Origin of the sequence: Streptomyces coelicoflavus, from assembly GCF_045041415.1 — a bacterium.
GTDB classification, from domain to species: Bacteria; Actinomycetota; Actinomycetes; order Streptomycetales; family Streptomycetaceae; genus Streptomyces; species Streptomyces coelicoflavus.
In genome coordinates this window covers 2,624,384-3,543,219 of sequence record NZ_CP108218.1, presented here as the reverse complement: position 1 = coordinate 3,543,219, position 918,836 = coordinate 2,624,384, and the positions used below count along the sequence as shown (strand labels likewise).

Annotated in this window: 836 protein-coding genes, 8 tRNA genes, 13 pseudogenes and 3 riboswitches (1 of these 860 cut by a window edge); of the genes and pseudogenes, 517 read left to right on the top strand and 340 right to left on the bottom strand. The window is 71.5% G+C overall.

What is annotated here, in order from left to right; translation table 11 throughout:
* Nucleotides 1-2 precede the first annotated feature (2 nt).
* From OHA99_RS15675 to OHA99_RS15655, 5 genes are all read left to right on the top strand, one after another.
* Nucleotides 3-527 carry a GNAT family N-acetyltransferase gene (locus OHA99_RS15675; protein ID WP_405696228.1) on the top strand — a complete coding sequence of 175 codons (525 nt, stop codon included), beginning with the start codon at nt 3-5 and terminating at the stop codon, nt 525-527.
* A 108-nt stretch (nt 528-635) separates the two neighbouring features.
* Nucleotides 636-935: a DUF4229 domain-containing protein gene (locus OHA99_RS15670; protein WP_381546099.1), complete on the top strand. Its 300-nt coding sequence runs from the start codon at nt 636-638 to the stop codon at nt 933-935.
* Nucleotides 936-1,075: 140 nt separating this feature from the next.
* Nucleotides 1,076-1,177 carry a putative leader peptide gene (locus tag OHA99_RS15665; protein ID WP_315978814.1) on the top strand — a complete coding sequence of 34 codons (102 nt, stop codon included), beginning with the start codon at nt 1,076-1,078 and terminating at the stop codon, nt 1,175-1,177.
* Nucleotides 1,178-1,249: 72 nt separating this feature from the next.
* Entirely contained in the window at nt 1,250-2,572 is a 1,323-nt protein-coding gene (locus tag OHA99_RS15660) for a dicarboxylate/amino acid:cation symporter (RefSeq protein ID WP_153178501.1), read from the top strand.
* Between the two features lie 60 nt (nt 2,573-2,632).
* Nucleotides 2,633-3,361, top strand: a complete 729-nt coding sequence (locus tag OHA99_RS15655) for a TetR/AcrR family transcriptional regulator (RefSeq protein WP_405696225.1) — start codon at nt 2,633-2,635, stop codon at nt 3,359-3,361.
* Here the strand turns inward: OHA99_RS15655 and OHA99_RS15650 are convergent.
* Both OHA99_RS15650 and OHA99_RS15645 read right to left on the bottom strand, forming a co-directional pair.
* Nucleotides 3,346-4,236, bottom strand: a complete 891-nt coding sequence (locus OHA99_RS15650) for a MaoC family dehydratase (RefSeq protein ID WP_405696223.1) — start codon at nt 4,234-4,236, stop codon at nt 3,346-3,348. The genes OHA99_RS15655 and OHA99_RS15650 overlap by 16 nt on opposite strands.
* On the bottom strand, nt 4,236-5,528 hold the full coding sequence (locus tag OHA99_RS15645; protein ID WP_405696221.1) for a 3-oxoacyl-ACP reductase: 1,293 nt from the start codon (nt 5,526-5,528) through the stop codon (nt 4,236-4,238). The genes OHA99_RS15650 and OHA99_RS15645 overlap by 1 nt, the downstream gene beginning before the upstream one ends.
* 136 nt (nt 5,529-5,664) lie before the next feature.
* Between OHA99_RS15645 and OHA99_RS15640 the strand changes: the two genes are divergently transcribed.
* Nucleotides 5,665-6,951 (top strand): acetyl-CoA C-acetyltransferase, encoded by a 1,287-nt coding sequence (locus tag OHA99_RS15640; RefSeq protein WP_405696219.1) that lies wholly within the window; start codon nt 5,665-5,667, stop codon nt 6,949-6,951.
* A 344-nt stretch (nt 6,952-7,295) separates the two neighbouring features.
* Nucleotides 7,296-9,254, top strand: coding sequence for an AMP-dependent synthetase/ligase (locus OHA99_RS15635; RefSeq protein ID WP_405696218.1), 1,959 nt, complete (start codon nt 7,296-7,298; stop codon nt 9,252-9,254).
* A gap of 9 nt (nt 9,255-9,263) precedes the next feature.
* Here the strand turns inward: OHA99_RS15635 and OHA99_RS15630 are convergent, their stop codons facing one another.
* Entirely contained in the window at nt 9,264-9,908 is a 645-nt protein-coding gene (locus OHA99_RS15630) for a methyltransferase domain-containing protein (protein ID WP_366473075.1), read from the bottom strand.
* A gap of 153 nt (nt 9,909-10,061) precedes the next feature.
* Nucleotides 10,062-10,265: a cold-shock protein gene (locus OHA99_RS15625; protein ID WP_003992177.1), complete on the bottom strand. Its 204-nt coding sequence runs from the start codon at nt 10,263-10,265 to the stop codon at nt 10,062-10,064.
* A 293-nt stretch (nt 10,266-10,558) separates the two neighbouring features.
* Between OHA99_RS15625 and OHA99_RS15620 the strand changes: the two genes are divergently transcribed.
* Nucleotides 10,559-11,407, top strand: a complete 849-nt coding sequence (locus OHA99_RS15620) for a menaquinone biosynthetic enzyme MqnA/MqnD family protein (RefSeq protein ID WP_007443802.1) — start codon at nt 10,559-10,561, stop codon at nt 11,405-11,407.
* A gap of 75 nt (nt 11,408-11,482) precedes the next feature.
* Nucleotides 11,483-13,222, top strand: coding sequence for a serine/threonine-protein kinase (locus OHA99_RS15615; protein ID WP_405696215.1), 1,740 nt, complete (start codon nt 11,483-11,485; stop codon nt 13,220-13,222).
* Between the two features lie 83 nt (nt 13,223-13,305).
* On the opposite strand, the gene OHA99_RS15610 is transcribed toward OHA99_RS15615, so the two are convergent.
* Nucleotides 13,306-17,883: an FtsK/SpoIIIE domain-containing protein gene (locus OHA99_RS15610; protein ID WP_405696214.1), complete on the bottom strand. Its 4,578-nt coding sequence runs from the start codon at nt 17,881-17,883 to the stop codon at nt 13,306-13,308.
* Between the two features lie 287 nt (nt 17,884-18,170).
* Here OHA99_RS15610 and OHA99_RS15605 point away from each other — a divergent pair, with 287 nt between their 5' ends.
* Complete coding sequence (locus tag OHA99_RS15605; protein ID WP_030145321.1) at nt 18,171-18,473, top strand: WXG100 family type VII secretion target; 303 nt, start codon at nt 18,171-18,173, stop codon at nt 18,471-18,473.
* Nucleotides 18,474-18,753: 280 nt separating this feature from the next.
* Here the strand turns inward: OHA99_RS15605 and OHA99_RS15600 are convergent, their stop codons facing one another.
* The 6 genes from OHA99_RS15600 to OHA99_RS15575 all read right to left on the bottom strand — a co-directional run bounded on the left by OHA99_RS15600 (nt 18,754) and on the right by OHA99_RS15575 (nt 23,620).
* A complete protein-coding gene (locus OHA99_RS15600; protein WP_366473078.1) occupies nt 18,754-19,521 on the bottom strand; it encodes a hypothetical protein in 768 nt (255 codons plus the stop codon).
* Nucleotides 19,522-19,646: 125 nt separating this feature from the next.
* Nucleotides 19,647-20,378 carry a hypothetical protein gene (locus OHA99_RS15595; RefSeq protein WP_153178489.1) on the bottom strand — a complete coding sequence of 244 codons (732 nt, stop codon included), beginning with the start codon at nt 20,376-20,378 and terminating at the stop codon, nt 19,647-19,649.
* 16 nt (nt 20,379-20,394) lie between these two features.
* Entirely contained in the window at nt 20,395-20,808 is a 414-nt protein-coding gene (locus OHA99_RS15590; RefSeq protein ID WP_366473080.1) for a hypothetical protein, read from the bottom strand.
* A gap of 64 nt (nt 20,809-20,872) precedes the next feature.
* Entirely contained in the window at nt 20,873-21,475 is a 603-nt protein-coding gene (locus OHA99_RS15585; protein WP_153178487.1) for a hypothetical protein, read from the bottom strand.
* Nucleotides 21,476-21,536: 61 nt separating this feature from the next.
* The gene (locus OHA99_RS15580; protein ID WP_405696212.1) at nt 21,537-22,274 is read right to left on the bottom strand and encodes a hypothetical protein; all 738 of its coding nucleotides are present in this window, start codon (nt 22,272-22,274) and stop codon (nt 21,537-21,539) included.
* Nucleotides 22,271-23,620, bottom strand: a complete 1,350-nt coding sequence (locus tag OHA99_RS15575) for a putative T7SS-secreted protein (protein ID WP_366473083.1) — start codon at nt 23,618-23,620, stop codon at nt 22,271-22,273. The genes OHA99_RS15580 and OHA99_RS15575 overlap by 4 nt, the downstream gene beginning before the upstream one ends.
* A 104-nt stretch (nt 23,621-23,724) precedes the next feature.
* Between OHA99_RS15575 and OHA99_RS15570 the strand changes: the two genes are divergently transcribed.
* Complete coding sequence (locus OHA99_RS15570) at nt 23,725-24,321, top strand: hypothetical protein (RefSeq protein WP_153178485.1); 597 nt, start codon at nt 23,725-23,727, stop codon at nt 24,319-24,321.
* 4 nt (nt 24,322-24,325) lie between these two features.
* Here the strand turns inward: OHA99_RS15570 and OHA99_RS15565 are convergent, their stop codons facing one another.
* Genes OHA99_RS15565 through OHA99_RS15555 form a run of 3 tightly spaced genes read right to left on the bottom strand, consistent with a single transcriptional unit; the run spans nt 24,326 to nt 26,401 of the window.
* Nucleotides 24,326-24,631, bottom strand: a complete 306-nt coding sequence (locus OHA99_RS15565) for a hypothetical protein (protein WP_007443848.1) — start codon at nt 24,629-24,631, stop codon at nt 24,326-24,328.
* 22 nt (nt 24,632-24,653) lie between these two features.
* Nucleotides 24,654-25,739 (bottom strand): hypothetical protein, encoded by a 1,086-nt coding sequence (locus tag OHA99_RS15560; RefSeq protein WP_165685149.1) that lies wholly within the window; start codon nt 25,737-25,739, stop codon nt 24,654-24,656.
* Nucleotides 25,730-26,401 carry a hypothetical protein gene (locus OHA99_RS15555; RefSeq protein WP_194279962.1) on the bottom strand — a complete coding sequence of 224 codons (672 nt, stop codon included), beginning with the start codon at nt 26,399-26,401 and terminating at the stop codon, nt 25,730-25,732. The genes OHA99_RS15560 and OHA99_RS15555 overlap by 10 nt, the downstream gene beginning before the upstream one ends.
* 140 nt (nt 26,402-26,541) lie before the next feature.
* Between OHA99_RS15555 and OHA99_RS15550 the strand changes: the two genes are divergently transcribed.
* Entirely contained in the window at nt 26,542-27,174 is a 633-nt protein-coding gene (locus OHA99_RS15550) for a hypothetical protein (protein WP_153178483.1), read from the top strand.
* On the top strand, nt 27,167-27,751 hold the full coding sequence (locus OHA99_RS15545; protein ID WP_405696208.1) for a hypothetical protein: 585 nt from the start codon (nt 27,167-27,169) through the stop codon (nt 27,749-27,751). Before OHA99_RS15550 ends, OHA99_RS15545 begins: the two co-directional genes overlap by 8 nt.
* A gap of 32 nt (nt 27,752-27,783) precedes the next feature.
* On the opposite strand, the gene OHA99_RS15540 is transcribed toward OHA99_RS15545, so the two are convergent.
* Both OHA99_RS15540 and OHA99_RS15535 read right to left on the bottom strand, forming a co-directional pair.
* Complete coding sequence (locus tag OHA99_RS15540; RefSeq protein ID WP_153178481.1) at nt 27,784-28,569, bottom strand: hypothetical protein; 786 nt, start codon at nt 28,567-28,569, stop codon at nt 27,784-27,786.
* Nucleotides 28,570-28,604: 35 nt separating this feature from the next.
* A complete protein-coding gene (locus OHA99_RS15535) occupies nt 28,605-29,507 on the bottom strand; it encodes a hypothetical protein (protein ID WP_405696206.1) in 903 nt (300 codons plus the stop codon).
* 551 nt (nt 29,508-30,058) lie between these two features.
* On the opposite strand from OHA99_RS15535, the gene OHA99_RS15530 reads away from it, so the two are divergent.
* The 11 genes from OHA99_RS15530 (at nt 30,059) to OHA99_RS15480 (ending at nt 38,456) form a co-directional block, all read left to right on the top strand.
* A complete protein-coding gene (locus tag OHA99_RS15530; protein WP_153178479.1) occupies nt 30,059-30,778 on the top strand; it encodes a hypothetical protein in 720 nt (239 codons plus the stop codon).
* 18 nt (nt 30,779-30,796) lie between these two features.
* Nucleotides 30,797-31,675 carry a hypothetical protein gene (locus tag OHA99_RS15525; protein WP_405696204.1) on the top strand — a complete coding sequence of 293 codons (879 nt, stop codon included), beginning with the start codon at nt 30,797-30,799 and terminating at the stop codon, nt 31,673-31,675.
* Nucleotides 31,672-32,979: a CpaF family protein gene (locus OHA99_RS15520; RefSeq protein ID WP_007443863.1), complete on the top strand. Its 1,308-nt coding sequence runs from the start codon at nt 31,672-31,674 to the stop codon at nt 32,977-32,979. Before OHA99_RS15525 ends, OHA99_RS15520 begins: the two co-directional genes overlap by 4 nt.
* 7 nt (nt 32,980-32,986) lie before the next feature.
* Nucleotides 32,987-34,042 carry a type II secretion system F family protein gene (locus OHA99_RS15515; RefSeq protein WP_381500852.1) on the top strand — a complete coding sequence of 352 codons (1,056 nt, stop codon included), beginning with the start codon at nt 32,987-32,989 and terminating at the stop codon, nt 34,040-34,042.
* Nucleotides 34,039-34,962, top strand: a complete 924-nt coding sequence (locus tag OHA99_RS15510) for a type II secretion system F family protein (RefSeq protein ID WP_042824882.1) — start codon at nt 34,039-34,041, stop codon at nt 34,960-34,962. Before OHA99_RS15515 ends, OHA99_RS15510 begins: the two co-directional genes overlap by 4 nt.
* Before the next feature lie 57 nt (nt 34,963-35,019).
* Entirely contained in the window at nt 35,020-35,271 is a 252-nt protein-coding gene (locus OHA99_RS15505) for a hypothetical protein (RefSeq protein WP_007443864.1), read from the top strand.
* Between the two features lie 29 nt (nt 35,272-35,300).
* Complete coding sequence (locus OHA99_RS15500; RefSeq protein WP_007443865.1) at nt 35,301-35,762, top strand: TadE family protein; 462 nt, start codon at nt 35,301-35,303, stop codon at nt 35,760-35,762.
* Nucleotides 35,763-35,842: 80 nt separating this feature from the next.
* Nucleotides 35,843-36,220, top strand: a complete 378-nt coding sequence (locus OHA99_RS15495) for a TadE/TadG family type IV pilus assembly protein (RefSeq protein WP_051005830.1) — start codon at nt 35,843-35,845, stop codon at nt 36,218-36,220.
* On the top strand, nt 36,217-36,678 hold the full coding sequence (locus OHA99_RS15490) for a TadE/TadG family type IV pilus assembly protein (RefSeq protein WP_153178478.1): 462 nt from the start codon (nt 36,217-36,219) through the stop codon (nt 36,676-36,678). The genes OHA99_RS15495 and OHA99_RS15490 overlap by 4 nt, the downstream gene beginning before the upstream one ends.
* 66 nt (nt 36,679-36,744) lie before the next feature.
* A complete protein-coding gene (locus OHA99_RS15485; RefSeq protein WP_153178477.1) occupies nt 36,745-37,416 on the top strand; it encodes a hypothetical protein in 672 nt (223 codons plus the stop codon).
* A 47-nt stretch (nt 37,417-37,463) separates the two neighbouring features.
* Complete coding sequence (locus OHA99_RS15480; protein ID WP_228126138.1) at nt 37,464-38,456, top strand: hypothetical protein; 993 nt, start codon at nt 37,464-37,466, stop codon at nt 38,454-38,456.
* A 31-nt stretch (nt 38,457-38,487) separates the two neighbouring features.
* On the opposite strand, the gene OHA99_RS15475 is transcribed toward OHA99_RS15480, so the two are convergent.
* From OHA99_RS15475 to OHA99_RS15455, 5 genes and pseudogenes are all read right to left on the bottom strand, one after another.
* Nucleotides 38,488-40,410 carry a serine/threonine-protein kinase gene (locus OHA99_RS15475; protein WP_381500855.1) on the bottom strand — a complete coding sequence of 641 codons (1,923 nt, stop codon included), beginning with the start codon at nt 40,408-40,410 and terminating at the stop codon, nt 38,488-38,490.
* A gap of 90 nt (nt 40,411-40,500) precedes the next feature.
* On the bottom strand, nt 40,501-40,701 hold the full coding sequence (locus tag OHA99_RS15470) for a hypothetical protein (protein WP_405696201.1): 201 nt from the start codon (nt 40,699-40,701) through the stop codon (nt 40,501-40,503).
* A gap of 102 nt (nt 40,702-40,803) precedes the next feature.
* Nucleotides 40,804-41,178, bottom strand: coding sequence for a hypothetical protein (locus OHA99_RS15465; protein ID WP_153178476.1), 375 nt, complete (start codon nt 41,176-41,178; stop codon nt 40,804-40,806).
* A gap of 3 nt (nt 41,179-41,181) precedes the next feature.
* Complete coding sequence (locus OHA99_RS15460) at nt 41,182-41,514, bottom strand: hypothetical protein (protein WP_153178475.1); 333 nt, start codon at nt 41,512-41,514, stop codon at nt 41,182-41,184.
* Nucleotides 41,515-41,536: 22 nt separating this feature from the next.
* A pseudogene (locus tag OHA99_RS15455) lies at nt 41,537-41,802 on the bottom strand (hypothetical protein); the annotation flags it as partial.
* A 10-nt stretch (nt 41,803-41,812) separates the two neighbouring features.
* Between OHA99_RS15455 and OHA99_RS15450 the strand changes: the two are divergent.
* From OHA99_RS15450 to OHA99_RS15420, 7 genes and pseudogenes are all read left to right on the top strand, one after another.
* Entirely contained in the window at nt 41,813-42,661 is an 849-nt protein-coding gene (locus OHA99_RS15450) for a hypothetical protein (RefSeq protein WP_405696199.1), read from the top strand.
* An 82-nt stretch (nt 42,662-42,743) separates the two neighbouring features.
* Nucleotides 42,744-43,048 (top strand): annotated as a pseudogene (locus OHA99_RS15445) (hypothetical protein); the annotation flags it as partial.
* A gap of 219 nt (nt 43,049-43,267) precedes the next feature.
* On the top strand, nt 43,268-46,288 hold the full coding sequence (locus OHA99_RS15440; protein ID WP_405696198.1) for a BTAD domain-containing putative transcriptional regulator: 3,021 nt from the start codon (nt 43,268-43,270) through the stop codon (nt 46,286-46,288).
* A complete protein-coding gene (locus OHA99_RS15435; RefSeq protein ID WP_366473094.1) occupies nt 46,285-47,052 on the top strand; it encodes an A24 family peptidase in 768 nt (255 codons plus the stop codon). Before OHA99_RS15440 ends, OHA99_RS15435 begins: the two co-directional genes overlap by 4 nt.
* Nucleotides 47,053-47,130: 78 nt before the next feature.
* Nucleotides 47,131-48,330: a cyclic dehypoxanthinyl futalosine synthase gene (gene mqnC / locus OHA99_RS15430; protein ID WP_054099434.1), complete on the top strand. Its 1,200-nt coding sequence runs from the start codon at nt 47,131-47,133 to the stop codon at nt 48,328-48,330.
* 7 nt (nt 48,331-48,337) lie between these two features.
* Nucleotides 48,338-48,937 carry a hypothetical protein gene (locus OHA99_RS15425; RefSeq protein WP_366473095.1) on the top strand — a complete coding sequence of 200 codons (600 nt, stop codon included), beginning with the start codon at nt 48,338-48,340 and terminating at the stop codon, nt 48,935-48,937.
* Between the two features lie 90 nt (nt 48,938-49,027).
* On the top strand, nt 49,028-49,723 hold the full coding sequence (locus OHA99_RS15420) for a demethylmenaquinone methyltransferase (protein ID WP_405696195.1): 696 nt from the start codon (nt 49,028-49,030) through the stop codon (nt 49,721-49,723).
* Here the strand turns inward: OHA99_RS15420 and OHA99_RS15415 are convergent.
* Nucleotides 49,710-50,063 (bottom strand): PASTA domain protein, encoded by a 354-nt coding sequence (locus OHA99_RS15415; RefSeq protein ID WP_405698956.1) that lies wholly within the window; start codon nt 50,061-50,063, stop codon nt 49,710-49,712. The two genes, OHA99_RS15420 and OHA99_RS15415, sit on opposite strands and share 14 nt — an antisense overlap.
* Nucleotides 50,064-50,200: 137 nt before the next feature.
* On the bottom strand, nt 50,201-50,737 hold the full coding sequence (locus OHA99_RS15410; RefSeq protein WP_405696192.1) for a GNAT family N-acetyltransferase: 537 nt from the start codon (nt 50,735-50,737) through the stop codon (nt 50,201-50,203).
* Nucleotides 50,738-50,834: 97 nt separating this feature from the next.
* Between OHA99_RS15410 and OHA99_RS15405 the strand changes: the two genes are divergently transcribed.
* A complete protein-coding gene (locus OHA99_RS15405; protein WP_153178469.1) occupies nt 50,835-52,127 on the top strand; it encodes a geranylgeranyl reductase family protein in 1,293 nt (430 codons plus the stop codon).
* A 43-nt stretch (nt 52,128-52,170) separates the two neighbouring features.
* On the opposite strand, the gene def (OHA99_RS15400) is transcribed toward OHA99_RS15405, so the two are convergent.
* Both def (OHA99_RS15400) and OHA99_RS15395 read right to left on the bottom strand, forming a co-directional pair.
* The gene (def, locus tag OHA99_RS15400; protein ID WP_366473098.1) at nt 52,171-52,797 is read right to left on the bottom strand and encodes a peptide deformylase; all 627 of its coding nucleotides are present in this window, start codon (nt 52,795-52,797) and stop codon (nt 52,171-52,173) included.
* A gap of 132 nt (nt 52,798-52,929) precedes the next feature.
* The gene (locus tag OHA99_RS15395; RefSeq protein ID WP_007387575.1) at nt 52,930-53,763 is read right to left on the bottom strand and encodes a C40 family peptidase; all 834 of its coding nucleotides are present in this window, start codon (nt 53,761-53,763) and stop codon (nt 52,930-52,932) included.
* 765 nt (nt 53,764-54,528) lie between these two features.
* Between OHA99_RS15395 and OHA99_RS15390 the strand changes: the two genes are divergently transcribed.
* Genes OHA99_RS15390 through nuoN form a run of 14 tightly spaced genes read left to right on the top strand, consistent with a single transcriptional unit; the run spans nt 54,529 to nt 70,706 of the window.
* Nucleotides 54,529-54,888: an NADH-quinone oxidoreductase subunit A gene (locus OHA99_RS15390; RefSeq protein WP_003974383.1), complete on the top strand. Its 360-nt coding sequence runs from the start codon at nt 54,529-54,531 to the stop codon at nt 54,886-54,888.
* Nucleotides 54,889-54,900: 12 nt separating this feature from the next.
* Nucleotides 54,901-55,455 (top strand): NADH-quinone oxidoreductase subunit B family protein, encoded by a 555-nt coding sequence (locus tag OHA99_RS15385; RefSeq protein ID WP_007387566.1) that lies wholly within the window; start codon nt 54,901-54,903, stop codon nt 55,453-55,455.
* Complete coding sequence (locus OHA99_RS15380) at nt 55,452-56,207, top strand: NADH-quinone oxidoreductase subunit C (RefSeq protein ID WP_153178467.1); 756 nt, start codon at nt 55,452-55,454, stop codon at nt 56,205-56,207. The genes OHA99_RS15385 and OHA99_RS15380 overlap by 4 nt, the downstream gene beginning before the upstream one ends.
* On the top strand, nt 56,204-57,526 hold the full coding sequence (locus OHA99_RS15375; RefSeq protein ID WP_164383632.1) for an NADH-quinone oxidoreductase subunit D: 1,323 nt from the start codon (nt 56,204-56,206) through the stop codon (nt 57,524-57,526). Before OHA99_RS15380 ends, OHA99_RS15375 begins: the two co-directional genes overlap by 4 nt.
* Entirely contained in the window at nt 57,523-58,395 is an 873-nt protein-coding gene (gene nuoE / locus OHA99_RS15370; RefSeq protein ID WP_164383631.1) for an NADH-quinone oxidoreductase subunit NuoE, read from the top strand. The genes OHA99_RS15375 and nuoE overlap by 4 nt, the downstream gene beginning before the upstream one ends.
* On the top strand, nt 58,392-59,741 hold the full coding sequence (gene nuoF, locus OHA99_RS15365) for an NADH-quinone oxidoreductase subunit NuoF (protein ID WP_194279960.1): 1,350 nt from the start codon (nt 58,392-58,394) through the stop codon (nt 59,739-59,741). The genes nuoE and nuoF overlap by 4 nt, the downstream gene beginning before the upstream one ends.
* Nucleotides 59,738-62,242, top strand: a complete 2,505-nt coding sequence (locus tag OHA99_RS15360; protein WP_405696187.1) for an NADH-quinone oxidoreductase subunit G — start codon at nt 59,738-59,740, stop codon at nt 62,240-62,242. The genes nuoF and OHA99_RS15360 overlap by 4 nt, the downstream gene beginning before the upstream one ends.
* Nucleotides 62,239-63,630 carry an NADH-quinone oxidoreductase subunit NuoH gene (gene nuoH, locus OHA99_RS15355; RefSeq protein ID WP_153178463.1) on the top strand — a complete coding sequence of 464 codons (1,392 nt, stop codon included), beginning with the start codon at nt 62,239-62,241 and terminating at the stop codon, nt 63,628-63,630. Before OHA99_RS15360 ends, nuoH begins: the two co-directional genes overlap by 4 nt.
* Nucleotides 63,623-64,318, top strand: a complete 696-nt coding sequence (gene nuoI, locus OHA99_RS15350) for an NADH-quinone oxidoreductase subunit NuoI (protein ID WP_153178462.1) — start codon at nt 63,623-63,625, stop codon at nt 64,316-64,318. The genes nuoH and nuoI overlap by 8 nt, the downstream gene beginning before the upstream one ends.
* Complete coding sequence (locus OHA99_RS15345) at nt 64,315-65,199, top strand: NADH-quinone oxidoreductase subunit J (protein ID WP_153178461.1); 885 nt, start codon at nt 64,315-64,317, stop codon at nt 65,197-65,199. The genes nuoI and OHA99_RS15345 overlap by 4 nt, the downstream gene beginning before the upstream one ends.
* Nucleotides 65,196-65,495 carry an NADH-quinone oxidoreductase subunit NuoK gene (gene nuoK / locus OHA99_RS15340; protein ID WP_003974374.1) on the top strand — a complete coding sequence of 100 codons (300 nt, stop codon included), beginning with the start codon at nt 65,196-65,198 and terminating at the stop codon, nt 65,493-65,495. The genes OHA99_RS15345 and nuoK (OHA99_RS15340) overlap by 4 nt, the downstream gene beginning before the upstream one ends.
* Nucleotides 65,496-65,509: 14 nt before the next feature.
* Complete coding sequence (nuoL, locus tag OHA99_RS15335; protein ID WP_153178460.1) at nt 65,510-67,474, top strand: NADH-quinone oxidoreductase subunit L; 1,965 nt, start codon at nt 65,510-65,512, stop codon at nt 67,472-67,474.
* Between the two features lie 5 nt (nt 67,475-67,479).
* Nucleotides 67,480-69,051 carry an NADH-quinone oxidoreductase subunit M gene (locus OHA99_RS15330; protein ID WP_087789893.1) on the top strand — a complete coding sequence of 524 codons (1,572 nt, stop codon included), beginning with the start codon at nt 67,480-67,482 and terminating at the stop codon, nt 69,049-69,051.
* Complete coding sequence (gene nuoN / locus OHA99_RS15325) at nt 69,048-70,706, top strand: NADH-quinone oxidoreductase subunit NuoN (RefSeq protein ID WP_153178459.1); 1,659 nt, start codon at nt 69,048-69,050, stop codon at nt 70,704-70,706. The genes OHA99_RS15330 and nuoN overlap by 4 nt, the downstream gene beginning before the upstream one ends.
* An 84-nt stretch (nt 70,707-70,790) precedes the next feature.
* On the opposite strand, the gene OHA99_RS15320 is transcribed toward nuoN, so the two are convergent.
* Nucleotides 70,791-71,384, bottom strand: a complete 594-nt coding sequence (locus OHA99_RS15320) for a Uma2 family endonuclease (RefSeq protein WP_405696183.1) — start codon at nt 71,382-71,384, stop codon at nt 70,791-70,793.
* Between the two features lie 189 nt (nt 71,385-71,573).
* Between OHA99_RS15320 and recQ the strand changes: the two genes are divergently transcribed.
* On the top strand, nt 71,574-73,604 hold the full coding sequence (gene recQ, locus OHA99_RS15315; protein ID WP_405696181.1) for a DNA helicase RecQ: 2,031 nt from the start codon (nt 71,574-71,576) through the stop codon (nt 73,602-73,604).
* A gap of 96 nt (nt 73,605-73,700) precedes the next feature.
* On the opposite strand, the gene OHA99_RS15310 is transcribed toward recQ, so the two are convergent.
* Nucleotides 73,701-74,639, bottom strand: a complete 939-nt coding sequence (locus OHA99_RS15310; RefSeq protein ID WP_054099443.1) for a M56 family metallopeptidase — start codon at nt 74,637-74,639, stop codon at nt 73,701-73,703.
* Nucleotides 74,640-74,852: 213 nt separating this feature from the next.
* A complete protein-coding gene (fahA, locus tag OHA99_RS15305; RefSeq protein WP_164383625.1) occupies nt 74,853-76,079 on the bottom strand; it encodes a fumarylacetoacetase in 1,227 nt (408 codons plus the stop codon).
* Between the two features lie 291 nt (nt 76,080-76,370).
* On the opposite strand from fahA, the gene OHA99_RS15300 reads away from it, so the two are divergent.
* The gene (locus OHA99_RS15300; RefSeq protein ID WP_165685129.1) at nt 76,371-77,180 is read left to right on the top strand and encodes an HAD family hydrolase; all 810 of its coding nucleotides are present in this window, start codon (nt 76,371-76,373) and stop codon (nt 77,178-77,180) included.
* A 104-nt stretch (nt 77,181-77,284) separates the two neighbouring features.
* Here the strand turns inward: OHA99_RS15300 and OHA99_RS15295 are convergent, their stop codons facing one another.
* Entirely contained in the window at nt 77,285-77,785 is a 501-nt protein-coding gene (locus OHA99_RS15295; RefSeq protein ID WP_054099446.1) for a transglycosylase SLT domain-containing protein, read from the bottom strand.
* A 4-nt stretch (nt 77,786-77,789) separates the two neighbouring features.
* A riboswitch (cyclic di-AMP (ydaO/yuaA leader) is annotated at nt 77,790-77,958 on the bottom strand.
* Between the two features lie 724 nt (nt 77,959-78,682).
* Here OHA99_RS15295 and OHA99_RS15290 point away from each other — a divergent pair.
* The 4 genes from OHA99_RS15290 to OHA99_RS15275 all read left to right on the top strand — a co-directional run bounded on the left by OHA99_RS15290 (nt 78,683) and on the right by OHA99_RS15275 (nt 83,233).
* A complete protein-coding gene (locus OHA99_RS15290) occupies nt 78,683-79,693 on the top strand; it encodes a polyprenyl synthetase family protein (protein WP_007443808.1) in 1,011 nt (336 codons plus the stop codon).
* 339 nt (nt 79,694-80,032) lie between these two features.
* Nucleotides 80,033-81,265, top strand: coding sequence for a LolA family protein (locus OHA99_RS15285; RefSeq protein WP_405696179.1), 1,233 nt, complete (start codon nt 80,033-80,035; stop codon nt 81,263-81,265).
* A 53-nt stretch (nt 81,266-81,318) separates the two neighbouring features.
* The gene (locus OHA99_RS15280) at nt 81,319-82,302 is read left to right on the top strand and encodes an ABC transporter ATP-binding protein (protein WP_405696178.1); all 984 of its coding nucleotides are present in this window, start codon (nt 81,319-81,321) and stop codon (nt 82,300-82,302) included.
* A complete protein-coding gene (locus OHA99_RS15275) occupies nt 82,289-83,233 on the top strand; it encodes an ABC transporter permease (RefSeq protein WP_405696175.1) in 945 nt (314 codons plus the stop codon). Before OHA99_RS15280 ends, OHA99_RS15275 begins: the two co-directional genes overlap by 14 nt.
* Here the strand turns inward: OHA99_RS15275 and OHA99_RS15270 are convergent.
* Nucleotides 83,230-83,737: pseudogene (locus tag OHA99_RS15270) on the bottom strand (DUF6668 family protein). The gene OHA99_RS15275 and the pseudogene OHA99_RS15270 sit on opposite strands and share 4 nt — an antisense overlap.
* Nucleotides 83,738-84,006: 269 nt before the next feature.
* On the opposite strand from OHA99_RS15270, the gene OHA99_RS15265 reads away from it, so the two are divergent.
* Nucleotides 84,007-85,392, top strand: a complete 1,386-nt coding sequence (locus OHA99_RS15265; protein WP_405696173.1) for a tetratricopeptide repeat protein — start codon at nt 84,007-84,009, stop codon at nt 85,390-85,392.
* A gap of 27 nt (nt 85,393-85,419) precedes the next feature.
* Here OHA99_RS15265 and OHA99_RS15260 read toward each other — a convergent pair whose 3' ends face one another.
* Both OHA99_RS15260 and OHA99_RS15255 read right to left on the bottom strand, forming a co-directional pair.
* Entirely contained in the window at nt 85,420-86,373 is a 954-nt protein-coding gene (locus OHA99_RS15260) for a M28 family metallopeptidase (RefSeq protein WP_405696171.1), read from the bottom strand.
* Nucleotides 86,374-86,536: 163 nt separating this feature from the next.
* The gene (locus tag OHA99_RS15255) at nt 86,537-87,007 is read right to left on the bottom strand and encodes a VOC family protein (RefSeq protein WP_108988149.1); all 471 of its coding nucleotides are present in this window, start codon (nt 87,005-87,007) and stop codon (nt 86,537-86,539) included.
* A 120-nt stretch (nt 87,008-87,127) separates the two neighbouring features.
* Here OHA99_RS15255 and OHA99_RS15250 point away from each other — a divergent pair, with 120 nt between their 5' ends.
* A complete protein-coding gene (locus OHA99_RS15250; protein WP_405698954.1) occupies nt 87,128-87,703 on the top strand; it encodes a CGNR zinc finger domain-containing protein in 576 nt (191 codons plus the stop codon).
* Nucleotides 87,704-87,725: 22 nt separating this feature from the next.
* Here OHA99_RS15250 and rarD read toward each other — a convergent pair whose 3' ends face one another.
* From rarD to OHA99_RS15215, 7 genes are all read right to left on the bottom strand, one after another.
* On the bottom strand, nt 87,726-88,787 hold the full coding sequence (gene rarD / locus OHA99_RS15245) for an EamA family transporter RarD (protein ID WP_153181804.1): 1,062 nt from the start codon (nt 88,785-88,787) through the stop codon (nt 87,726-87,728).
* A 135-nt stretch (nt 88,788-88,922) separates the two neighbouring features.
* The gene (locus tag OHA99_RS15240) at nt 88,923-89,777 is read right to left on the bottom strand and encodes an SDR family oxidoreductase (RefSeq protein WP_405696169.1); all 855 of its coding nucleotides are present in this window, start codon (nt 89,775-89,777) and stop codon (nt 88,923-88,925) included.
* A gap of 160 nt (nt 89,778-89,937) precedes the next feature.
* On the bottom strand, nt 89,938-90,996 hold the full coding sequence (locus OHA99_RS15235) for a 2-oxoacid:ferredoxin oxidoreductase subunit beta (protein ID WP_164383619.1): 1,059 nt from the start codon (nt 90,994-90,996) through the stop codon (nt 89,938-89,940).
* Nucleotides 90,989-92,926, bottom strand: a complete 1,938-nt coding sequence (locus OHA99_RS15230; protein ID WP_153178447.1) for a 2-oxoacid:acceptor oxidoreductase subunit alpha — start codon at nt 92,924-92,926, stop codon at nt 90,989-90,991. The genes OHA99_RS15235 and OHA99_RS15230 overlap by 8 nt, the downstream gene beginning before the upstream one ends.
* Nucleotides 92,927-93,196: 270 nt before the next feature.
* Complete coding sequence (locus OHA99_RS15225) at nt 93,197-93,856, bottom strand: response regulator transcription factor (protein ID WP_007443820.1); 660 nt, start codon at nt 93,854-93,856, stop codon at nt 93,197-93,199.
* Nucleotides 93,857-94,148: 292 nt separating this feature from the next.
* Complete coding sequence (locus tag OHA99_RS15220) at nt 94,149-95,516, bottom strand: sensor histidine kinase (protein ID WP_405696168.1); 1,368 nt, start codon at nt 95,514-95,516, stop codon at nt 94,149-94,151.
* Nucleotides 95,517-95,732: 216 nt separating this feature from the next.
* Nucleotides 95,733-96,959 carry a sensor histidine kinase gene (locus tag OHA99_RS15215; protein ID WP_405696166.1) on the bottom strand — a complete coding sequence of 409 codons (1,227 nt, stop codon included), beginning with the start codon at nt 96,957-96,959 and terminating at the stop codon, nt 95,733-95,735.
* A gap of 198 nt (nt 96,960-97,157) precedes the next feature.
* On the opposite strand from OHA99_RS15215, the gene OHA99_RS15210 reads away from it, so the two are divergent.
* From OHA99_RS15210 to OHA99_RS15150, 13 genes are all read left to right on the top strand, one after another.
* Entirely contained in the window at nt 97,158-97,598 is a 441-nt protein-coding gene (locus tag OHA99_RS15210) for an NADH-quinone oxidoreductase subunit A (RefSeq protein ID WP_007443825.1), read from the top strand.
* Nucleotides 97,589-98,296 carry an NADH-quinone oxidoreductase subunit B gene (locus OHA99_RS15205; RefSeq protein WP_405696164.1) on the top strand — a complete coding sequence of 236 codons (708 nt, stop codon included), beginning with the start codon at nt 97,589-97,591 and terminating at the stop codon, nt 98,294-98,296. The genes OHA99_RS15210 and OHA99_RS15205 overlap by 10 nt, the downstream gene beginning before the upstream one ends.
* Entirely contained in the window at nt 98,293-99,858 is a 1,566-nt protein-coding gene (locus OHA99_RS15200) for an NADH-quinone oxidoreductase subunit C (RefSeq protein WP_405696162.1), read from the top strand. Before OHA99_RS15205 ends, OHA99_RS15200 begins: the two co-directional genes overlap by 4 nt.
* Nucleotides 99,855-100,823 carry a complex I subunit 1 family protein gene (locus tag OHA99_RS15195; RefSeq protein ID WP_003974345.1) on the top strand — a complete coding sequence of 323 codons (969 nt, stop codon included), beginning with the start codon at nt 99,855-99,857 and terminating at the stop codon, nt 100,821-100,823. The genes OHA99_RS15200 and OHA99_RS15195 overlap by 4 nt, the downstream gene beginning before the upstream one ends.
* Complete coding sequence (locus OHA99_RS15190; RefSeq protein WP_405696160.1) at nt 100,823-101,437, top strand: NuoI/complex I 23 kDa subunit family protein; 615 nt, start codon at nt 100,823-100,825, stop codon at nt 101,435-101,437. The genes OHA99_RS15195 and OHA99_RS15190 overlap by 1 nt, the downstream gene beginning before the upstream one ends.
* A complete protein-coding gene (locus OHA99_RS15185; protein ID WP_405696158.1) occupies nt 101,434-102,102 on the top strand; it encodes an NADH-quinone oxidoreductase subunit J in 669 nt (222 codons plus the stop codon). Before OHA99_RS15190 ends, OHA99_RS15185 begins: the two co-directional genes overlap by 4 nt.
* Entirely contained in the window at nt 102,102-102,494 is a 393-nt protein-coding gene (gene nuoK, locus OHA99_RS15180; protein WP_405696156.1) for an NADH-quinone oxidoreductase subunit NuoK, read from the top strand. The genes OHA99_RS15185 and nuoK (OHA99_RS15180) overlap by 1 nt, the downstream gene beginning before the upstream one ends.
* Nucleotides 102,491-104,485 (top strand): NADH-quinone oxidoreductase subunit L, encoded by a 1,995-nt coding sequence (locus tag OHA99_RS15175; protein WP_405696155.1) that lies wholly within the window; start codon nt 102,491-102,493, stop codon nt 104,483-104,485. The genes nuoK (OHA99_RS15180) and OHA99_RS15175 overlap by 4 nt, the downstream gene beginning before the upstream one ends.
* 6 nt (nt 104,486-104,491) lie before the next feature.
* A complete protein-coding gene (locus tag OHA99_RS15170; protein ID WP_405696152.1) occupies nt 104,492-106,096 on the top strand; it encodes an NADH-quinone oxidoreductase subunit M in 1,605 nt (534 codons plus the stop codon).
* A complete protein-coding gene (locus tag OHA99_RS15165) occupies nt 106,093-107,646 on the top strand; it encodes an NADH-quinone oxidoreductase subunit N (RefSeq protein WP_405696150.1) in 1,554 nt (517 codons plus the stop codon). Before OHA99_RS15170 ends, OHA99_RS15165 begins: the two co-directional genes overlap by 4 nt.
* 262 nt (nt 107,647-107,908) lie before the next feature.
* Nucleotides 107,909-108,772: a zinc metalloprotease HtpX gene (gene htpX / locus OHA99_RS15160; RefSeq protein WP_153178436.1), complete on the top strand. Its 864-nt coding sequence runs from the start codon at nt 107,909-107,911 to the stop codon at nt 108,770-108,772.
* Nucleotides 108,769-109,185, top strand: a complete 417-nt coding sequence (locus OHA99_RS15155) for a YccF domain-containing protein (protein WP_405696147.1) — start codon at nt 108,769-108,771, stop codon at nt 109,183-109,185. The genes htpX and OHA99_RS15155 overlap by 4 nt, the downstream gene beginning before the upstream one ends.
* A gap of 85 nt (nt 109,186-109,270) precedes the next feature.
* Entirely contained in the window at nt 109,271-109,867 is a 597-nt protein-coding gene (locus tag OHA99_RS15150; protein WP_366473112.1) for an SMI1/KNR4 family protein, read from the top strand.
* An 87-nt stretch (nt 109,868-109,954) separates the two neighbouring features.
* Here OHA99_RS15150 and OHA99_RS15145 read toward each other — a convergent pair whose 3' ends face one another.
* On the bottom strand, nt 109,955-111,199 hold the full coding sequence (locus OHA99_RS15145) for an APC family permease (protein ID WP_153178433.1): 1,245 nt from the start codon (nt 111,197-111,199) through the stop codon (nt 109,955-109,957).
* Nucleotides 111,200-111,338: 139 nt separating this feature from the next.
* Between OHA99_RS15145 and OHA99_RS15140 the strand changes: the two genes are divergently transcribed.
* A complete protein-coding gene (locus OHA99_RS15140) occupies nt 111,339-111,605 on the top strand; it encodes a GlsB/YeaQ/YmgE family stress response membrane protein (RefSeq protein WP_007443893.1) in 267 nt (88 codons plus the stop codon).
* 149 nt (nt 111,606-111,754) lie between these two features.
* On the opposite strand, the gene OHA99_RS15135 is transcribed toward OHA99_RS15140, so the two are convergent.
* Complete coding sequence (locus OHA99_RS15135) at nt 111,755-112,243, bottom strand: YajQ family cyclic di-GMP-binding protein (RefSeq protein WP_007443878.1); 489 nt, start codon at nt 112,241-112,243, stop codon at nt 111,755-111,757.
* Nucleotides 112,244-112,478: 235 nt separating this feature from the next.
* Between OHA99_RS15135 and OHA99_RS15130 the strand changes: the two genes are divergently transcribed.
* A tRNA-Tyr gene (locus tag OHA99_RS15130) sits at nt 112,479-112,560 on the top strand.
* Between the two features lie 126 nt (nt 112,561-112,686).
* Nucleotides 112,687-112,905 carry a hypothetical protein gene (locus tag OHA99_RS15125; protein WP_153178432.1) on the top strand — a complete coding sequence of 73 codons (219 nt, stop codon included), beginning with the start codon at nt 112,687-112,689 and terminating at the stop codon, nt 112,903-112,905.
* Between the two features lie 57 nt (nt 112,906-112,962).
* Here OHA99_RS15125 and OHA99_RS15120 read toward each other — a convergent pair whose 3' ends face one another.
* Nucleotides 112,963-113,619, bottom strand: coding sequence for an SDR family oxidoreductase (locus OHA99_RS15120; RefSeq protein ID WP_405696144.1), 657 nt, complete (start codon nt 113,617-113,619; stop codon nt 112,963-112,965).
* A 161-nt stretch (nt 113,620-113,780) separates the two neighbouring features.
* The gene (locus OHA99_RS15115) at nt 113,781-115,205 is read right to left on the bottom strand and encodes a hydrolase (RefSeq protein ID WP_381503255.1); all 1,425 of its coding nucleotides are present in this window, start codon (nt 115,203-115,205) and stop codon (nt 113,781-113,783) included.
* 222 nt (nt 115,206-115,427) lie between these two features.
* Between OHA99_RS15115 and OHA99_RS15110 the strand changes: the two genes are divergently transcribed.
* The 9 genes from OHA99_RS15110 to OHA99_RS15070 all read left to right on the top strand — a co-directional run bounded on the left by OHA99_RS15110 (nt 115,428) and on the right by OHA99_RS15070 (nt 120,856).
* Nucleotides 115,428-115,500 (top strand) — tRNA-Thr (locus tag OHA99_RS15110).
* 46 nt (nt 115,501-115,546) lie between these two features.
* A tRNA-Met gene (locus tag OHA99_RS15105) sits at nt 115,547-115,619 on the top strand.
* Nucleotides 115,620-115,710: 91 nt separating this feature from the next.
* Nucleotides 115,711-115,875 carry a 50S ribosomal protein L33 gene (rpmG, locus tag OHA99_RS15100; RefSeq protein ID WP_003948671.1) on the top strand — a complete coding sequence of 55 codons (165 nt, stop codon included), beginning with the start codon at nt 115,711-115,713 and terminating at the stop codon, nt 115,873-115,875.
* Between the two features lie 110 nt (nt 115,876-115,985).
* Entirely contained in the window at nt 115,986-116,438 is a 453-nt protein-coding gene (locus OHA99_RS15095) for a MaoC family dehydratase N-terminal domain-containing protein (protein WP_153178429.1), read from the top strand.
* 8 nt (nt 116,439-116,446) lie between these two features.
* Nucleotides 116,447-116,923: a MaoC family dehydratase gene (locus OHA99_RS15090; RefSeq protein ID WP_405696142.1), complete on the top strand. Its 477-nt coding sequence runs from the start codon at nt 116,447-116,449 to the stop codon at nt 116,921-116,923.
* Between the two features lie 126 nt (nt 116,924-117,049).
* Nucleotides 117,050-117,619, top strand: a complete 570-nt coding sequence (locus OHA99_RS15085; protein ID WP_153178427.1) for a TetR/AcrR family transcriptional regulator — start codon at nt 117,050-117,052, stop codon at nt 117,617-117,619.
* A 98-nt stretch (nt 117,620-117,717) separates the two neighbouring features.
* Entirely contained in the window at nt 117,718-119,187 is a 1,470-nt protein-coding gene (locus tag OHA99_RS15080; RefSeq protein ID WP_153178426.1) for an MFS transporter, read from the top strand.
* A 32-nt stretch (nt 119,188-119,219) separates the two neighbouring features.
* Nucleotides 119,220-119,600, top strand: coding sequence for a DUF3291 domain-containing protein (locus OHA99_RS15075; RefSeq protein ID WP_153178425.1), 381 nt, complete (start codon nt 119,220-119,222; stop codon nt 119,598-119,600).
* Nucleotides 119,601-119,800: 200 nt separating this feature from the next.
* Nucleotides 119,801-120,856 carry a UDP-N-acetylmuramate dehydrogenase gene (locus tag OHA99_RS15070; RefSeq protein WP_153178424.1) on the top strand — a complete coding sequence of 352 codons (1,056 nt, stop codon included), beginning with the start codon at nt 119,801-119,803 and terminating at the stop codon, nt 120,854-120,856.
* Between the two features lie 235 nt (nt 120,857-121,091).
* Here the strand turns inward: OHA99_RS15070 and OHA99_RS15065 are convergent, their stop codons facing one another.
* On the bottom strand, nt 121,092-122,123 hold the full coding sequence (locus OHA99_RS15065; protein WP_153178423.1) for an adenosine deaminase: 1,032 nt from the start codon (nt 122,121-122,123) through the stop codon (nt 121,092-121,094).
* A 123-nt stretch (nt 122,124-122,246) separates the two neighbouring features.
* A complete protein-coding gene (locus tag OHA99_RS15060) occupies nt 122,247-123,473 on the bottom strand; it encodes a pyridoxal phosphate-dependent aminotransferase (protein ID WP_087789865.1) in 1,227 nt (408 codons plus the stop codon).
* A gap of 239 nt (nt 123,474-123,712) precedes the next feature.
* On the opposite strand from OHA99_RS15060, the gene OHA99_RS15055 reads away from it, so the two are divergent.
* The 15 genes from OHA99_RS15055 (at nt 123,713) to tuf (ending at nt 143,362) form a co-directional block, all read left to right on the top strand.
* Nucleotides 123,713-123,785, top strand: a tRNA-Trp gene (locus OHA99_RS15055).
* A gap of 109 nt (nt 123,786-123,894) precedes the next feature.
* Nucleotides 123,895-124,179, top strand: coding sequence for a preprotein translocase subunit SecE (secE, locus tag OHA99_RS15050; RefSeq protein ID WP_153178422.1), 285 nt, complete (start codon nt 123,895-123,897; stop codon nt 124,177-124,179).
* 80 nt (nt 124,180-124,259) lie between these two features.
* Nucleotides 124,260-125,132, top strand: coding sequence for a transcription termination/antitermination protein NusG (gene nusG, locus OHA99_RS15045; RefSeq protein ID WP_282881914.1), 873 nt, complete (start codon nt 124,260-124,262; stop codon nt 125,130-125,132).
* A 187-nt stretch (nt 125,133-125,319) separates the two neighbouring features.
* Nucleotides 125,320-125,754: a 50S ribosomal protein L11 gene (gene rplK / locus OHA99_RS15040; protein WP_003974315.1), complete on the top strand. Its 435-nt coding sequence runs from the start codon at nt 125,320-125,322 to the stop codon at nt 125,752-125,754.
* A 107-nt stretch (nt 125,755-125,861) separates the two neighbouring features.
* Nucleotides 125,862-126,587, top strand: coding sequence for a 50S ribosomal protein L1 (rplA, locus tag OHA99_RS15035; protein WP_153178420.1), 726 nt, complete (start codon nt 125,862-125,864; stop codon nt 126,585-126,587).
* A 209-nt stretch (nt 126,588-126,796) separates the two neighbouring features.
* Entirely contained in the window at nt 126,797-127,639 is an 843-nt protein-coding gene (locus tag OHA99_RS15030; RefSeq protein WP_282881915.1) for a hypothetical protein, read from the top strand.
* 151 nt (nt 127,640-127,790) lie between these two features.
* Nucleotides 127,791-128,633, top strand: a complete 843-nt coding sequence (locus tag OHA99_RS15025; RefSeq protein ID WP_165685103.1) for a DUF1396 domain-containing protein — start codon at nt 127,791-127,793, stop codon at nt 128,631-128,633.
* A 315-nt stretch (nt 128,634-128,948) separates the two neighbouring features.
* The gene (rplJ, locus tag OHA99_RS15020; RefSeq protein ID WP_153178417.1) at nt 128,949-129,479 is read left to right on the top strand and encodes a 50S ribosomal protein L10; all 531 of its coding nucleotides are present in this window, start codon (nt 128,949-128,951) and stop codon (nt 129,477-129,479) included.
* A gap of 117 nt (nt 129,480-129,596) precedes the next feature.
* Complete coding sequence (rplL, locus tag OHA99_RS15015) at nt 129,597-129,977, top strand: 50S ribosomal protein L7/L12 (protein ID WP_087807759.1); 381 nt, start codon at nt 129,597-129,599, stop codon at nt 129,975-129,977.
* A gap of 588 nt (nt 129,978-130,565) precedes the next feature.
* A complete protein-coding gene (rpoB, locus tag OHA99_RS15010; protein WP_153178416.1) occupies nt 130,566-134,051 on the top strand; it encodes a DNA-directed RNA polymerase subunit beta in 3,486 nt (1,161 codons plus the stop codon).
* A 97-nt stretch (nt 134,052-134,148) separates the two neighbouring features.
* Nucleotides 134,149-138,048: a DNA-directed RNA polymerase subunit beta' gene (locus tag OHA99_RS15005; protein WP_007443927.1), complete on the top strand. Its 3,900-nt coding sequence runs from the start codon at nt 134,149-134,151 to the stop codon at nt 138,046-138,048.
* A gap of 938 nt (nt 138,049-138,986) precedes the next feature.
* Nucleotides 138,987-139,358 carry a 30S ribosomal protein S12 gene (rpsL, locus tag OHA99_RS15000; protein ID WP_003948652.1) on the top strand — a complete coding sequence of 124 codons (372 nt, stop codon included), beginning with the start codon at nt 138,987-138,989 and terminating at the stop codon, nt 139,356-139,358.
* 2 nt (nt 139,359-139,360) lie between these two features.
* Nucleotides 139,361-139,831 carry a 30S ribosomal protein S7 gene (rpsG, locus tag OHA99_RS14995; protein WP_003974303.1) on the top strand — a complete coding sequence of 157 codons (471 nt, stop codon included), beginning with the start codon at nt 139,361-139,363 and terminating at the stop codon, nt 139,829-139,831.
* A gap of 39 nt (nt 139,832-139,870) precedes the next feature.
* Entirely contained in the window at nt 139,871-141,997 is a 2,127-nt protein-coding gene (gene fusA, locus OHA99_RS14990) for an elongation factor G (protein WP_153178415.1), read from the top strand.
* A gap of 171 nt (nt 141,998-142,168) precedes the next feature.
* Nucleotides 142,169-143,362, top strand: coding sequence for an elongation factor Tu (tuf, locus tag OHA99_RS14985; protein WP_007443930.1), 1,194 nt, complete (start codon nt 142,169-142,171; stop codon nt 143,360-143,362).
* 101 nt (nt 143,363-143,463) lie between these two features.
* On the opposite strand, the gene OHA99_RS14980 is transcribed toward tuf, so the two are convergent.
* Complete coding sequence (locus OHA99_RS14980; RefSeq protein WP_405696136.1) at nt 143,464-145,941, bottom strand: FtsX-like permease family protein; 2,478 nt, start codon at nt 145,939-145,941, stop codon at nt 143,464-143,466.
* Nucleotides 145,942-146,205: 264 nt separating this feature from the next.
* Here OHA99_RS14980 and OHA99_RS14975 point away from each other — a divergent pair, with 264 nt between their 5' ends.
* From OHA99_RS14975 to OHA99_RS14965, 3 genes are all read left to right on the top strand, one after another.
* Nucleotides 146,206-147,507 (top strand): sensor domain-containing protein, encoded by a 1,302-nt coding sequence (locus tag OHA99_RS14975; RefSeq protein WP_366473119.1) that lies wholly within the window; start codon nt 146,206-146,208, stop codon nt 147,505-147,507.
* Nucleotides 147,507-148,139: a response regulator gene (locus OHA99_RS14970; RefSeq protein ID WP_405698952.1), complete on the top strand. Its 633-nt coding sequence runs from the start codon at nt 147,507-147,509 to the stop codon at nt 148,137-148,139. Before OHA99_RS14975 ends, OHA99_RS14970 begins: the two co-directional genes overlap by 1 nt.
* Nucleotides 148,140-148,334: 195 nt before the next feature.
* Nucleotides 148,335-149,453: a hypothetical protein gene (locus OHA99_RS14965; protein ID WP_366473121.1), complete on the top strand. Its 1,119-nt coding sequence runs from the start codon at nt 148,335-148,337 to the stop codon at nt 149,451-149,453.
* A gap of 114 nt (nt 149,454-149,567) precedes the next feature.
* Here OHA99_RS14965 and OHA99_RS14960 read toward each other — a convergent pair whose 3' ends face one another.
* The 3 genes from OHA99_RS14960 to OHA99_RS14950 form a co-directional block, all read right to left on the bottom strand.
* Nucleotides 149,568-150,944 carry a carbohydrate-binding protein gene (locus tag OHA99_RS14960; protein ID WP_153178412.1) on the bottom strand — a complete coding sequence of 459 codons (1,377 nt, stop codon included), beginning with the start codon at nt 150,942-150,944 and terminating at the stop codon, nt 149,568-149,570.
* 116 nt (nt 150,945-151,060) lie between these two features.
* Nucleotides 151,061-152,008, bottom strand: a complete 948-nt coding sequence (locus OHA99_RS14955; RefSeq protein WP_153178411.1) for a LysR family transcriptional regulator — start codon at nt 152,006-152,008, stop codon at nt 151,061-151,063.
* A gap of 64 nt (nt 152,009-152,072) precedes the next feature.
* Nucleotides 152,073-153,041, bottom strand: coding sequence for a YafY family protein (locus OHA99_RS14950; RefSeq protein ID WP_228126131.1), 969 nt, complete (start codon nt 153,039-153,041; stop codon nt 152,073-152,075).
* Between the two features lie 74 nt (nt 153,042-153,115).
* Here OHA99_RS14950 and OHA99_RS14945 point away from each other — a divergent pair, with 74 nt between their 5' ends.
* Nucleotides 153,116-153,517, top strand: coding sequence for a VOC family protein (locus tag OHA99_RS14945; protein ID WP_153178409.1), 402 nt, complete (start codon nt 153,116-153,118; stop codon nt 153,515-153,517).
* Nucleotides 153,518-153,527: 10 nt separating this feature from the next.
* Here OHA99_RS14945 and OHA99_RS14940 read toward each other — a convergent pair whose 3' ends face one another.
* The 3 genes and pseudogenes from OHA99_RS14940 to OHA99_RS14930 form a co-directional block, all read right to left on the bottom strand.
* Nucleotides 153,528-154,424 carry a hypothetical protein gene (locus tag OHA99_RS14940; RefSeq protein WP_405696132.1) on the bottom strand — a complete coding sequence of 299 codons (897 nt, stop codon included), beginning with the start codon at nt 154,422-154,424 and terminating at the stop codon, nt 153,528-153,530.
* A gap of 13 nt (nt 154,425-154,437) precedes the next feature.
* Nucleotides 154,438-154,668: pseudogene (locus OHA99_RS14935) on the bottom strand (helix-turn-helix domain-containing protein); the annotation flags it as partial.
* A 250-nt stretch (nt 154,669-154,918) separates the two neighbouring features.
* Nucleotides 154,919-155,353 carry an ATP-binding protein gene (locus tag OHA99_RS14930; RefSeq protein WP_405696131.1) on the bottom strand — a complete coding sequence of 145 codons (435 nt, stop codon included), beginning with the start codon at nt 155,351-155,353 and terminating at the stop codon, nt 154,919-154,921.
* A gap of 112 nt (nt 155,354-155,465) precedes the next feature.
* On the opposite strand from OHA99_RS14930, the gene OHA99_RS14925 reads away from it, so the two are divergent.
* From OHA99_RS14925 to OHA99_RS14895, 7 genes are all read left to right on the top strand, one after another.
* Nucleotides 155,466-156,314 carry a helix-turn-helix transcriptional regulator gene (locus OHA99_RS14925; protein ID WP_153178405.1) on the top strand — a complete coding sequence of 283 codons (849 nt, stop codon included), beginning with the start codon at nt 155,466-155,468 and terminating at the stop codon, nt 156,312-156,314.
* Complete coding sequence (locus OHA99_RS14920) at nt 156,311-156,502, top strand: DUF397 domain-containing protein (RefSeq protein ID WP_153178404.1); 192 nt, start codon at nt 156,311-156,313, stop codon at nt 156,500-156,502. The genes OHA99_RS14925 and OHA99_RS14920 overlap by 4 nt, the downstream gene beginning before the upstream one ends.
* Before the next feature lie 81 nt (nt 156,503-156,583).
* Nucleotides 156,584-157,345 carry a Crp/Fnr family transcriptional regulator gene (locus OHA99_RS14915; RefSeq protein ID WP_366473126.1) on the top strand — a complete coding sequence of 254 codons (762 nt, stop codon included), beginning with the start codon at nt 156,584-156,586 and terminating at the stop codon, nt 157,343-157,345.
* Between the two features lie 90 nt (nt 157,346-157,435).
* Nucleotides 157,436-158,236, top strand: coding sequence for a hypothetical protein (locus OHA99_RS14910; protein WP_153178402.1), 801 nt, complete (start codon nt 157,436-157,438; stop codon nt 158,234-158,236).
* Entirely contained in the window at nt 158,233-160,536 is a 2,304-nt protein-coding gene (locus tag OHA99_RS14905; protein WP_153178401.1) for a hypothetical protein, read from the top strand. Before OHA99_RS14910 ends, OHA99_RS14905 begins: the two co-directional genes overlap by 4 nt.
* A complete protein-coding gene (locus tag OHA99_RS14900) occupies nt 160,533-162,005 on the top strand; it encodes a hypothetical protein (protein ID WP_153178400.1) in 1,473 nt (490 codons plus the stop codon). Before OHA99_RS14905 ends, OHA99_RS14900 begins: the two co-directional genes overlap by 4 nt.
* Nucleotides 161,998-162,543 carry a Pycsar system effector family protein gene (locus OHA99_RS14895; protein ID WP_228126130.1) on the top strand — a complete coding sequence of 182 codons (546 nt, stop codon included), beginning with the start codon at nt 161,998-162,000 and terminating at the stop codon, nt 162,541-162,543. Before OHA99_RS14900 ends, OHA99_RS14895 begins: the two co-directional genes overlap by 8 nt.
* A gap of 89 nt (nt 162,544-162,632) precedes the next feature.
* On the opposite strand, the gene OHA99_RS14890 is transcribed toward OHA99_RS14895, so the two are convergent.
* Complete coding sequence (locus OHA99_RS14890) at nt 162,633-163,526, bottom strand: helix-turn-helix transcriptional regulator (protein WP_205616678.1); 894 nt, start codon at nt 163,524-163,526, stop codon at nt 162,633-162,635.
* Nucleotides 163,527-163,603: 77 nt separating this feature from the next.
* On the opposite strand from OHA99_RS14890, the gene OHA99_RS14885 reads away from it, so the two are divergent.
* From OHA99_RS14885 to OHA99_RS14855, 7 genes are all read left to right on the top strand, one after another.
* A complete protein-coding gene (locus OHA99_RS14885) occupies nt 163,604-164,371 on the top strand; it encodes an SDR family oxidoreductase (protein ID WP_153178399.1) in 768 nt (255 codons plus the stop codon).
* Entirely contained in the window at nt 164,371-164,589 is a 219-nt protein-coding gene (locus tag OHA99_RS14880; protein ID WP_007443968.1) for a 4-oxalocrotonate tautomerase family protein, read from the top strand. Before OHA99_RS14885 ends, OHA99_RS14880 begins: the two co-directional genes overlap by 1 nt.
* Before the next feature lie 316 nt (nt 164,590-164,905).
* On the top strand, nt 164,906-166,264 hold the full coding sequence (gene gdhA / locus OHA99_RS14875) for an NADP-specific glutamate dehydrogenase (RefSeq protein WP_054099484.1): 1,359 nt from the start codon (nt 164,906-164,908) through the stop codon (nt 166,262-166,264).
* Between the two features lie 166 nt (nt 166,265-166,430).
* The gene (locus OHA99_RS14870) at nt 166,431-167,564 is read left to right on the top strand and encodes an FAD-dependent monooxygenase (RefSeq protein WP_405698951.1); all 1,134 of its coding nucleotides are present in this window, start codon (nt 166,431-166,433) and stop codon (nt 167,562-167,564) included.
* A gap of 223 nt (nt 167,565-167,787) precedes the next feature.
* Nucleotides 167,788-168,117, top strand: coding sequence for a cupin domain-containing protein (locus OHA99_RS14865; RefSeq protein WP_282881930.1), 330 nt, complete (start codon nt 167,788-167,790; stop codon nt 168,115-168,117).
* Between the two features lie 322 nt (nt 168,118-168,439).
* A complete protein-coding gene (locus tag OHA99_RS14860; RefSeq protein ID WP_003974279.1) occupies nt 168,440-168,643 on the top strand; it encodes a cold-shock protein in 204 nt (67 codons plus the stop codon).
* Between the two features lie 237 nt (nt 168,644-168,880).
* Nucleotides 168,881-169,303, top strand: coding sequence for a CBS domain-containing protein (locus tag OHA99_RS14855; protein WP_366473132.1), 423 nt, complete (start codon nt 168,881-168,883; stop codon nt 169,301-169,303).
* Here the strand turns inward: OHA99_RS14855 and OHA99_RS14850 are convergent.
* Both OHA99_RS14850 and OHA99_RS14845 read right to left on the bottom strand, forming a co-directional pair.
* Complete coding sequence (locus OHA99_RS14850) at nt 169,284-169,643, bottom strand: hypothetical protein (RefSeq protein WP_153178396.1); 360 nt, start codon at nt 169,641-169,643, stop codon at nt 169,284-169,286. The two genes, OHA99_RS14855 and OHA99_RS14850, sit on opposite strands and share 20 nt — an antisense overlap.
* A 50-nt stretch (nt 169,644-169,693) precedes the next feature.
* Nucleotides 169,694-170,053 (bottom strand): MerR family transcriptional regulator, encoded by a 360-nt coding sequence (locus OHA99_RS14845; RefSeq protein ID WP_007443963.1) that lies wholly within the window; start codon nt 170,051-170,053, stop codon nt 169,694-169,696.
* Nucleotides 170,054-170,548: 495 nt separating this feature from the next.
* Here OHA99_RS14845 and OHA99_RS14840 point away from each other — a divergent pair, with 495 nt between their 5' ends.
* The 5 genes from OHA99_RS14840 to OHA99_RS14820 all read left to right on the top strand — a co-directional run bounded on the left by OHA99_RS14840 (nt 170,549) and on the right by OHA99_RS14820 (nt 175,191).
* The gene (locus tag OHA99_RS14840; RefSeq protein WP_405696124.1) at nt 170,549-171,196 is read left to right on the top strand and encodes a hypothetical protein; all 648 of its coding nucleotides are present in this window, start codon (nt 170,549-170,551) and stop codon (nt 171,194-171,196) included.
* A gap of 15 nt (nt 171,197-171,211) precedes the next feature.
* A complete protein-coding gene (locus OHA99_RS14835) occupies nt 171,212-171,679 on the top strand; it encodes a hypothetical protein (protein WP_366473134.1) in 468 nt (155 codons plus the stop codon).
* Complete coding sequence (locus tag OHA99_RS14830; RefSeq protein ID WP_405696122.1) at nt 171,676-172,233, top strand: barstar family protein; 558 nt, start codon at nt 171,676-171,678, stop codon at nt 172,231-172,233. The genes OHA99_RS14835 and OHA99_RS14830 overlap by 4 nt, the downstream gene beginning before the upstream one ends.
* Before the next feature lie 116 nt (nt 172,234-172,349).
* Nucleotides 172,350-174,632, top strand: a complete 2,283-nt coding sequence (locus tag OHA99_RS14825) for an RHS repeat-associated core domain-containing protein (protein ID WP_405696120.1) — start codon at nt 172,350-172,352, stop codon at nt 174,630-174,632.
* A 13-nt stretch (nt 174,633-174,645) separates the two neighbouring features.
* Nucleotides 174,646-175,191 carry a hypothetical protein gene (locus tag OHA99_RS14820; RefSeq protein ID WP_405696118.1) on the top strand — a complete coding sequence of 182 codons (546 nt, stop codon included), beginning with the start codon at nt 174,646-174,648 and terminating at the stop codon, nt 175,189-175,191.
* 540 nt (nt 175,192-175,731) lie between these two features.
* Here OHA99_RS14820 and OHA99_RS14815 read toward each other — a convergent pair.
* Nucleotides 175,732-175,875: a hypothetical protein gene (locus OHA99_RS14815; RefSeq protein ID WP_405696116.1), complete on the bottom strand. Its 144-nt coding sequence runs from the start codon at nt 175,873-175,875 to the stop codon at nt 175,732-175,734.
* Nucleotides 175,876-176,363: 488 nt separating this feature from the next.
* Between OHA99_RS14815 and rpsJ the strand changes: the two genes are divergently transcribed.
* The 24 genes from rpsJ to OHA99_RS14695 all read left to right on the top strand — a co-directional run bounded on the left by rpsJ (nt 176,364) and on the right by OHA99_RS14695 (nt 189,690).
* Nucleotides 176,364-176,672, top strand: a complete 309-nt coding sequence (gene rpsJ / locus OHA99_RS14810; protein ID WP_003948644.1) for a 30S ribosomal protein S10 — start codon at nt 176,364-176,366, stop codon at nt 176,670-176,672.
* A 17-nt stretch (nt 176,673-176,689) separates the two neighbouring features.
* Complete coding sequence (gene rplC / locus OHA99_RS14805; protein ID WP_007443982.1) at nt 176,690-177,334, top strand: 50S ribosomal protein L3; 645 nt, start codon at nt 176,690-176,692, stop codon at nt 177,332-177,334.
* 7 nt (nt 177,335-177,341) lie between these two features.
* On the top strand, nt 177,342-178,001 hold the full coding sequence (gene rplD / locus OHA99_RS14800) for a 50S ribosomal protein L4 (protein ID WP_153178389.1): 660 nt from the start codon (nt 177,342-177,344) through the stop codon (nt 177,999-178,001).
* On the top strand, nt 178,001-178,420 hold the full coding sequence (rplW, locus tag OHA99_RS14795) for a 50S ribosomal protein L23 (protein WP_007443985.1): 420 nt from the start codon (nt 178,001-178,003) through the stop codon (nt 178,418-178,420). Before rplD ends, rplW begins: the two co-directional genes overlap by 1 nt.
* Nucleotides 178,421-178,460: 40 nt before the next feature.
* Nucleotides 178,461-179,297 (top strand): 50S ribosomal protein L2, encoded by an 837-nt coding sequence (gene rplB, locus OHA99_RS14790; protein WP_030400225.1) that lies wholly within the window; start codon nt 178,461-178,463, stop codon nt 179,295-179,297.
* Between the two features lie 12 nt (nt 179,298-179,309).
* A complete protein-coding gene (gene rpsS, locus OHA99_RS14785; RefSeq protein ID WP_003948639.1) occupies nt 179,310-179,591 on the top strand; it encodes a 30S ribosomal protein S19 in 282 nt (93 codons plus the stop codon).
* Between the two features lie 44 nt (nt 179,592-179,635).
* Nucleotides 179,636-179,983: a 50S ribosomal protein L22 gene (gene rplV / locus OHA99_RS14780; protein ID WP_003974262.1), complete on the top strand. Its 348-nt coding sequence runs from the start codon at nt 179,636-179,638 to the stop codon at nt 179,981-179,983.
* Complete coding sequence (gene rpsC / locus OHA99_RS14775; protein WP_087789835.1) at nt 179,983-180,813, top strand: 30S ribosomal protein S3; 831 nt, start codon at nt 179,983-179,985, stop codon at nt 180,811-180,813. Before rplV ends, rpsC begins: the two co-directional genes overlap by 1 nt.
* Before the next feature lie 5 nt (nt 180,814-180,818).
* The gene (rplP, locus tag OHA99_RS14770) at nt 180,819-181,238 is read left to right on the top strand and encodes a 50S ribosomal protein L16 (protein WP_007443989.1); all 420 of its coding nucleotides are present in this window, start codon (nt 180,819-180,821) and stop codon (nt 181,236-181,238) included.
* On the top strand, nt 181,238-181,462 hold the full coding sequence (rpmC, locus tag OHA99_RS14765) for a 50S ribosomal protein L29 (RefSeq protein ID WP_003974259.1): 225 nt from the start codon (nt 181,238-181,240) through the stop codon (nt 181,460-181,462). The genes rplP and rpmC overlap by 1 nt, the downstream gene beginning before the upstream one ends.
* Nucleotides 181,462-181,749 (top strand): 30S ribosomal protein S17, encoded by a 288-nt coding sequence (gene rpsQ, locus OHA99_RS14760; RefSeq protein ID WP_003974258.1) that lies wholly within the window; start codon nt 181,462-181,464, stop codon nt 181,747-181,749. Before rpmC ends, rpsQ begins: the two co-directional genes overlap by 1 nt.
* Nucleotides 181,750-181,856: 107 nt before the next feature.
* A complete protein-coding gene (gene rplN, locus OHA99_RS14755; protein ID WP_003974257.1) occupies nt 181,857-182,225 on the top strand; it encodes a 50S ribosomal protein L14 in 369 nt (122 codons plus the stop codon).
* A 2-nt stretch (nt 182,226-182,227) separates the two neighbouring features.
* Entirely contained in the window at nt 182,228-182,551 is a 324-nt protein-coding gene (gene rplX, locus OHA99_RS14750) for a 50S ribosomal protein L24 (protein ID WP_003974256.1), read from the top strand.
* Entirely contained in the window at nt 182,551-183,108 is a 558-nt protein-coding gene (gene rplE / locus OHA99_RS14745; RefSeq protein WP_003974255.1) for a 50S ribosomal protein L5, read from the top strand. Before rplX ends, rplE begins: the two co-directional genes overlap by 1 nt.
* Before the next feature lie 5 nt (nt 183,109-183,113).
* Nucleotides 183,114-183,299: a type Z 30S ribosomal protein S14 gene (locus OHA99_RS14740; RefSeq protein WP_003948630.1), complete on the top strand. Its 186-nt coding sequence runs from the start codon at nt 183,114-183,116 to the stop codon at nt 183,297-183,299.
* Nucleotides 183,300-183,534: 235 nt separating this feature from the next.
* Nucleotides 183,535-183,933, top strand: coding sequence for a 30S ribosomal protein S8 (rpsH, locus tag OHA99_RS14735; RefSeq protein WP_003974254.1), 399 nt, complete (start codon nt 183,535-183,537; stop codon nt 183,931-183,933).
* 24 nt (nt 183,934-183,957) lie between these two features.
* A complete protein-coding gene (gene rplF / locus OHA99_RS14730) occupies nt 183,958-184,497 on the top strand; it encodes a 50S ribosomal protein L6 (RefSeq protein WP_003974253.1) in 540 nt (179 codons plus the stop codon).
* 3 nt (nt 184,498-184,500) lie between these two features.
* Nucleotides 184,501-184,884: a 50S ribosomal protein L18 gene (gene rplR, locus OHA99_RS14725; protein ID WP_003974252.1), complete on the top strand. Its 384-nt coding sequence runs from the start codon at nt 184,501-184,503 to the stop codon at nt 184,882-184,884.
* 43 nt (nt 184,885-184,927) lie between these two features.
* Nucleotides 184,928-185,533 carry a 30S ribosomal protein S5 gene (gene rpsE, locus OHA99_RS14720; protein WP_153178388.1) on the top strand — a complete coding sequence of 202 codons (606 nt, stop codon included), beginning with the start codon at nt 184,928-184,930 and terminating at the stop codon, nt 185,531-185,533.
* Between the two features lie 2 nt (nt 185,534-185,535).
* Nucleotides 185,536-185,718 carry a 50S ribosomal protein L30 gene (gene rpmD / locus OHA99_RS14715; RefSeq protein ID WP_003974250.1) on the top strand — a complete coding sequence of 61 codons (183 nt, stop codon included), beginning with the start codon at nt 185,536-185,538 and terminating at the stop codon, nt 185,716-185,718.
* Nucleotides 185,719-185,720: 2 nt separating this feature from the next.
* Nucleotides 185,721-186,176 (top strand): 50S ribosomal protein L15, encoded by a 456-nt coding sequence (gene rplO, locus OHA99_RS14710; protein WP_007443991.1) that lies wholly within the window; start codon nt 185,721-185,723, stop codon nt 186,174-186,176.
* A gap of 256 nt (nt 186,177-186,432) precedes the next feature.
* A complete protein-coding gene (gene secY / locus OHA99_RS14705) occupies nt 186,433-187,746 on the top strand; it encodes a preprotein translocase subunit SecY (RefSeq protein ID WP_153178387.1) in 1,314 nt (437 codons plus the stop codon).
* The gene (locus OHA99_RS14700) at nt 187,746-188,396 is read left to right on the top strand and encodes an adenylate kinase (protein ID WP_007443994.1); all 651 of its coding nucleotides are present in this window, start codon (nt 187,746-187,748) and stop codon (nt 188,394-188,396) included. The genes secY and OHA99_RS14700 overlap by 1 nt, the downstream gene beginning before the upstream one ends.
* Nucleotides 188,397-188,676: 280 nt before the next feature.
* The gene (locus OHA99_RS14695; protein WP_266570950.1) at nt 188,677-189,690 is read left to right on the top strand and encodes a hypothetical protein; all 1,014 of its coding nucleotides are present in this window, start codon (nt 188,677-188,679) and stop codon (nt 189,688-189,690) included.
* Nucleotides 189,691-189,803: 113 nt separating this feature from the next.
* Here the strand turns inward: OHA99_RS14695 and OHA99_RS14690 are convergent, their stop codons facing one another.
* Nucleotides 189,804-190,190 (bottom strand): hypothetical protein, encoded by a 387-nt coding sequence (locus tag OHA99_RS14690; protein ID WP_153178385.1) that lies wholly within the window; start codon nt 190,188-190,190, stop codon nt 189,804-189,806.
* Between the two features lie 293 nt (nt 190,191-190,483).
* Here OHA99_RS14690 and map point away from each other — a divergent pair, with 293 nt between their 5' ends.
* The 8 genes from map to truA all read left to right on the top strand — a co-directional run bounded on the left by map (nt 190,484) and on the right by truA (nt 195,776).
* Nucleotides 190,484-191,320 carry a type I methionyl aminopeptidase gene (gene map / locus OHA99_RS14685; RefSeq protein ID WP_007443996.1) on the top strand — a complete coding sequence of 279 codons (837 nt, stop codon included), beginning with the start codon at nt 190,484-190,486 and terminating at the stop codon, nt 191,318-191,320.
* Between the two features lie 141 nt (nt 191,321-191,461).
* Complete coding sequence (infA, locus tag OHA99_RS14680; protein WP_004927214.1) at nt 191,462-191,683, top strand: translation initiation factor IF-1; 222 nt, start codon at nt 191,462-191,464, stop codon at nt 191,681-191,683.
* A gap of 68 nt (nt 191,684-191,751) precedes the next feature.
* Nucleotides 191,752-191,865 carry a 50S ribosomal protein L36 gene (rpmJ, locus tag OHA99_RS14675; protein WP_003974245.1) on the top strand — a complete coding sequence of 38 codons (114 nt, stop codon included), beginning with the start codon at nt 191,752-191,754 and terminating at the stop codon, nt 191,863-191,865.
* A gap of 189 nt (nt 191,866-192,054) precedes the next feature.
* The gene (gene rpsM / locus OHA99_RS14670) at nt 192,055-192,435 is read left to right on the top strand and encodes a 30S ribosomal protein S13 (protein WP_003974244.1); all 381 of its coding nucleotides are present in this window, start codon (nt 192,055-192,057) and stop codon (nt 192,433-192,435) included.
* A 67-nt stretch (nt 192,436-192,502) separates the two neighbouring features.
* Complete coding sequence (rpsK, locus tag OHA99_RS14665; RefSeq protein ID WP_007443997.1) at nt 192,503-192,907, top strand: 30S ribosomal protein S11; 405 nt, start codon at nt 192,503-192,505, stop codon at nt 192,905-192,907.
* Nucleotides 192,908-193,131: 224 nt separating this feature from the next.
* Nucleotides 193,132-194,154, top strand: coding sequence for a DNA-directed RNA polymerase subunit alpha (locus tag OHA99_RS14660; RefSeq protein WP_003966937.1), 1,023 nt, complete (start codon nt 193,132-193,134; stop codon nt 194,152-194,154).
* Nucleotides 194,155-194,269: 115 nt separating this feature from the next.
* Entirely contained in the window at nt 194,270-194,776 is a 507-nt protein-coding gene (rplQ, locus tag OHA99_RS14655; protein WP_007443998.1) for a 50S ribosomal protein L17, read from the top strand.
* Nucleotides 194,777-194,918: 142 nt separating this feature from the next.
* Complete coding sequence (truA, locus tag OHA99_RS14650; RefSeq protein ID WP_164383572.1) at nt 194,919-195,776, top strand: tRNA pseudouridine(38-40) synthase TruA; 858 nt, start codon at nt 194,919-194,921, stop codon at nt 195,774-195,776.
* Nucleotides 195,777-195,791: 15 nt separating this feature from the next.
* On the opposite strand, the gene OHA99_RS14645 is transcribed toward truA, so the two are convergent.
* Nucleotides 195,792-196,703, bottom strand: a complete 912-nt coding sequence (locus OHA99_RS14645; RefSeq protein ID WP_153178383.1) for a hypothetical protein — start codon at nt 196,701-196,703, stop codon at nt 195,792-195,794.
* 74 nt (nt 196,704-196,777) lie between these two features.
* Here OHA99_RS14645 and OHA99_RS14640 point away from each other — a divergent pair, with 74 nt between their 5' ends.
* From OHA99_RS14640 to glmM, 4 genes are all read left to right on the top strand, one after another.
* Nucleotides 196,778-197,983: a glycosyltransferase 87 family protein gene (locus tag OHA99_RS14640; RefSeq protein WP_366472685.1), complete on the top strand. Its 1,206-nt coding sequence runs from the start codon at nt 196,778-196,780 to the stop codon at nt 197,981-197,983.
* Between the two features lie 207 nt (nt 197,984-198,190).
* Nucleotides 198,191-198,634 (top strand): 50S ribosomal protein L13, encoded by a 444-nt coding sequence (gene rplM / locus OHA99_RS14635; protein WP_003974239.1) that lies wholly within the window; start codon nt 198,191-198,193, stop codon nt 198,632-198,634.
* 42 nt (nt 198,635-198,676) lie between these two features.
* On the top strand, nt 198,677-199,201 hold the full coding sequence (gene rpsI, locus OHA99_RS14630; protein WP_153178381.1) for a 30S ribosomal protein S9: 525 nt from the start codon (nt 198,677-198,679) through the stop codon (nt 199,199-199,201).
* Between the two features lie 224 nt (nt 199,202-199,425).
* Nucleotides 199,426-200,784 (top strand): phosphoglucosamine mutase, encoded by a 1,359-nt coding sequence (gene glmM, locus OHA99_RS14625; protein WP_153178380.1) that lies wholly within the window; start codon nt 199,426-199,428, stop codon nt 200,782-200,784.
* Nucleotides 200,785-200,884: 100 nt separating this feature from the next.
* Here glmM and OHA99_RS14620 read toward each other — a convergent pair whose 3' ends face one another.
* Entirely contained in the window at nt 200,885-201,835 is a 951-nt protein-coding gene (locus OHA99_RS14620; protein WP_405696106.1) for a DUF389 domain-containing protein, read from the bottom strand.
* 35 nt (nt 201,836-201,870) lie between these two features.
* On the bottom strand, nt 201,871-202,860 hold the full coding sequence (gene coaA / locus OHA99_RS14615; RefSeq protein ID WP_003974235.1) for a type I pantothenate kinase: 990 nt from the start codon (nt 202,858-202,860) through the stop codon (nt 201,871-201,873).
* A gap of 285 nt (nt 202,861-203,145) precedes the next feature.
* Here coaA and OHA99_RS14610 point away from each other — a divergent pair, with 285 nt between their 5' ends.
* Together OHA99_RS14610 and glmS are read left to right on the top strand one after the other, a co-directional pair.
* Nucleotides 203,146-203,952 (top strand): hypothetical protein, encoded by an 807-nt coding sequence (locus tag OHA99_RS14610; RefSeq protein WP_153178377.1) that lies wholly within the window; start codon nt 203,146-203,148, stop codon nt 203,950-203,952.
* A 129-nt stretch (nt 203,953-204,081) separates the two neighbouring features.
* A complete protein-coding gene (gene glmS, locus OHA99_RS14605) occupies nt 204,082-205,929 on the top strand; it encodes a glutamine--fructose-6-phosphate transaminase (isomerizing) (RefSeq protein WP_153178376.1) in 1,848 nt (615 codons plus the stop codon).
* A gap of 24 nt (nt 205,930-205,953) precedes the next feature.
* Here the strand turns inward: glmS and OHA99_RS14600 are convergent, their stop codons facing one another.
* Nucleotides 205,954-206,439 carry an ASCH domain-containing protein gene (locus OHA99_RS14600; RefSeq protein ID WP_381501880.1) on the bottom strand — a complete coding sequence of 162 codons (486 nt, stop codon included), beginning with the start codon at nt 206,437-206,439 and terminating at the stop codon, nt 205,954-205,956.
* Between the two features lie 42 nt (nt 206,440-206,481).
* A complete protein-coding gene (locus tag OHA99_RS14595; protein WP_153178375.1) occupies nt 206,482-207,939 on the bottom strand; it encodes an NAD(P)H-hydrate dehydratase in 1,458 nt (485 codons plus the stop codon).
* A 98-nt stretch (nt 207,940-208,037) separates the two neighbouring features.
* On the opposite strand from OHA99_RS14595, the gene OHA99_RS14590 reads away from it, so the two are divergent.
* Complete coding sequence (locus OHA99_RS14590; RefSeq protein WP_405696103.1) at nt 208,038-208,703, top strand: helix-turn-helix domain-containing protein; 666 nt, start codon at nt 208,038-208,040, stop codon at nt 208,701-208,703.
* A 3-nt stretch (nt 208,704-208,706) separates the two neighbouring features.
* Here the strand turns inward: OHA99_RS14590 and OHA99_RS14585 are convergent, their stop codons facing one another.
* Nucleotides 208,707-209,078, bottom strand: coding sequence for a holo-ACP synthase (locus tag OHA99_RS14585; RefSeq protein ID WP_153178373.1), 372 nt, complete (start codon nt 209,076-209,078; stop codon nt 208,707-208,709).
* 89 nt (nt 209,079-209,167) lie between these two features.
* Here OHA99_RS14585 and alr point away from each other — a divergent pair, with 89 nt between their 5' ends.
* From alr to OHA99_RS14565, 4 genes are all read left to right on the top strand, one after another.
* Complete coding sequence (gene alr, locus OHA99_RS14580) at nt 209,168-210,343, top strand: alanine racemase (protein WP_164383567.1); 1,176 nt, start codon at nt 209,168-209,170, stop codon at nt 210,341-210,343.
* 113 nt (nt 210,344-210,456) lie between these two features.
* Complete coding sequence (locus tag OHA99_RS14575; RefSeq protein WP_405696101.1) at nt 210,457-211,716, top strand: alpha/beta fold hydrolase; 1,260 nt, start codon at nt 210,457-210,459, stop codon at nt 211,714-211,716.
* Complete coding sequence (tsaE, locus tag OHA99_RS14570; protein ID WP_381549160.1) at nt 211,688-212,242, top strand: tRNA (adenosine(37)-N6)-threonylcarbamoyltransferase complex ATPase subunit type 1 TsaE; 555 nt, start codon at nt 211,688-211,690, stop codon at nt 212,240-212,242. Before OHA99_RS14575 ends, tsaE begins: the two co-directional genes overlap by 29 nt.
* Nucleotides 212,243-212,414: 172 nt before the next feature.
* A complete protein-coding gene (locus OHA99_RS14565; RefSeq protein WP_153178370.1) occupies nt 212,415-212,633 on the top strand; it encodes a hypothetical protein in 219 nt (72 codons plus the stop codon).
* A 107-nt stretch (nt 212,634-212,740) separates the two neighbouring features.
* On the opposite strand, the gene OHA99_RS14560 is transcribed toward OHA99_RS14565, so the two are convergent.
* Entirely contained in the window at nt 212,741-213,295 is a 555-nt protein-coding gene (locus OHA99_RS14560; protein ID WP_165685080.1) for a hypothetical protein, read from the bottom strand.
* 205 nt (nt 213,296-213,500) lie between these two features.
* Here OHA99_RS14560 and tsaB point away from each other — a divergent pair, with 205 nt between their 5' ends.
* The 8 genes and pseudogenes from tsaB (at nt 213,501) to OHA99_RS14520 (ending at nt 220,251) form a co-directional block, all read left to right on the top strand.
* Nucleotides 213,501-214,154: a tRNA (adenosine(37)-N6)-threonylcarbamoyltransferase complex dimerization subunit type 1 TsaB gene (gene tsaB, locus OHA99_RS14555; RefSeq protein WP_153178368.1), complete on the top strand. Its 654-nt coding sequence runs from the start codon at nt 213,501-213,503 to the stop codon at nt 214,152-214,154.
* Nucleotides 214,151-214,684, top strand: coding sequence for a ribosomal protein S18-alanine N-acetyltransferase (gene rimI / locus OHA99_RS14550; protein ID WP_153178367.1), 534 nt, complete (start codon nt 214,151-214,153; stop codon nt 214,682-214,684). The genes tsaB and rimI overlap by 4 nt, the downstream gene beginning before the upstream one ends.
* Complete coding sequence (tsaD, locus tag OHA99_RS14545; RefSeq protein WP_153178366.1) at nt 214,677-215,816, top strand: tRNA (adenosine(37)-N6)-threonylcarbamoyltransferase complex transferase subunit TsaD; 1,140 nt, start codon at nt 214,677-214,679, stop codon at nt 215,814-215,816. The genes rimI and tsaD overlap by 8 nt, the downstream gene beginning before the upstream one ends.
* Nucleotides 215,813-216,067: pseudogene (locus OHA99_RS14540) on the top strand (hypothetical protein); the annotation flags it as partial. The gene tsaD and the pseudogene OHA99_RS14540, both read left to right, overlap by 4 nt.
* A 176-nt stretch (nt 216,068-216,243) precedes the next feature.
* On the top strand, nt 216,244-217,293 hold the full coding sequence (locus tag OHA99_RS14535; RefSeq protein WP_153178365.1) for a LacI family DNA-binding transcriptional regulator: 1,050 nt from the start codon (nt 216,244-216,246) through the stop codon (nt 217,291-217,293).
* A gap of 132 nt (nt 217,294-217,425) precedes the next feature.
* Nucleotides 217,426-218,463, top strand: coding sequence for an LCP family protein (locus OHA99_RS14530; protein ID WP_153178364.1), 1,038 nt, complete (start codon nt 217,426-217,428; stop codon nt 218,461-218,463).
* A 110-nt stretch (nt 218,464-218,573) separates the two neighbouring features.
* Nucleotides 218,574-218,930, top strand: a complete 357-nt coding sequence (locus OHA99_RS14525) for a YciI family protein (protein ID WP_153178363.1) — start codon at nt 218,574-218,576, stop codon at nt 218,928-218,930.
* A 61-nt stretch (nt 218,931-218,991) separates the two neighbouring features.
* Nucleotides 218,992-220,251 carry an RNA polymerase sigma factor gene (locus tag OHA99_RS14520; RefSeq protein ID WP_153178362.1) on the top strand — a complete coding sequence of 420 codons (1,260 nt, stop codon included), beginning with the start codon at nt 218,992-218,994 and terminating at the stop codon, nt 220,249-220,251.
* Between the two features lie 4 nt (nt 220,252-220,255).
* Here OHA99_RS14520 and OHA99_RS14515 read toward each other — a convergent pair whose 3' ends face one another.
* Complete coding sequence (locus tag OHA99_RS14515) at nt 220,256-221,446, bottom strand: THUMP-like domain-containing protein (RefSeq protein ID WP_405696095.1); 1,191 nt, start codon at nt 221,444-221,446, stop codon at nt 220,256-220,258.
* A gap of 90 nt (nt 221,447-221,536) precedes the next feature.
* Between OHA99_RS14515 and OHA99_RS14510 the strand changes: the two genes are divergently transcribed.
* The 4 genes from OHA99_RS14510 (at nt 221,537) to groL (ending at nt 225,691) form a co-directional block, all read left to right on the top strand.
* Nucleotides 221,537-222,505, top strand: a complete 969-nt coding sequence (locus tag OHA99_RS14510; RefSeq protein ID WP_405696093.1) for a polysaccharide deacetylase family protein — start codon at nt 221,537-221,539, stop codon at nt 222,503-222,505.
* Nucleotides 222,502-223,248 carry a polysaccharide deacetylase family protein gene (locus OHA99_RS14505; RefSeq protein ID WP_405696091.1) on the top strand — a complete coding sequence of 249 codons (747 nt, stop codon included), beginning with the start codon at nt 222,502-222,504 and terminating at the stop codon, nt 223,246-223,248. The genes OHA99_RS14510 and OHA99_RS14505 overlap by 4 nt, the downstream gene beginning before the upstream one ends.
* A gap of 364 nt (nt 223,249-223,612) precedes the next feature.
* A complete protein-coding gene (gene groES, locus OHA99_RS14500) occupies nt 223,613-223,921 on the top strand; it encodes a co-chaperone GroES (protein ID WP_003974211.1) in 309 nt (102 codons plus the stop codon).
* 144 nt (nt 223,922-224,065) lie between these two features.
* On the top strand, nt 224,066-225,691 hold the full coding sequence (gene groL / locus OHA99_RS14495) for a chaperonin GroEL (protein ID WP_153178358.1): 1,626 nt from the start codon (nt 224,066-224,068) through the stop codon (nt 225,689-225,691).
* A gap of 191 nt (nt 225,692-225,882) precedes the next feature.
* On the opposite strand, the gene OHA99_RS14490 is transcribed toward groL, so the two are convergent.
* From OHA99_RS14490 to OHA99_RS14455, 8 genes are all read right to left on the bottom strand, one after another.
* Nucleotides 225,883-227,151 carry a hypothetical protein gene (locus tag OHA99_RS14490; RefSeq protein WP_153178357.1) on the bottom strand — a complete coding sequence of 423 codons (1,269 nt, stop codon included), beginning with the start codon at nt 227,149-227,151 and terminating at the stop codon, nt 225,883-225,885.
* 1,697 nt (nt 227,152-228,848) lie between these two features.
* Nucleotides 228,849-229,298, bottom strand: a complete 450-nt coding sequence (locus OHA99_RS14485; RefSeq protein ID WP_153178356.1) for a hypothetical protein — start codon at nt 229,296-229,298, stop codon at nt 228,849-228,851.
* Nucleotides 229,299-229,393: 95 nt separating this feature from the next.
* Entirely contained in the window at nt 229,394-230,179 is a 786-nt protein-coding gene (locus OHA99_RS14480; RefSeq protein ID WP_405696088.1) for an alpha/beta hydrolase, read from the bottom strand.
* On the bottom strand, nt 230,116-231,240 hold the full coding sequence (locus OHA99_RS14475; protein ID WP_405696086.1) for a hypothetical protein: 1,125 nt from the start codon (nt 231,238-231,240) through the stop codon (nt 230,116-230,118). Before OHA99_RS14475 ends, OHA99_RS14480 begins: the two co-directional genes overlap by 64 nt.
* 6 nt (nt 231,241-231,246) lie before the next feature.
* Nucleotides 231,247-231,513, bottom strand: coding sequence for a hypothetical protein (locus tag OHA99_RS14470; protein ID WP_405696085.1), 267 nt, complete (start codon nt 231,511-231,513; stop codon nt 231,247-231,249).
* A gap of 628 nt (nt 231,514-232,141) precedes the next feature.
* Nucleotides 232,142-232,570 carry a hypothetical protein gene (locus OHA99_RS14465; RefSeq protein WP_405696083.1) on the bottom strand — a complete coding sequence of 143 codons (429 nt, stop codon included), beginning with the start codon at nt 232,568-232,570 and terminating at the stop codon, nt 232,142-232,144.
* A gap of 94 nt (nt 232,571-232,664) precedes the next feature.
* Complete coding sequence (locus OHA99_RS14460) at nt 232,665-233,438, bottom strand: SDR family oxidoreductase (protein WP_007444020.1); 774 nt, start codon at nt 233,436-233,438, stop codon at nt 232,665-232,667.
* A gap of 84 nt (nt 233,439-233,522) precedes the next feature.
* Nucleotides 233,523-234,191, bottom strand: coding sequence for an MOSC domain-containing protein (locus OHA99_RS14455; RefSeq protein ID WP_194279954.1), 669 nt, complete (start codon nt 234,189-234,191; stop codon nt 233,523-233,525).
* A 95-nt stretch (nt 234,192-234,286) separates the two neighbouring features.
* Here OHA99_RS14455 and OHA99_RS14450 point away from each other — a divergent pair, with 95 nt between their 5' ends.
* Complete coding sequence (locus OHA99_RS14450; protein WP_153178352.1) at nt 234,287-235,201, top strand: LysR family transcriptional regulator; 915 nt, start codon at nt 234,287-234,289, stop codon at nt 235,199-235,201.
* 46 nt (nt 235,202-235,247) lie between these two features.
* Here the strand turns inward: OHA99_RS14450 and OHA99_RS14445 are convergent, their stop codons facing one another.
* On the bottom strand, nt 235,248-235,586 hold the full coding sequence (locus tag OHA99_RS14445) for a WhiB family transcriptional regulator (protein ID WP_007444023.1): 339 nt from the start codon (nt 235,584-235,586) through the stop codon (nt 235,248-235,250).
* A gap of 381 nt (nt 235,587-235,967) precedes the next feature.
* Here OHA99_RS14445 and OHA99_RS14440 point away from each other — a divergent pair, with 381 nt between their 5' ends.
* From OHA99_RS14440 to OHA99_RS14425, 4 genes are all read left to right on the top strand, one after another.
* Nucleotides 235,968-236,579: a response regulator transcription factor gene (locus OHA99_RS14440; protein WP_003948568.1), complete on the top strand. Its 612-nt coding sequence runs from the start codon at nt 235,968-235,970 to the stop codon at nt 236,577-236,579.
* A 280-nt stretch (nt 236,580-236,859) separates the two neighbouring features.
* Nucleotides 236,860-237,447, top strand: coding sequence for a sigma-70 family RNA polymerase sigma factor (locus OHA99_RS14435; protein WP_030400271.1), 588 nt, complete (start codon nt 236,860-236,862; stop codon nt 237,445-237,447).
* A 150-nt stretch (nt 237,448-237,597) separates the two neighbouring features.
* A complete protein-coding gene (gene guaB / locus OHA99_RS14430) occupies nt 237,598-239,103 on the top strand; it encodes an IMP dehydrogenase (protein ID WP_366472675.1) in 1,506 nt (501 codons plus the stop codon).
* Nucleotides 239,104-239,227: 124 nt separating this feature from the next.
* The gene (locus OHA99_RS14425; RefSeq protein ID WP_405696080.1) at nt 239,228-240,352 is read left to right on the top strand and encodes a GuaB3 family IMP dehydrogenase-related protein; all 1,125 of its coding nucleotides are present in this window, start codon (nt 239,228-239,230) and stop codon (nt 240,350-240,352) included.
* Nucleotides 240,353-240,984: 632 nt separating this feature from the next.
* Here the strand turns inward: OHA99_RS14425 and OHA99_RS14420 are convergent.
* Complete coding sequence (locus tag OHA99_RS14420; protein ID WP_153178350.1) at nt 240,985-242,202, bottom strand: nucleotide sugar dehydrogenase; 1,218 nt, start codon at nt 242,200-242,202, stop codon at nt 240,985-240,987.
* A gap of 326 nt (nt 242,203-242,528) precedes the next feature.
* Here OHA99_RS14420 and OHA99_RS14415 point away from each other — a divergent pair, with 326 nt between their 5' ends.
* From OHA99_RS14415 to OHA99_RS14375, 9 genes are all read left to right on the top strand, one after another.
* A complete protein-coding gene (locus OHA99_RS14415) occupies nt 242,529-244,235 on the top strand; it encodes a glycerol-3-phosphate dehydrogenase/oxidase (protein WP_153178349.1) in 1,707 nt (568 codons plus the stop codon).
* A 114-nt stretch (nt 244,236-244,349) separates the two neighbouring features.
* On the top strand, nt 244,350-246,428 hold the full coding sequence (locus OHA99_RS14410) for a serine/threonine-protein kinase (RefSeq protein WP_405696078.1): 2,079 nt from the start codon (nt 244,350-244,352) through the stop codon (nt 246,426-246,428).
* 185 nt (nt 246,429-246,613) lie between these two features.
* A complete protein-coding gene (locus tag OHA99_RS14405) occupies nt 246,614-249,511 on the top strand; it encodes a protein kinase (protein WP_405696076.1) in 2,898 nt (965 codons plus the stop codon).
* A gap of 145 nt (nt 249,512-249,656) precedes the next feature.
* Nucleotides 249,657-251,438 (top strand): serine/threonine-protein kinase, encoded by a 1,782-nt coding sequence (locus tag OHA99_RS14400; protein ID WP_405698949.1) that lies wholly within the window; start codon nt 249,657-249,659, stop codon nt 251,436-251,438.
* 94 nt (nt 251,439-251,532) lie between these two features.
* A complete protein-coding gene (locus OHA99_RS14395) occupies nt 251,533-252,615 on the top strand; it encodes a serine/threonine-protein kinase (RefSeq protein ID WP_405696074.1) in 1,083 nt (360 codons plus the stop codon).
* 92 nt (nt 252,616-252,707) lie between these two features.
* The gene (locus tag OHA99_RS14390; RefSeq protein ID WP_405696073.1) at nt 252,708-254,417 is read left to right on the top strand and encodes a serine/threonine-protein kinase; all 1,710 of its coding nucleotides are present in this window, start codon (nt 252,708-252,710) and stop codon (nt 254,415-254,417) included.
* The gene (locus OHA99_RS14385) at nt 254,417-255,169 is read left to right on the top strand and encodes a serine/threonine-protein kinase (protein WP_405696071.1); all 753 of its coding nucleotides are present in this window, start codon (nt 254,417-254,419) and stop codon (nt 255,167-255,169) included. Before OHA99_RS14390 ends, OHA99_RS14385 begins: the two co-directional genes overlap by 1 nt.
* 122 nt (nt 255,170-255,291) lie before the next feature.
* Complete coding sequence (locus OHA99_RS14380) at nt 255,292-256,905, top strand: succinic semialdehyde dehydrogenase (RefSeq protein WP_153178343.1); 1,614 nt, start codon at nt 255,292-255,294, stop codon at nt 256,903-256,905.
* Nucleotides 256,906-256,945: 40 nt separating this feature from the next.
* Nucleotides 256,946-258,772, top strand: coding sequence for a GMC oxidoreductase (locus tag OHA99_RS14375; protein ID WP_405696068.1), 1,827 nt, complete (start codon nt 256,946-256,948; stop codon nt 258,770-258,772).
* Between the two features lie 107 nt (nt 258,773-258,879).
* Here the strand turns inward: OHA99_RS14375 and OHA99_RS14370 are convergent, their stop codons facing one another.
* Together OHA99_RS14370 and OHA99_RS14365 are read right to left on the bottom strand one after the other, a co-directional pair.
* Nucleotides 258,880-259,959: an LPXTG cell wall anchor domain-containing protein gene (locus OHA99_RS14370; RefSeq protein ID WP_405696066.1), complete on the bottom strand. Its 1,080-nt coding sequence runs from the start codon at nt 259,957-259,959 to the stop codon at nt 258,880-258,882.
* Nucleotides 259,960-260,502: 543 nt separating this feature from the next.
* The gene (locus tag OHA99_RS14365; RefSeq protein WP_153178341.1) at nt 260,503-260,790 is read right to left on the bottom strand and encodes a chorismate mutase; all 288 of its coding nucleotides are present in this window, start codon (nt 260,788-260,790) and stop codon (nt 260,503-260,505) included.
* Between the two features lie 344 nt (nt 260,791-261,134).
* Here OHA99_RS14365 and guaA point away from each other — a divergent pair, with 344 nt between their 5' ends.
* On the top strand, nt 261,135-262,715 hold the full coding sequence (gene guaA, locus OHA99_RS14360; RefSeq protein WP_405696064.1) for a glutamine-hydrolyzing GMP synthase: 1,581 nt from the start codon (nt 261,135-261,137) through the stop codon (nt 262,713-262,715).
* 20 nt (nt 262,716-262,735) lie between these two features.
* Here the strand turns inward: guaA and OHA99_RS14355 are convergent, their stop codons facing one another.
* Nucleotides 262,736-263,233 carry a pyridoxamine 5'-phosphate oxidase family protein gene (locus OHA99_RS14355; RefSeq protein WP_405696062.1) on the bottom strand — a complete coding sequence of 166 codons (498 nt, stop codon included), beginning with the start codon at nt 263,231-263,233 and terminating at the stop codon, nt 262,736-262,738.
* 237 nt (nt 263,234-263,470) lie between these two features.
* Between OHA99_RS14355 and OHA99_RS14350 the strand changes: the two genes are divergently transcribed.
* Nucleotides 263,471-264,769, top strand: a complete 1,299-nt coding sequence (locus tag OHA99_RS14350) for a hypothetical protein (RefSeq protein WP_054099520.1) — start codon at nt 263,471-263,473, stop codon at nt 264,767-264,769.
* Between the two features lie 153 nt (nt 264,770-264,922).
* Entirely contained in the window at nt 264,923-265,441 is a 519-nt protein-coding gene (locus OHA99_RS14345) for a DoxX family membrane protein (RefSeq protein ID WP_405696060.1), read from the top strand.
* Nucleotides 265,442-265,517: 76 nt separating this feature from the next.
* Here the strand turns inward: OHA99_RS14345 and OHA99_RS14340 are convergent, their stop codons facing one another.
* Complete coding sequence (locus OHA99_RS14340; protein ID WP_405696058.1) at nt 265,518-266,099, bottom strand: recombinase family protein; 582 nt, start codon at nt 266,097-266,099, stop codon at nt 265,518-265,520.
* A gap of 876 nt (nt 266,100-266,975) precedes the next feature.
* Here OHA99_RS14340 and OHA99_RS14335 point away from each other — a divergent pair.
* A complete protein-coding gene (locus tag OHA99_RS14335) occupies nt 266,976-267,773 on the top strand; it encodes a hypothetical protein (protein ID WP_405696056.1) in 798 nt (265 codons plus the stop codon).
* A gap of 535 nt (nt 267,774-268,308) precedes the next feature.
* Here the strand turns inward: OHA99_RS14335 and OHA99_RS14330 are convergent.
* Entirely contained in the window at nt 268,309-269,859 is a 1,551-nt protein-coding gene (locus tag OHA99_RS14330; protein WP_405696054.1) for a recombinase family protein, read from the bottom strand.
* Nucleotides 269,860-269,864: 5 nt separating this feature from the next.
* On the opposite strand from OHA99_RS14330, the gene OHA99_RS14325 reads away from it, so the two are divergent.
* Nucleotides 269,865-270,008, top strand: coding sequence for a hypothetical protein (locus tag OHA99_RS14325; protein WP_405699057.1), 144 nt, complete (start codon nt 269,865-269,867; stop codon nt 270,006-270,008).
* 55 nt (nt 270,009-270,063) lie between these two features.
* On the opposite strand, the gene OHA99_RS14320 is transcribed toward OHA99_RS14325, so the two are convergent.
* Together OHA99_RS14320 and OHA99_RS14315 are read right to left on the bottom strand one after the other, a co-directional pair.
* Complete coding sequence (locus tag OHA99_RS14320) at nt 270,064-270,309, bottom strand: hypothetical protein (RefSeq protein WP_153178337.1); 246 nt, start codon at nt 270,307-270,309, stop codon at nt 270,064-270,066.
* Complete coding sequence (locus OHA99_RS14315) at nt 270,296-271,735, bottom strand: PspC domain-containing protein (protein WP_405696052.1); 1,440 nt, start codon at nt 271,733-271,735, stop codon at nt 270,296-270,298. Before OHA99_RS14315 ends, OHA99_RS14320 begins: the two co-directional genes overlap by 14 nt.
* A 190-nt stretch (nt 271,736-271,925) precedes the next feature.
* Between OHA99_RS14315 and OHA99_RS14310 the strand changes: the two genes are divergently transcribed.
* Both OHA99_RS14310 and OHA99_RS14305 read left to right on the top strand, forming a co-directional pair.
* Nucleotides 271,926-273,218, top strand: a complete 1,293-nt coding sequence (locus tag OHA99_RS14310; protein WP_007444081.1) for an ATP-binding protein — start codon at nt 271,926-271,928, stop codon at nt 273,216-273,218.
* Entirely contained in the window at nt 273,215-273,970 is a 756-nt protein-coding gene (locus tag OHA99_RS14305) for a response regulator transcription factor (RefSeq protein ID WP_153178335.1), read from the top strand. The genes OHA99_RS14310 and OHA99_RS14305 overlap by 4 nt, the downstream gene beginning before the upstream one ends.
* Nucleotides 273,971-273,992: 22 nt before the next feature.
* Here the strand turns inward: OHA99_RS14305 and OHA99_RS14300 are convergent, their stop codons facing one another.
* Complete coding sequence (locus tag OHA99_RS14300) at nt 273,993-275,036, bottom strand: C40 family peptidase (RefSeq protein WP_153178334.1); 1,044 nt, start codon at nt 275,034-275,036, stop codon at nt 273,993-273,995.
* Nucleotides 275,037-275,345: 309 nt separating this feature from the next.
* On the opposite strand from OHA99_RS14300, the gene OHA99_RS14295 reads away from it, so the two are divergent.
* Nucleotides 275,346-275,699 carry a hypothetical protein gene (locus OHA99_RS14295; protein ID WP_405696049.1) on the top strand — a complete coding sequence of 118 codons (354 nt, stop codon included), beginning with the start codon at nt 275,346-275,348 and terminating at the stop codon, nt 275,697-275,699.
* On the opposite strand, the gene OHA99_RS14290 is transcribed toward OHA99_RS14295, so the two are convergent.
* Both OHA99_RS14290 and OHA99_RS14285 read right to left on the bottom strand, forming a co-directional pair.
* On the bottom strand, nt 275,677-276,696 hold the full coding sequence (locus tag OHA99_RS14290) for a tellurite resistance/C4-dicarboxylate transporter family protein (protein ID WP_405696047.1): 1,020 nt from the start codon (nt 276,694-276,696) through the stop codon (nt 275,677-275,679). The genes OHA99_RS14295 and OHA99_RS14290 overlap by 23 nt on opposite strands.
* Nucleotides 276,697-276,723: 27 nt before the next feature.
* Nucleotides 276,724-277,917 carry an NlpC/P60 family protein gene (locus tag OHA99_RS14285; RefSeq protein ID WP_405696046.1) on the bottom strand — a complete coding sequence of 398 codons (1,194 nt, stop codon included), beginning with the start codon at nt 277,915-277,917 and terminating at the stop codon, nt 276,724-276,726.
* A 478-nt stretch (nt 277,918-278,395) separates the two neighbouring features.
* Between OHA99_RS14285 and pcrA the strand changes: the two genes are divergently transcribed.
* A complete protein-coding gene (pcrA, locus tag OHA99_RS14280) occupies nt 278,396-280,912 on the top strand; it encodes a DNA helicase PcrA (protein WP_405696044.1) in 2,517 nt (838 codons plus the stop codon).
* 92 nt (nt 280,913-281,004) lie between these two features.
* Here the strand turns inward: pcrA and OHA99_RS14275 are convergent, their stop codons facing one another.
* Nucleotides 281,005-282,681 carry a peptidoglycan DD-metalloendopeptidase family protein gene (locus OHA99_RS14275; RefSeq protein ID WP_405696042.1) on the bottom strand — a complete coding sequence of 559 codons (1,677 nt, stop codon included), beginning with the start codon at nt 282,679-282,681 and terminating at the stop codon, nt 281,005-281,007.
* Nucleotides 282,682-282,877: 196 nt separating this feature from the next.
* Nucleotides 282,878-283,837: an esterase/lipase family protein gene (locus OHA99_RS14270; protein ID WP_405696041.1), complete on the bottom strand. Its 960-nt coding sequence runs from the start codon at nt 283,835-283,837 to the stop codon at nt 282,878-282,880.
* A gap of 441 nt (nt 283,838-284,278) precedes the next feature.
* Here OHA99_RS14270 and OHA99_RS14265 point away from each other — a divergent pair, with 441 nt between their 5' ends.
* Nucleotides 284,279-284,695, top strand: coding sequence for a cobalamin B12-binding domain-containing protein (locus OHA99_RS14265; RefSeq protein ID WP_007444094.1), 417 nt, complete (start codon nt 284,279-284,281; stop codon nt 284,693-284,695).
* A 231-nt stretch (nt 284,696-284,926) separates the two neighbouring features.
* On the opposite strand, the gene OHA99_RS14260 is transcribed toward OHA99_RS14265, so the two are convergent.
* The gene (locus tag OHA99_RS14260; RefSeq protein ID WP_405698948.1) at nt 284,927-286,669 is read right to left on the bottom strand and encodes a DUF5691 domain-containing protein; all 1,743 of its coding nucleotides are present in this window, start codon (nt 286,667-286,669) and stop codon (nt 284,927-284,929) included.
* A 99-nt stretch (nt 286,670-286,768) separates the two neighbouring features.
* Nucleotides 286,769-287,806, bottom strand: a complete 1,038-nt coding sequence (locus OHA99_RS14255) for a hypothetical protein (RefSeq protein ID WP_164383530.1) — start codon at nt 287,804-287,806, stop codon at nt 286,769-286,771.
* A 131-nt stretch (nt 287,807-287,937) separates the two neighbouring features.
* Between OHA99_RS14255 and OHA99_RS14250 the strand changes: the two genes are divergently transcribed.
* The 6 genes from OHA99_RS14250 to sucD all read left to right on the top strand — a co-directional run bounded on the left by OHA99_RS14250 (nt 287,938) and on the right by sucD (nt 296,810).
* Nucleotides 287,938-289,047 carry an AAA family ATPase gene (locus OHA99_RS14250; RefSeq protein WP_153178325.1) on the top strand — a complete coding sequence of 370 codons (1,110 nt, stop codon included), beginning with the start codon at nt 287,938-287,940 and terminating at the stop codon, nt 289,045-289,047.
* Between the two features lie 126 nt (nt 289,048-289,173).
* The gene (locus OHA99_RS14245) at nt 289,174-291,633 is read left to right on the top strand and encodes a DUF5682 family protein (protein WP_405696040.1); all 2,460 of its coding nucleotides are present in this window, start codon (nt 289,174-289,176) and stop codon (nt 291,631-291,633) included.
* Nucleotides 291,630-292,829: a VWA domain-containing protein gene (locus OHA99_RS14240; protein WP_345962504.1), complete on the top strand. Its 1,200-nt coding sequence runs from the start codon at nt 291,630-291,632 to the stop codon at nt 292,827-292,829. Before OHA99_RS14245 ends, OHA99_RS14240 begins: the two co-directional genes overlap by 4 nt.
* A gap of 173 nt (nt 292,830-293,002) precedes the next feature.
* Nucleotides 293,003-293,965: a hypothetical protein gene (locus tag OHA99_RS14235; protein ID WP_405696038.1), complete on the top strand. Its 963-nt coding sequence runs from the start codon at nt 293,003-293,005 to the stop codon at nt 293,963-293,965.
* Between the two features lie 747 nt (nt 293,966-294,712).
* On the top strand, nt 294,713-295,897 hold the full coding sequence (sucC, locus tag OHA99_RS14230; RefSeq protein WP_007444050.1) for an ADP-forming succinate--CoA ligase subunit beta: 1,185 nt from the start codon (nt 294,713-294,715) through the stop codon (nt 295,895-295,897).
* Between the two features lie 28 nt (nt 295,898-295,925).
* The gene (sucD, locus tag OHA99_RS14225; protein WP_003974163.1) at nt 295,926-296,810 is read left to right on the top strand and encodes a succinate--CoA ligase subunit alpha; all 885 of its coding nucleotides are present in this window, start codon (nt 295,926-295,928) and stop codon (nt 296,808-296,810) included.
* A 118-nt stretch (nt 296,811-296,928) separates the two neighbouring features.
* Here sucD and OHA99_RS14220 read toward each other — a convergent pair whose 3' ends face one another.
* On the bottom strand, nt 296,929-298,200 hold the full coding sequence (locus OHA99_RS14220) for a sigma factor-like helix-turn-helix DNA-binding protein (protein WP_405696029.1): 1,272 nt from the start codon (nt 298,198-298,200) through the stop codon (nt 296,929-296,931).
* A 96-nt stretch (nt 298,201-298,296) separates the two neighbouring features.
* Between OHA99_RS14220 and OHA99_RS14215 the strand changes: the two genes are divergently transcribed.
* Entirely contained in the window at nt 298,297-299,946 is a 1,650-nt protein-coding gene (locus tag OHA99_RS14215) for a DUF6350 family protein (protein WP_405696027.1), read from the top strand.
* 171 nt (nt 299,947-300,117) lie between these two features.
* Here OHA99_RS14215 and OHA99_RS14210 read toward each other — a convergent pair whose 3' ends face one another.
* Complete coding sequence (locus OHA99_RS14210; RefSeq protein WP_405696025.1) at nt 300,118-300,900, bottom strand: hypothetical protein; 783 nt, start codon at nt 300,898-300,900, stop codon at nt 300,118-300,120.
* 313 nt (nt 300,901-301,213) lie between these two features.
* On the opposite strand from OHA99_RS14210, the gene purN reads away from it, so the two are divergent.
* Together purN and purH are read left to right on the top strand one after the other, a co-directional pair.
* Nucleotides 301,214-301,861, top strand: coding sequence for a phosphoribosylglycinamide formyltransferase (gene purN / locus OHA99_RS14205; protein WP_164383522.1), 648 nt, complete (start codon nt 301,214-301,216; stop codon nt 301,859-301,861).
* A complete protein-coding gene (gene purH / locus OHA99_RS14200; RefSeq protein ID WP_405696022.1) occupies nt 301,858-303,435 on the top strand; it encodes a bifunctional phosphoribosylaminoimidazolecarboxamide formyltransferase/IMP cyclohydrolase in 1,578 nt (525 codons plus the stop codon). The genes purN and purH overlap by 4 nt, the downstream gene beginning before the upstream one ends.
* 102 nt (nt 303,436-303,537) lie before the next feature.
* Here purH and OHA99_RS14195 read toward each other — a convergent pair whose 3' ends face one another.
* From OHA99_RS14195 to OHA99_RS14150, 10 genes are all read right to left on the bottom strand, one after another.
* Nucleotides 303,538-304,053, bottom strand: a complete 516-nt coding sequence (locus tag OHA99_RS14195) for a hypothetical protein (RefSeq protein WP_153178317.1) — start codon at nt 304,051-304,053, stop codon at nt 303,538-303,540.
* 127 nt (nt 304,054-304,180) lie between these two features.
* A complete protein-coding gene (locus OHA99_RS14190; RefSeq protein ID WP_153178316.1) occupies nt 304,181-304,639 on the bottom strand; it encodes a hypothetical protein in 459 nt (152 codons plus the stop codon).
* A gap of 137 nt (nt 304,640-304,776) precedes the next feature.
* Nucleotides 304,777-305,703 carry a hypothetical protein gene (locus tag OHA99_RS14185; protein ID WP_381503360.1) on the bottom strand — a complete coding sequence of 309 codons (927 nt, stop codon included), beginning with the start codon at nt 305,701-305,703 and terminating at the stop codon, nt 304,777-304,779.
* Between the two features lie 218 nt (nt 305,704-305,921).
* Nucleotides 305,922-306,281 (bottom strand): peptidoglycan-binding protein, encoded by a 360-nt coding sequence (locus tag OHA99_RS14180; RefSeq protein WP_007444059.1) that lies wholly within the window; start codon nt 306,279-306,281, stop codon nt 305,922-305,924.
* 142 nt (nt 306,282-306,423) lie between these two features.
* Nucleotides 306,424-307,785, bottom strand: coding sequence for a protein kinase domain-containing protein (locus tag OHA99_RS14175; protein WP_405696019.1), 1,362 nt, complete (start codon nt 307,783-307,785; stop codon nt 306,424-306,426).
* Nucleotides 307,782-308,525, bottom strand: coding sequence for an FHA domain-containing protein (locus OHA99_RS14170; protein ID WP_153178313.1), 744 nt, complete (start codon nt 308,523-308,525; stop codon nt 307,782-307,784). The genes OHA99_RS14175 and OHA99_RS14170 overlap by 4 nt, the downstream gene beginning before the upstream one ends.
* 200 nt (nt 308,526-308,725) lie before the next feature.
* The gene (locus OHA99_RS14165; protein WP_405696016.1) at nt 308,726-309,196 is read right to left on the bottom strand and encodes a hypothetical protein; all 471 of its coding nucleotides are present in this window, start codon (nt 309,194-309,196) and stop codon (nt 308,726-308,728) included.
* 99 nt (nt 309,197-309,295) lie between these two features.
* A complete protein-coding gene (locus tag OHA99_RS14160) occupies nt 309,296-311,158 on the bottom strand; it encodes a serine/threonine protein kinase (protein WP_405696014.1) in 1,863 nt (620 codons plus the stop codon).
* Nucleotides 311,155-311,901 (bottom strand): FHA domain-containing protein, encoded by a 747-nt coding sequence (locus tag OHA99_RS14155; protein WP_165685035.1) that lies wholly within the window; start codon nt 311,899-311,901, stop codon nt 311,155-311,157. Before OHA99_RS14155 ends, OHA99_RS14160 begins: the two co-directional genes overlap by 4 nt.
* A 125-nt stretch (nt 311,902-312,026) precedes the next feature.
* Nucleotides 312,027-312,581: a hypothetical protein gene (locus OHA99_RS14150; RefSeq protein ID WP_153178310.1), complete on the bottom strand. Its 555-nt coding sequence runs from the start codon at nt 312,579-312,581 to the stop codon at nt 312,027-312,029.
* Between the two features lie 295 nt (nt 312,582-312,876).
* Here OHA99_RS14150 and OHA99_RS14145 point away from each other — a divergent pair, with 295 nt between their 5' ends.
* The 12 genes from OHA99_RS14145 (at nt 312,877) to OHA99_RS14090 (ending at nt 328,682) form a co-directional block, all read left to right on the top strand.
* Nucleotides 312,877-313,731, top strand: coding sequence for a bifunctional methylenetetrahydrofolate dehydrogenase/methenyltetrahydrofolate cyclohydrolase (locus OHA99_RS14145; protein ID WP_405696012.1), 855 nt, complete (start codon nt 312,877-312,879; stop codon nt 313,729-313,731).
* 394 nt (nt 313,732-314,125) lie between these two features.
* Entirely contained in the window at nt 314,126-314,563 is a 438-nt protein-coding gene (locus tag OHA99_RS14140; RefSeq protein ID WP_153181791.1) for a DUF3017 domain-containing protein, read from the top strand.
* Between the two features lie 433 nt (nt 314,564-314,996).
* Nucleotides 314,997-316,379 carry a DUF2690 domain-containing protein gene (locus OHA99_RS14135; protein ID WP_405696010.1) on the top strand — a complete coding sequence of 461 codons (1,383 nt, stop codon included), beginning with the start codon at nt 314,997-314,999 and terminating at the stop codon, nt 316,377-316,379.
* A gap of 356 nt (nt 316,380-316,735) precedes the next feature.
* On the top strand, nt 316,736-317,725 hold the full coding sequence (locus OHA99_RS14130) for a malate dehydrogenase (RefSeq protein ID WP_007444106.1): 990 nt from the start codon (nt 316,736-316,738) through the stop codon (nt 317,723-317,725).
* A 223-nt stretch (nt 317,726-317,948) separates the two neighbouring features.
* Complete coding sequence (locus OHA99_RS14125) at nt 317,949-319,718, top strand: hypothetical protein (RefSeq protein ID WP_405696007.1); 1,770 nt, start codon at nt 317,949-317,951, stop codon at nt 319,716-319,718.
* On the top strand, nt 319,705-320,058 hold the full coding sequence (locus OHA99_RS14120; RefSeq protein ID WP_153178306.1) for a hypothetical protein: 354 nt from the start codon (nt 319,705-319,707) through the stop codon (nt 320,056-320,058). The genes OHA99_RS14125 and OHA99_RS14120 overlap by 14 nt, the downstream gene beginning before the upstream one ends.
* 4 nt (nt 320,059-320,062) lie before the next feature.
* On the top strand, nt 320,063-321,259 hold the full coding sequence (locus OHA99_RS14115) for a hypothetical protein (protein WP_405696005.1): 1,197 nt from the start codon (nt 320,063-320,065) through the stop codon (nt 321,257-321,259).
* Nucleotides 321,260-321,438: 179 nt separating this feature from the next.
* On the top strand, nt 321,439-322,959 hold the full coding sequence (locus OHA99_RS14110; RefSeq protein ID WP_381501193.1) for an aldehyde dehydrogenase family protein: 1,521 nt from the start codon (nt 321,439-321,441) through the stop codon (nt 322,957-322,959).
* A 60-nt stretch (nt 322,960-323,019) separates the two neighbouring features.
* A complete protein-coding gene (locus tag OHA99_RS14105) occupies nt 323,020-324,552 on the top strand; it encodes a GMC family oxidoreductase (protein ID WP_405696003.1) in 1,533 nt (510 codons plus the stop codon).
* Nucleotides 324,549-325,778 (top strand): glycine betaine/L-proline ABC transporter ATP-binding protein, encoded by a 1,230-nt coding sequence (locus OHA99_RS14100; protein WP_405696000.1) that lies wholly within the window; start codon nt 324,549-324,551, stop codon nt 325,776-325,778. The genes OHA99_RS14105 and OHA99_RS14100 overlap by 4 nt, the downstream gene beginning before the upstream one ends.
* Nucleotides 325,778-327,724, top strand: a complete 1,947-nt coding sequence (locus OHA99_RS14095; RefSeq protein WP_405695997.1) for an ABC transporter permease — start codon at nt 325,778-325,780, stop codon at nt 327,722-327,724. Before OHA99_RS14100 ends, OHA99_RS14095 begins: the two co-directional genes overlap by 1 nt.
* 1 nt (nt 327,725) lies before the next feature.
* Nucleotides 327,726-328,682 (top strand): ABC transporter substrate-binding protein, encoded by a 957-nt coding sequence (locus OHA99_RS14090; RefSeq protein ID WP_366472646.1) that lies wholly within the window; start codon nt 327,726-327,728, stop codon nt 328,680-328,682.
* A 3-nt stretch (nt 328,683-328,685) separates the two neighbouring features.
* Here OHA99_RS14090 and OHA99_RS14085 read toward each other — a convergent pair whose 3' ends face one another.
* From OHA99_RS14085 to OHA99_RS14075, 3 genes are read right to left on the bottom strand one after another with little or no spacing between them, the layout of a single operon-like run.
* Nucleotides 328,686-329,420: an isocitrate lyase/phosphoenolpyruvate mutase family protein gene (locus OHA99_RS14085; protein WP_381506788.1), complete on the bottom strand. Its 735-nt coding sequence runs from the start codon at nt 329,418-329,420 to the stop codon at nt 328,686-328,688.
* Nucleotides 329,414-329,860 (bottom strand): carboxymuconolactone decarboxylase family protein, encoded by a 447-nt coding sequence (locus OHA99_RS14080; protein WP_405695994.1) that lies wholly within the window; start codon nt 329,858-329,860, stop codon nt 329,414-329,416. Before OHA99_RS14080 ends, OHA99_RS14085 begins: the two co-directional genes overlap by 7 nt.
* Nucleotides 329,857-330,375, bottom strand: coding sequence for a carboxymuconolactone decarboxylase family protein (locus tag OHA99_RS14075; protein ID WP_405695992.1), 519 nt, complete (start codon nt 330,373-330,375; stop codon nt 329,857-329,859). The genes OHA99_RS14080 and OHA99_RS14075 overlap by 4 nt, the downstream gene beginning before the upstream one ends.
* Nucleotides 330,376-330,422: 47 nt before the next feature.
* On the opposite strand from OHA99_RS14075, the gene OHA99_RS14070 reads away from it, so the two are divergent.
* Both OHA99_RS14070 and OHA99_RS14065 read left to right on the top strand, forming a co-directional pair.
* Nucleotides 330,423-331,811: a PLP-dependent aminotransferase family protein gene (locus tag OHA99_RS14070; protein WP_405695991.1), complete on the top strand. Its 1,389-nt coding sequence runs from the start codon at nt 330,423-330,425 to the stop codon at nt 331,809-331,811.
* Nucleotides 331,812-331,900: 89 nt separating this feature from the next.
* A riboswitch (ZMP/ZTP riboswitch) is annotated at nt 331,901-331,988 on the top strand.
* 35 nt (nt 331,989-332,023) lie between these two features.
* The gene (locus OHA99_RS14065) at nt 332,024-333,469 is read left to right on the top strand and encodes a glycine hydroxymethyltransferase (protein ID WP_164383504.1); all 1,446 of its coding nucleotides are present in this window, start codon (nt 332,024-332,026) and stop codon (nt 333,467-333,469) included.
* Between the two features lie 82 nt (nt 333,470-333,551).
* On the opposite strand, the gene OHA99_RS14060 is transcribed toward OHA99_RS14065, so the two are convergent.
* Nucleotides 333,552-334,202 (bottom strand): hypothetical protein, encoded by a 651-nt coding sequence (locus tag OHA99_RS14060; protein WP_381501181.1) that lies wholly within the window; start codon nt 334,200-334,202, stop codon nt 333,552-333,554.
* A 133-nt stretch (nt 334,203-334,335) separates the two neighbouring features.
* Here OHA99_RS14060 and trpS point away from each other — a divergent pair, with 133 nt between their 5' ends.
* Both trpS and OHA99_RS14050 read left to right on the top strand, forming a co-directional pair.
* The gene (gene trpS, locus OHA99_RS14055; RefSeq protein ID WP_405695989.1) at nt 334,336-335,349 is read left to right on the top strand and encodes a tryptophan--tRNA ligase; all 1,014 of its coding nucleotides are present in this window, start codon (nt 334,336-334,338) and stop codon (nt 335,347-335,349) included.
* 188 nt (nt 335,350-335,537) lie between these two features.
* On the top strand, nt 335,538-336,116 hold the full coding sequence (locus tag OHA99_RS14050; RefSeq protein WP_054099287.1) for a 2'-5' RNA ligase family protein: 579 nt from the start codon (nt 335,538-335,540) through the stop codon (nt 336,114-336,116).
* 7 nt (nt 336,117-336,123) lie between these two features.
* Here OHA99_RS14050 and OHA99_RS14045 read toward each other — a convergent pair whose 3' ends face one another.
* Both OHA99_RS14045 and OHA99_RS14040 read right to left on the bottom strand, forming a co-directional pair.
* Nucleotides 336,124-336,879: a decaprenylphospho-beta-D-erythro-pentofuranosid-2-ulose 2-reductase gene (locus tag OHA99_RS14045; protein ID WP_405695987.1), complete on the bottom strand. Its 756-nt coding sequence runs from the start codon at nt 336,877-336,879 to the stop codon at nt 336,124-336,126.
* 40 nt (nt 336,880-336,919) lie between these two features.
* Nucleotides 336,920-338,320 (bottom strand): FAD-binding oxidoreductase, encoded by a 1,401-nt coding sequence (locus OHA99_RS14040; RefSeq protein ID WP_165685025.1) that lies wholly within the window; start codon nt 338,318-338,320, stop codon nt 336,920-336,922.
* A 142-nt stretch (nt 338,321-338,462) separates the two neighbouring features.
* Here OHA99_RS14040 and OHA99_RS14035 point away from each other — a divergent pair, with 142 nt between their 5' ends.
* The 4 genes from OHA99_RS14035 to OHA99_RS14020 are packed head-to-tail and all read left to right on the top strand — an operon-like array spanning nt 338,463 to nt 341,318.
* Nucleotides 338,463-338,969 (top strand): phosphatase PAP2 family protein, encoded by a 507-nt coding sequence (locus OHA99_RS14035; RefSeq protein ID WP_054099286.1) that lies wholly within the window; start codon nt 338,463-338,465, stop codon nt 338,967-338,969.
* Nucleotides 338,966-339,931, top strand: coding sequence for a decaprenyl-phosphate phosphoribosyltransferase (locus OHA99_RS14030; protein WP_153178293.1), 966 nt, complete (start codon nt 338,966-338,968; stop codon nt 339,929-339,931). The genes OHA99_RS14035 and OHA99_RS14030 overlap by 4 nt, the downstream gene beginning before the upstream one ends.
* On the top strand, nt 339,925-340,398 hold the full coding sequence (locus tag OHA99_RS14025) for a GtrA family protein (RefSeq protein ID WP_153178292.1): 474 nt from the start codon (nt 339,925-339,927) through the stop codon (nt 340,396-340,398). Before OHA99_RS14030 ends, OHA99_RS14025 begins: the two co-directional genes overlap by 7 nt.
* Nucleotides 340,386-341,318, top strand: a complete 933-nt coding sequence (locus OHA99_RS14020; RefSeq protein ID WP_228126122.1) for a YihY/virulence factor BrkB family protein — start codon at nt 340,386-340,388, stop codon at nt 341,316-341,318. Before OHA99_RS14025 ends, OHA99_RS14020 begins: the two co-directional genes overlap by 13 nt.
* Here the strand turns inward: OHA99_RS14020 and OHA99_RS14015 are convergent.
* Nucleotides 341,266-342,540, bottom strand: a complete 1,275-nt coding sequence (locus tag OHA99_RS14015; protein WP_366472641.1) for a D-alanyl-D-alanine carboxypeptidase — start codon at nt 342,538-342,540, stop codon at nt 341,266-341,268. The genes OHA99_RS14020 and OHA99_RS14015 overlap by 53 nt on opposite strands.
* A gap of 91 nt (nt 342,541-342,631) precedes the next feature.
* Between OHA99_RS14015 and OHA99_RS14010 the strand changes: the two genes are divergently transcribed.
* Together OHA99_RS14010 and OHA99_RS14005 are read left to right on the top strand one after the other, a co-directional pair.
* The gene (locus OHA99_RS14010) at nt 342,632-342,871 is read left to right on the top strand and encodes an SCO4848 family membrane protein (protein WP_003974124.1); all 240 of its coding nucleotides are present in this window, start codon (nt 342,632-342,634) and stop codon (nt 342,869-342,871) included.
* A 36-nt stretch (nt 342,872-342,907) separates the two neighbouring features.
* The gene (locus OHA99_RS14005) at nt 342,908-344,245 is read left to right on the top strand and encodes a metallophosphoesterase (RefSeq protein WP_405695985.1); all 1,338 of its coding nucleotides are present in this window, start codon (nt 342,908-342,910) and stop codon (nt 344,243-344,245) included.
* On the opposite strand, the gene OHA99_RS14000 is transcribed toward OHA99_RS14005, so the two are convergent.
* The 9 genes and pseudogenes from OHA99_RS14000 to OHA99_RS13960 all read right to left on the bottom strand — a co-directional run bounded on the left by OHA99_RS14000 (nt 344,236) and on the right by OHA99_RS13960 (nt 350,803).
* Nucleotides 344,236-344,991 carry a TetR family transcriptional regulator gene (locus tag OHA99_RS14000; protein ID WP_153178288.1) on the bottom strand — a complete coding sequence of 252 codons (756 nt, stop codon included), beginning with the start codon at nt 344,989-344,991 and terminating at the stop codon, nt 344,236-344,238. The genes OHA99_RS14005 and OHA99_RS14000 overlap by 10 nt on opposite strands.
* Before the next feature lie 11 nt (nt 344,992-345,002).
* Nucleotides 345,003-345,542, bottom strand: coding sequence for a thiol-disulfide oxidoreductase DCC family protein (locus tag OHA99_RS13995; protein WP_153178287.1), 540 nt, complete (start codon nt 345,540-345,542; stop codon nt 345,003-345,005).
* Between the two features lie 4 nt (nt 345,543-345,546).
* Nucleotides 345,547-345,954 carry a hypothetical protein gene (locus tag OHA99_RS13990; RefSeq protein WP_007444148.1) on the bottom strand — a complete coding sequence of 136 codons (408 nt, stop codon included), beginning with the start codon at nt 345,952-345,954 and terminating at the stop codon, nt 345,547-345,549.
* A gap of 85 nt (nt 345,955-346,039) precedes the next feature.
* Nucleotides 346,040-346,450: a VOC family protein gene (locus tag OHA99_RS13985; RefSeq protein ID WP_007444150.1), complete on the bottom strand. Its 411-nt coding sequence runs from the start codon at nt 346,448-346,450 to the stop codon at nt 346,040-346,042.
* A 147-nt stretch (nt 346,451-346,597) separates the two neighbouring features.
* On the bottom strand, nt 346,598-347,371 hold the full coding sequence (locus OHA99_RS13980; RefSeq protein WP_007444152.1) for a succinate dehydrogenase iron-sulfur subunit: 774 nt from the start codon (nt 347,369-347,371) through the stop codon (nt 346,598-346,600).
* The gene (gene sdhA / locus OHA99_RS13975; protein WP_153178286.1) at nt 347,371-349,125 is read right to left on the bottom strand and encodes a succinate dehydrogenase flavoprotein subunit; all 1,755 of its coding nucleotides are present in this window, start codon (nt 349,123-349,125) and stop codon (nt 347,371-347,373) included. The genes OHA99_RS13980 and sdhA overlap by 1 nt, the downstream gene beginning before the upstream one ends.
* 19 nt (nt 349,126-349,144) lie before the next feature.
* Entirely contained in the window at nt 349,145-349,627 is a 483-nt protein-coding gene (locus OHA99_RS13970) for a succinate dehydrogenase hydrophobic membrane anchor subunit (protein ID WP_007444154.1), read from the bottom strand.
* Between the two features lie 5 nt (nt 349,628-349,632).
* Nucleotides 349,633-350,013, bottom strand: a complete 381-nt coding sequence (gene sdhC / locus OHA99_RS13965; protein WP_003974113.1) for a succinate dehydrogenase, cytochrome b556 subunit — start codon at nt 350,011-350,013, stop codon at nt 349,633-349,635.
* A gap of 149 nt (nt 350,014-350,162) precedes the next feature.
* Nucleotides 350,163-350,803, bottom strand: a pseudogene (locus OHA99_RS13960) (2-oxo-4-hydroxy-4-carboxy-5-ureidoimidazoline decarboxylase).
* A gap of 235 nt (nt 350,804-351,038) precedes the next feature.
* Here OHA99_RS13960 and OHA99_RS13955 point away from each other — a divergent pair.
* From OHA99_RS13955 to OHA99_RS13920, 8 genes are all read left to right on the top strand, one after another.
* On the top strand, nt 351,039-352,610 hold the full coding sequence (locus OHA99_RS13955; protein ID WP_405698947.1) for a beta-N-acetylhexosaminidase: 1,572 nt from the start codon (nt 351,039-351,041) through the stop codon (nt 352,608-352,610).
* 123 nt (nt 352,611-352,733) lie between these two features.
* A complete protein-coding gene (locus OHA99_RS13950) occupies nt 352,734-353,261 on the top strand; it encodes a hypothetical protein (RefSeq protein WP_405695983.1) in 528 nt (175 codons plus the stop codon).
* A gap of 87 nt (nt 353,262-353,348) precedes the next feature.
* Nucleotides 353,349-353,927: a hypothetical protein gene (locus tag OHA99_RS13945; RefSeq protein ID WP_405695981.1), complete on the top strand. Its 579-nt coding sequence runs from the start codon at nt 353,349-353,351 to the stop codon at nt 353,925-353,927.
* Between the two features lie 164 nt (nt 353,928-354,091).
* Complete coding sequence (locus tag OHA99_RS13940; RefSeq protein ID WP_179232325.1) at nt 354,092-354,502, top strand: hypothetical protein; 411 nt, start codon at nt 354,092-354,094, stop codon at nt 354,500-354,502.
* A 126-nt stretch (nt 354,503-354,628) separates the two neighbouring features.
* Nucleotides 354,629-355,246: an RNA polymerase sigma factor gene (locus OHA99_RS13935; protein ID WP_405695978.1), complete on the top strand. Its 618-nt coding sequence runs from the start codon at nt 354,629-354,631 to the stop codon at nt 355,244-355,246.
* On the top strand, nt 355,243-356,145 hold the full coding sequence (locus tag OHA99_RS13930) for a hypothetical protein (RefSeq protein WP_405695977.1): 903 nt from the start codon (nt 355,243-355,245) through the stop codon (nt 356,143-356,145). Before OHA99_RS13935 ends, OHA99_RS13930 begins: the two co-directional genes overlap by 4 nt.
* Before the next feature lie 362 nt (nt 356,146-356,507).
* Entirely contained in the window at nt 356,508-357,170 is a 663-nt protein-coding gene (locus tag OHA99_RS13925) for an RNA polymerase sigma factor (protein ID WP_087789755.1), read from the top strand.
* Complete coding sequence (locus OHA99_RS13920) at nt 357,170-358,360, top strand: hypothetical protein (RefSeq protein ID WP_405695975.1); 1,191 nt, start codon at nt 357,170-357,172, stop codon at nt 358,358-358,360. Before OHA99_RS13925 ends, OHA99_RS13920 begins: the two co-directional genes overlap by 1 nt.
* A gap of 217 nt (nt 358,361-358,577) precedes the next feature.
* Here OHA99_RS13920 and OHA99_RS13915 read toward each other — a convergent pair whose 3' ends face one another.
* Nucleotides 358,578-359,519, bottom strand: a complete 942-nt coding sequence (locus OHA99_RS13915) for a L,D-transpeptidase family protein (protein ID WP_405695973.1) — start codon at nt 359,517-359,519, stop codon at nt 358,578-358,580.
* Between the two features lie 250 nt (nt 359,520-359,769).
* On the opposite strand from OHA99_RS13915, the gene OHA99_RS13910 reads away from it, so the two are divergent.
* Nucleotides 359,770-361,350, top strand: a complete 1,581-nt coding sequence (locus OHA99_RS13910; protein ID WP_164383486.1) for a methylmalonyl-CoA mutase — start codon at nt 359,770-359,772, stop codon at nt 361,348-361,350.
* A 25-nt stretch (nt 361,351-361,375) separates the two neighbouring features.
* Here the strand turns inward: OHA99_RS13910 and OHA99_RS13905 are convergent, their stop codons facing one another.
* Nucleotides 361,376-362,818, bottom strand: coding sequence for an FAD-dependent oxidoreductase (locus OHA99_RS13905; protein ID WP_405698946.1), 1,443 nt, complete (start codon nt 362,816-362,818; stop codon nt 361,376-361,378).
* An 81-nt stretch (nt 362,819-362,899) separates the two neighbouring features.
* On the opposite strand from OHA99_RS13905, the gene OHA99_RS13900 reads away from it, so the two are divergent.
* Nucleotides 362,900-363,550: a TetR/AcrR family transcriptional regulator gene (locus tag OHA99_RS13900; protein ID WP_153178276.1), complete on the top strand. Its 651-nt coding sequence runs from the start codon at nt 362,900-362,902 to the stop codon at nt 363,548-363,550.
* On the opposite strand, the gene OHA99_RS13895 is transcribed toward OHA99_RS13900, so the two are convergent.
* From OHA99_RS13895 to OHA99_RS13885, 3 genes and pseudogenes are all read right to left on the bottom strand, one after another.
* A complete protein-coding gene (locus OHA99_RS13895; RefSeq protein ID WP_153178275.1) occupies nt 363,535-364,551 on the bottom strand; it encodes a class I SAM-dependent methyltransferase in 1,017 nt (338 codons plus the stop codon). The two genes, OHA99_RS13900 and OHA99_RS13895, sit on opposite strands and share 16 nt — an antisense overlap.
* 113 nt (nt 364,552-364,664) lie before the next feature.
* Nucleotides 364,665-364,857, bottom strand: a pseudogene (locus OHA99_RS13890) (acyltransferase); the annotation flags it as partial.
* A gap of 62 nt (nt 364,858-364,919) precedes the next feature.
* Complete coding sequence (locus tag OHA99_RS13885; RefSeq protein ID WP_405695970.1) at nt 364,920-365,828, bottom strand: class I SAM-dependent methyltransferase; 909 nt, start codon at nt 365,826-365,828, stop codon at nt 364,920-364,922.
* 361 nt (nt 365,829-366,189) lie between these two features.
* Between OHA99_RS13885 and OHA99_RS13880 the strand changes: the two genes are divergently transcribed.
* Nucleotides 366,190-367,293, top strand: coding sequence for an acyltransferase (locus OHA99_RS13880; RefSeq protein WP_405698945.1), 1,104 nt, complete (start codon nt 366,190-366,192; stop codon nt 367,291-367,293).
* A 61-nt stretch (nt 367,294-367,354) separates the two neighbouring features.
* Here the strand turns inward: OHA99_RS13880 and OHA99_RS13875 are convergent, their stop codons facing one another.
* The 6 genes from OHA99_RS13875 to OHA99_RS13850 form a co-directional block, all read right to left on the bottom strand.
* The gene (locus OHA99_RS13875; protein WP_405695967.1) at nt 367,355-368,710 is read right to left on the bottom strand and encodes a polysialyltransferase family glycosyltransferase; all 1,356 of its coding nucleotides are present in this window, start codon (nt 368,708-368,710) and stop codon (nt 367,355-367,357) included.
* A 3-nt stretch (nt 368,711-368,713) separates the two neighbouring features.
* Entirely contained in the window at nt 368,714-369,679 is a 966-nt protein-coding gene (locus tag OHA99_RS13870) for a glycosyltransferase family 2 protein (RefSeq protein WP_405695964.1), read from the bottom strand.
* A gap of 134 nt (nt 369,680-369,813) precedes the next feature.
* A complete protein-coding gene (locus OHA99_RS13865) occupies nt 369,814-372,114 on the bottom strand; it encodes a polysaccharide pyruvyl transferase family protein (RefSeq protein ID WP_405695961.1) in 2,301 nt (766 codons plus the stop codon).
* Nucleotides 372,111-373,385: a hypothetical protein gene (locus OHA99_RS13860; RefSeq protein ID WP_366472631.1), complete on the bottom strand. Its 1,275-nt coding sequence runs from the start codon at nt 373,383-373,385 to the stop codon at nt 372,111-372,113. The genes OHA99_RS13865 and OHA99_RS13860 overlap by 4 nt, the downstream gene beginning before the upstream one ends.
* 115 nt (nt 373,386-373,500) lie before the next feature.
* On the bottom strand, nt 373,501-374,835 hold the full coding sequence (locus OHA99_RS13855) for a polysialyltransferase family glycosyltransferase (protein ID WP_165685008.1): 1,335 nt from the start codon (nt 374,833-374,835) through the stop codon (nt 373,501-373,503).
* Nucleotides 374,832-375,821, bottom strand: a complete 990-nt coding sequence (locus OHA99_RS13850; RefSeq protein ID WP_153178267.1) for a glycosyltransferase family 2 protein — start codon at nt 375,819-375,821, stop codon at nt 374,832-374,834. Before OHA99_RS13850 ends, OHA99_RS13855 begins: the two co-directional genes overlap by 4 nt.
* 198 nt (nt 375,822-376,019) lie before the next feature.
* On the opposite strand from OHA99_RS13850, the gene OHA99_RS13845 reads away from it, so the two are divergent.
* The 13 genes from OHA99_RS13845 to OHA99_RS13785 all read left to right on the top strand — a co-directional run bounded on the left by OHA99_RS13845 (nt 376,020) and on the right by OHA99_RS13785 (nt 391,336).
* The gene (locus OHA99_RS13845) at nt 376,020-377,345 is read left to right on the top strand and encodes a DUF6716 putative glycosyltransferase (protein ID WP_366472629.1); all 1,326 of its coding nucleotides are present in this window, start codon (nt 376,020-376,022) and stop codon (nt 377,343-377,345) included.
* A gap of 32 nt (nt 377,346-377,377) precedes the next feature.
* On the top strand, nt 377,378-378,649 hold the full coding sequence (locus OHA99_RS13840; protein WP_405695955.1) for a cytidylyltransferase domain-containing protein: 1,272 nt from the start codon (nt 377,378-377,380) through the stop codon (nt 378,647-378,649).
* Nucleotides 378,650-378,662: 13 nt separating this feature from the next.
* On the top strand, nt 378,663-379,601 hold the full coding sequence (locus tag OHA99_RS13835) for an N-acetylneuraminate synthase family protein (RefSeq protein WP_007444225.1): 939 nt from the start codon (nt 378,663-378,665) through the stop codon (nt 379,599-379,601).
* Between the two features lie 42 nt (nt 379,602-379,643).
* Nucleotides 379,644-380,711: a hypothetical protein gene (locus tag OHA99_RS13830; protein ID WP_405695953.1), complete on the top strand. Its 1,068-nt coding sequence runs from the start codon at nt 379,644-379,646 to the stop codon at nt 380,709-380,711.
* 239 nt (nt 380,712-380,950) lie between these two features.
* Nucleotides 380,951-382,183 carry a M20 family metallopeptidase gene (locus OHA99_RS13825; protein ID WP_153178263.1) on the top strand — a complete coding sequence of 411 codons (1,233 nt, stop codon included), beginning with the start codon at nt 380,951-380,953 and terminating at the stop codon, nt 382,181-382,183.
* Nucleotides 382,184-382,319: 136 nt separating this feature from the next.
* Nucleotides 382,320-383,363 (top strand): BMP family protein, encoded by a 1,044-nt coding sequence (locus OHA99_RS13820; RefSeq protein WP_153178262.1) that lies wholly within the window; start codon nt 382,320-382,322, stop codon nt 383,361-383,363.
* A gap of 311 nt (nt 383,364-383,674) precedes the next feature.
* Complete coding sequence (locus tag OHA99_RS13815) at nt 383,675-384,721, top strand: BMP family protein (protein WP_405695950.1); 1,047 nt, start codon at nt 383,675-383,677, stop codon at nt 384,719-384,721.
* A 239-nt stretch (nt 384,722-384,960) separates the two neighbouring features.
* Complete coding sequence (locus tag OHA99_RS13810; RefSeq protein WP_405695949.1) at nt 384,961-386,574, top strand: ABC transporter ATP-binding protein; 1,614 nt, start codon at nt 384,961-384,963, stop codon at nt 386,572-386,574.
* Nucleotides 386,574-387,698 carry an ABC transporter permease gene (locus OHA99_RS13805; protein WP_153178259.1) on the top strand — a complete coding sequence of 375 codons (1,125 nt, stop codon included), beginning with the start codon at nt 386,574-386,576 and terminating at the stop codon, nt 387,696-387,698. Before OHA99_RS13810 ends, OHA99_RS13805 begins: the two co-directional genes overlap by 1 nt.
* Nucleotides 387,695-388,969, top strand: coding sequence for an ABC transporter permease (locus OHA99_RS13800; protein ID WP_153178258.1), 1,275 nt, complete (start codon nt 387,695-387,697; stop codon nt 388,967-388,969). Before OHA99_RS13805 ends, OHA99_RS13800 begins: the two co-directional genes overlap by 4 nt.
* The gene (locus OHA99_RS13795; RefSeq protein ID WP_153178257.1) at nt 388,966-389,358 is read left to right on the top strand and encodes a cytidine deaminase; all 393 of its coding nucleotides are present in this window, start codon (nt 388,966-388,968) and stop codon (nt 389,356-389,358) included. The genes OHA99_RS13800 and OHA99_RS13795 overlap by 4 nt, the downstream gene beginning before the upstream one ends.
* 18 nt (nt 389,359-389,376) lie before the next feature.
* Nucleotides 389,377-390,654 (top strand): thymidine phosphorylase, encoded by a 1,278-nt coding sequence (locus tag OHA99_RS13790; RefSeq protein ID WP_405698944.1) that lies wholly within the window; start codon nt 389,377-389,379, stop codon nt 390,652-390,654.
* 97 nt (nt 390,655-390,751) lie between these two features.
* Nucleotides 390,752-391,336, top strand: coding sequence for a Uma2 family endonuclease (locus OHA99_RS13785; RefSeq protein WP_405695945.1), 585 nt, complete (start codon nt 390,752-390,754; stop codon nt 391,334-391,336).
* Between the two features lie 6 nt (nt 391,337-391,342).
* Here OHA99_RS13785 and OHA99_RS13780 read toward each other — a convergent pair whose 3' ends face one another.
* Nucleotides 391,343-392,266 (bottom strand): AEC family transporter, encoded by a 924-nt coding sequence (locus OHA99_RS13780; protein ID WP_405695943.1) that lies wholly within the window; start codon nt 392,264-392,266, stop codon nt 391,343-391,345.
* Nucleotides 392,267-392,415: 149 nt separating this feature from the next.
* On the opposite strand from OHA99_RS13780, the gene OHA99_RS13775 reads away from it, so the two are divergent.
* Complete coding sequence (locus OHA99_RS13775; protein ID WP_153178253.1) at nt 392,416-392,787, top strand: STAS domain-containing protein; 372 nt, start codon at nt 392,416-392,418, stop codon at nt 392,785-392,787.
* Here the strand turns inward: OHA99_RS13775 and OHA99_RS13770 are convergent.
* Together OHA99_RS13770 and OHA99_RS13765 are read right to left on the bottom strand one after the other, a co-directional pair.
* The gene (locus OHA99_RS13770) at nt 392,680-393,684 is read right to left on the bottom strand and encodes a sigma-70 family RNA polymerase sigma factor (protein ID WP_153178252.1); all 1,005 of its coding nucleotides are present in this window, start codon (nt 393,682-393,684) and stop codon (nt 392,680-392,682) included. The genes OHA99_RS13775 and OHA99_RS13770 overlap by 108 nt on opposite strands.
* 111 nt (nt 393,685-393,795) lie before the next feature.
* Nucleotides 393,796-395,103 (bottom strand): MFS transporter, encoded by a 1,308-nt coding sequence (locus OHA99_RS13765; RefSeq protein WP_405695940.1) that lies wholly within the window; start codon nt 395,101-395,103, stop codon nt 393,796-393,798.
* A gap of 63 nt (nt 395,104-395,166) precedes the next feature.
* Between OHA99_RS13765 and OHA99_RS13760 the strand changes: the two genes are divergently transcribed.
* Nucleotides 395,167-396,120, top strand: coding sequence for a LysR family transcriptional regulator (locus OHA99_RS13760; RefSeq protein ID WP_405695938.1), 954 nt, complete (start codon nt 395,167-395,169; stop codon nt 396,118-396,120).
* 50 nt (nt 396,121-396,170) lie between these two features.
* Here OHA99_RS13760 and OHA99_RS13755 read toward each other — a convergent pair whose 3' ends face one another.
* The gene (locus OHA99_RS13755) at nt 396,171-396,932 is read right to left on the bottom strand and encodes an alpha/beta hydrolase (protein WP_205616675.1); all 762 of its coding nucleotides are present in this window, start codon (nt 396,930-396,932) and stop codon (nt 396,171-396,173) included.
* Between the two features lie 182 nt (nt 396,933-397,114).
* Here OHA99_RS13755 and OHA99_RS13750 point away from each other — a divergent pair, with 182 nt between their 5' ends.
* Together OHA99_RS13750 and OHA99_RS13745 are read left to right on the top strand one after the other, a co-directional pair.
* Nucleotides 397,115-398,305 carry an adenosine deaminase gene (locus OHA99_RS13750; RefSeq protein WP_153178249.1) on the top strand — a complete coding sequence of 397 codons (1,191 nt, stop codon included), beginning with the start codon at nt 397,115-397,117 and terminating at the stop codon, nt 398,303-398,305.
* Between the two features lie 140 nt (nt 398,306-398,445).
* Entirely contained in the window at nt 398,446-398,814 is a 369-nt protein-coding gene (locus OHA99_RS13745) for an ATP-binding protein (RefSeq protein WP_153178248.1), read from the top strand.
* A gap of 94 nt (nt 398,815-398,908) precedes the next feature.
* Here the strand turns inward: OHA99_RS13745 and OHA99_RS13740 are convergent, their stop codons facing one another.
* The 5 genes from OHA99_RS13740 to afsQ1 all read right to left on the bottom strand — a co-directional run bounded on the left by OHA99_RS13740 (nt 398,909) and on the right by afsQ1 (nt 402,785).
* Nucleotides 398,909-399,112: a PspC domain-containing protein gene (locus tag OHA99_RS13740; protein ID WP_007444212.1), complete on the bottom strand. Its 204-nt coding sequence runs from the start codon at nt 399,110-399,112 to the stop codon at nt 398,909-398,911.
* Nucleotides 399,113-399,207: 95 nt separating this feature from the next.
* Nucleotides 399,208-399,759, bottom strand: coding sequence for a VanZ family protein (locus tag OHA99_RS13735; protein WP_153178247.1), 552 nt, complete (start codon nt 399,757-399,759; stop codon nt 399,208-399,210).
* Between the two features lie 118 nt (nt 399,760-399,877).
* A complete protein-coding gene (locus OHA99_RS13730) occupies nt 399,878-400,489 on the bottom strand; it encodes a hypothetical protein (protein WP_153178246.1) in 612 nt (203 codons plus the stop codon).
* A complete protein-coding gene (gene afsQ2, locus OHA99_RS13725; protein WP_153178245.1) occupies nt 400,489-402,111 on the bottom strand; it encodes a two-component system sensor histidine kinase AfsQ2 in 1,623 nt (540 codons plus the stop codon). The genes OHA99_RS13730 and afsQ2 overlap by 1 nt, the downstream gene beginning before the upstream one ends.
* Nucleotides 402,108-402,785, bottom strand: a complete 678-nt coding sequence (gene afsQ1 / locus OHA99_RS13720; RefSeq protein ID WP_003974066.1) for a two-component system response regulator AfsQ1 — start codon at nt 402,783-402,785, stop codon at nt 402,108-402,110. Before afsQ1 ends, afsQ2 begins: the two co-directional genes overlap by 4 nt.
* A 210-nt stretch (nt 402,786-402,995) precedes the next feature.
* Between afsQ1 and OHA99_RS13715 the strand changes: the two genes are divergently transcribed.
* Complete coding sequence (locus OHA99_RS13715; RefSeq protein WP_405695934.1) at nt 402,996-403,754, top strand: SigE family RNA polymerase sigma factor; 759 nt, start codon at nt 402,996-402,998, stop codon at nt 403,752-403,754.
* Nucleotides 403,755-403,991: 237 nt separating this feature from the next.
* On the opposite strand, the gene OHA99_RS13710 is transcribed toward OHA99_RS13715, so the two are convergent.
* Nucleotides 403,992-404,594 (bottom strand): uridine kinase, encoded by a 603-nt coding sequence (locus tag OHA99_RS13710; RefSeq protein ID WP_164386347.1) that lies wholly within the window; start codon nt 404,592-404,594, stop codon nt 403,992-403,994.
* A gap of 192 nt (nt 404,595-404,786) precedes the next feature.
* On the opposite strand from OHA99_RS13710, the gene OHA99_RS13705 reads away from it, so the two are divergent.
* Both OHA99_RS13705 and OHA99_RS13700 read left to right on the top strand, forming a co-directional pair.
* Complete coding sequence (locus OHA99_RS13705) at nt 404,787-405,197, top strand: hypothetical protein (RefSeq protein ID WP_153178243.1); 411 nt, start codon at nt 404,787-404,789, stop codon at nt 405,195-405,197.
* Between the two features lie 182 nt (nt 405,198-405,379).
* Nucleotides 405,380-407,380 carry a bifunctional serine/threonine-protein kinase/glutamate ABC transporter substrate-binding protein gene (locus tag OHA99_RS13700; RefSeq protein WP_405695931.1) on the top strand — a complete coding sequence of 667 codons (2,001 nt, stop codon included), beginning with the start codon at nt 405,380-405,382 and terminating at the stop codon, nt 407,378-407,380.
* 68 nt (nt 407,381-407,448) lie between these two features.
* On the opposite strand, the gene OHA99_RS13695 is transcribed toward OHA99_RS13700, so the two are convergent.
* Genes OHA99_RS13695 through deoC form a run of 3 tightly spaced genes read right to left on the bottom strand, consistent with a single transcriptional unit; the run spans nt 407,449 to nt 410,802 of the window.
* Nucleotides 407,449-408,366, bottom strand: a complete 918-nt coding sequence (locus OHA99_RS13695; protein WP_164383461.1) for an aldehyde dehydrogenase family protein — start codon at nt 408,364-408,366, stop codon at nt 407,449-407,451.
* The gene (locus OHA99_RS13690; protein ID WP_054099252.1) at nt 408,359-409,813 is read right to left on the bottom strand and encodes an aldehyde dehydrogenase family protein; all 1,455 of its coding nucleotides are present in this window, start codon (nt 409,811-409,813) and stop codon (nt 408,359-408,361) included. Before OHA99_RS13690 ends, OHA99_RS13695 begins: the two co-directional genes overlap by 8 nt.
* Before the next feature lie 5 nt (nt 409,814-409,818).
* Complete coding sequence (deoC, locus tag OHA99_RS13685) at nt 409,819-410,802, bottom strand: deoxyribose-phosphate aldolase (protein ID WP_405695928.1); 984 nt, start codon at nt 410,800-410,802, stop codon at nt 409,819-409,821.
* Between the two features lie 115 nt (nt 410,803-410,917).
* Here deoC and OHA99_RS13680 point away from each other — a divergent pair, with 115 nt between their 5' ends.
* Nucleotides 410,918-411,628 carry a PH domain-containing protein gene (locus OHA99_RS13680; RefSeq protein WP_205616674.1) on the top strand — a complete coding sequence of 237 codons (711 nt, stop codon included), beginning with the start codon at nt 410,918-410,920 and terminating at the stop codon, nt 411,626-411,628.
* A 78-nt stretch (nt 411,629-411,706) separates the two neighbouring features.
* Here the strand turns inward: OHA99_RS13680 and OHA99_RS13675 are convergent, their stop codons facing one another.
* From OHA99_RS13675 to OHA99_RS13665, 3 genes are all read right to left on the bottom strand, one after another.
* Nucleotides 411,707-413,374 (bottom strand): phospho-sugar mutase, encoded by a 1,668-nt coding sequence (locus tag OHA99_RS13675; RefSeq protein ID WP_405695926.1) that lies wholly within the window; start codon nt 413,372-413,374, stop codon nt 411,707-411,709.
* A gap of 617 nt (nt 413,375-413,991) precedes the next feature.
* Nucleotides 413,992-414,816, bottom strand: coding sequence for a purine-nucleoside phosphorylase (locus OHA99_RS13670; protein WP_153178237.1), 825 nt, complete (start codon nt 414,814-414,816; stop codon nt 413,992-413,994).
* Nucleotides 414,817-414,909: 93 nt separating this feature from the next.
* Nucleotides 414,910-415,347, bottom strand: coding sequence for a gamma-glutamylcyclotransferase (locus tag OHA99_RS13665; protein ID WP_007444183.1), 438 nt, complete (start codon nt 415,345-415,347; stop codon nt 414,910-414,912).
* Nucleotides 415,348-415,419: 72 nt separating this feature from the next.
* Here OHA99_RS13665 and OHA99_RS13660 point away from each other — a divergent pair, with 72 nt between their 5' ends.
* Together OHA99_RS13660 and OHA99_RS13655 are read left to right on the top strand one after the other, a co-directional pair.
* On the top strand, nt 415,420-416,868 hold the full coding sequence (locus OHA99_RS13660) for an NAD(P)H-quinone dehydrogenase (protein ID WP_164383458.1): 1,449 nt from the start codon (nt 415,420-415,422) through the stop codon (nt 416,866-416,868).
* 179 nt (nt 416,869-417,047) lie between these two features.
* Entirely contained in the window at nt 417,048-418,034 is a 987-nt protein-coding gene (locus tag OHA99_RS13655) for a DeoR/GlpR family DNA-binding transcription regulator (protein ID WP_153178236.1), read from the top strand.
* Nucleotides 418,035-418,138: 104 nt separating this feature from the next.
* On the opposite strand, the gene OHA99_RS13650 is transcribed toward OHA99_RS13655, so the two are convergent.
* A complete protein-coding gene (locus tag OHA99_RS13650; protein ID WP_153178235.1) occupies nt 418,139-419,911 on the bottom strand; it encodes a biotin carboxylase N-terminal domain-containing protein in 1,773 nt (590 codons plus the stop codon).
* 374 nt (nt 419,912-420,285) lie between these two features.
* Here OHA99_RS13650 and OHA99_RS13645 point away from each other — a divergent pair, with 374 nt between their 5' ends.
* Nucleotides 420,286-420,777: a hypothetical protein gene (locus OHA99_RS13645; RefSeq protein WP_153178234.1), complete on the top strand. Its 492-nt coding sequence runs from the start codon at nt 420,286-420,288 to the stop codon at nt 420,775-420,777.
* Here the strand turns inward: OHA99_RS13645 and OHA99_RS13640 are convergent.
* From OHA99_RS13640 to OHA99_RS13625, 4 genes are all read right to left on the bottom strand, one after another.
* Nucleotides 420,746-421,369 carry a nucleoside triphosphate pyrophosphatase gene (locus OHA99_RS13640; RefSeq protein WP_087789730.1) on the bottom strand — a complete coding sequence of 208 codons (624 nt, stop codon included), beginning with the start codon at nt 421,367-421,369 and terminating at the stop codon, nt 420,746-420,748. The two genes, OHA99_RS13645 and OHA99_RS13640, sit on opposite strands and share 32 nt — an antisense overlap.
* 33 nt (nt 421,370-421,402) lie before the next feature.
* Nucleotides 421,403-421,531 (bottom strand): morphogenic membrane protein MmpB, encoded by a 129-nt coding sequence (gene mmpB / locus OHA99_RS13635; RefSeq protein ID WP_042825042.1) that lies wholly within the window; start codon nt 421,529-421,531, stop codon nt 421,403-421,405.
* 111 nt (nt 421,532-421,642) lie between these two features.
* Entirely contained in the window at nt 421,643-421,852 is a 210-nt protein-coding gene (locus OHA99_RS13630) for an acyl-CoA carboxylase subunit epsilon (RefSeq protein ID WP_345962582.1), read from the bottom strand.
* Nucleotides 421,853-421,862: 10 nt separating this feature from the next.
* Complete coding sequence (locus tag OHA99_RS13625) at nt 421,863-423,455, bottom strand: acyl-CoA carboxylase subunit beta (protein WP_153178232.1); 1,593 nt, start codon at nt 423,453-423,455, stop codon at nt 421,863-421,865.
* 110 nt (nt 423,456-423,565) lie between these two features.
* Between OHA99_RS13625 and OHA99_RS13620 the strand changes: the two genes are divergently transcribed.
* Together OHA99_RS13620 and OHA99_RS13615 are read left to right on the top strand one after the other, a co-directional pair.
* The gene (locus OHA99_RS13620; protein ID WP_405695920.1) at nt 423,566-424,480 is read left to right on the top strand and encodes a biotin--[acetyl-CoA-carboxylase] ligase; all 915 of its coding nucleotides are present in this window, start codon (nt 423,566-423,568) and stop codon (nt 424,478-424,480) included.
* Between the two features lie 115 nt (nt 424,481-424,595).
* A complete protein-coding gene (locus tag OHA99_RS13615; protein ID WP_007444195.1) occupies nt 424,596-425,741 on the top strand; it encodes an adenylate/guanylate cyclase domain-containing protein in 1,146 nt (381 codons plus the stop codon).
* Between the two features lie 59 nt (nt 425,742-425,800).
* Here the strand turns inward: OHA99_RS13615 and OHA99_RS13610 are convergent, their stop codons facing one another.
* A complete protein-coding gene (locus OHA99_RS13610) occupies nt 425,801-426,610 on the bottom strand; it encodes a hypothetical protein (RefSeq protein WP_405695919.1) in 810 nt (269 codons plus the stop codon).
* A 213-nt stretch (nt 426,611-426,823) separates the two neighbouring features.
* Here OHA99_RS13610 and OHA99_RS13605 point away from each other — a divergent pair, with 213 nt between their 5' ends.
* The 3 genes from OHA99_RS13605 (at nt 426,824) to hutH (ending at nt 430,497) form a co-directional block, all read left to right on the top strand.
* Nucleotides 426,824-427,624 (top strand): enoyl-CoA hydratase/isomerase family protein, encoded by an 801-nt coding sequence (locus OHA99_RS13605; RefSeq protein ID WP_282881027.1) that lies wholly within the window; start codon nt 426,824-426,826, stop codon nt 427,622-427,624.
* 82 nt (nt 427,625-427,706) lie between these two features.
* On the top strand, nt 427,707-428,855 hold the full coding sequence (locus OHA99_RS13600; RefSeq protein ID WP_164383451.1) for a sensor domain-containing diguanylate cyclase: 1,149 nt from the start codon (nt 427,707-427,709) through the stop codon (nt 428,853-428,855).
* A gap of 103 nt (nt 428,856-428,958) precedes the next feature.
* A complete protein-coding gene (gene hutH, locus OHA99_RS13595; protein ID WP_405698942.1) occupies nt 428,959-430,497 on the top strand; it encodes a histidine ammonia-lyase in 1,539 nt (512 codons plus the stop codon).
* A 160-nt stretch (nt 430,498-430,657) separates the two neighbouring features.
* On the opposite strand, the gene OHA99_RS13590 is transcribed toward hutH, so the two are convergent.
* On the bottom strand, nt 430,658-430,999 hold the full coding sequence (locus tag OHA99_RS13590; protein ID WP_194279945.1) for a hypothetical protein: 342 nt from the start codon (nt 430,997-430,999) through the stop codon (nt 430,658-430,660).
* Between the two features lie 109 nt (nt 431,000-431,108).
* Here OHA99_RS13590 and OHA99_RS13585 point away from each other — a divergent pair, with 109 nt between their 5' ends.
* Together OHA99_RS13585 and OHA99_RS13580 are read left to right on the top strand one after the other, a co-directional pair.
* Entirely contained in the window at nt 431,109-431,462 is a 354-nt protein-coding gene (locus tag OHA99_RS13585; protein WP_007444289.1) for a hypothetical protein, read from the top strand.
* Between the two features lie 230 nt (nt 431,463-431,692).
* Nucleotides 431,693-432,940, top strand: a complete 1,248-nt coding sequence (locus OHA99_RS13580) for an Ig-like domain-containing protein (RefSeq protein ID WP_153178228.1) — start codon at nt 431,693-431,695, stop codon at nt 432,938-432,940.
* Nucleotides 432,941-433,019: 79 nt separating this feature from the next.
* Here OHA99_RS13580 and OHA99_RS13575 read toward each other — a convergent pair whose 3' ends face one another.
* On the bottom strand, nt 433,020-433,802 hold the full coding sequence (locus tag OHA99_RS13575) for an MBL fold metallo-hydrolase (RefSeq protein WP_366472618.1): 783 nt from the start codon (nt 433,800-433,802) through the stop codon (nt 433,020-433,022).
* A gap of 90 nt (nt 433,803-433,892) precedes the next feature.
* Here OHA99_RS13575 and OHA99_RS13570 point away from each other — a divergent pair, with 90 nt between their 5' ends.
* A complete protein-coding gene (locus OHA99_RS13570; RefSeq protein WP_405695914.1) occupies nt 433,893-434,495 on the top strand; it encodes a TetR family transcriptional regulator C-terminal domain-containing protein in 603 nt (200 codons plus the stop codon).
* A 3-nt stretch (nt 434,496-434,498) separates the two neighbouring features.
* Here the strand turns inward: OHA99_RS13570 and OHA99_RS13565 are convergent, their stop codons facing one another.
* Together OHA99_RS13565 and OHA99_RS13560 are read right to left on the bottom strand one after the other, a co-directional pair.
* Nucleotides 434,499-434,912 (bottom strand): ATP-binding protein, encoded by a 414-nt coding sequence (locus OHA99_RS13565; protein WP_366472616.1) that lies wholly within the window; start codon nt 434,910-434,912, stop codon nt 434,499-434,501.
* Nucleotides 434,909-435,127, bottom strand: a complete 219-nt coding sequence (locus OHA99_RS13560; protein ID WP_405695912.1) for a hypothetical protein — start codon at nt 435,125-435,127, stop codon at nt 434,909-434,911. The genes OHA99_RS13565 and OHA99_RS13560 overlap by 4 nt, the downstream gene beginning before the upstream one ends.
* 115 nt (nt 435,128-435,242) lie before the next feature.
* Here OHA99_RS13560 and OHA99_RS13555 point away from each other — a divergent pair, with 115 nt between their 5' ends.
* Both OHA99_RS13555 and OHA99_RS13550 read left to right on the top strand, forming a co-directional pair.
* Complete coding sequence (locus tag OHA99_RS13555; protein WP_405695910.1) at nt 435,243-436,106, top strand: helix-turn-helix domain-containing protein; 864 nt, start codon at nt 435,243-435,245, stop codon at nt 436,104-436,106.
* Nucleotides 436,078-436,386, top strand: coding sequence for a DUF397 domain-containing protein (locus OHA99_RS13550; RefSeq protein WP_405695908.1), 309 nt, complete (start codon nt 436,078-436,080; stop codon nt 436,384-436,386). The genes OHA99_RS13555 and OHA99_RS13550 overlap by 29 nt, the downstream gene beginning before the upstream one ends.
* Here the strand turns inward: OHA99_RS13550 and OHA99_RS13545 are convergent.
* The gene (locus tag OHA99_RS13545) at nt 436,376-437,254 is read right to left on the bottom strand and encodes a helix-turn-helix domain-containing protein (RefSeq protein ID WP_153178222.1); all 879 of its coding nucleotides are present in this window, start codon (nt 437,252-437,254) and stop codon (nt 436,376-436,378) included. The genes OHA99_RS13550 and OHA99_RS13545 overlap by 11 nt on opposite strands.
* A gap of 168 nt (nt 437,255-437,422) precedes the next feature.
* On the opposite strand from OHA99_RS13545, the gene OHA99_RS13540 reads away from it, so the two are divergent.
* From OHA99_RS13540 to narI, 6 genes are all read left to right on the top strand, one after another.
* The gene (locus tag OHA99_RS13540; RefSeq protein WP_405695906.1) at nt 437,423-438,463 is read left to right on the top strand and encodes an NAD(P)-dependent alcohol dehydrogenase; all 1,041 of its coding nucleotides are present in this window, start codon (nt 437,423-437,425) and stop codon (nt 438,461-438,463) included.
* A gap of 198 nt (nt 438,464-438,661) precedes the next feature.
* Nucleotides 438,662-439,447 carry an SDR family oxidoreductase gene (locus OHA99_RS13535; protein ID WP_405695904.1) on the top strand — a complete coding sequence of 262 codons (786 nt, stop codon included), beginning with the start codon at nt 438,662-438,664 and terminating at the stop codon, nt 439,445-439,447.
* A gap of 216 nt (nt 439,448-439,663) precedes the next feature.
* Entirely contained in the window at nt 439,664-443,371 is a 3,708-nt protein-coding gene (locus OHA99_RS13530) for a nitrate reductase subunit alpha (RefSeq protein WP_405695902.1), read from the top strand.
* Entirely contained in the window at nt 443,371-445,026 is a 1,656-nt protein-coding gene (gene narH / locus OHA99_RS13525; RefSeq protein ID WP_405695900.1) for a nitrate reductase subunit beta, read from the top strand. The genes OHA99_RS13530 and narH overlap by 1 nt, the downstream gene beginning before the upstream one ends.
* A complete protein-coding gene (narJ, locus tag OHA99_RS13520; protein WP_405695898.1) occupies nt 445,023-445,706 on the top strand; it encodes a nitrate reductase molybdenum cofactor assembly chaperone in 684 nt (227 codons plus the stop codon). The genes narH and narJ overlap by 4 nt, the downstream gene beginning before the upstream one ends.
* Nucleotides 445,703-446,416 (top strand): respiratory nitrate reductase subunit gamma, encoded by a 714-nt coding sequence (gene narI / locus OHA99_RS13515; protein WP_366472610.1) that lies wholly within the window; start codon nt 445,703-445,705, stop codon nt 446,414-446,416. Before narJ ends, narI begins: the two co-directional genes overlap by 4 nt.
* A 20-nt stretch (nt 446,417-446,436) precedes the next feature.
* Here narI and OHA99_RS13510 read toward each other — a convergent pair whose 3' ends face one another.
* Entirely contained in the window at nt 446,437-447,474 is a 1,038-nt protein-coding gene (locus OHA99_RS13510) for an aldo/keto reductase (RefSeq protein ID WP_405695895.1), read from the bottom strand.
* 158 nt (nt 447,475-447,632) lie between these two features.
* Between OHA99_RS13510 and OHA99_RS13505 the strand changes: the two genes are divergently transcribed.
* Complete coding sequence (locus OHA99_RS13505) at nt 447,633-448,229, top strand: TetR/AcrR family transcriptional regulator (protein ID WP_405695894.1); 597 nt, start codon at nt 447,633-447,635, stop codon at nt 448,227-448,229.
* Between the two features lie 119 nt (nt 448,230-448,348).
* Nucleotides 448,349-450,163: a restriction endonuclease gene (locus OHA99_RS13500; protein WP_405695892.1), complete on the top strand. Its 1,815-nt coding sequence runs from the start codon at nt 448,349-448,351 to the stop codon at nt 450,161-450,163.
* On the opposite strand, the gene OHA99_RS13495 is transcribed toward OHA99_RS13500, so the two are convergent.
* From OHA99_RS13495 to OHA99_RS13480, 4 genes and pseudogenes are all read right to left on the bottom strand, one after another.
* Nucleotides 450,109-450,705, bottom strand: a complete 597-nt coding sequence (locus tag OHA99_RS13495; RefSeq protein ID WP_405698940.1) for a hypothetical protein — start codon at nt 450,703-450,705, stop codon at nt 450,109-450,111. The genes OHA99_RS13500 and OHA99_RS13495 overlap by 55 nt on opposite strands.
* Nucleotides 450,706-450,773: 68 nt before the next feature.
* A pseudogene (locus OHA99_RS13490) lies at nt 450,774-451,366 on the bottom strand (DUF4291 domain-containing protein).
* A 57-nt stretch (nt 451,367-451,423) separates the two neighbouring features.
* The gene (locus tag OHA99_RS13485; RefSeq protein ID WP_007444274.1) at nt 451,424-451,696 is read right to left on the bottom strand and encodes a hypothetical protein; all 273 of its coding nucleotides are present in this window, start codon (nt 451,694-451,696) and stop codon (nt 451,424-451,426) included.
* Entirely contained in the window at nt 451,693-452,046 is a 354-nt protein-coding gene (locus OHA99_RS13480) for a DUF6247 family protein (protein WP_007444275.1), read from the bottom strand. Before OHA99_RS13480 ends, OHA99_RS13485 begins: the two co-directional genes overlap by 4 nt.
* 219 nt (nt 452,047-452,265) lie before the next feature.
* Between OHA99_RS13480 and msrA the strand changes: the two genes are divergently transcribed.
* The gene (msrA, locus tag OHA99_RS13475; protein WP_153178213.1) at nt 452,266-452,778 is read left to right on the top strand and encodes a peptide-methionine (S)-S-oxide reductase MsrA; all 513 of its coding nucleotides are present in this window, start codon (nt 452,266-452,268) and stop codon (nt 452,776-452,778) included.
* A 91-nt stretch (nt 452,779-452,869) separates the two neighbouring features.
* On the opposite strand, the gene OHA99_RS13470 is transcribed toward msrA, so the two are convergent.
* On the bottom strand, nt 452,870-453,988 hold the full coding sequence (locus tag OHA99_RS13470; RefSeq protein WP_153178212.1) for a hypothetical protein: 1,119 nt from the start codon (nt 453,986-453,988) through the stop codon (nt 452,870-452,872).
* Between the two features lie 96 nt (nt 453,989-454,084).
* Between OHA99_RS13470 and OHA99_RS13465 the strand changes: the two genes are divergently transcribed.
* On the top strand, nt 454,085-455,239 hold the full coding sequence (locus OHA99_RS13465; protein WP_153178211.1) for a cystathionine gamma-synthase: 1,155 nt from the start codon (nt 454,085-454,087) through the stop codon (nt 455,237-455,239).
* Nucleotides 455,240-455,263: 24 nt separating this feature from the next.
* On the opposite strand, the gene OHA99_RS13460 is transcribed toward OHA99_RS13465, so the two are convergent.
* From OHA99_RS13460 to OHA99_RS13450, 3 genes and pseudogenes are all read right to left on the bottom strand, one after another.
* Nucleotides 455,264-455,521, bottom strand: a complete 258-nt coding sequence (locus tag OHA99_RS13460) for a hypothetical protein (RefSeq protein WP_165684971.1) — start codon at nt 455,519-455,521, stop codon at nt 455,264-455,266.
* 280 nt (nt 455,522-455,801) lie between these two features.
* Nucleotides 455,802-456,296, bottom strand: a pseudogene (locus tag OHA99_RS13455) (RNA polymerase subunit sigma-70); the annotation flags it as partial.
* A gap of 157 nt (nt 456,297-456,453) precedes the next feature.
* Complete coding sequence (locus OHA99_RS13450; protein WP_165684969.1) at nt 456,454-456,960, bottom strand: MarR family winged helix-turn-helix transcriptional regulator; 507 nt, start codon at nt 456,958-456,960, stop codon at nt 456,454-456,456.
* A gap of 163 nt (nt 456,961-457,123) precedes the next feature.
* Here OHA99_RS13450 and ilvA point away from each other — a divergent pair, with 163 nt between their 5' ends.
* The 3 genes from ilvA to OHA99_RS13435 all read left to right on the top strand — a co-directional run bounded on the left by ilvA (nt 457,124) and on the right by OHA99_RS13435 (nt 460,375).
* Entirely contained in the window at nt 457,124-458,353 is a 1,230-nt protein-coding gene (ilvA, locus tag OHA99_RS13445; protein ID WP_164383432.1) for a threonine ammonia-lyase, read from the top strand.
* Between the two features lie 160 nt (nt 458,354-458,513).
* Nucleotides 458,514-459,521 (top strand): daunorubicin resistance protein DrrA family ABC transporter ATP-binding protein, encoded by a 1,008-nt coding sequence (locus OHA99_RS13440; protein WP_003974013.1) that lies wholly within the window; start codon nt 458,514-458,516, stop codon nt 459,519-459,521.
* Nucleotides 459,518-460,375: an ABC transporter permease gene (locus tag OHA99_RS13435; protein WP_003974012.1), complete on the top strand. Its 858-nt coding sequence runs from the start codon at nt 459,518-459,520 to the stop codon at nt 460,373-460,375. The genes OHA99_RS13440 and OHA99_RS13435 overlap by 4 nt, the downstream gene beginning before the upstream one ends.
* A 101-nt stretch (nt 460,376-460,476) precedes the next feature.
* Here OHA99_RS13435 and greA read toward each other — a convergent pair whose 3' ends face one another.
* Together greA and OHA99_RS13425 are read right to left on the bottom strand one after the other, a co-directional pair.
* Nucleotides 460,477-460,974 (bottom strand): transcription elongation factor GreA, encoded by a 498-nt coding sequence (gene greA / locus OHA99_RS13430; protein WP_153178206.1) that lies wholly within the window; start codon nt 460,972-460,974, stop codon nt 460,477-460,479.
* 180 nt (nt 460,975-461,154) lie between these two features.
* Nucleotides 461,155-461,553: a DUF4307 domain-containing protein gene (locus tag OHA99_RS13425; RefSeq protein WP_003974010.1), complete on the bottom strand. Its 399-nt coding sequence runs from the start codon at nt 461,551-461,553 to the stop codon at nt 461,155-461,157.
* A gap of 130 nt (nt 461,554-461,683) precedes the next feature.
* On the opposite strand from OHA99_RS13425, the gene mca reads away from it, so the two are divergent.
* On the top strand, nt 461,684-462,565 hold the full coding sequence (gene mca, locus OHA99_RS13420) for a mycothiol conjugate amidase Mca (protein WP_153178205.1): 882 nt from the start codon (nt 461,684-461,686) through the stop codon (nt 462,563-462,565).
* Nucleotides 462,558-462,794, top strand: a complete 237-nt coding sequence (locus tag OHA99_RS13415) for a hypothetical protein (RefSeq protein WP_179232321.1) — start codon at nt 462,558-462,560, stop codon at nt 462,792-462,794. The genes mca and OHA99_RS13415 overlap by 8 nt, the downstream gene beginning before the upstream one ends.
* A gap of 58 nt (nt 462,795-462,852) precedes the next feature.
* On the opposite strand, the gene OHA99_RS13410 is transcribed toward OHA99_RS13415, so the two are convergent.
* Nucleotides 462,853-466,146: a tetratricopeptide repeat protein gene (locus tag OHA99_RS13410; RefSeq protein ID WP_366472605.1), complete on the bottom strand. Its 3,294-nt coding sequence runs from the start codon at nt 466,144-466,146 to the stop codon at nt 462,853-462,855.
* Between the two features lie 560 nt (nt 466,147-466,706).
* On the opposite strand from OHA99_RS13410, the gene OHA99_RS13405 reads away from it, so the two are divergent.
* From OHA99_RS13405 to OHA99_RS13370, 8 genes are all read left to right on the top strand, one after another.
* On the top strand, nt 466,707-468,200 hold the full coding sequence (locus tag OHA99_RS13405) for an FAD binding domain-containing protein (RefSeq protein WP_366472604.1): 1,494 nt from the start codon (nt 466,707-466,709) through the stop codon (nt 468,198-468,200).
* Nucleotides 468,197-470,617 carry a xanthine dehydrogenase molybdopterin binding subunit gene (xdhB, locus tag OHA99_RS13400; RefSeq protein ID WP_366472603.1) on the top strand — a complete coding sequence of 807 codons (2,421 nt, stop codon included), beginning with the start codon at nt 468,197-468,199 and terminating at the stop codon, nt 470,615-470,617. The genes OHA99_RS13405 and xdhB overlap by 4 nt, the downstream gene beginning before the upstream one ends.
* Before the next feature lies 1 nt (nt 470,618).
* Nucleotides 470,619-471,428, top strand: a complete 810-nt coding sequence (gene xdhC / locus OHA99_RS13395; RefSeq protein WP_366472602.1) for a xanthine dehydrogenase accessory protein XdhC — start codon at nt 470,619-470,621, stop codon at nt 471,426-471,428.
* A gap of 195 nt (nt 471,429-471,623) precedes the next feature.
* Nucleotides 471,624-472,127: a nucleoside deaminase gene (locus OHA99_RS13390; RefSeq protein WP_007444204.1), complete on the top strand. Its 504-nt coding sequence runs from the start codon at nt 471,624-471,626 to the stop codon at nt 472,125-472,127.
* A 329-nt stretch (nt 472,128-472,456) separates the two neighbouring features.
* Entirely contained in the window at nt 472,457-473,719 is a 1,263-nt protein-coding gene (locus OHA99_RS13385) for a DUF3696 domain-containing protein (protein ID WP_405695886.1), read from the top strand.
* Nucleotides 473,709-474,746 (top strand): hypothetical protein, encoded by a 1,038-nt coding sequence (locus OHA99_RS13380; RefSeq protein ID WP_405695883.1) that lies wholly within the window; start codon nt 473,709-473,711, stop codon nt 474,744-474,746. The genes OHA99_RS13385 and OHA99_RS13380 overlap by 11 nt, the downstream gene beginning before the upstream one ends.
* A gap of 17 nt (nt 474,747-474,763) precedes the next feature.
* Nucleotides 474,764-476,416 (top strand): DUF262 domain-containing protein, encoded by a 1,653-nt coding sequence (locus OHA99_RS13375; RefSeq protein ID WP_405695881.1) that lies wholly within the window; start codon nt 474,764-474,766, stop codon nt 476,414-476,416.
* 154 nt (nt 476,417-476,570) lie between these two features.
* Entirely contained in the window at nt 476,571-478,613 is a 2,043-nt protein-coding gene (locus OHA99_RS13370) for a thioredoxin domain-containing protein (RefSeq protein ID WP_405695878.1), read from the top strand.
* A gap of 9 nt (nt 478,614-478,622) precedes the next feature.
* Here OHA99_RS13370 and OHA99_RS13365 read toward each other — a convergent pair whose 3' ends face one another.
* Nucleotides 478,623-479,351 carry a Mut7-C RNAse domain-containing protein gene (locus OHA99_RS13365; RefSeq protein ID WP_405695877.1) on the bottom strand — a complete coding sequence of 243 codons (729 nt, stop codon included), beginning with the start codon at nt 479,349-479,351 and terminating at the stop codon, nt 478,623-478,625.
* A 281-nt stretch (nt 479,352-479,632) separates the two neighbouring features.
* Here OHA99_RS13365 and OHA99_RS13360 point away from each other — a divergent pair.
* Nucleotides 479,633-480,852 (top strand): annotated as a pseudogene (locus OHA99_RS13360) (RNA-guided endonuclease InsQ/TnpB family protein).
* Nucleotides 480,853-480,996: 144 nt separating this feature from the next.
* Here the strand turns inward: OHA99_RS13360 and trhA are convergent.
* Nucleotides 480,997-481,701: a PAQR family membrane homeostasis protein TrhA gene (gene trhA / locus OHA99_RS13355; protein WP_153178198.1), complete on the bottom strand. Its 705-nt coding sequence runs from the start codon at nt 481,699-481,701 to the stop codon at nt 480,997-480,999.
* 286 nt (nt 481,702-481,987) lie between these two features.
* On the opposite strand from trhA, the gene OHA99_RS13350 reads away from it, so the two are divergent.
* Entirely contained in the window at nt 481,988-483,817 is a 1,830-nt protein-coding gene (locus OHA99_RS13350) for a phosphoenolpyruvate carboxykinase (GTP) (protein ID WP_153178197.1), read from the top strand.
* 393 nt (nt 483,818-484,210) lie between these two features.
* On the opposite strand, the gene OHA99_RS13345 is transcribed toward OHA99_RS13350, so the two are convergent.
* Together OHA99_RS13345 and OHA99_RS13340 are read right to left on the bottom strand one after the other, a co-directional pair.
* Nucleotides 484,211-484,633 carry a hypothetical protein gene (locus OHA99_RS13345; RefSeq protein ID WP_153178196.1) on the bottom strand — a complete coding sequence of 141 codons (423 nt, stop codon included), beginning with the start codon at nt 484,631-484,633 and terminating at the stop codon, nt 484,211-484,213.
* 87 nt (nt 484,634-484,720) lie between these two features.
* On the bottom strand, nt 484,721-485,932 hold the full coding sequence (locus OHA99_RS13340) for a pyridoxal phosphate-dependent aminotransferase (protein WP_405695874.1): 1,212 nt from the start codon (nt 485,930-485,932) through the stop codon (nt 484,721-484,723).
* Nucleotides 485,933-486,341: 409 nt separating this feature from the next.
* On the opposite strand from OHA99_RS13340, the gene OHA99_RS13335 reads away from it, so the two are divergent.
* The gene (locus OHA99_RS13335) at nt 486,342-487,274 is read left to right on the top strand and encodes a serine protease (protein WP_153178194.1); all 933 of its coding nucleotides are present in this window, start codon (nt 486,342-486,344) and stop codon (nt 487,272-487,274) included.
* A 17-nt stretch (nt 487,275-487,291) separates the two neighbouring features.
* Here OHA99_RS13335 and OHA99_RS13330 read toward each other — a convergent pair whose 3' ends face one another.
* Nucleotides 487,292-488,902 carry an amidohydrolase family protein gene (locus OHA99_RS13330; RefSeq protein ID WP_165684962.1) on the bottom strand — a complete coding sequence of 537 codons (1,611 nt, stop codon included), beginning with the start codon at nt 488,900-488,902 and terminating at the stop codon, nt 487,292-487,294.
* 33 nt (nt 488,903-488,935) lie between these two features.
* Nucleotides 488,936-490,237, bottom strand: coding sequence for an alanine racemase (locus OHA99_RS13325; protein WP_153178192.1), 1,302 nt, complete (start codon nt 490,235-490,237; stop codon nt 488,936-488,938).
* A gap of 136 nt (nt 490,238-490,373) precedes the next feature.
* Between OHA99_RS13325 and OHA99_RS13320 the strand changes: the two genes are divergently transcribed.
* The 6 genes from OHA99_RS13320 to OHA99_RS13295 all read left to right on the top strand — a co-directional run bounded on the left by OHA99_RS13320 (nt 490,374) and on the right by OHA99_RS13295 (nt 496,451).
* Nucleotides 490,374-491,501, top strand: a complete 1,128-nt coding sequence (locus OHA99_RS13320) for a sugar kinase (protein WP_405695870.1) — start codon at nt 490,374-490,376, stop codon at nt 491,499-491,501.
* Entirely contained in the window at nt 491,498-492,262 is a 765-nt protein-coding gene (locus OHA99_RS13315) for an IclR family transcriptional regulator (protein WP_007444375.1), read from the top strand. Before OHA99_RS13320 ends, OHA99_RS13315 begins: the two co-directional genes overlap by 4 nt.
* Nucleotides 492,259-492,669: a RidA family protein gene (locus OHA99_RS13310; protein ID WP_087807520.1), complete on the top strand. Its 411-nt coding sequence runs from the start codon at nt 492,259-492,261 to the stop codon at nt 492,667-492,669. Before OHA99_RS13315 ends, OHA99_RS13310 begins: the two co-directional genes overlap by 4 nt.
* Nucleotides 492,670-492,793: 124 nt before the next feature.
* Nucleotides 492,794-494,275, top strand: a complete 1,482-nt coding sequence (locus OHA99_RS13305; RefSeq protein ID WP_164383417.1) for a GntP family permease — start codon at nt 492,794-492,796, stop codon at nt 494,273-494,275.
* 102 nt (nt 494,276-494,377) lie between these two features.
* The gene (locus OHA99_RS13300) at nt 494,378-495,061 is read left to right on the top strand and encodes a hypothetical protein (RefSeq protein ID WP_405695867.1); all 684 of its coding nucleotides are present in this window, start codon (nt 494,378-494,380) and stop codon (nt 495,059-495,061) included.
* Between the two features lie 67 nt (nt 495,062-495,128).
* Nucleotides 495,129-496,451 (top strand): Nramp family divalent metal transporter, encoded by a 1,323-nt coding sequence (locus OHA99_RS13295; protein ID WP_366473507.1) that lies wholly within the window; start codon nt 495,129-495,131, stop codon nt 496,449-496,451.
* Nucleotides 496,452-496,466: 15 nt separating this feature from the next.
* Here OHA99_RS13295 and OHA99_RS13290 read toward each other — a convergent pair whose 3' ends face one another.
* Nucleotides 496,467-497,738 carry a hypothetical protein gene (locus tag OHA99_RS13290; RefSeq protein ID WP_366473506.1) on the bottom strand — a complete coding sequence of 424 codons (1,272 nt, stop codon included), beginning with the start codon at nt 497,736-497,738 and terminating at the stop codon, nt 496,467-496,469.
* A 67-nt stretch (nt 497,739-497,805) separates the two neighbouring features.
* Nucleotides 497,806-498,318, bottom strand: coding sequence for a SigE family RNA polymerase sigma factor (locus OHA99_RS13285; RefSeq protein ID WP_007444363.1), 513 nt, complete (start codon nt 498,316-498,318; stop codon nt 497,806-497,808).
* A 207-nt stretch (nt 498,319-498,525) separates the two neighbouring features.
* On the opposite strand from OHA99_RS13285, the gene OHA99_RS13280 reads away from it, so the two are divergent.
* Both OHA99_RS13280 and OHA99_RS13275 read left to right on the top strand, forming a co-directional pair.
* Nucleotides 498,526-499,410, top strand: a complete 885-nt coding sequence (locus tag OHA99_RS13280) for a DUF1963 domain-containing protein (RefSeq protein WP_405695866.1) — start codon at nt 498,526-498,528, stop codon at nt 499,408-499,410.
* Between the two features lie 226 nt (nt 499,411-499,636).
* Nucleotides 499,637-500,539 (top strand): hypothetical protein, encoded by a 903-nt coding sequence (locus tag OHA99_RS13275; protein ID WP_405695863.1) that lies wholly within the window; start codon nt 499,637-499,639, stop codon nt 500,537-500,539.
* A gap of 94 nt (nt 500,540-500,633) precedes the next feature.
* Here OHA99_RS13275 and OHA99_RS13270 read toward each other — a convergent pair whose 3' ends face one another.
* Nucleotides 500,634-502,346 carry a chitinase gene (locus OHA99_RS13270; protein ID WP_405695861.1) on the bottom strand — a complete coding sequence of 571 codons (1,713 nt, stop codon included), beginning with the start codon at nt 502,344-502,346 and terminating at the stop codon, nt 500,634-500,636.
* 328 nt (nt 502,347-502,674) lie between these two features.
* On the opposite strand from OHA99_RS13270, the gene OHA99_RS13265 reads away from it, so the two are divergent.
* From OHA99_RS13265 to OHA99_RS13185, 17 genes are all read left to right on the top strand, one after another.
* Nucleotides 502,675-503,634, top strand: coding sequence for a hypothetical protein (locus OHA99_RS13265; protein WP_405695858.1), 960 nt, complete (start codon nt 502,675-502,677; stop codon nt 503,632-503,634).
* Between the two features lie 98 nt (nt 503,635-503,732).
* Entirely contained in the window at nt 503,733-504,440 is a 708-nt protein-coding gene (gene cpaB / locus OHA99_RS13260) for a Flp pilus assembly protein CpaB (RefSeq protein ID WP_153178184.1), read from the top strand.
* A 7-nt stretch (nt 504,441-504,447) separates the two neighbouring features.
* Nucleotides 504,448-505,704, top strand: coding sequence for an AAA family ATPase (locus tag OHA99_RS13255; RefSeq protein WP_153178183.1), 1,257 nt, complete (start codon nt 504,448-504,450; stop codon nt 505,702-505,704).
* Nucleotides 505,701-506,102, top strand: coding sequence for a TadE/TadG family type IV pilus assembly protein (locus OHA99_RS13250; protein ID WP_366473499.1), 402 nt, complete (start codon nt 505,701-505,703; stop codon nt 506,100-506,102). Before OHA99_RS13255 ends, OHA99_RS13250 begins: the two co-directional genes overlap by 4 nt.
* Before the next feature lies 1 nt (nt 506,103).
* Nucleotides 506,104-506,469 carry a TadE/TadG family type IV pilus assembly protein gene (locus OHA99_RS13245; protein WP_153178181.1) on the top strand — a complete coding sequence of 122 codons (366 nt, stop codon included), beginning with the start codon at nt 506,104-506,106 and terminating at the stop codon, nt 506,467-506,469.
* 18 nt (nt 506,470-506,487) lie between these two features.
* Nucleotides 506,488-507,825 carry a CpaF family protein gene (locus tag OHA99_RS13240; RefSeq protein ID WP_164383406.1) on the top strand — a complete coding sequence of 446 codons (1,338 nt, stop codon included), beginning with the start codon at nt 506,488-506,490 and terminating at the stop codon, nt 507,823-507,825.
* A 9-nt stretch (nt 507,826-507,834) separates the two neighbouring features.
* Nucleotides 507,835-508,785: a type II secretion system F family protein gene (locus OHA99_RS13235; RefSeq protein WP_153178179.1), complete on the top strand. Its 951-nt coding sequence runs from the start codon at nt 507,835-507,837 to the stop codon at nt 508,783-508,785.
* Nucleotides 508,786-508,802: 17 nt separating this feature from the next.
* Nucleotides 508,803-509,705, top strand: coding sequence for a DUF5936 domain-containing protein (locus tag OHA99_RS13230; protein WP_153178178.1), 903 nt, complete (start codon nt 508,803-508,805; stop codon nt 509,703-509,705).
* 271 nt (nt 509,706-509,976) lie between these two features.
* Entirely contained in the window at nt 509,977-510,180 is a 204-nt protein-coding gene (locus OHA99_RS13225) for a hypothetical protein (protein WP_153178177.1), read from the top strand.
* Entirely contained in the window at nt 510,180-510,776 is a 597-nt protein-coding gene (locus OHA99_RS13220; protein WP_153178176.1) for a pilus assembly protein TadG-related protein, read from the top strand. Before OHA99_RS13225 ends, OHA99_RS13220 begins: the two co-directional genes overlap by 1 nt.
* Nucleotides 510,777-510,809: 33 nt before the next feature.
* The gene (locus OHA99_RS13215) at nt 510,810-511,388 is read left to right on the top strand and encodes a hypothetical protein (RefSeq protein WP_153178175.1); all 579 of its coding nucleotides are present in this window, start codon (nt 510,810-510,812) and stop codon (nt 511,386-511,388) included.
* An 8-nt stretch (nt 511,389-511,396) separates the two neighbouring features.
* The gene (locus OHA99_RS13210) at nt 511,397-512,017 is read left to right on the top strand and encodes an OmpA family protein (protein ID WP_153178174.1); all 621 of its coding nucleotides are present in this window, start codon (nt 511,397-511,399) and stop codon (nt 512,015-512,017) included.
* Between the two features lie 5 nt (nt 512,018-512,022).
* On the top strand, nt 512,023-512,550 hold the full coding sequence (locus OHA99_RS13205) for a hypothetical protein (RefSeq protein WP_153178173.1): 528 nt from the start codon (nt 512,023-512,025) through the stop codon (nt 512,548-512,550).
* A gap of 341 nt (nt 512,551-512,891) precedes the next feature.
* Entirely contained in the window at nt 512,892-513,197 is a 306-nt protein-coding gene (locus OHA99_RS13200) for a hypothetical protein (protein ID WP_153178172.1), read from the top strand.
* A 2-nt stretch (nt 513,198-513,199) separates the two neighbouring features.
* Complete coding sequence (locus OHA99_RS13195; protein WP_153178171.1) at nt 513,200-514,516, top strand: putative T7SS-secreted protein; 1,317 nt, start codon at nt 513,200-513,202, stop codon at nt 514,514-514,516.
* Entirely contained in the window at nt 514,516-515,247 is a 732-nt protein-coding gene (locus OHA99_RS13190) for a hypothetical protein (RefSeq protein ID WP_366473493.1), read from the top strand. Before OHA99_RS13195 ends, OHA99_RS13190 begins: the two co-directional genes overlap by 1 nt.
* Complete coding sequence (locus OHA99_RS13185) at nt 515,244-516,152, top strand: hypothetical protein (protein WP_405695853.1); 909 nt, start codon at nt 515,244-515,246, stop codon at nt 516,150-516,152. Before OHA99_RS13190 ends, OHA99_RS13185 begins: the two co-directional genes overlap by 4 nt.
* 89 nt (nt 516,153-516,241) lie before the next feature.
* Here the strand turns inward: OHA99_RS13185 and OHA99_RS13180 are convergent, their stop codons facing one another.
* Complete coding sequence (locus OHA99_RS13180) at nt 516,242-516,613, bottom strand: DUF192 domain-containing protein (protein ID WP_381500293.1); 372 nt, start codon at nt 516,611-516,613, stop codon at nt 516,242-516,244.
* Nucleotides 516,614-516,780: 167 nt separating this feature from the next.
* On the opposite strand from OHA99_RS13180, the gene OHA99_RS13175 reads away from it, so the two are divergent.
* From OHA99_RS13175 to OHA99_RS13135, 9 genes and pseudogenes are all read left to right on the top strand, one after another.
* Nucleotides 516,781-517,449, top strand: coding sequence for a hypothetical protein (locus tag OHA99_RS13175; RefSeq protein ID WP_381500303.1), 669 nt, complete (start codon nt 516,781-516,783; stop codon nt 517,447-517,449).
* Nucleotides 517,450-517,546: 97 nt separating this feature from the next.
* Nucleotides 517,547-517,930: pseudogene (locus OHA99_RS13170) on the top strand (hypothetical protein); the annotation flags it as partial.
* A 90-nt stretch (nt 517,931-518,020) separates the two neighbouring features.
* The gene (locus tag OHA99_RS13165) at nt 518,021-518,683 is read left to right on the top strand and encodes a hypothetical protein (RefSeq protein ID WP_405695852.1); all 663 of its coding nucleotides are present in this window, start codon (nt 518,021-518,023) and stop codon (nt 518,681-518,683) included.
* 86 nt (nt 518,684-518,769) lie between these two features.
* Nucleotides 518,770-519,429: a hypothetical protein gene (locus OHA99_RS13160; RefSeq protein WP_207628554.1), complete on the top strand. Its 660-nt coding sequence runs from the start codon at nt 518,770-518,772 to the stop codon at nt 519,427-519,429.
* 123 nt (nt 519,430-519,552) lie between these two features.
* Complete coding sequence (locus OHA99_RS13155) at nt 519,553-520,437, top strand: LLM class flavin-dependent oxidoreductase (protein ID WP_405695850.1); 885 nt, start codon at nt 519,553-519,555, stop codon at nt 520,435-520,437.
* The gene (locus OHA99_RS13150) at nt 520,434-521,264 is read left to right on the top strand and encodes a class I SAM-dependent methyltransferase (RefSeq protein WP_405695849.1); all 831 of its coding nucleotides are present in this window, start codon (nt 520,434-520,436) and stop codon (nt 521,262-521,264) included. Before OHA99_RS13155 ends, OHA99_RS13150 begins: the two co-directional genes overlap by 4 nt.
* Nucleotides 521,265-522,448: 1,184 nt before the next feature.
* Nucleotides 522,449-523,774, top strand: coding sequence for a PhoH family protein (locus OHA99_RS13145; protein WP_153178164.1), 1,326 nt, complete (start codon nt 522,449-522,451; stop codon nt 523,772-523,774).
* A gap of 440 nt (nt 523,775-524,214) precedes the next feature.
* Nucleotides 524,215-524,913: a transglycosylase SLT domain-containing protein gene (locus tag OHA99_RS13140; RefSeq protein ID WP_194279939.1), complete on the top strand. Its 699-nt coding sequence runs from the start codon at nt 524,215-524,217 to the stop codon at nt 524,911-524,913.
* 151 nt (nt 524,914-525,064) lie between these two features.
* Nucleotides 525,065-526,471: an AI-2E family transporter gene (locus tag OHA99_RS13135; RefSeq protein WP_405695848.1), complete on the top strand. Its 1,407-nt coding sequence runs from the start codon at nt 525,065-525,067 to the stop codon at nt 526,469-526,471.
* 97 nt (nt 526,472-526,568) lie between these two features.
* Here the strand turns inward: OHA99_RS13135 and OHA99_RS13130 are convergent, their stop codons facing one another.
* Both OHA99_RS13130 and OHA99_RS13125 read right to left on the bottom strand, forming a co-directional pair.
* Complete coding sequence (locus tag OHA99_RS13130; protein ID WP_003973946.1) at nt 526,569-527,105, bottom strand: alkyl hydroperoxide reductase; 537 nt, start codon at nt 527,103-527,105, stop codon at nt 526,569-526,571.
* Nucleotides 527,106-527,111: 6 nt separating this feature from the next.
* Nucleotides 527,112-527,666: a peroxiredoxin gene (locus tag OHA99_RS13125; RefSeq protein ID WP_007444367.1), complete on the bottom strand. Its 555-nt coding sequence runs from the start codon at nt 527,664-527,666 to the stop codon at nt 527,112-527,114.
* A gap of 137 nt (nt 527,667-527,803) precedes the next feature.
* Here OHA99_RS13125 and OHA99_RS13120 point away from each other — a divergent pair, with 137 nt between their 5' ends.
* Nucleotides 527,804-528,742 carry a LysR substrate-binding domain-containing protein gene (locus tag OHA99_RS13120; RefSeq protein WP_153178161.1) on the top strand — a complete coding sequence of 313 codons (939 nt, stop codon included), beginning with the start codon at nt 527,804-527,806 and terminating at the stop codon, nt 528,740-528,742.
* Nucleotides 528,743-528,793: 51 nt separating this feature from the next.
* Here OHA99_RS13120 and OHA99_RS13115 read toward each other — a convergent pair whose 3' ends face one another.
* The 5 genes from OHA99_RS13115 to OHA99_RS13095 all read right to left on the bottom strand — a co-directional run bounded on the left by OHA99_RS13115 (nt 528,794) and on the right by OHA99_RS13095 (nt 533,789).
* The gene (locus OHA99_RS13115) at nt 528,794-531,136 is read right to left on the bottom strand and encodes an ABC transporter permease (protein ID WP_194279938.1); all 2,343 of its coding nucleotides are present in this window, start codon (nt 531,134-531,136) and stop codon (nt 528,794-528,796) included.
* Nucleotides 531,133-531,822, bottom strand: a complete 690-nt coding sequence (locus OHA99_RS13110) for an ABC transporter ATP-binding protein (protein ID WP_153178160.1) — start codon at nt 531,820-531,822, stop codon at nt 531,133-531,135. The genes OHA99_RS13115 and OHA99_RS13110 overlap by 4 nt, the downstream gene beginning before the upstream one ends.
* Nucleotides 531,819-532,343 carry a PadR family transcriptional regulator gene (locus tag OHA99_RS13105; protein WP_153178159.1) on the bottom strand — a complete coding sequence of 175 codons (525 nt, stop codon included), beginning with the start codon at nt 532,341-532,343 and terminating at the stop codon, nt 531,819-531,821. The genes OHA99_RS13110 and OHA99_RS13105 overlap by 4 nt, the downstream gene beginning before the upstream one ends.
* 160 nt (nt 532,344-532,503) lie before the next feature.
* Nucleotides 532,504-532,758, bottom strand: a complete 255-nt coding sequence (locus tag OHA99_RS13100; RefSeq protein WP_153181771.1) for a hypothetical protein — start codon at nt 532,756-532,758, stop codon at nt 532,504-532,506.
* A gap of 92 nt (nt 532,759-532,850) precedes the next feature.
* The gene (locus tag OHA99_RS13095; protein ID WP_109033211.1) at nt 532,851-533,789 is read right to left on the bottom strand and encodes an SPFH domain-containing protein; all 939 of its coding nucleotides are present in this window, start codon (nt 533,787-533,789) and stop codon (nt 532,851-532,853) included.
* Nucleotides 533,790-534,048: 259 nt separating this feature from the next.
* Between OHA99_RS13095 and OHA99_RS13090 the strand changes: the two genes are divergently transcribed.
* Entirely contained in the window at nt 534,049-536,388 is a 2,340-nt protein-coding gene (locus OHA99_RS13090; RefSeq protein ID WP_165684941.1) for a transglycosylase domain-containing protein, read from the top strand.
* An 85-nt stretch (nt 536,389-536,473) separates the two neighbouring features.
* On the opposite strand, the gene OHA99_RS13085 is transcribed toward OHA99_RS13090, so the two are convergent.
* From OHA99_RS13085 to OHA99_RS13065, 5 genes are all read right to left on the bottom strand, one after another.
* The gene (locus tag OHA99_RS13085; RefSeq protein ID WP_153178158.1) at nt 536,474-538,693 is read right to left on the bottom strand and encodes a SpoIIE family protein phosphatase; all 2,220 of its coding nucleotides are present in this window, start codon (nt 538,691-538,693) and stop codon (nt 536,474-536,476) included.
* 297 nt (nt 538,694-538,990) lie between these two features.
* On the bottom strand, nt 538,991-539,701 hold the full coding sequence (locus OHA99_RS13080) for a DUF402 domain-containing protein (RefSeq protein ID WP_153178157.1): 711 nt from the start codon (nt 539,699-539,701) through the stop codon (nt 538,991-538,993).
* Nucleotides 539,702-539,792: 91 nt separating this feature from the next.
* A complete protein-coding gene (locus OHA99_RS13075; RefSeq protein ID WP_405695844.1) occupies nt 539,793-541,178 on the bottom strand; it encodes a class II fumarate hydratase in 1,386 nt (461 codons plus the stop codon).
* Between the two features lie 209 nt (nt 541,179-541,387).
* Complete coding sequence (locus tag OHA99_RS13070) at nt 541,388-542,797, bottom strand: M28 family peptidase (protein ID WP_405695842.1); 1,410 nt, start codon at nt 542,795-542,797, stop codon at nt 541,388-541,390.
* 241 nt (nt 542,798-543,038) lie between these two features.
* A complete protein-coding gene (locus tag OHA99_RS13065) occupies nt 543,039-544,706 on the bottom strand; it encodes a fumarate hydratase (RefSeq protein ID WP_405695840.1) in 1,668 nt (555 codons plus the stop codon).
* A 255-nt stretch (nt 544,707-544,961) separates the two neighbouring features.
* On the opposite strand from OHA99_RS13065, the gene OHA99_RS13060 reads away from it, so the two are divergent.
* Together OHA99_RS13060 and OHA99_RS13055 are read left to right on the top strand one after the other, a co-directional pair.
* Entirely contained in the window at nt 544,962-545,642 is a 681-nt protein-coding gene (locus tag OHA99_RS13060; protein WP_153178153.1) for a DUF1707 domain-containing protein, read from the top strand.
* Nucleotides 545,643-545,746: 104 nt separating this feature from the next.
* Nucleotides 545,747-546,124, top strand: a complete 378-nt coding sequence (locus OHA99_RS13055) for a WhiB family transcriptional regulator (RefSeq protein WP_003973931.1) — start codon at nt 545,747-545,749, stop codon at nt 546,122-546,124.
* Between the two features lie 195 nt (nt 546,125-546,319).
* On the opposite strand, the gene glpX is transcribed toward OHA99_RS13055, so the two are convergent.
* A complete protein-coding gene (glpX, locus tag OHA99_RS13050; RefSeq protein ID WP_153178152.1) occupies nt 546,320-547,351 on the bottom strand; it encodes a class II fructose-bisphosphatase in 1,032 nt (343 codons plus the stop codon).
* A gap of 126 nt (nt 547,352-547,477) precedes the next feature.
* Between glpX and OHA99_RS13045 the strand changes: the two genes are divergently transcribed.
* Nucleotides 547,478-548,014 carry a DUF4245 domain-containing protein gene (locus tag OHA99_RS13045; protein WP_153178151.1) on the top strand — a complete coding sequence of 179 codons (537 nt, stop codon included), beginning with the start codon at nt 547,478-547,480 and terminating at the stop codon, nt 548,012-548,014.
* A gap of 126 nt (nt 548,015-548,140) precedes the next feature.
* Here OHA99_RS13045 and OHA99_RS13040 read toward each other — a convergent pair whose 3' ends face one another.
* The gene (locus OHA99_RS13040; protein ID WP_007387596.1) at nt 548,141-548,731 is read right to left on the bottom strand and encodes a malonic semialdehyde reductase; all 591 of its coding nucleotides are present in this window, start codon (nt 548,729-548,731) and stop codon (nt 548,141-548,143) included.
* 234 nt (nt 548,732-548,965) lie between these two features.
* On the opposite strand from OHA99_RS13040, the gene OHA99_RS13035 reads away from it, so the two are divergent.
* Nucleotides 548,966-549,187 (top strand): DUF4287 domain-containing protein, encoded by a 222-nt coding sequence (locus OHA99_RS13035; RefSeq protein ID WP_153178150.1) that lies wholly within the window; start codon nt 548,966-548,968, stop codon nt 549,185-549,187.
* Nucleotides 549,188-549,309: 122 nt separating this feature from the next.
* Here OHA99_RS13035 and OHA99_RS13030 read toward each other — a convergent pair whose 3' ends face one another.
* The 3 genes from OHA99_RS13030 to OHA99_RS13020 form a co-directional block, all read right to left on the bottom strand.
* Complete coding sequence (locus tag OHA99_RS13030; RefSeq protein ID WP_153178149.1) at nt 549,310-549,561, bottom strand: exodeoxyribonuclease VII small subunit; 252 nt, start codon at nt 549,559-549,561, stop codon at nt 549,310-549,312.
* A gap of 9 nt (nt 549,562-549,570) precedes the next feature.
* Nucleotides 549,571-550,779, bottom strand: coding sequence for an exodeoxyribonuclease VII large subunit (xseA, locus tag OHA99_RS13025; RefSeq protein ID WP_153178148.1), 1,209 nt, complete (start codon nt 550,777-550,779; stop codon nt 549,571-549,573).
* Nucleotides 550,780-551,058: 279 nt separating this feature from the next.
* Entirely contained in the window at nt 551,059-552,465 is a 1,407-nt protein-coding gene (locus tag OHA99_RS13020) for an APC family permease (RefSeq protein WP_153178147.1), read from the bottom strand.
* 104 nt (nt 552,466-552,569) lie between these two features.
* Here OHA99_RS13020 and OHA99_RS13015 point away from each other — a divergent pair, with 104 nt between their 5' ends.
* Nucleotides 552,570-553,595: a 4-hydroxy-3-methylbut-2-enyl diphosphate reductase gene (locus OHA99_RS13015; protein ID WP_405695836.1), complete on the top strand. Its 1,026-nt coding sequence runs from the start codon at nt 552,570-552,572 to the stop codon at nt 553,593-553,595.
* A gap of 29 nt (nt 553,596-553,624) precedes the next feature.
* Nucleotides 553,625-554,365 carry a polyphosphate--glucose phosphotransferase gene (gene ppgK, locus OHA99_RS13010; RefSeq protein ID WP_405695834.1) on the top strand — a complete coding sequence of 247 codons (741 nt, stop codon included), beginning with the start codon at nt 553,625-553,627 and terminating at the stop codon, nt 554,363-554,365.
* Nucleotides 554,366-554,486: 121 nt separating this feature from the next.
* Here the strand turns inward: ppgK and OHA99_RS13005 are convergent, their stop codons facing one another.
* Nucleotides 554,487-554,966, bottom strand: a complete 480-nt coding sequence (locus OHA99_RS13005) for a DUF6542 domain-containing protein (RefSeq protein WP_405695833.1) — start codon at nt 554,964-554,966, stop codon at nt 554,487-554,489.
* 308 nt (nt 554,967-555,274) lie between these two features.
* Here OHA99_RS13005 and ychF point away from each other — a divergent pair, with 308 nt between their 5' ends.
* From ychF to OHA99_RS12990, 3 genes are all read left to right on the top strand, one after another.
* Nucleotides 555,275-556,363: a redox-regulated ATPase YchF gene (gene ychF / locus OHA99_RS13000; RefSeq protein WP_153178143.1), complete on the top strand. Its 1,089-nt coding sequence runs from the start codon at nt 555,275-555,277 to the stop codon at nt 556,361-556,363.
* 280 nt (nt 556,364-556,643) lie between these two features.
* The gene (locus OHA99_RS12995; protein ID WP_028438980.1) at nt 556,644-556,928 is read left to right on the top strand and encodes a hypothetical protein; all 285 of its coding nucleotides are present in this window, start codon (nt 556,644-556,646) and stop codon (nt 556,926-556,928) included.
* Nucleotides 556,910-557,323, top strand: a complete 414-nt coding sequence (locus tag OHA99_RS12990; protein WP_405695829.1) for a DNA-binding protein — start codon at nt 556,910-556,912, stop codon at nt 557,321-557,323. Before OHA99_RS12995 ends, OHA99_RS12990 begins: the two co-directional genes overlap by 19 nt.
* 16 nt (nt 557,324-557,339) lie before the next feature.
* Here the strand turns inward: OHA99_RS12990 and OHA99_RS12985 are convergent, their stop codons facing one another.
* Together OHA99_RS12985 and OHA99_RS12980 are read right to left on the bottom strand one after the other, a co-directional pair.
* Entirely contained in the window at nt 557,340-558,731 is a 1,392-nt protein-coding gene (locus tag OHA99_RS12985; RefSeq protein WP_405695828.1) for a hypothetical protein, read from the bottom strand.
* Between the two features lie 139 nt (nt 558,732-558,870).
* Complete coding sequence (locus OHA99_RS12980) at nt 558,871-560,619, bottom strand: DUF6119 family protein (protein ID WP_405695825.1); 1,749 nt, start codon at nt 560,617-560,619, stop codon at nt 558,871-558,873.
* Between the two features lie 352 nt (nt 560,620-560,971).
* On the opposite strand from OHA99_RS12980, the gene OHA99_RS12975 reads away from it, so the two are divergent.
* The 7 genes from OHA99_RS12975 (at nt 560,972) to OHA99_RS12945 (ending at nt 572,257) form a co-directional block, all read left to right on the top strand.
* The gene (locus OHA99_RS12975) at nt 560,972-563,137 is read left to right on the top strand and encodes a hypothetical protein (protein WP_405695823.1); all 2,166 of its coding nucleotides are present in this window, start codon (nt 560,972-560,974) and stop codon (nt 563,135-563,137) included.
* Between the two features lie 17 nt (nt 563,138-563,154).
* On the top strand, nt 563,155-564,795 hold the full coding sequence (locus OHA99_RS12970) for a type I restriction-modification system subunit M (RefSeq protein WP_405695822.1): 1,641 nt from the start codon (nt 563,155-563,157) through the stop codon (nt 564,793-564,795).
* Nucleotides 564,737-565,957: a restriction endonuclease subunit S gene (locus OHA99_RS12965; protein WP_405695820.1), complete on the top strand. Its 1,221-nt coding sequence runs from the start codon at nt 564,737-564,739 to the stop codon at nt 565,955-565,957. The genes OHA99_RS12970 and OHA99_RS12965 overlap by 59 nt, the downstream gene beginning before the upstream one ends.
* A complete protein-coding gene (locus OHA99_RS12960; protein WP_405695818.1) occupies nt 565,954-569,268 on the top strand; it encodes a type I restriction endonuclease subunit R in 3,315 nt (1,104 codons plus the stop codon). Before OHA99_RS12965 ends, OHA99_RS12960 begins: the two co-directional genes overlap by 4 nt.
* Nucleotides 569,269-569,494: 226 nt before the next feature.
* Nucleotides 569,495-569,680, top strand: a complete 186-nt coding sequence (locus tag OHA99_RS12955; RefSeq protein ID WP_114038962.1) for a hypothetical protein — start codon at nt 569,495-569,497, stop codon at nt 569,678-569,680.
* Entirely contained in the window at nt 569,677-571,083 is a 1,407-nt protein-coding gene (locus tag OHA99_RS12950; protein WP_405695817.1) for an N-6 DNA methylase, read from the top strand. The genes OHA99_RS12955 and OHA99_RS12950 overlap by 4 nt, the downstream gene beginning before the upstream one ends.
* Nucleotides 571,064-572,257, top strand: coding sequence for a hypothetical protein (locus OHA99_RS12945; protein ID WP_405695815.1), 1,194 nt, complete (start codon nt 571,064-571,066; stop codon nt 572,255-572,257). The genes OHA99_RS12950 and OHA99_RS12945 overlap by 20 nt, the downstream gene beginning before the upstream one ends.
* Before the next feature lie 123 nt (nt 572,258-572,380).
* Here the strand turns inward: OHA99_RS12945 and OHA99_RS12940 are convergent.
* Nucleotides 572,381-572,454: transfer RNA gene (locus OHA99_RS12940), tRNA-Arg, on the bottom strand.
* Nucleotides 572,455-572,972: 518 nt separating this feature from the next.
* Here OHA99_RS12940 and OHA99_RS12935 point away from each other — a divergent pair.
* Complete coding sequence (locus OHA99_RS12935) at nt 572,973-575,156, top strand: DEAD/DEAH box helicase (RefSeq protein WP_405695813.1); 2,184 nt, start codon at nt 572,973-572,975, stop codon at nt 575,154-575,156.
* A gap of 129 nt (nt 575,157-575,285) precedes the next feature.
* Here OHA99_RS12935 and OHA99_RS12930 read toward each other — a convergent pair whose 3' ends face one another.
* Nucleotides 575,286-578,129, bottom strand: a complete 2,844-nt coding sequence (locus tag OHA99_RS12930; protein WP_405695811.1) for an AAA family ATPase — start codon at nt 578,127-578,129, stop codon at nt 575,286-575,288.
* 196 nt (nt 578,130-578,325) lie between these two features.
* Here OHA99_RS12930 and OHA99_RS12925 point away from each other — a divergent pair, with 196 nt between their 5' ends.
* On the top strand, nt 578,326-579,249 hold the full coding sequence (locus OHA99_RS12925; protein WP_405695810.1) for an MBL fold metallo-hydrolase: 924 nt from the start codon (nt 578,326-578,328) through the stop codon (nt 579,247-579,249).
* 76 nt (nt 579,250-579,325) lie between these two features.
* A complete protein-coding gene (locus OHA99_RS12920) occupies nt 579,326-580,819 on the top strand; it encodes a carboxylesterase/lipase family protein (protein ID WP_405695808.1) in 1,494 nt (497 codons plus the stop codon).
* Nucleotides 580,820-580,915: 96 nt separating this feature from the next.
* Here the strand turns inward: OHA99_RS12920 and OHA99_RS12915 are convergent, their stop codons facing one another.
* On the bottom strand, nt 580,916-582,220 hold the full coding sequence (locus OHA99_RS12915) for a M14 family zinc carboxypeptidase (protein WP_405695806.1): 1,305 nt from the start codon (nt 582,218-582,220) through the stop codon (nt 580,916-580,918).
* 270 nt (nt 582,221-582,490) lie between these two features.
* Between OHA99_RS12915 and OHA99_RS12910 the strand changes: the two genes are divergently transcribed.
* Nucleotides 582,491-583,684 carry a HesA/MoeB/ThiF family protein gene (locus OHA99_RS12910; RefSeq protein WP_405695804.1) on the top strand — a complete coding sequence of 398 codons (1,194 nt, stop codon included), beginning with the start codon at nt 582,491-582,493 and terminating at the stop codon, nt 583,682-583,684.
* Nucleotides 583,681-584,949: a hypothetical protein gene (locus tag OHA99_RS12905; protein ID WP_405695802.1), complete on the top strand. Its 1,269-nt coding sequence runs from the start codon at nt 583,681-583,683 to the stop codon at nt 584,947-584,949. Before OHA99_RS12910 ends, OHA99_RS12905 begins: the two co-directional genes overlap by 4 nt.
* Nucleotides 584,950-584,991: 42 nt before the next feature.
* On the opposite strand, the gene OHA99_RS12900 is transcribed toward OHA99_RS12905, so the two are convergent.
* Together OHA99_RS12900 and OHA99_RS12895 are read right to left on the bottom strand one after the other, a co-directional pair.
* Nucleotides 584,992-585,480, bottom strand: coding sequence for a DinB family protein (locus tag OHA99_RS12900; RefSeq protein ID WP_164383372.1), 489 nt, complete (start codon nt 585,478-585,480; stop codon nt 584,992-584,994).
* Between the two features lie 26 nt (nt 585,481-585,506).
* Nucleotides 585,507-586,160, bottom strand: coding sequence for a bifunctional 2-polyprenyl-6-hydroxyphenol methylase/3-demethylubiquinol 3-O-methyltransferase UbiG (locus tag OHA99_RS12895; protein ID WP_165687230.1), 654 nt, complete (start codon nt 586,158-586,160; stop codon nt 585,507-585,509).
* Between the two features lie 211 nt (nt 586,161-586,371).
* On the opposite strand from OHA99_RS12895, the gene OHA99_RS12890 reads away from it, so the two are divergent.
* Complete coding sequence (locus OHA99_RS12890; RefSeq protein ID WP_405695800.1) at nt 586,372-587,007, top strand: helix-turn-helix domain-containing protein; 636 nt, start codon at nt 586,372-586,374, stop codon at nt 587,005-587,007.
* Here the strand turns inward: OHA99_RS12890 and OHA99_RS12885 are convergent.
* Complete coding sequence (locus OHA99_RS12885) at nt 586,968-587,888, bottom strand: LysR family transcriptional regulator (RefSeq protein WP_405695798.1); 921 nt, start codon at nt 587,886-587,888, stop codon at nt 586,968-586,970. The genes OHA99_RS12890 and OHA99_RS12885 overlap by 40 nt on opposite strands.
* Before the next feature lie 95 nt (nt 587,889-587,983).
* On the opposite strand from OHA99_RS12885, the gene OHA99_RS12880 reads away from it, so the two are divergent.
* The 9 genes from OHA99_RS12880 (at nt 587,984) to OHA99_RS12840 (ending at nt 597,412) form a co-directional block, all read left to right on the top strand.
* Nucleotides 587,984-588,814, top strand: a complete 831-nt coding sequence (locus OHA99_RS12880; protein WP_153178132.1) for an SDR family NAD(P)-dependent oxidoreductase — start codon at nt 587,984-587,986, stop codon at nt 588,812-588,814.
* Between the two features lie 122 nt (nt 588,815-588,936).
* Nucleotides 588,937-589,278: a YrdB family protein gene (locus tag OHA99_RS12875; protein ID WP_405695796.1), complete on the top strand. Its 342-nt coding sequence runs from the start codon at nt 588,937-588,939 to the stop codon at nt 589,276-589,278.
* A 110-nt stretch (nt 589,279-589,388) separates the two neighbouring features.
* Nucleotides 589,389-590,525, top strand: coding sequence for a DUF4190 domain-containing protein (locus OHA99_RS12870; RefSeq protein WP_405695794.1), 1,137 nt, complete (start codon nt 589,389-589,391; stop codon nt 590,523-590,525).
* 146 nt (nt 590,526-590,671) lie between these two features.
* Entirely contained in the window at nt 590,672-591,424 is a 753-nt protein-coding gene (locus OHA99_RS12865) for a GntR family transcriptional regulator (protein ID WP_007444326.1), read from the top strand.
* 399 nt (nt 591,425-591,823) lie between these two features.
* Nucleotides 591,824-592,015 carry an SPOR domain-containing protein gene (locus OHA99_RS12860; RefSeq protein WP_007444327.1) on the top strand — a complete coding sequence of 64 codons (192 nt, stop codon included), beginning with the start codon at nt 591,824-591,826 and terminating at the stop codon, nt 592,013-592,015.
* A 58-nt stretch (nt 592,016-592,073) separates the two neighbouring features.
* Nucleotides 592,074-592,505 carry a (deoxy)nucleoside triphosphate pyrophosphohydrolase gene (locus OHA99_RS12855; protein WP_405695791.1) on the top strand — a complete coding sequence of 144 codons (432 nt, stop codon included), beginning with the start codon at nt 592,074-592,076 and terminating at the stop codon, nt 592,503-592,505.
* 93 nt (nt 592,506-592,598) lie between these two features.
* Nucleotides 592,599-593,009, top strand: coding sequence for an ATP-binding protein (locus tag OHA99_RS12850; RefSeq protein WP_405698937.1), 411 nt, complete (start codon nt 592,599-592,601; stop codon nt 593,007-593,009).
* 299 nt (nt 593,010-593,308) lie between these two features.
* Nucleotides 593,309-595,921, top strand: coding sequence for a SpoIIE family protein phosphatase (locus OHA99_RS12845; protein WP_087789646.1), 2,613 nt, complete (start codon nt 593,309-593,311; stop codon nt 595,919-595,921).
* Nucleotides 595,922-596,161: 240 nt separating this feature from the next.
* Nucleotides 596,162-597,412: a glycosyl hydrolase family 18 protein gene (locus tag OHA99_RS12840; RefSeq protein ID WP_405695788.1), complete on the top strand. Its 1,251-nt coding sequence runs from the start codon at nt 596,162-596,164 to the stop codon at nt 597,410-597,412.
* Here the strand turns inward: OHA99_RS12840 and OHA99_RS12835 are convergent.
* The 4 genes from OHA99_RS12835 to OHA99_RS12820 form a co-directional block, all read right to left on the bottom strand.
* Nucleotides 597,409-598,188, bottom strand: coding sequence for a succinate dehydrogenase/fumarate reductase iron-sulfur subunit (locus tag OHA99_RS12835; protein ID WP_164383363.1), 780 nt, complete (start codon nt 598,186-598,188; stop codon nt 597,409-597,411). The two genes, OHA99_RS12840 and OHA99_RS12835, sit on opposite strands and share 4 nt — an antisense overlap.
* Entirely contained in the window at nt 598,185-600,146 is a 1,962-nt protein-coding gene (locus OHA99_RS12830; RefSeq protein WP_405695786.1) for a fumarate reductase/succinate dehydrogenase flavoprotein subunit, read from the bottom strand. The genes OHA99_RS12835 and OHA99_RS12830 overlap by 4 nt, the downstream gene beginning before the upstream one ends.
* Nucleotides 600,147-600,162: 16 nt before the next feature.
* On the bottom strand, nt 600,163-600,999 hold the full coding sequence (locus tag OHA99_RS12825; RefSeq protein WP_153178122.1) for a hypothetical protein: 837 nt from the start codon (nt 600,997-600,999) through the stop codon (nt 600,163-600,165).
* 78 nt (nt 601,000-601,077) lie between these two features.
* Complete coding sequence (locus tag OHA99_RS12820) at nt 601,078-601,368, bottom strand: hypothetical protein (protein ID WP_153178121.1); 291 nt, start codon at nt 601,366-601,368, stop codon at nt 601,078-601,080.
* A gap of 308 nt (nt 601,369-601,676) precedes the next feature.
* Between OHA99_RS12820 and OHA99_RS12815 the strand changes: the two genes are divergently transcribed.
* From OHA99_RS12815 to OHA99_RS12785, 7 genes are all read left to right on the top strand, one after another.
* On the top strand, nt 601,677-603,968 hold the full coding sequence (locus OHA99_RS12815; protein ID WP_405695783.1) for an ABC transporter family substrate-binding protein: 2,292 nt from the start codon (nt 601,677-601,679) through the stop codon (nt 603,966-603,968).
* Nucleotides 603,969-604,100: 132 nt separating this feature from the next.
* Nucleotides 604,101-606,017, top strand: coding sequence for a translational GTPase TypA (gene typA / locus OHA99_RS12810; protein WP_153178119.1), 1,917 nt, complete (start codon nt 604,101-604,103; stop codon nt 606,015-606,017).
* A gap of 694 nt (nt 606,018-606,711) precedes the next feature.
* Nucleotides 606,712-607,746, top strand: a complete 1,035-nt coding sequence (locus tag OHA99_RS12805) for an ABC transporter permease (protein ID WP_153178118.1) — start codon at nt 606,712-606,714, stop codon at nt 607,744-607,746.
* Between the two features lie 101 nt (nt 607,747-607,847).
* A complete protein-coding gene (locus OHA99_RS12800; protein ID WP_153178117.1) occupies nt 607,848-609,659 on the top strand; it encodes an ABC transporter substrate-binding protein in 1,812 nt (603 codons plus the stop codon).
* 114 nt (nt 609,660-609,773) lie between these two features.
* Nucleotides 609,774-610,751, top strand: coding sequence for an ABC transporter permease (locus OHA99_RS12795; RefSeq protein WP_007444491.1), 978 nt, complete (start codon nt 609,774-609,776; stop codon nt 610,749-610,751).
* A 9-nt stretch (nt 610,752-610,760) separates the two neighbouring features.
* A complete protein-coding gene (locus OHA99_RS12790; RefSeq protein WP_282880971.1) occupies nt 610,761-611,822 on the top strand; it encodes an ABC transporter ATP-binding protein in 1,062 nt (353 codons plus the stop codon).
* 12 nt (nt 611,823-611,834) lie between these two features.
* Nucleotides 611,835-612,956 (top strand): ABC transporter ATP-binding protein, encoded by a 1,122-nt coding sequence (locus tag OHA99_RS12785; RefSeq protein ID WP_153178115.1) that lies wholly within the window; start codon nt 611,835-611,837, stop codon nt 612,954-612,956.
* 148 nt (nt 612,957-613,104) lie between these two features.
* On the opposite strand, the gene OHA99_RS12780 is transcribed toward OHA99_RS12785, so the two are convergent.
* The 5 genes from OHA99_RS12780 to OHA99_RS12760 all read right to left on the bottom strand — a co-directional run bounded on the left by OHA99_RS12780 (nt 613,105) and on the right by OHA99_RS12760 (nt 619,239).
* Nucleotides 613,105-614,145: an ABC transporter ATP-binding protein gene (locus OHA99_RS12780; RefSeq protein WP_054099121.1), complete on the bottom strand. Its 1,041-nt coding sequence runs from the start codon at nt 614,143-614,145 to the stop codon at nt 613,105-613,107.
* A 26-nt stretch (nt 614,146-614,171) separates the two neighbouring features.
* Complete coding sequence (locus OHA99_RS12775; protein ID WP_405695779.1) at nt 614,172-615,209, bottom strand: ABC transporter ATP-binding protein; 1,038 nt, start codon at nt 615,207-615,209, stop codon at nt 614,172-614,174.
* Between the two features lie 73 nt (nt 615,210-615,282).
* Nucleotides 615,283-616,263, bottom strand: a complete 981-nt coding sequence (locus OHA99_RS12770) for an ABC transporter permease (RefSeq protein WP_153178113.1) — start codon at nt 616,261-616,263, stop codon at nt 615,283-615,285.
* A gap of 105 nt (nt 616,264-616,368) precedes the next feature.
* Complete coding sequence (locus OHA99_RS12765; RefSeq protein WP_153178112.1) at nt 616,369-618,132, bottom strand: ABC transporter substrate-binding protein; 1,764 nt, start codon at nt 618,130-618,132, stop codon at nt 616,369-616,371.
* Nucleotides 618,133-618,210: 78 nt separating this feature from the next.
* Nucleotides 618,211-619,239: an ABC transporter permease gene (locus OHA99_RS12760; RefSeq protein ID WP_228126116.1), complete on the bottom strand. Its 1,029-nt coding sequence runs from the start codon at nt 619,237-619,239 to the stop codon at nt 618,211-618,213.
* Between the two features lie 456 nt (nt 619,240-619,695).
* Between OHA99_RS12760 and OHA99_RS12755 the strand changes: the two genes are divergently transcribed.
* Nucleotides 619,696-620,487, top strand: coding sequence for an AfsR/SARP family transcriptional regulator (locus OHA99_RS12755; protein ID WP_366473474.1), 792 nt, complete (start codon nt 619,696-619,698; stop codon nt 620,485-620,487).
* On the opposite strand, the gene OHA99_RS12750 is transcribed toward OHA99_RS12755, so the two are convergent.
* The 9 genes from OHA99_RS12750 to OHA99_RS12710 form a co-directional block, all read right to left on the bottom strand.
* Nucleotides 620,482-623,898, bottom strand: coding sequence for a BTAD domain-containing putative transcriptional regulator (locus OHA99_RS12750; protein WP_405695774.1), 3,417 nt, complete (start codon nt 623,896-623,898; stop codon nt 620,482-620,484). The two genes, OHA99_RS12755 and OHA99_RS12750, sit on opposite strands and share 6 nt — an antisense overlap.
* Nucleotides 623,899-623,945: 47 nt before the next feature.
* Nucleotides 623,946-625,154, bottom strand: coding sequence for a hypothetical protein (locus OHA99_RS12745; protein WP_405695773.1), 1,209 nt, complete (start codon nt 625,152-625,154; stop codon nt 623,946-623,948).
* Nucleotides 625,151-626,209: a ThiF family adenylyltransferase gene (locus OHA99_RS12740; RefSeq protein WP_228126114.1), complete on the bottom strand. Its 1,059-nt coding sequence runs from the start codon at nt 626,207-626,209 to the stop codon at nt 625,151-625,153. Before OHA99_RS12740 ends, OHA99_RS12745 begins: the two co-directional genes overlap by 4 nt.
* A gap of 80 nt (nt 626,210-626,289) precedes the next feature.
* A complete protein-coding gene (locus OHA99_RS12735; RefSeq protein WP_153178107.1) occupies nt 626,290-626,430 on the bottom strand; it encodes a hypothetical protein in 141 nt (46 codons plus the stop codon).
* A gap of 89 nt (nt 626,431-626,519) precedes the next feature.
* Nucleotides 626,520-626,966, bottom strand: a complete 447-nt coding sequence (gene lepB, locus OHA99_RS12730) for a signal peptidase I (RefSeq protein WP_153181766.1) — start codon at nt 626,964-626,966, stop codon at nt 626,520-626,522.
* On the bottom strand, nt 626,966-628,825 hold the full coding sequence (locus OHA99_RS12725) for an ABC transporter ATP-binding protein (RefSeq protein ID WP_405695771.1): 1,860 nt from the start codon (nt 628,823-628,825) through the stop codon (nt 626,966-626,968). Before OHA99_RS12725 ends, lepB begins: the two co-directional genes overlap by 1 nt.
* Nucleotides 628,826-628,830: 5 nt before the next feature.
* Entirely contained in the window at nt 628,831-629,406 is a 576-nt protein-coding gene (locus tag OHA99_RS12720; RefSeq protein ID WP_366473470.1) for a hypothetical protein, read from the bottom strand.
* A gap of 14 nt (nt 629,407-629,420) precedes the next feature.
* Nucleotides 629,421-629,936, bottom strand: a complete 516-nt coding sequence (locus OHA99_RS12715; protein WP_153178104.1) for a MauE/DoxX family redox-associated membrane protein — start codon at nt 629,934-629,936, stop codon at nt 629,421-629,423.
* 77 nt (nt 629,937-630,013) lie between these two features.
* Nucleotides 630,014-630,178, bottom strand: coding sequence for a hypothetical protein (locus tag OHA99_RS12710; RefSeq protein ID WP_153178103.1), 165 nt, complete (start codon nt 630,176-630,178; stop codon nt 630,014-630,016).
* 255 nt (nt 630,179-630,433) lie between these two features.
* Between OHA99_RS12710 and OHA99_RS12705 the strand changes: the two genes are divergently transcribed.
* Genes OHA99_RS12705 through OHA99_RS12685 form a run of 5 tightly spaced genes read left to right on the top strand, consistent with a single transcriptional unit; the run spans nt 630,434 to nt 636,086 of the window.
* Complete coding sequence (locus OHA99_RS12705) at nt 630,434-632,068, top strand: ABC transporter substrate-binding protein (protein ID WP_381606838.1); 1,635 nt, start codon at nt 630,434-630,436, stop codon at nt 632,066-632,068.
* A gap of 9 nt (nt 632,069-632,077) precedes the next feature.
* Entirely contained in the window at nt 632,078-633,001 is a 924-nt protein-coding gene (locus tag OHA99_RS12700; protein WP_153178101.1) for an ABC transporter permease, read from the top strand.
* Entirely contained in the window at nt 632,994-633,974 is a 981-nt protein-coding gene (locus tag OHA99_RS12695; protein ID WP_194279935.1) for an ABC transporter permease, read from the top strand. The genes OHA99_RS12700 and OHA99_RS12695 overlap by 8 nt, the downstream gene beginning before the upstream one ends.
* Before the next feature lie 8 nt (nt 633,975-633,982).
* Nucleotides 633,983-634,966: an ABC transporter ATP-binding protein gene (locus tag OHA99_RS12690; RefSeq protein ID WP_153178100.1), complete on the top strand. Its 984-nt coding sequence runs from the start codon at nt 633,983-633,985 to the stop codon at nt 634,964-634,966.
* On the top strand, nt 634,959-636,086 hold the full coding sequence (locus tag OHA99_RS12685) for an ABC transporter ATP-binding protein (RefSeq protein WP_381499853.1): 1,128 nt from the start codon (nt 634,959-634,961) through the stop codon (nt 636,084-636,086). Before OHA99_RS12690 ends, OHA99_RS12685 begins: the two co-directional genes overlap by 8 nt.
* Nucleotide 636,087: 1 nt before the next feature.
* On the opposite strand, the gene OHA99_RS12680 is transcribed toward OHA99_RS12685, so the two are convergent.
* Nucleotides 636,088-638,211, bottom strand: a complete 2,124-nt coding sequence (locus OHA99_RS12680; RefSeq protein ID WP_381569366.1) for a prolyl oligopeptidase family serine peptidase — start codon at nt 638,209-638,211, stop codon at nt 636,088-636,090.
* Between the two features lie 186 nt (nt 638,212-638,397).
* Here OHA99_RS12680 and OHA99_RS12675 point away from each other — a divergent pair, with 186 nt between their 5' ends.
* On the top strand, nt 638,398-638,592 hold the full coding sequence (locus OHA99_RS12675) for a hypothetical protein (protein WP_007444504.1): 195 nt from the start codon (nt 638,398-638,400) through the stop codon (nt 638,590-638,592).
* Nucleotides 638,593-638,682: 90 nt separating this feature from the next.
* Nucleotides 638,683-639,090, top strand: coding sequence for a DUF3592 domain-containing protein (locus tag OHA99_RS12670; protein WP_164383341.1), 408 nt, complete (start codon nt 638,683-638,685; stop codon nt 639,088-639,090).
* A 159-nt stretch (nt 639,091-639,249) separates the two neighbouring features.
* On the opposite strand, the gene OHA99_RS12665 is transcribed toward OHA99_RS12670, so the two are convergent.
* The 4 genes from OHA99_RS12665 to OHA99_RS12650 all read right to left on the bottom strand — a co-directional run bounded on the left by OHA99_RS12665 (nt 639,250) and on the right by OHA99_RS12650 (nt 643,184).
* Nucleotides 639,250-640,269: an intradiol ring-cleavage dioxygenase gene (locus OHA99_RS12665; protein ID WP_405695765.1), complete on the bottom strand. Its 1,020-nt coding sequence runs from the start codon at nt 640,267-640,269 to the stop codon at nt 639,250-639,252.
* A 202-nt stretch (nt 640,270-640,471) separates the two neighbouring features.
* On the bottom strand, nt 640,472-640,912 hold the full coding sequence (locus tag OHA99_RS12660; protein WP_153178096.1) for a pyridoxamine 5'-phosphate oxidase family protein: 441 nt from the start codon (nt 640,910-640,912) through the stop codon (nt 640,472-640,474).
* A 121-nt stretch (nt 640,913-641,033) separates the two neighbouring features.
* Nucleotides 641,034-642,527, bottom strand: a complete 1,494-nt coding sequence (locus tag OHA99_RS12655; protein WP_405695763.1) for an MFS transporter — start codon at nt 642,525-642,527, stop codon at nt 641,034-641,036.
* Nucleotides 642,528-642,698: 171 nt separating this feature from the next.
* Entirely contained in the window at nt 642,699-643,184 is a 486-nt protein-coding gene (locus OHA99_RS12650; RefSeq protein ID WP_087789623.1) for a MarR family winged helix-turn-helix transcriptional regulator, read from the bottom strand.
* A gap of 145 nt (nt 643,185-643,329) precedes the next feature.
* On the opposite strand from OHA99_RS12650, the gene mshB reads away from it, so the two are divergent.
* The 3 genes from mshB (at nt 643,330) to OHA99_RS12635 (ending at nt 647,119) form a co-directional block, all read left to right on the top strand.
* The gene (mshB, locus tag OHA99_RS12645) at nt 643,330-644,223 is read left to right on the top strand and encodes an N-acetyl-1-D-myo-inositol-2-amino-2-deoxy-alpha-D-glucopyranoside deacetylase (protein ID WP_405695759.1); all 894 of its coding nucleotides are present in this window, start codon (nt 643,330-643,332) and stop codon (nt 644,221-644,223) included.
* Complete coding sequence (locus OHA99_RS12640) at nt 644,220-644,642, top strand: DUF6113 family protein (RefSeq protein ID WP_054099110.1); 423 nt, start codon at nt 644,220-644,222, stop codon at nt 644,640-644,642. Before mshB ends, OHA99_RS12640 begins: the two co-directional genes overlap by 4 nt.
* A gap of 155 nt (nt 644,643-644,797) precedes the next feature.
* Complete coding sequence (locus OHA99_RS12635; protein ID WP_405695756.1) at nt 644,798-647,119, top strand: hypothetical protein; 2,322 nt, start codon at nt 644,798-644,800, stop codon at nt 647,117-647,119.
* A gap of 183 nt (nt 647,120-647,302) precedes the next feature.
* On the opposite strand, the gene OHA99_RS12630 is transcribed toward OHA99_RS12635, so the two are convergent.
* Nucleotides 647,303-648,193 carry a transglutaminase-like domain-containing protein gene (locus OHA99_RS12630; protein WP_405695754.1) on the bottom strand — a complete coding sequence of 297 codons (891 nt, stop codon included), beginning with the start codon at nt 648,191-648,193 and terminating at the stop codon, nt 647,303-647,305.
* A gap of 17 nt (nt 648,194-648,210) precedes the next feature.
* Entirely contained in the window at nt 648,211-649,269 is a 1,059-nt protein-coding gene (locus OHA99_RS12625; RefSeq protein WP_405695752.1) for a GNAT family N-acetyltransferase, read from the bottom strand.
* A 140-nt stretch (nt 649,270-649,409) separates the two neighbouring features.
* Here OHA99_RS12625 and fdxA point away from each other — a divergent pair, with 140 nt between their 5' ends.
* A complete protein-coding gene (fdxA, locus tag OHA99_RS12620; protein ID WP_003973842.1) occupies nt 649,410-649,730 on the top strand; it encodes a ferredoxin in 321 nt (106 codons plus the stop codon).
* A 117-nt stretch (nt 649,731-649,847) separates the two neighbouring features.
* A complete protein-coding gene (locus OHA99_RS12615) occupies nt 649,848-650,945 on the top strand; it encodes a bifunctional succinyldiaminopimelate transaminase/glutamate-prephenate aminotransferase (protein ID WP_405695750.1) in 1,098 nt (365 codons plus the stop codon).
* Between the two features lie 250 nt (nt 650,946-651,195).
* Here OHA99_RS12615 and OHA99_RS12610 read toward each other — a convergent pair whose 3' ends face one another.
* Nucleotides 651,196-651,627, bottom strand: a complete 432-nt coding sequence (locus OHA99_RS12610) for an ATP-binding protein (RefSeq protein WP_153178089.1) — start codon at nt 651,625-651,627, stop codon at nt 651,196-651,198.
* Nucleotides 651,628-651,958: 331 nt separating this feature from the next.
* The gene (locus tag OHA99_RS12605; RefSeq protein ID WP_381499890.1) at nt 651,959-652,873 is read right to left on the bottom strand and encodes a heavy metal transporter; all 915 of its coding nucleotides are present in this window, start codon (nt 652,871-652,873) and stop codon (nt 651,959-651,961) included.
* Between the two features lie 146 nt (nt 652,874-653,019).
* On the opposite strand from OHA99_RS12605, the gene dapE reads away from it, so the two are divergent.
* On the top strand, nt 653,020-654,099 hold the full coding sequence (gene dapE, locus OHA99_RS12600; RefSeq protein ID WP_405695748.1) for a succinyl-diaminopimelate desuccinylase: 1,080 nt from the start codon (nt 653,020-653,022) through the stop codon (nt 654,097-654,099).
* Between the two features lie 117 nt (nt 654,100-654,216).
* Nucleotides 654,217-654,975, top strand: a complete 759-nt coding sequence (locus OHA99_RS12595) for a TIGR00730 family Rossman fold protein (RefSeq protein WP_153178087.1) — start codon at nt 654,217-654,219, stop codon at nt 654,973-654,975.
* A 28-nt stretch (nt 654,976-655,003) separates the two neighbouring features.
* Here the strand turns inward: OHA99_RS12595 and folP are convergent, their stop codons facing one another.
* Entirely contained in the window at nt 655,004-655,876 is an 873-nt protein-coding gene (gene folP / locus OHA99_RS12590; protein ID WP_194280280.1) for a dihydropteroate synthase, read from the bottom strand.
* Between the two features lie 157 nt (nt 655,877-656,033).
* Here folP and OHA99_RS12585 point away from each other — a divergent pair, with 157 nt between their 5' ends.
* Nucleotides 656,034-656,393, top strand: a complete 360-nt coding sequence (locus OHA99_RS12585) for a DivIVA domain-containing protein (RefSeq protein WP_108989523.1) — start codon at nt 656,034-656,036, stop codon at nt 656,391-656,393.
* Nucleotides 656,390-656,974 carry a DNA-3-methyladenine glycosylase I gene (locus OHA99_RS12580; RefSeq protein ID WP_153178085.1) on the top strand — a complete coding sequence of 195 codons (585 nt, stop codon included), beginning with the start codon at nt 656,390-656,392 and terminating at the stop codon, nt 656,972-656,974. The genes OHA99_RS12585 and OHA99_RS12580 overlap by 4 nt, the downstream gene beginning before the upstream one ends.
* Before the next feature lie 55 nt (nt 656,975-657,029).
* Here the strand turns inward: OHA99_RS12580 and OHA99_RS12575 are convergent, their stop codons facing one another.
* Nucleotides 657,030-657,833 carry an enoyl-CoA hydratase/isomerase family protein gene (locus tag OHA99_RS12575; RefSeq protein WP_153178084.1) on the bottom strand — a complete coding sequence of 268 codons (804 nt, stop codon included), beginning with the start codon at nt 657,831-657,833 and terminating at the stop codon, nt 657,030-657,032.
* A gap of 359 nt (nt 657,834-658,192) precedes the next feature.
* Here OHA99_RS12575 and OHA99_RS12570 point away from each other — a divergent pair, with 359 nt between their 5' ends.
* Nucleotides 658,193-658,360, top strand: a complete 168-nt coding sequence (locus OHA99_RS12570) for a DUF3117 domain-containing protein (protein WP_003966491.1) — start codon at nt 658,193-658,195, stop codon at nt 658,358-658,360.
* A gap of 105 nt (nt 658,361-658,465) precedes the next feature.
* On the opposite strand, the gene OHA99_RS12565 is transcribed toward OHA99_RS12570, so the two are convergent.
* Nucleotides 658,466-659,164 carry an O-methyltransferase gene (locus OHA99_RS12565; protein ID WP_161337139.1) on the bottom strand — a complete coding sequence of 233 codons (699 nt, stop codon included), beginning with the start codon at nt 659,162-659,164 and terminating at the stop codon, nt 658,466-658,468.
* A gap of 259 nt (nt 659,165-659,423) precedes the next feature.
* Here OHA99_RS12565 and sigE point away from each other — a divergent pair, with 259 nt between their 5' ends.
* The 5 genes from sigE (at nt 659,424) to OHA99_RS12540 (ending at nt 664,886) form a co-directional block, all read left to right on the top strand.
* Complete coding sequence (gene sigE, locus OHA99_RS12560; RefSeq protein WP_174855424.1) at nt 659,424-660,134, top strand: RNA polymerase sigma factor SigE; 711 nt, start codon at nt 659,424-659,426, stop codon at nt 660,132-660,134.
* A complete protein-coding gene (locus OHA99_RS12555; protein ID WP_153178083.1) occupies nt 660,131-661,123 on the top strand; it encodes an anti-sigma factor in 993 nt (330 codons plus the stop codon). Before sigE ends, OHA99_RS12555 begins: the two co-directional genes overlap by 4 nt.
* Before the next feature lie 102 nt (nt 661,124-661,225).
* Nucleotides 661,226-663,337 (top strand): S1C family serine protease, encoded by a 2,112-nt coding sequence (locus OHA99_RS12550; protein ID WP_405695745.1) that lies wholly within the window; start codon nt 661,226-661,228, stop codon nt 663,335-663,337.
* A gap of 147 nt (nt 663,338-663,484) precedes the next feature.
* A complete protein-coding gene (locus OHA99_RS12545; protein ID WP_007444415.1) occupies nt 663,485-663,976 on the top strand; it encodes a sec-independent translocase in 492 nt (163 codons plus the stop codon).
* Between the two features lie 238 nt (nt 663,977-664,214).
* On the top strand, nt 664,215-664,886 hold the full coding sequence (locus tag OHA99_RS12540) for a hypothetical protein (RefSeq protein ID WP_153178082.1): 672 nt from the start codon (nt 664,215-664,217) through the stop codon (nt 664,884-664,886).
* Nucleotides 664,887-664,991: 105 nt separating this feature from the next.
* On the opposite strand, the gene OHA99_RS12535 is transcribed toward OHA99_RS12540, so the two are convergent.
* The 3 genes from OHA99_RS12535 to OHA99_RS12525 are packed head-to-tail and all read right to left on the bottom strand — an operon-like array spanning nt 664,992 to nt 668,060.
* Nucleotides 664,992-666,125, bottom strand: a complete 1,134-nt coding sequence (locus tag OHA99_RS12535; RefSeq protein WP_153178081.1) for an Mrp/NBP35 family ATP-binding protein — start codon at nt 666,123-666,125, stop codon at nt 664,992-664,994.
* Nucleotides 666,126-666,169: 44 nt separating this feature from the next.
* Nucleotides 666,170-666,769, bottom strand: coding sequence for a DUF1003 domain-containing protein (locus tag OHA99_RS12530; RefSeq protein WP_194279933.1), 600 nt, complete (start codon nt 666,767-666,769; stop codon nt 666,170-666,172).
* A complete protein-coding gene (locus OHA99_RS12525; protein ID WP_366473455.1) occupies nt 666,759-668,060 on the bottom strand; it encodes a magnesium transporter MgtE N-terminal domain-containing protein in 1,302 nt (433 codons plus the stop codon). Before OHA99_RS12525 ends, OHA99_RS12530 begins: the two co-directional genes overlap by 11 nt.
* A 543-nt stretch (nt 668,061-668,603) precedes the next feature.
* On the opposite strand from OHA99_RS12525, the gene OHA99_RS12520 reads away from it, so the two are divergent.
* The gene (locus tag OHA99_RS12520; RefSeq protein ID WP_194279932.1) at nt 668,604-669,341 is read left to right on the top strand and encodes a hypothetical protein; all 738 of its coding nucleotides are present in this window, start codon (nt 668,604-668,606) and stop codon (nt 669,339-669,341) included.
* A 16-nt stretch (nt 669,342-669,357) separates the two neighbouring features.
* Here OHA99_RS12520 and OHA99_RS12515 read toward each other — a convergent pair whose 3' ends face one another.
* On the bottom strand, nt 669,358-669,870 hold the full coding sequence (locus tag OHA99_RS12515; protein ID WP_054099097.1) for a hypothetical protein: 513 nt from the start codon (nt 669,868-669,870) through the stop codon (nt 669,358-669,360).
* A 32-nt stretch (nt 669,871-669,902) separates the two neighbouring features.
* Nucleotides 669,903-671,018: a magnesium and cobalt transport protein CorA gene (locus tag OHA99_RS12510; protein ID WP_153178078.1), complete on the bottom strand. Its 1,116-nt coding sequence runs from the start codon at nt 671,016-671,018 to the stop codon at nt 669,903-669,905.
* A 511-nt stretch (nt 671,019-671,529) separates the two neighbouring features.
* Here OHA99_RS12510 and OHA99_RS12505 point away from each other — a divergent pair.
* On the top strand, nt 671,530-672,126 hold the full coding sequence (locus tag OHA99_RS12505) for a suppressor of fused domain protein (protein WP_153178077.1): 597 nt from the start codon (nt 671,530-671,532) through the stop codon (nt 672,124-672,126).
* Nucleotides 672,127-672,175: 49 nt separating this feature from the next.
* On the opposite strand, the gene OHA99_RS12500 is transcribed toward OHA99_RS12505, so the two are convergent.
* A complete protein-coding gene (locus tag OHA99_RS12500; protein ID WP_153178076.1) occupies nt 672,176-673,399 on the bottom strand; it encodes an MFS transporter in 1,224 nt (407 codons plus the stop codon).
* 176 nt (nt 673,400-673,575) lie between these two features.
* Here OHA99_RS12500 and OHA99_RS12495 point away from each other — a divergent pair, with 176 nt between their 5' ends.
* The 3 genes from OHA99_RS12495 (at nt 673,576) to OHA99_RS12485 (ending at nt 675,923) form a co-directional block, all read left to right on the top strand.
* Nucleotides 673,576-674,226 (top strand): DUF6758 family protein, encoded by a 651-nt coding sequence (locus OHA99_RS12495; protein WP_153178075.1) that lies wholly within the window; start codon nt 673,576-673,578, stop codon nt 674,224-674,226.
* A 149-nt stretch (nt 674,227-674,375) separates the two neighbouring features.
* Nucleotides 674,376-675,233, top strand: a complete 858-nt coding sequence (locus tag OHA99_RS12490; protein ID WP_366473452.1) for a PHP domain-containing protein — start codon at nt 674,376-674,378, stop codon at nt 675,231-675,233.
* 84 nt (nt 675,234-675,317) lie between these two features.
* The gene (locus tag OHA99_RS12485; RefSeq protein WP_087789609.1) at nt 675,318-675,923 is read left to right on the top strand and encodes a MarC family protein; all 606 of its coding nucleotides are present in this window, start codon (nt 675,318-675,320) and stop codon (nt 675,921-675,923) included.
* Nucleotides 675,924-675,991: 68 nt separating this feature from the next.
* On the opposite strand, the gene OHA99_RS12480 is transcribed toward OHA99_RS12485, so the two are convergent.
* Complete coding sequence (locus tag OHA99_RS12480; RefSeq protein ID WP_007444413.1) at nt 675,992-676,144, bottom strand: hypothetical protein; 153 nt, start codon at nt 676,142-676,144, stop codon at nt 675,992-675,994.
* 272 nt (nt 676,145-676,416) lie between these two features.
* Between OHA99_RS12480 and OHA99_RS12475 the strand changes: the two genes are divergently transcribed.
* Entirely contained in the window at nt 676,417-677,313 is an 897-nt protein-coding gene (locus tag OHA99_RS12475) for an NYN domain-containing protein (protein WP_007444424.1), read from the top strand.
* Between the two features lie 93 nt (nt 677,314-677,406).
* Here the strand turns inward: OHA99_RS12475 and OHA99_RS12470 are convergent, their stop codons facing one another.
* A complete protein-coding gene (locus tag OHA99_RS12470; RefSeq protein WP_366473451.1) occupies nt 677,407-678,303 on the bottom strand; it encodes an alpha/beta hydrolase in 897 nt (298 codons plus the stop codon).
* A gap of 116 nt (nt 678,304-678,419) precedes the next feature.
* The gene (locus OHA99_RS12465) at nt 678,420-680,966 is read right to left on the bottom strand and encodes a DEAD/DEAH box helicase (RefSeq protein ID WP_405695739.1); all 2,547 of its coding nucleotides are present in this window, start codon (nt 680,964-680,966) and stop codon (nt 678,420-678,422) included.
* Between the two features lie 506 nt (nt 680,967-681,472).
* On the opposite strand from OHA99_RS12465, the gene OHA99_RS12460 reads away from it, so the two are divergent.
* The gene (locus OHA99_RS12460; protein ID WP_007444439.1) at nt 681,473-682,246 is read left to right on the top strand and encodes a ferritin-like domain-containing protein; all 774 of its coding nucleotides are present in this window, start codon (nt 681,473-681,475) and stop codon (nt 682,244-682,246) included.
* 169 nt (nt 682,247-682,415) lie between these two features.
* Here OHA99_RS12460 and OHA99_RS12455 read toward each other — a convergent pair whose 3' ends face one another.
* The 4 genes from OHA99_RS12455 to OHA99_RS12440 form a co-directional block, all read right to left on the bottom strand.
* Entirely contained in the window at nt 682,416-682,685 is a 270-nt protein-coding gene (locus tag OHA99_RS12455; RefSeq protein WP_153178072.1) for a hypothetical protein, read from the bottom strand.
* Nucleotides 682,686-682,873: 188 nt separating this feature from the next.
* Entirely contained in the window at nt 682,874-683,101 is a 228-nt protein-coding gene (locus tag OHA99_RS12450; RefSeq protein WP_007444428.1) for a DUF3107 domain-containing protein, read from the bottom strand.
* A 142-nt stretch (nt 683,102-683,243) separates the two neighbouring features.
* Nucleotides 683,244-683,885 carry a TetR/AcrR family transcriptional regulator gene (locus tag OHA99_RS12445; RefSeq protein ID WP_042825084.1) on the bottom strand — a complete coding sequence of 214 codons (642 nt, stop codon included), beginning with the start codon at nt 683,883-683,885 and terminating at the stop codon, nt 683,244-683,246.
* Between the two features lie 186 nt (nt 683,886-684,071).
* Nucleotides 684,072-684,293 (bottom strand): hypothetical protein, encoded by a 222-nt coding sequence (locus OHA99_RS12440; RefSeq protein WP_153178071.1) that lies wholly within the window; start codon nt 684,291-684,293, stop codon nt 684,072-684,074.
* Nucleotides 684,294-684,533: 240 nt separating this feature from the next.
* Here OHA99_RS12440 and OHA99_RS12435 point away from each other — a divergent pair, with 240 nt between their 5' ends.
* The 7 genes from OHA99_RS12435 to moeZ all read left to right on the top strand — a co-directional run bounded on the left by OHA99_RS12435 (nt 684,534) and on the right by moeZ (nt 693,934).
* A complete protein-coding gene (locus OHA99_RS12435; protein WP_153178070.1) occupies nt 684,534-685,610 on the top strand; it encodes an alpha/beta fold hydrolase in 1,077 nt (358 codons plus the stop codon).
* Between the two features lie 8 nt (nt 685,611-685,618).
* Entirely contained in the window at nt 685,619-687,307 is a 1,689-nt protein-coding gene (locus OHA99_RS12430) for a DUF3152 domain-containing protein (RefSeq protein WP_405695736.1), read from the top strand.
* Between the two features lie 215 nt (nt 687,308-687,522).
* Nucleotides 687,523-689,289 (top strand): DUF3492 domain-containing protein, encoded by a 1,767-nt coding sequence (locus OHA99_RS12425; RefSeq protein WP_405695735.1) that lies wholly within the window; start codon nt 687,523-687,525, stop codon nt 689,287-689,289.
* Nucleotides 689,286-690,785, top strand: a complete 1,500-nt coding sequence (locus OHA99_RS12420) for a hypothetical protein (protein ID WP_405695733.1) — start codon at nt 689,286-689,288, stop codon at nt 690,783-690,785. Before OHA99_RS12425 ends, OHA99_RS12420 begins: the two co-directional genes overlap by 4 nt.
* A 111-nt stretch (nt 690,786-690,896) precedes the next feature.
* Nucleotides 690,897-691,955 (top strand): NAD-dependent epimerase/dehydratase family protein, encoded by a 1,059-nt coding sequence (locus OHA99_RS12415; RefSeq protein WP_153178066.1) that lies wholly within the window; start codon nt 690,897-690,899, stop codon nt 691,953-691,955.
* Entirely contained in the window at nt 691,943-692,692 is a 750-nt protein-coding gene (locus tag OHA99_RS12410) for a spherulation-specific family 4 protein (RefSeq protein ID WP_381502497.1), read from the top strand. The genes OHA99_RS12415 and OHA99_RS12410 overlap by 13 nt, the downstream gene beginning before the upstream one ends.
* Nucleotides 692,693-692,755: 63 nt before the next feature.
* Nucleotides 692,756-693,934 carry an adenylyltransferase/sulfurtransferase MoeZ gene (moeZ, locus tag OHA99_RS12405; protein ID WP_165684885.1) on the top strand — a complete coding sequence of 393 codons (1,179 nt, stop codon included), beginning with the start codon at nt 692,756-692,758 and terminating at the stop codon, nt 693,932-693,934.
* A 71-nt stretch (nt 693,935-694,005) separates the two neighbouring features.
* Here moeZ and OHA99_RS12400 read toward each other — a convergent pair whose 3' ends face one another.
* From OHA99_RS12400 to OHA99_RS12390, 3 genes are all read right to left on the bottom strand, one after another.
* The gene (locus OHA99_RS12400) at nt 694,006-695,547 is read right to left on the bottom strand and encodes an alpha/beta hydrolase (protein WP_405695730.1); all 1,542 of its coding nucleotides are present in this window, start codon (nt 695,545-695,547) and stop codon (nt 694,006-694,008) included.
* Between the two features lie 179 nt (nt 695,548-695,726).
* Nucleotides 695,727-697,280: an alpha/beta fold hydrolase gene (locus tag OHA99_RS12395; RefSeq protein ID WP_366473148.1), complete on the bottom strand. Its 1,554-nt coding sequence runs from the start codon at nt 697,278-697,280 to the stop codon at nt 695,727-695,729.
* Nucleotides 697,281-697,432: 152 nt separating this feature from the next.
* Complete coding sequence (locus OHA99_RS12390; RefSeq protein ID WP_153178061.1) at nt 697,433-700,210, bottom strand: lysylphosphatidylglycerol synthase transmembrane domain-containing protein; 2,778 nt, start codon at nt 700,208-700,210, stop codon at nt 697,433-697,435.
* Nucleotides 700,211-700,395: 185 nt separating this feature from the next.
* Between OHA99_RS12390 and OHA99_RS12385 the strand changes: the two genes are divergently transcribed.
* The 5 genes from OHA99_RS12385 to nudC all read left to right on the top strand — a co-directional run bounded on the left by OHA99_RS12385 (nt 700,396) and on the right by nudC (nt 711,041).
* The gene (locus OHA99_RS12385) at nt 700,396-700,803 is read left to right on the top strand and encodes an MGMT family protein (RefSeq protein ID WP_276209603.1); all 408 of its coding nucleotides are present in this window, start codon (nt 700,396-700,398) and stop codon (nt 700,801-700,803) included.
* A 266-nt stretch (nt 700,804-701,069) separates the two neighbouring features.
* Nucleotides 701,070-704,804: an ATP-dependent helicase gene (locus OHA99_RS12380; RefSeq protein ID WP_405695728.1), complete on the top strand. Its 3,735-nt coding sequence runs from the start codon at nt 701,070-701,072 to the stop codon at nt 704,802-704,804.
* 185 nt (nt 704,805-704,989) lie between these two features.
* A complete protein-coding gene (locus OHA99_RS12375) occupies nt 704,990-708,514 on the top strand; it encodes a UvrD-helicase domain-containing protein (protein WP_405695727.1) in 3,525 nt (1,174 codons plus the stop codon).
* Between the two features lie 10 nt (nt 708,515-708,524).
* Nucleotides 708,525-709,937, top strand: coding sequence for a dipeptidase (locus OHA99_RS12370; protein WP_153178057.1), 1,413 nt, complete (start codon nt 708,525-708,527; stop codon nt 709,935-709,937).
* Between the two features lie 159 nt (nt 709,938-710,096).
* Nucleotides 710,097-711,041 (top strand): NAD(+) diphosphatase, encoded by a 945-nt coding sequence (nudC, locus tag OHA99_RS12365; protein WP_165684878.1) that lies wholly within the window; start codon nt 710,097-710,099, stop codon nt 711,039-711,041.
* A gap of 90 nt (nt 711,042-711,131) precedes the next feature.
* On the opposite strand, the gene OHA99_RS12360 is transcribed toward nudC, so the two are convergent.
* Nucleotides 711,132-711,374 carry a mycoredoxin gene (locus OHA99_RS12360; protein ID WP_007444445.1) on the bottom strand — a complete coding sequence of 81 codons (243 nt, stop codon included), beginning with the start codon at nt 711,372-711,374 and terminating at the stop codon, nt 711,132-711,134.
* A 193-nt stretch (nt 711,375-711,567) separates the two neighbouring features.
* Here OHA99_RS12360 and OHA99_RS12355 point away from each other — a divergent pair, with 193 nt between their 5' ends.
* The 4 genes from OHA99_RS12355 to OHA99_RS12340 all read left to right on the top strand — a co-directional run bounded on the left by OHA99_RS12355 (nt 711,568) and on the right by OHA99_RS12340 (nt 715,142).
* On the top strand, nt 711,568-713,781 hold the full coding sequence (locus OHA99_RS12355; RefSeq protein ID WP_153178056.1) for an ATP-dependent DNA helicase UvrD2: 2,214 nt from the start codon (nt 711,568-711,570) through the stop codon (nt 713,779-713,781).
* Between the two features lie 164 nt (nt 713,782-713,945).
* Entirely contained in the window at nt 713,946-714,278 is a 333-nt protein-coding gene (locus OHA99_RS12350) for a hypothetical protein (RefSeq protein WP_164383304.1), read from the top strand.
* 175 nt (nt 714,279-714,453) lie between these two features.
* Nucleotides 714,454-714,822 (top strand): WhiB family transcriptional regulator, encoded by a 369-nt coding sequence (locus OHA99_RS12345; RefSeq protein ID WP_003973786.1) that lies wholly within the window; start codon nt 714,454-714,456, stop codon nt 714,820-714,822.
* Nucleotides 714,819-715,142 carry a hypothetical protein gene (locus OHA99_RS12340; protein ID WP_153178054.1) on the top strand — a complete coding sequence of 108 codons (324 nt, stop codon included), beginning with the start codon at nt 714,819-714,821 and terminating at the stop codon, nt 715,140-715,142. Before OHA99_RS12345 ends, OHA99_RS12340 begins: the two co-directional genes overlap by 4 nt.
* Nucleotides 715,143-715,248: 106 nt before the next feature.
* Here the strand turns inward: OHA99_RS12340 and OHA99_RS12335 are convergent, their stop codons facing one another.
* Nucleotides 715,249-716,664, bottom strand: a complete 1,416-nt coding sequence (locus tag OHA99_RS12335) for an AarF/ABC1/UbiB kinase family protein (RefSeq protein WP_153178053.1) — start codon at nt 716,662-716,664, stop codon at nt 715,249-715,251.
* Nucleotides 716,657-717,871, bottom strand: coding sequence for a TOMM precursor leader peptide-binding protein (locus OHA99_RS12330; protein ID WP_266570678.1), 1,215 nt, complete (start codon nt 717,869-717,871; stop codon nt 716,657-716,659). The genes OHA99_RS12335 and OHA99_RS12330 overlap by 8 nt, the downstream gene beginning before the upstream one ends.
* Nucleotides 717,872-718,114: 243 nt before the next feature.
* Between OHA99_RS12330 and OHA99_RS12325 the strand changes: the two genes are divergently transcribed.
* From OHA99_RS12325 to OHA99_RS12310, 4 genes are all read left to right on the top strand, one after another.
* The gene (locus OHA99_RS12325; protein WP_164383301.1) at nt 718,115-718,711 is read left to right on the top strand and encodes a M48 family metallopeptidase; all 597 of its coding nucleotides are present in this window, start codon (nt 718,115-718,117) and stop codon (nt 718,709-718,711) included.
* Nucleotides 718,712-718,860: 149 nt separating this feature from the next.
* Nucleotides 718,861-720,615, top strand: coding sequence for a TerD family protein (locus tag OHA99_RS12320; RefSeq protein ID WP_153178051.1), 1,755 nt, complete (start codon nt 718,861-718,863; stop codon nt 720,613-720,615).
* A 13-nt stretch (nt 720,616-720,628) separates the two neighbouring features.
* The gene (locus tag OHA99_RS12315) at nt 720,629-721,309 is read left to right on the top strand and encodes an AIM24 family protein (protein ID WP_007444540.1); all 681 of its coding nucleotides are present in this window, start codon (nt 720,629-720,631) and stop codon (nt 721,307-721,309) included.
* Nucleotides 721,310-721,326: 17 nt separating this feature from the next.
* Complete coding sequence (locus OHA99_RS12310) at nt 721,327-722,082, top strand: AIM24 family protein (protein ID WP_153178050.1); 756 nt, start codon at nt 721,327-721,329, stop codon at nt 722,080-722,082.
* 61 nt (nt 722,083-722,143) lie between these two features.
* Here OHA99_RS12310 and OHA99_RS12305 read toward each other — a convergent pair whose 3' ends face one another.
* Nucleotides 722,144-722,659 carry an NUDIX hydrolase gene (locus tag OHA99_RS12305; RefSeq protein ID WP_405695722.1) on the bottom strand — a complete coding sequence of 172 codons (516 nt, stop codon included), beginning with the start codon at nt 722,657-722,659 and terminating at the stop codon, nt 722,144-722,146.
* The gene (locus OHA99_RS12300) at nt 722,656-724,119 is read right to left on the bottom strand and encodes a zinc-dependent metalloprotease (RefSeq protein WP_153178048.1); all 1,464 of its coding nucleotides are present in this window, start codon (nt 724,117-724,119) and stop codon (nt 722,656-722,658) included. The genes OHA99_RS12305 and OHA99_RS12300 overlap by 4 nt, the downstream gene beginning before the upstream one ends.
* A 192-nt stretch (nt 724,120-724,311) precedes the next feature.
* On the opposite strand from OHA99_RS12300, the gene OHA99_RS12295 reads away from it, so the two are divergent.
* From OHA99_RS12295 to OHA99_RS12280, 4 genes are all read left to right on the top strand, one after another.
* Nucleotides 724,312-725,433, top strand: a complete 1,122-nt coding sequence (locus tag OHA99_RS12295; protein WP_405695721.1) for an SDR family oxidoreductase — start codon at nt 724,312-724,314, stop codon at nt 725,431-725,433.
* 110 nt (nt 725,434-725,543) lie between these two features.
* On the top strand, nt 725,544-726,002 hold the full coding sequence (locus OHA99_RS12290) for a molybdenum cofactor biosynthesis protein MoaE (RefSeq protein ID WP_165684871.1): 459 nt from the start codon (nt 725,544-725,546) through the stop codon (nt 726,000-726,002).
* Between the two features lie 225 nt (nt 726,003-726,227).
* A complete protein-coding gene (locus OHA99_RS12285; RefSeq protein WP_007444545.1) occupies nt 726,228-726,392 on the top strand; it encodes a hypothetical protein in 165 nt (54 codons plus the stop codon).
* A gap of 74 nt (nt 726,393-726,466) precedes the next feature.
* Nucleotides 726,467-727,561 carry a PDZ domain-containing protein gene (locus tag OHA99_RS12280; RefSeq protein ID WP_405695719.1) on the top strand — a complete coding sequence of 365 codons (1,095 nt, stop codon included), beginning with the start codon at nt 726,467-726,469 and terminating at the stop codon, nt 727,559-727,561.
* Between the two features lie 31 nt (nt 727,562-727,592).
* On the opposite strand, the gene OHA99_RS12275 is transcribed toward OHA99_RS12280, so the two are convergent.
* A complete protein-coding gene (locus OHA99_RS12275; RefSeq protein ID WP_164383295.1) occupies nt 727,593-728,135 on the bottom strand; it encodes a PPA1309 family protein in 543 nt (180 codons plus the stop codon).
* Nucleotides 728,136-728,299: 164 nt separating this feature from the next.
* Between OHA99_RS12275 and OHA99_RS12270 the strand changes: the two genes are divergently transcribed.
* The 3 genes from OHA99_RS12270 (at nt 728,300) to OHA99_RS12260 (ending at nt 733,533) form a co-directional block, all read left to right on the top strand.
* On the top strand, nt 728,300-731,305 hold the full coding sequence (locus OHA99_RS12270; protein ID WP_153181757.1) for a UPF0182 family protein: 3,006 nt from the start codon (nt 728,300-728,302) through the stop codon (nt 731,303-731,305).
* 87 nt (nt 731,306-731,392) lie between these two features.
* Nucleotides 731,393-731,466: transfer RNA gene (locus OHA99_RS12265), tRNA-Met, on the top strand.
* A 231-nt stretch (nt 731,467-731,697) separates the two neighbouring features.
* Nucleotides 731,698-733,533, top strand: a complete 1,836-nt coding sequence (locus OHA99_RS12260; protein ID WP_194279931.1) for a tetratricopeptide repeat protein — start codon at nt 731,698-731,700, stop codon at nt 733,531-733,533.
* 192 nt (nt 733,534-733,725) lie between these two features.
* Here the strand turns inward: OHA99_RS12260 and OHA99_RS12255 are convergent.
* The 4 genes from OHA99_RS12255 to hisN form a co-directional block, all read right to left on the bottom strand.
* Nucleotides 733,726-733,799 (bottom strand) — tRNA-Met (locus OHA99_RS12255).
* A gap of 53 nt (nt 733,800-733,852) precedes the next feature.
* Nucleotides 733,853-734,269, bottom strand: coding sequence for a Fur family transcriptional regulator (locus OHA99_RS12250; RefSeq protein ID WP_042825116.1), 417 nt, complete (start codon nt 734,267-734,269; stop codon nt 733,853-733,855).
* A gap of 148 nt (nt 734,270-734,417) precedes the next feature.
* Nucleotides 734,418-734,825, bottom strand: a complete 408-nt coding sequence (locus OHA99_RS12245) for a cyclic nucleotide-binding/CBS domain-containing protein (protein ID WP_007444538.1) — start codon at nt 734,823-734,825, stop codon at nt 734,418-734,420.
* A 131-nt stretch (nt 734,826-734,956) separates the two neighbouring features.
* Nucleotides 734,957-735,757 (bottom strand): histidinol-phosphatase, encoded by an 801-nt coding sequence (gene hisN / locus OHA99_RS12240; protein WP_007444539.1) that lies wholly within the window; start codon nt 735,755-735,757, stop codon nt 734,957-734,959.
* 383 nt (nt 735,758-736,140) lie between these two features.
* Here hisN and OHA99_RS12235 point away from each other — a divergent pair, with 383 nt between their 5' ends.
* Nucleotides 736,141-736,752, top strand: a complete 612-nt coding sequence (locus OHA99_RS12235; RefSeq protein ID WP_153178041.1) for a TetR/AcrR family transcriptional regulator — start codon at nt 736,141-736,143, stop codon at nt 736,750-736,752.
* Nucleotides 736,753-736,763: 11 nt separating this feature from the next.
* Here the strand turns inward: OHA99_RS12235 and OHA99_RS12230 are convergent, their stop codons facing one another.
* The 4 genes from OHA99_RS12230 to OHA99_RS12215 all read right to left on the bottom strand — a co-directional run bounded on the left by OHA99_RS12230 (nt 736,764) and on the right by OHA99_RS12215 (nt 740,462).
* The gene (locus OHA99_RS12230) at nt 736,764-737,087 is read right to left on the bottom strand and encodes a multidrug efflux SMR transporter (protein WP_007444521.1); all 324 of its coding nucleotides are present in this window, start codon (nt 737,085-737,087) and stop codon (nt 736,764-736,766) included.
* A 177-nt stretch (nt 737,088-737,264) separates the two neighbouring features.
* A complete protein-coding gene (rsgA, locus tag OHA99_RS12225) occupies nt 737,265-738,278 on the bottom strand; it encodes a ribosome small subunit-dependent GTPase A (protein WP_007444522.1) in 1,014 nt (337 codons plus the stop codon).
* A 12-nt stretch (nt 738,279-738,290) separates the two neighbouring features.
* Nucleotides 738,291-739,607 carry a 3-phosphoshikimate 1-carboxyvinyltransferase gene (aroA, locus tag OHA99_RS12220; protein WP_405695716.1) on the bottom strand — a complete coding sequence of 439 codons (1,317 nt, stop codon included), beginning with the start codon at nt 739,605-739,607 and terminating at the stop codon, nt 738,291-738,293.
* A gap of 132 nt (nt 739,608-739,739) precedes the next feature.
* The gene (locus OHA99_RS12215; protein WP_405695715.1) at nt 739,740-740,462 is read right to left on the bottom strand and encodes a M50 family metallopeptidase; all 723 of its coding nucleotides are present in this window, start codon (nt 740,460-740,462) and stop codon (nt 739,740-739,742) included.
* Nucleotides 740,463-740,512: 50 nt separating this feature from the next.
* On the opposite strand from OHA99_RS12215, the gene OHA99_RS12210 reads away from it, so the two are divergent.
* The 10 genes from OHA99_RS12210 (at nt 740,513) to OHA99_RS12165 (ending at nt 750,849) form a co-directional block, all read left to right on the top strand.
* The gene (locus OHA99_RS12210) at nt 740,513-741,328 is read left to right on the top strand and encodes an SOS response-associated peptidase (protein ID WP_153178037.1); all 816 of its coding nucleotides are present in this window, start codon (nt 740,513-740,515) and stop codon (nt 741,326-741,328) included.
* A 22-nt stretch (nt 741,329-741,350) separates the two neighbouring features.
* Entirely contained in the window at nt 741,351-741,986 is a 636-nt protein-coding gene (locus OHA99_RS12205; protein ID WP_405695713.1) for an alpha/beta family hydrolase, read from the top strand.
* Nucleotides 741,987-742,264: 278 nt separating this feature from the next.
* Complete coding sequence (gene sigR, locus OHA99_RS12200) at nt 742,265-742,948, top strand: RNA polymerase sigma factor SigR (RefSeq protein WP_003973756.1); 684 nt, start codon at nt 742,265-742,267, stop codon at nt 742,946-742,948.
* Nucleotides 742,945-743,256: a mycothiol system anti-sigma-R factor gene (gene rsrA / locus OHA99_RS12195; protein WP_061442628.1), complete on the top strand. Its 312-nt coding sequence runs from the start codon at nt 742,945-742,947 to the stop codon at nt 743,254-743,256. The genes sigR and rsrA overlap by 4 nt, the downstream gene beginning before the upstream one ends.
* A 125-nt stretch (nt 743,257-743,381) precedes the next feature.
* Nucleotides 743,382-744,698 carry an HD-GYP domain-containing protein gene (locus OHA99_RS12190; protein WP_405695709.1) on the top strand — a complete coding sequence of 439 codons (1,317 nt, stop codon included), beginning with the start codon at nt 743,382-743,384 and terminating at the stop codon, nt 744,696-744,698.
* 259 nt (nt 744,699-744,957) lie between these two features.
* Nucleotides 744,958-746,298, top strand: a complete 1,341-nt coding sequence (locus tag OHA99_RS12185; protein WP_282881377.1) for an HD-GYP domain-containing protein — start codon at nt 744,958-744,960, stop codon at nt 746,296-746,298.
* Between the two features lie 113 nt (nt 746,299-746,411).
* Nucleotides 746,412-747,392, top strand: a complete 981-nt coding sequence (locus OHA99_RS12180; protein WP_153178034.1) for a hypothetical protein — start codon at nt 746,412-746,414, stop codon at nt 747,390-747,392.
* Between the two features lie 79 nt (nt 747,393-747,471).
* Nucleotides 747,472-748,122: a peptide deformylase gene (def, locus tag OHA99_RS12175; RefSeq protein ID WP_405695706.1), complete on the top strand. Its 651-nt coding sequence runs from the start codon at nt 747,472-747,474 to the stop codon at nt 748,120-748,122.
* A gap of 259 nt (nt 748,123-748,381) precedes the next feature.
* Entirely contained in the window at nt 748,382-749,467 is a 1,086-nt protein-coding gene (cyc1, locus tag OHA99_RS12170; RefSeq protein WP_366473161.1) for an epi-isozizaene synthase, read from the top strand.
* A complete protein-coding gene (locus tag OHA99_RS12165; protein WP_153178031.1) occupies nt 749,464-750,849 on the top strand; it encodes a cytochrome P450 in 1,386 nt (461 codons plus the stop codon). Before cyc1 ends, OHA99_RS12165 begins: the two co-directional genes overlap by 4 nt.
* Before the next feature lie 15 nt (nt 750,850-750,864).
* Here the strand turns inward: OHA99_RS12165 and OHA99_RS12160 are convergent, their stop codons facing one another.
* The gene (locus tag OHA99_RS12160) at nt 750,865-751,833 is read right to left on the bottom strand and encodes a GlxA family transcriptional regulator (RefSeq protein WP_153178030.1); all 969 of its coding nucleotides are present in this window, start codon (nt 751,831-751,833) and stop codon (nt 750,865-750,867) included.
* A gap of 92 nt (nt 751,834-751,925) precedes the next feature.
* On the opposite strand from OHA99_RS12160, the gene OHA99_RS12155 reads away from it, so the two are divergent.
* A complete protein-coding gene (locus OHA99_RS12155; RefSeq protein ID WP_153178029.1) occupies nt 751,926-752,183 on the top strand; it encodes a hypothetical protein in 258 nt (85 codons plus the stop codon).
* On the opposite strand, the gene OHA99_RS12150 is transcribed toward OHA99_RS12155, so the two are convergent.
* The 6 genes from OHA99_RS12150 to OHA99_RS12125 form a co-directional block, all read right to left on the bottom strand.
* Nucleotides 752,096-753,136 (bottom strand): ribonucleotide-diphosphate reductase subunit beta, encoded by a 1,041-nt coding sequence (locus OHA99_RS12150; protein WP_165684864.1) that lies wholly within the window; start codon nt 753,134-753,136, stop codon nt 752,096-752,098. The two genes, OHA99_RS12155 and OHA99_RS12150, sit on opposite strands and share 88 nt — an antisense overlap.
* Nucleotides 753,136-755,511 (bottom strand): ribonucleoside-diphosphate reductase subunit alpha, encoded by a 2,376-nt coding sequence (locus tag OHA99_RS12145; RefSeq protein ID WP_405695702.1) that lies wholly within the window; start codon nt 755,509-755,511, stop codon nt 753,136-753,138. The genes OHA99_RS12150 and OHA99_RS12145 overlap by 1 nt, the downstream gene beginning before the upstream one ends.
* Nucleotides 755,512-755,659: 148 nt before the next feature.
* Nucleotides 755,660-755,757: riboswitch (cobalamin riboswitch) on the bottom strand.
* Between the two features lie 103 nt (nt 755,758-755,860).
* On the bottom strand, nt 755,861-756,367 hold the full coding sequence (locus tag OHA99_RS12140) for a GNAT family N-acetyltransferase (RefSeq protein WP_153178026.1): 507 nt from the start codon (nt 756,365-756,367) through the stop codon (nt 755,861-755,863).
* A gap of 72 nt (nt 756,368-756,439) precedes the next feature.
* A complete protein-coding gene (gene mctP, locus OHA99_RS12135; protein WP_405695699.1) occupies nt 756,440-758,050 on the bottom strand; it encodes a monocarboxylate uptake permease MctP in 1,611 nt (536 codons plus the stop codon).
* Complete coding sequence (locus OHA99_RS12130; protein WP_405695697.1) at nt 758,047-758,313, bottom strand: DUF3311 domain-containing protein; 267 nt, start codon at nt 758,311-758,313, stop codon at nt 758,047-758,049. The genes mctP and OHA99_RS12130 overlap by 4 nt, the downstream gene beginning before the upstream one ends.
* 158 nt (nt 758,314-758,471) lie before the next feature.
* Complete coding sequence (locus OHA99_RS12125) at nt 758,472-759,236, bottom strand: GntR family transcriptional regulator (protein WP_003973740.1); 765 nt, start codon at nt 759,234-759,236, stop codon at nt 758,472-758,474.
* Between the two features lie 454 nt (nt 759,237-759,690).
* Here OHA99_RS12125 and dasA point away from each other — a divergent pair, with 454 nt between their 5' ends.
* The 4 genes from dasA to OHA99_RS12105 all read left to right on the top strand — a co-directional run bounded on the left by dasA (nt 759,691) and on the right by OHA99_RS12105 (nt 764,371).
* Nucleotides 759,691-760,968, top strand: a complete 1,278-nt coding sequence (gene dasA, locus OHA99_RS12120) for a N,N'-diacetylchitobiose ABC transporter substrate-binding protein DasA (RefSeq protein WP_153178024.1) — start codon at nt 759,691-759,693, stop codon at nt 760,966-760,968.
* An 88-nt stretch (nt 760,969-761,056) separates the two neighbouring features.
* The gene (locus OHA99_RS12115) at nt 761,057-762,043 is read left to right on the top strand and encodes a carbohydrate ABC transporter permease (RefSeq protein WP_153178023.1); all 987 of its coding nucleotides are present in this window, start codon (nt 761,057-761,059) and stop codon (nt 762,041-762,043) included.
* Entirely contained in the window at nt 762,040-762,870 is an 831-nt protein-coding gene (locus OHA99_RS12110) for a carbohydrate ABC transporter permease (protein WP_153178022.1), read from the top strand. The genes OHA99_RS12115 and OHA99_RS12110 overlap by 4 nt, the downstream gene beginning before the upstream one ends.
* 7 nt (nt 762,871-762,877) lie before the next feature.
* Entirely contained in the window at nt 762,878-764,371 is a 1,494-nt protein-coding gene (locus tag OHA99_RS12105; RefSeq protein ID WP_405695695.1) for a glycoside hydrolase family 3 protein, read from the top strand.
* A gap of 215 nt (nt 764,372-764,586) precedes the next feature.
* On the opposite strand, the gene nagB is transcribed toward OHA99_RS12105, so the two are convergent.
* On the bottom strand, nt 764,587-765,372 hold the full coding sequence (gene nagB / locus OHA99_RS12100) for a glucosamine-6-phosphate deaminase (protein WP_153178020.1): 786 nt from the start codon (nt 765,370-765,372) through the stop codon (nt 764,587-764,589).
* Nucleotides 765,373-765,990: 618 nt separating this feature from the next.
* Between nagB and OHA99_RS12095 the strand changes: the two genes are divergently transcribed.
* Nucleotides 765,991-767,466, top strand: coding sequence for a sensor histidine kinase (locus OHA99_RS12095; RefSeq protein WP_153178019.1), 1,476 nt, complete (start codon nt 765,991-765,993; stop codon nt 767,464-767,466).
* 185 nt (nt 767,467-767,651) lie between these two features.
* Here OHA99_RS12095 and OHA99_RS12090 read toward each other — a convergent pair whose 3' ends face one another.
* Both OHA99_RS12090 and OHA99_RS12085 read right to left on the bottom strand, forming a co-directional pair.
* Nucleotides 767,652-767,909 (bottom strand): WhiB family transcriptional regulator, encoded by a 258-nt coding sequence (locus OHA99_RS12090; RefSeq protein ID WP_003973730.1) that lies wholly within the window; start codon nt 767,907-767,909, stop codon nt 767,652-767,654.
* Nucleotides 767,910-768,229: 320 nt separating this feature from the next.
* Nucleotides 768,230-769,198 (bottom strand): diacylglycerol kinase family protein, encoded by a 969-nt coding sequence (locus OHA99_RS12085; RefSeq protein ID WP_153178018.1) that lies wholly within the window; start codon nt 769,196-769,198, stop codon nt 768,230-768,232.
* A gap of 133 nt (nt 769,199-769,331) precedes the next feature.
* Here OHA99_RS12085 and OHA99_RS12080 point away from each other — a divergent pair, with 133 nt between their 5' ends.
* A complete protein-coding gene (locus tag OHA99_RS12080; RefSeq protein ID WP_153178017.1) occupies nt 769,332-769,784 on the top strand; it encodes a hypothetical protein in 453 nt (150 codons plus the stop codon).
* A gap of 38 nt (nt 769,785-769,822) precedes the next feature.
* On the opposite strand, the gene OHA99_RS12075 is transcribed toward OHA99_RS12080, so the two are convergent.
* The 3 genes from OHA99_RS12075 to OHA99_RS12065 form a co-directional block, all read right to left on the bottom strand.
* Nucleotides 769,823-770,887 (bottom strand): RNA polymerase sigma factor SigF, encoded by a 1,065-nt coding sequence (locus OHA99_RS12075; protein ID WP_228126109.1) that lies wholly within the window; start codon nt 770,885-770,887, stop codon nt 769,823-769,825.
* Nucleotides 770,888-770,904: 17 nt separating this feature from the next.
* Complete coding sequence (locus OHA99_RS12070; protein WP_003973726.1) at nt 770,905-771,318, bottom strand: anti-sigma regulatory factor; 414 nt, start codon at nt 771,316-771,318, stop codon at nt 770,905-770,907.
* Between the two features lie 250 nt (nt 771,319-771,568).
* Nucleotides 771,569-771,829 carry a UBP-type zinc finger domain-containing protein gene (locus tag OHA99_RS12065; RefSeq protein ID WP_007444602.1) on the bottom strand — a complete coding sequence of 87 codons (261 nt, stop codon included), beginning with the start codon at nt 771,827-771,829 and terminating at the stop codon, nt 771,569-771,571.
* A 61-nt stretch (nt 771,830-771,890) separates the two neighbouring features.
* On the opposite strand from OHA99_RS12065, the gene OHA99_RS12060 reads away from it, so the two are divergent.
* The gene (locus tag OHA99_RS12060; protein WP_153178015.1) at nt 771,891-773,483 is read left to right on the top strand and encodes a Na+/H+ antiporter; all 1,593 of its coding nucleotides are present in this window, start codon (nt 771,891-771,893) and stop codon (nt 773,481-773,483) included.
* A gap of 31 nt (nt 773,484-773,514) precedes the next feature.
* Here OHA99_RS12060 and OHA99_RS12055 read toward each other — a convergent pair whose 3' ends face one another.
* Complete coding sequence (locus OHA99_RS12055; protein ID WP_405695691.1) at nt 773,515-774,423, bottom strand: 1-aminocyclopropane-1-carboxylate deaminase/D-cysteine desulfhydrase; 909 nt, start codon at nt 774,421-774,423, stop codon at nt 773,515-773,517.
* 56 nt (nt 774,424-774,479) lie between these two features.
* Complete coding sequence (locus OHA99_RS12050; protein WP_164386326.1) at nt 774,480-775,058, bottom strand: N-acetylmuramoyl-L-alanine amidase; 579 nt, start codon at nt 775,056-775,058, stop codon at nt 774,480-774,482.
* 338 nt (nt 775,059-775,396) lie between these two features.
* Here OHA99_RS12050 and OHA99_RS12045 point away from each other — a divergent pair, with 338 nt between their 5' ends.
* From OHA99_RS12045 to OHA99_RS12030, 4 genes are all read left to right on the top strand, one after another.
* Entirely contained in the window at nt 775,397-776,803 is a 1,407-nt protein-coding gene (locus OHA99_RS12045) for a family 2B encapsulin nanocompartment shell protein (RefSeq protein ID WP_153178013.1), read from the top strand.
* Between the two features lie 85 nt (nt 776,804-776,888).
* Nucleotides 776,889-778,049 (top strand): family 2 encapsulin nanocompartment cargo protein polyprenyl transferase, encoded by a 1,161-nt coding sequence (locus tag OHA99_RS12040; protein WP_153178012.1) that lies wholly within the window; start codon nt 776,889-776,891, stop codon nt 778,047-778,049.
* 239 nt (nt 778,050-778,288) lie between these two features.
* Complete coding sequence (locus tag OHA99_RS12035) at nt 778,289-778,915, top strand: N-acetyltransferase (protein WP_153178011.1); 627 nt, start codon at nt 778,289-778,291, stop codon at nt 778,913-778,915.
* 83 nt (nt 778,916-778,998) lie between these two features.
* Nucleotides 778,999-779,583, top strand: coding sequence for a dihydrofolate reductase family protein (locus OHA99_RS12030; protein ID WP_405695687.1), 585 nt, complete (start codon nt 778,999-779,001; stop codon nt 779,581-779,583).
* Between the two features lie 977 nt (nt 779,584-780,560).
* On the opposite strand, the gene OHA99_RS12025 is transcribed toward OHA99_RS12030, so the two are convergent.
* Entirely contained in the window at nt 780,561-782,861 is a 2,301-nt protein-coding gene (locus OHA99_RS12025) for a hypothetical protein (protein WP_405695685.1), read from the bottom strand.
* A gap of 84 nt (nt 782,862-782,945) precedes the next feature.
* Here OHA99_RS12025 and OHA99_RS12020 point away from each other — a divergent pair.
* Nucleotides 782,946-784,150, top strand: a protein-coding gene (locus tag OHA99_RS12020) for an IS3 family transposase (RefSeq protein WP_405693772.1) whose coding sequence is annotated in 2 segments (ribosomal slippage) — nt 782,946-783,237 and nt 783,237-784,150 — 1,206 coding nt in all. Because the reading frame shifts where the segments join, the coding sequence is not laid out codon by codon here.
* A 20-nt stretch (nt 784,151-784,170) separates the two neighbouring features.
* Here OHA99_RS12020 and OHA99_RS12015 read toward each other — a convergent pair.
* The 4 genes from OHA99_RS12015 to OHA99_RS12000 form a co-directional block, all read right to left on the bottom strand.
* The gene (locus OHA99_RS12015) at nt 784,171-785,124 is read right to left on the bottom strand and encodes a hypothetical protein (protein ID WP_405695682.1); all 954 of its coding nucleotides are present in this window, start codon (nt 785,122-785,124) and stop codon (nt 784,171-784,173) included.
* A 140-nt stretch (nt 785,125-785,264) separates the two neighbouring features.
* Nucleotides 785,265-785,627 carry an ASCH domain-containing protein gene (locus OHA99_RS12010; RefSeq protein WP_153178007.1) on the bottom strand — a complete coding sequence of 121 codons (363 nt, stop codon included), beginning with the start codon at nt 785,625-785,627 and terminating at the stop codon, nt 785,265-785,267.
* A complete protein-coding gene (locus OHA99_RS12005) occupies nt 785,624-786,739 on the bottom strand; it encodes a hypothetical protein (RefSeq protein WP_405695680.1) in 1,116 nt (371 codons plus the stop codon). The genes OHA99_RS12010 and OHA99_RS12005 overlap by 4 nt, the downstream gene beginning before the upstream one ends.
* Nucleotides 786,736-787,203 carry an ATP-binding protein gene (locus tag OHA99_RS12000; protein WP_366473171.1) on the bottom strand — a complete coding sequence of 156 codons (468 nt, stop codon included), beginning with the start codon at nt 787,201-787,203 and terminating at the stop codon, nt 786,736-786,738. The genes OHA99_RS12005 and OHA99_RS12000 overlap by 4 nt, the downstream gene beginning before the upstream one ends.
* A gap of 104 nt (nt 787,204-787,307) precedes the next feature.
* On the opposite strand from OHA99_RS12000, the gene OHA99_RS11995 reads away from it, so the two are divergent.
* On the top strand, nt 787,308-788,645 hold the full coding sequence (locus tag OHA99_RS11995; protein ID WP_366473172.1) for a helix-turn-helix transcriptional regulator: 1,338 nt from the start codon (nt 787,308-787,310) through the stop codon (nt 788,643-788,645).
* Nucleotides 788,642-789,460, top strand: a complete 819-nt coding sequence (locus tag OHA99_RS11990; protein ID WP_153178004.1) for a class I SAM-dependent methyltransferase — start codon at nt 788,642-788,644, stop codon at nt 789,458-789,460. Before OHA99_RS11995 ends, OHA99_RS11990 begins: the two co-directional genes overlap by 4 nt.
* A gap of 150 nt (nt 789,461-789,610) precedes the next feature.
* Here OHA99_RS11990 and sodN read toward each other — a convergent pair whose 3' ends face one another.
* Nucleotides 789,611-790,006, bottom strand: coding sequence for a superoxide dismutase, Ni (gene sodN, locus OHA99_RS11985; RefSeq protein ID WP_003973716.1), 396 nt, complete (start codon nt 790,004-790,006; stop codon nt 789,611-789,613).
* A 145-nt stretch (nt 790,007-790,151) separates the two neighbouring features.
* On the opposite strand from sodN, the gene sodX reads away from it, so the two are divergent.
* Nucleotides 790,152-790,589 (top strand): nickel-type superoxide dismutase maturation protease, encoded by a 438-nt coding sequence (gene sodX / locus OHA99_RS11980; RefSeq protein WP_405695677.1) that lies wholly within the window; start codon nt 790,152-790,154, stop codon nt 790,587-790,589.
* On the opposite strand, the gene OHA99_RS11975 is transcribed toward sodX, so the two are convergent.
* Nucleotides 790,493-791,122 carry an ABATE domain-containing protein gene (locus OHA99_RS11975; RefSeq protein WP_153178002.1) on the bottom strand — a complete coding sequence of 210 codons (630 nt, stop codon included), beginning with the start codon at nt 791,120-791,122 and terminating at the stop codon, nt 790,493-790,495. The two genes, sodX and OHA99_RS11975, sit on opposite strands and share 97 nt — an antisense overlap.
* Nucleotides 791,123-791,222: 100 nt before the next feature.
* Between OHA99_RS11975 and OHA99_RS11970 the strand changes: the two genes are divergently transcribed.
* Entirely contained in the window at nt 791,223-792,026 is an 804-nt protein-coding gene (locus OHA99_RS11970) for a class I SAM-dependent methyltransferase (RefSeq protein WP_381497550.1), read from the top strand.
* A gap of 62 nt (nt 792,027-792,088) precedes the next feature.
* On the opposite strand, the gene OHA99_RS11965 is transcribed toward OHA99_RS11970, so the two are convergent.
* Genes OHA99_RS11965 through OHA99_RS11955 form a run of 3 tightly spaced genes read right to left on the bottom strand, consistent with a single transcriptional unit; the run spans nt 792,089 to nt 794,790 of the window.
* Nucleotides 792,089-792,850, bottom strand: a complete 762-nt coding sequence (locus tag OHA99_RS11965; RefSeq protein WP_054099059.1) for an amino acid ABC transporter ATP-binding protein — start codon at nt 792,848-792,850, stop codon at nt 792,089-792,091.
* Nucleotides 792,847-793,797 (bottom strand): amino acid ABC transporter permease, encoded by a 951-nt coding sequence (locus tag OHA99_RS11960; protein WP_153178000.1) that lies wholly within the window; start codon nt 793,795-793,797, stop codon nt 792,847-792,849. Before OHA99_RS11960 ends, OHA99_RS11965 begins: the two co-directional genes overlap by 4 nt.
* A gap of 30 nt (nt 793,798-793,827) precedes the next feature.
* Nucleotides 793,828-794,790, bottom strand: coding sequence for an ABC transporter substrate-binding protein (locus OHA99_RS11955; protein ID WP_153177999.1), 963 nt, complete (start codon nt 794,788-794,790; stop codon nt 793,828-793,830).
* 638 nt (nt 794,791-795,428) lie between these two features.
* Here OHA99_RS11955 and OHA99_RS11950 point away from each other — a divergent pair.
* The 4 genes from OHA99_RS11950 (at nt 795,429) to OHA99_RS11935 (ending at nt 798,838) form a co-directional block, all read left to right on the top strand.
* Entirely contained in the window at nt 795,429-796,658 is a 1,230-nt protein-coding gene (locus OHA99_RS11950; RefSeq protein WP_153177998.1) for an NADP-dependent malic enzyme, read from the top strand.
* A gap of 301 nt (nt 796,659-796,959) precedes the next feature.
* A complete protein-coding gene (locus OHA99_RS11945; protein ID WP_153177997.1) occupies nt 796,960-797,925 on the top strand; it encodes a zinc-binding dehydrogenase in 966 nt (321 codons plus the stop codon).
* Between the two features lie 137 nt (nt 797,926-798,062).
* Nucleotides 798,063-798,272, top strand: coding sequence for a helix-turn-helix domain-containing protein (locus OHA99_RS11940; protein ID WP_042825163.1), 210 nt, complete (start codon nt 798,063-798,065; stop codon nt 798,270-798,272).
* Nucleotides 798,272-798,838, top strand: coding sequence for a Clp protease N-terminal domain-containing protein (locus OHA99_RS11935; RefSeq protein ID WP_366473173.1), 567 nt, complete (start codon nt 798,272-798,274; stop codon nt 798,836-798,838). The genes OHA99_RS11940 and OHA99_RS11935 overlap by 1 nt, the downstream gene beginning before the upstream one ends.
* 56 nt (nt 798,839-798,894) lie before the next feature.
* On the opposite strand, the gene OHA99_RS11930 is transcribed toward OHA99_RS11935, so the two are convergent.
* Nucleotides 798,895-799,992: a PadR family transcriptional regulator gene (locus tag OHA99_RS11930; protein ID WP_153177995.1), complete on the bottom strand. Its 1,098-nt coding sequence runs from the start codon at nt 799,990-799,992 to the stop codon at nt 798,895-798,897.
* Nucleotide 799,993: 1 nt separating this feature from the next.
* Nucleotides 799,994-800,944 carry a DUF4097 family beta strand repeat-containing protein gene (locus OHA99_RS11925; RefSeq protein WP_194280279.1) on the bottom strand — a complete coding sequence of 317 codons (951 nt, stop codon included), beginning with the start codon at nt 800,942-800,944 and terminating at the stop codon, nt 799,994-799,996.
* Between the two features lie 137 nt (nt 800,945-801,081).
* Here OHA99_RS11925 and OHA99_RS11920 point away from each other — a divergent pair, with 137 nt between their 5' ends.
* Complete coding sequence (locus tag OHA99_RS11920; RefSeq protein WP_366473175.1) at nt 801,082-801,933, top strand: hypothetical protein; 852 nt, start codon at nt 801,082-801,084, stop codon at nt 801,931-801,933.
* Nucleotides 801,934-802,061: 128 nt separating this feature from the next.
* On the opposite strand, the gene OHA99_RS11915 is transcribed toward OHA99_RS11920, so the two are convergent.
* The gene (locus OHA99_RS11915) at nt 802,062-802,244 is read right to left on the bottom strand and encodes a DUF6104 family protein (RefSeq protein WP_003961784.1); all 183 of its coding nucleotides are present in this window, start codon (nt 802,242-802,244) and stop codon (nt 802,062-802,064) included.
* A gap of 189 nt (nt 802,245-802,433) precedes the next feature.
* Here OHA99_RS11915 and OHA99_RS11910 point away from each other — a divergent pair, with 189 nt between their 5' ends.
* From OHA99_RS11910 to fxsT, 7 genes are all read left to right on the top strand, one after another.
* Nucleotides 802,434-802,829 (top strand): CU044_2847 family protein, encoded by a 396-nt coding sequence (locus tag OHA99_RS11910; protein ID WP_153177992.1) that lies wholly within the window; start codon nt 802,434-802,436, stop codon nt 802,827-802,829.
* Between the two features lie 5 nt (nt 802,830-802,834).
* Entirely contained in the window at nt 802,835-804,793 is a 1,959-nt protein-coding gene (locus OHA99_RS11905; RefSeq protein ID WP_405695672.1) for a trypsin-like peptidase domain-containing protein, read from the top strand.
* A 196-nt stretch (nt 804,794-804,989) separates the two neighbouring features.
* Complete coding sequence (locus OHA99_RS11900; RefSeq protein ID WP_153177990.1) at nt 804,990-805,988, top strand: MoxR family ATPase; 999 nt, start codon at nt 804,990-804,992, stop codon at nt 805,986-805,988.
* A 3-nt stretch (nt 805,989-805,991) separates the two neighbouring features.
* Nucleotides 805,992-809,375 (top strand): SAV_2336 N-terminal domain-related protein, encoded by a 3,384-nt coding sequence (locus tag OHA99_RS11895; protein ID WP_405695670.1) that lies wholly within the window; start codon nt 805,992-805,994, stop codon nt 809,373-809,375.
* Complete coding sequence (locus OHA99_RS11890) at nt 809,372-809,524, top strand: hypothetical protein (RefSeq protein WP_007452316.1); 153 nt, start codon at nt 809,372-809,374, stop codon at nt 809,522-809,524. Before OHA99_RS11895 ends, OHA99_RS11890 begins: the two co-directional genes overlap by 4 nt.
* Nucleotides 809,525-809,592: 68 nt before the next feature.
* Nucleotides 809,593-810,741 carry an FxsB family cyclophane-forming radical SAM/SPASM peptide maturase gene (locus tag OHA99_RS11885; RefSeq protein ID WP_405695668.1) on the top strand — a complete coding sequence of 383 codons (1,149 nt, stop codon included), beginning with the start codon at nt 809,593-809,595 and terminating at the stop codon, nt 810,739-810,741.
* Nucleotides 810,742-810,841: 100 nt separating this feature from the next.
* Nucleotides 810,842-813,805, top strand: coding sequence for an FxSxx-COOH system tetratricopeptide repeat protein (fxsT, locus tag OHA99_RS11880; protein ID WP_405695666.1), 2,964 nt, complete (start codon nt 810,842-810,844; stop codon nt 813,803-813,805).
* Nucleotides 813,806-813,898: 93 nt separating this feature from the next.
* On the opposite strand, the gene OHA99_RS11875 is transcribed toward fxsT, so the two are convergent.
* The 4 genes from OHA99_RS11875 to OHA99_RS11860 form a co-directional block, all read right to left on the bottom strand.
* Nucleotides 813,899-817,717, bottom strand: a complete 3,819-nt coding sequence (locus tag OHA99_RS11875) for a multifunctional oxoglutarate decarboxylase/oxoglutarate dehydrogenase thiamine pyrophosphate-binding subunit/dihydrolipoyllysine-residue succinyltransferase subunit (RefSeq protein WP_381497537.1) — start codon at nt 817,715-817,717, stop codon at nt 813,899-813,901.
* Between the two features lie 281 nt (nt 817,718-817,998).
* A complete protein-coding gene (locus tag OHA99_RS11870; protein WP_153177985.1) occupies nt 817,999-819,123 on the bottom strand; it encodes a cell wall metabolism sensor histidine kinase WalK in 1,125 nt (374 codons plus the stop codon).
* Nucleotides 819,120-819,854, bottom strand: a complete 735-nt coding sequence (locus OHA99_RS11865; RefSeq protein WP_003973686.1) for a response regulator transcription factor — start codon at nt 819,852-819,854, stop codon at nt 819,120-819,122. Before OHA99_RS11865 ends, OHA99_RS11870 begins: the two co-directional genes overlap by 4 nt.
* Before the next feature lie 113 nt (nt 819,855-819,967).
* Complete coding sequence (locus OHA99_RS11860; RefSeq protein WP_405695664.1) at nt 819,968-820,666, bottom strand: spermidine synthase; 699 nt, start codon at nt 820,664-820,666, stop codon at nt 819,968-819,970.
* Between the two features lie 179 nt (nt 820,667-820,845).
* Between OHA99_RS11860 and lon the strand changes: the two genes are divergently transcribed.
* On the top strand, nt 820,846-823,269 hold the full coding sequence (gene lon, locus OHA99_RS11855) for an endopeptidase La (protein WP_381585479.1): 2,424 nt from the start codon (nt 820,846-820,848) through the stop codon (nt 823,267-823,269).
* A gap of 84 nt (nt 823,270-823,353) precedes the next feature.
* Here lon and OHA99_RS11850 read toward each other — a convergent pair whose 3' ends face one another.
* The gene (locus OHA99_RS11850; RefSeq protein WP_153177982.1) at nt 823,354-824,181 is read right to left on the bottom strand and encodes a lysozyme; all 828 of its coding nucleotides are present in this window, start codon (nt 824,179-824,181) and stop codon (nt 823,354-823,356) included.
* A gap of 247 nt (nt 824,182-824,428) precedes the next feature.
* Between OHA99_RS11850 and OHA99_RS11845 the strand changes: the two genes are divergently transcribed.
* A complete protein-coding gene (locus tag OHA99_RS11845) occupies nt 824,429-824,923 on the top strand; it encodes a MarR family winged helix-turn-helix transcriptional regulator (protein WP_153177981.1) in 495 nt (164 codons plus the stop codon).
* 76 nt (nt 824,924-824,999) lie between these two features.
* Here the strand turns inward: OHA99_RS11845 and OHA99_RS11840 are convergent, their stop codons facing one another.
* On the bottom strand, nt 825,000-825,791 hold the full coding sequence (locus tag OHA99_RS11840; RefSeq protein WP_153177980.1) for a protein phosphatase 2C domain-containing protein: 792 nt from the start codon (nt 825,789-825,791) through the stop codon (nt 825,000-825,002).
* A 453-nt stretch (nt 825,792-826,244) separates the two neighbouring features.
* Between OHA99_RS11840 and OHA99_RS11835 the strand changes: the two genes are divergently transcribed.
* The 5 genes from OHA99_RS11835 to OHA99_RS11815 are packed head-to-tail and all read left to right on the top strand — an operon-like array spanning nt 826,245 to nt 832,380.
* Nucleotides 826,245-829,502: a nitrate- and nitrite sensing domain-containing protein gene (locus tag OHA99_RS11835; protein WP_405695660.1), complete on the top strand. Its 3,258-nt coding sequence runs from the start codon at nt 826,245-826,247 to the stop codon at nt 829,500-829,502.
* Entirely contained in the window at nt 829,499-830,002 is a 504-nt protein-coding gene (locus tag OHA99_RS11830; RefSeq protein ID WP_164383258.1) for a roadblock/LC7 domain-containing protein, read from the top strand. The genes OHA99_RS11835 and OHA99_RS11830 overlap by 4 nt, the downstream gene beginning before the upstream one ends.
* On the top strand, nt 829,999-830,451 hold the full coding sequence (locus OHA99_RS11825) for a DUF742 domain-containing protein (RefSeq protein ID WP_153177978.1): 453 nt from the start codon (nt 829,999-830,001) through the stop codon (nt 830,449-830,451). The genes OHA99_RS11830 and OHA99_RS11825 overlap by 4 nt, the downstream gene beginning before the upstream one ends.
* Nucleotides 830,432-831,073, top strand: coding sequence for an ATP/GTP-binding protein (locus tag OHA99_RS11820; protein WP_007444651.1), 642 nt, complete (start codon nt 830,432-830,434; stop codon nt 831,071-831,073). Before OHA99_RS11825 ends, OHA99_RS11820 begins: the two co-directional genes overlap by 20 nt.
* Nucleotides 831,074-831,117: 44 nt before the next feature.
* The gene (locus OHA99_RS11815; protein WP_381497530.1) at nt 831,118-832,380 is read left to right on the top strand and encodes a styrene monooxygenase/indole monooxygenase family protein; all 1,263 of its coding nucleotides are present in this window, start codon (nt 831,118-831,120) and stop codon (nt 832,378-832,380) included.
* Here OHA99_RS11815 and OHA99_RS11810 read toward each other — a convergent pair.
* From OHA99_RS11810 to OHA99_RS11795, 4 genes are all read right to left on the bottom strand, one after another.
* Entirely contained in the window at nt 832,344-833,501 is a 1,158-nt protein-coding gene (locus OHA99_RS11810) for an NlpC/P60 family protein (protein ID WP_381497529.1), read from the bottom strand. The genes OHA99_RS11815 and OHA99_RS11810 overlap by 37 nt on opposite strands.
* A gap of 103 nt (nt 833,502-833,604) precedes the next feature.
* On the bottom strand, nt 833,605-833,928 hold the full coding sequence (locus tag OHA99_RS11805) for a hypothetical protein (protein WP_054099044.1): 324 nt from the start codon (nt 833,926-833,928) through the stop codon (nt 833,605-833,607).
* Between the two features lie 52 nt (nt 833,929-833,980).
* Nucleotides 833,981-834,634 (bottom strand): TetR/AcrR family transcriptional regulator, encoded by a 654-nt coding sequence (locus tag OHA99_RS11800; protein ID WP_381497527.1) that lies wholly within the window; start codon nt 834,632-834,634, stop codon nt 833,981-833,983.
* Between the two features lie 48 nt (nt 834,635-834,682).
* Nucleotides 834,683-835,621, bottom strand: coding sequence for a diiron oxygenase (locus OHA99_RS11795; RefSeq protein ID WP_054099043.1), 939 nt, complete (start codon nt 835,619-835,621; stop codon nt 834,683-834,685).
* A 236-nt stretch (nt 835,622-835,857) separates the two neighbouring features.
* On the opposite strand from OHA99_RS11795, the gene OHA99_RS11790 reads away from it, so the two are divergent.
* Nucleotides 835,858-836,457 (top strand): Uma2 family endonuclease, encoded by a 600-nt coding sequence (locus tag OHA99_RS11790; protein ID WP_405695654.1) that lies wholly within the window; start codon nt 835,858-835,860, stop codon nt 836,455-836,457.
* Here the strand turns inward: OHA99_RS11790 and OHA99_RS11785 are convergent.
* From OHA99_RS11785 to OHA99_RS11765, 5 genes are all read right to left on the bottom strand, one after another.
* A complete protein-coding gene (locus OHA99_RS11785) occupies nt 836,432-837,922 on the bottom strand; it encodes a penicillin-binding transpeptidase domain-containing protein (protein ID WP_405695652.1) in 1,491 nt (496 codons plus the stop codon). The genes OHA99_RS11790 and OHA99_RS11785 overlap by 26 nt on opposite strands.
* A 16-nt stretch (nt 837,923-837,938) precedes the next feature.
* Entirely contained in the window at nt 837,939-839,312 is a 1,374-nt protein-coding gene (locus OHA99_RS11780) for an FtsW/RodA/SpoVE family cell cycle protein (protein ID WP_164383253.1), read from the bottom strand.
* 43 nt (nt 839,313-839,355) lie between these two features.
* Nucleotides 839,356-839,814 (bottom strand): SH3 domain-containing protein, encoded by a 459-nt coding sequence (locus OHA99_RS11775; protein ID WP_153177971.1) that lies wholly within the window; start codon nt 839,812-839,814, stop codon nt 839,356-839,358.
* A 140-nt stretch (nt 839,815-839,954) separates the two neighbouring features.
* Nucleotides 839,955-841,199, bottom strand: coding sequence for an ATP-binding protein (locus tag OHA99_RS11770; RefSeq protein ID WP_153177970.1), 1,245 nt, complete (start codon nt 841,197-841,199; stop codon nt 839,955-839,957).
* Entirely contained in the window at nt 841,196-842,020 is an 825-nt protein-coding gene (locus tag OHA99_RS11765; RefSeq protein ID WP_366473180.1) for a hypothetical protein, read from the bottom strand. Before OHA99_RS11765 ends, OHA99_RS11770 begins: the two co-directional genes overlap by 4 nt.
* A gap of 302 nt (nt 842,021-842,322) precedes the next feature.
* Between OHA99_RS11765 and OHA99_RS11760 the strand changes: the two genes are divergently transcribed.
* Nucleotides 842,323-843,126, top strand: a complete 804-nt coding sequence (locus tag OHA99_RS11760; protein WP_366473181.1) for a nuclease-related domain-containing protein — start codon at nt 842,323-842,325, stop codon at nt 843,124-843,126.
* Nucleotides 843,127-843,182: 56 nt separating this feature from the next.
* On the opposite strand, the gene ligD is transcribed toward OHA99_RS11760, so the two are convergent.
* On the bottom strand, nt 843,183-844,064 hold the full coding sequence (gene ligD / locus OHA99_RS11755; protein WP_165684822.1) for a non-homologous end-joining DNA ligase: 882 nt from the start codon (nt 844,062-844,064) through the stop codon (nt 843,183-843,185).
* A 65-nt stretch (nt 844,065-844,129) separates the two neighbouring features.
* On the opposite strand from ligD, the gene OHA99_RS11750 reads away from it, so the two are divergent.
* Nucleotides 844,130-845,212: a Ku protein gene (locus OHA99_RS11750; protein ID WP_164383248.1), complete on the top strand. Its 1,083-nt coding sequence runs from the start codon at nt 844,130-844,132 to the stop codon at nt 845,210-845,212.
* A gap of 4 nt (nt 845,213-845,216) precedes the next feature.
* Here the strand turns inward: OHA99_RS11750 and OHA99_RS11745 are convergent, their stop codons facing one another.
* The 11 genes from OHA99_RS11745 to OHA99_RS11695 form a co-directional block, all read right to left on the bottom strand.
* The gene (locus OHA99_RS11745; protein WP_153177965.1) at nt 845,217-845,849 is read right to left on the bottom strand and encodes a hypothetical protein; all 633 of its coding nucleotides are present in this window, start codon (nt 845,847-845,849) and stop codon (nt 845,217-845,219) included.
* A gap of 238 nt (nt 845,850-846,087) precedes the next feature.
* Nucleotides 846,088-846,834: a DUF4142 domain-containing protein gene (locus OHA99_RS11740; protein WP_153177964.1), complete on the bottom strand. Its 747-nt coding sequence runs from the start codon at nt 846,832-846,834 to the stop codon at nt 846,088-846,090.
* A gap of 183 nt (nt 846,835-847,017) precedes the next feature.
* Nucleotides 847,018-847,452: a PPOX class F420-dependent oxidoreductase gene (locus tag OHA99_RS11735; RefSeq protein WP_153177963.1), complete on the bottom strand. Its 435-nt coding sequence runs from the start codon at nt 847,450-847,452 to the stop codon at nt 847,018-847,020.
* 82 nt (nt 847,453-847,534) lie between these two features.
* Nucleotides 847,535-848,434 (bottom strand): DUF3152 domain-containing protein, encoded by a 900-nt coding sequence (locus tag OHA99_RS11730; RefSeq protein WP_153177962.1) that lies wholly within the window; start codon nt 848,432-848,434, stop codon nt 847,535-847,537.
* A 247-nt stretch (nt 848,435-848,681) separates the two neighbouring features.
* The gene (locus OHA99_RS11725; RefSeq protein ID WP_007444682.1) at nt 848,682-849,017 is read right to left on the bottom strand and encodes a TcmI family type II polyketide cyclase; all 336 of its coding nucleotides are present in this window, start codon (nt 849,015-849,017) and stop codon (nt 848,682-848,684) included.
* 138 nt (nt 849,018-849,155) lie between these two features.
* The gene (locus tag OHA99_RS11720; RefSeq protein ID WP_164383245.1) at nt 849,156-849,635 is read right to left on the bottom strand and encodes an SRPBCC family protein; all 480 of its coding nucleotides are present in this window, start codon (nt 849,633-849,635) and stop codon (nt 849,156-849,158) included.
* A gap of 1 nt (nt 849,636) precedes the next feature.
* On the bottom strand, nt 849,637-849,906 hold the full coding sequence (locus tag OHA99_RS11715; protein WP_007444685.1) for an acyl carrier protein: 270 nt from the start codon (nt 849,904-849,906) through the stop codon (nt 849,637-849,639).
* Nucleotides 849,907-849,974: 68 nt separating this feature from the next.
* A complete protein-coding gene (locus tag OHA99_RS11710) occupies nt 849,975-851,249 on the bottom strand; it encodes a ketosynthase chain-length factor (RefSeq protein WP_153177961.1) in 1,275 nt (424 codons plus the stop codon).
* A complete protein-coding gene (locus OHA99_RS11705; RefSeq protein WP_153177960.1) occupies nt 851,246-852,517 on the bottom strand; it encodes a beta-ketoacyl synthase in 1,272 nt (423 codons plus the stop codon). The genes OHA99_RS11710 and OHA99_RS11705 overlap by 4 nt, the downstream gene beginning before the upstream one ends.
* Nucleotides 852,514-852,990 carry a cupin domain-containing protein gene (locus OHA99_RS11700; RefSeq protein WP_087789536.1) on the bottom strand — a complete coding sequence of 159 codons (477 nt, stop codon included), beginning with the start codon at nt 852,988-852,990 and terminating at the stop codon, nt 852,514-852,516. The genes OHA99_RS11705 and OHA99_RS11700 overlap by 4 nt, the downstream gene beginning before the upstream one ends.
* Before the next feature lie 120 nt (nt 852,991-853,110).
* Nucleotides 853,111-854,328: a SchA/CurD-like domain-containing protein gene (locus tag OHA99_RS11695; protein WP_405695646.1), complete on the bottom strand. Its 1,218-nt coding sequence runs from the start codon at nt 854,326-854,328 to the stop codon at nt 853,111-853,113.
* 351 nt (nt 854,329-854,679) lie between these two features.
* On the opposite strand from OHA99_RS11695, the gene OHA99_RS11690 reads away from it, so the two are divergent.
* Nucleotides 854,680-856,521 (top strand): FAD-dependent monooxygenase, encoded by a 1,842-nt coding sequence (locus tag OHA99_RS11690; RefSeq protein WP_153177958.1) that lies wholly within the window; start codon nt 854,680-854,682, stop codon nt 856,519-856,521.
* A 97-nt stretch (nt 856,522-856,618) separates the two neighbouring features.
* On the opposite strand, the gene OHA99_RS11685 is transcribed toward OHA99_RS11690, so the two are convergent.
* Nucleotides 856,619-858,532: an SMI1/KNR4 family protein gene (locus OHA99_RS11685; RefSeq protein ID WP_405695644.1), complete on the bottom strand. Its 1,914-nt coding sequence runs from the start codon at nt 858,530-858,532 to the stop codon at nt 856,619-856,621.
* The gene (locus tag OHA99_RS11680) at nt 858,529-859,077 is read right to left on the bottom strand and encodes an Lrp/AsnC family transcriptional regulator (RefSeq protein ID WP_153181752.1); all 549 of its coding nucleotides are present in this window, start codon (nt 859,075-859,077) and stop codon (nt 858,529-858,531) included. Before OHA99_RS11680 ends, OHA99_RS11685 begins: the two co-directional genes overlap by 4 nt.
* Before the next feature lie 157 nt (nt 859,078-859,234).
* Between OHA99_RS11680 and OHA99_RS11675 the strand changes: the two genes are divergently transcribed.
* Nucleotides 859,235-859,915, top strand: coding sequence for a nitroreductase family protein (locus OHA99_RS11675; protein ID WP_153177956.1), 681 nt, complete (start codon nt 859,235-859,237; stop codon nt 859,913-859,915).
* A gap of 71 nt (nt 859,916-859,986) precedes the next feature.
* Here OHA99_RS11675 and OHA99_RS11670 read toward each other — a convergent pair whose 3' ends face one another.
* Together OHA99_RS11670 and OHA99_RS11665 are read right to left on the bottom strand one after the other, a co-directional pair.
* Nucleotides 859,987-860,910, bottom strand: coding sequence for a hypothetical protein (locus tag OHA99_RS11670; protein WP_405695642.1), 924 nt, complete (start codon nt 860,908-860,910; stop codon nt 859,987-859,989).
* Between the two features lie 7 nt (nt 860,911-860,917).
* Nucleotides 860,918-861,571, bottom strand: coding sequence for a papain-like cysteine protease family protein (locus tag OHA99_RS11665; protein ID WP_164383240.1), 654 nt, complete (start codon nt 861,569-861,571; stop codon nt 860,918-860,920).
* A 307-nt stretch (nt 861,572-861,878) separates the two neighbouring features.
* Here OHA99_RS11665 and OHA99_RS11660 point away from each other — a divergent pair, with 307 nt between their 5' ends.
* Complete coding sequence (locus OHA99_RS11660) at nt 861,879-862,646, top strand: hypothetical protein (RefSeq protein ID WP_405695640.1); 768 nt, start codon at nt 861,879-861,881, stop codon at nt 862,644-862,646.
* The gene (locus tag OHA99_RS11655; RefSeq protein ID WP_405695638.1) at nt 862,643-862,837 is read left to right on the top strand and encodes a hypothetical protein; all 195 of its coding nucleotides are present in this window, start codon (nt 862,643-862,645) and stop codon (nt 862,835-862,837) included. The genes OHA99_RS11660 and OHA99_RS11655 overlap by 4 nt, the downstream gene beginning before the upstream one ends.
* Nucleotides 862,838-863,502: 665 nt before the next feature.
* On the opposite strand, the gene OHA99_RS11650 is transcribed toward OHA99_RS11655, so the two are convergent.
* The gene (locus tag OHA99_RS11650) at nt 863,503-864,843 is read right to left on the bottom strand and encodes a transposase (protein ID WP_153177954.1); all 1,341 of its coding nucleotides are present in this window, start codon (nt 864,841-864,843) and stop codon (nt 863,503-863,505) included.
* A 776-nt stretch (nt 864,844-865,619) separates the two neighbouring features.
* Between OHA99_RS11650 and OHA99_RS11645 the strand changes: the two genes are divergently transcribed.
* Nucleotides 865,620-866,597, top strand: coding sequence for a zinc-binding dehydrogenase (locus OHA99_RS11645; protein ID WP_366473186.1), 978 nt, complete (start codon nt 865,620-865,622; stop codon nt 866,595-866,597).
* Nucleotides 866,598-866,627: 30 nt separating this feature from the next.
* On the opposite strand, the gene OHA99_RS11640 is transcribed toward OHA99_RS11645, so the two are convergent.
* The 6 genes from OHA99_RS11640 to OHA99_RS11615 form a co-directional block, all read right to left on the bottom strand.
* A complete protein-coding gene (locus tag OHA99_RS11640; protein ID WP_405695636.1) occupies nt 866,628-868,544 on the bottom strand; it encodes an anthranilate synthase family protein in 1,917 nt (638 codons plus the stop codon).
* Entirely contained in the window at nt 868,541-869,215 is a 675-nt protein-coding gene (locus OHA99_RS11635) for an isochorismatase family protein (RefSeq protein ID WP_153177951.1), read from the bottom strand. Before OHA99_RS11635 ends, OHA99_RS11640 begins: the two co-directional genes overlap by 4 nt.
* Before the next feature lie 69 nt (nt 869,216-869,284).
* Complete coding sequence (locus OHA99_RS11630; RefSeq protein ID WP_153177950.1) at nt 869,285-870,103, bottom strand: 2,3-dihydro-2,3-dihydroxybenzoate dehydrogenase; 819 nt, start codon at nt 870,101-870,103, stop codon at nt 869,285-869,287.
* 4 nt (nt 870,104-870,107) lie between these two features.
* On the bottom strand, nt 870,108-871,316 hold the full coding sequence (locus OHA99_RS11625) for a 3-deoxy-7-phosphoheptulonate synthase (RefSeq protein ID WP_153177949.1): 1,209 nt from the start codon (nt 871,314-871,316) through the stop codon (nt 870,108-870,110).
* 138 nt (nt 871,317-871,454) lie between these two features.
* Nucleotides 871,455-872,276 carry a VOC family protein gene (locus OHA99_RS11620; RefSeq protein WP_405695632.1) on the bottom strand — a complete coding sequence of 274 codons (822 nt, stop codon included), beginning with the start codon at nt 872,274-872,276 and terminating at the stop codon, nt 871,455-871,457.
* Entirely contained in the window at nt 872,276-872,944 is a 669-nt protein-coding gene (locus OHA99_RS11615) for a flavodoxin family protein (protein WP_153177947.1), read from the bottom strand. Before OHA99_RS11615 ends, OHA99_RS11620 begins: the two co-directional genes overlap by 1 nt.
* Nucleotides 872,945-873,143: 199 nt before the next feature.
* On the opposite strand from OHA99_RS11615, the gene OHA99_RS11610 reads away from it, so the two are divergent.
* Complete coding sequence (locus OHA99_RS11610) at nt 873,144-873,539, top strand: DUF4440 domain-containing protein (protein ID WP_153177946.1); 396 nt, start codon at nt 873,144-873,146, stop codon at nt 873,537-873,539.
* Nucleotides 873,540-873,600: 61 nt separating this feature from the next.
* On the opposite strand, the gene OHA99_RS11605 is transcribed toward OHA99_RS11610, so the two are convergent.
* Both OHA99_RS11605 and OHA99_RS11600 read right to left on the bottom strand, forming a co-directional pair.
* A complete protein-coding gene (locus OHA99_RS11605) occupies nt 873,601-874,401 on the bottom strand; it encodes an arylamine N-acetyltransferase (RefSeq protein ID WP_153177945.1) in 801 nt (266 codons plus the stop codon).
* 1 nt (nt 874,402) lies between these two features.
* A complete protein-coding gene (locus OHA99_RS11600; RefSeq protein ID WP_282881330.1) occupies nt 874,403-875,404 on the bottom strand; it encodes an amidohydrolase family protein in 1,002 nt (333 codons plus the stop codon).
* 299 nt (nt 875,405-875,703) lie between these two features.
* Between OHA99_RS11600 and OHA99_RS11595 the strand changes: the two genes are divergently transcribed.
* From OHA99_RS11595 to OHA99_RS11580, 4 genes are read left to right on the top strand one after another with little or no spacing between them, the layout of a single operon-like run.
* Nucleotides 875,704-876,765, top strand: a complete 1,062-nt coding sequence (locus OHA99_RS11595) for a 3-oxoacyl-ACP synthase III family protein (protein ID WP_164383231.1) — start codon at nt 875,704-875,706, stop codon at nt 876,763-876,765.
* 5 nt (nt 876,766-876,770) lie between these two features.
* Entirely contained in the window at nt 876,771-877,310 is a 540-nt protein-coding gene (locus OHA99_RS11590; RefSeq protein ID WP_165684811.1) for an SRPBCC family protein, read from the top strand.
* Nucleotides 877,311-877,350: 40 nt separating this feature from the next.
* The gene (locus OHA99_RS11585) at nt 877,351-878,940 is read left to right on the top strand and encodes a class I adenylate-forming enzyme family protein (RefSeq protein WP_405695631.1); all 1,590 of its coding nucleotides are present in this window, start codon (nt 877,351-877,353) and stop codon (nt 878,938-878,940) included.
* On the top strand, nt 878,937-880,292 hold the full coding sequence (locus OHA99_RS11580; RefSeq protein WP_405695629.1) for an FAD-dependent monooxygenase: 1,356 nt from the start codon (nt 878,937-878,939) through the stop codon (nt 880,290-880,292). The genes OHA99_RS11585 and OHA99_RS11580 overlap by 4 nt, the downstream gene beginning before the upstream one ends.
* A gap of 91 nt (nt 880,293-880,383) precedes the next feature.
* Here OHA99_RS11580 and OHA99_RS11575 read toward each other — a convergent pair whose 3' ends face one another.
* The 6 genes from OHA99_RS11575 to OHA99_RS11550 all read right to left on the bottom strand — a co-directional run bounded on the left by OHA99_RS11575 (nt 880,384) and on the right by OHA99_RS11550 (nt 887,076).
* Nucleotides 880,384-881,187, bottom strand: coding sequence for a hypothetical protein (locus tag OHA99_RS11575; RefSeq protein WP_153177939.1), 804 nt, complete (start codon nt 881,185-881,187; stop codon nt 880,384-880,386).
* Nucleotides 881,188-881,654: 467 nt separating this feature from the next.
* On the bottom strand, nt 881,655-882,383 hold the full coding sequence (locus OHA99_RS11570) for an NAD(P)-dependent oxidoreductase (RefSeq protein WP_153177938.1): 729 nt from the start codon (nt 882,381-882,383) through the stop codon (nt 881,655-881,657).
* A gap of 70 nt (nt 882,384-882,453) precedes the next feature.
* Nucleotides 882,454-883,215: a class I SAM-dependent methyltransferase gene (locus OHA99_RS11565; protein WP_153177937.1), complete on the bottom strand. Its 762-nt coding sequence runs from the start codon at nt 883,213-883,215 to the stop codon at nt 882,454-882,456.
* A gap of 52 nt (nt 883,216-883,267) precedes the next feature.
* Nucleotides 883,268-884,266: an isopenicillin N synthase family oxygenase gene (locus tag OHA99_RS11560; protein ID WP_153177936.1), complete on the bottom strand. Its 999-nt coding sequence runs from the start codon at nt 884,264-884,266 to the stop codon at nt 883,268-883,270.
* 271 nt (nt 884,267-884,537) lie between these two features.
* Nucleotides 884,538-885,545, bottom strand: a complete 1,008-nt coding sequence (locus OHA99_RS11555; protein ID WP_405695627.1) for an isopenicillin N synthase family dioxygenase — start codon at nt 885,543-885,545, stop codon at nt 884,538-884,540.
* Between the two features lie 136 nt (nt 885,546-885,681).
* Entirely contained in the window at nt 885,682-887,076 is a 1,395-nt protein-coding gene (locus OHA99_RS11550) for an MFS transporter (protein WP_194280278.1), read from the bottom strand.
* Between the two features lie 382 nt (nt 887,077-887,458).
* Between OHA99_RS11550 and OHA99_RS11545 the strand changes: the two genes are divergently transcribed.
* Nucleotides 887,459-888,193: a TetR/AcrR family transcriptional regulator gene (locus OHA99_RS11545; RefSeq protein WP_405695625.1), complete on the top strand. Its 735-nt coding sequence runs from the start codon at nt 887,459-887,461 to the stop codon at nt 888,191-888,193.
* Nucleotides 888,194-888,723: 530 nt separating this feature from the next.
* A complete protein-coding gene (locus OHA99_RS11540) occupies nt 888,724-889,653 on the top strand; it encodes an aminoglycoside phosphotransferase family protein (RefSeq protein ID WP_405695622.1) in 930 nt (309 codons plus the stop codon).
* Between the two features lie 48 nt (nt 889,654-889,701).
* On the opposite strand, the gene OHA99_RS11535 is transcribed toward OHA99_RS11540, so the two are convergent.
* Nucleotides 889,702-890,946: a hypothetical protein gene (locus OHA99_RS11535; RefSeq protein ID WP_405695621.1), complete on the bottom strand. Its 1,245-nt coding sequence runs from the start codon at nt 890,944-890,946 to the stop codon at nt 889,702-889,704.
* 414 nt (nt 890,947-891,360) lie between these two features.
* Here OHA99_RS11535 and OHA99_RS11530 point away from each other — a divergent pair, with 414 nt between their 5' ends.
* The 9 genes and pseudogenes from OHA99_RS11530 (at nt 891,361) to OHA99_RS11490 (ending at nt 898,823) form a co-directional block, all read left to right on the top strand.
* The gene (locus OHA99_RS11530; RefSeq protein ID WP_405695619.1) at nt 891,361-891,888 is read left to right on the top strand and encodes a bifunctional DNA primase/polymerase; all 528 of its coding nucleotides are present in this window, start codon (nt 891,361-891,363) and stop codon (nt 891,886-891,888) included.
* Nucleotides 891,888-892,208 (top strand): hypothetical protein, encoded by a 321-nt coding sequence (locus OHA99_RS11525; RefSeq protein WP_381497495.1) that lies wholly within the window; start codon nt 891,888-891,890, stop codon nt 892,206-892,208. Before OHA99_RS11530 ends, OHA99_RS11525 begins: the two co-directional genes overlap by 1 nt.
* Before the next feature lie 4 nt (nt 892,209-892,212).
* Entirely contained in the window at nt 892,213-892,533 is a 321-nt protein-coding gene (locus OHA99_RS11520; protein ID WP_405695616.1) for a hypothetical protein, read from the top strand.
* A 372-nt stretch (nt 892,534-892,905) separates the two neighbouring features.
* Complete coding sequence (locus OHA99_RS11515; protein ID WP_153177929.1) at nt 892,906-893,382, top strand: hypothetical protein; 477 nt, start codon at nt 892,906-892,908, stop codon at nt 893,380-893,382.
* A gap of 603 nt (nt 893,383-893,985) precedes the next feature.
* Nucleotides 893,986-894,174 (top strand): annotated as a pseudogene (locus tag OHA99_RS11510) (IS1380 family transposase); the annotation flags it as partial.
* Between the two features lie 259 nt (nt 894,175-894,433).
* A protein-coding gene (locus tag OHA99_RS11505) for an IS3 family transposase (RefSeq protein WP_405693772.1) occupies nt 894,434-895,638 on the top strand; the annotation gives its coding sequence in 2 pieces (ribosomal slippage) (nt 894,434-894,725 and nt 894,725-895,638; 1,206 coding nt in all).
* Between the two features lie 614 nt (nt 895,639-896,252).
* On the top strand, nt 896,253-896,591 hold the full coding sequence (locus OHA99_RS11500; RefSeq protein WP_153177927.1) for a hypothetical protein: 339 nt from the start codon (nt 896,253-896,255) through the stop codon (nt 896,589-896,591).
* Nucleotides 896,592-896,998: 407 nt separating this feature from the next.
* Nucleotides 896,999-897,370, top strand: a complete 372-nt coding sequence (locus OHA99_RS11495) for a DUF5958 family protein (protein ID WP_265592405.1) — start codon at nt 896,999-897,001, stop codon at nt 897,368-897,370.
* A 724-nt stretch (nt 897,371-898,094) separates the two neighbouring features.
* On the top strand, nt 898,095-898,823 hold the full coding sequence (locus OHA99_RS11490; protein ID WP_153177925.1) for a hypothetical protein: 729 nt from the start codon (nt 898,095-898,097) through the stop codon (nt 898,821-898,823).
* Nucleotides 898,824-899,322: 499 nt separating this feature from the next.
* Here the strand turns inward: OHA99_RS11490 and OHA99_RS11485 are convergent, their stop codons facing one another.
* Complete coding sequence (locus tag OHA99_RS11485) at nt 899,323-900,063, bottom strand: GntR family transcriptional regulator (RefSeq protein ID WP_153177923.1); 741 nt, start codon at nt 900,061-900,063, stop codon at nt 899,323-899,325.
* A 198-nt stretch (nt 900,064-900,261) separates the two neighbouring features.
* Between OHA99_RS11485 and OHA99_RS11480 the strand changes: the two genes are divergently transcribed.
* The 8 genes and pseudogenes from OHA99_RS11480 (at nt 900,262) to OHA99_RS11445 (ending at nt 905,777) form a co-directional block, all read left to right on the top strand.
* Nucleotides 900,262-900,612 carry a hypothetical protein gene (locus OHA99_RS11480; protein ID WP_153177922.1) on the top strand — a complete coding sequence of 117 codons (351 nt, stop codon included), beginning with the start codon at nt 900,262-900,264 and terminating at the stop codon, nt 900,610-900,612.
* Nucleotides 900,612-901,931, top strand: coding sequence for an FtsK/SpoIIIE domain-containing protein (locus tag OHA99_RS11475; protein ID WP_153177921.1), 1,320 nt, complete (start codon nt 900,612-900,614; stop codon nt 901,929-901,931). The genes OHA99_RS11480 and OHA99_RS11475 overlap by 1 nt, the downstream gene beginning before the upstream one ends.
* 10 nt (nt 901,932-901,941) lie before the next feature.
* On the top strand, nt 901,942-902,136 hold the full coding sequence (locus OHA99_RS11470) for a hypothetical protein (RefSeq protein ID WP_109033430.1): 195 nt from the start codon (nt 901,942-901,944) through the stop codon (nt 902,134-902,136).
* Between the two features lie 34 nt (nt 902,137-902,170).
* Nucleotides 902,171-902,461: a hypothetical protein gene (locus tag OHA99_RS11465; RefSeq protein ID WP_405695612.1), complete on the top strand. Its 291-nt coding sequence runs from the start codon at nt 902,171-902,173 to the stop codon at nt 902,459-902,461.
* 104 nt (nt 902,462-902,565) lie between these two features.
* The gene (locus OHA99_RS11460) at nt 902,566-902,826 is read left to right on the top strand and encodes a hypothetical protein (RefSeq protein WP_109033432.1); all 261 of its coding nucleotides are present in this window, start codon (nt 902,566-902,568) and stop codon (nt 902,824-902,826) included.
* The gene (locus OHA99_RS11455; RefSeq protein WP_405695610.1) at nt 902,823-904,199 is read left to right on the top strand and encodes a replication initiator; all 1,377 of its coding nucleotides are present in this window, start codon (nt 902,823-902,825) and stop codon (nt 904,197-904,199) included. The genes OHA99_RS11460 and OHA99_RS11455 overlap by 4 nt, the downstream gene beginning before the upstream one ends.
* Complete coding sequence (locus OHA99_RS11450) at nt 904,189-904,401, top strand: AlpA family transcriptional regulator (RefSeq protein WP_115744218.1); 213 nt, start codon at nt 904,189-904,191, stop codon at nt 904,399-904,401. Before OHA99_RS11455 ends, OHA99_RS11450 begins: the two co-directional genes overlap by 11 nt.
* A pseudogene (locus tag OHA99_RS11445) lies at nt 904,398-905,777 on the top strand (tyrosine-type recombinase/integrase). The gene OHA99_RS11450 and the pseudogene OHA99_RS11445 overlap by 4 nt, the downstream one beginning before the upstream one ends.
* A 259-nt stretch (nt 905,778-906,036) precedes the next feature.
* Here OHA99_RS11445 and OHA99_RS11440 read toward each other — a convergent pair.
* A tRNA-Arg gene (locus tag OHA99_RS11440) sits at nt 906,037-906,108 on the bottom strand.
* A 178-nt stretch (nt 906,109-906,286) separates the two neighbouring features.
* On the opposite strand from OHA99_RS11440, the gene OHA99_RS11435 reads away from it, so the two are divergent.
* The 9 genes from OHA99_RS11435 to OHA99_RS11395 all read left to right on the top strand — a co-directional run.
* Nucleotides 906,287-906,763: a response regulator gene (locus OHA99_RS11435; RefSeq protein ID WP_405695608.1), complete on the top strand. Its 477-nt coding sequence runs from the start codon at nt 906,287-906,289 to the stop codon at nt 906,761-906,763.
* Between the two features lie 106 nt (nt 906,764-906,869).
* Nucleotides 906,870-907,985, top strand: coding sequence for an ArgS-related anticodon-binding protein NrtL (nrtL, locus tag OHA99_RS11430; RefSeq protein ID WP_405695606.1), 1,116 nt, complete (start codon nt 906,870-906,872; stop codon nt 907,983-907,985).
* Between the two features lie 18 nt (nt 907,986-908,003).
* Nucleotides 908,004-909,395, top strand: a complete 1,392-nt coding sequence (gene lysA / locus OHA99_RS11425) for a diaminopimelate decarboxylase (protein WP_366473869.1) — start codon at nt 908,004-908,006, stop codon at nt 909,393-909,395.
* A 168-nt stretch (nt 909,396-909,563) separates the two neighbouring features.
* Nucleotides 909,564-910,856 (top strand): homoserine dehydrogenase, encoded by a 1,293-nt coding sequence (locus OHA99_RS11420; RefSeq protein ID WP_381497488.1) that lies wholly within the window; start codon nt 909,564-909,566, stop codon nt 910,854-910,856.
* A gap of 6 nt (nt 910,857-910,862) precedes the next feature.
* Complete coding sequence (gene thrC / locus OHA99_RS11415; protein WP_007387670.1) at nt 910,863-911,921, top strand: threonine synthase; 1,059 nt, start codon at nt 910,863-910,865, stop codon at nt 911,919-911,921.
* 285 nt (nt 911,922-912,206) lie between these two features.
* Nucleotides 912,207-913,136, top strand: coding sequence for a homoserine kinase (gene thrB / locus OHA99_RS11410; RefSeq protein ID WP_042821737.1), 930 nt, complete (start codon nt 912,207-912,209; stop codon nt 913,134-913,136).
* Nucleotides 913,137-913,567: 431 nt separating this feature from the next.
* Entirely contained in the window at nt 913,568-915,667 is a 2,100-nt protein-coding gene (gene rho, locus OHA99_RS11405) for a transcription termination factor Rho (protein WP_153177914.1), read from the top strand.
* A gap of 216 nt (nt 915,668-915,883) precedes the next feature.
* On the top strand, nt 915,884-917,674 hold the full coding sequence (locus tag OHA99_RS11400) for a trypsin-like serine protease (RefSeq protein WP_153177913.1): 1,791 nt from the start codon (nt 915,884-915,886) through the stop codon (nt 917,672-917,674).
* 389 nt (nt 917,675-918,063) lie between these two features.
* A protein-coding gene (locus tag OHA99_RS11395) for an LCP family protein (protein ID WP_153177912.1) crosses the window boundary here: on the top strand, nt 918,064-918,836 show its 5' portion. Its footprint extends 376 nt past the window's final position; the window shows 773 of its 1,149 coding nt (coding positions 1-773); its start codon is at nt 918,064-918,066; its stop codon lies off the right edge, out of view.

Below are 918,836 nucleotides of genomic sequence, written 5' to 3'. Positions count from 1 at the left end.
TTGTGTCCCTTACCTTCACTTTCGATCCGGCCGTCACCCCCGACCTCCGCGACGGCGTCCTCGACCTGTGGGCCGACGTCTCCAACGCCGGCGGCTCCGTGGGCTTCGTGCCGCCGGTGACCCGCGAGGACATCCGCCCCGAGCTGGTCAAGCACCTGGCGGGCATGGCCGAGGGGCGAACCCGGCTGCTCGTCGGCCACGACGAGGAGGGGCGGGTGGCCGCCACCGCGTTCCTCGCCCTCAACACGCACCGGCTGATGCGGCACTGGCTGTGGCTCTACACGGTCATGGTCCACCCGCGCCACCAGGGCCGGGGCTACGGCCGGGACCTGATGGCCGCCGCCGCGGACGCCGCGCGCACCTGCGACGGCATCGAGGCGATCCGGCTCACCTGCCGCGGCGGGCTCGGCCTGGAGCGGTTCTACGAGTCCTGCGGCTACAAGGAGGTCGGGCGGGTCCCCGGCGCGATCCGGGTCGCCCCCGGCGACGACCGGGACGACGTCTTCCTGCTGCTGCCCCTGGGCTGACCGCCGGCGGACCCCGCCGGTCCCGGCCGACCCCCCTGCAAGATCGGCCGTGCGGCATGTTTCACTGGACAGTGCCTCTTTGTGCCAGAAACGGAAGAGTGGATTGAGATGCTCCGCTACACACTGATGCGCCTCGGGATCTTCGTGGGCTGCCTCGTGGCCGTCTGGGGGCTCGTCTACGCCGGAGTGTTCCCGCGCGGTCTCGGCGACTCCAACGGTATGTGGATCCTCCTGCTCTCCCTGCTGATCTCCGCCCCCATCAGCTACGTCGCACTGCGCAAGGAGCGGGACCGGGCCTCGGAGCAGGTCGCGGGCCGCGTCACCCGCATGAAGGCCAACCTGGACGCCAACCGCGGCCAGGAGGACACCGCCGACGACGCGGCACGGGCGCAGGGCCAGGCCTCGTAACGTCCGTCACGCACCCGCCCGCCCCGGCTTCCGAAATCACCGGAAACCGGGGCACTTTGCGTTGTGCGGGCAGAAGCGCGCTCCCACCTCTCAAAGTATGGCTTTGAGTGTCCCAAAGCGCGGGTGTTAAAGTCGTGTGCATGAAGCAAGCAGCCGCGCCCACCACACCACAGCGCCTCGCGCTCGTGGCGCGCCTGCACGTGGACCTCTGTCGGAACGCGTCCGCGAACTGTCGCCCCTGACGTTCCCCCTCATCCAGTCGTTCCCACGTCAGCTCAGCGCGTCCCATCCCGCGTCCCGTCCCCCTACGGAGCATGTCCGTGTCTTCACCCTCTTCCTTCGCGAAGTACCTCAAGGTGCCCTTCTGGGCCCAGATACTCGCCGGTCTCGTCCTCGGCGTCCTGCTGGGCTGGCTGGCCCGCAGCCAGGACATATCGTGGCTGGTCACCACCCTGGAGAAGGTCGGTGACACCTTCATCGGCCTGCTGAAGCTGGCCGTCGCACCGCTGGTCTTCTTCGCGATCCTCGTCTCGATCACCAACCTGCGGAAGGTCAACAACGCGGCCCGCCTGGCGTCCCGCACCCTCCTCTGGTTCATGATCACGTCGCTGATCGCGGTGGCCATCGGCCTCGTCATCGGCCTCGTCACCAACCCCGGCTCCGGCACCGGCCTCACCCCGGCCGACGGCGCCCGGCCCGAGCACACCGGCTCCTGGATCGACTTCCTGACCGGCATCGTGCCCACCGACGTCATCACGCCGTTCACCGAGCTGAACGTCCTTCAGATCGTCTTCATGGCCGCCGTCGCCGGCATCGCCGCCCTCCAGCTCGGCGAGAAGGCCCAGCCGATCCTGAACCTGAGCGAGTCCGTCCTCGAACTCCTCCAGAAGGCCCTGTGGTGGGTCATCCGCCTCGCCCCGCTCGGCACCGTCGGCCTCATCGGCAAGGCCATCGCCACCTACGGCTGGGACCTCATCGGCAAGTACGCCACCTTCACCGCCGACATCTACGTCGGCTGCGCCATCGTGATGTTCGTGGTCTACCCGACGCTGCTCGCCACCGTCGCCAAGGCCAGCCCGCTCCAGTTCTTCAAGGGCGCCTGGCCCGCCATCCAGCTGGGCTTCGTCTCCCGCTCCTCCGTCGGCACCATGCCGCTGACCCAGAAGGTCACCGAGCGCCTCGGCGTCCCGAAGGAGTACGCGTCCTTCGCCGTGCCGTTCGGCGCGACCACCAAGATGGACGGCTGCGCCGCGGTCTACCCGGCGATCGCCGCGATCTTCGTCGCGCAGATCTTCGGCATCGACCTCGGTGTCGGCGACTACCTGCTGATCGCCTTCGTCTCGGTGGTGGGCTCCGCCGCCACGGCCGGCCTCACCGGCGCCACGGTCATGCTCACCCTGACCCTCTCCACCCTGGGCCTGCCCATGGAGGGCGTCGGCCTCCTCCTGGCCATCGACCCGATCCTGGACATGATGAGGACGGCGACCAACGTGGCCGGCCAAGCGCTCGTACCGGTGATCGTCTCGGCCCGTGAGGGCCTGCTCGACCGCAAGGCGTACGACGAGGCGCACGCCTCGCCGATCGACGAGCCGGAGCGTGAGAAGCAGGCGTCGGAGCCGGTTCCGGTCGCCGCCTGACCGTCCTGTCCAGGGCGTTGACGTCCTGGACACCACCGCACGGACCGTACGCTGATTCGCATGGGTGCAGGGAAGACCACCAAGCGGATGCCGCGTGCGGTCCGTGAGCAGCAGATGCTGGACGCCGCCGTGAGCGTCTTCGGCAGGCGCGGGTACATGGCGGCGTCGATGGACGAGATCGCCGAACTGGCGGGCGTGTCCAAGCCGCTGGTGTACCTGTACCTGAACTCCAAGGACGACCTCTTCAGCGCCTGCGTCGCCCGCGAGGCCCGCGCCCTCACCGAGGCGGTGCGGGCCGGCGTGCGTCCGGGGCTGCCCGCCGACGGACAACTCTGGTCGGGGCTGCGGGCCTTCTTCCGCCACACCGCGCGGCACCCGGACGCCTGGCGGGTGCTGCACCTGCACGCCCGTACGCACGGCGAGCGGTTCGCCGCCGAGGTCGCGGCGATGCGCGAGGAGATCGTCGCGTTCGTGACGCAGCTGATCGCCGCCGCGGCGCGCGACGCGCACCGGGACCCGCACCTGCCCGAGGGCGAGGTCGCCGGGCTGGCCGAGGCGCTGGTCGGTGCCGCCGAGTCGCTCGCCGACTGGGCGGGCGCCACCGAGGGGGTCACCGCCAAGCAGGCCGCGGCGACCCTGATGAACTTCGCCTGGGCCGGCCTGGGCGACCTGATGGCGGGACGCCCGTGGTCCGCGCCGGAGGAGTCCGGACCGGAGGCGGATCCCGACCCGGTGGCGGAGACCGACCCGGAGGCGGATCCGGCGCCGGTGGCTCAGGCCGCGGGGTAGGGCCCGACCTCGCCGGACAGGTGCAGCCGTCCGTCGCGGGCGCCGCGCAGTTCGAACCGGCCGCCCGCGCCGCCCCCGCCGTCCTCGGCCCCGTACGTCACCGTCCCCGGCAGCAGCACCGGTGACCGGAACTCCGCCCGCACCACGGCCGCGTCCGGTGTCCCGTGCTCGGCGAGGCACCGGGCCACGGTCCACATGCCGTGCGCGATGGCCCGCGGGAAGCCGAACAGGCGGGCGGTGAGCGGGTGCAGGTGGATCGGGTTGCGGTCCCCGGAGGCCGCGCCGTAGCGGCGTCCGGTGTCGCCGGCGAGCCGCCACTCGGCGCGGGCGGGGAGGGGCTCCCGGTGTTCCGAGGGGGTCTCCTCGGCGGGGGGCCGCGCGGTGGTGCGGTGCCGGGCCAGGTAGGTGCTGCGGGACTCCCACACGACGTCGGCGCCGGCCCGCAGTTCCGTGACCACCGACGCCTCGGTGCCGCGCCGGTGCGGGGCCAGGCCCTCTACGCGCACGGCGAGTTCGTACGCCCCGGTCGCGGGCATGACGGTCCGCCGGGTGATGCCGATGGAGGTGTGGACGAGCCCGAGCAGGGGCAGCGGGAAGCCCCGGCCGCTCATCAGGCGCATGGCCAGCGGGAAGCCCAGCACGTGCGGGTACGTCACCGGGAGCGCGTCCGCGCCGGTCGGGAAGCCGCACACCCGCTCGTACGCCGCGAGCCGCGCGAGGTCCACGCGCAGGCCGGGCAGGACCAGCCGGGTGCGGGGGAAGTCCGCGTCCGGGCGGGGGCGCTTGAGGGGCGACAGGAGGGCGCCGCGCGCGAGGAGCGGCGCGAGGGCGGGGACGCCGGTCAGGGTGCTGGTCGTCGGGGTCGCGGTGGTCATCACGCCCCCAGCAGGCTCTGGCCGCAGACCCGTACGACCTGGCCGTTGACCGCGCCGGAGGCCGGGTGGGCGAGCCAGGCGGTCGTCTCGGCGACGTCGGCGGGCAGGCCGCCCTGGGCGAGGGAGTTCATGCGGCGGCCGGCCTCCCGGATGAAGAGCGGGACCGCCGCCGTCATCTTCGTCTCGATGAAACCGGGCGCCACCGCGTTCACCGTGACCCCGTGCCCGGCGAGCGCGCTCGGCGCCAGCGCGCGGACCAGGCCGACGACGCCCGCCTTGCTCGCGCCGTAGTTGGTCTGGCCCGCGTTGCCCGCGAGCCCGGCGATGGAGGCCGTCGCCACGATCCGGCCGCCCCGGTTGACGGCGCCCGCCGCGAGCAGCGCGTCCGTGGTGCGCAGGACGCTCGCGAGGTTGACGTCGAGGACGGAACTCCAGCGGTCGGCGGGCATGTTGACCAGTCGCCGGTCGCGGGTGATGCCCGCGTTGTGGACGAGGACGTCGAGCCCGCCGGGCAGCGCGGCGGCGATGCGCTCGCCCGCGTCCGCCGCCGTGACGTCGAGCGCGAGGGCGGTGCCGCCCAGGCGTTCGGCGGCCCGGCGTGCCGCGTCCTCGGCCTGCGGCACGTCGAGGACGACGACGTGGGCGCCCTGCCCGGCCAGCGTCTCGGCGACCGCGGCGCCGATGCCCCGTGCGGCGCCGGTGACCAGGGCGGTGCGCCCGGCGAGCGGCAGCGTCCAGTCGTCGGGGCCCGCGCCCGCGGCCTCGGCCCCAACCTCGATCACCTGGCCGCTGACGTACGCGGAGGCGGGGGAGAGGAGGAAGCGGAGGGTGGACTCGGCGGGCGCCGCGTCGGTGAGCCGTACGAGGTTGACCGTCCTGCCCCGGCCGATCTCCTTGCCGAGCGAGCGCGTGAAGCCCTCCAGCGCCTGCTGCACGGCGGCCTGGTGGTGGTCGCCCGCGTCGAGCGGGGCGCCGAGCACGACCACGCGGCCGCTCGCGGCGACGGACCGTACGACGGGGTGCAGGGCGGCGTGCACCTCGGCGAGCGAGTCGATGTCCCGTACGCCGGTGGCGTCGAGGACGACGGCGGCGGGGCGGCCGTTCTCGTCCCGGGGGAGGCCCGTGCGGGCCAGGACGGGTGCGGCGTCGAGGTCCGACTTGCCGGCCGTGAGGTGCAGCAGGCCGCCGTCGAGCGCGTCCCGCCGGAGCTCGGCCGGTTGCGGCAGGCCCAGCCTGCGGGTGAGGAACCGGCCGGGTGCGGTGCCGGTGAAGCTGAGGTAGCGGTCGGCCATGTCTGTCTCCCAGGCGGCTGCGACGTGGTCCAGAGGCCGGCTGCGGTGCCCACCGGGTCCACCGTGCCCACAACTGCTTACTCTGGAGTAAGGTTACCGAAGGTAAGCCTATGTCACGGGTGAGGAGCAGGTCGAGATGAGCCCTCTGGCAGTGCAGCCCGCACGCCGCGTCGCGGTCATCGGCGGCGCGCGCGTCCCCTTCGCCCGCTCGGACGGGCCGTACGCCACGGCCTCCAACCAGGAGATGCTCACCGCGGCCCTCGACGCCCTGGTCGAGCGGCACGGGCTCCAGGAGCCGGGCGCCGTGGGCGAGTTCGTGGCCGGCGCGGTCCTCAAGCACAGCCGCGACTTCAACCTCGCCCGCGAGACGGTCCTCGGCTCGGCCCTCGACCCGCGCACCCCCGCCTACGACATCCAGCAGGCCTGCGGCACCGGACTCCAGGCCGTGATCGCCGCCGCCAACAAGATCGCGCTCGGCCAGACCGAGTCGGCGGTCGCGGGCGGCGCCGACACCGCGAGCGACGCCCCGCTCGGCGTCAACGACCGCCTGCGCCGCATCCTGCTCGAGGCCCGCCGGGCGAAGAGCCTGAGCGGACGGGCGAAGGCCCTGGCGAGGATCCGCCCGGGGCACCTGGTCCCCGACATCCCCCGCAACGCGGAGCCGCGCACCGGGCTGTCGATGGGCGAGCACGCCGCGGTCACCGCACGCCGGTGGGGCATCACCCGGGAGGAGCAGGACGCGCTGGCCGCCGCCAGCCACCAGCGGCTGGCGGCGGCGTACGACCGCGGCCTCTTCCGTGACCTGGTGGTCCCCTTCCGGGGCCTGGCCCGCGACCAGAACCTGCGGCCCGGCTCGACGGTGGAGAAACTGGCCGCGCTCAAGCCCGTGTTCGGCCTCGACGCCTCCGGCCCCACCATGACGGCGGGCAACTCCACGCCCCTGACGGACGGCGCCGCGACGGTGCTGCTGGCGAGCGAGGAGTGGGCCGAGGCGCGCGGTGTCGAACCCCTCGCCTACCTCACGGCGTACGAGACGGCGGCCGTGGACTTCGTCGGCGGGGACGCGGCGGGCGGCGAGGACGGGCTGCTGATGGCCCCGGCGTACGCGGTCCCGCGGATGCTGGAGCGGGCCGGGCGCGGGACCGGGGACTTCGACCTCGTCGAGATCCACGAGGCGTTCGCGTCCCAGGTGCTGGCCACGCTGGCCGCCTGGGAGAAGCGGGGTCTGGACCCGGTGGACCGGACCCGCCTGAACGTGGCAGGCTCCTCCCTCGCCACCGGCCACCCCTTCGCCGCCACCGGCGCCCGGATCGTGGCGACCCTGGCCACGCTGCTCGCCGAGCGCGAGGCGCCGGGCCGCGGCCTGATCTCCGTCTGCGCGGCGGGCGGCCAGGGCGTGACCGCCATACTGGAACGAACGTGATTGGGTCTGTCCGGCGGATCAGGTCGCAGGAAAGACGCGGTGCCAGACCCCGCGTCTGCGGCATGATCCGCCGGACAGGCCCAAACCCTCAGGTAACCCCCAACACTGCACACCTCCGGCGCGGGAAGATCGTGGAACGCGCACCAACTCCCCACGCGAGCACCGTACGATCCCGGAACTGACCGCCGGTGACCCCTGTCCGCGGGACCGGCGATGAACGCCTCGGCGCGCGAGGCACGTACGTCATGCAGCAGAGCAGCGACCGCGGAAGCGGCGACCGCGGAGGCGGAAAGCGACCGCGGAAGCTGTAGCAGTGTCTTTGCCGCACGTCCCAGGAGCCGCCCGTGTCCACCCCGCTTCCGTCCTTCGCAGCGTCCGCCGCCTACGCCGACTCGCCCGGCCCCACCCTGGTGGCGCCCGAGACGCGGATGCTGGACGGGGCCGTACGGGAGGCGTACGTACCGCCGTTCGCGCCCCCGGTGCGCCGCGGCTCCCTCGCCGACCTGCCCTTCGACAACGCGGCGGCGGTACCGGGCCAGGTGGTGCTCAGCCGCAGGTCGCCGGAGGGCGACTGGTCCGACGTCACGGCGGCCGAGTTCGCCGGGCAGGTGCTGGCGGTGGCCAAGGGCATGATCGCGGAGGGGCTGACGCCGGGCGACCGCATCGCGATCATGGCGCGCACGACGTACGAGTGGACGCTGCTCGACTTCGCCGCGTGGGCCGCCGGCCTCGTCACCGTCCCGATCTACCCGACCTCCTCCCTCTTCCAGACCCGCTGGATCCTCCAGGACTCCGGCGCCGTCACCCTGGTCACCGAGACCACCGCACAGGCCGCCGCCCTCGGCCCCGAGCTGGACCGCATGCCGGACCTGGGGCACCTGTGGGTCATGGAGAAGGGGCACGTGGAGCGGCTCGCGGAGCTGGGCGCGCGGGTGCCCGACGCGGAGGTCGAGGTGCGCCGCGGCATGCTGAGCCCGAGCACCCTGGCCACCCTGATCTACACCTCGGGGACCACCGGCCGCCCCAAGGGCTGCGCGCTCACCCACGGCAACTTCTTCGCCGAGGTCGACAACGCCATCGAGCTGCTCTACCCCGTCTTCAAGGCCGAGACCGGCGAGGAACCCTCGATCCTGCTCTTCCTGCCGATGTCCCACGTCTTCGGCCGCATGGTCGCCGTGGCCTGCGTCCGCGCCCGGGTCCGCCTCGGCCACGCGCCGAGCCTGAAGGCCCAGGACCTGCTGCCCGACCTGGCGGCCTTCCGCCCGACCTGCCTGCTGACCATCCCGTACATGCTGGAGAAGGTCTTCAACAGCGCCCGCGCCAAGGCGGAGTCCGGCGGCCGGGCCGCGGCCTTCGACCGCGCGGTCTCGGTGGCGGTGCGCTACGGCGAGGCCAAGGAGGCCCACCAGACCGGCACCGGCGGCGGCCCCGGCCGCGGTCTGAAGACCGCCCGCTCCTTCTACGACCCCCTCGTCTACCGGAAGATCCGCAATGCCATGGGCGGCCGGGTCAAGTACGCCATCTGCGGCGGCTCCCCGCTCGGCCGCCGCCTGGCCGCCTTCTACGCCGGGGCCGGCATCGAGATCTTCGAGGGCTACGGCCTCACCGAGACCACCGCCGCGGCCACCGTCACACCCCCGCTCAAGCCGCGCCTGGGCACCGTCGGCTGGCCGCTGCCCGGCACCCGCATCCGCATCGCCGCCGACGGCGAGATCCTGATCGCCGGCGATCAGGTCCTGCACGGCTACTGGGACCCGCAGGCCGGCGGCGTCGTCCAGGCCGCCCCCGACGGCTGGTTCGCCACCGGTGACCTCGGCAGCCTGGACGACGAGGGCTATCTGACGATCACCGGCCGCAAGAAGGAGCTGCTGATCACCGCGGGCGGCAAGAGCGTCGCGCCGGCCCCGCTGGAGAACTGGCTGCGCTCCCACCCCCTGATCTCCCAGTGCATCGTGCTGGGCGACCGCCGCCCCTACGTCTCCGCCCTGTTCACCCTCGACCCCGACGGCCTCACCCACTGGCGCCGCATGAACGGCAAGCACCCGGTGCCGCCGGAGCTGCTGGTGGACGACGAGGAGGTCCACGTGGTGCTCCAGCGCGCCGTCGACGAGGCCAACAAGCTGGTCTCCCGCCCGGAGTCCATCCGCCGCTTCGCGATCCTGCCCAGGGACTTCACCGAGTGGGACGGGCATCTGACCCCCTCCATGAAGCTGCGCCGCGACGCGATCATGCGGGACTTCGCGGGGGCGGTGGAGGCGCTGTACGACGGGCAGGACGGCTCGGGGCTCAGCAGCGGGCGGTGAGGCAGCGGCTCAGCGGCGGGCGATGAGGCAGGCCTGCGGGACCTGGGCGGACGTGTCCGCCTCCTGCACGCGCACCGTCCGCGACAGCACGGTGAACCCGGCCTTCTCCAGCAGCCCGGCCATCGGTTCCGGCTGCCGCCGTTCGAAGTCCAGGGCGACCGGGTGGCCCCACGGCCGATCGTGGTGGCGGGGCTCGTCGCCGACCTGGAAACCGAGCAGCAGATGCCCGCCCGGGGCCAGCACGCGCCGCACCTCCGCGAAGAGGTCCGGCAGCCGCTCCCACGGCGTGTGGATCGACGAGTACCAGGAGACGGCCCCCGCGAGGGCACCGTCGGGCAGGTCGAGGTCCAGCATGGACCCCTGCTCGAACCGCAGCCCGGGGTTCTCCCGGCGGGCGATGGCGAGCATGGAGTCGGACAGGTCGAGGCCGAAGACCCGCAGCCCCAGCGAGGCGAGGTGCGCGGTGACCAGGCCGGGCCCGCAGCCGAGGTCGGCCACCTGCCCCTCCGGCCCCACCAGCTCGGCGAAGGCGCCCATCAGCGCCCGGTCCAGCGGGGCGTCGTCCAGCGCGGTGCGGAAGCGGGCGTGGTAGTCCTCGGCGACGGCGTCGTAGAAGGTCCGGGTGGTGGCCACGAAGGCGGGGTCGGCGGTCATGGGGGGACTCTAGGGGCAGCCACCGACAGCCGGTACGGGCGAGGAACGGGCGAGGTACGGGCGGAGAATTCACGGAGAATTCAGAAGAGCCGACAAAAGGGCAGGAGCCCCGTCGCCGAAAACGGCGCGGGGCTCCTTGGGTACTGCTGTCAATCAGACAGGAGTGACATTCTCCGCCTGCGGACCCTTGGGGCCCTGCGTGACGTCGAAGGACACCTGCTGGTTCTCCTCGAGGGAGCGGAAGCCGCTCGCGTTGATCGCGGAGTAGTGGACGAAGACGTCGGGGCCGCCGCCTTCCTGGGCGATGAATCCAAAGCCCTTTTCGGCGTTGAACCACTTCACGGTTCCGGTAGCCATAAGCCCTCCTTGGGCCCAAAGGGTTGCCCTGCTCCAGAACCCAGCAAGTGTGAAGACTTTGAATGCCGCACAACTGCATACGTCTGAGAACGACGAGAGCCCGCGGTCACATGCTCCGCAGGCTCTGTACTGCAAGGGAAACCAAACTGCAACTTGCTGTGAGCCTAGCACGCAGGCCCCCCGGCGCAACAGAGGTCAAGATCACTTCACCCGAACGTTTGAACACCTGCGCCGTTCGGCTGACGCCGGGGGTCGGCGGAGGGCGGATCCCGGGGGAGGGCTAGCCTCGCGATGTGGACAATTCTCGCACCCGGCCGCGCGTCGGCCACATCCAGTTCCTGAACTGCCTGCCCCTCTACTGGGGGCTCGCGAGAACAGGCACGCTCCTCGACTTCGAGCTCACGAAGGACACCCCGGAGAAGCTCAGCGAGCAGCTGGTGCGCGGCGATCTCGACATCGGTCCCGTCACCCTGGTCGAATTCCTCAAGAACGCCGACGATCTCGTCGCCCTCCCCGACATCGCCGTCGGCTGCGACGGCCCGGTGATGTCGTGCGTGATCGTCTCGCAGGTCCCGCTGGACCGCCTCGACGGTGCCCGGGTCGCCCTGGGCTCGACCTCGCGCACCTCCGTGCGGCTCGCCCAGCTCCTGCTGGCGGAACGGTTCGGCGTCCAGCCGGAGTACTACACCTGCCCGCCGGACCTGAGCCTGATGATGCAGGAGGCCGACGCGGCCGTCCTCATCGGGGACGCGGCCCTGCGCGCCAACATGATCGACGGCCCGCGCTACGGCCTCGACGTGCACGACCTGGGCGCCCTGTGGAAGGAGTGGACGGGCCTGCCGTTCGTCTTCGCGGTCTGGGCGGCGCGGCGGGACTACGTGGAGCGTGAGCCGGTCATCGCCCGCAAGGTGCACGAGGCCTTCCTCGCCTCCCGCGACCTCTCTCTGGACGAGGTGGAGAAGGTCGCCGAGCAGGCCGCCCGCTGGGAGGCCTTCGACGAGGACACCCTCGCGAAGTACTTCACCACCCTCGACTTCCGCTTCGGCGCCCCGCAGCTGGAGGCGGTCACCGAGTTCGCCCGCCGCGTCGGCCCCACCACGGGCTTCCCGGCGGACGTGAAGGTGGAGCTGCTCAAGCCCTGACACGACCGGGGCGCCGCCGCGGGCGGCCCACTACCCTGCTGACAGGTGTCGGCGTACGGGGGAGGGGTGGACGCCATGCGGCCGCTCGATGACGACGAACCCACCGTCGTGGGTCCCTACCGGCTGCTCGGCCGGCTGGGCTCCGGCGGCATGGGCCGGGTCTACCTGGGCCGCAGCGCCGGGGGCCGCACGGTCGCGGTGAAGATCGTGCACCCGCACTTCGCGCTGGACGAGGAGTTCCGGGCCCGCTTCCGGCGCGAGGTGGACGCCGCGCGCCGGGTCGGCGGTGCCTGGACCGCGCCCGTACTGGACGCGGACCCCGGGGCGCGCGTGCCGTGGGTCGCCACGGCGTACGCGGCCGGTCCGTCCCTGACCGCGGCCGTCGCGGACGGCGGCCCGCTGCCCGCCCACTCGGTACGGGCGCTCGGCGCGGGCCTCGCCGAGGCGCTGGCGGCCGTGCACGGCCTGGGCCTCGTCCACCGCGACGTGAAGCCGTCCAACGTGCTCCTCACCCTCGACGGCCCCCTCCTGATCGACTTCGGCATCGCCCGCGCCACGGACGGCACCGCCTCCCTGACCTCGACCGGTGTGTCCATCGGCTCCCCCGGCTACATGTCCCCCGAGCAGATCCTCGGCAAGGGCGTGACCGGCGCGGCGGACGTCTTCTCGCTGGGCGCCGTGCTGGCGTACGCGACGACGGGGCAGCCGCCCTTCCCCGGGGACTCCTCGGCCGCGCTGCTCTACAAGGTCGTCCACGAGGAGCCGAGCCTCGACGGCCTGGACGACGGGGAGCTGCGCGAGCTGGTCGCCTCCTGCCTGGCGAAGGACCCGGCCTCCCGTCCGGCCCCCGCCGAGGTGGCCCGGCGCCTGGCCCCCGAGGGCGCGGCCCGCCTGGTGACCGGCGGCTGGCTGCCGGGACCGCTGGTGGAGCGGGTCAGCCGCAGCGCCGTACAGCTGCTCAATCTGGAGGCGGCGGAGTCGGGTCCCGGGGCGCCGGGTCCGGGGGCCTCGGGGCCCGTGGGGTTCAGCCGGCCCTCGGTGACGTCGGCCGGGGCGGACGCTGCCCCGGGACCGGAGGGCGTGGCGGACGCTCCCCAGGGGCCGGAGGGCGTGGCGGTGCCCGTGACCGCCGGTGCCTTCGGCCCCCCGCCGGTGATGCCGGCGCCCGCGCCGCCCGCGTCCTCCTCCTTCCCCGGCCCGAGGAACCCCGGGCCGGGCGACGATCCGGCCCCGGCACACCACCCGGGCCGGCTCGCCCTCTCCGTCGCGGCGACCTCCACGCAGGGCGCGGGCGGACGGGGCCGGCGGCTCAGCTGCACCGTGGCACTGGCGGTGGCGGGCGCGCTGGCGGCGGTGACGGTCGGGTCGGCGTTCGTCCTGGACCTGCTGCCGGGCTCGGGCAAGGACGCGAACAACGCGGGCGGCGACGAGGCCACCCACGAGCCCCCCGCCGCCACCGCCGGCACCCTGCCCCAGCGCTACGTCGGCACCTGGGAGGGCCAGGCCGCCGCCCTGGACGGCAAGCTGCCGCTGGGCACCTTCCGGATCACCATCAAGCAGGCGAAGGTCGGCGAGCAACTGGGCAGACTCCGCCAGACCGACGCACTGGGCGGCGTCTGCGTCGACGTGATCACGCTCAAGAAGGTCACGGAGAAGCAGCTCGTCGCCGGGTCGGTCGGCGCGAAGGGCAACCACGACGGCTGCAACCCCGCGCCCACCACCGTCACCTTCACCCCGGTCGGCGACGACCTCGACTACGCGTCGAAGAGCGAGGAGTCGGGGCGGCCGGAGGCACGGCTGTCGAAGGTCGGGTAGCGGGGCGGGCCGGACGGGCAGGCGGTGGGGGTGGTGGGGGTGGTGGGGTGGGGCGAGGGTCCCGCCCCACCACCCCCACCGCCTCAGCCCGGCACCACGACCGTGCGCAGCTCTCCGTCCCCGAGGTGCAGCATGCCCTTGCCCGGCGTGACCTGGCCGCCGACCATCTGGCGCGAGACGCGCAGCCCGATCAGATCGCCGCTGGAGGACTCCTGCGGGGAGAGCAGGATGCCGCGGCGGGCCTTCTTGGCGTCGACCTGCCAGCCGGAGAAGCCGCTGCACACGTCCTCCTCGTCACCGGCGATGACGAGGGCGAGGCCGCGTTCGGCGCCCCGGGAGACGATCTTCTTCATCTGGCTCTCGGCGTCGCAGTCCTCGAGGATCTCGCCGTCGTCGACGAGGACGGCGATGGGCTCCTCCGGGCTCGCCCCGTCGATCAGCTCCTCGAACTCGTCCTCGTCGATGTCGTCCCCGGTGAAGACCTTCAGCACGCCCTCCGCGCCGTCCAGTTGACGCACCGGCGACTGGCGGGGCGCCGCCACGACCAGGCGGGTGCCCTGGGCGAGGAGCGACTGGGCGACGTTCATCAGCACCGTGGAGCGGCCCGACTTGGCCGGTCCCGCGATGACGAAGGACGGCACGCCGTCGGCGAGGTCGGGGCCGAAGCCGACGATCTCGTCGCCGCCGATGCCGATCAGCGCCCAGAGCTTCGAGCGGGACGCCTCCGGGTCGCGCATCTCCCAGGCCTCCGGGAAGGAGATCCGGCTGGGCAGGCTGTCGACGCGGAACGGGCGCCGGGCGCGCGGGACGTCGGCGTCGCGGGCGGTGGCGGCCTCGCCGATCGCGGTGATCGCCGCGGCCTGGCCCTGGCCCGTGGTGTCCTCCGAGAGCAGCGCGAACTGCGTCTCCGTACCGGCCTCGTTGCGGAAGGCGCGGCCCGGCGGGATCTCCTCGGGCACCTTGCGGGCCGGGATGCCGAGCGAGGCGAAGTCGCTGCGGTCGGCCAGGCGCAGACCGTACTTGTCCTCGGTGAGGGTCGCGATGCGGCCCACGAGCAGCGTGCGGTCGCCGGTCAGGACCAGGTGGATGCCGACGCTGGCGCCCTCGCGCATCATCGTCTGCAACTCGTCGGTCAGCGACCCGTGGTCGACCTCGCCGAGGGTGGGCACCCAGCCCTCCCAGCGGTCCAGCAGGACGACGATGTGCGGCAGCCGCTCACCCTCCTCCACCGAGGCCCGCTGCTCACCGATGTCCGCGAACCCCGAGTCGGCCAGCAGGTCCTGACGGCGCGACAGCTCGCCCTTGAGCCGGTTGACGAGCCGTACGACCCGCTCGGTCTGGTTGCGGCCCACGACCGCGCCGCAGTGCGGCAGCCGGGTCAGCGCGTTGAGGGCACCGTTGCCGCAGTCGATGCCGTACAGGTGGACGTCGGCGGTGGAGTGGGTGCGGGCCAGCGAGCCCGCGATGGTGCGCAGCACCTGGGAACGGCCGCTGCGCGGGGCACCGCCGATCATCAGGTGCCCGAAGCTCGCGAAGTCGACGACGACCGGGCGGCGGGCCTGGTCGGAGGGCAGGTCCTCGATGCCGTACGGGGCGGGCGGCAGCTTGCCCGGGGCGGCACCGGCGAGGACCGGGGCCTCGATCTCGTCCAGCAGCAGCGTCTCGTCCAGCGCGGGCAGCCAGGGGCTGTGCTGGGCCGGGATGCCCATCGACCGGTTGGCGTCGCGCACCGCGTCCACCAGCACCTTGAGGTCGGTGACCTCGTCGTCCTCGCGGGACTCGGTCTTCGGCTTGGTCAGCGCCGCCCGGCCCAGCTCCTCCCAGCCCAGCGGCCCGACCCAGGGCGCGAGCGCGGCGGGATCGGCGGCACCGGGCCGACGGCCACCGACGCGCCCCGACTGGAAGGGCACGAGGGAGGAGTGTCCGAGGCGCACGTAGGCGCGGCCCGGGGTGTTCTTGGAGATGTGCCCGGCCTCGGGCGAGTCGATGACGTCCGACGACTCGCCGCCGTCCGTCACGCGCAGGGCGATCCGGAGGTTGGTGTTGGCGCGGATCTCGGGGGAGACCACACCGCTGGGCCGCTGGGTGGCGAGCAGCAGGTGGATGCCGAGCGAACGCCCTCGCTGGGCGATGTTGACGAGCCCGGTCACGAAGTCGGGCAGGTCGCGCACCATGGAGGCGAACTCGTCGATGACGATGAGCAGCCGGGGCACCGGAGCGTGCGAGGGATCGCGCCTGACGAGGTCCTGGTAGTCCTCGATGTCCTTGGCGTCGGCGGCGGCGAGGATGTGCTCGCGCCGCTTCAGCTCGGCCCCCAGGGACTCCAGGGCACGCTCGACCAGGTGCGCGTCGAGGTCGGTCACCATGCCGACGGTGTGCGGCAGCTTGACGCAGTCCTTGAACGCGGAGCCGCCCTTGTAGTCGACGAGGACGAAGGTCATGTTCTCGGGCGTGTTCGCGACGGCGAGAGCCGCCACGATGGTCTGGAGCAGCTCGGACTTGCCGGAACCGGTCGTACCGGCGATGAGGCCGTGCGGTCCGTCCTTGCGCATGTCGATGCCGAAGGGGCCGTCGTACGACTCGCCGATGACGGCCATCGTCGACTGGCCGCCCATCCGCCACCGCGCGCCGATCGCGTCGGCCGTCGGCGGCTCCAGCTGGAGCACGTCGAGCAGCCGGCTCGCCCCGGGCAGCGCGGAGTCCTCGGTCTCGCCGCTGATGTCCCGCAGCGCGGACAGCGACCGCGCCAGCCGCAGACACCAGGCGGGCGTGACGAAGTCGGGCCGTACGCCGGTGATCCGCTCGACCCCCGCCTCCTCGACCCGCAGCCTGAGCTTCTCGGCACGGGCCCGCTGCTCGGGCTCGGCCGGAGCGTTGGTGTGCCACGCCTGGAAGGACGGGAAGCCCCCCGCGACCTGCTGCGCCGGCTGCGCCTCCGCGTCCCGCCGCTGCCGCCCGCTCTCCTCGGTGCCGGGCTCGGCGACGACGAACGCCTGGCACTCACCGGGCAGGAACCGCTCCTCGGCGTCAATGCACACGGCGAACATCGACACGGCCGGCCCTTCGCGCAGCAGCCGTACGACTCCGGGCAACGACCGCAGCCGTCGCGAGCCGTCCCACACCACCACGATGTCAGGATCGGCGAAACTGGACCCCTGCGCGCCGCTGCCCTTCTGCTCCGCGGCCTTCTTGCGGGCGTCGAGGATCTGCGTCAGCTCGCCGATGCGGGCGCCGACGGTCTCGGCGTCGGTACCGATCAGGACGTTGACGTCCTGCCCGCCGGAGGGCCGGGAATGCGGCAGCCACCGCACCCAGTCCCATTCGCTCCGGGCGGAGTTCTCGCTCAGCACGTAGAACTGCACGTCCATCGGGCTGTGCAGCGCGGCGGTCTGCGCCACCGCCCACCGTCCCAGCGACCGGGCCGAGTCCCCGGGCCCCGCGATGCCGACGACCCCGAGGGTGCGCAGCGACAGCGCGACGGGAGCGTCCTCGATCTTCCAGGTGACCTGGCGCCGGTGGTCGTCCTGCTCGGGGTCGTCGAGCACGACCTCGGAGGGCAGCTGCCCGGTCCCCACCCGCAGCAGCAGGTGATCACGGTCGGTGCGCCGCCGCTCCCACAGCCGGGTCCGGGGCCCGGTCGCCACGGACAGCACGACCGCCGGATCGGGAATGGCCTGCCGCCGGTCGTCCCGCTCGGCGACCAGCGCGTCCTGCGCGTCCTTCTCGATCCGCGCCTTCTGCTCCTCGTACTCCTTGACCTGCTTGGCGTGGGACTTGCGCCCGTGCTTCTTGTCGTTGAAGTAGTTGGCGAACAGGAGGATCGGGCTGAGCCCGGCCATGATCAGGTAGTACCAGCGCCCGAACACCATCACGGCGACGACGGCACCGACGAGCGGCGTCAACGCCATCAGCCAGGGCAGCGGCCGGGCCTCGTAGTCGCGGGGCGGCGAGGGCAGCCGGAAGTTGGTCTGCCGCTCGGCCGGACGGAGCCGGGGCGGCCGGTTGTAGTCCAGTCCCACCCCGTCCTCGGACCACTTGAGCGCGGCGTTGGGCGGCGCGTACCGGGCGAGCTCGACGAGAGAGTTCCCGATCGCTATCTGCGCCCCGAGCGGCCAGTCGTCGCCGTCCCGCTCCTTGACGGACTCCCCGTCGAGGGTGACGCCGTCCTTGTCACCGTGCACGGCGACCCTGCAGGTCCCGTCGGTGGCGACGGAGAGGGTGAGGGCACGGGCGTCGACCTCGGGGTCCTCGATCCGGACATACGCGGCCGGCCCGCTCCCGATGTCGTACTTCCCCACTCCGAGCCGGTGCACGAACCCGGCCCCCGGCCCGCCCACGACCCGCAACTCCACGAGCCCGGTGGGCTCACCGGGCAGGCACCCGGACGGGTCCTGGAGACTGACGACCGCGCCCTCGCGCAACGGCGACCCGATGACCGTGGCGGACGGGTCGACGGCGTACCCGTCGACGTAGACGAGCGGCGCACCGCCGGCTCCCGCCTGGCCCTGATGCCCGATGGGGATGACCTGCGCGCCCGCGACCCCGACCTGCTTGGCCAGCTCCTCGGCGATGTCCCCGACGGTGGACTCGGGATCGGCGTCGAGCACGACGTCGGCGGTGCCACCGCCGTACGGATCGACGACGGTCAGGGTCAGTCGCACGCGTGTCCTCCCCAGGCGAGCCCCTGCGGCCGCTTCCACACCACGGCTCACAGTCCAGGCGACGATATCCGCTGGGTGTCGCGGTCCGGCAACAGGGCGGTGACCGGACGTTCCCGTTGGCAACGCAGGGATGTGACACCACTGGCCTCCCCCGTAAGCTGCTGCCTCAAGAGCGGACGATCACACCGGTCGTGACATACGACCGGCGTCACCGGTGCTCCGGTTCGGTCCGCAAACGAAGGAGCCACGGGGGTTGGCCCTGCGGCGTTGTGAGAGGAAGCGGCTTCATGGCCAAAGACCTTGACATCACATATCAGGACATGCGGGATGCCGCCAAGCATGTCGTGAAGGAGAAGGAAAAGCTCCAGGAGAAGCTCGACGGCCTCCGCAAGTACATCGCGAACCTGGTCGAGTCGGGCTACGTCACGAAGTCCTCCTCCAAGGCCTTCGACGACAACTTCGACGAGTTCACCCGCGGCGCCAAGGACACCCTCGACGGCCTCGACGGCATGGGCGACTACCTCACCACGGCCGCCGACAAGTTCGAGCAGATCGACGAGGAACTGGCGAAGCAGGCGCGGAGCAAGTAGCGGCTCCTGGACGCCCGGCGCACCGGCACAAGCCTGCACGCCGGGCGTTCCGTCAGGGTGGAGGCGGTGCCGGAGGGGAGCGTCAGGACCAGCCGCTGATCGGTGTGGACCGCCACGAGCCACAACAACCCGAGCGCGACCGCCAGACCGGGAAGGACACAGCGGCCGGCGAGTCCGGAGAGCACGGCGCCGTCGAGGATGGCCAGGAGGCTCACGCTCGTGTAGCAGAGCGGGGTGGAGTGGCGCCGTTCCAGGCGGTCGAGCCACGCGGGCCCCGCCATCAGCGGGTGATGATGCTGGGCCAGGTCTTCTCCTCCGAGACTCTCGCCCGGGCTTCTCGCAGTGCCCACGCATAGTGCCGCAGCCCTTTGGCCACGCCCCAGAGACCGACTGCGGCAATCGCGATGCCCGCCCCAGCCACGGCCACCTGGGCGCAAGTACCGCCATTCTCCTGGCCGAGATCCCCCGTCAGGGCAACGAGGACCAGGATGCTCCCGGCCAGTAGCGGGGCGACGGGCGCCATCATCCACATAAGCGACTTGCCGGACAGGAACACCAGGTACCGGCGTCCGTCCAGTGGAACGGTGTTCTTCCAGGATTGCCCCGCCCGCATCAGGTCCCATGTCGAGGCGAGGGGCTGCGGGATGTTCCCGGCAGGCAGCGCGCGGGCCGGGGGCAGGCGGTCGAGCGCGGTCCATGCCTCCAGCAGCCGATGCGCTGCGCGGCCTCGTCGTACCACGCGCCTGAATGCCGCGGCGGCCACTCCCCCCACCAGGAGCGAGACGGCCACGAGCACGACGGTCACGAGCAGGTCCGCACCTTCGGGATCGTCCAAGTCGAGGTACCACCCGAGACCCACCCACGCGAAGCACCAGCCTCCCGCAACCACCGCCGTGGCCAGCCAGGACCACAGCAGGTTCCGCAGCGCCATACTGTGCGGGGCCAGGACGTCTGCCGCGGCGGACCGAGCGGTGAGGAGCGCGGCCCGGTCGTACCAGACCAGGGTCCGCGGGTCGGGTGGCAGGTCGTGCGGGATTCCATGGCTCATGACGACGCACCGTCCTCGGCGGGTTCCGGCTGTTCGAGAAGGGTCGACTTCCCGGCGATGAGGGCCACGATGCTCGCCATGGACAGCACCTGCTCGGCGTCCAGAAAGGTCCCCACGACCATGAGTCAGGGTCGGCCGTCGTGGGGCCCGCTGAACGATCCGGGGCCGGGCTGCGGATATGGCTGGCCCGGGTTGGTCGACGGCGGGTACGGAGGCGGCATGGGGGGATGGCGACGGCCTCCCCTTCGGAAGGCGACTGTCACGCCGGTGACGAGAACGACTGCTGAGATCCCCGCAGCGAGATCGGTGGCGACGGTGTTGGGGGCGGATCGCCGTGGCCGGACCTCTCCCTCCGGGTCCTCCAGCACGCTGAGAGTAGCCCCCCGGGAGAGATCCGCGCAGTCGTCCAGAAGATGGGGAACGGCTGTCCCATCGTCCGTGCGTCGCAGTTCACACACCGTGTCGCGTCTGGGGCGTTCAGTGATCTGGACCACTGTCACCTCGGTCCAGCGTCCCCGTGCCTCCAGTACGTCGTTGCTGTGCCCGTTCCAGGAGAGGAGCGTCAGTGCGGTCGCGGATACGGCGTACAGGAGCGTCAGGTACCAGGCCCGGCCGAAGTAGTTGACCTCGGTGAGCAGGGCCAGAAGGGCCAGCGCGACAACGAAGAGCAGAACGTAGGCAGGCCACGCGTTCGCAGGAACGAGCAGGAGCAGCAGACGTAGTGCGAACGGCAGCGCACAGGCGACGAGGGCGAGAGCGAAGCCTGTCCTGGTCAGGGCGGCGCGTGACAGGCCTGGTGCACGTTCCGTGAGCCCCTTGCTCAGGGAGTGTGCCACGAAAGAGGCGTTCACATTCATGAGTGCTCCCCCAGAGTCACGTTTCCGACTCTGTTTCATCTGTATCCGGGACGTCATCGACGAATGTCGAATTGCCCCCTATCACTGCGACGACTCCGGCGAGGGGCACCACTTGTTCGGGGTCCAGGCAATTTCCCACGACCAGTAGACCGTGGTCGCCTCCGGGCGGGCATGAAAGTGACACGGCGAGTCCGATGCGGCCCACCGATGCATCCGCCCCCGACTGTGCCTCCTCCGTGGGGAACAGGGTGAGGTCTCCCTCCGGAGACATGACTGGCTGCGAGATGATGCCCAAGCCGAGGCCCATTTGTGTCGGGTAGGACTCCGTGTAGGCTGCGCGCCCCTCCAACTCCTCTCCCAATAGCCGGACGGCAACCTCGCCCAGGTCGAGGTCTGCCTGCACGGTGGGCACATCCACCACTGCGGCCATGATCTGCCAAACTGCCGGACCGCCGCTCCGTCGGGCGAGGCACCTCGCGCGGCTCTCCGCAGCGCTAGGGGAGTGAGGGGTTCGGGGGCCAGTCGACTCCGGAGTCCCGGAGTACGCGACTGTATTTCGCGTACCGGCGTCGCGCGATGACGAGGCCCGTCAGCCACAGTGCGGCGAAGAACAGCCAGACGGCGCCGCACACGAGCAGCGACTGGGCACTGAAGCCGGTCTGAGAGAGGGGGATGAGCATGGCCACGAGGAGGACAAGGAGAGCGGTCAGCCCTCGCCGCCGGTGGGTGCGGCTGTAGTCGACCACGATGCGGGCGTGCAGGAGATCGACCTCTTGCTGCACCTCGGGCAGTGGCCGCAACCGGCTGCCCCCGGGGCGCATGCCGGGCAGCGGTCCGCCCTCCGGCGCGGCGGGGTAGTGCTGCGCGCTCCACGCCGCCCGCTCCGGTGCATCCGGCAGCCGGCGGAAAGCGAAGTATGGGTTCGGGCTCCCTGTGGGGGAGAGTGGGGACAGCCCGTTGTACCGGTACCCGTACTGCTCGGCGACGTAGGCGAAGGCGGCGAATCTGCGCCACGAGCGTTGGAGGTTGCGGGCCTCGTGCTGCTGCAGGCTCTGCGCGCCGTCCCTCAGCAAAGCTGCGAGCTGTGACCTCAGCACCGCGGCCCTCCCGGACGAGGGCATCGCGTGGTGGCGCACGGCGACATGAGGGGGCGTGTGCTCATCCCGCGTCCTCGGGCGGCTCGCCGAATGCGAGGGTGCGGCCGATGTGCGCCAGGCGTGCGCTGTAGGAGTCCAGCAGGAACACGGACGGCGTGGAAATGGTGACGTACACGCAGTAGCTGTGGGGTGCGGGGACGATCAGCTGCAGGGCCGCCATCGGAAGGGGCGGTACGGCGATCCCGGCCTCGATGGGGGGCAGCCGCAGCGTGCGCAGGGACGTCGACATCACCCCCGGCCCGCACGGGAGCTTCGTGGCGAGCACCATGTCCTGCGGACCCTGCAGGCCTTCTCCCGACGGGAGGCTGATCCCTTCCAGGCGCTCCTCGGCGACGTTGGAGAAGAACTTCTTGGCGGTCGCCTGGTAGATGCCCTCAGCGGTGAAGAGGCGCTGAACGGGGCTGTGCCCGCTCGGGCGGACGGTGACCGCGAGCAGGCCCATGGACAGGCGCTCACCGCCGTCCACCTCCTCGGTGCCGACGCACATGGCGGTGAGGAGCACGTTCTCCCTGGCGCTCAGCAGGGGCAGCTGGCGGCGAAGTCCCTCGCTGGCGGCGTCCTGTGCCTCCGTGTCCGCTCCTGGCAGCAGTTCCGCCATGGCCTCGCGCCAGCCGTCGGACTCCGTCGGTTCCGGAAGCCTGACGAACTCGTCGGGCACGTCGTGGTGGAAGGCGTAGTGAAAGGGAGCGGTTGTGCTGCGCTCGACGTCTTCGGTCGGGCCGTGGGAGACCGCGCTCATGCGGCCGTACCCATCTGCGAGGGGTCGAGGTGCTTGGTGAAGGTGCTGCCCGAGGAGCTGAGGGCGGTCTGCGTGTCGAAGGTGGGAGACGTCGGCCCGGGTGCCATGGCCTCGCCTTCGTCGGTGGGCCCGAAGTAGTCCATGAACGGTCCGACGACCGGGATGTCACCGATCTTGAATTCGCCGTCCGTCCAACGTCCCTGGTCCCACGTGCCGTTGTGCATGTTGGAGCCGATCGCCAGCGCGGCACCGCTCCAGGTCGCCGCCTTGTCCACGGCAGTACCGGCGGCGACGAACGACCAGCCCTTGCCGGCCATGCCCAGTCCCCGTGCGGAGTTGGCGACGCCGCTGGGAAGTCCGCGCAGGCCGTTGAGGATGTTGCCGAACCGGACGTTGCCGAGAGCCTTCATGAAGCCGGAGGACAGCCGCAGCTCCCGGCCGGCGTTGACCAGGGCGCGGCCGGACTGGGCGAGCCGGGCTCCCGCCAGGCTGAGCCCACCGGCGAACACACCGACGGCGTCCCAGGCGATGGTCTCCCAGGTCACGTCGGCCCCGCCGGCCTTGGCGGCGAGGTGAAAGGCGAGCGCGAGCCCCGCGATGATGAACGCGGCCACCCCGAGGCCGGAGAAGAAGATCGCCAGGACGCCCACGACCATGGCGATGTCCGCCAGGATGTCGCCGATCAGCTTCCAGAAGTTCGGGTCCGTGATGGTGTCCCAGGCGTCCGAGAGCAGGTCGCCCACCGCGTCCAGCGCCTCCTCGAACCAGCCCGGCTCGGGGGGTGCGTCGTCGGCGGCGCCCTTGACCCGACGCGTGATGTCCGCCGCGGCCTGCCCGTGCTCGCCCTGGAGCGTGTGCGCCCGGCTGCGGATCGCGGACAGTTCGCCGGTGGCGGTCTCCAGGGACTTCTTCTTCGCCTTGGACTCCTTCTCGTGCTTCTTCTCGTCGTCGTCCGACAGCCCCGCGGTGGACGTAGGCAGCAGGTCCACCGCGTTCTGGGCGGAGTTGACCTTACGAGCCGCTTCCGCCGCCTCTTCCTCCAGCTTCCGTGCCCTGGACTGGAATCCGTCCAGCTGTGTTTCCCAGCTGGAGAGAGCCCGGTGAGCGGTGTCCAGTGATCCCAGGGCCTTCTTCAGATACGGGGGAACAGGTGAGTAGGTGTCCTGGAACGCCGTGGCGGCCTTGCCCGCCCATATGCCGTCCGCGGTTCCCATCTTGCTCAGCTCCGTCTGGGCCGTGTCACTGCCGCTGGTGACACGACCCACCGCCTTCACCAGATCCCGGACAGCCTCAAGATCGCCGGGCGTTGGATCGAACCCCAGATTCGGGTATTTTTCGGAACTCATCGGACTTCTCCCCGTGCTTTTGTGCTGCCTGAGCCGGTAAGTTACCAGCGGCGCCCGTGTGTCACGATGGGGCCGCCCCCGTACGAGCCGAGGAGGAGGCGGTCATGGACGAACGGCATCTCCTGAACGAGCTGATGAAAGCCGTCACGGAGGAGGCGCGCGAGTTCACGGTAAGACCACATTTCCCCGGCCTGAAGAAGTTCGCGGCCTTCGCGTACGTCGCCGAGAGATTCGGGTATCGCTACGTCGGACACGCACCCGGAAACGCGGCCCTGAACAATCCGTTCTTTCTGTTCGTCCGCATGTCCGACGCTCGGGAACGGGCCGCCGCACTCCAGGCCGACCAGCAGCAGGCTTCGGGCAGGAGGCCGCTGCCAGGCATGCGGCCGGGGCTCGGTCTCACCCCGGTCCCGGAAGCACGGCCCCAGGTGGAACTGCTCTACTCGCAGATGGTGGTTGACGCGAGCGGCCGGTACAACCCGCGCGTGCTGAGCAACATCCTCATTCTTCCCGTCGTCATGGCGATCTTCCTCATCTTTCCCGGATACACGGTGAGGAACGTCCTCGTCGCGGTGGGTATCTGGCTCGCCTTCTTCGCGTTCTACCTCGTCGGTCTCGGCGTGACGCGGCGGCGGAGGCGTACGCATCTCAACCGGCTCGCCGCGGCAGGTGTGGAGTGGCCTCCGCGTATCGACGCGTGAGCGGTCACTTCTTGGCTTTTGCCGCTGACTTCTTCAGTTCGTCGTAGAGCGCCTGGTCCATCTTGAGGAATTCCTCGGACGCCTTGTTGGCGTACTTGGAGACACCCTTCGTGAGCTTGGACAGCTGCCCGAAGCCGTAGTCCCAGGAATCGGCGAAGTCGTCGCAGGCCGACTGGAGTTCGGAGTGGCCCACCTGGCTGGAGTCGGCCCGCTTCATTTCCTGCGATGCCTCTTTCATGCGGCCCCCGCTGTTCTCGAGGGTCTTCGCCATCTCCTTGACATCGTCGGAGAAGAACTTGAGGAAGGACATATGCGCCTGCTCCGTCTGGTGGTCAGCGGTTGACTGTCTGGATTTCCTGGACCGTGACGGCCTGTGCGTTCTCGAAGGTGCCGTCCGGCAGGTCGCCGCCCGCGTCGCCGGTGCCGGTCCAGGCGATGTCCCAGGTGATGGTGGCCTGGAGGTTGAAGGTGCCGTCTCCGGAGGAGCGGAGGTACGTGATGCCGCAGGGCGGCGTCTGGTCGGCCTTGCCCTTGGCGTAGGGCTCGCCGATGGAGCCGTCGTCGTCGAACCCGCACTCGCCGGAGGCCGGGTACGTCTCGGCGTCCGGGGTGCCCGGCTCCAGCTTGAGCGACACCGGTTTGGCGGTGGTGGTGGCCGTGAGGGCGAAGCCGGGGACGTTGATGGACGCCGTGGCCCGGACCTCCTGGAAGTCGGTCTTGTCGAGCCAGGCCCAGGTCGGCAGGTTCACCTTCGTGGTCTGGGCCGGGGCGAGGGTGACCTCGGTGCCGGGGAGCTCCATGTGCTGGTAGGCGAGGGCGGCGAGTATCTCCGGAGTGATGGCCCGCTCGTACCGGGGCGGCGGAGCCTCGCCGTTGTCGACCCAGAAGGGGAGCTCGGTGCAGGAGCTGCGCTTGAGGATGTCGGGTTCGTCGGGATTCTCGACGCCGGCCCAGAACATGCCCTCGCCGTCCTTGGCCACGTTGTAGTCCTCGTACCCGGGGTGGTCCTCCCAGCCGAACCCGTCCTCGTAGTGGGCCTTCGTCTGGCCGATCGCCGCTCCGGGTGTTCCTGCCATGCCGGGTGCGCTCGCCGCCTCCTTGATGTTGGCGGACATCTCCTTCTTGAAGTCCTTGGCACCGAGGTAGGGGGCGTACCAGCAGGGGGGCGGGGACCAGTTGACGTCGGCGGACGTCACGTTCCCGGTGCCGCCGTTCGGGGCGACGGAACCGGAGTACTCGATGCGTACGGCGGCGTGGATGCCGGTTTCGTCGGTGCCGCCTGTCTGCTCCGTTTCGGCGCCCTTGTCGGACCCGACCGGTTTCCCTGCGTAGGCAGGAGCAGTGAGAACGAGAGCACTGATGGCAAACGTCAGCGTCGCGATGCTGAGGGTCGTGTGACGTGGTGACCTCACTGGCACTTTGTCGCCTTCGTCTCGACGAATACCTTGGATGCTTGCCACAGACCTTCAGTCGTCGGGTACTTGACCATGATGATTTTGTAGTAGTCGAAGTCTTCGATGCTGGGATCGGTTGTCAGGACCTTGTTGGTCTTGATCTCTTTGCCGTAGAACCTGCTCGAGTCGGCGCAGAAGGCCACCTCCACGGATGTGCCGTTCTCGGCTGACCGAGTGGTGACGTCGTAGTGGCGCAAAGTGCCGGTGGCGGTCCAGCCGCCGTCGATCCATGCCTTGATCTGCGTTTGCGCGTACTTCAGACCGCCGCCGGTGGCGTATGCGGCCACGGCGGCATCCTTGGCCGTGCGCTTGTCGACGCCTCGGTAGATGGCGCGGAAGAAGTTGGCCGCGTCGTCCATCGCGGCCGCTTCGTTCTTGTCCTTCGGCTTGTCCCAGTCGAAGACCAGGTTCATGTCCTTGGGGAGCGACACGTCGACGCCGTCCGGCTTGTCCTCTGCCGGTGTCGCCGAGGGCTTCGGCGATTCCTTCGGCGTCCCCGTTCCCTGGTCGGCCCCCGCGATCTTGTCGTTGTCGCTGGACTTGTCGTCCCCGCCCCCGCAGGCCGTCAGCAGCAGGGCTGCTGAGGCGGCGAGCGCGGCAGCAACGGGCAAAGAGCGGCGCTTCACAGTGGACTCCCCGTGAGACAGATGAGCGGTCGAGGCTACTGACGGTATCTGCGTGCTTCCCGGTTTCGCCAGAGTGAACTGCTTCGGGGGTCGCTACGGTGCTCTGGCACGCGAGGGGCCAGTGAGGGGCGAGGAGACACGTGGCGGATGTCATATCCCGGAACAGGGCGGCCCGTTCCGACGTGGTGCGGTGGCTGGTGTTCAGCCTGCTGTGCGCCGGGGGTTCGCTGGGGCTGTCCTGGCTGGGCCCCGTCGTGCCGATGCCGCACGTACTGCGGGTGGTGGGAGGCCTGCTCGCGATGTTGATCCTGCCCCTGGCGTCGCTCCTGGTTCCGGTGCTCCTGCTGCGACGCGTGCCGCGCAAGAAGCGGAAGGTGGCCTGGCAGCTGATCGTGCCGTTGATCGCCGGAGTGGCCATGGGCATCTTCGGAACGGCCGCCGGGGACGCGGCCGCCCTGGCGGACCGGGGTGTGCCGGCCGACGCGGTGGTCGTCAGCGCGGACTACAGCAGTACCAATCACTGCGAATTGCGCACCGTCGACGGACAGGACATCTCCCCGTCGCTTCCGGAAAGCGACGGCTGCTTGGACTCGACGTCGAAAGGCGACGAGCTGCGGGTGCGGTACGACCCCGAGGGCGTCGCGAGTCCCGACGACGGGCGCACCGGCTCCAACGGAGTTCTCCTGGCGACGCTCTTCGGGCTGGCCGTCGTGATGGGCACGTGGGGCGGCGTGCGGCAGAGCAGGTGGGATCGGGCGTACGGCGATGCCTGAGCGGCCGACGGCCGGGGCGACGGAGGGCAACGCCCGGTTCCGGGTGCGGGACGGTGTCGGATTCGTGCTGTTCGTCGTGGTCGGGGCGGCGGTGCTCGTCGGTCTGTTCGGAGGGTCGCGGTGGGCCGCACGCGAGAGCGCGCCCGTGCTGTACGAGCTGCCCGGAGGGTCCTGGAGCCTTGGGGGTGCTCTGGGTCTGGTCACGCTCCTCGGGTGGGGCGGTGCCGTGTCGGGGAGGCTCGGGAGCCCTGCCGCGAACGGCTCCGGGAAGGCGTCCGGTGTCATCCCGCGCAGCGTCGCCCGCGGGGCGTGCTGGGCGGCTGCCCTCGCGCCGGTCTTCTTCCTGCTCAGCGGAGTGCGGGGCAGGAACTGCCGGTCGTACGAGGAGGGTTGTGCGTACGTTCCCGGCACCGGCCCCACGCTCCTCGTGTACGTCGGTTGCGTGGCCGTCGTGGGATGGCTCACCCACCGCTGGCGCCGCGCCGTGCTCGAAGAGCGCCGTGCGCGGGTGCGTGCACGCCTGCGGAAGCTGCGCAGGAAGGGCAAGGGAAAGAGCCGCCCGGCCCGACAGCGGTAGGCGTGTCCTGTGGCCCCGAGCCGGGGGTCTTCTTACGACTCCGACCCGGCGGCCCCCAGCTTCCCGTTCTGCGCCTTCACCACCGTGGGCGACAGCCTCGCGTCGCTCGGCCTGCCGTTGGCGATGGCCATGCCGTCGGCCGAGAAGTAGACGGCGAGTACGTCGCCGCTGCGGACCACCTCGCCGTGCAGGACGTGCTGGACGCCGCGGAACGTCATCGTGGACGTGTAGCCGAGCGACTCGTCGCCGGCCGGGGTGACCTTCTCCGCGGTGACGGAGTCGTACGGGCTCTCGTTGCCGTTCGCCTTGGCCGTGAAGCCGTCGGCGCACGCGTCCACGGCCTTCCGTACGTCGGCGAAGGCGGACTGTGCCTTCCCCGGGGCGTAGGACGCCAGGGTGACGTACGTGTAGGTGATGCCCTTCGTCAGCCGCGTCGGCGCGTCCGTCGGTCCCGAGGCCACCCGGGTCAGATCGGCCTCGGGGGTGCCGAGCGGCAGTTGGTTCATGGCGAAGGCGAGGGGTGCGCAGGCGGGCTTGTCGACCGTCACCTCGTCGGGCGACTTGGCGAAGACGAACTCGTCGGACGGCTCGTCCACCTGGAAGCCGTCGGCGTCGGTCTTCGTGACGATCGTCGCGGCCAGGTGCTCCGCGGGGGAGGGGGCCTCGGCCGCGGACGCCGACGCGCTTGTCTTCGGCTTGTCGGTCGCGGGGTCCGGCTCCGAGTCGCCGCCGCACGCGGTGAGTGCGGTGAGGGACAGCAGGGACAGGGCGGTGAGGGCTGCCGATGCGGGGCGGTTCACGCGGTACACGCGGTTCACGGGTGCTCCGTTGCTTCGTGGGTGGGGGAGAGGTATCAGTGGTGGTCGTCGAGCAGTGCGCGCAACTGCGGGGAGAGTTCCGGTACGCGTGCGCCCGCCGCCTGCGCCGCCTCCAGCGCTGTGACGTACTTCAGGGCCTCCTCGCGCAACTCCTCCTTCTCGCGGCCCTGGCGACGGCCCGCCAGCCAGATCCAGACGGCCACGGGAACGAGGAGGAGGGCCGCGTAGCCGACCGCGGTGCCCACGGTGACGGCCCAGGTCACGCCACCCGCGCCGGCGAGGAACAGGAGGCAGCCCGTTTCGTCGTGCCAGCCGCCCGCGTCCGCCATGTGCTCGTAGGACGAAACGGCCGAGGGCTTCGGCGGTACGGATACGGATACGGAAGCGGTGGTCGGGGGTGATGGTGCCGGGGCCGATGGCGCCGGTGCCGGTGTCGAGTCCGGTGGCGAGTCCGAGGGGGCTTCCGGTGCCGGCTCCACCGGCGGGTACGTCGGGATCGGGGCCGCGCCCTTCCCGCCTCCGCCCGTCGACCGGCCCTCCAGCCACGGCGGTATGTGCGCCAGCGGGATGCCGTGGGCGCGGGCGACGCCGAGGACCTCGCGGTAGCCGGCCAAGGGGCCGTTGCGCAGGGCCTGCTTCCACTGGGCTCGCGCGTGTACGAGCAGGGCCGCGCCGACGACCGTCAGGGCGCCCGCGGCTCCCAGTACGGCGAACAGGTGGGCGTCCAGCGCCGGGGACAGCGGGATCGCGAAGGGCAGGAACATGCCCGCCATCAGTGTCAGCAGCCCCAGATAGGCCGCCGGCCGGCGTTGTTCCGTCTCCAGGGACTTGCGGCGTTCGGCCAGCAGCGCCGTCACGGCCGCGTCGTCGGTGTAGTCGACGCCGTACCGGGCGCCGATGTCCCGCGCGGCCTCCCGTACCCGGGTGTCGGACCTCAACGCCGCTCCGCTCACCGGAAGTAGACCCATCCGTGCCCCCGCCCCCGCTCCCTCTGCGTACTCGCCCCGTCACTGCCCCGTCACTGACCCGAGCGAAGATCATGGCACGAGCCGTCGGATCCCTCGTGAGTGAACCGTGCAGGGGTCATGGGCGCACCGTGACGAACCGCACGGGGAAGGCGTCCGGCCCTGGCCCTCATTGGTTCGCGCGAGCACAGTGGGAGGGGTACTCGGCGGGGCCGTGCTCAAGGGGGTTCCGTGGGCGTGAAGTTGCAGATGAATAACGGTGGGCGGGGTGTCTGGGCAGGGGGTGAGCGTGCCTTGAGGGGCTTATGTGCGGCTGATACGGTGCGATGGCTTGACACTCGCCCTACTGCTGGTTAATCGCCCAGGTCGGGCGGGTGCGTCAGGGGATGCCCCGGGACGCCACCGGTCGGGCAGGCGCGGGCGAAGTGTCCGAAATTGCAGATGATTCTGCCCACTTGGTCGATCGGCGCCCAAGTGGGTACGTGGCAGACGATTTCTTTCTTGGTTGTACGGGGAGCGGTTGCGTGAAGATCCAGGAGCGTACGGGGGCGGGCGCGGGACGTGCCGCGGCTCCGGCTCAGCCGTCGGTCGGTGACCGGCTTCCCAGCCCTCCTCGCGAGCGCAAGCCGGCGCTGGCCGCGCTGGCGGTACTGCTGATCCTGCTGGGCGCGCTGGGTGCGACGATGCTCGTGCTGCAGGTCGGGGACCGGGTCGAGGCCATCCAGGTGACCGAGGACATCAAGCCCGGTGCGTCCATCACCAAGGACAACATCAAGGTCGTCATGGTGAACGACGACTCCGGTGCCAACTTCGTGCCGTGGGAGCAGCGCGCGAGCTTGATGAAGCTCCAGGCCAAGTCCACGGTCTACGCGGGCACCGTCGTCGTCGGTGAGATGTTCGCCGGCAAGGTGCAGATGCCCGAAGGCAAGGCGTCCGTCGGTCTGGCTCTCAAGGAGGGCCAGTACTACGCCGACATCAAGGGTGGTGACACGGTCGCCGCATACCGCGTCGGTACCAGTGGCTCCAGCAGCTCGGACTCGTCCGACAAGGACTCCTCGTCGTCCTCCTCCGGCAACGGTCTCATCGCGACCGCCTCCGTGCAGAACGTCAAGGGCGAGAGCGACGCCACCGTGAGCACCGGCAGCAAGTCCATCACCCTCCTGGTCGACGAAGGTGACGCGGCCGCGCTCGCGTCGGCCTCGTCCGCCGGCGAGGTCGCCCTCGTGCGCGTTCCCGCCAAGTAGAAGGCGACCGACGAAGCCATGGCTCTCATCGCCCTCGCCGCGGACAAGGGTTCGCCCGGCGTCACCACCGCTGCCGTCGCCCTCGCGGCGGTCTGGCCGCGCCGTGTCCTGCTCGCCGAGGCCGACCCGGCGGGCGGCGACCTGGTGTACCGGTCCGCCGCCGCGCACGGCGGTCCGCTGAACCCGAACACCGGCATGCTCTCGATCGCCGCGACCGCCCGCCGCGGCCTCGTGCCCGACCAGCTCTGGGACCACGTACAGCCGCTCAGCGGCGGCCTCGAGGTCCTCGTCGGACTCGGCATCTCCGAGCAGGCCGCCGGGCTCGCGGGCCTGTGGCCCACCCTCGGCCGGGCCTTCGCCTCCCTCGCCGACTCCCCGAACGCCCCCGCCGACGTCCTCGCCGACTGCGGCCGGATCAGCGGGGACTCCCCGGCGACCGAGCTGTTCCCGCACGCCTCGCTCGTCCTGCTCCTCTCCCGTACCGAGCCGGAGGCCATCGCCCGGGTCCGGGACCGTGCCGCCACGCTGTCCAACAAGCTGCACGGCGGATCGCGCGGGGCCTCGAGCCTCGGTCTGCCGCTGATCGGTGTCGTGCTCGTCGCCGACACCAACAACGCCGCCAAGCTCTCCGGCCAGGTCAACGACATGCTGGTGCACGCCCAGACCGGCGCCCGCGTGGTCGGCACCATCGCCGACGACCCGGCCGGCGCCGACCAGCTGGCCGGGCGCAGGCGTGGGCGGCTGGAGAAGTCGCTGCTCATCCGCTCGGCCCGCAAGGTCACCTCGGACCTGTACCAGCAGTTCGGCGCCGCCTGGTCCGTGCCCGGCGGACCCACGGGCGCGACCGGCCCCGTCGGTCCCGCCGGCATGTCCGGCCACGCGGGGGCCGGACGATGACCGCTGTTGACCACTCGTTGGTCAAGCGGTTCCGGCAGGACGCCGGTGACCGCATCGCCGAGCAGCGCCGCCAGGACCAGGCCGGCGGCGTCACCCCGATGTCCACCGAGGACGAACGGCACTACGCCCGCGCCGTCATCGCGCAGATACTCGAGGAGTACGCCCGCGCCGAGATCAACGCCGGGCGTACGCCGCTGGACGCGGAGACCGAGGAGGCGTACGCGGCGGCCGTGCACGCCGCGCTGTTCGGCGTGGGGCGGCTCCAGCCGCTCCTCGACGATCCCGAGGTCGAGAACATCGACATCAACGGCTGCGACCACGTCTTCGTCGGCTACGCCGACGGGCGCGAGGTGCGCGGCGAGCCGGTCGCCGAGACCGACGAGGAACTCATCGAGCTGATCCAGATCCTCGGCGCCTACTCCGGCCTCTCCTCCCGCCCCTTCGACTCCGCCAACCCGCAGCTGGACCTCAGGCTGCCGGACGGTTCGCGTCTGTCGGCGGTCATGGACGTCGCCCGGCGCCCCGCGCTCTCCATCCGCCGCGCGCGGCTGGGCAAGGTCTTCATCTCCGACCTGGTCGGCAACGGCACCCTCACCCCCGAGCTGGGCCACTTCCTGGCCTGCGCGGTCCGGGCCCGCAAGAACATCATGATCGCCGGCGCCACCAACGCCGGCAAGACGACGCTGCTGCGCGCCCTCGCCAACGAGATCCCGCCGCACGAGCGGTTGATCACCGTCGAACGGGCACTGGAACTCGGCCTCGACACCTTCCCCGAACTCCACCCCAACGTCGTGGCGTTCGAGGAGCGGCTGCCCAACTCCGAGGGCCAGGGCACCATCAGCATGGCGGAACTGGTCCGCCGTTCGCTGCGCATGAACCCCTCCCGCGTCATCGTCGGCGAGGTGCTCGGCGACGAGATCGTCACCATGCTGAACGCGATGTCGCAGGGCAACGACGGCTCGCTCTCCACGATCCACGCCAACAGCTCGCACGAGGTCTTCAACCGCATCTCCACGTACGCCCTCCAGGCGACGGAGCGGCTGCCGATCGAGGCCAGCCAGATGCTGGTGGCCGGCGCCGTCAACTTCGTCGTCTTCGTCCAGCGGCGCAACGACTTCCAGAGCGGCGGCCGCCTCCAGCGCATGGTCACCTCGGTCCGCGAGGTCAACGGCGTCGACGGCCGTGTGCTGTCCAGCGAGGTGTTCGCCGAGGCGGCCGACGGCCAGGTCGTACCGCACGCCCCCATCGCCTGCCTGGAGGAACTCATCGCCTACGGCTACCGGCCCAACGGAACGTGGGGGTGAGACGGACATGAGCGACACGCATCACATGGCCACACTGGCGGCACTGGACTCGCTCGGCTCCATGGGCGGGCTGTTCTCCACCACGGTCATGTACGCGCTCGGCTGCGGCGTCGCCGTCGGCGGCGGCCTCGCCCTGTTCCTGGTCGCCGTACGCGGACTGCCCGCCAAGCCCGAACACGAGAAGCGGCAGGCCAGCGAGCGGGTCAACGAGCTGATCCGCTGGGCCGGCCGGCGCGGCTCCGCCGCGGCCCTCGTCGGTCTCGTCGTCCTGCTCCTGACCCGCTGGGCGGTGCTCGGCATCGCGGCCGGTGTCCTCGTCTTCTTCTGGGACCGTCTCTTCGGCGGCGCCGCCGAGGAACGCGCCGCCATGAAGCGGGTCGAGGCCCTCGCCTCCTGGACGGAGTCGCTGCGCGACACGATCGCGGGCGCGGTCGGCCTGGAGCAGGCCATCCCCGCCTCGGCCCGCGCCGCCGCCCCGGTGCTGCGCCCCCACCTGGACGCCCTGGTCGACCGGCTGCGCTCGCGCACCCCGCTGCCCGACGCGCTCCAGCACCTCGCCGACGAGATCGACGACGCGTCCGCCGACATCATCGTCGCCGCCCTGATCCTCAACGCGCGGCTGCGCGGCCCCGGTCTGCGCCAGGTCCTCGGCGCGCTCGCCAAGTCGGCGCGCGAGGAGGTCGACATGCGCCAGCGCGTGATGGCCCAGCGCGCCTCGACCCGCCGGTCCGTGCAGATCGTGGTCGCGGTGTCGGTGCTCTTCGTCCTCGGCCTGTCCATCTTCAACCGGGACTTCGTCGAGCCGTACAGCTCGCCCGTCGGCCAGCTCGTCCTGGCCTGCGTGTGCGGTCTGTTCGCGCTGGGCTTCTGGTGGATGCGCAAGCTGTCGACCATCGAGACGCCGGAACGCTTCCTGGTCCGGGACGGCTCCGACGTCCAGTTCGTGCGCCCGCGCACGCCGGGCCGGCCGGGCGCCTCCGGTCCGCCCGGACAGCCCGTACAGCGTCTGCCGCAACCGTCACAGCCGTCGCCCGCGTCTGGGGACGAGGGGGTACGACGATGAACCTGACCATGCCGGTCCTGGTCGGTGCCGTTATCGGCCTGGGCATCTACGTTCTGGTCCGCGCCCTGATGCCGAGCAGACGCAGCCCGGTCCAGCAGGTCGCCCGGATCGACGCGATGCGGGCGCGCGGGGCGGCGTACGAGTCGTCGTCGCGCACGGCGCAGGACACCGGCCGCCTCGGCTCGCTGCGGGCCCGGATCGGCGCCCGCGTCGCCGAGTTGTACCTTCAGCAGGGCTGGCAGCAGCGCTCGCTGCGCGCGGACCTGGCGGTGCTCGACCGCAGCTGGGAGAAGTTCCTGGCGACGAAGGTGCTGCTGGCCGTGGGCGGTCTGTTCTTCGGCCCGCTGCTGTTCGCGATCGTCTGGCAGCTGGGTTTCGGCGACAGCCCGATCATCCCGGTCTGGCTGGCCCTGCTCTGTGCGGCGCTCTTCTTCTTCCTCCCCGACCTGGAGGTACGCCGGGACGCCGCCGACAAGCGCCGTGACCTGCGGCGCGTGATCGGCGCCTACCTGGACCTGGTCTCCATGAGCCTGGCCGGCGGCCGGGGTCTGCCGGAGGCCCTGATGGCGGCGGCGGAGGTGTCGGACGGCTGGGCGACCCACCGCATCCGCAACGCCCTGTCCGACGCCCGCATCACGGGCATCAGCCAGTGGCAGGCGCTGGGCCAGCTCGGCGAGGACCTGGGCGTCGAGGAGCTCAAGGACCTCTCCGCCTCGCTCGCCCTGGTGGCGGACGACGGCGCCAAGGTCCGCGAGTCCCTGTCCTCCCGCGCCGAGACCATGCGCCACCGCGAACTCGCCGAGATCGAGGGCAGCGCGGGTGAGAAGTCCCAGTCGATGCTCGTGGCCCAGCTCCTGCTGTGCGCCGGGTTCCTGGTGTTCCTGATCTACCCGGCGGCGATGCGGGTGTTTCAGGTGTGACTCAGCTCCTCCAGCTCCGAGCCGCTTCCAGAATCTGATTCGAGAGGACACATCACCATGAACGGACGGAACTTCCGCACCGGTATCCCGGCCGTGGACTTCCTGGTCACCTTCCTTCAGGGCCGCGTCGAGCGCGCCCGCTCCGGCGAACTCGACCGCGGCGCGTCCGCCGTCGAGTGGGTCATCATCTCGGCGGTCGTCGTCGCGATCGTCGGCGTGGTGGCCGCCATCATCAGCCAGGCGCTGGACAAGGGCGCCACCAAGGTCGGCGAGTGCATCGAGGGCGCCGACGCGAGTGGCACCTGCTGAGGCCGGACGGACGTACGGGGTACACGGGGATGCCGGCAAGCGTGCTCGGACGGGTACGCCGCAGGGTGGAGACCGCGCGTGAAGCGGCGGCCACCCGCGGCGATTCCGGCATGACCGCGATCGAGTTCGTGTTCCTCACGCCGGTCCTGTTCTTCATGATCTTCGCGACGGTGCAGTTCGGTCTGTACTTCTTCGCCGACCACGTGGCCCAGGCGGCGGCCCAGGCGGGCGCCCGCAAGGCCCGCGCCACGGCGCACGACCAGCCCGGCGGCTGGCGGGGCGAGGCGCGGGACGTGGTCGACAGCTACATCCGCCAGCTGGGCCCCCAGCTGGTCCTGGGACCGGACGTGAAGATGCTCCAGCCCGAACAGGACACGGTCGGCGTGGAGATCACGGCCCGGGTCCCCACGGTCTTCCCGGGCCTGGACCTGACGGTGCACGCGCAGTCGACGGGGCCGGTGGAACGGTTCGTGCAGGAGGGGGAGAACTAGTGGTCGCCCACTCCCACTCCCACTCCCGCACCGGCGCGCGAACGGCCGGGGCCGGCGGCGTCGGGACGGACGACCGGGGCCTGTCCACCATCGAGGTGGTGATCCTCGCCCCGGTGATGATCCTCTTCATCCTCGTCCTGGTGGGCTTCGGCCAGCTCGTCGAAGGCCGCGGCGCCCTGGACGGCGCGGCCCGGGACGCGGCACGCGCGGGCTCGATCCAGAAGGACCACGGCACGGCGATGGCCGAGGCGAGGAAGGCGGCCCAGGCAGACCTGGAGGACGTCTGCTCCGGCCCCGTGTCCGTCGTCCAGAAGAGCGCCGGCTTCGAACCGGACACGCTCTTCACGGTCGAGGTCAGCTGCGAGGTGCGCGGCCTGTCGATGATCGGCCTCGACATCCCCACGACCCTCTCGGCGAGCTTCAGCTCCCCGCTGGACCCGTACCGGAGGGCCGCGTGAGACACCTCCTCCCCGACCGGCTGGTGGAGCGCGGCGCCCGCCTGGACGACCGCGGCTCCGGTGCCGGCGCGGTCATCATCTTCGCCCTGGTCTTCCTCGCCCTCTCGGCCTTCGTCATCGACGGCGGCATGTCCATCTCCAAGCGCGAACGCGCCGCGGACATCGCCGAACAGGCCGCCCGCTACGCCGCCCAGGACATAGACCGCGAGGCCGTCTACGAGAACGAGGGCGGCCCCGCCCCCATCAACTACGAGAACTGCGACGCCCGGGTCAAGGCATTCGCCGCCGAGATGGACATGACCGGCGGCGACATCGCCGCGACGCACTGCGTGACGGCCGACGCCGGGCGGGTGCAGGTCGAGGTCCAGCTCACGTACTCCCCGGTGTTCACGGGGGCGTTCTACGGCGGCGACGTCGTGGTCCACGGTCGGGCGGTGGCGGAGAACGAGGTGGGATGACCGATGCCGCCCCGCCCGCAGATGCCATCCATCCTTCCTTCCCCCACTGACGGAGGTACGACTCCCATGCGCACACGTACGACGACCGCGACCGCTGCCGCCGCCCTGACGGCGGCGGTGGCCCTGCTGCTGACCGCCTGCGGCGGCGGCTCGGACTCCGACGACTCGGGGAAGGACGAGATCGCGGGCGCGGACACGGGGGCTTCGGCGTCCGCGTCGGCGTCGCCTTCGCCGTCCGCGAGTGAGGACGGGGTGGACCGGCCGGAGATCAAGCTGCCCGCCGACGTCAAGAACGTGTTCGAGGGCACCAAGACCGGGGATCCCGTCAAGGACGCGGTGCTCGCGGACAACGAGCGGATGATCAACTCGATCGACGAGGCGATCACCGTCGACGCCGAGGAACACCCGGCCCTGAAGTTCTACAGCAAGGACAACGCCCTGGTCGCGGCCGCGACCTACGTCCAGACCTTCTACGAGGGCGGCACCACCTGGACCGGGTCCACGCGGTACTACGACCGCGAGGTCACCCTCAGCGGTGACAACGCCGCCACGGTGACGTACTGCGGTGACGAGACGGAGTCGTACAGCAAGGACCGGAAGACCAAGAAGGTCAAGAAGACGCCCGGCGACGCGGACGACTACGTCTCGTACAACGCGCGCATGGAGAAGAACGCCGACGGCGTGTGGCAGACCGTGAACGTGGTGTCGGAGCGAGGATCGGAGAAGTGCCAGCCGTGAGCCGTACACGTCGACAGGGTTTCGTAGTCGCCGCACTCGTTCTCCCGATGGCCCTGGCACCGACGGCCGCACAGGCCGGAGGGAAGACGGGGGACGGCAGCAGCCTGGGCGATGCCAAGGGCGGCGTCCAGGGCAAGAACCTCACGGTGCAGACCAGGGTCCGGACGACGGTCAACGGCACCCCCGGTTCGGGCAGGACCGGCAACCTCTCGTCCACCGACAGCAACTGGACGCCGCCGGCGTGCTGGTACGAGCCCGCCTTCTCACCCAAGCAGATCGAGGCCACTGTCAAGGCCATGCGGGGCATCAGCGAGCTGCCGTTCATCGGGGACATCGGTGAGTTCGTCGGCGACACGCTGGACCAGCGGTACAAGGAGGGCAAGCCGTACAAGGACTACAACCTCGACAAGCAGGGCGAGGGCATGTTCTGGGCGGCCGCGGTCAACCCCAACCGCAAGGACGACCCCGAGGCCAGCGCCTGCGACAAGCCGCCGTTCTGGGTGGACAACGGCACCACCCCCGACGAGCCCCTCGCCGTGTCGCCGAAGATCCTCGCCGAGTACGCCTACGACGAACTCCCGGTCCCCGGCACGAGGATCGAGATGCGGCCGGCCGAGACCACCAAGGTGAACCTCCCCACCTGGGTCTGGCTGGACAGGACGAGGTTCAAGAAGATCTCGGTCACCGCGAGTCTCCCCGGCACCGGCCTCTCCGCCACCACCACCGCCGAACCCGTCTCCCTGCACATCGACCCCGGCACGCGTGACGCCCGGACCTACCCGGCGTCCGGCGACTGCGAGCTGAACGCCGACGGCAGCATCGGGGCGCCGTACGAGCAGGGCAGGGCGAACGACACCCCGCCCTGCGGCGTCACGTACCTGCGCTCCTCCGGCTCCGACGGTTCGTACCCCCTGCGGGCCACCGTCACCTGGAAGATCTCGTGGACCAGCACCACGGGCGAGAGCGGCAACCTTCCTGAAGGCACATTCGGTGCGACGGAGGACGTGAAGGTGCAGGAGATCCAGTCGGTGAACCGCTAGGACCCGGCCACGGCCACGGCCACGGCCAAGGTCACTCGGGCTTCCACTGGGTGGCCGTGAAGACGTACGTACGCAGGTGGTCGTTCTCGGGGCCCTCGTCGTTGGCCCTGGTGACCCACAGCTGGGTCACCGCGCCCTGGCCGGACTCGACGCACAGCGCGGTGCCCACCTTGAGCAGCGAGTCGTCCCTGATCCTGCTGAGCGGGATCGGGTTCGGCAGCGTCGCCGCGCGGGCGGCGTCGCGGCACTCGGTGGGTGTGGGGCGTCGCTCGGCGAGGATGCCGAACGTTCCGCCGCCGTCGGCGAGGCGGATGCCGTTCACCTTGATCGGGTCGGGGCAGTCCGTGTACGTCAGCCACTGCCCGGAGGTCGGGACGTAGGACCCGTTGGTCTTCAGGTCGAGGTCGTTGACGTCGAGCGTGGTGACGTCGGCGGGGTTGCACAACGTGCCCGAGCCGACGTCCTGGGCGTTCGCGTAGTACTTGGGTGCCCGCAGGACGAGGTTCTTGTCCCGCACGCTGACCTGCCATCCCGCCTCGGTCTTCGGCGCGTCGCCGGCCGAGGGCACACCGGCCCCGGGGGCCTGCTCGGCCGAGCCGGTACCCGCCGTGCCGGTGTCGGTGTCGGTGCCGGTGCCGGTGCCGGTGTCGGAGGATGCCGGGTCCGTGGCACCACCGGACGCCGCCCGGTCGTTGTCGCCGGAAGCGTCGTCCGCCGTCAGCTGATAGGCGAGGACCGAGCCTCCGCCGACGGCGAGAACACCGACGACGGCGAGAGCGGCGACCAGCGGCCCGCGTCGGCGCCCGGACGGTGACCCGGGGCCCTGACGGGCCGGGCCACCACCCGGCTGCGGCGGCTGGGCCGGAGCGGTGGGCGCCGAGGCCACGAACGCCGTGCCCGGCGCGCTCGCGGGCCGCGTGGGCGCCGCCGCGGCGAACGCGGCCTGCGGCGACAGGCCGGGCTGGGTGGGCACGGGAGGGGCGGCCGGCAGGGGAACCACCGGGTGCGCGGGCTGCGCGGGCGGCGGCACGGCGTCGACCGGGCCGGGAGCGGGCGCCGAGTACAGGCGCAGCGTCTGCTCCTGTTGCGCGATCTGCTGGGAAACGGCCGTCGGCAGCCACCACCCCTCCTGGCGGGCCAGGCCGGAGGTCCCGGCCAGCGTGTGACACACCTCGACGACGTGCGCCGGAGTCGGCCGTGCGGCCGCCTCCTTGGCAAGACAGGCACCGACGAGACCGCGCAACTCCTCGGGGCAGGCGGTCAGATCGGGCTCGTTGGACACGATCCGGTACAGCAGCGCGTGGGAGGACCCCTCGCCGAAGGGATGGCGTCCGGTGGCCGCGAAGCAGGCGACGAGTCCGAGCGCGAAGACGTCCAGGGCGGGGGTGACGTCACCGCCCACGGCCTGCTCGGGCGCCATGTAGGCGGGCGTACCCAGCCGCACGTCCGTTCCGGTCAGCGCGGTGGTGTCGGCGGCGCGGGCGATCCCGAAGTCGATGACGCGGGGCCCGTCCGAGGCGAGGAGCACGTTGGACGGCTTCAGGTCACGGTGGACGACGCCGGCGGCGTGGATGCTCTGCAGGGCCTCGGCGATGCCGGCGACCAGTTGCAGCACCGTGGGCAACGGCAACGGGCCGTGCTGGTACACGGCGGCGGAGAGGGAGGGGCCGGGCACGTACCCGGTGGCGAGCCAGGGCTCGGACCCGTCGGTGAGACTGTCGAGCACGGGCGCGGTGTACGGACCCTGTACGCGCCGGGCCGCCGCCACCTCGTGGGTGAATCGCCTGCGGAACTCCGCGTCCTGGGCGTAGTCACGCCGTACGACCTTCAGCGCGACCGGCTGCCCGCCGCGCGTGTGCGACAGATAGACGACTCCCATGCCGCCCTCACCCAACCGCGCGCGCAACCGGTAGCCGGCTATCTCCCGGACGTCGTCGGCTGACAGGGCTTCCATCGGGGAGTCCTTCCGCGGGTGGGCTGAGTGAGCCATGGTACGGAAGTGATCCGCCGGCACGGCCGGACGGGGCGGGGCGGAAGTGCGTCGTCAGCCCATGGGAACGCCGAGATCCCGCGTCAGGATCTCGACGAGCCTGCTCTCCGGCACCTCGGGCGGACAGTGGCCCAACTCCCCGGCGTGCGCGCGGAATGCCTCGGGCAGGGCGAGGCGATACGTGGCCACGCAGTACGCGAGGTCGTCCCGCCAGAGCCAGGCGCCGTCGGTGAGCAGCGAGCCCGCCCCTGCCAACGTCGGCCCCCCCCCGGAATCCAGTACGTCGGCCTGTCCCAGCCGGGCGAGAGCTCGTCGAAGAACCCGACGGCCCGGACCGTACGTGCCGTCCGGGTGCCCTCAGTCGGGCAACGGGAGCCCTTCGGCCCGCGCGATGTCGCGTGCTCGTTCAACGCTGACCTCCGGGGCCGAGAAACGGAGCGAAACGACGTGCCGGACGAACGCCGGCGGCGGCGCCACGCGGTGCTGCCGGACGTGGTCCGCCCAGGCGAGGGCCCAGACCCAGCGTCCGTCGGTCATGATCCCCACGCGTACGCGCAGGCGCGCCGAGTCGGAGAACGGATCCGGCAGCGTGCCGGGTGAGAACCGTACGGGTTCGGCTTCCTCCAGGAACCTGGCCAGGGACTCGGCCAGCCCGTCGGGGAGCGTGCCGGGGGCGAAGTCGGCCTCCAGCCGGGGCTCGCCGACGAGGTGGGGCACGGGGAGCCTGGCCATCCGCTACTTGTCGCCGCCCTTGCCGCCCCGCTTGTCCTCGGTCTTCACGGCGTCGTTGACCTGCTTGGTGAGTTCGTCGTCGAGCTTCTTGAACTCGCGCACCACGGCGTCCGACATGCTGCCGAGCGCGTCGAGCTGCTGGGTGATGTCCTCGCGGCCGTCCTCCCAGTTGGACTCGAAGTCGTCGAGCGCGTCATTGACGCCGCCGTCGCCGATGTCGTCCTTGTAGGACTCGAACAGCTTCTTCGTGTGATTCAGCCGCGTCTTGAGGGACCGCAGCCGGCGCCCGTAGTCCTCCAGCTCGGTCAACGGCAGTGCGAGGTCGCTCTTGCCCATGTCCCGGAGTCCTCTCTGCGGTTCAGACGAAACGGAACGTGCCGGTCACAGCTTCGAAGATGTCGTGGAACGCCTCGGCGAGATCCAGCACCGAGCCGGCTCCGGAGACGAGGACGACCTGGTCGGCCGTTCCGGGGACGGGAACGTACGTCTGCGTCAGCACCATACGAAGGGTACGGCTGTCGCCCTGCGCCACGGGCACGTCCTCCACACCGTACGTCCGCGCTGCAGGGCCCACCTCGGGAATGCCGACGGTCGTCGCCCGCGCCAGGCGTCGCTTTCGCGCCGTGCCGGCTCGATGACCGTACGTCCGCTCGTGATCGGTCCGGACAACGTGCCGCTGATCGCAGGCGAGCGGGAGGCCGAGAGGGATGTTCCGCAGACATGGTTCGTCAACAGCCGGTTCCTGGCACGGCCAGGGCCCGTCCGTTGGCAGGACCGGCTCTTGGATAGCGTGGTCGACTCCAGCTGCCCCCACCTCAACGGGAGTCCAAGCGTGAACCGCCCCGCCCGGCCAGTGACCGTCGCGCTCACCGCATCCGCGGCCCTGCTGTTGACCGCCTGCGGCTCGGGCGACGACGACGCGTCGTCGGACAAGATCAAGGGCGCGGACACCAGTAGTGGGGCAACCGCCTCCGTGAGTCCTACGGCCTCTGCCGCACCGGAGGGTGCCGACCGGCCGGAGATCACACTCCCCAAGGAGTTCCAGGCCGACTTCGAAAGCTGGACGAACAGCGATCCGAAGCTCCAGGCGATCCTGAACGACGGCCGCGAGGAGTTGCGTTCCCAGTACGCCGCGGTGATCGAGGCGGACCTGGGGTCCGAAGCGGTGGCGTTCTACAACTCGGACGCCACTCTGCCGACCGCCCGCAACTGGATCAAGCAGTTCGTCGACGATGACGAAACCCTGATCGGCAAGGTCACGGTCTTCGACCCCCAGGTCAGCATCGGTGACTCCGGATCCGGTGTGCTCTTCTACTGTGTCGACGAGCGCCAGGCATCCACGAAGGACCGCAAGACCGGCGAAGTCACCAAGACCCCGGACAAGCCGGAGAGCGTGATCCAGTACCGGATCAACCTCGACGAGACGTCGCAAGGAGTCTGGAAAGCCGCGTCCGTCGAGGTGGCCCCGGGAGCCTGCTCCTGATGAGGGTGCTGTTCAAGGCGGGGCTCGTGCTCTCCGGAGCGCTTTGTGCGGTGGCCCTGGCCTCTCCGGGCGCCCAGGCAAGGTGAACCTGCCGACCTGGGTGTGGCTGGACAAGGCGACCTTTCAGGAGGTCAAGGTCCGTGCGGAGCTGGAGGCGGCCGGCGTGTGGGCGGAGACCACCGCCAAACCCGTGGCACTGCACCTGGACCCGGGCACCGAGGATGCCGAGACGTACCCCTCGTCCGGCGACTGCGAGATCAACGCACGTCGATCACATGGGAGATCTCCTGGCAGGGCTCCGGCGGAGCCCAGGGCGATCTGCCCGACGGCACCTTCGAGACCACACAGGACCTGGCTGTGCGGGAGATCCAGGCCGTCAACCGATAGGCCCCGTCGGTTGCCGGGGGCGGGAGACCCCTGCCTCAGGGTGGGGCACTCCGACGGCTTTACGGGTAAAGGGGGAGAAACGGTGCAGGAGTTGCGAGCCCGGTTCTTCGGGGCCTTCTCCGCTGTCGGCGCCAGTCCATAAGATCTCTGTAGGCTCGACGAGCCCCCCCGACAGCTCACGCAGTTGACTCCTCCCGCACTCGACACAGGACACCCGCCATGCCGCGACGCCGCACCACCAGCTCGTCAAGCTCGACGGCTCCCTCGGCACCCTCCGCTCCAAGGAACCGCACGCCCCAGCCCGTGCGGGTGCGGCGGCGGTCGTTCGGGGACTTCGTCAAGGCGTTCCTCGCCTTCGTCGTGCTGCTCGTGCTGGTCGTCGGGGTGCCCGTCGCGCTGGCGAGCCAGATCGGCTGGCCGTTCCCCGACGGTGCGCCCGGCCTCGACTGGCTTCAGCGCGAGATCACGGTCCACACGTTCCTGTCCATCCTCACCGTCGTCGTCTGGCTGGCCTGGGCGCAGTTCACCGCCTGTGTGCTCGTCGAGGTCAAGGCGGCGGCCTCCGGTGTCGGCGTGCCGGGGCGGGTGCCGGGGTCGGGGCCCAGTCAGCTGCTGGCCCGGCAGCTCGTCGCCGCCCTCCTCCTCGTCGGCGCCACCGCCGCGAGCCTCACGCCGGGGCTGTCGCAGCTCGGGCAGAGCCTGGAGGGGAACCAGCAGCCGTCCGTCGCCGCGGCCCAGCAGACGCCGGGGCTCTTCGCGCAGCAGCAGGAGCAGGCCGCCGCCACCGCGGGCGCCCTCGCCGAGCAGGCCGGGCAGGCGGGGCAGGCGGCCGCCCGTGCGGACGGCGGAGCCTCCGCCGCGCACGGCGACACGAAGTACTACCGGATCCAGCCGCCCGAGGGTCGCCACCACGACTCCCTCTGGGAGGTGGCCGAACGGCACCTCGGGGACGGGCGGCGGTACAAGGAGATCTTCGAGCTCAACAAGGACCGCGTGCAGCCGGACGGGTCCCGCCTGTCGGAGGCCTCCCTCATCCGGCCCGGCTGGATCATGGAGATGCCCGGCGACGCCCGCGGCGGCGAGCTGGTCGAGATGCCCGACGCCGCGCCGAACGTCTCCGAGCAGGTCCAGCAGCAGATCAGCGACTACGCCCGGAGCGGGGACCACGCCCAGGGAAGCGGCGGCGGCGACGCCCAGGTGTCCCTGCCCGAGCAGCGGCCCGCGCCCACCCCCGCGAACCCCGTCACGCCGGCCACCCCCGTACCCGGCGCGGGTCAGGAGCACGCCACTCCCGCCGCCGGACAGGCCGAGGACTCCTTCGGGCTGCCCGAGGCGCTCCTCGCCGCGCCCCTGCTCGCCGCCGGTCTCCTCGGCGCCCTCGGACGGCGGCGCCGGCAGGCGATGTGGCAGTCGGCGCTCGGCGCGGTCGCCGGACGGCGCGGCATGGAGCCGCCCACGCCGACCGGCGACGCCCAGGACGTGCAGGACGCGCTGCTCGTCGGCGCCGACCCCGAGGGCGTACGCCTGCTCGACCGGTCGCTGCGCGGACTGGCCGCCTCACTCGCCGCCGAGTCCCGCCCGCTGCCCGTCGTCTACGCGGCCTGGATGAGCGGCAACGGCGACCTGCACCTCCAGCTCGCCCAGCCCGCCGGGAAGCCGCCCGCGCCCTGGCAGCAGGGGCAGGACCAGACCTTCTGGATGCTCGCCCGCTCCGACGCCGAGGGGTACGAGGAGGCCGAGACGGCCGCGCCGTACCCCGGGCTCGTCAGCCTCGGCACCATGGACGACTCCCGGCTGCTGCTCAACCTGGAGGCCGTGCCCGGCATCGTCTCGCTCAGCGGGACCGAGACCGACCGGGCCGCCGTGTTCGCGTCGGTCGCCGCCGAGCTGGCCACCAACGGCTGGTCGGACCGTATGACCATCACCCTCGTCGGGTTCGGGGACGACCTCACCCCCCTCGCGCCGAACCGGATCCGCCACCTCGACGGGTTCGAGGACCTCCTCGAGACCATGTCGGCCGAGACCCGGCAGCGGCGCGGCGCGCTCGGCGCCGCCGGACACGACTCGGTGCTCACCGGCCGTACCGGGCCCGCCCAGCACACGCGTTGGGCCCCGCACCTCGTCCTGCTCGCCGCCCAGCCGTCCGACGAGGAGGCCCTCCAGCTCGCGGAGCTGGCCGCCGACGCGGGCCGCCTCGGCATCGGCTACCTCGTCGGCACCGGGGGCACCGACCTGCCCGGCGCGGCGTGGGAAATGGAGATCACCGGCGAGGGGCGGCTGCTCGCACCGCTGCTCGGACTGGAGCTGGAGGCCCAGTCGCTGCCCGTCGCGCAGCAGCGTGCCGTCGTCGAGCTGTTCACCGACGCCGACCCGGGTTCCGGTCCTGGTTCCGGTCCTGGCTCCGGTCCCGAGGGCGGGCCCCGGCGGGCGGCCAACACCCCGCCGTTCCTCGTCGACGTCAGCGAGCAGGGGCGGCCCGCCGTGTACGCCCGCCTCGTCGGGTCGTACGAGATCATCGGCCTGGACGCGCCCGACGGCGAGCGCAGCGCCCTGCTGCACGAGGCGCTGGCGCTGCTCCTGCTGCACCGCGAGGGGGTCCACCCGCGCGTGCTGTCCTCCGCGCTGTGGCCGCGCGGCGTGACGGCGGACGTGCGCGACGCGCTGCTGGAGCGGCTGCGGGCCTGGCTCGGCACCGACCCCGACGGCACGCCGCGGCTCGCGACCGACGCCGCCGGACGGCTCACCCTCGCCGGGTCCGTCGTCTCCGACCTCGACGTACTGCGCTCCCTCTACTACGAGGCCACGCAGGGCCGGGGTGTCGACAGCCGCCAGGTGCGCGGGCGGCTGCTCACCGACGCGCTGGTGCTGGTGCGCGGGCCGCTGCTCGCCGACCGGCCCGAAGGCCGCTACCGCTGGCTCACCCACGAGATCGTCGACGCCCAACTCCCCCTGCTCGTCGCGGACACCGGCCTCGCGCTCTGCGGGTTCCACCTGGAGAAGAACCGCGCGGAGAAGGCCATCGAGGCGCTCAACGCGGCCCTGCGCACCGCCCCCGCCGACGAGCGCCTGTGGCACGAACTGCTGCGCGCCACGCACACCACCGGCGACCCCGACCGGCTGCGCGCCCTCGCCGCCGACCTCGTCGACCGCAGCGGCGCGCGCGGGGTGCCGCCGCGCACCGAGGCGCTGCTCGACGAACTGCTGCCGACCTGGCGCGAGGGCGTCGCCGCCGCCGGATGAGCATCGACACCGCCATGGACAGCGCCGTCGACATCGATCTCGTGGTCGTCCTCGTCGCCGCGCTGTGGGGCGCGGCGACGGGCGCGCTGCTGCCCCGTGCCGCCTACCGGTTCTCCGCCCCTTCCGGGGAGGCGTGGCACGAGCGCTGCCCGGACGGGCACCCCGTCCGGGGCTGGCTCGGCCGGGCCCGGTGCGGGCGGTGCCCGACGGACCAGGCGTCCTACGGCCCCCGCACCGCGTCCCTCGCCACCGCCACCGCCCTCGTCTGCGCCGCCCTCGCCGCCGCCACCGGGACCCGCCCCGAGGTCGCCGTCTGGCTGCTGCTCGCCCCGGCCGGCGTACTGCTCGCCGTCGTCGACCTGAAGGTACGGCGGCTGCCCGACCCGCTCACCCTCCCGCTCGCCTGCGCCGCGCTCGTCCTGCTCGGCCTGACCGCGCTCGTGCCCGAGCACGCGGGGGAGTGGACCACCGCCCTGCTGGGCGCCCTCGCCCTCGGCGCCGGCTACCTCGTGCTGTTCCTCATCAACCCGGCCGGCATGGGCTTCGGCGACGTCAAGCTCGCCCTCACGGCCGGGGCGGTCCTCGGCTGGTACGGCTGGCCCACGCTGATGCTGGGCACCTTCGCCGGGTTCCTGCTCGGGGCGCTGTACGGCGGCGCCCTCCTCGTCGCCCGGCGCGCGGACCGCAAGACGGCCATCCCCTTCGGGCCGTTCCTGATCGCGGGCGCCTTCCTCGGCGTCCTGGCCGGGGCGTACGCGGCCTGACCACGAGCGGGTGAAGGGCCTGGCGTACGCTGGTGCGGTCCGTCCACAACCCTTACGAACCTTGCGAAAGGGACGCCGGTGACCGAGAAGGCCGACCTTCAGCCCATCCTCGACCGCGCCGCCGCCGGTGGGCGGATCACCCCCGAAGAGGCGCTCGACCTCTACCGGGACGCCCCGCTGCACGCGCTGGGCGCCGCCGCCGACGCCGTACGCAGGCGCAAGTACGCCGGTACGGAGCACATCGCGACGTACATCATCGAGCGGAACATCAACTACACGAACGTGTGCGTCACGGCGTGCAGGTTCTGCGCCTTCTACGCCGCGCCCAAGGACACCGCCAAGGGCTGGACCCGCGACCTCGACGACATCCTGCGCCGTTGCGCGGAGACGATCGAGCTGGGCGGCACGCAGATCATGTTCCAGGGCGGCCACCACCCGGACTACGGCGTCGAGTACTACGAGAAGCACTTCGCCGCCATCAAGAAGGAGTTCCCCGAACTCGTCATCCACAGCCTGGGGGCGAGCGAGGTCGAGCACATGGCGCGGATCTCGAAGGTGTCGGTCGAGGAGGCCATCACCCGGATCCACGCCGCCGGGCTCGACTCCTTCGCCGGGGCCGGGGCGGAGCTGCTGCCCGAGCGGCCGCGCAAGGCCATCGCGCCGCTCAAGGAGTCCGGCGAGCGCTGGCTGGAGATCATGGAGATCGCGCACGGGCTGGGCGTCGAGTCGACGTCCACCATGCTGATGGGCACCGGCGAGACCAACGCCGAGCGCATCGAGCACCTGCGCATGATCCGGGACGTGCAGGACCGCACGGGCGGCTTCCGCGCCTTCATCCCGTACACCTACCAGCCCGAGAACAACCACCTGAAGGGCCGCACCCAGGCCACGCTCTTCGAGTACCTGCGGATGATCGCCATCGCCCGCGTGTTCCTCGACAACGTCGCCCACATCCAGGGCTCCTGGCTGACCACCGGCAAGGAGGTCGGCCAGCTCTCCCTGCACTACGGCGCGGACGACCTCGGCTCGATCATGCTGGAGGAGAACGTCGTCTCCTCCGCCGGCGCCAAGCACCGCTCCAACCGGATGGAGATCATCGACCTCATCCGCAAGGCGGGGCGGGTGCCCGCCCAGCGGGCCACCACGTACGAGCACCTCGTCGTGCACGACGACCCGGCGAACGACCCCGTCGACGAGCGGGTCGTCTCCCACATCTCGTCCACGGCCATCGAGGGCGGTACGGCCCACCCCGAGCTGAAGCTGCTCGCGTCCAACTGAGGCCGCCGTGCTCACGATCCACGTCTGCGAGGCAGCGCCCGAGGCGGCCGTCGTGGTCGACGGCGCGCGGCTCGCCGCCGTCGGCCCGTACGAGGCACTGGCCGCCGGCCACCCGCGGGCCCGGGTGCGCCGGTGGCCCGGCATCCTGACGCCCGGTCTGCTGAACCCGTACGGCCCGGAACTGCTGGAGCAGGCATACCACCCCGACCCGCGCGAAGCGGACCGGCTGGGCACCGAGCCGATCTTCGGGGAGCGCGGGCAGGCACTCCTCGCCGCGAACGCCTCCGCACGGGGCGCCAGCGCGCGCCGGGGGGTCCAACGCATGCTGGCGCACGGCACGGTCGCCGTCGCCGGAGAGCTGCGGGGCCGCGCGGCCCTGGACGCGGTGCGCGGAGCGGGGCTCGCCGTGGCGGCGCGTCCGGCCGGCCTGCCCGGGCCCGCGTCCTTCTCGCCGGTGCCGCTGGTGCTGCTTCCCGGGCTCGCTCCCGGCGGGCCCGCCCGGTTCGCGGTGTTCGACGTACCCGACCGGGCCGCGCTCGTGCGGGAGGGCGCGGGCACCTGCGTGGCCACCGTCGTGGGCGGCCGTCTGGTGTACCGGGGGCGCTGAGCCGAGCGCCTCGGCGGCCTCGGCCCCGGGACCGGGGGGCGCCGTGAGCCCGTCCGCGCCGGGCGGGACACGTGCTGCAACAATGGGCCCGTGACCCGCGCTTCCCTGAACAAGCAGCCGCACGAAGTCGCCTCGATGTTCGACCACGTCGCGGAACGGTACGACCTGACGAACGCCGTGCTCTCGCTCGGCCAGGACCGGGCGTGGCGCAAGGCGGTCGCCCAGGCCGTCGACGCCCGCCCCGCCCAGAAGGTCCTGGACCTCGCGGCGGGCACGGCGACCTCCTCGCTGCCCTTCGCCCGCACCGGCGCCTACGTCGTCCCCTGCGACTTCTCCCAGGGGATGCTCCAGGTCGGCAAGGAACGGCACTCCTGGCTGCCGTTCACCGCGGGCGACGCGACCCGGCTGCCGTTCAAGGACGACGTCTTCGACGCCGTCACCATCTCCTTCGGGCTGCGCAACGTGCAGGACACCGACGCCGCGCTGCGCGAGATGTACCGGGTGACGCGGCCCGGCGGCCGGGTCGTCATCTGCGAGTTCTCGCACCCGACCTGGGCGCCGTTCCGCACCGTCTACACCGAGTACCTGATGCGCGCCCTGCCGCCGGTCGCCCGCGCGGTGTCGTCCAACCCCGAGGCCTACGTCTACCTCGCCGAGTCCATCCGCGCCTGGCCCGACCAGGCGGCGCTCGCCGGGCGGCTGGGCAGGGCCGGCTGGTCCAGGGTGGCGTGGCGCAACCTGACGGGCGGCGTGGTGACGCTGCACCGCGGGTTCAAGGCGGGCTGAGGACGGCACGGCGGGGCGGTGGTGCGCCCGGCCCCGGCATGCCCGGCTCTGGCCCGCCCGGCTCCGGCGTGCCCGGTTCTGGCGTGCCCGGCTCCGGCAGTTCCCGGCGGAGCCCGCCCAGCGGCGGGCACGGCACCCGCGGCTCGCGGATGCCCCCGCCGCCCTCGCCCTCCCCGAAGTCGAACCACACGTACACCGTCGACTCCGGCGGCACCCGTGCGCCGGGCCGCGGGTACTGGCGTACGACGTGGTCGACGACGGCGGCCCGGAGATCGGGCCGGTCCGACGCGTGCAGGGACAGGCCCTGTACGCGGGCGGTCTCGTACGCGTCCACGGCCATGAGGCCGACCAGGCGCGGTACGCGAACATCGGCTTTCCCGGATACCAGGCGCACGGGCGTCACCCCCAGCGGTACCCGGCAGAGTAGCGCCGCAGGGCACCGCCCGGAAGCGTCAAGTGGCTGACTGTGAAAGTTGGTTACCGTGTGTCATGCGAGTCCTCCCGGAGGGGCAGGGCGAGGCGGTAGCAGTGCCCCCGCTGCTCGGAGGAGGGGATCGTGAAGACCTCGGCGAGCCGCATGCCCAGGCGTTCCGTGACGGCGATGGACCGGGCGTTACGGGCGTTGACCATCGCGACCACCTCGGCCACGCCGGCCGCCCGCACCCGTTGGAGGGTCTCCCGGGCCGCCGCGGTGACGTAGCCCTTCCCCCAGTGCCCCCGCCCGAGCCGCCAGCCGATCTCGATCTCGCCCTTGGGACCCCACTCCCCGGGCCACGGCTGGGCCCCGGTGAACCCTATGACCTGCCCGGAACCGTCCACCACGGTCCACAGACAGAAGCCGTGCTCGGCGTCGTGCCGGCGCTGGCGGGCGGTCAGTTCCTCGTAGACGGACAGTTCCGCGGACCGCCCGCCGTGGAACTCCATGACGTCCGGATCGTCGAAGATCCGGTGCCAGGCGACGGCGTCCTCGTCGGTGGGGACGCGCAACCGTACGGCGGGGAGAGGTCGCTTCACTGGGCAGCCCTTCAGCCGGGTGATCGGTGACGCTGAATAGACTGCCCATGACCAGTGCCGGTCGGCACGCAGATTCCGAACTTGGGGAGATCCCGCCGTGACCGTCGAGACTGAGCCGCTCTCCGAGAACACCGCCGACGTGATCGTCGTGGGCGCGGGGCCGGCCGGCTCCACCACCGCGTACCACCTGGCCAGGTCGGGACTGGACGTCCTGCTCCTGGAGAAGACCGCGTTTCCCAGGGAGAAGGTCTGCGGCGACGGCCTCACCCCGCGCGCGGTCAAGCAACTCGTCGCCATGGGCATCGACATCTCCGAGGAGGCCGGCTGGCTGCGCAACAAGGGCCTGCGCATCATCGGCGGCGGTTCGCGCCTCCAGCTGGACTGGCCGGATCTCGCCTCCTTCCCCGACTACGGACTCGTCCGCAAGCGCGACGACTTCGACGAGCAGCTCGCCCGGCAGGCCCAGAAGGCCGGCGCCCGGCTGTACGAGCGCTGCAACGTGGGCGCCCCGGTCGTGGACGACCGCACCGGCCGCATCACCGGGGTGAAGGCCAAGCTGGGCGAGGACAAGCGCGAGGTCACCTTCCACGCGCCGCTGGTCGTGGCCGCCGACGGCAACTCCACCCGGCTGTCCCTGGCGATGGGCCTGCACCGCCGGGAGGACCGGCCCATGGGCGTCGCGGTCCGCACGTACTTCACCTCGCCCCGCCACGACGACGACTACCTGGAGTCCTGGCTGGAACTCTGGGACCGGCGCGGCCCGCAGGACCGCCTGCTGCCCGGCTACGGCTGGGTCTTCGGCATGGGCGACGGCACCTCCAACGTCGGCCTGGGCGTCCTGAACACCTCCGCCGCCTTCAAGGAGCTCGACTGGCGCGAGATCCTCAAGGCCTGGTGCGCGTCCATGCCGGAGGACTGGGGCTACACCCCGGACAACATGACCGGCCCGATCCGCGGCGCCGCGCTGCCCATGGCCTTCAACCGCCAGCCCCACTACACCAAGGGCCTGCTCCTCGTCGGCGACGCCGGCGGCCTGGTGAACCCCTTCAACGGCGAGGGCATCGCCTACGCCATGGAGTCCGGCCAGATCGCCGCCGACGTCGTCGTCCAGGCCCACGCGCGGGCCACGCCGGCCCAGCGCGAGATCGCCCTGCAGCGCTACCCGCGCGTCCTGAAGGACACCTACGGCGGCTACTACAACCTGGGCCGCGCCTTCGTGAAGCTCATCGGCAACCCGAAGGTCATGCAGATCGCGACCCAGCGCGGCCTCACCCACCCGATCCTGATGAAGTTCACGCTCAAGATGCTCGCCAACCTGACGGACCCGACGGGCGGCGACGCGATGGACCGCATCATCAACGGACTGAGCAAGGTCGCGCCGAAGGCCTGAGACCCGGGCCCGACCGGAGGCCGGGCCACAGGGTTGCTCAGGCTCAGGCGGTGAAGGCCGCCGCGTTGGCGGACCGGCGTGCGAAGACCTCCTCGCGCCGGTCCGCCGACTGCCGCAGCGCCGCCTTCCGCTCCCGGCCGGAGAGCCGGTCCAGGTAGACGTGCCCGTTCACGTGGTCGGTCTCGTGGGCGAGGCAGCGCGCGAAGTAGCCGGTGCCCTCGATGACGAGCGGTGCGCCGTCCTTGTCCAGGCCCCGCACGACGGCCCGGTCGGGCCGCGGTACGGCCATGACGGCGCCCGGCACCGACAGGCAGCCCTCGCCCTCGTCCAGCAGCCGCCGTGCGGCCGGGGCGAGGGGTTCCAGCACCGGGTTGACGATGTGCCCGACATGTCGGACACCGTCGTCGTCCGGGCAGTCGTAGACGAACAGGCGCAGACCGACCCCGACCTGATTGGCCGCCAGGCCGGCTCCCTCCGCCACGTACATGGTGCGGAACATGTCGTCGATGAGCGCCGTGAGGTCGGGTCCGAACTCGGTGACGTCCCGGCACGGCCGGTGCAGCACCTCCTCGCCGACCTCGGTGACGCGCCGCACCGATCCGCGCCGGGCCTCTGGCGCGAACGGGGGGCAGGAGGCGGCGGGCCGTCCCTGTACGAACACACTGGGCATGACGGTGGCTCCTTCGGCTCGTGGACGGGCCGGAGGGAACCGGCCCGCGCCCGAGCATGCCAGGAGCCCGCCAAGGGCCGCAGCCCCCGAGCGGCTGCGGCCCTTTCGCGTGTGAACGGGTGGTTCCGCGGCTTACAGCACGCGCACCGCGCCGCTCGGCGGGTCGTACGACAGCGGCTTCTCGACCACGCCGGTGGAGGAGTTCTGCGCGCCGACGAACATGCCGCCGCCGACGTAGACGCCCACGTGGTACGCGCTGCCGGCACCGCCCCAGTACAGGATGTCGCCCGGCTGGAGGTTGTCCAGCCCGACCTGGGTGCCGGCCGTCGACTGGGCCTGGGAGACGCGGGGCAGGCTGATGCCTACCTGCTTGAAGGCGGCCTGTACGAGGCCGGAGCAGTCGTAGGCGGACGGGCCGGTGGCGCCGGAGACGTACGCCTTGCCGACCTGGGCCTGCACGAAGGAGACGACGGCGGCGGCCGAACCGGTGGCCGTGGACGTGCTGGTGCTGCTGCCGCTGCTCGTGCCGGTGGAGGAGCCGGTGTCCGCGGAGGCGCTCAGGGTGGTGCGCTCGGCGGTGCGCGAGGCGCGCTCGGCGGCCTCCTTGCGCGCGGCCTCCTCGGCCTTCTTCTTCGCCTCCGCGGCCTTCTTCTTGGCGTCGGCGAGGTCGGCCTTGGCCTGCTTGGCGGCCTTGGCGGCCGCCGCGTCACGCTCGGCCTGCAGCTGGTAGCTCGCGGCAGCCTGCTGCGTGACGTCCGCGGACTGGGCGACCTGAGCGGCCAGGTCGGCCGTCAGGGTGGGCAGTTCGAGGGTCTGCGTCACCGGTTCGGCCGCGTGGGCCGCCCCCGACGCACCGGCCACTGCCAGGGTGCTGAGGACGCCACCGGCAACTCCGGTCCGCATCGCGATCGTCGACGCGCTGCGGCGGGGCTTCCGGTGGCTGCGTATGTGAGCGGTGTGGGACATAGGGACAACCGGTATCAGTAGCTCCTCCATACCTACAAGAAACGTGTGCTGCGCCACAGTTGTTCAATCGGGCCGCCGAATCCCGGGCGTGTCGCTCTTTATTGACGCCGTAACGGACATAGTGGACGGGCCGTAACCGGCCTGTGATCACGGCCTTTGATCGTTACGCCCGAATTGCCCCGCGCTTACCACTGGTTGGGACACTTGGCCAAGCCCGGTTCTCAGACGCCTCTCATGAATGTGGCACAGGTCACGGAACGGTTACCTCGGCGCGCGCGTCCGTCGCCTGCGTGGTGTCGGCCGCGTCGCCCGGGCGCGCTCGTGAACGCGTGCACGTGTCCACAGCGCCCCCGGCACTCCCTCTCACGTGTGAACGCCTCCTCTATCAAGGGCTCACGTCCAGCGCCAATTTGCATGCAAGGGAAGCATCTTGATATTGAGACGCCCCTTGCTCGACCCCTCTGGCCAGCGGCGACGAGGGAAATTGTCACCTCTGGTGATCAGGTGAACGCTTCTTGTGTGAAGATCACCGCTCATCCGACTTCATGATCGTTCGTCAGGTGGTGGAGATCACAAAGCTTGTGCAATACCCCGTGTCGCAGATCACAGAGGGTCGGGCATAGGATGCGAGGCAGTTGGGCTTGTGACCTGCTTCACATGTTCGCGATCTTCGTCGGGACGGGCGGGGTTCGTGGGGCTGTTGGGGCGGCTGTGAGTCCAGTGCAACCGCCAGCAGTCAGTGCCGACTGAGAGGAGCGAGGAGCGGTGAACGCGTATGCGCCCATCCTCGTACTGGGAGCCCTCGGGGCAGGCTTTGCGATCTTCTCCGTGGTGATGGCCACGCTGATCGGTCCGAAGCGGTACAACCGGGCGAAGCTCGAGGCCTACGAGTGCGGCATCGAGCCGACCCCCACGCCGGCCGGCGGCGGGCGCTTCCCCATCAAGTACTACCTGACGGCGATGCTCTTCATCATCTTCGATATCGAGATCGTCTTCCTCTACCCCTGGGCCGTCACCTTCGACGCCCTGGGGATTTTCGGGCTCGTGGAGATGCTGCTCTTCGTGCTCACCGTCTTCGTCGCGTACGCGTACGTATGGCGGCGCGGCGGCCTGGAATGGGACTGAGGGGCCTTTGACATGGGACTCGAAGAAAAACTGCCGAGCGGCTTCCTGCTGACCACCGTCGAGCAGGCCGCGGGCTGGGTGCGCAAGTCGTCCGTCTTCCCGGCCACGTTCGGCCTCGCCTGCTGTGCCATCGAGATGATGACCACCGGCGCCGGCCGCTACGACATGGCGCGCTTCGGCATGGAGGTCTTCCGCGGATCGCCGCGCCAGGCCGACCTGATGATCGTCGCCGGCCGGGTCAGCCAGAAGATGGCGCCGGTGCTGCGGCAGGTCTACGACCAGATGCCGAACCCGAAGTGGGTCATCTCCATGGGGGTCTGCGCCTCCTCGGGCGGCATGTTCAACAACTACGCCATCGTCCAGGGCGTCGACCACGTCGTCCCGGTCGACATCTACCTCCCCGGCTGCCCGCCGCGGCCCGAGATGCTGTTGGACGCCATCCTCAAGCTCCACCAGAAGATCCAGAGCTCCAAGCTCGGTGTGAACGCGGAGGAAGCGGCCCGCGAGGCGGAGGAGGCGGCGCTCAAGGCCCTGCCCACGATCGAGATGAAGGGGCTGCTGCGGTGAGCGACGCGAACAACACCGCGGGTGACTCGGGCGACGTCAATCCCGAGAAGGACCTGTCCACGCAGAACCTCCCCGGCCAGCGGGGCCAGGGCGGCGAGGAGATCCGCGTCCAGCGCGGCATGTTCGGCGCCAACAACGGCGGCGACACCTCCGGCTACGGCGGTCTGGTCCGCTCCGTCCGGCTCCCCGGGCCGGCGACCCGCCCCTACGGCGGCTGGTTCGACGAGGTCGCCGACGAACTCGAGGGCGCGCTGGAGGAGCAGGGGCTCCTGCCCGACAACGCCATCGAGAAGACGGTCGTCGACCGCGACGAGCTGACCTTCCACGTCGAGCGCGAGCACCTGGTCCGCGTCGCCAGCACCCTGCGCGACGACCCGGCCCTGCGCTTCGAACTGTGCACCGGCGTGAGCGGCGTCCACTACCCGCACGACAAGGGCCGCGAGCTGCACGCCGTCTACCACCTGCGCTCGATCACCCACAACCGGCTGATCCGCCTGGAAGTCAGCGCGCCCGACGACGACCCGCACATCCCGTCACTGGTCCCCGTCTACCCGACGAACGACTGGCACGAGCGCGAGACGTACGACTTCTTCGGCATCGTCTTCGACGGTCACCCGGCCCTGACGCGGATCATGATGCCGGACGACTGGCAGGGCTTTCCGCAGCGCAAGGACTACCCCCTCGGCGGCATCCCCGTCGAGTACAAGGGCGCCCAGATCCCGGCTCCGGACCAGCGGAGGTCGTACTCGTGAGCACTTCGCACGCATCCCCTCGCGAGACCACCGAGGGCACCGTCTACACGGTCACCGGCGGCGACTGGGACGAGGTCGTCCAGTCCGCGGCCCGCGCCGACGACGAGCGCATCGTCGTCAACATGGGCCCGCAGCACCCGTCCACCCACGGCGTGCTCCGCCTCATCCTGGAGATCGACGGCGAGACGGTCACCGAGGCCCGCTGCGGCATCGGCTACCTGCACACCGGCATCGAGAAGAACCTCGAGTACCGGACCTGGACGCAGGGCACCACGTTCGTGACGCGCATGGACTACCTGACGCCGTTCTTCAACGAGACGGCGTACTGCCTGGGCGTCGAGAAGCTCCTCGGCATCGAGGACCAGATCCCGGACCGCGCCTCGGTCATCCGGGTGCTGCTCATGGAACTGAACCGGCTCTCCTCGCACCTGGTGTGCGTCGCCACCGGCGGCATGGAGCTGGGCGCCACCACGGTCATGATCTACGGATTCCGCGATCGTGAACTCATTCTCGACGTCTTCGAGCTGATCACCGGCCTGCGGATGAACCACGCGTTCGTGCGCCCGGGCGGACTCGCCCAGGACCTGCCGCCCGGCGCGGTCGACCAGATGCGCGAGCTCGTGAAGAAGATGAAGAAGAACCTCCCGGAGTACGACAAGCTCTTCACCGGGAACCCCATCTTCAAGGCCCGCATGCAGGACGTCGGCTACCTCGACCTGGCCGGCTGCATGGCACTCGGCGCCACCGGCCCGGTCCTCAGGTCCACCGGTCTCCCGCACGACCTGCGCAAGACCCAGCCCTACTGCGGATACGAGACCTACGACTTCGACGTCCCGACCGCCGAGACCTGCGACTCCTACGGCCGCTTCCTGATCCGGCTGGAGGAGATGCGCCAGTCGCTGCGCATCGTCGAGCAGTGCCTGGACCGGCTGGAGCCCGGCCCGGTCATGGTCGCCGACAAGAAGATCGCCTGGCCCGCCCAGCTCGCCCTGGGACCGGACGGCCTCGGGAACTCCCTCGACCACATCAAGAAGATCATGGGCACCTCCATGGAGGCCCTGATCCACCACTTCAAGCTGGTCACCGAGGGCTTCCGGGTGCCGCCCGGACAGGCGTACACGGCGGTCGAGTCGCCCAAGGGCGAACTCGGGGTGCACGTCGTCTCCGACGGCGGCACCCGCCCCTTCCGGGTCCACTTCCGCGACCCGTCCTTCACCAACCTGCAAGCCATGGCGGCGATGTGCGAGGGCGGCCAGGTCGCCGACGTCATCGTCGCGGTGGCGTCCATCGACCCCGTGATGGGAGGCGTCGACCGGTGACCACCTCTTCTTCGGAGCGGGGCGTCAGCCTGGGCATGCCGGAACTGCCCGCGCCCGCCTACCCGGACGACGTCCGGGCCCGGCTGGAGACCGACGCGCGCGAGGTCATCGCCCGCTACCCGGACTCCCGGTCCGCCCTCCTGCCGCTGCTGCACCTCGTGCAGGCGGAGGAGGGACACGTCACGCGCACCGGGATGCGGTTCTGCGCGGACATGCTGGACCTCACCACCGCCGAGGTCACCGCGGTCGCCACCTTCTACACCATGTACCGGCGCGGGCCGAGCGGCGACTACCAGGTCGGCGTGTGCACCAACACGCTGTGCGCGGTGATGGGCGGCGACGCCATCTTCGAGTCCCTCCAGGAGCACCTGGGCGTCGGCAACGGCGAGACGACCGAGGACGGCAAGGTCACCCTGGAGCACATCGAGTGCAACGCGGCCTGCGACTTCGCGCCGGTCGTGATGGTCAACTGGGAGTTCTTCGACAACCAGACCCCGGCGAGCGTCAAGGCCCTCGTCGACGACCTGCGCGCGGGACGGCCGGTGACGCCCACGCGCGGTGCGCCGCTGTGCACCTTCAAGGAGACCGCCCGGATCCTGGCGGGCTTCCCCGACGAGCGGGACGGCGCCGTCGCGGCCGGCGGCAGCGCGGGTCCCGCCTCCCTGGCCGGCCTCAAGCTGGCCAAGGGCGAGGCGTCCGCCGCGCGCGTGGTGCACCCGCGGGACGGCGGACCGCACGACGCGTCGCAGGACCGGGCCGTGCACGACCCGTCCCCGACGGAACACCTCAGCTCGCACGACGCGCCGCAGGACACATCGGCATCCGACCCTTCCAACCCGGCAGGGCCCACCGCCGAGGAGGGGGAGTGATGACCGTGGCCGCCGAGATCAAGGGCAGCAGCCCGGAGAAGCTGCTCGCACCCGTGCTGTCGGCCTTCTGGGACGAGGACGAGTCCTGGACTCTCGACGTCTACCGGAGGCACGAAGGATACGAGGGGCTCCGCAAGGCGCTGGCGATGGCGCCGGACGACCTGATCGCGTACGTCAAGGAGTCCGGTCTGCGTGGACGCGGCGGTGCCGGGTTCCCGACGGGGATGAAGTGGCAGTTCATTCCCCAGGGGGATGGCAAGCCTCACTATCTGGTTGTCAACGCCGACGAGTCGGAGCCGGGGACCTGCAAGGACATCCCGCTCCTCTTCGCGAACCCGCACAGCCTCATCGAGGGCATCGTCATCGCGTGTTACGCCATCAGGTCTTCGCATGCCTTCATCTACCTGCGTGGTGAAGTCGTCCCAGTGCTGCGGCGGTTGCACGAGGCCGTGCGCGAGGCCTACGCGGCCGGCTTCCTCGGCGAGAACATCCTGGGCAGCGGACTCGACCTGACCCTCACCGTGCACGCGGGCGCGGGCGCGTACATCTGCGGTGAGGAGACCGCACTGCTCGACTCGCTCGAAGGCCGCCGGGGTCAACCGCGGCTCCGTCCCCCCTTCCCTGCCGTCGCGGGCCTCTATGCGTGCCCGACTGTGGTGAATAACGTCGAATCGATCGCTTCAGTTCCCGCGATCCTGAACAAGGGCAAGGACTGGTTCAGGTCGATGGGCAGCGAGAAGTCCCCGGGCTTCACGCTCTACTCGCTCAGCGGCCACGTCGCCGGCCCCGGCCAGTACGAGGCCCCGCTCGGCATCACGCTGCGCCAGCTCCTCGACATGAGCGGCGGCATGCGCCCCGGCCACCGGCTCAAGTTCTGGACGCCCGGCGGCTCCTCGACGCCGATGTTCACCGACGAGCACCTCGACGTCCCCCTCGACTACGAAGGAGTGGGCGCCGCCGGTTCCATGCTCGGCACCAAGGCGCTCCAGTGCTTCGACGAGACGACCTGCGTCGTGCGCGCCGTCACCCGCTGGACCGAGTTCTACGCCCACGAGTCCTGCGGCAAGTGCACACCCTGCCGCGAAGGCACGTACTGGCTCGTCCAGTTGCTGCGCGACATCGAGGCCGGCAAGGGACAGATGTCCGACCTCGACAAGCTGAACGACATCGCCGACAACATCAACGGCAAGTCCTTCTGCGCCCTCGGCGACGGTGCCGCCTCGCCGATCTTCTCCTCGCTCAAGTACTTCCGCGAGGAGTACGAGGAGCACATCACGGGCCGCGGCTGCCCCTTCGACCCGGCCAAGTCGACGGCCTGGGCCGACCGCACGGAGGTGAAGGCATGACCGTGACCACCAACACTCCCTCGGGAGGGGGAGCAGCGGCGGTCCCGCCGGAAGATCTCGTCACCCTGACGATCGACGGCGCCGAGGTCAGCGTGCCCAAGGGCACCCTGGTCATCCGGGCCGCCGAACAGCTCGGCATCGAGATCCCCCGGTTCTGCGACCACCCCCTCCTCGACCCGGCCGGCGCTTGCCGCCAGTGCATCGTCGAGGTCGAGGGCCAGCGCAAGCCCATGGCGTCCTGCACCATCACCTGCACCGACGGCATGGTGGTGAAGACCCAGCTCACCTCGCCCGTCGCCGAGAAGGCCCAGCACGGCGTGATGGAGCTGCTGCTCATCAACCACCCGCTGGACTGCCCGGTCTGCGACAAGGGCGGCGAGTGCCCTCTGCAGAACCAGGCCATGTCGCACGGCCAGGCCGACTCCCGCTTCGACGGCAAGAAGCGGACCTACGAGAAGCCCGTGCCGATCTCCACGCAGGTCCTGCTCGACCGCGAGCGCTGCGTGCTGTGCGCCCGCTGCACCCGGTTCTCCAACCAGGTCGCGGGCGACCCGATGATCGAGCTGATCGAGCGGGGCGCGCTCCAGCAGGTCGGCACCGGTGAGGGCGACCCCTTCGAGTCGTACTTCTCCGGCAACACCATCCAGATCTGCCCGGTCGGCGCGCTCACCTCGGCGGCCTACCGGTTCCGCTCCCGCCCCTTCGACCTGATCTCCTCGCCGTCCGTGTGCGAGCACTGCTCCGGCGGCTGCGGGACCCGCACCGACCACCGGCGCGGCAAGGTCATGCGGCGGCTCGCGGCCAACGAGCCCGAGGTCAACGAGGAGTGGATCTGCGACAAGGGGCGCTTCGGGTTCCGGTACGCGCAGCAGCGGGACCGGCTCACCACGCCCCTGGTGCGCAACGCCGAGGGCGAGCTGGAGCCGGCCTCCTGGCCGGAGGCGCTCCAGATCGCCGCGCAGGGGCTGCTCGCCTCCAAGGGCCGCACCGGTGTCCTGACCGGCGGACGGCTCACCGTCGAGGACGCCTACGCGTACAGCAAGTTCGCGCGCGTGGCGCTCGACACCAACGACATCGACTTCCGCGCGCGCGTGCACAGCGCCGAGGAGGCCGACTTCCTGGCCGCCCGGATCGCCGGACACGGCCGTGACCTGGACGGCACCGGCGTCACGTACACGTCGCTGGAGAAGGCGCCCGCCGTCCTGCTGGTCGGCTTCGAGGCCGAGGAGGAGGCGCCCGGCGTCTTCCTCCGGCTGCGCAAGGCCTGGCGCAAGCACGGCCAGAAGGTCTTCTCGCTGGCCACGCACGCCACACGGGGCCTGGAGAAGGCGGGCGGCACCTTGCTCCCCGCCGCTCCGGGCACCGAGACCGAGTGGCTGGACGCCCTCGCGAGCGGCGTCGGCCTGGAGGAGGGCGGTGGCCAGGCGGCCGAGGCCCTGCGCGCCGAGGGTGCCGTGATCGTCGTCGGCGAACGGCTGGCGTCCGTGGCCGGCGGCCTCACCTCCGCCGTACGGACCTCGGCGGCGACCGGCGCCCGGCTGGTGTGGATCCCGCGCCGGGCCGGGGAGCGCGGCGCGATCGAGGCGGGTGCGCTGCCGTCGCTGCTGCCCGGCGGACGCCCCGCGACCGACCCCCGCGCGCGTGAGGAGGTCGCCGCCCTGTGGGGCCTGGCCGACCTTCCGCACCGCTACGGCCGCGACACCGGCGAGATCGTCGAGGCCGCGGCCCGGGGCGAACTCCAGGCGCTGCTCGTGGCGGGCGTGGAGGTCGCCGACCTGCCCGACCCCACGCGCGCGCGTGCGGCACTCGACGAGGCCGGGTTCGTGGTGTCGCTTGAGCTGCGGCCCAGCGAGGTCACCGAACGCGCCGACGTCGTCCTGCCCGTCGCCGCGGTCGCCGAGAAGCCCGGCACCTTCCTCAACTGGGAAGGCAGGGTGCGCTTCTTCGAGGCCGCGCTCAAGCCGGACCAGATGACCCGGCGCCTCGCACCCGCCGACGCCCGCGTCCTCCAGATGCTGGCCGACGCCATGGACGTCCACCTCGGCCTGCCCGACCTGCGCACCACGCGCGCGGAGATCGACCGGCTCGGCTCCTGGGACGGGCCGCGCGCCGGCGAGCCCCTCCAGACCGCGAGCGCGCTGCCGCGGCCGGCCGCCGGAGAGGCCGTACTGGCAGGGCACCGGCTGCTGCTCGACCAGGGGCTGCTCCAGCAGGGCGACGAGGCGCTGGCCGGCACCCGGCACGCCGCACGTGCGCGCGTGTCGGCCGCCACGGCCGCCGAGGCGGGAGTCGAGGACGGCGACGTCCTCGCCGTGACCGGTCCCGCCGGGGCCGCCGCATTCCCGCTGGAGGTCACCGAGATGCCCGACCGGGTGGTCTGGCTTCCGCTGAACTCGGCCGGCACCGGCGTCGCCTCCGACGCCGGGGTCCTGCCCGGAACCCTCGTCCGCATCGGTCCGGCGACGCCCGAGGGCGCCGCCCCCAAGGAGGTGGAGGCATGAGCCCGTACCTCGCCGCTGAAGACCTGTCGATGTTCGGCACCGACCCCTGGTGGCTGGTGGTCGTCAAGGCGGTGTTCTGCTTCGCCTTCCTGATGGTGACCGTGCTGTTCTCCATCGTGTGGGAGCGCAAGGTCGTCGCCTGGATGCAGCTGCGCATCGGTCCGAACCGGCACGGCCCCTGGGGCATGCTCCAGTCGCTCGCCGACGGCATCAAGCTGATGCTCAAGGAAGACGTCATCGTCAAGCGCGCCGACAAGGCGGTCTACGTCCTCGCGCCGATCGTGGCGGCCATCCCGGCCTTCATGGCGATCGCGGTGATTCCCTTCGGGCCGGCCGGCAACGAGATCTCGATCTTCGGCCACCGCACCGCCATGCAGCTCACCGACCTGCCGATCGCCATGCTGTTCATCCTGGCGGTCGCCTCGGTCGGCATCTACGGCATCGTGCTCGCCGGCTGGAGCTCCGGATCGACGTACCCGCTCCTCGGCGGCCTGCGGTCCTGCGCCCAGATGATCTCCTACGAGATCGCGATGGGCGCCGCGTTCGCCTCGGTCTTCCTCTACTCCGGGTCGATGTCCACCTCGGAGATCGTCGCCCAGCAGAACGACCGCTGGTACATCGTGCTGCTGCCGGTCTCCTTCATCCTCTACATCGTCACGATGGTCGGCGAGACCAACCGCGCACCCTTCGACATGCCCGAGTCCGAGGGCGACCTGGTGGGCGGCTTCAACACCGAGTACTCGTCGATCAAGTTCGCGATGTTCATGCTCGCCGAGTACGTGAACATGGTGACGGTCTCGGCGGTCGCCACCACGTTGTTCCTCGGCGGCTGGCGGGCCCCCTGGCCGATCAGCACCTTCTGGGAGGGCGCCAACCACGGCTGGTGGCCGCTGCTCTGGTTCGTGGTCAAGGTCCAGCTGCTGCTGTTCTTCTTCATCTGGCTGCGCGGCACCCTTCCCCGGGTCCGCTACGACCAGTTGATGAAGCTCGGCTGGAAGGTCCTCATCCCGGTCTCCCTGGTCTGGCTGATGCTGGTCGCGACCGTGCGGGCACTCCGGAACGAGAACTACGGCTTCAGCGACATCGCCCTCTACATCGGCGGCGGGGTCCTGGTCCTGCTGCTGTTGTCCTTCCTCGTGGACATGTACCGCGACAAGGGTGCGAAGGCCGCCGACCGGACCGCCGACCAGCCCGCCGACACCGGGGCCGCGTTCGACCCGATGGCCGGCGGATTCCCCGTGCCCCCGCTGCCCGGGCAGGCGGTGCCACCGGTGCCCAGGCGCCGTCCCCGCCGGGAGCGGGAGCTGATTGTCAGTGGTGGGCCCGATACTCACAGTGACGGATCTGTGGACGGATCTACGGATGGAAAGGAGGCGTCCGATGGCTGAGGAAGACAAGGGACACAGCGAAAACGCGGAACACGGGGCACACACGGAACACGGGGAGCACAAGGGAACCGACCCCGGTTTCATGAACCCCGTGGCCGGCTTCGGCGTGACCTTCAAGGCCATGTTCAAGAAGCGGCTGACCGAGCAGTACCCGGAGCAGAAGAAGACCACCGCTCCGCGGTTCCACGGACGGCACCAGCTCAACCGCCATCCGGACGGCCTGGAGAAGTGCGTCGGCTGCGAGCTGTGCGCCTGGGCCTGCCCCGCCGACGCCATCTACGTCGAGGGCGCGGACAACACCGACGAGGAGCGCTACTCGCCGGGCGAGCGGTACGGCCGCGTCTACCAGATCAACTACGCCCGCTGCATCCTGTGCGGCCTGTGCATCGAGGCGTGCCCCACGCGTGCGTTGACGATGACCAACGAGTTCGAGCTGGCCGACTCCAGCCGCGCCAACCTCATCTTCACCAAGGACCAGCTGCTCGCCGGCCTGGAGGAGGGCATGGTCGACTCGCCCCACGCCATCTACCCGGGCACCGACGAGCAGGACTACTACCGGGGCCTGGTCACCGAGGCCGCGCCCGGCACGGTCCAGCAGGTCGCCCACTCCAAGGGGGAGGTCGTCCAGGAGGGCGACTCGACCTTCGGCGCGACCGAGCCGGCGTCGGAGGAGGTGATTCGCCGATGAGCGCGCAGCTCGCCGCCGCGGCGACCCTCTCCGCCGGGACCTCCACCGGGGAGGCCGTCCAGTTCTGGATCCTCGGCACGGTCGCGGTGATCGGCGCCCTGTGCACCGTCTTCATGAAGAAGGCCGTGCACAGCGCGCTGTGCCTCGCCGGAACCATGATCGTCCTGGCGGTGTTCTACCTCGCCAACGGGGCCTACTTCCTCGGCATCGTGCAGATCGTCGTCTACACCGGCGCCATCATGATGCTGTTCCTGTTCGTGGTGATGCTCGTCGGCGTCACCGCGGCGGACTCCCTGAAGGAGACCATCAAGGGCCAGCGCTGGCTGGCCCTGCTGTCCGGGCTCGGCTTCGGCATCCTGCTGATCGCCGGCATCGGCAACGCCTCCGTCTCGGAGTTCACCGGCCTCGCCCAGGCGAACGCGAACGGCAACGTGGAGGGCATCGCGTCCCTCATCTTCACCAAGTACGTCTTCGCCTTCGAGATCACCGGCGCGCTGCTCATCACGGCAGCCGTCGGTGCCATGGTGCTCACCCACCGCGAGCGCACCGAACGGGCCCGGACCCAGCGCGAGCTGTCCGAGCAGCGCGTCCGCGACGGCAAGAACCTGCCGCCGCTGCCGGCGCCGGGTGTGTACGCCCGGCACAACGCGGTCGACATCGCGGGTCTGCTGCCCGACGGCACCCCGTCCGAGCTGACCGTCAGCAAGACGCTGCGCGAGCGGGGCCAGATCCGCGACGTGTCGATGGAGGCGCTGAACGACCTGAAGGCGCTGGAGCAGCGGGCCGAGGAGCGGCTGGAGCGCAGGGCGGTCGGCCCGGCGGGCTCCGGACGGGCCGACCGGCGTTCCGACACCGAGCGGTCCGAGGAGGCGTCGAAGTGAACCCCGTCAACTACCTCTATCTCGCGGCCCTGTTGTTCACGATCGGCGCCACCGGCGTACTGATCCGGCGCAACGCGATCGTGGTCTTCATGTGCATCGAGCTGATGCTCAACGCCTGCAACCTCGCGTTCGTCGCCTTCTCCCGCATGCACGGCAACCTCGACGGCCAGATCATCGCCTTCTTCACGATGGTCGTCGCCGCCGCGGAGGTCGTGGTCGGGCTCGCGATCATCGTGTCCCTGTTCCGTTCCCGCCACTCGGCCTCGGTCGACGACGCCAGCCTGATGAAGCTGTGAGGGGCTGCTGAAACGTGGAGAACCTGATTGCGCTGCTGGTGGCGGCGCCCCTGCTAGGAGCGGTCGTCCTGCTGTGCGGCGGACGCCGGCTGGACCGCGTCGGCCACTGGATCGGCACGCTGCTGGCCGCCGTGTCCTTCGTGATCGGCCTCGTCCTCTTCGCCGACCTGCTCGGCAGCGGCGCCGAGGACCGCACCCTGACGCAGCACCTGTTCAGCTGGATCCCGGTGGAGGGTTTCCAGGCCGACGTCGCCTTCCGGCTCGACCAGCTGTCGATGACGTTCGTCCTGCTGATCACCGGCGTCGGCTCGCTCATCCACCTGTACTCGGTCGCGTACATGGAGCACGACGAGCGCCGCCGCCGCTTCTTCGGCTACCTGAACCTGTTCCTCGCGGCGATGCTGATCCTGGTCCTCGCCGACAACTACCTGCTGCTGTACGTCGGCTGGGAGGGCGTCGGTCTCGCCTCCTACCTGCTGATCGGCTTCTGGCAGCACAAGCCCAGCGCCGCCACCGCCGCGAAGAAGGCCTTCCTGGTCAACCGCGTCGGCGACATGGGCCTGTCCATCGGCATCATGCTGATGTTCCTGTGGTTCGGCACCTTCGCCTTCGGGCCGGTGCTCGGCGGCCACGGGGAGGCCGGGCTCGCGAGCGGGGCGGACGAGGGGAAGCTCACCGCGATCGCCCTGATGCTGCTGCTCGCCGCCTGCGGCAAGTCCGCCCAGGTGCCACTGCAGTCCTGGCTCGGTGACGCGATGGAGGGCCCGACCCCGGTCTCGGCCCTCATCCACGCCGCGACCATGGTGACGGCGGGCGTGTACCTGATCGTCCGCTCCGGAGCCATCTTCAACGGCGCCCCCGACGCGCAGTTGGTGGTCACCATCGTCGGCGCGGTCACGCTGCTGTTCGGTGCGATCGTCGGTTGCGCCAAGGACGACATCAAGAAGGCGCTGGCCGGCTCGACCATGTCGCAGATCGGCTACATGGTGCTCGCCGCGGGCCTCGGCCCGATCGGTTACGTCTTCGCGATCATGCACCTGGTCACCCACGGCTTCTTCAAGGCCGGGCTGTTCCTCGGTGCCGGGTCCGTCATGCACGGCATGAACGACGAGGTCGACATGCGCCGCTACGGCGGACTGCGCAAGTACATGCCGGTCACCTTCGTCACCTTCGGCCTCGGTTACCTCGCCATCATCGGCTTCCCGGGCCTGTCCGGCTTCTTCTCCAAGGACAAGATCATCGAGGCGGCGTTCGCCAAGGGCGGCACCGAGGGCTGGATCCTCGGCGCCTGCGCCCTGCTGGGCGCGGCCATCACCGCGTACTACATGACGCGCGTGATGCTGATGACGTTCTTCGGCGAGGAGCGCTGGCGCAACGCCCCGACGCCGTCGCCGGCCAAGCCCGACGTGGAGCCCGCCGCCGAGACGCGTGGCGAGTACGAGCCGCCGCACCCGCACGAGTCGCCGGGTCTCATGACGATCCCGATGATCGTGCTGGCCGTCGGGTCCGTCGCGGGCGGTGCCTTCTTCAGTATCGGCGACCGCTTCCTGCACTGGCTGGAGCCCATCACCGGGCACAGCCACGGCGACTCGCCGATCAGCGCCGGCGCGGTCACCGGAGCGACGGTGGCCTGCATGGTCGTCGGCGTCGCCCTCGCCTGGGCGCAGTACGGGCGCCGTCCGGTACCGGCCGTCGCCCCGCGCGGGTCGCTGCTCACCCGGGCCGCCCGGCGCGACCTGCTCCAGGACGACTTCAACCACGTCGTCCTGGTCCGCGGCGGCGAGCACCTCACGCGCTCCCTGGTCTACGTCGACCACACGCTGGTCGACGGAGTCGTCAACGGCACGGCGGCCTCGTTCGGCGGCCTGTCCGGGCGGATGCGCAAGCTGCAGAACGGCTTCGCGCGCTCGTACGCGGTCTCGATGTTCGGCGGTGCGGCACTCCTGGTCGCCGCGACCCTGCTGATGAGGGCGGTCTGATACCGATGTCCTTTCCCCTGCTGACAGTCACGGCGGCCCTCCCGGCCGTCGGGGCGATCGCCACGGCAGCCGTGCCGGCCGCGAAACGCACCGCGGCCAAGTGGCTGGCGCTGCTGGTCTCGCTGGCCACGCTCGGGCTGGCCATCGCGGTCCTGGTCCGCTTCGACCCCGACGGCGACCGCTACCAGCTCACCGAGTCCCACTCCTGGATCGCGGACTTCGGCGTCCGGTACGAACTGGGCGTGGACGGCATCGCGGTGGCGCTGATCGCGCTGACCGCCCTGCTGATCCCGTTCATCATCCTCGCGGGCTGGCACGACGCCGACCCGCTGGAGACCGGCAGCAGCCGGTGGCGGCCGACGCAGGGCTTCTTCGCCCTGATCCTGGCCGTCGAGGCGATGGTGATCATCTCCTTCGAGGCCACCGACGTCTTCCTCTTCTACATCTTCTTCGAAGCCATGCTGATCCCGCTGTACTTCCTGATCGGCGGCTTCGGCGACCGGGCCCACGAGCACGGCGAGAAGACGGCGGCGACGCAGCGGTCGTACGCGGCCGTGAAGTTCCTCCTCTACAACCTGGCCGGCGGTCTGATCATGCTGGCCGCGGTGATCGGCCTCTACGTGGTCGCCGGGAACTTCTCCCTCACGGAGATCGCCGAGGCGCGCGCCAACGGCTCGCTGGACATGGCGACCAGCACCGAGCGCTGGCTCTTCCTCGGCTTCTTCTTCGCCTTCGCGGTGAAGGCGCCGCTGTTCCCGCTGCACACCTGGCTGCCCAACGCCATGGGGGAGTCGACCGCGCCGGTCGCCGTGCTCATCACGGCGGTCGTCGACAAGGTCGGCACCTTCGCGATGCTCCGCTTCTGCCTCCAGCTCTTCCCGGAGGCCAGCAAGTGGGCGACGCCGGTCATCCTGGTCCTGGCGGTCATCAGCATCATCTACGGCGCGCTGCTCGCGGTCGGCCAGCGCGACATCAAGCGACTGATCGCCTACGCGTCGATCTCGCACTTCGGCTTCATCGTCATGGGCATCTTCGCGATGACCAGCCAGGGCCAGTCCGGCGCCACGCTGTACATGGTCAACCACGGCATCTCGACCGCCGTGCTGATGCTGATCGCCGGATTCCTGATCTCGCGGCGCGGTTCGCGGCTCATCGCCGACTTCGGCGGTGTGCAGAAGGTCGCCCCGATCCTGGCCGGCACCTTCCTGATCGGCGGCCTGGCGACCCTCTCCCTGCCGGGCCTCGCGCCCTTCGTCAGTGAGTTCCTGGTCCTGGTCGGCACGTTCACGCGCTACCCGGTGATCGGCATCATCGCCACCCTCGGCATCGTCCTCGCCGCGCTCTACACCCTCGTCCTCTACCAGCGGACGATGACGGGCCCGGTGAAGGCCGAGGTGACCGGGATGCCCGACCTGCGGGTGCGCGAGCTGGTGGTCGTGGCACCGCTGGTGGCGCTGCTGATCTTCCTGGGCGTCTTCCCGAAGCCCGTGACGGACATCGTCAACCCGGCGGTGGAGCAGACCATGTCCGACGTACACAAGACGGACCCCCAGCCTGAGGTGGAGGCGGCCAAGTGAGCGCAACAGCCGTCCACAGCCTGTGGACAACGGCGGCGACGGCGGCCGACCCGATCGCCAAGATCGACGCGCCGAAGATCGAGTACGGGCAGCTGTCGCCCGTCCTCATCGTCATCGGCGCCGCGATCATCGGAATCCTGGTCGAGGCCTTCGTGCCGCGCAGGTCCCGGTACTACACCCAGATGTTCTTGTCCGCCGTCGCCCTGATCGCGGCGTTCGCCGCGGTCGTCGCGCTCGCGGCACGCGGGTACGGCACGACCAAGGCCGGCATCACGGCGATGGGCGCCATCGCCGTCGACGGGCCGGCCCTGTTCCTTCAGGGCACCATCCTGCTGACCAGCCTGGTCGGCCTGTTCACCTTCGCCGAGCGGCGCCTCGACCCGGAGCAGCACGGCAACCGCGTCGACTCCTTCGCCGCGCAGGCCGCCGCCGTACCGGGCAGCGAGAGCGAGCAGAAGGCGGTCAAGGCGGGCTTCACCACCACGGAGGTGTTCCCGCTCCTGCTCTTCGCCGTCGTCGGCATGCTGGTCTTCCCGGCGGCCAACGACCTGCTGACGCTCTTCGTGGCCCTGGAGGTCTTCTCCCTCCCGCTGTACCTGCTGTGCGCCCTGGCCCGCCGCAAGCGGCTCTTGTCGCAGGAGGCGGCGGTCAAGTACTTCCTGCTCGGCGCCTTCGCCTCCGCGTTCACCCTGTTCGGCATCGCCCTGCTCTACGGCTACGCGGGCTCGATGTCGTACGGCACGATCGCCCAGGTCGTCGACGGCACCGTCCAGAACGTCACCCCGGCGCTCGCCGACACCATGGGCAACGACGCGCTGCTGCTCGTCGGCGCCGCGCTGATCGTCATGGGCCTGCTGTTCAAGGTGGGCGCGGTGCCGTTCCACATGTGGACGCCGGACGTGTACCAGGGCGCGCCGACGCCGGTGACCGGCTTCATGGCGGCGGCGACCAAGGTGGCCGCGTTCGGCGCCCTGCTCCGCATCCTCTACGTCGTCCTGCCGGGCCTGCGCTGGGACTGGCGGCCGGTGATGTGGGGCGTGGTGATCGTCACGATGCTGGTCGGCGCGATCGTCGCGATCACGCAGACCGACATCAAGCGGCTGCTGGCCTACTCGTCGATCGCGCACGCGGGCTTCATCCTCGCCGGTGTCATCGCGACCACGCCGTCGGGCATCTCGTCCGTCCTCTTCTATCTGGCTGCGTACTCCTTCGTCACGATCGGCGCCTTCGCGGTCGTCACGCTGGTGCGCGACGCGGGCGGCGAGGCGACGCACCTGTCGAAGTGGGCCGGGCTCGGCCGCAGGTCGCCGCTGGTGGCGGCGGTCTTCGCGGTCTTCCTGCTGGCCTTCGCCGGTATCCCGCTGACCTCCGGGTTCTCGGGCAAGTTCGCCGTGTTCAAGGCGGCGGCGGAGGGCGGCGCGGCCCCGCTGGTCGTGATCGGTGTGATCTCGTCGGCGATCGCGGCGTTCTTCTACATTCGCGTGATCGTGCTGATGTTCTTCAGTGAGCCGCGTCCGGAGGGCCCGACGGTCGCGGTGCCGTCGCCGCTGACGATGACGGCGATCGCCGTGGGCGTGGCGGTCACGGTGGTGCTCGGTGTGGCCCCGCAGTACTTCCTGGACCTGGCGGGTCAGGCGGGGGTGTTCGTGCGCTGACGCCGCGCTTGCGGCTTGATGGCTGCACGGCTGTGGTCCGGCACCTCTTTGAGGAGGTGCCGGACCACAGCCGTGTGTGCCGGGCTACTCGCCGCCGCGGCGCGGCTTGATGGCCGTCAGATCCAGATCCACCGGGAAGGGCGCGCTCACCTTCATGCGCTCGCGGAAGATGCCGACGCTGGCGTAGGCACGGGTGGTGGGCTCCAGCTCGAAGGCGTGGACGACGGCGAGGCCCTTCTCGTTCTCCACCCGCCAGTAGTGGGCGATACCGGCCCGGGCGTACTTCAGGGGCTTGGTCTCGCGGTCGCGGGAGACGGAGTCCGGCGAGGTGACCTCCACGGCCAGCACGACCGCGGTCGCAGGTACGCGGGTCTGTTCGAGGCACGTCAATGCCGCTTCCCGCACGACGATCACGTCAGCCTCCAACCGGTTCTGCCGGTCCACGTCGATGCTGAACCTGCACAGAACGTCGAGCCCCTGTACGGCGTCCGTGGAGAGCCGCCGTCCGAAGAAGCTCGTGGCCCGCTCGTGAAAAGCCGACTGCGGGCAGGGGAAGACGAGTGCCGCGTCGAGAAGCTGCGTGTGCAGGGGCAGGCCGGGAAGGCGGTCCAGGTCGTCAGCGGTCCAGCCGCCATCAGGGGGCACCGGCCATTCAGAAGGCGGGGCTTCGGGCGCCATTCTTACTCGTCCCTGCTGATAGGAGGCCAACAGTGCACCAGGTTATCGGCTCGTGGCTTTCCGTGAGGGGCGGAGCCTGTGGATAACTCCCGGGCTGTCGGTGCGGACCCCTATCGTTGAGGCAGTGGTCGGGGCAGGACGGACCAGACAGACCAGACGGGCGAGGCAGTACGTACGGGGGACGGGACGATGAGCGGGACGGGCGTGATCGGCGAGATGACGATGACAGAGACGGCGCAGGCGGGGGACCGGGACAGCGAGGCGCTGGCCACCCTGCACCGGGTCTTCGGGTACGACGCCTTCCGCGGTGAGCAGGAGGCGATCGTCGAGCACGTGATCGCCGGCGGGGACGCCGTCGTGCTCATGCCGACCGGCGGCGGAAAGTCGCTGTGCTACCAGATTCCGTCCCTGGTCAGGCCCGGCACGGGCATCGTGGTCTCGCCGCTGATCGCGCTGATGCAGGACCAGGTCGACGCGCTGCGGGCGCTCGGCGTGCGGGCCGGGTTCATGAACTCCACGCAGGACTTCGACGAGCGGCGCGTGACCGAGGCCGAGTTCCTGGCCGGTGAGCTCGACCTCCTGTACCTGGCGCCCGAGCGACTGCGCCTGGACAGCACCCTCGACCTGCTCTCCCGCGGCAAGGTCTCCCTCTTCGCCATCGACGAGGCGCACTGCGTCTCCCAGTGGGGCCACGACTTCCGGCCCGACTACCTCGCCCTGTCGCTGCTCGGCGAGCGCTGGCCCGACGTGCCCCGCCTCGCGCTCACGGCCACGGCCACCGACGCCACCCACCGCGAGATCACCGAGCGGCTGAACATGCCGGCGGCGCGGCACTTCGTGGCCAGCTTCGACCGCCCCAACATCCAGTACCGGGTCGTGCCGAAGTCCGACCCCAAGAAGCAGCTCCTGAGCTTCCTGCGGGAGGAGCACTCCGGCGACGCGGGCATCGTGTACTGCCTCTCGCGCAACTCGGTGGAGAAGACCGCCGAGTTCCTGTCGCGCAACGGCGTCGAGGCAGTGCCGTACCACGCGGGTCTGGACGCGGGCACCCGCGCGGCGCACCAGTCGAGGTTCCTTCGCGAGGAAGGCCTGGTGGTCGTGGCGACCATCGCCTTCGGCATGGGCATCGACAAGCCCGACGTGCGGTTCGTCGCCCACCTGGACCTGCCCAAGTCCGTCGAGGGCTACTACCAGGAGACCGGCCGCGCGGGACGGGACGGCCTGCCCTCCACGGCCTGGATGGCGTACGGCCTCAACGACGTCATACAGCAGCGGAAGCTGATCCAGTCCGGTGAGGGCGACGAGGCGTTCCGCCGCCGGGCCCAGTCACACCTGGACGCGATGCTCGCCCTGTGCGAGACCGCCCGGTGCCGTCGCAGCCAGCTCCTCGCCTACTTCGGGCAGGACCCGGACCGGGCAGGCTGCGGCAACTGCGACACCTGCCTCACACCGCCGGAGACCTGGGACGGCACGGTGGCGGCGCAGAAGGTGCTGTCCGCCGTGGTGCGGCTGAAGCGGGAGCGGGGGCAGAAGTTCGGCGCCGGGCAGATCATCGACATCCTGCTGGGCAAGCGCACGGCCAAGGTGATCCAGTTCGACCACGACCAGCTCTCCGTGTTCGGCATCGGCGAGGAGCTCACCGAGGGCGAGTGGCGGGGCGTCGCCCGGCAGTTGCTGGCCCAGGGTCTGCTCGCGGTCGAAGGGGAGTACGGGACGCTGGTGCTGACGGAGACCAGCGGCGAGGTCCTGCGGCGGGAGCGGGAGGTGCCGCTGCGCAAGGAGCCCAAGAAGCCCGCCGCGGCCAGGTCGGCGGGCGGCGGACGCGGCGAGCGCAAGGCGAAGGCGGCCACCGTCGAGCTGCCCGCGGAGCTGGTCCCCGCCTTCGAGGCCCTGCGCGCCTGGCGTGCGGAACAGGCGCGTGAGCAGGGCGTCCCGGCGTATGTCATCTTCCACGACGCCACTCTCCGGGAGATCGTCACCGCGTGGCCCACCTCGGTCGGGCAGCTCGGGGGCATCAGCGGGGTCGGCGAGAAGAAGCTCGCGACGTACGGGGAGGGTGTGGTCGGGGTGCTGGCGGGGCTGGAGGGACCGGCCGAGGAGGCGGCCCCGGCGTCCGTGCCGGCCCCGTCGGCCGGTGCGGGCACAGGCACCGCGTCCCACGCCGATGCGGACGACTGGCCCGACCACGAGCCGGAGCCCGAGCCCGACGACTGGATATAGCGGGGCGGTTGAAGGCGGCTGGGCCACGGGCACCCGCTCGGGGCGGGACCCTCACAGTGAGTCCGGCGAGGGGAAGGCAAAGGGGGACGCCGGGGGTCAGGCCAGGGCGGTCAGTCCAGGAGCGAAGGTGATCAGGAGGGGGATCAGCGGGACCAGGGCGGCGGTCGCCGTGGTCAGGGCGCGGCGCCGGCGGGGCATGCGGGGCCGGGGCTCCAGGAGGCGGTCGACCCGCTCGCCGAGGAGGCGGTGGCTGGAGGCGCAGGAGAGGACGCCGCGGTGCTGGTTCAGCTCGATCAGGGCCAGCGCGGTGGTCAGATGGCCGCAGCGGCGCGATGCGGTGTCGTCGGCCGAGAGCTCGACCAGTCGGTGGGTCTGGTCGCAGAAGTGGGCGAAGAGCGGGACGCTCGGGAACCCGGTGGCCAGCGCGGTGGACAGGTGCAGCAGCCAGTCGTGGCGGGCCCGGGCGTGGCCGCGCTCGTGGGTGAGGACGGCGTCCAGCTGGTGGTCGGTGAGCCGGTGCAGGGCACCGGTGGTGACGATCAGCTGGGGCGGGTTGCCGGGCATCCACCAGGCGTCCGGGTACTCGTCCTCCAGCACCAGCAGGGGGCCGCGGGCGGCGGGGAGCCCGGCGGGCAGGTCGGGGGCCCGCTCGCGCAGGTGGGCACGTGAGCGGGCGCGTCGCCGGCGGGCCTCGACGAGTTCACGGGCGAGCATCGCGGTCGTCCAGGCGGCGCCGCCCGCCAGCAGCAGGGTGAGGACGGCCGCCCAGACCGGCCCGGCGGAGAGGTTGTACGCCGCGGTTACCGCGGGCGGTGCCGGAGCGAAGAGCTGGGCGCGGACGGTGCCGAAGACGGCGGTGGCGCCGAGGACGAGGGAGGTCAGACAGCACAGCAGTACGGTGGCGACCAGGCACTGCCACACCCACAGCCCGACCACGGGATCCCGCTCGGGCCACGCGGAACGGGTCAGCGCGCGGGGCACCGGCACCGCGGCGGTCACGGCGACGACGAACAGCAGGAGCAGGCAGACGGTCATGCCACTGGCTCCGGATCCTGGTCGAAGGATGGGCGGCTCTGGCTGTGCAAGGGTCGTGCTGGGCCGGGCCGTGCGCGCACACCGCCCGACGCCAGTATGACGGGGCCGGGCGGTGCGAGTCAGGTGTCGGCGCTCATCGGATTCAGAACGCGACCGCACGGATCCCGGGGGTCCGGATCCGGCGGCCCGTCGGTCGCACCGTCAGCCGTACCGTCAGGAGTCCCGCCCGACCACCCGTCCGGTGACCTCGCCCAGTCCCACCCGGACGCCGTCCGGCCCCGGTGCCCAGGCAGACAGGGTCACCACGTCCCCGTCCTCCAGGAACGTCCGCTTGCCGTCCGGGAGTTCCAGCGGGTCACGGCCGTTCCAGGTCAGTTCCAGCAGCGACCCGCGTTCCCGCTCGGTCGGTCCGCTCACCGTGCCCGAGCCGTAGAGGTCGCCGGTGCGCAGCGAGGCGCCGTTGACCGTCATGTGGGCCAACTGCTGGGCGGCCGTCCAGTACATGGTGGAGAACGGCGGCTCGGAGACGACGTGGCCGTTGACGGCGACCGAGATCCGCAGGTCGTAGCCACCGGGACCGTCCTGGTCGTCGTGCGTGTCGTCCAGGTAGGGCAGTAGTTCGTGCGTGCGCTCGGGCGGCGCGACCCGGGCCTCGTCCAGGGCGTCCAGCGGTGTGATCCACGCCGACACCGACGTGGTGAAGGACTTGCCGAGGAACGGGCCGAGGGGCACGTACTCCCAGGCCTGGACGTCCCGTGCGGACCAGTCGTTGAGCAGGCAGAGCCCGAAGACGTGTTCGCGGAAGTCGCCGAGCGCCACCGGGCTGCCCAGGGGGGACGGCGTGCCCACCACGAAGCCGACCTCGGCCTCGATGTCGAGACGGACGGACGGGCCGAAGACGGGAGCGGCGTCGGCCGGTGCCTTGCGCTGCCCCGACGGGCGTACGACGTCCGTGCCGGAGACGACGACCGTGCCGGAGCGGCCGTGGTAACCGATCGGCAGGTGCTTCCAGTTCGGGGTGAGGGGCTCGGCGGCGTCGGGGCGGAAGATCTGGCCGACGTTGCGGGCGTGGTTCTCGGAGGCGTAGAAGTCCACGTAGTCGGCGACCTCGAAGGGCAGGTGCAGGGTCACCGACGACAGCGGGTGGAAGAGGGGTTCGAGGGCCTCGCGGTGGGAGGGGACCGTCACCCACGCCGTCAGCGCGCGCCGCACGTCCGACCACGCCGTGCGCCCGGCGGCCAGCAGCGGGTTGAGGGTGGGCTGCGCGAGCAGGGACGCGTACGGCGAGCCGAGCGCGTGGGCCGCCGCGCCCGCGTCGAGGACGTGGTCGCCGAGCCGGACGCCCACCGTCCGCTCCCGCGAGCCGGGAATCGAGAACACACCGTACGGAAGGTTGTGCGGGCCGAAGGGGTCGCCCTCGGGGACATCGAAGGGGGGCATCGGGTGCTGCCTCGCTTTCGTGCTCGCCATGTGCGCCGTGCGCGCCGTATGACACGTGGTCGGGCCACACGTTACGGGTGACCCACCGGTCTTGGGCAGCCACTGCCCCGCCTCGGGCCGGTCGAGGGCACGGCGGCAGCGGGAAGGGGAACAAAAGGAAGTGCGACGAGGATGTGGGCATGATCGGGCGTCCGCGTGCATCCGCGTACGGGTTCGAGCGCACTCACTACGTCCTCGTTCGGAAGCGGTCGCGGGTGAGTCGGACGGGTGCGGTGTCCGTATTCTCTGATCATGGACCGCACCGCATATTCACTCGTCGCCACCGACCTGGACGGCACGCTGCTCCGCGGCGACGACACCGTCTCCGAACGGTCGCTGGCCGCGCTGGCGCGCGTCGCCGGGGCGGGTGCGCGGCACCTGGTGGTGACGGGGCGGCCGGCCCCCCGGGTGCGTTCCCTGCTCGACCGCCTCGGCTGCCGGGGGCTCGCGGTGTGCGGCCAGGGCGCGCAGGTGTACGACGCCGGCGCGCACCGGATGCTGTGGTCGGTCACCCTGGACCGGGAGCTGGCCGAGACCGCCCTCGGCAAGATCGAGGCCGAGGTGGGGCAGGTGCACGCCGCCGTCGACCAGGACGGGGTCGACGGGCTGACGCTCATCGAGCCGGGCTACCTGATGCCCCACCCCACCCTGCCCGCGGTGCGTGTGGAGCGGCGCGAGGAGCTGTGGGCCACGCCGATCAGCAAGGTGCTGCTGCGCCACCCCGACCTGACCGACGACGAGTTGGCGGCGACGGCGCGTGCGGTGGTCGGTTCCCTCGCGACGGTCACCATGTCGGGGCCGGGGACGGTGGAGCTCCAGCCGTGCGGCATCACCAAGGCGACCGGCCTGGCGCTGGCCGCCGAACACCTGGGCCTTCGGCGGGAGCGGACGATCGCCTTCGGGGACATGCCCAACGACATCCCCATGTTCCAGTGGGCGGCCCACGGCGTCGCCATGGCCGGCGCCCACCCCGAACTCAAGGCGGTGGCCGACGAGGTCACCACGACGAACGAGGACGACGGCGTGGCCGTCGTCCTCGAGAGGATCTTCGGTACTTCTTAGTCACCGCGGTACTGGCGCGTTATTCCCGCGGTACTCCCGCAGTACTGGCGCGGCGCTCCCGCGGCACCAACGCGGCGGTACGGCTTGGTACGCGCCGCAGCGGCTCAGTACGCGCTGAAGACGTTGTCCATCGAGCCGTAGCGGTCGGCCGCGTAGTTGCAGGCGGCGGTGATGTTGGCGACCGGGTCGTACGGGTCCCAGGAGGTGCCGGGCACGTGGTACGCCTGGAAGGTCGGGTCGATCACCTGGAGCAGGCCCTTGGACGGGGTGCCGTTGATGGCGTTGATGTCCCAGTTGTTGATGGCGAGCGGGTTGCCGGACGACTCCCGCATGATGTTGCGGTAAATGCCGTCGTAGGTCCCGGGGATGCCGTGCTGCGCCATGATGTCGAGCGACTCGCGGATCCAGCCGTCGAGGTTGTCCGGGTACGACGTCGCCGTGGCGGCGGTCGTGGTCGTGGTCGTGGCGGCGGCCGGGGTGGCCGCGGACGCGGTGGCGGCGCCGATGAGCGGCAGCGCGAGCACCGCGGCACCGGTGCCGGCCACGGCGAGCTTGCGGGCGAGGCGGCCGGTACGGGCGTGACGGTTCTGACCGTTGGCAGACATGCGGTGTCCCTCTCCTGACGCCTGCGAGGTGAGCTGTCGGGTTCGGGCGGGGAGGTGCCCGGCCGTGCCCTGACGGGTACGGCTTCACCCCGAGCCGCTCCGGTGGTGACCGGTGCGGCGACTTACCTGGGTCCCCCGCTCCTGCCTGCGAGTTTGTTGGGTGGATGACTGTGCGACGGGCGGTGGCAGGATTCGGCGTCCACCCGACAGGCCGGGAACGTATGCGAGAGCACATGTCCGGAACAAGTGCAGGAATCACCTAACGTGCCTGTTGACCTTGGTCTGAGCTGTTTGAGGCTCTTGATCCTTTGCTGCTGCCAAGCCCCAACTGGCTTGCGGGGCAAAGGGAGGGCACAGGTTGTGGCGAGGTTGCCTGGGGGCGGATCGGAGTGAGCCAACTCACTGGCCTCAACAAGCACGGCAAAACGGGCATTAACCTCAATCATTCGCCAACCGGCCACGAGCGGGGACGGCTTCGGGTGTCGGGCGAAGAGGAGGGGGAAGCGGGAGTGGAGGGTGGCGCGGAGGGCGGAGGGAGCGGAGGGGCGTGGGCGCGGCGCTGCGGGCGTGGGTGCGGATGTGAGCGCGGGTGTGGATGTCGATTGGGTGACGTTCTCGGAGTGCGGGCCGTTGGGGGGAGTGATGGGATCTTGGACGGCGGTTTCCGGCCTGGCCGCCGCCCCGGGTTCGACCCCGCTCCCTCTGGCGATATCTATCAAAATCTGCTCATATCACCTGATCAAAAACATACCGTTCATGATCCGATACCGACCGGCCTGTAACCGTGGGCGCTAGCGGTGATCGAAACGTGACCGGATACGCTGACTTGAGTGGTGGCAGCGACCTATCGACAAACCAGGTAATCGCCAGTAGACACCAGCAGACAGGAGACCCCTCGTGACCGTCGTCGGGCCGTTCGGGCTGAGCGTGCGGGACCAGGCTCTGGAAGCCGATGTCCAGGCCGGATTGGTTGCTGTCGAGGAAGGGTTGCTTGAGGCAACCAAAAGCGAGGTGCCGTTCATCACGGAGGCCGCCCAGCACCTGGTGCGGGCCGGCGGGAAACGGTTCCGGCCGCTGCTGGTGATGCTCTCGGCCCAGTTCGGCGACCCCTACGCGCCCGGGATCGTGCCCTCGGCCGTGGTCGTGGAGCTGACCCACCTCGCCACGCTCTACCACGACGACGTGATGGACGAGGCCGCCGTGCGGCGCGGGGTGTCCAGTGCGAACACCCGCTGGGGCAACTCGGTCGCGGTCCTCACCGGTGACTTCCTCTTCGCCCGCGCCTCGCAGATCCTCGCCGACCTCGGGCCCGAGGCGGTCCGCGTGCAGGCCCTCGCGTTCGAGCGGCTGGTCACCGGTCAGATCCTGGAGACGGCGGGGCCGCAGGACGGCCGCGACCCGGTCGACCACTACCTCGACGTGCTGGGCGGCAAGACGGGCTCGCTGGTGGCGGTCTCCTGCCGGTTCGGCGCGATGATGTCCGGCGCCGACGAGACGGTGGTGGACGTGCTGACCCAGTACGGAGAGCGGCTCGGCGTCGCCTTCCAGCTCGCGGACGACGTCCTGGACATCGCCTCCGACTCCGACGAGTCCGGCAAGACGCCCGGCACGGACCTGCGCGAGGGCATCCCCACCCTTCCCGTACTGCGGCTGCGCGAGCGGGCGGCCCGGCTGGGGCTCGCCGAGGACCTCGCCCTGTGCGAGCTGCTCGACTCCGACCTGAGCGACGACGCCCGGCATGCCGAGGCGCTGCGCCTGCTGCGCGCCCACCCCGCGCTGGAGCAGGCCCGCCGGGACACCGTCCGGTACGCCAAGGAGGCCCGCGCCGCGCTGGCCCCGCTGCGGGAGTGCGACGCGAAGGCCGCGCTGGTGGAGCTGTGCGACGCGGTGGTCCACCGGGCCGGGTGACCACCCCGCCGCCCCGCCGACCACCGCCCCCGCGCGGCGTGCGCGTCTGCCGCGTGCCGTCGGAACGCGTGCCGTCTGCGGCGTGCCGTCCGTCGGGTGCCGTCCGCCGGGCGCCGTACCCGACCCCTACGGGCAGGCGGAGCCGCCGCCCCTCCGTGTCATCCCGCAGGAGTACGCGGAGTTGAGCCCGCGGTCTGACGCTTGTGCTCCCCCGATTTGGTCAGATGGACACCACGGAAAAACACCAATCCTCACCGATTCGGGTGAGAATGGCGGCTGACGGGTGAACAAGTGCGAGGTCGCGAGACAGCCGCCGCCGACGACGGAGGTAGGGCACACATGGCACCGATCGATTCCGACGACAACAGGACCGCCGGGGAGGGCGAGGAGCCGCGCGCCGGACGGCGCAAAGCCGCGCGGTACGTCGTCCCGGTCGCGGTGGTGGGAGTGGCGGCCGCGACGATCGGGCTCGTGCCCGCGCTCGCCGACTCCGGGGACCCCGACCTGCCGAAGGTCACCGCGGAGCAGCTCATCGAGAAGATCGCCCAGTCGGACGTGCAGCAGCTGTCCGGCACGGTGCGCATCAACACCGACCTGGGCCTGCCGGACCTCGGCGGCCTGGAGAGCGGCCTGATGTCCGGAGGTCCGGGTTCCGGCGGGGACGGCGAGGGCTCAGCCGCCGACCCGTCGGCCAAGCTCACCGCGCTGGTGTCGGGCAGCCACACGCTGCGCGTCGCGGCCGACGGCCCCGACCGGCAGAAGCTCTCCCTCATGGAGAACGCCGCCGAGTACAGCCTGATCCACAACGGCAAGGACGTCTGGGGCTACGACAGCCAGTCCAACGAGGTCTACCACTCCACCGCCCCCGACGGCGCCGAGCGGCCCGAGAAGGACGTCCCGGCCACCCCGAAGGACTTCGCCGAAAAGGCGCTGAAGTCGGTCGACGACACCACGTCCGTCACCGTCGGCGGCACCGCGCAGGTGGCCGGCCGGGACGCGTACCGCCTGGTCGTCGAGCCCAAGCAGGACGGTTCCACGGTCGGCGCGATCACCGTGGCCGTGGACGCCGAGACCGGCACCCCGCTGAAGTTCACGCTGACCCCGGCGAGCGGCGGCGCCGCCGTCGTGGACGTGGGCTTCACCAAGGTCAGCTTCGCGAAGCCGGACGCGTCGACGTTCGACTTCACGCCGCCCGCCGGTGCGAAGGTCACCGAGGCCGACGAGGCCGGCGCGGCCGCCAAGGCCCCGGAGCAGGGGCGCAAGGCCGAGGGCGACCTCGCCAAGGAGATGGACGGCCTCAAGGTGATCGGCGAGGGCTGGAACGCGATCGCCACCTTCGACACCGGCGCCCGGGGCGGCCTGCCGACGGGCGCCGAGGGCGGCGACCTGGGTGACCTCGGCGGCCTGGGCGGCTTCCTCGGCTCCTTCGGCGACCAGGTCAAGGGCGACTTCGGTTCGGGCACGGTCTTCAAGACCCGCCTGGTCAACGCCCTGATCACGGACGACGGCAAGGTCTACGCCGGAGCGGTCACCAAGGACGCGCTGGTGAAGGCGGCCGACGCGGCGAAGTAGGAAGTACGGCGTACCTCCACCCGTACGGCGAAGAGGACGAAATGAGGGAGCCGATGGCCGAACCGTCCGCCACGCAGCCGGAGCGCCCGGACGAGGAGAGCGCGGATGACGCCGTCATCGTCACCCGCGCGCTCACCAAGCGCTACCGCGGCGGACAACTCGCCGTCGACGGTCTGGACCTGACCGTCCCGGCGGGCAGTGTCTTCGGCTTCCTCGGTCCCAACGGCTCCGGCAAGACCACCACCATCCGCATGCTCATGGGGCTGATCGAGCCCACCTCGGGCAGTGCCCGGGTCCTCGGTCTGCCCATGCCGCGCGCGTCCCGCACCGTACTGCCCCGGGTCGGCGCCCTCATCGAGGGCCCGGCCCTGTACGGCTTCCTCTCCGGGCGCGACAACCTGCTGCGCTACGACGCCGCCGACCCGACCGCCGACCCGCGCACCCGGCGCGAGCGCGTCGCCGCGGCGCTCGACCGGGTGGGTCTCGCGGCCGCGGGCGGCAAGAAGGCGAAGGCCTACTCGCTCGGCATGAAGCAGCGGCTCGGCCTCGCCGCGGCGCTGCTTCAGCCGCGCCGGCTGCTCGTCCTGGACGAGCCGACCAACGGGCTCGACCCCCAGGGCATGCGCGAGATCCGCAGCCTCGTGCGCGAACTGGCCTCCGACGGCACCACCGTCTTCCTCTCCTCCCACCTGCTGGACGAGATCGAGCAGGTGTGCACCCACGCCGCCGTGATGGCGCGGGGGCGGCTGATCACCCAGGGCGCCGTCGCCGACCTGGCGGCCGGGGCGCACGGTCGGCTGGTGGTGACCACGCCGGACGCGGGCGACGCCGCACGGGTGCTGAAGGAGCAGGGGGCCGTGGACGTGGTCGTCGACGGGGACCGGGTGACGGCGGAACCACCGGAGCGCGACCTCGCCGAGGTGAACGCGGCGCTGGTCGCGGCCCGGGTCCGGGTCCGGGGCTTCGTGGTGGAACGGGCGTCGCTGGAGGACGCGTTCGTGGCGCTGACGGGGGAGGGCTTCGATGTCGCGGGCTGAGGTACGGGGAGAGCCGGTCGAGGAGCCGCCTGCCGTGGCGCCGGGCGCGGTGCGGGGCCCGGTGCCGGGGCCCGGCGCGGCACGCAGCCCGAGTGCGCTGTGGACGCTCGGGCTGTTCCGCAGCGAGTTGCTGATCACGTTCCGCCGCTGGCGGACCCTCGCCCTGCTGGCCGTGCTCGCCGCCGTGCCCGTCCTGGTCGGCATCGCCGTGAAGATCGAGACGAGTGACGGCTCCCCGGCCGGCGGCGGTGGCGGCGAGGGACCGGCGTTCATCTCGCAGGTCAGCAACAACGGGCTGTTCCTGGTCTTCACCGCGCTCGCCGCGACCCTCCCGTTCTTCCTGCCGATGGCCATCGGCGTCGTCGCGGGCGACGCGATCGCGGGCGAGTCGAGCGCGGGCACGCTCCGCTACCTCCTGGTCGCCCCGGCCGGCCGCTCCCGGCTGCTGCTCACGAAGTACGCGACGGTGATTGCCTTCTGCCTCGCGGCCACCCTGGTCGTCGCGCTCTCGGCGCTCGCGGTCGGCGCGCTGCTGTTCCCGGTCGGCGACCTGACCACCATCTCCGGCACCCGGATCACCTACACCGAGGGCCTGGGACGGGCGCTGCTGATCGCGCTGGTGGTGGCCGCCTCACTCGTCGGCGTCGCGGCCCTCGGCCTGTTCGTCTCCACCCTGACGGGCAGCGGCATCGCGGCGATGGCGACCACGGTCGGGCTGCTGATCACCGTCCAGATCCTCGACCAGATCCCCCAGCTCGACGCCCTCCAGCCGTACTTCTTCTCGCACTACTGGCTGTCCTTCGCCGATCTGATGCGCGAACCGGTCTACTGGGACGACCTGGTGAAGAACCTGGGCCTCCAGGCCCTCTACGCGGCGGTCTTCGGCTCGGCGGCCTGGGCGCGGTTCACGACGAAGGACATCACCGCCTAGCCGCGGACCGCGGGGCACGGAGGCAGTCGGCGCACCGGCCGGGTGAGGCGGATCAGCGGGTCGGTCCCCCGGGGCGGACCGGCGCCGGCCTCGCCCAGGCGCCAGCCGGTGACCCAGGGCACGCGGTGGACCTCCACGGCCGACTCGAGCAGTCCCACGCTCCGGGCGAGCGGCCGCGGCAGCCGTCCAGGGGCGTCCGCGACCAGGACGACGGCGTGGAGGCCGAGTCCCGCCGGGGTCCGTCCGCGCCGGAAGTCCTCCACGGTCCGGGCCGCGGCCGCCAGCCCGGCCGCGTGCGTACGGGCCACCAGCAGCACCGACGCCGGGTCCGCCGGCCCGGGCCAGGCGCGCCCGCAGTCCTGCCCGCCGTAGACGGCGGCGAGCGTCGAGACGCCCGCTCCGCCGTGCGCGCCGACCCAGGAGAAGCGCCGGGGGGGCGCCCGTGCCGGGAGGCTCCGGCGCGGTCACCGGTCCGCGGATCCATATCTCGGGTCCCTGTCGCATGCCCGTCCGCCTGCCCGCTCGCGCGCCCCGTCACTCTCGTCCGCAGCCGTCCGCAGCCGTCCGCAGCCGTCTGCAGCCGTCGCGCGTCCACCCGCGCCGAGCCGGCCGATACGGGCGTGACCTCCTGGAACGAGCCTGTGACACCCCGGTGACGTGAGAATCGCGAGCGAGCGGAGAGACTCGACAGTAGGTGCACGACAGGCATGACAGGCTCTGGACGGCAGGGGAACGTAAACCGCCGACGGAAGCCGCCGATGAGTGGGGGAACGATGTCTCGACTCGGCCGCGACAAGCAGCGGGAGCACGAGCGCGCCGAGCGCTCGCCCGGTCCCGCGACGACGCCGATCGACGTCCGTGTGCCGGACGGCGACTCCGGCACACGCGGCGCCTCGGTCGACGGTTCACTGGTCGTCGCGGCCCCGGGCGAGGAGATCCAGAACGCCGTCCTGAACCGCCTCCACCGCCTCGCCCTCGCCGCCGGCCACCCCGTCCTCGCCACCATCCACGACCGGCGCATCGGCTACTCCGTCCCGCTCCGGGTCGATCCGGACGGCTCCAGCCACCTCGCCGCTGACCCCGTGCCGACGGAACCGGCGCCCGCCGCACCCGAGGAGACACCCGTACGGCGGGACCAGGCCACCCACGTCCTGCGCTCGGTGGCGCCGCCCGGGGACAGCGCGCCGACGTTCCCGCTGCCGGCGGTGCCCGCGACGCGGCCGGAGCGGTCCGGCAGCGAATCCGCGCCGACGTTCACGCTCCGCGCCCTGCCGGAACCCGCCGGAGAGACGGCACCGCAGGACGGGGCGCACGGGGCTGTGCCACCCGGCACGGTGGCGCCACCGACGGGCGTCTTCGGGCCACCGCCCCGCATGGACGGCGCCGCCTCGCCCGGCACGCCCGCCCCGACCGGCACGTCGGAAGACGCGGAGCCGCGACCCGTGCCCGCCCCGCCCGCCGCACCGGAGCCGCCCGCCGCACCCACCGCTGCCCCCACGTCCTCACCCGCCACTGCCCCCACGTTCGCCACCGCCCCCGCCCCCGCGCCGAAGGGAACCCCCTCCACCCCGGAACTCGGCCCCCGCCCCGATCCCTCCTCCGACCCCGATCCCAAGCCCACCCCCGCCCGCGGCTTCGACGCCGTGGCCGAGGCCGTGCTCGGGGACGCGCCGATCACCGCGCCGGGCGACGCCACCGCCCCCGCGCTGCTCGCGGGGCCGACGGCCCGTATCAACGAGGCCGTCAAGGAGGGACGTACGGAGGCCGCGGCGCGGCTGGCGGAGCAGACGGTGACGGACGCCTCGGGCACGCTGGGGCCGGAGCACCCCGAGGTGCTCCGGCTCCGTGAACTCACCGCGTACATCGCCTACCTGTCGGGCGACCCGGACCGCGCCTTCCGGCTCTCCCTGGAACTGGCCCGTATACACCGGCGTTCGGGCGACGCCGAGGCCGCGTACGGCAACGTCCAGAGCGCGGCGACCGCCTGGCGTGCCGTACGCGAACCCGCACGGGGCCTGGAGCTGGGGCACGAGCTGGCCGGCCTGTGGGAGGAACTCGCCGCCGAGGACGGCCCGGCCGCCGAGGACGCCGAGCAACTGGAGTCCGTCCGCACCCGCATGGGCCGCCTCACCGAACGCGCCCGCGCCCAGGCGGGCTGACACGGCCCTGGGACGGGGCCGCTCGCCCTACTGCGACAGTTCCCAGACCGCGTACGCGATGGCGTCGCTGTTGCGGTCCAGGGCCGTGTCGTCGATGTTGGCGGTCGTGTCGCAGGACGAGTGGTAGCAGGGGTCGAACGGCCGGCCCGCGGTGCCGCCCCACTTGGCCGCCTGCGCGGACGTCTTGCGGTAGTCGGCGCCACTGAAGAGGCCGCCCACGGGGACGCCCGCGTTCTTGAAGGGCGCGTGGTCGGAGCGTCCGTCGCCCTCGGTCTCGATCTCCGTGGAGATGCCGAGGCCGGCGAAGTAGTCCTTGAACGTCTTCTCGATCGTGGGATCGTCGTCGTAGACGAAGTAACCGGGGTTGGGTGAGCCGATCATGTCGAAGTTCAGATAGCCGCTGATCTTCGCGCGTTCGGCCGAGCCGAGGCTGTTGACGTAGGAGCGGGAGCCGACGAGCCCCAGTTCCTCCGCGCCCCACCAGGCGAAGCGCAGGTGCTTGGTGGGCTGGTAGCCGGACCGGGCGACGGCGAGCGCGGTCTCCAGGACGGCGGAGGAGCCGGAGCCGTTGTCGTTGATGCCGGGCCCGGAGGTGACGCTGTCCAGGTGTGACCCGGTCATGACAACCTGATTCGCGTCGCCGCCGGGCCAGTCGGCTATGAGGTTGTACCCGGTGCGGCCCGAGGCGGTGAACTGCTGGACGCGGGTGGTGAACCCGGCCGCGTCCAGCTTGGCCTGCACGTAGTCGAGCGAGGCCCGGTAGCCGGGGCGGCCGTGGGCGCGGTTGCCGCCGTTCGCCGTGGCGATCGACTGCAACTGCGCCAGGTGGGCCTTGACGGCGGCCGCCGATATGTCGGGCGCGGCGGCGGCCGCGGGGTGTGCCGGCGCGGTCGCCGCGCCGGCGGTGGAACCGCCGGTCACCAGCGTGGCGACGGCGACGGCGGCGGCGGTCAGCGCACGCCCGGAGAGGAGGAGCTTCATGTGGGGGGCTCCGGATTCCTAGGGAGTCCCTGGGGAGGGGACTCCACAGTGAATGGGGTGCCTGGATGGTGCGGGCGGGACTGACCTGCCGTCAAGACCGCTATCCGGCCACGGTGTCGCACATAGCGGAACCCCTGGAGTCGTGCTTCCGGCGGGCCCGGTCCTAGTGGACGCAGAACTCGTTCCCCTCCGGATCCGTCATCACCACCCACTCCCCGCCCGGTTCCTTCACCTCCCGCTGCACACTCGCCCCCAGTGACCGGAGCCTGGCGACCTCCTCCTCGCGCCGCCCGTCCGCCGCGTGCACGTCGAGGTGGAGCCGGTTCTTTGCGGTCTTGGCCTCCGGTACGCGCTGGAACAGCAGCCGCCGCCCCAGTCCGGTGCCGCTCTCCTCCTGGAACGGGTCGTCGGGGTGCCGTACGGCGGCCAGGTCCCGCCAGGCGCGGCGGCCGTGGGACTCGAGGGTCAGCTCCTCCGGCACCGCCCCGAAACCCAGCAGTTTCTCGATGAGCGCGCTGTTGTCCTCCACCTCGTAGTGGAGGGCCGCGGCCCAGAAATCCGCCTGCGCGTGCGGGGCGGCCGCGTCGATGACGATCTTGAAATGCAGGGGAGCGGGCCTTGAGGTCGATGTCATGTAACCACTTATACTGGTTTCATGACGGAGCGGGTAGGGGAATCGCAGGAACGGACGGTACAGAGGGAACAGCCGTCACCGCCGAAGCCGGCCCCGGAGCGTCCTCCCGGCCTGACGCTGATGTCGCACGAGGGCAAGCCCTACCGCTTCGACCCGGGCGCGCTCTGCCTCGAACTGCTGACGACCGGAGGACCCGGTGCCTTCGCGCGCTGGGAGGTGCTGCACGAGCCCGCCGACCTGGTGGCCTGGGCCGGACGCAGCCGGCTGCCGGACGGGCTGGAGCTGGCCCTGGACCCGACAGACGTGGCAGGGGCCAGGGCCCTGCGCGACGCCCTCTTCCTCCTCGCCGCCGACCGCGCCCACGGACGGCCGCTCCACCCCGGCCACCTGGACGCCGTCAACGCCGCGGCCGCCGAAGCCCCACTCGTCACCCGCCTCGAACCGGACGGCACCCGCGGCTGGGCCCCGGGACCGGCGACGGGCGCCCGCCTGCTGTCCACGGTGGCCCGCGACGCGATCGAGCTGTTCACCGGGCCCTACGCGGACCGTATCCGCGAGTGCGGCGCCCACAACTGCTACCTGCTCTTCGTCGACACCTCGCGCCCCGGCCGCCGCCGCTGGTGCGCGATGGAGCACTGCGGCAACCGGGAGAAGGTCCGCGCGCACCGGGCGCGACAGGCACCGGAAAAGCGCTGACCGGGTGCCCCGCGGGACGCGGCTACGGCTTCGCCGCCCCGACGTCGCGGTGCTCGGGCGCGGCCGGCGCGTCGGTGGAAGCGGGCGCGGGCATCCCGGAGGCCACGATCCCGTGCTCCCGCGCGGCGGCGTCCCCCTTGACCGGCGGTACCCCCGCGCCCGCCCGGTCCAGTTGCTCCCGCAGTGCCCGCGCCGTCCGGCGAGCCGTGCGCAGCGCGTCCCAGGTGAGCAGGGTCAGCGCCAGCCAGACCAGCCCGAAGCCGGCCCAGCGCTCGGGCGGCATGGCCTCGCCGAAGTACAGGACGCCGAGCGCGAACTGGAAGACCGGCGCCAGGTACTGCAACAGCCCCAGCGTGGACAGCGGCACGCGGATCGCCGACGCGCCGAAGCAGACCAGCGGGATCGCGGTGACGACGCCGGTCGCGGCGAGCAGGGCCGCGTGCCCGAGCCCCTCCGTGGTGAAGGTCGACTCGCCCCGCGAGCCCAGCCACAGCAGGTAGCCGAGCGCCGGCAGGAACTGGATCGCCGTCTCGGCGGTCAGCGACTCGACGCCGCCGAGGTTGACCTTCTTCTTCACCAGGCCGTACGTGGCGAAGGAGAGGGCGAGGCAGAGGGAGATCCAGGGCGGCTGGCCGTAGCCGATGGTGAGGACGAGCACGGCCGCGAAGCCGGTGCCCACCGCCGCCCACTGCACGGGCCGCAGCCGCTCCTTGAGCAGCAGCACGCCCATCGCGATGGTGACCAGCGGGTTGATGAAGTACCCGAGCGAGGCCTCGACGACATGGCCGCTGTTCACGGCCCAGATGTAGACGCCCCAGTTGACGGTGATGACGCCGGCGGCCACCGCCACCAGCGCGAGCCTGCGCGGCTGCCGCAGCAGCTCGCCGGCCCAGGCCCAGCGCCGTACGAAGAGCAGGGCGACGGCGACGAAGGCGAGGGACCACACCATCCGGTGGGCGAGGATCTCACCGGCCCCCGCGGGCTTCAGCAGCGGCCAGAACAGGGGGACGAGACCCCACATGCCGTACGCCGCGACGCCGTTCAGCAGGCCTATGCGCTGCTCACTCCTGGACGACCCGGCCACGGGCACCTCCTTCTCGCACACGGCATGCCGGGGACGGGAAGGCATGCCAGGACGAAGGTAGCGCCGCACCCGGCCGCGTGTCATGCCCGTATCGCCATACGGTCATGACACGCGGGTTGGAGGGCGGGGCCGGGGTCAGCCCTTGAGGGCGGCGGCGACGGCCTCCGCGAGCGGGGTCGTCGGGCGGCCGGCCAGCCGGGACAGGTCGCCGGTGGAGACGACCAGCTCGCCCTTGGCGATGGCGGCGTCGACGCCCGCGAAGACGTCCGCGAGCGGTCCGGGCACCCCGGCGCCGGTGAGGATGCCGGTGTACGCCTCGACGGAGACGGGGCGGTAGGCGATCTCCCTGCCGGTCTGCCGGCTCAGCTCGGCGGCGTACTCGGCGAAGCTCCACGCCTCGTCGCCGCCCAGCTCGTACGCGGTGTTCTCGTGGCCCTCGCCGGTCAGCACGGCGACGGCGGCGGCCGCGTAGTCGGCGCGGGAGGCGGAGGAGACCCGGCCCTCGCCGGCCGCCTGGACGACGGCGCCGTGCTCCAGGACCGGGGCGAGCTGCTCGGTGTAGTTCTCGTGGTACCAGCCGTTGCGCAGCAGCGTGTACGGCACGCCCGAGCCGACCAGCACCTCCTCGGTGGCGCGGTGGTCGTCGGCGAGCGCCGCCCTGAGGCTTTCGGGGGCGCTGGTGTAGGCGAGCAGGGCGACGCCTGCCTTCTTCGCCGCGTCGATCACGACCGTGTGCTGCTGGACGCGGCCCTTGTCGAACTCGTTGCCGGAGATCAGCAGGACCCGGTCGCCGGCCGCGAACAGGCCGTCGAAGGTCTCGGGGGAGTTGTAGTCGGCGACCGCGAGCCGCACGCCCCGGTCGGCGAGGTCGGCGGCCTTGTCGCGGTCCCGGACGACGGCGGTGACCCGGTCGGCCGGCACCTTCTCCAGCAGCTGCCGTACGACGTGGCGGCCGAGGTGTCCGGTGGCTCCGGTGACGACGATGCTCATGGTGTCAGTGCTCCTAGTGGGGGTCCGTTGCCACTAACCCTAAGAGCTACGCTAACTAATGGAAAGTGCCCACTTTGAAGTAAGGTACTTACCTTCACGTAAGCCGGAGGGGCCCGGACGATTCCCGTCCGGGCCCCTCCGCAGTGCCGTGAAGGCGGTGTCAGCCGACGACCGTCCAGGTGTCGTTTCCGGCGAGCAGCGCGGCGAGGTCGCCCTTGCCGTTCTGCTCGACGGCGGTGTCGAGTTGCTCGGACATGAGCGTGTCGTAGACCGGCCGCTCGACCGAGCGCAGCACGCCGATCGGCGTGTGGTGCAGGGTGTCCGGGTCGGCGAGGCGGGAGAGCGCGAAGGCTGTGGTCGGGGACGCGGCGTGGGCGTCGTGGACCAGGACGTCGCCCTCGTTGTCCGCGGTGACCGCGACGACCTCCAGGTCACCGGTGCGTGGATCCCGTACGACACCCTTGGCGCCGTCGGCGCCGAACCGGATCGGCTGCCCGTGCTCCAGGCGGATCACCGCCTCCTCGGCCTGCTCCCTGTCCTTGAGGGCGTCGAAGGCGCCGTCGTTGAAGATGTTGCAGTTCTGGTAGATCTCGATCAGGGCCGTACCGGGGTGCTCGGCGGCCTGGCGCAGGACCTCGGTGAGGTGCTTGCGGTCCGAGTCGACGGTCCGGGCGACGAAGGACGCCTCCGCGCCCAGGGCCAGGGAGACCGGGTTGAAGGGCGCGTCCAGCGAACCCATCGGCGTCGACTTGGTGATCTTGCCGACCTCGGAGGTCGGGGAGTACTGGCCCTTCGTCAGGCCGTAGATCCGGTTGTTGAACAGCAGGATCTTGAGGTTGACGTTGCGGCGCAGGGCGTGGACGAGGTGGTTGCCGCCGATGGAGAGCGCGTCGCCGTCACCGGTGACGACCCACACGCTCAGGTCGCGGCGCGAGGCGGCGAGCCCGGTGGCGATGGCCGGGGCGCGGCCGTGGATGGAGTGCATCCCGTAGGTGTTCATGTAGTACGGGAAGCGGGAGGAGCAGCCGATGCCGGAGACGAAGACGATGTTCTCCTTCGCCAGGCCGAGCTGGGGCATGAAGCCCTGCACGGCGGCGAGGATGGCGTAGTCGCCGCAGCCGGGGCACCAGCGCACTTCCTGATCGGACTTGAAGTCCTTCATGGACTGCTTGCCCTCGGCCCGGGGGACGAGCTGGAGCAGTGCGTTGGTGTCAGCCATCGATGGCCTCCTTCAGGACCGTGGCGAGCTGTTCCGCCTTGAACGGCATGCCGTTGACCTGGTTGTACGACTGGGCGTCGACCAGGTACTTCGCCCGGATCAGGGTGGCGAGCTGCCCGAGGTTCATCTCCGGGACCACCACCTTGTCGTACCGCTTCAGCACCGCACCGAGATTGGCCGGGAAGGGGTTGAGGTGCCGCAGGTGGGCCTGGGCGATCTCCTCACCGGCGGTGCGCAGCCGGCGCACGGCCGCGGTGATGGGGCCGTACGTCGAGCCCCAGCCCAGCACCAGTGTCCGCGCGCCGTCCGGGTCGTCGACCTCCAGGTCGGGGACGGCGATGCCGTCGACCTTGGCCTGCCGGGTGCGGACCATGAAGTCGTGGTTGGCCGGGTCGTAGGAGATGTTCCCGGTGCCGTCCTGCTTCTCGATGCCGCCGATCCGGTGCTCCAGACCGGGCGTGCCCGGCACCGCCCAGGGACGGGCCAGGGTGTGCGGGTCCCGCTTGTACGGCCAGAACACCTCGGTGCCGTCGTCCAGGGTGTGGTTGGGTCCCTGCGCGAACCGCACCGCCAGGTCCGGCAGCTCGTCGGTCTCGGGGATCCGCCACGGCTCGGAGCCGTTGGCGAGGTAGCCGTCGGAGAGGAGGAAGACGGGAGTCCGGTACGTCAGCGCGATCCGCGCGGCCTCCAGGGCGGCGTCGAAGCAGTCGGCCGGGGTGCGCGGGGCGACGACCGGGACCGGCGCCTCGCCGTTGCGCCCGTACATCGCCTGCAACAGGTCGGCCTGCTCCGTCTTGGTCGGCAGACCGGTCGAGGGACCGCCGCGCTGGATGTCCACGACCAGCAGCGGCAGCTCCAGGCTCACCGCGAGACCGATCGTCTCGCTCTTGAGCGCCACGCCCGGACCGCTCGTCGTCGTCACCGCCAGCGAGCCGCCGAAGGCCGCGCCGAGCGCCGCGCCGATCCCGGCGATCTCGTCCTCGGCCTGGAAGGTGCGCACGCCGAAGTTCTTGTGCCGGCTCAGCTCGTGCAGGATGTCGGACGCCGGGGTGATCGGGTACGAGCCCAGGAAGAGCGGCAGGTCCGCCTGCCGGGACGCGGCGATCAGGCCGTAGGCCAGGGACAGGTTCCCGGAGATGTTGCGGTAGGTGCCGGGCGGGAACGCGGTCGCCGCCGGTGCCACCTCGTAGGAGACCGCGAAGTCCTCCGTGGTCTCACCGAAGTTCCAGCCCGCGCGGTAGGCCGCGATGTTGGCCTCGGCGATGTCCGGCTTCTTCGCGAACTTCGACTTCAGGAACTTCTCCGTGCCCTCGGTGGGCCGGTGGTACATCCAGCTCAGCAGGCCGAGCGCGAACATGTTCTTGGAGCGCTCGGCCTCCTTGCGGCTGAGGTCGAACTCCTTGAGCGCCTCCACGGTCAGCGTGGTCAGCGGCACCGGATGCAGGCGGTAGCCGTCGAGGGAACCGTCCTCCAGCGGAGAGGTGTCGTAGCCGACCTTCAGCATCGCCCGCTTGGTGAACTCGTCCGTGTTCACGATGATCTCCGCGCCGCGCGGGAGGTCGCCGACGTTCGCCTTCAGCGCGGCCGGGTTCATCGCCACCAGCACGTTGGGCGCGTCGCCCGGCGTGAGGATGTCGTGGTCGGCGAAGTGCAGCTGGAAGGACGAGACGCCCGGCAGGGTGCCGGCGGGTGCCCGGATCTCGGCCGGGAAGTTCGGCAGCGTCGACAGGTCGTTGCCGAACGACGCCGTCTCCGAGGTGAAACGGTCGCCGGTGAGCTGCATCCCGTCGCCCGAGTCGCCCGCGAACCTGATGATCACCCGGTCGAGCCGGCGGACGTCCTTCGTTCCGACCGGTTTGCGCTGTGCTCCCACGACGGTCTCGTCGGCTCCGTCGGTCTGCTCCGCTGGGCTGCTGACCTGGCTGGTCACTTACTGGACCTCCCTCGGGACGGCTGTCCGGGGACTGGTCTCCCAACGACCGTCCCGGATCAACACTACGTCCGCACGCCATGACTACCGGTGGACATTCGCATGATGGACACGACTTCGAGACGGCCCGCAGTCCCGGAATCCCAAGGATTTCCCGTCCCCCGGCACCGGCGGGGACGCACCCGCCCCGTCCTCCGGTTTCTCATTCGTCCGGATGAGCCTCCGCGGCGCCGGACCGGGTCGGTGCTTCCGAGGCGTGGGCCGCCGATGTCAGGAGTTGAGATACGTGAGCACGGCGAGCACCCTGCGGTGATCACCGTCGCTCGGAGACAGACCGAGCTTCATGAAGATGTTGCTGACGTGCTTCTCGACGGCCCCGTCACTCACCACCAGCTGCCGGGCGATCGCCGAGTTGGTCCGGCCCTCGGCCATGAGACCCAGCACCTCCCGCTCCCGCGGGGTGAGCCCCGCCAGCACGTCCTGCTTGCGGCTGCGTCCGAGCAACTGCGCGACCACCTCCGGGTCCAGCGCCGTACCGCCCTGCGCCACCCGCACCACCGCGTCCACGAACTCCCGGACCTCGGCCACCCGGTCCTTGAGCAGATAGCCCACGCCCCGGCTGGAACCGGCCAGCAGCTCCGTCGCGTACCGCTCCTCCACGTACTGGGACAGCACCAGCACGCCGAGACCGGGATGCGCCTTGCGCAGCCGCACCGACGCCCGCACCCCCTCGTCGGTGTGCGTCGGCGGCATCCGTACGTCCGCCACCACGACGTCCGGCAGTTCGCCCTGCGCGTCCAGCTCGGTGATGGTCTTGATCAGTGCCTCACCGTCGCCGACCCCTGCCACGACCTCGTGCCCGCGGTCGGTCAGCAACCGGGTCAGCCCCTCTCGGAGCAGCACTGAATCCTCGGCGATGACCACCCGCACCCTGTCCTCCACGATCCTCGGCCCCCCACAGCCCGTGCACCTGCCCGGTCCGCGCGGCCCGCGCCGCGTCCACGAACCGTCCGTGCGACGGGTCCAGCATTCCAGCATCCGAGGCCGCACGCCTTCAGGCAACCGAAAGAGAGGGAGATACGGAAGCCCGGAGGGAGGGAGAGGGGGAGGGGCGGGGAGCCGGGCGGACCGGTCCGCGGCGCGTGCGTCCCCCAGGGCGAGTGCCTGGGCGCGGGTGCGTCCGCCCCGGGGCGACGAGCGCCGGGGCGGACGCGGTTTCCGATCAGCCGGTGACCGGCTCGTTCCGCCACGGCAGCTCCGCCGTGATCCGCGTCGGCCCTCCGGCCGGCGAGTCCACCACGAGGATCCCGTCCACCGCGTCGAGCCGCTCCGCCAGACCGGCCAGACCGGAACCGGCGGACGCGTCCGCGCCACCCACGCCGTTGTCCACGACCTGGAGCATCAGCCGGTTCTCCACCCGCCACACCTCCACCGCGGCCGACGTGGCCCGTGCGTGCTTGCTGATGTTCTGGAGCAGCTCCGAGACCGTGAAGTAGGCGATGCCCTCGATCGCCGACGCCGGCCGCTCCGCCAGGTCGACCTCGACCCGCACCGGCACGGTGCAGCGCGAGGCGACCGCCGACAGCGCCGCGTCCAGACCGCGGTCGGTCAGGACGGCGGGGTGGATGCCGCGGGCCAGGTCCCGCAGCTCCTGGAGGGCCGTCTTCACCTCACCGTGCGCCTCGTCCACCATGACGGCCGCCGCCCGCGGGTCCTCCCTCAGCTTCTCCTTGGCCAGCCCCAGATCCATGGCGAGGTTGACCAGGCGGGCCTGTGCCCCGTCGTGCAGGTCGCGCTCGATGCGGCGCAGGTCGGCCGCGGCCGTGTCGACCACGATCCCCCGGTCCGACTCCAGCTCCACGACCCGCGTCGCCAGCCGCGACGGGCCGAGCAGCCCGTGCACCATGACCCGGTCCACCGTCGTCAGCCCCCGCACCAGCCACGGCGTCGCCAGCGTGAACAGCAGCCCGATCAGCGCCGTCACGGTGATCTCGAACGGGTTGTCCAGGTAGATCCGGTGCGTCTCGTCGCCGTACAGCTGAAGCCCGTCCTGACCGGCGTACACGGGGAACACCCAGAAATACAGCGGGTACGTCAGCATCGCCCACCCGACCGCCCAGACGTTCACGGCGACGACGAACGAGAACACCGACCACGGGAACTGAAGCACCGCGTACAGCAGGCTCCGCCAGGAGGCGCCGCTCTTGAGCACCGCCCCCATCCAGCCCATCGCGCCCCGCTTCTTCAGCCGCAGCGGCTCGGGCTCCGACACCCGCAGCCCCAGCAGGACGCGGGCCCTCGCCCGCTCCATCGCCCCGAAGCCCCGGCACCCGGCGAGTGCGGCCGCCAGCACCGGCACGCCCAGGAACGTCACCAGCAGGCCCGCCCCCAGCGACACCATCGTGACGGCGTACGTGAAGAGCAGGATGCCGACCGGCAGACCCAGCAGGACGTAACCGAACTCCCGCCAGCTGCGTGCCTCGAACGGCGCCCGCAGACCCGCCGGCAGCCGGTGGCGCCGCGCACCCGTGTCCCCGGGGAAGCCGGACCCGCCCCCGAGTCCGTAACTCTGTCCGTATTCCGTGGCCATCGGTGCCGTCCCTCTCCTCGTCGCCCTGGCTGTGCCGTGCCGCCCTGCGGCTGTGCCGTCTCGCCGCGCGGCTGCGCTGTGTCGCTCTGCGGCTGTGACGTCTTGCTCTGTGGCTGTGCCGTGTCGCTCTGCGGCTGTGCCGTCGTACCTCCACCCTCCTCGACCGCGCCGCCGGGCCCAATGGAGCCCGTCGGCGTCTGGGGAGGGGGGTTTTCCCTACCTCCTGGGGGCGGAGCCGGCCGCGTCGGCCCCCGTGCGGTCGCGCCACGGCAGCTCCGCCGTGACCGTCGTCGGGCCGCCTTCCGGCGAGTCGACGACGAAGAGGCCGTCGACGGCGGACAGCCGGTCGGCGAGGCCCCTCATCCCCGTACCGCCGTCGAGGCGCGCGCCCCCGCGGCCGTCGTCCGCCACCTGTATGAGCAGCCGGTCGGACGACCGCCACACCTCCACGGAGGCGGACCTCGCCCCGCTGTGCTTGCTGACGTTCTGGAGCAGCTCCGAGACCGTGAAGTAGGCGATGCCCTCGATGGCGGCCGCGGGGCGCTCCGTCAGGTCGGCGGTCACCTTGACCGGCACGGTGCAACGGGAGGCGACCGAGGAGAGCGCCGCGTCCAGGCCCCGGTCGGTCAGGACGGCGGGATGGATGCCGCGGGCCAGGTCCCGCAGCTCCTGGAGGGCCAGCTTCACCTCGCCGTGCGCCTCGTCGACCATGGCCGCGGCCGCGTCGGGATCCTCCAGGAGCTTCTCCTTCGCCAGGCCTAGCCCCATGGCGAGGTTGACCAGGCGGGCCTGTGCCCCGTCGTGCAGGTCGCGCTCGATGCGCCGCAGGTCCGCCGCGGCCGTGTCGACCACGATCCCCCGGTCCGACTCCAGCTCGGCGATCCGCCGCTCCAGCTCGTCGGACGGCGACAGCAGCCCGCGCACCATCGCCCGGTCGACGTTGGTCAGTCCTCGCGCGATGAACGGCAGCACCGGCCACAGCACGAACAACGACGTCAGCGTCACGGCGAAGGTGAGGACGCCCCAGGGAAACCGGATGACGTCGTACAGGACCGTGCGCCAGCCCACCGGGTCCTTCAACGACATCCACAACTGCGCGAAGAATCCGCGCTCGCTCCGCCACGGCAGCGGGCTCGGTTCGTCCACCCGCACCCCGAGCAGCGCCCGGGCCCGCGCCCGCTCCAGCCTGCCCAGCTGCCGCGCGCCCAGCAGCCCGGCCGCGAGCAGTGGCAGCCCGATCACCGTGACCGTCAGTCCCGCGCCGACGGACAGCATCGTCACGACGTAGACGAATCCGAGCAGCGCCGCCGGGAAGTTCGCCAGCAGGTGGGCGATCTCCTTCCACGTGTGCCGGTCGTAGGCGAAACGGGCCGGCGGCAGATGGTGGTCGGCCGCTGCGCCGGTGGCCCGGGCGAGGCTCGATGTCGAGAGGCGTTCGGTCATACACGTCAGCGTGCCGTGCGGCGCGGCGCGGCGCCATGAGGTGGGCCGCCGGGACGCACTGAGGAAAACCCCACCCCGCGTCCCAACGTACGACGGGCTGCTTACCGTCTCTTTATCAGGCTCTAGACTCCCGTGCGTACAGATCGTCGAGCCCACGACGTCTACTACGACGTTCGCGACAGGGAGTGAGGGGCGCACGTGACGGATCCGACCGTCGGTGACGCGACCGCCGGCGCCGTGACCACCGCCGACGCCACCGTCGGGCTCGCCGCGGACTACTTCCGGTCCTACTCGGTCGTCGGCCTGCTCGCCGTCGTCGGCGTGCTCTTCGTCGCCGTCGCCTTCGGCGCCGGGCGCCTGCTGCGACCGGTGGTCCCGACGCCCGAGAAACTGCTCACCTACGAATGCGGCGTCGACCCCGTCGGCGAGGGCTGGGCGCACACCCAGGTCCGCTACTACGTCTACGCGTTCCTCTACGTCATCTTCGCCGTCGACTCGATCTTCCTCTTCCCCTGGGCGACGGTCTTCGCCGACCCTGGTTACGGGGCCACGACCCTCGTGGAGATGTTCATCTTCCTCGGATTCCTCGCCGTGGGCCTGTTGTACGCATACAAGAAGGGCGTCCTGTCGTGGACGTGAACCCCTCCGATCCCGCACCCGCACCGGCACCGGCACCGGCACCGGCACCGGCACCGGCACCGGCACCGGCACCGGCGCCCGTGCCGCTGCCCGAGCCCAAGCGGCTGGGCACGCTCGCCCGTCTCGCCCCGGAGCCGATGAAGGTCGTCCTGAACTGGGGCCGCCGCTACTCGCTCTGGGTCTTCAACTTCGGCCTCGCCTGCTGCGCGATCGAGTTCATCGCCGCGTCGATGGCCCGCCACGACTTCATCCGGCTCGGCGTCATCCCGTTCGCTCCGGGCCCCCGCCAGGCCGACCTGATGGTCGTCTCCGGCACGGTGACCGACAAGATGGCGCCGGCCGTCAAGCGCCTGTACGAGCAGATGCCGGAGCCGAAGTACGTCATCTCCTTCGGCGCCTGCTCCAACTGCGGTGGCCCCTACTGGGACTCCTACTCCGTGACGAAGGGCGTCGACCAGATCATCCCCGTCGACGTCTACGTTCCCGGCTGCCCGCCGCGCCCCGAGGCGCTGCTCCAGGGGATCCTCAAGCTCCAGGAGAAGATCGCGCGGGAGTCCCTGGGGGAGCGGTACGCCGCTGGGCCCCGGCCGTCGACGGCAGCGCTGCGGAGCGGCCTGGTACGACCGCCGGGCTCGACTTCCGACGCGGCTCCGTCCTCCGACGCGGGGTCGGCCGGCGACACCGGGGAGGGGCGATGACCGCCGTCGGCTGGCTGCCCGCGGACGCCGAGGAACTCTTCGGTGCGGACGCCACGGCCGAGGAGTCGTATGACCTCCTGACCGTCGACGTGCCGTCCACCGCCTGGATCACCGCCCTGGAGACGGCGCGCGACCGGCTGGGATGTACGTACTTCGACTGGCTGAGCGCGGTCGACGAACCGGGCACCGGGTTCCGCGTCGCGGCCCACGTCGCCGCGCTGGGGCCGGTACGCCGGCTGCTGCTGCGTACGACCGTCCCGCACGAGGCCCCGGTCCTGCCCACCGCCGTGGGGGTGTACGCGGGCGCGGCCTGGCACGAGCGCGAGACGCACGAGATGTTCGGTGTCTCCTTCGAGGACCATCCCGCCCTCGACCACCTGCTCCTGCCCGAGGGCTTCGAGGGCCACCCGCTGCGCAAGGACTTCGTCCTCGCCGCACGCGTCGCCAAGGCCTGGCCGGGGGCCAAGGAACCCGGCGAGTCCGACCACGGCGGCCCCCGTCGGCGCCAGATGCTGCCGCCGGGGGTCCCCGACCCCAACGAGTGGGGCCCGCTGAAGGGCCAGCTGCCTCCCGCTCCCGCCCGCCCGGCACGGGGCGCGGGGCGTGCGGCGGGGGAGCGCCCGGCCCGCGCGGCAGGCGAACGCCCCGCCCGGCGGACCCGTACGGCCGCCGAGGGCTCCGTCGGTCAGCAGACGGAGACGCCCGTCGGCCAGCAGGCGGAGACGCCCGGTGCCGAGGCCCCGACCACGCCGCGCCGTTCCCGTACGGCGGCCGAGGGCTCGGCCAGCCAGTCCTCCCCGGGCGGTGAGCCGACGGGAACACCCGGTGCCGAGGCCTCGGCCACGCCCCGCCGCTCCCGTACGGCGGCCGAGGGCTCGGCCAGCCAGAACGCCCCGGCCGGCGAACCGGCGGCCGCACCCGCCCCGCGGCGGTCGCGCAGTGCGAGCCAGGGCTCCGCGTCCCAGCGAGCGGCCGGCCCGGCGGACGGACCCACCACGCCCGCCACCGAGCCCACCACGCCCGCCACCGAGCCCACCGGCGGATCCACCGGCGATACGGTTGCCGGACGGCGTGGCACCGCCGGTACCGCCGGTCCCCGGCGGGCGCGGAGCGCGTCGCAGGGCTCGGCCAGCCAGCGAGCAGCCGCGGACGCCGGGCAGCCGGACGACGCGGGCCCCGGCAGCGCCCCGCGGGGCGGCAACGGAACCGGCACCACCTCCTCGCCCGCCGCGGAACCGGCCCGGAAGCCGACGCCCTCGACCCCGCGCAGCTCGGACGCCCCGTGGCACCACGCCCGCCCGGCGTTCGACGAGCCCGAGGCCACCGAGAAGCCGGGAGCTCCCGAGGAGCCGGCGGACACATCCGACGGGCCGAAGACTCCCGGCGGGCCGGACGCCCCCGAGGAGCCGGACGCTGCCCAGGACCCGGATGCCTCCGAAGGGCCGGACGCTGCCCGGGACCCGGATGCCTCCGAAGGGCCGGATGCTGCCGAGGTGTCCGACACCGCCGACGGCACCGAAGCCCGTCGGGATCCCCCGAACTCCCCAGGAGGCCCGCAGTGAACGACGCGCTCGACGTCACCCTGCGCCTCCTGGTCGTCTTCGTCGTCTTCCTCGCGTTCCCGCTGATCGTCGGCCAGACCGAGCACAAGGTGATGGCCCACATGCAGGGCCGACTGGGCCCGATGTACGCGGGTGGCTTCCACGGCTGGGCCCAGCTCGTCGCGGACGGCGTGAAGTTCGCGCAGAAGGAGGACGTGGTCCCCGCCGACGCGGACCGCCGCATCTTCCAGCTCGCCCCGGCCGTCGCCCTGCTGCCGTACCTCCTGGTCCTCCTGGCCATCCCGGTCGGGCCCGGAGAGGGCGCGGTCGGTCAGGTCGTCGACGCGGGTGTCTTCTTCGTCCTCGCCGTCATGGGCGTGGGCGTCCTCGGCTCGCTCATGGCGGGCTGGTCCTCCGCGAACAAGTTCTCCCTCCTCGGCGGCCTGCGTACCGCCGCCCAGCTCCTCGCGTACGAGCTCCCGATGCTGCTGACCGCGGCCTCCGTCGCCATGGCGGCCGGCACGGTCTCCCTCGTCGGCATCCTCGACGCCTTCGAGTGGTGGTGGCTGCCCTGGCAGATCGTCGGTGCGATCGTCTTCTTCGTCGCCGGGCTCGCCGAACTGCAGCGGCCCCCGTTCGACATGCCGGTCGCCGACTCGGAGATCATCTTCGGTGCCTACACCGAGTACACCGGGCTGCGCTTCGCCCTGTTCCTCCTCGCCGAGTACGCCGGAATCGTCGTCCTGTGCGGTCTGACCACCGTCCTCTTCCTGGGCGGCTGGCACGGCCCCTGGGGCGCCGACGGCCTCGGCTGGGTGTGGACCCTGCTCAAGGCGGCCGTCCTCGCCTTCGTCGTGATCTGGCTGCGCGTGACCTACCCACGCCTGCGCGAGGACCAGCTCCAGAAACTGTCCTGGACGCTCCTCGTCCCCCTCTCCCTCGCCCAGATCGCCCTCACCGGCATCGTCAAGGTGGTGATCGCGTAATGGCCCCCGTCCCCGGCAGCGGCCTGGCCAAGGGCCTGGCCGTCACCCTGCGCACGATGACGAAGAAGACCGTCACCGAGCAGTACCCCGACACCCAGCCGGAGCTGCCGCCCCGTACCCGCGGTGTGATCGGCCTGTTCGAGGAGAACTGCACGGTCTGCATGCTGTGTGCCCGTGAGTGCCCCGACTGGTGCATCTACATCGACTCCCACAAGGAGACGGTCCCGGCGGCCACCCCGGGCGGGCGCGACCGCAGCCGCAACGTCCTCGACCGTTTCGCCATCGACTTCGCCCTGTGCATGTACTGCGGCATCTGCATCGAGGTCTGTCCTTTCGACGCCCTGTTCTGGTCCCCGGAGTTCGAGTACGCCGAGACCGACATCCGCGACCTCACCCACGAGCGCGACAAGCTCCGCGAGTGGATGTGGACCGTGCCGGCGCCGCCCGCCCTCGACCCCGGCGCGGAGGACCCCAAGGAACTCGCCGCCGCCCGCAAGGCCGCCGACAAGCTGGCCGCGCAGCAGCAGCCGGACCGACCGGGGCAGCCGGACCGTCCGGGGCAGGCGGACCAGTCGGGGCAGCCGGACCGGCCCGGGCACGAGGACCGGCCATGACCCTTGCCGCCGCATCCCACGGATTCCTCTCCCCGACCGGCGTCGAGATCGCCTTCCTCCTCGTAGGCCTGGTCACCTTCGGAGCCGCCGTCGTCACCGTGACCACCCGTCAGCTCGTCCACGCGGCGCTCTGGCTGGTGGTGGCCCTCGGCGGCCTGGCCGTCGAATACCTGTTGCTCACCGCCGAGTTCATCGCCTGGGTCCAGGTCCTCATCTACGTCGGTGCCGTCGTCGTCCTCATCCTGTTCGGACTGATGCTCACCAGGGCTCCCATCGGCCGGTCCCCGGACGCCGACTCCGGCAACCGCTGGGCCGCCCTCACCGTGGCCGTGGCCTCCGCGGCGGCCCTGGTGTGGGTCGTCGTCGACGCCTTCCGCACCACCTGGATAGACCTGGACGGCCCGGCCGCCGGCTCCACCGCCGTCACCGGAGCGAGCCTCTTCCAGAACTGGGTCCTCCCCTTCGAGGCCCTCTCCGTCCTCCTGCTCGCCGCCCTGGTCGGCGCCATCGTCCTGTCCCGCAAGGCCAAGGCGGCCCGCGCGGGCGAAGCACCCCGGGCGAAGGCCTCCCCCTCCGGCGCCTCTTCGCCCGGCGCCTCTTCGTCCGGCTCCTCCCCGTCCGGGTCTTCCCCGTCCGGTACCTCCCAGACGGGTGGTGGCCGCTGATGCACCTCGCCTATCCGGCCGTCCTCTCCGCCCTCCTCTTCTGCACCGGCCTCTACGGTGTTCTCGCCCGCCGCAACGCGATCCTGGTCCTGATGTCGGTCGAGCTGATGCTCAACGCCGTCAACCTCAACCTCGTCGCCTTCGACGTCTGGCTCAGCAAGGCCGCGGAAGAGACCCTGCACTCCGGTCAGGCCCTGACCCTGTTCACGATCGCCATCGCGGCCGCCGAGATCGGCATCGGCCTGGCGATCGTGCTCGCCGTCCACCGCAACCGCGGCACCTCGGACATCGACAGGCTCCGCGACACCGCCGAGGGCCACGAGCCGGACGGCCCCGACACCGACAAGCCCGCGACCGGGACGGCCGCCGAGAAGGCTGAGGCCACCGCGTGACCACGACCACCCTCGCCGTACTCGTCCCCCTCCTCCCCTTCCTCGGCGCAGCCGTCGGTCTCCTGCTGGGCCGGTCGGCGCCCGGCTTCGTCCGCCCCCTCGCGATCCTGCCGACGCTGGCGGCCCTCGTCCTCGCCGTACTCGTCGCGGCCCGCCAGGGCGGCGGCCGGGCCGTCGACGCCGTCACGGAACTGACGCCCACCGGTTCGGTCCCCGTCGAACTCGCCCTGCACGTCGACGGCTTCGCCGCCCTCGTCGCCGTCCTCGTCGGCACCGTCGCCACCTGCGTGCAGATCTACTCCACGGGATACCTGCGCGACGACCCGCGCTACCCCTCGTACGCCGCTCTCGTCTCCCTGTTCACCTCCGCCATGTTCCTCGTCGTCTACTCCGGCGACCTGATGGTGCTGCTGGTCGGCTGGGAAGTCATGGGCATCTGCTCGTACTTCCTGGTCGGCCACTACTGGGAGACCCCGGAGGCGCGCGCCGCCTCCCTCAAGGCCTTCCTGGTCACCAAGCTCGGCGACGTCCCCTTCCTCATCGGACTGCTGGCGCTGGCCACCGAGGCGGGCTCCTTCCGCATCACCAAGATCCTCGGCGCGGTGGCGAGCGGCTCGCTCGACCACCCGACGCTGATCGCCCTGCTGCTCCTGGCCGGTGTCGCGGGCAAGTCGGCGCAGTTCCCGCTGCACACCTGGCTCCCCGACGCGATGGCGGGCCCGACACCCGTCTCCGCGCTGATCCACGCCGCGACGATGGTCGCCGCCGGTGTGTACTTCGTCGCCCGGCTCCTTCCGCTCTTCGAGGCCTCGCGGGCCGCGATGGTCGTCCTCGCCGTCATGGCCGCCGTCACGATGGTCGGCTCCGCGCTCGCCGCCCTCGCCCAGGACGACATCAAACGCGTCCTGGCCTACTCGACGATCGGGCAGCTCGGGTACATGACCGGCGCCCTCGCCACGGGCGACCGGGGTGCCGCCGTCTTCCACCTCCTCACCCATGGCGCCTTCAAGGCGCTCCTGTTCCTCGCCGCCGGCGTGATCATCCACGCCGCCGGCACCAACTCGCTGGCCGCCATGTCCCGCATGCGGGGCCTGCGCGACCGGGTCCCGGACGCCTTCTGGACGATGACCGTGGCCTTGCTCGCGCTCGCCGCGATCCCGCCCTTCAGCGGCTTCTTCTCCAAGGAGTCCGTCCTCGGCGCCGCGGAGCACGTGGCCACCGGCCACACCGAGCACGCGCCCGGCGCCGCGGGCTGGACCGTGCTCGTCGCCGGCCTGATCACCGCGCTGCTCACCGCCGCCTATGCGACCCGCCTGTGGCTGCTGGCCTTCCGCGGACAAGGCGCCGAGGCCCCCGACCACGGCAGGCAGCCGCTGGTCATGAACGCCGTGCTCTGGGTCCTCGCCCTCCCCTCACTCGCGCTGGGCGGGCTCGCCTTCCGTCTGCTGCCCGACTGGTTCGACGGCCACGACCTCACCCCGACCCTCACCACCTCCGTGCTCGGCACGGGAGTGGCCCTGGTGGGCGGCATCGTCACCTACGCCGCCTGGCGGCACACCACGGCGCTCGCGGCCCGCACCCCGCTGGGCGCGGTCGCGGCCCACCCCGAGGGCGACGCCGCCCTGGTGGAGGCCGAGGCCATCGCCAGCCACCGGCCCGCCTACGGCGACCTCGCCTCGGCACAGGACCCGTCCGACCCGGGACGGCTCCTGCTGGGCCCGGTGCACCCGCACGCGGCGGCCGGCTTCCACCTGGACGCCGTGTACACGACCCTCTTCGTCCGCCCGGTCCAGGCAGGCGCAAGCCTCGTCCGGTTCCTCGACCGCGAGGTCGTCGACACCTACGTACGCGCAGCGGGCGCCCTGCCCCGCTTGCTCGGGGCCGCCGTACGACGCGCCCAGACCGGCAATGTGCAGACCTATGTGAGCGCGCTGCTCGCCGGCACCGTCGTACTCGCGGTCGCCGCCGTCCTCGTCGCCACGGGAGCGTGAGCAGGCGTGATCGATATCAACGAGTCCGTGATGCGGGTCCTTCTCGCGTTCCTCGTCGTCGGCCCGCTCCTCGGTGCCGTCGCCGCCCTTCTGCCGGCCCCGCCCGGACTGAAGGGGAAGTCACCCGACCAGGCCGTACTCCGGCACGGCGTCACCGTCACCGGTGCGATCCTCGTCGCCGCGATCGTCCTCGTGCTCGGCTTCGACCACGACCATCCGTCGAAGATGCAGGCCAGCACGGACATCAGCTGGATCCCCGCACTCGACGTACGCATCCACCTCGGCATCGACGGCATCTCCCTCCCCCTGCTGGTCCTGACCGCGCTGCTGACCTTCCTCTGCGCGCTCTACTCGTACTTCAAGCAGCGACACGAGCGGCTGACGCCGCGGGTTCCGGGCCCGAGCCCGAAGGCGTTCGTCGCCCTGCTGCTCGTCCTGGAGTCCGGCACCCTCGCGACCTTCGCCGTCCTCGATCTGGTCCTGTTCTTCCTCGCCTTCGAGATGGTCCTCATCCCGATGTACTTCCTCATCGCCCGCTGGGGCGGCGAGGGACGGGCCGGGGCCGCCTGGAAGTTCATCCTCTTCACGCTCCTCGGCTCCGTCGTCATGCTGCTCGGCCTGCTCCTGATCGGAATCACGGCGGGCACATTCGACATGGTGGCACTCGCCACTGACAACGGCCGGTCGCTGACCACATCCGTGCAGGTCACCGCCGTACTGGCGATCGGTGTCGGGCTCGCGGTCAAGACCCCGATGTGGCCGCTGCACAGCTGGCTGCCCGACGCCCACACCGCCGCGCCGACCGTCGGCTCGGTCCTGCTCGCCGGTGTCCTGCTGAAGATGGGTACGTACGGGTTCGTCCGGATCCTGCTCCCGGTCGCGCCGGACGGCTTCCGCACCTTCGCGCCCTACCTCGCCGCCTTCGCCGTCGTCGGGATCATCTACGGCTCCCTGGCCTGCCTGGCCCTCGCCAGGAGAGGCGCGAAGGGCGACCTCAAACGCCTCATCGCCTACTCCTCCGTCGGCCACATGGGCTTCGTCCTGCTGGGCATCGCGACCATGACCCCGACCGGCGTCAACGGGGCCCTGTTCGCCAACATCGCCCACGGTCTGATCACCGGCCTGCTCTTCTTCGTGGTCGGCGCGCTCAAGGACCGCACCGGAACCACCGACCTGGACACCCTCGCCGAGGAGTCGGGCCACGCCCTGTACGGCAAGGCGCCCCGGCTCGGCGGACTGCTCGCCTTCGCCGCCGTCGCCTCGCTGGGCCTGCCGGGCCTGGCCGGATTCTGGGGCGAGATGCTCGCCCTGTTCGGCGCCTTCGACCCGCACGACGACCTCAGCCGCCCCGCGTTCCTCACCTTCATGGCGGTCGCCGCCTTCGGCACCCTGCTGACCGCCGCGTACATGCTGATCGTGGTCCGTCGCGTCTGCATGGGCGCCGTACCGCAGGACGCCCCGCAGCCGCAGACGGCCGACGTGCGCGCGTACGAGTTCGCCGCCTGGACCCCGCTCGTCGTCCTCACCGTCGTCGCCGGGCTGTGGCCCAGAACCCTTCTCGGGCTGACCGACCCGGCCGTGCAGCAGCTCCTCTCAGGAGGCACCCGATGAGCTCCCCGGTCCAGCCCCTCGCCGAGGCGGCCCTGGCGCAGCAGCCGCTGGCCCAGAACCTCGTCCAGTCCGTCGACTGGCCGGCCATCGCACCGCCCACCGTCACGGCCGTCGTCGGGCTCGTCGTCCTCGTCACCGACCTGTTCGTCAAGGACGCCCGCAAGTCCCTGCTCGGCTGGATCTCCGTCGCCGGACTCGCCGCCTCGACCCTGATGCTGCTGCCCCTGGTGAACGACGACCGCTCGACGTTCTGCCAGGCCGGCGAGCCCGGCGTCTGCAGCTACACCGCGGACACCTTCACCCTCGCCATCCAGTTCCTGGTCCTCGGCGGCGCACTCCTGACCGCCCTCCTGTCGGTCACCGCCGTGAAGGACGCCGACCGGGGACTGCCCGAGGGCGAGTTCTGGTTCCTGCTGCTCTCCTCCGCCGCCGGAGCCGCCCTCCTGCCCGCCTCCCGCGACCTCGCGACCCTGATCGTCGCCCTGGAGGTCGCCTCGCTGCCCGCCTTCGCCCTCGTCGGCCTCCGGCAGGGCGACCGCCGGTCCTCCGAAGCAGCCTTGAAGTTCTTCCTGTCCTCGGTCACCGCGACCGCGGTCAGCCTCATGGGCATCAGCTTCGTGTACGCCACCACCGGCACCCTCTACCTCACCCAGGTGGCCGAGCGCATCCAGCACGTCGACGGGCAGTTCACCACGCTCGCCCAGGCCGGCGTCGTCCTGACCCTCGTCGGCTTCGCCTTCAAGACGGCCGCCGCCCCCTTCCACTTCTGGGTGCCCGACACCTACGTGGGCGCCCCCCTGCCCATCGCGGCGTACCTGTCCGTGATCGGCAAGGCGGTCGGCTTCTCCGGCCTGATCCTCGTCACGGTCGTCGCCCTCCCCTCCTACGCCGACGTCTGGGGCCCCGCCCTCGCGGCACTGGCCGCGCTCACCATGACCGTCGGCAACGTCGGGGCCCTCCGGCAGCAGGCCACGCGCGCGTACAGCGCGGTACGGCTGCTCGCCTGGTCGTCCGTCGGCCAGGCCGGCTACCTCCTGGTACCGATCGCCTCCGCCGCCTACTCCGACGACCCCGAGCGCTCGGTCGGCTCCACCGTCGCCTACGCGCTCATGTACGCCGCGGTGAACCTCGGTGCCTTCGCGGTCGCCGCGCTCGTGGGCCGCACCAGGTCCCTGAACCGGGTGTCGGACTACCGCGGCCTGTACTCCTCCAACCCGCTCACGGCCCTCCTCCTGGCCTTCTTCCTGCTCTGCCTCGCCGGACTGCCGCCCGGCATCATCGGCCTCTTCGCCAAGGTCACGGTGTTCTCCGCGGCCGTCGACGCCGGGCTTGGCTGGCTGGCCGTCGTAATGGCCGTCAACGTCGTGATCGCGCTCTTCTACTACCTCCAATGGACGGCACTGCTGTTCCGGGCGCCCGAGGAGGCGACCGCCGGTCACCGGGCCCCCGCCCCCCTCACGGCCGCGATCACCGTGACCGCCGTCCTCGCCGTCGCCCTCTCCGGAGCACCGCAGCTGATCCTGCGCTTCGCCGACACCGGGCTCTTCTGAACGCAGCCCCCAGGGCACGCGCGCGTGCGGCACACGGTCTCCACGCGCGTGTGCCGCCCGCCACGGCGGTCACCCGTACGGACCACACGCGTCACGGCGGGCACCGGGGAACTGGCGGCCCTCGCCTGGCGTTGACCAGTACGGAAGGGTCCACTGGACGTGTCACCCACGGCACCGGTGGCATCGGAGACCAGGAAGCAACCACAGCGAGCGAGACCAGCAAGCAAAGGGTTCCCCTGCTGCACGATTTGGAGGGCGTACCGTGCACCGCCGGCACAACGGGCTCAGGACCGCAGTACTCCTCGGGGGACTGTCCGCGCTCATCATCGTCATCGGCAGCTTCTTCGGCCGAGCGGGGCTCGTCGTCGCCGTCCTCGTCGCCCTGGGCACCAACGCGTACGCGTACTGGAACAGCGACAAGCTCGCACTCCGCGCGATGCGCGCCCGACCGGTCAGCGAGTTCGAAGCCCCGGCGCTGTACCGCATGGTCCGCGAGCTCTCCACCCAGGCACGCCAGCCGATGCCCCGCCTGTACATCTCACCGACGGAGGCACCGAACGCCTTCGCGACCGGCCGCAACCCGCGCAACGCGGCCGTGTGCTGCACCGAGGGCATCATGCGTCTGCTCGACGAACGCGAACTGCGGGGCGTCATCGGGCACGAACTCAGCCACGTCTACAACCGAGACATCCTGATCTCCTCCGTCGCCGGCGCCCTCGCTTCCGTGATCATGTTCCTGGTCAACTTCGCCTGGCTGATCCCCATCGGCCGGTCCAACGACGACGACGGGCCCGGTCTGCTGGGCATGCTCCTCATCATGCTGCTCGGACCACTCGCCGCCACCGTCATCCAACTGGCCGTCAGCCGCTCCCGGGAGTACGAGGCCGACGCCTCCGGCGCCCAGCTGACCGGCGACCCGCTCGCCCTGGCCGGTGCCCTGCGCAAACTGGAAGCCGGCACCAAGCAACTCCCGCTCCCCCCGGAGCCCAGGCTCGAGACCGCCGGCCACATGATGATCGCCAACCCCTTCCGCCCGGGGCAGGGACTCTCGAAGATGTTCTCCACCCACCCGCCGATGGCGGAGCGAATCGCCCGACTCGAAAAGATGGCAGGTCGTCAGCCGTGAAGACCATCCTCAACGTCATTTGGCTCGTGCTCAGCGGCTTCTGGCTGTTCCTCGGCTACTTGCTCGCGGGCGCGCTGCTCTGCATCACGATCATCGGAATTCCCTTCGGGATCGCGGCCTTCCGTATCGGTGTCTACGCACTGTGGCCCTTCGGGTACACGGCGGTCGAGCGCCGAGACGCCGGGGCGCCCTCCTGCATCGGGAACGTGCTGTGGCTCCTCCTCGCGGGCTGGTGGCTGGCCCTCGGCCACATCGTCACCGGCATCGCGCTGTGCGTCACCATCATCGGTATCCCGCTCGGCATCGCCAACTTCAAGCTGATCCCCGTCTCACTGCTCCCGCTGGGACGCGAGATCGTACGCACGGACCAGCCCTTCACGGCGGCGGCAACGACACAGCGGACCGGCTGGTAAGCGCCTTTTCCGCCTCGCCCGTCCACAACTTCCGAGTTGTCCACAGGCCCGCCGCGATGTCGGCGGCGGCCTGCATCATGAATCCATGACCGAGAACGAGCAGTTGCTGGAACGGGTGGCAGCCAAGGCGCGAAGCACCCGCCCGTGGGGCTGGGCATCCCTGCCCGCCCCCGTGGACGGGGCGACGTCGGCCCGCGCCGAGGCCGCCCTGGGCTTTCCCCTCCCCGCACTGCTCGCCGACCTGTACCTGCGCATAGGGGACGGCGGATTCGGCCCGGAGTACGGTCTGTTGCCCCTGCTCGACAGCCCGCCCTCGGGCGAGCCCGCCGCAGTCGCCCAGTACCTGGCCAACCGCGAGAGCGGCGCGAAGGACCCCGACTGGCCCTGGCCCGAGGGCGTCCTGCCGATATCCCACTGGGGCTGTGCGATGTACGCATGCGTCGACTGCCGCTCCCCACAGGCCACGGTGCTTCTCTTCGAACCCAACGCCGGTGACGCCGACCACGCCTGGTACGTCGACGCCCCGAGCCTCACCGACTGGCTGCGCGCCTGGGTCGACGGCGCGGGCTGGTACGAGGAGGCCAGCGAGGGGCCGGAACCGGCGGCCCCGTGGGCAGGCTTCCCCCTACGGACCGGGAGACGGCCCGGCACGACGGGCACGGCGCCCGTAGAGGCGCCCTGAGGCTGTCCCGATCGAGAGCCTCACCGGGCGACGGCAGAGCGTCTCTCAACGGCACCGTGACCGAGGGCGCGGGGCGGAGACACTCGCCTACCGCGGCACCTGCTGCCCCCGCACCCCGTACGCCACCACACCCACCGCCAGCACACCCACACCCACGACGACCGAGACCACCGGCAGCGAGAACGCCAGCACCACGCACCCGGCCAGTCCCAGAGCCGGTACGACCCGGGACGTCCTCGAAGGGTCGAGCGTCCAGGCCGACGCGTTGGCCACGGCGTAGTACGCCAGCACACCGAAGGAGGAGAAGCCGATCGCCCCACGTACGTCCACCGTCGCCGCCAGGACCGCTACCACCGCTCCCACGGCCAGCTCCGCCCGGTGCGGCACCTGAAACCGCGGATGCACCGCGGCCAGCGCCCGGGGCAGGTGGCGGTCCCGGGCCATGGCCAGCGTCGTCCGTGAAACGCCCAGGATCAACGCCAGCAGGGAACCCAGCGCCGCCACAGCGGCGCCCACCCGCACGACCGGTGCCAGCCCCGGCAGGCCGGCCGCCCGTACCGCGTCGGCCAGGGGAGCCGTCGCCTGCCCCAGACCGGCCGAGCCCAGCACGGAAAGGACAGCCACCGCGACACACCCGTACACGACCAGGGTGAGGCCGAGCGCCAGGGGGATCGCGCGAGCGATGGTGCGCCGCGGGTCCCGCACCTCCTCACCGAGAGTCGCGATGCGCGCGTACCCCGCGAACGCGAAGAACAGCAGGCCGGCGGCCTGAAGGACCCCGCCGGTGCCGCCCGACGGGCCGATGTCCAGCCGTCCGGCGTCGGCCCGCCCCGACCCCAGGCACACCACCACCACGGAAGCGAGGACAGCAAGCACCACGCCCACGATCACCCGCGTCAGCCAGGCGGACTTCTGGATCCCGCCGTAGTTCACCGCGGTCAGCGCCACCACGGCCGCGACCGCCACCACGTGCGCCTGCTCCGGCCAGACGTACGCGCCCACGGTGAGCGCCATGGCAGCACAGGAGGCCGTCTTCCCGACGATGAACGACCAGCCCGCGAGAACGCCCCAGAACTCCCCGAGCCGCTCACGTCCGTAGACGTAGGTGCCGCCCGAGGCCGGATACCGGACGGCCAGCCGGGCGGACGACATGGCGTTGCAGTAGGCGACGACGGCTGCCACGGCGAGGGCGAGGAGCAGCCCCGAGCCGGCGGCGCGTGCCGCCGGCGCCAGGGCGGCGAAGATCCCGGCACCGATCATGGAACCGAGCCCGACGACGACGGCGTCGCCGAGACCGAGGGTGCGACGCAGACTCGAACCCGCAGGTGTCATGCGTGGCACCCTACTGATCGGCGCAACCACCCGGCGCGGTCGGAACGTCCTCTCCATCAAGAGGACATGAACACCGCGGAGGAACGAGCCCACAGCACTGGCACAGTGCGGGCACAGCAAGAAAGGGCAGGGTCACGGCATGACCGTCATCAGCTGGATCATTCTCGGACTGTTGGCCGGAGCCATCGCCAAGTTCCTGCTGCCGGGCCGCGACCCCGGAGGATTCATCGGCACCACCTTCATCGGCATCGCCGGCGCGTTCATCGGCGGCTGGATATCGGCCCGCTGGCTGGACCACCCGATCAGCAAGGACTTCTACGACGGTGCGACCTGGGCCGCGGCGATCGGCGGTTCGCTGGTGCTCCTGATCGCCTACCGGCTCCTGTTCGGCAACTCGCGCGACTGAGCACGCGCGGACCGGACGAGGCACGACGGGACGCGGAACGCGGAACGGGAAAGGGTGCGCACCGCCGGGTGCGCACCCTTTCCCGTCAGTCCCCGTCAGTTCCCGTCAACGGAGGCCGGTCTGCCGGCCCGCGTCGTCGGCTCAGCGCCTCACCGGTAGTTCACGAACTGCAGCGCGAAGTCGAAGTCTTGGCCCTTCAGCAGGGCGATCACGGTCTGCAGGTCGTCCCGGCTCTTCGAGGAGACCCGCAGTTCCTCGCCCTGCACCTGGGCCTTCACGCCCTTGGGACCCTCGTCGCGGATGAGCTTGGCCACCTTCTTCGCGTTGTCCTGGGAGATGCCCTCCTCGATCGACGCGAAGATCTTGTACTCCTTGCCGGAGAGCTGGGGCTCGCCCGCGTCCAGAGCCTTGAGCGAGATACCGCGCTTGATCAGCTTGGACTGGAAGACGTCGAGGATGGCGCTCACCCGGTCCTCGGAGTTGGCCTCCATGAGGATTTTCTCCCCGGACCACGAGATCGAGGCGCCCACGCCCTTGAAGTCGTAGCGCTGCGAGATCTCCTTGGCGGCCTGGTTGAGGGCGTTGTCGACCTCCTGCCGCTCGACCTTCGAGACGATGTCGAAACTGGAGTCGGCCATGTCCTGTGGCTCCTTGTATCTGGGTGAGTGTCGGGCCGCGTATCGGGTCCGTACCGGCATACGTCGACGGCCGCCGGCCCCGGCAGGGTCCTCGGCCGCATCCGCACAAGCCTAGTCACCCGCCGCGTCCCGAGCGGCGATCAATCGGGTGGCGAAGCACCCCTCCACATCAGGTATTGTTTACGTCGTTGCCACGGAGCACCGCCCCAAAGCGGTTCGACGGGCAGCGACCCCCGGCGGTGTGCCCGAGCGGCCAAAGGGAGCAGACTGTAAATCTGCCGGCTCAGCCTTCCCAGGTTCGAATCCTGGCGCCGCCACACGGGAACGAAAGGGCCCCGTGACCTGCCCGAACAGCAGGTCACGGGGCCCTTCGTCATGCGCGGGTGCGGGAGTGCGGTCCGTGGGGCGGCTCCGGGGGCGCGCTCGGCGGGCAGACTGGTGTCATGGTCTCGTCCTCCCGTCGCAGAACCTGCCCCGAGTGCCGTCGCGAGATCGCCGTGGTCGCGGGGCGGTACGCGCGCCATGACCCGTCCGGCGCACGGGGGAGCGGTGAGCTCGTGTCCTGCCCCGGTTCGCGTCGGTCGGCGCAACTCGGAGCGGTGCAGCCGTCCTTGGACGGGTACGTCGTCCCCGACTTCCCCGGACAGCTGCCGCTCTTCTGACTCCGCCCCTCGGGCCGCGGGCCCGTGCCGCCGTGCCCGCACGCACCGCGCCGTCCCTCAGTTCCCGGCCACCGACTTCACCGCCACCGACACCGGCGCCGAGCCGCTGATCAGCTCCAGGGTCAGGCCGTTGGTGGCCGGGGTGTCGACCAGTTCCGCGAGGACGGCGGCGACGTCGTCGCGCGGTACGGGACCGCGCCCGGTGTGCGCCTCCAGGCGTACGAGGCCCGTGCCCGCGTCGTCCGTCAGGGCGCCGGGGCGCAGAATCGTCCAGTCCAGGGCGTCCTGGGAGCTCACGTACGCGTCGGCCTCGCCCTTGGCGCGCAGGTAGACGTCGAAGATCTCGTCCCCCTGGTGCCGGGGGTCCGCGCCCATGGACGACACGACGAGGAAGCGCCGTACGCCCGCCCGGACCGCCGCGTCCGCGAAGAGGACGGCCGCCGCCTTGTCCACCGTGTCCTTGCGGGCCACTCCACTGCCGGGACCAGCCCCCGCCGCGAAGACCGCCGCGTCCGCGCCCCGCAGCCGCTCCGCCACTTCTTCGACCGAGGCCGACTCCAGGTCCAGCACGACCGGTTCGGCGCCCGCCGCACGCAGATCGTCGGCCTGCTCGGCCTTGCGGACGATGCCCGCCACCTCGTCACCGCGCGCGGTGAGCAACCGCTCCAGCCGCAGCGCGATCTGACCATGACCACCAGCGATGACAATGCGCATGTCTTCGACCGTACGCCCCGACGACCGCCCGCGCCCCCGCCCCACGACTTCGCCGGCGGCCGCGGAGGCCCAGTACCGCGCAGGCCCACCGCCCGTCGCCGCGTGGGTTCAGGGCCTGCCGCCCCGGTTCGCCCCTGGTATCCGGTCCGGTCCTCAGGCGCTCAGGCCAGGTCGCCACGCCCGCCCGGCCCGCCGTGACCGTCACGTCGTCCGCGTCCGCTGCGTCCCTGCCGAGGCAGTCCCAGGTCGGACGGTGCGCAGGAGTCGCCGTACTCCCGTACCGCGCTGGTCCGCGCCACCACGCGCCCCCGGTGCACCACGATCCGGCTGTACGCCAGCGACAGCGCGCCCGCCAGCCGGTCCCCGCGTACGGCGAGGAGTTCGGCCGGGAAGCCCGCCTCCACCCGTACCTCGGGCAGCCCGAGAGCCGCCCGTGCCGCCGCGCTCACCGCGTCGTACGCCTCCTCGGGGCGCAGCCCGTGGCGCGAGGCCAGCAGATAGGCGGCCTCCAGGGGGTCGCCCCGCCCGACCGGGTTGGACACGTCCCGCAGCGCGCCGCTCCCGGCGGTGACCCGTACCCCGGCCGCCCGCAGCAGCCGTACGGGAGCCGTGCCGTCGGGATGGTCCGACGGCACGCAGGCACCCTGGGGCAGGCAGACCACCGTCACTCCGGCCGCCGCGAGCTGGTCCGCGGCCCGGGAGACCGCCTCGGCCGGGAGCCGGCCCAGGCCGTCGCAGGGTCCGATGGCCACCCCGGGGCGCAGCCCGCCCGCCATGGCCGCCAGACGGGCCAGCCGCACGGGGTCGGCGGCGTCCGTGTGCAGGTCGACCGGGCAGCCGTGCTCGGCGGCGACCTCGAGGACGGCCTCCACGTACCCCGTCGGGTCGGGGTCCAGGTCCGGGCACCCGCCCACCACGTCCGCGCCCATCTTGACCGCGTCCCGCAGTATCGCCAGGCCGTCGGCACCGGCCACTCCGGTGAGCACCCTCGGCATCGCCACCGCGGTCAGTTCGGCGAGCCCGCGCAGCGAGCGCCGGGTCCGCAGTACGGCGGTCAGGGCACCCAGGCCCGCGACGTCGCCCACCCGCACATGCGCCCGGAGCGCGGTGGCGCCGTGTCCCAGCTGGAGCAGGCCCGCCTCCGTGGCCCGGCGCCGGACGTCGTCGGGGTCGTAGGAGACGGGGCCCGGGACATCGGCCGTGAGCGCCGTGTCGGCGTGGACGTGCGGATCGGCGGGGGCGGGGAGGAGGAGGTAGCCACCCAGGTCCAGATGACCGCCCGGGTCCGGGTGATGACGGCCCGAGCCCGGGTGATGACCGCCCGAGTCCGGGTCATGACGGCCCGAGTCCGGATCATGACCACCCGGATCCGCCCGGCCGCCAGGGTCCGCCCTGCCGCCGGGGCCGGGTGCGCGCCGTGGGGTCAGGCTGCCGGCCGTGCCGACCGCCTCGATGCGCCCGCCGTGGAGCCGTACGTCCACGGTCCGGCCGTCGGCGAGCCGGGCCCCGGTGAGCAGGAGCGAGGCCCGGTCGGCGGCGTCCGAGGGGGAGGCCGAGTGGGGCGGCTGCGGCTGGCTGTCGGGCATCGCGCTCCTCTGGGCTCGGGGCTGCGCAGTGGGGACGCAAGATCACGCAGAGTGAGTCGAGCCTAGGACGGTGATCAGCCCGTGGCGCGGAGGAGCGCAATAGTCGTACCGGTGCCGTCTCCTGTGGTCGGACCGCTCCGCGGCCTCCGGGACGGGTCGGGGCAGGGTCGACGAAACGGATTTGGGCGAACGGCGGGCGACCGTGTAATGTCTTCATCGCTCGCCCCAATAGCTCAGTCGGCAGAGCGTCTCCATGGTAAGGAGAAGGTCAACGGTTCGATTCCGTTTTGGGGCTCTGGTGTGAAAGGTTCCCGTCGCGAGGCGGGGCCCGATCGCATCACAGCGGTGTAGCTCAGTCGGTAGAGCAAGCGGCTCATAATCGCTGTGTCACCGGTTCAAGTCCGGTCACCGCTACTCTCAGTAGCCGATTGCGGGGTCGGTCCTTCAGTCGGCTACTCTTTTCTGCGTTAATAACATCAATCCGTTCGTCAAGGAGTGCACTCACGTGGCTGCCACCGACGTCCGCCCGAAGATCACGCTGGCCTGCGTGGAGTGCAAGGAGCGGAACTACATCACCAAGAAGAACCGGCGTAACAACCCGGACCGACTGGAGATGAAGAAGCACTGCCCGCGTTGCAACGCGCACACTGCGCACCGCGAGACGCGATAAATCAGGCTCGTACACGAGGCCGTCCCCGATGTCTGGGGGCGGCCTCGTGTCGTTGTCCCCGCCCATCGTCGGCACCGCTACGAAGAGCAGCAGCAGGAGGTTGCGAGTCCATGGCGCTCGACCAGTCGTTCGTGGGGCGGACCTATCCGCCCACCGCGCCCTATGAGGTGGGCCGGGAGAAGATCCGTGAGTTCGCGGAGGCCGTGGGGGACGCCAACCCGGCGTACACCGACACGGAGGCCGCGAAGGCGCTCGGTCATCCGGATGTGATCGCTCCGCCGACCTTCGTGTTCTCGATCACGTTCAAGGCGGCCGGCCAGGTCATCGAGGACCCGCAGCTCGGGCTGGACTACAGCCGGGTGGTGCACGGCGACCAGAAGTTCGCCTACGTCCGCCCCGTGCGGGCCGGTGACCGGCTCACCGTCACCTCGACCATCGAGGCGATCAAGTCGATGGCCGGCAACGACATCCTTGACATCCGCGGCGAGGTCCACGACGAGGCCGGCGAGCACGTCGTGACCGCCTGGACCAAGCTCGTGGCCCGCGCGGCCGAGGAGGCGTGAGCATCCCCATGACGCAGCCCCACACGCAGAACCTCACGCAGCCCCACACGCAGCCCGCGACGGCGAAGGTCGCGTACGCCGACGTCGAGGTCGGCACCGAACTGCCCGCGCAGAGCTTCCCCGTGGACCGCGCCACGCTCGTGCGGTACGCGGGCGCCTCCGGCGACTTCAACCCGATCCACTGGAACGAGAAGTTCGCCAGGGAGGTGGGCCTGCCGGACGTCATCGCACACGGCATGTTCACCATGGCCGAGGCGATCCGCGTGGTCACCGACTGGACCGGCGACCCCGGCTCGGTCGTCGAGTACGGCGTCCGCTTCACCCGGCCCGTCGTCGTCCCGAACGACGATCGGGGTGCCGTGATCGAGGTCGGCGGCAAGGTCGCGGCCAAGCTCGACGACAACACCGTCCGCGTCGACCTCACGGCCACCAGCGGCGGCCAGAAGGTCCTCGGCATGTCCAGGGCGGTCGTCCGGCTGGCCTGAGCCGGCCTGCGCGAGGGGCGCCCCCGGGAGGGCGCCCCCCGGGAGGGCGCCCCCTGCCGTGCCCCGCGGAACCGGGTGCCGGTGACGGCTTGACGAAGTTAGTGATTGAGTACTAACTTCATTTCCATGGTCCGGATGAGTGCAGAGGAGAGGCGCGAGAGCGTCATCCGCGCGGCGATGGCCGAATTCGCGCGAGGTGGCTACTACGGCACCTCCACCGAGGCGATCGCCAAGCGTGTCGGTGTCTCGCAGCCGTACCTCTTCCGGCTCTTCCCGGGCAAGAAGGCGATCTTCCTCGCGGCGGCGGACCGCTGCGTGGACGAGACCGTCCGCATGTTCGAGAAGGCCTCCGAAGGGCTGCACGGCGAGGACGCGCTGCACGCGATGGGGCGGGCGTACCAGGTGGCCATCGGTGAGCATCCCGAGCGGCTGATGATGCAGATGCAGATGTATCTGGCCGTGGCGGCCGCCGAGCAGGAGGGCGACCGCGAGTTCGGTGAGTCGGTGCGCACCGGGTGGATGCGGCTGTGGGACACCGTGCATCTGCCGCTGGGGGCCGACGTCGGCGAGACGACGGGGTTCCTGGCCTACGGCATGCTCATCAACTGCCTGTCGGCCATGGGTTTTCCGCCCGAGCACCGGGTGTGGGAAGGGATCTACCCGTCCGGACGGCCGGCGGACGGACCGCAGGAGTAGGAGATCGGGGCACCCGTGCCCCGCGTTCGTGTGACCGCAGAAGTTAGTGATCGATAACTACATGAAGGCTTGACGTCGCACATCACTCTGGGGGAGAGATGTCACAGCAGAACGCACGTCGCGGGGGCGCCGCCTGGGCCCTCGTCATCACCAGCGTCGCCGGTTTCATGGCGGCCCTGGACAACCTCGTCGTCACCACCGCCCTGCCCTCCATCCGCGAAGACCTGGGCGGCGCGCTGCACGACCTGGAATGGACCGTGAGCGCCTACACGCTCACCTTCGCCGTCCTGCTGATGTTCGGCGCGGCCCTCGGCGACCGCTTCGGCCGCCGCAGGCTCTTCCTCGTCGGCATCACCGTCTTCACCGGCGCGTCCGCCGCCGCGGCCATGGCACCCGGCATCGACTCGCTCATCGCCGCCCGCGCGGCGCAGGGCGTCGGCGCGGCGATCATGATGCCGCTGACGTTGACCCTGCTCACAGCCGCGGTCCCCGCCGAACGCCGCGGAATGGCGTACGGCATCTGGGGCGCGGTCAACGGACTCGCCGTGGCCTCCGGGCCGCTGGTCGGCGGCAGCCTCACCGAGCACATCTCGTGGCAGTTCATCTTCTGGCTGAACGTCCCGCTGGGGCTGGCCCTGCTGCCCCTCGCCCGGCTCCGCCTCGCCGAGTCGCACGGCACCGGCGCTCCGCTCGACATACCCGGCACCCTGCTCGCCAGCGGCGGACTCTTCGGCATCGTCTACGGCCTGGTCCGCGGGCCCGTCGACGGCTGGTCCGGCACCGTCGTGCTGACCGCCCTGTTCGCCGGGGCCGCGCTCCTCGTCGGCTTCGTCCTCTACAGCACCCGGGCCAGGAACCCGATGCTCCCCATGCGGCTGTTCCGCTCCCGGGCCTTCTCCGGCATCAACGCGGCGAGCCTGCTGATGTTCCTCGGCATGTTCGGCTCGATCTTCCTGCTCAGCCAGTACATGCAGGGGGTGCTCGGCTACTCGCCGACCGAGGCGGGCCTGCGCATGCTGCCCTGGACCGGGATGCCGATGCTGGTCGCGCCGATCGCCGGCATCCTCTCGGACCGCATCGGAGGCCGCCCCGTCGTCGCGACGGGTCTCTTCCTCCAAGCGGCCGGCCTCGGCTACCTGGCCTCCGTGATCACGGCCGACGCCTCCTACGCGATCCAGCTGCCCGGTCTGATCATCAGCGGGATCGGCATGGCCCTCTACTTCGCCCCCGCCTCCGCGCTGGTGATGTCCAGCGTCGCCGCCAAGGAGCAGGGCATCGCCTCCGGCGCCAACAACGCGCTGCGCGAGGTGGGCGGCGCGCTCGGTATCGCGGTCATGTCGTCGATCTTCGCGGCGCAGGGCGGCTACGAGTCCGCGCAGTCCTTCGTCGACGGGCTGCGGCCCGCCACCGCGGTGGGCGCCGCGATGGTGGCCCTCGGCGGTGTCGCGGTCCTGCTCATCCCCGCACGCCGCCGCACCGGGGGACAGGGCCCCACGGCCGCACCGACGACGGAGACGGCCCCCGAACCGGCCCTCGCCACCACGGGACCGACGCCGCCCCAGCACTGACCGCACGGCACCCGACACGAGAGGAGCACGACATGCCCACCCTTCCCTGGACCGTGCCGAACCGGCCGCCGCGGGCCACCGAGGTCCACGTCTTCGCCTCCCGCTTCGAGACCCGCACCCTGTGGGGAGCGCTCACGTTCCTCGTGCGGACGCCGGGCGTGTGGCGGCAGGTCAAGAGCGCCCCCGGAGCGTACGGCGCCTCACTGAAGGCGGAACCCTTCAAGCGGACCTTCTGGACGCTCTCCGCCTGGGAGTCGCCCGAGGCCCTCAAGACCTTCGCCCGCTCCGGCACCCACGCGCCGGCCTCCCGGGGGCTGTCGGCGCAGATGCGGGGCTCGAAGTTCGCCTCCTGGCCGGCGTCGAGCGACGAGCTGCCGGTGAGCTGGGCGGAGGTGCGCAGGCGCCTGACCTGAGGACGCGCGCGGCCGAAGCCCCACCCGGCAACGCCCCGGCCGACCGGCCGGGGCGTTGCCCGTGCTTCCTGTGTTTCCTGTGAGTCCCGTGCCTCCCGTGCCTCCCGTGCTTCCTGCGCTTCCCGTGATCTCCGTATTGTCCGTGTTTCCCGGTTTCCCGCCGCCCTGCGCTGTCGGCGCCGTCTCGTAGTCTTGAGCGCGTGCAGGAACTCCACGACGCGCCCCTCGCCCCCCTGACCACCTTCCGACTCGGCGGGCCCGCCACCCGGCTGGTCACGGCCACGACCGACGCCGAGGTGATCGCCGCCGTCCGCGAGGCCGACGACACCGGCACCCCACTGCTGCTCATCGGCGGCGGATCCAACCTGGTCATCGGCGACAAGGGCTTCGACGGCACCGCCCTGCACATCGCCACCCGCGGCTTCCGCCTCGACGGCACGACACTCGAGCTGGCGGCCGGCGAGATCTGGACCGACGCGGTCGCCCGCACCGTCGAGGCGGGCCTGGCGGGCGTCGAGTGCCTGGCCGGCATCCCCGGCTCGGCCGGCGCGACCCCGATCCAGAACGTCGGCGCGTACGGCCAGGAGGTGTCCGCCACGGTCACCGAGGTCACCGCCTACGACCGCAGGAGCCGCGAGACGGTCGCCCTCTCCAACGCCGACTGCGCCTTCTCCTACCGTCACAGCCGCTTCAAGGCGGAGCCCGACCGGTATGTCGTCCTGCGGGTCCGCTTCGAGCTGGAGGACGCCGGCGGCCTCTCCGCGCCGCTGCGCTACGCCGAGACGGCCCGCGCCCTCGGCGTCGAGGCGGGCGACCGGGTGCCGCTGACGGCCGCCCGGGAGACGGTGCTGAAGCTGAGGGCGGGGAAGGGGATGGTGCTGGACCCCGACGACCACGACACCTGGTCGGCCGGGTCGTTCTTCACCAACCCGATCCTCACGGACGAGGAGTTCGCCGCGTTCCGCTCACGCGTCGCCGAGCGCCTCGGTGATGCCGTCGAGCCGCCCGCCTTCCCGGCCGGGGAGGGGCGGGTCAAGACCTCCGCGGCCTGGCTGATCGACAGGGCGGGCTTCACCAAGGGGTACGGCACGGGTCCCGCCCGCATCTCCGGCAAGCACACGCTCGCGCTCACCAACCGGGGCGAGGCGACGACCGAGGACCTGCTCGCGCTGGCCCGTGAGGTCGTCGCCGGGGTCCGCGAGGCCTTCGGCGTCACGCTGGTCAACGAACCGGTGACGGTGGGGGTCGCGCTCTAGCCCCGGTGTTTCTTCGCCGTCACCCGGCGTGGGTGTGGGCGCGGAGACGGGGAGCGTGCCCGGCGTCGGGGTGCCTCCCCCGCTCTCGGCTCCGCTCGAGCGGGAGGTGCCCCGACCGCCCGCCCGTGCCGCCCTGGGGGTGCCTCCCAGGCCGTTCAGGCACTGGGGGGGGGCCACGACTCCCCGCAGCGGAAGCCCGCCCACGCAGCCCGGGGCCCGCCCGCAGCGGGGGCGGTTACGCCGCGAGCCAGTCGTCCACGCCTGCCAGCAGCTTCGCCTTCATCTCCTCCGGCGCCGCCGACCCCCGCACCGACTGCCGTGCCAGTTCCGCCAGCTCCGCGTCCGTGAAGCCGTGGTGCTCGCGCGCGATCTCGTACTGGGCGGCCAGCCGGGCCCCGAACAGCAGCGGGTCGTCCGCGCCCAGCGCCATCGGCACCCCTGCCTCGAACAGCCTCCGCAGCGGCACGTCCTCCGGCTTCTCGTACACGCCCAGCGCGACGTTCGACGCCGGGCACACCTCGCACGTCACCTGCCGGTCCGCCAGCCGCTTCAGCAGCCGCGGGTCCTCCGCCGCCCGCACGCCGTGCCCGATCCGGTCCGCCTCCAGGTCGTCCAGGCAGTCCCGCACCGACGCCGGACCGGTCAGCTCACCCCCGTGCGGCGCGGACAGCAGGCCCCCGTCCCGCGCGATCGCGAACGCCCGGTCGAAGTCCCGGGCCATCCCGCGCCGTTCGTCGTTCGAGAGCCCGAAGCCCACCACGCCCCGGTCCGCGTACCGCACCGCCAGCCGTGCCAGCGTCCGCGCGTCCAGCGGGTGCTTCATCCGGTTCGCGGCGACCAGCACCCGCATCCCGATCCCGGTGTCCCGCACGGTCGTCTCCACCGCGTCCAGGATGATCTCCAGCGCCGGGATCAGCCCGCCCAGCCGCGGCGCGTACGACGTCGGGTCGACCTGGATCTCCAGCCAGCCCGAGCCGTCCTTCAGATCCTCCTCCGCGGCCTCCCGCACCAGCCGCTGGATGTCCTCCGGCGCCTGGAGGCACGATCGCGCCGCGTCGTACAGCCGCTGGAAGCGGAACCAGCCCCGCTCGTCCGTCGCCCGCAGCTTCGGCGACTCCCCGCGGCCCAGCGCCTCGGTCAGCGTCTCGGGCAGCCGTACGCCGTGCTTGTCGGCCAGTTCCAGCAGGGTGGTGGGCCGCATCGACCCGGTGAAGTGCAGGTGGAGATGGGCCTTGGGCAGTTCAGAGACATCACGTACACGCTCCATCTGAGGATCCTGCCGCACGACACGCCCGGCCCGACAGCACTTTCCCCGTACGTGGTCTTGCTCGCACAAACAAACAGGGCCGCACCGGAACGTTCCGGTGCGGCCCCGCGAGCGGGAGGACGGTCAGTCCCGCGCCTCCGCCAGCAGCTTCTGGATCCGGCTCACGCCCTCGACCAGGTCCTCGTCCCCGAGCGCGTACGACAGCCGCAGGTACCCCGGCGTGCCGAACGCCTCGCCCGGCACCACCGCGACCTCGGCCTCCTCCAGGATCAGCGCGGCCAGCTCGACCGAGTCCTGCGGGCGCTTGCCGCGGATCTCCTTGCCGAGCAGCGCCTTCACCGACGGGTAGGCGTAGAACGCGCCCTCGGGCTCCGGGCAGAGCACGCCGTCGATCTCGTTCAGCATCCGCACGATGGTCTGGCGGCGGCGGTCGAAGGCCTCCCGCATCTTCGCCACGGCGTCCAGGTCACCGGAGACCGCGGCCAGCGCCGCCGCCTGGGACACGTTCGCCACGTTGGACGTGGCATGCGACTGGAGGTTGGTGGCCGCCTTGACGACGTCCTTCGGGCCGATGATCCACCCGACCCGCCAGCCGGTCATCGCGTACGTCTTCGCCACGCCGTTGACCACGACGCACTTGTCGCGCAGCTCGGGCAGCAGCGCCGGCAGGGACACGGAGACGGCGTCGCCGTAGACGAGGTGCTCGTAGATCTCGTCGGTCAGCACCCACAGGCCGTGCTCCACGGCCCACTTGCCGATCGCCTCGGTCTCGGCCTCGCTGTACACCGCGCCCGTCGGGTTCGACGGCGACACGAAGAGAACGACCTTGGTCTTCTCGGTGCGCGCCGCCTCCAGCTGCTCCACCGTCACGCGGTAGCCGGTGGTCTCGTCGGCGACGACCTCGACCGGGACACCGCCGGCCAGCCGGATCGACTCCGGGTACGTCGTCCAGTACGGCGCCGGGACGATGACCTCGTCGCCCGGGTCGAGGATCGCGGCGAACGCCTCGTAGATGGCCTGCTTGCCGCCGTTGGTGACGAGGATCTGCGACGGGTCGACCTCGTAGCCGGAGTCGCGCAGCGTCTTCGCGGCGATGGCGGCCTTCAGCTCGGGCAGCCCGCCGGCCGGCGTGTAGCGGTGGAACTTCGGGTTCTTGCACGCCTCGACGGCGGCCTCGACGATGTAGTCCGGCGTCGGGAAGTCGGGCTCACCCGCGCCGAAGCCGATCACGGGACGTCCGGCGGCCTTGAGGGCCTTGGCCTTGGCGTCCACGGCGAGGGTCGCGGACTCGGAGATCGCGCCGACTCGGGCGGAGACCCGGCGCTCGGTGGGAGGGGTTGCAGCGCTCATGACCCCATCGTTCCAGACCGGAAACCTCACGGGCACAGGGGTTTCACGGACTGAACCGGACCGGTCCACGCCCTGAACTCCAGTCCGGTCCACGGCCTGAACATCAGTCCGGACGTGCTTTCTGTTCGACGCCCGGCCCGTGAGCACGTACACTCTCACCTCGTTGGCCTTCAGCGGCCCGCGATCATCCGGTGCACACCGAGCATCCGGGCGGATGCGGTACGTTGGGGGACGAACAAAGGGTCGTAGCTCAATTGGTAGAGCACTGGTCTCCAAAACCAGCGGTTGGGGGTTCAAGTCCCTCCGGCCCTGCTACACACACCATCGCCAGGATTGTGTGCGCAGGTACGTACAGCAATGCACCGCCGTGCGGCTCCAACCGGGCGCGGCACGGCCACGACCCGGAATCAGGTGAGGACGAGTGACGGACGCCGTGGGCTCCATCGACATGCCTGATGCCCAGGACGAGGCGCCGGACTCCAAGAAGTCCCGCAAAGGCGGCAAGCGAGGCAAGAAGGGCCCGCTGAAGCGGCTCGCGCTCTTCTACCGCCAGATCGTCGCGGAACTGCGCAAGGTCGTCTGGCCCAGCCGCAACCAGCTGACGACGTACACCACCGTGGTGATCGTTTTCGTGGTCATCATGATCGGCCTGGTGACTCTGATTGACTATGGCTTCTCTCACGCCGCCAAGTACGTCTTCGGCTGAGTCGAGAGCGAAGGGCGCCGAGGTACCCGGCGCCCCTTTCGCGTGTTCCACCCCTATGTATCCAGGAAGAAGCAGCCACAGTGTCTGACCCGAACGTGAACGACGCCATCGAGCCGGTCGAGTCCGTCGAGGACGAGCTCGGCACCGTCGAGGGCGCCGACAACGAGGACACCGAGGCCTCCGCCGAGGCCGAGGCTGCCGACGACACCGTCGTCGCGGAGACGGACCAGGCGGACGAGGCGGAGACGGACGCGGAAGCGGACGAGACCGCCGAGTCGGCCGGTGAAGCCGAGACCGAAGCCGGTGCGGACGAGGCCGAGGCCGACGAGCCCGACATCGACCCGATCGAGAAGCTCCGCCAGGAGCTGCGCGTCCTGCCCGGCGAGTGGTACGTCATCCACACCTACGCCGGTTACGAGAACCGCGTGAAGACCAACCTCGAGCAGCGCGCCGTCTCGCTCAACGTCGAGGACTACATCTTCCAGGCCGAGGTGCCGCAGGAAGAGGTCGTCCAGATCAAGAACGGCGACCGCAAGACGATCCGCCAGAACAAGCTCCCCGGCTACGTGCTGGTCCGCATGGACCTCACCAACGAGTCCTGGGGCGTCGTCCGCAACACCCCCGGTGTCACCGGCTTCGTCGGCAACGCCTACGACCCGTACCCGCTGACGCTGGACGAGATCGTCAAGATGCTCGCCCCGGAGGCCGAGGAGAAGGCCGCCCGCGAGGCCGCCGAGGCCGAGGGCAAGCCGGCGCCGCAGCGCAAGGTCGAGGTCCAGGTGCTGGACTTCGAGGTCGGCGACTCGGTCACCGTCACCGACGGCCCCTTCGCCACCCTCCAGGCCACGATCAACGAGATCAACGCCGACTCGAAGAAGGTCAAGGGCCTCGTCGAGATCTTCGGCCGCGAGACCCCGGTCGAGCTGAGCTTCGACCAGATCCAGAAGAACTAGTACCCCACCGGTACTCCGCACTCCTCTGGACGTACTACTTCCGACCAGGTCAGGCGCCCGCTCGCGCGGCGTCTGACCTGCTCGGTTTTTGGCCGCGCATCTATACCCGTTATCGTTGTGCGGTATGCCTGTGTCCGGGTAGCTCCCGAATGCGGGCAGGACCCGAATCGAAAGGACCCGGAGAGCTATGCCTCCCAAGAAGAAGAAGGTCACGGGGCTCATCAAGCTCCAGATCCAGGCCGGTGCCGCGAACCCGGCTCCGCCGGTCGGCCCCGCGCTGGGTCAGCACGGCGTCAACATCATGGAGTTCTGCAAGGCCTACAACGCCGCGACCGAGTCGCAGCGCGGCTGGGTCATCCCGGTGGAGATCACGGTCTACGAGGACCGCTCCTTCACCTTCATCACCAAGACGCCGCCGGCCGCCAAGATGATCCTCAAGGCCGCGGGCGTGGAGAAGGGCTCCGGCGAGCCGCACAAGACCAAGGTCGCGAAGATCACGCGTGACCAGGTCCGTGAGATCGCCACCACCAAGATGCCCGACCTCAACGCCAACGACCTGGACCAGGCGGAGAAGATCATCGCCGGTACCGCCCGTTCCATGGGCGTCACGGTCGAGGGCTGACCTCCACCCCCGTAAGCCAGCCAGGCGGCGGTAGCCGCAAGGTCAGGACAGTGTGGCGGGGCCTGCTCGGCCCTAACCACGACTCCTAAGAAGCCACAGGAGCAGTAGTGAGCAAGCGCAGCAAGTCTCTCCGCGCTGCGGACGCCAAGATCGACCGGGACAAGCTCTACGCCCCGCTCGAGGCCGTCCGTCTCGCCAAGGAGACCTCCACGAGCAAGTTCGACGGCACCGTCGAGGTCGCCTTTCGCCTGGGTGTCGACCCGCGCAAGGCCGACCAGATGGTCCGTGGCACCGTGAACCTCCCGCACGGCACCGGTAAGACCGCCCGGGTCCTGGTCTTCGCGACCGGTGACCGTGCCGAGGCCGCGACCGCCGCGGGCGCCGACATCGTCGGCTCCGACGAACTGATCGACGAGGTGTCGAAGGGCCGTCTGGACTTCGACGCCGTCGTCGCCACCCCGGACCTCATGGGCAAGGTCGGCCGCCTCGGCCGCGTGCTCGGTCCCCGTGGTCTCATGCCGAACCCCAAGACCGGCACCGTGACCCCGGACGTCACCAAGGCTGTCAACGACATCAAGGGCGGCAAGATCGAGTTCCGCGTCGACAAGCACTCGAACCTGCACTTCATCATCGGCAAGACGTCGTTCGACGACACCAAGCTGGTGGAGAACTACGGCGCGGCGCTGGAGGAGATCCTCCGTCTGAAGCCGTCCGCCGCCAAGGGCCGCTACATCAAGAAGGCCGCCATCAGCACCACGATGGGCCCCGGCATTCCGCTCGACTCCAACCGCACCCGCAACCTCCTCGTCGAGGAGGACCCGGCCGCGGTCTGAGCGAGCAGCTCGCCCCACCGGTTCACGGGCCCCGCACCTTCCGAGGTGCGGGGCCCGTCCCTTTGCCTTTCCCCGCCCCCTGTTCGCCCCGCCCGTGTTCGCCCCGTCCCTGTTCGTCCCGTCCCCTTTTCCGGCGCCCTGGGTTAGCGTGCGGGCACCGGACCCGCGCATGGGGCGCAGGAGCCGTACGGGGCGCAAGGGGTGGGCGGATGACGGGCACGAGGGCACGCCGTACGGTCGTCTCGGTCGCGGTGTCGGCCGCGCTGGCCTGCGCCACCGCGTGCACCTCCGGCGAACCGCCCGCGGCCCCTTCCCCCGCCTCCGCTCCATCGGGCTCCGCGGCACCGTCCTCCAGCCCCCCGGCGCTCACCGGCCCCTCGGCCGATGCCCTGCGGTCCGTCGAGCGGGCCACCGGGCGGGCGGGATCGGCGCGGGTGGAGTCCACGACCGTGATGGGCCGGGAGCTGTCCCTGGAGGCCGCGGGCGCCCTCGGCTGGCGCGACGGCGGCCTCACCGGAACACTCACGATCACCTACACGGGCGGCACGACCGCCGAGACGATGCGCCGCCTCGGCACCACCGCGATGGAGGCCCGGTACCTGCCCGACGCCTACTACGCCAAGATGGGCGACGCGTTCGCCGACCGGGTGGGCGGCAGGCACTGGATCAAGTACGTGTACGAGGACCTTGAGGACCTCGGCGGCGGGGCGGGCGCCGGGTTCGCCGAGCAGATGCGCAACACCACGCCCCACCAGGCGGTGAAGCTGCTGCTGACGGCCGGGGACGTGCGCAGGGTGGGGGAGGAGACGACGCGCGGCCGGCGCACCACCCACTGGTCCGGCACGGTGGGCGGGGAGACCGCCCAGACCGTCGACATCTGGGTCGACGACCGGCACCTGCTGGTCAAGAAGGTCGAGCGGGGACGCACGAAGACCGGCGAGCTGACCCAGACCGCCTACTACAGCGACTACGGCGTCACGGTCTCCGCGCAGCGCCCGCCGGCCGCGGACACGGCGGACTTCAAGGAACTGCTCGCGTCGCAGGCGGAGTGAGGTCGGCCCGGCCGGGCGGAATTCACAAGATCGTTCGAACCGATTCGGCTACGCTCGCGTCCTTGTTGTGGAGAACTCCTGTGGAGCAGCGGTGCGTTTCCTGTGACGTCCGACGCCCCTTGTGCTCCCTGAATCCCGTGGGGGGATATCGATGAAGACTTCCGTACGCGTGCCCGTGGGCGCCGGCCTGGCCGCACTGCTGCTCGCAGGCGGGGCGGTGGGCTGCTCCAAGGGCGACTCCGAGTCCCCGGAGATGACGCCCGCGGCCGCCGTCGCCAAGGCGGCGAAGAACTCGGAGGAGATCGACTCCCTCCACTACCGCCTGACCGGCAAGACGCCCGAGGAGGGCCGCATCAAGGCCGAGGCCGAGATGCAGATCAAGCCGACGCTCGCGATGAGCATGAAGATGACGGCGCTCGACCAGGGCGCCGAGGGCACCGCGGAGATCCGGCTCGTCGACAAGGCCATGTACATCGGTGGCGGCCCCGAGGCGGCCAAGGAGATGGACGGCAAGCGCTGGATCAAGTTCGACCTGTCCGGCACGGGCGTCGACGAGCAGATGAACCAGATGGGCAGCGCCTCCCAGGCCGACAAGAACCCGGCGACCGAGTCCACCTTCCTCACCGGGGCCAAGGACGTGGAGAAGGTCGGCACCGAGACCGTCGAGGGCGTGAAGACCACCCACTACAAGGGCACCGTCTCCCTCGCCGACCTGGAGAAGTCCATCGGGGACGAGGACGAGGCCACCCGGGAGAAGCGCGAGAAGAGCCTCGAGCAGTACGAGAAGCTGGGCGTCGACAAGCTCACCATGGACATGTGGGTCGACGGCGACGACCAGACCAAGCAGTTCCGCATGCGGGCCGACGCGGACAAGGGCCCGCTGGACATGACCTTCACCTTCCTCGGGGTCAACGAGCCCGTGAAGGTCAGCGCCCCGCCCGCCGCGGAGGTCGCCGACCTGGCCGAGATGATGAAGGAGGCCCAGCAGGGCTGAGACGCCGGCGCCCGGCCCGTCCGGTCGCCGCGGGGGCGGATTTGCTTGGCACTGCCCCGTTCACGTACGCTTCCACAGAAGCCAAAGACCGCTGGTCGTTGCCGTGTGTTCGAAAGAGGCACGGTGGCCGAAGGATCCGCTGAATTGCGGACGACCCGCGCAGGTGACTGTGGATGAGCTCCCGGAAGTCCCCGCCCCGTGCGGATGACGATCGGTCGAGCCACGCCCCGAGCGCCTGCGCCGGGGCGTTTCGTTTTCCCCAGTCCTCCTTCGGGTCCGCGCGGTCCGAATCACCCGGAAGGAGGCCGAGGCTCTATGGCGACGCCCGAGAAGGCTGCCGCGGTTGCCGAGCTGACGGACAAGTTCCGCAGCTCCCACGCCGCCGTGCTGACCGAGTACCGCGGTCTCACCGTGGCGCAGCTCAAGACGCTGCGCCGGTCGCTCGGTGAGAACGCCCAGTACGCCGTGGTGAAGAACACGCTGACCAAGATTGCGGCCAACGAGGCCGGGATCACGCTCGACGACCAGCTCTTCGCTGGTCCGACGGCCGTCGCCTTCGTCACCGGTGACCCGGTGGAGTCGGCGAAGGGTCTGCGCGACTTCGCCAAGGACAACCCGAATCTCGTCATCAAGGGCGGTGTCCTTGACGGCAAGGCGATGTCCGCCGACGAGATCAAGAAGCTTGCGGACCTCGAGTCCCGCGAGGTTCTGCTCTCCAAGCTGGCGGGTGCCTTCAAGGGCAAGCAGTCCCAGACTGCTCAGCTCTTCCAGGCGCTTCCCTCGAAGCTCGTCCGCACCGTGGACGCGCTCCGTGCCAAGCAGGACGAGCAGGGCGGTGCCGAGTAACTCGGCTCGCTTTCTGGTCCGGGCCGCCTGAGCGCGGCGCGGACCGCAGCGGGCCGACGTACGCCCGCCACACCCCGTACATCCGGCACCTGCCGAATTAGTGGAAGGACCGCCATCATGGCGAAGCTCAGCCAGGACGACCTGCTCGCCCAGTTCGAGGAGATGACCCTCATCGAGCTCTCCGAGTTCGTGAAGGCCTTCGAGGAGAAGTTCGACGTCACGGCCGCCGCCGCCGTCGCCGCCGCCCCGGCCGCCGCTGCCGCTCCGGCCGAGGCCGCTGCCGAGCAGGACGAGTTCGACGTCATCCTCACCGGTGCCGGCGACAAGAAGATCCAGGTCATCAAGGTCGTGCGTGAGCTGACCTCCCTGGGTCTGAAGGAGGCCAAGGACCTCGTGGACGGCGCCCCGAAGCCCGTCCTCGAGAAGGTCGCCAAGGACGCCGCCGAGAAGGCCGCCGAGTCCCTCAAGGGCGCCGGCGCCTCCGTCGAGGTCAAGTAAGACCGCACCGGCACCACGGATCCGTCAGGGTCTGTAACGCCGTAGCACCGAAGAGCGATCATCCATCCGGGTGGTCGCTCTTCGGCGTACCGGGGGTCCGGCGGCGGCTGCCTTGCACGTGTGACGGTGAAGAGTAGGGTGATCTTCGTCGTGCCGTCTCCGGGGCCCTGAGAGCCGCTGGAGGCAACCGGTTCGGGCCAAGGGGGGCCTTGACGAACCGCACGCAGCGCGCAATTCTCAGGGCGTCGTCAAAGGATCCGAATCCGAGGCATGGATCGACGGCGAAGAGGGCAGTATCTGGGTGCGTTGAGGGCGAGGCCTTGCCGCACAGGTGGTGAGAACAACGAGGAGCGAACACGGTCCCCGAGAACCGCACTGGACATCAGTGAGCCAAGTGGCTACACTGACCCTTTGCGCTGCCTGTTAGCTGCCCCCTGCCCGTCACCAGGGGTCTGCCCTCGCCCGAGCACTGATGACCAGAGCATGCCTGACCTGGCTCTTTAGCCACATCAGGCACCCCCTGTCTCCGTGCACGGAAGAGGGGCCGGTACGCGCGTAGTGAGTCCGAGCCCTCGGAAGGACCCCCTCTTGGCCGCCTCGCGCAATGCCTCGACCGCGAATACGAACAACGCTGCCAGCACCGCCCCGCTGCGCATCTCCTTTGCAAAGATCAAGGAGCCCCTCGAGGTTCCGAACCTCCTGGCGCTGCAAACCGAGAGCTTCGACTGGCTGCTCGGCAACGACGCCTGGAAGGCTCGCGTCGAGTCGGCTCTGGAGTCCGGTCAGGACGTCCCCACCAAGTCCGGTCTGGAGGAGATCTTCGAGGAGATCTCCCCGATCGAGGACTTCTCCGGGTCGATGTCGCTGACGTTCCGCGACCACCGCTTCGAGCCCCCCAAGAACAGCATCGACGAGTGCAAGGACCGCGACTTCACGTACGCGGCCCCGCTCTTCGTCACCGCCGAGTTCACCAACAACGAGACCGGCGAGATCAAGTCCCAGACGGTCTTCATGGGCGACTTCCCGCTCATGACCAACAAGGGCACCTTCGTCATCAACGGCACCGAGCGTGTCGTCGTGTCGCAGCTGGTCCGTTCGCCGGGTGTCTACTTCGACTCCTCCATCGACAAGACGTCCGACAAGGACATCTTCTCCGCCAAGATCATCCCGTCCCGGGGTGCCTGGCTGGAGATGGAGATCGACAAGCGCGACATGGTCGGTGTGCGCATCGACCGCAAGCGCAAGCAGTCCGTGACCGTCCTCCTCAAGGCCCTCGGCTGGACCACCGAGCAGATCCTCGAGGAGTTCGGCGAGTACGAGTCCATGCGCGCCACCCTGGAGAAGGACCACACCCAGGGCCAGGACGACGCGCTGCTCGACATCTACCGCAAGCTGCGTCCGGGCGAGCCCCCCACGCGTGAGGCCGCGCAGACGCTGCTCGAGAACCTCTACTTCAACCCGAAGCGCTACGACCTCGCCAAGGTCGGCCGCTACAAGGTGAACAAGAAGCTCGGCGCGGAGGAGCCGCTGGACGCCGGCGTGCTCACCACCGACGACGTCATCGCCACCATCAAGTACCTGGTGAAGCTGCACGCCGGTGAGACCGAGACGACCGGCGAGTCGGGCCGGGAGATCGTCGTCGAGACCGACGACATCGACCACTTCGGCAACCGCCGCATCCGCAACGTCGGCGAGCTGATCCAGAACCAGGTCCGTACGGGTCTCGCCCGTATGGAGCGCGTCGTGCGCGAGCGCATGACCACCCAGGACGTCGAGGCGATCACGCCGCAGACCCTGATCAACATCCGGCCGGTCGTCGCCTCCATCAAGGAGTTCTTCGGCACCAGCCAGCTGTCCCAGTTCATGGACCAGAACAACCCGCTGTCGGGGCTGACGCACAAGCGTCGTCTGAACGCCCTCGGCCCGGGTGGTCTCTCCCGTGAGCGGGCCGGCTTCGAGGTCCGCGACGTGCACCCGTCGCACTACGGCCGCATGTGCCCGATCGAGACGCCCGAAGGCCCGAACATCGGTCTGATCGGCTCGCTCGCCTCGTACGGCCGGATCAACCCCTTCGGCTTCATCGAGACGCCGTACCGCAAGGTCGTCGACGGCCAGGTCACGGACGACGTGGACTACCTGACCGCCGACGAGGAGGACCGCTTCGTCATCGCGCAGGCCAACGCCACGCTCAACGACGACCTGCGGTTCGCCGAGGCCCGCGTCCTGGTCCGCCGCCGTGGCGGAGAGGTCGACTACGTCCCCGGGGACGACGTCGACTACATGGACGTCTCGCCGCGCCAGATGGTGTCGGTCGCGACCGCGATGATCCCGTTCCTCGAGCACGACGACGCCAACCGTGCCCTCATGGGCGCGAACATGATGCGTCAGGCCGTGCCGCTCATCAAGAGCGAGTCCCCGCTCGTCGGCACCGGCATGGAGTACCGCTCCGCCGCCGACGCCGGTGACGTGGTCAAGGCCGAGAAGGCGGGTGTGGTCCAGGAGGTCTCCGCGGACTACATCACCACGACCAACGACGACGGCACGTACATCACGTACCGCCTGGCCAAGTTCTCCCGGTCCAACCAGGGCACCTCGGTCAACCAGAAGGTCATCGTCGCCGAGGGCGACCGGATCATCGAGGGCCAGGTCCTGGCCGACGGTCCGGCCACCGAGAACGGCGAGATGGCGCTCGGCAAGAACCTGCTGGTCGCGTTCATGCCGTGGGAGGGTCACAACTACGAGGACGCGATCATCCTGTCGCAGCGCCTCGTGCAGGACGACGTCCTCTCCTCGATCCACATCGAGGAGCACGAGGTCGACGCCCGTGACACCAAGCTCGGCCCCGAGGAGATCACCCGGGACATCCCGAACGTCTCCGAGGAGGTCCTCGCCGACCTCGACGAGCGCGGCATCATCCGCATCGGTGCCGAGGTCGTCGCCGGCGACATCCTCGTCGGCAAGGTCACGCCCAAGGGCGAGACCGAGCTGACGCCGGAGGAGCGCCTGCTCCGCGCGATCTTCGGTGAGAAGGCCCGTGAGGTCCGCGACACCTCGCTGAAGGTCCCGCACGGCGAGATCGGCAAGGTCATCGGCGTCCGCGTCTTCGACCGCGAGGAGGGCGACGAGCTTCCCCCCGGTGTGAACCAGCTGGTGCGCGTGTACGTGGCGCAGAAGCGCAAGATCACCGACGGTGACAAGCTCGCCGGCCGGCACGGCAACAAGGGCGTCATCTCCAAGATCAACCCGATCGAGGACATGCCGTTCCTGGAGGACGGCACGCCCGTCGACATCATCCTGAACCCGCTGGGTGTCCCGTCCCGAATGAACCCGGGACAGGTCCTGGAGATCCACCTCGGCTGGCTCGCCAGCCGCGGCTGGGACGTCTCCGGCCTCGCGGAGGAGTGGGCGCAGCGCCTCCAGGCCATCGGCGCCGACAAGGTCGAGCCCGGCACCAACGTCGCCACCCCGGTCTTCGACGGTGCGCGCGAGGACGAGCTGGCCGGCCTGCTCCAGCACACCATCCCGAACCGGGACGGCGAGCGCATGGTGCTCCCGACCGGCAAGGCGCGGCTGTTCGACGGCCGCAGCGGTGAGCCGTTCCCGGACCCGATCTCGGTCGGGTACATGTACATCCTCAAGCTCCACCACCTGGTCGACGACAAGCTGCACGCCCGGTCGACCGGCCCGTACTCGATGATCACCCAGCAGCCGCTGGGTGGTAAGGCCCAGTTCGGTGGCCAGCGCTTCGGTGAGATGGAGGTGTGGGCGCTGGAGGCTTACGGCGCCGCGTACGCCCTCCAGGAGCTGCTGACGATCAAGTCCGACGACGTGACCGGCCGCGTGAAGGTCTACGAGGCCATCGTCAAGGGCGAGAACATCCCTGAGCCCGGCATCCCCGAGTCCTTCAAGGTGCTCATCAAGGAGATGCAGTCCCTGTGCCTCAACGTGGAGGTGCTGTCCTCGGACGGCATGTCCATCGAGATGCGTGACACCGACGAGGACGTCTTCCGCGCAGCGGAGGAGCTCGGCATCGACCTGTCGCGGCGCGAGCCGAGCAGCGTCGAAGAGGTCTGACGGGAGTCAGGCGGGGCCTGTCCTCCACAGGCCCCGCCGATCCCGCGACCCCCGTTTCAGACCACAGACTTACAACCCTGAGAGGGATTGACGCATAGTGCTCGACGTCAACTTCTTCGACGAGCTCCGGATCGGTCTGGCCACCGCTGACGACATCCGTCAGTGGAGCCACGGCGAGGTCAAGAAGCCCGAGACCATCAACTACCGCACCCTCAAGCCCGAGAAGGACGGACTCTTCTGCGAGAAGATCTTCGGTCCGACCCGGGACTGGGAGTGCTACTGCGGCAAGTACAAGCGCGTCCGCTTCAAGGGCATCATCTGTGAGCGCTGCGGCGTCGAGGTCACTCGCGCCAAGGTGCGCCGTGAGCGGATGGGCCACATCGAGCTGGCCGCCCCCGTCACCCACATCTGGTACTTCAAGGGCGTCCCGTCGCGCCTGGGCTACCTGCTGGACCTGGCGCCGAAGGACCTCGAGAAGGTCATCTACTTCGCCGCGTACATGATCACCTTCGTGGACGAGGAGCGCCGCACCCGCGACCTGCCCTCGCTGGAGGCCCACGTCTCCGTCGAGCGCCAGCAGATCGAGCAGCGCCGCGACTCCGACCTGGAGGCCCGCGCCAAGAAGCTCGAGACGGACCTCGCCGAGCTGGAGGCCGAGGGCGCCAAGGCCGACGTGCGCCGCAAGGTGCGCGAGGGCGCCGAGCGCGAGATGAAGCAGCTGCGCGACCGTGCGCAGCGCGAGATCGACCGCCTCGACGAGGTGTGGAACCGGTTCAAGAACCTCAAGGTCCAGGACCTCGAGGGCGACGAGCTGCTCTACCGCGAGCTGCGCGACCGCTTCGGCACCTACTTCGACGGCTCGATGGGCGCCGCCGCGCTCCAGAAGCGCCTGGAGTCCTTCGACCTCGACGAGGAGGCCGAGCGCCTCCGCGAGATCATCCGCACCGGCAAGGGCCAGAAGAAGACCCGTGCGCTCAAGCGCCTCAAGGTCGTCTCCGCGTTCCTCCAGACCAGCAACAGCCCCAAGGGCATGGTGCTGGACTGCGTGCCGGTCATCCCGCCGGACCTGCGTCCCATGGTGCAGCTGGACGGTGGCCGCTTCGCGACCTCCGACCTGAACGACCTGTACCGCCGCGTGATCAACCGCAACAACCGCCTGAAGCGGCTTCTCGACCTCGGCGCGCCCGAGATCATCGTGAACAACGAGAAGCGCATGCTCCAGGAGGCCGTGGACGCGCTCTTCGACAACGGCCGTCGTGGCCGCCCGGTGACGGGCCCCGGCAACCGTCCGCTGAAGTCGCTGTCCGACATGCTCAAGGGCAAGCAGGGCCGCTTCCGTCAGAACCTGCTCGGCAAGCGAGTCGACTACTCGGCGCGTTCCGTCATCGTCGTCGGCCCGCAGCTGAAGCTGCACCAGTGCGGTCTGCCCAAGGCCATGGCACTGGAGCTCTTCAAGCCGTTCGTGATGAAGCGCCTGGTCGACCTGAACCACGCGCAGAACATCAAGAGCGCCAAGCGCATGGTCGAGCGCGGCCGCACGGTCGTGTACGACGTGCTCGAAGAGGTCATCGCGGAGCACCCGGTTCTGCTGAACCGCGCTCCCACCCTGCACCGCCTCGGCATCCAGGCCTTCGAGCCGCAGCTGGTCGAGGGCAAGGCCATCCAGATCCACCCGCTCGTCTGCACCGCGTTCAACGCGGACTTCGACGGTGACCAGATGGCCGTGCACCTGCCGCTGTCCGCGGAGGCGCAGGCCGAGGCCCGCATCCTGATGCTGTCCTCGAACAACATCCTCAAGCCGGCCGACGGCCGTCCGGTGACGATGCCGACCCAGGACATGGTCCTCGGTCTGTTCTTCCTCACCACCGACTCCGAGGGGCGTGGCCCCAAGGGTGAGGGCCGTGCCTTCGGGTCCGCCGCCGAGGCGATCATGGCGTTCGACGCGGGCGACCTGACGCTCCAGGCGAAGGTCGACATCCGCTTCCCGGTGGGCACCATCCCGCCGCGCGGCTTCGAGCCCCCGGCCCGCGAGGAGGGTGAGCCCGAGTGGCAGCAGGGTGACACCTTCACCCTGAAGACCACGCTGGGCCGCGCGCTCTTCAACGAGCTGCTGCCCGAGGACTACCCGTTCGTCGACTACGAGGTCGGCAAGAAGCAGCTCTCCGAGATCGTCAACGACCTCGCCGAGCGCTACCCGAAGGTCATCGTGGCGGCGACGCTCGACAACCTGAAGGCGGCCGGCTTCTTCTGGGCCACCCGTTCCGGCGTCACCGTCGCCATCTCCGACATCGTCGTCCCCGACGCGAAGAAGGAGATCGTCCGCGGCTACGAGGCGCAGGACGAGAAGGTCCAGAAGCAGTACGAGCGCGGTCTGATCACCAAGGAAGAGCGCACGCAGGAGCTCATCGCGATCTGGACCAAGGCGACCAACGAGGTCGCCGAGGCGATGAACGACAACTTCCCGAAGACCAACCCGGTCTCCATGATGGTGAACTCGGGTGCTCGCGGAAACATGATGCAGATGCGTCAGATCGCCGGTATGCGCGGTCTGGTGTCGAACGCCAAGAACGAGACGATCCCGCGTCCCATCAAGGCGTCCTTCCGTGAGGGCCTGTCCGTGCTGGAGTACTTCATCTCCACGCACGGTGCCCGTAAGGGTCTGGCGGACACCGCTCTGCGTACCGCCGACTCGGGTTACCTCACGCGTCGTCTGGTCGACGTCTCCCAGGACGTCATCATTCGCGAGGAGGACTGCGGCACCGAGCGCGGTCTGCGGCTGCGGATCGCCGAGCGCGGCGCCGACGGCGTGCTGCGCAAGGCGGAGGACGTCGAGACCAGCGTCTACGCCCGCATGCTCGCCGAGGACGTCGTCATCGACGGCAAGGTCATCGCGCCGGCCAACGTCGACCTGGGTGACGTGCTCATCGACGCCCTGGTCGCCCACGGCGTCGAGGAGGTCAAGACCCGCTCGATCCTGACCTGCGAGTCCCAGGTCGGCACCTGCGCCATGTGCTACGGCCGCTCGCTGGCCACCGGCAAGCTGGTCGACATCGGTGAGGCGGTCGGCATCATCGCCGCCCAGTCCATCGGTGAGCCCGGCACCCAGCTGACGATGCGTACCTTCCACACCGGTGGTGTGGCCGGTGACGACATCACGCAGGGTCTGCCGCGTGTCGTCGAGCTCTTCGAGGCCCGTACCCCGAAGGGTGTCGCCCCGATCTCCGAGGCCTCCGGCCGCGTCCGGATCGAGGAGACCGAGAAGACGAAGAAGATCGTCGTCACCCCCGACGACGGCAGCGACGAGACGGCGTTCCCGATCTCGAAGCGTGCCCGTCTGCTGGTGGGCGAGGGCGACCACGTCGAGGTGGGCCAGAAGCTCACCGTGGGTGCCACCAACCCGCACGACGTGCTGCGCATCCTGGGTCAGCGTGCCGTCCAGGTCCACCTGGTCGGCGAGGTCCAGAAGGTCTACAACTCGCAGGGCGTGTCGATCCACGACAAGCACATCGAGATCATCATCCGGCAGATGCTGCGCCGCGTGACGATCATCGAGTCCGGCGACGCCGAGCTGCTGCCCGGCGAGCTGGTCGAGCGGACCAAGTTCGAGACCGAGAACCGTCGTGTGGTCCAGGAGGGCGGTCACCCGGCCTCCGGTCGTCCGCAGCTGATGGGTATCACCAAGGCCTCGCTGGCGACGGAATCCTGGCTGTCGGCCGCCTCCTTCCAGGAGACGACCCGAGTCCTGACGGATGCGGCGATCAACGCCAAGTCCGACAGCCTCATCGGCCTCAAGGAGAACGTCATCATCGGTAAGCTCATCCCGGCCGGTACGGGTCTGTCCCGCTACCGCAACATCCGGGTGGAGCCGACCGAGGAGGCCAAGGCCGCGATGTACTCGGCCGTCGGCTACGACGACATCGACTACTCGCCGTTCGGCACGGGCTCCGGCCAGGCCGTTCCGCTGGAGGACTACGACTACGGTCCGTACAACCAGTAGGCGGGTCGCCTGACCAGGCGCTGAGACCGAAGGGCGGTCACCCTCGACGAGGGTGACCGCCCTTCGGCTGTGCCGATAGCCCGTCTGCCTGGGCGGCATCGCCGGGCCGGCCCTGGCGGGAGAGACGTTCCGGTTGGTCATGTGGGCGACCGGTGTCGGGCCGCTCGCTCTCGGCGTCCTCCTCCTCGGGATCGGGCTCTCGGCGGCGCGCCGACGGCTCGCGCTGAGGAAGCGGGGGATCGGCGTCGTGGCGCGGTTCTGCCACGGCGGTGGGCAGAAGAAGTACTTCCGGTACACCGACCTTCAGGGCGGCGAACACGAGATCGTGGCCGACTACGCCGCGCCGGCACTCGGCGGCCGTTCCGAGCGCATCAAGGTCGTCTACGACCCCGCGGATCCGGACCGGGCCGTCTGTACCTTGGCGACGCGGACCCTGGTGTGGCGGGGGGCGGGCATCGTCCTGATCGGTGTGCCGGTGCTGCTCTTCGGGCTGTGGCCTTTCGGCCGCTGGGGGGCCGCGCTGCTGCTGCGAGGGGTGCGGCTGGGCCGCGGCGGCCCGGAGCCGCCCTCGTCGGGCTGGGGCCCGCCTGTTCGTGTGATGCCGGTGACCGTCCGGTCGGCGGCGGTGCGGCGCCTCCGCCGGCTCCGCCCGAGGGCCTGTGCCGATCCGGATGAAGCGGAGCGAAACGGGCGCGATGGCCGGTGTCGCCCATTTGTTTTGACCGCAGCGAATGCGATAGGTACGCTCAGACCTTGTGCCTGGGGTGTGCCCTGGCCTCGTGCGTGCCTACCACCGCACCGGGGCCGTATGTGGCCACCGCATTTCGCGTCTCCTACCGCCTCGCGGGCGGAGCTCGCGGTTTCGACACACCCGACCGCGTGGGTCGGAGGCGTTCCAGGTTAGCTTCACCATTCGGCACACAGAAACCGGAGAAGTAGTGCCTACGATCCAGCAGCTGGTCCGGAAGGGCCGGCAGGACAAGGTCGAGAAGAACAAGACGCCCGCACTCGAGGGTTCCCCTCAGCGCCGTGGCGTCTGCACGCGTGTGTTCACGACCACCCCGAAGAAGCCGAACTCGGCCCTGCGTAAGGTCGCGCGTGTGCGTCTGACCAGCGGGATCGAGGTCACCGCTTACATTCCGGGTGAGGGGCACAACCTGCAGGAGCACTCCATCGTGCTCGTGCGCGGCGGCCGTGTGAAGGACCTGCCGGGTGTTCGTTACAAGATCATCCGCGGTTCCCTCGACACCCAGGGTGTCAAGAACCGCAAGCAGGCCCGCAGCCGCTACGGCGCCAAGAAGGAGAAGTAAGAATGCCTCGTAAGGGCCCCGCCCCGAAGCGCCCGGTCATCATCGACCCGGTCTACGGTTCTCCTCTGGTGACCTCCCTGATCAACAAGGTGCTGCTGAACGGCAAGCGCTCCACCGCCGAGCGCATCGTCTACGGCGCCATGGAGGGTCTGCGCGAGAAGACCGGCAACGACCCGGTCATCACGCTCAAGCGCGCTCTCGAGAACATCAAGCCGACCCTCGAGGTCAAGTCCCGCCGTGTCGGTGGCGCGACCTACCAGGTCCCGATCGAGGTCAAGCCGGGCCGTGCGAACACGCTCGCCCTGCGCTGGCTCGTCGGTTACTCCCGCGCCCGTCGTGAGAAGACCATGACCGAGCGTCTGCTGAACGAGCTCCTCGACGCCTCCAACGGCCTCGGCGCCGCTGTGAAGAAGCGCGAGGACACGCACAAGATGGCCGAGTCCAACAAGGCCTTCGCGCACTACCGCTGGTAGTCGCTACCCACATCGAGACCGAGAGAAGACTGAAGCCTTATGGCTACCACTTCACTTGACCTGGCCAAGGTCCGCAACATCGGGATCATGGCCCACATCGACGCGGGCAAGACGACCACCACCGAGCGGATCCTGTTCTACACCGGCGTCTCGTACAAGATCGGTGAGGTCCACGACGGCGCCGCCACGATGGACTGGATGGAGCAGGAGCAGGAGCGTGGCATCACGATCACGTCTGCTGCGACCACCTGTCACTGGCCGCTCGAGGACAACGACTACACGATCAACATCATCGACACCCCGGGGCACGTCGACTTCACCGTCGAGGTGGAGCGTTCCCTGCGTGTGCTCGACGGTGCCGTGACCGTGTTCGACGGTGTCGCCGGTGTCGAGCCCCAGTCCGAGACGGTGTGGCGTCAGGCCGACCGTTACGGCGTGCCCCGCATCTGCTTCGTGAACAAGCTGGACCGTACCGGCGCCGACTTCCACCGCTGTGTGGGGATGATCTCGGACCGTCTGGGCGCCCAGCCGCTGGTCATGCAGCTCCCGATCGGTGCCGAGGCCGACTTCCACGGCGTCGTGGACCTCGTCCGCATGAAGGCGCTGGTCTACTCCGCCGAGGCCGCCAAGGGCGAGATGTACGACGTCCTCGACGTGCCGGCCGAGCTCCAGGAGCTGGCCGAGGAGTACCGCGGCAAGCTGATCGAGGCCGTCGCGGAGAACGACGAAGAGATCATGGAGCTGTTCCTGGAGGGCCAGGAGCCCACCGAGGAGCAGCTGTACGCCGCGATCCGTCGTATCACCATCGCGTCCGGCAAGTCCGACGAGACCACGGTCACCCCCGTGTTCTGCGGCACCGCGTTCAAGAACAAGGGCGTCCAGCCCCTGCTCGACGCGGTCGTGCGCTACCTGCCGACCCCGCTCGACGTCGAGGCCATCGAGGGCCACGACGTCAAGGACCCCGAGGTCGTCGTCTCGCGCAAGCCGTCCGAGGACGAGCCGCTGGCCGCGCTCGCGTTCAAGATCATGAGCGACCCGCACCTCGGCAAGCTCACCTTCGTCCGGGTCTACTCGGGCCGCCTGGTGTCCGGCACCGCCGTGCTGAACTCCGTCAAGGGCAAGAAGGAGCGCATCGGCAAGATCTACCGCATGCACGCCAACAAGCGTGAGGAGATCGAGTCGGTGGGCGCCGGCGACATCGTCGCCGTCATGGGCCTGAAGCAGACCACCACCGGTGAGACGCTGTCCGACGACAAGAACCCGGTGATCCTGGAGTCCATGGACTTCCCGGCGCCGGTCATCGAGGTCGCGATCGAGCCCAAGTCCAAGGGCGACCAGGAGAAGCTGGGTGTCGCCATCCAGCGTCTCGCGGAGGAGGACCCCTCCTTCCAGGTGCACACCAACGAGGAGACCGGCCAGACCGTCATCGGCGGCATGGGCGAGCTTCACCTCGAGGTGCTGGTCGACCGGATGAAGCGCGAGTTCAAGGTCGAGGCCAACGTCGGCAAGCCGCAGGTCGCGTACCGCGAGACGATCCGCAAGACCGTCGAGCGCGTGGACTACACCCACAAGAAGCAGACCGGTGGTACCGGTCAGTTCGCCAAGGTGCAGATCGCGATCGAGCCGATCGAGGGCGGCGACGCCTCGTACGAGTTCGTGAACAAGGTCACCGGTGGCCGCATCCCCAGGGAGTACATCCCTTCGGTGGACGCCGGTGCGCAGGAGGCCATGCAGTTCGGCATCCTGGCCGGCTACGAGATGACGGGCGTCCGCGTCACGCTCATCGACGGTGGCTACCACGAGGTCGACTCCTCCGAGCTCGCCTTCAAGATCGCCGGTTCGCAGGCCTTCAAGGAGGCCGCGCGCAAGGCTTCGCCCGTGCTCCTGGAGCCGATGATGGCCGTCGAGGTCACCACGCCCGAGGACTACATGGGTGAGGTCATCGGCGACATCAACTCCCGCCGTGGCCAGATCCAGGCCATGGAGGAGCGTGCGGGCGCCCGTGTCGTCAAGGGCCTCGTGCCCCTGTCGGAGATGTTCGGCTACGTCGGCGACCTCCGCAGCAAGACGTCGGGTCGCGCAAGCTACTCGATGCAGTTCGACTCCTACGCCGAGGTTCCCCGGAACGTCGCCGAGGAGATCATCGCGAAGGCCAAGGGCGAGTAACGGGCCACTCCGTTCAACGGACCCCGTGAACACGCTTTAGGCTTGACCCCGGAGCCTGCAAGGGGCATTCCGCCGTCAACCCGGCGGAATGCCCCGGGCCCGGGTTTCCCAGCAAAGATCACCTGGCGCCGATGAGTAAGGCGTACAGAACCACTCCACAGGAGGACCCCAGTGGCGAAGGCGAAGTTCGAGCGGACTAAGCCGCACGTCAACATCGGCACCATCGGTCACATCGACCACGGTAAGACGACCCTCACGGCCGCCATTACCAAGGTGCTGCACGACGCGTACCCGGACCTGAACGAGGCCTCGGCCTTCGACCAGATCGACAAGGCTCCCGAAGAGCGCCAGCGCGGTATCACCATCTCCATCGCGCACGTCGAGTACCAGACCGAGGCGCGTCACTACGCCCACGTCGACTGCCCCGGTCACGCGGACTACATCAAGAACATGATCACGGGTGCGGCGCAGATGGACGGCGCCATCCTCGTGGTCGCCGCCACCGACGGCCCGATGCCGCAGACCAAGGAGCACGTGCTCCTGGCCCGCCAGGTCGGCGTTCCGTACATCGTCGTCGCCCTGAACAAGGCCGACATGGTGGACGACGAGGAGATCCTGGAGCTCGTCGAGCTCGAGGTGCGTGAGCTCCTCTCCGAGTACGAGTTCCCGGGCGACGACGTTCCGGTCGTCAAGGTCTCCGCTCTGAAGGCCCTCGAGGGCGACAAGGAGTGGGGCAACTCGGTCCTCGAGCTCATGAAGGCCGTGGACGAGGCCATCCCGGAGCCCGAGCGCGACGTCGACAAGCCGTTCCTGATGCCGATCGAGGACGTCTTCACCATCACCGGTCGCGGTACGGTCGTCACCGGCCGCATCGAGCGTGGTGTCCTCAAGGTCAACGAGACCGTCGACATCATCGGCATCAAGCAGGAGAAGACCACCACCACGGTCACCGGCATCGAGATGTTCCGGAAGCTCCTCGACGAGGGCCAGGCCGGTGAGAACGTCGGTCTGCTCCTCCGCGGCATCAAGCGCGAGGACGTCGAGCGCGGCCAGGTCATCATCAAGCCGGGCTCGGTCACCCCGCACACCGAGTTCGAGGCCCAGGCCTACATCCTGTCGAAGGACGAGGGTGGCCGTCACACCCCCTTCTTCAACAACTACCGTCCGCAGTTCTACTTCCGTACGACGGACGTGACCGGCGTCGTGACCCTCCCCGAGGGCACCGAGATGGTCATGCCGGGTGACAACACCGAGATGAAGGTGGAGCTCATCCAGCCCGTCGCCATGGAAGAGGGCCTGAAGTTCGCCATCCGCGAGGGTGGCCGGACCGTGGGCGCCGGCCAGGTCACCAAGATCAACAAGTAAGCTCCGCTTGCTTGTCGGTCGACCCGACCTGACATGGGCTGATGCCTGAGAGGGCCCGTACGACTTCGGTCGTACGGGCCCTTTCGTCGTGTCACCCCGCGTCACTCGCGGGCGACCGCGCGGCGGCGCAGCAGCAGGGTGGCGGAGGTGAGCGCCGCCGCCGTGGTGAGGGCCGCGCAGATGGCCGCGGTGGTGGTGACGGCGGTCCACGGGACGACCGGGGTGACGGGGGCCGTGAGCAGGTGCAGGGCCGCTGCCATGCCCGCCAGGTTGAGGCCGGCGACCAGCAGGCCCAGGAGGGCGCCCACCGCGGTGACCGTCAGGGACTCGACGGCGAGCAGCCGCAGCACCTGTCGGTCGGTGGCGCCCGTGAGGCGCAGGACCGTCAGCTCGCGGGCCCGGTCGGACGTCGCCGTCAGCATCGTGTTGACCACGGAGATCCCCGTGTAGAGCAGGGCGATGCCCAGAACCAGGAAGAGACCGGCCCGTGTCGTGCCCCGGGCAGCGGGGGAGGCGGCCGCGGCCCACTCGTCGCCGCTCGCCACCCGTCCGCCCACCGGCGTCACCGCCCCGCGCAGCCCGGCGGCCACGGCGTCGGCGTCGGCGCCGTCGGCGAGGGCGACGTCCACCCGGTCGGCGGGGGCGCCGGCCGCGTTGGCCGCGGTGACGTAGACGCCGTTGTCGCCGGTGCCGGTGTGCATCACGGCGGCGATGCGCAGGGTCTTCCGCGTGCCGTCGCCGAGCCAGATCCGTACGCTCCGGCCGACCGTGTGCTCCGCCCACTCCTCGTTCACGATGATCGAGCGGTCGTCGAGGTCGGCCACCTTGCCCGCGGCGAGCGGGAGCCGGGTCGTGGCGGTGAGGGCCCCGGGGCCGGCGACGGCACGCGCGTCGGACCTGATCAGGGCCACACCGTCCTCCAGGGCGTACACCGCGGTCGACGAGGTCGGGGAGACCTCCGCCCCGGGCACCGCGCGCAGGCGGTCCACGGCCGCCGCGTCGAAACCCGTACCGGAGGGCGCCGTGACCACGAAGGCGGCCGCGGTCCGCTCCCGGACCTCGGCGGCCTTCGCCTCGTCCAGGGTCGCGACGGCGCCGAGCAGGGAGCCCGCGAGCGCGACCGTGACCAGCACCGGCGCCGCGACGGCCGCGGTACGCCGTACACCGGCCGCCGTGTTCTCCCGGGCCAGCAGGCCCGTGGCGCCCGGCAGCCGGGCCGGCAGCCAGGTGAGCAGCCGCGCCGACGGGCGCACCACGACCGGTGCGAGCAGCGCGGCGGCGGCGATCAGCAGCATCGGGCGGCTCACGTACGTCTTGCGGTGCAGCAGGTCGCCGGGGTCGCCGGCCAGGGCGACCACGAGCGTGACCAGCGCGGTCAGCAGCAGCCCCGCCCCGCACACCCAACGGCCCCGGGTCATCGTCCCGGTGTCGGCGGAGGCCTCGCGCAGGGCCTCGACGGGACTGGTGCGGCCCGCCCGCCATGCCGCCGCCGTCGCGCCGCACAGGGCGACGGCGAGCCCCGTCCAGAAGGCCATGTGGTACGGCCAGGTGTGCTCGCCGATGGTGAACCAGGCCGGTGCCAGACCCTCCTCGACCACCTGTGCCGCCAGATGCGGCGCGGCGTACGCGCCGAGCAGGCAGCCGGTCGCGGACGCGAGCACGCCGACCGCGAGGGCCTCGCCCAGCACCATCCGGCGCAGCTGCCCCGGCGTCGCCCCGGCCGTGCGGAGCAGCCCGAACTCCCGGCGCCGCTGCGCCACCGCGAAGGCGAAGGTGGACGCCACGACGAAGACCGACACGAAGGCGCTGACGCCGCCGGCCGTGCCGAACAGGGCGTTGAGGGCCGTCAGCGCCTCGCGGTCCCGGTCGGGATCGGCGTCCGCGTACCGCCGGTCGTCCCCGGCGAGCACCCGGACGCCCGCGCTGCCCGGCACCGAGTCCCGTACGGCGTCCCGCACCGCCTCCCGTACGGCGGACACCTCCGCGTCGACGGCGAGCTGCACGCTGACCGGGGAGAGCCGGGCGGCCCGCGCGTCGGTGAAGAAGACGGCGTCCTCGAAACCGAGGCGGGGCACGGTCCCCACCACCCGCAGGGTGCCCCGGTCCGTGCGCACCCGGTCGCCCGGCGCGGCCCAGCCGCGGGTGACGACGACCTCGTCGGAGGCTCGGGGGGCGCGGCCCGCGTCGATGCGGTACGGGGCGAAGGCGGCGGTGGACCAGGGGTGGCCGATCAGGTCGCCGGGGCCGCGGGAGCCGTGGACGCGGACCGGGAAGGAGCGGTCCTCGACGACGGGGCCGAGGTCCTTCAACCGGGTCGTGAGCGCGTCCGGCACGGAGCGAGGCCGTGCCAGTTCCTTCGTGCGCTCCCCGGAGGGTGTGTGCACGCGCAGGGTGTCCTGCCCCCGGACCACCACCGGCGCGGCGGCGAAACGCTCCGGCGCGCGTTTCGGCGCGTCGAGCGAGGAGGCCAGCGCCAGGCCCGTCACGGTCAGCAGCGCGGCTCCCAGCGACAGGGCGATGAAGCTCCCGATGAAGGCGGGCCAGCGGGCGCGGAGGGTGTGGAGGGCGGTGGTCAGCACGGGGGCCTCCGGCCGGGTCGGGGTGAGGTGGGGCGGGGTAAGGACGGTGTGAGGGTGAGGGCGCGGTCCGGTGCGGCGGGATGCCCGGGGCGGGTGGCGGCCGGGGGTGGGGTCCGGTCGGTGGCGCGGTGTCTTCACGAAACCGCGCGGGACGGCACCCACGCAGTGCGGCAGGGGCGAGAAGAGGGGTGGGGCAGGCCATACCCCCGGGACGCCCACTGGACCGATGGCCCGGCCGGGCGCACGGGTTCTACGGTGATCCGCATGCACCCCCGCCCCCGCACCGTGTGGCAGGCCCTGTCCGCCCGCGGCTACCTGCTCTCGTCGTGGCCCTGGCGTGCCGTCGCCTACCTGGTGACCGGGGCGGTGGCCGGCGCCGTGACCCTGGTGGGCCTCGTGGCCGCACTCGCCGCCGGGGGCGTACTCGCCGTCGTCCTGGTGGGGCTGCCGCTGCTGGTGCTCACCGCCCTCGCCGGCCTCCCCGTGGCCCGCCTGGAACGGCACCGGCTGCGCCTGATCGACCGCGTCCCCGCCCCCGACCGGCCCGTACGGCAGCCGTCCGCCACCGGCCCGTGGCCCTGGCTGAGCACGCGGCTGGGGGAGCGGGCGACCTGGCGGGAGCTGGGCCACGCGCTCCTCTTCGCCGTCCTGCTCTGGCCGCTGGACGCCCTGGCCGTGGCCTTCGCCCTGGCCGCGCCCCTCGCCCTCACCGCCACCCCGCTGCTGATGGCCACGGCCGGCGGCGGCGAGGAGGCGAAGGTCCTCAAGCAGTGGACGGTCACCACCTGGCCGGCCGCGTGCGGTGTCGCCGTGCTCGGACTGGCGCTCCTCGCCCTCGGTGCCTACGCGCTGGGCCTGGCGGCGGGCGCGCGGGCCGAGCTGGCCCGCGTGCTCGTGGGCGCCCCGCGCGCGGGCGGCCCGGAGGACAGGGTCGTCGAACTCACCCGTTCCCGCGTCCGGTTGGTGGACGCCTTCGAGGCCGAACGCCGCCGGATCGAACGCGACCTGCACGACGGCGCCCAACAGCGCCTGGTCGCCCTGACGATGGCCCTCGGCCTGGCCCGCCTGGACGCGCCGCCGGGACCGCTGGCCGACCAGCTCGCCAAGGCGCACGGCGAGGCGGGCCGGGCACTGGAGGAACTGCGCGAGCTGATCCACGGCATCCACCCCAAGGTGCTCGCCGACTACGGCCTGCCCGCGGCCGTCGCCGACGCCGCCGACCGCTCCGCCGTCCCCGTCGACGTCGCCCTGGAACTGCCCGGACGGCTGCCCCAGGCGGTGGAGGCCGCCGCGTACTTCGTGGTCCGCGAGGCCCTCGCCAACGTCGGCCGGCACAGCGGCGCCGGGCGGGCGGAGATCTCCGGCGGCCACCGCGACGGACGGCTGGTCCTCCGGATACGCGACGACGGCCGGGGCGGGGCCGACGCCGCGGTGGGCAGTGGGCTGACCGGACTCGCCGACCGGGTGTCGGTCCTGGATGGCAGACTCTCCCTGTCCAGCCCGCCGGGCGGACCGACCCTGCTGAGCGTGGAGATTCCTTGCGAGTGGACCGAACGCTTCGCGTAGTGCTGGCCGAGGACAGTGTGCTGCTGCGGGACGGCCTGACCGGGCTGCTCACCCGCTTCGGACACGAGGTCGTGGCGGCCGTCGGCGACGCCGGGGCACTCGTCGCGGCCGTCGGGGAGCATGCCCCGGACGTCGTCGTCACCGACGTCCGCATGCCGCCCGGCTTCCAGGACGAGGGCCTGCACGCGGCCGTACGCCTGCGCGAGGAGCGGCCCGCCCTGCCCGTCCTCGTCCTCAGCCAGTACGTGCAACGGACCTACGCGTCCGAGCTGCTGGACTCCGGTGACGGCACCGGCGTCGGCTATCTGCTCAAGGACCGCGTCGGCCAGGTCGAGCAGTTCGTCGACGCGCTGGCCGAGGTCGCGGACGGCGGCACGGTCGTCGACCCCGAGGTGGTACGCCAGTTGCTGCGCCGCCGCCGGGACCCGCTGGAGCGGCTGAGCCCGCGCGAGCGCGAAGTGCTGGCCCTGATCGCGGAGGGCAGGTCCAACGCGGCCGTCGCCTGTGAACTCGTCGTCTCCGAGGCGGCCGTGGGCAAGCACATCGGCAGCATCCTCGCCAAGCTCGACCTGCCCCCGGCGACCGAGACCCACCGCAGGGTGCTGGCGGTGCTGACGTATCTGCGGGCCTGACGCAGCCTGCGTCCGGAGGGCGATGCACGGCGGCCCGTGACGGGTGGCCGGTGCTCGGTGGCCGGCGACCGGTGCTCGGTGGCCGGTGTACGGGTTCGGTCACAAAACCCGCACCGTCCGGCACGGTCCCTCCATGTCGCGGCACGATGGAGCGCCGGAAGCCCGCGACCGCACCGCGACCAGGAAAGTGAGCCCGTGAGTTCCGTTCCGCCCCCCGACCGTTCCGACGACGAACCGGCCCCCTCCCTATCCGACGAGCAGTTGGAGTCCTTCCTGCGGGAGGCCGCCGAGGACGGTGGGCGGTCCGCTCCCAAGGAGCCGTCGGCGCGGGCGCGGATGGTGGCCGCACGGCTGCGGGAGCAGGAGGAGCCGACGCCCTGGCGCGGCCCGCAACCCGCCCCGAGGCGTCGGCGCCGGTGGGGTGCGGTCGTCGGCGTGGTGGCGCTGGCGGCGGTCGCGGTGATCGCCCTGCGGCCCTCCCTGGTCACGGACCACTTTCCCGGCGGGGAGGCGGAGGCCGCCGCATCGCCGACGCCGCTGGCCGCCGAGACGGCGCGGCCCACCGGCGCACCCGGGGGGAGCGACGGGTCGGAGCAGGCCACGCGCGAGCACCCGTTCCGCGGCTCGCCCGCCCTGCGCTGGGCCGACGGCGCCGACGCCATCGAGGTGCCGGAGGCCGAGGCGGTGGCCGGGATGAGCAAGGCCGACGCGGAGCTGGCCCTGCGGCGCACCAAGGAGTTCCTGGTCGCCGCCAACCTGGACCCGGACGTGATCGCGGGCGGGCGGCCCGAGAAGGCGCTCGGCCTGCTCGACCCCGAGGCACAGAAGGACCTGCTCCCGGACCAGCGGCGGGGACTGCGCGAGCCGTCGCGCGAAAACGACCCCGTCGGGCTGTTCAGCCGGTTCGACCCCGACGAGGTGCGGCTCGCCGGCGACGTGGTCAAGGTGCGCGGGCGGATGTCGCTGGCCGGGGGGAAGCCGGGCGAGATCGAGGTGCACGCCGACTACACCTTCGTGTACCCGCTGGTGAGGGCCGACGGCGGCGACCACGTCGAGCGCACCATCGTGCGCCGCCAGATCACGACGCTGCTGCTAGACCCCGACCGCTGGTACGCGACGCCGGGCAAGCTCGCGATCAAGGAGTACAAGGTCAACACGTTCAACACCGCGTGCGCCGTGTACGACGGCTACCTGCACCCCGTCTTCCCCGGGGACCGGCAGCAGGGGACGGGGCCCTCCGTCGACCCGTACGACCGCAGCGGCGAGGTGAGGGACACGCAGGGGGAGGAGTGCGGCATCGTCACCCGCACCTGAGGACCCTGAAACCTGAGGAGCACGCCCGTACCACGACGTGACCGGGCCCGGGCGCTCTCCCTCACGCACGCCCGGACCCGTCCCCCGTTGTCCCCTGTGGGGGTCAGTGGGGTGTCACACTCGCTGCCACAGCGCGGGAACGTTCGGCGGCTCCCAGCCCGCGTAGGCCTGGTGGCCCTGGAGGCAGCGGTAGGTGGCGCCGCCGTACGTCACGGTGTCGCCCGCCTGGTAGACGGTGCCGGCCGCCCAGGTGCCGCCGGGCTCCTCGCCGCCGTCGTCACCGCCGCCGTCGTCGCCGCCGGTCGTCTTGAGCGTGAGCCCGTAGTTCTGGAGCAGCGCGTTGATCGGCTGGAAGAAGGTCTCGCCGCCGGACCGGCAGTCGCCGGAGCCGCCCGAGGTGACGCCCTGCGCCTGGCTGCCCGAGATGAAGGACCCGCCGGAGTCACCGGGCTCGGCGCACACCGTGGTCCTGGTGACCGGGGAGATGGTGCCTTCCTGATAGGTGACGCTGGTGTTGAGCTGCGCCACGGTGCCGCAGTGCCAGCCGGTCGTCGAGCCGGAACGGCAGACGGACGAGCCGACCGGAGACACGGTGGAACCGGTGACCTGGACGTTCTGCCCACCGGCGCCGAGCACGTACGGGGTCGCCGTCCAGCTGGAGTTGGTGGCCACCCACGCCATGTCGCGGCCGGGGAAGATCGAGCCCTGGAAGGTGCCCTGGGCCACCCGGTTGGAGCCGGTCGTACTGGCACCGGCCCGGCCGCAGTGGCCCGCGGTGGCGAAGCCCTGCTGGGTGCCCTTGGTGACCGGGAAGCCGATCGAGCAGCGGCTGCTGTTGTTGATGTAGTACGCCTCGCCGCCGCGCAGGTCGTAGAAGGTGCGGGGCCGCTCGGTGCGCTTCTCGACGCGGGAGAGGGAGTCGTCGACACCGGCCGCCGCGAGCAGCTTGTGGGCCGCGGCCGGGCGTATCGCCTCGACGACGACGGTGTTGGTGCGGGCGTCGACGTACCAGACGGGCGCGTCGGCGGTGTTCAGACCGGCCGCCGCCTTGTCCATGCGGGCCTTGGCCGCGTCCAGGTCGGCGAGCGAGTGGCGTACGACCTTCGCCTCGGCACCGCGCGCCTCGATCGCCGCGACGTCGGCCGCGTCGGTCGTCGCCACGGTCAGGGTGCCGGACTCGGCACCGCGCACCCAGGCGCCCGCGAAGTCCCCGCCGAGCGCGGCCCGCAGCCGGCCCGCCGTGGCGCCCGCGTCGGCCTCGTTGGCGAGGCGCCGCTCCGCCTGCCGGCGGTCGAGGCCGAGGTCCCGCTGCATCGCCTTGAGCAGAGCGGGCGGCGCGGCGTCGGTGCGCAGGGTCTCGGCCGCGGTGGGGGCCGCGTCGACGGGTGCCGTTCCGGCGCTCGCGGAGCCGCTGAGCCCGGCCACGAGCAGGGCCGCGGTCGCGGCGACGGCGGCACCCATGGCTCTGTGGTGTCGGTGTCGGTGGTGCATGGGGGATCTCCTCGGTCTCGGTGGGGAGGTGCCGAAACCGTAGGGAGGGACGCCCGGCCGTCATAAGAGCTCAGTCGTCCCTCTCCCCGGCGTTATGGAACGCCGCGCACGCGACCTCACGGAACCCGGTGCGCCGACATCCACTCCGTGTAGCTGTCGCTGTTCGCCGCCACGCTCGCGTGCGCCATGCGGGCCTGGGAGAGCACGGCGGTGGCGGTGTCCTGCCGCTGTGTCGCCGCGTGCCAGCCCAGCAGGTGCCGCCAGGTCAGCGGGGTGCCGGTGAGCGGCCGGGTCACGACCCGGGGGGTGGTCGGAAAGGTGGCCCGGCACAGGCCGACCGCCCGCCCCACCTGCACCAGGTGCACGACGGAGGCGGTGTCCGTCTCGTACATGCGGCGCGGGGTGAAGCCGGCGCGGGCGCAGGACGCGGTGAAGCAGTCGCCGAAGCAGCCGTCGCCGGGTACGCAGGCCCACTCCTCGTCCGCCAGCTCGCTCAGGTCCACCTCGGTCCGGTCGGCGAGCGGGTGGCGTTCGGGCACCATGACGAACACCGGGTCCACGGCGACCTCCCGCCACACCAGCCCCTCGGCCGCGGGCGGCGACGCGGTGCCGCAGGTCCCGACGAGGGCGTAGTCCAGCCGCCCTTCGGCGAGTTGGCCGGCCAGCTCCCGCTCGGACCAGGAGGTGCAGGTCGTCATCCGGGCGTCGGGTGCCACACCGGCGAGCCGGTCGAGGAGGGCGCCCAGTAACGGCCCGTGGGTGCCGCCGATCCGCAGCCGTTCCGCCGTACGCGGCGCGCGGGCGAACCGGGCCGCCTCCTGCTGCAACTCGGTCACCGCGGGCAGGACGATCCGGCTCCGTTCCAGCACCAGTTCGCCCAGCGCGGTGGCCCGTACTCCGTGCCGTCCCCGGACGAACAGCGCTCCGCCCAGGGCTCGTTCGATCCGCTTGAGCTGTGCGCTCAACGCGGGCTGCGCGAGACCGAGAGTCGTCGCCGCCCTGGTGAGGCTCCCGGCGTCGGCGATGGCCCGTACCGTCTTGAGATGCCGCAACTCCAGCTCCATGAGGGGAGCTTGCGACGCGGTGAGGGCGGGGGCAAGAGGTTGGTACGGACCTCTGGAGGAAACTTCAAGTACTTGCTTCCTCGTTCGCGGCGAGCAGCTCCCGGGTGCGGCGCAGCAGCGCCTCCCGCACGGAGTCGGGCGCCAGAACGCGCAACGGCGTGGCGAGGCTGAACAGATATCGGGCCAGCCCCTCCGTGGTCGACCCGCCGATCTCGACGACCGTGGCGTCCGGCCCGTCGGCCCGGTGCAGCCCGACCGTGGCGGGAATGGCCCGCAGCGCCTGCTCCATGGGCACCGACAGGCGGACGGTGGCCAGCACCGCGTACGGCCCGGTCGCGCTCGCGCGGGACACGAGGAGCGCCGGGTCGGGCAGCGGCTCGGTGAACTCGACGGCCCGCCCGGTCGGCTGCACCCGCTCGACCCGGTCGGCCCGGAAGGTCCGCCACTCGCCCCGCTCGACATCCCGTGCCACGAAGTACCAGCGCCGCCCGGTGTGCACGAGCCGGTACGGATCGACGTCCCGCACACTGGCCCGCCCCTCCCAGTCCCGGTACGCCAGTCGCGCCCGCTCGCCCCGCCGGCACGCGGCCGCCAGCTCCAGCAGCGTCCCGGCCGCGACCTGCGGCTCCCCTGCCGCCCTCGGCGTCTGCACGAACGCGTCGTCCATGTCCCCGAGCCGCTCCGCGACCCGCCGGGGCAGCACCTGCCGCAGCTTCAGCAACGCCGACAGCGCCGCCTGGTCCCCGCCGAGCGCCCCGCTCAACGCGGCCTCCCGCAGCCCGACGGCCACGGCGAGGGCCTCCTCGTCGTCCAGGATGAGCGGCGGCGTCCGCGTCCCCGGCCGCAGCCGGTACCCGCCCCACGGTCCCGGGTCGGAGTCGACGGTGTACCCCAGCTCCCGCAGCCGGGCGACGTCCCGCCGCACGGTCCGCTCGGTGACCTCCATCCGCTCGGCCAGCTCACCGCAGGTCCAGGCGGGACGGACGGCGAGCAGGGAGACCAGCCGCAGCAGCCGGGCGGAAGTACTGAGCACGGTTTCGAAGTCTGCCACGCATCCGCCGACGACCAGGACCGAACCTGTCCTGGTCACGTCCTACGGTCTCTCCCATGACGACAACGGAGAACACCGCTGACACCTCTGCCCCGGCCTTCCGCTACTCGGCCGTCACCTTCGACTGCTCCGACCCCGCCGCGATGGCCCGCTTCTGGGGCGAGGCCCTCGGCCTCACCGTCGCCTTCAACACGGACGACTTCTACTTCCTCGGCGGCGAGGACGGCGCCCCCGGACTTGGCTTCAACCGCCTCCCCGACTACCGCCCGCCGACCTGGCCGGGCACCGACCAGGAGAAGCAGGCCCACATCGACGTCGGCGCCGAGGACCTGGACGCGGGGGAGGCCCGCCTGATCGCACTCGGCGCGACCAAGCCCGACTTCCAGCCGGCGCCGGACCGCTGGAGGGTGCTGCTGGATCCGGCGGGGCATCCGTTCTGCGTGTCCACGGTGGCGTGAGCCGGGAGGGCTATTCGCCCTCGAAGATGTCCTCGGCAGCGGGCGCGGTGACGGCTCGTGCGAGCCAGTGGCGGAGGACCTCGGGGTCGCCGCACTCGGTGATGCGCGTACGGATGTCGTCCGAGACGTCCAGGCCACGCTGCTCGAGGACCAGCAGGACGTCCTGGGCGCCCTGATGGGCACGTCCTTGTTCGCGTCCTTGTTCGCGGCCTTCGTCGCGGATCTCTTCGGAGATGTACGACTTGTAGAAGGAGAGGTCCACGGCCACCAGATTCCTCCAGAGGTGCCTGGCCGGGCGGTTGCCCAGCCCATGTGCGGTGAATTCGACGATGGGTGCGGCAATGTCTTCGGGCGTGTCCCGCAACGCGGTGGACAGGGCCTTCAGTATCGCATTGACGACCGGCTCCGTGGCGTGTGTGATGGCCGCCAGACTGGCCAGGACCAGGTCGGCCCGGGCCTCCTCCGGGTCCGTGATCACCGGCATGTTGTGGGGGCCGGCGACCACGGGCCGCAGAGTGAGGGTGGGCAGCTCGGGCGGTCCGCTGGTCACGGCCCGCTGCGCCCATTTCGCCGTGGCGTGGTCCTGGCAGACGACCAGGAGCGCTGCGGGCAGCCGGTACTTCGTCCACAGGTACGAGACGTAGTACGCCCAGCTGGCTGGTTTGTCCGGGTCCTTCTTGCCCTGGGCCTCGATCGCGAGGAGGAACGGTCCCCGCTCCGCTGTGTCGAAGCGCAGGAGCGTGTCCACACGGCGTTCGATGGGGCTGGCCTCGGTGAGGTCGGTCGGCAGCGCCGTTGCCCCGATGGGCCTGGGAAGGTCGACTCCGAGGAATTGTGTGACACGGCTGAACAATCCCGGGTCGTGCTGAAAGATGCGGTGCATCGCCTCGTGGGGCTGGCTGACCATGGGGTTCCTTGATTCGGATGTCGGCGCCCGCGCCGGTCGGCAGCGACTGGAGGTGGCAGCCGAGGCCGATCGCGAGGAGCGACAGTTCCTTGTGCTGGGTCAGGTGGTTGCCGATCACCACGAAGCGGGTGGTGTGGCGGGTGTTGTCGTGGGTGATGCCGCTGCCGTGGCGACGCGTACGGGACTGATTGTCAGCAGGGGCTGACTGGGCGCGCGCAGGGGCGCTAGTGTTTTGCTCATCCATCGGGAAGGTCTCGTCTTCTTTGGTGGTTAGGCCCTCGCCCCGGGATTGCAGTCCCAGCGGGGGCCGATGTCTTTTCAGTTGTGCTTGCTTGCGCTGAGAGTAGGGGAGTTGGGGGACCGGAAATCCAGCCGGGCCGGTGATGTTCACCCACCCGAGTGACGACGTGCCTCGGGCGGGAGGGGTGGGGCTTGGTGGGGGTTCTTTCTCTCCGGTTTCTTTGTCTTGGTAGGGCGCTGACGGCACCGGAACCTCAGAACGCGGGTTCCGGTGGTGTACAGCACAGTTCCGCCCACGCCGTCTTGCGCGGGAAGCGGCCCTCGGTCACTCCCCAGCGGTGCGCCAACGCCTTCACCAGGAGCAGGCCGCGGCCGGACTCGGCGTCGGGGGAAGGCTCTTGCGGGGCGGGGAGTTCCTGGCCCCGGGTGTCGGTGACCTCGACGCGGAGGATGTCGCCGACGACGTAGAGCGTGAGCCGGAAATCGCGGCCGGGGACGCGCCCGTGATCCGCCGCGTTGTTGGCCAGTTCGGCGACGAGGAGGCGTGCGGGGTCCAGGGGCAGGCCCCAGGAACGCAGCTGCTCGGTCGCGAGCAGGCGGGCGAGGCGGGCGCCGCGTGGGGTGGGGGACAGCTGCACGCTGAAATTGCGGACGGGCGCGGTGAGTTCGGTGGTGGATTCCTGATTCACGTCACTCAGCGTGGCGGTGTGTGCGTACCGTGAGAAGTGACTCAGCGGGTACGTACGGTGACTGTCCGGCGCTTGTCCAGTGGTGTCGGTGCTGTCTGGGAAGGGGCGCGGGATGACGGTCGAGACGGACGAGTCGGGGTGGGAGGTCGATCCCGACGACGAGTGGGGCGTCGCGGTCATCACCACGGTGGGACGGCAGTTGAAGCTTCGTCGCGAGGCGGCGGGGATGCGGGCCGGCGACTTCGGAGTGGCGGTCGGGTACGGGGAGGACCTGGTCTACAAGGTCGAGGGCGGCAAGCGGATTCCCCGGCAGGAGTACCTGGACAGGGCCGACGAGGTGCTGTCGGCCGGTGGTCTCCTCTCGGCGGCCTGGGAGGACGTGAAGAAGGTCCGGTACCCGAAGAGGGTGCGGGAGCTGGGGAAGCTGGAGGGCAAGGCGGTCGAGATCGGCATCTACGAGTGCAACAGCGTCCATGGGCTCTTGCAGACGCCGGAGCATGCTCGCGCGCTGATGGAGGCGGCCCAACCGCCGTACTCCGCAGACGACGTACAGCGAATGGTGGCTGCCCGCCTGGCTCGGCAGTCGGTCTTCGAACGCGACCCCGCGCCGTCGATCCACTTCGTCCTGGAAGAGGCCCCGTTGCGTCGGCCGGTTGGCGGCACAATGGTGTGGCAGCAGCAGCTCGAACGCCTGTTGGAGGTGGGATCGTTGAATCACGTCTCGCTTCAGGTGATGCCGACGAACACTGATGCCCATCCGGGTGTGGACGGCAAGATCGAGCTGCTGAAGTTCCCGGACGGCACGGCAGTGGGGCGGAGCGACGGCGCGTTCAGCGGTCGGCCGACCGCTGAGCCCAGGGACCTGCGCATCCTTGAGCTGCGGTATGGCACCATCCGGGCGCAGGCTCTCCCACCGAGAGCGTCACATGCCTTCATCGAAGAACTGCTGGGAGAAACATGATCCGCGAGACCGAACTGGTGTGGTTCAAGAGCAGCTACAGCAGCGGTACGGACGGCAACTCCTGCGTCGAGCTGGCCCTCACCCCCGGCACCGTCCACGTCCGTGATTCCAAGTCCACCGACGGCCCCCGCCTCGCGCTCACGCCGGAGGCGTGGGGGGACTTCGTTTCGTACGCCTCCGGGAGTTGAAACGTTCGGCCTCCTGATTCGGCTGAAAACGAGTGACGCAGGGAATACTCTGTGTGTCGCGCGGAGCCGGTGGGGGGCCACATGGGGCTGTTCGGAGAACGCCGGGCGTTCCTGGAGAAGTTGAGTGATGCCGATCGCCAGGCCCTGTCGGGGCTCGGGCATCGGCGTGATTACGCGCCGCAGGAGCAGCTCCTGGGGGAGGGCGAGTCCGGCACGTCCGTGCTCGTCATCCTGGGCGGCTGGTGCACGGTGTGGCGGTCGACCGAGCGCGGGCGGCTGATCCTGGCCCTGCGTCAAGGCGGCGAACTGGTCGGCGAGATGGCCGCGCTGGACGGACGTCCGCGCAGCGCCACGGTGACCGCGCTGGACGAGGTGCGGGCGCTCGCCGTACCCGGTGACCGCTTCCGGCACTTCATGGCGGCCCGCCCCTACGTGTCCGCGCTGGTGATGGCGCAGCTCACCGAACGCCTGCGCAGTGCGGACGACCAGCGCAGCTCCCTCGCCTCGGCCACCGTCCTGGAACGGCTGGCCGCCTGCCTGGTCGAGCTCGCGGACCGTACCGGGCGCCGGGAGAGCGACGCGGTGGTCATCCGGCTCCCCCTGTCCCAGCACGAGATCGCCGCCGCCATAGGCGCGACCCGCGAGGCCGTGGCCAAGGCGCTGCGGCTGCTGCGTGAGCAGGGGCTCGTGCACACCGGGCCGAAGGTCATCGCCGTCGCGGATCTGGAGCCGCTGCGGCTGCTCGGCGGCGCCGGGGCGCCCCACGGCACCGGCACCAGCACCGGCACGCGCACCGCGCACAACGGCGCGCGGTCCGCTCGCGGCCGACGGCCGGGTGTGTAAACGGCTACAGCGCGGCGCGCGGTGCGCCGGGAGAGTGGCGGCAGACGGTCGTGGCCGGTGCCGTAGAGGCCGGGCGAGAGGCAGGGGACCATGCACGGCGGAGCTCAGTTCGGACAGTACGGACAGTACGGATTCATCATCAGCCTGGATGTGCAGGGGTCGGGCTCGATCCCCGACCCCGACCGTCCGGCCCTGCGCAAACGGATCTACCGCGCGGCCGAGGACGCCTTCGCCCAGGCCGGCCTCGGCGACGCCCGGCTGGCCCAGGAGGACCGCGGCGACGGCATCCTCGCCGTGGTGGAGCCGCGCCGCCCCGAGGCGCTCGTCGGGGAGTGGACGGAGTACCTCCACCAGAACCTGCGCCGGATCAACCGCGAGCTGAGCCGCCCGCTGCGGCTGCGGGCCGGGCTGGACGTCGGGCCGTTCACTCCCGACCGGCACGGCTTCTCCGGCACCGCCGTGGACCTGGCCTGCCGGATCGGCAGCTGCGAGGAGGCCAAGGCGGTGCTCTCCGGCCTGCCGGACGCGCCGCTGCTGGTGGCCGTCACCGACCGGCTCTACCAGGACGTCGTACGGCACGGCGGCCGGTGGATCGAGCCGGAGCACTACCGCCGGTACGTGGTGCGGATCAAGGAGGGCGAGCGGTACGCCTGGTTCACGGTCCCGGGGCGCGGCGCGCCGCCGCCCGCCGCCGGGGACGGCGGACCCGTGCCGGACCCGGATCGCGGCGACGGCCCGGACTCCGCCCCGCGCACGGACCGGGACGAGGCGAGCGGCTTCCACTTCGGCGACGTCACGGTCAGGGACCGGGGGCAGGCGTTCCAGGGGAAGTTCGAGGACATCAACATCGACCACCGGCGCGGCGGCACCGGCCCCGGAGCGGCGTCGTGAGCGGCGGCGACGCGGACGCGCAGCAGGGCCAGGACGACCGGGACCACCAGGGGGACCACGGACAGGGGCACGGACGCTCGCGGGATCAGGACGGCGAAGGCGGTGGCCGGGCGCGGTCCGGCAGGGCTGCGGCGCACGGGCAGCGCGACGACACCGGCGACCGGGCCACGAGCGCCGAGGACGACATCCTGGGCGCCGACTCCGACGCCGACCCGTCGGCCAAGGGCGGCGGGCGGTTCGCGGCGGGGCCCGGCGCCGCCCACTTCGCCCGGGAGACCCGGTCGGTCTTCCTGCGCGACACCAGTACGTACGTCGGCGGCACCATCAACTCGGTCAACTTCCGCTTCGGCGAGACCGTACGGGGCGCACTGCTCGCGGGGCCGCTGCCCGAGGACGAACTGCTGCGGCTGCGAAGGCGGTTCATCGCGCCGCCGGACTACGACGACTTCAAGCGGCAGTTGCGCGAGGACCACCTGCTCGTGCTCTGCGGCCAGCCCGGCAGCGGACGCATGTACACCGCCCTTTCCCTCCTCGACGACCTCGGCCGGGGCAACGTGTCCCGCCTCGATCCCGGATCCGACCTCGCCGGACTCGACGCGGGCGACGAGGACAGCCGTATCGCCAAGGGCCACGGCTACGCCCTGGAACCGGCCGACGGACGGCTGCCCGCCGAGCTGCACCTGGACCGCCTCCGCCGTCTGCTGGCCGACCGCGGGTCCTACGCCGTCCTGCTGTCCGTACCCGACCCCGGCGACCGGGGCACGGGAGGCGGCCGGGCGCGGTACGAGCGCAGGCACCGGCCGGCCGCCGAGGACGCCGTACTCGACGGACATCTGGAGGCCGAACTCGACGGCGGGCCGACCGGGGCCAGGGAAGCGGCCCGGCGGCTGGCGCGCGACGGCCGGGTGCGCGACACGCTGGGCCTGGAGGCGCTGCTGCCCGCGGAGGCCGCCCGGCTCGCCGGGCTCGTCGCCCAGCGCGTCACGGACGACCTGACCGAGGACCAACTGCTCACGGAATGCCGGGGCTTCGCCGCCGAACAGGTGCGCGTGTGGTTCGCGGGCGGCGGTGCCGGGTCCGACACACCGTCGGTGCTGCGGGAGGCGGCGTTCCGGGTCTCGCTCGCGGTGTTCGGCGGCAGCTCGGTCAACATCGCAGCCGAGGCGGCGGAGCTGCTGGCCTGGGAACTCGCGGTGACCGTCGATCCGGAGCGGATGCCCGGGCGGCCCGTGCTCGGCGACGGACTCGAGGCCCGCCTCGCCTCGGCCCGGGCCACGACGGAGACCCGCCACCAGCCGGTGGTCGCGGGCAGGCTCATCCCCGTGCGCACCGTACGGTTTCGCGGCACCGCCCTCGCACCCGCCGTCCTCGCCCACCTGTGGGAGCACCACCACAACATGCGCGGCCCGGTGCTGCGCTGGCTGGACTCGCTCTGCCAGGACGGGCGCGAGGAGGTGTGGGTCAGGGCCGCGGTGGCGGCGGGCGAGCTGTGCCGGCTGGACTGCGCGCACACCCTGGGCGAGCTGCTCATCCCGATGGCCGAGGCCGACCAGGCCCGCCGCGGCGTATTCGTCGCCACCGCGTTGCAGGTCGTACTGGAGGACCCGCAGACCGGGGAGGCCCTCCGCGCGCTGGTCAGGTCGTGGGCGAAGAGCGACCGGGGCAACCTCCGGTGGACCGCCGCGGTCGCGCTCAGCTGGGGCACGGCCGCCCGGACCGTGGGTGAGGCGCTCACCGCGCTCGGCGGGATCGGCACCCGGGACGACGGCGCCCTGCGCTTCGTCGCCGCCCAGGGCGTGGCCCACCTCGCGGGATTCACCACCGACCGCGAGCCGCTGGCCAGGATCAGGTCCTGGCTGAACGACAGCAGGCAGCAGCACCAGAATCTCGGCCTGGCCAGCACGCTGCTCCTGGCCGACCTGACCGTGGAGCACGTCTGGAACCCGGCCGAGGAACTCGGCGGACGCGAGCGGTGGCCCCTCGCCCTGGCGATCTGCGCGACCCGTCCGGACCTGGCCGCCGAGGTCGCGGGACTGCTGTGGACCGCGCTGTGCACCAGCCGTTCCTACCGGCGCGCGCTCGACAGCCTGGCCGGGTGGCTGCGCACGTGCCGCGGCAAGGCGTGGGAGGGCGACGTCCTGCGCTTCCTGCCGCTGCTGATCCTGGGGGAGGACGACCGGCAGCGCCTGACGTGGCTGATCGGCGAGCTGTGCCAGGACCCCGACGAACCGTTGGAACCGGAGCATGCCCACCGCCTGCTACAGGCGGTCCAGGCGTCCCAGGCGGGAGGAGCCCGATGAATCAGTACAGCCCCCAGGGGGCGTCGCCGAACCAGAACGGCCAGAACGGTCAGAACGGCCACTCCGGTTGGCCCGGCGCGGCCGAGGCGCCGCTGCCGGACGACCTGCGCGGGCCGTTCCTGAAGGAGATCCACCCGGAAGGCCCGTACAAGCACCGCGAACTTCAGCGCGCCGCCGTCGTGTTCTACCGCAACGGCGGGCACAGCGTCATCACCGCACAGCGCGTGGAGCACGTCGACCGGCCCATGCTCGGCAAGAAGCCCAGGTCGGTCTGTCTGATCGCCCGCGGCCGGTACCAGGCCTCCTTCGAGATGCCCCTGCGCAGCCGCGGCGACCAGGGCGAGTTCCAGTGCGCGGTGGACATCCACTGGGAGGTCGCGGACTTCGTCCTGACGGCGGAGAAGCAGGTACGGGACGTCGAGAAGATGCTGCGCGCCCCGCTCCTGGCACGGCTGCGGGTCCTCACCCGGCGCTACGGGCTGGAGGCGGCCCAGGCGGCCGACGAGGCGATCCAGGCCGAGCTGGCGGGCGGCGCCTGGGCCGACTTCGGCAGCGAACTCGGCCTGAGCACCGTGGTCTACGTGCGCATCGACCTGGGGCAGGCCGCCCGGGACCACCAGGCGGCCCTGGTGGACGTGCGGTACACCGCCGGCCGGCAGTCGGCCCAGGACCAGGCCGACGCCGCCCGGGTGGATGCCAACCTGGCCGCGGCACGCCGGCTCATCGCCGCGGGGGAGACCGAGCAGTACGCCATCCTGCTCGCGCAGGACCCGTCGCAGGCCGGGGAGATCCTGCGGGAGCTGCAGAGCCAGGCACGGGAGAACCGGGGGGAGGCGCTGGCGTTCCTGTCGCGGCTGATCGAGAACGACGTGGTGCAGAGCCACCAGATCGACAGAGCGGTCGTGCAGCAGCTCCTCGAGTACGCCAAGGTCAGCGGCGGCACGCTGTTCGACCAGGGGCTGCCGCAGCCCCCGGCCCAACTGGCGGCGCAGCAGCCCGCGCCGGCACTGCCCGCGCCTTTGGACGGGACCGGGTATCCGACGGTGCAGCAGCCGACCGTCGCGGCGTGGAACCCGGGCGCGCCGGGGGTTGCGCCCGCGCCGACCGGGCCGGGGGTGCCGCCCGCGCCGGGGGTGCCCGGGGCGCCGCCTCAGCCGCCGGTGCCTTCGGTGCCGTCGGCACCGCCGACGGTCGACTTCCCGCCCGCACCGCCCGTACCGCCGTCTCCGCCCACGGCGGACTTCCTGCTGGCGCCGCCGCCCACCGTGGTGACGGAAGTCGTACCGCCGCCGCAGTCCCCCGAGGCACCGCACCAGGCACCCGCACCGGCACCGGCGGATCAGCCCGCGCCGCCCGCGCCCGATGCTTCGCCGACGACCGCCGACGGAAGGATCAACTACGTCAGACAGGGGCGGCGCCGCTCCCGCCCGGGCAAGGACGGCTCGGGCGGCGGGCAGCCCGATGCCTGACCCGGCCCCGACCCCGTCCCCGGACCCGTCCTCCGTCCCGCCCGCGACCGGGCGGGACGCGGCCCTCTACGTGGCCGAACGGCTGCTCGCCCACGCGCGGGAGGACCTCGCCCGGGCCGACAGCAAGGCCGCGGTACTGCTGTCCGGAGCCGCCTTCGCGCTCCCGGCCCTGCTGCTGGGCCGGGCCTGGGGTCCCTCCGCGCCGGTCTCCGGGGGCGCGCTCGCCCTCCTGGCCGCCGGGGGACTGCTGTGGGCGGCCGGTACGGTCCTGCTGGTCACCGTCGTCCTGCCGCGCACCGGCACGGCCCGTACGGGGCCCGGCATGACCTTCTTCGCCGACGCCCTGGGCCCGTCGGACGACCTCGACCGCCTGGTCCGGGCGGTCACGGCGGCGGCCGGGGACCGGGTGGCGTGGCTCGCGGTGCAGCTGATGGACGTCAGCCGCATCCTCGCCGCCAAGTACCGCTGCCTGCGGGTGGGCACCTGCTGCCTCGTGGCCGGCCTGGCCCTGGGCGGCACGGGACTGGCGCTCCTTTGAACCCCGCGAACCCGTGAGCCCGTGAACGCCGTGGACCCCGTGCCCCCGCAACCGTGCGCCCCACCCCGTCAGCCGTCAGCCGTCAGCCGTCAGCCGTCAGCCGTCCGCCGTCCGCCGGCGGGCTCCACGACCTCCTGAGTCCCCACGACCGCCAGCAGCTCCAGCAGCCCTGCGCTGTCCGTCCCGACGGCCGGAGTGAACCAGAGGAGCCGCTGCCGGCCGTCCTCGCTGAAGAGGTGGAGGCAGTTGACCTCGATCGGGCCCAGCGTGGGATGGACGAGGCGCTTGCGGTCCTCCCGCCGTCGGAAGGCCACGTCGTGGTCGGCCCACAGCGCGGCGAACTCGGGGGACACCCGGAGCAGCGTGCGGATCAACGAGCCGACCTCCGCGTCGTCCGCGTCCCTGCGCCCGGCGGCGGCCCGCAGGTCGGCGACGAAGGAACGGGACTTGCCCTCGTGATCGTCCTCCGGGTACAGGCGCCGCGCGTCGGGCTCGGTGAACCACCGGTGGACGAGACTGGCCCGTGGCCCCTGGAAACCGGAGTGGTCCCCGAGCAGCGCCACCGCCAGCGGATTCTGTACGAGGGTGACGTGCAGGTCGGTGATCACCTGCGCGGGTGTGGCCGTCAGCCTCCCGAGCAGGTCCAGCATGCCGGGGTGGACGTGCGAGGCGGCCCCGCCCTGCACGGGCACCGGCCGGTCGGCGATCCGGTACAGGTAGTCCCGCTCGTCGGCGGACAGCCGCAGCGCCCGCGCCAGCGCGGCGAGCATCTGCTCGGACGGCTGGGACCCGGCGCCGCGCTCCAGCTCGTTGTAGTAGTCCACGGACGCCCCGGCGAGGTGGGCGACCTCCTCGCGGCGCAGCCCCGGCACCCGGCGGCGCGGCCCGGCCGGGAGCCCCACGTCGCCCGGTCGGATGCGCTCGCGCCGCGACCGCAGAAACGCTCCCAGCTCGGCGTACTTCACAGCGCTCATGCCGTCCATTGTGCGCCGGGCGGGGACGCCGACCCATGGGATGACATCCCCTGGCTGTGCCGGCCGTCCGGGCGCATCGTGGACGCATGACCACGAACACGAACCAGAACACCGCCGAACCGGCGGACCCCCGCGTGGCGATCGTCACCGGCGGATCGCGCGGCATCGGCCGGGCGGTGTCGCTCAAGCTCGCCGCCGACGGCCTGGCCGTCGTCGTGAACTACGCCCGCGACGCCTCGGCCGCCGACGAGACGGTGAAGGCGATCGCCGAGGCCGGCGGGCGGGCCGTCGCCGTACAGGCGGACGTGGCGGAGGAGAAGGAGATCGCCGCGCTGTTCGACCGGGCGGAGGAGGAGTTCGGCGGCGTCGACGTCGTCGTGAACTCGGCCGGGCGGATGACCCTGTCGCCGATCGCCGACCTGGACCTGGCGGCGCTCGACGCCATGCACCGCACCAACATCCGCGGCACCTTCGTCGTCGCCCAGCAGGCGGCGCGGCGGCTGCGCGCGGGCGGCTCCTTCATCGGGTTCTCGACCTCCGTCGTCGGCACGCAGTTCCCGACGTACGGCGCCTACGTGGCGAGCAAGGGCGCCGTGGAGGCGATGACGATGATCCTGGCGCGGGAGCTGCGCGGCCGGGACGTCACCGTGAACACGGTCGCCCCCGGCCCGACGGCCACCGACCTCTTCCTCGACGGCAAGACGCCCGAACAGATCGACCGGCTCGCGAAGACGCCGCCCCTGGAGCGGCTGGGCAACCCGGAGGACATCGCCGAGGTGGTCGCCTTCCTGGGCAGCCCCGCCGGGCACTGGGTGAACGGCCAGGTCCTGCGCGCGAACGGAGGGCTGGTCTGATGCCTTTCGCCCACTTCAAGGTCCCCGCGGGCACCCTTTCGGCGGAGGACAAGAAGAAGATCGTCGAGCGCACCACCGACCTCTACGCGGAGATCTACGGCGAGCGTGCCCGCCCCACGACCGTCGTCCTCGTCGACGAGGTCCCCGACGGCGGCTGGGGCGTCGCCGGCCACGTCCTCACCGCCGCGATGCTGAACGGCGAGAGCCCCGGGGACTGACGCACGGATCATCGCCCTCCGTGCTCGCTATCACCCGTTATGCGAAAACTGTGTCTCACATAGTGGTCGCCCCCTGCGCCGGGTGCTGGCGTGGATGTTTACATGCGCGTAACACTTAAGTGTCCCGCGCGCGGCAACGGCGCCGAGCGCCCACCACCGGACCGACCGGACAGGCGTGCCACCCCCGTGCACACGCGTGTGCATCCGGCGCATCGTGCCCCCTGCGCACCGTGCCTCCTGCGCACCGTTCCCTGCGCCCCGCACTCCCGCGCTCCTGCCCGGTCTCCGGTGTCCAGCCGTGCCAGAAAGGGCCCCCGTGACGACGCGAAGCGAGACGCAGACCACCCTCGACCACCTGCTCACCGAGATCGAGCACCGCAACCCGGCCCAGCCCGAGTTCCACCAGGCCGCCCACGAGGTCCTGGAAACGCTCGCCCCGGTGATCGCGGCCCGCCCCGAGTACGCCGAGCCGGGCCTCGTCGAGCGGCTGGTCGAGCCGGAGCGCCAGGTCATCTTCCGGGTGCCGTGGCAGGACGACCAGGGCCGCGTCCACGTCAACCGGGGCTTCCGCGTCGAGTTCAACAGCGCGCTGGGCCCGTACAAGGGCGGCCTGCGCTTCCACCCGTCCGTGAACCTGGGCGTCATCAAGTTCCTGGGCTTCGAGCAGATCTTCAAGAACGCGCTGACCGGCCTCGGCATCGGCGGCGGCAAGGGCGGCAGCGACTTCGACCCGCACGGGCGCAGCGACGCCGAGGTCATGCGGTTCTGCCAGTCGTTCATGACCGAGCTGTACCGCCACATCGGCGAGCACACGGACGTGCCCGCCGGTGACATCGGCGTCGGCGGCCGCGAGATCGGCTACCTCTTCGGCCAGTACCGCCGCATCACCAACCGCTGGGAGGCCGGCGTCCTCACCGGCAAGGGCCAGGGCTGGGGCGGCTCGCTGATCCGCCCGGAGGCCACGGGCTACGGCAACGTGCTCTTCGCGGCGGCGATGCTGCGCGAGCGGGGCGAGGACCTGGAGGGCCAGACCGCGGTCGTGTCCGGCTCCGGCAACGTCGCGATCTACACCATCGAGAAGCTGACCGCGCTCGGCGCCAACGCCGTGACCTGCTCGGACTCCTCCGGCTACGTCGTCGACGAGAAGGGCATCGACCTCGACCTGCTCAAGCAGATCAAGGAGGTCGAGCGCGGCCGCGTCGACGCGTACGCCGAGCGCCGCGGCGCCTCGGCCCGCTTCGTCCCCGGCGGCAGCGTCTGGGACGTCCCGGCCGACCTGGCCCTCCCGTCGGCCACCCAGAACGAACTCGACGAGAACGCCGCGACCGCGCTGATCCGCAACGGCGTGAAGGCGGTCTCCGAGGGCGCGAACATGCCGACGACCCCCGAGGCCGTCCACCTGCTCCAGCAGGCCGGCGTCGCCTTCGGCCCCGGCAAGGCGGCCAACGCGGGCGGCGTCGCGGTCAGCGCCCTGGAGATGGCACAGAACCACGCCCGTACGTCGTGGACGGCGGAGCGCGTGGAGGAGGAGCTGGCGGCGATCATGACCAGCATCCACACCACCTGCCACGAAACCGCCGAGCGCTACGACGCCCCCGGCGACTACGTCACCGGCGCGAACATCGCCGGCTTCGAGCGGGTCGCCGACGCGATGCTGGCGCAGGGCGTCATCTGACCCCGACCGGACGCAGTCCGGCTCCGGCCGGTCGGCCGACCGTGCCCGTCCCGCACGACGACCCCGAACGGGGCGTGCGGGGCGGGCACTTGTCTGTCGCCGGACGCGGCGGACGGGCATGATCGACACGACGCCCGGCCCACCTCACCTCCTGGAGACCCCCGAGATGGCACCATCCCTGCGCGTACTGATCCACGGCGGCGGCATCGGCGGCCTCACCCTCGCCGCGGCGCTGGCCCGGCGCGGGCACACCGTCGAGGTCGCCGAGCTGCGCCCCGGGCCGGAAGCGCTGGGCGTCGGCATCATCCAGCCGTCCAACGCGCTGCACGTCATGGGCGAGATCGGTGTGCTCGACGCCTGTCTCGAGGCGGGCTACGAGTGGGAGGTCCTCACGATCGCCGACCCGGCCGGAAACACCCTGGCCGCCGTCCCCCAGCCCCGCATGGGCGACGCACCCCCCGCCAACGGCATCCCCCGCCCCGCGCTGGCCGCGATACTCGGGGACGCCGCCGTCGCCGCCGGTGCCACCCTCCGATTTTCCGCCACGATCACCGACCTCACCGACGACGGCGACGGCGTCGACGTCACCCTCTCGGACGGGTCCGGCGGGCGCTACGACCTGGTCGTGGGCTTCGACGGCATCGGATCAGCGCTGCGCACCCGGCTGTACGGCGAGAAGTACACCCCCGAGTACACCGGCTTCGCCAACTGGCGGGTCACGGTGCCCAGGCTGCCGGAGGTCCGCGGCGTCGTCATGAGCACCGCGGGGGAGTCGGCGAAGGCGCTGCTCACGCCGATCAGCGACGAGAGCATGTACCTGGGCGCCGTGTTCGCCGAGGCGGAGGGCTTCCGCCCGGACCCGGCGCGGGCCCACGAGCAGCTCGCGGACCGGCTGACGATGTTCGCCGGGCCGGTGGCCGCCGCCCTCGCCACGGTCACCGACCCGTCCGCCGTCGTCTACTCCCGCATCTCCCAGGTGACGGTCGAAGAACCGTGGCACGTGGGCCGCGTGCTCCTGGCGGGCGACGCCGCCCACGCCTGCACCCCGCACCTCGCGCAGGGCGCGGCCATGGCCGTCGAGGACGCGGTGGTCCTCGCCGAGTCGCTCGACACCGAGCCGGACGTTCCGGCCGCCCTCACCGCCTGGGAGGCCCGGCGGCGCCCCCGGGCCATGTGGGTCCAGGCGATGTCCCGAGCGGTCCTCCGCCAGGAAACCGGGGCACCCACCACCGCCGAGGAGGACGAACTCCTGAAGACCGGCATCCCGGGAGCGGCCCACGCCCTGGTCCAGCCGTACTGACCCGGGGGTGCGGGGGCGCCGGGGGCGCCGGGGGCGCCGGGGGCGCCGGGGGCGCCGGGGGCGCCGGGGGCGCCGGGGGCTACCGAACCCTCCCGCCCCCGGTGCCCGCCCGCGCGCGAAGTCCACGGGGGGACAGGGACCCCATGCCGATCCATGCCGATCCATGCCCCGTATGGGCCACACGGCCCTGGCACCCCCCGCCACCGCCCGCGAGACTGGCACCATGCAGAAGCTCTCCCTCGACGCCCTCGCCCGCGAGCACCTCGAACGTGCCGCCGCCTCCTCCAGCGGCCGCAGCGCCACCACGGTCCACGGCGGCCACGAACTGGTCCTGCGCCAGACCCTCCTCGCCCTGACCGCCGGCACCACCCTCGCCGAACACGAGAACCCCGGCGAGGCGACGGTCCAGGTCCTGCGCGGCCGTGTCCGCCTCACCAGCGGCGACGACGCCTGGGACGGCCGCACCGGCGACCTCATCCTGATCCCCCCGGCCCGCCACGGCCTCGAGGCGCTGGAGGACTCGGCTGTGCTGCTGACGGTGGCGAAGCGCTGAGGGATCACTTCCGTCAAACAATCCCTGCGGAATGTGCACCCCAAAATCTGTATCCGCGATACAAGGGTTTGACGGAACGGGCGGACAGTTTCCCTGTGGCGGCGCACGGAGTGGAATTACTGGACGTACGCGGGGCCCCGCAGCGTGCTACTGTCGTTATCAGTTGCAGTTGTGGTTCCCGAATTTAAAGCTCTTTCCAGTAGGTCTGTGTGCCGTTGGAAGTGCTCTTTGACACCGGTCTTCTCCGGTCGGGGTGATCATCGCGGCGACACGGCGTCCGTACAGTGCGGACGCCGGTGCACTGCCCCGAAGGAGACAAGACATGGCTACTGGCACCGTGAAGTGGTTCAACGCGGAAAAGGGATTCGGCTTCATCGAGCAGGACGGTGGCGGCGCGGACGTGTTCGCCCACTACTCGAACATCGCCGCCCAGGGCTTCCGCGAGCTGCTCGAAGGCCAGAAGGTGAACTTCGACATCGCGCAGGGCCAGAAGGGCCCGACGGCCGAGAACATCGTCCTCGCCTGACGCCGGCGCGCCCACGCGGGCGCACTTCGCAGCTGGGGCCCGCATCCTTCGGGGTGCGGGCCCCAGCTGCATCTGCGGAATCCGTGAATTCACGTACGCGGAATTCCGCACGCTATTCGGCCTGTTCTGTGATTCCCCGCGCTCGTCCGCTGCGGCAATTCCTCGACACGCGCTTCATCGCGGCGGCCTGGAACCGTCCTGATCGGAAAGCCGAACCATCCCAGCAGGAGGCACTTCTTGACGCTGCTCCAGACACATCCCCGCTCGGCCGACGCCGATTCCGTGCACAGGACTGTCGCCGACGCCATGGACGCGGCCGGACCGCAGGTCTGGGACGACATGACCGTCGAGGTGGCGCTGTCCGTCATGGCCGCCGCCCGCACGGGGCACCTCGTCGTCTGCGACGACGACGGTCAGTGCACCGCCCTGATCACCCTCGCTCGGCTGACCGACGTGCGGAACGGCTCCGCGTACACGGACCGGGTCCGCCTTCGCGATGTCGACGACGGCGACGGGCCCTTCGCCTCGCCGACGGCCACGGTGGCCGAAACGGAGGCAGCGATGGTGGACCGGCGGCTTGGAGCCCTGCCCGTCGTCGACGAACACGGCAACGCCCTGGGCGTCCTCGCCCGCTCCTGCCTCAGTGGTCGGAGTAGCTGAAGTCCCCCACGGTCCAGGCGCTGACGTTCTCGATCGCCACGCGGTACATCCCGCCCGTCTCCGGGATCCCCATGGTCCCCTGGAGGATCCGGGCGACATGGAAGTGCAGGTGCGTGGGTCGCCCCTCCTTCTCCCCCGGAGCGTCGAACACGGCGGAGAAGGCGCCCAGGTCCGTGGAGCCGGTCAGCACCTCCGACACTCTCTGCCGCCACACGGACGCGGGGGCCAGGCGACCGGTGATGACAGCGCCGTGGGTGACCACGGTCAAGGACATCCGACTGCTCCGCGCGGACTCCACACGGGCGGCGATGTCAATGAGCAGCTCATCAGGCTTCGACATGAGAAGAGATTTTATCCGCAGGCCCGCCCCGGGCGGGTCGCCCGATGGCACTACCGGGCAGGACGGGCGGCACTCCCCGGCTTGTCTCCGGACGCCACGGCGCCACCGCGTCGCAGCTCCTCGTTGATGCGCTGAGCCTCTTCGAGCTGGTCTTCCAGGATGATGATGCGGCAGGCCGCGTCGATCGACGTTCCCTGGTCGACCATCTCGCGGGCGCGAGCGGCGATGCGCAGCTGGTAGCGGGAGTAGCGACGGTGGCCGCCCTCCGAGCGCAGGGGCGTGATCAGCCGGGCCTCGCCGAGGGCCCGCAGGAAGGCGGGTGTGGTGCCCAGCATCTCTGCCGCCCGCCCCATGGTGTACGCGGGGTAGTCGTCATCGTCGATCGGGTCGAGCGGTGTGTCTGCGGTCATCTGCACCTCTGTTCGCGGAATGCGTCGAGGGGCCTTGGTGCCGTACGGCACCAAGGCCCCGAGGGATTTGTAACACCATCTGCCGACCTACTGCACGGCCGGCCTTCTGTTGCGGGATCGCGGATGCGTGACCGTGAGACCACCTTCCGTTCCGGGGTCTGCGGTACCCGGTGAGAACGTGCTCGCCCGGGCGATCCTGATGGCGTCCTCCTCCTTCTTCTCTCTGTTCGCATGCGGGCAGTTCGTCTCTGCCTCGCCCTACGGACTTCCTGGCTACGACAGAAGAGTAACCACAGTGACAGCCGCATGTCTACAGCGGCCACTACAGGTTTTCGCCCAAGCGGGTGAGTGACTTTCTGTATCGGGGGCGCGCGTGCCGTGCCTGCCGGGCCACTAGTACCGGTCGTACCGGCCGCCACCGGCGCCCGGGGCACCGATCAGTGGGACGATGACGCACCAGCCGATCGAGCGACGCACGGGGAGGCCGGGCACGACATGGCCCGTTACACGGAGGCACTGACCGTCGAAAGGGGCGGTTTCCGCATCAGGGTCCCGGAGTCCTGGTGGGAGTTCGACGTACGCCCGGAGTCCCGGGACGACTCGATCCGCCGCATGGTCGACGAGCGAATACGCCAGTACCCGGAACTGAAGCCCTCCCGGTCCGCGTACGTCACCTTCCTCCAGAAGGCGGCCTCCGACGCGTGGAAGTCGGGTGCGCTGTACTGCGGTTGCATGGCCGAGAGCTTCGGCGGCGACACCCCGATCACCGGCTCGGTCACCGTCTCCCTGATCGGCGGCCGCACATCCTCCGGCACCCCCCTCCCCACCGACCCGGCCGCCATCGCGGGCCAGTTGGCCGTCAAGGAGGCGAAGAAGCCCGGCGACTCCTGGCGCAAGGTCACCACGGTCGACATCCCCGGCGTCGGTCCGGCCGCCCGCACTCAGGGCATCGAGGACATCCCGGTCCCGGACGACGCCCTGAACCGCACGGTCCGCGCGGTGCTCATGCAGACGTACATCCCGGTCCCCGGCCAGGAGGGCAAGGTCGCCCTGGTCGCGGGCAGCAGCCAGGTCCTCGACCTCGCGGACTCCTTCTTCGACATCTTCGACGCGATCACGTCGACGTTCCGGTTCGTGGGGTAAGGGGGCCGGCCGGCCGTGGCGGAGGACTGGAACTGGCAGACTGGCGAACGGCTGCTGGCTCTCAACGACCCGGTGGAATGGGACGCCGCTTTCGAACGCGGCGAGCGCAGCCTCGGCACGGCGGCCATCGGCCTCGCCTTCAACTGCTCCCTGGAGGAGGCGTCGCCCCGCATCGTCAGGGCGACGCAACTCCCGGACATCGCCCAGCGAGGCTTCGCCTTCACCGCGGCAGGAACGGCGGCCCGCCTCAACGGTACGTTGACGCCGGAGCTGTACGCCGCGCTGCGGGCGGAGGGACCGGGGCGCAGGAGCATCGCGGTGAACGCCATCGACGACACCCTCACCTTCGTACCGTTCCGACGGCTGCCCACGTGGCTGAAGTGCTGGAGCGTCGTATCAACGGTGCGGAACAAACTGGACGCGTGGCGACTGAGCGCTTCCTACGCGGTGATAGACGCATGGAAGGCGATGCGCAGCCGATGACCCCGCGTCCTCCACACACGCACACTGCACTGCCCCGCCCGGAACCCTTCGTTGTCTTCGGCCCAACAGGCGCACCCGGATTCCGAACGAGGGCTGCGGGCCTGGAAGCCGCTGGAAGGCGTGTCCACCACTTCGACTCCCGCAAGCTGGTGACCGAGCGGGGAATCCACCGTTGCTTCGCGGAAGTACTCCAGTTTCCCGGGTACTACGGCGCGAACTGGGACGCTCTGGTGGACTGCCTGGGCGACCTGTGCGGAGGAGTCACGGGCGGTGTCGGGATGGTGGGCGTCCTCCACGACGCGGACCTGATCCTGGACACGGACCACTTCCCCCTCTTCGTCTCGGTCCTCTGCCAGGGCGCGGACCGCGCCAACGCCTCCGTCGACCTCGACGGCTTCCCCGCGGACCGCCCCACCCCCTCCGAGCACTTCCTCTTGGAATTCCGCGACTTCGATCCCGAGAGCATCGCGCTCCGCGTACGCCAACCAGACCTGACCGTCACCACAGGAGCCGATCACGTCGCGGCGGCCCTGAACTCCGAGGTATGGCACTGACCGACTTCGCGCCCTGCCCGACGGAGCCGTCTTTCTTCGAACAACCGCGCCTTGTAAGTTCACGTGTGCGTACGGGTGGTTGCTGGTGCGGCGCGTGAGCTGACGGGGGGCTCCCGTTGACCTCTACAGACGCTTTCGGCGCCACCACTACGTGGAAACGGGATGCCTTCGGCAGGATCGTCGAGTACATCGATCCCCACGGGGAGAGTACTCACCTGACCTGGACGGTCGAGGGACAGCTGACCCGGATCATCACTGCGGACGGGGCTGTCGAATCCTGGGCTTACGACGGGGAGGGCAACTGCGTCAGTCACACCACTCCTGTGGGCGCAGTCACGCGCTTCGAGTACACGCACTTCGACCTGCCCTCTGCGCGTACCGGCCCGGACGGTGCGCGTTACGAGTTCGTTCATGATCACAGCCTGCGTCTGGCGCAGGTCCGCAATCCTCACGGACTGACGTGGACCTACGAGCACGATGCCGCTGGACGCCTCGTGGCGGAGACCGACTTCGACGGGCGCACTCTCAGGTACAGCCATGACGCCACGGGACGCCTCACCTCACGTGCCGACATGCTTGAGAACGTCATCCGTTACGAGTACGACGCCGTCGACAACTTGGTGCAAAAGGATTGCGGTGCGCAGACAACGCGATTCGACTACGACCTGAACAGGCAATTGATCTCCGCAACGGGACCCGACGCGGTGCTGCTTCTCACTCGTGACGCCAACGGTCGCGTGACGAGTGAGACGGTCAATGGCAAACAGCTGACGTATGAGTACGACCGACTGGGCCGCGTCGCTCGTCGCACGACGCCGTCCGGCGCCACGAGCGATTGGGGCTACGACGGGACGGGTAATCGGGTGAGGCTGAATGCTTCGGGGCGCGAGATGCGATTCCAGCACGACTACTCCGGCCTGGAAACCACCCGGTGGCTGGGGGACAGCGTCGTCTTCACCCAGACTCATGACAGCTTGGGACGGCTGACGGGACAAAACCTCGCCCGTAATGACGTTGGCCTCATGCACCGCAAGTACGAATACGCCGAGGACGGAAATCTCGCAGCGATCCGTGATTCTGGATCCGGGTACCGTCGATTCGACCTGGACATCGCACATCGTGTCACCGCAGTGAGGGCGCACAACTGGTCCGAGCGTTACGCCTACGACGAAGCCGGCAACCTCACGGACGCATCATGGCCCTCCTGGCATCCCGGCACGGAAGCGATCGGAACTCGCGTCCACGCCGGCACTGAGCTCCGTCGTGCAGGGCGTACTCGATTTACGTACGATGCCCTGGGCCGCGTGGTGTCGCGACAGAAGAGACATCTTTCTGGAAGGTGTGACACCTGGCGATACACCTGGGACCCGGAGAGTCGCCTGACCTCTGTCCGTACACCTGACGGAACCTGTTGGCGGTACCTCTACGACCCGCTGGGGCGGCGTATCGCCAAACAGCGGCTGTCTCTGGATGACTCGAGCGTAGCGGAACGGACTGAATTCACCTGGGACGGTGTGGTGCTGTGCGAACAGACAACGGCGACAGGTTCCGAGTCATCCCTCGTGGCAACGACCTGGGATCACGACGGCTTCCACCCCATCGCGCAGACGGAGCGGATCATCGCTTCGGAGGTGAGCCAGGAGGAAATCGCCTCCCGGTTCTTCTCCATAGTCACCGACCTGGTCGGTGCGCCGACAGAACTCGTGGACGAATCAGGAGCGATCGTATGGCGCACTCGGGCCACGCTGTGGGGTGTCACGGCGTGGAACTCCGACGCATCAGCATATACCCCCCTCCGGTTCCCTGGACAATATTTTGACCCTGAAACCGGTCTGCACTACAACTACTTTCGTCACTACGACCCAGAAACGGCTCGGTATCTCACCCCCGACCCCCTCGGGCTCGCACCAGCGCCCAATCCAGTCGCGTACGTGGAAAATCCCCATACTGGTGTCGATCTCCTGGGGCTGAGCCCGTACTACAGTGAAATAGCTCCCAATGGTCAGCGAGGGCCGGCCTACGCTGTCGTCACTCCTCAAACGCTGGACGACGCCGCCGCGGGTCTCATCGGCAGCTCGCCGGGGCGCGGCGCCCGGTACGCTCCGCCCGGGTTCGGAGGTCAGGCCGCAGGGCATTCACGTGGCCATTTGATCGGCCAGCAGTTCGGGGGAGACGGGAGGGGCATGCGGAACATTGTCACCCAGAGAGATACTCTGAACAACGGCCCGATTTCGACGGCGGAGGATGAAATCGCTGCGCATGTGAGACAGACAGGAAATACGGTCACCATGAGCGTCACGCCCGAGTACGCGAATGGGGGAAACGTGCCCAGTCACGTTGTTATCGAGGCTGTCGACGACTTCGGCTGGTCCTTCAACAGAAGACTTCCCAACATGTGAGGGGAAACGGAACGTGACAGATGTTGACTCCGACGAGACGCTGAGCCGCCTGGCCATGCTGTGCTCACCTCCGCCTCGCCCCGATCTCGCAAGTGCAACAGAATCTGGTTTCGGGGCTGTCCCTGTACCGACCAGTCACGTGAGGCTGATCGCTGCTTACGGAACCGGATGCTTTGATGAATTCTTGTGGATCTTCGCGGCGGGGGCACCGAATGCTCACCTCGACATCGTCGAGCGCACCCGCTTGATGCGGGCTGCTTTCCAGGGCAAGGTAGTGCACGACCTCAATCATGTTCCGGAGGGCTACCGCTTTGTTCCGGATGAACTTGTTCAGTGGGGCGGAACCGATAATGCCGATATCCTGGCATGGATCCCCAAAGGGGAGCCTGACGACTGGCCAACCGTGATCATCCAGGCAGGGCAACTCAAGGCCGTCTTCAGCTCCGGGAGTTCGACCGCGACCGTCCTCGGCCTGCTGGACGGATCCCTGAGAGTCCCCTTCTTCCCCTCTGACTTCCCTGACATACGACCTGAATTCTCGGCGAACCCGTATGCGTAAACACGGCACGCGGTAGTGGCGGATTCGACGTGCCGCATCCGGACGCTCGGCCATGGCGAAAGAGGGACCGGACTCCACGTCCTCGGCCCCCAAGGACCCCTCCGGCCCCGACTCGCACTCACGCCAGAGGCATGAGCGGACCTCGACCTACGCGCCGCGGAGCTGACGGCAGGAGCGCCTCTCACCGAACCGCCGTGCCTTATAGGGCCACGTGATTGCTGGTGCGGCGTGTGAGTTGCCGGGGACTAGCGGGGATGGTGGGTCACAGGGCGAGTTGGTGCGCACCGGCCCGGCGCGGTCTGGGCGGCGTGATGAGCACTGATCGCCCCGGTGGGCCCCTCGAGGCCTTCCGTCTGCTGCCGAGCCTGGGAGGCTTCCGTGCCCTGTCCCTGGAGGAGTACGCCCACCGCAGGCTGATCCGCTGGCTGCGCACCGGCGACCGAGGGGACCTGCCGGATTCGTTCACCGCGGAATGGGTCGGCAATCCGCGGCTGCGACCGGCGGAGTTCCCAGCGACCCGGGAGCCGACCGGCAGGCATGTCAGAAGCCCCACGGCCAGGCGACCGTTCCCTCGTACGAGCACTCGTCGGCCAGCACCCGTCGGGTTTCACGGCCCGTGTTGTAACCGACGGCCACGTAGGGGAACCGGGGATCCTGGTCGACGTGGTCGACGCGGAGGGACACGACGTAGGCCGCTGGAGGGGTCCGCCTGAAGTGACGCCGTCCCGGCAGAGCCTGCACGGTCAGGGGAGAGCTGGAAGCACCCGGGTTTGATCTCCGCCACCCCCGGGGTATTCTCTCCGGCCCGATTGGCCAGCCCCGCGCCCCGTATGGCAGACTAGCGGGGTTGCTCGGTCGAGTGCCGATGCTGCGCGCCTCCCGCCGGGAGGACCGGAAGCGAGTCCCACAGTACTCGTCGTCCCTGCTCAGGGGCGGACGTACGGGAATCTTCCGGGAAGCGTCAGCGGGGTGCAGGCCAGGCACCCGGTGGGCCTCTCGCCCCCGGTCCGCGGTTCCGGAAGGGCCCGCACTCCCAGGCAGGGAAGTCCCGAAGAGGGACATCCATGTCAGCGAGAGTGCGACACGCCCGACCGCGTGGGTCGGAGGGGGAGCGGAATGGACAAGGACCACCGGGTCCAGAGCGTTACGAGAGACAGGACTACTGAGTAGCCATGGCGGGACAGAAGATCCGCATCCGGCTCAAGGCCTACGACCACGAGGTCATCGACTCTTCGGCGAAGAAGATCGTCGAGACGGTGACTCGCACTGGTGCGTCGGTCGCGGGCCCGGTGCCGCTGCCCACTGAGAAGAACGTGTACTGCGTCATCAAGTCGCCGCACAAGTACAAGGACTCGCGCGAGCACTTCGAGATGCGCACGCACAAGCGCCTGATCGACATCCTCGACCCGACCCCCAAGACCGTTGACTCTCTGATGCGACTCGACCTCCCGGCCGGTGTCGACATCGAGATCAAGCTCTGAAGGCCGGTGATCTGAGAATGGCTAAGCAGATCAAGGGCATCCTGGGCGAGAAGCTCGGCATGACGCAGGTGTGGGACGAGAACAACCGCGTTGTTCCGGTCACCGTCGTCAAGGCCGGCCCCAATGTCGTCACCCAGGTCCGCACGAACGACGTCGACGGCTACGAGTCCGTCCAGATCGCGTTCGGCGAGATCGACCCGCGCAAGGTGAACAAGCCCCTCAAGGGCCACTTCGCCAAGGCCGACGTCACCCCCCGCCGTCACCTCGTCGAGATCCGTACGGCCGACGCCTCCGAGTACACGCTCGGTCAGGAAGTCAGCGCCGAGGTCTTCGAGTCCGGCGTGAAGGTCGACGTCACCGGCAAGAGCAAGGGCAAGGGCTTCGCCGGTGTCATGAAGCGTCACAACTTCAAGGGCCTCGGCGCCGGTCACGGCACCCAGCGCAAGCACCGCTCGCCGGGCTCCATCGGTGGCTGCGCCACTCCGGGCCGCGTGTTCAAGGGCCTCCGCATGGCGGGCCGCATGGGCAACGAGCGGGTCACCACCCAGAACCTGACCGTCCACGCCGTTGACGCGGAGAAGGGTCTGCTGCTCATCAAGGGCGCGGTTCCCGGTCCGAACGGCGGCCTCGTCCTGGTCCGCACCGCGGCCAAGGGGGCCTGAGGTACCGATGAGCACTGTTGACATCCTTTCGCCTGCCGGCGAGAAGACCGGAAGCGTCGAGCTCCCCGCGGAGATCTTCGGCGTGGAGAAGATCAGCATTCCGCTGATCCACCAGGTCGTCGTCGCGCAGAACGCCGCTGCCCGCCAGGGCACGCACAAGACCAAGCGTCGCGGCGAGGTCCGTGGTGGCGGCAAGAAGCCGTACCGCCAGAAGGGCACCGGCCGCGCCCGCCAGGGTTCGACCCGTGCGCCGCAGTTCGCCGGCGGTGGCGTCGTCCACGGCCCGCAGCCGCGTGACTACTCGCAGCGGACCCCGAAGAAGATGAAGGCCGCGGCCCTGCGCCACGCCCTCACCGACCGGGCCCGCCACGACCGCATCCACGTCGTCACCGGCGTCATCGAGGGCGAGACCCCGTCCACGAAGGCCGCCCGGACGCTGTTCGGCAAGATCTCGGAGCGCAAGAACCTGCTCCTGGTCGTCGACCGCGCCGACGAGGCCGCGTGGCTGTCCGCCCGCAACCTGCCCCAGATCCACATCCTGGAGCCGGGCCAGCTGAACACGTACGACGTTCTCGTCTCGGACGACGTGGTCTTCACCCAGGCCGCTTTCGAGTCCTTCGTGTCTGGCCCCAACAAGGCCGTTGACACCGAAGGGAGCGAAGCCTGATGGCTACGCGTCACCCGAGCATCGCCTCCAAGGCGGCCAAGGCCGCCAAGGCCGCGCGCGTCGCCAAGGCGCGCCGCCACGAGGCCGAGGGCAAGAACACCGTCGTCACCCCGGCCAGCAAGGCGTTCACGGACCCCCGTGACGTGCTGCTGAAGCCGGTCGTGTCCGAGAAGAGCTACGCGCTCCTCGACGAGAACAAGTACACGTTCATCGTCGCGCCGGGCTCCAACAAGACCCAGATCAAGGAGGCCGTCCAGGCGGTCTTCTCGGTCAAGGTCACCGGGGTCAACACGATCAACCGCCAGGGCAAGCGGAAGCGGACCCGCACGGGCTTCGGCAAGCGTGCCGACAGCAAGCGCGCGATCGTGACCCTCGCCGAGGGCGACCGTATCGACATCTTCGGCGGTCCGACCTCCTGACGGAGGTCCGGATCGTCCGGAATCGGACGAGGACTGAGAAATGGGAATCCGCAAGTACAAGCCGACTACGCCGGGCCGTCGTGGCTCCAGCGTCGCCGACTTCGTCGAGGTCACGCGGTCCACGCCGGAGAAGTCGCTGGTCCGCCCGCTGCACAGCAAGGGCGGCCGTAACAACGCCGGTCGTGTGACCGTTCGCCACCAGGGTGGCGGACACAAGCGCGCCTACCGTGTCATCGACTTCCGTCGGCACGACAAGGACGGCGTGCCGGCGAAGGTCGCGCACATCGAGTACGACCCCAACCGCACCGCGCGCATCGCGCTGCTGCACTACGCCGACGGCGAGAAGCGCTACATCCTCGCCCCGCGCAACCTGCAGCAGGGCGACCGCGTCGAGAACGGTCCCGGGGCCGACATCAAGCCGGGCAACAACCTGGCGCTCCGCAACATCCCGGTCGGTACCACGATCCACGCGATCGAGCTCCGTCCCGGTGGCGGCGCCAAGTTCGCCCGCTCCGCCGGTGCCTCCGTGCAGCTGCTCGCGAAGGAGGGCTCGATGGCCCACCTGCGCATGCCGTCCGGAGAGATCCGCCTGGTCGACCAGCGCTGCCGCGCCACGGTCGGCGAGGTCGGCAACGCCGAGCAGAGCAACATCAACTGGGGCAAGGCGGGCCGTAAGCGCTGGCTGGGCGTTCGCCCGACCGTGCGTGGTGTGGTCATGAACCCGGTGGACCACCCGCACGGTGGTGGCGAAGGCCGTACCTCGGGTGGTCGCCACCCGGTGTCCCCCTGGGGCAAGAAGGAAGGCCGTACTCGTTCGCCCAAGAAGGCGTCGAACAAGTACATCGTCCGCCGCCGCAAGACGAACAAGAAGCGCTAAGGACGGGTTGAGATGCCTCGTAGCTTGAAGAAGGGACCCTTCGTCGACGACCACCTGATCAAGAAGGTGGACGTCCAGAACGAAGCCGGTACCAAGAACGTCATCAAGACCTGGTCCCGTCGCTCGATGATCGTCCCGGCGATGCTCGGCCACACGATCGCGGTGCACAACGGCAAGACCCACATCCCGGTGTTTGTCACCGAGTCCATGGTCGGCCACAAGCTCGGCGAGTTCTCGCCGACGCGCACCTTCCGGGGTCACGTCAAGGACGACCGGAAGTCGAAGCGCCGCTAGTCAGCGGGGTGTGAATGATCATGACAAACACTGAAGGGACAACCATGGAAGCCAGGGCCCAGGCGCGGTACATCCGCGTCACGCCCATGAAGGCCCGCCGCGTGGTGGACCTCATCCGTGGCATGGATGCCACGGAGGCTCAGGCGGTCCTGCGTTTCGCCCCGCAGGCCGCGAGCGTGCCGGTCGGCAAGGTGCTGGACAGCGCCATCGCCAACGCCGCGCACAACTACGACCACACCGACGCCGACAGCCTCTTCATTTCCGAGGCGTACGTCGACGAGGGCCCGACCCTGAAGCGGTTCCGTCCGCGCGCCCAGGGCCGCGCCTACCGGATCCGCAAGCGGACCAGCCACATCACCGTGGTCGTCAGCAGCAAGGAAGGAACCCGGTAATGGGCCAGAAGGTAAACCCGCACGGGTTCCGGCTCGGTGTCACGACCGACTTCAAGTCGCGTTGGTACGCCGACAAGCTGTACAAGGACTACGTCAAGGAAGACGTCGCCATCCGCCGGATGCTGACGTCCGGCATGGAGCGCGCCGGCATCTCCAAGGTCGAGATCGAGCGCACCCGTGACCGCGTCCGCGTGGACATCCACACGGCTCGTCCGGGCATCGTCATCGGCCGCCGCGGTGCGGAGGCCGACAAGATCCGCGGCAAGCTGGAGAAGCTCACCGGCAAGCAGGTCCAGCTGAACATCCTCGAGGTCAAGAACCCCGAGACGGACGCTCAGCTGGTCGCCCAGGCCGTCGCCGAGCAGCTGTCCTCCCGCGTCTCCTTCCGTCGCGCCATGCGCAAGAGCATGCAGGGCACGATGAAGGCCGGCGCCAAGGGCATCAAGATCCAGTGCGGTGGCCGCCTCGGCGGCGCCGAGATGTCCCGCTCGGAGTTCTACCGCGAGGGCCGTGTGCCCCTGCACACGCTCCGCGCGAACGTGGACTACGGCTTCTTCGAGGCCAAGACGACCTTCGGCCGCATCGGTGTGAAGGTCTGGATCTACAAGGGCGACGTCAAGAACATCGCCGAGGTCCGCGCCGAGAACGCCGCCGCCCGTGCCGGCAACCGCCCGGCCCGTGGCGGTGCCGACCGCCCGGCCCGCGGTGGCCGCGGTGGCGAGCGTCGTGGGCGCAAGCCGCAGCAGCAGTCGGCTCCGGCCGCCGAGGCCCCCAAGGCCGAGGCGCCCGCCGCTGCCGCTCCGGCCGAGAGCACCGGAACGGAGGCCTGACCGTCATGCTGATCCCCCGCAGGGTCAAGCACCGCAAGCAGCACCACCCGAAGCGCCGCGGTATGGCCAAGGGCGGTACCACGGTTGCGTTCGGCGAGTACGGCATCCAGGCCCTCACGCCGGCGTACGTGACCAACCGCCAGATCGAGGCGGCCCGTATCGCGATGACCCGCCACATCAAGCGTGGCGGCAAGGTCTGGATCAACATCTACCCGGACCGCCCGCTCACGAAGAAGCCGGCCGAGACCCGCATGGGTTCCGGTAAGGGTTCTCCCGAGTGGTGGATCGCGAACGTGCACCCGGGCCGGGTCATGTTCGAGCTGTCCTACCCCAACGAGAAGATCGCCCGTGAGGCGCTGACCCGTGCAGCCCACAAGCTGCCGATGAAGTGCCGGATCGTCAAGCGCGAGGCAGGTGAAGCGTGATGTCGGCCGGTACCAAGGCGTCCGAGCTGCGCGAGCTGGGCAACGAGGAGCTTCTGGCGAAGCTCCGCGAGGCCAAGGAAGAGCTGTTCAACCTCCGCTTCCAGGCGGCGACGGGTCAGCTCGAGAACCACGGTCGGCTCAAGGCCGTCCGTAAGGACATCGCGCGGATCTACACCCTGATGCGTGAGCGCGAGCTGGGCATCGAGACGGTGGAGAGCGCCTGATGAGCGAGAGCAACGTGACTGAAGAGACGAAGGCCGCGCGCGGCTTCCGCAAGACCCGCCAGGGTCTGGTCGTCAGCGACAAGATGGACAAGACCGTCGTCGTCGCCGTCGAGGACCGCGTGACCCACGCCCTGTACGGCAAGGTCATCCGCCGTACCGAGAAGCTCAAGGCTCACGACGAGCAGAACGCCGCGGGCGTCGGCGACCGTGTCCTCCTCATGGAGACCCGGCCGCTGTCCGCGACGAAGCGCTGGCGCGTCGTCGAGGTCCTCGAGAAGGCCAAGTAAGAAATCTCCTGCGGGGCATTCCTCGCAGGACAGTTCCGCCAGGCTCCGGGAGTCGTTCACCAAGGTGACCGACTCCCGGGGAACCGGCAGACATTCAGGAGATAGACGTGATCCAGCAGGAGTCGCGGCTGCGTGTCGCCGACAACACGGGTGCGAAGGAAATCCTGACCATCCGTGTGCTCGGTGGCTCGGGCCGCCGCTACGCGGGTATCGGTGACGTCATCGTCGCCACCGTCAAGGACGCGATCCCCGGTGGCAACGTGAAGAAGGGTGACGTCGTCAAGGCGGTCATCGTTCGCACCGTCAAGGAGCGCCGCCGTCCCGACGGCTCGTACATCCGCTTCGACGAGAACGCCGCCGTCATTCTGAAGAACGACGGCGACCCTCGCGGCACCCGTATCTTCGGCCCGGTGGGCCGTGAGCTGCGCGAGAAGAAGTTCATGAAGATCATCTCCCTCGCGCCGGAGGTGCTGTGAGCATGAAGATCAAGAAGGGCGACCTGGTCCAGGTCATCACCGGTAAGGACAAGGGCAAGCAGGGCAAGGTCATCGCGGCCTTCCCCCGCGAGGACCGCGTCCTGGTCGAGGGTGTCAACCGGGTCAAGAAGCACACCAAGGCCGGGCCGACCGCTCGCGGTTCGCAGGCCGGCGGCATCGTGACCACCGAGGCCCCGATCCACGTCTCCAACGTCCAGCTGGTCGTGGAGAAGGACGGCAACAAGGTCGTCACGCGCGTCGGTTACCGCTTCGACGACGAGGGCAACAAGGTTCGCGTTGCCAAGCGGACGGGTGAGGACATCTGATGGCTACCACCACCACTCCGCGTCTCAAGACGAAGTACCGCGAGGAGATCGCGGGCAAGCTGCGTGAGGAGTTCTCCTACGAGAACGTCATGCAGATCCCCGGCCTCGTGAAGATCGTGGTCAACATGGGTGTCGGCGACGCCGCCCGTGACTCGAAGCTGATCGAGGGCGCGATCCGCGACCTGACCACCATCACCGGTCAGAAGCCGGCCGTCACCAAGGCCCGCAAGTCCATCGCGCAGTTCAAGCTGCGTGAGGGTCAGCCGATCGGTGCCCACGTCACGCTCCGTGGCGACCGCATGTGGGAGTTCCTGGACCGCACCCTGTCGCTGGCGCTGCCGCGCATCCGCGACTTCCGCGGTCTGTCCCCCAAGCAGTTCGACGGCCGTGGCAACTACACCTTCGGTCTCACGGAGCAGGTCATGTTCCACGAGATCGACCAGGACAAGATCGACCGCACCCGGGGTATGGACATCACCGTGGTGACCACGGCGACCAACGACGCTGAGGGCCGCGCGCTCCTCCGTCACCTCGGCTTCCCCTTCAAGGAGGCGTGAGCGAGATGGCGAAGAAGGCTCTGATTGCCAAGGCTGCTCGCAAGCCCAAGTTCGGTGTCCGCGGCTACACGCGCTGCCAGCGCTGCGGCCGTCCGCACTCCGTCTACCGCAAGTTCGGCCTGTGCCGCGTGTGCCTTCGTGAGATGGCTCACCGTGGCGAGCTGCCGGGCGTGACCAAGAGCTCCTGGTAATCCGGTAATTCCGGGTTATTCAGACTCTCGGTAAGCAACCGGGTCGGCAGAGGCCCGGCTCCGCATGCCTTAGGCTTGTGGGGTTGGGCGTCTGCCACCCGTACGCCCGCAGGCCACGCCTGCAAATATTTGCTTACTACGCCGTAGGTCCACCGCGCCGCACCCGTCCCGTCTCGGATCGGGGAGAGGGATGGCGCACCAGGAAACCCCGGCGAGAGAGGCCGAAGGCCAATTCATGACCATGACTGATCCGATCGCAGACATGCTTACGCGTCTGCGGAACGCGAACTCGGCGTACCACGACTCCGTGACGATGCCGGCGTCCAAGATCAAGTCTCACATCGCGGAGATCCTCCAGCAGGAGGGCTTCATCACCGGCTGGAAGACCGAGGACGCCGAGGTCGGCAAGAACCTCACCCTCGAGCTGAAGTTCGGTCCGAACCGTGAGCGCTCCATCGCGGGCATCAAGCGGATCTCCAAGCCCGGTCTCCGGGTGTACGCGAAGTCCACCAACCTGCCCAAGGTGCTGGGTGGCCTCGGCGTGGCGATCATCTCCACGTCGCACGGGCTCCTCACCGACAAGCAGGCCGGCAAGAAGGGCGTAGGCGGAGAAGTCCTCGCCTACGTCTGGTAACGGAAGGGAACGGAGGAAACAGCTATGTCGCGCATCGGCAAGCTCCCCATCGCGGTTCCCGCCGGCGTGGACGTCACCATCGACGGCCGTACGGTTTCGGTCAAGGGCCCCAAGGGCTCGCTGACCCACACCGTCGTGGCGCCGATCGACATCGCCAAGGGTGAGGACGGCGTGCTGAACGTCACCCGCCCCAACGACGAGCGTCAGAGCAAGGCCCTGCACGGCCTGTCCCGCACGCTGGTGGCGAACATGATCACCGGCGTGACCCAGGGTTACGTGAAGAAGCTCGAGATCAGCGGTGTCGGTTACCGCGTGCTCGCCAAGGGTTCGAACCTGGAGTTCTCCCTCGGCTACAGCCACCCGATCCTGGTCGAGGCCCCCGAGGGCATCACCTTCAAGGTGGAGAACCCGACCCACTTCTCGGTCGAGGGCATCGACAAGCAGAAGGTCGGCGAGGTTGCGGCCAACATCCGCAAGCTGCGCAAGCCCGACCCGTACAAGGCCAAGGGCGTCAAGTACGAGGGCGAAGTCATCCGCCGCAAGGTCGGAAAGGCGGGTAAGTAAGCCATGGCATACGGACAGAAGATCCTCAAGGGCGACGCCTACAAGCGCGCCGCGATCAAGCGCCGCCACATCCGGATTCGCAAGAATCTCTCGGGTACGGCGGAGCGTCCCCGTCTGGTCGTTACCCGCTCGAACCGCCACATCGTGGCCCAGGTGATCGACGACATCAAGGGTCACACCCTTGCGTCGGCGTCCACCCTGGACACCTCGATCCGCGGTGGCGAGGCTGACAAGTCCGCGCAGGCCAAGCAGGTCGGCGCCCTGGTCGCCGAGCGCGCCAAGGCCGCCGGTGTCGAGGCCGTCGTGTTCGACCGTGGTGGCAACCAGTACGCCGGGCGCATCGCCGCCCTGGCGGACGCCGCCCGCGAAGCCGGACTGAAGTTCTGAGCCGGTTCCGTAACGCTAGCGGAAACAGAGAGAGGTAATTCCAATGGCTGGACCCCAGCGCCGCGGCAGCGGTGCCGGTGGCGGCGAGCGGCGGGACCGGAAGGGCCGTGACGGTGGCGCAGGTGCCGCCGAGAAGACCGCTTACGTTGAGCGCGTCGTCGCGATCAACCGCGTCGCCAAGGTTGTGAAGGGTGGTCGTCGCTTCAGCTTCACCGCGCTGGTCGTGGTGGGCGACGGTGACGGCACCGTGGGTGTCGGATACGGCAAGGCCAAGGAGGTGCCGGCCGCCATCGCCAAGGGTGTTGAGGAGGCCAAGAAGCACTTCTTCAAGGTCCCCCGCATCCAGGGCACCATCCCGCACCCCATCCAGGGTGAGAAGGCTGCCGGCGTCGTGCTGCTCAAGCCCGCGTCCCCCGGTACCGGCGTTATCGCCGGTGGTCCGGTGCGCGCCGTGCTCGAGTGCGCCGGTATCCACGACATCCTGTCGAAGTCGCTCGGCTCCGACAACCAGATCAACATCGTGCACGCGACCGTGGAGGCCCTCAAGGGCCTGCAGCGTCCCGAGGAGGTCGCGGCCCGCCGTGGCCTGCCGCTCGAGGACGTCGCCCCCGCGGCCCTTCTCCGTGCGCGTGCCGGGGCGGGTGCGTAATCATGGCGCAGCTCAAGATTACGCAGGTCAAGTCCTACATCGGCAGCAAGCAGAACCACCGTGACACCCTGCGTTCCCTTGGTCTCAAGGGGATCAACACGCAGGTCGTCAAGGAGGACCGCCCCGAGTTCCGCGGCATGGTGCACACCGTCCGCCACCTCGTGACGGTCGAGGAGGTCGACTGATCATGGCGGAGAACAACCCGCTCAAGATCCACAACCTCCGTCCCGCCCCGGGCGCCAAGACCGCCAAGACCCGTGTCGGTCGTGGTGAGGCGTCGAAGGGTAAGACGGCCGGTCGTGGTACCAAGGGCACGAAGGCCCGTTACCAGGTTCCGGAGCGCTTCGAGGGTGGCCAGATGCCCCTCCACATGCGTCTCCCGAAGCTGAAGGGCTTCAAGAACCCGTTCAAGACCGAGTTCCAGGTCGTGAACCTCGACAAGCTGGCCGCGCTGTACCCCGAGGGTGGCGAGGTCACCGTCGAGGGCCTCGTGGCCAAGGGTGCCGTTCGCAAGAACAGCCTCGTCAAGGTCCTCGGCCAGGGCGAGGTCTCCGTGGCGCTCCAGGTGACGGTCGACGCCGTCTCCGGCTCCGCCAAGGAGAAGATCACCGCCGCCGGCGGTACCGTCACCGAGCTCGTCTGAACCCATCAGGCGCCTCGATGACTTGAGCGATCCCGACCGGGGATACCCCACAAAAGGGGTATCCCCGGTTGGTCGTTCCAAGGGCATAGGTCCCGCCGGTAAGGTGGCCTGCGCTGCCCTCTTTCACGGGTGCCTCACATGGGGCACTCTGGGCGGCGGTTCAGCGTTAGTCACTTAGCCGTCCACTTGTCAGCCGTCAGTCGAACCTCAAGACCGTCACCCTTGACGCAGTAGCGCGGGGGTCGCAGGAGGCACCGTGCTCACCGCGTTCGCCCGGGCGTTCAAGACGCCCGACCTGCGCAAGAAGCTGCTCTTCACGCTCGGCATCGTCGTGGTGTACCGACTCGGTACCCACATCCCCATTCCAGGCGTCGACTACAAGAACGTCCAGGAGTGCGTGAAGCAGGCGTCCGGCAACCAGGGCCCGCTCGGCCTGGTCAACATGTTCAGCGGTGGCGCGCTGCTGCAGATCACGGTCTTCGCACTCGGCATCATGCCGTACATCACGGCGAGCATCATTCTGCAGCTGCTCACCGTCGTGATCCCGCGTCTGGAAGCCCTCAAGAAGGAGGGCCAGGCGGGTACGGCGAAGATCACGCAGTACACCCGTTACCTGACCATTGCCCTGGCCATCCTCCAGGGCACCGGCCTGGTGGCCACCGCCCGCAGCGGCGCGCTCTTCTCCAACTGCACCGTCGCCAGTCAGATCGTGCCAGACCAGGCGATCTTCACCACCGTCGTCATGGTGGTCACCATGACCGCCGGTACGGCCGTCGTCATGTGGCTCGGTGAGCTGATCACCGACCGCGGCATCGGCAACGGCATGTCGATCCTGATGTTCATCTCGATCGCCGCGACCTTCCCGTCCGCCCTGTGGGCCATCAAGCAGGAAGGCACCCTGGCGGGCGGCTGGATCGAGTTCGGCACCGTCATGCTGGTCGGCTTCGTCATGGTCGGCCTGGTGGTCTTCGTCGAGCAGGCCCAGCGCCGCATCCCGGTGCAGTACGCGAAGCGCATGATCGGCCGTCGTTCCTACGGGGGTACGTCGACGTACATCCCGCTCAAGGTGAACCAGGCGGGCGTCATCCCCGTCATCTTCGCCTCGTCGCTCCTCTACATCCCGGCGCTGGTCGTCCAGTTCTCGAACTCGACGTCGGGCTGGGCCACCTGGATCACCAAGAACCTCGCGGACACCGGGGCGACGCCGCACATCATTCTGTACTTCTTCCTGATCGTGTTCTTCGCCTTCTTCTACGTGGCCATCTCGTTCAACCCCGAGGAAGTCGCGGACAACATGAAGAAGTATGGTGGGTTCATCCCGGGCATCCGGGCTGGCCGACCGACCGCTGAGTATCTGAGCTACGTACTCAACCGGATCACCTGGCCGGGTTCGCTGTATCTGGGCCTGATCTCTCTCGTACCGACAATGGCGTTGGCCGGTTTCGGGGCAAACCAGAACTTCCCGTTCGGCGGGACCAGCATCCTGATCATCGTGGGTGTCGGTCTTGAGACGGTGAAGCAGATCGAGAGCCAGCTCCAGCAGCGCAATTACGAAGGGTTCCTCCGCTGATGCGAATCGTCCTCGTCGGGCCGCCGGGCGCCGGAAAGGGAACGCAGGCCACCCGCCTTGCCGAGACGCTGCACATTCCGCACATCTCCACGGGCGATCTGTTCCGCGCGAACATCAGCCAGCAGACCGAACTGGGCAAGCTCGCGAAGTCCTACATGGACGCCGGCAATCTCGTGCCGGACGAGGTCACCATCGCCATGGCGAAGGACCGCATGGAGCAGCCCGACGCCGAGGGCGGCTTCCTGCTGGACGGTTTCCCGCGCAACGTCTCCCAGGCCGAGGCGCTCGACGAGCTGCTCGAGACCGAGGGCATGAAGCTCGACGCGGTGCTCGACCTGGAGGCCCCGGAGGACGAGGTCGTCAAGCGGATCGCCGGCCGGCGCGTCTGCCGCAACGACTCGGCCCATGTCTTCCACGTGACGTACACCCCGCCGAAGAAGGAAGGCGTCTGCGACGTCTGCGGCGGTGAGCTGTACCAGCGGGACGACGACTCCGAGGAGACGGTCCGCAAGCGGCTCGAGGTCTACCACACGCAGACCGAGCCGATCATCGACTACTACAAGGCCCAGGGCCTGGTGACCACGGTCTCCGCGATGGGCAAGGTGGCGGACGTCACGAAGCGGGCCATGTCGGCGCTGACCGGTTCGTAACAGCTTGAAAAGGAAGGCAGCGGTCCCCGGTGGGGGCCGCTGCCTTCCTTCTTGTGGACCCCCGGAAGTGCTCAGCTGAGGAGGTACGGCCATCAAGCTCGAACAGTTGCCACGGTCCGACGATTCCGCCGAGGGGGAGCAGCCGTCGCTGTTCCGTCGCAGGAGTCGCAGCCTCGCTCTCGCCGCGGTCGTCGTGGTCGCCGCGGTCGTCGGGGTGTCCTTGGCCCTGACGGGGGGTGACTCGGAAGGACGGTCCGAGTCCGGGCCGGAGGTTTCGGACGTGGTGGCGCATCCGGACCAGTCCCCGCCGCGCGAGCTGATAGCCGCCGGGCAGGTCGCCCTCTCGGCGTACTACACGACGAAGCTCGTGCGGCAGCCGGGCGGGGACGCGGTGAACGGGCGCGAGTGGAGTCTGTACGACGCCGCGGCCAAGCGGTACGAGAAGACCGACTGGGCCTGGCTCGACGTCGCCCCCGGGATGAAGACGGCCGCGGTGCTGGAGGGCGATCTGCCCGCCGGCCGGATCGGGCTGCTGAATCTGTCGACGGGCAAGGTCGAGCGCTGGATCAAGGTCGACAAGGGCGTGGGCGGCGTGCAGTTCTCGCCGGACGGCGAGCGCCTGGTGGCGACGGCGTACGACCACAACCCGGACGGACTCTTCCGGGACGCGCCGGTGCGCATGGACGGCGCGGACGGCGGCGAAGGCAAGGAGATGCCGGGGCCGAAGCAGAGCCGTACCGGCTTCTACGTCATCGACGTCGACTCCGGCCGGGCGCGGTTCAGTGAGCGGCCGGCCAAGAAGGACAGTCTCGCGGCCATGGTCGGCACCGGACGTCAGGACTTCAGCTGGAGCCTCGACGGCAAGCTGCTGTGGGAGCAGCGGCTCGACCAGCCGGGCAGGAACTACTACGACGTGAACGGCGGGCTGAAGCCGCTTCCGCAGCAGAAGACCGATCAGATCTTCCCGCCGGTGGTCGCGTCCCCGGACGGCGAACTCGTGACCGGCGGCTTCGCGGGAGGTGAGGACGGCGAGATCGTCTCCGCGGTTCTGGACGCGAAGACCGGCAAGCGGAGCGGCGTCGTCCCCGGACAGCAGCTTCTCGCGTGGGCGGACGACACCCACCTCATCGCCTGGCGGTGCGACCCCGGCCAGTGCCGGCCCGGAACGGGTGAGTTCCGCAACCAGCTGATCCTGGTCGGCCTGGACAGCGACGAGGTGACACCGCTCTCGGGCTTCCGCAAGGCCGAGATGGACTACGCCGGCCGCTGGACACCGGTCTTCACCCGGCGCTGACCGTCGCCGCGGTCCCGGGCGGTCGTGCGCCCGGGACCGGCCGCACCAAGAGCTCCGGCCGGTGCGGACGAATCGATTCGTCCGCACCGGCCGGAGCGTCTGAGCGGGTCTGCCTACTCGTCGAAGGTCCAGTTCGAGCGGACGCAGGAGCCGGTGCCGTGCCAGCAGACGGCCAGACCGTGCTGGATGTTGCCGATCATGTCGTAGCCGGTGTTGGACCGGTCGCAGCCGGCGTCTCCGCCGTCGTCCTCCTTGATGACCCAGACCACGCCGGTGCCGGTGCTGTTGAGTCGCTCCAGGTAGCCCGTGACGCCGTAGCCGTCGGCCCGCTTGTCGCAGACCGTGATGTCGTCACCGTCGTCGTTGAACGTCACCGTGCCCCGGTCGCCGTACCAGAGGGGCCCCTCGTTGCCGGCCAGCGCGGGCGAGGCGGCGGTGATGCCGAGCAGGGTGACGGCGGCACCGGTCAGAGCCAGACGAGACAGCGTTCTCTTGATCACTTGTACCTCTGTTTCTGGAGGACCGTGAAAACCGGTCCGGAGCGGATGAGCTGCGGGCTGGCACCCAAGATCGCTAGGTGACAACTGTGAGGCTATGGTGAACAGTTGGGATCGTCAACGGATTTTGTTGCTGACGGTGCAGCTCTGACTACAGCTGTGGCGGGCCCCGCGTGCCGATCGCCGGCCGGCCGCGCGAGGCCCGGCCGGGCGGCCGCCACCCCCGGCTCCGGCTCGCGCTGACGCGTATCGTGGTGGCGTCAGACGTAAACCCGCGGCAGGAGGCGGCAGCCCAGATGGTGCAGATCAAGAACCCCGAGCAGATCGCCAAGATGCGCGAAGCGGGGCTGGTCGTCGCCGCCATCCATGCGGCCACCCGGGAGGCCGCCGTGCCCGGCGCGACGACCAAGGACCTGGACCAGGTCGCCCGCAAGGTCCTCGCGGAGCACGACGCCAAGCCGAACTTCCTCGGGTACGGCGGTTTCCCCGCCACCATCTGCACCTCGGTGAACGAGGTCGTCGTCCACGGCATCCCGTCCGACGACGTGGTCCTCAAGGACGGCGACGTCATCTCCATCGACTGCGGCGCGATCATCGACGGCTGGCACGGCGACGCCGCCTACACGGCCTTCGTCGGCTCCGGTCACTCCCCGGAGCTGGTCGAGCTGTCCCGGGTGACCGAGGAGTCGATGTGGGCGGGCATCGCGGCCATGAAGCAGGGCAACCGCCTGGTGGACGTCTCCCGTGCCATCGAGACCTACATCCGCCGCCAGCCCAAGCCCGGCGGCGGCAAGTACGGGATCATCGAGGACTACGGCGGCCACGGCATCGGTACCGAGATGCACATGGACCCGCACCTGCTGAACTACGTCGAGCGCAAGCGCGGCAAGGGCCCGAAGCTCGTCCCCGGCTTCTGCCTCGCCATCGAGCCGATGGTCTCCCTCGGCACCCCGCGCACCGAGGTCCTGTCCGACGACTGGACGGTCATCACGACCGACGGCACCTGGTCCTCCCACTGGGAGCACTCGGTGGCCCTGACGGAACAGGGCCCACTGGTCCTGACCTCCCCCGACGGGGGCAAGGCCAAGCTGGCGGAGCTGGGGATCACGGCCGCACCCGATCCGCTCGCATAACGATCTCGCATCCGGGGCAGACTTCCTCGTTTCGCCTTTCCGGGTGTGCTGACGTAGACTGACTCGTCGGCTCCCGTGCACCCCCATGTCTTGTGGGTTGTGCGACGAGTCGATCAAGGTAGTCGATTCGAAGGGCGAAGCGTGGCCAAGAAGCAAGGTGCCATCGAGATCGAGGGCACTGTCGTCGAGTCTCTTCCGAACGCCATGTTCAGGGTCGAGCTCCAGAACGGCCACCAGGTCCTGGCACACATCAGCGGCAAGATGCGCATGCACTACATCCGCATCCTCCCTGACGACCGGGTCGTGGTGGAGCTGTCTCCGTACGACCTGACGCGTGGCCGGATCGTCTACCGGTACAAGTAGATCTTGCCCACGTCCCGTGCGCCCCGCGCGCGGGTCCGCCGGCAACTGACCCGGAGAACCTCACACCCATGAAGGTCAAGCCGAGCGTCAAGAAGATCTGCGACAAGTGCAGGGTGATCCGCCGTCACGGTCGGGTCATGGTCATCTGCGACAACCCGCGCCACAAGCAGCGCCAGGGCTGACGCCTGACCGTTCCCTCCGCGATTCGCATGACTTCGCGCGACGCGAGCTGAAACATGTTCATACGCAGGACCCGGGCGAGCGATCGTCCGACACCCCCGGCTCGGAGGCCGGGGACCCGATCCGTACCTCATACGGCGGCCGGGGACCGGTCCTGTGGAAGACCTCCGACAATCAACTGGAGCCATTGAATGGCACGCGTTTCCGGTGTTGACATCCCGCGCGAAAAGCGCGTGGAGATCGCCCTCACCTACGTGTTCGGCATTGGCCGGACCCTCTCGCAGCAGACGCTCGCCGCCACCGGCGTGGACCCGAACACCCGTGTTCGGGACCTCTCCGAGGAGCAGCTCGTCGCGATCCGCGAGTACGTCGACAACAACATCAAGACCGAGGGTGACCTCCGTCGCGAGGTGCAGGCCGACATCCGCCGCAAGGTCGAGATCGGCACCTACCAGGGTCTGCGTCACCGTCGCGGTCTGCCCGTCCGCGGTCAGCGCACCAGCACCAACGCCCGCACCCGCAAGGGCCCGCGTCGCGCCATCGCCGGCAAGAAGAAGCCGGGCAAGAAGTAGTCCGCAGCGGACTTCGCCGTCCAGCGGTCTTCGCTGTAGGACCGACCACCTCCCGTAGGAGAACGACATGCCCCCCAAGGGACGTCAGGGCGCGACCAAGAAGGTGCGCCGCAAGGAAAAGAAGAACGTCGCTCACGGCCACGCGCACATCAAGAGCACGTTCAACAACACGATCGTGTCCATCACGGACCCGACCGGCAACGTGATCTCCTGGGCCTCCGCCGGCCACGTCGGCTTCAAGGGCTCCCGGAAGTCCACGCCGTTCGCCGCGCAGATGGCCGCCGAGTCGGCTGCCCGCCGCGCGCAGGAGCACGGCATGCGCAAGGTCGACGTCTTCGTCAAGGGCCCGGGTTCCGGTCGTGAGACCGCCATCCGCTCCCTCCAGGCGACCGGCCTCGAGGTCGGCTCCATCCAGGACGTCACGCCCACCCCGCACAACGGCTGCCGTCCGCCGAAGCGTCGTCGCGTCTGACGCGCTGGTTCACCGCGGCTCGGCTGTCGGCTGGGGGTGTGGGGGTTGTCCCCCACATGTCGCAGCACGGCTGCCGTCCGCCGAAGCGTCGTCGCGTCTGATCTCGCTTCACCTGCTCCACCAGGGTTTTCCGGGCGGTACGGCTCTTTCGGGTCGTATCGCCCGTACCCTTGCAGTACTGGTCGGGCGTCAAATAGCGGGCGCCCCTGACTGAAGGAACACACATGCTGATCGCTCAGCGTCCCTCGTTGACCGAAGAGGTCGTCGACGAGTTCCGCTCCCGGTTCGTCATCGAGCCGCTGGAGCCGGGCTTCGGCTACACCCTCGGCAACTCCCTCCGCCGCACCCTCCTCTCGTCGATCCCCGGCGCTGCTGTCACCAGCATCCGCATCGACGGTGTCCTGCACGAGTTCACCACCGTGCCGGGCGTCAAGGAGGACGTGACCGACCTGATCCTCAACATCAAGCAGCTGGTCGTCTCCTCGGAGCACGACGAGCCGGTCGTGATGTACCTGCGCAAGCAGGGCCCGGGTTTGGTCACCGCCGCCGACATCGCGCCCCCGGCCGGTGTCGAGGTGCACAACCCCGACCTCGTCCTCGCCACGCTCAACGGCAAGGGCAAGCTGGAGATGGAGCTGACCGTCGAGCGCGGTCGCGGCTACGTCTCCGCCGTGCAGAACAAGCAGGTCGGTCAGGAGATCGGGCGCATCCCGGTCGACTCGATCTACTCGCCGGTTCTCAAGGTCACGTACAAGGTCGAGGCCACGCGTGTCGAGCAGCGCACCGACTTCGACAAGCTGATCGTCGACGTCGAGACCAAGCAGGCCATGCGTCCGCGCGACGCCATGGCGTCGGCCGGCAAGACGCTGGTCGAGCTGTTCGGTCTCGCCCGCGAGCTGAACATCGACGCCGAGGGCATCGACATGGGTCCGTCCCCGACGGACGCCGCGCTCGCCGCCGATCTGGCGCTGCCGATCGAGGAGCTGGAGCTCACCGTTCGGTCGTACAACTGCCTCAAGCGCGAGGGCATCCACTCCGTGGGTGAGCTCGTGGCGCGGTCCGAGGCCGACCTGCTCGACATCCGCAACTTCGGTGCGAAGTCGATCGACGAGGTCAAGGCCAAGCTCGCGGGCATGGGCCTCGCGCTGAAGGACTCGCCTCCCGGATTCGACCCGACCGCCGCCGCGGACGCCTTCGGCGCCGACGACGACGCGGACGCGGGCTTCGTGGAGACCGAGCAGTACTGACGGCACCACTTCCGGGGGCCTCCTGAAGGCCCCCGGATCTCCGACAGGCGGCCGCCTGCTCGGATACTGACTTCGGTACCTGATACGGCCGGGGCAGACACCTAGGAGAAACACCATGCCGAAGCCCACCAAGGGTGCCCGTCTGGGCGGCAGCGCCGCGCACGAGAAGCTGCTCCTCGCGAACCTGGCGAAGAGCCTCTTCGAGCACGGCAAGATCACCACCACCGAGGCGAAGGCGCGCAAGCTGCGTCCGTACGCCGAGCGTCTGGTCACCAAGGCGAAGAAGGGCGACCTTCACAACCGCCGTCAGGTGCTCCAGGTGATCACGGACAAGAGCATCGTCCACACGCTCTTCACCGAGATCGGCCCGCGCTACGAGAACCGTCCCGGTGGCTACACCCGGATCACCAAGATCGGTAACCGCCGTGGCGACAACGCGCCCATGGCCGTCATCGAGCTGGTCGAGGCGCTGACCGTGGCGCAGCAGGCCACGGGTGAGGCCGAGGCCGCGACGAAGCGTGCCGCCAAGGACGCGGAGGGCTCCGCCGAGGCTGCTGAGGCCAAGGTCGACACGACCAAGGCCGACGACGAGGCCGCGGCCGAGGAGTCCAAGGACGCGTAAGCGTCTGCCGGGTGGCTGTGCGATTGCGGCTGCGGCTTTCGTCGTGGTCGTTCGCGCAGTTCCCCGCGCCCCTTTGGGGCGTTTGCGGGTCCGTTCCTTTTCAGGGGCGGGCCCGCTTTCGTTTGGCTGAGAGGAGCTCTGGGTGAGTGACGAAGTAGCGGCCGGGCTGGTGCGGGTGCGGCTGGATCTGTCCTATGACGGGAGGGAGTTCTCCGGGTGGGCCAAGCAGGCCGGGGGGCGGCGGACCGTGCAGGGGGAGATCGAGGACGCGCTGCGGACCGTCACGCGGTCGCCGGAGACGTACGAGCTGACCGTGGCGGGACGGACCGACGCCGGGGTGCACGCGCGGGGGCAGGTCGCCCATGTCGACCTGCCGCGTGAGGTGTGGGCCGAGCACCACGTGAAGCTGCTCAAGCGGCTCGCGGGACGGCTGCCCAAGGACGTGCGGGTCTGGGCGCTGCGCGAGGCGCCCAGCGGCTTCAACGCGCGGTTCTCGGCGGTCTGGCGGCGCTACGCCTACCGGGTCACCGACAACCCGGGCGGCGTCGACCCGCTGCTGCGCGGGCACGTGCTGTGGCACGACTGGCCGCTCGACGTGGACGCCATGAACGAGGCCGCCCGAGGGCTGCTGGGCGAGCACGACTTCGCCGCCTACTGCAAGAAGCGGGAGGGGGCCACCACCATCCGCACGTTGCAGGAGCTGAGCCTGGTGCGCGGGGAGGGCGACGGGATCATCACTGCCACCGTGCGCGCCGACGCCTTCTGCCACAACATGGTGCGCTCCCTGATCGGGGCGCTGCTGTTCGTCGGCGACGGGCACCGTACGCCCGACTGGCCGGCCAAGGTGCTGGCCGCGGGTGTACGGGACTCGGCCGTGCACGTCGTGCGGCCGCACGGGCTGACCCTGGAGGAGGTCGGCTACCCGGCCGACGAGCTGCTGGCGGCCCGGAACAAGGAGGCGCGCAACAAGCGGTCGCTGCCGGGGGCCGGCTGCTGCTGACCGGCGCCGGGGCCGTCAGCCCGTTTCCGCCGCCGCCGATGCCTGGGCCTCGCCGCGCCGGCGGATCTGGCGGAAGGCGAACTCGGCCAGGTCGTCACCGGCGCGGAACACGCCGGTGGACTTCTCCGTGACGTCCTTGCCGCCCGTGAAACCGGCGACGGTGAAGTAGGCGTAACGGCCGTAGGAGTTGGTCGTGGAGCGGCAGACGGCGCCGGTGCAGAAGGACTTGACGCCGCCGCCGGACAGGGAGCGCACGATGCTCTTCTTGTCGGCGTCCTTCTTGGCCTTCGTGGCCTGCGCCTCGTTGTCGAAGACGGCCACGCCGACCGTCACGGCGGTGTCGCCCTTGGTGTAGGTGACACGGATCAGGCGCGTGCACTTGTTGGTGTCGAGGACCTTCGGCAGGGTGCCCTGGGCGGCGGAGCCGCAGGTGCGGGTGTCGGCCGTCGGGCCCTTCTTGTAGACCGTCTCGCCCATGGTCAGCTGGGTGCCGGGGAAGAGCAGGTCCGGGCTGAGCGGGGCCTTGTCCTTCTTGGCGCTGGAGACGAAGTCCTTCGGGTCCAGCGGCGGCGGCGCGCTGGTCGGGGCGAAGGACGGATCGGTGGCCGTCGCGCTGGGTATGTCCGCCGTCGAGGGGAGCTGCGAGGAGGGGCCGTCGGAGGCCTGGTCCGAGCCGTTCGCCGAGACCACGGCCACCGCGACGGCACTGGCTATCGCCACGGTGGCCAGCGCGCCGCCGCCGATGAAGAACAGCCGGCGCCGCTTGGCACGGGCCTCGGAGGCCTCGGCGAGGGCAGCCCAGTCCGGCGTGTTGTCACTGTTCCCGCTGTTCCAGGGCTGCTGCGACTGCGGCTGCTGCGGCTGTTGCTGCGATTGCGGTGTCCAGGGATCCCACTGCGACTGAGGTCCCCCCTGCCCAAAGCTCATGGGCCGCATCTTAGACGGGCCTGTGGGCGTGCTGGTGCCGGGACTTGGGGCCCGCAGGGCCTAGCGTTCCGTGCATGCGGACGGGCAAAAGCGACATCTCCGGGTGGTTGGTGCGGCCGGCGGGAGGGCATCTGTGGGCGGTGCTCCTGACGGTGCTGGCGGCGTCCGCCGCGCACGCGGCGCGGACGACCTCGGACGGCGGGATGGACAACGCGATCGTCGTCCGGGCCGCCCGCACCTGGCTGGCCGGTGGCTCCCCGTACGACGACCCGCACTTCCTCTATCTGCCGAGCGCGGTCCTCGCCGCCGTGCCGGAGGCGGTGCTGCCCGGCGGGGTGCTGCGGGTGCTGGTGCCGTGCGCGGTGACCGTCCTGCTGGCGTTGGCCTGGGCCTGCGCACTGCTCCTGCACCGGGTGCCGCTCGGCAGCCGGCTCGCGGCCCTCGGACTGACCGGGCTCGCGCTGGGCTTCGCGCCGTTCGGGCACCTGGTGCGGCTCGGCAACTGGACCGTGACGGCGACGGTGGCGCTGCCGCTGGCCCTGCTGCTGGCGAGCCGGGGGCGCTGGACGGGGGCGGGGGCCGTCATCGGGGCGGCCGTGGCGCTCAAGCCGCTGCTCGCGCCCGTCGTCCTGCTCTTCCTCTTCGCCGGGCGGTGGCGGGCGCTTGCCGCGGCCGTCCTGCTGCCCGCGCTGGCCTCCGCCGCGGCGGCGCTGGCGATGCCCGACCCGGCGGGCTTCTTCACCCGCACCCTGCCCTTCCTGCTGCACGGCGACGACGGCTTCGTACGGCTCTACGAGGCCTCCCCGGCGGCCGTACTGCCCCGGCTCGGGGTGCCGGCGGCGCTCGCGCAGGGGCTCGCGGTGGCGGCGGCCTCGGCCGGGGTGCTCTGCGCGTACCGGCGCTGGCGGCGCGCCGACCCCGGCCCGCTGCGGCTCGCGGAGACCGGGGCGGGGCTGATGCTGTCGGCGTTCCTGGTCTCCCGGCCGTCCTACGACCACTACCTCCTGGTCGCCCTGCCGCTGCTGCTCGCCGGGCTGCCGTACGCCGGGTCGGCGGCCCGCGGGGTGTGGTTCTGGATCGCCCTGGTGCCCCAGGTACCGGGGCTGACCTGGCCCTGGCTGGAGGGGGAGCGGCGGCGGGCCTTCCGGGACGCGTTCACGCTCTGCGTGCTGGCGGTGACGGTCGCCCGGCAGTCCTGGGCCGGGCCGGCGGCTGCCGGCGGGCGGGTGCCCCCGGGCCGGGCGCCGGAGCCGGAGCGCGCTCCCGCGGCCCCGTTTTGACCCGGCCGCCGGGGCCCGGGTATTCTGCACAGTCGTATGTGTATTGGCTTGCTCATTCTCACGTGAGGGGCCCTTACACCGGTCCACCGGGACCGATGACCAGCGACCTGCACGCGGTATGCGTCACCGCGGTGCGGTCAGGGCTGTCGTGATCGTCTTCGGTGACCATGTCAGGACCACTCACTGAAGAAGCGAAGGCTACGAACCGTGCGTACGTACAGCCCCAAGCCCGGCGATGTGACGCGCCAGTGGCACGTCATCGACGCCCAGGACGTAGTCCTGGGTCGTCTGGCCACCACTGCGGCCTCCATCCTGCGCGGCAAGCACAAGCCGATCTACGCGCCCCACGTCGACACCGGTGACTTCGTCATCATCATCAACGCCGACAAGGTGCACCTCTCCGGCAACAAGCGGACCCAGAAGATGGCGTACCGCCACTCCGGCTACCCGGGCGGTCTGCGCTCGGTGCGCTACGACGAGCTGCTGGACAAGAACCCGGAGAAGGCCGTCGAGAAGGCCATCAAGGGCATGCTCCCCAAGAACTCCCTGGGCCGTCAGATGCTCTCGAAGCTGAAGGTCTACAAGGGTGACCAGCACCCGCACGGCGCGCAGCAGCCGCAGCCGTTCGAGATCACCCAGGTCGCGCAGTAGTTCCGGCCACCCTTTAAGACTGAAGAGAATCTGAGGAGCATCGTGGCCGAGACCACTCCCGAGACGACTCCCGAGCAGCCGCTCGAAGAGCTCGACATCGACAGCTACACCACCGAGTCCGAGGTGCCCGTCGAGGGCGAGTACACCTCGGAGTCGATGGCCTCCGCGTTCGGCGAGCCGCAGCCGGCCGCCGGCCTGGGCCGTCGCAAGAACGCCATCGCCCGCGTCCGGATCGTCCCGGGCACCGGCAAGTGGAAGGTCAACGGGCGCACGCTCGAGGACTACTTCCCGAACAAGGTCCACCAGCAGGAAGTCAACGAGCCCTTCAAGGTGCTCGAGCTGGACAACCGCTACGACGTCATCGCCCGCATCTCCGGCGGCGGCGTCTCCGGTCAGGCCGGTGCGCTCCGTCTCGGTGTCGCCCGCGCGCTGAACGAGGCCGACGTGGACAACAACCGCGGCGCGCTCAAGAAGGCCGGTTACCTCAAGCGTGACGACCGTGCGGTCGAGCGCAAGAAGGCCGGTCTGAAGAAGGCCCGCAAGGCCCCGCAGTACAGCAAGCGCTAAGTCGTACCGGCTGGTCCGGCTGTACTCCGAACGCCCCGGCGGCACGCCACTGTGCTGCCGGGGCATTCGTTTATCCCTGCCGTTGGGCGTATAACGGCACAAGACGTTCTAAGGCTTATGTGATCGATGGTCGGGCGTTGCACGCCCGGGCCTTCGGGAGCCGACTGCGTGGGCCGCACTCATCGGCAGCCGCTTCCGGAATTGACGTTTCCTCAGGAGGACAAGTGGGACGACTCTTCGGCACGGACGGCGTGCGCGGTGTCGCCAACGCGGATCTGACGGCCGAGCTGGCGCTGGGCCTCTCCGTCGCCGCGGCGCACGTACTGGCCGAGGCCGGCACCTTCGCCGGTCACCGGGCGACCGCGGTGGTCGGCCGGGACCCGCGCGCCTCCGGGGAGTTCCTGGAGGCCGCGGTGGTCGCGGGCCTCGCCAGCGCCGGCGTGGACGTGCTGCGGGTCGGCGTGCTGCCGACGCCCGCGGTGGCCCACCTCACCGGCGCGCTCGGCGCCGACCTCGGCGTGATGCTGTCCGCCAGCCACAACGCCATGCCCGACAACGGCGTCAAGTTCTTCGCCCGCGGCGGCCACAAGCTCGCCGACGAGCTGGAGGACCGCATCGAGTCCGTCTACGCCGACCACCGCACCGGCGCCCCCTGGGACCGCCCGACCGGCGCCGGCGTCGGCCGCGTCCGCGACTACGACCAGGGGCTCGACCAGTACGTCGCCCACCTCGTCGGCGTCCTGCCCAACCGCCTCGACGGGCTGAAGATCGTCCTCGACGAGGCGCACGGCGCCGCGCACCGGGTCTCGCCCGAGGCGTTCGCGCGGGCCGGTGCCGAGGTCGTCACCATCGGCGCGGTGCCCGACGGCCTGAACATCAACGACGGCTGCGGCTCCACCCACCTCGGCCTGCTCAAGGCCGCCGTCGTCGAGCACGGCGCCGACCTCGGCATCGCCCACGACGGCGACGCGGACCGCTGCCTGGCCGTGGACCACACCGGTGCGGAGGTCGACGGCGACCAGATCCTCGCCGTGCTCGCGCTCGCGATGCGGGAGCGGGAGGCGCTGCGCTCGGACACCGTCGTGGCCACCGTCATGTCCAACCTGGGCTTCAAGCTCGCCATGGAGCGCGAGGGCATCCGGTTCGTGGCGACCTCGGTCGGCGACCGATACGTCCTGGAGGAGATGAAGGAGCACGGCTACGCCCTCGGCGGCGAGCAGTCCGGCCACGTCATCATCCTCGACCACGCCACCACCGGCGACGGCACGCTGACCGGCCTGATGCTGGCGGCGCGGGTCGCGCAGACCGGGCGTCCGCTGCGGGACCTCGCGTCCGTGATGGAGCGGCTGCCGCAGGTGCTGGTCAATGTGCCGGACGTGGACAAGTCGCGGGTGACGAGCTCTGCCGAGCTGGCGACGGCCGTGGCCGAGGCGGAGCGGGAGCTGGGGAGCACCGGGCGGGTGTTGCTGCGTCCCTCGGGGACGGAGCCTCTCGTGCGGGTGATGGTGGAGGCGGCCGATATCGAGCAGGCTCGGTCTGTGGCGGGGCGGTTGGCCGATTCGGTGAAGTCTGCGCTCGGTTAGTTTTTGGGGCCGGGTTCGGGGTGGGGGGTTCTGTGTGATGCGGGGTGCGGCGCCGTCGTGGCTTGTCGCGCAGTTCCCCGCGCCCCTTGGGCAAGATTCCTCACCCGGCGTTGTCAGGTTTGGTCAGTCGGGCGCGTTGGGTTGACCACAACGCCTTCTGGGCCAGCAGCGTGAGGGTTCCGGCGACCACGATGCCTGCCAGGTTGAGGAGGAGTTGTTCGGTGGAGCCCACCGTCTGCTTCATGTCGCCGAAGCTCAGGGCCACGGCCGCGTTGGCGGCGGCCGGGACCGTGGTGACGGAGATGGCGACGCCGACCAGGGCACCGGACTTCGCCGAGGTCAGGGAGAGCGTGCCCGCGATGCCGGCGAGGATCGCCACCACGAAGGAGAAGGCGTCCGGGGCGTAGACGAAGCCGGTGTTGGGTCGGTCGCCCTCCAGCTTGCCCTCGCTGAACCGGCCGAACTCGGTCATGATCCAGCTGAAGCCCACCGTCACCGCCATCGCCACGAGGAAGCCCACCAGCAGGGCGATCGCCGAGCGCAGGGCGAGGCGCGGGGCCCGCTGGACGATCGCCGTGCAGATCCCGGCGAGGGGGCCGAACTCCGGACCGACCGCCATCGCGCCCACGATCAGGATCGCGTTGTCGAGGACCACACCGCAGGCCGCGATCATCGTGGCCAGCGTGATGAAGGCGACGTAGGTGATGGAAAGGGTCGACTCCTCGTGGGTCGCCTCCTCCAACTGCTCCCACAGCACGGCGTCGGCGGGCTCGCCGGGCGCGTCCCGCTCCGCGCGGTCGGCGCGCTCCGACAGCGACAGGTCGATGTTCTCGGCGGTGATGGCGCCGCAGCTCTCGAGGTCCAACGACCGCAGGCGGGTGATGAGTTCGTCACCGGCCTCGCGGGCCACGTCGCACATGACGACGTCGCCCTCGGGCTCGCGGGCGGCACCCGGCAGGACGACGAGGTGGGTGGTGCCGACCGTACGGTCGATCAGGCGGACCACCTCGTCGGTGCGGTCGGCCGGAGTGATCAGGCGCAGATGCAGCATCCGGTATTTCTATCGCGCCGCCCGCCCCGCCCGCCTCACAGCTTGCGCAGGCTCAGGCGCTGGACCTTGTGGTCGGGGCCCTTGCGCAGCACCAGGGTGGCCCGGCCGCGGGTGGGGGCCACGTTCTCCACCAGGTTGGGCTTGTTGATGGTGCGCCAGGTGGTGCGGGCGTAGTCGAGGGCCTCCTCCTCCGACACCTGCGTGTACTTGCGGAAGTACGAGGACGGGTTCTGGAAGGCGGTCGCGCGCAGCTTGCGGAAGCGGTTGAGGTACCAGCGCTCGATGTCCTCGGTGCGCGCGTCGACGTACACGCTGAAGTCGAAGTAGTCGGCGAGCCCGACCCTGGTGCGGCCGTCCTTGCCGGGCAGCGCGGGCTGAAGCACGTTCAGGCCCTCGACGATCAGGATGTCGGGGCGGCGGACCACGAGCCGCTGGTCCGGGACGATGTCGTAGATGAGGTGGGAGTAGACCGGCGCGGTCACCTCCGCCTTGCCCGCCTTGATGTCGGCGACGAACCGGGTCAGCGCCCGGCGGTCGTACGACTCGGGGAAACCTTTCCGCGACATGAGGCCGCGCGCCTCCAGCTCCCGCGTCGGCAGCAGGAAGCCGTCGGTCGTCACCAGCTCCACGCGCGGGTGCTCGGGCCAGCGGGACAGCAGCGCCTGGAGCAGCCGGGCGACCGTGGACTTGCCGACCGCGACCGAACCGGCGACCCCTATGACGAAGGGGGTGCCGGACTGGGAGCCCTGCTCGCCGAGGAACGTGTTCAGCGCGCCGCGCAGGCCGTCGGTGGCGCCGACGTAGAGGTTGAGCAGCCGGGAGAGCGGCAGGTAGATGTCCCGCACCTCGTCGAGGTCGATGACGTCGCCCAGGCCGCGCAGCTTCTCGACCTCCTCGGCGGTCAGCGGCAGCGGCGTCTTGTCGCGCAGCGCGCTCCACTCGGGGCGGGTGAGGTCGACGTAGGGAGTCGCCTCCGGCCGCTGCCGGTGGGCGCTCCGGGGGATCGAGGGGACCGGAGAGATCACAGTCCATTGTTAACGGAGTACGAACGGGGCGGCAGGTGGGGTGCGTCACGCCCCGGGAAGATCACGGTCGGGTCTCGGGTGGCTCGTTATCGATCACCCGTGCGATTGTGCTGGGTATCGTGCGGGCAAAGTCGACCGGAGTCGAACAGCGGTCGCGAGGCGACCGGACAGACTCCGACACGACCCGGCGCAGCCCAGCCGGGCGCAGCCCGACCCGACGCAACGCAGTCCCAGGCGACGCAGGCCGACGCCGTCGCGACGCGTCCCCGACGAAAGAGTGCTCACGTGAGTTCCACCGCTGTCCGCCGTACCGCCCTCGCGGCCTCCGCCGCCGCCCTGGCCCTGCTCGCCACCGCCTGCGGCGGGTCGTCCGACGACGACGGCGCGTCCGGTGACGACAAGGCCAAGACGGAGCAGTCCGCCCCGGCGGGCGAGGCCGGCCAGTCCGCCCCGGCGGGCAAGACGCTGACCGCCGCCGAGCTGGAGAAGGTGGCCCTCGCCCAGGCCGACGTCAAGAACGGCGAGGTCGCCACCAAGCTCTCGGCGGAGGAGGACGTCGCGCAGGACCAGATCTCGGCGAACGACAAGGCCTGTCTGCCGCTCGTCCACGTCCAGGGCGCGGTGGCCCAGGCCGAGCCCGCGGCGAACGTGAAGCGTGCCTGGCAGGGACAGAAGGAGGCGCCCTCCGAGAGCAAGGGCCCGGACGGCCAGGACATGACCGACGTCGACGTGAACAGGATCCTGCTGAACGTCGCCTCCTACGAGGGCGATGGCGCCGAGCAGGCGATGGCGGGGCTGAAGACGGCCGTCGAGAAGTGCGCGGGCGGCTTCGAGGCCACCGTGGGCAGCGACAAGATGCGGGTCACCAAGGTGAGCGGTGTGGACCGGCTGAAGGCCGGTGACGAGGGGCTCACGGTCGACGTCGGTGTGGCCACCAGTGGGGACAGCAGTGGGCTCATGAAGCTCGTCGTGGTCCGCAAGGGCGCCACGCTCGCCACGTTCAGCGTCGTCAACCTCTCCGCGATGGTGACCGGCGCGGACTTCGAGATCCCGGCGGACGTCGTCGACGCCCAGGTCGCCAAGCTCGGCTGACGCGGCGCGCCCGCGGACGGCGCGGACCGGCGGGCAGCGTTCGTACCCCGGTGGGAATTTCCGATTTCGGGCATGGAAAGCCCGCTTCGCGACCGACGCGCGATCCATTCTGCTCGTAGGCTGCCGCTTATGTGCGGAATCGTGGGATACGTAGGGCCTCAGTCGGCACTCGATGTCGTGATGGCCGGACTGAAGCGGCTCGAGTACCGGGGATACGACTCGGCGGGCGTCGCCGTGCTCGCGGACGGCGGCCTCGCCACCGCCAAGCGGGCCGGCAAGCTCGTCAACCTCGACAAGGAACTGTCCGAACACCCGCTGCCGGCCGCCGTCACCGGCATCGGCCACACCCGCTGGGCCACCCACGGCGGCCCCACCGACGCCAACGCCCACCCGCACCTCGACAACGCGGGCCGGGTCGCCGTGGTCCACAACGGCATCATCGAGAACTTCGCGCCGCTGCGGGCCGAGCTGGCGGAGCGCGGCCACGAACTGCCCTCCGAGACCGACACCGAGGTCGTCGCCCACCTGCTCGCCGAGGAGTACTCCGGCCGCGCCGACCTCGCCGAGGCGATGCGGCGGGTGTGCGGGCGGCTGGAGGGCGCGTTCACCCTGGTCGCCGTGCACGCGGACGCGCCGGACGTCGTGGTGGGCGCGCGCCGCAACTCGCCGCTCGTCGTGGGCGTGGGGGAGGGCGAGTACTTCCTCGCCTCGGACGTCGCGGCCTTCATCGCCCACACCCGGGACGCCGTCGAACTGGGCCAGGACCAGGTCGTGGAGCTGCGCCGGGACGGCGTCACGGTCACCGGCTTCGACGGCACCCCGGCCGACGTCCGCTCGTACCACGTCGACTGGGACGCCTCGGCCGCCGAGAAGGCCGGCTACGCCTCCTTCATGCTCAAGGAGATCGCCGAGCAGCCCAAGGCCGTCGCCGACACCCTCCTCGGCCGCATCGACGGCTCCGGCACCCTCAGCCTGGACGAGGTGCGCATCCCGCCGGGGGTGCTCCGGGAGGTCGACAAGGTCGTCGTCGTCGCCTGCGGCACGGCCTTCCACGCCGGGCTCATCGCCAAGTACGCCATCGAGCACTGGACGCGGATCCCCTGCGAGGTGGAGCTGGCCAGCGAGTTCCGCTACCGCGACCCGATCCTCGACCAGCAGACCCTGGTCGTCGCCATCTCCCAGTCCGGCGAGACGATGGACACCCTCATGGCCCTGCGCCACGCCCGCGAACAGGGCGCCCGGGTCCTCGCCATCTGCAACACCAACGGCTCCACGATCCCCCGCGAGTCCGACGCCGTGCTCTACACCCACGCGGGCCCCGAGGTCGCCGTCGCCTCCACCAAGGCCTTCCTCACCCAACTGGTGGCCTGCTACCTGGTCGCCCTGTACCTGGGCCAGGTGCGCGGCACCAAGTACGGCGACGAGATCCGCGACGTCGTCCGCGACCTGTCCGGCGTCTCCGGCGCGGTCGAACGGGTCCTGGGGACCATGGACCCCGTAAGGGAACTGGCCCGCTCCCTCGCCCACAAGAACACGGTGCTCTTCCTCGGCCGGCACGTCGGCCACCCCGTCGCCCTCGAAGGCGCCCTGAAGCTGAAGGAGTTGGCGTACATGCACGCCGAGGGCTTCGCGGCGGGCGAGCTGAAGCACGGGCCGATCGCGCTCATCGAGGAGGACCTGCCGGTCGTCGTCATCGTGCCGTCCCCGCGCGGGCGCTCGGTCCTCCACGACAAGATCGTGTCCAACATCCAGGAGATCCGCGCCCGCGGCGCCCGCACCATCGTCATCGCCGAGGAGGGCGACGAGGCGGTCGCCCCCTACGCCGACCACCTCGTGCGCGTGCCGGTCACCCCGACCCTGCTCCAACCCCTGGTGGCGACGGTGCCGTTGCAGGTCTTCGCCTGCGAACTGGCCACGGCCCGGGGCAACGAGGTGGACCAGCCGCGCAACCTGGCGAAGTCGGTGACGGTGGAGTAGCCCCGGAGGGGCTTGGAGGGGCCCTCAGCCGGCGGTACCGGGCAGCACGGTGACGACCCGGAAGCGTTCCAGGACCGCCGGTGTCGCGTCGTCCACCGTGAACTCCGGATCGCCCATCGCCGCGCGCATCTCCTCGCCGTGCCAGAACCGCTCGTGGTCCGCACGCCACTCGGCCACGCTCGTGTGCCCCTCGCCCTCGTCGACCGCGTGGGCGAGGTCCACCTCGGCCAGCGGGACGACACGCACCTGTGTCACCTCGATGACGGCGACCGGGCGGCCGGACGAGTCGACGACCACCTCACGGTGCCCGGGCCGCGGCAGCGGATCGCCGTCGTGCTCGTAGTCGGCCACCAGGCCCGTCGTCGAGGTCTTCGAACCGTCGAGGATCGCGGCGACGAGCCGGTCGCGCAGCGGACCGGGGAACGCGAACTCCGCCCTGGGAAGCGCGTGGAGGTCCGGGAGGTCCGGGAGGTCCGGGAGGTGCGGGTCGGGGGCCGGTGCGGCGGTCATGTGCTCACCGTACCGGCGAGGCCCGCACCCGGGTCCGCGGTCTCATTCCCCCCGCACGTCCCGCCAGGCCCGCGGGATCGCCTCCGCCACGTCGTGCGCCCCCGCCGGTGCCCCCTGCGCCGCGAAGCGGCCCGCGAGGCCGTGGAGGTAGGCGCCCGCGCTCCCCGCGTCCACCGCCGACAGGCCCGCCGCGAGGAGTGAACCCGTCAGGCCGGACAGCACGTCCCCGCTGCCGGCCGTGGCGAGCCACGACGTCCCCGTCGCGTTGACCCGGACGGGACCGCCCCGCGCACCGGCCACCAGCGTCGTCGACCCCTTCAGCAGCACCGTCGCCCCGTACCGCGCCGCCAGTTCCCGCACCGAGTCCAGCCGCGCTCCCTCGACCTCCTCCCGGCCCACCCCGAGCAGCGCCGCCGCCTCCCCGGCGTGCGGGGTCATCAACGTCGGTGCCGTGCGCGCCCGCACCGCCTCCGCGTCGGCCAGCCGCAGGCCGTCCGCGTCGATCAGCACCGGCACCTCGGCCGCCAGCACCTGGGCCACCGTCGCCGCGTCGTCACCGGCCCCCGGACCGACCACCCAGGCCTGGACCCGCCCCGCCCGCTCGGGCCCCCGGTCGGACACGAGCGTCTCCGGGAAGCGGGCGATCACCGCGTCCCCCGCCGGACCGACGTACCGCACCGCCCCGGCCCCGCCCCGCAGCGCGCCCGACACGGCCAGGACGGCCGCGCCCGGATAACGGGCCGACCCGGCGGCGATGCCCACGACCCCGCGCCGGTACTTGTCGCTCTCCGCCGCCGGTACCGGCAGCAGCCGGGCCACGTCCGCGTGCTGCAACGCCTCCAGTTCCGCCCCCTCGCGGGGCAGGGGCAGGCCGATGTCCACCAGCCGCACCGACCCCGCGTACTCCCGCGCCGGGTCGATCAGCAGCCCCGGCTTGTGCGTCCCGAACGTCACCGTCAGGTCGGCGCGCACCACGTCCCCCCGCACCCGGCCGGTGTCCGCGTCGACCCCGCTCGGCAGATCGACGGCGACCACGGCGGCCCGGGAGCGCGCGGCCGCGTCCGCCAGCGGCACCGCCTCCTTCCGCAGCCCGCCCGCGCCGCCGATCCCGACGATGCCGTCGAGGACGAGATCGGCCCGCGCGATCAGCTCCTCCGGGGAACCGGAAGCCCCGTCCCCGGCAACCCGCCCGCCCGCGCGCCGCAGCGCCGCCAGACCCGCGCCGTGTGCCCGCTCCGGCGACAGCAGCACCGCCGTCACGCCCGCGCCCCGCCGGGCCAGCCGCGCGCCCGCGTACAGGGCGTCGCCGCCGTTGTCGCCGCTGCCGACCAGCAGCACCACCCGGCTGCCGTAGACCCGCCCGGCCGCCCGGCCCAGCACCTCCGCGCAGGCGGCGGCAAGACCGGCCGCGGCCCGTTGCATCAGCGCCCCCTCCGGCAGCCGGGCCATCAGCTCCCGTTCGGCGTTCCTGACCGTCTCCACCCTGTACGCAGTCCGCATGCCGTCGAGTCTTCCCCGTACGCCCGGAACACGCACGGCCGGCCGGCCCCCGGCGTCCCCGGCGTCCCGCGGGACCGGGGATGGGGGACAGTTGTCCCATGAGCAGCGGTGATGATGTCGGCGGTGTCGACGGCGGTGTTGACGGCGGTGACGACGAGACGGCCCAGGTGATGGCCTCGCTCGGGACCCGCCTGCGTGCCGTCCGGCAGGCCCGCGGGCTCACCCTGGCCCAGCTCGCCGCCGTCACCGGCATCTCCGTGAGCACCCTGTCCCGGCTGGAGTCGGGGCGGCGCGAGCCGGGACTGCGGCACCTGCTGCCGCTGGCCCGGGCCCACCGGCTCGCCCTCGACGAACTCGTCGGCTCGCGCACCGGCGACCCCCGCGTCCACCCCCGCCCCTTCACCCGGCACGGACAGACATGGGTCCCGCTCACCCGGAACCCCAACGACGGACTGCACGCCTACAAGCAGATCCTCCCCGCCCCGGCCACCCCGCGCACCGGATCCACGCCGCGCCCCGAGCAGGGCTCGCACGAGGGCCACGAGTGGCTCTACGTGCTCTCCGGCCGCCTGCTGCTCGCCCTCGGCGACCACGACCTCGTCCTCACGGCCGGGCAGACCGCGGAGTTCGACACCCGTGTCCCGCACGGCATCGCCAACGCCGGGGACCGTCCCGTCGAGTGGATCGCCCTCTACGGCGCACAGGGCGAACGCATGCACATCCGGGTCCGGCCGACCGCCGGCCGGACGCACGACGCCCCCTGAGCGTCACGCCTCCGCGATCACCACCGCCGACGCGATCCCCGCGTCGTGGCTCAGCGACACGTGCCAGGACGCCACGCCCAGTTCCGCCGCCCGCGCCGCCACCGTCCCCGTCACCCGCAGCCGCGGCTGCCCGCTGTCCTCGACGTACACCTCGGCGTCCGTCCACAGCAGCCCCGCCGGTGCGCCCAGCGCCTTGGCCAGCGCCTCCTTCGCCGCGAAGCGGGCGGCGAGCGAGGCGACGCCCCGGCGTTCACCGCTGGGCAGCAGCAGCTCGCTCTCCACGAAGAGCCGCCCCGCCAGGGCCGGTGTGCGCTCCAGCGACGCCCCGAACCGCTCGACCTCGGCCACGTCGATCCCGACCCCGATGATGCTCATGCGGGGCACCCTAACCACTGCCGGGCACCCGCCCCTCCCCGGCGGCGTGCGACGGGGGCGGCCGGGTGCTCTGAGAGACTGGGGGCACGATGAGCGAGACAACTGCCCGGCCGGAGGCGGACGCGGTACTGCGTGCCCGGGCCGAGATCGACCTGGCCGCCCTGCGGGCCAACGTCCGCGCGCTGCGCGAACGGGCCCCCGGCGCGGCCCTCATGGCCGTCGTCAAGGCGGACGCCTACGGCCACGGCGCCTTCCCCTGCGCCCGCGCCGCCGTCGACGCGGGCGCGACCTGGCTCGGCACGGCCACACCGCAGGAGGCGCTCGCCCTGCGGTCGGCGGCGGCCGGGCTGCCGGACGACGTACGGATCATGTGCTGGCTGTGGACGCCCGGCGGGCCCTGGCGGGAGGCGGTCGAGGCCCGTCTCGACGTGTCCGTCAGCGGAATGTGGGCCATGGAGGAGGTCGTCGCGGCCGCCCGGGCGGCCGGGGTGCCCGCACGCGTGCAGCTCAAGGCCGACACCGGGCTCGGACGGAACGGCTGCCAGCCCGGCGCGGACTGGGAGGACCTGGTCGGGGCCGCGCTGCGGGCCGAGGGGGAGGGGCTGCTGCGGGTCACCGGGCTCTGGTCCCACTTCGCCTGCGCCGACGAGCCCGGCCACCCCTCCATCGCCGCCCAGCTCACCCGCTTCCGGGAGATGACGGCCCACGCCGAGCGGCAGGGCCTGCGCCCCGAGGTGCGGCACATCGCCAACTCGCCCGCCACCCTCACCCTCCCCGACGCCCACTTCGACCTCGTACGCCCCGGCATCGCGATGTACGGCGTCTCGCCCAGCCCCGAGATCGGCGTGCCCGCCGACTTCGGGCTGCGCCCGGTGATGACGCTGGCCGCCTCCCTGGCCCTGGTCAAGCAGGTCCCCGGCGGCCACGGCGTCAGCTACGGGCACCACTACACCACCCCCGGCGAGACCACCCTCGGCCTCGTCCCGCTCGGCTACGCGGACGGCGTCCCGCGCCACGCCTCCTCCACCGGCCCGGTCCTGGTCGACGGCAAGTGGCGCACGGTCGCGGGGCGGATCGCGATGGACCAGTTCGTCGTCGACCTGGGCGGGGACCGGCCCGAGCCCGGCGCGGAGGCCGTACTGTTCGGCCCCGGCGACCGCGGCGAACCCACCGCCGAGGACTGGGCCCAGGCGGCGGGCACCATCGCGTACGAGATCGTCACCCGGATCGGAAGCCGCGTCCCGCGCGTCTACGTCAACGAGTGACGGCCGTACCGGCGGCGCGCGGTCAGGTGGAACGGCGATCGGCAGCGGGCTGGCGCACAGCGGCCCGGTGAACCCGGCGAACCCGGCGAGTCCGGTGAAGAGGAGCGGTGCACGTGAGCGAGAGCAACGGGGAGGCCGTCGTGGCGGCCGTCGCCTCCGCCACGGAGGCCGCGAGCGAGGTCGCCGCGGGCGGCTGGCGCCGGGCGACCGGCATCGCCGGCGTCGCGATAGGCGTGGTCGCGGCGGGCGCCGCGGCCGGTGTGGCGATAGAACGGCTCACCGTCGGGCGCGGGATGCGCCAGAAGGCCCGCCTCGCCCTGGACTCGGCGGGCCCCTACGGCGGACTGCGCGGCACCCCCGGCACGGCGTACGCCGAGGACGGCACCGAGCTGTACTACGAGGTCGACGACCTCGATCCGGAGGCCGACGCCGAGGTCCACCGCGCCCCGCGCCGCAGGCGGCTGTTCGGCCGCCGGGCGCCCGCGCCCGTCACCGTCGTCTTCAGCCACGGCTACTGCCTCAACCAGGACTCCTGGCACTTCCAGCGGGCGGCCCTCAGAGGCGTCGTCCGCACCGTCCACTGGGATCAGCGCAGCCACGGCCGGTCCGGCCGGGGCGTGGCCCAGACCCGGGACGGCCGGCCGGTCAGCATCGAGGAGCTGGGCCGCGACCTGAAGGCCGTCATCGACGCGGCGGCGCCCGAGGGCCCGATCGTGCTGGTCGGGCACTCCATGGGCGGCATGACCGTGATGGCCCTGGCCGACGCCTTCCCCGACCTGATCAGCGAGCGCGTCGTCGGCGTCGCCCTCGTCGGCACGTCGTCCGGGCGGCTCGGCGAGGTCAACTTCGGGCTGCCGGTGGCCGGGGTCAACGCGGTGCGGCGGGTGCTGCCGGGCGTGCTCAAGGCGCTGGGGCAGCGGGCCGAGCTGGTGGAGAAGGGGCGGCGGGCGACGGCCGACCTGTTCGCGGGGATCATCAAGCGGTACTCGTTCGCGTCCCGGGACGTCGACCCGGCCGTGGCCCGGTTCGCGGAGCGGATGATCGAGTCGACGCCGATCGACGTCGTCGCCGAGTACTACCCGGCCTTCAACGACCACGACAAGACCGAGGCCCTCGCCCGCTTCACGGACCTGCCCGTGCTCGTGCTGGCCGGGGTGCGGGACCTGGTGACGCCGAGCGAGCACAGCGAGGCGATCGCCGGGCTGCTGCCGGACGCGGAGCTGGTGCTGGTCCCCGACGCGGGGCACCTGGTGATGCTGGAGCACCCGGAGCTGGTCACCGACCGCCTCGCCGACCTGCTCACCCGCGCGGGCGCCGTGCCGGCAGCGACTACGGTGGACGGTTATGGAAGCACCAGCAGCACAGGGCCCTGAACCGTCCGGACCCTCCGGACCCTCCGGAGCCTCAGGGCCGGCCCCCGACGTCGAGATCACCGTCACCTCGCCCGAGCAGATGCGGGAGCTGGGCCGCAGGCTCGCCAAGCTGCTGCGCGCCGGTGACCTGGTGATGCTCAGCGGTGAGCTGGGCGCGGGCAAGACGACCCTGACCCGCGGTCTCGGCGAGGGCCTCGGCGTGCGCGGCGCCGTCACCTCCCCGACCTTCGTGATCGCCCGCGTGCACCCCTCGCTCGGTGACGGTCCGCCGCTCGTCCACGTGGACGCCTACCGGCTGTCCGGCGGGCTCGACGAGATGGAGGACCTCGACCTCGACGTCTCCCTGTCCGACTCGGTGATCGTGGTCGAGTGGGGCGAGGGCAAGGTCGAGGAGCTGACCGAGGACCGGCTGCGGCTGCGGATCGACCGGGCCGTCGGCGACACCACCGACGAGGTGCGGCACGTGACGGTGACCGGTCTCGGCGAGCGGTGGGCCGGGGCCGACGCGAGCGTCCTCGCCGGCTGAGCCGCCCCCGGCGCGGCTCCGGTACGTCCTCGGCGCGCCCCCGCGCGCCTCCGATTTTCCGACAACGCGTCGGCAAAAGATTGCGTTTCGGGTGTTGCCCGTGGTCACATGGTACTCAGCTCGTAGTTAGGCATGCCTTACTGCGCCCGCCCCCGAGCTTCAGGAGGCGTCCATGTCGTCCATGTCCCAGGCTCAGCCGCAGGGCCGCCCGGAGTCCCAGTCGCCCGCGCCCGCCGGGGTGTCGATGCGCGACCTGCTCGCCTCCTGCGCCGCCGCGACGGCGGTCTCGACGCCGCCCCGCGCCCCGGAGCCGGAGACGCGCCGGCCGGTCCGCGAGCGGCCCGGCCACCGTGCCGCGGGCGACGGCCGCGACCACCGCGAGGCCGCCTGACGCCCGCGCGCCGTCAGGGGGAGACGAGGGCGAGGCGGGCGACCCGGCCCCGCGTGCGCGGTCAGGGGGAAGACGCGGGCGAGGCTGCGACCCGGCCCCGCGCGCCGTCAGGGGACGACGACGACCTGCCGCCCGATCGTCGCGAACGTCCACATCGCGTCGCCGTCCGCACGCGACTCGCGGATGCCGCCGGTGCGCCGGTCCGGGTCGGGCTTCGCGGTCGAGCCGTCGACCGCCGCGCTGAACCCGACCGCCACGCCCTCGGTGCTGGTGAAGCGCACCACGTGTTCGACCGGGACGCCGTCGGACCCGGTGACCCGGTTGGACCGGGAGGTGACCCGGTAGGTCCCCGGCGCCGGGTCGACCGTACTGGGCGTGACCTCGTAGGTGCGCTGGACCTTGTTCGCCGGGCCGACCAGCCACACGCGGTCGTCGTCCACCGAGTACACCACCCGTTCACCCGTTCCGGACCCCGCGGGCAGGGCGTCGGGGTGCCGCCGGTCGCGCGGTGCCTTGACGGCGCCGGGGGCCGGGCTGACGGTCGCGCGGGAGCGGTCGAGGTCGGCCGGGGCGCTGACGGACGCCTGGTGGGCGAGGACGCCGACCGTCACGAAGGCCGCCGTGACGAGGCCGGTGACGATACCGGCGCTGCTGCTTGCCACTGGCGACCACCTCGTCGTCGTACTTCGTGCGACCTGCGTGCTCCGTGCTGCGTGCTGCGTGCACCGCGCTTCCGGGCGACGGTAGCAGTACGTGAGTGAGTGAACGCGGAGTGCGACACGAGGTGCGGGGGCGGGCCGGCCGCGCGTTCCCGGAGTTGTCCACAGGGCGTCCGGCGCGGACCGCGCGGCGCCGTAGGCTGTTTGCGTGCTCTTGCTCGCTCTGGATACCGCCACGCCCGCCGTGACCGTCGCGCTGCACGACGGTACGGACGTCATCGCCTCGTCGAGCCAGGTGGACGCCCGCCGCCACGGTGAGCTGCTGCTGCCCGCCGTCGACCGGGTGCTCGCCGAGGCCGGCCTGCGGCTCGACGCCGTCACCGCCGTCGTCGCCGGCACCGGTCCCGGCCCGTACACGGGGCTGCGCGTCGGCCTGATGACCGCGGACGCCTTCGGGCTCGCGCTCGGCGTGCCCGTGCACGGCGTGTGCACGCTGGACGGCCTCGCGTTCGCCGCCGACCTGGAGGGCCCCTTCGTGGTGGCGACCGACGCCCGCCGCAAGGAGGTCTACTGGGCGCGGTACGCCGACTCCCGCACCCGCCTCACCGACCCGGCCGTCGACCGCCCCGCCGACATCGCCGGGCAGGTGGCCGGCCTCCCGGCCGTCGGCGCGGGCGCGCTGCTGTACCCGGACACCTTCCCCCGGGCGCACGAGCCGGAGCACGTGTCCGCCGCCGCCCTGGCCCGGCTGGCCGCCGAGAGGCTCGCGGCGGGGGAGGAGCTGCCCGCGCCCCGGCCGCTGTATCTGCGCAGGCCCGACGCCCAGGTCCCCAAGAACTACAAGGTGGTCACCCCGAAGTGACCGAGCCAGCCACCGCCGAGTCCGCCCCCGCCGCGCTGCGCGAGATGCGCTGGTGGGACATCGACCCCGTGCTCCTCATGGAGCGCGAGCTGTTCCCGGAGGACGCCTGGTCCCGGGGGATGTTCTGGTCCGAGCTGGCCCACGCGCGCGGTCCGGGGGCCTCCCGGCGCTACCTGGTCGCCGAGGACGACGGCCGGGTCGTCGGCTACGCGGGCCTGGTCACCTCCGGCGAGCAGGCCGACGTGCAGACCATCGCCGTCGCCCGCGACCACTGGGGCACCGGGCTCGGGGCGCGGCTGCTGACCGAGCTGCTGCGCGCGGCGACCGACTTCGAGTGCGCCGAGGTGCTGCTCGAGTGCCGGGTGGACAACACCCGCGCCCAGCGGCTGTACGAGCGCTTCGGCTTCGAGCCCATCGGCTTCAGACGCGGCTACTACCAGCCGGGGAACGTGGACGCCCTGGTGATGCGCCTGACCGACCCCTCCACCTCCGTACCGGGAACCGAACGAGGAACCGACAACCATGGCTGACTCACGCGACGAGCCTCTCGTCCTCGGGATCGAGACCTCCTGCGACGAGACCGGCGTCGGTGTCGTGCGCGGCACCACCCTGCTGGCCGACGCCGTCGCGTCCAGCGTCGACGAGCACGCCCGCTTCGGCGGCGTCGTCCCGGAGGTGGCCAGCCGCGCCCACCTGGAGGCGATGGTGCCGACGATCGACCGCGCCCTGAAGGAGGCGGGGGTGAGCGCGCGCGACCTCGACGGCATCGCCGTCACCGCCGGACCCGGCCTCGCGGGTGCCCTGCTGGTCGGCGTCTCGGCGGCGAAGGCGTACGCCTACGCGCTCGGCAAGCCCCTGTACGGCGTCAACCACCTCGCCTCGCACATCTGCGTCGACCAGCTGGAACACGGCGCGCTGCCCGAGCCGACGATGGCCCTGCTGGTCTCCGGCGGGCACTCGTCCCTGCTGCTGTCCACGGACATCACCTCGGACGTCCGCCCCCTCGGCGCCACCATCGACGACGCGGCCGGCGAGGCCTTCGACAAGATCGCCCGGGTGCTGAACCTGGGCTTCCCCGGCGGCCCGGTCATCGACCGGTACGCGCGCGAGGGCGACCCGAACGCGATCGCCTTCCCGCGCGGTCTGACCGGCCCGCGCGACGCGGCGTACGACTTCTCCTTCTCCGGTCTGAAGACGGCCGTGGCCCGCTGGATCGAGGCGAAGCGGGCGGCGGGGGAGGAGGTGCCGGTGCGCGACGTGTCGGCCTCCTTCCAGGAGGCGGTCGTGGACGTGCTGACCCGCAAGGCGGTGCGGGCCTGCAAGGACGAGGGCGTCGACCACCTGATGATCGGCGGCGGCGTGGCCGCCAACTCGCGGCTGCGGGCCCTGGCCCAGGAGCGCTGCGAGGCGGCCGGGATCCGGCTGCGGGTGCCGCGCCCCAAGCTGTGCACGGACAACGGCGCCATGGTGGCCGCGCTCGGCGCCGAGATGGTCGCCCGCAACCGGGCCGCCTCCGACTGGGACCTGTCGGCCGACTCCTCCCTCCCGGTCACGGAACCGCACGTGCCGGGACAGGGCCACACGCACGACCACGGCACCGGTCACGGTCACCACGGCCACGATCACGTCCACGAAGTGAGCAAGGAGAACCTGTACTCGTGACCGTCGCGCTGATGTGGGAGGCGCGGGCGCTTCCCGGCCGGGGCGCGGAGCTGCTGGCCTGGGCCCGGGCACAGCCGCTCGCCGGCACCCCGGCCCGTCGGGAGACCCTGCGCGCCCCGCAGGACCGGGTCCTCGTCATCACCTGGTGGGACGCCCCGTACGACGCCGAACTCCCGGAGCTGCCCGAACCGGACGAGGGTCTGGTGGCGCGCGCGGTGCACCGCTGGCGGTTCGAGTCGGCCGACGGTGACACGGGCCGGCCGGCCGAGGGCGACGAGAGGCGGTCGGCCGAGGGCGAGGAGAGCCGGTCGGCCCGCGGTGAGGCAGACCGGTCGGTCGAATGATTCGGGTATCCCGGCGAATGTTCCGGAGAGCTTGCTGAGGCGACCCCTTCGTCATGCGGCCCCATGGGGTTACGATCGCCGCCATGACATCCCCGCAGCCCGCTGAAACCCCGACGCGAAAGCGGTCCGCGCAGACCGCGACCCTCGCCGAGATCGCGCGTGAGGCCGGTGTGTCCGCACCGACTGTTTCGAAGGTGCTCAACGGCCGTGCCGACGTCGCCCCCTCGACGCGGGCCCGCGTCGAGGAGCTGCTGCGTGTACACGGCTACCGGCGCAGGCGGGCCGAGTCGACCCGGTCGCCCCTGATCGACCTGGTCTTCCACGAGCTGGAGAGCGCCTGGGCGATGGAGGTCATCCGGGGCGTGGAGAACGTGGCCAGGGACACGGGGCTCAGCGTCGTGCTCTCCGAGAGCGCGGGCCGCCTCACACCCGGCCGGACCTGGGCCGACCAGGTCGCCGCCCGCCGCCCGCACGGCGTGATCCTCGTCCTGTCCGGCCTCGACGAGTCCCAGCGGGCGCTGCTCACCAGCCGTTCCATCCCGTTCGTGGTGATGGACCCGGCCGGCGACCCCGGCGCCGACGTGCCGTCCATCGGCGCCACCAACTGGCAGGGCGGCCTCGCCGCCACCCGGCACCTGGTCGACCTCGGCCACACCCGCATCGGCGCCATCAGCGGCCCCACCCGCATGATGTGCAGCCGCGCCCGCGTCGACGGCTACCGGGCCGCCCTGGAGACGGCCGGGCTGCCGGTCGACCCCGGCCTGATCGTGACCGGCGACTTCCACCACGAGGCCGGCTACCGGCAGGGCCTGGAACTGCTGCGCCGCCCGGACCGGCCGACCGCCGTCTTCGCCGGCAACGACCTCCAGGCGCTCGGGCTGTACGAGGCCGCCCGCGAGCTGGGGCTGCGCATCCCGCAGGACCTGAGCGTGGTCGGGTTCGACGACCTGCCGGTGGCCCGCTGGGTGGGGCCGCCGCTGACGACCGTACGGCAGCCGCTGATGGAGATGGCCGAGGCGGCGGCCCGGCTGGTGCTGGACCTCGGGCGGGACGACGGCTCCCCGACCGCGACCCGGGTGGAGCTGGCCACCAGCCTGGAGGTGCGCAGCAGTACGGCGTCGCCCCGGGAGTGACAAGCCGCCAGTCTGAGAATTTCCGCAGAAGTCCGGCTCACCTGTTCCAGTTTCAATAATTCGGACTTATGTTCCTTCCGGCGGGGCATTCGGTGGGGACGCGAACGGGACGGGCAGGGCGGGAGCTGACGCATGGCGGCGCGGGGCGGGCAGGACGGCCGGGACGGCCGCCGGAAGGGGCTCAGGGCGGCCGGCCTGGCCCTGACCGGCGCCCTGCTGCTCGGCGCCGGGGCGGCGGGCTGGGCCTACCTGCACCTGAACGGCAACATCAAGAGCGTCGACATCAACGGCGCGCTCGGCGACGACCGCCCCGCGCGCCCCGTCACCGTCCCCTCCGCCTCGCCCTCCGCGTCCCCGGTGCCCACCGGCGCCCTGAACCTCCTCGTCCTCGGCTCCGACTCGCGCAGCGGCGAGGAGAACCGGGAGCTGGGCGGCGGCGACAGCGGGGGAGCCCGCTCGGACACGGCGATGGTCGTCCACCTCGACGCGGGCCGCACCGCAGCCACCGTCGTCAGCATCCCGCGCGACACCCTCGTCGAGCGGCCCTCCTGCCCGCTGCCGTCCGGCGGCACGACCAGGGCGGCGAGCGGCGCGATGTTCAACACGGCCTACGAACTGGGCGGGCCGGTCTGCGCCGTGAAGACCGTCGAGTCGCTGACCGGCGTGCGCATGGACCACTACGTCGAGGTCGACTTCTCCGGCTTCGCCGACCTGGTCGACGCGCTCGGCGGGGTCACCGTCACCACGGACGTCGACATCGACGACGACAAGAGCCACCTGCACCTGGACGCCGGCACCCACCACCTCGACGGCACCGAGGCCCTCGGCCTGGCCCGCACCCGGTACGGACTGGAGGGCGGCAGCGACCTCGCCCGGATAGGACTCCAGCACAAGCTCGTCAAGGCGCTCCTCGAGCAGGTCTCGGCCACCGACCTGCTCACCGATCCCGCGCGCCTCTACCAGGTCGCCGACGCCCTCACCGGCAGCCTCACCACCGACACCGGCCTCGACTCGCTGGGCGAGCTGATGAACCTGGGCCGCAGCCTCGGCGGCCTGGAGGCGGACGACGTACGCACCTTGACGATGCCGGTGCTGCCCGCCCCCTCCGACCCCAACCGGGTCGTGGCGGACCAGCCGGACGCCGCGGAGCTGTGGGAATCGCTGCGCTGAGGGACGTCCCGGAGAATTCTCCCGGCGGGTGTCGATCCGCGGCCGGCCCGTTCGACGCAAGGGTGAGAGGCCGGGAGAAGCCCGGCGGCAGAACCACCCGAGGAGCCACCATGCCCCGCTACCTGTCCCTCATCCGCATCGAGGAGTCCGACGACCTCGCCGGTGGCCCCAGCCCCGAGCTGATCCAGCGGATGGAGAAGCTGATGGAGGAGATGACCAAGGCCGGCGTCCTGCTGGACACGGCCGGCCTGACCCCGACCAGTCAGGGCACCCGCGTCCACTACGAGGGCGGACAGCTCTCCGTCACCGACGGCCCCTTCACCGAGACCAAGGAGGTCGTCGGCGGCTACTCCCTCCTCCAGGCCAAGGACCGGGCCGAGGCGGTCGAGTGGACCAAGCGGTTCCTGAAGGTGCACGAGGACCACTGGACGGTCACCTGCGAGGTCCGCGAGCTGATGGAGGGCTGAGCCGACGCGGGGCCCGGTTCCCGCTTTGTCCCGGCGCCCCGAGGGTGTTGCATGGTGGGCTGTGGAAGCACAGCCCACCGCGGCCTTCGAAACCGTCTTCCGGCTCGAGTCGCCCCGTGTGATCGCCGGCGTCGCCCGGCTCGTCCGGGACGTCGGCATCGCCGAGGAACTCACCCAGGACGCCCTGGTCGCCGCCCTGGAGCAGTGGCCGAGGGACGGCGTGCCCGACAACCCGGGCGCCTGGCTCATGACCACCGCCCGCCGCCGCGCCGTCGACCTGATCCGGCGCCGGGAGACCTACGCCCGCAAGCTCGCCGAGCTCGGCCGGGACCTGCCCGTCTCGGCGCCCCCGCCCGAGGAGCCCGCCGACCCCGAGGACATCGACGACGACCTGCTGCGGCTGGTCTTCACCGCCTGCCACCCGGTGCTGTCCGCCGAGGCCCGCATCGCCCTGACCCTGCGCCTGCTCGGCGGCCTGACCACACCCGAGATCGCCCGCGCCTGCCTCGTACCCGAACCCACCGTCGCGCAGCGCATCGTCCGCGCCAAACGCACCCTGGCCAGGAAGAACGTCGCCTTCGAGGTGCCGTACGGCCCGGACCGCGCGGCCCGCCTCGGCTCGGTGCTCGAGGTCATCTACCTGATCTTCAACGAGGGCTACGCGGCCACCGCCGGCGACGACTGGCTCCGCCCCGCCCTGTGCGAGGACGCCCTGCGCCTGGCCCGCGTCCTGTCCGCCCTGATGCCGAAGGAACCCGAGGTCCACGGCCTGGCCGCGCTGCTGGAGTTCCAGTCCTCCCGCACCGCCGCCCGCACCGCCCCCGACGGCGAGCCGGTGCTGCTGCGGGACCAGAACCGCCGCCGCTGGAACCGCCTGCTCATCGCCCGCGGCATCACCGCCCTCGGCCACGCCCACGCCGCCACCGGCGCCGGAGGTCCGGGCCCGTACGCCCTCCAGGCCGCGATCGCCGCCTGCCACGCGACGGCCCTCACCTACGAGGAGACCGACTGGCCGCGCATCGCCACGCTCTACGGCCTGCTCGCGGCCCGCGCCCCGTCCCCGGTCGTCGAACTCAACCGCGCCGTCGCCGTCTCGATGGCCGAGGGCCCGGCCCCCGCCCTGGCCCTCGTCGACGCCCTCGCCGCAGAACCGGCCCTGCGCGACTACCACCTGCTCCCCAGCGTCCGGGGCGACCTCCTGCTCCGCCTGGACCGCACGGCCGAGGCCCGCGAGGAGTTCGAACGGGCCGCCGCCCTGACCCGCAACGCCCGCGAAAGCGCACTGTTGCGGCGCCGGGCGCGGGAGGCGGAGGCCCGCTAGCTGCCTACCGGACGGGGTGCCCGATCAGCATCGTCGGCGCCCCCGCGACCCGCGTCAGGAACACGGTCGCGGCGTTCGGCCCCTGCGGTTTGACCTTCTTGCGCAGCTCCTCCGGCTCGACCGCCGAGCCCCGCTTCTTCACGGTCAGCGTGCCGACCCCGCGCTCCCGCAGCAGCGCCTTCAGCTTCTTGACGTTGAACGGGAGCCGGTCGGTGATCTCGTAGGCGGTGGCGTACGGCGTGCGGTGCGCTTCGTCGGCGGTGACGTAGGCGATGGTCGGGTCGATCAGCCCGCCGTCCAGGTCCTCGGCCACCTCGGCGACGAGGTGGGCCCGGATGACGGCGCCGTCCGGCTCGTACAGGTACCGCCCGACCGGACGGGCTCCGGGGTCCGGCAGCATGGTCGCGGGCGTCGCGTAGATCCCCGCCCCGGCGGGCAGCAGCGTCGCCCGCCGCGCCCCCGGCGTCACGTCCGGGCCGAACCACAGCACGGCCTCCTTGACGTCCCCGCCGTCCGAGACCCACTCGGCCGTCGCCTCCGGGGGGATCGCCTCGTGGGGAATGCCGGGCGCGATCTTCAGCAGGCCGAGCGGCGCCCCGAGCACGGCGGACACGGCCCAGGACAGGGGCGGGGAGTACGCCTCCGGGTCGAAGATCCGGCCGCGCTTGGAGGAACGCCGGGCGGGGTCGACGAACACGGCGTCGTACCCGGCCGTGTCCACCTCCGTCACGTCGGCCTCGCGCACCTCGATCAGGTCGGCGAGCCCGAGCGCCTCGGCGTTGGCGCGGGCCGCCGCGGCGGTGACCGGGTCGTGGTCGACGGCGAGGACCCGGATCCCGGCGCGGGCGAACGCGATCGCGTCGCCGCCGATCCCGCAGCACAGGTCGGCGACGGACCGCACCCCGAGCGCCCGGAGGCTTTCCGCCCGGTACGCCGCCACACTCGCCCGCGTCGACTGCTCCACCCCGTTCGGAGTGAAGAACATCCGCCCGGCGTCCTCGGCCCCGAACTTCGCCACCGCCCGCTGCCGCAGCCGGGCCTGCCCCAGCGCCGCCGACACCAGCCCGGCGGGATGCGCGCGCCGCAGCCGGGTGGCGACCGCCAACTCCCGGGCGGGGTCGGTGTCGCGCACCTCGTCGAGGAGCGCGCGGCCTTCGGGGGTGAGCAGGGCGAGGAGGGAGTCCAGGTCGTTCACCGACTCATTGTGGGCCAGTCGGTGGACGGTGTGCCTCCGGCGCGGTGTCGGGCCGGGTTCGGCGGTCGGGGACTGCGAGGATCCGGCACCATGCGAGAAGTCGTACAAAATGACAAAAGTCGGGTGTCGCGTCGCGCGTCACGTCGCGTGTCCCGGGCACCTCGTCCCGCACTCCGCCGGCGCGCGGTGACCGCGACCGCCGTCCTGGCCGTCGCCGCCCTCGCCGGCGGCTGTGCGCAGGGCGACGGCCACGGGGAGGGGGGCGCCGCCGGCCGGCAGGGCCCGGAGGCCGCCGAGGCCCGCGCGGCCGGCGCCGCGGCCGAGGCGCGCGAGGCGCGGGCCGCCCTGGCCGCCGCCGCCAAGCGCTGGGACCTGAAGAAGGTCCCGCTGACGGCCCCCGCGCCCCCCGAGAAGAAGCCGGAGATCAAGGCCCGCGAGGGCTTCGAGGTCGACGGCCAGGAGGAGGACGGCCTCCCGCCGGTCTTCACCACGGTCCCCACCAAGGAGAAGGTCGTCTTCCTCACCATCGACGACGGTGCCGAGAAGGACCCGGCGTTCCTGAAGATGATGAGCGAGCTGAAGATCCCGTACACCGTCTTCCTCGCCGACGAGGAGATCAAGGACGACTACGGCTACTTCAAGAAGATGCAGGCCCGCGGCGTCACCCTCAACAACCACACCCTGAGCCACCCCTACCTCCCCGGCCTCTCCTACGAGGACCAGAAGCGGGAGATCTGCGGCATGCAGGACGTGATGGAGAAGCACTACGGCAAGCGCCCCACCCTCTTCCGACCGCCGTACGGCAACTACAACCGCGACACCCTGCGCGCCGCCAAGTCCTGCGGGATCGAGTACGCCCCGATCTGGAGCGAGGAGGTGTACGTCGACCACTGGGAGTACCGCGAGTGGGACCAGGACCTGCACCCCGGTGACATCGTCCTGACCCACTTCCGGGGCGAGAACGACTGGGACGGCACCATGACCGACATGGTCCGCCGCTTCCTGGACCGGATCACCGCCGACGGATACGCGGTGGCCCGCCTGGAGGACTACCTGTGAGGCGAGGGCGGTCCCGCCCGGCCGCCGCCCCGGCCGCCCTCCTGCTCCCGCTGCTCCTGCTGCTCCCGCTCACCGCCTGCGACCGGCTCGCCGCCGCCCCCGCCGAGCACGCGGCGGCGGCCGGGGACCCCGCCCAGGACGCCGACCGGGGCCGTCGGCTGCCGCCCGTCGTGGACCACGTCCGCACCGACGACCCCGTCGTCTTCCTCACCTACGACGACAGCGCCGAGCGCGACCCCGCCCTCACCGGTCTGATCCGCGAACGCCGGCTCCCGGTCACCCTGTTCCTCACCGACACCGTCGCCGGACCGGCGTACGGCGACCTCGCCCGGCTGCGCCCGTTCGGCGCGAGCCTGCAGAACCACACCCTCGACCACCGCTCCCTGCGCGGCCTGCCCTACGCCGGCCAGCGCGCCGAGATCTGCGGCCAGCAGACCAAGCTCAGGTCCCGCTTCGGCGTCCGCGCCCACCTCTTCCGCCCGCCGCACGGCACGTACGACACCACGACCCTGCGCGCCGCCGCCGACTGCGGCATCACCGCCCTGGTCCTGTGGCGCGCCACCCTCGACGCCGCGGGCGACCTCACCTACACCCGCGGCGACCACCGCCTCCACCCCGGCGACGTCATCGCCGTGGACCCGGACCACCCGACGGCCACGAACCTGACGGCCCGCACGGAACGTTTGCTGGACACGATCGAGGAGCAGGGGCTGAGGGTGGGCAACTTGGAGGACTACGTCTGACTTCTTGCCGCAGACCCGTGACCTCTCGACGCCGGTCGGCATCATCCGGCCCGTCCGGCGCTCGAGGACAAGGCCCGTTCAGGGCCGATGCGGGGGCCCGGGGGCGGCAGCCCCCAGCGACGCCCACACCCACGCAGGGTGCCTCCACAAACCGGCGTTCACCCGAAAACCCCGCCGACGCGCCGCCGGCATTGGCACTCCGCTTGACCGAGTGCTAATCGCAGTCATAGTCTCGGGTCTGGCACTCCCCACTGGAGAGTGCCAACTACGCGACGGGCAGGTCCGGCACCCGCGACGACGGATCCACCTGGTCGCCACCTCAGACAGTTAACCCCGTGAGATCTCCGAAGGGGGAGGTCGGATCGTGACGACCACCAGCTCCAAGGTTGCCATCAAGCCGCTCGAGGACCGCATTGTGGTCCAGCCGCTCGACGCCGAGCAGACCACGGCTTCGGGCCTGGTCATTCCGGACACCGCCAAGGAGAAGCCCCAGGAGGGCGTCGTCCTGGCCGTCGGCCCGGGCCGCTTCGAGGACGGCAACCGCCTTCCGCTCGACGTCAGCGTCGGCGACGTCGTGCTCTACAGCAAGTACGGCGGCACCGAGGTGAAGTACAACGGCGAGGAGTACCTCGTCCTCTCGGCCCGCGACGTGCTCGCGATCGTCGAGAAGTAGAAGCAGCTCTCAAGTAGCTCTTCACTTCACCGAAGCACCTTGCTTTCCAGCTGCGCCCCTGGCTCCCGCGACCATAAAAAGCCGGGCGTCGGGGGCGCAGTTGCCGTATAACCCCAAGATTTCCGGAAGAGGGCTCACGCTCCCATGGCGAAGATCCTGAAGTTCGACGAGGACGCCCGTCGCGCCCTCGAGCGCGGCGTCAACAAGCTCGCCGACACCGTGAAGGTGACGATCGGCCCCAAGGGCCGCAACGTCGTCATCGACAAGAAGTTCGGCGCCCCCACCATCACCAACGACGGCGTCACCATCGCCCGCGAGGTCGAGGTCGAGGACCCGTACGAGAACCTCGGCGCCCAGCTGGTGAAGGAGGTGGCGACCAAGACCAACGACATCGCGGGTGACGGCACCACCACCGCCACCGTGCTCGCCCAGGCGCTCGTGCGCGAGGGCCTGAAGAACGTCGCCGCGGGTGCCTCCCCGGCGCTGCTGAAGAAGGGCATCGACGCGGCCGTCGCCGCCGTGTCGGAAGACCTTCTCGCCACCGCCCGCCCGATCGACGAGAAGTCCGACATCGCCGCCGTGGCCGCGCTGTCCGCCCAGGACCAGCAGGTCGGCGAGCTGATCGCCGAGGCGATGGACAAGGTCGGCAAGGACGGTGTCATCACCGTCGAGGAGTCCAACACCTTCGGTCTGGAGCTGGACTTCACCGAGGGCATGGCCTTCGACAAGGGCTACCTGTCGCCGTACTTCGTGACGGACCAGGAGCGCATGGAGGCCGTCCTCGACGACCCATACATCCTGATCAACCAGGGCAAGATCTCCTCCATCGCGGACCTGCTGCCGCTGCTGGAGAAGGTCATCCAGGCCAACGCCTCCAAGCCGCTGCTGATCATCGCCGAGGACCTGGAGGGCGAGGCGCTCTCCACCCTCGTCGTCAACAAGATCCGCGGCACCTTCAACGCGGTGGCCGTCAAGGCCCCCGGCTTCGGCGACCGCCGCAAGGCGATGCTGCAGGACATGGCCGTCCTCACCGGCGCCACGGTCATCTCCGAGGAGGTCGGCCTCAAGCTCGACCAGGTCGGCCTCGAGGTGCTCGGCACCGCCCGCCGCATCACCGTCACCAAGGACGACACCACGATCGTCGACGGTGCCGGCAAGCGCGACGAGGTCCAGGGCCGCATCGCCCAGATCAAGGCCGAGATCGAGAACACGGACTCCGACTGGGACCGCGAGAAGCTCCAGGAGCGCCTCGCGAAGCTGGCCGGCGGCGTGTGCGTGATCAAGGTCGGTGCCGCCACCGAGGTGGAGCTGAAGGAGCGCAAGCACCGTCTGGAGGACGCCATCTCCGCGACCCGCGCCGCGGTCGAGGAGGGCATCGTCTCCGGTGGTGGCTCCGCGCTGGTCCACGCCGTCAAGGTGCTCGAGGGCAACCTCGGCAAGACCGGCGACGAGGCCACCGGTGTCGCGGTCGTCCGCCGCGCCGCCGTCGAGCCGCTGCGCTGGATCGCCGAGAACGCCGGCCTGGAGGGCTACGTCATCACCTCCAAGGTCGCCGAGCTCGACAAGGGCCAGGGCTTCAACGCCGCCACCGGCGAGTACGGCGACCTGGTCAAGGCCGGCGTCATCGACCCGGTGAAGGTCACCCGCTCCGCCCTGGAGAACGCCGCCTCCATCGCCTCCCTCCTGCTGACGACCGAGACCCTGGTCGTCGAGAAGAAGGAAGAGGAAGAGCCGGCCGCCGCGGGCCACGGCCACGGGCACGCCCACTGAGCGCTGCGCTGAGCTGAGCGAACGGTGCCCGGTCCCCTGCGGGGGGCCGGGCACCGTTGCTTTTGGGCGCCGTGCCGGGGGCGCGTCTGCCCTGTCGGGTTCGTAGCCGGGTGCGGCGCCGTTGTGGCTGGTCGCGCAGTTCCCCGCGCCCCTTGGGGGCGCTTGCCCTGACGTTGCTCAGTGACGAGCCGTCACAGCAGTCCGCTCAGCGGTAGTACGCGCTCGGCCAGCCGGCCCCGCAGCCGCCCGTCGGCGGCGTCCGCCTCCGCCGCGAGCCAGCCGGCGGCGACCAGCAGCCCCGCCTGCTCGGCGACGTCCTCGGGGCGCAGGCCGCAGAACTGGGCGACCTCGTCCAGCGCCAGACCGGCGTCCTCGTCGGCGCCTCCGAGACACCCGTCGGGACGGCTGTGGGCCGCGGTGTACACCGCGAGGAGCCTGGTGGCAGCCGCGGCCTTCTTCTTCCGCAGCTTCCGGTCGCCCACCACCTTCTGGGCCCACCCCGAGAGCCGCGCCCTGGTGACCTTGCCGAAGAAGAACGGGCGGGGCTGCGTGGGGATCAGCGTGGGCACCGTGACCTGGGTGGGCTCCTCGGGCCGGGACGTCAGCGCGTCGTCGGCGGTGACGTCCTCCGGCAGCAGCAGCCAGCCCACGTCGACGAGCTCCTGGAGCACCCGCTCGGCGTCGCCCTGCAACCAGCCGCCGAGGTCCTGCCCGGTGACGTTCCCGGTACCGGCGCGAGCGGCCCGCAGGGTGATCATCAGCACCGCGAGCCGGGCCTCGGCCTCGGGGCGGGGGGAGCCGACCCGTACGTGCTCGAGCACATTGCGGAGATGGACGCCCTGGCCCCGGGTCAGCAGCCGCTCGACCACCGGCCCCTCACCGTCCAGCAGGATGCCGCGCCGGTGGGCGTCCATCTCGCGGGTCGTCCGCGCCGCCGTCGCGGCCCGGTCCGCCTCCTCCCGCAGGGACGCGTCGCCGGTGACGTCGGCCCACGAGGCGAAGGCGCGGGCCTTGCGGTCGTGGAGTTCAGCGAGGACGGCGAGGTCCGGCTCGGGCCGCCGCTGGTAGGCGCGGAACGCGTCCCCGAGCTCGGTCAGCTCCACACGCAGCGCGTCGGGCTGGAGGTCGTCCGGCACGATCCGCTGCGCGACCTTCGCCCATCGTCCCGCCTTCCGAGCCTTCCGGGACTTGGCAGGGACGCCACCGGGCCCGGGACGCGGGGCGGGCCGGGCGAGCGGGACGGAGGCGGCCCCGGATTCGGCGACCCCGACGGCACCGGGACCGCCGGAGATCGATACCGCCGACGGAGCCCCACTCCCACCGCCCGGAGCGTCGGAGAACATCACCGTCCCCCCGCCGGTCACCGCCCCCAGGCCCCGGCCCGCCTTCACCCTGCCCGTACGCTCCCCGTCGGCGCCGTCGACGAACAGTCCGCCTCCGTCACCAGTGCCCGCGTTCACGTGATGCCGCCCTCTCCCTCGCCGAAACCTGCGACCTCCCGCCCGCTGCGGGCGCAGCCACCCGACGCTAAGTCGCAGCGGTCCCTCGCCAGGGGCAGACGGGGATAGACCACACGTTCGGGTGACGCCCCCGCCCAGGATCCGGAACTGGGCCATCCGGGTGACGTGCGCCCTGAGATCCGTGCCGTGCCGGTGAATTCAGAAGAACACCACTTCGCCCGCGCCGCCCTGCGCCACTACGAGGACTCCGCCTTCCTGACGGACGGAGCGCGGCTGCCGAACGCCGAGCTGCGCCGGTGCGACGCGCTCGGTGGTGATCGTCTCCGCAGGCCCCACGGGGTGGCTGCGCCTTCACCCGGGCCAAGCGGCAGCTCAAGGACGAGGGATTCGTGCACGAACGGCGGCTCCAGGGGGCCGGTGGGCTCTGGGTCACCCAACAGCTCGTCTCCAACGTGCCCTTGAGCGAGGCCAAAGCGCTCTAGCTGCTCGCCCAGATGGGAGAGCTGCCAGGTCAGGAGGCGAACGGCGTCGGAGGAGAGCCGGGAATGCCGGATGAGGTCGTGCGAGAACTGGGTGAAGGCGCGCGGGGGCGCGATAAAGTGCGGGCTGCGTTGAGTGAAGAAAGCTTTCGCTGACGGGCGTTCACTCACACGAGGCAACTTGCCCGCTCAAGGCCCATATCGACGGTGTTGACCGGGCGGTAGGGTGCGCGGGGCGTCCCGACAGCGGTGAAGGCAGAGGTTGCGGCGGCTCGGTATCAATCGCGCTTTCTCAATCAGCTTCTTCCCGAACTCCCGCTGCATGAAGGAGTTGGCAGTGATCTGCCCCGTGAACCCCCTGTCCCGATAATCGCCCCCGCCTAAACTGGTACACCGACCTTGGGCATGTGCCGAGAGGCCCTTCAAGGGCTCGTCAGCAGGGCACCGGAGGGTTGGTCCGAGCTCAGGTACGCCTACAGGTCCACGGTCGGGTTCAGCAACTCGGCCCTCGAATTCACCATGCGCGACGGCAGCAAGGAGGCCGGGACGGCGCTGGTAGCGGTCGGAGTGGTCGGAGCAGTCGGGCGCGGCTTGACCAGGACCACCTCCTTGCAAGGCGTCTCGCTGCCGCCGTCGGCTGTACCTCCACCTGGGCCCAGCGCCGCTCGGTGGTCAGCACACAGACCGTGACACCCAACCTCAAGTCGTGATGACGGGCTGAGACTGCGAGCCTCGTTGAAAACGCTCAGTGAGGGAAGGTCAGAGCTTGAGCACTCCCCGCCAAGTCCAACCAGCGTCCAGCACTGTGTCTCGCAAGGGATCCGTCACCTCACGCGTATCGAAGCGAAACACCTCGATCCTGTGGCGGCGTCCCTCGGAGTCGAGCTGAGACTCCCATTGCCGATAGACTGCTGGCGCGTTGCCGCGTCCGTACTGTCGTGATGAGCATTTGAGTTCTGACGGTTACACCCGCCCTGGGGACTTCACACTCTGCAACCAAGTCGGCCTTTTCTCTTGGTGAGGCTTTCCGTGCACGGAATGGCATATTGGCGTTGCTAAGCGTCAACAGTGCATGGATGACATCGGTTGCGGGAAGCGGGTTTACGCTGCCCTGAGGGCGCTTGGTGCCAGTCGGTTTGTCGAAGAAATCCATCAGTTTGCCTGAAGCGCTCTCATCCAGGGCCGCCACGTCGAAGGTGAGGATGGCGTGTATCCCATTCAGAGGGGTGCCTCGCTCGACCAGAACGTCGACTCCACATTTGGGGAGGGTAGCTCCTTCTTCGAGTAATCAGGGCCGCTCGGCTTACTGGTCGGCTGCGAAACTTCGGACTTCTCCACGCAGGGAGTCGTGATGCTCAGGTGCGCCTGGCCATTTGGCGCGATCAGGGCCTCCAGTTGAAATCCGTCCTGCGTCTTGAAGTGGGCAGCCAGTCCGTTAGGACTCGTCGCCACGAGGCTGTAGCCCTTACTTTTCCAGTGACGCTCCAGAACACCGAGGAAGCTGCCACGCCGTTCGGTCGAAATGATGGTCATCACTGCACGGTCGCGATCCACGTAACAGTCGCCCGGCATGGAGTATCGATGAGTCCATTGCACGGGAGGTTTGATGGCTGCAAAGGTCTCGTCCAAAATCCTGTCTGCCTTGTCTGCAGCCTCCTGAAGATTCATCTTCGGTTGCCCTTCTGCGGTTGAGGATGGAGAACCCGTCGTCCCGCATCCGGCAAGTAGTAGCGCCAGCAATGAAGTCGATGCACGCGCTCTTCTCATCGGGGCGTCTCCCTTATGACGTATTCTGAATGCCCTGCCACGATGGCGGCAATATTTTGCGCGGAGACCTTGTCCTTCCCTTCTTCTGGGTTGAAATAGTTACTGTGGGCCTCGATGTCGAGTGACGAATTCCATATTTGAGGAAAAGAGGGTTGTATCAACTCGGGTCCGGGAAGAGTCTGAAATCTGTTGGCGCCGAATGCCTTGCTTGCCGGGTCTTTGCCGAACCAGATGTCGTCGTCACCCTGGTCGGCAACTTCACCTGCGATATACGCTCCGCCTGGGCCTCCCCCGAAGAAGCCTGCGGTCCCGGCCAAAGCTTCGTTTTTAGAAGGGAGCTTTGTGACGATGTCATTCTCTGCTGCACCAACCCAGACATGATTCTTCCCCACACCCAGTTCCTCTGCTCTGTCAACACCGACGCCAGGGCTTCCGACGAGAATGACATCGTCGGCACCAGGGATTCCTCCCGCCTCCTGCGTTGCGGCTCCAACCAAACGAGAACCGTAGGAGTGCCCAATGGCGGTCACGTGGGCGTCGTGGTTCATGTTGGTTGCGGAAATCCCGTCCATGAAGCTGTTGTAGGCGGGGGCGCCGCGCTCGGCGTCGGATGTGGTCATCACATCGAGCGATTGAGGAGCATCATACCCAAGCCATACGATCGCGGATGATGAACCATCAAATTTCTGAGCACCCGCAGCTGTATAGAAGGCGCGCTTCACTGTGCCGTCGGCGAACTCGGAGTCGAGTTTGGTTCCCAATCCCGGCACATATGCTGCCACATTCCTAGATGTGTCAGGATTCCCGTAGGCCACGATGGCCCTGCCGTTTCCCTCGAGCCCAACTCCGAGGAGGTACATGGGCGGCACGCTGGGTTTCCCCAGCTTCTCCTGTATCTTCTCCAGGCCTCCCAACTTGGCCTGTGATACCTCATCGTGTCGACCCTCGAGTGACGCGATGAGCAGCGGCAGGTTTTCACGGTTCGCCTCGTCGCGCACGAGAGATGGAATGCCGTCGAGGTTGCCGATGACCTCAGGGAAAGCGATCTTGTATTCTTCACGCTGTTCGTCGCTGAGGCTGTCCCACCACTCTTTTCGGTCTGCGGGGGACTTGTCCAGAGGGACGGTGTCCGAAGGTATTCACGCGCGGCCGTGCTGACAGCACCGACGTCGGATGCCACGTCCGCCCAGGTCTTCGTGTTGACGCTGAGGCCTGGCGCAGCCTTGAGTTTGCCCAACCCCTCGCTGTACCGCTCGTCGATCTCCGTGGCTTCGCGCAGGGCGTGGGCGATGCGGTCGGCGATTTCCTGGGCCTTGGCGTGGTGCGGGTTGCCGTGGTGGATGTCGATGCCGCTGGTTCTCGCGTCCGGTGAGTACAGCCCATTGGGGCCGGGGCCGTACAGCGCCCTGTTGTTCGGACTCAGCATGCCGTTGTTGCCGACTGCCGTGCCGCCGGGGACCTCGCCTCCGGTCGCCTTGTTCTCGCCGCCTGCCGGAAAGGTGACGTCGCCTTCCGGGCTGACCGGGTATCCCAGAGCCGCCGCATCGTCCAGCGCTTCGATCAGCCGGCGCCGAGGTGAGACGATCTCGGCGGAGAAGCCGTTGAGTGCCCCGCTGACCAGGCCGCACTCGACCTGGGTGTAGTGGAAATTCTCCGCGAGCTTCTTCAGCTGCTTCTGCGCCGCGTCAGCGGCCTTCCCTTCATTGGCCGCGTCCATGGTGTTGCTGATCTGCTTGCCGATGCGATCCGCGGCTGCGTCGGCCGCGTCGCTCACCGCACGGTATCCGTCTGCGGCCTCCGCGTACTCGGCCGGCTTGAGCGTCTTGAGTGCTTTCAGGTCCATGCCGGATCACCGACCGCTGCCCTGAGCGGCAGTCGCCGTTTCGGAGCCGGTACTCAGCGCGGCGATCTCCGCCTTGATCGCCTCGTCGGTCCTCAGCTGGTCGTTGCCTGTCTTCTCCAGCACACCGGCGAGCCCGTCACACCACTCGTCGATGTCCTTCACTCGACGCGTCCACGAGTCGAACACACCCCGCTGCGCCGCGGCGGTCAGAAACGCGGACCCCTTGTCGAGGCCGGTCTGGGCGTCCTCCAGCTTCGTCAACGCCTTGCCCATGTCGGTCCGCAGCTCGCCGAGCCCCTCCCCGGCCTTGGACTACGCAGCCTTGTCCGACCTCAACCTGCCCGACGGGGGTCCATAGACCGGACCCGTGCTCGTAGCGCCCCGGTCGGCCGGCAACTGATTGAGCTGCATGTGCGCGGACTGCCGTTCAGCCGCCGCAGCCTTGAGCTGCTCCCACTCCTCCCACGCCATGCGTGGCCCCTCCCCGACTTCCTGGACCCCCCACCGGCCGAACGTGCCTGTTCACCAGCGGTGTTGTGTGGACGAAGTGAACGCTAATGTGCCGTCACCACCGACCCCACCCGTATCCGGCATCAAGAGGCCTGAGTAGCCGTACTCAGACTGGAACAAGCCGCGAACTGGCCGGATCGGTCCTTCTCCGTGCCGCCCCCGCACACGTTGAGGGACCGGGGCGCGCGACGAGCCGGATTCGGTGCACCAGGGCTACCGGCGCGCGGGCATGGCTCAGACCGAGGCAGGCGTACGGGACAGGGCAGTGCGCAGTGCGAAGACGCCGAGCAGACCGCCCGACGCGAACCGCTTGGGCCGTCATGACACGTGGCCGGGCAGCCAGGAACCCGGAGATCGTAGTCCCGCAGCTACGACAGCCGGACCGGAGCGCTCAGGCGAGTACTCGCTCGGGGAACGACCGGCGGGCGATCAGCGGCAGCTGACCCCTCGGTCCCGAGATCCGCAACTGCCGTCCCTGCGGCGCCGAAACCTTCACGGTCGAGGCGGCGCTGTTGGTGAGCGGGAGCAGACGGGACAGCTCGTCCCGGGCGATTCCCGTCACTACTTCGTTGCCGCAGACCAGAACGGCGAAGACCAGGGGTGCCGCCTCGGACCGGATCCTCTGCTTGTCCTCGCCCGAGAACGTGAAGAAGTAGTCCCCCGGCCCCCTGCCGTCGTTGTACTTGATGAACAGGTGACGGTCGTGGTTCACGACGTAGTGCCCGTACTTGACGCTGGCTCGATTGAGCGCGGTGAACATCTCCGAGCCCGCGATCGCCACCAGCGCAGCACCGTGCATGAAGTCCTTGTGATCAATCATTGCGCCACCCCCGCAGCCGATATTGGACGGTGCACGGACACCGAGCCGTCGATTCGGTCGGGCGAGGACCTCACCAGGCATGGCCCCTACTGCCCTACTGCGGCCCGTACTTCCGCCCCGTCCGTGACGTGATGCCGCCCAGCAGACCCCGCGGCACCAGCTTCGCCGCGCCCATCAGGGTCTTGTAGCGGGGGTCGGGGATCGACAGGGACCTGCCGCGGGAGAGGTCCGCGAGGGCCGCGGCGACGACCTTGTCCGCGTCGAGCCACATCCAGTTCGGGATGTTGTCCGTGCCCATGCCGGCGCGCTGGTGGAACTCGGTGCGCACGAAGCCGGGGGCGAGGGCCATCAGGCGTACGCCGCTGCCGGCCAGGTCCTTCGCCACGCCCTGGGTGAACTGCACGACCCACGCCTTGGAGGCGCCGTAGGTGCCGCGCGGGACGAAGGCGGCGACCGAGGCCACGTTGACGACGCCGCCGCGGCCGCGCTCCCGCATGCCCGCCACCGCCGCCGAGGTCAGCCGCAGCACCGCCTCGCAGTGCACCTTGAGCATGGTCAGCTCGTCGGCCATGGAGACGTCGAGGAAACGGCCCTTGTTGCCGAAACCGGCATTGTTGATCAGCAGGTCGACGGGGTTCCTGGGGTCCGACAGCCGGGCGGCCACCGCGTCGATGCCGGCGTCAGTCGACAGGTCGGCCGTCAGCACCTCCGCCTCGATGCCGTGCCGGTCGTGCAGTTCGGTGGCCTGCTCGCGCAGCCGCTTGGTGTCGCGGGCCACCAGCACCAGGTCGTGTCCGTCGGCCGCCAGCCGACGTGCGAACGCCGCCCCGAGGCCCGCCGTCGATCCCGTAATCAATGCCGTTGTCATGGCGCAAGGTTAGGGTGCGCGATCACCGGTGCGGACCGGGCACGTCCGCTTCACTCGGCCGTCGTACCCGGCAACGTACGTCCGTCAGGCGCCGTACTCCGCCACGTACTTCCGCGCCGTCGCGAGCGCCTCCGGATGCAGCGCCTCGCTCGCCGCGAGCAGCCGGGGGAGCAGCTCGCGCTGGGTCGTCACGGCGCGGAACTGCACGGCCACCGTCACCTCGTGGGAGGGGCGGTGCACGATCCGCACCGGGTCGCCCGCGCGGATCTCACCGGGCTCGAGGACGCGGAAGTAGGCGCCCGGCGCACCCTTCTCCATGAAGCGCTTCACCCAGCGCGGCTCACCCATGTGGCCCTGGAAGGTGCGGCACGGGATGCGTCCGGACGTCACCTCGAGGAGCAGCTCCGGGCCGACCCGCCAGCGCTCGCCGATCAGGGCGCCGGTGAGGTCCAGGCCCGTGGTGGTGAGGTTCTCCCCGAACGCGCCGTTCGGCAGCTCGCGGCCCAGTTCGCGGCCCCAGGCGTCCATGTCCTCGCGCGCCATCGCGTACACCGCCTGGTCGGTGCCGCCGTGGTGCCGTGTGTCGCAGACGGCGTCGCCGGCCAGGCCGCTCGCCCCGGTGCCCTTGGAGCCGGGCGCCGCCACCCGGACGGGACCGTCGGCCGGGCGCTTGTCGATGCCGGTGACGCCCTCGGGCTGGTCCGTGTACGGCACCGCCGTCGCGCGTCCCAGGTTGACGGACAGGAGCCTCATGGCGGGAAGGTGCATGCGAGAACGGTAGGTCATCGCGGTCAAAGCGTCGACGCGTTATTGGGCGTTCGGTCAAAGGGTCGCTTATCCTCGGGGATGTGATCGAGGCTCGTCATCTCCGTGTACTGCGCGCCGTGGCATCGACCGGTTCCTTCTCCGCCGCGGGGCGCGAGCTGGGCTGCACCCAGCCCGCCGTCAGCCAGCAGATGAAGGCCCTGGAGGCATCCGTCGGCACCCCTCTGCTCGTGCGCACGGGGCGTGAGATGCGGCTGACCCAGGCCGGAGAGGCACTGGTGCGGCACGCCGCCGGGATCATCGCCGGGCTCACGGCGGCCGAGGAGGAGGTCGCCGCGATCGCCGGGCTGCGCGCCGGACGGGTCCGGCTGGTCTCCTTCCCCAGCGGCAGCTCCACCCTGGTACCGACCGCCCTGGCCGCGCTGCGCGCCGCGCACCCCGGCACCCGGGTCTCCCTGGAGGAGGCCGAGCCGCCGAACTCCGTCGAGTTGCTGCGCGAGGGCGACTGCGACGTGGCGCTCGCCTTCCGCTACGAGGGAGCGGCCGGCGCGGAGGAGTGGGACGACCTCGTCGTACGGCCGCTGCTGACCGACCGGCTGGTGGCGCTGGTCCCCGAGGCGCACCGGCTCGCCCGTACGGAAGGGGCCGTGGGCATCGGTGAGCTGGCCCGGGAGTCCTGGATCGCGGGCTGCCCGCGCTGCCGCGGACAGCTGGTCGAGGTGTGCGAGGGGGCCGGTTTCTCCCCCCGCATCGACTTCGCCACCGACGACTACCCCGCGGTGGTCGGCCTGGTCGGCGCGGGTCTCGGCGTGGCCGTGCTGCCCCAGCTCGCCGTCGAGTCCGTACGGCCCCGGGGCGTGCGGACGGTCACGCTGGAGCCGGCCGTGCGGCGGGAGATCGTCGCGCTCACGCTGCCCGACCTGGCGCAGGTGCCGGCGGTGACGGCCACCCTGGACGAGCTGGCCCGGGCGGGGGCGCGCCAGTCGGCGACGCGCTGACCGCTTCGGGGGACCTTGCTTCGGGTTCTTCCAGAGAAACGTTCCTTCAGTGAGGTGCGGCCGTCTCCCCGCCGGCCGACGCCGAGGCCGTCGCCGCCACCAGGCGGTTGCGGGCCCGTCCCATGAGCTCTTCGCGCTCGTCCTCGGTCAGCCCGCCCCAGACGCCGTACGGCTCACGCACCGCCAGCGCGTGCGCCGCGCACTCGGCGCGGACCGGGCACCTCATGCAGACCTCCTTGGCCGAGTTCTCGCGAGCACTCCGTGCCGCACCGCGTTCGCCTTCCGGATGGAAGAAGAGTGAGCTGTCCACCCCTCGGCACGCAGCCAGGAGCTGCCAGTCCCACAGGTCCGCGTTCGGTCCGGGAAGGCGGGAGAAATCTGCCATTGCGTGACCCCTTGTAGCCGTTCTGGGTGGATACGGTGTCCACGACCGTACAACTACGATCTAAGGAGATGAAAATATGACTCATTGCGAATCTAGCCGCAGACACCAGCGAAGTGGAAGAAAAGCGGCTAAATGGGGCACCGGTTGTGATGAAACGGCGCGGGTCCCCCGCGCATGTCTGCTGCGTGGCCGCCCCCTCACGTAGAGTGCCGAAGACGACACACAGCCCCGTAACTCTTTCGAGTGACCATCGTTGAGAGTGCGGAGGCGGTTGAAGGAACAAGTGCTCGGGCGGGCGTCCGGGACGGTCGACCGCACAGGTGACGATTTCGTACCAGCCTGGAGGCTCAACGTGACGCGCAAGAGCTGCGGAGGACGGCCATGACTTCCGTCCTCGTCTGCGACGACTCCCCGCTTGCCCGAGAGGCGCTCCGCCGCGCGGTCGCGACCGTGCCCGGCGTCGAGCGCGTGACGACGGCCGCCAACGGCGAGGAAGTCCTCCGCCGCTGGGGAGCCGACCGCTCGGACCTGATTCTGATGGACGTGCGCATGCCCGGCCTGGGCGGCGTCGAGACCGTCCGGCGGCTGCTGTCGGCCGACCCCGGCGCGCGCATCATCATGCTCACCGTCGCCGAGGACCTGGACGGCGTGGCCCTCGCGGTCGCCGCCGGTGCCCGTGGCTATCTGCACAAGGACGCCTCGCGCGCCGAACTGCGCGCCACCGTGACCCAGGCCCTCGCCGACCCGACCTGGCGGCTCGCCCCGCGTCGGCTGCGCTCGGCCGAGATGGGCGCCGCGCCCACGCTCACCGCGCGGGAGATCCAGGTCCTGGAGGGCATGAGCCACGGCCGCTCCAACGCGGAGATCGGCCGCGAGCTGTTCCTCTCCGAGGACACCGTCAAGACCCACGCCCGTCGGCTCTTCAAGAAGCTCGGCGCCTCGGACCGGGCGCACGCCGTGGCGCTCGGCTTCCGGTGGGGCCTGGTCCGCTAGGGGCTCCCCGTGCGAGGGAGTCCGAAGGGGCCCGTCGGAGACGTGGCGATCCCCGCTTATCGCGAGGTGAGCGGGGGTGACAAGACGACCCGCCGGAGGCCCGCTGCTCGTTTCGCCGCGGATGACGCATCCTTGAGGTGTGGAGTTCCTCGGGGACGAGTCGGTCGAGCGGAAGGGGAGGGCGCAGGGGATGAGTTCCGGCGCACCTGCTCATAACGCTTCGGTGCACAACAACGGGCACGGAGCCACGGATCGGACGGCCGCAAGGCACCATGGACCGATGCGTGACGACGAGGCGCCCCCGGACCAGGGGACGGTCGGTGGGCTCGTCCACCGCGCCGTGGACGGGGACGAGCAGGCCACGCACGACCTGCTCGCCCATGTCCACCCCCTGGCGCTGCGCTACTGCCGCACGCGGCTGTCCCGGCTGCCCGGCGACGCCCGGCACTTCGTCGAGGACCTCGCCCAGGAGGTCTGCGTCGCGGTGCTGCTCGCGCTGCCCCGCTACAAGGACACCGGACGCCCCTTCGAGGCGTTCGTCTTCGCCATCGCCGCCCACAAGGTCGCCGACCTCCAGCGTGCCGCGATGCGCCACCCCGGCTCGACGGCCGTCCCGTCCGACGAGATGCCCGAGCGGCCCGACGACTCGCTGGGCCCGGAGGAGCGGGCGCTGCTCAACAGCGACGCCGCCTGGGCCAAGAAACTCCTGGCCAACCTGCCGCAGAACCAGCGCGAGCTGCTCCTGCTGCGCATCGCGGTCGGGCTCACGGCGGAGGAGACCGGGCAGATGTTGGGAATGTCACCGGGTGCCGTGCGGGTCGCCCAGCACCGGGCGCTGAGCCGGCTGCGGGCGCTGGCGGAGCAGTAGTCCGGGCGACGGCCCGCGTTCGACCCGCGCGGCGACCCCTCTCGTGCGAAAGCACGAAGGTCGTACGCATCCTTGATCGTGGAATGAGCCACGTCCACTTCCCGTTAGCATGGACATCCGCACCGATCAAGGCCATTTGGGGAAGGTGTCATGACTGCCAACGTCGACGGAGTGCCCGAGAAATTCGCGACACTCGGGCTGACCTACGACGACGTGCTGCTGCTGCCGGGCGCCTCCGCGGTGCTTCCGAACGCGGTCGACACCTCGTCCCGCATCTCCCGCAACGTGCGGGTCAACATCCCGCTGCTCTCCGCGGCCATGGACAAGGTGACCGAGTCCCGGATGGCCATCTCCATGGCCCGCCAGGGCGGCGTCGGCGTCCTGCACCGCAACCTGTCCATCGAGGACCAGGCCAACCAGGTCGACCTGGTGAAGCGCTCCGAGTCCGGCATGGTGGCCAACCCCATCACCATCCACCCGGACGCCACCCTCGGCGAGGCCGACGCGTTGTGCGCCAAGTTCCGCATCAGCGGCGTCCCGGTCACCGACGGCGTGGGCAAGCTGCTCGGCATCGTCACCAACCGCGACATGGCCTTCGAGACCGACCGCACCCGGCAGGTGCGCGAGGTCATGACGCCGATGCCGCTGGTCACCGGCCAGGTCGGCATCTCCGGCGTGGACGCCATGGAGCTGCTGCGCCGCCACAAGATCGAGAAGCTGCCGCTGGTCGACGGCGACGGCATCCTCAAGGGCCTGATCACGGTCAAGGACTTCGTCAAGGCCGAGCAGTACCCGCACGCCGCCAAGGACGCCAAGGGCCGCCTGCTCGTCGGCGCCGCCGTCGGCGCCAGCCCCGAGGCCCTCGACCGCGCCCAGGCCCTCGCCGAGGCCGGGGTGGACTTCCTCGTCGTCGACACCTCGCACGGGCACAACAGCAACGCGCTGAGCTGGATGTCGAAGATCAAGTCCAGCGTCGGCATCGACGTCGTCGGCGGCAACGTCGCCACCCGCGACGGCGCCCAGGCCCTGATCGACGCCGGTGTCGACGGCATCAAGGTCGGCGTCGGCCCCGGCTCCATCTGCACCACCCGCGTCGTCGCCGGCATCGGGGTCCCGCAGGTCACCGCGATCTACGAGGCCTCCCTCGCCGCCCGCGCCGCCGGCGTGCCCCTCATCGGCGACGGCGGCCTCCAGTACTCCGGCGACATCGGCAAGGCGCTCGCCGCCGGCGCCGACACCGTGATGCTGGGCAGCCTGCTGGCGGGCTGCGAGGAGTCGCCGGGCGAGCTGCAGTTCATCAACGGCAAGCAGTTCAAGTCCTACCGCGGCATGGGCTCGCTGGGCGCCATGCAGTCCCGCGGCCAGGGCAAGTCGTTCTCGAAGGACCGGTACTTCCAGGCCGAGGTCGCCTCCGACGACAAGCTCGTGCCCGAGGGCATCGAGGGCCAGGTCCCCTACCGGGGTCCGCTCGCCAACGTCCTGCACCAGCTCGTCGGCGGCCTGCGCCAGACCATGGGCTACGTGGGCGCGGCCACCATCGAGGAGATGGAGTCCAAGGGCCGCTTCGTCCGGATCACCTCGGCGGGCCTCAAGGAGAGCCACCCGCACGACATCCAGATGACGGTCGAGGCGCCGAACTACAGCCGCAGCAAGTAAGCACAGCAGGCAGCAGCCTCCCGAGGGCGGCTCCGGAACATCCGGGGCCGCCCTCTGCGGTGCCCCGGCGCGCCCGTCGGGGATACTGGAAGGCGCTGCAACGCATCAGGGAAAGGCCACAGACGTGACTGAGATCGAGATCGGGCGCGGCAAGCGCGGCCGCCGGGCGTACGCCTTCGACGACATCGCCGTCGTCCCCAGCCGCCGTACGCGGGACCCGAAGGAGGTCTCGATCGCCTGGCAGATCGACGCCTACCGCTTCGAGCTGCCGTTCCTGGCCGCTCCCATGGACTCGGTCGTCTCCCCGGCCACCGCCATCCGCATCGGCGAGTTGGGCGGCCTCGGCGTCCTCAACCTGGAAGGGCTCTGGACCCGGCACGAGGACCCGCAGTCGCTGCTCGACGAGGTCGTCGGCCTCGACGCGGAGACCGCGACCCGCCGCCTCCAGGAGATCTACGCGGCTCCCATCAAGGAGGAGCTGATCGGGCAGCGCATCAAGGAGGTGCGCGACTCGGGCGTGGTCACCGCCGCCGCGCTCTCCCCGCAGCGCACCGCCCAGTTCTCCAAGGCCGTCGTGGACGCGGGCGTCGACATCTTCGTCATCCGCGGCACCACCGTCTCCGCGGAGCACGTCTCCGGCTCGCACGAGCCGCTGAACCTGAAGCAGTTCATCTACGAACTCGACGTCCCGGTGATCGTCGGCGGCTGCGCCACCTACACCGCCGCCCTGCACCTGATGCGCACCGGCGCCGCGGGCGTCCTCGTCGGCTTCGGCGGCGGCGCCGCCCACACCACGCGCAACGTGCTCGGCATCCAGGTGCCCATGGCCACCGCGGTCGCCGACGTGGCCGCCGCTCGCCGGGACTACATGGACGAGTCCGGCGGCCGGTACGTCCACGTCATCGCCGACGGCGGCGTCGGCTGGTCCGGCGACCTGCCCAAGGCCATCGCCTGCGGCGCCGACTCGGTGATGATGGGCTCCCCGCTGGCGCGTGCGACCGACGCGCCGGGCAAGGGCCACCACTGGGGCATGGAGGCCGTCAACGAGGAGCTGCCGCGCGGCCAGAAGGTCGACCTCGGCACCGTCGGCACCATCGAGGAGGTCCTCACCGGCCCGTCCCGCACCCCGGACGGCTCGATGAACTTCTTCGGCGCCCTGCGCCGCGCCATGGCCACCACCGGCTACAGCGAGCTGAAGGAGTTCCAGCGCGTCGAGGTCACGGTCGCGGACTCGCAGCACCGGCGGTAGTCGCCACGGCATGTGAAGGGGCCGGTCACCTGGTGGGGTGACCGGCCCCTTTCGCGTGCTCGGGGGCTCTTGAGGGGGTGCGTGACGCGGCGCGGGGGCGTGCGGTGGTGTTCGGGGCGAATACGCGGGGGAGGGCCGTGCCGGATCGGTAATGTCCCTGCTCGGCGACCCAGTTCTCTGGGGCGCCCCCTTCCAAGGAACCGTTCCGGACCCCGCTCCTCGGGGCCCGGCCCGAATTCCAGACGGACCGCCTCACCGGGATATGGGCGGCATCGTGGAAGGGGGCGCGCCATGGGCCGTCACCGCAAGCCCACCCGCTGGGACCGGATCCGTCTGCGGATGGTGAAGTTCCGGAGGAGGTGGATTCTGCGGATCTACGGGAAGTGAGCGGCCACCCCTAAGAGAAGTAGGGGTGGACACTCCGTTCACTTTTCTGGAGCCTGCCTCAGTATCCGGCTGCGGTGGGCTCCACCCTTTGCGGATAGTGAGCGGCCGTCCCTACGAGAACTAGGGGCGGAAACCCGTACCCGGCCGCACATCCCTGCGGCGGGCCCATCCGCTCCCCACCGTACCGGCGCAGCCGTCCTCCCACCACCAACCCCGTGGCACGGTCACCCCCGTGCGCCCCCGTCTCACAACCGGTGCGCCGCCCCCGTCGGTGTGGCGCCCCGCGTGTCCAGGAGGAGTTGGGCCTTGACCGAGAGGCCCTGGAGGTCGTACGTGCGGTGCTGCTGGAGGAGGATCGTGAGGTCGGCGTCGGCGGCGGCCTCGTAGAGGGAGTCGGCGCGGGGGACGGGGCGGTCGGCGACGTTCCAGGACGGGATGTGCGGGTCGTGGTAGCTCACGGCGGCGCCCATGGACATCAGGCGGGTCGCGATCTCCTCGGCCGGGGTGGCCTGCTGGTCGGCGAGGTCGGCCTTGTAGGTGACGCCGAGCAGGAGGATGCGGGCGCCGCGCGCGGACTTGCCGTGCTCGTTGAGCAGGGCGGCGGCGCGCTGGACGACGTAGCGGGGCATCTGGGCGTTGACCTGCTGGGCCAGCTCCACCATGCGCAGGCTGTGCGGGGCCCTGCCGGTCAGGTCCTGGGCGACGGAGTGGCCGCCGACGCCGGGGCCGGGGCGGAAGGCCTGGAAGCCGAAGGGTTTGGTCTCCGCGCAGCGCAGGACGTCCCACAGGTCGACGCCGAGGTCGTCGCAGAGCACGGCCATCTCGTTGACCAGGGCGATGTTCACGTGCCGGAAGTTGGTCTCCAGGAGCTGCACCGTCTCCGCCTCGCGCGGGCCGCGCGCGCGGACCACCTTGTCGGTGAGGCGGCTGTAGAACGCGGCGGCCGACTCGGTGCAGGCGGGGGTGAGGCCGCCGATGACCTTCGGGGTGTTGGCCGGGGTGAAGTCGCGGTTGCCGGGGTCGACGCGGCTGGGGGAGTAGGCGAGGTGGAAGTCCCGGCCGGCGCGCAGCCCGGAGCCCTGCTCCAGGAGCGGGCGCAGGAAGTCCTCCGTCGTGCCGGGCCGTACCGGCGACTCCAGGATGACGGTGGTGTGCGGGCGCATGTGGGCGGCGAGGGTGCGGGCCGCGGCCTCCACCTGGGTGAGGTCCAGACCGCCGTCCGCGCCCGGCGGGGTCGGCGCGCAGATGACGGCGGTGCGGACCCGGCCCAGCTCGGCGGGTCCGGTCGGCCCGGCCGGGGTGCGGAAGCCGGTGGCGAGCATCCGGCGCACCTCGGCGGGGGTGAGCGGGTCGGCCTCGGGGCCGGTGCGGTAGCCGAGGGTGGGGATGCCTGCGGCGACGGCGGCCTGGGCCAGCGGCAGGCCGTACGGGCCGAGTCCGATGACGGCGAGATCTGCGGGCATGGCGTGGGCCGTCCTTCCCAATAGCCGAAGCGGGACAGGTGCGCAAGCCCGGTGGACAGGATGGGCGAGCACAACGTCAGACTAGGAGTAAATATGACCGATTTGCGGGATTGATCTGCGGAGTTTCGGCGAGTGTCGACGGACCGGCCCGGGGCCGTCGGGAAGTTGTCCACAGGCTGGGGTCCGTCGCGCCCCCGACTTGTCCACAGGTTCGGGTCCGCGGCTGCCGAAGTCGGGCAGGAAGGTCAGAATCTGGGCATGGTGGGTACCAGGAACCGGGCTCGCCCGACGGGTGCGGCCGACGCGACCGACAGCGGGAGGCAGCAGTGAGGACAGCGACCCTTGGGCCGGAGCAGCGCGCCGAGTCGCTCGCCGCCATGGCCGAGCGCGAGCTCGACGTCCTGGTGGTGGGCGCGGGCGTGGTCGGTGCCGGCACCGCCCTCGACGCGGTGACGCGCGGCCTGTCCGTCGGCCTCGTCGAGGCCCGGGACTGGGCCTCGGGCACCTCCAGCAGGTCCAGCAAGCTGATCCACGGCGGCCTGCGCTATCTGGAGATGCTCGACTTCGTGCTCGTGCGGGAGGCGCTGAAGGAGCGCGGACTGCTGCTCGAACGGCTGGCGCCGCATCTGGTGAAGCCGGTGCCCTTCCTGTACCCGCTCCAGCACAAGGGGTGGGAGCGGCTGTACGCGGGCTCCGGCGTCGCGCTCTACGACGCCATGTCGATGGCCCGCGGTCACGGGCGTGGCCTGCCGCTGCACCGGCACCTGAGCCGCCGTCACGCCCTGCGCGTGGCGCCCGCGCTGAAGAAGGACGCGCTGGTCGGGGCGTTGCAGTACTACGACGCCCAGATGGACGACGCCCGCTTCGTGGCCACGCTGGTGCGCACCGCGGCGGCGTACGGCGCCAAGGTCGCCAACCGCGCCCGGGTCACCTCCTTCCTGCGCGAGGGCGAACGGGTGGTCGGCGCCCGGGTGCAGGACGTCGAGGCGGGCGGCGAGTACGAGGTCCGCGCCAAGCAGGTGGTGAACGCGACGGGGGTGTGGACCGACGACACCCAGGCGATGGTGGGCGAGCGCGGTCAGTTCCACGTGCGGGCCTCCAAGGGCATCCACCTGGTCGTGCCCAAGGACCGCATCCACTCCAGCACCGGCCTGATCCTGCGCACCGAGAAGTCCGTGCTGTTCGTCATCCCCTGGGGCCGGCACTGGATCATCGGCACCACGGACACCGACTGGGACCTCGACAAGGCCCACCCGGCCGCCTCCAGCGCCGACATCGACTACCTGCTGGAACACGTCAACTCGGTGCTGTCGGTGCCCCTCACGCGCGACGACGTCGAGGGCGTGTACGCCGGGCTGCGCCCGCTGCTGGCCGGCGAGTCGGACGCCACCAGCAAACTGTCGCGCGAACACACCGTCGCCCACCCGGTGCCCGGCCTGGTCGTGGTCGCGGGCGGCAAGTACACGACGTACCGGGTGATGGCCAAGGACGCGGTGGACGAGGCGGTGCACGGGCTCGACCTCCGGGTCGCCGACTGCGTCACCGAGGAGACCCCGCTGCTGGGCGCCGAGGGCTACCACGCACTGTGGAACGCGCGGGCCCGGATCGCCGCGCGCACCGGACTGCACGTCGTACGCGTCGAGCATCTGCTGAACCGTTACGGCGCGTTGACGGAGGAGCTGCTCGAGCTCGTCACCGCCGACCCCTCCCTGGGCGAGCCCCTCACCGGCGCCGACGACTACCTGCGCGCCGAGGTCGTCTACGCCGCCTCGCACGAGGGCGCGCGGCACCTGGACGACGTACTCACCCGGCGCACCCGCATCTCCATCGAGACCTTCGACCGGGGCACGCGCTGTGCCCGCGAGGCCGCCGAGCTGATGGCGCCGGTGCTCGGCTGGGACGAGGGCCAGGTCGAACGGGAGGTCCAGCACTACGAGAAGCGGGTAGAGGCCGAGCGGGAGTCGCAGCGCCAGCCGGACGACCTGACGGCCGACGCGGCCAGGCTGGGGGCGCCGGACATCGCGGCGCGGTAGGACACCCCCCCCGAGGAGAGCGGGGAGGGAACCCTGCGGGCCCCCTGGGCGTAGAGCACTTGTCGGGTGAGGGACAATGAAGGCTCTGTCAGGGCGGGTTGCATGAGGGGACGCATGTCGGAGGCGGAGCGGGCGGGGACATCCCGTACGGACAAGAGCGCACGTCTCCTCGCCGGGCGGTACCGGCTGGGAGACGTGCTCGGCCGCGGCGGCATGGGGACGGTGTGGCGGGCGGAGGACGAGACCCTCGGACGCACGGTCGCCGTCAAGGAGCTGCGGTTCCCGGGGAACATCGACGAGGAGGAGAAGCGGCGCCTGATCACGCGCACGCTGCGCGAGGCGAAGGCGATCGCGCGGATCCGCAACAACAGCGCCGTCACGGTCTACGACGTGGTCGAGGAGGACGACCGGCCGTGGATCGTGATGGAACTCGTCGAGGGCAAGTCGCTCGCCGAGGCCATCCGTGAGGACGGTCTGCTGGAGCCGAAGCGCGCCGCCGAGGTCGGCCTGGCCGTCCTGGACGTGCTGCGCTCCGCGCACCGCGAGGGCATCCTGCACCGCGACGTGAAGCCGTCGAACGTCCTGATCGCCGAGGACGGCCGGGTCGTGCTCACCGACTTCGGCATCGCCCAGGTCGAGGGCGACCCCTCCATCACCTCCACCGGCATGCTCGTCGGCGCCCCCTCCTACATCTCCCCCGAGCGTGCCCGCGGCCACAAGCCCGGCCCGGCCGCCGACCTCTGGTCGCTGGGCGGGCTGCTGTACGCCGCCGTCGAGGGCACCCCGCCCTACGACCGGGGCTCGGCGATCGCGACGCTCACCGCGGTGATGACGGAGAACCTGGAGGAGCCGAAGAACGCCGGCCCGCTGCGGGACGTCATCTACGGGCTGCTCACCAAGGACCCCGACCAGCGGCTCGACGACGCGGGCGCCCGCGCGATGCTCAACAGGGTCGTGCACGCCCCGGAGCAGGCCGCCGGGGCCGAGCCGGTGGACGCCACCAAGGTCGTGCCGCTGCCCCCGCAGCCGGACGGGCGCGGGCGGCGCGGCGGTGCCGCGGGCACGGGTGCCAAGCGGGCCGAGGAGGCCGGGGAGAAGCTTCGCGGAGCGCTGCGTTCCGTGCGCAAGGCCGCCGTCGGGGCCGGCGCGGCCGGTGCCGCGGCCTCCTCGCGGACCAAGCCGGGCGACGGCGTCGGGACTCCGGCGGGTGCCGCGGGCCGCACGGCTTCCGCGGGTGCGGCGGGCACGCCCGCTGCCCCGCCGGCGCCGCGGACGGGCCCCGGTGCCGGTACGCGCGCCGGTGCTGCCGGCGGGGCGGCCGGCTCGGGTGCCGGCGCGCCGAATGCCGCCGGGGGCGCGAAGAGTTCCGGCTGGCCGGTCGTACCGCCGCCGGACCTGCCGGCCCGGTCGGTGCCACGGGCGCCGCTCACCGACGTGGTGCCGCGCCGGACGCTGATCGTCATCGCGGTGGTCGTGGCGCTGGCCGTGCTCGGCACCGTGCTGGCCCTCACCCTCGGCGGGGGCGACGACGACAAGGGCGCCGCGGGCGGCGACGGCGGCAAGGCCGTCGCCTCCGCCGGCGCGAGCGGCGACACCAAGCAGGACGAGGAGAGCGGCACCGGCACCGACGGCTCCGCCTCCGACCCGGCGGCGAACGGGGACGCGAACGGCGCCCCGGACAACGGAACGAACCCGTCCGGCGAGGCCGGCGACAAGGGCGGCAGCGAGTCGGACGACGCCGGGAAGTCCGACGACGACGAGGACGTGGCCGCCACCCACGAGGGCGGCCAGGGCTACCGCATCGGACTGCCCGAGGGCTGGAAGTTCGCCTCCAAGGGCTCCGCCGGCGACCGGTTCACCGGGCCCCGCGGGCAGAAGCTGCTGGTCGCCTGGACCTCCACGCCCAAGGGCGACCCGGTCGCGGACTGGAGGAACCAGGAGCAGTACATGGTCCGCTCGAACTACAAGAAGATCCGCATAGAGAAGGTGGGCTACCGGGGCTGGAACGCGGCCGACTGGGAGTTCACCTACACCGACGGCGGCACCAAGTACCGCACCGTGGACCGGGGGTTCGTCGTCAACGACCACCAGGGCTACGCGCTCATGTACACCGCGAAGGCCGCCGACTGGGGCGACGATCTGCGCCGGGACACCTGGCGGACGCTGTCGAAGACCTTCGAACCGAAGCCCTGAGCGGACGGGCCCGGCCTCCCGGGCACCGGTCCGCCGGTCCGGGCCCGGGTTTGAGCCGCCCGAGATCTGGCATCAGCTCATTGCGGGTTGCCTCCGGCACGTATCGTGAGTGCTTGCGGACCGTACGCAGCCGGAACGGCCCGCCGGACGAACGGAATTGACCGACGGCTGCCGGGGGTGGCGACGTGGACGACTACGCGGGACGGGTGCTCGCCGACCGCTACCGCCTGCCGCTGCCGCCGTCCGACGAGTACGAACTCACCGAGAGCCGGGCCTTCGACACCTACAGCGGCCAGGAGGTCCTGGTCCGCCAGGTGCCGTTGCCGGAGGTCGTCGAGGCCGAGGTGCTCGACGCGGACGGCCTGCCCGACGGCTTCACGGCCAGGGACGGCGGCGCGCGGCGCCCCGGCAGGCGGACACCGGCCGCCGGTGGTGGTCCCAGACGGCCGGCCGACCCCGTGGTCCGGCGCGCCGTGGAGGCCGCCCAGGCCGCTGCGGCGGTGCCCGACCATCCGCGTCTGGACCAGGTCTTCGACGTCTTCGCCGAGGGCGGTTCACTGTGGATCGTCAGCGAGCTGGTGGCCGCGAGGCCGCTGGCCGCGCTGCTCGCCGAACAGAGCCTGACGCCGTACCGGGCGGCCGAGGTGGCCTCCGACGTCCTGCTGGCGCTGCGGGTGCTGCACACGTACGGCTGGGTGCACCGCAACATCACCGCGCGCACCGTCCTCGTCTGCGACGACGGGCGGGTCATGCTGACCGGTCTGGCCGTGGGGGCGGCGGAGGAGGCGCTGTGCGGGTACGACCCGGTGCCCCCGGACGAGGAGCCGGGCCCCGCGGTCGACCCGAACGGCACCTTCGGCCCCGGCGGCGGCGTCACGCGGGCCGCGGTCTTCGGACCGGGCGACGCCGACCCCGACGCCGCCCGGCGGGCCGCCATCGAGGCACGGGGCGTCGGCGGGCTCCCGGCGCCCGGGGCTCCCGGGCCGGGCGGATCCCCCGCCGGGCTCGCGCCCGCGGCGCTCGAGGCCGGCGGGGACGCCCGTGCCGCTCGCGCGGGCGCGATCGCCGCCTACCGTGCGGGGGCCAGGGCCGCGGCGCGCGTCCAGGAGGCCCAGAACGGCCGCGCCGCCCTGCCGGGCGCCCGCCCTGCCCCGGACACCACCACGTGGACCACCGGTCCCGGGTCCGGCGGTGCGCACGACGGTGACGACGGCCGTTCTCCGCGGGGCGTCGAAGCCGGTGGGGTGGGGTCCGCCCACGGCGCCGGTCCGGGGCCGGCTCCGTATCCCGCCGATCGCGGTGCCGCGCCCGGTGCCGGGGGCGACGCGGCGAGCGGGCAGCCGGGCCTCACCGGTCCCGGTCGGGAAGCGCACGCCGCCGGGACCGAGGCCGTGTCCGGGGGCCCAGGGCGCGACGGCGGCCCCGACGACACCGCGTCCTCCGGTGCGCCGGTCCCGCCCGGGCAGATCGCCGACCCCTACGGCGTACGCACCACCTCCTGGGACGCTGCCGCCCCCCGTACCCTCGACGACCAGGCGTCCCCCGCCGCGCGTCGCACGGGCGACCCGGCCTTTCCCGCCCCCCGTCCCACCGGTGAACCGGCGGCCGGGACGGCGCTGCCCGCCGCGCGCCAGGAGGGCACGCCGGGGTCCGCCGCCGCGTGGGGCGACAGCGCCGCCGGGACCGCCGCGCGGCCGCGGGAGGCCACGCCAGGTCCTGACGCCACGCCGCACGGGGCCGTCTCCGGGGCGACCGTCCCGCCTGGGGACGGCGGGTCCGCGTCCGCCGCCCGCTGGGACGACCCGGTCGCCCGGACCCCCGCGCCGCGCGGTCCGGCCACCGCGCTCGCCGCCGAGCGGGCCCGGCAGACGCGGATGGCCGTGGTCGGCCCCGTGACCGAGCGCTGGGCGCCGGAACAGGCCGGGCCCGTGCACGAGAACTGGCAGCTGGCCGCGCCCATCGGCCCCGCCACCGACCTGTGGGCCCTGGGCGCCCTGCTCTTCCGCGCCGTACAGGGCCACGCGCCCTACCCGGAGGAGTCGACCGCCGAGCTGGTGCAGATTGTGTGCGCGGAGCCGCCGGCGTTCGCCGAGGAGTGCGGGCCGCTGCGGCCGGTCGTGGAGTCGCTGCTGCGTCAGGATCCCACCGAGCGCATCGAGTTCGAGGAACTGAGCGGCTGGCTGCGCTCCCTCGTACGGTCCGCGCCCGAGCCCGAGGCCGGTCTGCACGTCATCTCCGCGCCGCCGCCCGTCGAGACCGGCCGGCTGCCCATCGTCCGCCGCCGCGGCGAGCTGGTGCGCAGGCGGCGCGCCGCCCTGCCCGCGCACCACGGACGGCACAAGCGCGGCAGGCAGGAGACCGGCCGCTCCCCCCGCAGCCTCGGCCGCACCTTGCTCCTGCTGATACTGCTGGCGCTGGCCGGCGCGGTCGCCTACGCCATGTTCTTCATGCCCAAGAGCGACACGAGCGGCAGCCAGGGCGCCGACCGGACCGGCGCCGCCGGCGAGGCGAGCCAAGCGCCGCCCGAGCAGTCTCCGGAGGCCGGTGACGAGCCCCGACCGGACCGGACGTCGCCGAAGCCCGACCCCGAGGCCTCGCGGACGGCGGGCGGCACCGAGACGCAGTCCAACGTCGCCGAGGGGTTCACCCTGCGCAAGGACCCGGAGGGCTTCCGCGTCGCGGTGGCCGAGGGCTGGAACCGCACCCCCCGCAACGGCAGCGGCCAGGTCGTCTACGGCAAGGGCGACTTCGAGCTCCTCGTCGTGCCCGGCCGGGACCGCGCCTCCGAGTTCGGCGACGACCCGATGGCCTACCAGCGCGACAGCGAGCCCGAGTTGGCGTCGTACCGTGCCTCCAGCTGGGCCACCTCCAGCGGCCTGAAGACCATCGAGGTCGGCGGACGGAGCATGGCGGAGGGGCAGTTCACCTGGAGCGGCGCGGGCGGCGAGCTGTACGTGCGCAATGTCGCCATGCTGATCGACGGGCGTTACCACGTGGTGCAGGTCCGCGGTCCGGAGGCGGAGCGTGACGAGGTGAGCCGGCTGTTCGAACAGGCTTCGGCCACCTACCAGTACACGCGCTGACGGCAGTTCGGCCCGATGGTTGCCTCCCGTCACGGAAAGCGACAACCGTCACAGAGCTGTTTCCATGCCACCCCACCCGTTCCCCGGGCGGGGGCCGGTCCCTAGTCTGACCCTGACAAGACCATTGCGGGGCAACGTGAATCAGATGCAGGGCCGGCTCGTCGCGGGACGCTACCGGCTCGGGGAAGCCATCGGCAGCGGCGGCATGGGCCGGGTGTGGCGCGCACACGACGAGGTGCTGCACCGGACCGTCGCCATCAAGGAGTTGACCGCCGCGCTCTACGTCTCGGAGAGCGACCAGGCCATCCTCCTGGCGCGCACCCGGGGCGAGGCGCGCGCGGCGGCACGGATCAACCACTCGGCCGTCGTCACCGTGCACGACGTGCTCGAGCACGACGGCCGGCCGTGGATCGTGATGGAGCTGGTCGAGGGCCGCTCACTGGCCGACGCCGTCAAGGAGGAGCGGGTCGACCCGCGCGAGGCCGCCCGGATCGGCCTGTGGGTGCTGCGGGCCCTGTGCGCCGCGCACACCGCCGGGGTCCTGCACCGCGACGTCAAGCCGGGCAACGTGCTGCTCGCCGACGACGGACGCGTCCTGCTCACCGACTTCGGCATCGCGCAGATCGAGGGCGACTCCACCATCACCCGGACCGGCGAGGTCGTGGGTTCCGTCGACTACCTCGCGCCCGAGCGGGTCCGCGGCCACGATCCCGGCCCCTCGTCCGACCTGTGGGCGCTCGGCGCGACGCTGTACACGGCGGTGGAGGGCAGGTCGCCGTTCCGCCGCACCTCACCGCTGACCACCATGCAGGCGGTCGTGGAGGAGGAGGCCACCGAGCCCCGCTACGCCGGTGCGCTCGCGCCCGTCATCAGCGCCCTGCTGCGCAAGGATCCGGCCGAACGGCCCGACCCGACCGAGGCCGAGCACCTGCTCGCCCAGGCGGCCGAGGGCCGGCGCCCCGACGCGGCCCAGGCGTACGTGCCGACCACCCGGTACCCGGGGCCGGGGTCGGGCGACACGCACCACCGGGGGACGCCCGGGACAGCGGCGACGCCGGGGGCGCAAGCGGCCCCGGGACCGATGGGCGGGACCACCGCCACGCCGTACCCGCCGACGACCGGCCCCACCGCGACTGGCCCCACCACGGTCGGCCCCGCGTCGGCGGGTTACACGGCGCCGGGTTACGCGACGGCCGGAACCGCGGGCGGGACGACGGCCGGTACGGCGGGCGGCATCGCTCCGGCGGCCGTCCCCCGAAGCTCCCGGCGGGTCCGCATGCGCACCCTCGCCCTGGTCGTCGCCGTCGCCGCGCTGATCGGTGCGGGCACCGCCGTGGTGCTGCAACAGCGGGACGAGGGCGGCTCGTCGGCCGACTCCGGCCCCACCCACGCGCCGTCCGGCTCCGCGTCCCCCTCCGCCACGACCGGCAAGGAGCCCGGCGGCTCCGTCCCGGCCGGCTGGGTGCGGCGCGACGACCCGCTGGGTTTCAGCCTCTACCTGCCCGAGAACTGGCAGCGGAAGGACTTCGACGGCGACAGCGGCGAACTCCGCCAGATCGACTACACCCCCGACGGTGGCGAACACGTCCTGCGCATATCCGTCGACACCGCTCCCGACTACAACGATCCGTACGCACACCAGCAGGACCTGGACGCACAGCTCGACGGGCGGCTGGTCGGCTACCGGCGCGTCGCCCTGGAACGCGTCGGTTACCGCGACCGCGACAGCGCCCGGTGGGAGTACACCTGGACCGCGCTGGCCAAGGACACCGAGTTCCCCGGCCCGCGCCGCGCCGTGTCGCAGACGTACATGTCCCGCGACGGCGTCGAGTACGCCCTCAACATGACGGGACCGGCGAGCGACTGGGCGGTCACGCAACGACGGTTCGCGGCGGTGCTTCAGGGCTGGCAGGAGAAGACCGGCTGAACCGCGCCGTGACCGTGACGGCGCCGCCCGGACCCGTCGGTTGTCGGCCACCCGTGTGACAGCGGCCCGGAGCCGGTGCGTCCGGTGGGGCATGATGGGACGCATGGTGACCGAGGGGGCGGGCGGGCGTGTCATCGCGGGCCGTTACCGGCTCCACGAGCGGCTCGGCAGCGGCGGCATGGGCATCGTGTGGCGGGCCACCGACCAACTGCTCGCCCGCGAAGTGGCCGTGAAGGCGCTCCCCCTCGACGAGACCCTCTCCGCGGCCGAGGCCCGGCGGCGCCGCGAACGCACCCTGCGCGAGGCCCGCGCGGTCGCGCAGTTGCGGCATCCGCACGTCATCGTCGTGCACGACGTGGTCGAGGACGACGAACGCGCGTACATGGTCATGGAACTGGTCGACGGCGGCTCGCTCGCCGACCGCGTCCTCGGCGGCGGCCCCGTCGACGCCGCAGAGGCCGCCCGCATCGGCATCGCCCTGCTCGACGCCCTGGGCACCGCCCACGCCTCCGGGATCCTGCACCGGGACGTGAAACCGTCGAACGTGCTGCTCGCCGAGGACGGCCGGGTCGTCCTCACCGACTTCGGCGTGGCCCAGGTCGCGGGCTCCACCACGCTCACCGAGAACGGCTCCTTCGTCGGCTCCCCCGAGTACACGGCCCCGGAGCGGATGTCCGGGGCCGGGACCGGTCCGGAGTCCGACCTGTGGTCGCTGGGCGTGCTGCTGTGCGCGGTCCTCAGCGGCGCGTCCCCCTTCCACCGCGACTCCCTGGGCGGTGTGCTGCACGCCGTGGTCACCGACGAGATCCGCCCGCCCGCGCAGGCCGCACCCCTCCTTCCGGTCGTACGGGGCCTGCTGGAGCGCGATCCGCGACGGCGGCTGGACGCGGCGTCGGCGCAGCGGATGCTGCGGGCCTTCCTCAGCACGGGCCGTACGCCCGCGACACCGGAGGCGGCCGCGACCGGCGGGCCGCCGCACCCGCGACGGAGCGTGAAGCGCGGCGTGCTCATGGCGGTGCTGCTGGTCGTCGCCGCGGCGGGCGCGGGCGCCACGGCGGCCGCGCTGTTCGCCGACGGCGGCGACGACGGGGGCGGTACGCCGGCGAGTTCGGTGCCCGCGACGCCCACGACGGAACCGGAGCCGACTCCGACGCCGACTCCGTCTTCCGGTGGCTAAACGGGATATAAGCGGCAACACGCGTCACGGGTCTGTGACCGCTGGGCACCCGCGGTGGAAAGGCCTGCGTCCGGCGCGGTATGGATGGACCCATGAGCAGTGACGGGGGGCCCCGCAGCGGGGCGGACGAGCCGACGACTTTTGAGCTGCAACCGCCGAACCGGGCCGCCGCGGTGCCGCATCCGGGCAATCCGTACGCGGCACCGACCCAGGTCGTACCGTCGCCGTCGCAAGCGCCCTCGCAAGCGCCCTCGCCGACCCCGCCGGCTCCCTCGGCCGCCGCGCCGGACCCGGGGGCCGGGCGGCTCGTCGCCGGGCGCTACCGGCTGACCGCCAGGCTCGGGCACGGCGGCATGGGCACCGTGTGGCGCGCGCAGGACGAGACCGTGGGCCGCGAGGTCGCCGTCAAGGAGCCCCGCGTCCCCGACCACCTTCCCGAACGTGAACGGGACAACGCCTTCGAGCGGATGCGCCGCGAGGCGCGCGCCGCGGCCCGGCTCGACCACCCCGCGGTGGTCGGCGTGCACGACGTGGCGGTCGTGGACGGGCAGCCGTGGATCGTGATGGAGCTGGTGCGCGGGCGCTCCCTGGGCGACGTCCTCCAGGAGGGCACCCTGGGTGCGCGCGAGGCGGCCCGGATCGGTCTGGAGGTGCTCGGCGCACTGGAGGCCGCGCACGCCGCCGGCGTCCTGCACCGGGACGTGAAGCCGGACAACGTCCTGCTCGGCCGGCACGACCGGGTCGTGCTCACCGACTTCGGCATCGCCCAGATCGAGGGCGAGACCAGCCTGACCGACACCGGCGGCTTCGTCGGCTCGCCCGAGTACATCGCCCCGGAACGGGTGCTGGGCCGGCGCCCCGGACCGGCGAGCGACCTGTGGTCCCTGGGCGTGGTGCTGTACGCGGCGACGGAGGGCGTCTCGCCGTTCCGGCGCAGCAACACCCCCGCCACGCTCCAGTCGGTGCTCAACGCCACGCCCGCGCCGCCCGCCTCCGCGCAGGGCCCGCTCGCCGAGGTGATCACCGGCCTGCTGGACAAGGACCCGGAGCGCCGTCCGGACGCCACCCGGGTCCGCGCCCTGCTGGACGCCGTCGCCAACCCGCCCGCGCCGCCGCCCACCCAGGCGGTCCGGCTCGACGCGCCGGCGGGACCGGGCACGGCGCCCCCGTCCCGCTGGAGCGTCCGGCTCGGCCGCAACGCGTGGATCACCCTCGGCGCGGTGGCCGTCGCGGCGGCGGTGGCGTCGTACCTCGTGGTCGCCGACCCCTTCGCGGGCACCCTGCCGGAGGGCTGGAAGCAGCACGACCTGGGCGACAAGGTGGGCATGAGCGTCGGTGTGCCCGCCGAGTTCGTGAAGGGGAAGCACCCGGAGGACTGGGACGGCACCAACGAGACGTTCGCCGACCCGAGCGGGGCCGTCACCGTCGTCGTGGACCGGGACATCAAGGCCGACGACAAGGACGACAAGATCCCGGACACCGCCGGCGCCAACGCCTGGGCGGACTGGGAGATGCTCAAGGACGGCGAGTACTCCTGGGACTTCGCCGCCGACCCCGCGCCCGAGGGCGAGCCGAGCGAGGCCGAGTACAAGGGCGAGAAGGCCGCCGAGAACACCATCCGGTACACGACCGCGGACACGCAGAACCCCCGCGCCCGCGAGTTCCACATCCTGTACTACCGGGCCGGCAACGGTGACATGTACAAGGTGTCGGTCGACTACCCCCGCGAGGGCTACTTCGCCGACGAGGGACGGGAGATCGCCCGGACGGTGATCGCCAACTGGGAGGTCGACACGCTCTGATGACGGACCGGGGACGGCTGGTCGGTGAGCGCTACCGGCTGCTGCGGCGCGTCGGCTCCGGCGCGGCGGGCACCGTCTGGCGCGGTCTCGACGAGGCCGCCGGGCGGGACGTCGCCGTCAGGCGGCCGCGGCTGCCCGGCGACCCGGGCGACGAGGCGTACCGCCGGGCCGCCCACCGCCTCCACCACGAGGCCCGGGCCGCCGCCCGCGTCGACCACCCCGCCGCCGTCCGCATCCACGACGTGGTCGTCGAGGAGGCCGGGCCCGACGGACTGCCCTGGATCGTCATGGAGTGGGTCCCCGGCGAGTCCCTCCACGAGGCGCTCCTGCGTGGTCCGCTCCGGCCCCCCGAGGCGGCCCGCGTCGGCCTCGCCGTCCTGGGCGCCCTGCGCGCCGCGCACGCCGTCGGCATCGTGCACCGCGCGGTCGGACCCGCCAACGTGCTGCTCGGCCCGCACGGCCGCGTCGCCCTCACCGGCTTCGGCACCGCCCGTCCGCCCGGCGAGGAAGCCCTCCGGGGCGGCGGCCCCGCGGCCGACCTGCGGTCCCTGGGCGCCCTGCTGCACACCGCCGTGGCGGGCGACGGGCCGGCGGACGGACCGCTGGGGGCGCTGGCCGACCGGCTGCGGTCGCCGGACGCCGGGGTGCGGCCGGAGGCGGAGGAGGCCGCCCGGCTCCTGGAGGCGGTGATCTCCGTCGCGCCGCCCACCCCGGAGCGAAGAGGAGCGATCAGGTCCAGCCCTTCGACGTAACCCCCTGATCAGCGGGTTTGTTGCCAGCGATCACTGGCGGTGTGTGAGTACTCGGTGAATCACGGTGAATCACCGTTACCGACGGGTACACAAAGTGCGTCCGGCGTCATACCCTGCGGCTCATGACGGACGCGCAGGCCCCGGAACTCACCGGCACGAACCCCCTCGCCCCCACCCCGGAGGGCGCCCGCACGGCTGCCGACGTGGTCACGCCCGAGCTGGTCGCCCAGCTCACCAAGGGCGTGGCCGGGTCCGGCCGCACCGCCAACCACACCCCGTTCACCGGCGAGAAGCTGGCCGACCTGCCCGAGTCCACGCCCGAGGACGTGGCCGGCGCCTTCGCACGGGCCCGCGCCGCCCAGGCCGTGTGGGCGCGGGTGCCGGTGCGGCAGCGTGCCGCGGTCCTGCTGCGCTTCCACGACCTGGTCCTCGCGCGCCAGGCCGAGGTCCTCGACCTCATCCAGCTGGAGACCGGCAAGGCCCGCCTGCACGCCCACGAGGAGGTCCAGGCCGTCGCCGTCGCCGCCCGGCACTACGGCCGCAAGGCCCCGGCGTACCTGCGCCCCAAGCGGCACACCGGCGCCGTACCGACCCTCACCAAGGTGACGGAGCTGCGCCACCCGCGCGGCGTCGTCGGCCAGATCGCCCCCTGGAACTACCCCCTGGAGCTGTCCGTCGGCGACGCGCTCCCCGCCTTCGCCGCGGGCAACGCCGTCGTGATGAAGCCCGACACCGAGACCTGCCTGACCGCGCTGTGGGCCCGCGACCTGCTGATCGAGGCCGGTCTGCCCGGCGAGGTCTTCCAGGTCGTCCTCGGCGAAGGACCCGTCGTCGGCCCGGAGGTCGTCAAGCACGCCGACTACGTCTCCTTCACCGGCTCCACCCGCACCGGCCGCGAGGTCGCCCAGGGCGCCGCCGCCCGCCTGGTCGGCGTCTCCCTCGAACTCGGCGGCAAGAACGCCATGCTGGTCCTGGAGGACGCCGACATCGAGAAGGCCGCGGCGGGCGCCGTCCGCGCCTGCTTCTCCTCGGCCGGCCAGCTGTGCATCTCCATCGAGCGGCTCTACGTCCACGAGTCCGTCGCCGACGCCTTCCTGGACCGCTTCGCCGCCCGCACCAGGGCGATGCGGCTCGGCACCTCCCTCTCCTACGGCGCCGACATGGGCTCGCTGGTGGGGGAGCGGCAGCTGGAAACCGTCACGCGGCACGTCGCGGACGCCGTGGAACGGGGCGCCAGGCTCGTCGCCGGCGGCGTCGCCCGCCCGGACATCGGCCCGTACTTCTACGAGCCGACCATCCTCGACGGCGTCGCCGCCCCCATGACCGTGTGCACCGAGGAGACCTTCGGCCCGGTCGTCTCCGTCTACCGCTTCACGACCGAGGACGAGGCCGTCGAGCACGCCAACTCCACGCCGTACGGCCTGAACTCCTCGGTGTGGACGAAGAACGCCCGGCGCGGCCACGAGGTCGCCGCGCGGATGCGCACCGGCACCGTCAACATCAACGAGGGGTACGCGCCCGCCTACGGCAGCGCCCAGTCCCCGATGGGCGGCATGAAGGACTCCGGCCTCGGCCGCCGGCACGGCTCCGAGGGCATCCTCAAGTACACCGAGGCCCAGACGGTCGCCCACCAGCGCCTGCTGCCGATGGCGCCGTCGCTCGGCATGGACGACGAGAAGTACGCGGCGTTCATGAGCCGCAGCCTGCGCCTGATGAAGGCATTCCGTTTCCGCTGACCCACCCCGACCACCCACCCGTTCTCAACGAGGAGAGCACGTGTCGCAGGAGAACTCTGTCCAGACCCGGGACGAGAACGGGTACGACTACGACGTCCTCGTCGTGGGATCCGGCTTCGGCGGCTCCGTCTCCGCCCTCCGCCTCACCGAGAAGGGATACCGCGTCGGCGTCCTGGAGGCCGGCCGCCGCTTCACCCGCGAGTCGCTGCCCAAGAACTCCTGGGACCTGAAGAACTACCTCTGGGCGCCCAGGCTCGGCATGTTCGGCATCCAGCGCATCCACCTGCTCGGGAATGTCATGGTCCTGGCGGGTGCCGGCGTCGGCGGCGGCTCCCTCAACTACGCCAACACCCTCTACGTGCCGCCGAAGCCCTTCTTCGACGACCCCCAGTGGCGTGGCATCACCGACTGGCACGAGGAGCTGACGCCGTACTACGACCAGGCCCGGCGCATGCTCGGCGTCCGCCTGAACCCGACGATGACCCCCTCCGACGTGCACCTGAAGGCCGCCGCCGAGAAGATGGGCTGCGGCGACACCTTCCACATGGCCCCGGTCGGCGTCTTCTTCGGGGACGGCGAGGACGCCGACGGCAGGGCGAAGGCCGGGCCCGGTGAGCAGGTGCCCGACCCGTACTTCGGCGGTGCGGGCCCCGACCGCAAGGCCTGCAACGAGTGCGGCGAGTGCATGACCGGCTGCCGGCACGGCGCGAAGAACACCCTCAACGAGAACTACCTGTACCTCGCCGAGAAGGCGGGCGCCGTCGTGCACCCGATGACGACGGTCGTCTCCGTCACGGACGACTCGCGGGGCGGATTCGCCGTCGCCACGCTCCCCACCGACCGGAAGAAGCGCGGGAAGAGGGACGCGGGCCGCACCTTCACCGCCCGCCGGGTCGTCATGGCCGCCGGCACCTACGGCACCCAGACCCTGCTGCACCGCATGAAGGCGGGCGGCCAGCTCCCCTACCTGTCCGACAAGCTCGGTGACCTGACCCGCACCAACTCCGAGGCGCTGGTGGGCGCCCAGACCGACGACCGGCGCTACCGCCGGGCCACCGGCGAGGCACGGGCCGACTTCACGCGCGGCGTCGCCATCACGTCCTCGGTCCACCCGGACGCCAACACCCACATCGAACCGGTGCGTTACGGCAAGGGCTCCAACTCGATGGGCGGCCTGTCCATCCTCCAGGTCCCCTACGTCGGGCAGACCGCATCCGGGGCCTCGCGCGTCCTGGGCTTCCTCGGCCACGCGGCCAAGCACCCGCTGCTGGTCCTGCGTTCGCTGTCCAACCGCAAGTGGTCCGAGCGGACCATCATCGGCCTGGTCATGCAGTCCCTGGACAACTCCCTGACCACGCACCTGAAGCCCACGGGCGTCGGCAAGGGCCTGCTCACCGCCCGCCAGGGCCACGGCTCGCCCAACCCCAAGCAGATCAAGGCCGCCACCGAGGGCGCCTCCGCACTCGCCGCCGAGATCAACGGCTTCGCCGGCTCCAACGTCGGCGAACTGATGGGCACCCCGCTCACCGCCCACTTCCTCGGCGGCTGCCCCATCGGCGCGTCCCGCGAGACCGGCGTCATCGACCCGTACCACCGGCTCTACGGCCACCCCGGCATCTCGGTCGTCGACGGCGCCGCCGTCTCGGCCAACCTCGGCGTCAACCCGTCCCTGACCATAACTGCGCAGGCCGAGCGGGCGATGTCGTACTGGCCGAACAAGGGCGAGAGCGACCCGCGCCCCGCGCAGGGCGCCGCGTACGCACGTCTCGCGGCCGTCGAGCCGCACGCCCCGGCCGTCCCGGAGAAGGCGTTCGGCGCGCTGCGGCTGCCGCTCCTCGACGTGCCCGCCGTGCCGCCGAAGAAGTAGCGGCGCCCCGGCGGCTTCCGGAGAAACAAAAAGGTGAGTGGGACCCGCACCCCCCTCCGAGCGCGGGTTCCACTCACCCAGCCTGTGTCACACCGCCGCAGCGGGCGTCACGCGTCCGAGCCGGCCTTGCGCCGACGCACCACGAACACCGCACCGCCGCCGACGACCACGGCGAGCCCGCCGACGAGGCCGATCACCGGCAGCGCCGAGCTCGAGCCGGTCGAGGCGAGGCTGCCGGTGACCTCCGGGGCGTCGGCGGCCTGCTTCTCGACGGTGACGGGCGCGACGGGTGCCTTGCCGCCTTCCTGCGGCCGGGTGCCGTCCGTGTCCGTGCCGGGGGCCACGATCCGGAACTTGTAGGCGACGTCACCGAAGCCGGTGCACTCGCCGTCGGCGTCGCCGTAGATCGTCGCGCCGAGCGTGAAGCCCGCGCCGACCGGAGCGCCCGCCCGCACGTTGATCCGCATCGGGATGGCGACCTCGTAGTCGGGCGCCAGCTCGTCGGTGTAACCGATGTACCCGACCGCGTAGCCGAGTTCGTCGAGGTCCTCCCAGGACTCGTCCTGGGGGTTCCAGGCCTGGAGGCCGACCTTCTCGGTCTCGAACAGATCCTCGCCGTCGAGGTCGGCGGAGGCGCCGGCCAGGTACTCGAGGTTCTGAAGCGTCGAACCGGAGTCGTTGGCCACGTTCAGCGAGAACTCGTGCCAGCCGCTGCCCGCCGCGATCTCGCCGGGCAGGCCCTCGATGTCGACGTCGACCTTGGTGTCCTCGCACACGGACGGCTCGGGGTCCGGGGCCTGCGATTCCTCCGGTTCCCCCGATTCCTCCGGAGCGGAGGCGCTCGGGGACGGGACCGCGGGGGCGGACGTGGTCGGCTCCGAGGCGTCGGGGGCGGGAGTCTCCTCCTCGCCCGTTCCCTCCTCGCCCGTTTCCTCCGTCGCGCTCGCGGAGCCCGTCGGGCTGCCTGTCGCGTCGCCGGGAGTCGGGTCCGTCGCGGTCCCGCTCGCCGTCTCGTCGGGCACGTCCGTCTCGTCGGTCACGTCCGTCCCGTCCGGTGAGGCAGACGTGGAGGCGGACGGGGACGCCGACGCGTCACCGGTCGCATGGGCGGACGGGGCCGCGAGGAGCGCGGCGGGGGCGACCACCGCCGTGACGGCGGCTGCGGCCAGGGCGCGACGAAGCTTCATGCCCGGTGTGATCAACGAAACCTGTGAATGGTTGTCCCCACATTCACAGAATCCTTATGTGGCCTGCGTCACTGCGTCACTGCATTGGCGATGGCGGGCGGCGGCACGGCGAAGGGCCCCGCGGGCTGCGGCCGCAGGGCCCTCCCTCTCAGCCGGCACCGGCGTCAGGGCGGCGCCGGTGCCTCGGAGCGGCGCCGGGGGGTTGCGCCGCTTGCCTGGGATGCCTGTGTTGAACGGGGGACCCGTCCCGTCGGCCGGCCCCGGGCGTCCCCGGAGCCGGCCGTTCTCTTGGGTGACCGGGCTGCTGTCCCCTGCCGTCCGGTCACTTTCCTGGAGCGAGGTCCCACGACGTCCGGCACGATCCGTACGTCTCATCGCTCCAGCGAGCCACGCGTGGTTCTTTCGGGCCCGCCCCTGGCTGACACGGACACCGGGACCAACGAAGCCGCTCGCCCGCCGGTCACGCGCCGTACGGGTGAGAAGGTGCCCGAACTCAGATACGACCCTGCTCGCGCCACTCTCGCGGACGTGTCAGCGGACGTGTCAGACGCGCCCGCGGCACAGCTCCAGCATCGTCATCGCCAGCGCCGTGCCCGGCTTGCCCAGAGCCTGCCGGTAGTGGTCGAGCACCTCCATCTCGCGCGAGAGGTTCACGCGCCGGCCGCCGGAGGTGATCCGCGCCTCCTGGATGACGGCGGAGACGGCCATGCGTTCCTGGATCAGCCCGATGATCCGGTCGTCCAGGGAGTCGATGCGCTCGCGCGCGCCGGTGATCACGCCGGCGGCCTCGGGGGTGTGGGCGCCGGTCTTGTCCGAAGCGGTGACGGTCATGTCGGTGGCTCCTCGCCGAAGGGTGGCGGCACCCGGGGCCGGCGCGGTCCGCACACGCCAGGCGCCCCGGACCTTGTCGGCCCGGGGCGCCTGGGAAGTCGCTTGTCAGTTGCTCAAGCAGCACGACCATGGCAGCCGGTGGGCCGGTTGCCATAGGTAAACAGGAAGGTCTGGTGCTTGCGCATGGGCCCAGTATGCCCCGGCGACGGTCGGTGTCCAAGCCGGTTCGCATGGTGAGACCCGGCGGCGGGACCCGGACCCGGAGGACGGCGGGGCCGGGGGCACCCGCCCACCTCGGTAGAATCGGGAGCACAAGCCCCCGCCCGACCGCCGGAAGGCACCCCGTGTCATCAGCGACTCCCGCTGCCGCCGCCCCCGACACCGTCCTGGTCGTCGACTTCGGCGCGCAGTACGCCCAGCTCATCGCCCGCCGTGTCCGCGAGGCGCGGGTCTACAGCGAGATCGTGCCGAGCTCCATGCCGGTCGAGGAGATCCTCGCCAAGAACCCGGCGGCCATCATCCTCTCGGGCGGCCCCTCCTCGGTGTACGAGCCGGGCGCCCCGACCCTCGACCGCTCCCTGTTCGAGGCCGGCGTCCCCGTCTTCGGCATGTGCTACGGCTTCCAGCTCATGGCGCGGACCCTCGGCGGCACCGTCGACAACTCCGGCGCCCGCGAGTACGGCCGGACCGACCTCACGGTCTCCAAGCCGTCCTCCACCCTCTTCGAGGGCACCCCGGCCGAGCAGGACGTGTGGATGTCGCACGGCGACGCCTGCTCCGCCGCCCCCGAGGGCTTCACCGTCACCGGCTCCACGGACGTCGTCCCGGTCGCCGCCTTCGAGAACGACGAGAAGAAGCTCTACGGCGTCCAGTACCACCCCGAGGTCATGCACTCCACGCACGGGCAGCAGGTGCTGGAGCACTTCCTGTACCGCGGCGCGGGCCTGCGCCCCGACTGGACCACGGGCAATGTGATCGAGGAGCAGGTCGCCGCCATCCGCGAGCAGGTCGGCGACAAGCGCGCCATCTGCGGCCTGTCCGGCGGCGTGGACTCCGCGGTCGCCGCCGCCCTCGTCCAGAAGGCCATCGGCTCCCAGCTGACCTGCGTCTACGTCGACCACGGCCTGATGCGCAAGGGTGAGACCGAGCAGGTCGAGAAGGACTTCGTGGCCGCGACCGGCGTGCAGCTGAAGGTCGTGGACGCCGAGGAGCGGTTCCTCAAGGCGCTCGCCGGGGTGTCCGACCCCGAGGAGAAGCGCAAGATCATCGGCCGTGAGTTCATCCGGGTCTTCGAGCAGGCCCAGCTGGAGATCCTCCAGGAGGACGGCCCCGAGGTCGCCTTCCTCGTGCAGGGCACCCTCTACCCGGACGTCGTCGAGTCCGGCGGCGGCACCGGCACCGCCAACATCAAGTCCCACCACAACGTGGGCGGCCTCCCCGACGACATCGAGTTCGAGCTGGTCGAGCCGCTGCGCCAGCTGTTCAAGGACGAGGTGCGGATGGTCGGCCAGGAGCTGGGCCTGCCGGACGAGATCGTCCAGCGCCAGCCCTTCCCCGGTCCGGGCCTCGGCATCCGCATCGTCGGCGACGTCACCAAGGAGCGGCTCGACCTGCTCCGCGAGGCCGACGCCATCGCCCGCGAGGAGCTGACCGCGGCCGGCCTCGACCGCGACATCTGGCAGTGCCCCGTGGTGCTGCTGGCCGACGTCCGCTCCGTCGGCGTCCAGGGCGACGGCCGCACCTACGGCCACCCGATCGTCCTGCGCCCGGTCTCCTCGGAGGACGCCATGACGGCGGACTGGTCCCGGCTGCCGTACGACGTGCTGTCCAGGATCTCGACCCGCATCACCAACGAGGTGAAGGACGTCAACCGCGTCGTCCTCGACGTGACCTCGAAGCCGCCGGGGACGATCGAGTGGGAGTAGGCCCAGTGGGCCAGTAGGCCCTAGGCGCGCCTGACGGTGCGCAGGGGTTTCCCGGGCTGCCAGATGTCGACGACCAGGTACCTGTCGTCCTCCACGGAGGTGCGCACGACCTCCGTCAGCTCGGTACGGAAGAGGTGGAACGGCTCCGGCGGTTCCACCTCTTTCACGTACCCGGCCTTCGTCTCCGGGTCGTCCACCTCGACCGCCCGCCCGGCGATCCGTACGTCTCCACCGCCCATGCCGGTGCCGTCCCCCGGGTTCGCCTGGAGCGCGAAGCGCGGGTCCCGGCGCAGGTCGAGCGCCTTGAGGGAGCCCGGCATCATGCCGAGCCACACCTCGCCGCTCAGGAAGCGCACCTCCAGGCCGGTGGTGCGGGGCGAGCCGTCCTTGCGGAGGGTGGCGAGGACATGATGCGTGTACGCGCCGAAGCGCGCCTCGACGGTGCCGGCCAGCGCGGGTTCGGCGGCGGCGAAACCGGCCCAGTTCACGGGGGTGTCCACGGGTGTGCCTGAAGTCATGCGCCGAGTGTGGACCCGAATACCGACACCTCCTGTCGGGATACCGGTCAACACGGTGGTCCGCGCATCACCCCCGCTGAGCAGACGTAAGGCGGGCCCGTGGGCGGGGGAGGGCCCGGGTGCGGCACAATTCGCTGGCGTCCCAAGGGATTTGGAGGCTCCCACGGCCTTCTGCTCCCGGGTTCCGGACGGGTTCTTTCACAGGGTGCACAGGGTGCGGGAAGGCAGGCGTCGGGCGTGGCGGTGCAGGAGGCGAGACGCGGGAGCGGCTCGGACAAGGGCGCGTACGAGACGGCCGCGCACGGCGGCGGCTGCACCTGCGGGGACTGCCCGCACGGCGCCCGTGAGGGCCACCGCCGGGCGGTGGCCGCGTTTCTGCTGCGGCGGGACGAGTTCGCGGCCGGGCAGGGACTGCCGGCCGCGGTGGCCCACTCGGCCTCCGCCTCCCGCCAGTGGGTCTCGGAGGAACTGACCCAGTCCGCGGAAGCCGTCGCAGAACGCGGCCGTGCCGAGGGGGATGCCTGGCTCGCCGGGCTGGGCCGGCGCACGGCGGCCGTGGTGTGGGCGGCGGTCGTCTCGCTGCTGCTCGGGCAGGCCCTCACCGCGGTCGGCGCGGGCTGGTCGGCGGCACGCACCGCCGGGCTCGCGGCGGCGCTGGTGGTGGCCGGCGCGCTGACCGCGGCGTCCTGGTTCCACCGCGGCCGGGGCGGGGCGCTGGCCCCGGTCATCGGCGAGGACAACCGCCTGTCCACCTCACGTGCCGTGGCGGTGGCCTGGGTGCTCTTCGTCGCCTACGCGGTACTCGTACTGGCCGGGCAACTGGCCGTCGCCTCCGGACACGACCGGCGGGACGCGCTGATCTCGGGCCTCGAACTCGGCCGCGGCGCCGGCGCGGTGACCGTCCTCGCGGTGGTCTGCGCGGTGGCGGTCCTGGTGCGGCGGGTGGTCGGGCTCAGGGTGCTGGGACAGCGGCTGCAGAAGGTCCGGGCCGACCGGCCGCGCGCCTCCGACCTGCTGACGGACGACGCCGGCCGCGGGACCTTCGCCGACATCCAGTACGTCGTGATCAGCGCCGTGGCCCTGGTGTTCGCGGCGGTACGGCTGGCCCGGCGCCCGGAACAGCTGCCCGACCTGCCCTGGGGTCTGGCGGTGGTGGTGCTCGTGTCGGCGGCGACCTACGTGGCCGGGAAGTACGCCGAGGGCGGCCGGCCGGTGATCCTCTCCGTGGTCCGGGCCCGGGAGGCCGGTGACCTGGACGCGCCGATCCGCACCGGCGACGACATCGAGATCCGCGGCGCGGGCTTCGTGCCGCCGGGTGCCCAGCGGGCGGACCGGCTGTCCCGGATGGTCGTCCGCGTCGGCACCGTCCACGTCCACGTCCCCCTGGTCCCGGTGACGGGCGGCTTCAGCAATCCCTCGGACGACCTGCTGACGGTCCCCGTCCCGGCGGACGTCGAACCCGGCCGGGTGGAGGTCCAGGTGGTCACCGGCGCGGGCGTCGAGACCAACCGGTACGCGATCGACGTGACGGACTGACACCGGGGGCGGCGCCCGGCTGAGGGTTCCGGTCGGCGACCTGTCGAAACCGACAGCAAGAAACCCCCTGCCGAGGGTTGAGCGGGGCCCACGTGTCCTACGTATGGTCTGGTGGGGGGTCTGGGCATGCGCGGCGAGAGGCGGCTGGCAGTGATGACTCACGGGATGCGGACGGATGTCTACACCTCGCCCGGGGGCGGGGGGAACTGGCGGGACAACGCCGCCCGGTACGCCCTCCTTCCGCTACGGATCTTCCTCGGTGTCACGTTCGTCTACGCGGGTCTGGACAAGCTCACCGACAGCGCCTTCATGAAGGACGCGGGCGCCGGCTCCGTCGGCGACATGATGCGCGCGGTCCGCGACTCCTCGGCCGTCCCCGCCCTGGTCGACCTGGCCCTGAAGAGCCCGGCCGGCTTCGGCTACGCCATCGCCCTGGGCGAGCTGGCCGTCGGCATCGGCACCCTGCTCGGACTCCTCACCCGCCTGGCGGCGCTCGGCGGGGCGCTGATCTCCCTCAGCCTGTGGCTGACGGTCAGCTGGGCCGCCGATCCGTACTACTACGGAAATGATCTCCCGTACATGTTTTGCTGGGCCCCTCTCGTGCTGGCTGGCGCACCCCTCTGGTCGCTGGATGCCCTGATCAGGAACCGGCGCCGTAGGAGGGCCTACTAGGTCAGGGGCAGCCGCAAGACGGCATGAGCAAGTCCTCCAGCGTGGGCACTGGAGGGCTCTCCGGGGGACTCTGTAATCAGTCGGTCAGGTGTCGGTACAGGGTGGCCCTGGACACCCCCAGAGCCTTGGCTATGGCAGTGACGCTCTCCCCCTTGGCCTTCCTTGCCTTGGCTGCTGCGATCACGTCCTCATTGATGACAGAGGGCCTACCAAGGGTGCGCCCCTGGGCCTTGGCCGCTTCCAGTCCGGCCCTTGTCCTCTCAACGATCATGTCTCTCTCAAGTTCAGCAAAGGCGACCATCATCGTGAAGAAGAACTTCCCCTCTCCCTTGGGGGAGTAGCTACCGGCGAGAGTGCCGGTAAGGATGCGCAGAGCAATCCCTCTGTTGTGCAACTTCTCAGCGAGAGTGAGCACGTCTTTAGTGGACCTTCCAAGCCTGTCCAGCTTCCAGACACAGAGGGTGTCCCCCTCCCTCATGTACTCCAGTGCTGCCAGCAGCCCCGGACGCTCCGTGTTCTTGCCAGAGAGCTTGTCTTCGAACACCTTCGAGCACCCTGCCTCTGACAGAGCATCAGCCTGGAGCTGTGCATCCTGATCCTTGGTGCTCACTCGCTTGTATCCGATGAGGTGGCCGGTCCTGCTCTGCTTCGTCGTCATACCCCGAGTGTCTCACAAAGGTGTCTCAGAAGTCGACTCCCTGGCAGGCTTTCGAGACTAGTTATGAGACGCCTCAAGTTGGGGTGAAACGGGCATCCTGACCGGACCCTGAGAGTGTCGCTTTAACCATCGATTCTGAGACGGTATGAGGCACCCCCTGCACCCCCCTGCCATGCACCCCGGGGGTAATGCATGTGCGGGTACGTCATGTGAACCGCAGGAGCGCCGCCCTTCCCCCGTGTACGGGTATGAAGGCTCAGGAGGACCCCTGGAGGCCTCTGAAGGTCCGAATGGATACAGGGACCAGAGGCGGGGTGCTAGGCCGTTAGAACGGCGTACAGAGCCTTCTAGGGGCATTCTCGGGTACTGGCTCCCCGTAGGGTTCGCCTTGGCCGGTGAATCTCTGCTCCGTCGGCACTCTTTGTGTGGTCTGCGTCTCACTTTCTCTAGATGTTGTCCGGGGCTGGCCCAAAGGACACCTACGTACAGGGTGAGATTTATCGGGGACCATGCACACTCGGCGGTGTGCCTCTGGTGTGGCCAATGTGCCAGGCAGTTCCCAAGTCGTCATGGGCTCTATACGGATTCCTCCCTGTGAGAAATGGTCATAGAGATGAACTACTCTCTTACCCTTGCTGCTTTTGTTCTGTGGGGGTAAGGGGGCAGTATCTTCTCTAGCCGTTGTCCTCTTGTGAGTTACTTAAAGACTGTCCCTTAGATGATTACTTCTCTACAGGCATCCCCGAAGAAGGATGCCTCTTTAGTTCTCTCTAGTGGGTAGGTGGGTCTAGACCTCCCATGAGAGAAGAGATAGGGCCCGGTCGTGAGACCGGGCCCTATTCTCGTCTCTACTGTCACCTATCAAGGAGTATGACAATGCCTAAGCAGTATGACACGAACTTTGTCACCGAACCCCCGGCAGACCTTCCCCTCTCTCCCAAGGTGAAGAATCTCAGGAAGGCATACCAGGACGCCGATAAGGCTAATACCTCCTACGCCCAGGAGAATGCCCGGTACCGCACCCAGAACGTTGCCTTGGTTGGAGAGATCAAACCTCGATACAGCAGTCTTGCCCTGGAAGAAGCTAAGCGGGAACTCAAGGAAACTGAGATTGCCGCAGTAGAGGCCGGTAAGCCGCTGCCTGATAAGGATGAGTTCCTTGCCCCGGTCAAGGCCAAAATGGATGAGTACAGGCGAACGGTAGAGGCTTTGAAGGTCCTGGCCGCCAAGGCTAAGCAGGAGTATTCAAATGCTCTGTTCGGTGAGCTGAAGACGATGGGGCTGAAAGAAGCTGAGAAGGCTTATACGGCACGCCAGGATTGGGAGAAGGCTTGGAAGGCTATGGTTGCTGCCCAAGCCACTCTGGAAATGCACGCCTCCCTATTCTCCTGGTGTGTCACTGCCGGAGGGTATGACGTTTACCCGAGTAAGGGTGATAGCCAGGGTGAGCGTCTGGAGTATTGGGAGATCACCGATGATGGTCGACTCAAGTTTGAGTCTGCCAAGGCACTCGACTTTTACGACAATATGGTGAAGGTTGACGGGCTAATTGAGCCGGACCCTAACCCTCCCGCTCCTGTCGTTGATGAATGGGCCGTTAATCACATTCCTCGGCAGTTTTACAGCAAGCCGCTAGGTAATGAGGATGCGAGCCACGTCGGATATATCTACTGAACTTAGGCTGACCGCCTGGCCTTGGCCGTACCCCTGCACAGATCCTCTGCCAGCAGATACCCTGTGGGCTGTACCCAACCGAAGAAGGGAGGGGGAAGCGCGATGACCGGCACCCCCGAACAGAACGGCTTAAGTCTCACGTTCACCGAAGCTGAACAGGGCTTGGGCTACCCGCCAGGCGCACTGAGGAAAGCGGCAGACGAAGCAGGCTGGACGGAGCTTCAGATGCTGGATTCTTGGACGCTCTGTGCTGTGCTCTGCCTCCTCTGGCCTTACCCAGAGGAGTAAATAGAGTCACCGCAATGGGACCGGTTGGGTACGCCTAGCCGGTCCCTTTGCATGTCTGGAGAATGTCAGTGTCAGAGACTCGGGTATGTCCAAGGTGTAAGCGGACACTGCCTGTCTCGATGTTCAGGAAAGATCCTCGCCGCAAGGGCGGCAGGGCAGGTAACTGCCAGGATTGCCGTTGGGAGCAGAAGACTGGCGAGTTGGCTCCCTGGAGATCAGAGAGCCAAAGTGACGAGTGATGTATTCCTCAGTGAATAGTGAATGGTTGATGCAGGCTCTTCCCTAGATCAACCTCCGCGCCAAAGTCAAGAGTATTGGATACGCCCTTAATGAGGGGGTTGAGTCGGATGCTGACTCCTGCCTTCAGTAGGTGACGCGTTCTTTCGTCCTTGTTGTCTTTGTTTCTTTCCCACATGTGGCGGAAGGTCTCCCCGGTAGCTCGGTACTCGTAACGGTCGGGCTTATCTCCCTCGACGGACAGGGAGTCGTGTTCCTCGTACAGGGCTGCAATCTCTTCCTCGGTGGACTTCTTGGCAAAGCCTGAAGAGTTCTTACCGCCGGGGCGGATAGATCTCTGAAGTTCCGTCACGTACTCCTCGATTTCGTGAAGCCTCTGAGTATTATTCGATCCCTTGACGTAGTAGCGCTCGTGCATGGGGAGATCTCCGATGACTCCCAGGATCGTTGCTTCTACAATCTCTTCGACTTTCTCTGCGCGGAAGGCGTATCCCTTACCGCATGATTTGCGGTTAGCCGCCTTGTTGCAGCGGTACACCGGCCTACCCTGTTGCCTCTCAGGGTTGAAGAGATACAAGTTTCTTCCGCATCCGCCACACAAGACAACTCCACGATACGCAGTCGTGTTTTTTGTGGAGCGACGGGCAGAGCTGGGGCGCCTGTTCATCTCTTCTTGGAGCCTGGCCCATTCATCGTCTGTGAGGATTGGATCAGCCATCCTGATCTTCCCCTCAGAAGTCACGATAGGCTGAGATACTCCGTACTTCTTTCCTGGTACCTTCACTTCCTCGCACTTCCAGCCGAGGATGGTTTCAGACCTCAGAATGGTTGTGATGGTGCGGCTGCGCCATATCGGAGGGGAGTCGCCGTTGTTCTTCCGACGATTCGACATCCTCTCGGCCCCCGGCGACATTATGTCTCTAGCGTTGAGGTCATCACAGATGGTCGAGTAGGGGTCTCCGTCCTCAACGACCCGCTTATAGATCTCGCGAATGACATCCTTCTGTGTTTCGCGCACCCGGAGCCTCATGGCGCCGTCAATGTCACGGAATGACTCGTAACCGTAGGGGGGATTTCCTTTTGCCCATACGTTCTTGGACTTTGCATAGTTCTGGAACGACTTAACTCGCATGGAGATGTTCTGTGCTTCAGTCTCAGCGATAGCCGCAAACAAATCAATGATTACGGCCCGGAAAGGGCCTACCATATCGAGTGCAGGTTCTTTGGCTGAAACCAGAGATTTACCCCCGTGAGCAGCCGCCCATTTGATCATGTCCTGCATATCTACGACTTTGCGGACGAATCTGTCCATCTTCCAGAAGAGCAGAAGATCGAATTCCGGGGCTCGATTTTTCAGCCATTCCCCGAGTTCGGGCCTGTCGAATGGGTGAGATTTGGTGGCGGAGATATGGGCATCCCTCGCTACTCCCACCACCTGCCACCCCAGGTTCTGCCTCTCCTCCACGTAGGCCGTGCAGTCCTGTAGCTGCCGCTCCAGGGAGGTGGATGCGTCGGTCTCGTTGCTGATCCGCAGGGCGATCAGTACCCGCACAGTCTTCACAACGAGTGACCCTACAACAGCAGTACGCCAGTGATCTCGCCTACCTCATGGCCTGGCTCCCTCTCGTCCTGGCGGGCGCCCCGCTGCTGTCACTGGACGCCCTACTGCGCTCCCGGCGCCGGGGAACGGCCGGCGGCGGGTACCGGTAGCCCGAGCCGACGCCGTACGGCGCTCCGGCGGAGGCCGGCAGCCCGAGGGGTGTCGTCAGCGGGGGAGGTCCGCCCGGGGTTCGTCGGGCGCCGCCACGCCCGGTGCTCCGCGGCGCCGGTGCGCGGAGCGGGCCACGATCCCGACGACGCCCGCGACGCAGAGCCCGCCGTTGACGAGCGGGATCAGCACGAACCACGGCGTCTCCCAGAGGCCGCCCGCGTCACCGGCGTAGATCACCCCGGCCAGCATCAGGAAGACACCGGCCACCAGTCGTCCCGGCTGGAACCTATGACGCAGCACGGGTCACCTCCGCCTGACCGACGCCGACCTGGAGGTCGAGCTCGAGCGTGCCGGTGTTCTTGGCGCCCTTGGCGGGGGGCAGGGTGATCTCCTTGTGCTTGCCCGGTGCCACGTCCACGTCCTTCTCGTCGTCGCCGGGCAGCTGGATGTCGCCCACACCCACCTCGACGCTCAGCCGCACGGTCACGTCCTGCGGCACGACGACCCGTATTCGGCCCATGCCCACGTCGGCCCGGGTGCTCACCGTCTGCCCCTCGCCCAGGTCCAGCCGGGACAGGTCGAGGGTGCCGCTGCCCGCGCCGATGTCGTACTGATCGCGCACGTCGGTCGCGACCACGGGCTTCCAGGTGGTCCGCACCCACTCGGTGCCGACGTCCTCCGGAATCGCGACCGACCCGGCCAGCAGGCCCGCCGTGATGATCGCCAGGAAGATCGAACCGGCTCCCGTGCGCCCGATGAACGCACTGACCGCGATACCGAGGCCGAAGACGGCGAGCGCGCACGCCAGGCCGGTCTGCAGGCTGCTGCCGAGCGCATGGTCGTCCCAGGTCAGCCGGGTCCCGAGGAAGCCGGCGAGCAGGGCGAGGAGGAACACCCAGCCGCCGATGCCGCGGGGCCCACGCGTCTGCACGGCCCGGGAGCTCCGGTCGCCCGCCAGGGCGCTTTCGCGGCGTCCCGGGATGCCGCGGCCGATGTTGACGGCCGCGGCGATGTCACGCTCCACGGAGTCCGGCGGCCCCCACATGTAGCCCGTCCCGCCGTCGTGGGTACCGTCCTTGACGATGGGATCGCGCCACCAGGAGGGCCAGGTGTACATGATCGGCGGTGCCTGGGCCTCCGGCGGGGCGTCGGCGACGGCCTGGGCCGAGAGCGGGTCCGGTTCCGGTGTTCTGCGCTGCCGGGACCAGTACCCCGCGCCCGCGAGGAGGAGGGAGAGGACGACGCCGAAGGTGAGCACGCCGCCGTTGTTCAGCATGGTGAGGAAGACCCCGCAGCCGACCAGGGCGAAGAGCACGGCCGCCAGTGCCTGGCCGTCGACCCGGCCGGTCAGCAGCTTGCGCACCTCGTTCTCCTCCTCGTCGTCATAGGGGACGAAGAGCCAGGCGAAGCCGTAGAAGATGAGGCCTATGCCGCCGGTCGCGGAGAGCACCGCGAGGGTGATCCGGAAGATCACCGGATCCAGGTCGCACTGCCGTCCGAGGCCGGCGCAGACGCCGGCGAGCGACTTGTGCCGCCGGTCCCGCCGGAACCGGTGCGGCGGCCCGGGGACATCCGCGCCGCCGACGGCGCCCGCGTCGGCCGGGACGCCCCCGCCGCCCGCACCGGCATCCGCGGCGGGCGCGGCATCCTGCGGCCCGGCGCCCCGCGGAGGGCGCGGGCCGGAGCCGGGTCCCGGACCCGTCGCGGCGTGCTCGTGATCTGTCATGAGTCCATGGTGACGGGCGCGACGCCGTGACGGCAGTCGGTTCGACCCTGGTCGGACCCTGATATCGGCCCTGACTCCGTGCCCGGGGAGCGTTCGAGGACCGCCCGGCCCTCGGCGGGCCGAAGATCAGGGGTGAGTGGGGGAACGACCCTGATGCCGCCGCTCCCGCACCCGTGTGAATATCGGTGTCATGCCGGAAGCCGCAGCAGCACCCGTCGTCGAACCGCGGCCGCCGCGCAAGCTCTACCGAAGCAGCGACGGACGCTGGCTCGGCGGGGTGGCGCGGGGGCTCGCCGGACATCTCGGGCTGCCCGTCATCTGGGTCCGGTTCGCCTTCGTCGGCCTGTTCATGGCCGACGGCCTGGGCGCGCTGCTGTACGCGGCCTTCTGGTTCTTCGTGCCGCTGGGCGTCGGGGGCGTGGAGGCGCAGAAGCCGCCGTCCCTCGTCACCTCCGAGACCGCGCCGGACGGCCGCCGCAGACTCGTCGCCCGCAAGCCGGACAAGGGGCAGATAGTCGCCCTGCTCCTCATGGTCGTCGTCGCCCTGGTCTTCGTGGGCAACGTCGACCTCGGCGGCGGAGCCAAGGTCTACCTGTGGCCGACCGTGCTCGTCGGCGCCGGCGTCGCCCTCGTCTGGCGCCAGGCGGACAACGCGCGCCGGGCCCGCTGGGCGGAGGTGGGACGCCACCGCCGCACCGTCACCCTGCTGCGCTCGGTGGCCGGCGTCCTGCTGGTGACGGCCGGAGTCACCGGCATCTTCGTCCTCCAGGGATCCGCCGCCCACCTCGGCTCCGTCCTCCAGGCGGCCCTCGCCGTCCTCGTCGGGATAACACTCCTCGCCGGCCCCTACCTGGTGCGGATGACGCAGGACCTCTCCGAGGAGCGGCTGATGCGCATCCGCGCCCAGGAGCGCGCCGAGGTCGCCGCCCACGTCCACGACTCCGTGCTGCACACCCTGACCCTGATCCAGCGCAATGCGGAGAACGCGGGGGAGGTGCGCCGCCTCGCCCGCGCCCAGGAGCGCGACCTGAGAGCCTGGCTCTACAAGCCGGAGGGCAACGGCAAGGACGAGGACGACGAGCCCACCACCCTCGCCGAGGCCGTCAAGCGCAACGCCGCGGAGGTCGAGGACAAGCACGGCGTCCCCCTCGAGGTGGTTGTCGTCGGCGACTGCCCGCTCGACGAGAGGACCAGCGCACAGATGCAGGCGGCACGCGAAGCGATGGTGAACGCGGCCAAGTACGGTGGCGAGGGCGGCGCCGTACAGGTCTTCGCCGAAGTCGAGGGCAGGACGGTCTTCGTGTCCGTCCGGGACCGCGGCCCCGGCTTCGACCTCGACTCGATACCCGCCGACCGCATGGGCGTCAGAGAATCGATCATCGGCCGCATGGAGCGCAACGGCGGCACGGCGCGGCTGCGCGCGGTGCCGGACGGCGGCACGGAGGTCGAACTGGAAATGGAGAGGGCGGAGAAGACGTCATGAGCGACCCGACCGAGGCGAACGGAACGGCGGGAACGGCGGGGGCGGGCGAGGCGGCCCGGCCCGCGCAGCCGGCCGGTGACGGCGCGGGGGAGCGTCACGTACGGGTGGTGCTCGTCGACGACCACCGCATGTTCCGCACCGGCGTCCAGGCCGAGATCGGCCAGACCGCCGAGACCGGGGTCGAGGTCGTCGGCGAGGCCGCCGACGTCGACCAGGCCGTCACGGTCATCACCGCGACCCGCCCCGAGGTCGTCCTCCTCGACGTCCACCTCCCCGGCGGCGGCGGGGTCGAGGTGCTGCGCCGCTGCGCGCCCCTGATGAGCGACGCCGAGCGGCCCGTCCGCTTCCTCGCCCTGTCCGTCTCGGACGCGGCGGAGGACGTGATCGGTGTGATCCGCGGCGGCGCCCGGGGCTACGTCACCAAGACCATCACCGGCACCGACCTGGTCAACTCCGTCTTCCGTGTCCAGGAGGGCGACGCCGTCTTCTCCCCGCGCCTGGCCGGCTTCGTCCTCGACGCGTTCGCCTCCACCGACGCCCCGCCGGTCGACGAGGACCTCGACCGTCTCACCCAGCGCGAGCGCGAGGTGCTGCGTCTGATCGCCCGCGGCTACGCGTACAAGGAGATCGCCAAGCAGCTCTACATCTCGGTCAAGACCGTCGAGTCCCACGTCTCCGCGGTCCTGCGCAAGCTCCAGCTGTCCAACCGGCACGAGCTGACCCGGTGGGCGACGGCACGACGGCTGGTCTGACGGCCCCGTACGGGGCGGCGGCTCACACCACCCGAGCCGCCCCCGCGAACGGCATCTCGTCCACCGGGGCGACACGCACCGGTGCCGACGGGTTCGGGGCGTGGATCATCCGGCCGTTGCCGACGTAGATGCCGACGTGGCTGATGCCCGAGTAGAAGAAGACCAGGTCCCCCGGGAGGAGTTCGGACCGGCCCACCCGCCGCCCCGCGTCGATCTGGGCGTAGGTCGTGCGGGGGAGGGAGACGCCGGCGGCGCGGTAGGCGGCCTGGGTGAGGCCCGAGCAGTCGAAGGCGTTCGGGCCGGTCGCGCCCCACACGTAGGGGCTGCCGAGCTTCTGGTAGGCGTAGGCGACGGCCGCGGCGGCACGGGAGTTGGGGGCCTGGGACGAGGCGGACAGGCCCTCGCGGGGGCCCGGCGTCGAGCGGGAGGCCCGGTCGCCGGCGCCGGCGCGTTCCTCGGTGGTCAGCCGGGACAGCAGGCTGCGGGCCTTCTCCAGCTTGCCGGTGACGGTCTCGCGGTGACGTTTCAGCTCCGCCCGGCGGGACTTCAGCGAGGTCACCTCGACGCGGGCGGCGCCGCGCAGTTGCTCGATGTCGCGGAGCTCCTTGCGCACGCGGCCCACCTCGGCCCGCTGTCGGCTGCCCGCGCGTTCGGCGAACGCGGCGCCGTCGAGGTACCGGTCCGGGTCCGAGGAGAGCGCCAGCTGGAGGGCCGGGTCGAGGCCGCCGCTGCGGTACTGCGCCGCCGCGACCGAACCCAGGGCCTCCCGTGCCGAGTTCAGCCGGTCCTCCTTGCGGGCGGCCTCGTCCCGCAGTTCCTCCAGGCGCTGTTCGGCGGCGTCCGCCTTCTCCTTCGCGCCGTTGTACTTCTCCGTCGCCACCTCGGCCTCCTGGTAGAGCTTGTCCACCTTGGCCCTGACCTGCGCCGCCGTCGGCTGCGGAGCGGCCTGCACGGTCGTTCCGCCCAGGCCCGTCGCGGTGGCCGCCCCCGCGAGGGTGATCGTGGCCGCCGTACGGGCTCTGCCGCCGCCCTTCGCGCGCTGTCGCGGCCTGCGGTGCGTTCCCACCTGCGATCCACGTCCTTCCGTACGACTCGACTCCGGCCCGTGCCGGGGCGGCTCCGGTTCGTTCCGGTCGCCTGGGCCAGGACGCTAGGCGCGTGGGTAACGGTCCGGTGACGGGATGCGCGGAAGTGGCGGCAGTGGATCAGGTGGCGACCTTATGTGACCGCAATCCTCTCCGGGGCCCGCCTTCTTCACGCAGGGTGATGACCGATATGCCGGACCGGAGGCAGGCGGGAGACGTGAGCTGCTACGGGAGGTGCCGGGACGGGCCGGTGTCCGGGGGCGTTCGAGGGCTCATTAGGCTCCGGCCTCATGGACGTACTCATCCACATCTTCGTCGGCCTGCACATCATCGGCATCGCCGCGCTCCTCGGCGGCTTCCTGACCCAGATGAAGGCGATGGGGCAGGGCGCCGCCCGGTTCACGCCCGCGATGCTGCACGGCGCGCTGACGATGCTGGTCACCGGTGCCGTCCTGATCGGCCTCAACCAGGCCCAGGACTATTCCGTAGACAACGTCAAGATGGGCGTGAAGCTCGCCGTACTGATCGTGATCCTCGGGCTGGTCTACGTGAAGCGCGACGAGGAGAAGGTGGAGAAGTCGCTGTTCGGCCTGGTGGGCGGGCTGACCCTGGTGAACGTCTTCATCGCGGTGCTGTGGACCTGACCGCCGTTCCGGAGTCCGCCGCCACGGACCGCAGCCTGCAGCGGGCCCGGGCGACCGCCCCCGTAGCGACCGCCAGCCAACCGGCCACCGCGATCCACAGCAGCGCCCGGCCCGGCGCGTCCAGCCACGGGACGTCGACGACGGCGGACACCGACAGCGTCGCCGCCGCCGTCATGCCGAGCGGGAAGACCGTCGACCAGCGGCGCACGTCGTAGCGGAGGCGCGGCCAGGCGATCTCGGCGGCCAGCAGCACGGCGTACCAGGCGAGGTCCAGCGCGAGCAGGAAGACCGTCAGGTCGTGCAGGACGGCCTGGTCGTCGGCGTTCCACAGGTACATGCCGGTCCCGGCCGCCGCGAGCAGTTTGGCCCCGGCGAGGGCCGATATGGCGAGCGCGCCGCCCGCCACCCAGTGGTCCCCGGAGCCCCGGGCCACCTGTCGCAGGTCGAAGCGGAACAGCGCGATCAGATAGAGCACGATCCCCAGCCAGAACGGCACCAGCGCCGCATGCGCCAGCCAGGGCGTCGAGGTGGCCGCGGAGAGCGTCGCGGCGAGCACGGCCAGCCCCTCCGTGGCCACGCAGCCCAGGAACACCGCCCCGGGCATCCTGCGCCCCCAGTGCCGCACCACCAGGAGCAGCAGCCACGGCCACAGCAGGGCCGCCAGCACCAGCAGCACCGCCGCCAGGAGCGACCAGCCCAGCAGCGAGAAACGGGTGCCGAGCACGGTCGTGGCGGCGACGGCCGTCAGAGCGCCCGGTGTCCCCGCCCGCTCGACCCACTGCGGCCGGTCCGTGAACAACAGGTGGACGAAGTTCGCCGCCAGTATCAGCCAGGCGACACAGGCCAGGGCCAGCGCGATCCGGGACAGGACCTCGCGGCCGGTCAGATGCAGGGCGACCGACACGATGCCGGTCGCCATCACCGCGGCCCCGGCCGCCGGTGGACGCCGCTCCAGCCAGGTGCGCAGCGCGGAGGGGTGGTGGGTGGCCGGTGACATGACCACGATAGTAGAGAACCGTGCTGGTCAGCCGGGACGCACCACGCTGTAGATCGACGACTCGCCGTCGTAGAAGATCGACTCCTCGCGGACGTACGCGCCCGGCTTCGGGGCGTGGATCATCATGCCGTCGCCGATGTACAGGCCGACGTGGCTGATGTCGTCGTAGAAGAAGACAAGGTCACCGGGTTGTGCCTGGGAGACGGAGACCGTCGTGCCGGCGTTGACCTGGTCGTAGGTGACGCGCGGCAGCGTCACGCCCGCGGCCTTCCAGGCGGCCTGGGTGAGGCCCGAGCAGTCGTAGGAGCCGGGGCCCGTGGCGCCCCAGACGTACGGCTTGCCGATCTGGGCGCGGGCGAAGGCGATCGCCTTCTCGGCCTTGGTCCCGGTCGAGGCGCCCGGCGTCGACGAGCCCGAGGAGTCCGACGAACCGGTGCCGCCGGAGGTCCCCGAGGACCCGGAGCCGCTCTCCTGCTGGGCGGCCTCCTCCCGGCGCTTGCGCTCGGCCTCCTCCTGCGCCGCCTGCTGCTTCGCCAGCTCGGCGGCCTTGCGCTCGGCCTCCTCCTGCTTCTTCTTCTCGATCGCCGCCAGCCGGGCCTTCTCCTCGGCGGTCAGTTCCGACAGCAGCTCCCGCGCGGTGGCGAGCTTCTTCTGGACGGTCGACTTGGCCGTCTTCAGGTCGTTCTGCGACTCGGTGAGCGTCTCGAGGCCCTCGGTGGCCTCCCGGCGCTTCTTCATCGTCTCGGACTGCTGGGTGACGTAGTCGTCGACGGCGCTCTTCTGCCGACCGGTGAGCCGGTCCATCAGCTGGTTCTGGTCGAAGTAGTCCTGCGGCGAGTCCGCGAGCAGGAGGGTCGCGGTCTCCGGGACCGCGGCGCCCGTGCGGTACTGGGCGGAGGCGAACGAACCCAGCTCCTCGCGCGCGTCGTTGAGCTTCTGGGTGCGCTGGGCGACGTCGTCGAGGAGGCCGTCGACCTTCTTGCGCTGCTTGGAGGTCTTCTCCTTGGCCGCGTTGTACTTCTCGGTCGCCGACCCGGCCTGCCGGTAGAGGTCGTCGACCTTCTTCTCGACCTCCTCCAGGGTCGGCCGGTCGTCCGACGGCGTGGCGTTCGCCGTCTGGGACAACAGGGCGACGGAGGTGAGGGCCGCGGTGGCGAGGGCCGGGGTCCGTATGCCCGCGACGCGGGGACCGGTGGGACGCGACTTGCGGTGCGACGCCAAGGAGGCGACTCCTTCCAGTGCTCCGCCTACCGGGTTAGCGATGGGGGCACCCCCAGGCCGTTCAGGCTCTGGGGGAGGGTTCGGGCGGTGGTTCGGAAGGGTTGCCCTACGGCGGGCCGCCCTCTCGTCTCGGCGAGGGCGGTGCGGCCGATTCACCCCAAGGTCTCGGTGGGTCCCCGGCTCCGGGTGCCGTGCGGGCAGACCGGACTCGGCGGAGGCCGCGCGGCCCGGCGAGGTTCGCCGGAGGGGGTCGAGCGGCCTGCCCCGCACCGTAGCCAACTCGTGTGGCCGCTGTGAAGGTTGGTGGGTGATATGCCCGATACATTTTCGTGACCTTTCGTTCGGGCGCCTCCGGGCCGGTCGCGAACGTCACTCTTCGTGGTTCCGCTGGTCGCAGGGCGTGCCCGCGCCGGGGCGCGGTGGGCATTTTCCGGGGCGGCACCGGGTTGTCGGTGGGGCGCCCTAGACTCGGAGAGCGATGAGCAGCCTCTTTGACGACAGCTTCCTGGCGAGCCTCCAGACCCCCCGGGGTCACGAGGAGGAACCCCCGCCGCCGCCCGAGGACGATCACGGACCGGAGCAGGTTCCGCACGATCTGTTCGGCGGGAAGTTCGACGCGCCTCCGGAGCGGGACACCCACTACCGGGACGGCGCCCCGCGCCCCGCCCTGGACGCCGCGGCGCTCCTGGAGGGGCTGAACGAGAACCAGCGGGCCGCCGTCGTCCACTCCGGCTCCCCGCTGCTGATCGTGGCCGGCGCCGGCTCCGGCAAGACCCGCGTGCTGACCCACCGCATCGCCCACCTGCTGGCCGAGCGGAGCGTCCACCCCGGCCAGATCCTCGCGATCACCTTCACCAACAAGGCCGCGGGCGAGATGAAGGAGCGCGTCGAGCAGCTCGTCGGCCCGCGCGCCAACGCGATGTGGGTGATGACGTTCCACAGCGCGTGCGTGCGCATCCTGCGCCGCGAGTCGAAGAAGCTCGGCTTCACCTCGTCGTTCTCGATCTACGACGCCGCAGACTCCAAGCGGCTCATGGCGCTGGTCTGCCGCGACCTGGACCTGGACCCGAAGCGCTTCCCGCCGAAGTCCTTCAGCGCGAAGATCAGCAACCTGAAGAACGAGCTGATCGACGAGGAGGACTTCGCCGCCCAGGCCGCTGGGGGCACCTCCCAGACGGAGTCTGGGGGAGGTTTCGAGAAGACGCTCGCGCAGGCCTACGCGATGTACCAGTCGAGGCTGCGCGAGGCCAACGCCCTCGACTTCGACGACCTGATCATGACGACGGTCAATCTGCTGCGCGCCTTCCCGGACGTCGCCGAGCACTACCGCCGCCGCTTCCGGCACGTCCTGGTCGACGAGTACCAGGACACCAACCACGCCCAGTACGCCCTGGTGCGCGAGCTGGTCGGCGTCCCCTCGGAGCACCCCGTCGACGTGCCGCCCGAGGCCGAGGTGCCGCCCGCCGAGCTGTGCGTGGTGGGCGACGCCGACCAGTCGATCTACGCCTTCCGCGGCGCCACCATCCGCAACATCCTCCAGTTCGAGGAGGACTACCCGGACGCGACGACGATCCTGCTCGAGCAGAACTACCGCTCCACGCAGACCATCCTCAGCGCCGCCAACGCGGTCATCGAGCGCAACGAGTCCCGCCGCCCCAAGAACCTGTGGACCAACCAGGGCAGCGGCGCCCAGATCACCGGGTACGTCGCCGACACCGAGCACGACGAGGCGCAGTTCGTCGCCGACGAGATAGACCGCCTCACCGACGCGGGCGAGGCCAAGGCCGGCGACGTCGCCGTCTTCTACCGGACCAACGCCCAGTCCCGTGTCTTCGAAGAGATCTTCATCCGCACCGGCCTGCCCTACAAGGTCGTCGGCGGCGTCCGCTTCTACGAGCGCAAGGAGGTCCGGGACGTCCTGGCCTACCTGCGGGTCCTGGCCAACCCCGAGGACTCGGTGCCGCTGCGCCGCATCCTCAACGTCCCCAAGCGAGGCATCGGCGACCGCGCCGAGGCGATGATCGACGCCCTCTCCCAGCGCGAGAGGATCAGCTTCCCGCAGGCCCTGAAGCGCGTCGACGAGGCGTACGGCATGGCCGCGCGCTCCGCCAACGCCGTCAAGCGGTTCAACACGCTCATGGAGGACCTCCGCACGATCGTCGAGTCCGGCGCCGGACCGGCGACCGTCCTCGAGGCGATCCTCGAACGCACGGGGTACCTGGCGGAGTTGCAGGCCTCCACCGACCCCCAGGACGAGACCCGCATCGAGAACCTCCAGGAACTCGCCGCCGTCGCCCTGGAGTTCGAGCAGGAGCGGGCCGAGGGCGAGGAGGCCGGGACGCTGGCCGACTTCCTGGAGAAGGTCGCGCTCGTCGCCGACTCCGACCAGATCCCGGACGAGGAGGACGGCGACGGCGTCGTCACCCTGATGACCCTGCACACGGCCAAGGGCCTGGAGTTCCCGGTCGTCTTCCTCACCGGCATGGAGGACGGCGTCTTCCCGCACATGCGCGCCCTCGGCCAGGCCAAGGAGCTGGAGGAGGAACGGCGCCTCGCCTATGTCGGGATCACGCGCGCCCGCGAGCGGCTCTACCTGACCCGGTCGACACTGCGCAGCGCCTGGGGCCAGCCGTCCTACAACCCGCCCTCCCGGTTCCTGGAGGAGATCCCGGCCCCCCACCTGGAGTGGAAGCGCACCGGGGCGAACGGTCCCGCGCCCTCCGCGCCGGTCTCGGGTGTGGCGGCCTCGCTGTCCTCGTCCCGTTCCCGCTCCTCGGCGTCGGGCGCGTCGGGCTTCGCGACCCGCAGGTCGGCCGGCGCCGAGCAGCCGACGGTCTCGCTGGCGGTCGGCGACCGCGTCACGCACGACCAGTTCGGGCTCGGCACGGTGGTCGGGGTCAAGGGCACCGGGTCCAACGCGGAGGCGACGATCGACTTCGGGGACACCAAGCCGAAGCGGCTGCTGCTGCGGTACGCGCCGGTGGAGAAGCTCTAGCGGCGCGGCCCGGGCCGGCGCGGCGAGGCGCAGTGCGGGCCCGGGCATCGGCCCGGGCCCGGACCGGCTCGGGCTGCTGAGACGTTACGGCGTCACGTCGGGCTGACGCCGTGGCTGCGCAGCCACGGGAGCGGGTCGATCGACGAGCCGCCCGCGGGGCGCACCTCGAAGTGCAGGTGCGGACCGGTGGAGTTGCCCGAGTTGCCGGAGAACGCGATCGCGTCGCCCGCCTTCACGGTCGTACCGGAGGGGACCTGGTAGCTGGAGAGGTGGCAGTACCACGTCTCCGTGCCGTCCTTCGCCGTCACGATCATCATGTTGCCGTACGCGCTGTTGTACTGCGTCCGCACGGTGCCGTCGGTCGCCGCCATCACCTTCGTCCCGTACGACACGGGGAAGTCGATGCCGGTGTGGATGGACATCCAGTTGATGCCGGCCTGCCCGTAGTACGCGCTGAGGCCGTGCTGCTCCACCGGGAGGGCGAACTTGGGGCGCAGTCGCTCCTTGCGGGCCGCCTCCTCCGCCGCGCGCCTCTTCTCGGCGGCCTGCTCGGCCTTGAGGTCGATGCGCTCCTGGGTCCGGCTGGCCCGGTCGGCGAAGTCGTCGGCGCCGGCGGCCAGGCTGGTGAGCTGGGTGTCCAGCTTGTTGTTGGCGGCGGACGGTTTCACCGGCGCGGCCTTCGCGTTGCCCGGGTCCGGTGCCGACGCCGCGGTCTCCGTGCCCTCGTCGCCGGTCAGGCTGCCGACGGAGGCGGCCGCGATACCGGCGACGCTCATCACGCAGGCCGAGGGCACCGCGATGGTCAGCAGCGCGGAGCGCTTGGCGGGCTGGCGGCGACGGGAACGCGCCCCGGCGCGGGAGCCGGTGCGTGCGGCCGGGATCCGGGCGGCCGGCGTGACCTCCTCCTGGTCGTCCAGGAGGGCGGTCACGGCGGGAAGTTCACCGGTGGCGGCCAACTCGACGTCGTACGGGACGGATTCCGCCGCCCCCTCCGACGCGGCGAAGTCGGAGTCCTCGGCGACGGGCGGGGCGTCCCGCGTGGCGTCGTCCGGTGCGGGGTGCCCGGCCGGGCGGGTCGTGTCCTCGACCACGGCGGTGGCGGTGGCGTCCGCGTTCCACTGGGTGGCGTCGTAGGCGCCGGTGTCCACCGGACCGCCCGCGAACGCGCCGGCGTGGAACGTGCCGGTCGCGTAGGCGCCCGTCTCGTAGGCGCCGGTGTCGTGCGTGGTGGTTCCGAAGGCGGCCGTCTCGAAGGTGCCCGTTTCGAGGGTCTGCGTTCCCCAGTGCCACTGCTGGGTTCCGTCGGCCGGGTCGCCCGACTGGTCCGGTGTGCTCCAGGCGCCGGTGTCCCACTGCCCGGTGGCGTCGGTGGCCGTCGCCTGCGGCGTCATGGAGCCGGGCTGCTGGTACCCGGCCGTCCAGGCCGTCGCGTCGTAGGCGCCCGTGTCGTAGGCGGCCTGGTGCTGGGCCGCGTACGCGTCGTAGTGCAGGGTCTGCGCACCGCCGGTGGACCACTGGGTGGCGTCGTACGAGCCCGTGGCGTCGTGGGTGCCGGTGTAGTGGCCCGGCATGCTGCCGAAGAGGGGGTCCGCGTCGAATGCGGAGGGGTCGGCACCGCCGGTGGAGAAACCGGTGGCGTCGTAACCGCCGTACGTGGTGAGGTCGCCGTACTGGGCCTCCCCTGTGCCGTACGGCGCGTACTGCGCCGAAGCGGCGTCGGAAGCCGAAGCCGGGGTGTTTCCGGTCCCCGACGGGTGACGGTCGTTCACCAACTTCTCTTTCGCCTCGACAACAGGGGCTGCCAGAGCAGTGCGGCGACTGTACCCGGCGGTATACGGGCACGACAATCTTCCGCAGGTTTCGCGCGCGAAGGAAACGGGCAATCGGCCGTGTTTTGGGGGAGGGCGGGCACGGGTTTGGCTTTGCGTTCGACTTTTGTTCGAGTCCGAACGGGTTGCTTCGGTCTCAGGCGATAGTGAGTCCCCCGGATTCGGAGTCCGTTTCCGGTTCCGGTCCGGCGGTGTCGAGTGCCTGCCGGACCCCCGTGGCGACGGTGGGGTGCAAGGGCAGCGCGAGGTGACCGATGCCGCTCACCCGTACGTTCTGCACGCTCAGGTCGGGATGGTCGAGGCAGGCCGTCTCCAGCGGATCCATGACGTGGTCCAGGTCGCTCCAGAAGCTGACGAACCGCGTACGGCAGCCGGGCGCCGGCCGGGTCAGCTCGTCGATCACCGCCGATCCGGGACGCATCTGGCGCACGATCGGGTGCGCGTTCGCCAGCGGTACCACCTTGGTGCCGGCGTGCGGAGTGCCGAGCGTCACGAGGGTGCGGACCCGGCGGTCTCCGCCGAGGCACTGCACGTAGTAGCGCGCGATCAGGCCGCCGAGGCTGTGCCCGACCACGTCGACGCGCTCGCTGCCGGTCCGCTCGCAGATCTCCTCGACGTGCCGGCCCAGCAGTTCGGCGGCGGTGCGGATGTCGCAGGTCAGAGGGGAGTAGTTCAGCGACTCGATCTCGTGCCTGCCGTGCTGGGCCAGGCTGCGGCGCAGCAGCAGGAAGACCGAGCGGTTGTCGATGAAGCCGTGCAGCAGGACGACCGGGGGGCTGGTGGGGACCGGGAGCCTGAGGGGCGGGGGTGACGGCTGCGGGTCCCGGGAGTCCGTCGGCCGGAGCGCCTGGGCCGGACGGCGCTCCTGGATGATCCCGGAGGGATAAAGGAGGAGGTGCCCGGCGAGGATCGCGGCCTCGAGGGCGCTCGCCTTCAGGAGGTTCAGGGAGAGCCCGGTCAGCCGGCCGGGAAGGGCTGCCACCTCGGACAGTCCGGGGAGGGCGGGGAGCCCCGGGATCGTGGGGAGCCCCGGCAGGCCGGGCAGGAGACGCTGAATGAGCGGGAGAAGGGGCAGTGCTGCCGTGGTGACCTTCATGGGCCGACCTCCTGTCGGCACGCAGGGACGCCTCTGTCCCCCGTGTGCCCTCGATGGAGCGCCGTGACACCAGAGATTGGTGATGTTCGCGAGGTTTACGCACGTCTCAGGGCCGCATGGGCCGTACGAGCCGTACGAGGCCTGTGGTGTGCGTGAGGTGAAGCGGTGGGTGGCGAGGCCCGCTCGCCGCCGTCCTGTGCCGCCCTCGCTGCGGTGCTCCGTGCGCAATGTGCCGCCGCGCCCTGGTGCGGTGCGCGGCGAACGTGTCCCACCGTGTGATTTCCCCCTCTGTATCCACCGCGAAACTGCCGGTTGCGGGATGCTGGCGATAACGTTCGTTCACTTCCCCGGCCGTCGTGGTGCGGGGTCTCCGCGCCGTGAGACGCGAAGTGTGCGGTACTTGTCGGTACGGATGGATGTAGTCGCTTCATGGAGGCAGTGATGGGTGTGGCAGCCGGTCCGATCCGCGTGGTGGTGGCCAAGCCGGGGCTCGACGGCCACGATCGCGGGGCCAAGGTGATCGCGCGGGCCCTGCGCGACGCCGGTATGGAGGTCATCTACACCGGGCTCCACCAGACTCCCGAGCAGATCGTCGACACCGCGATCCAGGAGGACGCCGACGCGATCGGGCTGTCCATCCTCTCCGGTGCGCACAACACGCTCTTCGCCGCGGTGATCGAGCTGCTCCGGGAGCGGGACGCGGCCGACATCCTGGTCTTCGGCGGCGGGATCATCCCCGAGGCGGACATCGCCCCGCTGAAGGAGAAGGGCGTCGCGGAGATCTTCACGCCCGGCGCGACCACGGCGTCCATCGTGGACTGGGTCCGGGCGAACGTGCGGGAGCACGCGGGGGCGTAGTCGCCGCCCGCCGGGCCGGTGCGGGTCCCCGGGCGCGTGCGCCGGCGGCCCGGGCGGGTGCCTGTGGGTGCGCCCGTGTGCCGTTGGGTGCCGGTGGGTGCGCCCGTGTGCCTGTGGGTGCGGGTGTGCGCCGGTGCGGGCGGGTGTGCGCCGCTGGGTCTGCGCGCGCGGGCCCGACGCCCTGGGCGACGGCGTGTCCCTCCCGTGCCCTGTGCCGACGCGGCGCCGTCGCTACCCGGCCCGGAGCTCCTCGGCCATCGCCGCCCGCAACCGCAACGTCGTCACGAGCCGTTGGAAGGCCTCCGCCCAGTACCCTCCGGCTCCCGGTGACGCGTCCGCCGACTCGTCCGGTATCGCCAGCAGGCCGTCGAAGCGGCCCGCCTCCGAGGGGTCGAGGCAGCGTTCGGCCAGCCCCATCACGCCGCTGAAGCTCCACGGGTAGCTCCCGGCGTCGCGGGCGATGTTGAGCGCGTCGACCACCGCACGCCCGAGCGGCGTGGCCCACGGCACTCCGCACATGCCGAGCAGCTGGAACGCCTCGGACAGTCCGTGCGTCGCGATGAACCCGGCGACCCACTCGGCGCGTTCGCCGGCACTCAGGGTGCCGAGCAACTTGGCCCGCTCGGCCAGGGACACCGCGCCAGGACCGCCCGCCTCGGGCGCGGTGGGCGCTCCCAGCAACGCCCTCGCCCAAGCGCCGTCGCGCTGTCGTACCGCCGCACGGCACCACGCCGCGTGCAGCTCGCTCTGCCAGCCGTCCGACACCGGGAGAGCGACGATCTCCTCGGCCGTACAGTCCGCGAGCCGGTCCGGCCAGCAGGCAAGCGGCGCCGCCTCCACCAACTGGCCGAACCACCACGAACGTTCACCCCGTCCCGCGGGCGGCTTGGCCACCACACCGTCCCGCTCCATGCCCGCGTCGCACTCGTGGGGCGCTTCGACGACGATCGCCGGTGGGGTGAGGCTGCGGTCGAGGGACACACAGGTCACGGCTCGCGCCCCCATGCGCGCGGCCAGCGCCGAGCGCGGCAGCGCCGACAGCAACTCCGCCGCCGTGGCCCGGACATTGCGGCTGCGGTCGGCCAGCGCCTGCTCCAGGAACGGCTCGTCCGCCGCTTCCAGCCCCGTCCGCAGCGAGTCGAGGAACATCAGCCGGTCCTCGGCCCGTTCCGTGGCCCAGGTGGACATCAGCAACTCGCGGGCGCCCGCGGGGTCACGGGTGCGCAGGGACGCCAGGAGAGCGATCCGCTCGGCGAACAGGCCCTCGTCCCAGAGCCGCCGCACCCGCCCGGTGGCATCCGGACCGGACACGGTGGCGACGCCGCCGTGCGTCGCCCGCAGGGCGAACCGCCAGTCCGGGTTCAGCCGGGCCAGCCACAGGGCACGGGGCCCCGCGAACGTCAGCGCCGCAGGCCGCAGGTCCGTACGGCCACGCGCCGCGTCCAGCAGTGCGGGAAGCGCCTGGGGCGGTGCCGCGAAACCGCGGGCGTTCGCCGTCGCCAGCCATTGGGGCAGCAGTTCCATCAGATCGGGCGCGCTGCCTCTGCGGCCGCCGCCCGCCGCGCCGGGGCGGTCGGTGAGCAGCATCATGAGGCGGTGGACGGCAGCGGACGGCAGCGGCGTGCGTCGGTCCTCGGGCGCGGGGTCGAGGCGCCGGGCGGCGCGGGCCGGTCGCAGTCCCGCGCGACGGCGTACGGTCTCCGCGGCCGCCGCGTCCAGCAAGGCGCCCGCGGCGCCGTGCCCCCGCCCGCCGCCCGGCGGAGTACGCCGGTCCGTACCCAGCAGCGCCGAGGTGACCAGCCCCTCCCACACGCCGGGTTCGGAAGCCGCCGAGGGTGGGGCGGAGGCCACCGGCGGGCGGGCCGACGCCGGCTGGCGGACCGTCTCCGCCGGCGGCACGGCGGTTTCGGTTTCGGCTTCGGATGTGGATCGGGATCCGTTGGTGGCTGCTGCCCGGACGGTGGTCCGGGGCACGGCGTCCACCCTGGTTACGGTGGACGTGTCCGCGGGGGTGGGAGTCCTGGTCATGTCGTTCCCCTCAGGTTCCGTTCCGGTCCCGTCGCCCGGGACGGGTCAGCACAGCGGCACCGCCGGGCCCGGCCCGGCCGGCCAGGCCGTCAGCGGCGTGAAGCCCCGGTGGCCGCACTCGCCGAAGACCGTGACCGGCGCGCCGCCCGACAGGGCGACCAGCCGCCACAGTCCCGACCGGCTCCCGGCGGCCGGGGCGAGCGGCAGGGCCGTGTCCCCGTCGGCGTCCGCCAGTTGCCAGCCGTCGCCGTCCGGCACGGGGACCACCCGGTCCAGGGCCACCGGCACCGAGTCCAGCCACGGGTCGTCGCGGAGGGCCCCGCCGTAACGGACGGCCGCCTGGGACGTCGTGAGCCCCCTGGGGCGTGTCCGCGCGGGCTCGGGCGGTGCGAACCGCCGGCCGAGGGCCGCTCGCTGCCGGACCGCTCCCGGGTACGCCGAGAGCTCCGCGTCCAGGGCCAGCCCGACCGGCAGCGCCAGCTCCGGTGCACGGCCCCCGGCCCCGTAGGAGAGGAGCAGCGCCGTGCGCTCCGACTCCGCGCCGTGCAGCCAGATGCGACGGGTCGTCAGCCTGGTGTCCGCGGTGTCGTACTGAGCGAGTACCAGCCAGTGGTCCCGCACCGGGGGGCCGTCCGCGGCCGCTTGCAGGCCCACGCGTGCACGGACCGTCGCCGCCAGGCCGTCCGGCAGCCGCTCGCGACGCAACCAGCCCTGGTCGAGCAGATGGAGCAGGGCGCACTCCTCGAGCAGCCGCACCGGCCAGCCGGGGCCCGACGACGGTATGGACCCCAGCTCCCTCACCCGCGAGGCCAGTCCCGGCGCCTGGGCGTCGACCATGCGGGCCGCCGTCTCCTCCCACAGCCCGGGCCCCGCTTGTCCGGCGCCGGCCAGACCGCCGCGCAGGAGATCCGCGAGGCGCTGCTCCAACTCCGTCGCGCCCGCGGTGATCCGCTCGGCCCGCCGCTCCGCCCGGCGCCGCGCCGCCTCGGGATCACCGGTCACGGCCGCGGGGGCGGACGGGGCCGCCGTCCTCTCCTCCGCGTGCTCGTGCCGTTCGGTCCGGCTCGCCCCCTGCTGCGTCATGCCATCGAAGGTAGATCCCGCCACTGACAATGACGTGGACGAGCCTGTTTGTGCAGGTCAGGGCGATTGTCAGTGGCGTGGTGCACCGTGGACGGCAGATCGAACCGGCCTAGCTGGAGGGGGAATCAGCCATGTCCGCAGGTGTAGTGCAGACGTCCGGGACCGAGGTCTTGCGGCCGCACGCCGAGCACGCGTTCGCGGCCGAACTGGCCGCGCTCGCCGCGCAGGACGACCGTCCGCGTCCGGACCGCTGGAGGCTGTCACCGTGGGCGGTCGCCCTCTACCTGCGCGGCGGGACGCTGCCCGACGGCACGGTCATCACCCCGAAGTACGTGGGCCCGCGCCGCGTCGTCGAGGTCGCCGTCAGCACGCTCGCCACCGATCGCGCACTGCTCCTGCTCGGGCTGCCCGGTACGGCGAAGACCTGGGTGTCCGAGCACCTCGCCGCGGCCGTCAGCGGCGACTCGACCCTGCTGGTGCAGGGGACGGCCGGCACACCCGAGGAAGCGATCCGCTACGGCTGGAACTACGCACGGCTCCTCGCCCACGGTCCCGGCCGGGACGCCTTGGTGCCCAGCCCGGTGATGCGGGCCATGGCGGAGGGCACGACCGCCCGCGTGGAGGAGCTGACCCGCATTCCGGCCGATGTACAGGACACCCTGATCACCATCCTGTCGGAGAAGACCCTGCCCATACCGGAACTGGGCCAGGAGGTGCAGGCGGTACGCGGCTTCAACCTGATCGCCACCGCCAACGACCGCGACCGCGGGGTCAACGAGCTGTCCAGCGCCCTGCGCCGCCGCTTCAACACCGTCGTGCTGCCGCTCCCGGAGAGCGCCGAGGCCGAGGTCGACATCGTCACGCGTCGCGTCGACCAGATCGGCCGCTCCCTCGACCTGCCGTCGGCGCCCGACGGCACCGACGAGATCCGCCGTGTCGTCACCGTCTTCCGCGAGCTGCGCGACGGGCTGACGAGCGACGGCCGTACGAAGGTCAAGTCGCCCAGCGGCACGCTGTCCACGGCCGAGGCGATCTCCGTCGTCACCGGCGGTCTCGCCCTGTCCGCCCACTTCGGCGACGGGGTGCTGCGGCCCGGCGACGTCGCGGCGGGCGTCCTAGGCGCGGTCGTCCGCGACCCGGGAACCGACCGCGTCGTCTGGCAGGAGTACCTGGAGACGGTCGTGCGCGAACGCGACGGCTGGCAGGACTTCTACCGGGCCTGCCGGGAGGTGTCCGCATGAGCGGCACGGGGATGTGGACGCGAGGTGGGGCGGGCGCCGCGGTGACGGGCGCCGTGGTGACCGGTACGACGGCGGGCGCGGGGGACGACGGGGACTCGAGCTGGACCCGTAGGCGAGGGGGACGGCGTGGCGGGCACTGACGGGGCCGGGAGCGGCGGGTCCGGCGGTCCCGGCGGCACCGGCGAACCCGGAGGCCGGCTGTCGCTGCTGGGCGTCCGCCACCACGGGCCGGGGTCGGCGCGGGCCGTGCGGGCCGCGCTGGAGGCCGCCCGGCCGGGGGTGGTGCTGGTCGAAGGGCCGCCGGAGGCCGACGCCCTGATCCCGCTGGCCGCCGACGAGGACATGCGGCCGCCGGTCGCCCTCCTCGCCCACGCCGTGGACGAGCCGGGGCGCTCGGCGTTCTGGCCGCTGGCCGAGTTCTCCCCCGAGTGGGTGGCCGTCCGCTGGGCCCTGGAACACGGAGTCCCGGCCCGCTTCATCGACCTCCCGGCCGCGCACACGCTCGCCTGGCGAGCGGCGGACGAGGAGACGACCGGGCAGGCCGACGAGGAGAGGACCGGGCAGGCGGACGAGGAGGTGACCGGGCCGGGGGACGGCCGGGAAGGAGGGGACGTGCCCGGTGCGGCTTCCCTCGACGTCCGGGGCGACCCGCTCGCCGTCCTCGCCTCGGCCGCCGGGCACGACGACCCGGAGCGCTGGTGGGAGGACGTGATCGAGCACCGGGGACCGGGGGAGGGGGACGTGTTCGCCCCGTTCACGGCGCTGGAGGAGGCCATGACGGCGCTGCGCGAGACCGAGGAGGGCGGCGAGGGGGACGCCGTCCACGACCGGGACCTCGTGCGGGAGGCCTACATGCGGCTCCAGGTCCGGGCCGCGCGGCGGGAGTTCGCCGAGGGCGTGGCCGTGGTCTGCGGGGCCTGGCACGTGCCCGCGCTGCGGCGCAGGGCCGCCGTCGCCGCCGACCGGGCCCTGGTGAAGGGGCTGCCCAGGACCAAGGTGGACATGACCTGGGTGCCCTGGACCCATCGCCGACTGTCCCGGGCCGGCGGGTACGGGGCGGGCATCGAGTCACCGGGCTGGTACGGGCATCTGTTCGCCGCGGTCGACCGGCCCGTCGAGCGATGGCTGACCAGGGTGGCCGGACTGCTGCGGGAGGAGGGCAGGACCGTCTCCCCGGCGCACGTCATCGAGGCGGCGCGGCTGGCCGGGACGCTCGCGGCGATCCGTGGACGCCCGCTGCCCGGGCTGAGTGAGACGACGGACGCCGTGCGGGCGGTGCTGTGCGACGGTTCGGACGTGCCGCTGGCGCTGGTCCACGACCGGCTGGTGGTGGGGGACGTGCTGGGCGAGGTTCCCGCCGGGGCGCCCGCGGTGCCGTTGCAGCGGGACCTGACCCTGACCCAGCGGCGGCTGCGGCTCAAACCCGAGGCCGCGGAGCGTGAGCTGGAGCTGGACCTGCGCAAGGAGACCGACACCGGGCGCAGCAGACTCCTGCACCGGCTGCGGCTGCTCGGCGTCGGCTGGGGCGAGCCGACCGCCTCGCGCAGCACCGGCACGTTCCGGGAGACGTGGCGGCTGCGGTGGGAGCCGGAGCTGTCGGTGCGCGTCGCCGAGGCCGGGGTGTGGGGCACGACGGTGCTCGCCGCGGCCACGGCCAGGGCCGAGGCGGACGCCGTCACCGCGCGGGGCCTGGCCGAGGTCACCGCGCTCGCCGAACGCTGTCTGCTGGCCGAACTGCCGGACGCGCTCACGCCGGTGATGCGGATCCTCGCCGACCGCGCGGCGCTCGACACGGACGTCGGCCACCTCGCCGAGGCCCTGCCCGCCCTCGTCCGTTCACTGCGCTACGGCGATGTGCGCGGCACGGACACCGGAGCGCTGGCCGAGGTCGCCGCCGGTCTCGCCGAGCGCGTCTTCGTCGGCCTGCCCGCGGCCTGCGCCGCACTGGACGCCGACGCGGCCGAGGAGATGCGCCGTCACGTGGACTCCGTGCACACGGCCGTGGGCCTGCTCGGCGACGCCCCCGCGCCGGGCCACGGCGACCTGCGGTCCCGCTGGCGGACAGTGCTGCGGACCCTCTCCGCACGGGACGCGGTGCCCGGCGTCGTCCGCGGGCGTGCCGTACGGCTGCTGCTGGACGACGGTGAGCTGGCGCCCGACGAGGCGGCGCGGATCATGGGCCTGGTGCTGTCCCCGGGGACCGCGCCGACGGACGCGGCGGCCTGGATCGAGGGCTTCGTCGGCGGCGGCTCGGGCGGCGGCATGCTCCTCCTGCACGACGAGCGGCTGCTGGCCCTGATCGACGCCTGGCTGACCGGCGTGCCGGCGGACGCGTTCACGGACGTACTGCCCCTGCTGCGCCGCACCTTCTCCGCCTACGAGCCGGGAGTGCGCCGCGGCGTGGGCGAGCTGGTCAGACGCGGGCCGGAGGCGCGGGGGAGCGTGACGACGGCGGGCTCCGGCATACCGGGCTTCGCGGCCGGCCTCGACACCGCGCGGGCCGACGCGGTCCTGCCGGTGATCCGGCTGCTGCTGGGCGGGGACCCGGCAGCGGACGACGACGACCTGGTGGGAGTGGGCACATGACGGGGCACCCGACCGGACACACGACGGCTACCGAGCCGGTGGACGCCGACGGGGCGGCGCGGGAACGGCTGCGGCGGTGGCGCCTCGTCCTCGGCGGCGACGCGGCCGACGGCACCGGCCACGCGCTGTCCGGCCGGGACGCCGCGATGGACGGGGCACTCACCGCGCTCTACGGGAAGGGCGGCGCCCCACGGGCCGGGCGGGACCGTGCGGCCGGGCTGGGGGCCTCCGCACCGGCAGTGGCGCGCTGGCTGGGGGACATCAGGACCTACTTCCCCTCCTCCGTCGTCCAGGTCATGCAGCGGGACGCGATCGACCGGCTCGGGCTCGACACCCTCCTGCTGGAGCCGGAGATGCTCGAGGCGGTGGAGGCCGACGTGCACCTGGTCGGCACCCTGCTGTCCCTGCACCAGGCGATGCCGGAGACGACGAAGGAGACGGCACGGACCGTCGTGCGCAAGGTCGTCGAGGACCTGGAGGAGCGGCTCGCCACCCGTGCCCGTGCCGTCCTGACCGGTGCCCTGGACCGCAGCGCCCGCGTCAGCCGCCCCCGGCACCACGACATCGACTGGCACCGCACGATCGCGGCCAATCTCAAGCACTACCTGCCGGAGCACCGGACCGTCGTTCCGGAGCGGCTCATCGGCTACGGGCGGGCCTCCCGTTCGGTGAAGAAGGAGGTCGTCCTCTGTGTCGACCAGTCCGGGTCGATGGCCGCGTCCGTCGTGTACGCGTCCGTGTTCGGCGCGGTGCTGGCGTCCATGCGCGCGATCGACACCCGGCTCGTCGTCTTCGACACGGCGGTCGTCGACCTCACCGACCAGTTGGAGGACCCGGTCGACGTGCTCTTCGGCACGCGTCTGGGCGGCGGTACGGACATCAACCGCGCGCTGGCGTACTGCCAGTCGCGGATCACCCGGCCCGCGGAGACGGTGGTCGTGCTGATCAGCGACCTGTACGAGGGAGGCATACGCGACGAGATGCTCAAGCGGGTCGCGGCGATGAAGCACGCGGGAGTGGAGTTCGTGACGCTGCTGGCCCTGTCCGACGAGGGGACGCCCGCGTACGACCGGGAACACGCGGCGTCCCTCGCCGCGCTCGGCGCACCGGCCTTCGCCTGCACCCCCGATCTCTTCCCGGAGGTGATGGCGGCGGCGCTCGAGCGGCGGCCCCTGCCGATACCGGACGCCGGGTGACGACTCGGTGCTCCGGGGTGTCCTGATTCCCGTGGTCATAACGGATATGACTCCCCATCGGTGTGAAGGGGGCTTGCACGAACTGCGGATGTCCGTGCGAGTATCGCGCGGCGTGTCGATGCGTTGTTCGACGCGTGGCCCCAGTTCCGCCGCACGGGAGGGATCTCCGCCCCTTGATCCGGTCAGCAGTACTGCCCGGTGCCGCTCTGCGCGTCCTGCGCACGGCGGCCGGGCGGCGTGCGCTGCACGTGGCGCTGCTGGTGGGCGGGGTGTTCCTGCTCGGTCTGTTCTGCGGAGGGCGGGCGCAGGCGGCCGACGAGGCTCCGGACACCTTGGCGGACACGGTCGGCCGGGTCCTCGACGTCCCCGCGCAGACGCAGACGCAGACGCAGACGCAGATGCAGCGACAGATGCAGAAGCAGGGCGCCGAAGCCGTTCCGGAGCCGCGATCCGGCGCCGTGTCCGAAAGGCTCGGGGCGGTCGTGACGGCGGAGGTGCCGTCGGTGCAGGTGCTCCCGGACCCGTCCGGCCCGACGGACCCGATGGCCCCGCCGAAGCCCTCGGACCCGGCCGACGTGCCGGACCTCACCGATGTCCCGGACCTGGCCGACTTGGTCGACTTGGCGGAATTGGCCGAGTTCACGGACCTGACGGACCCGGTCGGCCGGACCGATCAGACCGATCCCTCCGGCCGTTCGGGATCGGCAGCCCCGGGCCCGCGCCCCGAGCCCGCGACGGAGGCACCGGAGGCGACGGTGGCGGACGACGCCGGCCCCGCCAACGACTCCGGTGCCGCCGACACCCGCGTCGCAGAGGAAGCCGGGAACCCGGCGCGCGTCGTCGGCTACGGGCCGGAGCCCGGCCCTCGAACGGTGCCCGCCGCGCACGTGCGCCCCCACCCGCCCGGTATCGCGCACACCGAGGACGCGCCCGGCCGCCCCTCGCCCACCGGGGACCCCGACGGGTCGCTCGGCGCCGTGTCCGGTGCGGACCAGGGAACGTCGCGTCACGGGGACGTCCGTGCGGTCACCCCGCTGCACCGGATCACCTTCCGGATCCTGCCGGGCGCCCCGGAGCGGGCCGACGCGGCCGGCGTCCGGGAGCCGTACCGGGACATTCCCGTCTCCCCCGCCTAGAACGGCCTTCCTCCGCCGCGCCCTCGCCGCGCCCCGGCCACGCAGTGCCGCGCACCCGCCCGGGACCCGCCCGGGACCCGCCCGGGATTTACCCGGCACCCGCCAGGCCTCCAGCCACGCCCCCGAGCGGCGCCGCATCAGCCGTACCCGCCGCCGCGGACGAACCGCCGCGCCGCCGCACCCCGCCCCGGCGCACCGGACACCCCCGCCCCCACCCGGTGCCGGGCGTCCGGTGCCCGGCGCTCGGCGCCGGCATCACGCGGCCTCGTCGCCGCGGCGGCGGACACAGACCCCGCGGGGCGGCAGGCCCCGGACGGCCGAAAGCCGTCGGCCTCCGTCCGGCCGAAACCCCGCGGTCCGGTCCGGCTGGTCCCCATTGGGGTGGGGACCAGCCGGACCGCACCCCGGTGGACCGCACCCGTGCGGCCCGCCGGGGGCGCCACGGGCCTCACCGGGTCAACCCCAGCCCGGTGAGGCCCCTCACCCGCCGCGCGAGGCGCCCCGCACGCCGCTCACACCCGGCACCCCGTGCCAGTGAGCGCGGCATCATGTGACAGGCATCACCGCTCAGGTGTGACCCACGATTTAGAGACCCTCCGCATGCGGCGATAACCTGCGAGACGGACATGCCGCGCGCTCGGACACCGTGTGCGCCCCCCTTGTGACTCACAGCGGACGTCACGTTGCCCTTCGCGGCACGCCCACGCATCCAACGAACCGCGAGATCACTGATAGGGACGGAAGCGCGTGGACCTGTTCGAGTACCAGGCGAGGGACCTCTTCGCCAAGCACGATGTACCGGTGCTGGCCGGTGAAGTCATCGACACGCCTGAGGCGGCGCGCGCGATCACCGAGGGTCTGGGCGGCAAGTCCGTCGTCAAGGCTCAGGTGAAGGTCGGTGGCCGCGGCAAGGCCGGCGGCGTGAAGCTCGCCGCCTCGGCGGACGAGGCCGTCGCCCGCGCGACGGACATCCTCGGCATGGACATCAAGGGCCACACGGTCCACAAGGTGATGATCGCCGAGACCGCCCCCGAGATCGTCGAGGAGTACTACGTCTCCTTCCTCCTCGACCGTGCCAACCGCACCTTCCTCTCCATCGCCTCCGTCGAGGGCGGCGTGGAGATCGAGGAGGTGGCGGCCACCCGTCCGGAGGCCGTCGCCAAGACCCCGATCGACGCGATCGACGGTGTGACGCCCGAGAAGGCGCGCGAGATCGTCGAGGCCGCGAAGTTCCCGGCCGAGGTCGCCGACAAGGTCGCCGACATCCTGGTCAAGCTGTGGGACACCTTCATCAAGGAGGACGCCCTCCTGGTCGAGGTCAACCCGCTGGCCAAGGTCGTCTCCGGGGACGTCATCGCCCTCGACGGCAAGGTGTCGCTGGACGACAACGCCGAGTTCCGTCACCCCGACTTCGAGGCCCTCCACGACAAGGCCGCGGCCAACCCGCTCGAGGCCGCCGCCAAGGAGAAGAACCTCAACTACGTCAAGCTCGACGGCGAGGTCGGCATCATCGGCAACGGCGCCGGTCTCGTCATGAGCACCCTGGACGTCGTCGCGTACGCCGGTGAGGCGCACGGCAACGTCAAGCCCGCCAACTTCCTGGACATCGGTGGCGGCGCCTCCGCCCAGGTCATGGCGAACGGCCTGGAGATCATCCTCGGCGACCCGGACGTCCGCTCCGTGTTCGTCAACGTCTTCGGCGGCATCACCGCCTGCGACGAGGTCGCCAACGGCATCGTCCAGGCGCTGAAGCTCCTGGAGGACCGCGGCGAGAAGGTCGAGAAGCCGCTCGTCGTCCGTCTCGACGGCAACAACGCCGAGCTGGGCCGCAAGATCCTCACCGACGCCAACCACCCGCTGGTCCAGCGCGTCGACACCATGGACGGCGCGGCCGACAAGGCCGCCGAGCTGGCTCACGCCGCCGCCAAGTAAGCACTCAGGACGAGGACACCAACACACCATGGCTATCTGGCTCAACAAGGACAGCAAGGTCATCGTCCAGGGCATGACCGGTGCCACCGGCATGAAGCACACCAAGCTCATGCTGGGTGACGGCACCGAGGTCGTGGGCGGCGTGAACCCGCGCAAGGCGGGCACCTCCGTGGACTTCGACGGCAACGAGGTACCGGTCTTCGGCACCGTCAAGGAGGCCATCGAGAAGACCGGCGCCAACGTCTCCGTCATCTTCGTGCCGGAGAAGTTCACCAAGGACGCCGTCGTCGAGGCCATCGACGCCGAGATCCCGCTGGCCGTCGTGATCACCGAGGGCATCGCCGTGCACGACTCGGCCGCCTTCTGGTCGTACGCCGGCAAGAAGGGCAACAAGACCCGGATCATCGGCCCGAACTGCCCCGGCATCATCACGCCGGGCCAGTCCAACGTCGGCATCATCCCGGGCGACATCACGAAGCCGGGCCGCATCGGCCTGGTCTCGAAGTCCGGCACGCTGACGTACCAGATGATGTACGAGCTGCGTGACATCGGCTTCTCGACCGCCGTCGGCATCGGTGGCGACCCGATCATCGGCACCACGCACATCGACGCGCTCGCCGCGTTCGAGGCCGACCCCGAGACCGACCTGATCGTCATGATCGGCGAGATCGGCGGCGACGCCGAGGAGCGTGCGGCCGAGTACATCTCGAAGAACGTGACCAAGCCGGTCGTCGGCTACGTCGCGGGCTTCACCGCGCCCGAGGGCAAGACCATGGGCCACGCCGGCGCCATCGTCTCCGGTTCGTCCGGCACCGCCCAGGCGAAGAAGGAGGCCCTCGAGGCCGCCGGCGTCAAGGTCGGCAAGACGCCGACCGAGACGGCGAAGCTCGCCCGCGCCATCCTGGCCGGCTGACACCTGCCAGGCACGCGGGCCGAGCGCCCGTGCCGCACCGAGTGGCCCGCCCTCTGTTCGCAGGGGGCGGGCCACTCGGCGTTCCGGGTGGGCGCCTGGCTCCCTCGTGCGAGCCGGGTCATTCGAGCCTCGGGCTGAGCCGTTCCGGCCCGTGCTGCAGCTGGTCCCGCAGCTTGTGCCGCAGTTCCAGTTCCTCGTCCGACAGGGAGCCCTGAGCCACCCTGGGCGGTACCCCGCGCACCGCCTGTCCGGGGGACACGGGCGGTTCGTAGTGCGTGGGCGCGGTGCGCACGGTCAGGGCCGTGGTCCCGATGAGGGCGGCCGTGAACGCGATCGCGGTCCGGGTCCAGAACCGCGCCCGGCGCTCGCCGTCCCCGCGCACGGCGTGGGGCCGTGCCGCGCCCAGCCGTTCGTTCGACGCCAGCTCGGCCAGCCGCCGGTGCAGCGCCTGCGGGTCGGCCAGCGCGGGCAGCCGGCCCGCGACGGCCTCGCGGGCGCGCAGCAGGCGGTTCGCCGCCGTCGGGGTGCTCGCCTCCGTCTCCGCCGCCGTCTCGGGCAGGTCCAGGCCCACACCGTCGTACAGCACCAGCGTGCGGCGGTGTCTCGGGGGGAGTCTGAGCAGGGTGTTCAGCAGGGTGCGGTCGCCGGGGTCGGCGGGCGGGGGCTCCGGGTGCCGGTGGCGCGGGCGCAGCCGCTGCCAGGGCGAGAGCGCGTACTCGTACGCCGTCGCCCGCACCCAGCCCACCGGGTCCCGGTCGCGGGCCACCTCGGGCCAGTGCTCCCAGGCCGTCTGGAAGGCCCGTTCCACCGCCTCGCGGGCCTGCTCACGACGGCCGGTCAGCAGGTAGGTCTGCCGTACGAGGGCGGGGGCGCCGAACTCGTACAGCGCGTCGAAGGCCTGAGCTGGCGTCAGCGCGACGGGTGCGGGCCGCGCCTCGGGGACCGGCTCGGGGCCGGGCTCGGGTTCCGGGGCGGGCTCGAGGGTGGATTTCGGACCGGATTCCGGACCGGATTCCGGGGCGGGGCCCGGCTCGGGCGGCAGCGGCTTCCGCGCCGGGGCCGATTCGGATCCCGAGTTCGGTGCCGGTGCCGGTGCCGGTGCCGTTTCCGGTGTCGGTGCCGGGTCCGTTTCCGGTGTCGATTCCGGGTGCGCGTGCGGGGGCCGTGTCGTCCGACGTGCCGTCTCTTCGTCGGCCAGCGTCTTCAGCAGCTTCGCGTACGCCTCCCGTTTCCGGCCTCGCGGAGTCGTGCGGCCGCTCTCCCACGCACGCACCGTCCCCGGGGTGACACCCACCCGTGACGCGAGCTGAGTCTGTGTCAGTGCGGCCGTCTCCCGCAGGTGTCGGCGGGCCTTGGGGGGTGGGAGCGGGGGCGCGGGGCGGCGGGTCACAGGACGCCCCTTCGTACGAAAAAGTACATAAACATATATTGAGCGACACAGCGGGGCTTCGCTCGTTACGCCGGGAAAGCGCGTGTCGTTGGGAGCATGGCGGGCGTGATCCAGACGACCGTCCGTTCAGCCCCGCTCTCCCAACTGCGCACCCGGTGGCGCGACCGGTCGCCCGGCCTGGCCGCCGGGCTCCTGGGGGGCGTGTTCGCCGCGCTGCTGGGACTGGCGTCGTGCGCCGCGCTCGTGACGCTGCTGTGGATCAGCTCGCCGTACCCCGACAGCGGGTCGGGCGGCGCCCTCCACGTCGCCGCCGCGCTGTGGGTGCTGGCGCACGGGGCCGAACTGGTGCGTGCCGACACGCTCTCCGGCACCCCCGCGCCCGTCGGCGTCACCCCGCTGCTGTTCGTCCTCCTGCCGGTGTGGCTGCTGCACCGCGCCGCCCGGGACGCCACGGACCCCGGGGACGGGGTGGGCGTGGCCGTCGGGGCGGCTCCGAAGCCGGGGGCCCGCGGGCGCCCGGCGTGGCTGGCGGGCGCCCCGGACGCCGGGCCACCGCCCGTCTCCGCGCGCGTGGCCTGGACCGGAGTCGTCCTGGGCTATCTCGCCGTCGCCGCGCCCGTCGTCCTGTACGCGCAGGGCGGCGCGCTGCGGCCCTCGTGGTGGTGGGCGGTGGTGTGTCTGCCGCTGGTCGCCATGGGCGCGGCGGGCGCCGGGGTGTGGACGGCGTTCGGCCGGCCGGGCGGGCCGGTGGGGCGGGCGCTGCGTGTGCTGCCCCGGAAACTGCGCGAGCTGATGGTGGAGCCGGACGCGCGCCTGGGCGCCGCGACGCGCGCCGCGGGCGCCGGTGCGGCGGTGCTCGTCGGGGGCGGTGCGCTGCTGCTCGCGGTCTCGCTGGTGTGGCACGGGGCCGCCGCGGGGGAGGCGTTCCTGCGGCTGACCGAGGGCTGGTCGGGGCGGTTCGCCGTGCTGCTGCTCTGTCTGACGCTGGTGCCGAACGCGGCGGTGTGGGCGGCGGTGTACGCCCTCGGCCCCGGCTTCGTGCTCGGCTCCGGGCATGTCGTGGCCCCCCTCTCCTCCGCCCCGGCACCGCTGCTGCCGCCGTTCCCGCTGCTGGCGGCGGTGCCGGATGCGGGTCCCGGCACGGCGCTGCACTGGGCGGCCGGGGCGGTGCCGTTGGTGGCGGGCGTGGTGGTGGGGTGGTTCACGGCGCGGGCCGCCGCAGGGGGAGCGGCGGCCGGGGAGGTGGGAGAGGCCGGGGTGGCCGGGGCCTGGTCGTGGCGGCGGACCGCTGGTGCCGCGGTCGTGGCGGCCGTCCTGTGCGCGGTCCTCGTCGCCCTGCTGGCCGCGTTCGCCGGCGGGCCGCTCGGGAGCGCCGCGCTCGCCCGCTTCGGGCCGGTGTGGTGGCAGGCCGGGGGCGCGACGCTGGGGTGGATCGGGGTGGTGGCGGTGCCGGTGGCCGTGGTGGTGCGGGGGTGGCGGTGCCGGGGCGCTGCCGCGCGGGGGGACGGGGGTGGGGAGGGTGTGGTGCCGTCCCGGCGGTTCCTGCCCTCGGGGGCGGGTGCTCGGTCTGCCGTGCGCTCCGTGTTCCTCGGGGGACGGTGGCGGAGGGCGAAGGACGCGGAGGGCGGGGGTGGCGTGGACGAGGATGCGGTGCCGTTCGGGTTGTACGACGACCACGATGGTGGGGTCGCGTACGACCTTCTGCCGGTTGACGGGGCTGAGGAGTCGCCTCGTGGTGGGGGGTGACGGGGGTATGGGCGGGTGCGGGGGGGTGTCTACGGCTTTCTTCGCCCCCGCCGCCCCTTCCCTTTCCCGTCCCTGGGGGCTGCCGCCCCCAGACCCCCGCTTCGGCCTGGACGGCCTCGTCCTCAAACGCCGGACGGGCTGAGAGGGCCGGACGGGCTGAGAGGACAGGGCTCAGTCGCCCGAGCCCAGGAGGTCGCGCAGCTGTTCCGGCAGGTGGCGCTCGCAGGACTGCTCCGCCGCGTGGGTCAGGGCGTCCTCGCGGCAGGTGTAGTAGTCGCTGTAGATCAACTGGGCGCCGAAGGACGCGGCGACCAGGACGATGGCCAGGGACGACGTGACCAGGCCGCTGATCGCGGCGGTGCGCTGCGGTCGGCCGGTCTGCTCGGCGGGCGGGGCCGGGGTGTCCGGGTCGGAGGCGGCGCGAGGCTTGGTGCGCAGCGCGCTGATGCCCCAGTACAGGGCCAGGGCACCGAGCAGCAGGGCCACGTACGGCCAGGTGAAGAGGGCGAAGAACAGGGCCCACATGCCGCTCAGCAGGGCGTAGCGGGCACGCCGCTGGGCGGGGTCCGTCGGGTCCCAGCGCGGGCCGGAGCCGCCGCCCGAACCCTCGGGGCCGCCGCCGGAACCGCCGGGCCGGTCACCGAAGCCGCCGGGGGAGCGGCCGGGCTGCCGGTCGCTCCACTGTCCGCCCCAGGGGGAACGCGCGCCGTCACCCTGGGAGTCGTCGTCGCCCGACGGGTGCCGGGGCTGCCAGGGGCGGTCCGGCGTGCCCTCGGCGGGCGGGGCGAAGGGGTTGTCCTTGTCGGTGGCGCCGTCCTGCTCGCCGCCGTTCCTCCGGTCCGAGGGCGAGTCGGGCGGCGACGAGGGGCGCTCCCGCAGCAACACGGTGCTGCCCTCCCCTGGCTGCGCCGACTGCTGGGGGAGTGTGAGCAGTCGCAGGCTGCGGTCCGGCATCAACTGAGCGTCTTCCCCTTGGCGACGATGGACGGGCGGCTGGTGGAACGGGCGGGCCGGTGGAGCGGACGAACCCGTCGGTACGTCTGGTGAACGCGTGACGCCCAGGCGTCGTTCCCGCTCCGGCTCCACGCAGACGCTACCTTCCGGTCACGCCCCCGTCCCGAGGGGGCCGTCCGGTGTGCCGGTATCGTTGCTGGCGGTCGGCCGCTTCGTAGACTTCCCCGTATCCAGGGACGCGAAGCATTCGTACGACCGTACAAAGAGATCCGACCGTACAAAGAGATTCGCTTTCCCGAGAAAGGCCCCCACCGTGGCCGCCAAGCCCGTGGACCGGCGAGCCAGGCGCCTCGTCGTGCTGGTCTCCGGATCCGGCACCAACCTCCAGGCGCTCCTCGACGAGATCGCCGCCACCGGCGTCGCGGCCTACGGGGCCGAGATCGTGGCCGTCGGCGCCGACCGCGACGGGATCGAGGGGCTCGCCCGCGCCGAGCGATCCGGGGTGCCCACCTTCGTCCGCAAGGTCAGGGACTACGGGACCCGCGAGGAGTGGGACGCGGCGCTCGCCGAGGCCGTCGCCGCCCACGAACCGGACCTCGTCGTCTCGGCCGGGTTCATGAAGATCGTGGGGAAGGAGTTCCTCGCGCGGTTCGGCGGGCGGTTCGTCAACACCCACCCCGCCCTCCTCCCCAGTTTCCCGGGAGCCCACGGTGTGCGGGACGCGCTCGCGTACGGCGCCAGGGTCACCGGCTGCACCGTCCACTTCGTCGACGACGGCGTCGACACCGGGCCGATCATCGCGCAGGGCGTGGTGGAGGTCCGGGACGAGGACTACGAAGACGAAGGTGCCGCTCTGCACGAGCGCATCAAGGAAGTCGAGCGAAAGCTGCTCGTCGATGTCGTGGGGCGGCTCGCCCGCAACGGCTATCGCATTGAGGGACGAAAGGTAGTTATCCAGTGACCGCCACCGCCACCGCCGAGAGCAACAAGCGGGCCATCCGACGGGCGCTCGTCAGCGTCTACGACAAGACCGGGCTCGAGGAGCTCGTCCGCGGGCTGCACGAGGCGGGCGTCGAACTCGTCTCCACCGGGTCGACCGCCGGGCGGATCGCCGCCGCCGGCGTCCCCGTCACCAAGGTCGAGGAGCTGACCGGCTTCCCCGAGTGCCTGGACGGCCGGGTCAAGACGCTGCACCCCAAGGTGCACGCCGGCATCCTCGCCGACCTGCGCCTGGAGAGCCACCGGCAGCAGCTCGACGAGCTGGGCGTGGCGCCGTTCGACCTGGTCGTGAGCAACCTCTACCCGTTCCGCGAGACCGTCGCCTCGGGCGCCACCCCGGACGAGTGCGTCGAGCAGATCGACATCGGCGGCCCCTCGATGGTGCGCGCTGCGGCCAAGAACCACCCGTCGGTCGCCATCGTCACCAGCCCCGCCCGCTACGCCGACGTGCTCTTGGCGGTCAAGGACGGCGGCTTCGACCTGAGCGCCCGCAAGCGGCTGGCCGCCGAGGCCTTCCAGCACACCGCCGCCTACGACGTGGCCGTCGCCTCCTGGTTCGCCGCCGAGTACGCCCCGGTCGACGCGTCGGGCTTCCCCGACTTCCTGGGTGCGACGTACGAGCGCGCCCACACCCTGCGCTACGGCGAGAACCCGCACCAGCCCGCCGCGCTCTACACCTCCCCCGAGGGCGGCGGCCTCGCGCAGGCCGAGCAGTTGCACGGCAAGGAGATGTCGTACAACAACTACACGGACACGGACGCCGCCCGCCGTGCCGCGTACGACCACGCCGAGCCCTGCGTCGCGATCATCAAGCACGCCAACCCGTGCGGCATCGCGGTCGGCGCGGACGTCGCCGAGGCGCACCGGAAGGCGCACGACTGCGACCCGGTCTCCGCGTACGGCGGGGTGATCGCGGTCAACCGCCCGGTCTCCAAGGAGATGGCCGAGCGGGTTGCCGAGATCTTCACCGAGGTCGTCGTCGCGCCGGACTACGAGGACGGCGCGCTCGAAGCCCTCACCAAGAAGAAGAACATCCGCGTGCTGCGCGCCCCCGAGGCGCCCGCCGCGCCGGTCGAGGTCAAGCCCATCGACGGCGGCGCCCTCCTCCAGGTCACCGACCGTCTCCAGGCCGAGGGCGACGACCCGGCCAGCTGGACCCTCGCGACCGGCGAGGCGCTGTCCGAGGCGGAGCTGGCCGAGCTGGCCTTCGCCTGGAAGGCGTGCCGCGCCGTCAAGTCCAACGCGATCCTCCTCGCCAAGGACGGCGCCTCCGTCGGCGTCGGCATGGGCCAGGTCAACCGCGTCGACTCCGCGAAGCTCGCGGTGGAGCGCGCCGGCGCCGAGCGCGCGCAGGGGGCGTACGCGGCCTCCGACGCCTTCTTCCCCTTCCCGGACGGCCTGGAGATCCTCACCGCGGCCGGTGTGAAGGCCGTGGTCCAGCCCGGCGGTTCGGTCCGCGACGAACTGGTCGTCGAGGCGGCGAAGAAGGCGGGCGTGACGATGTACTTCACGGGGACGCGGCACTTCTTCCACTGACACAGCCGCAGCCGCAGCCCCACCGCATCTGGACGCGCCCGTGCCCCGGGCCGGTCGTCACGACCGGCCCGGGGCACGGGCTGTCCGTCCAGCGACGGAACGTCAGCCCGGGAAGCGGTCGTCGCAGGCCGAGGCCCACGTCCACCGGTGGGAACGAGCGGCGTCCAGCGGAGTGCCGTCGGGGAACTTCGCCCCGTCGAGCTCGGTCAGGTAGGACTCCGAACGGGTCAGGCACACCTGGGATCCGGTGTAGCCGGTCCCCGCGTGGAGCTCGACGGCCAGCCCGGAGCTCGCCTTGAAGAGCAGGGACTTCACCGCGCCCACGGCGACGCCGTGCACGGAACCGGAGGAGTCGCCCCAGTCCGGGTCGTTGGTCGCGGTCGAGGCGAGGTGGCCGCCGCAGTCGTAGCCGCTGTAGAGGTGGAGGTAGCCGTTGCGGGCGTTGCGCCACGCGTTCTCGCAGGTCTCGGAAGCCGTGGCGGTCGGGGACGCGGTGGATGCGGTGGAGGACGTGGACGCCGTGGACGCGTGGGCACCGGTCGCCGGGACGACGGCGCCGAGCACCGCGAGGGCGAGCGTGGCGAACGCGGCGGGCATCCTGAGCATGGTCGTTCGCATGGTCGCTCCTTGTCATGCGCGGAACGGTCGGGCGGGGTTCCGGGGCGACCCGTGGCCCGCCGCGAGAGGCGGGCCACGGGGCCGGACCGGAGCCGGTGCACGGGCAGGCCGTGCCGGTGACCGTCGGTCAGGAGTTCAGGAACTTCCCGCAGGACGAGTTCCACACCCACCGGTGCGAGCTGATGCCGTTGTTCACGCCGGCGCCGCTGGTGAACGTGTGCCCGGCCAGGCTGGACATGTAGTACTCGGACTTCTTGATGCAGGTGTGGCCGCCGCCCCAGTCCTGCCCGGTGCCGTTGAAGACCTGGACGGCCATGCCCGAGGTGCCCTTGTGCAGGATGGACGACGCCGTGTTGGTGTCACCGCCCTGGAAGGGTCCGCTGCTGTTGCCGTAGTCCGAGTCCCAGCTGTCGGTGCTGCCGATGTAGCCGCTGCAGTTGTAGCCGCTGTACGCGTAGAAGTAGCCGGAGCGGGCGTTGTGCCACGCGGTGTCGCAGGCCGTGGCGGCCTGGGCGCCGGTCGCGGGGACGATCGCTCCGAGGCCGGCGAGGCCGAGGGTCGCTGCTGCGGCGAGGATCTTGCGCATGGTGCGGGTCTCCTTGTCAGTCGGTGCTGGATGTCCCGCGGCCGTGGGCCGCGGAAGTTCGGATCGCCCGGTGCGGGCGTGTGGGCGTGCGGGCGTGCGGGACGGCGCCCGGTGTCGGGCGTGCGGGGCGGGACGGGTCAGGCCGTCGAGCCGGTGATCTCCTCGGCCCGGGCGAGGGCGGCGACGCTCATGCGCGCGTAGGCGGCGACGTCCTCGCCGTACCGGTCGAGCTCCTTCTCCCGGTACTCGTCCTCGAGTTCGCGCGCCGTGCCGGCCAGGCCCGTCTCCACGGCGCAGGTGGCCTCGGCCACCGCCAGGGCGACCTCGGTCGCGTAGGCCTCGTCGGGGCCCATTCCGGCGGTGAGGTCCGGCAGCTTCGCGCGGATCTCCTCGGGATCGGCGTAGGCGTGGCCCGCCTCGCGCATGCAGGCCGCCCAACGGCCGAGAGCGCTCGTGAAACGCTGGTCCCCGAGCAGCGCCGGCACGTAGAGGGAAGACAGGTTCGTGGCCGTCTTCTCGGCCCGGAACCAGGTCGCGAAGTCGCCGTAGAGCCGGTCCTTGGCGTCGGCCTGGCAGCTTTCGGCGGGGGTCCGGACGGTGCCGCCGCCGGGCAGCTCCGCCGTCAGCATGCCGCTCGACGGCCCGCCCTCGAGCGTCTTGTCGTAGCGCACGCGTTCCTTCTGCGGGAGCGCGTTGGCGTACGCGTGATTGGGGTCGTCGCGCTGGACGTCCTGGAGCTTCTCCTGGAGCCGGCTGCCGTAGCCGTGCCGCTTCGCCCAGGCCGGGTCGGTCAGCACGTAACCCCCGCCCCCGAGTTCGTCCACGGTCGGCAGCGGCCCCACCCAGTACTCGAAGCCGGCCTCCTCCATGCACTCCTTGACCAGCTCCTGCTCGGCGCGCTGGACCAGGATCCGCTCGGCGTCGGACAGCTCACGGCCCTCGCCCGGGTCCGGACTCGCCGTGGTCCCGGCCGGCCCGGCGGTGGCCGCGATGCCGCAGCCCGTCGCCGCGGCGCCGATGAGCAGCGCCGCCGCGCACTTCGTGGCGAGAGTCCGCCTCGTCATCACGCCCCCCGTCGTCCGCTTCCCCGTCCCCCGTGGCGGGGAAGCGATGACCACTCTGGCGGCGTTGGGCGCGGCGCGGTACCTGAAGAGTTGCAGGGTCCGCTTCCCCACCGGTCCCAGGCGCGTCCCAGGAGCTGTCCCCCCGAGCGCCCGGAGGGCCCCGGCGCCGGTGTTCCCCACGGCGCCGGGGCCCTCTTCGTCGTCTCTCCGAGACCGGGTCAGGGGTGCAGACAGGCCCAGGTGTTCGGGCCGATGATCCCGTCGTCCGCGATGCGGCACCGGACCTGCATGATGGTCACCGCGGTCTCGGTCACCTCACCGAAGATCCCGTCGATGTCCACGGCCGAGTAGCCCCAGACCCGGTTCAGCAGGCACTGGGCGTGGCGCACGGCCGAGCCGGTGCTGCCCCTGCTGAGTACGGGGTGGGAGCCGCTGTAGTTGCAGGGGCCGAGCGCGGTCGCCGAGGAGCCGGCGACGGTCTCGGGTGCGGGCGCGGCGGCGGCCGCGGGCACGGACAGGACGCCGCCGACCAGGGCCGTCACCGATACGGTCAGAGCGAGACGCTTGCGTAAGGACATGCCGGTCACACCTTTCGGGAAGTAGCTTCGCTCGGGACGTGAGGTGCCGCGAACGAAGCTACGAGAGGCCACCCCCGCCGGGCGTCAAACCGCCGGTGTACTTACGCGGTAAACCTGCGCGGTAGGGCGGTCGTAGGGCGGTTCAGGACTCGGCCGCGCTGCGCAGCGCACGCCAGGTGGCCGGTCCGACCGTGCCGTTCGCGTCCAGGCCCGCCCGCTTCTGGAAGATGACGACCGCGCCCTGTGTCTTCGGGCCGAAGTCGCCGTCCACCTCGCCCACCTCCTCGATGCCGTGGAGGTGGCGGAGCAGGCACTGGAGCTCTCTGACCTGGCTGCCGCCGTCTCCCCGCTTGATCGTGAAGTCCCAGGTGCCGCTGTGGCCGGCCATGTAGCCGGGTCCGTGCGCGGCGTCCTCGTACACCACGGGTTTCTCGCAGGTGGGCGGCGCGGCGGCGGCCGGCTGTGGCTCCCAGGGGGTGGTGTAGGCGAGGGTGACCGCACCCGCGACCACCGCCGCGACGGCCGCCGACAGGACGGGGCGCCGCCACCGCCGCGGGCGCAGCCTCGGCAGCCGGGCCGACCGGGAGGCGCCCGTCGCCTCCTCCACCCGGCGCAGCAACGCGGCGGTGTCGGTGGCGCGTTCCGCGTGGGTGGGGGCCAGGCAGTCCCGCAGGATGTCCCGCCAGGCGTCGGGCAGGACGGGGGACAGCCGCAGTTCCTCACGGCCGCGGGCGTAGCGCATCGCCGCGTCGGAGCGGGCCTCCGCGGTGCCGCCGGGCAGCGGGAAGGCACCGGTCAGGACGACGTGCGCGAGGACGCCGAAGGCCCACACGTCGGCCGTCGGACGGATGCGGGTGCCGCGCTCGTCGACCTCGGGCCACAGGAGTTCGGGCGGCGTGTAGTCCGGGGTGGCGAAGGCCGGTGTGTAGGCGTGGGTGCCCTCCAGTTCGGCGGCCATGTTGAAGTCGGCCAGCCGGGCCGAACCGTCCGCCATCAGCAGTACGTTGGCCGGTTTGAGGTCGCCGTGCACCCAGCCCGCGTGGTGCAGCTGGTGCAGGCCCTCGCAGATCTGCGCGAGCAGGGCGGGCCCGCACTCCGGGACCGGCGTCCGGGCCAGTACGGCGTCCAGGGAGCCCTCGGCCCGCTCCAGCACCAGGACGGTCGCGCCGTCCAGCTCCGGACGGCCGGGGTCGTCGACCGTCAGCGTGTCGTACATCCGGATCAGCCGGGGCGCGCGCAGCCGCCGCAGCAGGTGCACCTCGCGTTCGGCCAGGTCGCGCAGGTGGTGCAGCTGGCGCGGGGTGCGGGTGCCGGTGGGCAGGAACTTCAGCGCCGCCCGCCGCGGCGGCTCGCCGGAGTCGGAGGTACGGCCCGCGCCGGCGGACGCGTCGCGCACCCCCTCGTAGACCGTGGCGAACGCGCCGGAGGCGACCGGCTCACGCACCTCCCACGGCCCGACCCGGTACCCCTTCGGCACCGGGACCGCGTACGGCCGCCCGGTCACCGCTTCGCCCCGCTCGGGACCGGCGCGAGCACCACGAGGTCGTCCTCGCGGACCAGGTCGAAGCGGAGGGCGAGAGAGGCCAGGGACTCCTTCTTGCCGTGGGTGCGGCGGCCCGCCTCCGCCGTCTCCGGGCCGGGCCTCAGCCGCAGCTTCACGGCGAGGTAGTCGATGTTCCAGTACACGGCGGAGCGGCTGACCTTGGGCCAGCTGGGCCGCAGCCGCTCCACGATCTCCTCGACCGCGGGCAGCGGCGCCCGGGGCTCACCGCGCAGGCGCCGTTCGCACAGGGCGGCCAGCACCGCGAAGTACCGTTTGGTGCGGTCCAGGACGAACGCCGGTACGGTGCCCGTCCCTTCGAGACCTCCGCGCTCGACGCTGCGGAAGACGTGGCGCGGCGCCCAGACGTCGAAGCTGAGCAGGTCCCCCGCCGCGGGCAGGGTCACGCGCGACAGCTCGAACGGCACCGGTGCCTCCACCCGGCCCGGCGCGACCTTGATGTGCTCGCCCGCCCCCTCCGGGTTCTCCACCACGTAGGTCTGGTCCTCGCTGAGATTGCTCAGCAGCCAGAAGGTCCGGTGTGCCGCGATCTCCCCGGCGACCCTCGGCACGCCCTCGTGCGCGATGGTGAGTCCGCCGCTGCCGGACTCCGCCCGGCCGAACTCGACGCGTTCCCCGGTGCCGATCCTCAGCTGCTCGATGACGCTGCCGCACGACGGCGGCACGACGATGACGCTGTACATGGAGTCGTCCCCCTCCCCCGATACCTCGGGGTCAACTTTCCCCAGTCCAACAAGGGGCAGCGTACGGGGAGCGGGTGAGGGCAGCCTAAGTATTCGGACGCCTCGGCGGGTCGGTGACGTCCGGACGGCGAAACGGCGGCCCCCGGCCCCTCCGTGGAGGTGACCGGGGGCCGCCGTGCGGGCGCGCCCGGACGAGCGGATCAGCAGGGGCGCAGCGACCAGATCGGGTCCCAGTCCGCCCGGCCCGCCTCGTAGGCCGTCGACGTCCAGCGGACGCTGCCGTCCCGGTTGAAGAACTTGGCGACCGTGCCCGGTGTCTGGTTGTTCGTGAACGGTCCGTCCCCGGTCCAGTTGGTCAGGTTCCAGGTCTGGCACTTGTAGAAGTCGAACTTCGTGCCGTTGACGACCATGCACAGGTGGCCGTAGCCGCAGGCCAGGTCCCGGGCGCCCAGGTTCTTCGGCGCGTCCGTCACGGTCAGGCCCTTGTACTCGACCGCGTCGGCGGTCACGCGCAGGGGCTTCGGGTTGTCGGCCAGCACCTGGCCGGCCTTCTGCGGGAGGCCGGTCACCCGGGTGCCGTCCGGGGCGTCGGCCGCCGTGGCCGCGACCGTGGAGCCGGCGGCCAGGGCCGTGGCCGCGAGGAGGAGTGCTGCGGGCTTGAGGATGTTCATCGTTGTCCCCCGTGAACGTCGGTGTGTCGTACCGCCGAAGCGGTGTGCTCACACCGTGCCCCCGGTCACCGGCCGCGCGGAACCTCGGAACTGTCAGGGTCACTTCCCGCCCCGGGGCGTGTACTCCTTGAGGTGGTGAGCGACGCGGTCGGCGTAGTCGCGGTACTTCGGGGGAACCCCGCCCGCGTCGTTCACCTTCTTGTACGACGTCCGGTAGGACACGGCGATCAGCACCCTCCGGTCGCCCCGTAGGCCGGCGTCGAGGCGGGGCGTGATCCAGCACAGGTAACGGCCCATCGCCGGAACGGACTCGGCGGGCGGGAACGGCGGCTGGGGCACGGTCTCACCCGGGGTGCCGTCCTCGTTCATCCACCAGCGCAGCACGCTCGGTGTCCAGCGGGCGATGCCGTACTCGTCCTTGGCCGGGTCGGCGAGGTCCGGGTCGAAGTCGCTCTCCACCTTCAGTACGGCCGCGATCAGGGCCGGGCTGACCTCCTCGTGGCCGCAGTCGTGCGCCGTCTCCACGATCAGCAGGCGGTAGGCGGGCGGCACGTCCCGGTCGGTGCGCAGTTCCGATGCGCCGTAGGAGGCCGCGGCGACGCTCGCGGTGCCGCCGGGGCGCGGGCCCGCGACGGGCTCCCGGCCGTCGTCGGCCCAGCGGACGACGCCGTAACCGAGCGCGGCGAGGGCGACCAGCCCCGCGGCCGCGGCGCCGAGGACCCTGCGCCGGGGGCGTGCACGGGGCCGCCGGACCGAGAACCTCGCCAGGCCGCTCGCGCCGCCCGTCGCGCTCGTCACCCGCCGCAGCAGCGCGTCGGTGCCCGTGCGGTCTGCGTGCGTACGGGTCAGGCACGCCCCCACGATCTCCCGCCACGCCGACGGCAGTTCGGGGGACAGGAGCAGCTCGTGGGTGCCGCGTGCGTAGGCGATCGCGGCGTCGCGACGGGCCGTCGGGGTGCCGCCGGGCAGCGGGAACGACCCCGTGAGCACCAGGTGGGCCAGGACACCGAAGGCCCACACGTCGGCGGACGGGCGGATCCGGCGGCCCCGCTCGCCGATCTCGGCCCACAGCAGCTCGGGCGGCGTGTAGTCGGGGGTGGCGAAGGCCGGTGTGTAGGCGTGGGTGCCCTCCAGTTCGGCGGCCATGTTGAAGTCGGCCAGCCGGGCCGAACCGTCCGCCATCAGCAGTACGTTGGCCGGTTTGAGGTCGCCGTGCACCCAGCCCGCCCGGTGCAGCTGGTGCAGGCCCTCGCAGACCTGCGCGAGCAGCGCGGGACCGGCCGGCGGGCGGGGCGTGGCGGAGAGCAGGGCGGACAGCGAACCCTCGGCGCGCTCCAGGACGAGCACGGTGGCGCCGTCGAGCCGGGGCCGGCCGGGGTCGTCGACGGTGAGGGTCTCGTACATCCGGATCAGCCGGGGCCGCCGCAGCCGGCGCAACAGCTCGACCTCGCGCTCGACCAGGTCCCGCAGGTGGGACAGCTGCCGCGGGGTGCCGGTGCCGGTGGGCAGGAACTTCAGCGCGACGGTGTCGGGGACCTCCCCGCCCGCACCGCCGCTGCCGTCCGCGCCGGAAGGCCGGCCCGGGCGGCGGAGCGTGCCGTCCCCGCCCGTGTCCCCCGGGTCGTCCGTGCCGTCCTCGGCCGGGTGGGCCGTGTCGGTGTGCGCGCGGCTCGGGGTGCCGGTGCCGGTGCCTTGGCTGCGGCCGGTGCCGTCGGTGTCCGCCGTGTCGGTCGTGTCCGCCGTGTCGGTCGTGCCGGTCGTGCCGGTCGTGCCGGGACGGCTGGGGCGGTGCCCCGTACCGTCCCCGCCGGGCCGCGTCGGCGAGGCCTTCGTGGTGTCGTCCCCGCCGGTGCGGCGTGCCTCGTACACGCTGCCGAAGGCGCCGGTCGCGATCGGCTCGCGGACCTCCCAGACGCCCACCCGGTACCCCCTGGGCACCGGGACGGCGTACGGCTCGGTCATCGCAGCGCCTGTCCGGACGGCGCGGCGAGAACCACCAGGTCGTCCTCGCGGACCAGGTCGAAGCGGAGCGCCAGCGAGACCAGCGACTCCTTCTTGCCGTTCAGCCGGGGACCGGGCTCGGCGGTCTCCGGGCCCGGCTTGAGCCGTAACTTCACGGCGAGGTAGTCGATGTTCCACTGCACCGACGTACGCGAGGCGGCCGGCCAGGCCGGGCGGAGCCGCTCCACGACCTGGTCCATGGTCGGCAGCGGCGCGTGCGGCGCCCCGCGCAGCCGCGGCTCGCACAGCGCGGCCAGCACCGCGAAGTACCGCTTGGTGCGGTCGACGGAGAAGGCCGGGGCGGTCGGCTCGCCGTCGGTCCCGTCCTCGCCGCGCAGATAGTCGTGGCGCGGCGCCCACACCTCGAGAGGCAGCAGGTCCCCGGCGGCGGGCAGCACGATCCTCGAGAACTCGAACGGCACCGGGGCGTCGAGGCGGCCCGGCGCCACCTTGATGTGCTCGCCCGCGCCCTCCGGGTTCTCCACCACGTACGTCTGGTGGGCGGACAGGTTGCTCACGGTCCAGAAGGTGCCGTGCGCCGTGATCTCACCGGCTCTGCGGGACACCCCGTCGTGCCCGATCAGCAGGCCGCCCTCGGGCACGGACCGCCCGAAGACGAGCCGGTCGCCGGGCGCGAGCCGGTGCTGGGTGCGGGTGTTCTCGTCCCCCGTGGTCGGCGGAGGTACCACGATGATGCTGTACAAGGTGCGTCTCCCCGTGCCTGACGGCTACCCACGCCAGACTAGGGCGACGCACCAGGGCCGTGCCCCCCTCGTACGGGTGAGACACGGCCCGGATGCATGATTGGCGAGAAAGCGCTCCGCGCCCCTCAGTAGCGGGGTCGCTTGAACCAGGCCGCGCCCTTCGAGTTGCCGACGAACACGGCTATCAGGATGCCGAACACCAGGTGGACGATGCCCGCGATGGTGAAGGGGTAGAGGGCCAGGATCGCGGTGAGGATGCCGAAGACCAGGGCGGTCACGCGCAGGCCGTTGCCGCCCGAGTTGAACTTTGCGGCCAGGAACGCCGCCCAGACGCCCCAGACCAGCGCCAGCACCATGAAGCCCCACAGGACACCGGTCGGGTAGTCGGCGAGCCCCTCGAACGCGGGGTCGTCCTTGGCCTTGTCGATGGTGGCGGCCGAGATGCCGAACAGCGCCGTGCCGATGACCTGGAAGCCCACCATGATCCACAGCAGCACCCGGGCGGTGTTGACCGTACCGGGCATGGTCGTGGGAGCGGCACCGTACGGCTGCTGCACCGGCGGGGCCTGCGGGTATCCGTAGCCGGGCTGGCCCTGCTGCGGCTGCTGGGGGTAGCCGTAGTTCGGCTGCTGGCCGCCCTGCGGCGGGCCGTAGGGGTTGTTCGGATCGCCGAAACTCATGGCGGGTCTTCCTCCGTAGCTGTCAAGTGCGGGGACGACGCGTGGCGCGACTCGGAGGAGATTCTTCGTAAGCGGTTCGTCCCCCCGGTACGGCCCCGCGGCACTGTGCCGTCCAATCGTTCTTGACCGAACTCTTACTTGTCCAGCCCGCCCGCAAGGTGTTGTGCAAGTGCAACACCGTCGATCATGAGCGGACACGGCCGGAAGTGTCCGGCGGCGTCCCGAAGGTCCCCACGCGGTGCCCGCATGCCGACCTGATTGGAACCGGGGGCCGGTCATCCGCGAGGATGGGGGCATGACCGCCCAGATTCTCGATGGCAAGGCCACCGCAGCCGCGATCAAGTCCGAACTGACCGCCCGCGTGGCGGCGCTGAAGGAGAGGGGTGTCACACCGGGTCTCGGCACCGTCCTGGTCGGCGACGACCCGGGCAGCCAGAAGTACGTCGCCGGCAAGCACCGCGACTGCGCCCAGGTCGGCATCGCCTCCATCCAGCGCGAACTGCCGGCCACGGCGACGCAGGAGGAGATCGAGGCGGTCGTCCGCGAGCTGAACGAGGACCCGGCCTGCACCGGCTACATCGTCCAGCTGCCGCTGCCCCGCGGCATCGACGAGAACGGCATCCTGGAACTGATGGACCCGGACAAGGACGCGGACGGCCTGCACCCGATGAACCTGGGCCGCCTCGTCCTGAACGAGCCGGCGCCGCTGCCCTGCACCCCCAACGGCATCCTCACCCTCCTGCGCCGCTACGGCGTCGAGATCAAGGGCGCCGAGGTCGTGGTCGTCGGCCGCGGTGTCACCATCGGCCGCCCGATGCCGCTGCTGCTCACCCGGCGCAGCGAGAACGCGACCGTGACCCAGTGCCACACCGGCACCCGGGACCTGGCCGCGCACCTCAAGCGCGCGGACATCGTCATCGCCGCGGCCGGCTCCCCGCACCTCGTCCGCCCCGAGGACGTCAAGCCGGGCGCGGCCGTCCTCGACGTCGGCGTCTCGCGCAACGCCGAGGGCAAGATCATGGGCGACGTCCACCCCGGCGTGGCCGAGGTGGCCGCCTGGATCTCCCCGAACCCGGGCGGCGTCGGCCCCATGACGCGGGCCCAGCTGCTCGTCAACGTGGTGGAGGCGGCGGAGCGCAGTGCCGGCTGAGGACACGAACTCCCCCGAGCGGCCGGGCGACACGGGGGGCGCGAGGGAAGCGGAGCCCGCACGGACCCCGGGCGGGCGGGCCGCCTCGGGCACCCGGGCCGGCTCCGGCAAGGCCGCAGAGAGCGCCGATGCCCCGGCCCGCTCGAAGACCGAGCGGAACGCCGGAGCCGCGGCCCGCTCGGCAGACGCGAAGCACGCCGACGCCCCGAAGACCTCGCAGGCCGCGGAGAACACGGGCGAATCGTCGGCCTCGTCGGCCTCGTCGGCCACGAAAACCGCCGACGCCACGAAAACCGCCGACGCCCCGGAGACAGCCGACGCCCCGGAGACCTCTGCCGCCCCGAAGGCCTCCGCGGACGCCGGTCACTCGGCGACCGCCGGGCACCCGGACGACATCACCGTCCGCGACCCCGTCAGCGCGCCCGACGCCAAGGGGCGGCCCCGCCGTGTCACGCGCCGGTTCCCGCTCTTCACCCGGGACACCGCCCGCCCCGAGGGCGGCGGCCGGGCCGCGGCCGGCGACGCCCCGGCGCCCGCCCGGCAGTGGCCGGTGCTCGCGGTGGTGCTGCTGGTCGGACTCGGTCTGCTGCTGACCGCACTGGACGTGTTCCGCTGGGGGACGCTGCTGATCGGCGCCGCGCTGCTCGCGGGCGCCGCGCTGCGCTGGGTGGTGCCCGACGTCGGCATGCTCGCCGTGCGCTCGCGCTTCACGGACATCACGACCTACGGCGTCCTCGGGCTCTCCATCGTCCTGCTGTCGCTGATGGCCCAGCCGGAGCCGGTGCTGGAGATCCCGTTCCTCAAGGACACCCTGCACTTCACCGTCAGCTAGGCAGCTCGCACGCCCGGCAACCGCGGCTTCCCGACACGACGGCCCGTCCTCACCCCCGTGGAAGGACGGGCCGTCGCCGCGACCAACCCTCCTGCACGGAGAACGCCCTGTTCAACGCCTGTCAGGGCGCTGTGGCACGGAAGTGACCGTTCCGCTACTCCGCTACGCCGACGCGTTCTCGGGGGTTCCGTGCAGGACGGTGCGGCACCGGTGGGACACTGGACCACGGGTCGGTGGGCGTGCGACGGTGCACGCTCGCGGCCTCTGTGCTCCTGTGCGCCCCCACCCCGGGAACTGAGATCCTGAGCGGGCGCATCCCTGTGGGTAGCCAGAACCGGGTACCGCGCGCAGGACGTCGCGCGCGGGGACCAGCGGGGGAACGACCAGCACGTCACCGGGGGAAGAGGGGGAAGCAGTGCCTCGTTGGAAGGCCTTGCCGGATGAACTCGATCCGCAGATCAGGGAGTTCACCAGCCAGCTGCGAAGGCTCGTGGACCGCAGCGAGTTGAGCGTCGCGTCGGTGGCCGACGCCACGGGCTACAGCAAGACGTCCTGGGAGCGCTATCTGAACGGCCGCCTGCTGGCGCCCAAGGGGGCCATCGTGGCCCTGGCCGAGGTGACGCGCACCAACCCGATGCACCTCACCACCATGTGGGAGCTGGCCGAGCGCGCCTGGAGCCGCTCGGAGATGCGCCACGACATGACCATGGAGGCCATCCGGATCTCCCAGGCGCGCGCCGCGCTCGGCGAACCGGGCACGCCCGCCGCCAAGTCGGGCACCTCCAGAACCCGGTCGGGCAACGGCGAGGGGAGCGGCGGCGGGAACGGCAGGGGGAGCCGGAGCGGCGGCCGCCACGGCGGCGGCTCGGCGGCACCGGGAGTCGCCGGGCCGGCCGGTGTGTCGCCCACGCTGCCCCCGACGGTCCCGGCTCAGCCCACCGCCGCCGACAGCCCCGACTCCGTCCTCGGCGCGGTCCGGGGCGGCGCAGGCCCCGGTACCTCGTCCATCCCGTCCCCCGGCGGAGCGACCGACGGCAACTCGTGGGGGCTCGCCGGGTACCGGGGGCCCGCGCCGACCGGTGACCGCGCGTCCCGTGCCCGGCCCCGGACCGGCACCGGGGAGGCGGCCAGCCCGCCCGGGCTCGACGAGACGAGCGTGCTCGGCCCGGCCACCGGCCCCGCCGGCAGCTACGGCGAACCTCCGCACGGCGGCCGACCCCCTTCGTCCGGCCACGCCTCTTCGTCCGGCCACGTCGCCGCTTCGCCCGGCACGCCCCCTTCGTCCGGCCGGCCCCGGGGCGGCGGCAGCAACCGGGGCGGCGGCAACAAGCGGACGACCACGCTCGTCGCGGGCGTCGTCGGCGTACTCGTCGTGATCGCGGGCGCCTTCTTCCTCCTGAACGACGGCGGCGGCAAGAAGGACGAGGGCACCAAACCCTCCCCGTCGCCGACCGTGAGCAGCGAACCGAAGCTGCCGCCGGGCGTGAAGTGCAGCGGCGACGCCTGCACCGGCAAGGACCCGGAGGTCATGGGCTGCGGCGGCGACCTGGTGACGACCGGTGCGACCGCCGTCGTCGGCACGGCCTCCGTGGAGGTCCGGTACAGCAAGGTCTGCGGCGCCGCGTGGGCCCGCGTCACCCAGGCCGCACAGGGCGACGAGGTCCAGGTGAACGCCGGCGGTGCGAACGAGCAGCGGGCGACACTCGGCACCCCCGGAGCCACCGCCGCGTACACCGCGATGGTCGCCGTGGACTCCGCGGCCGACGCCACCGCGTGCGCGACGCTGGCATCCGGCACGCAGGGCTGCACGAAGTAGCGGCACGAGGGGGCGCGGAGGGGGGCGCGAGCCGGCGGACCGAGAAAGTTCGCCCGCGACAGGCATGCCCCGCGGCGTCACGGGCACGCGAGAAGTACCCCCACGGGAGTCCGGCAACGGTATCCCCGAGCGGCGGTCGCCTTCGTCCCCCCTCTCCCGGACGGGCGGCCGCCTCTTTTTCGTATGCGTTCCCCGTGCTGACACCGCCGTCCTGTGGGCCGGGCCACACCGACCCGGACGTGCCGGACACCACGGGCGCGATAGCCTGACGGCTGGATGGATCTCTTGATACCAAGAGATCGATCAAACGCCCGGGGCCGGGACGCCCCACCGCCAGCTGTCATACGGAGAACGCCATGACTCGCACTCCCGTGAACGTCACCGTCACCGGCGCGGCCGGCCAGATCGGTTACGCCCTGCTCTTCCGCATCGCCTCCGGCCAGCTGCTCGGCGCGGACGTGCCGGTCAAGCTGCGCCTCCTGGAGATCACTCCGGCGCTCAAGGCCGCCGAGGGCACCGCGATGGAACTGGACGACTGCGCGTTCCCGCTCCTCCAGGGCATCGAGATCACCGACGACCCGAACGTGGCCTTCGACGGCTCCAACGTCGCCCTCCTCGTCGGCGCCCGCCCCCGCACCAAGGGCATGGAGCGCGGTGACCTCCTCGAGGCCAACGGCGGCATCTTCAAGCCGCAGGGCAAGGCCATCAACGACCACGCCGCGGACGACATCAAGGTCCTCGTCGTCGGCAACCCGGCCAACACCAACGCCCTGATCGCGCAGGCCGCCGCCCCGGACGTACCGGCCGAGCGCTTCACCGCGATGACCCGCCTGGACCACAACCGCGCGCTGACCCAGCTCGCGAAGAAGACGGGCTCGACGGTCGCCGACATCAAGCGCCTGACCATCTGGGGCAACCACTCCGCCACCCAGTACCCGGACATCTTCCACGCCACCGTCGCCGGCAAGAACGCCGCCGAGGCCGTGAACGACGAGAAGTGGCTGGCCGAGGACTTCATCCCGACCGTCGCCAAGCGCGGCGCGGCCATCATCGAGGCCCGCGGCGCCTCGTCGGCCGCCTCCGCCGCCAACGCCGCCATCGACCACGTGCACACCTGGGTCAACGGCACCGCCGAGGGCGACTGGACCTCCATGGGCATCCCGTCGGACGGCTCCTACGGCGTCCCCGAGGGCATCATCTCGTCCTTCCCGGTCACCACGAAGAACGGCACGTACGAGATCGTCCAGGGCCTGGACATCAACGAGTTCTCCCGCGCCCGCATCGACGCCTCCGTCAAGGAGCTGTCGGAGGAGCGCGAGGCGGTCCGCGGTCTCGGCCTCCTCTGACACTCGGCGCGGCGCACCACGCGCACCACGCGCCCCCGCGTACACCCTGCGCACCCACGCGCAGCACCGGTCCCCGGGCCCGCCACGGCGGCCCGGGGGCCGGTGCGTTCCCCGGGCCCGCTGTTGACGTTCCGGACCCGTCGGCCCCGCGCCTCCCCTATGCTGATGCCCCGTCACGTCGTCCGCCACCGGCGACGGCTTACACGCGCATCGGGGGATCGGCGTGAGCACCGCCTACGTGCCGCAGCAACCGCAGCAGCAGCCCCACGGGGGCCCACCGCAGGAACCCCCGCCGGTCCCGCCGTACGCCAGTGAGGCGACCCGCCTGCTGTGCGCGGGTGCCTACCTCGACCCCGGCTACCGGGACCGCGTCATCGACGAGCTGTACCTCGACGAGCAGCGGATCGTCGCGCCGTCGCTCGGCTTCGACGCGGCCCGGGTCCTCGCGCACGCCCTGCGGGCCCGCCGGCAGGAGCTGCTGTGGGCCGCGGCCGTCACCGGCCTGTGGGTGGTGGGGATCCCGCTCAGCGGCGGGCTGCTCGCCTTCCTCTTCTGGCCCAGCCTGCTGCTCGCCCTGGCCCCCTGGATCAAGGGCCGCGCCGAGCGGCCGCCCCTCTACCGGCGCCTCGCGGCCTTCCTGGCCCGCTGGTGGGGACGCGCCCAGTTCGCCCTCTTCACGTTCTACCTGATCGCCTACGCGTTCGGCGACGGCTCGGACGACGACTTCTCGTCCGGTTCGTCGGACCGCTACTACGGCGACTACGGCTCCGACGGATCCGATCTGCCGGACGTCACCGACGTGCTGGTCCCGTCCGGGGGCAGCGGTCTGATCGAGGTGTGGCAGGCCTGGTTCGGGATCGCCGTCCTCGTCCTCATCGGGCTGTGCGTGGCCGGGCAGCGCGGCCAGTTCGCCCGCGCGCTCGCCTCCGAGCTCTCCCCGCAGCGCTTCCCGGACGCCTCCTCGGACCCGGCGGAGAAGGGCGACGGCACGCGGTTCCAGCGGCTGATGGGACGCATCCGGCTGGAGCAGCACGCGCCGCTGATCATGTACGACGAGAAGCACCCGTTCTGCGGAGCGGGCGCGGCGTACGACACCTGGGTGCTGGCCGTGGAGCTGCGGCCCGACGACGAGAAGAAGCAGCAGCCCCTCAGCAACCGCGCCATCCTGGACCGCGTCCGGCCCCTGATCGAACAGCTGCGTCTGCCCTCCGAGTACGCGGGCGCCGGGGTGCGCGACCGGCTGCGCCGGCTGGAGCTCGACGAGTGCGTGTTCCTCCCGGTGGAAGGGCTGCTCGACCGGGACCAGGCGCCGTACGGCCCGGAGTCGTTCGAGCGGCACCGTGCGAGTGCCGTGGAGGAGGGGGCCGAGAAGCGGCGGCACTTCCTGCGGATCAGGGTCGGCGGCTGGGAGGAGGAGCTGGTCGTCACGGTCTTCGTGCGCCTGCACACCCAGGGCCGCATGCTCATGCTGGAGATCGCGCCCCATGTGCTGACCCCGGTGCGCCCGGACTTCAAGGACGCCGACCGCGTCTCCCACCGGTTCCGCAACAACAACGTGCTGGGCAAGGCGGCCGGCGCCGCCGTTCTGGTCCCCGGCTCCGTGGGCCGCTCCCTGGTCACGCTCGGCCGGGGCCTGGTGTACTGCTGGCGGCTGCTGACCGGCGGACACGCCGGCGCGCTCCCCGAGGGCCCCGCCGTCTCCGTGCGGGAGCTGGCCGCCACGCCCGCCGGGTCCACCTTCCAGGAGATGGACGTGAGCCGCTATCTCAGGAGCATCCAGGACCGCGTGAGCCACGGGGTGCGGCTGGCCCTGGGCGACGCCGGGTTCGAGACCGGCGAGTTCGTGCAGAAGATCGTCAACCTCAGCAACGGCAGCACCTACATCGGCAACGCCGAAGGGGCGACCTTCGCCGTCGGCGACAAGTCGAACGTCTCGTCCACGACCGGCGGCCCCGCGCCGCAGAAGGGATCCGGAAGCAATGGCGCAGAATGAGCCGACCGTTCATATCGGCAACGCCCAGGGGGCGACCTTCGCCGTGGGCGACAGCGCGAACGTCACGAGCCACTACGGCACCGCGGCCCCGCGCGACCAGGCCGCCGAGGAACTGCTGAAGGCCGTGCGCGAGCTGCGGGCCGACCTGGCACGCGTCCAGCGCACCGAGCGGACCGACGAGCTGGACACGGCGCTCGCGGACACCGAGGAGGAGATCACCCGCACCGGAACGGCCCCCGAGGGGCGCCTCCAGCGGCTGCGGACCCTGGTCGAGGACTCGCAGTCCGTCCTGTCGCTGTTCGCGTCCTTCGGGACGGTGGCCGGGCTGCTGGGGCTCTGAACCGATGAGCGGGGGACAGCAGCGGTACTGGAACGAGGCGACCCAGCGCTGGGAGGACACCGCGGCCGGCACCGCCGCGGCCACCCCGCCGCCACCGCCCCGGCCGGGGTCCGCGCCCGAGACACCGCCGGGCGCGGACCCCGGCCGTCCCGAGGACGTTTCGGCCCCGGTCCCACCGCCCCCGCACGACGGCTGGTCCGTGCCCGAGGAGCCCGCGCCGGGCGCGGACCCCGGCCGTCCCGAGGACGTCCCGGTGCCGGTGCCGCCGCCCCCGCACGGCGGCTGGTCCGTGTACGAGGAGCCCGCGCCGGGCGTCGATTCCGGCCGTCCGGAGGGCATTCCGGCGCCGGTCCCGCCGCCCCCGCACGACGGCTGGTCCGTGCCCGAGGAGCCGCACACCGGTTCCTGGCCGCCGCCGCTGGTGCCGCCGCAGGCCCCCCACGGGCCCAGCCGCCGGCTGGTGTGGTCCGTGCTGGGCGGTGCCGCCGCGGCCGGGGCCGCGGTCGCCCTCGTACTGACGCTGGTGTTCCCGGGCGACGACGGCACGGACGACCGCGGCGCCCCGGCGGGCCCGTCCCCCACGGCCTCCGCCCCCACCGCCGACCCCACTTCTCCGCCCTCCGCCTCCGGCACCTCGACGCTGCGGACCGGGGAGCCGGGGGCACCCACCGACGCGTCCGGATCACCGTCCGGCACGGCCACCGCGCTGCCCGGGGGCTACGAGCCGTACACGGACCCGGAGGGCTTCACCGTCGCCCGGCCCGCGGGCTGGGTACGGGACGCCGTGCCCTCCCGGTACGGCATCGACGTGGTCAACTACCGCAGTTCCGACGGTGAGCTGCGGCTTCAGGTGTACCAGGTGGAGGAGGCCTCGCCCGAGGCGTCCTTCGAGTTGTTCCTCTCCGACGACACGCCCAAGGCCGAAGGCTTCCGGAAGCTCTCGCTCCAGACGCTGGACGACGGCGACTTCACCGGCTCCCGGCTGGAGTACGTCGCCGACTCCATCAAGGGCGAACCCGACGTCGGCACCTGGCACGTCGTCGACGAGCGCTTCGTGGCCGCCGACGGCGAGGTGTACGCGATCGCCGCGTACGGGGCCGACGCGGACGGCCGCGACGACGAGCGGGAGCTGCTGCTCACGGCCCTCGGCCACTTCTGCCCGCCGGACACGACCTGCGGGACCGGCGCCGACGCCCTGTGACCGCCCACGCACCCGGCGTGGTCCGATAGGGCCCTTTCGTCCCTTTGTTTCGTGACTCCGCACACTTCCGCTTCCCGAACCGCATGCATCGGGGGCACCAGGGCAGGTGCACCCGGTCCCGTGGACGACACCCACGTGACTCACGGGAGATCGACAGGGAACGGAAGGCATTGACGATCATGGCGGACAGTAGAGAACTGCGGTCACGCGCCACCATCCACGCAGGTGGCGAATGGCTCGCGGCGTCCTCCGGCGCCACGCGCGAGATCCTCGACCCCGCGGACGCCTCGCCGTTCGCCGTGGTCGCGGAGGGCGACGAGAAGGACACCGACCTCGCGGTGGCCGCCGCCCGCCGCGCCTTCGACGCCGGTGACTGGCCGCACACCCCCGTCGCCGAGCGCGCCGCCCTGCTGCGCCGCGTCGCCGGCCTCCTCGTACGCGACCGCGAGACGCTCGGCCTGCTGGAGAGCCGCGACGCGGGCAAGACCGTCGAGGAGGGGCGCGTCGACATCGACTGCGTCGCCGACGCCTTCCGCTACTTCGCCGACCTCGTCGCCGGCGAGGCCCCCGGCCGCGTCGTCGACGCGGGCTCGCCCGACATCCACAGCGTCGTCGTGCACGAGCCGGTCGGCGTCTGCGCGATGATCACGCCCTGGAACTACCCGCTGCTCCAGGCCAGCTGGAAGATCGCCCCGGCGCTCGCCGCGGGCAACACCTTCGTGATCAAGCCCAGCGAGATCACCCCGATGACCACCGTCGCCCTGATCGACCTGCTCGTCGAGGCCGGCCTCCCCACCGGCGTCGCGAACATCGTCACCGGGCCCGGACACACCGTCGGTGCCCGGCTCGCCGAGCACCCCGACGTCGACCTGGTCTCCTTCACCGGCGGCCTGATCAGCGGCACCAAGGTCGCCCAGGCCGCAGCCGTCACCGTCAAGAAGGTCGCCCTCGAACTCGGCGGCAAGAACCCCAACGTGGTCTTCGCCGACGCCTGCGAGACCGAGGAGGGCTTCGACACCGCCGTCGACCAGGCCCTCAACGCCGCCTTCATCCACAGCGGCCAGGTCTGCTCCGCCGGTGGCCGCCTCATCGTCGAGGAGTCGGTCCGCGAACGCTTCGTCGCCGAACTCGCTCGCCGCGCCCGGAAGATCCGCCTCGGCCGCGGCACCGAGGAAGGCGTCGAGTGCGGCCCGCTCGTCTCCGAGCAGCAGCGTGCCAAGACCGAGGACTTCGTCGCCTCCGCCCTCGCCGAGGGCGCCGAGCTGCGCTGCGGCGGCAAGCGCCCCGAACCGTCCCCCCAGCGGCCCGGGTCCGGCTACTTCTACGAGCCGACCGTCCTCGACCACTGCCACCGCGAGATGCGGGTGGTACGGGAGGAGGTCTTCGGGCCGGTCCTCACCGTCGAGACCTTCCGCACCGAGGACGAGGCCGTAGCCCTCGCCAACGACACCGAGTACGGTCTGGCCGGTGCCGTCTGGACCGCCGACGCGGGACGGGCCCGCCGGGTCGCGGGCCGGCTGCGGCACGGCACCGTGTGGATCAACGACTTCCACCCCTACCTCCCGCAGGCGGAGTGGGGCGGCTTCGGCAAGAGCGGCGTCGGCCGCGAACTCGGCCCCGCGGGCCTGGCCGAGTACCGCGAGAGCAAGCACGTCTACCAGAACCTCGCGCCCAAGCCCGTCCGCTGGTTCACCGGCTGACCCCACCGCGTCCCCGCACTCCTCCTCGTCCTCATCCGCTCGCCCCCCTGGAGTACCCCCATGCCCGAAACCACCCACGTCTACGACTACGTCGTCATCGGCGGCGGCACGGCAGGCTCGGTGATCGCCTCCCGGCTCACCGAGAACCCGGACGTCACCGTCGCCGTCATCGAGGGCGGCCCCAGCGACGTCGGCCGCGACGACGTGCTGACCCTGCGCCGCTGGATGGGCCTGCTCGGCGGCGAACTGGACTACGACTACCCCACCACCGAGCAGCCGCGCGGGAACTCGCACATCCGGCACAGCCGCGCCCGCGTCCTCGGCGGCTGCTCCTCGCACAACACCCTCATCGCCTTCAAGCCGCTGCCCTCCGACTGGGACGAGTGGGAGGCCGCCGGCGCCAAGGGCTGGGGCGCGGTGCAGATGGAGGCGTACTTCGCCCGCCTGAAGAACAACATCGTCCCGGTCGACGAGAAGGACCGGAACGCCATCGCACGCGACTTCGTCGACTCCGCGCAGAAGACGCTGGAGGTCCCCCGCGTCGAGGGCTTCAACAAGAAGCCGTTCACCGAGGGCGTCGGCTTCTTCGACCTCGCCTACCACCCCGAGAACAACAAGCGTTCGTCGGCGTCGGTGGCCTACCTGCACCCCGTGATGGACGAGCGCGCCAACCTCACGCTGATGCTGGAGACCTGGGCGTACAAGCTCGAACTCGACGGCACCCGCGCCGAGGGCGTCCACGTCCGCACCAAGGACGGCGAGGAGATCCTGGTCAAGGCCCGGGGCGAGGTCGTCCTCAGCGCCGGCGCCGTCGACTCCCCGCGCCTGCTGCTGCACTCCGGCATCGGCCCCAAGGACCAGCTGGAGGCCCTCGGCATACCCGTGGTGCTCGACCTGCCCGGCGTCGGCGAGAACCTGCTCGACCACCCCGAGTCGGTGATCGTGTGGGAGACCAACGGCCCCATCCCGGACAACTCCGCGATGGACTCGGACGCCGGTCTGTTCGTGCGCCGCGACCCCGAACACGCGGGCCCCGACCTGATGTTCCACTTCTACCAGATCCCGTTCACGGACAACCCGGAGCGACTGGGCTACGAGCGCCCCGAGTTCGGCGTCTCCATGACCCCGAACATCCCCAAGCCGAAGTCCCGCGGCCGCCTCCGCCTCACCAGCGCCGACCCGTCCGAGAAGCCCGCCCTGGACTTCCGCTACTTCACCGACGAGGACGACTACGACGGCCGCACCCTCGTCGACGGCATCCGCATCGCCCGCGAGGTCGCCAAGACCCAGCCGCTGGCGGGCTGGCTCAAGCGCGAGGTCTGCCCCGGCCCGGACGTCACCAGCGACGAGGAACTGAGCGAGTACGCCCGCAAGGTCGCCCACACCGTCTACCACCCGGCCGGCACCTGCAAGATGGGCGCCGCCACCGACGAGACGGCCGTCGTCGACCCCGAGCTGCGCATCCGCGGCCTTCAGGGCATCCGCATCGCCGACGCCTCCGTCTTCCCGACCATGCCCGCCGTCAACCCGATGATCGGGGTCCTCATGGTCGGCGAGCGCGCCGTCGAGCTGATCGGCGGTGACGCCCGATGAGCACCACCGACAAGGACACCACCGCCGCCGCGACCGACACCGTGGCCGAGCGTCCGCCGGTCTTCTCCGTCGACGGCCTGTGGAAGGTCTTCGGCCCCAAGGCCGACCGCGTCCCCGCCGACCCGGAACTCGCCGCCCTGTCCCCGGCCGAGCTGCGCTCCCGCACCGGCTGCACCGCCGCCGTCGCGGACGTCTCCTTCGACGTGCGCAAGGGCGAGGTCTTCGTCGTCATGGGCCTGTCCGGCTCCGGCAAGTCCACCCTCGTACGCTGCCTGACCCGCCTCATCGAGCCGACGGCCGGCGCCATCGCCATCGACGGCGAGGACGTCCGCGCGATGGACCGGACCCGGCTGCGCGCACTGCGCCGCCACCGTGCCGCGATGGTCTTCCAGCACTTCGGCCTGCTCCCGCACCGCACCGTCCTGGACAACGTCGCCTACGGCCTCGAAGTCCAGGGCATGGGCCGCGCCGAGCGCCGCGAGCGGGCCGCCGCCGTCGTCGCCAAGGTCGGCCTCGAAGGCCTGGAGCAGCGCCGCCCCGGCCAGCTCTCCGGCGGCCAGCGCCAGCGCGTCGGCCTCGCCCGCGCCCTCGCCGTCGATCCCGAGGTGCTGCTCTTCGACGAGCCGTTCAGCGCGCTGGACCCGCTGATCCGGCGGGACATGCAGGAGGAGGTCGTCCGGCTGCACCGCGAGGAGGGCCGCACGATGGTCTTCATCACCCACGACCTCCAGGAAGCCCTCAAGCTCGGCGACCGCATCGCCCTGATGCGCGACGGCCGCGTGGTGCAGCTCGGCACCCCGGAGGAGATCGTCGGCTCACCCGCCGACGACTACGTCCGCGAGTTCGTCCGCGACGTGCCCCGCGAGCAGGTCCTCACCGTCCGCACGGCCATGCGCCCCGCCGCGAACGCCGACGAGGCGGGCACGGGCCCGGCGATCCGCCCGGACGCCACGGTCTCGGAGGCCATCGAGGCGGTGGCCAGGGCAGGCTCGGCAGCCCGCGTCATGTCCGACGGCCGCTGCCTGGGCGTGGTCGACGCGGCAGACCTCCTGTCGGTGGTAGCAGGCACCGCAGCCGACGCAGCTGCGGGCAGTCGTGCCGCTGGGGCGGCACGGGTGGGCGATGGGGGTCCCCCCGCGCGAGCGGAGTCGAGCGTGGGGGAGGCACCGGCCACGCGCCGCAAGCCGACGACCCCCGCCGAGCCCACCACCGAGGAGCCGGTCTGATGGCAGCCATCACCGCGGCGCCCCGAAAGCCCGCCCCGCCGGGCATCCTCACCCACAGAGCCGTCCGCAAGCTCCTCATCCTCGCCCTCGCGGCAGCGATCCTCGCCCCCATAGCCGCCACGCAGTGGTCCGGCGCCACCTGGCCGAGCGCGCTCACCGTCGACGTCTCCGAACCCCTCGGCAGGGCCAACGACTGGATCATCGACAACCGCGACACCCACCCCCTGTTCCTCTACTTCTTCGGCCACGTCAGCAACGTCGTCGTCATCGCCGTACGCGCCGTGTACCTCGCCCTCCTCGCCGTCGGCTGGGCCGGGGTCACCGCGATCGGCGCCCTGGTCGCCTGGCGGGTGGCCGGCGTGAAGCTCGCGGCGGGCACCGCGGCCGCGTTCCTGGCCTGCGGCCTGCTCGGCATGTGGGTGCCGACCATGCAGACCCTCGCGCTCATGGTCGTGGCCGTCCTCGCGTCCGTCGCCGTCGGCGCCCTGCTGGGCCTCGCCGCCGGCCTGTCCGACCGGATGGACCGCGTCCTGCGCCCGGTGCTCGACACCATGCAGGTGCTGCCCGCCTTCGCCTACCTCCTGCCCGTCGTCCTGGTCTTCGGCATCGGCGTCCCCGCCGCCGTCCTGGCCACCGTCGTCTACGCCGCCCCGCCCATGGCCCGACTCACCTCGCTCGGCCTGCGCGGCGCCGACAAGGAGGTCCTGGAGGCCGTCGAGTCCCTCGGCACCACCGCCCGCCAGCGGCTGCTGACCGCCCGCATCCCGCTGGCCCGCAAGGAACTCCTCCTCGGCGTCAACCAGACGATCATGATGGCGCTGTCCATGGCCGTCATCGCCTCCGTCATCGGCGCCGGTGGCCTCGGCGACCGCGTCTACCAGGCGCTCGCCTCCGTCGACGTCGGCGCGGCCCTCGCGGCCGGCATCCCGATCGTGCTGCTCGCCGTCGTCCTGGACCGCGTCACCGGCGCGGCGGGGGAGCGGCTCGGCGAGGCCGGGAAGTCCCCGGTGACCTGGCTGTACGCCCTCGTCGTCGCCGCGGCCGTCGCGCTCGCCGGACGCCTGGCCGGCTTCCTCGACTGGCCCGACGGGTGGGAGCTGAACATCGCCGAGCCCGTCAACCGGGCCGTCGACTGGATGACCGCCCACCTGTACTCCGGCGTCCCCGTCGTCGGCGGCACCGCCGACTGGGCCGCCCACTTCACCAGCTGGGTGCTCAACCCGCTCCGCGACGGCCTCCAGTGGCTGCCGTGGTGGTCCGTGCTCCTGATCGTCGCCGCTCTGGCCTGGCTGATCGGCACCTGGCGCACCGCGCTCACCGCCGTCCTCGCGATGGCCGCGATCGGCGTGCTCGGCGTGTGGAAGCCGTCTCTCGACACGCTCTCCCAGGTGCTCGCCGCCGTCGCCGTGACCCTGGTCATCGGCTTCGCCACCGGTGTCGCCGCCGCCCGCAGCGACCGCGTCGAGCGCCTGCTGCGGCCCGTGCTGGACGTCTTCCAGACGATGCCGCAGTTCGTGTACCTGATCCCGGTCGTCGCCCTGTTCGGCGTGGGCCGCGCGCCCGCCGTGGCCGCCGCCGTCGTCTACGCCCTCCCGGCCGTCGTCCGCATCACCGCCCAGGGTCTGCGCCAGGTCGACCCCGCCGCCATGGAGTCGGCCCGCTCGCTCGGCGCGACCGGCGGCCAGCAGCTCCGCCAGGTCCAGCTGCCGCTGGCCCGCCCGGCCCTGCTCCTCGCCGTCAACCAGGGCGTCGTCCTGGTCCTCGCCGTCGTCATCATCGGCGGCCTGGTCGGCGGTGGCGCGCTCGGCTACCAGGTCGTCTTCGGCCTCGCCCAGGGCGACCTGGCGACCGGCCTGGTCGCGGGCGCCGCGATCGTCTGCCTCGGCCTGATGCTCGACCGCGTCACCCAGCCCACCGAACGCCGTACGACGAAGAAGGGAGCCTGACATGCGGGTACGCGCCACCACCGCCGTGGCCTCGGCCGCCGCGCTGACCCTGCTCACCGGCTGCGGCGCCGCCGACATGACCAAGCAGGCGTCCCCGTACGCCAACGCCCAGGGCGCCAAGACCGTCACCCTGTCCGTGCAGTCCTGGGTCGGCGCCCAGGCCAACGTGGCCGTCGCCCAGTACCTGCTGGAGCACGAGCTGGGCTACCGCGTCGACACCGTCCAGGTCGACGAGGTCCCCGCCTGGGACGCGCTCAGCCAGGGCCGCGTCGACGCCATCCTGGAGGACTGGGGCCACCCCGAGCAGGAACAGCGCTACGTCCAGGACAAGAAGACCATCGCCGCCGGCGGCGACCTCGGCGTCACCGGGCACATCGGCTGGTTCGTGCCGACGTACTTCGCGAAGAAGCACCCGGACGTCACGAACTGGAAGAACCTCAACAAGTACGCCGACCTGCTGCGCACCGCGGAGAGCGGCGGCAAGGGCCAGCTCCTGGACGGCTCGCCGTCCTACGTCACCAACGACAAGGCCCTGGTGAAGAACCTGAACCTGGACTACCAGGTCGTCTTCGCCGGCTCCGAGGCCGCCCAGATCACCCAGATGCAGCAGTTCGCCAAGGAGAAGAAGCCCTTCCTCAGCTACTGGTACACCCCCCAGTGGCTGATGCAGAAGGTGCCGATGACCGAGGTGAAGCTGCCGCCGTACGAGGAGGGCTGCGACGCCGACCCGGCGAAGGTCGACTGCGCCTACCCGGTCACCCCGCTGCAGAAGTACCTCAACGCCGACTTCGCGAAGAACGGCGGCGACGCGGCCGAGTTCCTGAGGAACTTCAAGTGGACGACCGAGGACCAGAACGAGGTCTCCCTGATGATCGCCGAGAAGAAGATGCGGCCCCAGGTGGCGGCGGAGAAGTGGGTGGACAGCCACAAGTCCGTCTGGAAGAAGTGGCTGCCCTGACCCTCAACGCGGCAGCCGGGCCGCGAGCCGTTCCGCGTTCTCCCGCACCGCCCGTTCGGCGTGCCGCTGGAGACCCGGCCCGAACGTGACCCGGGTGGCCCCGAGTCCGCCGAGTACGGCGGGCGAGGGGCCCTCCCCGGGACGCGCGAGGACGTTCATCGGCCCCCGGATCCCGGCCCGCAGCAGCGGCAGTACGGCGGCCGGGGCGGCGATCGGATACACGCAGTCGGCGCCCGCGGCGACGTACGCGGCGGCCCGCTCGACCGCCGCCCCCGGATCCTCCACGTCCCGGACGAACGTGTCGATCCGGGCGTTCAGGAACAGGCGGTCGCCGGCCGCCTCCCGCACCCCGGCCAGCCACTCGGCGTGCTCCGCCGGGTCCTTGAGCCCCTCGGGGGTGGAGTCCTCCAGGTTGCAGCCCACGGCGCCCGCCTCGAGGAGCCGTTCCACCAGCTCCTTCGGCGCCAGCCCGTACCCGTCCTCCACGTCCGCCGACACGGGCACGTCCACGGCGCGCACGATCCGCGCGACGGCCGCGAACATCTCGTCGGCCGGGGTCGACCCGTCCGCGTACCCGAGCGAGGCCGCCACCCCGGCGCTCGGTGTCGCGAGCGCCGGGAACCCCGCCTCCGCGAACACCCGCGCGCTCGCCGCGTCCCAGGGGCCCGGCAGGACCAGGGGATCGTCCGCGGCACGGCCGTGGTGCAGGGCGCGGAACCGCTCGACGCCGGTCACCACGCGGTGCCTCCCGCGGGAATCCGGCGGGTCACCATCAGCCGGTTCCAGCTGTTGATCGCCGCGATCAGCGCCAGCAGGTGCGCCAGCGCGTCGGCGTCGAAGTGCCGGGCGGCCTCCTCCCACACCGCGTCGGGCACGAAGCCCTCCGTCAGCACCGTCACCGCCTCGGTCAGCGCCAGCGCCGCCCGCACCCGGCCGTCGAAGACCTCACCGGCCTCCTCCCAGGCGGCCAGCAGATCCAGCTGCGCCTCACTCACGCCCTGCTCGCGCGCGATGCCGAGGTGCATGTCCAGGCAGTAGGCGCAGTGGTTGAGCAGCGAGGCGCGGATCTGCACCAGCTCGGCCAGACCCGTGTCGCCGAGCCCCCGCTTGGCTGCGGCGCCCACCGCCCGCAGCGCGGAGTGGACGCCGCCGTCCAGGTATGTCGTACGTGCCGTCACGCGTGCTGCCCCGGCGTGTAGTGGCCCGGCGTCAGCCGGCAGGTCACCCCGAAGCGGTTCCAGGCGTTGATCACCGTGATCGCGGCGATCAGCTGCGCCAGCTCGGGCTCGTCGAAGTACTCGGCGGCCCTCTCGTACACCGCGTCCGGCACGAAACCGTCGGTCAGCACGGTGACGGCCTCGGTCAGCTCGATCGCCGCCAGCTCCCTCTCCGTGTAGAAGTGCCGCGACTCCTCCCAGGCCGCGAGCTGCACGATCCGCTCCACGCTCTCCCCGGCCGCGAGCGCGTCCTTGGTGTGCATGTCCAGGCAGAAGGCGCAGTGGTTGAGCTGCGAGGCGCGGATCTTCACCAGCTCCCGCACCTTCGGGTCGAGGCCCTGCGCGGCGGCCTTCTCCAGGCGCAGCATCGCCTTCCAGACCTCGGGCGCGTGCTTGGCCCACTCCAGTCGGGGCGCGTGCTCGGCGGCGAAGGGCTCGGCGGCGGTGTTCTCGGTGGTCGTCGTGTTCGTGGTCATGCCACCGACCCTAGGAGCGATGCAGCCCAGGAGTATGGTCCATTCTCATGGCGGAATCCTGGGCCACTTTCGGCGTCGACCTGCACCTGGACCGGTCGGGCCCCGGTCTGCGCCGGGGTCTCACCGAGGCGCTGCGCGAGGCCGTACGGGGCGGTCGGCTGACGCCCGGCACCCGGCTGCCCTCCTCCCGTTCGCTCGCCGCCGACCTGGGCGTGGCCCGCAACACGGTCGCCGAGGTCTACGCCGACCTGATCGCCGAGGGCTGGCTCGCCGCCCGCCAGGGCTCCGGGACGCGGGTCGCCGACCGCACCCCCGCCGCCCCGGAGCGGCGCCGGGCACCCCATCCGCGCGAGCCCGCCCGCCCGGCCTACGACCTCGCCCCGGGCACGCCCGAACTCGCCTCCTTCCCCCGCGCCCAGTGGCTCCGGGCCGCCCGCCGCGCCCTGTCCGCCGCCCCCGACCAGGCACTCGGCTACGGCGACCCCCGCGGCCGCGTGGAGCTGCGCACCGCCCTCGCCGGATACCTGTCCCGGGCCCGGGGCGTGCACGCCGACCCCGACCGGATCGTGGTGTGCGCCGGCTTCCTCGGCGGCCTCGGCGTCCTCGCCGAACTGCTGCGCCGCCGGGGCGGGGACACCGTCGCCGTCGAGTCCTACGGCCTGCCCCACCACCGCCGGCTCCTCCGGAACGCGGGCTGCCGCACGCCCCCGCTGCCCTTCGACGACCGCGGCACCCTGCCGCCCGACGGCCCGGCCGACGCCGACGCCGTCCTGCTGACCCCCTCCCACCAGTTCCCCCTCGGCCTCCCGCTGCCCCCCGAGCGCCGGACCGCCGTGATCGACCGGGCCCGCCGCGCCGGCGGCCTGGTCCTCGAGGACGACTACGACGGCGAGTTCCGCTACGACCGCCAGCCCGTCGGCGCCCTCCAGGGCCTGGACCCCGACCGCGTCGTCTACCTGGGCACCGCCAGCAAGTCCCTCGCCCCCGCCCTGCGCCTGGGCTGGCTGGTCCTGCCGCCCGCGCTGGTCGAGGAGGCCATGGACGTCATGGCGGGCCGCGTCCCCGGCGTCCTCGACCAGCTGACCCTCGCCGCGTTCCTGTCCTGCGGCGACTACGACCGCCACGTCCGCTCCGCCCGCCTGCGCTACCGGCGCCGCCGCGACGCCCTGGTGGCCGCCCTCGCCGAACGGGCCCCCGGCGTCCGCGTCACCGGCATCGCCGCCGGACTCCACGCCGTCCTCGAACTGCCGCCCGGCACCGAGCGGCAGACCGTGCGCGCCGCCGCCTGGCACGGGCTCGCGGTGCACGGCCTGTCCATGTTCCGGCACCCCGAGGCGTCCGTCCCCGCACGGGACGCCCTCGTCGTCGGCTACGGCACCCCGCCCGACCACGCCTGGGCGGGGGCACTGGACGCCCTGTGCCGTGCGCTGCCGTAGCGGCCGGCCCCGAGGGAGGCCGGGCCCCGAGGGCCGGCCCTCCCGCATCCCGGACACTCCGGCACCGCCCGAACCCAGCGGGTACCCTGACCCCGGGCCGTGACTGGCGCGCAGGGATGGGACGAACCATCGGGAAGCGGCCCGCGACACCGAGAGCCGTGCGCCTGGGCCATCCGTACCGTGAACGCTGAAACCGACGTCCGGAGGACCCCGTGCCCGCAGAGATCTCACCCGAGTCCACCGCCTACCGCGCCGCGCTCGACGTGATCCGCACCGTCGAACCGCGCGTGGCGGACGCCATCGGCCAGGAGGTCGCCGACCAGCGCGAGATGCTCAAGCTGATCGCCTCGGAGAACTACGCCTCCCCGGCCACGCTCCTGGCGATGGGCAACTGGTTCAGCGACAAGTACGCCGAGGGCACCATCGGCCGCCGCTTCTACGCCGGCTGCCGCAACGTCGACACCGTCGAGTCCCTCGCCGCCGAGCACGCGCGCGAACTCTTCGGCGCCCGCCACGCCTACGTCCAGCCGCACTCCGGCATCGACGCCAACCTGGTCGCCTTCTGGGCCGTCCTCGGCGCCCGCGTCGAGGTGCCCTTCCTGGAGAAGACCGGCGCCCGCCAGGTCAACGACCTCACCGACGCCGACTGGGCCGAGCTGCGGCAGGCGTTCGGCAACCAGCGGATGCTCGGCATGTCCCTGGACGCCGGCGGCCACCTCACCCACGGCTTCCGGCCCAACATCTCCGGCAAGATGTTCGACCAGCGCTCCTACGGCACCGACCCGGCCACCGGCCTCATCGACTACGAGGCCCTGCGCGCCTCGGCCCGCGAGTTCAAGCCGCTGATCATCGTCGCGGGCTACTCCGCGTACCCCCGGCTGGTGAACTTCCGGATCATGCGCGAGATCGCCGACGAGGTCGGCGCGACCCTCATGGTCGACATGGCGCACTTCGCGGGCCTCGTCGCGGGCAAGGTGCTCACCGGCGACTTCGACCCGGTCCCGCACGCCCAGATCGTCACGACGACCACGCACAAGTCGCTGCGCGGCCCGCGCGGCGGCATGGTCCTGTGCGACGACTCCCTCAAGGACCAGGTCGACCGCGGCTGCCCGATGGTCCTCGGCGGCCCGCTCCCGCACGTCATGGCCGCCAAGGCCGTCGCCCTCGCCGAGGCCCGGCAGCCCGCGTTCCAGGACTACGCCCAGCGCATCGTGGACAACGCCCGCGCCCTCGCCGAGGGGCTGACCAAGCGCGGCGCCACCCTGGTCACCGGCGGCACCGACAACCACCTCAACCTGATCGACGTGGCGTCCTCCTACGGCCTCACCGGCCGCCAGGCCGAGGCCGCCCTGCTCGACTCCGGCATCGTCACCAACCGCAACGCCATCCCGGCCGACCCGAACGGCGCCTGGTACACCTCCGGCATCCGCATCGGCACCCCGGCGCTGACCACGCGCGGCCTCGGCACGGCGGAGATGGACGAGGTCGCGGGCCTCATCGACCGCGTCCTCACCGCCACCGAGCCCGGCACCACCAAGTCCGGCGCCCCCTCCAAGGCCTCCCACGTCCTCGACGCGAAGGTCGCCGACGAGATCGCGCACCGCGCGACCGACCTGGTGGCCGGCTTCCCGCTGTACCCGGAGATCGACCTCGGCTGAGCGGCCGCGGGGCTCTGGAGGCCGCGGGGCTCTGGAGGCCGCGAGGCGCTAGAGGCCGCGAGGCGCTAGAGGCCGCGAGGCGCTAGAGGTCGATCAGCTCCTGACGCGGCTCCCCGCGCGGCGGTCCGGCACGGTACCGGTCCGCCGCGCGGCGGGTCAGCAGCGTCCCCGCGACGCCCGCGCCGAGTCCGGCGGCGGCCCACCACACCCCGTCCGGCGCTCCGCCGTCCCCTCCGGCGCCCGCCCCGCCCGCCGCGAGGAAGCCCTCGTCGGTCAGCCGCTCGTAGGGGCGCAGTGGTACCCGGTGCCAGCGGACGTCGTCGTCCGTCAGGTCCGGCGCCAGGTCCGAGCGCACCCACGGGGTGCCGTCCTCCGCGAGGAAGAACTGGTCCTGACGGAGCATCGCCACGTCCCCGCCCGGCGCCCGCTGCGTCTGCGGCCACCCCCCGACGCCGGTCAGTCCCCACAGCACGGTGAACCGCACCGGTGGCCGCCGACCCTCCGTCCAGGCCTCCGGTACCCGTTCCGTGCCCGTGAAGCCCGGTTCGAGCAGGCTGCGCAGCCGGTCGAAGTCGGTCTCGCCCGCGTGCCAGGACGCCGTCCGCCCGTCACCCGCCCACACGACCACGGCCACGTCCGGCTCGTCGACGGCCCGAGCACCGTCACCGTCCACCGCGACGGCCCCCGCCGGACCCGCCCACCACAGCGCCGCGGCCGCCGCCACCGCGCCCATCCACCTCCACCGTCCGCGCACAGGGCCCCCTCCCACTCGCTCCCGCCCTTGTTACACCCCTGGACACGGAATGGAGCCCCCCTGTACCGAACCAGTGCCCGACCGCGCCCGGAAGCCTGAGAGAATGGTGAACATGGCCAACGATCGTCCTCGCGTGCTCTCCGGTATCCAGCCGACCTCCGGCTCGTTCCACCTCGGCAACTACCTCGGCGCCGTCCGCCAGTGGGTCGACATGCAGGACACCCACGACGCCTTCTACATGGTCGTCGACCTGCACGCGATCACGGTCCCGCAGGACCCGAAGGAGCTGCGCCAGAACACCCGCGTCGCCGCCGCCCAGCTCCTCGCGGCCGGTCTGGACCCGGAGCGCTGCACCCTGTTCGTGCAGAGCCACGTCCCCGAGCACGCGCAGCTCGGCTGGCTGATGAACTGCATCACCGGCTTCGGCGAGGCCTCCCGGATGACGCAGTTCAAGGACAAGTCCGCCAAGCAGGGCAACGACCGCACCACCGTCGGCCTGTTCACGTACCCGATGCTGATGGTCGCCGACATCCTGCTCTACCAGGCCGACCACGTCCCCGTCGGCGAGGACCAGCGCCAGCACCTGGAGCTGACCCGCGACCTCGCGGACCGCTTCAACCAGACCTACGGCGACGCCTTCACCGTGCCGACCGCCCACATCCTCAAGGAGACGGCGAAGATCTACGACCTTCAGGACCCGACCGCCAAGATGAGCAAGTCGGCGGCCACCCCGAAGGGCCTGATCAACCTGCTCGACGAGCCGAAGGCCACCGCGAAGAAGGTGAAGAGCGCGGTCACCGACACCGACACCGTCGTCCGGTTCGACCGCGAGCACAAGCCCGGCGTCAGCAACCTCCTGTCCATCTACTCCACCCTCACCGGCGCCGAGATCGCCGAGCTGGAGCAGAAGTACGAGGGCAAGGGCTACGGCGCGCTGAAGACGGACCTCGCCGACGTCGTCGTGGAGTTCGTCACCCCCTTCCGGGAGCGCACCCAGCAGTACCTGGACGACCCGGAGACGCTCGACGCGATCCTCGCCAAGGGCGCGGAGAAGGCCAGGGCCGTCGCCGCGGAGACCCTCGCCCGGGCGTACGACCGGCTGGGCCTCCTGCCCGCCAAGCACTGACCCGCGACGCCCACCGCCGCACCGTCCGCGACCTCGCCCGGGACACCGGACCGGGCACCGTCCGTGCGCCCCGGCGTGCCGCCGTAGCGCTGCACATCACTCCGGTTGCGCCTGCCCACGGCACGGCGGTGGCCGTACAGTCGATATCCGGGTGTCCGGCCGAAGGACACACAACGACAGGAGACGAAGTGGGGACCGTAACGATCGGCGTGTCGATCGCGGTCCCGGAGCCTCACGGCAGCAAGCTCCAGCAGCTGCGCGCGGGCTTCGGCGACGCCGCCGCTCACGGCATCCCCACGCACGTCACCCTGCTGCCGCCGACCGAGGTCGACGGCGCCGCGCTGCCCGCCGTCGAGGCGCACCTGGCGGAGGTGGCGGCGCGCGGCCGGCCCTTCCCGATGCGGCTGTCCGGCACCGGGACCTTCCGCCCGCTCTCGCCCGTCGTCTTCGTCCAGGTGGTCGAGGGCGCGGCGGCCTGCTCCTGGCTCCAGAAGCGGGTGCGCGACGCGTCCGGCCCGGTCCCCCGCGAACTGCAGTTCCCGTACCACCCGCACGTCACCGTGGCGCACGGCATCGACGAGGCGGCGATGGACCGCGCCTACGAGGAGCTGTCCGACTACGAGGCCCAGTGGCCCTGCACCGGCTTCGCGCTGTACGAGCAGGGCGCCGACGCGGTCTGGCGCAAGCTGCGCGAGTTCCCCTTCGGCAGCGCCACCGTGCCCCCGCAGGCCGGACGCGTGGAGAGCGGCTCCCTGCCGACGCGGTAGCCGCGTCCTACATCGGCAGCCGCCGGAACACCGTCCGCGGCAGATGCCGCACCGCCGCCATCACCACCCGCAGCGCCCCCGGCACCCACACCGTCTCCGAGCGCCGCCGCAGCCCCAGCTCGATGGCCGTGGCGACCGCCTCGGGGGTCGTGGCGAGCGGAGCCTGAGCCATCCCCTCGGTCATCCGCGACCGCACGAACCCGGGGCGTACGACCATGACGTGCACACCCGTGCCGTGCAGCGCGTCGCCCAGGCCCTGCGCGAAGGCGTCCAGGCCCGCCTTGCTGGAGCCGTAGATGAAGTTGGCGCGGCGGGCCCGCTCCCCGGCGACGGAGGAGAGCACCACCAGCGAGCCGTGCCCCTGCGTCTGGAGGGAGCGGGCGGCGACCAGCCCGGCCGAGACCGCGCCGGTGTAGTTGGTCTGCGCGACCCGTACGGCGTTCAGCGGCTCGCGCTCGTCGTGCGCCTGGTCGCCCAGGATGCCGAAGGCGAGCAGCACCAGGTCGATGTCGCCCTCGGCGAACACCTTGCCGAGCGCCGCCTCGTGGCCCTCGGGGTCCAGGGCGTCGAAGGCGACGGTGCGCACCTCGGCGCCGAGGTCCCGCAGCTGCCCGGCGGCCGCGTCCAGGGCGGGGGAGGGGCGACCGGCCAGCCACACCGTGCGGGTGCGGCGGGCCACCAGACGGCGCGCGGTGGCCAGCGCGATCTCGGACGTACCGCCGAGGACGAGGAGGGACTGGGGGAGGCCGAAGGCGTCCTTCACGGCTGCTCCAGACAGGTCGGGGAGGGCAGGGGCACACGGGTCACAGGGCGAGGCGGCGGGCCAGGTCGGAGACGAACACCCCGCGCGGGTCCAGCTCCGCGCGCAGGGCGCGGAAGTCGTCCAGGCGGGGGTACATCGCGGCGAGCAGGTCCGGGCGCAGCCGGGAATCCTTGGCGAGGTAGACCCGGCCGCCCGCGTCCGCGACCTCCTCGTCCAGCTCGTCCAGGAACGCGCCGAGGCCGGGCAGGCCCGCCGGGATGTCCAGGGCGAGGGTCCAGCCGGGCACAGGGAAGGAGAGCCAGCCCGGGTCGGCCTCGCCGAAGCGCTTGAGGACGGCCAGGAAGGACGGGCAGCGGCGCTCGGAGATCCGCCGCACGATCGAGCGCAGGGCCTCCTCCCGGCCGTGTCCGACGACGAACTGGTACTGCACGAAGCCGCCCCGGCCGTATACCCGGTTCCAGTGCGGGACGCCGTCCAGGGGGTGGAAGAAGGTGGAGATCCGCTGGAGCCGGCCCCGGCTCTCCCGGGGTGCCTTGCGGTACCAGAGTTCGTTGAAGAGCCCCACCGTCGTCCGGCTGAGCAGTCCGCCCGGCAGGAAGTCGGGGGTCGCGGGAAGGCGGGAGGTGCGGAAGGCCAGCGGTTCGCGCCGGGCGCGTGAGCGGGCGGGCAGCGCGTCCAGTGCCTCCAGCGGTGCGTGGTCGCCGCGGGTGAGCACCGCGCGGCCCGTCGCCCGGCCGCGTGCGAGGAGGTCGATCCAGGCGACCGAGTAGCGGTAGCGGTGGTCGGTGGCGGTCAGCCGGGCCATCAGGTCGTCCAGGTCGGCGGCGCGCTCGGTGTCCACCGACATCAGCGCCGTCCCGACCGGCTGGAGCCGCAGCGTCGCGGTGAGGATCACCCCGGTCAGCCCCATGCCGCCGGCGGTCGCGTCGAACAGGGGCGTGCCCGGCGCGACGGTGCGGACCCGGCCGTCGGCGGTGAGCAGCTCCAGGGAGAGCACGTGCCGCGAGAAGGACCCCGACACGTGGTGGTTCTTGCCGTGGATGTCCGCGCCGATCGCGCCGCCGACCGTCACGTACCGGGTGCCGGGCGTCACCGGCACGAACCAGCCCAGCGGCAGCAGCACCTCCATCAGCCGGTGCAGGGAGACGCCCGCGTCGCACAGCACGGTGCCGCCGGAGACGTCGACGGCGTGCACCCGGTCCAGGGCCGTCATGTCCAGCACGGCGCCCCCGGCGTTCTGCGCCGCGTCCCCGTACGCCCGTCCCAGACCCCGCGCGATGCCGCCGCGCACCCCGCAGTCACGGACGGCGACGGCCGCCTCCTCGTACGTCCGGGGACGGACGACGAGCGCCCCGGTGGGCGCCGTACGGCCCCAGCCGGTGACGGTGTCCCAGTCGGCGTCGGGGTCCCGGGTGGCGTCGGGAGCGGTGTCGGCAGACATGGCGGTGACCGTATCGCCCTGTCCATCCCTGAGTGAATGATTAGTTCCAAAACATCCACCGCATCCCTGAAACGGGTGATTAATGGTATGTCGCCCCGGCGAGCCCGCCTTCCCGTGCGACGGGCGTGGACAGTGAGTCCACATGGACGACCTCGACGACATGGACCACCGGATCGTCACCGCGCTCAGGGCCTGCGGCACCGACCCGCGCGTCGCGGGCGCGGCGCGCGCCCTGTCCTGGGCCGGGGAGCACGGCGCGCTGTGGCTCGCGGCGGGCCTCACCGCGGCCGCCGTGGACGCGCCCCGGCGCACCGCCTGGCTGCGCGGCACCGCGCTCACCGCCGGCGCCCACGTCGTCAGCATGGGCGTGAAGCGGGTCGTGCGCCGCCCCCGCCCCGCGCACGTCGTCCCCCTGGTGCGCACCGCGGGCCGGCACTCCTTCCCCAGCTCCCACGCCACCTCGGCCACCGCGGCCGCCGTCGTCTTCGGGGCGCTCGGGGTGCGGGCCGCCTGGCCGCTCGCCGCCGCCGTGTGCGCCTCCCGGCTGGTCGTCGGCGTCCACTACCCCACCGACGTCGCGGCGGGCGCCGCCCTCGGCGCGCTCACGGCGCGTCTCGGCGCCGACTGGATGCGCGGAGGCACCCGTTGACCGACACGGCCGTCACCGACACCGCCCTCCTGACCCCACGCCCCCCGGAACCGGGGCAGGAGCCCGCACCGCCCCGCGCGGGAGGCGTCCTCGCCGGGCTGCTGCGCACCGCACGCCCCCGCCAGTGGACCAAGAACGTCCTGGTCGTCGCCGCCCCGGCCGCCGCCGGTGAGCTGTTCTCCGTCCACGCCGCGGGCCGGCTCGCGCTGGTCTTCGTCCTGTTCACCCTCTGCGCCGCCGCCGTCTACCTCGTCAACGACGCCCGCGACGCCGAGGCCGACCGCGCCCACCCCGTCAAACGGCACCGCCCGGTCGCCGCCGGACAGGTCCCGGCCCCGCTCGCCCACGCCGTCGGCGGCGCCCTCGGCGTCCTCGCGCCCGTCGCCGCGGCCTGGCTGTGCCCCCCGCCCGTCGCGGCCCTGCTCACCGCCTACCTGGTGATGCAACTGGCGTACTGCGTCAGCCTCAAGCACGTCCTGGTCGTCGACCTCGCCGTCGTCACCACCGGTTTCCTGATGCGGGCGATGATCGGCGGACTCGCGCTCGGCATCCCGCTGTCGCGCTGGTTCCTCATCACCACCGGCTTCGGCGCCCTGTTCATGGTCGCCGCCAAGCGCTACTCCGAAGCCGTGCAGATGGCCGGAAAGGACGGCGCCACGCGCGCGCTGCTCACCGAGTACACCACCGGCTACCTCCGCTTCGTCTGGCAGCTCGCCGCCGGGGTCGCCGTCCTCGGCTACTGCCTGTGGGCCATGGAGGAGGGCGGCGTCCCGCACACCAGCGTGCTGCCCTGGCGCCAGCTCTCCGTGATCCCCTTCGTCCTCGCCGTCCTGCGCTACGCCGTCTTCGCCGACCGCGGCACCGCCGGCGAACCCGAGGACGTCGTCCTGCGCGACCGCGCCCTCGCGCTGATCGGCGCGGTCTGGCTCGCGATGTACGGGCTGGCGGTGGCCAATTGGTAGCCGACCGCCGCGAACTGCTGGGCTTCGCCTCCGCCGGGCTGCTCGCCTACGCCGTCGACCTCGCCCTCTTCACCTGCCTGCGCGGCCCGGCCGGACTCGACCCGCTCACCGCCAAGGCCCTCTCCTTCGTCGCGGGCTGCTCGGTCGCCTACGCGGGCAACGCGCTCGGCACCTACCGCCACCTCGGCCGCCCCCGGGGCCTGCGCCCCTGCGCCGTGTTCTTCGCCGTGAACGCCGCCGGCGCCGCCGTACAGCTGCTCTGCCTGGCCGTCAGCCACTACGGCCTCGGTCTCACCTCGCAGCGCGCCGACACGGTCTCCGGAGCCGGCGTCGGCATGCTCCTGGGCACGATCCTGCGCTTCTGGGGCACAAGAACACTGGTCTTCCGGTCCGGCGACGGACCGGGCGGCCGGACGAGATCATGGAACGGGACGAGCGGGGGCAGGGTCGGATCATGGACTGGCTGAAGAAGCTCCCCGTCGTGGGGCCCTGGATCGCGCGCCTGATGACCACGCACGCGTGGCGCTCGTACGAACGCCTCGACCGGGTGAAGTGGTCCCGGCTGGCCGCCGCCATGACCTTCACCAGCTTCGTCGCGCTCTTCCCGCTGCTCAGCCTCGCCGCCGCCGTCGCCGCCGCCACGCTCAACAAGCAGCAGCAGGACAAGCTCCAGGACAAGCTCGCCGACCAGATCCCCGGCATCTCCGACCAGCTGAACATCCAGGGCCTCGTCGACAACGCCGGCACCGTCGGCGTGATCTCCGCGCTCCTGCTGCTGTTCACCGGCATGGGCTGGATCGAGGCCACCCGCGGCTGTCTGCGCGCCGTGTGGGAGCTGCCCGACGAGGAGGAGAACCCGGTCCTGCACCGGGCCAAGGACGCGGGCGTCCTCGTCGGCCTCGGCGGGGCGCTGCTGATCACCGTCGGCATCTCCACCGTCGCCTCGGCGCTGGTGGGCTGGATCATCCGCACGATCGGCCTCGCCGAGGGCGGTGTCGGCGGCGTCCTGCTCTACGTCGCCGCCTTCGCCGTCGCCGTCCTCGCCGACTTCCTGCTGCTCCTCTACGTCCTGACCCTGCTCCCCGGCGTCCAGCCCGAACGCCGCCGCCTGGTGGTGGCCGCGCTGATCGGCGCGGTCGGCTTCGAACTGCTGAAGCTGCTGCTCAGCGGCTACATCCAGGGCGTCGCCGCGAAGAGCATGTACGGCGCCTTCGGCGTCCCCGTCGCCCTGCTGCTGTGGATCAACTTCACCGCCAAGCTGGTGCTGTTCTGCGCCTCCTGGACGGCGACGGGCAGCAAGGCGCAGGAACTGGGGGAGCCGGGCGACGAGGACGTCACGGACGGGTCCGGCGGCGGACCAGGTCCGGCAGCGGCCACTTCCGGTTGATCAGGAACGCGCCGCCCGCGAGCAGCACCAGCACCCCGGCGGTGATACCGGCGGCGATCCCGACCCCGCCGGAGCCGTCCGCGGCCGGGGCGCCCGCCACCGGCTCCGTGCCGACCGCGCCCTTCCCGGTGCCGCCGGCCTCACCCGAGGCCTCGGCCGAGGGGCTCGCCTGAGCGGCGCTCCTCGGGCCCACCAGCTGCCCCACCGGCCGCGCCTTGCCGGCCGCCTCGAAACCCCAGTCGAAGAGGCGGGCGGTCTCCTTGTAGACCGCGTTGTGCTCGTCCTTGGCCGGGTGCATCACGGTGACGAGCAGCACCTTGCCGCCCCGCTCGGCCACGCCCGTGAAGGTGTTGCCCGCGTTGGTGGTGTAGCCGTTCTTGACGCCCGCGATGCCCGGGTAGACCTCGACGTCGTAGTCGCCGGCCAGCAGCCGGTTGGTGTTCTGGATCTCGAAGGGCTTACGGGTCGTCTTCCCCTTCTTGTCCTTCTTGGTCTCCCCCGGGAACTTCGCCCGGACGGTCGACGCGTACTCGCGGAAGTCCTTCTTCTGCAACCCCGACCGGGCGAAGAGCGTCAGGTCGTACGCGGACGACACCTGCCCCGGCATGTCGTAGCCGTCGGGGCTGACCACGGTGGTGTCGAGGGCCTGCAACTCCTCGGCGTGCGCGTTCATGTCCGCGACGGTCTTGTCGACACCGTCGTTCATCGCGGACAGCACGTGCACCGCGTCGTTGCCGGAGCGCAGGAAGACCCCGAGCCACAGGTCGTGGACCGTGTACGTCTCCTCCTCCTTGACGCCGACCATGCTGGACCCGGCGCCGATGCCCGCGAGGTCGGACACCGCGACCTTGTGCTTCGTGGTCTTCGGCCACTTCGGCAGCAGCGTGTCCGCGAACAGCATCTTCAGGGTGCTCGCCGGGGCCAGCCGCCAGTGCGCGTTGTGCGCGGCCAGCACGTCGCCCGACTCGGCGTCCGCCACGATCCACGAACGGGCCGTGAGGTCCTTCGGCAGCACCGGCGCCCCGCCCGCCAGGTCCACCTGCGTCCCGGGCTTGCCCAGCCTCGGGCCGCCCACGGTCGACATCGACGCCGGCGGAGTGGCCGACGGGCTCGTCGACGGGCTCGGGGCGGCGAGCGCGGCGGGGGAGAGCAGGGCGAGCGCGGTCAGGACGGCGGAGGTGACCGTCAGGGACCGCCTGAGGGCCTTCTTGGGAGCGGGCACGAGCGGAAACGTACCCCCAGTGATCGCGTCGGGCCCACCCCCCTCCCCACCCCGCGCACGGATCCGGACAGCGTGCGGCGATACTGAAACCATGAAGCTCAGCCGCCCCGTCTCCTGGTTCCTGCTCGCTTTCGGGGTGTGGAGCTGGATCATCTGGATCACTTTCGTCAAAAACCTGGTCAAGGACGGCAGCGGGCTCGCCTTCGAGGACGGCGACCCGACGGCGTACTTCTGGGTGCACCTGCTGCTCGCGATCGTCTCCTTCGTATTGGGGACGGTCGTCGGGGTCATCGGGTTGCGCGGCGTGCGCGCACTGCGCCGAACGTCATAGGCGTCGAGGACGTCACAACCGAGGGGATACGACGGCATGGTGGTCGTCTTCGTGCTGGTCGCGTTGCTGATGGTGGGCGTCCTCGTGACGGCCAACTGGTACGTGTGGCGGCGCCTGTTCCGCGACACGACCAGCGCTCCGGGCCCCGTGCGCCGGATCGGCGCGGCGGTGATCGCCGGGGGCTGGCTGCTGGCCGTCGGCGCGCTGGTCGCCGAGCGCGCGGGCGCGCCGTTCTGGCTCCAGCGGGTCCTGGCCTGGCCGGGCTTCCTGTGGCTGGCCCTGTCGATCTACCTGCTGCTCGCGGTCCTCGCGGGCGAGGTCGTCCGGCCGCTGCTGCGGTGGTTCCTGGAGCGCCGGGCGGCCGCGCGGCGGACGGAGGGCGCGGAGGCGCCGGCCGCCCCGGCCGAGGACCCGAAGCGCATACCGGCCGGCACGGCCCCGCCGAAGGCACCCGAGACGCCCGAGGCACCCGAGACGCGTGAGGTGCCCGAGGCGCCCGGAGCGCCGGGCCGCGGTGCCGGCAGCACGTCACCGGGCCCCCTGGCCGTCCCCTCCCGACGCCTGTTCGTCTCCCGCGTCGTCGCGGGTGCCGCCGCCGCGGCGGCCGTCGGCACGGTCGGCTACGGCACGTACGGCGTGCTGAGCGGCCCGAAGGTGAAGCGGGTCACCGTGCCGCTGGCCAAGCTCCCGCGCGCGGCGCACGGATACCGCATCGCCGTCGTCAGCGACATCCACCTGGGTCCGGTGCTCGGCCGGGGCTTCGCGCAGAAGGTCGTCGACACCATCAACTCCACGCAGCCCGACCTGATCGCCGTCGTCGGCGACCTCGTCGACGGCAGCGTCAAGGACCTCGGCCCGGCCGCCGCCCCGCTGGCCCAGCTCAAGGCACGGCACGGCGCGTACTTCGTCACCGGCAACCACGAGTACTTCTCCGGCGCCGAGCAGTGGGTCGCCGAGGTGCGGCGGCTCGGGCTGCTCCCGCTGGAGAACGCCCGCACCGAGCTGCCCCACTTCGACCTCGCCGGCGTCAACGACATCGCGGGCGAGGACGAGGGCCAGGGCCCCGACTACGACCGGGCCCTCGGCGACCGGGACCGCTCCCGCGCCTGCGTGCTCCTCGCCCACCAGCCGGTGCAGATCCACGACGCCGTCGACCACGGCGTCGACCTCCAGCTCTCCGGCCACACCCACGGCGGCCAGCTCTGGCCCGGCAACCTCGTCGCGGGCGCCGCCAACCCGACGCTGGCGGGCCTGGACCGCTACGGCGACACCCAGCTCTACGTCAGCCGCGGCGCGGGCGCCTGGGGTCCGCCCACGCGTGTGGGGGCGCCCTCGGACATCACGGTGATCGAGCTGGCGTCCCGTCAGGCCTGAGGACCGGCATCCCGCGTCGGCTTCTTCGCGGGGTCCGGCATCACCCTCGTCATCCCCGGCAGGAAGTCCGTGAACAGCTCGTGCACCTCGCGCACCAGCGGGCGCAGCACCCGGAAGCGGGCCAGCACGACGCCCCGCGCGGTGAGCCGGGCGCCGCGCTCGGCGAGGCGGTAGCTGCGCTCGCGGCCCTCGGTGCGGTCGAAGATCCAGTACAGGACGAGACCCATCTGGGCGAGCCACATCAGCTCGGGCAGGATGTCCCGCAGCTCCTCGGGCACCTTGGTCTTCGCCCCGGCGAGCACCGCGCGGTGGATGCTGATGGCCTCCTCGCGCGCGTGTTCCGACTCGGGGGAGAAGGGACTGAGCGGGCTGTCCGGGTCGGCGGCGTTCTTGAAGAACTGCACCGCGAACTCGTGGTAGGGCGTGGCGATGTCCAGCCAGACCTTCAGCACGCCCGCCAGCCGGGCCTCCAGGTCGGTCTCCCTGGCCAGGACCTCGCGGACCGCCGCCCGGTGCTCGGCGGCGATCCGGTCGTAGAAGCCCTGGATCAGGTGTTCCTTGCCGGCGAAGTAGTAGTACGCGTTGCCGACGGAGACCCCGGCCTCCTGGGCGATGGCCCGCATCGTGGTCCGGTCGTATCCGCGTTCCTGGAACAGCCGCATGGCCGTCTCCAGGATCAGCGCGCGGGTCTGCTCGGACTTGCTGAGGTGGGCGCCGTCGTCGGGGCCGTCGTGGGTCGCAGGCACGGGTACAGAGCCTATCCAGTGGCGCAGGCGCCGTCGGCACAGCCCGGCCCCGCGTAGATCCACCCGAGGCCCGGCTCGTACGCCCACCCGTCGCCCGACCACCGCCCCTCACCGAGGCGCTGCGCGCCGCCCCTTCTGATGTCGGCCCGCCGGTACCCGTTGCCGCCCCACTGGCGCTGTCCGGCGCGCCACTTGGCGGCGGCCAGGACGGCCCCCCGGGCCAGCAGGGCGCCCTTGGGCGTGCTGAGCCGGTGGGCGAGCCCGCGGTACCGGCGCAGCGCCCACAGGACGACCACCCAGGCGGCGGCGCCCCGGTACACCTGCCCGGCGTCACCGATCGCGGTGACCTCGTCGAGGGTGGCCCCGTGGTCGAGCCCGGGGAAGCGCCTGCGCGCCTCCTCCGACGTGGCCGGGACCAGCTCGAGCGGCACCAGGCGGGGCTGGCGCAGCAGCCAGTCCCGTACATGCGTGCACAGGGCGCATTCGGCGTCGTAGAGGACGGTGAGCCGGCGCACGGGGGCGCCGGCCGTCGTCCCGGGAGCGGGAGCCATCGGCTCAGGCCCCGGCCGTCGGGGCCACCCAGCCCTGCGGCGGGACCGGGGGCAGCTGCTCGCGCTCCATCAGGCCGCGCCGCCGGATCTTGTTGAGCACGTACACGTTGCCCAGATGCATCACGCCGAGCACGAGGAGCACCACGCCGAGCTTGGTCGAGAGCGCCTCGAAGATGCCCCGGGTGTCGGCGATGGTGTCGTCGCCGCTCAGGTAGAGGGCGACGAAGCCGAGGTTGACCAGGTAGAAGCCGACCACCAGGAGGTGGTTGACGGCGTCGGCGAGCTTCTCGTTGCCGTGCAGGACGTCGGCGAGGAAGACCCGCCCGTTGCGGCTGAGCGTGCGGGCCACCCAGACGGTCAGACCGATGCTGACGACCAGGTAGATGACGTAGGCGATGACGGTGCGGTCCATGCCCCACCCCTTCTTGAACGCGTTCAAAACGCTGACAGGAGTGACTGTAGACCTGTTTTTGAACACGTTCAAGCGAGAGTTTCGCTCAAGGGCGGCGGCCCAGCTCCGGGCGCTTGGAGTAGTCCGTGAGGCCGATGACGTTGCCCCACGGGTCGGCGAACTCGACGGTCCAGCCGGTGGCCACGGGGAACGGCTCGTCCAGCGGCGGCACCCCCGCCTCGCGCAGCGACCGGGCGGCCACACGGGCGTCGGTCACCTCCAGCCACACCCGCGCGGAGGGCCACATCGGCGGCTGCCGGCCGAACTCCTCCTCCACCCGCAGCAGCAGCCCCGGCGTCTCCACGCCCACCTTCAGCAGGGCGATCCCGGCCTCGTCGAGCCGGTAGGCGACCGGGAACCCGGCCCGCTCGTAGAACCCGACGGCCTCACCGAGGTCCCCGACGGGCAGCAGCACGTTGTCGAACCCGAGCAGTTCGTACGACTCGTCATCTGACATGCCGTCAGGCTAGGACGATCGTCGCCCGGAACGGCTGATTGCCGGTCCGACCCCGCGGCAGGCTTACGCCGTCCGGCCGCAGGAACGCCGCAGGGCCCCGTCTCCAGGGGAAACGGGGCCCTGCGGCGGCCTACGGCCGTGCGGACGTCAGAAGCGGCGCGTGATCAGCGCTCGCTTCACCTCCGCGATGGCCTTGGTGACCTCGATGCCGCGCGGGCAGGCGTCCGTGCAGTTGAAGGTCGTGCGGCAGCGCCAGACGCCGTCGCGGTCGTTCAGGATCTCCAGCCGCTGCTCGCCGGCCTCGTCGCGCGAGTCGAAGATGAAGCGGTGGGCGTTGACGATCGCGGCCGGGCCGAAGTACTGGCCGTCGTTCCAGAACACCGGGCACGAGGACGTGCAGGCGGCGCACAGGATGCACTTGGTCGTGTCGTCGAAGCGCTCGCGGTCCTCGGCGGTCTGGAGGCGCTCACGCGTCGGCTCGTTGGTGTCCTTCGTGATCAGGAAGGGCATCACGTCCCGGTACGCCTGGAAGAACGGCTCCATGTCGACGACCAGGTCCTTGAGGACCGTCAGGCCCTTGATGGGCTCGACCGTGATCGGCTTCTCGGGGCTGAGGTCCTTGATCAGCGTCTTGCAGGCCAGGCGGTTCTTGCCGTTGATCCGCATGGCGTCCGAGCCGCAGATGCCGTGCGCGCAGGAACGGCGGAAGGTCAGGCTTCCGTCCAGGTCCCACTTGATCTTGTGCAGCGCGTCGAGGACGCGCTCCTTCGGGTCGATCTCCAGCTGGAAGTCTTCCCAGGTCGCCTCGGCCGCGACCTCCGGGTTGAACCGCCGGACGCGGAAGGTGACCGTGATGTACGGGGAGTCGGCGAACCCGGGCTCGGGGGCCGAGTCGTTCTTCTCCATGACAGGGGTAGCCATCAGTACTTACGCTCCATCGGCTGGTAGCGGGTCTGGACGACCGGCTTGTAGTCGAGCCGGATGGACTCGGCGCCGTCGTCGCCCACCTCGCGGTACGCCATGGTGTGGCGCATGAAGTTGACGTCGTCGCGGTTGGGGAAGTCCTCGCGGTAGTGACCGCCGCGCGACTCCTTGCGGGCGAGGGCGGACACCGCCATCACCTCGGCCAGGTCGAGCAGGTTGCCCAGCTCGACGGCCTCCAGCAGGTCGGTGTTGAAGCGCCGGCCCTTGTCCTGGATCGACACGTTCTTGTAGCGGGCGCGCAGCTCGGCGATCTTCTCGACGGCCGTCTTGATCGTCTGCTCGGTGCGGAACACCATGACGTTGGCGTCCATGCACTCCTGCAGCTCGCGGCGGATCGTCGCCACCCGCTCCGTGCCGGTGGACGAGCGCAGCCGCTCGATCTGCTCGACGACCAGCGACTCCGGGTCCTCGGGCAGCTCGACGAAGTCCGCCTTCTGCGCGTACTCCGCGGCGGCGATGCCCGCGCGGCGGCCGAAGACGTTGATGTCGAGCAGCGAGTTGGTGCCCAGGCGGTTGGCGCCGTGCACCGACACGCAGGCGACCTCGCCGGCCGCGTACAGGCCCGGTACGACGGTGGTGTTGTCGCTGAGGACCTCACCCTCGACGTTGGTCGGGATGCCGCCCATGGCGTAGTGCGCGGTCGGCTGGATCGGGATCGGGTCCGTGTAGGGCTCGATGCCGAGGTAGGTCCGCGCGAACTCCGTGATGTCGGGCAGCTTGGCGTCCAGCTGCTCCGGCGGGAGGTGGGTGAGGTCCAGGTAGACGTGGTCGCCCTCGGGACCGCAGCCGCGGCCCTCGCGGATCTCCGTGTAGATGGAGCGCGAGACGACGTCGCGGGAGGCGAGGTCCTTCATGACCGGCGCGTACTTCTCCATGAAGCGCTCGCCGTCCTTGTTGCGGAGGATGCCGCCCTCACCGCGGGCGCCCTCCGTCAGCAGGATGCCCATGCGCCAGATGCCGGTCGGGTGGAACTGGAAGAACTCCATGTCCTCCAGCGGCAGCCCGCGCCGGTACACGGCCGCCTGGCCGTCGCCGGTGAGCGTGTGCGCGTTGGAGGTCACCTTGAAGAACTTGCCGGTGCCGCCGGAGGCGTAGATCACGGACTTCGCCTGGAAGACGTGGATCTCGCCGGTCGCCAGCTCGTAGGCCACCACACCGGCGGACTTCTTGACGCCGTCGACCTCGGTGATCAGCTGGTCCAGGACGTAGAACTCGTTGAAGAACTCCACGCCCTCCTTGACACAGTTCTGATAGAGCGTCTGGAGGATCATGTGACCGGTGCGGTCGGCCGCGTAGCAGGAGCGGCGGACCGGGGCCTCGCCGTGGTTGCGGCTGTGACCGCCGAAACGGCGCTGGTCGATCGTCCCGTTGGGCGTCCGGTTGAACGGCAGGCCCATCTTCTCCAGGTCGAGGACCGAGTCGATGGCCTCCTTCGCCAGGATCTCGGCGGCGTCCTGGTCGACCAGGTAGTCACCGCCCTTGACCGTGTCGAAGGTGTGCCACTCCCAGTTGTCCTCCTCCACGTTGGCCAGCGCGGCGGCCATGCCGCCCTGCGCGGCGCCCGTGTGGGAGCGGGTGGGGTAGAGCTTCGTCAGCACGGCGGTGCGGCTGCGCTTGGTCGACTCGATGGCCGCGCGCATGCCGGCGCCACCGGCGCCGACGATGACGGTGTCGTACTTGTGTACCTTCATGATTTTCGCAGCCCCGTGCCTAGCGGATGTTCGGGTCGAAGGTGAAGATCACCAGCGTGCCCAGCAGGATGGTGAACACCGTGGCGGTGTAGAGCAGGCCCTTGAGCCACAGACGCGTGTTGGGGCGCTCCGCGTAGTCGTTGATGACCGTGCGCAGGCCGTTCGCGCCGTGCAGCATCGCGAGCCAGAGCATCAGGAGGTCCCAGACCTGCCAGAACGGCGAGGCCCAGCGGCCCGCCACGAAGGCGAAGCCGATCTTCGAGACGCCGCCGTCGAGCACCAGCTGGATCAGCAGGTGGCCGAGGACGAGCACGACCAGCACGACGCCGGACAGGCGCATGAACAGCCAGGCGACCATCTCGAAGTTGCCCCGGGTGGACTTCGGGGTCTTCTTCGTGCGGGCGCGGGGCGCCTCGATGAGCGGCGCCGGGTTGTCGGCCGAGTAGAGGGAGGCGCCCTCGACGGGGCCGATCCCGGAAGCGGGGGATTCAGTCGTGGACATTGGCGTCAGCTCCCGAACAGTTCACGAGCGGCGTGGCCGAGGACGGGGTAGATCGCCCCGAGCATCAGCACGACCCACAGGGCGACGACGGTCCAGAGCATCTGCTTCTGGTAGCGGGCGCCCTTGACCCAGAAGTCGACGGCGATGACACGCAGGCCGTTGAGCGCGTGGAAGAGGATGGCGGCGACGAGGCCGTACTCCAGCAGCGCGACGATCGGCGTCTTGTACGTGGCCACGACGGTGTCGTAGGCCTCGGGGGACACTCGCACGAGAGCGGTGTCCAGCACGTGAACGAACAGGAAGAAGAAGATGAGGACGCCGGTGACTCGGTGAGCCACCCAGGACCACATTCCTTCCCGGCCGCGGTACAGCGTTCCAGCCGGCACGGAAATTTCCTCCGGGAGCGGGGATTGGGGCCGCGCCGGCTTTCCTTGTCGGTCGGGCCCGGCCGGGTACGGTCCACCGGCCCCCAGCATGGTAGCGACGGTTGCCTGCGGCGCTTACGGGGGGCCTGCCGTTGTGATCAAACTTGCACTCAAAGGAGCAGTGGGTTTGAGCCGGGGGCGGCTACGGGGGTGGGGGTTTGTCCTTGATTGCCGGGTGCGGGCCGTCCGTGGCCGGTCGCGCAGTTCCCCGCGCCCCTCAGAGGGTGCTGGTCAGCCGCGTTCTTGCCAGTTGGCGGAGTTCCTCTGCCGCAACCAGGCGTTCTTCGTCCGGGTCGTTGTTCAAACGTGACCGGATGGCCGCCAGGGCGTGGTTCAGGGTCTCGTCCGGGGAGAGGCCGTCCAGGCAGATGACGAACACGTGTCCGAAGCGGGACTCGTAGGCCGCGTGGGCCGCGTTCAGGGCGGTGTGGGCCGCCGCGTACGTGTCCTCGGGGAGGGCGGGCAGCGTCTCCGCCGCCAGGGCCTCGGTCAGGTCGGCCGGGGAGAGGTCGTAGGCCGCCTCGTCCGCTGCCGCCAGGAGGGCGGGGAGGTCCGGGTAGGGGCGGTGGGCGGTGAGGCGGTGGGTCCAGGCGTGGCTGTGCAGGCAGGCGAGGAGGGTCTGGGCGGCCTCGGCGGCGGGGGCCGTGTTGAAGCGCTCCAGCGGGGTGGCCGTTGCCGGTGTGGCGCGTGTTTGCACCGGCACCGGTATGGCCACTCGGCGGGGGAGGTCTGGGAGACGGTGCGCAGGCAGCGTGGGTCCTCGGGTCCTCGTGGGCTTCACGTGTGTGTCGGCAGGGGATTGTGCGAAAGGTGTGGCGTCACGTTATCGAGTGACGGCAACACGTGTCCGTCCGATGCCCGAATTTCACCCGAACGGGAGAGTTTCAGAACATGTGGTGGACGCATGACGGCAACGGCGGCCCTAGGTTGGCGCTGTGAGCCAGCACGGAAGCCGGACACCGGCGCACAAGGTGAGACAGCGGGCCGTGATCGCCGGCGCGGTGGTCGCCGCGCTCGGCGTGGGAGTCGGGCTGTGGGCCACGGACGGCGACGGGGACGGGGGCGGCCGGGAGGGCTCGGCGGCCCGGTCCCCCTCCGACGAGGCGGCCGCGCCCAGCCCCAGTCGCTCCTACCCGCTGTCGAAGGAGCCGCGCACCATACCCGCCGTGCGCGAGCACACCGCCGCCCGCGGCCCCGGCTGGGAGCCCGGGAAGGACCATCGCGTCGTCGTCGCCGACGCTGGCCTCGCCGACGAGGGGAAGCAGATCGCCGGCGAGCTGGGGATGACGTACGCGGGCGAGAAGGACGACCGGCGCGCCGGGGACCTGCTGCTCGACGTCCAGGCCGACAAGGGCGCGAACCCGGAGTCGTACACCATGACGGTGCGCGACGGCCGGGTCACCGTCACCGGGCCCGCCGAGGCCGGCGTCTACTACGGCACCCGCACCCTGAAGCAGGAGGTGGCCGGCGGCGGCACCGCGCCGGAGGGCGTGGTGAAGGACGCGCCGGCCAAGCCGAAGCGCGGCTTCTCGCTCGACATCGCCCGCAAGCACTACACCGCCGACTGGATCAAGGACCGGATACGGGAGCTGGGCGACCTCAAGTTCAACGAGCTGGGCCTGCACTTCTCCGACGACCAGGCCTTCCGCATCGAGTCCGACTCGCACCCCGAGATCGTCTCGGACGACCATCTGACCAAGGCCGAGATGAAGGAGATCACCGATCTCGCCGCCTCGCGCCACATCACCGTCGTCCCCGAGATCGACTCGCCGGGCCACCTCGGCGCCGTGATCGCCGCCCACCCCGACCTGCAACTGCGCAACGCGCAGGGCACGCCCACCCGCGGCGCCATCGACATCTCCAAGCCGGAGGCCGCGAAGATCGTCGACGACCTGCTCGACGAGTACGCCGACCTCTTCCCCGGCTCCCAGTTCCACCTGGGCGCCGACGAGTACCAGGCGCTCGTGGTGCCGAACCCGGAGGCGTCCTACCCGACGCTGGCCGCCGCCGCCCGCAGGGCCTACGGCTCCGACGGCACCGTCGCCGACCTCACCACCGGCTGGCTCAACGGCCGCGCCAAGACGGTCATGGCCCACGACCGCACCCCGCGCGCCTGGAACGACGGCTTCTTCAAGGACACCTCCGTCGAGCCGCTCAAGGACATCAAGGTCGCCTACTGGACCGGCAAGGAGATCGGCGCCCGCCCGCCGACCGAGTACCTGAGGGAGGGCCGCCAGGTCCTCAACTACAACGACGAGTTCCTCTACTACGTCCTCGGCCAGCCGCAGACCTTCGTCTACCCGACCGGTGAGCGCATCTACGAGCAGTGGACTCCGCGCGTCCTGCGCGGCACCACCGCCGTCGACGCCAAGTACGACGACCAGATCCTCGGCGGCAGCTTCGCGGTCTGGGGCGACATCCCGAGCGCCCAGACCCAGGCCCAGGTCGCCGACGGCATCCGGCTCCCGCTGGCCGCGACGGTCCAGAAGCTGTGGGACGCCGGCAAGCCCGAGCTGTCCTGGGCGGACTTCAAGTCGCTCGCGGGCCGCCTCGACTGACGCCCCGCGTGCCGGACGCCTCCCGGTGCCGGCGCGCGGATTGCCCGATCCGGCTGCGAACGCCCGTACGGCTGTGGTGGTCTTTTGACCGAGCCGAACCGACACGCCGGGGGGATCCGGGACATGGGCTACTGGGGGTACTTCGTCGTCGGCCGCGCCGAGCGGCCGCTCGCGGAGCTGGAGGCGCTGGCGGGCGCCGCGGACATGACGTTGCGCCGGTCCGCGCCGGGCGGGTGGCAGGTCTGGGAGTTCCCGGGAGGTGACGGCGACGTCGGGAACATGAACGACCTGGCCGGGCAGACCGGCGCCCCCGCGCTGTTCGGGTACGTGATGGACAGCGACTGCGTGGTCCTGGAGGCGGCGGCGCCGGACAGCGGGGCGTGGACGACCTGTCTGGCGCGGACCGCCATGGCCGGGTACCTGGGCGCCGAGCGGGACGGGCTGACCCTGGAGGACTACTTCCTGGAGCCCCGCGACGCCGCCGAGCGCGCCGTCGCCTGGGCCGCGGAGGCGGGGTGCGCCGCGAGCGCCGGGGAGCTGGCCGAGGTGCTGTCGGACGATCCCGGTGCCGGTGCCGGTGCCGGTGCCGGTCCGGTGGCTGAAAACCTCTTCTTCCGGTTCCTCGACCGGCTGGGCGTCGTGCCCCTGTGACACTCCCGGCCCGTCGCACGCAGTAAGGGTCAGTGCGGGCTCCGTGGTGATGAGCGGGGCGAAGCGGCAGGAACAGGGAGGCACCCGATGAGCCTGGTGGAACTGATCGCGCGGGCCGACGCACGCGGACTCGCCGCGAGCGGGCTGGCTTGTTTGGACCGTTGCGTCCCTCTGCTGGACGGCGACGACGAGGCCCTCAGACCCCTGTGGGCGCTCCTCGCCGACGACGCCGACGACGCCTGCGGCGCGGCCGGGCGCGACTGGGCCGAGGGCCTGGCGCAGGTGCGGGACAAGCTCGCCGGACCGGACGCCGGCGACGAGGACGAGGCCGTGGTCCTGGCCCGCCGCATGCTCGAGGCCGCGCCGGCCGCGTGCACGGGACCGGCGCTGCGGACGTGGGCCGACGCCTGTTCCGTCGACTCGCTGAGGATCCACCGGCTCCTCGACCCCGTGGGGGACGCCGCCCGGGAGGCCGACGTCCCGCGCGACGGCGGCACGGAGGGGCTGCCGCCGCTCGTCGCCGCCGAACTGCGCCGCCAGACCGGCGTACTGGAACTGCTCGCCGATCGCGGCGTGGCCGGGCTGCGTCCTGCCCTGGAGGTCTCCACGGAGGGGCGCCGGGTGCTGCGCGCGGTGGTCTCCCGCCGGGCACGGGGACGGGCCTGACTCCCGGGCCCGGCGCCGGCGTTCTGTGACCGACGTGCGGGGGACGCGCGGTGGCGGTGCGGCGGACGTGGGGGAGGTGGGGCGGTCCTGCGCCGGTTGCGGAACGACCGGCTCCGGCGTGTGACGCAATCGCGTCCCGCGGCGCTTTAGCCCATGTGACGACTGTGACCAGCGGATTGACGAGCGGATCGACGGGCCCGCAGCAGACCCGCCCGGCGGCCGCCGCGAAACCGGTGCGGTGGGCGGCGGACGCGGTGGCCACGATGCGCGAGGGCGCACGGCTGCGCCTGGACTACTCGGCGCAGAGCCTGTGGCGCGTCGACCGGATGATCGACGGCATCCGGCACGAGGGGGCGCCGTACGCCGCCGTGGAGACGGCGCTGCGCGGACTCGGCGCGTACGCGGGCGAGGTGATCGTGCGTCAGGCGGGCGGCGAGTGGTGGACGAGCGGTGGGGACCACTGGGTCCGTACCCCGGACGGCCGCCTGTGGGACCCGGTGGACGAGGCCCGTCGCTGCTTCGCCGGGGACGGGTCGCTCCGGCTGCTGTGCCGGGACGCGACGGCGGGCCCGTGACGTCCGGCGGCGGCCACCGGGGATTCTCGCGGTCCCTGTGACACTTCCGTGCGCGCCGACGCTGATGACCTTGGGGGGCGGGCTCACCGGAGCGCGCTGAGGACTCGGTACGAACGAGGACGGTTCTTGGGCCAGCGAGGGGAACCCCGCCGCGTACAGGCGTACGACGGGGAACTGGGCGCGGCGGTCGCGCGGGCCCAGGACGGTGACGAGGCCGCCTTCGCGGTCGCCTTCCGGTTCGTGCAGCCGGGCCTGCTGGGCTACCTGCGCGGGCTGGTCGGGGACGACGCCGAGGACGTCGCGGCGGACGCGTGGCTGGAGATAGCCCGTGACCTGCGACGCTTCAAGGGCGACGGGGCCGGTTTCCGGGGCTGGACGGCGACGATCGCCCGGCACCGGGCCCTGGACCACCTGCGCCGGCAGAAGGTGCGGCCCCGGCCCACGGCACTGGAGCAGGACGTCCTGGACCTGCCCGGGCCGCACTCCACGCACGACCAGGCCCTGGAGACACTCTCCACGTGGAGCGCGCTGAACCTCGTCGCGGGCCTGCCCCGGGACCAGGCCGAGGCCGTCCTGCTGCGGGTCGTCGTCGGTCTGGACGGACCGTCCGCCGCCCGGGTGCTCGGGAAACGGCCGGGCGCGGTGCGCACGGCGACGTACCGGGGGCTGAAGCGGCTGGCCCGGCAGCTGGGCGCCGACGGTGTGACGGATGACGGTGCCGGCACGCTGGGGGAGTCGACATGAGGGACGCCGAGGACGGTGGCCCGGCGGAGCGAGCGGGAGCGGAGACGGGCATGGGCGCACGGCACGGGGAGGGCGACGGCCGCGACGCCGGCCCCCGGCCCGCTCCCGGCGACGCCCCCGGCACGGAGGCGCTGCTCGCCGCGGCGCTGCGCGGGCGGGACACCGACGCCGAGGGTGAGCGCCGCGCCGTCGCCGCCTTCCGGGCCGCACGGGACGCGGAACCGGGCAGGGCCGCGCGCACCCGGCGGCGCGACGACTGGCGGCCACGCACCGGGCGAGGTCCCCGGCGCTCGCTGAAGACCGCCCTCTCCGTCCTGCTCGCGAGTCTCACCCTGGGCGGCGTCGCCTACGCGGCCATGGGCGGGGGCGGCTCCACCGGCAACGACGGCGGCCCGGAGCGCACGCGGCCGCCCGCCGCCTCCGACGACGCCTCGGTCCGGCCGGTCGCCACCCCGCCGGCCGCCACGCGGGACCCCGGTACGCCGGACTCCGCGACCACCTCCCCGGGCGGCTCCACGTCCCCGGGTGTCTCCACGTCCCCCGGCGCCACCCCGCCGGACCACCCGGCCACCGGCCGGGACGCCGAGGTCCGGTGCCGCGCCTACGAGCGACTGGCGGGCCGCGGCAAGGCGCTGGAGGCCACGGCCTGGCAGCGGCTGGTCGAGGCGGCGGGCGGTGCGGAGCGCGTCGAGGTCTACTGCGCGGAGCTGCTCACCCGGCCGACCGAACCGGAACCGGGGGCCGGCACCGGGAGCGGCGGCGCGGGCGGGAACGGTACGCCCGGGACGGGCGGGACCGGCGCGGGAATCGGAGCCGACGGGACCGTCGGTGACGGAGGCGTCGACGTGGAGATCGGCGGCAGCGTCACGGCGCGGGTTCCGGACCAGGTCGGGCCGTAGCCCCCACCAGGGACGACCGGCGTGGCCAAGGCAACGGCCGGGGCCGCCACCCCCCACAGGAGAGGCCCCGGCCGTCGCGCGGCACGGGCCGCGCGACGGCCCGTACTCCCTACAGCGCCGCGACTGCGTTTTCTGTCACACCTCACCGCGTCACGGGTTAGTTGCATCTTGTACGGCAATGCGATGTGGACATGGACGAGTGGCGGTTTCACGACGTAACGTGCCATTCGCGCCGATGCAGCGCGGGGCTCGCTCCCGCGACGGTGTCGCGGGAGACCACCGCGACCACCGATGGGGAATCCACGACGGCGAGGACCACGTCCGCGAGCGCGGCGCCGTTCCGGGCGCAGAAAGGCTTCTCGGTGCTGGGGGACGACGCGGAGCTGACCACCGCGGTGCGTGCGGCACAGAGCGGGGACGAGACCGCGTTCCGGACCGTGTACCGCGCCGTGCATCCGCGACTGCTGGGATACGTGCGCACGCTCGTCGGCGATCACGACGCCGAGGACGTGGCGTCCGAGGCCTGGCTGCAAATCGCCCGCGATTTGGAACGGTTCGACGGCGACGCCGACCGGTTCCGCGGCTGGGCCGCCCGCATCGCCCGCAACCGCGCGCTCGACCACATCCGCATGCGCGGCCGCCGGCCGGTGATCGGCGGCGACGAGGCGGAGCTGACCGGCAAGCCCGCGGAGTCCGACACCGCGGGCGAGGCCATGGAGGCCCTGGCCACCGGCAGCACCCTCTCCCTCATCGCCCGGCTGCCCCAGGACCAGGCCGAGGCGGTCGTCCTGCGCGTGGTGATGGGCCTCGACGCCAAGAGCGCCGCCGAGACGCTGGGCAAGCGGCCCGGGGCCGTCCGCACGGCGGCGCACCGTGGTCTGAAGCGCCTGGCCGAACTGCTCGGCGGCGATCCGGAATCCGGTGGCGGACTCGACGCCCTGCCGCCGCAGCGAGAACCGCGCGACCGTGCGGTGACGTCCGCGAGTGTGACGCATACGCGTGCGCGGACGCAGAAGGACATGTGATGGCCGACGAGCAGGACGAGTGGCTGGACCGCGAAACGGCGGAGCTCTTGCTGCGCGGAGAGTCACTGGAGGATCTGGAGAGTACCGGCCCCGCGACCCGCGACCGGGCCGGACGGCTCGTCGCGGTCCTCGGCGCGCTCTCCGCGCCACCTGCGCCGGGCGACGGTGAACTCCCCGGCGAGGCAGCCGCGTTGGCCGCCTTCCGCAAGGTGCGCGCGGAGCGGGCCGACGCGTCGGCGACCGTATCCGCCGCGCTCGGGCACGGCTCCGCCCCCGGGCCCGCCGACGTCGGGCCGGTCCGCATCGGCCCGCGCGGCGACGGTCCCCGGCGGATGCGCTGGAACCGCCCCCTGCGCCTCGGGCTGGCCGCCGCGCTGACCGTCGGCATGGTGGGCGGTGTGGCGGTGGCGGCCGGAACCGGAGTGCTGCCGACGCCGTTCGACGGCGCCGAACCGGAACCCGCCGCCACCGTCTCGGCCGCCGCCTCCCCCGACCGCCCGTCCGCGCCGCCCTCGCCGCTGGAGGGCGGGCGGGGCGGGACGGATCCCGGCACCACCCCGGGCGCGCCCGGCGGGGACACCGGCCGGGAAGGCGGCGGGGGCCGGGACCGCGACACCGGCGACCGGGCGGCGGACGGCTCCGACGGACGGCACCCGGACCTCGCCGCGTCCTGCCGCAGGGCGCGCGCCGGCAAGCAGCTCGACGCCGTCCACCGGCGCGCGCTGAAGGAGGCCGCCGGGGGAGCGTCGCGGGTCGTGAAGTTCTGCGGCGACCTCCTCGCCGCGGGCGGCACCGGGGCCGGCGGCCGGGACGATCGTGGGCACGGCGGTTCCGGAGGGGCGGCCTACGAGGGCGAGCTCCGCAAGGGCGACGGCGACGGCCGGGGCGACCAGGACGACCAGGGTGGCAAGAACGGCAAGAACGGCAAGAACGGCAAGGGCGACAAAGGCGGCAACGGCAACGGCGGAAAGAAGGGCGACGGCGGCCAGGGCGGCCGCGGAAACCAGGACGACGACGGTGACGGTGACGGCGGCAGCGGCAACGGTGATGACGACGACGCCGACATAGCCCCGCCCTCCCACGGCCACCACCGCCCCCACGGTCCGCACGCCCCGTCGGCCCACGAGCCCCGGCCGCAGCGGACGCCCGTCCGCCCGTCGCCCGCCACGCACCCCGCAGATGCCACCTGACCTGGGCTTTCGTGGACGGTGAAGATTTTCCTCGCCGAGGGTGTGACACTTTCGGCCGCCGTGACGCAGTAATGAGTGAGCCGACTGGTCATCGGCTTTCGCACCGAGCCGGGGTTCCCCCCGTACCTACGGCTCGTGCACCTCGGCGCGGGCGGGACACGTTCCCCCGGTCCCGCCCGCGCCCCATTCACCGTCGGCGGTGTTCCGCCCCGCCGCCTCACCGGTACACGACGACCTTGTCGCCGTTCCTCACCTGCGCGTACAGATCCGCGATCGCCGCCTCGTCCCGCACGTTGACGCAGCCGTGCGAGGCACCCGCGTAACCGCGGGCCGCGAAGTCGGAGGAGTAGTGCACGGCCTGGCCGCCGCTGAAGAACATGGCGTACGGCATGGCCGAGTCGTAGAGCGTGGAGACGTGGTGGCGGGACTTCCAGTAGACCTGGAAGACGCCCTCCCGGGTCGGCGTGTGCTGCGAGCCGAAGCGCACGGACATCGTGGACACGGTCCGCCCGTCGATCATCCAGCGCAGCGTGCGGCTCGACTTGCTGACGCACAGCACCCGGCCGGTCGTGCAGCGCGGGTCGGGCGCGGCGGCGGGCTGGCCGCCCATCAGGTACAGGTCCCACTTGCCCGGCTCGTGCGACATCCCGAGCAGCCGCTGCCAGGTGACGGTGTCCGTCCGGCCGGTCCGCGGCAGCCCGCGCTTGCCCTGGAAGCCGCTGACCGCGCGCTCGGTCAGGTCGTCGTACGTCCCGGTCGGCCCGTCCACGAGCCACTCGACCTGACGCAGCCGGGCCTGCAGTTCACGGACGTCCCGGCCGCTGTCGCCCCGCTTCCACAGCACCCTGGCCGCCTTCGCCCCGGCGGCGGGCGCACGCGACGACTCGCGGCCCCGGGACGGCGCGTCCGACGGCTGCGGGTCCCCGGACGGCGTGCCCGACGACCGTCGGTCCCCGGACGGCGTGCTCTTCGGTGTGCTCTTCGGTGTGTTCTTCGGTGTGTTCTTCTGAGGCGCCCCGGTGGTGACGTCTATGCGCACCGGCGCGCGCCCCTTGCCGTCCGGCCCGGTGGTCTGCACGGTGCAGCCGCCCGCCACCAGCACGGCCCCCAGGGCGGCGGCGACCGCCCGTCCCGTGCTCCCCACGCCTGCCATCCGCATCACGGCCCCCCGTCGTCCCACGGTCCCGCACCGACGTCCCCTGAGTTGTTCCCCCGGATGACGCGCCGCGAACGGCACGGCATCGTTGTGACCGGGACCGCACCGAGGTTGTGAGGAAGGTCCCAGCGTGGGCCTCTCCACCGGGTGCACGCGCGCGGATACAGTCCGTCGAGGTGCCGGTCCGTACCGGCGGGTAAAAGACGGGTAGTTCGAGCAGTACGAACATGTGCTCAGCGGGAGGCATCACACCATGACGCGCGAGTCCGAGTCCGGGCTGCCCATCGAACCGGTCTACGGGCCCGACGCCCTGGCGGACTGGGACGCGGCCGAGAAGCTGGGCGAGCCCGGGACGTACCCCTTCACCCGGGGCGTGTACCCGTCGATGTACACCGGCCGGCCGTGGACGATGCGCCAGTACGCCGGTTTCGGCACGGCGACCGAGTCCAACGCCCGCTACAAGCAGCTGATCGCCAACGGCACGATGGGCCTGTCGGTCGCCTTCGACCTGCCCACCCAGATGGGCCACGACTCCGACGCCCCGATCGCCAGCGGCGAGGTCGGCAAGGTCGGCGTCGCCATCGACTCCATCGACGACATGCGCGTGCTGTTCGGCGGCATCCCGCTGGACAAGGTCTCCACGTCGATGACGATCAACGCCCCGGCCTCCCTGCTGCTCCTGCTCTACCAACTCGTCGCCGAGGAGCAGGGCGTGAGCGCCGACAAGCTCACCGGCACGATCCAGAACGACGTGCTGAAGGAGTACATCGCGCGCGGGACGTACATCTTCCCGCCCAAGCCCTCGCTGCGGCTGATCGCCGACATCTTCAAGTACTGCAAGGCCGAGATCCCGAAGTGGAACACCATCTCGATCTCCGGCTACCACATGGCCGAGGCCGGTGCCTCGCCCGCGCAGGAGATCGCGTTCACCCTCGCGGACGGCATCGAGTACGTGCGCACGGCGGTCGCGGCCGGCATGGACGTCGACGACTTCGCGCCCCGCCTGTCCTTCTTCTTCGTGGCCCGTACGACGATCCTGGAGGAGGTCGCCAAGTTCCGCGCGGCCCGCCGGATCTGGGCGCGGGTGATGAAGGAGGAGTTCGGCGCCAAGAACCCCAAGTCGCTGATGCTGCGCTTCCACACCCAGACCGCCGGTGTGCAGCTGACCGCCCAGCAGCCCGAGGTGAACCTGGTCCGCGTCGCCGTGCAGGGGCTGGGCGCGGTCCTCGGCGGCACGCAGTCCCTGCACACCAACTCCTTCGACGAGGCCATCGCGCTGCCCACCGACAAGTCGGCCCGCCTCGCCCTGCGCACCCAGCAGGTCCTCGCCTACGAGACGGACGTGACGGCGACCGTCGACCCCTTCGCCGGCTCCTACGTCGTCGAGAGGATGACCGACGACGTCGAGGCGGCGGCTCTGGAGCTGATGGGCAAGGTCGAGGACCTCGGCGGCGCGGTCAACGCCATCGAGCACGGCTTCCAGAAGAGCGAGATCGAGCGCTCCGCCTACCGCATCGCCCAGGAGACCGACTCCGGCGAGCGGGTCGTGGTCGGCGTCAACCGCTACCAGCTCGACGAGGAGGAGCCCTACGAGCCGCTCCGCGTCGACCCCGCCATCGAGGCCCAGCAGGCCGACCGTCTGGCCGGGCTCCGCGCGGAGCGCGACCAGGCGGCGGTGGACTCGGCCCTCGCGGCCCTGAAGAAGGCCGCCGAGGGCGAGGACAACGTCCTGTACCCGATGAAGGACGCCCTGCGCGCCCGCGCCACGGTGGGCGAGGTGTGCAACGCGCTGCGGGAGGTCTGGGGAACGTACGTGCCCTCGGACGCCTTCTGAGGAACCGGAGGAACCGGTTCGGGCCTCAGGCGCCCAGCCCGAACCGGCCCAGGTAGGCGTCGAGTCCCTCCGGCGTGTCGCCGGCCCACCCGACGTACCCGTCCGGCCGTACGAGGAACAGCCCCGCCCCGTACGCCCCGTGCGCGCCCCCGCGTACCACCGGTACCTCCTGCCCCACCGCACCGTCGGGCAGGCCGACGCCCAGCGCCAGCAGGGTCCAGTGCGGGCCCCGGAAGGCGTCGAAGAGCCGGACCCCGTCCACCGTGCCGTCGGGCGCGCGGTCCCCGGCCCGTATCGCGTCCTCGCCCACGGTGCCCCGGGTCTCCTCCGTCAGCGACGAGTCCCGGTACCCGATGCCGAGCTGCCGGGTCGCCCCGCCGCGCCGCACCTCGCCGCGGTGGACGGCGGTCGACAGGTCGAGCATCTGCGCGGCGATCGGGCGCCGTTCCTCCTCGTAGCTGTCCAGCAGCCCGGCCGGGGCGCCGCCCGTCAGCACCGCGCCCAGCTTCCAGCCCAGGTTGTAGGCGTCCTGGACGCTGGTGTTCAGCCCCTGGCCGCCCGCGGGCGAGTGCACGTGCGCCGCGTCGCCGGCGAGGAAGACCCGGCCCGAGCGGAAGCGGTCGGCCAGCGCCGCCCGCGGCCGGAAGTCGGAGACCCAGCGGACCTCGGTCACGTCCTCGGCGGCGATGTGCGAGCGCTCGGCGACGACCTTGCGGACGCCGTCCGGGGAGGTGTCCACGGCCGCGCCCTCCTCGAAGCGCGCCATCACCTGGAAGTCCTCGGTGCCGGCCAGTGGGCAGACCATGAGGAGGTCGTCGCCCTCGCGCGGCGGGAAGATGTGCCAGTTGTCGCGGTCCAGGCCGCTGATCCGGACGTCCGCCACCAGCGTCGGGTTCGGGTCGACGTCCTCGCCGGTCATGCCGATGCCCAGCGCGCGACGCACCGCCGACCGGCCGCCGTCCGCCGCGACCAGGTAGCGGGCGCGCACCGTCCCGCCCGAGGCGAGGCGCGCGGTCACGCCCGCTTCGTCCTGCTCGACACCGGCGACCTCGTGGTGGAAGGCGATCTTCCCGCCCAGCTCCGCGAGCCGCGCCGCCAGGATCTCCTGCGTGCGCCACTGCGGCACCATCCACGACCGGTTGTACGGCGAGTCCTCGCTCGGCTCGGCCGGCTCGAACATCTGGTGCTGGACGACCCGCTCGCCGTTCTGCCAGACCATGCCGACCGGGTAGGTGCCGCCCACGGCGTGGACCGCGTCGACGACGCCGAGGTCGTCGAAGACCTCCATCGTGCGGGGCTGGAAGCCCTTGCCCCGCGAGCCGGGGAACAGCTGCCCGGCGGACTCCAGGACCAGCGCGTCCACCCCGCGCCGGGCGAGGTCGACACCGAGGGCGAGACCGGTGGGGCCCGCGCCGACGATCAGTACATCCGTGTCGAGGACATGCGTGTCCAAGGCGTGCGCATCCATGACATTCACGGCAACTCTCCTTAACGACGTTAAGCTGTGTCCGTGTCCGAGGATGGCCCTAACGCCGTTAAGGTGTCAAGCGTGAGTACGGAACGACGCGCCCCCCTCGACCGCCGACGGGTCGCGGACACGGCGCTGAAGCTGCTGAACGAGGTCGGTCTGGACGGCCTGACCCTGCGCACCATCGCCAGGGAGCTGGACGTCAAGGCGCCCGCCCTGTACTGGCACTTCAAGGACAAGCAGGCCCTGCTCGACGAGATGGCCACCGAGATGTACCGGCGGATGGTCGCCGGGACGCCCCTCGACCCGGCCGACACCTGGCGGGAGCGGCTGCTCAAGGCCAACCGCGGCCTGCGCGCGTCCCTGCTCGCCTACCGCGACGGGGCCAAGGTCTTCAGCGGCTCACGCTTCACCGGCGCGGTGCACGCCGAGTACATGGAGGGCACGCTGCGGTTGTTCACCGCCGCCGGATTCACCCTCGCGCAGGCGGTGCGGGCGACCACGACGACGTACATGTTCACGCTCGGCTTCGTCACCGAGGAGCAGGGCGTCGAGCCCCTGCCCGGCGAGCGCCGGGAGGGCTTCGACGTGGCGGAGCGCGCCCGCCTGCTGGCCGACTACCCTCTGACGGCCGCGGCGGGCGCGGAGATCTTCACGGACTACGACCGGCACTTCGAGGAGTCGCTGGCCCTGGTGGTCGAGGGCGTCGCGGCGACCTACGGCCTCGGCTGAGCCGCCCCCGACGCCTTGCCCGCCCCGCCCGCCTTCGCCCGCCGCGCCGCCCGGTACCGGCGCACCGCCCGCGTGGCGAGCGGCGGCAGCAGGTCCAGGGCGAGCCGCCGGGTGCGCTCCCGCGGGGTCGCCCCGCGCGTCGCACGGACCGCGCGGGCCGCCGGGCGGGCCTGCCCTGCCTGCCCCGGCACCGGCTTGGCGTCCGGCCGGCCCGCGCTCCCCGCCGGGGCGGGCGCCGGGTGCCGCGAGGCCGGCAGCGAGGGCGGTCGCAGCCGCTTGCCCTTGGCGCGGGTCCGCACCAGCCGGTGCCCGGCGGCCTGCTCCACGGTCACGGAGATGTCGTCGCGCCCGCGCAGCGCCGCGAGCAGCTCGTCCCGGACGGGCTCCGGGTCGCCCCAGGTGCCGTACAGCTTCTGGCTGCTCAGGCAGACCGGGCGCAGTCCGCGGTTGAGCACCGCCTCCCAGGCCGCGACGGCGACGCCCGGGGTGTGCTCGCTGCGGAAGTCGTCCAGGACGACGATGCCGTCGGGTCCCAGCAGCTCCTTCGCCGCGCCGATGTCGCCCTCGACGTGCTCGTACAGGTGCGAGGCGTCGATGTGGACGAAGCGGCAGCTGCCCGGCGCGACCTCGTCGACGACCGCCGAACTGGGCGCCTGGATGATCGTGGGCAGGGTGTCGTGGAAGGAGAGGTAGTTCCGCTCGAAGGCCTGGCGGGTGAGGGAGGAGTACGACTTCGCCGCCTCCGCCCGGTTGGCCGCGTCCGGCGGCTCGGCGCCGAACAGGTCGCAGACGGTGAGCGTCTCGCCGTCCCGCAGCCGGTGCCCGAGCAGGATCGCGCTCTTGCCCAGGTAGGCGCCCAGTTCCAGCAGGTCGCCGCGGGTGTCCAGCCGTTCCTGCCGCTCCAGGAACCAGGAGAACAGCACCTGGTCGAGCGGCCAGAACCAGCCGGGGACGTCGTTCAGCTCACCGGGGTACTCGTGCGTCTCTTGCGCAGTGGCCATGAGGGGAGGATGCCCCCTCGGCTCCGGAAAAGGAGGGGGCACGCGCGATCCGACGGTCAGAAAATCGCACGAATCGCTCAATGTGTCCGGGTCGGCACCCTGCGCAGTCGGCTCACCAACCCGCAGATCACGAAGAAGATCCGCACCCCGAGGCAGCCGTAGGAAAACAGGGTGTGCGGCGTCGGGGCCTGGCGGGCCGGTGAACTGCCCCAGGCGTCGGCCACCGCCCCGCCGCGTCCGCCGTAGTGGCACGCCGCCACCATCGGCGCGGCCGAACAGCCGCAGCCCGTCCAGGGCACGCGGCCGCCCGCACGACCGCCTCGGTCACTCGCTCCGCTCCTTCGGCGGTGCCGCTCGTCCCCCGGTGCTCAGGCCGCCCGCAGGAAGGCGGAGTGGGCCGCCTTGCCCAGGTAGGTGAAGCGGGTGTCGTCCTTCAGGTGCTCGTCGAGGGCCTCCTTGATGCCCGGCCAGCTCGGGTCCCCGAAGTCGTCCAGGACGACGACCGCGCCGGGCGCGGCGATCTCCTCGGCCCACTGGAGGTCCTGGCGCACCCCCTTCGCCGAGTGGTCGCCGTCGACGACGATCACGCCGTAGGAGCGGTCGGAGACGGCCGCACGGGTGTCGGGGTCCTCGGAGAACCCCTGCTGGACGCGGGCCGCGACGCCGGCCGGACCGGCCAGGGCGAGATTGGTGCGCACGGCGTCCTCGGCCACCGGGGTGCCCGTCGGGTCGGGGCGCACCGTGGTGCCGGGCTGGAGCTGGACGCCGGCGAACGGGTCCACGATGGTCAGGCTCGGGTGGCGGCCGTCGCGCTCCATCATCCGGATCAGCCCGGTGGAGAACATGCCGTACAGCGTGCCTATCTCCAGGATCTCGTCGTTCGGCGGGTCGAGCAGCGGGATGGTGCCGAGCTTGCCGCAGATGTTCATGGTGCCGCCCGCCACCCGGCCCACGCCCAGCGACTCCAGCGCGATCAGGAGGCGGTAGGCGGTGGCCACGTTGCGCTCCGCCGCGCCGCGGTCCCCGGCCAGGGCCGCCACCTCGCGGTGGAGACGCTCCAGGGAGCCCTGGGCCACCGTCCGCGACAGCCCGCGCCCCTGCGCGCCGACGAGCAGTTCGAAGGTGAGCCGCTGCTTCTCGATCGCGTCGGTGTCCGGTACCGGCCGCCGGGCGGCGGCCGCGCGGATCCGTCGCTCGATGCGCTGATCGATGAGATCGGCCACCGGACGCAGCAGGCGCCGGGAGGCCGAACTGCGAAGCAGAGTACGGCTGTTCATGGGTCAACGACCTCGATCCGTCACAGAGGTGAACGTGGGTACGTGGAACGCCAGTGGGGTGGGTGGGGCCAGATTAGGGATGTGCCTCACCGGAAGAGGAGCTCTCGAACGGACCAGGGAAGGAACTTCTGCGGAACACCGGATGGCCGGACCGTGGAGGACCCCGGAGTTCACCGGAAGGCCATCCACAGGTGGCCGATGTTCATCCCGCGCCGCTTTCGGCGCCCACGGCGTTCTCATAGCCTGCGTCGACGTGCCCGGCGCGCACCCGCGGTCGCGGGGGCGCACGACGCGGGCACCCCCGATCCTCGGGCCCGGCCCCAGCGCCCGGCCCGCGCCTCCACCCCGGGAGTGACCACCCATCGCCGCCGAGCCCCTGACCGCCGAGCCCCTGCGCACCCCCGGCCCCGCCGACGCGGGGACACCGGCCCCGCGCCCCCGGGGCGAGCACCGGTACGACATCGACCTCGTCCGGGTCCTGGCCTCGGTCGGCGTCATCGTCTGCCACGCCGCGGGCGAACTCATGAAGGCCGTGGACCGCACCCCCTCGGGGGGCGGTCCCGTCTACTGGACCGCGCTCGCGGGGGACGCGCTGAGCCGGTGTGCCGTACCGCTGTTCTTCGCGATCGCCGGCTGGGTCGTGCTCAGCGGTGCGCCGCCCCGCGACGGTGCGCAGATCCGGAAACGGCTCACTCGCATCGTCGTGCCGCTGGCCGTGTGGACCGCCGTCTACCTGCTGTGGGACCGGGTCCGGGACGCCAACACCGACCCCACCCGCGACCTCGCCTGGAACGCCGTGTTCGGCTCCGTGCGGCCCGCCTTCCACCTCTGGTACCTGTACGCCTACGTCCCGGTGATCCTGCTGCTGTCGGTGGCCGTCCTGGTCAGGAACGGCAAGCGGCCCTGGGGCGCGGGCGCCGCGCTGCTCGGTCTGGCGCTCGCCCCGACCCTCCTCGGCGACCTGGGGCGCCTCCTCGACGTCCGCGTACCGCCCTTCGCCTGGCAGTTCGGCGCCTACCAGATCGCGTACGCCGTCGCCGGGGCCGTGCTGCTGTCGCTGCCGGGGTCCTCGGTCGCCGGCCGACGGCGGCGCCTGCTGTGGCTGGCCGGCGGGCTGTGCGCGTGGGCCGCGGTCGCCGTCTACGAGCACCGGGTGCACTTCCCGAGTCCGTACGCCTCCGTCGTGGTGGCGCTGCTGGCGGGGACGCTGCTGATGGCCCTCAACCGGATCAGGGTGCCCGAGCGGTTCCGGCCGCTCCTCGGCCGGCTCTCCGGCGCCTCGTTCGGCGCCTACCTGGTCCACCTGCTGTTCCTGGAGGCCCTTGCCCCGCGCGTGGTCTCGGCGGGCGCGGGCCGGCCGGCCGCCGTGGGCGGGCTCGTGGGGCTCACCGCGGCCACCGTCCTGCTGTCCTTCGCCGCCGCCCTGCTGTGGACCCGGCTGAAGCTGGCCCGCTGGCTCGGCTGACCGGGCACCACGACGGCCGGAGCCCCCGCCGACCGGCGGGGGCTCCGGCCGTCCGGCACGGTCACTTCTTTCCGGTGCCCCGCCGCACGGCCCTGCGCACCACCCGCCGCGCCCGCCGCACCTGGAGCCTGGCGCGCAGCTGCGGGCGGCTGCCGGGCAGACCCAGTTCGGTCAGCCGCAGCTCGGGGAAGTAGTGGCCGGGAACGGTCGCCAGGTGGGCCCGCAGCCAGGTCTCCGTCGGCTCGCGCAGCTTGGCGTAGGTCTTGGGCTGCATGCAGAACCCGATCGCCCGCACCAGCGGCGCCAGCGACTCGGGGGCCGCCCCGACGAGCGCCGGGGCCGCGGCCCGCTCCAGGTCGGGCACCAGGTGGTCGACGACGACGAGCGGCACGCGGTTGCTGTTCGGGTAGGGCTTGAGCCGCTCCGTCACCAGCGCCGTCCCCACCCGGGCGACCGGCACGTCGTAGTAGGCCGACGCGGTCACCATCGCCGTGGAGAAGCAGCCGACGACGAGTTCCGGCGCGCAGTGGTGGTACAGCGTCTCGGCCAGCAGCGGCGCGTCCAGCACCGTCAGCCGCACGCCCGCGTCCGCCGCGGCCTTGCTCAGCGCGGCCGTGTAGCCGGCCGGGGCCGTCGGGTGGGGCTTGAAGACCACGGAGCGGTGCCCCGCCCGCGCGGCGCCGGTCAGCATGCGGACGTGGAGGTCCTCCTCCTCCTGCGCGGTCAGGATGTTGATGGCCGCCAGGTACTGGCCGAGCAGGACGGCCGTCGGCTTCTCCCGCAGCACGGGCGCCAGTTCGGGATCGTCCGCCGCGTCCCGGGAGACCTCGTCGAGCACCGCGCGGAACGCCCCGTCGGGGACGATCACGGGCTCGACGTCGTACTCCGACAGCAGCATCGGCCGCAGGCCCGGTATCAGGTCGAGGTGGAGCAGCCGCTGGATGCGCCGGGCGAGGGTCAGCGGCAGCTTCTCGCGCGTCGGGCCGTAGCTCATCAGACCGTCGGCGTACACGTGCAGGGCGGCCTCGGAGAAGATCGCCGCCAGCGCGCGGGCCGGGTTGACCTGGATCGACTCGACGGCCAGCTCGATCAGGTCCCGCTCGCCGATGCCCCAGGCGAGCCGGAACGCCTTCTGCCACAGGGACACGTCGTTGCCCCGCGGGCCCCAGGCGCTGGGGTGGTGCGGGCGGATCGCCTCGTTCCAGCTGACGACGGTGTCGAACCGCCCGGATATGCGTGCGTACCCGTGCATCTCGTCCAGGCGCAGCGCGGTCTCGGGTATCGCCGCGTTGTTGGAGACCAGCAGGACGCGCCGGGCGCCGTCGCGCGGGCCGAACAGCCCGGCGTCGAGCGCCGCGGCGAGGGTGGCGGCCCCGTACAGGGTGGAGACCTGGAAGATCTGGGTCTTGTGCGGCATGGGTCAGGCAGCCTTCCGCCCGTCACGCAGGCGGCCGAGCAGCCTGCTGCGAGTGCTGTCGATGGTGCGGAGGGTCTCCTCCAGCACGTGCTGGGGCATGCGGTGCAGCGCGTCCCGCGCCTCCCGCCGCAGCCGCTGGGCGGCCGAGGACTCGTACTCGTCCACCTTGCCGAGGTGGAAGGCGATCATCGCGCAGTACGTCCGCACGGCCTTGGGGAGGAAGCGCTCGGCCTCCCGGTCCCGGGACAGGTCCTGCAACAGCATGTCGTAGGCCGGAATGAAGTCCAGCTGGCGGGAGTCCTTGATCTGGGTGAGCGAGGTGGCGACGCCCCGCCGGTAGAACACCCCGTGCAGACCGACGGACGCGTACGAGGCCGCCTTGAGGTGCAGGCGCCAGATCCACAACCGGTCCTCGGCCGTACGCAGTTCGGTCGCGAAGCGCATCGCGCCGTCGTCGAAGAGATGACGGCGGTAGAGGCCGGCCCAGACGAAGGGATAGTCGACCATCGTCTCCATGTGGGGCGGTGCGATCCCGTCGCGCGGGTCCATCACGGTGTTGCGCAGCGGGGCCGGGGGCCGCCGGATCGCCCGCTCGGTGCCGGTGGCCTGCACGTGGTCGGTGCGGGCGAAGTCGCAGCCCAACTCCTCGACGACGGACACCAGTTCGGTCAGATATCCGGGCCCGTACCAGTCGTCGCCGTCGAGGAACGTGACGAAGTCGCCCCGGGCCGCGTCGATCCCGCTGTTGCGCGCCTGCGCTATGCCCTTGTTCGTCTCGTGCCGGATCACCCGGGTGTCGCTCCGCCCCTCGGCCCAGCGGTCGATCACCCAAGGCGTCGAATCCGTGGAGCAGTCGTCGACGAGCAGGAACTCGAAGTCGGGGTCCGCGTTGTTGGCGAGACTTCTCAGAGTGCTCTCGGCGAAGGCTTCCACATTGTGCATGGGCACGACGACGGACAGTTTCGGCACGCGGGCCTCTCACGATCGAAGGTCGGGGATTGGAACAGGCTATCCACGCTCCCGGATCCGGCGGTGTCGGTGAAGGCGCGAGAAAACGAACTCCGTTCGCAGGGAAAGTGAATTCTTGGTGTTCCGGTGAATTCTCAGACCATGCCGAAGGTGCTCCGCAGTTCCTCGATGTTCGACCGCGTGGTCTTCCACAGGAATTCCTGGGCGGCGTGCACGTCCGCCACCGCCGCGGCGTGGTCGTCGAGCAGCCCGGACGCCCGCTCCGCCAGCCGCGGGCCCAGGTCCCGGTCGTGCACGGAGAGCCCCCACTCCGGGCGGTCGATGTCCGACAGGAAGTAGGCGAGCTTCGGGTGGGAGACGAGACTGAGGATCGGGGTCCCGCAGCCGAACGGGATCATCCCCGCGTGCCCGCGCATCCCGATGACCAGCCGCGAACGGCGGAAGAGGCCGCGGATCCCGTCGTTCGACATGGCGTGGAGCTGCTCCACGGGCAGGGCGATGCCGTGCTCCCGGCGCAGGTCGTGCACGAACCTCTCGTCGGCCGGCATGTGCGCCGCGTACCGCACGTCCGCCCGGTCCCGCAGGGAGCGCAGGGCCAGCGCCATCTGGGCGAGGAAGTGGCCGTAGTCGTGCCCGAAGCGCAGCCCCGCGCGGTCGTAGGCGCAGTTGACCAGCACCGTGTCGGAGCGCTCCGCCGGGCCGGACAGCTCCGGTACGAGGTGCCGGGCCACGGTGGTCGGGCAGGGCTGGTAGCGCACCCGGTCGCGCAGGGAGGCGGGGAGCAGCTCGCGGACCCGGTCGATCGAGCCGTGGTTGCGCAGGCCGAAGAAGGCCGACCGCTCGACCAGGACCCGCAGGCTCTCGGCGAACCGCCCCCGCCGGTACCGCTGCCCGTCGAAGACGTTGTAGCCGACGGCGAACACCGCCAGCGGCGCGGTGAGGCGGGCCAGGAGAGCGTCCGGCACGTTCCACTGCCAGTGGCTGTTGCCGTTGGGGGAGGTGTCCGGGAGGAAGAGCCCGCCGCCGCCCACGATCACCCCCCGCCGTTCGTTCAGCCTCTCCAGCGCCGCCTCGTCGACCAGCCGGTGCACCGGCCGCGCGTACCAGCGGCGCGGGCCGGTGTCCGTGCCGAAGCACTGGCGCACGGCCTCCGGCAGGACCTTGTCGCCGGCGTTCTCCCTGCCCTCGGCGAACAGCGCCACGTGCGCGAGCTGCTCGGCCGCGGGCGCGGCCGGCCCGGGCGGGGCCCCGGCGTCCGGACGGGTGCGGACGTACCAGGCGTGGCAGCCGGCGTCCGTGGGGTCGGCCTCCAGGCCCTCGCGGGCGTAGGCGTGCGCGTCCGCGTCCCGTCCGCACACCCAGGCCAGCCGGGCCAGCTGGGCGAAGGCGCGGGGCGCGAGGTCGGGGGAGGCGGCCGCGAGCAGCAGGTGCCCTTCCGCCTCGTCGTAGCGCGACAGCGCCATCAGGCAGAGGCCCAGCGTCTCCTGGCAGCGCGGCGCGTCCAGCCGGTCCGCCACGACCGGGGCGAGCACCTCCACGGCCTCGTCGTAACGCCCCTGCCCGCGGTGGACGTCGGCCACCGTGCGGGCGAGGTCGAGGGTGGGGCGGGCCTTCAGCAGCGGCGGGGCGAGGTGCGCCAGCAGGTCGGGGTGCTTGCCGCCGGGCAGGGCCCGGTAGGCGGCCCGGAACTCCTCGTCGCCCATCTCGAACCGGCGCCGCGCCTCGGCGGCCGGACCGTGCCCGGGTGCGTCGAACGACCCGGAGAAGCGCAGCACGACCACGTCGGCGGGCACCGGCAGGTCGTCGTGGAGGCGCCGGGCGGGGAAGTCGTACCGCGCGGCGAGCGGGACCAGGCGGTCGCCGAGCACGAGGCCCCCGTCGTCGGGGGCGGGAGCGGCCGACCCGGCCGCCGGGGCGCCCGCCACGTCGGCGCGCTGGACGACGAGGAGCCCGTCCGGCGGCACGGCCCGGCCCTCCCCGGCCTGCTGCGGATGCGCCACGGCACCGATCCCGTGGCGCATCCGCAGCAGCTCACCGAGGTCGCCGAGGACGACCATGCCGGGGCCGAGGGCCATGACGGTGTCGTAGCCCTCCAGCCCGAAGACGGCGCGGCGGTCGTCCGCGAGGCGCGTGACGACGCGCGGGTGCAGCCTCCTGAGCCCGTCGAACGAGGAGTCCGGCAGCCCGGGATGCAGGACGACGAAGTCCTCGCACACGCGCGGGTTGGTCAGCGCCAGGCTGCGGAGGAGCGCGGCGAGGCCGGGCAGGCCGTCCCGGCCGGTGTGGGCGGCGAACGCGATCCGGCGCCTGCCGGTGACGGTGCTCCGGTCGTCCGCGACGGAGGGGGACCCGGCGGAGGAAGAGACGGCGGAGGAAGAGACGGCGGAGGAAGAGACGTCCGAGGCGGAGGCGGAGGCGAGGGAGGAGTGGGTCATCGCAGGGCGATCCTCATCTTGCTGTGGTCTACGTGCGCGGCGTGGTCCAGGACCCACTCCGCCTCCCGCGGCCTCAGCCGGCCGGGCAGCGTGAAGCCGACGAGGTCCAGGCGGGGACTCGCGTCCAGGAAGTCCAGCAGCCTGAGCACGGTGAACGCGGTGGTCGGGGCCGGACCCCACCCGTCCTCGCCGAGCAGCGCCGGGTCGCCGAGGGGGCGGCGCAGCGAGGCGTCCGCGACGTGGTCCTGCGCGCCGGGCACGAGCCGCTCCCGCACGGCGCGGCGCCAGCCGGCCGCCGGGTCGCCGAACACGAGCCGGATCCCGGCCCGCCCGGTCCAGGCGGGCCCCTGCCACGGGGCGTCGCCGCGCAGGGAGACGGCGTGCAGGCCGGTGCGCTCGCCGGTGCCCCGGGCGCGGATCCGGAACGTGTCGCAGCGCACCACCAGGTCGTAGCCGTCGATCTCGGCGCCCAGCGTGCTGCCGGCGACGTCGGCGGCGTTCGAGACGACGCACACGCTCCGCCCCGAGACCAGGCCCCGCAGACCGCTCACGTCGACCGGGGTGACGCCGTCGTGCGGCGGGTCGGGCGTCCCGGCCCGCTCGACGAGCCGCCGGTAGCCGCCGTGCAGCGCGAGGAGCCGCCGTACGGCGGGATCGCCGACGCCGTGCCCGGCCACCCGGGCCCGCACGTACGCGGCGAAGCGCGGCGCGAGGACCGCGGTGGTCGCGGTGGGCTCCTCGAGTAGTTCGCGCAGTTCGGAGCCGTCCTCGGGGAAGAGTGCGACGGCCGCCTCCAGACACTCCCGGCGGCGGCGCAGGGTGTGCATCCTGCGGGCGACCTCCGGGGCGGGGCGGCCGTCGGGCAGCAGCGCGACGTAGCGCCCGTAGCACTCCGTCGCCTCCCCGCCGCGGCCGAGTCCGTCCAGCGCGAGGCCGCGCAGCCGCCACGCCCCCTTGGACCGCTGCCGTATCCCGGCCGCCGACTCGGCGAGCCCCAGCGCGAGGCCCAGACCGTGCTCCCCGCCCACCTCCAGCGCGCGCTCGCCGGCCTGGAGCAGCGCGTCGAAGGGATCCGCCGCCGGGCCGTCGAGCGAGGCCGCGAAGGCGCCGATCGCCCGGGTCAGACGGACCTGCGGGCCGGTGGCCCCGGCGGCACCGGGCTCCTGTGCGGCGAGGTGCTCGCCGCACAGGCGCAGGCTCCGGGCGTACGGGGCCGGCCCGGGAGCCTCCCGCTGCCGTACCTTGAACAACCCCGCCAGAGGCTTCGTCACGCGTTCCACCGTTCTCCGACCGGACGCCGAATGTGCCCCAGAGCGACGGTCCGCGGGTGGCTTCCGGGCGGACGGCGGGTGAACACTCGCCCTCAGGTGGACATCGGGCCGGCCGTCATCCCCCGATCGAGCGCCGGATGGCCCGTGCCCGGCGTACGACCCTGCGCGCCGTGGAGTTGTGCGGCAGGAAGCCCAGCCGGCCCGGGATGCCGCCCGGCAGGCCCAGGGAGGTCAGCCTGCGCTTCTTGAAGTACCGCCGGGTGCGGGCGTCCAGGTGGGCGCTCAGATACGCCTCCGCCGCCGGCCGCAGCCCGGGCAGCACCCTCGGCTGCATCGCGAACCCGACGGCCCGCAGGAGCGCGGCCACCGCGCCGGCGTCCACGTCCCGCCGCCCCTCGGCGACGGCGGCCGGGTCCGCCAGGTCCGGCAGGAGCGCGTCCACGAGGGTGGCGGGCACCCGGTTGCTGTTCTCGTACGGCGTCAGCCGGTCCAGGAGCGTCTCGGTGCCGACCCGGGCGACCGGCAGGCCGTACAGGACGGACGCGGTGAGCAGGGCCGTGGAGAAGCAGCCGACGACCAGCGCCGGACGCGTCCGCCGGAACAGCACCTCGGCCAGGACCGGCGTCTCCACCACGGTCAGATCGACCCCGAGCCGCTCGGCCTCCCGCTCCAGGACCCGGGTGTAGCGGGCCGGGGCCGTGGGGTGCGTCTTGAACAGCACGCGCGTGTGCCCGAGTCCGGCGACGCCGGTCAGCATCCGCACGTGCAGGTCCTCCTCCTCCTCGGCCGAGAGGATGCCCAGCGCCGACAGGTACTGGCCGAGCAGCACCGCGGGCCGCTCCACGTCCGGCAGCCCGTCGCCGGTGTCCGCCAGCTCGTCCAGCACCTTGGTGAACGCCGCGGACGGCACGACCTCGGGTGCGACGCCGAACTCCGTCAGCAGCAGCGGCGCCAGCCCCGGCACCAGGTCCAGGTGGAGCAGCCGCTCGACACGCGTGCCGACCAGCGGGGCGAGCTTGGTGCGGGTGGGGCCGTAGCTCATCAGGCCGTCCGCGTACACGGTCAGGGGCGCGTCGGTGAAGATCTGCGCCACGGCGAGCGCGGGCGGCACGTGGACCGACTCCACGGCCAGGGCCACGTCGTCCTCGCCCAGCTCCCACAACCGCCGCAGGTGCCGCTCCCACAGCGGCACGTCCCCGGCGCGCGGCGACCAGTCGCCGGGATGGAACGGGAAGACCGCCTCGTTCCACGACACCACGTCGTCGAACCGGTCCCGCAGCCGCTCGAACCCCGGCATCGCGTCCAGGGACGGCGTCGTCTCGGGCGTCGCCGCGTTGTTGGCGACCAGCAGGATCCGCCGGCCGGCCGCGTCGAAGCAGCCGGAGTCCAGGGCCGCGGCGAGCGTGGCCGTGCCGTACAGCGTCGACGCCAGGAAGATCTGCGTGGTCACGCCGCCGCCCCCTCGTCCGTCCGGGCCGAGGACGCGTGGCGGCGCAGCCGGCGCAGCCGCACGGCCCGGTCGGCGTCCATCGTGTCGAGCACCTCGTCGAGCACGTCCTGCGGCATCCGCCGCAGCGCCGCCGCGCTCCTCGCCCGCAGTGTCCGCGCCACGGCGGGCTCGAACCGCTCGGCGGACCCGAGGTGGTGGGAGATGATCGCGCAGTACGTGCGGACCGCCTTCGGCACCAGCCGCGCGGCGTCCGGGTCCCCGGCCGCCCCCGCGAGCACCTCGTCGAACGCGCGGATGAAGTCCAGTTGGCGCACGTCACCGATCTGGGTGAGCGAGGACGCCACCCCGCGCCGGTAGAACACGCCGAGCAGTCCGGTCACCGCGAAGGACTCCGCCTCCCGGTGCAGCTTCCAGATCCACGGCCGGTCCTCGGCCGTGCGCAGCCCGTCGGTGAAGTGCAGCAGACCGCGCTCGGCCAGCCGGCGGTGATAGACACCCGCCCACGCGTAGGCGTAGTCGACGGACGTGGTGCGGTGGGCGGGCAGGATCGCGTCGCGGGGGCGCAGGGCCGTGTTGCGGCGGCCGTGCGGGACCCGGTGCAGGGTGCGGTTGCGTCCCGTGCACTGCACGTGGTCGGTGCGCACGAAATCGACGTCCAGCCTCTCGATCGCGGCCACCAGGGCGGCGCAGTGGCCGGGCGCCAGCCAGTCGTCGCCGTCCAGGAAGGTGACGTACTCGCCGCGCGCCCGGTCGATGCCGGTGTTGCGGGCGGTCGCCAGGCCGCCGTTCCTCTCGTGTATCACCAGCACCGCCCCCGGCAGCTCCCGCTCCGCGCGCGCGAGGAGGTCCGCGGTCCCGTCGGTGGAGCAGTCGTCGACGAGAATGAACTCGAAGTCGTCCCGCGCGTTGGCGCGCAGACTCCGCAGAGTGTCTGGGGCGTATTGCCGCACGTTGTAGAACGGCACGATGACGGAGAGCTTGGGCACGTGAGCGACGTTATGCGACGGCCCGGCATTCGGCTTTACCGGTTCCTTGATTCCCGGTGAACGCGGCGTGGCGAAGCGGTGAAGCGGGCATTTTCCCGGGCTCAGGGCGGCCCGGCACCCCATTCGGCGATGTGCTGTTCACCCTTTGTTGGATTTCGGTTGGGCGGTTCCTAGAAATGCCTTCCTAGCGTCTACGACGTGCCAGCAAGTGCAACGAAGGCCCTCAGAGTCGCCGTCCTCGCGGACTCCGACACCCGGTGGAAATGGGGCGCGCTCACCGCGACCCGCGTCCGCCCCGGGGACACGGAGATCCACCTCGACGGCTACCTCCTGCGCGGCCGAGCCACCCCCACCGCCCGCCAGCTGCGGGAAGTCGGCGTCGACGCGGACTCCCTCCGCGAGGTGACCGCCGTCGAGTTCCTGCGCGCCATGGAGGGAGCGCGGGACGAGGAGGCCTACGACGTCCTGGTGCTCGCCCTGGTCGGCGGCGGCGTCCAGGCGATGCTGCACGGCCTCGGCCGCGTCTGGCAGGACCGCGCCGAGCGGCCCGTGGTCGTCACCGGATACGTCGGCGTCGTCTACGAGAAGCTCGCCGACGGCCTGCTGCTGCGCCACGGCGCCGACCTCGTCCTCGCCAACTCCCGCCAGGACGCGGACCGTTTCCGCGCCGTGTACGAGGGGGTCGGCGCCGACGCCTCGGCGGTGACGGAGGTCGCGCTGCCCTTCCTGGGCGGAGCCGCCCACGCCGGTGAACACGACCCCTACACGGTCGTCTTCGCCGCCCAGCCCTCCGTCCCGGACAGCCGCAAGGACCGTACGTACCTGCTGGACCGGCTGATCCGGCACGCCCGCCTGCACCCCGAGCGCGAGGTGCTGCTCAAGCTGCGCTCCAAGCCCGGCGAACACACCACGCACATCGAGGAACTGCCCTACCAGAAGCTGGTGCAGCGGGCCGACCCGCCGCCCAACTTCCGCCTCGTCTACGGGCACATGGGCGAGCTCCTCGACCGCACCGACCTGCTGGTCACCATCAGCTCCACGGCCGCCCTGGAATCCCTGCACCGCCGCATCCCCACCGTCGTCCTGACCGACCTCGGGGTGCGCGAGGCGCTCGGCAACCACCACTTCGTCGGCTCCGGCTGCCTCGCCTCCTGGGACCAGCTCGACGCGGGCCACCGCCCGGCGCCCGACCCCGAGTGGGTCGCCCGGCAGGGCGTGGCGGCCGACGGCGGCTACGAGACCGCCTTCGACGAGGCCCGGGAGCGCATCGCCGCCCTGCTGGTCCGGCCCGGCGGCCTCCCCCCGCTCGCCCCCTACTACACGCCCGTCACCGCGCCCGGCTACCTCCCCGGCATCCTCGCCCGCCACCACCTCGCCCCGGACGGCACCCCGTTGCCCGGCGCCCCGGCCGCCGACAGGGCCCCCGGCCCGGTGCGGCAGGTCGTGCGCCGGGCGGCCCGCGGCGCCTACCGGCACGGCGTCCAGCGCGTCGCCCCGGTGATCCGGCGGATGGGGGAGCTGTGACCCCCGCGATCCCTGCGCAAGGAGCAGACCCCATGTCCCACCGTCCAGCAGGCCAGGGCGCTTCGGTGCGCCGGGTGCTCGCCGTGATCCCCGCGCGCGGCGGCTCCAAGGGAGTGCCCGCGAAGAACCTCGCCCCCGTCGGCGGCGTCCCCCTGGTGGTCCGCGCGGTGCGCGAGTGCCGGGCCGCCCGCCTCGTGACCGACGTCGTCGTCTCCACCGACGACCACGCCATCGCCGCCGCGGCCCGCGAGGCCGGCGCCGAGGTCGTGCTGCGGCCCGCCGCCATCGCCGGGGACACGGCCACCTCCGAGGCCGCCGTACTGCACGCCATGGACGCCCACGAGGCCCTGCACGGCGCCGCCGTCGACGTGGTCCTGCTCGTCCAGTGCACCAGCCCCTTCCTGGTCCGCGAGGACATCGACGGGGTGGCCGGCGCGGTCGCCGGGGACGGCGCGGACACGGCCGTCACCGTCGCCCCCTTCCACGGCTTCGTCTGGCGGGACGGCACCGACGAGACCGGCGGCGCCGACGGCGGCCACGGCGTCAACCACGACAAGGCGTACCGCCCCCGCCGCCAGGACCGCCCCCAGGACCTGCTGGAGACCGGCGCCGCCTACGCCATGGCCGCCCCCGGCTTCCGCGAGCACCGGCACCGCTTCTTCGGCCGCACCGAACTGGTCCGCACCGACCCGGCCCGCGTCCTGGAGATCGACGACCCGCACGAGCTGGCCCGCGCCCGCGCCCTCGCACCGCACTTCGACGCGGCACGGCCCGGCGCCCTGCCGACCGCGGCGGACATCGACGCGGTCGTCCTCGACTTCGACGGCACCCAGACCGACGACCGGGTGCTGATCGACTCCGACGGACGGGAGTTCGTCTCCGTGCACCGCGGCGACGGACTCGGCATCGCCGCCCTGCGCCGCAGCGGCCTGACGATGCTGATCCTGTCCACGGAGGTGAACCCGGTCGTCGCCGCCCGCGCGCGCAAGCTCAAGCTGCCCGTGCTGCACGGCATCGACCGCAAGGACCTCGCCCTCAAGCAGTGGTGCGAGGAACAGGGCATCGCGCCCGACCGGGTGCTCTACGTCGGCAACGACGTCAACGACCTCCCGTGCTTCGCCCTCGTCGGCTGGCCCGTGGCCGTCGCGAGCGCCCACGACGCCGTACGCGGCGCGGCCCGCGCGGTCACCACCGTCCCCGGCGGCGAAGGCGCCGTACGGGAGATCGCGACCTGGCTCCTGGGCCCGTCCCTGGCCGCCCTCGACGCCACCCCCGAAACCCCCACCCTCACCCAGTCCAAGTAAGGAACCCCCAGCCATGAGCACCAACTCCCGCATTCGCACCTTCGGCACCCGCGAGGCCGGCCCCGGCCGCCCCGTCTACGTCACCGGCGAGATCGGCATCAACCACAACGGTGAGCTGGAGAACGCCTTCAAGCTGATCGACGCCGCCGCCGAGGCCGGCTGCGACGCCGTCAAGTTCCAGAAGCGCACCCCCGAGATCTGCACCCCGCGCGACCAGTGGGACATCGAGCGCGACACCCCCTGGGGCCGGATGACGTACATCGACTACCGCCACCGCGTGGAGTTCGGCGAGGACGAGTACCGCCAGATCGACGAGTACTGCAAGACCAAGAACATCGACTGGTTCGCCTCCCCGTGGGACACCGAGGCCGTCGCCTTCCTGGAGAAGTTCGACGTCCCGGCCCACAAGGTCGCCTCCGCCTCGCTGACCGACGACGAACTGCTGCGCGCCCTGCGCGCCACGGGCAAGACGGTCATCCTCTCCACCGGCATGTCCACCCCGAAGCAGATCCGCCACGCGGTCGAGGTCCTCGGCAGCGACAACATCCTCATGTGCCACGCCACCTCCACCTACCCGGCGCAGGCCGAGGAGCTGAACCTCCGCGTCATCAACACCCTCCAGCAGGAGTTCCCGAACGTCCCGATCGGCTACTCCGGCCACGAGACCGGCCTCCAGACCACGCTGGCCGCCGTCGCCCTCGGCGCCACCTTCGTCGAGCGCCACATCACCCTCGACCGCGCCATGTGGGGCTCCGACCAGGCCGCCTCCGTCGAACCGCAGGGCCTGACCCGCCTGGTGCGCGACATCCGCACCATCGAGGCCTCCCTCGGCGACGGCGTCAAGAAGGTCTACGACTCGGAGCTCGGCCCGATGAAGAAGCTGCGCCGCGTCCCCGGCGTCGTCGCCGAGGCGGAGATCGCCGCCGCCGCGGGCGAGCCCGTCACCGTCTGACCACCGGCCACCGAGTCACTCACCACGGGACGGACCCCACCGATGAGCCCCCGCGCCGGGAACGCCGGCCCCCGTACCCTCGCCTTCGTCGAGAGCCCGGTACAACTGCTGAACGTGCTGGAGTGGGCGCACACCCGCGCACCCGGCGCGGAGCTCACCCTCGTGGTCCTCTCACCCGTCGACCCGATGACCCGCGGCCAGCTGCGCCGCATGGCGGAACTGGCCCGCAAGGAGGGCCACGAGATCCGCTGGGAGGAGGCGCGCGGCGGCGCCACCGCCCCCTTCCGCACGGTCGGCGGCCTGACCACCGCGCTGCGCCAGGCCGACCGGATCGTCATGGGCGACCCGTTCTCCCGCTACGTCCAACTGCTCCTCACCATCACCCGCGCCCACGACCTGGTCGTCGTCGACGACGGCACGGCCACGATGGAGTTCGTCACCCAGCTGGCGCACGGCGAACGCCTGGTGCGCTGGCACCGCAAGGGCAGCCGCCCCGGCCCGCGCGACCTGATCTTCGCCCCCGTCTCCCGGTCCGCCCGCCAGCGCCTCACCCCGACCCCCGACCGGCAGGTCTCGGTCTTCTCCTCCATGCCCATCGAGGACGTCCCCGAAGGCGTCACCGTCACCGCGAACGACTTCGCCTGGACCAGGGACCGCTTCGGCCCGCCCCGCATCACCAAGGGCGCCGACATGGTCGGCACCTCCCTGGTGGAGACCGGCGTCGTCGACGCCGACCGCTACGTGGCCGCCGTACACACCCTGGCGCGGACCCACGGGGCCGCCCGCTACTTCGCCCACCGCCGCGAGAGCGCCGAGAAGCTGCACCGGCTGGCCGTGGAGACCGGCCTGCAGATCGTCCGCCCCGACCTCCCCCTGGAGCTGATCGCCCGCCGCGGCCCGATCGGCCGCACCGTCCTCAGCTTCCCCTCCACCGTCGTCCACACCCTGCCGCTGGCCCTCGCCGGCACCGAGGTCCGCGTCGCCGTCTGCGACATCGACCCCGCCTGGCTCACCGAAACGGCCTCCCCCCGGGCCCGCGGATTCCTGAACGGAGTCACGGGCTCCGCACGGGACGTGCACCGGCTCTCGGCGGTGGCGGGCACGGGCTAGGGCGCGTGGAGCAGGCCACGCGTGGTAACCGTGAGGAAGAGGACGGGTGCCGTGGAGCGGTCGGACCACTCCCGGTGATCTCATGATCGGCTCGGTCGAAAAGGCGGCCCAGTTTACCCAAGCAAGACGACGGCTATGCGTAGGGCGGCCGAGTTTTCTCCCCCTAACGGGCTGAATTTTGTTGATCGTGGGTCCATCGATCGCCCGGGAGCCCTACGCTGCAAAGGGTGAACGTGTTGATGTCCCCAGAGACCGAGGCCGGCACTCCCGGTGAATCCGTGCTGCCCGGCACCTTGCCGGACGCGCTGCGCGCGGAGCTCGTGGCCTTCCGCCGCGACCTCCACATGCACCCCGAGCTGGGCAACCAGGAGTTCCGCACCACCGCCGCGATCAAGGAACGGCTGGAGCGGGCCGGGCTCAGGCCGCGCGTGCTGCCCATCGGCACCGGACTCGTCTGCGACATCGGCACCGACTCCGGACAGTGGTCCGGCGGGCCGCGCATGCTCGCCCTGCGGGCCGACATCGACGCCCTGCCCATCCCGGACACCAAGGCCGACTGCGCGTACCGCTCGCAGGTGCCGGACCGCGCGCACGCCTGCGGGCACGACGTGCACACCACCGTCGTCCTCGGCACCGGCCTCGTCCTCGCCGCCCTGCACGAGCAGGGCCTGCTGCCCCGGCCGGTACGGCTGGTCTTCCAGCCCGCCGAGGAGGTGCTGCCCGGCGGCGCCGCCGACGCCATCGAGGGCGGCGCGCTCGACGGGGTGCGCCGCATCCTCGCCGTGCACTGCGACCCGCGGGTGGACGCCGGGAAGATCGGGCTCAGGGTCGGCCCCATCACCTCCGCCTGCGACCGCATGGAGATCGCCCTCAACGGCCCCGGCGGCCACACCGCCCGCCCCCACCTCACCACCGACCTGGTCACGGCCGCCGCCCGCGTCGCCACCGACGTGCCCTCGCTCGTCGCCCGGCGCGTGGACAGCCGCAGCGGGCTCGCCCTGACCTGGGGGCGGATCGAGTCCGGCCACGCCCCGAACGTCATCCCGCAGCACGCCGAACTCGCCGGGACCGTGCGCTGCCTCGACCTCGACGCCTGGCGGCAGGCGCCCGACCTGGTGATGGGCGCCATCGACGAGATCGCCAACCTGTACCGGGCCAAGTCCGAGATCACCTACGTCCGCGGCGTCCCCCCGGTCGTCAACGAGGTCACCAGCACCGAACTGCTCCAGGCCGCCATGGTCGCCCGGCGCGGCACCGACGCCGTCGAGGGCACCGAGCAGAGCCTGGGCGGCGAGGACTTCTCCTGGTACCTGGAGCACGTGCCCGGCGCCATGGCCCGCCTCGGCGTCCGCCCACCCGGCGAACGCACCGTCCGCGACCTCCACCAGGGCGACTTCGACGTGGACGAGCACGCCATCACGGTCGGCGTGGAGATGTTCACCGCGGCGGCGCTCATCGACGCGGTGCAGTAGCCGTACCGGCGGTATCCGGCCAGCGGCACGAATGGATAACGGCGCCGCGCAACCCCGTTCCCAGGAGGTTCTACGCGCGTTAATGTGCGCCGAACCGAGCGCCCGCTGCGGGGCTTTGGAGAATGGGGAACTTCAGATGCGTCGGACATCAAGACTGATCCGTGTCGCGGTGGGGGTCGCGTCGCTCGCGCTCGCCGCCACGGCCTGCGGCGGTACCAGCAGCGAGGGCGACGACGGCGGCGGTGACGACAAGGGCCTCGCCATCGCGTACGACGTCGGCGGCAAGGGCGACCAGTCCTTCAACGACGCCGCGTACCGGGGTCTGGAGCAGGCCAAGAAGGAGTTCGGCTACACGACCGCCGACATCGAGCCCACCGACGGCGAGACGGACGCCGACAAGGAGCAGCGGCTGTCCTCGCTGGCCAAGCAGGGCTACAACCCGGTGATCGGCGTCGGCTTCGCCTACGGCACGGCGATGAAGGCCGTCGCCGCCAAGTACCCGGACACCACCTTCGGCATCGTCGACTCCGTGGTCGAGGGCAAGAACGTGGCCTCCCTCGTCTTCGCCGAGAACGAGGCGTCCTACCTGGCCGGTGTCACCGCGGCCAAGGCCACCAAGACCAACACGGTCGGCTTCGTGGGCGGCGTGAACGTCCCGCTGATCCACAAGTTCCAGGCCGGCTACGAGCAGGGCGTCAAGGACACCAACCCCAAGGTCAAGGTGATCTCGCAGTACCTCACGCAGACCGCGGAGGAGGGCGGGTTCGCCAGCCCCGACAAGGGCAAGGCCGCCGCCGAGGGCCAGATCGAGAAGAAGGCCGACGTCGTGTACGCGGCGGCCGGTCTCTCCGGCCAGGGCGTGATCGAGGCCGCCGCCAAGGCGAAGGTCTGGGCGATCGGTGTCGACTCCGACCAGTACAAGCAGGAAGCCCTCGCCAAGTACAAGGACTCCATCCTGACCTCCGCCCTCAAGGACATCGACGGCGCGGTCTACGCCCTGGCCAAGTCCGTCGAGGACGGCAAGCCGCTCACCGGCACCCACACCTTCGACCTGAAGTCCGACGGCGTGGGCCTGTCCGACAGCAACCCGAAGTTCGCCGGGATCCCGGGCGCCAAGGAGGCCGTGGAGAAGGCCAAGACGGGCATCGTCGACGGTTCCATCAAGGTCGCCACGGAGTAGCCGCGACGGCAGGGCACAGAACCCACGAAGCGGACGGGCGCCCCCGGGCACCCGTCCGCTTCCGCATGCCCGCCGCACCGGCGCCCCGGCGCACGCTCCGCACCCCGCCCCGCCGAGCCCCGGGCGTCACACTCCGCCACCCCCCGTTCGCTTCCGGCAAGCCCCGTACCCCCATACGCGTCACCTTGCTCACGGGCGGATAACAAGGTGGACAGAAGGGGTTTTCAGGCAGGTCTACGCGCGTTAATCTGCGGCGAAGCCAGCGCCGCAGCCGAACCGTCCCCGGCGCTTGTACGACAGGAGCACCAGACATGCGCCGGATTTCCCGGATCACGGTCGCAGGCGCAGCGACCGCCTCCCTGGCCCTCGCCCTCGCCGCCTGCGGTGGTACCTCGACCGACTCCGGTTCGGAGTCCAAGGGGGACAAGGGCCTCGCCATCGCGTACGACGTCGGCGGCAAGGGCGACCAGTCCTTCAACGACGCCGCGTACCGAGGTCTGGAGCAGGCCAAGAAGGAGTTCGGCTACGAGACGGCCGACGTCGAGCCCACCGACGGTGAGACGGACGCCGACAAGGAGCAGCGGCTCGTCTCGCTGGCCAAGCAGGGCTACAACCCCGTCGTCGGTGTCGGCTACGCGTACGCGGCGCCCCTGAAGGCCGCCGCGGAGAAGTACCCCGACACCACCTTCGGCATCGTGGACGACGCCACGATCGAGGCGAAGAACGTGGCCGACCTGGTCTTCAACGAAGAGGAGGCCTCGTACCTCGCCGGTGTTGCCGCCGCCAAGAGCACCAAGACCAACACGGTCGGCTTCGTGGGCGGTGTGAACATCCCGCTGATCCACAAGTTCCAGGCCGGCTACGAGCAGGGCGTCAAGGACACCAACCCCAAGGTCAAGGTGATCTCGCAGTACCTCACCCAGACCGCGGAGGAGGGCGGCTTCGCCAGCCCCGACAAGGGCAAGACCGCCGCCTCGGGCCAGATCGAGAAGAAGGCCGACGTCGTCTACGCGGCGGCCGGTCTCTCCGGCCAGGGCGTGATCGAGGCCGCCGCCGCCAACAAGATCTGGGCGATCGGCGTCGACTCCGACCAGTACAAGCAGGAAGCCCTCGCCAAGTACAAGGACTACATCCTGACTTCGGCCACGAAGGACGTCGCGTCGGCGGTGTACAACCTCGCGAAGTCGGTCGAGGACGGCAAGCCGGAGACCGGTATCGTTCGGGGCGATCTGAAGTCCGGCGAGGTCGGTCTCTCGGACTCCAACCCGAAGTTCGCGGACGACGCCGAGCTCCAGGCAGCCATCAAGACGGCCAAGGAGAAGATCATCAGCGGCGAGATCAAGGTCAAGAGCAGCTGAACGGCTGAGTAGCACCTGCAACACCTCGAACAGCGTGTAACCGCGCCGGTTGCGCCGCGCGGCGGGGTACGGGAAGAGCGGCCCGAGAGTCGTCCTCCCCGTACCCCGTCGCGTCGATGCGCCGCCGCCGCTTTTAGATGCCGTAGGGGCGCTACGCGCGTAGACGGCCCCCGTCCCCAGGAGAGTGCGCCATCAACGCGTCCAGCAGCCCTCCGGCCGGAGCGGCGGTCAACGAACCGGTGACCGCCGTCGAACTCGCCGGGATCACCAAGCGTTTCCCCGGAGTCGTGGCCAACCACGACATCCACCTCACCGTCCGCAAGGGCACCGTCCACGCCCTCGTCGGCGAGAACGGCGCCGGCAAGTCGACGCTGATGAAGATCCTCTACGGCATGCAGAAGCCGGACGAGGGCACCATCGCGGTCGACGGCGAGCAGGTCTCCTTCTCCTCGCCCGCCGACGCCATCGCCCGCGGCATCGGCATGGTCCACCAGCACTTCATGCTCGCCGACAACCTCACGGTCCTCGAGAACGTGGTCCTCGGCAGCGAGAAGCTGTACGGCATCGGCGCCAGGGCCCGCCGGAAGATCAAGGAACTCTCCGAGCGGTACGGCCTCGGCGTGCGCCCCGACCTCCTGGTCGAGGAGCTCGGCGTCGCCGCTCGCCAGCGCGTGGAGATCCTCAAGGTCCTCTACCGCGGCGCCCGCACGCTGATCCTCGACGAGCCCACGGCCGTCCTGGTGCCGCAGGAGGTGGACGCCCTCTTCGACAACCTCCGCGAGCTGAAGGCCGAGGGCCTGTCCGTCATCTTCATCTCCCACAAGCTGGGCGAGGTCCTCTCCGTCGCCGACGAGATCACCGTCATCCGGCGCGGTACGACGGTCGGCACGGCCGTCCCCGCCGGGACGACGCCCCGCCAGCTCGCCGAGCTGATGGTCGGCAGCGAACTGCCCACCCCCGAGACGGCCGAGTCCACGGTCACCGACCGCCCGGTCCTCACCGTCGACACGCTGCGCCTGGCCGCGCCGAGCGGCAAGGCCCTGCTCGACGACATCTCCTTCACCATCCACGCCGGCGAGGTGCTGGGCATCGCCGGTGTCGAGGGCAACGGCCAGACCGAACTGGTCGACGCGCTCATCGGCCTGCGCCACGCCGACTCCGGCTCCATCCGCTTCCTCGACCAGGACATCACCGCGCTGCCCACCCGCAAGCGCCGCGAGCAGGGCGTCGGCTACATCCCCGAGGACCGCCACCGCCACGGGCTGCTCCTGGAGGCCCCCCTCTGGGAGAACCGCATCCTCGGCCACGTCACCGAGAAGCCCAACAGCAAGGGCGTCTGGCTGGACCTGAAGAACGCCCAGCAGGACACCCGCCGCATCGTCGAGACGTACGACGTCCGCACCCCCGGCATCGACGTCACCGCCGCCTCGCTGTCCGGCGGCAACCAGCAGAAGCTGATCGTCGGCCGCGAGATGAGCCACCATCCCCGCTTCCTCATCGCCGCCCACCCCACCCGCGGTGTGGACGTCGGCGCGCAGGCCGCGATCTGGGACCACATCCGCGAGGCCCGCCGCGAGGGCCTGGCCGTACTGCTGATCTCCGCCGACCTGGACGAGCTGATCGGCCTGTCCGACACCCTCCGCGTGATCTACGACGGCAAGCTGGTCGTGGACGCCGACCCGGCCACCATCACCCCCGAGGCACTCGGCTCGGCGATGACCGGCGCCGCCTCCGGACACCTGGAAGACGACGAGAACCCCGAGATCCCGGACGGCGCGACCGGCTCCCCGAAGTCCGCGGCGCCCCCCGCGGCGCCCGCGTCCCCCGAGTCTCCGGAAGACGAGGCCCGCTGATGAAGAAGTTCGACAAGGAGCGCGTGCTCCTCGCGGTGGCCGGACCGGTCATCGCGCTCGCCGTGGCCTTCGTGCTCAGCGCGATCGTCCTGATCGCCTCGGGCAAGAACCCGGTCGAACCGTTCGCCCTCATGATCGAGCAGGCCGGTTTCTCCGACATCCAGGTCCTGATCGTCAACCAGGCCTCGCTGTACTACATCGCGGCCCTCGCGGTGGCCATCGGCTTCCGCATGAACCTGTTCAACATCGGTGTGGACGGCCAGTACCAGCTCGGCGCCTTCATGGCCGCCGTCGTCGGCGCCCACGCCAACCTGCCGGCGTTCCTCCAGGTCCCGCTGCTGCTGCTGACCGCCGTCCTCACCGGCGCCTTCTGGTCCGGCATCGCCGGTGTCCTCAAGGTGACCCGCGGCGTCAGCGAGGTCGTCGCGACGATCATGCTCAACGCGATCGCCACCTCGCTCATCGTCTACATGTGGAAGCCGGACGTCTTCGGCGTCAAGGTCGGCAACAACAGCACCACCGGCGAGATGCACGAGTCCGGCTGGATCCCCGGCTTCGACATGGGCGCGGCCGGCGAGATCTACGGCCTGGTGATCCTCGCCGCGCTCCTCGGCATCGGCTACTGGATCGTCCTCAACCGCACCCGCTTCGGCTTCGACCTGCGCGCCTCCGGCGCCTCCGAGTCGGCGGCGGCGGCCAGCGGCGTCGACCCCAAGCGCATGGTGCTCACCGCGATGCTCATCTCCGGCGCCCTCGCCGGTCTCGCGGGCCTGCCGATCCTGATGGGCGACGCCCACACCTACAACCTCAACTTCCCCACCGGGGTCGGCTTCCTCGGCATCGGCATCGCCCTCCTCGGCCGCAACAGCCCGGTCGGCATCGCCTTCGCCGCCCTCCTGTGGGCCTGGCTCGACAAGGCCTCGCCCGAGCTCGACTACCACGGCTTCGACAAGGAGATCGCGGTCATCATGCAGGGCCTGATCGTCCTCTCGGTCGTCGTCTCCTACGAGGCCGTCCGCGAGTGGGGCCTGCGCCGCCAGCAGCGCCGGGTCGGCGCGGAGCTGGCCGCCGGTCACGTCCTCGGCGCCACCGACAACTCGAAGAAGGAGGTGGCCGGCCGATGACCGCTCCGACCACAGCGACCGACGTCAACCAGCCGTCGCTGGAGCACGCACCACGGACCGGCCGCCGCATGTCGTGGCCCGTGCTGCTCCTGGTCATCGCCGGAGCCCTGGCGCTGACCTCGATCGTCCGCCTGATCACCGGCGCCAACGGCATCACCAACGTCAGCCAGATGTCCACCGCCCTCCAGCTCGCCGTGCCGATCGGCCTCGCCGGTCTCGGCGGTCTGTGGGCCGAGCGCGCGGGCGTCGTCAACATCGGCCTCGAGGGCATGATGATCCTCGGCACCTGGTTCGGTGCCTGGGCCGGCTTCCAGTGGGGGCCGTGGACCGGCGTCCTCGTCGGCATCGTCGGCGGCTGCATCGGCGGCCTGCTGCACGCCGTCGTGACGATCACCTTCAACGTCAACCACATCGTCTCCGGCGTGGCCATCAACATCCTCGCCCTCGGCGCCACCCGCTACCTCGCCCCGCTCGCCTTCGAGGGCCACCAGGGCGGCTCCGCCAAGCAGTCCCCGCCGGTCGACTCCCTCGGACACTTCTCGATCCCGGGCCTGTCCGGCTGGCTGGACAGCCTCAACGACCAGCACTGGTTCTTCGTCTCGGACATCGCGGGCCTGCTCGGCGGTCTGGTCACCGACGTCTCCTGGCTCACCCTGATCGCCGTCGCGCTGATCCCGGCCAGCTGGTACATCCTGTGGCGCACCCCGTTCGGCCTGCGTCTGCGCTCCTGCGGCGAGAACCCGGTCGCCGCCGAGTCCCTCGGCGTCAACGTCTACAAGTACAAGTACCTGGCCGTGATCATCTCCGGCGGTCTGGCCGGCCTCGGCGGCGTCTTCCTGTCCATCGTGGCCAACCCCTTCTACCTGGAGGGCCAGACCAGCGGCCGCGGCTACATCGGCCTCGCCGCGATGATCTTCGGCAACTGGATGCCGGGCGGCCTCGCCATCGGCGCCGGGCTCTTCGGCTACACCGACAGCCTCAACCTGCGCGGCGGCTCCGCCAACGTGCACGCCCTGCTGCTGCTCGGCGCGCTGCTGCTGGTCGCCGGCGCCATCTGGCTGGCGATCCGCAAGAAGTACGTCAAGGCCGCGATCACCTTCGTCATCGGCGCCCTGGTCTTCGCCTGGTACGCCGGCACCAACGAGGTTCCCAACCAGGTCGTCTCCGCCACGCCGTACGTCGTCACCCTCGTCGTCCTCGCCCTGTCCGCGCAACGGCTGCGGATGCCCAGGGCGAACGGCATGCAGTACCGCAAGGGCCAGGGCAAGTGACCGGGCCCGACTGGGCGGAGCTGCGCAGGGCGGCCCGGGACGCCATGTCCCGGGCGTACGCCCCCTACTCCGGGTACGCCGTGGGCGCCGCCGCCCTGGTCGACGACGGCCGCACCGTCACCGGCTGCAACGTGGAGAACGCCAGCTACGGCATCGGCCTGTGCGCCGAGTGCGGTCTGGTCTCCCAGTTGCAGCTGACCGGCGGGGGCCGGCTGACGCACTTCGTCTGCGTCGACGGCGAGGGCGAGGTACTCGTCCCCTGCGGCCGCTGCCGGCAGCTGCTGTACGAGTTCGGCGGCCCGGAGCTGCTGCTCGAGACCCCGGAGGGGATCCTCCCCCTGTCCCGGATGCTCCCGCAGGCCTTCGGCCCCGACCACCTCACGAAGTAAGGACAGCCAGACATGGCCATGGACGTCATCTCCGTCATCCGCACCAAGCGGGACCGCGGCGAGCTGACCGGCGAGCAGATCGACTGGGTCATCGACGCCTACACGCGCGGCGAGGTCGCCGACGAGCAGATGGCGTCGCTCGCGATGGCGATCCTGCTCAACGGCATGAACCGCGGCGAGATCGCCCGCTGGACGGCCGCGATGATCGCCTCGGGCGAGCGCATGGACTTCTCGTCCCTGTCCCGCCCGACCGCCGACAAGCACTCCACGGGCGGCGTCGGCGACAAGATCACCCTGCCGCTCGCGCCCCTGGTGGCGGCCTGCGGTGCGGCCGTCCCGCAGCTCTCCGGCCGCGGCCTCGGCCACACCGGCGGCACCCTCGACAAGCTGGAGTCGATCCCCGGCTGGCGCGCGCTCCTCTCCAACGAGGAGATGCTGAACGTCCTGGACACCACCGGCGCGGTGATCTGCGCCGCGGGTGACGGCCTGGCCCCCGCCGACAAGAAGCTCTACGCCCTGCGCGACGTCACGGGCACGGTCGAGGCGATCCCGCTCATCGCCTCCTCCATCATGTCCAAGAAGATCGCCGAGGGCACCGGCTCGCTGGTCCTGGACGTGAAGGTGGGCTCGGGCGCCTTCATGAAGACCATCGAGGACGCCCGCGAGCTGGCCTCCACGATGGTCGGCCTCGGCACCGACCACGGCGTGAAGACGGTCGCGCTCCTCACCGACATGGCCACCCCGCTCGGTCTCACCGCGGGCAACGCCCTGGAGGTCCGCGAGTCGGTCGAGGTCCTGGCCGGCGGCGGCCCCTCCGACGTGGTCGAGCTGACCCTCGCCCTGGCCCGCGAGATGCTCGACGCGGCGGGCCTGAAGGACGCCGACCCGGCGAAGGCGCTGGCCGACGGCTCCGCGATGGACGTCTGGCGCCGCATGATCGCGGCCCAGGGCGGCGACCCGGACGCGGCCCTGCCCACGTCGAAGGAGCAGCACGTGGTGAAGGCGGGCGCCTCCGGCGTCCTGACCCGCCTCGACGCCTACGACATCGGCGTCGCCGCCTGGCGCCTGGGCGCGGGCCGCGCCCGCAAGGAGGACCCGGTGCAGGCCGCCGCGGGCGTCGAACTCCACGCCAAGCCCGGCGACACGGTCACCGAGGGCCAGCCCCTCCTCACCCTCCACACGGACACCCCGGACCGCTTCGCGTACGCCCTCGCGGCGGTGGAGGGCGCGTACGACGTCGCCCCGGCCGGCACGGACTTCACCGCCTCGCCGGTGGTGCGGGAACGTATCGCCTGACCTGCGGATTCCCCATTCGGGTGAACGGGACCGGTAGACCAGTGCCGGTCCCGTTCGGCATGCTGGGATCGGTGACGCACCGATTGGAGACACCGCCATGAGCGCACTCAGTGCCGAGCCGACCCCCGGAGGGGCGGGCTGGGACGAGATCGTCCGTGTCCTGGAGGAGACGGACGCTCCGGAGGGCAGCAAGGTGGAGATCATCGAAGGGATCGTCACCGTGGCGCCTCCGCCGTCCGAAGCGCACAACGACACCGCCGAACTGCTGCAACTCAGCCTCTACACCGCTGTCCCCGAGGGGTGCGGCATCTACCAGACTCTGGGGCTGGGGGTCCCGGAGACCGCGGGCGTTTTCCAGCCCGATCTCTGCGTGGTGCCCAGAGTGGCGTTGCGGCAGGGCAGGAGAGTGCATGCGAGTGAGGCGGAGTTGGTCGTCGAAGTCACCTCGCGCAGCAATGCCAACCACGACCGGATCAAGAAGGTCAGGGGATATGCCAGGGCCGGTGTCCCCCTCTACCTTCTTCTGGATCCCTGGCACAGCGGATGCCCGACGGTCACGCTGTACGGAGTCCCTGAGGACGGCACCTACCGCGTCCTGGCGTCGGTGGAGTACGGCGAGAAGTTGACCCTGCCGGACCCCTTCGGCCTGGAGGTCGACACCGGCGCCTTCCCTGCAAACTGAGGATCGTCACCCCAGAACCGTCGCCACCCCCACCAGCACCGGCACGGACACCACCGTCGACACCAGGATCGCGTCGCGGGCCAGGCGTTCGCCGGTCCCGTAGGTCGACGCGTACGTGTACAGGTTCTGTGCGGCAGGCAGCGCCGACGTCACCACCACGTCGAGGAGTTGGGGGCCCCGCAGACCGAAGACGCCCGACGCCAGCGCCCAGGCCACCGTCGGCTGGCCCACCGCCTTCAGCGCGACCGCGAGCAGCACCGGCCGCCGTTCCACGCCCCGCAGCGGCATCGTGGAGCCGCACAGCCCAATGCCGAAGGCCAGCAGCACCGCGGGGACCGACATGTTGCCGATCAGCGTCACCGGGTCCATGACCGGGTCGGGCACCTCGAGGCCGCTCGCGGCGACCGCGACCCCGGCGAGCGAACCCAGGGCGATCGGATTGCGCAGCGGCGTCAGCAGCAGCCGCCACAGCGGGCCCTTGGCACCCCCGCCCGACGACAGGTCCAGGATCGTCACCGCCACCGGCGTCACCAGCACCAGCTGGAACAGCAGCACCGGCGCCACCAGCGAGGCATCACCCAGGACGTACACGGCGATCGGGATGCCGAGGTTGCCGGAGTTGACGTAGCCGGAGCAGAGCGCGCCGATCGTCGTACGGCCCACGCCCCAGCCGCGTACGACGCCCACCGCGACGAACGCACCGGCCACCGCCAGCGTGGACAGGGCCGTCACCAGCAGCCGGGCGGAGAAGACCACCGACAGGTCCGCCGTCGCCAGGGTCGTGAACAGCAGGGCCGGTGACGCCACGTGGAAGGCGAGCTTGGTCAGCACCTCGCGGCCCTGGGGGCCGAGATGGCCGCGCAGGCCGAGCACATAGCCCACCCCGATCACCACCGCGATGACCGCGAAGCCGGTCAGCACCCCCTGCACGGCACCCCCTGCCGGACGAGGGGGCGGGCGCCGGGCGGCGCGGCGGAGGGGGGACGGGGTATGTGGGGCATACAGCGAAGCCTCTGTCGGCGGGACCGCGCAGGTCAATGTGATCCCCGACCACCCCGGCACCGATGATTTCCCGGCGCATGCCGGGTCTACCGCACGTGGACGCCGTGACACCCGCCGTACTCGTGCTGCCGGGGCCCGTCTCCCGAGGGGAGACGCCCCGGTTCTGCGACGAGGTGCGCGCGCTGCTGGAAAGCACCCGGGCCGGGGTGGTCGTCTGTGACGTCGGCGGCCTCGGCCCCCCGGGGCTCGCCGTTGTTGACCTGCTGGCCCGGCTGGAGCTGACCGCCCGGCGGGCCGGGGGCCGGATCAGGCTGCGCGACCCCGATCCGGCCCTGCACGGGCTACTGGACCTCGTCGGCCTCCGCTTCGAGACGGAGCGGCAGGTCGAACAGCGGGAACCACCGCTTGGTGTCGAGGAAGCAGTGGAACCCGGTGATGCGGCCGTCTGAGATCTCCAGCACCTGCACCGCCCACGGCGCGAAACCGCCCGCCTCCGGGTCCGGCTTGTAGTGCGCGAAGGCGGGCAGCCCGTTGGCCTCCACCCGCAGCAGCCGGGAGCCCGCGCACGCCGCGCCCAGCGTGGACATGAAGCCGGTGATGTCCGCCGGACCGGCCAGCCACAGGTCGAACGGCGGCATCGTCATGACCGCGTCCTCGTGCAGGAGGGCCGTCAGCGCGGTCATGTCGTAGCCCTCGAAGGCCGCGACATAGCGCTCCAGGAGCTTCTGCTGCTCCTCGTCCAGCGGGTCGGAGACCGCCGCGTCGGCCCCCCGGTCCTCCCGCTCGGCGAGCGTGGCGCGGGCCCGCTGAAGGGCGCTGTTCACGGAGGCGACCGACGTGCCGAGCAGCTCGGCGACCTCGCTCGCCCTCCACGCCAGCACCTCGCGCAGGATCAGCACCGCCCGCTGCTTGGGCGGCAGCTGTTGCAGGGCGGCCATGAACGCGAGCCGCACGGACTCCTTGGCGACCGCGGCCTCGGCCGGGTCGGCGGTCTGCGGCAGCACGCGGGCGTCCGGCATCGGCTCCAGCCAGGTGTGGTCCGGGCGGGGGGACAGCGCGGCCTGGGCGAGCGGCGTCGCCTCCGTCAGGTCCATCGGGCGCGCCCGCTTGTTGCCCGCGGTCAGCATGTCCAGGCAGACGTTGGTCGCGATCCGGTACAGCCACGAGCGCAGGCTGGAGCGGCCCTCGAACTTGTCGTAGCTCCGCCAGGCGCGCACCAGGGTGTCCTGCACCGCGTCCTCGGCCTCGAAGGAGGAGCCGAGCATCCGGTAGCAGTACCCCGTCAGCTCGGGCCGGTGCTTCTCCAGCGCCGAGTCCAGCTCCGGCGTCACGGTGCCGTTGGTCATCGTCCGTCCACCCACCCCTGTGGCGTCCCGTCGTGCGCGTCTTCGCGCCTCGCACTTCGGAAGCTACCGCAGGGGACTGACAATGGCCTGTGCAGTCAAGAAAGGCGCAGGTCAGCGGGGGAGGCTCAGTGCCCTCACCGGTGTCCCCGCGGCCTGGCGGCGGGCCGCCAGCGATCCGGAGACCGTGATGACCACGACGCCCAGGACCGCCAGCACCCCCACCGCGACCGTCCCGGCCCAGCCGCCGGAGTGGAAGGCCACCGCGCCGACCGTGCTGCCCGCGCTGGAGCCGACGTAGTAGGCGGACTGGTACAGCGCCGAGGCCTGGGCGCGGCCGTGCTGGGCGGTCTTGCCGACCGCCGAGGAGGCCACCGCGTGCCCGGCGAAGAAGCCCGCCGTGATCAGCACCAGGCCGAGGAGGACCAGCGGCAGCGACGGCGCCAGGGACAGCAGCAGGCCCGCCGCCGTCGTACCGGCGCCCAGGTAGAGCGCACCGCGGCGGCCGAGGCGGCCCACCAGACGGCCCGCGGTCGACGCCGAGACCGTGCCGACCAGGTAGACCAGGAAGATCGAGCCGATCAGGCCCTGGGGAAGGGAGAACGGCGCCTCCGTCAGGCGGTAGCCGATCACCGTGTAGACGCCGCCGAACACCGTCATGAACAGCGCGCCGATCGCGTACAGGCGGCGCAGCAGCGGGTTGGCGAGGTGGTCGCGCACCGTGCGGACCAGGACCCGCGGGCGCAGCGAACCCGGCGTGAAGTGCTTCGGCGCCGGCAGCAGCAGCCGGAAGGCCACCGCGCACGCCACCGCGACCAGGCCGATCACCCCGACGGCGACCCGCCAGCCCCACTCCTGGGCCACCCAGCCGGTGATGACCCGGCCGCTCATCCCGCCGACGCTGTTGCCCGCCACGAACAGGCCGATCGCGGTGACCAGCGCCCGTGGCCGCACCTCCTCCGCGAGATACGCCGTCGCCGAGGCCGGCAGCCCCGCCAGCGCCGCGCCCTGCACCGCCCGCAGCGCGACCAGCGCCGGCAGCGACGGGGCGAAGGGCATTAGCAGCCCGACGGTCACCGCGACCGCCAGCGACGCCGTCATGACCGTACGGCGTCCGAACCGCTCCGACAGTGCGCTCATCGGCAGCACGAACAGCGCGAGACCGCCGGTCGCGGCGGCCACGGTCCAGCTCGCGTCGCTCGCCGTGACGCCCAGGTCGCCCGAGATCAGCGGCAGCAGGGCCTGGGTGGAGTAGAGGAGCGCGAAGGTCGCGACGCCCGCCAGGAACAGCGCGAGACTCATCCGGCGGTAGCCGGGGCCGCCCGGGGCCGTGCGCGAGTCGGAGGCTTCGAAGGAATCGGAGTCGGAGGCGGCGGATGCGGCGTCCACGACCGTGGACGCCCCGGTATCGGCGGGAGTCATGCCACGAAGGTACGAAGCCCCTTACTCATCCGTCCAATGCATGGAATGGCCATAATCGTTCCCATGGTGCATCAGCAAAGCTCACGGCCCCGCCTGTCACCTGCCGGTGACACAGAAGACATCGTCGCGCTGCTCGCGCCCCGCCTCGCGCACTTCGCCGGCGTGGCCCGCACCGAGCACGTCACCCGGGCCGCCCAGGAGATGAACGTCCCCCAGTCCACCCTCTCCCGCGCCCTCGTCCGCCTCGAGGAGGACCTCGGCGTCGACCTGTTCGTCCGCCGGGGCCGCACCCTCGCGCTGACCGTCGCCGGGCGCACCTTCCTCGGCTCCGTGGAGCGCGCCCTCGCCGAGGTCGAGCGGGCCGCCGACGAGGTCCGCGCCGACGCCGACCCGGCCACCGGCAAGGTCGCCTTCGGGTTCCTGCACACCATGGGCGCCGAGACCGTCCCCGGCCTGCTGCACGCCTTCCGCGCCGACCACCCCCGCGTCCGCTTCAGCCTCGTCCAGAACTACGGCGAGGCCATGCTGGAGCGGCTGCGCGCCGGGGAACTGGACCTGTGCCTGACCTCTCCGGTCCCCGACGCCCCCGACCTGGTCGCCCGCCGCCTCGACGAGCAGAAGCTGCGCCTGGTCGTGCCGGCCGACCACTCCCTGGCCGGGCGCAGACGCATCCGCCTCGCCGAGGCCGCCGACGAGATCTTCGTGACGCTGGAGCCCGGCTACGGCCTGCGCCGCATCACCGACGCGCTGTGCAAGGAGGCCGGGTTCCGGCCCAGGGTGGCCTTCGAGGGCGAGGAGGCGGAGACGCTGCGCGGCCTGGTCGCGGCCGGTCTCGGCGTCGCCCTGCTGCCGCCGCCCGCCGTGCCCCGCCCCGGCGTGGTCGAACTGACGGTCACCGCCCCGCGCGCCGCGCGCGAGATCGGCGTGGCCTGGCTGGCGGGTCGCACGGACACGCCACCCGTGGCGGCGTTCAAGAAGTTCCTGCTGTCCCGGCGGGGCAGCCTGCTGCCGTCCTGAGCCATGCGCCGGGCCGCCGTCCCGAGCCTCCGGCCTCCGGAGGAGGCGCGCTACCGCCGCAACGACTTGCCGAACCCCGCCGCGAGCGGCATCCGCAGCCCCAGCGGCGGGGGAGCGGCCAGGGCGTCCTCCACCGGGCGCGAGAAGGACTGTCCGAACAGCGCGCCCATCACGAAGTCCTCGGCCAGCGCGGCGACCTCGTCACGGTACTGGCGCAGCCCGTGGCCGTCGGAGTGCACCTCGAACCGGCACACCGAGCGGTTCGCCTTCTTCGCCCGCGAGGCGAGCCGGAACGACAACTCCGGGTCGCTGTGGGCGTCGTTCGTGCCGTGCACGATCAGCACCTGCCGCCCGGCGAGCTGCTTCACCGGTTCGGGTGGCGCGGCCACGTCGTCCTCCGGCAGCCAAGGGGCGATCGCCAGCACCGAGTTGACGGCCTCGTGCCCGGCCGCCCGCAACGCCGCCCGGCCGCCCATACCGGTGCCGAGCAGACACAGGGGCACGTCGCCGTAACGCCGTACCGCTTCGTCGGCCGCCCATTCGGCGTCCCGGGCGAGGTGCGCCTCGGTGCCGTTCCAGCCGCGGTAGCGGTAGTGCACGACATGCGTGGCCAGCCCCTCCTCCCGGCCGGCCCGTGCCAGCCTGCGCCCCAACGCGCGTACGGACGCGGCCGCGAGCAGCGCCGAGGGCCTGCGGTCGGACACCTCGTCACCCCCGGGGAGCAGCAGCACCACACCGCTCACCGCCGTCCCCTCCGGACCGAGCGTCCGCCCCAGCCGGGCCCGACGGACCGGCGTCGCTTGCTGTGCCATGACAGAAGATTCTCAGAAGACCAGGTGTACGGAACCCGTCCGCGCAGTCACCGTTACATATCGGGGAGCGCGTACACCGGCCGCGACGGCGCTCGATCCGGCCATATGGCCGGTCACCGCGCGTCCGTACGGGTTCGTGCGTTCACCCGGTGTTCTACGCGCGTAGGAGTTAGAGTGCGGAAATGACGAGCCAAAGCACCGAGAAGAGCGCCGCGGCGAACACCGCGACGGTCTCGAAGACACCGTCGCCGGACCGGATCCGCCGGGCGCCGAAGGTTCTGCTGCACGACCACCTCGACGGCGGACTGCGGCCGGGCACGGTCGTGGAACTCGCCCGCGAGACGGGCTACGGGGACCTTCCCGAAACCGACGCCGACCTGCTCGGCACCTGGTTCCGCCAGGCCGCCGACTCCGGGTCCCTGGAGCGGTACCTGGAGACCTTCTCCCACACCGTCGGCGTCATGCAGACCCGCGACGCCCTGGTCCGGGTCGCCGCCGAGTGCGCCGAGGACCTCGCCGAGGACGGCGTCGTCTACGCCGAGGTGCGGTACGCCCCCGAGCAGCACCTGGAGAAGGGGCTGACCCTCGAGGAGGTCGTCGAGGCCGTCAACGAGGGCTTCCGGGAGGGCGAGCGGCGCGCCCGGGAGAACGGCCACCGCATCCGGGTCGGCGCCCTGCTCACCGCCATGCGGCACGCCGCCCGCTCCCTGGAGATCGCCGAACTCGCCAACCGCTACCGCGACCTCGGCGTCGTCGGGTTCGACATCGCGGGCGCCGAGGCCGGCTACCCGCCCACCCGGCACCTGGACGCCTTCGAGTACCTCAAGCGGGAGAACAACCACTTCACCATCCACGCCGGCGAGGCCTTCGGGCTGCCCTCCATCTGGCAGGCGTTGCAGTGGTGCGGCGCCGACCGGCTCGGGCACGGGGTGCGCATCATCGACGACATCCAGGTGCACGAGGACGGCTCGGTCAAGCTCGGACGGCTCGCCTCCTACGTCCGGGACAAGCGCATCCCGCTGGAGCTGTGCCCCAGCTCCAACCTCCAGACCGGCGCCGCCGACTCCTACGCCGAGCACCCCATCGGACTGCTGCGCCGACTGCACTTCCGGGCCACCGTCAACACCGACAACCGGCTGATGTCCCACACCAGCATGAGCCGCGAATTCGAGCACCTTGTCGAAGCGTTCGGTTACACGCTCGACGACATGCAGTGGTTCTCCGTCAATGCGATGAAATCAGCGTTCATTCCTTTCGATGAACGACTGGCCATGATCAATGACGTCATCAAGCCCGGATACGCGGAGCTGAAGTCCGAATGGCTGTTCCAGCAGACGGCTTCCACCAGCGGTTATTCGGAGGGCGAGAGCTGATCGGGGAGTGACGGTAATACGGAAACGCGGACGGGCTTTCACCATCCGTCCGCATTTCGATGTTTGCCGCCGGGGGTGAAGCGTGTTTACGGTCGAGCACCGCTCACATCCCCGTCACCCCATTACGAGGACGCATTTCCATGAAGCAGTCTGCTGCCAAGACCCTCGGCGTCGCCGCCCTCGGTGCCGCCTTCGCCGCCGCCGGCGCCGGCGCGGCCACCGCGGCCCCCGCCCTCCCCGACACCGCGCAGACGGTGGACTCCGTCGCCCGCACCCTCCCCGCGGAGACCGTCTCCCAGGTCGCGCCCGGCGCGGGCAACGCGCTGGAGCAGGGCCGCAGGATCGCCGGCACCGGCCTGACCGTCGCGCAGCCGGTCGTCGAGCAGGTCGTCGCCGAGCAGCTCGCCGAGGGCCCGACCGAGCCGGTCGCCAAGGTGCTCGGCGGAGTGCCGCTGAAGGGCCTGCCCACCCAGGGCCTGCCGGTCAACGGCCTCCCCATCGGCGGCTGACCCCAGCCCTCCGCACGCGCCGACGGGGCGCACCCGGTCTCCGGGTGCGCCCCGTCGGTGTACCAGAGGGAGGTACGTCGGGCGGAGTACGTGGTCACCAGGCCGTGCGGGCGGCCTTCTCCTCGGACGGGAGCAGGATCCACAGGGCCAGGTAGAGCAGGAACTGCGGGCCGGGCAGCAGGCAGGAGACCACGAAGATCACCCGCATCGTGCCTGCGGAGGTGCCGAAGCGCCGGGCCAGCGCGGCGCACACTCCGCCGATCATGCGGCCGTGGGTGGGGCGGGCGAGGCGGGACATCGCGGCTCCTTCGTGAGCGTGTGGGTGGGGCTGCCCTCCGGCTTCCCCTTCATCTGCCCTCCACGCTACGGAGACGAACGGAACAAAGCGTCGCTCTACGGGGCGATGCCGACCCTGGGAATCGTCGGGGTCCGACCCTGAGCGGGCTCCTCCTGAGGTACGCCCTCCCACCCGTCCCGCCGGTACCGGCGACGGAGCCGGGCCCGGCCCGCCGGGACGACGGCGAGGTGCGCCAGGGCCACGCCCACCGTGTTGAGCAGCACCGAGTCGATGTCGACGACCTGCCCGGGCACCCCGGTCTGAAGCAGTTCGATGCCCAGCGACAGCAGCGCGGCCGCGGCCATGGTGCGCAGCAGTGAGGCCAGCGGCGAGACGTACAGCCGCCCGCCGGCCATCGGCAGCAGGACCCCGAGCGGTGCCAGCAGGGCCAGCCCGCCGACGAGCGAACGCGCGGCCGCGGTCCCGCCCAGCGCCAGGTCGGCGCGGATCCCGGCGAAGGGCTCCAGGTTGGGGGGAAGCACCCAGGGGACGTCCAGCGGCCGCAGCGCGTACCAGGCGACGAACGCGAGATGTGCGACGAGGAGAACGCTTCCTGTCACACGGATGCGGAGCGCGGCGCTGCCGCCGAGGAACCCATGACGCTGCACGTCCCCCTAGACGCGGCCCGTGCCACGCACGGTTCCGGCCCCTGACCCGCAAGGGTGAGGCTTGCGCCACACGGCCCAGCACCGTCCCGTACGGTCCGGTACGGACGTCACCCGCCCGTCAGTCCTCCGTGACCTCGTCGGCCGGCGGTTCGTTGCTGCCGGGCCGGGCCCGGACCTCGTCCGTGCAGGTGTAGCGGCGGGCGGACCGGTCGGCGGGGCCGGCCAGGATCACGGACCCGTTGCCCTCGGCCGCGGCGGAGCCGGCGAAGGTGCACACGACCTGGGCGAGCGCGTACGAGGTGAGGTCGTCGGGATCGGTGCTCAGCCGCAGCGTGTCCTCGGGATCGCCGGAGCGCGGGCCCGTCACGGTCGTCCCGCGGCGCACGTCCGACGTGTATCCGGCCTCCTTCTCCGCGGCCGAGGGCTGCTTCGCCAGCTCGTTCAGCAGCCCCTGGGCCACCAGCACGCGCCGCCCGGAGTCCGGCGCGCCGTCCGGCATCCGCACCACGCGGTCCACGGCCACCAGCGACGAGCCGCACAGCAGGAACACCCGCGCCGGCATTCCGGGTGTGTCCCGCGTCGCCCCGTCCGGCTCGGAGAGCGAACAACGCACCCGTGAGGGCGCGGGACCGTAGTCCGTGGGCACCTCGGTGGCGCGGATGCCGCACCCGGTCAGCAGCACGGCCAGCAGCACGAGCCCGGAGAGGGCCGGCAGACGGCGTACGGTCATCAGACCTGTCCCTTCGCGTCCTTGCCCTGGTCCGCCGTCTCCCCGTCGGTGCCGCGGTCCCCGTCGGCCCCGTCCTCGTCGGCGGGCGGGGAGGGGTCCTGCGGCAGCCGCAGCGTGAACACCGCACCGCCCTGAGGGGCGTTCTCGGCGGTGATCCCGCCGCCGTGGATGTGCGCGTTCTCCATGGCGATGGACAGGCCGAGCCCGCTGCCCTCGGAGCGCGGGCGGGAGGCGCTCGCCTTGTAGAAGCGGTCGAAGACGTGCGGCAGGACGTCCTCGGGGATGCCGGGGCCGTTGTCCCGCACCCGGATGACGATCTCGTCGTCCGCCCGCGACACGGTCACCCGCACCGGCGACCCGCCGTGCTTGAGCGCGTTGCCGATCAGGTTGGCGAGGATGACGTCCAGGCGCCGCGGGTCCAGGCGGGCGTGGATGCCGCGCTCGGCGTCCAGGTCGACGGCGTCCAGCCAGGCCCGGGCGTCGATGCAGGCGGTGATCTGGTCGGCGACGTCGACGTCGTCCAGGACCAGGCGGGCGGTGCCCGCGTCGAAGCGGGTGACCTCCATCAGGTTCTCGACGAGGTCGTTCAGCCGCCGGGTCTCGCTCACCACCAGCCGTACGGCGGGCTCGACCATCGGGTCGAAGCTCCCGCCCTCGCCGTCGCCCTCGCCCGCGTACTCCAGCTCCTCCTCCAGCACCTCCGTCACCGCGGTGAGCGCCGTCAGCGGCGTCCGCAGCTCGTGGCTCATGTCCGCGACGAAGCGTCGGGAGGCCTGCTCCCGGCCCGCCATGTCCGCGACCCGCTTCTCCAGGTTCTCGGCGGCGTTGTTGAACGTGCGGGAGAGATCGGCCAGTTCGTCGGTGCCGGACACCCGCAGCCGGGTGTCCAGCTTCCCCTCGCCCAGGCGCCGCGCCGCGACCCCGAGCCGGTGCACCGGTTTCAGCACGGTCGTCGCCAGGGCCTGCGCGAGGAGCGCGGAGCCCAGCAGGGCGAGTGCGGTGGCGATCCCCAGCGACCAGGCGAGCGAGTTCAGGTCCTTCGCCTCCGGTTCCAGCGACTTGAGCATGTAGCCGGTCGGTCCGCCGCCGATCACCTTCGTGCCGGCCACCAGGTACGGGGTGCCGTCGTCCGTGATCCGCTGCCAGTACAGGTGGTACGGGTGCTTGTTGGCCGAGGTGAGCTTCTGCTCCTTGTTCACCGCCGTGCGCAGCGACTCGGGCACGTCGGACAGCGCGAACCCGCCCAGGCCGCCCGAACTGCCGTACACGTCGGCGCCGTCGGAGCCCTCGGCGACCAGCAGCACGCCGAACCGCTGGCTGCTGTTGGCCATCTGCCCCGCCGTGTGCTGCAACTCGTCCTGCGTGGGGTGCTCGGGCAGCGCCCCCGCCCGGTTCTGCATCTCCTGCTCGAAGTCGCGCAGCACGGCGTCCTGGGTACGGGTGAGCACCGCCTCGCGGTTCAGCCAGTACGCGATGCCGGACGCGGACACGGCGGCGGTCAGCGCGACCAGACCGAAGACGAGGACGAGCCTGAGGCGCAGGCTGGTGAAGCGCAGCCCGGCCCAGACCCCCTTGCGAGCGGCGGTCAGGCCGCGGGCACCCCCCTGGTGTTCCTTGGTCACTGAGGCGGATCCAGCCGGTAGCCGACACCCCGCACGGTACGGATCAGGGTCGGGGACGACGGCACGTCCTCCACCTTGGCGCGCAGCCGCTGCACGCAGGCGTCCACCAGCCGGGAGTCACCGAGGTAGTCGTGCTCCCACACCAGCCGCAGCAACTGCTGCCGGGACAGCGCCTGTCCCGGCCGCCGGCTCAGCTCGAGCAGCAGCCGCAGCTCGGTCGGCGTGAGCTGGAGGTCCTCGCCGTTCTTCGTCACGGTCATCGCCGAGCGGTCGATGACCAGGCTGCCGAAGCTCGCCGAGTCGGTGGACTCCCGCTCACCGCGCCGCAGCACGGCCCGGATCCGGGCGTCGAGGACCCGGCCCTGGACGGGTTTGACGACGTAGTCGTCCGCGCCCGACTCGAGACCGACGACCACGTCGATGTCGTCGTTGCGCGCGGTCAGCAGGATGATCGGCAGCTGGTCGGTGCGCCGGATGCGACGGCACACCTCGAAGCCGTCGATGCCGGGCAGCATCACGTCCAGCACGATCAGGTCCGGCCGCTGCTCGCGCAACAGCTTCAGACCGTCCTCACCACTGGCAGCGGTGGCCACCCGATGGCCCTGGCGGGTCAGGGAGAGCTCCAGGGCCGTACGGATGGCGTCGTCGTCCTCGATCAGCAACAGGGAAGGCACGCGTTCATTCTGGCCCATGAGGGGGCCGGTGTTCGACCTGCGGGTGCGGTTGGGGTCCGACCGCGCCGCCGGACCCTGTGAAGGAACGGTGGTGCAGGCGTGACGGACCCCTGTGACAGCTCTGTGACAGTCGGCGGACACGGCCATGAAGTCGCCCGGGCAAGCTTTTCGTCACAGGCAACACCGGCAGTCCACGACGGGGGGCGCGAGATGAACACGCTGAAGGGCACCAACACCAGCGCAGTGCTCACGCGTCTGCACGACGTGCACGCACACCGGGGTTCCGAGAAGTCCGGTGCCGTGAGCGGGCGGGGGTGCGCTCGCGGCACCGGGCGTCAGCACACCGCGTACATGACGGTGGTTGACGCGAAGACGGGGGAAACGGGGCACGCGGGGAACGCGGCGAAGACGGGGGCCCAGGGGGACCCGGGAGAGCGCCGTTCCTTGTCGGAGGCGGAGTTCACCGCCTACGTCCAGGAGCGCCGCTCCTCCCTGTACGCGACCGCCTACCACCTCACCGGCGACCGCTTCGAGGCCGAGGACCTGTTGCAGAGCGCGCTGTTCTCGACCTACCGGGCGTGGGACCGGATCAGTGACAAGGCGGCGGTCGGCGGATACCTGCGCCGCACCATGACCAACCTGCACATCAGCGCCTGGCGGCGCCGCAAGCTCAACGAGTACCCGACCGAGGAACTGCCGGAGACGCCCGGCGACATGGACGCGATGCGCGGCACCGAACTGCGCACGGTCCTGTGGCAGGCGCTCGCCCGGCTGCCCGAACTCCAGCGCACCATGCTGGTCCTGCGCTACTACGAGGGCCGCACGGACCCGGAGATCGCGGACATCCTCGACATCAGCGTCGGCACGGTGAAGTCCAGCATCTGGCGGTCGCTCCGCCGGCTGCGCGAGGACGAGGTCCTCAGCTTCGGCCGTGACCGGGAGGACGCCTTCGGCGAACTGGTCGCCTGAGGCAGGGGGGCGGGGCCCCGTGAAAAAAGTTCGAGCCGGGGTGTATCAGGGGGCGGGACCCGGACTCTTACTCACGGGGAAGCACCACGGGGGAACAACGGGGGACACGGGGGAACAACGGGGGACGGGGATCACGGGGGATCCACGGGGGAGTGGAAAGGGAGCGGGACTGGAGGGCCGGGGGGTCCGTCCAGTCCCGCTTCCGCGTGTACGGGCAGGTACGAGTACGGGCAGGTGTTACACGGCCGTACGGCTGGTGGCGCACCGGCCCGCCGCCGCGGCGGCCAGGCGGCCCATCGCCTCGTCCCGGTCGCAGGCGTGGGCGCCCAGGGCCGTCTGCCGGGCGATGACCGACCGTTCCTGCCGCATCAGCCGCCAGCCCCTGCGCAGCAGGAACGGCACGGACTTGCGGCTCTCGCGCAGGTCCCGCAGGAACCGGCGGCGGAAGGTCGTCAGCGGCCCCCGGCTCAGGCACAGCGCGTCGGCCAGGACGCCCAGCTCCCGGCAGCGCTCCACCAGTTCCGCGGCGAAGATGCCCTCCGCGAGGAACAGCGGCGTGCGTCCGATGTCGACCGTCTCCTCGCCGGTGCGGGCACTCAGCGAGATGTCGTACACCGGCACCTCGGTACGCCCCGTGCGGCACAGCGCCCCGATGGCGGCGACCGCCGCGTCCGCGTCCCACGACGCCGGATGGTCCCAGTCGATGTCGGAGCTCTGGGGCACCGTCGGCAGCGTCGGGTCGGTGCCCTCCTTGTAGAAGTCGTCGAGGCGCAGCACCGGGAGACCGGAGTGCGCGGCGAGGAGGGACTTGCCGGAGCCGGAAGGGCCGCAGAGCAGCACGACTCGCGTCGGTATGGGCGGATGGGAGCTCACGGGACACCAGTCTGAGGCATCGAACGGCGGTCCTACGACCCCGCGTGCGCACTTTGCAGCGCGCGTCACATCTCGACCGCGCTGTGCGGTGACCTGATCACGGTGTGCGCTGTTAACAGGGCAGTCCGTAGCAATCCACACCAAGAGGTGGCAGCAGCGATGGCCCGACACGCGTCCCCCCGCACCCCGCACGCACAGCGCGCCCTGGTCGCCCTCGCGACCGCCGGGGCCGCCCTGGCCGCCGGAGCGGCGACAGCTTCCGCGGCGGACGGCGGCGGCGAGACGATCGCCGGCCTGGCCCACACCCGCCCCACGTCGTTGGGCAACATCGACCCGCAGGCGGGCCTGGCGGCCGTCACCGGCACCGTCGGCTACGTCACCGGCCCGGTCGCCGACCTCAAGCCCAACCCGCTGGCCGGCACCGGCGTAGACCCGCTGGACAACGGCGTCGGCACCAAGGTCGCCGACTTCCAGCCGCTGACCTCGACGGCCCTGACCGGCCCGGTCGCCCAGGCGCAGTCGCTGGGCAGCGTGCCGGTGCTGGGACAGGTGACGGAGCTGCTGCGCTGAGAGGCGGTTCGCGCACTGGGGGCCGCGCTCCTCCGAGAGGGAGGTCGCGGCCCCTGCCGCGCCCCGCACCGGTGTGTCGCGCCGGTTCGCCGCACCCGTTCGTCGACGGCCCCCGTAGGCGGCCCGGGGGCCGTCTAATCTGTGGTGATCCACGTTTCGCGCAAGAGGTGCCAGGGGGCCGTGTGCACAACGACGAAGGAATCAACGGGGCCGGGGGCAGCACCGACGGGCATCCCGAGGATCGTTCTTCCGCCCCCCACACGGTGATCGAGGGCCGTTACGAGCTGCTGGAGCCGATCGGCAGCGGCGGGATGGGCGAGGTCTGGAAGGCCCACGACCGGCGGCTGCGCCGGTTCGTCGCGGTGAAGGGGCTGCTCGACCGCAGGGCCATGACCGCGGACACGCAGCAGGCGGCGATGCTGCGGGCCCGCCGGGAGGCGGAGGCGCTCGCCAAGATCGAGCACCAGAACGTGGTGACGGTCCACGACCAGATCGAGACCGCCGACCAGGTCTGGATCGTGATGAAACTGCTCGAAGGGCAGTCGCTGGCCGACCTGTTGCGCCGCGACCGGGTCCTCGGCGTGCCCAGGGCCGCGGAGATCGGTCTCCAGATGGCCCAGGGCCTGCGCGCGGTGCACGAGGCGTCGGTCCTGCACCGCGACGTCAAGCCGGGCAACGTGCTGGTGCGGGACGGCGGCCAGGTGGTCCTGGTGGACTTCGGCATCGCCACCTTCGAGGGCGCGGACCGGGTGACCCGGTACGGCGGCGTCATCGGCACACCCCCCTACCTCGCGCCCGAACTCTTCGCCCCCGCCTCCCCGGGCCCCACGTCCGCCTCCGACCTGTGGGCGCTGGGCGTCACCCTGTACGAGATGGTCGAGGGACGCCTGCCCTTCGGCGGCGGCGAGGTCTGGGAGGTGCAGGCGAACATCCAGCAGTCGCCCGACCCGGTCCTGCGGTACGCCGGTCCCCTCGGCCCCGTCATCCAGGGGCTGTTGGTCACGGACCCGGACAGCCGCCTGGACGTGGCTTCGGCGGAGGCGATGCTCCGGGAGGTCCTCGCGGAGCCGGACCTGCCGACCCCGGCCAGGCCCGCCACTTCGGCCCCCGCCCCCGTACCCACGGTCCGGTCCGCGCCGCCCGCCGCACGGCCCACGCCGGCGGAGGCCGTACGGGTACCCGACACGCCCCCGTCCGGGGCCGCTCTTCCCGAGCCACCGCCGAAGGCGGGGGGCGGAGACCGCGGTGGCTTCCGGGGCTGGAAGGCGGCGGCGGTCGTGGTGTGCGCCGCTCTGCTCGCCGGAGGAGGCTGGCTCCTGTCGCAGAGCGGCTCGGGGGGCAAGCAGGACGACGCGGCGGGGGAGCGGGGCGGGGCAGCCGCCGAGGGGGACACGGAGAAGGCGTGGGAGCAGTGGAGGAGCGAGAACGAGCGGCTGACCATCGGCGCCAAGACCGACCAGCCCGGACTGAGCTTCCGCGACAAGGCGGGCGTGTGGAGCGGATTCGACATCGACATCGCCCATGCCCTCGCCGGAAAGCTGGGCTACGACCGGGACCACGTCGATTTCTACCCGGTGACCACGGGGAACCGGGCGAGCAAGTTGGCGAACGGGGACGTGGACCTGGTCATCGCCTCGTACAGCATGACCGCTGAACGCGAGAAGAAGGACAACATCAACTTCGTCGGCCCCTACTACAAGGCCGGCAGCAGCCTCCTGGTCCGCAAGCACTCCGTGAGACACGACCTCAACAACGCGGCCGACGTGAAGACGCAGCACGTCCAGGTGTGCACCGCACGGGATTCCACGTACGCGAACAGGTTGCAGACGGAGGGCTACACCACAGGGAAGTGGCAGCCCGACTCCTACAAGGAGTGCGTGGACAGGCTGCTGGACGAGCGGTCGGCGGTGTACGCGGTCGCCTCGGACGACGTGCTTCTCGCCGGGTATGCCAACGACGATCCGAAGAACCTGAAACTGCTGCCCAGCGGCGCGGGCTCGGAACCGTACGGGGTGGCGCTGCCGAAGGGCAAGCCTCTGCTGAAGAGCAAGGTGTGCTCGGGACTCCAGGAGGTCCTGGCCGGAGACGAGTGGTCCGAGATGTACATGAAGGACCTGTCCCCGCTGACCGGAAGGAAGACGCCGCCGAGCAAACCGGAGCTGCGGCCGTGCTCCGGTGAGTGAGTGACCCCGGCGGGCCGCGGCTCCTCCGGACGGAGAGGAACCGCGGCCCTGTCGGGTGGTGGAGACGGTCAGTACGACGAACCCGACGCGCCCAGCGCGCCCGTCGGGTGCCAGACCGTCTTCGTCTCCAGGAACGCCGTCATGCGGTCCGTGCCCGGGGTGGCCGACCAGTCGACGTCGTCCACAGGCTGTGGACGCAGGACGCGCTTCAGGTTGTCCGCCGCCGCGATCTCCAGCTCCTTCGCCAGCTCCTCGTCGGCGCCCGCGAGGTCGATCGCGTTGACGTCCTGGTGCGAGGCGAGGGGGGTGGCGATCTCCGCCGTACGGCCGGAGAGGACGTTGACCACGCCGCCGGGCAGGTCGGAGGTGGCCAGGACCTCGCCCAGGGAGAGGGCGGGGAGCGGGGACTTCTCCGACGCGATCACGACGGCCGTGTTGCCCGTCGCGACGACCGGGGCGATCACCGAGACCAGGCCCAGGAAGGACGACTCCTGCGGGGCCAGGACGGCGACCACGCCGGTCGGCTCCGGGGAGGAGAGGTTGAAGAACGGGCCCGCGACCGGGTTGCCGCCGCCGACCACCTGGGCGATCTTGTCGGTCCAGCCCGCGTACCAGACCCAGCGGTCGATCGCGGCGTCCACCTGGGCCGCCGCCTTCGACTTCGACAGGCCCTCCGCGTCGGCGACCTCCGCGACGTACTGGTCGCGGCGGCCCTCCAGCATCTCGGCGACGCGGTAGAGGATCTGGCCGCGGTTGTACGCCGTCGCGCCGGACCAGCCGCCGAACGCCTTGCGCGCGGCGACCACCGCGTCACGGGCGTCCTTGCGGGAGGAAAGCGGTGCGTTCGCCAGCCACTTGCCCTTTCCCGCCGCGGCAGCGGCTGATGTCCTCGTGGTCACCTCGTACACCCGGCCGCTCTCGGAACGCGGGAACTTCCCGCCGACGTACAGCTTGTAGGTCTTGAAGACACTGAGTCGCTCAGACATCGAGGTACGCCTCCAGGCCGTGGCGGCCGCCCTCGCGGCCGAAGCCCGACTCCTTGTAGCCGCCGAAGGGCGACGTCGGGTCGAACTTGTTGAACGTGTTGGACCAGATCACACCGGCACGGAGCTTGTTCGCGACCGCCAGGATGCGCGAGCCCTTCTCCGTCCAGATGCCCGCCGACAGGCCGTACGGCGTGTTGTTGGCCTTGGCGACCGCCTCGTCCGGCGTGCGGAAGGTCAGCACGGACAGGACCGGGCCGAAGATCTCGTCGCGGGCGACGGTGTGCGCCTGGGTGACGTTCGTGAAGAGCGTCGGGGCGAACCAGTAGCCGGAGGAGGGAAGTTCGCAGGCCGGGGACCAGCGCTCGGCGCCCTCCGCCTCGCCCTGGTCGGCGAGGGCGGTGATCCGGGCCAGCTGCTCGGCGGAGTTGATCGCGCCGATGTCCGTGTTCTTGTCCAGGGGGTCGCCCAGGCGGAGGGTGGTGAGCCTGCGCTTCAGGGAGTCCAGGAGTTCGTCGTGGATCGATTCCTGGACCAGGAGGCGGGAGCCCGCGCAGCAGACCTGGCCCTGGTTGAAGAAGATGCCGTTGACGATGCCCTCGACGGCCTGGTCGATCGGGGCGTCGTCGAAGACGATGTTGGCGCCCTTGCCGCCCAGCTCCAGGGTGAGCTTCTTGCGGGTGCCCGCGACCGTGCGCGCGATCTGCTTGCCGACCGCCGTGGAGCCGGTGAAGGCGACCTTGTTCACGTCGGGGTGCGCGGTGAGCGCCGCTCCGGCGCGGCCGTCGCCGGTGATGATGTTGACGACGCCCTTGGGGAGACCGGCCTGGCGGCAGATGTCCGCGAAGAACAGGGCGGAGAGAGGGGTCGTCTCGGCGGGCTTCAGGACCACCGTGTTGCCCGTGGCCAGGGCCGGGGCGATCTTCCACGCCAGCATCAGGAGCGGGAAGTTCCACGGGATGACCTGGCCCGCGACGCCCAGCGGGCGCGGGTTCGCGCCGTAGCCGGCGTGGTCGAGCTTGTCGGCCCAGCCCGCGTAGTAGAAGAAGTGCGCGGCGACCAGGGGGAGGTCCGCGTCGCGGGTCTCCCTGATCGGCTTCCCGTTGTCCAGGGTTTCCAGGACGGCGAGCTCGCGGCTGCGCTCCTGGATGATGCGGGCGATGCGGAAGAGGTACTTCGCGCGCTCCGCGCCGGGCAGCGCCGACCACTTCTCGAAGGCCTTGCGGGCGGCCTTGACGGCACGGTCGACGTCCGCCTCGCCTGCTTCGGCGACCTCGGAGAGGACCTCCTCGGTGGACGGCGAGACGGTCTTGAAGACCTTGCCGTCGGCCGCCTCGGTGAACTCGCCGTCGATGAACAGGCCGTAGGAGGGGGCGATGTCGACGACCGCGCGGGACTCGGGGGCCGGCGCGTACTCGAACGCGGGTGCGGATGAGGATGCGGGTGCCATGGGGATCAGTCCACCGTCACGTAGTCGGGGCCGGAGTAACGGCCTGTGGCCAGCTTCTGGCGCTGCATCAGCAGGTCGTTCAGGAGCGAGGAGGCGCCGAAGCGGAACCAGCGGTTGTCCAGCCAGTCCTCGCCCGCGGTCTCGTTGACCAGGACCAGGAACTTGATCGCGTCCTTCGCGGTGCGGATGCCGCCGGCCGGCTTCACGCCGACCTGGACGCCGGTCTGCGCGCGGAAGTCGCGGACCGCCTCCAGCATGAGGAGTGTGTTGGAGGGCGTGGCGTTGACCGCGACCTTGCCGGTGGACGTCTTGATGAAGTCCGCTCCGGTCAGCATGCCGAGCCAGCTCGCGCGGCGGATGTTGTCGTACGTCGACAGCTCGCCGGTCTCGAAGATGACCTTGAGGCGGGCCGACGTGCCGCACGCCTCGCGCACGGCGGTGATCTCGTCGTACACCTTCATGTAGTGCCCCGCGAGGAAGGCGCCGCGGTCGATGACCATGTCGACCTCGTCCGCGCCCGCCGTCACGGCCTCGCGCACGTCGGCCAGCTTGACGGCCAGCGAGGCGCGGCCGGCCGGGAAGGCGGTGGCCACCGAGGCGACCTTCACGCCGGAGCCGGCGACGGCCTCCTTCGCGGTGGGCACCATGTCGGGGTACACGCAGACGGCGGCCGTGGCGGGCGCCGTGCGGTCGGTCGGGTCGGGGCGGACCGCCTTCGCGCCGAGCGCCCGGACCTTGCCCGGGGTGTCGGCGCCTTCCAGCGTCGTCAGGTCGACCATCGAGATGGCGAGGTCGAGGGCGTACGCCTTCGCGGTGGTCTTGATGGAACGGGTGCCGAGGGAGGCGGCGCGCGCCTCCAGGCCGACCGTGTCGACGCCGGGCAACCCGTGGAGGAAGCGGCGCAGCGTGCTGTCGGACGCGGTGACGTCGGCGAGTCCGTGTGCGGGGCCGTTCACGGGGCCCTGTGCGGCGGGTGCAGTGGTGGGCATGGTCACCAGGTGAGCATATCTACGCGCGTAGCGGTCTGTACAGTCCCCGGCGCGGGTCCGGGTGGAACGACACCGCCCGTGAACCTTCGCCCGGCCGTCGGGCACAATCGGCTGCATGACGACCCCGGAGCCGCAGTCGCCCTCGCCTCAGCCGTCGGAACCCGTGTCCAAGGACCGGGTCTACCGCTCGCCCGCAGGCATGGCCGGAGGCGTGCTGGTCCTCGCCCTCGCGCTGTGGCTCGGCATCGACGCCCTGGTCGTGGGCGAGGGGAACACCCGCTGGAAGGCGCTGGCGGCGCTGCTCTTCCTCGTGCCGCTCGTCGCCGCCTACACCGTGCGGCCCGCCGTCTTCGCCAACGAGGACCGGCTGCGGGTGCGCAATCCGTTCCGCGTGATCGTGCTCCCCTGGGCGGAGGTCGCCTCGTTCCGGTCCGCCTACTCCAACGAGGTCTTCGTCGAGGGCGGCGACAAGTACCAGCTCTGGTCCATTCCCGTCTCGCTGCGGGGGCGCAAGAAGGCCGCGCGTCGGGAGGACCGGCGGGCGGCCGGTGGTGCCGGTGGCGGCCGCGGGCGCGGCATGTTCGGCGGCATGGGGCAGCTGCAGCTCGGTGGGCGCACCGACGGTGCCGGGTCCACCGCCGTGGAGGCGGACGGGCCGGTACGGGCCCAGGGCGACAAGACCATGGACGAGCTGCGCGAGCTGTGGGAGGCGCGCAAGGACGCCGCGAGCTCCAAGGGCGCGGTGACGGTGCGGTGGGCCTACGAGATCGTCGTGCCGGTGGCGGTCGGGGCGGTGGGGCTGGCGGTGCTGCTCGGGGTCGGGTGACCGTCCGAGGCGGGTGGGTGTTGCGGGTGAGCGTTGCGGGTGGGTGTTGTCCGGGGGCCTTGCGGGCCCCCGGGTTCGTCAGATGCCGGCTGCCGTCGACAGGTCGTGCTTGAGCGCCGTCAAGAGGTCCGTCGCCGTCGCGCGGGCCGCCGGGAGGCCGGCGTGCGCGGTGACCGGGACGACCACCTCCAGGTAGCACTTCAGCTTGGGCTCCGTGCCGCTCGGGCGGACGATCACCCTCGCGCCGTCGAGCGTGTAGCGCAGGCCGTCGGTGGGCGGGAGGGTGTCCGTGCCCTGCGTGAGGTCCTCCGCCTTCGTGACGGTCAGGCCCGCGAGGCTCGTCGGGGGCTGTTCGCGCAGGCGGTGCATCGCGGCGGCGATGAGGGAGAGGTCCTCCACGCGGACGGAGAGCTGGTCCGTGGCGTGCAGGCCGTGCTCCACGGCGATGTCGTCGAGGAGGTCGAGGAGGGTGCGGCCCTCTTCCTTGAGGGTCGAGGCCAGTTCCGTGATCAGGAGGGCCGCGGTGATGCCGTCCTTGTCGCGGACGCCCTCCGGGTCGACGCAGTAGCCCAGGGCCTCCTCGTAGCCGTAGCGGATGTTCTCCACGCGGGCGATCCACTTGAAGCCGGTGAGGGTCTCGACGTGGGGGACGTTCGCCTTCGCGGCGATGCGGCCGAGGAGGGAGGACGACACGATCGACTCCGCGAACGTGCCCTGCGCTCCGCGGGTGACCAGGTGGGTGGCGAGGAGGGCGCCCACCTCGTCGCCCCGGAGCATGCGCCAGCCCGCGGCGGCCGCGGGGTCGGGTACGGCGACGGCGAGGCGGTCCGCGTCCGGGTCGTTGGCGATGACCAGGTCGGGGTTCGTCTCCCGGGCCTTCGCGAAGGCGAGGTCCATCGCGCCGGGCTCTTCCGGGTTGGGGAAGGCGACGGTGGGGAAGTCCGGGTCGGGGTCGGCCTGCTCGGTGACGAGGGCGGGGCGCGGGAAGCCGGCTCGGGCGAAGGCGGCGAGGAGGCTGTCCTTGCCGACGCCGTGCATCGCGGTGTAGACGGTGCGGGCGGTGCGGGGGGAGTTCTCGGCGAGGACCGCGTCCGTGCGGGTGAGGTAGGCGTCGAGGACGTCGTCGGCCAGGGTCTGCCAGCCGGTTTCGGGGCGGGGGACGTCGTGCAGGGAGCGTACGGCGTCGATCTCCGCGGCGATCTCGGCGTCGGCGGGGGGCACGATCTGGGAGCCGTCGCCGAGGTACACCTTGTAGCCGTTGTCGCGGGGCGGGTTGTGGCTGGCGGTGACCTCCACGCCGGCGACGGCGCCCAGGTGGCGGATCGCGAAGGCGAGGACGGGGGTGGGGAGGGGGCGGGGGAGTACGGCGGCCCTGAGGCCGGCGCCGGTCATGACGGCGGCGGTGTCGCGGGCGAAGTCCTCGGACTTGTGGCGGGCGTCGTAGCCGACGACGACCAGGCCGGCCGTGCCGTCCCCGTGGGGGGTCCCCTGCTTCTTCAGGTACGCGGCGAGGCCGGCGGCGGCACGGATGACGACCGCGCGGTTCATGCGCATCGGGCCGGCGCCCAGTTCGCCGCGGAGGCCGGCGGTGCCGAACTGGAGGGTGCCGGAGAAGCGTGCGGTGAGCTCGGCGTGGTTCCCGGCGTCGATGAGGCGGGCGAGCTCCGCGCGGGTGTCCGCGTCGGGGTCCTCGGTCAGCCATGCCTTGGCTCGTGCGAGGAGGTCGTCGTCGTTCACGTCTGCCACGTCGGTCAGCCTCTCGGGTGCGGTGCGGTGCGGTGCGGTGCGGTGCGGTGCGGTGCGGTGTCGGTGGGTGGGTGTGGCGTGGGTGCCTGCGGCGGCCTGCGCGAGTGTGGCGTGGGTGCGGGAGCCTGTGCGGGTGTGGTGTGGGTGCGGGTGTGATGCCTGCGGCGCCTGTGCAGGTTGTGGGGGTGCGCGTGGCGCGTGGGGTGCGTTGTGGGTCGGGGCAGTGCCGGGGGGTGTCCGTCCTCGGAACGGCGCGGAATCGGTCGGCCACAGATCTTCCCGGCGCGGACGCGCCAACCGCTGCGGGCGGACACCCCCCGACCCGGCCCCTTCCCGCCGTACGCGGCTGCCGGCGCCGTCTACGCCCGCCTCGGCGCCCGCGGCTGCCCGCCGTCGCCGCGAGCAGCGCCACGCCGCCCCGCAACTGCGGGCAGTCGTGCCGCTGGGGCGGCACGGGTGGGCGCGGCGGCACCCCGCGACGCCGGGCCGCGGACCCCACCCCGTGCCCGTACCCGCGCCGGGTGCCGGGTGGAACGCCGGGCCGCGCTCCCCGCCCGGCGCTCACATCCGCGCCGGTGCGAAGGGAACGCCGGGCCACGTGGCCCACCCCGCGTCCGCTAGAGCCGGCCCAGTACCTGCGTCAGCAGTGTCCCCATGCGCGCCGCCGAGTCGCGGCCCGCCTGGAGGACCTCCTCGTGGTTGAGGGGCTCGCCCGTCATGCCCGCGGCGAGGTTGGTGACCAGGGAGATGCCCAGCACCTCCGCGCCGGCCTCGCGGGCCGCGATCGCCTCGAGGACCGTGGACATGCCCACCAGGTCGGCGCCGATCACGCGGGCCATGCGGATCTCGGCCGGGGTCTCGTAGTGCGGGCCGGGGAACTGCGCGTAGACGCCCTCCTCCAGCGTGGCGTCGACCTCCTTGCACAGCGCGCGCAGGCGCGGGGAGTACAGGTCGGTGAGGTCGACGAAGTTGGCGCCGACGATCGGGGAGGTGGCGGTGAGATTGATGTGGTCGCTGATCAGGACCGGCTGGCCGGGGCGCATGCCCTCGCGCAGGCCGCCGCAGCCGTTGGTGAGGATGATCGTCTTGGCGCCGGCCGCCACCGCGGTGCGGACGCCGTGGGAGACGGCGGCCACGCCGTGGCCCTCGTAGTAGTGGGTGCGGCCCAGGAAGACCAGTGCGCGCTTGTCGCCGAGGGTGTACGAGCGGACCTTGCCGCCGTGGCCCTCCACCGCGGGCTTGGGGAAGCCCGGGAGGTCGGTGACCTGGAGATCGGTCTCGGGGGCGCCCAGGGCGTCCACGGCCGGTGCCCAGCCGGAGCCCATCACCAGGGCGACGTCGTGGGTCTCGGCGCCGGTGAGTTCGCGCAGGCGGGCCGCGGCGGCGTCGGCGGCGGCGTACGGGTCGCCCTGGATGTCGTCCGGAAGAAGAGATGCGTTCACGCCGAAGAGGGTAGCCGGTTTATGGCTACGCGCGTAGATGGTGGAGGTCACGGGATGGGGGTTTTTGGGTTGGAGGTTTTGACGGGGAGGTGCTCAGCAGGGGCGTTTGCGGAGCTCCATCACGTAGTCGTGGGGGGCGCCGGCCGATTCGGCGGCGTCCGCGACCTCGCCCAGGTACCGGGCGGAGGGCAGGCCGCCCTCGTAGGCGTTCAGGACGTAGGTCCAGGCACCCTCCTCGCCGTCGAGGGTGTGGGCGCGGACGCGGGTGCGGCGGTAGATGTCCAGGCCCACGCCCTCCCAGCGGTCGAGGGAGTCCTCGTCCATCGGGGCGATGTCGTAGAGGGAGACGAAGACCTGGGAGATCGGGTCCTCGACGAGGGTCGCCAGGGCGCCCTCCCAGCCCATGTGCTCGCCCCCGAAGGTCAGCCGCCACCCGTTCAGCCAGCCGGTGGCGCGCAGCGGCGAGTGGGGGGCGCGGCGGGTCATCAGCCGCGCGTCGAGGTTGCCGGCGTAGGCGGCGTAGAGCGACATGAGGGGAAGGGTACGCGCCGTTCTGGTAACGGTGGTGGCCCCGGGCGGCCGGTCGTTGAAGGGTGCGGGACAATGGAGTACGTGACTCGGATCGTGATCATTGGCGGCGGACCCGGCGGATACGAAGCGGCGCTGGTGGCCGCTCAGCTCGGCGCGGAGGTGACCGTCGTCGACTGCGACGGTCTGGGCGGGGCGTCGGTGCTGACCGACTGCGTGCCGTCCAAGACCCTCATCGCCACGGCTGAGGTGATGACCACCTTCGATTCCTCCTACGAGGAATTGGGGATCATCGTCGCCGACGACACCCCGCCCATGGAGCAGGCCGCCCGGGTGGTGGGCGTCGACCTGGGCAAGGTCAACCGGCGGGTGAAGCGGCTCGCGCTGGCGCAGTCGCACGACATCACCGCCTCCGTGACCCGTGCGGGTGCGCGGGTGATGCGGGGGCGCGGGCGGCTGGAGGGCATGCAGGGGCTCGACGGGTCCCGCAAGGTCGTGGTGCGGGCCGCCGACGGGAGCGAGGAGACGCTGACCGCCGACGCGGTGCTCATCGCCACGGGCGGGCATCCGCGCGAGCTGCCGGACGCGCGGCCCGACGGGGAGCGGATCCTGAACTGGACCCAGGTCTACGACCTGGAGGAGCTGCCCGAAGAGCTGATCGTGGTCGGGTCCGGTGTGACCGGTGCCGAGTTCGCCGGGGCCTATCAGGCGCTCGGGTCGCGGGTCACGCTGGTGTCGTCGCGGGACCGGGTGCTGCCGGGCGAGGACCCGGATGCGGCGGCTGTTCTGGAAGACGTGTTCCGGCGGCGTGGGATGAACGTCATGTCGCGGTCGCGGGCCCAGTCCGCCAAGCGGGTGGGGGACCGGGTGGAGGTGACGCTGTCCGACGGGCGGGTCATCACCGGGTCGCACTGTCTGATGGCCGTCGGTGCCATTCCCAACACGGAGGGGATGGGGCTGGAGGAGGCGGGAGTCCGGCTCAAGGACTCCGGGCACATCAAGACCGACCGGGTCTCGCGCACCTCGGCTCCCGGCGTGTACGCCGCCGGTGACGTCACCGGCGTCTTCGCGCTCGCCTCGGTGGCGGCGATGCAGGGGCGGATCGCCATGTACCACTTCCTGGGCGACGCCGTGACTCCGCTGAACCTCAAGACCGTGTCCGCCAACGTCTTCACCGACCCCGAGATCGCCACCGTCGGCTATTCGCAGGCCGACGTCGACGGGGGCAAGATCGACGCCCGGGTGGTGAAGCTGCCGCTGCTGCGCAACCCCCGCGCCAAGATGCAGGGCATCCGGGACGGCTTCGTCAAGATCTTCTGCCGGCCCGGTACCGAGATCGTGGTCGGCGGTGTGGTCGTGGCGCCGCGTGCCTCCGAGCTCATCCATCCGATCTCGATCGCCGTCGACAACAACCTGACGGTCGAACAGATCGCCAACGCCTTCACCGTCTACCCCTCGCTGTCGGGGTCGATCGCGGAGGTGGCTCGGCAGTTGCACACCCGGAAGGCCGGTGGGGAGCAGTAGTCCGGTGGCCTGCGGCCGGAAACGACTCCCCGCTGGTCACGGGGAGTCGCGGCGCTTGCGAGTGGCATAGGCGGCCGGAGTAGGTCCGTATACCACTTCCCGTGGTGGCATGCGAACAACTTCTGTTATTCGGCGCATACTGCTGAAAGCAGACGGTCGTTGGGGTTACTGTCAGTTTCGTGTTCGCTGCAGAACGTCGCCAATTGATCCTCGAAATGGTGCGAGCGAACGGGGCCGTGTCGCTCCGTGAGCTCGCCCGCGTCGTCCAGACCTCCGAAGTGACCGTACGGCGGGACGTGCGCGCACTGGAGGCAGAAGGACTCCTCGACCGCCGGCACGGCGGTGCGGTACTGCCGGGCGGGTTCACGCGAGAGTCCGGCTTTCCGCAGAAGTCCCATCTCGCGACCGCCGAGAAGACGGCCATCGCCGATCTCGCCGCGGGCCTCGTCGAAGAGGGCGAGGCCATCGTGGTGGGTGCGGGTACCACGACGCAGGAGCTGGCCCGCCGGCTCGCGCGGGTGCCCGGGCTGACCGTCGTCACCAATTCCTTGTTGGTGGCCCAGGCCCTTGCCCATGCCAACCGGGTCGAGGTCGTGATGACCGGCGGCACGCTCCGGGGGTCCAACTACGCCCTGGTGGGGTCCGGGGCCGAGCAGTCCCTCCAGGGGCTGCGGGTCTCCAAGGCATTCCTGTCCGGGAGCGGGCTGACCGCCGAGCGGGGACTGTCCACGTCCAACATGCTGTCGGCGTCCGTCGACCGGGCGCTGGTCCAGGCCGCCGCCGAGGTCGTCGTCCTCGCCGACCACTCCAAGCTGGGCACGGACACCATGTTCCAGACCGTGCCCACCGATGTCATCACCCGTCTGGTCACCGACGAGTCGCCGGCCCACGACGACCGCGCCGCCACCGAGCTCCAGGCCCTGGCCGACCAGGGCGTGCAGATCGCCGTGGCCGGGGCGTCGGGGGGTGGTGCGGCGAACGGCGGCGGGCCATCGGGGGCCTCGGGGGCTGAATCCGTGGCGCGTCAGCAGCGCCGGGACGTGCCGCTTCCGGGGCCACGCCGACAGGTTCCGGGCGCGGCGGCGGGGCTGCGGTCGGCCGCCGCCCTGAGCGAGCAGAACGGCGGGACGGAACGGGCGCGCGTCGCCGACATGCGCCGCCGGTAGGACGGGCCCCGCGTCCGGCGGTCCCCGTCCGCCGGCAGCGACAGGGGCGCCCGGTGGACCGGTGATCGGTCCGCCGGGCGCCCCTGTCGTGGTGCGGGTGTCGCTCAGTCCTTGATCTCGCAGATGGCGGCGCCGGAGGTGATGGAGGCGCCGATGTCCGAGCCCAGGCCCTTGATGGTGCCGGACTTGTGGGCGTTGATCGGCTGTTCCATCTTCATGGCTTCCAGGACGACGACGAGGTCGCCCTCCTGGACTTCCTGGCCCTCTTCCACGGCGATCTTCACGATGGTGCCCTGCATGGGGGAGGCGAGGGTGTCGCCGGAGGCGGCGGGGCCGGACTTCTTGGCCGCGCGGCGCTTGGGGCGGGCGCCGGCCGCCAGGCCGGTGCGGGCCAGTGACATGCCCAGGCTGGAGGGCAGGGAGACCTCCAGGCGCTTGCCGCCGACCTCGACGACGACGGTCTCCCGGCCGGACTCCTCGTCCGCCTCGGTGTCGGCGGGCGCAGTGAAGGGCTTGATCTCGTTGACGAACTCCGTCTCGATCCAGCGGGTGTGGACCGTGAACGGGTCGGCGGAGCCGGTGAGCTCGGGGGCGAAGGCCGCGTCCCGGACGACCGCGCGGTGGAAGGGGATCGCGGTGGCCATGCCCTCGACGGTGAACTCGTCCAGGGCGCGGGCGGCGCGCTCCAGTGCTTCCTTGCGGGTGCGGCCGGTGACGATCAGCTTGGCCAGCAGGGAGTCCCAGGCCGGGCCGATGACGCTGCCGGACTCGACACCGGCGTCCAGGCGGACACCGGGGCCGGTGGGTGCGTCGAAGAGGGTGACGGTGCCGGGGGCGGGCAGGAAGCCGCGGCCGGGGTCCTCGCCGTTGATGCGGAACTCGAAGGAGTGGCCGCGCAGGGCGGGGTCGTCGTAGCCCAGTTCCTCACCGTCGGCGATGCGGAACATCTCGCGGACCAGGTCGATGCCGGCGACTTCCTCGGTGACCGGGTGCTCGACCTGGAGGCGGGTGTTGACCTCGAGGAAGGAGATCGTGCCGTCCATGCCGACGAGGAACTCGACCGTGCCGGCGCCGACGTAGCCGGCTTCCTTGAGGATCGCCTTGGAGGAGGCGTACAGCTCGGCCAGCTGGGCGTCGGAGAGGAACGGGGCGGGGGCCTCCTCGACGAGCTTCTGGTGGCGGCGCTGGAGGGAGCAGTCCCGGGTGGAGACGACGACCACGTTGCCGTGGGTGTCGGCCAGGCACTGGGTCTCCACGTGGCGGGGCTTGTCGAGGTAGCGCTCGACGAAGCACTCGCCGCGTCCGAACGCGGCCACGGCCTCGCGGACCGCGGACTCGTACAGCTCGGGGACCTCGTCGAGGGTGCGGGCGACCTTGAGGCCGCGGCCGCCGCCGCCGAAGGCGGCCTTGATCGCGATGGGCAGGCCGTGCTCCTTCGCGAAGGCGACGACCTCGTCCGCGCCGGATACGGGGTCCGGGGTGCCGGCGACCAGGGGGGCGCCGGCACGCTGGGCGATGTGGCGGGCGGCGACCTTGTCGCCCAGGTCGCGGATGGCGTGCGGGGGCGGACCGATCCAGATCAGACCGGCGTCCAGGACCGCCTGCGCGAACTCGGCGTTCTCCGAGAGGAATCCGTAGCCGGGGTGGATGGCGTCCGCGCCCGACTCACGCGCGGCTTTGAGGACCTTCTCGATGTCCAGATAGCTGGTCGCGGGGGTGTCACCACCCAGGGCGAACGCCTCATCAGCGGCGCGGACATGCAATGCGTCCCGGTCCGGGTCCGCGTAGACGGCCACGCTCGCGATCCCGGCGTCCCGGCAGGCCCGGGCCACGCGGACAGCGATTTCGCCACGGTTGGCGATGAGCACCTTGCGCACGATTGAGGCTCCCTCCTTGAAACAAGCCGAGTTTAGGGACTGCCGACACGGCACTACGACCCGTCCCCAATGGTGAGCTTGCCCACACGGAGCGTGATTCGAGGCTCGCTCGACCCGCGAAAGCCCTTGTAGTACCGCGCTGCGCAGGACTCCTGGGGGAAACCCTAGCCCGCCCGTGTGGTCAAGGTCTCTGTAAGGGCGTGCTGCGGGCCACTCCGTTTCTTTGTGGAGTCCCTACTAATGGCCCAATGATTCTTTGCTCGTGCCGGAACCCTTGTGGCGAGGTTTACCCGTTAGTAGCGTTCCTCGGGTCTCGAACGTACTTGAGGTAACAGCTGTCCTGTGCGGCAGCCGTCGAAGGTGGGTGGGGACCGGTGTCAGTGCGCAGGCCGGTGGCGTGGACCGTGGCGGTCGTGCTCTTCGCGGAGGCGGTCGGCGTCGCGGCGCTGAACTGGTTCCTGGCGATCGTCGTCGACCGTCAGGACATGTCCCTGGCCGGTCTCGACCCGGACATGATGTCCGTGTCCTCGAAGATCGGCGGGGTCGTCTTCGGCCTGTACTTCGCGCTGTGCGCCCTGGTCGCCCTACTCGTGGCGCTGCGCGACCGCGCGCCCGCGGGGCTCGGCCGGGTCCTGCTGATCAGCGCCGCCGTGGTGCACGGGCTGCTCGGCGCCTTCACCTGGGGGCTGGTGGGACCCGGCGCCTTCGTCTTCATGATCGTCGTACTGGGTCTCATCGTGCTGCTGCTGATGACGTACGACGCCCGCGAGGAGTCCGCCGCCGGGCCGCGGCCCGAGGGCGGCAACGGCGGCAAGGGAGACGACGGCTCCCCGGTCAGCCCTCCGCCGGCGCCCACAACTCCGTGATGCCGGTGCCGAGCTCGGCGAGGAGACGCCGCAGCAGGGGCAGGCTGAGGCCGATGACGTTCCCGTGGTCGCCGTCGATGCCGTCGATGAACGGTGCCGAGCGGCCGTCCAGGGTGAACGCGCCCGCGACGTACAGGGGTTCCCCGGAAGCCACGTAGGCGGCGATCTCGTCGTCGGTCGGCTCGCCGAAACGGACGACGGTGGACGCGGTCGCCGAGACGTGGCGGCCGGAGGCGGTGTCCCAGACGCAGTGGCCGGTCTGGAGCGTGCCCGCCCGGCCGCGCATCGCCTTCCAGCGGGCGGTGGCCTCCTCGGCGTCCGCCGGCTTGCCGAGCGCCTGGCCGTCCAGGTCGAGCACCGAGTCGCAGCCGATCACCAGGGCGCCGTGCACCTCGGGCTTCGCGGCCACCACGGACGCCTTGGCCTCGGCCAGGGCGAGCGCCAGCTCGGCGGGGGTGGGGGCGGTGACGGCCTCCTCGTCGACACCGCTCACGAGAACCTCGGGGGCCAGTCCGGCCTGGCGCAGCAGGCCGAGCCGGGCCGGGGACTGGGAGGCGAGGACGAGTCGGCGGCGGGGCTGAGCAGCAGTCATGGGGTCACATTAGCCACCGGGGGCGGAGGCGGCTCAGCCCAGGCCGAGGACGATCATCGCGAGGACCATGGCCAGCGCCAGGAAGACGCTCAGCCGCCGCAGCATGTCCTGCATGTCGCGCAGTTCCTTGGGCGGCTCGTTCTCGGGGTCGGACCACAGCATGTCACTAGCGTGGGGCTTGGCCGATGGGGGTGACTTGAGTACGGGTACTTAAATTGGGGCGCGGGGTTGCAGGTCTGTGCGCGGTTCCCCGCGCCCCTGGGACGACCAGGCTCAGGTCGGCCAGTAGGTGCGGCCCCATGCCGTCGGGCCGGGGTGGGGCAGGCGGTGGGTTGCGAGGCGGGACGGGTCGGACCAGGCGTCGCGCGGGCGGTCGGTGGGGGGCGGCTCGGCGGCCGCCGTCGCCGCGCGGGCCCTGACCACCGTCAGGGCGGCGGCCAGTTCTTCCGGGGTGGGGTTGCCCCGGACGACCTTGATGGTCACAGCGGGCTCCTTACAGGGGGATGTTGCCGTGCTTCTTCGGGGGCAGGTTCTCGCGCTTGGTGCGCAGCTGGCGCAGGCCGCGGACGATGTGGCGGCGGGTGTCGGACGGCATGATCACCGCGTCGACGTAGCCGCGCTCGGCCGCCGTGTACGGGTTGAGGAGGGCGTCCTCGTACTCCTGGATCAGGCGGGCGCGGGTGGCCTCGGCGTCGTCACCGGCCTCGGCGATGGTGCGGCGGTGCAGGATGTTGACCGCGCCCTGGGCGCCCATGACGGCGATCTGGGCGGTGGGCCAGGCCAGGTTGAGGTCGGCCCCCAGGTGCTTGGAGCCCATGACGTCGTAGGCGCCGCCGAAGGCCTTGCGGGTGATGACCGTGATGAGCGGCACCGTGGCCTCGGCGTAGGCGAAGATCAGCTTGGCGCCGCGGCGGATGATGCCGTCGTGCTCCTGGTCCACGCCCGGCAGGAAGCCGGGGACGTCCACGAAGGTGAGGACGGGGACGTTGAAGGCGTCGCAGGTGCGCACGAAGCGGGCCGCCTTCTCGGAGGCGGTGATGTCCAGGCACCCGGCGAACTGCATCGGCTGGTTGGCGACGATGCCGACCGGGCGGCCCTCGACCCGGCCGAAACCGGTGAGGATGTTCGGCGCGAAGAGGGGCTGGGTCTCGAAGAACTCGGCGTCGTCCAGGACGTGCTCGATGACGCTGTGCATGTCGTAGGGCTGGTTCGCCGAGTCCGGGACGATCGTGTCCAGCTCGGCGTCCTCGTCCGTGACCGCGAGGTCCGCCTCCTCCGGGAAGGCCGGGGGCTCGGAGAGGTTGTTGGACGGCAGGTACGACAGCAGCTGCTTGACGTACTCGACGGCGTCCTTCTCGTCGCCGGCCATGTGGTGGGCCACGCCCGAGGTGGAGTTGTGGGTGCGGGCGCCGCCCAGCTCCTCGAAGCCGACGTCCTCGCCGGTGACCGTCTTGATGACGTCGGGCCCGGTGATGAACATGTGGCTGGTCTGGTCGACCATGACCGTGAAGTCGGTGATCGCGGGGGAGTAGACCGCGCCGCCCGCGCACGGACCGACGACCAGGCTGATCTGCGGGATCACGCCCGAGGCGTGGGTGTTGCGGCGGAAGATCTCGCCGTAGGCGCCCAGCGAGGCCACGCCCTCCTGGATGCGGGCGCCGCCGGAGTCGTTGATGCCGACGACCGGGCAGCCGGTCTTCAGCGCGAAGTCCATCACCTTGACGATCTTCTGGCCGTACACCTCGCCCAGCGCGCCGCCGAAGACGGTGAAGTCCTGGGAGAAGACGGCGACGGGGCGGCCGTCGACGGTGCCGTAACCGGTGACGACGCCGTCGCCGTAGGGGCGGTTGGCGTCGAGGCCGAAGTTGGTGGAGCGGTGCCGGGCGAACTCGTCCAGCTCGACGAAGGAACCCTCGTCGAGGAGGAGATCGATGCGTTCACGAGCCGTCAGCTTGCCCTTGGCGTGCTGTTTCTCCACGGCGCGTGCGGAACCGGCGTGCGTCGCCTCCTCGATACGGCGCCTGAGATCCGCGAGCTTGCCCGCGGTCGTGTGGATGTCGGGCTGCTGCTCTTCCGGCTCGGACATCGGGATGCGGCTCCCTGCCTGCTCAAAAGGGGGGACGGTTACTCGTTCGTAGAGTAGTAGGGGCCCTTCCGATCGGCAGTGCGGTGTTTCCCACACCTAGGGTGGGTTGCATGACGCCCCGTGACTCCTCCGACTCCCCGAACGACGCCCCGAAGGACGCCCCGAAGGACGCCGCGAACGACGCCCCGCGCAGCCGGTGGTCCGACCTGGACCGGTCCCCGCTCAGCAGCACGGCCCTGCGCCGGGGCCTGGTACGGGAGGGAGGACTGTGGCGGCGGGTCGACGTCGTGCAGCGCACCGGGTCCACCAACTCCGACCTCGTCGCCCGGGCCGCCGAGGGGGACCTGGCGGAGGGCGTGGTCCTCGTCGCCGAGGAGCAGAGCGCCGCGCGGGGGCGCCTGGACCGGCAGTGGACGGCGCCGGCCCGCTCCGGGCTCTTCTTCTCCGTCCTGCTGCGCCCCGCCGAGGTCCCGGTGACCCGCTGGGGCTGGCTGCCGCTGCTGACCGGCGTCGCCGTGGCGACCGGGCTGTCCCGCGTCGCGGGCGTCGACACCGCCCTGAAGTGGCCCAACGACCTGCTGGTGACCGTCGGCGACGAGGAGCGCAAGGCCGGCGGCATCCTCGCCGAGCGGGCCGGGAACGACGGCGTCGTCATCGGCGTCGGCATCAACGTCTCGCTGCGCGCCGACGAGCTGCCGGTCCCGCGGGCCGGTTCGCTGGCGCTGGCCGGGGCCGCGAACACCGACCGCGACCCGCTGCTGCGCGGGGTGCTGCGGTCGCTGGAGGACTGGTACGGGCGCTGGCGCGAGGCCGGGGGCGACCCGGCGGCCAGCGGGCTTCAGGAGACGTACGCGGCGGGCTGCGCGACGCTCGGGCGGATGGTGCGGGCGGAGCTTCCCGGTGACCGGTCGCTCGTGGGGGAGGCGGTGGCCGTGGACGGCGACGGGCGGCTGGTCCTCGCCACCGAGGCGGGGGTGCAGGAGCCGGTGGGAGCGGGCGACATCGTGCACCTGCGGTTGGCGTGAGCGCGGCCCCGGGGCACCCTCGGAGTACGGGACGCACGGGAGTGAGCTGGGGCACACCTGACGTAAAGTTGGGGCCGGTCGAACCTGACCGCGGCAGATCGGAAAGGCAACAGGCGTGACCGTCGACGACACCGGTTCCGGCGCGGACGGGGACGGCCGGGTGGACCCCGAGCCGGCCCCGGACGCCGCCGACCCCGGCGAGGACCCGCTCGCGCTGCGCCTCGAAGGGCTCATCCTGGGCGCCGAGCGCCGCTACACCCCCTTCCAGGCCGCCCGCAGCGCGGGCGTCTCCATGGAGCTGGCCTCCCGCTTCTGGCGGGCCATGGGCTTCGCCGACATCGGCCAGGCCAAGGCGCTCACCGAGGCCGACGTCCTCGCCCTGCGGCGGCTGGCCGGTCTGGTGGAGGCGGGGCTGCTCAGCGAGGCGATGGCCGTCCAGGTCGCCCGGTCCACGGGGCAGACCACCGCCCGGTTGGCCGAGTGGCAGATCGACTCCTTCCTCGAGGGCCTGACCGAGCCCCCCGAGCCCGGGATGACGCGCACCGAGGTGACGTATCCCATCGTCGAACTGCTCCTTCCCGAGCTTCAGGAGTTCCTCGTCTACGTCTGGCGGCGCCAGCTCGCCGCCTCGGCGGGCCGGGTCATCCAGGCCGGGGACGACGAGGAGATGGTGGACCGGCGGCTCGCGGTCGGCTTCGCGGACCTGGTCGGATTCACGCGGCTGACCCGGCGGATGGAGGAGGAGGAACTCGGCGAGCTGGTCGAGGCCTTCGAGACGACCTCCGCCGACCTGGTGGCCGCGCGCGGCGGGCGGCTGGTCAAGACCCTCGGCGACGAGGTGCTCTACGCCGCCGACGACGCCGGTACGGCCGCCGAGATCGCGCTGCTCCTCGTCGAGACGATGGCCCACGACGAGACCATGCCGGAACTGCGCGTCGGCATCGCCTTCGGCACCGTCACCACCCGGATGGGCGACGTCTTCGGCACCACCGTCAACCTGGCCTCCCGGCTCACCTCGATAGCCCCCAAGGACGCCGTCCTCGTCGACTCCGCCTTCGCACAGGAACTGATCCGCACCGGGGACGCCCCCGCCTCGGAGGCGGCGGCCGCCGAGGAAGCGGCCGCCGCGGAGAAGGAGGGCGAGGAACCGCCCGTGTACCGCTTCGCGCTCCAGCCGATGTGGCAGCGCCCGGTACGAGGTCTCGGCGTGGTCGAACCGTGGCTGCTCACGCGCAGGGGCCACGCCGGCGGGGAGTCGTAGGCGCAGGAGCGTCGTGGGCGGGGACGGCCGGGGAGCCGTGGGCCCGGAGAGGCCGTCGTTCAGCCGCCGAGCAGGTCGACGCAGAGACCGATGACCGGCACGCACAGGCCCGGGTCGTCGGGTTCCGGTGCCGGAGCGGACGGCGGTGGCGTGCTGCGCGCCGGCGGCGTCGGCGTGGTCGGGGACTCGGGCCGGGACGGCCGCGGAGTGCCCGGCGCCGGGGTACGGCCCCGGTCGTCGGCGCCGTCCTCGCGTCCTCCTCCGCTCTCCCCCTCCCGCGTCTGCCCCTGCCCGGCCCCGTCGGTGGCGTCCTGGCCGCCCGGCGCGGTCGTGGCGGTGGGGAGCGGGACCGGTGCACCGCTCGCGGACGGGCCCGGCAGGGCGCCGGGTATGAGGCCCGGCCCGGGGGAGCCGCTCAGGCCGCCCATGGCGGACGTCGCCGAAGGGCTCGCCCCGGGCGGTCCGCCGCCGGTGCCCGCGGTGGTGGACGCCGGCGCCCACTCGTCCGCGGCCGTGTCCCGGCCTCCGCCGTCCACGTGCGGCGCCGCCTCGGCGCCGTGGCCGCCGGTCGCGGCACCGCCGGGCTCGGGCAGCAGGCGCACGAGGCTCAGGGCGCCGGCAGCCAGGGCGAGGCCGCCGGCGACCAGCAGTACCTTGCGGGGGCGGGGCCTGCGGTGCCGGCCGCGCCGGAACCACGCGTTGCGCGGCTCCGGCACCGCGACGGTGCGCGGGCCGGCGGTTTCGGCGGTCGTGCCGGCAGTCGTCTCGGCAGTCGTGTCGGCGGTCGTTTCGGCGGTCGGCCTTCCGGTCGTATCCGTGGTCGTGCCGATGGTCGGCCTGCCGGCCGTCCGTGTGCCGGTCGTCGTCATGGTCCCTCCCCGGTGCGCACGCGCCCCCGCTGCGCCGTGGCGGAGCGAGGCTACGGTCTGCCGTCGGCCGGAGTGGGGCGGTCGGCCGTATGTCACTCGAACGGGTGGGCGGCGGCCGGCGTGCGGGGCGGGCGCGTCCGGTCTTCCCCCGCGCGGGCCCGCCTGCGATGATCGAGCGGTCGACTTGTTAACACGCGTTAACCGGAGGGTGTCATGAGCGAGGAGCGGTTCGGAGAGTTCGTCCTGGTGCGGCGGCACGGGGACGGGCATGTCGCGGAGCTCGCGCTCGACAGGCCGAAGGCCATGAACGCCGTCTCGACCGCCATGGCCCAGTCCCTGAGCGCGGCCTGCGCGGCACTGGGCGAGGACCGGGGCGTACGGGTGGTGGTGCTGACCTCGACCCACGAGCGGGCGTTCTGCGTCGGGGCGGACCTGAAGGAGCGCAACTCCTTCTCCGACGCCGATCTGCTGCGCCAGCGGCCGGTGACGCGGGGGGCGTACACGGCGGTGCTCGAGCTGCCGCAGCCGACGGTCGCGGCCGTGCACGGGTTCGCGCTGGGCGGCGGGTTCGAGCTGGCGCTGTCCTGCGACGTGATCGTGGCCGACCCCACGGCCGTGGTGGGGCTGCCGGAGGTGTCGGTGGGCGTGATCCCGGGCGGCGGCGGTACGCAGCTGCTGCCGCGCCGGGTGGGGGCGGCGCGAGCGGCCGAGCTGGTGTTCACGGCGCGGCGGGTGGCGGCCGGGGAGGCGCGCGAGCTGGGGCTCGTGGACCAGCTGGTGGAGGAGGGGCGGGACCGGGAGGACGCGCTGGAGCTGGCCTCCCGGATGGCCGCCAACTCGCCGGTGGGCCTGCGCGCGGCCAAGCGGGCCCTGCGCCTCGGGCACGGTCTCGACCTGCGGGCGGGCCTCGAGGTCGAGGACGCGGCGTGGCGGTCGGTGGCGTTCTCGGGGGACCGGGCGGAGGGCGTGGCGGCGTTCAACGAGAAGCGGGCGCCGCGGTGGCCGGGGGAGTGAGCCGAGCGCACGGGTCGGAGGCAATCGCCCGGTTCGCCCCGTTTGAGTAACGTTTCTTCGTGAATCTCCCTAGCCTGGAGTGATGGGTGACGACAGGCGGCTCGCGGCCGTGGTGGCGCTTGCGCAGGGGATGGCCGCCGCGCAGAGCGCGCGTGAGGCGTGGCGGGCGGCGGCCGTCGGCGGATGCCTGGCGCTGGGCGGCAGCTTCGCCGCGCTGTCGGTGTGGGAGCGGGAGCTGGGCCGGCTCCGGGTGCTCGTGAACGTCGGCCGGCGGGCCGAGGACGAGGAGGAGTTCCCGGAGAACGAGTCCTACCCGGTGCACCAGTTCGCGGAGATCACCGAGTTCCTGCACGAGCGCTGGGCCGGCGGCGGTGAGCCCGACGCCTGGGTCGAGACGGCCGAGGGGCCCGCCGCCGGGCGCCCCGGGTACGTCCACCAGCGCGTCGCCGCCCTGCGCCGCCGGGGCCGCGGCTGCTGCGTGGTCGCGCCGATCGTGCTGCACGGCCGGGCGTGGGGCGAGCTGTACGTGGCCCGGCCGGTGGGGGAGCGGGTCTTCGAGCGGGGCGACGCCGACTTCGCCACCGTCCTGGCCTCCGTCGTCGCCGCCGGGATCGCGCAGACCGAGCGGCTCGAGGAGGTCCGGCGGCTCGCGTACACCGACGCGCTCACCGGGCTGGCCAACCGCCGCGCCGTCGACTCCGCGCTGGACGAGGCCGTCGAGCGGCACCGCGAGGAGGGCGTCGTCGTCAGCCTCGTCGTCTGCGACCTGAACGGCCTCAAGCGGGTGAACGACACGCACGGCCACGCCGTCGGGGACCGGCTCCTGGAGCGGTTCGGGTCGGTGCTGTCGCTGTGCGGCGCGATGCTGCCGGGGGCGCTCGCCGCGCGGCTCGGAGGGGACGAGTTCTGCCTGCTCGCGGTCGGGCCGGCCGCCGACGCGGTGGTCAAGGCGGCCGAGGAACTGTGCCGCCGGGCGGCCGAGCTGGAGCTGGGCGACGGCGTGGCCTGCGGGGTCGCGTCCACGGAGGACCCGGTCGGGCCGGTCCGGTCCGCCCGCCGGCTGTTCCGGCTGGCCGACGCCGCCCAGTACCGCGCCAAGGCCGAGCGGGCGTCCGGGCCGGTCGTCGCGGGACGCGAGGGGCCCGACGACCCCGTCGTACGGCTCGCGGACGAGCCCTCCCGGGAGGAGGACGGGGAGCGCAGGCGGTTCCGGGGGCGGCACTCGCCGTGACGCAGTGACGCGCGGGAGCGGTAAGGGGCGCAGCCCGCGCGCATCCGTGACGCATCCCCTCGTGACATCATCGAATTCACTGCGTACGCTCCTGAATATGGATATGCACACTGTGGTGGTGGGGACGGCCGGGGTCACCGCGTCCGACGTCCTCGCCGTGGCGCGCGGCGGCGCCCGGATCGAGCTCTCCGGCGACGCGGTCGCCGCCCTGGCCGCGGCCCGCGGCATCGTGGACGCGCTGGCCGCCAAGCCGGACCCCGTGTACGGCGTGAGCACCGGTTTCGGCGCCCTGGCGACCCGGCACATCAGCCCCGACCTGCGCGCGCAGCTCCAGCGCAACATCGTCCGCTCGCACGCCGCCGGGATGGGCCCGCGCGTCGAGCGCGAGGTGGTCCGCGCGCTGATGTTCCTGCGGCTGAAGACCGTCTGCTCCGGACACACCGGCGTCCGCCCGGAGGTCGCCCAGACCATGGCCGACGTGCTCAACGCCGGGATCACCCCGGTCGTGCACGAGTACGGCTCCCTCGGCTGCTCCGGCGACCTCGCCCCGCTGTCGCACTGCGCGCTCACCCTCATGGGCGAGGGCGACGCCGAGGGCCCCGACGGCACCGTACGGCCGGCCGGTGAGCTGCTCGCCGCGCACGGGATCACCCCGGTCGAGCTGCGCGAGAAGGAGGGCCTCGCCCTCCTCAACGGCACCGACGGCATGCTCGGCATGCTGGTCATGGCCCTCGCCGACCTCGACACCCTCTACAAGTCGGCCGACATCACCGCCGCGCTGACCATGGAGGCCCTGCTCGGCACCGACAAGGTGCTCGCTCCCGAGCTGCACGCCATCCGCCCGCACCCCGGGCAGGCCGCCAGCGCCGCCAACATGGCCGCCGTGCTCAAGGGCTCGGGCCTGACCGGGCACCACCAGGACGACGCGCCCCGCGTCCAGGACGCCTACTCGGTGCGCTGCGCCCCGCAGGTCGCGGGCGCCGGACGCGACACCATGGCCCACGCAGGCCTCGTCGCCGAGCGCGAGCTGGCCGCGGCCGTGGACAACCCGGTCGTCCTGCCCGACGGCCGGGTGGAGTCCAACGGCAACTTCCACGGCGCCCCGGTCGCCTACGTCCTGGACTTCCTCGCCGTCGCCGTCGCCGACCTCGGCTCCATCGCCGAGCGGCGCACCGACCGGCTGCTGGACAAGAACCGCAGCCACGGCCTGCCGCCGTTCCTCGCCGACGACGCGGGCGTCGACTCCGGCCTGATGATCGCCCAGTACACGCAGGCGGCCCTGGTCAGCGAGTTGAAGCGGCTCGCCGTACCGGCCTCCGCCGACTCCATCCCCTCCTCCGCCATGCAGGAGGACCACGTGTCGATGGGCTGGTCGGCGGCGCGCAAGCTGCGCACGGCCGTCGACAACCTCACGCGCGTGATCGCCGTCGAGCTGTACGCCGCCACGCGCGCGATCCAGCTCCGCGAGGGACTCACCCCCGCCCCGGCCTCGCAGGCCGTCATCGACGCCGTACGGGCGGCCGGTGTCGAGGGTCCGGGACCGGACCGCTTCCTGGCGCCCGACCTCGCCGCGGTGGACGCGTTCGTGCGCGCCGGCCACCTGGTCGCGGCGGCGGAGACGGTCACGGGGCCGCTGCGCTAGCGGACGGTGACGTGTCCCTGAGGGGCCCCGGCGGGACGACGCCGGGGCCCCTCGCGCTGCTCCTGGACGCTCCGGACGGTCAACGGCGACCTCGTACGGCACGGGACGGCCCCGGACGGCCCGGGTACGGTCAAGAAAGCCAAAAGAACGTCAAGTTCGGTCAAAAGTCGAGGCGTTCCCGGCGGACCGAGTAGCCCACGAAGCCCGCGCCGAGGCCGAGGCAGAGGGCGCCGCCGACGACGTACGGCGTGCTGTCGAAGCTGCCGGTGTCGGCCAGCCGGGTCGTGCCCTCGCCGGTCGCCGCCGTGTCCGTGGAGGTATCGGCGGAGGTGTCCGCGGATGCGGCTCTCGCCTGGGCCGTGACCTGCGGAGACGGCGTCGAGGCCGCGGACTCGAGCACCGGTGTCTCGGGGGTCGCGTTGGCCGACGGGACGAACCACAGGGCACACAGCAGGCCGCCCGCGGCGGTGGCGGTCAGCAAGGAACGGCGAGCGGATGACACGGAATATCGATCCCCTTGTGGCGCTGGCGAATTGGCCGTGTGGGCAGATGTTAGTGAAAGGCGCGGGTCACAGGAAAGTCACGGGAGGGGTCGGCCTTACGCTCCGGGCATGAGCACTCCAGAGACATCACGGTTTGTACGGGTTCGCGTCGAGCTGGTTCTCGAGATCGACGACGACGAGGCCGTCACCGGGGCCGCACTCCAGGCCCTCGCCGACGACACCGACCTGTCCGACGCGGAACGGGCCGACTCCGAGCGCGCTGTGACGGAGGACACCGCCGAGGCCCTGGCCCACCTGGTGGACCCGTTCGACCTGGTCGGCGCGGTGCCCGGGGTCGAACTCCGGCAGGCCTCCTGGAGCAGTGAGCAGATCGACTACGACCCCGACTCGTCCGAGTGGGACCTCGACGAGGATGATGGCGACGAGAACGACCCGGAAGACGATGAAATGACGGTCGGCTGACGCGGTGTGGGGAAATTCCTGACCCCGGACGGCAACCGCCGTCCGGGGTTTCGTCGTCTCACGGTGCGCACTGACCGACACCTGCCCGCACCGCCCGCGCCCTCCGTGGCAAACGTGGTATGGGCCACACCCGTGAGCGATGTGGAACGGGACGAACCGGTCGTAGCGTTGAAAGTTATTGACGGGGTATCTCGGGGTTTCGGGAATCGGCAACGATGGAGAAGCGTGTGATGACGGACGGTAAGCGGCGCAAGGGCCTGGCGGCCGCGTCCGCACTGCTCGGCGGTGTGCTGGTGCTCTCGGCATGTTCCAGTAGCGACGCCGACACCTCCGGGGGTGGGGACGGCAAGACCTCGCAGGCCGAGGTCGACGAGGCGGCGGCGAAGAAGACGTCCGAGGCCCAGATCAAGATCACGCCCAAGGGCGGCTCGGACAACGCCTCCATCAACAACTCCGCCGGCGTCACCGTGAGCAAGGGCACGCTCACCGAGGTGAAGATGACCGCCTCGGACGGCACCGAGGTCAAGGGCGAGATATCCGCCGACAAGACCAGCTGGAAGCCCAGCGGTCAGCTGGAGCGCGCCACCAAGTACGCGATCTCGGCGACCGCGCAGGACTCCGAGGGCCGCGCCGCCCACGAGAACACCTCGTTCACCACGGTCTCCCCCCAGAACAGCTTCATCGGGACCTTCACCCCGGACGACGGCAAGACCGTCGGCGTCGGAATGCCCGTGTCGATCAACTTCGACAAGGAGATCACCGACAAGGCCGCCGTGCAGAAGGGCATCACGGTCAACAGCAGCAGCGGCCAGGAGGTCGCCTGCCACTGGTTCTCCACCCAGCGCATGGACTGCCGCCCCCAGGACTACTGGCAGGAGGGCTCGACCGTCACCCTCAAGCTGGCGCTCGACGGGGTCGAGGGCGCCGACGGCGTCTACGGCGTCCAGCAGAAGTCGGTCACCTTCAAGATCGGCCGCAACCAGGTCTCCTACGTCGACGCGAAGACCAAGCAGATGAAGGTCACGCAGGACGGCAAGACCGTCAAGACCATCCCGATCTCGGCCGGCTCCCCGGACAACAAGACCTACGAAGGCCAGATGGTGATCTCCGAGAAGTTCAAGGAGACCCGGATGGACGGCTCGACCGTCGGCTTCACCGACGACGACGGCAAGGGCGAGTACGACATCAAGGACGTGCCGCACGCCATGCGCCTGAGCACCTCCGGCACCTTCATCCACGGCAACTACTGGGGCAAGGGCATCTTCGGCAACGCCAACACCAGCCACGGCTGCGTGGGCCTGGCCGACGCCAAGGGCGCCGACGACCCGAACACGCCGGGCGCCTGGTTCTACAACAACTCGATCATCGGTGACGTGGTCGTCGTCCAGAACACCGGCGACAAGACCATCGCCCCGGACAACGGCCTCAACGGCTGGAACATGGACTGGGCCCAGTGGAAGGCGGGTTCGGCGGTCTGACGGCCCCGGCCCCCCGCTCTCCGAGCCGCACAGCGCCCGTCGCCCCGCACCGGGGCGGCGGGCGCTGTCTCATGTCCGGTCACGTGGCCAGGTCGAGCCACTCCCCGACGGTCAGTACGTGCGCGCGCCGCCCGGCGTGCGCGCGGAACTCGGCCTCCGGGTCGGCCACCTCGACGTAGCCCGCGATCTTGTCCGGCTGCTCCGGCTCGTAGTGGATCGGCACCGCGAACCGGGCGTCGAGGATCTCCGCCACCGCGGCGGCCTGCCTCGGGTCCAGCGCGGCGGGCACCGGGCTCGGGGGCCGCAGGTGCGGTGCGTCGACCACGGCGCCGTTGGCGGGCAGGAACACCGCGTCGAACGGGCTGAAGCGGCGGGCGACGAGCCACCAGAAGCCGTGGAACATCGTGTCGCCGCCGTGGAAGATCCGCCGCCCGTCGGCCTCCACCACCCAGTTCAGCTGCGGGTCACCCAGCCCGTCCACGGCGGGGACCGCCGTGACGCGGAACGGCCCCAGGTCGCGCGTGGACCAGACGTCCACGACCTCGACGGCCAGCCGGTGCCGGACCAGCTCGCGCTCGGCCAGCAGCGTCGTCACGTTGTCCACGTCGTCGCCGTGACCGGGCGCCGGTCGCAGCACCGGCGCCCCCGGCGTCAGCACGTCCGCGAGGGCGGACGCGTCGGTGTGGTCCCGGTGCAGGTGGGTGACGAGCGCGGCGGACGCCCTCCCGCCCGGCACCGCCACGTTCTCGCCGGGCTTCCACCCCGTGAACAGCGGTGAGAGGTCCCGCACGTAGTCGATCAGCAGTCGCTCGCCGCCCGCCTCGATCTCCAGTCCGGCCCAGCCCAGTCGTCGCACCCGCATCCCGCACTCCTTCGGTCGGTGGAGCTCCGGACGCTAGCGTACGGGCGTTCGCTAAATCAATAGCGAACGCCCGTACGCTATAGTCGTCCCATGTCACCACGTCGCTCAGCGGCCGAAGCGCAGGCCACCAGGGGCCGGATCCTCGGCCGTGCCGCCGAGATCGCCTCCGAGGAAGGGCTGGACGGCATCACCATCGGCCGGCTCGCCGAGGAGCTGGAGATGAGCAAGTCCGGGGTGCACAAGCACTTCGGCACCAAGGAGACGCTGCAGATCTCCACGCTGGACAAGGCGTTCGTGGACTTCTGGCACCGGGTGGTCGAGCCGGTACTCGGCGAGCCGCCGGGTCTGCGGCGACTGCGCGCGGTCTGCGCCAACTCCGTGGGCTACCTGGAAGAACCCCTGCTGCCCGGCGGCTGCCTGATGACCGCGGCACTCAGCGAGTACGACGGCCGGCCCGGCCGGGTCCGCGACGCCGTGGCCGAGGTGTGGTCGCGCTGGCGGGAGCAGCTGCGGGCGGACCTGACCACGGCGGCGGACAACGGCGAGCTGCCCGCGGACTTCGACGTCGACCAGGCGCTGTTCGAGATCGTCGCGGCCGGGCTGGCGCTCAACGCGGCCATGCAGCTCCAGCACGACCGCACGGCCGCGGACCGGGCCCGCCGCGCGATCGAACGGGCCCTGGACCAGTCCTGACCCTCACCGTCCACTCCGGACCGCCGGGGCGGCGGGTGCCCGGACGGCGTCGAGCGGCGGCTCTCCCGACAGCTCGCACCAGACCGTCTTGCGGTCCCCGCCCTGCTCCACGCCCCACCGCAGCGCCAGCGCGTCGAGGAGGGCGAGGCCGCGCCCGGACTCGTCGGTGGCACCGGCCGGTCCGGTGAGGAGGGGCAGGGCGCGTGGGTCGGGGTCGGTGACCTCCACGCGCGTGCGGCCGGTGGGCAGTACGGCGACGCGGACGGTCGCGGGGGTGCCCTCGCCCACGTGGTCGATGACGTTCGTCAGCAACTCGGTCACGCACAGGCGGACGTCGTGGTCGTAACGGTGCAGAAGGCGGCGCACCTCCGGTACGGCCTCCGGCGTGGCGAGCAGGCTCAGTTCCCAGGTCGTCACGGCGCCGCCCGACGCAGGACCGTGGCGAGCGCACGGGCGGTGGCCGCGTTGCAGTTGCCGAGCGAGACGAGACCGGCGGGCGGGGCGTACGCGCCGGCGAACGTCGGCAGATCCAGACCGAGGGAGGGGAGGGCGATGCCGTGCAGGGCGAGGGAGGCGCGGAGTTCCTCCACGCAGTGGGTCATGTCGTCCTGCGGACGGGGTGGTTGGGGCATGGACGGGCACCTTTCCGTGTGCGCTCTGTGACGAACACCTCACACAGTGACGTTTGGCGCCCTACCGTGAAAGGGATCTCGCGTCGGCAGCCCGGAGTGCGGAAGGAGTTGTGCGGTGGCACAGCGCAAGGACATCGACGGTTCGACCAGCGTCCCGACCTTCTACGGCAAGGAGTTGAGGTACCAGCGGGAGCGGGCCGGACTGTCGCTGGAGGCGCTGGTCGAGGGCAGCTTCTACGGCAAGTCGCACCTGAGCGACATCGAACGCGGCGAGCGGCGCATGCCGTTGGACCTGGCCCGGCACGCGGACCAGGTGCTGGGGACCGACGGGTTCTTCGAGCGGCGGTGCGAGGACGTGCGGAAGGCGCGGCGGGGGCCGCACGCCGCGTACTTCGAGAAGGCCCTGGAGGCGGAGCGGCACGCCGAGTCCATCGAGTTGTGGTCGCCCAGTACGTTCCCCGGGCTGCTCCAGACCGCCCCCTACTCGCGGGCCCTCGTACGCGCCGCCCACCCGCAGGCCGTGGACGAGTGGGTGGAGGAGAAGGTGCAGGCCCGGCTGGCCCGGGCCCGCCTCTTCGAAGACGACCACACCACCCCGGAGTACTGGGCGATCCTGCACGAGTCGCTGCTGCTCGATCCGATCGTGCCGCCGGGGGAGATGGTCACGCAGCTCGACCGCATCGTGGAGCTGGCCGGGCGGCGCCGGATCACTCCGCAGATCGTGCCGCGGAAGTGCGGGGCGTATCCCCTCATGGCCGCCTCCATCATGGTCATGACCTTCCCGGACGCGCCGCCGCTCGTCTACACCGAGGCGTCCTACAGCGGGGACACCATCGACGATCCGGCCCTCGTGAAGCAGTACCGCAAGGCATACGATCGGCTCAGGGCCGTCGCACTGTCACCGGAGACGTCCCTGGCCCGAATCGAGGCAGTGGCAGGGGATTACCGAAATGGCGAGCAACCGGATCGACTTGAGTGACGCGCTCTGGGCGAAGAGCAGCTACAGCAACGGTGACGGCGGGGAGTGCGTCGAGGTGGCGAGCGACTTCCCCGGCGCCGCCCTCTGGCGCAAGTCGACCTACAGCAACGGCAGCGGCGGCGACTGCCTCGAAGTCGCCGACCGCATCCCCGGCCTCGTCCCCGTCCGGGACTCCAAGGTCTCCCGCGACGGTGACGGAGACGGCCCCGTCCTCCTCCTCACAGCCCGCGCCTGGGCGCCCTTCGTCACCGCGCTGAGCCGGGGCGCGCTCACGGCGTGACCGTGGTGGCCGCCGCGTCCGTCCCCCAGCTCGCCAGCAGGCGCAGCGCGTCCGCCGACGGGGAGCCGGGCTCCGCGTGGTACGTGATGAAGGCCTGCTCGTCGTCGTCGACCAGGCGGAACGTCTCGAAGGACAGGGTCAGGTCGCCGACCAGCGGGTGCCGCATCCGCTTGACGCCGTAGCTCTTCTCCTTGACGTCGTGGGTGGCCCACAGGCGGCGGAACTCCTCGCTCTTCACGGAGAGTTCCCCGACGAGCGCGGACAGTCGCGGGTCGTCCGGGTGCCGGCCCGCGTCCATGCGCAGGAAGCTGACCATGTCGTACGCCTTCTGGTCCCAGTCGACGAACAGCTCGCGGTAGTCCGGGTTCAGGAAGACCAGCCGCGCCCAGTTCCGCTCGGCGGCCGGCAGCTTGCCCCAGTCCCCGAAGAGGGCCGCGGCCATCCGGTTCCAGGCGAGGATCTCGGAGCGGCGGCCCGTCACGTACGCGGGCACCGTGTCGATCGACTCCAGGAGCTGGAGCAGCGCCACCCGCACCGGCTGCTTGCCCCGCGGCGCCCCGGCCCGCCGGCGCTGCTGCTTCGGCTTCGCCAGGTGCGTCAGGTGCGCCTGCTCCGCGTCGGTCAGCCGCAGCGCCCGGGCGATCGCGTCCAGGACCTCCGCCGACACGTTCTGCCCGTTGCCCTGCTCGAGACGCGTGTAGTACGCCACCGACACCCCGGCCAGCTGCGCCAGCTCCTCGCGCCGCAGCCCGGGCACCCTGCGCTGACGTCCGTACGACTCCAGGCCCACGTCCTCCGGCTTGAGCCGGGCCCGCCGGGTGCGCAGGAACTCGCTCAGTTCGGCCCGCCGGTCAAGCTGTCCATCCATACCCTCCAGTATCACCGGACGTATTCCCGGTCGTACGCACACGAGCCTGTCCCCGTCGGTGGTACGCACGCCGGTCGTACGCAAAGCCGTGGTCTGGGTGGATCGGCGGGCGACCGGCAGGGTGGAAGCATCACCCAGTCACGCCAAGAGAATCCCGGAGAACCCGGCATGACCACTGTCGCCGCGTACGCAGCACCCGCCGCCAAGGCGCCGCTGGAGCGCACCACCATCGAGCGGCGCGAGGTGCGTGAGCACGACGTCCTGATCGACATCAAGTTCGCCGGCATCTGCCACTCCGACATCCACCAGGTCCGCGAGGGCTGGGGCGAGGCCATCTTCCCGATGGTGCCCGGCCACGAGATCGCGGGCGTCGTCTCCGAGGTCGGTCCCGGCGTCACCAAGTTCGCCGTCGGCGACCGCGTCGGCGTCGGCTGCATGGTCGACTCCTGCCGCGAGTGCGAGAACTGCGAGGCCGGCCGGGAGCAGTACTGCACCAACGGCAACGTGATGACCTACAACGCCGTCGGCAGGGACGGCGAGGTCACCTACGGCGGCTACTCCGAGAAGGTCGTCGTCGACGAGAACTTCGTCCTCGGCATCCCCGAGGGCATCTCCCTGGACGAGGCCGCGCCCCTGCTGTGCGCCGGCATCACCACGTACTCCCCGCTCAGGCGCTGGAATGCCGGTCCCGGCAAGAAGGTCGCCGTCGTCGGCCTGGGCGGCCTCGGTCACATGGCCGTCAAGCTCGCGCACGCCCTGGGCGCCGAGGTGACCGTGCTGTCGCAGTCCCTGCGCAAGAAGGACGACGGCCTGAAGCTGGGCGCCGACCACTACTACGCCACCAGCGACCCGGCCACCTTCGAGGAGCTGGCCGGCACCTTCGACCTGATCGTCTCCACGGTCTCCGCGCCGCTCGACTTCGGCGCCTACCTGGGGCTGCTGAAGACAGAAGGCGCCCTGGCCAACGTCGGCGCCCCCGAGGAGCCGGTCTCCCTCAACCTGTTCGCGCTGCTCGGCGGCGGCAAGTCCCTCTCCGGCTCCATGATCGGCGGCATCGCCGAGACCCAGGAGATGCTGGACTTCTGCGCGGAGCACGGCATCGGCGCCGAGATCGAGCTGATCGCCGCCTCCGAGGTCAACGACGCCTACGAGCGGGTGCTCGCCAGCGACGTGCGCTACCGCTTCGTGATCGACACCGCGACGATCTGACCCCGGTTCGATCCCCCGGTTCGATCCCCCGATTCGATCCCCCGGGAAGATTCTTCGGAATTCCTCCCCCCTCCTGTCACACAGCCGCCCCGCCCCGGGTCATACCGCCACCACACACGGCGGACGTCCCGGGCGGGGCGGTCCCACATCGGCCCCCACCCCGCCTCCCGGACGCCACGGACACCGGGAGCAGCAGTCATGACCCACCCCTCGACCTCCACGACGCCCCTCCTCGTCACCGGCGGTACCGGCACCCTCGGCGGCCACGTCGTCCCGCTGCTGCGGGCGGCCGGTCAGGAGGTGCGCGTCCTCACCCGGCGCCCCCGCCCCGACGCGGACGGCATCACGTACGTCACCGGTGACCTGCGCACCGGCGAGGGCGTCGAGGCCGCCGTCGACGGCGTGCACACCGTGCTGCACCTGGCCGGCGGCCCCAAGGGCGACGACGAGGCGACCCACACCCTGGTGCGCGCCGCGGTCGGTGCGGACGTACGGCACCTCGTGTACATCTCGGTCGTGGGCGCCGACCGCGTCCCGCTGGCCTGGCTGCGCACCAAGCTGGAGTCCGAGCGGGCGATCGCCGGCTCGGGGATCGGCTGGACGGTGCTGCGCGTGGCCCAGTTCCACGAGCTGACGCTGACGATGATCGAGAAGATGACCCGGCTGCCGGTCCTCCCGGCCCCGGGCGGGCTGCGTCTGCAACCGGTCGCCGCCCGGGAGGTCGCCGCGCGCCTGGCCGAGCTGACGCTGGCCGAGCCGTCCGGCCGGGTGCCCGACATGACCGGCCCCGAGGTCCACGATCTGGCCACGCTGGCCCGTTCCTACCTCGATGTGCGCGGCGGACGCCGGCGTCCGAAGCTGCCGGTGCGCATTCCCGGGAAAGCGGGGCGCGCGTACCGTTCTGGCGAGAACCTCACCCTGGAAGACGCCCTGGTCGGGAAGCTGACGTGGGCCGAATTCCTGGCGGAGAGGATGGCCGTATGAGTTCTCCCGGCAATTCTGGCTGAAAGTCGGCACAGTCGAAGAATATGCGCATGACAACTATTGCAAAGCGAATGAAAACCTTCGCCCCCACCTCCGCAAAGGGTGCTGAAATACCGTTTCTGCAGCGAATTTCGGCGAGATGCTGAATGCGGCACACAGCATGCCCGCCGGAACCCGGCGGGCATTGCTCCGTCGCGTTCGCAAGGAGATGGCCACGTGGTGCGAAGCAGGGCGAAGGCCGCGGCCGACGCCGCCGACCGGCTGCTGAAGGCCGGTCAGCTGCTGCGGAAATCCCCGACCACCCTCGACCTGAGGGCCGTGTACCGCACGGACCAGAAAGTCAACGACCGTCCTTATCGTGAGCGGTGGGCGCATGACAAAGTCGTGCGCTCCACGCACGGCGTCAACTGCACGGGTTCCTGCTCGTGGAAGGTGTACGTCAAGGACGGACTGATCACCTGGGAAACCCAGCAGACGGATTATCCGAGCGTCGGCCCCGACCGGCCGGAGTACGAGCCGCGCGGCTGTCCGCGCGGCGCTTCCTTTTCCTGGTACACCTACTCGCCCACCCGTGTTCGCCATCCGTTGGCCCGCGGTGTCCTCGTGGAAATGTACCGGGACGCCAAACGCCGGCACGGCGGCGATCCCGTGGCCGCCTGGGCCGAGCTGACCGGCGACCCCGACAAGCGGCGCCGCTACCAGTCCGCCCGCGGCCACGGCGGCTTCGTCCGCGTCGACTGGGACGAGGCGCTGGAGATCGCCGCCGCCGCCCAGGTGCACACCATCGCCGAGTACGGCCCCGACCGGGTCGCTGGGTTCTCCCCGATCCCCGCCATGTCCATGGCCTCGCACGCGGTCGGCGCCCGCTACCACTCCCTCATCGGCGCCCCGATGATCTCCTTCTACGACTGGTACGCCGATCTGCCGATCGCCTCCCCGCAGGTCTTCGGCGACCAGACCGACGTACCGGAGTCGGGGGACTGGTGGGACGCGGCCCACCTGATGCTGTGGGGCTCCAACGTCCCCGTCACCCGCACCCCCGACGCGCACTGGATGGCGGAGGCCCGCTACCGGGGCCAGAAGGTCATCGTCGTCTCCCCGGACTACGCGGACGCCACCAAGTTCGCCGACGAGTGGCTGCACCCGCACCCCGGCACCGACGGGGCGTTGGCGATGGCCATGGGGCACGTGCTGCTCACCGAGTTCTTCGTGCGGCGGCAGGTGCCGTACTTCACCGACTACGTGAAGCGCTTCACCGACCTGCCCTTCCTCGTCGCCCTCGACGAGCACGGGGAGGGGAGGTTCACGCCCGGCAAGTTCGTCACCGCCGCCGACCTCGGGCTCGGCCGGCACGCCGACGCCGAGGCACGGGCCTGGATGCCGGTGCTGATCGACGCCGACACCGACGACGTGGTCGTCCCGAACGGCACCCTCGGCGACCGGTGGGGCAAGGGCGGCGAGGGCCGCTGGAACCTCGACCTGGGCGGGACCGACCCGCTCCTCACCCTGCACGGGCACACGGGCGGCCGCGGCGACAACGGTGTCGAGGTGGTGCTTCCCCGCTTCGACGAACCCGGCGCCACCGTCGTGCGCGGCGTACCGGCCCGGGAGATCGGCGGCCGGCTCGTCACCACCGTCTACGACCTGCTGCTCGCCCAGTACGCCGTCGCCCGCCCCGGACTCGCCGGCCAGTGGCCCACCGGCTACGACGACGCCGACGCACCCTGCACCCCCGCCTGGCAGGAGCGCATCACCTCGGTCCCGGCCGACGCGGCGGTCCGCACCGCCCGGGAGTTCGCGCGCACCGCCGAACAGAGCCGGGGCCGCTGCATGATCGTCATGGGCGCCGGCACCAACCACTGGTTCCACTCCGACACCATCTACCGCTCCTTCCTCTCCCTGCTCCTCCTCACCGGCTGCCAGGGCGTCAACGGCGGCGGCTGGGCGCACTACGTCGGCCAGGAGAAGGTCCGGCCCTACACCGGCTGGCAGCAGCTGTCCACGGCCGCCGACTGGGTCCGGCCCTCGCGGCAGATGGCGGGCACCCCGTACTGGTACCTGCACACCGGCCAGTGGCGGTACGAGTCCCACCCCGCCGACGCCCTCGCCGCACCCACCGCCCCCGGCACCCTCGCCGGGCGCCACACCGCCGACCTGGTCGCCCAGTCCGCCCGGCTCGGCTGGATGCCGTCCTACCCGACCTTCGACGCCAACCCGCTCGACCTCGGCCGCCGCGCCCGCGAGAGCGGCCAGGAGCCCGGTGACTGGATCGCGGAGCAACTCGGCTCGGGCGCCGTCGACTTCGCCTGCGAGGATCCCGACGCACCCCGCAACTGGCCGCGCGTGCTGACCGTGTGGCGGGCCAACCTGATCGGCTCCTCCGCCAAGGGCAACGAGTACTTCCTGCGCCACCTGCTCGGCGCCCGCGACGGCGCGACCAGCGACGAGGCGCCGCCCGAGCACCGGCCGCGCTCCGTGGCCTGGCGGGAGGACGCCCCGCAGGGCAAGCTCGACCTGCTGCTGAGCCTCGACTTCCGGATGACCTCCACGACCCTCTTCTCCGACCTCGTGCTGCCCGCCGCCACCTGGTACGAGAAGCACGACCTGTCCTCCACGGACATGCACCCCTTCGTGCACGCCTTCAGCCCCGCGATCAACCCGCCGTGGCAGGCCCGCACCGACTTCGAGATCTTCCAGGGCCTGGCCCGCCGCCTGAGCGAACTCGCCGCCGGCCGCCTCGACACGGCCCACGACCTGGTCGCCACCGCCCTCCAGCACGACACCCCCGGCGAGACGGCCCAGCCCGGCGGCCGGGTCACCGACTGGCGCGACGGCCGCACCCCCATCGAGCCGGGGCGCAACGCCCCCCAGGTGTCGCTGGTGGAACGGGACTACACGGCCGTCGCCGACCGGCTCGCCGCCTTCGGGCCGCTGGCCGAGGAGCACGGCATGACCGTCAAGGGCGTCACCGTCAACCCGCACGCGGAGTCGCGCTGGCTCGCCGCCCGCTGCGGCACCGCCCCCGCCGGACCTGCCCGCGACCGCCCCCTGCTCGACACCGACGTCAAGTTCTGCGAGGCGATCCTCGCCCTGTCCGGCACCACCAACGGCCGTCTCGCCGCCGAGGGCTTCGACCGCCTCGCCGACCGCGTCGGCCCCGGCGCCGGGCTCGCGGAACTGGCCGCGTCGGTGGGGGAGCGGCGCGTGGTCTTCTCGGACACCCAGGAGCGGCCCGTCCAGGTGGGGTCGAGCTTCGAGTGGTCCGGCAAGGAGGCGCCCGACCGGCGCTACTCGCCGTTCACCGTCAACACCGAGCACAAGAAGCCCTGGCACACCCTCACCGGCCGCCAGCACTTCTATCTCGACCACGACTGGATGGCGGAACTGGGCGAGCAACTCCCGGTCTACCGCCCCCCGCTGAACCTGGCCGAGCTGGGCGACGCCCCGCCGCCGGCCGGCGAGGGCCGCGCGGTCACCGTCCGCTTCCTCACCCCGCACGCCAAGTGGTCCATCCACTCCGAGTACCAGGAGAACCTGCTGATGCAGACCCTGGCCCGCGGCGGCCCCGTCGTCTGGATGAGTCCCGCCGACGCCGACGCGATCGGCGCCGCCGACAACGACTGGGTGGAGGCCGTCAACGCGCACGGCGTCGTGGTCGCCCGCGCGATCGTCTCGCACCGCGTCCCGGACGGCACGGTGCTCATGTACCACGTGCAGGAACGCCTGGTGAACGTGCCGAAGTCGGAGGCGAACGGCCGCCGCGGCGGCGTCCACAACTCCCTCACCAAGCTCCTGGTCAAGCCCACCCACCTCATCGGCGGCTACGGCCAGCTCTCCTTCGCACCCAACTACTACGGCCCCACCGGCAACCAGCGCGACGCCGTCACCACCATCCGGCGCCGCTCCCAGGAGGTGACCTACTGATGCGCGTCATGGCACAGGTGGCGATGGTCATGAACCTCGACAAGTGCATCGGCTGCCACACCTGCTCGGTCACCTGCAAGCAGACCTGGACCAACCGCACCGGCACCGAGTACGTCTGGTTCAACAACGTCGAGACCCGCCCCGGCCAGGGCTACCCCCGCGGCCACGAGGACCAGGAGAAGTGGAAGGGCGGCTGGCGGCTCAAGGGCGGGCGCCTCGTCCCGCGCAGCGGCGGCCGCGCCCGGCGCCTCGCCCGCCTCTTCGCCAACCCCGAACTCCCCACCCTCGACGACTACTACCAGCCCTGGACCTACGACTACGAGAACCTCACCACCGCTCCCCTCGGCGACGACGTCCCCACCGCACCGCCCCGCTCCCTGATCGACGGCCGCCCCACCGAGATCACCTGGGGCCCCAACTGGGACGACGACCTCGGCGGCGGCCCCGACCAACTGGCCGCCGACCCGCTCCTCGCCCGGATGAGCGAGCAGGTCCGCCTCGACTACGAGCGGGCGTTCATGTTCTACCTGCCCCGCATCTGCGAGCACTGCCTCAACCCGTCCTGCGTCGCCGTCTGCCCCTCCGGCGCCCTCTACAAGCGCGTCGAGGACGGCATCGTCCTGGTCGACCAGGACCGCTGCCGGGGCTGGCGGATGTGCGTCAGCGGCTGCCCGTACAAGAAGGTCTACTTCAACCACGCCACCGGCAAGGCCGAGAAGTGCACCTTCTGCTACCCGCGCATCGAGGCCGGGGACCCCACCGTCTGCTCCGAGACCTGCGTCGGCCGGCTCCGCTACCTCGGCGTCATGCTCTACGACCCCGACAGGGTCGGCGCCGCCGCCTCCGTCACCGACGAGAAGGACCTGTACGAGGCCCAGCTCGGCTGCTTCCTCGACCCCGACGACCCCGAGGTGGCCCGCGCGGCCGAGGCGTCCGGCATCCCGCACGACTGGGTCGAGGCCGCGCGCCGCTCCCCGGTCCGTGCGCTGATCACCCGGTACCGCGTCGCGCTCCCGCTGCACCCGGAGTACCGCACGATGCCGATGGTCTGGTACGTCCCGCCGCTCTCCCCGGTCGTCGACGCCCTCACCGGCAGCGGACACGACGGGGAGGACCCGGCCGCGCTGTTCGGCGCGATCGACACGCTGCGCATCCCCCTCGGCTACCTCGCCGAACTCTTCACCGCGGGCGACCCGGGGCCCGTCGAGGCCGCCCTGTGCCGGCTGGCCGCGATGCGCTCCCACATGCGGCGCGTCAACCTCGGCGAGGAACAGGACCCGCGGATCGCCGGGTCGGTCGGTCTCGACGAGCCCGGCATCCTGGAGCTGTACCGGCTGCTCGCCCTCGCCAAGTACGACGAGCGGTACGTCATCCCGACCAGCTACACGGGCTCGGTCCCCGACCCCGGCGGGAGCGGCGCGGGGTGCAGCCTGGACGGCGAGGGCGGGCCGGGGATGATGCCGGACGGCGCGGGCGGCGGCCCCGGCTCCGGGGAGTTCGATCCCGACGCCTTCCACGCGCCGCCGACCGCCGGGGCCGGCACCTCGTCCGCGCTGCGCGGCCGGGTCAACCTCCTGAACTGGAACGGGAAAGGACGCCCGAACGGCCTCTTCCCGCGCGCCCGCACCACCGCGCGGACGGAGCCGGAACTGTGAACCGCGGCCGCACGGGGAACACCACCAACGCCGCGGTGGTCTTCCAGGCCGCCGCGCTGCTCCTCGGATACCCGGACCGGGACTGGCCCCGCCGCCCGCGCACCGTCCGCGAGACGGTCGCCGAACTCCCCGGCCCGGAGATCCAGCTCCTGCACTCCTTCTGCGACCAGGCGGAACGGGAGGACCCGCTGGCCCTGGCCGCCCGCTACGTCGCCACCTTCGACCGCAGCCGCCGTCGCTGCCTCTACCTCACCTATTACACCGACGGCGACACCCGCCGCCGGGGCGCCGCACTCGCCCGTATCAAGTCCGTGTACCGCGCCGAGGGCTGGCTGCCCCCGGAGGAGGAACTGCCCGACTTCCTGCCGCTGATGCTGGAGTTCGCCGCCCGCGCCCCCGGGCCGGGCACCGCCCTGCTGACCGACCACCGCGCGGCGATCGAGGTCCTGCGCTACGCCCTGGAGGCACACCGCAGCCCCTACGCGGCCCTCCTCCAGGCCGTCTGCCGGTGCCTGCCGGGCCAGGCGCCGGCCAGCCGCGAGGAGGCCCTGCGCCTGACCCGTACCGGTCCGCCGGCCGAGGCGGTGGGCCTGGACGGCCTGGGTGCCTTCCCCGTCCAGGCCGGGCAGCCGGAGCCGTACGGGCGGTCCGGTCCGCACGACGAAGGAGTCCGCCGATGAGGCACCTGCACACCGCCCTGTGGGGCGTCCTGCCCTACCTGACCCTGGTGGTGCTGGTGGCGGGCACGGCCTGGCGCTACCGCTACGACCGCTTCGGCTTCACCACCCGCTCCAGCCAGCTGCACGAGAGCCGGCTGCTGCGGATCGCGGGCCCGCTCTTCCACTACGGCCTGCTGTTCGTGATCGCGGGCCATGTCGCCGGTCTCCTGGTCCCCGAGGCGCTGACCGACCGCCTGCGCATCAGCGAGGAGCTCTACCACGCCAACGCCCTCCTCGCGGGCGGCACGGCGGGCCTGGCGACCCTGGCAGGCCTCGCCCTCCTCCTGTACCGCCGGCTGCGCACCCCCGCGATCCGGGCCGCGACCAGCCGCAGCGACCGGCTGGTCTACCCCCTGCTGGTCACGGTCGTCCTCGCCGGACTCACGGCCACCGCGTCCGGAGCGACGGCGGCGTCGACGTACGACTACCGGCTCGGCGTCTCGGTCTGGTTCCGCAGCCTGTTCGCGCTGGACCCCGACGTGACCGCCATGGCCGGGGCCCCGCTGGTCTACCGGCTGCACGCGCTCCTGGCCATGGCCCTCTTCGCCCTGTGGCCCTTCACCCGCCTGATCCACGCCTTCACGGCGCCGCTGGGCTACCTGGTGCGGCCCTACGTCGTGTACCGCCACCGGGGGCGCGGCACGGTGGGGGCGGGCCGGCCGGGGCGCTGACCGCTCGGTGGCCGCCGCGCTCAGCGGGCCGCCGGGTGACGCCGACGGCGCAGTGCCGGGTCGAGCAGCGCGGGCGTGGCGTCGAACTTCTCGTGCGCGGCCAGGTCGGTGCCCGGCGCGACGATGGCGTCGATCGCGTCGAGGACGTCGTCGGAGAGCACGGTGTCGGCGGCGGCGAGCTGGGAGTGCAGATGGTCCAGGGTGCGGGGCCCGACGAGCGCGCCGGTCACGCCGGGGTGCGCGGTCACGAAGCCCAGCGCGAGCTGGATCAGCGTGAGCCCGGCCTCGTCGGCGACCGCGGCCAGCTTCTCGACGGCGTCCAGCCGGGCCCGGTTGGCGGGCAGCGCGGGGTCGAAACGCTCGGGCAGGATCACGGACCGGTGCGTGGCGACGTCCTGTCCCGCGCGCACCGCGCCGGACAGCCACCCCGAGGCCAGCGGGCTCCACACCAGCACCCCGAGCCCGTACTGCTCGGTCACGGGCAGCACGTGGCTCTCGATCCCGCGCTGGAGGAGGGAGTAGCTGGGCTGCTCGGTGACGTACCGGCTCAGCCGGTGCTCGCGGGCGGCCCACTGGGCCTCCACGATGCGGTAGGCGGGGAAGGTGGAGGAACCGAAGTACCGGATCTTCCCGGCCCGCTGGAGGTCGCTGAGTGCGGACAGCGTCTCCTCGTCGCTGGTGTTCGGGTCCCACCGGTGGATCTGGTAGAGGTCGACGTGGTCGACGCCGAGGCGGCGCAGGCTGTTGTCCAGTTCGGTGACCAGCCAGCGGCGCGAGGAGCCCCGGTGGTTGGGCTCGTCGCTCATCGGCATGTTCGCCTTCGTGGCCAGCACGATGTCGTCGCGGCGTCCGGCGATCGCCTTGCCGACCATCTCCTCGGACTCGCCGGCGCCGTACATGTCGGCGGTGTCGATGAGGTTGATCCCGCCCTCCAGGGCGGCGTCGACGATGGCGGTGGCCTCGTCCTGGGTGGTGCGCCCGATGCTGCCGAAGTTCATGGCGCCGAGCGCGAGCGAGCTGACCTGCACACCGGTGCGGCCCAAGGTGCGGTACTGCATGACGTGTTCCTCCACTACGGGTGGCGTGACGTGGCATGACTTGGTGGCGGGCTCGACGCTCTGGCATCATGGAGAGACCAAGCGGAACACCGTCCCGTTTACTCGTCCGACGATACGGAACGATGTCCCGTTTATCAAGCGGTGAAGGGAACGGCACGGTGAAGGACAGCGAAGCGGTGACGGGAAAGGCGGCCCCGCGGCCCAAGCGCGCGGACGCCCGGCGTAACGAGGAGACCCTGCTCGACGCGGCCGCCGCGGTGTTCGTCAGATCGGGCGTCGAGGCCCCCGTGCGCGACATCGCGGCCGAGGCCGGCGTCGGCACGGCCACGATCTACCGCCACTTCCCGACCCGGGCGGACCTCATCATCGGCGTCTACCGGCACCAGGTGGAGGCCTGCGCCGAAGCCGGGCCCGCCCTGCTGACGAGCAGCCCGACCCCGTACGCCGCGCTCGCGGGCTGGATCGACCTGTTCGTCGACTTCCTCGTCACCAAGCACGGCCTGGCCGCGGTCCTCCAGTCCGACAACGCGGGCTTCGAGACCCTCCACGCGTACTTCCTCGACCGCCTCGTCCCCGTCTGCACCGACCTCCTCGCCGCCGCGACCGCCTCCGGCGAGATCCACACCGACGTCGAGGCCTACGCCCTCATGCGCGGCGCCGGCAACCTGTGCATCGGTGCGGAAACCCCCAACCCGGACTACGACGCACGGCAGTTGGTGCGCGTCCTGATCGCGGGGCTGCGCGCGACGGGCTGATCCCCGCCCGGCCGCGAAGGACGGCGAGTGGATGTGCGCGGCGGCGATTGCTGGATACAGTCGACCCGCTACAACTGGTTGTGGGGACAACCGGTGCTTGGGGGGAGGGCTGACAACCCATGAGTCGTCGCACCACGGGGCCCTTCGGGGTCTGGGCCGAGATGCAGCGGCAGCGACAGCGCCAGCTGGAGGCCGAGGCGCGGCAGCGCAGACAGGAGGCCCAGGAGGCGCGGGCCTACGAGCGGCGAGCCGCCCAGAGCTACCGCGGATACAAACAGGCCGAGGCGATCCGCCGCACGGAGGAGCTGGACGCACGGGTCGCGGCGCTCCAGGGCCTGCTGGCCTCGGGCTGCCGGGCATCGGTCTTCCGGCCCGGCGCGCTCATGCGCTCCGACGAGCTCGCGCCCCTGGCCGCGGTGATCGACGGCGTCGGACGCCGGGAGCCCGACGCCGTGACCGAGTACTTCTCCGCGGCCCTCTACACCTCGACGGCATGGCCCGAGGGCTTCCCTCGGTGGGTCGCGATGGCCTACGACCCCGCGGCGCGGCAACTGGTGCTGGACTGGGAACTGCCCCCGGCCGACGTCGTCCCGCAGTCCAAGTACGTGCGGTACATGTACGCGGCCGACCAGTACAAGGAGACGCCCCGCCCGGTGGGGCAGCGCAGGGCTCTCTACAAGGAAGTCGTCGCGCAGTGCATGCTGCTCGTCCTGCACGAACTGTTCGCCGCCGACGAGCCCGGCGCGCTGGAGTCGGTGGCCCTCAACGGCTTCGTCGACGGACACGACCCCACGACGGGCCGGCCGGACCGCATCTTCCTGGCCACCGTCATGGCCGAGCGCTCCTCGTTCCGGGAACTGCACCTGGCCCAGGTGGACGCGGAGAGCTGCCTGGCCGACGCGCTGCGCGGGCAGCTGTCGGCCCGCCCCGACCAGCTCGTCGCGATCAGGCCGGGCCGCCGGCCCGAGGAGGCCGGCCAGCGCGTCGCCACCCACGGCGACGACGAGGAACCCGATCTGTACGAGATGGACCCGATCGCCTTCGAAGGCCTCGTCGCCGAACTGTTCGGGGCGATGGGGATGCGGGCGGTCACCACGCAGCGCTCCAACGACGGCGGGGTCGACGTCCACGCGCTGGACCCGACGCCGATCCGCGGCGGGCAGATCGTCGTCCAGGTGAAGCGGTACCGCAACACGGTGCCGCCCACCGCCGTCCGCGACCTGTACGGGACCGTGCAGGACGCCGGGGCGAACAAGGGCGTCCTCGTCACCACGTCCGGGTTCGGCCCCGGCTCCCACACCTTCGCCAACGGCAAGCCGCTGGAACTGATCTCGGGAACCGAACTCGTCGACCTGCTGCGCCGCCACGGCCTGCGCGGCCGGCTGGGCGAGGGCGGCCGCCGGGACCCGACCGTGCCCCCGCCCCCCGTCCCGGAACCGTCGCTGCCCGACGAGTACAACATCCTCGGCATGTCCTGGTCCGGGAGCGTCGCCCTGGACGTGTGCGCCCTGGTGTGCCGCGGCAACCGCATCCTGACCGACGACCACTTCGTCTTCTACAACAACCCGCGCACCCCGGACGGCTCCGTACGGACGCTGCCCGCCACCGCGCCCGACAAGGCCGCGCTCTGCGCCTCGTTCGACACCCTGCCGGACGACGCCGACCGCCTCGTGCTGGTGGCCGCCGTCGACCCGGAGGCGAATCCGGACGCCGATCTGTCCGGTTTCACCGACGCGCACATCCGCCTCCTCGACCCGGCGCTGACGGAACTGGGCCGGCTCCAGGTCTCCGACGGCCGCCCGCACGAGACCGCCCTGGTCCTCGGTTCCTTCCGCCGCAGGACCAACGGCGACTGGGACTTCGTCGTGGGCGGAAGGGGCTACACGGGCGGCCTGGAGGAACTGCTGCGCGACTTCGGCGTCGAGGTGGACTGACGCGTCCACAGCGAGAGATCGCTGCTCGTCGCCACGGCGACGGTCCGGCCGGAGGGCGGGAAGCCGGCCGCCCGGAAGGTGGAGTAGTCGGAGTGGAAGATGTGCCACCACTTCTCTCCGTGCGGACCGGCGTGCGGGAGCCCGCCGTCGCGGGACAGCAGGACGCGGTCGTTCGGCCAGGCCGGCGTGACGACCTCCAGCTGCCACCCGTCCCGGGTGCCGGTGTGCAGCCCTCCGCCGAAGAGTCCGGCGATGTGCACCCGGCTGCCCGCGACCGGCCCCAGCCCGGGACACGAGAGGTCGGCCGCTTCGTCGGGCGTGCTGCCGCCGGGATCGGGATCCCGGTCCCTGGCGATCTTCTCGCCGGTGACGGCGTCGAAGAGACCGTGACCGTCGTGCGAGACGACCATGACCAGGTCGTGCCCAGTGTCGGGATGCGACGCGAAGCCGATGCCGAGCAGCCCGCCGACCGGAACGAGGGCGACGGCCCGCCAGGGCTCGGGAGTGGCCACCACGGGCGCCGCGAGCAGCCGCTCCCGCATCGCCCGCTGGTACGCCGAAAGCCCCGGCTCGTGCGTGGGTGCGGGTGGGAAGGCGGGGGAGTGGTCCGTCACGGTCGTAGATTCCTCAGGCCTTCCTCCACGGCCGGGTACGGCCGCTCCCCGGGCAGCAGCGCCCGGGCCGCGTCCAGGGCGTCGTCCCGTACGAGGGCGTGGATCTCGTGGGCGAGCGGGGTCACGTCGCGGACGGCGACCGTCCACTCGTCCGCGTACCGGCGCGCGGCCTCGCCGGACAGCCCCAGTTGCAGGGAACGGTAGGGCAGGGGCCGCAGATGCAGGTCGCGTTCCGGGTCCCACTGGACGCGGGTGGGCGAGCGCTTCAACTCGCGTTGCCAGGTCGCCCGGTCGGGGTGCACGCCGGGCGCGTAGCTCGACAGGCACGCGTTGCGCAGGGCCCACTCGAAGCCCTCGCGGCCGATCTCGACGGCCAGGACGGTCTCCTGCCCCGCCTTGGTGGCCCACCCGCAGCGGTACATCATCCACAGGAACGAGGGCTTGATCCACGTCATCCTGTCCCGCTTCCAGGCCGCCGGAAAACGTCCGTCGCGGGCGGCGGGGAGGCCGATCCCCGGGGAACACGCCTGGTAGACGGTGACACTGGACGCCGTGCAGCCGCCCGGCTCTCGCGCCGCGCTTCTCGCATGCCGTACAGCTTCGGCCGGAGGCCGCGCCCCGGGTCACAGGTACTCGGCGGGGACGGCTACAGCGCGTCGAACGGGGGGATGATACGGACGATGATGACCAAGGGGTCCCGCGGTGCAACCAGGAAGTAGAACCACCCTCCGGCCGCGTCCATCCGTCGTAGGCCGCCCGAGCGTGGACCGTTGCCGAGATCGCTGATGTCGACACCCGTACTGGCCAGGTCGATCAGTTGACCGGCCAGGCGTTCCACTTCCGTCACGACGTGGGCCGGGAGACCACCTGCCACGTGGTCGTAGTCGGGGTCGTACTCCCATCGCCACTCCACGGTCATCGGGAGTGAAGACCGACGGCTGCGTGCGCCTGGTCGAGGATGCGTCCGATCTCGGATGCGGCTTGTCGTGCCTGGACAGCGTCGCCGGATGCGGCGCGGTCCTCCCAGGCGCGCAGGTCTGCTGCCAGGCCCGGCTGGCGTTGGATGTAGACGTAGGCTGCCCACTGGGCGACGAACCGCTGCAGGGGTGCCAGGTCCGAGCCCTGCCGGGACTGGTCTGCCGCCTGGTCCAGCTCGCGTGTGAACGCGGGCAGCGCCGCCGGTGTGATCTGCCCGACGGCCTGACGCAGGGCGGCCACCGTTGCGGGGGGCTGGGGGATGAGTGGTTGCCCGGCGGCGGAGATGGTCATTGCTGCTCCCATGGGCGCGATTCTGGTCCCGCGACTCAGGCTATCCGGCAGGGGCGTCGACGCACCGCTCGAACGGGTGAGGCAGAACCGATACGCCCGTCCGGCCGCGTGGAATCGTTGGGGCGCCCCGAGCGTTGCATGCAGCGTGGGCATGCAGGCCGGTGAGGCACGGGCCGAGTGACCCGGACGACCGAGCCGAGAGAAAATTGGAGGGCCGCAATGGCTGCGCAGACGCAGAGGGCCGTACTGGCGGGCGGATGCTTCTGGGGGATGGAGGAGCTGGTCCGCCGGCTTCCGGGCGTGGCCGCGACCCGGGTCGGTTACACCGGCGGTGACGTGCCGAACGCGACGTACCGCAACCACGGCACGCACGCGGAGGCCATCGAGATCCTCTTCGACCCCGAGGCGACCGACTACCGCACGCTCCTGGAGTTCTTCTTCCAGATCCACGACCCGAGCACCAAGAACCGCCAGGGCAACGACATCGGTCTCAGCTACCGCTCGGCGATCTACTACGTGGACGACGAGCAGAAGCGGATCGCCGAGGACACGATCGCCGACGTGGACGCCTCCGGACTGTGGCCCGGCAAGGTCGTCACCGAGGTGGAGCCGGTCGGCCCCTTCTGGGAGGCCGAGCCCGAGCACCAGGACTACCTGCAGCGCTACCCGGAGGGGTACACCTGCCACTTCCCGCGCCCGGGCTGGCGGCTGCCCGCCCGCAGCGAGGGCTGAGACAGCGAGGGCTGACACAGAACGGCAGCGGTGGCGGAACGCGGTCCGGCCGGGTGAACGGCCGGACCGTCCGCACGAGGGCGCCCGGCGATCAGTGCGGCAGCGTCGCCGGGCTGCCGCCGTTCGCCTCGTACCCCGCGACCGCCAGCGCGCGGTAGACCGCGAACTCCGCCGCCGGGTCGGCCGACAGGGTCCAGGGCAGCGCGCCGACGTGGCCGTCTATGACCGTCAGCTGGTTCATGGCCTCCGCCCAGCGCTCGCCGCGGACCAGGAAGAAGACCAGCAGGTGGCGGACGTGCGCCTGCATCGGATCGTCCGGGCGGGCCGAGTGGACGGCGTGCAGCGCGCCGTGGACGGCCTTGGTGACGACCTCGCTCTGGTAGAAGCCGCTGACCAGGTTGACCTCGGGCAGGTGCTCGAAGACGGCGAAGAGCGGCATCGCCGCGAGCAGCGAGCCCCGCGGGGCCCTGGCGGCCGCCGCCTCCGCGAACGAGTACGCCAGCTGCCGCGAGCCGTGCCACTTCTCGCACCAGTACTGAAGGGCGGCCAGGTGCGCGCCCATGTGGTGGGGAGCGCGGTCCAGGATCTTCAGCCAGAGCTGCTCGAACTCCTCGCGCGAGTAGCCGAGACCGCGGGCCACCGACAGCTCGACGATGTACGGGATCGGGTCCCCGGGCGCGAGAAGGGCGGCCTCACCGCAGGCCGCCTTCGCCTCCTCCATGATGATCCGGAAGTCGTCCGAGCCCGGCGTCGCCGTCCGCCACGCCTGCTGCACCAGGAACTCGGCGTGCACCGCCGCCCCACCCGCGTCCTTGGGCGCCTCGGCCCGCCACACCCGCAGCCACTGCCCGCCAGGCGTCTCCCCGACCCCGCCCGGCCGCTGCCGCAGCTCCAGCGACGCGGCGCCGGCGAAGGCCTGGACACGCTGCCAGCGCCGCTCGCCCTCCGCCTCCGTGCCGGCCAGGAGCTGCTGCGCCCCCCGGTAGTCCTGGGTGCGCTGCACCAGGTCGAGGACGTCCAGCAGGTCCTGGTCGGGACCGGGCATCCGGATGTCCAGCTCCTCCTCGCGCGCGAAACCGTAGTTCGCGGGGTCGGCGGCGTCCGGGTGACCGGGCTCGACCAGGCCGACCGCACCGCGCCTGCGCCGCGAGATTTGGAGCAGCACGAAGCCGAGCATGACCAGTGCCATCAGGACCCAGAGAATCTCCATGTCTCAAGCGAACCAGACGCCGCCGACAATTGGCCAACCCGTCCCCCGCCCTGTGGAAAACGCGCGAGGCGTTCCGCACGGCTACCCTCGGTGCCCATGAGCGACAGGCACATCAGTCAGCATTTCGAGACGCTCGCGATTCACGCGGGCAACACCGCCGATCCCCTGACGGGCGCGGTCGTCCCGCCGATCTATCAGGTGTCGACCTACAAGCAGGACGGCGTCGGCGGGCTGCGCGGCGGCTACGAGTACAGCCGCAGCGCCAACCCGACCCGCACGGCCCTGGAGGAGAACCTCGCCGCCCTGGAGGGCGGCCGTCGCGGCCTCGCGTTCGCGTCCGGACTGGCGGCCGAGGACTGCCTGTTGCGTACGCTGCTGCGCCCCGGCGACCACGTGGTGATCCCGAACGACGCGTACGGCGGCACCTTCCGCCTCTTCGCCAAGGTCGCCACCCGGTGGGGCGTCGAGTGGTCCGTGGCCGACACGAGCGACGCCGCCGCCGTGCGGGCCGCCCTCACCCCGAAGACCAAGGCCGTGTGGGTGGAGACGCCCTCCAACCCGCTGCTCGGCATCACCGACATCGCCCAGGTCGCCCAGGTGGCCCGCGACGCCGGCGCCCGGCTCGTCGTCGACAACACCTTCGCCACCCCCTACCTCCAGCAGCCGCTGGCGCTGGGCGCCGACGTCGTCGTGCACTCGCTGACCAAGTACATGGGCGGGCACTCGGACGTCGTGGGCGGCGCGCTGATCGTCGACGACCCGGAGCTGGGCGAGGAGCTGGCTTTCCACCAGAACGCGATGGGCGCGGTCGCCGGGCCCTTCGACTCCTGGCTGGTGCTGCGCGGCACCAAGACCCTCGCCGTGCGCATGGACCGGCACAGCGAGAACGCGACCAAGGTCGCCGACATGCTCTCCCGGCACGCGCGCGTGACGAGCGTGCTCTACCCGGGGCTGCCCGAACACCCGGGGCACGAGGTCGCCGCCAAGCAGATGAAGGCGTTCGGCGGCATGGTGTCCTTCCGCGTCGAGGGCGGCGAGCAGGCCGCCGTCGAGGTGTGCGACCGCGCGAAGGTCTTCACGCTCGGCGAGTCCCTGGGCGGCGTCGAGTCGCTGATCGAGCACCCGGGCCGGATGACGCACGCCTCCGCGGCGGGCTCGGCCCTGGAGGTGCCCTCCGACCTGGTGCGCCTGTCGGTCGGCATCGAGAACGCCGACGACCTGCTGGCCGACCTCCAGCAGGCGCTCGGCTAGGAAGCGGGGGCTGGGAAGCGGGGCTCACCAGCCCTCCCAGCCGGTCACGGGTGGGGTCGTCTCCGAGGGCGGCTCCACCCACGGCTGGACGGTCAGCGCCCACACCGCGAACGCCACGGCCGCGGCGCCCAGGAGCAGCCACAGCAGGCGGCGGACGGCCCTCCTGCGGCGCAGGATGCGCGCGCCCCGCCGGACGGCCTCCGCATAGAGGTCGGGCGGCACCCGCGGCGGCGACTGCTCCATGATCCGCCGCGCGGCTGCCTCGCGCCCGGGACGGTTCACCGGCACCTCCCGCCGCGCCACGCGCGCGTGCCGGCCGTAGTACGGCTACCGGTGACGGGCGTGCTGCCGCCGTCGGTGACGGCCGTGGTCCTGCCCGTCGCGCGCTCGGCCCTGCGTGCGCTCCGGCCGGTCACCCCGTCCGTCATGGCGTCGCCGCCTTCGCGTTCGCCGTCTTCGTCTTCCCCGTCGCAGCCGCCGTCGTCTCTGCCAGGGCCGCCGTATCCGCCGTCGCTGTATCTGCCGCTGCCGCTGCCGCTGCCGCTGCGTCTGCCGCCGCCGGTGCCGCCGTCGCCGTCGCCACCGGCCGGTCGGGTGCCGGCTGCGGGTGCAGCACGGTGGCCGTCGCGCGGTCGCAGATCGTCCGGACCCGGTCCACGGGCAGGCCCAGCAGCGCGGACGCCTGTTCCTCGGCGACACCCTCGTACAGCCTGAGCACCAGGATCAGGCGTTCGTGCGGGGCGAGCCCGCCCAAGGGGCCCGCGGGACGCCGGCGGGCCCGGCCGAGGACGCCGTACCGGTGCCAGATCTCGCGGGCGAAACGGGTGGCCAAGTACTGGCGGGCGCGGTCGTAGGGGTCCTCCCCGTGCAGCCGGTCCCAGCCCGCGTACGTATGGGCCAGGCTCAGGGCCAGCAGGCGCCGCGCGCGCGGGTTGGCGTCCGGGGCCTCGGCGGTGAGCAGGGTGGCGGCATGCAGCAGCCGCCCTGCCGCGCCCGCGACGAACGCCTCGAACTCGCGGGCCCGGCGGGCACTGTGGGACGCATGCCGGTCTCGCACCGCGCCTCCCGCCCGGACGGCGACGACCCCTGAGGTCTCATATCAGGCCAGGGGCGGCCCGCCGGTCAAGGGTTCGGTCGAATGCCGCCCCCGAAAGCGGCGGAATCCCCTGGAACCCCGCTCCCGTAAGCCGCCGAAAACCGCTCCCGAAGGTCGTTCAGGAGCCCGACGGCGTATCCGTGGCCCCGACGCCGGACGGGGCCATACGGGCGGACAGGGCGCCGTTGAAGCGCGACAGGAGCGCGCAGAACGCCTCGCGCTCCTCCGGTGCCCAGTCGTGCGTCAGCTCGGCCATGAGCCGACGCCGGGACGAGCGGACCTCCTCGAGCCGCGCCAGGCCGCGCGGGGACAGCTGGAGGACCACCGCGCGCCCGTCCTCGGGGTGGGAGGTGCGCTTGACGAGTCCGGTGTCGACGAGCGGGGCCACCTGCCGGGTGACCGTCGAGGAGTCGATCCCCATGCTCGCGGCGAGCGCCTTCACACCCATCGGACCCTCGGTGTCCAGGCGGTTGAGCAGCAGGTAGGCGGCGCGGTCCATGGAGTTGCGCACCTGTCCCACCCCGCCGAGCCGGGTCTGTTCGGCGCGTCGGGCGAAGAGCGCGACCTCGTGCTGGAGCGTCTCGAGAAGACCGGTGTCACCGGCGGTCGTCATGTCCATCGACATTTCAGGTGTTGTGGGCATGGCCGGGGGCTCACTTCGTGGAGGGCTGCTAATTGGGGGACAGGGTACGCGGCCGGGCGGCAAGGCGTACCTGCGCCGGACAAAGCGGGTCTCGGAGGTTGGTCACAACCATGCGGGGCGTCCGGGAACTGCGATGCTGGGGAGCATGAGCTACAGCACAGCGTCCCTGGTCGCTCCCGTCACCCTCGACGACGTGCGCGGAGCCCAGAAGATGCTCTCGGGCGTGGCACGGGTGACGGCGATGGAGGGCAGCAGGCACCTGTCGCAGCTGGTCGGCTCCCCGGTGCACTTCAAGTGTGAGAACCTCCAGCGGACCGGCTCCTTCAAGCTGCGCGGCGCCTACGTGCGGATCGCCGGGCTGCTGCCCGAGCAGCGGGCCGCGGGCGTGGTCGCGGCGAGCGCGGGCAACCACGCGCAGGGTGTGGCGCTGGCGTCGTCGCTGCTGGGCGTGCGGTCGACGGTGTTCATGCCGAAGGGGGCGCCGCTGCCGAAGATCAGCGCGACCCGGGAGTACGGCGCCGAGGTGCGGCTGCACGGCCAGGTCGTCGACGAGACGCTGGCCGCCGCGCAGGAGTACGCCGAGCGGACCGGCGCCGTGTTCATCCACCCCTTCGACCACCCCGACGTCATCGCGGGCCAGGGCACGGTCGGGCTGGAGATCCTGGAGCAGTGCCCCGAGGTGCGGACCGTCGTGGTCGGCGTCGGCGGGGGCGGACTGGCGGCCGGCATCGCGGTCGCGGTGAAGGCGCTGCGGCCGGACGTGCGGATCGTGGGCGTGCAGGCGGAGGGCGCGGCGGCGTACCCGCCCTCGCTGGCCGCGGGGCGCCCGGTGGCCGTCGAGAACCCGGCGACGATGGCCGACGGCATCAAGGTGGGGCGGCCCGGTGACGTGCCGTTCGGGATCGTCGGCGAGCTGGTGGACGAGGTCCGCACGGTCTCCGAGGACGAGCTGTCGACCGCTCTGCTGCTGTGTTTGGAGCGGGCCAAGCTGGTCGTGGAACCGGCCGGGGCCAGCCCGGTCGCCGCGCTGCTGAGCGCGCCGGACGCCTTCGCCGGGCCGGTGGTGGCGGTGCTGTCCGGCGGCAACGTGGACCCGGTGCTGATGCAGGGCGTGCTGCGGCACGGCATGGCCGCGCAGGGCCGCTATCTGGCGGTGCGGCTGCGGCTGACGGACCGGCCCGGGGCCCTCGCCACGCTTCTCGGGGTGTTGTCAGTGGTCGACGCTAACGTCCTCGATGTGAGCCACGTCCGAACGCATCCGCGGCTCGGGCTCACGGAGGCGGAGGTCGAACTGCACCTGGAGACGAAGGGGCCGGAGCACTGCGCCGAGGTCGGCCGGGCGCTGCGGGAAGCGGGATACACGGTCATCGCCTGAGTCCGGGCGGGGCACCGGCGGCCACTTCGTCACTCGTTCGAGCAACTGCATTGTGAGACGCGATACATCGCGTTATGGTGTGTCGTAAATCGCTCGCTGAGCGCGGCGAAACGTACAAACCTAGGCTTTCCGAAGAATCCCCGACGACGTGGAGACTCACATGCCAGGCGCCATCTATGCCGAAGGCCTGGTGAAGACCTTCGGTGACGTAAGGGCTCTCGACGGCGTCGACCTCGACGTTCCCGAGGGCACGGTCCTGGGCCTGCTCGGGCCGAACGGCGCGGGCAAGACCACCGCCGTCCGCTGCCTCACGACCCTGCTGCGCCCCGACAGCGGCAAGGCGGTCGTCGCGGGCATCGACGTCCTCAGGCAGCCCAACGAGGTACGCCGCTCCATCGGCCTCTCCGGCCAGTTCGCCGCGGTCGACGAGTACCTGACGGGCCGCGAGAACCTGCACATGGTCGGCCAGCTCTACCAGATGAAGGGCAAGGCGGCGAAGGCGCGGGCCGCCGAGCTGCTCGACCAGTTCCACCTCTCGGACGCCGCCGACCGCCCCACCAAGACGTACTCGGGAGGCATGCGCCGCCGGCTCGACCTGGCGGCCGCCCTGGTCGTCTCCCCGCCCGTCATGTTCATGGACGAACCCACGACCGGCCTGGACCCCCGCAACCGGCAGGAGCTGTGGGAGGTCATCAAGCAGCTGGTCGCGGGCGGTACGACCCTCCTGCTCACCACCCAGTACCTGGAAGAGGCCGACCACCTCGCGCACGACATCGCGGTCGTCGACCACGGCCGCGTCATCGCCCGGGGCACCTCCGACCAGCTCAAGGCCCGCACCGGGGGAGAGCGCGTCGAGGTCGTGGTCCACGACCGCGGCCGCATGGCGACGGCCTCCGAGGTGCTCGCCGGATTCGGCAAGGGCTCGACCACGGTCGAGGAGCACACCCGCAAGCTGACCGTGCCCGTCACGGGCGGCGCGAAGCTGCTCGCCGAGGTCATCCGCGAACTCGACGTCCGCGGTATCGAGATCGACGACATCGGCCTGCGCCGCCCCACCCTCGACGACGTCTTCCTCTCCCTCACCGGCCACGTGGCCGAGGCGGCGGACGAGACGAACGGCTCGGCGGACGACGCCGACCACGAGCAGGAGAAGGAGACCGCCAAGTGAGTGCCGCCACCGACGCCGCGCCGGTCACGGCGTCCGCCAACCCCATCGGCCAGTCCGTCCGTGACTCGCTGGTCATCGCCCGCCGAAACCTGATCCGGATGACCCGGATCCCGGAGATGGTCCTCTTCGGGATCATCCAGCCGGTGATGTTCGTCATCCTGTTCACGTACGTCTTCGGCGGTTCCATCAAGGTCGGCAGCACCACCGACTCGGACGTCTACAAGGACTTCCTGATGGCGGGCATCTTCGCGCAGACCGTCACCTTCGCCACCGCCGGATCGGCGGCCGGCATCGCCGACGACATGCAGAAGGGGCTCGTCGATCGCTTCCGGTCCCTGCCGATGGCGCGAGGCGCGGTGCTGACCGGGCGGACGGTCGCGGACCTGGTGCAGACGTCGATCACCCTGCTCGTCCTGGCGATCGTCGCGCTGCTCGTGGGCTGGCGCACCGGATCGGCGGAGCCGACCAACATCGGGAGGGTGCTCGCGGGCTTCGGGCTGCTTCTGCTCCTGGGGTACGCCTTCACGTGGATCGGCGCCCTGATCGGCCTGTCCGTACGGACGCCGGAGGCGGCGACCTCCGGAGGGATCATCTGGCTGTTCCCCGTCACCTTCGTGTCCAACGCCTTCGTCGACCCCACCCAGATGACGCCGTGGCTCCGCCATGTCGCCGAGTGGAACCCGTTCAGCGCGGTCGTCCAGGCGTGCCGCGAGCTGTTCGGGAACCCGGGCGTCGTGCAGTCGGACGCCTGGCCCATGCAGCACCCGGTCTGGGCGACGCTTACCTACTCGATCGTGATCGTCCTGATCTTCAGGACACTGGCAGTGCGCAAGTACCGCAGAGCGGCCGGCTGACGGCGAGGCCGAGAGGCACGACCGATCGGCAAGGCGGCAGGACGCCGACGAGCCCCCGGCGTCACGGGGACACCGGGGGCTCGTCGGCGGTGGGCGGCGCGTCAGCCGTTGTACGGCTCGGCCTTGAGGATCCTCACCGAAGCCATCTTGCCGTTCGGCAGCTCGTACTCGGCGTCGTCGCCGACCTTGTGGCCGATGACGCCGGAGCCCAGCGGGGACTGCGGGGAGTACGTCTCGATGTCCGAGCTCGCGTACTCGCGCGAGGCGAGCAGGAAGTCCAGCGTGTCGTCCTCGTCACCGTCGAAGGCGATCGTGACGACCATGCCGGGCGCCACCTCGCCGCCGGCGGCCGGGGCCTCGCCCACCTTGGCGCTCTCGAGCAGCTGGGTCAGCTGGCGCACACGGAGCTCCTGCTTGCCCTGCTCTTCCTTCGCCGCGTGGTACCCGCCGTTCTCACGCAGGTCCCCCTCCTCGCGAGCCGCGGCGATCTTGCCAGAGATCTCGGTGCGCGCAGGACCAGTAAGGTATTCAAGCTCCTCCTTGAGCTTGTTGTACGCCTCCTGGGTCAGCCAGGTGACGTTCTCGCTGGTCTGGGTCACGGGTGCTCCTCGTTGGTACTGGGAATACAAATCAACGCCCTACCCAGAAGGATGTTCCTTCACGGAAGGGCGAAACCACGAGCCTAACAATTCAGTGGCCAAAGGGGGAGGACATAAGCCACCAGATTCCCGTCAGTGCAGGTCAGGTGGCCTGCATTGGCGCCAGCGGGGCCCGCTGGGTCACTCCGGATGGCAGCCGAGCAGCTCGGCCGTCGTCCCCGCGGCCTTGGTCCGGAGGGTGACGACCTTGTCGATGCGGGTGTCGTCGCCGTCGAAGCGGAAGTCCGCCCGGCCCACCTCGTCGCCGTCCTCCGCCTGGGAGCGCACGGTGCAGTAGCCGGTGACGCCGGCGTCCTTGCGGACCTCCAGGTGCACCTGCACCGAGTCCTCGGCGAGCTCGAAGCCGATCAGCTCGCCGCTGATCTTGTTCTGACCGACGTAGTGGTAGCCGAACCAGCCGATCAGTGCGAGCAGGAGCGCGCCGAGTACGGCGCCGACGATCTTGAGCGTGCGGTCGGCCTGCTCGTCCGAGGAGCGGCCGTAGCGGCCCTGAGGAGTCCGCGTGCTCGCCGTACTCATGATCGTCCTCTCCGCGGAAGCGGGTCCGGGTTCTCGGGCCCCGGAATTATTCCGCTCCCGATTCGGTCACTATAGAAGCCTGCGATTGCGCCGCTGCACGCCGGGGCGCCGACTGACCGAGGATTGAGTCTTGACTGACCAGCTGCGACTGATGGCCGTTCACGCCCACCCCGACGACGAGTCGAGCAAGGGCGCGGCCACCATGGCGAAGTACGTGTCCGAGGGGGTGGACGTGCTGGTGGTGACCTGCACGGGCGGGGAGCGCGGCTCCATCCTCAACCCGAAGCTCCAGGGGGACGCGTACATCGAGGAGAACATCCACGAGGTGCGCAAGAAGGAGATGGACGAGGCCCGGGAGATCCTGGGCGTGGGGCAGGAGTGGCTCGGCTTCGTCGACTCCGGCCTGCCCGAGGGCGACCCGCTGCCGCCGCTCCCGGAGGGCTGCTTCGCCCTCGAGGACGTCGACAAGGCCGCCGGTGAGCTGGTGCGGAAGATCCGTTCCTTCCGGCCCCAGGTGATCACCACCTACGACGAGAACGGCGGCTACCCGCACCCCGACCACATCATGACCCACAAGATCACGATGGTGGCGTTCGAGGGTGCGGCCGACACCGAGAAGTACCCGGAGAGCGAGTACGGACCGGCGTACCAGCCGCTGAAGGTCTACTACAACCAGGGCTTCAACCGGCCCCGCACCGAGGCGCTGCACAACGCGCTGCTGGAGCGCGGCCTGGAGTCGCCCTACGAGGACTGGCTCAAGCGCTGGGCGGAGTTCGAGCGCAAGGAGCGCACCCTCACCACGCACGTGCCCTGTGCGGACTTCTTCGAGACCCGTGACAAGGCGCTGATCGCGCACGCCACGCAGATCGACCCCGACGGGGGCTGGTTCCGGGTGCCGATGGAGATCCAGAAGGAGGTCTGGCCCACCGAGGAGTACGAGCTGGCCAAGTCGCTCGTGGAAACCTCCCTCCCCGAGGACGACCTCTTCGCGGGCATCCGCGACAATGCCTGACATGAGTGCAAGCGCAAGCCTGGCAATGACGCACCTCGTCACTCTCGCCGAGCTCGACGAGGACAAGGTCACCCCCGGCGTCCTCGGTTTCATCGTGTTCGCCGTGATGGCTCTGGCGGTGTGGGGACTGATGAAGTCCATGAACCGGCACATGGGCAAGGTGGACTTCAAGGAGCCGGCGGAGCAGGACGCCTCCGGCGGCACCGAGGCCAAGCCCCAGCGGGGCTGACCCCGAGACCCCGGGCCCCGGGGCCCCGGGGCCACCTCTTGGGCGGGCGGCCCCGGTCTCAGGCCGTGACCGCCACGCCCATCACCTCCCTCGCCTGGCGGCCCGGGACCATGCCCAGACGCCAGGCCTGCCAGCCCGCCTCCAGTTGCACACCGCGCTCCAGGAGGAGCTGGTAGGCGTCCACGTAGTCGTCCAGCTTGGTGTCCCGGGCGGCATGCCGGGCGCGGGACAGCTGGGTCAGCTCCTCCTGCGCCACCGCCGTGCCGATCTCCACCCCGCCGGGGGCGGCGTAGGGCAGCAGCGTGCAGCGCAGGAAGCGGGCCCAGTCCTCGCCGCGCCGGTCGCCGTACCCGGCGAAGAGGGCGGCGGCCTCGTCGCACAGGGCCAGCGCCTGCGGCGTACGGGCGTTGCCCGCGTCGACGACCGCCAGCTCCAGGCACGTCCACGCCTCCCCGTGGCCCACGCCGATGCGCTGGAAGTCGGCGCGCGCGTCGACCAGGAGCTGCCGGGCGAAGCCCGAGTTGCGCAGCGAACCGGTCTGGGCGGCCCGCTGGTCGCGGGTCACGCGCGCCGAGTGGTGCCGGGCGCAGGCCAGGCCGTACACGTCGCGCATCCGGGAGAACATCGTGCGGGAGCGTTCCAGCTCGCGCACGGACTGGTCCAGGTCGCCGGTCTCCTCCAGCGCCTGGCCCAGGTAGTAGACCGTCCAGGCCTCGCCGCGGGCGTCCTCGTTCTCGCGGTGCCGGGCCGCCGCCCGCCGCAGTTCGTCCACCGCGTCCAGGGCGTCGCCGTCCACCAGGCGGGCCCGCGCCAGCTGGGTCAGCGCCCAGGCCTCGCCGCGGGCGTCCTGGGTGCGCCCGTACAGGTCGAGAGCGGCCCGCAGGTCCGCCTCCGCGCCCGGCACGTCGCCCATCCGCAGATGCAGCTGGCCGAGCTGGAAGTGGGCCCACGCCTGGCCGTGCACCGACTCGCCCGCGCGGTGCAGCACCAGCGACTCGGTGAGCAGTTCCAGTGCCTCGGCCAGCCGGGCCCGGTCGCGCTGCACCGCCGCCAGCGCGTGCAGCGTCCACGCCCGGTCCGTGGCCAGCTCCGGCGCGGCCTGGAGGTCCAGCGCCTCGCGGAGCTTGGCCGCCGCGTCGGTCAGGTTGCCCTGGTGGTGCAGCGTGATCCCCAGCGAGCACAGGGCCCGCGCGGCACCGGCGTCGTGGTGGGCGTCCCGGTACAGGTCGACCACGGAGGCCAGCGTCGTACGCGCCTTGTCCAGCTCACCGAGCTGCCGGGCCGCGATACCGGTGCGCCACTGCACCGAGCGCACCAGCAGCCCTTGGTCCACGGACTGCGCCAGCTCGTTGATCTCGCCCAGCCGGTACAGGTCGCCGCGCAGCAGGCAGTAGTCGCACAGCGCGCCCAGCAGGTTCAGCACCGTGCCCTGGTCGACGCCCTCCGCGTGCCTGAGCGCCGCCGTGATGAAGCTCGACTCGTCGTCCAGCCAGCGCAGTGCCTCGTCCAGGGACGTGAAGCCGTACTGCCCGAACTGGTTCGAGCGGGTCGACATGTTGCCGTCGACCAGGCGCAGCACGGAGTCGGCCAGCTCGGCGTAGTTCGCGATGAGCCGTTCCTGTGCGGCCGTCCGCTCGCCGGGTTCCTCCTCGTCGGCGAGGCGGGCGCGGGCGAAGGCGCGCACCACGTCGTGCAGGCGGTAGCGGCTGCCGCGTACGTGGTCGATCAGTCCCGCCCGGGACAGCGCCGCCAGCTGCCGGGTCGCCTCCGTCTCGTCCGTGGCCAGCAGCGCGGCGGCGGCCGCGGCACCCAGGGAGGTACGCCCCGCCAGCGCCAGCCGGCGCAGCAGCCGCCGGGCCGGTTCCGACTGGTCGGTGTAGCGCAGCCACAGCGCCCGCTCGACCGGCTCCACCGGGCCGTAGGCGGCCAGGTCGGTCGCCAGCGCGCGCGGCGAGCGCGGGCCCAGCGACGACCCGGCGACCCGCAGCGCCAGCGGCAGCCCGCCGCACAGCTGCCGGATCTGCTCGCTCGACTCGGCGTCGTACGGGCCCGACGCGTCCTCGGCGGCGGCGCCCAGCAGCTCCTCCGCGCCCGCCGCGTCCAGCGCCTCCACGGGCAGGTCGTACACCCGGGCGGGCAGGTCCGGCGGGAGCCGCAGCGCCTGTCGCGCGGTGACCAGCACCAGGCTGTCCGACCGCTCCGGCACCAGCGCCCGCACCTGATCGGGGTCCGAGGCGTCGTCGAGGACGACGGTGACCGGGACACCCGTCAGGTGCTGGTGGTACAGCTCGCTGAGCCGCCTGACCTGCTGGTCGGCGGAGGACCGCTCCCGGAACAGCAGTTGCTCGCGCGGCGCACCGAGCCGGTTCAGCAGGTGCAGCAGGGCGTCCCGGGTGCTCAGCGGCGCCGCACCGCCCGTCCGTGAGCCGCCCGTCCCGGAGCCACCCGCGCCCGGAGCACCCGCCCCGGAGCCGCCTGCTCCCGAGGTACCCGTGCCCGAGCCGCCCGTCGCGGACCCGTCCCCGCGCAGGTCGACCAGGCAGGCCCCGCGGAAGTAGTCCCGCAGTTCGTGCACGGCCCGCACCGCCAGCGTCGTACGGCCGCTGCCCGGCGGCCCGTGCAGCACCACCACCGTCGGCTTCGTCTCCGTGCTCGCGCGGGCCGCCTGCACCCACTGCCGCAACCGGGCCATCTCCTGCCGCCGGCCCGCGAACGGGCCGTCCGCCACGGGGAGTTGCCCGAACGACTGCTCCAGCGCGCTGCGCCCCCGCGCGGCCGCGCTCTTGTCGGCACCCCGCAGCTTCGGCCCGGTCTTGGCCGGCCCGGTGGACGCGGCGAGCATCCGCTGCTGGTCCAGGAACGGCCGGATGCCGCGCACCTCCAGCGCGGTGAGCCACTGGAGCCGCAGCTGCTCGGGCCCGCCGGGCTGGCTGACCGCCCCGGCGCGGTGATGGGCGGCCGGCACATGGGCCCCGACCACCTTCACCACGGTCGCCGCCGCGCCGACGACCCCGACCGTCACCCCCGCGCCCACCGCGGTGCCGGTGCCCGTGCCGAGCGCCACGTCGGCCACCACCGCGGCGACCGCCGCCACGGCGGCCACCAGCAGGGGCGTGCCGGCGCCCTCACGGGCGTACCGCTGGCGGAAGGTGAGCTGCCCGGCCGAGGCCTCGTCGAGGGCGTGGGTGTAGGCCGCGTACTCCTCGCCGGCCGTCCCCGCCATCGCGTCCAGCGCCGCCCGGGCGCGGGAGAGCAGTACGTTCCCGTCCGTGCGTCCGCCCGAGCGCCGTACCTCCTCCTCCACGGCCCGCCTGAGCAGCCCTTCGGCCTCCGCCCGATGACTGTCCCGCATGTCGCGCCCCCTCCGGCGGCATCGGTGTCCTGCCGGGTCGCCCCTGGCGCCCCGGTGCCCCCGGGCGTCCCAGAGCCCTCCCGGCCCGTCCCCGGGTCCTTCCCCGGTTGTGCGTGGGTCAAGTGTCCTGCGGTGGGGAGACCCTGGGGAGGGGTGTCCGGCACCGGATTCGCGCCGGTCCGTCGCCGGGCGGGGAAATTCGACGAATTCCTCTCTTGACCCCGGTGACCGAAGCCACTAATTTGCCAGGGAAGCAGACCCATGACTACCGACAGGAGGCGACCGCGGATGTACACCAACTCCGATCTGAGTCGCCTCGCCCGCCGCACCGTGTGGGTTTCGGGCCGGGTCGCGCACGGCTGCTGACACGCCGTTCCGCTGTGCCCTCACGTGGCACATCCGGGGTTTTCCCCTCCATCTCTTCACCTCTTCACGGCATGCCGCTGTCGCGTGCCGGTGTGCGCCCGTTTCTTTTACGCGGCGCGTCCGAACAGAGAAAGCTGCCTGAAATTGGCGAACATGATGAATCGACGTGTCCCGAGTCGAAATGAAGGTCGGTCATGGTAGCGGCACGGATCACCGTCAACGGAAAAGAAGCCCCGATCGCACCGTCCGCGCCCCACACCACGGTCCTGGACTTCCTGCGCGAGCGCGGTCTGACCGGTACCAAGGAGGGCTGCGCCGAGGGTGAGTGCGGCGCCTGCTCGGTCCTGGTGGCCCGCCCCGGGGTGAACAAGCCCACCGACTGGGTGCCGGTCAACGCCTGCCTGGTCCCGGTCGCCGCGCTCGACGGCCAGGAGGTCGTCACCTCCGAGGGCCTCGCCACCGTCGAGGCACCGGGCACGCCGCCCGTCCTGCACCCGGTGCAGGAGGAGATGGCGGTCCGCGGCGGCTCCCAGTGCGGCTACTGCACGCCGGGGTTCATCTGCAGCATGGCGGGCGAGTACTACCGGCCCGACCGCTGCGCGCACGCGGAGCAGGGTCCGGACACGGCCGAGGGCGCCGACGGCAGCGACGGCGCCGACGCCGAGCACGGCCCGAACGGCTTCGACCTGCACGCCCTCAGCGGCAACCTGTGCCGCTGCACCGGCTACCGCCCGATCCGCGACGCCGCCTTCGCCGTGGGCGCGCCCACCGACGAGGACCCGCTGGCCCGGCGCCGAGAGCAGGCCTCGCCCGCGCCCGTCGCCACCGAGTACCGCCAGGACGACAGCGCGTTCGTGCGCAGGGACACCCTGGCCGAGACGCTGCGGCTGCTGCGCGAGCGGCCCGACGCGGTCGTGGTCGCGGGCAGCACCGACTGGGGCGTCGAGGTCAACATCCGCTCCCGCCGCGCGGACTGCGTGGTCGCCGTCGACCGGCTGCCCGAACTGCGGGAACTGCGCGTCGAGTCCGACCACGTCGAGATCGGGGCGGCCCTGACGCTCACCGAGATCGAGCGCCGCCTGGACGGCACGGTGCCCCTGCTGGCGCAGCTGTTCCCGCAGTTCGCGTCCCGGCTCATCCGCAACGGCGCCACCTTGGGCGGCAACCTCGGTACCGGCTCGCCCATCGGCGACAGCCCGCCGGTGCTGCTCGCGCTGGAGGCGTCGCTCGTGCTCGCCGACGCCGACGGCGAACGCGAGGTCCCGCTGGCCGAGTACTTCACCGGCTACCGGCAGAGCGTGCGCCGCCCCGGAGAGCTGATCCGCGCGGTGCGCCTCCCGCTGCCGCTGTCGCCGGTCGCGGCCTTCCACAAGATCGCCAAGCGGCGTTTCGACGACATCTCCAGCGTCGCCGTCGCCTTCGCGCTCGACGTCGAGGGCGGCACCGTCCGCAAGGCGCGCATAGGTCTGGGCGGCGTGGCCGCCACCCCGGTCCGGGCGCTCGCCACCGAGGCCGCCCTGGAGGGCAGGCCGTGGACGCCGGAGACCGCCGAGGCCGCGGCCGAGGTGCTGCGGGGCGAGGGCACGCCGATGAGCGACCACCGCGCCAGCGCCGGCTACCGCGCCGCGATGCTCGGCCAGAGCCTGCTGAAGCTGTACGCACAGACCACCGAGGCGGTGCCGTCATGAGCCAACTGTCCGAGCGTCCCGAGAAGCCCGTCGTCGGCGTCTCCATGCCCCACGAGAGCGCGGTCCAGCACGTCACCGGCACCGCGCTGTACACCGACGACCTGGTCCAGCGCACCAAGGACGTCCTGCACGCCCACCCCGTCCAGGTCATGAAGGCCCGCGGCCGGGTCACGGCCGTCCGCACCGGGGCCGCCCTCGCGGTGCCGGGTGTCGTACGGGTGCTGACCGGCGCCGACGTGCCCGGTGTCAACGACGCGGGCATGAAGCACGACGAACCGCTCTTCCCCGACGAGGTGATGTTCCACGGCCACGCGGTCGCCTGGGTGCTCGGCGAGACGCTGGAGGCGGCCAGGATCGGCGCGGCGGCGGTGGAGGTGGACCTCGAGGAACTGCCCTCGGTCATCACGCTCCAGGACGCCATCGCGGCGGACAGCTACCACGGCGCCCGCCCCGTCATGACGCACGGCGACGTCGACGCGGGCTTCGCCGACTCCGCGCACGTGTTCACCGGCGAGTTCCAGTTCTCCGGGCAGGAGCACTTCTACCTGGAGACGCACGCGGCGCTGGCCCAGGTCGACGAGAACGGGCAGGTGTTCATCCAGAGCAGCACCCAGCACCCGTCCGAGACCCAGGAGATCGTCGCGCACGTGCTCGGGGTGCCCGCCCACGAAGTGACCGTGCAGTGCCTGCGGATGGGCGGCGGCTTCGGCGGCAAGGAGATGCAGCCGCACGGCTTCGCGGCCGTCGCCGCGCTCGGCGCCAAGCTGACCGGCCGTCCGGTGCGGTTCCGGCTCAACCGGACCCAGGACCTGACCATGTCCGGCAAGCGGCACGGCTTCCACGCCACCTGGAAGATCGGCTTCGACGCCGAGGGCCGTATCCAGGCCCTCGACGCCACGCTGGTCGCCGACGGCGGCTGGAGCCTGGACCTGTCCGAGCCGGTCCTGGCCCGGGCGCTGTGCCACATCGACAACACGTACTGGATCCCCAACGCGCGCGTCGCCGGCCGCATCGCCAAGACCAACACGGTCTCCAACACCGCCTTCCGCGGCTTCGGCGGACCGCAGGGCATGCTGGTGATCGAGGACATCCTGGGCCGCTGCGCGCCGCGACTCGGCGTCGACCCCCGGGAGCTGCGGGAACGCAACTTCTACCGGCCGGGCCAGGGCCAGACGACGCCGTACGGGCAGCCGGTCACGCAGCCCGAGCGGATCACCGCCGCCTGGCAGCAGGTCCTGGACCGGGCGGGCTTCGCCGACCGCGAGCGCGAGATCGCCGCGTTCAACGCCGCGCACCCGCACACCAAGCGGGCCCTGGCGATCACCGGCGTGAAGTTCGGCATCTCGTTCAACCTCACCGCCTTCAACCAGGGCGGCGCGCTGGTGCTGATCTACAAGGACGGCTCCGTCCTGATCAACCACGGCGGCACCGAGATGGGCCAGGGCCTGCACACCAAGATGCTCCAGGTGGCCGCCACCACGCTGGGCATCCCGCTGCACAAGGTGCGCCTCGCCCCGACCCGCACCGACAAGGTGCCCAACACCTCCGCCACCGCGGCCAGTTCCGGAGCCGACCTCAACGGCGGCGCGGTCAAGAACGCCTGCGAGCAACTGCGCGAACGCCTCCTGCGGGCGGCGGCCTCGCAGCTCGGCGCGAACGCCTCGGACGTACGCATCGTCGAGGGCGTCGCACGCACCCTGGGCAGCGACAAGGAGCTGGCCTGGGACGACCTCGTGCACACCGCGTACTTCCAGCGGGTCCAGCTGTCCGCGGCCGGCTACTACCGGACCGAGGGGCTGCACTGGGACGCCAAGACGTTCCAGGGGTCGCCGTTCAAGTACTTCGCCATCGGCGCCGCCGCGACCGAGGTGGAGGTGGACGGCTTCACCGGCGCCTACCGGATCCGGCGGGTCGACATCGTGCACGACGTCGGCGACAGCCTGTCCCCGCTGATCGACATCGGCCAGATCGAGGGCGGCTTCGTGCAGGGCGCGGGCTGGCTGACGCTGGAGGACCTGCGCTGGGACACCGGCGACGGCCCGCACCGCGGCCGGCTCCTGACCCAGGCCGCCAGCACCTACAAACTGCCGAGCTTCTCGGAGATGCCCGAGGAGTTCAACGTCACCCTCCTGGAGAACGCCACGGAGGAGGGCGCCGTCTTCGGGTCCAAGGCGGTCGGCGAGCCCCCGCTGATGCTCGCGTTCTCGGTGCGCGAGGCACTGCGGCAGGCCGCCGCCGCGTTCGGGCCGAAGGGGACCGGCGTCGAGCTGGCCTCGCCCGCCACACCGGAGGCGGTGTACTGGGCGATCGAGTCGGCCCGGCAGGCCGGCACCGCCGGGAGCGGCGGCGCCCGCCACGAGGCCGCCTCCGACGGCGGCCGGGTCCGCGCCGGTGTGAAAGCGCTGAGCGGTGCCTGACATGACGTGGGTCGCCGCGGTCGCGCGGTTGCGGGCGCGCCGGGAGTCCGGCGTGCTGGTGACCGTCGCGACCGTGCGCGGCCACGCCCCGCGCGACGCCGGAGCCAAGCTCGTCGTGGGACACACCGAGACGTGGGGCTCGATCGGCGGCGGCAACGTCGAGGCCGTGGCGATCGACCGGGCCCGCGAGATGATCACCGCGGCCAAGGCGGAACCGGAGCTGCTCGACTTCGCCCTGAACGACAAGGTGACCAACCAGCACGGCGTGCAGTGCTGCGGCGGCGCCGTCTCCGTCCTGCTCGAACCGCTGCCGGTGGTCCGGGCGGTGGCGATCTTCGGCGTCGGCCACGTCGGCCTGGAACTGGCACGCGTCCTGGCCCGTCAGGACCTCGACCTGTACCTCGTCGACAACCGCTCCGACATGCTCACCGAGGAGCGCCTCGGCGTGCTGGCGGACGCGGTGGCGCAGGTGCACACGCACCACACGCCGCTGCTGCCCGAGGAGGTGCTGGCTCAGCTGCCCCGAGGCGCCCACGTCCTGATCATGACCCACGACCACGCCGAGGACGCGGCCCTGTGCGACGCGGCCCTGCGCACGGACCATCTCGGGTCCATAGGACTCATCGGATCGGCGGCCAAGTGGGCCCGCTTCCGCAAGCGCCTCGCCACCGAGGGCGGCCACGGCGAGGCCGTCATCGACCGGATCAAGACGCCGATCGGGCTGGCCGACATCACCGGCAAGGAGCCCGCGACCATCGCCGTGAGCGTCGCGGCGGACCTGCTGCGCACCTTCGAGGCCGACGGGGAGTGACCCCCTTGCGGGACCGGTGGCCGGCCCCTGTAGGAACCTACGAACCGGCGGTCGCAGCCCGTCCGTAGTTCATGTTTTCGGCCCCTGGCCGGGTCTCGTCGCCGAGCGGTGTACTGCTCCTACGCCTCCTCCCCTCGAAGCGCCCCGGCCCGCACGCCGTCCTCCCGCACGCCGCATGCCCAAGAAGGAGCACGCATGACCACCGACACCCTCGAGACCGGCATCCGCGAGTTCGAGCGCGCCTGGATGGACAAGGCCATCGAGCTGGCCACCACCAGCGTCCAGAACGGCGGCGGCCCCTTCGGCGCCCTCATCGCCCGGGGCGACGAGATCATCGCCCTCGGCAACAACCAGGTCACCGCGGGACTCGACCCCACCGCCCACGCCGAGGTCAGCGCCATCCGCGCCGCCTGCAAGACGCTCGACACGTTCAGCCTGGAGGGCTGCACCCTCGTCACGTCCTGTGAGCCCTGCCCGATGTGTCTGTCCTCGGCCCTGTGGGCCCGCGTCGACCGCCTCGTCTTCTCCGCCGACCGCCACGACGCCGCCGTGGCCGGCTTCGACGACCGCAAGTTCTACGACCTGTTCGAGAAGCGACCGCAGGCGAACTGGCCCATGACCGTGGAACACCTCGACCTGCCCCACCGCACCCAGCCGTTCGACGCCTGGATCGCCAAGACCGACCGCGTCGACTACTGAGAAGAAGTCGCTGCTCCTGAGCCGGAGCCTCTTCGTGGGTCCAACCACCCCGTCCGTGTGCCCCTTCCGAGTGGCGTACGGGCGGGGCGGCTGCGCGTGCGCAAGGATGAACACGCCCAGTCGACTTGCGCGGGCGACCCGGCGCTGCCGGCTCAGCCTTCGTAGGTGAGGCCTGGACTCCTGCTTCCGAAGGTTCCCTGTTTCGTCCGCCCGCTCCCGGTATCGATACCCGGAGGCACTGCTCCCCGGCTAGCCTGAGGTCGAGAGAGCGGAGCTTGGCACGTTCGACGTGGCTTCGCCAGGCCTACTGAGAGCAGACAGGGGTGTACATGCCGCTGGAGCGGTTTTCCTTGGAGAACTACCGCTGCTTCAAGGACAGGCAGGAGGTGGAGCTTGGCAGAATCACAGTGGTATTGGGCAGAAACAACGCTGGAAAGAGTGCGATTGTAAGAGCCCTTCCGGTGTTGTCTACTGGGGTTCGCACCGACTCTCCGTACCCATTGGACTTGGATCCCGCCCAGGGGTTCGCATCCTCATTTACTGACCTGATTCACGGCTCGTCGCCACACGGGCGCATCTCTGTGGGATTCTCGTCCCGAATGTCGGATGGTCAAGAATTGAATGCCGAAGTCGACATTCAGAATATCGCTGACCAGGGGACCCAGTTGGTCTCTTCCCTGAAAATCCGCTGTGGTATGGAAAGTGAAGAATTCTTCTGGGTTCCCGGACCAGACGCCTATTCATCAGAGAAGCGCACGTATCGTGTCGGTCGGAGTGAGAGGAAACTATCATTCCGCGGACTCCTTCCTGATGTGTCCGACTGGTCGGACTCCCTGGGTGGCGTTGCCCAAGTCTCAAGGCGGATGCGTGAAGATTTTGACGATATTCGCTATCTAGGCCCGTTCAGGGATGGTCCGGAACGCTTCTTCCGAGCCACATCCCGCTCTTCTGGAAGTGTCGGAAGTAGGGGGGAAAAGGCGCTGGGCATCCTTGTCACAGACGAGATGCGCGGCCGAGGGCGCGTCTCGCGCGAGCTGAACAACCTGCTCGCGCACATGCTGCCTGGTTGGCATTTCGTTGTCACGGACGTCGGAGCGGGCATGTACGTTCCTCGCCTCCATTCAACTCGCGATCCTGATATTTTCGTTCACCTCGACGACGTCGGTACTGGAGTGGTCCAGTTCCTTCCCTTGTTGATTCAGCGAGCAGCAGACAGGGCGGAACCGCCTCCCCACCCCGTGATCGAAATCGTGGAAGAGCCAGAGCTCCATCTCCACCCCTCTGCGCACGCCACGATTGCAGACTTGTACATCGACGCCGCGCGAGATTCAAATGTTCGTTTCCTGGTGGAGACGCACAGCGAGAACTTCCTTCTGCGCCTACGTCGACGAGTGGCAGAGAAGCAACTGAAGGCGGAAGACCTCAAAATCTACTTCGTGGAGCAGGAGGAGGGCTCTGCGTATCTGCGCAAGATTGAAGTGGACACGCTCGGTAACATCGACTACTGGCCGAAAGGCGTATTCTCGGAAGATTTTGAAGAAGTGCGCGCCCTTGCGGATGCACAGGCGAATCGGATCGAAGATGCGGATTGAAATTCCGGTCGACCTCTTCAAGGATCGAGAGGGAAATGAAAACACGGAACTTGTCCTGAAGTTGATCCGTTTCTTCAGAGAAGCTAGGCATGAATGGGAAGTTTCCCCGCGTGATGTAGATGTCGTTAAAGAGTTCTTCGAGCGTCATGCGCCGACCTTCGCCCAGGTTTATTTACTCCTCGCACAAAAGGCCAGTGGAAAATCCTACGCTTGGGCGCCGCGTGATAATGGTTCAGGCGTGGTTCGAGTGAGCCGGGAAACGCTGAACAGCGACGTGCGCGACCTTGAACGCCCAGCCCTGCTCATTGTCGAGAACGCGTCATATGACTGGCAGATGATCGAGGCGTTGGCGAACCTGTTGGGGTGTCAAGACGTCGTCCAGGCCAAGGAGGCCAACCGGTTGGAGGTATACAACGGAGGCGGAAAGGATGGTGCCATCCGTCACGCCGTTGAGCAGCTCGAAAAGTTCACGAGGACCAAACGCGTGGTCTTGGTGATCGACAGTGACAGTTTCCATCCGGGAGAACAGACAGCCAGTCACGAGAAGGCCAGTACCGTGGAGCGCCAAGGTGGCCGTACTCACGTTCTGAGATTCCGCGAGATGGAGAACTATATTCCCAATCGTGTCCTGGCTCGGCAGGCCAAGAAGTCAAGAGCGCAGGCCGGCATGGCAAAGCGATTGGACTCTCTCAAGAAACTCTCGGCAGATCAGCGAGCCCACTTCGACATGAAGTACGGGTTCAAGGCAAAGCTTCCTAGGGGTTCTTTGAATGCGGACAGAAAGCCTCGACACTCGGGAAGGTTGGGGAAGATCTTCCACGTGCCCTCCGAGCACCGTGGTCTCTACGATGATGTGCACGAGCGGGATCTCATTATTCTCTGCGAAGGATTCGGCACAGACTTGCCAGGACTGTTCTTTCAGGAAGTGCGGGCCGGCGGGATATCAGAGGCCGACCTGAACGGTCTTGGGCTCGAGGCAACGCAGGAGCTGCGGTCGATGTTCGGTAAGATCCGGAACGTGATCTGACCATGGAGGAAGGTACGATGGACAAGGATATCTCAGTCGTTCCAGAGGTTCAGTTCCTTGAGCAAGTGCTGGAATGGGTTGCTCGTGGTGAATTGCGGGTGCCGAAGTTTCAGCGTCCCTTCCTGTGGCGTCCCGAGCAGATGCTGCAGCTGTTCGACAGCATGGAGCGCGGATATCCGGTGGGCAGTCTTCTGATCTGGGAGACCTCCATGCCACTCGCGAGTCTTGACTCCATCGGTGGGCGCGATATCCCGCCGGTGCCGGAAGGCGGGAAGGTGGCTTACGTGTTGGACGGCCATCAACGACTTTCGACGCTCTTCGGAGTCCTCCACCGGTCGGCCGATGCTCCTCGGTCCCTCATGCAGGAAGACTGGATGTGGTGGGTACATCGACCGCTGGATCGAGCGGATCACGATGGTGTGCGCTACCGTCACTGGAAAAGTGGGGAAAGGGTTCCGGACAATTACCTCCCTATGCGATCTGTTCTGCGCACTCTGGACTTCCTTGGGTATGCGCGTCAACTGTCTGATACGTATGACCGGGACGAGGCCGACCGTCTCACGAATGAAGGCGAACGCATCGCTCAGCGGGTAAAGAATTACAAGGTGTCCGTCGTGCGTATGCAGGGGGGTACTCTGCAGCAGGCTGTGGAAGTATTTTCCCGCATCAACAGTAGCGGCCAGAAGATGCGTCCCGACCAAATGGTGTCAGCTTTGACATACGGAACTACTGGTCCGGAAACCTTGAGTGACAAGATGGAGGAGATTCAGGAGCGGATTGCGGCCTCCGGGTTCGGTGAGATCCCGATCATGACGATCTTCCAGATCGTACTTGCATTGTCTGGTGAGGAGGACGTGCAAAACACATCTTGGGAGGTGATGGCGCGCAAGGTCCAGGGGCAGCTTATGGGTGCGGTGGAAAAGACTGACCGCACATTGCAGGAGGTAGTGGAATTCCTGAAGAATGAGGTTCAGGTCCCACTTGCCCGCCTGGTCCCGTACAACATCCAGATCATGCTGCTTGCTGTCTTCTTCCACTTCTCGGGGCAGGTGGCAGAAGGGCAGCGGAGTAGGCTCCGCGACTGGTTCTGGATCACCTCGCTTGCTGGAACCTTCGCCGGGGCCAATACCACTCAGGTGCGGAAGTTCATCGAAGAAATGAAAGCCTTTGCGGCGGGCGCAAATGAGCTTGACTACTCGGGGGAACGGGCTCGCGCCTTCCCGGAGCGATTCGATCTCCGTAGTGCGCGCGTGCGCTCCTACCTCCTCTGGGATTTGCAGACTTTCCCAGACCGTAAGAATCCCGATGAAAGTTGCATCAACGTCGCCGATCAGCTGGCGAAGGCGCATCGTGAAACCTACCGACACATCATCACTCAGAGCAGGGTGCGAGGAGCCTCTAGCCCCGCCAACCGGATCGTCATGGCGACGCCGCCCGGCATGTCGATCCGACAGGCGCTGATCAAGCTGGCCGAAGAAGGCCGTACCGACATCCTGGATTCGCACGGCGTCAGCCTTGCATCGGTCGAAAGGCTGAAGGCCGACGACTACGCTGATTTCATCGCAGTGCGTCAGCATGAAGTAGCAGCCCGAGAGAAGCAGTTCATCGAGAGTTTGGGTATCCTTCCGTCCGAGCAGGACTTCGGTGAGGCAGATATCGACACCGAGTGACCGCTTCGAACGCAGAGGGCGGGGGCGTGGCAGGAATAGGTCCCGACCGTGGGCTCGTCGCTGGTGGCTCTGCTCCGTCAGGCGGTGAGCCGTTGGGCGTCTGATTAATGTGTGCTGTCCGGCGGGTCAAGGGCACTGGGGCAGGATGGAGACCATGCCGAAACGACTGGCCCACGAAACGTCCCCTTACCTCCTCCAGCATGCTGATAACCCGGTGGACTGGTGGCCCTGGTCACCCGAGGCCTTCGAAGAAGCCCGGCGGCGCGACGTCCCCGTCCTGCTGAGCGTCGGCTACAGCGCGTGCCACTGGTGCCACGTCATGGCGCACGAGTCGTTCGAGGACGGGCCCACCGCCGAGTACCTCAACTCGCACTTCGTGAGCGTCAAGGTCGACCGCGAGGAGCGCCCCGACGTCGACGCCGTCTACATGGAGGCCGTGCAGGCGGCCACCGGTCAGGGCGGCTGGCCCATGACCGTGTTCCTCACCCCGGACGCCGAGCCCTTCTACTTCGGCACCTACTTCCCGCCCGAGCCCCGGCACGGCATGCCCTCCTTCCGCCAGGTGCTCCAGGGCGTCCAGCAGGCCTGGGCGGAGCGGCGCGACGAGGTCAGCGAGGTCGCCGGGAAGATCGTGCGGGACCTCGCCGGACGGGAGATCTCCTACGGCGACGCCGAGGCGCCCGGCGAGGAGCAGCTCGGGCAGGCGCTGCTCGGCCTCACCCGGGAGTACGACGCGCAGCGCGGCGGGTTCGGCGGGGCGCCGAAGTTCCCGCCGTCCATGGTGATCGAGTTCCTGCTGCGCCACCACGCCCGTACCGGCGCCGAGGGCGCGCTCCAGATGGCGGCCGACACCTGCGAGCGGATGGCCCGCGGCGGCCTCTACGACCAGCTCGGCGGCGGCTTCGCCCGCTACTCCGTGGACCGCGAGTGGGTCGTGCCGCACTTCGAGAAGATGCTGTACGACAACGCCCTGCTGTGCCGGGTCTACGCCCACCTGTGGCGGGCCACCGGATCGGACCTCGCCCGCCGCGTCGCCCTGGAGACCGCCGACTTCATGGTGCGGGAACTGCGCACCGCCGAGGGAGGGTTCGCCTCCGCGCTGGACGCCGACAGCGACGACGGGACGGGCAAGCACGTCGAGGGCGCGTACTACGTGTGGACGCCCGCGCAGCTCACCGAGGTCCTCGGCGCCGAGGACGCGGAACTGGCCGCGCAGTACTTCGGCGTGACCGAGGAGGGCACCTTCGAGCACGGTGCCTCCGTGCTGCAACTGCCGCAGCAGGAGGGCGTCTTCGACGCCGCACGGATCGCGTCGGTCCGGGAGCGGCTGCTGGCCGCACGCGACGGGCGTCCCGCACCGGGCCGGGACGACAAGGTGGTCGCCGCCTGGAACGGCCTGGCGATCGCCGCGCTCGCCGAGACCGGCGCCTACTTCGAACGCCCCGACCTGGTCGAGGCCGCCGTCGCCGCCGCCGACCTGCTGGTGCGCCTCCACCTCGACGAGCAGGTCCGGCTCACCCGCACCAGCAAGGACGGCAGGCCCGGCGCCAACGCCGGGGTGCTGGAGGACTACGCCGACGTGGCCGAGGGCTTCCTCGCGCTGGCGTCGGTCACCGGGGAGGGCGTGTGGCTGGACTTCGCCGGGTTCCTGCTCGACCACGTCCTGACCCGCTTCACGGACGAGTCCGGCTCCCTCTACGACACCGCCGCCGACGCCGAGCAGCTGATCCGCCGCCCGCAGGACCCCACCGACAACGCCACCCCGTCCGGCTGGAGCGCCGCCGCGGCCGCCCTGCTCACGTACGCCGCGCACACCGGCTCCGAGCCCCACCGCACCGCCGCCGAGCACGCCCTCGGCGTGGTGAAGGCGCTCGGCCCGCGCGTCCCGCGCTTCATCGGCTGGGGCCTGGCCGCCGCCGAGGCCCTGCTCGACGGGCCCCGGGAGGTCGCCGTCGTCGGACCGGCGCCCGCCGACCCCGCCGCGCGCGGGCTGCACCGTACGGCACTGCTCGGTACCGCGCCCGGAGCGGTCGTGGCCTTCGGCACCGAGGGGAGCGACGAGTTCCCGCTGCTCGCAGACCGGCCCCTGGTGGGCGGGGCGGCGGCCGCCTACGTCTGCCGGAACTTCACCTGCGACGCGCCGACCACCGACCCCGAGCGGCTGCGCGCCGCGCTGGGCGCCGCCCCGACCGGCTAGGCGGCCCGCTCAGGCGTCCCGGGTGCCGCTCACGGCGCGCTCCACGATCGCCTCCAGCTGCTCGTGGTGCGCGCCCCGCCAGTAGGCGCGTCCGCAGTCGGCGCACTGGGCGAAGACGTCGTACGACCGCCGCGTCCCGCCTTCGAGCTGCTCCGCCACCTCTTCCTTGGTGGCCGCACGGAGCAGTCCGTTGCAGGCGGTGCACCGTGTCCACGGGAGCAGCTCGGGCCGGAACCGGTCCAGGACCTCCTGGAGCTGTTCGTCGGGGCGGGTGCTGTAGACGTAGGCGCCGGTCCACAGCTCGCGGCGGCGCAGCAGACCGCGGTCGCGGCTGAGCATGACCCGCTGCTCGGCCGCCGACAGCGCGGCGAGCGCCGGGTCTCCGAGGTCCGTCGACTCGTACGCCGTGTCCACGCCGAGCAGCCGCAGCCGGCGGGCCAGGGTGCCCAGGTGCACGTCGAGCAGGAACCGCAGGGGAGCGCCGGGCACGCGCTGGGGGTGCCGGACGGGCCGTACGCGCACCGACTCGCCGCCCGCCGGGATGTGTCCGGGCGGGACCTCGCGGCCGTCGACGAGCAGGACGCCGACCTCGGTGAGCGGAACGCCGAGGGACTCGACGAGGTGGCCGAGGGTGGAGACGCCGTCGGCGGCCGCGCGGGCCACGCCGGCGGGGCGGGCGCGCGGGACGAACAGGTGCAGCTCGGGGGCGAACTCGACGCGAATCTCGGGACCGTTCACCGTTTACCTGATTCTCGCGAGGAGGCTTCGGCGTTCACGCCGGGGAGGAATCGCATCCGAGTATGGCGACGCGGAGCGTCGCCGTAGCCCGGATGCGGGCGTGGAGCGCCCGTATGGCTACCAGCATGACCCATGGCAAAGCGAACACGTGTGCCTGTGATCGCTGGTGGGGGTGGTGGTTGCGGTATCGGCGGGTGTGTGTGCGGCTGTCGTACGTATGGTCCTTTGCAGGGTTCGGGACGGCACGGTGTCCCGGCCGCAGGCCGTGAAGGGGGTGCGAGATGGCGCAGGCGGGGACGGATGAGAAGGTCGGGCATGCCCGGTACACGTACCGGTTGCGGGTGTCGTCCGCGGCTCGTGCCCTGCTGGCGGCGGAGTGGGGCCGGTGTCGCTGGCTGTGGAACGAGTGCGTCGCCAAGTCCAGGGCCGTACACCTGCACAACAGGGCGACCGGCGAGAAGGCCACGTGCGGTCCGGCGCAGCTGGACAGGATGCTGACCGGGGCCCGTGCGCGTACCCCGTGGCTGCGGGAGGGCTCGTCGGTTCCCCAGCAGCAGGTCATCCGCGACTTCGGCCGCTCCCGCGCCAAGGCGCACAAGGACATCACCGAGGGCCTGCCTGTGGCGCGCCGGGCCGGGATGCCGACGTGGAAGACCAGGCGTGAGTCGCCGGCAACCCTGAACTACACCCGGCGCGGGTTCCGGCTGAAGGACGGCCGGCTGCACCTGGCGGGCGGCATCGTCCTGAACGTGGTGTGGTCGCGGGAGCTGCCCGACGAGCCGTCCTCGGTCCGCGTGTACCAGGACAGCCTCGGGCACTGGTACACCTCCTTCGTCGTCCCCGCCCAGGTCCAGCCCCTGCCTGCGAGGGCCGCGTCCTCGGTGTCGACTGGGGCGTGCGGGAGACGGCGACCACCACGTCCGACGCGCACGACCTGCCGCACCCCTCGCACGGTGGGAAGGCGAAGGAGAAACTCACCCGCTACGACCGGATGATGGCCCGCCGCCAGCCGAAGAAGGGGACGGCCGGATCGAGGGGCTACCGGACGGCGAAGAGGCTGCGGGCGAAGGCGCACAAGAAGGTCGCCCGGCAGCGTGCGGACACCGGCCGCAAGTGGGCCAAGAAGGTCGTCCGCGACCATGACACCGTCGCGGTGGAGGACTTCCGCCCGAGGTTCCTGGCCAGGACAAACATGGCCCGCAAGGCCGCGGACGCCGCGATCGGCGCCACCAAGGCCGCCCTGATCGAGATGGGACGCAAGTACGGGCGGGACATCCGCCTGGTCCACCCCGCGTACACCACGATGGACTGCGCGCAGTGCGGAGCGAGAGCCAAGCACGCCCTGCCGCTGGGTGAACGCACCCACACCTGCACCGCCTGCGGAACCGGCTCCCCACGGGACAAGAACTCCGCACGCGTCATGCTCGTCCGGGCTGGTCTCAACCCGGCTGGCGCCGAAGGCGGAAGACCTCCTGGAGCGCCGCTCCAGGAGGCAGCCTGAGCCAGGAATCCCTTCCCGCCAGGGAGGGGAGGATTCAACCGGTCAGGATGCCACGGGTGCGGGTGGGTGGGTGTCGGGTGGCGGGGCGCGGGGCCGGCCCGGGCCCGCACCGTTTTCCGAGGGCGTCCCGCGGTCGGGGCGCGACTAGTACGCGACCAGCGAGATCCCCACGTAGTGGGCGATGAAGGCGGCCAGCGTGAAGGAGTGGAAGACCTCGTGGAAGCCGAACCAGCGTGGTGACGGGTTGGGGCGCTTGAGGCCGTAGATCACGCCGCCCGCGCTGTAGAGCAGGCCGCCGACGATCACCAGGACCAGGACGGCGATGCCGCCGGCCCGCATGAACTCGGGCAGGTAGAAGACGGCCGCCCAGCCCATGGCGAGGTAGCAGGGGGTGTAGAGCCAGCGGGGGGCGCCGACCCAGAAGACCCGGAAGACGATGCCTGCCGCGGCGGCCGCCCAGATGCCCCACAGCAGCCACTCGCCCTTGGCGCCGGGCAGCAGCAGCATCGTGAGCGGGGTGTAGGTGCCCGCGATGATCAGGAAGATGTTGGCGTGGTCGAGACGGCGCAGGACGCCGTCCATGCGTGGGCTCCAGTCGCCCCGGTGGTAGAGCGCGCTGACGCCGAACAGCAGGCAGGCCGTCAGGACGTAGATCCCGCAGGCTATGCGGGCCTCGGGTGACTCTGCGAGGGCGGTGAGCACCAGACCGGCGATCAGGACCGCCGGAAACATGCCGAGATGCAGCCAGCCGCGCAGCTTCGGCTTGACCGGGTGCGGGAGGGAGAGCGCTACAGGGCCGGGGCCGGCGGCCGGCGAGTCCTTGGGCGCGTCGGGGACGGACGCAGTCATGGGCGCATCGTACCTACGGTTCCGTAAGTTACGTATCAGTACGGACGTATGACGAACGGCGAGTGGCCATCGTCTCACGCGGGACCCGAAGCCGCACCGCCGGTTCGGGCACGTGGCGATCCTCACTCCGCTCAGGTGTGACGCCCTCTGGACAGATGGGCGCTCGAGTCGGATGATCAAATGAGTGCGGTCGACACCGGATGAGCGCCCACGAGGCAAACGTCACGCATCCGGGTCGCAGCCCCCACGGGGCCTCCAACAAAAAACCCCTCATTTAGGAGCAATCGTGGCGCGCGACATCGCGGCTCCCCCCGTCCCCACCCACCACCAGGAACTGATCTCGTGGGTCAACGAGATCGCCGAACTGACCCAGCCGGACTCCGTGGTCTGGTGCGACGGATCCGAGGCCGAGTACGAGCGCCTGTGCGGGGAGCTCGTCGAGAAGGGCACCTTCCGCAAACTCGACCCGATCAAGCGCCCCAACTCCTACTACGCGGCCTCCGACCCCACCGACGTCGCGCGCGTCGAGGACCGGACCTTCATCTGCTCCGCCAAGGAGGAGGACGCGGGCCCGACCAACCACTGGAAGGACCCCGCCGAGATGCGGGAGATCTTCCGGGGTGAGCAGGGCGAGGGCGGTCTGTTCCGCGGGTCCATGCGCGGCCGGACCATGTACGTCGTGCCCTTCTGCATGGGCCCCCTCGGCTCCCCGCTCTCCGCGCTCGGCGTCGAGATCACCGACTCCGCCTACGTCGCGGCCTCCATGCGCACCATGACCCGCATGGGACAGCCGGTCCTGGACGAGCTGGGCGAGACGGGCTTCTTCGTCAAGGCCGTGCACTCCGTCGGCGCCCCGCTCGCCGAGGGCGAGGCGGACGTCCCGTGGCCCTGCAACAGCACCAAGTACATCTCGCACTTCCCCGAGGACCGCGAGATCTGGTCCTACGGCTCCGGCTACGGCGGCAACGCCCTGCTCGGCAAGAAGTGCTACGCCCTGCGCATCGCCTCCGTCATGGCCCGCGACGAGGGCTGGCTCGCCGAGCACATGCTGGTGCTGAAGCTGACGCCGCCCACCGGCGCGCCCAAGTACGTCGCCGCCGCCTTCCCGTCGGCCTGCGGCAAGACCAATCTCGCCATGCTGGAGCCCACGATCTCCGGCTGGACCGTGGAGACCATCGGCGACGACATCGCCTGGATGCGCTTCGGCGAGGACGGCCGCCTGTACGCCATCAACCCCGAGGCCGGCTTCTTCGGCGTCGCGCCCGGCACCGGTGAGCACACCAACGCCAACGCCATGAAGACCCTCTGGGGCAACTCGGTCTTCACCAACGTCGCCCTGACCGACGACGGCGACGTGTGGTGGGAGGGCATGACCGAGGAGACCCCGGCCCACCTGACCGACTGGAAGGGCAACGACTGGACGCCCGAGTCCGGCACGCCCGCCGCGCACCCCAACGCCCGTTTCACCACGCCCGCCGCGCAGTGCCCGATCATCGCGCCGGAGTGGGAGGACCCCAAGGGCGTGCCGATCTCGGCGATCCTCTTCGGCGGGCGCCGCGCCACCGCCGTACCGCTGGTCACCGAGTCCTTCGACTGGAACCACGGCGTCTTCCTCGGCGCCAACGTGGCCTCCGAGAAGACCGCCGCCGCCGAGGGCAAGGTCGGCGAGCTGCGCCGTGACCCCTTCGCCATGCTGCCGTTCTGCGGCTACAACATGGGGGACTACATGGGGCACTGGGTCGAGGTGGCCAAGGGCAAGGACCGGTCCAAGCTGCCGAAGATCTACTACGTCAACTGGTTCCGCAAGGACGACGACGGCCGGTTCGTCTGGCCCGGCTTCGGCGAGAACGGCCGCGTCCTGAAGTGGATCGTGGAGCGCCTGGAGGGCAAGGCGGACGGCGTCGAGACCCCGATCGGCGTGCTGCCGACCAAGGAGTCCCTCGACACCGACGGACTCGACCTGGCCGACGCCGACCTGGAGTTCCTGCTCAGTGTCGACAAGGAGGTGTGGCGCGAGGAGGCGGCGCTCGTCCCCGAGCACCTGAACACCTTCGGCGACCACACGCCCACCGAGCTGTGGGACCAGTACCGGGCCCTGGTGGAGCGCCTGGGCTGAGCAGCACCGCACCCCGCATCTCCGTGGCCGGTCCGACTAGCCCTGACCCGCGAAGTCGTCACGAAGGCCGGTCACGAGGGGATCTCCCCGCGCCCCAGTAGCTCAGCAGTACCCGGGGCGCGGGAAGGTCCCGCTCGGGCCGGGTCACCGCACAACGGCGTGCGGAGGACCCGGCCCTTCGGCATTCCGGGCTTCCCTCTTCACGCCGCCAAGTACGCGCCCCAAAGGGGCGCGGGGAACTGCGCGACCAGCCCAGGACTACGGAAAGCCGCCAACCGGCAAGCGGTCCCACGGCGTTGCAGCGACCCGCCAAGGCCACGCAGTGCATGGCACCCGGCCCGCGCGTCGCTGCGGGTGCGCGCGGGCCGGGGCCGTCCGAGGAGCCCGGAGGGCTCAGCGCGACGCGAGTTCGCGCGGCTCGAGGGCCGCGGCGTGCGCGTCCATGCGCTCGGCGGTCAGGATGGCGACCGCCGTGTCGGCGCGGGAGGCCGCGACCACCAGGGCGCGGGCCGCCAGCGTGTGCGCCCTCCGGTGGAGGGTCGCCGGACAAGGCTCCGGGCGGGCGGCGGCCACCTGGAGCCGGGCCGGCGCCTGACCTCCCCGCAGCCGGGTCACCTGCCCGGCGAGCCGGTCGGCGGCGGTGTCCAGGTCGGTCCCGGGCGCCAGTGCGCGCAGCTCGTCCGTGACGGCGAGCAGCGCGGCGAGATGGCCCGCGAGCTGGATGTCCAGCTCCTCGTCACGGGACCGGCGGGGGACGTCCGTGGTGCCGTCGGCCATCGTGCTGTGGACCGACTTGCTGCGGATCGGCTCGTACATGGGATGGCCTCCTGAGTGCTTCAGGAAACCATCCTACATTAGATCCAATCTAAAGTTGACGCCGTTCAGGACAGCGCCGGCCGTCGCTCAGTGCTGCCCGTACCCGTTCAGGAAGTTCCCGATCCGGTCCACCGCCTCGCGCAGGTCCGCGGCCGCCGGCAGGGTCACCACCCGGAAGTGGTCGGGCTCCGGCCAGTTGAAGCCGGTGCCCTGGACGACCATGATCTTCTCCTGGCGCAGCAGGTCCAGGACCATCCGCCGGTCGTCCTTGATCTTGAAGACCTTGGGGTCGAGCCGAGGGAAGAGGTACAGCGCACCCTTCGGCTTCACACAGGTCACGCCCGGAATGCTGGTCAGCGCCTCGTGGGCGGCGTCCCGCTGCTCGCGCAGCCGCCCGCCGGGCAGCACCAGCTCGTTGATGGTCTGCCGCCCGCTGAGCGCCGCGACCACGCCGTGCTGGCCCGGCATGTTGGCGCACAGCCGCATGTTCGCCAGGATCGTCAGGCCCTCGATGTAGGACTCGGCGTGCGCGCGCGGCCCGGAGATCGACATCCAGCCGACCCGGTAGCCGGCCACCCGGTACGCCTTCGACATGCCGTTGAAGGTGAGGGTGAGCAGGTCGGGGGCGATCGCGGCGGTCGGGGTGTGCGTGGCGTCGTCGTAGAGGATCTTGTCGTAGATCTCGTCGGAGCAGACCAGCAGGTTGTGCCGGCGGGCGATGTCCGTCAGTCCGCGCAGCATCGCGTCGTCGTAGACCGCGCCCGTCGGGTTGTTCGGGTTGATGATCACCAGTGCCTTGGTGCGGTCGGTGATCTTCCGTTCGACGTCCGCGAGGTCGGGCATCCAGTCGGACTGCTCGTCGCAGCGGTAGTGCACCGCGGTGCCGCCGGAGAGCGATACGGCGGCCGTCCACAGCGGATAGTCCGGGGCCGGGACGAGGACCTCGTCGCCGTCGTCGAGCAGGCCCTGCATGGCCATCACGATCAGCTCGGAGACGCCGTTGCCGATGAAGACGTGCTCGACGTCGGTCTCGATGCCGAGGGTCTGGTTGTGCATGACGACCGCCCGGCGCGCGGCCAGCAGGCCCTTCGCGTCGCCGTAGCCGTGTGCCGTGGAGACGTTGCGGAGGATGTCCTCCAGGATCTCCGGCGGGCACTCGAAGCCGAAGGCGGCCGGGTTGCCGGTGTTCAGCTTCAGGATGCGGTGACCGGCCGCTTCCAGCCGCATCGCCTCCTCGAGCACCGGGCCCCGGATCTCGTAACAGACGTTGGCGAGCTTGGTCGACTGGATCACCTGCATGCTGGGAGCTTACGGCCCGGTATGGCCCTTCGGGTCGTGTTATCCGCCACGTGAGACGGTCCGATTCGGATCATTTGTCCGTTCGTCGTTCCCGAAGTGCCTCGCTGCCCCGCGATGCCCCACCGTGTCCAGCCCCGCGCGTCCGGTCCCGCCCGGCGTCCGGGGGAGGGATGGGAGCGGCCCCGTCGGCCGCCCGTCCCCTCGGTCCCCTCCATCACCTCCACACCGGCTCTCCCCGGACCCCCCGCCCCCACCCCTTCCGTCCCGGGAGACCCTGGTCGCGCGACGAAGCTACCGGCTGGAAACCAGGCCTTGTCCCCTCGTCATCCGCATGATGACAATGCGCATGACAACTCAACGGGTGACCGGAGGCCCTCCGGTCGCCCGACGTCGCAAGAGGGGACCCCCCATGAGAAAACCTCTCCTTGTCGCGCTCTGCGCCCTGGCCTTCGCCGGGGTCGGCGCGACGCCCGCGGTCGCTGCCGCGCCGGCCCCCACGGGCGCGGACACGACCACGGACGCCGCCCCGGGCACCTTGACGGATGTCGTCGACGGTGTGGTCGGGACCGCGACGGACACCCTGTCCGGACTCCGCGCCCCCAAGGCGGGCGCGGTGAATTTCGCCGGCACCGTCGCGCTCAGCAACTGCTCCGGCTCCGTCGTCCGCATGCCCGGCTCGGCGGACGACGACCCGGCGCTCGTGCTCACCAACGGCCACTGCCTGGAGAGCGGCTTCCCCGCGCCCGGCCAGGTCCTCGTCGACCGGGCCTCCAGCCGCGGCTTCGGGCTGCTGAACTCCTCCGGTTCCCAGGTCGCCACCCTGCGCGCCGACCGCCTCGTCTACGCGACCATGACCGACACGGACGCCGCGATCTACCGGCTCCGCACGACCTACGGGCAGATCAAGAGCGCGTACGGCATCGACGCGCTGGAGCTGAGCGGGACCCGCCCGGCGGCCGGTACGTCCATCAGCGTGGTGTCCGGCTACTGGAAGCGGATCTACAACTGCTCCGTCGACGGATTCGTCTACCGCATGAAGGAGGGGGACTGGACCTGGAAGGACTCGGTCCGCTACACCTCCGCCTGCGACACCATCGGCGGCACCTCCGGCTCACCGGTCGTCGACAGTGCCACCGGCCAGGTGGTCGCCGTCAACAACACCGGAAACACGAACGGCGAGCGCTGCACGGTGAACAATCCGTGCGAGGTCGACGAGACCGGGCGGGTCACGGTCCGCGAGGGCATCAACTACGCCCAGCAGACCTACCTCTTCCCCGCCTGCTTCGGCGTCGACAGCAAGCTCGACCTGAGCATGAGCGGCTGCGCCGTCCCCAAGCCGTAACGGACCGGGGCGGGCGGTCAGCGGGGAGTCCTGCGGACGGCCCGTCCCGCCAGCACGTCCGTGCGCCGCCCGTCCTCCATCACGAACCGCCCGTCGACCAGCACGTACGGGATGCCCGTCGGCAGGACGCGCGGCTCCGCGAAGGTGCTGCCCGCCGCGACCGTCGCCGGGTCGAAGAGGACCAGGTCGGCCCGGTACCCCTCACGGACCAGGCCCCGGTCCGGCAGCCGCAGCCGGGCCGCCGGGCGCGAGGTGAGGTGGGCGACGCACTCCTCCAGCGGGAGCACGCCCAGCTCGCGCACGTAGTGGCCCAGGTAGTGCGGGAAGGTGCCGTAGGCACGCGGGTGGGGCTTGGCGCCCTGGAGGATGCCGTCCGAGCCGCCGGTGTGGACGCGGTGCCGCATGATCGCGCGGACGTTCTCCTCGTGGCCGACGTGCTGGAGGATGGTCGGCGCCAGCCGGTCGGCCAGCAGCAGGTGCCGGGCGACCTGCCACGGGCTCTCGCCGCGCACCCGCGCCGACTCCAGGACCGTACGGCCGATGTACTCCGCGAGCGCCGGGTCGCCCGTCCCGGAGATCTCGATCGTCTCCCACTCCATGGGCACGCCGTGGGAGCCGTCGGAGCCGATCTCCTCCATGTGGTGCCGGATCCGCTCGGCGGTGTCGTCGTCCGCCAGCCGCTTCATGATCTGCTCCGGGCCGCCCTCGCTCGCCCAGCTCGGCAGCAGCGCCACGAGGGTCGTGCAGCCGGGGGTGTACGGGTAGGTGTCGAGCGTGATGTCGGCGCCGCCGGCGAGCGCGTCGTCCAGCAGGGTCAGCAGCTCGGGGGCCCTGCCCTTGTTCACGCCGAAGTTCATGGTGGCGTGGGCCAGGTGGAGAGGGCAGTCCGCCTCCCGGGTCAGCTCGACCATCTCCTCGTACGCCTCGAGGGCCCCGGCGCCGTACGAGCGGTGGTGCGGGCAGTAGTAGCCGCCGTACTCCGCGACCACCCGGCACAGCTCGGTCAGCTCGGCGTCCTTGGCGTACATGCCGGGCGTGTAGGTCAGCCCGGACGACATGCCGACCGCGCCCTGCTCCAGGCCCTCGGCGACCAGGCGCCGCATGTGCTCCAGCTCGGCGGGCGTCGCCTCCCGGTCGTCCCAGCCGACGGCGAGGGCACGCACCGTGCCCTGCGGGATCAGATAGGCGGCGTTCACGGCGATGCCGCGGTCGAGCCGGTCCAGGTACTCGCCGACCGTCCGCCAGTCGAAGTCGACGTCGTCCCCGGGGCCGTTCCACCCGGCGATCGCCCGGCGCACCTCGCCGAGGGTGCGGTCGTCGACCGGCGCGTACGACAGCCCGTCCTGGCCGATGACCTCCAGGGTGACGCCCTGCGCGGCCTTGGCGCTGTGGTCGGGGTCCCGCAGCAGCGCCAGGTCGCTGTGGGCGTGCATGTCGATGAAACCGGGGGAGAGGACCAGGCCCTCGGCGTCCAGCTCGCGGCGCGCCTTGGGGCGCTGGCAGCCGGCGGCCGCCGCCTCCTTGACGATCGAGACGATCCGGCCGCGGTCGACCACGACGTCGGCGCGGTAGGAGTCGCCGCCGGAGCCGTCCACGACGTCGGCGTCCCTGATGACCAGTTCTTCCATGCCTGACTCCTCCTGGATCCCGTACCGGGTCCTCTAGAAGAACGTGCGGATGTAGTCGACGACCGTGCCGTCCGCCTCGGCGACCGGGATGAGCTGCCACTTGTCGAAGGACGTGCAGGGGTGGGACAGGCCCAGGCCCACCCAGTCCCCGACCTCCAGCTCCGCCTCCGGGCCGGTGCGCAGCCAGGCGTGCTGGTCGGACAGGCCGCTCACGGCGATGCCGGCCGCCGGGCGCTCGGGGCCGCCGCCGGCCGGGCGGACCGCCTGGGCGAAGGGCAGGTCGAGGTCGTACGCCGCGTCCCGCTTGCCGGCGTTGGCGAAGGCCTGCTCGGGGGAGGGGCGGGAGACCACCTGCGTCCACAGCCGGAACGCGGGCTCCAGGGCGCCCTCGGCGGGGACGCGGTTGAAGGGGGTCACCTCCCGGTAGTGCCCGTCGTCGTGGGAGACGTAGGCACCGGAGCGCAGCAGCTTGAGCACGGGCAGGGAGAGGCCGGGCACCTCGGCGAACACGTCGGCCACCGCGTCGAACCAGGCGCTGCCGCCCGCGCTCAGCACGATCTCCTCCAGGCCCTCGAACCGCCCGGCCTTGTCGAAGTCGGCCGCCAGCGCGACCAGCCGCCGCAGCCAGGCGTGCACGCGCTCCGGGTCGGCGTCCGGCACCTCGCCCTCGTACCCGGCGACGCCCGCCAGCCGCAGCGTCCGCGTCCCGGCCACCGCGTCGGCGACCGCCGCGCAGTCCGCCTCCGTACGCGCTCCGGTCCTGGCGCCCTCACCGGCGCCCAGCTCGACCACGACGTCCACCGGGCGGGCGGCCCCCGCCGCGGTCAGGGCCGCGTCCATCAGCTCGACGCCGCGCACCGAGTCGACGTAGCAGACGAAGCGGAAGTCCGGGTCGGCGTCCAGCTCGGCCGCGAGGCGGCGCAGGGCCGCTGCGTCGACCAGCTCGTTGGCCAGGAAGATCCGCCCGATGCCGAAGGCCCGCGCCACCCACACCTGGTGCGGCACGGCGAGGGTGATGCCCCAGGCGCCGTGCTCGATCTGGCGGTGGAAGAGCTGCGGGGCCATGGACGTCTTGCCGTGCGGTGCGAAGGCGAGGCCGTGCCGGGCGGCGTACGTCTCCATGAGCTTCAGGTTGTGCTCCAGGCGCTCGGCGGACAGCGCGAGGACGGGGGTGGCGAAGCCGCCGGTGAAGAGGTTGCGGCGCTGTCCGGCCAGCTCGGCGACGGTCAGGCCGTACGCGTCCGGCGGGAGGCCCTTGAAGCGGTGGTCGACGCGCTCCCCGGCCAGCTCGGCGAGGGCTTCGCGGCCGCCTGCGGGGCCGTTGTCGAGGGCCATGGAGCCTCCCTGATCTGATCCGTTGCAAACTCTGCAACGATCGTTGCGTATATCGCTAACTGCTGTCTAACATCTCGGCGAACGCGGGGTCAACGGAGCCGCCGCCCGCCAGACGCGACGAGGAGCCCCCACCATCGTGACCGCCAACGGACGAACCAGCACCGCCCCCGACGTCGCGGACGTCGTCGCGCTCGGCGAGTCCATGGTCACCTTCCTGCCCTCCCGCCCCGGGCGCCTCGCCGACGTCCCCTCCTTCGACCGGGCCATCGGCGGCGCCGAGTCCAACGTGGCCTGCGTGCTCGCCGCCGCCGGGCACTCCGTCCGCTGGGTCGGCCGGGTCGGCGCCGACGGCTTCGGCGACCACCTCGTCGAGGCGATCGGCGGCTACGGCGTCGACGTCCGTGCCGTCCGCCGCGACCCGGCCCGCCCGACCGGGATCTACTTCCGCACCGCGGGCGACCGGGCCACCGACGCCCACGAGGTCGCCTACTACCGGGCGGGCTCGGCCGCCTCCGCGATGTCCGTCGGCACCATGGACCTCGACGCGATCCGCTCCGGCCGGATCCTGCACCTGTCCGGCATCACGCCCGCGCTCTCCGCCGACTGCCTCGGCCTGACGCGCGAACTGACCGCCCGCCGCCCCGGCCGCCCCCTCGTCTCCTTCGACGTCAACCACCGACCCGGCCTGTGGCGCGACGCCGGTCACGGTCACGGACCCGAGGTGCTCCTCGAACTGGCCCGCGGCGCCGACCTCGTCTTCGTCGGCGACGACGAGGCACGGGACGCCTGGGGCCTCGACGGACCCGAAGCCATCCGCGCCGCGCTGCCCGAACCGGAGCTGCTCGTCGTCAAACAGGGCGCGACCGGCGCCACCGCCTTCCACGGCGCCTCCGGCGCCACCGCCTTCCACGGAGCTCCCGGCCCCTCCGGCGCCGACCAGGTCACCTCCGTGCCCGCCCTGCACGTCGACGTCGTCGCCGCCGTCGGCGCGGGCGACGCCTTCGCCGCCGGGTTCCTCTCCGCCACCCTGCGCGACCTGCCCGTACGCGACCGCCTGCGCCACGGCCACCTCATGGCCGCCGCCGCCCTCACCGTCCCCGGCGACCTCGCCACGCCCCCGGCCCGCGACCACGCCGACCGCCTGGCCGCCCTCGACGACACCGCGTGGGGGAGACTGCGACTCGGCCCCGGCTGGACACAGGACGGCGAAAGGCCCGGCGACAGGACGGGCGAAGGGGCCGACGAGGAGGTACGCACACCATGAGCCAGACCGTCGACCGCGCGCTCAGCATCCTGCCGCTGCTCGCCGAGGGCCCCGCCGACCTGGGCCGGGTCGCCGACCGCCTCGGCGTGCACAAGTCCACGGCCCTGCGCCTGCTGCGCACCCTCCACGACCACGGCTTCGTCTACCGCCAGGCCGACCAGCGCTACCGCCTCGGCGCCCGGCTCATCTCCCTCGCCCAGGAGGCGATGGAGAACCTCGACGTCCGCGAGATCGCCCACCCCCACCTCGTACGCCTCAACGAGCAGGTCGGACACACCGTCCACCTCGCCGTCCACGAGGAGGACGAGGTCCTCTACATCGACAAGGTCGAGAGCCGCTACCCGGTCCGCATGTACTCCCGGATCGGCAAGCCCGTCGCCATCACCGTCGCGGCCGTCGCCAAGCTGCTGCTGGCCGACCTCCCCGAGGACGAGCGCCGGACCGTGGCCGAGCAGCTCGACTACCCCATGTACACGGCCCGTTCGACACCGAACGCCGACGGGTTCCTCAAGGAACTCGCCAAGGTGCGCGAACAGGGCTGGGCCACCGACCTCGGTGGCCACGAGGAGTCCATCAACTGCGTCGCCGCACCCATCAGGGGCGCGGACGGCCGGGTGGTCGCCGCCATGTCGGTCTCCGCGCCGAACGTCGTCGTCACCGCCGACGAACTCCTCACCCTGCTCCCGCTGGTGCGCCGTACGGCGGACGCCATCAGCGGCGAGTACTCCGGCAGGACCCCAGTCAAGGAAGTCACCGCATGACCGACAAGATCGCTCTCGTCCCCGCGACCCACACCGTCCCCCCGGCGAAGTTCAGCCACGGCGTGAAGAAGGGCAACATCCTCCAGGTCGCCGGCCAGGTCGGCTTCCTCCCCCACGAGGAGGGCAAGGCCCCCACCCCGGCCGGCCCGACCCTGCGCGAGCAGACCCTCCAGACCCTCGCCAACGTCAAGGCGATCCTGGAGGAGGGCGGCGCCTCCTGGGACGACGTGATGATGCTCCGCGTCTACCTCACGGACGTGGACCACTTCGCCGAGATGAACGAGATCTACAACGCCTACTTCGAGGAGCAGGGCCTCACCCAGCCGCCCGCCGCCCGCACGACCGTGTACGTCGGTCTGCCCGCCGGCCTCCTCATCGAGATCGACGCGCTGGCCGTCCTGGGCTGACCCGCCCCTCCCGCTCCGCCTGTCTGACTGTCTGTGAACGGCACGGCGTCCCCCACCCCTTGGGGCGCCGTGCCGCGCTCCTCCCTGCCCGAAAGCTCCATGTACTTATCCAGAGGACCCCCGTATGTCCTACTCGTCCCTCCCTCTTGCCGCCGCCTCCGAGACCCCACCCCACACCGGCGGTCTGCTCACCCTGATCGACGGCACGGCCGGCCTGCTGACCGTCGCCGCCATCGGCATCGCACTCCTGCTCTTCCTCATCATCAAGGTGCGGCTCCAGCCCTTCGTCGCGCTGCTCGCCGTCTCCATAGCCGTCGGCCTGCTCGCCGGCCTGTCGGTCACCGAACTCTTCGGCACCGTCCAGAAGTCGGACGCCGTCTCCACCATCGAGTCCGGCATGGGCGGCATCCTCGGCCACGTCGCCATCATCATCGGCCTGGGCACCATGCTCGGCGCGATCCTCGAAGTCAGCGGCGGCGCACAGGTACTCGCCTCGCGCCTCCTCGGCCTCTTCGGGGAGAAGCGCGCCCCGCTCGCCATGGGCCTGACCGGCCTGATCTTCGGCATCCCGGTCTTCTTCGACGTGGGCATCTTCGTCCTCGCGCCCATCGTCTACGCCGCCGCCAAGCGCTCCGGCAAATCGATCCTGCTGTACTGCCTGCCGCTGCTGGCCGGCCTCTCCATGACCCATGCCTTCCTGCCGCCGCACCCCGGACCGGTGGCCGCCGCCGGACTGCTGAACGTCAAGCTCGGCTGGATCATCCTCATGGGCATCGTCTGCGGCATCCCCGCAGTCCTCGCCGCCTGGGTGTTCTCCGCCTGGATCGGCCGTCGCATCTTCGTGCCCGTGCCGCAGGACATGGTCGAGGCGTCCGAGGAGGCCAAGCAGGCCGTCATCGAGGAGCAGCGCAAGGCCGGCGTCGCGCCGCACGAGACCCCGGTCGCGCTCGGCACCGTCATCGGCATCATCGGCACCCCGCTGGTCCTGATCCTCGCCGCGACCTTCTCCTCCATCGCCCTGGACCCGTCCACCCTCCGCTCGGTGATCGAGTTCTTCGGCAACCCGTTCGTCGCCCTGACCATCGCCCTGCTCCTCGCCTACTACCTCCTCGGCATCCGGCGCGGCTGGTCCCGCAAGTCCCTGGAGACCGTCTCGACGGCCTCGCTGAAGCCGGTCGGCAACATCCTGCTGGTGGTCGGCGCGGGCGGTGTCTTCGGCGCCGTCCTCAAGGCCAGCGGCGTCGCGCAGGCCCTCTCGGACACCTTCAACGACGTCGGCCTGCCGGTGATCGTCCTCGCCTACCTGATCTCCGTGGTGCTGCGGGTCGCGCAGGGCTCGGCGACGGTGGCCATCGTGACGACGGCGGGCATCGTGGCGCCGCTGCTCGCCGAGGGCGACCACTCGCAGGCGTTCGTCGCGCTGGTCATCATGGCCATCTCCGCGGGCTCCATCTTCGCCTCGCACGTCAACGACGGCGGCTTCTGGATGGTCGCCAAGTACTTCGGCATCAGCGAGCGGGACACGCTCAAGACGTGGACCGTGCTGGAGAGCGTCCTGTCGGTCGCCGGGTTCGTGGTGGCGGCGGTGGTGAGCCTGTTCGTGTAGGCGGCTCGCACGGGCGGCTCGTTCAGGCGGCTCGTGTAGGCGTCTGATAACGAAGTTGGGGCTGGCTGTGCCCGACACAGGATCGTCGACCATACTGCCCGCGTGGAGCAGCGCAGAGGATCGACGAGCCAGCCCCTGGAAGGCGCCGGATTCGACCCGGCATTCATCCCCGGGCTCACCGCACCCGTGTCCGGTGAGCCCGAGGACGTGAGACGCGAGGAGGCGGAGGCCGGGAAGGACGCGGACGCGGAGACCGCGGACGCGTCGCAGTCTCCGGCCGCCGCCGAACGGTCCGCCGAGGACGCCGAGGAGATCGACGACGCCGCGGAACCGGAGGACGAGGCCCCCGTGGACGGCCCGGTCTTCGAGGCCTCCGACCGCCGCGCCAGGATCGTCGCGGACCACCAGGGCGTACGTCTCTCCCTCGACGACCAGAGCTGCGAGTTCCGCTGGGACGAGGTCGGCGCCGTCGAGACGGAGACGGGCCGCTTCGGCAAGCGGTTCACGGTGACGGTGCACACGCCGGACAGCCGCTGGTACCCGATCGAGATCGAGGCCGCGTCGCGCAGCCGCTTCGCGGAGTGGGAATCGGCCCTGGACGAGGTACTCGACGCGTACTTCGAGGACGGCGAGGCGGACACCGAGGCCGAGCCCGCGGACACGGGGGAGAAGACGGACGACGAGGCCGAGGACGCCGAGAAGGCCGAGAAGGCCGAGAAGGCCGAGAAGACCGAGAAGGCCGAGAAGGCCGAGGACACCGAGGACGCGAAGGCCCGCGCCGAGTAGGCACATCGGGTGAAGATCCGTGCACGCCCTCTTGCCGCACCGTCGGCCATGGGATTTCTTGACCCCCATGGCGGACACCACGGGCAACACCTCAGACGCGGGCGTATCGGTCGGCGCCGACTCGGCCCCCCGTAAGTCCAGTTGGCGCTACATCGGCCCCGGCATCGTCGTCGCGGCGACCGGCGTGGGCGCCGGCGACCTCGTGGCCACCCTCATCGCGGGCAGCAACTTCGGCTACACCCTGCTGTGGGCGGCGGTCATCGGCTGCCTCGTGAAGATCTCCCTCGCCGAGGCGTGCGGCCGCTGGCACCTGGCCACCGGCCGCACGCTCTTCGACGGCTGGGCCAGCATCGGGCCCTGGACCACCTGGTTCTTCGCGATCTACGCCGTGATCTGGGGCTTCGTCTACGGCGCCGCGGCGATGTCGTCCAGCGCCCTGCCCCTCCAGGCCCTCTTCCCGGACGTGATGGGCCTCGAATGGTGGGGCATCGCCTGCGGCCTGGCCGGCCTGGTCTTCGTCTGGTTCAACAAGTACAACGTCTTCGAGAAGGTCATGACGGTCCTGGTGGGCGTCATGTTCGTGGTGACGGTGTACCTGGCGATCCGGGTCACACCCAACCTGGGCGACGCCTTCGCCGGCCTCCTCCCGGTCCTCCCGGACGAGAAGGACTCGGTCCTCAACACCCTGGGCCTGATCGGCGGCGTGGGCGGCACCATCACGCTGGCCGCGTACGGCTACTGGGTCAACGCCAAGGGCTGGACCAACACCGGCTGGATGAAGGTCATGCGCCTGGACAACCGGGTCGCCTACGCCACGACCGGCATCTTCGTCGTCGCGATGCTCCTCGTCGGCGCCGAACTGCTCCACTCGGCGGGCATCGCGCTCGCGAGCGGCGACAAGGGCCTGATCCAGCTCGGCGACATCCTGGAGGACCAGTACGGCACGGCGACCGGGAAGCTCTTCCTCATCGGCTTCTTCGCCACCTCCTTCACCTCGCTGATCGGCGTCTGGCACGGCGTGAGCCTGATGTTCGCCGACTTCCTGGCCCGCCGGCGCGGCGAACGGGAGGCGCGGGGCGACGAGCTGGCCTCCGGCCGCCGCGAACGCTCCTGGGCCTTCCGCGCCTACCTGCTCTGGCTCACCTTCCCGCCCATCGTCCTGCTCTTCCAGGACGAGCCCTTCCGCCTCATCATCATCTACGGCGTCCTGGGCGCCGCCTTCATGCCCTTCCTCGCCCTCACCCTGATGTGGCTCCTCAACTCCTCCCGCACCCCGCGCGAGTGGCGCAACGGCCACCTCAGCAACGGCATGCTGGCCGTGGCGGGCCTGCTCTTCCTGGTCCTGTGCGTGAAGCAGGTCTGGGACCAGCCGTGGTCGGAGTTCTTCTGACCGTTCCGTTCCCGGCTACCGCAGCGCGTCCCATTCCGCACTGAGCGCGATCTCCCGCAGCTGGTCCATGGTCAGCGCGGGAGCGTCGCGGGTGGGCCGGCCGTGGGCGGAGCCGTTGTTGAACTCGCTGATCACCACGCGGAAGCCGTCGTCACCCGGGCGCATGGTGTCGACCGTCCACATCACGACCCCCGGGACCCGGTCGTCGCCGATCCCCTGGCGGGTGGCGATGCGGGTGCCGTCGGGCAGTGTCTCACCGGAGCCGTAGAGCTGACCGGCGACGTCGTCCATGCCGTGCTGGACGTTGACCTGGACCATACTCGCGCCACGTCCGTCGTCGACGACGACGTAGGAGAACTCGGTCTCCTGGCCGCCCTTCTTGACCACGTTCAGCCCCTCGGGGAGCAGCCCGACGAGCGTCTTGGTGATGTCCTCGCCCGAGACGGCGGGGGGCCGCTCCTCTTCGGAGGCCCCGGCGGAGGCGGAGGGCGTCGGCCGGACCGGTGTGGCCGCGACCACGTCGCGCCACACGTCGGCCGTGACGAGCTTCTTCAACTCCTCGGTCGACAACGGCGGGTCCTCCCGCGTGATGGGCGCCCCCTTCTCGGCGGCGGAGTTCCACTCGCTCACGCTGACGTGCTGCCCCTCGGCCGTGACGAGGTCGGCGGACCAGAGCTTGGTGTCGACGCGCCGGTCGGGATACTCGTAGCCCCGCATCAGCCGCAGCGTCGAACCGTCGTCCAGCCGGCTGGAGTCGCACGAGTCGTACGGGACGAAGGTCTGGTCCGGGCACCGGGTGAGCTGCCCCACCTCCGGACTCCCGGGCTCGACCCGCCCGAAACCCAGACTGATCGCGGCCTCGCCCCGGCCGTCGTCGAACACGACCTGCGCGTACGGCCCCGGCTGCTCGCCGGACCCCCGGGCGTCCGAGGCGCCGTACTCGCCCTCCGGAAGCAGCTCCTTCAGCGACTTGAGGATCGCGTCGCCGGAGACCGGGGGCGGAGCGGCCGAGGAGGACGCCCGGGCGGTGGTCCGGGAGGCCGCGGAGGACCGCTCGCCGTCGTCGGAGCCCCCCGACGGCAGCAGCATCGCCCCGCCCACCCCGATCAGGGCGACCCCGGCCACCCCGCCGAGCACGCCGGTACGGCGCCGCGTCAGCGCCCGGCGCCCGCGGGTGCGCCCCGCGTCGATGAGGGCCGTACGGTCGGCGGCCCGGAACGCACCGCCGGTGTCGCGCAGCGCGGCGGCGAGCTGCTCCTCGAAGGGATCCTGCTGCTTTTCGGGCATGGCGAACCACCCTTTCCGCGTGGGTGAAGAGAGATGAGGGAAATCGACGAGAAGAAGACGACGGACGTCAGGGTCTGGCGTACTCGGCGAGATCCGCGCCCAGCAGCGCCCGCAGCCGGCCGAGCGCCCGCGAGCACCGCGTCCGTACCGCAGCCGAACTGACGCCGAGCACGTCGGCGGTCTGCTCGACCGAGCGATCGTCCCAGTACCGCAGGACGACGACTGCCCGATCCTTGGCGGGCAGCCGCGCGAGCGCGTCCAGCAGCGTCAGCCGCAGCGACGCGTCCCCGTCACCCGCGCCGGGCAGATCGGGAAAGACATCGGTCGCCCGCTCCCCGCTGCTGCGCCGCCGTTGATGGGCGAGGAAGGCGCGGGTGAGCACGGTCTGTGCGTAGGCGGCCGGGTTCTCCACCCGCGACACCCGCCCCCACCGCACGTACAACCGCCCGAAGGTCTCCTGCACGAGATCCTCGGCCAGATGCGTGTCCCCGGCGGTGAGCAGACAGGCGGACCGGTACAGATGCCCGGCCCGCGCCGCCGCGAACTCGGCGTACTCGTCCGTCCGTCTCTGCCGTGCCATACCTGCGCCGCCCCCGATGTCTGCTGCCTTCACCTCATCAATGCGGTGGACCCCCGGAAATGTTTCATACGGACTTCACAGCACTTGGTCGGCCTTCCCCGCCTTGATGTCGAGGATCACGAGGCCCGGTGGGCGACCCTGCCGAGAGCGGGAGCGGCGGCGTACGGGGCGCCTTGACGGCGGTTGGGGCGGTCTATCTTTTCGGGCATGGATCATCAGGGCGCGTTTCGCCGTGCAGCGCTTGAGCTGGGCATCCCGGGCGAGGAGATCAGCAGCTTCAGCCGACACCTCCGTCTGTCGGTCGGACTGTCCGGGGGCGGTGGTGCTCCGGTCGGGCGGATGGGCGGGCTTCCCCGGCTGCCGGTGGGCATGGAGTGGCCGTCCGCAGGGGACATTCCGTTGCCGTTGCTCCTGTCCGTCGATTGTGGGGCGCTGCCGGGAGCCGACGGCTTCGACCTGCCGGTGGACGGGACGCTGCTCTTCTTCGTGCACCAGGAGAGGGACCACGAGGACAGTTCCGGGAGGTACGCGCGAGTCGTGTACGTACCGGACGGCACCGTGACGGCGGTCGCGGAAGCTCCCGAGCCCCACTGTGTCCGCGAGCAGTTCGACGTCAGCGCCGAGCTCGGGGCGGAACTGCCCCTCTGGCTCCAGGAGGGCGACGAGGACTGGCACGAGTTCTGGGAGGACCTCGAATGGGAGGACATGTCTCCCTTCCAGCAGCGGCTGGCCCGGTACATGGAACGCGACCTGCCGCACCTGGACGAACTGCGGACCCTGGCCCACGACGTCTGGCCGTCCGGCGCCGGCGTCGTCCTCGGTGGGTATGTCGACGACGAGGTGATCAACAGCATCGCGGAGCAGACCCTCGCGGGACGCGAGAAGGCAGGCGAGATCCCGGCCATCCCGATCGCGAAATGGTATTCCCACCTGGAGGAGGAGAAGCACCGGTTGGCAGGCGAATGGATATCGCTCGCCAGTGAGGCACGGGCCTACGAGGAGTACTGCACGAGTTTCGTGATCCGCCACGACGACCTGGCTGCCGCTCGGGTGGACAAGGCACTGGCCGTGACCCGGTTCGCGGCCCCGTGACCTGACTGATCGGTCCGCGACTGCAGTCGCGCCCCGCAGGTCGGGGTGGTCGCCGGCGTACGGTGCGCGTCAGCGCGGGGCCGGCGGAGGTTCCTCCTCGTACGCGATACGGGTGAACGGGCCGGTGGCTCGGGTCACGGCGGATGGTCCGTCTTCTACGTTCGGTGATGGCATATGCGGGCCGTAAGGGGACTCTTGGGAGCAGGACCGGCGAAAGGCTCACCTGATGTCGGGGTTGGGGAGCGCGGTGGCGCGGACGGTGTCCTTCGGGCCGTCCGTCGGGTGCTGCCTGCTGGCGGTCTCGCTGGCGCTGCGCGCGCGGTGGGCCGGCGGACGGGTGCGCACGCGACTGCTGATGCTGGCGGGTTCGGCGGTGGCCGGGGGCGCGTACCGGCTACTGGCCGGCGCGCTGTCGACGCACCCGTCGGACGCCGGGCCGGAGCAACGACCGCTGCTGGAACCGGTGGTGGCCGTCGGAGCACCGCTGGCGGTGGGCCTGGCGGCGGCCGGTCTGGTGATCGCGGCCGACACGGGCGCCGGGAGACCGGTGCTGTTGCGGAGGGTGCTCGACGGGCTCGTCGCGGCGGGAGCCGCGTTCATGGCGGGCTGGGTACTGCTGCGCGGGACCGGCGGCGGCTGGCGGCTGGGAGAGGGGATGGTGGGGTTCCTGTGGGCCGCCGAACTGGTCTTCCTCAGCTTCCTGCTGGCCCTGTGCCGTCGCGTGCGCAGTGACCGGAGGGCCACCGTGTGGGCGGGGGTCGCCGGACTGTCCCTCATGGTGCTCGGCGACACCATGCACCTGTGGACGGTCGGCCCGCACCGACTCGACGTGGACGCCGCTCAGTTGGTCGCCGGTTGCAAGACCGTGGGTCTGCTGGTGATCGCCGTCGGCCCGTGGCTGCCCGGCGGGGCCGACGTCCTGGGTACGGCCCGGCCGACGCTGCGGTGGGGGATGGAGGGTGCGGCGGCGTTCGTGCGCCTGGCCGTCTGTACGGTCATGGCGCTGGGACACGTATTGGCCCCCACCGCACGAGATCCGGTTCCGCTGCTGGTGGGCGGGACGGTGCTGCTCAGTCTCTGGGTACGCCAGAGATTCCTGCCGGGCGACACCATGGAGAGGGGCGGCTGAGCCTCGTGCGGGGGCCGGTCCTCGAGCGGGGGCGGCCGCACACAGGCGTCCCCCGCCCGGACCTTCGCGGGCGGGGGAGCCTGCCGGTCGTGGGTTACGGCATCGCGTCCACGTGCGCTCCCACCGAGCTCGACCACGCGTTGCCCGCCGTGGCGTCCCAGTTGGTGGACCAGGTCATCGCGCCCCGCAGGTCGGGGTAGGTCCGCGACGGCTTGAAGGAGCCGCAGTTGGTCGCCTTGGTGAGGCAGTCCAGGGCGGCGTTGACCACCGACGGGGAGACGTAGCCGCCGCCCGCCGCGCGGGGGGAGGCCGGCAGGCCGAGGCCGACCTGGGACGGGGCGAGGCCGCCCTCGAGCTGGATGCAGGCCAGGGCGGTGAGGAAGTCGACCGTGCCCTGGGCGTAGACCTTGCCGTCGCAGCCCAGCATCGTGCCGCTGTTGTAGTACTGCATGTTGACGACCGTGAGGATGTCCTTCACGTTCAGTGCGGTCTGGAAGTAGCCGCCCTGCGTCGACTGCATGTCGATGGTCTGCGGGGCCATGGTGAGGATCATGTCCGGGCCGGCCTTCGCCGACAGGGCGCGCAGGGCCTGGGTCATGTAGGTCGGGTTGAGACCGTTCTCCAGGTCGATGTCGACGCCGTCGAAGCCGTACTCCTGCATGACCGAGTACACGGAGTTGGCGAAGTTCGTCGCGGAGGAGGCGCTGTTCACCGAGACGGTGCCCTTCTCGCCGCCCACCGAGATGATGACCTTCTTGCCAGCGGCCTGCTTGGCCCGCACGTCCGCCTTGAACTGGTCGACCGTGTAGCCGCCGAGCCCGGCCGAGTCGAGGTTGAAGGTCACGGCGCCCGGCGTCGTGGTCGCGTCGGCGAAGGCCACCGCGATGATGTCGTACGCGGCCGGCACGTCGGAGATCTTCTGGACCGTCGCCCCGTTGTTGAAGTTCTGCCAGTAGCCGGTCACCGCGTGCTTGGGCAGGTCGCCCTGGTTGCCGCCGTCGTCCGGGGCCGTCGTGCGGGCCGTGACCGCCGCCGACTTGGCCGACTCACCGGCCGCGTTCGTCGCCGTGACCTGGAAGGAGTACGACGTCGAGGCCGCGAGGCCGGTCACCGTCGCCGACGTGCCGGTCACCGCGGTCACCTTCGTGCCGTCGCGGTAGATGTTGTAGCCGGTGGCGCCGGAGACCGTGTTCCAGGCGAGGGAGGCGGAGTTCGGGGTCGTACCGGAGACGCTCAGACCGGCCGGGGCCGAGGGAACCGTGGGGTCGGGGTCGCCGTCGCCGCCACCGCCCCCGTCCGGGCCGAAGACGGACAGGTCGTCGACGTAGTACGCCGACTGCCCGTACCAGCCGTGCGTGTACACCGTCACGGAGGTCGTCGAGGAGCCGGTGGAGAAGGTGGTCTTCAGCTGCTTCCAGGAGGCCGAGTCCGGGGTCCAGGTCGACACGTCCGTCGCCCCGGTGCCCGTCACGCCGAGGTAGGAGTAGCCGCCCTGCACCCACGCGCTCAGCGTGTACGTCGAGTTGGGCTTGACCGCGACGCTCTGCGAACAGCGCGCGTTGTCCTGCCCCGCCGGGGTGGCCTTCAGCGCGGCGGAGCCCGCGTGCGCCGGGGAGGCGACGGTGGTGCCGCTGTTCGCCGAGCAGGTCCAGTTGCTCAGACCGGACTCGAAGCCGGCGTTCCTCGCGTTGTTGACGTCGGCGGCCGATGCCGGGCCGACCGCCGTGAACGCGAGGGCCAGGGCGGCGGTGACGGCGCCCGTCAAGGAGCCGAGACGTCTTCCGCGCCGTCTGCGTACGGGGTCCACTGCTGCCTCCGGGGGTGGGGTGGGGCGGGATGGGGGACGGTGGCCACCGCTGAAGTACAAGGTGGTCCAGACCAATTGAGGGTGTCAAGAGGTAGGTACGGACCGAGTGCGGACCGAGTGCCGACCGGGCGGGCGGCCGGGGCTCAGTGGTCGGCGCGGCCTCGGAAATGCTCAACCTGTCCCGCTTTGGCGCACCTTGTGCACCACAAGTTGTTCCACAGCTACAGAAACGCTGTTCTCCGGTCACAGACGCGTGGATACAGTGCTCAGGTAGTCACGCAGTGAAGTCATCCGGGTGTGCCGGAGTAACACCGGCGGACCGACGGGCATGGGAGACGGGGAGCCGCGCGTGCCAACTGCCATTGCCGTGACCAGTGCCGACATGGCACTGCCGCCGCAGGACGAACGGACGCTGCCCGCGGCCGTCCTCCAGGACGTCGACCGGCGTCCCCTGGACCACGTCCTGGCCGAGTTGCAGACGCTGGTCGACCAGTGCGGGCACGTGATCGTGGTGTGCTCCGAGGCCGTCCCGGCCGGCGTGGAACGACGGCTCCACACCGTCCGCGCCCTCCTGGAGACCGACCGCATCGCCCTCTTCCGGCCGCCCCTCCCACCGCTCGGCATCGCCGTACTGGCACGCCAGTTGCGTCAGCTGGCCTCCTGCGACCTCGGCCCCGGTGTCCTCGCCTCCGCCGGCCGCCTGCTCACCCACTACATCCACGCCGGCGCCCTGCTCGGCTCCGTCGCCCGGCTCGACCGCGTCCCGGTGGACCTCAAGGCGCACGCCAGATCCTGGGTGCCCGGCAGCCAGTTCGGCGTCGTGGCCCACCCCGAGCCGCAGCTGGTGCGAATCGGAGCCGAAGCCACTCTGTCCGGGCCCGAGTTCGGCACCTCGCTGCTGGTCGCCAAGGGGCAGCTCCCGTCCGACTGGGTCACCGGCACCCTCGCCCCGGCCTGGCGGGTGCAGGGACTGCGGGAGGCGGCGCTGCCCGCGGAGTCCTCCGGCTGGTGGGGCACGGGGCGCCTGACCGAGTTCTGCGCCTACCTCCCCGACCTCTCGGTCCTCTACCAACTGGTCACGTCCGTACGGCAGGACGCCTGCCACTGGTGCGGCATCGACGTCATCGGCGACCGCTGCGTGTTCTGCTCCGCGACCCCGCCGGTCTACGACGACGACGCCGGCGGCGGCGGACGAGGCGGCGGCGCGAGCGGCCGGGACCGTGCGCTGGGACACCGCCGCGACCCCGCCCTCGGCCGCCGTCGTGAGAGACGCGCCCTGACTGGGTAGGTCGCTACCGCCACACCCGTCCCACCCGTCAGCTCCGCCCCATCCGTCAGCCCCTCCGTCCGGACACTCGACCACCCCCTATGAGGTTGCACCGGCCCATGAACTCCCGTCAGCGCCGCGGCGTCATCCTGCTGATCCTGTCGGTCCTCTGCGCCCTCGGCGCGTTCGCCGGCGTGCTGTCCGTCGTCAACGACGTGAAGTCCAAGGTCGGCCCCGAGGTGACCGCGTACCGGCTGAAGTCCGACATCGAGCCCTACACGGAGCTCGGCGCGGCGCAGTTCGAGAAGATCGGGATGCCCGAGCGCTGGCTGTCCGAGAACGCCGTCACCGACCTGTCCCAGGTCCGCGGCAAGATAGCCGTGACCAGGCTGAAGGCGGGCTCGCTGCTCCAGACCGACATGATCGTCGACACGCCCGCCCTGCGGCCCGGGCAGCAGGAGGTCGCCATCATGATCGACGCGGCGACCGGCGTGGCCGGCAAGATCACGCCGGGCTCCAGCGTCAACGTCTACGCCACCTTCGAGGGGCAGCGCGAGGGCGATCCCGACCAGTCCAAGATCATCGTGACCAACGCCAAGGTCATCGACGTCGGCGAACTCACCTCGCTGAAGCCCGACGAGGAGAGCCGCGACCGCGAGCCCACCGACGCCGTTCCCATCACCTTCGCCCTGTCCACCATCGACGCCCAGCGCATCACCTACGCCGAGTCGTTCGCGCGGCGCGTCCGGCTCGCGCTGGTGGCCCCCGGCGGCGACACCACGGTCCCCGACAAGGACCGGACGTACGAACTCGCGAAGGACAAGTGAGAACCGTATGGCCACGAGGATCCTCCCGGCAGTCGGCGACCCGGACGCCGTACGGTCCCTCACGTCGCTGCTCGGCCGGCTGCCGGACGCCGAACCGGTCGCGCCGGTCGCCGACTCCACCCAGCTCGTCGACACCCTCGCCCGTCTCGCCGCCGAGTCGGTGGACGAACTGCCCGAGGTCGTCGTCGTCCACGAACGCATCGGCCCGGTCCCGGCCCTGGAGCTGATCCGCGAGGTCGCCCTCCGCTTCCCGGCCGTCGGCGTCATCCTCGTCACCTCCGACCCCGGCCCCGGCCTCTTCCAGGCCGCCATGGACTACGGCGCCCGCGGCCTGGTCGCCCTCCCGCTCGGCTACGAGGAACTCGCCAGCCGCGTGCAGGCGGTGGCCCAGTGGTCGGTCGGCGTACGCCGGCACCTCGGCAGCGCCGTCGACGTGTTCACCGGGGCCGGCGGCACCGTCGTCACCGTCAGCGGCGCCAAGGGCGGCGTCGGCACCACGCTCACCGCCATCCAACTGGCCCTGGCCGCCCAGGCGTCCGGCCGCTCCACCGCCCTGCTCGACATGGACCTCCAGACCGGCGACGTCGCCTCCTACCTGGACGTCCAGTTCCGCCGCTCCGTGGCCGACCTCGCCGCCATCACCGACCTCTCCCCGCGCGTCCTGGCCGACGCCGTCTTCCGCCACGACAGCGGCCTGGCCCTGCTGCTGGCCCCCGGCGACGGCGAACGCGGCGAGGAGGTCACCGACCGCGCCGCCCGCCAGATCGTCGGCGCCCTGCGCTCCCGCTACGACGTCGTCGTCATCGACTGCGGCGCCCAGCTCGGCGGGGCCGGCGCGGCCGCCGTGGAGACGGCCGACACGGCGCTGCTGGTCACCACCCCGGACGTGGTCGCCGTACGGGGGGCCAAGCGGGCGGTGCGGATGTGGGACCGGCTCCAGATCCGCAAGGCGGAGGAGACGACCGTCGTCGTCAACCGGCACACGCGGGGCACGGAGATCCAGCCCCCGCTGATCCGGCGGATCACCGGCACGGCCATCGCGGCCACCACCGTCCCGGCCAACTTCAGGGAACTCCAGGGCGCCGTGGACGCGGGCCGCGTCCACGAACTGGACGCCAAGAGCACCGTGAAGCAGGCCCTGTGGGCGCTCGCGGGAGAACTCGGCCTGGCCGGCGTGCCCGAGAGCGGCCGGAAGGGCCACGGGCGCCTGCGCGGCGACCGGGGCGCGACCGGCTTCCGGCGCCGGAAAGAGGGTGCGGGGTGAACGCGTTACGCGCCCGGAAACCGACCCGGGACGGCGAGAGCGGCCAGGTCACCATCGAGTTCCTCGGCATGACCCCGGTGATCGTCGCGACGCTGGTGGTGCTGTGGCAGCTGGTGCTCGTGGGATACACGTACACGCTCGCGGGGAATGCTGCGGACGAGGCGGTACGGGCGGCGACGGCGGCCGAGCGCGGGGCACGGGACGGCGCGTGCCGGGACGCGGGCCTGGACAAGCTGCCGGGCTCCTGGGAGGGAGGCGCCGAGGTGACCTGCGGCACCGCGGGCGGTTACGTCACCGCCGACGTGCGCATCAAGGTCCCCGTTCTCTTCCCGGGCACCCTCAGCGTCCCGTTCACCGTGCACGGGCACGCGGGGGCCGTCGAAGAGGAGGACGACTGAGATGCCGTACTCCCCGAGGGAGCGCGCCAGGGACCGGGGCCAGGTGGCCATCGAGTACCTCGGCTTCCTCCCGATCCTGGTCCTCGTCGGCATGGCCGTCGTACAGCTCGGCCTGATCGCGTACACCGCCCAGCAGGCCGGTACGGCGGCCCGGGCGGGGGCGCGCAGTGCGTCGCTGCGGGAGGGCGCGGGGGCGGCGTGCACAGCGGCCGTCAGCAGCTGGCTGGCGGACGGCACGAGCTGCTCGGGGCCGTCGTACGGCGGGGACGAGGTGACGGTCACCGCCACCGTCCAGATCCCGTCGATCGTGCCGGGCTGGGACTTCGACCCGGCCCGCAAGACGGCCACCATGCCGTTGGACCACTGACCGAGGAGCCGAGGACGCATGAGCCTGCGCGCACGCATCCACTCCCCCGAGGAGCACGGCAGCCGGGGCGAGGACGGACACCTGGTCGCCTCCTACCGGGCCAAACTCCTGGAGGAGATCGACCTCGCCGAGATGAGCGCGCTCGCGACGGCCGAGCGCCGGGCCCGCCTGGAGCGCGTCCTCGGGCACATCATCAGCCGCGAGGGACCGGTCCTCTCGACGGTCGAACGCTCCCAGCTGATCCGCCGGGTCGTCGACGAGGCCCTCGGCCTCGGCATCCTCGAACCGCTCCTCGAGGACGCGTCGATCACGGAGATCATGGTCAACGGCCCGGACGCGATCTTCGTCGAACGCGCCGGCCGCGTCGAACAGCTCCCCCTCCGCTTCGCCTCCCACGACCAGCTGATGCAGACCATCGAGCGCATCGTCTCGACGGTCAACCGCCGCGTGGACGAGTCGAACCCGATGGTCGACGCCCGCCTCCCCTCCGGGGAGCGCGTCAACGTCATCATTCCGCCGCTCTCCCTCACCGGCGCCACCCTCACCATCCGCCGCTTCCCGCGCTCCTTCACCCTCCACGAGCTGATCGGCCTCGGCTCGCTCGACGAGAACATGCTCTACCTGCTCGCGGGCCTCGTGCAGGCCCGCTTCAACATCATCGTCTCGGGCGCGACGGGCACCGGGAAGACCACCCTCCTCAACGCCCTCTCCGGCCTCATCCCCGAATCCGACCGCATCATCACCATCGAGGACTCGGCCGAACTGCAACTCCAGCAGGCCCACGTGATCCGCCTCGAGTCCCGTCCGCCCAACGTCGAGGGCCAGGGCCGGGTGACCATCCGCGACCTGGTCCGCAACTCCCTGCGCATGCGCCCCGACCGCATCGTCGTCGGCGAGGTGCGCGGCGGCGAGTCCCTGGACATGCTCCAGGCCATGTCCACGGGCCACGACGGCTCGCTGGCCACCGTCCACGCCAACAGCGCCGAGGACGCCCTGATGCGCCTGCAGACCCTGGCCTCGATGTCCGACGTCGAGATCCCCTTCGTGGCGCTCCACGACCAGATCAACAGCTCCGTCGACGTCCTCATCCAGCTCACCCGCTTCGCCGACGGCGCCCGCCGCATCACCGAGATCGCCCTGCTGGCCAGTCACGGCGGCGAGCCGTACCGCCTGGCCACGGTCGTCCGCTTCAACGCCCGCCCGATGACCCCCGACGGCCGCGTCCTCGGCGCGTACGAGTACCACCCGCTCCCGCACCGCACCGCCGAACGCCTCTACATGGCGGGCCAGCCCGTCCCGCAGGTCTTCGGCGTGGCCCACACACCGGACCAGCTCACCACCCGAGAAGCCAGGTAGGACCGCCCGATGGAACCGGAACTCGACACGCTCGTCACGCTCACCACCGGCATCACGCTGCTGACCTGCGTCCTGGCGGTCGTGGGCCTGCACTCGTACGCCGCCGGCAAGGCCCAGCGAGCGGCCCTGGTGGACCGCCTCACCGCGACCGGCCGGGCACCGGCGGCCGGACGCCGGCGCCGCTTCCCCGGCCTGGACCGCCGCCTGCGCCGCACCGGGCTCGGCCGGAACCTGGAGCGCCGCCTGTCGGCGACCGGCCTGGACGTGACCCCCGGCGAGTTCTTCGCCTACATGCTGGCGACGGTCGCCGGCCTGTGGCTGATCGGCCAGGCCGCCCTGGCCCCCTTCTTCGGCCCCCTGGCCGGCCTCCTCGGCATCGGCGTGGCGATCCAGTTCCTCAACTGGCAACGCCAGAAACGCATCGAGAAGTTCATCAACCAGCTCCCCGAACTCGCCCGCATCCTCGCCAACGCCACCCAGGCCGGCCTCGCCCTGCGCACCGCCATCGGCATGGCCGCGGAGGAACTGGAGGCACCGGCCGGCGAGGAACTCGGCAAGGTCGCCGACCAACTGGCCATCGGCGCCTCCATGGACGACGCCCTCGGTGAACTCGCCGGCCGCCTCCCCTCCCGCGAACTGGTCGTCCTGGTCACCACCCTCGTCCTGTCCAACCGCGCGGGCGGCCAGGTCGTCAGCGCCCTGCGCAACCTCACGGAGACCCTGGAGGAACGCAAGGAGACCCGGCGCGAGGTCCGCACCCAGCTCTCCCAGGTCACGATGACGTCGTACGCCGTCCCCGTCCTGGGCATCGGCTCGTTGCTCCTGATGAACGGGGTGAAGGACGGCGCCCTGGAACGCATGACGGGCTCCCCGGCCGGCCAGGCCGCGGTCATCACCGCCTTCGCGCTGTACGCCGTCGGCTTCGTCCTCATCCGCCGCATGTCCCGCATCGACGTCTGAGAGGAGGGGAGACAGCCATGGGCCTCGCACTGCCGGGATTCCTCCTCGCCCTCCTCATGGCACTGGCCGTCTGGGGCGTCTTCGCCGGCATCCGCATGTACCGGGCGGAGGCCAAGCTCCCCGACGACCTGGCCCTCGCCCTGGAGGTCGGCGCCACCCGCACCGGCGCGGCGCACTCCCTCATCGACCGCCTGGGCATGCGCTACGCCCCCGCCGTACTGCGCCTGATGGGCCCGGCCCTCGTCGCCAGGTACCGCCGCAGGATCGACCTGGCCGGCAACCCCGGCGGCCTCACCATCGACCGCTACGCCGCCCGCCGCGCGGTCTACGGCTTCCTGGGCGCCCTGGGCTTCCTGGTCTTCCTCCTGCGCGGCCAGTACCTGGTGGCGCTGCTCCTCCTCGCCTTCGGCGCGTTCTGGACCGAGGTGGGCATCTGGTCGGCGATCCGCATCCGCAGGGACGTCATCGAGCGCACGCTGCCCGACTTCCTGGACGTCCTCGCGGTCGTGGTCAGCGCGGGGCTGGGCTTCCGCCAGGCCCTGGACCGCGTATCGACGCGCTACGAGGGCCCATGGGCCGACGAACTGCGCATCACACTCCGCCAGATGGACCTCGGCATGAGCCGCCGTGAAGCCTTCACGGAGCTGCGCCGGCGCAACGACTCCGAACAGGTGGCGATGTTCGTGACGGCACTCCAGCAGGGCGAGGAACTGGGCGCCCCCATCGTCGAGACCCTCGTCTCCCTGGCCAAGGACATGCGCCGCACCGACGCCCAGAACGCCCGCCGCAAGGCCGCCCGCGCCGTCCCCAAGGCCACGCTGATGATCACGACGTTCATGGTCCCGGCCACGATGATCCTCCTCGGCGCGGGCCTGATCCTGGGCTCGGGGACGGACTTCGGCACGATCACGGGAGAGTAGGGGAGTGCGACTGCACATGAACAGAAGACGTCAACTACCTTCCTCTGCCGACACACTCGCCCCACTTCGCCGCAATACCTTTCGCACTTGCAATCAACTGTGGGACAGTCGTCGCCTGGTACTCCCGACAGGCCGACGTCCCAACCGAGCGCAAGGGAGGTGGAGATCGTGGACGCCATGACGTCCGGCACGACCGGCCAGCCGATCACCGCCGCCCAACCGTGCGTTCCGCAACAGGAACGCGACGTCGCCCACCCTGGAGGGGAACACCATGACCAACTGGCTCCACACCGCCGCCGCATACCTGCACACCCACACCGCCGCCCGCCGCAGGGACGGGGGGCAGACGGCGGTGGAGTACCTGGGCATCATCGCGGTGGTGGTGGCGATCGTCCTGGCGATCACGGGGACGGACATCGGGCAGACGATTTACAACGCGATCACGGACAAGATCACCGAGGTCACCGGCATCTGATGCGTCTGCGTGCGCAGGGGGACTCCGGACAGGCCTTTCCCATCTACGTCACCGTGGTGGGTGGCCTGCTCTTTCTAGCCCTCGCGTACTTCGCCGTCGGCCAGGCAGCAGCGACTCGCAGTGAGGCACAGACCGCGGCGGACGCCGCGGCGCTCGCAGCGGCCCTGGAGACCAGGGACCGGCTCGCGGACCAGTGGACCACCCACGTGCTGGAACCGGACGCCTGGCAGGACATCTTCGAGGGCGACGCTCCGGTACCCGGTGGATGCTGGCGTGCCCACGAGTTGGCGGCACGAAACGACGCGAGCGTCGAGTGCGCACCGGACGGTCTCTTGGCCTACACGGTCGTCGCCGAGACGAACGACACCGTGGGGGACACCATCGTGCCGGGCACGGAGGACCGGAAAGCGACGCAGACCGCGACCGCCGTCATCGAAGCCCGCTGCCGGTTCGAGCCGCTGCCCGAGAACGCGGACGACGAAGTGCTGCCCAGTCTCTCCTGCAAAGGTGGCGAGGACTGGGACCTGAAGCCGGACGACCTCTCGGACCTACCGAAGCCCGAGGACCTGTTCGATGTCCATCTGGCTGACAGCTGACAAGCCAACGTAGAGGACGAGGGAAGCGGAGTCATGAGCATGCGGTTCACAACAAGGGCCCGCGGCGGATTGGCGGCATGGCCCATCGCCGTCGTGCTGGCCTTCGGCCTGGCTGGATGTGGTGGGGGAGGCGGCGACGACAAGCCGGAAGCGTCTACGAGTTCCGCCAGGAGCAGCGAGTCCAAGCCGGATGCGCAGGAGAGGGATTCGGGAGAAGCACTGGCGGAGCTGAGGGGACCCAGCGGCCTGTTGCTCAAGATCACCGGGGCGCAGCGGGACGCGGGCGGCTTCGTCACGGTGAGCGGGGATCTCAAGAACGACGGTGATGAAACGGTCAACATCCCGGCTCAGTTGAGCGGTAACGAGACGGAGATCATCCGGAACGGCAAGTCGCTGGGCGGCGCCACTCTCGTGGATTCGAAGGGCAAGAAGCGCTACTACGTGCTCCGCGACACAGAGGGACGCCCGCTCACGACGACCAAGTTCCCACCGTTGAAGGCAGGCGAATCCCTACCGGTCTTCATGCAGTTCCCCGCACCCCCCGCCGACACGGCCGAGGTGACGCTCCAACTGCCGATGTTCACGACCGGCACCTTCGAGATCTCCGGGTGAGGCCGGCCATGACCTCACCCCCGCGCCTGCTGGCCGCAGTCACCCTCATGCTCGCCACCACCGTCTACGGCGCCACCACCGCCCACGCCGAAGACGACCCCAACGACCCCCCGGGCACCGAACCCTCCGCCTCCGCCCCCGTGGAGGTCGACCCCAACGACCCCGACCTCAAGCTTCCCGACGGCGCCACGCTCGCGCAGGCGAAGGTCCTGGACATCAAGTCGGTGGTCGAGGAGCAGAGCGGCGACGAACGCCGCGAGGACACCAACACGAGCGTGACCCTCGCGCTCCAGGCCGAGGTCCTGTTCGGCAAGGACAGCTCGAAGCTCGGCGCCGAGTCGAAGTCCCGCATCAGAGGCATCGCCGACGAGATCAGAACCCAGAACGCCACGCGGGTCCGCGTCTTCGGCTTCACCGACAACCTCGGCTCCTCCGCCCACGGCGACGTCCTCTCCAAGCGCCGCGCCAACGCCGTCCACGACGTCCTGTCCCAGTCCCTCAACGACGCCGGCATCACCTACGAGGTCCGCGGCTACGGCGAGCAGTACCCCATCGCCGACAACTCGACGGAGGCAGGCCGCAAGAAGAACCGCAGGGTCGAGGTCTCCTTCCCCCGCACGGAGCCCTGACCCACATGAGCAAGCGCAAGCGCACGAACCCTCGCGGCGGCCTGACAACCCTCGCGGCACTGACGGCACTCACCACGGCCGCATGCAGCACCACCCACGAACCGAACGACGAACCCCCCACGCCCCGGACCCGGCCCGCGACGTCCCACCACCCCGCACCCGAGCCACCGCCCCCCTCCGCAGTGGACGGTACAGACGCCAGTGCCTGTTCCGACGGCGACTGCGAGATCACGGTGACCAAGCCCGTGACCCTTCACTTCCCGGCCCCGGGCGACAGCGGCCGGGCAACGTTGTCGGTGACCGAGGTCGGCCCGAACAAGATCGAGTACGAGGTGGAGTCGGGCAACAACCGCTCCCAGGGCGGCGCGACCGGCCCGGGCCGGGGCTGCCTCACATACCTCCGCGCACACGGCAGCGGCAACTCCTGCGGCACCCTCGACGCCACCCGCCCGAGCCCGCAGCCCGGCGCCGTGGTGATCCAGGCGACGACGAGCACGGACGGCACTGCACTGCTCCACATCGTCTCGCCCTGAGGGATCCACAACGGGGAAGGGCCTGCGGCGGCGGTGTTGATGGTGCGCGAAGTACCTCGTCGGAAGAGCTGCATGCCTGCCGAGGGGTGACCCCGGCAACAGGATGTCGCTGTGACTGGAGAACCGCAGTCAGACTGGTGTTCGCATGCGTCTTCTGGATAGCTTTGCTGTGTTTGACGAGACGCCGTTGCTGCCGACCTGCCTTGCGGCTCGGTGAAACGACGACTGCCCTGGTCGGGGTCAGGAGAGGGCGGATCGAAGCGACCCAAAGCATCGATCTCGGAGAGTCGGCTCTCGGGCGTCGAACGACCAGCATGCCGTGGGAAGGGAACCGGGGGACTGTGAGCGATCTGACCGCTGACTACGAGGTACTGAACCGCGTGAGAGGCAACCTCGATCACATAGCCGAACTGATGAAGAAGCCGGGGCGGGAAATGAAAGAGGTCAGCGGCAGCTCCATGGGGGTCCCTGAGCTCGCCCGGCGCATGGACGACTTCGGCGACGAGTGGTCGTACGGAATCAAGCAACTCACGAAATTCTCCGAGAAGGCCTCCAAAGCACTGCTCACAGTCAAAGAGTCCTTCGAAAAGCTCGATGACGAACTCGCCGAGGCGAATAGAGGGCAGGGCAAGAGGAGCGGTAAGTAGTCATGACCGCGACGAAACTGGAGAGATTCCCGGCCCTTGGGTTCGTGCCCTGCCCGGGTGACCAGACGATGGCCGACGACGTGGCCAAGACAGTCCGCAGGACGGCGAAGGCCCTCGTCGAAATATCCGAGGTTCTGCACGGCACTGGCGTTGGGGACTGGAAGGGGAAGGCGGCAGAGGCCTTCCGGGAGAAGTTCGACGACGAGTTCCGTCCCCGGATGGATGATGCACGCGACTCGTTCTCCGACGCTGCCACCGTTCTGGAGGACTGGGCAGCGTACATGGAGGTCAAGCAGGCGGCAGCCGTACGACTGGAGGCGCAGGCAGCCGAAGTCCAGGAGCAGTTGGGAAAGGCGAACTCCAAGGCCGACAAGCTCAAGGGCGCCGACGACGACAAGAAGGACACCCAGGACCACAAGGACAGAGTGCAGGACGCCGACCGCGCGGTGAACGCCAAGGAACTCGAGCTTGAAGAGTTCCGCCGCCGGGGCCGCAGCATGGCCGGCAACTATCAGGAGTACGGCAAGGAGATAGCCGACCGCCTGAAGAACGCCATGAACATCGCTCCGAACGAACCCGGCATGTGGGACAAGCTCGGTGACGCCATCGCGGATCTCGGCGAGGCGATAGCCGATCTCCCCGGCCAGGTGGGCGAACTCCTTTCCGACATCGGCGACTGGATCAAGAGCCACGCGGACTGGATCACCGTCGCGGCCTCGGTCATCGGTGTCATCGCCATCTTCTGTCCGGTGCTAGCTCCGTTGGCCATCGGTTTGAGCGCCGTGGCGTTCGCGGCTCACGCCTCGGCGTACGGCTGGAGTGGGCTTTGGCCGCCCACTGGTGAGCGAATCGGTAACTGGCTCACGCTGGGTGGCGACGCGCTCGGCATGGTGCCTGGGGTCGGAGCGGCGATCCGCGGCGTCAAAGCGGGCGTCAAGGCCGGACGGGCAGCCGGAGGTGCCGTCTCAGGAACCAAGGTCGGCATCAAAACGGCGGGTGCCACGGCCAAGAACATCATGAAGTCCGCGGACCCCGTCGCGAAGGTGATCGACAAGCCGGTGATGGCCGCTGCCAGCAAATTGGGCGTCTCGCGCGGTGCTGCCCTGACGGCCACTGAAGGCATCCAGGCTGCGGCCCAACTCGCGTGGACAGCCCCGACCGCGATCAACGCATACGAGACGAGCGTCGGCCGGTACGACGTGGCTACGTGGGGCACCGGGGTTGCCAACGTGGCTACGGGCGCCGGTGGTGGAAAGTTCGGCGGGCTGGTCGCAGTGGGCAGCACTATCGGGCTCGGCGCCTGGGAGCTGACGGACTGATGGCGCCCACCGAATTCCTGAACGCGAGTGCGCCCCCCGCTAGCACTGTTTCTCCCGGGGACACAGCTGATTTCTGGTTCGAGTTGCCGCCTGGCTTCACGGAGATCGACCTGGAGGAGGATGCGGAGTCGCGTCTGCTCCGAATGACGGAGGTGGTCGATACTCTCTTCGCTGAAGCCACACCGCAAAAGAAGTTCAATCTTGTGGTGTCGAGCGAGTACATCCTTCAGACCATGATCGCGGGCGGCGTCGAGCACGTGTCGAGCTGCCTCCTGCGCATGCACGGGGACAAGCTGTCCCAGGGGACGCTGTGTGTGTTTGTTGAGCGACCGGATTCCGGTCCGCAGAACCAGGACAGACAGGGATCAGCAAAGCGGACGGCGACCCAGTGGCGTCGTATCCACCAGGATGCCGAGATTGGCCTCGTCATGCTGCCGTACGGCATCTCGGCCCTCTGTATTCGTGACCAGGAACTTGAGGTTCCCGGTGTCCTTTTCGGGCTCGACGTGCCCGTACCAGCAAAAATCCGGGAAGTGCAGTTCAGTGTGCCATTGAAAACTGGTCCTGGTTCGGTTCTCTTCGTCTTCATGACCCAGGACATCGAACACTGGGCCGAGTACCTTGATGTGCTCGGCGGCATCATGAAGTCGATCTCGTCGGACGAACCCCACGGGGACAGCCTTCCGGAGGCCGGCAGGCATGGTACCGAAGGATCGGAGCAAGAGCTATGAGCGGGGCAGCCCAGGTACAAGGCGGAGTCGGTGGGCGGCGCGCGCGGCATCCGCTCCTGGTAGCGGCCGCCACCGGCTGCTATGTACTCGCCGCCATCGCAGGGATGTTCTATCTCGTGACTAGCGTGGGGATGGTTGTTCAGATCCTCCTGTGGGCTGTGCACGGGGTGCTTCTGACCGCGCTGATTCGGAAACTGGGGGCAAGGGAGTCGAGTTCCGGCGCAGCCCTTTTTGTTGTGCTTGCCTCTGCGATGTGTGTGTATGTCGCCTCCGTCGCCCGCGACGACCTCACGCTGCTTCAGCGCGGTAAGCAGATCACTGCGACGGTCGTCGAGGAGTGGCGTGATCCGGCACAAGGGCGCAAGGCGCGCGATTACAACTACGAGTTGGAACATCAGGACGGTACGAGAGTTCCTGGCCACGCGCTGAAGTCCACATCGGACTCTTTCGATGTCGGACAGACCATTACCGTGATCGAGGACCCCGACGGTGAACTGCGCCCCCAGACCCCGGGACAGGCGGACGCGACCGGTGACGCACTCGGGGCGGGAGCGCTTGCCCTGGCGGCACTCGGCTCCGTGGGTTGGATGACGTGGCGAGGGTCTGATGCCGCGAAACGCCGGGACGACGGCAAACCATCAGCCGGTGTGCGCAAGGCCTACAAAGTCGTCACTCGCAACCGCACCACGGTCCAGGAACAAGAGCAAAAGCTCCGTGAGGCATTGCGTACGTATCCCGCCGACAGGCGCGGCTACATCAAGGTTCCTCCGGAGCATTATCCGGATATCTCGCAGCAGCGAGCTGCTCGCATTGCCTGGGAGATGGGTCTGCGGGCGGAGGCGGTTGGCAACCGCGGGTCATGGCGCTTCGGCGAGACCGTGGTCGAGGAAGTCCCGCACGAGTAGGAGCGTGCCCCGGGGCAGAGACGACCTGGTGTGGCCGGCGCCAAGCAAGAACATGAGCTGCACGCCGACCGACGTCGCGTCGCCGGCCCCTACTCTTCCTCCACCGCGATCCGCGTCCCCGCCCGCACACCCCACCTGATCATGGCCCCGGCCTCCGCCTCCAGCACGTGCCGCGCACGCGGACGAGGCAGCCCCAGCCTGCCGGGACGCATCGTGCGTACGGCGATGATCTTGAGCCGGCGGTCGAGGTAGGCGACGTCGATGGGCATCCGCATCCCGAACGTGTGCACACTGTTGGCGGGCGTCAGGAGCATCGCCCCCTTGAGCGAGTCGCGCCCCAGCAGTCCCTTGGTGCGGGCGCGGTAGGAACCCGCGATCTGCAGCGGAACGCGGACGGTCCCGCCGTGCCCCTGCTCCACGATCAGTGTCCCTACACCGTTCCGCCGGCGCCGCCGTCCCATGCCTGTTTCCGTGCCCTTCACCCGTGCCCACCAAATCCGCTTAGGCGCTGAAGGTATCCGTCCTGGAGCAGACTCGACACGGGCCAGAGAGCCGCTCGGCCTCGTTCGAGCCGGTGGATACCGTTGCTTCGCCGAAGGACAAGTCCCCTCTCACCCAGGAGCCGACCGTGATTCGCCGCCGTCCCACCCTGCTCGCAGCGCTCACGCTGATCGCCACCGCGGCCCTGACGCTGTCCGCGTGCGGAAACGGCGACAACTCCGCCAAGGGGAAGGACGAGAGCACGGCGGCGGACACGGGCAGCGAATCGCCGAAGTCGTCGAGCGCGTCCCCCACGTCCGAGGGCGCAGTCGGCCGACCGCGGGTGGAGCTTCCGGCGGACCTGCAGCTGATCTTCGAGGGCGCTGCGACCGGAGACCCGGTGAAGGACGCTGTTCTCGCCGACAATGCGGAGCGCATGCGTGCGGTCGACGCTGCTGTCGCAGGGACGGATGCTGAGGGCAAGGCACTCGGCTTCTACAACACGGGCAAGGCCCTGGAAGCGGCGGTGTCGTGGGTCGGGCAGTTCGAAAAGGCCAACGCCACTGTGACCGGTCAGGTCCGCTACTTCGACCGGAAGGTCACGCTCGAGGGCAAGTCCTCCGCCGTCCTCACGTTCTGTGCGGATGAGAGCAAGGGATTCAGCAAGGACAAGGAGACCGGCAAGGTCGCCAGGACGCCCGTCACCAAGGACAGCTACGTCCGGTACAACACCAAACTCGATAGGAATGCCGACGGCGTCTGGCAGACATCCCAGATCATCTCCACGAGAGGGGCGGCCCAGTGCCGGCCGGCGTGAGGGTGTCGCGCAGGTTGGCAGTCACTCTGGTGTCCCTCAACCCCGGTGGATAGCGTTGCTCGCCACGGAGAAGCCTCGTCCCACTCAGGAGCTACCAGTGGTTCGCCGCCGTCCCGCCCTGCTCGCAGCGTTCACGCTGACCGCCACCGCGGCCCTGACGCTGTCGGCGTGCGGAGGCGAAGACAGCTCCGGCGCCAACGACAAGAGCGCGGGGGCGGACACGAGCAGCACCACCCCGTCGGCCGCACCGAGTGCGTCCGAGTCCTCGCAGGACGGTAGGCCCGAGATCGAACTGCCCGCCGACCTCTCCTACACGTTCGAGTGGCCCAAGACCGGTGACCAGGACAAGGACGCGGTCCTCGGGGACACCGAGCAGTCCATCAAGGCCGTGGACTCGGCGATCGTCAAGCAGGACGCACTGGACGGGGCCTATCTCTATTACTACGAGGGCGAGGCTGCCGCCGGCACGCAGAAGTTCATGCCAAGTGCCGGCCTTGACGCGCCGGACCCGCGTCGGAACGGATAGCGTTGCCTCGCTCAAGAGAAGCCTCGTCCGACCCGGGAGCCGACAGTGATTCGCCGCCGTCCCGCCCTGCTCGCGGCCCTCACGCTGACCGCGGCAGCGGCCATGACGCTGTCCGCGTGCGGCAGCAGCGTCGACAGCTCGGGCCAGAGGGGAGACAAGACCGCGCGGGCGGGGACGGACAGTGATCCATCGACGTCACCTACTGTGAGCGTTCCGGTCGAGGTGGATCGGCCGGAGATCACGTTGCCCGCCGACGTGACGTACAAGTTCGAGTGGGGCAGAACCGGCGATCCCGTCAAGGATGCGGTGCTGCACGATGCCGAACAACGCATCAGGGCCGTGGACATGGCCATCGCCGAGCAGGATCCGCTGCACAAGGCATACCGCTTTTATTCTGAAGGCGAGGCAGCGGCCGGGAGCGAGCAGTACATACAGGACTTCGTGGATCACAAGGCCCGAACGACCGGCCTGACCCGCTACTACGGCGAAAGTGTGAACGTCGAGGATGACGGCACTGCCGCACTGGTGTACTGCGAAGACCAGAGCAAGTCGTTCAACAAATTCATTCAGACGGGCAAGACAGAGGTCACGCCGGCAACGAAGGACAGTTATGTCGTCTACGCCGGTGAACTCCGCAAGAACAGCAAGGGCGTCTGGGTGACGGAGCGGCTGGTCTCCGAGCGGGGAAGCACAAAGTGCCGGTCATGAAGTACCGGACCGCCTCGATGCCCGGTGGAAAGGCTGAGGCATCACGCAGGCGTCGCATGACCACGAACTTCGAGGAGCCGACAGCGATGCGCCGACGCCCCACTCTGCTCGCAGCGCTCACGCTGACCGCCACTGCGGCCCTGACGCTGTCCGCGTGTGGCAACGACGAAGACGGCGCCGCGCAGGACAGCGACAAGAGCGCGGCCGCCGGCACGGGCAGCAAGGCGTCAGCCGCTCCGAGTCCGAGTCGGACAGGCGCCGAAGGCCGACCGAAGATCACCTTTCCTTCCGACGCGAAGAACGTCTTCGAGTACGAGAGGACGGGAAACGCGGCGAAGGACGCGGCCCTCGCGGACAGCGCGCTGAGTACCAACTCTGTTGATGAGGCCATCTTTGCGGGCAGTACCGACACCAAGGCCCTCGGCTACTACAACGTCGAGTCGGCTTTGAGTGACTCGATCACGTATGTATCGGGGTACATCGACGAGAAGGACACATGGGTGGGCGAGACTCGGTACTTCGACTACAAGGTCAGCCTCTCCGGAGACCACGAGGCATACGTCACCTACTGCTCGGACGAGAGCAAGTCCTTCATCAAGGACAAGAAGACGGGGAAGGTCGAGGAGACGCCGACAACGGCGGACAGTTACGTCCTCTACAACACCAAGCTCGCGAAGAACGCCGAAGGCGTTTGGCAGACGACCGACATCGCGTCGAACCGGGGGAGCGAAGAATGCCAGCCGTGAGTGAACCCCTGGGGCGCTCGACCGCCGTCGCCCCGGACCGTTGACGGTACGACATCGAGGACCCTCCGGGGGCAGCGTCGTAATGGTGTTGAACCGGGCCCCGGCCGAGGGTAGGAAGGCCGCATGACTGGACTCGGTGCCGTACTCCGCCCCCAGCTTGCCCCCGAGCGGCTGCGTGCCGTGGCGCAGGTCGCCGACGAGATGGGGCTGGAGGAGCTGTGGCTGTGGGAGGACTGTTTCCGCGAGGGCGGGATCTCCTCGGCCGCCGCCGTCCTCGCGTGGACCGAGCGGGTGCGGGTCGGGGTCGGGCTGTTGCCCGTGCCGTTGCGGAACGTGGCCGTCACCGCGATGGAGGCCGCCACGCTGCACCGGATGTTCCCCGGCCGTGCCGTGCTCGGCGTGGGGCACGGAGTGCAGGACTGGATGGGGCAGGTCGGGGCGCGGGTCGAGTCGCCGGTCACTCTGCTGCGGGAGTACCTCCTCGCGCTGCGGGCGTTGTTGAGGGGTGAGCGGGTGAGCGCCGAGGGGCGCTACGTACAGCTCGACGACGTCGCGCTCGACTGGCCGCCGGAGCGGGTGGAAGGGGTACTCGCCGGCGCCACCGGGCCCCGTTCGCTGCGGCTGGCGGGTGAGGCCGCCGACGGGACCGTGCTCACCGCGAACACACCGCCCGACGGGGTGCGCCGCGCCCGGCGGCTCATCGACGAGGGGCGTGCGGCGGCCGGACGCGGCGACGACGTGCACAAGGTCGTCGTCTATCTTCTCGCCGCCACCGGGACCGGCGCCCGTGAACGGCTGCGGGCCGAACTGGTCGCCGAAGGCGTCGCGGACGTGCCGGACCTCGGCGTCGCGGGGGACGCGGAGGCCGTTGCCGACGCCGTGCGGCGGCTGGCCGAGGCCGGGGCCGACACCGTCGTCCTCCAGCCGACCGGCGACGAGCCCGACCCGGAGGGGTTCGTGCGGTTCGCCGCCGAGCAGGTCCGGCCCCTGGTGGCGGCCCAGCCATGACCCGTTCACGTTCCAATTCGCCTTCCAGTTCCCGTTCCGGTTCCGGTTCCGGTTCCTGTTCCTTCGACGAACTCGTGGCCGAAGCCGCCGCCGTCCCCACCGACGGGTGGGACTTCTCCTGGTTCGAGGGGCGGGCCACCGAGGCGCGCCCCTCCTGGGGGTACGCGCGGTCCATGGCGGAGCGGCTGGCCGGGACCGCCACCGCCGTACTGGAGGTCCAGGCCGGGGGAGGGGAAGTGCTGGACTTCGCCCTCCAGGCCGCCGGTCCGGACCGGGCCCCGCTCGTCGTCGCCACCGAGGGCTGGGCACCCAACGTCGACAAGGCCACCCGGCTGCTGCGCCCGCACGGTGTCCCGGTGGTCGTCTCGGCCGACGACGCGCCCCTGCCCTTCGCGGACGGCGCCTTCGACCTGGTCGTGAGCCGGCATCCCGTCGAGCCGCACTGGGGCGAGGTCGCCCGCGTGCTCGCGTCCGGCGGTACCTACTTCGCCCAGCACGTCGGGCCCGCCAGTGTCTTCGAGCTCATCGAGTACTTCCTCGGGCCGTTGCCGGAGGCCGGCCGCCTGCACCGCCGTCCCGAGCGTGAGCGTGCCGACGCCGAGGCGGCCGGCCTGGAGGTCGTGGAGCTGCGGGCCGAGCGGCTGCGGATGGAGTTCTTCGACATCGGTGCCGTCGTCCACTTCCTGCGCAAGGTGGTGTGGATGGTCCCCGGGTTCACCGTCGAGGCCTACCGCGACCGGCTGCGCGACCTGCACGAGCGCATCGAGGCCGACGGGCCCTTCGTCGCCCACAGCTCCCGTCATCTCTTCGACGTGCGTAAGCCATAGCCGGCCCGCGCGCGCTCTCCCTTCTCTCTCCGCCCCCGCAGTCGGCCCGCATTCCGCCTCCGCCGACATGGCCGGGAACTGCCGGTCGACGCGACGAGTACCGGCCGCCGGTCAAGGGTTCCGCGTCCTCCCCGTCGTGAGCCGGTGTCAGAGGAGGGCGGGGAGGCCGGGACAGGCGGCGTTGCTGCCGGCGTCCGCGTTTCGTGTCGTGGACCTTCGGGACGTAAGGGTCGTACCTTCGCAAATATCCGCGCGTGTGGCCGCAGGGTGCGGAATCAGCCGCAGATTCTCACCGGGTGTCCACATCGTTATTCACCGGTGTCCTCCTCGGGTCGAATCCGGGCCGCCCGGTCACGTAAATTCGGACCAGGTAATTCGCGTGAGCAAAGCTACGCGCGTGGCACCGCGCAGTGGAGGGGGCTGCGCGGTGCCGGGTCAAGTCCGGGCGTGCCGGTGGCGTCACCCGGACGGGGGAAGCGGGGCACCGCCCGGGCGTGCCCGGTCTCCGGCTCGGGCAGCGGGCCGACGCGCACCCCCACTCCCCGGGTTCGCTGCGATGTGGCCATGATTCAGGGCGGAATGAGGGGCTCCGACAGCATCCGGGCGTCGCCATCCGACTTCGGAGAGTAGTTGTGGCGTGCCGATGCACGCAGCATCACTTACGAAGGGTTATGGTGGAAACCCCCCCTCGGGCCGGTCCGTATCCCCCCCCACGGACCGGCCCGTTTTTTTGTGTCCTCCCGCGCGGTGCCGTGAGCGGTACGCCCGTAACGAGGAGTTCACCGGTGCGCCGTCCTGTGTCGGGGCATGGCGGCGCTTGTTCGAGGGCATAACCCAAGCAGGTCGACGCCCGAACCACGGGTGTCGGTTCTCAGCGGACGGCACGGAGCCGTCCGCCCGGGAGGCCCTTTGCACCAGCCCCACCGTGCGGTCACGGCACGGAAGACGCGGCGGAGGACCGGTCCCCGGTCCGCGCCAGTGCAGGGCGGCCCCAGGGACCTGCCTGACGACGACCGTCCGGCGGCCCCCCGACCGGTCGGCTCGTTCCCGCCCTCCCGGCGCGGCTCGTTCCCGCCCTCCCGGCGCGGCTCGTTCCCGCCCTCCCGGCGCGGCTCGTTCCCGCCCTCCCGGCCCAGCGTCCACTCCGTCGCTCCCCGACCTCTTCCGAGGGGGTACGTCCTTCCGTGGTGACCAGCACAAAGCGCCACAAGCCCGACAGGCGCACCTATGTTCTCGACACCAGCGTCCTGCTGGCCGACCCCAACGCCCTGAACCGCTTCGACGAGCACGAGGTCGTGCTCCCCATCGTCGTGGTGACGGAGCTGGAGGCCAAACGGCACCATCCCGAACTCGGCTACTTCGCCCGGCAGGCCCTGCGCCTGCTGGACGAGTTCCGGGTACGGCACGGTCGCCTCGACGCCCCCATCCCGATCGGGGACCTCGGTGGCACCGTCCGCGTCGAGCTCAACCACTCGGACCCCAGCGTGCTGCCCAGCGGCTACCGCCTGGGGGACAACGACTCCCGCATCCTCGCGGTCGCCCGCAATCTGCAGGCGGAGGGTTTCGACGTCACCGTCGTCTCGAAGGACCTTCCGCTCAGGATCAAGGCGTCCTCCGTCGGCCTCCTCGCCGAGGAGTACCGCGCCGAGCTGGCCATCACGGACGCCTCCGGCTGGACCGGAATGTCCGAACTCACCCTGCCGGGTGAGCAGGTGGACGTGCTCTTCGAGGAGGGCCGGGTCCACGTCCCCGAGGCCGCCGAGCTGCCCGTGCACACCGGGCTGACCATCCAGTCCGAGCGCGGCAAGGCCCTCGGCCGGGTCACGCCCGACGGCAACGTCCGGCTGGTGCGCGGCGACCGGGAGGCGTTTGGCATCAAGGGCCGCAGCGCCGAGCAGCGGATCGCGCTCGACCTGCTCCTCGACCCGGACGTCGGGATCGTGTCGATGGGCGGCCGGGCCGGCACCGGCAAGTCGGCGCTCGCGCTCTGCGCGGGCCTGGAGGCCGTGCTCGAACGCCGGCAGCACCAGAAGGTGATGGTCTTCCGTCCGCTGTACGCGGTGGGCGGGCAGGAGCTCGGCTACCTGCCCGGCTCCGAGGCCGAGAAGATGAGCCCCTGGGCGCAGGCGGTCTTCGACACGCTGTCGGCCGTCACCAGCCGGGAGGTCATCGAGGAGGTGACCGCGCGCGGGATGCTGGAGGTGCTGCCGCTCACCCACATCCGGGGGCGCTCGCTGCACGACGCGTTCGTGATCGTCGACGAGGCGCAGTCGCTCGAGCGCAACGTGCTGCTGACCGTGCTGTCCCGGATCGGGGCCAACTCACGGGTCGTACTCACCCATGACGTGGCGCAACGGGACAATCTGCGGGTCGGCCGGTACGACGGAGTGGTCGCCGTCGTCGAGAAGCTGAAGGGGCATCCGCTCTTCGCGCACGTCACGCTGACGCGCTCCGAGAGGTCCCAGATCGCGGCACTTGTGACCGAAATGCTGGAGGACGGTCACATCTGACCCGTCTCCCACCGGTTGCGAGAACTCCGACCCGGCAAGGGCCGGTTACCCGTCAGTTCGGCGCCGTCCGGAAAGGCCCAGAGCCTAGCCGGGCGGCGCCTCGGCGTGTGCGGGTTTCCGTGAATCCCCTGGGCCAAACGGGATGTGAGCTTTCACACGCAACACAGAATTGCCTCACCCCGCCGGGTTACGGCAGAGTCTCACTCCTGTCAGGCCCCGCATACGACACAGCCGTGCCCCCAGCGGTACAGCGCCCCAGAAGCACCAGATCCAACTCCATAGCAGCGTCGTATGCCGCCCGAGCACCACGCGGCGCTCCCCGCAGGGGAGTTGTCCACCGGGCCCGTGCCTCCCGTGACCCGTAGTTGGGGAGGCCAGTGCCAGGGGCACGATTGCGTCCGCGAGGGTCACCGAAGCGGGCGATGCTGGAAGGAAACCGTGTGAGCCGGATCTCGGTCCGGGGATTCGCAGTGGCCTCGGCCACGGCGGTCACCGCCGTCGGAAGCGTCGTCGGCGTTGCCTCGGGCAGCGTCGCGCAGAACAACGACGACGCGGAGGCGACGGCAGCAGGCACGACGCTGCTTGCCGACATCCCCATGGGTGAGCAGGCGCAGGTGCAGACCGCGTCCCTGACGCATCAGGCCGATGTGCAGGCCATCGCCGCGGACGCGAGCGCCAAGAAGGACGCCGAGGCGGCGGCCCGCAAGGCAGCCGCCGAAACCGCCGTGGCCAAGCAGGAGAAGGCCAAGAAGGCGGCCGAGGAGGCCAAGCAGCGCGAGGCGGAGAAGGAAGCGGCCAGCCGCGACGCCAAGCGCGAGTCCACCAGCTTCGCCGTCCAGAGCTCCTACAGCACCGGCCAGATCCAGGCGATGGCCCGTCAGATGGTGCCCAGCGGTCAGTTCCAGTGCTTCAGCAACATCGTGAACCACGAGTCCAGCTGGAACTACCAGGCCGTCAACCCCTCCTCCGGTGCCTACGGCCTCTTCCAGGCCCTCCCGGCGGGCAAGTACGCCTCCGCGGGTGCCGACTGGCGGACCAACCCCGCGACCCAGATCAAGTGGGGCCTCAGCTACATGGACAACCGCTACGGCAGCCCGTGCGAGGCATGGACCTTCTGGCAGGCCAACCACTGGTACTAGGCAGGCAACCGGATCCCCGCGGTCCGCGCTCAACCTCGTGCAGCCCCTCACCGTCCTACGGTGAGGGGCTTTCGCGCTCCCGCCATGTACGGTCGGACCGGAACGACTCCAGGGGGGAGTGGTGGGGAAGGACGGGGGAAGAGGACGGATCATGTCACGAGTGCCAGGGTGGCTCGGCCGGCTCGGCGCCGGACTGACGCGGATGAGCGAGCGGTTGGACCAGCGCCGGGAAGAGGCACGCCGGCACGACGCGGACGACGGACCCGGTCCGGTCTCCGACCACGTGCCGCACACCGGGGGCGACGCGACGGCTGAGGACGCGGCCGCGGAACACATGCCCGCGCACCCCGCGGTCGCCGTCGGCAGCCGTCCCGACCCGGCACAGGCCGTGCCCTGGGGGGTCCGGGTGGCCGCGGAGGCCGGGTGGCGGCTGCTGGTGCTCGCGGGCACCGTGTGGGTGCTGATGCGCGTCATCAGCGCCGTACAGCTGGTGGTGCTGGCGTTCGTGGCCGCGCTGCTGATCACCGCGCTGCTGCAGCCGGCCGTGGCCTGGCTGCGCCGGCACGGAGTACCGCGCGGGCCCGCCACCGCGCTGACCGCGATCCTCGGGTTCGTGATCATGGGGCTGATCGGCTGGTTCGTCACCTGGCAGGTCATGGAGAACATCGACAACCTCTCCGACCAGGTCCAGGACGGCATCGACGAGCTGCGCAACTGGCTGCTGAACAGCCCCTTCCACGTCACCGACAAGCAGATCAACGAGATCGCCAAGAACCTGCGGGAAGCGGTCGGCGCCAACACCGACCAGATAACGTCGGCGGGACTCGAGGGCGTCACGGTCGTCGTCGAGGCGCTGACCGGCATCCTGCTGGCCGCCTTCTCGACGCTCTTCCTGCTCTACGACGGCAAGCGCATCTGGCAGTGGTCGCTGAAGCTGGTGCCCGCGGCCGCCCGGCCGGGCGTGGCCGGGGCGGGTCCGCGCGCGTGGCGGACGCTGACCGCCTATGTGCGCGGCACGGTGATCGTCGCGCTGATCGACGCCATCTTCATCGGACTCGGCATCTACTTCCTGGACGTGCCGATGGCCGTCCCGCTGGCCGTGTTCATCTTCCTGTTCGCGTTCATCCCGCTCGTCGGAGCCGTGGTCTCGGGCGCGCTCGCCGTGGTCGTGGCGCTGGTGACGCAGGGCGTGTTCGCGGCGGTCATGACGCTCGTGGTGGTGCTGGCGGTGCAGCAGATCGAGGGGCACATCCTTCAGCCGTTCATCCTCGGGCGCGCGGTGCGGGTCCATCCGCTGGCGGTGGTGCTGTCGGTGGCCGCCGGCGGCATGGTGGCCGGCATCGGCGGCGCCGTGGTCGCCGTGCCGCTGGTGGCGGTGACCAACACCGTCGTGGGCTATCTGCGGGCGTACTCCCGTGAAGCCGCCCTGCGGCAGCGGCCGAAGCCGCACGGCGCCACCTCGACCGACGCCGCCCCGGCACTCGGCCGGGCACCGGAGGCCCAGGAGGCCACGGAGCCCCCGAAGGCCGGTCCGCCGTCGGACGCCTCCCCGGCCTAGCCGAGCGCCGCCCCCCCCGGGGCGCCGGTACGCGAACGGGCCCCGCCCACCTTCCGGTGAGCGGGGCCCGTTGTCGTCAGTGCCGTGCGAAGCGGGACTACTCGGCGGCGAGGACCGCCTCGGCGTCCAGCGTGACGCCGACGGCCTCGACCACGGCGGCGATCTTGAACGCCTCCTGGATCGTCTCGCGGTCCACGCCGGCCTTGCGGAGCACCTGCTCGTGCGAGTCCAGGCACATGCCGCAGCCGTTGATGGCGGACACCGCGAAGGACCACAGCTCGAAGTCGACCTTGTCGACGCCCGGGTTGCCGATGACGTTCATCCGCAGACCGGCGCGCAGGGTGCCGTACTCGTGGTCCGACAGCAGGTGCCGGGTGCGGTAGAAGACGTTGTTCATCGCCATGACGGCGGCGGCCGACTTGGCGGCCGAGTACGCCTCCGGCGACAGGTTCGCCTTCGCCTCCGGCTCCAGCTCGCGCAGGACGATGGGGGAGCGCGAGGCGATGGCGGTCGCCAGCACGGTGCCCCACAGCTGCTGCGCCGGGAGGTCGGAGTTGCCGATGACCGAACCCAGGTTGAGCTTCAGGTCCTTGGCGTAGTCCGGTACGGCTGACTTCAGGGAGTCGAGGGACATGTCAGCTCACTCCCCCGACAGCAGCGCGACCGGGTCCAGGGTCTCGTCGCCCTTGCTCCAGTTGCACGGGCAGAGCTCGTCGGTCTGGAGGGCGTCCAGGACCCGCAGGACCTCCTTGGGGTTACGGCCGACGGAGCCGGCGGTGACCATCGTGAACTGGATCTCGTTGTTCTGGTCCACGATGAAGACCGCGCGCTGCGCGAAGCCGTCCTCGCCCTCGATGCCGAGGTCACGCATGAGCTCGTGCTTCGAGTCCGCCAGCATCGGGAAGGGCAGGTCGGTCAGGTCCGGGTGGTCCTTGCGCCAGGCGTGGTGCACGAACTCGGAGTCGCCGGAGAAGCCGAGGACCTGGGCGTCACGGTCGGCGAACTCGTCGTTCAGCTTGCCGAAGGCGGCGATCTCGGTCGGGCACACGAAGGTGAAGTCCTTGGGCCACGCGAAGACGACCTTCCACTGACCCTCGTAGGTCTTGTGGTTGATCTGCTGGAACTCCTTGCCCTTCTCCAGCGAGACGCAGGCGGTCAGATCGAACTCGGGGAACTTGTCACCGACAGTGAGCACGTGCTCTCCAAAAGCGCAGCGAAGAAACACCCGCTTTACGGGCGTTTCCCATGGGTTGGACGTTGTTGATGTTGGCACAGGGTGCATTGATTAGGGAAATAGCTACAATCGGTCGAGTTGATCGGAGGTGGCTATTAGTGTCCGGGAAGAAGAGGCAGCCCAGCCTCGCCCAGCTGCGGGCTTTCGACGCGGTCGCCGAGCACCTGCATTTCCGCGACGCCGCCGCCGCGATCGGCATGAGCCAGCCGGCGCTCTCCGGAGCCGTCTCCGCCCTGGAGGAGGCACTCGGTGTCACGCTCCTGGAGCGTACGACGCGCAAGGTGCTGCTCTCGCCCGCCGGGGAACGGCTCGCGGTGCGGACCAAGGCCGTACTGGCGGAGGTCGGCGCGCTGCTGGAGGAGGCGGAGGCGGTGCGGGCGCCCTTCACCGGCGCGCTGCGGCTCGGTGTGATCCCCACCGTGGCGCCGTACCTGCTGCCGACGGTGCTGCGTCTCGTCCACGAGCGCTATCCCGACCTCGACCTCCAGGTCCACGAGGAGCAGACGGCCAGCCTCCTGGAGGGCCTGACGACCGGCCGGCTCGACCTGCTGCTGCTCGCGGTCCCCCTCGGCGTCCCCGGTGTCACCGAACTACCGCTCTTCGACGAGGACTTCGTCCTGGTCACGCCGCTCGACCACCGGCTCGGCGGCCGGGAGGGCCTCCAGCGCTCGGTGCTGCGCGAGCTCAAGCTGCTGCTGCTCGACGAGGGGCACTGCCTGCGCGACCAGGCGCTCGACATCTGCCGGGAGGCGGGCCGGGCGGGTGTCCCCGCCACGACCACGGCCGCCGGCCTCTCGACGCTGGTGCAGCTGGTGGCGGGCGGCCTCGGGGTGACGCTGCTGCCGCGCACCGCCGTCAGGGTGGAGACCTCGCGCTCCAGCCAGCTCCTCACCGCGTCCTTCACCGACCCGGCCCCCACCCGCCGTATCGCCCTCGCCATGCGCACGGGCGCGGCCCGCTCGGCGGAGTACGGGGAACTGGCCGCGGCCCTGCGGGAGGCGATGGCGGACCTGCCGGTACGGACGGTGCACGGCTGAGCGACCGCCCGGCGGGGCGGTCGCTCAGCCGTCCGGTGTACGGCGGCGCGGCTACTCCGTCCGGAGCCCCTCCGGCCGCATCAGCCGCAGCAGCGGCGGCAGGCTGCACAGCGTCACCACCAGGACGACCCCCGCGCCGATGCCGGTCATGGCCAGGACGCCGGTCCAGTCGACGCCGACCGGGGTGCCCGTCATCTTCAGCAGCACCGTGCCCAGGGTCAGGCCCACCACCGAGGCGAGCAGCAGGCCCAGCACGATGGGAATCGCCGTCTGCCACAGCACCGACAGGCTCAGCGTGCGGCGCCGGGTGCCGAAGGCGACCAGGGCCGACAGCAGCTTCTTCCGCTCGCGCAGCTGCTCCAGCTGCGAGACCAGCAGACTGGCGCCGATCAGGGCCAGCACACACGCCGCCCCCACGAACAGGCCGGTGCGGATGGCGTCGAACCGGTCGGTCCGCTCGGTCGACGCCCAGGTCATGGCGTCCGCCAGCGGGTCGACCGCCGCCGTGGTGTTCCGTACCAGGTCGTGCACGTCCGGCACCGACTCGTCCAGCCGGAGGTAGGCGTGCCCGTCCAGCGCCGGCGCGAACGCGTCCGGCATCGCCTCCCGCGTCATCAGGAAGCCGCCCCGGTCGATCCCGGCCAGCAGACCGGTGCGCGGCTTCGCGGCCTTGACGCCCTCCGGCATCGTCCAGGGGACCGCCGGACGCTCCGGGCCGCCCTCGTAGGACGGGTCCACGTAGAGCTTCCGGCCCGGCGTGGCCAGCTTCGTCACGTCCTCCTCGCCGTCCCACTCGGCGCCGTGGACGACGAACACGTCCCCTTCGGCGCACGAGGGCAGGCGGGCGATCTCCCGCAGTGCGGCGCAGTCGCCCACGGTCAGCGTCGTGCCGTTGTCCGGGTCCTGGGGGCGGTCGCCCAGCCAGCTCTCGGAGTAGGCGAAGACGGCCTTCACACCCTTGGTGTCGCGGAACTTCTCGGCCGCCCGGTCCAGTGGGACCCCGCTCGGCAGGATCGCCTCCATCTGGGCCCACGACACGTCCTGCCCGGTGGACTTGGTGTAGTCGTCGTCCACGCCGGCGAACAGCATCTGAAGGGCGATCGCCCCGGCGACGGCCACCGCGATGCCGTTGACCATCCGGGCCGCCGTACCGCTGCTCAGTTGCAGCCTGCGCACGGCCAGCTGCCAGGCCACACCGCCCGAACCGAGCCTGGCGACGACGCTCTCCACGATCCACGGCAGGAGCGCGGTCACGCCGACCAGGAGCAGCACGACACCGCCGGTCACCAGATACTGGTTGAAGTCGCCGTTGTCCCGGCCGTTGCCGATCATCGGGTAGAGCATCGCCAGTCCGGCCAGCGGCAGCAGCAGCCGCCACCACAGCCGGCGCCGCGCCGGGCGCCCGGCACGCACCACGCCGAGCGGCTCGATGACCACCCCGCGCAGCGCGAACAGCGTCACCAGCACCGCCGCCGCCGGCACCGCCACGGCCACCAGCAGGGCCAGCACCGGCGAGGGGTTGAGATAGCTGGGGAACACGCTGATGCGGTACACCTCGGCACTGCCCGCGAGCTGCCGTCCGACCATGAAGAACCCGGCACCGAAGAGCAGCCCGAGGACCGCGCCGGCCATGGCCTCACCGGCGGCGATGCGCCGGGTCATGCGGCTGTCGGAGCCCACCAGGCGCAGCGCCGCGAGCCGCCGGTCCCGTCGCTCGCCGCCGAACCGCACGGCGGCGGCGATGAACACCGCGACCGGCATCAGCAGCACCACGAAGACGACGAGGATCAGCAGGATCAGCACCGGGTCGGACTGCTCCTCGCCCGGCTCCGGGTCGCCGAACCGGTCGATGCGCTCGATGTTGCCCGGCGTGATGTGTTCGGCGAGCCCTTCCGCGCCCCGGTAGTAGGCGAGTTCGGCCGAGCCGATCAGCCCGTCCTCCGAGATCGTGCCGGCGATCCGGTACGGCAGCCGCTCGCGCAGCAGCGCGCCGGAGTCCGAGTCCAGCAGCTCCTTCAGCGCGGGGGAGACCACCATCTCGCCCACCGCCGGGAACGCGTCCACGCCGGGCGGCAGCGGCGCCCTCGGGCCCTCGGGCTCCATGGCCCGGCCCCGGACCTCCTTGTCGCGGAAGTCCTCGTCGACGTCGGCGATGACGAGCGTGTCGTTCGCCTTCGGCATCGGCTGGATGGCGAAGGTGATGTCGGAGCGCGCCGCCTCCCGGTCGTGCCGGACGGTGAGCGCGTTCGGGATCGCCGTCGTCAGCAGCAGCAGCGCCACGCCGAGGCCGACGCCGACGGCCGTCAGCACGGCCCGGGTCCAGCCCTCGCGGCCGCCGGTGAAGGCGAAGCGGACGCCGAGCATCAGGTCGGCGGCCCACTGGCGCACGTTCATACGACCCGCTCCATGTCCCGGGACTTGCCGTCCCGTACGACGATCTCGCGGTCGGAGTAGGCGGCCACCCGGGCCTCGTGCGTGACCAGCACGACGGCCGCGTTGGTGGAGCGGGCGGCGTCCGTGAGGAGTTCCATGACGCGCTCGCCGTTGAGCGAGTCCAGCGCGCCGGTCGGCTCGTCGGCGAAGAGTACCCGGGGGTCGGTGACCAGCGAGCGCGCCACCGCGACCCGCTGCCCCTGGCCGCCGGACACCTCGCCGGGCCGCTTCTTCCTGAGGTCGTCGACCTCCAGCCGCTCCATCCAGGTCAGCGCGGCCCGCTCGGCCTCCTTGCGGGAGGTGCCGTTCAGCCGCAGCGGCAGGGCCACGTTCTCGACACAGGTCAGCTCCGGCACCAGCTGGCCGAACTGGAACACGAACCCGAAGTCCGAGCGGCGCAGCGCACTGCGCTGGGCGTCGGACATGGCGGACAGCTCACGCCCGTTGTACGTGATCGTCCCCGAGTCGGGCGGCACGATGCCGGCGAGGCAGTGCAGCAGCGTCGACTTGCCGGACCCGGAGGGGCCCATGACGGCGACGACCTCGCCGGGATGGATGGAGAACTCGGCGCCGTCGAGGGCGAGGGTCGGGCCGTAGGCCTTGCGGAGCTGGTCCGCCGAGAGCAGGGAGCCTGCGGGGGGAGTCATCGGGCTACCGCCTCACGGAGCTTGTCGAGGCGCGCGGCGGTCAGTTCCAGCCAGCGCAGGTCGGCCTCGAGATGGAAGAGTGCGTGGTCGCAGATGAGCTGGTCCGCGAGGTCGCCCTTGCGCTTGCGGTCGGTCAGGATGCGCATGCTGCGCAGGTGCTCCGCACGCTGGGTGTCGAGGACGTCGGCGGCGTCGCGGTGGGTGAGCAGCGCGAGGACGACCTTGGTGTACAGCGTCGACTGGAGATACGGCTCGGGCTTCTCCGGCGTGGCGAGCCACCGTTGTACGTCGGTGATCCCCTCGTCGGTGATCGCGTACCGCTTGCGCTCGGGGCCGCCGCCCGCCTCGATGCCGTCGACGACGACGAGGCCGTTCTTCAGCAGGCGGGACATCGTCGAATAGACCTGGCCGTAGTGGAGCGGCCGGTCGTGACCGAACTTCTCGTCGAAAGCGCGCTTGAGGTCGTAACCGTGGCGCGGCCCGGACTCAAGGAGCCCCAGGAGAGTGTGACCGATGGACATGCGGAGCACTCTACACACGGTGTATACGCACTATGTATACGCACGGTGCAGAGACCGTGGCGGCGGGTGCGGGACGGGTGTGCGGTGGGTACGGGAGTGCAGGTCGGGGGCGATTGTCACGGTTCCGCTACGACGGAGGGCCCGCCTCCGGCCCCGACGGTCAGGGCGGTGGCGCGGCCCCCGGGCGGCCGCCCCCCGGCGGGCGGCCCCGGCGTGGCAGCGGCCCGGTGTCGCCGGGCAGCCGGCCGGACTCCGCCAGCGCCCTGCGGAGCAGGAACTCGATCTGCGCGTTGGCCGAGCGCAGCTCGTCGCCCGCCCAGCGAGCCAGCGCCTCGTACACCTGCGGGTCCAGCCGCAGCAGCACCTGCTTGCGCTGCTGCGGCCGGCGCCTGGGAGCCGGGCCCCCGGACGGCACGGAATCCGTGACGGAGTCCTGAGGTGCGGACGGCTGCGACGCGGACGACCGGGGCGCGGACTCCCCGGGCGCGGAATCCTCGGACGGAGTCGTCACTGGTAGAGCGTCCCCGTGTTCAGGACCGGCTGGGCGGCGCGGTCCCCGCAGAGCACGACCATCAGGTTGGACACCATCGCCGCCTTGCGCTCGTCGTCCATTTCCACGATGCCCTGCTCGCTGATCCGGGCGAGCGCGGCCTCGACCATGCCGACCGCGCCGTCCACGATCTGCCGCCGCGCGGCGACCACCGCGCCGGCCTGCTGCCGCTGGAGCATCGCCGAGGCGATCTCCGGCGCGTACGCGAGGTGCGTGAAGCGGGACTCGATGATCTGCACGCCGGCCGCCTCCACGCGCGCGTGCAGCTCGACGGCGAGCTTCTCGGTGATCTCCTCGGCGTTGCCGCGCAGCGAGAGGCCGTCCTCGTCGTGGGCGTCGTAGGGGTACTCGATGGCGATGTGCCGCACGGCCGCCTCGGTCTGGGTGGAGACGAACTCGACGTAGTCGTCCACCTCGAAGGTGGCCTGCGCGGTGTCCTCCACCCGCCACACCACGACCGCCGCCAGTTCGATCGGGTTGCCGTAGGCGTCGTTGACCTTCAGGACGGCCGTCTCGTGGTTGCGCACCCGCGTCGAGATCTTGGTGCGCGAGGTGAAGGGGTTGACCCAGCGCAGACCGTCCTGCCGGATCGTCCCCCGGTACCGCCCGAAGAGCTGCACCACGCGGGCCTCGCCCGGCGCCACCATGTTTAGGCCGCACATCGCGAGGAAGGCGGCCAGGGCGATCAGGATGCCGCCGATGATCAGCACGGCCTTGCCGCCGGTCGAGTCGACCGCCGTGGCGCCGGCGATCAGACCGGCGCCGACGAGCAGCCCGACCAGTCCGAGCAGCAGCGCGAAGCCGCCGCCGATGCTGTGCGCCTGGTTCTCGCGCACCCGCGGTGCGGGCATCTCGGGCACATCCGCGGTGACCTGTGGGGCATCGTGCGTGGACATGGGTGGTCCCCCGTTCTATGACTGCTCACTCGTTGATGACTAAGTGATATCACTTTACCCCCGGATCGCAACCCTGAACCCCTCTCGCACGTCGGTTCCTGTGGAGCGGGTGCTGATTCTCACGTCCGTACAAGGCTGGATCGGTTGCCCTTTGTCATATCTCCCGGTGTTAGCTTTCTGAGCTGACCTGAGCGACGAACCTGTGTGACGCGTGAGCGAGACGTGTCCACAGATGACCGAAGCGGAGCGGATCGGACCCATGGGACGTGCGGACGAGAGAAGAGCGCGGCAGCGCGGTGGACGCCGCGCGGCGCCGAAACGCCGCCGTTCGTCGGGCGCGGCCGGTGCTGCCGGCGGAGCCGCGGGCGGGAAGGGCCGCATACGCCGGCTGTTCACCTGGAAGAAGATCCTCGGCACGTTCTTCGGCCTCTGCCTGCTCGGCATGGGCGCCTTCATCGTGCTGTACATGGTGATCGACATCCCCGAGGGCAACCCCGAGGCCGATCTCCAGAGCAACGTCTACAAGTACAGCGACGGCAGCGTCATGGCGCGCACCGGCGACCGCAACCGCGAGATCGTCGACCTCGCCAAGATCCCCAAGGACGTCCAGCGCACGTTCGTCGCCGCCGAGAACAAGACGTTCTACAAGGACTCGGGCGTCGATCTCAAGGGCACCGCCCGCGGCGTCCTCAACACCCTCTCCGGCAAGGGCGCGCAGGGCGGTTCGACGATCACCCAGCAGTACGTCAAGAACTACTACCTGACCCAGGAACAGACGGTCACGCGCAAGCTCAAGGAACTGGTCATCTCGCTGAAGCTGGACCAGAAGAAGTCCAAGGAGTACATCCTCGCCGGCTACATCAACACCAGTTACTACGGCCGCGGCGCCTATGGCATCCAGGCCGCGGCCCAGGCGTACTACCGCGTCGACGCCGAGGATCTGACGGTCGACCAGGGCGCCTATCTCGCCGCCCTGCTCCAGGCACCGAACCAGTACGACTGGGCGATCGCGAGCGAGACCGGCAAGAAGCTCGTCCAGCAGCGCTGGAACTACGTCCTGGACAACATGGTCGAGCAGAAGTGGCTGAGCGCGGGCGACCGGAAGGACATGACCTTCCCGGAGCCCAAGGAGCCCAAGCCCGCCGCCGGCAAGGAGGGCCAGATCGGCTACCTCGTGGACGCGGCCGACTACGCCCTCAAGAAGCAGCTCGTCGCCCAGGGCGCCGCCGAGGACATGGAGCAGGCCAAGGCCCTGGTGGACCTCGGCGGCTACACCGTCACCCTCAACATCGACAAGAAGAAGCAGGCCGCGCTGGAGGAGGCGGTCAAGGCCAAGCTCACCAGCAGGCTGGACCCCGACGAGCGCAAGGTCGACGCCGACGTCCAGGCCGGAGCCGTCTCCGTCGACCCGAAGACCGGCTCCGTCGTGGCGATGTACGGCGGCGTGAACTACCTGAAGCACTACACCAGCAACGCCACCCGCGACGACTACCAGCCGGCCTCCACCTTCAAGCCGGTGATCCTCGCCGCCGCCGTCGACCACGACGCCGAGACCCAGGACGGCGTGCCGATCACGGCCAACACCCCCTACGACGGCGACAGCAAGCGCCCCGTGGTGGACGACGGCAAGGAGGTCGGCTTCGCCCCGCCCAACGAGAACGACGTCGACTACGGCGAGATCGACGTCCAGGAGGCGATGAACCAGTCGGTCAACTCCGTCTTCGCGCAGATGGGCATCGACGTGGGCATGACCGAGGTCATGAAGGTCGCCTCCGACCTCGGAATGAACACCGAGGGCGACGACCCCGTGCCCGCGCAGACCCTGGGCAGTATGGGCGCCAGCCCCATGGAGATGGCCGGTGTCTACGCGACCCTCGACAACCACGGCAAGAAGGTCACCCCCGCGGTCGTGAAGTCGGTCGAGCACAAGGACCGCACGATCGAGATGCCCGACCCCATCGGTGAGCGGGTGATCAGCCGGGAGGCCGCCGACACGGTGACCTCGGTGCTCACCGGCGTGGTCGACGACGGTACGGCCAGGGAGTCCGTACGCAACAACCCGCTGCGCGACGGTCAGCAGGTGGCCGGCAAGACCGGTACGTCCGACAACAACAAGTCGGCCTGGTTCACCGGCTTCACCCCCGGCCTGGTCACCTCGGTCGGCCTGTTCGGCGAGGACGACAAGCCCCCGCACGCCCAGGTCCCGATGTACAAGGCGGCCGGCGTCGACTACCGCGTCAACGGCGGTGGCCCCCCGGCGGAGATCTGGGCCGCGTACACCTTCGGCGTCATGGACGAGGTCACCAAGTTCGACCTGGACACCAAGCAGGGCGCCGCGGTGAAGCCCACCAAGTCCGCGACGACCTCCGAGTCGCCGAGCCAGTCGCCGTCCCAGGAGGAGACGACCGAGGCACCGCCCACGTCGGACGACCCGACGACCGAGGCGCCCCCGTCGAAGGAGCCGACGACCGAGGAGCCGCCCGAGTCGCCGACGCAGTCGCCGTCGAACAGCGAGTCCAGCGGAGAGACACCGCCGGACGGCGGCGGGTCCACCGAGTCGGGGGACCCGGAGTTCCCCGGCGGGAACCTGGTGCCGTAGACCGGCGGACGTCGCCCAGACGCGCGGAGGGGCGCCCGGTGCTCACCGGGCGCCCCTTCGCGCGCTGCTGCCCGCCGGTCGCGGATCAGCCGCGGTTCAGCTCGAACCACACCACCTTGCCGGTGCTCAGCCGCGTGGCGCCCCAGCGCCGGGCCAGCCGGTTCACCAGGTACAGCCCGCGCCCGCCCTCGTCGGTCGCCCGCGCCTGCCGCAGCCGGGGCAGCTGCGGCACGTCGTCGCCGACCTCGCAGCGCAGCACGTCCGTGCGCAGCAGGCGCAGGGTGACCGGCTTCGAGGCGTACCGCACCGCGTTGGTCACGACCTCGCTGACGAGCAGCTCCACGGAGTCCGTGAGGTCCTCCATGCCCCAGCGGGCGAGTGCGCGCCGGGCCAGGCGGCGTGCCTTGCCGGGCGCCGCGTCCTCCGGTTCCAGGAACCAGTACGCCACGTCGCTGGGCGCGATGCCGTCGAAGCGGGCGGCGAGCAGCGCGATGTCGTCGTCCCGGTCGCCCGGGCCGAGCATGTCGAGCACCTCGTCGCAGAGGGCTTCCAGGGGCGGCGGATGGTCGGGTCCGGTGAGCTGTGCGGTCGCCGCCAGGCGCTCCCGCAGCTGCTCTATGCCGGTCCACACGTCGCGCAGCCGGGACTCGACCAGCCCGTCGGTGTACAGCAGCAGGGTCGCTCCGGCCGGGGCGTCCAGCTCCACGGCCTCGAAGTCCACGCCGCCCACGCCGATCGGGGCGCCGGCCGGCACCCGCAGCACCTCGGCGTGGCCGCCCAGGTGCAGCAGGACGGGCGGCGGGTGGCCGGCGTTGGCGACGGTGATGCGGTGCGTGACCGGGTCGTACACGGCGTACAGGCAGGTCGCCATGCGGTCGGTGCCCAGGCGCTGGGCCTGCTCGTCCAGGTGGTGCAGCACCTCCTGCGGCGGCAGGTCGAGCCCGGCCAGGGTCTGCGCCGTGGTCCGCAGCTGGCCCATGATGGCCGCCGACGTCATGGAGTGGCCCATCACGTCCCCGACGACCAGCGCGACCCGGCTGCCCGGCAGCGGGATGGCGTCGTACCAGTCGCCGCCGACCCGCGCGGTCTCGGCGGCCGGGAGGTAGCGGGAGGCCAGCCGTACGCCGGTGCAGCGCGGGAGGTTCTCCGGGAGCATCGTGCGCTGCAACTCGTCGGCGATGTACGCCTCGCGCCCGTACAGCACCGCCTTGTCGATGCCCAGCGCGCTGTGCGTGGCGAGCTGCGCGGCCACCAGCAGGTCGTCGGCCTCGAAGGCGATGCGCTCCGGGCCGCGCAGGAACAGCGCGGCGCCGATCACCCGGCGGCGGCCGCGCAACGGCGCGAGGATCGCCCTGCGGCCGTCGGGCAGCGGGAAGTCGCGCTCCTCGCCCAGCAGCTCCGGCAGCGCGGCGCGGGCGGCCGGGGTGTCCGTGAAGACCGGGCGCACCCCGCGCAGCACCTCGGCCAGCGCGCTGCCCGGCCGCACCTCGCACAGCTCGGCGCCGACCGTCTCCAGCTCGGTGGGCTCGGGTTGGGGCACGGGGGCGAAGCCGCCCTCGGTGTCCCGCTCGGCCGGTATGCGGTCGGTGCGCCGCAGCCGCAGCACCAGGGGGCCGGTGGGCCGCTCGTCGCCGACGGGCAGCGGCTCGCGCAGATAGACCAGGATGGCGTCCGCGAACGTCGGCACGGTGGCCCGGCACAGCCCCATCACGATCTCGTCGAGGTCCATGCCCCGGGCGATCCGCCGGGTCGCGGCGCCCACGAAGCGCAGCCGGTCCCCGTCCCGCCGCATGGGCGTGGGCCGGCCGGGCACGGTGGGCTGCCCGGTACGCCGGTCCGGCTCCGGTGCCTGTCCCCGTCGGTCCGCGGCACCGGCCGGCTCCCCGGACCCCGGCCGCACCGGACCGGCCGGTCCGCCGCCCGGGACGACGTCACCCGGGGTCACCTCGCCCGGGGTCACGTCACCCGCGGCCACGTCGCCCGACGCCGTGTCCGCCGGAGGTACGTCGCCGGACCGGGCGCCGGCCGGCTGCCCGCCGTCCGGCTGGACCGGGACGCCCTCGGACACGGGACGCGGACGGTGCGCGTCGGGCTCGGCGGCCTGCTCGGCGCCCGGCTGGGCGTGCTCGAAGGTCCCCGGGGAGCCCGCGCCCGCGGCGGTCGGGGGCCGTCCGGTGCGCCCCTGGGCCGGTAGGGCCGGCCCGGAGGTGTCCGGCGGCACGGGGGTACGCAGGAGCGCCCCGCGGGGATCCGTGGGGTCGCCGCCCGTCGAGGGGCGGTCGAAGGATGTCGGGTGCTCCGTCACGCGTGTCGAATCCATCCGTCCGGGACTGCGCGCGGCGCGTGCAGTTCGTCCCGCAGAAATCCCGATACCCGCAATCCGTGTCCAAGGAACGGGATTCCCGCGTGGTCAGAGGCAGTTCCTGTGTCACCGTCGGACCGTCTGCGGCCCACCCGGGTGTTGCTCTCGTACCTCTCGCTCACGTCCTGCCGCCCCTCGGTGACGATCGGTCAGGCGCAGTGCCCACTGCGCCGGTTGCCGCTGCCGCGCTCATTGCGGAGGACGATCCTACGTTTGTTGCCGGGGGGCACATCAAGGGTCTCATGAGGACACGTGCGCGGGCGTGCGATCCCAGTCCCCCGGCAGGGAAGGTACCGGCCACGCCGGATCGGGCCGCCAGTCCTCCCAGCCGTCGGCGAACGGGGACCCCCAGGCCCGGATCTCCGCGACCGCGGCCCGGCCCGCCCGGCGCACCCGCCCGGCCAGCGCCGGGTCCATCAGCCGGTCCCGCTGGGCCTGCGCGAACTCGTCCTCGTCCCGCCAGTGCCAGGTGCGGTCCGGGTGCACGGAGATGTCCAGGAAGTGGTCCTCGGAGTCGACGCCGCCCTCCCAGCGGGCCAGCGGCTGCTCCAGGTTCACGTACCAGTTCTTGAACCGCCAGCCCGGGTCCCAGAACAGCCACACCGACCAGGCCTCGCCGGGCCGCGCCAGCTTCAGCACCCCCGTGCCGAACCACCGGTCGCGCTGTACGGTGCGCGGCTTGGTGTAGCGCGTGGCCAGCGGTTCCAGGTGCACGGGCGTACCGTCCGCGAGGACCGGCTTCACGCACTCGGTGCCGGGCGCCAGCCACACGGCGAGCAGGTCGGCGTCGTCCCGTACGACGGTGACGGGGCGCGCGATGTGCACGTGCGGGCCGCCGTTCTCCCGGTACCGCCACAGGATGTGACGGCCGGGCGCCCAGTGGCCCCCGGGGCCCGCCGGACCGTCCGCTCCCGGTCCCGTCGCCGCGCTCACCGCTTCAGCGTCTGTCATGCGGAGATATTAGGTGCCATGGCCATCCGACGCGCCGGTGATCGCGAGAGCGTGCGCCGGCGTACGCCGAGGGCCCGGCCCGCGGGGCTCGTCACGGACGGGTCATCCGCAGCACGTCGAGCGCCTCGTCCAGCTGCTCGCCGGTCAGGTCGCCGCGTTCGACGTACCTGCCCTCCAGCACCACCTGACGGATCGTCTTCCGCTCCGCCAGCGCCTTCTTGGCGACCTTGGCGGCCTCCTCGTACCCGATGTACTTGTTGAGCGGCGTGACGACGGAGGGGGACGACTCGGCGTACTCGCGGGCCCGCTCCCGGTGCGCGACGATCCCGTCCACCGTCCGGTCGGCGAGCAGCCGGGAGACGTTGGCCAGCAGGCGCACCGACTCCAGTACGTTCTTGGCGATCACCGGCAGCATGACGTTCAGCTCGAAGTTGCCGGCCGCTCCGGCGGCGGCGACCGTCGCGTCGTTGCCGGTGACCTGGGCGGCGACCATGAGGACCGCCTCGGGGATCACCGGGTTGACCTTCCCCGGCATGATCGACGACCCCGGCTGGAGGTCGGGCAGCGAGATCTCCGCGAGGCCGGTGCGCGGCCCGGACGCCATCCACCGCAGGTCGTTGGCGATCTTCGTGAGCCCGACGCCGATGGTCCGCAGCTGTCCGCTCGTCTCGACGACGCCGTCCCGGGCGCCCTGCGCCTCGAAGTGGTCGCGCGCCTCGGTCAGCGGCAGCCCGGTCGCGCGGGCCACCTCCTCGATGACGGCGGCGGAGAAGCCGGGCGGGGTGTTGATGCCGGTGCCCACGGCGGTGCCGCCCAGCGGCAGCTCGGCCAGGCGGGGGAGCGACGCCTCCAGCCGCTCGATGCCGTACCGCACCTGGGCCGCGTACCCGCCGAACTCCTGGCCCAGCGTGACGGGTGTGGCGTCCATGAGGTGCGTGCGCCCCGACTTCACCACGTCGGCGAACTCCTCCGCCTTGCGCTCCAGGGCGCCGGCGAGGTGGTCCAGGGCCGGGATCAGGTCACGGGTGACGGCGGCGGTGGCGGCGATGTGGAGGGAGGACGGGAAGACGTCGTTGGACGACTGGGAGGCGTTGACGTGGTCGTTGGGATGCACGTCGCGGCCGAGCCGCTCACCGGCCAGGGTCGCGAGGACCTCGTTGGTGTTCATGTTGGACGAGGTCCCGGAGCCGGTCTGGAACACGTCCACGGGGAAGTGCTCGTCCCACTTCCCCTCGGCGACCTCGGCGGCCGCCTCCCGGATCGCGTCGGCGACGTCCCGGTCGAGCACGCCCAGATCGGCGTTGACCTTGGCCGCCGCGCCCTTGATCCGGGCGAGCGCCTCGATGTGCGCGCGCTCGATACGCTGCCCGGAGACGGGGAAGTTCTCGACGGCACGCTGCGTCTGCGCCCGCCACTTGGCGTGGGCGGGGACGCGGACCTCGCCCATGGAGTCGTGCTCGATGCGGTAGTCGCTCATACCGGGTACAGCGTGCGGGGCGGGGCGGATGTTCCTGGACCGGGCCGAACGGGTGCCGGGTCACGGCGTGGCCCGGCGGCGGCCGGGTGGTGGCTCGGCGGCGGCCCGGGGACGGCCCGGTGGTGGCTCCGGGACGGCCCGGCGGCGGCCCGGGGACGGCCGGCCCGGGGGTGGGCCGGCCGTCCGGTTCGGTCCTGCCGTCCGGCGGGTCAGCCCTCCCGGAGGCTCACGTCGTCCAGGACGAAGCTGGTCTGAAGACTGCGGTCCTCGCTGCCGGTGAAGCTCAGGGCCACCTGCCGGCCGGCGTAGGCGCCGAGGTCGACCGTGCGCTGCACATAGCCGCTCCGGGCGTCCACGTTGGACAGGGTGGCGAGCGTGGTGCCGTCGGCCTTCACCTTGAAGGTGTCGTACGCCGTCGACCCCGACTCGTCGGTGTCGATGTGCAGCCAGTACGTCAGGCTGGTGCACCCGGCCGGGACGGTCACCGTCTGGCCGACCGACTCGGTGTGCGTGGAACCGTATCCGGCGAGCCACGCGAAGCGGGTCCCGCCGTGCGCCGACTGGCCCGAGTGGGCGCCGATGGTGCCGGTGTCCCCGGTCCACGGCGTGCTGCCGCTCTCGAAGCCGCCGTTGGCGACGGGGTCGGTGTCGCAACCGCCGCCCCCGTCGTCGCCGGTGCCCACGGCGCGCTGCCAGATGGTGTACGCGATGCCGTCCGACGCCCGGTCCAGGCCGGTGGTGTTGATGTTGTCGAGGTTGTCGCACGACCGGTGGTAGCACGGGTCGTACGAGGCCCCGGCGGTGCCGCCCCACTTGGCGGCCTGCGCGGAGGTCTTGCGGGCGCCGGCGCCCATCGCGTAGCCGGAGGTCGGGATGCCGTACTGCTCGAACGAGTAGTCGTCGCTGCGCCCGGCGCCCTCGGTGTTCTCCTCGGGTTGCAGGCCCAGCGAGTCCCAGTACGCCTTCATGGGCGCGGCGGCGGCCGAGGTGACGTGGTTGATGAAGTAGCCGCCGTTGGTGGAGGCGATCATGTCGAAGTTGTAGTACGCCGTGATCGCGGACCGCTGCGCCGAGGAGAGCGAGCGGACGTAGAAGTCGGAGCCGTTGAGCCCCTGTTCCTCGTCGGTCCACCAGGCGAAGCGGACCCGGCCCTTCATCGTCGGGTTCTGCTGCGCCAGGGTCAGGGCGTTCTCCAGGAGGGCGGCCGAGCCCGAGCCGTTGTCGTTCATGCCGGGGCCCGCCGACACGCTGTCGAGGTGGGCGCCGAACATGTACACATCGTTCGCGTCGCCGTGCGGCCACTCGGCGATCAGGTTGGGACCCGCGCCGCCGGCGCAACCGGACGTGCACGGCTGCTCGGTGACGGTGTAACCGGCCGCCTGAAGCCTGCCCTTCACGTAGGCGACGGAGTCGCGGTATCCCTGGCCGGTCGAGCGGCGGGTGCCGCCGTTGCGTCCGGCTATGGAGTTCAGCTCGGTCAGATGCGCCTTCACTCTCGTCACGTCGATGTCGGGCGACTGGACGGCGGTGGGCGCGGAGTCGGCGGCGACGGCGGGGAGTGTGCCGAGGCCGAGCGCGACGGCGAGGGACAGGCTCGCCACGGCGAATCTTCGTTTCACCTTTGGTCCTCCAGAAGTGGCTGAGGGGTGGCCACGCAGGTCATGTACGCATGGCGTGTACATGTCGGAGCGGCGAAAGACTCACAGCGGAAGCCTGGGCAGTCAATGGAGTGGACGCCCGGGAGGGCAGGTTGTCCGAAAGAAGAACCGTGTGTTCGTTATCCGGACGTCGGGGGAGGGGCGAAAGGCCGGCCCGGACGGGTCCGGACCGGCCTGCCGCTGAGCCGTGGAGCGGCGGGGGCTACGCCAGCCCCGGCCCCCGCACCGGGATCGTCGTGAACGTCGGCGCGGGCGCCGGGTCCTGGAAGAAGTCGTTGCCCTTGTCGTCCACCACGATGAACGCGGGGAAGTCCTCGACCTCGATCTTCCAGACCGCCTCCATGCCGAGCTCCTCGTACTCGACGACCTCGACCTTCTTGATGCAGTCCTGCGCGAGCCGCGCCGCCGGCCCGCCGATCGAGCCCAGGTAGAAGCCGCCGTGCGTGTCGCACGCGTCGGTGACCTGCTTGCTCCGGTTGCCCTTGGCCAGCATCACCTTGGAGCCGCCCGCCGCCTGGAACTGCTCCACGTAGGAGTCCATGCGCCCGGCGGTGGTCGGACCGAAGGAGCCGGAGGCATACCCCTCGGGCGTCTTGGCCGGACCCGCGTAGTACACCGGGTGGTCCTTCAGGTACTGCGGCATCTCCTCGCCCGCGTCCAGCCGTTCCTTGATCTTGGCGTGCGCGATGTCGCGGGCCACGACCAGCGGGCCGGTCAGCGACAGCCGGGTCTTGACCGGGTGCTTCGTCAGCTCGGCGAGGATGTCGTCCATGGGCTGGTTCAGGTCGACCTTGACGACGTCCCCTTCGGCTTCGAGGTGCTCGTCCGTCGTCTCCGGCAGGAAGCGGGCCGGGTCGGTCTCCAGCTGCTCCAGGAACACGCCCTCGGCGGTGATCTTCGCGACCGCCTGCCGGTCCGCCGAGCAGGACACGGCGATGGCGACCGGGCAGGACGCCCCGTGCCGGGGGAGGCGCACCACGCGTACGTCGTGGCAGAAGTACTTGCCGCCGAACTGCGCGCCGATGCCGATCCTCTGGGTCAGCTCGAAGACCTTCTCCTCCAGCTCCTGGTCCCGGAAGCCGTGCCCGAGCTCCGAACCCTCGGCCGGGATCTCGTCCAGGTAGTGCGCGGAGGCGTACTTCGCGGTCTTCAGCGCGTACTCGGCCGACGTGCCGCCGACGACGATCGCCAGGTGGTACGGCGGACAGGCGGCCGTGCCCAGCGAGCGGATCTTCTCCTCCAGGAACTTCATCATGGAGGACTCGTACAGGACGGCCTTCGTCTCCTGGTAGAGGAAGGACTTGTTGGCCGAACCGCCGCCCTTCGCCATGAACAGGAACTTGTAGGCGCCGCCGTCGGTCGCGTACAGCTCGATCTGGGCCGGGAGGTTCGAGCCGGTGTTCTTCTCCTCCCACATGGTGAGCGGCGCCATCTGGGAGTAGCGCAGGTTCAGGTTCTTGTACGCGTCGTAGATGCCCCGGCTCAGGGCCTCCTCGTCGCCGCCCGCGGTGAGCACGTTCTGGCCGCGCTTGCCCATGACGATCGCCGTGCCGGTGTCCTGGCACATGGGCAGCACGCCCGCCGCCGCGATGTTCGCGTTCTTCAGCAGGTCCAGGGCGACGAACTTGTCGTTGCCCGACGCCTCCGGGTCGTCGATGATGCGGCGCAACTGCGCCAGGTGGGCGGGGCGCAGGTAGTGCTGGATGTCGTGGATGGCCTCCTCGGCCAGCTTGCGCAGCGCCTCCGGCTCCACCTTGAGGAACGTCCGCCCGTCGGCCTCGAAGGTGGAGACACCCTCGGCGGTCACCAGCCGGTACGGAGTGGTGTCCTCGCCCTGGGGGAGCAGATCGGTGTACGCGAACTCAGGCATCTCGCCCATTCCTCACTCGACATCACGCGCGGCTGGATTTCGCCGGATCCCGGCGGATCCCACGGCGGGATCCCGGCGGATCCCCCGGCGCTTCTCCCAGCAACGACGGCTGGCCTCCATTGGCAGCGCCAACCAGCCTAAAACCTGCCCGTGACGCCGAGCGGGTGAGGTAAGACTCAGTTGACCGCTTCTGGTCCGCGACAAGGTTGTCCACAGGGCTGGTCGCGATCTATCGCGTTTCGGTACGCTACGGCCGTGGACCTTCACAAGCACGCCCCCGCCGCACCGCGTACCTCCGAGCTGCGCGCCTCGGACGCCGACCGTGACCGCGTGGCCGACATGCTGCGCGAAGCCCTCGCCGAGGGGCGGCTCACCGCCGACGAGCACGCCGAGCGCGTCGAGGGCGTGCTGGCCGCCAAGACCGTCGGCGAGCTGGACGTCTTCGTGCGGGACCTGCCCGCCGCCCACCGCGGCCGGGACGACGCCGCCCCGGCCCCCCACCGCCCCACCGCCGGTGCCATCCCGGTGGAGCCCGACGAGAACGTGGTGGCGGTCTTCAGCAGCGCGGTCCGCAAGGGCCGCTGGCGGGCCAACCGCCGCATCCACGCCTACGCGGTCTTCGGCAGCGTCGAGATAGACCTCAGCGAGGCGGTCTTCGAGTACCAGCAGGTCGTCGTCAAGGCGTTCTCCGTCTTCGGCAGCGTGGAGGTGCGCGTCCCGGAGAACGTGTCGGTACGCGGCGCGGGCGGCGGCGTGCTCGGCAGCTTCGAGGTCCACACCCACGACTCCGCCGAGGCCGACGCCCCCGTCGTCTACGTGGACGGCTGGGCCGTCCTCGGCAGCGTCGAGGCGCGTCCCAAGCGCGGCAAGGTCGTCGCGGACATCCTGGACCGGGTGCACCGCCGGGTCGAGAAGGGCGTGCGCAAGCACCTGTAGCGCGGCCCGGCAGCGGTTGGGAACCCAGTGCATAGGCACGCGTACAACGGGTAAGCCTTGACGCATCGTCTCTCGCTAGCGAAGCCGTCGTCAGGAGTAGACCCGTGCTGCAACCGCCGCATTCGTCCCTGCAGGTAGCTGCCGTTCCGGCCCAGCGGGTGCCCGTGCGGGACAGGGACCAAGACGCTCCCTGGCACACCGAGGCGGTGTGCCGGCGCGACGAGGCCGGACTGTTCTTCGCCCCCTCCAAGGAACCGACCGCCGCCCGGCTCTCCCGCGAAGAGGCCGCCAAGCGCGTCTGCGCGCGCTGCCCGGTCATGGTCGAGTGCCGCGAGCACGCCCTGCTCCAGCCCGAGCCGTACGGCGTCTGGGGCGGCCTCACCGCCGCCGAACGCCGCGTGGTCCTGGCCCGGCGCCGCCGCCGCGACGTGGAACTCAAGAACGCCGCCCGCACCACGGGCCGCATAGCCGCGGCCGGTTAAAACCCCGCCACCAGAAAGGGCACCCTCTCCGCACAGAGGGTGCCCTTCCAACGCCGGGGATCGCAGCCAACCCAGGGGCGCGGGGCTGTGTTCAATCTGCGCTCTGCCGCGTGGGCGCGACCAGCCACGACGGCGCCGCAGACGCCACGCGACAGGCACCCCCAACTCAATGGGCGCCCCGCACAACCGACGGAGTCACTTCGCCCGGTCGAAATCAATCGCGCTGTACGCCCGCAGCTTGCTCAGCCGGTGCTCGGAGTCGATCCGCCGTACCGTCCCCGACTTCGACCGCATCACGATCGAGTCGGTCGTAGCCGTCTCCGACCGGTACCGCACCCCCCGCAGCAGTTCCCCGTCGGTGATGCCGGTGGCGACGAAGAAGACGTTGTCCCCGGCGACCAGGTCGTCCGTGGTGAGCACCCGGTCCAGGTCGTGCCCGGCGTCCACGGCCCGCTGCCGCTCCTCGTCGTCCTTGGGCCACAGCTTGCCCTGGATGGTGCCGCCCAGGCACTTCACGGCGCAGGCCGAGATGATGCCCTCCGGCGTGCCCCCGATGCCGAGCAGCAGGTCGATGCCGGTGCCCTCGCGCAGGGCCAGGATGGAGCCGGCCACGTCGCCGTCGGAGATCAGCTTGATGCGGGCGCCGGTCTCCCGGACCTCCTTGATCAGCCCCTGGTGCCGGGGCCGGTCGAGGATGACGACGGTGACGTCCTCCGGCATGCGGCGCTTGGCCTTGGCGATCCGGCGGATGTTCACGGCGACGGGCGCGTTGATGTCGACGAAGTCGGCGGCCTCGGGGCCCGTGACCAGCTTGTCCATGTAGAAGACCGCGGACGGGTCGAACATGGAGCCGCGCTCGGCGGCGGCCAGCACGGCGATCGCGTTGGTCATGCCGTTGGCGGTCAGCGTGGTGCCGTCGATGGGGTCGACGGCGATGTCGACCTCCGCCCCGGTCCCGTCGCCGACCCGCTCCCCGTTGAAGAGCATCGGCGCCTCGTCCTTCTCGCCCTCGCCGATGACGACGACGCCGTTCATCGAGACGGTGTGGACGAGGGTGCGCATGGCGCGCACCGCGGCACCGTCGGCGCCGTTCTTGTCACCGCGCCCGACCCAGCGGCCGGCGGCCATCGCCGCGGCCTCGGTGACCCGCACGAGTTCCATGGCGAGGTTGCGGTCGGGAGCCTCCGAGGGGACGTCCAGCTCGGAGGGCAGATGATGCTCGGTCATCGGAACGCACCTTTCTGATACGACGACGGCCGGATGAGGGTGTGGCCACGACTCTATCGTCAGTCCGACAAAATGAGCAGGGGGCCCCACGTATGAGCACATGGGGGACCTGCGACGATAGGACGCGTGGCAGGTACGAACGGCAAGCAGAAGACGGCCCGGGACATGGTCCTCTCCCTGGGGGTCATCGTTCTCGCGGGACTGGTCATGTGGCTCTTCATCCCGCACGGTGACGACGACGGGCCCGACCTCAAGAGGGTCGACTACACGGTCGAGCTGACCACCGCGCGCCGCGCCGCGCCGTATCCGGTGGCGGCGCCCGAGGGGCTGGCCCAGGAGTGGAAGCCGACCTCCGTCCGCTACCGGGGCGCCGAGGACAACGCCTGGCACCTGGGCTACCACGCCCCCGACGGGGAGTACGTGGCGGTCGAGCAGTCGACGGGGAAGCCGGCCGAGTTCATCGAGGAAGCCAGCCAGGGCGCGCGGAAGACCGACACCACCGAGGAGATCGGCGGCCGGACGTGGACCCGCTACACGGGCGGGCGGTACGAGGCCCTGGTGCTGCGGGACACCGACGGCGTGAAGGGTGCGACGACGGTCGTGGCCGGCACGGGTTCGTTCGAGCAGCTGGGCAGGATGGCGGCGGCCCTGAAGCTGGCCTGACCCGGCGCCGTACCCGCACGGGCCCCCTTGAGCACGAGTGAACACGAGCCTCCTTGAGGGAGACCTCACGCACACGACGAAGCCCCCGGTGCACCACCGGGGGCTTCGTGACGTCGCGCGTCGGTTTCAGACGGTGGTGACGACCTCGTCGTAGGCCAGGCGCGGGGAGCGCGGGAACCAGGCGTCCGGGCCCGGGCGGCCGATGTTGACGACCATCAGCGGGGTGTGGTCGTCGTCCAGGAACTCCTTGCGCACGCCCTCGAAGTCCAGGCCGGTCATCGGCCCGGCGGCCAGACCCGCCGCGCGGACGCCGACGATGAAGTACGCGGCCTGAAGGGCGGCGTTCAGCGAGGCGGCACCCTCGCGCACCGGGCGCTCGCTGAAGAAGGCGTCCTTGACCTGGGGGGCGTGCGGGAAGAGCTGCGGCAGCTCCTCGTGGAACTCGTTGTCCGCCGCCAGGATCGCGACCAGCGGCGCGGTGGCCGTCTTGGGCCGGTTGCCCTCGCCCATGTGCCGGACGAGACGCTCGCGGGCCTCGGGGGAACGGACCAGCGTGATGCGCAGCGGCGACTGGTTGAAGGCGGTCGGGCCGTACTTGACCAGGTCGTAGATCGCCTGCACCTGCTCGTCGGTCACCGGCTCGTCGGTGAAGGTGTTCGCGGTGCGGGCCTCGCGGAACAGCAGGTCCTGGGCGGCGGGGTCAAGAACGAGAGACATACGTGATCTTCCTTGCGGGGTGCGTCGGCTCCGCGTGACGTGGGGACCGGAGCCGTTGACTGCGACGACACTACGGCAAAGAAGTTCAACCTTCAACCAAAACGGAGATGCGGTGATCCGCTTCACATGATCATCTCTGTTGTGGCGTGGATCACCATCACCGAGCGATCGTTTTCCCGGCCGCCGACGGTCCTATACGTCAGTGCACCGTCGCCGAACCCAGGGAGAACCGACATGAGCAGCAGCACCGTGAAGGGCCCCGCCTCCTACTTCCCGTCCATCGAGAAGAAGTACGGCCGCCCGGTCGCGGAGTGGAAGGACCTCATCCGGTCCTCGCCGCTCACCAAGCACATGGAACTGGTCACCTGGCTCAAGACCGAGCACGGCCTCGGCCACGGGCACGCCAACGCGCTCGTCGCCCACACCCTGGCCGAGGACACGGCGAAGGAGAGCTGAGGGAGGGCGGCCGGGAGGCCGACGGGGGCGACCGGGTCGCACGGGGGTCGACCGGGTCGCACGGAGGGCTGGAAGAGGGCTGGACGAGGGCTGGACGAGGGCTGGACGGGGCTGGACGAGGGCTAGGAGGCCGCGTCCTCGTCCTCCGTGCCCGCCTCCTCGGCCAGCGCCGCGTCCAGGCGGGCCCGGGCGCCGTCCAGCCGGCGGCGGCAGACCTTCGCCAGCTCCTCGCCCCGCTCCCACAGGGCGAGGGACTCCTCCAGCGTCGTACCGCCGGCCTCCAGCCGCCGGACGACCTCGATCAGCTCGTCCCGCGCCTGCTCGTACCCGAGCGCCTCGGACATCGCCGTCGGCTGCTCCACCTCGCTGGTCATCCACCCACCCTATGCGTCGACTCGTACGGAGAAATCGCCCTCGGACACCCGCGCCCGCAGGGTCTCGCCCGGCTCCACCTCGCCCGGGTCGCGGACCGCGTGGCCGTCGGCCCGCTGAAGCACGGCGTACCCGCGCTTGAGGGTCGCGGCGGGGGAGAGGGCCACCACGCGCGCGTGCGTGTGCGTCAACTCGGAGTCGGCCCGGTCGAGGTGGTGCCGCAGCGAGCGGCGGCCCCGGTCGAGGAGCGCCGTCACCTGCTCGGCCCGCTCCTCGATCATCCGGTGCGGATCCTGTATCGACGGCCGGGCCAGTGCGTGGGCCAGCCCCCGCTCCTCGCGGTCGACGAACGCCGCCACGCACCGCCGGGCCCGGTCACGCAGCAGCCGTACCCGCTCGTACTCCTCGCCGACGTCCGGCACCACCTTCTTGGCGGCGTCGGTCGGGGTGGAGGCGCGCAGGTCGGCGACCAGGTCCAGGAGCGGGCTGTCCGGCTCGTGCCCGATCGCCGAGACCACCGGCGTACGGCACTGGGCGACCGCCCGCACCAACTGCTCGTCGGAGAACGGCAGCAGGTCCTCCACACTGCCGCCACCGCGCGCCACGACGATCACATCGACGTCGTCGAGCGTGTCCAGCTCCTTCACGGCCTGCACCACCTGCGGCACGGCGTGCACGCCCTGCACCGGGACGTTGCGCACCTCGAAGCGGACGGCGGGCCAGCGGTGCCGGGCGTTCTCCAGGACGTCGCGCTCGGCCGCCGACGCCCGCCCGCACACCAGGCCGATCAGCTGCGGCAGGAAGGGCAGCGGCTTCTTCCGCTCCGCCGCGAACAGCCCCTCGCGCGCGAGTGCCTTCTTCAGCTGCTCCAGCCGGGCCAGCAGCTCCCCGACGCCCACCGGCTTGATCTCGGCGGCCCGCAGCGACAGCTGCCCGCGCGGCGCGTACCACTCCGGCTTCGCGTGCACGACCACCCGCGCACCCTCGCCGACCACGTCCGCCACGGCGTCGAACACCTGCCGGTAGCAGGTCACGCTCACGGAGATGTCGTACGACGGGTCGCGCAGCGTCAGGAACACCACACCGGCGCCCGGCCGCCGCGACAACTGGGTGATCTGTCCCTCGACCCACACCGCGCCGAGCCGGTCGATCCAGCCCCCGATCAGCCGGGACACCTCGCCCACGGGCAGCGGGCTTTCGGGAGTCGAGTTGGCAGCCATGCGCCCGAGCGTAACGGCCGGGTCCGACAATCCGGCCCTCCGAGCCCCCGGTCCCTCGTCACGCCCCGGCCGCGCCCGTGTCCCCGGCCATACCCCGCCCGCCCAGCCATGCCCGTCGCCCCCGCGTGCCCTGGCCGCCCCGGCACGCCGTCCTTCCCTCCCGCGCCTGTCGGTCCGAAGCCTGTTGGTCCCGTGCACCGTCGCCCCTGGGGTCCGCCCCGCCCGGCCCGCGTCAACGCGCGGCCTCGCCTCACCCCCTGCCGAGCCCGCGTCCCCGGCTCACCCCCCGGCCCTCTCCGCGTCCCTGCGTCCCCTCCACTGCGCCGCCAGCACCGCCAGGCCCACCGCCAGCCAGATCGCTCCGACCACCTGCGCGGTGCCCGACGCCTCCACGATCACCGCGACGGTGATCGCCGCGCCCAGCACCGGCACCAGCAGGTGCCGCACCCAGCGCACCGCGCCACCCCCGCCGCGCCGGACCACGAACCAGCCCACCACGCTCGCGTGCAGCAGCGTGAACGCGGTCAGCGCGCCGACGTCGACCACCGAGACCAGATGGTCGAGACCGTCGTCCCGGCGCGCCGCCCACACCGCCGCCGCCATCGTGATCACCGCCGACACCAGCAGCGCCACGCGCGGCACCCCGGAGTCCGTCCGCGACAGCGCACCCGGCAGCCGCCGGTCACGGCCCATCGCGAACAGCAGCCGCCCGGCCGCCGCCTGTCCGGCCAGCGCCGCGAACGCCGCGCCGATCGCCTTGCTCACCGCCACCAGGTCGTGCAGCCACGTGCCCACCGACGCGTCCACGGCGTCGTAGAACGCCGAACCCTGCCGCTCCGGTTCCGCCGCCAGCTGCGCCGACGACACCGGTTCGAGCAGCGCCACCAGGTACGTCTGCGCCACGAACAGAACACCGGCCAGCGCCAGGCAGAACAGCAGCGCCCGCGCGACCTTCGCCGAACCGCCGGTGACCTCCTCCGCGAAGGTGGCGATCGCGTCGAAGCCCAGGTACGAAAGGACCGCCACCGACACCGCGCCGACCACCGCCGACAGCGCGAACGCCCCCTGCGTGCCGTCCCCGGACAGCGGCGAGAGCCAGTCGCGCTCGGCCCCGTCCTGCGCCAGGACCACGATCGCCGTGATCACGAAGACGACGAGTACGACGATCTCCATGGCGAGCACCAGGAAGCCCACCCGGGCCGCCGTCCGCACGCCCCACAGGTTGAGCAGCGTCGTCACGACCACCGCGATCGCCGTCCACACCCACCGCGACACCTCCGGGACCAGCGCCTCCATCGCGATGCCGGAGAACAGGTACGCCACCGCCGGGATGAGGACGTAGTCCAGCATCGCCATCCACCCGGCGATGAAGCCGGCCCCGTTTCCGAGCCCCGCGCGCGCGTAGGCGAACACCGACCCCGCCTGGGGGACCACCCGCACCATCTGCGCGTAGCTGAATGCGGTGAACGCCATCGCGACCGTGGCGACGAGGTAGACCAGGGCCACCGCGCCGTGCGACTTGGCGTCCAGCGTGCCGAACACGCCGACCGGCGCCATGGGGGCGATGAACAGCAGGCCGTAGACCACCAGGTCCCTGAAGCCCAGACTGCGCCTCAGCTGCTGTTCCGCACCGGCCCCCGGGTCGGCCGTCGTACCGTTGTGTCCAGTCTGTCCGTTCTGTGACATCGTTCCTCCGCCGGCGCCTCGGACTTCGTCTCCAGACGTTCCCGCCAGTCTCCCCGGCACCGCCGCACCGCCGCGATCTTTGACCCGCCGAACGCGGCCTTACGATGGGTGCCATGACTGCTTCGCCTGGCCGCCGTGTCCTGCTCGCCGCCCCCCGTGGCTACTGCGCGGGTGTGGACCGCGCCGTGATCGCCGTCGAGAAAGCCCTGGAGCAGTACGGGGCTCCGGTGTACGTCCGGCACGAGATCGTCCACAACAAGTACGTCGTCCAGACCCTGGAGAAGAAGGGCGCGATCTTCGTCGAGCGGACGGAGGAGGTCCCCGAGGGGAACATCGTGATGTTCTCCGCGCACGGCGTGGCCCCCGTCGTCCACGAGGAGGCCGAGCGCGGCAAGCTGGCCACCATCGACGCCACCTGCCCGCTCGTCACCAAGGTCCACAAGGAAGCCGTCCGCTTCGCGAACGACGACTACGACATCCTGCTCATCGGCCACGAGGGCCACGAGGAGGTCATCGGCACCTCCGGCGAGGCCCCCGACCACATCCAGCTCGTCGACGGACCCGAGGACGCGGCGAAGGTCGAGGTCCGCGACCCGTCGAAGGTCGTCTGGCTCTCCCAGACCACCCTCTCCGTCGACGAGACCATGGAGACCGTCGACGCACTCAAGGACAAGTTCCCGCAGCTCATCTCCCCGCCGAGCGACGACATCTGCTACGCCACGCAGAACCGCCAGCTCGCGGTCAAGCAGATGGGCGCCGAGGCCGAGCTGGTGATCGTCGTAGGCTCCCGCAACTCCTCCAACTCCAAGCGCCTCGTCGAGGTCGCCATGCAGGCCGGCTCCCGCGCGGCGTACCTGGTGGACTTCGCCGACGAGATCGACGAGGCCTGGCTGGACGGCGTCACCACGGTCGGCGTCACCTCCGGCGCCTCCGTGCCGGACGTCCTGGTCGAGCAGGTCCTGGAGTGGCTCTCGCAGCGCGGCTTCGAGGACGTGGAGATCGTCAAGGCCGCCGAGGAGTCGATCACCTTCTCGCTGCCCAAGGAGCTGCGCCGCGACCTGCGCGAGGAGGCGGCGTCCCTGGTGGCGGAGCGGGGCGGCTCGGGGGCCGCGGGTACCGCGGGAGCGTGACTGTCAGTCGTCCGTCGTAACGTAGGGCCATGCAGATCTTCGGCGTGGACATCGGCGGATCCGGGATCAAGGGCGCCCCTGTGGACCTCGACAGGGGCGACCTGGCCCAGGAGCGCTGCAAGGTGCTGACCCCGCACCCGGCGACCCCGGACGGCGTGGCCGACGGGGTCAAGGAGGTCGTCGAGCACTTCGGCTGGACCGGCCCGGTCGGGCTCACGTTCCCGGGCGTGGTCACGGGCGGCGCGACGGTGCGCACCGCGGCCAACGTCGACAAGAGCTGGGTCGACACCGACGCGCGCGCCCTGTTCGGCGAGCGGCTGGGCGGACTGGACGTGACGGTCGTCAACGACGCGGACGCGGCGGGCGTCGCCGAGATGCACTTCGGGGCCGGCCGCGGCCGCAAGGGCACGGTCATCCTGCTCACCTTCGGCACCGGCATCGGCAGCGCCGTCTTCACCGACGGGATCCTGATCCCCAACACGGAGCTGGGCCACCTCGAGCTGGACGGCCACGACGCGGAGAAGCGCGCCTCCAGCAAGGTCAAGGACGACCACGACATGTCGTGGGAGCACTGGGCCCACCGGGTGCAGAAGTACCTCGCCCACGTCGAGATGCTGTTCTCGCCCGAGCTGTTCGTCATCGGCGGCGGGGTCAGCCGGAAGTCCCACAAGTTCCTGCCGCACATCAAGGGCATCCAGGCGGAGATCGTCCCCGCTCGGCTTCAGAACAACGCGGGCATCGTGGGGGCGGCGATGCGCGCGGCCGGCTGAGCGGAAGCCGGCCTGGCGGGGACCGGCTGAGCGGGGGTGGACCGCCGAGCCGGGATCGGCTGAGCGGGTGTGGACCGCCGAGCGGGACCGGTCACGTGGAGGCCGGTCATGTGGAGGCCGGTCAGGTCGAGGTCCGGTTCCGCGCCGCGGCCCGTCGCCGCACCAGCCGGATCCGGCGGACGATGACGGCCGACCCGGCGACCAGCGTCCCGCCGTACAGCCACCCCGCCTCGGTGGCCAGCGCGGTCACCAGCCCCATCAGCCGCCCGCCGAGACCGTCCCCGCTCTCGGCCACGGGCACCAGGCCCACGGCGAAGGCGATCGGCACGACCACGGGCGCGGTGAGCAGGTCGCCCCGGCGCACCCAGAGCGCGGTGAGCAGGCTCACCGGCACGAACAGCACCCCGTACACGGTCAGGGACGCGCCGAACAGCAGCTCGTCGAGGAAGCCCAGCAGGGTCATCACGGCCGCGCAGAACAGCCCGCTGCCCAGCCCCGTCAACCGCGGATTGGGCATCCCGCGCAGGGCGCGCACCGCCCGGGCCACCGGCGAACCCGGCGGACCGGGCGCGGGCCGTACCGGGGCCGGTCGCTGTCGCACCGGCCGGCCGACCCGCCCCGCCGGCGGCCGCGCGGCGGCGGCACCGCCCCGGCCCTGGGCGGGCAGCGGCGCCCCGTTTCGTCGCGGTCCGTACTGCGCAGGTCGCGTCCTGTATTGCTCCACTGGACCAACTTAGGTCGGTTTATGTGCCGAATAGGCCGACAGACACGCCGTCGGGTGCCCCTTGGCCAAGCGTTCGACTCCGAGCGGGTCCGCTGTGGCACACCCCGTAGACTGGTGGATCGGCCCACGCCTGGCCTGCCCCATCCCGCCCATCCCTCCGCATCTCACGTACGGGAAGTCGCAACGTGTCGCTCACGATCGGAATCGTCGGTCTGCCGAATGTCGGCAAGTCGACCCTGTTCAACGCCCTGACCAAGAACGACGTGCTCGCGGCCAACTACCCGTTCGCCACGATCGAGCCCAACGTCGGCGTGGTCGGGGTCCCCGACCCCCGCCTGACCAAGCTGGCCGAGATCTTCTCCTCCGAGAAGATCCTCCCGGCGACGGTCGACTTCGTCGACATCGCGGGCATCGTGCGCGGCGCGAGCGAGGGCGAGGGCCTGGGCAACAAGTTCCTCGCGAACATCCGCGAGTCCGACGCGATCTGCCAGGTCATCCGCGCCTTCAAGGACGAGAACGTCGTGCACGTCGACGGCAAGGTCTCGCCCAAGGACGACATCGAGACGATCAACACCGAGCTGATCCTCGCCGACCTCCAGACCATCGAGAAGGTCCTCCCGCGCCTCCAGAAGGAGTCGCGCATCAAGAAGGACGTGGCTCCCAAGGTCAAGGCGGTCGAGGAGGCCAAGGAGATCCTGGAGAAGGGCGACACCCTCTTCTCCCAGGGCATCCTCCAGGGCACCGAGCGCGCGGAACTCCTCCACGACCTCCACCTCCTCACGACGAAGCCCTTCCTCTACGTCTTCAACGTCGACGAGGACGAGCTGACCGACGACGACTTCAAGGACGAGCAGCGCGCCCTGGTCGCCCCCGCCGAGGCGATCTTCCTCAACGCCAAGCTGGAGGCCGACCTCGCCGAGCTGGACGAGGACGAGGCGCTCGAACTCCTCCAGTCCGTCGGCCAGGACGAGCCCGGCCTTGCCACCCTCGCCCACGTCGGCTTCCGCACCCTCGGCCTTCAGACCTACCTGACGGCCGGCCCCAAGGAATCCCGCGCCTGGACCATCAAGAAGGGCGCCACCGCCCCCGAGGCCGCCGGTGTCATCCACACCGACTTCCAGAAGGGCTTCATCAAGGCCGAGGTCATCTCCTTCGCCGACCTGGTCGAGACCGGCTCGGTCGCGGAGGCCCGCGCCAAGGGCAAGGCGCGCATGGAGGGCAAGGACTACGTGATGCAGGACGGGGACGTGGTGGAGTTCAGGTTCAACGTGTAACGGCTGACGTTCACCACGTCGCTGATCTGGCAAACGTGCAGGTCAGATGGGGTCCGACTCTTTGGAGTCGGGCCCTTGGTTTTTTCCCGTGCTGGGATGGTGCTGGGATAGCTGATCCCTCGTCACCTGTCGTCATCCCTGGTCATCCGTACTGTGCTGGGATCGTGTTGGGATGGGATAGGGATGCCCGTGCTGGGATTTGTGTGAGCGGGGCGCTGACCGAGCTGTGAAGGTAGTGCGGACGTGGCGCTTTTCCTACTCGTTTGACACAATCGGGGGCATGGCTGAGGCGACGTACAGCATCGGGGAAGGGCCAGCGACGCGGGTGAGCTTGTCGCTGCCGGAGGGGACCGCGGAGGCGATCCGGGCTCGGGTGGGCAAGCGGGAGTTCTCCGCGTTCATCGCCGAGGCGGTCGAGCGTGAGCTGCGCGGGCAGGTCCTGGACGAGTACCTGGCGGACTACGAGAGCCGCAAGGGGCCGGTCTCCGAGCCGGCTCGTCAGCGGGCGCGGCAGGTCTTCGACGAGGTGTTCGCCGAGGAGGCCGAGTGGCCCGCCGCAGGCTGAGTCACGAGGGGACGCTGATCCTCGACAGCGAGGGATTCTCGAAGCTGCTCACTGACGACGAGCAGGTGGTGGCTCTGATCGCTGAGGCCAGGTCGCGTGGCATGGAGGTCGTGATCAGTGCGCTCACCATCATCGAGGCCGTCCACGCCCGTACCAACAAGTCACGCCTGAACTGGGTGCTTTCCGGGCTGCGGGTCGTCCCGGTCGGTGACGAGGAGGCGAGGGCGGCCTCGAAGTTGCTGATGAATGCCGGGTTGCACGGACACAAGTACGCGATCGATGCGGCCGTCGCGGAGGCCGCGCTGCGACAGCACCGCCCCGTGGTCATGCTGACTTCCGATATTGACGACATGGCCAAGCTGTGCGGCGAGCGGGTCCGGCTCGTGGCGGTGTGATTTCCCTTGGTCCGGCTCAGTAGGAGCGGGGTCCGTAGGGGCTCCAGTGACCGAGGAAGGGCTTGAGGTCGTCGCCGCTGGGTTTCGGCGGCGTGGGCAGTTTCGGCGCTGAGGCCGATTTGGTGAGGTTTTGGAGGTGCGCGTCCGCGAACGCGAGCCACGCCTCGACCTCGGTCCGCTCCTGCCCGGGCGGAAGTGATGTGGCATGGACGCCTACAGCTGCGACGTATTCAGTCAGGCGCCTGGCCTGGTACCAGGTGTCTGCCTGTTCTCCGAGCTGTTTGACGCGGTAGGCGTGGGCGTAGGCGGCGTGGGCTTCCTGCATGGCGGCTTCCCAGCGCTTTTGCTGTACCTCTCTGGCTTGCTGGTCTGCAAGGCGTTTGCGTTCTGCGGCTTCGCCGCGGAGTCCGACCTCCTGCACGATCTCGGCGAGTTGTTCTTCCAGAGGCCGGTCGGGGAGATCTGCCCATTCGCTTGCACGGTGCGGGCTGCCGCCGCGGAGTATGAAGCGTAGGCGGCTGGAGGGGGTGTAGTCGAAGCGGGGGATACGCATCCATGAGTACTTCTTGGCGTCGGCGAGTTCCTTGTCTGTGGGGAAGTGTTCGCTGCGGTCCTGTTCTTGGAGGACGAGGAATCCGACACTTTCGCCTTGGGCGGTGATGGAGAAGTGCGGTGGTGCCTTGCGGCGCCGATGGGGCGGGGGCGCGCCTTGTGTGGTTCCGAGCGATGCCTTGTGGCCTTGGGCTGTGGTGGCGGCGATGAGGGTTTGGATGATGCGCAGGGCTCGGCCCTGGAGGGGTTTGGTCAGGCCCATGGGCTGCGGTTGCTTTTGGATGGCGGCCACGACGGCATGGGGTTTGGTGAGTCTGGCCGGCACAGGGAGCGGGGTGAGTTCCGCGAGGCGCCAGGCAGGGATGTCGACCAGCTTGATCTCGTAGCCGCGGTGGGTGCGGTATCCGTGGATTTCCTGCGTGTGGGGGATCTTGCCGGATTTGCGGGCGGCGGTGACCCGTGACGCCCAATTCACCGCGTGCGGGCCGGATTCGATGGGCTTGATGAGACAGCCGTCGTTCGCAACGGCCAGTTCATCGAGTAGCTGGTCCGCGTAGTTCGCAAGGGCCTTCGGCACGGCTCGGGGGCGCGGCGGTGCCGCATTTCGGGCGGGGCGGTCCGGCGGTCGGGTGCTCTGCTCCACGGGGCGGATGCCGCGTTCGATGAGATGCTGCCGCCCCTTCTCGGTGAGGTGGGCGCTCCAATGCCCGCGGCGTTTGGTGACTTTGATGAGCCCTCGGTTCTGCAGGGCTTGTCCGCTGGTCTTGTACGTGCTGTCTGGCCAGACTCCGTCGGGACACCCCTGGCCCACCCAGCCGAGCACGGCCTGCTGCCGCTTGTTGAGGGCCTGTTCCATGTAGCCTCCCGCCGTTCCCTGAATGCCCTGCACCCGGAGACGATGCCCGCTGCCCTTGCGGGAATTCTGGGCTACTGAAAGGACTCCTCGTTCGGATGAGAGATATAGAGGGCGTGTTTACGGCGAGAGTCCCGGGCGGCTACGCAGCCTCGTCGCGCATGGCGGACTGGGCCGACTCGCTTTCGACGCCGATGACTTCGACGGTCACGCCGCGAGCGGCGAGGGCCTTCGCGGTCTGGGCCAGGGTGATGGCGGAGAACGGGAAGAGGGAGTCCGGCGTGAGCTTGGCTCCGTCCTTCAGAAGGATCGCGAAGACGACGCGGCGCGGGGTGAAGTCCTCGGGGATGCTGCGGGCCGGATCGCTGTTGATGTGTACGGACCGGGCGAACTCCGCGCGTACGGCCGCGTTCTCGAAGAGGAGCTCAACGGAGACGCGCGCCTGGCTGAACAGGTGACTCAGCGGGCTTGAGGAGTGCGCGGGCTTCACGAGGACAAGAGTGTCGTCCTCGGTGAACAGGTCGCAGATCTCGACGGAGTTGCTTGCCCGAAAGGGGTTGTGGACATTCTTCTTGTCCAGGCAGACCCAGCCGCGACGGGCCTGGGCGGCCAGCTTGTTGTAGTCGCCTTCGTCTACGGGACGCATCACGCGCATACCCTTCTTGTTGAGCTTCTCGACGAGCGGCCAGCGGGGGAGATCGACGGAGGGCGCGTCGGGGAACAAGGGAGCCACGGTCTCGTTGACGCTGCGCAGGTAGCTCGCCCCGAGCTCGTACCACTCACCGTCGAGCAGACAGAACGTGCGGGAGCCGAGGGAGAAAGTGGCCTCGATCCACTTCATGGCGGTTTCCTTGGACAGGGCTTCCAGGGAGGCGGTGCGCGGGGCGAGCGCGGTCCGTGCGGAGAGCGTGTCACGAAACAGTTCGACGGTGCCCTGCCGGAGCGCCGTGACGCGGGCGCCTGCCTTGATCACACGGGCCCGCTCCAGGACGTAGTCGAGACTGAACTCGTCCCGGAGGTGGGGCGGGCAGGACCCGATCTTGATGGTGCAGGCGGTGGACCGGGGCAGGTCGGTGCTCTGGGAGAAGGGGACGGCGGTCATGATCCGGCCGTCTGCGGGACGGCCGAGCGTGGCGTCCAGTTCCGCGTCGAGCGCGTCGATGAGGGAAGGGTCCTTGACCGCGGTGATGTGCTCGACGAAGGCCAGGTCGGGGTGGGGAACGACGTGCTCGCAGATCGTGGCGATGGCGCGGATGTCCTTGATCAGTGTGGCGGGGGTGGTGCCGAGTTTGATACGGAGACCGATGCCGCCCTCCGCGGTCATGGCCCCGTTCCTGGTGCCGCTCCCTGCGGTGAGGTCGACTTCGTCGAGGTAGCCGCCGAGGTGGCGGATGATCCGCCCGTGGTCCCGGAGTCCGAGTGCCGGTACGGAGGCGCCGGCAGGGATCAGGGAACTGTCGATGCGCGCCTGGCCGAGGACGCTGGCAGTGAAGTCCCGCACCTGACGCGGGTTGATGGCGCGGATACCGAAGGACAGACCGAAGTGCGCGTCCTTGAGCTGGGCGGGGAGAAGCCGGTAGCCCTGGTCGAAGCCGATCGCGTACATCACGTCGTCGACGGCGAGCACGAGCAGTGCGCCGGTGCGCTGCTCGCTCTGCAGCAGGTCCGACTCGTCGGTGAGCCGGAGGATGTCCTTGCCCCAGGCGGCTTCCTCCTTCGCTACGGCGAAGGACACCGCGAGGGCGGGAACTCCCATGTGATCGCTGACGTCGCGCACGACCGCGTCCAGGGTGTCGAGGGCGTCGACGTCGAGGGCTTCGAGCATCGACTCAGGGGTCGCCTCGACGTGGGTCAGGCGGTACAGGGTGCGCTTCGACGCGGTGCTGGACACAGAGGTCTCCTGGGGCGAGGTTGCGGTGCGGTTCGGTAACACGAGCGGCCTTACGGGACGGGGGGTGTCGAGGCGGACAGAGGTGAGTGCCCGGCAAGGGAGCAGAGGTGCGGCGATGAGGACGCCGGTGCGGTCGGACTCGTATGGGGCTGGCGTCCCGGCGGGTGGTGCCGGGGTGATGGTGACGAAGGTGCCAGAAGATTGGATGTGAAATTGCTCAAGAACCTGATAACCCTGGTTATCAACCGTTGGCAAAGCTGGGAGCTCGACCGGCTGTAGCGTGTGAGGTGCCCTGGGAGAAACGTTCTCGACCGGGAGCACGAGGCAGTCTTCACGAAGGGAGCGGAACCGCATGGCTGGCACACGTGAAGCAACCGCTCCCATCCTGCCCGAGGAGATCTCCTGGCGGATCAGTTACGCCGAAATCGGGACCTTGGCCCAGGTCCAACGTCCCGTCGTCACCACCTGGGCCCGCCGGCACGCGGATTTCCCCGAGCCTGTCGCGTACGAGGGGGCCAGCCCGCTCTTCGACGGCCGTGAAGTCGCCGCATGGCTTCTGTCCACCGGCCGCGGCAATGCCGACGCCGGCCAGATCCGGGCGGAGCTGGTGCTGCACACCCTGTCCGCCTGGCGGCGCGCGATCCCCGCCCGCACCCTGGTCGACACAGTGACCGCACTGCTCTGCCTGCGTCAGCTCCTCGATGAACCGCTCGCCGACCTGCCCTGGCAGACGATCCTGGAGCGTGCCGCCGAGACCGACTTCGACGACACCTTCCTCCAAAGAGAGCTGCGGGACTTGCCGGACGCCGACCGTCAGGGCCCCCTGCTCGCCGTGCTCGCCGACCAGCTCACCGAGGCCGCCTACACCCCGGCCGAAGCGCTCGAACGGGTCATGGACGCACGCCGCCGCCTGGGCTGCGACGACCTCGCCGCCGATGAACCGATTCCGCTAGTGAGCCGGACGATGGCCCGCCTGACCGGCCTCGCGCGACTGAACGAACGCGAAGAAGGGGCAACGGCCGCCGTCCTCCATCCCCGGAGCGGCGATCTACTAGTCGCCCTGCGCGAATCCGTGTCCGATGCCGAGGATTCGCCTTTCTTCCTCTCCGCGGATCCGATGCCGGACCTGGTCCGGCTCGCCCGCCGCCGCCTCATGGCACAGGGCGTCCAGGAATTCGAGATGGACCTTGCCGACGGCGAGGAACTGGCCACGGAAGACTGGGGAAACCCGCACGTCATCGCCTGCTGCCTGCCCTATGAGGCGGCCGAGACCCGCAGCCCGCTCGCCGTCCTGCAAAGCCTGCAGGACCTCACCGACCTCCTTGCCGAGGACCGCACTGCCGTCGTCCTGGGACCCGCCGACGCGCTCGTCCGGCCTCTGCCCGCCCGCGGGGAAGCGGACCGTCTGCGCCGGGGCTTCCTGGAACAGCACCTCCTCAAGGCCGCGATCAGCCTCCCCGAAGGCGTACTCCCCTTCCGCCCGGCCCACCGCACCGCGATCTGGATCCTGCATCGCACCCCCGAAGACAAGCGCACCGGCCAGATCCTCCTCGCCGACCTCTCCTCACGCCCCCTCACCCCGCAGACCCTGGACGCGCTGGCCGAGGACATCGACATCTTCCGCGACGCCGGCTGGAGGGCGGACAGCCGTCACGAACCGCGCCACGCCGCCGTCGTCCGGGCCACCGCGCTGACCGGCGCACCCGGTGCCGCGTTCACCCCACAGCACCGCCCGCACGCCGACCGCTACACCCGCACCGTCGTCGAACGCCCGGCCCGCATCTCCGAGACCGAACTCCGCCTCCAGCAGCTGATCGACGCCACCCGCAGCGCCCTCGACCACGCGCCCACGATCCGCGCCAACGCCGTCCTGCGCCCCGACGACCAGCCGGCCCGCCGCACCACCGTGGCCCGCCTGCTCAAGGACCGCCGCCTGCGCCGACTGCCCGGCCACCGCATCGCCGCCGAACACCTCCTCACCGGTGGCGCGGGCCACTACACGGTCCTCACCCCGGCCGAGATCACCGGCAGCGCGCCGGTCGGCAGCCACCGCATCGACCGCGCCGTACTCCACACCACCTACGAGCACGCCTACTTCACCGAACGCGGCGACATCGTCGTCACCGCCACCCCGAGCTTCGGCGCGTACGTCGACGACGAGGGCCTGTCGGTGGTCGCCTTCCCCGCCCGCGTCCTGCGCGCACGGTCCGACGCCGAGCATCCCGTACGGCCCCGCGCCCTGGCGGCGCTCCTGCGCTCGGCGGCTACAGAACACCGGCGGGTGAGCGGCGCGGTCCGCTCCGCCCGCCGCATAGAGGACCTCCTCATCCCCGACCTCCCTGGCGACGAGGCCGAGCGTTACGACGCCCTCCTGGCCGACATCGCCCGCCGTACGGCCCTGCTGCGCCAGCACGCGGCGGCCCTCGACGACCTGACCTCCCTGACCGCCGCCGGCCTCGTCGACGGCACGCTGACCCTCACCGAACCCCCTCTCGTCCGACCCTCGTCCGACTCGTGAAGGAGACCCGAGCGCCCATGCCTCCCCGGAAGAAGCCCGCCGACCAGGCGGAGCTGTTCACCGCCTCCACACCCAAGGAGATCCAGGCCATCCTCTGGAAGGCCGCCGACAAGCTGCGCGGCTCCATGGACGCCAACCAGTACAAGGAGTTCGTCCTCGGCCTGATCTTCCTCAAGTACGTCTCCGACGCCTTCGAGGAACGCCGCGAACAGCTCGCCAAGGAGCTCGCGGAGGAAGGCATCGCCGAAGACCGCCTGGAGGAGTTCCTGGAGGACCAGGACGAGTACACCGGGCACCACGTCTTCTGGGTCCCCGAGAGCGCCCGCTGGTCCTCGATCTCCGCCAACGCCAAGAGCGGCACCGTCGGTGAAGTCCTCGACCAGGCGATGGACGCCATCATGAAGGCCAACCCGTCGCTGACCGGCGTCCTCCCCAAGATCTTCAACAAAGACAACGTCGACAAGAAGCGCCTGGCCGAACTCGTCGACCTCATCACCGACGCCCGCTTCGGCGGCAGCGACGACAAGCCCGCCCAGGACGTCCTCGGCGAGGTCTACGAGTACTTCCTCGGCAACTTCGCGCGTGCCGAAGGCAAGCGGGGCGGCGAGTTCTACACCCCGAGCAGCGTCGTCCGCCTCCTTGTGGAGGTCCTGGAACCGTACGAGGGCCGCGTGTACGACCCGGCCTGCGGCTCGGGCGGCATGTTCGTCCAGGCCGCCAAGTTCATCGAGGCCCACCGGGGCCGCGGCCACAAGGCTGACATTTCTGTCTACGGCCAGGAGCTCAATGAGCGCACCTGGCGCCTGGCCAAGATGAACCTCGCCATTCACGGCATCGACGGCAACCTCGCCGCCCGCTGGGGCGACACCTTCGCCGATGACAAGCACCCCGACCTCAAGGCCGACTACGTCATGGCCAACCCGCCCTTCAATATCAAGGACTGGGCGCGCAACGAGTCGGATGCGCGGTGGAAGTACGGCGTCCCGCCGAGGGGTAACGCCAACTACGCCTGGCTCCAGCACATGATCAGCAAGCTGGGGGAGCGGGGGACGGCGGGCGTCGTCCTTGCCAACGGCTCGATGAGCAGCCAGCAGAGCGGCGAGGGCGAGATCCGGCAGGCGCTGGTGGACGGGGACATGGTGGCGTGCATGGTCGCCCTGCCGGCCCAGCTGTTCCGGACGACGGCGATCCCGGCTTGTTTGTGGTTCCTGGCGAAGGACAAGTCGCCGGGGGGTGTGAAGGGGCAGAAGGCTGCGGCTGCGGATCGTCGGGGCGAGATCCTGTTCATCGACGCCCGGGACATGGGCGAGATGGTCGACCGTACGGAGCGCGTTCTGACGGAGGTCGACCTCGCGAAGATCGCCGGGACGTACCACGCGTGGCGGGGGACTACGAGCGCGAAGAATTCGGGAGAGACGTACGCGGACGTGCCGGGGTTCTGCGCCAGCGCGGACCTAAAGACAGTGCAGGAGCACGGGTATGTGCTCACGCCAGGACGATACGTCGGGGCGGCTGAGGTCGACGATGAAGGGGCTGAAGCGGTGCCGGACAGAATCGCTCGCCTGACGGGGGAGCTGTACGCGCTGTTCGACATGTCCCGTGAACTTGAGGACAGCGTACGGAAGCAGCTCGGGAGGGTTGAAAGTGACTACTCGTGAAGTTCCTTTCTCGGACCTGCTGAGCTTCGTGGTCGATAACAGGGGGCGTACGTGTCCTACCACCGATGAGGGTATCAAGCTCATTGCAACGAATTGCATCAGCGATGAGGCTCTTTACCCTCGCTACGAGAAGGTTCGGTACGTCTCGCAGGAGACTTACGACGGATGGTTTCGGGCGCACCCCGAACCGGGGGACCTGATCTTTGTGTGCAAAGGATCTCCGGGGAGAGTGGCTCTCACTCCGGATCCCGTGGATTTCTGCATTGCGCAGGACATGGTCGCCGTTCGCCCGGACGCCTCGAAAATCGATCCGCTCTACTTGTTCGCTATTCTCCGGTCGCCTGAGATTCGAAACAGGATCGAAAATCTGCATGTGGGGACAATGATTCCCCATTTCAAGAAGGGTGATTTTCATAAGCTGATGATTTCGGTCCCCGAGCGCGGGGTGCAGGAGGGTATTGGTGAGATCTATTACGAGATCTCGCGAAAGATCGCCGTCAATGAGCGCGTCTCGGCTACTGCCGATGCTCTCTCTCGCGTGCTCTTCGGTGAAGCTTTGCTGAAGTCAGCCGATGGATTTAGCGATCAGCCTCTGTCGGCTGTGGCTGAGTTCATCAATGGACGAGCTTATACGAAGGGTGCCACCGGCACGGGGCGCATGGTTGTGCGGATTGCTGAAATCAACAGTGGTCCGGGGGGCTCTACGGTTTACAACGAAATCGACGTTCCAGATCGGCATTTGGCTCGCCCTGGAGACTTGCTGTTCGCGTGGTCTGGCTCATTGACTGCTGCGCGATGGTTTCGACCCGAAGCGATCATTAATCAGCACATTTTCAAGTGTATTCCAAGGGATGGGTATCCGATTTGGCTGGTGAGTCAGCTAGTGCATCGGAAGTTGGATGAGTTCCGTTCAATCGCTGCCGACAAGGCAACCACGATGGGGCACATTCAGCGCAGGCACTTGGATGAGCCTGTACCGGTTCCGGGCCCCGAGGCTTTGGGGGCTCTGGATGGCGTAATCAGCCCTCTCTGGGAGCGCGCGCTGGTAGCTGAACAAGAGTCTCTGAGCCTCGCCACCCTCCGCGACACCCTCCTCCCCCAACTCATGTCCGGCCGCCTCCGCGTCAAGGACGCCGAGAAGATTGTCGAGGACCACGTATGACCACGCACGGGAACGACAACGGCAGCAGCGACACCCCCACCCCCGACAACTTCCGCCTCCTCGAAATCGACTGGGAGTTCCTCGCCCTCGAAGAGATCGTGGAGCTCGACTGGCCGAAGGCCGAGGGCAATGAGCTCGCGCCCGGCTCCGGCCACCGCCGGTCCTGGGACGACCTGATCCTCTACTCCGATCTCCGCGAGGCCATCGAGAGGCTCAACCCTGCCCTCCCCCCGGAGGCCGTCCGTGAGGCCCTCGCGACTGCCGTGACCCCGACCTCCCAGGATACGTACGAGGAGAACCGGACCGCGCACGGCTACCTGACCGACGGCGTCCACTCCGTCACGTACACCGACGCGCTCGGCGCCGAGCACACCCCGACCGTCCGGATCGTCGACCTGGAGCACGCGGACGCGAACACATACCGCGCCGTCCGCCAGGTGACCGTGATCAACGGTGAGCGCAACCGCCGCTTCGACCTCGTCCTGTACGTCAACGGGCTTCCGCTCGCCGTCATCGAGCTCAAGCGGGCCGGCGACCCGAACGCCACCCTGGCCGCCGCGCACACCCAGATCCAGCACTACGTCGAGGAGTTCCCGACCGCCTTCCGCTACAACGCGGTCGTGCTGCTCTCCGATGGGATCACCGCGAAGTACGGCACGCCCTTCACCCCGTACGAGCACTTCGCCCCGTGGAACACCGACGAGTTCGGCGCCCGCGTGGACACCGTGGACGCTGCCGCCGTCCACGCCGACGCCGATGCCGACGTTCCGACCGGCCAGGACCTGGCCCTGCACGGCCTGTTCACCCAGCCCCGCTTCCTCTCCCTCGTCCGGTCCTTCATCAACTTCGTGCCGGCCAAGCGCATGAAGCGGATCGCGAAGCCGCACCAGTACTTCGCGGTCACCCGCGCGGCTGACGCCGTGCGCCGCGCCGCCGCGACCGACGGCAAGGCCGGCGTGGTCTGGCACACTCAGGGCTCGGGCAAGTCCGAGGAGATGGTGCTGACCACCAACCTCGTCATGCGTGATCCCGCCCTGCACAACCCCACCGTGGTGGTCGTCACCGACCGCACCGACCTCGACGACCAGCTCTTCGACACGTTCAAGGAGAGCGAGGTCCTCCCGGAACAGCCCCACCAATTCCTCAACCGCGCCGCACTCCGCGAAGAGCTTGCCGCCAAGCGCACCGGCGGCATCCTCTTCACCACCCTGCAGAAGTTCGGCCGCACCAAGCAGGAGAAGGAATCTGGGACCGACCACCCGCTCCTCTCCGAGCGGCGCAACATCGTCGTCTTGGTCGACGAGGCCCACCGCAGCCACTACGACCACCTCGACGGCTACGCCCGCCACCTGCGCGACGCGCTCCCGCACGCCACGCTCCTCGCCTTCACCGGCACCCCGATCTCCGAGGCCGACCGCAACACCCGCGAGGTCTTCGGCGACTACATCGACACCTACGACCTCAAGCGGGCCGCCGACGACGGCGCGACCGTGAAGGTCTACCACGAGAGCCGCGTTGTCCAGCTCGTCCTCGACCGCGACGTCGACCCCACGGCCATCGACACCGAGGCCGACCGCATCACCGACGGCCTGGACGACACCGAGCGCACCCGCGTCGAGCAGGCCGTCGCCACCATGAACGCCATGTACGGCGCCCCCGCCCGGATACGCGACCTGACCCGGGACCTGGTCGAACACTGGGAAGCGCGCCGTGCGGCGATGCTGCCCTTCGTCGCGGACGCCGACGACGCACCCGGCGGAGCCCCCGGCAAGGCGATGCTCGTCTGCGCCACCCGCGAGATCTGCGTCCGCGTCTACGACGCCCTGCGCGAACTGCGCCCGGACTGGCACACGGACGACCACACCACCGGCGCCATGAAGATCGTCTACTCCTCGGACTCCCGCAAGGACTCCGACGAACTGCGCGCCCACGCCCTGCGCGACTCCCAGCGTAAGGCCGTCATCAACCGCGCCAAGGACCCCGAGGACGAACTCCAGCTCCTCATCGTCAACAACATGCTCCTGACCGGCTTCGACGCGCCGCCCATCCACACCATGTACCTGGATCGGCCGCTGCGTGGCGCCGGCCTGATGCAGGCCCTGGCCCGCGTCAACCGCCGCTTCCGCAAGAAGGAGGAGGGCCTCCTCGTCGGCTACGCCCCCCTCACCGAGAACCTCCAGAAGGCCATCGCCGAGTACTCCGCCGACGACCAGGCCGACCGGACCCTCGGCCAGGACATCGACCGCGCCCTGGACGAACTCCGCAACGAGTACGACATCCTCGACCAGATGCTCCGCGGCTGGAACTGGCGCGAACGCCTCTCCCGCCCCGACGCGAAAGCCTTCGTCAAAGCGGCCTACACCACCGCCGAGTACCTCCGCAGCCCCGCCACCCCGGGCAACAACCCCGACCAGCTCGACGACCCGAACCAGACCCTCAGCCGTCGCTTCCGCGAACACGGCTACCGCCTGGAACGCTTCTTCGCCCTGGCCGGCTCCTCCGCCGACATCTCCTCCCGGTTCACCGACCAGCCGTACTGGAAGCGCGACATCCAGTTCCTCGTCGAGGTCCGTACGTACATGGCGAAGCTCGACGCCATGGACCGCGAGGCCCAGGGCCTGCCCGTCGCCCGCGACGTCGCCCTCTACCTCTCCCAGCTCACCTCCGCCGTCGTGGAGACCGGCGGCATCACCGACCTCTTCTCCGAGGCCGGGCTGGACAAGGCCGACCTCACCCACCTCAATGACGCCCTCGTCGGCCGCCTGCAGAACAGCGAAACCCCGCACTTGGCCGCCGAAGCCCTGCGCCGCCTCGTCGAGCAGAAGATGCGCGAGCAGACCCGGCACAACATCGTCCGCCAGACCGCGTTCTCGGAGCGCCTCCAGGACCTGATGACCCGCTACATGCGTCAGCAGCTCACCAGCGCCGAGATCATCGCCCAGCTGGTGGAACTGGCCAAGACGGTCGCGGAGGACGCCCGGCGAGGCGAGAAGTTCACCCCGCCGCTGGGCGACGACGAACTCGCCTTCTACGACGCGGTCGCCGACCTCGGCAGCGCCCGCGACCTCATGGGCGACGAGATCCTCTCCGGCATCGCCCGGGACCTCGTGGTCCAGGTCCGCAAGAATCTCAAGAAGGACTGGATCGCCCGCGAGCCCGTCCGGGCCAGGCTCCGCGCCACCATCAGGCGCCTCCTGGCTCGCCACGGCTACCCGCCGGAGCAGTCCAAGGAAGCGATCGACCTGGTGATCCGCCAGATGGAACACTTCGCCGACAAGTGGTCCCAGGACGGCTCGGCTGCCGACGCATAGCCCTCGCTCATATCGCTCCTGGCCCCGGCAAGCGTCTGTTTGCCGGGGCGGTCGTCTGCCCGACCGGATGTCCTTCGCGGGGTCGGCAGGGGCTGCGCCCGACCGCCTTACGGCAAAAAGCAAATTCCCGTGCTGCGAGACGTGAGGTGCGTCAGGCCACTACTTTCAAGTCCGCGGAACGAACCGCAGAACTGCTAACTGCTGGTGGAACCGAGGGAGTTGTGGCATGTCGCAGCGAGCGCTGCTGTTGGTGGTGGTCGTCCTGGCGTCCGTGGTGGTGGGGCTCGTGGCCGGCATCCTCGATTTCGTTGGCGCGGGAGAGGTCGTCACGGCCATCCAGAACGGTGGTGCCGCCTGCGGAGCCACTGTTCTCATCGGGCTGGCGGTCGTCTCCTGGCTGAGGTCGTCGTGACCCAGGAGGAATGGGCGAACGAAGAGGGGCGGCTGAAGTACCGGCGAGTGCTGCGGGCCGTCGAGAAGCTACGCAGCGTCGCCGATGCCGCGACGACGTACCGGCTTGCCTTTCAAGTGGTCTACCTTCACTGCTGGTCCCGCCATGGATCACTGGCGGAGGTGGACCGGTTGTGGGGGCCGGGTTCGGAGTCAGCGGGGGCCAGGCTCGGCGCAGTGTGGCCGCGTACGCCCGTTGCTCGCGCCCACAGCCTTCCTGCGTATCGCGACGAAGGTGTGAGCCGTCCCTTCGAGCTCATCGACCCGGCCCTCCGTGAGCTGATCGCGGAGGTGCGACAGCTGGATCCGGACCCGAGGCTCCTTGACGTGTTCCTCGACACGTACTCGACACGCTATGCGCGTGGCGATGACTACTTCACGTCAAACGACCTGGCGTACCTCTTCGCGGGGCTGGCCGCTCCCCGAGGAGGCGAGATTGTTCGGGACCCGGTGTGCGGCAGCGGGCGACTGCTGCGCGCCGCCGCACACCGGGCTCGGGCACAGGGGGGTGAAGTGCGCGTGTCCGGTGCGGATATCAACCGGACGGCGCGTTACGCCGCAGCCGTCAACCTCGCCCTGCACGGATTCCATGCCGACCTCGGCAAGGAAGGAGCTGACACCCTCAGGGCCGGCACTTCACCGATACCGGCCGATGTGATCGTCGCCAACCCTCCCGTGAACCAGCGGGACTGGGGGCACGGTGAGCTGAAGGAAGACTGGCGGTGGACCCTGGGGGTGCCACGTCCAGGTAACGCGAACTTCGCCTGGGTCCAGCACATCCTTGCCGATCTCACGCCACAAGGACGGGCCGTCGTTCTGCTGTCTTCCGGCGCGGCGCACAGCAGCAACAGCACCGACGGACTGATCCGCCGTGGGCTGCTGGAGAACGGTCTGGTCGTGGGAGTCGTGGCCTTGCCGACGTGGCTCTTTCCGCACGCCAGCGCGAGCACGGCGCTGTGGCTTCTGGCCAAAGGGGAGCGGCCGCACTCCGATCAGGTGTTGTTCGCGGATGCAGGGAAACTGCCAGCAGCGAAGAAGGGGCAGCGGCGCCACTTCGCAAAGGACTCGGCCGAACGCCTGCTGCAGATCTTCGGTGAATGGCAGGGACTTCGACGCCGTGAGGGCGAGGGGGACCCTGAATCCGTCCCATGGTGCCGTGCGGCGAGGTACGAGGAAATCGCTGAGGCGGGCTTCGATCTGACTCCCGCACGCTACGTACGGAACGGGGGCACCGCGCAGTTGCATTCAAATGACGGAGACCGGAACCGGAAGGCCGAGCTGTATGAGTGCATGGATCGTAGCGCCGCAGCCAGGAACCGAGTCCGTGATGCCCTGGAGAGCAGGCATGACTACAGAATCGGATGATGTCCCCACTCCGTGGTCCGTCGTTGAGTTGCGTGAGTTCCCTGGGGTCGAGTACGCCGCCTACGGAATTGCGCGACAGCAGAAGGCAGCCGGCGGAATCCCGATGATCCGCGCCACAGAGATCGTCGAGGGAGGTGTGCACGTCCAGGAGTTTACATTTGTGCCTCCCGATGTGGCCAGACGCCACCCACGCAGCACGCTGAGGTCTGGGGACCTCCTTGTCGTGCTCGTGGGGCGTGTGGGGGAGGCAGCAGTTGCAGGGGAGGAGCACGCAGGATGGAATGTCGCCAGGTCGCTCGCGGTCGTCCGCTGGACACCAGAGGGCCGCGCCCAACAATGGGATCTGTGGCTTCGATGGTGGCTGAAGACCTCGCAGAGCCAGAGCTATCTCACGCTGTCCTCGTCGAACGCCGAGCACATGACCTTGCCTCTGCAGGCACTCAACCGACTTCCCGTGCCAGTGCCTCCAGCGCCGGTGCGGGAGAGGCTGCTTTCGCTGATCTCGCTTGCTGAGCGCAAGAATGCGTTGAACACCCGGATTGTGTCTTGCGCGACGGAACTAGCGGATGCGCACTTCATGGAGGCGCTGCAGACGTGCGGGCAAGGTCCCGCTACCGAGCGTGCAGTGGGCGAAGTGTGTCAGGTTACGGCTGGTGCAGCACAGTCTCTGGCGGACAGCGAACAGTCGGCTATGCCGTGGGTGTCTCCCCGCGAGGTACTGAACTGCAAGACAGTACATCTGGGTGCAGTGACTTCACGCACCGTGGCGCAAGCGGAGGTTGTATGCCCGTCCGGCAGCCTCTTGATCGCGCCCCGTCCCGGGGAGGTGCGGACCGTGCTCACTACTACCCCGGTAGTGCCAGGTCGGCGGACGCTCGCGATTTACACAGAGTCCGAGGTCGATCGGATGTGGTTGTTGCACTCGCTGCGTTACCGGAGGCGGGAGTTGACGGCCGTTACGCAGGGTGAGCAGGCCCGCGCGATGAGGCGCAAGGACTTTTCCCGTTACAAGATCCCCTGGCCGACCGATGCGGTGAGGCGGGACTTCGCCAAGCGTGCTGCTGCCCTGCACGACCTCGCCTACGCCTCCGCCAGGGAGCGACACGCGATGGAGGAGCTGGTGGTGCACGAGCTGGAGAAGGGGGGCCTGGCGCGTCTCACCTCGGCCAGCTGAATACCGAGCTGATCCACGTTGCTCCTCTCTGGAGCACGGAATCCAACGCTCTGAACGAACGGCGCAGTACCGCGCGCACCGCTTCTCCGCTGGCGGTCCGAGAGAGCCCTGACCAGCCATGTTTGGGTGCCACCGGCAGGACTCGAACCTGCCGCCAAGCGCTTAGAAGGCGCCTGCTCCACCCGCTGAGCTATGCAGGCTGACCTGCGACAGTGCGGAAGCTTCTGACTATGCCCCGCCAAACCGGAGGTATACGGGATCTGTGGACGCTCGCGCCGGCCTCGAGGTCTGGACGTGCATTCTGGGCGGCGGCCAGGCGTCGGAGCTGGCCGCTGACGTCCGGGGAGACCGCGAGTGAGCGCGAGCGCTGTGCTGCTCTGCGAGGTTCGGTGCGGTGGCACGAGTCTGATGTGGCGTTCGTAGAAGTTCCGCAGACTTCAGGCGTGTGCGGGCGCTTCCGGGGAGCGTTGGCGATCTTCGGTGTTCTTGTACTTTGTCGCGCATCCCGTGCTGGGATGGTGCTGGGATGCGCCTGCATTTCCGCAGGTCACGGCCTTGTGGTGGAGTTCAGGTTCAACGTCTGATGGGACGTGGACAACCGGCCTGACCTGCGAAAAAGCAGGTCAGGCCGCTGTGCGCCGCACAATGCTTGCGTGCCCCGGCCGGTGTCGGCGGTGGCAGTATGCGGGGACACAGCGAGAGGGGCCGGGGCGGAGTGGGTCGCAGCGAGCGGGAGGCGGTCGCGCGGGGAGGGCGACTGTACGAGGCGGCGCAGGCGGTGGTCGGCGACCACGGGCGGGCCGTCGAGGCGGTTCGGGCGGCGCTGAAGCCGATCTGCGACACGGCGGCGGAAGAAGCGCTGGATGCCATCCCATTGGCCCGGTTGAAAGAGGTCACCGAGGGTCGGCTGAGGCTCGGGGACGTCGAGAAGAGTGGCCTGCGATCGGTCCGGCAGGTACTCGACGCCGGCTCCTACCGGTTGCGGCAGATTCCTGGCGTGGGGCAGCGGACCGCCGATCAGGTCATCGCGGCGGCACGTCAGATAGCTGATGCCGTGGGGGAGACCATCGCCGTCCACATCGACGTGGATCGGCCGGAGCCGCGCACCACCTCACTGGTCATGGCCCTGCATGTGCTGGTGGAAGCAGGTCCCGACGCCCGGCGAGCCGTCGACACGGCCGCGACTCTTTCGGAGCGGCTCGGTCCGCTGCTGGCGGAGGCCAAGCCGGCCGTCGGACGGCTGCGGATGCTGCTGGTGCGGCAGGCAGGACGAGCTCGGGCGCTGGAGGCCGTTGCAGAGATCCGGACGCTGGTTGAGGAAGCAGCGCAAGGCGGTGTGCCGGAGCTGCTCGCACAGGCGTCGGTGGATCTGCTGCGCGGTACCTCGACCGAGGCTGCGGCCTGGGTCGACTTCGAGCTGCGTTCCGCCGAGTACTACAGCCTGCTCGCGGAGATCTCCGGCCGCAGCCCCGACACCGCGGCTGCCGAGGGGTTCCTGCCCGACGAAGTCGCCGAGCGGGTCCGCAACCAGATGCTCGACGACACGCACCGGCGGGTGTCGTTGCGCGGCTATCAGGCCTTCGGGGCGCGCTTTGCCCTGGCCCAGCGCAAGGTGATTCTTGGCGACGAGATGGGGCTCGGCAAAACCATCCAGGCCATCGCCGCCCTGGCTCATCTCGCAGCCGAGGGACAGACCCACTTCATGGTCGTCTGCCCGGCCAGCGTCCTGATCAACTGGACACGCGAAATCGAGGCCCGCAGCAGGCTGCGCGTGACGTCTCTGCACGGCCCCGACCGGCAGGAGGCGTTCGCCGACTGGAAGGGCCGGGGCGGCGTAGGAGTGACCACATTCGACGCCTTACGTGGTTTCCCGGCCCCCGGTGGCGGCGAGTTGGGGATGCTGGTCGTGGACGAGGCGCACTACGTGAAGAATGCCAAGACGCGTCGCTCCCAAGCCGTGACGGAATGGTCCGAGCACTGCGAACGTGTTCTCTTCATGACCGGTACACCCATGGAGAACCGAGTCGCCGAGTTTCGCAGCCTTGTGCGGATTCTCCAGCCCGACCTGGCAGAGGTCGTCGGCGACCGTGAGGGAGTGGCCGGTTCCAAGGCGTTCCGGAAAGCTGTCGCACCGGTTTATCTGCGCCGCAACCAGCAGGATGTTCTGACCGAATTGCCCGCGCTCCAGCACACCGACGAATGGGAGGAACTGAGTGCGTCGGACGAGGACGCCTACCGGGAGGCCGTGCGCGTCGGCAATTTCATGGCGATGCGCCGGGCGGCGTACGCGCGTCCCGAGAAGTCGGCCAAGCTGAGCCGGCTGCGCGAGATCGTCGAGGAGGCCGCCGAGAATGAGCTGAAGGTGGTGGTCTTCTCCAACTTCAGGGATGTCCTCGGAACCGTGAAGGACGCACTGCACGGCGCACCGGGCAACGGTGACGCTCAGGTGTTCGGTCCGATCTCGGGAAGCGTGTTACCCGCCCGCCGTCAGCAGTTGGTGGACGAGTTCGCCGCTGTGCCGGGTCACGCGGTACTGGTGGCGCAGATCCAGGCGGCCGGGGTGGGCCTCAACATGCAGGCCGCGTCCGTCGTCATCATCTGCGAGCCCCAGATCAAACCGACCATCGAACACCAGGCGGTGGCGCGGGCTCATCGCATGGGGCAGATACGTTCGGTCCGGGTGCACCGGCTGCTCGCCACCCGCGGAGTGGACGAGCGGATGGTGGAGATGCTGAAGAAGAAGACCCGCCTGTTCGACGCGTACGCGCGCCGCAGCGCGGTCGCCGAGTCGACGCCGGCCGCGGTCGACGTCTCGGACACCGCGATAGCCCGCCAGATAGTCGAGGAGGAGCAGGCGCGGCTGGGGGCGGTCCGCAGGGAGTCGGCGGGACACCCGTGAGCGACGGCCGGGACCAGTGCACGCCAACCAGGACTGGCCTGGTCAGGTCGTTGCTCTGACGCCCGCCCAGGTTGGACGTCCCCCAGTCCCCCGGGCACCGGGTCCAGGCACGCTCCCCGGCAGTGCGCTTCACCGTGCGGCCGGTGCGCCGGCTCCGCTGTGCCGGTCCGGCGGGCGCGGCCGCGTGTCGTCGACCACGTCGCGCAGTTGGGCGCGGGCGGTGATGCCCAGCCTGGGGAACACCCGGTAGAGGTGGGAGCCGACCGTACGCGGGGAGAGGAACAGTTTCTCCCCGATCTCGCGGTTCGTCAGGCCGCGGGCCGCGAGTCGGACGATCTGTTGCTGCTGGGGGCTGAGTTCGGTGAGCGCACCGGGTGCGGCACCGGACGCCTCGATGCCCGCGGCGCGCAGTTCCGCCTTCGTGCGTTCGATCCACGGTCGTGCGCCGAGCCGCCGGAACGTGTCGAGTGCTCCGGTCAGCAGCGGGCGGGCCTCTGCGATACGGCGCTGCCTGCGCAACCACTCGCCGTAGTCCAGCCGGGTCTGCGCCCGCTCGAAGGGCCACTGATCGCCCGTCTCGTCCGCGAGTGCCGCCCGGAAGTGCCGTTCGGCGTGCTCCGGGTCGGCCAGCAGGGCGCGGGCGCGCTCGACCAGGAGGGCGAGCCGTGCCGACATACCGGTGCCCAGGCGTCGCACCGACCGTTCCAGCAGTTCCGCGGCGGGTGCGCGCTCTCCCCGGCGGGCCGCCGCCGCGGCGAGTTCGGCCAGGACGGTGTAGGAGACGTGGTAGTGGACCGGGTCGCCGTCCTCGGTGAAGGCGGAGCGGAAGTGTGCGTACGCGGTGTCGTAGTCACCCTCAGCCACCGCCGCCATGCCCAGGGCACGGCGGGCGGCGACCGCGACGGAGCGGCTCTCCAGCGGATCGACGAGGGCCAGTGCCCGCTCGGCGTTCTCGCGTGCGTCGGCCGGCTCACCGAGCAGCGCCACCGCTGCCGCGTCGAGCGCTCGCGCACACGCCTCGGCGTGGTCCAGTCCGGACTGCGCGGCCACCGCCGCGATCTCGGCGGCCACCGAGCGGGCCTCGGCCCAGCGGCCCTGCTCCAGATAGGTCCAGCCGACGGCGCAGCCCAGACCGGCCGGCAACGGGCCGTGGGCCCGCCAACGGTCGGCCGCCTCGTCGAAGGCCCTGGCGGCCAGGGCAGTGCGGTCCAGCAGCCAGGCCACGACGGCGAGCGCGGTCAGCGTTCCGGCGTCGTGCCCGGCCTCGTCGATCAGCCGCGGCAGCGCCGGGGCGAGGGACGCTCCCGCGCCGGCGGGATCGGAGACGGCCCGCACCCAGGCGCCCAGCGCTCCACCCGTGGCGGTGTCCGGCAGGCCGGCGAGCAGGGTCTCGATCCGCTGCCGCTGGGACTCCTCGCCCGAGTAGTAGCGGACCACCGCTGCCGCGGCGAGGGCGTCCAGCAGCCGGGGCGACCGGGCGTCCGCCGCCTCGTCGGCGATGCGCGCCAGCAGCGCGAAGGCGGCCGTGTGGCGGGGACCCATGGTCATGAGCCGCCCCGCCGCCAGCGCGGCCCGGCTGATCAGCGCCGGGTCGTCACTGCGCCTGCGCACCTCGTCGGCCAGGTGTGCCACCCAGCCGAGCTGACCGGTGAAGACGGCCGTGTCCGCCGCGTCGGCCAGTAACCGCGCCTGGTCCGCGCGGCGCGGGCTGAGTTCCGCGGCGCGTTCCAGCGCGGCGGCGGCAGCCGCGTGACCGCCCCGGCGCCGGGCCCGGGCCGCCGTCTCCAGGAGCACCGCCGACACCTGTTCGTCGGGCCCCACGGTCGCGGCGGCGAGGTGCCATGCGCGGCGGTCGGGGTCGTCGCCCAGCAGCCGGGCGAGGGCGAGGTGCGCCTGCCGGCGTTCCCGGAAGGACGCGGTGTGGTAGACCGCCGAGCGGACGACGGGGTGACGGAAGGAGATCCCGGCGCTGTCCTGCCGTACGAGACCGGCTCGTTCGGCAGGTGCCCACGCCGTGCCGTCGGCCTCGGACGGGCCCCGTGCGGCCGCCGCCGCGTCCGCCGCGTCGGCGGCGGCGAGCAACAGCAGAGCGCGGCGGGTGGCTTCCGGCAGGTGGCTCACGCGGAGCGCGAAGAGGGCTTCCAGGCGGTCGGTGACGGGCAGCGGGCCCTCGACCGCGAGGTCTTCCGGCCGTCTGCCCGCGACGGCGCGGGACAGCTCGACCAGGGCCAGGGGATTGCCCGCCGCCTCCCGCAGAATCCGGACCCGGGTGCGGCCGGTGGGCGGCTCCGGCTGCTCGTCGAGCAGGCGGTTCGCCGCGTCACCGCTCAGGGGGCCGACCTCCAGGCGCGCGTACCCCTTGTCGAAACCGGGCAGCACGGCCGCGGCCCGCACGCCGAGCAGCAGCGTCACGGGCTCGCCGTCCAGGCGCCGCGCCAGGAAGGAGAGGACGTCGAGCGACGCGCGGTCCATCCACTGGGCGTCGTCGACCACCACGAGCAGCGGTGCTGCCGGCTCCGCCAGGTCCGACACCAACGTCAGCACCGCCAGGCCGACGAGCAGGGCATCGGGAGCCTCGGGGGCCTCGGCGTGTTCGGCCAGGCCCAGGGCCGCCCGGAGCGCGGAACGCTGCCGTGCCGGCAAGGCGTCCAGGTCGCCGAGGACCGGGCGGAGCAGCTGGTGCAGACCGGCGTACGCGAGACGCGCCTCGGACTCGCTGCCGACCGCCCTCAGCACCCGGTGGCCGGCGCCGCGCGTCCGCCGTACGGCGAGGTCGAGCAGCACGCTCTTGCCGGCACCGGGGCCGCCCTCGACGACCAGCACCGTGCCGCGGGACCGGTCGGCGGCGAGGCGCCCCATGATCTCCGCGGTCTCGCTCTCCCGGCCCACCACGGTCGGACCGGGATCCCCGGGCGCGCCCCGGCGATCTCCGGGCGCGTCCCGGCCCGCTCGGGCGCGTTCACCATGCTTCACGGATGCTCCAGGAACTGAGACAGCCCTGACGGCAACGTGGCGGTGCCGTGGCCGTATTCCTGCCGTCCCGCGGCCGGACACCACAGGTCGGGCGGAACCGGGTGCAGTCACATGACGCATACCGCGGCCCGCCACCCGCGACGCACCCTTGCGGAACAGGGGCGTTCGAGCCCGACCTTCTGCACTGGAGCACACCGTGGACACCATCACCCTGGGCGACGTCACCGTGACCCGGGTCCGGGAGTACTACGGTCCCGTCGACCTGACGCCCGAGGCGTTCGTCCCGGACAGCCCGGCCCGGGCGTGGGACACGCACCGTTCCTGGCTGGTCCCGGACTTCCTGGACGCCGGGACCCGGATCGTCAACTCGGCGATCCAGACCTGGGTCCTGCGCAGCGAGGGCAGGACCGTCCTGGTCGACACCGGCGTCGGCAACCACAAGGACCGGCCGTACGCGCCCGTGTGGAACCGCCTGGACACCGACTTCCTGGGCAACCTCGCCCGCGCCGGGGTGCGTCCCGAGGACGTCGACATCGTGATCAACACGCACCTGCACGTCGACCACGTCGGCTGGAACACCTACCTCGACGGGCGGACCTGGGTACCGACCTTCCCCAACGCCACCTACCTGATGGCCAGGGCGGACTTCGACTACTGGAACCCGGCCAACGAGATCAGGACCCGGCTCGGCCGGGGCAACCAGAACGTCTTCGAGGACAGCGTCGCCCCCGTGCACGAGGCCGGTCTCACCCGGCTGTGGGAGGGCAGCCACCGGATCGACGGCAACCTGCGCCTCGACCTCGCCCCCGGCCACACCCCCGGATCCTCCGTGCTGAGGCTGGAGTCCGGCTCCGACCGGGCCCTGTTCGTCGGCGACCTGATGCACAACCCGATCCAGATCGTCGAGCCCGACGCCAACAGCTGCTTCTGCGAGGACCCCGCCGAAGCCCGCGCCACCCGCCACCGGCTCCTGGGCTCGGCCGCCGACGGCAACGCCCTCGTCTTCCCCGCGCACCTCGGTGGCCACGGCGCCGCCGAAGTCGTACGCGATGGCGGCAAATTCGCCGTCAAGGGCTGGGCGCCCTTCGCCAAGTACGCCGAGTACACCGAGTCGGCCTGAAGTCCACGGAGCCCACGGCATCCACGGAGCCCACGGAATCCACGGAGCCCGCAGAATCCACGGAAGGACACGAGAGATGAAGCACCGCCCCGACCCCGTCGTCACCACCGCGCAGGGAGCCGTCCGCGGCCTGCGCCGGGGCGACACCCTCACCTTCCTGAACATCCCGTACGCCGCTCCGCTCCACGGCGCCGGCCGGTTCGCCCCGCCGCTGCCGCACGAGCCGTGGGACGGGGTACGGGACGCCACCGTGCCGGGACCCAACGCCCCGCAGTCCCAACGCAGGCTCGGCGACGTCGACATGACCCCCTACTTCGGCACCGGCTGGAGCCGGGGCGAGGACTACCTCACCGTCAACGTCTTCACGCCCGCCGCCGGCGGTGGTGACGCCCTGCCGGTGATGGTCTTCGTCCACGGCGGCGGCTTCGTCGCCGGATCGACGCGGGCCGCCCTGTACGACGGCTCCGCGTTCGCCCGGGACGGCGTCGTCCTCGTCACCCTCAACTACCGGCTCGGCATCGCCGGGTTTCTCGACCTGCCCGGGGCTCCCGCCAACCGCGGCCTGCTCGACGTCGTCGCCGCGCTGCGCTGGGTGCGGGAGAACATCTCCGCCTTCGGCGGCGACCCGCACCACGTCACCCTGTTCGGTCAGTCCGCCGGGGCGACCATCGTCGGCGGCGTCCTCGCCACCCCCGAGGCCGCCGGACTGGTCCGCCGGGCGATCGTGCAGAGCGGCAGCGGTCTGGGCGCGTTCACACCCGAGCAGGCCGCCCGCGTCACCGGGGCCGCGGCCGGGGCGCTGGGCGTGGAGCCCCACGCCGACGCCTTCGCCGGCCTCCCCGACGAGCGGCTCGTCGAGGCGGCATCCGGACTCGCGGGCCTCGACCTGCGAACCGGGACCCACCGCGATCCGCTGATCGGCCTCAGCCCCTTCAGCCTCGTCCTGGACACCCAGCCCGCCGTGTCCGTCGCCGCCGGTCTCGCCGCCGACGTCGACCTGCTCGTCGGCACCAACGCGGAAGAAGGCAACCTCTACCTGGTCCCGGTGGGCGCGTACGCCACCTCGACCGCCGCCGACGTCGACGAGGCCGCCGCCCGCGCGCACCCCGATCCGGTGCGGCTCGTCGAGACCTACCGAAAGTCCCGGCCCGAGGCGGGCTTCGCGGAGCTGCGCTCCGCCGTCATGGCCGACGCCCTGTTCGGCGCGGGCAGCCGCGCGCTGGCCGGCGCCCATGCGGCGCACCCGCGCTCCGGCACCTACGCCTACGAGTTCGCCTGGCGCTCCCACGCCCTGGACGGACGACTCGGCGCCACGCACACCGTGGAACTGCCCTTCGTCTTCGACCTCGCGGACCGGCCCGAACTCAACGGCCCGCACGCCCTGCTCGGCCCCGAGGAGGCCCCCGCGGACCTCGCCACGCGCGTCCACGAGACCTGGATCCGGTTCGCCCGGACCGGCGACCCCGGCTGGGACCCGTACGACACCGACCGCCGGGCGACCATGCGCATCGGCGCCGAGTGGACCCGGGTCGACGACCCCCGCAGCGAGGAGCGACGGGCCTGGAGCTGACCCGGCACTCACGTCATCGCCTGCAACTTCCCTGGCCGGCCCCCGTCCCGACTGCTTCAGCGCATCAGAGCTTCAGAGCTTCAGAGCCTCAGAGTGTCAGAGCCTCAGCGCGCACTCCGCAGCCGCCAGCACCGTGCGGGTCTGGAGTTCCACCTGGGTGCGGACGGGGACCGGGCGCAGGCGCAGTGACGTCTCGAAGTCCGTGCACCAGGTGATGAAGAGGCCGTCCAGTTCGTGGCGGAGGGCGACGGACGCCGGGGCGTCGGTCGCGTCCAGAAGGCGCAGCAGAAGTCCCGCCGCGCGCAGTGGCTGGCGTCGGGCGACGACCTCCAGGGCGCTGATCCCGGCCGTCGTCAGCGCGGGCGAGCGGTCGGCGCGGGGTGCCGACTCCGCCTGCCGGACCAGCGGTTGCCAGGAGTCGGCGACCAGGTCGTAGAGGTCGTCGGCCATCCACTCCAGTACGCGTCCGGGCGGGCTGTCCTCGGCCGGCGGCAGAAAGCCGCGGGCCTTGTCGAAGACGGCGGTGACGTGTCGTCCGCCTTCCCGGACCAGGCCGGACAGCTCGCGCAGCGCCCGGGCGGGGTCCGGGTGCGGGGTCGGGTCGTCGGCCGTGCCGGTGGACCACAGGGGCACCTCCACGATCGCCGTGACGCCGCCGTACCGCTGGGGCGCGCACCAGGTGGACCGGCCGATGTTCTCGGACCCGGCCGCCAGCCGGGCGCTGCTGTCCGGTGGCGGCAGGACGTGGACGCCGGGGGCCGGGTTTTCCCAGTACAGGGCGTCGTACGTGCCGTGCTGGACCGGGACGCCCAGCGCCGACGCGGACGCCGCGAAGGGGGCGGCGAGGCCGGGGAGGTCCCCGGTGAGCTGGACCCAGGCGCCGCCCGCGTCGACGTTGTGCAGGGAGCACTGGAGTACGGGGCGGAGTGCGTCGATCGTGTCGAACAGGGCGTGGCTCTCCGGGAGCCGCCGGCCGACGATCGGTGCCCACTCGGGCTGTTCCGCCGCGACCGGGCGGAAGGCGGCGCGGTAGTAGCGGGCCAGTGTGGCGCCGGGGCCGGCCGTCGCCGCCTCGATGCCCTCGCTCAGCGCCGCGCCGTCCGGGTCGAGGCACAGGACGATGTCCCAGGTGACGGTCCGGGGGTCGGTCGCCGGGGACCGGCGGTCGCCGGTCGCGACCCGCTCCGCCAGCGCCAGCGCCGTCGCGCCGCCCACCGGCTCGTCCGGGTGCGGCCGGGCCACCACCAGGACGTGGCGCGGCCCGTGCCCCACCGACAGCATCAGGACCGGCCGGCCGGCCCTGGACGTGCCGATCCGGCGCAGGCGGCCGGACCCGGGGAACCGGGAGACCAGCCGTCGCGCCGACTCGGTGACTTCCGCGACCGTGGGGTAGCGGTGCATCGGGCGAGTCCGGTCAGGAGCCGCCGTTGCCACCGCTGTCGCCGGTGGTCTCCTTCTTGTCCAGCGGACGGATCTCGATCTTGTTCGCCATGCCGTCTCCTTCCGGTGGTGACCGTGGTGACCGTGTGCCGTGGCGCCGATGTGCTCTGCAGCCGTGGTGCTTGTGGCGTGCGAGGCACGTCGTGCTCTTGTCAGCGTTCGCTCACCCGTGCACCGTTGTCAACGTCCGTTGTGGCCCGCGTGGTGGGGGATGGCGAGGTTGGCGCGAAAATGACGGTGCACCCGATGCGGCGGCCCCGGATCAAGCCGGAGCACCGCGCCTACCGGACCGTGGACGGCCACGTGCGGATCGGCAGCGTCGTCCACGGCATCGGCGCCGAGGTGCGGGACGACGACGGCTGGGTCTGGACGCTCGTCCAGGTCATGGACGGGACGCGCAGCGCCCCGGACGTCGTCGCCGAGGTGGCCGGACGCCACCCGGAACTGCGGCTGCCGGCCCCGGACATCGCCCAGGCCATGACGGACCTGACCGACGCCGGGTACGTCGAGGACGCCGGCGCCGAGCCGCCGGCGGAACTGTCCGAGCGGGAACGCGAGCGGTACGGCAGGGGCATGACCCTGCTGCGGTGGATGGACCTCCGGCCCAGGGACAGTGCCTGGGAGCCGCAGCTGCTGCTGCGCCGGGCCGAGGTCCTGCTGGTCGGCGTCGGCGGCACCGGCTCGGCCGCCGCGCGGGACCTGGTGGCCTCCGGCGTGGGGCGGCTGCACTGCGTCGAACCGGACGTGGTCGAACTGTCCAACCTCAACCGGCAGACCCTCTTCCGCGAGGAGGACCTCGGCAGACCCAAACTGGACGCGGCGCTCACCGCCCTGCGCGCGCTCAACCCGGACGTCGAGGTCACCGGCGAGCGGCGCGAGGTACGGGGCCCGGCCGACCTCGAGGACCTGCTGACGGGAGCCCGCGGCGCGTCCGGCTACGACGCCCTGCTGCTCGCCGCCGACCGCCCCACCGCGATCCGCCGATGGGCCAACCAGGTCTGCCTGGCCACGGGCACACCGTGGGCCGAGGCGGGCTACCGCGGACCGCTGGTCGCCGTGGGCGTCTTCACGCCGGGCCGGGGCGCGTGCTGGCAGTGCCTGCGCGACGCCGAGGCGGAACGCCGCGACCTGCGCCTCGGCCCCGGTCAGGACGAGGACGCGGCCTCGCCCCGCATGCCGTGGAATCCGGCCAACGCCGTGACCGCGGGCCTGTCCGGCGGGCTGCTGGCCCACGCCGCCCTGATGCTGCTGTGCGGCGTCCCGCCCGTCGAACCCGGATGCCGGTTCGGCCTCAACCTCATGATGCCGGGCGACCCGGTCCTGCAACGCTCGCCGCGGCGCCCCGACTGCCCGGCCTGCCGCCGCGCGGAGAACGGCCCGGCCCCGGCCGCCCGTTCCGGCTCCGGGGACCGAGGCTCCTCGTGACGGACACGACCGCCGGCGACCCTCCCCGGATCGGGCCGGCGACCCGTGTCGCCCTGCACGACCTGGCCGTACGACGCGACCGCGACGAGTGGATCGTGGGCCGCATGGTCACCCGGAACTTCGTCGCCCTGCCGGCGGCCGGGGCGCGCGCGGTGGAACTCCTGGGCGACGGGCTGAGCGTGGCGCGTACGGAGGAGACGCTGCGGGCCGAGACCGGGGAGGAGTTCGACATCGCGGACTTCGTCGGGGACCTGACCGCGCTGGGCTTCGTGGCGCGGATCGGCGACCGCCCGGTCCCCGACGCCGAACCGCCGCGGGCGTCCCTGCCGTGGCTGCGGCCCCGCCACGTCCGTCTCGCCCTGCACCCGGCGCTCCCGCTGCTCGTCGGGGCACTGCTGACGGCCGCCGTCGTCGTCCTGGTGCGCCGCTCCGACCTGCTTCCCGGCTACCGCGACCTGCTGTGGAGCCGCCACGGCAGCGTGGTCCTGCTGAGCGGTGCGGCGGCCGGGTGGACGCTGCTGCTGGCCCACGAACTGGCGCACCTGGTGACCGCCCGGGCGGCGGGCGTGCCGGGGCGGATGCGGCTGGGCACCCGGCTTCAGTTCCTCGTCATGCAGACCGACATCAGCGGCATCGAACTCGCTCCCCGCCGGCACCGGCTGACGGCCTACCTGGCCGGAATCGCCCTCAACCTGTCCGTCGCGTCGTGCCTCGTCCTGGTCCTCGCCGCGACGGAGCCCGGGACGACCGCCCACCGCCTGCTGGCCGCGGCCCTGCTCCTCGCCCTGCTGCCGCTGCCCTTCCAGTGCATGGTCTTCACCCGCACCGACCTGTACTTCGTCCTCCAGGACCTCACCGGCTGCCGCGACCTGTACGGCGACGGCCTGGCGTACGCCCGGTACCGGTTCCGGCGCGCGGTGCGGCCGGTGCGGCGCGTCGCCCGCGGGAAGGCACCGGCGCTCGCACGGGACGACCCGAGCACCCGGCTGCCCGCACACGAGCGGCGGGCCGTCCGGATCTACAGCGTCGTCCTCGTGGCCGGTACGGCGGCCTGTCTGACGTTCATGGCCGCGGTCACCCTGCCCGTCGACATCGCCCTCCTGGTCCGCGCCGTGCGGGGACTGGGACCGGAACACGGCCTGGCGGGCAACGCCGACGCGGTGACGGTGCTGGTGGTCCTGGGCGGGGTCAACGTCCTCTGGCTGGTCACCTGGTGGCGCAACCGCCGCGCCCGCCGCGCCCGCCGGGCCACGGGCGCGGCCTGAGGGCGGGGCACGGCACGCGGGGCACGCCACGGGGCGGCGCGCTCAGCGTCCCGTCGTACCGTCGATCAGCTCGCGCAGGATGTCGGCGTGGCCGGCGTGGCGGCCGGTCTCCTCGATCATGTGGGCGAGGGCCCAGCGGGCGCTGGGCGCGGGGCGGCCCGGACGGGGCCGGGGGAGTGGGGCGCCGAGGTCGGCGCAGGCGTCGAGGACGCGGTTCGCGCGTTCGACGGCCTCCCGGTAGCGGGCGACGACGTCGGCCACGCCGTCCCGGGGCGCGGCCCGGAACGTCGCCGGCCAACTCCGCACCTCCTCCCCGAGGAAGAGGGCGCGTTCGACGTGGGTCAGGTGGTTGAGCAGCCCGAGCAGGTTGGTGCCGGACGGCACCGCGGCCGTGCGGACCTGCGGTTCCGGGGCTCCCTCGACCTTGCCGGCGACCGAGGTCCGCAGGTAGTCGAGGAACCCGCGCAGGGTCTCGGCCTCACTGTCTCCGGTGCGGGGCGGCGGCGCGTCCCGGCGGGGCGTGGTGGACATGGTGACCTCCTGGTGGACGTGTGCCTTCAGCCGGTGCGGTGGACGAGCAGGACGTGGTCGACGACCTCCGCGGTGCGCCCGTCCGGGCCGGTCGCGGTGCGGCGCACGGCCTCGGCCCGTTCGACCCGCCACGTCGCCGGGTCGAGGGCGAGACCCGCCGCGACCTCCCGCGGGGCCGGGTACCGGGCGTCGGGGTCCTGGTCCCACGACCACGGCGCGGTCGAGCCGTGGTCGACGACCAGCAGCCGCCCGCCGGGGCGCAGCGCGTGCGCGGCCGTACGCAGGACCGCCGCCCGGTCCAGGTCGAACGGGGTGTGGAGGTAGTGCGCGCAGACCAGGTCGAACCGGCCCCCGGGGAAGGACGCGCGCAGATCGTGCCGTACGGCGTCCACCCGGTCGCCGAGGCCGTGCGCGCGGGCGTGTCCCGCGAGCCGCTCGGCCGCCACGCCGGAGATGTCCACGGCCGTGACCCGCCAGCCCCGCCGGGCGAGCCACAGCGCGTCCCCGCCGCTGCCGCACCCCAGGTCCAGCGCGGTGCCGGGAGGCAGATCGGTGACCGTCTCGACGAGACGGACGTTCGGCCGGGGGGCGTCGGGCGCCGGGCGGGCCGCGTACACGCCGTCCCAGAAGGTGACCGCCTCGGCGGCACTCGTCGGGCTCGTCGGACCCGCCGGGCTCATCGGGCTCATCGGGCTCATCGGATTGTTCGGACTCACCGGGACTCCTTCGTTCGGGCTCGTTCGGGTTCGCTCGGGTTCGCTCGAGTTCGCTCGGGCTCGTTCGGGTCCGGCCGGGCTCGGCGGGCAGCCGTGGGCGACGGACGATGCGGCCAGTCTTGGCAGCGGCCGTCCGATCCGGCACGAGAACTTGCCGTTGTGGCAAGGTGGCCCGATGGACGCCGGAGCGGACGACGTGGACGACGTACTCGACACGGTGGGCCCGCGCCTGCGCGCGCTGCGCCGCGAGCGGGGCATCACCCTCGCCCACCTGTCGGCGGCGACCGGGGTGTCGGAGAGCACCCTGTCGCGGCTGGAGAGCGGGCAGCGCAGGGCGACCCTGGAGCTGCTGCTGCCGCTCGCCCGGATCTACGACGTGCCCCTGGACGACCTCGTCGGCGCCCCGCGCACCGGCGACCCGCGCATCCACCTGAAGCCCGTCCGGCGCTTCGGGATGGTCTTCGTGCCGCTCTCCCGGCGGCCGGGCGGCACCCAGGCGTTCAAAATGATCATCCCGAGCCGTCCGGCACCGCTCGAACCGACCCCGCAGACCCACGAGGGCTCCGAGTGGCTGTACGTGCTCAGCGGCCGGCTGCGGCTGCTGGTCGGGGAGCGCGACCTCACGCTGACGCCCGGTGAGGCGGCGGAGTTCGACACGTCCCTGCCGCACTGGCTGGGCAGCGCCGACGGCGGCGCGGTCGAACTGCTCGTCCTCTTCGGCCTCCAGGGGGTGCGCGCGCACGTGCGGGACGGCGGTGCCCGAGCCTCCGGTCAGCTCCCGGCCGTCACCCGGCGGCAGGCCTCCACGTAGCCCCGGACCAGTGCCCGCCCCTCGTCCTCGCGGCGCCAGGCCAGCGCGTAGCGGCTGGGGCTCAGACCGCGGACCGGGCGGGTGCCGACGCCGCCCAGGGTGATCAGCGGCGCGTTGCCCGTGGCCACCAGGCAGACGCCGAGGCCCGCGACCAGGGCCTCGTACGTCTCCTCCGTACCGGAGATCTCGGCGCCGACCCGCGGTGGGCCGGCGCCGAGTGCGCGCCGCTCGTCCAGCGCCAGCCAGAAGTCGCGCAGCGCGCCCGCCTCCGGGGGCAGGGCGAGGAACGGCTCGGCGAGGAGGTCGGCGAAGTCGAGCTCCGCGCGGCAGGCGAGCGGGTGGGTGTCGGGGAGGGCGACCAGGCGGGGTTCCTCGGCGACCACCGTCCAGGCGTATCGGCCGGCGTCGGGCAGCGGCAGCCACACGTACGCGACGTCGGCGGTGCCGTCGGCCAGGCCAGCGGTCGAGTCCTCCCAGCTCATCTGCCGCAGCCGCAGGACCGCCTCCGGCCGGGCCGCCGTGAAGCGGGAGCGGATCGCCGGCAGCAGCCCGCCGCGTCCGGGGCTGGTGCTCATGCCGACGACCAGGGTGCCGCGCCGCGCCTCCCGGACCGCCTCCACCGCCGCCGCGCCCTCGGCCCAGCCGGCCAGCACCCGCCGGGCGTGCGGCAGCAGTGCCGTGCCCGCCTCGGTGAGGGCCACGCCCTGAGGGTCGCGGCGGAACAGCTCGGCGTTCACCTGCCGCTCCAGCGCGCGGATCTGCTTGCTCAGCGCGGGCTGGGACACGTACAGGAGTTCGGCCGCCCGCGTGAAGTGCAGTTCCTCGGCCACCGTCACGAAGTAGCGCAGCTCCCGCACGTGCACGTCCATCGTCATAACCATGGGTTATCACCGTGGGTCTTGGACCGGCAACCGGCTTGTGGACGAGGGTGGTTGGCGTCGGAGCGACGGATGTGAACGGGACACGAGGAGTCGGTATGAACAAGGTCTGGCTGATCACCGGTGCGAGCAGCGGCTTCGGGCGGGCGATCGCCGAGGCGGCCCTGGCCGACGGCGACGTCGTGGTCGGCGCGGCACGGCGCCCCGAGGCACTGGACGGCCTCGTGGCCGCGTACCCCGACCAGATGGAGGCGCTGCGCCTGGACGTCGCCGACACGGCCGCCGCCGGGGACGCGGTGCGGGACGTGCTGGCACGGCACGGCAGAGTCGACGTGCTCGTCAACAACGCGGGCCGCACGCACGTCGGCGCCCTCGAGGAGACCGGCGAGGACGAACTGCGCGCGCTGTTCGACGTGCACGTCTTCGGGCCGGCCGCGCTGACGCGCGCGGTGCTGCCGTCCATGCGGGAGCGGCGCTCGGGCGCGATCGTGCAGATGAGCAGCATGGGCGGGCAGATGTCCTTCGCCGGCTTCTCGGCGTACAGCGGCACGAAGTTCGCGCTGGAGGGCATGTCCGAAGGGCTCGCGGACGAGGTCCGGGACTTCGGCATCAAGGTGCTGATCGTCGAGCCGGGCTCCTTCCGCACCGGCCTCTTCCAGGCCGGCAACGCCGGGATCAGCGCGGACAGCGGCGTGTACGCCAAGGTCGGCGAGACCCGCGGGATGATCGCCGGAGGCGACGGCGGCCAGCCCGGCGACCCGGCGAGGGCGGCGGCCGTCATCCGGGCCGCCCTCGCGGCCGAACACACCCCGCTGCGCCTGCCCCTGGGCGACGACGGCGTCAGCGCGGTCCTCGGTCATCTCGACCAGATCCGTGCGGACGTCGAGGCGTGGGAGAAGCAGACCCGGGCCACCGCGTTCGACGACTGAGCCGCCGCGCGACGGATTCCCCGGCTCTGTTCCGGCCATGGCGCGCGGGCTGACACCTTGGTCTCCGCACCCGACCGTGTCCGTGTCCGAGTCCGTGTCCGTGTCCGAGTCAGGAGTCCGTCGTGCTCTCGTCCCTGAAGTCCCTCAACCTGCTGCTGATGTTCCTGCTGGAACTGGCGGTGTACGTCGCGGTCGTGCTCTGGGGGGTCGCCGTCGGCGACGGGTGGCCGGTCGAGGTGGCCCTGGGGGTGGGCGCGCCGGTGGTGATGATGACGGCGTGGGCGCTGTTCGGCTCGCCCCGCGCCGCACGCCCCGCGCGCGGGGCGTGGCGGGTCGTCCTGGAGGTGCTCTGGTTCGGTGCCGGCGCGGCCGCCCTGGCCGCCTCCGGCAGACCGCGCTGGGCGGTCGCCTTCGCCGGTGTCTGCCTGGTCAACGCGACGCTCAGACGGCTGTGGAGGCAGTGAGGGCACCCGGCGCGTCCGCGGTCCGCGGGCCGCCTCCCGTCCGGGCCGCTTACGATGCGCGAGGCCGCACCCGTCGGTGCACCACCCTCGCGAACAGGAGCAAGGCACCCGTGTCGATACCGCCACCGCCGGGACCCCAAGGGCCGTACCCGCAGGGCCCGTACGCTCCGCCGTGGGGCCACCCCCTCGGCCCGTACCCCCGGCAGGCCCCCGTGAGCGGGCTCGCCGTCGCCGCGTTCGTGCTCGGGGTCCTGTGCTTCGTGCCGGCGGTCGGGCTCGTGCTGGGGCTGATCGCGCTGGCCCGGATCCGGAAGCGGGGCGAGCGGGGCAAGGGGTTCGCGGTGGCCGGCTGCGTCCTGTCCTCCGTGGGGCTGGCCCTGTGGGCGCTGACGCTCTCCACGGGCGCCGTGGCCGACCTCTGGGAGGGCTTCCGGGACGCAGCGCGCGGCGAGGGCACCGCCTACGCGCTGGAGAAGGGCGAGTGCTTCACCACACCCGGGGGCTCTCTCCAGGGGGTGACGTACGACGTCGACCAGGTACCGTGCGCCGGGGAGCACGACGGCGAGGTGTTCGCCGTGTTCGACCTGCCGCGCGGCGGCTCGTACCCGGGGGACGACGCGCTCACGTCGATGGCCGACCTGCGCTGCTACGGGCTCGTGGGCGAGTACGCCATGGACGACTGGGCCCTGCCCGCCGATGTCGACGTGTACTACCTGACGCCGACCCGGCGCAGCTGGCTGTCGAACGACCGGGAGATCACCTGCCTGTTCGGCAGCACGGACGAGCGGAAGAACCTGACCGGTTCGCTGCGCAACGACGCGACGACGCTCGACGCCCACCAGATCGCGTACCTGGAGGCGGCGCGGTCCCTGGACGGGGCCCTGGAGTCGACGCCGGAGAACGAGTACTTCGAGGACGACCCGACCGCGCAGCAGGCGTGGGCGGGCCGGGTGGAGAACGCGCTCACCGAGGAGATCGGGATGCTGGGCGCGCACTCCTGGCCGTCCGCGAGTAGGCAGCCGGTCAACGAGCTGGTCACCGACCTGGAGGCGGCACGCGAAGAGTTCGCCGCGGCGGAGGTGACCCCCGACGCGGACGCGTTCTACGAGCACCTCTACCAGGGCTACGCGCTCATGGACGGCGACACCACGGTCACCGCCCGCGAGTCCCTCGGCCTCGACACCACGCCGCCGGAGTACGCGGAGTCCGGCGGCGACGGGGGAGAGAGCCCCGGCAAGGAGGTGTGAGGGCGCCCATAGCGGGGAGAAAGTGCCTGCGTAAAGCCCTCGGGCCGCAGAAGTCATCACATCGAGTGATTCTTTGGCCTTTGCTTGCCCGGTCGACCGGCGGTTGCCACGCTGTTGCTGTCTGTACAACCTGATGGGAGCGGCCAGTGACATTCGGTGAGCAGCCGGCGTATCTCCGTGTCGCGGGTGATCTCCGCAAGAAGATCGCCGACGGTCTGCTGCCGCCTCATACCCGCCTCCCGTCCCAGGCGCGGATCCGCGAGGAGTACGGCGTCTCGGACACCGTCGCCCTGGAGGCCCGCAAGGTGCTGATGGCCGAGGGGCTGGTCGAGGGCCGCTCCGGCTCCGGCACCTACGTGCGCGAGCGGCCCGTCCCCAGGCGCGTCGCCCGCTCCGGGTACCGGCCGGCCGGCGGCGCCACGCCCTTCCGGCAGGAGCAGGCCGACGCCGACGCGCGCGGCACCTGGGAATCGCGCAGCGAGCAGGCCGAGGCGAGCGGTGCCGTGGCCGAGCGGCTCGGGATCAAGCCCGGCGACCGGGTGATGTGCACCCGGTACGTCTTCCGGGAGGCCGGCGAGGCCGTCATGCTCTCCACCTCCTGGGAGCCGCTGGACCTGACCGGGCGCACCCCGGTGATGCTGCCCGAGGAGGGGCCGCTCGGCGGCATGGGCGTCGTCGAGCGGATGGCCGCCATCGACGTCGTCGTCGACAACGTCACCGAGGAGGTCGGCGCCCGCCCCGGCCTCGCCGAGGAGCTGCTCGCGCTGGGCGGCGTACCGGGGCACGTGGTGCTGGTCGTCCAGCGCACGTTCTACGCCTCGGGGCGCGCGGTGGAGACGGCCGACGTGGTCGTCCCGGCCGACCGCTACCGGGTCGCGTACCACCTGCCGGTCAGGTAGCCCGGCAACCGGCGCCCGGTCCAGGGCGGTTCACCGCCGCCACGGTGTGAGATGGCGCACGCCCGTCGTGCGCCTCCCGCGCCGCTTTCCGCCGCACGCGCGCCTGCCCGCACCCGGGCGGAGGCTCGGTACCTCCGCGCGCGGCGCCGTAATCCGGCCGTTCCCGCAGGTCGCGTCCCTCGGCCCCGCCATGCCTGTGACCGGAGGCATCGGTGTGCGTGGACGGCGCGTTCTGCATCGTGCGCCCCCTGCGTTCTGGCTGGTTGCGTACCTCTTTGTGCAAAGTCGTATTCGCTCCGTGAAGGTTGGGCGTACGCTCGGGCATATGCGGACTGCGGTTTCCTTGGCGGGCGGGGCGCGGCGAGTGCCGCGGGCGGGAACGGGAGGTGGAAGGGCGCGATGAACGACAGCACGGTCACTCTTCCCTGGCTGGTCTTCCGGCAGGACGACAACGGCAATCGCTATCGCGTGGGCAGGTACGCGACCCGGGCCGAGGCCCAGCAGATCGCGGACACCCTCGACGGTCGCGGACACCAGCAGCTCTACTGGGTCGAGAGGCTCGGCGCGGCGGGCACGGGCACGGCCGACTGACCGGCGCCCCGTGGGGGGCGGGGCCGGGGCCGGCCGGACAGGCCGTAGGCTCCGGCGCATGACGGAACGGATCGTGGTGGGTGCCGCCCTGCTCGACGGCGGGCGCCTGCTCGCCGCACGCCGGAGCGCGCCCGCGGAACTGGCCGGGCGCTGGGAACTGCCCGGCGGCAAGGTCGAGGCGGGGGAGACGCCCGAGGCGGCGCTCGAGCGCGAACTGCGCGAGGAACTCGGAGTGGCGGCCGAGGCCGGAGAGCGCGTCCCGGGACAGTGGCCCCTGCGGGCGCCCCTCGTCCTCCAGGTGTGGACCGCCCGCCTGCTCCCCGGCTCCGCCGCCCCCCAACCCCTCGAGGACCACGACGACCTGCGCTGGCTGACCCCCGCCCAGGTCTGGGACGTTCCCTGGCTGGAGCAGGACGTACCCGCCGTCGAGCGGGTGCTCGCCCACCTGGGACTCGGGGCGAGGGGTGAGGGGCGCCACGGCGCGCGGTAGCGGGGCCGGATGAGCGGTACCGGGCCCGGATAAAGGGTATGTGCCCATTAACCCCATGAAAAGGGACACCGGTGGGGGTTGTCGGCCGGGGAAGTGATCGGCGTGAGCGACGACGAGGGTGACTGTGCCGAGTGGGTCTTCCCCGCGGCCCCGGACGCCGTGCGGACCGCCCGCTCCCTGGTCCGCCGCACGCTGGACGAGTGGCGCCTCGGCGGCGTCGCCGACATCACCGCCCTGCTGGTCAGTGAGCTGGTCACCAACGCCCTGCGGCACGCCACCGGACCCATCGGCGTCCGCCTGGTGCGCGACCCGGCCGGAGCCGCCGGGGTCCTGCTGGTCGAGGTGTCCGACCCGCTGCCCGACCCGCCCCGCGAGCGCGTCGCCCGCGCCGACGACGAGGACGGTCGCGGTCTGCAACTGGTGGCGTCCGTGACGCGGCGCTGGGGCACCCGCCCCGGCGAGGCGGGCAAGACGGTGTGGTTCGAACTCGCCCTGCCGAGCTGACGCGACGGCTTCGTGACACACCGTTGCCATCACGACGACAAGTGTCCGGAATATACCGACATCGCCCCTGACTGTGGCCGTCAACCGGTTCAGGCCAGTGGCAGTTGTGGAACTGCGTGATTCGATGCCGTGTCCGCTGGTTAGAAGACTGGAAGTGTTGTCACGGTCCGGACCGAAAACCATCGGGACCGTGCTGTGATCGTGAACACCGTGTCGTGCGGCGCCGTAGTGCTGGATACTGCGGGCAGCCGCCTCCGGTGACCGGTGCCGGACGCGGTGAGCTGGAGGGGACGGTTCGCGTGAGCGAGATACCAGCGAGGGCCGAGGAGCCCACGGAGTCCACGGAGTCCGGGGGCCCGTCGCAAGACGCGCCCCTCGGTGACGCGGTGTGGCAGAGCAGCCCGCCCGGCTCCATCTACGACTACGTCAAGGTCGCGTCCTTCTCCATCGGCCCCGACGGGCTCGTCGACCAATGGAGCCTGCGGGCGGAACAACTGCTGGGCATCCGGGCGGAAGACGCCGTGGGTACCGACCCCATCGAGGCCTTCATCGACCCCGACCTGCGCGAGCGCGGCCGGCGCAAGATGACCGAGATCCTCGACGGCCGGGAGTGGACCGGCGTGGTCCCCTTCCGGACACCGGGCGGCGGCGCCGGGTCCGGGGCGCGGGCGAGCGGACGGCGCGGACAGCGCGGGCTGGCCGAGGTGTACGTCATGCCGACGCGCACCGAGGACGGCGAGAAGGCCGCCGTCTGCATCGTCGTCGACGTCCGCGTCCTGCGGAGCATCGAGACCGACCTGGCCGCCTCACAGGCCATATTCGGCCAGTCTCCGTTCGGCTTCCTGCTGATCGACCCCGACCTGACGGTGCGCCGTGCCAACCAGCGGTTCGCCTCCACCTTCGGCGGCACCCCCGACGACCACCGCGGCAAGGGCGTCCACGACTACCTGCCGCGCGCCGAGGCCGACCGGGTCTCCGCGACCCTGCGCCGGGTCCTGGAGACCGGCGACTCCATCACGGACATGCACGTCACGGGCTTCGTGCCGGGCACCGAGGAACGCCGCCACTGGTCCGTCAACCTGTACCGCGTGCACAGCGGTTCCGGCCGGCCCATCGGCGTCGCCTGGCTCGGCACCGACATCACCGCCCGCCGCCAGGCCGCCCGCGAGGCCGCCAACGCCCGGCGCAACCTCGCCCTCCTCAACGAGGCCGGCGCCCGCATCGGCAACTCCCTCGACCTGGAGACCACCGCCCGGGAACTCCTCGACGTCGTCGTCCCCGGCTTCTGCGACCTGGCCACCGTCGACCTCTACCAGGGCCTGCTGGTCGGCGACGAGACCCCGCCGGGACTCGCCGACGGCAGCGCGGAACTGCGCCGCGTCGCCTTCTCCAGCGCCGTCTCCGACGCCCCGTTCCTCGGCACCGGCGAGCGGGTCAAGCTCGGCGCCGTCCACCACTACCCGTTCAACTCGCCCTGCGCCGACGCCCTGCGCACCGCCCGGCCGCGCTCCGTCCCCGCCGAGGACGGCGGCCTCGTGCAGTCCACGCTCGCCGTGCCGATGGTCGCCCACGACACGGTCGTCGGACTCGTCCAGTTCGCCCGCACCAAGGGCAGCGAGCCCTTCGGCGACCGCGACCGGGACCTCGCCGTGGAACTGGCCGCACGCGCCGCCGTCTGCATCGACAACGCCCGCCTCTACCGGCGCGAACACGAACGCGCGCTGATCCTGCAACGCTCCCTGCTCCCGCCCGGCGACCCGGAGGCCTCCGGACTCGACATCGCCTGCCGCTACCTGCCCGGCGAGGCGGCCACCGGCCGGGCCAGCGAGGTCGGCGGCGACTGGTTCGACGTCATCGAACTCCCCGGGCACCGCACCGCGCTGGTCGTCGGCGACGTCATGGGCCGCGGCCTGCGCGCCGCCGTCGCGATGGGCGAACTGCGCACCGCCGTACGCACCCTGGCCCAGCTCGACCTCGAACCGGCCGAGGTGCTGGCCCAGCTCGACGAGATCGCCCGCGGCCTCGGCACCCCCTCCGGCGTCCAGCAGGCCACCCGGGCCGCGCGCCGCCCCCGCGAGGCCGACCTGTCCGAGGTGTACCTGGCGACCTGCGTGTACGCCGTCTACGACTCCGTGACCAGGCGCTGCACCTTCGCCAACGCGGGCCACCTGCCGCCCGTCCTGGTCGAGCCCGGCGAGTCCGCGCTGATGCTGGACGTACCGCCGGGCCTGCCGCTCGGCGTCGGCGGGGAACCCTTCGAGGAGGTGGAGGTCGAACTGCCCGAGGGCGCCCTGCTCGCCCTCTACACCGACGGACTGGTCGAGAGTCGCGACCACCCCCTCGACGAGGGGCTCCAGGCCTTCGTGGGCGCCCTCACCGACCCCACCCAGCCCCTCGAGGACGTCTGCGACCAGGTCCTCAACACCCTCGACAGCCACCACGGCGAGGACGACATCGCCCTGCTCATGGCCCGCGTCCAGGGCCTGCCCAGCGACTCGGTCGGCGACTGGACGCTGCCGCGCGAGCCGCGCAGCGTCGGCCGGGCCCGCGAGTACGCCCGCGCCCGGCTGCTGGCCTGGGACATGGAGGAGCTGGTCGACACCACGGAGCTGCTCGTCAGCGAGCTCGTCACCAATGCGCTGCGCTACGGCGAGGGTGAGATCAGGCTCCGCCTCCTCCTGGACCGCACCCTGGTCTGCGAGGTCTGGGACTCCGGCCTGGTCCAGCCGCGCCGGCGCCGCGCCCGCGACACCGACGAGGGCGGCCGGGGCCTGCAACTGGTCGGCCTGCTCAGCGCGGCCTGGGGCTCACGCCGTACGCCGCGCGGCAAGACGGTCTGGTTCGAACTGCCCCTGCCGGGCGCCGACACCCAGCTCACGGACCCGGCGGAGGCGTTGCTGAGCCTGTTCTGACCCGGCCCGGAGTCGTCCGGTTCCGGGTCCGCCGGGTGCGGCGCACATGCCCGTACCCGGCCAGCAGCAGGGCCGCCCCGGCCGTGACCAGGGGCGGCACCAGATCGGCGGAGATCGTCACCGCACACCCCTGACCGCAACCGGAACACCGGTACGCATCGTCCCCGGTGGCAACACGCTCGGAGCGTAAGCGTGGCAACCGGCCACCGCGACCGGGGACGGCCACAGGGAGGGGACACCGTGGCAGACACGGAACCGAGAAACACCGAACCGAGAAGCACCGAACCACAAGCCGATCCGGCAGTCGAACCGGAATCCGACCCGCCGGCGGACCCGACAGCCGGCCCGACAGCCGGCTCGGCAGCCGCCGACGGCGATCAGCCCCCACAGGGGCCACCCGCACCCGACAACGAGAGCAGCACGGGTGGTGCGGGTGGGAACAGGGATGCCGAAGGCGAAGCCGAGGCGTCCCGACGAACGCGCCGCCGCACCGGCATCCGCATCCGCCGAACGGTGCTCGCCATCGTCCTCGTCCTCCTCGTCCCCCTCCTCACCGCCGAGACCGCCCTCCGCATCAACTACATGGGCGACCCCGCCGACGGCACCTACACCCGCAACCGCGACGCGATGTGGCTCGGCCACGCCTGGGTCGACGGCCGCAAGAAGGACGCGGACCTCAAGGCGCTGGCCCGGGAACTGAAGACCACCGGCATCCGCGACCTGTACGTCCACACCGGCCCGATGGAACACGACGGCACCCTGCCGAAGTCCCTCTACCCCAGGGCCCGCTGGCTGGTGGACGGCGTGCACCGCGAGATGCCCGGCATCCGCGTCCAGGCCTTCCTCGGCGACGTCCTCGCCACCGAGAGCCCCGACGGCATGCGCCTGGAGAAGGCCGACACCCGCGCCGCCGTCGTCGACTCGGCCCGCCAGGTCCTGGACGTGGGCTACGACGGCGTCCACCTCGACCTGGAGCCGCTGCACTCCGGCGACCGGAACTACCTCTCCCTCCTGGAAGACATCCGCGCCGTCACCCGCGCCCGCGACGCGCAGCTCTCCGTCGCCGCCCACCAGATCGACCCGCTGCCGGGCTTCCACTCCTTCTGGGGCACGGTCGCCGGACACCCCAAGTGGTGGTCGCAGGAGTTCTTCGGCCAGGTCGCCCGCCGCGTCGACCAGATCGCCGTCATGTCGTACGACACCATGCAGCCCCTGGAGAGCCTGTACGGCGGCTACGTCGCCCAGCAGACCTCGCTGGCCCTGGAGGTCACCCCGCCGACGACCCACCTCCTGATGGGCCTGCCCTTCTACCACGAGAACCGTTTCGGCCACTGGAACCACGCGGAGACCGTCGCCGCCGCCGTCCGCGGCGTCCGCCTCGGCCTGTCCCGCACGGACGCCGACCGGGAGCGGTTCGGCGTCGCGGCGTACATCGACTTCGCGGCGACGGAGGAGGACTGGGCGTCGTACCGGGACGGCTGGGTCCGCTAGGACCCGTCCCGGGACCGGCGCCCGATCTTCGAGCCCAGCCACACCAGCGGGTCGTACTTGCGGTCCACGGCCCGTTCCTTGAGGGGGATCAGCGCGTTGTCCGTGATCCTGATGCCCTCGGGGCACACCTCCGTGCAGCACTTGGTGATGTTGCAGTAGCCGAGGCCGTGTTCGTCCTGGGCGGTGCGGGAGCGGTCCAGGCCGGTGTCACCGGCGGCGTCCAGCGGGTGCATGTCCAGTTCGGCGACGCGCATGAGGAAGCGCGGGCCCGCGAAGGCGGGCTTGTTCTCCTCGTGGTCCCGCACGACATGGCAGGTGTCCTGGCACAGGAAGCACTCGATGCACTTGCGGAACTCCTGCGAGCGGTCCACGTCCTCCTGCATCATCCGGTACTCGCCGGGACCGAGGTCGGCGGGCGGCACGAAGGCCGGGACCTCGCGGGCCTTGGTGTAGTTGAAGCCGACGTCCGTCACCAGGTCCCGGATCACCGGGAAGGCGCGCAGCGGCGTGACGGTGATCGTCTCCTCGCGGCTGAACACGGACATGCGGGTCATGCACAGCAGCCGCGGCCGCCCGTTGATCTCGGCCGAGCACGAACCGCACTTGCCCGCCTTGCAGTTCCAGCGCACCGCGAGGTCGGGGGCCTGGGTGGCCTGGAGGCGGTGGACGATGTCGAGGACCACCTCGCCCTCGTTGACCTCGACCGTGAAGTCCTGGAGGCCGCCGCCCTCCACGTCACCGCGCCACACCTTGAAGCGGGCCTCGTAACCGCTCATTCGGACCGGCCCTCCAGTTCCTCGTCGGCGAGGTACTTCACCAGCTCCTCCTTGTCGAAGAGGGCGAGCAGATCGGGCCGGATCGGCTCGGTGGTCTGCCGCTCCAGGGCGATCCGGCCGCGCTCCGGGTCCGTCGCCGCCGGGTCGCCCGCCGCCTCGCCCGCCGGGCCGGCCAGCGAGCAGATCAGGTTGGCCGGGCGCCAGCGCCGGTCCATCGACGGATGGTCCTCGCGGGTGTGCCCGCCGCGCGACTCGGTGCGCTCCAGCGCGGCCCGCGCCACGCACTCGCCGACCAGCAGCATGTTGCGCAGGTCCAGGGCGAGGTGCCAGCCCGGGTTGAACTGCCGGTGCCCCTCCACCCCGGCCCGGCGGGCGCGCACCCGCAGCTCCGCGAGCTTCTCCAGGGCCTGTTTCATCTCCGCCTCCCGGCGGATGATCCCGACCAGGTCGTTCATGGTCTGCTGGAGCTCCTGGTGCAGGGTGTACGGGTTCTCCGGCGGGCCGTCGGCGGGCTCGTGCGCCTCGGCCGAGAACGGCCGCAGCGCCTCCGCGGCGGCGGCGTCGACCTGTGCTTCGTCGACCCGGGCGCGCCTGCCCCCGTCCGCCCGGCCCGCCGCGTGCTCGGCCGCGTACCGGCCCGCCCGGCGCCCGAACACCAGCAGGTCGGACAGCGAGTTGCCGCCCAGCCGGTTGGAGCCGTGCATGCCCCCCGCCACCTCACCGGCCGCGAACAGTCCCGGCACCCCGCGCGCGGCGGCGGTGTCGGAGTCGACGGCGACGCCGCCCATCACGTAGTGGCAGGTGGGCCCGACCTCCATCGCCTCCGCCGTGATGTCCACGTCCGCCAGCTCCTTGAACTGGTGGTACATGGAGGGCAGCCGGCGCCGGATCACGTCGGCGGACATCCGGGTCGACACGTCCAGGAAGACCCCGCCGTGCGGTGAGCCCCGGCCCTCCTTCACCTCGGCGTTGATCGCGCGGGCGACCTCGTCGCGGGGGAGCAGCTCGGGCGGGCGCCGGTTGTGGTCCGGGTCGTCGTACCAGCGGTCGCCCTCCTCCTCCGACTCGGCGTACTTCTCCTTGAAGACGTCGGGGACGTAGTCGAACATGAACCGCTTGCCCTCGGAGTTCCTGAGCACCCCGCCGTCGCCGCGCACCGACTCGGTGACGAGGATGCCCTTCACCGACGGCGGCCAGACCATGCCCGTCGGGTGGAACTGCACGAACTCCATGTTGAGCAGCGGCGCCCCGGCCAGCAGCGCCAGCGCGTGGCCGTCGCCGGTGTACTCCCACGAGTTCGACGTCACCTTGAACGACTTGCCGATGCCGCCGGTCGCGATCACCACCGAGGGCGCCTGGAGGACGAAGAAGCGGCCGCTCTCGCGCTCGTAGCCGAAGACCCCCGAGACTGCGCGGTCCTCCTTGAGGACGCGGGTGACCGTGCACTCCTGGAAGACCTTGAGGCGGGACTCGTGGTCACCGGTCTCGCGGAAGTCCTCCTGCTGGAGCGAGACGACCTTCTGCTGGAGGGTGCGGATCAGCTCCAGGCCCGTGCGGTCGCCGACGTGGGCGAGGCGCGGGTACTCGTGGCCGCCGAAGTTGCGCTGCGAGATCCGGCCGTCCTTCGTCCGGTCGAACAGCGCGCCCCACGTCTCCAGCTCCCACACCCGCTGCGGCGCCTCCTGGGCGTGCAGCTCGGCCATCCGCCACTGGTTGAGGAACTTGCCGCCGCGCATGGTGTCGCGGAAGTGGACCTGCCAGTTGTCGCCGGAGTTGACGTTGCCCATGGAGGCGGCGATGCCGCCCTCGGCCATCACGGTGTGCGCCTTGCCGAACAGCGACTTGCAGATCACGGCCGTACGGGCGCCCCGCTCGCGGGCCTCGATCGCGGCGCGCAGCCCGGCGCCGCCCGCGCCCACCACGACGACGTCCCATTCCTGCCGGTCGACCACGGACATCAGAAGGCCTCACTCATCAGAAGAAGCGCGGATCGTCGAAGGCACCGGACGCGACGAGATACACGTAGAAGTCGGCCAGCGCCACACTCACCAGCGACGCCCAGGCGAGCTGCATGTGGCGGGCGTTGAGCCGGCCGATCCACTGCCACATCCGGTAGCGCACGGGATGCCGCGAGAAATGCTTGAGCTTGCCCCCGACGATGTGCCGGCAGGAGTGGCAGGAGAGGGTGTACGCCCAGATCAGCGCGATGTTGGCGAGGAAGACCAGGGTGCCGAGCCCCATGTGGCCCCAGGCGTAGTCCTCGTCGCGGAAGGCGAGCACGGTGTCGTAGCTGAGGATGCCCGCGACCAGCAGCGCCGCGTAGAAGAAGTACCGGTGGACGTTCTGAAGGATCAGCGGGAAGCGGGTCTCGCCGGTGTACTTCTTGTGCGGCTCGGCCACCGCGCAGGCCGGCGGGGACGCCCAGAAACCCCGGTAGTAGGCCTTGCGGTAGTAGTAGCAGGTCAGGCGGAAGCCGAGCGGGAAGATCAGGATGATGATCGCGGGCGAGATGCCCCACCAGGTGCCGAAGAGTTCCCAGTTGGGCCCCGAGCGCATCGGCTCGCAGTTCTCCGCCAGACAGGGGGAGTAGAAGGGCGAGACGTACGGGGCCGCGTAGTAGTCGGCGTTCGCGAAGGCCCGCCAGGTCGAGTAGACGACGAAGGCCAGCAGGCCCGCCGCGGTGGCGGCCGGGGCCAGCCACCAGCGGTCGGTGCGCAGGTGCGGGGCGCGGATGGCGGCGCGCGTCGGGGTGTGGACGCCACCGCCCGGGGGACGGTCATCGGTGGCTGGAGGTTCGGTGCCGGTTGCCACTGGGCGACTCCGGTCGGTCGGGTCGGGTTGAGGGCGTGCCTCGAGTCCGCGGAGCAGACGGAAACGTGACGACAGGCCCTAGGGGGCGTGGCGGTCGCGGGCGCCGAGCCCCTCGTCGTCCGAGTCCGTCCACAGCGAGCCGTCGTACGGCGTGTCGGGGATCGGGACGAGGTCCGGACGCCTGGGCGCGTCCGGTGTGGCGGCCGCCGCCCGCAGCAGGGCGAGGCTCTCGCGCAGATGGTCGGCGTCGGTGCGGACCCGGCGGACCTCCAGGTCGCCGCTGCCCAGCTGCTGCTCCAGCCGGGTCACCGTCCGGGACAGCTCGTCGAGGCTGCGCTGCACGGATGACAGATCGTCGTGCACGGACAAGACGTGACCTCACTTCCGTCGGACACGGCAGGGGAGCCGCCGGGCCGGTCTCGGGGGCGACGCTCATGCGCCTGAGAGTGTCGCGCGTCACACCGGCCGCTGGGAAGGGATGTGCAGCGATTGGCCGGGGCGCGTCGGTGCACCGCGGGTGGCGTTGCGCCGGACGGGTGAGCTTACGCAGCGTCGTCGCCGTGTCTCCCGGCGTCGCCGAACCGTTTCCCCTTCAGTGGCCGCATCCCCGTCCGGATACAAATGATCAACTTGAATACCGCAAATACCGCAAACGCGGCCTTCCGGAGGTAGCAGAGATGTCCCACGTCGGCGTCGGACCGCGCGCGGTGATGCGCTCGGTCGCCTTCCTCACCGCGGGTGTCCTCGCGGTCCCCGCGCTGGCCGGCTGCACCTCCGAGGACCCGTCCGGCAAGCCGCTCGCCGAACAGGACGTCGCCGCCGCGGCCCGCGCCCGGATCGCCGACGGCGGCACCCTGCGCTGGGCCGTGGACTCCGTGCCGGACACGCTGAACGCCTTCCAGTCGGACGCCGACGCCACCACGACCCGTGTCGCGCAGGCCGTGCTGCCCTCGATGTACCGGATGGACGAGACCGGCAGCCCGGTGCGCAACGCCGACTACCTGGAGTCGGCCGAGGTCGTCGACACCGAGCCCAAGCAGGTCGTGGTCTACAAGCTGAACCAGCAGGCCGTCTGGAGCGACGGCCGGGAGATCGGCGCCGCGGACTTCGCCGCCCAGTGGCGCGCGCTGTCCGGCAAGGACAGCGCCTACTGGACCGCCCGCAACGCCGGCTACGACCGCATCCAGAAGATCGAACGCGGGGCGAACGACCTGGAGGTGAAGGTCACCTTCAGCAGGCCCTACGCCGACTGGAAGGCCCTGTTCTCGCCGCTGTACCCGAAGGACGTCATGGGCACCCCCGACGCCTTCAACGACGGCGCGCGGCGGTCGCTCGAGGTCACCGCGGGGCCCTTCGCGGTCAAGAAGGTCGACACCAAGAGCGACCAGGTCGTCCTCACCGGCAACCCGCGCTGGTGGGGCGAACCGGCCAAGCTGGACAAGATCGTGCTGCGCGCTGTGCCCCGCGACGAGCGCGTCTCCGAGCTGGTCGCCGGCGAGCTCGACCTCGCGGAGATCGACCCGGAGACCGCCGACGAGGTCACCCTGGCCGGGGCGCCCCGGGACCCGGCCACCGGCACGCCGCTCATGGGCCCGGAGGCCTCCCCGGCGCCCGGCCCGCAGGGCAGGTCCGCCGCCGAGGCGCTGCGCTCCTGGGCCGTCGCCCACGGCTCCGACGAGGACGCCGCCGAGGAGGAGATCCTCGCCCGCGAGGAGCGCCGCGAGGCGGCGGCGAAGGAACGGCGCCGGCAGAAGGCGCTGAGCGGCTTCGAGGTCCGCAAGTCGCTGGAGCCCGCCTACACCCAGCTCGCCCTCAACGGCTCCGACGGCCCCCTCGCCGACGAACGCGTCCGCAGGGCCGTGGCCCGCGCCCTGGACCGCGAGAAGCTGGCCGAGGCGGTGCTGAAGCCGCTCGGCCTGCCCGCCGAGCCCGTCGGCAGCCACCTCGCCCTGTCCGGCCAGCCCGCCTACGCCGACGGCAGCGGCGCACTGGGGCAGCAGAACGCCAAGGAGGCCCGGGCCCTGCTCGCGGACGCCGGGTGGGTGTCCGGCGGCCCGGTGAAGAAGGCCGACGAGGGGGAGAAGGCGGCCGGCGCCGAGAAAGACGAGAAGGGGGACAAGGGCGACAAGGACGAGAAGAAGTCCGACGGCGACGACGGCACGTACATCGTCGGCGAGGACAACAAGAACGGCGGGAGCGGCGACGGCGGGAACGACGACGCCAAGGACGGCGCCGACCGGGAGAGCGGCGAGAAGCTGAGCAGCGGCAAGAACACCGCGCAGGGCGGCGCCCCCGGCGCCTACGCCCCCAAGGGCACCGCGGCCCCGGCCGGCTCGGCGGCGGCCCCGCTGGCCAAGGACGGCAAGGCGCTCACCCTGCGCTTCGTGCTCCCCTCGGGCCCCGGCTCCGAGGCCCTGCGCACCGTGGCCGACCGCATCACGGACATGCTGAAGGAGATCGGCATCGGCACCGAGATCACCAAGGTGCCGGACGAGAGCTACTTCAAGGACCACATCGCCGCCGGCGAGTACGACCTGGCGCTCTACTCCTGGCCCGCCTCCGCCTTCCCGGCCACCGACGCCCGCCCCATCTACGCCAAGCCCGTCCCGGCCGCCGACGGCTCCCTGAACGTCGCGCAGAACTACACCCGGGTCGGCACCGACCAGGTCGACCAGCTCTTCGACCGGGCCATGACCACGCTGGACCAGAAGGAGGCCCGGGACCTGCTGCGCAAGGCGGACTCGCGGATCTGGGCGGCGGCCGGCTCCATCCCGCTCTACCAGCGCCCCCAGCTGACGGTGGCCCGCGAGAACCTCGCCAACGCGGGGGCCTTCGGCTTCGAGACGCCGGTCTACCAGGACATGGGCTACCTCAAGAAGGGCGCCCAGGGCTCCCGGCCCTCCGCCCCGGCCGGGTCCTCCGCGTCACCCTCCGCGTCGTCCTCCCCGTCGTCCTCTTCGGGGTCCTGAACCCTCCCGGCAAGCCGCAGTCTCCGGAGCCCCGTACCATTGGGTGAGGCCGTGGCATGTACCGCCCGGCAGGCCCGCGTGACACGGACGTCCGCGACGGCCGTCCTCACACCCTCCGGGAGTACGCCTCATATGACCGCGTCCACAACGCGTCACGACATCCGCAACGTCGCCATCGTTGCCCACGTCGACCACGGCAAGACCACGATCGTCGACGGCATGCTCAAGCAGGCCGGTGCCTTCGCCGCGCACCAGCTCGAAGGCGTCGACGACCGCATGATGGACTCGAACGACCTGGAGCGTGAGAAGGGCATCACGATCCTCGCCAAGAACACGGCGGTGAAGTACCACCCGAAGGATGGCGGCGACGTCATCACCATCAACATCATCGACACCCCCGGTCACGCCGACTTCGGCGGCGAGGTCGAGCGCGGTCTGTCGATGGTCGACGGCGTGGTGCTGCTCGTGGACGCCTCCGAGGGCCCGCTGCCGCAGACCCGGTTCGTGCTGCGCAAGGCGCTCAGCCAGCGGCTGCCGATCATCCTCTGCATCAACAAGACGGACCGCCCGGACGCCCGGATCGACGAGGTGGTCAACGAGACCTACGACCTCTTCCTCGACCTGGACGCCGACGAGGAGCAGATCGAGTTCCCGATCGTCTACGCCTGCGGCCGGGACGGCGTCGCCTCCCTCACCAAGCCCGACGACGGCACGGTCCCGAGCGACTCCACCAGCCTGGAGCCGTTCTTCTCGACGATCCTGGACCACATCCCGGCGCCGACCTACGACGAGGAGGCCCCGCTCCAGGCCCACGTCACCAACCTGGACGCCGACAACTTCCTCGGCCGCATCGCGCTGCTGCGCGTGCACCAGGGCGAGCTGAAGAAGGGCCAGACCGTCGCCTGGATGAAGCGCGACGGCTCCGTGCAGAACGTGCGGATCTCCGAGCTGATGATGACCGAGGCGCTCACCCGCAAGCCCGCCGAGAAGGCCGGCCCCGGTGACATCTGCGCGGTCGCCGGCATCCCGGACATCATGATCGGCGAGACCCTGGCCGACGTGGAGAACCCGGTCCCGCTGCCGCTGATCACGGTGGACGAGCCCGCGATCTCGATGACCATCGGCACCAACACCTCCCCGCTGGTCGGCCGCGGCGCCACCGGCAAGGGCGCCGACAACAAGGCGGTCGTCAAGGACCGCAAGGTGACCGCCCGCCAGGTCAAGGACCGCCTGGACCGCGAGCTGATCGGCAACGTCTCGCTCCGCGTCCTGGACACCGAGCGCCCGGACGCCTGGGAGGTGCAGGGCCGCGGCGAGCTGGCGCTGGCCATCCTGGTCGAGCAGATGCGCCGCGAGGGCTTCGAGCTGACCATCGGCAAGCCGCAGGTCGTCACCAAGGAGGTCGAGGGCAAGACGTACGAGCCCGTCGAGCGCATGACGATCGACGTGCCCGAGGAGCACATGGGCGCCGTCACGCAGCTCATGGGCGTGCGCAAGGGCCGGATGGACAACATGTCCAACCACGGCTCCGGCTGGGTCCGCATGGAGTTCGTGGTGCCCTCGCGCGGCCTGATCGGATTCCGGACGGAGTTCCTCACCCAGACCCGCGGCACCGGCATCGCCCACTCCATCCACGAGGGCCACGAGCCCTGGTTCGGCACCCTGACGACCCGTAACAACGGCTCGCTGGTCGCCGACCGCTCCGGCGCCGTCACGGCGTTCGCGATGACGAATCTCCAGGAGCGTGGCGTGCTCTTCACGGACCCCGGCACCGAGGTGTACGAGGGCATGATCGTCGGCGAGAACTCCCGCGCCGACGACATGGACGTGAACATCACCAAGGAGAAGAAGCTCACGAACATGCGGTCGTCCTCGGCCGACTCGTTCGAGGCGATCGTCCCGCCGCGCAAGCTCTCCCTGGAGCAGTCCCTGGAGTTCTGCCGCGACGACGAGTGCGTCGAGGTGACCCCGGAGGCCGTTCGCATCCGCAAGGTGAACCTGGACGCCCGCGAGCGCGCCCGCGCCGCGAGCCGCGCCAAGCACGGCTGACCCGCCTGCCGCGCCGGCGGCACGCAGCGGAGCCCGGGTGCCCCCATCATGGGGGCACCCGGGCTTTTTTCAACCGGTTTTCCGAGCGCCGGACACCCCTCTGTGGCCTCCTGAGCGCCCCCTTGTGTCCGAAACGCGGAGATCGACGCCCGATAGCCATGTAACACGTCCGTTTCGCGGTCTTCTCGTCCCGAACGGTTTGTCCAGATTTTGGAAGATCTACCCCGCAGCCGTGACTGAATTGAGATTTAAAGACGGTGGTCGGTTCTTCTGCTCATGGCAGATAGTTAGCCGCGTAACGCTCGGGTCAATGGGTCAAGGCGCTGTGGGGACAGTGCCCGACTCACGAGCACCAGGGGGTGACTGAGCTTCCGTCAGGGGTGTCGGAAGCCAGACGCACGCCCCCTCCTGTCGGTGAACACGTGGAGTCATGAGGAGGAGTCCCATGCGAGGTGTCACGAACACCAGGTGGGTCACACGGTCCGTCGCCCGCATCTGTGCACCGTCGGACGGCGACCGACTCTGAGGAGCGGGCCGGCCGCTGAAGTCCGGGCATCCGGCTACGCGCGTCCGGCTGCGGGTTTCCGGTGTCTTCCGGGACGTCCCGACGCTTCTTCATGATCCGTTCCGCGATGGCGCACACCCTGCGCCCGTCGCCGGTCCGGCACACCCACACCTGTGAAATGGGCGAATTGTGACAAGTCCGATCGACATTGAGGACGGCGGAACGGCAGCCGTCGCAGCCGACGCTCCGGAGCCCGTCAAGACGGAGGAGGCGAAGAGCCACGAAGGCCGCTCACCCGGGCAGCTGATGTGGCTCCGCTTCAAACGCGACCGCACCGGAGTCGTCTCCGCCTGCGTCGTGCTCCTCTACTTCGTCGTCTCCGCACTGGCGCCGCTCATCGCCAAGGTGTACGGGAAGAACCCCTACACGCTGTACGCCCGGGAGCCCGATCACCCCTTCCTCCTGGACGACTTCGCGATGCCCACCGGTTCCTTCGGCGGCATGTCGGGCGACTTCTGGTTCGGCGTCGAACCCAAGCTGGGCCGCGACGTGTTCACCATGCTGCTGTACGGCATGCGCACCTCCCTCTACATGGCCGTGCTCGTCACCACGCTCTGCGTCGTCACCGGCGTGCTCATCGGGATGGTCAGCGGCTTCTTCGGCGGCCGGGTCGACTACTGGCTGGGCCGGGTCACCGACTTCTTCCTGGCCTTCCCGCAGCAGCTGTTCTTCATCGCCTTCATGCCCGTCGTGACCGCGATGTTCGTCTCCCCGCAGGACGAGACCCCCACCTACCTCAGGGTCGTGGCCATCACCCTGGTGATGTGGTTCCTCGGCTGGATGGGCCTGGCCCGTCTGGTGCGCGGCTCGGTACTGACGCTGCGGGAGCGGGAGTTCGTGGAGGCGGCCAAGGTGTCCGGGGCCTCTCCCTGGCGCATCGTGCGCAAGGAGATCCTGCCGAACATCGTCACACCGATCCTGGTGCAGGCCACCTACATCCTCCCGAGCACGATCCTGTCCATCGCCTTCCTGTCGTACATCGGCGTGGGCTTCGTCGAACCGACCCCGGACTGGGGCCGCATGTTCGCCATCGGTGCCGACGTGTACGAGCAGGACCCGATGTTCATGTTCTTCCCAGGAGTGGCGCTGGTCGTCTTCGTCCTCTCCTTCAACCTTCTCGGCGACTCCGTCCGGGACGCATTCGACCCCAAGACCGGACGGTAACCGTCCATTGGTGGGTGGGGGAGCTGCCACCCCCGTGCCGGGCTTCCGGACCGTCAGGCAGCACTCGTGGACAACTCTCGACAGGCAGGTGGATCGGCACTATGAAGCCCATCAGAACCCGCACCACGCGCACCACGCGCGCCATAGCCGTGGCCATCGTGGCCGGCGCGCTGGTGCTGACCGGCTGCTCCGGCGACAACGACGGCGGCGGCAAGGGCAAGAGCGACGCCAAGAACCAGAAGGACGCCGCCGAGCAGCAGGACCCGGTGGCCTACGGCGACGCCGCGGCCTCCAACGGCCCGGCCGAGGAGGTCCCCGGGGCGAAGCCCGGCGGCTTCATCAACGTCTACATGCAGTCGGACCTGACCCACATGGACCCGGGCCAGATCTACGTCAGCGACGCCGGCCAGTTCGCCAACCTGATCCACCGCGGCCTGACCAACTACCAGGAGGACGAGCAGGGCAACCTGACCGTCGTCGGCGACATCGCCACCGACTCCGGCCAGTCGTCCGACGGCGGCAAGACCTGGACGTACAAGCTCAAGGACAACATCAAGGACGACCAGGGCAACGCCATCACCTCGGCGGACGTCCGGCACAGCATCGAGCGCCTGTACTCGAAGGTGATCTTCGACGGCCCGACGTACATCCAGTCCTGGCTCTCCGGCAACGACTACCGCAAGGCGCTGCCGGACGGCCCGTACAAGGGCAAGCACCTGCCGGACTCGGTGCTGGAGACCCCGGACGACAAGACGGTCGTCTTCCACTTCTCCCAGCCGCGCCCGGACCTCCCGCAGGCCCTCGCCATGGCCGGCTACGCCGTCGTGCCCGAGAAGCGGGACACGAAGGAGAAGTACGACGACGCCCCCGCGGCCCTCGGCCCCTACAAGATCGCCGAGTACAAGCCCGGCAAGTCCATGAAGCTGGTCAAGAACGACCAGTGGGACCCGAAGACGGACTCGGTGCGCCACCAGTACGTCGACGGCTACAACTTCACCAGCACCATCGACCAGGCCAGCCAGACCAAGCGGCTCATCGCCGACCAGGGCGAGGCCAAGAACGCCATCCAGTTCACCGACCCGGTCGACTCGGCGCAGATGTCGACGGTCGTCAGCGACCCGGCGACGAAGAAACGTACCATCGCGGGCTACCAGGTCTACGTCTGGCAGATGAGCTTCAACCTGGACCGTCTGAAGGACAAGAAGGTCCGCGACGCGATCACCTACGCGATCCCGAACCAGTCCATGGTCCAGGCGGACGGCGGCCGCTACGGCGGCGAGGTCGCCGGCGGCCTGCTCGCGCCGACCCTGCCGAACTTCGACCCGAAGTACGACCCGTTCGGCAAGCTGAAGAAGCCCAACGGCGACCCGGAGAAGGCCAAGGCGCTGCTCAAGGAGGCGGGTGTCAAGGAGGGCACGAAGCTCACCTACGCCTACTCCAACACCCCGCGCGGCCAGGCCCAGATGCTCATCATCAAGGACGCCCTGGCGAAGATCGGCTTCGACGTCCAGGCCAAGGAGATCGACCGGGCGAGCTTCTACGAGCAGGTCGGCAAGCTGGACAACCCGTACGACCTCTACATGACCGGCTGGGGCCAGGACTGGCCCAACGCGTCCACGGTCATCACCCCGGTCTACGACGGTGAACTGGTCGCCGACGGCGGGTCCAACTACTCGCACATCGACGACGCGCAGGTCAACGCGCTGATCAAGAAGGCCCTGACGCAGGAGCCCGAGGAGGCGGCCAAGACCTGGGAGAAGGCCCACCACCGCATCGTGGAGGACATCAACCCGGCGGCCCCGGTCTACTACTCGAAGCAGCTCCAGCTCTACGGGTCGAACATCGGCGGTGCCCGGTACAGCAACGAGTCGAGCTACATCGACATCAACGACCTGTACCTGAAGCAGCCGTAGCCCGCCGGCCCGGCTGACCGCGGGGGTGCGCGCCAAGCGGAGCGCGACGGAGCGCACCCCCGCGGAGGTCCTCCTCACCTGCCGCCGCGTTCCCGAAGAGAGCATCCACCTGCCATGCTTCAGTTCCTCGTTCGCAGGTTGATCGGCGCATGCGTGATCATCTTCCTGATCGGCGCCTTCACCTTCTTCCTGTTCTACACGATCCCCCAGGACTTCGCCGAGCTGTCCTGCGGCAGAAACTGCACCCCGCAGAACATCGCGGTGATCCGCGAGAACCTCGGCCTCGACAAGCCCATCACCTCCCAGTTCTGGGAATTCATGGCGGGCATCGTGAACGGCCGGGACTTCACCCAGGGACACTGCTCCGCGCCGTGTCTGGGGGTGTCCTTCGACACCGGAGAGTTCGTCTGGGACTCGATCCTGGACCGCTTCCCGCTGACGCTCTCCCTGACCCTCGGCGGCCTGGTCATCTTCCTGTTCCTGGGTCTCGGCTCGGGTCTGCTGGCCGCCTGGAAGCGCGGCACCGTCGTGGACAAGGCCGTCAGCGGTGCCTCGATCGTCCTCAGCTCGTTCCAGATCTACTTCCTCGGCCCGATCGTCCTCGGCATCTTCGTGTACCAGTCGGGGATCATGGACAACCCGAAGTACGAGCCGTTCACGGAGAATCCGATCGCCTGGATGGTCGGCATGATCATCCCCTGGTGCGTGATGGCCACCATCTTCACCGCCCAGTACACCCGTATGGCGCGCTCGACCATGATCGAACAGCTCCAGGAGGAGCACGTCCGCACCGCCCGGGCCAAGGGCATGAAGCAGCGCTACGTCTTCTTCCGCTACGCCTGGCGCGGTTCGCTGATCCCGATCGTCACCATCCTCGGCGTGGACCTCAGCGCGCTGCTGTCCGGGGCGGTGGTCACGGAGTTCACCTTCGACCTCGCCGGCATCGGCCGGCTCGCGGTCGACTCGTCGCTGACCAAGGACCTGCCGGTGACGATGGGCGTCATGCTGTTCGGGGCCTTCTTCATCCTGCTCCTGAACATCGTCGTGGACCTCGCCTACGCCTACATCGACCCGCGCGTGCGGCTCAGCTAGGAGAACTCCGTGAGTACTTCGACCAAGACCGAAGGCGCCGCGGCCCCGACCGGGCCCGAGTCCTTCTTCTCGGTCCGCGACCTCCGGGTGCGGTTCTCCACCGAGGACGGCGTCGTCAAGGCGGTCGACGGCCTGTCCTTCGACGTCGAACGCGGCCGGACCCTCGGCATCGTGGGGGAGTCGGGCTCCGGCAAGTCCGTCACGAACCTCACCGTGCTCGGCCTGCACAACCCCAAGACGACCACGGTCGACGGCGAGATCGTCCTCGACGGCAAGGAACTGGTCACGGCGACCGAGAAGGAGCTGGAGAAGCTCCGCGGCAACAAGGTCGCCATGATCTTCCAGGACCCCCTGACCGCGCTGTCGCCCTACTACACGGTGGGCCGGCAGATCGCCGAGCCGTACATGAAGCACACCGGCGCCTCCAAGAAGGAGGCGCGGGCACGGGCGATCGAGATGCTGACCAAGGTCGGCATCCCGCAGCCCAAGTCACGGGTGGACGACTACCCGCACCAGTTCTCCGGCGGCATGCGCCAGCGCGCGATGATCGCCATGGCGCTGATCTGCGACCCCGACCTGCTGATCGCCGACGAGCCGACCACCGCCCTGGACGTCACCGTCCAGGCGCAGATCCTGGACCTGCTCAAGGACCTCCAGCAGGAGTTCGGCTCGGCCATCGTCTTCATCACCCACGACCTAGGCGTCATCTCCGACATGGCCGACGACCTGCTCGTGATGTACGCGGGACGGGCCGTGGAGCGCGGCAGCGCCGCCGAGGTGCTGCGCAGCCCGCGGCACCCCTACACCTGGGGCCTGCTCAGCTCGATGCCGCGCCTCGGCGGCAGCCTCGACCAGCCGCTCAGCCCGATCCCGGGCTCGCCGCCCAGCATGCTCAACCCGCCGTCCGGCTGCCCCTTCCACCCGCGCTGCGCGTTCACGGACGAGGTGGGCGGAGACCGGTGCGCCACCGAGCGTCCGCCGCTCGGCGAGGGACGCGCCGCGGCCTGCCACCTGACGGCGGAGCAGAAGCAGACCCTCTTCATCGACAAGATCCAGCCCCGGCTGCGTTAGGGAGACCGAGACATGAGCGACGACGTCACGCTTCCCGCGCAGCAGGGCTCCGCCACCGCCTCCGCCCCGTCCGAGGTGCTGCTGAAGGTCGCGGGCCTGACCAAGCACTTCCCGGTCTACGGCGGCTTCCCGATCAAACGCAAGGTCGGCGCCGTCCAGGCCGTGGACGACGTCGACCTGACCGTCGGCGCCGGCGAGAGCGTCGGCCTGGTGGGCGAGTCCGGCTGCGGCAAGTCCACCACCGGCCGGCTCATCACCCGGCTGATGGAACCGACCGGTGGGAGGATCGAGTACGCGGGCCGGGACATCACCCACGCCTCACGCAGGCAGCTCGCGCCCGTCCGGTCCGAGATCCAGATGATCTTCCAGGACCCGTACTCCTCGCTGAACCCCCGGCAGACCGTCGGCACGATCATCAAGTCGCCCATGGAGGTCAACGGGATCAGCCCCAAGGGCGGCCGGGACACGAAGGTCCGCGAGCTGCTCGAACTGGTGGGTCTCAACCCCGAGCACTTCAACCGCTTCCCGCACGAGTTCTCCGGCGGCCAGCGCCAGCGCATCGGCGTCGCCCGCGCCCTGGCCCTCAACCCGAAGCTGATCGTGGCCGACGAGCCGGTTTCCGCGCTCGACGTGTCCATCCAGGCACAGGTCGTCAACCTGCTCCAGAAGGTGCAGCAGGAACTCGGCATCGCGTTCCTCTTCATCGCCCACGACCTCGCCGTCGTACGGCACTTCTCGCAGCGCGTCGCGGTGATGTACCTCGGCAAGGTGGTCGAGGTCGGCGACCGGGTCTCCATCTACAGCAGGCCCCGGCACCCCTACACCCACGCCCTGCTGTCGGCGGTCCCCGAGGTGTCGACGATCGACGAGCCGGAGGACCGCGAGCGCATCCGTCTCGCCGGCGACGTCCCCTCGCCGATCCTGCCGCCCTCCGGCTGCCGCTTCCGCACCCGCTGCTGGAAGGCGCAGGACAAGTGCGCCAGCGAGGTGCCGCCCCTGGTCCGCATCGACGGCAACCACGAGGGCCACCTGACCGCCTGCCACTTTCCGGAGCAGCCGACGACCGCCGCCCGCGACGAGGACATCGTCCTGGACCCGGCGCTGACCGCGCTGGAGGACACCGGGAAGGACTGAACCCGGCACCGCGGAGAAGACAGACCGAGGGCCCGCGCCTGGGGAGGCGCGGGCCCTCGGTTTCCCTGGAAGCGGACGGATCCGGGCTCGGGTCAATGGGCCTTGGACGGTCCCTTCCGTGGGCGGTGCCGACAGAAAAGGGGTGTTGTCAGGCAGCCGCCCCGGGGCTCTTGGTGAGACGGGGCGAGGCCACGTCGTCCGTCTCGGGGTAGTGACAGGCGGTCAGGTGACCGGCCTTGTTGCCCTCCACCTGGACCAGCGGCGGGGCCTCGGACGCGCACTTCTCCGTCGCCTTCCAGCAGCGGGTGCGGAAGCGGCAGCCCGAGGGCGGGTTGATCGGCGAGGGCACGTCGCCGACGAGCCGGATGCGCTCGCGGGGCGTGTCCTCCACCGTGGCCTCGGGCACGGCGGAGAGCAGGGCGCGCGTGTAGGGGTGACGCGGGTTCTCGTACAGGTCGTCGCGGTCGGCGATCTCCATGATCTTACCCAGGTACATGACCGCGACGCGCTGCGAGAAGTGCCGTACGACGGCCAGGTCGTGGGCGATGAAGACGAACGCGATGCCCAGTTCCCGCTGCACCTTCTGGAGCAGGTTGACGACCTGTGCCTGGATGGACACGTCGAGCGCGGAGACCGGCTCGTCGGCCACGATCAGCTTCGGCTCCAGGGCCAGGGCGCGGGCGACGCCGATGCGCTGGCGCTGGCCGCCGGAGAACTCGTGCGGGAAGCGGTTGAAGTGCTCGGGGTTGAGACCCACGATCTCCAGCAGCTCGCGCACGCGGTTCTCGCGGCCGCCGGCCGGGTTGATGTTGTTGATCTCCATCGGACCCGCGATGATCTTGCCGACGGTCTGGCGCGGGTTGAGGGACGCGTACGGGTCCTGGAAGATCATCTGGATCTCGGACCTGATCGGCGCGAGCGCCCTGCGTCCCGCGTGCGTGATGTCCTGGCCCTGGTAGACGACCTTGCCGCCGGTGGGCTCCAGCAGGCGGGTGATCAGCCGGCCGGTGGTCGACTTGCCGCACCCGGACTCGCCGACCAGACCCAGGCTCTCGCCCGCGCCCACCGTGAAGTCGAGGCCGTCCACGGCCCGGACCGCACCGACCGTGCGGGAGATCGGGAAACCGCCCTTGATCGGGAAGTGCTTGGTCAGGCCGCTGACGTCCAGGAGCGTTTCCGCGTTGCTCATGATGGTGAAGTCCTGTCTCTTGTACGTCAGTTGTGCCGCGAGGCGATGGAGTCGGCGAACAGCTCCCTGCGCTGCTCCTTGGGAAGGTGGCAGGCGGACCCGCGGCCGTCGAGCACCGCGAGCACCGGCTGCTCGGAGGAGCACAGCCCGCCCTCGACCTTCTCGACGAAGGCGCACCGCGGGTGGAACCGGCAGCCCGTGGGCGGGTTGAGCAGCGAGGGGGGCGAGCCCGGAATCGGCTCCAGCGGCACGTCGACCGGCCCGTCCAGGCTCGGCATCGAGCTCATCAGGCCCAGCGTGTAGGGGTGCTGCGGGTCGCGCAGCACCTCCTCCTTCGTCCCCCGCTCCACGCACCGGCCGCCGTACATCACCAGGACGTCGTCCGCGATGTCGGCGATGACGCCGAGGTCGTGGGTGATGAAGACGATGGCCGTGCCGAACTCCTGCTGGAGGTCCTTGAGCAGGTCCATGATCTGCGCCTGGACCGTCACGTCCAGGGCCGTGGTCGGCTCGTCCGCGATGAGCAGCTCGGGGTCGCAGACCAGGGCCATCGCGATCATCGCGCGCTGGCGCATGCCGCCGGAGAACTGGTGCGGGTAGTCGTCCACCCGCATCTCCGGCTGCGGGATGCCCACCCGGCGCAGCATCTCGATCGCCCGCACACGCGCCTCCTTCTTGGAGGCGCCGGTGTGCTTGCGGTACGTCTCGCCGATCTGCTTGCCGATGGTGTGGTACGGCGACAGCGAGGCCAGCGCGTCCTGGAAGATCATGGCCATCTTGTTGCCGCGCAGCCGCTCCAGCTCCCGCTCGGTCGCGGTGAGCAGGTCCTTGTCGTCGAGGAGGATCTCGCCCTCGATCGAGGTGTGGTCCCGGTCGTGCAGGCCCAGGATCGTCAGGTTGGTGACCGACTTGCCCGAGCCCGACTCGCCGACGATGCCGAGCGTCTTGCCCTTGGCGAGATCGAAGGAGAGCCCGTCGACGGCCTTGACGATGCCGTCCTCGGTGGAGAAGTGGACCTTCAAGTCCCTGACGGAGAGGAAGGGCTGCTGTTCGGTGCTCGTCACGGGGACGCTCCAGGAGATGATGCGGGGGGTAGCGGGGTGGGGCGGTTAGAGAGGCGACTGTGGCGGGCGCAGGTCAGGCGAGCCGGATCCGCGGGTCGATGAGGGCGTAGACCGCGTCGACGACGATGTTGAAGAGCACGATGGCGCCGGCCGCCAGCACGGTGACGCCGAGCAGCATGGGCAGGTCGCTCTTGTTCACGGAGTCGATCGCGAGCCGGCCGATGCCCTGGAGGCTGAAGGTCGTCTCGGTGATGATGGCGCCGCCGATCAGGACACCGAGGTCGACACCGAAGATGGTGACGATCGGGCCCATCGCACCGCGCCAGGCGAAGCGGAAGAAGACGTTGCGCTTCGACAGGCCCTTGGCCCGCGCGGTGCGCACGTAGTCCTCGCTGAGCTGCTCCACCATCTGGGAGCGCGTCATACGGGTGTAGTTGGCGGTGAAGATGATCGACAGCACCAGCCAGGGCAGCAGCAGACCGGACACCCAGGCGACCGGGTCCTCGGTCAGTGGCGTGTACGACGGCTGGCTGAGGACGCCGAGCTCACCGACCAGGAAGAACATGGCGATGTAGCCGACGAAGTAGATCTGCAGCGAGGAGCCGAGCAGCGACACGGAACTGGCGAACTTGTCCAGGAACTTGCCCTGCTTCGAGGCCGCGAGCATGCCGGCGCCGATGCCGATGATCAGGAAGAAGATGGCCGCACCGAAGGCGAGCGACAGGGTCAGCGGCAGCCGGTCCATGATCGTGCCGAAGACGGGCTGGCTGTTGGCGAACGAGTAGCCGAGGCACGGCGCTTCGCAGTTGCCGTAACCGGCGTAGTCGCGGCCCGCGAAGATGCCGGCGAGCCAGTGCCAGTACTGCATGACGATCGACTCGTCGATGCCCAGGTTCTTCCGGATCTGCTCAAGGTTCTCCGGCGTGCAGTTCTTGCCGCAGGACATCATGGCGGGGTCGCGCGGCACGGCGTAGAAGAGCCAGAAGGTGATGGCGCTGATGATCAACAGGATGACCAACGCGCCGAAGACTCGGCGGACTAGGAAGCGGAACATGGGGCGTGACTTTCCGGACGGGGCGCCGTCGCCGGGGTGAGAGGGGGGTGGGCCTCAGGGGGGCGGCCATATGGGTGGTGGCCGCCCCCCTGTGCGTCTGCGCGCTTACTTCTTGACGTAGAGCTTGCAGAGGGCGATGCAGGTGTTGCCGTAGTCGAACACGACGTTGCCGATCTTCGATCCGTACATCCAGTTGCGGATCGAGTGGTAGTCCGGCACGACCGGCGCCAGCTCCATGATCTGGCGGTCGATGGCGCCCCAGGCCTTGTTGGCCTCCTCCGCGTCAGCGATCTTGGACGCGGCGTTGATCGCCTTGTTCACGCTGGCGTCGTCCAGCTGGGCGTAGTTGCTGCGGCCGTTGCCGATGTTCTCGCCGCTCCAGCACGGGTAGAAGACCGAGTAGCCGTTCGGCCAGTCCGGGCTCCAGCCGGCCGCGAACAGGTCGTAGCCGTTGTCGATCTTGCCGATCTGGGTGTAGAAGGTCGACTTGTCGAGCTGCTTGTTGACGACCTTGAAGCCCGCGGCCTCCAGGGCGTTCTTGATCGCGACGGCCTGCTTCAGCGCGTTGTCCGAGGTCTGGTACGCGATGACCAGCTTCTGGCCGACCTTGCCGGCCTCCTTCAGCAGCGCCTTGGCCTTCTCCGGGTCGCCGCCGGGCTTCTTGTCGACGCCGTACAGGTCGAACTTCTCGTAGCCGGGGGTCACCGGGCTCAGGATCGTGGTGGCGATCTCGCTGACCGCGGCGCCGCCCTTGATCGTCTGCAGCTGCTGGTGCGGCCAGGCGTGGTTGATGGCCTGGCGGACCTTGAGGTCCTTGATGCGGGTGGTGTTGATCGGCCAGTAGTAGGTGACCGTGTCGACCGCGGTGAGGACGCGCTTCTTCAGGTTCGGGTCGGTGAGCACCTTGGCGACGCGCTCCGGCGCGACCTCGTTGAAGATCGCCATGGCCTGCTGGTCCTCGCCGGAGTCGGCGATGAAGCGGTCGGTGGCGGCCAGCGGCTGGTAGCCGAACCGGAACTGGTACTGGTCCGGGTAGGCGTTGCGGATCGCGTCCGTCTTCGGGTCCCAGTGCTCGTTGCGCACGTAGGTCAGGGACTTGCCGACGCTGCGCTCGCTGATCTTGTAGGGCCCGCAGGAGAACGGACGGCTGTCGTACTTCTGCTTGGTGTCCTTCGCCTTGGGCACGAGGGAGTAGCCGCGCATGGCCAGCGTGAAGTTGAAGTCGGCGCGGGGCTCGTTGAGGCGGAAGGTGATGGTCTTGCCGTCGACCTCGACGGAGTCGAGCTGCTTGCCGTCGTACGGGCCCTTGTACTTGTCGCCGCCGACGAGGAACTGCTGCACGTAGCGCGGGCCCTCGGTGACGAAGTCGGCGAAGAGGCGCTCGAAGGTGTGGCGGACGTCGTCCACGGTGACGTCGGAGCCGTCCTCCCACTTCACGCCGTCCTTCAGGGTGAACGACCAGGTCTTGCCGCCGTCCTTCATCGTGCCGGCGTCGGTGGCGACGTCGCCGACCAGGGTGCAGCCGCCCTTGTCGTCGAGCTTGTAGCCGGTCAGACCGCGCATGATCGGGACGGTGATGGCGCCCTCGGTGGAGACGTAGATCTGCGCCGGGTCCATGTGGTCCATGTCGAACTGGTCGAGCGAGTGGACGATCCCGCCCTTCACCGCGTCCTTGACCTCGGGCGCCGGACCGGTCGAGTCGGCCTTCGTGCCGACCAGGATGTTGACGGTCTTGGAGCCGGTGACCTTCGGGGCGTCGCTCTTGCCGCCGCCGCCCTTGTTGTCACTGCCGCCACAGGCGGTCAGGACCGAGGAGGAGGCCGCGACGACACCGGTCGCTATGAGGAAGTTTCTGCGGGAGAAAGCCATGGAGAACCTACCAAGGGTGGTCAAACGGGACGGAGGTGGCCGGCCAGATTCCTGTGTACGGACCGGGGAAGGAACGGATCAGCGCTTGGTCTTCGGGTCGAGCGCGTCGCGCACCGAGTCGCCGAGCAGGTTGAAGGCGAGGACGAAGATCACCATGGAGAGGCCCGGGAAGAGCATGAAGGTGAGGTCCTCGGTGTAGAACTGGGCGCCTCGCTGGATCATGACGCCCCAGTCCGGCGTCGGGTCGATCATGCCGACGCCGAGGAATGCCAGCCCCGCCTCGGCGGTGACGAACATCGGCAGCATCAGCGTGGTCTGGATGATGATCGGAGTCCAGAGATTCGGCAGCAGCTCCTTGAAGACGATGCGCCAAGGAGACGCGCCCGTGACCTTCGCGGCCTCCACGAACTCCCGCTCGCGCAGGCCGAGTACCTGACCGCGCAGCAGTCGGGCGAGCGAGGCCCAGCCGAAGCCGGACAGCACGATGATCAGGGAGATGGCCCGCAGAGAGGTCGGGATGTTCTCGTCCGACGCGACGAACAGGCCGTAGATGACCGGCATGAACGCGATGAAGAACAGCGTGGACGGGAACGACAGCAGGATGTCGATGACCCGGCCGACGAAGTAGTCCGTCTTGCCGCCGAGGTAGCCCGCCGTGGTGCCGATGACGACGCCGAGGATGGCCGTGACGATCGTGGCGGCCACCGCGAGGCCCAGCGAGGTCCGGATGCCGTACAGCAGGAAGGTGAACACGTCCCGGCCGAGCTGCGGCTCGATGCCGAACCAGAACTCCGAACTCATGCCGCCGTTCGGGCCGGCCGGGTACGAGAAGGCGTCCAGCAGTTCGGGTCGTGCGCTGGCGTACGTGGTGTACGGGTCCTTGCCGTACAGCTTGGCGATGAGGGGCGCCGCGAGCGCGATCACGAAGAAGAAGATCACGATGCACGCGGATATGACGCCCGTCTTGTCCCGCTTGAAGCGGATCCAGGCCAGTCGGCCTGGTGAACGGCTGTCGCTGCCCTTGGGGGTGGCGGGCATGGGTGACTTGTCGACGGTTTCGTCGGTCACCTCGAGCGGGGCGGCCGCTGATGGAGTTGGGGGGGTCATGGTGCTCCTGGCCCAAGGGAGGGTCTGATGACTCCGCAGGGCGTCCCCCTACGGGCTACGCCGGACTTTTTCAACGCAATTCGTTCAAGGTCAATAAAATCTGGCTCGAGTTGACCTTGTCTTTACTTTCTTTGCCTCCTCTTGGTCATTCCGTAGTTACGCGTGTAGCGCGTCGTGATCGATCCGTGCCTTACATCGGGCCAACTGGACCAATCGGGCAAGGTGTTCGTTATATGGGCGCCGGGTCGTCGGAATGCGTACACCTGAGGGTCGCAAAGTAACGGGTTTGCATCACTTTCCGGTGATCCATTGCGTGGCCGACCGGACAAATCACCGCGCTGTCCTGCGACGTCCGTGCGTGATCCATGCAGAACCCGAACGTCCGGTCCGCACAGTGAGAGGTGCCGCTGACACCAGACCACTGACACAGACCGACGAAGACCTTCAGGGGACCGCGTGAACGTACAGATCCTGGGTTGTATCGAGCTTCGCGCCACAGACGGTGGAAACATTCCGGTCAGCCCGACCGTCGGCCGCCTTCTGGCCACGCTGGCCTGGTCCGCGAACTCCTTCATCACCGACGAGGACACGATCGGCCGGGTCTGGGAGAGCAGGGTCCCGGCCCACCCCCGCGACGCCCTCTACACAGTGGCGACCCGGCTGCGCAAGGCGCTGCACGCGGTCGCCGCGCCGGACACCGCGTGCGACGTGGTCCGGCGGCCGGGCGGATACACCCTGGTCGCGGCCGAGGAGACGGTCGACGTCCTCCGCTTCCGCGCCCTCGTCCGGCAGGCCAGGAACGCACAGTGCCGGGGAGAGGAGGAGGCTGCCCTGGAGTGCTACGAGAGGGCGCTGGCCCTGTGCCACGGCCGTCCCCTGTCCGATGTCCGGACGGCATGGGCGGAGGCCGCGCGCGTGACGTTCGGTCAGGAGCTGCGGGCCGCGAGGATTAACAGCGCGGAACTCGCGCTCGGCCTCGGGCGCTGCGACGACTACGTGCCGTTGCTCCACGAGCTGGCCGAGGCCCATCCCCTGGACGAACGGATCGCCAGTCTGCTGATGCTGGCGCTGTACCGCAGCGGACGCCAGGACGAGGCGCTGCGCTGTTTCCGCTCCATCCGCTCACGGTTCGTCGCGGAACTCGGCGTCGAGCCCGGGGGCAGGCTGCGCATGCTGCACGAGCGGATCCTGCGCAGGGACGAGATCGTGCACGGCGGCCGTCCGGTGTGGGCGGCCATGGCGTCATAGCCGCCCACCCGTGCCGGGCCCGTCGTCCGTGAGGTCGTCGAAGTGATCGGCGAGGTAGCGCGCGAGACGTTCCGCCGCGTCGTCCGGCAGGGGAGGCCGCGCGCTCCGTGCCGCGGGGATCCGTGCCGCCGGGCTCCGGTCCGGCGCGGCGGCGGCCCCACGGTGTCCGGTGGCCGTCCGGTGTCCGGTGGCCGTCCGGCAGGAGGACGGGACGCCGATCGCGTCGAACAACGTCTCCGCCTCGTCGCGGTACCCGGCGGGGGACCGGAGGTCACCGGCGGCCTCGCGGGCGGCGGCGAGGGCGGTCAGCGCACGAGCCAGCACCAGGCGCTGGCCCGAGTGCCGCGCCTGCTCCACCGCCTCCCGCGCCGTCTCTGTCGCGGCGGTGGTCTCACCGGTCTCCCGGAGGGCCACCGCGGACAGGATCCGGATGCGGGGCAGCGTGAGGGGACTGCCGTTCACCGCGAGCCCGCCGGCCGTCTCCAGAACCGCCGCCGCTTCCCGGTACCGTCCCTCCGCGCAGTGCAGGGCCCCGCGCACCAGCAGGATCTCGATCAGGCCGGTCCGGTGCCCGGTCTCCTCGGCGATGGTCCGGGCATCGTCCAGGTGGGCGGCCGCCTCCCGGGTCCGGCCCGTGCGCAGCTCGAGGGAGGCCAGACCCACCAGGGAGTCGACCTGACAGTTGCGGTTGCCGACGCGCCGGGCCAGCCCGAGCGCGTCCTCGTAGGCGAGCAGGGCACGGGCGTCCTGGCCCGCGTCGTCGCGCACCCGGCCGAGGGTCTCCAGCATCACCGCCTCCGCGTAGAGCGATTCGGAGGCCCGGGAGACCTCCAGGCCCTTCCGCAGAGTGGCGGCGGCATCCCGGAACCTCGCCTGCTTCTGCTGCACCAGCGCGTGGTTCACCAGGGTCATCGAGTGGAGGTGCCCCTGCGTGCCGGCGTCGAGCGCGAGCGCCGCGGTCACCGCCTCCTCGGCCTCGGCGAGCCGCCCCAGCGCGAGCTGCAGGGAGGCCGTGTTGGTCAGCATGATCTTCTCGGCCTCCGTCATGCCGAGGGTGCGGTAGAGGGTGAGGGCGCGGTCGTAGAAGGGCAGTGCCTCGCGCGGTTCGCCCAGCAGTTTCAGCGTCACCCCCGTGCCCTGCGCGCTCCGTGCCTCTCCCGACAGCCACCCGGCGTCGCGGGCCGCGAGCTGTGCGCTCTCGTAGGCGCCGAGGGCACCCCTGAAGTCGCCGCTCCGCCACAGGGCGTGGCCGGACGACAGGTGGACGACCGCCTGGCCCCTGCGGTCGCCGCCGCGTTCGGCCGCCTTCCCGGCGAGCGCGGCCAGCCGCAGCCAGTCGGACAGCGGGCGGCGGTGGTGGAACAGGTCCTGCAAGGCGTCGACGATCTGCCAGGCGAAGCGGGCGGGCCCGTGCTCGGCCGCGTACGCGATCGCCGCCGCGATGTCCTCCCACTCCTCGTCGAACCAGGCGAAGGCCTCCTCCGGGGTGCGGAAGGTCCGGGGGACGGAGCCGCCGACGGGTTCCGGACGGGGCTGCGGGCAGTAGAGGCGGCACGTCTCGGCGACGCGGGAGACACTCTGCAGGTAGTGGTCGAGGAGGCGGTCGACCGCCCGGGCCCGCTCCGCCTCGGCGTCCTCGGTGACCACGCGTTCCACCGCGTACTCGTGCACGAGGTCGTGCCAGGCGGTACGGCCGTCCTCGGTGTCGCGCAGCAGGTGCACCCGCTGGGCGAGCCTGAGCAGGTCGGCCGTGTGGGACTCGTCGAGTCCCGCGCCCGCCGCGGTCGCGGCCACCGAGCGGCCGGTGCCCGGAATCAGCCCCAGGGAGCGGAAGACCCACTTCGCCTCGTCGGGCAGCGTCCCGTAGGACAGGTCGAGCGCGGCCCGTACGGCGACGCTCTCCTCCCCCTCCACGTGCAGCCGGGCAAGACGGCCGCGTTCCGCGAGGCTGGTGACGTAGGCCCGGACGCTCCCGGCCCCGGTGCCGATCCAGGAACCGGCGACGCACAGGGCGAGGGGCAGGTGGTCGCAGAGTTCCACCAGGTGGGCCGCGGCCCCGGGGTCGGCCGCCACGGCGTCGGCACCGATCGCGGCGCCGAACAGCTCCAGCGCCTCTTCCCGGGACAGCACGTCGCAGGTCACCCGGTGGGCCCCGTCCAGGACGAGCCCGTTCAGCTTCCGCCGGCTGGTCACCAGGGTGAGCGACCCGCTGGTGGAGGGAAGGAGCCGGCGTACGGTCGAGGCGTCGGCCACGTCGTCGAGGACGACGAGGACCCGACGGCCCGCCAGGAGCGTGCGGTAGAGGGCGGTCTGCGCGTCCAGCCCCAGCGGGATGTCGTGCGGCGCGCAGCCCAGCCCCTGCAGCAGCAGCGGCAGCGCCTCCTCCAGGGACATGGGACCGGCGTTGTCGAAGCCCCGCATGTCCAGGAAGAGCTGCCCGTCGGGATAGCCGTCGGCTATCCGGTGGGCCCAGTGCAGGGCCAGCGCGGTCTTCCCGGCACCGGCGGGCCCCACGATCACGGCCGGAGCGCCGTCTTCCCGCCGGCAGGCGTCGAGCAGGCGCAGCTCCGTGTTCCGGCCGACGAAGCGGTGCGGAGCCCGGGGCAGCTGGCGGGGCACCCAGCGGTGCCGGGAGGGCTCGGCGGGAGCGGACCCGGCCGCGCGGGGGGCGGCGTCTCCGACGAGCAGCCTCCGGTGGAGCTCCGTGAGTTCGTCCGAGGGGTCGACGCCGAGTTCCCTCACCATGCGGTTGCGCAGCCCGGTGTAGACGGCCAGGGCGTCCGGGGACCGCCCGTCCCGGGCCAGGGAGCGCATCAGCAGCGCGTGCGGGCGTTCGCGCAGCGGGTGCTCGGACGTGAGCCGGACCAGGTCGGCGACGGCGGAGCGCGGCCGGCCCAGCTCCAGTTCCGCCTCCGCCCTGCCCTCCTCGGCGGCGATGCGCAGTTCGGTCAGGCGCCGGCGTTCCGCCTCCATGGCCGGCAGATCGGGGAGCGGGTCGCCGCGCCACAGCGCGAGGGCGTCGTCGTGGTAGCGGTACGCCTCCGCCCACTCCTTGTGCGCCAGCGCCCGCAGCCCGTCCCTGATCAGCGCTTCGAAGAGGAACGCGTCGACCTCCGCGGGAGCGGCGCGCAGGACGTACCCGGGCTTCCGGGTGGCCAGCAGGGCGGCTCCGTCCGGACCGAAGGCGTGCCGGACCTCGGAGACCAGGGCGCGGATCCGTGCGGCCGACGCGCTGGGCATCCGCTCGTCCCACAGACCCTGGGCCAGCCGGTCCACGGAGACGACGCGGTCGGCGTGCAGCAGCAGGACCGCGCAGAGGGCGCGTTGGCGGCCGGTGAGGACAACGGCGGTGTCGTCGACTCGGATCTCCAGGGGGCCGAGCAGACGGAACCGGGGCGAGCGGTTGTGCATCAAGGAAAGGTAGACCAGCGGCGTTCCCCCAGGCTATGGGGCTCCTGTCAGCGATCGCGCCGCCACCTGCGGGCCGCCCGCCTCGCACGCCCGACCCGGTCACCATGGCGCTTCCACCACAGGCGTGCCCACAGCGTCTGCATGCCGCACAGGACCAGGACGGTGGCGAGCGCGTCGAGCCGCAGCCACCAGTCGGATCCGTCCACCATGTGTACGAGGGACCGGCGCAGCAGCGGCCAGGTGACCTCGGTGAGCACTCGCAAGCCGATGGCAAGGCAGGCCACGCTGCCCACGGCCACGGCGACGGCGTACCCCTTGACGAAGCGCTGCTCACGGGCGGGCAGTGAGCGCAGCGGGTGCGGGGCCCGGCGCCCGAAGGGCAGGGCGGCCACGTGGCGCAGGTAGCGGGTCGTGTCGGTGAACAGGTTCCGGCAGCCCGTCAGGTCCTGGACGACGAAATACAGGTCCGTGCGCATGAACACCAGGCACTGGTTCGCCAGCGCGAGGAACAGGGTCGCCACGACGACGGGAAGCAGGACGAAGTCCGCTCCCCAGGCGCGAGCCAGCAGGCAGCCGCCCCAGATCACCGAGTCGAGGACGATGCCCGACAGGTAGACCGTGAGCCGCGCCCGCCGGCCCTTGAGCCAGATGCCGGACACCTCGGTCTGCGCCACCAGGAACTGGAGGCGGGTACCGAGCCGGATCCGCCCGCGCACCCCCGTGGCGCGGGCGGTCAGCAGGTGTGCGACCTCGTGCAGGGCGATGAGGCACCAGCCGATCACGCACTGCACCAGCACCGTGAAGGTGCCGTACTCCGTCCAGAGGAAGCTGTCCCAGGAGGGGAAGGTGCCCGGACGCGTCAGCGCGACCGCGAGACCCGCGACCGGGACCAGGAGCAGGACGGCGTGCAGCACCGGGTTCAGGAGCAGGCGCACCTGGTGCGGCCGCACCCGGGGAAACGAGACCGCGGCCGGTGCGACGGGAAACCGCCGCTCACCGATGGACGCCACCAGCCCGGCGGACGCCAGCCGCTCCACGAAGGCCCGGACATCGACGTCCCGGCCGGTGCTCGCACGCAGGCTGCTCCTGGTCTCCTCCACCGTCCGGCCGGCGGACAGCAGCCGAATCGCGTCCATGCCGATCCCGGGCAGGGCGACGATCTCGTCGGTGCCCTGCCGTCCGACGATCCACTCGTCCCGGTCCGGGCGGAACTCCAGTTCGTGGAAGGAGACGTCGAGGCCTCCCGCACGGGTCACCGGCTGCACAACGGACACTCCGGCCGGGCGGGGTGCCGCACGTGGACGAGATGGTCCGGGGCGATCAGATTGATGCCGCGCACGAAGCCGGGAGGCGTCCGGGCGGTACCGGTGACCAGCGAGACGACCTCGTTGGCGATGAGCTGACCCGAGATCCCGGCGGCCGGCGCCATCGCTCCCGTGCCCCCCAGATCCGGGTGCCGGCCGGGCTTCAGTTTGGCCTCCTCGCCCGCGCCGACGCACTCGAAGCAGGGACCTTCGGGCCCGTAGACACCGACCGTCACCAGGGGACCGTTGTAGCCGGCGGTCACCCAGGGGACTCCCAGCCCGGCACAGACCCGGTTGGTCATCTTGTTGATGACGTCGTTGCGCGGCTCGTCGGCGCACAGCACGAAGACGTCGCAGCCGGCGACGAGTTCGCGCAGCGCGTCCTCGGTGTCCACCCGCCGCACGTCACAGGTGAACCTCCCCGAGGAGTTGACCGCGCCGATCCGTTCCGCGGCCACCTCGGCCTTGGCCCGGCCGACGTCGGCCTCGGTGTAGAGCGCCTGCCGGGTCAGGTTGGACACCTCGACCCGGTCGGGATCCACGAGATGAAGGGTTCCGACACCGACTGCGGTCAGCGCCCAGGCGGCGTGGCTGCCCGTGCCTCCGACGCCCAGCACCGTCACACGGGCGCGTCCGATGCGCCGTTGGGCCTCCCAGGGGTCGCTCCCCGGACGCAGATCGACGCGCCGGAAATAGTCGTGGTTGCGGCTGTAGCGCTCGATCTCGCCGTCCGTGAACCCGTCGGGACGGCCGGCCGCCGCGTCTTCCACGTAGCCGGTGCCGATCAGCTCACGCACCAGCCGCCGGGCGCCGTCGGCACCGAGGCGGGGGTGCCGCTCGGCCAGCGCCGTCTCTATGTCCTGGCGTGGAGCCGTCCCGTCCATCAGGGTCAGGGCGTCCCATGCCCACCCGTGGCGGTCGGTGATCTCCGCCGCGATGCCGTAGACCTCGCCGCCGAGGCGGACCGTTCCGTCGTCGAACCGGTGCGGGATGTGTTCCCGTTTCACTCGTGGACGTCTCACAACCAGCCTTCCCGGAGTGCTTCTCCGACGCAACGGTCCGCCGTGGGCCGGCGACGACCCGGTGACTACCGGGCGACCGCCTTGCTGTCGATGGTCTCGATCTTGTCGAGCATGCGGATCTCGATCAGCTCGGTCTGCCCCTCCGGCTCCGTCACCACGGGGAACGCCCTCTCGTCGTCCTGCGTGCCGCGCGTGTTGTCCTGCATGTGTCTTCCTCTCTTCTCGGTGTGCGTTTCCTTGGTCCGCCGCGACCCCCCGACGAAGCTCCGAAGAAGCTCCGGACAGGCGCCGGAGGTCACAGCCGCCGCCACACCGCGCCGAGAACCCGTTCCACGGGGAAGGGCCCCATCTGACGCGAGTCGAAACTGACGGACGCGTTGTCCCCGAGCAGCAGCAGATGGCCCGGTGGCACCAGGCCGGCCGCTTCGTCCCGGCTGCCGCACGGATCGCCGGCCACGGCGGAGACCCGTTTGAGCAGCCACTGGCGCTCGGTCACCGGCGTTCCGGGACTGCCCAGTCCGGCCGGTTCGGAAATCCAGCTGCGGCGCTCCGTGTCCGGGAGCTCCACGACGACCACTTGGCCGCGGCGCGGGACGGCACCACGCCGCACCAGGACCCGGTCACCGGGCCGGTACGCCGGCAGCATGCTGTGTCCCGTGACGGTGACCGAGACGAGGCGCCTGCGCAGCAGCGCCGTCCCCGCGACGACGAGTCCCGCGCACCCGCCCGCCACCGCCCACATCACGACACCGCTCCTTCCACGGCGGCCGGTCCGTGTTCCGGCAGGGACGGGGACCCGCCCGCGTACCCGGCGGCCTGGAGCCCGAAGAGCCGGGCGTACGAGCCGTCAAGGGCCATCAGGGCGGCGTGGTCGCCCCGTTCCGTGATCCGTCCCTCGGAGAGGACGACGATGACGTCCGCCTCCCGTACGGAACCCAGCCGGTGGGAGATGAGCAGACTCGTCCGCCCGTGGTGGAACTCGCTCAGCCGCGTGTGCAGTTCGTGCTCGGCCTCGGCGTCGAGGCCGGACGTGGGCTCGTCCAGGATCAGGAAGTCGCGCTGCTCGCGCACCAGGGCACGGGCCAGGGCCAGCCGCTGCATCTGGCCCCCGGACAGCAGGACGCCGGTGGTCGTGTCGTCCTGCTCCTCGCCCGGGAAGAAGGTCCGGGTGACCAGGGTGTCGTATCCGCGGGGGAGGCCCTCCAGCGTCCGGTCGATGCCCGCGTTGCGGGCCGCCTCGGCGACGCGCGAGGACGAGTCCAGCGCGTCCAGGTCGCCGAGCGCGATGTTCTCCCGTGCGGTGAGGTCGTAGTGCATGAAGTCCTGGAAGACCGCGCTCGTCCGCCGGCGCAGGTCGTCCGGGTCGAACTCGCGGATGTCGACGCCGTCCCAGAGGATCGCGCCGCGCGTCGGGTCGTAGAACCGGCACAGGAGCTTGACCAGCGTGGACTTGCCCGCTCCGTTGAGGCCGACGAGGGCCGTGCTCCGTCCCTGGGGGATGAAGAGGTCGACCCCCCGGAGTACCCACGGCTGGTCCGGACCGTAGCGGAACCAGACGTCGCGGAGTTCGAGTCCGTGTGCCAGGGCGGGGGCGGGCAGCGGATCGGCGGCGCGCGCCAGGTCGGGTTCGGTGGCGACGACGTCCTGGTAGTGACCGAACAGCACCAGCGCCTGGTGGGCCTGGGCCGCGCCGGCCGACAGCTGGCCGACGGAGCTCTGCACCCCCGCGACGGCGGCGATGAAGATCGCGACGTCTCCCAGCGTGAGCCCACCGGACAGCGCACTGTGGATGGCCCAGACCAGGCCGGTCCCGGACACCAGCGCGGCGAACAGCGCCAGCAGGGACTGGGTCGAGAGCTCACGGCGGTCCACCCCGCGCCGAGCGGCGTTCGAGGCGAGCCGCTCCGTCTGCATCCGGCCCAGCAGAAAGCCGCCGATGCCGAACAGCCGCACTTCCTTGGCGGCCTCGACATTGGAGAGCAACTGGTCGAAGAAGAATTCGCGGCGCTCCCGCGGGCTGATGCGCCAGATCATGTCCGCCCTGCGACGGGACAGCACGATCTCGGCGACCAGCACGGGCACGGCGAAGACCAGGACGAACAGGGCCATCAACGGGGCGATGACCAGGAGGGAACTGAGGAATCCCACGATGGTGACGCCCGCGCGCACGGTTCCCAGTACGCCTCCCACCACCTGGCCGGGTGCGCTCTTCCCCGACTGCTTGGCCAGGCGCAGCTTGTCCAGGAAGCTCGGGTCCTCGAAGGGCCCGATGCCGACGAACCGGCCCACCGCGGTGAACAGCCGCCCCTGCGCCAGGGTTCCGGTGGCCCGCTCGACCTCCGCCTGCAGATAGCCGGAGACGTGCGGGACCACGGCCTGGACGACGCCGACGAGGGCCAGCCCGACGGCCAGCGCCACCAGGGTGTTCACCGGTGCCTGGGCGCCCAGCTCGTCGAGGGCGAGCTTGGTGAGCCAGCCGGCGGCGACCGGGAAGGCCCCGCTGAGCAGGTCGAGCGCGGCATAGGCGGCCAGCTTGAGCGCGGCGGCCTCGCGTGCGAGGGAGAGAACGCCCAGGACCGGGGCGAGCCCTTGTCTGATCATGAGCACTAACTCCTGGCGAGGGCCGACGAGGACAGCTCGGGGACGCTGCCGGCGAGCCGGGCCGAACTGCCGGACGACACCGTCACCCTGCCCTCTCCGTCCACCACGAGGTACGTGGGGAACATCGACACCCCCAACTCGCCGATCAGCGTGGGTGCCTGCTTCTCCCCGGCGACGACGTGGGCCAGTTCGCCGAGCTGGTCCCGGTAGAGGGCCGCTCCGTCCGGGTCCCCGACGACGAACGAGACGACGCGGTCCCGGTCGACACCCGCGTCGCGCAGGAACTTCGCGTATCCCGGCAGCTGCTGCTCACAGCCGCTGCATCCGACCGACTGGAAGGAGAGGATCCACGGCCGCGAGCCGGGAACGGGCAGTCGTACCTCGTTCCCGTCCATGTCGAGGAGTCCGGGCACCGGCGGGACGACGGTGCCCACGGCGGGGAGCTCGTCCGGACGGCGACTCAGCGCTCCCTCCTGGGTCAGCGGATCGAGGAGCTTCTTGACGCGCAGCGCGACGGCCACGGAGAGACCGCACGCGGCGGAAGCGACCAGCAGGGCGAGGACGGCGAGCGCGATGCTCATAGGGACTCCAGTTCTCAGGTCGTGCGCGGGGGGCGGAAGAAGGAGACCAGTTCCCCGAGGTGGAGCAGGGCGACGCCGAAGACCGCGGCGGGTGCCACGACGACGGCGTAGGCGACCGGGCCGGGACCGCCGGTGCGCACGGTCGCCCACCAGGTGAGGACGCAGACGGTCAGGAGCAGGACGTTGCGCAGGACGTGCACTTCGGAGACCGGCGTGTCGTCCGCTCCGGCGCAGCCGCAGGACGCGTCCGGGCGCGACCGCATCAGGCCGATCAGATATCCGGTGAAGGCCAGCAGCAGCAACGTGGCCGCGGCACACCCGAGCCAGGCCCACGGCCGGATCAGCAGAAGTCCCGCGGCGGCCACCTCGACGGCGGGAACCGCGAGGGCCAGGGCTGCCGAAAGGCCGCCCCCCAACCGCGGCAGGGTGGTGGCGACGTGCCGGCGAAAGGCGGAGACGTCCCGGAGCTTGAGCAGGCCCGACCAGAAGAGCACGGTGGCCAGACACAACTGGCCGAATGCTACTGCCATGTCTGTCCATTCCCGCTAGAGGTGGATCGGTGGCCGATGGCCGCCGTGCACCTGTTCGGGCACGGCGGCCACGGGTCTCAGACGAAGCAGCGCACCGAGCAGTTCGGGTTGTAGCAGCACTTGTACTCGTAGAACTGGCCACCCGTGCTGCTGCGCTCCATCCAGCAGCCCGGTGCGCAGCCGGCGGCGGCGGACGTCTGGGGCAGCAGCTTGTCGGCGATACGGCTCAGCATCTTGGACATGGAGTTCTCCTCGTCGTGTTCTCCGTCGGGGCGTCAGGCGGGCGCCCGGCCTCGGTCCCCAGGCTCCACCGCCGGACTTTCCGTCGTCTTTCAGTGGCCTTTCCGGCGCGGTGAGCGGGCGGCGGAGCCGGTGGACGGCTGCCCTCCGGCCGCGGGGGACCCCGGATGGTGGGACTGAAGGTGCGGAGTGTCGGTGATCCACGGATATTGACTGAAATGGGGCAAAGGACGAGTCAGGGCACGAGGAGGCACTCCATGCGCGGAGCCACGCACGCCAAATGGGCCGCTTGCGCGGCGGCGGTAGTCCTCGCGGCGACGGCCTGCGGCGGCGGGGGCGGGGACGGCGGCAGTGGCGGGGACGGCGGCGGAGTGCTCAGCTCCTCCTGGGGCGACCCGCAGAACCCGCTGGAGCCCGCCAACACCAACGAGGTGCAGGGCGGCAAGGTCCTCGACATGATCTTCCGGGGGCTGAAGAAGTACGACCCCGACACCGGCGAGGCCAAGAACATGCTCGCCGAGAAGATCGAGACCTCCGACTCGCAGAACTTCACCGTCACCGTCAAGGACGGCTGGACCTTCAGCAACGGCGAGAAGGTCACCGCCCAGTCCTTCGTGGACGCCTGGAACTACGGCGCGAGCCTGAAGAACAACCAGCGCAACGCCTACTTCTTCGCGTACATCGACGGCTACGACAAGGTGCACCCCGAGAGCGGATCGCAGAGCGCCGACACGCTCTCCGGGCTGAAGGTGACCGGCCCGCGCACCTTCACCATCAAGCTCAACCAGAAGTTCTCCAGCTTCCCCGACACCCTCGGCTACGCCGCCTTCGCGCCGCTGCCCAAGGCGTTCTTCGACGACCACGACGCCTGGCTGAAGAAGCCGGTCGGCAACGGCCCGTACCAGGTCGACAACTACACGCGCGGCTCGCAGATGTCCCTGCGCAAGTGGGACGACTACCCCGGCCCGGACAAGGCGCAGAACGGCGGCGTGGACCTCAAGGTCTACACCGACAACAACACCGCCTACACGGACCTGATCGCCGGCAACCTCGACCTGGTCGACGACGTCCCGGCGTCCCAGCTCAAGAACGTCAAGAACGACCTCGGCGACCGGTACATCAACACCCCCGCCGGCATCATCCAGACGCTCGCCTTCCCGTTCTACGACAACGACTGGAGCAAGTCCGGCTCCGAGAAGGTCCGCAAGGGCCTGTCCATGGCGATCAACCGCAAGCAGATCACCGACACGATCTTCCAGCAGACCCGCACCCCGGCCACCGACTGGACCTCACCGGTCCTCGGCAAGGACGGCGGCTACAAGCCGGGCCTGTGCGGCGACGCCTGCGAGTACAACCCCGAGGAAGCCAGGAAGCTGGTCAAGGAGGGCGGCGGGCTGCCCGGCGGCCAGGTCAAGATCACGTACAACGCCGACACCGGCTCCCACAAGCAGTGGGTCGACGCGGTCTGCAACTCCATCAACAACGCCCTGGACAACGACCGCGCCTGCGCCGGCAACCCGGTCGGCACCTTCGCCGACTTCCGCAACCAGATCACCGACCAGAAGATGAGCGGCCCCTTCCGCGCCGGCTGGCAGATGGACTACCCGCTCATCCAGAACTTCCTCCAGCCGCTCTACTACACCAACGCCTCCTCCAACGACGGCAAGTGGTCCAGCCAGAAGTTCGACGACCTCGTCGACAAGGCCAACGCCGAGACCGACACCGCCAAGGCCGTCGGCCTCTTCCAGCAGGCCGAGGAAGTCCTCAGGGACGACATGGGCGCCATCCCGCTCTGGTACCAGAACGGCAGCGCCGGCTACTCGGACCGGCTCTCCGACGTCAAGCTCAACCCCTTCAGCGTCCCGGTCTACAACGAGATCAAGGTCGGCTGAGGGGGCGCCATGGGACGCTACGTCGTCCGGCGGCTGCTCCAGATGATCCCGGTCTTCATCGGGGCCACGCTGCTGATCTTCCTGATGGTCAACGTGATGGGCGACCCCATCGCGGGCCTGTGCGGCGACCGGGAGTGCGATCCGGCGACGGCCGCGCAGCTGCGGCACGAGTTCGGCCTCGACCAGCCCGTGTGGCGGCAGTACGCCACCTACATGGGCAACGTCTTCACCGGCGACTTCGGCACCGCCTTCAACGGCCAGCCGGTCACCGAGCTGATGGGCACGGCGTTCCCGGTCACCATCCGGCTGACCATCGTCGCGATCCTCTTCGAGATCATCGTGGGGATCATCCTCGGCGTCGTCACCGGCCTGCGCCGCGGCCGCCCCGTCGACACCGGGGTGCTGCTCCTCACCCTCGTCGTCATCTCCGTCCCCACCTTCGTCACCGGCCTGCTGCTCCAGCTGCTGCTCGGCGTCAAGTGGGGATGGATCGACCCGGCGGTCTCCTCAGAAGCGCTCTTCGGCGAGCTGATCGTCCCCGGCCTGGTGCTCGCCTCGGTCTCGCTGGCCTACGTCACCCGGCTGACCCGCACCTCCATCGCGGAGAACCGGCGCTCCGACTACGTCCGCACCGCCATCGCCAAGGGCCTGCCCCGGCACCGGGTCATCACCCGGCACCTGCTGCGCAACTCCCTCATCCCCGTCGTCACCTTCATCGGCACCGACATCGGCGCCCTGATGGGCGGCGCCATCGTCACCGAGCGGATCTTCAACATCCACGGCGTCGGCTACCAGCTCTACCAGGGCATCCTGCGCCAGAACACCCAGACCGTGGTCGGCTTCGTCACCGTCCTGGTCCTCGTCTTCCTCGTCGCCAACCTCGTCGTCGACCTCCTGTACGCCGTACTCGACCCGAGGATCCGCTATGCCTGACCAGGAGCCCTACGAGCCCGAGCGCGCCATCGCCGGCACCGGCATGGGCGGCACGATGGACCTCGGCACCAGCGAGGCGGTCACGCTGGAGCAGCCGCCCGGACCGGACGGCGCCGACCCCCGCGAGAAGCCGCGCAGCCTCTGGTCCGACGCCTGGCACGACCTGCGCCGCAACCCCGTCTTCATCATCTCGGCCCTGGTGATCCTCTTCCTGGTCGTCATCTCCATCTGGCCGTCCCTGATCGCCTCCGGCAGCCCCCTCAAGTGCGACCTGGCCAAGGCCCAGGAGGGCTCCCAGCCCGGCCACCCCTTCGGCTTCAACGGCCAGGGCTGCGACGTCTACACCCGCACCGTCTACGGCGCCCGCACCTCGGTGGCGGTCGGCATCCTCGCCACGCTCGGCGTCGCGATCCTCGGCAGCGTTCTCGGCGGCCTCGCCGGGTTCTTCGGGGGCGCCGGGGACGCGGTCCTGTCCCGGATCACCGACATCTTCTTCGCGATCCCGGTCGTCCTGGGCGGCCTCGTCCTGCTCTCCGTCATCACCAGCAACACCATCTGGCCGGTCATCGGCTTCATCGTGCTGCTCGGCTGGCCGCAGATCTCCCGCATCGCCCGCGGCTCCGTCATCACCGCCAAGCAGAACGACTACGTCCAGGCGGCCCGTGCCCTGGGCGCCTCCAACTCCCGCCTCCTGCTGCGCCACATCGCGCCCAACGCGATCGCGCCCGTCATCGTCGTGGCGACCATCGCGCTCGGCACCTACATCTCCCTGGAGGCGACCCTGTCCTTCCTCGGCGTCGGTCTCAAGCCGCCCAGCGTCTCCTGGGGCATCGACATCTCCTCCGCCGCCCCCTACGTGCGCAACGCCCCGCACGCGCTGCTCTGGCCCTCCGGAGCCCTCGCCATCACCGTCCTCGCGTTCATCATGCTCGGCGACGCGGTGCGCGACGCCCTCGACCCGAAGCTGAGGTGAGCGACCGCATGCTGCTCGAAGTACGCGACCTGCACGTGGAGTTCCGCACCCGGGACGGCGTCGCCAAGGCCGTCAACGGCGTCAGCTACGGCGTGGACGCGGGCGAGACCCTCGCGGTGCTCGGCGAGTCCGGCTCCGGCAAGTCCGTCACCGCCCAGACGATCATGGGCATCCTCGACATCCCGCCGGGCAGGGTCACCGCGGGGGAGATCCTCTTCGAGGGCCGGGACCTGCTGAAGCTGAAGGAGGAGGAACGCCGGAAGGTCCGCGGCGCCGAGATGGCGATGATCTTCCAGGACGCGCTGTCCTCGCTGAACCCCGTTCTGACCGTCGGTGCCCAGCTCGCCGAGATGTTCACCGTGCACCGCGGCATGTCCCGCAAGGACGCCCACGCCAAAGCCGTCGAGCTGATGGACCGGGTGCGCATCCCGGCCGCCAGGGAGCGGGTGCGGCAGTACCCGCACCAGTTCTCCGGCGGCATGCGCCAGCGCATCATGATCGCCATGGCGATGGCCCTGGAACCCAAGCTGATCATCGCCGACGAGCCGACCACCGCCCTCGACGTCACCGTCCAGGCCCAGGTCATGGACCTGCTCGCGGAGCTCCAGCGCGAGCTGCACATGGGGCTCATCCTCATCACCCACGACCTCGGCGTGGTCGCCGACGTCGCCGACAAGATCGCGGTCATGTACGCGGGCCGGATCGTGGAGACGGCCCCGGTCCACGACATCTACAAGGCGCCCGCCCACCCGTACACCCGCGGCCTCCTGGAATCCATCCCGCGCCTCGACCAGAAGGGCCAGGAGCTCTACGCCATCAAGGGCCTGCCGCCCAACCTCACCCGCATCCCGCCCGGCTGCGCCTTCCACCCCCGCTGCCCGATGGCCCAGGACGTCTGCCGCACCGACGTACCGCCCCTGTACGACGTGACCGAGTCCGACGCCGAGCGGGGCAGCGCCTGCCACTTCTGGAGGGAGTGCCTGCATGGCTGAGACCACCGAGCCGATCCTCGAAGTCCGCGGCCTGGTCAAGCACTACCCGCTGACCTCCGGCATCCTCTTCAAGAAGCAGGTCGGCGCGGTCAAGGCCGTCGACGGCGTGGACTTCGAGCTGGCCCGCGGCGAGACCCTCGGCATCGTCGGCGAGTCCGGCTGCGGCAAGTCCACGGTCGCCAAGATGCTGGTCAACCTGGAACGGCCGACGGCCGGCGAGATCCGCTACAAGGGCGAGGACATCACCCGCCTGTCGGGCAGGGCCCTGAAGTCCGTACGCCGCAACATCCAGATGGTCTTCCAGGACCCCTACACGTCCCTCAACCCCCGCATGACCGTCGGCGACATCATCGGCGAGGCGTACGACATCCATCCCGAGGTGGCCCCCAAGGGCGACCGCCGGAAGCGGGTCCAGGACCTGCTGGACGTGGTCGGCCTGAACCCGGAGTACATCAACCGCTACCCCCACCAGTTCTCCGGCGGCCAGCGCCAGCGCATCGGCATCGCACGGGGCCTGGCGCTGCGCCCGGAGATCATCGTCGCCGACGAGCCGGTCTCCGCCCTCGACGTCTCCGTCCAGGCCCAGGTGATCAACCTGATGGGCCGTCTCCAGGACGAGTTCGACCTCTCCTACATCTTCATCGCCCACGACCTGTCGATCGTCCGGCACATCTCGGACCGGGTCGGCGTGATGTACCTGGGCCGCATCGTGGAGACGGGCCGCGACGCGGAGATCTACGACCACCCGACGCACCCCTACACCCAGGCCCTGCTGTCCGCCGTCCCGGTGCCCGACCCGGAGGCCCGGGAGCACCGGGAGCGCATCATCCTGGCCGGCGACGTCCCGTCCCCGACCAACATCCCCTCCGGCTGCCGCTTCCGCACCCGCTGCTGGAAGGCACGGGAGCGCTGCGCCCTCGAGGTACCGCTCCTGGCGGTCCCCGCCGAGTTCCGGGACGTCTCCGGCCCCGCGGCCCACGACTCGGCGTGCCACTTCGCGGAGGAGAAGCAGGTGGTACCGCCGGAGGAGACCCGACCGCCCGCGCCGCCCGCGCCGCCCGGGCCGTCCGGAGACCGCGGCCCGGGCGGTTCGCACCGGGAGGACGCCGAGGGCGCGTGACCTACTCCGGTGCGGGCAACGACCGCTTGAGGAAGTCCACCTGGAGGAGCAGCAGGTTCTCGGCGACCGACTCCTGCGGGGTCATGTGGGTGACGCCGGACAGTGGCAGCACCTCGTGCGGCCGGCCGGCCGCCAGCAGGGCCGAGGACAGGCGCAGCGAGTGGGCGACCGCCACGTTGTCGTCCGCGAGGCCGTGAATGACCATCATGGGCCGGTGCGGCTCGGCGGCGTCGACCAGCCCCTCGTCGTCGATCACCGAGTTGCGGCGGTAGACCTCCGGCTGCTCGCGGGGGTCGCCGACGTACCGCTCCTCGTAGTGGGTGTCGTAGAGCCGCAGGTCGGTGACCGGGGCGCCGACCACGGCGGCGTGGAAGACGTCCGGCCGGCGCAGCGCCGCGAGGGCGGCGAGATAGCCGCCGAAGGACCAGCCCCGGATGGCGACCCGGTTCAGGTCCAGCGGGAAGTCGGCGGCGAGGGCCTGGAGGGCGTCCACCTGGTCCTGGAGCACGACGGCGGCCACGTCGTCCTTGACGGCCTTCTCCCAGGCGGGGGAGCGTCCCGGAGTGCCGCGCCCGTCGGCGACGACCACCGCGAACCCCTGGTCCGCGAACCACTGCGAGGTGAGGTGGGCGTTGTGCGCGGCCACGACGCGCTGGCCGTGCGGACCACCGTAGGGGTCGAGGAGGACGGGGAGGGGGGTGTCACCGTGGTAGTCCGTTGGCATAAGCACGGCGCACGGGACACGCCGTGCGCCCCCCTGGGTGAGCGTCACGCGCGGGGACAAACCGGGGTCTTCCGCATACGAGGCGACGGTCGCCGCGTGCTTCCCGTCCCGCAGCACCTGGACGCGGGCGCCCGGCCGGTCGAGGCCGGCGGAGACGAGTACGATCACACCCCCCGCGCGAACCGCCGAGTGCACGCCGGGCTCCTGCGACAGGCGCTCCACACCGAGTTCGTTCACCCGGTACACGTGCACCTCGCCGATCTCCGTGTCGGCCGCCTCCTCGCCCGCCGAGGCGGAGACCAGCACGTCGTCGGCGCCGACGTCCAGCACCGCCCGCAGGTGCAACTGAGCCCCGGTGAGCGGCCGTTCACCGACCGCCAGGACCCGCGCCCCACCCTCGTCGGCGATCCGCACGAGCTGTCCCGAGGGGCTCCAGCAGGGCACGCCGGGGAACAGTTCCAGCCAAGTTGGATCTTCGTCCGCGTGTACCATCCGGGTCGTCCCGGACTCCGTGTCCACCGCCAGGTAGAGCTGACTGCGCTGGTCGCGCGCCTGTACGAGAAGCAGCGGTGCGCCCGCCGCTGACCAGTGCACTCGCGCCAGATACGGGTACCGCGCCCGGTCCCACAGAACCTCCGTGCGCCCCCCGTCGAGGCCGACGGCGAACAGCCGTACGTCCGCGTTGGGGGTGCCCGCCGCCGGATACGGCACGTGTCGTGGATCACGTTCGGGGTGCGCCGGGTCGGAGATCCACCAGCGCTGGACCGGCGTGTCGTCCACGCGTGCCACCAGCAGCCGGTCCGACTCCGGGCTCCACCAGAAGCCCCGGTCGCGCGACATCTCCTCGGCCGCGACGAACTCGGCGAGCCCGTACGTGACGCCCTCGCCGTCCGGCTCGGCCAGCGCCCTGTCCCCGTCCCCCTCGGCGCCCACGACGCGCAGGGCGCCCCGGGCGACGTAGGCGATGTGCCGGCCGTCGGGAGAGGGGCGCGGGTCGATCACCGGGCCGGGGGCGGGCAGTTCACGCGCGGTGCCGACCCGCAGCTCGGCCGCGAAAAGCCGTCCGGACAAGGCGAAGGAGGCCAACTCGACCGCCGCGTCGGTGGCGTAGCCGACGATCCCGGCGCCCCCTTCGCGGCTGCGCTCGCGCCGGGCCCGTTCCTCGGGCGACAGGCGCTCCCCGGCCCCGCCCAGGAGGGCGCGGGGGTCGGCGGCCACGCGCTCCCCGCCCTTCTCGACGTCGAGGATCCACAGCGAGTTGGCCCGGTCCGTACCGGTGCCGGAGCGCAGGAAGGCGACCCGTGAACCATCGGGTGCCACGGTGAACGAACGCGGCGCGCCGAGCGTGAACCGCTGGGTGCGGGCGTGCCGTTTGGGGAAGGAGTCGGACTCGGTCGTCATGCCTCGACCATATTGGCCATGCGCCCCCTTGTGCGGCCGTGCGCCGAGAGATGCGCGCGCACGGATAGTTATGATCACTAGCGCACAGTGGGTATCAACCAGGTACCCGTTGCGTGGATTTATCTGCCCCGAGCTCCGACTGCGACCGACCCCCCATGTCCCTGGGCCCATTGGAGGTGAGCCGCCGTGGCACTCTCGATTTCGGCGGTTGTGCTGCTGGCGATCATCGTCTTCCTGCTGGTCAAGAAGTCAGGCCTGAAGGCGGGGCATGCGGTGGTCTGCATGCTCCTCGGCTTCTACCTGGCCTCGTCGACGATCGCCCCCACGATCAGCGAGCTGACGAACAACATCGCGGGGATGATCGGAGACATCAACTTCTGATTCCGCCCCCGCAACCGGCCCGCACGTCGGCGGCGTCCTCTCTCCGGAGTGCGGAGAACACCGGGGAGACGGAGCCGGAGGCGGTACGGCATGGCGAAAACCGTGGTGGGAATCCTGCTGTGCGGTCTGGTCGGGCTGCTGCTCCTGTGGGTCGGTCTGCACGATGCCGCACGGGTGCGCAGACTGCGTCAGCACGGGGTTCGCACCACCGGAACGGTGGTCGACAACGTCCGGGTCGACAGCAACAACGGCCCCTCGTGGGCGCCGGTCATCGCCTTCGTCGACCACCACGGATACCGCGTGGAGTTCACGCCGAGCATGCGCGGATCCGGAATGGGGCTCGCGACCGGCCGCGAGGTCACCGTGGTCTATCTGCCCGACGATCCGCAGACGGCACGTGTGCTCATGCGGCGCCACATGACGGGACCGGTGTACTTCGTGCTGGCCGGGGCCCTGGCCTTCCTCAGCGTCGGCGCGCTGATCGCCGTGACGGGCTGACGGGCCGCTGGATCAGCCCTCGACCGCGTACGGGGGCGGGGTCGGTGGCGACCTCGACACAGGAGTCGCCCTCGCTGCCGCTGCTGTAGCTTCCCTTGAACCGGACCACGTCGTCACCGTCGGGGAGTGGGCCATCTCCACGACCGGCCTGCCGCGCTGTCAGGGTGACGGCTGAGGGTTGCCCGGCGCTCCCGAGGGCGCCCCGCTGGGCGGCGGACCGGTCGGGGCGCCGCTGGGCGGTTGACCGCCCTCGGGACCGCCGCCACCGCCGCCGCCGGGCGCGTTGCCCCCGGTGGGCTCGGTGCCGGTGTCGATGGGGACGGTCAACTTGGCCGTGTAGCCGTCCTTCACCGATCCGCTCATGGTCGCGAGCTGGTGGACGCCGCCGTCGTCGCCGAAGACGTTGTCGGTCTTGAGGGTCAGCTGGGAGAGGTTCTTGACGGAGGACTCGTAGCCGTCGGTGGCGAAGACCGTGTCGCAGACGTCCTTCGGGAACGCCAGCTGCGACGTGGAGAGGCGCTTGTCGTAGTCGGTGAGGGAATCGAGGCCGGGGTAGACCTCGAAGTGGATGTGGGGCCAGCGGCCCGAGTAGCACGCGGGGAAGATGCTGACGAACGTGACGCGGCCGTCGTCGTCGGCGACCTGCACGCCGCGCAGGTAGTTCTCGTCCTCGATGCCGCTGGAGTACAGGGAGTAGTTGCCGCCCCGGTCGCAGTGCCACGTGTAGACGGCCGCACCGGCGAGCGGACGGCCGTCGTCGGCGATGTCCAGCAGGGTGAACTCGAAGGTCAGGGGGATGCCAGGGGCGGTTGTAGTCGAGTCGCCGAAGCTCGAACGGATGTCCTGGCGAACGATGCCGTCCTGATCCAGGACCTGGACCCCGTTGGTGCCGTCGGCGGGGTAGGGGCCGTTGGTCTCGTCGGGGATCTCGGTCAGCCCGGACGACGACGCGGAGGCTGTGCCCTTGTCCGAGGTGCCGGCGGTGGAGCCCGAGCCGCACGCGGTGAGCGCCGCCATGCCGCCGATCCCGCCGAGGAAGGACAGGGCCCGGCGGCGGGAGACGAGCGTGCCGAGGTCGAACTTCAGTCCCTGGTCGACGACCTCTTCCGCGGGATGGGGGAGCAGCCGCCCTTGGTAGGCGGGGCCGTCGGGAGTCTGGTGGGCTTTCGGCTCGCGCATCGAGCGCCTTCCGTCTGAGGGTGTCAGGTCCGCGAGGTCCGCATCGAGCCCGGGAGCGGGGCGCCGCTGCCGACCCGAGGGTCAGCCTGGCACCGGAGTTCATGACCCGGCTCGGTGCTGCCTGTGAGCGGGCTGAGAAGGGCGGGCCGCCCGGTGGAGGCCGGGGCCTGGGTTCGGCCGGACCTGGCCGCCCGGCTCTCGTTCAGTCCTGGGCCGGGAAGTCCAGGGCGGTCCCGTACAGCCGGGAGACCCGGATCAGGATCACCACACGCCGGTCCGGCGGCGACTGCTCGCCGGGGGCCGCCCCGTCGGCCGGGTCCACTATTTCCGCCTCGCCCTCCGCCACGGCGAACGACCAGACGTCCGGGCCGCTGACGTGCAGTGAGGCGTGCGGGTCGCGGCGCAGTTGGCGGACCTTGAGGCGGTCGGCGGTGGAGGAGACGCGCAGGACGCGTTCCTCGGCGTTCCAGTCGTAGACGACGGTCGACAGGTGAGGGTGACCGGTGCTCCTGACGCTCGCGAGTACGCCGAACTGCTGGCGGCCCAACAGCTGGGAGAGCTCCTGGTCGGTGAGCGCCCGGGGGGCCGGGCCGTCGTTCTCGGTGGTGCCGGCGGGCGTCTCGGTGACGGTCTTCTCGCTCATGGGTCAGCCTTTCGGTGGTCTGGTCTGGTCTGGTCTGGTCTGGTCGGGTTGCGGGGCGGGTCGGGCTGGGAGGCGCCGGACGCGTCGCGTCGCGTCGGGGCCGAGCGGGGCGGGAGACGGGTCAGACGGCCGTGGTCCGGGCGGGAACCGGCGTGCCGTCAGCCGGCTCCTGGGCGGCCCGCCGCTCGGGGCGGCGCAGCATCGTCAAGGCGACGACGAAGGCGGTGACCAGAAGCCCCGCGCCCGTCGCGAAGGCGAGCCGGTAGCCGCCGGTCAGCGCCTCGGCCGCCGTCCGGCCGTCCGCCGCGAGACTCTCGGTGCGGGAGGCGGCCAGGGTGGACAGGACGGCGACGCCCAGGGCCATGCCGATCTGCTGGGTGGTGTTGAACAGGCCGGACACGAGTCCGGCGTCCTCCTCGCTCGCGCCGGACATGCCGAGCGTGGTCAGCGCGGGCAGCGCGAGGCCGAAGCCCGCGGCGAGCAGCATGACCGGCAGCAGGTCGGCGGCGTAACCGGCCCGGACGGGCACGCGAGCGAGGAGGGCGAGGACGCCGACGAGGAGCACGATGCCCGCCAGCAGGACGTTGCGCTCACCGAAGCGGGCGTTGAGGCGGGCCGAGACTCCCAGCGAGGCCGCACCGATGACGGCGGCTGCCGGGAGCATCGCGAGGCCGGTCTCGGCGGCACCGTACCCGAGCACCTTCTGGAGGTAGAGGGCGACGAGCACCTGGAAGGAGAAGAGCGCGGCGACCATCAGGATCTGGACCAGGTTGGCGCCGGAGACGCTGCGCGAGCGGAAGATCCTCAGCGGCATCAGCGGGTTCTTCGCGGTGGCCTGACGGACGAGGAACGCGGCGAGCAGTACGGCGGCGAGAGCGCCGAAGCCACGGGTGCGCACCGAAGTCCAACCGGACTCCTCGACCTTGACGACGGTGTAGATGCCGAGCATCAGACCGGAGGTGACCAGCACCGCGCCCAGGACGTCCGCTCCCGCCCCGACGCCGAGTCCGCGGTCACCGGGCAGGACGCGTACGGCGACCGCGAGGGCGGCGACGCCGATCGGCAGGTTGATGAAGAAGATCCAGTGCCAGTTGAGCGCGTCGGTGAGTACGCCGCCGAGGACCTGGCCGATCGACGCACCCGCCGCGCCGGTGAAGCTGAAGACGGCGATGGCCTTGGCGCGCTCCCGGGGTGCGGTGAACAGCGTCACGAGGATGCCCAGGCCGACGGCGGAGGCCATCGCGCTGCCGATGCCCTGGAGGAAGCGGGCGGCGATCAGCAGGGCGGGCGAGGTGGCCGCGCCGGCCAGCAGCGAGGCGGCGGTGAAGACGGCGGTGCCGGCCAGGAACATGCGCCTGCGGCCGAGCAGGTCGCCGAGCCGGCCGGCCAGCAGGAGCAGGCTGCCGAACGCGACGAGGTAGGCGTTGACGACCCAGCTGAGGCCGGCGGGGGTGAAGCCCAGGTCGTCCTGGATGGCCGGCATCGCCACGGTCACGATGGAGCCGTCGAGGACGATCATCAGCGTCCCGGTGGCGATGACTCCGAGAGCGAGCCGGCGTGAGCGCCGAGTGGTGGGAGAAGTGGGCGGCGGCTCGGAGTCGGATGCGGCAAGCATGCGGTCTCTCCTGTCGGTTGGGACGACAGGAGAGACCGTAACAGATGGTTTCGTTGCAGACTATTTCTTTCGGTCCTGCTTTTCGTGACCTGCCCCTGCTTCCTGCTCCCTGCTTCCTGCTTCCTGCTTCCTGCTTCCTGTGGCCTGTCCTGCTGCGGCCGTGCCCCCCGGCTACTTGGGCTGACGCGCCCGGCGGGCGGAGCGCGGAGCCTCCACCGGGGTCGCCAGGCTGTCGCCGACCAGGTGGTTGAGTGTGCGCAGGAGCGCCTTCCTGTCCGTCTCCGGAAGTGCGGCCAGGGCCTCGCGATGCACGCGGTCGACGATCTTCTGGCTCCGCCCGGCGACGCGGGCGCCCTCGTCGGTGACGGCGACGACCCGGGCCCGCCGGTCCGTACTGGAGGGGCGGCGCTCGGCCAGGCCCGCCTTCTCCAGGGCGTCCACCGTCACCACCATCGTGGTCTTGTCCATGTCGCCGATCTCGGCGAGCTGGATCTGGGTGCGCTCCTCCTCCAGGGCGTGCACGAGCACGCAGTGCATCCGGGCGGTCAGTCCGATCTCGGCGAGAGCGGCGGACATCTTGCTCCGCAGGACGTGACTGGTGTGGTCGAGGAGGAACGACAGGTCCGGTTCGGTGCGTGCGGGCGTCATGGCGGTCATGTCCGTCAGCGTAGAACAGCTCGATCCGAGGCGGATTATCCGAAAGAGACCTAGCTCGGCGGGGTTGAAGCCGCTGGAGATTCGGGCCGGTGCGAGCGGAGGGGAGGCGGTCCGTACCGTCCCCGCGCCTCATAGGGTGGACCCCATGACGGATCTCCCCGGCCGGCGTCTGCTGCTGGTGCACGCGCACCCGGACGACGAGTCGATCAACAACGGCGTCACCATGGCCCGCTACGCGGCCGAGGGCGCGCACGTGACGCTGGTGACCTGCACCCTCGGCGAGCGGGGCGAGGTCATTCCGCCCGAGCTCGCCCACCTGTCCGGGGCCGCCCTGGGCGCGCACCGCAGGGGCGAGCTGGCGGACGCGATGCACGCGCTCGGCGTCGACGACTTCCGGCTGCTCGGCGGGCCGGGGCGGTTCACCGACTCCGGGATGATGGGGCTGTCCGACAACGACGACCCCGGCTGCCTGTGGCAGGCCGACGTCGACGCGGCCGCGGCCCTGCTCGTCGACGTGATCCGCGAGGTGCGCCCCCAGGTGCTCGTCACCTACGACCCGAACGGCGGCTACGGCCACCCCGACCACATCCAGGCCCACCGCATCGCCATGCGGGCGGTGGAGCTGGCGGCCGAGGCCGGGTGCCCCGTCGCCAAGGTCTACTGGAACCGCGTGCCGCGCTCCCACGTCGAGCACGCCTTCGCCCGGCTCCGGGACGAGCTGCCCGGATCACCGTTCGAGAAGGCGGCCGAGGCCGAGGACGTACCGGGCGTCGTCGACGACGAGCGGATCACCACGGCGATCCACGGCGAGGGCACTGCGCACGCCACCGCCAAGGCCGCCGCGATGCGCGCGCACGCCACCCAGATCACGGTCGCCGAACCGTACTTCGTCCTCTCCAACGACCTGGCCCAGCCCCTCCTCACCACCGAGTACTACGAACTGGTACGCGGTGAGCGCGGCGACGGAGAGGGCGACGGCGGGCGCGAGAGCGACCTGTTCGCGGGGGTCGCCGTTCCCGAGAGCGGGGTCGCCTCGTGAGCGGCCGCAACGAACCCGCGAGCTCCGCACTCGCCCAGCCGCTGCGCCCGCCCTCGGTGGGCCGGGCCCTCCTCTACGTGGGCCTCTTCGTGCTCGGTGCCGTCCTCGGGGTGGCGGGCGCGCTGCTCCAGCCGGCCTGGTTCCCGGGCGGGCTGCTGCTCGCCCTGGCCGCCGAGGCGGGACTGTGCCTCGGCGCGGGCCGCGCCGTGGGGCGCCGGGGAGGGGCCGTCGCGCCCGCCCTCGGCTGGGCGCTCGCCGCGGTACTGCTCACCACCAGCCGTCCGGAGGGCGACTTCCTCTTCGCCGCCGGTATCGGCTCCTACCTCTTTCTGCTCGGCGGGATCGCCGTTGCTGTGATCTGCGCCACCCTCGCGCCGGTACGGCAACCGGACGGCGACCGCGTCCGACTTCGCAAGTGACGTACCGCTTCGCCGTGCCGCGGACGTGCGCGTCCCGTGTGGGTTTCCCCGGCGGTCACGGGATACGCGCCGAGGGTGGCCAGTATGGTGGTGCGCGCCGCCGAGCCGCCCGCTGAAGGTGTGACGGGCGGCGGAGCCAACCGGGAGAACCTGCCTTGAGTCGTGAAACTGACAGTTCGTCCTCCGGGCCCCACGGGCGCGGCGGAGCCGCATACCCCTCGGGCACCCCGCCCTACGGGACACCCACGGCTTCCGACGCCGGTGCGGACGCGGGCCGTTCGGCCACGCGGCCGGAGGAGCGCAAGACCGAGACGACGCTGACGACCCGCATCCGGATCAACATCCCCGGGTCGCGGCCCATTCCGCCGGTCGTCGTGCGCAAGCCCGTCGCGGACGGCGACAGTACCGCCGACGACACGGAGGCGGCGACGACGGGGGAGCGGCCCGCGCCGGCGCCCGCGCCGAGCGCCTCCGCCGCGCCCTCGGGCGCCCCCGCGGCTCCCGCCGAGCCCGCGCAGCCCGCCCAGTCCGCGCAGTCCGCCGAGGAGAAGCCGACCAGCGACTGGTTCGCACCCCGCAAGTCGGGGCAGGGCAAGGGCACTCAGGGGGGCGGCTCCACCAACGGCGCCGGTTCGCCCGGCGGTTCCCCGGCGCCCGCAGCGGGTGCGGGTGCTTCCGGTGCGGGTGCCGGTGCGCGACCGGGCGGCGGGAGTGGCCGTCCCGGTGGTGTCGTCGGCTCCATGAACGCACCCGGCGGTTCCCGGCCCGGTTCCGCGGGCGGTGCCGCCCGCTCCGGGGCGACCGGCGGGCCCGTGGCGCCCGGCCACGGCGGTGGCACCGGCTCCTTCGACGTGACCGAGGCGCTGGCGGCCGGTCCGCTGGGCGGCAACGGCTCGCGGCCGGGCACCGACGCCGGTGGCGAGCCGCGCCGCGACGACCTGCCGAACCGCACGGGGGAGGGCCGGACCGACCAGGGCCCCGGTGCCCCCGGCGGGCAGCGCAACGGCCTCAACGGGCAGTCCCCGTACGGCGCGGGCCCCCAGGCCCCCGCCGGCCCCACGAGCGGTCCGGCCACCGGCGACAGCCGGATGGCGCCGCCCCCGGTCGGGGACCTCGGCGGTCTCGGCCTGTCCGGAGGGCCCGGTGCGCCGGCCGGACAGCGCGAGTCCGCACCGAACGACCTGCGCGGCCCGGGCGGACCTGGCGGCGCGAACGGATTCGGTGGTCCGGGTGGTCCCGGCAGGCCGGTGGGCTCCGGTCCCGGCGGGGGCCCCGACGCCGCCCGCCTCGGCCCCGGCGGCGGGCTCAGCGACGACACCGCGATCCTCACCCCGCAGCGGCCGGCTCCCCCCGGCGCGGGCAACCCGGACAACGTCTCCGGCAACACCGTCACCAGCGGCATCCCCGTCGTACCGGGCGGGCGCAACGAGCCGTTCCGGGGCGGCCCCGGCGACGGCCCGCTGCCGCACACGCCGCTCAAGCTGCCCGAGCCGGTCTCCACGCCCCCGGCGAGCTCCGCCAAGCCCGCCAAGAAGAAGGGGCGCAAGAAGCTCCCGCTGCTCGTCGGCGGCCTGGTCGTCGTCGCCGGTGTCACCTACGGCGCCGGTCTGCTGATGAACCGCTCCGACGTGCCCAAGGGCACCACGGTGCTGGGCGTCGACATCGGCGGCGGCACCCGCGACGACGCCGTCGAGAAGCTGGACAAGGCCCTCGGCGCCCGCGCGGCCAAGCCGCTCAAGCTCACCGTGGGCGGCGACACCGTCTCCCTGAAGCCCGACCAGGCGGGACTCCAGCTCGACACGCAGGCCACGGCCAGCGACGCGGCGACGAGCGACTACAACCCGGTGTCCGTGATCGGCTCGCTCTTCGGCCAGAAGCGGGTCGTCGAACCGAACATGCCGGTCGACGAGGAGAAGCTGCACGCCGCCCTGGAGGACGCCGCGGGCGGGGCCGGGTCGGTGACCGAGGGCACGATCACGTTCGAGTCCGGCAAGGCCGTACCCGTGTACGGCAAGGCCGGCAAGGGCATAGACGTCGCCAAGTCGACCGAGGCCGTGCAGGCCGCCTACCGCGCCCAGGTGGAGACCGGCACCGCCACCGCGGTGAACGTGCCGACGACCACCAAGGAGCCCACGGTCTCCAAGGCCGAGGTCGACCGGATGATGAAGGAGTTCGCCGAGCCGGCGATGTCGGACCGCGTGACCGTGCAGACGGACCCGGCCCACTCCATTCCGCTCAGCCCCGAGAAGTCGCTGTGGAAGTTCCTCCGGGTCACGGCCGTCGACGGCAAGCTGGTCGACAAGCCCGACCTGAACGCCCTCAAGGAGCTCTACGGCCAGACCTTCGACGGCGTGCTCATCACCCGTGCCAACGGCGACAAGACGCCCGTCACCCCGCAGGACGTCTACGGCGCCATGCGCCAGGCCCTGAAGAGCAAGACCGACCGGGTGGCGGTCATCGACACCAACCCGAGCTGACGCAGGTACAGGAGAGAGGGGCGCCCGGCACCGCTGGGCGCCCGCAGCCTGCGGGCAGTCGTGCCGCTGGGGCGATGGGGGTCCCCCGCTCGAGCGAAGCCGAGAGTGGGGGAGGGTGGGCGCAGGCGGCGCCTCGTCAGCGCCGGGCAGCGTGACCCACTCCTGGCCCGCCCCCACCGACGGTCAGTTCAGCATCGCCCGAGCCGCCCGGGCCTCCCCCCGCACCGCCTCCGCGGCCCCGTCGTCCACCGCCCCCACCACCTCCGCGTACGCGTCCAACTCCCCGGCCCCCACCGCGAACTCCCCCCGCTGCACCAGCAACCGCGCCCGCTCGTACCGCAACCGCGCCGCGTGCGCGGGCAACAGCAGCGCCAACTCGATCGCCCACAGCCCCACCGCCGACTGCTCCGGCCGCCCCGCCGCCCACGCCCGGACGTTGTTCAGCACCCGCGACACCACCTCCAACGGCGCCGCGGGCTCCAGCATCGACGGCCGCAGCTCCGCCCCCGTCGCCCCGGCGACCAGCACCTCCGCGTCCTTCCCGCTCAGCAGCCGCCCCCCGTCGAACGGATCGACGAGCACCCGACCGGCGGTCGCCGCGTCCCCGGTCTCCGTACCGTGGTCCGACCCGAACCCGACCACGAAGTGCCCCGGCAGCGCGACCCCGTACACCGGCGCCCCCGCCCGCCGGGCCACCTCCAGCCACACCACCGACAGCAGGATCGGCAGCCCCCGCCGCCGCAGCAGCACCTCGTGCAGCAACGACGACTCCAGCCGCTGGTAGTCCGTGCCGACCCCGTGGAACCCGTACCGCTCGCCGAGCAGGTCCCGCAGCGCCTGGGCCCACGCCCGCGGCGTACCCGGCCGGAACGGCAGCTCACCGGCCAGCCGGTCCAGTTCCACCTGCGCGGCGTCCAGGGCCGGCTCGTCCAGCGTCCCGTCCGCCTCCGCGCCCACCAGCAGGCACAGCGTGGCCAGGTCGGGCCGCTCGGAGCGTGCCTCTTCGGCGAACCGCCGCCGCACCTCGGCCGAACGTTCCGGCGACGGGGGCCGGGGAGGATGTGGATGACCCATGGTCGGCTCGTGCCCTTTCACAGCGTCCCGGCGTCCCCGGGCTCCCGGTAGTGGTGGTAGGCGTGGTGCACCGTGAAGCCCATCCGGGCGTACAGCGCCCTGGCTGCCGCGTTGTCCGTCTCCACCTGGAGCCACGCCGCCGACGCGCCCTCGTCGAGCGCCCGCCGGGCCAGCGCGGCCATCACGGCGGTCGCGAGCCCCCGGCGCCGGCGCGCGGGATCGACCTCGACGGCCGCGAAGGAGGCCCAGCGCCCGTCCACGACACACCGTCCGATCGCCGCCGGCGCGTCCGTGGCGTCCGTGGCGTCCGTGGCGTCCGTGGTGCCTGTGGTGCATGTGGTGCCCGCGCCGGGCACCGTGGCGAACCACACCGACGGCCCCGAGCCCAGCACCCGCAGGGCCACGTCGCTCACGCCCTTGCGCCGGTACCGGGCCAGCCACGCCTCGTCCGCCTCCCGGGACAGGACCACCCCGGCGCCCTCGGCCAGATCGGCGACCGGGGCGAGTCCGCCGGTCCACACCTCGGCCGTCACCTCCCGGACCCAGTCCCGCCGCTCCAGCTCCGCGCACAGCAGCTCCTGCGTGCCCTCGGCACCGGTGGCGGTCTGGACGTACGCGGGCAGCCCCCGCTCGCCGTACCAGCGCCGTACGGCCGTCAGCGCCTCGTCGAGCGGCAGGCCCGGATCGCCGAGCGGCAGCACGGAGTTGGCCCGCCGCGTGAAGCCACCGGCCGCCCGCAGCTCCCACCCGCCGAGCCGCTCGCTCTCCACCGGGCGCCAGGCCCGCGCGGCGACCCGCGCCAGCTCCTCGTAGGACGTGGCGGGTCCGCGGCGGCGGGCGGGCGCGGACGGCACGACCTTCCCGGCGACGAGGGTGGACTCCGCGACACGGACGCATTCGCCACTCTTCCGTGTGATCAGCAGCACACCGTCGGTCCATGATGTGAGAACGCCGACCGTGTCGGTGAACTTCTCACCCGCGACACCAGGTTCGCTCAAGCGCCGCACGGAGACTCGTTTGCCCACGTCAGCAGTGGTGATACGGACCTCAAGACGCCCGGCGGCAGAGATTTCCACGGCTCTGTCCACCCCTCCTGTTCGGATCATGCCCAAGAACGGAGATACTAGGGGCGGGCATCGACGACGCCGCGCTCCCGCGCGCCAGGCGGCGGAGCCTACGGAGGCCCGCCAGCGCCCTATCGAGGAGGAACGACAGCGTGACCTACGTCATCGCGCAGCCTTGTGTCGACGTGAAGGACAAGGCGTGCATCGAGGAGTGCCCGGTCGACTGCATCTACGAGGGCCAGCGGTCCTTGTACATCCACCCGGACGAATGCGTCGACTGTGGTGCCTGTGAGCCGGTCTGCCCGGTCGAGGCGATCTTCTACGAAGACGACACTCCCGAGGAGTGGAAGGACTACTACAAGGCGAACGTCGAGTTCTTCGACGAGCTCGGCTCGCCCGGCGGCGCCAGCAAGCTGGGCCTGATCGAGCGCGACCACCCCTTCGTCGCCGCGCTGCCGCCGCAGAACCAGTAAGAGCGGCCCGCACACGCGCCGCCTCGGTCCCGTACGGCCCGGTCACCCCGATCGGCGCCGCACGGGACCGAGGCGTTTGCCGTACCCGGCGCTCACGAGGAAAGGGAGCCACCCACCGTGTCATCAGTCTCCGACCGTCTTCCCGCCTTCCCCTGGGACAAGCTCGAGCCGTACAAGAAGACGGCCGCAGCGCACCCCGGCGGCATCGTCGACCTCTCGGTCGGCACCCCGGTCGACCCGGTCCCCGAGCTGATCCAGAAGGCCCTGGTCGACGCGGCGGACTCCCCGGGCTACCCGACCGTCTGGGGCACCCCGGCGCTGCGCGACGCGATCACCGGCTGGGTCGAGCGCCGCCTCGGCGCCCGCGACGTCACCCACCGCCACGTGCTGCCCGTCGTCGGCTCCAAGGAACTCGTCGCCTGGCTCCCGACCCAGCTGGGCCTCGGCCCGGGCGACAGGGTGGCCTTCCCCCGCCTGGCCTACCCGACCTACGAGGTCGGCGCCCGCCTGGCCCGAGCGGAGTACGAGGCGTACGAGGACCCGACCGAGCTGGACCCGGCGGGCCTGAAGCTCCTCTGGCTCAACTCCCCCTCCAACCCGACCGGCAAGGTCCTGTCCAAGGCCGACCTGACCCGGATCGTGGCCTGGGCCCGCGAGCACGGCGTCCTCGTCGTCTCCGACGAGTGCTACCTGGAGCTGGGCTGGGAGGCCGACCCGGTCTCGGTCCTGCACCCGGACGTCAACGGCGGCTCGTACGACGGCCTGGTCGCCGTCCACTCCCTCTCCAAGCGCTCCAACCTCGCGGGCTACCGCGCGGCCTTCATCGCCGGAGACCCGGCGGTGCTGGGCCCGCTCCTGCAGATCCGCAAGCACGGCGGCATGATGACCTCGGCGCCGACCCAGGCGGCCGTGGTGGCGGCCCTCGGCGACGACGAGCACGTCCGCGTCCAGCGCGAGCGCTACGCGGCCCGCCGCACCGCCCTGCGGGAGGCCCTGCTGGGCCACGGCTTCCGCATCGAGCACAGCGAGGCCAGCCTCTACCTCTGGGCCACCCGCGACGAGTCCTGCTGGACCACGGTCGCCCACCTCGCCGACCGAGGCATCCTGGTGGCCCCGGGCGACTTCTACGGCCCGGCGGGCGACCACTTCGTCCGCGTAGCCCTGACAGCCACGGACGAACGCGTCCAGACAGCAGCATCCCGCCTGAAGGCGTAAGGCCCCGCCCCGGCTGCGGGCACTCGCCCCGCCCGCCCCGGCTGTGGGCACTCGCTCCGCCCGCCCCGGCTGGGGGCACTCGCTCCGCCCGCCCCGGCTGTGGGCAGTCGTTCCGCAGGGCGGAACGGGTGGGCACAGCCCCCAACACCGGGCCACGGCCAAGACACGCCCACCGCACCGGCGTAAGCAACGCAAAACGCCGGGCCCCAGGAAACGAACCCTGGGACCCGGCGCCGCCAAAGCCCGGCGCTCAGCCGACCGGCAGACCCTGAACCGGCAGCCCACCCTTGCCCAGCGCGTCCGTCGGCAGCCCACCCTTCGTCGCGGTCGACGCCGTCTCACCCACGATGTCCCCGGCGGAGCCCGCCGCGTCCCCCGCGGCGTTCTGCGCGGCCGGCGTGGCCTTCTTGACGACCGACCCACCGGTCTCACCGGCGGCCGGCACGGCCTTCTTGACGGCCTTGCCGCCCGTGTCACCCGCGGTCCCGGTGACGTTCTCGGCCGCGGAGGCGGCGGTGTTGCCGACGTTCGCCCCGTCCAGGGCGGTCAGCCCCCCGAGGTTCGGGGTGGCCGGCAGTTCGGGAGCCGCGCTGGCGGAGCCGGCCGCACCGACCCCGGCAGCCGCTCCCGCAGCGACGAGCAGCGCGGCACGGGCGATCCGGCGGGTCAGGGGGAGGGACATGATGCTCCTTCGACGGAAGTCAACGTTGGGGAATCCGACCGTGCCCGGAGGCGACCGGAGAGCGATCGACCGGGCTCGGACGCAGTGACTACCGACTCGGGAGCCGCGAAGGTTGCGGCGACCCAACGTAAAGAGTTGGTAATGCGTCGCATTATCAGGTGCACAGAAAAACGGGCAAAAGGGCGCCGGTCGGAAAGTCTGCTGAATCCTTACGGCCCTTGATTTTCCTGGGCTCCGGCGCACTCGGGGGTGAGGGCACGAAAACCCGTGCTCCGCGTCGACCTCGCGCCGACGCGGGTCACCCTCGGAGGCGACGGCTCGTACGGGCGAGCTACCAGGAAGAGGTGATCCGCACCGCACCCGCCGCCCGCTCCGCGCCCTTGGCGCCGCCGCCCGTCGGATACCACTTGCTGTCCGTGTTGCCCGCGGTCCACTCCCGGCCCGCGTAGGTGACCCGCTGGATGTGCAGCGAGGAGGCGTTGGCCACCGCCCAGTGCGCCACCTGCCAGCCGCGCCGACCGGTCTCCCGCTCCCCGGCCGCACCGCTGCCGCCGGTCATGGGCACCGTCACGGTCCGCTCCTCGGAGGCGCCCGCGACCCGTGCCGTGCCGGTGCCGGAGTCCGTGCCGTCGGAGACCTCCGCGCCGGCCGGTTGGAGCACCGTGTGCCCGAAGTCCCGCACCAGTGCCGCGCGTACCGCGTCCGGCCCCTTGTCCGGGGTCGGACTGGGACGCCCGTCGCAGGTCAGCATCGCCGCGGACCGCCCGGTGAGCGCGGCGGCGAGCAGTTCGGCGCCCGGCTCGTGCTTGGCGTAGGCGTACGGGAAGGCGCTGCGCTGCACGCGCTGGGCGGCGTCGGTCAGGGGCAGGTCCAGATAGCCGGGGATCTCGACCAGGTGGTCGTAGAACAGGCCCGCCGAGTACGTCGGGTCCATGATCTCCCGGGGTGTGCCCCAGCCCTGCGAGGGCCGCTGCTGGAACAGGCCGAGCGAGTCCTTGTCGCCGTGGTCCAGATTGCGCAGCGCCGACTCCTGCATCGCGGTCGCCAGCGCGATCGTCACGGCCCGCTCCGGCAGCTTGCGCGCGGTGCCCACGGCGGTGATCGTCGCCGCGTTCACGGCCTGCTCCGGCGTGAACTCGTAGCCCGCCCGGCCGTCCTTGTCGGAGGCCACCTTGCAGCCCGGAGCGCCCGCGCCGCCGGTGACGTACTGCACCGCCAGATAACCGGCGACCGCGAGGAGAGCCATGGAGGCGGCGCCCGAACGGGCGAGGCGGCCACGGCGTTTGCGGGGTGGGGACGGCTGAAGCACGCGTACAAGGTACTGGAGGGTAGGGTCCGGTGTCCCCCGGGTACGCACACTGCCCCGAAGGGCAGGGCGTTAGGGTCGGGGCCATGGCCGATACCCCGCTTGACCTCACGTTGGACGCCGCGGAGCTTACCGCGCGGCTCGTCGACCTCCCGTCCGAGAGCGGCACCGAGAAGCCGTTGGCGGACGCGGTCGAGAGCGCGCTGCGGGCCCTGCCCCACCTGTCGGTCGAGCGGTACGGCAACAACGTCGTCGCCCGTACGGACCTGGGCCGCGACGAGCGCGTGATCCTGGCCGGCCACATCGACACGGTGCCGATCGCCGGCAACGTCCCCTCCCGGCTGGACGAGGACGGGGTCCTGTGGGGCTGCGGCACCTGCGACATGAAGGCGGGCGTCGCGGTCCAGCTGCGCATCGCGGCCACCGTCCCCGCCCCCAACCGCGACCTGACCTTCGTCTTCTACGACAACGAGGAGGTCGCCGCCGAGCTGAACGGCCTGAAGCACGTCGCCGAGGCCCACCCCGAGTGGCTGGAGGGCGACTTCGCGGTGCTCCTCGAACCCTCCGACGGCCAGGTGGAGGGCGGCTGCCAGGGCACCCTGCGGGTGCTGCTGAAGACGGCGGGGGAGCGGGCGCACTCCGCACGCTCCTGGATGGGCTCCAACGCCGTCCACGCCGCCGCCCCGATCCTCGCGCGCCTGGCGGCGTACGAGCCCCGCTACCCGGTCATCGACGGCCTGGAGTACCGCGAGGGCCTCAACGCGGTCGGCATCACGGGCGGGGTGGCGGGCAACGTCATCCCCGACGAGTGCGTGGTCACGGTCAACTTCCGCTACGCCCCCGACCGCAGCCCCGAGGACGCCCTCGCCCACGTGCGCGAGGTCTTCGCCGACTGCGGGGTGACGGAGTTCGTGGTCGACGACCACAGCGGCGCGGCCCTGCCCGGCCTGTCCCACCCGGCCGCGGCGGCCTTCATCGAGGCGGTGGGCGGCACCCCGCAGCCCAAGTACGGCTGGACGGACGTGTCCCGCTTCTCCGCGCTCGGCGTCCCGGCGGTCAACTACGGACCCGGCAACCCGCACTTGGCGCACAAGCGCGACGAGCGGGTCGAGGTCGCGAAGATCCTCGCGGGGGAGGAGCGCCTGCGCTCCTGGCTGACGGCATGATCCACGGCGCCCTCGGCGGGTTTATGTCGCTGCGTGGCGGACATGCTGAGGTCCCTCGTACGTAACCCGCGTAGATCTACGCTGAGGTGGAAGAACCTGCAACTGGAGGGAGCGCGCATGGCTACCGGCAACCCCGAGGGCAAGAAGCGGCCACCGGAGGAGCAGCGCCTGGGCCCCGTCCTCCGGCGGCGGGGCCAGGTGCAGGAGAGCACCACGGACCAGCGCCTGCTGGACGAGCGTGCCCCCACGGACTGGGTCCACACCGACCCCTGGCGGGTGCTGCGCATCCAGTCCGAGTTCATCGAGGGCTTCGGCACGCTGGCCGAACTGCCGCCCGCGATCAGCGTCTTCGGCTCCGCCCGGACACGGACGGACTCACCGGAGTACGAGGCGGGCGTCCGGCTCGGCCGCGGCCTGGTGGAGGCGGGCTTCGCCGTCATCACCGGCGGCGGGCCCGGCGCCATGGAGGCGGCCAACAAGGGGGCCCTGGAGGCGAAGGGCACGTCGGTCGGCCTCGGCATCGAGCTGCCCTTCGAGCAGGGGCTCAATCCCTACGTCGACATCGGCCTGAACTTCCGGTACTTCTTCGTCCGCAAGATGATGTTCGTGAAGTACGCGCAGGGCTTCGTCGTGCTGCCCGGCGGCCTCGGCACCCTGGACGAGCTCTTCGAGGCCCTCACGCTGGTGCAGACCCAGAAGGTGACCCGCTTCCCCATCGTCCTGTTCGGCTCCGAGTACTGGGGCGGCCTGGTCGACTGGCTCCGCGGCACCCTGGTCGCCCAGGGCAAGGCCGCCGAGAAGGACCTCCTCCTCTTCCACGTCACGGACGACGTGGACGAGGCGGTGGCCCTGGTCTCCAAGGAGGCGGGCCGGTAGAGCGGTCGGCCACGGACGGGGGCGAGGGCTACGCCAGCCCCCGCCGGGCCACCGCCGGTGCCCGGTGCCCGGCGATCGTCGACACCATGTCCAGGACCTGCCGGGTCTCCGCCACCTCGTGCACCCGGTACACCCGCGCCCCCAGCCACGCCGACACCGCCGTCGTCGCCAGCGTGCCGATCACCCGCTCCTTCACGGGCCGGTCCAGCGTCTCCCCGACGAAGTCCTTGTTGGACAGGGACACCAGCACCGGCCACCCGGTCTCCACCATCTCCCCGAGCCGCCGCGTCGCCTCCAGGCTGTGCCGCGTGTTCTTCCCGAAGTCGTGCCCGGGGTCGATCAGCACCGACTCCCGCGGCACCCCAAGACCCACCGCCCGCTCGGCCAGTCCCACCGTCACCCGAAGGATGTCGGCCATGACGTCGTCGTACGTCACCCGGTGCGGCCGGGTCCGCGGCTCGGCGCCGCCCGCGTGCGTGCACACCAGCCCCACCCCGTACCGCGCCGCGACCTCCGCGAGCTTCGGGTCGACGCCGCCCCACGCGTCGTTCAGGAGGTCCGCGCCCGCCTCGCACGCGGCCTCGCCGACCTCGTGCCGCCAGGTGTCCACGCTGATCACGACGTCCGGGAACCGCCGCCGCACCTCCGCGACGAAGCCCACCGTCCGCCGCGCCTCCTCCGCGGCCGACACCTCGTCCCCGGGTCCGGCCTTCACCCCGCCGATGTCGATGATCGCGGCACCCTCGGCCACCGCCTGCTCCACGCGCGCGAGGGCGGGCTCGTCGCGGAAGGTCGCCCCCTGGTCGTAGAAGGAGTCGGGGGTCCGGTTCACGATCGCCATGATCACCGGCTCGTGCGCCGCGAACTCACGCCTGCCCAGCCTGAGCGTCCCCTGTGACATCTTCTCGTCCATACCCGTTCTCTCGTCCGCTCTCGGCCCCGGGTGCGCGGTCCTTCGACGGTCGCGGCCCCGACTGTCAGACTCGCATGGCACGATCGGACCCGACACAACCGACTCCGGCACAACCGGTTCCGACCCGACCATGGGGGCCCCAGCGATGGTCATGTTCCTGTTCCTCGTCATCGCGCTGGCCGTCGTCGTGGCCGCGGTGACGCTCGCCGTGGTGGGCGGCGGCGACAGCGGGCCGCTGCCCGAGGCCGCGCCCGAGCGGGTGAGGGACGCGCTGCCCCCGGACCGCCCGGTGGGCCGCGGCGACGTGGAGCGACTGCGCTTCCCGCTCGTCGTCCGCGGCTACCGCATGGCGGACGTCGACGACGCCCTCGGCCGTCTCGGCGCCGAGCTGGCCGAGCGCGACGCCCGGATCGCCGACCTGGAGTCCGCGCTGGCGGGCGCCCGGGCCGCGGCCGCCCACCGCCACGTCGTCATGGACAAGCCGGCTCCGGAGGACCAGCAGTGAGCGCCGGGGAGGCCGTCGCGGGCCCGGACGGAGCGCCGCGCTGCCCCTGGGCGCTGTCCACCGAGGACTACGTCGCGTACCACGACGAGGAATGGGGCCGCCCGGTCCACGGCGACGACGCCCTGTACGAGCGGCTCAGCCTGGAGGCCTTCCAGTCCGGCCTGTCCTGGATCACCATCCTGCGCCGGCGCACCGGCTTCCGCCTCGCCTTCGCCGGCTTCGAGATCGCCAAGGTCGCCGCCTTCACCGACGCGGACCGCGAGCGCCTGCTCGCCGACGCCGGCATCATCCGCAACCGCGCCAAGGTCGACGCGACGCTCGCCAACGCGCGCGTGCTGGCCGAGTGGGCCCCCGGCGACCTGGACGAGCTGATCTGGTCCCACGCCCCGGACCCGGCCGGCCGGCCGGTCCCTCAGACCCTCAGCGACGTCCCGGCGGTCACACCGGAGTCCACGGCGCTGTCCAAGGCCCTGAAGAAGAGGGGCCTGCGCTTCGTCGGCCCGACGACCGCGTACGCGCTGATGCAGGCCTGCGGACTGGTCGACGACCACCTGGCGGCGTGCGTGGCCCGCCGCGCCTGATCCGCCGGGCGCCCGCCACCGGGCACCAACGGCACCGGGCGCCCGACACCGGCCGCTACCGGCCCAGGTACTCCGGCTTCACCTTCTCGACGAACGCCCGCACCGCGATGGCGTGGTCCTCCGAGGAGCCCGCCCGCGACTGGAGCTCGTCCTCCTTGTCCAGCGTCTCGGAGAGCGAGTGCGTCAGCCCGTACGCCATCGACTCCTTCAGCGCCGCGTACGCCACCGTCGGCCCCTCGGCCAGCGCCCGCGCCGTCCTCTCGGCCTCGGCCCGCAGGTCGGCGGCGGGGACGACCCGGCTCGCGATCCCCAGCTCGTACGCCTCCTGCGCCTTGACGGTGCGCGGGAACAGCAGCAGGTCGGCGGCGCGCCCGGGGCCGACGACGCGCGGCAGCGTCCAGGAGACGCCGGAGTCCGCGGTGAGCGCCACGCCCGCGAAGGACGTGTTGAACGACGCCGTGTCCGCGACGATCCGGTAGTCCGCCGCGAGGGCGAAGCCGAGGCCCGCCCCGGCCGCCACGCCGTTCACCGCCGCGACCACCGGCTTCTCGGCCCCGGCGAGCGCCCGCACGATCGGGTTGTAGTGCTCGCCCACCGTGCTCATCGTCTGGCCCGAGCCGGTCTCCCGGTCGGCGGCCAGCAGCCCGATGTGCTCCTTGAGGTCCTGGCCGACGCAGAACGCCCGCTCTCCGGCCGCGGTCAGCAGCACCGCCCGCACGGCGTCGTCCGCCGCCGCGGAGCGCACCGCGTCCCGGAGCGCGACCTTGGTCTCGATGTTCAGCGCGTTCATCGCCTCGGGGCGGTTCAGCGTGATCGTCGCGAGCCCGTCGCTCACCTCGTAGAGCACGGTGTCGGCCATGGAAATCCCCTCCGCGTAGTGGCATGCAGTGGCTTGTGTCCGCAGACAGCATGACGGAGATCACCGGGAACGGATCGCCCGGGCGATGTGACCTGCGTCAAAGAATTCCGGTCCGTATCCGTTCGGTGGAAGTGGGCGGGGGCGCGCAGTATCGCAGTCACATCGCCGAATTGAGTGGTTTTGCTCGCGCGCGTTGCCCAAGCGATGCCGACTGATGTTGGTCATCGGGTCCTGGGATGCGGGATAATGGCTGGGAAGCAATGTGTTCGATGCCGGTGTCGCGCGTCCCTGCCGGATTGCGCGTGCCCTCAGGGGCCGTCGGCGGTGACGGTGAGCTGGTATCAGGAAGGGGAACGAGCATGGCGGCCATGAAGCCGCGGACGGGCGATGGCCCGCTCGAGGTGACCAAGGAGGGGCGGGGCATCGTCATGCGCGTTCCGCTCGAAGGCGGCGGGCGGCTCGTCGTCGAGCTGACCCCCGATGAGGCCGACGCGCTCGGCGACGCCCTCAAGAAGGTCGTCGGCTGACGCGCGAGCGACCATACCCGTTCAGTCGCCCCGGTACCGCTCATGGTGCCGGGGTGATTGTTTTGTGAGGGCCTTCCCGGCGCGTCCGGCGCCGGACGCGATTCCTCAGCGCTTCACGGCGCACAGCAGTCCGTCGCCCACCGGGAGCAGGGACGGCACCAGCTCCTGGCTCTCGCGCACCGCGCGCAGGAGTTCCCGCACCCGCAGCACCTCGGTGGGCTGCGGTCCGGAGTCGATCGTGCGGCCGGCGCCGAAGACGCCCTCGAAGGCGACGAGACCTCCGGGACGCAGAAGGCGCAACGATTCAGCGAGATAGTCCAGGTACTCCAGGCGGTCGCCGTCGCAGAAGACGAGGTCGTACCCGGCGTCCGCGAGCCGGGGCAGCACGTCCAGGGCGCGGCCGGGGATGAACCGGGCCCGGTTGCTGGCGAACCCCGCGGCCCGGAAGGCCTGACGGGCGAACTGCTGGTGCTCCGGCTCCGGGTCGACCGTGGTCAGCACGCCGTCGGGCCGCATGCCGTGCAGCAGATGGATCCCGGAGACGCCGCAGCCGGTGCCGATCTCCGCGACCGCCTTGGCGTCCACGGCGGCGGCGAGCAACCCCAGGGCGGAGCCCGTGCCCGGGGTCACCGAGCGCAGACCCGCCTCGCGGGCCCGGTCGCGTGCCCAGAGCAGCGCGTCGTCCTCGGCGACATAGGCGTCGGCGAACGCCCAGCTCGTCTGCCGGTTGCCGGTAATGGCCCTCTCCTGTCCCCGTCGTTGCCTCGGCGTGACTGTATCCGTTGGCGTCGGGAACCCGCAGATGGGACCAGTCGTTCAAAGGGACAAGCAGAGAGACGCGACAGAGGGACGACCGAGCGGCCGGGGCCGGGACGGGGGGCGGCGAATGGACCAGGGCGTCGAGCGGGTTCCGACGCGGCCGGACGAGCCGTACCGGCCCAGATCAAATTCTCGTAAAACCGCTTATCCGGAGCTAACGGGCGAGGTGGCTATGGTAGGGGCTCCACTGGACACCACCAGAGCCGACAGGGGAGGTGCGGCCACACCCGCGGATCGGGGCGGAGTGCTGCGGCGCTTCCTCGGATCGGCAGGCAGGCCGAAATCCGTGAACGACACCGCTGCTGACCACCGCCACGCCGACGGTCCCACGGGACACGGCCAGACCGCGACCTTCACAGGCGACGCGGACGGGCCCGCGTGGACTCCGCCCACCTGGGAGGAGATCGTCAGCACCCACAGCGGCCGGGTCTACCGCCTCGCCTACCGCCTCACGGGCAACCAGCACGACGCCGAGGACCTCACCCAGGAGGTCTTCGTCCGCGTCTTCCGCTCCCTGTCGACCTACACGCCGGGCACGTTCGAGGGCTGGCTGCACCGCATCACCACCAACCTCTTCCTCGACATGGTCCGCCGCAAGCAGCGCATCCGGTTCGACGCGCTCGGCGACGACGCGGCCGAGCGGCTGCCCAGCAGGGAGCCCACCCCGCAGCAGCTCTTCCACGACGCCCACTTCGACGCGGACGTCCAGCAGGCGCTGGACACCCTCGCGCCCGAGTTCCGTGCCGCCGTCGTCCTGTGCGACATCGAGGGCCTCTCGTACGAGGAGATCGCCGCGACCCTCGGCGTCAAGCTCGGCACGGTCCGCTCCCGCATCCACCGCGGCCGTTCCCAGCTGCGCAAGGCGCTCGCGCACCGTTCCCCGAAGGCGCGGGCCGACCGCCGCTCGTTCGCGGCCGGTGTTCCCGCGCTGGGAGGAGGGGGCACGAGCGCGTGAGTGGGTCACGGCCTGAGACCGAGGGACACCTCGCTGAGCAGCATCTGGGAGACCGACTCTCCGCCCTGGTGGACGGAGAGCTCGGTCATGACGCGCGTGAGCGCGTGCTGGCGCACGTGGCGACCTGCCCGAAGTGCAAGGCGGAGGTCGACGCGCAGCGCCGGTTGAAGAACGTCTTCGCCGAAGCGGCCCCGCCGGCCCCGTCCGAGAGCTTCCTGGCCCGCCTCCAAGGGCTTCCCGGGGGTGACACGGACGGCGGCGGCTCGCCGTTCGCCGGGCTGCCCGGAGGGTTCGGTGCCTCCGCGGGCTCCGGCGGCGTCTTCGGTACCGGGCGGGGCGAGCGGTTCGAGTTCGACTACGTCCCCGCCCGGCCGCACGCCCCCGTGCTGCCCGCCTCCTCCCAGGGGCGGGGCGGCTTCCGGATCCACGACGTGGGCAAGGCGGAGTCCGAGCGCTCGGCCTCGCGCGGTCTGCGGTTCGCCTTCGCCGCCGCCGGGGCGGTGTCGCTGGCCGCGATCGCACTGGGCGGCGTCACCCTCGGCGCACCGGACACCACCACCGAGGCACGCGGCTCGGGCAGCGGCAGCAACGTGACGCCGATGCGCACCCCGGGTTCGGCGGCGGCCACCGGCTCCGAGACCCAGCGCCGCCGCACGGGCGGCCCATTGCTCGGGCAGGGGCAGCGAACACTGGGCGACGTCCCCGTCGCGCCCACCACGGCGTCCGCGCCGCTGCTGCCCGGAGTGCCGGCCCCCGCCGGAGGCGACGCACGGCAGCAGGCCGTGCGGGCACTGACCACTCCGGTGACCGCCGGTGCCGCCGCCATGTCCCCGCTGATACGTCCGCTGGAAGCGGTCCCGCCGCTCTCCCTGAGCTCCTGGCCGGCGGCCGACGAGGTCAGGCCGCCCGGTCTGCTCGCCGCCCCCGACCCGGCTCCGCCCCCGTACCCGACGGCTTCGCCGACCGCGTCGCGTCCTCCGGTTCGCTGAGGGAATCTGCGCGCCGGTCCGCGAACCTGATTGAATCCGGGGTGGCAGGGCGGCGCCAGAGCCCTAGGAGCCGACGATCTGCGGCCAGCTGCGGGGGAGAACATGAACGAGGGCAAGTCCACGAAGGCGAAGTGGTGGAGTCGTCCCCGCTCGTCCGAAGACACGCCCGGCGGCGACTTCGAACTGGAGCGCCCCCACCCGGCCGGCCCCGCCGAAACGGGCACGGACACGGGTGCGGCTTCCGGCGCCCGCGAGGCCGAGGGGGGCGACTTCGAGCTGGAACGCCCGGTGGTGCCCCGCGCGACCGGCGAAGGGGACTACGAACTGGGCCTGCCCCTGCCCGGGCGCGACGAACCGACGGACGCCCCTCCGCGTCCGGGCGCCGAGGCCGCCACCGGGCCCGAGTCCAAGGCTGATGCCGAGTCCGAGTCCGAGGCCGCCGCCGGCCCAGGGGCGGACGCGGGCCCGCAGGCACCCGGCGGGGCCGGCCCCGCCCCGGCCGTCGACGGCGCGTCGTCCGCCGAGCGCCCCAAGCCGCTGCACGAACCCGACCCGTACAGCACCCCGCCGTACGGCGAGCCGGGCCCGTGGGCCCCCGCTCCGCCGGTCCAGCACCCGGCGGCCACACCGGCGCACGGCACCGTGACGGCGGCCCCGCACGCACCGAATGCGCACGCCCCGGCCCCGCACGCCCCGGTCCCACAGACCCCGGCTCCGCACCCGCCGGCCGCGCCCGCGACGACGCCGTCGGCAACCCCGCCCCCGGGCGCCGCGCCCGACCCGGCCCTCGCCCGGACCCCGCCGCCGGTACCGCAGGCGGGACAGGGACCGGCACAGCATCCGGCGGCGCCCGCCTCGACACCCGCCCCGGCGTACGACACGGCGTCGCACGCCGGCGCCCAACCCGGCGTGACGCCTGGCGCCCCGACTGCCACCCCGCCGCCCACCGACCCGTCGCCGGTGCCCGACCCGTGGGCGGGGCCGACGGCCCCGGCGTCCGGCGCCGACCCCGTCTCCGACCCGTGGGGGCGCTACGACCCCTGGGCCGCCTCCGCCGCCCGGCAGCACGAAGCGGCCGGCCCGACGCCGGGGCGGCGACGCCGGAGGGCGACGAAAACGCTCGTCGGCGGGGCCCTGCTCGTCGCCCTGGTCTCCGGCGGCATCGGCGGCGTCGTGGGCGCGTACCTGGAACGCAACGGCGGCGTGGGGACGGTCGAGCTGCCGCAGGCCGCACCCGAGGACGCGAAGCGGGCCCCGGACAGCGTCGCCGGCATCGCCGCGCGCGCCCTGCCCAGCGTGGTGACCCTGCACGTGAGCGGCAGCGAGGCGGCCGGCACCGGCACCGGGTTCGTCCTCGACGACCGGGGCCACATCCTGACCAACAACCACGTCGTGGAGCCCGCCGGCTCGGACGGTGAGATCACCGTGACCTTCAACAGCGGCGACACCGCCCAGGCCACGGTCGTCGGCAGGGACAGCGGATACGACCTCGCCGTGGTGAAGGTGAAGGGCGTCAGCGGGCTCACCCCGATGCCCCTCGGCAACTCCGACAACGTACGGGTCGGCGACCCCGTCGTCGCCATCGGCGCCCCCTTCGACCTGGCCGGCACGGTCACCTCGGGCATCATCAGCGCCAAGGAACGGCCCATCACCGCGGGCGGCGAGGAGGGCGACGGCAGCGACGTCTCGTACGTCGACGCCCTCCAGACCGACGCGCCCATCAACCCCGGCAACTCCGGCGGTCCCCTCCTGGACGCCCAGGGCCGGGCCATCGGCATCAACTCCGCCATCCGCTCCGCAGACACCGGCAGCGCCGAGTCGGACGGCGGCCAGGCCGGTTCCATAGGCCTCGGCTTCGCCATCCCCATCAACCAGGGCAAGCGCGTCGCCGAGGAACTGATCAACACCGGCAGGGCCACCCACCCGGTCATCGGCATCACCCTCGACATGGGCTACACGGGGGACGGCGCCCGCGTGGGCGCCAAGGGCGGCGACGGCGGACCCGCGGTCACCAAGGGCGGCCCCGGGGCCGAGGCCGGCATCGAGCCGGGGGACGTCATCACCGCGGTCGACGGACAGCGCGTGCACTCCGGCGAGGAACTCATCGTCAAGACCCGCGCCCACCGCCCCGGCGACCGTCTGGAGCTGACCCTGGAACGCGACGGCAAGGAGACGAAGGTCTCACTGGTGCTCGGCTCGGCCGACGGCGACTGACCGTCGTACAGGTCCCGACAAGGCGCCAGGAAGGCAAACAATTCGGAAAGCGGGCACGTACACGCGCTCGGGGCCCACGGGACGGTACCGGTCGGGCGGGGTCGGCGGGTACCGTGGTGGCGGCCCGGACATTCCAAGGAGCTTCAGGTGTTCAATGACATAGGCGCACTAGAGCTGGTGACGCTCGTCGTCCTCGCCGTGCTCGTCTTCGGTCCGGACAAGCTCCCCAAGGTCATCCAGGACGTGACGCGCACGATCCGGAAGATCCGCGAGTTCTCGGACAGCGCCAAGCAGGACATCCGCCAGGAGCTGGGCCCCGAGTTCAAGGACTTCGAGTTCGAGGACCTGAACCCCAAGACGTTCATCCGCAAGCAGTTGGACAACGACGAACTGGGTCTCAAGGAGATCCGCAACGGCTTCGACCTGAAGAAGGAGATGGCGGAGGTAGCGGACGCGGTCCACAGCCGTGACACGGACGCCTCGTCCTCCGGTTCGTCGTCCTCCGGGTCCGCCGGCTCCTCCGGTTCCGGCAGCGGTCGTATCGACATGTCGAAGAAGCCCGAGACGTCCGGCACCCCCGCCAAGCTCGAGAAGTCCGCCGCGGACGACCGCCCGCCCTTCGACGCTGACGCCACCTGAACCCGGTCGTCGCACCGGCCCTCCGCGTCCGGCTCGCGCGCCGGGAACGTGACGTGTCTCATACTCCGGACGGGGCGCACAAGCCCTGAACGCGACGCCCGCGCGGCCCACGCGCCGGGCGATTCCCCGGCTGTCGCCAGTGGTGTGGCTATGCTGCCCGAGTTGTTGTGCGGACCGGACGAGTGCGCCCGAAGGGGGGCGGGCACGGTCCGACGAGAGCGAGGAGGCGTCCGGGCACATGGAGACGACGAGTCGGGCAGTCGCGCAGACGCCGGCCGCGGAGGGCGGACCCGAGTCCCCCTTCGCCCGGCGTACGGTCGACGACTACCTGCGTGCGCCCTTCCCGTGGTACGGCCTCGACGAGGCCTTCACGGGACCGCGCCGGCTGATGCAGGTGGGTACGGCGGCCGACGGGGCCGTGGAACACGGTTCGATCGGCCACGGCGACGAACCGTCGGTGCGCAACGAGCACGTGGCGGGCGACGAGCAGGACGCCAAGGAGAAGTTCGCGGTCGTCGTGACCGTCGCGGCCAACCCCGACCGGCGCAGCGCCGACGGCACCGGCCTGCTGGAGGCCACCTCGGTGTCCTCGGCGGCCTGGCTCGCCGGAGTGGGACTGCTGTCCTTCACCTGGCCCGGCCAGATGGACCACTCGCTGCGCGACGACTGGCTGGAGCAGCAGACCGAGACGGCCTGGGTCCTCGCGGACGACCTCGAGGGCGAGGACTGGACGAAGCTGTCCCTCCCCGTGGACGGCGTGCCGACGCCCTTCCACTACCGGGAGTCCGAGTTCGGCTGGGTGCTGGCCGGCTCCACCGAGCAGGGTGTCCACCTCGGCGCGTACGGGCGGGGCATGAGCGCCTACGGGCTGGCCTTCGCCATCGTCAAGGACATCGCCGCGTACGCCTAGCCGGGCCCGCCCGGCAGCCGTACGCACGACGAGGGGCGCCGTCCCAGACGGACAGCGCCCCAGTCTCGTATCCGGTGTCCCGGATCCCGTGTCCCGTACGGGACGTCAGAACTTGTTCTTCGGCGTGATCCCCAGCGACAGCCCCGACAGGCCCCGCTGACGGCCCCCGAGCTTGCCCGCGATAGCGCGCAGGGCCGCGCCCGCCGGGGAGTCCGGGTCGGACAGGACGACGGGCCGGCCCTCGTCGCCGCCCTCGCGCAGCCGGACGTCGATCGGGATGGAACCGAGGACGGGCACCGTGGCGCCCGTCGTGCGGGTCAGGCCGTCGGCGACCGCCTGTCCGCCGCCGGTGCCGAAGACGTCGACCATCTCGCCGCAGTGCGGGCAGGGCAGCCCGGACATGTTCTCGACCACGCCGACGATCTTCTGGTGGGTCTGCACCGCGATGGCGCCGGCGCGCTCCGCCACCTCGGCGGCGGCCTGCTGAGGGGTCGTCACGACCAGGATCTCGGCGTTCGGCACCAACTGCGCCACCGAGATCGCGATGTCACCGGTGCCCGGCGGCAGGTCGAGCAGCAGGACGTCCAGGTCGCCCCAGTACACGTCCGCGAGGAACTGCTGGAGCGCGCGGTGCAGCATCGGGCCGCGCCAGACCACCGGCGCGTTGCCCGGGGTGAACATGCCGATCGAGATGACCTTCACGCCGTTGGCCGAAGGCGGCATGATCATGTTCTCGACCTGGGTCGGACGCCCGTCGGCGCCCAGCATGCGCGGCACCGAGTGGCCGTAGATGTCGGCGTCGACGACACCGACCTTCAGACCGTCGGCCGCCATCGAGGCCGCCAGGTTCACCGTCACCGACGACTTGCCGACGCCGCCCTTGCCGGACGCCACCGCGTACACCCGGGTCAGGCTGCCCGGCTTGGCGAAGGGCACCTCGCGCTCGGTCTGGCCGCCGCGCAGGGCGGAGGCCAGCTCCTTGCGCTGCTCGTCGCTCATCACGTCCAGCTCGACGTCGACGCGCGTGACGCCCTCGACCGCCGCCACCGCGTCCGTCACGCGCTGCGTGATGGTGTCCCGCATGGGGCAGCCGGAGACCGTTAGGTACACGGCGACCGCGACCGCTCCGTCCGCGCCGATGTCCACCGACTTGACCATCCCCAGCTCGGTGATGGGCCGGTTGATCTCGGGGTCGTTCACCGTCGCCAGTGCTTCGCGCACCGCGTCTTCCGTAGCCATAGACACGATGGTACGGCGCCGCCCACGGGGCGCGGTAAGCCCCGTCAGCGGTCGTGTACGTCACGCCCCGGCGACCGATCCGCCGGGAATACCCCACGGTCGGGGTGGTGGCCGTTCTGCCGCTCCTCCAGGTCCCTGACGAGGTCCTGGAGCTCGGAGCGGATCCAGTCCCGCGTCGCGACCTCGCCGAGGCCGATGCGCAGGGCGGCGATCTCCCGGGTCAGGTACTCGGTGTCGGCGATCGACCGCTCGTTCTGCTTGCGGTCCTGCTCCAGGTTGACCCGGTCCCGGTCGTCCTGCCGGTTCTGCGCGAGCAGGATCAGCGGCGCGGCGTAGGACGCCTGGAGGGACAGGGCCAGGGTCAGGAAGATGAACGGGTACTCGTCGAACCGCAGGGCGCTCGGGGCCGCGACGTTCCACAGCACCCACAGGATGATGACGACCGTCATCCAGACGATGAACCGCCCGGTGCCCAGGAAGCGCGCGACGCGCTCCGACAGCCGCCCGAAGGACTCCGGGTCCCATTCGGGCAGCAGCCTGCGGCGCGGCGGGCGGGGCTGGTCGAGGCGGGTCCGGGCCCGGGAGGAAGCGGTCGCTCCGGACACGGCACGCTCCCGGGCCGTCGTCTCGCGCTCAGGCACCACCCGCGCCCACCTCCCCCGTCGTCCCCGTCGTCCCGTCCAGGTGGTACTCGGTCTCCCGCCAGTCGTCGGGCAGCATGTGGTCCAGTACGTCGTCCACGGTGACCGCGCCGAGCAGCGCCCCCGAGTCGTCGACGACGGGCGCCGCGACCATGTCGTACGCGGCGAAGAACCCGGCGACCACCGGCAGCGCGGCGTCCGGCTCCAGGGGTTGGAGGTCGTCGTCGAGGATCGAGCCGACCAGCGTGTACGGGGGGTCTCGCAGCAGGCGCTGGAAGTGGACCGTGCCCAGGTACTTGCCGGTCGGGGTCTCCTCGGGCGGGCGGCAGACGTAGACCTGCGCGGCGTGCGCCGGGGACAGGTCGGGGTTGCGGATGCGGGCCAGGGCGTCGGCGACGGTCGCGTCGGGCCGCAGCACGATCGGCTCGGTCGTCATCAGACCGCCCGCCGTGTGCTCCTCGTACGACATCAGGCGCCGCATGTCGGCCGCGTCGGAGGGCTGCATCAGGCTCAGCAGCCGCTCCTTGTCCGCCTCGGGCAGCTCGCCGAGGAGGTCGGCCGCGTCGTCGGGGTCCATGGCCTCCAGGACGTCCGCGGCGCGCTCCTCCTTCAGCTTGCCGAGGATCTCGATCTGGTCGTCCTCCGGCAGCTCCTCCAGCACGTCGGCCAGGCGGTCGTCGTCGAGGGCGGCGGCGACCTCGGCGCGGCGCTTGGCGGACAGGTGGTGCAGGACGTTGGCGAGGTCGGCGGGGCGCAGCTGCTCGAAGGTGGCCAGCAGGTTCTCGGCGCCCTGCCCCTGCTCCTCGACGGAGAAGCCGGTGACGCCGGACCACTCGACGGTGAGCGTCTCGCCCTTGTTGCGGCGGAAGGCGCCGCCCTTCCTGCCCTTGCGGACGAAGACCTTGTCGATCTCCCAGTCCCGGCGGGCGGGCAGTTGCTGCACCGACAGGTCGAGGACCGTGGCCTCCTCGCCCGTCTCGGTGAGCGTGACCCGCCGGTCGAGCAGTTCGCCGAAGACGAGGCGTTCGGTGGGCCGCTGCTCGAACCGCCGGACGTTGAGGACGCCGGTGGTGATCACCTGGCCGGACTCGATGCCGGTGACCCGGGTCATGGGGAGGAAGATGCGGCGGCGGGTGGTGAGTTCGACGACCAGTCCGAGCACGCGCGGGGGTTTGCGGCCGACGCGGAGCATGACGACCAGATCGCGGACGCGTCCCACCTGGTCACCGGCCGGGTCGAACACGGCGATGCCGGAGAGGTGGGAGACGAAGATCCGGGGGGCGCCCGCTGCCATGGCCGCGGCTCCTTTCCTCACGTCCTCGCGCTGCGCGGAGCCGAGCGCGAGGAGGCGGAAGTCGAGTGAGTCGAGTGAGCTGAGTGAGTCGAGTGGGAGTGCGTGAACGCTGGTTCGTACAGTGTCTCTTTTCCGAATTGCCCGCTCGGACGCGCTTCAGGCTAGGCCTCTCCGGCGGATCATGCCGCAGCCGCGGGGTCTGGCACGCCCATCTGCCGCGTTGTCGTCACTCCCCGACTCCCTCACGCTCGACTGCGCTCGTGCCGGGGGACCCCCATCGCGTCGACTCCCTGCCCCGCCTTGCCTCTGCACCCACCAGATCCCGCTTCCCGGCGTCGATGAGGTTACGTGGCGTTCCTGCGGCCTGATCCGCCGGACAGGCCCAGCCCGCCCGTCCCGATCGGCCTCGCCCTGGTGGCCGGTCCGGACGGACTGGCTCCGTTCGCCGCGGACGGCCCCGGTACGCTGCGGCCCACGCCCTGTCGGCTCGCCGTCGACGCGCGGCGCCTCCGTGTCAGCCCTGTCAGAAAGGCAGTTCCACCTGTGTCTGTGACTCCCCGGCGCCGAATCCGCAGGGCCGCCTGGCTGGGCCCTGTGTGCGTCCTGGCCGTGACGGGAGCCGGGCTGACGGGATGCGGCGGCGAGGACCCCGACGCGGGCACCAACGGCCTCGGGAAGCTCTCCGCAGACAAGATCCACGCCAAGGCCACCACGGCCGCCGAGGCCGCCGACACGGTCCGTCTGCACGGCACGGTGGAGGCCGGCGGCAGCAGGTACACCCTCGACATGCGGCTGAAGTCCGACGGAGGGACCGGGTCGGTCGCCGCCGAGGGGACGACGTTCGGACTGCTGCGGGTCGGAGAGCAGCTCTTCCTCAAGGCCGACGCCGGGTTCTGGAGCCACGACGACGGCGACGCCAAGGCGGCCGACAAGCTGGCCGGCAAGTACGTGAAGGTGCCGCAGAGCGACCCCGTGTACAAGAAGTTCAGCGGCTTCACCGACAAGGACGTCCTCCTCGACGGGCTGCTGACCCTGCACGGCACGGTGAAGACCGACGGCCGCCACGAGCAGGCCGGCGTGCGCACCATCCGCGTCACCGGCGACGACGGCGCGGGCGGTGCGCTGGACGTCTCCCTGGAGGGCAAGCCCTACCCGCTGCGGCTGGTGCGGGCGGGCAGCGCGGGCACCATCGGCTTCTCGGACTGGAACAAGGACTTCGCCCTCGAGCAGCCGGCGAAGGACGACACCCTGGACTACGGCAAGCAGCTGCCGTCCTCCTGACGCCTCCCGGACGCCGTCAGCGCCGCTTGCGGCGCTTCAGCAGCAGCCGGGGCAGCCCCGCCGGCACCGGCTGCCGGGTCGTCGCCGGGCTCGGCAGCGGTGCCTCGGCCAGGGAGGCGTCGGGCAGCGGCGCCGTGCGCCCCGTCGGTTCCAGACGCAGCACCCGGCACTCGCGGGCCCAGCGGCCGGTCATCGCCTCGCCGTCCGGGGCGTTCAGCCGCTTGCCCTTGAGGTCGCCGACCGCCGCCTGCCACGCCTCGGAACCGGACGGCAGCTCCACGACCCGCGCGGCCCAGGAGACCAGCCGGCCGCCCTTGTCCTTGCTGCGCACCGTCACCTCGGCCGCCGCTCCGTCGGCGAGCCCCGGCAGCGGCTGCTCGCCCGGCCCGTCGCCGACGACGCAGGCGGCGCCCTCGTGCCAGACGTGCCACAGCGCCCGCGCGGGCACCCCGGGGCCCTTGACCCAGATGAGGCCGGACTTCTTCGTGGCCTCCTCGACGAGGGCCTTCTCGAGCAGCTCGCTTGTCATGCGGTCAGCCTATCCAGCGGCCCGCGTCCGGTTCAGAGCCAGCCGTTGCGCTTGAGCGTGCGGTGGATGCCGAGGCAGATGCCCACCATGACCGACAGGACCAGCGGGTAGCCGAACTTCCAGTGGACCTCCGGCATGTAGTCGAAGTTCATGCCGTACACCCCGCACACCATCGTCGGCACGGCGATGATCGCGGCCCACGAGGTGATCTTGCGCATGTCCTCGTTCTGCGCGACGGACGCCTGGGCGAGGTTGGCCTGGAGGATGGAGTTCAGCAGTTCGTCGAAGCCGATGACCTGCTCCTGCACCCGCGCCACGTGGTCGGCGACGTCCCGGAAGTACTTCTGGATCTCCGGGTCGACCAGCCGCATCGGCCGCTCGCTGAGCAGCTGCATGGGGCGCAGCAGCGGAGCCACCGCCCGCTTGAACTTCAGCACCTCGCGCTTGAGTTGGTAGATCCGGCCGGCGTCCGTGCCGCGCGGGGTGCCCTTGCGGCCCGGCGAGAACACCTCCGTCTCGACCTCGTCGATGTCGTCCTGCACCGCGTCGGCGACCGCGATGTAGCCGTCGACGACGTGGTCGGCGATGGCGTGCAGCACCGCAGAGGGGCCCTTGAGCAGCAGCTCGGGGTCCTCCTGGAGCCGGCACCGCAGCGCGCGCAGCGAGCCCTGGCCGCCGTGCCGGACGGTGATGAAGAAGTCCCGCCCGGTGAAGCACATGACCTCGCCGGTCTCGACGACCTCGCTGTTGGCGGTGAGCTGGTCGTGGTCGACGTAGTGGACGGTCTTGAAGACCGTGAACAGGGAGTCGTCGTAGCGCTCCAGCTTGGGCCGCTGGTGGGCCTGGACGGCGTCCTCCACGGCCAGCGGGTGCAGGCCGAACTCCCGGGCGATACCCGCGAACTCGTCCTCGGTGGGCTCGTGCAGGCCGATCCACACGAAGCCGCCGTCGCGGCGCACCTGGCGCATCGCCGTGTGCGGGGTCACCGGCACGTCGGTCTCGACGCGCGCGCCGTCACGGTAGATCGCGCAGTCGACGACGGCCGAGGCGGTCGCCGGGTCGCGGGTGGTGTCGTAGGTGCCGCCGTCCCTGCGCAGGGAGACGCGGGACGGGCGGACCACGGCGCGCAGGTCACGGATCATCGACATGGCAGGCTCCTTCGCGGCGGGCAGCGAAGGAGGCCGGTGACGGATGGAACCGCCCGGAATGAGGACGTCCTGACCACGCGTGCTCGGCGCGTCCACAAAGCGGGGGGCACCGCACCGTCGCGGTGGCCGACTTCGCTGCTGATTCAGCTGCTGATCCGGACCGACGGCCGGGTCAGACAAAACGAGACGAAGTGCTCTTCCTTGCGAGGGCGCGCGTACGGACAGCGGCGACGGGAAGAAAGCCGGTGCGGCTGCGTCAGCGGCGGGAAGAGCGGGTGGTACTGCACGGTCGACTTCGGTCCATGCCAGCCCCACCTCCTCCGGCCGGTCCCTCGTGAGGGACGATCCATTCCCCTTGTTTAGAGGGGTTCCCCGTAGGGGAGATTCCACAGCGTCGGGGGCTTGATCGCGACGCTCTGCGTGCTGCCCCGAACCGCTGGGCCAGAGTACCAGTCACCCGACGTGTCAAGGCGCCGCTTTGCCTTGTCCCGACGAGTTCTATGCTCGCCGCATGGCTGATGTTCTTCCTCTGGTCGAGGCCCGGTTGCGCAGCGCGCTGGGCGAGCCGGACGCGCGCGCGGCGGTTACCTTCCTCGGCACCGACCGCATCGAGGTGCTGCGCTTCCCCGCCGCCGGCCAGGAGGGCGACGTCGTCCGCTACGCCACCCTCGGCATGGCGGCCCAGCCCATGGCGGACCCCACGGCCGCGCTCGCCGATCCGGTCAAGGGCCCCCGCGCCGAGCTGGTGCTCTCCGTGCGCTCCGGGGCCGCCGACACCGACAAGGTGCTCCGCCCGCTCGCCGTACTGGCCGCGTCCCCGCAGGTCGAGGGCGTGATCGTGGCGCCCGGCGCCTCGCTGGACGTCGGTGAGCCGCTGTGGCCCGGGGCCCCGTTCACCTCGGTCCTGGTCGCCGAGCCGGGGGGCCTGGTCGAGGACCTGGAGCTGGACGCCCCGCTGGATCCGGTGCGGTTCCTGCCGCTGCTGCCGATGACGCCGAACGAGGCCGCCTGGAAGCGTGTGCACGGCGCGCCCGCCCTCCAGGAACGCTGGCTGAACCACGGAACGGACCTGCGCGATCCGTCCCGCAGGTCCGTCCCCCTGGACTGACGCAGCCGACTCCCGTGGACGAGTGACGCAACTCACCGGTTCCGTCTCGTCAGTTGGCGAAGACCGTGACCGAGTCCTCACTCGCGTGCTTCGGCTCCAGCTCCTCCGCGTCGTGTGTGAGCGCGCGACGCCGTACGGCGACCACGGCCGCGCCGAGCACGGCGGTCACCGCCGCCACCACGAACGGGATGTGGACGTCGGTCCACTCCTCGATCTTCGGCGCGAAGTAGGGCGCGGCCGCCGCGGCGAACCAGCGCACGAAGTTGTAGCCCGCGCTCGCCACCGGACGCGGCGCGTCCGAGACCCCGAGGGCCAGCTCGGTGTAGACGGTGTTGTTCACGCCGATGAACGCGCCGGACAGGATCGTGCAGACGACCGCCGCGGTGTGGTTGCCGTAGCCGAGGACGAGCACGTCGGCCGCGAGCAGCACCAGCGAGCCGCCGAGCACCTTGAGCGAGCCGAAGCGCTTCTGCATGCGCGGCGCCACCAGGACCGAGAAGACGGCGAGCAGCACGCCCCAGGCGAAGAACACGGCACCGGATTTGTACGGCGTCATGTTCAGCACGAAGGGGGTGAAGGCCAGCACGGTGAAGAACGTGTAGTTGTAGAAGAACGCCGAGACGGCGGCGGAGGCGAGGCCGCCGTGGCCCAGCGCCCTGATCGGGTCGAGCAGCGAGGTCTTGCGGGCGGGCTTCGGCTGTTCCTTGAGGAAGACCGAGATGCACAGGAAGCCGATCGCCATCAGGAAGGCCGTGCCGAAGAACGGGTAGCGCCAGCTGGCGTCGCCGAGCAGCGCTCCCAGGAGCGGGCCGCAGGCCATGCCGAGGCCGAGGGCGGACTCGTACAGCAGGATCGCGGCGGCGCTGCCGCCGGCCGCCGCGCCGACGATCACCGCGAGGGCCGTCGAGACGAACAGGGCGTTGCCCAGGCCCCAGCCGGCCCGGTAGCCGACGAGCTGGCCGACGGTGTCGGAGGTGCCGGCGAGGCCCGCGAAGACCACGACGAAGGCCAGGCCGAGCAGCAGGGTCTTGCGGCCGCCGATGCGGCTGGAGACGAAGCCGGTGACCAGCATGGCCAGGGCGGTGATGAGGAAGTACGAGGTGAACAGGAGGGAGACCTGTCCGGCGCTCGCGTCCAGGCCCTTGGCGATGGACGGGAGGATCGGGTCCACGAGGCCGATGCCCATGAAGGCCACGACGGACGCGCCCGCGGTCGCCCACACGGCCTTGGGCTGCCGCAGGATGCCGCCCGCACCCGCGTCGAAGGGATCCATGCTTGCTCTCCAATGCCGACGAGACGGTGCCAGATCACGGCGCCGAACAGCGGCGCCGAATGGTTGGCGTATACACATAGTAAGTTAACTCTGCTAATTAATGCAACATGCACCTAGTTCTGCGGACGGGTGATCGTCCTTGACGTGGGCGGGTGAGGGTAGGACCGTGGGGCTCTATGAGGGGCGAACCCAGTTGCCCGAAGTGTGGTGGCCGGGTCAGGGCTCCCGGTCTCTTCGCCGATTCCTGGCAGTGCGACCTGCACGGCACCGTGCACCCGGTGCAGCCGGTGCTCCCGCCCAGTGTCGAGGCGCTCGGCGTCGTGGTGCACCGCACACAGGTGCCGCTGTGGATGCCCTGGCCGCTGCCCGTCGGCTGGCTGTTCACCGGCGTGGCCTGCGCGGGTGACGACCGCAGCGGCGGCAGGGCGACCGCCGTCGCCTGCTCCGGACCCGGCCCCCTCGGCGGCATCGGTGAGCTGATCCTGGTCGCCGAGGAGCTCGGTGTCGGCCTCGGCGCGCGGTACGCGGGCCTGGACGCCCCGGACCCCGGACCGTACATGGAGGTCGAGAAGCCGCCCCAGGCCAAGGTCCTGGCCGCGGGCCGGCCCACCCCTCTCTGGCACGTCTCCGGCGGCCCCGTCGACCGCGCCGTCTTCGCCGGGGAAGCCCTCGGGATGTGGCTGTGGGCCGTCGTGTGGCCCGAGCGGTCGGGGCTGCTGATGTACGAGGAACTGGTGTTGACCGACCTGCGGGACGCCGGCGCCGAGGTGGACCTGGTGCCGTGCGGGGCGCTGTCGCCGCGGCTGATCGAGCCGACGGCGCCGTAGGCCCTCGTGAGGGCGGTGCTGGGCGGGCAGGTGCCGTGCCGGCGGGATGCGTAGGGGGCGCAGGGCTGCTGCGGGTGTGACGGTGGCCCGTCCGGTTCCGGTTATCCTTGAGCGTCCCCTTCCGTCCCGTCCCGCTTGGAGTCAGCGTCGTGCGCATCGATCTGCACACCCACTCCACCGCGTCCGACGGCACGGACACCCCGGCCCAGCTGGTGCGCAAGGCCGCCGCGACCGGCCTCGACGTCGTCGCGCTGACCGACCACGACACCACCCGGGGCCACGCCGAGGCGGTCGCCGCGCTGCCCGAGGGACTCACCCTCGTCACCGGCGCCGAGCTCTCCTGCCGCCTCGACGGCGTCAGCATGCACATGCTGGCCTACCTCTTCGACCCCGAGGAGCCCGCCCTGCTCGCCGAGCGCGAGCTGGTCCGGGACGACCGGGTGCCGCGGGCCCGCGCCATGGTCGCCGGGCTCAACGAGCTGGGCGTGCCCGTCACCTGGGAGCAGGTCGCCAGGATCGCCGGCGACGGCTCGGTCGGCCGGCCGCACGTGGCCTCCGCCCTCGTGGAACTGGGCGTCGTCCCGACGGTGAACGACGCCTTCACCCAGGACTGGCTGGCCGACGGCGGCCGGGCCCACGTGGACAAGCACGAGACCGACCCCTTCGAGGCGCTCCGGCTGATCAAGGGTGCGGGCGGCGTCGCCGTGTTCGCGCACCCGGCCGCCGCCAAGCGGGGCCGTACCGTGCCCGAGACCGCGATCGCCGACCTGGCGGCCGCCGGGCTCGACGGCATCGAGGTCGACCACATGGACCACGACGCGCAGACCCGGGCGCGGCTGCGCGGGACGGCGAAGGAGCTGGGGCTCCTGGTGACCGGCTCGAGCGACTACCACGGCAGCCGGAAGACCTGTGTGCTCGGCGAGTACACGACCGACCCCGAGGTCTACGGGGAAATCACGCGACGGGCGTTCGGGGCCTTCCCCGTGCCGGGCGCCGGCGGGGCCTGAGCCCCACCTCCCGCGCGCCGCACCTCCCTGCCCGCGCGCCTCCCTCCACCCTTCCCCCTCTTCCGCAAGGCCAGTAGCACACCCATGTTCGACGTCGCCGTCTTCGGCTCCCTCTTCCTGACCCTTTTTGTCATCATGGATCCCCCCGGGATCACCCCGATCTTCCTCGCGCTGACCGCCGGGCGTCCCGCCAAGGTGCAGCGCCGGATGGCCTTCCAGGCCGTCTGTGTCGCCGGCGGCGTGATCACCGTGTTCGGTCTGCTCGGGCACCAGATCCTGGGCTATCTGCACGTGTCCGTGCCCGCCCTGATGATCGCGGGCGGGCTGCTGCTCCTGCTGATCGCCCTCGACCTGCTCACCGGCAAGACGGACGAGCCGAAGCAGACCAAGGACGTCAACGTCGCGCTCGTACCGCTGGGCATGCCGCTGCTCGCCGGGCCCGGGGCGATCGTGTCGGTCATCCTCGCCGTGCAGAAGGCGGACGGCGTGACCGGGCAGGTCTCGGTGTGGGCCGCGATCCTCGCCATCCACGTGGTGCTGTGGCTGGTGATGCGGTACTCGCTGCTGATCATCCGGGTCATCAAGGACGGCGGCGTGGTCCTGGTGACCCGCCTCGCCGGCATGATGCTCTCCGCGATCGCCGTGCAGCAGATCATCAACGGCGTCACCCAGGTGATCCAGGGCGCCTGAAACGACCGCAGGGCCCCCGTACGGTGTCGTTCCGTACGGGGGCCCTGCGCGTGTGCGAAGGGTCCGCGCTACAAGGCCGAGGTGTCGGCGGGGCGGATCCACAGGCGCTGCCCGATGGCGGCGGCCTGCTGAACGATGCGGTTCACGGAGGCGGCGTCCACGACAGTCGTGTCCACGGGGGTCCCGTCGACGTCGTCGAGTCGCATGACTTCAAAGCGCATGGCCTCTCCCTTGATCTGGTCATCCTCCTGCGGAGAACTACTGGTGTGGCTCCTGGGTCGTCGGTGCCCGGGCTTCCGTAGTGGTCAACGGGATGCCCTCTGCAAACATTCCCTACGCTAAGGAAATTTTTCGCACAGCTAATTACTGACAGGTAAGTCGCTTGCTGCGAGCCGATGTGAGCGAATGTGAGCGGACCAGTCGACAGGTGTCCGATACAAGACTGACCGGGACCGGTTGTATTCGTAGCGTGACGACCGGGACAATGGACGCGATGAACGACGACCTCGCGCCCCTGCACGCTCGCATCGATCGCACGAACGAGCTGCTCCAGCGCATGCTCGCCGAGGTGGCGAAGACCCCCTCGACCCACGCGATCTTCGTCGACGCGGGCTACCTGTACGCGGCGGCGGGGCGACTGGTGGCCGGGACCGAGGACCGCCGGGCCTTCGACCTGGACGCCGAGGGGCTGATCGAGGCCCTCATCGACAAGGCCCGCACCATCTTCGCGGACAGCCGCCTGCTGCGCGTGTACTGGTACGACGGCGCCCGGCGCCGCATCCACACCGCCGAGCAGCAGTCCATCGCCGAGCTGCCCGACGTCAAGGTCCGCCTGGGCAACCTCAACGCCAACAACCAGCAGAAGGGCGTCGACTCCCTCATCCGCTCCGACCTGGAGTCCCTCGCCCGGCACCGCGCCATCAGCGACGCGGCCCTGCTCGGCGGCGACGAGGACCTGGTGTCGGCGGTCGAGGCCGCCCAGGGGTACGGAGCCCGCGTCCACCTGTGGGGCATCGAGGCCCCCGAGGGCCGCAACCAGGCCGACCCGCTGCTCTGGGAGGTCGACAGCCAGCGCACCCTCGACCTCGACTTCTTCAAGCCGTACGTCTCCCGGCGCACGACCCACTCCGTCGAGGGGGCGGTCGTCCTGCGCCCCGCCCGCGAGGACGTCCGCTTCGTGGGCGCGCAGATCGCGGCGAAGTGGCTGGCGGCGCGGGGACGTGACGCCCTGCTGGAGCTGCTTCCCGGCCACCCCTACCTCCCCGGCTCCGTGGACCAGGACCTGCTGGTGGAGGCCGAGGGGCTGCTCCAGTACTCGCTGCGCGGCCAGGCCGACCTGCGCCGGGCGCTGCGGGACGGCTTCTGGGAGCACTTGCGGGCGCAGTACTAAGGGCGTCGTTTGGATCAGGACGGCTCCGAGCGACGGCGCCTTGTGCGCGACCCCGGCAAGATCCGAACGACACCCCCCAGCCCCGGACTCCCGTCAGGGGGTGCGCGGCCGGGGAGGCGCCGGGTGGTCGTCCCAGAAGTCCGCGAGGGCACCGGCGGTGGGCAGCGGCTGGTCGGTGTTGGGGGAGTGCTCGGCGCCCGCGACGACCGTCCGGCGCGCGTCCAGCCGTACGGCCATGTCGTCCAGGAGCGGCACGGGCCAGGTGTCGTCGTAGGCGCCCGACAGCACGTGGTAGGGCAGCGGCACGTCGGCGAGTTCGGCGACACGGTCCGGCTCGGTGCACAACTGACGTCCCGTGGCGAGCAGTTGGGCGGGCCTGGTGCCCAGCCAGCGCTCGCGCAGCCGGGCCGGTTCCGCCGGGCCGTGGGCGGGCGCCGGGGCGCCGGCCTCCTCCGGCGGTTCCATGGTCTGCATCACCGACCAGACCTGCGCCATCGTCATCGTGTCCAGCGCGTCCCGCAGCAGCTTCACCCGCTGCCGCTGGGACTCGGAGATCCGCGCCGGCCCCGAGGACACCAGCGTGAGGGACAGGAACGGGGCGTGGTCGAGCAGGACGGCGGCCCGCGCGATCTGGCCGCCCAGGGAGTGCCCGAGAAGGTGGACGCGCGTCCCGAGGGCGGCGACCTGCGCCAGCACGTCGCGGGCCAGCTCGGGCCGGGCGTACGCGGCCTCGTCGTGCTCGGGTCCGGCCGACTCGTACTGCCCCCGCCCGTCCACGGCGACCGTGCGGTACCCGCGCGCTCCGAGCGGCCGGTGCAGCAGCGTGAAGTCCTCCTTGCTCCCCGTGAACCCGGGCAGCATCATCACCACGCCCCTCGGCGCGGTCCCCTCGGCCACGGGCGAGTCGACGACGGCGAACTCTCCGCGCGCGGTGCGCAGCCGGTACGCGCGTGCGTCCGGTGGCGGGCTGAAGGCGGCGTTCCTGCTCACGGGCAGAGGTTATCGGGCAGGGGGCACCGGGTGGTGGACACGGGTGCGGCAACGCCGCCGGCCCGGCCCCGCGTGGGTCGCGGGACCGGGCCGGCGGTCGGGGTGCTCGGCGGGGATCAGCTCTCGCCGACCTCCGCGGGCTGCGTGGCGGCCGTGGCCGCCTTGCGGGTGCGCCGCGCCTTGGGCTTCGCCTCCGCCGCGTCGGCGGCCTCGGCGGGCGCCTCGACGGCGGCCGCGGCCTTACGGGTCCGGCGCCGAGGAGCGGCCTCCGGCTCCTGCGAGGCCTGAGCCGGGATCTCGGCGGCGGCCTCTGCCTTGGCGGCGGCGGTCTTCCGGGTGCGGCGGACCTTGGGCTTGGCCTCCGTGCCCTCGGCGGTGTCGGCGGCGGTTTCCGCGGTGGCCTCCGTCTTGGCGGCGGTGGTCTTGCGGGTGCGGCGCGGTTTGGTCTCGGCCTCGGCCTCGGCCTCGGGCGCCTGCGCGGCCGGCTCGGCGGCCTTGCGGGTGCGGCGGGTCTTCGGCTTGGCCTCCGTGCCCTCGGCGGTGTCGGCGGCGGCTTCCGCGGTGGCCTCCGTCTTGGCGGCGGCGGTCTTGCGGGTGCGGCGCGGTTTGGTCTCGGCCTCGGCCTCGGGCGCCTGCGCGGCCGGCTCGGCGGCCTTGCGGGTGCGGCGGACCTTGGGCTTGGCCTCCGTGCCCTCGGCGGTGTCGGCGGCGGTTTCCGCGGTGGCCTCCGTCTTGGCGGCGGCGGTCTTGCGGGTGCGGCGCGGCTTGGCCTCGGCCTCGACCCCCGGGGTCTCTACGGCGGCCTCGACGGCCTTGCGGGTCCGGCGGCGCGGCTTGGTCTCGGCCGGCTCGGCCGCGGCCTCGGTCGCTCCCTCGGCCGTGTCGACCGCCGTCTCGGCGGCCGTGGCCTTGCGGGTCCGGCGGCGCGGCTTCTCGGCCGGGGCCTCGGCAACCGGGGCCTCCACGACCACCGGGGCCTCGACGACGGCCTGGGGAGCCGCTTCCACGGCCACCGCCTCGGCGGCCGCCGGAGCATCCGCCGACTTGCGGGTGCGGCGGCGGCGCGGCTTCGCCGGGGTCTCGACGACCTCGGCGGCCTCCGCCGTGCCGACGACCGCGGCCTCGGAGGGGGCGAGCGCGGTGTCCTCGGCGGCCTGCGCCACGGGAGTGTCGGGCGTCGCGGCGGCCTCCGGACGGCGCGACGGCTCACCGCTGCGCGTACGGCGCCGGCGGCGCAGCGTGCGGGGCCCGTTGGCGGCGTCGGTGCCCGCGCCGGCGGCGCTGTCCGCACCGCCGGTCACGGCCTCGGCCGCGGGGCTCGCGGCGGCCTCGGCGTCCACCGGAGCACCGCCGCGCATCCGACGGCGGCGGCGCGGTGTCGTACGGGACGAACGGTCGCGGTCGCGCTCGCGGTCGGCGGAACGCGCGTCGTCGCGGCCACCCCGGCCGCTCCGGTCGCCACGCCCGCGGCCACCGCGTCCGCCCGGCTCGCCCAGGTCCTCGAGCTCCTCCGCGTCGAGCCCGGCGCGGGTGCGCTCCGAGCGCGGCAGGACGCCCTTGGTGCCCTCGGGGATGCCGAGGTCGGTGTAGAAGTGCGGGGAGGTGGAGTAGGTCTCCGCCGGGTCGTTGAAACCGAGGTCCAGCGCCTTGTTGATCAGCTGCCAGCGCGGGATGTCGTCCCAGTCGACCAGCGTGATCGCCGTACCCTTCGCGCCCGCGCGGCCGGTGCGGCCGATGCGGTGCAGGTACGTCTTCTCCTCTTCCGGCGACTGGTAGTTGATGACGTGCGTCACGCCCTCGACGTCGATGCCGCGGGCCGCGACGTCGGTGCAGACGAGGACGTCCACCTTGCCGTTGCGGAAGGCGCGCAGGGCCTGCTCGCGGGCGCCCTGGCCGAGGTCGCCGTGGACCGCGCCGGAGGCGAAACCGCGCTGCTTGAGCTGGTCGGCCAGGTCGGCCGCGGTGCGCTTGGTGCGGCAGAAGACCATGGCCAGACCGCGGCCGTCGGCCTGCAGTATGCGGGCCACCATCTCGGGCTTGTCCATGTTGTGCGCGCGGTAGACGAACTGCTTGGTGTTCGCCACCGTCGCACCCGCGTCGTCCGGCGAGGTGGCGCGGATGTGCGTGGGCTGCGACATGTAACGGCGGGCGAGTCCGATGACCGCGCCCGGCATGGTGGCCGAGAACAGCATGGTCTGGCGCCGGGGCGGCAGCATGTTGATGATCTTCTCGACGTCGGGCAGGAAGCCCAGGTCGAGCATCTCGTCGGCCTCGTCCAGGACCAGGCTCTTGATGTGCTTCAGGCTCAGCTTCTTCTGGCCCGCGAGGTCCAGCAGACGGCCCGGGGTGCCGACGATCACGTCGACGCCCTTCTTCAGGGCCTCCACCTGCGGCTCGTAGGCGCGGCCGCCGTAGATGGCGAGGACGCGCACGTTGCGGACCTTGCCGGCGGTGAGCAGGTCGTTGGTGACCTGCTGGCACAGCTCCCGCGTCGGGACGACGACGAGGGCCTGCGGGGCGTCGGTCAGGGACTCGGGCGCGGCCCGGCCCGCCTCGACGTCGGCGGGGACGGTGACGCGCTCGAGGAGCGGGAGGCCGAAGCCCAGCGTCTTGCCGGTGCCGGTCTTGGCCTGGCCGATCACGTCCGTGCCCGACAGGGCCACGGGGAGCGTCAGCTCCTGGATCGGGAAGGGAGTGGTGATGCCGACGGCCTCGAGGGCTTCGGCGGTCTCGGGGAGGATCCCGAGGGATCGGAACGTCGTAGTCAGGGTGCTGCCTCTTCTGTGTACGTGGTGCGAGGCGAGCGCGCGGGTCGTGCCGGACCGTGTCGGGGACGTCGGCTGCCTTACGGATCGAGCCGTAGGACACGGGACCTCTGTCGACGCTCCAGCGCTCGTACCACTGAGGGTCCCCCTCCGGATTCCCGTACGCAGTGTGGCGTACGGCAGGGAGGGCTGTCGGGTCGGAGCCGATCGGGCCACCGACCGGGCATCCTCATGCGTGCGGCCCGACGACGATGTCACGTACCCGTACGTCACATACTCGGCAGGCGCATTACCACCATACCCCGGATTCGCGCACATGCGATGGCCGATTTGCTCACGTAGTCGTCGTCACACTGACTGACCAGGGCCTTACCACCGCCGAAGAGCGGACTATTGTGCGCTGCATGACGAGCTCTGACAAGCCTGGCACCGCCGCAGAGGCACCCACCGAGACCGCCGGAACCGCAGCCACCGGCGAGGCCACCCCGGTCGCCGCCCGGGACTGGGAGTCGGCCGCCGCCGACCCGCAGTACCGCGCCGCGGTCGTGGACCTGCTGGGCGCGCTGGCGTACGGCGAGCTGGCGGCGTTCGAGCGGCTCGCGGAGGACGCCAAGCTGGCGCCCACGCTGGCGGACAAGGCGGAGCTGGCGAAGATGGCGTCCGCGGAGTTCCACCACTTCGAGCGGCTGCGCGACCGGCTGGCCGAGATCGGCGAGGAACCGACCGGGGCCATGGAGCCGTTCGTGGCCGCCTACGACGGCTTCCACAAGCAGACCGACCCCTCCGACTGGCTCGAGGGCCTCGTCAAGGCGTACGTCGGCGACTCCATCGCCAGCGACTTCTACCGGGAGGTCGCCGCCCGCCTCGACACGGACACCCGCGAGCTGGTCCTCGCCGTGCTCGACGACACCGGACACGCCGGTTTCGCCGTGGAGAAGGTGCGCGCGGCGATCGACGCCGATCCGCGCGTGGGCGGGCGGCTCGCGCTGTGGGCGCGGCGGCTGATGGGGGAGGCGCTCTCGCAGTCCCAGCGGGTGGTGGCCGACCGGGACGCGCTGTCGACGATGCTCGTGGGCGGGGTCGCGGACGGGTTCGACCTGGCGGAGGTCGGCAAGATGTTCTCGCGGATCACCGAGGCGCACACGAAGCGGATGGCGGCGCTGGGGCTGGCCGCCTGACCTCTGCCGCTTCGGCCGCCGCCGTCGCTGTCGCTGGGGCTGTCGCTGGGTCTGCCGCTTCGGTCGTCGCTGTCGCTGTCGCCGGGTTTGCCGTTTTCGGTCGTCGCCGTCGCCGTCGCCTCTGCCGGTTTCGCGGAGGCGGGGCCTCGATCCGGCGCGGCGGCTGCCGTCAGGCGGTCGCCGAGCTGCGCCGGAGTCCTACCGCGGGGCGCAGCAGCAGCGACAGCGAGGCCGCGGAGAGCGTCGCCGAGCCCAGGAGCACCAGCAGGAACCCTCCGGCGCCCAGCGCGGTGTGCGTGACGAACGCCCCGAAAAGGGCCCCCGCGATCCCGGTCGGCAGGACCAGGAGGCGGGCGGGCAGGCGGTGGGGCAGACGGCGCGCGGCCGCCCATGCCAGGGCGAGGCCGAGGATTGCGGCGCTGAGCGCTTCCAAGAGCATGTCGGGGTCCCTCCCACATGGCCGGCCTGCCCCAAACGGTCACAGCCGACATACCCCTGACCTGCGGAACACAATCCTCCTCCTGTGGGTGAACTGTGCTCCGTCCGTGACCGCGAAGACGGGTGGGTCCCGGCGGAGATCTCCGCCGGGACCCACCCGTCTTCGCGGTCCGTCGTCCGCGTCGCCGACTACAGCGCGCCGAAGCCCACCTTGCGCGGAGCCGGCTCACCGATCTCGACGTAGGCGAGCCGGTCGGCCGGCACGAGGACCTTGCGGCCGTGCTCGTCCACGAGGCTCAGCAGCTGCGACTTGCCGGCCAGTGCCTCGCCGACCACGCGCTCGACCTCCTCGGCGCTCTGACCGCTCTCCAGAACGATCTCGCGGGGCGCGTGCTGCACGCCGATCTTGACCTCCACGGCTATGTCCCTCCGACGGTCAGTAAGTGCGCGATCTTCCGCGCCGTACCAGCACACATTAGCCCGGTGAGGGGACGTACACGCTGCGTCGGAGAACGCCACGAGCGAACAGCCGACGGGAACAGAACCCGCGCCGCGACGGTCAGTGCTGGTCGGTGCCGTGCAGTGGGAAGCCCGCGATACCCCGCCAGGCCAGCGAGGTCAGCAGCTGGACCGCCTGGTCGCGCGGGACGCTGCGGTCGCTGTGCAGCCAGGAACGCGCCACCACCTGCGCGAGGCCGCCCAGACCGGAGGCGAGCAGCATCGACTCCGCACGCGAGAGGCCGGTGTCCTCGGCGATGACGTCGCAGATCGCCTCCGCGCACTCGTTCGTCACCTTGTCCACGCGCTCGCGCACGGCGGGCTCGTTGGTCAGGTCCGACTCGAAGACCAGACGGAAGGCGCCGCCGTCGTCCTCGACGTAGGCGAAGTACGCGTCCATCGTCGCCCGGACGCGCTGCTTGTTGTCGGAGGTCGACGCGAGCGCGCTGCGCACGGACTGGATCAGCGCCTCGCAGTGCTGGTCCAGCAGGGCGAGGTAGAGGTCGAGCTTGCCGGGGAAGTGCTGGTAGAGCACCGGCTTGCTGACCCCGGCGCGCTCGGCGATGTCGTCCATCGCGGCCGCGTGGTAGCCCTGGGCCACGAACACTTCCTGGGCGGCGCCCAGCAGCTGGTTGCGTCGGGCTCGGCGGGGAAGGCGTGTGCCCCGCGGGCGTACCGCCTCTGTCTGCTCGATGGCTGTCACGCCGCCTCCCATAGTCGTCCTCGTGCGGTGTGCGCCGCGTCGACATCGTACTTTTCGGTAACCGTGGTGTGGGTGCTGCGAGCGCAGAATTTCACGGACCGGACGGTGGCGAAACCCGCACAACAGGTTTGAAAAGGGTTCAGGACGGGCAAAGATCGGCCTCTTTTCCGTCCGGCGAGGCGCGTTTCAGCGGTAGTCGTCCTCGTCGTGCGAGACGACCCGGGCCTGTTCGGCCAGGTCGGCTTCGTTGGCGCGGTCCGGTTCGACGCCCGTCAGCGGCTCGTCGCGCTCCTGCCCGACGTCCGCCCGCTGCTCGGCCGCGTCGGCGTCGGGTGCCTCCACGTCGCGTTCCTCCGCTTCCGGTGCCTCGTCGTCGAAGGTCTCGGGGTCGGTCGGGTCGACGGTCATGCTGGGCTCCCTTCCTACGAACGCTCCCGGGTTGCGGGGCTCACACGCGGGTGCCCACTTCACGAGCGTAGGAGACACCCGATCCGGACGCCACGCGTCACCTGTCGCGGCACCGCGTGTGACCATGGCCGTGGCACCGCACGTGACCATGGCCGTGGCACCGCACGTGACCGTGATCGCGGCACCGCCTGTGACGGCGAACACATGAATCGCCGCGTGATCGTCTCGTAACATTGCCGCATGCCTTCGACCGAGCCGCCGTCCGTGCCGCCCGCCAACGTGCTGCCGAAGGTCGCGGCCGTCAGGGTCGCGGACGGAGAACGGCTCAGGTCGGTCCACCTCCCCGGTACGACCCTCACGGTGCGCTCGAGACCGCCCGCCCGCAAGGGGCTGCCACCCGCCCTCCATGTGCACGGTCTCGGCGGCTCCTCGCAGAACTGGTCCGCGCTCATGCCGCTGCTGGACGGCGTCGTCCACAGTGAGGCCCTCGACCTGCCCGGCTTCGGTGACTCCCCGCCGCCGGACGACGGCGACTACTCGATCACGGGCCACGCGCGCGCGGTCGTCCGTTACCTCGACGCGGCCGGGCGCGGCCCCGTGCACCTCTTCGGGAACTCGCTCGGCGGCGCCGTCGTCACCCGCGTCGCCGCGGTACGGCCCGACCTGGTGCGGACGCTGACCCTCGTCTCGCCCGCACTGCCGGAGATCCGCGTGCAGCGCAGCGCCGTGCCGACGGGGCTGTTGGCACTGCCGGGCGTGGTGTCGCTGTTCAACCGGCTCACCCGGGAGTGGACCGCCGAGCAGCGGGTCCGCGGCGTGACCGCGCTCTGCTACGGCGACCCGGGGCGGGTGACGCCGGAGGGCTTCCGCAACGCCGTGGAGGAAATGGAGCGGCGGTTGCGGCTGCCGTACTTCTGGGACGCGATGGCGCGTTCCGCCCGGGGAATCGTCAACGCGTACACGGTGGGGGGCCAGTACGGACTGTGGCGACAGGCCGAGCGGGTTCTCGCACCCACGCTCCTGGTCTACGGTGGACGGGACCAACTCGTCGGCTACCGCATGGCCCAGCGGGCTGCCCGCGCCTTCCGCGACTCCCGGCTGCTGACCCTGCCGGACGCGGGACACGTGGCGATGATGGAGTACCCGGAGACCGTGGCCACGGCCTTCCGTGAACTCCTCGCGGACACCCGGGGCGCCGGGGACACCGCGGGCGCCGCGGCCGGCCCGGACGCCGTGGACAGCGGAGATCCGGCGGGTGGCGAGAGGACCGACGGGCCCGTCGACGGCGAGCCCGCCAACCAGACCACAGGAGGCTGAGGCGCGACGTGGGACGCCACAGCCGCCGCGGGCCCGCCCCCAGGGCCGATGCCGCGGACAACGCCGCAACACGCGACGACCGGACCGCCGGGCGGGCACCTGACCCGCCGCGCCGGGAGAACGGGACCGCGCAGGGGCCACATGGGTCGCATGGGCCGCGGGAGTCGCATGGGCCGCGGGAGTCGTATGGGCCCCGCGAGTCGTATGGGTCGTACAGGTCGGACTGGCCGCAAGGGACCCAGGGTCCGCAGGGGGCCCAGGGACCGCAGGGGTCGCAGGGGTCGCAGGGACTGCCTCGTCAGGCGGCGTGGGGCGAGGGCACGGGTGACGGTCAGGGGTACGCGCCTCCCGGGCCCGGCCGTGTCGGAGGCCCGGGACCGGGACCGGGGTTGCCGGACGGGACTCCGGCCCACGGGTTTCCCCGGCACGCGGCGGACGGTACGCCCGCGCGAGGTGTGCCGAGGGTCCGGGGCGGTCACCCCGAGCAGCGGGAACCGGGTGGCGGCTGGGGCGAGCCGAACGGCTGGCGCGGTGCCGGGCACGGCACCCCGGCGGGACCGCACGCAGACGTTGCCCCCGACTCCTTCGCACCGGCGTCGTCGCCCTTCGGGCCGTCCGGACCGTCCGCGCCCTTCCCGCGGCAGCGGCGGGCGCCCCGGGAAGGGCCGCGGCAGGACTACCTGGACGCCTTCGGCGAGGACGACGACGTCTTCGCGGCCCGCCCCACCCGCCGTCCCCCCGGCCCGGCAGGGCCCGCCGATCCGTATGCCGCCGTCACCGACTGGAGCGCCGCGGACAGGGGTGCGGTCGGGGACGGCGGGGCCGGTGGGGGCGGTGTCGCCGACGACAGCGACGACCAGCCGCCCACGGGTGAACCCGCGCCGGGCAAGGGCGCCAAAGGGCGGACCTTCACCGGGATCGCGGCGGCCGCCGTCACCACGGTGCTGGCCGTCGTCGTGGCCGGTCAGGTGGCCGACGGCTCGGGCGGGGACGACATGCGCTCCCAGTCGGCCGCCGAACAGGCCCGGGGTGCCCACGACCCCGCGTCACGGGACGACGAACGGCCGACGCCCCCCGCGTCCGAGTCCGCGAAGCCCCTGACGTACGAGCAGAAGATGGGCAAGACGTACCCGCTCGGCGCCACGCTCAAGGGCTCGGGGAAGTTCGACGCGATCCCGGGCATCGCCAAGGGGACCGGGAAGGGGGAGAAGTACACCTACCGCGTGGACGTGGAGCAGGGGCTCGGCCTCGACGGGCAGCTCTTCGCCGACGCCGTGCAGAAGACGCTCAACGACGACCGGAGCTGGTCCCACAACGGCGCCCGCACCTTCGAGCGCATCGAGTCGGGGCAGCCCGACTTCGTCATCACGCTGGCCAGCCCCGGGACCACCGCGGAGTGGTGCGCCAAGTCCGGCCTGGACACCACCGAGGACAACGTGTCCTGCGACTCGGCCGCCACCGAGCGCGTGATGATCAACGCCTACCGGTGGGCGCAGGGTGCCGAGCCGTACGGCGACGCGATCCACGCGTACCGGCAGATGCTGATCAACCACGAGATCGGCCACCGCATCGGCTTCAACCACGTCACGTGCGACAAGGACGGCGAACTCGCCCCGGTCATGCAGCAGCAGACGAAGTTCATCGACCACGACGGAATCGACTGCCGCCCGAACCCCTGGGCCTTCCCGAACAGCTGACCGAAGAGTTCGGGGCCGAGCCTTGCGTGCGGTGACCGAGTGATCTCTTAGCGCTACCGAACGCGCCTCGCACGGGAAAGTTACGACCGTTCACCCCTTTTGGTGGCGCGATGGACAACCGTCCATCGCGCCACCTCCTTGTCCGCATACGTTCGTCCCGCTGCGAGCCGCCGGGTCAACGGCGGCTCCCCAAACGGGAGATCGGGGGTGCGCGCGTGCGCATCGGACTGCTTACGGAGGGTGGCTATCCGTATGTGAGCGGTGAGGCCGGGCTCTGGTGCGACCGGCTTGTGCGCGGGCTGGAGCAGCACGAGTTCGACGTCTACGCCCTCAGCCGCACCGAGTGGGAGGAGGCCGAGGGCTGGGTTCCGCTGCCGCCGCAGGTCGGCCGGGTGCGCACCGCCCCGTTGTGGGAGACCGCGGACGACGGAACCGTCCACGGACGGCGCGCGCGCCGGCGTTTCGCCGAGTGCTACGGCGAGTTGGCCACGGCCCTGTGCACCACCGCCCCCGGCGACCCGGCCGGGAGTTCGGAGACTCTGGCGGAAGAGCAGTCGGCCCTTGAGGCGGACCGTTTCGCCAATGCGCTGTACGGCCTCGCCGAACTCGCCCGCGACGAGGGCGGGCTGCCCGCCGCACTCCGCTCGGAGACCGCCGTGCGCGCCCTGGAACGCGCCTGTCGTGCGCCCGGCGCCCACCGCTCCGCACGCGAGGCGCGCGTTCCCGACCTGCTGACCGTCGCCGCACGCCTCGAACGCGCCCTGCGCCCCCTGTCGCTGGACTGGTACGAGGACGACGACCTCGGCTCGGTGGACCTGTGCCACGCCACCTCCGGTGGCACCGCCGCCCTGCCCGGCCTGCTCGCCCGGCACTTCTGCGACGTCCCCCTGCTCGTGACCGAGTACGGGGTGCGGCTGCGGGCGCACTACCTGACGGAACCCGATTCCTCGCCCGCGATACGGTCCCTGCTCGCCTCCTTCCACGGCCGGCTGGCCGCCGAGACCTACCGGCGCGCGGCCGTGATCACGCCCGGCAACACGCACGCCCGCCGCTGGCAGGAGCGCTGCGGGGCCGACCGGGCCAAGCTGCGCACGGTCCATCCGGGCATGGACGCCGCCCCCTTCGCGGAGGCGGGGGAGTCCCCGGAGTGCGCCGACCCGCGGACCCTCGTCTGGGTCGGACGCGTCGAGCCGGCCAAGGACCTGGTCTCGCTGCTGCACGCCTTCGCGGAGATCCGCAGGGCGGAACCCGCGGCGCGCCTCAGGATCGTCGGCTCGCCCTTCGGCCCCGAAGGCGCCGCCTACCTCGCCCACTGCAAGGGACTGGCCGCGCAGCTCTTCCCCGACGAGGCCGACGGCCCGCACGCCGTGGGCCGCAACCCGGTCTCCTTCGAGGAGACCGGCGGACCCGAACTGCCGTCCCGCGCCGACGCGTACGCCTCGGGCGCCCTGGTGGTGCTCTCCAGCGTCGTCGAAGGGTTCCCGTCCGGGCTCGTCGAGGCCATGTTCTGCGGCCGCGCGACCGTGTCCACGGACGTCGGCGCGGTGGTGGAGGCCATCGGCGGCACCGGACTCGTCGTGCCCCCGCGCAATCCGCGGGCGCTCGCCGAGGCGTGCGTCGCGCTGTTGCGCGACCCGGAGCGCCGCGAACGCCTGGGCGCCGCCGCACGCGCCCGTGCGCTGGAGCTGTTCACCGTCGAGCAGAACATCACGGCATTTCACGGCATTTACCTGGAGATCCTGTCGCATACACCGGTACGCCGCGTCGTCCTCGACGACACCGGCGCACCCCTGCCCTTCGCCGTCCCCGCCGAGGCCCATGTGCCCGGCCGCTGGAGCGACCCCACGGCCCGTATCGCGGCCAGGGGCGGCCCCAGTCCCAGCCCCGGTTCCGGCGCGGTCCGGAGCGGTCCGGGCTGGGCGACGGAGGGTCCCGTCCGGTCCGCGGCTCCGGTGTCGGCCACCGAGGGAGCGGCCCGATGAGCGGCATCGGCGAACTGGACCGGCCCGAGACCCCAGGCAGCCCGGGCGCCTGGGACGAACGCTCACGGACCTGCCTCACCGACGGGGGCCACGGTCTGGACGAGGTGGGAGAGAGCGTGCGTTCGGCGGAGGACCGGCAGCACGCGGATCACACGGATCACATCGGCGGGTCTCGCGCCGCCGACGGCCGTGACGATCGCGCCGGCCGCGGGGACGGCGAGCGAGACGGTGCGGGCCGTGTGGGCGGCCCTCGTGCACGCGGCATTCGTGAAGACGGCGGTGGTGAAAACGGCGGTCGTGAAGACGGCCCTCGTCAACGCGGCGGTCGTGAAGGCGGCCTTGGTGAAGGCGGCGGCCGCGAAAGAGGTGCCGCCGGTGGGGAGGCCCGAGACGTGAGGCAGGCGCCGTCCGCGTCCGCCGCGCGCCGTGCCGCCGACCCTGTGAAGGGGCTGCTCCACCGTCACCGCGACCTGTGCGAACGCGCCGTGGACCCACTGGAGATCGCGGCGGGCCTGGAGGCGCACGGCGTCACCGACCGGACGGCCGCACGCTTCCGCCACCGGGACGTCTTCTCCCTCGCCGAAGAGATGTACGCCCGGGTCCCGCGCGACGGCGACACCCCGGCCCGCCCCGACGAGGCGCCGACACCCCCGCCACGCACCGCCGGAGTCCTCCTCGCCCTGCTGCCCGGCGTCCTGTGCGCCGCCACCGTGGCCGTACTGCACCTCACCGAGGGCCGGCCGCGCCTGATCGCCGCCGCCGTCGGCCTCCTCGCGGTGCCCCTGGCCCTGGGCGCGGCACTTCGCCGCGGGCCGCTGAGCGCCTCGACGCGCACCACCAGCACCTGGACCTGCTGGCTCGTCGGCTACGCCCTCCTCGGCGACGGACTCCTCCGCAACGCCGTCACCGGTGGCCCGGACAGCCTCCCCGACGGCACCGCCGACGGTCCATGGCCCGTCACCGTCGCCCCCGTCCTGGCGCTCGCGCTGTCCTACGCGCCCGCGGTCGGATGCGCTCACCTCTTCGCCGCGGGCGCCCGCCGCAAACTGTCGTCCAGCCGAGGCCTGGCCGACTTCTCCGCCTCCGTACGCCCCCTGCTGCTCGGCACCTTCGCCCTGTACCTGGGTGCCCTCGCCGCCCTGCTCGCGCTGACCGGAGCCGTGCTCGGCGAGCCCGCCGCCCCTCCCCAGGCCCTCACCCTGGGCGCCCTGCTGCTGCTCGCCCGGCTGCTCACCGTGCACGGTCACGCGCACGCCTCCACGCTCGTCCTCACCACCACGGCCACCGCCGAGGCCGCCGCCCTGGCCACGCTCTTCGCCGGACGCCTCCCCGGCTGCGGTTTCCTCACCGCCCCCGTGGAGGCACTGGTCGCCGTCTGCGGCCCGGCCGGTGTCCCGGCGACCGCCTGCGGGATCGGTGCCGTGACCCTCCTGATCCACGCGTCCCGCCGTCTGACCAGGGCCTCGGCCCACGCGTCGACGGAGCGAACCCGGTGAACGCGGGCACGGTCAACCCCCCACTCGTCCTCTCCACCCTCGCATCACCCCTTGAAGGAGCCCCCAGATGACCACCTCCCGACCCGACGCCTCGGCACCGGGAGCCGCCCGATGAGAGTCCTGCTGATCGGAGCCAACGGCTACATCGGCCGCTTCGTCGCCGACCGTCTGCTCGCCGACCCCGCCGTCCAGCTCACCGCCCTCGGCCGCGGCGACGACGCCGATGTCCGCTTCGACCTCGCCACGGGCAGCCCCGGCGCCCTCACCCGCTTCCTCGACGCGGTCCATCCCGGCGTGGTCGTCAACTGCGCGGGCGCCACCCGGGGCGGGGCCCGCGAACTCACCCGGCACAACACCGTCGCCGTCGCCACCGTCTGCGAGGCCCTGCGCCGCAGCGGCTGCGGAGCCCGCCTGGTGCAGGTCGGGTGCAGCGCCGAGTACGGCCCCAGCCAGCCCGGCTCCTCCACCGCGGAGGACGCCGTGCCCCGCCCCGGCGGCCCCTACGGCGTCAGCAAACTCGCCGCGACCGAACTCGTCCTCGGCTCCGGTCTGGACGCCGTCGTCCTGCGCGTCTTCTCGCCCGCGGGGCCCGGCACGCCCGCAGGCTCCCCGCTCGGCCGCCTCGCCGAGGCCATGCGACGTGCGATGCAGTCCGGGGATGGCGAACTGCGCCTGGGCGGCCTCGGTGCCCAGCGCGACTTCATCGACGTCCGCGACGTCGCCCGCGCGGTGCACGCCGCCTCCCTCTCCGCAGCACAGGGCGTCATCAACATCGGCTCCGGCCGTGCCGTCCGCCTGCGCGACGCGGCCGCCACCCTCGCCCGAGTCGCCGGCTACGGGGGCGCCCTGCACGAACTCGACGGTCCTTCCGGCGCCCTGCGCCCCACCATCGGCCATCCCCGCACCGAGTCCGTCGGCCACCGCGTCGACGCCCTGGGCCACCACCGGACCGACGCCCTCGGCCACCACCGCCCCGACCCCCTCGGAAGCCGCGGCGAGCGCACGGATTCCGAGCACGCGGCACCGGCCCCCCACCCGTACCCCGACGGCTGCGGCAGTTGGCAGCAGGCCGATGTGCGCACCGCACGCGACCGGCTCGGCTGGCGTCCCCGGATCGCCCTCGAAGAGTCCCTCGCCGACATCTGGATGGAGGCGGCATGCCGTATCTGACCAGCACCAGGGCGGGCACCGCGAGCACCGGCGTCCGCACCGGATTCGGAGTCCCGGGTCTGGCCCACCCCCTCGTCGCCCCCGACGAGTGGGCCGGCCTCACCTGTCCCGGCACCCCGCTGCACTGGGTCGTCCTGAACATCGCCGACGGCCCCGGCGCCCACCCCGACCCGCGCTGCCTGGAGGCCGTCGGCCGGCTGCGCAACGCGGGCGTCCGCGTCCTCGGCCATCTCGACGCCGCGTACGGGGCCCGCAGCCTCGGCGAACAGATCTCCGACGCCCACCGACACCTCGACTGGTACCAGGTCGACGGCTTCCTCCTCGACCACTGCCCGTCGGAACGGGCCGCCCTTCCCGAGGTCCGCCGCACCGTCACCACCCTCCGGGCGATCAGTGACGATGCCCACATCGTCCTCGGTCACGGCACCCACCCCTACCCCGGCTACGCCGAGAACGCGGACCAACTCGTCACGTTCTCCGGCACCTGGGCCGACTACCGCTGGTCCCAGGCGGCCGAGTGGAGCGCGGACTATCCGCCCGACCGCTTCTGCCACTTCGTCCACGGCGTACCGCGCGGGCACCTGGAGGAAGCGCTGCGCATCGCCCGCTGGCAGGGAGCAGCCACGATCTACTTCACCGACCGCACGGACCGCGGTGGCCGCGCCGACCCGTGGGAGACGATGCCCGGCTACTGGGACGAAATCGTCTCGCGGGTCGGGACGGGAGTCTCGGAATGAAAAAGGCCGTGGCAGTGTTACTGGCAGAACAACCGTAATTACTGACCGACCAACGGAGTCCCCGTGTCGCTGCCACCCCTGGTCGAGCCGGCTGCCGAGCTCACCGTAGACGAGGTCCGCAGGTACTCCCGCCACCTGATCATCCCCGATGTGGGGATGGACGGGCAGAAGCGGCTGAAGAACGCCAAGGTGCTCGCCGTCGGCGCGGGCGGCCTCGGCTCGCCGACCCTGATGTACCTGGCGGCAGCCGGTGTCGGCACGCTCGGCATCATCGAGTTCGACGAGGTCGACGAGTCGAACCTGCAGCGTCAGGTCATCCACAGCCAGGCCGACATCGGCCGGCCCAAGGCCGAGTCCGCCCGCGACACCATCAAGGGCATCAACCCGCTGGTGGACGTGGTCCTTCACCAGGAGCGGCTCGAGGCCGACAACGTGATGGACATCTTCAGCCAGTACGACCTGATCGTCGACGGTACGGACAACTTCGCGACCCGCTACCTGGTCAACGACGCCTGCGTCCTGCTGAACAAGCCCTACATCTGGGGCTCGATCTACCGCTTCGACGGCCAGGCCTCCGTCTTCTGGTCCGAGCACGGCCCCTGCTACCGCTGCCTCTACCCGGAGCCCCCGCCCCCCGGCATGGTCCCCTCCTGCGCCGAGGGCGGCGTGCTGGGCGTGCTGTGCGCGTCCATCGGCTCCATCCAGACCAACGAGGCCATCAAGCTCCTCGCAGGCATCGGCGAGCCGCTGGTCGGCCGCCTGATGATCTACGACGCCCTGGAGATGACCTACCGGCAGGTCAAGGTCCGCAAGGACCCCGACTGCGCGGTCTGCGGCGAGAACCCGACCGTCACCGAGCTCATCGACTACGAGGCCTTCTGCGGCGTCGTGTCCGAGGAGGCCCAGGCGGCGGCCGCCGACTCCACGATTACTCCCAAGCAGCTCAAGGAGTGGATCGACGACGGTGAGAGCATCGAGCTCATCGACGTCCGCGAGCCGAACGAGTTCGAGATCGTCTCGATCCCGGGCGCCCGGCTGATCCCGAAGAACGAGTTCCTCATGGGCTCCGCCCTCGAGAGCCTTCCGCAGGACAAGAAGATCGTCTTGAACTGCAAGACGGGTGTCCGCAGTGCGGAAGTCCTCGCGGTCCTCAAGTCCGCCGGCTTCGCGGACGCCGTCCACGTCGGCGGCGGCGTGATCGGCTGGGTCAACCAGATCGAGCCCGAGAAGCCCGTCTACTGACCGGCTGACGGACCCGCTTCCCGGACGGCGGGGGTTTCGCGCACCGCGGGTGCCCGAAGCCCCCGCCGCCGTCATGAGCAGACCTTGCCGTCCTTCGGCACCGTCCCCTTCAACAGGTAGGCGTCCACGGCGGAGTCGACACAGTCGCTCCCGCTCCCGTACGCCCCGTGGCCCTCGCCCTTCCAGGTCAGCACCACGCCGACGTCCTTGCCCAGCTCGTCCGCCATCCTGCGGGCGCCCTCGTAGGGAGTGGCGGGGTCGCCCGTGTTGCCGACCACCAGGACCGGGGCCGCGCCGGGTGCGCTCACCTCCGGGGTCTCGTGCTGACCGGCCACCGGCCAGTCGTGGCACCAACCGGCCGTGTCCCAGCCGAGGAAGGCGCCGAAGACGGGCGAGACCTTCTCGAACCTCGGCAGCAGCTTCTTCGTCTCCGCCACGGTCGGCCGCTGCTTGTCGTCCAGGCACGATATGACCCGCTGCGAGTGGGTCGTTGTGCCGTAGCGCCCCGAGGGATCGCGCTCGTTGTAGCCGTCGGCGAGCGCCAGCAGCTCCGAGCCGTCGCCCTGCTCGGCCGCCTCGAGCGCGCTGGTCAGGGCCGGCCAGCCGCTCTCGCTGTACAGCGGCAGCACGATCCCGGTGAGCGCGAGCGTCTGCGTCAGCTCGCGATCCGGCGAGGACGTGGGCAGCGGGTTCGCATCGAGCCGCTTCAGCAGGCCGGCGATCTTCCGCGACCCCTGCTCGGGATCCTGGCCGGTCGACTTCAGATAGTCGTCCAGGGCGCGCTGGAAGCCCCTGGCCTGGTTCTCGGCGTGGCCCATCGTGTCGGCGCTCGGGTCCACCACGGCGTCGAGGACCAGGCGTCCCACGTGCTTCGGGAAGAGATGGGCGTAGACGCCGCCGAGTTCGGTGCCGTAGGAGATGCCGAAGTAGTGCGTCTTCTCGTCGCCCAGGACGTGTCGCATCAGGTCCATGTCGCGGGCGGTGTCCGTGGTCGAGACGTGCTCCATGAGCTTGCCGGCGGCCTTCTCGCAGCCCTCGCCGAAGTCGGCGGCGTCCTTCAGATACGCCTGTTCCTCGGACGGGGTGTCAGGAGTGGAGTCCACCGACTCGGCGGCCTCGATCGCCTCGTCGGAGCGGCAGCGGACGCCCTCACTGGCGGCCACCCCGCGCGGGTCCCAGCTCACCAGGTCGTACCGCTCGTGCAGGGAGGAGACGGTGTCGGCATAGGACGGCATCATGGAGATGCCGGAACCGCCGGGGCCGCCGAAGTTGAACAGCAGGGAGCCGATGCGGTCGTCCCCGGTCGCCCTGGACCGGATCAGCGCGAGATCGATCGTCTCGCCGTCCGGATCGGACCAGTCCAGCGGCGCCTCGAGCGTGGCGCACCGCCAGTCGCCGTCCGGCGCCGGGGCGTCGTCGGTGCCCTCGCAGCGGGCCCAGTCGAGCGTCTGGGACGCCAGCGCCTCGGGCACCCCGGACGGTGCCGCCGCCGAAGGTCCCGCGCTGCTCCTGCCCCCGTCGTCCTTGTCCTCGTCGGACGAGCCGCCGCCGCAACCCGCGGTCAGCAGTGCGGCGGCGGCGGTCAGGGCCGTCCACCTCACGAGACGAGTCATGTCCTCTCCCCCCTGGCAAGCCGTCCGCGCCGTGCGGCGGATGGCGTTCCTGCCATGGTAGGTGGAGCCGACAGCGCCTGCGGAAGCCTGTGGATAACGCTCTGACCTGGGCATTCGCCCCGCTCGCTGCCGCAGTCCGCAGTCCGCAGTCCGCAGTCAGGAGCACGCGGTCCCGGCCGTCAGGAGCACACGGTCCCGGCCGCCGGCACCTTGCCGTCGAGCAGATAGCCGTGCACCGCGTCCTGCACGCACCGGTTCTTGCTGTCGTAGGCGCCGTGGCCCTGGCCCTTGTACGTCAGTTCCACGCCGACGCCCTGGCCCAGCGCGTCCACCATCCGGCCGGCGCCCTCGTAGGGCGTCGCGGGGTCGCCGGTGTTGCCGATCACCAGGATCGGCGGCGCGCCGGGGGCGCTGACGTCGGGGTGGTCGGCGGCGCCGGCGACCGGCCAGTCGGTGCAGCTGAGCATGGACCAGGCGAGGTAGTCGCCGAACAGCGGGGACGCGTCCCGGAACTCGGGCAGCTTGCGTTCCACGTACGCCGTGTCGTACCGCGGCTTGTCGTCGGCGCAGTTGATGGCGACGTTGGCCGCGGTGATGTTGCTGTACTGGCCGTTCTCGTTGCGTCCGTTCAACGCGTCCGACAGCACCATGAGGACCCGTCCGTCGCCGTCGTACGCCTGCTCCAGACCCTCGGTGAGGTACTCCCAGAAGTCCTTCGAGTACAGGGCCTGCGCGATGCCGCCGGTCGCGGCGGTCTGGGTGAGTTCGCGGGGGAAGACGCCGGGGATCGGTTTGCGGTCGAGGTCCTTCAGCAAGCGGGCGATGCGCGCCTCGACGTCGTCCGCCGTGTCCCCGATCGGGCAGTCCTCGGTCTTCGACACACAGTCCTCGGCGAAGTTGTCCAGCGCCAACTGGAACCCCTTCGCCTGGCCCAGCGAGCTCTGTTCCGCCGTCTGCGTCGGGTCGACGACCGCGTCGAAGACGGCACGGCCCACGTGCCGGGGGAAGAGGTGGGCGTAGACGCCGCCGAGTTCGGTGCCGTAGGAGATGCCGAAGTAGTGCAGCTTCTCGTCGCCGAGTACCTGGCGCATCAGGTCCATGTCGCGGGCGGCGTCGGTCGTGCGCACATGCGGAATGATCTCCTTCGAGTTCTTCTCGCAGGCGGCGTTGAACTTCTCCGTGTTGTCCACCAACTCGGTGCGCTCGGCCCGGTCGTCGGGGGTGGCGTCCTGCTGGAAGTAGGTGTCGAGCTGGTCGTCGTCCAGGCACTCCACGGGGTCGCTGCGGCCGACGCCGCGCGGATCGAAGCTGACCAGGTCGTAGCGGGTGCGCAGTTTCGCGTAGTCCTGGCCGAACGCGGGCAGCGTGGTGACGCCCGACCCGCCCGGCCCGCCGAAGTTGAAGACGAGCGAGCCGATCCGCCGGTCCGCCTCGCCGCTGGCCCTGGCCCGGATCAGCGCGAGGCCGATCGTGTCGCCCTTGGGGTCGTCCCAGTCGAGGGGCGCCTTCATGGTGGCGCACTGCCACTCGTCCCCGTCCGGCAGCGGAGAAGGGGCGGCGCCGCCGCCCTCGGCCTCGGACGGTGCCGGGCAGTCCTTCCAGCTCAGCTTCTGGTCCGTCAGGTCCGCGTCGTTCTCCTGGGACCCGCCGCCACAGCCCGCCAGCAGGACGGACAGCGTCGTGAGGGCGGTGACGGTCAGGGCGGCGGCGCGCAGCCGGGAGGGATTCGGCATGCGTCCATCGTGCGGTCGCGCGGGAGCCCCCGCTCGGGACCAGGGCCGTATGAGGGATGAGGCACGAGGGATGAGGCGCGAGGCGCGAGGGACGAAGGGCGTGCAGGGGCAGGGGGAGCGTGCCGAGGCACGGAGAGCGCATCAGTGCCCGGTTACAGCGCCTCTTTGCGCGTGAGGTGGTTGAAGACCAGCCAGCCCGGCAGGACCGGCAGCCACAGGGTGAGCAGCCGGTAGAGCAGCACCGCGGGCGCCGCGACCTCCTTGGGGAGGCCGACGGCGATCAGACCGACCGTCAGCGTCGCCTCCACCGCGCCCACACCGCCCGGCGTCGGCGCGGCGGACCCCAGGGCGTTGCCCGCGAGGAAGACGACCGCGACGCTCGCGAGACTGATCGACGCGGAGTCGTCGCCGAAGGCGCGGATCGAGGCGTCCAGGCACATCACGAAGCAGGCGGTGAGCAGCAGCATGCCGCCGATGCCGGTGACCAGCTTCTGCGGGCGTTGCAGGACGTCCAGCATGCGCGGCACGACCCCGGCGAAGAGCGACCGCACGCGCGTGACGACGAATTTGCGCAGGAACGGCACGGACGTCACGACGAGCACCAGCACCGCCACCGTCAGCAGACCGGCGATGACCGTCCGGGACGGCGACAGCGACGGTGTCTTCTCGGTGCCGGTCAGATAGCCGAAGGACAGCAGCATCAGGATGTGGCAGCCGAGCCCGAACAACTGGGACGCGCCGACGCTCGCCACCGCGAGCCCGGGGCGCACGCCCGCACGTTGCAGGAACCGGGTGTTCAGGGCGACGCCACCGACCGCCGCGGGGGCGACGATCTTGACGAACGACCCGGCGACCTGCGCGGCCACGGTCCGCAGGAAGGGCACCCTCTCGGGGACGAAGCCCAGCAGGGCCATCGCGGCCGCGACGTAACTCGCCGCCGAGAAGAGCACGGCCGCGGCCACCCAGCCCCACTGGGCGTTCGAGATCAGCGGGCCGAACTCGATGTGGGTGAGCTGCGTCAGCAGGAAGTAGGCGCCGATCGCGCCGGCGATGAAGCTGATCAGCGTGCGGGGCCGTACCCGCTCCAGACGGGCCGGTTCGACGGGGGCCTGCGGCCTGATGCGCAGTACCGCGTGGCGGATCAGGGTGAGCAGGTCCTCCTCGCGCGCTTCCTCGACGGCCTCGTCCACGGCACGCTTCTCGGCCCGCTGCTCGGCGCGTACGGTCTTCTTGTCCGGTCTGTCGGCCTGGGCCGGCTGGTCGGCCTTTCCGGACGCGGGGTTCGTGGCATCGTGGCCGGCCGCCTCCGCGCGGGCCAGCTTGGCCTGGCGGGACGACTCCAGGACCGCCTCGCGCTCGCGCTGGGCCCGTTCCCGCGCCAGCTTGCGCAGGGTCGCGCGCGTGGAGCGGCTGAGTGCGATCGGCTGGAGCATCGGCAGGCAGTCCGCCACCGTGTCCGGGCCGAGCACACCGACCGCCGACGCGACCGCGCGTTCGGCACCGATCCGCAGGCCGAACGTCACCAGGAGCTGGGAGATGTCCATCCGCAGCAGCAGGTCGCCGGCGGCGATCTCGCCGATGCGCAGGTCGGTGAGGATCACCGTGCCGGAACGATCCACCAGGATCGCGTCGCCCACCAGCCTGCGGTGCGCGATGCGCCGGGACTGGAGGGCCCGTACCTGCTCCCAGGTGTCGCGCAGCAGGTCGTCGGTGATCTCCTCGTCCGTCAGCGAGTCCAGGGAGCGCCCGCCGGTGTGCTCGTAGACGAGCATCACGGCGTCGGGACCCAGCTCCGACGTGGCGATCAGCTTGGGGGCGTTGGCACCGGCCGCGATGGCCGCGTAGGCGAGCAGCGCCTCCTGCTCCAGGGCCTGCCGCAGCGAGGGAAGGCTGCTGCGGGTGGCGAATCCGCGCAGCGTCAGGTTGCGCCACGCCCGGTAGAAGAAGCCCTGGGCCTGCTGTTCCCGGTCCACCACCGTCACGTCGAGCGGCCGGCCGTCCTCCAGGGTGACGAAGTAGCGGCGGCCGCGGTCACCGGTCTCGACGCTGTCCGACGGCGCCTCCTGCCGGGCGGCGGTCACCGGCCGGAAGCCGACGTGCCGCAGGCCCGCCATCAGCGTCCGGCCGGTGGGGCGCACGTTGGGGGAGCCGACGGCGTACAGGGTGCCGTAGGCGACGGTCCAGCCGATGAGGACGGTCAGGATGATCGAGAACGGTGTCGTGTAACCGGTGACGAGCATCGAGAAGGCGTCGAGGAGCAGCACGATCCACAGCACCGCGCGCCAGCGGGGTCTGCGGGACATGCCGACGGCCGTCATGTACGCGATGACCGGCGCGAGGTAGCCGTGCACGGGGTCGGTCAGCGCGTGGGTGTCGCCCGGCGACGGCTGGGTGAGCGCCTCCTGGATCGAGCCGGGAGCGGCCTTGGCGACCCACAGGTCGGTGGCGAGGGTCACCCCGTGCGCGAGGACCGCCGCCAGCACGCCGTCGGCGATCCGTAGCCCGTCCCGTTTGATCAGCCGCTCGATGGCGAACGCGACCGGCACCAGGAGGATCGCGATGCTGGAGGCCAGTCCCGCGATCTTGATGAGCAGGTCGGGTGCCTGTCCCGTGCCCTTGTTGATGTCCTGCTCGAGGCCCGAGGTGGTGCCGTGCGCGAAGGCGGCGATGGCAAGGAGCACGGCGACGGCGAGCACGCCCACCAGGAGGCGTACCAGATCGGAGGGGCGGTGCACGCGCGCGGGGAGCAGCGGTTCGTCGCCCTCGACCTCGTCGATGTGGGCCACGTCGTCGGGGTCGGCGGCCGTCGCCGAAGGGCCTTCGGCCGTCCGCTCGCCGGCCTTCCCGCCGCCCTCGTCCGCGGTGTCCGGGCGCGACGAAGAGTCAGAGGTGCCCTCGGCGTCCTCGGGGTGCACACCCTGCTGCTTCATCGCCTCTTCTTGCTCTCGTATCACTGGTCACTGCCCGCACGATGGTGGCATGCCGCGTCGGCCTCGGCAGGCATCAGGGTGCCCGTGCGGGCCGCACAGTCTGCCCGAAGCGCCGCCTGCGGGCGAGGGAGGCGGGCTCCTGGGAGTGCGTCGCGTTGTCGGCGGAGTGCGGCACCATGGGGCGGATGAGCGAGCAGAGCCTTCCGGACGGCGTCCGTCCGGAGAACGCGGACGCGCTGCCCGAGTACGCCGAGCGGGTCCTCGACGTGACCGAACTGATCCCGCCGGGCCGCGTCATGACGTACGGGGACGTGGCCGAGTACCTGGAGGAGGGCGGGCCCCGCCAGGTCGGCCGCGTCATGTCCCTCTACGGGGGAGGTGTCCCCTGGTGGCGTGTCGTGCGCGCGGACGGGGTCCTGCTCGCGGGGCACGAGCTGGAGGCGATCGACCGCTACCGGGAAGAGGGCACGCCCCTGAAGGACGCGAGCAGAGCCGCCGAGGGCCACCTGCCGCGCCTCGACCTGAAGCGGGCGCGGTGGGACGGCGGCGGACGCGCACAAGGGGACGGCGGACGCGCACAGGGTCACACCTGACAGCTTCCGCCATGCGACCGGCCGATGGGGGACCTGTGATCCGTACGAGGTAAACCGGACACTTCGGGCATGTCCGTGCCATGACGTACGTTCGTGGGGCAGGGGGTGCTTGCGCCAGGAGTGACGCCAGGGATGAAGAGGAAGCGCTGCTTCCGCCTCTTCCGTCGGCGTAGCGTCGGCCGCACGCGTCCCCCTCATCCCGCGGCCACCGCCCCGCCCGCGACGCGGACGGCCCACCAGCACACCCACCAGGACCGGCGAACCACGTGAGCTCCTCTTCCTCCAGCGGACACCCGCCGCACCCCCAGGTGCGGCGGGGGAGCCGTGGCGCTTACCGACTGGTGCGTACCCCGCCGGCGCGCATGGACCCCCCTCGTCTGGACGCCGCACAGCGCGCCGTGGTTGACCACCGGTCCGGACCGCTGCTCGTCCTGGCGGGCCCGGGCACCGGCAAGACCACCACCCTCGTCGAGTCGGTCGCGGACCGGATCGCCCGGGGCGGCGACCCCGAGCGCATCCTGGTGCTGACCTTCAGCCGCAAGGCGGCCGTCGAACTGCGCGACCGGATGGCACTGCGTATCGGCGCCGGACGTGCCCCCAGGGCGACGACCTTTCACTCCTTCGGGTACGCCCTCGTCCGCGCCCACCAGGACAGCGACCTGTTCGTGGAGCCCCTGCGGCTGTTGTCAGGACCGGAGCAGGACGTGACGGTGCGCGAGCTGCTCGCCGGACAGGTGGACCTGGAGCGGCTCGGGCTCGCCCACGTGCGCTGGCCCGACGAACTGCGCGCCTGCCTCACCACCCGCGGCTTCGCCGACGAGGTCCGCGCGGTGCTCGCCCGCAGCCGTGAACTGGGGCTCGGCCCGGACGCACTCGGCGCCTTCGCCCGGCGCATCGGCCGTCCCGACTGGCGTGCCGCCGCCGTCTTCCTCGCCGAGTACCTCGACGTGCTCGACCTCCAGGGCGTGCTCGACTACGCGGAACTCGTTCACCGCGCGGTGCTCCTCGCCCGCCGCCCCGAGGTCGCCGCGCACCTGACCGCCCAGTACGACGCGGTGTACGTCGACGAGTACCAGGACACCGACCCGGCCCAGGTACGGCTGCTGCACGCCCTGGCGGGCGGTGGACGCTCCCTCGTCGCCTTCGGCGACCCCGACCAGTCGATCTACGCCTTCCGGGGCGCCGACGTGAATGGCATCCTGGGCTTCCCGACCGCCTTCCCGCGCGCGGACGGCCGGCCGGCGCCGGTCGCGGTGCTGCGGACCTCACGCCGGTCGGGAGCCGCCCTGCTGGCCGCCACCCGGCTGCTGACCCAGCGCATGCCGCTGACCCGCCTCCCCACCGACAAGGTTCGCGCCCACCGAGAGCTGGCCCCGGTACGGGACGGCGGGCGGGTCGAGGCGTACACGTACCCGACCTCGGGCACCGAACTGGACAACGTCGCCGACATCCTGCGCCGGGCACACCTGGAGGACGGCGTTCCGTGGCGCGACATGGCCGTCCTGGTGCGCGCCGGGTCACGCACCATCCCCACGCTCCGCCGCGCCCTCACCGCGGCCGGCGTTCCCCTGGACATCGACGGCGACGACCTCCCGCTGCGCCACGAGCCCGCGGTGGCGCCCCTGCTGACGGCACTGCGGGCCGTGGCGGAGGCGGAGGCGGGCACGGGGGAGCAGGCCGGGGCGGGCTCGGCGGGGGACGCGCTGCCCGACGCGGCCGCGAGCACGCACGACGTAGGCGAAGCCGCTCCCGCCGAGCGTGCCGACGACACGCCGCGCACAGCCGACGCGGACGGCGCGCCGGGCATGGACGACACGGACGACACGCCGCGCACAGCCGATGCGGACGGCGCGCCGGGCATGGCGGATGCGGACGACAGGGCGGACGCGGATGGCACGCCGCACTCGGCCGATGCGGACGACACGGTGGACGCGGATGGCACGCCGCACACGGCCGTTGCCGACGACGCCCGCGACCCAGCGACGGAGGCCGAACCCGCCCCCGCCCCCGACGCAGGCGCGGCCACAGACACGGCCACAGGCGCCGACGCGGACGCAGGCACCGGCACGGGAGCGAGGCCCCCGCGCGGCGTACGCGCCCCCCGTGCGGACGCTCCGTGCTGGCTCCCCACCGAGACCGCGCTCACCCTGCTCACCTCGCCCCTCGCCGGGATGGACGCCGCGGACCTGCGACGCCTCGGCCGAGCCCTGCGGGAAGAGCAGCGCGCCGCCGGCATCCCGCTGCCGCCCCCCTCGGACGAACTGCTCGCCCGGGCGCTGGCCGAGCCGGAGCGGCTCGCCGTGCACGACCCCGCGTACGCGCGCGGTGCCCAGCGACTCGGCGCGCTGCTGCGCAGGGCACGGGAGCGCCTCGCGGGAGGGGGCAGCGCCGAGGAGGCGCTGTGGGACCTGTGGAACGGCACTCCGTGGCCCGCCCGCCTGGAGCGCTCCGCCCGGCGCGGCGGCGCGGCCGGACGCAACGCCGACCGCGACCTGGACGCCGTGTGCGCGCTGTTCGCGACGGCCGCACGCGCGGAGGAGCGCACCGGCGGCCGGGGCGCCCTGAACTTCCTGGAGCAGATCGACGCCGAGGACATCGCGGCCGACACCCTCACCCGGCGTGCCGTACGCCCCGACGCCGTCCGTCTGATGACCGCGCACCGTGCCAAGGGGCTGGAGTGGCGGCTGGTGGTCGTCGCAGGTGTCCAGGAGGGGCTGTGGCCGGACCTGCGCCGCCGCGGCTCCCTGCTGGAGGCCGACCGGATCGGCCGCGACGGACTCGCCGAACCCCTCACCCCAGGAGCCCTGCTCGCCGAGGAGCGACGCCTGTTCTACGTGGCCGCCACCCGCGCGCGTGAACGGCTCGTCGTGACGGCGGTGAAGGCACCGGCCGACGACGGGGACCAGCCCTCCCGGTTCCTGACCGAACTCGGGGTCGAACCCGTCGACGTCACCGGCCGCCCGCGCCGCCCCCTCGCCGTCGCGGCGCTCGTCGCCGAACTGCGCGCCACCACCGTCGACCCCCGGGTCTCCGCCCCCCTGCGGGAGGCCGCCGCGCGCCGCCTGGCCCGCCTCGCCGCCCTGACCGACGAGGACGGCCGGCCTCTGGTGCCCGCCGCCCACCCCTACCGCTGGTGGGGCATGTGGGACCCGACCGAGAGCAAGGTGCCGCTGCGCGACCGCGACCAGCCCGTCACGCTCTCCGGCAGTGCCCTGGACCAGCTGGCCAACACCTGCGCCCTTCAGTGGTTCCTCGGCCGTGAGGTGAAGGCCGACGCCCCGGCGACCACCGCCCAGGGCTTCGGCAACGTGGTGCACGTGCTCGCCGACGAGGTGGCCTCCGGGCACACACCAGCCGACCTCGCCGTCCTCATGGAGCGCCTGGACTCCGTGTGGAACGCGCTGGCCTTCGACGCGCCGTGGAAGTCGGCGCAGGAGAAGGCCAACGCGCGCGTGGCGCTCGAGCGCTTCCTGAAGTGGCACGTCATGGACCGTGCCGGGCGCACTCCGGTGGCGAGCGAGCACGACTTCGACGTGACCCTGGAGGCGGGCGACTACGAGGTCCGCATCCGCGGCCAAATGGACCGGGTGGAGGCCGACGGCGACGGCCGCGCCTACGTCGTCGACTTCAAGACCGGCAAACAGGCACCCACGTCCGCGGAGGTGGCCCGCCACCCCCAGCTCGCCGTGTACCAGCTCGCCGTCCGCGAGGGCGCCGTCGACGACGCCTTCGACGGCGTACGTCCGGAACCGGGCGGCGCCGAACTCGTCCACCTGCGCCAGGGCGCGCCCAAGCGGGACGGCGGCGAGGCCCTGCCGAAGGTCCAGTCGCAGGAGTCGCAGGAGGGACCGGCGGGCGAGTGGGTGGGCGACCTGCTGGCCACGGCGGCCGGCAAGGTCCTCGACGAACGGTTCACCCCGACCACGGGCCAGCACTGCACCCACTGCGCCTTCCGCGCGTCGTGCAGCGCGCGGCCCGAGGGGCGGCAGGTCGTGGAGTGAGCGACGCGAGCAGCCGGTGCACGGCGACGGGACCGGGACCCCGGGCCGGAGAGGAGCCGGGGTCGGAGCCACCGGAGTCGAGTGGCCGGTGTGACAAGTCGCACCACACCGGCTGACCTGCGTGTACCCCACCCCTTGGGGACACGGGGCGCCCGCTGTCAGCGGCCGCCGCTAGCCTCTCTGACGTGCCTGCCCACATCACCGATCCCGAGCAGCTCAAGGAGCTCCTCGGCATCCCCTTCACCCCCGAGCAGACGGCCTGCATCGTCGCGCCGCCCGCCCCGCAGGTGATCGTGGCCGGAGCAGGGTCCGGCAAGACGACGGTGATGGCCGCACGCGTGGTGTGGCTGGTCGGCACCGGCCAGGTCGCCCCGGAGCAGGTACTCGGGCTCACCTTCACCAACAAGGCGGCCGGCGAACTCGCCGAACGCGTCCGTACGGCCCTGGTCAGAGCGGGCGTGACCGACCCGGACCTGATCGACCCGGACCACCCGCCGGGCGAGCCCGCGATCTCGACGTACCACGCCTTCGCGGGCCGCCTCCTGACCGACCACGGCCTGCGCCTCGGCCTCGAGCCGACCTCCCGCCTGCTCGCCGACGCCACCCGCTACCAGCTCGCCGCGCGGGTCCTGCGCGAGGCCCCAGGCCCCTACCCGGCGCTCACCCGGTCCTTCGCCGACCTGGTCAGCGACCTCCTCGCCCTCGACGCCGAACTCGCCGAGCACCTGGTGCGCCCCGAGGACCTGCTCGCCTGGGACGCCGGTCTCCTGGACACCCTGGAGAGCGTCCGGCTCAGCAACGCCGACCTGCGCAAGGTCCCCGAGGCCGCCGCCGCCCGCCGCGAACTGGCCGACCTGGTGACCCGCTACCGGGCCGCCAAACGCCGGCAGGACCTGCTCGACTTCGGCGACCAGATCGCCCTGTCAGCCCAGCTCGCCGGGCTCCCCGAGGTGGGGCGCGTCCTGCGCGACGAGTACCGGGTGGTGCTGCTCGACGAGTACCAGGACACGTCGGTGGCCCAGCGCATCCTCCTGGCGGGCCTCTTCGGCGGCGGCACCGGCCACCCGGTGACCGCCGTGGGCGACCCCTGCCAGGCGATCTACGGCTGGCGCGGCGCCTCCGTCGCCAACCTCGACGACTTCCCCGAACACTTCGCCCACGCGGACGGCCGTCCCGCCGTCCGTCAGGCGCTCAGTGAGAACCGCCGCAGCGGCGGCCGCCTCCTCGACCTCGCCAACGGCCTCGCCGAGCCCCTGCGCGCCATGCACGCGGGCGTGGAGGCCCTGCGTCCCGCCCCGGGCGCCGAACGCGACGGCATCGTCCGCTGCGCCCTGCTGCGCACCCACGCGGAGGAGATCGACTGGATCGCCGACTCCGTCGCCCACCTCGTGCGCACCGGCAAGTCGCCCGGCGAGATCGCCGTCCTGTGCCGCACCGCGACCGACTTCGCCGAGATCCAGGGCGCGCTGGTGGCCCGCGACGTTCCCGTGGAGGTCGTCGGCCTCTCCGGGCTGCTGCATCTGCCCGAGGTGGCCGACCTGGTCGCCGTCTGCGAGGTCCTCCAGGACCCGGGCGCCAACGCCTCCCTGGTCCGGCTGCTCTCCGGCCCGCGCTGGCGCATCGGCCCGCGCGACCTCGCCCTCCTGGGACGCCGCGCCCGGCTGCTCGTGAGCCACGCGCGCGTGGAGGGCGACGACGACCCGGACCGGAGGCTGGCGGAGGCCGTCGAGGGGGTGGACCCGTCCGAGGTGATATCGCTCGCGGACGCCCTGGACACCTTCCTGGAGACGCCGCTGGACGGCACCGGCGGCGACGACGGGCTGCCGTTCTCACCGGACGCGCGCGTGCGGTTCGCGCGGCTCGCCACCGAACTGCGCGAGCTGCGCCGGGCCCTGTCCGACCCGCTCATGGACGTCCTGCACCGCGTCCTCGCCGTCACCGGCCTGGAGGTCGAGCTGTCGGCGTCTCCGCACGCCCTGGCGGCCCGCCGCCGCGAGACCCTGTCCAACTTCCTCGACGTCGCCGCGTCCTTCGCCGCCGGCGACGGCGAGGCCACCCTGCTGGCCTTCCTCGGCTTCCTGCGTACCGCCGCCCAGTACGAGAAGGGCCTGGACAACGCGCTGCCCGGCGGGGAGAACACCGTCAGGGTGCTCACCGCGCACAAGTCCAAGGGCCTCGAGTGGGACGTCGTCGCCGTGCCCGGCCTCGTCACCGGCACCTTCCCCAGCGGCCAGGGCCGCGAGAAGTGGACCGCCCAGGGCAAGGTGCTGCCGCACGCACTGCGCGGAGACGCCGACACCCTGCCCGACGTCGAAGCCTGGGACTCCCGAGGCCTGAAGGCCTTCCAGGAGGCCATGAAGGACCACCAGCACACCGAGGAGCTCCGCCTCGGCTACGTCGCCTTCACCCGGCCGCGCTCCCTGCTCCTCGGCTCCGGCCACTGGTGGGGGCCCAGCCAGAAGAAACCCCGCGGACCGTCCGACTTCCTCACGGCCCTGTACGAGCACTGCGCGGCCGGACACGGCGAGATCGAGGTCTGGGCGGACGCACCGGCCGAGGACGAGGAGAACCCGGCCCTGCACCGGGCGACCGCCGACGAGGTCTGGCCCCTGCCCCTGGACGACGCGGCACTCGCCCGGCGCCGGGCCGCCGCGGAGACGGTCCTCGCCCACCTGGACGCCCTCGCCACCAGGGAGGACGGCTCTCCCGCCGCCCCCGACACCTACGACGACCCGGACTGGCCGCCACCCCCCGAGTACGACGAGGCGTTCCCGGAGGAGGCGGACGACGCCGACCGGGCCGCAGGGGATCCCGCCGACTGGGACACCTGGACCACGGACCGACCCGACGACACCTGGACCACGGACCGACCCGACGCCGCGAGGAGTCGGCCCGGGGCGACGCAGGGCAGCCCCACCGTCCCGCACCAGGCGTCGCCCCCCGAGCCGCATCGGGGCGACGCCCCCGTACCCACTCGCCTCACCCCGGAAGAGGCCCGTACCGTCGCCTCCTGGGACCGCGACCTCGAGGCGCTCACCGGCGAGCTGCTGCGCGCGCGAGAGAGCGTCACGGAGGTGCCCCTGCCGGCCTCCCTGACCGCCACCCAGCTGCTGAGCCTGGCCGCCGACCCGGACGGGTTCGCCCAGGAGCTGGCCCGCCCCATGCCCCGTCCTCCCCAGCCCGCCGCCCGCCGCGGCACCCGTTTCCACGCCTGGGTGGAGGCCCGGTTCGAACCGCTGACGCTGCCCCTGCTGGAACCGGAGGAGCTGCCGGGCGGCGACGCCGAGATCGCCGACGAACAGGACCTGGAGTTCCTGAAGGACGCCTTCGAGCGCACCGAGTACGCCCGCCGCACACCGTTCCGCGTCGAGGCGCCCTTCCAGCTCTCGCTGGCCGGCCGGGTCGTACGCGGCCGCATCGACGCCGTCTACAAGGAGGGCGACGGAGACACGGCGACGTACGAGATCGTCGACTGGAAGACCAACCGCGCCGCGACCGCGGACCCGCTCCAGCTCGCGCTCTACCGCATCGCCTGGGCCGAGCAGCAGGGCGTGCCGCCCACCTCGGTGACGGCCGCCTTCCTGTACGTACGCACCGGCGAGGTCGTACGGCCCGAGGGACTGCCGGACCGCGCGGCGCTCGAGAAACTGCTGCTGGCCGATCCGGTCGGTGACGAACCGCACGATCGGGGGGTGCGTGCGGGCCGATAGGCTCGTAAGCATGAGCCACCCCGTTGACAATGCTGTCAGCGCTGTCCGTACGTACATCGAACAGCACCGCGCCGCCTTCCTCGACGACCTCGTCGACTGGCTGCGCATCCCGTCCGTGTCGGCCCAGCCCGACCACGCGCCCGATGTCCGCCGCAGCGCCGACTGGCTCGCCGCCAAACTGAAGGAGACCGGCTTCCCGACCGCCGAGGTCTGGCCCACTCCCGGGGCCGCCGCGGTCTTCGCCGAATGGCCCTCCGGGGACCCGCAGGCACCGACGGTCCTCGTCTACGGCCACCACGACGTACAGCCCGCCGCCCGCGAGGACGGCTGGAACAGCGACCCCTTCGAGCCCGTCGTCCGCGAGAACCGTCTCTACGCGCGCGGGGCGGCCGACGACAAGGGGCAGGTCTTCTTCCACACACTCGGTGTCCGCGCCCATCTCGCCGCGACAGGCCGCACCGCTCCCGCGGTGAACCTCAAGCTGCTGATCGAGGGCGAGGAGGAATCCGGCTCCCCGCACTTCCGCGCCCTCGTCGAGGAGCGCGCCGAGCGGCTCACCGCCGACGCGGTGATCGTCTCCGACACCGGCATGTGGTCCGAGGACACCCCCACGGTCTGCACCGGGATGCGGGGCCTCGCCGAGTGCGAGATCCGACTGCACGGACCCGACCAGGACATCCACTCGGGATCCTTCGGCGGCGCGGTCCCCAACCCGGCCACCGCCGTCGCCCGCCTCGTCGCCGCCCTGCACGACGAGCACGCGCGCGTGGCGGTCCCGGGCTTCTACGACGGCGTGATCGAGCTCACCGACCGCGAACGCGAACTCTTCGCCGAGCTGCCCTTCGACGAACCGCGGTGGCTGCGCACGGCCAAGTCGTACGCCGCCCACGGCGAAGCCGGGCACACCACCCTGGAGCGCGTCTGGGCCCGCCCCACCGCCGAGGTCAACGGCATCGGCGGCGGCTACCAGGGCCCCGGCAGCAAGACGATCATCCCGTCGTCCGCCATGGTGAAGCTCTCCTTCCGCCTCGTCGCGGGCCAGGACCCGGACCACGTGGAGAAAGCCGTCCGCGCCTGGGCCGCCGAGCAGGTGCCCCCGGGCATCCGCTGCGAGATCACCTTCGGCTCCGCCACCCGCCCCTGCCTGACGCCGCTGGACCACCCGGCACTGCGGTCCGTGGTCCGCGCGATGGGCCGGGCCTTCGAGACACCGGTCCGCTTCACCAGGGAAGGCGGCTCGGGACCGGCCGCCGACCTCCAGGAGGTCCTCGGCGCGCCGGTGCTGTTCCTCGGCATCTCCGTCCCGTCGGACGGCTGGCACGCCCCCGACGAGAAGGTGGAACTGGATCTGCTCCTCAAGGGCGTCGAAACCTCCGCCCACCTCTGGGGCGACCTGGCGGAGTACTGGCGTCACGCACCCTGAGCGTCGCGCACGGTCCGGGACCCACCGGCATCGCGCGCGGCACACTGGAAAGGCCGCCCCGCGCCGCCGAGCCCTCCCGGACCCGGTCACCATCCGCCGTACGAACCACTGCACCCGCCTGCCGAACCGAACCGCTCACCGGGGGAGTTGGAACCACTCGTGACCACCTGGACCGACCACACCGCAGACCGTCCCATCTCGCTCACCGCCCCGAGCGGCATCGACCGCGCCGCCCACCACCGCCTCGACGAGGCCTGGCTCGCGGCGGCGTGGAGCCACCCCTCGACACGCTGCTTCGTGGTCTCCGGCGGCCAGGTCCTCATCGACGAGACACCCGACGGGGCCACCGAACTCGTCATGACCCCCTCCTTCGAGGCCCCGCTCACCGAGGCACACCGGTACTTCCTGGGCACCGACGAGGAGGGGACCAGCTTCTTCGCCCTCCAGAAGGACTCCCTGCCCGGCCGCATGGACCAGTCCGCGCGCCCGGCGGGCCTGCGCGAGGCCGGCCTGCTCCTGTCGGACCGCGACGCCGGACTGATGGCCCACGCGGTCGCCCTGGAGAACTGGCAGCGCCTGCACCGGTTCTGCTCCCGCTGCGGCGAGCGCACCGTCATCGCCGCGGCCGGCCACATCCGCCGGTGCCCCGCCTGTGGCGCCGAGCACTACCCGCGCACGGACCCCGCGGTGATCATGGCGGTCACGGACGGTGAGGACCGCATCCTGCTCGGCCGCCAGGTGCACTGGCCCGAGGGCCGCTTCTCGACCCTCGCCGGCTTCGTGGAGCCCGGGGAGTCCATCGAGCAGTCGGTGCGCCGCGAGGTCCAGGAGGAGGTCGGCGTCACCGTCGGTCCGGTCGAGTACGTCGCGAGCCAGCCGTGGCCCTTCCCGTCCAGCCTGATGCTGGGCTTCATGGCCCACGCCACCTCGACCGGGATCAACGTCGACGGCGACGAGATCCACGAAGCCCGCTGGTTCTCCCGCGACGAGCTGGGCGCCGCCTTCGAGTCCGGCGAGGTGCTGCCGCCCTACGGCATCTCGATCGCGGCCCGCCTCATCGAGCTCTGGTACGGCAAGCCGCTGCCGACCCGCGGCGCCTTCTGACCCCGGCACCACAAGAGGGGCGGCCCTTCCCGTCGCGGGAAGGGCCGCCCCTCTGAGGCTTCTGCGGCCGGCTGAGTCCCGGCCCGCCGGCTACGCGCCGACCTTCTGCTTCACCTGCGCCAGCGACGGGTTCGTCAGCGTCGAGCCGTCGGGGAAGAGCACGGTCGGCACCGTCTGGTTTCCGCCATTCGCCTTCTCCACGAACGCGGCGGACTCCGGGTCCTGCTCGATGTTGACCTCGGTGTACGCGATGCCCTCGCGGTCCATCTGGCTCTTCAGCCGACGGCAGTAGCCGCACCACGTGGTGCTGTACATCGTCACAGTGCCCGACATGTCTCTCGTGCTCCTTCGGCGACTCGGGAAAGCTGCGGCCCGGGGATGAGGTCGCAGGAGGTGAACGTCCGCGGCGGCGCCACCATTCCCGCCTCGTGAACGCCGCGTGACTCCTGTCGCATGGGTACGACTATCGGTGCGTGCCTGTGGACAACTGAACCACCCGTCTCGCGAGACCTGGCAGCATGGCGGTGTGACAGCAGCAACGCACTCCACCCTCATCCCGCAGGTACCGGACTCGGCCGACGCGGTGCTCGAAGGGCTCGACCCCGAGCAGCGCGAGGTGGCGACCGCCCTGCGCGGCCCGGTGTGCGTGCTGGCGGGAGCCGGTACGGGCAAGACCCGGGCGATCACCCACCGCATCGCCTACGGGGTGCGCGCCGGGATCCTCCAGCCCTCCAGCGTTCTCGCCGTCACCTTCACCAACCGCGCGGCCGGGGAGATGCGCGGCCGGCTGCGCCAGCTCGGCGCCTCCGGTGTGCAGGCCCGCACCTTCCACTCGGCGGCGCTGCGGCAGCTCCAGTACTTCTGGCCGAAAGCGATCGGTGGCTCCCTGCCCAGGCTCGTCGACCGCAAGATCCAGCTCGTCGCCGACGCGGCCGCCGCCTGCCGCATCCGCCTCGACCGGGGCGAGCTGCGCGACGCCACCGCGGAGATCGAGTGGTCCAAGGTGACCCAGACGGTCCCCGCCGACTACGCCCCGGCGGCCGCCAAGGCCGGCCGTGAGACTCCCCGCGACCCGGCGGAGATCGCGCAGCTGTACGCCGCCTACGAGGACCTCAAGCGGGCACGCTCCGTCATCGACTTCGAGGACGTCCTGCTGCTGACGGTGGCCGTCCTCCAGGACCGGCACGACGTCGCCCAGCAGGTCCGTGCCCAGTACCAGCACTTCGTCGTCGACGAGTACCAGGACGTCAGCCCCCTCCAGCAGCGACTGCTGGAACTGTGGCTCGGGGACCGCGACGACCTGTGCGTGGTCGGCGACGCCAGTCAGACGATCTATTCGTTCACGGGAGCAACCCCCGACCACCTGCTCGACTTCCGTGGCCGCCATCCCGGTGCCACCGTCGTCAAGCTGGTCCGCGACTACCGTTCCACCCCCCAGGTCGTCCACCTCGCCAACGGCCTGCTCGCCCAGGCCCGGGGCCGGGCCGCCGACCACCGTCTGGAGCTGGTCTCCCAGCGCCCCGCGGGTCCCGAGCCCGTCTACACCGAGTACACCGACGAACCGGCCGAGGCCGAGGGCGCGGCCCGCCGCATCCGCGAGCTCATCGACGCGGGCGTTCCGGCCGCCGAGATCGCGGTCCTGTTCCGGACCAATTCCCAGTCCGAGACCTACGAGCAGGCACTCGCCGACGTCGGGGTCCCCTACCAGCTGCGGGGCGCGGAGCGCTTCTTCGACCGGCCCGAGGTGCGCAAGGCCGGCAGTGCCCTGCGGGCCGCGGCGCGCTTCGGCGGCAACGACTCCCTCCTCGACGAGGCCGTCGACCTGCCCTCGCAGGTGCGCGCGGTGCTGTCCGGGGAGGGCTGGACCACCCAGCCGCCGGCCGGGTCGGGCGCCGTCCGGGAGCGCTGGGAGTCGCTGGCCGCCCTGGTCAGCCTGGCCCAGGACTTCGCCGCCGCCAGGGCGGGAGCCACACTGAGCGACCTCGTCGTGGAACTGGACGAGCGGGCGGGCGCCCAGCACGCCCCGACGGTGCAGGGCGTCACCCTCGCCTCCCTGCACTCGGCCAAGGGCCTGGAATGGGACGTCGTGTTCCTCGTGGGTGTCGCCGAGGGCATGATGCCGATCACCTACGCAAAGACCGACGAGCAGATCGAGGAGGAACGCCGCCTCCTCTACGTCGGTGTCACCCGTGCGCGTGAACACCTGCACCTCTCCTGGGCGTTGGCCCGCTCGCCCGGCGGCCGGCCGAGCCGCAGGCCCAGCCGCTTCCTTAAGGGGCTGCGCCCCGGCTCCGGCACGGCGGCCGCGGGGCGAACGGCCGCCGGAGGTGCCGGAGGCGGCGTGGAGCGCGGGTCCCGGGGAGGCGGCGGTGGTGCCGCGGTCACCGTGCCGAGACGGACCCGGCGGACGCCGGCCCGCTGCCGGGTCTGCGGGCGCACGCTCACCGACGCCGGTGAGATGAAGCTGATGCGCTGCGAGGGCTGCCCGTCCGACATGGACGAGGGCGTCTACGAGCGGCTGTGCGAGTGGCGGGCGGTGCAGGCGGAGCGCAGCGGACAGCCCGCGTTCTGCGTCTTCACCGACAAGACGCTGGTGGCGATCGCCGAGTCCGTCCCGGAGGACGAGCGGGATCTCGCCCGGATCCCGGGGGTCGGCGCGCGCAAGCTCAACCGTTACGGAACCGAGGTGCTGGCGATCTGCGCAGGCCAGGAGGGAGTGGGGCTTGACGAGGACGGCTGATACCAACTCGTCGAAAAAATAGTTTGCGCATGCCCCGGGAATCCCCATAGGTTCTTGGTCACGGGAACAGCGGCCTTCCCGGAGGCCCTGAATCCGTGTTGTACTTGCATATCCGCGGACTGGTTCGTCCCAGTCCCCCGAGACGCCGAGAGGAGGCGAGTCCAGTGATCAGCATCAACAGCAGCTTCGTCGCCAGCTCCACCGCCAAAATGACCGATCGCTCGGCCGTCTCCCTGTGCATCCTCGGCGCTTCCCACGCGGGCACCGGTCTGTCCGGCATTCGTGCCGTGCGTCCGGCTGCCGCCACCGTTGCCCCCGCGGGCCTTCCCGTCCGTGAGCGCAATGAGCGACCGACCAAGGCACTGGAAGCAGCAGTAGCGGCACAGGCACAGGCCTATGCCTTTACCGCGACCGGTGCCGGATTCCGGAAGCAGACGACGCAGCACCACCTGATGTGGGCCTTCCGTGGGCCAGAACCCTGGAGTGATCCAGCCTGATCGCCGATCAGGCCGGCGCCTTCAGGGCCGCGGAACCCCACCCGGGATCCGCGGCCCTTCTGTTTGTCCCCGAACGGGGACGACGGCACGAAGGAGCCTCGGGACAAGAAAAGAACCCGGTACCAAGCCGACCCCCGGCCGACCGGCCGGAACGACCAGACGAGGAAGACCACCCGTGCAACTCGAAGCGCACGCCCCGTCCGTACCGCCTTCCGACACGATCCCCAAGCCCTGTTCCACGGAGGACTCCACCTTGACCCCGCTCACCGCGCTCACCGCGCTCGACGACGCCATCGAGAACCTGGGCGTGCCCGTCCCCTGCCGTTCCTACGACCCGGAGGTCTTCTTCGCCGAGTCGCCGGCGGACGTCGAGTACGCCAAGTCCCTCTGCCGCACCTGCCCGCTGATCGAGGCCTGCCTCGCCGGTGCCAAGGAGCGGCGTGAGCCCTGGGGCGTCTGGGGCGGAGAGCTGTTCGTCCAGGGTGTTGTCGTCGCCCGCAAGCGGCCCCGTGGCCGCCCGCGCAAGAACCCGGTTTCGGCATGAACACCGCAGGCACGATCGACCGTCCCCTCACGTACGACCCCCAGAAGCAGGCCCCGATGAAGCCGTCCACCCACGACATCGCAGGCACCGCGCCTGAAGACTTCACCACCAGCGGCGCGAAGGACTCGCGTCAGAACAGGACCCGTGAAATGCAACTCATCCCAGAAGCCCTGGCGCGTGCGCATATGCACGACCGCCTGCACGAGGCCGAGCGGGAACGCCGGGCACTGCGCCTGGCGACCGCTCGCCGGATGCAGCGCCGGGCGGAGCGCGCCTCGATGCGTGCCCGGCGTGCGCTGGCCATGGCGGTCATGCAGTAACCGACACACCTGAAGCGGCGGTCTCCCGGCGGGAGACGAGGCTCCGCGCGTGGGGGCCGGCCCGGCCGAACGGACCGGCCCCCACGGCGCGTTCGGCCCCGGAGGATCAGGCCTGAGCGGCCGTCTCCTCCACCTCGCAGGCGTCCTCGTCCTCTTCGGCGACGTCCTGGTCCACCGCCTCGGTCTCCTCTTCGGCGAGGAAGCCCACCAGCCACTCCTCCAGCTCGTCGCGCAGCCGAACCGTGGCCCCCAGCTGACACAGCACACCGATGGTGCTCAGGGTCACACGATGGATCAGCAGGTAGGCCGGCGGCAGGTTCAGCTGCTTGGCCAGCTGGTACGCGGGGGAGCGGGGGTCGCCGATGCGGGCCGCCTGGCTCCGCATCCAGCCGCGGGAGAAGGCGAACGCGTCGACCCTGGCCGGTTCGATGATCGGCAGGAGGTAGTCGAGAACGGCGTCGGGGTCCAGCTCTATCGACTCCTTGACGAAGCCCTCCGCACAGAGCATCTCGTAGACGGCCTCCGCCTCGCCGTCCAGCGTCATGCGCAGGGCCTCGCCGATGGGCTCGGGCAGGCCGCCCGGCAGGCGGTCGACCGTGCCGAAGTCCAGGACGCCCAGACGCCAGTCGTCCTCGCCCTCCGGTCCGCCGGGCAGCAGACGGAAGTTGCCCGGGTGCGGGTCGGCGTGCAGAAGCCCGGTGCGCGCCGGGCCGGAGAAGAGGAAGTGGGCCAGCAACTGGCCGGCCCGGTCGCGCTGCTCCTGCGTGCCGTTCGTAATGATCTCCGACATCGGGATGCCGTCGATCCACTCGGTGATCAGCACCTGCTCGCACTGGTGGACCACGTCCGGCACCACGATGTCCGGGTCGTCCGCGAACACCTCGGCGTGCGTCCGCTGGGCCTCGGCCTCCAGGTCGTAGTCCAGCTCCTCCGAGACCCGGTCCTTCAGCTCGGTGATCAGCGGCTTGATGTCCATGCCGGGGACCAGTGGGCCGAGCAGCCGGGCGAAGCGGCTGAGCTGGTTCAGGTCGGACAGCAGCGCCTCGCCGGCGCCTGGGTACTGCACCTTGACCGCCACCTCGCGGCCGTCGTGCCACACCCCTCGGTGCACCTGGCCGATCGACGCGGCCGCGGCGGGCTTGTCCTCGAACTCCAGGAACAGCTCCTGCCAGTCCTCTCCGAGCCGCTCCGTGAGCACGGCGTGCACCGTGCGCGTCGGCATCGGCGGTGCCGCCTCCTGCAGTTTGGTCAGCGCTGCCCGGTAGGGGCCGGCGACCTCCTCGGGCAGTGCGGACTCGAAGACGGACAGGGCCTGCCCGAACTTCATCGCCCCGCCCTTGAGCTCGCCCAGCACCTTGAAAAGCTGCTCCGCGGTGCGTTGCTGCAGTTGCTGGCCGACGATCTCCGCGGACTCGCCCACGATTCGCTTGCCCAGCCCCCAGGTGGCCCGCCCGGCGAAGCCGAGCGGGAGCGCGGCGAGCTTGGCGGTCCGGGTGACCGCCTTGCGCGGAAGATCAGACATGCGCCCTCCAAGTCCCAGCCGGCCGCGCCGGTTCCGCCTCGTGGCGTACTTCCGCTGACGGCCCTTGCCCAGCCATTGTCGCGCGCCGTCCCCCGTCCTCGGGGATGTGTTCCTGCTTACCTTTCCCGGCCGCCCCGCACGGGCACGCCGGATGCGCCCGGACCGGCCGTGCGTGCCAGCGCAGACCGGGCAGCGAGACCTCCCAGCGCGCTCCGGTGCTCGAGGGCGTCCGGCCGTCCAGGAAGGCGAGCGCGTGAGCCGCCGCGCATCCGGCGACGGTCGCCGCGAGGGTGAGGTCGCAGGGTGGTACCCGGCGCTGCCGCCCGGAGCGCCACTGCGCCACCAGCCGCGGCCAGGCCGGGTCCCGGTCGGTGCGGTCGGCGTGCAGGCAGCCGGCGCACCCCGTCTCGCCGGGCAGCACCAGGGGGCCGACGACCCCGGTCCCCTCCACGACGCCGGCGTACAGGTGGGGCGTACCGGAGGACATGAGGGGCTCCGCGGCGGCAGGGTCGGGGGTGTGCACCGCGACGTCGTCACGCGGGGCGACGATCACCAGGGAGAAGCCCGGGTCGCCCTCCTCGTGCGGCGTCGTCGGGCCTCGGCGCGGCGGCCGGTCGGGGGCTGCCCGGCGGACGACACGGCGGGCCGCCTCGTCCCGGCGGTCGCCGATCGACTCGGCGGGCAGGCCACCCGGAGCGACGTCCCACGGCTCGACGCGTCCGCCGTCGCGCACGTCGATCTCGCCGACGCCCGAGCCCGACAGCAGGCCGGCCAGCACCGCGCCCACCCGTCCGGCACCCCGCACACCCACCCGCAGAGCGCGTCGGGCGGCCAGGTGTCTCATCGCGTCCCCCGGCTCTGCGGTGGTCAGGGACAGCGAGGCCAGGTCGGGGCGGAGCCGGTCGAGGACCCCCTTCTTCTCCCGCAGGGCGTCGGCGGCCGGCCCACCGCCGCGGGAGTCGTCGAGGAGACCGGCCCGCGCCAGCCGCTCCACCACTCGGTCCACGTGCCCCTCCGGCAGGTCCATGCGGTGCCCCGCCTCGCGCAGGAGCGCCGGACCACGCGTGCCGTTGAGCAGTTCCAGGAAGCTGCCCGTCGCCGTGTCCACCGGTGCCAAGGTCAGCGCGTGCGCCGGTGTCATCCCGAACTGCACGGTGTTCAGGTCGCGCCAGCCGCGCCTGAGCGCGGGCTTCACCATCGGATGCATGCCAGGTCCCCCGTATGTCTGCCAGTGCCGTGTTCGCGGCCTCGTGTTCATGGCCCGTGGCCGGTCGTGGATCCGCCGGCGAGTGCCAGCATGCCCGGATGCGCGCAGGGGCGTCGGAAGTTGTCCACAGGTGGGGGGTATTCGTCGTACGAATCAGCCGCACGTCTCCCAGGACGAGTGGCGGATCGGACCGAAGCGCCCCGGAGTCGGGACTTCCCCGTGTGCAGCGGGTAACGTCGTGGCGTGTCCGCCGACCCACTGCACCGCGCCGGGGCACCCCCGCGCACACCGACGAATCCGCCGCCGAGCGGCTCGGGTACGAGCGCGATCGAGGTGCGCAGGAGCACCCGGCGACGCCGGACGGTATCCGCGTACCGCGAGGGCGACCGCACCGTCGTGCTGATCCCCGCCCGGATGTCCGAGGCCGAGGAGCAACGCTGGGTGAGGGTCATGCTCGACAAGCTGGCCGCCCAGGAGAGCAAGCGCGTCCTCGGCGACGCCGAGCTGGCCGAGCGCGCGGAGCGTCTGTCGGGGCAGTACTTCGCCGGCCGGGCCCGGCCGGCCTCGGTCCGCTGGGTCACCAACCAGAACACCCGCTGGGGCTCGTGCACCCCGTCCGAGGGAAGCATCCGGCTGTCGCACCGCCTCCAGGGCATGCCCGAGTACGTCGTCGACTACGTCCTCCTGCACGAACTGGCGCACCTGCTGGTTCCCGGGCACGGACCGCGGTTCTGGCGGCTGCTCGAGGCCTATCCGCGGACCGAGCGAGCCAGGGGCTACCTCGAGGGCGTGGTCGCCGCGGACCGGCTGCCGCACGTACCCGGCGCCCGCAGCGAGTAGCGTGGACGGCCCGGGCAGGTGTCCGCCCGGTGTCCGCCACGGCCCCGCACGGGTTTCGTACCGGGTCTGTACCGACTTCCTCCGGTGTCGGCGTTTGCCGTTAGCCTGTCGCGACGCACTCGCATTCGGATGGGGGACGGTCGTAACGCATGGCCAGGGAATTTCAACGCGGCCACAAGGCCAGGATCAGTGACCTCACCTCGGGCACGGATCTGTACGTAGGCGTGCAGATCTCCGGCCCCGGGTTGAGCTTCGACATCAGCTGTTTCGGACTCGACGCCGACGAGCGGTTGTCGGACGACCGGTACTTCGTGTTCTTCAACCAACCGAAGACCCCCGAGGAGTCCATTCAACTCCTGGGTGCGCAGGCGGGTGACACGGAGTCCTTCCGGGTGACCCTCGACAGCATCCCCCAGCAGATCCAGAAGCTCTCCTTCACCGCGACGATCGACGGCGCGGGCCAGATGTCGCAGGTCGGCCCCGGGTACATCCGGATCGTCGCGGGTGGCGAGGAAGTGGCCCGGTACCCGTTCAGCGGGTCGGAGTTCTCCACCGAGCGCGCCGTCATGCTGGGCGACTTCTATCTGAAGGACGTGTGGCGGTTCGCCGCCGTCGGTCAGGGCTTCGACGGCGGTCTCGACGCGCTGCTGAGGAACTTCGGCGGTGAGGTGGCCGAGGACGAGGCACCCGCGCCGGAGCAGGCGCAGCAGCCGCAGTCAGGCGCCGCCCCGGGCTTCGCCCCGCCCGCCCAGGCCTCGGCGCCGCCGGCCTTCGGCGCGCCCGCCGCCCCCGCACCGGCCGCGGCCCCCGCGCCGCCGCCCGCCCAGCAGGGCTACGCACCGCCGCCCGCGGCCACGCCGCCACCGGCTCCCGCCCCGGCGCCCGGCCCGGACGTGCACGCCGCGCAGACCATCGTCGCGCCCATGAACACGCCGCCCGGCGGCGCCCCCGTGCCGCCCCCCGCCCCGGCGCCCGCGCCGTACGGCCAGCCGGGCCATCCCGGTCAGCAGCCGCCGTACGGCCAGGTCCCCGGCCAGACCGCGCCGCCTCCCCCCGGTTACGGCCAGCCCCAGGCGCCCCAGGCCCCGCCCCCGCCGCCCGGTTACGGCCAGCCGCCCGCGCCTGCCGGCTACGGGCAGCCCACCCCGCCCGCGGGTTACGGCCAGCCGACGCCACCTCCCGGCTACGGCCAGCAGCCTCCCCAGGGCGCACCGCAGGGCATCCCCCAGGGGGCGCCGCAGGGCGCCGGTGTGACCGCGGCGCTCCAGCAGTTCCGGGAGACCGCGACCGGGCAGCGCTGGACGCAGCAGAACAAGAAGCTGGTCCGGGTCGACCTCGGAGCCGAGGGCCAGCCCGTGCTCGCCCGGCAGGGCAGCATGGTGCTCTACCAGGGCAAGGTCGACTTCAGCTACAAGGGCGCCGGATTCGCCGGCCGGGTCGTGGGCAACGCCACGGGCCAGGAGATGCAGCTGATGCGCTGCACCGGCAAGGGGCAGGTGTTCCTCGCGGACAACTCCGCGATGCTCCACCCCATCGAACTCCAGGGCGACGCCGTCTGCGTCTCCGCGGAGAACGTCCTCGCCTTCGACGAGAGCCTCCAGTACGAGGTGCGTCGCATCGAGGGGCACGGCATCCCGGGTGGCGCGCTGTTCACGATGCAGTTCCAGGGCACCGGCACGATCGTCGTCAAGACGCGCGGCGTGCCCGTGGTGCTGCCGGTCACGCCCACGACGTTCGCCGACTGCAACGCCGTGGTCGCCTGGTCCGCCGCCGCCCAGGTGGTCGTCTCCAGTCAGGTGCGGATGCGCCGCAACTCCTACGCGGGCGACACGGGCGAGAGCGTCAACCTGCAGTTCCGGGCCGCACCCGGCAGCTTCGTCGTCGTCCAGCCGTACGAGATCTGAGGGAGAGCCCGAGATGAACCAGCCGCTCGCGGGCTACGCCCCCGCACCCGTCGCCGCCCGCATGGAGAACCACGGCAACCACATGCTGAAGGTCGCCATGCAGACCGGAAACGACCTCCTCGCGCGCGTGGGCTCGATGACCGCCTACGAGGGCTTCGTCCAGTACGAGCCCAACCCGCCCGCCGTCCGCCAGATCGCCAAGGACTGGATGACCGGCGAGGGCGCGCCCCTGATGAAGTGCTCCGGCGACGGACTGCTCTACCTCGCCGACTACGGCGCCAACGTCGTCGTGATCAACCTCAACGGCGACGGGATCTCCGTCAACGCCACCAACCTGCTCGCCTTCGACGCCCACCTGACGTGGGGTGTGGAGCGGGTCAAGGGCCTGGCGAAGTTCGCCGGACAGGGCCTGTGGAACACCAAGATCTCCGGACAGGGCTGGGTCGCCCTCACCTCCCGGGGCAAGCCGATCGTGGTCGACTGCGGCGGCGGCGAGGACGAGACCTACGTCGACCCGGACGCGCTCGTCGCCTGGTCCCCGAACCTGAAGGTGAAGGGCAAGCGCAGCTTCAAGGCGCAGTCACTGATCGGCCGCGGCAGCGGCGAGGCCTTCCAGATGGCCTTCTCCGGTCAGGGCATCGTCGTCGTCCAGCCCAGCGAGGACAGTACCGACCGCCTCCGGGTCCGGGGCTGAGGGGGAGCAGGAACACCATGCAGAGCCCGATTTTCGCCTACAACGACCAGCAGAGCCAGGAGGCCTGGAGCCTCCAGAACAAGCACATGCTCCGCGTCGCCCTGACGGGCCACGACGACGTGCTCGCCCGCAAGGGCACGATGGTCGCCTACCAGGGGCTCGTCGAGTTCGACGCCGAGTACCAGAGCAACAACCAGTCGCGCGCGCGGGCGCGCACCGGTGAGGGCTTGGACCTGATGCGCTGCCACGGGCAGGGCACGGTCTACTTCGCCAACCTCGCCCAGTGCGTCCACGTGGTGGACGTCGACCAGGACGGCCTCACCGTCGACAGCAGCTACGTGCTCGCGATGGACTCGAACCTGCACCACGAGGTCATCGCGGTGGACAGCCTGTACGGCATCTCCGGTTCGGGGAAGTACCAGCTCAACATCACGGGCCGCGGCAAGGTCGCCCTGATGACCTCGGGCTCGCCCCTGTTCATGCAGGTGACGCCCGACAAGTACGTCAACTGCGACGCCGACGCGATCGTCGCATGGTCCACCGGCCTGCGCGTGCAGATGCAGGCCCAGACGCACTCCTCCGGGGTGTGGCGGCGCCGTGGCAACACGGGTGAGGGCTGGGAGCTGAGCTTCATGGGCAGCGGCTTCGCGCTCGTCCAGCCGAGCGAGCTGCTGCCGCCGCAGAACGCGCAGGTCGGCTCGGGCCTCGCCGCCCAGTACGGCATGGGCCAGCAGGGGGCCCGCGGCCAGAACCAGGGCAACGTCTGGAGCTGAGCACGGGCACGGGGCCACCGTTCGGTAAGGGGTGATCGCCATGGCGGTCACCCCTTACCGGTCACAGGCGGGCGCGGGTCGCCTCCAGCAGGCGTACGACCGACTCGTCGGCCACGTCCGCGACCTCGGCGTACGGGAACCAGCGCAGGTCGAGGGACTCCTCGCTGATCGCCTCCACGGCCCCCTCGGGAGCCAGGGCCGCGTACTGGACGTCCAGGTGCCAGGCGCAGGGCGTGCTGTGGCGGTCCAGCCGCACGGGACCGCCGGGCAGCAGCGCGAGTCCGGCGATGCCCGACTCCTCCGTGCCCTCGCGCAGGGCAGCCCGGGCCAGCGTCTCGTCGACCGGCTCGCAGTGACCGCCCATCTGCAGCCACTTGCGGATCTTCTTGTGCAGGGTGAGCAGGACCCGCCCGCGCGACGGGTCGATCACCATGGCGCTCGCGGTGATGTGCCCGTCGGCGCAGGCCTTCCACAGCCCGTCGGGGTGCGTCGCGAGATGGTCCAGATAGACCTGGCGCAGCTCGTCCTGGCCCTCGTACGCCTTCAGGACCAGGACCGCGTCGTCGTGGAGGCTCACTCGCCGTCGTCGCCCTTGGGCTTGTCCCGGTCGTCGGACCGGTTCTCGCCCCGGTCGCCCTCGTCCTTCTTCTTCAGGTCGGGCTTGCCCGCCGCCTCGCCGAGCATCTTGTCCAGCTCGGAGAAGTCGAGCTGCTCACGGTGCACGAAGCCGTCCGGGTCGTCCAGGTCGGTCGCGGTCGGCAGCATGTCCGGGTGGGCCCACAGGCCGTCCCGGCCGTCGACACCGTGCGCGTCCGTCAGGGACGCCCACAGGCGGGAGGCGTCGCGCAGCCGGCGCGGGCGCAGCTCCAGGCCGATCAGCGTGGCGAAGGTCTGCTCCGCGGGCCCGCCCGAGGCGCGACGGCGGCGCAGCGTCTCCCGCAGCGCGTCGGCGGAGGACAGGCGCGGCTTGGCGGCGGTGTGCACCACCGCGTCCACCCAGCCCTCGACGAGCGCCAGGGCCGTCTCCAGACGAGCCAGGGCCGCCTTCTGCTCCGGGGTGTCCTCCGGCTGGAACATGCCCTGCTGGAGAGCCTCCTGCAACTGCTCGGGGTTCTGCGGGTCGAACTGGCCGACCACGTCCTCCAGCTTGGCCGTGTCGACCTTGATCCCACGGGCGTAGCCGTCGACGGCGCCGAACAGGTGCGAGCGCAGCCACGGCACGTGCGCGAAGAGTCGCTGGTGGGCGGCCTCGCGCAGGGCGAGATACAGCCGCACCTCCTCCTGGGGCACGCCGAGGTCCTTGCCGAACGACTCGATGTTCGCCGGGAGCAGCGCGGCCTTGCCCGCCGGGCCGAGCGGCAGACCGACGTCGGTCGAGCCGACGACCTCGCCGGCGAGTACGCCGACGGCCTGCCCGATCTGGGTGCCGAACATGGCGCCGCCCATGGACCGCATCATGCCGATCAGCGGACCCGCCATGGCCTGCATCTCCTCCGGCAGCACGTCACCCATGGCGTTGCCGACGCGCTCGGCGACCGGGTCGACCAGCTCGCGCCAGGCGGGCAGGGTCGCTTCGACCCACTCCGCCCTGCTCCAGGCCACGGCGGTGCCCGCGCCCGAGGGCAGGGCGGTCGCGTCGTCCAGCCACAGGTCGGCCAGCCGCACGGCCTCCTGGACGGCATTGCGCTCGGCGGGGCCGACGCTGGCGTCCTTGCGGCCGTCCGGGGTGCCCTGGGAGACCGTCTGGCGGGCGATCTGCTTGGCCATGTCCCAGTTCACCGGGCCGCCCTCGTAGGAGAGCATCTGGCCCAGCTGCTGGAACGCGGCGCCCAGGTCGTTGGGGTTCATGGAACCGAACATGGCAGCGAACGGGTTGTCCGCACCGGGGCCGCCCAGGCCTCCGGCTCCAGGCGTCCCGAAACCGAACGGGTTGGCCGGTCCCTGACCACCGCCGCTCTGCTGGTCCTTCTTCTTGCCCTCGTCGCCGTCGTCCGGCTCCTCCGGCGGAAGGCCGAATCCGAATGGGGTGTCACTCACGGGGTTCCTCGGCTGGTAGGGCCGCCGGTTCTTTCCGGCGGCACGGCTGCCCGACTTCACCACCCAGCGTAGACACCCGAAGCCGATCGGGCCTCGGTGCTTCGCCGACTGACGGCCTGCGGCAGGATGGATGCCACCTGGTACGCACGCGTCGCTCGCGCTCGTACTGAAGACAACCTCTGGAGACGCCCGGTGAGTTCCCCAGATCCGCAGGTTCGCGCAGCGCGAAACCAGTCAACCAGTTCCGCACGCCCCGGCGCGCGCGGACCCGTCGTAGCGGTCACCGGTGCCGCGTCCGGGGTCGGGGCGCTGCTCACCGAGCGGCTCGCCGCGTCCGACGAGGTCAGACGGGTCGTGGCCATCGACGAACGGCGCGGCGGGTGCGAGGCGGCCGAGTGGCAGATCCTGGACGTACGGGACCCGGCCATCGCCGAGAAACTGCGTGGTGCGGACGTTGTGGTGCACCTGGCGCTCGACCTCGACCTGGAGACCGACGCGGCCGCCCGTACGGCTTACAACGTCCGGGGGACGCAGACCGTTCTGACGGCCGCCGCGGCGGCCGGTGTGCACCGTGTCGTGCTGTGCACCTCCGCGATGGTCTACGGCGCCCTCCCGGACAACGAGCTGCCGCTGTCCGAGGACGCCGAGCTGCGCGCCACGGCCGAGGCCACCGGTGTCGGAGACCTGCTGGAGATCGAGCGGCTCGCGCGGCGCGCGCCGCGGGCGCACCCCGGCCTCAACGTGACGGTCGTCCGGCCCGCCGTACTGGTCGGCGGCATGGACACCGCCCTGACCAGGTACTTCGAGTCGCCGCGCCTGCTGGTCGTGGCCGGGTCGAGGCCGGCCTGGCAGTTCTGCCACGTCGACGACCTGTGCAGCGCCCTGGAGTACGCCGTCCTGGAGAAGGCCGACGGAGAGCTGGCCGTCGGGTGCGACGGCTGGCTGGAGCAGGAGGAGGTCGAGGAGCTCAGCGGCATTCGGCGCATGGAGCTGCCCTCGGCGGTCGCGCTCGGCGCGGCGGCCCGGCTGCACCGGATCGGACTGACGCCCTCACCGGCCGGGGACCTGGCGTACACGATGTACCCCTGGGTCGTGAGCGGCAGTCGTCTGCACGATGCCGGTTGGCGTCCGAAGCACACCAACGAGGAGGTGCTGGCGGAGCTGCTCGAGGAGGTCGCGGGGCGGCACACGGTCGCCGGGCGGCGCCTCGGGCGCAAGGACGCGACGGCGGCGGGAGCCGCGGGCGCGACGGTGGCGCTGCTGGGCGCGGCCGCCGTGGTGCGCCGCGCGCGGAAGGCACGGCGCCGCATCTGACGAGAATCCGGGGTGGCCGCTGCCTCTGTAGGAGGCTCCAACGCGGCACGCGCGCGTGCGGGGTGATCACGCTATTCCGCGTCGCCGGCGGCGTGGGGCACGATGGGCATATGGCAACCTCGAACGACCACCCCGGTGAGCGGGCCGCAGCGGACCCCGTGAAGCTGATCGGCATCCGTGAGACGCCCCTGTCCGTGGACGAGGTCTTCCGCGCGGTCGGCGACGACGCGTCCGGCGGCACCGCGCTGTTCGTGGGTACCGTGCGCAACCACGACGGAGGCACCGACGTCGACCGGCTCGGGTACTCGTGCCACCCGAGCGCCGAGGCCGAGATGCGGCGGATCGCCGAGAAGGTCGTCGCGGAGTACCCCGTACGGGCGCTCGCGGCATTGCACCGTGTGGGTGACCTGGAGATCGGGGACCTCGCGGTGGTCGTCGCGGTGTCCTGCCCGCACCGGGGCGAGGCCTTCGACGCCTGCCGCAAGCTGATCGACGACCTCAAGCACGAGGTGCCCATCTGGAAGCACCAGACGTTTTCCGACGGCACCGAGGAATGGGTGGGCGCGTAGCGCCCTCGGTGAGGGGTGGTGGTCGGGCGACGGGAGGGCGGGTGGGCGCGTAGCGCCCTCGGTGAGGGGTGGTGGTCGGGCGACGGGAGGGCGGGTGGGCGCGTAGCGCTTTCGCCCCGGTCACCTCCGGTTGCGTAACCCGCCCCCCGGCGTGAGCGTTGTCACTGCGAATGGTTAATCTGCTGATCAGTCAGTCGCGGACGCTCAAGGGGTTGGGAGGTCGGCATGGCGGCACTCGCCTGGTTGCTGATTCCGCTGGTGGCCGCTGTCGGTGCGGGCCTGTGGGGCAGTTGGGCCAACCGGACCCGCAAGGCACGGAGCGACGGTCCCGAGCTGGATGGGTACGCCCGGTTCCGTGAGGCGATGGAGAAGCCCCGCACGGGCGCTTGACGGTTGCCCGACGGCAGTTTCGGCGCCCGCCGCCCTGACGGTGTTCCGACAGCCGCGTCCCGTACTGTCGTGCCATGCCACGCCGCACCGCGACGATGCTCGCCTCCACCCTGTTGCTGATCGCGCTCCTGTGCGCGGGTGTTTTCATCCCCGTGCCCTACTCGGAGATGTCTCCCGGGCCGACGGTGAACACCCTCGGGGACCACGACGGCGAGCCGGTGCTGCAGATCTCGGGTCACAAGACCTATGAGGCGAGCGGCCACCTGAACATGACGACCGTCCGGGTCACCAGCGCCGAGTACAAGATGAACCTGGTGGAGGCCGTCTACGGCTGGCTCGCCCACGACAACAGCGTGGTGCCGCACGAGACCCTCTACCCGGACGGGAAGACCGAGGAAGAGGCCACGCAGGAGAACGCGGAGGAGTTCAGCCACTCCCAGGAGACCGCGAAGGTCGCCGCCCTGAAGGCGCTCGACATCCCGGTGAAGGCCTGGGTGGTCGTCTCCGCGGTGGTCAAGGACTCCCCGGCACAGGGCAAACTGCATGCCGGTGACGTGATCAGGGCCGTGGACGGTACGGCCGTCAAGAAGCCCGCGGACGTCGCCGAGCTGGTGACCGAGCACGAGCCCGGACAGGACACCGTCTTCACGATCGTGCCCGCCAAGGAGCAGGCCGCCGCGGAGAAGGAGGGCCGGACGGCCACGAAGACGGAGAAGGTCACGATCACCACCGAGACGTCCGACGACGGCGGCGAGAAGCGCGCCGTCGTAGGGATCTCGGCAGGGACCGATCACACGTTCCCGTTCGAGATCGACATCAAGCTGGCCGACGTCGGCGGTCCCAGCGCCGGCCTCATGTTCGCCCTCGGCATCTACGACAAGCTCACCCCGGGCGACCTCACCGGCGGCAAGTTCGTCGCCGGCACCGGGACGATCGACGACAACGGCAAGGTCGGCCCGATCGGCGGCATCGGGATGAAGACCATCGGCGCGCACGACAAGGGCGCCCGGTACTTCCTGACGCCCGCGGACAACTGCGCGGCAGCGGCCGAGGACACCCCCGACGGGCTCACCCTCGTGAAGGTCGACACCATCGACGACGCCCTCGGCGCGCTGAAGGACATCCGCTCCGGGAAGACCGCCGACCTGCCGAAGTGCACGGAGGGATAGCCCCCGCACCCAGCGACCGGCGGCCCGGGGCCTACTCGGCGAAGGTGGCCGTCAGCGCCTCGGCCAGTCCCGGCACCAGGTCGGAGCCGGTGAGGACATCCGTGGCCGCGTCCTTCTCCCGCAGCCGCAGGGCCGAGTCGCGGGTGCCGTCCCGCAGGACCGCGACCGTCATGCGGACCTCCTGACGGTCCGGGTGCTCCGCGACCCACTGGGCGAGCTTCTTCTCGTTCAGGCCCTGCGGCACCTGGGCCTCGGCGGAGGGCGGCAGCATGAGACGCTCCACGGCGAGCGCGCAGCCGACCACGGCGTCGGGCCAGGCGATGGTGCCCAGGAACTCGTCGAGCGCCTGGTCCGTTGGAACTTCGTCCTGCTCGATCGGGGTGAGGCCGGAGCTCTCCGACTCGTCCCGCAGACCGAGCCGGTCCGCGAGGGAGGGCTGGTCGGCCCTCAGTCGTGCGGTGTCGACAAGTGCGAAGAGGCGTGCGGGCTGGTCCCAGCCGAGGCCGGAGACGTACTCGTCGATCTCGAGCACGGCCCGGGTGAGGGGGCTCGCTGCCATGGGGGTGTTGGACATGGTCACAATCCTGCCTCGTTCATGGCCCGAATCGGGAACCGAGTAAACGATGAGTAAGTTGCATAAGTGTGGGCCCACGATCACGGGGGCGCACGGGGGGCCCGCGAACCCGAGGGCCTGACGGATCAACAGCGAACTTCGAGGTGCGCACCTTGGCTTTCCAGATGCCGGACCGCGGCGGAGGCCCCCCGTCGGGGCCGCGGATCAGAGTGGGCCGCCCGTCCCGGCGTGTCCGAACCCTGCTGCTGACACTTGGTGTCCTAGCCGTGCTCCTCATGGCGTTCACCATGTTCGCGGGATTCTGGACGGACTGGCTCTGGTACCGGTCGGTCCACTACTCGTCGGTGTTCACGACGACCCTGTGGACCAAGATCGGTCTCTTCTTCGTCTTCGGCCTGCTGATGGCGCTCGCCGTGGGGTTCAACATCTGGTTGGCCCACCGCCTGCGCCCGCCGCTGAGCGCCATGTCGATGGAGCAGCAGAACCTCGACCGGTACCGGATGGGCATCGCCCCGTACAAGAAGTGGCTGCTGCTCGGCATCACCGCCCTGGTCGGCCTGATCGCGGGCGCCTCGGCCTCCGGGCAGTGGCGGACCTGGCTGATGTGGGTCAACGGCGTGCCCTTCGGGCAGAAGGACCCCCAGTTCAAGCTGGACGTCTCCTTCTATGCCTTCGACCTGCCCTGGTACCGGTTCCTGCTCGGCTTCGGCTTCGCAGCCGTGATCATCTCCGTGATCGCAGCCGCGCTGACCCACTACCTGTACGGCGGGCTCCGCGTCACCAGCCCGGGCGCGCGTGCCACGGCCGCCGCCACCGGGCACCTGTCCGTGCTCATCGGCGTCTTCGTCGCCCTGAAGGCGGTCGCCTACTGGCTGGACCGGTACGGTCTCGCGGTGAAGTCCAGCGACTTCAAGGCGACCGACAACTGGACGGGCCTCAGGTACGTCGACGCCAACGCCTACCTGCCGGCCAAGACGATCCTGTTCTGCATCGCGGTCATCTGCGCCCTGCTGTTCTTCGCCACCCTGTGGCGGCGTACCTGGCAGCTGCCCGTGATCGGCTTCGGCCTGATGGTGCTCTCCGCCATCCTCATCGGCGGTCTGTACCCGGCGCTGGTCCAGAAGTTCCAGGTCCAGCCGAACGAGCAGGCCAAGGAAGCGCCGTACGTCGAGAAGAACCTCGCCGCCACGCGCGACGCGTACGGCATCGAGGGCACCCAGGTCAGCGAGTACCCGGGCAAGAGCGAGACCAAGGACAAGACGAAGCTCCGTGACGACGTGGACGCCGCGGCGTCCATCCGCATCATGGACCCGAACGTCATCTCGCCGACGTTCCAGCAGCTCCAGCAGATGCGTAACTACTACGCGTTCCCGACCAACCTGGACGTCGACCGGTACGCCAAGGACGGCAAGGACCAGGACACGGTCATCGGTCTGCGCGAGCTGAACCTGGCGGGCATCCCGAAGAAGAACTGGATCAACAACCACTTCCGCTACACCCACGGCTACGGCGTGGTCGCGGCGAAGGGCACCCAGGTCGACTCCGAGGGACGCCCGGTCTTCACCGAGTCCAACCTGCCGTCCGAGGGCGACCTCGGGAAGTACGAGCAGCGGATCTACTACGGCGAGAAGACCACCACCTACTCGATCGTCGGCGGTCCCCAGAAGGAGATCGACTACTCCGACGACACCGGGGAGAAGACCTTCAGCTACAAGGGCGACGGCGGCGTCGACCTGTCCAACCCGGTCAACCGGGCGGCGTACGCGGCCGCGTTCAGCGAGCCGCAGATCCTCTACTCCGGAGCCATCGGCGACGGGTCGCGGATCCTGTACAACCGCACGCCCAAGGAGCGCGTCGAGGCGGTCGCCCCCTGGCTGACCATCGACGGCGACGCCTACCCGGCGGTGGTGGACGGCCGTATCCAGTGGATCGTCGACGCCTACACGACGACGAACGGCTATCCGTACGCCTCGCGCACCACGCTCGGCGACACCACGGCCGACTCGCTGACCGCCAACAACAACTCGCGCGCGGTGGTGGCCCAGCAGAACCAGGTCAACTACATCCGCAACTCCGTGAAGGCGACCGTCGACGCGTACAGCGGTGACGTGAAGCTGTACCAGTGGGACACCCAGGACCCGATCCTGAAGACCTGGATGAAGGCGTTCCCGGACACGGTGAAGGACAAGGGCGAGATCTCCAAGGAGCTGATGGCGCATCTGCGCTATCCGCAGGACCTGTTCAAGGTCCAGCGCGAGCTGCTCACGCGCTACCACGTGAAGGACGCCAACACGTTCCTCAGCGGCAGCGAGGTGTGGCAGGTGCCGGACGACCCGACCAACAAGTCGGGCGACGCCGTACCGCCGTACTACCTGAGCATGAAGATGCCCGACCAGAAGGCGCAGGCGTTCTCGCTGACGACGACGTTCACACCCAACGGGCGTGACAACCTGAGCGCGTTCATGGCGGTCGACGCCGAGGCGGGCACCAGTGACTACGGCAAGATCAGAATTCTGAAACTGCCGACGAGTACGACCGTCGACGGCCCCAAACAGGTGCAGAGCCAGTTCAACTCCGAACAGGACATCGCCGAGTCCATCAGGCTGCTGAGAGGCGGCGACTCGGAGGTGGAGTACGGCAACCTGCTGACGGTGCCGCTGGACGGCGGGCTGTTGTACGTCGAACCCGTCTACGTGCGCGGTGGCGACCTCAAGTACCCGCTGTTGCGCAAGGTCCTGGTGAGCTACGGGGGCAACACCGCCTTCGAGAACACGCTCGACGCGGCCCTCAACAAGGTCTTCGGAGCCCAGGCCGCCGAGAACGAGGAGCCACCACCGGCGGACGAGGGCGACGACACCACCCAGCCGCCGCCGTCGTCCACCAACCCGACGGTCCGGGAAGCGCTGAGCGATGCGCAGAAGGCCTTCGACGCCGGGCAGAAGGCCCTGGAGAAGAAGGACCTGGCCGCGTACGCCGAGGCACAGAAGGACCTGGAGGAGGCGCTTCAGCGGGCCGAGGACGCACAGGCCAAGGCGGACCAGAGCGCCGGCGACAAGAACGGCGACAAGGACGCCGGCGGCAAGAGCAGCGGGGACAAGGCCGGGGGCGACAAGGCCAGTCCGGACGCGACCCCGACCGGTGACGCCGGCGGAAGGTCGGACACCGGCTGACCGCCGGCCCCGCGCCGGGCGTTCGCGTCAGGCGTTCGAGCTGGTCAAAGCCCATCCCGCGCCGTGCTAGGGTTGTGAACACAACGGCGCGGGGTGGAGCAGCTCGGTAGCTCGCTGGGCTCATAACCCAGAGGTCGCAGGTTCAAATCCTGTCCCCGCTACTGACGTCGTGAGCTGGTTGCGAACGACCACGAAGGCCCGGATTCCCACAAGGAATCCGGGCCTTCGTGATGTGCGAACGCATGTACCGGCGAGCTCGACGGCCGCGCCGCCAAGGGGAGTTGGGCCGATCTGTGTTTGACTTGTCTCCCTGTGGGCATGTCGACAAAACGCTGAAGTGACCTCACTGACTGCGGTATACCGGATGTACCGAGGTTGCGGGTGGTGCGACGATGAACGTTATGGGGGACATGGCAAATCTGTTCGGGACAGGGCGTTTTGCGCAGCCGTCCGGTCAGTTGTCCGGTCAGGAGGCTGCGGACGAGGCTCAGGAGGCCGCCGACGAAGCCGCCGAGGAAGTGCGTCTGCGGCTCGCCGTCGACGGCGGTGACGTCGAGGCGATGAGCGTGCTCGGCGCGCTGCTGCTGCGCCGCGGCGACTTCGACGGGGCCGAGTCCCACCTGCGCGCCGCCACCGCGGCCGGTGACCGGGCCGCCGCGAACAACCTGGGCGTCCTGTTGCACCAGCGGGGATACGCCGACGAGGCCGCCGGATGGTGGCGCATCGCCGCCGTAGCCGGATCCGCCGCCGCCGCGCACGCGCTGGGCCGGCACTTCCGCGAACGGGGGGACGAGCCCGCCGCCGAGTACTGGCTGTGCCAGTCCGCCGAGCAGGGCCACGTGCTGGCCGCCTACGCGCTCGCCGACCTGCTGGAGCACCGCGGCGACGACGCCGGGTCCGAGAGGTGGATGCGGGCCGCCGCCGAACGCGGGCACCGGGAAGCGGCGTACCGGCTGGCGCGGACGCTGGACCGGCGTGCCGGGGGGTGCGACGGCGGCGGCGACAAGGCGGCCGCCCTCGCGGCGGACGAGGCCGAGCAGTGGTACCGGCAGGCCGCCGCACGCGGTCACCGGCGGGGCGCGCTGCACCTCGGGACGATCCTGGAGAAGCGCGGCGAGCTCAAGGAGGCCGGCCGCTGGTACCTCACGTCCGCCAAGGACGGCGAGGCCCGCGCCGCCTGCGCGCTCGGCTTCCTGCTGCGGGACGCCGGGGACACCGAGAGCGCCGCCGTGTGGTGGCTGCGCGCCGCCCAGGACGGCGACGGCAACGCCGCCAACGCCCTCGGCGCGCTGCACGCCGAGCGCGGCGAGACCCAGACCGCGGAGCGCTGGTACCGGGCGGCGATGGACGCCGGCGACGACAACGGGGCGTACAACCTCGGGCTGCTCTGCGCCGAGCAGGGGCGCACCGCGCAGGCCGAGCAGTGGTACCGGCGGGCCGCGTACGCCGGGCACCGGGAGGCCTCCAACGCGCTGGCCATCCTGCTGCTGCGGGCCGGTGACGAGACCGGCGCGGAGCCCTGGTTCTCCAAGGCCGCCGAGGCGGGCAGTGTGGACGCCGCCTTCAACCTCGGGATCCTGCACGCGGGGCGGAGCGAGGAGCGGGCGGCGCTGCGCTGGTACGAGAGGGCCGCCGCGGCCGGGCACACCGAGGCGGCCCTTCAGGTCGGCATGGCGCGGCTGCGCGGCGGGGACGAGCGTGAGGCGGAGCGGTTCCTGCGCTGTGCGGCGGGGGGCGGCAGTGCGGAGGCGGCGTACCGGCTGGCGTCGGTGCTGGACGCGCGCCGGCCGCCCGCGCCCGCGCACGAGCTGGGGGAGCCGGCGCAGGAGAAGTCCGAGTGCGAGGAGTGGTACGAGCGCGCGGCCTCCCAGGGGCACCGGCGGGCCCAGGTACGGGTCGGGATGCTCGCCGCGGCGCGCGGCGACGTGGTGGAGGCGGCACGGTGGTACCGGGAGGCGGCCGAGGCCGGGTCGCGCAACGGGGCGTTCAACCTGGGGTTGCTGCTGGCCCGTGAGGGCAGTGAGCCCGAGGCCGTGGTGTGGTGGCGCAGGGCGGCCGACGCCGGGCACGGGCGGGCGGCGCTGCGGCTGGCGCTGGTGTTCGCGCGGCGGGGGGAGCTGGCGGAGGGGCAGCGGTGGGCCGACCTGGCGGTGTCGCTGGGGCCGGTGGAGGTGGGGGAGCGGGCGGCGCGGTTGCGGGACGCGTTGCGGCAGGAGCTGTCGGCGTGACGCGTGACGCTGCGCTGAGCTGGGGCGCCTTTTGAAGGTGCCCGGGATTCGGCTGGGCGGGGGGAGGGTTACGCGGACCGGCGCTTGCCGGGTGCCGCCGCGCCCACCCGTGCCGCCCCAGCGGCACGACTGCCCGCGGTCAGGATGCACTGAGGGCCGGGATCCTTTCGGATCCCGGCCCTCAGTGTTCAGTAGCGGGGACAGGATTTGAACCTGCGACCTCTGGGTTATGAGCCCAGCGAGCTACCGAGCTGCTCCACCCCGCGTCGATGAATGGAACACTACGTCAACGCGAAGTCGAGAAGCAAATCCGTGCTCCTCACGCCGCCGCGCAGTTCGGGCAGGTGCCGCGGTAGGTCACCTCGACCTCCGACACCGCGAAGCCGAAGCGCTCAGAGTCGGGGAGGTCGGCCAGCGGGTTGCCGGTCGGGTGGACGTCGCGGATCGCGCCGCACTGGGCGCAGACCAGGTGGTGATGCGGCCGGTGCGCGTTCGGGTCGTAGCGCTTGGCGCGCTTGTCCGTCGCGACCTCCAGCACCTCGCCGAGCGAGACCAGCTCGCCCAGGGTGTTGTAGACCGTCGCCCGGGAGATCTCGGGGAGCTTGTCCACGGCCCGGGAGTGCACCTCGTCGGCCGTCAGATGGACGTGTTCGCCGTCGAGGACCTCGGCCACCACGCGCCGCTGCGCGGTCATGCGCCAACCGCGACCGCGCAGCCGTTCCAGAAGGTCACTCATACCAGCCAGCTTAACAGCAAGGGGACCAGGTTCCGAACGGGTGTGATTTTGGATCACAGATTGATTTAGACAATGTCTACTCTAGGAACCGCGGTCCGAGGCGCCTTCGCGCGCCCGACATCGTCGAGCGCGCGGTCGGCGACTTCCGTCAGGCGGTCACCACCGGTGCGTGGTGCGGGGCCCGCGCCGGCGCCCAGCGGCGGATGATGTCCCGCACCGAGACGATGCCGACGGGCTCGCCGCCGTCCAGGACGATGAGGTGGCGGAAGCCGCCGTGCGCCATCGCGCCCGCCGCCTCCTCCACCGTCCAGGTCGGGGCGGCGAAGACGACGTCGGTGGTGGTGTGGCCGTGGGCCCGCTCGGTGTCCGGGTCCTGGCCCCGGCCGACGGAGACCAGGACGTCGCGTTCGGTGAGGATGCCGATGCCGCCGGCGTCCGGGTCGTACACCACGGCCGCGCCGACGCGGCGTGCGGACATCAGGGCGGCGGCCTGGCGGAGGGTGTGGGCGGGACCGATGGTGAGGACGACCGTGCTCATGACTTCGCGGACGAGCATGGGTGGAGCCACCTCCTGCCGGTGATCCATGAGTTGTTCATGGATTCACAAGTTCACAAGTAGGGGAATCCTCAGAGTGGCAGGTAAAGCACCGGTCAACAAGGGGGCGCGGAGGGTGAGTCGGCGGGCGCTCAGTAGCGCTGGTTGAGATACCCGAGCAGCTCGTCGTGGAGCCGGCCGTTCGACGCGGCCGCGTTGCCGCTGTGCGGGCCGGGGCGGCCGTCGAGGCCGGTGAAGGTGCCGCCGGCCTCGGTGACGATGATCGCGTTGGCGGCCATGTCCCAGAGGGAGAGCTCGGGTTCGGCGCAGATGTCCACCGAGCCCTCGGCGACCATCATGTACGGCCAGAAGTCGCCGTACGCGCGCGTGCGCCACACCTCGCGGGTCAGGTCGAGGAAGCCGTCGAGGCGGCCCTGCTCCTCCCAGCCGCTCAGCGAGGAGTACGCGAAGGAGGCGTCGGGGAGCGTCGAGACCTGGGAGACCCGGAGCCGGGAGGCCGAGGTCAGGCTGCGGCCGGTGAACGCGCCGTGGTCCTGCACAGCCCACCAGCGGCGGCCGAGGGCAGGTGCGGAGACGAGGCCGACCACCGGCTGGTAGCCGCCTTCTCCCGCCTCCATGAGGGAGATCAGGGTGGCCCAGACCGGGACGCCGCGCACGTAGTTCTTGGTGCCGTCGATCGGGTCGATGACCCAGCGCCGGGGCCCGGTGCCCGCGACGCCGAACTCCTCGCCGTGCACCGAGTCGCGGGGGCGGGCGCGGGCGAGGTGGCCGCGGATGAGTTCCTCGGCGGCCTTGTCCGCCTCGCTCACCGGGGTCATGTCCGGCTTCGTCTCGACCTTCAGGTCGAGGGCCTTGAAGCGGTCCATCGTCGCGGCGTCGGCGGCGTCGGCGAGCACGTGGGCGAGGCGGAGGTCGTCGAGGTAATCGGGCATGCCGTCACGCTATCTGCCGCGGCCGGGCCGGGGCCACCACGGGTTCGGCGGGCGTGGCGGCGCGCGGGGAGGCGGAGGCAGGGCCCGACGCGGTGCTGCCACGGCGCGGTGCCGCCACGGCGCGGTGCTGTCGCGGCCGGGCGCGGTGCTGCCACGACGGCCCGGCGTGGCGGGTGCGGGCCCGAGCGAGCGGTGGTCAGAGGGCCCGGCGCGGCGGGTGCGCGGGCCCGAACGGGCGGTGGGTGAGAGGGCCCGGCGTGGTGGGCGAGAGGGCCCGAGCGGTGGTTGCGAGGACCCTTGACAGTGCCCCCATACCCGTCAAATCTGGCAGGAAGTCGCTCGGCACGTCTGGCAGCAAGTCGCTCGGCCCGAGGGAGGCGAGGGTGCCTGCAGCCCGGGAGTCCCTGCTCGACGCCGCGTACACGGCGCTGGCCCGCCGGCCGTGGTACGCCGTGCGGATGGTGGACGTGGCGGCCGCCGCCGGGGTGTCCCGGCAGACCCTCTACAACGAGTTCGGCAGCAAGGAGGGGCTCGCCCGGGCGCTCGTGAGGCGTGCGGCCGACGGCTATCTCGCCGGCGTCGAGCGCGCGCTGTCCGGGCCCAGCGACCCCGGTGAGCGCCTCGCCGCCACCGCCGAGTGGATGCTGTCGGCGGCTCACGACAACGCGCTGGTCCGGGCCCTGCTCACCGGTTGCTGGAGCGAGCGGCTGCCCTCACCGGCCCTGACGGCGGTGCCCTCCTCCTCCGCCGGGCCGGCCCAGCGGCGGGCCGACGGTCCGCTGCCCTCGCCCGGTGACTTCGTGCGCCTCGTCCGCGACCGTGCCGTGGCCGCCCTTCACGGCTCCGGAACGCCTCCGCCGCCGGACGCCGCCGAGCTGGTCCGCTCCTGCGAACTGGCCGTACGGCTCGCCCTGTCCTGTGTCGCGGCGCCGCCCGCCGAGGGCTCGGTGGCCGACCTCCTGCGCACCGCACTGCCGCGCCCGTCGAGCGCGTAGCGGCGCCCGGCTCAGTGGGCCGAGCCCGACAGTTGCAGTCCGATGACGCCGATGATGACGAGGCTGATCGAGACGATCTTCAGGGTCGAGACCAGGTCGCCGAGGAAGATCATGCCGTAGATGGCCGTGCCCGCCGCGCCGATGCCGGTCCACACCGCGTAGGCGGGACCGACGTCGAGCTTCTTCAGGGACATGGTCAGCAGGCCGAAACTGCCCAGCGCGAAGGCGCAGAAGGCGACGGTGGGCCAGAGCCGCGTGAAACCGTGCGACAGCTTCAGACAGACGGCGAAGCCGGTTTCGAGCACCCCGGCCACTATGACCAGCAGCCACGCCATGTCTCGTCCTCCCGTAGTCCCGTACCGTGACCGCCGTGTCGACCGGTGCCGGTCAGTGGCTCGCGTTGGGCGTTCACCTCGTCCTGCGACGACTTCGTCGGGCTTTGCTCGGACTTGGTTCCGGCTTGGTGCGATTATGCACTTACCGGTTGCACGGCACGGCAAACAACGCGGTGGTCAGTCGCCTTCCTTGCGTTCGCGTGTCGACAGCAGCCGGCGCAGCGAGTACAGCCGGGCCGGGTCGGCGTGCCCCTCCGCGACCCAGGCGTCCAGGGCGCAGTCGGGCTCGTCGTGACTGCACGCGCGCGGGCAGCCCTCCGTGCCGGGCACCAGGTCGGGGAAGGCGTTGATCACCCGGGACGGGTCGATGTGCGCCAGCCCGAACGACCGCACGCCCGGGGTGTCGACGACCCAGCCGCCCTCGGCGGAGGACAGCGGCAGGGCGAGCGCCGAGGTCGTGGTGTGCCGGCCGCGGCCCGTCACCGCGTTGACGTGCCCCGTCACCCGGCGGCGGTCCTCGGGCACCAGGGTGTTGACCAGGGTCGTCTTGCCGACGCCGGAGTGGCCGACGAACGCCGTGATCTTCCCGTCCAGATGCTCGCGCACGAGGTCGGCGGCGGCGCCGTTCTCCAGCTCCTCCCGGCTGGTGACGACGTACGGGATGTCCAACGCGCCGTACAGCTCGAGCAGTTCGTCCGGGGGTGCCAGGTCCGACTTGGTCATCACCAGCAGGGGGGTGAGGCCGCCGTCGAACGCCGCGACCAGGCAGCGGTCGATGAGGCGGGGGCGCGGCTCGGGGTCGGCGAGGGCGGTGACGACGGCGAGCTGGTCGGCGTTGGCGACGACCACCCGCTCGTAGGGGTCGTCGTCGTCGGCCGTGCGGCGCAGGACGGAGGCCCGCTCCTCGATGCGGACGATGCGCGCGAGCGTGTCCTTCTTGCCGGACAGGTCGCCGACCAGGGCCACCCGGTCGCCGACCACGGCGGCCTTGCGGCCCAGTTCACGGGCCTTCATCGCCATGACGACCCGGTCCTCGACCAGGCAGGTCAGCCGGCCGCGGTCGACCGTGAGGACCAGGCCCCCGGCGGCGTCCTCGTGCTTGGGCCGGATGTGGGTGCGCGGCCGGTTGCCCTTGCGGTTCGGGCGGGTGCGGATGTCGTCCTCGTCGGTGTGCTTGCCGTAGCGGCGCATGGCGAACCGTCCCTACGCCCCGAGCATCCCGGTCCACAGGTCGGGGAAGTCGGGCAGCGTCTTGGCGGTGGTCGCGACGTTCTCGATCTGCACCCCCTCGACCGCGAGGCCGAGGACGGCGCCGGCGGTGGCCATGCGGTGGTCCTCGTAGGTGTGGAAGACCCCGCCGTGCAGCCGGCGCGGGCGGATGTGCAGGCCGTCGGCGGTCTCGGTGACGTCACCGCCGAGTTCGTTGATCTCCTTGGTGAGCGCGGCCAGCCGGTCCGTCTCGTGCAGCCGCAGGTGGGCCACGCCGCGCAGGGTCGACGGGGAGTCCGCGAGGGCGGCGACGGCCGCGATGCCCGGGGTCAGCTCGCCGACCTCGCTCAGGTCGACGTCGATGCCGCGGATCGCGCCCGACCCGGTGAACACGAGCCCGAAGTCCGTCAGTTCGCAGGAACCGCCCATCTCGGTGAAGATCTCGCGCAGCCGGTCGCCGGGCTGGGTGGTGCGGGACGGCCAGTCGGGGATCACGATCTTGCCGCCGGTCACCAGCGCCGCCGCCAGGAACGGCTGGGCGTTGGACAGGTCGGGCTCGACGGTCAGGTCCCGGCCGAGCAGCGCGCCCGGCGTCACCCGCCACACGTTCGGCTCGCCGCCGGACTCGGGGGTGTCGACCTGGGCGCCGACCGCGCGCAGCATGTCGACGGTCATGCGGATGTGCGGCATGGACGGCAGCGCGGAGCCGGTGTGCCGCACCTCGACGCCCTGGTTGAAGCGCGGTCCGGACAGCAGCAGGGCGCTGACGAACTGCGAGGAGGACGACGCGTCGATCTCGACCGGCCCGCCCTCCAGGGCACCGCCGCCCTGCACGGTCAGCGGCAGGGCGCCGCGCCCGTCGTCGTCGATACGGGCGCCCAGCACGCGCAGCGCGTCGATCACGCCGTGCAGGGGACGCTCGTAGGACCGGGGGTCGCCGTCGAAGCGGACGGCGCCGTCGGCGAGCGTGGCGACCGGCGGCAGGAACCGCATCACCGTGCCGGCGTTGCCGACGTCGACCGTGGCCGGGCCGCGCAGACCCGCCGGGATGACCCGCCAGAACTCGCCGGTGCCGTCCGGGCCCACGCCCTCCTCGATCTCGACGCCCATCGCGCGCAGCGCCTCGGCCATCAGCACGGTGTCGCGGGAGCGCAGCGGGCGGCGCAGCCAGCCGGGCTCGGAGGCGAGGGCGGCCAGGACCAGGGCGCGGTTGGTGACCGACTTGGATCCGGGCACGTGGACGGTCGCGTCGACGGCTCCGCTCGCGTGCGGGGCGGACCAGAGGGCGGTGTGCGCGGGGTTCACGGTCATGGGCCCCACTTTAATGGCTGAAGGCGATCGGAGATCTTGATCAAAAGCGGCGAAACCTGACCGAAACCGCAACAGTGTACTTGCCGTGCATATATGCGCACCCATGGGGCGCGGGTGGGCGCACGCCGGGCCTCACAGCTCCAGCAGCCAGCGCCCCCCGCCGATCAGCGAGCACAGCGACACCGCGTGGAAGAGGAAGAACCACACCCCCGCCGGCGCGTGGGTCAGCCGCGCCAGCTGGTCCGCGTCCGAGTCCCCGGCGCCGCCCCGCGACCGCTTGGCCTGCAACTCGAACGCCGGGCGCACCCCGCCCAGGAGCAGGAACCAGACCACCGCGTACGCGAACGCCGCCTGCACCTGCGGCCCGGCCAGCCACGACACCAGGACGAACGTGCCGCCGGTGACCACGACCGTCAGCACCCCGTACGCGTTGCGGACCATCACCAGCAGGGCCACCAGCAGCGCCGTCGCCAGCCACAGCAGCAGTGTGATGCGCCCGGCCGCCAGCAGTGCGGCGCCGCCGAGGCCGAGCAGCGGGGGAGCGGTGTAGCCGGCGACCGCCGTCAGGATCATCCCGACGCCGTGCGGCTTGCCCCGGCTCACCGTCAGCCCGCTGGTGTCCGAGTGCAGGGTGATCCCGGTCAGGGCGCGCCCGGTCAGCAGGGCCACCAGGCCGTGGCCGCCCTCGTGGGCGATGGTGATCGCGTTGCGCGCTATCCGCCACGATCCGCGCGTCGCGACGACGGCGAGCGCGGCCACCAGCGTCGCGATCACCACCCACAGGTCGGGATCGGGCTGGGTGCCGGAGACCTCGTCCCACAGAGAGGTGAGCGAGGCCGTTGCGAGGTGGTCCATGTTCGGGGAGGGCTCCTCGTAGAAACGCGGGGTCTGGCAGTGTGGCACGTATGTGCGGACGGTATGCGGCGAGTCGTCGACCCGAGGATCTCGCGGGAATCTTCGAGATCGAGAAGTGGGAGCCCAAGGAGAGCTTGGAACCCGACTACAACGTGGCGCCCACCAAGGAGGTCTACGCCGTCCTGGACCGTCCCCTGAAAGACGTCGAGGACCCGAAGCCGGTTCGCCAGCTGCGGAAGCTGAAGTGGGGCCTGGTCCCGTCCTGGTCCAAGACGCCCGAGGGCGGCGCCCGGATGATCAACGCCCGCGCGGAGACCGTCCACGAGAAGCCCTCCTACCGCCGCGCCTTCAGCACCCGGCGCTGCATCCTGCCCGCCGACGGCTACTACGAGTGGGTCACCGGCAAGCAGGAGCGGGACCTGGAGGTCGAGGGGCGCAAGAAGCGGCCCCGCAAGCAGCCGTACTTCGTGACCCCCGCCGACGGCTCCGTGTTCGCCATGGCCGGGCTGTACGAGTTCTGGCGGGACCGGACGCTGCCGGACGACCACCCGCAGGCCTGGTGGGTGACGTGCTCGGTGATCACCACCGAGGCCGAGACCACGCCGCTCGCGGTCGCCCCGGCCGACGGCCCGCACGCCCTGGCCGACATCCACCCCCGGATGCCGCTGATGCTCACGCCGGACCGCTGGGACGACTGGCTCGACCCGGCGCGCACCGACCCGGACGGGCTGACCTCCCTGCTGACGCCCCCGCCCACCGGGCTGATGCGGGCCTTCCCCGTCTCCACAGCCGTGAGCAACGTCCGCAACAACGGGCCGGAGCTGCTCAAGGAGCTGGAGGCACCGGAAGAGGGCACACTCTTCTGACGTGACGGATACGACAGAGGTTGTGACAGAGGCGGTCGAGACGGACGCGGGCCCCGCCCGCATCACCTGGCACCGGGCAAGGGACCCCCGCCTCGTCCTCGCCCTGAGCCACGGCGCCGGCGGCGGCATCGAGGCGCGCGACCTGACGGCGCTGGCGACCGCACTGCCCGCCCACGGGGTGAGCGTCGCCCTCGTGGAGCAGCCCTGGCGGGTGGCCGGCAAGAAGCTGGCGCCCGCTCCGAAGACCCTGGACACCGGCTGGCGGGGCGTCTGGCCCGCGCTCACCGCGCCCGGCCCGCCGGTGATCTCGGGCGGCCGCAGCGCAGGCGCCCGCGTCGCCTGCCGCACTGCCGGTGAACTGGGCGCCCACGCCGTCCTCGCGCTCAGCTTCCCGCTGCACCCGCCGGGCAAGCCGGAGAAGTCCCGCGCCGACGAACTGCTCGGGGCGGGCGTTCCCACCCTCGTGGTCCAGGGCGGCAACGACCCCTTCGGCAGACCGGAGGAGTTTCCCGAGGCGCCCGCGGGAACCTACGACCTGATCGAGGTGCCGTACGGCGACCACGGCTTCGCCGTGCCCAAGCGGGCGGAGATCAGCCAGGAGGAGGCGCTGCGGGTGATCACCGACGGCGTCCTGAAGTGGATCGGCGCACTCCGCTGAACGCCCGGGAATGACCGCCGCGCGGTCACTGTTGTGCCGGACGTACGTTGCTGAGAACCAGCACCGACGCCGTAGGAGAGGAAGTCCGCCGCATGGGTTCAGCCTTCTGCCCGAGTCGCAGCAGCCGCGCCGACCTGGACTGGACCGTGCTGCACGCTGCCAAGACCGCCCCTATTCGGGCGGCGGGCGGACCGGATCGGCACGCGTCCCCGACCGCAGGTCGTCTATCCTCCGATTCGAGTGAGACCGGTCTCGGTTTCACGACGACATCGGAGGAGGTGGGTCCGGTCACTGGGACCGACGCAGGGACCGAACACGGCCAGGCGGAGCAGCCCGAGGGCCGGGGTACGGGCGCGGAGTCGACCGCGGAGCGCAGCGCGCGCTTCGAGCGGGACGCGCTGGAGTTCCTCGACCAGATGTACTCGGCCGCGCTCCGCATGACGCGTAATCCGGCCGACGCCGAGGACCTGGTGCAGGAGACCTACGCCAAGGCGTACGCGTCCTTCCACCAGTTCCGCGAGGGCACCAACCTCAAGGCGTGGCTGTACCGCATCCTCACGAACACCTTCATCAACTCGTACCGCAAGAAGCAGCGCGAACCCCAGCGCAGCGCGGCCGAGGAGATCGAGGACTGGCAGCTCGCCCGTGCCGAGTCGCACATGTCGACGGGTCTGCGCTCCGCGGAGTCGCAGGCGCTCGACCACCTGCCCGACTCGGACGTGAAGCAGGCACTCCAGGCGATCCCCGAGGAATTCCGTATCGCCGTGTATCTGGCGGACGTCGAGGGCTTTGCCTACAAGGAGATCGCGGACATCATGGGGACACCCATCGGTACGGTGATGTCCCGGCTGCACCGTGGACGCCGTCAGCTGCGCGGCATGCTGGAGGACTACGCCCGCGACCGCGGCCTGGTCCCGGCCGGCGCCGGAGAGTCGAACGAAGCGAAAGGCTCGGGGTCATGAGCTGCGGAGAGCCGCACGAGACGGATTGCAGCGAAATCCTCGATCATCTCTACGAGTTCCTCGACAAGGAGATGCCGGACTCGGACTGCGTGAAGTTCGAGCACCACTTCGAGGAGTGCTCGCCCTGCCTGGAGAAGTACGGGCTGGAGCAGGCCGTGAAGAAGCTGGTCAAGCGCTGCTGCGGACAGGACGACGTGCCGGGTGACCTGCGCGCCAAGGTCATGGGACGGCTGGACCTCATCCGGTCCGGGCAGTCCGTGCCCGAGCACGACGTGACGGCCACGCCGTCGGCACCCCAGGAGTCCTGAGCCGCGCCGAGCCGCTCAAGCCGTTCCGCGTCACTCGTACGTGCTAATCCGCGGCTTATCTGCCCGCGGCCTCCCCGTCGCCGTCCTAGGCTCCGAGCCTTACCGGGTGGCCGGGGAGGGGGCTCATGGACGCGGTACCGGCACGCGCGCGTGCGTACGTCGTGTGCGTCGCCCTCGTCGCCCTGCTCTGCCTGCGGCCGCTGCCGTCGGTGCACGCGCCCTGGTGGGCGGTGGTGCTGCTGGCCGGGCTGTACGCGGGCTCCGAGCTGGTCGCGCGGTCCCGGTTCGTCGGGACCTGCTACCCCGTCCTGCTCGCCGGTGCCTTCCTGCTGCCGCCGCCCGCCGCCGCGCTCGTGGCGCTGCCCGGGGCGCTGCTGTCCCCGGCGCCCCGGCGGCCGCCCGGCCTGCGGCGCGTCTGGCGGGCCGCGCAGCTGACCCTCGCCGTGTGGGCCGCCGCCTGCGTCCACTGGCGGCTCGGCGGCCGGGACGCGGTCGTCGAACCCGCCTTCCCGTACGCCCTTCTGCCGGCCGGGGCCGCCGTCCTCGCGTTCTGCCTGGTGCTCACCCTCCTGGACGGCGGCATCCTCACCCTCGCCGACCGCGTACCGCCGAGCCGGGCGTGGCGGGGGCTCTTCTCCAGGTCCCTCGCGCCGATCGCCGTGCACGGGCTCGCCGGACTGATGATGGCGGTCCTGTGGCGCAGCCCGTACGGTCCGGTGGCCGCGCTGCTCGTGCTGCTGCCGATGTGCGTGGCGTGGTGGGCCTTCGCCCAGTACCACCGCGAGCGGGCCGCGCACCAGGCGACCATCCGGGCGCTGGTGCAGGCCGTCGACATCAAGGACGGCTACACGCGCGGCCACAGTGAACGCGTCGGGCAGGTCTCCATGATGATCGCCCGCGAGCTGGGCATGGACGACGAACGCGTCGAGACCCTCCGCTTCGCCGGGATCCTGCACGACGTCGGCAAGCTCGGTGTGCCCACCCGGCTGCTGCGCAAGGACGGTCCGCTGACGCCCGAGGAGCGGCGGGTGATCGAACTGCATCCCGAGTACGGGCATGAGATGGTGCGCGGCATCCGCTTCCTCGGAGAGGCCCGCGCCGCCGTGCTCCACCACCACGAACGGCTGGACGGCAGCGGCTACCCCTACGGACTGGTCGGCGACCGGATCCCCGAGTCGGCCCGGGTGGTCGCGGTGGCCGACGCCTTCGACGCGATGACGTCCACGCGCTCCTACAGCAGGGCCCGTCCCGTCGCGGCGGCGCTGGAGGAGCTCCGGCGGTGTGCCGGTGCGCAGTTCGATCCGCGGATGGTGCGGGCGCTGGTCCACGCCCTCGGCCGCCACGGCTGGCGTCCGGCGGTGACGGCGGACGGCACACCGGCCCGCGCCGACCCGGTGCCGGGCGGGGGCGCGCGGGACCGGGTCGGCAAGGGGGCGACGTGAGGAATCCGGAGCCTCCGGCGCGGGGCGTCCGTACGAGCACGAGGCACGCGGGGCGGCGGCTCCGGGTGGTGGGGCACGGCGCGGGGAGCGGGGACGCGGGGCGGCGGCTCCGGGTGGTGGGGCACGGCGCGGGGAGCGGGGACGCGGGGCGGCGGCTCCGGGTGGTGGGGCGCGGCGCGGGGAGCGGGGACGCGGGGCGGCGGCTCCGGGTGGTGGGGCGCGGCGCGGGGCGTGGTGGCCGCGTGGACGGGGGCGGACCATGAGGCCCTTCCCGTCGCGGGTGCCGCCCCCTTCCCCACCCCGGCACGGGCGGGGGCGCCCGGACACGTCCCCGGGGAGGGCGGCGACGGGCCGGTCCCCTTCCTCGGCCCCGGCGGCGCTGCTTCTCGTACCCGGCGGTGCCGGGCTCCTCGCACTCGGGTGCCTCGCCTCCGTACTGGTCGCGGAGCCCGCGCAGCGGCCGGTGGCGCTCGCCTTCGGCGGCCTGGTCGCCCTCGGCGAGCTGACCCGGCGGGCCGGCGCCGAGGCCCGGGAGGCGGCTCCGCTCGGGGCGGCCGGCGCGCTGGCGTACGCGCTGCTCGGAGACGTGGCCGGGCAGCCCGCGCACCACGGCGTCGCGCAGACCGTCACCGTCGTGCTCGCCGCCTCACTGCTCGGCAGCGTGCCCCACGTCGCCCGCGGCGGCGGCCCCGTCCTCCACCCCCTGGCGCGGCGCGTGCTCACCGTCGGCTTCGCCGCCGTCTGCTTCCGGCCGCTGTCCAACCAGGGCGTCTTCGACGACTGGAGCGGCCCCGCCTACGCGCTGCTGCTGCTCGGGCTGCTGGCCCTGACCACGCTGTGCGACGCCGTGCTCGCCGTGGCTCCCGCGCACGCGCGCACCGGCTGGCCCTTCGGACCACTGCTGCGCGAAGAGCTGCGCGGCATGGTCGGGATCACGTCGGCGGTGTGCGCGACCGGCGCGGTGATGGCGCTTGCGGTGAGCGTCGCGGGACTGTGGGCGCTCCCCGTCTTCTCCGTGCCCCTGCTGCTCGCCCAGCTCTCCTACCGGCGGTACGCGGCCGTCCGGGCCACCTACCGGCAGACCATCGCCTCCCTGGCCCGCGCCACCGAGATCGCCGGGTACACCCCGGCCGGGCACGCCCGCCGCGTCGCCGGGCTCGGGGTGGCCGTCGGACGGGACCTGGGGCTGTCGGGGGCGGAGCTGACCGTCCTCGAGTACGCGGCCCTCATGCACGACATCGGCCAGCTCAGCCTGGTCGACCCGGTCCCGGCGGGCGCCACCGCGGACCTGCCCGTCGCCGAACAGCGGCGGATCGCGCTGCTCGGCGGGGCCGTCGTCCGCCAGACCGGCGTCGACGCGGCGGTCGCGGTGGTGGTGGAGCGGCAGGCCGACCCCTGCCGGGAGCAGCCGGTCGCCGCGCGGATCGTGCGGGTCGTGAACGCCTACGAGGAGAAGGCGCGGGACGCCGGCCCCGGCGGTGTCCTGACGGCGCTGGAGGAGCTGCGCCTGGCCACCGCCGGCGACTACGCTCCCGAGGTGGTGGAAGCGCTGGCCCGGGTCCTGTCCCGAGGCAGCCTTACCGAGCCCGCGGCTGGGTAACCCATGGGTAATGAGCGCCTCCGCAGCCGTACGTGGTTTGATGCCCGGGAGAGGGTGTCCGGGGGCGCGAAAGGCACAGCCAGCCCACTGAACGGAACTGGCAGGCGGGAATCGTGAGGATCTTCGGCAAGGCACGGCACCGGCCCTCCGCCTCCTGGCGGCAGGCCACCGACCGCGCGTTCACGCTGATCGGCGACGGTCGCTACGACGACGCGGGGGCGCTGCTGACACGAGCGGCGGATCTGGAGCCCTGGCTGTCCGAGTCCTGGTTCAACCTGGCGCTGCTGCACAAGTTCCGGCACGACTGGGAGCAGGCCAGGGCGGCCGGCCTCAGGGCCGTCGCGCTGCTCGACCGGGACGGCGGAGCCCCCGACTGGTGGAACGTCGGCATCGCCGCGACCGCCCTCCAGGACTGGCCGCTGGCCCGCCGCGCCTGGCAGGCCTACGGCCTGCGCACCCCGGGGGACGCCACGGACGCGAGCGAGCCGCTCGGCATGGACCTCGGCAGCGCGGCCGTACGGCTGTCCCCGGAGGGCGAGGCCGAGGTGGTGTGGGGGCGGCGGCTCGACCCCGCCCGCGTCGAGGTGCTGTCCATCCCGCTGCCGTCGTCCGGGCGCCGGTGGGGCGAGGTCGTCCTGCACGACGGCGTGCCGCACGGGGAGCGCACGACCTCGGCCGGGCACTCCTACCCCGTCTTCGACGAGATCGAGCTGTGGGCGCCCTCGCCCGTGCCCACCTGGGTGGTCCTCCTGGAGGCCGCCACCGAGGCCGACCGGGACGCCCTGGAGCAGCTGGCCGCCGACGCCGGGTTCGCGGCCGAGGACTGGTCGTCGTCCGTCCGGCTGCTGTGCCGGATGTGCTCGGAGTCCCGGATGCCGTCCGACGAGGGCGAGGGCGAGCACCTCGACCCGCACGACCACAGCGAACCCGGCCACCCCGGGCCGCTCGGGCACCGCACCGACGGGCAGCTGTGGGTGCCGGAGCGGGAGTGCGGGGTGGCTGCGCCGGCGGGGCTGGTGAAGGGGTTGCTGGACGGGTGGGTGGCGGACAGCCCGGACTCGCGTGACTGGCGGGACCTGGAAGAGGTCTGCTGAGCGGCCCCGTAGTCTTTGCCAGGACACTTCAGCAGCGTCAGCATCACCTTTGGTTGTACGAGGAAGGCATACGTCGGTCATGGCCCAGCAGGACACCGATCAGCAGCACCCGGGCGTGCTCCCCGTGGACGACGACGGGTTCGTCGTCGACACCCAGGACTGCGAGGAGCGTGAGGCCGACTGGCGCGGGCGCGGCAGCTCGCGTCCGATCACGGTGATCGGCAACCCGGTGCTGCACAAGGAGTGCGAGGACGTCACCGACTTCGGCGAGGAGTTCCAGCAGCTGGTGGCCGACATGTTCGCCAGCCAGCGCACCGCCGAGGGCGTGGGCCTGGCCGCCAACCAGATCGGCGTCTCCAAGAAGGTCTTCGTCTACGACTGCCCCGACGACGAGGGCGTCCGTCACGTCGGCGTGGTCTGCAACCCCGAGCTGGTCGAACTGCCCGCCGACCGCCGCAGCCTGGACGACAGCAACGAGGGCTGCCTGTCCGTGCCGACCGCCTATGCGCCGCTCGCCCGCCCCGACTACGCCGAGGTGACCGGGCAGGACGAGAAGGGCAACCCCGTCAAGGTGCGCGGCACCGGGTACTTCGCACGGTGTTTGCAGCACGAGACGGACCACCTGTACGGGTACCTGTACATCGACCGGCTCTCCAAGCGCGAACGCAAGGACGCACTGCGGCAGATGGCCGAGAACGAGCCGCGCTACCCCGTCGTCGCGAACGACTGACACCGCCTCACCCGCCCCACATCTCCCTTGCGCACGGCGCCTGTTCGGGTCTCCCCCGAGCGGGCGCCGTTCGTCTGTGTGCGTCTACGGAAAGCCGCCACACAACAGGAGAATTCCGGCATCGGGGGGTAGTGAATGAAGCAAATCCGTTCCCAGAACGGTCAGTTGTGGTGCTGAATGGGAAGTGCGGGGATACGCAACGGCGCACGCCCCGCTCAGGGAGAGGGGTGCGCCACCGGCGGCTGAGAGGGGTTTGTTCGTGCATGCTTTCTCACACGGCACCACAGCGACACCGACCGCGATCGCAGTACCGTCATCGCTCCGTCTCCCGGTGATCGAGGCGGCATTTCCCCGGCAACTGCATCCGTATTGGCCGAAGCTCCAGGAGACCACCCGCGCCTGGCTGCTCGAAAAGCGGCTCATGCCGGCGGACAAGGTCCATGAATATGCCGATGGCCTGTGCTACACGGACCTCATGGCGGGGTACTACCTCGGCGCACCCGACGAGGTCATGCAGGCGATAGCGGACTACAGCGCGTGGTTCTTCGTCTGGGACGACCGGCACGACCGCGACATCGTCCACGGCCGTCCCGGCGCCTGGCGGCGGCTGCGCGGCCGGCTGCACACGGCGCTCGACTCACCCGGGGACCACCTGCACCACGAGGACACGCTGGTGGCCGGGTTCGCCGACAGCGTCCGGCGGCTCTACGCCTTCCTGCCGGACACCTGGAACGCCCGGTTCGCCCGGCACTTCCACGCGGTGATCGAGGCGTACGACAGGGAATTCCACAATCGCACGCGCGGAATCGTGCCCGGCGTCGAGGACTACCTCGAACTGCGTCGGCTCACCTTCGCGCACTGGATCTGGACCGACCTGCTGGAGTCGAGTTCGGGATGCGAACTCCCCGACGCCGTACGGAAACACCCGGCATACCGCCGGGCGGCGCTGCTGAGTCAGGAATTCGCCGCCTGGTACAACGACCTCTGCTCACTGCCGAAGGAAATAGCGGGGGACGAGGTCCACAATCTCGGAATCAGTCTCATCACCCATCATTCACTCACGCTGGAAGAAGCCATCGGAGAAGTCAGGCGACGCGTCGAGGAATGCATCACCGAATTCCTTGCCGTGGAGCAGGACGCCTTACGGTTCGCCGACGGACTCGCCGACGGAACCGTACGCGGAAAGGAACTGAGCGGCGCCGTACGGGCCAACGTCGGCAATATGCGGAACTGGTTCAGTTCCGTCTACTGGTTCCACCACGAGTCCGGCCGCTACATGGTCGACAGCTGGGACGACCGGTCCACGCCCCCGTACGTCAACAACGAAGCGGCAGGTGAGAAATGACCGTCGAGTCCGTCAACCCCGAAACCCGTGCACCAGGCGCACCGGGAGCACCGGAGCTGCGCGAACCGCCCGTCGCGGGCGGCGGCGTGCCGCTGCTCGGCCACGGCTGGCGGCTGGCCCGCGACCCGCTGGCCTTCATGTCCCAGCTGCGCGACCACGGTGACGTCGTGCGCATCAAGCTCGGCCCCAAGACCGTCTACGCGGTCACGAACCCCGAGCTGACCGGCGCCCTCGCCCTGAACCCCGACTACCACATAGCGGGCCCGCTGTGGGAGTCGCTGGAGGGGCTGCTCGGCAAGGAGGGTGTGGCCACCGCCAACGGTCCGCTCCACCGGCGCCAGCGGCGCACCATCCAGCCGGCGTTCCGGCTCGACGCCATCCCCGCCTACGGGCCGATCATGGAGGAGGAGGCCCACGCGCTCACCGAGCGCTGGCAGGCCGGCCGGACGATCGACGCGACCTCCGAGTCCTTCCGGATCGCCGTGCGCGTAGCGGCCCGCTGCCTGCTGCGCGGGCAGTACATGGACGAGCGGGCCGAGCGGCTGTGCGTCGCGCTCGCCACCGTCTTCCGGGGCATGTACCGGCGCATGGTGGTCCCGCTCGGACCGCTCTACCGGCTGCCGCTTCCGGCCAACCGCCGATTCAACGACGCATTGGCCGATCTGCACCTGCTGGTCGACGAGATCATCGCCGAACGCCGGGCATCCGGTCAAAAGCCGGACGATTTGCTCACGGCATTGCTGGAGGCGAAGGACGACAATGGCGACCCGATCGGGGAACAGGAGATCCACGACCAGGTGGTCGCGATACTCACCCCGGGCAGTGAAACCATCGCGTCCACGATCATGTGGTTGCTCCAGGCACTTGCCGACCATCCGGAACATGCCGACCGCATACGCGACGAAGTCGAGGCGGTCACCGGCGGGCGTCCCGTGGCATTCGAGGACGTCCGGAAGCTCACGCACACCGGCAATGTCATCGTGGAGGCCATGCGTTTGCGTCCCGCCGTATGGGTATTGACGCGGCGCACGGTGGCCGAGAGCGAACTCGGTGGCTATCGCATTCCGGCCGGTGCGGACATCATCTACAGTCCGTACGCAATCCAACGCGATCCGAAGTCGTACGACGACAACCTGGAGTTCGACCCGGACCGGTGGCTGCCGGAACGCGCGAAGAATGTGCCGAAATACGCCATGAAGCCGTTCAGTGCGGGCAAGCGGAAGTGCCCCAGCGACCACTTCTCGATGGCACAGCTCACGCTGATCACGGCCGCGCTCGCCACGAAGTACCGCTTCGAGCAGGTGGCGGGTTCGAACGACGCGGTCCGGGTCGGCATCACGCTGCGTCCGCACGACCTGCTGGTCAGGCCGGTGGCGCGGTGACACGGACGTAGGGAATCAGGCGGCGGCCTCCGGGCCCCGGAAGGTGCGCCGGTAGGCGTGCGGGGTGGTGCCCAGGGTCCGGACGAACTGGTGCCTCAGGGCCGCCGCCGTGCCGAAACCGGCGCGCCAGGCGATCGCGTCCATCGTCTCGTCCGTCGCCTCGAGGAGCCGCTGGGCCAGCAGCACCCGCTGGCGCAGGATCCATCGGTAGGGGGTCGTCCCCGTCTCCTGCTGGAAGCGGCGGGCGAAGGTGCGCGGGGACATGTGCGCCCGTGCGGCGAGCTGCTCGACGGTGACCTCCTCGTCGAGGTGCTGTTCCATCCAGGCCAGCACCTCGCCGACGGTGTCGCAGGAGGAGCGCGGCAGCGGCCGCTCGATGTACTGCGCCTGCCCGCCGTCCCGGTGCGGCGGCACCACCATGCGCCGGGCGATCCGGTTGGCGACCTCCGTGCCCTGCTCCTTGCGCACGATGTGCAGGCAGGCGTCGATGCCGGCGGCCGTCCCGGCGGAGGTGATGACCGGGTCCTCGTCGACGTAGAGCACGTCCGGCGCCACCCGGGCCCGCGGGTACTGCCGGCTCAGCTCGGCCGCGTGGTGCCAGTGCACCGCGCACCGCCGCCCGTCCAGCAGGCCGGCCGCGCCCAGCACGAAGGCGCCGGAGCACACGCTCAGTACGCGGGTGCCCCGGTCCGTCGCCCTGCGCAGGGCGTCCAGCAGGTCGGGCGGGTACTCCCGGCGGACGAAGTCGCTGCCCGCCGGCACCGCGATCAGGTCGGCCTCCTCCAGCCGCTCGAGACCGTACGGCGTCGAGACGGTCAGTCCGCCGACGTGGGTGGTCAGCTCGGGGCCCTCCGCGGAGACCACCGCGAAGTCGTACCCCGGCAGGCCCTCGTCGCTCCGGTCGATGCCGAAGACCTCGCAGATCACGCCGAGTTCGAAGGGATGCGCGCCGTCCAGCAGAACGGCGGCCACGTTGCGCAGCATGCCGCCAGTGTGCCTCGCCGGTGGCAGGAAATCGAGGTCTTACGGCAGTCCTGCCACTGACGGTAAGGAGCATCCGGCGCGACAGTGGTGTCATGACCGGAAACCAGATAGAAGGCCTTGTCGGAATGCTCGCGACCCTCGGACTCCTCGTCCTCATGGTCCTGCCCTCGGTGATCGGCATCGTGCGCGACAGGCGCATCGACCGTCAGATCAGGGAGGCCCAGGAGGACGGGGAGAGCCGGGTCCGCCACGAGAAGGAGACTCAGAAGTCCTCGTCCAGGTCGACGGTGCCTTCCACCGCCACCTGGTACGCCGAGGGGCGCCGCTCGAAGAAGTTGGTCAACTCCTGAACGCCCTGAAGCTCCATGAAGGAGAAGGGGTTCTCGGAGCCGTACACCGGGGCGAAGCCGAGCCGGGTCAGACGCTGGTCGGCCACGCACTCCAGGTACTGCCGCATCGAGTCGGTGTTCATGCCCGGGAGGCCGTCACCGCACAGGTCGCGCGCGAACTGCAGCTCGGCCTCGACGGCCTCCCGCAGCATGTCGGTGACCTGCTGCCGCAGCTCGTCGTCGAACAGCTCCGGCTCCTCCTTGCGGACGGTGTCGACGACGTCGAACGCGAAGGACATGTGCATGGTCTCGTCCCGGAACACCCAGTTGGTGCCGGTGGCCAGACCGTGCAGCAGGCCCCGGCTGCGGAACCAGTAGACGTAGGCGAAGGCGCCGTAGAAGAACAGGCCCTCGATGCACGCCGCGAAGCAGATCAGGTTGAGCAGGAAGCGGCGGCGGTCGGCCTTGGTCTCCAGGCGGTCGATCGACTCGACCGAGTCCATCCACCGGAAGCAGAACTCGGCCTTCTCCCGGATGGACGGGATGTTCTCCACGGCCGCGAAGGCGGCGGCGCGGTCCTCCGGGTCGGGCAGGTAGGTGTCCAGCAGCGTCAGATAGAACTGGACGTGGACGGCCTCCTCGAAGAGCTGGCGGGACAGGTACAGCCGCGCCTCGGGGGAGTTGATGTGCTTGTAGAGCGTCAGCACCAGGTTGTTCGCGACGATCGAGTCGCCGGTGGCGAAGAAGGCCACGAGCCGGCCGATCAGGTGCTGCTCCATCGGGCTGAGCTTCGCGAGGTCGGCGACGTCCGAGTGGAGGTCGACCTCCTCGACGTGCCAGGTGTTCTTGATGGCGTCCCGGTAGCGCTCGTAGAAGTCCGGGTAGCGCATGGGGCGCAGGGTCAGCTCGAAGCCCGGGTCGAGCAGGTTCTTCGTGGCGGTGGTCGCGGGGTTCGCGGGGGTCTCGGTGGTCATTACTGGCAGGCCTCGCAGGACTCGGGGTTTTCCAGGGAGCAGGCGACCGCTTCGGGGTCCGGGGCGGCCTGCACGGGGACGGTGGTGGCGCGGCCCGCGGCGCGGGCGATCCGGGTCGCCGGGCGCGAGCGCAGGTAGTAGGTGGTCTTCAGGCCCTGCTTCCAGGCGTACGCGTACATCGAGGAGAGCTTCCCGATGGTCGGCGTCTCCAGGAACAGGTTCAGCGACTGGGCCTGGTCGAGGTACGGGGTGCGGGCGGCGGCCATGTCGATCAGGCCGCGCTGCGGGATCTCCCAGGCGGTGCGGTACAGCGCGCGCACGTCCTCGGGGATCCAGGAGAAGCCCTGCACGGAGCCGTTGGCCTCGCGCAGTGCCTCACGGGTGCGGGCGTCCCACACGCCGAGCCGCTTGAGGTCGTCCACCAGGTACGAGTTGACCTGGAGGAACTCGCCCGACAGCGTCTCGCGCTTGAACAGGTTGGACACCTGCGGCTCGATGCACTCGTAGACACCGGCGATGGAGGCGATGGTCGCGGTCGGCGCGATGGCCAGGAGCAGCGAGTTGCGCAGCCCGGTCGCCGCCATGCGCGCGCGCAGCGCGGTCCAGCGCTCCGGCCAGGCGGGCTCGACGCCGTAGTGGTCCGGGTGCAGCACGCCCTGGGCCGTACGGGTCTTCTCCCAGGCCGGCAGCGGGCCGCACCGCTCGGCGAGGTCGGCGGAGGTCTCGTACGCGGCGAGCATGATCCGCTCGGCGATGCGGGTGGACAGCGCCTTCGCCGCGGGGGAGTCGAAGGGCAGGCGCAGCTGGAAGAAGACGTCCTGGAGGCCCATCGCGCCGAGACCGACCGGGCGCCAGCGGGCGTTGGAGCGGCCCGCCTGCTCGGTCGGGTAGAAGTTGATGTCGACGACCCGGTCGAGGAAGGTCACGGCGGTGCGGACGGTGGCGTCCAGGCGCTCCCAGTCCATGTCGCCCTTCGCGGGGTCGACGAAGGCGCCGAGGTTGACCGAGCCCAGGTTGCAGACCGCCGTCTCCCCGTCGTCGGTGACCTCCAGGATCTCCGTGCACAGGTTGGAGGAGTGGACGACGTGACCGGGGGTCGCGGTCTGGTTCGCCGTGCGGTTGGCGGTGTCCTTGAACGTCATCCAGCCGTTGCCGGTCTGCGCGAGGGTGCGCATCATGCGGCCGTACAGCTCCCGGGCGGGCAGCGTCCTGCGGGCGAGCCCCGCCTCCTCCGCCCTGCGGTAGGCCGCGTCGAACTCCTCGCCCCACAGGTCGGTCAGCTCCGGCACGTCGGCGGGGGAGAACAGCGACCAGGTCCCGTCGGCGTCCACCCGGCGCATGAACTCGTCCGGGACCCAGTGCGCGAGGTTCAGGTTGTGCGTACGGCGGGCGTCCTCGCCGGTGTTGTCCCGCAGCTCCAGGAACTCCTCGACGTCCGCGTGCCAGGTCTCCAGGTAGACCGCCGCCGCGCCCTTGCGCCGGCCGCCCTGGTTCACGGCGGCCACCGAGGCGTCCAGCGTCTTCAGGAACGGGACGATGCCGTTGGAGTGCCCGTTGGTGCCGCGGATCAGCGAACCCCGGGCGCGGACGCGGGAGTAGGCGATGCCGATGCCGCCGGCGTGCTTGGACAGGCGGGCCACCTGGTGCAGGCGGTCGTAGAGGGAGTCCAGCTCGTCCCTGGGGGAGTCCAGGAGGTAGCAGGACGACATCTGGGCGTGCCGGGTGCCGGAGTTGAAGAGGGTGGGGGAGGACGGGAGGTAGTCCAGGCGGCTCATCAGGCCGTAGAGGGCGGCGACCTCGTCCACGGACCGGGTGGTGTCGTCCTCGGCGAGTCCGGCGGCGACCCGCAGCAGGAAGTGCTGGGGCGTCTCGACGGTCTTGCGGGTGATCGGGTGGCGGAGCAGGTAGCGGCTGTAGAGCGTACGCAGGCCGAAGTAGCCGAAGCGGTCGTCGGCGTCCCGGTCGACCAGCGCGTCCAGGCGGGCCGCGTGCAGCCGGACGAAGGCGGCGGTGCGGTCGGCGATCAGGCCCTCGCGGTGGCCCGTGGCCACGGAGTCGGTGAAGGCGACGACACCCTGGGAGGCGGCCTCGGCGCGGATGCCGATGGTCAGCAGCCGGGCGGCCAGCCGGGAGTAGACCGGGTCCTCGGAGATCAGACCGGCGGCCGCCTCGGTGGCCAGCTCCCGCAACTCGGCCTCGTCCGCGTGGGCGGACCGGCCGCGCAGTGCGGCGGCGGCCACCCGGCCGGGGTCGGCGCCGGGGAGGTCGGCGGTCAGCCCGGTCAGGGTCCGCAGCAGTGCGGCACCGGGTCCGTCGGGTTCCCCGGTCGCCGTCACCGGGGCCGCTGAAGCCGGATCGGCTGGCGCGATGGTCACGTGGAGCACTCCCTCGCTCGGCACGGGGCCTGGTGGAGGGAGGGCGGGGGCAGCTCACGAGCGCACGCGGCGTCGCGTCCACCGGCCCACTCCACGAGGCCCGGACGTCATGGCACCCGGGCCAGGGCGGCCGGGCGCACCGTCGGCAGGTCCTCGGACTGGACAGGCGTGCGCGTACGGGCGAAGACGTACGGATGCACGCAAGTACACCGTTGCGGGACAGTTCCGGATTCGCACCGGATTCCCCTGCGGCGACAGCGAGCACGAGCATACATCTTGTGCCCGGCGGTGCGAGCGCCCCCAGATGTTGTGTCCCGGTGGGGTGTTGTGACGGGGTGCCGCGACCGTGTCAGAGCGTCAGTGCGTAGGCGAGCAGCATGATGTCGTCCAGCTCCGGCAGGGGGTTCCAGTCGCGGTCGGGCGTGCGGACGAAGCCCAGACGCTCGTAGAGGCGGTGCGCGGTGCGCATGGCGGCCTGGGTCGACAGCACGACGCCGGTGCACCCCGGCACGGCCCGGGCGCGGTCGACGCAGGCCCGCACGAGGGCCTCGCCGGCCCCGCGGCCGCGTGCCTCCCGGGCGACGGCGAGCATGCGTATCTCGGCCTCGCCGGGGCGCGCTATGTCCGCCATGGGGCCGCCGGACGGCACGAAGGTCACGCCGCCGAGCACCCGGCCGTCGGCCACGGCGACCAGCACCTCGGCGGCCGCCGCCCGCTTGGCCACGTCGCGCAGCTCGTCCAGGTACGAATCGCTCTCCCCGAAGTCGAGGAGGCCGTCGCGCAGGTAGGCCTGCGCGGTGATCTCGCCGAGGGTGTCGTACTCCTCGGCCGTCGCCCGCCGGATCACGAAGTCCATGACGCCGAGTGTGCCCGACGGGTACGACAACGGGCCGCCGGATTTCTCCGACGGCCCGCCTCGAACCGGGGATCAGTGCGAGCTGCCCGCCGTGGCCGGCGGCAGTTCCACCTCGACGCCCGGGTCGCCGGCGTCCGCCGTGTAGTCGCTCGGCTGGGTCTCGTCGACGCCGTCGGGCGCCTTGACCGCCCTCAGGACGAAGGTCAGGACCACGGTGACCAGGACGTTCAACACGAAGGCGGTGAGGCCGATGTAGCCGATCTCGCCGATGCCGGGGATCTCGTCGGAGGAGCCGCCGAAGTGCTTCTGCGTCGGCGAGGCGACACCGTAGGCGGCGACCGTGCCGTAGACCATGCCGACCGCCCAGCCGCCGAGCAGCGCCCAGCGGTGGAACCAGCGGGTGAACAGGCCGCCGACCAGGGCCGGGAAGGTCTGCAGGATCCAGATGCCGCCCAGCAGCTGGAAGTTGATCGCGACGGTCTTGTCCATGCCCAGGACGAAGATCAGCGCGCCCACCTTCACCAGCAGCGACACCAGCTTGGAGACCTTGGTCTCCTGCTGCGGCGTGGCGTCCGGCTTGATGAAGTCCTTGTAGATGTTGCGGGTGAAGAGGTTCGCGGCCGCGATCGACATGATCGCAGCCGGGACCAGCGCGCCGATGCCGATCGCCGCGAAGGCCACGCCCGCGAACCAGTCCGGGAACATGTTCTCGAACAGCTGCGGGATCGCCAGCTGGCCGTTCTCCACCTTGACCCCGGCCGCGATCGCCATGAAGCCGAGCAGCGCGAGCAGGCCCAGCATCAGCGAGTACAGCGGCAGGATCGTGGTGTTGCGCCGGATCACGTTACGGCTGCGCGAGGACAGCGTCGCGGTGATCGAGTGCGGGTACATGAACAGCGCCAGGGCCGAACCGAGCGCGAGCGTCGCGTACGTCCACTGGCCCCCGGAGTCGGGCACCACTCCACCCTTGCCCGACTCGGTGAACTTGTCGCTCGCCGACGCGAAGATGTCGTCGAAGCCGCCCAGCTTGATCGGGATGTAGATGATCGCCACCGCGATGACGATGTAGATCAGCGTGTCCTTCACGAACGCGATCAGCGCGGGCGCGCGCAACCCCGACGAGTACGTGTACGCCGCCAGCACACCGAAGGCGATCAGCAGCGGCAGGTCCTTGACGAACCAGTTGGTGTCCTGGCCGCCACCGACGCCCATCACGTCGAGCACGGCCTGGATGCCGACCAGCTGGAGCGCGATGTACGGCATGGTCGCCAGGATGCCCGTGACGGCGACCGCCAGCGACAGGCCCTTGGAGCCGAACCGTCCGCGCACGAAGTCTGAGGTCGTCACGTACCCGTGTTTGTGCGAGACCGACCACAGGCGGGGCAGGAAGGTGAAGATCAGCGGGTAGACCAGGATCGTGTACGGCACCGCGAAGAAGCCGGCCGCGCCCGCCGCGTAGATCGCCGCCGGGACGGCCACGAAGGTGTACGCGGTGTACAGGTCGCCGCCCAGCAGGAACCAGGTGACCCAGGTGCCGAACGAGCGGCCGCCGAGGCCCCACTCGTCGAGGCTGTGCTCGTTCTCGGCCTTGCGCCAGCGCGCGGCCAGGAAGCCCATGGCGGTGACGAGCACGAAGAAGAAGATGAAGACGGCGAGTGCGACGCCGTTCACGCCGTCGTTCACTTGGCCCCGCCTTCCCGGCGCCCGCGCTGGTCGCGCTGGTCGCGCTGCCACAGCTTGTACGCGGTCACCGTCAGCAGGGTGGAGATCAGTACCCAGGCCATCTGGTACCAGTAGAAGAACGGGATGCCGATGAAGTCCGGGTCCGTCTTCGCGTACGAACCGACCCAGAGCATGGCCACGAACGGTGCGACGAGACAGAACCCGATGACGACGCGCACCGGCGTCACCACCGGCTCTCTGCTCACTTCTGTGTCTTCTGACATGCGCGGCTCCGTCCCCTCGCTGATCACCTCGTGCAGTGCGCACGAAATGTAGGTGACGGTGTCAAGACAGCGGAAGACCTCGTCCGTATATCGGTCCTCAACCGCAACTTCGCGCCCGCGCGCGTGGAGGTATGCCGGTTATGTGCCGGGCGGCAGGTCTAGTCCTGGGGCCGCTTGAGGCGGGCCACGAACTTGTAGCGGTCGCCCCGGTAGACCGAGCGCACCCACTCCACCGGCTGACCGGTGCGGTCCTGCGAGTGCCGGGAGAGCATCAGCATGGGCAGGCCCACGTCGGTGCCGAGCAGACCGGCCTCGCGCGGGGTCGCCAGGGAGGTCTCGATGGTCTCCTCGGCCTCCGCGAGATGGACGTCGTACACCTCGGCGAGCGCGGTGTAGAGGGACGTGTACTTCACCAGGGAGCGGCGCAGCGCCGGGAAGCGCTTCGCGCTGAGGTGGGTGGTCTCGATGGCCATCGGTTCGCCGTTGGCCATGCGCAGCCGCTCGATGCGCAGCACCCGGCCGCCGGCCGTGATGTCCAGCAGTCCGGCGAGCCGGTCGTCGGCGGTGATGTAGCCGATGTCCAGGAGCTGAGAGGTCGGTTCGAGACCCTGGGCCCGCATGTCCTCGGTGTACGAGGTGAGTTGCAGCGCCTGCGACACCTTGGGCTTGGCGACGAAGGTGCCCTTGCCCTGGATGCGCTCCAGGCGGCCCTCGACGACCAGCTCCTGGAGGGCCTGGCGCACCGTCGTGCGCGAGGTGTCGAACTCGGCGGCCAGGGTGCGCTCGGGCGGGACCGGTGTGCCCGGCGTCTGGGTCCGGGTCATGTCGAGCAGATGCTTCTTCAGACGGTAGTACTTGGGCACGCGCGCGGTACGGACGGTCGCCCCACCCTCGTTCTCCGCACTGCTGACGTCGGTGCTCATGCTCTGCCTTCCCGGCTCCGGGTGCCGAAGCGACCGCTTCCCTGTCGGCCACGGCTCACATCGTGGCACGGCTTCGCGCCGGGATGGCCCCCGCACGCTCCGTGATCCCCTCTGTATACCCGGGGGAACACCCTTGGTCTAGTCCACAGGGGGGTCAGGCGTCGCTGGTACGCGCGTTCGGAGCCCGGCCGGCAGGTCATTCGGTGGGGGGTGGTACACCCGGTCCCGGTCCGCCCGAACTGTCGCTTGCGCAATGAAAGGTCCCTGCATATCTCGGTCCCATCACGGAGGCAACGCCTGGGTTTGAACACCCTTGACAGTCCTATTGGTCTGGGCCAAGCTCCCCCTACTGGTCTACACCATTGGTCCAGGTCCCGGCCCCATGGGCGGTCCGCGTCGACGAGCAACCGCGGGGAGGCAGGGGGGTTGTGTGGCATCCCTGAGGAGGGTTGGCGTGAAGCGCAAGCTTATAGCCGCGATCGGTATCGCGGGCATGATGGTTTCGATCGCCGCGTGCGGGGGCGACAGCGACGACGACGGCAAGAAGGCCGGTGCCGACGGCTACGCCGGCGAGACGCTCACCGTCTGGGTGATGGACGGCTCCTCGCCGGACGACTGGCAGGCGGACCTCGCCAAGGAGTTCGAGGCGAAGACCAAGGCCAAGGTCAAGTTCGAGATCCAGAAGTGGAACGGCATCCAGCAGAAGCTGACCACCGCCCTCTCCGAGGACAACCCGCCCGACGTCTTCGAGATCGGCAACACCCAGACCCCGGCCTACGCCAAGACCGGCGGCCTCGCGGACCTGAGCGACCTCAAGAGCGAGATCGGCACCGACTGGTCCGAGTCCCTCAACAAGTCCGCCGTCTTCGACGGCAAGCAGTACGCGGCCCCGTGGTTCGTGGTCAACCGCGTCGTCGTCTACAACAAGAAGATCTGGGCGGACGCGGGCATCAAGGAGACGCCCAAGACCCGCGACGAGTTCTACAACGACCTCAAGACGATCGGCGAGAAGACCGACGCCGAGCCGATCTACCTGCCCGGCCAGAACTGGTACCACTTCGTGGGCCTGGTCATCGGCGAGGGCGGCGAGCTGGTCAAGAAGGACGGCGACAAGTACGTCTCCAACCTGGACGACCCGAAGGTCGCCGCCGCCACGGAGACCTACAAGAGGTTCCAGGCCCTGTCCAAGGCCCCCAAGGACAAGGACGAGGCCACCCCGCAGCAGGGTGAGATCTTCGCCAAGGGCAAGACCGGCTCCTTCATCGGCATGGGCTGGGAAGGCGCCACGGCGATCGCCACCAACCCGGCGATCGAGAAGGACCTCGGCTACTTCACCATCCCGGGTCCCACGGCCGACAAGCCCGAGGGCGTCTTCCTCGGCGGCTCCAACCTGGCCGTCGCCGCGGGCAGCAAGAAGCAGGAGCTCGCCAAGGAGTTCCTGAAGCTCGCGCTCTCCGACAAGTACGAGGGTGCGCTGGCCAAGGCCAACGGCGTCATCCCGAACAAGGACGCGCTGCAGAGCAACCTGAAGGGCAACGCCGCCGCCGAGGCCGCCGCGCCGGCCGCCGGGACCGGTGACACCACGCCGCTGATCCCGGAGTGGGCCGCGGTCGAGAACGACCCGAACCCGATCAAGACGTACCTGACGGCCGTCATGAAGGGGAAGTCCCCGGCCGAGGCCGCCAAGCAGGTCGAGGGCGAGTTCAACAAGCGCCTGGCGCAGCAGCAGTAGCACCGGGTGAGCCGGGGCGGGGGCTGACACACGACGGCTCCCGCCCCGGCGTCGAGGCGAACAGGTCGAGAAGAGAGAGACCGCGAGCATGACCGTGCAGACCGAACGGCCGCCCTCAGGCCCGTCGGACGTCCGCAAGGCGGACGGTGGGGGAACCGGCGGGCCCGGAGCAGGAGCCGCGTCGCGCGCCGGCGCGCTGGGCCCGTATCTGCTGTTGCTGCCCGCCGTCGCGGCCACCGTGCTGCTGCTCGGCTGGCCGCTGGTGAAGGACCTCCTGTTGTCCTTCCAGAACCTCAACATGTCGCAGCTGATCCAGCATGTGACCGAGTGGAACGGGGTCGACAACTACAAGGAGACCCTTACCAGCGAGGACTTCTGGCGGGTCACTCTCCGCTCGATCCTGTTCACGGCGGTCAACGTCGTCCTGATCATGGTTCTGGGCACGCTGATCGGCCTGCTGCTCGCCCGCCTCGGAAAGCGGATGCGCTTCCTCCTGCTGCTGGGGCTGATCCTGGCCTGGGCCATGCCGATCGTGGCCGCCACCACCGTGTACAAGTGGCTGTTCGCCGAGCGCTTCGGCGTCGTCAACTGGGTCCTGGACAAGCTCGGCTGGCACTCCATGGCCGACTTCAGCTGGACCAGCAGCCAGATGTCGACCTTCTTCGTCGTCACACTGCTGATCGTGTGGATGTCCATCCCGTTCGTCGCGATCAACCTCTACGCGGCGACCACCACCATCCCGAAGGAGCTGTACGAGGCCGCGTCCCTCGACGGTGCGGGCGCCTGGCGCAGCTTCACCACGGTCACCATGCCGTTCCTGCGGCCGTTCCTCTACGCCACGACGTTCCTCGAGGTCATCTGGGTCTTCAAGGCCTTCGTGCAGGTCTACCTCATCAACGCGGGCGGCCCGGACCGGCTGACCGAGATCCTGCCCGTCTACGCCTACGTCGAGGGTGTCGGCAACCAGCACTACGGAATGGGCGCGGCGATCGCGGCACTGACCATCCTGATCCTGCTCGGCCTGACCGCGTACTACCTCAGGATCGTGCTCAAGCAAGAGGAGGACGAGCTGTGAAGCGCTCGCTCTTCGGCCGTCTGTGGCCCAACGTCACGGCCGTCGTCCTGTTCATCGGCCTCGTGTTCCCCGTGTACTGGATGTTCTCCACGGCCCTCAAGCCGAGGAACGACATCCTCTCGGAGAACCCGGTCTGGTTCCCGACCGACATCACCTTCGAGAATTTCAAGACCGCGGTCGACGTGGACCACTTCTGGTCGTACGTCACCAACTCGCTGACGGTCACCGTCCTCGCCGTCGTCTTCTCGCTGATCATCGCGCTGGCCGGCTCCTTCGCCCTGGCGCGGATGCGGTTCAAGGGGCGGCGAGGCTTCATCGTCGGCTTCATGCTGGCCCAGATGGCGCCCTGGGAAGTCATGGTCATCGCGGTCTACATGATCGTGCGCGACACGTCGATGCTGAACAGCCTCGTGCCACTGACGCTCTTCTACATGATGATGATCCTGCCCTTCACCATTCTGACGCTGCGCGGCTTCGTCGCCGCGGTGCCGAAGGAGCTGGAGGAATCGGCGATGGTCGACGGCTGCACCCGCCCCCAGGCGTTCCGTCTCATCATCCTGCCGCTGCTCGCGCCGGGCCTGATGTCCACGTCACTGTTCGGCTTCATCACCGCGTACAACGAGTTCGCCCTGGTTCTGGTGCTCAACAAGGACGCCGAGGCGCAGACGCTGCCGCTGTGGCTGTCCAGCTTCCAGACCCAGTTCGGCGACGACTGGGGCGCGACCATGGCCGCCTCGTCCCTGTTCGCCATCCCGATCCTGATCCTCTTCGTCTACCTCCAGCGCAAGGCCGTCAGCGGGCTCACCGACGGCGCCGTGAAGGGATAACGCCTCGATGACCACCCTCGCCAGGGCCACCGACACCCTCACCCGCGACGCGCTCACCGTCCTCCAGCCCGGCTTCGCCGGCACCACCGCCCCCGACTGGCTGCTGCGCCGGCTCGGCGAAGGGCTGGCCTCCGTCGCCCTGTTCGGGCGGAACGTCACCTCGCCCGAGCAGGTGGCCGCCCTGACCGCACAGCTGCGCGCCGAGCGCGAGGACGTGCTGGTCGCGATCGACGAGGAAGGCGGTGACGTCACCCGCCTGGAGGTGCGCACCGGCTCCTCCTTCCCCGGCAACCACGCCCTCGGCGCCGTGGACGACGTCGGGCTCACCCGCGCCGTGGCCGCGGAACTGGGCCGCCGGCTCGCCGCCGCGGGCGTCGACTTCAACTGGGCCCCGTCCGCCGACGTGAACTCCAACCCGGACAACCCGGTCATCGGCGTACGCGCGTTCGGCGCCGACACCGACCTGGTCGCCCGGCACACCGCGGCCTACGTCACCGGCATGCAGTCCGCGGGCGTGGCCACCTGCACCAAGCACTTCCCGGGCCACGGCGACACGGGCATCGACTCCCACCACGCCATGCCGCGCATCGACGTGGACGCCGACGTGCTCGCCGAGCGCGACCTGGTCCCCTTCCGCGCCGCCGTCGCGGCCGGCACCCGCGCCGTGATGAGCGCCCACATCCTGGTCCCGGCCCTGGACCCGGACCTTCCGGCAACGTTGTCCCGGCGCATCCTGACCGACCTGCTCCGGGGCGAGATGGGCTACGACGGGCTCATCGTCACCGACGGCATCGAGATGCGGGCCATCGCCGGCACCTACGGCATCGAACGCGGCACCGCCATGGCCATCGCGGCCGGTTCCGACGCGATCTGCGTGGGCGGCGGCCTGTCCGACGAGGGCACCGTACGGCGGCTGAGCGACGCGCTGGTCGCGGCCGTCCGCGCGGGCGAACTGCCCGAGGAGCGCCTGGCCGACGCGGCGGAACGGGTCAGGGCCCTGGCCCGCTGGACCGCGGCGAACCGTCCGGACGGCGGCCGGTCCGAGGACACCGCCGACGGCGACGTGGGCCTGCGCGCCGCGCGCCGTGCCGTGCGCGTCACCGTCGCCGAGGAGTTCACCCCGCTCACCGAGCCGCCCTACGTCGCCGCGTTCACCCCCGTGGCGAACATCGCGGTCGGCGACGAGACGCCCTGGGGTGTCGCCGCCGAGCTCCGCCGCCTGCTGCCGGGCACCGAGACCGGCACCTTCAACGGCGCCGACGCCGGAAGCGAGGCGCTCGCCGCGGCGGGCTCCCGCCGTATCGTCGCCGTCGTCCGCGACGAGCACCGCCACCCGTGGATGGCCTCCGCCCTGGACGTCCTGCTGGCGGCCCGCCCGGACACGGTCGTCGTCGAGATGGGAGTCCCGCGCGCGGAGGCCCGCGGCGCCCTCCACCTGGCCACCCACGGCGCCGCCCGCGTCTGCGGCCGAGCGGCCGCGGAGGCCATCGCCGGCGTCTGACCGGCACCCGGCCGCCGTACCGAAGGCGCCGGTCCCGTGACGGGACCGGCGCCTTCGGCGTGTGTGGCCGCAGGGGGCCGGATCCCGCACGGACGCGTGCCCGCCGGGCGCGGGGACGGGCGGGCGCGGGCACGACGAAGGCGCCGGGTCCCTGGGACGGGATCCGGCGCCTCTCGCACGTGGGTGTCCGGCCCGGCGGACCCGGACCGGGTGGGTCAGATGCCCTGCCAGTCCGGCTTGTGGGCGTAGGTGTGCCGGAAGTAGTCGGCGAGCTTCAGCTTGGACGCGGCGGCCTCGTCGACGACGACCGTGGCGTGCGGGTGCAGTTGCAGCGCGGAGGCCGGGCACACCGCCGCGACCGGACCCTCGACGCTGGCGGCGACCGCGTCGGCCTTGCCCTCGCCGGTGGCGAGCAGCACCACGTGCCGCGCCTCCAGGATCGTGCCGATGCCCTGCGTGATCACGTGGTGCGGCACCTGCTCGATGTCGCCGTCGAAGAAGCGCGCGTTGTCGACGCGGGTCTGCTCGGTCAGGGTCTTGATCCGTGTCCGCGAGGCGAGCGAGGAACACGGCTCGTTGAAGCCGATGTGGCCGTCGGTGCCGATGCCCAGCAGCTGGAGGTCGACGCCACCGGCCCCGCCCAGCGCCCGGTCGTAGGCCTCGCACGCGCTTTGCACGTCCGTGGCCGTGCCGTCCGGGCCCATGAAGGCGTCCATGCCGATGCCCAGCGGTTCGAGCACCTCGCGCCGCAGCACCGAGCGGTACGACTCCGGGTGCTCAGCGGGCAGCCCCACGTACTCGTCGAGCTGGGCGATCCGTGCCCGCGCGGTCTCCACGGCACCCGAGCGCACCTTGGCCGCCAGCGCCTCGTACACGGGAAGCGGCGTCGAGCCGGTGGCCACCCCGAGCAGGGCGTCGGGCTTGCGCCGGAGCAGCTGTGCCATGGCTTCGGCTACGAGTTCGCCGCCCGCCTTGGCATCGGGAACGATGACAACTTCCACGCTGGCCTGCCGTTTCGAAGAGAGGACTCACCCGGGGCCCGGGACTGGCTATGTGGTTTAGACCAATCTAACAGAGCAGGGCCTCGCGGGCGTGCCGAAACGGCCGGCCGCACGGCGGCCCCGGCGTTCGCACGGCCGCGGAACCGGAGGCGCTCGCGGAAATTGTCCCGGCGGTCCGGCCCCGAGGCTGAGCCAACGGGGTTAGGCTTCTGACGGCTGCCGGACGGGGGCGCAGTCGGCACAAGTCACCAACAACAAACAACGTCCACCGCATGGACACGGTTAGTGGTCTAGTCCACAATGGTCGCTGAGGCACTGACCGTGTCGCTCACGCAAGGTGATCGCCAGGCTTCCGTCCTCCCCGCACAGGAGGACGGACCGAGGAACCGGGTCTCTCTGCCCTGACTGCCCCGGCTCCTCATCCTTCGGCCGACCGGGACCGCACACCCCACGGCCGATGTTGCTCCGGGCTGCGGTGCCGGGAGGGCTGAGGGTCCCTCTCAGGCGCCGCGGCCCGCGGGTGTTTCCGGGGCCCGTCCGGGCCACGCCGGCGGCGGGGGAGCAGTGGCCGACGGCTGGTTTCGATCGCTGTCCGTACCGCCAGGTACGCTCAGCCACGTGCCCTCCATGAACGAACTGGTACGCCAGCACACCGCGCTCGACGACTCCGACCTCGAGTGGCTCCATCTGCTGGTCTCGGAGTGGCAGCTGCTGTCCGACCTCTCCTTCGCCGACCTGGTCCTGTGGGTCCCCACCCGCGACGGCACGCGCTACGTCTCCGTCGCCCAGATGCGGCCCAACACCGGCCCCACCTCGTACCAGGACGACATGGTCGGCCACCTGGTCCCGCGCGGTCGGCGCCCCATGCTGGACGCCGCCCTGGACGAGGGCCGCATCGTGCGCGAGGGCGACCCCGAGTGGCGCGAGGAGGTCCCGGTCCGCGTCGAGTCCATTCCCGTACGCCGCCAGGGACGGGTCCTCGGGGTCATCGCCCGCAACACCAACCTGCTTACCGTGCGCACGCCGAGCCGCCTGGAACTCACCTACCTGCAGAGCGCCTCCGACCTCGCCCAGATGATCGCGGCCGGCGCCTTCCCGTTCGAGAACCAGCAGGTCGACATGGACGCCTCGCCCCGCGTCGGCGACGGCCTCATCCGGGTCGACGGGGACGGCATCGTCCAGTACGCCTCCCCGAACGCGCTGTCGGCGTACCACCGGATGGGGCTCGCGGCCGACCTGGTCGGCCACCACCTGGGCCGGACCACCGCCGAACTCGCCCCGTCCCGCGGGCCGGTGGACGAGGCGCTCGCCAAGGTGGCCAGCGGCTGGGCGCCGCGCGAGTTCGAGATCGAGGCGCACGACGGAGTGATCCAGTTCCGCGCCATCCCGCTCAAGCCCAAGGGCACCCGCATCGGTTCGCTGGTACTCCTGCGCGACGTGACGGAACTGCGCCGCCGCGAACGCGAGTTGATCACCAAGGACGCCACCATCCGGGAAATCCACCACCGGGTGAAGAACAACCTCCAGACAGTGGCCGCTCTGCTGCGCCTGCAGGCCCGGCGCATCGAGTCCGACCGGGGCCGCGAGGCACTGGAGGAGGCCGTGCGCCGGGTGGGCTCGATCGCGATCGTGCACGAGACGCTCTCCCAGAACCTGGACGAGCGCGTGGAGTTCGACGAGATCGCCGACCGGGTGCTGGCGATGGTGGCCGAGATCTCCCCGGGCAGGGTCACCGGCCGGCGCACCGGCCGCTTCGGCATCCTCGACGCCGAGGTCGCCACCCCGCTGTCCATGGTGCTGACCGAGGTGCTCCAGAACGCCCTGGAGCACGGCTTCCGGGACAGCGACACCGGCACGGTCGAGGTCTCGGCCGTCCGCGGCGGTACGACCAAGGAGGCCCGGCTGCTCGTCACCGTCCAGGACGACGGCGTCGGGCTGCCCGAGGACTTCGACCCGCACCGCTCCGGCAATCTCGGCCTTCAGATCGTCCGCACCCTGGTGGAGGGCGAGTTGGGCGGCAGCTTCGACATGGTCCCGGCCGCGGAGCGCGGCACCCGGGTGATCCTCGACATTCCGGTGCCCGTCGAGAAGTAGCACGAGCGGCCGACGGGGGTCGTGCGCACAGCAAAAAGCCCCGGACCGGTGAAGGTCCGAGGCCAGTGCTCGTGCGCTGTGTCGTCCGATGCGCATCGGGGGTACTGCGCGCTGCGGCTCGGGAGCGGGGGATGCGTACTCGCTGTACGCGCCGCCAAGCTGAGGCTGTCAGTAGGGGTGGGTTGTCAGGCGGAGGCCTGACGAGCCCGGTTGCGGGCGGCACGGCGCTTCATTGCGCGGCGCTCGTCCTCGCTGAGACCACCCCAGACGCCGGAGTCCTGGCCGGACTCGAGCGCCCACTGCAGGCACTGCTCCATGACGGGGCAGCGACGGCAGACGGCCTTGGCTTCCTCGATCTGCAGCAGCGCGGGACCGGTGTTGCCGATGGGGAAGAAGAGCTCGGGGTCTTCCTCGCGGCAAACGGCGCGGTGACGCCAGTCCATGGCTGCTACCTCTCCTTGGTATTACATGCTGGGATGCTTGTGAATGTGAACGCTTTCACGAATCCCTCAACAAGGGAAGGGCCTACCGCCAGGTTCCCTGGCGTGGTCCTGTGGTTTGAAGAGGGGTTCCGGTGATCTGTGGATGCCGGTCTTGCGGGCTGTCCCGATCGCCAAGAAGAGACTCGCAAACCTCGGCGGCGGATACAACCCCTTCCGGAAAGTTTTTTTTGATTCTTCGGTGTCGACTAGGTCACAGCCGTACTTCCATGGGGTGGATGCTGGTCTAAACGTTCGAGTGAAAGGACTTTCGCCCCTTCTGCTCACACAATCACACGCAGTGCACGGCGTACGCCTGTGAACGTCACGCTGGTGCGCAACCCCAGGTGGTCACCGTCCATCTGAAGGGGCAGAGGCACCTTCGAATGCAAGGTGAACTCGGTCAGATCGTGCAGGGTGACCGCGTGCCGGCCGCGCGGCCCGCGCTCGGGGGACGAAGTGAGCAACTGGGTGCCATACCGGGCGACTGCGGCGGTCGACAGCCGCTTGAGGCCGAAGACGTCGAGCGCGGTGTCGAACGAGGCCTGGGGGGAGGCGTAGATCGGACGGTTGCCGAGGAACGTCCAGGGACAGGTGTTCGAGACTATGGACAGCACCAGATCGGTGACCGGGTCCTCGCCCGGCCGCTCCAGCGTGATCGTCCCGCTGCGGCGGTGCGGCTCGCCGATGAGCTGGCGCACCACCTGACGGACGTAGAGGGCGTGCGTCGACTTCTTGCCGCGCTCGCGGTGCTGCTCGACCCGGCCCACCACACCGGCGTCGAAGCCCAGGCCGGCGTTGAAGGTGAACCAGCGGGCCGGGACCGCCTCGTCCTCCGTGCCCGGCGTGCCCGACGCCAGGCCGAGGCCGACGGTCCGCTCGCTGCCCTCGCGCAGGGCGTCCAGCAGGGCCCCGGTGGCCTCCACCGCGTGGTTGGGCAGGCCGAGGGCGCGGGCGAAGACGTTGGTGGAACCACCGGGGACGACCGCGAGGCCGGGCAGGTGGTCCGGGTCGGGGCCCGCGTGCAGCAGACCGTTGACGACCTCGTTCACCGTGCCGTCGCCGCCGAGGGCCACCACCAGGTCGACGTCGTCGCTCTGCGCCGCCTGCCGGCCGAGGTCGCGTGCGTGGCCGCGGTACTCGGTGGTGACCGCCTCCAGCTTCATCTCGCTCGCGAGCGCGTGGATCAGCACGTCGCGCGTACGCGCACTCGTGGTGGTTGCCGCCGGATTGACCACGAGAAGTGCACGCATGCTGTGCAGGGTACCTACTGGGCGGTACTCGGCCCAGACCGATGTGAAGATCGCCACCGGGGCCCGCGCCGCGTGATACGCCCGACACCCGGGCGGCCGGGGACGCGGGTGCGCCGACGGCTACCCTGCAGAGGTGAGCAGCGAGCAGACCCCCGACCCCGCCTCCCCGGCCGCCGAAGAGGCAGAGCCCCGCCCCGTCCGAGTGACCGCCGCGGCCGCGATCGCCGCGCTGGAGGGCCTGGCGCTCGTCGTCGGCGGCGCCTGGATGCTCGTGGAGGGCCTCACCGGGCACCCCGACGACCGGACCGCGGCCGTCACCGGCGGCATCACCCTGATCGTCCTCGCCCTGCTGCCGCTGCTCGCCGCCCGCGGGCTGCTCCGCCTGCGGGGGTGGAGCCGGGGGCCCGCCGTGATCACGCAGATCGTGTCGCTGCCCGTCGCCTACAACATGGCGGGGGCCGACGGCCTGGCCGTCCCCGCCGGCGTCGTGCTCGGTGTCGCGGCGCTCACCGCTCTGTACCTGCTCATCAACCCCGAGACCACCCTGGCCCTCGGAATCCGGGGACCGGGCAACGCCGGGAAGTAGCCGGCGGACGCCCCGCCCGCTGCCGGGCGGCCGCGCGGCTACTCCTCGACCAGCAGCTTCTCCCGCAGCTGCGCCAGCGTGCGGGCCAGCAGCCGCGACACGTGCATCTGCGAGATCCCGACCTCCTGCGCGATCTGGGACTGCGTCATGTTGCCGAAGAAGCGCAGCAGCAGGATGCGTTTCTCCCGCGGCGGAAGGTCTTCGAGCAGCGGCTTGAGCGACTCCCGGTACTCGACCCCCTCAAGAGCCTCGTCCTCGGCGCCGAGGGTGTCGGCGACGGCCGGGGACTCGTCGTCGGTGTCCGGGACGTCCAGGGACAGCGTGGAGTACGCGTTGGCCGACTCCAGGCCCTCCAGGACCTCCTCCTCCGAGATCGCCAGCTTCTCGGCGAGCTCGTGGACCGTGGGGGAGCGGCCGTGCAGCTGGGACAGCTCCGCCGTGGCCGTCGTCAGGGCCAGCCGCAGCTCCTGGAGCCGGCGCGGGACACGCACCGCCCAGCCCTTGTCCCGGAAGTGCCGCTTGATCTCGCCGACGACCGTGGGGGTCGCGTACGTGGAGAACTCCACCCCGCGGTCCGGGTCGAAGCGGTCGACCGACTTGATCAGACCGATCGTGGCGACCTGGGTGAGGTCGTCCAGGGGCTCGCCGCGGTTGCGGAAGCGGCGCGCGAGATGCTCGACGAGCGGCAGGTGCATGCGGACCAGCCGGTTGCGCAGCTCCGCGTACTCCGGGCTGTCCTTCGTCAGCGTGCGCAGCTCGGCGAACAGGAGGCGCGCACCGCTGCGGTCGTGCGGGTCGTGCCGTGTGCCCTGCGTGCCCCGTGCACCCGGCGCGTGGCCGTCGGAGTGTCGCTCGTGCTCGCTCATCGTCCCGCCCGTCGCCCTTTCCCGAGCCCGCTCCTCCGGTCGGACGGGCGGGACGGGGGTGTCCCCGGTCCGCTGCCCGTCGACCGGAGCGACGGCCTCGGGCGAGGTCTCGTCCTCCGGATGCGGCCGGGCCTGCTCGGGGATGCCGTCGATGCCGTCCGCCGTGCGTCGCGCCTCGTTCGGAGAACGTGTGCCCTCGGCCGGCAGCTCCCGTGTACCGCGCTCTTCGTCCCGCACCGGCCCGTCCCCGTCCCTCACGTCGGCCCGGGTCCCGCGCCGCGCTGTTTGTAGAGGCTGATCGAAACGGTTTTGTCCTCGTCCACGGCGGAGGAGACCTTGCCCGCGAGGGCGGAGAGCACCGTCCACGCGAAGGTGTCCCGCGACGGGGCATGGCCGTCCGTGGTCGGCGCCGAGACGGTGACCTCGAGCGAGTCGTCGACGAGGCGGAAGACGCAACTGAGCACCGAGCCGGGCACGGCCTGCTGAAGCAGGATCGCGCAGGCCTCGTCGACTGCGATGCGCAGGTCCTCGATCTCGTCGAGGGTGAAGTCCAAACGAGCTGCGAGGCCGGCCGTCGCCGTACGCAGCACCGACAGGTAGGCACCCGCGGCCGGCAGCCGGACTTCGACGAAGTCCTGGGTCGCGGGCTCGCCTGCGATCTGGGACACCCTCACCTCCAAGGTGGTACAAGCGTTACAGGGCCGAGGGACGCCCCTCGGGATAACGCGATACGTGGTTCAGCGGTGACGTTATCGCGCTCCGAAGTTTCCTGTCCCCGAGACCCCAACCCCGTGCTGTCACTCATAGTAAACACGCGAACACGCACAGTGGCTAGGGGGTCGGCGGGCCCAAATCGGAAGAGCGTGCGCCGGGTTGACGTACCCAGACGTCAGACGGTCGAACCGTCCCGGGCAGAGGTCACACGAGGACGTGGTCGACGAAGCACCAGCGCCAGCTCTCCCCGGGCTCGAAGGTCCGCATCACCGGATGACCGGTCTTCGCGTGATGCGCCGTCGCGTGCCGCCGCGGCGAGGAGTCGCAGCAGCCGACGTGACCGCAGCTGAGACAGAGCCTCAGCTGCACCGGGTCCGTGCCCTCGGCCAGGCACTCCGGGCAGGTCTCGCCGCACGGCTCGGGTTCCGGGTGCGGCAGCGCGTCGGCGTGCGTGCACTGTTTCATGATTGCCAGGTTACGACGGGTGCGCGGATGACCGCGCGGAAGACGAGGGCGGGCGAGGACGATGGACGTGATGCCGCTGCTGTTGCTGGTGGCGGGCAGTGCCGCGGTCGCCGGGGCGGGACGGCGCGTGCCGGTGCCGGTACCGCTGCTGCTGGTCGCGGCGGGCCTGGCGGTGAGCTACGTCCCCGGAGTGCCCGACTACACCCTCGACCCGCACATCGTCCTGCCCCTGCTGCTGCCCCCGCTGCTCTACACTGCGGCCACCGACAGCTCCTACCTGGACCTGCGGGCGCAGGCCCGGCCGGTGGCCCTGCTGTCCGTGGGCTACGTCCTGTTCGCCACCTTCGTCGTCGGCGGTGCGGCCTACTTCATCGTGCCGGGCCTGCCGCTGACCGCGGCGCTGGTGCTCGGCGCGGTCGTGGCGCCGCCGGACGCCGTCGCGGCCACGGCGGTCGCCCGACGCGTGGGGCTGCCCTCCCGGGTCACCACGATCCTCCAGGGCGAGTCCCTGGTGAACGACGCCACCGCGATCACCGCCTTCAAGGTCGCGCTCGCGGCGGCCGTCGGCGAGGGCGCCACCTGGGCCGGCGGGATCGGCGAGTTCCTGATCGCCGCGGTGGGCGGCGTCGGTGTCGGGCTGGTCCTGATGGTGCCGCTGCACTGGCTGCGCACCCACCTGACGGAGGCGCTGCTGCAGAACACGCTCTCCCTGCTGATCCCGTTCGTCGCCTACGCGGTCGCCGAGCAGGTGCACGCCTCGGGGGTGCTCGCGGTGGTCGTCGTCGCCCTCTACCTGGGCCACCGCGCGTGGGAGGTCGATTTCGCCACCCGGCTCCAGGAGGAGGCGGTCTGGAAGATGGTCGCGTTCGTCCTGGAGTCGGCCGTGTTCGCCCTCATCGGACTCCAGCTGCCCGTCGTCCTCAAGGGCCTGGGGGAGTACGAGGGCGCCGAAGCCGCCGGGTACGCCCTCGCCGTCTTCCTGGTGGTCGCCGTGGCGAGGTTCGTGTGGGTGTACCCGGCGACCTTCCTGCCCCGGCTGTCGGCACGCGTACGCGCGCGCGAGGGCGAGCTCTCCTGGAAGGGGCCGTTCGTGATCGGCTGGGCCGGGATGCGCGGCGTGGTCTCCCTGGCCATCGCGTTCTCCATCCCGCTCACCGTGCACGGCGGCGAGCCCTTCCCCGAGCGCAACCTCATCCTGTTCCTGACCTTCACGACGGTCATCGGCACGCTGGTCGTCCAGGGCGTCAGTCTGCCGCCGCTGATCCGCCTGCTGAAGTTCCCGGCGCGCGACGCGCGGGCCGAGACGCTGGCGGAGGCGAACGCCCAGGCGCAGGCCTCGCGGGTCGCGGACGAGCGCCTGGACGCCCTGCTCGCCGATGATCGCAACGCCCTGCCGGCCCCGCTCGCCGACCGCCTGCGCACGGTCCTGGAGCGCCGCCGCAACGCGGTCTGGGAACGGCTGGGCCAGGTCAATCCCGTCACCGGCGAGACCGTCGACGACACCTACCGGCGGCTCTCCCGGGAGATGATCAGCGCCGAGCGCGAAGTCTTCGTCCGGTTGCGGGACGGCCGCTACATCGACGACGAGATGCTCCGGACGCTGCTGCGCCGGCTGGACCTGGAGGAGGCGGCGGCGTACCGGGAGACCACCTGAGCGGCGCACGGGCGCGGCGGCGGGGGACCGCTCAGGGGAAGGGCCGGCCGGTGACGACCGCCGCCAGGGTCGTCCCGCGCGGAAAGGCGCCCTCCTCGGCGAGCGCGAGCAGGGCGTACAGCATCTTGGCGACGTAGACGCGCTCCACGGGCAGGCCGTGGCGGTCCTCGAAGTCCGCGGCGAAGGCGTCGAGGCCGGGCGTCGTGCGGGCGTAGCCGCCGTGATGGAAACGCTCCTCCAGGCTCCAGGTGCCGCGCGGCCCGCCGAACGCGTGCTCCTGGAGCCGCCGTATGTCGCGCTCCAGGAAGCCGCCCTTGAGCACGGCTGTGCCGAGGGCCCGCCGCCCCGCGGGGAGCCCGGCGGCCAGCCCGGCCAGCGTGCCGCCGGTACCGCAGGCGACGGCGGCCACGTCGGCGTGTTCGCCCAGCTCCTCGCCCAGCGCGCGGCAGCCGCGGACGGCCTGTGGGCTGCTGCCCCCCTCGGGGACGACGACGGCGTCCTCGGCGCCCACCGCGCGCAGCAGCGCGGCCAGGGTCTCCGGTTCGCTCTTGCGGCGGTACGTCGAGCGGTCGACGAAGTGCAGCCGCATGCCGTCGGCGGCGCACCGGGCCAGCGAGGGGTTGAGCGGCAGGCCTGCCAGTTCCTGACCGCGGACGACCCCCACCGTGGGCAGCCCGAGCAGCCGGCCCGCGGCGGCCGCGGCCCGCAGGTGGTTGGAGTAGGCGCCGCCGAACGTGACGACCGTGCGGCCGTCCGCCGCGGCGAGGTTCGGCGCCAGCTTCCGCCATTTGTTGCCCACCAGGTCGGGGTGGATCAGGTCGTCCCGCTTGAGCAGCAGCCGGACACCGCGCCGTTCGAAGCGGTCGTCGGCCACCTCCTGCAAGGGGGAGGGCAGACGGGGCCGCAGGGCGGCGAGGCCGCGGGAGTCGGTGCCGGTCACCCCGCCATTGTCGCGCCGCCGCCCGCGTCGGACACGTCGCCCCGGCCGGTTCGGGATCACTTGAGGCGGTCGCGGATCCGCTCCCGCATCGATGCCATGGTGAAGCCGCGCGGGTCCACCTTCCCCGGCTGCCACTCCAGGTGACCGAGGACGGACCGCTCGTTCCAGCCGTGGTGGCGGCACACGGCCGCGGCGGCCCGCTCGATCGCGTCCAGCTGCGCCGCCGGCCAGGGGTCGTCGCCGTCGCCGAGGTTCTCGCACTCGAAGCCGTAGAAGTGCCGGTTGCCGTCGGTGTCGGCCTCGTTGTCCGGGGGCGGCGCCTTCTCCGCGACGACGGCGCGCAGGACGTCGTCGTCGCCGGGACCGGCGTGGTTGGCCCGGCCGTAGCCGACCAGATGGACCGTGCCGTCCTTGGTGATGACGCCGTGGCACAGCGGGCCGGGCAGGTCCTCGTGGCCCTTGCGGCAGATCTCCACGGTCCGGGCGCTGCCCCTGGTGACCGTGTGGTGCAGCAGCACACCGTGCACGGGGCCCCAGGGGCCCTTGTGGTCGCGGTTGTGGTCCCGCCAGTCGCCCACCTCGACGACGGTGAGGCCCTCCGCCTTCAGGGCCTTGAGGAAACTGCTCGCGGACATGGGTGAGGCCACGGCCGGCTCCTTCGCGCTGCGCGGCGACCGCCCGACGCGACCGCCTCGTAGGGGGCTTGTACCGAAACGGAGCGGCTCCTATTACTTGTTCGGTCCGTGTGCGAGCCGTTTCGGACAATCTCGTCCCGGCCGTCGGCGCCGGACCGGGCCGCACGGAGTCGGACATGCCGCCGAGATGCCGAACAAGCCCTCATGTCTGCCCCGGCCGCGCGTGATCCATTCCCGCTCTTTCGTGTAATAGCACCGGCACGCTCCGTGAGGAAGGCTGGTCCACGCACATCGATGCCGGGCCCAGTCGTCCGGCATGACCGGGAGGGCAATTCCTTATGTCGGTAGGCGAAGAGGTCCGCACCGAGCAGACCAGGCCGCAGCAGAGCCTCGGCACGGCGGCCGCGCGGAACCTGGCCACCACCACCAAGTCCGTTCCCCAGATGCAGGAGATCAGCTCGCGCTGGCTGCTGCGCACGCTCCCCTGGGTGGACATTCAGGGCGGCACGTACCGCGTGAACCGGCGGATGACCTTCGCCGTCGGCGACGGCCGCGTGACGTTCGTGAAGACCGGCGACCGCGTCGAGGTCATCCCCGCGGAGCTGGGCGAACTGCCGGCCCTGCGCTCGTACGAGGACGACGAGGTCCTGTCGGAGCTCGCGCAGCGCTGTGAGCAGCGGGAGTTCGGCCCCGGCGAGGTCATCGCCTCGTTCGGCGGCCGGACCGACGAGGTCTACCTGCTGGCGCACGGCAAGATCGAGAAGATCGGCACCGGTCCCTACGGCGACGACGCGGTGCTCGGCGTCCTCGCCGACGGCGCCTACTTCGGCGACCAGGCGCTCCTGGACGGGGACGCCATCTGGGAGTACACCGCCCGCACGGTCACCGCCTGCACGGTGCTCGTGCTGCCCCGCCAAGAGGTGGAGCAGGTCGCGGAGCGGGCCGACTCCCTGCGCGAGCACCTGGAGCAGCGACGCGCCGTCCCGCAGCAGCGCACCAACAAGCACGGCGAGAAGGAGATCGACCTCGCCGCCGGCCACAGCGGCGAGCCGGACATCCCGCACACCTTCGTCGACTACGAGGCCCGGCCCCGTGAGTACGAACTGAGCGTCGCCCAGACCGTGCTGCGCATCCACTCCCGCGTGGCCGACCTGTACAACCAGCCGATGAACCAGACCGAGCAGCAGATCCGGCTGACGGTCGAGGCGCTGAAGGAGCGCCAGGAGCACGAACTCATCAACAACCGCGAGTTCGGCCTGCTGCACAACTGCGAGTACGACCAGCGCATCCAGCCGCACGACGGCGTGCCCGGTCCGGACGACCTCGACGAGCTGCTGAGCCGCCGGCGCGGCACCAAGCTGCTCCTCGCCCACCCGCGGGCCATCGCCGCCATCGGCCGCGAGTTCAACAGGCGCGGACTCGTCCCGGAGACGATCGACGTCGCCGGGAACCGCATCCCGACCTGGCGCGGCGTGCCGATCTACCCGTGCAACAAGATCCCGGTCACCGAGGCCCGTACGTCCTCGATCATCGCGATGCGTACCGGCGAGCAGGACCAGGGCGTCATCGGCCTGCGGGCCACCGGCATCCCCGACGAGATCGAGCCGAGTCTGTCGGTGCGCTTCATGGGCATCAACGAACAGGCCATCATCAAGTACCTGGTCACGGCCTACTACTCGGCCGCGGTCCTCGTGCCGGACGCGCTCGGCGTCCTGGAGAACGTCGAGATCGGCCGCTGGCGGTGACGTCACTGTCCCGGACGCCGTGTCCCCGCCCTCCCGGGCGGGTACACCCCCGGGGTACGGACGGGCCCAGGGGGAAGGTGAGTCCATGACGGAGATCCGGCGCGGCGCCACCGCGACGCGCCGTTCCACCGGAACGCCGGAGACGCACGGGTTCATCGGCACACAGCGCGACGAGGAGCCGGCGGAGTCGTCCGGGGGACAGGGGCCGGTGATGGCCGAAGGGCACGAGGCGGCCACGCTCCTCAGGGAGTCACGGGCGTCGGTCGACCCGGAACTGCGCTCCGCCATCGCATCGCTGCCCGATGCGATGCGCCGGATCGCGCTCTACCACTTCGGCTGGCAGCACGCGGACGGTACGCCCGCGACGGGCAACGCGGGCAAGGCGATCCGCCCCGCGCTCGTCCTCACGGCGGCGACCGCGCTCGGCGGGCCGGCGGCCCGTGCGGCGGCCGGCCGGGCCGCGGCGGCGGTGGAACTGGCTCACAACTTCACCCTGCTGCACGACGACGTGATGGACCGGGACGTCACCCGGCGTCATCGGCCGACCGCCTGGGCCGTGTTCGGTGTCGCCGACGCGATCCTCGCCGGGGACGCCCTTCAGGCGCTCGCCCTGCGGCTGCTCGCCGCGGACCCGCACCCCGCGTCCGCGGCGGCGGCCGCCCGGCTCTCCGACTGCGTCATGGAGCTGTGCGAGGGCCAGCACGTGGACACGGCGCTGGAGGGGCGCCCACCGGGCGAGGTCACCCTCGACGAGACGCTCGCCATGGCCGAGGCCAAGACGGGTGCCCTGCTGGGCTGTGCCTGTGCCCTCGGCGCGCTGTACGCGGGCGCCGCCCCGGAGGACGTCGAGGCCCTGGACGCCTTCGGCCGTGAGGCGGGGCTGGCCTTCCAGCTGATCGACGACGTCATCGGCATATGGGGGGACCCGCGCCACACCGGCAAGCCGGCCGGTGCGGACCTGGCCGCCCGCAAGAAGTCACTGCCGGTGGTCGCCGCCCTCACCTCCGGCACTCCGGCCGCCGCCGAACTCGCCGAGTTGTACGCGGCACCGTACGACGAGGACAAGGAGGACCTGGAGCGCACCGCCCTGGTGGTGGAGCGGGCCGGCGGCCGGGACTGGGCGCAGGCCCAGGCGGCCGACCGGATGGCCAGAGCCATGCAGGAGCTGGCCCGTGCCGTGCCCGCCCCGGAGGCGGCGGGCGGACTGCTTGCGCTGGCCGAGTTCGTGACCCGGCGCAGCACCTGACGGCCGCCCCGGCGGGCGTGAACCGCCGGAGCGGCCGGCGCAAGACCCCGGAGCCCGTGCAGGGCCGTACGGCACCTGACCGACGTACGGCCGCACCGCCGACGGCTCCGGTCCGGCGGGTCCCGCACTTCCCCACGGTGTGCGGGGCCCGCCTCCCCGTCTCTCCCGCTGGGTGTGGGGCCCACCGGATAGGCTCAACCGCCGTACATACAGACGGTGTTGAGTCGAAGGGGCGAGGCATGGGTGTGGCGATCCGGACGGCGGGGGCGGACGACCGGGATCTGGTCGTCCGGCTGCTGGACGAGGCGTTCCAGGACGATCCGGTGAGCAGCTGGGTCTTCCCCGGCGAGGAGTACCGGCGACGGACCCACCACCGGCTCATGGCCGCGTTCGCCGACGCCGTCTTCGCCGACGGACGCATCGACCTCACGGAGGACGGTGCCGCCTGCGCGCTGTGGCTGCCCGTCCCGGCGGACGAGCATCCCGGTGTCGAGCCGGACAGCGGGTCCGGCGCGGACGTCGAGGACGTACCCGCCCGGATCCGCGAAGCCGTCGACCCGGACAACGAGCGCGTGGAGGCGATAGCCCGGCTCACGGAGGGCATCCACCCCACCGGCCGGGCCCACGCGTACCTGTGGATGATCGGCGTGGTCCCCGGGCGGCAGGGCGAGGGGCTGGGCACCGCGCTGATCGAGAGCGTGCTCGACCGCTGCGACCGCGAGGGGCTGCCCGCCTATCTGGAGGCGAGCAGCGCCCGGGGCAAGGTGCTGTACGAACGCCTCGGTTTCGAGTTCACCGGGCGGGCCCTGGATCTGCCGGACGGTCCCCGTATGTGGCCCATGTGGCGCGAGCCCCGGACCCGATGAACGCGTAATCCACTCCGCATACAACTACACGTGGAGTACTGTGGCCGTAGTGGTCAACGTGTTCGACCTGTAGGGGGACCGGTTTGCGCAAGCTCACGTACTCCATCGCCTGTTCGATCGACGGCTTCATCGGCGGGCCGGACGGCGACGCGTCGTTCATGTACCCGTTCGTCGACGAGGAGTTCCTCGGGTTCCTGAAGGAGGAGTACCCGGAGACGATCCCGACCCAGGGCCGCCGGGCGCTCGGCATCGACGACCTGCCCAACAAGCGGTTCGACACGGTCGTCCAGGGGAGGGCCAGCTACGACCTGGCCCTCAAGGAAGGCATCACCAGCCCGTACGCACACCTGCGCGAGTACGTCGCCTCACGCACGCTCGCCGAGTCGCCCGACCCGAACGTCGAGATCGTCTCGGCGGACCTGGTCGGCCGGGTTCGGGAGCTGAAGGCGGAGGACAGCGCCTTGGACATCTACCTGTGCGGCGGGTCGGTCGTCGCCGGGGAGCTGGTCGACGAGATCGACGAGCTGGTCATCAAGACCTACCCGGTGATCCTCGGTACCGGCATGCCGATGTTCGCCTCCGCCTTCGAGGTCTCCGAGTTCGTCTCGGGCTCGGTGCGGAGCTTCGGCAACGGCGCCGTGGTGCGCATGTACCACCGGAAGCGCTGAGCCGCCGCCCGTTCTACCCTGGGGACATGGACAGCGACACGTACGTCTGTCCCGTGTGCGGACAGCCAGTCGAAGCGGTCGCCCGGCGCCACAAGACACTGGGCGCGTGGGTACCGACCTGGGGACCCGGCCCGTGCCACAACCCGGAGTGCGCGGCAGGCCCCGAGCCGGACACCCGCACCGCAGGCACCGGCACGCGGCCCGGGACCGAGCGACACCGCCGAGGGGCGACCGCGGAGAAACCCTGACCACGGCAACGCCGAAGGGGCCCGGCCGGGATGGCGGCCGGGCCCCTTCGGGCTCCGCTGCGGCCTGCGATGGTGCACCGATCGCCGGCCCGAGGTGCTGACCCTCGTCAGGCCTTCTTGGTCTCCTAGTAATGGGGCGGGTCGGTGACCTGCGGTGATGGATGCTGCGGGTCGCTGACCTGGCCTTCTGCTGTTGGCTGGCGATGGGGTGAGACGGTCCTGATCGGGTGTCCTGCGGACTGTGTGCGGACTGCTCGGACAGTCGAAGATCCGCTCCGGATGCGGCTTTCCGTCGCTGGACGCTGAGGGGCCAGAAAGCGAAATCCTGCTGGAGCACTAGCGAGCGCGGCGCTTGGATCTTTTGCTGTGCCGAGTCTGTGCTGCAGCCCATGCCGTCAGCTGGTGGATGGCCATGACTGGTACGTCCGATGTCAGGACGCGTGACGAAATCAGGTCGCGGCTGGTGACCACGACGGGGGCGACAGTCCAACCTCGGGTGTCGGTGCTCTTGGTGAAGTGGTTCAGTGTGGGAGCCAGGTGGGTGCGGATCCATCGGGCTCGTCTTGCGATCTTGAAGACGGCGCTCTTGTCTCCTCGCAAGAGCGCATCAGCTTCGTTGGCCAGCTCAGAGGGGTTCCGAGCCATCTCGAAGTCCTTGGATTCCACGATGAAGATGATCCCTTGATCCAGGTTGATACCCAGGGCGTCGATGTCGCCGAGATCGTCTCCCTAGGGTGACATGAGGCGTCGCCCTACGATCTTGCCCACGCTGTGGGCCGTGATGGAACAGCCTGCGTTAGCCAGGGCTCTCTCGGATTCTTTCTCAAACTCTTTGTTGTGGTCCTGCCGGATGGATCCCATGAGCTTCTTCATCGTCGCCGAGGTGGCTTTGAGCCTGCCGGAATACACGAGGTCGACCCAGTAGGGGCCCGTGCTCCATACGTGCCTGGGCGCCCATGTCAGCACATCGCCGTCCACGCCAGTCAAGCGGACCAGCGGACGTCGTATGTATGACCATTCACGGTTATAGCGCCAGGGCCATGCGTCGGCGCCCACGGACAGGAACTTGACGCGTGGGCGCAGGCTGAGGCGATCGAGGAAGGCGTTTGCTTTGCCGTCGGCCCAACCGAGGGCAGAACCAAGGTGCTGTTGGACGCGGGTGACAGGGAGGGTGAATGGTTCGTCATCGCATGCTTCATCGCCCAAAGCGATAATCTCGCCCATGCCGTGAGCGAGTTCGGTTAGGGTGAAACCGAATTCGGCGAGCATGGCTTCTTCAACCTTCGCAGAAGGGGCTGCCGCCGTGCGGGGCGCCGAAGGGGCGGAAATCTGGTCAGCTGTTGCCATGGCTGCGCGGGCTCGGTCCAATGCCAAGGCATCGGTTCCTGTTTCGTACTGATCACCGCGAGAGACGCCGAGCCGGCCCGACTCCAGTAGGGACAGCTGTGCGGTGGAGAAGTCGTGCCGGATGGCATCGGACAGCGTGGCTCGAGAGATCAGGTCAGCGGCGATCGCCAAGAGCGTGTCGTATGTGTCCAGGGTCAGGGGCTGGTCGCCTGAAGGTGGGGTAGTGGCCGCGTACTCGATGAGGAAGCGGCTCGCCTGCGCGGCGGCCACTCGTTTTCTGCTGTCCTTGGCGATCTGTGTGGCGGGCTGGCTGGATGTTCCGAAACAGGCGAGTCTGGACCGAAGGACCTGATCATCGTGAGCCTCTGCGCGGATGAGCGCCTCGTGCCGTGCCATGAGCTGGTTCATCAGGCCCTCGGGGGCCAAGCCGGCGATCAGGTCCTGAATGCGCTGGAAGTAGTGCTGGACTGTTTTGTTGAGCACATCAAGGCGTTTGTCTTCTGAGACGGTCCCCTGCGGGATTCCATCAGCGGCGAGCCATTCACCCAGTTTGTCCAAGACGACTGCGGAGACAGCTGGCTGCACAAGTCGGGCGACAGGCAGCCGCCCTGGGCGCAACAGCATCGGTCGGGCTTGTGCGTGCAGCATCTTCTTGTGACCGACAGGAGCGAGACGTTCGACAAGGTCGCTGACCACGAGGTCGCTGCCGTTGCCAACGATGGCTTCAGCCAAGACCTGGACGATCAGGCGGTCGGCGCTGTTGTCCTCCACCAGGAGGGAAGCTACGCCTGCGGCCAGCAGCTCAAGGTCAATGAGCCCTTCGCTACGCGCTTGCTGCGCGATCCAGGGGGCCTTCTTGCCGGGCTGGGTGTCATGTCCTGCCAGAGCCTTCAACCAGGCGTCCGCGTTGTCGAAGGACACCGTGATCCGCACACGCCCCAGGTCGTCGGCCATTGCGAGTAGTTCGTTGGGCGCCGCGAGCGAGACCTGCCAGGCCCAGTAGGCAACAGCTTCAATGACCATCTCTTGGAAGGATTCCAGGGCACCTGCTGTGTCCTGACTAGGTCCGATCCAGACATGAAGGCTGGCGGTTTCCACAAGCAGTTCGTCTTCCGAGACAGTGGGATGTGTCCGGTAGATCGGTGCGGTGTCCACGCCGTAGAGGGCGAGAACCGGAACGAGAGCAGGGCGGTGAGGGCTGGCAACCACGTGATGGTCGTACCGCTGGTGGGCCTCAACTCGCAGCGCCTGGCTGAAGTCGGAGTTGACCATAACGGCGTTCGGCCTGCGCTCATCCGACAGGTAGTAGCTGTACTCGTGGTCACGGTACATGCCGTAGTTGTCGAGCGTGCCGAAGGAGTGGACCATGGCGTCGGTGTGCAGCCTTTCGTCCGCTTGAGCGAAGCGCCACAGAAACAGTGGGTCCGTGCCGTCGAGCTCCGCCATAACGCGGAGGTCGTCGACGGTGGTGGCGAGACGAGGGCCGACTCGTGACGACTTGCGCAGGCCGAAGAACGAAGAGCGGCCCAGACCTTGATTGATGATGAGCCGCAGGCAATGCGTGTCATCCTGTAGAGGATGGACTGGTGTTTCGTGCAGTTCATGCAGCTGTTGCATGATTCTGGCAGCATCCCAGTGCCCGTAGGGGGCCTGGGCATCGTAGTCAGACAGGTCATCGGTCACGACTGCCAGGTCGAGGTGGGGCCTTGACCCCTGATGTTGAACACACGAGACACTGGATCCTGAGGATCTGAGAACGGACATCTCGTGGTGATGAAGAACTACCCGCCGGAGTTCAAGGCGGACGCGGTCGCGCTGTACGAGTCGCGGCCGGAAGCGACGATCAGGTCGGTCGCAGCCGATCTGGGGATCAACCCGGAGACGCTTCGGAACTGGGTTCGGGCGGCCGGCGCGAGTCGTCCTCGGGGACGCCGGACGCATGAACCGGCCCAGCCGCCGGCCCCGCTGGAAGCGGAGAACGCGGCCCTGCGCAAGAAGGTCCGCGAGCTGGAGGAGGAGCGCGAGATCCTGCGCAAAGCGGCGAAGTATTTCGCCGGGGAGACACGCTGGTGAACCGCTTCCAGTGTGTCGCCGACCTCCAGCGCCGTTACGGCGTGAAGCGGCTCTGCAGCATCCTCGGCGTCAGCCGCTCGAGCTTCTACTACTGGCGCCGGACGGTTGCGGACCGGGCGGCCCGGCAGGCGGCCGACGCGAAGCTGGCCGCCCGGATACAGGCCGTGCACCGGGAGTCGGACGGCACCTACGGGGCCCCGAGGATCACAGCCGAGCTCCGTGAGGAGAACGGCGAGGCGGTCAACCACAAGCGCGTCGCCCGAATCATGCGGGCGTCCGGGATCGAAGGGATCCGGTTGCGCCGCCGGCACCGCACCACCGTCCCCGACCCGGCCGCCGCCAAGGCGCCGGACCTGATCGGCCGCGATTTCACCGCCCAGAGGCCGAACGCGAAGTACGTCGGTGACATCACCTACCTGCCCATCGACGGCGGGAAGTTCTGCTACCTGGCGACCGTCATCGACCTCGCCTCACGGCGCCTGGCCGGCTGGGCGATCGCCGACCACATGCGCACCGGTCTCGTCACCGACGCCCTGGCCGCGGCGATCCGCACTCGCGGCAGCCTCGCCGGATCGATCATGCACACCGACCACGGAGCCCAGTACACCAGCAGGGCATTCGCCGAAGCATGCAGGTCAGCAGGGGTGCGGCGAAGCATGAGCGCGGTCGGCTCCAGTGCGGACAACGCGCTTGCCGAGTCGTTCAACGCGACCTTCAAACGCGAGACCCTGCAAGGACGAAAGAGCTGGCCCGACGCGCGCGAAGCCCGACTCGACGCCTTCCGATGGCTGAACCGCTACAACACCCGACGCCGACACTCCCGCCTCGGACAACGATCACCGATCGCCTTCGAGGACGCCCTCCAACTCACACCAACTACGCTGGCACCAGCCGCATAACCCGTGTTCAGGATTCGGGGTCAAGGCCCGTGCTTGTCATCGGCGAAGGTGAACTGGCGGCGGCTGATCTGCGGATCATCATCGACTTGTGCCGCCGAGGGCAGCGGCGTTGCCCCGCAGCCGATCAGGATTTCGGTGGCTTCGTTCAGGACGCATGCGCGTATGAGCTGGACGAGCTGGGGGCCGCAGCCATGTTCTGTGGCGAGGACGAGGAGACGATGGCGCAGGGTTGCGGACAGTTCACCTGGATTTGCGATGACCACGGTCGGACCGACGGTCAGCAGCGGGGTGAGAACCATTCCGTCGTCAGGGCCGAGCTCCGCTGTGAAAGTGTGCGCGCCTGGTCGGACACTTAGGCTGTCCAAAGCCTGCAACGCCTGCGGCGGCACGATCCGGGACAAGGCGGCCTCGTCGAAGGTGACGGCTTCGCATAGTGCGCTCAGCGCATGCTCTCCTGGTACGAATACCTCCACCCTGGTCGCTGTAGGCGGGATGACACCACGAGCGAGCCCTGCACGGAGAAGCGCCGTGTGGCTCAGGCGCAGTACCACCTGGACCAGCCGGCTTGCCTCGCGCCGGAACGTGGAGGGAAGCGTCTTGCCCTCCGGTCCGAAGACGCTGCGCAGGATCAGGCCGAGTGTGTACGCCGACCTTTCCGTCAGCCCCTGGGCGACTAGGTAGGGACCGCCGTGGAACGGCACTTCCGCTATGTCCAGGTCGTTGTATGGATCTTCCTGAGATCGGACCGCCGCACTACCGATAACCGGATCCTTCAGCAGTGACCGGATCCTGCTCGGCGACAGGCGAGGGGCTTCAGGACGGCTTGGCAGGCAGGCGCCGACTGCAGCAAGCCGCTGCAGCCTGACCAGGCAAGGGATGTTCTCGGGAATCAGCTGCAAAGCGGCGGCCGATCGCACCAGGGAAGGACCGTCCACCGTATTCCACGGCTTTGCGTCAGAAACGAACTTTGTCATGGCCGCTCCTCTTCCAGTGCCCGACACGCTCCTGTTACCGAGGCCACACGGGTGACGCTACCGGCCTCCACTGACAGAGCCCGTCAGACGAAGGGAGGGCACTACGGCTGGCTGGCGAAGAAGCCCCGTCGTCTTCCCGCTCAGTGCGCCCTGTTGGACCCAGAGATCCCGATGGCGAGTGCGCCGAGGGCTTCCTTCTCAGGGCCGTAGATGGTGCGGATGTTGGCGAGTTGCTGGTCGCGGGTGGCGGTCGGGTTGACGTTGGACGGGCCTTCGCCGTCGAGGAGGGCCTCGAAGTCTGGGTACTCGGTGACGCGGAGGACCGCTACGTCACAAGTCTCGTCGGTGCCCTTGATGCGGAAGCGGATGGTGTCGCCGGCGGCAAGGTCGGCGAGGTGCGGGTACTTGACCCGCACCTCGATGGTCTTGGTGCCCGCGGCCACGAGCTCGAAGTACTGGCGGTAGAGGTGGAGCTCGCGGACGCGGGCGGTGCGGTCGGTCATCGGGACGGGACGCTCCTGGGGGACGGTGCGGTGATCAGGCGGCCGATCTCGGCGGCCGAGTACGAGCGGAAGAAGTGGCGGGGGTCGGAGAGCAGGGCCTCGGTCATGGCGAGCAGCTGGTCGGCGTACTCGGTGACGGTGCCGGGCCACTGCCGGGTGTCGAGCATCCAGGGGGCGGCGCCCTCGGGCAAGGGGGCACGGCCTTCTCGTATGAGGGATTTCGACAGCTTGGCGCCGGTGTCGGTGACGACCTGGGGGCAGAACAGGCGGGCCGGGAGCTGGGCGCGGGTGAGGCCCACGGCCTGGAGGGCCTCGTCGACGAGGTGGGAGCCGAAGACCCAGTCGCCGCCCTTGACCATGACGTGCAGGGTGCCCTGGGGGCTGGTCATGGCGAGTTCCTTGACCAGGTTGCGGTAGAGCGTGGCCAGGTCGAGGTAGCCGCTGGCGGTGGGCGTGATGGTGGCCTCGGACGGGCCGTGATGGAGGCAGACGGCGGAGACCACCGCCGACTCGGACCCGGTGAGGCGGACCCGCGTGCGTTCGGCGTGCTTCTCGGCCCAGCCGCAGCCGGGGTGCGGGCAGGGGACGCGGAGGTGCGGGGTGCCGGTGGAGGGGGCGAGCCACCAGCGGGCGGCGTCGATGCGGGGGAGGAGCCGGAGCCAGGTGCGGCGGTAGTGCTCGCCGGCCTGCTGCTGGGTGTACGTCTCGATGCGGTGCGGGATGCCCAGGCGCCTGGACAGGGCCGTGAAGAGGGGCTGGTAGAGGGCAGCGACGAGGTCGTGTAGGGCCTGCTCGCCGAGGGCCTGGGCGTAGGCGCGCTGGTAGCGGTGTCCGCTGGTCGGGTCGGTCGCCAGCTCGTACGGGGCGTTGTCGAGGGCGCTGAAGAGCACCTCGGTGGGGAGGCCGAAGCGGTCGCGCAGGCGGGCGGCCATGGCGAAGGCCAGGGACTGCACGAGCGAGGTGCCGACGTGCGGGGCGCCGTTGATCTGGGTGCCGACGACCAACACGATGCGCTCGGGCGGGGCGGCCAGGATGCGCGGAGTCAGTACGTCCTCGGCGCGGTCGAGGGCGTTGGCGAGGACGGTGTTGGGCGAGACAAGGTGCGTGGTCATGAGGTGCCCCCCTGGGGTCCGGTGTTGCGGTCGAATGCGGCCCAGACGCACTTTCCGGGGCCTGTCCGCTCCTTCACGCCCCAGCTGTCCGCCGTAGCCGAGACGATCAGCAGGCCACGGCCGTCGGGGGCGGACTCTGCGGGATCGCGTCGAATCGGGGTGTCGTCACCGGCGTCGTGGACCTCGATGCGCAGTTGGTCATGGAGGGAGCCGACACGCACGAGGACGAGGTGTCCCACGGGTGCTCCATGAAGCACGGCATTGGTGACGAGCTCCGAGGCGCACAGCCGCATGTCGTCGAGGCGACTGGTCTCACCCCATTCGGTCAGCGTGTCGACGACGAAGTTGCGAGCGGTACGCGGTGTGGTCCTGCGGCGGGGGAAGAGCATGGAGTGGTAGCGGCTCGTGGCCGGAAGTAGATCCGGTGTGGCGTCGGTTGCCTCGTTGGTGAGTCTGCTTGCCATGGTCAACAGCAAAGCGACTTAACTCATTTGAGTCGGGAGCCAGCGCGGGGGCCAAAGCGGGGGCCACTATGGGGGCCAGAGGTCACGTGTTCCTGGGGGACGGCATGGGCGACACCGGGATCGGCGCCTGGCTCGTCCGGCTGCGCACCGCGCGCGGCTGGAGTCAGCAGAGGGTCGCCGACGAGTACAACGCCATGGAGGGGCGCTCCGCGAAGACCGGCAAGGAGATCGGGCGCTACGAACGCGAGGCGCGGATTCCGGGTCCGTACGCCCGGCGGCACATGGCGCGGGTCTTCAACGTCGACGTCGCCCAGCTCGACCGGGCTGTGGCAGTCAGCAAGGGCAGGCGGGACGGGGCCGCCGCTGACGACGTCGAGATCGAGTTGCCCGCGCCGTCGCCCGAGGCTTCTCGTGCCTGTGGGGCTCCGCTGTCGGAGGATGCAGCGCGGTCGGCGGAATTCGCTCGGTTCATCGCGCAGCGCAATGTCGACGAGCTCGTCGTCGAGCAGTTGGAGGCGGATGTCGGCCGACTCGCGCGGACCTACGTCAGCCACCCGTTGATGGAGCAGTACGTCGAGATCAAGCGGTTACGGGACGGGGTGTTCGAGCTGCTCCGCGGACGGCAACGCCCTCGGCAGACCACCGACCTCTATCTCTCGGCCTCCCGTCTCTGCGGCCTGTCCGCTCATGTCTGCCTGGACCTCGGTGACTACGGCTCGGCTGCCACCCACGCCCGTACTTCACGGGCCTGTGCCGAGGCGGCAGGGCATGAGGGGATGCTGGCCTGGGTGCGGGCGGTGGAGTCACTGATCGCGTATTGGACCGGGCAGTACGAGCAGGCGGCCCAGCTCGCCCAGGTCGGTCGTCAGCACAGGGAGGGCGCCAGCATCGGGGCACGGCTGGCGAGCCTGGAGGCGCGGGCGCTGGCGATAGTCGGCGACTCGGCAGGAGCGCTCGCCGCCCTGTCGGATGCCGAACGATCTCGTGAGGCGATCTCGGGTCGGGACGAGGTACTGGGAGTCTTCGACTTCCCCGCGGCCAAGCAGTTCGCGTACGCCGGAACGAGCCTTCTGGCCGTACGCGGGCAGGAACACATCCAGCGGGCGATCGTCAGTGCGGAGACAGCGATCCGCCTGTATCGCAGTGCAGACGGAGATGACCAGTCGGTCGGTGACCTGTTCGCCGCGCACCTCGACCTCGCCAGCGGGCACCTGCTCCTGGGCGACCTGGACGGCATGGAAAAGATGCTCGGCTTCGTTCTCCAGTCCTCGCCTGAGCGCATGTCGGCCAGTATCGTGCGCCGGCTCACCGTTCTCGGGCGAGAGTTGGGAGGGCCGCAGTACGGTGGAGCCGCGCAGGCGGTGCACCTGCGTGATCGGATCCAGCACACGGTCGTCCGTGCGTCCCTGCCTGCCGCCCACCCTCCGGAGTTGCCGACGTGACCGACTCGTCCGCCGCCCACGACGCCGCTGTGACCGACAGGGCCCGCCTGGTGGGCAGTGCCTACAACGGAGACCGGGACCTGGCCGCCCGGCAGTCGCTCTACCACTGGCAGACGCCTCGGTACGACCTCCCGGGTCTCGTCGTCGAGCGGCTGGGCGACGTATGTGGGCGCGTCGTCGACATCGGTTGCGGCAACGGCAAGTTCATCCAGCGGCTCCGTCAGGACCGTGGGGACCTGTCCTTGCTCGGCCTCGACATCGCTCCCGGCATCCTCGCCGACGTTCCCGGCCCCGTCGCCGTGGCGGATGCCACGAGGCTGCCGCTCGCGGAGGGCAGCGTCGACGCCGCCCTTGCACTCCACATGCTCTACCACGTGCCCGACATCCCCCGGTCGGTCAGGGAACTGGCCAGGATCGTGGCCAGTGACGGGCTGGTGATCGTTTCCACCAACAGCGACCGTGACAAGGCCGAACTCGACGACCTCTGGCAGCGGGCCGCCGGCGATGTCCTCGGCCTCGACCGGGGCCCGGCTCGTATCTCGCTCAGCGCTCGCTTCTCGTTGGAGAAGGCGCCAGCCCTCCTCGGCGAGGAGTTCAGCCGAGTGGAGGTCGTCGAACTGCCTGGGACCGTCACGGTCCACGACCCCGAGCCGGTCATTGCCCACATGGCTTCGTATCGCGCCTGGGCGGACCAGCAAGACGTGCCCTTCGACGCGACTGTCGACCGCGCCCGCACGCTTGTGGGCGACCACATCGCCCGGCACGGGGCGTACGGGATCACCTGCCTTGGTGGCCTTCTCGTCTGCCGTCACTGAGGGTCGAAACACGGTGAAGTGGTCAGACTGAGGGTGAAGCAGACCGCACCCGGACCGTCATGGACGCCGTTCTCGGCGGCCTACGGGCCGGGTGCGGACCTGGAGACACTGCAACCAAAGAAACTGCAGGTCAGAAGTCATGATCGAAGATCAGGCCTTCTTGGTCTCCCAGAAGATCTTGTCGATCTGGGCGATGTAGTCCAGGGCCTTCTGGCCGGTCGCCGGGTCCTTCGAGCCCTTGGCGGCCGACAGGGCCTTCAGGGTGTCGTTGACCAGCTGGTGCAGCTCCGGGTACTTCTCGAAGTGCGGCGGCTTGAAGTAGTCGCTCCACAGCACGGAGACGTGGTGCTTCGCGAGCTCGGCGCGCTGCTCCTTGATGACCGTGGCGCGCGTCTGGAAGTGCGGGTCGTCGTTGCCGGCCATCTTCTCCTGGACGGCCTTCACCGACTCCGCCTCGATGCGGGCCTGGGCCGGGTCGTACACGCCGCAGGGCAGGTCGCAGTGGGCGCTGACCGTGACCTTGGGGGCAAACAGGCGGGAAAGCATGAAGCGTTCCTTCCTCGTGATCGTCTTCTCAGGGGGGACATTACTCCCTGGGAGACCCGTTTTCGCGGGTGCCCCCGTGGGCTTAGGACAAAAGTCCCGGGTGAGACTGAGACTGGTGGAGGAAAGACCGGGGAGGTGCCGGGTGATGCCGGAGCAACTGTCGCAGGAGACCGAGCGCGCCAGAGGGGCGCTGCCCTTCGGCCCGGCCGAGGTGACCGGGCCGTCTATGGTGCCCACGCTGCAACACGGTGACGTGCTGCTCGTGCACTGGGGGGCGCGGGTCCGGCCGGGTGACGTGGTCGTACTGCGGCATCCCTTCCAGCAGGACCTGCTCGTGGTCAAGCGGGCGGCCGAACGGCGCGGGACCGGCTGGTGGGTGCTCGGGGACAACGCGTTCGCGGGCGGGGACAGCACCGACTACGGGGTGGTCCCGCAGGACCTCGTACTGGGCCGGGTCCGGTTCAGGTACCGGCCGCCGCGGCCGGGTCAGCGTTCGCCGTTCGCCGCGGTCCGCTGGGTGCTGTCGGCGGTCAGGCCGGTGCCGGCCGACCGGTCCGCCTCCAGGCGCTTGCGGGCGCGGTAGGCCGCCACGTTGGCACGGGTGGCGCAGCGGTCGGAGCAGTAGCGGCGGGAGCGGTTGGTGGAGGTGTCCAGGTAGGCGTTGCGGCAGGGGGCCGCCTCGCACAGGCCCAGCCGGTCGACGCCGTACTCGGTGAGGTGGAAGGCCAGGCCCATCGCCGCGATGGCCGCGAAACCGGCGGTCGCGTTGGAGGGGTGGTCGGCGAGGTGCATGTGCCACAGCGGACTGCCGTCCTCCGCTCGGTGGTCGTGGCCGGAGATCTGCGGGCTCACCGGGAACTCCAGGAGCAGCGAGTTCAGCAGGTCCACGGCGAGGGTCTCGTCGCCGCCGTCGGCCGCCTCGAAGACCGCGCGCAGCCGGCCCCGGACCGAGCGGAACCGCGTCACGTCGGCGTCGGACGCGCGCCGGGCCGCGGACTGGTTGGCGCCGAAGAGCTCTCGGACCGCCTCCACCGAGGTCAGTGCATCCTGACCCCGCGACGGTTCCTCGGTGTTGACGAGACGTACGGCGTAATCCGAGTAATAGGCCAGTTCCACTTGTAGTCCTTACGAAGGGGCTCTAGGGTCGTGCCTGCGGTCAGGTAATGGCTGACTGTGCTTCCAGGGTATTACAGTGACGCAGGCACGGAGGGGCTCGATGACGGACGCGGACGCCACCACGACCACGGCCACCACGGTCAGCACGACCACCGCGGCGGGAGCCGACTGGCAGGCGTGGCAGCAGAGCTGGGACCGGCAGCAGGAGTGGTACATGCCGGACCGCGAGGAACGGTTCCGGATCATGCTCGACATGGTCGAGGCGCTCGTGGGCCCCGCGCCGCGCGTGCTCGACCTGGCCTGCGGCACCGGCACCATCACGGCCCGGCTGCTCGCCCGGTTCCCGCAGGCCACGAGCACGGGCGTGGACCTCGACCCCGCGCTCCTCGCCATCGCCGAGGGCACCTTCGCGGGCGACGAGCGGGTCGACCTCGTGACCGCCGACCTCAAGGACCCCGACTGGCCGGCCCGGCTGCCGCACGACACGTACGACGCCGTGCTGACCGCCACGGCCCTGCACTGGTTGCACGCCGAACCCCTCGCGGATCTCTACGGCCGGGTCGCGGAGCTGGTCCGCGACGGTGGTCTCTTCATGAACGCGGACCACATGATCGACGACACGACGCCCCGGATCAACGCGGCCGAGCGCGCGCAGCGGCACACGCGCATGAACGCCGCCAAGGGCCGGGGCGCGCTGGACTGGGCGCAGTGGTGGCAGCTCGCCGCCAAGGACCCGGTGCTCGCCGGACCCACCGCACGGCGTTTCGAGATCTACGGCGAACACGCGGACGGCGACATGCCCTCGGCGGCGTGGCACGCGCGCGTGCTGCGCGAGAAGGGCTTCGGCGAGGCGCGCCCGGTGTGGTGCTCGCCGTCGGACACCCTGCTGCTGGCGCTCAAGTAGGACCACACGCCGAGGGGCGGTACGGAGATCCGTACCGCCCCTCGGCGTGGTCGTGCGGACGGTCAGAGGACCTTGGACAGGAACGCCTTCGTCCGGTCGTGCTGCGGATCGGTCAGGACGTCGCGCGGGTTGCCCGACTCGACGACCACGCCGTTGTCCATGAAGACGAGGCTGTCGCCGACCTCGCGGGCGAAGCCCATCTCGTGGGTGACGACGACCATCGTCATGCCGGACTCCGCGAGGTCGCGCATGACGTCGAGGACGTCGCCCACCAGCTCGGGGTCGAGCGCCGAGGTCGGCTCGTCGAACAGCATCAGCTTCGGGTCCATGGCCAGGGCCCGCGCGATGGCCACGCGCTGCTGCTGGCCCCCGGAGAGCTGCGAGGGGTAGTTGCCGGCCTTGTCGCCCAGGCCCACCCGCTCCAGAAGCCCGCGCGCGCGGTCCCTGGCCTGGCTCCTGCTCATGCCCTTGACCTGGACCGGTGCCTCCATGACGTTCTCCACGGCCGTCATGTGCGGGAACAGGTTGAAGCGCTGGAAGACCATGCCGATGTCCCGGCGCTTGAGGGCGACCTCGCTGTCCTTCAGCTCGTAGAGCTTGTCACCTTTCTGGCGGTAGCCGACCAACTCGCCGTCGACGTACAGACGTCCAGCGTTGATCTTCTCGAGGTGGTTGATACACCTGAGGAAGGTGGACTTGCCGGAGCCGGAGGGGCCGATGAGGCAGAACACCTCGCCCTGCTTGACCTCCAGGTCGATGCCCTTGAGAACCTCGACGGCACCGAAGGACTTGTGGACGCCTTCTGCCTTGACCATGGCGGTCATGCCGCACCTCCGGTCGTGCTGGAGCGGTTCGACAGGGAGAACAGGTTCGCCCTGATCTTCTGCATCGGGGTCGGCGGCAGACTGCGGCTGGAGCCGCGGGCGTAGTACCGCTCCAGGTAGTACTGGCCGACGCTGAAGACCGAGGTCAGCAGCAGGTACCAGGCCGCCGCGAGGAACAGCATCTCGGCCGGTGCGCCCGAGGTCTGGCCGATGTCCTGGGCGACTCTGAACAACTCGGCGTACTGGACGACCGACACCAGGGAGGTCGTCTTCAGCATGTTGATGACCTCGTTGCCCGTCGGCGGCACGATCACGCGCATCGCCTGCGGGACCACGATCCGGCGCAGCGTCTTGGCGTGGCTCATGCCGAGCGCGTGCGCCGCCTCGGTCTGGCCCTCGTCGACCGCGAGCAGACCGGCGCGGCAGATCTCCGCCATGTACGCCGCCTCGTTGAGACCGAGGCCGAGCAGCGCCGTCAGGAACGGCGTCATGAAGTCCGACCACTCGTCGCGGTAGAACGGGCCGAGGTTGATGTACTCGAAGACCAGGCCGAGGTTGAACCAGACGACCAGCTGCACCAGGACCGGAGTGCCGCGGAAGAACCAGATGTAGAACCACGCGATGGACGAGGTCACCGGGTTCTTCGACAGCCGCATCACGGCGAGCAGGATGCCGCCGACGACGCCGATCAGCATCGCGAGGACGGTGATCAGGAGCGTCTTGCCCATGCCGGTCAGGACACGGTCGTCGAAGAAGTAGTCCGGGATCGCGCCCCAGTTGATCTTGCCCTGGGAGAACGCGTACACGACCGCGGCCAGCAGCGCGATCGCGACGACCGCGGAGACGTACCGCCCGTAGTGCCGGACCGGGATGGCCTTGATGGCCTCGGGCGGGGTCGGCGGGGTGCCGGCCGGGCCGCCCGCCGTCTTGTCGATGTCAACAGTCACGGATGTTGCCTTTCAGCGCCCGCCGCGCGGTCACTTGCCGCCGTTGACGGCGGCCTCGGTGACGGCGCCTTCCGCCACGCCCCACTTGTCCATGATCTTCTTGTACTCGCCGTTGGCGATCACCGCGTCCAGCGCCGCCTTGAGGGCGTCGCGCAGCTGCGTGTTGTCCTTGGCGACCGCGATGCCGTACGGGGCGGCCTCGACCTGCTCGCCGACGATCTGGAAGTCCTTGCCGCCGCCGGAGGTCTTCACCGCGTAGGCCGCGACCGGGAAGTCGGAGGAGCCGGCGTCCGCGCCGCCCGCGCGCAGGCGGGTCTGGGCCTGCTGGTCGTTGTCGAAGGCCTCCATGGAGATCTTCTTGCCGGCCGGGCACTTCTCGTTCTCGGCCTTGGCGAGGTCCTCGGAGACCGTGCCGCGCTGGAGCACGAGCTTCTTGCCGCACAGGTCGGACCAGGTCTTGATGCCCTGGTCGTCGCCCTTCTTGGTGTAGATCGAGACACCGGCGGTGAAGTAGTCGACGAAGTCGACGCCCTGGCCGACCTTCTTGCCGGTGTCGGCGTCGATGCCCTCCTGGCGGTCCTTGGTGTCGGTCATCGCGGACATGGCGATGTCGTACCGCTTGGAGCGCAGGCCGGTGATCAGGGTGTCGAAGGTGCCGTTCTCGAACTCGAACTTCACCCCGAGCTGCTTGCCCAGGGCGTCCGCGAGGTCGGGGTCGATACCGACGGTCTTGCCGGAGTCGTCCTTGAACTCGACCGGTGCGTAGGCGATGTCGGAGCCGACCTTGATGGTGCCCTTGTCGCGGATCGACTGGGGCAGCTTGTCGGCCAGCGGGGCGCCGCCCGAGGACTGGTTGTCGCTGCCGCCGGAGTCGCCGCTCTCGGTCTGGTCACCGCATCCGGTGAGCAGCAGGGCGCCTGCGACCGCGATCGCACCGACCGCTGCTAGCCGGGAGTGCGCGGCGGTCGTACGACGGGTGGAGCGTGCGGTCATGGTGGTTCCTCCGGCGGATGAGGGAGTACCCGATGGGGACGGTGGAGTTCCGGTGGGACGGACGCCGGCCGGGGGCCGGACGGCGCCGCGGGTCGTCGCGGGCACACATCTTCGAGCGCCGCGACCTCGTGCGATTACGGCATCTTGCCATTCGGACTCGGCCATTCAGGGGGGACGCCATGTCAAAATCGGATAACGGGTCACCCCCCGAACCGCACCAGGTCGGTACATCACGACCGAACCTTTGCGGGAATCTGCCCTTCCGGCCGGAAGATCTACGGAATTTCTCGTTATCCGAAGCTGGATCGCGGGTGAGCCGGGCCGTCGCAGGTGGAGTTCGCGGGTATGTCAAGGGGTGCCGGGAGGTTGTCCGGAACCCCGGCTATGAGCCATGTCACCGACATGCGGGGCGCGGGGTCCGGCATGTGAGCTTGCGCTTATCGGACTCGTCGCGGGGGCCGTCCGTCGGGTAAGAAGGTTCTTTACACCCCTCATCAGGGGCTCAGGGCGCGTGTGCGGCGCGCCCGTCGCGCAGGGGCCTCGTGGCCCAGACAGCCATCTCCCTGTGCGGTGCCCGCCCATTCCTCACCAGGAGTGGACAAACCCTCAATCCATGAACTCTTAAGGGGTAAGACAAAGTGGCAGCGGAGATCGTCAATCCTCGCAGCGACAGCGACGCCAGTGCGGAGCAGGAGACGGGCGCCGAGCCGCTCGACTCCTTCGACCCCGCGTTCGCGCTGCACCGCGGCGGTAAGATGGCCGTGCAGGCCACCGTGCCGGTCCGCGACAAGGAAGACCTGTCCCTGGCGTACACGCCCGGCGTCGCGAAAGTGTGCAGCGCGATCGCCGAGCAGCCCGACCTCGTGCACGACTACACCTGGAAGTCGTCGGTCGTCGCGGTCGTGACGGACGGGACGGCGGTGCTGGGGCTCGGGGACATCGGGCCCGAGGCCTCCCTTCCCGTGATGGAGGGCAAGGCCATCCTCTTCAAGCAGTTCGGCGGCGTGGACGCGGTCCCGATCGCCCTGAACTGCACCGACGCCGACGAGATCGTCGAGACCGTGGTCCGGCTCGCGCCCTCCTTCGGCGGCGTCAACCTCGAGGACATCTCGGCGCCGCGGTGCTTCGAGATCGAGCGCAAGCTCCAGGAACGCCTGGACATCCCGGTCTTCCACGACGACCAGCACGGCACGGCCGTCGTGACGCTGGCGGCCCTGCGGAACGCGGCGCGGCTGAGCGGGCGGACGCTGGGCGAACTGCGGGCGGTGATCTCGGGCGCGGGCGCGGCCGGGGTCGCCATCGCCAAGATGCTGGTGGAGGCCGGCATCGGGGACGTCGCGGTCGCCGACCGCAAGGGTGTCGTCTCGGCGGACCGGGACGACCTGACGCCGGTGAAGCGGGAGCTGGCCGGCTTCACCAACAAGGCCGGGCTGTCGGGTTCGCTGGATGCGGCCCTGTCGGGCGCCGACGTCTTCATCGGGGTCTCCGGCGGTACGGTGCCGGAGCCGGCGGTGGCCTCGATGGCGAAGGGTGCGTTCGTCTTCGCGATGGCCAACCCGAACCCCGAGGTGCATCCGGAGGTCGCCCGCAAGTACGCGGCGGTCGTGGCGACGGGGCGCTCGGACTTCCCGAACCAGATCAACAACGTGCTGGCGTTCCCGGGCATCTTCGCGGGCGCTCTCCAGGTGCGGGCGTCGCGGATCACCGAGGGCATGAAGCTCGCGGCGGCCGAGGCGCTGGCGTCCGTGGTGGGAGACGACCTCGCCGCGGACTACGTCATTCCGTCGCCGTTCGACGAGCGGGTGGCGCCGGCCGTGACGGCGGCGGTGGCCGCGGCGGCTCGGGCGGAGGGGGTTGCGCGCCGGTGACGGTGTGAACCTCTGCGGGTGTGGTGAGCGGTCTCGTCCCTGGTGGGCGGGGCCGCTCGTTTGTTTTCGGTGCGGGTGCGGGTGCGGGTGCGGGTGCGGGTGCGGGTGCGGGTGCGGGTGCGGGTGCGCTTGGGCTGGGCGCGGGGTGGGGAGCGCGGCCCGGCGTTGCGGGGTGCCGCTGCGCCCACCCGTGCCGCCCCAGCGGCACGACTGCCCGCAGCTACGGCGGCGGGCGCAAGAGGGGGTGTGTCACATGGGTGTGTGGTTTCGGTTGGGCGGTGGGGAACCTATCGTCAAGGTCATGTTCGCTGTCTACGCCGCCCGAATCGACCGCGACCAGCCGCTGGCCGGCCTGGAGTTGGGAGAGCTTCCGGCTCCCGAGGCCCGCCCCGGCTGGAGTGTTGTCGATGTCAGGGCCGCCTCCCTCAACCACCACGACCTGTGGTCCCTGCGCGGTGTCGGCCTCCCCGAGGACCGGCTGCCGATGATCCTCGGCTGCGACGCCGCCGGGGTCGACGCGGACGGCAACGAGGTCGTCCTGCACTCCGTGATCGGCCAGACCGGCCACGGGGTCGGTCCCAAGGAGCCCCGCTCCATCCTCACCGAGCGCTACCCGGGGACGTTCGCCGAGCAGGTCGCCGTGCCGACCTGGAACATCCTGCCCAAGCCCAGGGAGCTCTCCTTCGAGGAGGCCGCCTGCCTGCCGACCGCCTGGCTGACGGCGTACCGGATGCTGTTCACCAACGCCGGGGTGCGTCCCGGTGACTCCGTGCTGGTGCAGGGCGCCGGCGGCGGTGTCGCCACGGCCGCGATCGTGCTCGGCAAGGCGGCGGGGCTGCGGGTCTTCGCCACCAGCCGGGACGAGGCCAAGCGCAAGCGGGCCCTGGAGCTGGGTGCCGTGGAGGCCGTCGAGACCGGGGCGCGGCTGCCGCAGCGGGTCGACGCCGTCATTGAGACCGTGGGCGCCGCCACCTGGTCGCACTCCATCAAGTCGCTGCGGCCCGGCGGCACGCTGGTCATCTCCGGGGCCACCAGCGGCGACCGGCCCTCGCACGCCGAACTGACCCGGATCTTCTTCCTGGAGCTCAAGGTCGTCGGCTCCACGATGGGTTCCAAGGACGAGCTGGAGGACCTGCTGTCCTTCTGCGCCGCCACCGGTGTGCGGCCCGTCATCGACGAGGTGCTCCCGATGGACCGGGCCCGGGAGGGGTTCGAGCGGATGGCCTCCGGAGGGCAGTTCGGCAAGATCGTGCTCAGCAACTCCTGAGCTCCTTACTTCTGGCGTTTCCCCCCGGGTGCGGCGGGTCCGGTTCTCCGGGCCCGCCGTTCGCGTTCGCCGTCCGGGTGCCGCTCTCATGTCAACTGGGGTTGACGTCAGTTGCCTTGTCAACCTATGTTGACATCATGAGCGAAGCAACGGATCTCGCCACGCGTGCGGGTGACCGTGATCCCCGGATCGGGCTGCGGGCAGTTGCCGCCCTCCGCAAGCTGGTGGAGCAGCTGGAGGCCGTACAGGTGCGCAGCGCGCGTCAGCGGGGGTGGTCGTGGCAGGAGATCGCCACGGAACTCGGGGTCAGCAGGCAGGCCGTGCACAAGAAGTACGGGAGGCATTGATGTTCGAGCGATTCACCAAGGACGCCCGCGCGGTCGTGCAGGGGGCCGTCGAACACGCCGAGGAGGCGCGGGCGGGGACCGTGGAACCCGAGCACCTGCTGCTCGCCCTGCTGGACCGGGAGGGCAGCCGCGCCTCCTTCGCGCTGGCGGCGCTCGGTGTCGATGAGCACCGGGACGCGGTACGGCGGGAGCTGCGGGAGGTGAAGCGCCGTGCCGGTCTGTCGCAGGCCGAGACGGAGGCCCTCGCCGGGCTGGGGATCGACGTCTCCGAGATCGTCGCCCGGGTGGAGGAGGCCCACGGAGCGGGTGCGATGTCCGTCGGCGACCGGAAGAGCGGGCGCCGCTGGTCCGGGCACCGCAGCTTCAGCCGGGGTGCCAAGGAGGTACTGGAGAAGGCGCTGCGGGTCGCCGTCGCCCGACGTGAACGGCACATCGGGGACGAGCACCTCCTCCTCGCCCTGGCCGTCCGCCCCGGTGTCCCGGCCGAGGTGCTCGCCGACCACGGGGTGACCCACGAGTCGCTGACCAGGGTGCTGGGCGACGGAGGAGGGCAGGCCTGCGCCTGAGCGGCGCCCCCGCGGGGGACGGCGCCCCTGCGGGGGCGGGGCGCCGTGCACCGGACTCAGCCCTTCGGGGTCCGCAGGATCACCCCGATGTGCGCCGCGGCCTCCGACAGCCGGCGCCGGGTGTCGCGCACCTGGTCGGCCGTCACGCCGTGGTCCCGGGCGGCGTCGCGGATGTCGTCCCGGAAGCGGTCGAGCAGCCGGTCCAGATCGCGGGCCGGGTCGCCGGTGGACTCGGCCGCGTCCTCGTGGGCCCAGCTCGGGGCGTACCCGGCGGGGAAGTCCTCCGGCGTGACGGAGTACTCGGCGCCGGGGGACCGGTCGGTCCGCGGGCCGGTGCTCCCGGTGTCGGTGCGGCCGAAGCCCCAGTCCCTGCCGAACTCCTTCCCGAGGTCCTTCCCGAAGTCCTTCCCGAAGTCGCCGACCTCCTTGGCCAGTTCGCTCAGGCCCTCGCGCAGCCCGGTCGGCCAGTCGCCCCGCGAGAAGTGGTCCTGCACCTGCTCCTGCACACGCTGGGCGATGCGCTGGACCTCCTCCTGCGCCTGGGCCCGGGCCCGCTCCTGGGCCTCCTTGGCCTGGCGCCGGGCCCGCTGTGCCTCGTCACGGGCGCGGCGGCTCTCGTCCTTCGCGCGACGGGCCTGCTCCTTCCACTCCTGCTTGACCCGCCGCATCTCCTCCTTGGCGGCCCGCCACGCCTCCTTCTCGTCGGCGTCCCCCGCGCCGCCCGCGGCACCGCTCCACTCGTCGTGCGCTCCGGCGCCGGTGCCCCGGCGGGCCGCGGTGGCCGCGGCCCGCATCTCCCGACGCAGATCGCCGGCCGCGCCCCGCACGTCGGCCCGGATCTCGGCGGCCAGCTCGGCCACCGACTCCCGGATCTCCAGCTCCAGGTCGGCCAGCTCCCCGCTGCGGTCGGCCAGCTCGGCGCGGCCGGCGTCCGTGATGGCGTACACCTTGCGGCCGCCCTCGGTGGTGTGGGTGACCAGGCCCTCCGCCTCCAGCTTGGCCAGGCGCGGGTACACCGTGCCCGCGGACGGCGCGTAGAGGCCCTGGAAGCGCTCCTCGAGCAGCCGGATCACCTCGTAACCGTGGCGCGGGGCCTCGTCCAGGAGCTTGAGGAGATAGAGGCGGAGGCGGCCGTGGGCGAAGACGGGGGGCATGTCAGAGCACCTTCTTGTCGGTCGTGCCGTCGGAAGGGGTGCCGGTGGCGCCCTGGTCCCGGACGGAAGCGGAATTGTCCCCCGAGTCGCCCCGCGCGCGGTCCGCCGGGCCGGTGTCCTGTGGCTCCCCCTCCCACGGTGCGTCCTCCGTGGCCGGACGGCGGAGCAGGGCGATCGAGCCGGAGACCGTGGTGGCCTTCAGCCGGCCGTTGCCCGCGCCCAGCCGGCCGGTGATGCGCTTGGCCCCCCACTGGCCGCCCACCCGGAGGTCCTCGAAGGCGCTGCTGACCGTGCCGCTGGCCGTGTTCGCCTCGACCCGGGCGTCGGCCGGCTGGGGCAGCCGGATGGCGATCTCGCCCGAGACGCTGTTCAGGTTGATGTCGGTGGGTCCGCCGGCCGGGTCCAGGTCGACGATCATCGACCCGCTCACCGAGTCGGCCCGCACGGAGGAGCCCGCCTCCACCACCGTCAGATCGCCGGAGACGGAGTTGAAACGCAGGTCGCCGGTGAGGGCCTGCGCCTCCACGCTCCCCGAGACGGTGTCGGCGCGGACCGGGCCCGCGAGGCTCACCAGCGTGGTGTCCCCGGACACGCCCTTCACGTCGGCGGGGCCCTCCAGGCCGGAGACCACGGCCGCGGCGCTGACGGCGCCGACCTCCACGCGGGTGCCCGTAGGCACCGCCAGGGAGACCACCGCACTGCGCCGCCAGCCCTTGCGGTCCAGCCATTTCAGGAAGCCCTTCCAGGGAAGGTCCTCGTACGCCACCGTGAGCACGCCGTCCCGGTGGGTCACGATCAGGGGTGGCCCCTCGATCTCGGAGACCTCCAGGCGGGCGGAACCTTCTTCGGTGCCCACCACGTTCACCGTTCCACCGACGACGCGTACGTGCAGCCGGCTCACGGGCTCGTCGAAGGTGAGCTTCCTGGGCTCGGCGACGGACCACTCGGACATGGTGACGACCTCCTCGACCGAACGCGCCATATCGCGTCCTCCGCAATTCACGATATATCGCGGCGGTCGAAAGTCAAGACACCCGTTCTGGTGATCAATGATCGGCCGACCGGGCTGACTTGCCCTAACTTGGCCCTATGTCGACGGAAGAGTCCGTTCCCGCCCCCGCTCCGGCTCCCGGGGCCCTGCTGCTCTGCCGCGCGGAGCCGGACCTCGTCGCCGCCGTCGCCCCGCTGCTGGGCGAACGGATGCCGCTGGTAGGGGCGGGTGAGGGATGGAGCGCCCTCGTGCCGCGGGGCGGGCCCTGGCGCGAGGGAGGGGAGCCCGTCGACCGCGTCGCCACCGGCTGGGCCGCCGCGCTCGCCGTCTGCGCCCCCTGGCCCGTACTCGCCCTGTGGTGGGACGCGGACCGGGCCGGATACACCCTCGCCTCCGGCTTCCGCCGCCCCGTCGGCTACGTGTGGCTCGCGGACGGCACCCCGGCGGGCGAGGACGAGGCCATGCGCACCTTCGCCGCCCGTATCGGCCTCGACCCCGTTCTGGACGTCCAGTCACTGGACCGGCTGACCCGACCGGATCCGGACGCCGGCCAGGGTGCTGCTGCCGGTGCCGGTGCCGGTGCCGACGCGCGCGCCAGACTGCGCGGACTGCTGGCGGTGCTCACCCGCGCGGGGATCACCCTCCCCGCCGGACTGGCCCCCGGCGAGGACGCCGACCACCTGGGCGCAGCCGCGCGTGCCCTGCCCGGCGTGCGGTGGACCGAGGCCGCCGGGCGCCGCCCGACCGCCGACGAGAGCCGCCTCGCCGCCCGGATGTTCTGGGTGGGCGGCCCCGGAGCCCGCGCGCCGGCCCTGGCCCAGACGGCGGCCGGCCTCACGCTCACCGCCTGGGGGCTGCGGCGGCACAGCGGCGGATGGACCACGGCGGGCGCGCTGCTGATCGCGCACGGCGCGCTCGGGACGGCGCACGGCCTCACCAAGCGCCCCTGAGGGCACCCGCCGCCCGGTGAGCGCGCCCCTGACGGCACCCGCCCGGTGAGGGCACCCGACAGCACCCGCCCGGAGGGCGCCCGACGGCGCTCCGGGGCGCCCGGGCGCACCCTGCGCGCCCGGCGTGGCTACTCGTCCTCGTCCTCGTCGTCCAGCCGGGCCAGCCACGTCGCCAGCCGCTCCACCGGCACCTCGAAGTCAGGGTTCAGGTCGACGAAGGTCCGCAGCTGCTCGGCGAGCCACTCGAAGGTGACCTCCTCCTCGCCGCGCCGCTTCTCCAGTTCCTCGATGCCTCGGTCGGTGAAGTACAACTCATGCTCCTGATGCGGGTGGGACGGGCCCCACGGCGTACCCGTCCAGGGTAGTCCGTACGCCCCGCCCGCTCCTCCCCGCTCGCGGGCGGGGGTCGCGGCCCGGCGGGCTGGGTATTAACCTCGTCGGGATCAAGTGACCGGTGCCCGTGCCCGGTTGGGGCGGGGCGGGCTCGACGGGGGAGCGGAATGAGCCACATCCAGGACGTGCTGTTGCCGGACGGGACGGTGGTCACCGCCCGGATCAGCGAGGCGGACGGGTACGGCGACCAGGAGGACGTCGGTTTCACCGAGGCCGCCGTCGCCAAGGTCGAGCGGCTCCAGGAGCTGATCACCGGGGTCGGTTCCTCGGTGCTGAGCGCGGCCAGGGCGGCCGGGCCCAGCGAGGCCGCCATCACCTTCGGGGTGGAGCTGACCGCCAAGGAGGGACTGGCCGTGGCGGTGCTCGCCCGGGGCGAGACCAAGGCATCGCTGGAAGTCACGCTGACCTGGCAGTTCGACCGGCCCGGCGGGCAGGCGGGCGGACAAACGGACGGGCAGGCGGGCGGGCAGGCGGGCCCGCCGGTGCCGGCCCCGCACGAGTGACGGGCATGAGTGAGGGCAACGACCGCCTCTACGAACTCGCCCGCGCCGCCACCGTCCACCTGCTGCCCGCCCGGGTCGACGGCGCGCAGCTGTGGGGGAGCGGCTTCTTCGTCGCGCCGGGCCTGGTCCTCACCGCCGCCCACGTACTGCGCCCGCACCTCGCGGCGAACCCGGACACCCCCTTCAGGGTGCGCGGTGACGGGGTCGACGCCGAGGCCTGCCTGGAGCAGTGGCTGCTGACCGACCCGCGCCGCCCGACGGTGCCCCTGGAGGAGGACCTGGCCCTGGTCCGGCTGGCCGGGGAACCCGGGGAGCACCAGCACGAGTGCGTGTGGCTCGCCGACCGGGCCGTGCTCCACTCCGGCGCCCTCAAGGTGTGCGGCTACCACCCGGGACCGCCCGAGACGCACTTCCGGATCGTCGACGCCGAGATCAACGGGCACGAGGACCGGCACGGACTGATCATCAAGCCCGACATCGACTTCCCCGCCGGGGTCTCCGGCGGCCCGCTCCTCGACCCGGAGACGGGAGCCGTGATCGGGCTGGTCAAGTCGCGCCGCAAGCAGCAGGACGGCGGCAAGGCCGTCGCCGTATCGGCCCTGCGGAACTTCGGACCGGCGTACCGCACGCTGCTGGCCGCGCACGACCTCTGGCACGGCGACGAGCCGCAGTCCCCCGCCGGGGACAACTGGATAGACCTCCAGGGCGGCCCCCCGGTCGGCGCGGGCGAGCAGTGGACCCCCGCCGACCGCCGGGAGGCGCTGCGCCTGCTCGCCGAACTGCCCCCGCCGCCGGACGCGCCCACCGTCGAACTGCTCGCGAAGAAGGCGCGCAGCCGCAACACCTGGCCGGGCGCCACCCCCGAACTGCTCACCTGGCGGGACGGCACCGGACTGCTCTACGAGGGCGCCCGCCCGCTACAGGCGCTGACGTTCCTGCGCTACCTCAGGTTCGTCGAGCTGTACACGGAATCCCGGGGCGGCGACGCGGCCGCCCTCGGCCGGTGGATCGAGCGGCGGCTGCGCCGCGAACCGAGCCGGCCCCTGCACGACCTCGTTCACGACGCCGGCCTCCCGGAAGGGCTGCGCCCGGCCCCCGACGCCGTGCCGGAACGCATCGTGATCCCCTACCCGGGACCCGGTGAGGGGGTGACCGTGGCCGTTCTGCTCGACCCGGTGATAGGGGCGCGGCCCACCCGGTTCTTCTGGCAGATCTGGTACGACGACGGCCACGGCGATCCCGAACTCCACGAGGTGGACGGCTCCGTCCACGGGCACGACCCCGACGACCTCGTCCAGGCCCTGCGCGCGCCGCTGGGCCGGCTGCTGCGGGCCAAGGACCAGGAGGACCGGCCGGTGCCCCTCGAAGTCGCCCTCCCCGTCGAGCACTTCGACACCGCCGTGCACCGCTGGCGCTTCGACGACATAGCCGAGCTCAACGACGCCGGTCACCTGGGGGCGCGTCGCAGAGTGGTGCTGCGCGCCCTCGAGCGCCGGGGAGATCCGGACAAACTCTGGACCGAGCGCTGGCAGGCCATGGCCGCCCAGCGGCGCTTCAGCGGCTGGCGCACCCCGGGGCAGGGCGGCTTCCCCGGTGCCCACGGCTACCGCGACGCCGCCTTCGACCGCATACCGGTGATGTGCCGCCCGGCCGGCCGCGACCCCGGACGCACCGCCATGCGGCTCGCCCTGGAGAGCGGGCACGGTATCGCCCTGTGGCACGTCGACGGCCACTCCTCCCGGGTGTGCCCCGAGTCGTGCGACACCCTCTACACCCGGGCGGAGGAACTCCTCGCCACGCTCGGCTCCCTCGCCGAACTGCCGGACCGGATACGCCACGTCCGCCAGGAGATCAGCGAGCTGCGCGACGACCACGCCTGGGCCGAGCCGATGGCCCTCCTGTACGACGACCCGCGCCGCCCCCTGCCCTCGGAAGAGGGCGGGACGCTGGACGCTCCCCTGTGAGCGCCGGGCGCGCAGCCGCAGCCGCTTCCGCACTCCGATACACGCCCGGCGGGCGCCGCGCGGGAGGCCGCGACTGGCCGGAACGCGCCGGTTCCTGGGTGGGGCACGGGTACATTTCCAGGGGCCCGTTGTGGGTGCACGACGCCCTCGTCGGCCAGGCCGTGGACAACCGCCGACCGTCGACGAGGAGCACCGCATGAGCGAGTGGTTCATCTACCGGGGCACCGGGGAGCCGGATCCCGAGCGGATCGGGCAGTTGCCCGCCCCGCCCCCGTGGCGGGCCTTCGACACCCCGGCCGTGGACTACGACGTACCGGCACTCGGGCCCTCCTCCCGGCGCCGGCTCGGCGCGCGCACCGTCCCGCTGTCCATCCAGGACACCGGCACCCTCGAACTGGTCAACGCCTCCCTCTACCTGCGCCGCCCGCTGCTCGTCACCGGTGAACCGGGCGTCGGCAAGTCGACGCTGGCCCACTCCGTCGCCTACGAACTCGGCCTCGGCCGGGTCCTGGAGTGGCCGGTCGTCAGCCGCAGCGAACTGCGGGACGGGCTCTACACGTACGACGCCATCGGCCGCCTCCAGGACGCCCAGTTGCCCGACGGACAGGGCGCTCCGGACATCGGCCGGTACATCAAGCTCGGCCCGCTCGGCACCGCGCTCCTCGCCGCCGACCGGCCCCGCGTCCTGCTCATCGACGAGCTGGACAAGAGCGACATCGACCTGCCCAACGACCTGCTGAACGTGCTGGAGGAAGGCGCGTTCGCCATCCCCGAGCTGGAGCGGATCGCCGACCGCACCCCGGTCGTCGAGGTCCTCACCGACGACGGCAGGCGGGTCGCGGTCACGGAGGGCAGGGTGCGGTGCCGGGCCTTCCCCGTCGTCGTGATGACCAGCAACCGGGAGCGCGAGTTCCCCGCCCCGCTGCTGCGCCGCTGCATCCCGCTCGACCTCAGGGCCCCGCGCGACGAACGCCTCGCCGCCCTGGTCCAGGCCCATTTCGGCCAGGGTTCCTACGACGGCAACCGCGACATCGTGGACCAGTTCGCCCGCGCCGAGACCGACGGGGCACTGCGGCCCACCGACCAGCTGCTCAACGCGATCTTCCTCGCCCAGTACGCCGCCCGCGACGCCGCGCACCGGCGCGAGGAGATCTCGGACCTCCTGATGCAGCCCCTGGACCGCGGGCCCCGGTAACCGATGGCCGCCCAGGACTCCCCGACCCCGGCCGACGGCGCGGCGCCCGTGCTCGCCGCGCTGGTCGCGCGCATGCGGGACGCGGGGATCGGTCCGGGCGTCGAGGAACTCGCCGACGCGCTGTGGCTGGCGCGCTGGCTGCCCGTCCCCTCCTCCGCGGCGGCCGGGAGGGGCGCACGCCCCGGAGGGACCGCCGGGGCACCGTCCGGCGGACCGTCCGCGGCGGCCCCGCCGCCCCCGGGGTCCGGGCAGCCCGCGGACCGCGGCGAGACCTCCGCCGCCGAGGGCGCCTGGCTGTTCGCCCCCGGCGGCGACCACCCCCCGAGCGGCGAGGGCGGTACCGGCGACGGCCCGTCACCCGTGCGGGTCCCGGCCGCCCCCGTCCTGCCCGAACCCCTCGCCCTTCAGCGCGGCCTGCGCCCGCTCCAGCGCTACCGCGCCCCCGTACGCCCGGTCCCGCGCACCCTGGACGAACGGGCCACCGCCGAACGGGCGGCGGAGTCCGGGCTGGTCCTGCCGGTCCTGCGCACCGACCGGCGTCGCGAGGCCCGGCTGCTGCTCCTCATGGACGTGTCCACCTCCACCGTGGTCTGGCAGCAGGGCCTGGACGAACTGCGCCAGGTCTGCGCGCGGGCCGGCGCCTTCCGCGAGTTGCAGGTGCAGTACCTGCACGAAGGTCCCGGCGGCTGGCCCGGCTGCTCCTCCCGCCCGGAGGCGGGCGGCCCGCTGCACGCGCCCGAACAGCTCAGTGATCCGACCGGCCGCCGCGTGACCCTGGTGCTCAGCGACTGCGCCGGACCGATGTGGCGCGGCGGCCGCATGCAGCGCCTGCTGCACCGCTGGGCGGCGACGGCCCCCGTCGCCGTCGCCCAGCCCCTGCCGCAGCGGATGTGGGCCCGTACCCATCTGCCGGCCCGGCGCGGGACGCTGCACCGGCGCGAGGGCCCGGCCGGCGCGCTGGAGTTCCGCCCCGACCGGGGAGCGGCCGAGCCGGGCGCGCTGCCCGTGCCCGTGCTGGCGCTGCGCCGCCCCTCGGTGGAGGGCTGGGCGCGGCTGGTGTCCGGTGCCACCGGGCAGTCCCTGGTCGCCGCCGCGGGCTGGGTGCGCGCCGACCACCCCGCCTCCTCGGTGCCCGTGCGCGCGGCCGAGGACGTCGACGGGGCCGAGCGGGTCCGGGCCTTCCTGCGCCCCGCCTCCCCGGAGGCGCGCCGCCTGGCCGTGTACCTGTCGGCGGTGCCGCTCCAACTGCCGGTGATGCAGCTGGTCCAGCACGCGATGCTCGCCGGGAGCGGGCCGGACGTCCTGTCCGAGGTGCTCCTCGGCGGGCTGCTGCGCCGCGCGTCGGACACGGACGACCCGCAGGGGGTGCGGTACCGCTTCCTGCCCGGTGTCGCCACGGAGCTGCGGGCCCGGCTGACCGTCGAGGACGCGGAGCTGCTGTTCAAGCACTGCTCCGAGTACGTGGAGCGCCGCTTCGGCCGCAGCGTGCGCAACTTCCCCGCCCTGGCGGGGGCGTTCCTGCGCGGCGCGGTCACCCCGGGGGAGCAGCTCGTCCCCGCGACCGACCCGCTGGTGGTCGCCGTCGGCGGTCCGGTGGCCGGTCCCGGCACCGCGGAGCCGCCCGGTCTGCGTGCGTTCGCCGAGGTGTCGGCGGAGGTGCTGCGCGAGCTGGGTGCCCGGATGCCGAGGCCGGTCGTGACGTACGGGGCCGACGCGGGGGTGCTGCTGGAGCGGGCCCAACACGCCCACACCCGCTTCCGGGCGGAGGGGCAGACCCGTGATCTCGACGCCGCGGTCGGCGGGTTGCGTCAGGTGCTCACGGTGGCCCGCGCGGGTGAGCGGCGCGCGCAGGCCGCCGAGCTGCTGGCGGAGTGCCTGAGGGACCGGTGGCGCGTGGGTGCGGACGGCGACGATCTGCGGGAGGCATGGGAGACGGTCGCGGACCTGCCGGGCATCAGCGGGCACGGAAGGTTCGTGCGCGGCATGATCTGCTCGGACCAGGCTTCCGCGCTCCGGGACGAGGGCATGGGCTTCTCCGGGATCCCCGACGACCTGCGGGACTGGGCGGCCGGCACCGCCCCCCGGAGCGAGCGTGCCGCCGTCGAGTTGGGCCGGGCGGTCCTGCTGTACCTGGCCGACCGCGACTTCGCCGCCGTCCTGGCCACGGAGACCGAGAGCGCCCGCCTGCGGCACTTCGCCGGGACCGCCCTGCTGCACCTGCGCCGCCTCATCGGGCTGGCGGGCGCGAGCCGGCCCGGACCCGACGGCCCCCGTGCGGCCGCCGCGGACCCGGTGGAGTGGTACGTGGCCCACCTGTACCGTGCCCTCGACGCCGCCACCACGACGGTCGAGGTGGACGGCTCCGACCGCGTCCGCGTCGAACGGGGACGGCTCTGGCTGGACCTGGCGCGGCAGTTCGCCGGACAGGGCGCCTTCGTCGCCGCCGCCGGTGACACGGACCGCAGCCGTGACGCTGCCGCTTCGGCCACCGAGGACTTCATGGCGGTGCTGCGGGAGGAGAACGACCTTCCGGACACCGAGCGCTGCCGGGCCTGGCTGGACGTGTCGTCCGCCGTGGACCTCGCCGGGGCGGAGGACGACCGCGACCACTCCCTGATCGTCCACGCGCTGGAACGGGCCGAGGAGGCCGCCGGGGACGACGACGACCTGCGCGTCGAGTGCCGCACCCGAGCCGCCCACGTGCACTGGGAGAGCTACGAACGCACCGGCGCCCCCGCCTCGCTCGACGTGGCCGTCGACACGTGGGAGTCGGTGGTACGGCTGCTGCGCGAGGACGACCCGCGGCTGCCGGCCGTACTCACCGACTGCGGCGTGGCCCTGCGCGAGCGGGCCGACCGCCAGGGCGGGACGCAGGACGGCCACCGGGCCGTGAACCTGCTGCGACGGGCCGTCGACGGAACCCTCCCCGACGACCCCGAGCTGCCCCACCGCCGGTACAGACTCGCCGACGCCCACATCGGGCGCTTCGAGACCGCGCACGTACTGTCCGACCTGTACGAGGCGGACTGGCTGCTGGGCGAGGCGGTCCGCGGTACCGAGGACCCCCAGTACCAAGCGCTGTTCCTGACGCACCGCGGCATCGTCGCCGAGCTGCTGCACGCACGCCTCGGCACCGCCGACCACGCCGAGAAGGCCGTGGAGTACTACACACGCAGCAGCGAGCACGCCCGGGAGGAGGGCCCGGCCGCCCGGGAGCCCCTGGCGCTGGCCCTTCAGGGCCGTGCCCGCGCCCGGGAACTGCTCGGCCGCTCCCGCACCGCCCTCGCCGACTACCGCGAGGCCCTCCGCCTGGCCCCCGACACGGAGCTCGCCGAGCGGCTCCGCGCGGACATCGCCCGCCTCACCTCCGGAACGGCCGACGCGTGACCCACCCCACCGACGAGACGGAGACACCCCTGCCCGAACTCCACCGGCCCGTCCGCTCCGACCACCCGGTGCTCGCCGCGGTCCTCGCCGAACTCCGCACCCGCGACGGCGAGACCACCGTCGTCGCCTACTACGAGGACGCCCCGTGACGGCCCGCCCCCGGCCGCCCGCGTGCCGGCCCGCGACGCGGCCCGGCGCCCGGGGGACCCCGGAACACGTGCCCACGCCCCTGCGGCAGTTCGTGCTCAAGGTCCACGGCCGCTGCAACCTCGACTGCACCTACTGCTACCTCTACCGCGGCCAGGACGACGGCTGGCGGGACCGCCCGGCCCGGGCCGGCGCCCGCGTCGTGGAGCACACCGCGGCCCGGATCGCCGAGCACGTCGCCGTCCACGGCCTCGACCGCATCCGCGTCGAACTGCACGGCGGCGAACCCCTCCTCGCCGGCCCCGCGCCCGTGCGGGAGTACGTCCGCGCGGTCCGCCGGGCCGTCCCCGACGGCTGCCGGATCACCGCCACCGTGCAGACCAACGGCACCCGCCTCACCGACCGAGGCCTGGAGCAGCTCACCGAGGACGGCATCCGGGTCGGCCTCAGCCTCGACGGCGGACGCGCGGCCCACAACGCCCGCCGGGTCGACCACGCGGGCCGGCCCGCCTGGCCCGCCGCCCTCGCGGCCGCCCGCCGGCTCGCCGCGCACCCGGAGGCCTACGCCGGGATCCTGTGCACCGTCGACCTGGCCGCCGAGCCACTGGACGTCTACCACTCCCTGCTGGAGCTGGCCCCGCCCCGCCTGGACCTCCTTCTTCCGCACGCCAACTGGGGAAACCCGCCGCCGGGCCTGGACGGCGGGCCGCCCGGCCGGCACCGGCCCGGGGCCACCCCCTACGGGGACTGGCTGGTCACGGTCTTCGACGCCTGGTGGGACGCGGGACGGCTGCGCACCCGGGTACGGCTCTTCCAGGAGATCGTCGCCCTGCTCCTCGGGGCACCCAGCCGGGCCGAGGCGGTGGGGCTGTCCCCGGTGGCCGCCGTCGTCGTCGAGACGGACGGCGCGATCGAGCAGGTCGACTCGCTCAGGTCCGCCTACCGGGGCGCCGCCGAGACCGGGCTGGACGTGTTCCGGCACTCCTTCGACACGGTCCTGCGCCACCCGGGCATCGCGGCACGCCAGTCGGGCGAGCGGGCCCTGGGCGAGGAGTGCCGGGCCTGCCCCGTCGGCCGGGTCTGCGGGGGCGGCAACTACGTGCACCGCTACGCGCCCGGCTCGGGGTTCGGCCACGCGAGCGTGTACTGCGCCGACCTGGAGCGGCTGATACGGCATGTCGCACACCGCCTTGAAGGCACCGTCCGTATCGCCACATGAGCCGAACGTCACGTCCAACTCGGCGCGAACCGGGCCGCATTGACGCACAATTGACTAACCTGTGCTCAGTCGTGACCAGGTAGGCCGAGGGGACAGCGAGATGGTGACGGAGCCGGTACACGTCACGGTGGTCTTCGCCGGGCAGAGCGAATCCTGGGCGAAGTGGATCGACCACCAGGTCCGCGCCGCCGGACGCACCACCACCCTGGTGCGCTGGAACCCGCTGCGCCGGCCGCCCGCCGCACACGCCCTGACCGATCTGCTCGGCGCGCCGGGCCGCATCCTGCTCGTCATCGACGACTGGTACGAGCGGCTGGGAGCCGAGCGGTTCGAGGCCTGGGCGTCGGTGCTGCGCCAGGTGCTGCCCGGCTTCCGCGAACGCATCGCCGCGGTCAGCGTCACCGCCCAGCCGCTGCCCGCGGAGGTCGCCCCGCTCGCCCCGGTCGAGCTGCGCGGCCTGCGCCCCGAGCTGGCCCGCGTCCGCGTCCTGGAGTGCGCGGCGGTCCCGGCCCCGGGCACTCTGATCGACCTGCGCCGCGGCCCCCGCTTCCCGGACGACCCCCCGGAGGTCTGGCGCGTCCCGCGCCGCAACCGCCGGTTCATCGGCCGTACCGAGCTGCTGGAGCAGATGTACGCGGGGCTCGCCGGCACCGGGTCCGCGGGAGCCACCCTGGCCCTGCGGGGGCCCAGCGGCGTGGGCAAGACACAGCTGGCGCTGGAGTACGCCCACCGGTTCGCCGGCGAGTACGACGTCGTCTGGTGGATCACCGCCGTGCAGCGCGTCACCGCCCGCCAGCAGTTCGCCGACCTGGCCCCCGAACTGGGCGTCCGGGACGGCGGGGACCTGGCGGCCACCATCAAGGCCGTACGCCGGGAGCTCGGCGACACCGGCCGCCCCTGGCTGCTGGTCCTCGACGGCGCCGGCGACCCGGACAAGGTGATCGACCTGATCCCCGACGAGGGACGCGGACACGTCCTGGTCACCACGCACCGCGGCGAATGGGCGGCGCAGGGGGAGATCCTCCCGGTCGCGGGCTTCGCCCGCCGGGAGAGCGTGGCGTTCGTCGGCCGGCGCACCGGGCGGCTCGACGCCGGCCAGGCCGACCGGCTCGCCGACGCCGTCGAGGACGTACCGCTGCTGCTCGACCAGACCGCCGCGTGGCTCGACACCAACCCCACGATGTCCGTCGACGAGTACGTGCGGGACATCCGCGACGGCCGTCCCGACCGCTTCGGCGTGATGCCGTCCCGGGAGTACCCGGAGAGCTTCCAGGTCGCCTGGGCCAAGCTCCTCAACACCCTGCGCGAGGGCTCCGAGCCCGCCTGGCACCTGCTCAACCTGCTGGTCTGCTTCTCGCCCGAGGTGGTTCCGGTACGGCTGCTCCAGACGGCCCGCCCCACCGACCTGCCGCCCGAGCTGGCGGACCTGGTCGCCGAGCCCAGCAGCTGGAACTCGGCGCTGCGCAAGCTCTCCGAGATCACCTCGATGCGCATCGAGTACGAGCAGGGGCCCCGGCTGGACACCCAGACCGTCGGCACCCTGCGCATGCACCGGCTCTTCCACCGGTTCGTGCGCTACGTCCAGTCGCCCGAGGACGCCGCCCGCCACTTCGCCGCCGCCCGCCGCCTCCTGGTCTCCACCGACCCCCGCGACTCCTCCACCCCGGGCAACTGGGCCCGCTACGCCGCGCTCATCCCGCACCTGGAGCCGTCCGGCGCACTCGACTCGGACGACGAGGACGTCCGGGACCTCGTCCTCAACTGCATCGAGTACCTGCGGATGCGCGGCGAGTACGACGAGGGCCGGCGGCTGAGCCGGCACGCCGTGGACCGCTGGCGGCAGAACTCCGCGGACACCGACCGGGCCGTCCTGGTCGCCGTCCACCAGCTCGCCAACATGCAGCGCAGGCTGGGCCGGTACACCGAGGCGGAGGCGACCGGACGCGAGACGGTCCGGCGGCTGAGGGCCGCGAGCGGCGTACGTCCCATCGAGGTGATCCGCGCCAAGGACGGACTGGGCGGCACGCTCATGGCCCTCGGCCGGTACGCGGAGGCCCGCGCCCTGTTCGAGGAGGCGGCCGAGACCGCGGCCGTCGAACTGGGCGGCGAGCAGGTACCGCGCACCCTCACCGTCCGCAGCAACCTGGCCATGGCCCTCGGACTCCAGGGTCACTACGCCGAGTCGCTCGCCCTGCACCGCAGGATCTTCGAGGCCCGGGTGGAACTCCTCGGCGGCAAGGACGCGCTGACCCTCAACTCGGCCCTGCGTACCGCCTGGATGCTGCGTCTGCTCGGCAACTACCGCGAGGCGCTGGAGATCCAGGGCCACAACTCCCGGCTGCACAGCCAGGTCCTCGACCGCAACCACAGCCAGACCCTGCACGCCGAACACAATCTCGCCCTGTGCTCCCGCCGGGCCGGCGACCTTCAGTTCGCCCACGCCATGATGCGCGGCGTGCGGCGCAAACTGGTGCGCCGCCGCGGCTCCCTGCACCCCGAGACGCTCCTGGTCTCCTGCGACTACGCGATGCTGCTGCGCCAGCTGGGGGAGGTGGAGGAGGCCCGGGACCTGGCCGAGGCCACCGCCGCGCACTACGCGGCGCAGCTCGGCGAGGACCACCCGTACACCGTCGGAGCCAGGGACAACGTGGCGGTCATCATGCGCGAGACGGGTGACGCGCGCGGCGCCCTGGAGCTGTCCCGGCAGTGCACGGCGCAGATGGAGAAGGCGGTGGGCCGGGACCATCCGTGGTCCGTGGGCTCCGCCAAGAACGAAGTGGCCGCGCTGGTCGGCGCGGGTGAGAAGGAGGCCGCGGCCGCCCTGGGCCGGGACGCCTGCGCCCGCTCCGCCCGCGCCCTGGGCGAGAGCCACATCCTCACCGTCAGTCTCCGCGCCGGGCTCGCCCTCGATCTCGCCGACACGGGGGAGCGCGAGGAGGCCGAGGTCCTGCGGCGGGACGTGGCCGCCCGGCTCACCGCGCTGTTCGGCGCGGATCATCCGCAGCTCCGGGAGATCCAGGAGCGGCGGCACCCCTACTGGGACTTCGAACCCCAGCCGATCTGACCCGCGGCATGCCGAAGGGCCGGCCCCGTCGCCGGGACCGGCCCTTCGGTCGGGCCTGTGCTCAGACTCGTGCGGTCGGGCTTCTGCGAGGACTCAGGCCTCGAACACCTCGCGCACCAGCTGCTCCTGCTCGGCCTGGTGCCGCTTGGCGGAACCGACGGCCGGCGACGAGCCGTGCGGGCGCGAGATGCGCCGCAGCCGCTCGCCGTGCGGGACGTCGGCGCCGACCGCCAGGTCCAGGTGGTCGATCAGGTTGAGCGCGATGAACGGCCAGGCACCCTGGTTCGCCGGCTCCTCCTGGGTCCACAGGTACTTCTCGGCGTTCGGGTACTTGGCGATCTCCGCCTGGAGCTCGGCACCCGGCAGCGGGTACAGGCGCTCGATGCGGATGATGGCCGTGTCCGTGATGCCGCGCTTCTTCCGCTCGGCGTCGAGGTCGTAGTAGACCTTGCCGGCGCAGAAGACGACCTTCTTGACCGCGGCCGGGTCGACCGAGTCGTCGCCGATGACCGGGCGGAACTGGCCCGTCGTGAACTCCTCCGCCTTCGACGCCGCCGCCTTCAGGCGCAGCATCGACTTCGGGGTGAAGACGACCAGCGGCTTGTGGTGCGGGTTGTGCACCTGCCACCGCAGGAGGTGGAAGTAGTTCGACGGCAGGGTCGGCATCGCGACCGTCATGTTGTTCTGCGCGCACAGCTGGAGGAAGCGCTCCGGGCGGGCCGAGGAGTGGTCCGGGCCCTGGCCCTCGTAGCCGTGCGGGAGCAGGAGCGTCACGCCGCTCGTCTGGTTCCACTTCTGCTCGGCCGACGAGATGAACTCGTCCACGACCGTCTGCGCGCCGTTGACGAAGTCGCCGAACTGCGCCTCCCACATCACCAGCGCGTCCGGGCGGGCCAGCGAGTAGCCGTACTCGAAGCCCATCACCGCGTACTCGGAGAGCAGGGAGTTGTAGACGTTGTACCGGGCCTGGTCCTCGGACAGGTACAGCAGCGGCGTGAACTCGTCGCCCGTCTCACGGTCGATGACGACCGCGTGGCGCTGGCCGAAGGTGCCGCGCTGCGAGTCCTGGCCGGTCAGCCGGACCGGGACGCCGTCCAGCAGGAGGGAGCCGACGGCGAGGGTCTCGCCCATGCCCCAGTCGATCGTGCCGTCCTCGACCATCGCCGCGCGGCGCTGGAGCTGCGGCAGCAGCCGCGGGTGCACGGTGACGTGGTCGGGGATGTTGACCTGGGACTCGGCGATCCGCTTGACGGTCTCGGCGGTGATCGCGGTGTTCACGGCGACCGGGAACTCCGCCTGCGGCTCCGAGGGCTCCGCGGACGCCGGCTGCGAGACGGCCTCGCGGACCTCGGTGAAGACCTTCTCCAGCTGGCCCTGGTAGTCCTGGAGCGCCTGCTCGGCCTCCTCCAGCGTGATGTCGCCGCGACCGATGAGGGACTCGGTGTACAGCTTGCGCACCGAGCGCTTCTTGTCGATCAGGTCGTACATCAGCGGCTGGGTGAAGGCCGGGTTGTCGGTCTCGTTGTGACCGCGGCGGCGGTAGCACAGGAGGTCGATCACCACGTCCTTGTTGAACGCCTGGCGGAACTCGAAGGCCAGCCGCGCCACGCGGACGCAGGCCTCCGGGTCGTCGCCGTTCACGTGGAAGATCGGGGCCTCGATCATGCGGGCCACGTCGGTGGCGTACATGGAGGAACGCGAGGACTCCGGGGCGGCGGTGAAGCCGACCTGGTTGTTGATGACCACGTGGACCGTGCCGCCGGTGCGGTAGCCGCGCAGCTGCGACATGTTCAGGGTCTCGGCCACCACGCCCTGGCCCGCGAAGGCCGCGTCGCCGTGGATCGCCACCGGCAGGACGGTGAAGTCCGTGCCGCCCTTGTTGATGATGTCCTGCTTGGCGCGGGAGACGCCCTCCAGGACCGGGTCGACCGCCTCCAGGTGCGAGGGGTTGGCGACCAGCGAGACGTTGATCTGCTCGCCGTCCAGGCCGGTGAAGGTGCCCTCGGCGCCCAGGTGGTACTTCACGTCGCCGGAGCCGTGCATCGACTTCGGGTCGAGATTGCCCTCGAACTCGCGGAAGATCTGCGCGTACGACTTGCCGACCACGTTGGCCAGCACGTTCAGCCGGCCGCGGTGGGCCATGCCGATGACGACCTCGTCCAGGCGGGACTCGGCCGCCGAGTCGATGACCGCGTCGAGCAGCGGGATGACGGACTCGCCGCCCTCCAGGGAGAACCGCTTCTGGCCGACGTACTTGGTCTGGAGGAAGGTCTCGAAGGCCTCCGCCGCGTTCAGCCGGCGCAGGATGCGCAGCTGCTCCTCGCGCTCCGGCTTGGTGTGCGAGCGCTCGATGCGGTCCTGGATCCACTTGCGCTGCTTGGGGTCCTGGATGTGCATGAACTCGACGCCCGTGGTGCGGCAGTACGAGTCGCGCAGCACGCCGAGGATGTCGCGCAGCTTCATCAGGGACTTGCCGGCGAAGCCGCCGACCGCGAACTCGCGCTCCAGGTCCCACAGGGTGAGCCCGTGCTCGGTGATGTCCAGGTCGGGGTGCTTGCGCTGCTGGTACTCCAGCGGGTCGGTGTCGGCCATGACGTGGCCGCGGACCCGGTAGGAGTGGATCAGCTCGAAGACGCGGGCGGCCTTGGTGACGTCGTCGTCGTGCGAGGCGTCGATGTCCTTGAGCCAGCGGACCGGCTCGTAGGGGATGCGCAGCGCCTTGAAGATCTCGTCGTAGAAGCCGCTCTCGCCCAGGAGCAGGTTGGCGACCTGGCGCAGGAACTCGCCGGAGGCGGCGCCCTGGATCACCCGGTGGTCGTAGGTCGACGTGAGCGTCATGACCTTCGAGATGCCGAGCTTGTTCAGGGTGTCCTGGCTGGTGCCCTGGAACTCCGCCGGGTAGTCCATGGAGCCGACGCCCAGGATGACCGACTGGCCGGGCATCAGGCGCGGCACGGAGTGGACGGTGCCGAGGCCGCCGGGGTTGGTCAGGGAGACCGTGACGCCGGTGAAGTCGTCCATCGTCAGCTTGTTGTCGCGGGCGCGACGGACGATGTCCTCGTAGGCCTGCCAGAACTCGAAGAAGTTCAGCGTCTCGGCCTTCTTGATCGCCGCGACGACCAGCTGGCGGTCGCCGTTGGGCTTGACCAGGTCGATGGCGAGGCCGAGGTTGATGTGGGCCGGCTTGACCAGGGTCGGCTTGCCGTCCTTCTCGCCGAACGAGTGGTTCATCGCCGGCATGGCCTTGATGGCCTGCACCATCGCGTAGCCGATCAGGTGCGTGAAGGAGATCTTCCCGCCCCGGGCGCGCTTGAGGTGGTTGTTGATGACGATGCGGTTGTCGAACAGCAGCTTCACCGGGACCGCGCGCACGGACGTGGCCGTGGGCAGCTCCAGCGAGGCGTTCATGTTCTTCGCGACCGCGGCGGCCGGGCCGCGCAGGGTCACCAGCTCGGGGCCCTCGGGGGCGGCGTCGGCGTCCTTGGCGGGCGCGGCGGCCTTCGCCTGCGGCTTGGCGGCGGGCTTGGCCGGGGCCGCGGCGGGCTTGGCGGCCGGAGCGGCCGGGGCCGCGGCGGCGGGCTGCGCGGCCGGCTTCGCGGGCGCCGGGGTGGCGGCCTTCGGCTGGGCCGGGGCGGGGGCCGGTGCCTGCGGGGCGGGCGCGGCCTGCGGCGTGCTGCCGGGGGCCGCGGTCGCCGTGCCGGCGGCCGGCTGGGCCGCCGCTCCGGGCTTGTAGTCGGCGAAGAAGTCCCACCAGGCTCGGTCCACGGAGTTCGGGTCCTGGAGGTACTGCTGATAAATCTCGTCGACGAGCCACTCATTGGCACCGAAGGCGGCCGCGGGGTTCTTACCCGCGGTGCCCGCTTGGTCGGTGTCGGTCGAGATGCTCGAGTTACTGGGGGACTGTGGCGACACGGCGAGAACCGCCCTCTTCCGCTTCACAAGGATGGTGGACAGCGGGAATCAAGGCTACGCCTACCGGCACCGGAAGGTCAGGCTGGGCCCGTTCATCGTCGCGTAAGTCACATCGCAGACCGCGTTTCAGCGCTGGAAATGGCGGGAAACAAGCGAGGTTCCGCTGTGTGAGGGATGGGGAGACCGAGGCCCGGCGCCCCGACGACGCGGTCCTGTGCCTGATCACACGTGTCCGCCAGCGCGGATGCAGTGGATCTTGATGCTCCGCTTCGAACCCTACGTCAACCGGACCGTGACGGCAGGCCCGGAAGAGTGATGAGAATCCGGCAGCCCCGCTCGGATTCGGCCACCCCGATCCGGCCGCCGTGCAGATCCACCGCCCAGCGGGCGATCGCGAGCCCCAGACCGGTGCCTCCGTCGCTGCCCGGACCGTGCGGCCGCGACACCGAACCCCGGTTGAAACGCTCGAACACCCGGCGCCACTCCGAGCGCGGAATGCCGGGCCCTTCGTCGAGGACCTCCAGCTCCAGGGACTCCGGCAGCTCCCCGCGCCGCGCCCGGACCGTCACCCGGCCGTGCGGCGGGCTGTGCTTGACGGCGTTGTCGATCAGGTTGGCGACGACCTGGTGGATGCGCTCGGGGTCGGCGTGCGCGGTCAGATCCCCGGGGAAGACGTCGAGGGCCAGATGGACGTCGGTGCGGGTGTGGCTGCCGGACCCCGAGGCGATGCCCGCGCGGGCCGAGGCGAGCATGTTCGCCTCCTTCAGCACGCCCGCGAGGTAGGGCCACACCTCGAAGCGCCGCTTGCGCAGCGGTATGACGCCGTTGTCCAGGCGGGAGAGGTCGAGGAGCGTCTCCACCAGCCGGCCGAGCCGCTCGGTCTGCCCGAGCGCCGTGCGCATGGTCTCGGGGTCGGCCTCGGTGACCCCGTCGACGATGTTCTCCAGCACCGCGCGCAGGCCCGCGATGGGGGTGCGCAGCTCGTGCGAGACGTTCGCCACCAGCTCCTTGCGCTGGAGGTCCTGGGCCTCCAGGTCGTCGGCCATGCGGTTGATGGTGACGGCCAGGTCGCCCAGCTCGTCGCGGCGGTTCTCCCGCACCCGGCGGGTGTAGTCGCCGTGCGAGATGGACCGGGCGACGGCGTTCATCTCGTCCAGCGGCGCGGTCAGCGAGTGCGCCACGAACTGCGTGATCAGCAGCGTGGCGATCATCGAGAACACCGTGATGAAGCGCAGCTCCGTCTTGGTGTGCACCGCTATCACCGACAGGCCGGTGGTGATCAGCACCGACGTGACGACCAGCGCGCCCAGCTTGGTCTTGATCGAGAACGGGCGTACGCCACCCCAGGGATCCCCGGCTCTCCGGGGGCCGGGGCTCCTCCGTGCGGCTTCCCGTCCCCGGCTCATGGCGTCGGTGTCTCCAACGCGTAGCCCACGCCGTGCACGGTGCGGATGCGCTCGGCGCCGATCTTCCGGCGCAGCGCCTTGATGTGGCTGTCCACGGTCCGGGTGCCCGAGGCGTCGGCCCAGTCCCAGACCTCGGCGAGCAGCTGCTCGCGGGAGAGCACCGCGCGCGGCGTGTTCGCCAGGCAGACCAGCAGGTCGAACTCGGTCGGCGTGAGGTGGACGTCCTCGCTGCGCACCCGCACCCGGCGCTGCGCGTGGTCGATCTCCAGCTCGCCCAGGCGCAGGATGCCGCTGCGCGGCGTCGAGGCGGCCACCACGGCCCGCTCGACCCGCCGCAGCAGCACGTGCACGCGGGCGGCCAGCTCGCGCATCGAGAACGGCTTGGTCATGTAGTCGTCGGCGCCGACGCCGAGGCCGACCAGCATGTCCGTCTCGTCGTCGCGCGCGGTGAGCATCAGCACCGGCACCGGCCGCTGGGCCTGCACGCGGCGGCAGACCTCCAGGCCGTCGAAGCCGGGCAGCATGATGTCGAGGATCAGCAGGTCGGGCTGCCAAGCCTCGGCCGTGTCGACGGCGGACGGACCGTCGCCCGCCGTTTGCACCAGGAACCCTTCGGCGCGCAGGCGGGTCGCGATGGCGTCCACGATCGTCTGATCGTCCTCGACCACCAGCACCCGGCGCTGGGCGCCCTGGGTGGCCGTGCCGTTGTGGGAGGTCTGTGTCTGCTCCATCGCCCGCCCCTGAGGTGTGCTTTCCGGAATCCGTGGGGTGATCCCATGACTGCGCTTGACGCTTGAATGATCCGCGTCAGGGCAGCAGCGTACGGGGAGTCACCGCGCCTTTGCTATCCAGGCCCTACGCCGATGTGAACGACGTCCGGAACGCCCCGGGCAACGGGGATCTCTTCGGTACGCACCTGCTGGAAACCGGCATTACGCAAGGTTTCTTCGAATTCTGGAGAGGGCTGCGCGGACCATACGGCGAGCACCCCGCCGGGCCTCAACAGCCGCGCGCAGCCCGCCAGTCCGGACGGCGCGTACAGCCCACCGTTGCCCTCGGTGACGGTCCAGCCGGGGCCGTTGTCGATGTCGAGGCAGAGGGCGTCGTACGTGTCGGATGTCTCATTGACGTAACCGACCAGGTCCGCCTCGACGATCTCCGTGCGCGGATCGGCCAGCGCGTCGGCGGTGAGCGCCGCCAGCGGTCCGGTGCGGTGCCAGTCGATGATGGCGCGCTCGCGTTCGACGACCGCGATCCGGCCCCAGCGGGGATCGGCGGCCGCGTGGACGAGGGAGAAGCCGACGCCGAGGCCGCCGACGAGCAGGTGCGCCGCGGTGCGTCCGCCGGTGGCGGCGAGCGCGTCGGCCGCCGCGTCGACCAGGCGCCGCTCCGAACGCCCGTCCGAGGTGTCCATCAGGAAGCAGCCGTTCGCGATGATCTGGAGCAACGTCCCGTGCCGGCGCAGGACCACCTCGCCGTACGGACCCTCGCGGCGGTCCAGCACCTCGGGGGCGTCGGAAGAGTCGTGGGTAGTGAGGGGCATCGGCCCATCCTGGCACTCGTCCCGGCGAAGGAATGCGGGCCGGTGCGGCGGTGCTGTCCCCACAGGCCGGAAGCGCCCCGTGGCGCTTGATCGCTCACAGCGAACAAGCCTTGGGGAACAATCCGGGACTCCCTTTCATTGAGTCGATGTAACTCAACTTGACTGCCGAAGGGGAGATCATGGCTGCTGAGTCCGCCGCCTTCACACCGCTCACCCTGCCCGTGCTGCCGCTCGACGACGAAGTGGTCCTGCCCGGCATGGTCGTCCCCCTGGACCTGAGCGACGCCGAGGTACGGGCCGCGGTGGAGGCCGCCCAGGCCGCCGCCAGGTCCGAGCCCGGCAAGCCCCGGGTCCTCCTCGTCCCGCGCATCGACGGTGCCCACGCCGCCACCGGCGTCCTCGGCACGGTCGAACAGGTCGGCCGCCTGGCCGACGGCGACCCGGGCGCCCTGATCCGCGGCCGGGGCCGGGTGCGCATCGGCGCCGGCACCACCGGCCCCGGCGCCGCGCTCTGGGTCGAGGGCACCCGGGTCGACGAGACCGTCCCCGAGCCGTTGCCCGGCCAGGTGGCCGAGCTGGTGAAGGAGTACAAGGCGCTCGCCACCGCCTGGCTGCGCAAGCGCGGCGCCTGGCAGGTCGTCGACCGGGTCCAGGCCATCGACGACGTGTCCGCGCTCGCCGACAACTCCGGATACTCGCCGTTCCTGACCACCGAGCAGAAGGTCGAGCTGCTCGAGACCACCGACCCGGTGGCCCGTCTCAAGCTCGCCACCCAGCAGCTGCGCGACCACCTCGCCGAACAGGACGTCGCCGAGACCATCGCCAAGGACGTCCAGGAGGGCGTCGACAAGCAGCAGCGGGAGTTCCTGCTGCGCCGCCAGCTCGAAGCCGTCCGCAAGGAACTGCGCGAGATCAACGGCGAGCAGGACGGTGAGGAGTCCGACGACTACCGCGCCCGCGTGGAGGCCGCCGACCTGCCCGAGAAGGTCCGCGAGGCCGCGCTCAAGGAGGTCGACAAGCTGGAGCGGTCCTCCGACCAGTCGCCCGAGGGCTCCTGGATCCGCACCTGGCTCGACACGGTCCTGGAGATGCCGTGGAGCGAGCGCACCGAGGACGCCTACGACATCCAGGGCGCCCAGGCGGTGCTCGACGCCGAGCACGCGGGCCTGGAGGACGTGAAGGAGCGCATCACCGAGTACCTGGCCGTGCGCAAGCGGCGCGGCGACCGGGGCCTCGGCGTGGTCGGCGGCCGGCGCGGCGGTGCCGTGCTCGCCCTGGTCGGCCCGCCCGGCGTCGGCAAGACCAGCCTCGGCGAGTCCGTCGCCCACGCGATGGGCCGCAAGTTCGTCCGCGTCGCCCTCGGCGGCGTCCGCGACGAGGCCGAGATCCGCGGCCACCGGCGTACGTACGTCGGCGCGCTGCCCGGCCGGATCGTGCGGGCGATCAAGGAGGCGGGGTCCATGAACCCGGTCGTCCTGCTCGACGAGATCGACAAGGTGGGCTCCGACTTCCGGGGCGACCCGGCCGCCGCCCTGCTGGAGGTCCTCGACCCGGCCCAGAACCACACCTTCCGGGACCACTACCTGGAGGTCGAGCTGGACCTGTCCGACGTGGTCTTCCTCGCCACCGCCAACGTCCTGGAGGCCATCCCGGAGGCCCTGCTCGACCGCATGGAGCTGGTCAGGCTCGACGGCTACACCGAGGACGAGAAGGTCGTCATCGCCCGTGACCACCTGCTCCCGCGCCAGCTGGAGCGTGCCGGACTCGACGCGGACGAGGTCACCGTCGACGAGGGCGCGCTGCGCAAGCTGGCGGGCGAGTACACCCGCGAGGCGGGCGTGCGCACCCTGGAGCGGTCCGTCGCGCGGCTGCTGCGCAAGGTGGCGGCCCAGCACGAGCTGGGCGAGCGGGAGCTGCCGTTCACCGTCACCGAGGCCGACCTGCGCGGTCTCATCGGGCGGCCGCACCACGTGCCCGAGTCCGCCCAGGACCCGGCCGAGCGGCGCACCGCGGTGCCCGGCGTCGCCACCGGCCTCGCGGTCACCGGCGCGGGCGGCGACGTCCTCTACGTCGAGGCGTCGCTGGCCGACCCGGAGACCGGCGCGGCGGGGCTGACCCTGACCGGTCAGCTGGGCGACGTGATGAAGGAGTCGGCGCAGATCGCGCTGAGCTTCCTGCGCAGTCACGGCGCCGAGCTGGAGCTGCCGGTGGGCGACCTGAAGGACCGGGGAGCGCACATCCACTTCCCGGCGGGCGCGGTCCCCAAGGACGGCCCGAGCGCCGGCGTCACCATGACCACGGCCCTCGCCTCGCTGCTCTCGGGCCGGCTGGTCCGCACCGACGTGGCGATGACCGGCGAGGTCTCGCTGACCGGGCGGGTGCTGCCGATCGGCGGGGTCAAGCAGAAGCTGCTCGCCGCGCACCGGGCGGGGATCACCACGGTGATCATCCCCAAGCGCAACGAGCCCGACCTGGACGACGTCCCGGCCCAGGTGCTGGACAAGCTCGACGTCCACGCCGTCACCGACGTCCGCCAGGTCCTGGAACTGGCGCTCGCTCCCGCGACCAACGGGGCGAAGCCGGAGGTTCCGGTCGCGGCGTGACGGACGCGATCGGATGAGGAAAGGGAAGGCCCGGGTTCCTGGGAAAGGAGCCCGGGCCTTCGCTTGTCCGTGACGTACCGGCGGTCAGCCGTTCGCGAGGGCCTGGACGCGGTCCAGCGCGCCGTTGAACTTGTTGTGGTCGCCGACCGTCGGACCGGACGACGTGTACTGCCACATCGTGTAGTAGCCCCAGCCGGCCGGCAGCGTGCCCACCGTCGAGGCGTACCGCGCGACCCACAGCGGGTTGTTCGTCGCGAAACCGCCGTAGTTGCCGGTGCACTGGGTCCACCAGCTGGTGGCCGTGTAGATCACGGCGTCCCGGCCGGTCCGGGCCTTGTACGTGTTCAGGAAGTCGCGGATCCAGGAGACCATCCCGCTCTGCGACTTGCCGTAGCAGGTGGCGCCGTACGGGTTCCACTCGATGTCGAGCGCGCCCGGCAGCGTCTTGCCGTCCCTGGACCAGCCGCCGCCGTGGTCGACGAAGTAGTTGGCCTGGGTGGCGCCGCTCGTCGTGTCCGGGGTGGCGAAGTGGTACGCGCCGCGGATCATGCCGACGTTGTAGGAGCCGTTGTACTGCTGGGCGAAGTAGGGGTTGGTGTAGTACGTCCCCTCGGTGGCCTTGGCGTAGGCCCACTTGACTCCGCTGTTCCACAGGGTCGACCAGGCCACGTTGCCCTGGTGGCTGGAGACGTCGACGCCCTCGGTCTGGGCCGCGCGGCCCGGGACGGGGGTGCCGTGTTCGCCGTCGTGGGCCGCGACGCCCATGCCCATGTGGGCGGAGCCGCGCGGCGGGACGTCGGCGGAGGTCGACGCGTCGGCGGGAAGGGTGAACACGAGGGAGAACGCGGCGAGCAGGATCCCGGTGACGGCGAAACGCCGTCCGCGGGCCGATCCGGGTCTGTGCACGAGCATGACGTGCCCTCCGATGGCTCGGTGGTGCTCGGTGGGGGATGCGCGAGTGGGGAGGACCCATCGGTGACACGAATGGCGTGCGCATGCCAGCCAGGGTCCGGTGAAGACGCTACGCACGTAGAACGGGGGTGGGAAGAGGCGCCGGAAGCCGCCGTTGGTCTAAGCCTGCGAAATACTTGGCGAGCTGCGGTGATGGCGGCCGATGGCGGAAACTTTCAGGACCGGGAAAATAGAGGCAGGGGCTGACGTGCACGAAGACGGGAACGGCGGCGGTCGCGGAGTTGAATCCCACCCGTCCGGCAGTGGTGTGAACCAGCCCGAGTTCCTCGCCCTGGAGCGGGAGATGACGGTGCTGCTGCGGCGGGCCCGGGCCAACCAGGGCGAGATGGCCCGGGAGGTCCACCCCGACCTCGAGTCGTCGGCGTACGGCCTGCTGGTCCGGCTCGGCGAGTGCGGCGGCCAGCGCGCCACCGAACTCGCCGCCTTCATCGGCGTCGGCAAGGCGACCATGTCCCGCCAGCTGCACGCCTTGGAGGAACTCGGGCTCGTCGCCCGCGAGCCCGACCCCGCCGACGGCCGGGCCTGGCTGGTCACCCTCACGGCCGAGGGACAGGAACGCGTCGGCCGGGTCCGGGATGCCCGCCGCGCCCGGTACGCCCGCCGGCTCGCCGACTGGGACCAGCGCGAGGTGTCGGAACTGGCCCGCCTGCTGCGCGAACTCAACCGCGGGATGGAGAAGTAGCGCCGGGCACCGCTCCTTTCACCACCCCCGCCCTGCGACTCGGCGTCCCACGGCTCGGCGTGGACGGCCGGCGCGCTCACAGCTCGGCGTAGACCACCGTCGCGTCGTCGTGCGTCTTGCTGCGGCCCAGGAACGCCCGCTCGCCCGCGGCGTCCAGGAGTTCCAGCTCCCGCACCCGGTCCACCAGCGCCCGCGCACCCTGTTTGCGCACCAGCGCCAGGCACTCCGTCCAGTCGCCCTCACCGAACTTCTCCACCCAGCGTGCGGCCCCGTCCGTCAGCGCCGCCACCGTCCGCACCCCCTCGCGCGGCAGCGTGCCCGTCACCGCCCGTGCCGCCACCCCGGGATCGGCCGCGGCCGTGAAGAAACCGCCCTCCTTGTTGCGCAGGGTGGCGTCGACCATCGCGTCGGTGGCGAGGGCCGAGCGGGGCAGCCGGGACAGCCGGTCGTCCAGGACGGGCGTGAGGGTGCCGTCGGGGGCCTCCAGCAGCAGCGCCGAGTCGGACAGGACCAGGTACTCGACCGCGGCCGGGGACCAGCGGGCGAGGACCACGGTTGCCTGTGGGGTGCGCGGGTGAGAAAGGTCACAGGTTTCCGCGTGGGCTCCCGCGGTACGAGCGATGGCGCGGGACAGGGCCTCGGCGAGGGGGAGATCCGGGAGTGAAACGGTCAGTTCGGTCAGCGCCCCGCCGAGGCGCGCCGTGAACCAGGGCACCGAATGCAGACACCCCGTCGCGGTCCGCGGCGGTGTCACACCGTCGAGGACGACGAGTGAACCGCCCCGTCCCGAGGCCGGTAGTCCGACGCTCGCGAAGTCCTCGTTGGGCTGGTCGGCGAGGCCTGGTTCCGAGACGAGTTCCGTACGCATCCGGCCAGTCTGCACGAGCCCTTCACAGCGTCCGCAAAAGGCTGGCACCTTCCCCGGATTCTCCCCGAATCGACGCGGCGACGCAGGTCAGGCGCCGGATTTGGGCTGGAATTCCATCCTCCGGCGGCGCGTGGCGGCACATAGTGCCACCGCCCGTCGCAGACGTCCAACCGGCCCGCCGGACTACCGTGCGGCACGAGCCAGGGGAACTTGCTCCTCAACTCCCCTCCGGGGTTCACTCCTTCGGGTGGCGGGTCGGATGATGCGCGCTCACCGCCCACCGGCACTGGGAGGGTCGGGAACCGGTGGGGGGCCTGCCCCGCTCACGCGGTCTCCCCGCCCGACGCGCTGCCGGCGGCCGGGGGACGGCCCAGCGTCCGGCGGAGGGTGCACGCGCCCCCGACCGGCCAGTTGACGGAGCGCCACCCGGGCCCACGGGTACACGAGTCAGGAATGCGAGCACCGGTGCAGAAGACGCGGCCTCGTCGCACAGGCAAGCAGACGGCCCCCGCGGGGAGCGCGGAGCAGATCCCCGGCACCCCCGGAACCTCCACCCCTCCGCAGCCGGAGGCACCCGTGGGCAAGGGCCGTCCCACCCACGTACGCAACCGGCTGATCGTCGCCGTGGCGGTCGTGGCAGCCGCCGTCGCCGGGGCCGGAGCTCCGTCGGTCGTGGCCGCCTCGGGCCAACTGAACGACTCCCAGGAACTGGTGACGCTCGCCGAGCAGACCCAGGGTGCGCTGACCCTCGCCCACTCCCTGGCCGACGAGCGGGACGAGGTCACCCCGTACATCGCGGCGGGCCGGCCCAAGTCCAAGGCGCCCTCCGAGCAGCGCAGCGCCCGCGTCGACCGCCAGGTCGAGGAACTGCGCGCCGACCCGGACACGCCCGCCTCCCTGCGCGAGGACCTCGACGCCGTCGCCGCGCTGCGCCGGGCCGCGCTCACCGGCAAGAGCACCGCCCTCGAGGCCCACGAGGCGTACTCGGAGGCGATCACCGAACTCCACGCCCTGGCCGAGAAGCTGGGCGAGGAGATGCCGCCCCGCGCGGGCGCCGGCGCGTACGCCCTCGCCGAGCTGGACACCGCCGTACAGCAGGCCGCCGCCACCCGCGGTCTGCTGCTCGCGGCCCTCAACGTGCCCAGCACCACCCAGACCGTCATCGACCCGATCACCGGCCTGCCGACCGAGACGTCGACCACCTCGGACGCCGACGCCGAGCAGCGCGACGCGCTCTCCGCCGCCGCCCAGCAGGCCCGGGTCCGCTCCGACGCCGCCCTCGCCGACTTCCGCGACGGCGCCCCCAAGGAGGCGCGGAGCAGCTTCGACGCCACCGTCGCCGGGCCCGAGGTCAACTCCGCCGAGAAGTACCTCGCCGGCCTCACCGACGAGCCGACGCTCTCCGACGGCGATCTGCGCACCAGCACCAAGAAGCTGGGCGCCGCGCTCTCCGCCCGCGTCGACGCGATGCGCGGCGCCGAGTCCGCCCTGTACGAGAAGCGCGTCAAGTCCCTGGAGCAGCTGCGCGACGACGACGTCACCGCGCTGGAGATCCGGATCGCCGTCCTCGGCGCCCTGATCCTGCTCACGATCGGTATCGCCACCGCCCTGGCCCGCACCCTCACCCGGCCGCTGTCGGTGCTGCGCCGCGGCTCGGCCCGGCTGGCCGGCGCGGAGGACCCGACGGCCGAGGAGCCGGTCGCCTTCACCGGCCGCAACGACGAGTTCGCGCAGGTCGTCCGCTCCGTCAACGCCCTGCACACGCACGCCGCCACGCTCGCCGGGCGGGTCGCCACGCTGGAGTCCGACCGCAAGCACCTCGTCGGCCAGCGGCAGAAGATGGCCGACGCCCGCGAGGGGCTGCGCACCGAACTCGCCGAGTCCGCCGCCCAGCTGGAGGTGGTGCGCAAGAGCATCGGCTCCACCTTCGTCAACCTCGCACTGCGCACCCTCGGCCTGGTCGAGCGGCAACTCGCCGTCATCGAGAGCCTGGAGGAGCGCGAGCAGGACCCGGACCGTCTCGCCACCCTGTTCAAGCTCGACCACTTCGCCACGGTGATGCGCCGGCACAGCGAGAACCTCCTCGTCCTCGCCGGCACCGAGCACGTCCAGCACAGTGCCTCGCCGGTGCCGCTGGTCGACGTGGTCCGCGCCGCGGTCAGCGAGATCGAGCGGTACGAGCGGGTGCGCATCGCCGCGCTGCCGCCACACGCCCACGTGGCCGGCTTCGCCGCCGACGACCTCTCCCACCTGCTGGCCGAACTGCTGGAGAACGCCACCTCCTTCTCGCCGCCGGACCTGCCCGTCGAGGTCTCCGGGTGGCTCCTGGAGAACGGCGAGGTGATGCTCTCCGTCCAGGACGAGGGCATCGGCATGGACACCGAACGCCTCCAGCGGCTCAACGCCCGCCTCACCGACTTCGACCCGGAGGCGCCGTTCGACCAGGAGGGCGAGGACGGTCTCGGGCTCGGCCTCTACGTCGTCGCCCGGCTCGCCCACCGGCACGGGGCGCGGGTACGGCTGCGGGAGCAGAAGCAGGGCGGGGTCGCGGCCGTCGTCGTGCTCCCGGGCGCCCTGCTCGCCGCGGCCCCGCCGGCCGCGCTGGCCCCGACGGTGCCCGTGTCCGACGGCACCGGCTCCTTCTCCCTGCCTGGCGCCGACGCGGAGGCCAACTCCAACGTCCTGCACGGGCGGGCGGAGAAGGCCGAGCGGGCGGAACCCGACGCCGGGACGGAAGCCGGCCCGGCCCCGGAGCCCGGCACCGACCCGCTGGTCGCCTCGGCGGAGGAAGCCGTACGCCGTGCCGAGGCGGACGCGTCCCCGGGCGCATCGGCCCCGGGCGCTGCCGTGTCCCCGGACGCTTCGGAGCCGGGCGCCGCCGTGTCCCTCGGTGCGTCGGGCCCCGCCGCGGAGGCGGCCGAGGCCACGGAGACGGCGTCGCCCGAAACCCCGGGCCGGGAGATCGCCGGCCCGGACCCCGCGGGCCGGGAGAGCCACGGCCGCGAGACCCCGGACCCGGAGCCCGCGCGGGCCGAGACGCCGGAGGGCACGGGCGCCGCCCGCCCGACGGTCCCCGGCGACTCCCACGACCCCGCCGCGGACCGGCACGCGGCACCGGCGGACGGACCCGTCCCGGAGCAGCCCGGCCAGGACGCGCCGGCCCCCGGGGACGGTGCCGCCCCCGGCAGCGACCTCCCCGACGACGCCACGATGGCCCTCTTCCTCCCGGCCCTGGCGGACCCGGAGACCCGGACCGAGCCCGTCACCGAGCCCGTCACCGACCCGTACGCCATCGGCCCCGACGCCCACGACCGCACGCCGGACGAGGGCGCGGCCCGGACGCCCGACACACCGGACGCACCGGACACGCCGGTCGTTCCCGACCCGGTGGCCGACCCGGAACCGGCCCGCGCCGACGACCCCGGACCGGACCGGGCCGAAGCGCCCGAACCGGTCACCGACAAGGGGCTGCCCAAGCGGACCCCGAAGCTCACCAGCCCCGCCGCGGTGCCGCGCCCGCGCACCTCGGGTTCCGTGGACGCCGACGCGCTCCGCCGGCGCCTGGGCGGGTTCCGCCGCGGGGCGGAGGCCGGCCGCCGGGACGTCGAGGCGGAGATCGCCGACGGCACCGGACGGAACCGGCTGCCGGACGCCGCGGCGGACACAACCGAAGAAGCCACGGGGGGCACTGTCGAGGAGGCAAGCAGTTGACCGCGCCCAGTACCTTCGGACTGAGCAGTGAAGCCCGCAATCTCCACTGGCTGCTGACCAACCTCGTCGAGGAGGTGCCCGGCATCCGGTCGGTCGCCGTGGTCTCCTCCGACGGGCTCCTGCTCCTGTCCTCCGACCCCGGCCGCAACGAAGAGGCCCGGCAGGTCCGCGAGACACCCCGGGCGGGCCCGCGCGGCTCCGCCGCCGACCTCGCCACCGTCGTCTCCGGCGTGGGCAGCCTGACCGTCGGCGCCGCCCGGCTGATGGACTTCGGCACCGTGAAGCACACGATGGTCGCCATGGACGAGGGCAGCCTGTTCGTCATGTCGATCAGCGACGGCTCGCTGCTCGGCGTGCACGGCTCCGCGGAGTGCGACATGAGCGTCGTGGCATACCACATGGCGCTCTTCGTCGGCCGCGCCGGCCACGTCCTGACCCCCGAACTCCGCACCGAGTTGCGGCAGTCCCTGGAGTCCGAGCCCACGGGGAGCGCCCGATGAGCAGCAGTCCCGGAAGACCCGGCAAGAACGGCCGGGGCAGCCTCCCGGTGCGCGGCGCCGACCGCAAACCGGCGCGCGTCCGCCCCTACTCGCTCACCGGCGGCCGTACCCGCTTCGGCCACGTCCTGCTCGTCGAGACGTTCGTCGGCGCCACCGCCGGCACCGTCGCGCTCGAGGCCGCCGAGGAGCGCAAGGAACTGACGAACGGCGGCCTGACCTCACGGGTGATGCCGGAGATGCGGGCCATCGTCGAACTGTGCCGCCGTATGCGTACGGTGGCCGAGATCGCCGCGCTGCTGAAGATGCCGCTCGGCGTGGTCCGCGTCCTCATCAGCGACCTGGCGGACCAGGGAAAGATCCGTGTGTACGGCACCGGGACCGGCCACGGCACGGGCCGCCCGGACCGCGCTCTGCTCGAAAGGGTGCTCAGTGGACTCCGTCGTCTCTGACGCCGCCGCGTTCGGCGTCCCCCCGCTCGTCGACACCGACGGGCCCGTGCAGCCCTGGCAGACGGATCCCACCCGCGCGCCGGTCGCCACGAAGATCGTCGTCGCGGGAGGGTTCGGCGTGGGCAAGACCACGCTGGTCACCGCCGTCTCGGAGATCACGCCCCTCCAGACCGAGGCGCTGATGACCGAGGCGAGCGAGGAGACCGACGACCTCACCGCCACGCCGGGCAAGCTCACCACCACCGTGGCCATGGACTTCGGCCGTCTCACGCTCGACGACGACCTGGTGCTCTACCTGTTCGGCACCCCGGGCCAGCAGCGGTTCTGGTTCATGTGGGACGACCTGGTGCGGGGCGCCATCGGCGCCGTCGTCCTCGCCGACACCCGGCGCCTGAAGGACTGCTGGCCGGCGCTCGACTACTTCGAGAGCTGCGGGCTGCCGTACGTCGTCGCGGTCAACCACTTCGACGGCAGCGAGGTGTTCGAGGCGGAGGACGTACGGGAGGCGTTGACGATCCCGGCGCACATACCTGTCATGATCATGGACGCGCGCCGTCGGATCTCGGCCATCGAGACCCTGCTGTCCCTCGTGGGCCACGCGCTCGACGAAACACCCGAGTAGACGAACTCTCGACCAGACGCCCTCGACCAGGAGACGGAAACCGCATGCGGAAGATACTCGTCGTCGGAGCCGGCCAGTCCGGCCTCCAGCTTGCCCTCGGCCTTCAGTCGCACGGCTACGAGGTCACCCTGATGTCCAACCGGACCGCGGACGAGATCCGCACCGGCCGGGTCATGTCGACGCAGTGCATGTTCCACACGGCACTCCAGCACGAGCGCGATCTCCAGCTGAACTTCTGGGAGTCCCAGGCCCCGAAGATCGAGGGACTCGGCGTCTCGGTGGCGGCCCCCGGCTCCTTCGACCCCGGTCCCTCGCAGCGCGCGATCGACTGGCTCGGGCGCCTCGACGGCTTCGCGCAGTCGGTCGACCAGCGGGTGAAGATGGCCGGCTGGATGGAGACCTTCGCCCAGCGCGGCGGCCAGCTGGTCATCCACGGCGCGGCCGTCGGCGACCTGGACTACTTCTCCCGCGCCTACGACCTGGTCCTGGTCTCGGCGGGCAAGGGCGAGCTGGTCCAGATGTTCGGCCGCGACGCCTCCCGCTCCCCGTACAGCGAGCCGCAGCGCGCCCTCGCCGTCGCCTACGTCCACGGGATGGGCCCGCGCCCCGAGCACCCGGAGACGGAGGCCGTGCGCTGCAACCTGGTGCCGGGCGTCGGCGAGATGTTCATCATGCCGACGTTCACCACCTCGGGCCGCGCCGACATCCTGTTCTGGGAGGGCATACCCGGCGGCCCGCTGGACGCCTTCAAGGACGTCAAGGACCCCTCGGAGCACCTCTCCCTGACCCTGGAACTCATGGAGAAGTTCCTCCCCTGGGAGTACGCGCGGGCCACCAAGGTCGAACTGACCGACGCCGGCGGCACCCTGGCCGGCCGCTACGCCCCCACCGTCCGCAACCCGATCGGCCGCCTCCCCGGCGGCGGACTCGTCCTCGGCGTGGCCGACGTGGTCGTCGCCAACGACCCGATCACCGGCCAGGGCTCCAACTCCGCCTCCAAGTGCGCCGCCTCCTACCTCGACTCGATCATCGAGCACGGCGACCAGGAGTTCGACGCGGCCTGGATGCAGCAGGCCTTCGACCGCTACTGGGAGACCGCCCAGCACGTCACCAAGTGGACGAACACCATGCTCGCCCCGCCGCCGGAGCACATCCTCAACCTGTTCGGCGCGGCGACCCAGCTCCAGCCCATCGCCGACCGCTTCGCCAACGGCTTCAACGACCCGGGCGACTTCGAGAACTTCTTCTACGACCCGGCGAAGACCGAGGGCTACCTGGCCGAGGTCTCGGGCGCCGCGGGCGCGTAGGAGGCCGCGTACCCCTCGTCCGGCCCGTCCGTCGCCCCCGCGGGCAGCCTCGGTGGCGTGTAGTGCCGCAGGGGCTGCCCGCCGGGGTCGGGACGGACGGCGCCCAGGACCGGGTTGGCGGCGATCGGCGAGACCTTGACCTCGGCGCCGGGGCGCGGTGCCTGGACGACCATGCCGTCCCCGAGGTAGAGCGCCACGTGCGTCGCCTCGGGGAAGTACACGACCAGGTCACCGGGGCGCAGCTCGTCCAGCGCCACGTGTTCGAGGCGCGCCCACTGCTCCTGGCTGGTCCGCGGGATCGGCGTCCCGGCCCGCTCCCAGGCGACCGAGGTCAGCCCCGAGCAGTCGTACGACACCGGTCCCTCGGCGCCCCACTCGTACGGCTTGCCGAGCTGCTCCACCGCGAAGCGCACCGCCCGGTCGCCCCCGTCGGACGGCTTGGCGTCGTCGCCGAGCGCCCCGGACGCCAGGAACCGCTCCTGCTCCTCGGCGATCCCGCTCTTCTCCAGCTCCGCCAGCGCGGCCAGTTGCCCGGGGGTGAGGGAGGCGAGCAGCTCCTCGACGGCGCGCAGGCGTTCGCGCACGTCGTCCCGGTCCTTCTCCTGCGCCCCGGCCAGGGCGGCCTGCCGGGCCAGGGCCTCGCGCGAACGCCGGGCCAGCTCCTCGGCCTTCTTCTCGGCACCGGTCAGGCGGCCCACGGTCTCGACCCGTTCCCGGGCCAGCCGGCCGATCACGTGGCCCTGGTCGATCGCGTGCTGCGGATCGCGGGCCAGCAGCAGCCGCAGGTAGGGGGAGAGGCCGCTGCTGCTCTGGTACTGCTGCCGGGCCAGCCGCCCGGCCGCGCCCCGGCTGTCGTGCAGGGACGTACGGCTCCGCGCCAGCTCGGCGTCCAGCCGCCGCACCTCCGCGCGCTGCCGCCGGAGGCGTTCCTCGGTGCCGTTGTACGTCTCGGTGGCCTTCTCCGCCTCCCGGTACAGCCGCTGAAGGTCCGTCAGCAGATCGCTCACCGTACGGTCGTCGGTGGCGCCGGGCGCGGGTTCGGCCGCCGCGGGCACGGGCGCGAGGACGATTCCGGCCGCGAGCGCCGCCGTACACGCCAGCCGCAGGAGCCTTCCTGACATGCCATCACCTCCGGTGCGGGGCGGCGGGTCCGCTCCGCACGGTGAGCATGCGGGGGGCCCGCGGGCTTCGCGCGCCGAGTGTGCGCGGACCGGCGCAACCGGGTCACCCGTCCGCGTCGTCCGGCTTGCCGCGCGGCGTGGCGTCTGGATCGGCGGCCGCCGGGCGGTCCGGCTTCGACCAGGGCCACTTCCGGTCGGAGCCCGTCCGGCCGGTGGGGTCGTACGTGTACTTCCACCGGGCGAACCGCAGCCCGCCCCGGGCGTCCCGGGGCTCCCTGCGGTACACCAGCACGGTGGGCGGGCCGCCGTCCGGGTCCGGTACGGGGATGCGGTACGTCTTCGGCGGGTGCCCGGTCATCCCGACCAGGACGGGCAGCACGCGTCCGTCCATCGGGCCGCCCTCGAAGGGGGTGTCTTCGCTCTTCACGGCACCAGTGTCGGTGATCGGCGCAGCGGGTGCCGGAGACCGGCGCCCGGGGTCAGAGGTCCGCCGCCAGCGCCTCGACCAGGGTCGCGGTCTGCGGGTCGCGGCGGGCGGTGACCGTCAGCACGGCGAGGAACTGCTCGACCAGCCAGTCCCGCAGCTCGTCGAGGGGCGGCTGCTTGTCCTCGTCCAGCCAGATCAGCGAGGCCGCCTCCACGGCCGTGATCCACATCCGGACCGTCATCCGCAGCCGGGGGCCGGGCTCGGCGACGTCCAGGTGGCCCATGATGTGGTCGGCGGCGGCCCGGCGTACGCCGTCCACGATGCCCGAGGTCTGCGAGGTCTCGACGACGCTGCCGCCGCGCAGCAGGGCGCTGAAGCCGGTGTCGTGCTCGTCGACGAAGGTGAGGTAGCGGTCCAGGGCGCGGGAGAGCCGGGCCAGCAGCGGGCCCACGCGGGGCTCGTCGAAGCACAGGCGCAGTTCGTCGGCGGCGGAGCCGAGCGCGGCCTCGTACAACTGCTGCTTGCCGCCGGGGAAGTACCGGTACACCAGCGGCCGCGAGACCCCGGCCTGCTCGGCCACGTCGTCCAGGGAGACCTCCTCCGGGGGCCGGTGCGCGAAGAGGGAGAGCGCCGCGTCCAGCAACTGGAGGCGGCGCTCTTCGACGCTCAGGCGGCGGTAGGCGGGGGTGGAGGCCTGCGGATTCATGTCCGCAGGGTAACTGGGCGGCCCGGCGTGGCGGGGCCGCCGAGGGGCTTACGCCAGCAGCCCTGAGGACCGCCACAGCTTGCGGCCCGCGCCGCGCAGGACGCCGATGTCGTCCAGGAAGTCCGTGAGGCGCTTCGCGCCGGTCTGCATGATCTCCTTGCGGTGGCCGCTGGCCTGGACCTGGGCCAGGGCCTCCCGCTTGTCCAGGCCGACGTTCGTGTAGACCTCGGGGTTGATGAAGGCCTTGGAGAAGACGCGGGCGAACTCGCCGGAGGTGACCCGGGTGAACTCCTGCGACCACTTCGGGGCCGTCACCATCTGCCGCCGCAGCTCCTCACGGGCGTACCGCACGTGCCGGGCCTCCTCCACGACGTGGATGCGCGTGACGCCCCGGATCAGCGGCTGGACCCGCTCGTCCGGGAAGGTCAGCCGCTGCATCCAGTCCAGGACCTCCTCGCCGAGCAGCGTGGCGGTGAAGGAGCCGGGCGTGGTGGAGATCGTCTTGAAGAGGCGGCCGAGGTGCTGGTGGACCGGGCTCACCGGGTACCACGGGGTCTCGCCGCGCGATATCAGCCGGGCGAACATCTTCGAGTGCCGGCACTCGTCCTCGATCTCGGTCAGCGCGTAGCGCACGTGGGCGCTCGTCGCCGCCTTGTCGTAGACGTGCCGGACCAGGAGCTGCATCAGGATCAGCTCGAACCAGATGCCGAGCGAGGCCAGCGCGGCGGCCTCGTGCTGCGAGAGCGCGATCCGCTGCTCCTCGCTCATCCGCTGCCACATCGGGGTGTCGTACAGCGACACCAGCTCCGGCGGCCAGAACCACTTGCCGTCCTCGAACGGCGCGTCCCAGTCCAGCTCCTTGTCCGGGTCGAACGAGTGCTTGGCGGACGAGTCGAGCAGCCGTTCGGCCACCTGCTCCCGGTCCTTGAGCAGGCCGAGCGCGTCGCGCAGGCCCTCGAGCGCGTCGGCTTCCGTCAGGGTCGTCATGGCTGTGTCCCACCTCGTCGAACGGATCGTGTTACCCGCGGTCACTCCAGCGTGCCGAGTCTTATGAGACTGCGTGTCAGCAAGCTCGTCAATCCCCTGCGCGGAACTTGTTGACCGCGAGTAAAGGTGGGGCGCCGTCAACGCCTCGGCGCGGGACCACTCGATGGAGCGCCCCGTCGGCGTTCGTCCTGGGTACGCTGGCCGTGTCCGTCAGACTCCGGGACATGGGAGCGATCATGAGCGCCGCACGTGACTACGGGCTGGACGACGACTACGAGTGGCCCCGTCCGCCGGAGGGCGGCTGGACGGCGGACGACCTCGACGAGCTTCCCAACCTGCCTCCGCACACGGAGCTGATCGACGGGAGCCTTGTTTTCGTGAGTCCGCAGACCGCTTTTCACATGCGTACGATCCGCTTGCTGGACCGTGCCCTCAGCGACCAGGCGCCGGACGAATTCGAGATCTACCGCGAGTTCACGGTGACGCTCAACGACCGGAACCGTCCGGAGCCCGACGTGCTGGTGGCCCGGGCCGGTGCGGACCTGGGACCCAAGCAGACTCGTCTCCTCCACAGTGACGTTCTTCTGGCCGCTGAGGTGGTCTCCGAGGACTCGATTGACAGAGACCGGGAGACCAAGCCCCGCAAGTACGCAGCTGCGGGCATTACGCACTACTGGCGGATCGAGCAGAACAACGGACTGCCCGTTGTCTACGTCTACGAACTGGAGTCGACGGCGAAGACCTACGTGCCCACTGGCATCTTCCACAACCGCCTCAAACTCACTGTCCCCTTCCTCATCGACATCGACCTCACCGCCGTGAACCGTCGCCGATAGCCCCGCCCTCACCCCCGAGAACCGCCTCCATCACCGCCCGCGCGATCGGCGCCGCCAGCCCGCCCCCGCTGATGCGGTCCCGGTCGGCCGCCGAGCCCTCGACCACCACCGCGACCGCGACCTTCGGCTCCACGTCCCCGTCGCCCCGCGCCCAGGAGACGAACCACGCGTACGGCGTGCCCGAGTTGCCGACGCCGTGCTGGGCGGTGCCGGTCTTGCCGCCGACGGTGGCACCCGGGATCGCGGCCTTCGCGCCGGTGCCCCTGTCCACCACGCCGGTCATCAGCTCCTTGAGCCGCGCCGCCGTCGAGGGACGCATCACCTCGTGGGACGGCCGCGACCCGGCCGCCGCCACCAGGCTGCCGCCCGCCCTCAGCGTCCGTTCCACCAGATACGGCGAGCGCACCTGGCCGCCGCCCGCCACCGCCGCCGCCACCATCGCCATCTGCAACGGCGTCGCCCGGGTGTTGTACTGCCCGATCGACGACAGGCCGAGCTGCGCCCGGTCCACCGAGGTGTCGAAGGTGCTGCGCGCGACGGGGAAGGGCACCCGCAGTCCGTCGTCGTTGAAGCCGAAGGCCTCCGCCATCGCCGTCATGCCGCGCACGCCCACGTCGATGCCCAGCTTGGCGAACACCGTGTTGCAGGACCACTCGAACGCCTCCCGCAGCGAGGCGTCCCGGCAGCCGTCGGCCTCGTTCGTGAGCTTCGTCCGCGTCCCGGGCAGCGTGTACGGGTCGGGGGAGCGGGTCGGCGCGTCCAGGTCGCGGACCACCCCCGCGTCCAGCGCCGCCGCCGCGGTGACCACCTTGAAGGTCGAACCCGGCGGATAGGTCCGGCTCACCGCCCGGTTGAGCATCGGCTTGTCCGGGTCGGCGTTCAGGCGGTTCCAGGTACGGGTGGCGGCCGTGCTGTTCCCGGACAGCAGCTGGGGATCGTAGGACGGGGTGGAGACCAGGGCCAGGATGCGGCCCGTGGCCGGCTCGACGGCGGCCACCGCCCCCTTGCGCCCACCGAGCCCCTCGAACGCCGCCCGCTGCGCCGCCCCGTCGATCGTCGTCACCACGTCGCCGCCCGGGTTGTGGGCGCCCGTGACGTCGTTCCACAGCGGCAGCGGCGCGAGCATCGGGTCGGCCCCGGACAGCAGGCCGTCCTCGGCGTGCTCGAGCAGCGTCGTCCCGTACGCCTGCGAGGCGAAGCCCGTGATCGGCGCGTACATCGGCCCGTTGGCGTAGGTCCGCTCGTAGCGCAGGTGCTCGCCGGTGTCGCGGGAGCCGGTGACCGCCTCGCCGCCGACCAGGATGTCGCCGCGCGGCTGCTGGTAGCGGGCGATGTCGGGGCGGCGGTTGGCCGGGTTGTCGTCGTACTCGGGCTTCTGGACGATCTGCACGCGGGCCGCGTTGACCACCAGGGCGACCAGCAGCAGGGCGCAGAACACGGCGGCGTGCCGGATGTTCCGGGTCACCGGGCCCGCTCCCCGCTCATGGCTCCGCCCGCCCGCCGGCCTGGCTGCGGGCCGCGTGGCTCACCCGGATCAGCAGCGCCACGATCGCCCAGTTGGTGACGACCGAGGAGCCGCCCTGCGCCAGGAACGGCATCGCCATGCCGGTCAGCGGGATCAGCCCGGTCACCCCGCCCGCGATGACGAACACCTGGAGCGCCACGATCGAGGAGAGCCCGACCGCCAGCAGCCGCCCGAAGGGGTCGCGGGCGCCGAGGCCCGCCCGGTAACCGCGCTCCACCAGCAGCCCGTACAGCAGGAAGACGGCGGTCAGCCCGAGGAAGCCCAGCTCCTCCCCGGCGGTCGCCAGGATGAAGTCCGACTTGACGGCGAAACCGATCAGGACCGAGTGGCCGAGGCCGAGCCCCGTGCCGGTCAGCCCGCCCGCCGCGAAGGCGAAGAGCGACTGGGCCAGCTGGTTCGGCCCGTCGCCCGCCTCGATGGACGCGAAGGGGTGCAGCCAGTCCTCCACCCGGCTGTGCACGTGCGGCTCCAGCCAGCCCACGGCGACCGCGCCCAGCGAGGCCAGCACCAGGCCGACGGCGATCCATCCGGTGCGGCCGGTGGCGACGTAGAGGAGGACCACGAACAGGCCGAAGAAGAGCAGCGAGGTGCCGAGGTCGCGTTCCAGGACCAGGACGCCGACGCTGACCAGCCACACCGCCAGGATCGGGCCCAGGACCCGGCCGGTGGGCAGCTGAAGCCGCCACACCCTGCGGCCCGCGTACGCCAGCGCGCTGCGGTTGGCGGCCAGGTACGCGGCGAAGAACACCGCGAGCAGCACCTTCGCGAACTCGCCGGGCTGGATGGAGAAGTCCCCGAGCCGGATCCAGATGCGGGCGCCGTTCACCGCGGGGAAGAAGATCGGCGCGGTGAGCAGGGCGAGCGCGGCGGCGACGCAGACGTAGGCGTAGCGCTGGAGGACCCGGTGGTCGCGCAGGAGCAGGACGACCACGATGAACAGGGCGACGCCCAGCGTCGACCACACCAGCTGCGCCGGCGCCGCCCGGTCGCCCGGCGTCTCCAGGTCGAGCCGGTAGATCAGCACCAGGCCCAGGCCGTTGAGCAGCACCCCGATGGGCAGCAGCAGCGGGTCCGCGTACGGGGCGCGCAGCCGCACCGCCAGATGGGCGAGGAGCGCCAGCACCCCGAGCCCGGCGCCGTAGCCGGCGGCGTCGGGCGGGAGGGCGTCGTGCTGCGCGAGGCCGACGTTGCAGTAGCCGAACACCGACAGCAGGACGGCCATCAGGATCAGCGCGAGTTCGATGCCCCGGCGCCGGGGAAGTCGGGCGACGGGAGCGGGTGTGTCCGCCTGTGCCACGGTGAGTCCGGTTCCGGTTCCGGCCTTGGTCATGTCCGGAACTTACCCAAATGGTGTGGTCTGCGCGTCGTCCGGCTCAGCACCAGCGCGGCGCGGGGCCGACGTTGTCGATGTAACGGGCCGCGCCCCAGGCCCAGGTGCCGTCCGTGAGGAGGTACCACAGGGGGTTGCCCTTGACCTTGGAGCCGGGCGTCTTGCAGTAGATGGAGACGACCTCGCCCCGGCGGGCGTAGCGGATGACGTCCGCGCCGCGGCTCGGGGAAGTGCGCAGGGCGAGCCGGTCGGCCGTCACGACGCCCCGGTAACGGCCCTGCTCCTGGCGGCCGTCGTTCCCGCCCCACTCGCCGCCGCTGCCGCCCCCGCCGCCGTTTCCGTCCCGGGCGGCACCGGACGTGGAGCCCCGGTCACCGCCCCACCCGTCGTTCGCGACGGCGGGCGTGACGGCGACGGCGGTGGCGAGCGCCCCGGCCGCGAGGGCGGTGGCGAGGCCGCGGACCAGAGGGAAGCGCGAGGCGGGTGCGGACAGTGGCGACATGGGAGTACCTCCCGGGAGCGAACGGGCCTTCAGGTGACTAACCGCCACATTAGGAGCGTCCCGTACGAGCCGCCCGCCGCACTGAGCCATCGGCGCAGCCACCCTGGTCAAGGACACGGACGGGGCCGGGGCGGGCCGGGTCAGGGCTGCTGAGGCAGCGTCAGCCGGGCCAGCGCCCCGCCGTCCGGCGGGTTGGCGAACTCGAGCCGCGCCCCGAGCACCTCGGCCTGCCCCAGCGCGATGGTCAGCCCCAGCCCGTGCCCCTTGGTCCCGCCCTCGGTGCGAAAGCGCTGCGGCCCGTGCGCGAGCAGGTAATCCGGATAGCCGTCCCCGTGGTCCCGTACGGTGATCACCGCACCGTCCACGGTCAGTACCACCGGCCCCCGCCCGTGCCGGTGCGCGTTCGCGACCAGATTGCCCAGCACCCGCTCCAGGCGCCGCCGGTCGGTCTCCACCCGGGCGTCCCGTACGACGTCCACGCGCGTGGCGGTGCCCGAGCCCCGCACCACCCGCCGGGCCAGCGCGCCCAGCTCCTCCGGCTCCGTCTCCATCCGCTCCCGCCCGCTCTCCAGCCGGGAGATCTCCAGCAGGTCCTCGGTGAGGGTGCGCAGCGCCGCCACCCGGTCCCGCACCAGCTCGGTGGGGCGGCCCGGCGGCAGCAGCTCGGCCGCCGCGTGCAGACCGGTGAGCGGGGTGCGCAGCTCGTGCGCCACGTCGGCGGTGAAGCGCTGCTCGGCCAGCAGCTTGCCCTGGAGCGACGACGCCATCGAGTCCAGCGCGGCGGCGACCGAGGCCACCTCGTCCTGCGCGCGCGTCGGATCCTGCGCGCGCGGATCACCGACCCGCGCGTCGAGGTCCCCGGCGCTGATCCGCCGCGCCACCCGCGCCGTGGTGTGCAGCCGCCGCGTCACCCGCGTCACCGCGAACGCGCCGACCAGCAGCGTCGCCCCGATCGCCAGCCCCGACGACCACACGATGGCGCCGTCCAGACCGTCGATGGTGGCCCGGCCCTGGGAGTGGTCGACCCGCACCGCCAGCGCCCGGCCGTCCGCGGCGGGACCCGCCGCCCACATCGTGGGGCGCCCCTCGTAGTCGGCGGCCATCGTGCCGCGCCGGCCCGACACGGCCAGCTCGCGCAGCCGCCGCGGCAGCCCCGGCGGATCGATGCCGGCCCCGCGCCGCAGCGGGTCCCCCGCCTCGTAGGACTCCGTCGCCTCCCGCAGCCGGGACAGGGCGACGTCCCGCGCCTGGCCGACGGTCTGGTCGGTGACCGAGACGTGCACCAGGACGCCGAGCAGCGCGGCGAGTCCGCAGCACATCACGGCGATGAAGACGGCCGACCTCACGGCGAGGGGCCCGGCCCACCGGGGGAGCGCGAGCCTCACCGGTCGCTCGCCCGGGAGGACGGGGAGTACGGGGAGGAGGAGGAGGACGGGGAGGCGGCGGCCGACGGCGACGCGGAGGGGCGCTTCGTGTGCCGCCCGCCGTCGTCGGTGCGGAGCATCTCGTCGCTGGTCAGCAGCATGGCCCGCTGGTCGGCGTCCCAGGTCCACTGCAAGCGGTACTCGTAGCCGGCCACCTCCGAGGGCGAACGGACGATGACCGTCCGCCCGGCCAGCTCGACCGCGCTCACGGCGTCCTCGTAGGACATGACCCGCACCAGCCGGTCCTTCTCGACGGTGTAGACGCGTACGGCGGTCAGCTTCTCCGGCAGCAGCCGGAAGCCCAGCGTCATCTCGGGGCGCCCGTCGCCGGTCAGGTCGCGGTAGTACGGCCGCAGCACCGGGCAGCCGGCGTCCCCGGCCCCGTCGCCGGTGCCGTCCCCGGCCCCGTCCGTGCCGCAGTCCGCCATCCGCACGGACGTCTCGTGGTACGGCGCCTTCGCGCCCGCGTAGTCGTCCGGGCGCGCGGCGATCTCGGCCCGCACCGCGGCCACCGGATCCGCCCTGCGGACGTCGCCACCGGGCACGGCGACGCCGTCGACCACCGCGTGCTCCACCTCGCCGATGTCGTACGCCGGACTCGACGCGGGGGTCAGACCGGGCCACAGCCGGGCCGGACTGCGCGCGGCGGGCGTCGCCCCGGCGCCCCGCAGCCCGCCGGTGTCCCCGCAGGCGGCCAGCGCGCCGGCGGCGGCCGCGGTCGCCAGGAGCAGCGCGAGGGCGGCGGGGACACGGGCTGGGCGCCCGCGGCGGCTCGGGAGCACTGCACTCCTGGGGTCTGGGGACGGTGACGGCGTCGGCGGTCCCGCACGGCGGGCGGCGTGCACCGGGACACGCGGTGCCGCGGGATCCGCGGCGCCGTACGCGTCCTCGTACGGAAGGCCATTTTGCGTGCGCGCGGGCCCGCCGGGCTACTCGGCGCCACAGGGCGAGCTGCGGCGCCCACGGCGGGCGCCGGGCCCGGACCGGCCGGATCGCGTCCCCGGTTCTGCCCAACCCCACCCGGACGCAACCGGGTTCTTGCCCCGGCAGCACCGCGCCTGGTCCCATGGAGGGGGGTGATGTCGTGGAAGGAGTGCGCGTCATACCGACCTGGCGGCATGGCCGGGAAAGGCTCTACGTCTGCCTTCCGGACGGCGGGAACGTCGCCTGGTACGACCGTGAGGCGGCCCGGGTCAACCTGCTGAGCGACGACCGCAGCGACGAGGTCCTGCACGCCCTGGCCCCCTTCCTCACCGGACCGGTGGCCGTCGGCCCGCCCCCGGTCCCGACCCCGGCCGAACTGGCCCGGCTCGCCCTCCACCCGGACGACGACCTCGCCCCCAACCGGCCCGGCGAGGCGCTCCTGGTCGCCCTGGAACGCGAACCCGGACCCGCGCACCGGCTGCGCCCCGACCCCCGCCGCCGGGCACTCGCCGCCGAGCAGGCGACGGGCACGGCGCTGGACCGCCTCGACGGCGCCGGCTGGCACACCCTGCACTCCCTCCCGCTGCCCGGCGGCGACCGCGTCCACCACCTGCTGATCGGGCCCGGCGGCCTCTTCGCCCTCCACGTGCTGCCCGCCCGCAGACAGCGGGTCCGGATCGGCGACCCCCTGGTGACGCTGGGCCGCCGGACGCCGCAGCCCCTGCTGCACCGGGTCCGCGCGGACGCCGACCGGGCCTCCCACGCCCTGACGGCGCAGGTCCGCCCCGTCCTCGTCCTCGTCGAGCCGGCGCACGTGAGCGTGACCGCCCCGCCCCGTTCGGTGCGCGTCCTCACCGACGGGGAGCTGCCCGGCCTGGCCCGGACGGGCGGGATGCTGAAACCGGCGGACGTGGAGGCCCTGCACGCCACGGCCCGGGACCGGGCCACCTGGACCCGCCTCTGAACGGCGCCCGGCGCCCGGCGTGTCCGGCGTGTCCGGCGTGTCCGGCGTGTCCGGCGTCAGGGCAGCTTCGCGGCCCGCCTCCGGTCGAACAGCGGCGCCAGCAGGTCGCCGTAGTCCTCCACCCGGGGCCCGAGGTCTCCGGTACGGAAGACGAACTGCTCCGCCCGCCCGCACCCGGCGACCTCGTCCCACGTCACCGGGGTGGACACCGCGGGCACGGAGCGGGCCCGCACGGTGTAGGGGGCGGCCGTGGTCTTGCGGGCGGCGTTCTGGCTCCAGTCCACGAACACCTTCCCCGGCCGCAGACTGCGCGTCATCCGGTGCACCACCAGCGCCGGCAGCGCCTTCTCCGCCTCCACCGCCAGCGCCTTCGCGTACTCCGACACCCGCTCCGAGGACGACCCGCGCACCCCCGCCAGCAGGTGCAGCCCCTTGGCCCCGGACGTCTTGGCGTACGCCTCGATCCCGTCCGCCGCCAGCCGCTCCCGCAGCCACAGCGCGACCTCGCAGCACTGCACCACGGTCGCGGGCGGCCCGGGGTCCAGGTCGAACACCAGCCGGTCGGCCTCGTCGGGGTCGGCCGCGGTCCACTGGTGGGTGTGGAACTCGGTCACCAGGTTCGCCGCCCACATGAGGCTCGCCAGGTCCTGCACCAGCACCATCCGGGCCGGGCCCTCCGAACGGGGCACCTCGGCCGTGGTGACCCAGTCGGGCGTACCCGGCGGCACGTTCTTGGTGAAGAACAGCTGCCCGTCCGGACCGTCCGGATACCGCAGGAAGGAGACCGGGCGGTCCCGCAGGTGCGGCAGCAGCACCCGCGCGGTCGTCGCGTAGTAGTGCAGCAGCTCGCCCTTGGTGAGGCCGGCCGCGGGATACAGCACCTTGTCCAGGTTGCTGAGGGCCACCCGCCGCCCCTCCACTTCCGTCATCGGCGCCATACCATGAGAATCTCACGAAACAGGGACAAAACGCCTGAGAGGCCCCGAAAGGAAGGGTGCTGCACGTGCGATCCATCTGGAACGGCGCCATCTCCTTCGGCCTGGTCAGCATCCCGATCAAACTGGTGAACGCGACCGAGAGCCACGCGGTCTCCTTCCGCCAGATCCACACGGAGGACGGCGGCCGGATCCGCTACCGCAAGGTCTGCGAACTGGAGGACCGCGAGGTCACCCAGGCCGAGATCGGCAAGGCCTACGAGGACGCCGACGGCTCGATGATCCCGATCACCGACGAGGACCTGTCCCAGCTGCCGATCCCGACGGCCCGCACGATCGAGATCGTGGCGTTCGTGCCCGAGGACCGCATCGACCCGCTCCAGATGGGCTCGGCCTACTACCTCGCGGCGAGCGGCGCCCCCGCGGCCAAGCCGTACACCCTGCTGCGCGAGGCGCTCAAGCGCAGCAACCGTGTCGCGATCGCCAAGTTCGCGCTGCGCGGCAGGGAGCGCCTGGGCATGCTCCGCGTCGTCGGCGACGCCATCGCGATGCACGGCCTGCTGTGGCCGGACGAGGTGCGGGCCCCCGAGGGCGTCGCCCCGGAGGGCGGCGTCACCGTGCGCGACCAGGAACTGGACCTCGCGGACGCCCTCATGGACACCCTCGGCGAGATCGACCTGGACGACCTGCACGACGAGTACCGGGAGGCCGTCGAGGAGGTCGTCGCCGCCAAGGCCTCCGGCGAGCGGCCCCCGGAGGCCCGCGAGGAGGCGGCGCCCGGCAAGGTGCTCGACCTGATGGCCGCGCTGGAGAGCAGTGTGCGGGCGGCCCGGGAGTCCCGGGACGGCGAGGGTGCCGGGCCCGCCGAGGAGGCCGAGGTCAGGTCCCTGCCGCAGCGCAAGACCTCGTCGCGCCGGACCCCCAAGGAGACCGGCGGCAAGAAGTCCGCCTCGACGGCCGCGAAGAAGACGGCGGCGAAGAAGGCGGAGCCCAGGAAGTCGACGGCGAAGTCCACGTCGACGGCGGCGAAGAAGACGGCGGCCAAGGGCACCGCCAAGAAGACCGCGGCCAAGAGTGCGGCCGGGAGCGGCGACAAGGGCGGGGCCAGGAACACCCCCAAGAAGACGGCGTCCCGCAGGCGCAGCGCCTGACGGGTCAGTCGAACGTCCGGGAAGGGGTAGACGCCCGGGGTATCGCGGACGGGGCGGGCTCGAAGACGGCGGGGCTCGCGGCGCCGGACTCCGCCGGAGCGAGGGACTCCGCGAGCTGATCGGTGGGGGAGTCCGCCTCGGAGTCCGCCCTGGAACCCGCCCCGGAGTCGGCCTCGAAGTCCGCCCCCGAGTCCGCCGTGGGCACGGCGGGGCTCTCCTCCAGGCGCTGCCCGATCGTTTCGGCGGGCCCGCCGCCCGGCGTGGCCGGGCCGCTGGACAGCTGCGACCACGCGGTCAGGGCGACGGCGAGCGCGGCGGCCGTGCCGAGGACCCGGCCGACCCGCCGCACCCGGGACCGGCCGTCCAGCTCGCGCCAGGCGGGGCCCGCCCACGTGTCCTGCGGGCGCCACGCCTCGCCGACCGTCTCGGCGGGGCGGACCGCGCGGCCGGGCCGGCCGGCGGGGGGCTCCGGCCGCCAGCCGGGGAGGCGGTCCCGCGCGGCGGGCTCCCTGGGGGCGGAGGCGCGGATGGCGCGTTCGTCGTCCTCCAGGAACAGCCGCCAGACGTGCTCGGGCACGGACGGAGTACCGTCCGGCTCGCCCGGGGTGTCGCCGCTGCCCGGCCCGGAAGCGGTCATGGTCCCGCTCTTCCTGTCGTCGGTCCCCGGTCGGCGAGGGCAGGAGGAGGGGAACGGCCCGCCCACCACCGGTACCGGCGCCGGATGGTCATGGCCGGCGGACTTCGTCGGCCGCCACCCCCTAAGAACGAGCGGAGCCCGGGGCCCGTTCCCCCGGCCGCGGGTCGTGACTCGGTCGTAATGGTGCCCGGGGAGGGGCGGGGCGGACGGTCCATGGTGCTAGCCGTGGCGGTCCGGCTCAGGAGCCCGCCGGGGACGGAGTGGGCGTCGGGGAGGCGGTGTTCACGTTCAGGTCGGGACGCGGCTTGAGCACCAGCACCTGCTCGCCCGGCTGCGGCGGGGGCGGGGTGACCTTCTCGCGGGGCAGCTTCGCCGGGCCGGTCTGGTTGAAGGTGACCTCGTCGTACTCGACCAGCCCGGTCTTCTCCAGCACCGTGATGTGGTCCAGGACGGTGTCGTTGGCCAGGTCCGCCAGCTGCCGCACGAGCGTGTTCTTGGTGGACGCCCGGATCTTGGCGATCGCCGGGAAGATCTGGCCGTGGGTCACCCGCATGATGTTGACCGCCGAGGAGTCGAACTCCTTGCCGGTCTTGGCGTCCACCGTCGCCACGAAGCCCTCCTGCTGCGGGGAGGCCCGGTTGGGGAGGGTGATGCCCAGCTCGGGGGCGATCTCGCGGCACATCGCGTCGAGACCGGCGTGCCCGACGACCAGGTGCTCGCCGGCCGTCTTCATCGCCTTCGTCGTACCGCGCTCCATCACCATCTCGCCCAGCGGGTACTCCCACAGCCCGGCGGCCCGGACCTTGACCACGAAGTCGCGGTCCGCCTCGGTGAGCGGACCGGACTTCGTACTGGCCACCACCCGGTCCTGGTTGCCGTCGGGCTTGTCCAGACCGAGCACGGCCGGGAAGGCCAGCGCGGTGAGGGTCAGGGTCATCGCACCGAACAGGACGACGACTCCGATCCTGCTGCGGGACAGGCGCATGGTGCCTCCAGGGGCGACGCGACACGGGTACGCCAGGAGGTACGGAAGCGGCGGGCGGATCCTTCACCGCTCCGGCACAAAACTTGTGCGGCCGGTGCGGGACCCGCTCCCGGCCCGCCGCCACGCCGGTCCCGCCCCCGGCCACGCCGGTCCCGCCCGCCGCCACGCCGGTCCCGCCCCCGGTCAGCCGAGGTCGGCGCCGTACACGCGCTCGACCGTGATGGTGAGCAGCACCCGCCGGTCCGACACCATCGCCGCCCGGTACTCGTCCCAGTCCGGGTGCTCCCCGGACACCGCGCGGTAGTACTCCACCAGCGCCTCCACCTCCGGCCCGTGCGGGTCGGTGCCGGGCCCGGTGAGGGTGGCGACGCCCTCGGCGCTGGCCCAGGACCTGCCGTCCGCGGCGGTCACCTCCAGCACGGCCCGCGGGTCCCGGCGCAGGTTCGCCGTCTTGGCCAGCCCCTCCCGCGTCGACACGCGGATGACGCCGGCCTCCGGGTCGTAGGCGGGCATGACGGGCGAGAGCTGCGGGCGGCCGTCCGACTTGATCGTCGCCAGGACGCCGAGCCGGCTCCCGGCCAGCAGGGTGCGGGGGTCGAAGCGCTCTGTGGTGGTCATGGACCCGATCATCACCCCCCGCCCCGCGGCCTGTCCCGCGAACCGTCCGCCGAACGCGCCGCGCGGGCCGGCCGGAGGCGGCTCAGGGCACCGAGGGGCCGCCCAGGTAGTCGCCGGCCTCGTCGTAGGGCCAGGCGTTGGCCACGCACCCCTTGAGGCCCTTGATCTGCTGCATCATCGCCGGCGCGGGCCGGCCGGCGCCGGGGCAGGTCTCGTGGCCGTGGCCGATGCGGTGGCCGACCTCGTGGTTGACGATCAGCGCCCGGTACTCGTGGATCGGCCCGTCGAACTCCGGCGAACCCAGCACCCAGCGCTTCAGGTTCACCACGACGTCCGTGCCCACGCTGCAATTGACCTCGCCCCGGGTGAGCAGGCCCGCGGCGCCACAGATCTTGTCCACCGTGCCCGGCGTGGCGATCTTCACCACGAAGTCGTAGGAACCGCTGCTGACCAGCCGGAAGGAGTTGGTGCCGTCCTGGGTCCAGCCGCGGTCGTCGGCGAGCACCTCGGATATCTCGTCGGCGGCGGCGCTCGGCCGGATGTCGACGCCGTCCTCGACCAGGACCTTGTAGCGGCGTACGCGGCTGCCGGTGCCCACCGTCGTGCCGTCGGCCTGGGCGGTGACGAAGGTGCCGGGGCCGGTCGCCGGAATGGCGATCGTGGAGGGGGACGGCGAGACCGAGGGCGACGGCGAGGTCTTCAGGGACGGGGACGGCGAGGGGGAGGAGGAGGCGGACGACTTCGCGGTCGAGGCGTCCAGGGCGTCCGCGACGTCGGCCACCTGGTCGTCCGTCACCGGCGGCCGGGTCTCCCGCCAGTAGGCGACGGCGGCACCCGCGGTGAGCAGGACGGCCCCCAGGGCGAGGCAGGCCAGGACCGCGCGGGCGGGTCCCCGGCGTCTGCGTCTGCGAGCGCGGGATCTGTGCCCGGCGCCGTCCGGCCCGGTTCTCCGGTTGCTCCGGCGGGCGGTGGATCGGCCCACGGCGTGCGTCCTCTCTGCTGGTCGTCGGGGCACGCACAGCCAACTCCGGTGTGCTGTTGTACCCCCAAGATCCAAGCGGACGCACGTACGAAAACATCACAGTTTCCGACGTGTCCCTTCTCACGCGGACATTCGGACCGTGAGCGCAACCGTTCGATGCCCGGTTACGTCTTCGCCCGGAACGTCTTCGTCGGGGCCGCCCGGAGGACATCCGGGCGGCCCCGACGCATGCGGGGACGGAGTGCCGTCAGTGGGCGGGGGTCCGCTCCCAGCGGTAGAAGCAGCGCGCCATCGCGTCCTTGGGACCGCGCCAGGTCGCCGGGTCGTACGCCGAGACGTACGGCTCGAGCCGCTCGCTGACCTGGCGGAACTCCGGGTGCCCGGTCAGCCTGCCGATGGTGGGGGCCGGGTCCTCGTCGCTCTCGATGAGGTGCAGGTACACGCCGTCACCGAACTCGAAGAGGCTGCGCCGGTTGACGCCCACCAGGTGCGGCAGTTCGCCGCCGTCGGACTCCGCGAACACCTTCGCGATGTCCGGTGCCGCGCCGGGTGCCATCCGGGCGACGATCAGTGTGTGGTGCATGGGGTGCTGCCCTTCGCCGGTGTCGGTCGGTGCCGGTCGGGGTCGGTCGGGGTCGGTCGGGGTCGGTCGGGGTCGGTCCGGGCCGGCCGGGGTGCCGGCCGGCCGGGGTGCCGGCCGGCCGGTGTCGGTCTCCCGGTGTCAGTCGGCGAGCACCGAAGCGGTGCGCCGCTCGCCCGCCGCCTGCTCGATCCGGTCCCGGATCAGCGCCATCTGCGTACGGGAGTTGCGGTTGATGTTGTCCGTCATCCAGGCGTCGTCCACGGGCGCGTCCGGCTTCATCGCGAAGTCCTGCGTCCAGCGCATGACGGTGCCCTCGGCGGTCTCCGCGTACTCCCAGACGATGTTCATGTACTGGAAGGGGCCGGTCTCCACGCGCTGGGCGCGGACGGTGCGGGTGACCGGGTCGGCGACCCGCTCGGAGACCCAGCTCCACACCTTGCCGTCGGCGTCCGGGTGCATGGTGAGCCGGAAGGTCACCTTGTCGTCGTCGCGGCCGAGCACCTCCACGGAGGCGTACTCGCTGAACAGCGCGGGCCACTTCTCGATGTCGTTGGTCATGTTCCAGACCAGCTCCATCGGGGCGGCGATGGTGATCTCGTTGTCGGTGTGCCCTGCCATGTCACACTCCCGTCTTGAGGGCGCCGTTGATCAGCGCGAGGAAATCCGCGGGCGTCTTGCAGCGCTCGGCCTGCTCGGGCAGGCCCAGGCCGTACCGCTTCTCCAGCTCGGCCACGATGCCCAGCAGGCCGAGGGAGTCCAGGCCGAAGGTGTCGAAACCGTCGTCGGCCTGCTGCCGGAGGGTGACCGGGTCGACGTGCACGCCGGCGGTGCGCTTCATCAGCGCCGACAGCTCCTCGACGGTCACCTGGTAGTCCAGTTGGTCGGTCATGGTGTCCTCCTTGACTCGGGTTGGCCGGTCACGGGCACCGCCCGTGACCGTTGGTCGTCGTCCGGCCGTCAGCGGCCCCCGGGCGGTACCGCGCCCCGGCGCAGGACGAGCGCCGAGTTGGACCCCATGAGGCCGCGCGCCAGGACCAGGGCCGTGCGCGGCTCGGCGGGGCGGGCCCGGCCGGTCACCAGGTCCAGGTCGTGGCACACGTCCAGCACGTGCGGGGTCGGCGGGATCAGCCCGTGCTCCATCGCGAGCACCGCCGTCGTCACGTCGAGCACCGGCGCCGCGCAGTACGCCCGCCCGGTCCCGGTCTTGGGCGCGGTGACCGGCACCCGGGCCGCGTGCGGGCCCAGCGCGTCGGCCAGCGCCAGCGCCTCCGCCCGGTCGGCCTCCGGGACGCCGAGGGCGTCCGCGAAGACCACGTCGACGTCCTCGGGCCGGCAGCCCGCCTCGGCCAGGGCACCCCCGATCGCGCGGGCCAGCCCCTCCCGGGACCGCTCCCAGCGGCCGGGCCCGGTGAAGGTCGCCGCGTGCCCGGCCACCGTCGCCCGCACGTCCGCGCCGCGCTCCCGGGCCGCCGCCTCCTCCTCCACGAGGAGTACGGCCCCGCCCTCGGCCGGTGCGAACCCGCAGGCGGCGTCGGTGAACGGGCGGTAGGCGCGGTCGGGTTCGGCGGCCCGGCTCAGCTCGGGGTAGCCCAGCTGGCAGACGATCGAGTACGGGGCCAGCGGCGCCTCCGTCGCGCCGCAGACCACCGTGTCGGTGCCGTTCCGCACGGCCAGCGCGGCGTGCGCCAGGGCGTCCAGGCCGCCCGCCTCGTCGGCGGCGACGACCCCGCAGGGGCCCTTGAAGTCGTTGCGTATGGAGACCTGGCCGGTGCTGGCCGCGTAGAACCAGGCGATCGACTGGTACGGGCCGACGTGGCGCGAGCCGTGCCCCCACAGGTTCTGCAGCTCCCGCTGCCCGAACTCGCCGCCGCCCGAGCCCGCCGCGGTGACCACGCCGACCGAGAACGGCGAGTCCGCGTCGGCCCGGCCGAACCGGGCGTCGGCCAGCGCGTGCTGGGTGGCGGCCAGCGCGAAGTGCGTGAACCGGTCGGTCTGGACGAGGAAGCGGTCCTCGACCGTCTCGGCCGCCTCGAAGCCGGGCACCTCGCCCGCGACCCGCAGCGGCAGGTCCGCGCAGCCCTCCCGGGTGACGGGCCCGAGGCTGCTGGCGCCGTCGGCGACCGCCTTCCAGTACGCCTCGACGCCGGTCCCGTGCGGGGACACCACGCCCAGGCCGGTGACGACCGCGCGCCGGCTCCCACCGCCGGTGCCGGTCCGTTGTGGTCCGCTCATCGCAGCCCTCCTTCACTGCCGCTCAGTACGACCGCCGACTGGAAGCCGCCGAAGCCGCTGCCCACCGAAAGGACGTGCCGCAGCGTCCGCTCCCGTGCCTCGCGCGGCACGTAGTCCAGGTCGCACTCGGGGTCGGGGGTCGTGTAGTTGGCCGTGGGCGGCACCACCTGGTGGGCCATCGCCAGGACGCACGCGGCCAGTTCGATGGAGCCGATCGCGCCGAGCGAGTGGCCCACCATCGACTTGATGGAGCTCATCGGCGTCGCATAGGCGTGCGCGCCCAGCGAGCGCTTGACGGCCGCGGTCTCGTGCCGGTCGTTCTGCTGGGTGCCGGAGCCGTGCGCGTTGACGTAGTCGATCGCCGAGCCGTCGAGTCCGGCCATGTCCAGCGCCGTGTCGATGGCCCGCGCCATCTCCAGGCCCTCCTTGGTGAGCCCGGTCATGTGGTACGCGTTGCCGAAGGTGGCGTAGCCCGATATCTCGCAGTACACGTCCGCGCCCCGGGCCCGCGCGTGCTCCAGGTCCTCCAGGACGAGCACCGCCGCGCCCTCGCCCATCACGAAGCCATTGCGGTCGGCGTCGAAGGGGCGGGAGGCGTGCGCCGGGTCGTCGTTGTTCGGCGAGGTCGCCTTGATGGCGTCGAAGCAGGCCATGGTGATCGGCGATATCGGCGAGTCCGCCGCGCCCGCCAGGCACACGTCGACCCGCCCCTCGGCGACCGCGTGATAGGCGTACCCGACCGCGTCGAGACCGGACGTGCACCCGGTGGAGACGGTCTGCACCGGCCCGCGCACCCCGAACTCCTCGGCGACCGCGGAGGAGAGGGTGGCCGGGGTGAACGCGCGCTCCAGGTGCGGCTCGGCCCGCCGGTCGTCGACGTCCCAGCGCGTGCCGCGCTCGCTGACCAGGACGTAGTCGTGTTCGAGCCGGGTGGTGCCGCCGACCGCGGTGCCGAGGGTGGCACCGGCCCGCCAGGGGTCCTCGCGGTTCATGTCGAGGTTCGCGTCCCGGACCGCCTCCGAGGCGGCGACCAGCGCAAACTGCACGTACCGGTCGCAGCGCTGGGCGGTGGCGAGGCCGAGCCCGTGGTCCGACGGCTCGAAGTCGCACTCGGCGGCGATCTGCGAACGCAGCCCGGCCGGGTCGAACAGGGAGATGCGGCGCGTCGCCGTACGGCCTTCGGACAGCAGCCCCCAGAACTGGGGCACGCCGATCCCGCCCGGGGCGACGACGCCTATGCCCGTGACGGCGACCCGGCGCCGGGTCACGACACCACCTCGGCCGCGGGGGCGGGCCGCTCGTGCCCGGCGCCACCCGCGTGCGCGTGCGCCCCGTCGCAGGGGAGCGCGTTGCCCTCCGCGTCCTCCGTGTCGACGTGGCCCAGCTCAGGGCGCGGGGCCAGCGGCCCCAGGTGGAAGACGAGCCGCGCCTCGACGTCCCCCGCGTTGCGGAAGCGGTGGCGCATGTCCTGCGGGATCAGCAGCCCCTGCCCGGTGGCGAGCGAGTGCGGCACCCCGTCCAGGTCCACCTCGAGGGTGCCCTCCGTGACGTACACGAACTCCTCGGAGTACGGGTGGTAGTGCTCGGCGATGCGGTCGCCGGGCTGCACGATGGCCACGCCCATGAAGCCGCTGGTCGACCCGGCGGTGGTGGGCGTGAGAAGGGCGCGGAGGTCTCCGCCGCGGCGGCGGTTCGGCGCGATGTCGCCGAGGGAGACGATGCGTACCTGCTGGTCTGTCATGTCGTTCACTCCGGGGTGACGGGAGGACGGGGGAGGAGAAGCGGTGGGGGGAGGGGTTCGCGCGGTCCGGCGGCCGGGCACGCCGTCGGACCCGGCCGGCCGCGCGGTGGGGGGTCTGGTTCAGCTGCCGGCCGAACGCCGGTCGGTCAGGGGCGTCATACGGATCCGGGTCAGCAGCCGGGACAGCGCGGCCGCCTCGGCCGGCGGACCGTCGATGCCTACCGCGGCGGTGTCCAGCAGCCGCTCGGCGGCCGCGGCGCCCTCGGACCCGTGCAGGCCCAGGACGGCGGCGGGCGCGGCCCCGGGGTCGCCGGCCACGTCGACGAGCCGTACGACGAGGTCGTCGCGGTGGAAGACGGTGGCCGCCCGCACGGGTCCCGCCGGGTCCTGCGCGGCGGACGCGTCCTGGCGGGCCAGCAGCCGGGCCAGTTCCGGACCGGCGCCGTCGCGTACCGGGTAGAGCAGCGCGAGCCGCTCGGTGCGTGCGCCGGGACGGTCGCCCGTCGCCGCGTGGTGGACGGCCGGCATGGCGGCGCGGGTGAAGAACCGCCGGGCGGACTGCGGGTCACCGAGGTCCCGGTCCTGCTCCAGATACGGGTTCAGGGCCTCCTCGACCGCCCGCACCCCGGGCTGCCGTGCCACGTGGCGCAGCGCGGTCTGAAGGTCGCCCCGCACCTCCACGGCCCGCACGATCCGGTTGCCGGACATGAAGAGCGAGGTGCGCAGCAGCCGCGTGGAGCCGTCGACATGGGCGTCGGGCGACACGTACTCGGACAGCAGCCGGGCGGTCTCGGCCTCGGTGCCGGGCCGGACGGTGAAGGTCAGGGCGTGCCGGACGACGTTGCCGCCGATCCGGGGCGCGGAGCGCGGCTCACCGGGGGCCGGGCGTCCGCCGTCGGTCTCCCGCAGGACGCTGTAGCGCAGCGAGTGGGTGTCACGGACGCAGGTCGCCAGCGGTTCGACGGTGTCCAGGTGCTCGTCGCTGTTGACCCAGGCCAGGAAGGGCGCGGCGCTCTCCCACTCGCTGGTCAGCAGCCACTGGGTCGGGTTCTCCAGGGACTGGCACAGCTGGTCGCTGACATGTCCCGGAACGGCGGCGACCCGGTCGCGGATGCGCTCGTAGGCGTCCAGGAACTCCTGCTGCATGCCGTCGTGGACGTCCAGCATCAGGACGACCCGTACGCGGGAACCGTCGAACGCGGATATCGACACGCCGCCCGCGTCCGCCGCCACGGCCCTCGGGCGCGCGGCGTCCTTCGCGTCTGTCGCCTGCGCCGAGTCCGTCGCGGTCGCGTCCGTGGTCGGGGCATCCGTCGCTACGACGGGAGAGACCGTCATCCGGCCCACCTCTTCTCCGGGGAACTTCTCGTGGACTGGGGGCGATCGTCACTGGCGCACGCCAGGCCGGCGGGGTGCGACGGTCGCGTAAGCACGATCGTGGGCCGTGCCCGCGAGGTCCGCGAACCAGGAGGGTTAAGCGGGTGAAGCCTGCGCCGCCGCGGGCCCCGACGAGCCGTACGGGGCATGCATGAAGGCCCCGGCACACCTCTGCCGGGCTCCCTCCCGCACCTCTCTCACCCGTCTCGCACACCTCTCACCCGTCTCGCAGCTCTCTCACCCGTCTCGCGCGTCTGTCGCGCATCTCTCGTGCACCTGTCGCACGCCTGTCGTACAACGGAGGACGAATCCATGAACGAAAGAGCCGACCGGTCCGGCGGAGCCGCCCCTGGGGCCGGCCGGACCCACCGTGTCCCGGTGCTCGTCGTCGGCGGGTCCCTGGTGGGCCTGTCGACCTCGGTGTTCCTGGGACGGCTGGGCGTCCGGCACACCCTGGTGGAGCGCCACGCCGGCACCTCCATCCACCCCCGGGGGCGCGGCAACAACGTCCGCACGATGGAGATCTTCCGGGTGGCCGGCACCGAGCCCGACATCCGCCGGGCCGCCGCCACCCTGGCCGACAACCACGGCATCCTCCAGGCGCCGACCCTGGCCGGCGACGCCGGGGAGTGGCTGTTCAAGCAGATCGACCCCGGCAACGGACTCGCCCGCTTCAGCCCCAGCTCCTGGTGCCTGTGCAGCCAGAACGACCTGGAGCCCGAACTCCTCACCCACGCCACCACCCTCGGCGGCGACCTGCGCTTCGGTACGGAACTGCTCTCCTTCGAGACGGACGCCGAGGGCGTCACGGCGATCGTGAAGAGCCGGGAGACCGGCGAGCACACCACGATCCGCGCGGACTACCTGGTCGCCGCCGACGGCCCCCGCAGCCCCGTCCGCGAACAGCTCGGCATCGGCCAGAGCGGACCCGGCGACCTGTTCCACAACGTCAGCATCACCTTCCGCTCCCGCCGTCTCGCCGACGTCGTGGGCGACCGCCGGTTCATCGTCTGCTACCTGACGGACGAGGACGCCGACGGCGCCCTCCTGCCCGTCGACAACCGCGAGAACTGGGTCTTCCACGCCCCCTGGCACCCCGAACAGGGCGAAACCGTCGAGGACTTCACCGACGAGCGCTGCGCCGCCCACATCCGCCGCGCGATCGGCGACCCGGACCTCGACGTCGAGATCACCGGCAAGGCCCCCTGGCACGCCGCCCAGCGCGTCGCCCGCAGCTACCGCTCCGGCCGCGTCCTGCTGGCCGGCGACTCGGCCCACGAGATGTCCCCCACCGGCGCCTTCGGCTCCAACACCGGAATCCAGGACGCCCACAACCTCGCCTGGAAGCTGGCGGCGGTGCTGGAGGGCTGGGCGGGCGAGGCCCTGCTGGACACGTACGACACGGAACGGCGCCCGGTCGCGGAGGCCACCAGCGCCCGCGCGGCCCACCGCTCGGTCGAGCACAGCCACCCGGGGTTCGCGCCGTCAGGGGTGACGGGAGGTGGGGGACCGGGTGGCGCGCCCGGTGCCGCCGGGGGTGTCGCAGGCGGTTCGGGCGGCCCCGGCGGCGCGCCCGGTGGTGGTCCCGGCGGTGCGGCCCGTGGTGGTCCGGGTGGCGCACCCGGGGGTGGCGCGCCCGGTGGCGCCCCTGCCGGTGGCCCCGGCGGCGGCCCGCAGCGCGGCATCCTCAACGTCGCCCTCGGCTACCGCTACCCCCAGGGCGCGGTGGTCGGCGCCGACCCGGCGACGCCGGTGGTCCCGGAGGGCCTCGACCTCACCGGCGCTCCCGGCAGCAGGGCCCCCCACCTCTGGCTCCGCCGGGGCGAGGAGCGCCTGTCCACCCTGGACCTCTACGAGGACTCCCTCGTCCTGCTCAGCGACGCGGCCCAGCCCGCCGGCTGGCACGAGGCGGCGACCGAGGTGGCCGCGGCGCTGCGCGTCCCGCTGAAGCCGTACCGCGTCGGCGGCGCCCCCGGTGCCGACCTGGTCCCGGACGACGAGGAGACCGACTGGGCCCGGGCCCACGGAGTGACCCGGGGCGGCGCGGTCCTGGTCCGCCCCGACGGCTTCGTGGCCTGGCGCTCCCCGGGCCCCGCCCCCGACCCGGAGGCGATGCTGCGTCAGGTGGTGGGGACGGTACTGGCGCGCACCTGAGGCCCCGCCGTGTGAACCGGCGACACACGCCCCGGCGACACACACCCCGGCCGGCCGGCGCCCCGGCCGGCCGGCGTCTCCACGGCGTTCCGCCCCGTCACCGCCGCATCCTGCCGAAGTGGAGGTAGGCGAACCCTTCGCCCTCGCGGGGCGCCCGTGTCCAGGACCGGGTGGTGAAGGTGGCGAGCCGGCCACGGGTGAGCGCGAAGCGGGGCAGCGAGAGCCCGAGCTCGCCGTGCAGCGCACGAAGGGCCCGCAGCTGCCCTTCCTTCCCACAGTCCCCCGGGCGGAACAGCCGGTCCGGATCCAGGGCCTCGGGCAGGGCACCGAAGCGCTCGACATCCGCTCCCCACAGGGTGAACCCGTACAGCTCCACGCCCCCTTCGGCCACCGACAGGTGGAACGCGTCCGGCCGGTCCCCGGCGGTCCCGTCCCCCTGCTCGCACCACACCACCACGGCCCGCCCGGCCGAGGAGGCGTCCGTGACCGGCGACCGGAACAGATGACTCATGTGGTGCAGGCCGTACCCGTCGAAGGCGAAGGCCCACGCCCCCTCGGCACGCCCGACGGCGACCACCGCGCGGTCCTCCCACAGCTCCACGCCCTCGTCCTCCCGCTCGTGCGGCCTGCGCGCCAGCCGAACCGCGTCGTACGGCCGCACGGGAGCGCTCAACACCGCACCGTCCTCCCCGATCAGCCCGGGCAGCCGCTCGGGCTCCACCCCCTCGACCCAGACACAGCGGTACCCACCACCGAACGACGTACCGAACCGCGCGGGCTCCGCCAGCCACGCGAGCCCCGGCGGATCGAGATCGGGTACCGGCTCGGGAGCGGCGCCCCGCTGCCCGCCCCGCGGTGTCGCCAGGACTTCCCGCCCCCGCTCCGGGGTGACCAGGGGCCCCAGCACCGGGTCGGCGAGCAACCCGAGCGGAACGACCAGCAGCGGCCCGGGCTGCTCCCACAGCGGGAGCGCGTCCCGCAGCACCCGCCACGCCGCGTCCCCCGCGCCCCAGCGGGCCGTCTCCCGAGCCTCGCCGACGGCCCGTCCCCAGGCACCGGCGGGCGCGTAACGGTGGGTGCCGTCCCGCAGCGCACCCAGCACGGCCTCGGCCGCCTCCCGCCCGGCGCCACGGGCGGCCATCATCCCCAGCCAGTGGTCGTCACCGCCCACCCGCCACAGCTCCTGGGCCGGTCCCAGGGCCGCTACGGGAAGAACCTCCGGCAGGTAGTGCGCGTCGGCCACCAGATTGCCGTAGTCACGGGAGTTGTGCGGGTCGAGGAAGTGGCGTATCTGGTTCAACAGGACGGCACTGTGCGGCCGCCCGAACTCGGACGCCTCTTCCAGGAGCGGTACGGCCGCCTCGTACCGCCCCCGCAGGGCCAGCAGCCGCGCCCGCTCCACCCGGGCGTCCTGCTCACGCGTGGTCGCGTTCACGAAGTCGGACCGCTCGGCCCGGGTGGCGTGGAAGTCGCGGTACATGGCCTCCATGTACGCCCGGAACGACGGGTAGCGGTGCGGAAACTCGCCGCCCCAGCCGTGGTAGACGTAGAGCGCCCACTCACCGTCTCCGTCCAGGTCGCCCGGGTCGAGCAGCGCGTACGTCATGTCGGAGTCCGTCTCGAGCCGAAGCGCCCGTCGCCACATCCCGGCCAGCAGGACCGCCTCCCGCGACGGGTCGTCGTCCAGGAACTCCTCGTACGTGGACGTCAGGTCGTCCGGGTCCCCGAACCAGTCGATCTCCGCGACACCGCCGAGCTGGTAGACGCCGGCCGTCTGGTCCACGTACCACCCGTTGCTCACGGCCAGGAACTCCCGGTACGACGGCGGCAACCGCCGCCCCAGCCCCTCCTCCGCCGCGACGATCGCCGCTTCACCGGCCCCGTCCCGCCCCAGGACGACGGGCCCGGGCCCGCCGACCTCCTCATGGTCAGGCCGGGGCATCCACTCCTCCTGCCAACGCCCGAGGAAGTCGTGCCAGTCGAAGGGTCCGGTGGGAGAATCGCCGCTCATGGCCGCATGGTGTCACCGGCCACTGACAACGGGGCCGGGGAGCCGAACGGTCGGCCCGGAGGCCGCTCCGAGAGACCGGACACCTCGTCGACCAGGGGCTGGACGCGGTAAGGGACGACGGCACTGAGCGCGATGACCGTCGTACTGCGCCGCACGCCCGGCACCTCCAGCACGAGGTCGATCACTTGCTGCACATGCTGGTTGCTCGTTCCCGCGATACGGCACCAGATGTCACCGGGCCCCGTCACGACATGGGCCTCGAGGATCTGCGGAACCGTCCGCAGCCGCGCCGCGATGGCCGCACGGGCCGGCTGGTCCACCTCGAACGTCGTGAACGCCTGCACCCCGTGCCCGAGCGCCGCGACGTCCACGTCCGGCCCGTACCCGGTCACCACACCGGCGCCGGCCAGCCGATCGAGCCTCGCCTGCAACGTGCCGCGGGCGACCCCGAGTTGCCGGGCGACCTCCAGCAGCCCGTCCCGCGGACGCTCCCGGAGCAGCCGCAGCATCCGCCCGTCGAGCAGGTCGAGCCCGCGCCGTGCCACCACCGTAGGACCTGCCGATCTGCCACCCAAAAGGCACTCGGAACCGACTTCTCTTGCCAAATAGGCACTCGCCCGAAGCCCCTGTTGCCTATCCGACACACCGTGCCTCACCCTAAGTGCTCCCGTCCGCGAGAAGACCCATGAATCCGGTGAGCCCGTGAGGCAGCACACGCACCCGTTCGTCCCGTACCGGCCGGAACGCTACGACGAGTCCGAGATGCTCCGACGAGGAAAGGACTTCGTCTCCTTCGTCGACCGCCGACGCAGTGTGCGCTTCTTCAGCGACGAACCGGTCCCGCGCGAGTGCGTTGACCTCGCGATCGCCGCGGCGAACACCGCACCCTCCGGCGCCCACTTCCAGCCGTGGAGGTTCGCCGTGATCGGCGACGCCGAGACCAAGCACCGCATCCGGGTCGCCGCCGAGGACGAGGAACGGGTGAACTACGAGGGCGGCCGCATCCCGCCCGAATGGCGCGCCGCGCTCGCCCGCCTCGAAACGGACTCCGACAAGAGCTTCCTCGACGTCGTGCCGTGGATCGTGGTCTGCTTCGCCGAGAAGAGCACCGCGATGCCGGACGGCTCGCTGCGCAAGAACTACTACGTGAACGAGAGCGTCGGCATCGCCTGCGGCCTCTTCATCACCGCCCTGCACGCGATGGGCCTGAGCACCCTCACCCACACGCCCAACCCGATGGCCTTCCTCACCAGGATCTGCGAACGCCCCGGCAACGAACGCCCCTACATCCTCTTCCCCGTCGGCTACGCGGCCCCCGACTGCGAGGTCCCGGACCTGGCCCGGAAGCCCCTGGCGGAGGCGATCACCGAGCCCCCGCGCTGACGGCCCCCGACCGCCGTGGGCGCCGTCGGGGGCCGTCAGCAGTTGTCGGGGGCCGTCGACTCAGGCCCGGCTCACCTGCCGGCGAGCCGCCGCCGGCGGATCCACAGCCCACCGGCCAAGCCGGCGGCGGCGAGGACACCCGCCCCCACCCCGGCGGCGGCCGGCACGGTGTCCGTCGGCCCCGAGTCCGCGTGGGCGTCCGGTGCGGCGACCCGCGCCCGCCCGGCCCCGGTGCCGTACCCGCCGGCGTAGCCGTCCTCGTCGTAAGAGGACCCCGGCATCTTGTCGGCGTACCGCTGATGCACCAGGCGCTGGTAGCGCGCCAGGCCGGTGCCCCCGGCGCCGACGGAGGTGCGGGCCTCCTCGTTCAGCGGGACGACCCGCCCGTCGGCCACCCGGTACCAGGCGTTCAGCTGGGGCTCGCGGAAGACCACCGAGCCGGCGTCGGCCCGGGCCGCGTAGTCGGTCTCGTCGCTCCCGGTGGCGATGTTGACCACCTGCCACTTTCCGGACACCCGGGCCGTCCACACCGAGGCGGTGTCACCGTCGGCGTCGACCGCCTTGGACGCGGCGAACTCCATCGTGGCCACCGGCGTCCGACCGGCCGAGGCCGCGGTGACGAACTCCGGGTTGAGCGAGTACACCGGCACGGTCTCGCCGACCAGGCGCGGGTCGGCGGCCTCGGCGGCCGCGGCCTCCTGGGCGGGGCCGAGCCGCCCCTTCCGGCCCGGCGGGAGGCCGTCGCGGGCGAAGAAGGTCTCCAGGACCCGCAGGGTGGCCGCGGACCCGGCGGCCCGGTGGGCGCCGTCCAGTTGGGCCGGGGTGGGGGCACCGGCCACGACGGACGTGCCGGAACCTCCCGCCCGGTCGGCGGCGACGGCGGGTACGGCGGTGGCTGCCAGACCGATCCCGGCCAGTGCGACGCCGGGGAGCACGATCAGCGGCACGGCGCGGCGTCGGGCCGGGCGGGCGGTGTGTCGACGAGGTGGTCGCATGCCGGTCTCACGCTCCGATGCCGTAGAGGGAGTGGGTCCAGAAGAAGGAGCCGTTGTTGACGTAGTAGCTGTAGGTGGCCCAGTTGTAGCGGTTGCTCGACGGCCAGGGGTCGCCCCAGTACACCCAGTTCCTGCTGACGTCGTAGCCGTACACGGTCAGCATGTGACCGCCGCCCGACTGCCACTGGATGCGCGACATCACCGGCCGGTCGGCGTCTATCTCCCGGGTGATCGTGTCGTAGTTCAGGTAGCCGTCGACATAGCGGCCCGGGTTGATGCCCATCGAGTCGAACGCCCGCTGGTCGTTGCCGAGCGTGGCCTGCCAGTTGGGGCAGGAGCCGTTGACGGCCCGGCCGAAGGCGAGGTTGCAGAACTGGTTCTGCGAGTAGTCGCGGCCGTAGTACTCCGCGACGGTGTCGCCGGCCGCGGCCCAGCACCAGTTGCTCATCTGCTGGGCCTGCATGGAGATGTTGAGCCGGCGCCAGGTCCACTCGGCCTGGGCGGTGCTGCCGCTCCACTCGGCGCGGGTGGTGCCGCCGCCGACCGCGGAACCGGTGGTGGCGGCGGACGCGGCCGAGGGGGCGAACAGCCCGAGGCTCGCGGAGAGGGCGAGCGCCACGGCCCACCGTCTCCGTGTCCGTGGGGAGGGGGACAAGCGCATGGACGGCCTCCTTGTGGGGTGGGGGAGTGGGTCGAGAATCGGGCCGGACGCCCGGTCGTTCAAGGTCGTTGAAGATCACGCCGGTTGGGCGGTGAACCGGTTGTGAACACCTGTGAACACCACCGAACGGCGCCCGCCCCCGCCCCCGCCCGGTCCGCCCAGCCCTGCCGCCCCCTGCCCCGGCACTCCACGAACCGACCGGGGAACGACCGGGGAACGATCCCGTCCGACCCGATGCCTTCGGCCACCGGCTGTGTGAACATCCACCCCAGGCACGCACGCCCGGGCACGACGGAGGTGAAGAGTGATGCGTACCGATACGCGCCCCGGCGGCGCGGTGCACGGCGACTCACCGGACGAGGCCCTGGCCGAGGCACTGCGCAGCGGCCCCTTCCACCTGGCGCTGCGGACGGCCGTCCGACGGCGCGGACTCGCCCTGCACCGCATCCGGCACCACCTGGCCGAGCAGGGTCTCCAGGTCAGCGTGACCAGCCTCAGCTACTGGCAGCGCGGGGAGAGGGTGCCGGCCAGGACCGAGTCCGTGCAGGTGGTCAGAGCACTGGAGCACATCCTGGACGTCACCCCCGGCGCCCTGGTCCGCCTGCTGGAGCCGGCCCACGGCGGAGCCACGGCCCACACCCGCGCGGCCCGCCGCTACCAGGAACTGTTCGGGCAGGACTCAGCCGTCCTCCAGCTCCTCGACCAGCTCGACTGCCCCACCGAGGACCGTCTGCACACGGTGAGCCAGTCCGAGCAGGTACGCATCGGCCCGCGACGCGAACTGTGCTGCCGGGAGATCCAGCAACTGGTCCGGGCACACCGGGGCAACGTCGACCGCTACGTCTCCCTCTACGAGGGCGACCCGGGCTGCGACATCACCCGCGTACGCGTCGACCCCCTGGACAACTGCCGCCTGGGCCGCGTCCGCAGCGACCGGGCAGCCGCCCTCCTCGCCGTGGAGCTGGTCTTCGACCGCCCCTCGCCCTGGGTGAGACCCAGCCCTTCCGCTACCGCGTCACCGACGGCACGGGCGGCGAGTGCACCGAGTACACCCGGGGCTTCCGCTACCCGGTGAGCCACTACCTCCTCCAGGTCTACTTCACCCCGCCGACCCTCCCGGTCCGCTGCTACCGCTTCGGCCGCCGCGCCGCCAACGCCCCCCGCCACGGCGTCACCCAGCTCCCCCTCAACGGCTACCACAGCGCCCACCTGGCAGAACAGAACGCGAGTCCCGGCATCGTGGGCCTGGCCTGGGAATGGGACTGACGCAGCCCGCCGCGCCAGACCCTTCGAGCGCACACACCCGGCCCGCCGCCTCGACACCGTCCAGAAGTCACCCCCCCGTTGGCTGCTGCGAGACAGGCCCGCCCAGCAACTCGGAAGCCCTCGGCACCCACCGAACCTGCCGGTTCCGCACTGGTCCCCAAGGAATTGTCGATGACACACCGCCACCGGCCGTCCGGACCCCGCCGGGCGACATGGTGGCAGTGCCCCGACACGTACGGCCCGTCCGTCCCGTCCTCGTGAACCTCCGCCAACGCGGCGGCGTCCCCGCTGTTGAACTTCCGCCAACCCGGCGGCGTCCCCGCTGTTGAACCGCTCGGCGAACACCGCACGCGCCTCTTCGGGCCGATCGGCCAAAGCTCGCCTGATCGACATTCATCCTTCCGAGCCGGGAGCATCGAAGTGCCCCACACGCTGGGAGGCGACCTCGTGACTCACCCAACGGTTGGCCACCCCGCGGGCCTCCCCGACGATCCGCGTGCCGACGTCACCGCACCCACGCCCGAGTGCCCGGTGGAGATCACACCGGCGGCCCGGCACGGCCACTGGACGAGGCTGGTGATCCGCGAACTGTCGCGCGGCGACCGCTCCCGCGGCGAACTGCGCGCCGCCCTGCCCGTCTTGTCCGACAGGGGGGCCACGTCGGTTCACACCGCCCGTGCCCCTCCGCGGCCGGCGACCGCCCGGGTCGGCGACAGGGTGACCTTGGCGGGACACCGGGTCCGCGTGAAGCGGGGGCCCGCGGGTCCTCGAGGGGGCCTCCCCGGGGCCACGGGGAGGTCGACGTCCGGCCGGAGCCCCGCCAGTTCGGCGGCGGCGTGCGCGACCGAGGCCAGCGTGGCGTGCCGGTTCCAGCCCGCGTACGAGCGGCCCACGAAGTCCCGTATCCCCACCTGCTCGGCCAGGGGCACGCCGTGCCGCTCCACCCGGCGGCTCAGCTCGACCAGTTGCATCAGCGCCACCTGGTCCGCGTGCGCCATGTTGGTCAGCCACAGCTCGTCGCACCAGGGGGACCGGCCGCGGCTCACCCCGATCAGCAGGAGGTCGCCGCCGGCCGCCGCGCGTTCCGCGGTGTCCCGCAGCGCCGGGAGCCGGACCCGCACCGTGACCACCAGCTCCGGCGTGCCCGACGCGCCGGACGGGACCAGGGCGACGCGTCGGCCCGCCCTCGCCATCCGGGCGAGCGGACCCGACTGGAGGAGGCTTGCGCCCCAGCCGGGCAACGAGGTGTCGTGGGGCAGCAGCCACGTGTCCCCGGCGATCTTGGTCAGGTAGGGCAGGCCCGCCGCGCCGAGCCGGGCGGCGAGCTCGATGCCGTCCAGGTGCTCGGCGCACAGCACCACCGGACGTCGGGGCAGCGCCAGGGCCGTCGCCGTCTGCAGGAAGGCGCCCACCATCTCCTCCTCCGCGGCGGTGGGCTCCCCGGACCCGGCGTCCGTCGCGGGCCCGGTGCCGGGCGGAGCGCCGGACGGCAGGTGCAGGTGCCAGTTGAGGGGACTCGCGGTGCCCGCGGCCGTCCCCCATATGCCCGTCACCTGCTGGGCGGTCACGGCCTGGCCCCGCTCCCAGGAGAACATGCGGGTCACGCCCGCGGACTGGGTGCCGGACTTCGGGATGAGCAGCGGACGGACCACATAGGCGCGGGGTGGCAGTCGGCGCAGGACATGGCGGCCGAGCGCGGCCCGCATCGGCGCCCATTCCCACGTGGAGTCGTTGATGAAATGGTGCAGTCCCTGGTCGTTCACCTGGTCCCCAAGAAATGCCGCTATGTTCCGGACCGATTTTCTCCCGGTGGCGCCCAGTAGGCCACGTAAATACATCAGCGCTTTTCGGCGCTGGTCGGCGCGTGGGAGCGAGGTGAAAACCGTGGGGGAGAGTTCGGCCACCGAACGGTCGAGGGCCACCCGCCCGGCGGCCACCCGCGCGGAGCGGTCGGCCGGGCCGTCCAGTACGTCGATGCGGTCGGACTCGCCGCTGCCGAGAGTCATGCCGTGCCTCCTTGTGTGAGTGCGCGGTCCGGTCCCGGGCCGCACGCGGTCGGGATCGTCTGAACGGTCGGTAGTGCGGAAGGACACCGGAACCGCCTGTGCCGACACCGGCCCCGGAGGGCCCGGGCATCGGTTCCGGGTGTGGGACGACGCGGGCGCCGGACATCGGCCGGCGCACCGCGGGTCGCGGGAGACACGGGAGTCACACCCGCGGTCAGTGCGCCCCGGTACGGGTCAACGGGGCGGCGACGCGGCGTTGACGCACTCAGGAGTCGGCGCGTCGGGCCCTGCGCGGGAACGGTCTGGGCGGGCGGAGCCGCGCAGCGTGCATTCGGTACGCGTGCATTTCTCCCCCTGTTTTGCAGACCTGGGTCGATTGCTCGCAGGAATGGGGAAAGCAGCCGCGCTCGACGCGAAATCCGTACTACGGACCCTGTATTTCCCCCGTGGTCAAGAACTTCAAGGATTCAAACCCACGGCGGGCGTGCGGCGCAAGGTCGTCAAGAGGTCAGGTGGTCATGAACGGGGTCATGTGGGCAGTGCCCGGCCGAGGAACAGTGCGTCCTCGGGAGAACGCGCCGGGAGCACCCGCCGGCCCCCGCGGCCGCGTCGTGCCGGGGTCAGGACGGGTCAGCCGGAGTCAGCGCCCACCGGGTTCGGCCGGGCGTGCACGGCGCCCGGAGCAAGCGGCGTCCACCGGGCGCGGAGTTGACACACTCCGCATCCAGAAGGGGAGTCCGGCACCCGGTGCCGGACGTTCGGGGAGAATGCTCCGCATGCGTGCTGCGTACATCGACGATTTCGGTCCGGCGCACTCCATCCGGTTCGGCACCCTGCCCGATCCCCGGCCGGGCCCGCACGAGGTGCTTGTGGACGTCGAGGCGTCCACCGCCAACCACGTGGACACCTTCATCCGCTCCGGGGCCGTGGAGACGCCGGTCGAGTTCCCCTTCGTCGTCGGGCGCGATCTGGTCGGCCGGGTGGCCGGGACGGGCGCCGCGGTGACCGGTCACGAGACGGGCGACCGGGTGTGGTGCAACAGCATGGGGCACGCCGGACGGCAGGGCGCGGCGGCCGAGCGGGTGGCGGTACCGTCCGACCGGCTCTACCGGCTGCCGGACGGGGTGGACCCCCGTACGGCCGTGACCGTGCTGCACCCCGCCGCCACCGCGTACCTGGGGCTGGTCGTCCACGGCCGGCTCAGGGCCGGGGAGACCGTGGTCGTGGTCGGTGCGGCGGGCAACGTCGGCGCCGCCATGGTGGTCGTCGCGGCCGCGGCGGGTGCCCGGGTGGTGGCCGTGGCCCGCGCCCGGGACGCGGCCTACTGCCGGGGCCTCGGCGCCGTCGCGGTGGTGGACCGCGACGGCGCCGATCCGGAGGGCCGGCTGGCACGCCTGTGCCCCGAGGGCGTCGACGTCTACGCGGACGCCGCCGGGGCCAACGACCTCGCCACCGCGGTCGGCCTGCTGGCCCGGCGGGGCCGCGTCGTGCTGCTGGCCGGGCTGCACACCGCCCCGGTACTGCCCGTCGGACCGCTGTACGTCGGCGACGGCTCCGTCGTCGGGTTCGCCATCACCGGAGCCTCCGTGGGCGAGCTGGCCGAGGCGGCGGCCCGCGTCAACGAACTGCTCGCCGCCGGACGGCTGCGGCCCCGGGCGACGACGGTGCTCCCGCTGAGTGCCACCGGCGAGGCGCACCGCATGCTGGAGTCGGGCCAACTGCACGGCCGCAGGGTAGTGCTGACCGCGCGGTGACGCCGCTGCGGCCGGGGCCGGCGCGCCGTCTCAGGTGCGCACCGGCCGGCCCGCCCCGCCGAGCGCGCCCGCCAGCAGGGTCCCGAGGATCCGCACCCCGTCCCGCGTGAGCAGCGACTCGGGGTGGAACTGGACCCCGGCGAAGTGCGGGCCCCGCAGCGCGTTCACCTCCCCGGTGGCGGCGTTCCGGGCGACCTCGACCGGGCCGGCCCCCTCGGTGACCGGGCACGCGTTCGCGCAGTACGCCGCGAAGCTGTTGTAGAAGCCCACGCGCTCACGCCGCCCGAACAGCTCGACGTCCTTCTGGACGCCCTGGTGCGGGACGCCCCGGCGCCGCACCGGCAGCCCCAGGCGGTGGCAGAGGACCTGGTGGCTCAGGCAGACGGCCAGGAAGGGCCGGCGCGTCTCCAGCAGCGCGTCCACCGCGGCGTGCAGATGGGCGATCCTGTCCTCGCCGATGTCCAGCGGGCTGCCCGGCCCCGGCCCCATGACGACCAGGTCGTGCTCGGCGAACGCGTACGGCTCGTCGAACCGGCGCACCGTCACGTCCAGCCCGCAGGTGCGCAATTGGTGGGCCATCATCGCGGTGAACGTGTCCTCCGCGTCGACGACCAGCACCCGCCGCCCGGCCAGCGCCGGATGTTCCCGCTCGCCGGGTGCGGGGCCGTCCAGCCAGAAGCGGGCGACGTCGGCGTTCCTGGCGCGCAACGCCGACCGCACCGAGGGGTGCCGGCCCAGCGGGCCCTCCGGCTCGGACCGCAGGGCGTCCAGCAGGGCGGTGGCCTTCGCACGGGACTCCGCCACCTCGGCGTCCGGGTGGGAGTCCCGCACCAGGGTGGCGCCCACCCCGACCGCCATCCGCCCCCGTGCGTCGATGTCGGCGGTGCGGATGAGGATGGCGGAGTCCAGGGTGCGCCCGCCGGAGCCGTCCCGGCCGACGAGCGCGGCGACCCCGCTGTAGTAGCCGCGCCCCTCGGGCTCGTACCGGCTGATCACCCGGCTGGCGCTCTCCAGCGGGCTGCCGGTGACGGTCGGCGCGAACAGGGTGGAGCGCAGGATCTCGCGCACGTCACGGTCGGTGCGGCCCTCGATGACGTACTCGGTGTGGGCGAGCCGCGCCATCTCCTTGAGAAACGGCCCCAGCACCCGGATCCCGCCGTCGCAGAACCGCGACATCATCTTGAGCTCCTCGTCCACCACCATGAAGAGCTCGTACGTTTCCTTGTGGTCCGCCAGGAAGTCCATCACCCCGCCGAGCGTGGGCCCGTCGGCCGGGTAGCGGTACGTGCCGCTGATCGGGTTCATCACCGCCGTGCCCCCCGCCAGGCTCACGTGCCGCTCCGGGCTGGCGCCGACCAGGGTCCGGTCCCCGGTGTGGATCAGGAACGTCCAGTGGACGCCGGTCTCCCGGGACAGCAGCCGCCGGAAGAGGGAGGCGGCCGTCGCGGCGGTGTAGCCGGTGATGTCCGCGACGAAGCGCCGCTTGAGGACGAAGTTGGCACCCGCGCCCGCGCCGATCTCCTCGGCGAGCACCCGGCGCACCAGCCGGGCGTACGCCGCGTCGTCGATGTCGAAGCCCTCGTTCGCGAGCCGGGCGGGGACGTCCGGGATCCGGCCGAGCACCTCGGACCGGTCCAGCACCGCCTGCTCGCGCACGGTCATCGCGAGGAGCGGCCGCCCGTCGTCGGGGGCCGGGAAGCCGCGCTCGGCGAGCTGCCGGTAGGGCACCAGGGCGAGCAGGTCCGCACCCGCGGGCCCGTGCGCCGAGTCGGGCACCGGCAGTTCGGCGATCCGGTCCACGGTCCCGACCGGCCCGGTGAGCACGTCCACCCGGCCGGGTGCGCCCGTCTCCGGTCGGTAGAGGAGCGCGAAGGGGGGAGGGGCGGGCGCCAGCACCCTCTCCAGCAGCGCGAGCGCCGGATCACCGGCCGTCCGCCCAGCGCTCACGAGGCGACCCCCGGCACCGGCGCGTGCCCGCCGAGGAGCGTGCCGCCCACCGCGGGCAGCCCCCGGGCGGTGGCCACGACGGCGCACCGGCCGGCCGCGTAGGCAAGGGCGAGCCGGTGCTCCCGTGCCGAGAAGTCGGCGACCGCGTCGGCCACCAGGAAGGTCTCGATGTCGTGCGAGAAGGCCTCGACCGCGGTCGCCAGGACCCCGACGTGGGCGTAGACGCCGCAGACCACGAGCTGGTCCCGGCCGGCGGCGCGCATCCGCGCCAGCAGCCCGGTCCGGAAGAAGGCGCTGTAGCGCCACTTGGTGAGCCGCCAGTCCTCCCGGCGCGGTGCCAGCTCGTCGACGACGTCCCGGTCGGCAGCGTCCAGGGACATGCCGGCGCCCCAGAAGTCCCGCAGCAGGCCGCGCTGCGGGGCCGTCATCCCTCCGGGCTGCGCCGTGAAGGCGACCGGCACGCCCAGGGCCGCGCACCGCTCGCGCAGCAGTCCGATGTTGCCGACGAGGGCGCCCCGCTGTGCGTCGGCGAAGGGGCGCAGGAAGTAGCGCTGCGCGTCGTGGACCAGCAGAACGGCACGGTCGGGGCACACCCGCCAGCGCGCGGTGTTCGCCGGGAGGTCCTCCTCACCGGGCATCGGGTACTCGGGGATGTGGGAGATCCCGGACATGACGTTTCCTCTCCGTTCCGCTCCGGTGGTCGTGCCGCTCGGGTCCTGCGCGCGCCGTGCGGGGCCTGCTCACACGCCGAGGGCGGCGCCGCCGTCGACCGTGAGGCCGTGCAGGGTGATGTGGCCGGCCCGGTCGGACAGCAGGAACAGCACCGCCGCGGCGACGTCCTCGGGGCTGGCCGTCTTCCCCAGCGGGATGCCCACCCGGAACTCGTCGGCGTTGCCCCGCACCGTGCGCGCGCGGCCGTCGTCGTCCTGCCACATCGACCACAGCATCGGCGTCTCGGTCGACCCGGGGGCCACGACGTTGCAGCGGATGCCGAACCGGGCGACCTCCAGGCCCAGCGACTTGGTGAACATGGTGGCCGCCGCCTTGGACGCGCCGTACCCGGCCATCCTGGCCCGGGGCGTCGCCGCGGCGTTCGATGCGACGGTCACCAGGGCCCCGCGGCCCCGCGGCGCCATCCGCGCCACCACGGCGCGGGAGACCAGGAACACCCCGCCCGCGTTGACCGCGAACATCTCCGCCCAGTCGCCCGGGGTGGTGGCGGCGACCTCCCCGACGTGCAGCAATCCGGCCGCGTTGACCAGGTACTCCACCGGACCCGTCTGCTCCTCGACCGCGTCGACGAGGGCCTCCACCGCGTCGGCGTCGGTCACGTCGGCGGGGTACGCGGTCACCGCCAGGCCCGCTCGGTGCAGCTCGGCGACGGTGTCGCGCAGGCCGTCGCCGTCCCGGTCCACGGCGGCCACCGCCGTGCCCTGCTCGGCCAGCTGGCGCACCACCGCCCGGCCGATGCCCCCCGCGGCACCGGTGACGAGCGCGACCCGGGCCGGGCCGCTTCCCGGTTCCGACGGGGGCGGTTCCGTCGCGGACGTCGATGTCATCGCCTCATCCTCCTGTCGACTGCTGCGGTACGACCGTCCCGGCCGCTCTCGCGAGCGGCCGGGCCCCGCCCCAGGCGTCCAGGACGTCGAGGGCCTGCCCGACGGTGAGACGGGGGTCGCAGAAACTCGTGTAGACCTCGCCCGCCCGGTCGGCCTCCGACTCGTCCAGGACGCACTCCGTGACCCGGTCGGGCGTGGTCTCCAGATGCACACCCCCGGGGAACGCGCCGGCCTCCGCCAGTACGGAGCGGAACTCGTGGACCTCGCGCCGCAGGGTCCGCACGAAGCGGGTCTTGCGGCCCTGCCGGGTGACCACCGTGTTGCCGTGCATCGGATCGGTCAGCCACACCACCGGATGGCCGGCCGCCCGCACCGCCCGCACCAGCGGGGGCAGCCGCTCGGCCACCGTCCCCGCGCCCATGCGCACGATCAGCGTCAGCCGCCCCGGCCGCCGCCCCGAGTCCAGCAGGGCGCACAGCGCCAGCAGGTCGGCGGGCTCCGTCGAGGGGCCCACCTTGACAGCGACGGGGTTGGCCACCTGGGCGAGCAGCGCCGCGTGCGGCCCGTCCACCTGGCGGGTGCGCTCCCCGAGCCAGGGCCAGTGGGTGGAGGAGAGCAGGAGCTCCCCCTCCGGCGTGCGGCGCAGCAGGGGCACCTCGTAGTCGAGGACCAGCGCCTCGTGGCTGGTCCACACCGGCTGGTCGATACCCGTGACGCGGGCCCGACCGAGGTGGCTCATCATCTCGGCGGCCGCCATGTACCCGGTGACCAGGCGCAGCGGGTCGGCGCGCCGTTCCTCGGGGTCGGGAGCCGGGCCGTTGACCAGGTGCCCGCGGTAGACCGGCAGTTCGACGCCGCCCTCCCGCTCGGTCGGCCGGGACCTCGGCTTCGCGAACTGGCCGGCCATCCGGCCCACTCGCAGCACCGGACGCCCCCCGGCCAGCTTCATCGCGCCTGCCAGCAGGTCGAGCACCGCCACCTTCCGGGCGATGTGGTCCCGCGTGCACTCCGTGGGGTCCTCGGCGCAGTCACCGGCCTGTACGACCTCGGCCCCGCCCTCGCTGACGAGCGCCAGGTGGGCCAGTAGCGTGCGGACGTCCTCGGCCCGGACCAGCCCGGGGCGCTCAGCCAGGGCCTCCCGGGCGCGCACCACCTGGGAGCGGCTCTCCCAGTCCGGTTGCTGTCGTGCTTTTTCCAGCGGTATCGGAAGCATGTCACTGATCAAGGCTGGCTCCAGCTTTCGCACGGCGACCGGACACGGCTCCACCCTGGTGCTTCGGCGGGGGTCGCCCAAGGCAATGGCGAACCGGTTCGTCAGGTCGCCCCGAATCTGTCAGTTGCCCGCGGGTTTTCACGGGGCCGCGCACGCGTCGGCGGCGGTGCCCCCTCCGACCTCGAGCACGTCGAACGCCGTCCCCTGGGGGTCCGCGACCCGGGCGCGGGTGCCGTGGCGGCCGGGTACCGGCCCCTCGGACACGGTGCCGCCCAGTTCGGTGACCCGGACCAGGGCCGCGGCGAGGTCCTCGACCCCGAAGGACACCTCCCACCGGGAGGACGCCGTCCCGCCGGGCCCGGCCGCGACCGGGCCCACGTCGGCCACCGGAGCGCCGTCCAGGTCCAGGGTGGACCACGTGCCGCCGGTGTCGGTGCGGCGGCCCACCGAGTGTCCGAACACGGTCGCGCAGAAGGCCAGGGACGCGCCCACGTCACGGCTCACGCAGTGGTACCGGACGACCGCGCCCGGCACCCCCATGACCTCGGCGCCGTGATACGCGTACGCCTGCCACACGGCGAACCGGCACCCGGCCGGGTCCTCGGCGACGGCGAACCTGCCGTGGGTGCCCACGTCGCACGGCGCCAGCAGGAGGACGCCGCCCGCCGCGGTGACCCTCGCCGCCGCGGCGTCCGCGTCGGCCACGGCGAAGCAGACGAGCCAGACCGGGGGGCCCGCCGCCGTCCCGCCGGGCTCCTCGGGCCCGATGTCGGCGACGGCCCGGTCCTCCAGACGTGCCGTCAGGTAGTGGTCGTAGGCGGGCCCGTGGTCGAAGAAGGTCCAGCCGAACAGCTTGCCGTAGAAGGCGGAGGCGGCCGCCGGGTCGGGCAGCCGCACCTCCACCCAGCACGGGGTGCCCTCCGGCCAGGGGGAGTCCCGCACCTGCGCCCCGGGACGCATCAGATGTCCAGGCCGAAGGTCCGCAGCCGCTCGTCGCTCACCATGGTGATCCCCGGCTCGGGCCGCAGCCCCCGCACCAGCGCACCGGCGACCTGGAGGGTGCGCAGCGTCTGGTACTCGATGGCGCCGAGGTTGTCCTCGGTGACGCTGTTCGCCTCGTGCCGGGAGATCGTGCCGGTGCCGTACGGGGCGCCGTTGCCCGGCCGGTGGAGGACGGCGGCGGCCGAGCCGTTGGGCACGATCACCGCACCCCAGTGGCAGAAGGTGTTGTGCAGGGCGAGGATCGCCGTCTGCTGGCCGGCGTGCGGCATGGAGCCGGAGGCGAAGGCGGACACCGCCTTGTCCATCAGCCTGCCGGGTATGGCGACGGGACCCGTGTGGTCGATGAAGTTCAGGATCTGCGGGGCCGGCAGACCGTAGTGGACCGGAGTACCGATCATGATCGCGTCGGCCCACAGCAGGTCGTCCAGGTCCGCGTCCGGGACGTCCGCCGTGACGGTCCCCAACTCGTCGTAGGCCTTCCGGTCCAGGATCATCGGCGAGGGCAGCTCGGGTGCCTTGCGGACACGGACCTCGGCGCCCGCGTCCAGCGCCGTTTTCGCGGCCCTTTCCACGAGCTGATAGGTGTTTCCGCTGCGAGAATGGAAGAGAAGCGTGAGCGTGGTCAAGACAAACTCCCTGTCGGCCGGTTCGGACGTTTCGGAAGACGGGTGGGTTCTGCATCATGTCGTCGTGCCGAAAGGCCGGGCCACGGTTTGTTCCGGCATCTGTCAGGTCCGAAACGGGGAATTGCACCGGCCGCGCGGAGCTGACAGAGATGGCCGGCGCCCGCTGCCCCCGGGCCGCACCGGCTGTTCTACTGCCCCCATGAATGAGCCTGCGACCGACCGCCTGCCCGTCGAACCGGCCGACCTGCCGCACGTATTCGCCGCGGCCTTCAACTCGCGCGACGTCGAGTTGCTCGACGCCCTCTTCGAACCGGAGGCACTCCACGTCGTGCGGCCCGGCGAGACCTCCGCGGGGGAACGGCGGCGCGCCGCGCTCCCCGAGGTGGTGCGGACCCGCGTCCCGATCACCGTGGCGCTGCGCCAGGTGTACGTGGTGGGGGACACGGCGCTGCTGATCAACGACTACGTCCACGACGGCACGGGGCCGAACGGTACCCCCGTGCACACCGCGGGCACCGCCACCGACATCGCCCGCCGGGGCTCGGACGGGTACTGGCGCTACCTCATCTCCAACCCCTCCGGAACGGCGTCCTGAACCGCCGCACGCGCGAACGCCCCGCCCCCGTAAGGGGAGCGGAGCGTCCGCGCACGGTCGGTCAGTCGAAGGACATCGGCACCGTGGTGGCACGCGACGACTTCACGGGCATGCGCTCCAGCCGGATTCCGAACCACTTGTCGTACGCCTCGCGGATCTCGTCCTCGCCGGTCAGCCGCCGGCTCTCCCGCTCGGTGCCGACGACGCGGACGAACTGGTCCTCCTTCAGAGTGACCCGGCCGTTCTCGGTCGGCAGGGAGCAGAACAGGTTCTGCAGGAAGGGGGATTCCGGGGCGGTCCGGTACCACCACAGGGTGGGCCCGAAGTCGTCGATCTCGCACGGCACTCGGTACACCCGGTACTGCGGGGTGCCGTCGAGGCCCACGTCGAAGCCGCCGTCGTCCGCCCGTACGACGCGGAACCGGCCGTGCGGGTCCTGCTGCTCCTCCTCGGTGTCCAGCGCCAGCGGGTACCTGCTGTTGCGTCCGAATCCCACGTCGACCAGCCAGTCGCGGTCGTCCGCCCGCACCCGGAGCGCGAGGTGGCACAGGGGCGCGGTCAGCCGGCCCCTGATCCACACCCGGCCCGGCAGCACCGAGACCTCGTAGCCCAGGCTGCGCAGCAGGAACATCAGCGCGGGGTTCACCTCGTAGCAGCCGCCTCCCCGGGACTGCGTGACGATCTTGTCGACCACCCGCTCGTCCATGAGGATCTCCTCACCGAGGTGGTAGCCCAGGTTCTCGAAGGGCACGGAGAGCAGATGGCGGGCCTGGAGGTGCCGCAGCGACTCCAGGTCGGCCGCGGCCGGGCGCCGCGCCGCGATGCGTTCCAGATATGCGTCGACCGTCGTGTCGGCGAGCACGTCAACAGCCCTCCTGTCGTTCGTGGGCGAATCGTGGGAAGAGCTCGACGGCGTTGCCGAACTCGATGCGGGCCAGCTCGTCCGGCGTGAACCCGCCCTGGTCGACGACGTACCGCCCGCCCTCCGTGCTGAAGGACTCCGGCATGAACGGGTAGTCGGAGCCGACCAGGAGCCGGCCCGCGCCGGACAGCGACCGCACCGGCCCGAAGGCGTACGGATCACCCACCATGGCGGTGTCGGTGTACAGCCGCCGCAGGTAGCCGATCGGGTCCTCGGGCAGCCGCTCCGCCAGATCGGCGCGGATCAGCGGACCGCAGGCCAGCCGTGCCGCGTAGTACGCCAGGCCGCCGCCGCCGTGCGAGAGGATCATCCGCAGCCCCGGATGCCGCTCCAGCGTGCGGTTGTACAGGAGTTGGGCGGCCAGCCGCACGGTTTCGAACGGGAACTCGCACAGCGAGGCCGGCAGGCCGAAGGCGGGCTGCTCGACGGGCGGCGCCGTCGGATGGACGAACAGGGGCGTGCCCCGTCGCGCCGCCTCGGCGTGGAAGGCGTCCAGCGCCGGGTCCCCGACGTACGTCCCGCCGTAGTGGGTGACCAGGCCGACGCCGTCCAGACCGAGGACGTCGACGCTGAACGCGAGTTCCTCAAGGGCCGCGTCCACGTGCGGCAGGGGCAGCACCGCGAACGCGCCGATCCTGCCGGGGTGACGCGCCACCAGTTCGGCGAGCCCCTCGTTGATCCGGCGGGCCATCCGGGCGCCCGTCGCCGCGTCCACAACGGGCACCCCGGGCCAGACGTTGACCACGGCCCCGCGAATGCCCTGGCGGTCCATCATGGCGAGGCTCTTGCCGATCTCCCAGCGCGGTCTGTCGACACCGGGCAGGGTGGAGGCGGCTCCTGTTCTCCTCAATTCGGCGACATAGAATTCCGGAATGACGTGGTGATGCACGTCGATGGCTCCGGACCAGGGCCGCTGTGTCGCCGGGTGTTCGCTCGTCCCCATCAGAATCCCTTGTTAGGACGGCCACCGTGTCGGCGCACCACGTTAAGCCGGGCCGCCGGCGGACGCGACGGGCGGCGGGGAAATCTGTCACCTTTCTCCGTGCCCGCGAAATCGACGCCGAGAGCGGGGACCCGACGTTTTCCGCGCCACGAGCGCGGATCTGACATTTTCCGCCGGAATTCCTGGGACGCCCGGTGGACCCTTGGCTAGCGTCCGCCACGGACCCTTGAACCCGGACGCCGCGCCCGCTCCCCTCCCGGTGGAGCGCGCGCACGGCGACGAACCGAAATGAGCCCAGCATGGCCCCTCGCGCAGCCCCGGCCCGTGACGCGGTCGGCATCCTAGGCACCGGTTCCTGCCTCCCCGGGAAGGTGGTCACCAACGACGAGGTCGGAACACCGGCCGGTGTCACCGACGAGTGGATCAGCCGCAAGACCGCCATCCACGAACGCCGCTGGGCCACGTCGGACGAGGCCACCTCCGACCTGGCGGCGACGGCGGCGCGCGCCGCCCTGACCGACGCCGGGATCCGCCCCGCCGAGGTCTCCCTGGTACTGGTGGCCACGTCCACCCCGGACTCCCCCCAGCCACCCACCGCCACCGCGGTCGCCGCCGAACTGGGCGTTCCCGCGGGCACCCCGGCGTTCGACATCAACGCGGTCTGCAGCGGCTTCGTCTTCGCGCTGGCCACGGCGGAGCGCATGATCCGCGGCACCCGCGGCCACGCCCTCGTCGTCGGCGCCGACATCTACTCCCGGACCCTCGACCCGACGGACCGCCGCACCGTCGTACTCTTCGGCGACGGCGCCGGAGCCGTCGTGCTCGGCCCCTGCGAGGGGGCCGGAGTGCTCGCCACCGAGCTGGCCACCTTCCCGCGGGAGCGCGACCTCATCCGGGTCCCGGCCGGCGGCTCCCGCATCCCTGCCTCCCCGGCCTCACTGGAACAGGGCCTCCACTACTTCGCCATGGACGGCCCGGCCGTGCGCCGCTTCGTGGAGAGCCGGGTCGGGCCCCTGATCCGCGCCTTCCTCGACCGGCACCGCCCTGACCGCGCCCGGCGCCTGCACCTGGTACCGCACCAGGCCAACGGCCGGATGATCGAAGCGCTCGCCGCGGACCTCGGCTTCCCCCCGGAGCGCACGCACACCACCGTCCGGCACCTCGGCAACACCGGCGCGGCGTCGGTGCCCATCACCCTGGACGCCGCCGCCGGCCGGATCGCCCCGGGGGACCTCGTGGTCCTCGCCGGATTCGGCGGCGGCATGTCCGCCGGCCTGGCACTGCTCGAATGGCGGCCGGAGCGACCTGACGAACCCCGGCCGCTCTTCCTTGTCCACCCCCGCGACCCCCGGAAAGGCTGACGGCCATGAACGCCGAACCGAACGCCCCCCTCTTCGACATCCGCGTCGAGACACACGTTGCCCGGCCCCCGGAGTTCGTGTACGCCGTGGTGAGCGACCTGCCGCGCTGCCACGAATGGAGCGAGGAATGCACCGGCGGCGAGTGGAGCGGCGGCGAACCCGGCACCGTGGGCGCGGTGTTCCTCGGGCACAACCGGCGCGAGGCCGACGTGGTGGCCTGGGCGCCGGTGGTCCGCGGCGCCTGGGACACGGAGGCCGAGGTCGTCGCGGCCGAACCGGCGCACCGCTTCGCCTGGGCGATGCGCACCCGGGCCGGCCGTGCCCAGGACAGCGTCTGGGGCTACACGCTGAGCCCCGCCCCGGACGGCGGCACCGCACTCGCCCACCACTTCCGGATGGGCGCCCCCACCGAGGGGATCACCGGCATCACCGGCTCCATGAGCGACGACGAGCGGACGGCGTTCTTCACCGAGTGGACGGCCAAGGTCACCTCCGACATGGCCGCCACCGTCGAACGCCTGAAGAAGGCCGTCGAGTCCTCCTGACCCCGCACCTCCACCAGTCGACTCGCATCGAGGCTGACACATGCTTCTGCAGCGCATAGGAAACCGCGGCATCCGCCTGGGCACGCTGCTCGACCGGGCCGCCGCCCGCTACCCGACCAACGTCCTGCTCCTCGACCACGACCTCGACATCGCCCCGGAGCGCGGCAGGAGCCTGGCCGCCACCGACGCCGCCGACCTGGTCGACGACTTCGGCTCCCGCCTCTGGCGGGCCGGGACCCGCCCCGGCGACCACGTGGTGATCCACAAGAGCAACGCGTTCGACATCACCCTGCTCGCCATCGCCACCGTCCGCATCGGCGCCGTACCGGTCCTGCTCTCGCCCCACCTGGACGGGGAGACGGTCGCCGCACTGCTGCGCCGGGTCGACCGGCCCTACCTGCTCACCGACGAGGCGAAGCTGACCGGCTCGCTGCCCGCAGAGGTGTTCGCCCTCAGCCGCCGCGTCCTGCTCGCCTCCGGCCGCCACGAACACGCCACCGCGCTCGCCGACCTGGCCGGAGCGCCGAGGGTGCCGGCGCTCGAGATGCCGCCGGAGCAGCCCACCCTCGTCACCCACACCTCCGGCACGACCGGACTGCCCAAGCTGGCCGTGCACACCGCCTTCGGCCTGGAAGCCCGCTACCGTCCGCAGGCCCTCGCGACCGCGCTGCTGCGCCGGCGCGAACCGGTGGCCTTCCACGTCTCCTTCGTGCACTCACGGCTGTTCACCGCGCTGGCCATCGCACTGCTGCGCGGTTTCCCGGTGGCGGCCCTGGTGGACGCCGACCCGGAGCGGGTCGCGCCGTTCTTCGCCCGGCTGCGGCCCGCGGTGCTGGAGGCCCACCCCAACACGTACATGAGCTGGGAGCGGCTGGCCGCCGACCCGCGCCGGCCCCTGTCCAACGTCAAGTTCTTCAGCAGTACGTTCGACGCCCTGCACCCCCGCACGGTGCGCGCCCTGATCGGCGCCTCCCACCGTCGGTCCGCCAAGTTCGGCCAGATCTACGGTCAGAGCGAGATCGGCCCCTGCGTGGCACGCACCTACGGCCGGAGCCGCTCGCCCGAGGCGGACGGACGCTGCGTGGGCATCCCCTTCCCCGGGATGACGGGGGTCCGGGTGGTCAGCCGCGACGGCCGGCGGCCCACCGCCGCCTCACCCGGCCACATCGAGGTCAGCAGCGACGGCAGGATCCGCACCTACCTCGGCGACCCCGACCGCTTCGCACAGCAGGACTCCGGCGGCTGGTGGCGGATGGGCGACCTGGGCTACCGCACCCGCTGGGGGTGCCTGCACGTGCTCGACCGCGAGGTCGACGAGATCCCCGGGTTCGGCAGCACCCTCTCCGTGGAGGACCGGCTGCTCGGTCGCCTCACCGAACTCACCGAACTGGTGATCCTCGAAGCGGGCGAGGGCCGGCCCGTGCCGGTCGTCTGCACCCGCGACGACCTCCCGCTGGACCGGGTGGCCTGGCGGCGGGCGGTCGCCGACCTGCCGTGGATGGCCCCGCCCGTGCAGTGGCGTCGGGCTGACCTGCCGCAGACGGCGACCACCAAGGTGAAGCGGCTGGAGCTGGCCCACCTGATCGCGTCGGGCGGGCACGAGGACGCCGCCCGCGGGGCCGGGGCATGACGACGGTCGCCGTGGCGGGGGGTGGCATCGGGGGCCTCGCCGCGGCCCTCGCCCTCGCCGCCCGTGGACACCGGGTCGTGGTGTGCGAACGCGCCGCCGAGTTCGTGGAACTGGGCGCCGGCATCCAGCTCGCCCCGAACGGCATGCACGCGCTGCACCGGCTGTGCCTGCTGGACGCCGTACGGGAGATCGCCGTACCGGTGCCCGAACTCCGCTTCATGGACGGCCTCCTGGACCGGCACGTGACCAGCGTGCCGCTCGACGACCGGTACCGGGCCCGGTTCGGCAACCCCTACGTCGTCGTGCACCGGGGCGACCTCCACCGGCTGATGCTGCGCGCCTGCCGTGACCACCCCGGCATCGTGCTCCGTGCCTCCTGCCCCGTAGTCGGCTACTCCCACACCGGGACGGCCGTGCGGGTCCGGCTGGCGCACAGTGAGCACCTGGTCGCGGACGCCCTGGTCGGAGCCGACGGGCTGCACTCCGCCGTACGCGCCCAGCTGGTCGGGGACGGTGCCCCGCGCAACGCCGGTATCACCGTGTACCGCTCGCTCGTCCCGATGGAGCACGTACCGCCCGACCTGCGGCACCCCGCCGTCACCTGGTGGGCCGGCCCCGGCCGCCACTTCGTGCACTACCCGATCGCCGGCGGCCGGCTGCTCAACCTGGCGCCCAGCGTGGAGAACCAGCCGTCCGAGGTGTTCTCCGGCGTCCCGGTCAGCCCTTCGGTGGTGCGCGGCCACTTCACCGGACTGGCCGAGACCGCGCGGCGGTTGCTCGCCCTCGGTGCGGAGTGGAAGGCGTGGGTGCTGGTCGACCGCGAGCCCGTGCGCACCTGGACCGACGGCCGGGTCGCCCTCCTCGGGGACGCCGCCCACCCGATGCTGCACTACGCGGCGCAGGGCGCCTGCCTGGCCCTGGAGGACGCGGTCGTCCTCGGTGAGGTGCTCGACGGCCCGGCGGCCGGCTTTCCGCAACGGCTGCGCCACTACAACACGGTACGCGCCGAGCGCACCGCCGCGGTGCACCGGGCCGCGCGGGACAGCATCCGGCTGTGGCACGCGCGCGACGAGGCGGCGAGCCGACGCAACACCGCACTCGCGGCGCTGACGGCGGACGACCTGTACGACCATCTCGCCTGGCTGCACGGCGTCTGCGTACCCACCCCCGCGACGAGCAACATGACGACGAGCGGAACGAGGCCGGAGGCGGGTCCCGGGGAGGCGGGCCCGTCCGAGGCCGGCAGTCACACGCTGGGCGGGTACCTCGCCCCGAGCGGGGTGGACGACACGGGCCCAGCGGCCACGGCACCGCCGTCCGGGACGTACACACTGGCGGGCTACCTGGAGTAGGTCCCGCTGGTCCCCGTGGTCCCGGCCGGGCAGGCGACAGGACGCCGTCGCCTGCCGGGGCCGGCGACCCCGGCAGGTTCCGAACCACCCCCTAGCCCGCCCACGGCAGCCGGCTCGGCTTCTCGTGGCGCGGCGGCGTACGTGGCCCCAGCGCGCCCGCCGGTCCCACGCCGCAGACGTGCACGCCCGGTTGGTCGGCCGGTACGGCGGGGGACTTGTCGGCGAAGCGCGCGTACGCCTGGGCCTGATGCGGCACGGACGGCGAGTCCGGCGGACAGGGCAGGGCCTCGTCCGTGCCGACGTCCGCCAGTCTCACCAGGCGCTGGGCGTCCTGCTTGTTGCCGCACCGGGAGAGGTGACGGCTCAGACTTGAGAGCACGCGCGCCCCCTGGCCGCGGTCACCGGCGAGACTCGATGCGCGCAACGCCGCCAGCAGGTAGTGCTGGCAGCGGGCGTGGTGCCCCTGGTTCTCGGTCAATCGACCCGCGAGCTGCGCCAGTTCGGCGATGGCGCCGAACAGCCGCCCGCCCGTCGGCGCGTCGTAGGCGGTGCTCTCGGCCATCCGCAGCGCCCAACGGAGCTCGTGCACCACCCAGTTCATGACCAGGCCGTCGTCCTCGGCGTCGCCCACCTCCCGCAGCCGCGCGATCCGGCTGGCCAGGATGTCCACCATCTCGGTGGAGAGCCCCGCGCCCGACGAACGAGCCGACATGGGCCTGCTCCCGGCCGTCAGCCAGTCCACGGCGAGGGAGACCAGCACGGCACCGGGCACGGGCTCCGTCGGCCACGGGGCCCCTCCGGGAGTGTCCTGCCGCTCCAGCAGGGGCCGCAGCAGGCGGCCGACGTGCTCCTCGGTCCAGGGAGGGCCGAGGGCCGCGTCCCGGAAGCCGTCCAACTCGGTGCAGGGCCGGCGCCCGGGCCATATTTGGCCGATACCTATCGTTCTGCCGAGATGGTCCGAGAGGATGGCGGCAACGAAGCCCGGAACCTGGCCGCGGGGGAAGGCCCCTTTCGCCCAGCCATACGGTGCCTTCAAACTGACGGTGTTTTCGCCGTACCTTCTGTTGATTTCCCGCGCCAGCCGCTCGGGCGACCACCGCAGGGTTTCGAGGAATACCGCGAGCTGTGATCCCTTGTGCACCGGTGCATCGCCCCCTGGAAGTGCTCCCGGATCCATGGTCAGATGGTTCCGTACGGTCTACCCAACAGGTCTCTTCCAGTCTTATCACGGTGTTTCGCAAGTGGGTAGGAATTAAGCCGGTGCGGGATCCCGTCGAACTTCGAGAAGAAGATGTGAAAATGCGCGCGCCGACGGCACCACCCATTACCGGGTGGTGCCGTCGCGCCATGCGTGGCCGAATCCTACTTGTGGTCCCAGGCTCCGATCCGCAGGACTTCCTTTTTCAGTACGTCACCGAAAGTCGGCACACCCTCCGTCGTGAAAACCGAGACCACCGAGCGGACGTGGGAGCCTTCTGTCGTCGCGCGCAGCAGCGAATGGGCGAGATCGATGCGGGACGTGTACAGGCCCGGCGACTGCGGCGGACCGAAGTGGTAGTCGCTGACCACGTCGGTGTTGTACAGCGCGGACGGCCGGACGATCGTCCAGTCGAGCTCGGTCGCGCGCACGATCTGCTCCATGCGGAGCATGTCGTCGTACAGGGTCCGGCCGAGCCGGGTCAGGAACGGGTAGAGCAGCCTGCGGTACATGAACCGCTCGTACGGCGGCTTCTCGCCCGCCGACCGGGGCGCGTGCACCGCCAGCAGCCGGGATGTCACCGTGACCAGCCGCTTGGTGCCGTGCAGGGCCATCGCGTCGGTGATGTGGGTGATGCCGCGGGACAGCACCGTGACCGGCCCGCGCTGGTAGGGGACACCGAGGATGGAGACGACCGCGTCGTTGTCCTCCACCGCCCTCTCGACCGCCGCCCGGTCGTACACGTCCACGGCCTCCACCCGCAGCAGCGGCCCGGACAGCGGGAACGCCTCGGGCCGGCGGACCGCGGCGGTCACCGTGTGACCCGCGGCGAGCGCCTGCTCCGTGAGATGGCGCCCGGTGGAACTGTTCGCTCCGAACACAGCGAGCTTCAATGGGATTCTCCGTCTCGAAGGTTCTCCGTCTCGAAGAGGTGCCGGCCGTCCGGGCAGGCGCACCGGACCGCTACGGCTTGGTCGCCGTGTAGAGCGCGAACGGGGGATTGGCGACGAAGTCGGCCCAGTACCCCTTCTCGGACATCCCGGCGGGGTGCCCCGGGGCACGGTTCCCGTGACGCCGGACCTCGGTGAGACCGGCCTTCTCCATGGCCGCCTCCGTGGTGCCCGCCGGCCAGAAGAAGCCGTCGAAGCCCACGCGCGGTTCGACGTCCATCTCGATGTGGATGACCTGGCGGTCGCCGTGCTTCCCCTTCGGTGTGATGGAGAGGCCGTAGCGCGGGTAGACCGCCATCCTCTCCAGGTCGATGTCCGGGTTGGAGCAGAGCGCGACCATCGTCCCGCCGCTCACCAGGTTCGCGGCGCAGCGCGACACCATCTCGTGGTACTCGTCGGCGTCCTTCGCGTGCACGAACGCCCAGATCGGAGCGACCACGTCGAACTCGCCCAGCGTGGGCAGCTCTGCCGCGTCGACCGCGTCGTACGTGATGCCCAGCGGCGCCTCCGCCTCGATCCGGCGGGCGACGTCGACCATGCTCTCCTCGATGTCCACGCCGACGACGCGCTCGGCACCGAGCCGCTTGAACATCCGCGAGTAGTAGCCGGTGCCGCACGCGACGTCCAGGACGCGCCGGCCCGTGAGATCGGGGAGCCCGGAGAGCAGCGTTTCCCGCTCGCAGAAGGCGTACGGCAGGTTCTTGACGTTGTCGTACTGCGTGCTCGATGCCTGGTACTGCTCACTGATCCGGTCGTGATGGACGCTCTTGTTCATCTCTCCGTACCTTTCTGCTCTGCCGGGCTGCGGGCAGGAATGAGCCGGGACGTCAGGTGAAGATCTTCTGGACCTTGCGCGACACCCACTCGCTGACGGTGACCGTGTCGAACCGCTCCACGGCGGGTGAGTCGGTGAAGGGGCGCATCGGTTCGATGGAGGCGTCGTGGTTGGGGAGGTAGAAGAAGGGGATGGTGAGGCGGGAGGTGGTGTCGCCGTGGGCGGGGTTGGCGACGCGGTGCATGGTGGAGACCCAGCGTCCGCCGGTCCACAGGGCCATGAGGTCGCCGATGTTGACGACGAAGCTGTTGGGGATGGCGGCGACGTCGCGCCAGGTGTCCTCGTCCTGGAGGACCTGGAGTCCGCCGCGGTCGTCCTCCTGGTAGAGGATGGTGAGGCTGCCGAAGTCGGTGTGCGGGCCGCGGCGCCACTGGCCGGGCAGGGGCGGGGTGAGTTGCGGGGGGTAGTAGTTGACGGCGACGGACGAGCCGTGGTGGTCGAACTTGTCGTCGAAGAAGTCCTCGTCGAGGTCGAGGGCGAGGGCGAACAGCCGCATGAGGTCGGCCGCCAGCTCGCTCATCGCCGCCATGTAGTCCTGCCAGGCGGCCCGGAAACCGGCGGGGTTGTCCGGCCACACGTTGCGGTGCGTCCAGCTCGCCCACTGGTCGCCGAGCCGGCCGCGCGCCTCGTCGCTCAGCTCGCCGGTCACGTGCGCCGCGTAGGTCTCGCACAGGTCGGGCGGCGTCTGCCGGTCGAGGCTGCGCGCCAGCGTGCCGCCGGCCCGGCGATAGCCGGACACCCCCGGGCGGGAGGCGACCAGGTCCTTCTCGTCCTCGGGCAGTTTGAAGAAGGCGTTCGTCGTGGTGAACATGCGGTCGACGAGTTCCGGGGAGAGGCCGTGCCCGACGACGATGAAGAATCCGGAACTCCGCAGGGCGCCGCCTATTGCTTCGGCGATCGCGGTGCGGGCCTCGGGGTCCTTGCGTGTGGACAGGTCGATCACCGGGACAAACCCGTCGGTCACGGTGACGGTCTGCTGGGTATTGCTCACGCTTTTCCTTCCCTCTTGAATTCCCGGGCCCTCCGCGACTGTTCCAGGTGAGTGTTCCCGGTGAGTGTTCTGCCCCGACGCTAGGTCCGGGCCGCCGTCGGCCGCCACGGCCGGTCGCCGAATATGTCAACTCAATCGTCTGCCGGAGTGCCGCGATGCGGCCGCGCATTTACTTCGCTATTCCTCGGGAAAGCCGGCCCGCCGCGGAGGTGCTGTACGGGGGAGTACGCCTCCGCGACGGGCCGGGGTCTGGAATGCGCCGGTTCCGGGGTCAGCCCGCGAACATCCTCTGGAGCTTGCGGGACATCCACTCCCCGGCGACCACGCTCGCCTGCTCGCGGCGGTGGCCCTCGCGCGCACCGGTCAGGGGGCGCATCGGTTCGATGGAGGCGTCGTGGTTGGGGAGGTAGAAGAAGGGGATGGTGAGGCGGGAGGTGGTGTCGCCGTGGGCGGGGTTGGCGACGCGGTGCATGGTGGAGACCCAGCGTCCGCCGGTCCACAGGGCCATGAGGTCGCCGATGTTGACGACGAAGCTGTTGGGGATGGCGGCGACGTCGCGCCAGGTGTCCTCGTCCTGGAGGACCTGGAGTCCGCCGCGGTCGTCCTCCTGGTAGAGGATGGTGAGGCTGCCGAAGTCGGTGTGCGGGCCGCGGCGCCACTGGCCGGGCAGGGGCGGGGTGAGTTGCGGGGGGTAGTAGTTGACGGCGACGGACGAGCCGTGGTGGTCGAACTTGTCGTCGAAGAAGTCCTCGTCGAGGTCGAGGGCGAGGGCGAACAGCCGCATGAGGTCGGCCGCCAGCTCGCTCATCGCCGCCATGTAGTCGTGCCACACCTCCCGGAAACCGGCCGGCTCCTCGGGCCAGATGTTCGCCAGTGTCCAGGTCGCCCACTGGTCGCCGAGCCGGCCGCGCGCCTCGTCGCCCAGCTCGCCGGTCACGTGCGCCGCGAAGGCCTCGCACAGGTCGGGCGGCGTCTGCTGACCGAGGCTGAGCGCGGTCGTACCTCCCGTACGTCGGTAGCCGGAGACCCCCGGCCGGTGGGCGACGAGCGCCTTCTGCGCGTCGGGGAGAGCGAAGAAGGCGCTCGTCGTGGAGAACATGCGGTCGATCAGGTCCTGCGGGACCCCGTGATCCACGATCACGAAGAACCCCGAACCCGTGCACGCCCGGTCGATCGCGGCGGCGATCGCCGCGCGTCCCCGGGGACGGTCCTTCGTCGACAGATCGACGACGGGTACGAATGCGTCGGCGGCAGTGGGGGGCGGCTGCGCCTGGTACATGGGTCTTCTTCTCCTTCGTTCGGACGGGACGGAACTGGTCGGAACCCGGGTGGGGACGGGTAGCGGCGGGACGGGACGGGGAAGGGTGAGAGGGCCCGGGGGAGGCGGGGAGCGGCCGGCCCGGGCAGGGGAGGGCCTACTGCGAGGACGCGACGGACACACCGGGCTCGGCGTCGCCGGAGCGCCCCCGGCCGAGCAGGACGACGGCCAGTGCCCCGGCGACGAGTACGCCGAAGGCCACCCACAGGGCGACGGTGTAGCCGTGCACCGTCCCGGCGTTGACGGCGTCCCGGCCCCGACCGTGGTCCTTGAGGTACGCCCCGGTGACACTGGTGGCGATGGAGTTGAGCAGCGCGGTGCCGAACGCGGCGCCCACCTGCTGCACGGTGTTGTACGCCGCCGAGGCCACACCCGCGTCGGCGTAACCCAGCTCCGCCGTTGCGAGGTTGGTCGCCGCCGCGAGCAGGCAGCCCAGACCCAGACCCGTCAGGATCATCGACGGGGTCAGGTAGAGGGCGAACACGTTGGCGCTGTCCACTTCCAGCTGGGTGAGGACGAGCATGCCGAGGGCCGAGGACAGCAGGCTTCCCGCGATCAGCACGTTCGGGGGGACCCGGCCGGTGAGCCGTCCGGCGATCACCATCGCGCCGATGGTGGTGCAGACGGCGTTGACCAGCAGCGTCATTCCCGCCTTGACGGGTGAGTAGCCCAGGATCGTCTGCGTGTAGTAGCTGACGAAGAGGTAGAAGCCGAACATCGCCACGAACATCACGCACACCGACGCGAAGGCGGTGCCGCGGGTGCGGTGGACGAGGATGCGCAACGGCAGGAGCGGGTGGCTCGTCCTGGCCTCGACCACGACGAACAGGCTCAGCAGCAGCAGCCCGCCGAGCAGCAGCGCGAGCACCTTCGGGTCTCCCCAGCCGTGCGGCTCCGCCTGTGTGAAGCCGTAGACCAGGCAGACCAGGCCGGTGACGCTGAGGAGGACGCCCGGGAGGTCCAGGTGGCGCAGGGTGCCGCTGGGACGGTCCCGCATGACGAAGGGCACGCCCAGGAGGGTGATCGCCGCCATGGGCACGTTGATGTAGAGGCACCAGCGCCAGTCGGCGTACTCGGTCAGCAGGCCGCCGGCCACCACGCCGAGGGCCGCCCCGCCGGCCCCGACCCCGGCGAAGACGCCGAAGGCCTTCCCGCGTTCGCGCCCGTCGGTGAACGTGAGGATCAGCAGGGAGAGCGCGGCCGGCGCCAGCAGGGCCGCGAAGACTCCCTGGCCGGCACGGGCGGCGAACAGCATGCCCGAGGAGTTCGCGGCTCCTCCGACCGCGGAGGCGGCGGCGAATCCGACCAGGCCGAGCACGAAGGAACGGCGATGGCCGAGGGCGCCGCACACACGACCTCCGACCAGCAGCAGTCCGCCGAAGGCCAGGGCATAGGCGGTGATCACCCAGTGCCGGTTGGCGTCCGACATCCCGAGGTCCTGCTGGGCCGAGGGAAGCGCGATGTTCACGATGGTCGCGTCCAGCACGACCATCAGCTGGGCGAGACTCACGACGGGCAGGGCCCACCAGCGTTGGGGGGACGGAGAAGGCGTCGTCAGGTCCTGTTGCTTGATGTCTGTCACAGTCACTCGCACTATGGTCGGGATACTCGAACGTTGGTCTAGTGAGGGGTGACCCTACTACAACTCAGCGCGACGGAGCGGGTCGAAAGTGCTGCCCCAACCCCCTCGGACGGCGCCCCGGAAGGGGTGGAAACACCAGGTCGGAGAGGGTGTGTATATCTTTTGAGAAAGTGTGGATGCGGCTTGAGCGGGGCGCACCGTCCGCCCGGTACGTGCATCGGCCGGGACGTGCGGGACTCCGGTGCACGACGGGCGGTGCCTCGCATCCGGGTCGAGCCGCGTGAATGTGGAGGTGAGCGTCATCGCGGGCAAAGAGCGTGTGCACGGTGGGGCCGGCGGAGGAGCCGGCAACGTCTGGCTGCGGGAGGCGCGACAGAAACAGGGCGAACCCCCATTGACGCGGGCCCGGATCATCGAGGCGGCCGTCGCGCTGCTGGACGAGGAGGGCATGGGCCGGCTGACCATGCGGCGGCTGGCCGAGCGGCTCCAGGTGGGGGCGACGACGCTCTACTGGCACGTGGCGACCAAGGACGACGTCGTCGACCTGGCCGTCGACGCCATCTTCGGGGAGGCCGGCGTCCCCGGCCACGGCACCGCCAGCCCGCGCGAGGACATCGCCGCCCTCGTCCACGACTGGCGCAGGGCCATGCTCCGCCATCCCTGGGCCGCGTCCCTGCCGGCCCGCCAACGACCCCTGATGGGGCCGAACTTCCTCGCCTGGATGGAGCTGCTGCAGTCGGCGCTGGTCCGCGCCGGCCTGACCGACAAGCGCCTCAACGCCGCGACCTGGGCGCTCTACAACCACGTCATGGGCGCCACCGCCGCCCAGTCCAGCCTCCGCCTCTCCGCCGAGGAGACCCGCCTGGGCCAGGAGTACCTGGCGAGCCAGAGCGACCGCTACCCGACCGTCGCCGCCAACAACTACATCGCCGACGACGACTGGGACGCCAGCTTCGACCTGGGCCTCGGCTTCCTCCTCGCCGGCTTCGAATCAAGCCCTCAACCACCCGACCGGGACCGGTCCTAGAGGGCCGCTCGGATCGGGGCGGCTCCAGGCAACGGTGCCTAGTCGCCGACCCGAGGCCGCTCTCGTCGACCTGACCCGCGACAGAATGACGCTCTGTCGGACGGCCCGGGTCCGGAACATGCCGGGGCCTGTCCGGACACGGAACGCCCGATGCCCGTTGCCGTGATCGTCGACGAGATCGCGGACCTCTTCCTCGCCGTGCCGGTCAGCGCGTCGGCTCCGACCCCGGCCCTGGCACCACGGCTCTGCGGGCGCAGCCGGGCGCACCCGACCACATCCGCCTGCACATACGCGAAGACCCCGACTTCAGCGAACTCGCTGACGGCGGGGTCTTTGGACACTTCCTGCGAAGTGCCCCCGGCAGGATTCGAACCTGCGCACACGGCTCCGGAGGCCAGGTGAGAACGAGCGGCACCCCGTGCCCTGACCTGCGGCGGAGCCTTCTTGCGGCTGAAGCCTGAGCAAGATCATCACGCTCCTATTACGCGGGCGACCTGTCAGGCGGTGGGTCCGGGCCGTATCGTCGAAGCATGATCTCGGGCAGCAGCGGGGGAGCGGGCGGCAACAGCGCGGAGTTCACCGCGGAGACACTGGCCCCCATCCTTCGAGAGGCCTGCTCGTCGGCCGGACTCGACTCCAGTGGAGCCGAGTTGCTGCGCTTGGGGTCGAACGCGGTGTACCGCCTGCCCTCGTCACCCGTCATCGTGCGTATCGCACGTGATCCGTCGGTTCGCGCGGAGATGGACCGGGCGGTGAAGGTGGCACGCTGGCTGGAGACCGAGAACTTCCCCGCCACGCGGGTGCCGGCGCGGGTTGCTCAGCCGCTCGTCGTCAGCGGCCGAGTGGTGACCTTCTGGGAGAGCGTCCAGGAGAACGAGGAGTACGCCACCGTCGGCGAACTGGCCGACCTGCTGCGCCGCCTCCACTGGCTCGAAGAGCCGGAGTCCCTCGGCCTGCCGTACTTCGATCCGCTGGCCAAGCTGACGGCGTCCCTCGAAGGACTGGACGGCATCGCGGGGGAGGACCGCGAGTTCCTGGAGGCGCGAGCAGCGGTGCTCGCCAAGGACTACGACCGCCTGGACTTCGTTCTCCCCTTCGGGATGATCCACGGAGACGCCAACATCGGGAACGTCCTTCGCCACCGGGACGGCCACGCGGTCTTCATCGACCTGGACGGCCTCACACTCGCCCCACGCGAGTGGGACCTGATCCTGACGGCGCTCTACTACGACCGCTATGGCTGGCACTCGAAAGCGGAGTACGCGGAGTTCGTCCACCGGTACGGCTTCGATTTGATGAACTGGCCTGGCTACGAGACCCTGGCTGACCTGCGAGAGCTGATGATGGTGGCGTGGCTCGGCCACCAGGTCGCTACCAGCGAGCGCTCCGTGGATGAGTTCGGCCGGCGTCTGCGCGCGCTACGGACGGGCGGAAGCCGGAAGGACTGGCGGCCCTTCTGAGTGCGTTGCCCGGTCCGGGTGACTGCCTGCCTGCTGTCCAGCGTCTCTTCAGGCGCTGGCCACTCTGCCCGTCGCCTGCCACAGCCGGTGCTCCGCTGCTACCTGGCGGAAGTCCTGGGTGGCTGTGCTTTCCACCAGGGAGAGGTTCTGCCCGAACTCGGCGAGATAGCTGACGCACCGGGCCGACTTGAGCTGTTCCCCCATGTCGAGCGCATCGAGGGCCACGCGGCACGCCTCTTCGACGTCCCCGGCTCGTAGGTGGGCGTCGGCGAGGACCATGGTCGCGAAGAAGTCGCTGCGCACGTGGCTGCCGCTCATCGCGTTCTCGGCATGGGTTACCGCATGGCGAGCCCTGTTGACGTCACGGAAGCAGTGGGCGGCCTCCGCGGCAAGCTCTGCCGCGTCGAAGTAGCTGATCCATTCCGGCTCGTCTCCGCTGTTCCGGCTCTCAAGGGCTCTGGTCGCCGCGCTCAAGGATGCCTCGCAAGCAGCAACATCGCCGGTACGGGCGAGGGCGCGGGCTTCCATCGCATGGAACTGAGCCCGCAACGTCGGCGTGGCCACGGCGGAAATGCCCATGAGCGCCGCACGGGCGAGAGTGGCGGCCTGGGTGTACCGCCCCAGGAACGTCGCCTGGTGACTCATTGCTGACAGGATGCTGCCCGCCAACCGGCGGTCGTTGGCGTCCTGGGCGAGTCGGAGTGCCTGGAGAAAATATCGCTGGGCGAGCCCATGGTGACAGGCGTCGTACGACATCCAACCGGCCAGCAGGGTGGCTTCCGCGACGGTGGAGAAGAGGGCTCGGCCTACCTGCTCGGTGTACCGGCCGCGCAGCAGTGGTGCCACATCGTTGCTGAGGTACTGGATCACCGAGTGGCGCGCGTGGTCTCCGCCGAACTGGTCGTCGAGCTGAGCGAACATGTCGGCTGTGGTCTTGACGGCGGTCACGTCACGGAGACCGACGCGTGTTCCCTCGGTGCGTGGGCGAGGGATGCCCGGCTCGGGCGCGACCAGCCACCGCAAGGAAGCCTCATTCCATGCAGGCTCGGACGGCTCCGCCGAGATCAGAGGGTCGTACTGGTTGAGATCCGCGCGCCACAGTTGGCTGACCGTCTGAATGGCGTCGTCCGGGCTGGCGGGATACGCAGCGTCGAGTACGGGAGCGTCCTTCGCTTCTCCGACACTCAGACCGAGCTCCGCCGCACCCACCGCGAAGACATCGCAGAGCAGCGGACCATAGAAGTCGTCGGGCGAGCTGTGGCCGTTCTCCCAACTGGCAATGCGGCGCTTCACGCTGGTGTCCGATGGCAACTGATGCCCACGTTGCCCGGATATCCGACGCAGTTCACTGACCAGTCGCGGCTGGCTCCAGCCCCGACTGGTGCGGGCCTCTCGTAAGCGGACACTGGTCGGCTTCATGGAGACGTGACCCTTCACTCCCGTGCGCATGCGCCGGCGTGGCAACTCGACCTGTCCGACCGAATGTACGCGCTGGTGATCGCTTCTTGCAGGCAGAAACCGGAGATCGTTTGCACCTGCCGACCTGACGGGGGATGACGTGACGTGTGTGGATGTATCATCCCCCGTCACCCCTCGTCATCTGCCCAGGCCATGTACCGGGCCATGAGTCTGGAGGCACGGCGGCATTGGGCCGCAAGGTACTCCGACTGAGGGTGAGACGACGTGCAAAGGATGACCAGGCGCGGCATGGAATGGCTGTCCGAAGCCACGGACGACCCGGCCCTGCGCCGGGAGATCTGGGCGGACGATCCCCGCAGGCCCAGTCTGGTGCCGACCGGCCGCCTCTTCGACGTGCTGAGCGTCGAAGAGCGCCTCGGGCTGGAGATGTTCGACCGTCTCCAGCGCAGCGGCATGCCTTTCGGACCGTCGGTGGCCGATCGCAAGGCCCAAAGGGTCGGCTTCCTTCTCGGCTCGGACAGCCGCGAGACCTTCACGTTCTACCTCGGACGGGAAACGTCGTCTCCACCGCCGTTCCGCTACCTCGGCGACGGCAGTGCGGTCGTCGTACCCGGCCCCATTCCTCTGTCCGATGACCGCTACCAGTGGCTCCGCGCCCCCACGCGCCGACCGGAGGCAAACCCCCTACGCCCGGTTGCCCTGGCAACCGCGCTGGTCGCGTCCGGAGAACTTCTCGCCAGGATCGATCGCTTCGACGAGATGTACCCCACCCCGTACGAGGCTGTCGCTGCCCTTCCCGAGAAGACAGACCGCTGATGCCGAACGAGCCGACCGACGGCCGAGACGCTGCCGCGTGGTCGCCCCTCGACAGTGACGGCTGGTACGCGGCCCGAAACGCGACCACCGCATTGCGAGACATCCTCGTACGCGCGGGCCTGGAGAGGGACTTCCCTTATTTGCGCGCCGAGTTGAACGCCTTCGGACATGGCCTCGTCGAGCTGGGTCGGGTGTCGCCCGAGACGGCCGAACGCCTCGCAGAACTCCTCCGCCTGGCGCTGGCGAGCGGCTTCGGCAGAGACCACGCCAGCACCGACACTGCCCCAACCACCGTCCAAGAACACAAGGGAAGGAACTGACACGATGACCGACCGGCGAGGAGTGGTGGCCAAACGGGCGGAGAACTTAGCTCCTGACGTGCCCTACGTCCGCGGCTGGAACCGCGCCCGACGAGGCGCCGGCGCCCTGGCCGATCAGCTGGTGCTACTCAGCCTGGACTCCGACTTCCCCGGCTTGGTGGCGGACGTGAACGTCGCCGGTGACGGACTGGTGCACCTCGGGTCCGTCCGGCCTGAAGCGGCCGACCTGCTTGCGGGCCTGATCGCGGCAGGACTGCAAGCTGAGCTGCATGATGTGGCGGCCGGAGCGTTTCCGGCCACTCGACGGCGAACACCTGCGGCCTGATCCGCTTCTTGAACGCAGTTGACCGTGGTCTGAGCGTGCTCCCGCGATCAACTGCTCTGGCCTCATACGTCCACCTTCTGTGAGTGGTGCCGTATGAGGGCCGTCGCTATCCCGAACCACATGGTCGGCCTGCCGCTCGGCCGGGACCGGCGCCCCAGCGCCGCAGCCCGGACGAACGGCAGACCGTGGGAGACATCAGCTTGGGAAGCTGCGATCATTTGCGGCCGGTTCTTACGTGACCTGGCTGATGGCTAACCAGCGCCCTCGCCGGAGCCGCTGGCTTTCACCGTGATTCCCCGTTGTTCCCCGCTCGATCTGGTGCGCTTGTGGTGCGGGGCCGACAGACAGCATGGCAATGGCTACAGTCGGTCTATGCAGTGGATCACCTTGATCAGCACCATAGTTGGCGCGGTGATCGCCACAGGATCCGCCATGCTTCTCGACCGTCAACGGTGGAAGCGAGAGTGCTTGGATCGCGAGACGCAAACGCTCCGCACGCTATATGGGGACTACCTGGCCGGGCTATCTGAAGCCCGTCACGCCTGCGGCAACGTCGCTCGGGACTCGGACATGGAACCCTCGATGCGCCGCATCACGGCTCGCGAAGCGTTCGGGCAGTGCATCGGCTTGAGGTACCAGATGACCATCAGTGCACCCAGTCGCGTCGTAGAAGCTTCGGAGGATGCTTTCCGCCGTCTGCGTGACCTTCGGGATCGGGTGATGGAGGGAGTCCTGGTCACCGATCCCGTGTACCTGGCGGGGCGCCGAACTTACGATGATGCCCTTGCCGTGCTTCGGGCACGCATGAGAGAGGACCTGGATCTAGGTGAAGACGGCACTGCACCCTGACCTTGGGAAGCTTGGGTTTTTCGGCTGCGGTTGCTGCGCTGACCTGCGACCGGGTGGTATTGGAGTGCTGGTCACACCCGGGGCGAGGTTCCGCTGTTCTACGCGATTCCCTGCAGGATCTGACACGTAGATGGCACGGTGTCTAAACCTCGAGCAGCCCTTGGCGGAGCTGGGCCCAGGAGTGTCTGAGTCTCAGCCGCCGACAGTCCGCAACGATGGCGGGTCAGCCGACTGTGCTGGCGCGCAGTCGCCACGGCAGATGCAATGGGTCGCGCCTAGCGTGATGACCTCTTCGTCCCGAAGCAACTTAAGGGAGGGCACTGCCTTGGGCTGATCTGGCTCTCACCTGGTGCAACGGTCCACAGGCGTCCGCGGTCGTGCGCCGCTGTTCGTCTGCGGTGTCACGCAGTTAGACACGCACTCGGAAGGCGGACCTCCAGGAAGGCGCGCTGCGTGGCTTCGACGGGGGAGCCTGCTGCTTGCGGCAGATGGCTAAAGGCCGTGGGTTCGCATTTTCCGAAGGGTGCTCGTAGCCGAACTCGCGGGTGGTGCACCCAGAACGGTACCGGAACGGGCTCGGGTTCGTCCGAGCCCGCCGAACCGAGGGCCGGGCACCCCGCACGGCTGCGATCAACGCTGGCGCGGTGGCGGGATTTGCGGCTGTTCTGCGCAGCCGCTCAGCTCGTCACTACCGGACGCCGCCGCATTCTCCGCGTCGCCAAGCACTGGCCCTGGACCAGCGTGATCACCGATGCCCTGCAACGGCTCGCGGCCCTGCCAAACCCTGGTTGACCAGCAACTTCCCGTCTCTGCGAGCACGCCACCCGACCGGAGCCGTGGAACCCGGCGCCCACCCGACGCGTCAGCCGGGCCGCCAGCCTGCACGCCTGCAGAAAACCTTCGCCCCGAGCGGGCCGAGAGGGCCCGTCAGCAAGCTGACGGGCCCTCATGCAAGATCGAGGTTAGGGCAAGGTTAGGGCCAACAGGGCCTTGACCCCTGATGTTGAACACACGAGACACTGGATCCTGAGGATCTGAGAACGGACATCTCGTGGTGATGAAGAACTACCCGCCGGAGTTCAAGGCGGACGCGGTCGCGCTGTACGAGTCGCGGCCGGAAGCGACGATCAGGTCGGTCGCAGCCGATCTGGGGATCAACCCGGAGACGCTTCGGAACTGGGTTCGGGCGGCCGGCGCGAGTCGTCCTCGGGGACGCCGGACGCATGAACCGGCCCAGCCGCCGGCCCCGCTGGAAGCGGAGAACGCGGCCCTGCGCAAGAAGGTCCGCGAGCTGGAGGAGGAGCGCGAGATCCTGCGCAAAGCGGCGAAGTATTTCGCCGGGGAGACACGCTGGTGAACCGCTTCCAGTGTGTCGCCGACCTCCAGCGCCGTTACGGCGTGAAGCGGCTCTGCAGCATCCTCGGCGTCAGCCGCTCGAGCTTCTACTACTGGCGCCGGACGGTTGCGGACCGGGCGGCCCGGCAGGCGGCCGACGCGAAGCTGGCCGCCCGGATACAGGCCGTGCACCGGGAGTCGGACGGCACCTACGGGGCCCCGAGGATCACAGCCGAGCTCCGTGAGGAGAACGGCGAGGCGGTCAACCACAAGCGCGTCGCCCGAATCATGCGGGCGTCCGGGATCGAAGGGATCCGGTTGCGCCGCCGGCACCGCACCACCGTCCCCGACCCGGCCGCCGCCAAGGCGCCGGACCTGATCGGCCGCGATTTCACCGCCCAGAGGCCGAACGCGAAGTACGTCGGTGACATCACCTACCTGCCCATCGACGGCGGGAAGTTCTGCTACCTGGCGACCGTCATCGACCTCGCCTCACGGCGCCTGGCCGGCTGGGCGATCGCCGACCACATGCGCACCGGTCTCGTCACCGACGCCCTGGCCGCGGCGATCCGCACTCGCGGCAGCCTCGCCGGATCGATCATGCACACCGACCACGGAGCCCAGTACACCAGCAGGGCATTCGCCGAAGCATGCAGGTCAGCAGGGGTGCGGCGAAGCATGAGCGCGGTCGGCTCCAGTGCGGACAACGCGCTTGCCGAGTCGTTCAACGCGACCTTCAAACGCGAGACCCTGCAAGGACGAAAGAGCTGGCCCGACGCGCGCGAAGCCCGACTCGACGCCTTCCGATGGCTGAACCGCTACAACACCCGACGCCGACACTCCCGCCTCGGACAACGATCACCGATCGCCTTCGAGGACGCCCTCCAACTCACACCAACTACGCTGGCACCAGCCGCATAACCCGTGTTCAGGATTCGGGGTCAAGGCCCACATGCCAAACATGCCTTTGAGGTTGCCGAGGGTACGGCTCAGGTGATCTTGCCTGCGTCAGATCGAGCTCGCTGCTGCGGGAGCCGTTTGAGTTGTGCGAGTGTCTATGCGCTTGACGAATTGAGGGGGGACCAGTGGCTAACGAACCGCAGAGGCGGGACCGGTTACGTCTCGCGCGGCAACGGCCGGCGCCGAACCACGTCCGAGTACGGCTGCGTGAGGAACGCCCCGAGCAGCAGCCCGAGACTGGGGCCTCACGGGCACGGAGGGCTTGGCAACGCATACGGCGGGCCAGCTGGGCGCACGCCATCACGGTCACTGGGACAGCGCTCGCTGCCGTCGCAGCTATCGGAGGGCTTTGGGCCCAAGCCGTTGCCTCGTACTGGAGTCAGCAGACGGCAAAAGATCAGCTATCCCAGTCCAAAGAGGAAAGTGTTCACCAGACGCGAGATCAAGCATCGAAAGTAACCTTCTGGGTCGAGCATCCGGCAGGGCGTCGAGAAAACGTGAAGCTCCATGTTCTGAACAGGTCGCCTGACCCGGTCTCCGAGGTTCATATGGTGCTTCGCGTCTTTCGCGGGGACGTGGCCCCCGACGAGGGGGAGGAACAACTGTGGGTGCTGGACTTGGCCAACCTGGGCCCGTGCGCCGAGACCGTGTACCTGGCGCCCAAGATGCGGTTGCAACAGATCCCCCGCAACGACATCGCGTCTCTGGATGAGTGGCCCAAGCTTTCCGATCAGGGTTTCTGGGAAGTTGATTCTATGTATTTCGTCGACAGCAGTGGGGGAGGTTGGATCCGTACGGCAGAAGATCTGAATGAACGCTCATCACCCCCGGTTGATGATCTGTTTAGCAATATCATTTGGTGGAACGATGAGGAAGTAAACAAGGCTGGCCTGTGTGAGGGCGAGAGCAGGTAACGGAGCCCACGGCGTCATGCGTGTGTCATTTGGTGCGCTGACAGGGGTGCCGGTTTCCTACTCGGGTGCTGGTCTCGGTGCCGGCCCCGCATTGCGGAGGTTGTACTCGATGAGTCCGGGTTGGTCGATGGTGCCGGTGTAGCACAGGGCCCCGCCGACGGACAGCCCGAACAAATCGCAGATGCGGCGAGGGTCGCCGCCGGTGGCCTCAGCCTCGTGGAGGAGGCGGTCCTCTCGGAGTCGACTGGTGGGTATGCCGAGCACGTCGTTGATCCAGACGGAGCTGACTGGCTCCACTCCAGTGCCATCAGGGCGCGGGAGACCGTGCTGCCCACGGGTCACCGTGCGCGTACCGTCGGTCTGGACCGTGGGGGTGGAAGTCTGTGCTGTGCGCACACGAGGTAATCTTGAACGAACTCGCACAAGGGCTCAGATCTGTCGACGAGGGCGTCGAGTGGTTCAAGGGTCTCTCAGAGGGTGACCAACGCAAGGCCCTGCACGCATTGGTGCTGTTCTGCGGACAGGCCCGCGCCTGCGAAGAGGACGTCCCCGAGAGCATCGCGCGCTCCGGCATCCGTCCTACTCACACGCCGGCAGTGATGCTCACGAAGTGGCACTTCGGAATGGAAGCACTCCCGGCCTACGAACTAATCAAGTCCTTCCGCTTGCTCGTCGCCCTCTTCAGCATCGCCGACTCCCGCAGGCGGGCGCTGCACTGTGTCGGCGGATGTGGTCACGCGTGGCACAACCTGCCGGATCTGCCCCGCGACGCATCCTGAGATGTCTTCTTGCCCTGGATCTTGGTGAGCTGGGTTTTCGCTGCTCAGGAGCGGTGGGCTCGTGTGCCTGGTGGTCGTGGTTGGTCATCATTGGCCACTGTTGAGCAACCTCGGACGGCCCAGAGACGGCCCAGCCCTGCCGCACCTGACTGACGTCCGGTGCCTTCAGTCCGCCCTGCCTGAGCCTCAGCCGACAACAGTCAGCCACGACGGTGGGCACGCCGACCGACCAGGCGCGCGTGTGCCTCGCTGCACCCCCACCGCGTTGCCGGCACCGTCGACCAGAGCAAGCTACGACGGTCAGCACGTGCTGACGGTGTTTGAGCCTTCACCTTGGGAAGCTCAGGTGATCTAGGGGGAGCTGGGCGGCTGAACTGCGCAGTAGTGGACTGGTCGGCCCGGACGCCGATGCCCCGCTTCCCGCCGTTCCCCGCGGCTCCCCGACCGACCTGGCACGGACCTGAGTGGTGAGGCAGCCGACCTTTGTCGCACCCCGGGCCCCGGCCTTTACCGTGCGGACGACCTCACCACTGATCAGGCTATGCCTTCTGATCCGTAGCTCTATGTGGGCCGGTCAGTGACGGTCATACCGGTCGCGTGACGGCCATACCAGGATGGTGTCATCTAGGGCCGGTTGCTGTGGTTGCTGTACTTCCCTGCTGTACGGCTACCCCTGCACGGAAACGGGATGTCCTCCGTCAGCTCAGTGCCTACAGTCAGCCTTGTGAGCAAGAAGACAGAGGGTGATGTAGCCAGAGGTCTGGGGCAGGTCGCTGCGGCAAGTACGGGTGCAGCCGTTGGTGTAGCGGTCGGCGGTCCCGGGGGAGCGCTTGTTGGTGCCGCAGTCGGGCCAGTCCTAGCCACTGGCTTCGAGATGGCTGCTGATCGGATTGCAGCGCACCGCGCGGCCAGGCGCGGCGAACTGATGAGTGAGGTCACTCGTGTCCTCGGTATTGAGGCAAACGAGCTTCAGCAGCGGCTCCTTGCCGATGAGAGGTTGCTTGAGCTTGCCGGTAGGGTCGTGGGCGCTGCGCAAGACATCTCACTCGCCCAGAAGCGGCGGGCGCTCTCCCGTGCTCTAGCTGCGGCGGTTGCAGACCCGACGCCCGCACGCCTCGACATCTGGGAGCTTCTGCAGGCAGCCATCCGAGAGATCGATGCCCCCCACATCAGATTCCTTCATGTGATCTCCTCTGCGGCCCCGTTGCCTCAGCCTCCTGAGAAACCTGTGGACGGTGTGCGGTACGGCATGACCTTGGAGCAGGTCTGCGAGATCGACTCCGGTCTGGGACTGGGAGGGCATGCGATCTTGCAGAAGCTTCTCTCTCTTGGGCTGATCGAAAGCTCGCTCCATGGCGTGCTCTGGAGCGGGACTCACCGGCCGTACGCTCTCTCTGGCCTGGGGCAACGCTTGATGACGCTACTGGAATCGGACAGCCCACCAGCCTCGTAAGTTGACTTCAGAGGCGATTTCTCGGCAGGTGCCCACTTCCTGCACCCACCACTCACCCCGGCTCCCATCCCGTACGCCGTCGACCCACACACCGTGGAGCGGGCGTGGTTCAGGGGCGTCAAGGCGGAGCGCGCCACTGTACGAACGACCTTGACGCCCCTGGGCCGCGTCTGCTCGGCTCTGCCTGGGTCGACGGTGTACGGGATGGGAGCACTCCACGCGCGCCCCAACGCGCTCGCAGTCGGCGACGGCGCCCCCTCCCCCCGGTGCCGGCCGATCCCCCGCCGGAGGCATCGTCTTTGACCGCAGGTCGCTCTATGCGGTGATCGCCTCATGGCTTCCGGCCCTATCCACATGTGGGCGCGCGTCGGCGCAGCGCGGGCGGAGCGGGCCGAAGGCAGGAGCGTCGCCCGGAGTGGAGCCGGGAAGCGCGCCCGGCGGAGCGGAGCGCAGCCGGGGCTTGATGACGTAGAGAAAGTCTGAGCCAACTCGGCTTTAGCTACAGCTTGAACGAGAGCTCCAGCTCGTCGCCTGGAAGGTGGAACTCCTCCAGGGCGAGGGGCTTGTCCGACTCGGCGAGAGTCACGCGGATCACGTGCAGCAGTGGAATCCCGTCGGACAGACGCAGGGCTTGGGCCTGGTCCGGCAGGGGCATGCGGGTGCGTACGTACTCCGTGAAGTGGAGTTCGTGGCCCAGGTCGGCGAGCGCGGTGTAGAGCTCCAGCGCTGGTGGCGGTGCCTCTTCTTCGTACTTGGTGTCGACGAGTACTGAGAACGGCACGTAGGTCCGGTGGAGTTGGCGCAAGTGGCCGTGGTCCGCGGTCTGTAGGGCGTCGTACGTGAACATCGGCTCGCCCGGCGGGATGCGGAGTAGGTCCGCCAGGGCTAGCGGGGCATCGGTGCGGGTGGCTACCGGTGGTTCGGCGTCCGTCCAGCGGATGCCGTCGGCCTCGACGTAGCGGCCGTCCGGAGTGCGGCGTACGCCGCGAGGGCGCGTGTGGCTGGGTCGGCTGTGGGGGGAGCGGGCGAAGGTGCCTCGGCCCATGATGGCCTCGACGAGACCTGACGCCCGTAGCTCGCTGAGCCCTTGGCGGACTGTGGGGCGCGTCACGCCGAACTGCTTGGCCAATGCCTCTTCTGAAGGGAGCGGTTGGCCGGCGGGGAAGGTGCCGTCCAGGATGCCCTCGCGCAGGTAGTCGGCGATCTGCCGGTACTTCGGCTGCGTGTTCTTCGGCGGCATGCGGGGCCCTCCGTGGCCGGTGCTTGCTCGGCTGTGCGTCTTCGTAGACAACTTGTCCACGTTCGTGGACAGCTTCGCTCATGGCCATGCCGGTTGACAACCCGTACTACGGGTGGTCACTCTTGTCTCGTCACCCGTACTACGGGTGGTCTAGCAACCCGCAGGATGGTCCTGTGGGAGCAGAGAGGAGAACGAAGAGTGGCAAGCCTTCCGATCGACACCGCGAAGTACACGGGGATCATCTGCGCCGTACCCCCGACTCCGCGGGTCGCCAACCGTGAGACCGGTCAGCTCCGCGTCGACCGTGAGACGGGCAAGACCGTGTATCAGGTCGGCCTCTGCCTGATGGCGGGAGCGTCGGCCGACGTCGTGAACGTGAGCGTGGCCGGGGAGCCGGCCGGTGTGCAGCTCGGTATGCCGGTGGTTGTGCGGGACCTGGTCGCCACGCCGTGGGAGAACGACGGACGGCACGGGGTTGCGTTCCGTGCGGCGGAGATTCGGCCCCTGAGCGCTCCCGCCACTCCGGCGGGTAAGGGGTCCGGGCAGTGATGAAACTGGCCTCCGCCGCTTCGGTCGGTGTGACCTGGCCGAGTTGGGTTCTGGTGGTGGCCGCAGTGCTGGTGTCGGGTCTGCTTCTGGCGGGCCCGGCCCTGCGCCGCCGCTCTCCCGTGGCCTGGTGGTTGATATGCGGCTTCCCGGGCGTGGCCTGCCGGGTCGTGCATACCTGGCGGCCCCTCATGGCCGGTTGCGGGCTCGCTGTAAGCCGTCGGCCGGCGCTGACCGTCGTATCCGGACTCGTCGGCAAAGGGGCGCCACCGCCACAGCCGCGGGTGCCTCGGCGAGGGCTCATCCGTCCGACCGCTGGCGGATTCGTGCTGCTCGTGCGGTTGCTGCCGGGCCAGGTGCCGGAGCAGTTCGTCAAGGCTGCTCCTGCCATGGCAGAGAACTGGCAAGTGCATGTGGTGCGAGTGAGTGCCTGGAAACCGGGGGTCGTGCGGATCGTCGTCTCGGCAGCCGACCCGTTGGCCGATCCCCGGGTGCCGAAGCAGCGAGGGCCCGGCCACCTGCTCCGCGTGACCGTGGGAGCCCTGGAGACCGGGGCCGCGTGGGTGGTCGACCTGCGACGTGTGCCGCACTGGCTGATCGTCGGGGCCACCCGTTCCGGGAAGTCGACCCTGATCAACGCCCTCGTGGCGGGTTTCGCCCCGCAACCCGTCGCCCTGGTCGGCATCGACTGCAAGGGCGGCATGGAACTGTCCCTCTACGAACCGCGTCTGTCCGCCCTCGCGACGAACCGGGAGCAAGCCGTCCGGCTGCTGGCTGCTCTCGTCGACCTGACCCTCGACCGGATGACGCTCTGCCGGGCGGCTCGGGTCCGGAACATCTGGGGCCTGTCCGACAAGAAACGCCCGGTACCCGTCGTCGTGATCGTCGACGAGATCGCGGAACTCTTCCTCGTAGCGAGCCGGAGCGAGAAGGAGGAAGCGCATGCGGCCAGTACGGCGCTGATCCGACTCGCCCAGCTCGGGGCAGCACTCGGAGTCTTCCTCGTCGTGGCCGGTCAGCGCGTCGGCTCCGACCTCGGACCCGGCGTCACGGCTCTGCGGGCGCAACTGGGCGGACGGGTGTGTCACCGCGTGGCCGACCCCGGTACGGCCGAGATGGCGCTTGGCGACCTCAACCCCGACGCGCTGAAAGCGGCGCAAGCCATCGTCCCGGAACAGGCCGGTACAGCCGTCCTCGCCTCCGGCGACGGATGGGAACGCGCCCGCTCCCACCTGATCACGGAAGGAGAGGCGGAAGCAGTCGCCGCCCAGTACGCGCACCTGACTCCTGTCCTGTCCGAACTTCACGTCGAAGCGCAGTGAGGGGTCTGCCGTGCTGGTGTCCATGTCGGCCGTTCTACTGCTCGGCCTGCTGATCTGGTTCCTCCTGCGCATCCGGTACCTGCGGTGGGCCGACGCGCTGCTCTGCGGAGCCTTCGGCTTCCTGCTCTCCCGGACTGTCGCCGCGCCCGTGGTTCAGGGCCTCCTCGACGGCGTGAACGGCTTCCTCGGCCAACTCCGCTTCTGAACAACCCCAGCACTCACCAGACAGGGGGCTTCCTGTGTCCGAATACGTCATCCGCTCCGGTGACCGCGCCGCATTCCCGGCCGGTCTGCGGGAGCTGGTCGACTTCCTGACCGCCAATCCGGCCGTCGCCGTCCCGCGTCACGCGTCCGTCGTCGTCCTGGTCGACGCCTCCGGCTCTGCCGCTCGCCGTGCCGGCGTGGAGTTCGTCGCGTCTCCGCTCGGCGTTCCGGTGGAGGACATCGGTCGGGGCTACTTCGACGCGCGCCGCGCCTTCGGCCCGATCTCGTACGGCGCCGTCGGGATCCCTCCCGAGGAGCGGAAGTGACCGCCCGTACGACGGGCTCCCGACGGGGCGCGAAGTCGCCAAACCCGACCCCGTCAGGAACCCACTCCATCCGCCACATGAGCAGTGAAAGGAGCACTCACACTTTGTCCATCGCGCACCCTTCGCGCAAATCTCCGCTGCCCGACTGCGAACTCAGGCAGCGTGACGCACAGGTCTCGCTCTGCGCCGGACGGGAACAGATCGTCCTCGTCGGCCTCGACGGAACCGAGCAGTGGCTGTGCCCGGCGCACGCCGCTGCCGTCTGGCTCACGAACCCGACACTCCGCTTCAGCGCCAAGACCCGGCCGGAGGGAATCTCGGCCGTGATGGGGCAGGCGTTCGGCGACGGTGGTGGTCGCCGATGACCGCCACCCTTCCACAGAGCGTCGCCGCACTCGTCGCCACGGCGTCGCGGCCGGAGTTCGGAGCATGGCGCCGGAACGTCGTCCGCCTCGGCGGCTGTACCAACCCGATCCACTTGGTCGGTGCGGCGACCGTCTACGACACGACCACCGGCGCGGCCCTGCTCTCCTACGGCTCGGACGTCTATGGCGGTCGCCTGCTCACCGCGTGCGGCAACCGACGGGCGTCTGTCTGCCCGGCCTGCTCGGCCCTCTATCGAGCCGACACGTACCAACTCGTCCGTGCGGGTCTCGTCGGCGGCAAGAACGTCCCGGAGGTGGTGAGCGGTCATCCGCGAGTGTTCGCCACGCTCACCGCCCCCGGGTACGGTCCGGTCCACACTCGCCGTGAACGCGACGGACGTGTACGGCCCTGTCGCCCTCGTCACCGAGGAGAGGACCTCTGCCCGCACGGGGCGCCGGCCGGATGTCGTGAGCGCCACTCGGCGGACGATCCTCGACTCGGCGAGCCTCTCTGCCCGCGCTGCTACGACTACGCGGGGGCGGTGCTCTGGCACGCGTTCGCCGGTCGGCTCTGGCACCGGTTCGGGCTGGAGCTGAAGCGGGAGGTCGCACGGCGAGCCGGGCTGTCCCGTACCGAGTTCGGGGAAGTCGCCCGACTCTCGTACGCGAAGGTCGCCGAGTACCAGCGGCGGGGCCTGGTCCACTTCCATGCCGTGATCCGCCTCGACGGTCCGGACGGGCCCGACTCTGCCCCGCCGGGGTGGGCGACCGTTCCACTCCTGGTCGACGCGGTTCAAGCCGTGGTCGGTCGGGTGAGGCTGGCAGCTCCCGGCGCGGGCGTCATCGGTCCGCGGGTGCTGCGCTTCGGCGCCGAGGTCGACGTACGCCCGGTCACCTCGTACCGACGGAGCGCGGGGGAGCGGCCTGCCTCCGCGTCCAGCGTGGCGGGTTACATCGCCAAGTACGCCACCAAGGGAGCGGAGTCCGCCGGCGCGGTGGACGGTCGTATTCGTCACGCGCGCGAGATGGTCGTGTTGCCGGTGCGCGCACACGTGCTCCGCATGATCGGCGCGTGCTGGTGGCTCGGCGGCTTACCGGAGTTCGAGCCGCTCGGCCTGCGGCGCTGGGCTCACATGCTCGGGTACGGCGGTCACTTCTCCACTAAGTCCCGTCGCTACTCGACCACGCTGACCGCGCTCCGGCAGGCCCGTACCGACCACAGGGCGAAGCAGCAGCGGGCTTCCCTCGGCCTCGTCGCCGACCGTCCGACGGTCACGGTCGGCCGGTGGCGCTACGCGGGGCGCGGCTACTCGCCGGAAGCCGCACTCCTGGCCGCCTCCGTACGGGAGGACGGTGCTTCCCATGGCGCGTGACGTCCGAACGAAGGCGGCCGAGCTGCTCACCGTGCGGCAGGTCCTCGACGAACTGGGCGGCATCTCGCGCCGCACCTTCTACCGCTGGCGGGAACTGCGGCTCGCACCAGCCTGCATCCGCCTCCCGAACGGAGAACTCAGGGTCCGGCGCGACGTGCTCAACGACTGGTTGGAGGAGCGTGCGGAGGGGGTGGCCTCGTGAAGTCCTACAAGGCTTCCGTTTGGAAGTTGTCGGTCAACAAGACGACCAAGAAGCCGACGTACGTCGTGCGCTGGGTGGTCGACGGCCAGCCTTTCAGCGAGTCGTACAAGACCAAGGCGCTGGCCGACCGCTTCCGCGCCAAGCTCGTGCGGGCACTCGACAAGGGAGAGCCGTTCGACACGGTGACGGGCCTGCCCGACTCCCTGCGCGGTGGGAAAGCGGCGCTGTCCTTCCTCGACCTGGCGGTCAAGTACGTCGATGCCCGGTGGGCGGAGGCATCCGCCAAACAGCGGGACAGCATGACGGACGCCTTGGCGACGGTCGTTCCCGTCCTGGTCAAGCCGGGACGGGGGCGGCCCGCTCCGGAGATGCTGCGTCGGACCCTGCGGTCGTACGTCCTGCCTGTGCCGCGCAGGGAACGGGCGCGGACGGAGGAGATCGCAGCTGCGGTGCGGTGGATCGAGAAGGCATCTCTTCCGGTAGGAGAGCTGCAAGAGATCGCCCGTGTGCATGAGCTGATCGACGGCTTGGGACGGAGGTTGGACGGCAAGTCTGCGGCGACTCAGACCTACCGGCGCCGCAGGGCCGTCGTGTTCAACGCGCTCGAATTCGCGGTCGAACTGGAGCACCTCACTTCCAATCCGCTGAGTCGAGTGCGACGGAAACGGGGCAAGCGTGCGGTGCAGGAGGTTGACCGCCGAGTGGTGGTGAACCCGCGGCAGGCTCGGGAACTGCTGACCGCGCTCACCTACGTGGGCGGCTACGAGCGGGCGAGCGGTCGACGCCTGCGGGCCTTCTTCGGGTGCCTGTACTACGCGGCCATGCGGCCGGGCGAGGCGCTCGGCCTTCGCCGCTCCGACTGCACGCTGCCGGCGAAAGGCTGGGGCCGCATCGAACTGGCGGAGACACGGCCCACGGCCGGTAAGGCCTGGACCGACTCGGGCGAGGCGCACGATCGACGCGGGCTGAAGCAGCGTTCCCAGGGTGAGGTACGCATCGTGCCGATTCCGCCGCCGCTCGTGCGGTTGCTCCGCGACCACCTGAAGGAGTTCGGTACCGCGGAGGACGGGCGGCTGTTCGCCAGTGAGCGGGGCAACGTGATCGCTGCGTCGTCGTACTCGCGAGCCTGGAAGCAAGCCCGTGAACTGGCGCTCGTCCCGCATCAGGTGTCTTAGGTCATGGCATTCCGACCGTACGACCTCCGTCACGCGGGCGTCTCCCAGTGGCTCAACTCGGGAGTGCCGGCACCGGAGGTCGCCGCTCGCGCGGGCCACTCGGTGGACGTCCTCCTGAAGATCTACGCCAAGTGCATCGACGGCCAGGAGCAGGAGATGAACGACCGGATCATGCAAGGGCTCGGGGAGGACGACGCCTAGGGGCGCCTGGAGCCGATGCGCGACACAATCAACCCATGGAAGCCCCGGAGAGATCCGGGGTTTTCGCCTGTCCGCAGAGCCACTCCGAGAGCCTGCGGCACACCCGCTGACCTGCTGCGAAGCACTCCAAGATCAACACGTCATTACAACGTGATCACTGACAAACGGCTGCTTCCGACCACATCCGCCTGCACATACGCGAAGACCCCGACTCCAGCGAACTCGCTGACGGCGGGGTCTTTGGACACTTCCTGCGAAGTGCCCCCGGCAGGATTCGAACCTGCGCACACGGCTCCGGAGGCCGTTGCTCTATCCCCTGAGCTACGGGGGCGTGTTCGTCGCGGTCGGTGTTGCTCGCGGCGACGGGTAGAACACTACCAGCTCGCCCGGGGTGGTCATGAACGGGTTTTCGCGGGTCGTGGGGCGTCTCGTGCGGGTGTTGTCCCCCGCGCGGGGTTGAAGTGGGGAAAACCCGGACGCGGTGGCCGGTGTCGACCTACTCTCGAGTTGTGCCTAGGGCGTCCGGCCGGATTCTTGTTGTGGACGACAACAAGGTCATCCGGCAGCTGATCAGGGTCAACCTCGAGCTGGAGGGCTTCGAGGTTGTGACCGCGGGCGATGGTGCCGAGTGTCTGGAAGTCGTCCATCAGGTGCGGCCCGACGTCGTCACGCTGGACGTGGTCATGCCTCGGCTGGACGGGCTCCGCACCGCTGCCCGGCTGCGTGCCGATCCGCGTACCCGGGATCTTCCGATCGCGATCGTCAGCGCCTCCACGCAGTACGAGGTCGACGCCGGGTTCGCCGTGGGGGTCGACGCCTTCCTGTCCAAGCCGTTCGAGCCCGCCGAGCTCATCGGTCTCGTACGGCGGTTGGCCGAGCGGGAGGTCGGTGGGACCGTCGGCGACGCGTCGGGGGCGGGTTCGTCGGCCTCCCTGCCGCGCGTTCGCCGGCGTACCGGGGAGAGCGAGACGCCCGCCCAGGCGTGAAGCGGAGCGGCGGGCGTGTTCAGGTCGCCACGGCGTCCAGTCCACATCCCGGGACTCCCGGGAAACGGTTCGCCCGGCCACCCCCCTCCTCCCATACGCTTGTCCCGTGACCCCCGTCGAGCTCTCCCGCACCGTGCTGCACGCCGTGCGTCGCGCCGTTGACGCGGGGGAGCTGAGCGTGGCCGTGCCGACGCGGGCCGTGGTCGCGCCGCCGGGGCCCGGCGGGTGCGGGGACTACGCCAGCAGCATCGCCCTCCAGCTGGCGCGGCCGGCCGGGCAGACGCCGCTCCGGGTCGCCGAGGTGTTGCGGCCCTACCTGGTCGGAACAGACGGGATCACCGACGTCGTCCTCACCGGGCCGGGGTTCCTCAACATCAGTCTCGACCGGGCGGCCGCAGGCGTCGGGCTCGTCCGCGAGATCCTGCGCCGCAGGGACCGGTACGGGTACGCCGACCGACCGGACGGGCGCGTCGTGCAGCTGCACTGCCCGCACGACCTGCGTGCCGTCGTCGTCGCCGAGGCGTCCGCACGGCTGCTCCGCACCCAGGGCGCCCTCGTTCGCGTGACCGCCGAGGGGTTCGAGGACGTCTGGACCTCCGTCCTCGGGGTCAGGGTCGACGCCGTCGGACACGCCCCCGCCGAGCTCCCCGTCAACGTCCGGCCCGTGCCCGTCCCCGCCCACGGGTCCGACGACGCGCTGTCCCTCGGCCGCGACGCCGGACGCTGGGCCCTCCTCCACCCCGCGGCCCACGACCGCCCCCGCACCGGCGACGAGCACCTCGTCCAGCGGGAGAGCAACCCCCTCTTCCGTGTGCGGTACGCCCACGCCCGCGCCCGCGCCGCCACGCGCAACGCCGCCGACCTCGGCTTCACCGCCGAACCCGGCCCCGTCACCGGTAGCGACACCGGCACCCCGACCGGCTCCGGCACCCCGACCGGCACCGCCCCCCTCGCAGACGTAGAGCAGGCACTCCTCGCCGCCCTCGCCGACCACCCCCGCGTCCTCGCCGCCGCCGCGGACCACCGCGCCCCCGACCGGCTCGCCCGGCATCTCGTCGCCGTCGCCGAGGCCGCGCTGCCCTTCCTGCTCACCGTGCTGCCGCGCGGCGGGGAGAAACCCTCGGCCGCCCACCGTGCCCGGCTGGCCCTTGCCGAAGCCGTCGGGGCGGTGCTGGCCGGCGGCCTGGCCCTCCTCGGCATCGACGCACCCGACCACCTCTGAGAGAGCGCAGAAGACGCCATGAGCCGTTCCGCACACCCCGCCGGGCCCCGTCACGCCGATGTCCTGCCCGAAGGGCATTACTCCGCGCCCGCGGACGATCTCAACGCCCTCGATCCCAAGGTCTGGGCCCACACCGTCGGACGGGACGCGGACGGGGTCGTCACCGTCGGCGGGATCGCCGTCACGCAGCTCGCCGAGGAGTACGGCACCCCCGCCTACATCCTCGACGAGGCCGACTTCCGGGACCGGGCGCGGGCCTGGCGCACCGCCTTCGGCAACGACGCCGACGTGTTCTACGCCGGGAAGGCCTTCCTGTCGCGCGCCGTCGTGCGGTGGCTGCATGAAGAAGGGCTCAACCTCGACGTCTGTTCCGGCGGCGAGCTGGTCACCGCGCTCTCCGCCGGGATGCCCGCCGAGCGGATCGCCTTCCACGGGAACAACAAGTCGCCGGAGGAGATCGAGCGGGCCGTGCGCGCCGGGGTGGGGCGGATCGTGCTCGACTCCTTCCAGGAGATCGTGCGGGTCGCGCACATCGCGCAGTCGCTGGGCACGCGGCAGCGGGTGCAGATCCGGATCACCGTCGGCGTCGAGGCGCACACGCACGAGTTCATCGCCACCGCGCACGAGGACCAGAAGTTCGGGATCCCGCTGGCCGGCGGGCAGGCGGCGGAGGCGGTGCGGCGGGCGCTCCAGCTCGACGGGCTCGAGGTCATCGGGATCCACTCGCACATCGGGTCGCAGATCTTCGACATGTCGGGGTTCGAGGTCGCCGCGCACCGGGTGGTCGGGCTGCTCAGGGACATCCGGGACGAGCACGGCGTCGAGCTGCCCGAGATCGACCTCGGCGGCGGGCTCGGCATCGCGTACACCAGTGACGACGACCCCCGCGAGCCGCACGAGATCGCCAAGGCGCTGACCGAGATCGTGACGCGGGAGTGCGAGGGTGCGCGGTTGCGCACGCCGCGGATCTCCGTCGAGCCCGGGCGGGCCATCGTGGGGCCGACCGCCTTCACGCTGTACGAGGTCGGCACCGTCAAGCCCCTCGACGGGCTGCGGACCTACGTCTCCGTCGACGGCGGGATGTCGGACAACATCCGCACCGCGCTGTACGACGCCGAGTACAGCGTCGCCCTCGCCTCCCGCACCTCCGACGCCGAGCCGATGCTCGTACGCGTCGTCGGCAAGCACTGCGAGAGCGGGGACATCGTGGTCAAGGACGCCTTCCTGCCGGGGGACCTGGCACCCGGTGACCTCATCGCCGTACCGGCGACGGGTGCCTACTGCCGTTCCATGGCCAGCAACTACAACCACGTGCTGCGCCCGCCGGTCGTCGCCGTGCGGGACGGCGCGGCACGGGTGATCGTGCGGCGGGAGACCGAGGACGATCTGCTGCGTCTCGACGTCGGATGACGTACGTGGCGCGCCCCTGGGGGAGCGGAGGGGTGCGGGTGAAGATCTTTCGGCCCGTACCCCCTCCGAAAATGAAATAAACGTCTCACGATCCGGACGAAAGGCAGAAAATCCCGTCCGGTGCGTGAGACTGGTCCAACCGTAGACGGTAAGAGGAAACGAGGTCGGATGATGCGTACGCGTCCGCTGAAGGTGGCGCTGCTGGGCTGTGGAGTGGTCGGCTCAGAGGTGGCGCGCATCATGACGACGCACGCCGACGACCTCGCCGCCCGGATCGGGGCCCCGGTGGAGCTCGCGGGCGTCGCCGTACGGCGGCCCGACAAGGTGCGCGAGGGGATCGACCCGGCCCTCGTCACCACCGACGCCACCGCCCTCGTCAAGCGCGGGGACATCGACGTCGTCGTCGAGGTCATCGGGGGGATCGAGCCCGCGCGGACGCTCATCACCACCGCCTTCGCGCACGGCGCCTCCGTCGTCTCCGCCAACAAGGCGCTCATCGCCCAGGACGGCGCCGCCCTGCACGCCGCCGCCGACGAGCACGGCAAGGACCTGTACTACGAGGCCGCCGTCGCCGGTGCCATCCCGCTGATCCGGCCGCTGCGCGAGTCGCTGGCCGGCGACAAGGTCAACCGGGTGCTCGGCATCGTCAACGGGACGACCAACTTCATCCTCGACGCCATGGACACGACCGGCGCCGGGTATCAGGAAGCCCTCGACGAGGCCACCGCACTCGGGTACGCCGAGGCCGACCCGACCGCCGACGTCGAGGGCTTCGACGCCGCCGCCAAGGCCGCCATCCTCGCCGGGATCGCCTTCCACACGCGTGTGCGCCTCGACGACGTCTACCGCGAGGGCATGACCGAGGTCACCGCCGCCGACTTCGCCTCCGCCAAGGAGATGGGCTGCACCATCAAGCTGCTCGCCATCTGCGAGCGGGCGGCGGACGGGGGATCGGTCACCGCGCGCGTGCATCCCGCGATGATCCCGCTCAGCCATCCGCTGGCCGGCGTGCGCGAGGCGTACAACGCCGTGTTCGTGGAGTCCGAGGCCGCCGGGCAGCTCATGTTCTACGGGCCCGGTGCCGGCGGTTCGCCGACCGCGTCCGCCGTGCTCGGCGACCTCGTCGCGGTCTGCCGCAACCGGATCGGCGGCGCCACCGGCCCCGGCGAGTCCGCGTACGCCGCGCTGCCCGTCTCCCCGATGGGCGACGTCGTCACGCGCTACCACATCAGCCTCGACGTGGCCGACAAACCGGGCGTGCTCGCCCAGGTGGCGACCGTGTTCGCGGAGCACGGTGTCTCCATCGACACCGTGCGGCAGTCCGGCAAGGACGGCGAGGCCTCCCTCGTCGTCGTCACCCACCGCGCGTCCGACGCCGCCCTCGGCGGTACGGTCGAGGCGCTGCGCAAGCTCGACACCGTGCGGGGTGTCGCCAGCATCATGCGGGTTGAAGGAGAGTAACCAGCAATGACCCACCAGTGGCGCGGAATCATCGAGGAGTACCGGGACCGGCTGCCCGTCTCCGACAGCACGCCCGTCGTGACGCTCCGTGAGGGCGGCACCCCGCTCGTGCCCGCGCAGGTGCTCTCCGAGCGCACGGGCTGCGAGGTCCACCTCAAGGTCGAGGGGGCGAACCCGACCGGGTCCTTCAAGGACCGCGGCATGACCATGGCCATCAGCAAGGCGAAGGAGGAGGGTGCGCAGGCCGTCATCTGCGCGTCCACCGGGAACACCTCGGCCTCCGCCGCCGCCTACGGTGTGCGCGCGGGCATGGTCTCCGCCGTGCTCGTGCCGCAGGGCAAGATCGCGCTGGGCAAGATGGGCCAGGCCCTCGTGCACGGCGCGAAGATCCTCCAGGTCGACGGCAACTTCGACGACTGTCTCACGCTGGCCCGCGCGCTCAGCGACAACTACCCGGTGGCCCTGGTCAATTCGGTCAACCCGGTGCGTATCGAGGGGCAGAAGACGGCCGCCTTCGAGATCGTGGACATGCTCGGCGACGCGCCCGACGTACACGTCCTCCCGGTGGGCAACGCGGGCAACATCACCGCGTACTGGAAGGGGTACCAGGAGTACGCCGCCGACGGGGTCAGCACCCGCAAGCCCCGCATGTGGGGGTTCCAGGCCTCCGGCAGCGCCCCGATCGTGCGCGGCGAGGTCGTCAAGGACCCGTCGACCATCGCCACCGCCATCCGGATCGGCAACCCCGCCTCGTGGGACTTCGCGCTCGCCGCGCGGGACGAGTCGGGCGGCGCCATCGACGAGGTGACGGACCGTGAGATCCTGCGCGCCTACCGGCTGTTGGCCTCCCAGGAGGGCGTCTTCGTGGAGCCCGCCTCCGCCGCGTCGGTGGCCGGACTGCTGAAGGCCGCCGAGCAGGGCAGGGTCGACCCGGGGCAGCGCATCGTGTGCACCGTCACCGGCAACGGGCTCAAGGACCCGGACTGGGCCGTCGCGGGTGCCCCGCAGCCGGTCACCGTCCCGGTCGACGCGGCGACGGCGGCCGAGCGGCTCGGGCTGGTCTGAGCGCCTCGCCGGTGAAAGGCGCCCGGCGCAGGAGGGCGTAGGCGACGCCCGGCCGGGAACGTCCCTTACAGGGGGTGCACAGGGGGCTTACGACACGCATCGTGCGCCTCCTGTGCGCCCTATGTCGCCACAGAACCTTCCTTCGATAGGCTGTACCTAACCCGCCTGCCGCATATGCCGCGGTACCGCGCCGTTTCCGCGGTCGTGCCCAGGGTTCCGTACGTCATCGTCGTCGTCATCGAATGTCATTCGACAGTCCCGCAGCTCAAGGAGAGTCATCTAGCGATGGCCGGTCCAGCGTTCCGCGCCGCCGCCGTCAGGGTGCGCGTCCCCGCCACCAGCGCCAACCTCGGTCCGGGCTTCGACGCCCTGGGCCTCGCGCTGGGTCTGTACGACGACGTGGTCGTCCGGGTGGCCGACTCCGGGCTGCACATCGACATCGCGGGTGAGGGCAGCGAGACCCTCCCGCGCGACGAGAAGCACCTCCTCGTCCGCTCCCTGCGCACCGCCTTCGACCTGCTCGGCGGACAGCCGCGGGGCCTGGAGATCGTCTGCGCCAACCGCATCCCGCACGGCCGCGGCCTCGGCTCCTCCTCCGCCGCCATCTGCGCCGGCCTCGTCGCCGCGCGCGCCGTGACGATAGGCGGCGAGGCCCGCCTCGACGACGCCGCGCTGCTCGACCTCGCCACCGAGATCGAGGGGCACCCGGACAACGTGGCGGCCTGTCTGCTGGGCGGTTTCACCCTGTCCTGGATGGAGTCCGGCGCCGCCCGGGCGATCAGGATGGAGCCCTGCGAATCCATCGTTCCGGTGGTTTTCGTACCCGGAAAGCCGGTACTGACCCAGACGGCGCGCGGACTGCTCCCGCGCAACGTCCCGCACGTCGACGCCGCCGCCAACGCGGGCCGCGCCGCACTGCTCGTCGAGGCCCTCACCAGGCGCCCCGAGCTGCTGCTGCCGGCCACCGAGGACCGTCTGCACCAGGAGTACCGCGCACCGGCCATGCCGGAGAGCGCGGCACTGGTGGAACGGCTGCGCGGCGACGGCATCCCCGCGGTGATCTCGGGCGCGGGACCCACGGTGATGGCCCTGGCCGACGCCGACACGGCCGACAAGGTCGAGGCGCTGGCCGGAACGGACTGGGCGGCCAACCGGCTCAGCCTGGACGGGCAGGGCGCCGGCGTCCTGCCGCTGGCGACATCCGGCGACATTTAGACGCGCAAGCGGTTGCCGGATTGTGAGAGGGGGAATGTTTGTTGGATCCGGTAGTGTTAACCTCAAGTCTGCACCCGACCCCACCATGGCGAGGTGCCTCGTGTCCCCGTCAGGGACAGACATTCTTCCGGGAGCCCCCCAAGCCGCATCGTGCAGTGGATGTCGTACGTGATCAGTACGGCCGACACGGGCATTGAGCGGCCCGCCGGTGGGGTCACCCCCTCTGGGGGAGTTTCGGAACCGGTGCGACCACGCCGCATGACACAGACACCGGGTGCCACGGCTAGGGGAAGCGCCATCACCAGATATCTCTTCCGCCGTTCAGGCGGACCACCGCCCCGGCACGGTTCGCACAGCAAGGACCGAAGCCGGACAGCACAACCGGTCGCCGAGCCAGACAGGCCGACGTCCGCTCCAGGGAAGGACCCTTCGTGAGCGACACCACCGATCTGATGGGCGCACGTGTCGAGGAGACCGCTGCCGCGCCCGCCACGGACGCCTCCGCGCCTGCCACCGGTGCCGGCTCCCGGCGGCGCCGCGGTACCGGCCTCGAGGGCATGGTGCTGGCCGAGCTGCAACAGGTCGCATCCGGCCTCGGCATCAGGGGCACCGCGCGTATGCGCAAGAGCCAGCTGATCGAGGTCATCAAGGAGGCGCAGGCCGCGGGGGGCGCCCCCGCCAAGGCCGCGCCCGCCGCCGCGGACGCCGCCGGCGAGACCAAGCCGAAGCGCCGCAGCACCTCCCGGGCCCGTACGGGCGACGAGGCACCCGCCGAGAAGGCGGGGAGCGCGGAGAAGGCCGGAAAGGCCGACAAGGCCGACAAGAAGGCGGACACGGCGGCCGCCGACCAGCAGCAGATCGACATTCCCGGTCAGCCGTCCCCCAAGGTCAACGCCTCGGCCGAGCAGGCCGCCCCCGCCGCCGACGCCCCCTCCGAGCGTCGTCGTCGCCGGGCCACCGCCGACGCGGGCAGCCCGTCCGGCACCGAGACGGTCGCCGTCGAGACCCGCGGTGAGACGAAGGCCGACGCGTCGGCCCAGCAGCAGGGCCAGGGGCAGCAGCAGGGCCAGGGCGACGCGCGTTCCGACGGCGAGGGCGGCGAGGGCCGCCGTCGCGACCGCCGTGACCGGGGCGACCGGAACGACCGCGGCGACCGGAACGACCGCGGTGACCGCGGCGGCCGGGACCGGCGCAACAAGGGCGACGACCAGAGCCAGGGCGGCGGTCGCCAGGACCGCCAGCAGCAGGGCGGCGGACGTCAGGACCGTCAGCAGCACGACGACGGCTACGACGACGACGGCGGCGGCCGCCGCGGCCGCCGGGGCCGCTACCGGGACCGCCGGGGCCGTCGCGGGCGCGACGAGATCCAGGAGCCGCAGATCAACGAGGACGACGTCCTCATCCCGGTCGCCGGCATCCTCGACATCCTCGACAACTACGCGTTCATCCGGACCTCCGGCTACCTGCCCGGCCCCAACGACGTGTACGTCTCCCTCGCCCAGGTCCGCAAGAACGGCCTGCGCAAGGGCGACCACATCACCGGTGCCGTGCGCCAGCCCAAGGACGGCGAGCGCCGCGAGAAGTTCAACGCGCTGGTCCGCCTGGACTCGCAGAACGGCATGGCGCCCGAATCCGGGCGCGGGCGCCCGGAGTTCAACAAGCTGACGCCGCTGTACCCGCAGGACCGCCTCCGCCTGGAGACGGACCCCGGCGTCCTCACCACCCGCATCATCGACCTCGTCGCGCCGATCGGTAAGGGCCAGCGCGGTCTGATCGTGGCCCCGCCGAAGACCGGCAAGACCATGATCATGCAGGCGATCGCCAACGCGATCACGCACAACAACCCCGAGTGCCACCTGATGGTCGTCCTGGTCGACGAGCGTCCGGAAGAGGTCACCGACATGCAGCGGTCGGTGAAGGGCGAGGTCATCTCCTCGACCTTCGACCGCCCGGCCGAGGACCACACCACGGTCGCGGAGCTGGCCATCGAGCGCGCCAAGCGCCTGGTGGAGCTGGGTCACGACGTCGTCGTGCTGCTCGACTCGATCACGCGTCTGGGCCGTGCGTACAACCTCGCCGCCCCGGCCTCCGGCCGCATCCTGTCCGGTGGTGTCGACTCGACCGCCCTCTACCCGCCGAAGCGCTTCTTCGGTGCGGCCCGCAACATCGAGGACGGCGGCTCGCTGACCATCCTCGCCACCGCCCTGGTGGACACCGGGTCCCGCATGGACGAGGTCATCTTCGAGGAGTTCAAGGGCACCGGCAACGCCGAGCTCAAGCTCGACCGGAAGCTCGCCGACAAGCGCATCTTCCCCGCGGTGGACGTCGACGCGTCCGGCACCCGCAAGGAGGAGATCCTGCTCGGCAGCGAGGAGCTCGCCGTCACCTGGAAGCTGCGCCGGGTGCTGCACGCCCTCGACCAGCAGCAGGCGATCGAGCTGCTCCTCGACAAGATGAAGCAGACCAAGTCGAACGTCGAGTTCCTGATGCAGATCCAGAAGACGACGCCGACGCCCGGCAACGGCGACTGAGCCACCGCCGACGGGTCCGCACCACGGAAGTCCCGCTTCGTCACTCGGGTGACGGGGCGGGACTTCCGGCTTGCCGGGCTTGTAGGATCAGCGCACTTGCAGTGGGGGGGGGAACGTATTTTCGGATGCACCCACAGGGTGATCAGTGCTGCCTTCACCGGCCCGCGCCCGGGGGCGGTTCTCTCCTGCCTGCGTCTACAGCGACAGGAGATCTGAGTGACGTCTACTCCTCGAAGAGCCCGGCTGGCTCTTCCCGCGGCCGGTGCCGCACTCGCCCTGTCGGGCGCGGTCCTCGCGGCCGTCCCCGCCCAGGCCTCCGGCGGGGCCCCCGTCCCGCCCCGGCCGGCCGTCACCGAACGGCCCGCCACCGCGTCCCCCGCCGAGCTGGCGCACCGCGTCCAGGAATCCGGGGCCGTCCTCAAGAGCGACACCCCGGCCGCCCCCGGCGCGGAGCCGGATGCCGGTCCGAGTGCCGAGGCCCCGTCCGGCAGGATCGACCCGAAGATCATCGGCGGCACGAACGCGTCGATCTCCGAGGCGCCGTGGATGGTGCAGCTGCACTACTACGACGACAAGGGCACCAGCGACACCGCCGACGACGAGGGCTACTTCTGCGGCGGCACCCTGGTGGCCCCGGCGAAGGTCCTCACCGCCGCGCACTGCGTGTACGGCCTGGACTGGGCGGAGAACGGGGCCGTCCTCGCCGGCACCGCCCAACTGCCCGACGGCAGCGACCTGCACGGCGGCCGGGTGGCCGGCGTGTGGCGCCAGTGGGTCAACCCCACGTACCGGCCGAGCACCATCTCGGGCGGCGACCTGGCGGTGCTCACGCTGGGCGAGGCACTGCCGTACAAGACGCTGCGGCCGACGACGAGCGGCGACACCGCCTCCTACGCCAACGGGACCCCGGCGACCGTGTACGGCTGGGGGCGCACCAGCTCCACCAGCCAGGACATCTCGCCGACGCTGAAGAAGGCGACCGTGCCGATGCGCTCGGACGCCTCCTGCACCTCGTACTGGGGCTCCGACTTCGTGCCCGGTCAGATGGCCTGCGCCGGTACCCCGGCCTCCGGCCAGGACGCCGGTACGGTCTCCCCGTGCAACGGCGACTCCGGCGGCCCGCTCGTGGTCAACGGCCGGATCGCCGGCGTGGTCTCCTGGGGCGTCGAGGACTGCGTCGCCTCGGGTGCCTACGGCGTCTACGCCAAGGTCAGCTCCTACGTCGGCGAGGTCAACTCCCGCGTCGACGACACCGACCTGGACTTCGACGGGCTGGCGGACCTCTTCGCCCGCACGCCCGGCGGTGACGCGTACGAGTACTACTCCCTCGGCGACAGGTGGCCGTACCTGGACAACCGCCTCTCGCTCGGCGACTGGGGCGGGGTGAACCTGGTGCGCCAGGGCGACCTGGACCGCGACTTCTACCAGGACTACGTGTACCGCGCCTCGGACGGCGTGCTGTACACACTCGCCTTCAACGGCGTCGACGCCTACGACTCGATCCGCGTCGGCGGCGGCTGGAACGTGATGAAGGACCTCCGCGTCCCGGGCGACCTCTCCGGCGACGCCCTGCCCGACCTGGTCGCCAAGGACAAGTACGGCGTCCTGTGGCTCTACCCCGGCAAGGGCGACGGCACCTTCGGCAGCCGGGTCCGGATCGGCGGCGGCTGGGCCAAGTACACGATCACCGGCAAGGGCGACTACAACCGCGACGGCAGGCCCGACCTGCTGGCGCGGGACGGCTCGGGCGTCCTGTGGCTGTACCCGGGCACCGGGAAGGCCGCGCCGGCGCTCGGCAGCCCGGTCAGGGTCGGCGGCGGCTGGTCCGTCTACAGCGCCTTCGCCACCGCGGGTGACGTCACCGGTGACGGCAGGCCCGACCTGCTGGCCCGCGACGGCTCCGGTGTGATGTGGCTCTACAAGGGCACCGGCAAGTCCGGCACGGCGACGTTCAAGACCCGCGTGCGGGTCGGGGGCGGCTGGAACGCGTTCAACCTCTTCGGCTGAGCCGGCGAGCCCCGCGGGGCCGTCCCCACCCCGGGGGCGGCCCCTTCGCGCTGCACCGGGCCGTCTCGCCGTGCCCCGGGCCCGCCGCGAGGTGCGCCGCGAACGCGGCTGCGACCTTCGCCACACGCGCCGGCCCCGGGTCCGTCCCGGCGAGCACGGACCGGCGCCCGCGGATGCCCAGGTCAGCGCGGCGGCCCCCGGGCCGGCGAACACGCTCCGTCACCGTTTTTGCACCGGTTCGCCACAGTCCGTTGTGCAACCCTGTCCCGAGTTCCGCCGTCTGAGCTACGGAGGGACCATGGTGAGGACCGGCGCCGAACCCGCCGCCGGACCGACCGCCCCGACCCTGAGCGCAGGGGGTAACCGACCGGACGAACACCGAGGAGCCCATGTCCGCCGAGAGCACGCCGGATCCCGCGATACCCGGCCCCGGCCAGTCCCGCCCCACCGGACCCGGCCACCGGGGCAAGGGGCGCCGCCGCAGGCCCAGAACGGGCCGGCGCAAGGCCCTGCTCGTCGCGGCCTGGAGCGCGGCCGGCATCGTCGTCCTGGGCGGCACCGGAGCGGGAGTCCTGTACTTCAAGCTCAACGGCAACCTCACGAGCGTCGACATCGACGCGGCACTCGGCGCCGACCGGCCCGAGAAGGCCGACAACGGCTCCGAGAACATCCTGGTCCTCGGCTCCGACACCCGTTCCGGCGGCAACAAGAAGCTCGGCGGCGGCACCGACGACGGCACCGCCCGCTCGGACACGGCGATGATCGTGCACGTCTACAAGGGCCACAAGAAGGCCAGCGTGGTCTCCATCCCGCGCGACACCCTCATCGACCGCCCCGACTGCACCGGCACCGACGGCGACGAGCACCCCGCCGCCGAGGGCGTGATGTTCAACTCCGCCTACTCCACCGGCGGCGCCGCCTGCGCCGTGAAGACCGTCGAGTCGGTCAGCGGCCTGCGCATGGACCACTACCTGGAGGTCGACTTCAGCGGCTTCCAGAACCTCATCGACGACCTCGGCGGCGTCCAGGTCACCACCACCGAGGACATCAAGGACCCCGACAGCCACCTCGACCTCACGGCCGGCACCCACCGGCTCGACGGCGAGCAGGCCCTCGGACTGGTCCGCACCCGGCACGGCGTCGGCGACGGCTCCGACCTCGG

Coding starts and splice junctions, on each gene's coding strand:
- OHA99_RS13765 (WP_405695940.1), bottom strand. CDS start 395,103: ATGACTCCCGCCGATACCGGGGCGTCCACGGTCGTGGACGCCGCATCC.
- OHA99_RS14035 (WP_054099286.1), top strand. CDS start 338,463: ATGGACGACCTCGACGACATGGACCACCGGATCGTCACCGCGCTCAGG.
- OHA99_RS15295 (WP_054099446.1), bottom strand. CDS start 77,785: ATGTCTGCCAACGGTCAGAACCGTCACGCCCGTACCGGCCGCCTCGCC.
- OHA99_RS13020 (WP_153178147.1), bottom strand. CDS start 552,465: ATGTCACAGAACGGACAGACTGGACACAACGGTACGACGGCCGACCCG.
- OHA99_RS15095 (WP_153178429.1), top strand. CDS start 115,986: ATGGCGCTCGACCAGTCGTTCGTGGGGCGGACCTATCCGCCCACCGCG.
- OHA99_RS13730 (WP_153178246.1), bottom strand. CDS start 400,489: ATGACCGTACGCCGTCTGCCGGCCCTCTCCGGGCTCGTGCTGCTGGCC.
- OHA99_RS12050 (WP_164386326.1), bottom strand. CDS start 775,058: ATGTCCGCGAGCAGTTTCCTCAAGGCCCTGAAGGCGGAGGGCCTCACC.
- OHA99_RS11670 (WP_405695642.1), bottom strand. CDS start 860,910: ATGCGACCACCTCGTCGACACACCGCCCGCCCGGCCCGACGCCGCGCC.
- OHA99_RS14265 (WP_007444094.1), top strand. CDS start 284,279: ATGGGTGTGGCAGCCGGTCCGATCCGCGTGGTGGTGGCCAAGCCGGGG.
- rplO (WP_007443991.1), top strand. CDS start 185,721: ATGGCGGAGAACAACCCGCTCAAGATCCACAACCTCCGTCCCGCCCCG.
- OHA99_RS13380 (WP_405695883.1), top strand. CDS start 473,709: ATGCGGATTGAAATTCCGGTCGACCTCTTCAAGGATCGAGAGGGAAAT.
- OHA99_RS15505 (WP_007443864.1), top strand. CDS start 35,020: ATGAACGGACGGAACTTCCGCACCGGTATCCCGGCCGTGGACTTCCTG.
- OHA99_RS13210 (WP_153178174.1), top strand. CDS start 511,397: ATGACCTCACCCCCGCGCCTGCTGGCCGCAGTCACCCTCATGCTCGCC.
- OHA99_RS14920 (WP_153178404.1), top strand. CDS start 156,311: ATGATCCGCGAGACCGAACTGGTGTGGTTCAAGAGCAGCTACAGCAGC.
- OHA99_RS13425 (WP_003974010.1), bottom strand. CDS start 461,553: ATGAGTACGGCGAGCACGCGGACTCCTCAGGGCCGCTACGGCCGCTCC.
- OHA99_RS12720 (WP_366473470.1), bottom strand. CDS start 629,406: ATGAGCATCGCGCTCGCCGTCCTCGCCCTGCTGGTCGCTTCCGCCGCG.
- OHA99_RS12485 (WP_087789609.1), top strand. CDS start 675,318: ATGTTCGACGTCGCCGTCTTCGGCTCCCTCTTCCTGACCCTTTTTGTC.
- rplD (WP_153178389.1), top strand. CDS start 177,342: ATGAGCACTGTTGACATCCTTTCGCCTGCCGGCGAGAAGACCGGAAGC.
- OHA99_RS12230 (WP_007444521.1), bottom strand. CDS start 737,087: ATGGCGTGGCTGCTGGTCATAGTGGCCGGGGTGCTCGAAACCGGCTTC.
- OHA99_RS11825 (WP_153177978.1), top strand. CDS start 829,999: ATGAGCAGCAGTCCCGGAAGACCCGGCAAGAACGGCCGGGGCAGCCTC.
- OHA99_RS15615 (WP_405696215.1), top strand. CDS start 11,483: ATGCGGCCGCTCGATGACGACGAACCCACCGTCGTGGGTCCCTACCGG.
- OHA99_RS12680 (WP_381569366.1), bottom strand. CDS start 638,211: ATGACGACCGAGTCCGACTCCTTCCCCAAACGGCACGCCCGCACCCAG.
- OHA99_RS12505 (WP_153178077.1), top strand. CDS start 671,530: ATGGCTGATGTTCTTCCTCTGGTCGAGGCCCGGTTGCGCAGCGCGCTG.
- OHA99_RS14590 (WP_405696103.1), top strand. CDS start 208,038: ATGAGCAGCGGTGATGATGTCGGCGGTGTCGACGGCGGTGTTGACGGC.
- OHA99_RS12400 (WP_405695730.1), bottom strand. CDS start 695,547: ATGACTCGTCTCGTGAGGTGGACGGCCCTGACCGCCGCCGCCGCACTG.
- rpsG (WP_003974303.1), top strand. CDS start 139,361: ATGCCTCGTAAGGGCCCCGCCCCGAAGCGCCCGGTCATCATCGACCCG.
- OHA99_RS15360 (WP_405696187.1), top strand. CDS start 59,738: ATGACCGTGACCACCAACACTCCCTCGGGAGGGGGAGCAGCGGCGGTC.
- OHA99_RS14315 (WP_405696052.1), bottom strand. CDS start 271,735: ATGACAGATCACGAGCACGCCGCGACGGGTCCGGGACCCGGCTCCGGC.
- sodN (WP_003973716.1), bottom strand. CDS start 790,006: ATGCTTTCCCGCCTGTTTGCCCCCAAGGTCACGGTCAGCGCCCACTGC.
- thrC (WP_007387670.1), top strand. CDS start 910,863: ATGACCCACCAGTGGCGCGGAATCATCGAGGAGTACCGGGACCGGCTG.
- OHA99_RS14145 (WP_405696012.1), top strand. CDS start 312,877: ATGACCGCCCAGATTCTCGATGGCAAGGCCACCGCAGCCGCGATCAAG.
- rpsJ (WP_003948644.1), top strand. CDS start 176,364: ATGGCGGGACAGAAGATCCGCATCCGGCTCAAGGCCTACGACCACGAG.
- guaB (WP_366472675.1), top strand. CDS start 237,598: ATGACTGCCAACGTCGACGGAGTGCCCGAGAAATTCGCGACACTCGGG.
- OHA99_RS11995 (WP_366473172.1), top strand. CDS start 787,308: ATGGGCGACACCGGGATCGGCGCCTGGCTCGTCCGGCTGCGCACCGCG.
- OHA99_RS14255 (WP_164383530.1), bottom strand. CDS start 287,806: ATGACGCAGCAGGGGGCGAGCCGGACCGAACGGCACGAGCACGCGGAG.
- OHA99_RS13195 (WP_153178171.1), top strand. CDS start 513,200: ATGACCGCGACGAAACTGGAGAGATTCCCGGCCCTTGGGTTCGTGCCC.
- OHA99_RS12900 (WP_164383372.1), bottom strand. CDS start 585,480: ATGTCCACCACGCCCCGCCGGGACGCGCCGCCGCCCCGCACCGGAGAC.
- OHA99_RS12700 (WP_153178101.1), top strand. CDS start 632,078: ATGGGACGCTACGTCGTCCGGCGGCTGCTCCAGATGATCCCGGTCTTC.
- OHA99_RS12995 (WP_028438980.1), top strand. CDS start 556,644: ATGGCTGAGGCGACGTACAGCATCGGGGAAGGGCCAGCGACGCGGGTG.
- OHA99_RS13640 (WP_087789730.1), bottom strand. CDS start 421,369: ATGACTGCTGCTCAGCCCCGCCGCCGACTCGTCCTCGCCTCCCAGTCC.
- OHA99_RS11690 (WP_153177958.1), top strand. CDS start 854,680: ATGAACGAAAGAGCCGACCGGTCCGGCGGAGCCGCCCCTGGGGCCGGC.
- OHA99_RS14400 (WP_405698949.1), top strand. CDS start 249,657: ATGCAGGGCCGGCTCGTCGCGGGACGCTACCGGCTCGGGGAAGCCATC.
- OHA99_RS12975 (WP_405695823.1), top strand. CDS start 560,972: ATGGCTGGCACACGTGAAGCAACCGCTCCCATCCTGCCCGAGGAGATC.
- rplJ (WP_153178417.1), top strand. CDS start 128,949: ATGGCGACGCCCGAGAAGGCTGCCGCGGTTGCCGAGCTGACGGACAAG.
- OHA99_RS14620 (WP_405696106.1), bottom strand. CDS start 201,835: ATGCTGCATCTGCGCCTGATCACTCCGGCCGACCGCACCGACGAGGTG.
- rpsK (WP_007443997.1), top strand. CDS start 192,503: ATGCCCCCCAAGGGACGTCAGGGCGCGACCAAGAAGGTGCGCCGCAAG.
- OHA99_RS11635 (WP_153177951.1), bottom strand. CDS start 869,215: ATGTCCGGGATCTCCCACATCCCCGAGTACCCGATGCCCGGTGAGGAG.
- glpX (WP_153178152.1), bottom strand. CDS start 547,351: ATGACCGAGCATCATCTGCCCTCCGAGCTGGACGTCCCCTCGGAGGCT.
- OHA99_RS13225 (WP_153178177.1), top strand. CDS start 509,977: ATGACCAACTGGCTCCACACCGCCGCCGCATACCTGCACACCCACACC.
- OHA99_RS13130 (WP_003973946.1), bottom strand. CDS start 527,105: ATGTCCCTCGACTCCCTGAAGTCAGCCGTACCGGACTACGCCAAGGAC.
- OHA99_RS12130 (WP_405695697.1), bottom strand. CDS start 758,313: ATGTCAGAAGACACAGAAGTGAGCAGAGAGCCGGTGGTGACGCCGGTG.
- OHA99_RS12275 (WP_164383295.1), bottom strand. CDS start 728,135: ATGTCCAACACCCCCATGGCAGCGAGCCCCCTCACCCGGGCCGTGCTC.
- OHA99_RS13980 (WP_007444152.1), bottom strand. CDS start 347,371: ATGGCTACCCCTGTCATGGAGAAGAACGACTCGGCCCCCGAGCCCGGG.
- OHA99_RS12185 (WP_282881377.1), top strand. CDS start 744,958: ATGAGGCCCTTCCCGTCGCGGGTGCCGCCCCCTTCCCCACCCCGGCAC.
- OHA99_RS13330 (WP_165684962.1), bottom strand. CDS start 488,902: ATGGAAGAACTGGTCATCAGGGACGCCGACGTCGTGGACGGCTCCGGC.
- OHA99_RS13015 (WP_405695836.1), top strand. CDS start 552,570: ATGGGTGCCATGACTGCTTCGCCTGGCCGCCGTGTCCTGCTCGCCGCC.
- OHA99_RS11485 (WP_153177923.1), bottom strand. CDS start 900,063: ATGCCGCCGAAGAACACGCAGCCGAAGTACCGGCAGATCGCCGACTAC.
- rplB (WP_030400225.1), top strand. CDS start 178,461: ATGGGAATCCGCAAGTACAAGCCGACTACGCCGGGCCGTCGTGGCTCC.
- rplW (WP_007443985.1), top strand. CDS start 178,001: ATGGCTACGCGTCACCCGAGCATCGCCTCCAAGGCGGCCAAGGCCGCC.
- OHA99_RS12090 (WP_003973730.1), bottom strand. CDS start 767,909: ATGGACTGGCGTCACCGCGCCGTTTGCCGCGAGGAAGACCCCGAGCTC.
- OHA99_RS13480 (WP_007444275.1), bottom strand. CDS start 452,046: ATGACCATCTCCGCCGCCGGGCAACCACTCATCCCCCAGCCCCCCGCA.
- OHA99_RS11965 (WP_054099059.1), bottom strand. CDS start 792,850: ATGACCGCCATGGTCAAGGCAGAAGGCGTCCACAAGTCCTTCGGTGCC.
- OHA99_RS13665 (WP_007444183.1), bottom strand. CDS start 415,347: ATGTCGCTCTACGCCGCCTACGCCGGCAACCTCGACGCGCGGCTGATG.
- OHA99_RS11540 (WP_405695622.1), top strand. CDS start 888,724: ATGATCTCGGGCAGCAGCGGGGGAGCGGGCGGCAACAGCGCGGAGTTC.
- OHA99_RS13375 (WP_405695881.1), top strand. CDS start 474,764: ATGGACAAGGATATCTCAGTCGTTCCAGAGGTTCAGTTCCTTGAGCAA.
- OHA99_RS15500 (WP_007443865.1), top strand. CDS start 35,301: ATGCCGGCAAGCGTGCTCGGACGGGTACGCCGCAGGGTGGAGACCGCG.
- OHA99_RS12270 (WP_153181757.1), top strand. CDS start 728,300: ATGCCGGACCGCGGCGGAGGCCCCCCGTCGGGGCCGCGGATCAGAGTG.
- OHA99_RS15115 (WP_381503255.1), bottom strand. CDS start 115,205: ATGCCCGACAGCCAGCCGCAGCCGCCCCACTCGGCCTCCCCCTCGGAC.
- glmS (WP_153178376.1), top strand. CDS start 204,082: ATGTGCGGAATCGTGGGATACGTAGGGCCTCAGTCGGCACTCGATGTC.
- OHA99_RS13695 (WP_164383461.1), bottom strand. CDS start 408,366: ATGTCTGAGCGACTCAGTGTCTTCAAGACCTACAAGCTGTACGTCGGC.
- rplV (WP_003974262.1), top strand. CDS start 179,636: ATGGAAGCCAGGGCCCAGGCGCGGTACATCCGCGTCACGCCCATGAAG.
- OHA99_RS13305 (WP_164383417.1), top strand. CDS start 492,794: ATGTCCTACTCGTCCCTCCCTCTTGCCGCCGCCTCCGAGACCCCACCC.
- OHA99_RS15625 (WP_003992177.1), bottom strand. CDS start 10,265: ATGGCTACCGGAACCGTGAAGTGGTTCAACGCCGAAAAGGGCTTTGGA.
- OHA99_RS13840 (WP_405695955.1), top strand. CDS start 377,378: ATGTCCCACCGTCCAGCAGGCCAGGGCGCTTCGGTGCGCCGGGTGCTC.
- OHA99_RS13805 (WP_153178259.1), top strand. CDS start 386,574: ATGAAGAAGTTCGACAAGGAGCGCGTGCTCCTCGCGGTGGCCGGACCG.
- OHA99_RS12280 (WP_405695719.1), top strand. CDS start 726,467: ATGCCACGCCGCACCGCGACGATGCTCGCCTCCACCCTGTTGCTGATC.
- OHA99_RS15275 (WP_405696175.1), top strand. CDS start 82,289: ATGTCGCGGGCTGAGGTACGGGGAGAGCCGGTCGAGGAGCCGCCTGCC.
- rpmD (WP_003974250.1), top strand. CDS start 185,536: ATGGCGCAGCTCAAGATTACGCAGGTCAAGTCCTACATCGGCAGCAAG.
- OHA99_RS13575 (WP_366472618.1), bottom strand. CDS start 433,802: ATGCGGGTGCGACGACTGGGCTGGGCCGGACTGGAGATCGAGGCGGGC.
- OHA99_RS13230 (WP_153178178.1), top strand. CDS start 508,803: ATGGGCCTCGCACTGCCGGGATTCCTCCTCGCCCTCCTCATGGCACTG.
- OHA99_RS14870 (WP_405698951.1), top strand. CDS start 166,431: ATGGCACCATCCCTGCGCGTACTGATCCACGGCGGCGGCATCGGCGGC.
- OHA99_RS13275 (WP_405695863.1), top strand. CDS start 499,637: ATGTCGGGGTTGGGGAGCGCGGTGGCGCGGACGGTGTCCTTCGGGCCG.
- rpmC (WP_003974259.1), top strand. CDS start 181,238: ATGTCGGCCGGTACCAAGGCGTCCGAGCTGCGCGAGCTGGGCAACGAG.
- OHA99_RS11725 (WP_007444682.1), bottom strand. CDS start 849,017: ATGCACCACACACTGATCGTCGCCCGGATGGCACCCGGCGCGGCACCG.
- OHA99_RS13865 (WP_405695961.1), bottom strand. CDS start 372,114: ATGACCCACTCCTCCCTCGCCTCCGCCTCCGCCTCGGACGTCTCTTCC.
- OHA99_RS13450 (WP_165684969.1), bottom strand. CDS start 456,960: ATGTCGATGGACATGACGACCGCCGGTGACACCGGTCTTCTCGAGACG.
- OHA99_RS14270 (WP_405696041.1), bottom strand. CDS start 283,837: ATGAAGGTCACCACGGCAGCACTGCCCCTTCTCCCGCTCATTCAGCGT.
- OHA99_RS15440 (WP_405696198.1), top strand. CDS start 43,268: ATGCCGCGACGCCGCACCACCAGCTCGTCAAGCTCGACGGCTCCCTCG.
- OHA99_RS13835 (WP_007444225.1), top strand. CDS start 378,663: ATGAGCACCAACTCCCGCATTCGCACCTTCGGCACCCGCGAGGCCGGC.
- OHA99_RS12500 (WP_153178076.1), bottom strand. CDS start 673,399: ATGGATCCCTTCGACGCGGGTGCGGGCGGCATCCTGCGGCAGCCCAAG.
- OHA99_RS12575 (WP_153178084.1), bottom strand. CDS start 657,833: ATGGCCGACACCGTGCTCTACGAGGTGAGCGACGGGCTCGCGACGATC.
- OHA99_RS11870 (WP_153177985.1), bottom strand. CDS start 819,123: ATGAGCCGGGGACGGGAAGCCGCACGGAGGAGCCCCGGCCCCCGGAGA.
- OHA99_RS11610 (WP_153177946.1), top strand. CDS start 873,144: ATGAATGAGCCTGCGACCGACCGCCTGCCCGTCGAACCGGCCGACCTG.
- rplR (WP_003974252.1), top strand. CDS start 184,501: ATGGCATACGGACAGAAGATCCTCAAGGGCGACGCCTACAAGCGCGCC.
- OHA99_RS15025 (WP_165685103.1), top strand. CDS start 127,791: ATGAAGACTTCCGTACGCGTGCCCGTGGGCGCCGGCCTGGCCGCACTG.
- trhA (WP_153178198.1), bottom strand. CDS start 481,701: ATGACTGCGTCCGTCCCCGACGCGCCCAAGGACTCGCCGGCCGCCGGC.
- OHA99_RS15085 (WP_153178427.1), top strand. CDS start 117,050: ATGGTCCGGATGAGTGCAGAGGAGAGGCGCGAGAGCGTCATCCGCGCG.
- OHA99_RS11740 (WP_153177964.1), bottom strand. CDS start 846,834: ATGCGCCTGTCCCGCAGCAGGATCGGAGTCGTCGTCCTGTTCGGTGCG.
- OHA99_RS14060 (WP_381501181.1), bottom strand. CDS start 334,202: ATGGGCGCGGTGGCGGCGGCCGCGGCGCTGTGGTGGGCGGGTCCGGCG.
- OHA99_RS13265 (WP_405695858.1), top strand. CDS start 502,675: ATGGGAGACGGGGAGCCGCGCGTGCCAACTGCCATTGCCGTGACCAGT.
- OHA99_RS15605 (WP_030145321.1), top strand. CDS start 18,171: ATGGCCAAAGACCTTGACATCACATATCAGGACATGCGGGATGCCGCC.
- cpaB (WP_153178184.1), top strand. CDS start 503,733: ATGAACTCCCGTCAGCGCCGCGGCGTCATCCTGCTGATCCTGTCGGTC.
- OHA99_RS13745 (WP_153178248.1), top strand. CDS start 398,446: ATGAAGCAGTCTGCTGCCAAGACCCTCGGCGTCGCCGCCCTCGGTGCC.
- OHA99_RS14535 (WP_153178365.1), top strand. CDS start 216,244: ATGACATCCCCGCAGCCCGCTGAAACCCCGACGCGAAAGCGGTCCGCG.
- OHA99_RS13915 (WP_405695973.1), bottom strand. CDS start 359,519: ATGCGGATGGCAGGCGTGGGGAGCACGGGACGGGCGGTCGCCGCCGCC.
- OHA99_RS11555 (WP_405695627.1), bottom strand. CDS start 885,545: ATGTACCAGGCGCAGCCGCCCCCCACTGCCGCCGACGCATTCGTACCC.
- OHA99_RS14585 (WP_153178373.1), bottom strand. CDS start 209,078: ATGAGCATCATCGGGGTCGGGATCGACGTGGCCGAGGTCGAGCGGTTC.
- OHA99_RS15065 (WP_153178423.1), bottom strand. CDS start 122,123: ATGGAGCGTGTACGTGATGTCTCTGAACTGCCCAAGGCCCATCTCCAC.
- OHA99_RS11955 (WP_153177999.1), bottom strand. CDS start 794,790: ATGACCGCACGCTCCACCCGTCGTACGACCGCCGCGCACTCCCGGCTA.
- OHA99_RS12915 (WP_405695806.1), bottom strand. CDS start 582,220: ATGCACCGCTACCCCACGGTCGCGGAAGTCACCGAGTCGGCGCGACGG.
- OHA99_RS15145 (WP_153178433.1), bottom strand. CDS start 111,199: ATGACACCTGCGGGTTCGAGTCTGCGTCGCACCCTCGGTCTCGGCGAC.
- OHA99_RS13220 (WP_153178176.1), top strand. CDS start 510,180: ATGCGTCTGCGTGCGCAGGGGGACTCCGGACAGGCCTTTCCCATCTAC.
- OHA99_RS14600 (WP_381501880.1), bottom strand. CDS start 206,439: ATGACCGCCGCACCGGCCCCCGACCCGCACCTCCCGGACCTCCCGGAC.
- OHA99_RS14420 (WP_153178350.1), bottom strand. CDS start 242,202: ATGCCCGCAGATCTCGCCGTCATCGGACTCGGCCCGTACGGCCTGCCG.
- OHA99_RS15640 (WP_405696219.1), top strand. CDS start 5,665: ATGAGCCCTCTGGCAGTGCAGCCCGCACGCCGCGTCGCGGTCATCGGC.
- OHA99_RS12040 (WP_153178012.1), top strand. CDS start 776,889: ATGACGGAGATCCGGCGCGGCGCCACCGCGACGCGCCGTTCCACCGGA.
- OHA99_RS13760 (WP_405695938.1), top strand. CDS start 395,167: ATGGTGCATCAGCAAAGCTCACGGCCCCGCCTGTCACCTGCCGGTGAC.
- OHA99_RS11905 (WP_405695672.1), top strand. CDS start 802,835: ATGAGTGAGGGCAACGACCGCCTCTACGAACTCGCCCGCGCCGCCACC.
- OHA99_RS12725 (WP_405695771.1), bottom strand. CDS start 628,825: ATGATCAGACAAGGGCTCGCCCCGGTCCTGGGCGTTCTCTCCCTCGCA.
- OHA99_RS13405 (WP_366472604.1), top strand. CDS start 466,707: ATGGTAGCGGCACGGATCACCGTCAACGGAAAAGAAGCCCCGATCGCA.
- OHA99_RS13215 (WP_153178175.1), top strand. CDS start 510,810: ATGAGCATGCGGTTCACAACAAGGGCCCGCGGCGGATTGGCGGCATGG.
- OHA99_RS11910 (WP_153177992.1), top strand. CDS start 802,434: ATGAGCCACATCCAGGACGTGCTGTTGCCGGACGGGACGGTGGTCACC.
- OHA99_RS14830 (WP_405696122.1), top strand. CDS start 171,676: ATGACCCCGCGTCCTCCACACACGCACACTGCACTGCCCCGCCCGGAA.
- OHA99_RS15670 (WP_381546099.1), top strand. CDS start 636: ATGCTCCGCTACACACTGATGCGCCTCGGGATCTTCGTGGGCTGCCTC.
- groL (WP_153178358.1), top strand. CDS start 224,066: ATGGCGAAGATCCTGAAGTTCGACGAGGACGCCCGTCGCGCCCTCGAG.
- OHA99_RS15255 (WP_108988149.1), bottom strand. CDS start 87,007: ATGACATCGACCTCAAGGCCCGCTCCCCTGCATTTCAAGATCGTCATC.
- OHA99_RS12970 (WP_405695822.1), top strand. CDS start 563,155: ATGCCTCCCCGGAAGAAGCCCGCCGACCAGGCGGAGCTGTTCACCGCC.
- OHA99_RS15190 (WP_405696160.1), top strand. CDS start 100,823: ATGGCCCCCGTCCCCGGCAGCGGCCTGGCCAAGGGCCTGGCCGTCACC.
- OHA99_RS14910 (WP_153178402.1), top strand. CDS start 157,436: ATGCACGGCGGAGCTCAGTTCGGACAGTACGGACAGTACGGATTCATC.
- OHA99_RS13620 (WP_405695920.1), top strand. CDS start 423,566: ATGACGCCCCGTGACTCCTCCGACTCCCCGAACGACGCCCCGAAGGAC.
- OHA99_RS12420 (WP_405695733.1), top strand. CDS start 689,286: ATGAGCGGCATCGGCGAACTGGACCGGCCCGAGACCCCAGGCAGCCCG.
- OHA99_RS15135 (WP_007443878.1), bottom strand. CDS start 112,243: ATGGCCGACTCCAGTTTCGACATCGTCTCGAAGGTCGAGCGGCAGGAG.
- OHA99_RS13755 (WP_205616675.1), bottom strand. CDS start 396,932: ATGGCACAGCAAGCGACGCCGGTCCGTCGGGCCCGGCTGGGGCGGACG.
- OHA99_RS15185 (WP_405696158.1), top strand. CDS start 101,434: ATGACCCTTGCCGCCGCATCCCACGGATTCCTCTCCCCGACCGGCGTC.
- OHA99_RS12535 (WP_153178081.1), bottom strand. CDS start 666,125: ATGGCTACGGAAGACGCGGTGCGCGAAGCACTGGCGACGGTGAACGAC.
- nuoK (WP_405696156.1), top strand. CDS start 102,102: ATGCACCTCGCCTATCCGGCCGTCCTCTCCGCCCTCCTCTTCTGCACC.
- OHA99_RS15510 (WP_042824882.1), top strand. CDS start 34,039: ATGAACCTGACCATGCCGGTCCTGGTCGGTGCCGTTATCGGCCTGGGC.
- OHA99_RS12715 (WP_153178104.1), bottom strand. CDS start 629,936: ATGGCAGTAGCATTCGGCCAGTTGTGTCTGGCCACCGTGCTCTTCTGG.
- OHA99_RS11715 (WP_007444685.1), bottom strand. CDS start 849,906: ATGACCGACCAACTGGACTACCAGGTGACCGTCGAGGAGCTGTCGGCG.
- OHA99_RS11475 (WP_153177921.1), top strand. CDS start 900,612: ATGAAACTGGCCTCCGCCGCTTCGGTCGGTGTGACCTGGCCGAGTTGG.
- OHA99_RS12760 (WP_228126116.1), bottom strand. CDS start 619,239: ATGACCCCCCCAACTCCATCAGCGGCCGCCCCGCTCGAGGTGACCGAC.
- rplP (WP_007443989.1), top strand. CDS start 180,819: ATGCTGATCCCCCGCAGGGTCAAGCACCGCAAGCAGCACCACCCGAAG.
- OHA99_RS14040 (WP_165685025.1), bottom strand. CDS start 338,320: ATGTCTGCCGACACCGCTCCCGACGCCACCCGGGACCCCGACGCCGAC.
- OHA99_RS14180 (WP_007444059.1), bottom strand. CDS start 306,281: ATGTCCTTACGCAAGCGTCTCGCTCTGACCGTATCGGTGACGGCCCTG.
- OHA99_RS15570 (WP_153178485.1), top strand. CDS start 23,725: ATGGACGAACGGCATCTCCTGAACGAGCTGATGAAAGCCGTCACGGAG.
- OHA99_RS12650 (WP_087789623.1), bottom strand. CDS start 643,184: ATGACCGCCATGACGCCCGCACGCACCGAACCGGACCTGTCGTTCCTC.
- rpmJ (WP_003974245.1), top strand. CDS start 191,752: ATGAAGGTCAAGCCGAGCGTCAAGAAGATCTGCGACAAGTGCAGGGTG.
- rpsM (WP_003974244.1), top strand. CDS start 192,055: ATGGCACGCGTTTCCGGTGTTGACATCCCGCGCGAAAAGCGCGTGGAG.
- typA (WP_153178119.1), top strand. CDS start 604,101: ATGACCGCGTCCACAACGCGTCACGACATCCGCAACGTCGCCATCGTT.
- OHA99_RS12045 (WP_153178013.1), top strand. CDS start 775,397: ATGTCGGTAGGCGAAGAGGTCCGCACCGAGCAGACCAGGCCGCAGCAG.
- OHA99_RS14640 (WP_366472685.1), top strand. CDS start 196,778: ATGCGGACGGGCAAAAGCGACATCTCCGGGTGGTTGGTGCGGCCGGCG.
- OHA99_RS12310 (WP_153178050.1), top strand. CDS start 721,327: ATGCAGAGCCCGATTTTCGCCTACAACGACCAGCAGAGCCAGGAGGCC.
- OHA99_RS12695 (WP_194279935.1), top strand. CDS start 632,994: ATGCCTGACCAGGAGCCCTACGAGCCCGAGCGCGCCATCGCCGGCACC.
- OHA99_RS12985 (WP_405695828.1), bottom strand. CDS start 558,731: ATGGAACAGGCCCTCAACAAGCGGCAGCAGGCCGTGCTCGGCTGGGTG.
- OHA99_RS12945 (WP_405695815.1), top strand. CDS start 571,064: ATGACTACAGAATCGGATGATGTCCCCACTCCGTGGTCCGTCGTTGAG.
- OHA99_RS15660 (WP_153178501.1), top strand. CDS start 1,250: ATGTCCGTGTCTTCACCCTCTTCCTTCGCGAAGTACCTCAAGGTGCCC.
- aroA (WP_405695716.1), bottom strand. CDS start 739,607: ATGACCGTGAACCCCGCGCACACCGCCCTCTGGTCCGCCCCGCACGCG.
- OHA99_RS13205 (WP_153178173.1), top strand. CDS start 512,023: ATGAGCAAGCGCAAGCGCACGAACCCTCGCGGCGGCCTGACAACCCTC.
- OHA99_RS14380 (WP_153178343.1), top strand. CDS start 255,292: ATGACGGACGCGCAGGCCCCGGAACTCACCGGCACGAACCCCCTCGCC.
- tsaD (WP_153178366.1), top strand. CDS start 214,677: ATGGCTGACTCACGCGACGAGCCTCTCGTCCTCGGGATCGAGACCTCC.
- OHA99_RS11900 (WP_153177990.1), top strand. CDS start 804,990: ATGAGCGAGTGGTTCATCTACCGGGGCACCGGGGAGCCGGATCCCGAG.
- OHA99_RS12335 (WP_153178053.1), bottom strand. CDS start 716,664: ATGTCTGATCTTCCGCGCAAGGCGGTCACCCGGACCGCCAAGCTCGCC.
- OHA99_RS12065 (WP_007444602.1), bottom strand. CDS start 771,829: ATGAAACAGTGCACGCACGCCGACGCGCTGCCGCACCCGGAACCCGAG.
- OHA99_RS12435 (WP_153178070.1), top strand. CDS start 684,534: ATGCCTTCGACCGAGCCGCCGTCCGTGCCGCCCGCCAACGTGCTGCCG.
- OHA99_RS14185 (WP_381503360.1), bottom strand. CDS start 305,703: ATGACGAGGCGGACTCTCGCCACGAAGTGCGCGGCGGCGCTGCTCATC.
- OHA99_RS12605 (WP_381499890.1), bottom strand. CDS start 652,873: ATGGCTCTCCTCGCGGTCGCCGGTTATCTGGCGGTGCAGTACGTCACC.
- rsrA (WP_061442628.1), top strand. CDS start 742,945: ATGAGCTGCGGAGAGCCGCACGAGACGGATTGCAGCGAAATCCTCGAT.
- OHA99_RS14530 (WP_153178364.1), top strand. CDS start 217,426: ATGGCGGCGCGGGGCGGGCAGGACGGCCGGGACGGCCGCCGGAAGGGG.
- OHA99_RS12005 (WP_405695680.1), bottom strand. CDS start 786,739: ATGACCACGCACCTTGTCTCGCCCAACACCGTCCTCGCCAACGCCCTC.
- OHA99_RS15600 (WP_366473078.1), bottom strand. CDS start 19,521: ATGAGCCATGGAATCCCGCACGACCTGCCACCCGACCCGCGGACCCTG.
- OHA99_RS11840 (WP_153177980.1), bottom strand. CDS start 825,791: ATGCGTACGGAACTCGTCTCGGAACCAGGCCTCGCCGACCAGCCCAAC.
- lepB (WP_153181766.1), bottom strand. CDS start 626,966: ATGTGGGCGGTGGCGGGCGGGTGCGCGGGACTCGTCGTCGCGGGGACG.
- OHA99_RS12655 (WP_405695763.1), bottom strand. CDS start 642,527: ATGCTTGCCGCATCCGACTCCGAGCCGCCGCCCACTTCTCCCACCACT.
- OHA99_RS15215 (WP_405696166.1), bottom strand. CDS start 96,959: ATGACCGAACGCCTCTCGACATCGAGCCTCGCCCGGGCCACCGGCGCA.
- OHA99_RS15515 (WP_381500852.1), top strand. CDS start 32,987: ATGAGCGACACGCATCACATGGCCACACTGGCGGCACTGGACTCGCTC.
- OHA99_RS12765 (WP_153178112.1), bottom strand. CDS start 618,132: ATGGCTTTCTCCCGCAGAAACTTCCTCATAGCGACCGGTGTCGTCGCG.
- OHA99_RS14090 (WP_366472646.1), top strand. CDS start 327,726: ATGCGGGTACGCGCCACCACCGCCGTGGCCTCGGCCGCCGCGCTGACC.
- OHA99_RS15330 (WP_087789893.1), top strand. CDS start 67,480: ATGTCCTTTCCCCTGCTGACAGTCACGGCGGCCCTCCCGGCCGTCGGG.
- OHA99_RS11620 (WP_405695632.1), bottom strand. CDS start 872,276: ATGCGTCCCGGGGCGCAGGTGCGGGACTCCCCCTGGCCGGAGGGCACC.
- OHA99_RS15345 (WP_153178461.1), top strand. CDS start 64,315: ATGAGCGCGCAGCTCGCCGCCGCGGCGACCCTCTCCGCCGGGACCTCC.
- OHA99_RS13180 (WP_381500293.1), bottom strand. CDS start 516,613: ATGGGACGGCGGCGCCGGCGGAACGGTGTAGGGACACTGATCGTGGAG.
- OHA99_RS14740 (WP_003948630.1), top strand. CDS start 183,114: ATGGCGAAGAAGGCTCTGATTGCCAAGGCTGCTCGCAAGCCCAAGTTC.
- OHA99_RS12360 (WP_007444445.1), bottom strand. CDS start 711,374: ATGTCGGGCACTGTGACGATGTACAGCACCACGTGGTGCGGCTACTGC.
- OHA99_RS15165 (WP_405696150.1), top strand. CDS start 106,093: ATGAGCTCCCCGGTCCAGCCCCTCGCCGAGGCGGCCCTGGCGCAGCAG.
- OHA99_RS13510 (WP_405695895.1), bottom strand. CDS start 447,474: ATGCAGTACCGCACCTTGGGCCGCACCGGTGTGCAGGTCAGCTCGCTC.
- OHA99_RS14250 (WP_153178325.1), top strand. CDS start 287,938: ATGTCCGCAGGTGTAGTGCAGACGTCCGGGACCGAGGTCTTGCGGCCG.
- OHA99_RS14845 (WP_007443963.1), bottom strand. CDS start 170,053: ATGACCGCAGACACACCGCTCGACCCGATCGACGATGACGACTACCCC.
- OHA99_RS13950 (WP_405695983.1), top strand. CDS start 352,734: ATGGGCTACTGGGGGTACTTCGTCGTCGGCCGCGCCGAGCGGCCGCTC.
- OHA99_RS13985 (WP_007444150.1), bottom strand. CDS start 346,450: ATGTCAGATGACGAGTCGTACGAACTGCTCGGGTTCGACAACGTGCTG.
- OHA99_RS13910 (WP_164383486.1), top strand. CDS start 359,770: ATGACGCGCGAGTCCGAGTCCGGGCTGCCCATCGAACCGGTCTACGGG.
- OHA99_RS14240 (WP_345962504.1), top strand. CDS start 291,630: ATGACGGGGCACCCGACCGGACACACGACGGCTACCGAGCCGGTGGAC.
- OHA99_RS13540 (WP_405695906.1), top strand. CDS start 437,423: ATGACCACTGTCGCCGCGTACGCAGCACCCGCCGCCAAGGCGCCGCTG.
- OHA99_RS13995 (WP_153178287.1), bottom strand. CDS start 345,542: ATGGCTCCCGCTCCCGGGACGACGGCCGGCGCCCCCGTGCGCCGGCTC.
- OHA99_RS13790 (WP_405698944.1), top strand. CDS start 389,377: ATGGACGTCATCTCCGTCATCCGCACCAAGCGGGACCGCGGCGAGCTG.
- def (WP_405695706.1), top strand. CDS start 747,472: ATGGCCCAGCAGGACACCGATCAGCAGCACCCGGGCGTGCTCCCCGTG.
- OHA99_RS11920 (WP_366473175.1), top strand. CDS start 801,082: ATGTCGACGGAAGAGTCCGTTCCCGCCCCCGCTCCGGCTCCCGGGGCC.
- OHA99_RS14390 (WP_405696073.1), top strand. CDS start 252,708: ATGAGCAGTGACGGGGGGCCCCGCAGCGGGGCGGACGAGCCGACGACT.
- OHA99_RS11970 (WP_381497550.1), top strand. CDS start 791,223: ATGACGGACGCGGACGCCACCACGACCACGGCCACCACGGTCAGCACG.
- OHA99_RS12290 (WP_165684871.1), top strand. CDS start 725,544: ATGGCAACCTCGAACGACCACCCCGGTGAGCGGGCCGCAGCGGACCCC.
- OHA99_RS12690 (WP_153178100.1), top strand. CDS start 633,983: ATGCTGCTCGAAGTACGCGACCTGCACGTGGAGTTCCGCACCCGGGAC.
- OHA99_RS11695 (WP_405695646.1), bottom strand. CDS start 854,328: ATGACGGTCTCTCCCGTCGTAGCGACGGATGCCCCGACCACGGACGCG.
- OHA99_RS13390 (WP_007444204.1), top strand. CDS start 471,624: ATGACCACCGACACCCTCGAGACCGGCATCCGCGAGTTCGAGCGCGCC.
- rsgA (WP_007444522.1), bottom strand. CDS start 738,278: ATGCGCCGCTACGGCAAGCACACCGACGAGGACGACATCCGCACCCGC.
- OHA99_RS15575 (WP_366473083.1), bottom strand. CDS start 23,620: ATGAGTTCCGAAAAATACCCGAATCTGGGGTTCGATCCAACGCCCGGC.
- OHA99_RS13115 (WP_194279938.1), bottom strand. CDS start 531,136: ATGAACGTGCGCCAGTGGGCCGCCGACCTGATGCTCGGCGTCCGCTTC.
- OHA99_RS13295 (WP_366473507.1), top strand. CDS start 495,129: ATGGCGGACACCACGGGCAACACCTCAGACGCGGGCGTATCGGTCGGC.
- thrB (WP_042821737.1), top strand. CDS start 912,207: ATGGCCGGTCCAGCGTTCCGCGCCGCCGCCGTCAGGGTGCGCGTCCCC.
- OHA99_RS13315 (WP_007444375.1), top strand. CDS start 491,498: ATGAGCCAGACCGTCGACCGCGCGCTCAGCATCCTGCCGCTGCTCGCC.
- OHA99_RS13090 (WP_165684941.1), top strand. CDS start 534,049: ATGGGACGTGCGGACGAGAGAAGAGCGCGGCAGCGCGGTGGACGCCGC.
- OHA99_RS14095 (WP_405695997.1), top strand. CDS start 325,778: ATGGCAGCCATCACCGCGGCGCCCCGAAAGCCCGCCCCGCCGGGCATC.
- OHA99_RS12895 (WP_165687230.1), bottom strand. CDS start 586,160: ATGAGCCCGGCGGGTCCGACGAGCCCGACGAGTGCCGCCGAGGCGGTC.
- OHA99_RS11600 (WP_282881330.1), bottom strand. CDS start 875,404: ATGGGGACGAGCGAACACCCGGCGACACAGCGGCCCTGGTCCGGAGCC.
- OHA99_RS13895 (WP_153178275.1), bottom strand. CDS start 364,551: ATGGCCACTGCGCAAGAGACGCACGAGTACCCCGGTGAGCTGAACGAC.
- OHA99_RS14960 (WP_153178412.1), bottom strand. CDS start 150,944: ATGCACCACCGACACCGACACCACAGAGCCATGGGTGCCGCCGTCGCC.
- rplC (WP_007443982.1), top strand. CDS start 176,690: ATGGCTAAGCAGATCAAGGGCATCCTGGGCGAGAAGCTCGGCATGACG.
- OHA99_RS13280 (WP_405695866.1), top strand. CDS start 498,526: ATGGATCATCAGGGCGCGTTTCGCCGTGCAGCGCTTGAGCTGGGCATC.
- OHA99_RS11565 (WP_153177937.1), bottom strand. CDS start 883,215: ATGAACAAGAGCGTCCATCACGACCGGATCAGTGAGCAGTACCAGGCA.
- OHA99_RS14660 (WP_003966937.1), top strand. CDS start 193,132: ATGCTGATCGCTCAGCGTCCCTCGTTGACCGAAGAGGTCGTCGACGAG.
- OHA99_RS15480 (WP_228126138.1), top strand. CDS start 37,464: ATGGCCCTGGCACCGACGGCCGCACAGGCCGGAGGGAAGACGGGGGAC.
- OHA99_RS12010 (WP_153178007.1), bottom strand. CDS start 785,627: ATGACCGACCGCACCGCCCGCGTCCGCGAGCTCCACCTCTACCGCCAG.
- OHA99_RS13770 (WP_153178252.1), bottom strand. CDS start 393,684: ATGACCAACGGCACCGTGACGCCGGAGCTGGACTCGGCGCTGGAGAAG.
- hutH (WP_405698942.1), top strand. CDS start 428,959: ATGCACACTGTGGTGGTGGGGACGGCCGGGGTCACCGCGTCCGACGTC.
- OHA99_RS11650 (WP_153177954.1), bottom strand. CDS start 864,843: ATGACTCTCGGCAGCGGCGAGTCCGACCGCATCGACGTACTGGACGGC.
- fahA (WP_164383625.1), bottom strand. CDS start 76,079: ATGCCCCCCTTCGATGTCCCCGAGGGCGACCCCTTCGGCCCGCACAAC.
- OHA99_RS14470 (WP_405696085.1), bottom strand. CDS start 231,513: ATGGGCAAGGCGTTGACGAAGCTGGAGGACGCCCAGACCGGCCTCGAC.
- rplX (WP_003974256.1), top strand. CDS start 182,228: ATGAAGATCAAGAAGGGCGACCTGGTCCAGGTCATCACCGGTAAGGAC.
- OHA99_RS13600 (WP_164383451.1), top strand. CDS start 427,707: ATGGGTGACGACAGGCGGCTCGCGGCCGTGGTGGCGCTTGCGCAGGGG.
- OHA99_RS14120 (WP_153178306.1), top strand. CDS start 319,705: ATGGCGCAGAATGAGCCGACCGTTCATATCGGCAACGCCCAGGGGGCG.
- hisN (WP_007444539.1), bottom strand. CDS start 735,757: ATGCCCGATTACCTCGACGACCTCCGCCTCGCCCACGTGCTCGCCGAC.
- OHA99_RS15595 (WP_153178489.1), bottom strand. CDS start 20,378: ATGAATGTGAACGCCTCTTTCGTGGCACACTCCCTGAGCAAGGGGCTC.
- OHA99_RS13410 (WP_366472605.1), bottom strand. CDS start 466,146: ATGCGGGACAGTCATCGGGCGGAGGCCGAAGGGCTGCTCAGGCGGGCC.
- OHA99_RS14005 (WP_405695985.1), top strand. CDS start 342,908: ATGGTGGTCGTCTTCGTGCTGGTCGCGTTGCTGATGGTGGGCGTCCTC.
- OHA99_RS15630 (WP_366473075.1), bottom strand. CDS start 9,908: ATGACCGCCGACCCCGCCTTCGTGGCCACCACCCGGACCTTCTACGAC.
- OHA99_RS13930 (WP_405695977.1), top strand. CDS start 355,243: ATGAGGGACGCCGAGGACGGTGGCCCGGCGGAGCGAGCGGGAGCGGAG.
- OHA99_RS11530 (WP_405695619.1), top strand. CDS start 891,361: ATGGAATGGCTGTCCGAAGCCACGGACGACCCGGCCCTGCGCCGGGAG.
- rplL (WP_087807759.1), top strand. CDS start 129,597: ATGGCGAAGCTCAGCCAGGACGACCTGCTCGCCCAGTTCGAGGAGATG.
- OHA99_RS11815 (WP_381497530.1), top strand. CDS start 831,118: ATGCGGAAGATACTCGTCGTCGGAGCCGGCCAGTCCGGCCTCCAGCTT.
- OHA99_RS15265 (WP_405696173.1), top strand. CDS start 84,007: ATGTCTCGACTCGGCCGCGACAAGCAGCGGGAGCACGAGCGCGCCGAG.
- OHA99_RS13345 (WP_153178196.1), bottom strand. CDS start 484,633: ATGTACGAGCCGATCCGCAGCAAGTCGGTCCACAGCACGATGGCCGAC.
- rplQ (WP_007443998.1), top strand. CDS start 194,270: ATGCCGAAGCCCACCAAGGGTGCCCGTCTGGGCGGCAGCGCCGCGCAC.
- rplE (WP_003974255.1), top strand. CDS start 182,551: ATGGCTACCACCACCACTCCGCGTCTCAAGACGAAGTACCGCGAGGAG.
- OHA99_RS11710 (WP_153177961.1), bottom strand. CDS start 851,249: ATGAGCGGACCACAACGGACCGGCACCGGCGGTGGGAGCCGGCGCGCG.
- OHA99_RS11420 (WP_381497488.1), top strand. CDS start 909,564: ATGATGCGTACGCGTCCGCTGAAGGTGGCGCTGCTGGGCTGTGGAGTG.
- OHA99_RS12495 (WP_153178075.1), top strand. CDS start 673,576: ATGAGGGGCGAACCCAGTTGCCCGAAGTGTGGTGGCCGGGTCAGGGCT.
- map (WP_007443996.1), top strand. CDS start 190,484: ATGGTGCAGATCAAGAACCCCGAGCAGATCGCCAAGATGCGCGAAGCG.
- OHA99_RS14975 (WP_366473119.1), top strand. CDS start 146,206: ATGCACCCCCGCCCCCGCACCGTGTGGCAGGCCCTGTCCGCCCGCGGC.
- lysA (WP_366473869.1), top strand. CDS start 908,004: ATGAGCCGTTCCGCACACCCCGCCGGGCCCCGTCACGCCGATGTCCTG.
- OHA99_RS11665 (WP_164383240.1), bottom strand. CDS start 861,571: ATGCGCTTGTCCCCCTCCCCACGGACACGGAGACGGTGGGCCGTGGCG.
- OHA99_RS12595 (WP_153178087.1), top strand. CDS start 654,217: ATGGCTACCGGCAACCCCGAGGGCAAGAAGCGGCCACCGGAGGAGCAG.
- OHA99_RS15580 (WP_405696212.1), bottom strand. CDS start 22,274: ATGAGCGCGGTCTCCCACGGCCCGACCGAAGACGTCGAGCGCAGCACA.
- OHA99_RS14435 (WP_030400271.1), top strand. CDS start 236,860: ATGCGTGACGACGAGGCGCCCCCGGACCAGGGGACGGTCGGTGGGCTC.
- OHA99_RS14355 (WP_405696062.1), bottom strand. CDS start 263,233: ATGACTTCAGGCACACCCGTGGACACCCCCGTGAACTGGGCCGGTTTC.
- OHA99_RS13905 (WP_405698946.1), bottom strand. CDS start 362,818: ATGGATGCGCACGCCTTGGACACGCATGTCCTCGACACGGATGTACTG.
- OHA99_RS15650 (WP_405696223.1), bottom strand. CDS start 4,236: ATGACCACCGCGACCCCGACGACCAGCACCCTGACCGGCGTCCCCGCC.
- rpsH (WP_003974254.1), top strand. CDS start 183,535: ATGACCATGACTGATCCGATCGCAGACATGCTTACGCGTCTGCGGAAC.
- OHA99_RS12880 (WP_153178132.1), top strand. CDS start 587,984: ATGAACAAGGTCTGGCTGATCACCGGTGCGAGCAGCGGCTTCGGGCGG.
- OHA99_RS12125 (WP_003973740.1), bottom strand. CDS start 759,236: ATGAGCACCGACGTCAGCAGTGCGGAGAACGAGGGTGGGGCGACCGTC.
- OHA99_RS12705 (WP_381606838.1), top strand. CDS start 630,434: ATGCGCGGAGCCACGCACGCCAAATGGGCCGCTTGCGCGGCGGCGGTA.
- OHA99_RS14020 (WP_228126122.1), top strand. CDS start 340,386: ATGGACTGGCTGAAGAAGCTCCCCGTCGTGGGGCCCTGGATCGCGCGC.
- nuoH (WP_153178463.1), top strand. CDS start 62,239: ATGAGCCCGTACCTCGCCGCTGAAGACCTGTCGATGTTCGGCACCGAC.
- OHA99_RS14525 (WP_153178363.1), top strand. CDS start 218,574: ATGCCCCGCTACCTGTCCCTCATCCGCATCGAGGAGTCCGACGACCTC.
- OHA99_RS15220 (WP_405696168.1), bottom strand. CDS start 95,516: ATGGCCACGGAATACGGACAGAGTTACGGACTCGGGGGCGGGTCCGGC.
- OHA99_RS13325 (WP_153178192.1), bottom strand. CDS start 490,237: ATGGCCCTCGACAACGGCCCCGCAGGCGGCCGCGAAGCCCTCGCCGAG.
- OHA99_RS12860 (WP_007444327.1), top strand. CDS start 591,824: ATGAACGACAGCACGGTCACTCTTCCCTGGCTGGTCTTCCGGCAGGAC.
- OHA99_RS12140 (WP_153178026.1), bottom strand. CDS start 756,367: ATGGACTTCGTGATCCGGCGGGCGACGGCCGAGGAGTACGACACCCTC.
- OHA99_RS13335 (WP_153178194.1), top strand. CDS start 486,342: ATGAGAAAACCTCTCCTTGTCGCGCTCTGCGCCCTGGCCTTCGCCGGG.
- OHA99_RS11585 (WP_405695631.1), top strand. CDS start 877,351: ATGCTTCTGCAGCGCATAGGAAACCGCGGCATCCGCCTGGGCACGCTG.
- ligD (WP_165684822.1), bottom strand. CDS start 844,064: ATGGCGCCGATGACGGAAGTGGAGGGGCGGCGGGTGGCCCTCAGCAAC.
- OHA99_RS14915 (WP_366473126.1), top strand. CDS start 156,584: ATGGGGCTGTTCGGAGAACGCCGGGCGTTCCTGGAGAAGTTGAGTGAT.
- OHA99_RS14410 (WP_405696078.1), top strand. CDS start 244,350: ATGTCGGAGGCGGAGCGGGCGGGGACATCCCGTACGGACAAGAGCGCA.
- OHA99_RS11850 (WP_153177982.1), bottom strand. CDS start 824,181: ATGCTCGTGCACAGACCCGGATCGGCCCGCGGACGGCGTTTCGCCGTC.
- OHA99_RS11945 (WP_153177997.1), top strand. CDS start 796,960: ATGTTCGCTGTCTACGCCGCCCGAATCGACCGCGACCAGCCGCTGGCC.
- OHA99_RS12885 (WP_405695798.1), bottom strand. CDS start 587,888: ATGGTTATGACGATGGACGTGCACGTGCGGGAGCTGCGCTACTTCGTG.
- OHA99_RS15320 (WP_405696183.1), bottom strand. CDS start 71,384: ATGGCGCCCGAAGCCCCGCCTTCTGAATGGCCGGTGCCCCCTGATGGC.
- OHA99_RS13775 (WP_153178253.1), top strand. CDS start 392,416: ATGCCGGGTCTACCGCACGTGGACGCCGTGACACCCGCCGTACTCGTG.
- OHA99_RS11735 (WP_153177963.1), bottom strand. CDS start 847,452: ATGACCACCACAGAGCGCTTCGACCCCCGCACCCTGCTGGCCGGGAGC.
- OHA99_RS15415 (WP_405698956.1), bottom strand. CDS start 50,063: ATGGCCGTGGACGCGTACGAGACCGCCCGCGTACAGGGCCTGTCCCTG.
- OHA99_RS12855 (WP_405695791.1), top strand. CDS start 592,074: ATGACGGAACGGATCGTGGTGGGTGCCGCCCTGCTCGACGGCGGGCGC.
- OHA99_RS13660 (WP_164383458.1), top strand. CDS start 415,420: ATGGAGTACGTGACTCGGATCGTGATCATTGGCGGCGGACCCGGCGGA.
- OHA99_RS15485 (WP_153178477.1), top strand. CDS start 36,745: ATGCGCACACGTACGACGACCGCGACCGCTGCCGCCGCCCTGACGGCG.
- ppgK (WP_405695834.1), top strand. CDS start 553,625: ATGCAGATCTTCGGCGTGGACATCGGCGGATCCGGGATCAAGGGCGCC.
- OHA99_RS14110 (WP_381501193.1), top strand. CDS start 321,439: ATGGCGGACAGTAGAGAACTGCGGTCACGCGCCACCATCCACGCAGGT.
- OHA99_RS11660 (WP_405695640.1), top strand. CDS start 861,879: ATGCGTACCGATACGCGCCCCGGCGGCGCGGTGCACGGCGACTCACCG.
- OHA99_RS15075 (WP_153178425.1), top strand. CDS start 119,220: ATGCCCACCCTTCCCTGGACCGTGCCGAACCGGCCGCCGCGGGCCACC.
- OHA99_RS13585 (WP_007444289.1), top strand. CDS start 431,109: ATGAGCACTCCAGAGACATCACGGTTTGTACGGGTTCGCGTCGAGCTG.
- trpS (WP_405695989.1), top strand. CDS start 334,336: ATGGCCAACGATCGTCCTCGCGTGCTCTCCGGTATCCAGCCGACCTCC.
- lon (WP_381585479.1), top strand. CDS start 820,846: ATGGCTGCTGAGTCCGCCGCCTTCACACCGCTCACCCTGCCCGTGCTG.
- OHA99_RS13970 (WP_007444154.1), bottom strand. CDS start 349,627: ATGTCCACGACTGAATCCCCCGCTTCCGGGATCGGCCCCGTCGAGGGC.
- OHA99_RS12540 (WP_153178082.1), top strand. CDS start 664,215: ATGGAGACGACGAGTCGGGCAGTCGCGCAGACGCCGGCCGCGGAGGGC.
- OHA99_RS11580 (WP_405695629.1), top strand. CDS start 878,937: ATGACGACGGTCGCCGTGGCGGGGGGTGGCATCGGGGGCCTCGCCGCG.
- dapE (WP_405695748.1), top strand. CDS start 653,020: ATGGCCGATACCCCGCTTGACCTCACGTTGGACGCCGCGGAGCTTACC.
- OHA99_RS12515 (WP_054099097.1), bottom strand. CDS start 669,870: ATGACAAGCGAGCTGCTCGAGAAGGCCCTCGTCGAGGAGGCCACGAAG.
- OHA99_RS12385 (WP_276209603.1), top strand. CDS start 700,396: ATGAGCGAGCAGAGCCTTCCGGACGGCGTCCGTCCGGAGAACGCGGAC.
- msrA (WP_153178213.1), top strand. CDS start 452,266: ATGGCTGCGCAGACGCAGAGGGCCGTACTGGCGGGCGGATGCTTCTGG.
- OHA99_RS12910 (WP_405695804.1), top strand. CDS start 582,491: ATGACGGTGCACCCGATGCGGCGGCCCCGGATCAAGCCGGAGCACCGC.
- OHA99_RS12330 (WP_266570678.1), bottom strand. CDS start 717,871: ATGCATCCGATGGTGAAGCCCGCGCTCAGGCGCGGCTGGCGCGACCTG.
- OHA99_RS13560 (WP_405695912.1), bottom strand. CDS start 435,127: ATGCCCCAACCACCCCGTCCGCAGGACGACATGACCCACTGCGTGGAG.
- OHA99_RS11450 (WP_115744218.1), top strand. CDS start 904,189: ATGGCGCGTGACGTCCGAACGAAGGCGGCCGAGCTGCTCACCGTGCGG.
- OHA99_RS11630 (WP_153177950.1), bottom strand. CDS start 870,103: ATGACATCGACGTCCGCGACGGAACCGCCCCCGTCGGAACCGGGAAGC.
- OHA99_RS13500 (WP_405695892.1), top strand. CDS start 448,349: ATGAGTCGTCGCACCACGGGGCCCTTCGGGGTCTGGGCCGAGATGCAG.
- OHA99_RS13370 (WP_405695878.1), top strand. CDS start 476,571: ATGCCGAAACGACTGGCCCACGAAACGTCCCCTTACCTCCTCCAGCAT.
- OHA99_RS13580 (WP_153178228.1), top strand. CDS start 431,693: ATGACGGACGGTAAGCGGCGCAAGGGCCTGGCGGCCGCGTCCGCACTG.
- OHA99_RS15235 (WP_164383619.1), bottom strand. CDS start 90,996: ATGGCTGACACCAACGCACTGCTCCAGCTCGTCCCCCGGGCCGAGGGC.
- OHA99_RS12685 (WP_381499853.1), top strand. CDS start 634,959: ATGGCTGAGACCACCGAGCCGATCCTCGAAGTCCGCGGCCTGGTCAAG.
- OHA99_RS12455 (WP_153178072.1), bottom strand. CDS start 682,685: ATGCTCTTGGAAGCGCTCAGCGCCGCAATCCTCGGCCTCGCCCTGGCA.
- OHA99_RS11795 (WP_054099043.1), bottom strand. CDS start 835,621: ATGACGACCCTGACGGAAGCCGACGCGCTCGAGGGCCTGCGCGACGCG.
- OHA99_RS11700 (WP_087789536.1), bottom strand. CDS start 852,990: ATGACAGACCAGCAGGTACGCATCGTCTCCCTCGGCGACATCGCGCCG.
- OHA99_RS13800 (WP_153178258.1), top strand. CDS start 387,695: ATGACCGCTCCGACCACAGCGACCGACGTCAACCAGCCGTCGCTGGAG.
- OHA99_RS14850 (WP_153178396.1), bottom strand. CDS start 169,643: ATGTCGAAGCCTGATGAGCTGCTCATTGACATCGCCGCCCGTGTGGAG.
- OHA99_RS15260 (WP_405696171.1), bottom strand. CDS start 86,373: ATGAAGCTCCTCCTCTCCGGGCGTGCGCTGACCGCCGCCGCCGTCGCC.
- OHA99_RS13030 (WP_153178149.1), bottom strand. CDS start 549,561: ATGACCAGCGAGGTGGAGCAGCCGACGGCGATGTCCGAGGCGCTCGGG.
- OHA99_RS15120 (WP_405696144.1), bottom strand. CDS start 113,619: ATGCGCATTGTCATCGCTGGTGGTCATGGTCAGATCGCGCTGCGGCTG.
- OHA99_RS11645 (WP_366473186.1), top strand. CDS start 865,620: ATGCGTGCTGCGTACATCGACGATTTCGGTCCGGCGCACTCCATCCGG.
- xdhC (WP_366472602.1), top strand. CDS start 470,619: ATGACGTGGGTCGCCGCGGTCGCGCGGTTGCGGGCGCGCCGGGAGTCC.
- OHA99_RS12105 (WP_405695695.1), top strand. CDS start 762,878: ATGACCACCCTCGCCAGGGCCACCGACACCCTCACCCGCGACGCGCTC.
- OHA99_RS13945 (WP_405695981.1), top strand. CDS start 353,349: ATGAGCCTGGTGGAACTGATCGCGCGGGCCGACGCACGCGGACTCGCC.
- OHA99_RS14130 (WP_007444106.1), top strand. CDS start 316,736: ATGACTCGCACTCCCGTGAACGTCACCGTCACCGGCGCGGCCGGCCAG.
- rpsQ (WP_003974258.1), top strand. CDS start 181,462: ATGAGCGAGAGCAACGTGACTGAAGAGACGAAGGCCGCGCGCGGCTTC.
- OHA99_RS15435 (WP_366473094.1), top strand. CDS start 46,285: ATGAGCATCGACACCGCCATGGACAGCGCCGTCGACATCGATCTCGTG.
- OHA99_RS15125 (WP_153178432.1), top strand. CDS start 112,687: ATGGTCTCGTCCTCCCGTCGCAGAACCTGCCCCGAGTGCCGTCGCGAG.
- OHA99_RS14190 (WP_153178316.1), bottom strand. CDS start 304,639: ATGCGCAAGATCCTCGCCGCAGCAGCGACCCTCGGCCTCGCCGGCCTC.
- OHA99_RS12570 (WP_003966491.1), top strand. CDS start 658,193: ATGGCGGCCATGAAGCCGCGGACGGGCGATGGCCCGCTCGAGGTGACC.
- OHA99_RS11940 (WP_042825163.1), top strand. CDS start 798,063: ATGAGCGAAGCAACGGATCTCGCCACGCGTGCGGGTGACCGTGATCCC.
- OHA99_RS14370 (WP_405696066.1), bottom strand. CDS start 259,959: ATGAAGCTTCGTCGCGCCCTGGCCGCAGCCGCCGTCACGGCGGTGGTC.
- fxsT (WP_405695666.1), top strand. CDS start 810,842: ATGGTGACGGAGCCGGTACACGTCACGGTGGTCTTCGCCGGGCAGAGC.
- OHA99_RS14940 (WP_405696132.1), bottom strand. CDS start 154,424: ATGGTCAGCCAGCCCCACGAGGCGATGCACCGCATCTTTCAGCACGAC.
- mmpB (WP_042825042.1), bottom strand. CDS start 421,531: ATGCTGTGGTCCGACCCCGAGAACGAGCCGCCCAAGGAACTGCGCGAC.
- OHA99_RS14925 (WP_153178405.1), top strand. CDS start 155,466: ATGACGGTCGAGACGGACGAGTCGGGGTGGGAGGTCGATCCCGACGAC.
- alr (WP_164383567.1), top strand. CDS start 209,168: ATGAGCGAGACAACTGCCCGGCCGGAGGCGGACGCGGTACTGCGTGCC.
- OHA99_RS12710 (WP_153178103.1), bottom strand. CDS start 630,178: ATGTCCAAGATGCTGAGCCGTATCGCCGACAAGCTGCTGCCCCAGACG.
- OHA99_RS11925 (WP_194280279.1), bottom strand. CDS start 800,944: ATGTCCGAGTGGTCCGTCGCCGAGCCCAGGAAGCTCACCTTCGACGAG.
- OHA99_RS13235 (WP_153178179.1), top strand. CDS start 507,835: ATGGAACCGGAACTCGACACGCTCGTCACGCTCACCACCGGCATCACG.
- OHA99_RS13440 (WP_003974013.1), top strand. CDS start 458,514: ATGCCAGGCGCCATCTATGCCGAAGGCCTGGTGAAGACCTTCGGTGAC.
- OHA99_RS11775 (WP_153177971.1), bottom strand. CDS start 839,814: ATGTCGCCACTGTCCGCACCCGCCTCGCGCTTCCCTCTGGTCCGCGGC.
- OHA99_RS14340 (WP_405696058.1), bottom strand. CDS start 266,099: ATGACGACGAAGCAGAGCAGGACCGGCCACCTCATCGGATACAAGCGA.
- OHA99_RS15460 (WP_153178475.1), bottom strand. CDS start 41,514: ATGGGCAAGAGCGACCTCGCACTGCCGTTGACCGAGCTGGAGGACTAC.
- OHA99_RS12890 (WP_405695800.1), top strand. CDS start 586,372: ATGGACGCCGGAGCGGACGACGTGGACGACGTACTCGACACGGTGGGC.
- OHA99_RS13155 (WP_405695850.1), top strand. CDS start 519,553: ATGACTGGACTCGGTGCCGTACTCCGCCCCCAGCTTGCCCCCGAGCGG.
- rpsE (WP_153178388.1), top strand. CDS start 184,928: ATGGCTGGACCCCAGCGCCGCGGCAGCGGTGCCGGTGGCGGCGAGCGG.
- OHA99_RS14565 (WP_153178370.1), top strand. CDS start 212,415: ATGTCGTCCATGTCCCAGGCTCAGCCGCAGGGCCGCCCGGAGTCCCAG.
- OHA99_RS12390 (WP_153178061.1), bottom strand. CDS start 700,210: ATGAAGCAGCAGGGTGTGCACCCCGAGGACGCCGAGGGCACCTCTGAC.
- OHA99_RS12585 (WP_108989523.1), top strand. CDS start 656,034: ATGGTCATGTTCCTGTTCCTCGTCATCGCGCTGGCCGTCGTCGTGGCC.
- OHA99_RS12670 (WP_164383341.1), top strand. CDS start 638,683: ATGGCGAAAACCGTGGTGGGAATCCTGCTGTGCGGTCTGGTCGGGCTG.
- OHA99_RS11895 (WP_405695670.1), top strand. CDS start 805,992: ATGGCCGCCCAGGACTCCCCGACCCCGGCCGACGGCGCGGCGCCCGTG.
- OHA99_RS12440 (WP_153178071.1), bottom strand. CDS start 684,293: ATGACCGTCGACCCGACCGACCCCGAGACCTTCGACGACGAGGCACCG.
- recQ (WP_405696181.1), top strand. CDS start 71,574: ATGAGCGGGACGGGCGTGATCGGCGAGATGACGATGACAGAGACGGCG.
- OHA99_RS15240 (WP_405696169.1), bottom strand. CDS start 89,777: ATGAGCATCGTCGTCACCGGAGCCACCGGACACCTCGGCCGCCACGTC.
- OHA99_RS13285 (WP_007444363.1), bottom strand. CDS start 498,318: ATGGCACGGCAGAGACGGACGGACGAGTACGCCGAGTTCGCGGCGGCG.
- OHA99_RS12920 (WP_405695808.1), top strand. CDS start 579,326: ATGAAGCACCGCCCCGACCCCGTCGTCACCACCGCGCAGGGAGCCGTC.
- OHA99_RS14165 (WP_405696016.1), bottom strand. CDS start 309,196: ATGAACATCCTCAAGCCCGCAGCACTCCTCCTCGCGGCCACGGCCCTG.
- OHA99_RS13415 (WP_179232321.1), top strand. CDS start 462,558: ATGCCTGACATGAGTGCAAGCGCAAGCCTGGCAATGACGCACCTCGTC.
- narI (WP_366472610.1), top strand. CDS start 445,703: ATGAGGCACCTGCACACCGCCCTGTGGGGCGTCCTGCCCTACCTGACC.
- OHA99_RS12735 (WP_153178107.1), bottom strand. CDS start 626,430: ATGCAGGACAACACGCGCGGCACGCAGGACGACGAGAGGGCGTTCCCC.
- OHA99_RS14455 (WP_194279954.1), bottom strand. CDS start 234,191: ATGAGGCTCCTGTCCGTCAACCTGGGACGCGCGACGGCGGTGCCGTAC.
- OHA99_RS12960 (WP_405695818.1), top strand. CDS start 565,954: ATGACCACGCACGGGAACGACAACGGCAGCAGCGACACCCCCACCCCC.
- OHA99_RS12550 (WP_405695745.1), top strand. CDS start 661,226: ATGAACGAGGGCAAGTCCACGAAGGCGAAGTGGTGGAGTCGTCCCCGC.
- OHA99_RS12215 (WP_405695715.1), bottom strand. CDS start 740,462: ATGGACCACCTCGCAACGGCCTCGCTCACCTCTCTGTGGGACGAGGTC.
- OHA99_RS14865 (WP_282881930.1), top strand. CDS start 167,788: ATGCAGAAGCTCTCCCTCGACGCCCTCGCCCGCGAGCACCTCGAACGT.
- OHA99_RS15645 (WP_405696221.1), bottom strand. CDS start 5,528: ATGGCCGACCGCTACCTCAGCTTCACCGGCACCGCACCCGGCCGGTTC.
- OHA99_RS13255 (WP_153178183.1), top strand. CDS start 504,448: ATGGCCACGAGGATCCTCCCGGCAGTCGGCGACCCGGACGCCGTACGG.
- OHA99_RS12015 (WP_405695682.1), bottom strand. CDS start 785,124: ATGACAAAGTTCGTTTCTGACGCAAAGCCGTGGAATACGGTGGACGGT.
- OHA99_RS11595 (WP_164383231.1), top strand. CDS start 875,704: ATGGCCCCTCGCGCAGCCCCGGCCCGTGACGCGGTCGGCATCCTAGGC.
- OHA99_RS15200 (WP_405696162.1), top strand. CDS start 98,293: ATGACCGCCGTCGGCTGGCTGCCCGCGGACGCCGAGGAACTCTTCGGT.
- OHA99_RS11550 (WP_194280278.1), bottom strand. CDS start 887,076: ATGGTCGTGCTGGACGCGACCATCGTGAACATCGCGCTTCCCTCGGCC.
- OHA99_RS14070 (WP_405695991.1), top strand. CDS start 330,423: ATGGCGGAATCCTGGGCCACTTTCGGCGTCGACCTGCACCTGGACCGG.
- xseA (WP_153178148.1), bottom strand. CDS start 550,779: ATGGCTGCCAACTCGACTCCCGAAAGCCCGCTGCCCGTGGGCGAGGTG.
- OHA99_RS12250 (WP_042825116.1), bottom strand. CDS start 734,269: ATGAGTGACCTTCTGGAACGGCTGCGCGGTCGCGGTTGGCGCATGACC.
- OHA99_RS15030 (WP_282881915.1), top strand. CDS start 126,797: ATGACGGGCACGAGGGCACGCCGTACGGTCGTCTCGGTCGCGGTGTCG.
- OHA99_RS11935 (WP_366473173.1), top strand. CDS start 798,272: ATGTTCGAGCGATTCACCAAGGACGCCCGCGCGGTCGTGCAGGGGGCC.
- OHA99_RS12630 (WP_405695754.1), bottom strand. CDS start 648,193: ATGGGTCATCCACATCCTCCCCGGCCCCCGTCGCCGGAACGTTCGGCC.
- OHA99_RS15450 (WP_405696199.1), top strand. CDS start 41,813: ATGACCGTACGTCCGCTCGTGATCGGTCCGGACAACGTGCCGCTGATC.
- OHA99_RS14840 (WP_405696124.1), top strand. CDS start 170,549: ATGGCCCGTTACACGGAGGCACTGACCGTCGAAAGGGGCGGTTTCCGC.
- fusA (WP_153178415.1), top strand. CDS start 139,871: ATGGCTACCACTTCACTTGACCTGGCCAAGGTCCGCAACATCGGGATC.
- rpsC (WP_087789835.1), top strand. CDS start 179,983: ATGGGCCAGAAGGTAAACCCGCACGGGTTCCGGCTCGGTGTCACGACC.
- ilvA (WP_164383432.1), top strand. CDS start 457,124: ATGAGCTACAGCACAGCGTCCCTGGTCGCTCCCGTCACCCTCGACGAC.
- OHA99_RS13815 (WP_405695950.1), top strand. CDS start 383,675: ATGCGCCGGATTTCCCGGATCACGGTCGCAGGCGCAGCGACCGCCTCC.
- OHA99_RS11590 (WP_165684811.1), top strand. CDS start 876,771: ATGAACGCCGAACCGAACGCCCCCCTCTTCGACATCCGCGTCGAGACA.
- OHA99_RS13245 (WP_153178181.1), top strand. CDS start 506,104: ATGCCGTACTCCCCGAGGGAGCGCGCCAGGGACCGGGGCCAGGTGGCC.
- OHA99_RS11860 (WP_405695664.1), bottom strand. CDS start 820,666: ATGCCCCTCACTACCCACGACTCTTCCGACGCCCCCGAGGTGCTGGAC.
- OHA99_RS14310 (WP_007444081.1), top strand. CDS start 271,926: ATGCCGGAAGCCGCAGCAGCACCCGTCGTCGAACCGCGGCCGCCGCGC.
- OHA99_RS15395 (WP_007387575.1), bottom strand. CDS start 53,763: ATGTCCCACACCGCTCACATACGCAGCCACCGGAAGCCCCGCCGCAGC.
- OHA99_RS14465 (WP_405696083.1), bottom strand. CDS start 232,570: ATGATTGATCACAAGGACTTCATGCACGGTGCTGCGCTGGTGGCGATC.
- OHA99_RS11810 (WP_381497529.1), bottom strand. CDS start 833,501: ATGTCAGGAAGGCTCCTGCGGCTGGCGTGTACGGCGGCGCTCGCGGCC.
- OHA99_RS15525 (WP_405696204.1), top strand. CDS start 30,797: ATGGCTCTCATCGCCCTCGCCGCGGACAAGGGTTCGCCCGGCGTCACC.
- OHA99_RS15310 (WP_054099443.1), bottom strand. CDS start 74,639: ATGACCGTCTGCCTGCTCCTGCTGTTCGTCGTCGCCGTGACCGCCGCG.
- OHA99_RS13095 (WP_109033211.1), bottom strand. CDS start 533,789: ATGTCCACGCACGATGCCCCACAGGTCACCGCGGATGTGCCCGAGATG.
- OHA99_RS15565 (WP_007443848.1), bottom strand. CDS start 24,631: ATGTCCTTCCTCAAGTTCTTCTCCGACGATGTCAAGGAGATGGCGAAG.
- OHA99_RS12260 (WP_194279931.1), top strand. CDS start 731,698: ATGAACGTTATGGGGGACATGGCAAATCTGTTCGGGACAGGGCGTTTT.
- tsaE (WP_381549160.1), top strand. CDS start 211,688: ATGGAAGCACCAGCAGCACAGGGCCCTGAACCGTCCGGACCCTCCGGA.
- OHA99_RS12475 (WP_007444424.1), top strand. CDS start 676,417: ATGAACGACGACCTCGCGCCCCTGCACGCTCGCATCGATCGCACGAAC.
- OHA99_RS12795 (WP_007444491.1), top strand. CDS start 609,774: ATGCTTCAGTTCCTCGTTCGCAGGTTGATCGGCGCATGCGTGATCATC.
- OHA99_RS13740 (WP_007444212.1), bottom strand. CDS start 399,112: ATGTCCCGCCTCGCCCGCCCCACCCACGGCCGCATGATCGGCGGAGTG.
- OHA99_RS14160 (WP_405696014.1), bottom strand. CDS start 311,158: ATGACCGAGCCGTACGCCGTCCCGGTGCCCAGGGGGTACCGGGTGGGC.
- OHA99_RS12785 (WP_153178115.1), top strand. CDS start 611,835: ATGAGCGACGACGTCACGCTTCCCGCGCAGCAGGGCTCCGCCACCGCC.
- OHA99_RS12815 (WP_405695783.1), top strand. CDS start 601,677: ATGTCCCACGTCGGCGTCGGACCGCGCGCGGTGATGCGCTCGGTCGCC.
- OHA99_RS12830 (WP_405695786.1), bottom strand. CDS start 600,146: ATGTCCGTGGTCGACCGGCAGGAATGGGACGTCGTCGTGGTGGGCGCG.
- OHA99_RS11685 (WP_405695644.1), bottom strand. CDS start 858,532: ATGAGCGGCGATTCTCCCACCGGACCCTTCGACTGGCACGACTTCCTC.
- OHA99_RS12165 (WP_153178031.1), top strand. CDS start 749,464: ATGACCGTCGAGTCCGTCAACCCCGAAACCCGTGCACCAGGCGCACCG.
- OHA99_RS14115 (WP_405696005.1), top strand. CDS start 320,063: ATGAGCGGGGGACAGCAGCGGTACTGGAACGAGGCGACCCAGCGCTGG.
- OHA99_RS13110 (WP_153178160.1), bottom strand. CDS start 531,822: ATGACTCCCCCCGCAGGCTCCCTGCTCTCGGCGGACCAGCTCCGCAAG.
- OHA99_RS15520 (WP_007443863.1), top strand. CDS start 31,672: ATGACCGCTGTTGACCACTCGTTGGTCAAGCGGTTCCGGCAGGACGCC.
- OHA99_RS12000 (WP_366473171.1), bottom strand. CDS start 787,203: ATGGCAAGCAGACTCACCAACGAGGCAACCGACGCCACACCGGATCTA.
- OHA99_RS15280 (WP_405696178.1), top strand. CDS start 81,319: ATGGCCGAACCGTCCGCCACGCAGCCGGAGCGCCCGGACGAGGAGAGC.
- OHA99_RS14290 (WP_405696047.1), bottom strand. CDS start 276,696: ATGTCACCGGCCACCCACCACCCCTCCGCGCTGCGCACCTGGCTGGAG.
- OHA99_RS15250 (WP_405698954.1), top strand. CDS start 87,128: ATGTCGCACGAGGGCAAGCCCTACCGCTTCGACCCGGGCGCGCTCTGC.
- pcrA (WP_405696044.1), top strand. CDS start 278,396: ATGAGCAGCCTCTTTGACGACAGCTTCCTGGCGAGCCTCCAGACCCCC.
- OHA99_RS13340 (WP_405695874.1), bottom strand. CDS start 485,932: ATGCAGGTGATCCAGTCGACCAAGCTCGCCAACGTCTGTTACGAGATC.
- OHA99_RS13075 (WP_405695844.1), bottom strand. CDS start 541,178: ATGAGCGACTACCGCATCGAGCACGACTCCATGGGCGAGGTCCGCGTC.
- OHA99_RS14100 (WP_405696000.1), top strand. CDS start 324,549: ATGAGCACCACCGACAAGGACACCACCGCCGCCGCGACCGACACCGTG.
- OHA99_RS13990 (WP_007444148.1), bottom strand. CDS start 345,954: ATGGACCGCACCGTCATCGCCTACGTCATCTACCTGGTCGTCAGCATC.
- OHA99_RS13150 (WP_405695849.1), top strand. CDS start 520,434: ATGACCCGTTCACGTTCCAATTCGCCTTCCAGTTCCCGTTCCGGTTCC.
- OHA99_RS13135 (WP_405695848.1), top strand. CDS start 525,065: ATGTCACGAGTGCCAGGGTGGCTCGGCCGGCTCGGCGCCGGACTGACG.
- OHA99_RS13830 (WP_405695953.1), top strand. CDS start 379,644: ATGAGCCCCCGCGCCGGGAACGCCGGCCCCCGTACCCTCGCCTTCGTC.
- OHA99_RS12060 (WP_153178015.1), top strand. CDS start 771,891: ATGGACGTGATGCCGCTGCTGTTGCTGGTGGCGGGCAGTGCCGCGGTC.
- OHA99_RS13875 (WP_405695967.1), bottom strand. CDS start 368,710: ATGCCGCACAAGACCCAGATCTTCCAGGTCTCCACCCTGTACGGGGCC.
- OHA99_RS13680 (WP_205616674.1), top strand. CDS start 410,918: ATGACGACCCCGGAGCCGCAGTCGCCCTCGCCTCAGCCGTCGGAACCC.
- OHA99_RS12160 (WP_153178030.1), bottom strand. CDS start 751,833: ATGCTGCGCAACGTGGCCGCCGTTCTGCTGGACGGCGCGCATCCCTTC.
- OHA99_RS13240 (WP_164383406.1), top strand. CDS start 506,488: ATGAGCCTGCGCGCACGCATCCACTCCCCCGAGGAGCACGGCAGCCGG.
- OHA99_RS14440 (WP_003948568.1), top strand. CDS start 235,968: ATGACTTCCGTCCTCGTCTGCGACGACTCCCCGCTTGCCCGAGAGGCG.
- OHA99_RS13185 (WP_405695853.1), top strand. CDS start 515,244: ATGAGCGGGGCAGCCCAGGTACAAGGCGGAGTCGGTGGGCGGCGCGCG.
- OHA99_RS11865 (WP_003973686.1), bottom strand. CDS start 819,854: ATGGAGCAGACACAGACCTCCCACAACGGCACGGCCACCCAGGGCGCC.
- OHA99_RS13920 (WP_405695975.1), top strand. CDS start 357,170: ATGGCCGACGAGCAGGACGAGTGGCTGGACCGCGAAACGGCGGAGCTC.
- OHA99_RS13105 (WP_153178159.1), bottom strand. CDS start 532,343: ATGTCCATCGGTCACACTCTCCTGGGGCTCCTTGAGTCCGGGCCGCGC.
- mshB (WP_405695759.1), top strand. CDS start 643,330: ATGACGGATCTCCCCGGCCGGCGTCTGCTGCTGGTGCACGCGCACCCG.
- OHA99_RS14645 (WP_153178383.1), bottom strand. CDS start 196,703: ATGAGCTTTGGGCAGGGGGGACCTCAGTCGCAGTGGGATCCCTGGACA.
- OHA99_RS14195 (WP_153178317.1), bottom strand. CDS start 304,053: ATGCGAACGACCATGCTCAGGATGCCCGCCGCGTTCGCCACGCTCGCC.
- OHA99_RS13705 (WP_153178243.1), top strand. CDS start 404,787: ATGGCCCGACACGCGTCCCCCCGCACCCCGCACGCACAGCGCGCCCTG.
- OHA99_RS13035 (WP_153178150.1), top strand. CDS start 548,966: ATGAGCAGCAGCACCGTGAAGGGCCCCGCCTCCTACTTCCCGTCCATC.
- OHA99_RS13715 (WP_405695934.1), top strand. CDS start 402,996: ATGAACACGCTGAAGGGCACCAACACCAGCGCAGTGCTCACGCGTCTG.
- OHA99_RS14895 (WP_228126130.1), top strand. CDS start 161,998: ATGCCTGACCCGGCCCCGACCCCGTCCCCGGACCCGTCCTCCGTCCCG.
- OHA99_RS14295 (WP_405696049.1), top strand. CDS start 275,346: ATGGACGTACTCATCCACATCTTCGTCGGCCTGCACATCATCGGCATC.
- OHA99_RS12035 (WP_153178011.1), top strand. CDS start 778,289: ATGGGTGTGGCGATCCGGACGGCGGGGGCGGACGACCGGGATCTGGTC.
- OHA99_RS11800 (WP_381497527.1), bottom strand. CDS start 834,634: ATGAATCCGCAGGCCTCCACCCCCGCCTACCGCCGCCTGAGCGTCGAA.
- OHA99_RS12510 (WP_153178078.1), bottom strand. CDS start 671,018: ATGTCGATGATCCGTGACCTGCGCGCCGTGGTCCGCCCGTCCCGCGTC.
- OHA99_RS13470 (WP_153178212.1), bottom strand. CDS start 453,988: ATGGAGATTCTCTGGGTCCTGATGGCACTGGTCATGCTCGGCTTCGTG.
- sdhA (WP_153178286.1), bottom strand. CDS start 349,125: ATGAAGGTACACAAGTACGACACCGTCATCGTCGGCGCCGGTGGCGCC.
- rpsS (WP_003948639.1), top strand. CDS start 179,310: ATGCCTCGTAGCTTGAAGAAGGGACCCTTCGTCGACGACCACCTGATC.
- OHA99_RS13535 (WP_405695904.1), top strand. CDS start 438,662: ATGACCCACCCCTCGACCTCCACGACGCCCCTCCTCGTCACCGGCGGT.
- OHA99_RS13570 (WP_405695914.1), top strand. CDS start 433,893: ATGTCACCACGTCGCTCAGCGGCCGAAGCGCAGGCCACCAGGGGCCGG.
- OHA99_RS12835 (WP_164383363.1), bottom strand. CDS start 598,188: ATGAGCGGTTACGAGGCCCGCTTCAAGGTGTGGCGCGGTGACGTGGAG.
- deoC (WP_405695928.1), bottom strand. CDS start 410,802: ATGCCCACCACTGCACCCGCCGCACAGGGCCCCGTGAACGGCCCCGCA.
- OHA99_RS11525 (WP_381497495.1), top strand. CDS start 891,888: ATGCCGAACGAGCCGACCGACGGCCGAGACGCTGCCGCGTGGTCGCCC.
- OHA99_RS12210 (WP_153178037.1), top strand. CDS start 740,513: ATGTGCGGACGGTATGCGGCGAGTCGTCGACCCGAGGATCTCGCGGGA.
- OHA99_RS13605 (WP_282881027.1), top strand. CDS start 426,824: ATGAGCGAGGAGCGGTTCGGAGAGTTCGTCCTGGTGCGGCGGCACGGG.
- OHA99_RS14485 (WP_153178356.1), bottom strand. CDS start 229,298: ATGAATCTTCAGGAGGCTGCAGACAAGGCAGACAGGATTTTGGACGAG.
- OHA99_RS14445 (WP_007444023.1), bottom strand. CDS start 235,586: ATGGCAGATTTCTCCCGCCTTCCCGGACCGAACGCGGACCTGTGGGAC.
- OHA99_RS15140 (WP_007443893.1), top strand. CDS start 111,339: ATGACCGTCATCAGCTGGATCATTCTCGGACTGTTGGCCGGAGCCATC.
- OHA99_RS14215 (WP_405696027.1), top strand. CDS start 298,297: ATGGCGGGCGTGATCCAGACGACCGTCCGTTCAGCCCCGCTCTCCCAA.
- OHA99_RS12190 (WP_405695709.1), top strand. CDS start 743,382: ATGGACGCGGTACCGGCACGCGCGCGTGCGTACGTCGTGTGCGTCGCC.
- OHA99_RS12480 (WP_007444413.1), bottom strand. CDS start 676,144: ATGCGCTTTGAAGTCATGCGACTCGACGACGTCGACGGGACCCCCGTG.
- OHA99_RS12610 (WP_153178089.1), bottom strand. CDS start 651,627: ATGTCCCTCCCCCTGACCCGCCGGATCGCCCGTGCCGCGCTGCTCGTC.
- nuoI (WP_153178462.1), top strand. CDS start 63,623: ATGGCTGAGGAAGACAAGGGACACAGCGAAAACGCGGAACACGGGGCA.
- OHA99_RS13825 (WP_153178263.1), top strand. CDS start 380,951: ATGTCCCCAGAGACCGAGGCCGGCACTCCCGGTGAATCCGTGCTGCCC.
- OHA99_RS12115 (WP_153178023.1), top strand. CDS start 761,057: ATGACCGTGCAGACCGAACGGCCGCCCTCAGGCCCGTCGGACGTCCGC.
- OHA99_RS12340 (WP_153178054.1), top strand. CDS start 714,819: ATGAACACCGCAGGCACGATCGACCGTCCCCTCACGTACGACCCCCAG.
- OHA99_RS15080 (WP_153178426.1), top strand. CDS start 117,718: ATGTCACAGCAGAACGCACGTCGCGGGGGCGCCGCCTGGGCCCTCGTC.
- OHA99_RS12660 (WP_153178096.1), bottom strand. CDS start 640,912: ATGAGCGAGAAGACCGTCACCGAGACGCCCGCCGGCACCACCGAGAAC.
- OHA99_RS13625 (WP_153178232.1), bottom strand. CDS start 423,455: ATGTCCGAGCCGGAAGAGCAGCAGCCCGACATCCACACGACCGCGGGC.
- OHA99_RS13550 (WP_405695908.1), top strand. CDS start 436,078: ATGGCGAGCAACCGGATCGACTTGAGTGACGCGCTCTGGGCGAAGAGC.
- OHA99_RS11515 (WP_153177929.1), top strand. CDS start 892,906: ATGCAGTGGATCACCTTGATCAGCACCATAGTTGGCGCGGTGATCGCC.
- OHA99_RS13690 (WP_054099252.1), bottom strand. CDS start 409,813: ATGGCACCCGCATCCTCATCCGCACCCGCGTTCGAGTACGCGCCGGCC.
- OHA99_RS13080 (WP_153178157.1), bottom strand. CDS start 539,701: ATGACAGACGCTGAAGCGGTGAGCGCGGCGACGGGACCGGGAGCGGAC.
- OHA99_RS15590 (WP_366473080.1), bottom strand. CDS start 20,808: ATGGCCGCAGTGGTGGATGTGCCCACCGTGCAGGCAGACCTCGACCTG.
- OHA99_RS13545 (WP_153178222.1), bottom strand. CDS start 437,254: ATGGATGGACAGCTTGACCGGCGGGCCGAACTGAGCGAGTTCCTGCGC.
- OHA99_RS14475 (WP_405696086.1), bottom strand. CDS start 231,240: ATGGACCTGAAAGCACTCAAGACGCTCAAGCCGGCCGAGTACGCGGAG.
- rplK (WP_003974315.1), top strand. CDS start 125,320: ATGCCTCCCAAGAAGAAGAAGGTCACGGGGCTCATCAAGCTCCAGATC.
- OHA99_RS14510 (WP_405696093.1), top strand. CDS start 221,537: ATGCGAGAAGTCGTACAAAATGACAAAAGTCGGGTGTCGCGTCGCGCG.
- OHA99_RS11835 (WP_405695660.1), top strand. CDS start 826,245: ATGCGAGCACCGGTGCAGAAGACGCGGCCTCGTCGCACAGGCAAGCAG.
- OHA99_RS15090 (WP_405696142.1), top strand. CDS start 116,447: ATGACGCAGCCCCACACGCAGAACCTCACGCAGCCCCACACGCAGCCC.
- OHA99_RS14460 (WP_007444020.1), bottom strand. CDS start 233,438: ATGACAACGGCATTGATTACGGGATCGACGGCGGGCCTCGGGGCGGCG.
- OHA99_RS12370 (WP_153178057.1), top strand. CDS start 708,525: ATGAGCCACCCCGTTGACAATGCTGTCAGCGCTGTCCGTACGTACATC.
- OHA99_RS11625 (WP_153177949.1), bottom strand. CDS start 871,316: ATGCTTCCGATACCGCTGGAAAAAGCACGACAGCAACCGGACTGGGAG.
- OHA99_RS12085 (WP_153178018.1), bottom strand. CDS start 769,198: ATGCGTGCACTTCTCGTGGTCAATCCGGCGGCAACCACCACGAGTGCG.
- OHA99_RS13485 (WP_007444274.1), bottom strand. CDS start 451,696: ATGACCGTGGAGTGGCGATGGGAGTACGACCCCGACTACGACCACGTG.
- narH (WP_405695900.1), top strand. CDS start 443,371: ATGCGCGTCATGGCACAGGTGGCGATGGTCATGAACCTCGACAAGTGC.
- OHA99_RS13885 (WP_405695970.1), bottom strand. CDS start 365,828: ATGAACAGCCGTACTCTGCTTCGCAGTTCGGCCTCCCGGCGCCTGCTG.
- OHA99_RS12415 (WP_153178066.1), top strand. CDS start 690,897: ATGAGAGTCCTGCTGATCGGAGCCAACGGCTACATCGGCCGCTTCGTC.
- OHA99_RS15475 (WP_381500855.1), bottom strand. CDS start 40,410: ATGGAAGCCCTGTCAGCCGACGACGTCCGGGAGATAGCCGGCTACCGG.
- OHA99_RS11720 (WP_164383245.1), bottom strand. CDS start 849,635: ATGGCAGGGCACACCGACAACGAGATCACCATCGCCGCCCCGATGGAG.
- OHA99_RS13385 (WP_405695886.1), top strand. CDS start 472,457: ATGCCGCTGGAGCGGTTTTCCTTGGAGAACTACCGCTGCTTCAAGGAC.
- OHA99_RS14365 (WP_153178341.1), bottom strand. CDS start 260,790: ATGACCGTCACCGCTTCGGACAAGACCGGCGCCCACACCCCCGAGGCC.
- xdhB (WP_366472603.1), top strand. CDS start 468,197: ATGAGCCAACTGTCCGAGCGTCCCGAGAAGCCCGTCGTCGGCGTCTCC.
- sodX (WP_405695677.1), top strand. CDS start 790,152: ATGCCGGAGCAACTGTCGCAGGAGACCGAGCGCGCCAGAGGGGCGCTG.
- OHA99_RS14945 (WP_153178409.1), top strand. CDS start 153,116: ATGACGACAACGGAGAACACCGCTGACACCTCTGCCCCGGCCTTCCGC.
- OHA99_RS15300 (WP_165685129.1), top strand. CDS start 76,371: ATGGACCGCACCGCATATTCACTCGTCGCCACCGACCTGGACGGCACG.
- OHA99_RS11520 (WP_405695616.1), top strand. CDS start 892,213: ATGACCGACCGGCGAGGAGTGGTGGCCAAACGGGCGGAGAACTTAGCT.
- OHA99_RS13310 (WP_087807520.1), top strand. CDS start 492,259: ATGACCGACAAGATCGCTCTCGTCCCCGCGACCCACACCGTCCCCCCG.
- OHA99_RS14395 (WP_405696074.1), top strand. CDS start 251,533: ATGGGACGCATGGTGACCGAGGGGGCGGGCGGGCGTGTCATCGCGGGC.
- OHA99_RS12800 (WP_153178117.1), top strand. CDS start 607,848: ATGAAGCCCATCAGAACCCGCACCACGCGCACCACGCGCGCCATAGCC.
- OHA99_RS12780 (WP_054099121.1), bottom strand. CDS start 614,145: ATGAGCAACGCGGAAACGCTCCTGGACGTCAGCGGCCTGACCAAGCAC.
- OHA99_RS13160 (WP_207628554.1), top strand. CDS start 518,770: ATGCGCCGACGCCCCACTCTGCTCGCAGCGCTCACGCTGACCGCCACT.
- OHA99_RS11780 (WP_164383253.1), bottom strand. CDS start 839,312: ATGACCAAGGCCGGAACCGGAACCGGACTCACCGTGGCACAGGCGGAC.
- OHA99_RS14595 (WP_153178375.1), bottom strand. CDS start 207,939: ATGCGGACTGCGTACAGGGTGGAGACGGTCAGGAACGCCGAACGGGAG.
- OHA99_RS13495 (WP_405698940.1), bottom strand. CDS start 450,705: ATGCGGGAGCGGCTGCTCGCGGCGCCCGTGGTGGCCACTCCCGAGCCC.
- sucD (WP_003974163.1), top strand. CDS start 295,926: ATGGCTATCTGGCTCAACAAGGACAGCAAGGTCATCGTCCAGGGCATG.
- OHA99_RS15545 (WP_405696208.1), top strand. CDS start 27,167: ATGCCTGAGCGGCCGACGGCCGGGGCGACGGAGGGCAACGCCCGGTTC.
- OHA99_RS15285 (WP_405696179.1), top strand. CDS start 80,033: ATGGCACCGATCGATTCCGACGACAACAGGACCGCCGGGGAGGGCGAG.
- OHA99_RS14305 (WP_153178335.1), top strand. CDS start 273,215: ATGAGCGACCCGACCGAGGCGAACGGAACGGCGGGAACGGCGGGGGCG.
- def (WP_366473098.1), bottom strand. CDS start 52,797: ATGCCCAGTGTGTTCGTACAGGGACGGCCCGCCGCCTCCTGCCCCCCG.
- OHA99_RS13610 (WP_405695919.1), bottom strand. CDS start 426,610: ATGACGACGACCGGCACACGGACGGCCGGCAGGCCGACCATCGGCACG.
- OHA99_RS15060 (WP_087789865.1), bottom strand. CDS start 123,473: ATGAGCGCTGCAACCCCTCCCACCGAGCGCCGGGTCTCCGCCCGAGTC.
- OHA99_RS12155 (WP_153178029.1), top strand. CDS start 751,926: ATGACCGGAAACCAGATAGAAGGCCTTGTCGGAATGCTCGCGACCCTC.
- OHA99_RS11745 (WP_153177965.1), bottom strand. CDS start 845,849: ATGACCGCTTCCGGGCCGGGCAGCGGCGACACCCCGGGCGAGCCGGAC.
- OHA99_RS14900 (WP_153178400.1), top strand. CDS start 160,533: ATGAATCAGTACAGCCCCCAGGGGGCGTCGCCGAACCAGAACGGCCAG.
- OHA99_RS13190 (WP_366473493.1), top strand. CDS start 514,516: ATGGCGCCCACCGAATTCCTGAACGCGAGTGCGCCCCCCGCTAGCACT.
- OHA99_RS14385 (WP_405696071.1), top strand. CDS start 254,417: ATGACGGACCGGGGACGGCTGGTCGGTGAGCGCTACCGGCTGCTGCGG.
- OHA99_RS11930 (WP_153177995.1), bottom strand. CDS start 799,992: ATGCCCCCCGTCTTCGCCCACGGCCGCCTCCGCCTCTATCTCCTCAAG.
- OHA99_RS11790 (WP_405695654.1), top strand. CDS start 835,858: ATGAGCGCCGCACGTGACTACGGGCTGGACGACGACTACGAGTGGCCC.
- OHA99_RS12315 (WP_007444540.1), top strand. CDS start 720,629: ATGAACCAGCCGCTCGCGGGCTACGCCCCCGCACCCGTCGCCGCCCGC.
- OHA99_RS14010 (WP_003974124.1), top strand. CDS start 342,632: ATGAAGCTCAGCCGCCCCGTCTCCTGGTTCCTGCTCGCTTTCGGGGTG.
- OHA99_RS12150 (WP_165684864.1), bottom strand. CDS start 753,136: ATGACCACCGAGACCCCCGCGAACCCCGCGACCACCGCCACGAAGAAC.
- OHA99_RS13820 (WP_153178262.1), top strand. CDS start 382,320: ATGCGTCGGACATCAAGACTGATCCGTGTCGCGGTGGGGGTCGCGTCG.
- folP (WP_194280280.1), bottom strand. CDS start 655,876: ATGTCACAGGGGACGCTCAGGCTGGGCAGGCGTGAGTTCGCGGCGCAC.
- OHA99_RS15385 (WP_007387566.1), top strand. CDS start 54,901: ATGGGACTCGAAGAAAAACTGCCGAGCGGCTTCCTGCTGACCACCGTC.
- OHA99_RS15465 (WP_153178476.1), bottom strand. CDS start 41,178: ATGGCCAGGCTCCCCGTGCCCCACCTCGTCGGCGAGCCCCGGCTGGAG.
- OHA99_RS14210 (WP_405696025.1), bottom strand. CDS start 300,900: ATGCCGGACCGCAGCCTGCGACTGCTCACACTCCCCCAGCAGTCGGCG.
- OHA99_RS15665 (WP_315978814.1), top strand. CDS start 1,076: ATGAAGCAAGCAGCCGCGCCCACCACACCACAGCGCCTCGCGCTCGTG.
- OHA99_RS14885 (WP_153178399.1), top strand. CDS start 163,604: ATGACCACGAACACGAACCAGAACACCGCCGAACCGGCGGACCCCCGC.
- OHA99_RS12320 (WP_153178051.1), top strand. CDS start 718,861: ATGGCCAGGGAATTTCAACGCGGCCACAAGGCCAGGATCAGTGACCTC.
- OHA99_RS14150 (WP_153178310.1), bottom strand. CDS start 312,581: ATGAGTTTCGGCGATCCGAACAACCCCTACGGCCCGCCGCAGGGCGGC.
- OHA99_RS15655 (WP_405696225.1), top strand. CDS start 2,633: ATGGGTGCAGGGAAGACCACCAAGCGGATGCCGCGTGCGGTCCGTGAG.
- OHA99_RS12665 (WP_405695765.1), bottom strand. CDS start 640,269: ATGCGCGAGCCGAAAGCCCACCAGACTCCCGACGGCCCCGCCTACCAA.
- OHA99_RS12750 (WP_405695774.1), bottom strand. CDS start 623,898: ATGCACAACCGCTCGCCCCGGTTCCGTCTGCTCGGCCCCCTGGAGATC.
- OHA99_RS12395 (WP_366473148.1), bottom strand. CDS start 697,280: ATGCCGAATCCCTCCCGGCTGCGCGCCGCCGCCCTGACCGTCACCGCC.
- OHA99_RS13065 (WP_405695840.1), bottom strand. CDS start 544,706: ATGCCTGAGTTCGCGTACACCGATCTGCTCCCCCAGGGCGAGGACACC.
- OHA99_RS12245 (WP_007444538.1), bottom strand. CDS start 734,825: ATGCTCGTCCGCGAAGTCATGAGCACGGTCGTCCTCACCATCGGTCCC.
- OHA99_RS12770 (WP_153178113.1), bottom strand. CDS start 616,263: ATGTTCCGCTTCCTAGTCCGCCGAGTCTTCGGCGCGTTGGTCATCCTG.
- OHA99_RS14890 (WP_205616678.1), bottom strand. CDS start 163,526: ATGGACGGCATGAGCGCTGTGAAGTACGCCGAGCTGGGAGCGTTTCTG.
- OHA99_RS13750 (WP_153178249.1), top strand. CDS start 397,115: ATGACGAGCCAAAGCACCGAGAAGAGCGCCGCGGCGAACACCGCGACG.
- OHA99_RS14345 (WP_405696060.1), top strand. CDS start 264,923: ATGACTCACGGGATGCGGACGGATGTCTACACCTCGCCCGGGGGCGGG.
- OHA99_RS13465 (WP_153178211.1), top strand. CDS start 454,085: ATGAGCGACAGGCACATCAGTCAGCATTTCGAGACGCTCGCGATTCAC.
- OHA99_RS11455 (WP_405695610.1), top strand. CDS start 902,823: ATGACCGCCACCCTTCCACAGAGCGTCGCCGCACTCGTCGCCACGGCG.
- OHA99_RS14700 (WP_007443994.1), top strand. CDS start 187,746: ATGCGAATCGTCCTCGTCGGGCCGCCGGGCGCCGGAAAGGGAACGCAG.
- OHA99_RS14105 (WP_405696003.1), top strand. CDS start 323,020: ATGCCCGAAACCACCCACGTCTACGACTACGTCGTCATCGGCGGCGGC.
- OHA99_RS14955 (WP_153178411.1), bottom strand. CDS start 152,008: ATGGAGCTGGAGTTGCGGCATCTCAAGACGGTACGGGCCATCGCCGAC.
- OHA99_RS14170 (WP_153178313.1), bottom strand. CDS start 308,525: ATGTACAGCGTCATCGTCGTGCCGCCGTCGTGCGGCAGCGTCATCGAG.
- OHA99_RS12285 (WP_007444545.1), top strand. CDS start 726,228: ATGGCGGCACTCGCCTGGTTGCTGATTCCGCTGGTGGCCGCTGTCGGT.
- OHA99_RS12410 (WP_381502497.1), top strand. CDS start 691,943: ATGCCGTATCTGACCAGCACCAGGGCGGGCACCGCGAGCACCGGCGTC.
- OHA99_RS12525 (WP_366473455.1), bottom strand. CDS start 668,060: ATGGCAGCGGGCGCCCCCCGGATCTTCGTCTCCCACCTCTCCGGCATC.
- OHA99_RS15150 (WP_366473112.1), top strand. CDS start 109,271: ATGACCGAGAACGAGCAGTTGCTGGAACGGGTGGCAGCCAAGGCGCGA.
- OHA99_RS12955 (WP_114038962.1), top strand. CDS start 569,495: ATGTCGCAGCGAGCGCTGCTGTTGGTGGTGGTCGTCCTGGCGTCCGTG.
- OHA99_RS14880 (WP_007443968.1), top strand. CDS start 164,371: ATGCCTTTCGCCCACTTCAAGGTCCCCGCGGGCACCCTTTCGGCGGAG.
- OHA99_RS12460 (WP_007444439.1), top strand. CDS start 681,473: ATGACGAGCTCTGACAAGCCTGGCACCGCCGCAGAGGCACCCACCGAG.
- OHA99_RS14335 (WP_405696056.1), top strand. CDS start 266,976: ATGCCTAAGCAGTATGACACGAACTTTGTCACCGAACCCCCGGCAGAC.
- OHA99_RS13290 (WP_366473506.1), bottom strand. CDS start 497,738: ATGCCCGAAAAGCAGCAGGATCCCTTCGAGGAGCAGCTCGCCGCCGCG.
- OHA99_RS13785 (WP_405695945.1), top strand. CDS start 390,752: ATGAGCGCACTCAGTGCCGAGCCGACCCCCGGAGGGGCGGGCTGGGAC.
- OHA99_RS13040 (WP_007387596.1), bottom strand. CDS start 548,731: ATGTCTCTCGTTCTTGACCCCGCCGCCCAGGACCTGCTGTTCCGCGAG.
- rplF (WP_003974253.1), top strand. CDS start 183,958: ATGTCGCGCATCGGCAAGCTCCCCATCGCGGTTCCCGCCGGCGTGGAC.
- OHA99_RS14075 (WP_405695992.1), bottom strand. CDS start 330,375: ATGACCACGAACACGACGACCACCGAGAACACCGCCGCCGAGCCCTTC.
- OHA99_RS14860 (WP_003974279.1), top strand. CDS start 168,440: ATGGCTACTGGCACCGTGAAGTGGTTCAACGCGGAAAAGGGATTCGGC.